The 922746-nt window shown below is 43.1% G+C and carries 765 protein-coding genes, 7 tRNA genes and 1 riboswitch (2 of these 773 cut by a window edge); of the genes, 308 read left to right on the top strand and 464 right to left on the bottom strand.

Annotated features, from left to right (window positions below; genetic code table 11):
* Positions 1-708, bottom strand: partial view of an IS110 family RNA-guided transposase gene (locus J3L18_RS14405; protein ID WP_311084455.1) — the 5' portion only. Its footprint begins 660 nt before the window's first position; 708 of the gene's 1368 nt are visible here — the first part of the coding sequence; the start codon lies at positions 706-708; its stop codon lies off the left edge, out of view.
* 319 nt (positions 709-1027) lie between these two features.
* On the opposite strand from J3L18_RS14405, the gene J3L18_RS14410 reads away from it, so the two are divergent.
* Positions 1028-1366, top strand: a complete 339-nt coding sequence (locus J3L18_RS14410) for a superinfection immunity protein (RefSeq protein WP_129568899.1) — start codon at positions 1028-1030, stop codon at positions 1364-1366.
* Here the strand turns inward: J3L18_RS14410 and J3L18_RS14415 are convergent.
* The 3 genes from J3L18_RS14415 to J3L18_RS14425 are packed head-to-tail and all read right to left on the bottom strand — an operon-like array spanning position 1363 to position 3808.
* Positions 1363-1995 (bottom strand): uridine kinase family protein, encoded by a 633-nt coding sequence (locus J3L18_RS14415; protein ID WP_129568898.1) that lies wholly within the window; start codon positions 1993-1995, stop codon positions 1363-1365. The genes J3L18_RS14410 and J3L18_RS14415 overlap by 4 nt on opposite strands.
* A complete protein-coding gene (locus J3L18_RS14420; RefSeq protein WP_129568897.1) occupies positions 1988-3001 on the bottom strand; it encodes a DPBB and LysM peptidoglycan-binding domain-containing protein in 1014 nt (337 codons plus the stop codon). Before J3L18_RS14420 ends, J3L18_RS14415 begins: the two co-directional genes overlap by 8 nt.
* A gap of 21 nt (positions 3002-3022) precedes the next feature.
* Positions 3023-3808 carry a DUF4905 domain-containing protein gene (locus tag J3L18_RS14425; protein ID WP_129568896.1) on the bottom strand — a complete coding sequence of 262 codons (786 nt, stop codon included), beginning with the start codon at positions 3806-3808 and terminating at the stop codon, positions 3023-3025.
* A gap of 74 nt (positions 3809-3882) precedes the next feature.
* Between J3L18_RS14425 and J3L18_RS14430 the strand changes: the two genes are divergently transcribed.
* Positions 3883-4362, top strand: a complete 480-nt coding sequence (locus tag J3L18_RS14430; RefSeq protein ID WP_129568895.1) for a Dps family protein — start codon at positions 3883-3885, stop codon at positions 4360-4362.
* A gap of 396 nt (positions 4363-4758) precedes the next feature.
* Here J3L18_RS14430 and J3L18_RS14435 read toward each other — a convergent pair whose 3' ends face one another.
* The 12 genes from J3L18_RS14435 to J3L18_RS14490 all read right to left on the bottom strand — a co-directional run bounded on the left by J3L18_RS14435 (position 4759) and on the right by J3L18_RS14490 (position 21883).
* Entirely contained in the window at positions 4759-5664 is a 906-nt protein-coding gene (locus J3L18_RS14435; protein WP_129568894.1) for a DUF2268 domain-containing putative Zn-dependent protease, read from the bottom strand.
* A gap of 66 nt (positions 5665-5730) precedes the next feature.
* Positions 5731-9132, bottom strand: coding sequence for an ABC transporter permease (locus tag J3L18_RS14440; RefSeq protein ID WP_129568893.1), 3402 nt, complete (start codon positions 9130-9132; stop codon positions 5731-5733).
* A 490-nt stretch (positions 9133-9622) separates the two neighbouring features.
* Positions 9623-10570: a BT_3987 domain-containing protein gene (locus J3L18_RS14445; protein WP_129568892.1), complete on the bottom strand. Its 948-nt coding sequence runs from the start codon at positions 10568-10570 to the stop codon at positions 9623-9625.
* 108 nt (positions 10571-10678) lie between these two features.
* The gene (locus tag J3L18_RS14450) at positions 10679-11590 is read right to left on the bottom strand and encodes a hypothetical protein (RefSeq protein WP_129568891.1); all 912 of its coding nucleotides are present in this window, start codon (positions 11588-11590) and stop codon (positions 10679-10681) included.
* 139 nt (positions 11591-11729) lie between these two features.
* Positions 11730-13541, bottom strand: a complete 1812-nt coding sequence (locus tag J3L18_RS14455) for a RagB/SusD family nutrient uptake outer membrane protein (protein ID WP_129568890.1) — start codon at positions 13539-13541, stop codon at positions 11730-11732.
* 25 nt (positions 13542-13566) lie between these two features.
* Positions 13567-16860 carry a SusC/RagA family TonB-linked outer membrane protein gene (locus tag J3L18_RS14460; protein WP_223266139.1) on the bottom strand — a complete coding sequence of 1098 codons (3294 nt, stop codon included), beginning with the start codon at positions 16858-16860 and terminating at the stop codon, positions 13567-13569.
* Positions 16861-17102: 242 nt separating this feature from the next.
* On the bottom strand, positions 17103-18071 hold the full coding sequence (locus J3L18_RS14465; protein WP_129568888.1) for a FecR family protein: 969 nt from the start codon (positions 18069-18071) through the stop codon (positions 17103-17105).
* A 140-nt stretch (positions 18072-18211) separates the two neighbouring features.
* Complete coding sequence (locus tag J3L18_RS14470) at positions 18212-18778, bottom strand: RNA polymerase sigma-70 factor (protein ID WP_223266138.1); 567 nt, start codon at positions 18776-18778, stop codon at positions 18212-18214.
* A 292-nt stretch (positions 18779-19070) separates the two neighbouring features.
* Positions 19071-19403: a Cif family virulence factor gene (locus J3L18_RS14475; RefSeq protein ID WP_112651893.1), complete on the bottom strand. Its 333-nt coding sequence runs from the start codon at positions 19401-19403 to the stop codon at positions 19071-19073.
* Positions 19404-19414: 11 nt separating this feature from the next.
* On the bottom strand, positions 19415-20332 hold the full coding sequence (locus J3L18_RS14480; RefSeq protein WP_129568887.1) for a helix-turn-helix domain-containing protein: 918 nt from the start codon (positions 20330-20332) through the stop codon (positions 19415-19417).
* Positions 20333-20336: 4 nt separating this feature from the next.
* Positions 20337-21146, bottom strand: a complete 810-nt coding sequence (locus tag J3L18_RS14485) for an SDR family oxidoreductase (RefSeq protein ID WP_129568886.1) — start codon at positions 21144-21146, stop codon at positions 20337-20339.
* 284 nt (positions 21147-21430) lie between these two features.
* Entirely contained in the window at positions 21431-21883 is a 453-nt protein-coding gene (locus tag J3L18_RS14490; RefSeq protein ID WP_129568885.1) for a winged helix-turn-helix transcriptional regulator, read from the bottom strand.
* A 203-nt stretch (positions 21884-22086) separates the two neighbouring features.
* Between J3L18_RS14490 and J3L18_RS14495 the strand changes: the two genes are divergently transcribed.
* On the top strand, positions 22087-22809 hold the full coding sequence (locus J3L18_RS14495) for a hypothetical protein (protein ID WP_129568884.1): 723 nt from the start codon (positions 22087-22089) through the stop codon (positions 22807-22809).
* 688 nt (positions 22810-23497) lie between these two features.
* Here the strand turns inward: J3L18_RS14495 and J3L18_RS14500 are convergent.
* The 12 genes from J3L18_RS14500 to J3L18_RS14555 all read right to left on the bottom strand — a co-directional run bounded on the left by J3L18_RS14500 (position 23498) and on the right by J3L18_RS14555 (position 37422).
* The gene (locus J3L18_RS14500; RefSeq protein ID WP_223266137.1) at positions 23498-24409 is read right to left on the bottom strand and encodes an SDR family oxidoreductase; all 912 of its coding nucleotides are present in this window, start codon (positions 24407-24409) and stop codon (positions 23498-23500) included.
* A 6-nt stretch (positions 24410-24415) separates the two neighbouring features.
* Complete coding sequence (locus J3L18_RS14505; protein WP_129568883.1) at positions 24416-25192, bottom strand: enoyl-CoA hydratase/isomerase family protein; 777 nt, start codon at positions 25190-25192, stop codon at positions 24416-24418.
* A gap of 3 nt (positions 25193-25195) precedes the next feature.
* The gene (locus J3L18_RS14510) at positions 25196-27010 is read right to left on the bottom strand and encodes an AMP-dependent synthetase/ligase (protein WP_129568882.1); all 1815 of its coding nucleotides are present in this window, start codon (positions 27008-27010) and stop codon (positions 25196-25198) included.
* 30 nt (positions 27011-27040) lie between these two features.
* Positions 27041-28216, bottom strand: a complete 1176-nt coding sequence (locus tag J3L18_RS14515; RefSeq protein ID WP_129568881.1) for an acetyl-CoA C-acyltransferase — start codon at positions 28214-28216, stop codon at positions 27041-27043.
* 26 nt (positions 28217-28242) lie between these two features.
* Entirely contained in the window at positions 28243-30621 is a 2379-nt protein-coding gene (locus J3L18_RS14520) for a 3-hydroxyacyl-CoA dehydrogenase/enoyl-CoA hydratase family protein (RefSeq protein WP_129568880.1), read from the bottom strand.
* A gap of 39 nt (positions 30622-30660) precedes the next feature.
* Entirely contained in the window at positions 30661-31113 is a 453-nt protein-coding gene (locus J3L18_RS14525) for a DUF2147 domain-containing protein (RefSeq protein ID WP_129568879.1), read from the bottom strand.
* 320 nt (positions 31114-31433) lie between these two features.
* Entirely contained in the window at positions 31434-31703 is a 270-nt protein-coding gene (locus J3L18_RS14530) for an acyl-CoA-binding protein (protein WP_129568878.1), read from the bottom strand.
* Between the two features lie 63 nt (positions 31704-31766).
* Positions 31767-32210, bottom strand: coding sequence for an acyl-CoA thioesterase (locus J3L18_RS14535; protein ID WP_208102441.1), 444 nt, complete (start codon positions 32208-32210; stop codon positions 31767-31769).
* 12 nt (positions 32211-32222) lie between these two features.
* Positions 32223-33200, bottom strand: a complete 978-nt coding sequence (locus J3L18_RS14540; protein WP_129568877.1) for an electron transfer flavoprotein subunit alpha/FixB family protein — start codon at positions 33198-33200, stop codon at positions 32223-32225.
* Between the two features lie 174 nt (positions 33201-33374).
* Positions 33375-34118 (bottom strand): electron transfer flavoprotein subunit beta/FixA family protein, encoded by a 744-nt coding sequence (locus J3L18_RS14545; RefSeq protein WP_129568876.1) that lies wholly within the window; start codon positions 34116-34118, stop codon positions 33375-33377.
* A 315-nt stretch (positions 34119-34433) separates the two neighbouring features.
* Positions 34434-36230 (bottom strand): acyl-CoA dehydrogenase FadE, encoded by a 1797-nt coding sequence (locus tag J3L18_RS14550; RefSeq protein WP_129568875.1) that lies wholly within the window; start codon positions 36228-36230, stop codon positions 34434-34436.
* A 304-nt stretch (positions 36231-36534) separates the two neighbouring features.
* Complete coding sequence (locus tag J3L18_RS14555) at positions 36535-37422, bottom strand: helix-turn-helix domain-containing protein (protein WP_090523879.1); 888 nt, start codon at positions 37420-37422, stop codon at positions 36535-36537.
* A 215-nt stretch (positions 37423-37637) separates the two neighbouring features.
* Here J3L18_RS14555 and J3L18_RS14560 point away from each other — a divergent pair, with 215 nt between their 5' ends.
* Both J3L18_RS14560 and J3L18_RS14565 read left to right on the top strand, forming a co-directional pair.
* Complete coding sequence (locus J3L18_RS14560) at positions 37638-38861, top strand: OmpP1/FadL family transporter (protein WP_129568874.1); 1224 nt, start codon at positions 37638-37640, stop codon at positions 38859-38861.
* Between the two features lie 19 nt (positions 38862-38880).
* Positions 38881-40200 carry an SGNH/GDSL hydrolase family protein gene (locus tag J3L18_RS14565; protein WP_129568873.1) on the top strand — a complete coding sequence of 440 codons (1320 nt, stop codon included), beginning with the start codon at positions 38881-38883 and terminating at the stop codon, positions 40198-40200.
* Positions 40201-40288: 88 nt separating this feature from the next.
* Here the strand turns inward: J3L18_RS14565 and J3L18_RS14570 are convergent, their stop codons facing one another.
* Both J3L18_RS14570 and J3L18_RS14575 read right to left on the bottom strand, forming a co-directional pair.
* Positions 40289-40693, bottom strand: a complete 405-nt coding sequence (locus tag J3L18_RS14570; protein WP_129568872.1) for a VOC family protein — start codon at positions 40691-40693, stop codon at positions 40289-40291.
* A 51-nt stretch (positions 40694-40744) separates the two neighbouring features.
* Positions 40745-41554 (bottom strand): patatin-like phospholipase family protein, encoded by an 810-nt coding sequence (locus J3L18_RS14575; protein ID WP_091163275.1) that lies wholly within the window; start codon positions 41552-41554, stop codon positions 40745-40747.
* 223 nt (positions 41555-41777) lie between these two features.
* On the opposite strand from J3L18_RS14575, the gene J3L18_RS14580 reads away from it, so the two are divergent.
* Positions 41778-42557 (top strand): DUF6896 domain-containing protein, encoded by a 780-nt coding sequence (locus tag J3L18_RS14580; RefSeq protein ID WP_129568871.1) that lies wholly within the window; start codon positions 41778-41780, stop codon positions 42555-42557.
* A 178-nt stretch (positions 42558-42735) separates the two neighbouring features.
* Here J3L18_RS14580 and J3L18_RS14585 read toward each other — a convergent pair whose 3' ends face one another.
* The 4 genes from J3L18_RS14585 to J3L18_RS14600 all read right to left on the bottom strand — a co-directional run bounded on the left by J3L18_RS14585 (position 42736) and on the right by J3L18_RS14600 (position 45910).
* Positions 42736-43392: a phosphatase PAP2 family protein gene (locus J3L18_RS14585; RefSeq protein WP_223266136.1), complete on the bottom strand. Its 657-nt coding sequence runs from the start codon at positions 43390-43392 to the stop codon at positions 42736-42738.
* A 210-nt stretch (positions 43393-43602) separates the two neighbouring features.
* Entirely contained in the window at positions 43603-44163 is a 561-nt protein-coding gene (locus J3L18_RS14590) for an isochorismatase family protein (RefSeq protein ID WP_208102440.1), read from the bottom strand.
* A gap of 22 nt (positions 44164-44185) precedes the next feature.
* On the bottom strand, positions 44186-45445 hold the full coding sequence (locus J3L18_RS14595) for an MFS transporter (protein WP_129568869.1): 1260 nt from the start codon (positions 45443-45445) through the stop codon (positions 44186-44188).
* Positions 45446-45472: 27 nt separating this feature from the next.
* Complete coding sequence (locus tag J3L18_RS14600) at positions 45473-45910, bottom strand: MarR family winged helix-turn-helix transcriptional regulator (protein ID WP_129568868.1); 438 nt, start codon at positions 45908-45910, stop codon at positions 45473-45475.
* Positions 45911-46134: 224 nt separating this feature from the next.
* Here J3L18_RS14600 and J3L18_RS14605 point away from each other — a divergent pair, with 224 nt between their 5' ends.
* Positions 46135-47010, top strand: a complete 876-nt coding sequence (locus tag J3L18_RS14605) for a glycoside hydrolase family 25 protein (RefSeq protein WP_129568867.1) — start codon at positions 46135-46137, stop codon at positions 47008-47010.
* Between the two features lie 117 nt (positions 47011-47127).
* On the opposite strand, the gene J3L18_RS14610 is transcribed toward J3L18_RS14605, so the two are convergent.
* A complete protein-coding gene (locus J3L18_RS14610) occupies positions 47128-47484 on the bottom strand; it encodes a DoxX family protein (RefSeq protein ID WP_129568866.1) in 357 nt (118 codons plus the stop codon).
* 92 nt (positions 47485-47576) lie between these two features.
* Between J3L18_RS14610 and J3L18_RS14615 the strand changes: the two genes are divergently transcribed.
* Positions 47577-47978: a winged helix-turn-helix transcriptional regulator gene (locus J3L18_RS14615; RefSeq protein ID WP_090523849.1), complete on the top strand. Its 402-nt coding sequence runs from the start codon at positions 47577-47579 to the stop codon at positions 47976-47978.
* An 80-nt stretch (positions 47979-48058) separates the two neighbouring features.
* Here J3L18_RS14615 and J3L18_RS14620 read toward each other — a convergent pair whose 3' ends face one another.
* Both J3L18_RS14620 and J3L18_RS14625 read right to left on the bottom strand, forming a co-directional pair.
* Positions 48059-48235, bottom strand: coding sequence for a hypothetical protein (locus tag J3L18_RS14620; protein WP_176844378.1), 177 nt, complete (start codon positions 48233-48235; stop codon positions 48059-48061).
* Between the two features lie 11 nt (positions 48236-48246).
* Complete coding sequence (locus J3L18_RS14625; RefSeq protein ID WP_129568865.1) at positions 48247-49032, bottom strand: mechanosensitive ion channel family protein; 786 nt, start codon at positions 49030-49032, stop codon at positions 48247-48249.
* Positions 49033-49229: 197 nt separating this feature from the next.
* On the opposite strand from J3L18_RS14625, the gene J3L18_RS14630 reads away from it, so the two are divergent.
* The gene (locus tag J3L18_RS14630; protein ID WP_129568864.1) at positions 49230-52265 is read left to right on the top strand and encodes a glycosyltransferase family 117 protein; all 3036 of its coding nucleotides are present in this window, start codon (positions 49230-49232) and stop codon (positions 52263-52265) included.
* A 62-nt stretch (positions 52266-52327) separates the two neighbouring features.
* On the opposite strand, the gene J3L18_RS14635 is transcribed toward J3L18_RS14630, so the two are convergent.
* The 3 genes from J3L18_RS14635 to J3L18_RS14645 all read right to left on the bottom strand — a co-directional run bounded on the left by J3L18_RS14635 (position 52328) and on the right by J3L18_RS14645 (position 56768).
* Entirely contained in the window at positions 52328-53230 is a 903-nt protein-coding gene (locus J3L18_RS14635; protein ID WP_129568863.1) for a metallophosphoesterase family protein, read from the bottom strand.
* A 211-nt stretch (positions 53231-53441) separates the two neighbouring features.
* Positions 53442-56555 (bottom strand): lantibiotic dehydratase, encoded by a 3114-nt coding sequence (locus tag J3L18_RS14640; protein WP_129568862.1) that lies wholly within the window; start codon positions 56553-56555, stop codon positions 53442-53444.
* Between the two features lie 45 nt (positions 56556-56600).
* Positions 56601-56768 (bottom strand): hypothetical protein, encoded by a 168-nt coding sequence (locus tag J3L18_RS14645; protein ID WP_189549154.1) that lies wholly within the window; start codon positions 56766-56768, stop codon positions 56601-56603.
* Positions 56769-57026: 258 nt separating this feature from the next.
* Between J3L18_RS14645 and J3L18_RS14650 the strand changes: the two genes are divergently transcribed.
* Both J3L18_RS14650 and J3L18_RS14655 read left to right on the top strand, forming a co-directional pair.
* A complete protein-coding gene (locus J3L18_RS14650) occupies positions 57027-58007 on the top strand; it encodes a sensor histidine kinase (RefSeq protein ID WP_208102439.1) in 981 nt (326 codons plus the stop codon).
* The gene (locus J3L18_RS14655) at positions 57994-58731 is read left to right on the top strand and encodes a LytR/AlgR family response regulator transcription factor (protein ID WP_090523820.1); all 738 of its coding nucleotides are present in this window, start codon (positions 57994-57996) and stop codon (positions 58729-58731) included. The genes J3L18_RS14650 and J3L18_RS14655 overlap by 14 nt, the downstream gene beginning before the upstream one ends.
* Before the next feature lies 1 nt (position 58732).
* On the opposite strand, the gene J3L18_RS14660 is transcribed toward J3L18_RS14655, so the two are convergent.
* Positions 58733-61705, bottom strand: coding sequence for a lantibiotic dehydratase (locus J3L18_RS14660; RefSeq protein WP_129568860.1), 2973 nt, complete (start codon positions 61703-61705; stop codon positions 58733-58735).
* A gap of 389 nt (positions 61706-62094) precedes the next feature.
* Positions 62095-63345 (bottom strand): DUF2130 domain-containing protein, encoded by a 1251-nt coding sequence (locus J3L18_RS14665; RefSeq protein WP_167516194.1) that lies wholly within the window; start codon positions 63343-63345, stop codon positions 62095-62097.
* 238 nt (positions 63346-63583) lie between these two features.
* Here J3L18_RS14665 and J3L18_RS14670 point away from each other — a divergent pair, with 238 nt between their 5' ends.
* On the top strand, positions 63584-63982 hold the full coding sequence (locus J3L18_RS14670) for a hypothetical protein (RefSeq protein WP_129568859.1): 399 nt from the start codon (positions 63584-63586) through the stop codon (positions 63980-63982).
* 474 nt (positions 63983-64456) lie between these two features.
* On the opposite strand, the gene J3L18_RS14675 is transcribed toward J3L18_RS14670, so the two are convergent.
* The 3 genes from J3L18_RS14675 to J3L18_RS14685 form a co-directional block, all read right to left on the bottom strand.
* The gene (locus tag J3L18_RS14675; RefSeq protein WP_090523809.1) at positions 64457-65032 is read right to left on the bottom strand and encodes a YceI family protein; all 576 of its coding nucleotides are present in this window, start codon (positions 65030-65032) and stop codon (positions 64457-64459) included.
* Between the two features lie 171 nt (positions 65033-65203).
* Entirely contained in the window at positions 65204-65425 is a 222-nt protein-coding gene (locus J3L18_RS14680; RefSeq protein WP_129568858.1) for a YdeI/OmpD-associated family protein, read from the bottom strand.
* Between the two features lie 424 nt (positions 65426-65849).
* Positions 65850-66671, bottom strand: coding sequence for an alpha/beta fold hydrolase (locus tag J3L18_RS14685; RefSeq protein ID WP_129568857.1), 822 nt, complete (start codon positions 66669-66671; stop codon positions 65850-65852).
* 223 nt (positions 66672-66894) lie between these two features.
* On the opposite strand from J3L18_RS14685, the gene J3L18_RS14690 reads away from it, so the two are divergent.
* Positions 66895-67713, top strand: a complete 819-nt coding sequence (locus J3L18_RS14690; RefSeq protein ID WP_189549150.1) for an N-acetylmuramoyl-L-alanine amidase family protein — start codon at positions 66895-66897, stop codon at positions 67711-67713.
* A gap of 48 nt (positions 67714-67761) precedes the next feature.
* Here the strand turns inward: J3L18_RS14690 and J3L18_RS14695 are convergent, their stop codons facing one another.
* From J3L18_RS14695 to J3L18_RS14730, 8 genes are all read right to left on the bottom strand, one after another.
* Positions 67762-68160: a GNAT family N-acetyltransferase gene (locus J3L18_RS14695; RefSeq protein ID WP_129568855.1), complete on the bottom strand. Its 399-nt coding sequence runs from the start codon at positions 68158-68160 to the stop codon at positions 67762-67764.
* A 167-nt stretch (positions 68161-68327) separates the two neighbouring features.
* Positions 68328-68699, bottom strand: coding sequence for a DMT family protein (locus J3L18_RS14700; RefSeq protein ID WP_091163254.1), 372 nt, complete (start codon positions 68697-68699; stop codon positions 68328-68330).
* 85 nt (positions 68700-68784) lie between these two features.
* Positions 68785-69411, bottom strand: a complete 627-nt coding sequence (locus tag J3L18_RS14705) for a hypothetical protein (protein WP_129568854.1) — start codon at positions 69409-69411, stop codon at positions 68785-68787.
* 308 nt (positions 69412-69719) lie between these two features.
* A complete protein-coding gene (locus tag J3L18_RS14710; RefSeq protein ID WP_129568853.1) occupies positions 69720-69935 on the bottom strand; it encodes a hypothetical protein in 216 nt (71 codons plus the stop codon).
* A 129-nt stretch (positions 69936-70064) separates the two neighbouring features.
* The gene (locus tag J3L18_RS14715) at positions 70065-70280 is read right to left on the bottom strand and encodes a hypothetical protein (protein WP_091163252.1); all 216 of its coding nucleotides are present in this window, start codon (positions 70278-70280) and stop codon (positions 70065-70067) included.
* Between the two features lie 108 nt (positions 70281-70388).
* Positions 70389-70670 carry a YciI family protein gene (locus J3L18_RS14720; RefSeq protein ID WP_129568852.1) on the bottom strand — a complete coding sequence of 94 codons (282 nt, stop codon included), beginning with the start codon at positions 70668-70670 and terminating at the stop codon, positions 70389-70391.
* 39 nt (positions 70671-70709) lie between these two features.
* Positions 70710-71093 carry a VOC family protein gene (locus tag J3L18_RS14725; RefSeq protein ID WP_223266135.1) on the bottom strand — a complete coding sequence of 128 codons (384 nt, stop codon included), beginning with the start codon at positions 71091-71093 and terminating at the stop codon, positions 70710-70712.
* A gap of 5 nt (positions 71094-71098) precedes the next feature.
* Positions 71099-71689, bottom strand: coding sequence for a TetR/AcrR family transcriptional regulator (locus tag J3L18_RS14730; RefSeq protein ID WP_129568851.1), 591 nt, complete (start codon positions 71687-71689; stop codon positions 71099-71101).
* Positions 71690-72000: 311 nt separating this feature from the next.
* Between J3L18_RS14730 and J3L18_RS14735 the strand changes: the two genes are divergently transcribed.
* On the top strand, positions 72001-72222 hold the full coding sequence (locus J3L18_RS14735) for a hypothetical protein (RefSeq protein ID WP_129568850.1): 222 nt from the start codon (positions 72001-72003) through the stop codon (positions 72220-72222).
* Positions 72223-72425: 203 nt separating this feature from the next.
* Complete coding sequence (locus tag J3L18_RS14740; protein ID WP_129568849.1) at positions 72426-74660, top strand: tetratricopeptide repeat protein; 2235 nt, start codon at positions 72426-72428, stop codon at positions 74658-74660.
* A 108-nt stretch (positions 74661-74768) separates the two neighbouring features.
* Here J3L18_RS14740 and J3L18_RS14745 read toward each other — a convergent pair whose 3' ends face one another.
* Together J3L18_RS14745 and J3L18_RS14750 are read right to left on the bottom strand one after the other, a co-directional pair.
* Positions 74769-75131 carry a helix-turn-helix domain-containing protein gene (locus J3L18_RS14745; protein WP_129568848.1) on the bottom strand — a complete coding sequence of 121 codons (363 nt, stop codon included), beginning with the start codon at positions 75129-75131 and terminating at the stop codon, positions 74769-74771.
* 171 nt (positions 75132-75302) lie between these two features.
* A complete protein-coding gene (locus tag J3L18_RS14750) occupies positions 75303-75638 on the bottom strand; it encodes a hypothetical protein (RefSeq protein WP_129568847.1) in 336 nt (111 codons plus the stop codon).
* Positions 75639-75889: 251 nt separating this feature from the next.
* Between J3L18_RS14750 and J3L18_RS14755 the strand changes: the two genes are divergently transcribed.
* A complete protein-coding gene (locus tag J3L18_RS14755) occupies positions 75890-76174 on the top strand; it encodes a hypothetical protein (RefSeq protein WP_129568846.1) in 285 nt (94 codons plus the stop codon).
* Between the two features lie 133 nt (positions 76175-76307).
* Positions 76308-76604 carry an alpha/beta fold hydrolase gene (locus J3L18_RS14760; protein WP_129568845.1) on the top strand — a complete coding sequence of 99 codons (297 nt, stop codon included), beginning with the start codon at positions 76308-76310 and terminating at the stop codon, positions 76602-76604.
* A 102-nt stretch (positions 76605-76706) separates the two neighbouring features.
* Here the strand turns inward: J3L18_RS14760 and J3L18_RS14765 are convergent, their stop codons facing one another.
* The gene (locus J3L18_RS14765; RefSeq protein ID WP_129568844.1) at positions 76707-77123 is read right to left on the bottom strand and encodes a hypothetical protein; all 417 of its coding nucleotides are present in this window, start codon (positions 77121-77123) and stop codon (positions 76707-76709) included.
* Positions 77124-77190: 67 nt separating this feature from the next.
* Positions 77191-77385 (bottom strand): hypothetical protein, encoded by a 195-nt coding sequence (locus J3L18_RS14770; RefSeq protein ID WP_129568843.1) that lies wholly within the window; start codon positions 77383-77385, stop codon positions 77191-77193.
* Between the two features lie 204 nt (positions 77386-77589).
* Between J3L18_RS14770 and J3L18_RS14775 the strand changes: the two genes are divergently transcribed.
* The 3 genes from J3L18_RS14775 (at position 77590) to J3L18_RS14785 (ending at position 79562) form a co-directional block, all read left to right on the top strand.
* A complete protein-coding gene (locus tag J3L18_RS14775) occupies positions 77590-78291 on the top strand; it encodes a S24 family peptidase (protein WP_129568842.1) in 702 nt (233 codons plus the stop codon).
* Positions 78292-78562: 271 nt separating this feature from the next.
* A complete protein-coding gene (locus J3L18_RS14780; protein ID WP_129568841.1) occupies positions 78563-79003 on the top strand; it encodes a GNAT family N-acetyltransferase in 441 nt (146 codons plus the stop codon).
* A gap of 211 nt (positions 79004-79214) precedes the next feature.
* Positions 79215-79562, top strand: a complete 348-nt coding sequence (locus J3L18_RS14785; protein ID WP_129568840.1) for a hypothetical protein — start codon at positions 79215-79217, stop codon at positions 79560-79562.
* Positions 79563-79597: 35 nt separating this feature from the next.
* On the opposite strand, the gene J3L18_RS14790 is transcribed toward J3L18_RS14785, so the two are convergent.
* The 8 genes from J3L18_RS14790 to J3L18_RS14825 all read right to left on the bottom strand — a co-directional run bounded on the left by J3L18_RS14790 (position 79598) and on the right by J3L18_RS14825 (position 88333).
* A complete protein-coding gene (locus tag J3L18_RS14790; protein ID WP_208102438.1) occupies positions 79598-80332 on the bottom strand; it encodes a T9SS type B sorting domain-containing protein in 735 nt (244 codons plus the stop codon).
* Complete coding sequence (locus J3L18_RS14795) at positions 80332-81222, bottom strand: IS1595 family transposase (protein WP_189549506.1); 891 nt, start codon at positions 81220-81222, stop codon at positions 80332-80334. The genes J3L18_RS14790 and J3L18_RS14795 overlap by 1 nt, the downstream gene beginning before the upstream one ends.
* A gap of 31 nt (positions 81223-81253) precedes the next feature.
* Entirely contained in the window at positions 81254-84343 is a 3090-nt protein-coding gene (locus tag J3L18_RS14800; protein ID WP_208102437.1) for a putative Ig domain-containing protein, read from the bottom strand.
* A gap of 288 nt (positions 84344-84631) precedes the next feature.
* Complete coding sequence (locus J3L18_RS14805) at positions 84632-84922, bottom strand: RNA recognition motif domain-containing protein (protein WP_090523751.1); 291 nt, start codon at positions 84920-84922, stop codon at positions 84632-84634.
* Positions 84923-85068: 146 nt separating this feature from the next.
* The gene (locus J3L18_RS14810; protein ID WP_090523746.1) at positions 85069-85665 is read right to left on the bottom strand and encodes a hypothetical protein; all 597 of its coding nucleotides are present in this window, start codon (positions 85663-85665) and stop codon (positions 85069-85071) included.
* Between the two features lie 274 nt (positions 85666-85939).
* Positions 85940-87184 carry a BamA/TamA family outer membrane protein gene (locus J3L18_RS14815; RefSeq protein WP_129570568.1) on the bottom strand — a complete coding sequence of 415 codons (1245 nt, stop codon included), beginning with the start codon at positions 87182-87184 and terminating at the stop codon, positions 85940-85942.
* An 83-nt stretch (positions 87185-87267) separates the two neighbouring features.
* On the bottom strand, positions 87268-87732 hold the full coding sequence (locus J3L18_RS14820) for an RES family NAD+ phosphorylase (protein ID WP_189549338.1): 465 nt from the start codon (positions 87730-87732) through the stop codon (positions 87268-87270).
* A 97-nt stretch (positions 87733-87829) separates the two neighbouring features.
* Positions 87830-88333, bottom strand: a complete 504-nt coding sequence (locus J3L18_RS14825; protein ID WP_091163237.1) for an Xre family toxin-antitoxin system antitoxin — start codon at positions 88331-88333, stop codon at positions 87830-87832.
* 175 nt (positions 88334-88508) lie between these two features.
* Here J3L18_RS14825 and J3L18_RS14830 point away from each other — a divergent pair, with 175 nt between their 5' ends.
* The 6 genes from J3L18_RS14830 (at position 88509) to J3L18_RS14855 (ending at position 93831) form a co-directional block, all read left to right on the top strand.
* Positions 88509-88976, top strand: coding sequence for a terminase small subunit (locus tag J3L18_RS14830; RefSeq protein ID WP_189549340.1), 468 nt, complete (start codon positions 88509-88511; stop codon positions 88974-88976).
* A 48-nt stretch (positions 88977-89024) separates the two neighbouring features.
* Positions 89025-90203 (top strand): PBSX family phage terminase large subunit, encoded by a 1179-nt coding sequence (locus J3L18_RS14835; protein WP_129570571.1) that lies wholly within the window; start codon positions 89025-89027, stop codon positions 90201-90203.
* Positions 90204-90329: 126 nt separating this feature from the next.
* Complete coding sequence (locus J3L18_RS14840) at positions 90330-91049, top strand: hypothetical protein (RefSeq protein ID WP_129570572.1); 720 nt, start codon at positions 90330-90332, stop codon at positions 91047-91049.
* Positions 91050-91054: 5 nt separating this feature from the next.
* Positions 91055-91192 carry a hypothetical protein gene (locus tag J3L18_RS14845; protein ID WP_189549342.1) on the top strand — a complete coding sequence of 46 codons (138 nt, stop codon included), beginning with the start codon at positions 91055-91057 and terminating at the stop codon, positions 91190-91192.
* 69 nt (positions 91193-91261) lie between these two features.
* On the top strand, positions 91262-91702 hold the full coding sequence (locus J3L18_RS14850; RefSeq protein WP_129570573.1) for a hypothetical protein: 441 nt from the start codon (positions 91262-91264) through the stop codon (positions 91700-91702).
* Positions 91703-91725: 23 nt separating this feature from the next.
* A complete protein-coding gene (locus tag J3L18_RS14855) occupies positions 91726-93831 on the top strand; it encodes a hypothetical protein (RefSeq protein ID WP_129570574.1) in 2106 nt (701 codons plus the stop codon).
* A gap of 5 nt (positions 93832-93836) precedes the next feature.
* Here J3L18_RS14855 and J3L18_RS14860 read toward each other — a convergent pair whose 3' ends face one another.
* Positions 93837-94286: a hypothetical protein gene (locus J3L18_RS14860; RefSeq protein WP_129570575.1), complete on the bottom strand. Its 450-nt coding sequence runs from the start codon at positions 94284-94286 to the stop codon at positions 93837-93839.
* A gap of 106 nt (positions 94287-94392) precedes the next feature.
* Here J3L18_RS14860 and J3L18_RS14865 point away from each other — a divergent pair, with 106 nt between their 5' ends.
* From J3L18_RS14865 to istB, 7 genes are all read left to right on the top strand, one after another.
* Positions 94393-95019, top strand: coding sequence for a hypothetical protein (locus J3L18_RS14865; RefSeq protein ID WP_129570576.1), 627 nt, complete (start codon positions 94393-94395; stop codon positions 95017-95019).
* 108 nt (positions 95020-95127) lie between these two features.
* Positions 95128-96441: a hypothetical protein gene (locus tag J3L18_RS14870; RefSeq protein WP_129570577.1), complete on the top strand. Its 1314-nt coding sequence runs from the start codon at positions 95128-95130 to the stop codon at positions 96439-96441.
* A gap of 89 nt (positions 96442-96530) precedes the next feature.
* Entirely contained in the window at positions 96531-97112 is a 582-nt protein-coding gene (locus tag J3L18_RS14875; RefSeq protein WP_091163229.1) for a hypothetical protein, read from the top strand.
* Between the two features lie 253 nt (positions 97113-97365).
* On the top strand, positions 97366-97938 hold the full coding sequence (locus J3L18_RS14880) for a hypothetical protein (RefSeq protein ID WP_129570578.1): 573 nt from the start codon (positions 97366-97368) through the stop codon (positions 97936-97938).
* The gene (locus J3L18_RS14885; protein ID WP_311086350.1) at positions 97925-98419 is read left to right on the top strand and encodes a hypothetical protein; all 495 of its coding nucleotides are present in this window, start codon (positions 97925-97927) and stop codon (positions 98417-98419) included. The genes J3L18_RS14880 and J3L18_RS14885 overlap by 14 nt, the downstream gene beginning before the upstream one ends.
* Before the next feature lie 73 nt (positions 98420-98492).
* Positions 98493-100022 carry an IS21 family transposase gene (gene istA / locus J3L18_RS14890; RefSeq protein ID WP_243771447.1) on the top strand — a complete coding sequence of 510 codons (1530 nt, stop codon included), beginning with the start codon at positions 98493-98495 and terminating at the stop codon, positions 100020-100022.
* Positions 100023-100042: 20 nt separating this feature from the next.
* A complete protein-coding gene (istB, locus tag J3L18_RS14895) occupies positions 100043-100789 on the top strand; it encodes an IS21-like element helper ATPase IstB (RefSeq protein WP_129571990.1) in 747 nt (248 codons plus the stop codon).
* Between the two features lie 291 nt (positions 100790-101080).
* Here the strand turns inward: istB and J3L18_RS14900 are convergent, their stop codons facing one another.
* On the bottom strand, positions 101081-101422 hold the full coding sequence (locus tag J3L18_RS14900; protein WP_129571977.1) for a hypothetical protein: 342 nt from the start codon (positions 101420-101422) through the stop codon (positions 101081-101083).
* A gap of 133 nt (positions 101423-101555) precedes the next feature.
* On the opposite strand from J3L18_RS14900, the gene J3L18_RS14905 reads away from it, so the two are divergent.
* Positions 101556-101807, top strand: coding sequence for a hypothetical protein (locus J3L18_RS14905; protein ID WP_091163217.1), 252 nt, complete (start codon positions 101556-101558; stop codon positions 101805-101807).
* Positions 101808-101928: 121 nt separating this feature from the next.
* Here J3L18_RS14905 and J3L18_RS14910 read toward each other — a convergent pair whose 3' ends face one another.
* The 3 genes from J3L18_RS14910 to J3L18_RS14920 are packed head-to-tail and all read right to left on the bottom strand — an operon-like array spanning position 101929 to position 103693.
* Positions 101929-102327 carry a helix-turn-helix domain-containing protein gene (locus J3L18_RS14910; protein ID WP_129571137.1) on the bottom strand — a complete coding sequence of 133 codons (399 nt, stop codon included), beginning with the start codon at positions 102325-102327 and terminating at the stop codon, positions 101929-101931.
* A gap of 21 nt (positions 102328-102348) precedes the next feature.
* Complete coding sequence (locus tag J3L18_RS14915) at positions 102349-102948, bottom strand: hypothetical protein (protein WP_129571136.1); 600 nt, start codon at positions 102946-102948, stop codon at positions 102349-102351.
* A gap of 13 nt (positions 102949-102961) precedes the next feature.
* A complete protein-coding gene (locus J3L18_RS14920) occupies positions 102962-103693 on the bottom strand; it encodes a S24 family peptidase (RefSeq protein WP_129571135.1) in 732 nt (243 codons plus the stop codon).
* A 134-nt stretch (positions 103694-103827) separates the two neighbouring features.
* Here J3L18_RS14920 and J3L18_RS14925 point away from each other — a divergent pair, with 134 nt between their 5' ends.
* From J3L18_RS14925 to J3L18_RS15250, 66 genes are all read left to right on the top strand, one after another.
* Positions 103828-104184: a response regulator transcription factor gene (locus J3L18_RS14925; RefSeq protein WP_129571134.1), complete on the top strand. Its 357-nt coding sequence runs from the start codon at positions 103828-103830 to the stop codon at positions 104182-104184.
* Between the two features lie 52 nt (positions 104185-104236).
* Positions 104237-104401, top strand: a complete 165-nt coding sequence (locus J3L18_RS14930; RefSeq protein ID WP_189549410.1) for a hypothetical protein — start codon at positions 104237-104239, stop codon at positions 104399-104401.
* A gap of 14 nt (positions 104402-104415) precedes the next feature.
* Positions 104416-104616, top strand: coding sequence for a hypothetical protein (locus tag J3L18_RS14935; protein ID WP_129571133.1), 201 nt, complete (start codon positions 104416-104418; stop codon positions 104614-104616).
* A gap of 3 nt (positions 104617-104619) precedes the next feature.
* Complete coding sequence (locus J3L18_RS14940) at positions 104620-104826, top strand: hypothetical protein (protein WP_129571132.1); 207 nt, start codon at positions 104620-104622, stop codon at positions 104824-104826.
* A 26-nt stretch (positions 104827-104852) separates the two neighbouring features.
* Positions 104853-105230 carry a hypothetical protein gene (locus J3L18_RS14945; RefSeq protein WP_129571131.1) on the top strand — a complete coding sequence of 126 codons (378 nt, stop codon included), beginning with the start codon at positions 104853-104855 and terminating at the stop codon, positions 105228-105230.
* A 129-nt stretch (positions 105231-105359) separates the two neighbouring features.
* The gene (locus tag J3L18_RS14950; protein ID WP_311086351.1) at positions 105360-105563 is read left to right on the top strand and encodes a hypothetical protein; all 204 of its coding nucleotides are present in this window, start codon (positions 105360-105362) and stop codon (positions 105561-105563) included.
* A gap of 459 nt (positions 105564-106022) precedes the next feature.
* Positions 106023-107009, top strand: coding sequence for a recombinase RecT (locus tag J3L18_RS14955; RefSeq protein ID WP_129571130.1), 987 nt, complete (start codon positions 106023-106025; stop codon positions 107007-107009).
* Positions 107010-107019: 10 nt separating this feature from the next.
* Positions 107020-108255: a hypothetical protein gene (locus J3L18_RS14960; protein ID WP_129571129.1), complete on the top strand. Its 1236-nt coding sequence runs from the start codon at positions 107020-107022 to the stop codon at positions 108253-108255.
* A gap of 5 nt (positions 108256-108260) precedes the next feature.
* A complete protein-coding gene (locus tag J3L18_RS14965) occupies positions 108261-108917 on the top strand; it encodes a PD-(D/E)XK nuclease-like domain-containing protein (protein ID WP_129571128.1) in 657 nt (218 codons plus the stop codon).
* Between the two features lie 181 nt (positions 108918-109098).
* On the top strand, positions 109099-109575 hold the full coding sequence (locus tag J3L18_RS14970) for a hypothetical protein (protein ID WP_129571127.1): 477 nt from the start codon (positions 109099-109101) through the stop codon (positions 109573-109575).
* Positions 109576-109579: 4 nt separating this feature from the next.
* Positions 109580-109957, top strand: a complete 378-nt coding sequence (locus J3L18_RS14975) for a hypothetical protein (RefSeq protein ID WP_129571126.1) — start codon at positions 109580-109582, stop codon at positions 109955-109957.
* Between the two features lie 6 nt (positions 109958-109963).
* Positions 109964-110386: a hypothetical protein gene (locus J3L18_RS14980; RefSeq protein WP_129571125.1), complete on the top strand. Its 423-nt coding sequence runs from the start codon at positions 109964-109966 to the stop codon at positions 110384-110386.
* A 229-nt stretch (positions 110387-110615) separates the two neighbouring features.
* Positions 110616-111620 carry an RNA-directed DNA polymerase gene (locus tag J3L18_RS14985; protein WP_129571124.1) on the top strand — a complete coding sequence of 335 codons (1005 nt, stop codon included), beginning with the start codon at positions 110616-110618 and terminating at the stop codon, positions 111618-111620.
* On the top strand, positions 111562-111873 hold the full coding sequence (locus J3L18_RS14990; protein ID WP_129571123.1) for a DUF8468 domain-containing protein: 312 nt from the start codon (positions 111562-111564) through the stop codon (positions 111871-111873). The genes J3L18_RS14985 and J3L18_RS14990 overlap by 59 nt, the downstream gene beginning before the upstream one ends.
* A gap of 13 nt (positions 111874-111886) precedes the next feature.
* On the top strand, positions 111887-112465 hold the full coding sequence (locus J3L18_RS14995) for a hypothetical protein (RefSeq protein WP_129571122.1): 579 nt from the start codon (positions 111887-111889) through the stop codon (positions 112463-112465).
* Positions 112466-112940: 475 nt separating this feature from the next.
* A complete protein-coding gene (locus tag J3L18_RS15000) occupies positions 112941-113276 on the top strand; it encodes a KTSC domain-containing protein (protein ID WP_129571121.1) in 336 nt (111 codons plus the stop codon).
* Between the two features lie 205 nt (positions 113277-113481).
* On the top strand, positions 113482-113856 hold the full coding sequence (locus J3L18_RS15005; RefSeq protein ID WP_129571120.1) for an ASCH domain-containing protein: 375 nt from the start codon (positions 113482-113484) through the stop codon (positions 113854-113856).
* Complete coding sequence (locus J3L18_RS15010; protein ID WP_129571119.1) at positions 113857-115539, top strand: DEAD/DEAH box helicase; 1683 nt, start codon at positions 113857-113859, stop codon at positions 115537-115539. It begins immediately after the preceding gene.
* 37 nt (positions 115540-115576) lie between these two features.
* Positions 115577-118324, top strand: coding sequence for a DNA methyltransferase (locus J3L18_RS15015; protein WP_129571118.1), 2748 nt, complete (start codon positions 115577-115579; stop codon positions 118322-118324).
* Complete coding sequence (locus J3L18_RS15020) at positions 118321-120042, top strand: DNA cytosine methyltransferase (RefSeq protein WP_129571117.1); 1722 nt, start codon at positions 118321-118323, stop codon at positions 120040-120042. Before J3L18_RS15015 ends, J3L18_RS15020 begins: the two co-directional genes overlap by 4 nt.
* Complete coding sequence (locus J3L18_RS15025; RefSeq protein WP_129571116.1) at positions 120039-121241, top strand: phosphoadenosine phosphosulfate reductase domain-containing protein; 1203 nt, start codon at positions 120039-120041, stop codon at positions 121239-121241. The genes J3L18_RS15020 and J3L18_RS15025 overlap by 4 nt, the downstream gene beginning before the upstream one ends.
* 452 nt (positions 121242-121693) lie before the next feature.
* Entirely contained in the window at positions 121694-122044 is a 351-nt protein-coding gene (locus J3L18_RS15030) for a hypothetical protein (protein ID WP_129571115.1), read from the top strand.
* Positions 122045-122062: 18 nt separating this feature from the next.
* Positions 122063-122404 carry a hypothetical protein gene (locus J3L18_RS15035; RefSeq protein WP_129571114.1) on the top strand — a complete coding sequence of 114 codons (342 nt, stop codon included), beginning with the start codon at positions 122063-122065 and terminating at the stop codon, positions 122402-122404.
* 236 nt (positions 122405-122640) lie between these two features.
* Positions 122641-122766 carry a hypothetical protein gene (locus J3L18_RS15040; RefSeq protein WP_262511181.1) on the top strand — a complete coding sequence of 42 codons (126 nt, stop codon included), beginning with the start codon at positions 122641-122643 and terminating at the stop codon, positions 122764-122766.
* A 63-nt stretch (positions 122767-122829) separates the two neighbouring features.
* Complete coding sequence (locus J3L18_RS15045; RefSeq protein WP_129571113.1) at positions 122830-123021, top strand: hypothetical protein; 192 nt, start codon at positions 122830-122832, stop codon at positions 123019-123021.
* A gap of 3 nt (positions 123022-123024) precedes the next feature.
* Positions 123025-123567 (top strand): SPFH domain-containing protein, encoded by a 543-nt coding sequence (locus J3L18_RS15050; RefSeq protein ID WP_129571112.1) that lies wholly within the window; start codon positions 123025-123027, stop codon positions 123565-123567.
* A gap of 2 nt (positions 123568-123569) precedes the next feature.
* A complete protein-coding gene (dnaB, locus tag J3L18_RS15055; RefSeq protein WP_129571111.1) occupies positions 123570-125114 on the top strand; it encodes a replicative DNA helicase in 1545 nt (514 codons plus the stop codon).
* A gap of 17 nt (positions 125115-125131) precedes the next feature.
* Positions 125132-126136: a DUF4373 domain-containing protein gene (locus J3L18_RS15060; protein ID WP_129571110.1), complete on the top strand. Its 1005-nt coding sequence runs from the start codon at positions 125132-125134 to the stop codon at positions 126134-126136.
* Positions 126133-126258: a hypothetical protein gene (locus J3L18_RS15065; protein ID WP_262511180.1), complete on the top strand. Its 126-nt coding sequence runs from the start codon at positions 126133-126135 to the stop codon at positions 126256-126258. Before J3L18_RS15060 ends, J3L18_RS15065 begins: the two co-directional genes overlap by 4 nt.
* The gene (locus J3L18_RS15070; protein ID WP_129571109.1) at positions 126255-126779 is read left to right on the top strand and encodes a PDDEXK family nuclease; all 525 of its coding nucleotides are present in this window, start codon (positions 126255-126257) and stop codon (positions 126777-126779) included. The genes J3L18_RS15065 and J3L18_RS15070 overlap by 4 nt, the downstream gene beginning before the upstream one ends.
* Positions 126767-127075 (top strand): hypothetical protein, encoded by a 309-nt coding sequence (locus J3L18_RS15075; RefSeq protein ID WP_129571108.1) that lies wholly within the window; start codon positions 126767-126769, stop codon positions 127073-127075. Before J3L18_RS15070 ends, J3L18_RS15075 begins: the two co-directional genes overlap by 13 nt.
* 71 nt (positions 127076-127146) lie before the next feature.
* On the top strand, positions 127147-127563 hold the full coding sequence (locus J3L18_RS15080; protein ID WP_129571107.1) for a terminase: 417 nt from the start codon (positions 127147-127149) through the stop codon (positions 127561-127563).
* Positions 127541-129067 carry a PBSX family phage terminase large subunit gene (locus tag J3L18_RS15085; RefSeq protein ID WP_129571106.1) on the top strand — a complete coding sequence of 509 codons (1527 nt, stop codon included), beginning with the start codon at positions 127541-127543 and terminating at the stop codon, positions 129065-129067. Before J3L18_RS15080 ends, J3L18_RS15085 begins: the two co-directional genes overlap by 23 nt.
* 29 nt (positions 129068-129096) lie before the next feature.
* Positions 129097-129969 carry a hypothetical protein gene (locus J3L18_RS15090; RefSeq protein ID WP_129571105.1) on the top strand — a complete coding sequence of 291 codons (873 nt, stop codon included), beginning with the start codon at positions 129097-129099 and terminating at the stop codon, positions 129967-129969.
* Between the two features lies 1 nt (position 129970).
* On the top strand, positions 129971-131356 hold the full coding sequence (locus J3L18_RS15095; protein WP_129571104.1) for a phage portal protein family protein: 1386 nt from the start codon (positions 129971-129973) through the stop codon (positions 131354-131356).
* Between the two features lie 2 nt (positions 131357-131358).
* Positions 131359-132138: a putative phage head morphogenesis protein gene (locus J3L18_RS15100; RefSeq protein ID WP_129571103.1), complete on the top strand. Its 780-nt coding sequence runs from the start codon at positions 131359-131361 to the stop codon at positions 132136-132138.
* Between the two features lie 7 nt (positions 132139-132145).
* Complete coding sequence (locus J3L18_RS15105) at positions 132146-132457, top strand: hypothetical protein (RefSeq protein ID WP_129571102.1); 312 nt, start codon at positions 132146-132148, stop codon at positions 132455-132457.
* Positions 132454-132753, top strand: coding sequence for a hypothetical protein (locus J3L18_RS15110; RefSeq protein ID WP_129571101.1), 300 nt, complete (start codon positions 132454-132456; stop codon positions 132751-132753). The genes J3L18_RS15105 and J3L18_RS15110 overlap by 4 nt, the downstream gene beginning before the upstream one ends.
* Before the next feature lie 15 nt (positions 132754-132768).
* Complete coding sequence (locus J3L18_RS15115) at positions 132769-132981, top strand: hypothetical protein (protein WP_189549406.1); 213 nt, start codon at positions 132769-132771, stop codon at positions 132979-132981.
* On the top strand, positions 132926-133378 hold the full coding sequence (locus tag J3L18_RS15120) for a phage virion morphogenesis protein (protein WP_189549404.1): 453 nt from the start codon (positions 132926-132928) through the stop codon (positions 133376-133378). Before J3L18_RS15115 ends, J3L18_RS15120 begins: the two co-directional genes overlap by 56 nt.
* Positions 133378-133974, top strand: coding sequence for a hypothetical protein (locus J3L18_RS15125; protein ID WP_129571099.1), 597 nt, complete (start codon positions 133378-133380; stop codon positions 133972-133974). Before J3L18_RS15120 ends, J3L18_RS15125 begins: the two co-directional genes overlap by 1 nt.
* A gap of 2 nt (positions 133975-133976) precedes the next feature.
* The gene (locus J3L18_RS15130) at positions 133977-134864 is read left to right on the top strand and encodes a hypothetical protein (protein ID WP_129571098.1); all 888 of its coding nucleotides are present in this window, start codon (positions 133977-133979) and stop codon (positions 134862-134864) included.
* A complete protein-coding gene (locus tag J3L18_RS15135) occupies positions 134864-135547 on the top strand; it encodes a hypothetical protein (RefSeq protein WP_129571097.1) in 684 nt (227 codons plus the stop codon). Before J3L18_RS15130 ends, J3L18_RS15135 begins: the two co-directional genes overlap by 1 nt.
* The gene (locus tag J3L18_RS15140) at positions 135544-136434 is read left to right on the top strand and encodes a hypothetical protein (protein ID WP_129571096.1); all 891 of its coding nucleotides are present in this window, start codon (positions 135544-135546) and stop codon (positions 136432-136434) included. Before J3L18_RS15135 ends, J3L18_RS15140 begins: the two co-directional genes overlap by 4 nt.
* A gap of 1 nt (position 136435) precedes the next feature.
* Complete coding sequence (locus J3L18_RS15145) at positions 136436-136630, top strand: hypothetical protein (protein WP_129571095.1); 195 nt, start codon at positions 136436-136438, stop codon at positions 136628-136630.
* Between the two features lie 40 nt (positions 136631-136670).
* Positions 136671-136743: transfer RNA gene (locus tag J3L18_RS15150), tRNA-Met, on the top strand.
* Positions 136744-137288: 545 nt separating this feature from the next.
* Positions 137289-137663 (top strand): hypothetical protein, encoded by a 375-nt coding sequence (locus J3L18_RS15155; protein ID WP_129571094.1) that lies wholly within the window; start codon positions 137289-137291, stop codon positions 137661-137663.
* A 133-nt stretch (positions 137664-137796) separates the two neighbouring features.
* Entirely contained in the window at positions 137797-138981 is a 1185-nt protein-coding gene (locus J3L18_RS15160; protein ID WP_129571093.1) for a Clp protease ClpP, read from the top strand.
* A 2-nt stretch (positions 138982-138983) separates the two neighbouring features.
* Entirely contained in the window at positions 138984-139913 is a 930-nt protein-coding gene (locus tag J3L18_RS15165) for a hypothetical protein (RefSeq protein ID WP_129571092.1), read from the top strand.
* A 12-nt stretch (positions 139914-139925) separates the two neighbouring features.
* Positions 139926-140291: a hypothetical protein gene (locus J3L18_RS15170; protein WP_129571091.1), complete on the top strand. Its 366-nt coding sequence runs from the start codon at positions 139926-139928 to the stop codon at positions 140289-140291.
* Complete coding sequence (locus J3L18_RS15175; RefSeq protein ID WP_129571090.1) at positions 140291-140689, top strand: hypothetical protein; 399 nt, start codon at positions 140291-140293, stop codon at positions 140687-140689. Before J3L18_RS15170 ends, J3L18_RS15175 begins: the two co-directional genes overlap by 1 nt.
* A 17-nt stretch (positions 140690-140706) precedes the next feature.
* A complete protein-coding gene (locus tag J3L18_RS15180) occupies positions 140707-142233 on the top strand; it encodes a DUF2586 family protein (RefSeq protein WP_129571089.1) in 1527 nt (508 codons plus the stop codon).
* A gap of 1 nt (position 142234) precedes the next feature.
* Positions 142235-142651 carry a hypothetical protein gene (locus J3L18_RS15185; protein ID WP_129571088.1) on the top strand — a complete coding sequence of 139 codons (417 nt, stop codon included), beginning with the start codon at positions 142235-142237 and terminating at the stop codon, positions 142649-142651.
* 26 nt (positions 142652-142677) lie between these two features.
* Positions 142678-143028 carry a hypothetical protein gene (locus J3L18_RS15190; protein ID WP_129571087.1) on the top strand — a complete coding sequence of 117 codons (351 nt, stop codon included), beginning with the start codon at positions 142678-142680 and terminating at the stop codon, positions 143026-143028.
* 177 nt (positions 143029-143205) lie between these two features.
* Complete coding sequence (locus J3L18_RS15195) at positions 143206-144852, top strand: tape measure protein (RefSeq protein ID WP_129571086.1); 1647 nt, start codon at positions 143206-143208, stop codon at positions 144850-144852.
* Between the two features lie 57 nt (positions 144853-144909).
* On the top strand, positions 144910-145566 hold the full coding sequence (locus tag J3L18_RS15200) for a DUF6046 domain-containing protein (protein WP_129571085.1): 657 nt from the start codon (positions 144910-144912) through the stop codon (positions 145564-145566).
* Between the two features lie 320 nt (positions 145567-145886).
* Entirely contained in the window at positions 145887-146774 is an 888-nt protein-coding gene (locus J3L18_RS15205) for a hypothetical protein (protein WP_129571084.1), read from the top strand.
* Positions 146767-147270: a hypothetical protein gene (locus J3L18_RS15210; RefSeq protein ID WP_129571083.1), complete on the top strand. Its 504-nt coding sequence runs from the start codon at positions 146767-146769 to the stop codon at positions 147268-147270. Before J3L18_RS15205 ends, J3L18_RS15210 begins: the two co-directional genes overlap by 8 nt.
* Entirely contained in the window at positions 147254-147568 is a 315-nt protein-coding gene (locus J3L18_RS15215; RefSeq protein ID WP_129571082.1) for a hypothetical protein, read from the top strand. Before J3L18_RS15210 ends, J3L18_RS15215 begins: the two co-directional genes overlap by 17 nt.
* Positions 147565-148155: a hypothetical protein gene (locus J3L18_RS15220; protein ID WP_129571081.1), complete on the top strand. Its 591-nt coding sequence runs from the start codon at positions 147565-147567 to the stop codon at positions 148153-148155. Before J3L18_RS15215 ends, J3L18_RS15220 begins: the two co-directional genes overlap by 4 nt.
* Positions 148152-152954 carry a hypothetical protein gene (locus J3L18_RS15225; RefSeq protein ID WP_208102432.1) on the top strand — a complete coding sequence of 1601 codons (4803 nt, stop codon included), beginning with the start codon at positions 148152-148154 and terminating at the stop codon, positions 152952-152954. Before J3L18_RS15220 ends, J3L18_RS15225 begins: the two co-directional genes overlap by 4 nt.
* 13 nt (positions 152955-152967) lie before the next feature.
* On the top strand, positions 152968-153159 hold the full coding sequence (locus J3L18_RS15230) for a hypothetical protein (protein WP_129571806.1): 192 nt from the start codon (positions 152968-152970) through the stop codon (positions 153157-153159).
* Positions 153159-153722, top strand: a complete 564-nt coding sequence (locus J3L18_RS15235; protein ID WP_129571805.1) for a glycoside hydrolase family 19 protein — start codon at positions 153159-153161, stop codon at positions 153720-153722. The genes J3L18_RS15230 and J3L18_RS15235 overlap by 1 nt, the downstream gene beginning before the upstream one ends.
* Complete coding sequence (locus tag J3L18_RS15240; protein WP_129571804.1) at positions 153719-154120, top strand: hypothetical protein; 402 nt, start codon at positions 153719-153721, stop codon at positions 154118-154120. Before J3L18_RS15235 ends, J3L18_RS15240 begins: the two co-directional genes overlap by 4 nt.
* An 11-nt stretch (positions 154121-154131) precedes the next feature.
* On the top strand, positions 154132-154578 hold the full coding sequence (locus tag J3L18_RS15245; RefSeq protein ID WP_129571803.1) for a type 2 periplasmic-binding domain-containing protein: 447 nt from the start codon (positions 154132-154134) through the stop codon (positions 154576-154578).
* Positions 154579-154589: 11 nt separating this feature from the next.
* A complete protein-coding gene (locus J3L18_RS15250) occupies positions 154590-155177 on the top strand; it encodes a DNA/RNA non-specific endonuclease (RefSeq protein WP_129571802.1) in 588 nt (195 codons plus the stop codon).
* Here J3L18_RS15250 and J3L18_RS15255 read toward each other — a convergent pair.
* The 4 genes from J3L18_RS15255 to J3L18_RS15270 form a co-directional block, all read right to left on the bottom strand.
* Positions 155174-155419 carry a hypothetical protein gene (locus tag J3L18_RS15255; RefSeq protein ID WP_129571801.1) on the bottom strand — a complete coding sequence of 82 codons (246 nt, stop codon included), beginning with the start codon at positions 155417-155419 and terminating at the stop codon, positions 155174-155176. The genes J3L18_RS15250 and J3L18_RS15255 overlap by 4 nt on opposite strands.
* 4 nt (positions 155420-155423) lie before the next feature.
* On the bottom strand, positions 155424-156611 hold the full coding sequence (locus tag J3L18_RS15260; RefSeq protein ID WP_129571800.1) for a site-specific integrase: 1188 nt from the start codon (positions 156609-156611) through the stop codon (positions 155424-155426).
* A 113-nt stretch (positions 156612-156724) separates the two neighbouring features.
* A tRNA-Leu gene (locus tag J3L18_RS15265) sits at positions 156725-156808 on the bottom strand.
* A 63-nt stretch (positions 156809-156871) separates the two neighbouring features.
* Positions 156872-156955 (bottom strand) — tRNA-Leu (locus J3L18_RS15270).
* A 140-nt stretch (positions 156956-157095) separates the two neighbouring features.
* On the opposite strand from J3L18_RS15270, the gene J3L18_RS15275 reads away from it, so the two are divergent.
* From J3L18_RS15275 to J3L18_RS15290, 4 genes are all read left to right on the top strand, one after another.
* Entirely contained in the window at positions 157096-158118 is a 1023-nt protein-coding gene (locus J3L18_RS15275; protein ID WP_129572003.1) for a WD40/YVTN/BNR-like repeat-containing protein, read from the top strand.
* Positions 158119-158251: 133 nt separating this feature from the next.
* Positions 158252-158324 (top strand) — tRNA-Lys (locus J3L18_RS15280).
* Between the two features lie 87 nt (positions 158325-158411).
* Positions 158412-158484 (top strand) — tRNA-Lys (locus J3L18_RS15285).
* A 159-nt stretch (positions 158485-158643) separates the two neighbouring features.
* A complete protein-coding gene (locus tag J3L18_RS15290; RefSeq protein WP_129571077.1) occupies positions 158644-159672 on the top strand; it encodes a LacI family DNA-binding transcriptional regulator in 1029 nt (342 codons plus the stop codon).
* Between the two features lie 46 nt (positions 159673-159718).
* Here the strand turns inward: J3L18_RS15290 and J3L18_RS15295 are convergent, their stop codons facing one another.
* From J3L18_RS15295 to J3L18_RS15325, 7 genes are all read right to left on the bottom strand, one after another.
* Complete coding sequence (locus J3L18_RS15295; protein WP_129571076.1) at positions 159719-162964, bottom strand: GH92 family glycosyl hydrolase; 3246 nt, start codon at positions 162962-162964, stop codon at positions 159719-159721.
* A gap of 106 nt (positions 162965-163070) precedes the next feature.
* Positions 163071-164198 (bottom strand): acyltransferase family protein, encoded by a 1128-nt coding sequence (locus tag J3L18_RS15300; protein ID WP_129571075.1) that lies wholly within the window; start codon positions 164196-164198, stop codon positions 163071-163073.
* A 13-nt stretch (positions 164199-164211) separates the two neighbouring features.
* Positions 164212-167169 (bottom strand): beta-galactosidase, encoded by a 2958-nt coding sequence (locus J3L18_RS15305; RefSeq protein WP_129571074.1) that lies wholly within the window; start codon positions 167167-167169, stop codon positions 164212-164214.
* A gap of 240 nt (positions 167170-167409) precedes the next feature.
* Entirely contained in the window at positions 167410-169605 is a 2196-nt protein-coding gene (locus tag J3L18_RS15310; protein ID WP_129571073.1) for an alpha-N-acetylglucosaminidase, read from the bottom strand.
* Between the two features lie 83 nt (positions 169606-169688).
* Complete coding sequence (locus J3L18_RS15315; RefSeq protein ID WP_091163149.1) at positions 169689-171167, bottom strand: RagB/SusD family nutrient uptake outer membrane protein; 1479 nt, start codon at positions 171165-171167, stop codon at positions 169689-169691.
* Positions 171168-171171: 4 nt separating this feature from the next.
* Positions 171172-174540, bottom strand: a complete 3369-nt coding sequence (locus J3L18_RS15320) for a TonB-dependent receptor (protein ID WP_091163148.1) — start codon at positions 174538-174540, stop codon at positions 171172-171174.
* Positions 174541-174734: 194 nt separating this feature from the next.
* Entirely contained in the window at positions 174735-175802 is a 1068-nt protein-coding gene (locus J3L18_RS15325) for a FecR family protein (protein ID WP_129571072.1), read from the bottom strand.
* 206 nt (positions 175803-176008) lie between these two features.
* Between J3L18_RS15325 and J3L18_RS15330 the strand changes: the two genes are divergently transcribed.
* Positions 176009-177298 carry a serine hydrolase domain-containing protein gene (locus J3L18_RS15330; protein ID WP_129571071.1) on the top strand — a complete coding sequence of 430 codons (1290 nt, stop codon included), beginning with the start codon at positions 176009-176011 and terminating at the stop codon, positions 177296-177298.
* Between the two features lie 33 nt (positions 177299-177331).
* On the opposite strand, the gene J3L18_RS15335 is transcribed toward J3L18_RS15330, so the two are convergent.
* The gene (locus J3L18_RS15335) at positions 177332-177871 is read right to left on the bottom strand and encodes an RNA polymerase sigma-70 factor (RefSeq protein ID WP_189549402.1); all 540 of its coding nucleotides are present in this window, start codon (positions 177869-177871) and stop codon (positions 177332-177334) included.
* A 393-nt stretch (positions 177872-178264) separates the two neighbouring features.
* Between J3L18_RS15335 and J3L18_RS15340 the strand changes: the two genes are divergently transcribed.
* The 5 genes from J3L18_RS15340 to J3L18_RS15360 all read left to right on the top strand — a co-directional run bounded on the left by J3L18_RS15340 (position 178265) and on the right by J3L18_RS15360 (position 182393).
* Positions 178265-179290 carry a sensor histidine kinase gene (locus tag J3L18_RS15340; RefSeq protein ID WP_129571069.1) on the top strand — a complete coding sequence of 342 codons (1026 nt, stop codon included), beginning with the start codon at positions 178265-178267 and terminating at the stop codon, positions 179288-179290.
* Complete coding sequence (locus J3L18_RS15345) at positions 179271-180032, top strand: LytR/AlgR family response regulator transcription factor (RefSeq protein ID WP_129571068.1); 762 nt, start codon at positions 179271-179273, stop codon at positions 180030-180032. Before J3L18_RS15340 ends, J3L18_RS15345 begins: the two co-directional genes overlap by 20 nt.
* A gap of 199 nt (positions 180033-180231) precedes the next feature.
* Entirely contained in the window at positions 180232-181029 is a 798-nt protein-coding gene (locus J3L18_RS15350) for a DUF1223 domain-containing protein (protein WP_129571067.1), read from the top strand.
* 233 nt (positions 181030-181262) lie between these two features.
* Positions 181263-181685: a hypothetical protein gene (locus J3L18_RS15355; RefSeq protein ID WP_129571066.1), complete on the top strand. Its 423-nt coding sequence runs from the start codon at positions 181263-181265 to the stop codon at positions 181683-181685.
* Between the two features lie 27 nt (positions 181686-181712).
* Complete coding sequence (locus J3L18_RS15360; RefSeq protein WP_129571065.1) at positions 181713-182393, top strand: metal-dependent hydrolase; 681 nt, start codon at positions 181713-181715, stop codon at positions 182391-182393.
* A gap of 100 nt (positions 182394-182493) precedes the next feature.
* Here J3L18_RS15360 and J3L18_RS15365 read toward each other — a convergent pair whose 3' ends face one another.
* Entirely contained in the window at positions 182494-182970 is a 477-nt protein-coding gene (locus J3L18_RS15365; RefSeq protein WP_129571064.1) for an organic hydroperoxide resistance protein, read from the bottom strand.
* A gap of 279 nt (positions 182971-183249) precedes the next feature.
* On the opposite strand from J3L18_RS15365, the gene J3L18_RS15370 reads away from it, so the two are divergent.
* The 6 genes from J3L18_RS15370 to J3L18_RS15395 all read left to right on the top strand — a co-directional run bounded on the left by J3L18_RS15370 (position 183250) and on the right by J3L18_RS15395 (position 189816).
* Positions 183250-183798: a hypothetical protein gene (locus J3L18_RS15370; protein WP_129571063.1), complete on the top strand. Its 549-nt coding sequence runs from the start codon at positions 183250-183252 to the stop codon at positions 183796-183798.
* 184 nt (positions 183799-183982) lie between these two features.
* Positions 183983-184543, top strand: coding sequence for a carboxymuconolactone decarboxylase family protein (locus J3L18_RS15375; protein WP_091163139.1), 561 nt, complete (start codon positions 183983-183985; stop codon positions 184541-184543).
* 34 nt (positions 184544-184577) lie between these two features.
* Positions 184578-187346, top strand: coding sequence for a TonB-dependent receptor (locus J3L18_RS15380; RefSeq protein WP_129571062.1), 2769 nt, complete (start codon positions 184578-184580; stop codon positions 187344-187346).
* Between the two features lie 6 nt (positions 187347-187352).
* On the top strand, positions 187353-188624 hold the full coding sequence (locus J3L18_RS15385; RefSeq protein ID WP_129571061.1) for an MFS transporter: 1272 nt from the start codon (positions 187353-187355) through the stop codon (positions 188622-188624).
* Between the two features lie 76 nt (positions 188625-188700).
* A complete protein-coding gene (locus J3L18_RS15390; RefSeq protein WP_129571060.1) occupies positions 188701-189246 on the top strand; it encodes a carboxymuconolactone decarboxylase family protein in 546 nt (181 codons plus the stop codon).
* Positions 189247-189261: 15 nt separating this feature from the next.
* Positions 189262-189816, top strand: coding sequence for a carboxymuconolactone decarboxylase family protein (locus J3L18_RS15395; RefSeq protein ID WP_129571059.1), 555 nt, complete (start codon positions 189262-189264; stop codon positions 189814-189816).
* 492 nt (positions 189817-190308) lie between these two features.
* Here the strand turns inward: J3L18_RS15395 and J3L18_RS15400 are convergent, their stop codons facing one another.
* Positions 190309-196737: an alpha-2-macroglobulin family protein gene (locus J3L18_RS15400; protein WP_189549400.1), complete on the bottom strand. Its 6429-nt coding sequence runs from the start codon at positions 196735-196737 to the stop codon at positions 190309-190311.
* Between the two features lie 214 nt (positions 196738-196951).
* Between J3L18_RS15400 and J3L18_RS15405 the strand changes: the two genes are divergently transcribed.
* Positions 196952-198292, top strand: a complete 1341-nt coding sequence (locus tag J3L18_RS15405) for a polysaccharide deacetylase family protein (RefSeq protein ID WP_129571057.1) — start codon at positions 196952-196954, stop codon at positions 198290-198292.
* 77 nt (positions 198293-198369) lie between these two features.
* Here the strand turns inward: J3L18_RS15405 and hmpA are convergent, their stop codons facing one another.
* The 13 genes from hmpA to J3L18_RS15470 form a co-directional block, all read right to left on the bottom strand.
* Positions 198370-199584, bottom strand: coding sequence for an NO-inducible flavohemoprotein (gene hmpA / locus J3L18_RS15410; RefSeq protein WP_223266266.1), 1215 nt, complete (start codon positions 199582-199584; stop codon positions 198370-198372).
* Positions 199585-199622: 38 nt separating this feature from the next.
* Positions 199623-199919 (bottom strand): cupin domain-containing protein, encoded by a 297-nt coding sequence (locus tag J3L18_RS15415; RefSeq protein ID WP_129571056.1) that lies wholly within the window; start codon positions 199917-199919, stop codon positions 199623-199625.
* A gap of 1 nt (position 199920) precedes the next feature.
* A complete protein-coding gene (locus J3L18_RS15420; RefSeq protein ID WP_129571055.1) occupies positions 199921-200214 on the bottom strand; it encodes a cupin domain-containing protein in 294 nt (97 codons plus the stop codon).
* A 31-nt stretch (positions 200215-200245) separates the two neighbouring features.
* The gene (locus J3L18_RS15425) at positions 200246-200632 is read right to left on the bottom strand and encodes a group III truncated hemoglobin (protein ID WP_129571054.1); all 387 of its coding nucleotides are present in this window, start codon (positions 200630-200632) and stop codon (positions 200246-200248) included.
* Positions 200633-200999: 367 nt separating this feature from the next.
* A complete protein-coding gene (locus J3L18_RS15430) occupies positions 201000-201407 on the bottom strand; it encodes a cytochrome C (protein WP_129571053.1) in 408 nt (135 codons plus the stop codon).
* Positions 201404-201670, bottom strand: a complete 267-nt coding sequence (locus J3L18_RS15435; protein WP_129571052.1) for a hypothetical protein — start codon at positions 201668-201670, stop codon at positions 201404-201406. The genes J3L18_RS15430 and J3L18_RS15435 overlap by 4 nt, the downstream gene beginning before the upstream one ends.
* A gap of 19 nt (positions 201671-201689) precedes the next feature.
* On the bottom strand, positions 201690-202733 hold the full coding sequence (locus J3L18_RS15440; RefSeq protein ID WP_129571051.1) for a cbb3-type cytochrome c oxidase subunit II: 1044 nt from the start codon (positions 202731-202733) through the stop codon (positions 201690-201692).
* A gap of 5 nt (positions 202734-202738) precedes the next feature.
* A complete protein-coding gene (locus J3L18_RS15445) occupies positions 202739-204886 on the bottom strand; it encodes a cbb3-type cytochrome c oxidase subunit I (RefSeq protein WP_223266265.1) in 2148 nt (715 codons plus the stop codon).
* A 112-nt stretch (positions 204887-204998) separates the two neighbouring features.
* Positions 204999-205436, bottom strand: coding sequence for an RrF2 family transcriptional regulator (locus J3L18_RS15450; RefSeq protein ID WP_091163129.1), 438 nt, complete (start codon positions 205434-205436; stop codon positions 204999-205001).
* An 86-nt stretch (positions 205437-205522) separates the two neighbouring features.
* On the bottom strand, positions 205523-206641 hold the full coding sequence (locus J3L18_RS15455; protein WP_091163128.1) for a PAS domain-containing sensor histidine kinase: 1119 nt from the start codon (positions 206639-206641) through the stop codon (positions 205523-205525).
* A 22-nt stretch (positions 206642-206663) separates the two neighbouring features.
* Positions 206664-207008, bottom strand: a complete 345-nt coding sequence (locus tag J3L18_RS15460) for a hypothetical protein (RefSeq protein WP_091163127.1) — start codon at positions 207006-207008, stop codon at positions 206664-206666.
* On the bottom strand, positions 207008-207415 hold the full coding sequence (locus J3L18_RS15465; protein ID WP_129571050.1) for a hypothetical protein: 408 nt from the start codon (positions 207413-207415) through the stop codon (positions 207008-207010). Before J3L18_RS15465 ends, J3L18_RS15460 begins: the two co-directional genes overlap by 1 nt.
* A 163-nt stretch (positions 207416-207578) precedes the next feature.
* Positions 207579-208544, bottom strand: a complete 966-nt coding sequence (locus J3L18_RS15470) for a sensor histidine kinase (RefSeq protein WP_129571049.1) — start codon at positions 208542-208544, stop codon at positions 207579-207581.
* Between the two features lie 557 nt (positions 208545-209101).
* On the opposite strand from J3L18_RS15470, the gene J3L18_RS15475 reads away from it, so the two are divergent.
* Genes J3L18_RS15475 through J3L18_RS15485 form a run of 3 tightly spaced genes read left to right on the top strand, consistent with a single transcriptional unit; the run spans position 209102 to position 211869 of the window.
* On the top strand, positions 209102-209971 hold the full coding sequence (locus tag J3L18_RS15475; RefSeq protein ID WP_091163123.1) for an AraC family transcriptional regulator: 870 nt from the start codon (positions 209102-209104) through the stop codon (positions 209969-209971).
* 52 nt (positions 209972-210023) lie between these two features.
* Complete coding sequence (locus J3L18_RS15480) at positions 210024-210263, top strand: hexameric tyrosine-coordinated heme protein (RefSeq protein WP_129571048.1); 240 nt, start codon at positions 210024-210026, stop codon at positions 210261-210263.
* 58 nt (positions 210264-210321) lie between these two features.
* Positions 210322-211869, top strand: a complete 1548-nt coding sequence (locus J3L18_RS15485) for an FAD-dependent monooxygenase (RefSeq protein ID WP_129571047.1) — start codon at positions 210322-210324, stop codon at positions 211867-211869.
* Between the two features lie 23 nt (positions 211870-211892).
* Here J3L18_RS15485 and J3L18_RS15490 read toward each other — a convergent pair whose 3' ends face one another.
* A complete protein-coding gene (locus J3L18_RS15490) occupies positions 211893-212333 on the bottom strand; it encodes a hypothetical protein (protein WP_091163120.1) in 441 nt (146 codons plus the stop codon).
* Between the two features lie 167 nt (positions 212334-212500).
* On the opposite strand from J3L18_RS15490, the gene J3L18_RS15495 reads away from it, so the two are divergent.
* The gene (locus J3L18_RS15495) at positions 212501-213091 is read left to right on the top strand and encodes an HD domain-containing protein (protein WP_129571046.1); all 591 of its coding nucleotides are present in this window, start codon (positions 212501-212503) and stop codon (positions 213089-213091) included.
* Here the strand turns inward: J3L18_RS15495 and J3L18_RS15500 are convergent.
* Positions 213088-213669, bottom strand: coding sequence for a Crp/Fnr family transcriptional regulator (locus J3L18_RS15500; RefSeq protein ID WP_091163118.1), 582 nt, complete (start codon positions 213667-213669; stop codon positions 213088-213090). The genes J3L18_RS15495 and J3L18_RS15500 overlap by 4 nt on opposite strands.
* Positions 213670-213736: 67 nt before the next feature.
* The gene (locus J3L18_RS15505; protein ID WP_091163117.1) at positions 213737-214594 is read right to left on the bottom strand and encodes an SDR family oxidoreductase; all 858 of its coding nucleotides are present in this window, start codon (positions 214592-214594) and stop codon (positions 213737-213739) included.
* 383 nt (positions 214595-214977) lie between these two features.
* Between J3L18_RS15505 and J3L18_RS15510 the strand changes: the two genes are divergently transcribed.
* Positions 214978-216345, top strand: a complete 1368-nt coding sequence (locus J3L18_RS15510) for an IS110 family RNA-guided transposase (RefSeq protein ID WP_223266314.1) — start codon at positions 214978-214980, stop codon at positions 216343-216345.
* Between the two features lie 136 nt (positions 216346-216481).
* On the opposite strand, the gene J3L18_RS15515 is transcribed toward J3L18_RS15510, so the two are convergent.
* The 3 genes from J3L18_RS15515 to J3L18_RS15525 all read right to left on the bottom strand — a co-directional run bounded on the left by J3L18_RS15515 (position 216482) and on the right by J3L18_RS15525 (position 219959).
* Positions 216482-217531, bottom strand: coding sequence for a glycoside hydrolase family 43 protein (locus J3L18_RS15515; RefSeq protein ID WP_129569416.1), 1050 nt, complete (start codon positions 217529-217531; stop codon positions 216482-216484).
* A 108-nt stretch (positions 217532-217639) separates the two neighbouring features.
* Positions 217640-218674, bottom strand: coding sequence for a LacI family DNA-binding transcriptional regulator (locus J3L18_RS15520; protein WP_091163115.1), 1035 nt, complete (start codon positions 218672-218674; stop codon positions 217640-217642).
* A 187-nt stretch (positions 218675-218861) separates the two neighbouring features.
* On the bottom strand, positions 218862-219959 hold the full coding sequence (locus J3L18_RS15525) for a hypothetical protein (protein WP_129569415.1): 1098 nt from the start codon (positions 219957-219959) through the stop codon (positions 218862-218864).
* Between the two features lie 271 nt (positions 219960-220230).
* Between J3L18_RS15525 and J3L18_RS15530 the strand changes: the two genes are divergently transcribed.
* From J3L18_RS15530 to J3L18_RS15560, 7 genes are all read left to right on the top strand, one after another.
* A complete protein-coding gene (locus J3L18_RS15530) occupies positions 220231-223323 on the top strand; it encodes a tetratricopeptide repeat protein (RefSeq protein ID WP_129569414.1) in 3093 nt (1030 codons plus the stop codon).
* A 28-nt stretch (positions 223324-223351) separates the two neighbouring features.
* Positions 223352-225223, top strand: a complete 1872-nt coding sequence (locus tag J3L18_RS15535; protein ID WP_129569413.1) for a porin family protein — start codon at positions 223352-223354, stop codon at positions 225221-225223.
* A gap of 40 nt (positions 225224-225263) precedes the next feature.
* Positions 225264-226331, top strand: coding sequence for an HU domain-containing protein (locus J3L18_RS15540; RefSeq protein WP_129569412.1), 1068 nt, complete (start codon positions 225264-225266; stop codon positions 226329-226331).
* The gene (locus tag J3L18_RS15545; protein ID WP_091163111.1) at positions 226328-227041 is read left to right on the top strand and encodes a MotA/TolQ/ExbB proton channel family protein; all 714 of its coding nucleotides are present in this window, start codon (positions 226328-226330) and stop codon (positions 227039-227041) included. Before J3L18_RS15540 ends, J3L18_RS15545 begins: the two co-directional genes overlap by 4 nt.
* A complete protein-coding gene (locus J3L18_RS15550) occupies positions 227038-227439 on the top strand; it encodes an ExbD/TolR family protein (RefSeq protein ID WP_090523411.1) in 402 nt (133 codons plus the stop codon). The genes J3L18_RS15545 and J3L18_RS15550 overlap by 4 nt, the downstream gene beginning before the upstream one ends.
* 237 nt (positions 227440-227676) lie before the next feature.
* Positions 227677-228495, top strand: coding sequence for an energy transducer TonB (locus tag J3L18_RS15555; protein ID WP_090523406.1), 819 nt, complete (start codon positions 227677-227679; stop codon positions 228493-228495).
* A 145-nt stretch (positions 228496-228640) separates the two neighbouring features.
* Positions 228641-229951 (top strand): bifunctional folylpolyglutamate synthase/dihydrofolate synthase, encoded by a 1311-nt coding sequence (locus J3L18_RS15560; RefSeq protein WP_129569411.1) that lies wholly within the window; start codon positions 228641-228643, stop codon positions 229949-229951.
* A 96-nt stretch (positions 229952-230047) separates the two neighbouring features.
* Here the strand turns inward: J3L18_RS15560 and J3L18_RS15565 are convergent, their stop codons facing one another.
* Entirely contained in the window at positions 230048-230566 is a 519-nt protein-coding gene (locus J3L18_RS15565; RefSeq protein WP_129569410.1) for a lipocalin-like domain-containing protein, read from the bottom strand.
* A 106-nt stretch (positions 230567-230672) separates the two neighbouring features.
* Here J3L18_RS15565 and J3L18_RS15570 point away from each other — a divergent pair, with 106 nt between their 5' ends.
* The 3 genes from J3L18_RS15570 to J3L18_RS15580 all read left to right on the top strand — a co-directional run bounded on the left by J3L18_RS15570 (position 230673) and on the right by J3L18_RS15580 (position 233187).
* Positions 230673-231020 (top strand): winged helix-turn-helix transcriptional regulator, encoded by a 348-nt coding sequence (locus tag J3L18_RS15570; protein WP_129569409.1) that lies wholly within the window; start codon positions 230673-230675, stop codon positions 231018-231020.
* Between the two features lie 80 nt (positions 231021-231100).
* Positions 231101-232093, top strand: a complete 993-nt coding sequence (gene mgrA, locus J3L18_RS15575; RefSeq protein WP_129569408.1) for an L-glyceraldehyde 3-phosphate reductase — start codon at positions 231101-231103, stop codon at positions 232091-232093.
* 122 nt (positions 232094-232215) lie between these two features.
* Complete coding sequence (locus J3L18_RS15580; protein ID WP_129569407.1) at positions 232216-233187, top strand: Gfo/Idh/MocA family protein; 972 nt, start codon at positions 232216-232218, stop codon at positions 233185-233187.
* Between the two features lie 90 nt (positions 233188-233277).
* Here J3L18_RS15580 and J3L18_RS15585 read toward each other — a convergent pair whose 3' ends face one another.
* A complete protein-coding gene (locus J3L18_RS15585) occupies positions 233278-233454 on the bottom strand; it encodes a DUF6496 domain-containing protein (RefSeq protein WP_167516215.1) in 177 nt (58 codons plus the stop codon).
* Positions 233455-233782: 328 nt separating this feature from the next.
* Here J3L18_RS15585 and J3L18_RS15590 point away from each other — a divergent pair, with 328 nt between their 5' ends.
* From J3L18_RS15590 to J3L18_RS15605, 4 genes are all read left to right on the top strand, one after another.
* Positions 233783-234877, top strand: coding sequence for an AI-2E family transporter (locus J3L18_RS15590; RefSeq protein ID WP_091163104.1), 1095 nt, complete (start codon positions 233783-233785; stop codon positions 234875-234877).
* 347 nt (positions 234878-235224) lie between these two features.
* The gene (locus J3L18_RS15595; protein ID WP_129569406.1) at positions 235225-236187 is read left to right on the top strand and encodes an MBL fold metallo-hydrolase; all 963 of its coding nucleotides are present in this window, start codon (positions 235225-235227) and stop codon (positions 236185-236187) included.
* A 16-nt stretch (positions 236188-236203) separates the two neighbouring features.
* A complete protein-coding gene (locus tag J3L18_RS15600) occupies positions 236204-237088 on the top strand; it encodes an alpha/beta hydrolase (RefSeq protein WP_091163102.1) in 885 nt (294 codons plus the stop codon).
* Between the two features lie 61 nt (positions 237089-237149).
* A complete protein-coding gene (locus J3L18_RS15605) occupies positions 237150-238037 on the top strand; it encodes an alpha/beta hydrolase (protein WP_129569405.1) in 888 nt (295 codons plus the stop codon).
* A gap of 153 nt (positions 238038-238190) precedes the next feature.
* On the opposite strand, the gene J3L18_RS15610 is transcribed toward J3L18_RS15605, so the two are convergent.
* Together J3L18_RS15610 and J3L18_RS15615 are read right to left on the bottom strand one after the other, a co-directional pair.
* Positions 238191-238724 carry a tetratricopeptide repeat protein gene (locus tag J3L18_RS15610; protein WP_129569404.1) on the bottom strand — a complete coding sequence of 178 codons (534 nt, stop codon included), beginning with the start codon at positions 238722-238724 and terminating at the stop codon, positions 238191-238193.
* Positions 238725-238821: 97 nt separating this feature from the next.
* Positions 238822-239358, bottom strand: coding sequence for a GNAT family N-acetyltransferase (locus J3L18_RS15615; protein ID WP_129569403.1), 537 nt, complete (start codon positions 239356-239358; stop codon positions 238822-238824).
* 204 nt (positions 239359-239562) lie between these two features.
* Between J3L18_RS15615 and J3L18_RS15620 the strand changes: the two genes are divergently transcribed.
* Together J3L18_RS15620 and J3L18_RS15625 are read left to right on the top strand one after the other, a co-directional pair.
* Positions 239563-240633, top strand: a complete 1071-nt coding sequence (locus tag J3L18_RS15620) for an NADH:flavin oxidoreductase/NADH oxidase (protein WP_129569402.1) — start codon at positions 239563-239565, stop codon at positions 240631-240633.
* Between the two features lie 159 nt (positions 240634-240792).
* Positions 240793-241212, top strand: a complete 420-nt coding sequence (locus J3L18_RS15625) for an OsmC family peroxiredoxin (protein WP_090523343.1) — start codon at positions 240793-240795, stop codon at positions 241210-241212.
* Positions 241213-241364: 152 nt separating this feature from the next.
* Here J3L18_RS15625 and J3L18_RS15630 read toward each other — a convergent pair whose 3' ends face one another.
* The 3 genes from J3L18_RS15630 to J3L18_RS15640 form a co-directional block, all read right to left on the bottom strand.
* Entirely contained in the window at positions 241365-241730 is a 366-nt protein-coding gene (locus J3L18_RS15630; protein WP_129569401.1) for a hypothetical protein, read from the bottom strand.
* A 198-nt stretch (positions 241731-241928) separates the two neighbouring features.
* Positions 241929-243515, bottom strand: coding sequence for an AGE family epimerase/isomerase (locus J3L18_RS15635; RefSeq protein WP_129569400.1), 1587 nt, complete (start codon positions 243513-243515; stop codon positions 241929-241931).
* A 4-nt stretch (positions 243516-243519) separates the two neighbouring features.
* Positions 243520-246018, bottom strand: coding sequence for a glycoside hydrolase family 9 protein (locus J3L18_RS15640; protein ID WP_129569399.1), 2499 nt, complete (start codon positions 246016-246018; stop codon positions 243520-243522).
* Between the two features lie 314 nt (positions 246019-246332).
* On the opposite strand from J3L18_RS15640, the gene J3L18_RS15645 reads away from it, so the two are divergent.
* Entirely contained in the window at positions 246333-247493 is a 1161-nt protein-coding gene (locus J3L18_RS15645) for a hypothetical protein (protein ID WP_129569398.1), read from the top strand.
* A gap of 101 nt (positions 247494-247594) precedes the next feature.
* Here J3L18_RS15645 and J3L18_RS15650 read toward each other — a convergent pair whose 3' ends face one another.
* Positions 247595-248143, bottom strand: a complete 549-nt coding sequence (locus J3L18_RS15650; RefSeq protein WP_091163093.1) for an inclusion body family protein — start codon at positions 248141-248143, stop codon at positions 247595-247597.
* A gap of 411 nt (positions 248144-248554) precedes the next feature.
* Here J3L18_RS15650 and J3L18_RS15655 point away from each other — a divergent pair, with 411 nt between their 5' ends.
* The 5 genes from J3L18_RS15655 to J3L18_RS15675 all read left to right on the top strand — a co-directional run bounded on the left by J3L18_RS15655 (position 248555) and on the right by J3L18_RS15675 (position 252221).
* Positions 248555-249103: a hypothetical protein gene (locus J3L18_RS15655; RefSeq protein WP_129569397.1), complete on the top strand. Its 549-nt coding sequence runs from the start codon at positions 248555-248557 to the stop codon at positions 249101-249103.
* Between the two features lie 35 nt (positions 249104-249138).
* A complete protein-coding gene (locus tag J3L18_RS15660; protein ID WP_129569396.1) occupies positions 249139-249792 on the top strand; it encodes a hypothetical protein in 654 nt (217 codons plus the stop codon).
* Complete coding sequence (locus J3L18_RS15665) at positions 249776-250582, top strand: sensor histidine kinase (RefSeq protein ID WP_091163090.1); 807 nt, start codon at positions 249776-249778, stop codon at positions 250580-250582. The genes J3L18_RS15660 and J3L18_RS15665 overlap by 17 nt, the downstream gene beginning before the upstream one ends.
* Before the next feature lie 26 nt (positions 250583-250608).
* The gene (locus J3L18_RS15670; protein ID WP_090523305.1) at positions 250609-251256 is read left to right on the top strand and encodes a response regulator transcription factor; all 648 of its coding nucleotides are present in this window, start codon (positions 250609-250611) and stop codon (positions 251254-251256) included.
* 269 nt (positions 251257-251525) lie between these two features.
* Complete coding sequence (locus J3L18_RS15675; protein ID WP_091163089.1) at positions 251526-252221, top strand: Crp/Fnr family transcriptional regulator; 696 nt, start codon at positions 251526-251528, stop codon at positions 252219-252221.
* A 285-nt stretch (positions 252222-252506) separates the two neighbouring features.
* Here J3L18_RS15675 and J3L18_RS15680 read toward each other — a convergent pair whose 3' ends face one another.
* From J3L18_RS15680 to J3L18_RS15700, 5 genes are all read right to left on the bottom strand, one after another.
* Positions 252507-253448 carry a helix-turn-helix domain-containing protein gene (locus J3L18_RS15680; RefSeq protein ID WP_129569395.1) on the bottom strand — a complete coding sequence of 314 codons (942 nt, stop codon included), beginning with the start codon at positions 253446-253448 and terminating at the stop codon, positions 252507-252509.
* Between the two features lie 249 nt (positions 253449-253697).
* Positions 253698-255227: a RagB/SusD family nutrient uptake outer membrane protein gene (locus J3L18_RS15685; protein ID WP_129569394.1), complete on the bottom strand. Its 1530-nt coding sequence runs from the start codon at positions 255225-255227 to the stop codon at positions 253698-253700.
* A gap of 24 nt (positions 255228-255251) precedes the next feature.
* A complete protein-coding gene (locus tag J3L18_RS15690; RefSeq protein ID WP_129569393.1) occupies positions 255252-258524 on the bottom strand; it encodes a SusC/RagA family TonB-linked outer membrane protein in 3273 nt (1090 codons plus the stop codon).
* A 378-nt stretch (positions 258525-258902) separates the two neighbouring features.
* Positions 258903-259781: a hypothetical protein gene (locus tag J3L18_RS15695; protein ID WP_208102431.1), complete on the bottom strand. Its 879-nt coding sequence runs from the start codon at positions 259779-259781 to the stop codon at positions 258903-258905.
* 71 nt (positions 259782-259852) lie between these two features.
* Positions 259853-261094: a YdcF family protein gene (locus J3L18_RS15700; protein ID WP_129569392.1), complete on the bottom strand. Its 1242-nt coding sequence runs from the start codon at positions 261092-261094 to the stop codon at positions 259853-259855.
* Positions 261095-261280: 186 nt separating this feature from the next.
* Here J3L18_RS15700 and J3L18_RS15705 point away from each other — a divergent pair, with 186 nt between their 5' ends.
* The gene (locus J3L18_RS15705) at positions 261281-262468 is read left to right on the top strand and encodes a PAS domain-containing sensor histidine kinase (protein ID WP_129569391.1); all 1188 of its coding nucleotides are present in this window, start codon (positions 261281-261283) and stop codon (positions 262466-262468) included.
* On the top strand, positions 262465-263508 hold the full coding sequence (locus tag J3L18_RS15710) for a response regulator (protein ID WP_129569390.1): 1044 nt from the start codon (positions 262465-262467) through the stop codon (positions 263506-263508). Before J3L18_RS15705 ends, J3L18_RS15710 begins: the two co-directional genes overlap by 4 nt.
* An 80-nt stretch (positions 263509-263588) precedes the next feature.
* Here the strand turns inward: J3L18_RS15710 and J3L18_RS15715 are convergent, their stop codons facing one another.
* From J3L18_RS15715 to J3L18_RS15730, 4 genes are all read right to left on the bottom strand, one after another.
* The gene (locus J3L18_RS15715) at positions 263589-263984 is read right to left on the bottom strand and encodes a hypothetical protein (protein ID WP_129569389.1); all 396 of its coding nucleotides are present in this window, start codon (positions 263982-263984) and stop codon (positions 263589-263591) included.
* Between the two features lie 25 nt (positions 263985-264009).
* On the bottom strand, positions 264010-264465 hold the full coding sequence (locus J3L18_RS15720) for a hypothetical protein (RefSeq protein ID WP_129569388.1): 456 nt from the start codon (positions 264463-264465) through the stop codon (positions 264010-264012).
* Between the two features lie 68 nt (positions 264466-264533).
* Entirely contained in the window at positions 264534-265940 is a 1407-nt protein-coding gene (gene dacB, locus J3L18_RS15725) for a D-alanyl-D-alanine carboxypeptidase/D-alanyl-D-alanine endopeptidase (RefSeq protein ID WP_129569387.1), read from the bottom strand.
* Complete coding sequence (locus tag J3L18_RS15730; RefSeq protein ID WP_091163078.1) at positions 265918-267384, bottom strand: APC family permease; 1467 nt, start codon at positions 267382-267384, stop codon at positions 265918-265920. The genes dacB and J3L18_RS15730 overlap by 23 nt, the downstream gene beginning before the upstream one ends.
* 155 nt (positions 267385-267539) lie before the next feature.
* Between J3L18_RS15730 and J3L18_RS15735 the strand changes: the two genes are divergently transcribed.
* Positions 267540-269804: a sodium-translocating pyrophosphatase gene (locus J3L18_RS15735; protein ID WP_129569386.1), complete on the top strand. Its 2265-nt coding sequence runs from the start codon at positions 267540-267542 to the stop codon at positions 269802-269804.
* Positions 269805-270080: 276 nt separating this feature from the next.
* Here J3L18_RS15735 and J3L18_RS15740 read toward each other — a convergent pair whose 3' ends face one another.
* Complete coding sequence (locus tag J3L18_RS15740) at positions 270081-270281, bottom strand: helix-turn-helix domain-containing protein (protein WP_091163076.1); 201 nt, start codon at positions 270279-270281, stop codon at positions 270081-270083.
* A 3-nt stretch (positions 270282-270284) separates the two neighbouring features.
* Positions 270285-270932, bottom strand: a complete 648-nt coding sequence (locus J3L18_RS15745; protein ID WP_129569385.1) for a DUF2975 domain-containing protein — start codon at positions 270930-270932, stop codon at positions 270285-270287.
* A gap of 228 nt (positions 270933-271160) precedes the next feature.
* On the opposite strand from J3L18_RS15745, the gene J3L18_RS15750 reads away from it, so the two are divergent.
* Positions 271161-272021, top strand: a complete 861-nt coding sequence (locus J3L18_RS15750) for a sigma-70 family RNA polymerase sigma factor (RefSeq protein ID WP_090466905.1) — start codon at positions 271161-271163, stop codon at positions 272019-272021.
* Between the two features lie 130 nt (positions 272022-272151).
* Here the strand turns inward: J3L18_RS15750 and J3L18_RS15755 are convergent, their stop codons facing one another.
* The 3 genes from J3L18_RS15755 to tyrS form a co-directional block, all read right to left on the bottom strand.
* Complete coding sequence (locus tag J3L18_RS15755) at positions 272152-272604, bottom strand: RES family NAD+ phosphorylase (protein ID WP_091163074.1); 453 nt, start codon at positions 272602-272604, stop codon at positions 272152-272154.
* Positions 272604-273098, bottom strand: a complete 495-nt coding sequence (locus J3L18_RS15760) for an Xre family toxin-antitoxin system antitoxin (protein ID WP_223266164.1) — start codon at positions 273096-273098, stop codon at positions 272604-272606. Before J3L18_RS15760 ends, J3L18_RS15755 begins: the two co-directional genes overlap by 1 nt.
* Before the next feature lie 159 nt (positions 273099-273257).
* Positions 273258-274541, bottom strand: coding sequence for a tyrosine--tRNA ligase (tyrS, locus tag J3L18_RS15765; protein ID WP_129569384.1), 1284 nt, complete (start codon positions 274539-274541; stop codon positions 273258-273260).
* 210 nt (positions 274542-274751) lie between these two features.
* Here tyrS and J3L18_RS15770 point away from each other — a divergent pair, with 210 nt between their 5' ends.
* From J3L18_RS15770 to J3L18_RS15805, 8 genes are all read left to right on the top strand, one after another.
* On the top strand, positions 274752-275426 hold the full coding sequence (locus tag J3L18_RS15770) for a hypothetical protein (protein ID WP_129569383.1): 675 nt from the start codon (positions 274752-274754) through the stop codon (positions 275424-275426).
* Between the two features lie 243 nt (positions 275427-275669).
* Positions 275670-277637 (top strand): 30S ribosomal protein S1, encoded by a 1968-nt coding sequence (rpsA, locus tag J3L18_RS15775; RefSeq protein ID WP_129569382.1) that lies wholly within the window; start codon positions 275670-275672, stop codon positions 277635-277637.
* Positions 277638-277714: 77 nt separating this feature from the next.
* A complete protein-coding gene (locus J3L18_RS15780; RefSeq protein ID WP_129569381.1) occupies positions 277715-278047 on the top strand; it encodes a hypothetical protein in 333 nt (110 codons plus the stop codon).
* 11 nt (positions 278048-278058) lie between these two features.
* Positions 278059-278454, top strand: a complete 396-nt coding sequence (locus J3L18_RS15785) for an ACT domain-containing protein (protein ID WP_129569380.1) — start codon at positions 278059-278061, stop codon at positions 278452-278454.
* A gap of 189 nt (positions 278455-278643) precedes the next feature.
* Positions 278644-279192, top strand: coding sequence for a bifunctional pyr operon transcriptional regulator/uracil phosphoribosyltransferase PyrR (gene pyrR / locus J3L18_RS15790; RefSeq protein ID WP_129569379.1), 549 nt, complete (start codon positions 278644-278646; stop codon positions 279190-279192).
* Positions 279193-279339: 147 nt separating this feature from the next.
* The gene (locus tag J3L18_RS15795; RefSeq protein WP_129569378.1) at positions 279340-280272 is read left to right on the top strand and encodes an aspartate carbamoyltransferase catalytic subunit; all 933 of its coding nucleotides are present in this window, start codon (positions 279340-279342) and stop codon (positions 280270-280272) included.
* Positions 280273-280288: 16 nt separating this feature from the next.
* Positions 280289-280828, top strand: coding sequence for a hypothetical protein (locus tag J3L18_RS15800; protein WP_129569377.1), 540 nt, complete (start codon positions 280289-280291; stop codon positions 280826-280828).
* Positions 280829-280911: 83 nt separating this feature from the next.
* Positions 280912-282342: a serine hydrolase domain-containing protein gene (locus tag J3L18_RS15805; RefSeq protein ID WP_129569376.1), complete on the top strand. Its 1431-nt coding sequence runs from the start codon at positions 280912-280914 to the stop codon at positions 282340-282342.
* Positions 282343-282566: 224 nt separating this feature from the next.
* Here J3L18_RS15805 and J3L18_RS15810 read toward each other — a convergent pair whose 3' ends face one another.
* The 3 genes from J3L18_RS15810 to J3L18_RS15820 are packed head-to-tail and all read right to left on the bottom strand — an operon-like array spanning position 282567 to position 288354.
* Positions 282567-283694: an efflux RND transporter periplasmic adaptor subunit gene (locus tag J3L18_RS15810; protein ID WP_129569375.1), complete on the bottom strand. Its 1128-nt coding sequence runs from the start codon at positions 283692-283694 to the stop codon at positions 282567-282569.
* Positions 283687-286932, bottom strand: coding sequence for an efflux RND transporter permease subunit (locus J3L18_RS15815; protein ID WP_091163064.1), 3246 nt, complete (start codon positions 286930-286932; stop codon positions 283687-283689). Before J3L18_RS15815 ends, J3L18_RS15810 begins: the two co-directional genes overlap by 8 nt.
* Positions 286933-286950: 18 nt before the next feature.
* On the bottom strand, positions 286951-288354 hold the full coding sequence (locus J3L18_RS15820) for a TolC family protein (RefSeq protein ID WP_129569374.1): 1404 nt from the start codon (positions 288352-288354) through the stop codon (positions 286951-286953).
* Positions 288355-288443: 89 nt separating this feature from the next.
* On the opposite strand from J3L18_RS15820, the gene J3L18_RS15825 reads away from it, so the two are divergent.
* Positions 288444-289394 carry a LysR family transcriptional regulator gene (locus J3L18_RS15825; protein WP_189549205.1) on the top strand — a complete coding sequence of 317 codons (951 nt, stop codon included), beginning with the start codon at positions 288444-288446 and terminating at the stop codon, positions 289392-289394.
* On the top strand, positions 289348-290598 hold the full coding sequence (locus J3L18_RS15830) for a family 8 glycosyl hydrolase (protein WP_129569372.1): 1251 nt from the start codon (positions 289348-289350) through the stop codon (positions 290596-290598). Before J3L18_RS15825 ends, J3L18_RS15830 begins: the two co-directional genes overlap by 47 nt.
* Before the next feature lie 28 nt (positions 290599-290626).
* Here J3L18_RS15830 and J3L18_RS15835 read toward each other — a convergent pair whose 3' ends face one another.
* The 9 genes from J3L18_RS15835 to bglX all read right to left on the bottom strand — a co-directional run bounded on the left by J3L18_RS15835 (position 290627) and on the right by bglX (position 311581).
* A complete protein-coding gene (locus tag J3L18_RS15835; RefSeq protein ID WP_369596619.1) occupies positions 290627-291946 on the bottom strand; it encodes a flavin monoamine oxidase family protein in 1320 nt (439 codons plus the stop codon).
* Positions 291947-292156: 210 nt separating this feature from the next.
* On the bottom strand, positions 292157-294946 hold the full coding sequence (locus J3L18_RS15840) for a glycoside hydrolase family 2 protein (RefSeq protein WP_129569371.1): 2790 nt from the start codon (positions 294944-294946) through the stop codon (positions 292157-292159).
* A gap of 169 nt (positions 294947-295115) precedes the next feature.
* Positions 295116-296669, bottom strand: a complete 1554-nt coding sequence (locus J3L18_RS15845) for an FG-GAP repeat domain-containing protein (protein WP_129569370.1) — start codon at positions 296667-296669, stop codon at positions 295116-295118.
* 16 nt (positions 296670-296685) lie between these two features.
* Positions 296686-298251 (bottom strand): FG-GAP repeat domain-containing protein, encoded by a 1566-nt coding sequence (locus tag J3L18_RS15850; protein WP_129569369.1) that lies wholly within the window; start codon positions 298249-298251, stop codon positions 296686-296688.
* 15 nt (positions 298252-298266) lie between these two features.
* The gene (locus J3L18_RS15855; RefSeq protein ID WP_129569368.1) at positions 298267-299589 is read right to left on the bottom strand and encodes a vanadium-dependent haloperoxidase; all 1323 of its coding nucleotides are present in this window, start codon (positions 299587-299589) and stop codon (positions 298267-298269) included.
* Positions 299590-299599: 10 nt separating this feature from the next.
* Complete coding sequence (locus J3L18_RS15860; RefSeq protein WP_129569367.1) at positions 299600-303214, bottom strand: VCBS repeat-containing protein; 3615 nt, start codon at positions 303212-303214, stop codon at positions 299600-299602.
* A gap of 77 nt (positions 303215-303291) precedes the next feature.
* Positions 303292-305061 carry a RagB/SusD family nutrient uptake outer membrane protein gene (locus tag J3L18_RS15865; protein WP_091163056.1) on the bottom strand — a complete coding sequence of 590 codons (1770 nt, stop codon included), beginning with the start codon at positions 305059-305061 and terminating at the stop codon, positions 303292-303294.
* A 27-nt stretch (positions 305062-305088) separates the two neighbouring features.
* Positions 305089-308337: a SusC/RagA family TonB-linked outer membrane protein gene (locus tag J3L18_RS15870; protein WP_129569366.1), complete on the bottom strand. Its 3249-nt coding sequence runs from the start codon at positions 308335-308337 to the stop codon at positions 305089-305091.
* 937 nt (positions 308338-309274) lie between these two features.
* The gene (gene bglX / locus J3L18_RS15875) at positions 309275-311581 is read right to left on the bottom strand and encodes a beta-glucosidase BglX (RefSeq protein WP_208102430.1); all 2307 of its coding nucleotides are present in this window, start codon (positions 311579-311581) and stop codon (positions 309275-309277) included.
* Between the two features lie 189 nt (positions 311582-311770).
* Between bglX and J3L18_RS15880 the strand changes: the two genes are divergently transcribed.
* Complete coding sequence (locus tag J3L18_RS15880; protein WP_112652215.1) at positions 311771-312532, top strand: NUDIX hydrolase; 762 nt, start codon at positions 311771-311773, stop codon at positions 312530-312532.
* A gap of 21 nt (positions 312533-312553) precedes the next feature.
* Here J3L18_RS15880 and J3L18_RS15885 read toward each other — a convergent pair whose 3' ends face one another.
* The 11 genes from J3L18_RS15885 to J3L18_RS15930 all read right to left on the bottom strand — a co-directional run bounded on the left by J3L18_RS15885 (position 312554) and on the right by J3L18_RS15930 (position 326596).
* On the bottom strand, positions 312554-314275 hold the full coding sequence (locus tag J3L18_RS15885) for a HAMP domain-containing sensor histidine kinase (protein ID WP_129569365.1): 1722 nt from the start codon (positions 314273-314275) through the stop codon (positions 312554-312556).
* A 2-nt stretch (positions 314276-314277) separates the two neighbouring features.
* The gene (locus J3L18_RS15890) at positions 314278-315408 is read right to left on the bottom strand and encodes a sensor protein KdpD (RefSeq protein WP_129569364.1); all 1131 of its coding nucleotides are present in this window, start codon (positions 315406-315408) and stop codon (positions 314278-314280) included.
* A gap of 125 nt (positions 315409-315533) precedes the next feature.
* Positions 315534-316580 carry an outer membrane beta-barrel protein gene (locus J3L18_RS15895; protein ID WP_129569363.1) on the bottom strand — a complete coding sequence of 349 codons (1047 nt, stop codon included), beginning with the start codon at positions 316578-316580 and terminating at the stop codon, positions 315534-315536.
* A gap of 128 nt (positions 316581-316708) precedes the next feature.
* The gene (locus J3L18_RS15900; protein WP_129569362.1) at positions 316709-317275 is read right to left on the bottom strand and encodes a K(+)-transporting ATPase subunit C; all 567 of its coding nucleotides are present in this window, start codon (positions 317273-317275) and stop codon (positions 316709-316711) included.
* 109 nt (positions 317276-317384) lie between these two features.
* Positions 317385-319415, bottom strand: a complete 2031-nt coding sequence (kdpB, locus tag J3L18_RS15905; RefSeq protein WP_129569361.1) for a potassium-transporting ATPase subunit KdpB — start codon at positions 319413-319415, stop codon at positions 317385-317387.
* A gap of 2 nt (positions 319416-319417) precedes the next feature.
* A complete protein-coding gene (gene kdpA / locus J3L18_RS15910) occupies positions 319418-321133 on the bottom strand; it encodes a potassium-transporting ATPase subunit KdpA (RefSeq protein ID WP_129569360.1) in 1716 nt (571 codons plus the stop codon).
* Positions 321134-321142: 9 nt separating this feature from the next.
* Positions 321143-321220, bottom strand: a complete 78-nt coding sequence (gene kdpF / locus J3L18_RS31095) for a K(+)-transporting ATPase subunit F (protein ID WP_083879072.1) — start codon at positions 321218-321220, stop codon at positions 321143-321145.
* A gap of 466 nt (positions 321221-321686) precedes the next feature.
* Positions 321687-323033, bottom strand: a complete 1347-nt coding sequence (locus tag J3L18_RS15915; protein WP_129569359.1) for a sigma-54-dependent transcriptional regulator — start codon at positions 323031-323033, stop codon at positions 321687-321689.
* Positions 323034-323151: 118 nt separating this feature from the next.
* Entirely contained in the window at positions 323152-323352 is a 201-nt protein-coding gene (locus J3L18_RS15920; RefSeq protein WP_090531506.1) for a YqaE/Pmp3 family membrane protein, read from the bottom strand.
* A gap of 50 nt (positions 323353-323402) precedes the next feature.
* Entirely contained in the window at positions 323403-323954 is a 552-nt protein-coding gene (locus J3L18_RS15925) for an acyl-CoA thioesterase (RefSeq protein WP_090532037.1), read from the bottom strand.
* A gap of 224 nt (positions 323955-324178) precedes the next feature.
* Complete coding sequence (locus J3L18_RS15930; RefSeq protein WP_129569358.1) at positions 324179-326596, bottom strand: ABC transporter permease; 2418 nt, start codon at positions 326594-326596, stop codon at positions 324179-324181.
* Between the two features lie 285 nt (positions 326597-326881).
* Between J3L18_RS15930 and J3L18_RS15935 the strand changes: the two genes are divergently transcribed.
* Entirely contained in the window at positions 326882-328546 is a 1665-nt protein-coding gene (locus tag J3L18_RS15935) for a M1 family metallopeptidase (protein WP_129569357.1), read from the top strand.
* Between the two features lie 129 nt (positions 328547-328675).
* Here the strand turns inward: J3L18_RS15935 and J3L18_RS15940 are convergent, their stop codons facing one another.
* The 8 genes from J3L18_RS15940 to J3L18_RS15975 form a co-directional block, all read right to left on the bottom strand.
* Complete coding sequence (locus tag J3L18_RS15940) at positions 328676-328867, bottom strand: hypothetical protein (RefSeq protein ID WP_091163041.1); 192 nt, start codon at positions 328865-328867, stop codon at positions 328676-328678.
* A 99-nt stretch (positions 328868-328966) separates the two neighbouring features.
* Positions 328967-331213 carry a 1,4-alpha-glucan branching protein GlgB gene (gene glgB / locus J3L18_RS15945; RefSeq protein WP_129569356.1) on the bottom strand — a complete coding sequence of 749 codons (2247 nt, stop codon included), beginning with the start codon at positions 331211-331213 and terminating at the stop codon, positions 328967-328969.
* A 406-nt stretch (positions 331214-331619) separates the two neighbouring features.
* Positions 331620-334094, bottom strand: coding sequence for a TIM-barrel domain-containing protein (locus J3L18_RS15950; RefSeq protein WP_129569355.1), 2475 nt, complete (start codon positions 334092-334094; stop codon positions 331620-331622).
* Positions 334095-334204: 110 nt separating this feature from the next.
* On the bottom strand, positions 334205-335581 hold the full coding sequence (locus J3L18_RS15955; protein WP_129569354.1) for an MFS transporter: 1377 nt from the start codon (positions 335579-335581) through the stop codon (positions 334205-334207).
* 202 nt (positions 335582-335783) lie between these two features.
* Positions 335784-337598 carry an alpha-amylase family glycosyl hydrolase gene (locus J3L18_RS15960; protein WP_243771454.1) on the bottom strand — a complete coding sequence of 605 codons (1815 nt, stop codon included), beginning with the start codon at positions 337596-337598 and terminating at the stop codon, positions 335784-335786.
* Positions 337598-339907 carry a glycoside hydrolase family 65 protein gene (locus J3L18_RS15965; RefSeq protein ID WP_129569353.1) on the bottom strand — a complete coding sequence of 770 codons (2310 nt, stop codon included), beginning with the start codon at positions 339905-339907 and terminating at the stop codon, positions 337598-337600. The genes J3L18_RS15960 and J3L18_RS15965 overlap by 1 nt, the downstream gene beginning before the upstream one ends.
* Before the next feature lie 112 nt (positions 339908-340019).
* On the bottom strand, positions 340020-340670 hold the full coding sequence (pgmB, locus tag J3L18_RS15970) for a beta-phosphoglucomutase (RefSeq protein WP_091163035.1): 651 nt from the start codon (positions 340668-340670) through the stop codon (positions 340020-340022).
* Between the two features lie 43 nt (positions 340671-340713).
* Positions 340714-342576, bottom strand: a complete 1863-nt coding sequence (locus tag J3L18_RS15975) for a glycoside hydrolase family 13 protein (protein WP_129569352.1) — start codon at positions 342574-342576, stop codon at positions 340714-340716.
* Between the two features lie 259 nt (positions 342577-342835).
* Here J3L18_RS15975 and J3L18_RS15980 point away from each other — a divergent pair, with 259 nt between their 5' ends.
* Together J3L18_RS15980 and J3L18_RS15985 are read left to right on the top strand one after the other, a co-directional pair.
* Positions 342836-343195 (top strand): hypothetical protein, encoded by a 360-nt coding sequence (locus tag J3L18_RS15980; protein WP_129569351.1) that lies wholly within the window; start codon positions 342836-342838, stop codon positions 343193-343195.
* A gap of 130 nt (positions 343196-343325) precedes the next feature.
* Positions 343326-343856, top strand: coding sequence for a ferritin (locus J3L18_RS15985; protein ID WP_129569350.1), 531 nt, complete (start codon positions 343326-343328; stop codon positions 343854-343856).
* A gap of 237 nt (positions 343857-344093) precedes the next feature.
* Here the strand turns inward: J3L18_RS15985 and J3L18_RS15990 are convergent, their stop codons facing one another.
* The 3 genes from J3L18_RS15990 to J3L18_RS16000 all read right to left on the bottom strand — a co-directional run bounded on the left by J3L18_RS15990 (position 344094) and on the right by J3L18_RS16000 (position 346334).
* Positions 344094-344939, bottom strand: coding sequence for an SDR family NAD(P)-dependent oxidoreductase (locus tag J3L18_RS15990; RefSeq protein ID WP_129569349.1), 846 nt, complete (start codon positions 344937-344939; stop codon positions 344094-344096).
* An 85-nt stretch (positions 344940-345024) separates the two neighbouring features.
* On the bottom strand, positions 345025-345969 hold the full coding sequence (locus J3L18_RS15995) for a helix-turn-helix domain-containing protein (protein ID WP_129569348.1): 945 nt from the start codon (positions 345967-345969) through the stop codon (positions 345025-345027).
* 104 nt (positions 345970-346073) lie between these two features.
* Positions 346074-346334: a (2Fe-2S) ferredoxin domain-containing protein gene (locus tag J3L18_RS16000; protein WP_129569347.1), complete on the bottom strand. Its 261-nt coding sequence runs from the start codon at positions 346332-346334 to the stop codon at positions 346074-346076.
* Positions 346335-346584: 250 nt separating this feature from the next.
* Here J3L18_RS16000 and J3L18_RS16005 point away from each other — a divergent pair, with 250 nt between their 5' ends.
* From J3L18_RS16005 to J3L18_RS16020, 4 genes are all read left to right on the top strand, one after another.
* Positions 346585-346935, top strand: coding sequence for a VOC family protein (locus tag J3L18_RS16005; protein WP_090531475.1), 351 nt, complete (start codon positions 346585-346587; stop codon positions 346933-346935).
* A gap of 162 nt (positions 346936-347097) precedes the next feature.
* Complete coding sequence (locus tag J3L18_RS16010; protein WP_129569346.1) at positions 347098-347676, top strand: thermonuclease family protein; 579 nt, start codon at positions 347098-347100, stop codon at positions 347674-347676.
* Between the two features lie 33 nt (positions 347677-347709).
* A complete protein-coding gene (locus J3L18_RS16015) occupies positions 347710-350145 on the top strand; it encodes a penicillin acylase family protein (RefSeq protein ID WP_129569345.1) in 2436 nt (811 codons plus the stop codon).
* A 7-nt stretch (positions 350146-350152) separates the two neighbouring features.
* Positions 350153-350491: a hypothetical protein gene (locus J3L18_RS16020; protein WP_146749910.1), complete on the top strand. Its 339-nt coding sequence runs from the start codon at positions 350153-350155 to the stop codon at positions 350489-350491.
* Between the two features lie 51 nt (positions 350492-350542).
* On the opposite strand, the gene J3L18_RS16025 is transcribed toward J3L18_RS16020, so the two are convergent.
* Positions 350543-351220 carry a lipid-binding SYLF domain-containing protein gene (locus J3L18_RS16025; RefSeq protein ID WP_176844367.1) on the bottom strand — a complete coding sequence of 226 codons (678 nt, stop codon included), beginning with the start codon at positions 351218-351220 and terminating at the stop codon, positions 350543-350545.
* A gap of 93 nt (positions 351221-351313) precedes the next feature.
* On the bottom strand, positions 351314-351793 hold the full coding sequence (locus J3L18_RS16030; RefSeq protein ID WP_129569343.1) for a DUF1203 domain-containing protein: 480 nt from the start codon (positions 351791-351793) through the stop codon (positions 351314-351316).
* A gap of 225 nt (positions 351794-352018) precedes the next feature.
* Here J3L18_RS16030 and J3L18_RS16035 point away from each other — a divergent pair, with 225 nt between their 5' ends.
* Positions 352019-353005 carry a LuxE/PaaK family acyltransferase gene (locus J3L18_RS16035; protein ID WP_129569342.1) on the top strand — a complete coding sequence of 329 codons (987 nt, stop codon included), beginning with the start codon at positions 352019-352021 and terminating at the stop codon, positions 353003-353005.
* Positions 353006-353127: 122 nt separating this feature from the next.
* Complete coding sequence (locus tag J3L18_RS16040) at positions 353128-353841, top strand: PH domain-containing protein (RefSeq protein WP_129569341.1); 714 nt, start codon at positions 353128-353130, stop codon at positions 353839-353841.
* Between the two features lie 122 nt (positions 353842-353963).
* Here J3L18_RS16040 and sucC read toward each other — a convergent pair whose 3' ends face one another.
* A complete protein-coding gene (gene sucC, locus J3L18_RS16045) occupies positions 353964-355157 on the bottom strand; it encodes an ADP-forming succinate--CoA ligase subunit beta (RefSeq protein WP_090532025.1) in 1194 nt (397 codons plus the stop codon).
* Between the two features lie 388 nt (positions 355158-355545).
* Here sucC and J3L18_RS16050 point away from each other — a divergent pair, with 388 nt between their 5' ends.
* Genes J3L18_RS16050 through J3L18_RS16065 form a run of 4 tightly spaced genes read left to right on the top strand, consistent with a single transcriptional unit; the run spans position 355546 to position 358698 of the window.
* A complete protein-coding gene (locus J3L18_RS16050; RefSeq protein ID WP_090531462.1) occupies positions 355546-356205 on the top strand; it encodes an ABC transporter ATP-binding protein in 660 nt (219 codons plus the stop codon).
* A gap of 4 nt (positions 356206-356209) precedes the next feature.
* Positions 356210-356509 (top strand): hypothetical protein, encoded by a 300-nt coding sequence (locus J3L18_RS16055; RefSeq protein ID WP_129569340.1) that lies wholly within the window; start codon positions 356210-356212, stop codon positions 356507-356509.
* Positions 356509-357117, top strand: a complete 609-nt coding sequence (locus J3L18_RS16060; protein ID WP_129569339.1) for an HAD family hydrolase — start codon at positions 356509-356511, stop codon at positions 357115-357117. Before J3L18_RS16055 ends, J3L18_RS16060 begins: the two co-directional genes overlap by 1 nt.
* A gap of 54 nt (positions 357118-357171) precedes the next feature.
* On the top strand, positions 357172-358698 hold the full coding sequence (locus J3L18_RS16065) for a S41 family peptidase (RefSeq protein ID WP_129569338.1): 1527 nt from the start codon (positions 357172-357174) through the stop codon (positions 358696-358698).
* A gap of 124 nt (positions 358699-358822) precedes the next feature.
* On the opposite strand, the gene smc is transcribed toward J3L18_RS16065, so the two are convergent.
* The 8 genes from smc to J3L18_RS16105 form a co-directional block, all read right to left on the bottom strand.
* The gene (gene smc / locus J3L18_RS16070; protein ID WP_129569337.1) at positions 358823-362365 is read right to left on the bottom strand and encodes a chromosome segregation protein SMC; all 3543 of its coding nucleotides are present in this window, start codon (positions 362363-362365) and stop codon (positions 358823-358825) included.
* A 224-nt stretch (positions 362366-362589) separates the two neighbouring features.
* On the bottom strand, positions 362590-363375 hold the full coding sequence (locus J3L18_RS16075; RefSeq protein ID WP_091163018.1) for a PhzF family protein: 786 nt from the start codon (positions 363373-363375) through the stop codon (positions 362590-362592).
* 224 nt (positions 363376-363599) lie between these two features.
* Positions 363600-365027 (bottom strand): early set domain-containing protein, encoded by a 1428-nt coding sequence (locus J3L18_RS16080; RefSeq protein ID WP_129569336.1) that lies wholly within the window; start codon positions 365025-365027, stop codon positions 363600-363602.
* On the bottom strand, positions 365027-366001 hold the full coding sequence (locus tag J3L18_RS16085; RefSeq protein ID WP_129569335.1) for an aspartyl protease family protein: 975 nt from the start codon (positions 365999-366001) through the stop codon (positions 365027-365029). Before J3L18_RS16085 ends, J3L18_RS16080 begins: the two co-directional genes overlap by 1 nt.
* A gap of 61 nt (positions 366002-366062) precedes the next feature.
* Positions 366063-366728, bottom strand: a complete 666-nt coding sequence (locus J3L18_RS16090) for an ATP-binding cassette domain-containing protein (RefSeq protein ID WP_189549203.1) — start codon at positions 366726-366728, stop codon at positions 366063-366065.
* Positions 366710-367033 carry a hypothetical protein gene (locus J3L18_RS16095; protein WP_129569333.1) on the bottom strand — a complete coding sequence of 108 codons (324 nt, stop codon included), beginning with the start codon at positions 367031-367033 and terminating at the stop codon, positions 366710-366712. The genes J3L18_RS16090 and J3L18_RS16095 overlap by 19 nt, the downstream gene beginning before the upstream one ends.
* A gap of 294 nt (positions 367034-367327) precedes the next feature.
* Entirely contained in the window at positions 367328-368179 is an 852-nt protein-coding gene (locus tag J3L18_RS16100; RefSeq protein ID WP_129569332.1) for a methylated-DNA--[protein]-cysteine S-methyltransferase, read from the bottom strand.
* 97 nt (positions 368180-368276) lie between these two features.
* Positions 368277-368630: a DUF488 domain-containing protein gene (locus tag J3L18_RS16105; RefSeq protein ID WP_208102429.1), complete on the bottom strand. Its 354-nt coding sequence runs from the start codon at positions 368628-368630 to the stop codon at positions 368277-368279.
* 115 nt (positions 368631-368745) lie between these two features.
* On the opposite strand from J3L18_RS16105, the gene J3L18_RS16110 reads away from it, so the two are divergent.
* Entirely contained in the window at positions 368746-369465 is a 720-nt protein-coding gene (locus J3L18_RS16110; RefSeq protein WP_129569331.1) for a 2OG-Fe(II) oxygenase, read from the top strand.
* A 47-nt stretch (positions 369466-369512) separates the two neighbouring features.
* Positions 369513-370127, top strand: a complete 615-nt coding sequence (locus tag J3L18_RS16115) for a hypothetical protein (protein WP_129569330.1) — start codon at positions 369513-369515, stop codon at positions 370125-370127.
* Here the strand turns inward: J3L18_RS16115 and J3L18_RS16120 are convergent.
* Entirely contained in the window at positions 370124-370819 is a 696-nt protein-coding gene (locus J3L18_RS16120) for a Type 1 glutamine amidotransferase-like domain-containing protein (RefSeq protein ID WP_129569329.1), read from the bottom strand. The genes J3L18_RS16115 and J3L18_RS16120 overlap by 4 nt on opposite strands.
* Positions 370820-371300: 481 nt before the next feature.
* Here J3L18_RS16120 and J3L18_RS16125 point away from each other — a divergent pair, with 481 nt between their 5' ends.
* The 10 genes from J3L18_RS16125 (at position 371301) to J3L18_RS16170 (ending at position 381504) form a co-directional block, all read left to right on the top strand.
* Positions 371301-372494, top strand: coding sequence for a sensor histidine kinase (locus tag J3L18_RS16125; RefSeq protein WP_129569328.1), 1194 nt, complete (start codon positions 371301-371303; stop codon positions 372492-372494).
* A 10-nt stretch (positions 372495-372504) separates the two neighbouring features.
* Complete coding sequence (locus J3L18_RS16130; protein WP_129569327.1) at positions 372505-373200, top strand: LytR/AlgR family response regulator transcription factor; 696 nt, start codon at positions 372505-372507, stop codon at positions 373198-373200.
* A gap of 103 nt (positions 373201-373303) precedes the next feature.
* A complete protein-coding gene (locus J3L18_RS16135; protein WP_090531434.1) occupies positions 373304-373681 on the top strand; it encodes a response regulator in 378 nt (125 codons plus the stop codon).
* A 72-nt stretch (positions 373682-373753) separates the two neighbouring features.
* A complete protein-coding gene (locus J3L18_RS16140) occupies positions 373754-373996 on the top strand; it encodes a PqqD family protein (protein WP_129569326.1) in 243 nt (80 codons plus the stop codon).
* 2 nt (positions 373997-373998) lie between these two features.
* The gene (locus J3L18_RS16145; RefSeq protein ID WP_129569325.1) at positions 373999-375054 is read left to right on the top strand and encodes an ATP-grasp domain-containing protein; all 1056 of its coding nucleotides are present in this window, start codon (positions 373999-374001) and stop codon (positions 375052-375054) included.
* Positions 375055-375063: 9 nt separating this feature from the next.
* Positions 375064-376419 carry a type III PLP-dependent enzyme domain-containing protein gene (locus J3L18_RS16150; RefSeq protein ID WP_129569324.1) on the top strand — a complete coding sequence of 452 codons (1356 nt, stop codon included), beginning with the start codon at positions 375064-375066 and terminating at the stop codon, positions 376417-376419.
* On the top strand, positions 376416-378572 hold the full coding sequence (locus J3L18_RS16155; protein ID WP_129569323.1) for an urea transporter: 2157 nt from the start codon (positions 376416-376418) through the stop codon (positions 378570-378572). Before J3L18_RS16150 ends, J3L18_RS16155 begins: the two co-directional genes overlap by 4 nt.
* Entirely contained in the window at positions 378554-379732 is a 1179-nt protein-coding gene (locus tag J3L18_RS16160) for a tetratricopeptide repeat protein (RefSeq protein ID WP_129569322.1), read from the top strand. The genes J3L18_RS16155 and J3L18_RS16160 overlap by 19 nt, the downstream gene beginning before the upstream one ends.
* Positions 379720-380340 (top strand): tetratricopeptide repeat protein, encoded by a 621-nt coding sequence (locus J3L18_RS16165; protein WP_129569321.1) that lies wholly within the window; start codon positions 379720-379722, stop codon positions 380338-380340. Before J3L18_RS16160 ends, J3L18_RS16165 begins: the two co-directional genes overlap by 13 nt.
* Before the next feature lie 258 nt (positions 380341-380598).
* Positions 380599-381504 (top strand): PepSY-like domain-containing protein, encoded by a 906-nt coding sequence (locus J3L18_RS16170; RefSeq protein ID WP_189549201.1) that lies wholly within the window; start codon positions 380599-380601, stop codon positions 381502-381504.
* A 94-nt stretch (positions 381505-381598) separates the two neighbouring features.
* Here J3L18_RS16170 and J3L18_RS16175 read toward each other — a convergent pair whose 3' ends face one another.
* The 13 genes from J3L18_RS16175 to J3L18_RS16235 form a co-directional block, all read right to left on the bottom strand.
* Complete coding sequence (locus tag J3L18_RS16175) at positions 381599-385174, bottom strand: family 43 glycosylhydrolase (RefSeq protein WP_129569319.1); 3576 nt, start codon at positions 385172-385174, stop codon at positions 381599-381601.
* Positions 385175-385271: 97 nt separating this feature from the next.
* Complete coding sequence (locus tag J3L18_RS16180) at positions 385272-387572, bottom strand: S9 family peptidase (RefSeq protein ID WP_129569318.1); 2301 nt, start codon at positions 387570-387572, stop codon at positions 385272-385274.
* 597 nt (positions 387573-388169) lie between these two features.
* The gene (locus J3L18_RS16185; protein WP_129569317.1) at positions 388170-389573 is read right to left on the bottom strand and encodes an aminopeptidase P family protein; all 1404 of its coding nucleotides are present in this window, start codon (positions 389571-389573) and stop codon (positions 388170-388172) included.
* Positions 389574-389663: 90 nt separating this feature from the next.
* Complete coding sequence (locus tag J3L18_RS16190; RefSeq protein ID WP_129569316.1) at positions 389664-391148, bottom strand: aldehyde dehydrogenase (NADP(+)); 1485 nt, start codon at positions 391146-391148, stop codon at positions 389664-389666.
* A gap of 195 nt (positions 391149-391343) precedes the next feature.
* The gene (locus tag J3L18_RS16195) at positions 391344-393566 is read right to left on the bottom strand and encodes a putative Ig domain-containing protein (protein WP_129569315.1); all 2223 of its coding nucleotides are present in this window, start codon (positions 393564-393566) and stop codon (positions 391344-391346) included.
* Positions 393567-393593: 27 nt separating this feature from the next.
* Positions 393594-395027: an APC family permease gene (locus J3L18_RS16200; RefSeq protein ID WP_129569314.1), complete on the bottom strand. Its 1434-nt coding sequence runs from the start codon at positions 395025-395027 to the stop codon at positions 393594-393596.
* A 296-nt stretch (positions 395028-395323) separates the two neighbouring features.
* Positions 395324-397123, bottom strand: a complete 1800-nt coding sequence (locus tag J3L18_RS16205; protein ID WP_223266163.1) for a DUF885 family protein — start codon at positions 397121-397123, stop codon at positions 395324-395326.
* Between the two features lie 39 nt (positions 397124-397162).
* Positions 397163-398065: an AraC family transcriptional regulator gene (locus J3L18_RS16210; protein WP_129569313.1), complete on the bottom strand. Its 903-nt coding sequence runs from the start codon at positions 398063-398065 to the stop codon at positions 397163-397165.
* Positions 398066-398490: 425 nt separating this feature from the next.
* On the bottom strand, positions 398491-399735 hold the full coding sequence (locus J3L18_RS16215; protein WP_129569312.1) for an NAD(P)/FAD-dependent oxidoreductase: 1245 nt from the start codon (positions 399733-399735) through the stop codon (positions 398491-398493).
* 209 nt (positions 399736-399944) lie between these two features.
* The gene (locus J3L18_RS16220) at positions 399945-400946 is read right to left on the bottom strand and encodes a 4-hydroxyproline epimerase (protein ID WP_129569311.1); all 1002 of its coding nucleotides are present in this window, start codon (positions 400944-400946) and stop codon (positions 399945-399947) included.
* 6 nt (positions 400947-400952) lie between these two features.
* Positions 400953-401891, bottom strand: a complete 939-nt coding sequence (locus J3L18_RS16225) for a dihydrodipicolinate synthase family protein (RefSeq protein ID WP_091162993.1) — start codon at positions 401889-401891, stop codon at positions 400953-400955.
* 122 nt (positions 401892-402013) lie between these two features.
* Positions 402014-403405, bottom strand: coding sequence for a SusD/RagB family nutrient-binding outer membrane lipoprotein (locus J3L18_RS16230; protein ID WP_129569310.1), 1392 nt, complete (start codon positions 403403-403405; stop codon positions 402014-402016).
* 25 nt (positions 403406-403430) lie between these two features.
* Positions 403431-406457: a SusC/RagA family TonB-linked outer membrane protein gene (locus J3L18_RS16235; protein ID WP_129569309.1), complete on the bottom strand. Its 3027-nt coding sequence runs from the start codon at positions 406455-406457 to the stop codon at positions 403431-403433.
* Positions 406458-406804: 347 nt separating this feature from the next.
* On the opposite strand from J3L18_RS16235, the gene J3L18_RS16240 reads away from it, so the two are divergent.
* From J3L18_RS16240 to J3L18_RS16260, 5 genes are all read left to right on the top strand, one after another.
* Positions 406805-409174: a glycoside hydrolase family 127 protein gene (locus tag J3L18_RS16240; protein ID WP_189549199.1), complete on the top strand. Its 2370-nt coding sequence runs from the start codon at positions 406805-406807 to the stop codon at positions 409172-409174.
* Between the two features lie 26 nt (positions 409175-409200).
* Complete coding sequence (locus J3L18_RS16245) at positions 409201-411603, top strand: glycoside hydrolase family 127 protein (protein ID WP_189549197.1); 2403 nt, start codon at positions 409201-409203, stop codon at positions 411601-411603.
* 154 nt (positions 411604-411757) lie between these two features.
* On the top strand, positions 411758-411937 hold the full coding sequence (locus tag J3L18_RS16250) for a BF3379 family histone-like protein (protein WP_090532015.1): 180 nt from the start codon (positions 411758-411760) through the stop codon (positions 411935-411937).
* Between the two features lie 284 nt (positions 411938-412221).
* Positions 412222-412803, top strand: coding sequence for a cupin domain-containing protein (locus tag J3L18_RS16255; RefSeq protein WP_129569308.1), 582 nt, complete (start codon positions 412222-412224; stop codon positions 412801-412803).
* Between the two features lie 68 nt (positions 412804-412871).
* A complete protein-coding gene (locus J3L18_RS16260) occupies positions 412872-413714 on the top strand; it encodes a hypothetical protein (protein ID WP_129569307.1) in 843 nt (280 codons plus the stop codon).
* 86 nt (positions 413715-413800) lie between these two features.
* On the opposite strand, the gene J3L18_RS16265 is transcribed toward J3L18_RS16260, so the two are convergent.
* From J3L18_RS16265 to fbp, 21 genes are all read right to left on the bottom strand, one after another.
* Positions 413801-415639 carry a glycoside hydrolase family 35 protein gene (locus tag J3L18_RS16265; protein ID WP_129569306.1) on the bottom strand — a complete coding sequence of 613 codons (1839 nt, stop codon included), beginning with the start codon at positions 415637-415639 and terminating at the stop codon, positions 413801-413803.
* 49 nt (positions 415640-415688) lie between these two features.
* Positions 415689-418121, bottom strand: a complete 2433-nt coding sequence (locus tag J3L18_RS16270) for a glycoside hydrolase family 2 TIM barrel-domain containing protein (RefSeq protein ID WP_129569305.1) — start codon at positions 418119-418121, stop codon at positions 415689-415691.
* A 22-nt stretch (positions 418122-418143) separates the two neighbouring features.
* Complete coding sequence (locus J3L18_RS16275) at positions 418144-419679, bottom strand: glycoside hydrolase (protein WP_129569304.1); 1536 nt, start codon at positions 419677-419679, stop codon at positions 418144-418146.
* 55 nt (positions 419680-419734) lie between these two features.
* The gene (locus J3L18_RS16280; RefSeq protein WP_129569303.1) at positions 419735-421237 is read right to left on the bottom strand and encodes an RICIN domain-containing protein; all 1503 of its coding nucleotides are present in this window, start codon (positions 421235-421237) and stop codon (positions 419735-419737) included.
* A gap of 72 nt (positions 421238-421309) precedes the next feature.
* On the bottom strand, positions 421310-423010 hold the full coding sequence (locus J3L18_RS16285) for a RagB/SusD family nutrient uptake outer membrane protein (RefSeq protein ID WP_129569302.1): 1701 nt from the start codon (positions 423008-423010) through the stop codon (positions 421310-421312).
* Positions 423011-423019: 9 nt separating this feature from the next.
* On the bottom strand, positions 423020-426202 hold the full coding sequence (locus tag J3L18_RS16290; protein WP_208102428.1) for a SusC/RagA family TonB-linked outer membrane protein: 3183 nt from the start codon (positions 426200-426202) through the stop codon (positions 423020-423022).
* Between the two features lie 471 nt (positions 426203-426673).
* Complete coding sequence (locus J3L18_RS16295; RefSeq protein WP_129569301.1) at positions 426674-430861, bottom strand: hybrid sensor histidine kinase/response regulator transcription factor; 4188 nt, start codon at positions 430859-430861, stop codon at positions 426674-426676.
* A 171-nt stretch (positions 430862-431032) separates the two neighbouring features.
* Entirely contained in the window at positions 431033-431575 is a 543-nt protein-coding gene (gene idi / locus J3L18_RS16300; protein ID WP_223266162.1) for an isopentenyl-diphosphate Delta-isomerase, read from the bottom strand.
* 177 nt (positions 431576-431752) lie between these two features.
* Positions 431753-433189, bottom strand: a complete 1437-nt coding sequence (locus J3L18_RS16305; protein ID WP_129569300.1) for a SusD/RagB family nutrient-binding outer membrane lipoprotein — start codon at positions 433187-433189, stop codon at positions 431753-431755.
* A gap of 6 nt (positions 433190-433195) precedes the next feature.
* Positions 433196-436378 (bottom strand): SusC/RagA family TonB-linked outer membrane protein, encoded by a 3183-nt coding sequence (locus J3L18_RS16310; RefSeq protein WP_129569299.1) that lies wholly within the window; start codon positions 436376-436378, stop codon positions 433196-433198.
* A 335-nt stretch (positions 436379-436713) separates the two neighbouring features.
* Positions 436714-437283 (bottom strand): TlpA disulfide reductase family protein, encoded by a 570-nt coding sequence (locus tag J3L18_RS16315; RefSeq protein ID WP_129569298.1) that lies wholly within the window; start codon positions 437281-437283, stop codon positions 436714-436716.
* Between the two features lie 121 nt (positions 437284-437404).
* Positions 437405-437518, bottom strand: a riboswitch (SAM riboswitch).
* Positions 437519-437822: 304 nt separating this feature from the next.
* On the bottom strand, positions 437823-438611 hold the full coding sequence (locus J3L18_RS16320; RefSeq protein WP_129569297.1) for an isocitrate lyase/PEP mutase family protein: 789 nt from the start codon (positions 438609-438611) through the stop codon (positions 437823-437825).
* A 132-nt stretch (positions 438612-438743) separates the two neighbouring features.
* Positions 438744-439124, bottom strand: coding sequence for a YybH family protein (locus J3L18_RS16325; RefSeq protein WP_091162977.1), 381 nt, complete (start codon positions 439122-439124; stop codon positions 438744-438746).
* Between the two features lie 71 nt (positions 439125-439195).
* A complete protein-coding gene (locus tag J3L18_RS16330; RefSeq protein WP_129569296.1) occupies positions 439196-440011 on the bottom strand; it encodes a DUF6597 domain-containing transcriptional factor in 816 nt (271 codons plus the stop codon).
* 199 nt (positions 440012-440210) lie between these two features.
* Positions 440211-442352: a glycoside hydrolase family 43 protein gene (locus J3L18_RS16335; protein ID WP_129569295.1), complete on the bottom strand. Its 2142-nt coding sequence runs from the start codon at positions 442350-442352 to the stop codon at positions 440211-440213.
* Positions 442353-442389: 37 nt separating this feature from the next.
* Complete coding sequence (locus tag J3L18_RS16340) at positions 442390-444369, bottom strand: alpha-L-arabinofuranosidase family protein (protein WP_129569294.1); 1980 nt, start codon at positions 444367-444369, stop codon at positions 442390-442392.
* 17 nt (positions 444370-444386) lie between these two features.
* Positions 444387-445346: a family 43 glycosylhydrolase gene (locus J3L18_RS16345; protein ID WP_129569293.1), complete on the bottom strand. Its 960-nt coding sequence runs from the start codon at positions 445344-445346 to the stop codon at positions 444387-444389.
* 264 nt (positions 445347-445610) lie between these two features.
* A complete protein-coding gene (locus J3L18_RS16350; protein WP_129569292.1) occupies positions 445611-446783 on the bottom strand; it encodes an acyltransferase family protein in 1173 nt (390 codons plus the stop codon).
* Complete coding sequence (locus J3L18_RS16355; RefSeq protein WP_223266161.1) at positions 446783-448996, bottom strand: alpha-N-acetylglucosaminidase; 2214 nt, start codon at positions 448994-448996, stop codon at positions 446783-446785. The genes J3L18_RS16350 and J3L18_RS16355 overlap by 1 nt, the downstream gene beginning before the upstream one ends.
* Before the next feature lie 292 nt (positions 448997-449288).
* Complete coding sequence (locus J3L18_RS16360) at positions 449289-451754, bottom strand: TonB-dependent receptor (protein WP_129569290.1); 2466 nt, start codon at positions 451752-451754, stop codon at positions 449289-449291.
* A gap of 137 nt (positions 451755-451891) precedes the next feature.
* Complete coding sequence (gene fbp / locus J3L18_RS16365; protein WP_129569289.1) at positions 451892-452935, bottom strand: class 1 fructose-bisphosphatase; 1044 nt, start codon at positions 452933-452935, stop codon at positions 451892-451894.
* 419 nt (positions 452936-453354) lie between these two features.
* Here fbp and J3L18_RS16370 point away from each other — a divergent pair, with 419 nt between their 5' ends.
* From J3L18_RS16370 to J3L18_RS16400, 7 genes are read left to right on the top strand one after another with little or no spacing between them, the layout of a single operon-like run.
* The gene (locus tag J3L18_RS16370) at positions 453355-454521 is read left to right on the top strand and encodes an iron-containing alcohol dehydrogenase (protein ID WP_129569288.1); all 1167 of its coding nucleotides are present in this window, start codon (positions 453355-453357) and stop codon (positions 454519-454521) included.
* Between the two features lie 9 nt (positions 454522-454530).
* Positions 454531-455463: a dihydrodipicolinate synthase family protein gene (locus tag J3L18_RS16375; protein ID WP_129569287.1), complete on the top strand. Its 933-nt coding sequence runs from the start codon at positions 454531-454533 to the stop codon at positions 455461-455463.
* The gene (gene pdxA, locus J3L18_RS16380) at positions 455460-456500 is read left to right on the top strand and encodes a 4-hydroxythreonine-4-phosphate dehydrogenase PdxA (protein ID WP_129569286.1); all 1041 of its coding nucleotides are present in this window, start codon (positions 455460-455462) and stop codon (positions 456498-456500) included. Before J3L18_RS16375 ends, pdxA begins: the two co-directional genes overlap by 4 nt.
* Positions 456501-456503: 3 nt before the next feature.
* The gene (locus J3L18_RS16385; RefSeq protein WP_129569285.1) at positions 456504-457670 is read left to right on the top strand and encodes a four-carbon acid sugar kinase family protein; all 1167 of its coding nucleotides are present in this window, start codon (positions 456504-456506) and stop codon (positions 457668-457670) included.
* On the top strand, positions 457667-459232 hold the full coding sequence (locus tag J3L18_RS16390; protein ID WP_129569284.1) for a sodium:solute symporter family protein: 1566 nt from the start codon (positions 457667-457669) through the stop codon (positions 459230-459232). The genes J3L18_RS16385 and J3L18_RS16390 overlap by 4 nt, the downstream gene beginning before the upstream one ends.
* A 9-nt stretch (positions 459233-459241) precedes the next feature.
* Positions 459242-460663: a sialate O-acetylesterase gene (locus tag J3L18_RS16395; protein WP_129569283.1), complete on the top strand. Its 1422-nt coding sequence runs from the start codon at positions 459242-459244 to the stop codon at positions 460661-460663.
* 2 nt (positions 460664-460665) lie between these two features.
* On the top strand, positions 460666-462978 hold the full coding sequence (locus J3L18_RS16400) for a DUF5703 domain-containing protein (protein WP_129569282.1): 2313 nt from the start codon (positions 460666-460668) through the stop codon (positions 462976-462978).
* A 387-nt stretch (positions 462979-463365) separates the two neighbouring features.
* Here the strand turns inward: J3L18_RS16400 and J3L18_RS16405 are convergent, their stop codons facing one another.
* The 21 genes from J3L18_RS16405 to J3L18_RS16505 form a co-directional block, all read right to left on the bottom strand.
* Positions 463366-464049, bottom strand: a complete 684-nt coding sequence (locus J3L18_RS16405; protein WP_129569281.1) for a GDSL-type esterase/lipase family protein — start codon at positions 464047-464049, stop codon at positions 463366-463368.
* Positions 464050-464168: 119 nt separating this feature from the next.
* Complete coding sequence (locus tag J3L18_RS16410) at positions 464169-466379, bottom strand: SGNH/GDSL hydrolase family protein (protein WP_129569280.1); 2211 nt, start codon at positions 466377-466379, stop codon at positions 464169-464171.
* A 23-nt stretch (positions 466380-466402) separates the two neighbouring features.
* Positions 466403-467206 (bottom strand): hypothetical protein, encoded by an 804-nt coding sequence (locus J3L18_RS16415; protein ID WP_129569279.1) that lies wholly within the window; start codon positions 467204-467206, stop codon positions 466403-466405.
* The gene (locus J3L18_RS16420) at positions 467203-467691 is read right to left on the bottom strand and encodes a hypothetical protein (RefSeq protein ID WP_129569278.1); all 489 of its coding nucleotides are present in this window, start codon (positions 467689-467691) and stop codon (positions 467203-467205) included. The genes J3L18_RS16415 and J3L18_RS16420 overlap by 4 nt, the downstream gene beginning before the upstream one ends.
* Positions 467684-468514: a nucleotidyltransferase gene (locus J3L18_RS16425; protein ID WP_129569277.1), complete on the bottom strand. Its 831-nt coding sequence runs from the start codon at positions 468512-468514 to the stop codon at positions 467684-467686. The genes J3L18_RS16420 and J3L18_RS16425 overlap by 8 nt, the downstream gene beginning before the upstream one ends.
* A 2-nt stretch (positions 468515-468516) precedes the next feature.
* Entirely contained in the window at positions 468517-468807 is a 291-nt protein-coding gene (locus J3L18_RS16430) for a LysM peptidoglycan-binding domain-containing protein (protein ID WP_129569276.1), read from the bottom strand.
* Positions 468797-469093 carry a hypothetical protein gene (locus tag J3L18_RS16435; protein WP_129569275.1) on the bottom strand — a complete coding sequence of 99 codons (297 nt, stop codon included), beginning with the start codon at positions 469091-469093 and terminating at the stop codon, positions 468797-468799. The genes J3L18_RS16430 and J3L18_RS16435 overlap by 11 nt, the downstream gene beginning before the upstream one ends.
* Positions 469090-469308, bottom strand: a complete 219-nt coding sequence (locus tag J3L18_RS16440; protein WP_129569274.1) for a hypothetical protein — start codon at positions 469306-469308, stop codon at positions 469090-469092. The genes J3L18_RS16435 and J3L18_RS16440 overlap by 4 nt, the downstream gene beginning before the upstream one ends.
* Entirely contained in the window at positions 469305-469766 is a 462-nt protein-coding gene (locus tag J3L18_RS16445; RefSeq protein ID WP_129569273.1) for a hypothetical protein, read from the bottom strand. The genes J3L18_RS16440 and J3L18_RS16445 overlap by 4 nt, the downstream gene beginning before the upstream one ends.
* Positions 469759-470841 (bottom strand): hypothetical protein, encoded by a 1083-nt coding sequence (locus J3L18_RS16450; RefSeq protein ID WP_129569272.1) that lies wholly within the window; start codon positions 470839-470841, stop codon positions 469759-469761. The genes J3L18_RS16445 and J3L18_RS16450 overlap by 8 nt, the downstream gene beginning before the upstream one ends.
* Position 470842: 1 nt before the next feature.
* A complete protein-coding gene (locus tag J3L18_RS16455) occupies positions 470843-471457 on the bottom strand; it encodes a DUF6046 domain-containing protein (protein WP_129569271.1) in 615 nt (204 codons plus the stop codon).
* A complete protein-coding gene (locus J3L18_RS16460; protein ID WP_129569270.1) occupies positions 471457-473247 on the bottom strand; it encodes a tape measure protein in 1791 nt (596 codons plus the stop codon). Before J3L18_RS16460 ends, J3L18_RS16455 begins: the two co-directional genes overlap by 1 nt.
* A 165-nt stretch (positions 473248-473412) precedes the next feature.
* Complete coding sequence (locus J3L18_RS16465; RefSeq protein ID WP_129569269.1) at positions 473413-473796, bottom strand: hypothetical protein; 384 nt, start codon at positions 473794-473796, stop codon at positions 473413-473415.
* Positions 473797-473840: 44 nt separating this feature from the next.
* Positions 473841-474275 (bottom strand): hypothetical protein, encoded by a 435-nt coding sequence (locus J3L18_RS16470; RefSeq protein WP_129569268.1) that lies wholly within the window; start codon positions 474273-474275, stop codon positions 473841-473843.
* 3 nt (positions 474276-474278) lie between these two features.
* Positions 474279-475472, bottom strand: coding sequence for a DUF2586 family protein (locus tag J3L18_RS16475; protein WP_129569267.1), 1194 nt, complete (start codon positions 475470-475472; stop codon positions 474279-474281).
* Positions 475472-475939: a hypothetical protein gene (locus J3L18_RS16480; protein ID WP_129569266.1), complete on the bottom strand. Its 468-nt coding sequence runs from the start codon at positions 475937-475939 to the stop codon at positions 475472-475474. Before J3L18_RS16480 ends, J3L18_RS16475 begins: the two co-directional genes overlap by 1 nt.
* Positions 475940-475946: 7 nt before the next feature.
* Entirely contained in the window at positions 475947-476429 is a 483-nt protein-coding gene (locus J3L18_RS16485) for a hypothetical protein (protein WP_129569265.1), read from the bottom strand.
* 4 nt (positions 476430-476433) lie between these two features.
* Positions 476434-476910: a lysozyme gene (locus J3L18_RS16490; protein WP_129569264.1), complete on the bottom strand. Its 477-nt coding sequence runs from the start codon at positions 476908-476910 to the stop codon at positions 476434-476436.
* The gene (locus J3L18_RS16495) at positions 476901-477443 is read right to left on the bottom strand and encodes a phage holin family protein (RefSeq protein WP_129569263.1); all 543 of its coding nucleotides are present in this window, start codon (positions 477441-477443) and stop codon (positions 476901-476903) included. Before J3L18_RS16495 ends, J3L18_RS16490 begins: the two co-directional genes overlap by 10 nt.
* Before the next feature lie 108 nt (positions 477444-477551).
* A complete protein-coding gene (locus tag J3L18_RS16500; protein ID WP_129569262.1) occupies positions 477552-478664 on the bottom strand; it encodes a hypothetical protein in 1113 nt (370 codons plus the stop codon).
* Positions 478665-478716: 52 nt separating this feature from the next.
* Positions 478717-479784 (bottom strand): HK97 family phage prohead protease, encoded by a 1068-nt coding sequence (locus tag J3L18_RS16505; RefSeq protein WP_129569261.1) that lies wholly within the window; start codon positions 479782-479784, stop codon positions 478717-478719.
* 251 nt (positions 479785-480035) lie between these two features.
* Here J3L18_RS16505 and J3L18_RS16510 point away from each other — a divergent pair, with 251 nt between their 5' ends.
* From J3L18_RS16510 to J3L18_RS16540, 7 genes are all read left to right on the top strand, one after another.
* Positions 480036-480497: a hypothetical protein gene (locus J3L18_RS16510; protein ID WP_129569260.1), complete on the top strand. Its 462-nt coding sequence runs from the start codon at positions 480036-480038 to the stop codon at positions 480495-480497.
* Positions 480497-482020: a hypothetical protein gene (locus J3L18_RS16515; RefSeq protein ID WP_129569259.1), complete on the top strand. Its 1524-nt coding sequence runs from the start codon at positions 480497-480499 to the stop codon at positions 482018-482020. The genes J3L18_RS16510 and J3L18_RS16515 overlap by 1 nt, the downstream gene beginning before the upstream one ends.
* A 1-nt stretch (position 482021) precedes the next feature.
* Entirely contained in the window at positions 482022-482435 is a 414-nt protein-coding gene (locus J3L18_RS16520; RefSeq protein ID WP_129569258.1) for a hypothetical protein, read from the top strand.
* A gap of 32 nt (positions 482436-482467) precedes the next feature.
* Positions 482468-483826 (top strand): phage portal protein family protein, encoded by a 1359-nt coding sequence (locus J3L18_RS16525; protein ID WP_129569257.1) that lies wholly within the window; start codon positions 482468-482470, stop codon positions 483824-483826.
* Between the two features lie 35 nt (positions 483827-483861).
* Positions 483862-485109, top strand: a complete 1248-nt coding sequence (locus J3L18_RS16530; protein WP_129569256.1) for a PBECR2 nuclease fold domain-containing protein — start codon at positions 483862-483864, stop codon at positions 485107-485109.
* A 99-nt stretch (positions 485110-485208) separates the two neighbouring features.
* Complete coding sequence (locus tag J3L18_RS16535; protein WP_129569255.1) at positions 485209-485787, top strand: hypothetical protein; 579 nt, start codon at positions 485209-485211, stop codon at positions 485785-485787.
* A 4-nt stretch (positions 485788-485791) separates the two neighbouring features.
* Complete coding sequence (locus tag J3L18_RS16540; RefSeq protein ID WP_129569254.1) at positions 485792-486322, top strand: hypothetical protein; 531 nt, start codon at positions 485792-485794, stop codon at positions 486320-486322.
* A 51-nt stretch (positions 486323-486373) separates the two neighbouring features.
* On the opposite strand, the gene J3L18_RS16545 is transcribed toward J3L18_RS16540, so the two are convergent.
* From J3L18_RS16545 to J3L18_RS16565, 5 genes are all read right to left on the bottom strand, one after another.
* The gene (locus tag J3L18_RS16545; RefSeq protein ID WP_129569253.1) at positions 486374-486547 is read right to left on the bottom strand and encodes a YodC family protein; all 174 of its coding nucleotides are present in this window, start codon (positions 486545-486547) and stop codon (positions 486374-486376) included.
* A gap of 29 nt (positions 486548-486576) precedes the next feature.
* Complete coding sequence (locus J3L18_RS16550; RefSeq protein ID WP_189549195.1) at positions 486577-486744, bottom strand: hypothetical protein; 168 nt, start codon at positions 486742-486744, stop codon at positions 486577-486579.
* 10 nt (positions 486745-486754) lie between these two features.
* Entirely contained in the window at positions 486755-486997 is a 243-nt protein-coding gene (locus J3L18_RS16555) for a hypothetical protein (protein WP_129569252.1), read from the bottom strand.
* A gap of 57 nt (positions 486998-487054) precedes the next feature.
* Positions 487055-487366 (bottom strand): hypothetical protein, encoded by a 312-nt coding sequence (locus J3L18_RS16560; RefSeq protein WP_129569251.1) that lies wholly within the window; start codon positions 487364-487366, stop codon positions 487055-487057.
* A 64-nt stretch (positions 487367-487430) separates the two neighbouring features.
* Positions 487431-487628: a hypothetical protein gene (locus J3L18_RS16565; protein ID WP_129569250.1), complete on the bottom strand. Its 198-nt coding sequence runs from the start codon at positions 487626-487628 to the stop codon at positions 487431-487433.
* A 337-nt stretch (positions 487629-487965) separates the two neighbouring features.
* Here J3L18_RS16565 and J3L18_RS16570 point away from each other — a divergent pair, with 337 nt between their 5' ends.
* From J3L18_RS16570 to J3L18_RS16580, 3 genes are all read left to right on the top strand, one after another.
* The gene (locus J3L18_RS16570; protein WP_129569249.1) at positions 487966-488454 is read left to right on the top strand and encodes a hypothetical protein; all 489 of its coding nucleotides are present in this window, start codon (positions 487966-487968) and stop codon (positions 488452-488454) included.
* 871 nt (positions 488455-489325) lie between these two features.
* Complete coding sequence (locus J3L18_RS16575; RefSeq protein ID WP_129569248.1) at positions 489326-490201, top strand: S1 family serine peptidase; 876 nt, start codon at positions 489326-489328, stop codon at positions 490199-490201.
* Positions 490202-490212: 11 nt separating this feature from the next.
* On the top strand, positions 490213-490407 hold the full coding sequence (locus J3L18_RS16580; RefSeq protein ID WP_129569247.1) for a hypothetical protein: 195 nt from the start codon (positions 490213-490215) through the stop codon (positions 490405-490407).
* Between the two features lie 40 nt (positions 490408-490447).
* Here the strand turns inward: J3L18_RS16580 and J3L18_RS16585 are convergent, their stop codons facing one another.
* From J3L18_RS16585 to J3L18_RS16665, 17 genes are all read right to left on the bottom strand, one after another.
* On the bottom strand, positions 490448-490753 hold the full coding sequence (locus J3L18_RS16585; RefSeq protein WP_129569246.1) for a hypothetical protein: 306 nt from the start codon (positions 490751-490753) through the stop codon (positions 490448-490450).
* A gap of 47 nt (positions 490754-490800) precedes the next feature.
* Positions 490801-490986 carry a hypothetical protein gene (locus J3L18_RS16590; RefSeq protein WP_129569245.1) on the bottom strand — a complete coding sequence of 62 codons (186 nt, stop codon included), beginning with the start codon at positions 490984-490986 and terminating at the stop codon, positions 490801-490803.
* Between the two features lie 5 nt (positions 490987-490991).
* Positions 490992-491387, bottom strand: a complete 396-nt coding sequence (locus J3L18_RS16595; RefSeq protein WP_129569244.1) for a hypothetical protein — start codon at positions 491385-491387, stop codon at positions 490992-490994.
* A complete protein-coding gene (locus J3L18_RS16600; protein ID WP_129569243.1) occupies positions 491380-491658 on the bottom strand; it encodes a hypothetical protein in 279 nt (92 codons plus the stop codon). The genes J3L18_RS16595 and J3L18_RS16600 overlap by 8 nt, the downstream gene beginning before the upstream one ends.
* The gene (locus J3L18_RS16605) at positions 491655-492089 is read right to left on the bottom strand and encodes a hypothetical protein (protein ID WP_129569242.1); all 435 of its coding nucleotides are present in this window, start codon (positions 492087-492089) and stop codon (positions 491655-491657) included. Before J3L18_RS16605 ends, J3L18_RS16600 begins: the two co-directional genes overlap by 4 nt.
* Positions 492082-492873 (bottom strand): DNA repair protein RadA family protein, encoded by a 792-nt coding sequence (locus J3L18_RS16610; RefSeq protein ID WP_129569241.1) that lies wholly within the window; start codon positions 492871-492873, stop codon positions 492082-492084. The genes J3L18_RS16605 and J3L18_RS16610 overlap by 8 nt, the downstream gene beginning before the upstream one ends.
* Positions 492873-493100: a hypothetical protein gene (locus tag J3L18_RS16615; RefSeq protein WP_129569240.1), complete on the bottom strand. Its 228-nt coding sequence runs from the start codon at positions 493098-493100 to the stop codon at positions 492873-492875. Before J3L18_RS16615 ends, J3L18_RS16610 begins: the two co-directional genes overlap by 1 nt.
* On the bottom strand, positions 493100-493453 hold the full coding sequence (locus J3L18_RS16620) for a DUF4406 domain-containing protein (protein WP_129569239.1): 354 nt from the start codon (positions 493451-493453) through the stop codon (positions 493100-493102). Before J3L18_RS16620 ends, J3L18_RS16615 begins: the two co-directional genes overlap by 1 nt.
* Positions 493454-493527: 74 nt before the next feature.
* Positions 493528-493746 carry a hypothetical protein gene (locus tag J3L18_RS16625; protein WP_189549191.1) on the bottom strand — a complete coding sequence of 73 codons (219 nt, stop codon included), beginning with the start codon at positions 493744-493746 and terminating at the stop codon, positions 493528-493530.
* A gap of 2 nt (positions 493747-493748) precedes the next feature.
* Positions 493749-494390, bottom strand: a complete 642-nt coding sequence (locus J3L18_RS16630; RefSeq protein ID WP_129569238.1) for a DUF3164 family protein — start codon at positions 494388-494390, stop codon at positions 493749-493751.
* Positions 494391-494395: 5 nt separating this feature from the next.
* The gene (locus J3L18_RS16635; protein ID WP_129569237.1) at positions 494396-494740 is read right to left on the bottom strand and encodes a hypothetical protein; all 345 of its coding nucleotides are present in this window, start codon (positions 494738-494740) and stop codon (positions 494396-494398) included.
* A gap of 11 nt (positions 494741-494751) precedes the next feature.
* Entirely contained in the window at positions 494752-495060 is a 309-nt protein-coding gene (locus tag J3L18_RS16640) for a hypothetical protein (protein WP_129569236.1), read from the bottom strand.
* Positions 495061-495465, bottom strand: a complete 405-nt coding sequence (locus tag J3L18_RS16645) for a hypothetical protein (RefSeq protein WP_129569235.1) — start codon at positions 495463-495465, stop codon at positions 495061-495063.
* A 165-nt stretch (positions 495466-495630) separates the two neighbouring features.
* Positions 495631-496530 carry an AAA family ATPase gene (locus J3L18_RS16650; protein ID WP_129569234.1) on the bottom strand — a complete coding sequence of 300 codons (900 nt, stop codon included), beginning with the start codon at positions 496528-496530 and terminating at the stop codon, positions 495631-495633.
* Between the two features lie 62 nt (positions 496531-496592).
* Entirely contained in the window at positions 496593-498632 is a 2040-nt protein-coding gene (locus tag J3L18_RS16655; protein ID WP_129569233.1) for a Mu transposase C-terminal domain-containing protein, read from the bottom strand.
* 66 nt (positions 498633-498698) lie between these two features.
* The gene (locus tag J3L18_RS16660) at positions 498699-498854 is read right to left on the bottom strand and encodes a hypothetical protein (RefSeq protein WP_189549189.1); all 156 of its coding nucleotides are present in this window, start codon (positions 498852-498854) and stop codon (positions 498699-498701) included.
* Positions 498855-498875: 21 nt separating this feature from the next.
* On the bottom strand, positions 498876-499142 hold the full coding sequence (locus J3L18_RS16665; protein WP_129569232.1) for a hypothetical protein: 267 nt from the start codon (positions 499140-499142) through the stop codon (positions 498876-498878).
* An 80-nt stretch (positions 499143-499222) separates the two neighbouring features.
* Between J3L18_RS16665 and J3L18_RS16670 the strand changes: the two genes are divergently transcribed.
* Positions 499223-500125 carry a S24 family peptidase gene (locus J3L18_RS16670; protein WP_129569231.1) on the top strand — a complete coding sequence of 301 codons (903 nt, stop codon included), beginning with the start codon at positions 499223-499225 and terminating at the stop codon, positions 500123-500125.
* A 369-nt stretch (positions 500126-500494) separates the two neighbouring features.
* On the opposite strand, the gene J3L18_RS16675 is transcribed toward J3L18_RS16670, so the two are convergent.
* The 24 genes from J3L18_RS16675 to J3L18_RS16790 all read right to left on the bottom strand — a co-directional run bounded on the left by J3L18_RS16675 (position 500495) and on the right by J3L18_RS16790 (position 544152).
* Positions 500495-502597, bottom strand: a complete 2103-nt coding sequence (locus tag J3L18_RS16675; protein ID WP_223266160.1) for an aceric acid hydrolase — start codon at positions 502595-502597, stop codon at positions 500495-500497.
* A gap of 4 nt (positions 502598-502601) precedes the next feature.
* Positions 502602-505943 (bottom strand): glycosyl hydrolase, encoded by a 3342-nt coding sequence (locus tag J3L18_RS16680; protein WP_129569230.1) that lies wholly within the window; start codon positions 505941-505943, stop codon positions 502602-502604.
* On the bottom strand, positions 505940-509248 hold the full coding sequence (locus tag J3L18_RS16685) for a glycoside hydrolase family 2 TIM barrel-domain containing protein (RefSeq protein WP_208102427.1): 3309 nt from the start codon (positions 509246-509248) through the stop codon (positions 505940-505942). The genes J3L18_RS16680 and J3L18_RS16685 overlap by 4 nt, the downstream gene beginning before the upstream one ends.
* Positions 509245-511443 carry an alpha-L-rhamnosidase-related protein gene (locus tag J3L18_RS16690; protein WP_129569229.1) on the bottom strand — a complete coding sequence of 733 codons (2199 nt, stop codon included), beginning with the start codon at positions 511441-511443 and terminating at the stop codon, positions 509245-509247. The genes J3L18_RS16685 and J3L18_RS16690 overlap by 4 nt, the downstream gene beginning before the upstream one ends.
* 1 nt (position 511444) lies before the next feature.
* On the bottom strand, positions 511445-513034 hold the full coding sequence (locus tag J3L18_RS16695) for a sodium:solute symporter family transporter (protein WP_129569228.1): 1590 nt from the start codon (positions 513032-513034) through the stop codon (positions 511445-511447).
* Positions 513035-513042: 8 nt separating this feature from the next.
* The gene (locus tag J3L18_RS16700; protein WP_129569227.1) at positions 513043-514122 is read right to left on the bottom strand and encodes a Gfo/Idh/MocA family protein; all 1080 of its coding nucleotides are present in this window, start codon (positions 514120-514122) and stop codon (positions 513043-513045) included.
* Between the two features lies 1 nt (position 514123).
* Entirely contained in the window at positions 514124-514837 is a 714-nt protein-coding gene (locus J3L18_RS16705) for an L-rhamnose mutarotase (protein ID WP_129569226.1), read from the bottom strand.
* Positions 514834-516756 (bottom strand): hypothetical protein, encoded by a 1923-nt coding sequence (locus J3L18_RS16710; RefSeq protein WP_129569225.1) that lies wholly within the window; start codon positions 516754-516756, stop codon positions 514834-514836. The genes J3L18_RS16705 and J3L18_RS16710 overlap by 4 nt, the downstream gene beginning before the upstream one ends.
* Before the next feature lie 9 nt (positions 516757-516765).
* Entirely contained in the window at positions 516766-517650 is an 885-nt protein-coding gene (locus tag J3L18_RS16715; protein WP_129569224.1) for a sugar phosphate isomerase/epimerase family protein, read from the bottom strand.
* A 3-nt stretch (positions 517651-517653) separates the two neighbouring features.
* Positions 517654-519054 (bottom strand): acetylxylan esterase, encoded by a 1401-nt coding sequence (locus tag J3L18_RS16720; protein ID WP_129569223.1) that lies wholly within the window; start codon positions 519052-519054, stop codon positions 517654-517656.
* Positions 519055-519315: 261 nt separating this feature from the next.
* Positions 519316-520446, bottom strand: a complete 1131-nt coding sequence (locus J3L18_RS16725) for a sialidase family protein (RefSeq protein WP_091162953.1) — start codon at positions 520444-520446, stop codon at positions 519316-519318.
* A gap of 7 nt (positions 520447-520453) precedes the next feature.
* Positions 520454-521179 (bottom strand): DUF3826 domain-containing protein, encoded by a 726-nt coding sequence (locus J3L18_RS16730; RefSeq protein ID WP_223266159.1) that lies wholly within the window; start codon positions 521177-521179, stop codon positions 520454-520456.
* 12 nt (positions 521180-521191) lie between these two features.
* A complete protein-coding gene (locus tag J3L18_RS16735) occupies positions 521192-523948 on the bottom strand; it encodes an alpha-L-rhamnosidase (protein ID WP_129569222.1) in 2757 nt (918 codons plus the stop codon).
* Between the two features lie 3 nt (positions 523949-523951).
* Entirely contained in the window at positions 523952-526738 is a 2787-nt protein-coding gene (locus J3L18_RS16740; RefSeq protein WP_129569221.1) for a glycoside hydrolase family 2 protein, read from the bottom strand.
* An 8-nt stretch (positions 526739-526746) separates the two neighbouring features.
* Positions 526747-528204, bottom strand: coding sequence for a sialate O-acetylesterase (locus J3L18_RS16745; RefSeq protein WP_223266158.1), 1458 nt, complete (start codon positions 528202-528204; stop codon positions 526747-526749).
* On the bottom strand, positions 528204-530039 hold the full coding sequence (locus J3L18_RS16750) for a sialidase/neuraminidase family protein (protein WP_129569220.1): 1836 nt from the start codon (positions 530037-530039) through the stop codon (positions 528204-528206). The genes J3L18_RS16745 and J3L18_RS16750 overlap by 1 nt, the downstream gene beginning before the upstream one ends.
* Positions 530032-530982 (bottom strand): glycoside hydrolase family 43 protein, encoded by a 951-nt coding sequence (locus J3L18_RS16755; RefSeq protein WP_223266157.1) that lies wholly within the window; start codon positions 530980-530982, stop codon positions 530032-530034. The genes J3L18_RS16750 and J3L18_RS16755 overlap by 8 nt, the downstream gene beginning before the upstream one ends.
* Positions 530983-530984: 2 nt before the next feature.
* Positions 530985-532367, bottom strand: a complete 1383-nt coding sequence (locus tag J3L18_RS16760) for a glycoside hydrolase family 140 protein (RefSeq protein WP_129569219.1) — start codon at positions 532365-532367, stop codon at positions 530985-530987.
* A 44-nt stretch (positions 532368-532411) separates the two neighbouring features.
* Positions 532412-533302, bottom strand: a complete 891-nt coding sequence (locus J3L18_RS16765) for an IS1595 family transposase (protein ID WP_189549506.1) — start codon at positions 533300-533302, stop codon at positions 532412-532414.
* 178 nt (positions 533303-533480) lie between these two features.
* Entirely contained in the window at positions 533481-536579 is a 3099-nt protein-coding gene (locus J3L18_RS16770; protein ID WP_223266117.1) for a DUF6298 domain-containing protein, read from the bottom strand.
* Positions 536580-536649: 70 nt separating this feature from the next.
* Positions 536650-538311 (bottom strand): polysaccharide lyase, encoded by a 1662-nt coding sequence (locus J3L18_RS16775; protein WP_091172323.1) that lies wholly within the window; start codon positions 538309-538311, stop codon positions 536650-536652.
* 62 nt (positions 538312-538373) lie between these two features.
* Positions 538374-540182, bottom strand: coding sequence for a RagB/SusD family nutrient uptake outer membrane protein (locus J3L18_RS16780; RefSeq protein ID WP_129568557.1), 1809 nt, complete (start codon positions 540180-540182; stop codon positions 538374-538376).
* Positions 540183-540194: 12 nt separating this feature from the next.
* The gene (locus J3L18_RS16785; protein WP_129568556.1) at positions 540195-543380 is read right to left on the bottom strand and encodes a SusC/RagA family TonB-linked outer membrane protein; all 3186 of its coding nucleotides are present in this window, start codon (positions 543378-543380) and stop codon (positions 540195-540197) included.
* Positions 543381-543486: 106 nt separating this feature from the next.
* Positions 543487-544152, bottom strand: coding sequence for a DUF3826 domain-containing protein (locus J3L18_RS16790; RefSeq protein WP_129568555.1), 666 nt, complete (start codon positions 544150-544152; stop codon positions 543487-543489).
* A 435-nt stretch (positions 544153-544587) separates the two neighbouring features.
* Here J3L18_RS16790 and J3L18_RS16795 point away from each other — a divergent pair, with 435 nt between their 5' ends.
* Positions 544588-545481, top strand: coding sequence for an AraC family transcriptional regulator (locus J3L18_RS16795; protein WP_090531643.1), 894 nt, complete (start codon positions 544588-544590; stop codon positions 545479-545481).
* 84 nt (positions 545482-545565) lie between these two features.
* Here the strand turns inward: J3L18_RS16795 and J3L18_RS16800 are convergent, their stop codons facing one another.
* From J3L18_RS16800 to J3L18_RS16950, 31 genes are all read right to left on the bottom strand, one after another.
* Positions 545566-546492 carry a dihydrodipicolinate synthase family protein gene (locus J3L18_RS16800; RefSeq protein ID WP_129568554.1) on the bottom strand — a complete coding sequence of 309 codons (927 nt, stop codon included), beginning with the start codon at positions 546490-546492 and terminating at the stop codon, positions 545566-545568.
* 11 nt (positions 546493-546503) lie between these two features.
* Complete coding sequence (locus J3L18_RS16805; protein WP_129568553.1) at positions 546504-548060, bottom strand: sodium:solute symporter family protein; 1557 nt, start codon at positions 548058-548060, stop codon at positions 546504-546506.
* Between the two features lie 489 nt (positions 548061-548549).
* A complete protein-coding gene (gene galB, locus J3L18_RS16810; RefSeq protein WP_129568552.1) occupies positions 548550-550970 on the bottom strand; it encodes a beta-galactosidase GalB in 2421 nt (806 codons plus the stop codon).
* Positions 550967-552088: a glycoside hydrolase family protein gene (locus J3L18_RS16815; RefSeq protein ID WP_129568551.1), complete on the bottom strand. Its 1122-nt coding sequence runs from the start codon at positions 552086-552088 to the stop codon at positions 550967-550969. Before J3L18_RS16815 ends, galB begins: the two co-directional genes overlap by 4 nt.
* A 13-nt stretch (positions 552089-552101) precedes the next feature.
* A complete protein-coding gene (locus J3L18_RS16820; protein ID WP_129568550.1) occupies positions 552102-554864 on the bottom strand; it encodes a family 78 glycoside hydrolase catalytic domain in 2763 nt (920 codons plus the stop codon).
* A 9-nt stretch (positions 554865-554873) separates the two neighbouring features.
* On the bottom strand, positions 554874-558419 hold the full coding sequence (locus tag J3L18_RS16825) for a malectin domain-containing carbohydrate-binding protein (protein WP_223266116.1): 3546 nt from the start codon (positions 558417-558419) through the stop codon (positions 554874-554876).
* Between the two features lie 310 nt (positions 558420-558729).
* Entirely contained in the window at positions 558730-561537 is a 2808-nt protein-coding gene (locus J3L18_RS16830; protein WP_129568549.1) for a glycoside hydrolase family 95 protein, read from the bottom strand.
* 5 nt (positions 561538-561542) lie between these two features.
* Positions 561543-564299, bottom strand: a complete 2757-nt coding sequence (locus J3L18_RS16835; protein ID WP_223266115.1) for an alpha-d-galacturonidase — start codon at positions 564297-564299, stop codon at positions 561543-561545.
* A 221-nt stretch (positions 564300-564520) separates the two neighbouring features.
* Positions 564521-566071, bottom strand: a complete 1551-nt coding sequence (locus tag J3L18_RS16840; RefSeq protein WP_129568547.1) for an MGH1-like glycoside hydrolase domain-containing protein — start codon at positions 566069-566071, stop codon at positions 564521-564523.
* A 131-nt stretch (positions 566072-566202) separates the two neighbouring features.
* Positions 566203-567216: a zinc-binding alcohol dehydrogenase family protein gene (locus J3L18_RS16845; RefSeq protein WP_129568546.1), complete on the bottom strand. Its 1014-nt coding sequence runs from the start codon at positions 567214-567216 to the stop codon at positions 566203-566205.
* Positions 567217-567503: 287 nt separating this feature from the next.
* Positions 567504-569156, bottom strand: a complete 1653-nt coding sequence (locus tag J3L18_RS16850) for a UxaA family hydrolase (protein ID WP_129568545.1) — start codon at positions 569154-569156, stop codon at positions 567504-567506.
* Positions 569157-569168: 12 nt separating this feature from the next.
* The gene (locus tag J3L18_RS16855) at positions 569169-570662 is read right to left on the bottom strand and encodes a tagaturonate reductase (RefSeq protein ID WP_129568544.1); all 1494 of its coding nucleotides are present in this window, start codon (positions 570660-570662) and stop codon (positions 569169-569171) included.
* 24 nt (positions 570663-570686) lie between these two features.
* Positions 570687-572588 carry a glycoside hydrolase family 88/105 protein gene (locus tag J3L18_RS16860; RefSeq protein WP_129568543.1) on the bottom strand — a complete coding sequence of 634 codons (1902 nt, stop codon included), beginning with the start codon at positions 572586-572588 and terminating at the stop codon, positions 570687-570689.
* Between the two features lie 8 nt (positions 572589-572596).
* Positions 572597-573589, bottom strand: a complete 993-nt coding sequence (locus J3L18_RS16865) for a pectinesterase family protein (RefSeq protein ID WP_129568542.1) — start codon at positions 573587-573589, stop codon at positions 572597-572599.
* On the bottom strand, positions 573589-575244 hold the full coding sequence (locus tag J3L18_RS16870; protein WP_129568541.1) for a glycoside hydrolase family 28 protein: 1656 nt from the start codon (positions 575242-575244) through the stop codon (positions 573589-573591). The genes J3L18_RS16865 and J3L18_RS16870 overlap by 1 nt, the downstream gene beginning before the upstream one ends.
* Positions 575245-575476: 232 nt before the next feature.
* Complete coding sequence (locus J3L18_RS16875) at positions 575477-576253, bottom strand: PoNe immunity protein domain-containing protein (protein WP_129568540.1); 777 nt, start codon at positions 576251-576253, stop codon at positions 575477-575479.
* Positions 576254-576271: 18 nt separating this feature from the next.
* On the bottom strand, positions 576272-577642 hold the full coding sequence (locus J3L18_RS16880; RefSeq protein ID WP_129568539.1) for a PAAR-like protein: 1371 nt from the start codon (positions 577640-577642) through the stop codon (positions 576272-576274).
* 36 nt (positions 577643-577678) lie between these two features.
* On the bottom strand, positions 577679-578554 hold the full coding sequence (locus J3L18_RS16885; RefSeq protein ID WP_129568538.1) for a hypothetical protein: 876 nt from the start codon (positions 578552-578554) through the stop codon (positions 577679-577681).
* A gap of 2 nt (positions 578555-578556) precedes the next feature.
* Positions 578557-580428 carry a type VI secretion system Vgr family protein gene (locus J3L18_RS16890; RefSeq protein ID WP_129568537.1) on the bottom strand — a complete coding sequence of 624 codons (1872 nt, stop codon included), beginning with the start codon at positions 580426-580428 and terminating at the stop codon, positions 578557-578559.
* Between the two features lie 19 nt (positions 580429-580447).
* Complete coding sequence (locus J3L18_RS16895; protein WP_129568536.1) at positions 580448-581059, bottom strand: hypothetical protein; 612 nt, start codon at positions 581057-581059, stop codon at positions 580448-580450.
* Between the two features lie 3 nt (positions 581060-581062).
* Positions 581063-581962: a hypothetical protein gene (locus J3L18_RS16900; protein WP_129568535.1), complete on the bottom strand. Its 900-nt coding sequence runs from the start codon at positions 581960-581962 to the stop codon at positions 581063-581065.
* Between the two features lie 112 nt (positions 581963-582074).
* Complete coding sequence (gene tssD / locus J3L18_RS16905) at positions 582075-582467, bottom strand: type VI secretion system tube protein TssD (protein WP_090531686.1); 393 nt, start codon at positions 582465-582467, stop codon at positions 582075-582077.
* A 74-nt stretch (positions 582468-582541) separates the two neighbouring features.
* Positions 582542-582940, bottom strand: coding sequence for a type VI secretion system tube protein TssD (gene tssD / locus J3L18_RS16910; protein WP_091172372.1), 399 nt, complete (start codon positions 582938-582940; stop codon positions 582542-582544).
* Between the two features lie 107 nt (positions 582941-583047).
* Entirely contained in the window at positions 583048-583620 is a 573-nt protein-coding gene (locus tag J3L18_RS16915; protein WP_129568534.1) for an NAD(P)H-dependent oxidoreductase, read from the bottom strand.
* Between the two features lie 222 nt (positions 583621-583842).
* Positions 583843-585225 (bottom strand): DUF5458 family protein, encoded by a 1383-nt coding sequence (locus tag J3L18_RS16920; RefSeq protein ID WP_129568533.1) that lies wholly within the window; start codon positions 585223-585225, stop codon positions 583843-583845.
* A 32-nt stretch (positions 585226-585257) separates the two neighbouring features.
* Entirely contained in the window at positions 585258-585698 is a 441-nt protein-coding gene (locus J3L18_RS16925) for a type VI secretion system contractile sheath small subunit (RefSeq protein ID WP_091172377.1), read from the bottom strand.
* 95 nt (positions 585699-585793) lie between these two features.
* Positions 585794-588271, bottom strand: coding sequence for an ATP-dependent Clp protease ATP-binding subunit (locus tag J3L18_RS16930; RefSeq protein ID WP_129568532.1), 2478 nt, complete (start codon positions 588269-588271; stop codon positions 585794-585796).
* Positions 588272-588274: 3 nt separating this feature from the next.
* A complete protein-coding gene (gene tssR / locus J3L18_RS16935) occupies positions 588275-590638 on the bottom strand; it encodes a type VI secretion system protein TssR domain-containing protein (protein ID WP_129568531.1) in 2364 nt (787 codons plus the stop codon).
* Positions 590639-590669: 31 nt separating this feature from the next.
* The gene (locus tag J3L18_RS16940) at positions 590670-591632 is read right to left on the bottom strand and encodes a PKD domain-containing protein (protein WP_129568530.1); all 963 of its coding nucleotides are present in this window, start codon (positions 591630-591632) and stop codon (positions 590670-590672) included.
* A gap of 37 nt (positions 591633-591669) precedes the next feature.
* Positions 591670-592158, bottom strand: a complete 489-nt coding sequence (locus J3L18_RS16945) for a type VI secretion system transmembrane protein TssO (protein ID WP_129568529.1) — start codon at positions 592156-592158, stop codon at positions 591670-591672.
* 8 nt (positions 592159-592166) lie between these two features.
* On the bottom strand, positions 592167-592685 hold the full coding sequence (locus tag J3L18_RS16950) for a type VI secretion system TssO (protein WP_129568528.1): 519 nt from the start codon (positions 592683-592685) through the stop codon (positions 592167-592169).
* Positions 592686-592904: 219 nt separating this feature from the next.
* Here J3L18_RS16950 and J3L18_RS16955 point away from each other — a divergent pair, with 219 nt between their 5' ends.
* Both J3L18_RS16955 and J3L18_RS16960 read left to right on the top strand, forming a co-directional pair.
* Complete coding sequence (locus J3L18_RS16955; RefSeq protein WP_129568527.1) at positions 592905-593339, top strand: GPW/gp25 family protein; 435 nt, start codon at positions 592905-592907, stop codon at positions 593337-593339.
* A gap of 4 nt (positions 593340-593343) precedes the next feature.
* On the top strand, positions 593344-595191 hold the full coding sequence (locus J3L18_RS16960; protein WP_129568526.1) for a type VI secretion system baseplate subunit TssF: 1848 nt from the start codon (positions 593344-593346) through the stop codon (positions 595189-595191).
* A gap of 191 nt (positions 595192-595382) precedes the next feature.
* Here J3L18_RS16960 and J3L18_RS16965 read toward each other — a convergent pair whose 3' ends face one another.
* The 3 genes from J3L18_RS16965 to J3L18_RS16975 form a co-directional block, all read right to left on the bottom strand.
* The gene (locus J3L18_RS16965; protein WP_129568525.1) at positions 595383-597167 is read right to left on the bottom strand and encodes a DUF885 domain-containing protein; all 1785 of its coding nucleotides are present in this window, start codon (positions 597165-597167) and stop codon (positions 595383-595385) included.
* Positions 597168-597396: 229 nt separating this feature from the next.
* Positions 597397-598878 (bottom strand): OmpP1/FadL family transporter, encoded by a 1482-nt coding sequence (locus J3L18_RS16970; RefSeq protein ID WP_129568524.1) that lies wholly within the window; start codon positions 598876-598878, stop codon positions 597397-597399.
* 33 nt (positions 598879-598911) lie between these two features.
* Positions 598912-599847 carry a hypothetical protein gene (locus tag J3L18_RS16975; protein ID WP_189549110.1) on the bottom strand — a complete coding sequence of 312 codons (936 nt, stop codon included), beginning with the start codon at positions 599845-599847 and terminating at the stop codon, positions 598912-598914.
* Between the two features lie 100 nt (positions 599848-599947).
* On the opposite strand from J3L18_RS16975, the gene proS reads away from it, so the two are divergent.
* From proS to J3L18_RS16990, 3 genes are all read left to right on the top strand, one after another.
* Positions 599948-601420 (top strand): proline--tRNA ligase, encoded by a 1473-nt coding sequence (gene proS / locus J3L18_RS16980; protein WP_129568522.1) that lies wholly within the window; start codon positions 599948-599950, stop codon positions 601418-601420.
* Positions 601421-601527: 107 nt separating this feature from the next.
* A complete protein-coding gene (locus J3L18_RS16985) occupies positions 601528-602667 on the top strand; it encodes a cystathionine gamma-synthase (protein WP_129568560.1) in 1140 nt (379 codons plus the stop codon).
* Positions 602668-602784: 117 nt separating this feature from the next.
* Positions 602785-603579, top strand: a complete 795-nt coding sequence (locus tag J3L18_RS16990) for a TIGR02757 family protein (RefSeq protein WP_189549108.1) — start codon at positions 602785-602787, stop codon at positions 603577-603579.
* An 11-nt stretch (positions 603580-603590) separates the two neighbouring features.
* Here the strand turns inward: J3L18_RS16990 and J3L18_RS16995 are convergent, their stop codons facing one another.
* From J3L18_RS16995 to J3L18_RS17005, 3 genes are all read right to left on the bottom strand, one after another.
* Positions 603591-603884: a hypothetical protein gene (locus tag J3L18_RS16995; RefSeq protein WP_129568520.1), complete on the bottom strand. Its 294-nt coding sequence runs from the start codon at positions 603882-603884 to the stop codon at positions 603591-603593.
* 120 nt (positions 603885-604004) lie between these two features.
* A complete protein-coding gene (locus J3L18_RS17000) occupies positions 604005-604472 on the bottom strand; it encodes a hypothetical protein (protein ID WP_129568519.1) in 468 nt (155 codons plus the stop codon).
* 86 nt (positions 604473-604558) lie between these two features.
* Positions 604559-605617, bottom strand: a complete 1059-nt coding sequence (locus J3L18_RS17005; RefSeq protein ID WP_129568518.1) for a nucleoid-associated protein — start codon at positions 605615-605617, stop codon at positions 604559-604561.
* 203 nt (positions 605618-605820) lie between these two features.
* Here J3L18_RS17005 and mnmE point away from each other — a divergent pair, with 203 nt between their 5' ends.
* Positions 605821-607281, top strand: a complete 1461-nt coding sequence (gene mnmE / locus J3L18_RS17010; RefSeq protein WP_129568517.1) for a tRNA uridine-5-carboxymethylaminomethyl(34) synthesis GTPase MnmE — start codon at positions 605821-605823, stop codon at positions 607279-607281.
* Between the two features lie 129 nt (positions 607282-607410).
* Here mnmE and J3L18_RS17015 read toward each other — a convergent pair whose 3' ends face one another.
* The 3 genes from J3L18_RS17015 to J3L18_RS17025 form a co-directional block, all read right to left on the bottom strand.
* The gene (locus J3L18_RS17015) at positions 607411-607707 is read right to left on the bottom strand and encodes a helix-turn-helix transcriptional regulator (protein ID WP_223266114.1); all 297 of its coding nucleotides are present in this window, start codon (positions 607705-607707) and stop codon (positions 607411-607413) included.
* Positions 607708-607820: 113 nt separating this feature from the next.
* Positions 607821-608960, bottom strand: coding sequence for a hypothetical protein (locus J3L18_RS17020; protein WP_129568516.1), 1140 nt, complete (start codon positions 608958-608960; stop codon positions 607821-607823).
* A 20-nt stretch (positions 608961-608980) separates the two neighbouring features.
* Positions 608981-609874: a TssN family type VI secretion system protein gene (locus tag J3L18_RS17025; protein WP_129568515.1), complete on the bottom strand. Its 894-nt coding sequence runs from the start codon at positions 609872-609874 to the stop codon at positions 608981-608983.
* Between the two features lie 113 nt (positions 609875-609987).
* Between J3L18_RS17025 and J3L18_RS17030 the strand changes: the two genes are divergently transcribed.
* On the top strand, positions 609988-610923 hold the full coding sequence (locus tag J3L18_RS17030; RefSeq protein ID WP_129568514.1) for a type VI secretion system baseplate subunit TssG: 936 nt from the start codon (positions 609988-609990) through the stop codon (positions 610921-610923).
* 185 nt (positions 610924-611108) lie between these two features.
* Here J3L18_RS17030 and J3L18_RS17035 read toward each other — a convergent pair whose 3' ends face one another.
* From J3L18_RS17035 to kduI, 3 genes are all read right to left on the bottom strand, one after another.
* The gene (locus J3L18_RS17035; protein WP_129568513.1) at positions 611109-611888 is read right to left on the bottom strand and encodes a DUF4350 domain-containing protein; all 780 of its coding nucleotides are present in this window, start codon (positions 611886-611888) and stop codon (positions 611109-611111) included.
* Between the two features lie 555 nt (positions 611889-612443).
* Positions 612444-613259 carry an SDR family oxidoreductase gene (locus tag J3L18_RS17040; RefSeq protein ID WP_129568512.1) on the bottom strand — a complete coding sequence of 272 codons (816 nt, stop codon included), beginning with the start codon at positions 613257-613259 and terminating at the stop codon, positions 612444-612446.
* 31 nt (positions 613260-613290) lie between these two features.
* Positions 613291-614121 carry a 5-dehydro-4-deoxy-D-glucuronate isomerase gene (gene kduI / locus J3L18_RS17045; RefSeq protein WP_129568511.1) on the bottom strand — a complete coding sequence of 277 codons (831 nt, stop codon included), beginning with the start codon at positions 614119-614121 and terminating at the stop codon, positions 613291-613293.
* A gap of 266 nt (positions 614122-614387) precedes the next feature.
* Between kduI and J3L18_RS17050 the strand changes: the two genes are divergently transcribed.
* Positions 614388-615002, top strand: a complete 615-nt coding sequence (locus J3L18_RS17050) for a NanQ anomerase/TabA/YiaL family protein (RefSeq protein WP_129568510.1) — start codon at positions 614388-614390, stop codon at positions 615000-615002.
* Between the two features lie 112 nt (positions 615003-615114).
* Here the strand turns inward: J3L18_RS17050 and J3L18_RS17055 are convergent, their stop codons facing one another.
* Positions 615115-615633, bottom strand: coding sequence for a lipocalin family protein (locus J3L18_RS17055; RefSeq protein WP_129568509.1), 519 nt, complete (start codon positions 615631-615633; stop codon positions 615115-615117).
* 112 nt (positions 615634-615745) lie between these two features.
* Here J3L18_RS17055 and J3L18_RS17060 point away from each other — a divergent pair, with 112 nt between their 5' ends.
* Complete coding sequence (locus tag J3L18_RS17060) at positions 615746-616546, top strand: SDR family oxidoreductase (RefSeq protein ID WP_129568508.1); 801 nt, start codon at positions 615746-615748, stop codon at positions 616544-616546.
* 100 nt (positions 616547-616646) lie between these two features.
* On the opposite strand, the gene J3L18_RS17065 is transcribed toward J3L18_RS17060, so the two are convergent.
* From J3L18_RS17065 to J3L18_RS17115, 11 genes are all read right to left on the bottom strand, one after another.
* The gene (locus tag J3L18_RS17065) at positions 616647-618824 is read right to left on the bottom strand and encodes a GH92 family glycosyl hydrolase (protein WP_129568507.1); all 2178 of its coding nucleotides are present in this window, start codon (positions 618822-618824) and stop codon (positions 616647-616649) included.
* Between the two features lie 9 nt (positions 618825-618833).
* A complete protein-coding gene (locus J3L18_RS17070; protein ID WP_129568506.1) occupies positions 618834-621137 on the bottom strand; it encodes a glycoside hydrolase family 3 N-terminal domain-containing protein in 2304 nt (767 codons plus the stop codon).
* Positions 621138-621647: 510 nt separating this feature from the next.
* Positions 621648-623918: a beta-N-acetylhexosaminidase gene (locus J3L18_RS17075; protein ID WP_129568505.1), complete on the bottom strand. Its 2271-nt coding sequence runs from the start codon at positions 623916-623918 to the stop codon at positions 621648-621650.
* Between the two features lie 22 nt (positions 623919-623940).
* Positions 623941-625092: an acyltransferase family protein gene (locus tag J3L18_RS17080; protein WP_129568504.1), complete on the bottom strand. Its 1152-nt coding sequence runs from the start codon at positions 625090-625092 to the stop codon at positions 623941-623943.
* A 23-nt stretch (positions 625093-625115) separates the two neighbouring features.
* Positions 625116-627887 (bottom strand): family 78 glycoside hydrolase catalytic domain, encoded by a 2772-nt coding sequence (locus tag J3L18_RS17085; RefSeq protein ID WP_129568503.1) that lies wholly within the window; start codon positions 627885-627887, stop codon positions 625116-625118.
* Positions 627888-628063: 176 nt separating this feature from the next.
* Complete coding sequence (locus J3L18_RS17090; protein WP_129568502.1) at positions 628064-629557, bottom strand: RagB/SusD family nutrient uptake outer membrane protein; 1494 nt, start codon at positions 629555-629557, stop codon at positions 628064-628066.
* A 53-nt stretch (positions 629558-629610) separates the two neighbouring features.
* On the bottom strand, positions 629611-632961 hold the full coding sequence (locus J3L18_RS17095; protein ID WP_189549106.1) for a TonB-dependent receptor: 3351 nt from the start codon (positions 632959-632961) through the stop codon (positions 629611-629613).
* A gap of 268 nt (positions 632962-633229) precedes the next feature.
* The gene (locus tag J3L18_RS17100) at positions 633230-634390 is read right to left on the bottom strand and encodes a FecR family protein (RefSeq protein WP_129568500.1); all 1161 of its coding nucleotides are present in this window, start codon (positions 634388-634390) and stop codon (positions 633230-633232) included.
* A gap of 362 nt (positions 634391-634752) precedes the next feature.
* Positions 634753-635337 carry an RNA polymerase sigma-70 factor gene (locus J3L18_RS17105; RefSeq protein WP_090531831.1) on the bottom strand — a complete coding sequence of 195 codons (585 nt, stop codon included), beginning with the start codon at positions 635335-635337 and terminating at the stop codon, positions 634753-634755.
* Between the two features lie 274 nt (positions 635338-635611).
* Entirely contained in the window at positions 635612-636235 is a 624-nt protein-coding gene (locus J3L18_RS17110; RefSeq protein ID WP_129568499.1) for an alpha/beta hydrolase, read from the bottom strand.
* An 8-nt stretch (positions 636236-636243) separates the two neighbouring features.
* Positions 636244-637179, bottom strand: coding sequence for a ring-cleaving dioxygenase (locus tag J3L18_RS17115; protein ID WP_091172453.1), 936 nt, complete (start codon positions 637177-637179; stop codon positions 636244-636246).
* Positions 637180-637360: 181 nt separating this feature from the next.
* Here J3L18_RS17115 and J3L18_RS17120 point away from each other — a divergent pair, with 181 nt between their 5' ends.
* From J3L18_RS17120 to J3L18_RS17145, 6 genes are all read left to right on the top strand, one after another.
* Complete coding sequence (locus J3L18_RS17120) at positions 637361-639673, top strand: glycoside hydrolase family 20 protein (RefSeq protein ID WP_129568498.1); 2313 nt, start codon at positions 637361-637363, stop codon at positions 639671-639673.
* Positions 639674-639922: 249 nt separating this feature from the next.
* On the top strand, positions 639923-641350 hold the full coding sequence (locus J3L18_RS17125) for a serine/threonine protein kinase (RefSeq protein ID WP_091172460.1): 1428 nt from the start codon (positions 639923-639925) through the stop codon (positions 641348-641350).
* Between the two features lie 18 nt (positions 641351-641368).
* Complete coding sequence (locus J3L18_RS17130; RefSeq protein ID WP_129568497.1) at positions 641369-642334, top strand: hypothetical protein; 966 nt, start codon at positions 641369-641371, stop codon at positions 642332-642334.
* Between the two features lie 90 nt (positions 642335-642424).
* A complete protein-coding gene (locus tag J3L18_RS17135; RefSeq protein WP_129568496.1) occupies positions 642425-643858 on the top strand; it encodes a protein phosphatase 2C domain-containing protein in 1434 nt (477 codons plus the stop codon).
* Positions 643859-643861: 3 nt separating this feature from the next.
* The gene (locus tag J3L18_RS17140) at positions 643862-647938 is read left to right on the top strand and encodes an FtsW/RodA/SpoVE family cell cycle protein (protein ID WP_091172471.1); all 4077 of its coding nucleotides are present in this window, start codon (positions 643862-643864) and stop codon (positions 647936-647938) included.
* A gap of 24 nt (positions 647939-647962) precedes the next feature.
* The gene (locus tag J3L18_RS17145) at positions 647963-648757 is read left to right on the top strand and encodes an FHA domain-containing protein (RefSeq protein ID WP_091172475.1); all 795 of its coding nucleotides are present in this window, start codon (positions 647963-647965) and stop codon (positions 648755-648757) included.
* Between the two features lie 83 nt (positions 648758-648840).
* Here J3L18_RS17145 and J3L18_RS17150 read toward each other — a convergent pair whose 3' ends face one another.
* From J3L18_RS17150 to J3L18_RS17175, 6 genes are all read right to left on the bottom strand, one after another.
* Positions 648841-649638 (bottom strand): DUF3050 domain-containing protein, encoded by a 798-nt coding sequence (locus J3L18_RS17150; protein ID WP_091172478.1) that lies wholly within the window; start codon positions 649636-649638, stop codon positions 648841-648843.
* Positions 649639-649928: 290 nt separating this feature from the next.
* Positions 649929-650660 carry a YqjF family protein gene (locus tag J3L18_RS17155; protein WP_129568495.1) on the bottom strand — a complete coding sequence of 244 codons (732 nt, stop codon included), beginning with the start codon at positions 650658-650660 and terminating at the stop codon, positions 649929-649931.
* Between the two features lie 47 nt (positions 650661-650707).
* Entirely contained in the window at positions 650708-651511 is an 804-nt protein-coding gene (locus J3L18_RS17160; protein ID WP_091172486.1) for a M48 family metallopeptidase, read from the bottom strand.
* 5 nt (positions 651512-651516) lie between these two features.
* Entirely contained in the window at positions 651517-652170 is a 654-nt protein-coding gene (plsY, locus tag J3L18_RS17165; protein WP_090531854.1) for a glycerol-3-phosphate 1-O-acyltransferase PlsY, read from the bottom strand.
* 103 nt (positions 652171-652273) lie between these two features.
* Positions 652274-653119 (bottom strand): carboxylating nicotinate-nucleotide diphosphorylase, encoded by an 846-nt coding sequence (gene nadC / locus J3L18_RS17170; RefSeq protein ID WP_129568494.1) that lies wholly within the window; start codon positions 653117-653119, stop codon positions 652274-652276.
* A 168-nt stretch (positions 653120-653287) separates the two neighbouring features.
* A complete protein-coding gene (locus J3L18_RS17175; RefSeq protein ID WP_129568493.1) occupies positions 653288-653683 on the bottom strand; it encodes a DUF4783 domain-containing protein in 396 nt (131 codons plus the stop codon).
* Between the two features lie 196 nt (positions 653684-653879).
* Here J3L18_RS17175 and gpmI point away from each other — a divergent pair, with 196 nt between their 5' ends.
* A complete protein-coding gene (gpmI, locus tag J3L18_RS17180; protein WP_091172496.1) occupies positions 653880-655403 on the top strand; it encodes a 2,3-bisphosphoglycerate-independent phosphoglycerate mutase in 1524 nt (507 codons plus the stop codon).
* A 28-nt stretch (positions 655404-655431) separates the two neighbouring features.
* Positions 655432-655956, top strand: a complete 525-nt coding sequence (locus J3L18_RS17185) for a hypothetical protein (RefSeq protein ID WP_189549104.1) — start codon at positions 655432-655434, stop codon at positions 655954-655956.
* Between the two features lie 20 nt (positions 655957-655976).
* On the opposite strand, the gene J3L18_RS17190 is transcribed toward J3L18_RS17185, so the two are convergent.
* The gene (locus J3L18_RS17190) at positions 655977-656627 is read right to left on the bottom strand and encodes a tetratricopeptide repeat protein (protein ID WP_090531867.1); all 651 of its coding nucleotides are present in this window, start codon (positions 656625-656627) and stop codon (positions 655977-655979) included.
* A gap of 368 nt (positions 656628-656995) precedes the next feature.
* Between J3L18_RS17190 and lon the strand changes: the two genes are divergently transcribed.
* The gene (gene lon / locus J3L18_RS17195) at positions 656996-659470 is read left to right on the top strand and encodes an endopeptidase La (protein WP_129568491.1); all 2475 of its coding nucleotides are present in this window, start codon (positions 656996-656998) and stop codon (positions 659468-659470) included.
* A 135-nt stretch (positions 659471-659605) separates the two neighbouring features.
* Here the strand turns inward: lon and J3L18_RS17200 are convergent, their stop codons facing one another.
* The gene (locus J3L18_RS17200) at positions 659606-660037 is read right to left on the bottom strand and encodes a DUF1801 domain-containing protein (protein ID WP_129568490.1); all 432 of its coding nucleotides are present in this window, start codon (positions 660035-660037) and stop codon (positions 659606-659608) included.
* A 192-nt stretch (positions 660038-660229) separates the two neighbouring features.
* On the opposite strand from J3L18_RS17200, the gene J3L18_RS17205 reads away from it, so the two are divergent.
* Positions 660230-661189 (top strand): lipid A deacylase LpxR family protein, encoded by a 960-nt coding sequence (locus tag J3L18_RS17205; RefSeq protein ID WP_129568489.1) that lies wholly within the window; start codon positions 660230-660232, stop codon positions 661187-661189.
* 155 nt (positions 661190-661344) lie between these two features.
* On the opposite strand, the gene arfB is transcribed toward J3L18_RS17205, so the two are convergent.
* Entirely contained in the window at positions 661345-661755 is a 411-nt protein-coding gene (arfB, locus tag J3L18_RS17210; RefSeq protein ID WP_129568488.1) for an alternative ribosome rescue aminoacyl-tRNA hydrolase ArfB, read from the bottom strand.
* A gap of 71 nt (positions 661756-661826) precedes the next feature.
* Between arfB and cmk the strand changes: the two genes are divergently transcribed.
* Positions 661827-662504, top strand: a complete 678-nt coding sequence (cmk, locus tag J3L18_RS17215) for a (d)CMP kinase (protein ID WP_129568487.1) — start codon at positions 661827-661829, stop codon at positions 662502-662504.
* A 103-nt stretch (positions 662505-662607) separates the two neighbouring features.
* Here the strand turns inward: cmk and J3L18_RS17220 are convergent, their stop codons facing one another.
* Together J3L18_RS17220 and J3L18_RS17225 are read right to left on the bottom strand one after the other, a co-directional pair.
* The gene (locus J3L18_RS17220) at positions 662608-663081 is read right to left on the bottom strand and encodes a deoxycytidylate deaminase (RefSeq protein ID WP_129568486.1); all 474 of its coding nucleotides are present in this window, start codon (positions 663079-663081) and stop codon (positions 662608-662610) included.
* Between the two features lie 110 nt (positions 663082-663191).
* Entirely contained in the window at positions 663192-664826 is a 1635-nt protein-coding gene (locus J3L18_RS17225; RefSeq protein WP_112654787.1) for an MFS transporter, read from the bottom strand.
* Positions 664827-664993: 167 nt separating this feature from the next.
* Between J3L18_RS17225 and J3L18_RS17230 the strand changes: the two genes are divergently transcribed.
* Positions 664994-665650 (top strand): LysE family translocator, encoded by a 657-nt coding sequence (locus J3L18_RS17230; protein ID WP_091172523.1) that lies wholly within the window; start codon positions 664994-664996, stop codon positions 665648-665650.
* A gap of 501 nt (positions 665651-666151) precedes the next feature.
* Here J3L18_RS17230 and J3L18_RS17235 read toward each other — a convergent pair.
* The 3 genes from J3L18_RS17235 to J3L18_RS17245 form a co-directional block, all read right to left on the bottom strand.
* Entirely contained in the window at positions 666152-668059 is a 1908-nt protein-coding gene (locus J3L18_RS17235; protein WP_129568485.1) for an amidophosphoribosyltransferase, read from the bottom strand.
* Positions 668060-668232: 173 nt separating this feature from the next.
* Entirely contained in the window at positions 668233-670212 is a 1980-nt protein-coding gene (locus tag J3L18_RS17240) for an amidohydrolase family protein (protein ID WP_189549102.1), read from the bottom strand.
* Positions 670213-670330: 118 nt separating this feature from the next.
* A complete protein-coding gene (locus J3L18_RS17245) occupies positions 670331-670939 on the bottom strand; it encodes an alpha-ketoglutarate-dependent dioxygenase AlkB family protein (RefSeq protein WP_129568483.1) in 609 nt (202 codons plus the stop codon).
* Between the two features lie 315 nt (positions 670940-671254).
* Between J3L18_RS17245 and J3L18_RS17250 the strand changes: the two genes are divergently transcribed.
* The gene (locus J3L18_RS17250) at positions 671255-673264 is read left to right on the top strand and encodes a KUP/HAK/KT family potassium transporter (RefSeq protein ID WP_129568482.1); all 2010 of its coding nucleotides are present in this window, start codon (positions 671255-671257) and stop codon (positions 673262-673264) included.
* A 53-nt stretch (positions 673265-673317) separates the two neighbouring features.
* Complete coding sequence (locus J3L18_RS17255) at positions 673318-673569, top strand: dihydrofolate reductase family protein (RefSeq protein ID WP_129568481.1); 252 nt, start codon at positions 673318-673320, stop codon at positions 673567-673569.
* Positions 673570-673799: 230 nt separating this feature from the next.
* On the opposite strand, the gene J3L18_RS17260 is transcribed toward J3L18_RS17255, so the two are convergent.
* The 18 genes from J3L18_RS17260 to J3L18_RS17345 all read right to left on the bottom strand — a co-directional run bounded on the left by J3L18_RS17260 (position 673800) and on the right by J3L18_RS17345 (position 694180).
* The gene (locus tag J3L18_RS17260) at positions 673800-675107 is read right to left on the bottom strand and encodes an ammonium transporter (RefSeq protein ID WP_091172540.1); all 1308 of its coding nucleotides are present in this window, start codon (positions 675105-675107) and stop codon (positions 673800-673802) included.
* A gap of 95 nt (positions 675108-675202) precedes the next feature.
* Positions 675203-676696 carry an NADH-quinone oxidoreductase subunit N gene (locus J3L18_RS17265; protein ID WP_129568480.1) on the bottom strand — a complete coding sequence of 498 codons (1494 nt, stop codon included), beginning with the start codon at positions 676694-676696 and terminating at the stop codon, positions 675203-675205.
* 7 nt (positions 676697-676703) lie between these two features.
* Positions 676704-678686 (bottom strand): mucoidy inhibitor MuiA family protein, encoded by a 1983-nt coding sequence (locus tag J3L18_RS17270; protein ID WP_129568479.1) that lies wholly within the window; start codon positions 678684-678686, stop codon positions 676704-676706.
* Positions 678687-678693: 7 nt separating this feature from the next.
* Positions 678694-680298 (bottom strand): complex I subunit 4 family protein, encoded by a 1605-nt coding sequence (locus J3L18_RS17275; protein WP_129568478.1) that lies wholly within the window; start codon positions 680296-680298, stop codon positions 678694-678696.
* A gap of 5 nt (positions 680299-680303) precedes the next feature.
* Complete coding sequence (gene nuoL, locus J3L18_RS17280; protein WP_129568477.1) at positions 680304-682412, bottom strand: NADH-quinone oxidoreductase subunit L; 2109 nt, start codon at positions 682410-682412, stop codon at positions 680304-680306.
* A gap of 100 nt (positions 682413-682512) precedes the next feature.
* Positions 682513-682818 (bottom strand): NADH-quinone oxidoreductase subunit NuoK, encoded by a 306-nt coding sequence (nuoK, locus tag J3L18_RS17285; protein ID WP_129568476.1) that lies wholly within the window; start codon positions 682816-682818, stop codon positions 682513-682515.
* A complete protein-coding gene (locus tag J3L18_RS17290) occupies positions 682815-683333 on the bottom strand; it encodes an NADH-quinone oxidoreductase subunit J family protein (protein WP_223266113.1) in 519 nt (172 codons plus the stop codon). The genes nuoK (J3L18_RS17285) and J3L18_RS17290 overlap by 4 nt, the downstream gene beginning before the upstream one ends.
* Positions 683334-683359: 26 nt before the next feature.
* Positions 683360-683950: a 4Fe-4S binding protein gene (locus tag J3L18_RS17295; RefSeq protein WP_129568474.1), complete on the bottom strand. Its 591-nt coding sequence runs from the start codon at positions 683948-683950 to the stop codon at positions 683360-683362.
* Between the two features lie 132 nt (positions 683951-684082).
* On the bottom strand, positions 684083-685153 hold the full coding sequence (nuoH, locus tag J3L18_RS17300) for an NADH-quinone oxidoreductase subunit NuoH (RefSeq protein WP_129568473.1): 1071 nt from the start codon (positions 685151-685153) through the stop codon (positions 684083-684085).
* A gap of 172 nt (positions 685154-685325) precedes the next feature.
* Positions 685326-686171 (bottom strand): glutamate racemase, encoded by an 846-nt coding sequence (gene murI, locus J3L18_RS17305; protein ID WP_090531914.1) that lies wholly within the window; start codon positions 686169-686171, stop codon positions 685326-685328.
* Positions 686172-686237: 66 nt separating this feature from the next.
* Complete coding sequence (locus tag J3L18_RS17310; protein ID WP_090531916.1) at positions 686238-686750, bottom strand: OmpH/Skp family outer membrane protein; 513 nt, start codon at positions 686748-686750, stop codon at positions 686238-686240.
* A 223-nt stretch (positions 686751-686973) separates the two neighbouring features.
* The gene (locus tag J3L18_RS17315; protein WP_090531918.1) at positions 686974-687486 is read right to left on the bottom strand and encodes an OmpH/Skp family outer membrane protein; all 513 of its coding nucleotides are present in this window, start codon (positions 687484-687486) and stop codon (positions 686974-686976) included.
* Positions 687487-687534: 48 nt separating this feature from the next.
* Complete coding sequence (locus tag J3L18_RS17320) at positions 687535-688065, bottom strand: OmpH/Skp family outer membrane protein (RefSeq protein WP_090532069.1); 531 nt, start codon at positions 688063-688065, stop codon at positions 687535-687537.
* A gap of 16 nt (positions 688066-688081) precedes the next feature.
* Entirely contained in the window at positions 688082-690634 is a 2553-nt protein-coding gene (gene bamA / locus J3L18_RS17325) for an outer membrane protein assembly factor BamA (protein ID WP_129568472.1), read from the bottom strand.
* 63 nt (positions 690635-690697) lie between these two features.
* A complete protein-coding gene (gene uppS / locus J3L18_RS17330) occupies positions 690698-691438 on the bottom strand; it encodes an undecaprenyl pyrophosphate synthase (protein ID WP_129568471.1) in 741 nt (246 codons plus the stop codon).
* 381 nt (positions 691439-691819) lie between these two features.
* Complete coding sequence (locus tag J3L18_RS17335) at positions 691820-692341, bottom strand: ExbD/TolR family protein (protein ID WP_090531923.1); 522 nt, start codon at positions 692339-692341, stop codon at positions 691820-691822.
* 162 nt (positions 692342-692503) lie between these two features.
* Positions 692504-693289 carry a type IX secretion system protein PorG gene (gene porG / locus J3L18_RS17340; protein ID WP_129568470.1) on the bottom strand — a complete coding sequence of 262 codons (786 nt, stop codon included), beginning with the start codon at positions 693287-693289 and terminating at the stop codon, positions 692504-692506.
* Positions 693290-693298: 9 nt separating this feature from the next.
* Positions 693299-694180, bottom strand: a complete 882-nt coding sequence (locus tag J3L18_RS17345) for an NAD kinase (protein ID WP_129568469.1) — start codon at positions 694178-694180, stop codon at positions 693299-693301.
* A gap of 260 nt (positions 694181-694440) precedes the next feature.
* Between J3L18_RS17345 and J3L18_RS17350 the strand changes: the two genes are divergently transcribed.
* Positions 694441-695103: a response regulator transcription factor gene (locus J3L18_RS17350; protein WP_129568468.1), complete on the top strand. Its 663-nt coding sequence runs from the start codon at positions 694441-694443 to the stop codon at positions 695101-695103.
* Positions 695104-695216: 113 nt separating this feature from the next.
* On the opposite strand, the gene J3L18_RS17355 is transcribed toward J3L18_RS17350, so the two are convergent.
* The 6 genes from J3L18_RS17355 to ubiE all read right to left on the bottom strand — a co-directional run bounded on the left by J3L18_RS17355 (position 695217) and on the right by ubiE (position 699877).
* Positions 695217-695879, bottom strand: a complete 663-nt coding sequence (locus tag J3L18_RS17355; protein WP_091172579.1) for a CBS domain-containing protein — start codon at positions 695877-695879, stop codon at positions 695217-695219.
* Positions 695880-696653 (bottom strand): alpha/beta fold hydrolase, encoded by a 774-nt coding sequence (locus tag J3L18_RS17360; protein WP_129568467.1) that lies wholly within the window; start codon positions 696651-696653, stop codon positions 695880-695882. It lies immediately after the preceding gene.
* Positions 696654-696869: 216 nt separating this feature from the next.
* Positions 696870-697319: a GatB/YqeY domain-containing protein gene (locus tag J3L18_RS17365; protein ID WP_091172583.1), complete on the bottom strand. Its 450-nt coding sequence runs from the start codon at positions 697317-697319 to the stop codon at positions 696870-696872.
* Between the two features lie 161 nt (positions 697320-697480).
* Positions 697481-698239 carry an SDR family oxidoreductase gene (locus tag J3L18_RS17370; RefSeq protein ID WP_129568466.1) on the bottom strand — a complete coding sequence of 253 codons (759 nt, stop codon included), beginning with the start codon at positions 698237-698239 and terminating at the stop codon, positions 697481-697483.
* A 175-nt stretch (positions 698240-698414) separates the two neighbouring features.
* Complete coding sequence (porT, locus tag J3L18_RS17375; protein WP_129568465.1) at positions 698415-699149, bottom strand: type IX secretion/gliding motility protein PorT/SprT; 735 nt, start codon at positions 699147-699149, stop codon at positions 698415-698417.
* Positions 699146-699877 (bottom strand): bifunctional demethylmenaquinone methyltransferase/2-methoxy-6-polyprenyl-1,4-benzoquinol methylase UbiE, encoded by a 732-nt coding sequence (gene ubiE, locus J3L18_RS17380; RefSeq protein WP_129568464.1) that lies wholly within the window; start codon positions 699875-699877, stop codon positions 699146-699148. The genes porT and ubiE overlap by 4 nt, the downstream gene beginning before the upstream one ends.
* A gap of 310 nt (positions 699878-700187) precedes the next feature.
* On the opposite strand from ubiE, the gene J3L18_RS17385 reads away from it, so the two are divergent.
* Complete coding sequence (locus tag J3L18_RS17385; protein WP_129568463.1) at positions 700188-701558, top strand: Gfo/Idh/MocA family protein; 1371 nt, start codon at positions 700188-700190, stop codon at positions 701556-701558.
* 23 nt (positions 701559-701581) lie between these two features.
* A complete protein-coding gene (locus J3L18_RS17390; RefSeq protein ID WP_129568462.1) occupies positions 701582-702319 on the top strand; it encodes a 3-keto-disaccharide hydrolase in 738 nt (245 codons plus the stop codon).
* 224 nt (positions 702320-702543) lie between these two features.
* Here J3L18_RS17390 and J3L18_RS17395 read toward each other — a convergent pair whose 3' ends face one another.
* Positions 702544-703032: a VOC family protein gene (locus J3L18_RS17395; RefSeq protein WP_129568461.1), complete on the bottom strand. Its 489-nt coding sequence runs from the start codon at positions 703030-703032 to the stop codon at positions 702544-702546.
* A gap of 148 nt (positions 703033-703180) precedes the next feature.
* Between J3L18_RS17395 and yihA the strand changes: the two genes are divergently transcribed.
* The 7 genes from yihA (at position 703181) to J3L18_RS17430 (ending at position 709649) form a co-directional block, all read left to right on the top strand.
* On the top strand, positions 703181-703822 hold the full coding sequence (gene yihA, locus J3L18_RS17400; RefSeq protein WP_129568460.1) for a ribosome biogenesis GTP-binding protein YihA/YsxC: 642 nt from the start codon (positions 703181-703183) through the stop codon (positions 703820-703822).
* 31 nt (positions 703823-703853) lie between these two features.
* Positions 703854-704744, top strand: coding sequence for an IS1595 family transposase (locus tag J3L18_RS17405; RefSeq protein ID WP_189549506.1), 891 nt, complete (start codon positions 703854-703856; stop codon positions 704742-704744).
* A gap of 66 nt (positions 704745-704810) precedes the next feature.
* Entirely contained in the window at positions 704811-705236 is a 426-nt protein-coding gene (locus tag J3L18_RS17410; protein WP_129571997.1) for an endonuclease domain-containing protein, read from the top strand.
* The gene (locus J3L18_RS17415; RefSeq protein WP_112654815.1) at positions 705233-706087 is read left to right on the top strand and encodes a UbiA-like polyprenyltransferase; all 855 of its coding nucleotides are present in this window, start codon (positions 705233-705235) and stop codon (positions 706085-706087) included. The genes J3L18_RS17410 and J3L18_RS17415 overlap by 4 nt, the downstream gene beginning before the upstream one ends.
* Positions 706075-706680: a Crp/Fnr family transcriptional regulator gene (locus J3L18_RS17420; protein WP_129571996.1), complete on the top strand. Its 606-nt coding sequence runs from the start codon at positions 706075-706077 to the stop codon at positions 706678-706680. The genes J3L18_RS17415 and J3L18_RS17420 overlap by 13 nt, the downstream gene beginning before the upstream one ends.
* 161 nt (positions 706681-706841) lie before the next feature.
* Positions 706842-707768, top strand: coding sequence for an NAD-dependent epimerase/dehydratase family protein (locus J3L18_RS17425; RefSeq protein ID WP_129571995.1), 927 nt, complete (start codon positions 706842-706844; stop codon positions 707766-707768).
* Between the two features lie 177 nt (positions 707769-707945).
* A complete protein-coding gene (locus tag J3L18_RS17430) occupies positions 707946-709649 on the top strand; it encodes a M3 family oligoendopeptidase (RefSeq protein WP_129571994.1) in 1704 nt (567 codons plus the stop codon).
* Positions 709650-709727: 78 nt separating this feature from the next.
* Here J3L18_RS17430 and J3L18_RS17435 read toward each other — a convergent pair whose 3' ends face one another.
* The 13 genes from J3L18_RS17435 to J3L18_RS17495 all read right to left on the bottom strand — a co-directional run bounded on the left by J3L18_RS17435 (position 709728) and on the right by J3L18_RS17495 (position 723689).
* The gene (locus J3L18_RS17435; RefSeq protein WP_129571993.1) at positions 709728-710732 is read right to left on the bottom strand and encodes a glycosyltransferase family 4 protein; all 1005 of its coding nucleotides are present in this window, start codon (positions 710730-710732) and stop codon (positions 709728-709730) included.
* Positions 710733-713009, bottom strand: a complete 2277-nt coding sequence (locus tag J3L18_RS17440) for a glycosyltransferase family 4 protein (RefSeq protein ID WP_129571992.1) — start codon at positions 713007-713009, stop codon at positions 710733-710735.
* A 382-nt stretch (positions 713010-713391) separates the two neighbouring features.
* Positions 713392-714399: an IS110 family RNA-guided transposase gene (locus tag J3L18_RS17445; protein WP_129571973.1), complete on the bottom strand. Its 1008-nt coding sequence runs from the start codon at positions 714397-714399 to the stop codon at positions 713392-713394.
* A 313-nt stretch (positions 714400-714712) separates the two neighbouring features.
* Positions 714713-715906 (bottom strand): aspartate aminotransferase family protein, encoded by a 1194-nt coding sequence (locus J3L18_RS17450; RefSeq protein ID WP_129571001.1) that lies wholly within the window; start codon positions 715904-715906, stop codon positions 714713-714715.
* 134 nt (positions 715907-716040) lie between these two features.
* Positions 716041-716547, bottom strand: coding sequence for a hypothetical protein (locus J3L18_RS17455; RefSeq protein ID WP_091172619.1), 507 nt, complete (start codon positions 716545-716547; stop codon positions 716041-716043).
* 17 nt (positions 716548-716564) lie between these two features.
* Complete coding sequence (locus J3L18_RS17460; RefSeq protein WP_129571000.1) at positions 716565-717608, bottom strand: hypothetical protein; 1044 nt, start codon at positions 717606-717608, stop codon at positions 716565-716567.
* A gap of 51 nt (positions 717609-717659) precedes the next feature.
* Positions 717660-718214, bottom strand: a complete 555-nt coding sequence (locus J3L18_RS17465) for an RNA polymerase sigma factor (RefSeq protein ID WP_090531966.1) — start codon at positions 718212-718214, stop codon at positions 717660-717662.
* Between the two features lie 31 nt (positions 718215-718245).
* Complete coding sequence (locus tag J3L18_RS17470) at positions 718246-719211, bottom strand: transketolase family protein (RefSeq protein WP_090531969.1); 966 nt, start codon at positions 719209-719211, stop codon at positions 718246-718248.
* Between the two features lie 101 nt (positions 719212-719312).
* The gene (locus tag J3L18_RS17475) at positions 719313-720158 is read right to left on the bottom strand and encodes a transketolase (protein WP_090531971.1); all 846 of its coding nucleotides are present in this window, start codon (positions 720156-720158) and stop codon (positions 719313-719315) included.
* Between the two features lie 52 nt (positions 720159-720210).
* Entirely contained in the window at positions 720211-720672 is a 462-nt protein-coding gene (bcp, locus tag J3L18_RS17480) for a thioredoxin-dependent thiol peroxidase (RefSeq protein WP_091221880.1), read from the bottom strand.
* A 15-nt stretch (positions 720673-720687) separates the two neighbouring features.
* On the bottom strand, positions 720688-722406 hold the full coding sequence (locus tag J3L18_RS17485; RefSeq protein ID WP_129570999.1) for a M23 family metallopeptidase: 1719 nt from the start codon (positions 722404-722406) through the stop codon (positions 720688-720690).
* A gap of 2 nt (positions 722407-722408) precedes the next feature.
* Positions 722409-723020: a fumarylacetoacetate hydrolase family protein gene (locus J3L18_RS17490; protein WP_129570998.1), complete on the bottom strand. Its 612-nt coding sequence runs from the start codon at positions 723018-723020 to the stop codon at positions 722409-722411.
* Between the two features lie 213 nt (positions 723021-723233).
* The gene (locus tag J3L18_RS17495) at positions 723234-723689 is read right to left on the bottom strand and encodes a T9SS type A sorting domain-containing protein (protein ID WP_176844542.1); all 456 of its coding nucleotides are present in this window, start codon (positions 723687-723689) and stop codon (positions 723234-723236) included.
* Positions 723690-723946: 257 nt separating this feature from the next.
* Here J3L18_RS17495 and J3L18_RS17500 point away from each other — a divergent pair, with 257 nt between their 5' ends.
* Positions 723947-725896, top strand: a complete 1950-nt coding sequence (locus J3L18_RS17500; protein ID WP_129570997.1) for a KUP/HAK/KT family potassium transporter — start codon at positions 723947-723949, stop codon at positions 725894-725896.
* 140 nt (positions 725897-726036) lie between these two features.
* Here the strand turns inward: J3L18_RS17500 and J3L18_RS17505 are convergent, their stop codons facing one another.
* Together J3L18_RS17505 and J3L18_RS17510 are read right to left on the bottom strand one after the other, a co-directional pair.
* Positions 726037-726450 (bottom strand): DUF5655 domain-containing protein, encoded by a 414-nt coding sequence (locus tag J3L18_RS17505; protein WP_223266258.1) that lies wholly within the window; start codon positions 726448-726450, stop codon positions 726037-726039.
* A 5-nt stretch (positions 726451-726455) separates the two neighbouring features.
* Positions 726456-728390, bottom strand: a complete 1935-nt coding sequence (locus J3L18_RS17510; RefSeq protein ID WP_129570996.1) for an amino acid permease — start codon at positions 728388-728390, stop codon at positions 726456-726458.
* 80 nt (positions 728391-728470) lie between these two features.
* On the opposite strand from J3L18_RS17510, the gene J3L18_RS17515 reads away from it, so the two are divergent.
* Positions 728471-729154: a phosphatase PAP2 family protein gene (locus J3L18_RS17515; protein ID WP_091172633.1), complete on the top strand. Its 684-nt coding sequence runs from the start codon at positions 728471-728473 to the stop codon at positions 729152-729154.
* Here the strand turns inward: J3L18_RS17515 and J3L18_RS17520 are convergent.
* On the bottom strand, positions 729151-729819 hold the full coding sequence (locus tag J3L18_RS17520; RefSeq protein ID WP_091172635.1) for a hypothetical protein: 669 nt from the start codon (positions 729817-729819) through the stop codon (positions 729151-729153). The two genes, J3L18_RS17515 and J3L18_RS17520, sit on opposite strands and share 4 nt — an antisense overlap.
* 168 nt (positions 729820-729987) lie before the next feature.
* Positions 729988-731451, bottom strand: a complete 1464-nt coding sequence (locus J3L18_RS17525; RefSeq protein WP_129570995.1) for a glycoside hydrolase family 130 protein — start codon at positions 731449-731451, stop codon at positions 729988-729990.
* A 213-nt stretch (positions 731452-731664) separates the two neighbouring features.
* On the opposite strand from J3L18_RS17525, the gene J3L18_RS17530 reads away from it, so the two are divergent.
* Together J3L18_RS17530 and J3L18_RS17535 are read left to right on the top strand one after the other, a co-directional pair.
* Positions 731665-732342: a response regulator transcription factor gene (locus J3L18_RS17530; protein ID WP_091172639.1), complete on the top strand. Its 678-nt coding sequence runs from the start codon at positions 731665-731667 to the stop codon at positions 732340-732342.
* A gap of 13 nt (positions 732343-732355) precedes the next feature.
* Positions 732356-733687 (top strand): sensor histidine kinase, encoded by a 1332-nt coding sequence (locus tag J3L18_RS17535; RefSeq protein ID WP_129570994.1) that lies wholly within the window; start codon positions 732356-732358, stop codon positions 733685-733687.
* Between the two features lie 177 nt (positions 733688-733864).
* Here the strand turns inward: J3L18_RS17535 and J3L18_RS17540 are convergent, their stop codons facing one another.
* Together J3L18_RS17540 and trxA are read right to left on the bottom strand one after the other, a co-directional pair.
* Complete coding sequence (locus J3L18_RS17540; RefSeq protein ID WP_129570993.1) at positions 733865-734785, bottom strand: DUF58 domain-containing protein; 921 nt, start codon at positions 734783-734785, stop codon at positions 733865-733867.
* Positions 734786-734891: 106 nt separating this feature from the next.
* Positions 734892-735212 (bottom strand): thioredoxin, encoded by a 321-nt coding sequence (gene trxA / locus J3L18_RS17545; protein ID WP_022831961.1) that lies wholly within the window; start codon positions 735210-735212, stop codon positions 734892-734894.
* 266 nt (positions 735213-735478) lie between these two features.
* Here trxA and J3L18_RS17550 point away from each other — a divergent pair, with 266 nt between their 5' ends.
* Both J3L18_RS17550 and J3L18_RS17555 read left to right on the top strand, forming a co-directional pair.
* The gene (locus J3L18_RS17550) at positions 735479-735781 is read left to right on the top strand and encodes a hypothetical protein (RefSeq protein WP_311084053.1); all 303 of its coding nucleotides are present in this window, start codon (positions 735479-735481) and stop codon (positions 735779-735781) included.
* A 28-nt stretch (positions 735782-735809) separates the two neighbouring features.
* The gene (locus J3L18_RS17555) at positions 735810-736151 is read left to right on the top strand and encodes a hypothetical protein (RefSeq protein ID WP_091172648.1); all 342 of its coding nucleotides are present in this window, start codon (positions 735810-735812) and stop codon (positions 736149-736151) included.
* Positions 736152-736246: 95 nt separating this feature from the next.
* Here the strand turns inward: J3L18_RS17555 and J3L18_RS17560 are convergent, their stop codons facing one another.
* Positions 736247-737011 carry an SDR family oxidoreductase gene (locus J3L18_RS17560; protein WP_129570992.1) on the bottom strand — a complete coding sequence of 255 codons (765 nt, stop codon included), beginning with the start codon at positions 737009-737011 and terminating at the stop codon, positions 736247-736249.
* Between the two features lie 132 nt (positions 737012-737143).
* Here J3L18_RS17560 and J3L18_RS17565 point away from each other — a divergent pair, with 132 nt between their 5' ends.
* Positions 737144-737554, top strand: coding sequence for a winged helix-turn-helix transcriptional regulator (locus J3L18_RS17565; RefSeq protein ID WP_129570991.1), 411 nt, complete (start codon positions 737144-737146; stop codon positions 737552-737554).
* Between the two features lie 26 nt (positions 737555-737580).
* Here J3L18_RS17565 and J3L18_RS17570 read toward each other — a convergent pair whose 3' ends face one another.
* The 3 genes from J3L18_RS17570 to dnaE all read right to left on the bottom strand — a co-directional run bounded on the left by J3L18_RS17570 (position 737581) and on the right by dnaE (position 741772).
* Positions 737581-737886, bottom strand: a complete 306-nt coding sequence (locus J3L18_RS17570; RefSeq protein WP_129570990.1) for a type II toxin-antitoxin system RelE/ParE family toxin — start codon at positions 737884-737886, stop codon at positions 737581-737583.
* Between the two features lie 5 nt (positions 737887-737891).
* Positions 737892-738122 carry an addiction module protein gene (locus J3L18_RS17575; RefSeq protein ID WP_091172657.1) on the bottom strand — a complete coding sequence of 77 codons (231 nt, stop codon included), beginning with the start codon at positions 738120-738122 and terminating at the stop codon, positions 737892-737894.
* 65 nt (positions 738123-738187) lie between these two features.
* Positions 738188-741772 (bottom strand): DNA polymerase III subunit alpha, encoded by a 3585-nt coding sequence (dnaE, locus tag J3L18_RS17580; RefSeq protein WP_091172660.1) that lies wholly within the window; start codon positions 741770-741772, stop codon positions 738188-738190.
* A 206-nt stretch (positions 741773-741978) separates the two neighbouring features.
* On the opposite strand from dnaE, the gene J3L18_RS17585 reads away from it, so the two are divergent.
* The 7 genes from J3L18_RS17585 (at position 741979) to J3L18_RS17615 (ending at position 758001) form a co-directional block, all read left to right on the top strand.
* Entirely contained in the window at positions 741979-747150 is a 5172-nt protein-coding gene (locus J3L18_RS17585) for a translocation/assembly module TamB domain-containing protein (protein WP_129570989.1), read from the top strand.
* Positions 747151-747154: 4 nt separating this feature from the next.
* Positions 747155-749437 (top strand): translocation and assembly module lipoprotein TamL, encoded by a 2283-nt coding sequence (gene tamL / locus J3L18_RS17590; RefSeq protein ID WP_129570988.1) that lies wholly within the window; start codon positions 747155-747157, stop codon positions 749435-749437.
* A gap of 254 nt (positions 749438-749691) precedes the next feature.
* Positions 749692-752577: a sensor histidine kinase gene (locus J3L18_RS17595; RefSeq protein ID WP_208102424.1), complete on the top strand. Its 2886-nt coding sequence runs from the start codon at positions 749692-749694 to the stop codon at positions 752575-752577.
* A gap of 73 nt (positions 752578-752650) precedes the next feature.
* On the top strand, positions 752651-753280 hold the full coding sequence (locus J3L18_RS17600; RefSeq protein WP_091175861.1) for a LuxR C-terminal-related transcriptional regulator: 630 nt from the start codon (positions 752651-752653) through the stop codon (positions 753278-753280).
* Between the two features lie 257 nt (positions 753281-753537).
* Complete coding sequence (locus tag J3L18_RS17605) at positions 753538-754002, top strand: aspartyl protease family protein (protein ID WP_223266282.1); 465 nt, start codon at positions 753538-753540, stop codon at positions 754000-754002.
* A 260-nt stretch (positions 754003-754262) separates the two neighbouring features.
* Entirely contained in the window at positions 754263-755093 is an 831-nt protein-coding gene (locus J3L18_RS17610) for a M57 family metalloprotease (protein WP_091175858.1), read from the top strand.
* A gap of 97 nt (positions 755094-755190) precedes the next feature.
* Positions 755191-758001 carry a S8 family peptidase gene (locus J3L18_RS17615; RefSeq protein ID WP_189549457.1) on the top strand — a complete coding sequence of 937 codons (2811 nt, stop codon included), beginning with the start codon at positions 755191-755193 and terminating at the stop codon, positions 757999-758001.
* Between the two features lie 32 nt (positions 758002-758033).
* On the opposite strand, the gene typA is transcribed toward J3L18_RS17615, so the two are convergent.
* The 4 genes from typA to J3L18_RS17635 all read right to left on the bottom strand — a co-directional run bounded on the left by typA (position 758034) and on the right by J3L18_RS17635 (position 761364).
* Positions 758034-759845 (bottom strand): translational GTPase TypA, encoded by a 1812-nt coding sequence (typA, locus tag J3L18_RS17620; RefSeq protein WP_091175853.1) that lies wholly within the window; start codon positions 759843-759845, stop codon positions 758034-758036.
* Positions 759846-759936: 91 nt separating this feature from the next.
* Positions 759937-760206, bottom strand: coding sequence for a type II toxin-antitoxin system VapC family toxin (locus tag J3L18_RS17625; RefSeq protein ID WP_129571465.1), 270 nt, complete (start codon positions 760204-760206; stop codon positions 759937-759939).
* 113 nt (positions 760207-760319) lie between these two features.
* Positions 760320-760535: a type II toxin-antitoxin system VapB family antitoxin gene (gene vapB / locus J3L18_RS17630; protein ID WP_091175845.1), complete on the bottom strand. Its 216-nt coding sequence runs from the start codon at positions 760533-760535 to the stop codon at positions 760320-760322.
* Between the two features lie 40 nt (positions 760536-760575).
* The gene (locus tag J3L18_RS17635) at positions 760576-761364 is read right to left on the bottom strand and encodes an alpha/beta hydrolase (protein WP_223266283.1); all 789 of its coding nucleotides are present in this window, start codon (positions 761362-761364) and stop codon (positions 760576-760578) included.
* A 164-nt stretch (positions 761365-761528) separates the two neighbouring features.
* Between J3L18_RS17635 and J3L18_RS17640 the strand changes: the two genes are divergently transcribed.
* From J3L18_RS17640 to J3L18_RS17670, 7 genes are all read left to right on the top strand, one after another.
* Complete coding sequence (locus J3L18_RS17640; RefSeq protein WP_091175839.1) at positions 761529-762236, top strand: alpha/beta fold hydrolase; 708 nt, start codon at positions 761529-761531, stop codon at positions 762234-762236.
* 127 nt (positions 762237-762363) lie between these two features.
* A complete protein-coding gene (locus J3L18_RS17645; RefSeq protein WP_129571467.1) occupies positions 762364-763581 on the top strand; it encodes an ATP-grasp domain-containing protein in 1218 nt (405 codons plus the stop codon).
* Between the two features lie 127 nt (positions 763582-763708).
* Positions 763709-764806, top strand: coding sequence for a carboxylate-amine ligase (locus tag J3L18_RS17650; RefSeq protein WP_090533867.1), 1098 nt, complete (start codon positions 763709-763711; stop codon positions 764804-764806).
* A 234-nt stretch (positions 764807-765040) separates the two neighbouring features.
* A complete protein-coding gene (locus J3L18_RS17655; protein ID WP_129571468.1) occupies positions 765041-765907 on the top strand; it encodes a type 1 glutamine amidotransferase in 867 nt (288 codons plus the stop codon).
* 63 nt (positions 765908-765970) lie between these two features.
* Entirely contained in the window at positions 765971-767164 is a 1194-nt protein-coding gene (locus tag J3L18_RS17660) for a hypothetical protein (RefSeq protein ID WP_129571469.1), read from the top strand.
* A gap of 59 nt (positions 767165-767223) precedes the next feature.
* On the top strand, positions 767224-767385 hold the full coding sequence (locus J3L18_RS17665) for a FeoB-associated Cys-rich membrane protein (protein WP_090533873.1): 162 nt from the start codon (positions 767224-767226) through the stop codon (positions 767383-767385).
* Between the two features lie 66 nt (positions 767386-767451).
* Positions 767452-770907 (top strand): trifunctional glycoside hydrolase family 18/polysaccharide deacetylase/glycosyltransferase family 2 protein, encoded by a 3456-nt coding sequence (locus J3L18_RS17670; RefSeq protein WP_129571470.1) that lies wholly within the window; start codon positions 767452-767454, stop codon positions 770905-770907.
* Positions 770908-771044: 137 nt separating this feature from the next.
* Here J3L18_RS17670 and ispF read toward each other — a convergent pair whose 3' ends face one another.
* Positions 771045-771527, bottom strand: coding sequence for a 2-C-methyl-D-erythritol 2,4-cyclodiphosphate synthase (ispF, locus tag J3L18_RS17675; RefSeq protein ID WP_129571471.1), 483 nt, complete (start codon positions 771525-771527; stop codon positions 771045-771047).
* On the bottom strand, positions 771527-772696 hold the full coding sequence (gene porV / locus J3L18_RS17680) for a type IX secretion system outer membrane channel protein PorV (protein WP_129571472.1): 1170 nt from the start codon (positions 772694-772696) through the stop codon (positions 771527-771529). The genes ispF and porV overlap by 1 nt, the downstream gene beginning before the upstream one ends.
* Before the next feature lie 242 nt (positions 772697-772938).
* Here porV and J3L18_RS17685 point away from each other — a divergent pair, with 242 nt between their 5' ends.
* Complete coding sequence (locus J3L18_RS17685; protein WP_129571473.1) at positions 772939-774600, top strand: SUMF1/EgtB/PvdO family nonheme iron enzyme; 1662 nt, start codon at positions 772939-772941, stop codon at positions 774598-774600.
* Positions 774601-774710: 110 nt separating this feature from the next.
* Here J3L18_RS17685 and J3L18_RS17690 read toward each other — a convergent pair whose 3' ends face one another.
* From J3L18_RS17690 to J3L18_RS17840, 31 genes are all read right to left on the bottom strand, one after another.
* Positions 774711-775097, bottom strand: a complete 387-nt coding sequence (locus J3L18_RS17690) for a nuclear transport factor 2-like protein (protein ID WP_129571474.1) — start codon at positions 775095-775097, stop codon at positions 774711-774713.
* A 99-nt stretch (positions 775098-775196) separates the two neighbouring features.
* Positions 775197-776603 (bottom strand): RagB/SusD family nutrient uptake outer membrane protein, encoded by a 1407-nt coding sequence (locus J3L18_RS17695; RefSeq protein ID WP_129571475.1) that lies wholly within the window; start codon positions 776601-776603, stop codon positions 775197-775199.
* A 16-nt stretch (positions 776604-776619) separates the two neighbouring features.
* Positions 776620-779649: a SusC/RagA family TonB-linked outer membrane protein gene (locus J3L18_RS17700; RefSeq protein ID WP_223266284.1), complete on the bottom strand. Its 3030-nt coding sequence runs from the start codon at positions 779647-779649 to the stop codon at positions 776620-776622.
* A 152-nt stretch (positions 779650-779801) separates the two neighbouring features.
* Entirely contained in the window at positions 779802-780302 is a 501-nt protein-coding gene (locus J3L18_RS17705; protein ID WP_129571476.1) for an acyl-CoA carboxylase biotin carboxyl carrier protein subunit, read from the bottom strand.
* 250 nt (positions 780303-780552) lie between these two features.
* A complete protein-coding gene (locus J3L18_RS17710; RefSeq protein WP_223266285.1) occupies positions 780553-781215 on the bottom strand; it encodes a DUF4159 domain-containing protein in 663 nt (220 codons plus the stop codon).
* The gene (locus J3L18_RS17715; protein WP_129571477.1) at positions 781215-781922 is read right to left on the bottom strand and encodes a 16S rRNA (uracil(1498)-N(3))-methyltransferase; all 708 of its coding nucleotides are present in this window, start codon (positions 781920-781922) and stop codon (positions 781215-781217) included. Before J3L18_RS17715 ends, J3L18_RS17710 begins: the two co-directional genes overlap by 1 nt.
* A gap of 14 nt (positions 781923-781936) precedes the next feature.
* Positions 781937-783277 (bottom strand): hemolysin family protein, encoded by a 1341-nt coding sequence (locus J3L18_RS17720; RefSeq protein WP_091175810.1) that lies wholly within the window; start codon positions 783275-783277, stop codon positions 781937-781939.
* A 4-nt stretch (positions 783278-783281) separates the two neighbouring features.
* On the bottom strand, positions 783282-783830 hold the full coding sequence (locus J3L18_RS17725; RefSeq protein WP_091175807.1) for an inorganic diphosphatase: 549 nt from the start codon (positions 783828-783830) through the stop codon (positions 783282-783284).
* A 33-nt stretch (positions 783831-783863) separates the two neighbouring features.
* Positions 783864-784508 carry a DedA family protein gene (locus J3L18_RS17730; RefSeq protein WP_129571478.1) on the bottom strand — a complete coding sequence of 215 codons (645 nt, stop codon included), beginning with the start codon at positions 784506-784508 and terminating at the stop codon, positions 783864-783866.
* A gap of 55 nt (positions 784509-784563) precedes the next feature.
* Positions 784564-785946, bottom strand: a complete 1383-nt coding sequence (locus tag J3L18_RS17735; RefSeq protein WP_129571479.1) for an NADH-quinone oxidoreductase subunit N — start codon at positions 785944-785946, stop codon at positions 784564-784566.
* A 22-nt stretch (positions 785947-785968) separates the two neighbouring features.
* Entirely contained in the window at positions 785969-787444 is a 1476-nt protein-coding gene (locus J3L18_RS17740) for a complex I subunit 4 family protein (RefSeq protein ID WP_091175800.1), read from the bottom strand.
* Positions 787445-787469: 25 nt separating this feature from the next.
* Positions 787470-789383, bottom strand: a complete 1914-nt coding sequence (gene nuoL, locus J3L18_RS17745) for an NADH-quinone oxidoreductase subunit L (protein WP_129571480.1) — start codon at positions 789381-789383, stop codon at positions 787470-787472.
* Between the two features lie 143 nt (positions 789384-789526).
* Positions 789527-789856 (bottom strand): NADH-quinone oxidoreductase subunit NuoK, encoded by a 330-nt coding sequence (nuoK, locus tag J3L18_RS17750; RefSeq protein WP_090533902.1) that lies wholly within the window; start codon positions 789854-789856, stop codon positions 789527-789529.
* Positions 789856-790359, bottom strand: coding sequence for an NADH-quinone oxidoreductase subunit J family protein (locus tag J3L18_RS17755; RefSeq protein WP_091175794.1), 504 nt, complete (start codon positions 790357-790359; stop codon positions 789856-789858). The genes nuoK (J3L18_RS17750) and J3L18_RS17755 overlap by 1 nt, the downstream gene beginning before the upstream one ends.
* 57 nt (positions 790360-790416) lie before the next feature.
* Positions 790417-790914 (bottom strand): NuoI/complex I 23 kDa subunit family protein, encoded by a 498-nt coding sequence (locus tag J3L18_RS17760; RefSeq protein WP_090533905.1) that lies wholly within the window; start codon positions 790912-790914, stop codon positions 790417-790419.
* A 17-nt stretch (positions 790915-790931) separates the two neighbouring features.
* Positions 790932-791963, bottom strand: a complete 1032-nt coding sequence (gene nuoH / locus J3L18_RS17765; RefSeq protein WP_112654853.1) for an NADH-quinone oxidoreductase subunit NuoH — start codon at positions 791961-791963, stop codon at positions 790932-790934.
* On the bottom strand, positions 791963-792952 hold the full coding sequence (locus tag J3L18_RS17770) for an NADH-quinone oxidoreductase subunit G (RefSeq protein WP_371328329.1): 990 nt from the start codon (positions 792950-792952) through the stop codon (positions 791963-791965). The genes nuoH (J3L18_RS17765) and J3L18_RS17770 overlap by 1 nt, the downstream gene beginning before the upstream one ends.
* Positions 792953-793120: 168 nt before the next feature.
* Complete coding sequence (gene nuoF, locus J3L18_RS17775) at positions 793121-794479, bottom strand: NADH-quinone oxidoreductase subunit NuoF (protein ID WP_112654854.1); 1359 nt, start codon at positions 794477-794479, stop codon at positions 793121-793123.
* Between the two features lie 3 nt (positions 794480-794482).
* On the bottom strand, positions 794483-795007 hold the full coding sequence (locus tag J3L18_RS17780) for an NADH-quinone oxidoreductase subunit NuoE family protein (protein ID WP_090533912.1): 525 nt from the start codon (positions 795005-795007) through the stop codon (positions 794483-794485).
* A complete protein-coding gene (locus J3L18_RS17785) occupies positions 795000-796211 on the bottom strand; it encodes an NADH-quinone oxidoreductase subunit D (RefSeq protein WP_189549459.1) in 1212 nt (403 codons plus the stop codon). The genes J3L18_RS17780 and J3L18_RS17785 overlap by 8 nt, the downstream gene beginning before the upstream one ends.
* Positions 796212-796349: 138 nt before the next feature.
* Positions 796350-796853, bottom strand: coding sequence for an NADH-quinone oxidoreductase subunit C (locus tag J3L18_RS17790; RefSeq protein ID WP_090533916.1), 504 nt, complete (start codon positions 796851-796853; stop codon positions 796350-796352).
* Positions 796853-797395 (bottom strand): NADH-quinone oxidoreductase subunit B, encoded by a 543-nt coding sequence (locus J3L18_RS17795; RefSeq protein ID WP_129571481.1) that lies wholly within the window; start codon positions 797393-797395, stop codon positions 796853-796855. The genes J3L18_RS17790 and J3L18_RS17795 overlap by 1 nt, the downstream gene beginning before the upstream one ends.
* Positions 797396-797518: 123 nt before the next feature.
* Positions 797519-797890 (bottom strand): NADH-quinone oxidoreductase subunit A, encoded by a 372-nt coding sequence (locus tag J3L18_RS17800; protein WP_090533920.1) that lies wholly within the window; start codon positions 797888-797890, stop codon positions 797519-797521.
* 176 nt (positions 797891-798066) lie between these two features.
* Positions 798067-799755 carry a tetratricopeptide repeat protein gene (locus tag J3L18_RS17805; RefSeq protein ID WP_223266286.1) on the bottom strand — a complete coding sequence of 563 codons (1689 nt, stop codon included), beginning with the start codon at positions 799753-799755 and terminating at the stop codon, positions 798067-798069.
* 23 nt (positions 799756-799778) lie between these two features.
* Positions 799779-800699 (bottom strand): PstS family phosphate ABC transporter substrate-binding protein, encoded by a 921-nt coding sequence (locus J3L18_RS17810; protein WP_129571483.1) that lies wholly within the window; start codon positions 800697-800699, stop codon positions 799779-799781.
* A gap of 223 nt (positions 800700-800922) precedes the next feature.
* Positions 800923-801753 (bottom strand): energy transducer TonB, encoded by an 831-nt coding sequence (locus J3L18_RS17815; protein ID WP_091175774.1) that lies wholly within the window; start codon positions 801751-801753, stop codon positions 800923-800925.
* A 40-nt stretch (positions 801754-801793) separates the two neighbouring features.
* Positions 801794-802339, bottom strand: a complete 546-nt coding sequence (locus J3L18_RS17820) for an ExbD/TolR family protein (RefSeq protein WP_090533926.1) — start codon at positions 802337-802339, stop codon at positions 801794-801796.
* Between the two features lie 6 nt (positions 802340-802345).
* Positions 802346-802969: an ExbD/TolR family protein gene (locus J3L18_RS17825; protein WP_091175769.1), complete on the bottom strand. Its 624-nt coding sequence runs from the start codon at positions 802967-802969 to the stop codon at positions 802346-802348.
* 87 nt (positions 802970-803056) lie between these two features.
* Complete coding sequence (locus J3L18_RS17830) at positions 803057-803890, bottom strand: MotA/TolQ/ExbB proton channel family protein (protein WP_090533930.1); 834 nt, start codon at positions 803888-803890, stop codon at positions 803057-803059.
* Between the two features lie 432 nt (positions 803891-804322).
* Complete coding sequence (locus tag J3L18_RS17835; RefSeq protein WP_129571484.1) at positions 804323-804658, bottom strand: translation initiation factor; 336 nt, start codon at positions 804656-804658, stop codon at positions 804323-804325.
* A 5-nt stretch (positions 804659-804663) separates the two neighbouring features.
* Positions 804664-805551 carry a diacylglycerol/lipid kinase family protein gene (locus J3L18_RS17840; RefSeq protein WP_129571485.1) on the bottom strand — a complete coding sequence of 296 codons (888 nt, stop codon included), beginning with the start codon at positions 805549-805551 and terminating at the stop codon, positions 804664-804666.
* Positions 805552-805768: 217 nt separating this feature from the next.
* Here J3L18_RS17840 and metK point away from each other — a divergent pair, with 217 nt between their 5' ends.
* From metK to J3L18_RS17875, 7 genes are all read left to right on the top strand, one after another.
* Positions 805769-807019, top strand: coding sequence for a methionine adenosyltransferase (gene metK, locus J3L18_RS17845; protein WP_091175761.1), 1251 nt, complete (start codon positions 805769-805771; stop codon positions 807017-807019).
* Between the two features lie 194 nt (positions 807020-807213).
* A complete protein-coding gene (locus J3L18_RS17850) occupies positions 807214-807732 on the top strand; it encodes a hypothetical protein (RefSeq protein WP_129571486.1) in 519 nt (172 codons plus the stop codon).
* A 725-nt stretch (positions 807733-808457) separates the two neighbouring features.
* Positions 808458-809534 carry an AAA family ATPase gene (locus J3L18_RS17855; RefSeq protein WP_129571487.1) on the top strand — a complete coding sequence of 359 codons (1077 nt, stop codon included), beginning with the start codon at positions 808458-808460 and terminating at the stop codon, positions 809532-809534.
* 85 nt (positions 809535-809619) lie between these two features.
* Entirely contained in the window at positions 809620-809910 is a 291-nt protein-coding gene (locus J3L18_RS17860; RefSeq protein WP_208102423.1) for a hypothetical protein, read from the top strand.
* A 637-nt stretch (positions 809911-810547) separates the two neighbouring features.
* Positions 810548-811153 (top strand): hypothetical protein, encoded by a 606-nt coding sequence (locus J3L18_RS17865; RefSeq protein ID WP_129571984.1) that lies wholly within the window; start codon positions 810548-810550, stop codon positions 811151-811153.
* Positions 811144-811362, top strand: coding sequence for a hypothetical protein (locus J3L18_RS17870; RefSeq protein ID WP_129571985.1), 219 nt, complete (start codon positions 811144-811146; stop codon positions 811360-811362). The genes J3L18_RS17865 and J3L18_RS17870 overlap by 10 nt, the downstream gene beginning before the upstream one ends.
* A gap of 18 nt (positions 811363-811380) precedes the next feature.
* Complete coding sequence (locus tag J3L18_RS17875; protein ID WP_129571986.1) at positions 811381-811794, top strand: protein-export chaperone SecB; 414 nt, start codon at positions 811381-811383, stop codon at positions 811792-811794.
* A 343-nt stretch (positions 811795-812137) separates the two neighbouring features.
* On the opposite strand, the gene J3L18_RS17880 is transcribed toward J3L18_RS17875, so the two are convergent.
* Positions 812138-813007: a helix-turn-helix transcriptional regulator gene (locus J3L18_RS17880; RefSeq protein WP_129571987.1), complete on the bottom strand. Its 870-nt coding sequence runs from the start codon at positions 813005-813007 to the stop codon at positions 812138-812140.
* A gap of 144 nt (positions 813008-813151) precedes the next feature.
* On the opposite strand from J3L18_RS17880, the gene J3L18_RS17885 reads away from it, so the two are divergent.
* Positions 813152-813970: a class I SAM-dependent methyltransferase gene (locus tag J3L18_RS17885; RefSeq protein WP_129571988.1), complete on the top strand. Its 819-nt coding sequence runs from the start codon at positions 813152-813154 to the stop codon at positions 813968-813970.
* A 197-nt stretch (positions 813971-814167) separates the two neighbouring features.
* On the opposite strand, the gene J3L18_RS17890 is transcribed toward J3L18_RS17885, so the two are convergent.
* Positions 814168-815562, bottom strand: coding sequence for a transposase (locus J3L18_RS17890; RefSeq protein WP_208102422.1), 1395 nt, complete (start codon positions 815560-815562; stop codon positions 814168-814170).
* A gap of 610 nt (positions 815563-816172) precedes the next feature.
* The gene (locus tag J3L18_RS17895) at positions 816173-816856 is read right to left on the bottom strand and encodes a hypothetical protein (protein WP_129568562.1); all 684 of its coding nucleotides are present in this window, start codon (positions 816854-816856) and stop codon (positions 816173-816175) included.
* Positions 816857-816997: 141 nt separating this feature from the next.
* Between J3L18_RS17895 and J3L18_RS17900 the strand changes: the two genes are divergently transcribed.
* The 5 genes from J3L18_RS17900 (at position 816998) to J3L18_RS17920 (ending at position 823060) form a co-directional block, all read left to right on the top strand.
* Positions 816998-817789, top strand: a complete 792-nt coding sequence (locus J3L18_RS17900; protein WP_129568563.1) for a DUF5995 family protein — start codon at positions 816998-817000, stop codon at positions 817787-817789.
* A 478-nt stretch (positions 817790-818267) separates the two neighbouring features.
* Positions 818268-819218, top strand: coding sequence for a tRNA modification radical SAM protein MnmL/YtqA (gene mnmL, locus J3L18_RS17905; RefSeq protein ID WP_129568564.1), 951 nt, complete (start codon positions 818268-818270; stop codon positions 819216-819218).
* 388 nt (positions 819219-819606) lie between these two features.
* Positions 819607-820839, top strand: a complete 1233-nt coding sequence (locus J3L18_RS17910; protein WP_129568565.1) for an acyltransferase family protein — start codon at positions 819607-819609, stop codon at positions 820837-820839.
* Between the two features lie 7 nt (positions 820840-820846).
* Complete coding sequence (locus J3L18_RS17915) at positions 820847-822190, top strand: acetylxylan esterase (protein WP_208102421.1); 1344 nt, start codon at positions 820847-820849, stop codon at positions 822188-822190.
* Positions 822191-822211: 21 nt separating this feature from the next.
* Positions 822212-823060 carry a hypothetical protein gene (locus tag J3L18_RS17920; protein ID WP_091176031.1) on the top strand — a complete coding sequence of 283 codons (849 nt, stop codon included), beginning with the start codon at positions 822212-822214 and terminating at the stop codon, positions 823058-823060.
* A 70-nt stretch (positions 823061-823130) separates the two neighbouring features.
* Here J3L18_RS17920 and J3L18_RS17925 read toward each other — a convergent pair whose 3' ends face one another.
* Positions 823131-823691 carry a 5' nucleotidase, NT5C type gene (locus tag J3L18_RS17925; RefSeq protein WP_129568567.1) on the bottom strand — a complete coding sequence of 187 codons (561 nt, stop codon included), beginning with the start codon at positions 823689-823691 and terminating at the stop codon, positions 823131-823133.
* Positions 823692-823757: 66 nt separating this feature from the next.
* Between J3L18_RS17925 and J3L18_RS17930 the strand changes: the two genes are divergently transcribed.
* A complete protein-coding gene (locus J3L18_RS17930; RefSeq protein WP_090533966.1) occupies positions 823758-824507 on the top strand; it encodes a DeoR/GlpR family DNA-binding transcription regulator in 750 nt (249 codons plus the stop codon).
* Between the two features lie 14 nt (positions 824508-824521).
* Positions 824522-825700, top strand: coding sequence for an MFS transporter (locus tag J3L18_RS17935; protein WP_129568568.1), 1179 nt, complete (start codon positions 824522-824524; stop codon positions 825698-825700).
* 140 nt (positions 825701-825840) lie between these two features.
* Here the strand turns inward: J3L18_RS17935 and J3L18_RS17940 are convergent, their stop codons facing one another.
* The 3 genes from J3L18_RS17940 to J3L18_RS17950 all read right to left on the bottom strand — a co-directional run bounded on the left by J3L18_RS17940 (position 825841) and on the right by J3L18_RS17950 (position 827777).
* Positions 825841-826200: an SRPBCC family protein gene (locus J3L18_RS17940; protein WP_223266118.1), complete on the bottom strand. Its 360-nt coding sequence runs from the start codon at positions 826198-826200 to the stop codon at positions 825841-825843.
* A gap of 207 nt (positions 826201-826407) precedes the next feature.
* The gene (locus tag J3L18_RS17945; RefSeq protein ID WP_129568569.1) at positions 826408-827244 is read right to left on the bottom strand and encodes a sulfurtransferase; all 837 of its coding nucleotides are present in this window, start codon (positions 827242-827244) and stop codon (positions 826408-826410) included.
* A 59-nt stretch (positions 827245-827303) separates the two neighbouring features.
* Complete coding sequence (locus tag J3L18_RS17950) at positions 827304-827777, bottom strand: ribonuclease H-like YkuK family protein (RefSeq protein ID WP_091176022.1); 474 nt, start codon at positions 827775-827777, stop codon at positions 827304-827306.
* 532 nt (positions 827778-828309) lie between these two features.
* Between J3L18_RS17950 and J3L18_RS17955 the strand changes: the two genes are divergently transcribed.
* The gene (locus J3L18_RS17955; RefSeq protein WP_223266119.1) at positions 828310-828651 is read left to right on the top strand and encodes a transposase; all 342 of its coding nucleotides are present in this window, start codon (positions 828310-828312) and stop codon (positions 828649-828651) included.
* A 336-nt stretch (positions 828652-828987) separates the two neighbouring features.
* Here J3L18_RS17955 and J3L18_RS17960 read toward each other — a convergent pair whose 3' ends face one another.
* The 3 genes from J3L18_RS17960 to J3L18_RS17970 all read right to left on the bottom strand — a co-directional run bounded on the left by J3L18_RS17960 (position 828988) and on the right by J3L18_RS17970 (position 830746).
* On the bottom strand, positions 828988-829719 hold the full coding sequence (locus J3L18_RS17960; protein WP_129568571.1) for a lysophospholipid acyltransferase family protein: 732 nt from the start codon (positions 829717-829719) through the stop codon (positions 828988-828990).
* A gap of 39 nt (positions 829720-829758) precedes the next feature.
* On the bottom strand, positions 829759-830319 hold the full coding sequence (locus J3L18_RS17965; protein ID WP_129568572.1) for an NUDIX domain-containing protein: 561 nt from the start codon (positions 830317-830319) through the stop codon (positions 829759-829761).
* 190 nt (positions 830320-830509) lie between these two features.
* Entirely contained in the window at positions 830510-830746 is a 237-nt protein-coding gene (locus J3L18_RS17970) for a hypothetical protein (protein WP_129568573.1), read from the bottom strand.
* A 146-nt stretch (positions 830747-830892) separates the two neighbouring features.
* Here J3L18_RS17970 and J3L18_RS17975 point away from each other — a divergent pair, with 146 nt between their 5' ends.
* A complete protein-coding gene (locus J3L18_RS17975) occupies positions 830893-832770 on the top strand; it encodes a M1 family metallopeptidase (protein WP_129568574.1) in 1878 nt (625 codons plus the stop codon).
* A 219-nt stretch (positions 832771-832989) separates the two neighbouring features.
* Here the strand turns inward: J3L18_RS17975 and J3L18_RS17980 are convergent, their stop codons facing one another.
* A complete protein-coding gene (locus J3L18_RS17980; RefSeq protein ID WP_091176006.1) occupies positions 832990-833424 on the bottom strand; it encodes a pentapeptide repeat-containing protein in 435 nt (144 codons plus the stop codon).
* 327 nt (positions 833425-833751) lie between these two features.
* On the opposite strand from J3L18_RS17980, the gene J3L18_RS17985 reads away from it, so the two are divergent.
* Positions 833752-834243, top strand: coding sequence for a DUF6265 family protein (locus tag J3L18_RS17985; protein WP_129568575.1), 492 nt, complete (start codon positions 833752-833754; stop codon positions 834241-834243).
* 19 nt (positions 834244-834262) lie between these two features.
* Here J3L18_RS17985 and J3L18_RS17990 read toward each other — a convergent pair whose 3' ends face one another.
* Positions 834263-835051 (bottom strand): helix-turn-helix domain-containing protein, encoded by a 789-nt coding sequence (locus J3L18_RS17990; protein ID WP_090533985.1) that lies wholly within the window; start codon positions 835049-835051, stop codon positions 834263-834265.
* Between the two features lie 294 nt (positions 835052-835345).
* On the opposite strand from J3L18_RS17990, the gene J3L18_RS17995 reads away from it, so the two are divergent.
* Positions 835346-836347 carry a hypothetical protein gene (locus J3L18_RS17995; RefSeq protein ID WP_129568576.1) on the top strand — a complete coding sequence of 334 codons (1002 nt, stop codon included), beginning with the start codon at positions 835346-835348 and terminating at the stop codon, positions 836345-836347.
* Between the two features lie 218 nt (positions 836348-836565).
* Here the strand turns inward: J3L18_RS17995 and J3L18_RS18000 are convergent, their stop codons facing one another.
* The 4 genes from J3L18_RS18000 to J3L18_RS18015 form a co-directional block, all read right to left on the bottom strand.
* Complete coding sequence (locus J3L18_RS18000; protein WP_223266120.1) at positions 836566-838779, bottom strand: alpha-galactosidase; 2214 nt, start codon at positions 838777-838779, stop codon at positions 836566-836568.
* Between the two features lie 15 nt (positions 838780-838794).
* Positions 838795-842133 (bottom strand): DUF5107 domain-containing protein, encoded by a 3339-nt coding sequence (locus J3L18_RS18005; RefSeq protein ID WP_129568577.1) that lies wholly within the window; start codon positions 842131-842133, stop codon positions 838795-838797.
* A 14-nt stretch (positions 842134-842147) separates the two neighbouring features.
* Positions 842148-843533 carry a sugar porter family MFS transporter gene (locus J3L18_RS18010; RefSeq protein ID WP_223266123.1) on the bottom strand — a complete coding sequence of 462 codons (1386 nt, stop codon included), beginning with the start codon at positions 843531-843533 and terminating at the stop codon, positions 842148-842150.
* 93 nt (positions 843534-843626) lie between these two features.
* Positions 843627-844661 (bottom strand): aldose epimerase family protein, encoded by a 1035-nt coding sequence (locus tag J3L18_RS18015; RefSeq protein WP_129568579.1) that lies wholly within the window; start codon positions 844659-844661, stop codon positions 843627-843629.
* 239 nt (positions 844662-844900) lie between these two features.
* Between J3L18_RS18015 and J3L18_RS18020 the strand changes: the two genes are divergently transcribed.
* Complete coding sequence (locus J3L18_RS18020; RefSeq protein WP_129568580.1) at positions 844901-845797, top strand: AraC family transcriptional regulator; 897 nt, start codon at positions 844901-844903, stop codon at positions 845795-845797.
* A 60-nt stretch (positions 845798-845857) separates the two neighbouring features.
* Here the strand turns inward: J3L18_RS18020 and J3L18_RS18025 are convergent, their stop codons facing one another.
* A complete protein-coding gene (locus J3L18_RS18025) occupies positions 845858-848323 on the bottom strand; it encodes a TonB-dependent receptor (RefSeq protein WP_129568581.1) in 2466 nt (821 codons plus the stop codon).
* 672 nt (positions 848324-848995) lie between these two features.
* On the opposite strand from J3L18_RS18025, the gene J3L18_RS18030 reads away from it, so the two are divergent.
* The 3 genes from J3L18_RS18030 to J3L18_RS18040 are packed head-to-tail and all read left to right on the top strand — an operon-like array spanning position 848996 to position 851330.
* A complete protein-coding gene (locus J3L18_RS18030) occupies positions 848996-850129 on the top strand; it encodes a sensor histidine kinase (RefSeq protein ID WP_129568582.1) in 1134 nt (377 codons plus the stop codon).
* On the top strand, positions 850126-850866 hold the full coding sequence (locus J3L18_RS18035; protein ID WP_091175983.1) for a LytR/AlgR family response regulator transcription factor: 741 nt from the start codon (positions 850126-850128) through the stop codon (positions 850864-850866). Before J3L18_RS18030 ends, J3L18_RS18035 begins: the two co-directional genes overlap by 4 nt.
* A gap of 41 nt (positions 850867-850907) precedes the next feature.
* A complete protein-coding gene (locus J3L18_RS18040; protein WP_129568583.1) occupies positions 850908-851330 on the top strand; it encodes a DUF1801 domain-containing protein in 423 nt (140 codons plus the stop codon).
* A 6-nt stretch (positions 851331-851336) separates the two neighbouring features.
* Here J3L18_RS18040 and J3L18_RS18045 read toward each other — a convergent pair whose 3' ends face one another.
* Together J3L18_RS18045 and J3L18_RS18050 are read right to left on the bottom strand one after the other, a co-directional pair.
* The gene (locus tag J3L18_RS18045; protein WP_189549114.1) at positions 851337-853619 is read right to left on the bottom strand and encodes a histidine kinase dimerization/phosphoacceptor domain -containing protein; all 2283 of its coding nucleotides are present in this window, start codon (positions 853617-853619) and stop codon (positions 851337-851339) included.
* A gap of 177 nt (positions 853620-853796) precedes the next feature.
* Complete coding sequence (locus J3L18_RS18050; protein WP_129568585.1) at positions 853797-855242, bottom strand: aminotransferase-like domain-containing protein; 1446 nt, start codon at positions 855240-855242, stop codon at positions 853797-853799.
* Between the two features lie 91 nt (positions 855243-855333).
* On the opposite strand from J3L18_RS18050, the gene J3L18_RS18055 reads away from it, so the two are divergent.
* The 8 genes from J3L18_RS18055 to J3L18_RS18090 all read left to right on the top strand — a co-directional run bounded on the left by J3L18_RS18055 (position 855334) and on the right by J3L18_RS18090 (position 862078).
* The gene (locus tag J3L18_RS18055; protein WP_129568586.1) at positions 855334-855801 is read left to right on the top strand and encodes a GNAT family N-acetyltransferase; all 468 of its coding nucleotides are present in this window, start codon (positions 855334-855336) and stop codon (positions 855799-855801) included.
* A 5-nt stretch (positions 855802-855806) separates the two neighbouring features.
* The gene (locus J3L18_RS18060) at positions 855807-857009 is read left to right on the top strand and encodes an aminotransferase class V-fold PLP-dependent enzyme (protein ID WP_129568587.1); all 1203 of its coding nucleotides are present in this window, start codon (positions 855807-855809) and stop codon (positions 857007-857009) included.
* 222 nt (positions 857010-857231) lie between these two features.
* The gene (locus J3L18_RS18065; protein WP_091175968.1) at positions 857232-858089 is read left to right on the top strand and encodes a helix-turn-helix domain-containing protein; all 858 of its coding nucleotides are present in this window, start codon (positions 857232-857234) and stop codon (positions 858087-858089) included.
* Between the two features lie 67 nt (positions 858090-858156).
* The gene (locus tag J3L18_RS18070) at positions 858157-858729 is read left to right on the top strand and encodes a DUF417 family protein (protein ID WP_129568588.1); all 573 of its coding nucleotides are present in this window, start codon (positions 858157-858159) and stop codon (positions 858727-858729) included.
* 20 nt (positions 858730-858749) lie between these two features.
* Entirely contained in the window at positions 858750-859295 is a 546-nt protein-coding gene (locus J3L18_RS18075; RefSeq protein ID WP_129568589.1) for a carboxymuconolactone decarboxylase family protein, read from the top strand.
* 10 nt (positions 859296-859305) lie between these two features.
* Complete coding sequence (locus J3L18_RS18080) at positions 859306-859707, top strand: nuclear transport factor 2 family protein (RefSeq protein WP_208102420.1); 402 nt, start codon at positions 859306-859308, stop codon at positions 859705-859707.
* 473 nt (positions 859708-860180) lie between these two features.
* The gene (locus J3L18_RS18085; protein WP_129568590.1) at positions 860181-860783 is read left to right on the top strand and encodes a DUF1684 domain-containing protein; all 603 of its coding nucleotides are present in this window, start codon (positions 860181-860183) and stop codon (positions 860781-860783) included.
* A 407-nt stretch (positions 860784-861190) separates the two neighbouring features.
* Positions 861191-862078, top strand: a complete 888-nt coding sequence (locus J3L18_RS18090; protein ID WP_091172280.1) for a dienelactone hydrolase family protein — start codon at positions 861191-861193, stop codon at positions 862076-862078.
* A gap of 52 nt (positions 862079-862130) precedes the next feature.
* Here J3L18_RS18090 and J3L18_RS18095 read toward each other — a convergent pair whose 3' ends face one another.
* From J3L18_RS18095 to J3L18_RS18105, 3 genes are all read right to left on the bottom strand, one after another.
* Positions 862131-862397: a DUF4342 domain-containing protein gene (locus J3L18_RS18095; RefSeq protein WP_090534028.1), complete on the bottom strand. Its 267-nt coding sequence runs from the start codon at positions 862395-862397 to the stop codon at positions 862131-862133.
* A 285-nt stretch (positions 862398-862682) separates the two neighbouring features.
* Entirely contained in the window at positions 862683-863801 is a 1119-nt protein-coding gene (locus J3L18_RS18100) for a Gfo/Idh/MocA family protein (RefSeq protein WP_129568592.1), read from the bottom strand.
* Between the two features lie 131 nt (positions 863802-863932).
* On the bottom strand, positions 863933-866224 hold the full coding sequence (locus tag J3L18_RS18105; RefSeq protein WP_129568593.1) for a GH92 family glycosyl hydrolase: 2292 nt from the start codon (positions 866222-866224) through the stop codon (positions 863933-863935).
* 330 nt (positions 866225-866554) lie between these two features.
* On the opposite strand from J3L18_RS18105, the gene J3L18_RS18110 reads away from it, so the two are divergent.
* Together J3L18_RS18110 and J3L18_RS18115 are read left to right on the top strand one after the other, a co-directional pair.
* A complete protein-coding gene (locus J3L18_RS18110; RefSeq protein WP_129568594.1) occupies positions 866555-867613 on the top strand; it encodes an alpha/beta fold hydrolase in 1059 nt (352 codons plus the stop codon).
* A gap of 512 nt (positions 867614-868125) precedes the next feature.
* Positions 868126-868521: a DoxX family protein gene (locus J3L18_RS18115; RefSeq protein ID WP_129568595.1), complete on the top strand. Its 396-nt coding sequence runs from the start codon at positions 868126-868128 to the stop codon at positions 868519-868521.
* Positions 868522-868644: 123 nt separating this feature from the next.
* On the opposite strand, the gene J3L18_RS18120 is transcribed toward J3L18_RS18115, so the two are convergent.
* The 7 genes from J3L18_RS18120 to J3L18_RS18150 all read right to left on the bottom strand — a co-directional run bounded on the left by J3L18_RS18120 (position 868645) and on the right by J3L18_RS18150 (position 878630).
* The gene (locus tag J3L18_RS18120; protein ID WP_129568596.1) at positions 868645-869061 is read right to left on the bottom strand and encodes an acyl-CoA thioesterase; all 417 of its coding nucleotides are present in this window, start codon (positions 869059-869061) and stop codon (positions 868645-868647) included.
* Between the two features lie 337 nt (positions 869062-869398).
* Positions 869399-870880 (bottom strand): serine hydrolase domain-containing protein, encoded by a 1482-nt coding sequence (locus J3L18_RS18125; protein WP_129568597.1) that lies wholly within the window; start codon positions 870878-870880, stop codon positions 869399-869401.
* A 476-nt stretch (positions 870881-871356) separates the two neighbouring features.
* A tRNA-Asn gene (locus tag J3L18_RS18130) sits at positions 871357-871430 on the bottom strand.
* An 87-nt stretch (positions 871431-871517) separates the two neighbouring features.
* The gene (locus tag J3L18_RS18135) at positions 871518-875666 is read right to left on the bottom strand and encodes a hybrid sensor histidine kinase/response regulator (protein ID WP_129568598.1); all 4149 of its coding nucleotides are present in this window, start codon (positions 875664-875666) and stop codon (positions 871518-871520) included.
* Between the two features lie 345 nt (positions 875667-876011).
* Positions 876012-876821 (bottom strand): 3-keto-disaccharide hydrolase, encoded by an 810-nt coding sequence (locus J3L18_RS18140; RefSeq protein ID WP_090534052.1) that lies wholly within the window; start codon positions 876819-876821, stop codon positions 876012-876014.
* A gap of 228 nt (positions 876822-877049) precedes the next feature.
* Positions 877050-878156 carry an acyltransferase family protein gene (locus tag J3L18_RS18145; RefSeq protein WP_129568599.1) on the bottom strand — a complete coding sequence of 369 codons (1107 nt, stop codon included), beginning with the start codon at positions 878154-878156 and terminating at the stop codon, positions 877050-877052.
* A 400-nt stretch (positions 878157-878556) separates the two neighbouring features.
* Positions 878557-878630 (bottom strand) — tRNA-Asn (locus J3L18_RS18150).
* Between the two features lie 318 nt (positions 878631-878948).
* On the opposite strand from J3L18_RS18150, the gene J3L18_RS18155 reads away from it, so the two are divergent.
* Entirely contained in the window at positions 878949-879863 is a 915-nt protein-coding gene (locus J3L18_RS18155; protein ID WP_090534112.1) for a PfkB family carbohydrate kinase, read from the top strand.
* A 281-nt stretch (positions 879864-880144) separates the two neighbouring features.
* On the opposite strand, the gene J3L18_RS18160 is transcribed toward J3L18_RS18155, so the two are convergent.
* From J3L18_RS18160 to J3L18_RS18190, 7 genes are all read right to left on the bottom strand, one after another.
* Positions 880145-881326: an acyl-CoA dehydrogenase gene (locus tag J3L18_RS18160; protein ID WP_129568600.1), complete on the bottom strand. Its 1182-nt coding sequence runs from the start codon at positions 881324-881326 to the stop codon at positions 880145-880147.
* Positions 881327-881696: 370 nt separating this feature from the next.
* Complete coding sequence (locus tag J3L18_RS18165; RefSeq protein ID WP_129568601.1) at positions 881697-884129, bottom strand: bifunctional YncE family protein/alkaline phosphatase family protein; 2433 nt, start codon at positions 884127-884129, stop codon at positions 881697-881699.
* 292 nt (positions 884130-884421) lie between these two features.
* Positions 884422-885411 (bottom strand): family 43 glycosylhydrolase, encoded by a 990-nt coding sequence (locus J3L18_RS18170; RefSeq protein WP_208102419.1) that lies wholly within the window; start codon positions 885409-885411, stop codon positions 884422-884424.
* 41 nt (positions 885412-885452) lie between these two features.
* A complete protein-coding gene (locus J3L18_RS18175) occupies positions 885453-886037 on the bottom strand; it encodes an RNA polymerase sigma factor (protein ID WP_129568602.1) in 585 nt (194 codons plus the stop codon).
* A 248-nt stretch (positions 886038-886285) separates the two neighbouring features.
* Positions 886286-890398: a hybrid sensor histidine kinase/response regulator gene (locus J3L18_RS18180; RefSeq protein WP_129568603.1), complete on the bottom strand. Its 4113-nt coding sequence runs from the start codon at positions 890396-890398 to the stop codon at positions 886286-886288.
* A 517-nt stretch (positions 890399-890915) separates the two neighbouring features.
* A complete protein-coding gene (locus J3L18_RS18185; protein ID WP_129568604.1) occupies positions 890916-891938 on the bottom strand; it encodes a substrate-binding domain-containing protein in 1023 nt (340 codons plus the stop codon).
* Positions 891939-892014: 76 nt separating this feature from the next.
* Positions 892015-893895, bottom strand: a complete 1881-nt coding sequence (locus J3L18_RS18190; RefSeq protein ID WP_129568605.1) for a glycoside hydrolase family 97 protein — start codon at positions 893893-893895, stop codon at positions 892015-892017.
* Positions 893896-894101: 206 nt separating this feature from the next.
* Between J3L18_RS18190 and J3L18_RS18195 the strand changes: the two genes are divergently transcribed.
* A complete protein-coding gene (locus J3L18_RS18195; protein WP_189549116.1) occupies positions 894102-895586 on the top strand; it encodes a glycosyl hydrolase family 28 protein in 1485 nt (494 codons plus the stop codon).
* 571 nt (positions 895587-896157) lie between these two features.
* The gene (locus J3L18_RS18200) at positions 896158-903327 is read left to right on the top strand and encodes a cellulose binding domain-containing protein (RefSeq protein WP_129568607.1); all 7170 of its coding nucleotides are present in this window, start codon (positions 896158-896160) and stop codon (positions 903325-903327) included.
* A gap of 133 nt (positions 903328-903460) precedes the next feature.
* Here J3L18_RS18200 and J3L18_RS18205 read toward each other — a convergent pair whose 3' ends face one another.
* Both J3L18_RS18205 and J3L18_RS18210 read right to left on the bottom strand, forming a co-directional pair.
* A complete protein-coding gene (locus J3L18_RS18205; protein WP_129568608.1) occupies positions 903461-904840 on the bottom strand; it encodes a right-handed parallel beta-helix repeat-containing protein in 1380 nt (459 codons plus the stop codon).
* 305 nt (positions 904841-905145) lie between these two features.
* Positions 905146-909135 carry a hybrid sensor histidine kinase/response regulator transcription factor gene (locus J3L18_RS18210; protein ID WP_223266121.1) on the bottom strand — a complete coding sequence of 1330 codons (3990 nt, stop codon included), beginning with the start codon at positions 909133-909135 and terminating at the stop codon, positions 905146-905148.
* A gap of 194 nt (positions 909136-909329) precedes the next feature.
* Here J3L18_RS18210 and J3L18_RS18215 point away from each other — a divergent pair, with 194 nt between their 5' ends.
* The 9 genes from J3L18_RS18215 to J3L18_RS18255 form a co-directional block, all read left to right on the top strand.
* A complete protein-coding gene (locus J3L18_RS18215) occupies positions 909330-912539 on the top strand; it encodes a SusC/RagA family TonB-linked outer membrane protein (RefSeq protein ID WP_189549118.1) in 3210 nt (1069 codons plus the stop codon).
* 23 nt (positions 912540-912562) lie between these two features.
* On the top strand, positions 912563-914458 hold the full coding sequence (locus J3L18_RS18220; protein WP_091172244.1) for a RagB/SusD family nutrient uptake outer membrane protein: 1896 nt from the start codon (positions 912563-912565) through the stop codon (positions 914456-914458).
* A 19-nt stretch (positions 914459-914477) separates the two neighbouring features.
* Positions 914478-915188, top strand: a complete 711-nt coding sequence (locus J3L18_RS18225; RefSeq protein WP_091172242.1) for a DUF3823 domain-containing protein — start codon at positions 914478-914480, stop codon at positions 915186-915188.
* An 89-nt stretch (positions 915189-915277) separates the two neighbouring features.
* Entirely contained in the window at positions 915278-917119 is a 1842-nt protein-coding gene (locus J3L18_RS18230) for a glycoside hydrolase family 2 protein (protein WP_129568609.1), read from the top strand.
* Between the two features lie 12 nt (positions 917120-917131).
* Positions 917132-919204, top strand: coding sequence for a beta-L-arabinofuranosidase domain-containing protein (locus J3L18_RS18235; RefSeq protein WP_223266122.1), 2073 nt, complete (start codon positions 917132-917134; stop codon positions 919202-919204).
* A gap of 14 nt (positions 919205-919218) precedes the next feature.
* A complete protein-coding gene (locus tag J3L18_RS18240; protein WP_129568610.1) occupies positions 919219-920244 on the top strand; it encodes a family 43 glycosylhydrolase in 1026 nt (341 codons plus the stop codon).
* Positions 920245-920277: 33 nt separating this feature from the next.
* On the top strand, positions 920278-921417 hold the full coding sequence (locus tag J3L18_RS18245) for a sialidase family protein (RefSeq protein ID WP_129568611.1): 1140 nt from the start codon (positions 920278-920280) through the stop codon (positions 921415-921417).
* A 222-nt stretch (positions 921418-921639) separates the two neighbouring features.
* Entirely contained in the window at positions 921640-922530 is an 891-nt protein-coding gene (locus tag J3L18_RS18250) for an IS1595 family transposase (RefSeq protein ID WP_189549506.1), read from the top strand.
* A 155-nt stretch (positions 922531-922685) separates the two neighbouring features.
* Positions 922686-922746 carry the 5' end (the start) of a cellulase family glycosylhydrolase gene (locus tag J3L18_RS18255; protein WP_208102418.1) on the top strand. Its footprint extends 1010 nt past the window's final position, so the window shows 61 of its 1071 coding nt (coding positions 1-61); it begins with the start codon at positions 922686-922688; its stop codon lies beyond the right edge, outside the window.

Below are 922746 nucleotides of genomic sequence, written 5' to 3' on the forward strand. Positions count from 1 at the left end.
GTCCCGGTAGTCTCCCTCAAGAGAATGGAGCAATTCCTGCTGACTTGCTTTCAGCCGTTTATGATCGATACTACAAAGCAGTTTTTCCGGATCTGAGATCCCTGAGCAGATCATCCGCAAAAGCTTCATGCCGCATACACCTTCAATATCGCTGATCAGGTGCTGGAACTTGATATTCATTTTGGTCAGGGTGTTTTGGATACGGTTGAGTGTATCGCTTTTTTGGTCCTGGCAGATCTGCCTTTCATGGATATATTGCCGCAGGTCCTGGTAACAGGCCGGAGCAATATGTGATTCGCGTAAAAGACCATGGGTAAGCAGCTTATGCAACCACTGTGCATCATTAATATCCGTTTTTCGTGCCGATACATTCCGATAATGGCTTGGGTTGATCATCACCACCTTTATGCCCCGGGACTCAAGGATACTATGCAGGGGCATCCAATAGTTGGCGGTTGATTCCATCGTTACGATCTCCACCTTTTCCCCCTGTAGCAAGTCGGCCAGTTTATTAAGACTGGAGGTAAAACTGTCAAACTGTTTCAGGTGGATCTGATCCCTGGAATCAGTGTAAGATACGACCATGAGCATACTCCCTACATCGATCCCGGCTGATCTGGGGTAAAGAATCCCAAATCGTTCCATCTTTTTTGAACCTGCAGGAGTTCCTGCCCCCTTCTTCTTTTTGTTTTGTTTAGCTTTGCCCATATTTTTAAAAAACAGGGCAAACTCTGCCGCTTTAAAAAGTCTAAGCTTAAAAGCGCGGTAAACCACCAGTTGGTCAGAACTGGTGGTTCCCTATAATGTTTTTTGCAAAAAGCGACAGTCCCAAACTCGCAAGCGGGCTCTTAAAGGCCCCAAGGGTTATACGGGGTGTGTAGTTTGCCCGATGTTCAAGACAAATATCTTACTTCTCATCGCAATGCATGTCATTTCATTTTTTTTCAGGGCTTCCCTGATGGTTACTCGCAATGACGATTTAGTAAAACGCTATAGCATCCCTCAAAGAAACTCCTATCTTTAAAACATGAATTTCATATTTGGCATTGCTGGAATGATGGGCATGGCAATTGCCGCGCTGCTGTATTTTATACCCGCTATAATAGCCCGCGAAAAAGCCGATTTTAAATTGATCTTCCTGTTAAACCTGTTTCTGGGCTGGACTATTATCGGCTGGATCTGGGCGCTTATTTGGTCGTTTGAAAAGGAAAAAGCGCCTTTAGATTATTATAAAGCCGGCTATCCTGGTTATATAACCGAAAAAGCGCTGAAGCTGCATGAACTATACAAACAATTTGATGCCGGCGTTATTACCAAAGCCGATTACGACAAAGCACTGAAAGAGATTTTAGGCGATCTGTCTTAAAATAAACGTCCCCTCAAATCAGCTGAAATCTCTTCCGTTATCACCATAATGTCCTCAGCAACGTGGGTGTTATTGGTGATCACACGGTCGCATTCATCTTTGTAGGGCAGCAGGTATTCTTTGTAGGCAGGCACCACGTGGTTGATCCATTTATACATCACATCATCATGCGAGTAGCCGCGTTCTATCAGGTCGCGTTTAAGGCGGCGCTGCAGGGCAACATCTTCATCGGCATCAATAAAAACTTTAAGATCAAGCAGCTCCGATATATCTTTAAAATGCAGGATAAACAAGCCCTCCACTATCAAAATAGGTGCAGGCTTGATCTCTATCATTTTGGGGATAGCATCGGGGTTATTGAAAGTGTATTCCTGTTTTAGGATAGCTTCCTTATTTAAAAGCTTGCTGATATCCTGCTGAAAATGTTGATGATCAATAGTTGAAGGAAGATCAAAGTTATATTCTTTGTTCTCCTCCTTGGTCATGTTATGTGCTACCGGGATGTAATAATCATCCTGCGATACGAGGCTCACCTCGTCGGCAGTAAAATGTTCTAAAAAGCACTTTAAAAAAAAGGTTTTGCCCGAGCCGCTTCCGCCGGCAATTCCAATAATATAAGGTTTATTCATTCGGGCTGCCGTAGCTGATATTTACCTGGAAACGTTTATCTAAAGCACCTAAAGCATCGGCAGTGTTCTTGGTCATGATGATCAAAACATTTTTGTTTGTTTCGTTATCGGTAAAACGGCCAACAACCTTTGCAAAGGTGGTATGATTGTTCATAGGGTTGGTAATTTTTATGATGGTGCCTATTGGTGCTGTACGGTGCAGTACCAATTCCTTTTTAGGATCTAAACCGGCGTCATCCATCCAGGTAGCTACACCTTTTTCAACTTTCTCGTACAGGCCAAAACGGTTAGCTTTACCATGATCGCCGGTGGTGTCCTGCTGTGCAGCCACCGAGGTCGAATCGCGCTGCATTACAGGCTGTTTGGCTTCTTCGGGGGGTAAACCGGTACGCACGTTAATAACCTGGTTAGGAGTTACAGAATCAGAGCTTAGTTTATTAAGTGCTTTGATATCCTCAACAGATGTATTAAAACGCTTGGCGATAGAAAACAAGGTTTCGCCCGCCGATACTTTGTATTGCTGCACATTAAGCATGCTTACTTTTTTAACGGTATCGGCAGCAGCCTGCTGTGGTTTGCTTGCAGCAGTCTGCATTACAGGGGCAGGCGAACTAACCGGAGCCTGTGCCTGCGGTTTGTTTTGCTGAACCGGAGCCTGGGTAACCGGTTTTTGTTGTGCAGGTGCAGGATTTGTTGCTGCTTGTTTTGCAGGTGCAGTTACTGCCGGTTGCGCGGCAGCTTCGCCCGAAAACGGCAATTCGGTAGGTACTTTTACAATACCGCCAATTTTAAGCGGGGCGTTATTATTAAACTGTATAATAGCTTTAGGGCTGATGTTGTAGCGACGGCCTATAGAGTAGTAATTATCTTTGGGATCAAGCTTGTGAACGATCACTTTTTTGCCGTTCAGGTTTTCAACACCAATTGAGTCAACAACAGGGTTTGCAAAAAGCGATAGGGAGAGTGTGAGTAAGGGAGCGACCAATAATAAAATCTTAAATTTCATAATAAATTATAATACAGTAATTTACAAGTTCAACACTATTAAGCCCGATCTGTTTTTTAAATAGATGAGCTGATTATTATGTAGTACAAACGCCTCGGGTTGCATTTTTTGTATAGCGTTATGTAACAAATCGTGATACAAAAGGGTACCCTCCTCGTTAAATACAAACAAGTGCTGTTCAAGATGCTCCTGCAAAAGCGTGTGCAAAGATACAATTCTGAATCTATTGTAGCTGATATAATGAACCGCATTTGCATATACACTGAGCGGTAAATATAAACTATTTACTTCCGCTGCAGGTACCAATTCAGGGCTAATGATCTGATTATTTAGAGGTTGATCAGGCACGGGCTCATATCCTCTTAGTGCATTGCCGGTTTTAACATCAAGTAAAAATAATTTCTTTGGTTGTAGCTGGGCATTGTAAACTACAGGGCCATTTACCGACAGATGATCAAAAGCTAAAGTGAAATTGCTCCATAATGCCTTGCCTGTTGTAGCTTCAATAGCTGTCAAGCCCTTATGTACCGGCCCCGTGGCCGATTGGTAATTATGGAGTAATAATACGCCACCATAAGCAGCTTCAATACCGGTAAGCCAGCGCTCGGGGGTAGTTAAGCCTTCAAAATAAACCTCACCGTTTTGCAGGTTCAGGGCCGAAAAACTAACCTGCTTATCGGCATGGTCCCTGATCTCGAGGAACAGCGTTTGGCTGCTTTCGTCAATTTCCATACGCCAAACCGGGGACTGGCAAGTTTTGCTGATGAAGGGAAAAAGCGAAGTCATAGAGAATGCAAATATGCTCATTAAAATTAAAACTGTTTACCTTCGCCAAACATTGCCCGCAAAGGCATGTTACACTTAAAACATCAAATTTATTTATGAATGCTAAAGAAATAAGCCTCGAAGAAGTTAAAGTAAAACCCGTAGTTGACCACCTGAACGACCTGCTGGCTAATTACCATATCCACTACCAAAAACTGCGCGGCTGCCACTGGAACGTTAAAGGCACAAGCTTTTTTACATTGCACCTGAAATTTGAAGAGATGTACACTGCCGCGCTGGTTACTATTGATGAGCTTGCCGAAAGGATCCTGAGCCTTGGCAAACCTCCTATCAGCACGTTTAAAGATTATATTGAAACATCAAGCATCAAAGAGACCCAGACCATCGGCTTAAAGGATACCCTGATGGTGAAAGCTATTATTGACGATTTGGCTGCGCTGATAAAAATGGAACGCGAGATATTGACCATCACCGCCGATGCCGGAGACGATGGCACAAACGACATGATCAACCGCTTCATGCAATTCAACGAAAAAAATACCTGGATGCTGCGTTCATTCGTGAACGAGGACTAATCCGCACATAATCCTACTGTAAAAAAGCCACATCTGAGACAATCCGGATGTGGCTTTTTTTAAAACGGGGTTTACACAGGTTTGCATATTTCGTATATTTGCACGAAATAAAATGCCATCACTTTAAGTGGCAGATGTTCTGTTTATTTTCCTATGGTGTAATGGTAGCACGTCAGATTCTGGCTCTGAAGATTGAGGTTCGAGCCCTTGTAGGAAAACTTGTTTTGGAGGCCCTTAGCGTATTGCTAAGGGCTTTTTTTGCATTTAAAGGCTAAAAACGCATTTTTTAAAAAACTTTCAAAACCCAAATTACTTGCCCCTGTTAAGTTGAGCAGCTTTTTTGTTGAATTTATCAAAAATGTTTTTTATCACCATTCAAAACTTTTAAATCGTGGGTCAGTTACCCGATCGGCCGCATCGGTAACCTGAACGTTTGAAAAAATCGTCCACTGCTACCGGGTTTGCGTAATCTAATTCGATGATTTCCTTTAGCGCTGCTTTTTTATCTTTTGCCTGGTCATAATATGCCTGGCATATCCGGTAACCGATAAAGTAGCCCAGGTCGGGCGCGGGCAACGCCGGGTTTTGGCCGGTACTCACCCAGTTATCATTATTTTGAGTATACATTTCCTGTCGGAAAGAGTTCCACACTTCCTTTTCATGCAGGGAACCGTAAGCCATATAAGGTGTTTTCATTGGGATGCCGGTTACCCGTTTGGCCACAAAATCGCAGGCCCCCTCCCGGATAGCCGAAGTCAGTACATTGATATGCTGAAAATCCGGACGCTTTTGCTGCGTGTGGGTATACTCGTGGATCCCCATGCGTACCAACTGATCGCCCGTCATCTCAGGATCGTTCAGCACGACTTCCAACCCGATGAGCGACAGATTGCCGCGGACCGTGCCGCCCTGCTGTCGTAAACCAACAATAAAATAGGACTGTGCGGGCTTCAGTCTGGGATATAGCTTTTGAAAGCGAGCGATCTGTCTTTCCAGTTTTCGTACGGCAGCATAGATCATGAATTGCTTTCTTTGCAGGATATCCCAAAAGCCGGGATTGCTCCTGAGCAACGCCAACCATTTACGGTCCAGGCCGTCTTTATTACGCATGAACGCTTTCAGACCTTCACTGGCGTTGCCGATATACAGACGGTTAACCGCGTCAAGTTGCCGGGCTGTATCAGGGCTGGCTGATACGCTATCGCGCATCTTCCAAAAATTCTTCCAGTCTGTTTGATAAACATGCTGTGCCCGGCAAAGCACCGGGGCCAACAAAATCAGGAACATAATTTTCTTCATCATTAAGCTGCTTTAGTTCAATTCTTCGAGGTATTTAGCAGGCAAGTAAACTGAGAAATGGTAAATAATTTACTCCGTTCGTAGACTTTTGGCCGGGTTGGCGATCGCTGCCTTGACAGATTGAAAACTGATAGTGATCAGGGCGATCAGTATAACCAATACACTACCGGATACAAACAACCAGCAGTTGAGTATAATTCGGTAAGGGTAATGTTGCAGCCACTGGCTGGCCGCGATCCAGGCAAACGGAATAGATATGGCGAGCGCGATAACGACCAGTTTAAAAAAATCCGCTGAGAGGATTACCACTACGTTGCCTGCTGAAGCTCCAAGCACTTTGCGTATGCCGATCTCTTTGACCCGCTTCTCAACGGCTAATACAGATAAGCCGAACAAGCCGATGCAGGAAATAAAGATAGTAAGTGCAGCACTGAATAAAATAATCGCTTTCCACCTGGCTTCGGCTGCATAACTTTGCTTATTCTGGTCTTGTTTAAAGTTATAAACGAAAGGACTCAGCGGGAACAATTCTTTAAATACCCGGCCGATGAACCGGATACTCGCGGTCTCCGTGCCGGGCTTGATTTTAATGTACATCATACCGAAGCTATTTGCCGGATTCATGGTGAAAAGCTGCGGGCCTGTTTTTTCAGTCAAAGGCTGATAATGGTAGTCCTTAACCACGCCTACAACGGTGTACGTCTCATTACCAAAGGTGTTGATTTGCTGCCCAACGGGGTGCTTCCAACCGGCTTCTTTGGCAAACGCCTCATTGATCAAGACTGATTTTAGCTGATCCGACGGATAGGCAGCTGAAAAATTCCTTCCGGCAATAACGGGTACACGAAGGAGCGGTAAATAGTCAGCATCTATTGTTTCAACAGCGATGTTAATCTGCTGATCACCATTTATTTTTACTGTATTGTTATTATAACCGCCATTTTTAGGGGTAGCTTCCACAATATTAGGGTTCTCCATCAATTTCTTTTTTATCAAAACCGCTTCACTTTGGGTCAAAGGAAATTGGTCAACCGTAATCAAATTACGATCATCATAACCCAGGCTTTGTGTAGTCAGATAATTGAACTGTAAAAAAATGGTGATCGCGCCTATGATTAAAAAAGAAGCCAGCGCGAACTGAAAGACGACCAAGGCCTTTTGTAAATAACTTTTCCCGGCCAGGTTAAAACGACTGTACAATGTTTTGACCGGGTGGTAACCGGACAAAATGATAGCGGGATAAAACCCGGCCAGTAAACCGGTGAGCACAAAAAGCGCGATATAACAGCTCACCAGTTTTGCATTAAGCAAATAAGTAAGCGACAGCACTTTATTCGCTAACCCGCCAAATACCGGTAATATCGTTATAACGATCCCCAGCGCAACGGTGAAAGCGATCAAACAAAGCAGAAAAGACTCGCTTAAAAATTGCAGCCGTAATTGCTGTCTGGTGCCGCCGATCACTTTACGGATACCGATCTCTTTTGCCCGCTTTACCGAACGTGCTATGGTAAGGTTAACAAAATTGATGCAGGCGCTCAGCAGCACAAAAAGGGCGATGGCCGAAAGAATATAGGCAAATTCAGGGTTACTTTTATCGTGGAGTATTTCGTTTTCGTTCGGCACCATCTTACCCAGATGAATACCAGTAAGCGGCTCCAGCAAATAAGCTATACCGATATTTTTTACGTGATATTTATTTTTTATTTCCCCAATGGCTTTGCCGGCATCTGATACAAATACCTCGTTCATTTTTCCTTCAACAGCTTTAATATCCGCGCCGGGAGATAGCACGACAAAAGTGCTGAGAAATGAGTTAAACCAATTAGCATTATTATTTTCGGCTGCAGCGGGAACATGCAGCGGTCTCAGTACCTGGAATTTGAGGGATGAATTTTGCGGGCAATTCCTGGCAATCCCTGTGATCATGCAGGGTCTAAATACGCTGTCGTCCTTGATGGAGATAATCTGGCCGACGGCGTTTGAACGGCCAAAATACTTTTTCGCCATTTCTTCGGTAATTACCGCGGAATTGGGCTGGGTTAATACGGAACCTGCCTCACCACTAAGTAAAGGAAAACTGAATACCGAAAAAAAATTAGCATCGACAAAACATACACCCTGCGAATTGACATCTGTGCCGATTTTAATATCTGCCTGCGCCGGTTGAAAGCGGACAAAGCTTTGTATCTCCGGGATCTTTGCAGCAAAACGCGGACCGGGGAAATAACCGGTATAACTGCCGTTGGAGACACTGTTATCATCTTTGGTCGTTTGCTTATCAATCCGGTAGATCTGACTGGCATTTTGGTGAAAGCGGTCGTAGCTTACTTCGTCCTGAACATACAGTATGATCAGCATGGCGCAGGCCAGCCCAATACTTAAACCGGCGATATTGATGATGGAGTACAACTTTTGTTGCCGGAGGTTTCTGAATGCGGTTTTAAAATAATTGCGGAACATACGATTGCGGTTTAATTTTTCGGGAACCCGGTTTGGCGGACTTTCCGAACGCAATATTACTGGCCTGCTATGCGGCAGAATGGCCAATTTATCAAATGGCCATTCTTTTTTCAGGTTGTTTTTGTATTCCACAGGGGTCTTTCCGGTCATTTCTTTAAAAACCCGGTTGAAAGTTCTTTGGGAATTGAACCCGGACCCGAAGGCAATGCCGAGTAGGGTCAGGTGGTTATAGCTGCTATCCTGCATTTTCCGGACCACTTCGCGTACCCGGAACTCATTGATAAAATCATTAAAATTCTTTTTCATCCCCAGGTTAAGGATCCGGGACAAGTCATGCGGATGCATCGCCAGTTTAACCGCCAGGGTAGCCAGGGTCAGTTCGGCATCTTCATAAAGGCGGCCGGCGGCTACCGCTTCTTTAAGTTTACGGCTTTTACTTCTGGCATCCGGCATGTCCGGCGTTATTGGTTGTGGTTGCACCGATCCAAGGGGTTTCAGTATTGCACCGGCCGCCATCCCGAACAATACCAAAGCTACGGCAAAACCGAAGATGGGGTAAAATGACCAGAGCAGGCAGAGCACAGCCAGCAATAAAAGCCACTGTTCCAGCCGCCGAAAAGTAAGCCTGGGCCGGTCCATCAGCACCGGCTGTATCCGGTCATAGAAAATACTGATCAAACGATGTGACAAATAGAGGTAGCCAATGGCCGAAATTAATACCAGCCATGCCGGCATCCAAAATGCAGGCAGCAAGAGGCAGAAGTGCAGCAGATCTATTAGTTTGAACCGTTGCCCGGGACAGGTTTGCTGCCGCACATAAAAATACAACAGCGGCCCCAGGGCCGGCAAAAGAACCGGCGTCAGTCCGCTGGTCTTCAATACGACTGTAACTAACGCAGAGCTTAAAAATAAATTACTGCTACGGTCAGTGCTTTTGGCTGCCAACAGCAAAGCAAGCGTAAGCCCGGTAAACAAGGTTCCAAGGGATGCCAGATCGTAAAAGGTCATATAATAGGAATATGATTCACGTGCTCAATTAACTCAATCGTCATTCCAAATAAATAACTAACTAACAAATAAATAGTTATAAAAACTTCCCCATATTCATTTGTAATAAAACCGCACAGGCAGCGTACGTTTTTAATAAAATAACGTAGCCCTTCATAGCCTGAGATAACCGGGAAAACCTATTAAAGGGCTCAACATTTGTTGCCCCATTATTAAAACAAGGCGCCCGGCGTACAGATAACCACAGAACAATTTCTGCAACTCTTGCGGGACAGGATCTTGGTTGTACCCACCTAAAAACGAAGGCCTTTAGAGGGTATCTAAAGGCCTTTCAACCTGTTGGTTTCAGTCAAGTGGGTAATATCGTAGTCGGACCGATAACGTCTTGCATGCCAGCGTTGCGGCTAAACGAACATGTTCACATAGCTGGTATTTTCACCGAATAACGTTTCTGATGATGCATTTGGATTATCTACTGCATTTTTAAGTATCAATTTAACTTGATGCTCTCACTGATTCGCCGATCGCCGGTGCCACCCACGTATTTGTAATTTAGTCTAAAGGTTTTTGTAACCGGATCATAAATACATACACCATTATTTTGGATAGTTTGGTTAGCGGCTTCAGGAGCCGATTTAACAGTTACCGAATTATCGGCGTTTACCGTTAAATACATGTAGTAATTACTTCCACTAAGGTCTGCCGCTTCTGAACGTACAGTTGTTCCGTTAATGGTTGTTAAAGTTTTAGTTCTGTTAGTCCATGATCTGTTTATTGAAGGATCAGGAAAAGCGATAGAACCATTTGCTGTATAGGTGCCTTCATACTGACTTTTTATCCCAATAATATAGTATACTGTTTTATAGTAATTGATAGCCTGGCCCTGCGCATCTGTAATAGATAGGGGCAACATATAATTAGTACTAAGCGAAAGGCCCGAGGTAATCAGGTTGATATTATGATTGGCCGATAAAAGTCCGGCCCCGATAGTTACGGTTGAAGCTGGCACATTATAAGCGCTTGATGGCAAAGGTACAAAGGTGGCGTATTGTGCGCTGTTACGATCAGGCAGATCAGTACCGTTTTTTACCGCCTCGGTACTATCGGCAACAAATAGGGCTCTGTGTGCCGCGTTAAGACTGGTAACGGCATTCATATCAACCTGAAGGGTAACTGTTAAGGCCTTTGTAAGCGGTTTTACTGCAGACAGTAACACAGTAGTGGATAAGGACTGCGGCTGCGCGCTGATGCTTTCAGATATTTTATACTTAAAACCGCCATTATCAAACGATGCGGGGCCTGCATGCGCCGCTATAGGCAATTCAACCGAAGTTGGCATCTTCCGGTAATCGTAATTATCGTCGTTTTTTGAGCATGAACTGATTAATACTACCAGGGCCATCAGTACCGGGTAATATTTCACTAAGATCTTTTTCATTTTTTAATTGAGTTAATGATTAATGTTTTTAAATGTCTTTACAACCAGGCAGCGGTCTTTTCTTAAAAAAAATTGGCCAGCGGTCTATCAGCATTTTCACTGTTAAACTTATTTGTATTTAACCTGCGGAAAATCGTGCTGCGCTTTAATAAACTGCGCTTCCCATTCATCACTCCATCCAAAGGCTACAGATGCCTGCGTCTTGAGGTTTACACCGGCGGCACCGCTCCAAAAATGTATAAACTCGCCCCAGTTCAGGTCCCTGGTGTACTCCTTATTTTTTTGCGGGAAATAATCGGCAAGCAAACCAAAATATTTATTCAATACCGCTGCTTCGCCATAGTTATGATAAATTGGGTAGAACCAGTTTTTAAACCACTGCGACTGGGGGCGGGGGAAATCATCATACTGGGTTTGCATTTGTTTATAAACCCTGCCGGCTTCATCTTCCCTGCCAATGTGTTTCAGTACATCATAGTTAAAAATTTCCATAAACTTGCTATCACCCCATAAAGCATCCGATGGCGAGCCTTTTACCCCGTGGCTGGCACCGCTAACAATGTGCCCTACCTCATGAACAGGCATCCCAATTTGCTGCCCTTCAGAGCCTGTCCAGTCATCAAGCCCGCAATCAATGGTATTGTGATGATCATGACTGGCATCAAAGTACGATGCAGGGTGCCCGCCGCCCAGCTTATTGTTAACCACACGGTGCAACACCACGTACAGGCGGGGATCAGTACCGAATGCTCCGTATGTTTTTTTTACATAAGCCCAAACAGCCGACATGGTTTTATAAGGCCATGTTACTGAAGGGTACATGTTATCATCATAATAAAAAACCACGTTAGCATCGGCATAAGTGCGCGAAACTATAAGGTCGTGCTCAAACCAATGCTCTTTCCAGTTTTTGGCAGGGCTTTTCAGCGTGTCGCCGGAGCTGAACTGAGTTGCCGAACTGATTAAAATATGTGTAAGGAAAAACACCACCAGTAATGATGCATATTTGATAAATTTCATAACAATGTGCTAACATCCTGCGCTACGGCGCTTTTGCACGGCAACCAGGATTTGTTTATTTAAAACAGGATGATTTGCTTTTTATACCGGCAAAAGCCAATTTCAAATGGCCTTTACCGGTATGCTTTTTTCAATGAGTTTACCAACCGGTATTTTGCACCAATAGTTTATCACTATTAATATCATTTTGCGGCAATGGATAGAAGTAGTGTTTTTTAGAAAAAACACGATTTTCGAACGACACCACTTTATAAAAATCGGGCAGGTCGGCACTGATATTTAATCCGTAGGTTGGCCCGCTTTCCGTAGTTTCGGCAATTTTCCAGCGCCTTACGTCAAAAAAGCGGTTGTTTTCAAATGCCAGTTCTACCTGCCGCTCCTTCCTGATGGCCAGGCGCATGGCTTCCTGTCCTACCGGTGCAGGGACACCTTTGCCATATTCGGGGATGCCGGCGCGGTTACGGATCAGGTTAATATAGGTCAGCACATCGGCGTTGCCCGGATTGCTTTCATTTAACGCTTCTGCATAGTTGAGGTAAATTTCGGCAAGCCTTAACATTACCCATGAGCGGTTGCCTTGTGTCCTATCGCTTGGTGGCATATTTTTTCGCACCACGTATCCGGTAGGGCAATAATCATTACCACCGGTGTTGCGGCCCGAGTTACCGGTATTCCAGAGTTGTGTAATCACATTGCCTGAGTTTTTATTAAGCCACTCGCTGCCGTTATAGGTAATGCCTACATAAAACCGAGGTTCGCGCCCTACCCATTGATTGTAGGTACTTCTTGACTGATCATCATAAGGTGCCTTAAAATCTGAGAAGCCAGTTTTTTGATAGCCAGATGCGGCATCATCAATAGCACGTCCATTGGCCATAAAATAAGCATCAACCATACCCTGGGTAGCGCCCAGACCTCCGGCCCCCCTGTCTTCGTCAGCTGCACCCTGATGGTATGGGGTTGTTTCGTACTGCCGGTTCGTAACGCCTGCGCCAATATTGGCGTATATAACTTCTTTGTTCCAATCTTTTAACAATACATCACGACATGATAGATACGGGCTATAATTGCCGCTTGGGTCATTTACACGATAAAGATCATACACCGCCGGAACAAACTGGTCAATAAATTCCTTAGCGGCATCTGCAGCAAGCTTCCATTTATTAGCATCGGGCTGCTGAGTGATCAGTTGTTTGCCATCGGCATTTTTCATAGGGGCATAATCGGTATTGCCATTGTAAAGCGGGCTGGCAGCATACAATAACATTTCAGATTTGATGGCCAATGCAAAACCTTTGGTAAAACGTCCATAATTATTATCATTAGAAGGCAATGCAGGGAGGTCTTTGGCCGCCTGATCAAGCTCGGCAGTAACATAACTTACGCACTCATCATATGAATTTCTGGGTAACTGAACATCGTTAAAAGATGCATCCGGAGCGATGGTTTTATCGCCGATAATAACCACAGGCCCATAAATGCGCAACAGATAAAAGTAATATAAAGCACGCAACGCCCTTGCTTCGGCCTTGTACTGCGTTTTAAGATCGGGCGTAAGGTCTGGCACCTTATCTATATTATCCATAAATACTCCGGCATTCCTGATCCCCTGGTAAAAATAAGTCCAGAAGCCACTGATCAGGCTGCTTGAAGCATCATAAGTACCATTATTGATATTATTGCTGGTTACAAAGCCCCAAACATATTCAGCCTCATCGCTGCCACCCGTCCACTGGCCTACAGTATTACCGAAACCGGCAAAACGCTGCGAAGCCTCATCGGGCATATTAGAGTATATATTTGCCAAAAATTTCAATGCCGTATTACGGTTATTGAACGTTTGATCAAGGGTTAACCTATCATCCGGAACCTGGTCCAGATATCCCTTTTTACAAGAAAAGTTCATGCTTACCAAGGATAGTAAGAAAGACATTATTAATATTTTTTTCATACCTGACTTTTAAATACAGTTAGTATTAATTGAACTGCGCGCTAAGGCCTAGCGACAACGTTTTAGTATTAGGATAAGACGTTCCATTGCCTGTATTAAGCTCTGGATCCCATAATTTAAACTTACTGAAGGTGAACAGGTTATACCCCATTACATATACCCTTGCTCCTTTTAAACCCAGGTTATTAAACAAACCTTTAGGCAGCGTATACCCAACATCCAATGTTTTAAGCCTTACAAACTGAACGTTTTTGATCCAGAATGAACTGGTTTGGGTATTGTTGGTGTTCGCGGCATCGCCAAATGCCAGGCGTGGATAAAACGCGTTGGGATTGGGGCTTTCGGGTGTCCATCGGTCGGTAATATTGGCATAGGCATTACTTACACCGCCATTGGTTGAAAACGGCTGGATAGCATTACCTGAAATATACCTGTCAGCCCGGCCTGTACCCTGAAAAAAAGCGCCCACGCTGAAATTCAGGTACGATACCGTAAAGCCGGCTCCGTAAATTAACGAAGGCACATCGCCGCGGCCAATTTTAGTAACATCATAAGCGTTAATCACACCGTCGTTATTCAAGTCTTTATACTTGATATCGCCGGGCCTTATGCTGCTTTTATCACCGGGTACCGCGCTTTTGTTAACTTCATCCTGGCTGGTAAAAAAACCCTCGGCTATATAACCGTAATTAGCCAGTACATTGTTACCGCGACGGTTCATCCATGGATACGGCGGTATGGGCTGATCGTTTTCTATCACCTTATCCTTGTTATAAGTAACGTTTGCACGAATGCTTAAATTAACCTTGCCAATAGTCATGTTATCCTGTAGGCTGGCATCAATCCCCTTATTATCAACAATACCCAAGTTACCGTAAGGCGAGTTTGCAAGCCCTACAAAACTTGGAACGGCCTGCCTTTGCAATAAAATACCCGTGCGGTGTTCTTTAAACAAATCAACAGTAAGTGAGAGCTTATCATTCAGCGTTCGTATATCAAAGCCGAGATCCTGTTTGTGTGATTTTGCCCAGGTCACGTTTACACCATAATTGGTAATATTGATTCCGCTTACACCCTGTCGGTTAAGACCGAATGTATAACCATCGGCACCATCTGTTAAAAAAGTAAGGTAGTCAAAACGCGGACCGCCGTCATCAGCACCCGCAAAACCATTACTGTAACGGATCTTAAACATGGAGAACGCTGTTTTCAGCGGCTCAAAGAATTTCTCTTCGGACAGAAGCCAGCCCACGCCGAAGGCCGGGAAAAAGCCGTAGCGTTTTTGGGGCGAGAAGTTTTCAGATCCGTTGTAGCCTACGTTAAACTCGGCAAAATACCTGTCTTTATAGGAGTAGGTAACCCTGCCGGCCAGGCCCCTGTAACGGTAAGGAATTGAGTTTGCAAAGGAGCCCCCCGGATAATTGGTTTGATCCTGCTGGTTAAATAATAGCAGGCCGCCGACATGGTGATCGCCAAAAGTGCGGTCATAATTCAGCGACGATTCGGTATAGGTTTTATAGTAACCGCCGCTTGCTTCCGAAAAGTTAAGATATGTACTTGTGCCCGAATATGTTTTGATCAGGTTAAGCGATCCGTCGGCGTTATAGGGTGTTGTTGCATCAGGAAAATAGGTATCCAAACGCTTGCTGCGGTTAACGCTGTGTGATGTGTTGATATCATAAGCAAACATGGTCGTAAAACTCAGGCCCGGTGTAATAAATTTCAGGTCCTGCGTAAGCCTGGCATTTGAATATAACTGGCTCGAATACGTGGTGCTGTAACCCCGTGTAGTTAAATCAGCATATGGATTTCGCTGATCGCCGTTGGGGTTTACACCCGGAACAAAACCGCCAGGATACATAATGGGGAAAGCCGTAGGCTGTACGATCATGGCCTGCACAAAAATATCGCTGGCCGAAACTGAAGGATAGTTCCCTTTGCCCACAAAACCCTGTACACCTAAATCAAGTTTGGTGGTTTTTGTAAGCTCAAGGTTTAGATTACTGGTAAAATTGTATCTGTTATAATCAATAGTTGAATTGTATTTGGCCAGCTCATCTGTTTTAAGCAAGCCGGTTTCATCATAATAACTTGCCGAAACGTAGTAACGGGCACTTGGTACCCCGCCGCTGGCATTGATATTAGCGCGCCTGTTGTGGCTGTATTTATTAAAAACGGCATCTATCCAGTTAATATCCGGATACAACAGCGGATCAACCTGGTTTTTGGTGTTTTGGATATAGGTTTGCGTGTATTTGGCAGGCTGATCCCGGGTGGTTAATGACTCATTAACCATATTCATGTAGGTTACGCCATCGGCCATTTTAGGGATACGGGTAAATGAGTTTATACCCTCATAAAAATCGACGTTTATTTTGGGCTTACCGGCTACCCCACGCCTGGTTTGTACAATGATAACACCGTTTGCACCACGAACACCGTAAACCGCAGTGGCCGACGCGTCTTTTAAAATCGTGAAAGATTGAATATCCTCAGGCTCGATATTATTGATAGAGCGCTCAATACCATCAACCAATACCAATGGATAGCTGCTCGTAAAGGTTGATATACCACGAATCCAGATATCGGCACTGCTACGGCCCGGTTCGCCGGAACGTTGTACGCCGATAACGCCGGCAACCTGCCCGGCCAGCAGGGTGGTAACATCCGAAACAGGCTGTTTCAGGTTTTCAATATCAATAGTTGACTGTGCGCCTACAAGGCTTACCTTTTTCTGCGTGCCATAAGCTACTACCGCTACTTCTTTTAGTTCATTATCAGCCGCGGGCTGCATTTGTATATCAATAACCTTTTTGTTCGTAACGGCTACTTCCTGGTTCTTATAGCCAATGAAACTGTAAACCAAAATTTCGCTATCTGCATTAATCTGGATCTGGTAATTTCCCTTAGCATCGGCTATACCACCCCTGTCTGTTCCTTTAACTTTAACGGAAACACCGGGCAGCGCAATGCCTTTTTCATCGGTGACCCTGCCTGTAACAATTCGCTGAAAAAACGTTTTACCAGAATTGGTATTTTTTTTAGCATCATCATACCGAACAAGGATTTCGCCATCGTCGAGTACGATAAAAGTAAAATCGGTTTTAGCCAGCACCCGTTTAAGTACAATGCCAAGTTCAATATTCACCGCTTTTTCCGATACTTTTTCGGTACTGTTACTTACCGCTCCATTATAAGTAAACTTAACCCCCGATGAGGCGGAGATCTTCTCGAGCGCATCAGAAACCGGACTATTTTTAACGTATACAGTGATCTTTTTTTTCAGGACCTCCTGCCCGTTTGCATCAACGCGAGTCATAGAAAACGCAGTGCTGCATAATAAAAGCATTAATGTGCTCAATTTCATAAAAAGCGTACACTTGCGGCCCCATTGGCAGGGCACATTATTTTTCATATATTCACTAAATAAAATGTTTAAAAAAATTGCAGATACTTTTGGCTCCAACCTTTCAAGTACTGCTTTAACGAATGACATTTTTTGATCTTCAGGACAGGCCTTGCCGGGCCTGCTGAAGATTGTTTTAAAGTAGATAACTTAGCTCAACGGCAACCTCCTCCCTTTCCTTTAATAACATAACCGCCATTTTTACCGGTTACCGTAGCATCCATAATTATTCCTAACTTGTTAAGAAACTGCTCCGGACTTTCGCCCTCTTTAATACGGCCAAAAAAGGTGCAGTTTTTAACAGCGCCTATTACAACGGCGTGAGTATTAAAGTTTCGGTTCAGATCTTCAATTACCTGTTCAAGCGGGGTGTTCTTGTATTCAAATGAGCCCTTATGGCGGCCAATAAGCGCTGCCGAATCCGGGATTGTTTCAATCCGTGGCAGTTTTTTTGATTTATTGTATACTACCTGGAAGTTGGGCTTAAGTACAGCTTGCGCATTTCCGTCAGAAAACATTACCCTACCGCTTATAAGTGCCACGGTAACATCAGGGTGTGACAGGATAGCATCCACATTAAATGATGTACCCAACACCTTTGTAGTTAACTTACCGGTATGCAAAATGAAGGGTTTTGATTTGTCTTTAGCTACCTCAAAAAAAGCTTCTCCTTCTAAAATCACCTCGCGGGTATTTCCTTTAAAGGCAACGGGATATGAAAGCTTTGATTCTGAACTTAAGTAAATTAAAGTACCATCGGTAAGTTCAATTTTTTTATGCTCGCCGCTTTTGGTTGTTACAAGCCGTAGTTGCCCGCCAGAGTGGTATATGTTAAGGTAATAAAACGACATGGCAATACCCAGCAACACGATAGCCGCAGCAGCCAGCCTGAATTTAAGTGTTTTAGGTCGGTGCTGTTCACCATCGGCATTATCCATTTTTTGCTTCAGGTTTTTATACATCCTCTCTCTTGCTTCCGCTTCTTCACGCTGATCAAGATAAGGCAATATCAGATCTTCCCCTTCCTTAAGTCTATACCAGGTATGCAACTCGGCCTTTTCGGCTTCGGTAGCCGTGCCGGAAAGATATTTTTTGGCAAGCGACTGCAGGTGTTCGTCTTCCATCTTTGTTTTTTATAACAGGATGTACAACAACTATGAAGTTACCCTTAGTCAAAAAACAAAAATTTTAATATTTATTTAAAATAACTTAATGAGCAAACCTTTGGTAAGACGCGATAAACAACAAAATTAACTGGGCGATGTTAAATTTTGTGAAGAAATATGGCCAATACCATAAATTCTTTCAAATTGAGGCGGAGCACTTTAAGCGCTTTAGACAGATGTGCTTCAACCGTTTTTTCGGCAATGTTCATTTTTTGCGAGATCTCGCCAACGTTTAGCCCTTCTTCGCGACTTAGTTTATAAACCAGGCGGCATTTTTCGGGCATCTCCTCTACCACGCCGCTTATATATTCCTTCAAAAAGCGGGCATGCACAAGCTCATCCGTCATTTCCACTAAGCTTGCGTTCGGCATGGCCGATAAAATTCTCTGACGGCGGTTATTGGTTGCAATATGTTTAAATATGGAAAATTTTATGGCTGTTGCCAGGTAACTACTTACCGTATCTATTTTTAGTTCATTCCGTCTGTTCCAGATACTCAGAAAAACCTCCTGTACAATTTCTTCAGCTAAAAACCTGTCTTTAGTATGACTATAACCTATCGCAACCAGTTTTCGCCAATACCTGTTGTAGATAGCTGCAAATGCGTCTTCACTACCATTAATCAATAATCGCAACAGTTGTTGATCATCAAGTTTAAGATACATTGACATAGATTCCAGCTAGTTCCCGAATCTATCAATAAAAAAGCACAAGTAGTAACAACACAATTTTTTTTATTACGTTTCATGCGTTACTGCCGGCTTCCTTAGCGTGTTTTATACAACCATTAAATTAACCTTACCTGTGTTAATTAAACTACACACCAGTAAGCCTCGATCCTTAAAACATACCAGTTCAATCAGGAAATATTAAAAATATCGCCCGGGTTGGTAAATGACGCTTAAATCAGCCTGATCACAGGTTTGCAGCCGAAATCGCAACTTATTGTTTTACTGCTTAAATAAGCGCTGCTTTTACTGCTGCGATTTTTTCATCTCTGAGTATAATATCAAAAGTACCGCCGATTTTCCCCTCGGGAAATTCCCCGGTAAATTCCACTTCCAGATGCGCTTCGTTACCGTGGATGTCCAGCTTCATTAACCGGGTCTGAGTTTTATATCCTATAAAATAAGTGGTAAAATAATCCCGGATGCCTTTGTGGCCGATAAATTTCCTCCCAACAGAAGGGTCGTCCAGAATTGCATCGGCCCTGTACTTTTCCAGGTATGCATCCGTATCGAAAGCATTGCCCAGTTTAATCCACTCTTCTATAAATAATCTGATATCCATTTACTGGCTTTTTAATTGAACGAGGCCCTGAATTCCAGGGGCGTTACATTGGTTTTTCTTTTAAATATTTTATTGAACGATTGCGGATGCTCAAAACCCAGCTGGTAGGCTATTTCTGCAACTGTTAAATGGGAAACCGAAAGATATTCCTTTGCTTTTTCTATCAGTTTTTCGTGTATATGCTGCTGTGCATTTTGGCCGGTAAGGGAACGCAGCATATCACTTAAATACCGTGGGGAGACATGTAAATGCTGCGCCAGGTATTCTACAGTCAGTAGTCCCTTATCCAATCCCTGTTCTTTTTCAAAGTAGTCATTTAATACATCTTCCATCTGCATAAGCATATCATTACTTACCGCCTTGCGGGTAATAAATTGCCTTTTGTAAAAACGGTTGCTGTAATTGAGCAGCACCTCGATGTAAGAGATTAGCAAGTCCTGGCTGAGATCGTCAATAGCTCCGTTTAATTCCTGCTGTATGTTGTCCAGAACGCCTAAAATAATCGTCTTTTCTTTATCAGACAGGTGCAGGGCCTCATTCGTTTCGTAAGAGAAGAATCCATACGACCTGATTTTTTTATCCAGCGGGTAGTTCCTGATAAAGTCCGGGTGGATAAGCAATGAGAAGCCTTCATACTCTTCGTCGTTGCTAATAATTGAGAGCAATTGATTGGGGGCGGTAAATACCATACCGCCCTCATCAAAATCGTAATGGCCCAGTCCATAGCCGATGAGCCCTTTCAGCGTTTTCTTAAAAGAAATTTTATAAAAGTTGAAGAGAAAAGAACTGTTCAGCTGCGCTTTATTTACCACCATTTTTGTATTATCCACCAGACTTATTAACGGATGTAATGGCTTAGGTAAGCCCAGCATCCTGTGCAGTGCTGAAATAGAATCTATCCGCAAAGGGTTGTTGGCTTCTTTCCTCATTTGGCTAATTTACTAATTCTCCGAAGACCATTTTGTTCATCTCCTGTACTGCTACCTCAGAACCGATTTCCAAACGTCTTTCATACAACTGCCTGGCAAATGCCCCTACAACATAGCGCAGCTGCTGCTTACCATCTGTAGCAGCTTCATATACCACATCTGCAATCCATTCCACAGGTTCAAAATTGGCAGGATTCATCAGGTTAAACAGCTTTTCCAATCCTTCTTCATAGGCAGGGTGGCGGGCAACATCTAATGGCTCACCCGCGAAGTTAGTTTTGATACCACCCGGCGCAATGGTTTTGATACCGATGTTGTGAAGCCCCAGTTCATAGGACATACCCTCGCTCCAGCCTTCCAGCGCCCATTTTGTTGCGTGATAGATCGAGTCGAGAGGAAAGGTCACCAGGCCGCCGATAGAAGTTGTGGTAATAAACAACCCGCTTTTCTTTTTTCGGAAATAGGGTACAAAAGCCTGCGTAACGCGGATGACACCGAGCAAATTTGTGTTTATCTGCCTTACCACCTGTTCATCTGAAAAAGCTTCCAGCGCGCCAACGAGGCCATAACCGGCGTTATTAAATACCACATCGATATCATGTTGGCCGGTTGCTTCTTTTACGGTACTTTGAATTTGCTCCAAATTGGTAACGTCTAATGGCAGCAGGGTTACATTTTGTAATGCAGTAAGTTCTGTTTCAAGGGCGGGATTGCGCATTGTCGCGATAACGTTCCAGCCTTTACTTTGAAATAATTTGGCAGTGGCTTTACCCAGCCCTGAAGATGCCCCGGTAATAAAAATTGTCTTTCTCATTTTTTGCTTAAATATTACCGTACAAAAATCGGCAGGAGTTATTTGCGATGTGTGGCCGTATTGCAGTTTATAGTAGCCAAAATGACGCGATGCCGCTGTTCCTTGTGGATTTTCTCTTTAAAGGCACACTGTTTATACTTATCCCGGCACAGGAAATGGATTTTATTTCCTGATTTTATATAAAAGCACTGCGGAAGATATCACGGCCGGTTATCCAACTAATGAAAACGTACTGCCAATGGCGGAGGAGTGAAAATGACTGCACTGCCCAGGATACTTGATCGTTAAACGTTTACCTGATCGGGTTCAATCCTTGATTCTTTCCTTTGTTCGTACATCGCCAGGTGTTTCTTTGCTAATCCTGATAAGACGGCCTCCTTATCGTTCTTAAGGGCTGCCGTTAACTCTTTTTTTATTTCCGTGTTATTCTCTGACACTCCCCATATCGCCATTTCCATAATAATCGGGATAAGGGCAATGCCTCTTTCTGCAAGGCAATAGGCCACCCTGGCCTTGCCAGGAACGGGGTATTTCATGATGAAACCTTCGGTTTCCAGCATTTTTAAGCGATCTGTTAATACGTTGGTTGCGATACCTTCAGCCGACTGTAAAAACTCGCCAAAAGTATTTTTATTATTAAGCAGTATGTCCCTGACGATCAGTAACGTCCATTTATCTCCGAGAAAGTCCAGGCTAAAACTTATCGGGCAGGCAGAACGTTTCTTTATCTTTTTCATGATATCGTCATAAACTTCACAAGCATTTCACTTGCTGATTACAAGTGCAAATGTAAGTATAAAAACCCATTAGTAAGAGAAAAACCACCACCATAAATCTTTCTACTTGCAAATAACAAGTAGAAAGATTTATATTTGCACTTGCAAAAAGCAACAACAAAAAAAATAGCTTATTCAGATTGCAAATTAAATTAACTCACGATATGAATGATCTCTTAAAATTTACCATTGATGCCCATGGCGGCTTGGATAACTGGAAAAAGTTTGAAAATATTTCTGCACATCTTAAAATTGGGGGCGTTACCTGGGCATTTAAGCAGGTCCCTGGTATTATGGATGACATTAATGTCTTGTTGAGTACTACAAAACAGCATGTGTCGTTCTCTCCTTTTATAAATCAAGGTTGGCATAATACCTTTGAAACTAACAAAGTCGCCATCATAGATGAAAAGGACGCACTGGTCGATCAATTGTATTTTCCACGAAACAGCTTTAAAGACTATGTAACAGAAACACCCTGGTCAAAACTTCAGGTAACCTATTTCACAGGCTACGCCATGTGGACTTATTTGAACACACCGTTTTGTTTAGCGGAACCTGGATATAAAGTGAAAGAGTTGGGGCCATGGACTGAAAATGGTGAGGTATTAAGACGGCTGCATGTCACTTTCCCGGAAAACATTGCAACACACTGCAGGGAACAGATATTCTATATCGATCAGTCGGGCCTGTTCAAGAGGCATGACTATAATGTTGAGATTCTCAACAATGCAGCATCTGTTCATTATGTGGCAAATTATACCGAAGTTCAAGGCATTAAATTCCCAACAAGCAGGCATGTTTACAAAAGGAACGAAGATAATACCGCCCTTGTTCCTGCCCCGCTGTTTATCTCTATCGAATTAAGTAATATAAAATTGTTTTAAGCATCAATATATACTGCATTAATAGAAAGTCTTCGATGGCTTTATTGTTTCAAACTGATTTTAACCGATCTCAATGTATGTTTTCGACACCATACGAAGTAGTACTACTGCCTCTTCGCTTTTTTTCGATCTATATCTTCCAAGCGCGCCGTAGAAAAAATAAAAGGAACATCCATCGCAAGACAGCTTAAGTGGACGAAAAAACCACCTCATAATATCCGCATGAGGTGGTTTACTACAGTTTGATGCCCAGGCAGCGAAGGCTTTAAAAAAGAAGTCGCTTGTTGTTGACACCGGAAAAGACGGCTATGATGATCCGATAGTAAATGTTCATGATGTTGTTTTAAATGGTAGATTGAAAGTAAATATTAAAGGTATTCCCCCATATACCTTTGCAGATACTGCTCCGTTTAGAAAAGGGATGCAAATCAACAAGGCCAGCTTGGAGAGGTTAGTAATGGATATTCCCGATACTAAAAGTATTTTGGTTACAAATACTTAGGGGCTTGGTGTTACTATACAACAACAAATTAAACCGCAATCCTCTGCATACAGGAAGAAAATATCTCAGGTTTCAACCTGGACAGAGGAAGACCTAAAAGCTTTTGAAGAGGGCAAGAATGCATTTGACAACTTCACTTCTTCAGATCGGTAATTAACACACTCAATTACTGATCGATTACCACCCTCACGCCGACCTCGTGGCCTTCTCAATATCATCCCACATTTCATCCGGTATCATTTCGAGCCCGCTGAACTGACCGGCACCCTGCAGCCATTCCCCCCCATCGATGGTAATCACCTCGCCGTTAATGTATCCTGAATAATCAGACACCAAAAAAGCGGCCAGGTTAGCCAGCTCCTGGTGTTCGCCTACCCTTTTAAGCGGCACCCTGTTTTTAAAATCAAACTTTTGGGCCATGTCTCCGGGCAATAATCTTTCCCATGCGCCTTTGGTGGGAAATGGGCCCGGCGCAATTGCATTGGCACGGATGCCATGTCTGCCCCACTCAACGGCTAAGGACCTGGTCATGGCCAGCACACCGCCTTTTGCACAGGCCGAGGGCACAACATAAGCCGAACCTGTAAAAGCATAAGTGGTTATGATATTCAGGATATTTCCGGGCATTTTCTCCCTGATCCAATATTTGCCCAAAGCCAGAGAACAATTGGCCGAACCTTTTAAAACAATATCAATGATAGCCGAAAACGCGTTTGCCGATAAACGCTCCGTAGGCGAAATAAAATTACCGGCCGCGTTATTCAATAGTGCATCAACCTGCCCAAATCTTTCGATAGCTTTCTGCAACATTGCTTCAACCTGGTCATACTTCCGCACGTCGCAGGCTATTGGCAATACTTTACGCCCGGTTTCGGCTTCCATTTCGGCTGCAGTTTGTTGCAGTACGTCCAATTTGCGACTGGTAATTACCAGGTTAGCGCCCAAATGCAAAAAGTAAGTCCCCATTGCTTTACCTAAACCTGTTCCGCCGCCGGTTACAATGATGGTTTTTCCTTTTAAAGCGTCATCTCTTAACATTCCACCGGCAGTTGCGGCGTTTGGATTTGCAGCATCATTTGAAGTTTTAGGATCTGTCATCGTCAATTATTTAACAGCTGTATTTTTTGATTTTAAATTCTGGATCATCATTTGAAGGCCTTGCCTGGTTTCGGGTGCCCACCATTGTTTTAGCATTTTGTTCAGGGTATCGGTTTGGTCGGCTTTGAGTTTCCCTATCAACTCCTTTCGCAAATTCAATTTACTTTCCGTCCAGGTAACCGGGTTCAGTTTTATATAGGCCATTACCTTTTCTATTGCAGCGCTCATTAACTTATCCGGCGCAGCAGTTTCATCAACGAGCCCGGCTTCCAATGCTTCATTTACCTTAAGCAGCCTACCCTCCAGCAAATACTGATATGCCTTACGCTGGCCAAGCCAAAAGGCATACAAGCTAAAAACACTGTCAGGTACGATAATACCAACCGGAACTTCATTTAAACCGATGATAAATGCGCCTTCGACCATCACCCGATAATCGCAGCAAATAGCTAATATACAGCCACCAGCCGGGCTGTGACCACTAATGGCAGCTACCAAAGGTTTCCTGAAAGCGGCTAAAGTATTTTGCAAGGCTAAAAAATCCACCCAAAATTGGCGGCTTTGCGCTTCATCATAATCATAGGCCTCAATCAGGTCGATACCGGAAGAGAAAAAGCCTTCCTTGCCGGTTAAAATAACCCCGCCCACGTTGTCATCATGCTCCAATGTTTTGATACAGGCCGCCAGTTCTTTAACCATTTCATGATTAATGGCATTTGAGCGGCCCCTATCAAGCGAAATTGTAACCAGCCTGCCCTGTATTGTTGTTTGAAATGTATTCATCAATTAATTTACAAGAGTTGGATCCTCACTTACTTGGCATAGATACATTTTATCTATCTCGGCTTTGTATTTTTCGGTGATCACTTTCCGTTTCATTTTACCTGTCGGGGTAAGTTCACCGCTATCTATCGACCATTCGTTGGGAAGCAAGGTGATCTTCTTCACCTGTTCAACATGGTTAAATTCGGGATTATAGTTATTGATAATGGATTGATATAATTCAATTACCTTCGCATCTTTAACTAACTCATTGTTAGTTGTAAAAGCAATACCATTTTCCTTGCACCAGGGTTTTAAATGAGTGTAGGATGGTACAATGAGCGCCGCGACAAATTTCTTTTCCGCACCAACAACCATCATCTGCTCAATAAAATAATTTTCCTTCATCTTATTTTCGATGGGTAGCGGGGCCACGTATTTACCGCCCGAGGTTTTAAAGATCTCTTTTTTACGATCTGTTATTTTCAGGAACGAATCATGGTCCAGTTCGCCTATATCCCCGGTATGGAACCAGCCGTTTTCCAATACCTCTGCCGTAAGCTCAGGATTTTTATAATAGCCCAGCATTACATTAGGGCCTTTGCAGAGGATCTCCCCATCGGCGGCTATCTTCACCTGCACACCGCTTAGCAAACGACCTACGGTGCCAAATTTCCTCCCGCTTTTTTCATAACAGTTAACAGCAATTACAGGCGATGTTTCGGTAAGCCCATAACCTTCCATAATAACAATATTTGCAGCTGTAAAAATCCTTTCCAGCTTAATGGGGCAGGCCGAGCTGCCAACTACTATAGCTTTTATATTACCACCTATAGCAGCACGCCATTTGCTGTAAACCAGTTTATCGGCTATGGCCAGTTTAATTTTATACCGAAGGCTGGTATTATTAATTTCATAAGCTTCGGCCAGTTTTACCGACCAGAAAAAGATCTTCCTTTTAATACCGGTTAGTTTCTGCCCCTGCACCATAATTTTCTCAAACACTTTTTCGAGCAAGCGGGGCACAGCGGTAAAAAGTGAAGGCTTTATTTCTTTCATATTTGCGCCTATGGTGTCCATATTTTCGGCGTAATAAATAGAAAAGCCATAATACAGATAAACATAGGTACACATCTTTTCAAAAATGTGGTTCAGAGGCAAAAAGCTCAAAACACGTTTTTCTGTAACCGGAATCCGGCTAAGAATATCGCCGGATGCCGAGGCATTGGTCATGATGTTTTTATGCGTAAGCATTACCCCTTTTGGCCGGCCGGTAGTGCCCGAAGTATAAATGATGGTTGCCACATCGTCTTCGGTGATCTGATCATTTATCTGCTGTATTTTTTGCTGATAACTTTCTTGCAAAGGCTTAAGCAATGTACCCCAGTAATCACAGCCATCGATCTTATCGAAAGTAAATATGCCTTTTAACGAGGCGATTCTTAAATGAACTTCCTTAACCTTATCGCATAAATCTTTGCTGCTTACAAATACATATTTAACTTCTGCCTCGTTCAGGATCTGCTCAATTTCTTTAGTGCCTGTATTAGGGTATAGCGGGACCAGTATGGCTCCCGTTTGCTGTACTGCCAGATCGGTTATAATCCACTCGGGCCTGCCATTGCTTATCAAACCTATTTTATCGCGGCCTTCGGTAGTGCCGTCACCGCCCGAAACGCCCAGGGCCAACAGGGCTGCGGATAGCTGGTTGATCATGGCATGCACTTCTTGGGTGCTGTATGACCGCCAGGAACCATTCTCCTTCGCATTCAAAAGATCTACCTTAGGCTCCTTAGCCTGGGTAATCATGCAATCAAACAATCTTGTCGCCTTTTCCATGCTTGAAATGGTTTAGATAAAGGTAAATTCCTACAACAGTTCAAATACACCCGCCGCGCCCTGCCCCGTGCCTACACACATGGTAACCATACCATACTTTTTCTCCCGCCGTTTTAATTCGTTAAAAAGCTGAACAGAAAGTTTGGCCCCGGTACAGCCAAGCGGATGGCCGAGTGATATAGCCCCTCCGTTTACATTTACAATTTCGGGATTAAGTTCCAGCCCCTTTATTATCGCCAGTGATTGTGAAGCAAAAGCTTCATTCAATTCTATCAGGTCAATATCCTGCTGTTTCATCCCTGCCATTTTCAACACTTTGGGGATAGCCACCAGCGGACCTATCCCCATGATCCGCGGCGGCACACCTGCAACGGCGTAATTAACCAGCCGGGCTATGGGTTTAAGGTTGTTCTGTTTCATAAAACGTTCGCTAACTACCATGACAAAGGCCGCCCCATCACTGGTTTGTGACGAATTGCCGGCAGTTACCACGCCCTTTGCATCAAATACCGGTTTAAGCTTTGCCAGCGCGTCAATTGAGGTATCGCTGCGCGGACCTTCATCCGTATCTATCTTAAACTCTCTTTTCGCTTTTTTGCCGCTCTCATCTACATAAGTTTCCACAATATTTACCGGCGCTATTTCTTCTTTAAACTTGCCTTCTTTAATAGCATTGATGGCTTTTTGATGCGAATTGTAAGCAAACTGGTCCTGCTCTTCGCGGCCAATATGATATTCTTTAGCTACAGCTTCGGCAGTAAGGCCCATGCCCCAGTAATAATCGGGATGGGCAAGGGCAATATCGGCGTTAGGAACAATGCGCCAGCCCCCCATCGGGATCAGGCTCATACTTTCCACACCGCCCGCGATAATACAATCGGCAATGCCGCTGTGTATTTTTGCTGATGCTATCGCAATTGTTTCCAACCCCGACGAGCAATAGCGGTTCACCGTCATACCGGGTACTTTATCGGTATCAAGCGCCATTAATGAAATCAGCCTCGCAACATTCAATCCCTGTTCGGCTTCGGGTGTAGCATTGCCTACAATTACATCATCAATCTGCTCTTTATAAACATTAGGCACCGATGCCAGCAGATGCCTGATCACATCTGCCGCAAGCGTATCCGGACGGGTAAACCTAAACCCGCCCCGGGTTGCTTTTCCAACAGCGCTGCGGCTGGCTGCCACTATATATGCGTTCATTTTATTGAGATTTATACTTAAAAAATTTAGTTCCTTAACACTTTACCACCTGTTAAAATGGATTGGATCCGTTCAAGCGTTTTCTTTTCGGTGCAAAGCGAAACAAAGGCTTCACGCTCCAACCCCAGCAAATATTCCTCGCTCACCATTGAAGGCTGGGACAGATCGCCGCCCGAAAGCACATAAGCCAGTTTCTGCGAAATTTTCACATCGTGCTCGCTGATATAATTACCGCTGTACATTGTATTGGCCCCTACATAACCCAAACCCAGGGCCTGCTTACCCAGCACCCTGATATCTCTGCGCGGAATAGGCTGTATGTACCCTTCGTTCGCCATCTGCAGACATTGTTGTTTAGCTTCGGCAAGTAACCTCTCGCGTGATACTACCACTATGTCCCTGCCCTTTTTAAGATAGCCAAATTCAAATGCCTCATAAGCCGAAGTAGATACTTTTGCCTGACCTATGGTTAAAAAACGGTCACGAAAATTATTGAGTTCTACGTCACCTTCCTGTAGTTCGTCTGAAAGGCGCAAGGCAAACTCTTTCGTTCCTCCACCTCCCGGTATCAAACCAACACCAAACTCAACCAGGCCCATATATAATTCGGCATGTGCCACCACCTTATCGGCATGCAGGCACATCTCGCAGCCACCACCCAGGGCCATTTGATGAGGCGCTATCACCACCGGGATCGATGAATAACGGATGCGCATCATCGTATTTTGGAAGGCTTTGATCACTATATTGAGCTCATCAAACTCCTGCTCAACGGCCATCATGAATATCATGCCCACATTGGCCCCTGCGCTGAAATTTGCACCCTCGTTTGATATAACCAGGCCTTTGTAACTTGCCTCGGCAAGGGTGATGGCTTTATTGATGCCTTCAATCACCTCGCCGCCTATTGTATTCATTTTGGTATGAAACTCAAGGTTCAGGATACCATCACCAATATCGGTAATGGTAGTACCGCTGTTTTTCCACACCGTATTTGTTTCCCGGATATTACTAAGCAAAATAAGGCCTTCGGTACCGGGAATTACCTTGTGGCTTTTCGACGGAATATCATAATACAGGCGTTTGCCATCTTCTATTTTATAAAAGCTTTTTGCACCCGCCGCAAGCATGTCATATACCCATTGGGCCGGTTTGCTTCCCAAGGCTTCCATGGCTTTTACCGTATCCTCAACACCAAGCGCGTCCCATTTTTCAAATGGGCCCAGTTCCCAGCCGAAGCCAGCATTGGTGGCAGCATCTATTTTATAAAGTTCATCGGCTATTTCGGGGATGCGGTTACTGGCATAAGCAAATAACTGATAAAAGGTAGCCCGGTAAAAATCACCTGCCTTGTCTTTTGCCGCAACCAGGATCCTGAGCCTATCTTTTAAGTTATCAATCGCCTTTGTAGTTTCAAGTGAGGCGAATTTTACTTTTTGAGAGGGTTTGTACTCAAGCGTTTTCAGATCGAGCGCATAAAACTGGTTTCCACCTTCACCTTTTTCTTTTTTATAAAAACCCTGGCCGGTTTTACTGCCCAGCCAGTTATTTTTTAGCATTCCCTCAACAAATGAAGGAATTTTGAATAGTTCCCTTGCCTCATCATCGGGTGCGTTTTTGTAAAGACCGTTGGCAACGTGCACCATCGTATCTAAACCCACCACATCATTGGTACGGAACGTAGCCGATTTAGGATGCCCTATTACAGGCCCTGTCAGTTTATCAACCTCTTCAACCGTCATACCGGTTTGCTCCACATAATGCAGCACACTCATGATGCTGAAAACCCCGATGCGGTTACCGATAAATGCCGGCGTATCTTTAGCTAATACTGTAGTTTTCCCCAGGTATTTTGCGCCATAGTCCATCAAAAAATCCACAACGCCCGCTAAGGTGTCTTTTGTGGGAATGATCTCCAGTAATTTTAAATACCGGGGAGGGTTAAAGAAATGGCTACCACAGAAATATTTTTTAAAGTCATCGCTCCTACCTTCGGCCATTAAATGTATCGGGATACCGGATGTATTGGAAGTGATCAGTGTGCCGGGTTTCCGGTACTTTTCTACTGTTTCAAACACATGTTGTTTAATATCTAACCGTTCCACAACTACCTCTATAACCCAGTCGCAATCCGCAATTTTGGGCATATCATCTTCAAAATTGCCGGTTGTAATACGTTTTGCGAATGATTTGAGATAGATGGGCGAAGGGTTTGACTTTAACGCGAAGTCCAGCGCGTCATTAACAATTTTATTCCGCGCTTTTTTATCTGCCGGAGCATCCTTGGGTACAATATCAAGCAACAGTACCTGTACGCCAATATTTGCAAAGTGACAGGCGATACGACTGCCCATTACTCCCGACCCCAATACTGCAACCTTTTTTATAATTCGTTTAGCATTCATTAGTATCTGCTTGTGTTATTAAAACTCTTTATCTTTATTTTACTCTGCCCGCGACCAGGTTGTTGTCCGCCCGAAAAGCGAAATACCAATGTATCCGCGGATATCCAGGGTTTTACCTTTATAGGTCATTTTACAGGAATACGTTTTGCCGTTATTAGGATCGTAAATTGTTCCGCCCGAGTATTTGTTATCGCCATCTTTCACAAAATCAGCCAATACGGGTAAGCCCAGCCTGGGCCTTGAACGCAATTTTTCGTCACTATTCATTTCGTCAACTTTCGGCTTCCCATCTTTTAATGGTTCCTTAAGCCATACCACCTTACCATAAAACTTACCGTTGCTTTCTTTAGTGATCTGGATTTTGGCGGTTTTTACGTCGTTGTACCATAAACCTTCAATTTTATCGGTTTGCGCTTTTGCGTTGATGCTTACCGCCACAATGGTTAGCAGGATTAATACAAAACGGGTGAAATGTTTTTTTGATGCTGACATTGCCTTAGGTGTTTTTTATAGTTAAAAACAAGTCGGTTTTTAGGGCCTCTGTCGCATTTACCTAATATCAATACGGATATCAGAAGCCACCTAAAAAGAGACAGAGTAGAATTATAAAATGGTTTATATAAAGCTAAAAGCAGAATGCACAAGGCTTAAAGCTAATAGCCTGGTTATTACTATTTAATTATCTATGTGAATTAATAGATTCTAATCATATCCCCGATACCGGGATGGTTTATAAAAACAAATATCTATTTCTGCGGTGCTTTATAAAGGTCTAAACGGCGGAAACATTTGTCAATATTTCGGAATTAAAGTTAGCTGGTTTTATTTGACAATTGCGTTACAAGCTGAATATATTGCTGCATCGCATTATCAGCGGTAGTGCCCTTCTGTTTTAACCAGGCATCATATTTTGCTTTAGCTACAAAATCAAACATGCCCGGAGGGTTTTCTGTATTTATATCGCCTTCCGTTGCCTGCTTATATAAACTGTACAAACTTAATAATGTTTCATTATCGGGCTTTGAGGGTAGTTCCTTACTCTCTTTAACGGCCCTTTCAAAAGTGCCTTTCAGATCGGTCATAGATAAATTATATAAAGCTTAATGCTGATTATTAGTTTCGGTTAATTGTTATATTAAATTGCTTCAGGCCGGGTTGGCCTCTTCCACATAATCGCTGCTGCGGGGCGCCTTCATAAACATCTGGCTTAGCTCCGACGGCAATACGGCCAGCTTACGCTTTTCCATATCTATCCATGAACCTTCGGCATTTATGATTGCAGCTTTGACGTCGTCGCCCCGGTACAGCTCATGCCTGATTGCCCAGCGGGAACCATCAGGCCGGGATTTAGTAAGCTCACAGGTTACCCTGATCTGCTCATTGATCCCGATCTCTCTCAGGTAAATCATTTCTTCCCTGAATAATACAGGCCCTATTTTGTATTCATAAAGTGTAGGCAGTTTTAAACCCAGGCTTTCAAGCATGGTGATGCGTGCCTGTGCTGCAAGATCGGCATATGCAGAATGCCGCATGTGCTGATTCGAGTCTATCTGCGACCACAGCACCTGTCCTTCATAAAAAAACTCCATAGCCCTGATTATTTATTGATGATGTTCTTTAAACTTTTTGACTGCTGCCGTTAGTCGAGGCAAAACCTCCAGCGCGTCACCAACTACCCCATAATTGGCTGCTTTAAAAAACGGAGCTTCGGGATCTTTATTGATCACTACAATAGTTTTTGAACCGTTAACCCCGGCCAGGTGTTGGATAGCTCCGGATATTCCTACCGCTATATACAGATTTGGACGAACGGTGCCACCTGTTTGGCCCACATGTTCATGATGCGGCCGCCAGTGCGAATCGGCTACCGGGCGCGAGCAGGCCGTAGCAGCGCCCAGCTCTTTCGCCAGGTCTTCCAGTATGCCCCAGTTTTCCGGGCCTTTTAAACCTCTGCCTCCCGAAACAACCAGCTCGGCATCCGCAAGCGGTACTTCACCTGTCACTTTATTTACCGATTTAACTTTCACACTAAAATCCTTTTCGCTAAAGCTTACATCCAGTTGCTCAACAACTGCTTTACCTTCCTGCTTTTGAGGTGGAAATGTGTTAGGCATCAGCATAATCACCTTTACGTCGCTTAAAATGTTTACATAGGCAAATGCTTTTCCCGAAAACACGGCCTTTTTAATTACAAAGCCTTTTTCCGTATCAGGGTATGAAAGCGCCCCGGCTACCAGGCCTGCTTTTAATTTTACAGCTATCCGCGGCGCTACCGCCCTGCCCCTGATATCATGAAGGGCTACAACTACTTTACTATTCTCCTTTTGTGCTGCGGATATTAACGCGCTGGCATATGCCCTTGAGTGTAACTCGTCCAACCGGCCATCGGCAACGTGCAGCACTTTTTGAGCACCGTACTGGCCAAGGTTTTCCATTTCAGCTTCGGTAACGCTGCCTAAAGCAACGGCAGTTACCGTAGTGCCCATTTTTGGGGCTATTTGAGCGGCATATTGCACAGCCTCAAAGCTTTGCTTTTTTATAATTCCTCCGGTATGTTCTACCAATACTATTACAGACATTTTTTTGTTTTTTTAGTTAGAAGTTAACTGTTTAAAAACTATTTAAGTTTTTTCGGGTAGAGACGCATAATTGCGTCTCCCGCAGGACAAGCGGCTTTACTTATCTTTTTCAATTGCCATAATTTGCATTCGGGAGACGCAATTATGCGTCTCTACATTTAATAATAATTGACATTATATAACCTTAGCCTCGGTATGCAGCAGCTGCACCAATTCATCCATATCATCCGGACTTACCAGCTTGATACCGGCCTTGGCAGGCGGCAATTCATATGACAGTATTTCGGTTACAGCAGTTATTCCTGAAGGCGTAATGACCTTTAACGGACGCGTACGTGCCGCCATGATGCCACGCATATTGGGAATGCGGGCTTCGGCAACACCTTTCTGGCAGGAAATAACCAGCGGTAAATTACAGGCATCTGTTTCTTCACCGCCCTCTATTTCACGATTTACCGCAGCAGCATTGGCTTCTATGCTGATCCAGGTTGCAAAACCAACGTAATCGAGGTCAAGTAACTCGGCCAGCATGGCGCCTGTAGTTCCATTATTGTAATCGATAGACTCTTTGCCGCATAAAATAAGATCATAACCAACCCCGGCAGCATATTCGGCTATATAATGAGCGGTTTCATAAGGATCATTGCTCTCTGCATCAATGCGGATGGCTTCGTCGCCGCCCAGGGCTAATGCTTTCCTGATCACGGGCTCTACATCGGCCTTACCTACGGTTATCAAATGAATTTCGGTGGCGATACCGCTTTCTTTTAATTCGATAGCCCTAATCAACGCGTACCATTCATCATATGGGTTAATCACATAAGTAACTCCATCACTATTAACAGAAGTGTTATTATTTTTTAATACAATTTTAGTACTGGTATCCGGCACCTGGCTTATACACACTAATATTTTCATTATCAGAATTTTGTTTTTTAGGTTGATATTATTCGGAAAATAACAGCGGGGATCGTGCGATTTTCCTCTTCGTGCACGTCTTTAATAACTTAATTATTAATGGAAAAATAATGTCATTTCGAACGACCCCTTGAAGAGCGTGCCCCAGCCGGTGAGGAGAAATCTTCTACGCCCTATTGTAACCCGCACAAATCTGCATCTCGTATAAGATTTCTCACCCTTGCCCCGCTATTTCCCGCCCTTCAAGGGTTCGAAATGACATTTTCTTTTGTTTGAAATGATGTGTTACCACAACATTAAAAAAGTGATGAAGCACTAAAAGCAATATTTATTTTCAGCAATCAATTTGGCTGCGATATTTCTGCGTGCCTGGGTGGTATTGATGTCGTCGGTTTTGGTGAAGCGCTTTAGTCCCATGAGCATCATCCTTCTTTCGTCGCCTTCGGCAAATGAGTTCAGTGCTTCTTTACCCGATTTCGCAATATGTTCGGCCGCGTCATTGATGTACACCCGCATCATATCCAATTGTTCCTTACACGCTTCTTCTCCTCTTAAGCCAACCAATTTCTCTACCCTTAATTGCAGCGATTCGCTTACATAAAGCTCTATCAGCATATCGGCCAGGTTCATCAATACTTCCTGCTCTTTGCTCAATTGCATCATTAGTTTTTGAACAGCGCTACCGGCTACCATCAATATGGCCTTTTTAAAATTGGCTATGTATTTCTTTTCTTTAGTAAACAGGCCATCTTCTTCGGTTGCGCCAAAATCGGGGATGCTCATCAATTCACCGGCTACTTTCTGAGCCGGTCCCATCAGGTCAAGCTCACCCTTCATGGCGCGTTTCAGCATCATATCAACAGTTAACAACCTGTTAATTTCATTGGTGCCCTCAAAAATCCGGTTGATCCTCGAGTCACGGTACGACCTGTCCATTGGCGCCTCTGCGCTATAGCCCATGCCGCCGTAAATCTGCACACCTTCGTCAGTTACATAATCTAAAACCTCCGAAGCATGAACTTTAAGGATTGCGGCTTCTATAGCAAATTGCTCAGTGCCTTTCAGTTTGGCTTTGTTTTCGTCAAGCCCGGAGGCAATTAACATTTCTGTAGCCTCCTCCATATTCTGACTGGCCCTGTACACGGCCGATTCTGCCGCGTAAGTACGGATAGCCTGTTCGGCCAGTTTATATCTTATCGCCCCGTATTTGGAAATAGCGCGACCGAACTGCTCCCGCTCATTGGCATAACGTACCGATGAGGTGATCACATCCTTACTGGCCCCAACGGTGCCGCCGCCTAATTTGATGCGGCCGAGATTCAGGATGTTGACTGCTATCTTAAAACCATTCTGCCTTTCGGAAAGGAGGTTTTCAACCGGCACTTTACAGTCGTTAAAAAACACCTGGCGTGTCGAGCTGCCCTTGATCCCCATTTTATGTTCTTCGGTATTTAACGAAAGTCCTTCAAAATCCTTTTCAACAATAAACGCGCTCAGGTTTTCATCATCATCTATTTTGGCAAAAACCGTAAACACATCGGCAAAACCGGCATTGGTGATCCACATTTTTTGCCCGGTGATAAGATAATGCTTACCATCTGCAGAAAGTTTTGCCCTGGTTTTACCCGAATTAGCGTCTGAGCCTGCGGCAGGCTCTGTAAGGCAATAGGCCCCTTTCCACTCGCCGCTGGCCAGCTTGGGGATGTACTTTTGCTTTTGGGCATCATTACCGTAGTATAATATAGGCAGGGTACCTATACCTGTATGAGCCGAAAAAGCAACCGAAAATGAGTGACCTGCCCCTAATTTTTCAGTAACCAGCATGGCAGTTTTAAAATCTTTACCAAAACCACCATATTCTTCGGGCACGGAGATGCCTAACAATCCAAGCGCGCCTGCCTCGTCCATTAAATGGCGCATTAACCCCTCCTCCTGCTCGTCAATACGCTGAAGGTTTGGTGTTACCTGCTGTGCCAAAAAATTGGTACATGTTTCGGCGATCATCAACTGCTCTTCATTCCATTCTTCAGGAATAAAAACGCTTTCCGCGGAAGTCTCCCTGATCAGAAACTCCCCTCCTTTTATGGCTTTCATCGGTTCTGTGGCATTCATAAAGTTTTATTGGTTTATAATCAGGAGTAAAATTAGAGGCATTATGAAGCCAAAGAAAGGGCAGCAATGCGGAGATATTAGTCAAAAAGTCGGAAAGAAGATGAGAATGGGAGGGTGGAAAAAGACTGTTGGTGTCCGAAACCTGAAGATCGACTGGGAATGATGGTTTAAAAACCCATGTCATTGAGAGGAGGAACGACGAAGCAATCTCGTAGCTATACAGATCGGACATGCATTGGCTACGAGATTGCCACGCTACGCTCGCAATGAAATTTTTTTTATTACTTAATTAACTAATAAACAATCAATGCGCAGATATCGCCCTGTAATCAGAAGGCGACATGCCGGTATGCTTTTTAAAATATTTACCAAACGAAGATTGGTCGGGGAAATGGATGCTCTCGGCGGCGCGGGCAATGCTGATCTCATGATTTCGCAGTAATACTTTGGCTTCCAATATTACCGCATCGTCTATCCATTCGCCCGCGGTCCTCCCGGTTACTTCCTTAATGGTTTCAGTTAAATGTTTGGGAGATACATACAGCGCGTCGGCATAGTATTGCACGCTGCGATGTTCTTTATAATGATGGAAAATGAGGGACTGGAAAAGCACGTTTAGTTCCTGTTTCCTGGTTTGTTTACCTTTTATTATCAGGTGTTGCTTTTCGTAAATGGCCTGTATTTCATAAAGCAGTGTCATCAAAATGCTCCTGGATATTTCAACATCGTAAGGATGCCCTTCGCGCGCTAATTTGCGCTGGATCAATAAATAAATTTCCAGGATCATTTTGGCATCGGCATTGCCAGGATAAATTACCGGGATAGACGCGCTGTTGAAATAACTGAATGATTCAAGGAAATGGCTATTAGCATTATTTTCGATTAGAAAGGCTTTGCTGAAAACAACAAACCGGCATAAAAAATCGGCACTGCTATCGTAGATCCTCAAAACATGAAAGGGGGTTGCCAGAAGCATGGCATCCGGCCGTGCATCGTAAACCTGCAGGTTTACTTCTACTTTGGCTGTGCCCCGGGTACAAATGCCTATAATATAACCGTCCGAACGATAAGGATATTCGCTCAGGCTCAATAATTGCTTTTCGTCAACAACAAAAAAATCGGCACCAGCCAGCTTGTCTGCATAAAGATCTGCAAATTTTGACAGGCTTAATTGTCCAACTTTATTATTCATATAGTTTAGATATATAATTTTAACTATTGTATTTATTAAAGACGGTTGTAAAGCAATTTTCTTATCTGATATTAAAAATAAGCTTTATCCGACTTTTTGACTAATATCTCCGCATTATAGCCCTTTTTTTCTTTTTAATCCAAACTAATTTTATCCCTGACAGTTTCAAATTGTAACCTACAAACAATTTCCTGTCACGAACCAATTATATTTTTATGAGAAAAATTCTACTATTGGTGCTCACCGCAGCGCCGCTGTTAGCTTTTTCCCAGGGTTTCCAGGTGAACCTGGGGGGGCAAAAGCAAATAGGAATGGGCCATACAGGTACGGGTATCGTACAGGATGGCGCTTCCGTATTTTTTAACCCGGGCGCGGTAGCCATGCTGCCCGAAAATTACATACAGGGAGGAATAAGCCCTTTACTGTTCAAATCTGTTTTCAACCCCGCCGGAACCTCAATACAGGACCATACTTCTAATAAAGTTGCTACCCCGTTCCATGCTTATGCGGTATGGGGGCCCAAATCTTCCTTCTGGAAACTGGGACTCGGTGTTTATACTCCTTTTGGCGGCTTAACCGACTGGGGCAATACCTGGCAAGGCAAATATGTACTGGAAAGCCTCGACCTGAAAGCCATTTATATTCAGCCAACATTAAGTATAAAACTGGCCGACTGGGTGAGCATTGGCGGAGGCTTCGTTTACAACCATGGCAGCGTTGATCTGACGCGGGCCATCCCACTGGCAAACGGTAGCGGCGACCCAGGGCAGGCCCGGTTGAAAGGCAGCGGCAAAGGCTACGGGTGGAACGCGGGCGTTTACTTCAAAACAGAAGCAGGTATTACCATAGGGATCACACACCGGTCGCAGGTAAATACCACAATTTCGGCAGGGAACGCTATTTTTACTGTACCTGCATCGCTGCAAAGCAGTTTCCCTCAGCCCAATACCTTTAGTTCAACCATACCCTTACCGGCCACTAACTCCATCGGTTTCGGCTTTTACCCCAGCAGCAAATGGATATTGGCCATGGATGTTAACCTGGTTAACTGGGACAGTTATAAAACGCTATCGTTTGATTATAAAAACAATACGGCTGTATTACAGGACACCCACTCCGCCCGGAACTACCAACAGGCGTTTAGCTTGCGCGGGGGCGCTCAATATAAGGCTACCGATAAACTGGCCCTGCGTTTTGGCGGTGGCTATGGCGGCACCGCTGTTTTAGATGGCTATGTAACTCCCGAAGCTCCGGATGCCAACCGGGTTTATGGTACCCTGGGCTTAGGTTATACCGTAGCCAATCACCTCGATATAGATATCTCCTTTGAGTACGAGCACCTGATGCAACGCACCCAAACCAATATCGAATCGCAGCTATCGGGAACATTTAAAACCGATGTTTATATACCAGGTATCTCATTAGCCTATCATTGGTAATCCTTAAAGAAATCAGTTCATGAAAACGTTTAAATTACATATTTATATTGTTGCAGGGTTACTGTTATTAGGTGCCTGCAAGCCCGAAATCCATACGCCAAAGCCGTCCGCAGGTTCTGTTGATTTTTCAAGATACATTGCGTTGGGTAATTCGCTCACTGCCGGTTATGCTGATGGGGGCTTATACCTTGCAGGTCAGCAGGTATCCTATCCCAGCATCATCGGCAAGCAAATGCAATCGGTTGGCGGCGGCGCATTTACGCAGCCGCTATTCAGCACCGCCCAGGCAAACGGATCGGGCTATTTATCACTCACCGGGTTTAATGCCGATGGCACACCGATTACAACCCCGGTAACTACTAACCTGGCCATACGTGGGAAACTTACAGTACCCGGTTTTGGAGATGTTACCCTCTATACCAAATATACGGGCGATATTAATAACTATGGCGTACCCGGCATTAAGCTGATGCACATCACTTACGCGCCCTATGGTAACCTTAACGGGTATTTTGAACGCTTGCTGCCGGGCAACGCGCCAACAAACTCCACCACCTATCTTGGTTTTGTTATGGCCAAGCCCTTTACTTTCTTCTCTAACTGGCTGGGAAATAATGACGCTTTAGGCTATGCCACATCCGGAGGGGCCGGCGACGTGCTGACAGACAAAAATACTTTTGCTGCCCTGTATAATGTATTGATCAACACCCTTACTGCCAAGGGACAGAAAGGCGTAGTTGCAACCGTACCCGATGTAACCTCAATACCTTATTTTAATACCATCACCGTTTCTGCAATACTGGCCGGCGTGCAAAAAGCCAACCCCAATGCAAAAGCATTGTATATTAACGCTCTGGTTTCGGGCAGTACTTATGCGCCGCGCGCAGCAACGCCTAACGATCTTATCGTACTTACCTTTCCGACGAGCAAGATCGGGCAGCCGGTTGCAACTCCTGTTGGCAACCTGCCTTACGGTTTAACGCCGTATACGCCGATAGATAACCAATATGTACTTGACGAAAAGGAGGTTGCCCTTACCGAGGATTATGTAACTTCTTATAACACCACCATAAAATCTATAGCGGCAGCAAAAGGCCTGGCTGTATTTGATGCATATACCTTTCTGCAAAATGTTAAACTGAACGGGATGGTGGTTGACGGAGTAAGCGTTAATTCCAACTATATCAGCGGCGGCCTGTTTTCGCTGGACGGGGTGCACCTTACACCACGCGGATATGCCATTGTTGCCAATGAATTTATCAAGGCTATTAATGACAAATACAACTCATCAATACCACAGGTGAATATATCTGATTATAACGGGGTTAAGTTTCCTTAAAGCCTTAAGTCGAAAGTCTTAAGTTCCAAGTCACAAGCAGGGTTTTCCTACCGACTTAGAACTTAAGACTTTCGACTTAAGACTAAAATCACTCTGCAGCATTATCCGGCTCCGATTCATCGCCTGGCTCCCAAAGCTCAATAATGTTCCCTTCCGGATCGAGAATGTGAACAAACTTGCCATAGTCATACTCGGCAATCTCGTCAATAATGGTTACCCCATCTTTTTTTAATTCGTCTACCAGTGCAACAAGATTTTCTACCCGGTAATTAATCATAAACGGCTTGGCCGACGGATTAAAATATTTGGTATCCTGCGGGAACGTACACCATGAGGTGGACCCTATTTTTGACGGATCATCTGCATGCCGCCACTCAAACGTTGTCCCGTATTCGCCGGAAGGCAGCCCAAGGTTTTTGACATACCATTCGTTCATACCTTTCGGATCGTCGCATTTAAAAAATACACCTCCAAGGCCAGTTACTTTTTTCATAGTTATATCTTAATTTTTACGTCACATTGTAATACCATTTCCAAAGCAGTTTTACCTTTTTTGTGAAAGGGTGATCTCCTTTAATTTTTCGTTAGCACGGATGGTTTTTAAGCCTTCCTCGTAGCCTATCATATAAATTTCCTCGGCCGCGTCGGTATCAAAAATACCATACCCTCCCAAACCATGCGGTTCAATAACTATATCGCACAGCATTTTATGTGAGCTAAGGTTCGCGTTAATTCCTATCATAGCAGCCCTGTCAACCAGGTTCCCAAATGATTTGATAGTTGTAACTACCGGCAAATGGTTGCAGCATGAGCCAATAATCAGGTCGCAATTGCCTACCAAGGGCTCAACCGGGAAATTATTGAGGATCCCGCCATCAACATACATATGATTATTAATCATAATGGGCTTAAAAATACCGGGCAAACAGCAGGAAGCCAAAATTGCGATATCCAGTTCGCCCTCGGTAAAGTAAACCAGCTTTGCTTCGCCCAGGTCAACCGCCGGAATGGTAACACGTGTTTTGAGGCTTTGAAAGGAATTATGCGGAATATATTTATTAATCAATACCCTGGCATGTGTTATTGAGATCAAACCGTTGCTGCCAAATGCCGGGCGCAGCAATTTAAGCAGGCTGTTGTCTTTGATGACGCGTAAAATTTCTTTTGGGGTATATCCCTCTGCAAAAAAAGCCGCAGCTATTGCGCCTGCACTTGTGCCCGAGATATGCGAGAATTTGATACCATAATCGGTTAGGGCCTGCATCACCCCCAAATGGGCCACCCCTCTTACCCCCCCGCCAGACAACACTAATCCTATCTTTCTTGAGCCGTTTTGATCAATATTTGTATTCATTTTTTATAGTTTATCATTCGCCGTTGTTTATGGCAAGCTATGAGAATGATTGAGGTCAAGATATCACTTTATTCAAATAAGGAGAAATTTCCCTTCAAATTATATCTGCATTACTAACACTATGAGGTTATTTAAGTGTGCGACGTGCATCGAACAAATAACTTATTTTAGCTACCTATAAGTGCAGATAATTAAATGTTACTGCAGTTCATTTATAATAACAGTGGATAGGATAACCCAAACGCTAATAATAGGTTCAGTCAAACAGATTCCTTCTTTAGAGGTAATAAGCAAAATACCTCGTGAAAAAAGACTAAGGTTGATTTTTGAACAAACTTTGCAATACCAAAGAGAAGAAATTGGCAAAAAACTAAAAAATGATCTTAAGGGATTTCAAGTTTACATACATGCAACTCAGCCTGAAATAAATATTGCAAAACTGCTAACGGATAAAGAAATCGACGACAATCAGCTATTTTTCGAACAATGCGCAAAAGATTACCGCGCCTTATCTGAATTATTGATCAATAAGTTAGCTTCAAAATTAGGTATTGAGATCAATCCACAGTTCCCGCTTAGTTCATTTAGCCCGTTTTTTGCTAATAAAAAACAAAGTGGAATAATTAAAGAATGGCGTTATTTTTTACATGGTTTTCATTGTGGCTTCGAGCACAAAAGGTCCGGCCAAATAATAGAAGTCCCGCTTGTGTTTGGATTGGAATTTGGCGATTTAGATCCTTATTTTTTCACAAGGTTCATTAAATCAACTCAAAACTACTTTCCCTTACCTATAGACATTTATGACGAGTACGCAGATGGTGTAAGGATAATTGAAAGGATGCTTGCTCTTAATAAGTTCGAACGCATAACTTCCAATATTGAAAACCATACGGGTGTAGTTGTCAATGACAGAAAAAAAATTCACATTGAAGTTTATCAGGAAGATGCCTTGATTGATACCAAAAAGAAATTCAACGTATTGCGTTTTTTTGGATTAAAATAATCAGAATGAAAAACTTCCATCTAATCTTTCCGGTTCCATTTAAGCCTGCGGATACGCCTCCAGTCGGTGAGTAATAATCCAAACAAAAAATCAAGTATAGCAATCATATATCCGGCAATTTGATAACTAAAGATACCAGTTAAATCATAATTAAAAATTTTTCAGACATAAATTACCTCTACTTCTTCAAAAATGACATAGCCGCGGCACTGCCGACACCTAATGTTAACCCGGCAGCCACATCGGTAGGATAGTGAACACCTAAATACATTCTTGAATAACTTGTGGCCCCCGCCCAAAAGAAAGATGGCGCAATGACGTACCACTTAGGATAGGCAGCCGATAAAGCTGTAGCTGTGGCAAAGCTTGATGAAGTATGCCCCGACGGGAATGAGGTACCACCTGCCCTGTAAACAGGTGTAATATTGATATTTTGAATAAATGGCCGCGGTCGCTTCACCAAATGTTTTATCAACAACATAAAGCCGTATGATATGGCCGTACTGCTTGCCACATAACCTGCGTTTTGGCGCATTTCTTTGTTATTGCTTGCAATACCTCCTACCAGTAAGCCCGCCGGGATTCCGATATCGCCATACAAAACATTTTTGCTCAGGAACATGAAAAAACCTGTTTGGCCATGTGTGCGTTGATTTTGCAGATCGATCATGACACGGTCGTCCCAACGCTGAACAGCAGGTGAGATAAATGCAGGACTATTTACGGTGACTTTCGCCGAATCCGCCTGGGCAAAAGCGTTGTTTGTGAAGCAAATAAATAAGCCCTGCAAATGAATTAAAACTACCAGGAATTTAAGCGGGGAGATCTTTTTCATAGGCGGTTTAGTAGCAATATCCACACTGCTAATTTAACTATAAATGCCTATTGCACGCAGATTGTTTGTTCGCCGAAACAGAACCACAAAGAATGGATGACCAGAAGAATAAGACTTACGAAATTTTTGAAGCTTCGTAAGTCTGGGTTCTTCAACCTACTAAGGGTAGATACAAAGCAAAGGTGCGTCCTATTATACACTTACCCTTATCTATCCCAACTTCTCAATAATCTCGGCAGTAGTACCCACCTCCCCTATCCTCGGGAAAATGTATTTGAAGCTGTGGGCATGCGCTTCGGCAAACATATCGGTCATGGCATCACTGGCAAAGGCTATATTGTAGGCATATTCGTTGGCCGAGCGGGCTGTAGCTTCAACACCTATGCTGGTGGCTACTCCGGCCAGTACAATTTGTGTAACGCCTCTTTTTTGCAGTTCTTGATGCAGCCCCGTATTATAAAAAGCGCCCCAGGTTTTTTTGGTGATAAAAATATCTGTTGGCTCGGTTTTAATTTCAGGAGCTATTTCGTTCCAATCGGCAGGGAGTTCGATCATGCTGTTTCTATTGTTATCACGCCTTGTTTTAAAAGCCGCACCTATAGGTTCTACATGAACAATAACAATGGGTTTACCTGCTTTACGAAAGGCTTCGACAAGCGCTGCCGATTTTTCAAGGATGCCGGCCATGGGGTGCGCGCATGAAAGCTGTACAATATATTTTTGTAAGTCTATCAGTACGAGTGCCGTGTTTTGATCAAGTGCAGTTATCATGATAATTTGATTGTTTTAATGGTTAAGAAATTGCTTCGGTAGATTGCTGCACGGCAGCCATCGCTTTCTTTTTAAGCCTGCTGCGCCGTAAAAAAGCAAAATGTAAAACACCCAACAGCAGTGCTACCATTCCTTCGGCCATAACAGTATCGGGTACGCCTATTTTTTGCGAAACTGCGCCAATGAGCAAACCGCCAAGCGGCTGCATCCCAAAAAAAGACATGGCGTAATAACTGATTACCCGGCCTCGCATTTCGGGAGTAGCAGTAGTTTGGATAATGGTATTACCGATGGTAACCTGCGACATCATACCGAAACCGATAATAGCCGAAAAAAACAGCGCCACGGGATAGTTGTGCATATGTGAAAATGCGATCAGCCCCACCGCAAATATTACTGTATTAACTGCAAGGATCTTTTTAAGATCGGTACCGGCACTTAATGAGGCCAGCAAAATGCCGCCGCCAAAAGCACCAAGCCCTATCACACTATCTATAACCCCAAATGTTGACGCCGTTCCCTTAAATATATCCTTAGCATAAACCGGTATCAGCGTACTAAAAGGCAGTACAAGCAGGCTTATTGAAGCAAGCATCAGTAACATAAACTTTATAGTGGGCGTTTGCTGAATGTATTCAAAGCCGTCTTTCAGATCGGCGAGCACGTTTTTGCCGTGGGGCTTGGGAGTAAATTCGGGCAAACGCATCAGCAGCAATGAGCCAATTACCGCAATAAAGCTTAATGCATTAGCCCCAAAGCAAACCGAATCGCCGAATTTTTCAATAATCAGGCCTGCTATCCCCGGCCCTATTAACCGCGACAGGTTCACCATGGAAGAGTTAAGGGCAAGCGCATTAGGCAGGTCGGATTTATCATCAACCATTTCGTATACTAACGATTGCCTTGCCGGAACATCAAATGCGTTAATCAGCCCTAAAACAGCAGTCAATGCCATGATGGCCCAAACCGAATAATATCCGAAAAACACCAGCGCAGTGAGTAAAACAGCCTGTACCATTGAAGCCACCTGTGTAAATAGCAGTACTTTAAAACGGTTATACCTGTCAGAAACCACACCACCCAAAAACGAGAACAGGAATGAAGGGAACAAACTTGCAAACAGAGTTAAGCCCAACATAAACTTGGAATGCGTTTGCGAATAGATCACCCAACTAACAGCGGTTTTCTGCATCCAGGTGCCCAGTAACGAAACTGACTGCCCGGCAAAATACAGGCGATAGTTGCGGCTTTTAAAAGCGTTGAATGTACTTATCTTACTCATCTATCTCTTTCTGTCAGTTTTCATTAATTAATCAAAGTCAACAAGTTTGGCCAGGGGTGCCAGGGCTTTCTTTAAAACTGCCTGCTCTTCGGCAGTACAGGTAGTTTCAAGCGCACGGTTAAGCCACTCGTCTTTTTCACTCCTGGATTTGTGGATGAGGCTGATCCCAGCTTCCGATAGTGAAATGATCACCTTACGCTTATCCAGCTCGGAGATACGCCTTTTGATCAACCCAAGGTTGAGCAGGTTACTCAGGATCTGCGACATGGATTGTGTGGTGATCTTCTCCATAGCTGCCAACTCATTGGGCAGAATTTCTTCATGCTGAAAGATCAGCGCCATGGTCGACCGCTCGGTAAGCGAAAGTTTTTCGGCAGTAGTCGAAGTCTTCCTGATCTTTTTACTAAGCCTACCTATAATAAACCTCAATTCCGAAGCCAGTTGAATCTCTTTTTCGTCGCTCATATAATTAATTAGTTAAACTTATAAGTTTACCTTACAAATATAGAGATTGTTTTATCAGCACAATGTCAAACCTGACCGTTGATTTTTTTTATTTCGCTGATTGTGTTGATTTTGATTAGCTTACTTAACACAATTAGATTCGAAGACCGCTTTGATCATCAAAAAAATCAGCGCAATCAACGTAATCATCCCTAATCAACGGTTCGTTTTCGTAATTTTACCCCGTGCCTGCTCCTGAAAAGAAAACACCTGTAAGAAAGAAAGCTCCTGCCCGTAAAAAGCCGGTAGTTAAAGCAAAACAGCAGGCCAATTTCTCCACACAGTGGATAGTGGCTGTAGGCGCTTTGCTGCTCATCCTGTTTTCGCCTTTTTATTATGGCTATATTTTAAAATTTGGCAGCGCTACCTGGCGATGGATCATGGATGCAGGAGAGGATACGCATTATCGTAAATACAAGGATTTTGCCATTCATATCCCCGATGGCTATACCGTATATGGCATTGATGTGTCCTCATACCAGGGCCGTATAAACTGGAAACAGGTAAAAGCCATGCGCGAGGGTGATGTCCATATCAGCTTCGCATTTATCAAGGCTACCGAGGGTGTATTAAGTGTTGACCCATATTTTCAGCGTAATTGGCGAGAAGCGCCAAAGGCAGGCATCATGTGCGGCGCTTATCATTTTTTCCTTCCGCAAAAAAGTGGCGTATGGCAAGCTAAGTTTTTCCTTCAAACGGTAAAAACCGAAAAAGGCGACCTGCCCATGGTGTTGGATATAGAAAGGTTGTATCGTACCAGTCCTGAAAAGATGCGCGAACAGCTGGAGAGTTTTATCAAAACCATTGAAAACCGTACAGGGATTAAGCCCATCATCTATACTAACCTTAAATTTTACCAGGATTACCTGGAAGGCTATTTTGATGGTTATACCCTTTGGATTGCCCATTATTACCAGCCCAAGCTGCTTGTATCTAATAAAACTAACTGGAAATTCTGGCAGCACTCAGATAAGGCCCATGTTAACGGCATTAACCATGTTGTGGATTTTAATGTGTTTAAGGGCGATAGCACGGAGTTTGAGAAATTGCTGGTGCCGTAAGTGTGTTAAACCCGCAAAAAATTGTTGAAAGTTCATTTTCACGCAAAGCCCGCTAAGACGCAAAGCTTTTTCTTAGCGGCTCTGCGTCTTTGGGTGCTTATTTTATTATAGACATTATTATTGCTTTTTATAGTAAAAAAAATACGATCCTCCCAAAATCGCCAGAAACACCAACGGCATCACACGGTTTGCTACCGGATCGCCGGATGCGGTATGTGCTATAAACGCAGAAACAAATACAAAAGTAAATCCCGCATAAGTCCATTCTTTTAACCTGGCAGGCACTGGTACCAATAGTAATATTGCACCGATAAGCTTGGCTATTGCCAGTTCAACTCTAAAATAATCAGGGAAGCCTAAATGATGAAAGGCTGCAGCCATTTCGGGCTTCGTTAAGTATGAATAGCATGAAAAAGCCATCATCAATGCTACAATAGCGCTCAGGATCCAGTAAAAAATTTTAGTTGCTTTCATCTAATGAATTATTTACCGCAAACTTAGCTACCTTTGCTATTAAAAAGATACTACTATCCTAAAGGATACCGGTATCGTTAAGGATAGCGAGTATGAACAACGAACAAATCATTCACAATAAAGAGACCTGCAAAGCTTCTGTAACAGCAGTACGCGATACGCTTTATGTAGTAAACGGCAAATGGAAGCTGCCAATGCTGGTAAGCCTAATGACCGGCCCTAAACGGTTTAAGGAACTTCAGCGCGACCTGGAAAGCATCACGCCTAAAATACTTTCGAAAGAGTTAAGGGAGCTTGAACTAAATGGCTTTGTTAAACGGACTGTTTATGATACCACACCGGTAACTGTAATTTATGAACGTACCGAATATGCCGATACGCTTGGTAAGGTTGTTTCGGAATTACGCGAATGGGGCATGAACCATCGTGAGCATATTAAACAAATGAGCCGGGCTGAAGCCGATGCCAAAAAAACAATGGCAGTTTCATTATAATGTAGTAAATAGCTCTTCAGAATTTAGAAGCGCAAAGCACCTTTGCCTGGTAAGCAAAGGCGCTTTTATAAATGATAACATTACGCTTTTTTCTTCTCGGGGCGATGAGCGCTATCCCTGCTTGATGTAAAAACCATACTGGCCGGCAGTAGTTTTTTAAGCCTGAACTGAATGGTGATGGCATCATAATCATGCTTATGGCCGCAGCCTTTAGGCGTTTCAACAATCACCGTGATCTTATTTTCTAAATTATCCATGCGTAAATATTTTATAAACCTGGTGTTTTAACCCCGGAAGCTTTCAAATCCTGCAAAATATTTTCCTGTACGGCCAGCTTGGTATCCTGGAAACCATGCGCATGAACCCAAACATTAACTCCTACACGATAACCATCAGGATCTAAACTGGCAATACCTATCCTCCTGTCCGGAGTTTCCAATATATTTTTTGATTTATCGATAGAAGAGTTAATGACAGACTTCACCTCATTAAAATCAATATTATTGGTAAACTTCAGCTCGATATCAAGCCTGCGGGTGCCTTCCCTGCTGATGTTGATGATCACCTCGTTTGAGAGTTTACTGTTAGGCATAATAACTATTCGGTTATCAAAGGTTTTAACAATGGTATAAAAGATCTGGATAGCGATAACCGTTCCTTCAAGGCCTTGAGCTATGATATTATCGCCCACAACAAAGGGCTTGAGCAGCAGTATCAACACACCGCTTGCAAAATTTTGCAAAGTACCTGAAAGCGCTAAACCGGCTGCTACACCAAAAGCACCAACAAGTGCAGTGAACAAAGTAATGGGCACACCCATGATCTGTACAACTCCTAAAATGAGCAACACACGCAATACAACGCCTACAAGGCTCTGCAAAAAGGGTTTAATAGTAGGATCTATTTCCTTTTTTTGCATATGGCCCTGCCACCATTTCAACAACATATTAATCAGCCAAAGGCCTATAAACAAAACTACCAATCCTATTAAAAAACTGGGTGCATAGCGAATCACCCATATATAAACCTGGTCATAAAACTTTTCAATCTTCATAAAACAAATCGTTTAGCTTCCGCATAAAAACCACCTATGCTTAACGCATATTTGGGGGAAGGGTTTGTTTTAACAACCATTTAACACTTCAGCCCCCCAAGTGTTAACAAATGTTAAAAGTGTTAAATTTCAATACGTTACCAATTTTAAGCCCTAATTTGGTATTAACTATTTGAAAAAAACTTTTACACTTTATCATGAGCTACAACAAGATCAATAACCTTTTGGGCTGGCTTTGTTTTACCCTTGCATCCTTAACTTACATCCTTACTTTAGAACCCTCTGTAAGTTTTTGGGACTGCGGCGAATTTATTTCCTGCGCCTACAAACTACAGGTATCGCACCAACCGGGCTACCCTCTTTTTGCCATGATAGGTAAGGCCTTCTCACTGCTTTCGATGGGCGACAGGACAAAAGTTGCCTACTTTACCAACCTGGGTTCGGCATTGGCCAGCGGGGCTACCATTATGTTTTTATTCTGGAGCATAACCGCCCTTGCCAAAAAACTCCTTGCTATAAAAAATATTCCTGTTAATACAACCCAAACCTTACAAATAATGGGTGCCGGGCTAACCGGCGCCCTTGCATTTACCTTTACCGACACCTTTTGGTTTTCGGCAGTTGAAACCATTGTTTTTGCATGGTCGTCATTATGTACTGCAGTAGTATTTTGGGCTATTTTAAAGTGGGATGCCGTTGCCGATGAACCACGTGCCGACAGGTGGCTGGTTTTTATAGCTTATGTAATCGGCCTTTCTATCGGCATTCACCTGCTTAATTTATTAACCATACCTGCTTTGGTAATGGTTTATTATTTCCGCAGGCATAAAAACATCAGTGTTAAAAGCGGGCTTTTGGCATTCGCTATAAGCATCCTGATCCTGGCCTTTGTTCAGTTTGGCATCAGGGGGTATACCATTGGCCTCGCCGCCCGGTTCGATCTGTTTTTTGTAAACAGTCTTGGACTTGGTTTTGGCAGCGGCGTTTTGTTCTTTTTCTTGCTGATCATCGGCTTGCTTATCGCCGGGATCCGGTACAGCATCCGCAAGCAGAAACATCTTTTAAATATAAGCCTGCTTTGCATTGTGTTTGTTTATTTTGGTTACAGCTCTTTTGTTTACATCCCTATCAGGGCATCGGCAGGTACCAATCTTAACAACTCCCACCCCAGCGATGCCTTTACGATGTATGAATACCTTAACCGTACCCAATACGGTGAAACACCATTGCTTAAGGGCCCTTACTTCGATGCCAAAATAACGGATGTTACCGATGGTACACCGCTTTACCGCAAAGGAAAGACGAAATACGAGGTAGCCTATAATAAGCCCAATTATGTTTATGACCACACCAGCATTCTGCCCCGCATGTGGTCGACAGAGGAGAATACCACCTACGCCCAGGATGCCCAGTTTTACCGCGACTGGCTGCAGTTGAGCGATAACGCTACGCCTACCTTTTCGGATAATTTAAGATGGATGTTCAGCTGGCAAATGTACCAGATGTACTGGCGTTATTTTATGTGGAATTTTGTTGGCCGCTATAACGATGACGATATGGAAGGTCAAACCAATATGAACGGTATTGGTGGCAACTGGACATCAGGCTTGTTCAACAACGCCTCCAATACGCCTAAGTTTGTGTTGAATAATGTTACCTATACGCCGCTTTATGCACTGCCTTTAGTGGCTGGTTTGTTAGGCATGCTCTACCATTTCAAAAAGCGAAAGAAAGACGCGCTGGTAATAACGTTGCTATTCTTTTTCACCGGGTTGGCTATAGTATTATATGTTAACCAGCCATCTGTACAGCCCCGTGAACGCGATTACTCGTACGTGGGCTCATTTTATGCCTTTGCCATTTGGATTGGTTTAGGATTGATAGCGCTGATTGACATGGTGCCCAAAAAGATCAGCCCGAGGTTTGCCACTGTTGGCGCTTTTATTATTTGTACAATTGCTGGCCCTGTTTTGCTGGCAAGTAAAGAATGGAAAAACCACGACCGCTCAACCAAAATGGCGGCGCGTGACATGGCTTACAATTACCTCATGTCCTGCCCTAAAAATGCTATTTTATTTGACCTGGGTGATAACGACACCTACTCGCTATGGTATGACCAGGAGGTAGAAAACATTCGGCCCGATGTACGCATCGTAAACCTGAGCCTGTTAAGCGCCGATTGGTCGGTAAGGCAAATGCAGCGTAAAATAAACCAGGCTGATGCACTGCCTATCACCATGAGCTTTGATAAATACAAACTGGGTACCCGTGATGTGATCAGGTATAATGATGCTAAAATACCGGGCTATGTTGATGTAAAAGAGATATTTGACTTTATCACTTCGGATGATAAACGTACTCACGTTGAGTACACCAACGGCACAACCGAAAATTATTTGCCTACCAAAAACTTCAAGCTGGCAGTTAATGCTGATGATGTAATGAAAAATAAGGTGATCACGCCCGAGCAAAAAGGCTTACTTACGGATACCATGAAATGGAAATTCCCTCCCAATTATATCGCCAAAGAAAACCTTGCCATGATAGATATACTTGCCCATAACGACTGGAAACGGCCAATTTGTTTCACTACATCTATTGGGCAAACAAGCATGGTTGGCTTACAGCCATATTTGTACCAGGAAGGTTTTACCTATCGCCTATTGCCTTTCAAAACTGATTCATCGTTAAGAGATCAGCTTTCAAAGATCAACAGCCTGGTGATGTACAGCAACATGATGGATAAGTTTAAGTTCGGCAATTTCAAAACAGCCAAATACCTTGATCAGCAATCGACAACCATGTTTTTTCCGCAAATGGTGTCTGCTTTTTCTGATCTGTCGGCGACATTACTGAAAGAAGGCCATCGTAACCTGGCACTTAATACCCTGCACAAATATGAAGAGGTGATGCCTGATATCAACCCTAACTTTATGACGGCACAAGGCAAAATAACAATGGCCGATACCTCGTATAAGTTGGACTATTCCAAGCTGGGTAATAAATTGATCAAAAGTGTTAACAGCTACCTAACCGATCAGCTTGATTATAACTACCATCAGTTGCAAAAAGATACAGGCCGGTTAAGTCCGCGCGATGTGCAGATCAGTATGCAACTTCTCAATAATATGGCAGCCATTACTCAAAACGGCAACCAAAAAGAACTATGCGGTCAAATAATTACACAGCTTAATGACTATGCCGAAAAGTTTAAAAGTATTCTCCAGCTCTAAACAACCAACATATATATGCTATGGCGCAGGCTATTTGATTTAGCCTGCCCCTTTTTTATATTTTAATAATTCACATACTTTTCTTCAAAAGTACCATCGGCATACAGGTCTATCAAACCATAGCCTGGGGCTGTTTCCCGGCGGTTCCCCTCCCACCAGGCACCGGAAACGGCGCCGTTACATAGGTAAGTAACATTGTTATAAACCACCTTATCGCGCATGTGCAGGTGACCGCTCACACATAACTTTACGTTGGGGTGCTGGTAAAACAGGTTAATGATCTTAGCCGTATCGGTATGCATATCGCCGCCAAGCATTGTCCACTTGTTTACAATATCATCCTCTATCATCAGTAAAGCCGTCAATATCGGTATGTGCGACATAACCATTACCGGCATACTGGCGTCCGTAGCTTTCAGCTCATCGCTGAGCCAGTTAAGCTGTTCATCGCCCAGCTTGCCTATATACCAGGTATTATCAATATCTAAATGCACACTATCCAGCACAATAACCTTCCAGCCATTCTTAACCATACTGTAGTAGGGCTTTACAAGCTGTAACTTATCCAAAGCGTATTTTTTTCCGTAGATGGCCTGGGCCTTGTCGTCTTCGTACCACCAGATATCGTGGTTGCCCAAACAATAATGAACGGGCAAACTGCATTCATTTTTCATGATGTTTTGCACCAGCTTCCATTGATCATTGATGGTGCCGATGTTTTCCTTGTTCATATCAAAAACAATGTCGCCGCCATTTAATACCATATCAACCTTTGGCGTTTGCTGCTGCAGGTGATGGAGGCACCTGGTAAACCTGGCAGGGGCATCAAACTTATCCTTAAGGTGCACATCGGTAATGTGGGCTATTCGCAATGATGGCTTTGCAGCCGGTGTTGTATTGCCAAGTGCTAATGAAGGTGCCAGAAGCAGGCCGCCTATATTTTTTAATGCTGATCTTCTTTCCATAATATAAAAGCTACCTCCCGGGTTCAGGTAATTTTGGGGTTAAAAATACATTTATAATATTGGTAGGCCGCTGGAATTTCTGTTAAACTTTTATTAAGAAAATAATGACCGAAACATTTATATAAAACAAAAAGCCTTCCGCGTTAGCAGAAGGCTTAATAGATTTGTGTAGGGAAGGTTAAAATAGTATTTCAGGGTACTTAACCATTATTTATTGAAGATACGGCCTGCCTGTCATGTAATCATTTACAACCCCGCCAATATATTTATTGTTGTAATCCGTTTCTTTGTTTTGCAAAACTGATTTATAATAAAGCAGCAGAAAATCGTACACGCCCAGCTCGTGAGCCTGCTGCCTGGTTTTAAATAAGCGGTTCATACTCATTTGAATAAGGCTGATCACAAGCAGGTTCAGATCCTGCGGTACCGTTTCGGATGAAATAAGCTCGGCGAGCAATAAAGCTGCCGGTCTGTTGTTTAAACTCCGGTACCTGAGCAGGTCGTTGCCTGCAACCGCGGCACCTTCGGCAAAAAGGCCCTCAATCTTGTTGCGGTAATGCCTGTATTTAAAAGTCAGTTGCTTTGAAAGCAGGTTATCATAATTAACGTCCGGATATGATGAGGCTACAACCAGCTCAATAAGCTCGCTCTTTTGTTCGATCTGAAAATCAAAATCATTCAACAGCCTGTCAATTGATAACAGTCCCCAGAGCCACCTCAGCTCTTCAAAGTTTTCAGTCACATCCGCTCTTGATATAAGACTGGCTATGGCAAGGCTATCATTAAAAAACAACTGCTCAACAAGCTCAATCGATGCTTCTCCGTAACGTTCCAATTCGCGCTCGTAGGTATCAAACTGCACCTTCCAGATTTGCTTTGATTTAATTAAGGCCGAAAAGGAACTGTTAATATTTTGAATTACCCTCCCCAATGCAAATACAGAAGCAAGGTGGACCCTGAAACGAATATGAGGTTCAGGATCAGCATAACGTACATAAAACCATTGATCAATCAAGTCTTCATGGTAAAGCTTTTTGCTTAGCTGTATCAGCTCATTACCTATCACATGCTCGGCAGTTTCAATACCACAATACAGTTTTACGTACAACCATTCATCACCCGGGAAAAACTGGCGTTTAGCTGCATTTGTACTAAGCGGCCCCATACCGGTATACTTGCCGGCCACTTTTTCGCCCCGTTTTAAAACAGCGACAAACTGGTTACCGGTAAGCTTTTCATCCTTCTTTTTAAGCATGATATTATCGCGTTCGCCAATGTATTCCTTTAAAATAATTTCATCCTTTTTTTTGCATGACGAAAGCCATGCAGCAACCTCAAGCCTGCTGTTGGTATGTACAACCAATTCACTATCAATATCTGTAAAAACAAAAGCCTCGGGCAGATCCCAGTATTTAACAAACTTCGCCCATGCTTCGTTGTAATCAACTGCCAGTTCTTTTAACAGCTGCTGTAAATCAGCATTGGTGATGTACCAGGTTTTTAAGGCTAATATTACGCCTTCATAAACTACCCTTGGCGTTTTGGTTACCCCAAGTTTAGGTAATATGTCAAGATTAAACCCAAGCTCGTATTTTGAATCCTGGCATTGCAGATCGGCCAGGAACCGGTACACAGGTAAGGCCGTCATACCGTAATTATATGCTGTATTTAAGCGGGGGATAATCCGTTTGCCTAATTTGGCCGAACGCAGCAAAACATTATTTCCTTTAACAGATACAAGCAGATCTGTTATATTAACTTCCTGGTCACCGGTGCTTACCGGCGTTTGAAACTGGTAATCCCGATATGGTGCATAGGTAAAGCTCCCTAAGCAGTCATCAGGCGTGTGTACAATTTCGGCAACTATGGCCGGCTCATAAATACGGGCTTCCGTTTCGGCTATTTCATCAAGGATCTGGCCAAAATTCCGCTCGGCATTGGCCAAACGGCCAAACATAGCAGTGCCGGCCGGCCATCCGCAATGTTCAAGGTACAGCAAGGGCTCATCATGGCCCGAAATTCGGAACATTACCGAAAAACTTGGGGGCAACTCATCATCGTAAGCTTTAACGTTGTCAAACTGTGACTTTTGCAAATGGATAATTTCCTGCCCGGGGTTATTAACAATTTGTCCGATAAGCCACTTCACAGCACTGGTATATTGCAGATCTTCCTTATCAGCTGCAAAGCCAGATGGTTCTGTATAACAGTTTATGGCATAGCCGATACCTTTTTCAGGATCAAGCGCTTCTGTTAGCAAAATCTCCCGCTCATGATAGCGGTCGCGGAAACGTTTTATAAACGTTTCCAGGTTTTTACTTTGGTGCCTGGGTGTGATCCGGTTAAGCAGATCAATGGCATCGAGCAATTTATCAGCATAAGCTTTATCAAGCGTAGCCGAATCTGCCTGCCTAAAATAATCAACCTGCAGTAATGTCCCCTGTGAGGCATCACCTGGCAAATCTTTCAAAATCATAGCAACCTTATTATTTTTTGTAATTACATTATCGGTGCCGGTCAGCACCTGCTTAACGGTTTTCAGTTTTGATAAATAGTTTTGTGCCTGTGCACTTTGGTATGCCAGCCGGGTAAAAATGCCAATGGCCTGGTCAAGGTATTCCCCGCTCTCAATACACGGTTCAAGCTCACTCCACAAAACCTGGTTTTTAATCAATTGATCCAAAAAAGCAGCGGCACATTCCGGAGTTTTGCCAAGTTTTTGCGTTATAAATAAGCATATCGAATTGTATGTCCTGGCGTTTTCACAAAACCCGATAACCACCCGCAGATCATCAGATATCTTTACCGGCGATGCTTTGTATTTACCACAGTTTGCAGTTTGACGGTCAATTTTACGGTAGGTCCCGTTTAAGGTATACATTGTTTTATTTACCTTGTAACTTAACAATGCCCGTATGACACGATTGTTTAAAATTTGGCCGTTCAAATTAACCGCTGCGGCAACATTAAGCCTTACATGCTGGTAAGCATTACCAAGCTGTAAATCGGTCGTATTCCCCCAGGTAACAGGAGCGCAACCGGCAAATAACCCTGATGGATTGGTGCCGGTAGCGCTCCTGTTAATAAATTTGGCTAAGCTTATTTCAAGCTTCTCCAGTTTTTTCGCATCTGTAATATCATCTATATGTAAAACCGCTTCATACAAGTCTTTAGAGGTAAGCCAAAGCGCCTGCATAAACAATTCATCTTTTGTGAATGCCCTGATGGTTTCTTTATCAACTGTTTCCACGCAATCAAATGCAGGAAACCTGAACATCAGGCTTGATGAAAATTTATATAGCTCGGAAAGCTTTGCTGTTTTCATTATAGTTGCCTTTTAATAGCCGGCTAACCGGTTACGCCAAGAACCTTAAAATCCGGTAGGAACCGAAGTCATAGTATCAGTAGTTGTACCATTAGCGTGATTAAACACCCCAGGAAAATTGCCTTTTATCATATTAGCAGTTAAAGCTTTATTTAAAACCTGTATCTGTTTAATTTGGATCTTTGGCAAAGAAGTTTTGTCATGATTTTTCATAATTTTAAATTTTTAAATGATTGTTAATTATTGATTATTTAGCTGTGACAGGATAAATGTGGCTAACAGACGTTTGCGTAAAAAAAATTTAGTACCAATGCCCTTTTCTGAATGACCAAAACCGTATTTAAGAGTGACAAAAAAATGACCAACGAATCTTTCACACTAAAAAAGAGAACTCTAAAAGCAATATTTCAGCATTTACTTTTTTGGATTGTGTATGTTCTTTATGAAGAAGTAATCGTTTACTTCGCGGGCATGGGCGTCGAATTCTTTAATACTTTTTTTGCGTTCCTGGTTAATGCATTTGTGTTTTATAGCATTTGGAATTCATACAAGTTTTTTGATAGAAACATCAAAAAAAAGATTGCGGTAGTGCTTGCAACTATTATTGCAGTTATTGGTATTGTTGTTGTTTCGGCCTATTTAAAAGCATTTATAATTATTATTTTAGGAAATGGAACCTTTAAAACGGCAGCCACACCTATGCGCATCCTGCAATTTGTTATGCGCTCCGTTTACTTTGGCACAATGGGCGTAGCTTACGGTTTTGCTAAAGAGGTATTGCTTAAAGAACGAGAGGCGGCACAACACAAACTGGAAAAACTGCAAATGCTTGAACAACAGCAAAAATTAGAAAAACAGGCCCTTCAAGCCGAACTAAACGTCATTAAATCACAAATTAACCCGCATTTTGTATTTAATACGCTTGGCTTTTTATACGCGGAAACCTATAAAAAGCTTCCCGAGGTTGGGCAGTCAATTATTACGCTGTCAAACATTATGCGGTATGCATTAACCAAAAATGAGGACGGGTTTAGCAGTCTTGAAAGTGAGCTTGCCTATATCAAAGACTTCATAAAAATTCACGAAGACCGCAGCAAAGCTTTTTTTATGAAGATAAGTATCGAAAGCGGTGTCATTCCGTATAGGGTAGTATCATTGGTTTTAATTACCCTTATCGAAAACATGTTTAAGCACGGCATTTTCAATCAAAGTACCAAGGAGGCTGTGCTGAGCATTACTGTTGAAGATGGGATGCTGCATTTTCATTCGCTTAATTATAAAAACAATAACAGCGTTAACAAAGTACAGTCGAACGGGATAGGATTAAGTTATATTCGCGAAAGATTAACGGACGAGTATGGCCGGGACGGATATGAACTATTGGTGGATGAAACGCACAACAGCTATGAATGCAAACTTACCATGCCTTTAAAGTATCATGAAAGTAATTAACTGTATTATAGTTGAGGACGAGCCTTATGCCATTGATATTTTAAGCGATTTTATATCAAAGGTGCCTTTCATTAACCTTACCGAAACGTTTACCAATCCTATTGAAGCATTATTGTATTTAAAAGGATCAGCGACTGACCTCATTTTTCTTGATATAAACATGCCCGAGCTTTCAGGTATCGACCTGATTAAAATGCTGCCTAAAAGCACGGAGATCATCATAACATCAGCCTTTAGTGAATTTGCGCTGGCGGGATTTGAAAACAATGTGCTCGATTACCTGCTTAAGCCCTTCGCTTTCGACAGGTTTTTACAGGCTTCACAAAAAGCCCTTGATAAGCTAATACTGCTTTCATCTAATAAGCCAGCGCCGGTAATTGACCTGCAGCCAAAGCCCGACTCATTTTACCTGAAAACGGATCACGGTAAAATTGTACGTATCAACTTTGAGGATATCATTTATATAGAAGGGCTTAAAAATTACTGTTCGGTTTTTACAGAAAATGAACGGCATATCTCGCTGGTGAGCATGAAAACCTTGGTTGACACCCTGCCCCAGGAAAATTTCGCTCGGACCCATAAATCGTACATTATCGCTTTAAAACGCATTAAAGCTATTGATGGCAACATGGTGATCTTTGATAAGATCAAAGAAAAGATCCCCATAGGGGTTACCTATCGCGACAGCTTTTTCGCACTGCTCAATAACAAGATGTTTAAGTAAGCTATGCTTTCCCTTTCCGGGCTTTTTCTGATTTAAGAAACTTTAAGAGCATCCCGTACAGGATACACTCATGCAGGCGCTGCCGGCTGCTAAAATAGCGGTTAACTGCCATGTGGATCACGCTGCTCAAAAACTTCGCATTCCAATCAATAGTGTAGTTTTGCAGCAGTAATTCTACCTGCATTCTTTTTTGCCGAAGCAGGTCATCATATGCTAAAAGCAGGTTATTAAGGCTGCCATGATATTTTCTATATAACTGATCAATCTGTATTTTAACCGCCTTATCATCAAATTCGGCAAAAAAATAAGCCTGCTGCCTTTCAACAAATTGCAGTTGGTCGTTTAGGTTATTGCTCATCAGGTTTAGGTAATCTTTGATCAGCCAAAAAATCAGGAGCCAGTCTTCCGTATCATAGCGGTTGCTTTCAAGCAGCCTGAATACGCTGCAGCAAAATGAAGTTTCAATGCAAAAAAGGCCCTCGGCCTGTTCAATCTGTTGCCCATAGCGTTCCAGCTCACGTACATAGGTATCAAGCTGCACAACATGTACCTGTCCGCTGGTTAAAAATGGTGACAGTGCCTCCCGAACGGCCATATAAACCTCCTGAAAATCATTCTCGTGCAGTAAATTAATCCTAACCCGGATATGATTATCGGGATCATGATACCTGATAAAAAACCATTGCTTTATTTTAACAGCACCCGAATAGCTCAACAGTTCATCCAATTTTAACAGCACCTCGTTGGCGATATTACTGCTGAGATATAGCTTGATAAACAACCACTCGCTGCCGGGAAAAAAATTACGCTGAAGTGTATTTTCAATATATTGGAAATATGGGGGCTTCAAAGGCCTATCGAAATGGAAGGGTGCAACAAACTGGTGCATATAAGGATCGCCATCCACATCTTGTACAATAGCCTCATGCTGAAGGTGAATACACTCAGATAAAATCAAAACCGGGGACTGCTTTGCTATTTCCTTTGCAAATACCTGTATACTAATTTCATTTGCAGTATCAATCAGTAATTCATTATCGCCCTTTATAATATAAAATTTATCGGGCAGCAACCACTCATCCCTAAAGCTATTAAACAAATCGTTGAATTTTTCAGCCTTGCAAAGTTCATCTAAAATAGCGGGCGTAAACTTCCAGGTGGCGCGGTGCAGGATAACGCCAAAGCTGGTTTCAACGCGCGGAAAAAACACAAAATCTGTTGAAAGTGCACCCCAGTTAAAACTTAAGCTGCCATTGCCCCGCTGATGCTGGTTATCGCACAAAAAGGTGTAAATGGGGTGCTGCGACCTGTTATAATTATAAGCACTGCTTAAGCGCGGAACTACTTCCCGCTGATGTTTTCTTGAAAACAATTTAAAAACGCCTTGCTCAAGCTTTATGTAGATATCGTCAAGCCTCAAAACCGAACTTCCCTTGGCATCATCAATATAAGCCAGTTCATGGGGCCAGAAAGGCGGATGCATCATGACGTTTAAGATCCGTTCTTCGGGCATATGGATCACTTCGGCAAACAGGGCATCCGGGCAGTTTGCGATCTCCTTTGCCGCTATCTCTAAACCTGTTTTATAAATTTCGGCATCCCCAACTGCAAACCGTGCTATCATGCTTAATGCGCCCGGCCCGGTAACTCGCTCCAGGTATACGATATCGTTTTCAAAAAGCTGAAAAACCGCCGACATGGAAAATGGCAAATGATCCGGACTGCGTTCCCTGGCAAAATTATCGGGTATTACAACTTTATACTGTTTTTCAATTTTGGCGCGGTTTAACAGATTAAGCATTTTAAAATCTATCTCTGTATAATCCACCCATGAAGGCCCCCCTTCTCTTCCGGTATACAACCCTTCTGTAAAAAGGGTTTCATGCTCATACCATTGCCCGTATTCAATTCCCGTATCGGTGTCAAATGCCTCCAGCAGCGGTACGCTCTGCTCCTCATACCTTTTCCTGAACCTGCCTTTAAACTGTTCAATCCTTTTATTGGCAGCCACGGCACTCATATTATTAAGCAATGCAATCGCCTTAGTTATTTTCCATTGCAATGATTGGTCAAGCTCCCGGCTCTCCAACTCGTTAAACCTGGTTACATGTACCTGGTCTTTAAGCTCCCTGCCGGTTATGTGATTATTAATTTGTTCAATAGCGGTATATAACGAAAACCAGTTTGAGCTTTCTGCATCTCCATTATTAATTTTATTAAGCAAACCGACCAATTCATTAATGGTATCCCTTAATTCCAGATGATCAGTCTTTTGCAAAAAGACCGGAAAATCATACCCTATTGCCGGCTCAAATGCCGGCTTTAGCAATTGTCCTTCAATAAGGTCATTAATAAACACAATGAAATCATCAGGCTCAAAATCCTGGAATTTTTCGAGCAGTTGTTGTTTATTCCATATTTTATCACCAACAACGGTAATTATGTCATCAAGCACCTCATTGCAGGCAATGGCGCTCACCTGGTAAACCCTTTGGTTATCAATAATTTGATAAGTAATAAATCGTAAATCGTCCCTCACTTTATAAAGGGTGTTATTTAGCTTATATCCTGCAGATAATTGATTGGCATTTTCAATTTGTTTGGCAAGCGAAAAGCTCACCACAGCGTCGGGCACTACATGTCTCCTGAACTTTGCCGTAAGTTTTACTTTATTAACATCCCCCCAGTAAACTGACGAACAACCCGCAAACAGTCCAAACGGCGTAGCCCGGTTTGCCATACGGGCCATATATTTATAAAAACTTGATAGTAATTGAGCTTCTTTAGCTTTTGTTTGCTGCCCATTTGCAAAAAAAGCATCCAGTTCATTATAAAGCGATTTACTTGCTATGTAAATACTTTCCTTGATTAGCCTGTTATCCCACAATGTACGCAAGTTTTTTTTATCAAGCTTTTGCCTGTACGACAAAGCAGCCGAGCGTAAAATTAAACCGTTAATAAAATTAACTTTCATTTGGATGTACAGGCAAGGTTCAGTATGAAAACAGCTAATTTAAGTAAAAGCTATTTTTATTGGCAGGTTTGTTATGAGTGTTGTCTATTTCTTTGTTTATAATATGATTAATTGAGTTAATATCGCCCTGCTTCATGCCTTTGTATTTAGCGCAAAAATTGATATACTGACAAGGCGATCAAAATAATTGCCATGCAAGTGCACTATCCAAAATAGGGCGGCAAAAACTCACAAAATATCATCCTTCGGTAATTAAGAACATTTGATTCCAGGCCTTCACTTATAGCCGAGGTTCAGGTTATCAATTTGCAAGCAATCCGCATGACACTGCATGATAACCACAAGCGGCGACGTTCGCGATAGCATATGACCGACTGAAACTACATTAATTACTCCAACAGCAACGCATCCTCATCATCGGTAAGGTTAAGCTGAATCGTATCACTCCCCGCAATCCCTTCAATACTGCCGCGGATGTGAGCGGCACTTAGCAGCACTTTATCCAATTGCTTTTCGCGGGCTTTCCAGAGTTTTTCCATGGCATCGCGTTCGCGCTGAATGGATTGGCGCATGCTCATATATCCTTCACGAATAGCCTTCCATTGCTCTGAAAACTCGCTGCTGGTAAGGTAATCATACAACAGGTGCATTTTATCACCTTTATTATCCTGTGATTTGGCCAGGTTTGATAATTTCATCACCCCATCCCTTAAAATGTAGGATACTGCCTTCACCTCATCAAAACTACAAATCCAAACCCCGTCACGCTCGCCAAAACAATCCATGCCTTTTGGGTAGCATTGGGTTACAATAACGGCTACATCAACCCCCATGCTGCGCATGTCTTTTTTAAGCTTCTCGATCCAGTCTGCCGAAAAAGCATTGGTACGCTTGCTTTCATAAATAATGCGGCCGCACTCCTGGCCAAACTGGTTACGCACAGTTTGTACGCAGTCGGCACCGCGTACACCCTTCCCTACTTCGCTTATGATATCGAACGGGAAATAATTGCGTAATAACTCTTCCAGTATCAACTCCTGGGCTTCGCCCTGCAGCTGCATAGAACCCTGCTCGGCTTTGCGCTTCATTTCATCGGCCAGTTTCTTCTGGTCGTCAAGCTGTTTTTCAAGCTCTTTTACCTTTAGCTGGTATTCGGTATCTTTTATGCTGTGGCGTTCTGCTTCCTGCTTGCGGATCTGATCGGTAAGTTCGTTCCGCTGCTCCTGCAGCTTGCGCTGTACGGCAAGCTCCATTTCCTCTTCCTTTTGGCGCAGTTGTTTCTCGCGCTGCAAAAATTCCAGCTCTTTCTGGCGTGATAGTTTTAGTTTTTCCTCTGTTTCAGCGGCTGAATTTTTGAGAAGTACAAGCTGGTTTTCAAAATCCTGGCTTATGGTTTTACGCAGGTTGTCTTCAAGCGTTTGCTGCAATTGCTTTTTTTCGTTGTTAAGCCTTTGTTCAAAGGCTGCCTGCTGCTGGCGCTCCTTATTTAAAAACTCCTCATCCTTTTTGCGGTATTCTTCTTCTTTTTGACGGGTATAATCCATCATTTTAACCCTGAGCTCTTTTTTATACTCCTCGGCCATTACCTCCTCTATCGGAAAACCGAAACCACAACTTGGGCACTTAACTTCTGTAGCCATATTATTTATATAAAAGCTGAGAGCTGAATGCACAAAGCTTTAAGCTAATAACTTGATTATTGATATTATTCAATTACTTAATAAAAGGAAAATATTTCCTGTAAATCAAAGATAGGGATTTTACTGTTTAGCACATGATATGGTAACCCATAAGGGGTTTTAACATTATTGTAACAAAATGAAACTACAATGATAACAATCTGTTGTAATTGCCGTTTAAAATACCGAAGTTTATAACATGCAGATATTGAGAATTGGAAAGGTAATGTGGAGTCACGATTATGACCTGGCCACATTAGGGTTGGCAAATGACGGAGGAGCATTATTTGCATTTACCCCGCCACCACACCATTATAACGGCGAAATTATACTTACCCCTAAAAGCCTTGTACTTGACGGCGATAGTTATGAACATATCCCGCTTGATAGCCTTGAGCAGTTATATTTAGGTTTTGACGAGCTTTACAAACGTTCGATGGTACGGAACAATGGTTTATTCTGGCAGCCGTTAAGATTACGCTACAGGCTAAAAGAAGAGCTTATCACCTTATATCTTATTGTTGATCATACTCTTTTTGGGGCTAAAAATCAATTGTGGTTTAATACCCTAAAACAACTGCTTTCCCGCAAGGCCTAAGCTGATCTTCTTTTCTCCCTCTTTTTACCGGCGCTTCTTTCAAAGCTAAGCAGTTGCTCAGCAAATTACCAATTCAGGTTGTAAAAATACCGTGTAACGGGTATTTTATAAAAAGAAACATAGTGACATATTTGCAGCGCATTATTTGCGCTAAATACCATTATCACTTTTTTATGAAAAAACTTGGTTTCCTGAGGCTATTCTCCTGCTTGCCCCTCATCGCAATCATCATTCCTGACATAACCGAAACGCTTATCAATCCGGAGTTTAAAGTACCCTTTACACATGTCGTAGCAAGCGCGGCCCTTATTTCAATAATTAGCATTTGCTCCTTAATAATCCGCTATCAAAAAAAACAGGGATTAAAAATGCAGTATCTGCATTCCCAAGCATAGATCTTCCACTGCCTGTATCATATAAAACAAGAAAACGGCGCGGGTTATCCGCGCCGTTCCTGTTAATATATTTTTGCATTTATTTGGCTTTGCCAAACTCACCATTTGCTTTAATAGCAACTTCGTCGCTTACCATAGCGTTGCCAAATTTTGAACCGAAGTTAAAATCAGAACGTTTGATGGTGCCGGTTAACTGGAAACCTGCATCATCAGCTTTGCTCATTGGGTTTTGGATGGTACCACGGTACCATAAATCAAATGAAGCCGGTTTGGTTACACCGTGTAAAGTTAAGTTACCGGTAAGTTTGTAGTGCTTATCAGATGTTTTGGTGATACCGGTGCTGGTAAAAGTAATAGTTGGGTAAGTAGCAACATCAAAAAAATCAGGGCTTGTGATGTGTTTATCGCGCTGATCATTATCTGTAGTTACTGAGGCCGTTTGTATGCTGATCTGAAATTTAGCGTCGCTGAAATCAGGTTTAGCGGCAGTGATGGTTGCATCATAGTTTTTAAAAATACCATCAACATCAGATACCATTAAGTGGGTTACTGTAAATTTAACGTTTGAGTGAGCTTTGTCTACAGTCCAGGTAGTTTGTGCTGATGCCGCCGTGTAGGTGAATGCTGCTGCTAACAGGATAAAAATCTTTTTCATCGTTTTAATTTCTTTTTTTTGTTTTTGATTTATGGCTCAAAAGTATGTAAATGATCCGGACTTCAAATAAAATAAATGTTTAAACATGTTTTTATTGAAATCGGATGACAATATACTACCATTTTAGTAGAACTTACAAGAAAAGTAAACTATTTCCGGGAAGATTTATACTTAGGTTTTTAAGGTTTTTTGTTTGTTACGGAGCATGATCAATGCCTTATCGGCCCTTACTTTACGGGTAGCCTCCTGTTTAGCCGAACCTACCCAATCACAATAACCTTGTTTGTATGATTTGGACAGGCTTGCAAAAAACGCATGGGCTTCAGCATCATTGTCAAGCAGGGCCTGCAGTTCGGCAGGTGTACCTTCAATATGTTCGCCGGGTTTAAGCATGGTTTTTCATCTGGGTTTACTTGCCGATAAAGATAATATTAATTGGCATAAACACCGGGCTGAAAAACCATAATTACGGCAAGTAAAACTATTAAAAGAAATGAGATAGCTAAAAGCGTGTCGATAAGCAGCCTTTGGTTTTTTGATTCCATATTACTTTACTTAAACAGTAAAAGCTGCAGGTTAGCTTACGGTTGAGTTATTGTGAAAACGGCAGCAGGCCGTAATTATTATAGTGATTTTGCACCAAAAGCCTATGTAACGCAAATTTTATAAAACCTAAGGCAAATAAAATTGTTACCTAACAATAATTGAGATTTTACTAAATTAAAGTAATTATGTGAGATAGCCCGGCGTAACACCCGGGCCATCTTTTTTTTAAAGAACTTATAACCAACTATATCCTCCCCATTTTTATATTCCTTTAACGCCGGTGAAATGGCTGCTCAAAAAAATCGTCAACCTTTTTATTAAAATCACCGGCATGTTCAACCAGTGTGCCATGGCCCGAATTGGGCAGGATCCATAAATAAGCGTTCGGAATATTCTCGGCTATCTGAACGGTGTGTGTTGTTACGATAAGGTCATGGTCGCCGGCAATAATAAGCGACGGGCATTTAATGGTTTTCAATGCCGATAGTTTAATATGGGGTTCTTTATAATCAAGCATAAACACCTTCCTGGCGTTCTTTTCTTTGGCGGTGATAAAATGATAATCCTTTTTGCTGGCATATTCCTTTTCCATATCCTTCCATAAAGAAGGGATCAGCGCTGTAGAATCGGGCCAGAGGTTGGCACCTGTAGAGGCCAGTTTGATTACTTTTTCCGGGTGACGCATAGCCATCACCAGCGCGTTAATGCCGCCGTCGCTCCATCCTATCACATAGGCCGAATCGATATGCATTACATCGAGCAGGGCAGCAAAATCATCGGCCATCATTTCAAAAGTAAGTGAATCGCGCGGATCGGCAGATTTACCGTGCGCGCGGCTGTCAACAGCTATAACTTTGTACTTTTTAGCAAAATAGGGTATGTTCTTTTCAAAAGCACTGATGCTGCCCCCATTACCGTGGATCATTAACAGGGGTTTGCCTTTACCATAAACTTCGGTATAAAGCTTTATCCCCCTAACATCATAATACTTACCGGCAGCGGCATTATCGCCATAAATAATACCTTTTTGCTGACTGCAGGCCATAAATGCCTGGCATACCAGTACAGCTAACAACAGTTTTTTTAACATCATGATCGTCCCGATTTAAGTTCATTAAATATACGTACATAATACATAGTTTAAACTTCCGTTGCCTGGCACAGCTATTATTTTTTAGATAGTGCTGTAAATCAAACATGTATTATATTTGCACACTTTAACAAAGCGCTTTTTAAACCATACGGTTAAAACAATATCATACCTATAATTATTTGTTATAGAATGAATGTTTATAAAGCTGTATACATATATGTTCATGCCTGCTACCTTTCCTAAAAAGTATAAAATAATTACTTCGCTTTTTTCTTTGCTATGCGTGCTTTTCGTCGCCAGGTGTTTCGGGCAACAGTCCGTAGCAGCCCCTAATCATTTTAAGTTTAAAACGGTTATTATCGATGCCGGGCACGGAGGAAAAGACCCCGGATCGCACGGGGCTTATTCAAAGGAAAAAAACGTTTCATTAAGTATCGCCAAAAAGTTAAGGGATGCCATAAATGATGAAATGAGCGGCATTAAAGTAGTAATGACCCGCAGTACCGATGTTTTTATTGAGTTGCACAAACGTACCGATATCGCTAACGATAATCACGGCAACCTGTTCATTTCCATTCATTGTAATTCATCGCCCCAGCGAAAAGGATCATCGCGGGGGACCTTGCTGCTTGTTTATGGCTTTCATCGCAGCCAGGAGCAGCGTGAAGCTTTGCGCGAAAATGCTTCGATATTTATAGAGAAGGATTACAAAGAAAAATATAACGGCTATGGCGATGACGCTGCGGTAAATACTATTGTACTTAACGCGTTTCAGCAAAAATACCGCAAGCAAAGCATCCAGTTTGGCGATTTGGTTGATAACCAGTTCCGCAAAACCAATGGAAGGCATAGTTTGGGTGTAAAGGAACAGGGTGTTTTGGTGTTAGCACAAAGCGGTATGCCTGCCGTACTGGTGGAAACCGGGTTTATCAATAATCCATCTGATGAAGCATATCTGAACTCGGCCAGCGGACAAAACGAAATTGTACGATCAATCCTAACAGCGCTAAAGCAATACCGCAATAATTTGGAGGGGAACTAAAAATAAATGAGGGCAGGAGGCAACATTTATATCCCTGCTGCCCTTATTTTATTTTACCCTGTGTATTATAAAGCCGTTATGAACAGTTTCCATGCCTACTTTAGGGTAATACTCCATAGCTGTTGCGGCCGAAAGCAATAAAAGCATAGTTTCATCGCCAATAGCTTCTTTAGTTAGTTCAATCAGCTTTTTGCCTATTCCTTCTTTTTGATAAGCTTTAGTAACCGCCAGGTCTGAAAGATAGCAGCTGTAACAAAAATCGGTTAGCGCTCGAGATATGCCTACCAGTTTATCACCATCCCAGGCGCTTACCACAAGGTTTGAGTTTTTGTACATCCTGGCAATCCGCTGCTCGTCATGGGTTGGGCGTTTCAGCCCGGCTGTATCATAAAGTTCTATCACTTGCCGGGCGGATGGTATTGTACCGGTTTTATAAGTTATTTCCATATTGTTATTGAGTTGTTTACAAGCTATTAATCAAATGTAAACAGCATCTGCGTTATCCCAATAAGCCAGGATTAAGAAAGCAGGTAGTCCAGCAAATATGAAAACGGGAAGCGGGCGGTAAGTTTTACAGCGTATCATTCAGACCGCTTTACCTAAGTGTTAGTTAATTACCATTTTTTAAAAATAACAAATACCGCCAGCACAATTAGCCCGAAACCTACCAAATGGTTCCAGCCCAGTTTTTCATTTTTGAAAAGCAGAGTTGTGAATATCATAAATACCGTGAGGGTAATGGCTTCCTGAATGGTTTTTAATTCAACCAGGGTAAAAGGGCCGCCGTTTTCCTTAAAGCCTCCTTCGTTAGCAGGTACCTGGAACAGGTATTCAAAGAATGCCAAGCCCCAGCTTATAAGTATAATGGCTATTAAGCTTAGGTTTTTGCCCCATTCGTACTCTTTAAACTTAAGGTGCCCATACCAGGCAAATGTCATAAAGGTGTTGGATATAAACAGAAATGTAACAGTGCGCAAGCCTTTCATCAATACAATTTTTTGTGTAAATATCAATAAATTGAGATTGATAACACCAGCGGCTGTAAATTGTTATGCTATTATTTATAACAATTTAGAATTTAAAAACCAGTTCGGCACCAAGCGAAAGGGAGTTCCAGTTTTGTTTTCCCGAAACATCGCCCAAAGTTAGTTTCTGGGAAAAAAAATTATATTTTGATTCGATGCTGACCCCTAACTTAGGAGTTATCGGAAATATCACCCCTACTTTAGGAGCATAATATAATGATTGCGACCATTTATCATAAACAAATGGATCTACGCCGTCAATTTCATAACCTACAGCAAAATCAGTAAAATATACCCCTAAGTTCACACCGCCATATACCCGGAAGTTATCGGCTATATCAATATTGTAAGCAGCACCACCATACGCGGCAATTACGGGCATATCCGCATAATACGTATTAGCAGTTGAGCCTGTACCTTCAACTTCCTCTGAAATTAAATATTCATCGGGCTTAAAGTTCATGTACCCTACGCTCAGATTTGCTGTAAAAGGGCCTAAGAACCTGTAAACGCTGGCATTAAAACTATTGGCAGGCTTAAAGGTATAATTAAAATTGCCCTGCGGAATATCAACACCTGTACCTGCGGCTATGCCCCAGCCATCGCTAAAATTAACGGCGCCACTGCCTCCCCCACCATACGTTAATGCCCGGCTTGAATGATGCTGGGCCATAGCAGCATTAAAACAACAAAACAGTATAACTATTAAAAATATCTTAAAACAGACAGCTGATTTTTTCATGAGGAGTAAGTGCGCCTTACGGGGAGAAGTTAGATAATGGTGTTTAGGGTTCATTTACCCGTAAAAATAAAAAAATAAAGTTAACCCCGAACACTAAATTAATTTCATAACATGTAAAGCCACAAAAAAGCCCGGCCTAAATAAACCGGGCAACAGGGCTTTAAGGGTACTAAACAATATATTTGGTTTATAATGATTAATGTTAAAAACTACGATAACCGGCCGAGGCCCGTAATTTATTATTGCAACTGCGAACCTGGCCTGTCGCCAAGTTTCCGGATATAGCCTATGCCCAATGTACAAGCAATTATAAAAAGAAATAAAAAGCATTCAATGTATATATGAAACGGCGAAATATCTTGAAAACGACCAACTATAAAAGTAGAAATATCAGGCAGTAATAAGCCGAACAATGGAAAGCCGGCAAACATTCTTAAAATTGCTAATTTTTCCATAATATTTTGAGGGATAAGTCGAATACGCCTAATTTAAAACTTTAAAGAGTAAAAAAAAATAATATTTATTAAAAAGCAATAAATATTTTCGATATGGTTAATGAAAAGTTTTGTAAGATTTAAACAGTATCAGAGTTTATAATATTCCTCAATTGAGCGGCCTATTTCCTGCAGAGGGATTAGATGATCTCCAAAACGATGCTCGATAATTTCCCAGTAACCTTTTGTTAACCTGGTTATGGTGTAAAAAGCCGAGTAGTTTAATACACTGAAAGTGGTTTCATTAACAACCGAAGGTATGATTTTATAAGTCCGCTTATTAACTCTTAGTTTAAAAGGCTCCATGGGCAATCCGTTTACCCAAAAATATTGTGTAGTATACAGATATACAAGCGTGACGCACCCCGTATTTTAACCCATTTTACACTACGTATTTTCACCCTCAAAAAAGGGTTAAAAAGGCATTGCTTTTACCAATTCAAGTACATTTTGTTTTATCGCGGGATCGTTTTCAATAATCTGCACAAGCTCATTATCATCTGAAACAGAAACTATTACAAAGTTTCTATCCTGATTCCAGAAACTACCGCTTATAACAACTTTGCCATTGCTTTTAAGATCATCGTAATAACCATTTCTATCAACTAAACATTGTTCGTTATCCGCAAGGCTGTCAATCTCTTGAAAAAAAAGCATCACGTGATGCGGATCTTTATAGGCTGATGCATGTACCATAAGTTGACTATTTTATTTAATACTTAATTATTAAACTGATTAAGCTAAACAAGTAACCTCTGTTAATATGTTACCCTGAGCATTAAAATAAAACCCATAACCGCCACGCAAAGGCGCAGGGGCTTGCGTTACAGCTACTCCCCCTTTTACCAGCCGGTCATAAACTTCGGCAACCTGTTCATGACTGTCAACCAAAAAACCGATATGAAAAGCATCGGGGTAACTGTTATTGCCATTCCGGTTAAAGGTATCAGCCATAAGCACCAGGATAAAACCATCCTCGCCTTCCATTACGGCCAGCATATTATTACCTTTTACACCGGTACATTTAAAGTTAAAATATTGCTCAAAAAATTTAGAGCAGGCGGCAACATCGGTCACCGACAAATTAACATGATTAAGTTTAATAGTTGTTGCTGACATAATTATTAAGGCTTTAATGCTTTTAAAACCAACCCCAGTGCTTGTTCCATCAGTTTATCATCCAATTTAAAACTGCTATTCACATAGCTGTTGCCCTGATTATGAAATTTGATAAGCTGATAAAGCGGCGCATATGCTACTGCCCAATAAACCTCAAAAGGCAGTGGTATCAGTTGCTGCTTTTCTTCTGCATTACGCATAAATGCGCCCAGTACCTGTCCAAAATTAACAGTAAGCATAGCAGTTACTTTTTCATAAAAATGGGTATAGCGCATAATTTCAATAAATTCCATATCTAACGGACATTGCATGAAATACTCGAGGCGGTTGCGCCATTGTACCCTCAGCCCATCTGTAAAATCCATATCAGGCGAAAAATTTTGAAGACTAAAAGTCATCATCTTTTCGGCTACACCAACGCAAATACTGCTTATTAATTCTTCTTTATCTTTATAATAAATATAGATAGTAGCGGGTGATACCCCTGCCGACCGCGCAAGCTTATTCACCCCAAAACCGTCAAGACCTTCAGCCACTATCAATTCTATCGCCTTCTGGCGTATTTGGTATTCTTTATGTTCGTCACGTGGCCTCATTTCAACACAAAGATAAGTGAGCGTTCGCTTATTTAAAAATTTATTTTTATTCCTTTCGGGTATAGGCTAAAAACTTGTATCATCCTAAAAAAATCTATAAAAAACACGAACGTTAAAACAATAACCGGGAATGCAATGTTCTATCATCACTTAATTAATAATTACTATAAATTGAAGAGGCATTTTATAAAGATGCTTTCAAAATAGTTACCTGGCTGATTTTGGAGGTTTCAATTAAATGAATGCAATTTTATTTAAATTACAAAGAAATAATACGTACCTTAGCATTGTCATACTAAATGTTAATAATTATGGAAAAATTAATAATATTGAGAATGTTCTTTTGCTTCCCGCTTGTTGGTCTGTTGGTTCCGGATGCAGGTATTTTGCTGTCAAACTTCCCTGGCAAGGTTCCGGTAATTCACGTTGTAATTGAGGTAGCATTATTGGTGTGCATTGCGCTTTGTACAGCCGCGATAGCATATGGAAAAAAACGGAATCAGGACAGGACAAACGAAGCTTCTTTTTCCTGATCATTGATTAAAAAATAAAGGAATAGTCCTGCCCGGTTGTAATTAAACTCTTTAAAATTGGGGCTTTTACGCCCCAATTTTATCCCCAATGCCCATCCCCCCCACTCTTTTCTTATCAGTTATAAGATATTTCATTATGGTATAAGTTTTGCCATAGTCAATAACAGTTTTTTATTGATATTTGATAAACCGCTGCCGTGTTCATGAAAAAAATTCTATTTCTACTTTTTTTGCCGCTATGTTCACTTGCCCAAACAGCAAGTAAATATATCCAGGAGGGAAACTCAAAAGCCAATGTAAGGAATTACAAAGATGCCATACAAGATTTTACACGTGCTATAGAATTAAACAACAAAAACGCAGACGTTTTTTATTACAGGGCCAATGCATATGGCAACCTCAAAGACTATAAAGCAGCTATTAATGATTATGCTCAGGCCATTGTCCTAAAAGCCGATTTAACCAACGCCTACCTGTATAAAGCCAATGCAGAGGCTGCCATACAAGATTATCAGGCCGCCATTATTGATTTTGACCGCGCGATAGCGTTAGGACCTAAAACTGCAGACATGTTTCACTACAGGGGCAATGCCAAAAGTAATATGAGCGATTATACCGGCGCTATTGCCGATTTTACCACGGCACTTCAATTTACACCAAATAACGCCGATCTTTACAAGTACCGGGGCCTGGCCAAAAACAATAATAACGATTTTACCGGAGCCATTGCTGATTATAATATGGCTGTTAAACTAAGCCCTAACAGCGCCGAAATCTATCAATACATGGCAGGCAGCAAGGCCAGCATAAACGATTATAATGGCGCTATTGCTGATTATACCAAAACACTATCGCTTAATCCCGATAACGCTGAAGCTTATTTTTACCGGGCAAATACCAGGGCAAAACTAAATGATTTTAAAGGCGCGGTTGATGATTATAAAAAAGCGGCCGCTATCAACCCCAACCTTAAAAACCTTTTGCTTTACATGGCCAATGCCCAAAGCAGCCTGGGCGATTCAAATGGCGCTCTTGATTATTTCAACAAGGCAATTGCTCAATTTCCCCGGAATGCGAATCTGTACCTGTATCGTGGAATTATTAAAAGCGACAAAAAAGATAATCATGGCGCGTTGGAAGATTTTAACAAAGCTATTGCCCTTGACCCCAAAAACGGTGATGCATACCAAAGCCGTTCATTTTCAAAGCTGGCATTAGGTAATTACGAAGGCGCCAGAGCCGATGCCGATTCGGCAATTAAAATAAACCCTAACAGCATAAGTGCTTACGTAACCTTAAGCAAAGCTAAAATGGCCATGAAGGATACCGCGGGAGTGATTACCGATTTAACAAAAGCAATCAACCTGAACAGTAAAAGCGATGAAGCTTACCTGTCGCGCGGCGATGCTTATCGCGATTTGGGGGTTCCGTTAGCTGCTATTAACGACTATACGAAGGCCATTGCTATAAACCCGGTTTATACTTATGCCTTTTTAAACCGGGCCATTGAAAAAACCAAACTGGGCGATTATGCCGCAGCTGTAACTGACCTCGAAAAACTGATCAGTATTGCCCCGCAACAACAAAATGGTTATTCACGATTGGGTAAAATCAATAATTTTTATAAATACACTAACAATGGCGTACAAATATTTAACAAGGCTATAGCACTTAACCCTGCAAATGCTGATTTTTACCTTTATCGGGGTGAAGCAAAAGCCGCCACCGGCGATGCAAAAGGGGCCATGGCCGATTATAATACCGGTGTACTTAAAGCCTCTAAAAATATCACACTATTGTTGAAGCGGGGCCTGGCCAAAGCAGACGCTGAAGACAACAACGGTGCCATAGCCGATTTGAGCAACGCACTAAAAATTGACTCATTATCAGATTCAACCGCTTTAGTATGGCAAGCGCGGGGTTTTGTAAAAGCCAAACTTAAAAACTATAAAGGCGCCCTCGCTGATCTCGACCGTGCCGTGTCAATTTACTCAAACGACGAAACCTTTTTAATCAGGGGCGATACTAAAATGGCTATGAAGGATTATGCCGGCGCTGCCGATGATTATCATAATGCCATTTATATGAACGATACCAATGTAAAAGCTTACTCGCATAGCGGTATTGCTAAAAGTAGTCTCGGGGACGCCCAGGGAGTGAAAGAAGATTTTGCAGCCGTGTTTAAACTTGCCCCTAACAACCCTGATCTATATATTGACAGGGCTGCCGCCAAAATAAATTTAAAAGATCTGAACGGAGCAATTTTGGACTGTAATACCGCTATAAACCTTGACGCGAAAAATGGCCGTGCTTATCTACAAAGGGGGCTTGCAAAAATAGCACTTGATGATAAAACCGGCGGCTGCGCCGATATGAATAAAGCTTTAAGTATGGGCGCAAAAGAAGCATCTGATTTCATTATAAAATATTGCAAATAACAATAACTTTTCATTTACAATACTCGTATAATAAGTAACTATTAACTGATCTATAAATAACAACCAAGCCCCGAAAGGGGCTTTTACATTTACGCGGACTTGGAGTGGCTATACCGCCTTCTTATCTTCTATATGTAATTGCGCGCGTAGCTCTTTCAATTCCATTTCGTAGGCGCGCATACGGGCCTGTAAAATATCAACCTCGGTACGCATCATTTGCATTTCGGTAATAAGCTTGGCCGATTCGGGTTTATTGATTATTTTTTCGCCTGTACCAAGAATAAGCCATTCGGGCGAGTATTTAAGCTGGAAACAGAGTTTGCGGATAAGATAATAGCTAATATCCTGCTTTTTGTTGATCACCTTGCTAATGAAACCCTGATCAACACCAATGGCCCCGGCAAGCCCCAGCTGGCCGCCGTGCTCTTTAACAACTACCTTTAACCGTTTTATAATCGCTTCGTCAGACATAAGTGACTGCAATAATAATCATTTTGTTTATCCATGCAATATATAATTGCTTTATTGAACAAGCACCCAAAACAAAAAAGGTCAAATGCCCCAACAGCAGATGACCTTAAAGTAAAACTAACCAACAAAAACTATATATGACAATAAAATAAACTCAGGTTAAACCATAAATTATTTATTTACTAAATTTTCAAGCAGCTCGCCAAGCTTATCATTATAAACCGGCAAACTGATCTTTCCTGCATGGTACTCATCTGCTATCTGTTGCAGGTTTGCATCTATTTTTTGCTTCGCATCGTTACGAATATTCGTATGACAGGTATCAGCACTGAGCCCGGCATTAATTTTACTTATTTTTTGATCCATGCATCGTTTCATCAGTAACGGCTGCACATCATTCGCGTTTTTCAGCAATAAGTTAACCCTGCTGCGTTGTTGCTTATCAAACTGTAAAATAACAAATACCAGTCCGAGCCCCGCTATCATAAACAAATAAAAATAATCCATATAAAGCTCTGATATTAAACATTCATTATACATTTTAATACGAAGCCAATAAAATAAGGTTGCATAATATTTAAAACTTTTTTCGAATATTTTTCTAACACAAAAATCCCCGCGCACAAATTTTAAAATATGTATAAAAAGCCGACCTTTACATTCACAATCTCTTAACAAAAGAAATACATAAAATTGCGATCATTATGAAACCGGGCGATAAGGTAATTTGTATAAATGACAAAATAGATCCTGAAAAGATGACTGAAATACGGCAGGACTTTGAGATTTGGATCACCAAAGATAAGGAATACACCATACGCGAAATACTTGATAACAATGGTATTGTAACCGGCCTGTTGTTGGAAGAAGTACACAATTTCCCCAAATTTTTTAAACTGATAAACCGCTTCCAGGAACCTGCTTTTGCCCAGTGGCGTTTCCGCAAACTAAACTACGCAAGTCCGGAAGCCGAAGCTGTTAGCGAAGATTTGGAGCTGGTTGAGCATATTGAAAAAGAACAACAGCTGGTAAAAGTAAAATAGCGTCGGGACCTGCATCCCGGCCCTCCTTCAGGCAACAATGATCGCTTTGTTAAAATAAGTTAAACATTTGCTGCAACCTATTCATAAACGGATATTTATATAGCGAACCTGCTGCATATAATTATCTGTCTGTATGAAAAAGTTACCCGCATTGTTTTCACTGGCAACCTCAATTGGATTGTGGTATGCCTGTACCCAGCACCCGCAAAACAAAAACGCTATTGATAAGTCTGCCGTAAAAATCAGCAACCATGGCGTTAACATTGCCTATACAGATACAGGCAAAGGTGATACCACATTGCTTTTTGTACATGGACGACGCATTAACAAAAGTTACTTTAACAATCAGGTAAAATACCTTGGTAATAAATGCCGGGTTATTACGATTGATTTGCCTGGTTATGGCCAATCAAGTAAAAGCCACAACTAATAGACGGTGAATGATCTCAAGCCTGTAAAACGGTATTTAAAGCAATTTTAACAACATGGTCAATTATGAATTAAATGCCAAACAGCATATTTTATAGCTAATTTAATACGCATAATCACTTGCAGCACCCTCTTCTACAAGTTGTGTAAGCAAAGCTTTCAATACAGCTTCGCGGGTCCATTGCTGTTCGGGTGACGAGGCGTCCTCTTTATACCATTGCAAGGGGGTGTTAATTTCGATGCGGGCCCTGTAGGCAAAGTTTTTGGTTGGGTGTAATTTGGTACCCTCGTAACTATTCAGATTTTCGGCTTTAATGATCCGGGCAAGGTCACGGATCCGGATATCTACCTGAAGGCATTCATCAATTGAGTTTTTAAAATCCTGTTTATCCTCCAGCCACAAAGTAAGCACTTCATCGGTAATATCGTGTTCGGCAATAGTTATCCGGCTGTAATCATAATCAACCGATATAATAAGCCACCAAAGCTGGCTTTTAAGTTTTTGAGAAATTTTTATCATGATAATTAGTGTATTGATTTCGTATTATTTTAATTGAGAATTTAAGGCCGTAATACCTGCAACCAGGTTATGACCGTTTAAAAGCGGGCATCCATCCCGGCATATACTTTTGGATAGCAGCAATTTCATCTCTATATTTTTCACATGCAGTTTTGTAACCCTCAAAGCGCTGCAAAGCCTCATGTTCATTCAAAGTATCTCGATTATTTTGATTGCTATTACTTCCTGTCAATTGCCGCAGGGCCGAAAATACTATATACATGGTGGTATGATATTGATTATTTATTGATATTATTTCTTGATTTTAAATTACAGAACATCGTACTTAACAAAAGAATACTCTTTATAAAACGAAACGAACATTTTGATTTGTAAATAATTTGACTTACATTAGCGTTTATCAACGAAACAAATATACAGAATAATCTTTATTATAATCAAGAAAAATCTTTAAATTATTTTCATCATGGAAGACGAGATAAAACCAAACAAAATAAAGATTGTACGGCCCGAAACATTGGAGTTTATCATACTTTACAATCAGCTTAAGGGAAAAGCTTTTAACGGAAATGCTCAATTAGCTGAAGCGTTAGGCTTTAACTCGCCAAGCTCAATCACTGAAATAATAAAGAGCCGACAGAACATAGACCCAGAAAAACTCCGTATTTTTAAAGAAAAATACAAAGAATACATAATCGGAGACAAAAAACAGAATTTCTCTAAATCAAAGCCTGTATCCAAACACAGTGAGGGCATACCTATGTATGAAATTTCTGCAACCGCTTCAGGCGTAGAAGTATATAACGACATTAATGATTCACAGCCGGTTGGTCATATGAATTTCCCGGGCATTGAGGATTGCGATTTCGCACTTCCGGTTTGGGGGCACAGTATGTACCCATATCTTGAAAACGGCTGCTGGGTTGCACTAAAAATAATTCATGACAAAAAGATCCTGCCCGGCGAGGTTTATTACATCGAGTGGGGAGATTACCGAATGTATAAACGCCTGCTTGCAGGGGATAGCCCTGATGAAGTAATTGCACATTCAGATAATACAACCGAAATGGTTGGCAACCGGCTCAAATATGCCCCATTTATTATAAAAGTAGCCGACATCAAAAAACTTTGCCTTGTTAAAGACATCCACAAAAAGCATAACCATTAACCAGCATGGCGGTAGAATTTATTAAAAGAACAACAAATTCAACCGCCATTGTTGCCTGCCCGGTGAGCGGTTATCATACCTATAAATTAACATCCAAACAGTATTATAAAACGGGCCACAGCGAAATAAGCCGATTATTTATTACAAAAATCAAGCTATCATAGCTTAAAACTTCGTTATTTTTAATTACAATTTGCTTGACAGATAAAATCTGGCTACCCTCAATGATATACCGCAGATATTAGCTTTTGTAGCTGACGCAATACCTGGCATGAAGGCAGCAGGTAATTTTCAATGGGATGATGACTACCCCAATAAACAAGTATTTACAGAGGACATTAACCTTAACCAACTTTGGGTGGCCGAAGCTACAGGAGCAATTGCGGGTGTAGCTGCCATAACTACCGATCAGGATGCAGAATATGCGCAGGCCGGGCTTGATATCGGCGAAGCCGTTATAGTTACGCATCGGCTTGCTGTAAACATTAACTACCAGGGCCGGGGCGTCGCAACGGCACTTCTCAAGCAGGCCGAACATGAAGCTACACAGCGCGGAATAAATATATTACGAATTGACACCAATATTGCAAACCTGGCAACGCAAAAGCTGTTCCCAAAGCTGGGCTATGTTTTGGCGGGCGAGATTAGCCTGGATATAAGGCCGGGCTTAAGATTTCTGTGCTACGAAAAACGGCTCAATAGCAAACAATAACAACCTACAACAGCTACCCGGTATATCTAACCTTTTTCCTTAAAGCTTCACATATTTACACAAAACTCACAACCATTTCTCAATAGTTATTCACAAATGGGCATTTTATCAACAATGCCTTTTTAGTTTATTTTTTATTCAATTATATTTATAGTAATTATAAACCGCAGGCCTCTGCCGGAGTGATAAAGTTGTAATAAAAGAGAAGAAGATGGAACCTATCATGATACTGGTAATCGCGGCTATTATTGCTGCCATAATGTTAGTTGAATTTAACAAACGGCAAAACACAAAAATTGGCGATAGTAGTCATATAACCGCCGATGTGCAACAACTATACCTGCTTAAAGCTGCAGAACATAAAATAGAAGTAATTGAAGATTTACAAAAGAATGCTGCTAATACAAACAATGCCATTGTAACGAGTATTGAACAGGAGTTGACACGCTTAACAGGAGCTTTTGAAAAAGGCGATATCAAATTGAAAGAATTTAACCTCAAGCTTGACAGCTTACTTAGTAACCTCGATGTTAACAATTCACTGGCACAAGCTTCATAAACAATAAGTTACTTAATTGCGCCGGCTTGCATATATCACTTTAAAAGTGTTACATACCCCGACAGCGGTTTCTTACCATCTTTAAGGTCAACAACGTAATAATAAGTCCCGGCCGACAGCACGTACCCATTAAAAGATCCGTTCCAATTTTTAGCATAACCTACCGAACGGAATATTCCGGCGCCATATCTGTTAAACACATTCACGGTGCAATTTGGATACGCGGCAAGCCCGGCTATGCTCCAGGTGTCGTTAACGCCATCGCCATTAGGGGTAAAAGCATTCGGGATAACCATTTGTTCAAGCACGTTAACTTTGATGGTGGCTGATGCTTGGCACCCGCCAGCTGTTGACACAGTTAGCGTATAAACAGTAGTTGCCGTTGGCGATGCAGTTGGGCTTAAGATAGCTGAATTACTTAACCCTACTGAAGGCGACCAGCTATAATCTATAACACCATCTGATTTAATTGGGGACAAGACAATACTTTCACCCCGTTTTATAGTAAGCTCTCCGTTAAATGCCACAGTAGGCAGTGCTTTAGTTTCAATGGAAAGCTCATTGCTGGTACCCGGCATGGTACATTGTGCAGCGCTGCTTATTGTGCAGGTTAACAAATCACCGTTTTTCAGGGTATTACTTGTAAACTTATCGCTGTTTTCGCCAACGTTAACATGATTCAATTGCCACTGATAACTTGGGTTACTACCCGCATTAGGCGATGTGGCTGTAAAGATTTGATCCGCCCCCTCGCAAGAGTAATAGCCCATCAAGAGGCAGTAGCCATTTTGTTAATTAAAAAGTTAAACACCTGGTTATTGCCTCTATTGTTATATTTAAATGTGAACTCATTCAGGTATGATTGCAAATGTCTGAGCGATACTTTATGGTATTGACCATATATCCCCCGTTTTAACAATGTCCAAAAGCCCTCAATCGTATTGGTGTGATACTCTCCCCGGGCATACTCTTCTTTTTCCTTGTTTAATACCTGATGTTCACGGAATATTTTATTTAAACCGGCATATCCACCAAAGCCGTCCGTTACAATAGTAGCATCTGTGCTCACTGATTGTTCAACAATGGGTTTGAGCGTTTTCCCATGTGCCTTATCTATGACCTGAAGCTTTAGACGGCCATCCCGCTCCAATAACCCAATCACGGGCTGTTTATCCTGCATGCCGGTGACCTGCAAATTATTATCGCGCCTTTCCTGCCGCTTTTTCTTTGAGTGATTGGCTTTTTTACCACCTAAATAAGTCTCATCTACCTCAACAATACCCTTAAACAAACCGCCATCCCCGCCGTCCCGCATGGCTTCCCGTATCCGCATCTGCAAATACCAGCCTGTCTTACGATTGCATCCCAGATCCCTGCTTAACTGACGTGCAGATAACCCCTTTTTCGCATTCAGCATTAATGAAATAGCCAAAAACCATTGCGGCAAAGGAAGTTTGGTGCCCTCGAAAACAGTGCCGACCAAAACGCTATAGCTGCGGTTACAGCTATTGCAAATATGCCGTTGGCTTTCCTGGCGCTTGCTGCTCCGTTTGCTGTTGCAATACGGGCATTCTGGCAATCCTTGCCATCTTAATCCTTCAAGATAGTCTATGCAACTGGACTGATCTGGAAAACGCTTAATCGTCTCTATGATATTCATTATCATAAATATACAAATTATTCCTGCCTTTTCATGGGCTATTACTCTCGCAAGCCGGATAAACACCCGATGTTAAAATAGTTACAACCGGAGTTATCCGAGGTTCATATACAGGCGATACTGGAAGAGAAGTTGCACCGGCCGGGTTATCGGTACAATCACTGGTATTGATGAGGGTAACAGTTACTTTATCGGCGGCGGTAATAGTTGCAGGTGCCGGAAACGTTTTTCCACCATTATTTTGAGCGATACCGTTAATCAGCCAGCGATAAACGGGGTTAATACCTTCGCTCCCATTGGTGTTGGCCACAAAAGTTACAGATTGGCCCGGACAAACCAAGTCAGGTTGCTCCACTGTTACCGTTGGGGTTACCAATGGCTTATATACAGGCGATACCGGAAGAGAAGTTACACCGGCCGGGTTATCGGTACAATCACTGGTATTAATGAGGGTAACAGTTATTTTATCGGCAGCAGTAATAGTTGCAGGTACCAGAAACGTTTTTCCACCATTATTTTGAGCGATACCGTTAACCAGCCAGCGATAAACAGGGTTAATACCTTCGCTCCCATTAGTATTAGCCACAAAAGTTACAGACTGGCCTGGACAAACCAAGTCAGGTTGTACCACTGTTACCGTTGGCGTTACCAATGGCTTATATACAGGCGATACCGGAAGAGAAGTTACACCGGCCGGGTTATCGGTACAATCACTGGTATTGATGAGGGTAACAGTTATTTTATCAGCAGCAGTAATAGCTGCAGGTGCCGGAAACGTTTTTCCACCATTATTTTGTGCGATACCGTTAACCAGCCAGCGATAAACAGGGTTAATACCTTCGCTCCCATTAGTATTAGCCACAAAAATTACAGACTGGCCCGGACAAACCAAGTCAGGTTGTTCCACTGTTACCGTTGGTGTTACCAATGGCTTATATACAGGCGATACCGGAGCTGAAGTAGCACTCAGAGGACCACAATCGCTTGCATTGGTCAACGTAACAGTTACCTTATCAGCCGTCGTGATAGTAGCGGGTGCCGGCAATGTTTTATTGTTATTATGCTGATCGACATTATTAATCTCCCAGCGGTAAACAGAATTGGGAACTTCGGTGCCATGGGTATTTGCCACAAATGTGACCGACCGCCCCTGACAAGCCAAATCTGGCTGCTCCACCGTAACCATTGGGAGTGTTAACGGTATATACATGGGTGATGCCGGAGCCGAAGTAACAGATGGCGTACTTGTACAATCAGTGTTATTGGTAAGCGTAACCGTTATTACATCACTACTGCTAATTTCAGAACTTATAAAATTTACGCTGTTGGCACCCTGAGGACTTCCGTTTACATACCACTGATAATTGGCATGGTCACCACCGTTTGCTGATAAGGCCACAAGTATTACCTGTTCGCCGGGACAACTTAAAATCTGTTGATTAATGCTTACCTCCGGCGTCACAATCGATTTTACGCCCCCATTTACCGGCACATGAACATCTACAGCCCCTGTTGATTTAAGCAACACATCGCCTGCCAGGTCGCCGGCAGGTGCGGTCGCTGCGGAACGAACATAAACTGCAATCCCGTCTCCATCAGGTGGCAGTTCTAAATCGGCAAGCGGTATAATAATAGTGCTGCCGTAGCCTCCACCAGGTGTCAATGACACTTCAAAATTGGCGGGGGCGATAACAATCCCATTATTAGTAAGACTAACTCCCGACACTGTAAATTGCTGATAATTTGCAGATGCCGAGCCAAAGCAGGTGGTAATTATACCACTAACATTGCTGCCACTAATAACAGGCCTTGCCACATCAGCAACCTCTATACTCAAAATAAACTTACTGCTGCCGCCGGCATTATATGCAGTGACGGTATAATTAGTAGCGGGCCAGAGTACAGTTGGGGTACCGGTGATGACTCCCGTGCGTGGATCAAAGGTTAAGCCGGGGGGTAAAGCTTTATCTATCGTATATCCGGTTGCTATAACCCGTTTGATAGAATTTTTACCATATTCGGCCACATATAAATTACCATCAGGACCAATTGTTATACCGCTCGGACTGCTAAAATGGACTTCATTGCCAACCCCGCTATCGACTCCTACCGAGCCTCCGCCTGCTATAGTTTTAACTTCCCTATCAGGCGAAATTCGCCGCACAGTGCCCGCCCCGCCATCAGTTACGTATAAATTACCGGAAGCATCAACTGTTATCCCTACAGGATATTGAAAGTTAGCTGCTGCCCCGACTCCATCGTTGCCCGTTCCGAAGTTACCACTACCCGCTATTGTTGAAACCTGCCCGTTAGGAGTAATTTTACGGATCACAAAACCACCCTGATCTGCAACGAATATATTTCCGTTTTTATCAACTACAAGCCCGGCCGGCTTGTTAAACTTTGCAGCAGGCCCAATACCATCTAACGTACCCGCTGCAGGCTGTCCCGCAAGCGTATATACATACCCGGACGGAGAAATCTTACGGATTGCATTATTCCCATCTGACACATACAAATTATCATCCTTGTCAATTGCAATACCATTAGGATTAATGATATTTGCTACATTACCTGGGCCATCAGCAGTTCCAGCTTGGCTAATACCCGCAAAAACAGTAACTATCCCAGAAGGAGTAATTTTTAGTACATTATGATTACTATAATTTGCAACAAATAAATTACCGCTTTTATCCTTAACTACACCACGGGGGTTGTTAAGCTTTGGTACATTAAAAGGTGGCCCGGGTAGAGCATCGGTGCCTATTGACGAAACCTGTCCCGAGGCGCTTATCATGCGGATCCCTCCGCCGCTTTCAGCTATATAAGTATTTCCGTCGGTATCCATGCTTATACCATACGGCAATTTAAATTGCGCAGTGGCTGCATCGCCATTTGCATTGCCAAACTGCCCTGTGCCCGCTATAACCTTGGTTTCGCCATAAATTGTAGCAGGTACCGCCCCTCCGGTATTTGAGGGATTCAATGCCGGTATTGCGGCGCCAATAATGTAAACATTTGGGGTAGTATAGGTAATATCAGGTTTCTGGCCAAAAGCTGAAAAAGCTGCAAGCCAAAGCACAAGTACTGTTATTGCCGGTTTCAAAAAATTGCGGCGCATTACAACTACTTTAAATTGCCATCAAGTTCAGGAGTCCACGGGTGCGGAGCACAATAAATGTAAATATAATTGATCATCAAACTGTAGGTAAGGTATAGTAATATGGTTATTTCAATGGGTTATCAGTTATTAATAGCCTATACTAAAATAAGCTTTTTCCGGTAACTCTTAATCAAATAATTAATTTAACATGATTAAGCTATACAATTCCACTCACCTGCAAAAACAAAAAAAGCCGGACTAAGCCGGCTAATATTTTTAAAAAGAAGAATAATGTTTTAGTTGGTATTAATTACGTCTGAAGCCACCTTTTTGGCCACCGCCGTTAAAGCCAGGACCTTTATCTTCGGCTACGTTAACCGTGATCCTGCGGCCATAATAACTTGCTCCATTCATGCAACGTATCGCTTCTTTCGCTTCATCCTCGTTAACCATCTCCACAAAACCAAAACCCTTACTCTCTTTTGTTTCGCGATCCTTAATGATCCTGAGCGATTTAACCGGCCCAAAATCACCAAAAACAGCTGTTAATTCGGCCTCATCTACTTCTAAAGGAAGACCTGCAATAAATACTTTCATCAATGTTTTTAAAATTTGCGTAAAGGTACAAAAAAAGAGCCGGATTCCTGCCTCTCCGGGCACTAATGATGATTAGGTAATGGCTTTTTTACCTTCATATTACTGAATAAAACTTCCAAACCAAATGTTAAAAACAGAACCGGATTTTATTTGAGTTGTAGCTCGAAGCTTCCCTCAACGCGGTAAAAAGGAGAGTCAGACTTATCGTCTTTAGCTAAAAAGGTAAAGAAAGTACCTTTAGCAATCATATTTTCGTGATTATACTGATCTATATCAATCTTACCAAAATCCTGTTGCCCAGCATATTTGGTCAGGGTATATTGAAGTAATGGTTTTTTTTCATCAACCTTAAATAAAAACTGGCTTCCGGCTACGTCGCTGCTGGTTTTCACCGAAGCCAATCCTAACGAGCTGATGCCAAAACTCATGTTATGCGCCTTATTGATTGCTGTGATGCCAAAGTATTTGTTATCGCCATTATGCACGTTTATGAATGCAATTGAATCCTGGCTGGCATCAAAAGTGTAAGTAGAATCTTCGATGGTAACTTTTAAAGTACCTTTACCTGCAAGAAAATTACCCGGAGTATTTATAATGTTTACTGATGATACGCTGTCCTTACTGCCTGATGTTTTAACCGCGCTGATATCTTTCACTTCCTCGTCTTTTTGACAGGAAGTTAAAGCCACCGAAATGGATAAACTTAGTAAAACAAACCATTTAGTAAAACTGGTACGTATCATAGGCTTACTGGCGAATAAACATAGCAATAAATAATTACAAATTTCATTAAATATGGTTAAACGAATTAATTTTTTAACTTTTTTTAACCTTTATATGAATATACGTCAATAGTCATGCTAAAGTTGCCGGTTTATGCGCGGTAATGCACTTTTAATAAAAATGCAAAAAACGGACAAGCTACGGCCTATTTTCAGGAATTTTCACCATCCAAAATGTAAAAATTAAAACACAAATTACAGACAATATACTGTTAATCAAATCAATATCGGCCAATTAAAACACTTCGCCCACATTAATAAACAAGCCTTTTGACCCTTCGCGCCCGAAACCATAATCAATGGCTATGTTGGTTTTGGATACCTTATTCAGTTTAACCCTTAAACCGGCTCCAAAACCGGGCTGCACAGTTTGCAAAGCCGTACCCGGTGCCGCCGAAAACGACTCGCCGTTTACAAAAGCTACCCCTCCAAGTAAGCCATTACGGGTTATTTTAAACCGGTATTCGCTTTCAAAGTAAACCATTTGCGCCCCTCTAAACCTACCCTGTATGTATCCGCGCCCGGTAGTAAAGCTCGGGTCATGCCCTGTAGCGGGCAGGTCGAGATATGCCGGCCGACCATTAATTACCAGCCAATTGTATGACCAAAAGGCCAGCACGTTATCCGAGCTTTCCGGAAACCTGAAGTATTTGCGCACATCAACAATTAAAGAGCGCCAGGCAGTTGTACTGCCTAAAAAAGTATAATTATCCCGGTACTGTAATGAGGTGTAAAATCCGCGCGACGCATTGATCGGGTTATCGCGACTGTCATAGAGCCCGCTAAACGTTATCCCGGTTGATATAGCGCGGCTAACAGGGCCGTACCTTTCATAGTCGGACGTTTTTCCGTTTAACTGCCCTTTCTCGTACATATTCCATCTGTCATCAAAAATATATCCCAAACCGGCGTAAAAATTTCCGGTTATATTGCGCAAAACAGTTTCATGAAAACGAAAAAAACTATAAACCAGGGGATTTTCATTATCCCTGTCAGAATTACTGCCTAAGCCAAAACTGCTTTGCGGATATTTGTAAAACCTGAAATCGCCTATAAAATCATATTTATTATTTTTCGACCATATGTTTGATTGGATGGGGACGATCACCTGCTTATTTTGAGTGTAAGCAGGGTTTACCGTTATAGTGGAGATCCGGGTATCGGGTGCTAACCTGAAAATCACATTGCCCGATATAGTACCCGCCAGCCCTGTTTGTAAAGTGTAACCTATAGCCGGAATAATTGATATTACCGGTTTTGAAGTTACAGAATCAACTTTGCCGGGCTTCTTGCTTTCACCAAAAATGGATCCTATAACGTCAAATATATCTTTTTCAAAAGTAGTGTCGGGATGGGTAACCAGTATTGTATCTTTATATTTAGTGTGCCCTATCGGGATGTATCTTTTATCCTGGGCGTGTACTCTGATACTTATGAGCAGGCCTGCAAAAATTAAAATGCTTGTTTTATTAATACCCATTATAATTATTCGATGCAGGAAAAGTAAAGGTTTATCCGTGCAATTATAAAATAATTATTTAAGTTATTTGTTTGTACAAGATTTTATTGAACTTTAAGCCGCGGATCAAAAGTGAACTTATTTACACTGCTGATAGTTATTTTGTTATAATCGGGATGGGCCGGATTAAGCAGGTAATTATACTCCAGGTCAATAATTGCCGATGGCACTTTTAATACGGCCGTTTCCATTTTACGAAGCCAGGTATCACCAAGCAATTGAGTAACCGGGTAGTTAATTACCTTGTGCCAGTTGGCATTAAGTTTTTGGAGTTTGTTTACAGTGATTTCAAAAACAGGCAGGTTATCCGGTATCTGAAATATAATAACTGAAAAATCACCGGCATATAAAGCAGTACCAGGCGAGTGCGCCAGTTTTTCAAGACATGAAAGAGCCAGTGAACCGCCTGTATAGATCATATATTGTCCCAATGAATTCCATCGGCCGTCAATTCCTGAGCCTTTGCGGTCATGGGCATACTTGGTTTGACTTATCCGGTAAACGTTCAAAAGATAGAAGGAAAGATTAATAACCTATTTAGTGATCATAAATTTGCGTTAAAAATGCAATCAATAATTCACTAAATCATTAATTCAATAATTATTTTTAGGCAAGCACACCGTAATCAATACGGATAAGCTGACTTATTACAATACCAATGCCTGTTATGGTATCGAGCAAATCAAATGGGATAGCATCAATACCCGGATTATAATGTTTTAGCCAGCCTTTAAACTCATCAAGGGAGCCAAAGGTATCCAGGCCTTTGTCAAAAAGCTCAAACAGTTGAATGATGTGCTCACTCAGCCCCTGGTTTAGCTCATGTGTGCTTTGCAAATGCTTACGCAAAGTAGGCTCGGTTATATGCAACCATTTGGCAATATCACTTTGAGTAGCACCGGTTACCTTTAATAAATCAGTGATGGAATTTGAACGCAACCCTTGTTTTATAGCCCCAAGCTTAGCCAAAGGCGATTTAAAATAGGTTTCATAAGGCATCAGCAGATCATTAAAAACCTGCATAGGCGCATCGGTAAATACATAAGGGCGTGATGCAGCCTGCCCTTGCCGGCCTTCAATAGCTGTATTACGTTTAATTGCTTTGCTCATACACAAATGTAAATATTTTCTATTAAAAAAGAAAATATTTACACTTTATTCATTCCACCGCTATGCCCATCCGCCTACATCTGCTTAAATAAAAAATTACCAATAAAATTAGTAATTGTGAAAAATATTCCCGACATTTGATTATTCCTTTATGCCAATCGGCATTCAAAACATAATGAAGCCTGATATATCTTCCTTTAATAACGTCGCCCAGGTTGAGCGGCTTATTGACAAATATTTCGCCTATATAAAGGGGAAATATCATATTGAACAAAAACCGGTAAAAAACAGTAAAGACAATGCAGAAACTATTGAACAAAAGGTTTGGGACCGTGAACCCGAACCTGCAACATTATCAGGGCTGGCCCTTGCCCTTGGCTTTAGCAGCCGGCAGGAGTTTTATACATATGTACAGCACGGCCCGTTTTCACAGGCAGTTAAACAGGGCGTTTTACGCGTAGAAGCCTGCTATGAAGCCCATCTGCACCAAAATGTAACCGGGGCAATGTTCGCGCTAAAAAATATGGGGTGGAGCGAAAAACATGATCAATTACCAAATACAGAAGCAGGGAACATTTTAACAGTAAAGGTCTTTAGCTCCGGCCCTCCCCCTGCCGGTAGCGAAAAAGAAGTAAAACTATAACCCTGTTACCCGTTTGCAACCTCAGCTATCAGATTAAAATCAGTAACAATGACCGATGAAGAAATAATCACCGACATTCCATTTAAAGAACCGGAAGGTTTTCACTGTTCTGTCCTGTTCAAACAAAATTATCTTTCAACCGCGCATGTGGTAATTAACCAGGGAGGCACCAGCAGCGGTAAAACATTTGCCATTGAGCAGGCGCTGTTTTGCCTTGCCTGCGAAAACCCCAAACAGGTGATCACCATAGTCGGGCAGGATATCCCTAACCTTAAAGCAGGCGCCCTGCGCGATGCTCTAAATATATACAGCTCTTCGCCGGTATTACAGGCAAAAATTAAAAGCTATAATAAAAGCGACCGTATTTTCGAGTTTCTCAACGGTAGCATAATTGAGTTTAAAAGCTACGACAACGGACAGGACGCAAAATCCGGAAAGCGCAATTACCTGTTTATCAACGAAGCCAATGGCCTTACATGGGATGTATATACAGAATTGGCCCTGCGCACCAAAAAGCGCATTTTTATTGACTATAACCCCAATACCGGCTTTTGGGTACATGAGCACTTAATTGGTAAACCGGGGGTACAACTTATCGTGTCCGACCATCGGCATAACCCGTTTTTAGGTCAGGAAGTACGTGACAAAATAGAAGCGTTAAAAACTGTTGATATTGAACTATGGAAAGTATACGCCCGTGGTTTAACCGGCAAAATAACCGGGCTTATATTTGACAACTGGTATATCTGCGAATCTATCCCGGCCGATGCCCGTTTGATAGCCCTGGGGTTAGATTTTGGTTTTACTAATGATGAAACCGGATGCATTGAAGTATACCAGCAAAACGGCGAATTGTGGGTAAACGAGTTACTCTACAAAACAGGCCTCACCAACACAGATATTTCCTCAAAATTAAAAGAAGCCGGTGTAGGTTTTAACTGCGAAATTATTGCAGATAGTGCAGAACCCAAATCAATAGAAGAATTAAAACGCCTGGGGTGGCGTGTTACAGCTGCAAAAAAAGGTGCCGATAGTGTTAAAAACTCTATTGATATCCTTAAACGCTACAAAATAAATATAACCCGCAATAGTACAAACCTGCGCAACGAGCTTAACCGTTATAAATGGAGCGTAGATGTAACCGGCAAAACTATCAATGAACCGGTTGACTCATGGAACCATCTGATAGACCCCTTAAGATATATCGCCCTTAATAAACTAAAATAAATGGTACCGGAAAACTTCAATCACGCCTGCCGCACAAGCAAAGTATTCAACAAACAGGGGCATTATACGGGCTGATCTAAACATCCATAATCAAAAACCACAAAACCGATACAGGCTTAAATAGATATGACAGAACAAATATTAAAAACAACCCAGGGCAAGTTGCGGGTCCGGATACCAACGCAATTAAATGAAGTAACCCTGGGCCAACTAATGGATTTGCAAGCCCGACCCGATATAACAGATTTGGAGGCCATCAGCATACTTTCGGGCATCCCGGTTATTGAGCTTCATAACATCAAAAACTATGATGATCTGCACCTGTTTGGCGATGCCGTGCTTTCTTTATCCTACCAGATTAAACACCTGTACAACAGTAACGAGATCCCCAAAGAGGTAATTTTTATGCTATCTGGGGACAGCGGGGCACCATTCCAAAAAACAAAGGTAAAAGTAATGCAAAACCTTTCGGTTGAGCCTGCTGGCGCTTTTATGGCAGCCCGCGATATCATAGCCGAAGAAATAAATGCACATATAAAAACCCATGGCGAAGATGATTGGCAGGAACATTTTAATCCTTCATTAAACGCCTGCTGTCAGGTATTGGCGCAATACTTCTATTGCCGGGCAACAGGTAAAAAATATGACGAATATGAGGTAGAGGGCTTTATGGATGAAGTTAAAAAGCTACGGGTAACGGAGGCACTGCCCATCTCAAAGCATTTTTTTACCTGTTATCCCAGCTTATCGATGCCGAGAATAAGCTTTTGGCATCGGCTCCTACCGTATTGGAAAAAAAGGCAGGGATCCAGTCGTTCGAAAAATTTAAATACATCAACACTGTAAACTCTTTGGCTGGAGGAGATATTACCAAATGGGACCTCATCATGAGTATGCCATATGAGCGCATGCTTACCAAACTGCTGCTTAACAAAACCGAATCCGAATATCAAAAACGATATAGCGAGCTATCTCAAACTACAACTTAAAGCGCCTTATCCCTGCAAGGCTATTAAATACCAAACCACCCCAACCCAGGGATTGGGGCCTGAATTATTATGCGTAACCAAATAGAAGCTATTGTACAAACACTTAATGGCAACCCGGCATTTGCCTATGGCACCCAGGCCGAACTGAATACCCTTGCAGATGATATCACCTTTCCCTGTGTATTTCTTTACCCCCTTCAGCCTATTGAGGTAAGTCCGCAGATTAATGGCTCGGTTGATAATATGTTTACCGTTTATATGGAGTTTTTGTTCAAAACAGATTTTGGACAGTTCACAGCCGAAAATGAAACCTATATATCGCAGGCACTGCAAATGGCTAACCAATTTGTGGTAAAAGCCTCAAAATACAGGGAAGGCGAAGGCCGGTACTTCAGGGTTAAAGCAGGACAAAAAGCCAAATGTGTGCCGGTTTATAACAAGTTTGATGTTAACACCACCGGTATTGGTTTAACCATAACGTTATCGGCCATGTATTTTGATGTTTTTTAAACCCTCATTCTAACCAATAAAAAATGAATATAACAGCCACTATTAATGAAACCATCAGCTCAACAACCTACCCCGACCAAAACGGGGGACAAATCGATCAGGGCGATGTATTCATCAGCATTATTGATGCCGATACCAGGCAACCCACCAATGGCAATAACTGCGAGGTCACCTATCAGCGTAACGAAAACGGATTTACAGCTAACTACACAGTTACCGTAGCCGGGCAATCGTTCCCGCTCTATTCGGGCGTCATCAGAGACTATGAATACAGCCCCCAGGGCGATATGATCCGGAGCAACTATGTATCGTTCAGCATAATCGCTGTCAAAGCCGGTGACAATCCTTCCCCCAATCTCTCTGTTTGTGATCTGAAGATAAATTATATAGATATCAACAAGACCGAGTCGGCTCCGGGAGCTGCTGATGCCCAAATCACCGTTAACGCAACCTCAAGTTTTGCATCCATATTGTACAGTATCGATCTGGGTGTAAACTGGCAGGCTTCTCCTGTTTTTACAAACCTAAGCGGAGGATTAAAACACATACTTGTAAAAGACAGTAACCCTTTAGGCTGTACAGACACCGCGGAGGTTAGTATTTCAACATCCACCAATCTGCTAACCGGCGATCCTTCGGTAATGCTCCCCGATGGATATATGTCACGCTGGAGCGCGGCGTTCAACCCTATTGTGTTTACCTATCAAAGAAAAGATTTCACGATTAACAACATAACAGCCGACAGCGAAAAAGCACATGCCTGCATCAGTGTTAACGCCAATTTTAAAGACACCAATACAAGGCTGGTTAAAGTAAAGGAAGGGGATAAGATTTATATAAATACTACTGCATATAAAGGTGTTTATACTATTGAAAAAGTAATTGGCACTAATAGCATAGTGATAGACACGCCTTTTATAAACGGTGAAACTACCGGTTTTATCAACATCAACAGTATGCGCCCATATTATGAGCTGCATACCCGCATTACCTATACCGATCCGCTTACCAATAACCTATCTACCATAAAATCAGTAAACCGGCCGGATAATACTGGCTTAATAAAAGCAGACCTGTCAAACTTTTTACAGAGCTTGCTGCGTCCGGCCGACAGCAGCGATTATAACCAGGTTGATCATCGCGATACCAATCTCTGCGCCGCTTATACGGTTGAGTACGCCCAGCATTATGATAATGGCTCAAACGAAGGATTTACGAGCAGTTTCAGTCAAATTCAGCATCCGTACTATGTGGTTTATGCGGCCAAACAGCTCGGGGATAAATATGGCGGCAACCTTGCAGCTTATGTACCAAACGTTAACTCACCTGCACAATGGATAACAGATTTTAAAGAACCTGCATATTCGGCAGGGTACCCATTCGATATTGGGTTCGTCTGCACCGATGAGATGGCCGGTCTCCAACCCTATTGCCTGCTTACCTTGCTTGATATTAACCGGAACCCGTTACCCGGTGGTTCACAACCCGATTATTTGCAAAATGAGGATGATTCATGGATCCTGAATGAAGATGGCAGCAAGTTTAGCATCGGTAACCGGACATCTTTTATCATGCCGTTAACAGGTCCAGCCGGCCTGCACCAGCTTATGGTTAATGCAAACTTCCCGGCCGTGGCCTATTACTTCAATATCCAGATCAGGTATGATGATGAAAACGGTTCGCATTCGTTAACCAAAGCACAAACTGTACGGATAGATGATGCTGTTGATGATAATTCAGTATACCTGAGATGGATCGGGCTTAGTGGTTCCTGGAATTACTATCGTTTTGTATTTAACCAGGAAATAAGCCTGGATGTTCAAAATGCTGTTATCATTAAAAACTTTGTACAAAACTGGCAAACCCAGGAAGGAATTGAAGATGTGATCAGCAAAAGCGCAGGTCAAAAAATGAAGGTTATGGCCGAAGATCTTTCTGTAAATGATATCCGCGGGCTGCAGTCAATTAAATATTCGCCAAAGGTACAGATGCTGGTAAATAAAAATCCCGTCAGGTGGCAAACCATTGTGATAAATACCGCTACCTACAGCGAATATGAAACCCGCAACGGGCAGGCCCCGTTTAGCATAACATTCAACATGCCGTCGATAAATATTCAAAGCCAGTAACCGCCCTATTCTTTCGTAAAACTAATGTTATCAATCCCATAGTAATAATCACCATCAACAGTTATACTACTTTCATAACTTACTTCAAGTGCATTTTCGGTAAGTGTATTAACGGTGTAAGTGCCTTCATAAAATGCCGGTGTTGTTTTACTTATGGTTAATACTTTATCCTTCAAAGTGTATTGATATTTAATAAGCGCCGTTTCGCCCGACGGAGTGCGGTTTGACGTATAACCTGAACCATCATTATTAAAAATTTCAAAATCAGCAACCGAGTAATCTGTACGGGCAGTATCTCTGAACAGTACATTGTTTTTATAACTGCGGGTATGATATTTTTTCAGGTACCATCTACCTGTAATAGTAACTACAGGGTTAGCAGCCTTATCATCTTTTTTGCATGATACCAGGCAACATACCAATATGGCAATTATCAAAAGATACTTTACATGCATTGAATGCTGTTTCAGGTTAATTGGTCGGGATCATAAACTTAAATAAATTATTGATAATAAACCAATTGTTTTAAACAGCAATCAACAACTAACATTTGCTAATTTCATGAATCAGATACAACTTTATATTAATGACCAACTGGTTGATTTAACTGATGATAGCCCCATTGCGCTTACCTTCCAGATCAATAACCTGGCCGAAGTTAAAAACCAGCAGGGCAATACCAGCAACCAGTTTAAGATCCCGCTAACGCAACGTAACCGTCAAATTCTGGGTTTTCCGGATCAGGTAGCTTTTACTACAAACCTGCCCTATGATAATTATCAGGCTAAAATTATACAGGATGGGCTTGAAATCATCCCTTATGGGTTAGCTGTGCTTAACAGCATTGAACAGGATATGGCCAACATCACCATACTAAGCGGTAACGTTGATTTTTTTGACGCGTTGGAAGGAAAGATTTATGATATGGGCGATAGCAGCAGTCTCACATCAAATTCCGGAAAAAACCTGCCGTGGCAGGCTTTTGACCATCCCTGGAATCTGGATACTATTATCGCCTCACAAAAAAAGACAGACGGCTGGATATGGCCCGTTGTTGATTATGGATCAATAAATGAGGTTGATTTTGATAAACCTTTGGATGTGTATACCATGCGGCCAGGTTTTTTCATTAAAACTGCAATCGAACTAATGATCAAAAACACAGGTTATAAAGCAACAGGCTCCTAGCTTAAAAATGAGTTATACCCTAAACTTATTTGTCAGTTTGCCAATGACGAGTTTGAACATGGTACCGATTTTCAGAACTCAGTTGAAGGTTTGAGTAAATCAGCATCGATGTTGTACGTTACAAATAACGAACTTGTAATTGATGGCGGGCAGTTAGGTATGCATGCCAATGATAATACGGACAGAACTTTACCAATTGGATTTCAGGAATACCACGCAACAGAGCGGGTTAACGGCACAGCAAGCCTCATTCTCGACTTAGCCATGCATGGCGTGGCCAATACCGGCGATAACGGGTATTTTGAACTCATCATAAACTATCGTGATGCAAACGGCCATTCAAGCGAAGTGGCAAAGCAAACCATCAACTTTACAGATAAGGCTTATCCGCCTAATACCCGTGAGCGCACAGAACCGGTTAAGAATTTAAAGCTCACATACGATTTCGAGCTTAATAAAGGAGATTCGATTTTCATCACTTACCACCTGCACCGTTATAACACCACCGTATTTATTCATAAAGGCGCTGTGTTTAGGTTCGATGTTGATCAGAAACCGGTTTTATATGGCCAGCAGGTACAATGCGAACGCATTTTTCCGGATATAAGTCAGAAAGATTTATTGAAGGATACGCTGCAACGTTTCGGCATTGTATGCCAAACAGATAACAGTACCCGCACCGTGTCCTTTAATTCATTTGCAGATATTGTTTCCAATATTCCAATCGCAAAAAACTGGACAAGCAAGTGTATTGATCAGGGTAAAACCATAAGTTTTCAACTCGGCGGATATGCACAGGTTAATTACATGAAATACAAGGATGACGATAACGTATTACCCAAAAAACTGGCCGATTCTGAAATTATAGTTAAAGATAAGACCTTGCCGACCAGTGCAGATCTGTTTGAAAGCCAATTTGCCCCTACCCTTAACCGGGCTTTTACCGGTGGAACCATAGCTCAAATCAAAAAACTCGATCCTGACAGCGATAACAACGATTTTAGTATCGGCACATCGCCAAGAATATTGATAGATCAAAAGTTAAACCTGCTTAGTCTTAAAAACTACCCTACAGTAAAATTTACCGATAGAGAGAAAACAGTAGAGATAAATGATGTTGTATCGGTGCCTTATTTTTATAAACCGGATGGTGAATTTAACCTGTGCTTTAGCGATAAACCGGGAGTTAACGGTGCTATGCAGCCTGGTTTAAAAACAAACTATTATCCGCAACTGCAAAAGATACTCACCCAAACCAAAAAAGTGGTACGTTTTTTCTTACTAACCCCGCGCGATATCATGGAACTTGATTTGCTTATTCCGGTTTATCTGGAGCAGGACAGCTGTTATTATTATATCAACAAAATCGATAGCTGGCGTAAAGGACAGCCGACAAAAGTAGAATTAGTAAAGCTTGGTTAACATTTTTTTATTTTCAAATATTATTTGCAACCCAAAGTGTAAATGTTATATTTACCAATAATATTAGCAAAATCTAAATTATCACTTTGATGAAATCATATAACCTTCTGTTGTTGTTATTAATTATAGCAAGTTGCACTCCTCCTGTTAAAATAGTAGATGACCGACCGACTGAGGAATTAACGTTAATAAATAAATTTCATGTAGCTGATTCTCTCTATTCCGGAGAAGAAAATGCGATAAAAAAAAATGAAATATATGATAAACAACATGCTCAGGTAGCTAAATTGATTGTGGATACTTTGCATGCGAAAGCTGTGCAATGGCAGGCTACTCTTTATCAAATTGAATTAAAAAGTTACCCCGTTGATTATATCGAGGCAACTTTACTTGTTACGCCAAAGATTTACTTAGACGACGACCAAAAATACCCAGATTTGAGTAATATAGTATTATCTGCCAGGGTACTACCAGACAATACCATCATAAAAGATAAGCTAAAAGATTTGTTAAAAGGTGATAGAGTATTAATAACCGGATCATTTGAGAAAAATAAAACGGGGGATATTGAGTTTACAAGTAATGGAGATGATAAGGATTATGCTTTCTCAAACCCTAAACTTGATTTCAAAATAGAAAGCATTACTAAAATAACTAAAAAGCTACAGTAATAAATATCGCCTGATTATTTAGTTAAGGCTGCACACAACTTTGTTGATAATCAGTTCTGCATCCTAATATCCTAAGCCATAGCTCGGACGGTTCGCTATAACCACAGATTCTTCTAATCATTCTGAAGTAAATCAATCTTTAAATTATGCCAAATGGAATTTCAAGCATTAAGCCATCAAATTAAAAAAGACTTTTTTGTTTAATATCAGCGGCTACTTTTTTACCTAAACATAATTAAAACTAATAATCAAAATGACAAATTCATCCAATGATGACCCGATATTTTCGGACATGAATAATTCCATTCAGCAGATCGAAAAATACAACCAGGCGTTTATCAATTTAAAGAACAGCATAAGTAACCTTGGTAAACCGATAAAAAATGTCTCAGACAATGTGCATGCCTTAGATAAAGACCTTAACAAATTAACAGACTCAATTAAAAAATTGAATGAACAAAATGAGGCAGCTGCAAAATCTGGCAATGCATTCAAGGAAACTTTATCAACACTTTCATCCACATTTTCTATATGGAAAAATATCATTGAAGGCGTAAGGGCAGGCTTTCTTACATTCACCAATATATTAAGCGCTGGTCTAACTATATTAACTATTTATGGCCCGGAAATAATGGAATGGGTTGCATCTCTCATACAAGGAAAAGATGCTATTAATGACGCTACACTTAAATTAAATGCACTAAATAAAGCTTTCAGCAGTAGCGACTATTCAAAAGCTATACAGCAATTAGATGAGTTAAAAATAAATGTCGATTTAGCCCGAAATGGTTTTCTTAAGAAAAAAAGATGTATTGAATCAATATAATGAAACGCTGGGAAAAACAATGGGCAAGGCATCATCATTGGCCGAAGTTGAGAACAAGTTAACAAAAGATGGGCCCGCCTATATAAAAATGACCTTATACAAAGCTGCAGCCCAGTTAGCACTTCAGGATGCTGCAAAAAAAGCTTATGAAGCAGAGCAAGCCAAATTAAAGTCAGACGATGATTCCCTTACATTTTGGGACAAAGTGATGGACGTACTAAACAGAAATCCGGGTGCCGCTGGCGAAGGGTCAAGAGGTATACCAAACACAAGTGAAACAGCCGATAGGGAAAAGAAAAAGCAAGCCGAAAATCGGCGGGCTCAAGTAGTAAAAGATGCCCAAAACGAGCAAAAGAAGTTGGAAGCAATAGCTGGAGATTCTGATGAATGTGACCACTCCATTCCGGCGCAAGCTGACCACCCATTCCGGGCGAAACTGACCAGTGCATTCCGGGGGAAATTGACCACCCCAAACGCGTAGCAAATGCTGTAGAAGTAACCATCTTTTGAGGGCAAAGACACCTTCGTAAAGCATGGCCAACTTAACAATCAGCATGAGTAAGATCAGAAAGATACTAAAGATGTACAGCCAGCAGCGGCCCCTAATGACCATAGCTGCCCAGGCCGATGCATCAAGAAACACAGTAAAAAAGTACATCGCAGCTTTTAATGACAGCGGCTTTACCTTTGAAGAGGTTAACGCACTGAACGACAAAGAGCTGGAAGATTTGTTCGGCAAGAGCAAAGAACACCCGCCTAACGCACGTATGCAGTCCATGCTGCGCTGCTTTCCCCACGTCGATAAAGAACTCAAACGAACTGGCGTTAACCGGCAGATGCTATGGGAAGCTTACTTTAAAGAGTTTCCTGACGGCTACCAATACAGCCAGTTTTGCTTTTATTATAACCAATGGAAGGCCAGGGTAAATCCGACCATGCACATGGACCACAAGGTCGGTGATAAACTATATGTTGATTTTGCCGGTGAAAAGATGAGCTATACGGACAAGGAAACCGGTGAGATCATGGCTGTAGAGGTTTTTGTAGCTATTCTGGGTGCCAGCCAGTTAACGTATGTAGAGGCCGTTATGAGCCAGCAAAAGGAAGACTTTATAGCGGCCTACGAGAATACCCTGCACTTTATCGGCGGCGTTCCTGCCGCCATTGTACCGGATAACCTGAAGGCTGCAGTAACCAAAAGCAGCCGCTATGAACCTACACTGAATGAAACATTTGAAGACTTTGCAGACCATTATGGCACAACTATTCTACCAGCGCGGGCGTACCGCCCGCGTGACAAGGCGTTGGTAGAAGGTGCCGTTAAGATCATTTATACCAAGATCTATGCACCTTTAAACAAGCATGTTTACCACTCTTTAACAGAACTCAATACAGCGATCTGGCAGGCCCTGGAGGTTCACAACACACAGATGCTCAAGGGCCGCAACTATAGCCGCAGGCTACAGTTTGAAGAGATAGAGCGCCAAACCCTGGCACCACTGCCTGTCCTGCGCTACCAGTTCAAAAAGCAGTTCCAGGCCAGGGTAATTAAGAATGGCCACGTTAGCCTCGGCCCGGACAAGCATTATTACAGCGTCCCTTATCGCTATATCGGCAAGCGGGTCAAACTGTTATACTCCCGCACTACCGTAGAGATCTACTCCAATTATGAGCGTATCGCCTTGCACAAGCGCAATAAAAACCCTTATGGCTATACCACAGACAAAGAGCACATGGCCAGCACCCACCGCTTTAAAAGTGACTGGACACCAGATATGTTCCTGGATTGGGCAGCCTCCATTCACGAGGATGTAAGGCTGTATATCCTCCAAATACTGGAGCGTAAACAACACCCTGAACAGGCTTACAAGTCCTGCCTGGGGGTACTTGGCTTTGCTAAAAAAGCAGGGAATGAACGATTAACAGTGGCCTGTCAGCGGGCATTGAGTTATGGCGTCTATAACTATAAAACGATACAAACCATACTCGAAAACAAGATGGATAACTATGAGGAAAGCTTATTTGCCAATGAGTTGCCAATGCCAGATCACGGTAATATCCGGGGAGAAGACTATTACAAATAACCATTTAAAACAACAATAACATGAATACAAGCACCTTAGACAAACTGCGGAAGATGAAGTTCTTCGGCATGTTCCATGCCTTTAAAAGCAGCATAGAAACCGGTAAAACGAATGATTATACAGCGGACGAACTGTTGGCCCACCTGGTAGAAGCCGAATGGGATGACCGGCAAAACAGGCGTATCGAACGCACGATCCTTTATGCCAAGTTCCGCTATAAAGCGGCTATAGAAGACGTTCATTATCATGCCGACCGAAGCATCGACCGCAACCAGATCATGCGCCTGGCGGACTGTACGTTTATTGACCGCTTCGAGAACCTGCTGATCACTGGCAGCACAGGTATCGGTAAAAGCTACGTGGCTTCTGCTATAGGCCACCAGGCCTGCATATTGGGTTACCGGGTATTATATACCAGTACGCCCAAACTGTTCGCTAAACTGAAGATGGCAAAGGCAGATGGCTCTTATATCAAGGAGATCGCCAAACTCGAACGGCAGCAACTACTGATACTGGATGACTTCGGTATACAGCCTTTTGATGCACAAAGCAGAGCTGCCCTGATGGAGATCATTGAGGACCGGCATGGAAAGACATCGCTGATCATCACCTCACAATTGCCGGTCAGTAAATGGTTTGAAGTAATTGGTGAAAAAACGATTGCTGATGCGATCCTGGACAGGATCGTTCATGATGCACACCGTATCGAACTGAAGGGAGAATCTATGAGAAGAAAACGTAGTGTTGAACCGGAAAACAGCCACTAATGGAATTACCTTTTAAATAACTATTTTTGTACATGCTTTTATAGCATTTGCTGCAACTCAAAAGTCAGCTAACCCGGTGGTCAATTTGGCCCGGAACAGGGTGGTCAACATCTCCATAACATACATATAAATCTTTATCCTGATTTTCTAAAAGGGAATAAGATAGACCCAGATTTAACAATTGACGGTACACATCTTTCAACTGCTGGATACTTCAACTGGAGGCGACTAATCGACAAATACGTTAATTGACTTTTTTACTAACATTTAAAGCCCCTTTTAAATGATATCTCAATTATTCCTTTTGTTGGAATAGCCATACTGATCAACACTGGCTACTTTTTCCAACGGTATTTCATTTGTAATATCATACGCGCTGTTTGTATTTATAATTACATCAGTATCAACCCACACATTTGATCCATTTACTTGACCATGGTTGAGAAAAATTAGAAGCTTTTGCCATGACGGAGATCGCTTTAATGAACGTTCCAATGTATCTAAGTTGGTATCAATAACAATAAGATCAAAGTCCAACATAGCGCAATAGTCAGTCCAGTTGCTTCGGCAATATTCATCAAACAGCTTTATATATTTTTCACCGACGCATAAGGTCAATGTTGCTTTTTTCATCCTTGAATTTTCTCCAAATATAGAATAAGAAGATCAGGTTGCTTAAGGTATCAGAAGTTACAGCCTCGTTCAATTCAAAGATCATATAACAGCACAGCTGCTTCTTACAATCATTCATAAATATATCTACATCATGACAACATTTGAACACAGAGAGATTAGGGGCATTACCATAAAGAATATGATAGTCACCATAGCCAGCACCGTAAGTATTGTTGTTTCGGTAATGACAGGCTACTTCCAATTGAAAGGCGACATTAAAGATATCCGCTCGTCGCAGGAAACACAAAGCAGGATCAATGAGATCAGATTAAAGGTACTTGAAGGACAAGTCAATGTGCTGCAACAGGAAGTTCGGGGCTTAAAAGAGGGTAAGAGATCTTAAATACATTGTTTAAGCGGTGTGCCCAGAACGAGATTCGAACTCGGAGAGGTTTCTGATTTGTGCTTATTTTCTCGTTTATTATACTTTCCCATTTAAAAATTCAGGGGTTTTTACACCCGGTTTATACCCGGCTTGACAGTAGTTTTTTCACTTCATTGATCTCTTTTTCATATGCTTGCATCCGGGCATCGAGCATTTGAACTTTTTTAACGAGAATGTCATTCTCAACTCGCAGCATGCTGATCTCGGTGATAAGTTTACTTTCTTTATCTGTCTTTTCTTTCTTGGGTCCGACTCCGGTAAAGAACCACGCGGCGGAGTATCCCCATTTAAAGCAAATTGTTTTTGCTACTTTGACAGATATTTTCTTATGCCCCTTAAGCATTTGGTTTATCATGGACTGGCCAAGCCCGAACTCCTTTGCAAAGTCCTCCTGTGTGCCATTGTAATCTTTAAATATTATGTTTAGCCTGGCAGCCTCGCCAGATAGTTTAGGTTCCCTTGTCTGTAATTGCGGCATTATCTTGCTCCCTTCATAGTTTTAATATTGTTTAATAAGTATTAATTTAAATTTTTCTTTTTCCCCTGGTGATGGCTCATTATTAATTAAATCATCTCCAATCAAAGGGTGCATCCCGAATTGAGTTCCATTTACACCAGCGGCTCTTATCCAGTCGTTTGGGTTTTTATTTAATTTGCTTTGATAATTTGTAGCCCAATAGAAAAAATAAAGCCCTTCCCAATCAAGACTGCCGAGTAGTAATCCTTTTGATTTGTTTGATTTTTCAGTTTGTTTATAAATTGTTTCCAATTCAAAAATAGATGGTAACCTCCATTGCCTATCAATTGATTTCATGCTATCCATTACTGCAACAGCTCTGGTCCACGGAATAAACTCCTGTCTAAAGAATTGTTCGTTTACTTTCTTGTAAACATCTTCTCTTTTATCATTTTTGCCGTTGATTAATGGTGCATTATTAAATGTCTCAATTACTTCTTTTGTAAACGGCTTTGACCAAAAAAACACTGTATATCCGTGCCCATCCGACGTATCAACATTTATAACATCTTTACGAAGATCTTGCGCTAAAGCAATATGGCTCCACGAAAACAGCACTGTTATAGCTATTATATGCTTCATATTATATTGATTATTAATTCCTTTGCTTAGGAAGCGTTTGAACAACGCTGAAAATCTGATCTATATCTTCCAATTTCAAAACCTCATCTTTATATTCTGGATTCAATGAATGTATGGTAATTGTTCTCTGTTGTACATCGTGTTCTGTTATTTGCTTTATCAAAATCCCCTTATCGCGGTGTACTATTATCCATTTATCATAATGATGAGTATGTAATTTATAAGTCCATTTGTCTTTTGGTAAATCTCGGCCGATAGCACGCCATCCTGGGTAAATATTTTGCTCCATTAATTCCGGATCAGTTGTCATCATACTATCGCCCCTGACTTCGAAGCCGATATATGTACCACGATGCTTTTGCTTAACATCTATAATAACAGTTTCGAACTCATCAAAATATTCTGGATCTGCGTGACCAAGCCAATAACCAGCCTGTGCCTTAGCCGGCACTATCTTAACTCGCATACCCATTGATCCATCTGGAGAGTAAACATACTTCGAATCTCCACTTTCATCATCATCATGGTGTGGGTGGAGATTAATCGGCACAGCTTCCAATCGGGGATTTTCAACTTTTTCAATTGATTTTTTTCCATCGAAAAAATCAACCAATACCTGATAATCTCCCATTTTGGGTTTAGATTTGCCTTTTACCCACTTATACATTCTATCATATGGGATACCAGTCTGCTTTTCTACGTATTTTAAATCGCTATTAATCAGCTTATTAATTAATTCTTCCATTTTTTAAATAAAAATTCCATTGAATTATTTGGAATATTGGAACTTTTTCAATTACATTTGCTAAACATTAGTTAACAAACACACAACAAAAGTAAATATAACTAAAGCCATTACAATACTCAATAAGTAGTAAAATGATAAACACAGCACCTACCCCAGCTTTCAGAAACTCAATACCGCTATTCAACCCTATTATAGGTACCGGAGGCAATCCGAAAGTGCCTTGTGATAAGTGCGGATCAACTTCTCATTCTCACTTTATTCAGAGTGGCATCAAGATCAAAAATGGTGTTACGTTGAGCCCTTCTGAAATGGAAGTGTTTAAACGGGTTATGCTCGCCGACAAGGTTATTGCCGATCAGCTTTTCATCAGCGTGGAAACTGTAAAAAAACATTTCCAGAACATCAGGCGCAAAACAGGCCTCAGCAATAAAATCGAAATAGCCATTTGGGCTACTCAAACCGTGATATACAATGGATATATTAATTGAACAAAACGTTCCGCTGCCTGCGGAAGAAACGCAGTACTCGAAAATAGACAAAATGGAAATCGGAGACAGCTTCCTTTTCCCGAGTCAGAAAAGAAGGTCGATGGCCTCATTCATAAGCACGGAGTTTCACGCTACAAGCAATAAGAGATTTAAAATCTCTACTAAAGATCAGCCGAAAGGCAAAGCCAGATTGTGGCGTAAAGAGGATAAGAATTAATAATAAACAAAGCAATGAGCATTTTAAATCATCATAATCCAGCAAACGGTATTTGGATCATTGACAACCCAAACATGCCGGTTGACACAAACATGAATGCCTCACAGAAAGCTCAATTAAATGGCTATCTGAAAGGAATTATGAAGCATGCTGATTTTATATGCGAAATGCAAAAAGGTGAACCAGGCTGGCTTCCGGTATTTAAAATGATATAAGCCATGCGCGTAGTTCACTCACAGTTAGTCATCCCTGAAAAGGTGGTAAAGCCAACAAAAAAGCAGCTTTATCATACTGACATGGAGACACAGTTAAGGCGGAGGCAGTTTGTTGATTTCCAAACAGCCTTAAAAGATCCCGAGATTTTAGAGCTGATTAAACAAGTTCAAAAGATAAGCCCAGGATGGATGCCAAAATTCAGAAAGTAACCAATAAAATTTTAAACATAATCACGATGAACTACCAAGAAATTAAAACTTATGAAGATGCCTGCAAGGTATTGGGCATTGATGCAAAGGAAGATCTTCCTTACGCTAACCCGGATAATGGAAAACAGACTTTTCTTAATGCAGTAGCTAAGATTGAAACATTCGCGAAAGCTATCAATCTTGAAGATAACGGCGATGAATGGATACCTGGTACTTACACCAGTACTTACATACCATATTTCGATTTAGATGTGCCCTCGGGCTTCGGCTTCTCGTACTCGGATTACGTTACCTGGGATGCGGCTACGTCTGTCGGTTCGCGCCTTAGTTATCGCTCACGCGCCCACGCTGAACATGCGGGCAGGTGTCTTGAAAGTACTTATCGTGAAATGATGGTAAAATAGAAAAGCCCTGCTTGAGACCAGGGCAATCCTTAAATGACCAATTAAACAATCGATCACATGAATGGGACAAATTTAACAAACCAAACTGTAAATCCAAATTTCGAGACGCTTCGAACTACATTGGGTTTAATGAGTGTAAATGTATATCCTGATATAATGGTGTACAGGTTACCAAATGCGAGCCAGGCTAAATCGGCGGCAACAATGGCCTTGAGAATCATCAAACAGCTTAAGCTGCCTCTTACCGCTCATCAGCCATCGGCCATTATCAATACATTTTACATCAAAGCGGCTGTACTGCCAGAAAGCGAGGTGTGTCATGCCGTGGCTTGATATAGGTTTAAAAGTATACTGGGTTTGTGTGGCCTTGGTATGCACGGCGGGAATATCCATACTGATCAGGGATCTTTTGAAAGATAGACGAGATGAAAAACAAGGATAACAAGATCGTAGTAAACTACCCGAATGTTGGCCTTCGTGTAAGGAATTGTCAAACAACCGTTCGGCCTACTGAAAAAGAACTCGGACCGATAACAGATTTCAATACATGGCAAATGCATCTGCGTTTTGCAACAGATACTTTATATAACGCAACGTTCGCAGCTGATGCCATCATAGCCACTGAATCTTTGCTTTGTGACGCCAATGAAATCATTTACACTCCAGCACGATGAAACACAGGGTTCATACAGATCCAATTGATGAATTCATCGACAGCCGGATTCAGAGAGAGAAACTTTGCTGCATAGCTGTAGCTATTATACTAATTATCATCATCATATTTTATTAACGATGTCAACAAACAATGTTACAAATGTGGTCGCTCTGCTTAACCAGGCAAAGCCGGCCGAGATAGCTGAACTTGATTTTGTAAAAGATCGCTTCATTGCTATTCACAATCAGATCAGTGGAACCGACAGAGGTGAAATGATCTACCATAAAGAGGTATTCAATTACAAAAAGATGCTTTCAGAAAAGAAAGAACTGCGTGAGTGCTCTCCCCTTAGCCTTTACGGTTGCTTCCTTGATATTAATGTTAATGGGCATAGCCTTGAACAGGGCACAAAGCCTGATTGCTACATCACTACCCGAAATTTTAAAGTTGGTAAGAATGACAATGGTACCGACATATGGGAAAAACGAGCCATTCTTCAGGTTTCACCTTATGGTGAGCTTAAGCTTCGGATGCGCGCCGGGCAGATCAAATACGCCGATGATCCAGTTGTAGTTTACGAAGGCGATCACTTCAAAGTTGGTACGAATGAGAAAGGCAAATTGGTTGTTAAGGAATATGATAAAAATTTCAACAACGATACTAAAGCCAAAATAATTGCTTGCTTCGTTAGGATTGAGCGCCCGGATGGCAGCTATGAAATGCCATACCTCGATACTACTGCCATTGAAAGGCTTAAGGGCTATTCTGCCAGGAACAATGGCGGCAGTGCTAATGCGCTTTATACCTCAAACAACGGACAGATAGATACCGGTTTCCTAATGGCTAAAACATTGAAACATGCCTTAACAGCTTATCCTAAAGTACAGACCGGGCATTTCAGCAACCTTGAACCATTGGCCGAGATGCCAAATGGCGAACAGAGCCCTGTAGATTATGGATTTAACCCGAATGATCATTCAGGTAATGGCATCCAGGACACCACTTATACTGAGGTAACCAATCAGGCAGCAAATGACTTTGACGCAGCACTATCAGAGCAAAATCAACACGCTACGGAAACTACCACTATAAAAATTAATACATCTGACGAACCTGATTTTTAATCATTACAAAATGTCAACAGCCACACAACAACCGGAAACCTCACTTATCAAAGTAGAAGAAATATCTATCACTATGCAAAACGCTGGTGGTATACTGACTGCCAATGAAAACTTGCTTTCAAAATGCGTTAATGCCGGTAATGCTTTTATTGATACCATTGAAGGATCAAGCATGACAGACGACCTTGATGCAGCTTTAAATGACTGGCAGGTAAAAGCTAAACAGGCATTGTCCATCATGAATACCAGGCGATCACCTGTTACCCAGTTAATGGATCAAATTAAATCGGCATTTACTGCAATAGAAGGCAAAATCGATCCTAAAAAAGCAGATTCTGTATATAGCAAAATACAGAACATCAGGAATGACTATGCCAAGAAAAAAGCTGATGATGCGAAAGCTAAAGAACAGCAGATATTAAAGGACCAGGCTATTTCCAAAGAAAAGATTGATGCTAAAGCAAAAGCTGAAAGCCAGATCAGGGAGTCATATCAAAATAAGCTGCTTGAGTTTAAAACATTCTATACTAATAAACTCAACAATGCCACGCTTGAAACGCTTGATGCTGTAGTAAATGCGATTAAAGAACTGAAGTTATTGTACCCTCGAGACAAGTTCAACGAACTATCGGTATCCATATCTCCGGTTTATTTGACCAAGGAAGATCTTGCGCCGATAATTTTTGACACCCGCGCCGCCTTGTATGATGAGTTAAGCGCCAACTTCCGTGAAAACATGGAAGAACACCAAAGACATTTGCTTAACCTGGTAGCATCAAAGAAAGGTGAACTTGAAACTATAGCAAAAGCTGATGCATCCAAAAAAGCTGAACTCGAAGCTGCCGCTAAAAAGCGTCAGGAAGATGACGAACTACGCTTACGCCAGCAGGCAGAATCTGCTAAGCAACAGGACCAGCAAAAGGTTTCATTGCAGCAAAACATAGCTAACACTAACAACCTGTTTGATTCGGCTGCACAATTGGCAGAGGTAAAATCAGATACCGGTACCGCAAGGCAAAGCTATAAAATCACAGTGCTGTCACCTGCAGGCCTTGGAGCAATATTCCTGTTCTGGTTTGAGAAAGAAGGCCAATTCCTAAACATCGAAGATGCGATGAAGAAGACTGGTAACCAGATGAAAGCTTTCTGTGAGAAACATGCCAACAAAACATCAGAGAAGATTGATCATGAGCATGTAATCTACGAGGATGACTACAAAGCTATCGCAACCAATAAAGCAGCTTAACAGCCATGAACACCGATCCATATTACAGCCGACCGGAGGTATCCAACAGCGACTTGCTTAACCTTCATGAAATTCTTTACGGAGGTTATAAGCCTGGTGATAAAGAGAAGGCCTATGCATTTGGCAACTTGATTGATCACATGATCACCGAGCCTGACAAAGTAGACTTCTATAATCGTGAATGCAATGGAATCACCTTTTCGGCTGATGAAATGGAACAGGCCTCAAAAATGAAAAGATCTTACCATAAGGATACCTATTGCAATCAAACACACGATATGGCATCCTTTCAAAAGATATTCATTGGGCGAGTTGACTTCGATTATCATGGATTTAAGTTCAGCCTGAACATGAGGTGCAAGTTTGACAGGTGGTTTGAAATGATGGGCTTTGGTGATGACATCAAAAGTACTGCTTGCGAAACCGAAAAACAATGTAGGGAAGCTTTGTATCATTTCAACTATGATCAACAGCGGGCATTATACATGCTACTGTCAGGATCACAAAAGGACATGCTGATCTTCATTAGCAAAAAGAACTTTAAGGTATTTAAAGTGCCCATTACCCGTGAAAGTGAAATATTCAAAAGCGGCATGGAAAAGCTTACAGAGATCGCTTTTAAATACTGGATGCTGTTGTCAGACTTAAAATTAGCGGCATGACAGAGTTAGCATGCAATCAATGGATCATAACAAAGTATAGGGGCAAGAAAGATTATACGCTCTACTACTGCAAGGTTCATGGACCATTTGCCCAGCACAATGCCGAAAACACCGGCATCTGTCCAATGTGCAAAAAGAGATGTGTTACTGAAAAATTTTATAACAACCAATAACTACAACAATGGAAAAAGAGAAAGAAAAACTCAAGGTGCTGAAAGAAAATGCTGAAAAAGCTTACCAATCAGCTGATGCATCCGGCAAGAAACTGCTGCAGGATTTATTCCCAGGCGTTCTGGTTCCTATCAAAGTTACCGATAGGATCAAAACTTTTGATGACGTATTGAAAGACAATGGCCTAACCGCAGATGAATTCACAGATATGATTGAGAATGACACCGAAGACGAGGCAGCTTATAAACGGATTAAACTTATAGCTAAAAGCCTTAACGAGGGTGAGCTTAAAAACAATCAGACCTGGTATTTACCTGTATTCAACAGAGACCCGGGCTTCGGCTTCTCGAACGCGGATTACGATGGCTGGCATACGGGTACGACTGTCGGTTCGCGCCTCTGCTTTAAATCAGCTGAATTGGCCATGTACGCTGGCCGAACATTCGCCGCTATCTATAAACCATTTGTATTAACTCTTAACCAATAAAACAATGTTGAAACCACATCAAGAATTTTATTTAGAAGCCTGCCAGAAGTTAGGCAAAACACCAGTTCCAGAACTGGACGACCGCACTGATACTGATAAAGTATCATCCGATGCCTATGACAGGCTTATAATATGTATCCGATACATAAACATGCAAGACGGAGTAATATGGGTTCCTGTTTATAACGGGACTGAATGGCACTACTGGCCAGTTTGGAGACCTAACAAATCGGGCTTCGGCTTCTCGTTCACGTATTGCGATGACTGGTATACGCATACGAGTGTCGGTTCGCGCCTCGAATATCGAACCGAAGAACTCTGCGAAAAGGGCGCTGAACTTCTTTTGCCTTACTACAACGATTATTTTTCACCGATAAGCTAAATCATCATGAAGAAAATTAAAAGTGTTGAGCATGCCCTTAAAGCACTGGGACAAACCATTGACTTTGACAGATTACGTGATGGAATGGTTGAGGCCGGCATGCCTGCGGGAGATGTTGATCCCTTGATTGCCCATTATAAAATCACAAAAGTGATTGAAGCACATAACAAACTTAACGGTAACTGGAAAGCAGATTGGGGCGATGGCAGACAATACAAGTACTGTGTTTGGCAATGGATCAAAAGAGACGACTCTAAACCCTCGGGCTTCGGCTTCTCGCACTCGCATTACGATTTCTGGTTTACGCGTACGACTGTCGGTTCGCGCCTCGTCGTTGGAACGTATGATGCGGCAATTTACATCGGAACTGACTTTGCAGATCTGTTTGAAACAGCCTGGTTAATTATTGAGCAGGAAAAGAGCAAATAAAAATCAAAGGGTTGTGCGCCGCTTTGGCTGTCAGTTCGTTCGTTGATCAGGCTTCAGCTTCTCGAACACGAATTACGATAACTGGAATACGAATACGAATGTCAGTTCGCACCACTGGATAAAGATTATAGGCGGCGCAGACCTTGCCAGCATGGCAAAAAACAACAAACCGTAAAATGGCGTTGGTACCGGTTCACGCCGGGAACACGACCTTAAACCCAAAGGCAAAATGAAACGATTAAATAATTTATATCCTAAAATCTACGGCATCGAAAACTTGCAGCTTGCTGATGCCACGGCTCGTAAGGGTAAGGCAAAGCAATATGGTGTTATTGCTCATGATAGGAATAAAGAATCGAACATTTTATTGCTGCATGCTATGTTGAAGCATAAAACATATAATACATCAAGCTATTCAACATTCAAAATATTCGAACCTAAAGAGCGCGATGTTTACCGGCTGCCTTACTGGCCAGATCGAATTACACATCATGCTGTTATGAATATTTTGGAGCCAATTTTTACATCAATGTTTACTAATGATACTTACAGCTGTATCAAAGGCAAAGGTATACACGCAGCATCAAATAAGCTGAAATCAGCATTAAAGGATGTTTCAGGTACAACATATTGTTTGAAATTGGATATACAAAAGTTCTATCCATCCGTTGACCATGAAATTTTAAAATGTCTGTTAAAACGTAAGTTCAAAGACAATGATCTTTTGTGGCTACTCGGTGAGATAATTGATAGTGCCGACGGTCTGCCTATAGGTAACTATCTGAGTCAGTATTTTGCAAACTTCTATTTAACATATTTCGACCATTGGTTGAAAGAAGTGATGAAAGTTAAATACTATTTCAGATACGCTGATGACCTGGTTATACTTTCGGATAATAAACCATATCTGCACCGATTACTCTCACAAATAACATGGTACCTTGATCATAACCTAAAACTTACAGTTAAGGATAACTACCAGGTATTCCCGGTAAAAGATCGTGGTATCGACTTCGTTGGATATGTTCACTTCCATACGCATGTACTATTAAGAAAATCAATCAAGCAAAGTTTTGCACGAATGATTAAACGCCGCCCCAATCGTGAATCATTAGCCAGTTATATGGGCTGGGCAAAACACTGTAATAGCCTTCATCTTATCAAGAAATTAACCTATGACTACAATCAAAACATTCAGCTCACTGGGGGTGAGATCAAAAAACCTGACCGGTGAAAAAATAACAATCGAAGAAATACTGGATAAGCCAGTGACAGTTCTCGACTACCGGGTAGGCGATAGCAAATTTAACAGGAATGAGTATCTCACATTGCAGATACTTTATGAAGAAAAGACCAGGGTGCTGTTTACAGGCTCAGGTGTATTAAAGGAAGATCTTGAGAAGTTAAGCAAAGAAGACTTCCCTTTCATAAGTACGATAGTGAAGATACCATTTAACGAAAAACAGTTCTTTTTCAAATTCACATAAATACAATAACGAAATGCCAGAAGTATTAGAAAACACACGAAAAGAAGTCACAAGGCTTATCAGCAAGGCCAAGCTTGCCAAGAACGGCGGCATCTATGTTGAGTTTACACTCATCGAAAAATACCTTGAAAACGGGGAAGTTGTACTGGAGACATCCGGTAACTCAACCTACGAAGGTGAAAAGCTTGCTCATCCTGATGCCTTGCATGCATTTGATATGCTCCGCGTACACCTCGCCATTATTTGCGATCAGCGGGAAGCCTTTGAAAAGACGTTGGTTGAGGTCGATGGTGATCCTGAAATCATTAATAAGTTCAAAGTGCTTAGTTACAGCATTGGCGGCTCCGGTGATAGTGAAGGTGTTTCGCTTTTTGGATCAAAGAAAATTTCACGCAACAGGACCATGAACCTGCCGGCTCCATTCACCAAATTCATGGATGAAAATGATCCTTACGAATACGGAGATGAACTGATGGCCACGATAGCTCACGTTTCTGATGAAGTCAATAAATATCTTGATGGGAAGATTGCTCCATCAGCTCAGGGAGAATTTGATTTTGAGGGTAACGATGGCGACGAGAATCCGGAATAATGACTAAGGATGGCTGTTATCCTCAAAACAGCAACATCACAAGATGGCAGAATTGGATATGCCTGGTCTATAGTAGGCAGATAACACGCAAAAATGAATGAGCAAAAAGACAAACTATGTCGAATAAACGATTAGGAAAACGGAACGGGCGGCTGGAAAGCGCAAAAAAAGCATGCGCCGCACTAAAGGCATCACTTCAGGGTGCTGCTCGAAATGTTCGACCCCTGTGACGTGCAAACTCGGGCCCGGTAAAGAGAAATCTTTGTTTTTTAAGCTGGTGTGTGGTCAATGTCGAAAATCAGCAACGCGAGCACTGGAGTACAGGGTGTAGGCCGTTGGATGCCGGTTCGAGTCCGGCTCTTGTGACGGGGAAGGTCCCCAATTGTGATAAGGTTTAGGTTGAACCGGCGCATGGCGCGAGGCTGTGCCCGGTTTATTTAACGAATCACCAAAAACAAAAATTAATCGTAAAACCATGAATACTGAAAACCAAAACACTATTGACCTTAATGGTCAAAAACTCGCTGTCCATGACAGTCTGTTCGATTTTTCCATACATCAAAAGCCATCAAGTAACGTAGATTACTTTGGCACTGATTATACGAATGGCAGGTTATTCGTTCAATTTAAGGGCGGTACCGGAGCTTATGTTTACAATAACGTAAGTACTGAACTTCTTAATGCTGCCAAGGCTGCTGATTCAATTGGCAAGTTTATCAGTCAGCAGGTTGTGGGTAAATTCATATCCCATAAACATGAGCAGCGCCTGATTACTCATATTAAATCAGATCCTGACACAATAGATTTTTGAGCTATGTACCAGGTAGTAATCAATTTTGACAAGTATGCTGGACATTTCCAGGTAACTGTCACCAAAGAAAAAAGGCTTTGGATATTCAAATACAAAACAATGATATCCAGATATCGAGGCCCAGTCAAATGGGTATGCAAAAAAGCTATTGAGCTCGGTGAGCAATATGGAGTAGAAGTTATAGACAATACAATTTAATTTAACAATGAAAGCATTAAGTGTAAAACAACCTTGGGCAGCTCTTATTGTGTCTGGAATCAAGGATATTGAAAATCGAACCTGGAAAACTAATTTTCGTGGCAGGGTTTATATCCATGCTTCGCAGAAGCCAGTTGATGAAATACAAGAATTATTGGACATGTTGTCTTTAAACATAAAGACCGCTGTCGAACAATTCAATTATAGTGCTATCATAGGAGAAGTTGACATTGTTGATTGTGTGCAAAATCATCCCTCTCTATGGGCCGAAAATGGAGTTTGGAATTGGGTACTTGCTAATCCAGTAAAGTATGAAACTCCTATTTTAAATGTCAAAGGTGGCCTATCATTCTGGAAATACAACCCTACAACTAATTTATAAATGAGCTTAGGAACAGTAACGCAACAGGGCAATTTTTATAAAATTGAATGTAAGCCCCTGCCAAAAATATTGGCCGCACTTAAGGCGCTGCCTGATCGTCAATTCATTTATCATGATAAATCATGGACAGTACCAATTCAGCACCGGGATGAAGTTGAACGTTTTGCAAAGCGGCATAATATCCAGTTTGGCTATGTACCGGCACAGGAAAGTAATGATGTTTATTACATCTCCCCTCTTCCTGAATTAACCATTGATATCCCTACGCGCCGGGAAATGCGGCCCTATCAAAAGCCAGGTGTAGCATATATCATGCAAAAGAAGCGGCTTATCATTGGTGATGATATGGGCCTCGGCAAAACCATGCAGACTGTAGTATCACTGGCCGGATTTCATCAACAAGGTGAAAGTGTATTCCCTTCATTGGTGATATGCCCATCATCGGTAAAGCTTAACTGGAAGCGTGAGTTTGAACTGGCTACTTATATCAAGGCTTTGGTATTGGCCCCGCAGCTGTTGAAAACATGGCCTGAATATTACCGGACCGGCCTTGCCCAGGTATTCATCGTGAATTACGAAAGTTTAAAGAAATACTTCGTAACAAGCATTAAAGAAATGCCTAAAGGTAAACGCCCTAAAATTTCAGATATCACTTTCAACAAGAATATTGAGTTATTCAAGTCGGTAGTTATTGACGAAGTTCATCGGATCAAAGATTCAAAAACGCAACAATACAAGTTCACGCGTGGCATCACGGCCGGTAAGGATATTGTGCTTGCACTTACCGGTACTGCTGTAATTAACAGCCCAATCGATCTGGCAAGCCAGTTAGCAGTGATCAACCGCCTGCACGAATTTGGCGGTTACAAGTACTTTGAACAGCATTATTGCTCGGGTCCGCGGGGTGCTTCTAACCTGGCTGAATTAAATTATCACTTGAACAGGATCTGTTATTACCGTCGCAACAAAACTGATCCGGAGATCAAGAAGTATCTTCCTGATAAATTGAGGCAGGTGGTGATTTGTGAGCTTAGCGATCACGCCCGGAAGGAATACATCCACGCACAGAAAGATCTTGAGAGCTACATGCGTAATGTAAAGCTGTTATCCGACGAACAGGTTCAAAAAAGTATGAAAGGCGAAGTGATGGTTCGCATTGGCATTTTAAAGAACATATCTGCCCGCGGTAAACTGGCTGATGCATTTGATTACATCAGGGACGTTATTGAATCCGGGCAAAAGATAGTAGTATTCTGTAACCTTACCGAGATCATACAGGCAGTTCAGGAACGCTTCCCTAAATCAGTGAGGATTACCGGTGCCGAAGATGATCGCAGGAAGCAGGAGAATATCGATAAGTTTCAAACCGATCCAAACTGCATGGTAGCTGCCTGTAACCTTAAAGCCGCAGGTGTGGGCGTCACGCTCACCGCTTCGCAGCAGGTTTGTTTCATTGAGTTCGGATGGCACGCAGCCATTATGGACCAGGCAGAAGACCGATGCTATAGGCTCGGACAGCATGCCAATGTGATGTGTACTTATTTTCTTGGTAAGGACACTATCGATGAGTGGAACTACGAACTGATCCAGACCAAAAGAGATATCGCCAATACGGTTACCGGCAATGAAGATGATGTCGAGGTGAACTTTATAGATAAGGTTATGAATCTTTTTTCGGTCTAAATTATTACCAATAGTAATTAAAGTAATATTGAAAATTATGGAGTTCATTAAACAATCATATGAGGACTTTCTGAAGTCGAAAGTTAAGCTCGCCGAAAGCGCCGGCTTCGAAGTTTCAGACAGCCAGATCAACCAGGCCTTAAAGCCACATAACAGACTCATGGTAAAATGGCTGGTTGAAGGAGGTCGGCGCGCCTGTTTCGCTGCATTTGGCTTACACAAAACTGTTACCCAACTTGAAACTATCCGAATCATCATTGCCGATACTGGTGGCCGTGGCTTGATCATTTGCCCACTTGGTGTTAGGCAGGAATTCATCAATGATGCTATTAATATCCTGGGATGGGATACGCCGCCAAAGTTTATACGAAAGATCGAAGAAGCTGCCGAAACAGGCATCTATCTGACCAATTATGAAACCGTGCGCGATGGTAAACTTGACCCTGCCGAGTTCGATGCTGTATCACTTGACGAAGGCAGTGTGTTGCGAGGCCTTGGCGGGTCAAAAACATTCCGTGAATTCATGCGCCTGTTTACAGGAGACGAGGGTCCGAAAGGTAATACCCGCGGTGCTGAAAGGGTAAAATATCGTTTTGTTGCAACTGCTACACCATCACCTAACGACTACATCGAGCTATTGGCCTATGCAGACTTTCTGGGTGTAATGGACGTTGGGCAGGCCAAAACACGCTTCTTTAAGCGTGATAGCACCAAGGCCGACAAACTTACCATTTATGCCCACAAAGAGGAAGAGTTCTGGTTATGGGTTGCAAGCTGGGCACTGTTTGTTAGCAAACCATCAGATCTTACCGGTAATGAATCTGATGATATTGGCTACAATATGCCGCCGCTGGATATCCGTTGGCACGAGATACCAAGCGATCACAGTAAAGCTGGTACCGAAAAGAACGGGCAATATAAGATGTACGCAGAAACAGCTATCGGCCTTTCGGGTAGCGCCAAAGAAAAACGTGAGAGCTTAACAAGCAGGCTGGCGAAAGTACTTGAGCTGCGTGATGAAGATCCTGCCGCTCATCGTATCCTATGGCATGATCTGGAGCCTGAACGAATGGCCATCGAAAGGGCTATACCTACCTGCAAAACAGTTTTCGGCAAACAGGATCTTGATGCCCGAGAAGTGATCATAGCTGCATTTTCAAAAGGTGAACTGGCAGAGCTTGGCGGCAAGCCATGCATGATTGGTTCGGGTACCAACCTTCAAAAGTTTTGCTCATGGGCCATATACCTGGGAATAGGCTTCAAATTCAACGACTTCATTCAATCTATCCACCGTTTAGCCCGCTTCGGCCAAAAGAACCAGGTGCGTATTGATCTGATCTATACCGAGGCCGAACGCCAAATCAGGAAGCAGCTTGAGCGCAAATGGCAACAACACAATGTAATGGTTAAAAAAATGACTGAAATTATTAAAAAATTCGGCCTTTCTCAGGCTGCCATGGCACAGCTCCTTACCCGTAAAATTGGCGTTGAGCGTGTCGAAATAAAAGGTGAACGTTACACCATCGTACAAAACGATAACGTCAAAGAATTGCCGCGCATCGCTTCAGATTCTGTAGGCCTTGTGCTTACCTCTATCCCGTTTGCTAATCAGTATGAATACTCTCCAAACTACTCTGATTACAGTCATACAGAGAATACACGAGAGTTTTTCCAGCAGATGGATTATTCTACGCCGGAGGTTTTCCGCGTGCTGATGCCAGGGCGTATCGCGGCAATTCATGTTAAGGACCGTATCATACCTGGCGGCCTAAATGGGTTAGGCTTTCAAACTGTTTATCCATTTCATAAAGATTGTATAGATCACTTTACCAGTCATGGCTTCGCGTATATCGGCATGAAAACTATCGTCACCGACGTAGTAAGAGAAAACGCCCAAACCTACCGGTTAGGCTGGACAGAGCAATGTAAAGACGGTTCGAAGATGGGTGTCGGAATGCCGGAGTATTTGTTATTGTTCAGGAAACCGCCAAGTGATAACTCGAATGCATATGCAGACATCCCGGTATTAAAGTCGAAAGAAGATACAGCATCTTGTCCTCGTTGCAATACTACAAGTCCATTTAAAGATTGGGAAGTTCTCAATGATAATGTTGATGCATTGTGGGAATATACATGTCCAATCTGTAAAGAATCAATGAAGTTGGATGATAGCGTGAAAATATCTGCTAATAAGCAAGATGGCTATACTCACAAAAAAGGCTATAGTCGGTCTCGCTGGCAGTTTGACGCACATGGCTTCACCCGTAGTTCTGGTAATCGTCTGCTCGATTCTGCCGAAATCGCTACACTGGCCCATGATGCCATCTATAAACTGTTCAGGGATTACTCACTGAAAGAAATATGGGACTTTGAACAGATCGTGAAGATAGCAGAATCACTTGAGGTCCAGGGCAAGCTGCCCCCTGGTTTCATGTTATTGCAGCCACAAAGCTGGACTGATGAAGTCTGGACAGATATCACCCGTATGCTTACGCTAAACGGATCACAATGGAGTCTGGGCAAGGAGATGCATATATGTCCGATGCAGTTTGATATCGCCGATCGCGTGATCAATCAAATGAGCAATGAAGGTGATATCGTGCTGGATTACTTCGGCGGCTTGATGACGGTTCCTTACCGGGCAATCCTTCAAAAACGTATCGGTTATGGGATAGAGCTAAACTCATCTTACTTCGTTGATGGTGCTCACTACTGCAAGGCCGCCGAGCATCAGATGAGTATACCAACATTGTTTGATGCTATTCAAGCGGAGGATGCAGCATGAGAAAGTCATCACATATAACAGTATCAGATTTCTTTTGCGGTGCCGGTGGAAGTTCACAGGGCGTACGAGCATTGGCAAACAAAAACGGTGGTGGCATAGAAGTTAAACTGGCAATGAATCACTGGAAGCTCGCAATTGAAACGCACAATACCAACTTCCCAGAGACAACACACGTTTGTACTGATATTTCAGCTTGTGATCCTCGCAGATATTACCGGACTACTATAGCTGTTATATCTCCTGAATGCACAACACGATCACCTGCTGGAGGTAATAGGCACAAGTCGGAGAAAAAAGCTATGGAGCTATTTGACAGCGGAAAGATAGATCCGGCAACCGAACGATCCCGCGCAACAATGTGGGATGTGCCGCGCTTTGCCGAATATCATAACTATGAAGCTGTGATAGTTGAAAATGTTGTTGAGGCAAAAACAACATGGAATTTATTCGACAACTGGTTAGGTACAATGCACACGTTAGGTTATGATCACAAATGCGTTTACCTAAACTCTATGCACTTTTTCCCAACGCCGCAAAGCCGGGACAGGATGTATGTTGTTTTTTGGAAAAAAGGCAACAAAGCGCCTAAACTTGATTATACACCGGCAGCTTATTGTGTTAAGTGTGGAAAGGATGTGCACGCTATTCAATCTTTTAAGAACCCGGCTAAGAAGTACGGTAAGTATGGTGTTAAAAACGGGCAATACGTTTACCGATGCCCGGTGCATGGCGACATAGTTGAGCCATATTATTATGCCGCTTTTAATTGTATAGATTGGACTGATTTGGGCCAGCGTATTGGCGACAGGGAAAAGCCGTTGGCGCCTAATACTACAAAAAGAATAAATTTTGGATTAGATAAATTTGGACCGCAACCTCTCGTTTTACACGCAACTTATTCAGACCAAGCACGTGGGGTAATAAGGCCAGCAGTTGACAACCCTACGTTTGCCCAAACAACATTTACTTCACAGGCAATATTTAATCCATTCCTGATAAATGATAAACATACTACAGGGATAGATTTTAGAGTAAAAAAATCAAGTGAAGTAATCAACACTGTAGATTGTGATCCGAGGATTAAGCTCATTACCAGTCCTGTAATTGTTCAGGCCGAACAGTCATCTAATCTAAAAAATTCAGTATCAGCTGCTGATGCATTACATACACAGGCAACACGCCAAACGATGGGAGTATGCACGCCACCAGCATTTATTATTGATGGTAATTATGATCCCAATCCGTCACGTTCTACATCCGTTACCGATGTAATGGCTACGCGAAACACACAGCAGCGAGATAGCTTGATTACATATCCGTTAATAGTGGATAATCAAAATAATCAATATTCAAAACCAGTTACCGGTACAATACCAGCACAAACAACAGTTGCAAAAACAGGTATTGTTACTACTGAAGCCTGGAACTCATTTTTTACATCTTATCATAACGGCGGTCATACGGTTAAGCACTTCACAGAATCTATACCGACCATACCAACTAAAGACAGCGTATCAATGGTTAACTACCAAACGCCAAATATTGAAGATTGCTATTACAGAATGCTTAAGCCGAATGAAATAAAGTTGGCAATGGCTTTTGAGCGGGATTATGTAATTCTTGGAGGAAACAAAGACCAGGTTAAACAATGTGGAAATGCGGTTACTCCGCCAGTGATGGAATGGTTAGTTCAACAGGTAGTCGAAAGTTTATCATGAAGACTGTACAAACTAATTTATTTGAAGGCATCAGCCATCGCCTACAAATGACAGATAGCTTTGAATTAAGCTGGCAATCACTCAGTGCATACGGACCTAAATATAATTACTGGTGTGTAGCATGGAGCGGAGGTAAAGATAGTACAACGCTTGTGACGTTCATCGTATGGAGCATCTTATCGGGCAAAGTGAAAGCTCCGAAGAAGATTTATATCATGTACGCTGATACCAGACTTGAACTTACGCCACTGTTTTATGCAGCTCAAAAAATCATGGAAGAATTGGCCGAACATGGTTATCAGGTTGAAGTTGTCATGGCCTCAATGGAAAATAGGTTTTTAACTTACATTATTGGACGGGGTGTGCCTCCTCCCAATAATGCAACCTTTCGATGGTGTACATCGCGTATCAAGATAGAACCAATGCAGCATGCTCTTGAAACACTCGTGGGTTCATTAGGTGAAAAGGTATTGATGCTAACTGGTGTCAGGCAGGGTGAAAGCGCGATTCGTGATCAGAGAATTATTATGTCATGCTCAAAAAATGGTGCCGAATGTGGACAAGGATGGTATCAGGAAACATTGCCTACGTCATTGTGTGATACGCTTGCGCCTATACTTCACTGGCGTGTATGTCATGTTTGGGAGTGGCTTAAACACTGGGCACCATTGCCAGAATATGGAGATTTTTCTACTGAACTTATTGCTGACGCTTACGGTGGTGATGAAGCGGAAGAATTGAATGCACGCACCGGTTGCATGGGATGCCCATTAACCGATAAGGATACAGCCCTTGACAACTTACTCAAAAAGCCTAAATGGCAATACCTGGCTCCTTTGAAACGGTTAAGGCCGATTTACAGGGAATTACGCAAACCACAAAACAGATTGCGCAAGACAGGACTCGAAGATAATAACGAAAAGAATAAACAACGCATGGGCCCTATCACAATGGCAGCGCGCGAGTGGGCATTTAATGAAATACTGTCTATTCAAAATGAGATCAACATTGAGGCGGCAAAAATAGACATGCCTGCAGTTTACTTATTGAACGATGAAGAGCAGGCTTTCATACGCAAATGCTGGGCCGAAAACTTATGGCCGAATAAGTGGACCGGCGATGAGCCTACCGCCGATACGCCAATGGACACGGTTTACTCAGATGGATCTATTCAACCTTTAATACAATTTGGAGAATGAAACTTAAATTAATCAAAAAGAAAATCATTTATGGGTGTGAAGCCAGGGGAGATTACGACAGTCCATACCTAACAAGGTGGGAATTTTTATCGTCGAGTAAATTTGCTGTTTATCTTCATAAATTTCATAGGAGTGATGACAACAGTAGCTTGCACGATCATCCTTGGAACTTTATAACAATCCCAATCTGGCGTGGATATAATGATTGCACTTATAACGGAGCTATCGGAGGTGATGGGCTACCGTTATTTAACAGGCAAAGAATGTATCCTTTGATCCCGTATTACCGCAAAGCCTCCCATGTTCATTTCGTTGAACTGATTAATGCAAAGCCAGCATGGACATTGATAATTAGGTTTAAATACATCAGATGGTGGGGGTTCTGGAATAAAGGAGTATTCACCGTATTTCACGAATACTTCAAAAAGATGGGCTGCTAACAAAAAATCAAGATGATAAAGCAAGTAATGACACCCGAGCGTGCGAACAGAATCCAGCGCTCCGTTCAGTTCATGTTGATCATGGCTGAACTAATCAAAATGGAACACATGGCCGACATGGATGTGAACTTCAAAAACCCGCAGGCTAATATGTTTGCCGGACGCATCGCAAAAGATGCCCAGGCTATTCAAACACATTTGCTGTCCAACCCGCGCGTTCAGCTTAAGGTAACAGATCCTGAATTTGTGGAAGATTATGCCGGTGAGCTTTACCGTGTCTTCCATTACTTCATTGGCCTTCCGCTTAGCCAGGTTAAAGAGGTTATGGATAACCTGCAATCACTTTCTGTAATAGAAGAATAAACAATCAAAATAAATAACATGAAAAATTCACAATTAAAAAATCCAAATCCTAAAATCAACCTCAAGGATATTGTTGAAGGAAAGGCTATGCGGGAGCATAATACATTTGAAGTCAACGGCACCATATATTGGGCAGACCGAATAAGCAAAGATCAATTGGCTACCCATGCAGATTGCCTAATATGCGGTAAAGAATTTGAAAAAGATTATACTTACCAAAGACACTGTACAAGCTGCGAACTAAAAATAGACAGCGAAAATTTCAATAAGCTTGAATTGATTGAGTGGGATGGCAAAACTCCTTTGTGTATTTGGGATAGTGATACCTTTTTCTTTAGTGAAGATGATATTATCATGTAATGTGAAGATAGAGAAGATTTAAAACCTTCTGATTTAAAGCTTTGTATCTGTACTCCAACATCTTTTCACGAAGTCGATGTTTGCGACCTTCAACAAGACAACGTACATGAAAATTGGGAGCCAGACCCTGAATTGATACGACTTGAAAAAGCTTTGAATGGGTATTTAAAAACGGCATCTACCAATACATGGATACCCGGCAACAAACGAGTGCATCTTAATATTGAGTTACCAGAGTGAACTACGAAGCCATCACATTGATCAGTCAATACCTATTTGCCAGGCTTGAACAGCTAACCGCTGATATCGCCGAAGCAAAGGCTGTGCGTGATACTGATGCATGGATCAAACTGATCGATTAACGTGAGGCTTTAAATGATCGTATTGCAGTACATCTTGCCTTGCTTGATAAGTATTACGAAGCAATGGAAGCTAAACTTGACCCTATGCTTCCGAGATATCGCATGCCGGCTACACGTGACCAAAAGGCCATCATCATCGCCTACAAGTTTGATGAAGTAAACACACAGCCTGCAATTGCCCGGAAACTCGGCATATCAATCACCGAAGTTTCGAGGACCGTGCAGGCCTATTTGAAAGGTAAACTAATTATTTAAACAATGGAAAGTATAAAAGGACTAATCGATTATCTATTAAACATCGTAAAATTCTGGATAGTCGTGCAACCTTGGGAACAAGGCATCAGGGTAAGATTTGGCAAATATCAGAAGCTGCTACCGGGTGGCGTTCATTTTCGAATCCCATTTTTAGACACTGTTTATATTCAGTGCGACAGGCTTCGTGTGATCAGTATGCCAATGCAAACATTAACCTCGAAAGATTTTAAAACAGTTACCCTCAATGGCAGCATAGGATATGAAATATCGGATATCGAACTTCTATATAATCAAATGGTGCACCCGGAGCTGACCATATCAAACATTGCCATGGGTGCCATAGCTGACTTTATTTATCAAAACGAAATTGCCAACATCGCCGCTATTGATATTGAGAATGTTGTTTTATCTAAGTTAAAGACAACTCCTTATGGGATAAATATTGGCTATTTCAAGTTATTAAACTTCGCTGTAGTAAGGACTTACCGGTTAATTCAGGATCAAAGCTGGTCAGATAGGGGTATTGACTTAAATGAAAAGAAATAATTATGAGCAATAATAATACAAATCGTCCCTACTCACAGGACCGGCGAACACGCCTGTCTCCTACTACACCAGCGTACCACGGCGGCAAGCTGCAACCGCAGGCTACCGACCTGGAAGAGGCCGTACTGGGCGCACTCATGCTTGAACGCGACGCGCTATCCGAAGTGATCGACCTGCTCAAACCTGAAGTATTTTACCAAACCAATAACGGCAAGATCTTCGCTGTTATCAAAACTTTATTTGAGAAGAATGAACCAATAGACATTTTAACGGTTACGGCTGCACTACGCAAGGCAGGTGACCTTGAAATGATTGGCGGGGCTTACTATATCACCCAACTCACAGAGCGCGTTGCATCGGCTGCAAACATTCAGTTTCACTCACACATAATTTTGCAGAAGCATATCCAGCGTGAACTGATCAGGATTGCAACTGATATCATAAATGTGGCTTATGAGGACACTTCTGATGTGTTCGAGCTGTTAGACCTTGCCGAAAAGAATTTATTCGACATAGGGCAGAATAACCTCAAACGCGACAGCCGCATGATGGATGATTTATTGCATGAAACACTGGCCAATATCGAAGCCCTCAAGGATAAAAAGGACGGCCTCACCGGTATACCAAGCGGGTTCACAAAACTGGATCGTGTTACTTCCGGATGGCAGCGAAGCGACCTGGTGATCATAGCTGCACGCCCGGCCATGGGGAAGACTGCTTTTGTATTAAGCTGCGCCCGAAATGCCGCGGTTGATTTTGATAAGCCAGTGGTCGTATTCTCCTTAGAGATGTCTTCGGTACAGCTCGTCAACCGTCTGGTATCCGGGGAAAGCGAAATTGAGCAGGAGAAAATCCGTAAGGGAAACCTTGAGGACTTTGAATGGCAAAAAATACACAACAGTGTCGGACGGCTCGAACGTTCAAAACTTATCATTGACGATACGCCCTCTTTAACTATATTTGAATTCCGGGCGAAATGCCGGCGTTTAAAGTCACAACACGATATCCAGTTGATTATAGTGGACTACCTGCAGCTAATGCAGGGTAAGTCGCCTGATAATAAATTTGGCGGCGGCAACCGGGAGCAGGAGATTGGCAGTATCAGCCGGGCCCTGAAGTCGGTAGCAAAAGAGCTTGATGTGCCTGTGCTTGCTTTATCGCAATTAAGCAGGGCCGTAGAGAACAGGCCGGGCGGGAGTAAGCGACCAATGTTATCTGATCTTCGTGAATCCGGTTCTATCGAGCAGGATGCCGATATGGTACTCTTCCTTTACAGGCCCGAATATTACGGCTTGACAGAGGATGAAGATGGTAACCCTACTGCCGGGATTGGTGAGGTGATTATTGCTAAGCATCGCAACGGGGAGACCGGGGCCGTGCCGTTAAAGTTTGTAGGTAAGTACGTGAAGTTTGAGAACCTGGATGACCTCCCATCGGTTGCAACGACACCAGCTATACCAAACCCGTTCGCCGGCATAACACCTAACCGAAACTTTGATATCAGTATTAATCAGTCTGATGACATTGATGATGAACCACCTTTTTAACCCATTTATTACCCACCATGGCTAACGCAAAACAGGGCTTCGCCTTTTATCGAAACGATACTGATAGGTATCAGGACATCAAGATTAAACGCCTGAAGAAGGAATTTAAATGCGATGGAGTATGTGTTTACGATCACATTTTGAACGAGCTGTACCGCGTCAAAGGTTATTATCTTGAATGGGATGCTAATGTGGCTTTCGACATTGCAGAATACTGGGATTTACAGGAACAGCGTGTGCTCGATATTGTAAATTACTGCTGCTTAATTAAGCTTTTCGACAATTCATTATTGACTAAGTTTGGTATCATAACGTCAAAATCTATTCAAAGTAGATTTAAAAATATGTGCCAGATTTCAAAACGAAGCGATAATATTATTCAGGAAGAATACCGATTAATTCCAGAAGAATCTGACATTATTCCGGAAGAATGCATAGATGTTACAGGAAGTTTGCCGCAGAGAAGAGAAGAGAAGAGAATAAAAAAGAATAAAAAAGAAGAGAGAGTAAAGAACTCTCCCTCTCTCTCTGTTTTTGATGAGGTTTTAGGGTTGTTTAAATTGTTAAGCTCAGACCGTAACTGGACTAATGAATTTTGTACTGAAAAAACCAACAAGTTTATTGATGAGTATGAAAATAACTGGCCAAAAAATCTGACCTCGAAAATCAAATATTGGATTTCAATAGAAAAAAATAACGGATCAGCAGGCAGCACGAAACCTGCATCAAATTCTCGCGCATGGCCCGATTACTACGATGCAGATCTTGACAGGAAATTATCCCCTTCTGATCATCAGCAATACGGCAAACACTTGATCAATAACCATGGTTACAAAACTGAAAAAGATGATCATGGAAAGTTTGTTCGCTATTTCAAGCCAGAACCTGCTCAAACTGAACCGAAGCCGATCGAAAGCATAACCCAGCAGCTCGCTAACAAGTTCGGTAACGCTGTTGCTCAAAAAGTAAAATTACCCAATCAACAATTCCCAGACTTAACGATTCCCAAAAATGATCCATGAGTAATCCAAAAGAACCCAAACGCCGGGCCAAAAGGAAACCAGGTTACGAAATACCTGCAAAGTATCCCATGCAATATCACAAAAATCCCAAAGGATGGAAGCTTAAAAAAGAAATTGAATGAAACGAGCATTAGCAAAAGCCATCATCGATGATTGCCGGAAGCGTGGTTATGTGGAGCATCAGGGAGTGTTATATCCACCCGGCCAAGCCGCAACACTTTCCATTTTGGAAACAACTCAAAAGCGAAAGCCAAGAACTACTCACACCAAAACAGGCTGGATTGATGATACCCGCAACATAGCAAACAAAGAAAAACAAACCGATGTATTCATCAAGCTCATCAAGCAAGAACTTAACCTCGATGTCTGGCCGGAGTTCTACTTCAGCACTGAACGCGAATACCGGTTTGATTATGCTGTTCCAATTATGTCGAATTCGACACATTTAAAAATTGCCATCGAAGTAAACGGTGGCATATGGGCCAAAGGAAACAGCGGTCACAGTTCAGGTACCGGTATCAAGCGTGACATGGAAAAATCTAACCTTGCCCAGGCTAACGGATGGAAACTGATATCTGTCGAACCAAACGAATTAACGACCCTCAAAACACTTGACCTGATAAAAAAATTATGCTCACTGTAAAACTTGGACTCGAAAAAGAACGGTCATGCGACGGCAAAGACCAGTATGAAAGCAAAGCTGAAGCTTCACAAGCTGCCGCCAGGTTATGCATGAAAGGAAATACGCGAATCGAAATGGTTGGCTATCAGTGCATCTTCTGCTCCAAGTTTCACATTGGTCATGCCTCCATGGTTAAAACAATCAAGAACCCAAACAAACTTAAAGTTGAAAAGGTCAATCTCGATTACAAACAATATGCCGGTGCTCATCCAAGGTTGAAAACCGGATACTGTATCATCAGGCAATTTTATTTTTAATTTTTATTACTATTGGTAATTAAAGTTATAATTTTACTTTTTGTATATTGCACCGTCCGCACTATTAAAAAATGGCCAATCTCCGAACTAAGAACAATAAAAAAGCTTTACAAGCCGCTTTTCTTTTGCAGCTTGAGGCCACAGGCAATATCACGATGTCTTGCAAGAAATCGAAAGTGCCGAGGCGAACTATTTATGACTGGCTCGAAAAAGATGTTGCTTTCAAAGAGGCTTATGATAAGTCTGTTCAAATCGGGATTGACATGCTTGAGGATGAGGCTCAGCGCCGGGCCTATCACGGCACCACCAAGCCTATTTTTCAAAATGGAAAGCTGGTTGGTAAGGTTCAGGAATTTTCAGATACATTGCTGATATTCTTGCTTAAGGGCAAGAAACCAGAGGTTTACAAAGATAGAACTGAGCACTCTGGCACCATTGACGGAAGCACCACCATAAGGATTGGATATGGTACCAAAGAAGAAGACTAAGGTCGTTGATATTGATTTTAATCCTAACCTGTTCAACAACGTTTATTGGCACCTGCTTAGGGCATTTGATAATTTGTTGATTCGCTACATCTGGTTATATGGCGGCTCATCCGCAAGTAAAACCTATTCGGTAGTACAGCTGCAGATCGTTAAAATGCTTTCCGGGGAAAATGAAAATGCTTTGGTACTACGCAAGTTTGCTGTCGACATCAAGGACAGTATCTTTGCAGATTTCGAGAGTATAATTGCAGATTGGGGCATTAAGCACCTTTTCATTATTCAGCAGAATTTTATCAAATGCATTGTTACCGGCTCATACGTCCGGTTCCGAGGACTTGATGATAGTGAAAAAATCAAGGGTATTTCAAGGTTCAAACGAGTGATTATGGAAGAAGTAAGTCAGTTCGACGAGATTGACCTAAAGCAGATCAGGAAACGTCTTCGTGGTAAGGTTGGCCAGCAAATCATCTGTATTTTCAACCCAATCAGTGAAGAACATTGGATCAAGGAAAAAATTTTCGATGTTGAAAATCTGATTGAGCAAGATAGCGATATCTCTGGAATGTGGGTAAATGAAAAGGGTAACCTGGTAGTTATGAAAACGAACTACCTCGATAACTGCTTCATTGTTGGCCGATGGGCCGTGAACGAAGCAGGAGAATTGGTTCAAATTGGTGGTTTCGTGGATCAGCATGTAATAGATGATTTTGAGCATGACAAAATACGTGACAACAATTATTACCAGATTTACGGCTTAGGCAACTGGGGTAAACTTCGAGTTGGCGGTGAGTTCTGGAAAGACTTCAACCCCAACACACATATCGTTAATGCCGTTTGGGATGAAGATCATCCTTTACACATTAGCTGGGACGAAAACGTTAACCCTTACCTGACATGTCTCATATGGCAGATCATTCATGAAAAGCAGTCGGATAACTCTGTTTTAAAACGAATTATTCAAATTGATGAGATATGTCTTCCTGACCCGAGAAACCGGGTTAGTCATGTGAGCGCTGAATTTATTAAGCGATATCCGCAACAACGCGTTAAAGGTCTTTTTGTGTACGGAGACCGCACATCAATCAAAGAAGATACGAAATTGGAAAAGGGAGAGAACTTTTTCACCAAAATTATACAAAACTTACAAAATTATTCTCCAACTTTACGTATGCAATCCGTTAACCCCTCTATTGTTCAGAGCGGGGGATTCATAAACGAAATTTATGCGGGTAATATTCCGGGCCTTTCGATTGAAATAGGCACAAAATGTAACAAGTCGATTTATGATTACCAGTACGCGCTTGAGGATAGTGATGGTACGCTTAAGAAATCTAAAAAGACAAATCCGGTTACCAAAGTGCAATATGAAGAGTTTGGACACCCAAGTGATGCTAAGCGATATTTGATTACAGTTGCATTTGCAAATGAATACCAGGAGTATCTAAGAGGTGGCAAGAAAGTCAAGGTTGTAAGCGGCCGGGCAATAAGTAAAAACAGCTATTGATTATTACCATTGGTAATTAAATTAATAATATGAGTTATCTAATTTTACCAGATTATCGGAAACAAATCCAAAGTTTGAATCTTGCTCAAGTAACGGGGAGCGATGATAGTATCCTTTATGAATGGCAGCAAACGGCCCAGGAGAAATGTATATCATACCTCGTGCAGAAATATGATACATCTTCCGAATTTACTGATACGATGATTTGGGACATCAGCCGAATTTACAATGCCGGAGATCGTGTTTATCTTGATGCCCCCGGTTTCCTGCAATCAACTAACTATTCTGCCGGCGACTTAGCAACTTATAACGGTAATCTATACAGCGCAAATGCTACCACTACAGGAGTTTTCGATCCTTCAAAATGGATATTGATCGGGAGGCAATACGACAAGTATTTCGGCGCCTTACCAAAACCGATGTTCAACATCAATACGTTTTACAACACGGATGATCAGGTTTACTGGAAGGGAAAAACTTATACTGCAGTGTCATCAAGTTCATATCCTGATAGGATTCAATACAGCCAGCAGTCAAGCATCCCTCCTATCAACTATTTTCCTGACTACCTGGTTAACGGCCAGCCAAATTCACAATGGGGAACAGGTTCGTCATTCAGCATCCCTGCCGGTACGGAAATCTCCAATGCCTTGTGGACAAAAGGCGATAACAGATCGCAACAAATGGTTCAAACCTGCATCGATATCGTACTTTTCTATGTTCATCAACGCATTAGCCCCAATAACATTCCTGAATTAAGGGTGTTTAATTACAATATGGCGATCCAATGGCTGAAGGATGCTGCTGTCGGCAACGTAACGCCTAACTTGCCGGTTAAACAGCCTAACCAGGGCCACAGAATACGCTTCGGCGGCAATACCAAACTAAATAACAGTTATTGAAATGGCAAAAACCAAACATTCAAATTTGCCGGTAGTAACTACGCCAACTAATGGGCTCGCAGTTTCAAATACAGGATTGCAGGGTCAGCGTAATCTTCCCGATAATGTCAAGAAAAATTTAACTTCCTTCATAGCTCCGGTACAGCTTACCCGTATCAAACAAGATGTTAGGTCGTGGCGTGAGGCAATTGCTGAGGCTGAATTTGCATACTACCCTCAAAGGGTAAAAATGCAGAGGTTGTTTTTGGATACCGCTCTGAACGGGCATGTTAAGGCATGTGTAAGAAAACGCCGCAGGCTTACTACGCAAAGGCAGTTTGGTTTCTTCGGTGACGACGGTGAAGAAATTGTTGATATCACTAATCTATTTAAAAAACGTTGGTTTACTAAATTCATGATTTATTCGATAGATGCCGAAGATTATGGCTACAGTCTCATAGCGCTTGGCAATGTCGTTAATGACGAATTTCCGGAGTTGAACCTGGTTAAACGTTGGAATGTAAGCCCAGATCGTTTTAACGTAACTTCATACATCTATGCCAATCAAGGTAAAGATTTCAGGGATAATGACGTTGCCGATTGGCATGTCTATGTTGATACCACCAGCGATGATGGTGCAAGCCCTTGTGGTTATGGCCTGTTTTACACCATAGGCCTTTATGAAATATTCCTGCGAAATATACTCGGTTTCAATGGAGATTTCGTAGAGCGTTATTCAATGCCATATGTATGGGCCAAAACCAATAAAACCGATGAAGATGAGCGCGGCCAGTTAGAGCAAGATCTTCGTAACATGGGCAGCAATGGCTATGCGATTACCGATCCTACTGATGATATATCTTTTCTGGAAGCTGCACTGGCAGGTACAGGATGGAACGGTTATGATAATCTTGAAAAGAGGTGTGAGGCCAAGATCAGTAAACTTATGCTTGGTCATGCAGATGCTTTAGATAGTACACCCGGCAAACTTGGAGCTACGCAGGGAGATCAAACTCCCGCCAGCCTTGCATTGAGTGAAACCCAAAGTGAAGATGGTACCCGTATCGAAGAGATTGTCAATAATCAGCTAATCCCAAAAATGAGGAACCTTGGTTTCATCATTCCGGAGGGTACATGGAAATTTAAGAATGACGATGAAGTTAACGAAACCAGAAACCGGGAAGATACCAGCAACAAAGCAACCGCAGACATCGCCCAAGTAATGAAAAACGCTGGGCTGCAAATGGATGCTGCTTATTTCGAGAAACGAACTGGAATACCGACAACCATTATCCCAACTCCGGCGCCGCAGGCTTTACCAGGTAATGAAGATGATAAAAAGGAGCCTGCATCTGCTGAAAAAGTGAGTGATAAGATAAAAAATAAACTTAAAAAACTTTATAGCTAAACATGCAGTACTCTGACCAACAAATAGAGGATCTGCTTAAAGGCATCCATGATGGCACAATTACAGACCGTAATTTACCTAAAGACCTGTATTTAGCTATTGCTGATTATTTAAAGACCGCTCTATATGAAGGTTTCGGTGGAGACTTAGCCGATTTTGAAGGTGAAGTTTTGGACACATTGCTCGATCTTAGGGAAAACATATACTTGTTTTCCGGCGCGAAAACATTTCAGTTTGTTAAAGAAGCCGGCGAGTTGCTTACCGATGAAAATGGCAAGTTGAAGCCGCTCAGTCAATATAAAGCCGAAGCACAGGCTGTTTACGGGAAATACAATGAAGATTGGCTTGCAGCTGAACATAAAACTACCGTTGGCCAGGCACAGCAAGCGCAGCGGTGGCAGGATATTGAGGCCAACAAGGATATATTGCCGATGCTAAAATTCAGCACCAACGGTAAGCCTTGTCCAATATGTAACCCTTTCGATGGCCTTACCGCGCCAGTTGGCGATAAGATATGGAAAATAGCCAGCCCCCTGCTTCACTTTGGTTGCTTTTGCATTTTGGAAAGCTATGACAGTAGCGAGCCTGCGAGTGATGAGACATTTCTTAAACAATTACAACCTAATATGGACAAGATACCAGATTTATTCAGGAATAACCCCGGTCAAACTGGCGAAGTTTTCAATAAGCATCATCCTTACTTCGATGTACCTAAAGAGGATAAAAAGTTTGCTAAAAACAATTTCAATTTACCAATACCAGATAAAGATGTGCAACTGTAAACCAAATATGACTAATGAAGAGCGGTACTTCCAACAAGTAGTTATCGAACTTCCGGATAGCCAAAAAGACAAGACTCGCCGGATAGCTGATGGCTTATCACCATGTGTCTGTCTTGATCCGTGTATTGTCGATGAAATACAAACTCTTTGGGATTTAGGAATACAAACAACCGGGTGTTGTTGCGGGCATAATAATCCCGAGTGGTTCCCATTTGTGAACGTAAACGATGACAGTATTGAGGCAATGCTCGATCTGGGATATATACAAAAACATTCGGATACTAAAAGAAAAGATACTTTTTTATTAAAATCAGCATGAGCGAAAAAAAGAAAGGCCCTTACAAGCAAACCGGTAATATCGCCGTTGATATGGTTGCCGCTTGCATTAACCATTACGAGAAACAAGGCCGCAAGGTAGCTTATATCCGTTTGGATTTTATCCACTGGACCATGTTCAAAGGATATGTGCTTGAGCAGATACCAGCCTACGACTTAAGTAATGGTGAAATCGAGTTTGATGATGTGATCGTCACTCAAGGAAGTTCTCTGCAGGTTAAGCCACTATACCACGAATTAGTCGCAGATGGAAAACCTAAAGTGTATTTAATGAATTAATTGTACATTCGTGGCATGACAAAAATAAGAATAACAGAAAATCCAAATACAGGCGCAATACGCTTTTCATTTAACTTAAATGAAGATGATATGTCCGTTGTTCCTGAACAGGATGCTGTTATTGTTCAGATGCCTAAGCGAAAAGAAGATGAGCAAATTCAACTTTCAGCAGGTGATCAAGAACATCAAAGCAATCAAGCGGGACCTACCCAGGCTGATTGCAAATGATGCTCAAAACTATTTTTTAAAATCGTTTCGCCAACAAGGCTGGAATGGAACACCATGGAAGGAAGTTCAGAGGCGAATAAAGGATACACCGGAATACAAGTATCCAAAGTTTAAAGGGCTGAGTCGAAGAACTAAACCCATTTTGCAGGGCAAAACAGGATTTTTAAGACGAGAAGTTTCAAATCTTGCCGGCCGTGCCAGAATTACCTATTCAGCGTATAATTTTACTGTAACGCTGAAGATGAATGAAAATATTGTTCCTTATGCTAAATACGTCAACTATGGTAACGAAAAGATGGTATCCCGGAGATACATGGGCGATAGTCCGGAGTTAAGAGCTATATTAAGACGAAGAATTGATAATTATTTAAAACAAGCTTTTACATCAGCAGCATAATGTCTGGAATAAAATCACCGATAACGGATGTACTTGCAAAGTTAACTACAATGCAAGTGATCAACATGGACAATCAGTCAACATCATTGTTTGCCCGGGTATGGAACGACCAGTTCAATAAGTTTGATTCTGGAGATCACGAAGCTTTCCCTTTACCCGCTGCTTTTGTTGAGGTTATTAACCCATCAGAGTATAATCGCATAGGATGTGGATTTGATGTGAGCGATATAGTTTTCAGGATTCATATTGGACACTGGCTTGCAGATTCAGCTGATGGCACCTTTGGGCAGGACTTAGGTATTTTTGATTTGCGAGACAATATTGTATCTTTATTATCAAACTTTGAACCTACAGGTTGCGGTGCACTTGTGCATGTAACAGATCAACAAAATTACAATCACAAAAGTGTATATGTCTATGAGATTGATTTTAAATGTCACTTTATAGACAGTAAAGGCAGCCCTTATGATCCGGTAAGTGGTAAGTATATTGATAGTACCCCTCCTACTGATCTGGAAATTGACGTTGAAAAAGTTAATAACATACCAGGCTTTTCTATTCTGGGCATAGGCGAATATAGAATACCAAAAATTTAATTATGGCAAGGACAGTAGATACGATTCAGGCAGCTATCATTACAGATGTGCAGGCAGATCCTATACTTAATGGTTCATCATCCACCCCCCCATTTACGCTAAGCACATCTAAACGTGCTGTATGGCGTTTATGGACAAGAATATTCGCAACAGCCTGTTTTATATTAGAAAGTATTATTGATGTATTCAAAGATAATGTTGAAACTACGGCGGCCAAGGCTGCAGCTGCTTCGAGATTGTGGGTTCAGGACAAAATGTTTAAGTTTCAATATGATGCTACGGTACCGCAAATTATTCAATATATTGATAATGTTGCTACTTATAATCCTGTTGATACTACCAAACGTATCATTACCAGGTGTTCTGTTAAAACTGATTTGTCAAACAATGTTCTAATCAAATTGGCTCAATTAGAGCCGCCTCAAGCATTAGACTCAAGTATGATAGCATCTGCCCAAGGCTATATCAATACTATTGGAACTGCTGGTATTGATTACCGGGTAACTTCTGGTGACCCAGATCGTCTGTATATCGATGCAGATATTTATTACAATGGTCAATATGCAGCTACAATACTACAGAGTCTTACTAACGCCCTAAACTCATATCTATCTACTCAGGAATCAAACGAGGCTTATCATATAGCTTTTGGAGGTGCTGTGTTAATGAGTGATATAGAATTGGTGCTAAAAAATGTGGTTGGCGTAAATGATGTTGTTTTGAATAACGTTAAAGCAAGGCCAAATTCATCAGCTTTCGCAGATAGCATTTCTTTGGTACTTAATAATCAATTGGTATCAAGGCTTTGGAATACTACTACTGGTTATATAATTCTGGAAGATACTGCCGGCGAGACATTAAGCGATAGCCTTAATCTGATAGTTCAATAATGAGCAATACTATTTACGATATCAATACGGATCAACAGGTAATTGAATTATTACCACCCGACAAGCGATACCCTCAAACGGTTCATTGGGTACAGAATTTGCTTAAGTCAACCGTTCAGTTTTTACGAGACAATTTGCTTGATGGCTATCGAAATGGTTCGACAGCCCCCTTGTATGCTGCTGGAACTTACGGATATGGGTCTTATGTGCAATATCAAAAAGGCGTATATGTTTCATTGATCGGGAATAACAACGACCTTCCCACGGTTTCAGCATCTTGGTATAAGGTTCAAGATAACTTTATCGGTCTTAACGAACGACTTTCATACAATGGACAAAAGATAGTGCTCGAATATGCTCTAAATAGATGGTTTAATACCACTTTCCGGCAACCAGGTACGGGGCTTAGTGATATCTATCTTACTACAAACCCGCAACCAGTTTCACCATTTGTTGTTGGATATACTCCAGAGAATTCTTCTGTGATTTATAAAGACAGGTCAAACGAGTTTGTGGTTAACGAATATGATTTTGGGGTTATTCCTAATCTCACCATTAACCTGCAGGTTGATTTTTACAATTCATTAGCCAACAATGATGCCAACCGGGATGGAGTGGTAAGGTCCTTTGCGGATCAATACGTAACAGCCGGCATAACTTATAATATAGAAACATACTCATGAGAAAGTTAGATACCTCGCCAATCTCAACAACTAATGCCATGCCAGTAAAGGCAGGCACTTTAGAACATATTCAATTTGCTTATCAGGAAGCTATAGGCGAGTTGGGCAAAAGCCTCTTCGGAAATTATTATGACCCTACCAAAGTTTATATTCTTAATGGTCTTGTTAACTCTGGAAGCGGAAGTAGTTACAATATATCAGCAGGATCTGTTTTTTATAATGGAGAGATATTTCTTGTTGATGCCGCTGTATTTTCGATATCTGGTTCCAATGTTGCCCGGGGAATTATTGTTACTTCATTTTACTCCGGCCAACAGGCAGATGGTGTCGAGTTTACTGATGGAATAACCAGAAACGTACACCAGATCAGGAAAGTTGTAATGGGTGCCGGGCTTGCCGGCAGCGGCATTGGAGATTACAACAACATGGTCGATCTAAAATATAGGCCTCAAGGTGGGATTGGTCAGTTTATTGAGTGGATGATGCCGCCGATAAATGGAGTGAGCAATCAAAACACACTACTGCCATCTTATTTCGATACTACCACAGGTGAAGGGATTCATCCATTAACGATAGGCTGGAATATTGATCCCGACGGTGGACTTTTCATAGTTGGTTTCAAAAAGGACGATCCTGATTTCGGCTCTATCGGAGGCACAGGAGGTAGCAACGAGGTTACTCTAACAGCCGGACAGATACCTGAATTTGGATTAACAATTCAAACAGTTAATTACGCGGACATAGGAGGAGCAGGTATTAGAGTTGTTGGTAATGCTGGGACGAGTCCCGGCAATGACCTAAACCTAACAATCAATGTCGGCGGAGGCGGCTCTCATGAAAATAAACCAGAGTATAAAGTTAGATTAAGGATTTACAGAACATTCTAATATGGGAAAATCTATAGCACTCGAAAGAAAGGTAACTGCTTATCCTGATCCAAAGTATCACAGACTACTAATGGCATCAAGTAAAATTGATGGTGTCAGCGTTAGTGAGCTTGTAGGCAAAGCAATTAAGAGCTTTTTCGATGGTATGCCAGAAAGGGATATCGAGGAACTGATGAGCAAATCAAAAAATTTGTAAAAAATATTACTATTGGTAATTAAAGTAATTATATTTGTTATGCGGGATGGAGCAGATGGCAGCTCTTCGGGCTCATAACCCGAAGGTCGCAGGTTCGAGTCCTGCTCCCACAACAACATCAAATAGGACATATCAAGACTGATGGTTAGCGCCAGATACAGGAACGGTATCAAGCTGATTAAGCCCCGGTGTAAATTGCCGGGGCTATGTTAAAGAGTATGTGAACCGGCCACTATAACATTACGGACAGTAGCGATAAGCGAAAACAGTTAACCAGTATTACATTGTGAAATGTGATGCTGGGAGGGCTGCCAAACAAAATGTCTTCTTAAATTCATCGGTTTATAATTGGTTAAAAGTCCCGGAAGCGCCCGTTTACCGGGCTTTTTTAATTAATTTACAATGAGATATTTAACAGATGGTAAAAGACACCTAATATGCATCCCATATTCTATATCTGGATTGCATTTAATGGCCAGCATGCTAAATATAAATTCATGCTTTTATAGTTTCAAGAACAGAAAAACTGGCAACATACATCCACATTATGATATTCCTGCTAAGCGCAAAAAGGAAATAGAATTGCAATGCGATATGGTAAGTTCGAAAGAAATTTCATTAACAATTAAGAAGTATGTCGACTCAATTTACAACAAAAATGTATGAATTAGACTATGGAAGATGGTACGAAAATGGGCACCATAGAATAATAGCCATTCTTACAGGCTTGACAATTCAGGAGATAGTTTCTGCATCTCCTAAAAAGGATATGTGGAATGGACAGGTTTATGTTAAGGTTTTTAGAAAACTGGGGTTTAATGTCAATCCTAAGTTTAAAAAGTTTGATCCTAATACGCAATATCCATGCATGATGCGATGTGTCAGAAATGACATCAAAGAGCCATATTGGTATTCGTGGGTTTATTACGATGGCTTTGTGTATGAAGGTAACAACTGCGGGTGGAGCTTTGATGAGTTTTTAAGGTTTATGCCAAACTTTAGAGTAACCAGTATGCTTCAGGTCTGGGTATAACGTTTTTATAGCATCAGTAGGCCTGTTATTTCTCATCTTTTTTCAAATAAATTTCACGGAGCCTTTTTTAAGCAAAAACTAAATGTAACGTACATCAAGGTCTATGTTTTAAATACACTATACTTTTATATCAATGGAATGGAAATATACCGTTGACCCTACTGCGGAAACGCCTGTCATGTTATTAAATAATGATATTGGCGTTGATCCTACTACTTTAAATGGGATTGATGGTTCTCTTTTTCAGGCAGAGTTAATGGCCTTAGATGCCATGAAGCCGCGTTCAATAGAAGTTTGGATAAATTCTGCTGGCGGTAATGTTGATGATGGTTACAATATCAATTCAGCAATACTACTAAGTAAAACACCAGTCGATACTGTTTGTCTTGGAATGGCTGCCAGCATAGCCGGTGTGATATTTCAGGCAGGGCGCAAAAGGATCATGATGGACTATAGCTGGTTAATGTACCACAATCCACATGGGGGAGATGATCAGAAGTTACTTAATATCATGAAAGGCTCTATAGCCAAAATGATAGCCAGAAGTGGAAAGCCAGAAGCGGAAATTCTGACAATGATGAAGAAAGAGACATTCATCTACGCAGATGAAGCTCTTCAATATGGTTTGTGTGATGAGGTAAGGAAAAGTGCTGATCACAATAAAAAAAGATTGACCATGCTGGGTGAACCAGGTGAGGTTTCAAACTTTCACAAACAAGCTAACGCAGTATTAAACAAATTACTTGAAAAGCCTAAAAATAAAATTATGATCAAGGTTGCAAATAAATTGGGACTGAATCAGGATGCCAGCGAAGATAGCATCTTATCTGCTATCGCTGATATTCAGAACAAAGCCAAATCGGATCTGGAAGCGGCTGAAGACAGAGTCAAGGCGAAGCAAAAGGAGCTTGACGATGCTAAAGACGAAATGGAGAAACTCAAAAAAGAGAAAAACTCCATGAAAGAAGAAAAGGACAAAATCCAAAAAGAAAAGGATTCTGTGGAAGCCGCAAAGAATGCGCTGCAAAAGGAAAAAGAGGAAGCTGAAGACGCTATGTTAACTGAAAAGTGCAAAAACATGGTTGAAGGTTTCGCAAAAGCCGGTCGTATCAAAAACGATGAAAAAACAATTAGTTTTTACACTGAACTTGCTAAAGCAGAAGGTGGTTTTGATATCGTGAAAGATCAACTTGAGGCTCTTCCTTTAAATAAAATTGCCCCGGTCATCAATCTGGGCAAAGATGAAAAGCCCAAATACACCTTCGCTGGCCAGATGGGCGTAATCGCAAACAAATTAGAAACCCAAAAAAATAAATAATCATGCCAGACGGTTTTGTAATTAATGACACCACGTATGCCGGCGAAGCCGCATCGCAGTTTATCGTTAAATCTATAACAGGTGCCGATACCGTAAATGGAGGCAATGTTTATGTTAAAGACGGTATTAAAAAGAAATTCACTATTCCGCGCTGGGATGCAAACTACGAAGATCTGATTCAGGACCGCGCAGCTACTCCGACCAGCAAGGGTAAAATGACCGTAACCGGGCAAACATTATTGCCTGAAGATTACATGATATACCTGGAGTTTAACCCGCGCGATTTTGAAGATCACTGGTACGCGACCCAGTTAAACGATACCTTAATTGACAGGGCCCTTCCCTATTCAGTTGAGAGTGTTGTAGTTCAGGAAGTATTAAAACGTCATGCTAAATACTTCAATAAACTGATCTGGAATGCGGACACCACTTTATCATCAATTTATAAATACTTTGATGGCTTTTTGAAAAAAGCAAAATCGGCTGCCGACACAGCAGTAGTTAGTTCCCCTACTACTCTAACAGCAAGCAATATCCAGGCTGAGTTTTTACGCGGATATAACATGATCGAGGACGCATTACGTTATGATCCGAACATGAAGTTCTATTGCTCTTACGCAACCTATGACCTTTATGATCAAAGCCAAATCAACCAAACCTACAAAGGTGTTGATATCACACAGCAGGGTAAAGACACTTTCAAGGGCAGAAAAGTTGAGAAGATCGCCGATTTCCCGGACAACACTTACTTTATTGCCAAAGGAATGCCTACCATGGAAAGCAACCTTTGGATTGGCCTTAACTCGATAGCCGACGAAGGCTTACAATTAAGGCAGCTTCAGGCTAACTCTGAACTGTATTTCATCAAAATGCTGATGAAAGCCGATGTTCAGATTGGCTGGAACAATGAAACGGTTTATTACGGAGCATAACCATATAACGATATGACCAACGATTTAAAACAACATTTACTTGCCAATCCGCAACTTAAAACGGTTTACGTCAATGAAAATGGCGAATGGCAATTTCATAAACGTGCAGGCTATGATAAAGAGCTTAGCCGGGAGGAAATCCTTAAAATGAGGGTTACGCATGAGCCAGCTGTTGAAGTCAAAAAAGATGCTCCGGCTGCAACGCCGGGTATGTCAGCTGATGACATCGCTAAAATCAAAGAACAGCTTAAAGCAGAATTGCTTGTAGAAATTAAAGCTACAGCCGATGCTGAAGCTGCTGAAAAAGCAAAATCAGAAAAGGAAGCAGCTGATAAAGCCGGCGCCGACAAAACAAAAAACAATAACCAACAAGCATAATGAGCAGCATATCAAGATTTACAGGATTGCCCCAGGACGACAATACTGATCGTATTTTAAAAAACGATTTCCAGACCCCTGCATTTGCTGCAACTGTTGCTATTGTTGTTAAAGGATCTGTTGCACGTACCATAATCAAACCAGCAACATTGACCGGAGTAGTTACATTCAGCATAAATGTTGCTGATCCGTTAACCAACGATGCGAATAACGGTCCGTTTGTTGGAGATGGGGTTGAGTTTTACTTGACACCTGATGGAACTACACGTGTGGTAACTTTCGGTACAGGCTTCTTGCCTACCGGCACATTATCGGTAACTACCGCCAAATACGCTTACATCGCGTTCAGGTTTAATGGTACCGGCTGGGTTGAAAGCGGCCGATCTGTTTCTGCATAATTAACAACAAACATCACATGGCATTACCAAATATTACCTTTGTAAAGGGGAGCAGTGGTTTAGGCAGGCCATTGGCCGGGCAGGACCACTTTTCCGGCCTTATTTTTTATGCGGGCACGCTGCCATCCGGATTTACAACCAGTAATAGGATTAATAAATTTCTTTCTGTTTCAGATGCAGAGTCTGCTGGTATCAAATCTGATTACTCTGATGAAACAAAAGCGATAGGCTCATACCTGGTAACCGCAGTTGGTTCAAACGGGGACACCATCAATATTAAGGTTAACGAACCGGGCGGTAATGTAATCGATCTGGGAACCTATACCAAAGCCGCAGGCCAAACTACAGCCACCGCTGTTGGTGCGGCCATAGCAGCTATAATCAATAGCGGGACATCCGTGCATGGTTATAGCGCCACAGCAGCTACAGGAACTGTTACTATTACTGCACGTCCGGGATTAGGTATATTCCTTAATTCGGGAACTCCAATAGTGGTAACAATAGTTGGTACTATTGCGGGTACTTTAACTCAGTTTACAGGTGGTGTAGCGTCTCGTAATGCAATTTACCATTACCACATATCAGAATACTTCAGGCTCCAACCGAAGGGTGTTTTGTGGGTAGGTATCTTTGCAATACCAGGCGGATCTTATGACTTTCAGGAGATCAATACCATCCAGAACTTTGCAACTGGCACTATACGACAGGTAGGTATTTACAAAGATTCGGCTGCATTCAGCACTGCTGATATGACGACCATTCAAAATGTATTGCTTACGCTTGAAGCCTTGAAAAAGCCATTGATTGCCATATATGGCGCTGATCTATCCGGAACAACCGATATCAGCACATTAACTGATTTAAACATCCTGAATAACTATGAGGTTAGCCCTTGTATTGCTCAGGATGGAGGTGCTTTAGGTAATTACCTATACCAGGTTACCGGAAAATCAATCACTACATTGGGCGCTCAATTGGGAGCCATTGCATTTGCCAAGGTAAACGAAAGCATCGCTTGGGTTCAGAAATTCAATATCAGCAATGGAATAGAATGTGAGACGCTGGCTTTTTCCAATGGTAAATTATTCAGCGATGCATCGATCACCGATAACTTGCTTGATTTACTCGATCAGTACCGGTATGTATTCCTGCGTAAATTTGTTGGACAAGCTGGTTCATATTTCAACAGCTTCAATATGGCTGCATCAGTTTCATCTGATTATGCATATGGCGAAGACAACAGGACAATTCAAAAAGCGATCCGGGGTATTTACTCGAGCTTGCTCCCTGCCCTATCTGGTCCGCTACAACTGAATGCCGACGGCACGCTGTCAAACAATACAGTAGCTTATCTTGAAAGCCTGGCCACTCCCAATCTCGATCAGATGGTTCGCGACACCGAAATATCGGCTTACGGAGTTCAGATCGACACAGCTCAAAACGTATTGACCACCGGCAAGATCATCATATCTGTTCAAATAGTTCAGGAAGGTGTTGCACGACAAATACAGGTTCCAATAGGTTACACAACTTCATTATCATAACATGGCAACCACACTTATAAATGGCATAAATTACAGTTGGGCAAATGTCACCCTGATCCTTTTCGGCGTTCCGGTTGTCGGCATCACAAAGATTTCTTATAAGCGCAAGCAAAAAAAGGAAAATAACTACGGCATGGGTGCTCAGCCTGTGAGCCGTGGTTATGGCAATTACGAATATGAGGGATCAATTGAGTTGTATCAGGACGAATGGCAACGCATCATTGCAGCCAGCCCTAACCGTGATCCATTCCAGATAGCTCCATTCGATATACCTATTGTATTCGATGGTTCACGCATCCAACCTGAAAAACATGTGTTGCGCAGCGTTGAGTTTATGGAAGATGGTTTCGACGCATCACAAGGTGATACCAAATTAATGATCACCGTACCCCTCGTGATTGGCGGCATTGAGAAATAATATTACTAATAGTAATTAAAGTTATAATGACAAAGTATACCGATTACGAAGCAATTAATAAAAAGGCCGATGATCTTAGTGCACAACTGAACGTTAAAGTTCATGCCTTTGTCGCTATCGATGGCACCGAAGACAATAAACTTGTGGCCTTCATCCGGGAACCAAACAGGCTAATAAAGAGCCGGGCCATGGATAAAACATATAATGGCATGGGTTTTACCGCTGGTTCGGAAATGTTCGAAGCATGTGTAGTGCGTGAAGAAACTGATCCAAGGTTTTTAAGCGAAGCTCCTGAAAATGATAAGTTTTATATGGGCGCTTCAAAGTTTTGTGGCGACTTATTGATATTGGCTACTAATAACACAAAAAAAAACTAATCGAGAGTTTCGTCATCACAGACGATAGTAGTGAGGATAGTAAGTGGGCAGCCCGCCTAAAGTACTATTCTCATTTTCGTTTAAACCCGGACACGATGAGTGATGAAGAGTTTTATAAGGAAGTTGAAGCCTTAAAATTCTGTTTAACCGAGCGCGGAGAAATGAAAACTGTTTAATATGGCAGATCAGAACGTACAATATCAGATATCGCTTAATGACCTGGTAAGCCCTGCATTAAAAACCGCTGACGATAATGCTAATAAATTCGAGTCTACACTTGAAAAATTAGGGGATAAAGCGGCTGAAATAGGAGTTGCTTTAGGCGCTGCATTTGCCTTGCATAAAGTAGTAGAGTTTGGCACAGAGTTGGCCCATGTCACAGCTGAATTTGAAGGTTATACTAACATGGTAAAGTATGCTTCATTGGGATCAGAAGATGCGGGGAAAAATATTGACTTTATAAAGAAATCTATTAATGATCTTCATATTCCAATTAAACAGGCTTATGAAGGTTTTGCTGAAATGCAGGCAGGATTTTACGGTACTGGTATTGAAGGGGCAAAGCTTAGGCAGGTGTTTGACGGAATATCGATAGCATCAACGGTATTGCACCAAACCCCTGAGCAGTTTAGTCATGTCACCTTTGCCCTTAAAGAAATTGGTGAGTTGGGCACTGTTCAAGCGCGGCAAATGCGAATGCTTGCATTTGCTTTACCAGGGGCAATGGAATTGGCTGCAAAGTCTATGCACATGAATTCACAGCAGTTTCATGAAGCAATGTCTAAAGGCCAGATATCTTCAAATCAATTTCTGATGAATTTCTCGGCACAGCTGAAAGAACATTTTAGCAGCGGATTAGAGAACGCATCACAGAGCTTGATAGCCAAGATGAATGATACCAATAATAGGTATGTAGAGCTGCAGCTTGAAATGGGTGAAAAACTTAAACCATTGTTCATAGGCGTAATGGATTATATGATCCGGGGGATTGATACGCTAAAAGAGTTTTGGGAATGGAGTGTTAAGGAATTACCTCAAGCGATTGAAGCTGTCAAATCTGCCTTCATTGTTGTTAGGGATTTTGCCGAAGGAGCAGCAATAGGTATTGGAGCAGCAACAGCAGCTTACCTTATAGCTAATCCAACTGTAATATTATATGGTATATCATTAGCGGCTGACGCAGTGATCACAGGGGCATTAACCGTAGCCACATATGCCCTGACAGCAGCACAATGGCTATTAAATGCCGCTATGACTGCAAATCCGGTTGGTCTCATTATTACTGGTATTGGACTTCTTATAGGAGGTTTAGTTGTAGCTTATAAACATTCTTCTACATTCCGGGCAGTATTAGCCGGTATTGGTGAGGTTGCAAAGGATCTATGGAGCATCATGAAAGGATTGGGAGAAGCCATTATAGGCCTCTATCTGTTTAACCCTGCCATGATCAAAGAAGGCATCCAAACGGCTGTTGACGGTGTTAAGGATATTAAGGGAGCGTTCAATCGGGGATATGATGAAAGCATGGCTGAAAGTCACCGCAAAGAACTGGAAGACCAAAAAGGCACTGCTATTGGAAGGCAAACAGCTAAACCAAAAGCAGACAGGGCTGCAACCGCCCCATCAGGGCCATTAACAAAACCTACATCAACAAAGGTAACGGGGTCTAAAACCGTTAACATTCACATCACTATAGGCAATCTGGTAAAGGATATCAAGATCCAGTCAACCACGTTCAAAGAAAGCGTGGGTAAGGTTCAGGATGCTGTTACTAAAGCGTTAACCAGCGCAGTGAATGATAGTCAAGTTGTAGCAGGGGAATAAAATAAATAATTCTAAAATTTAATAACATGTAAATGGGAATAAAAACTAACATAGGCTATGGCAGGAATAAACGACCTGATCGATAATCCGATCACCAATAACCCTTCATTAAGGCAGGCGACTATAGTACTTACTCAAAATGCGACAGTTATCGGCTCGCAGCTGGTTCGCACGTTTGGCATGCAAAATCTCAAAATCCTTCATGCACCGCGGAATGAATATCAGATCAGCCAGGTTACTACACAGGATGAAGAACTCTACAGGTCTCAACTGGGCACGCCGGTAATGGCTGATTTAACATTTTTGGCCGGAGAGTTTAAAAACGAAGATGGCGTGATTAAAACGTTTGATACACTAACACTGGTGACAGTGCTGATTAGTGTTAGCCAGACGAAAAACATTGTAAAAACATCTATCCAAGGCAGGTCCGGCACCGTTAAGGAATACAATGGCATGGGAGACTACGTTATCACGATCAATGGAGTAATTACCGGCACCAATGGTCATTACCCTAAGGAGGAAGTTGCCGCTTTAAAAAACATGCTGATTTCAAATAAATCTATTGCTGTTGTTTCATGGTTCTTAAACCTATGGGACATACACAATATCACTATCGATGATTTCAGCATAAACCCGGAGGAAGGCGGTTATTCATATCAGCCCTTTACAATTGATGCAAGTTCGGATTCTAAATTAATGGTAAGATTAGTATAATGTATATTTCAATAACCACAATAAACATCAAGAGACTGCCAACTGATGATTTTCCAACCAGAGATGGAACATTGATATTTGATTTCGTTTGCGAGTGGGAAGCCAATGATAATTGGCGAAATTTGACTAACAAAGCTAAAATTAAACTACCTAAAAATATTTACTGTATCGACAGGAATGGGAGAACATTTCCCCTCGGAAATATAAATACTCCCCTGTCCGGATTTGAAGGGATACCCAGCTTTTTACGCGGCGATGAAGTTCAAATCATAAGCGGATACAGATATGATCAAGACAATCAAGAAATAACTGATACTACCGTGAAGTTTGAGGGATTTATTACTAAAGTATCCAGTAAATCGCCATTTGAGTTAGAATGTGAAGATAATATGTGGATACTTAAACAAACACCGGCAAAGGGTGGAGATAATGGTGTATTTGCATATAAAAAGTACAATGTAGAAGACATGATCCGAGAGCTATTTAAAAATGCTGGATTGTCATTTACCGTTAATGCCCTTACTAAAACTAACATTGGTATTGATTTCAGGATCAACAATAATACTATCGCCCAGGTATTGGAAGAACTTCGTAAGCAACATTACATGTTTGCTTACTTTCGTGGCAACGAATTAAGAATAGGATCTGAGGTTTACATCGATTCAGAAGCCCGAACACACAAGTTCGCATTTCAGAAAAACATCATTGATGACGACTTGGTGTACAAGCGGAAGGATGATATTGTTTTATCTGCCTTGGCTTCATCGACTAATAAAGTTCTTAAAGGCGGCACTACGAGAGATGGCCACGCTAAAACCAAAACAGAAAAGCTTGAGGTGCTGGCTACCTATCAAAATGGCAAGTTCCGCGCACAGGTCAAGCTACCTGGAAGCCATCTTGAATTCGCAGAGAACACAGAAGGCGAGCGACACGAATTTTACTATAATAACATCACTGATCCAAATATATTAATAGCAGAGGCCAAAGCCCAATTAAAGCAATATTACTATGATGGCTTTCGCGGCAAATTTACCGTTTTTGGGATACCACATGTAAAGCATGGAGATAATGTAGTAATTGAGGATGATACTATCAAGGATCGTGTAGGCACTTACAAAGTAAAAAGCGTAGAGTATTCCGGTGGTGTTAATGGCATGCGCCAGGTGATTGAACTGGATTATAGGATTAATTTAATTAACAATGGATAGGGAAATATCAAAAGCAATCAGCCAAATGGCTGGCACTTATAATGAGGATTTTGCTACCATGGTTGTGTGTGGCGTTAATTCAGTTGATTCGGAAAACAGATCTTGCACCTGCACCCCACTTGGCGGCAAAACAGCAAGTTCTATTACCAATGTGCAATTGATGGCCGAAGTTGAAGATGGCTTTCTGCTTGAACCGGCTGTTGGTTCAACCGTGATCGTTTGCTATTCAAAAAGAAATGTACCGTACATCGCTCTGTTCAGCGAACTATCAAAAGTATCGTTGGTAACTTTAAGCGGGATATCACTTCAGGGAGAACAGTTTGGCGGTTTGGTCAAGATCGAGGCATTGATCACCAAGCTCAATAATCTTGAAAATGCCTACAACGCTTTAAATACAAAGGTTGGAGGACTGGCCCCGCCGCCACTTGCCCCGCTGATACTTACCATAAGGGAAGAACTGGAAAACGAAGAGGTTAAACATGGCACTCAACTTTGATGTAGCACTATTCAATAATGATCTGTATATCGATCCGTCAACCGGCGATTTTGTATTTGCCGAAAGCGACGAGCAGCACATTATAGATACGATAGCAGCATTCCCAGGCTGGTGGAAGGAAAACCCTGCAGATGGTGTAGGACTTTTCCAGTATGAAAATTCCAGCGGGCAGGAACAAGTGTTAGAGCGATCAATAAAGATCAACCTGCAGGGCGACGGTTACCAGGTTAATAACCCTTCAGTAACCCGGGATGCCAGTGGTAATTTAGTGGTACAACCGAATGCAACAAAAGTATGATTCAAAAATACAGATCGTTACAGGGGCAAAACATTTACGATGTATGCTTGATGACTTACGGATCACTCGATCAGTTGTTTAAACTCATGCAGGATAACGGTTATCCTGGAGTGAACACCATACCGGTTGCAGGCACCCCTTTTGAATGGGATGATACCTTCGTTTTTGATGAGAAGATCTATATCAGCAACAGCACATCAAAAGTTAATTATGCTACCGCTGCCAGTTCAACAGGTGCTACGTATTATAACGTTCAAGAACCTGGTTATCCGGCACAACCACCACAGGTAGTGCCGCCGGTAGTGGTTGTGCCGGATCAACCGGCCCATCGTGACGGATATTTCTATGTGTATCCAGATAACCCCAATATATCTGCCGATGGTGATGGCAATTTTGTTTACACCGATAGCAGGTTATTAGGCCTAAGTAACTACAGCGTTTACGCTGATCAAATTCCGACGTTCCTTCACGAAGGAGATATCACATACAATCTGGTGAACGGATCATTTACAATAGTAATCCCAGGCTTTTACCTGGTTGAAGGTTACAGATTAACAGTATTTACAAACTACATAGGTAATTTATGAAAAGGATCTCTTTATACTTAATCCTGATTTTTATAACAATAAACGCTTTCGCGCAAAAGCCTGATTACGTCCGGTCCCCTAACGGACCCAATACCATCGTTGACTGGAATGTGAAATTTAAAACCATGATTATTCCGCATGGCAATAGTTTTACATTAGCCGGTGCGCAGGACAGTACCGGACACATGCGGTTAAAGGTTGCAGGCGATACGGTAGTTGGCGTTTATGTTAGGGGCTATGGCTGGCTTGAACTTGCCAATAAGCGAAGCGTGCAATCCAAAAGTTATATTGACAGTCTTTTTAATTTAACAGCCAAACTCTCCGGAAACAACAGTTTTAATGGAACAAACGATTTTAATGGCACTGTTAATTTTAACGATGACGTTAACTTAAATAATTCAGCTATTATTTCACCCGATGGCCTTGCCGGCACTTCCACTCCGTTTTTGATGTGGAACAATACCAACTACAAAATATCATCAACAAATGGATCAGCTTATTGGGATGGTTCTAAGATATTGTGGAACATGCTGAATCACTTTAATAATGGAGCTACTTTTAATGCAGGCACTTTTAACTTTAATAATTCATTTAACCTTAATAACCCAGATGATTTTAGCGCGTTATCCGGCAATAAGATCATGGTAACCGCGCCTGCTGCAGGTGGCAGGGTTGGCGTTGTGCCAGCTGGATATATACCAACAAGATTTCAACTTGATAGCGTTGCAAAAACTATCTTACCATTCGGTAAGTCAGGAGAGACAATAAAACTAACAGGCGATAATTTAAATACCTATAAAACACAGCCAGAGGTTACTTTTGGTAATTATGTTACTACTGCTACCGAGCTGGACAGTGCAAAAACAACTTACGTAAGCAATGCTACTATTTATTCAACATTTAAACATATAGTTCATGGCGGAAGATCAGGTGATATTACTAACCAGTCTTTAAACGATACCTTATTGGTTAACCCCCAGCAGTCTAATTCATGGCTCTACGATACACCTGGAAACTTTTTTTACAACACAAATAATTCAGGTAGCCTACTAGGACTTATTTCACCCAAAGCAGTTCCATCGTATACATTTAAAGCAACATTATCGGCTAATGATGCAGATAACGATAGGATTGGTCTAATCGCTGGGTATACAGAAACGAGCAAACAGGTTATAAATAAAGCCTATGGCATGAGTTCAGGCGATTTCAACTGGCCGATAGATGTTACTTCCCCTACTATACCAGAGCAATATACATTGACAGTAATCCGGAACAGGGACGATATTACGCAATCATTTGTTATTTGGTACAACTATAGAAAAACCAATCAAAAAATTATAGCAAATGGCAGTTCAATGCCAGGCTTATATAATACTACTGCGGGATGGTCGGGCGTGACAGTAGACCTACAGTTAATAATGCGTAACGATACTTTATACGCTTCAACAAGTAACTTTTCCGATGCACCAGGCGGTAAGGGATCATTAGCGTACACATTGGTAGTGCCGCTTGCTTCTGATACTGTTTTAAATAAGTTTAGGGGCTCAACCAGGTATGGCTTTGCTTCGCAGTCACAGGCTGCGGCTAAGTTTACCAATGTATCATTTGCGGGCGCTGGGGTTAATGAAATATACGACCTTGCAAATAAAACAGTGTGGGTAGCTAATTCGTCTGGCGTATATACAATTGCACCTGGCAGGTCTCCTTATAAAGAGATAACGCCGCAGAGCCTCGTTTTTAATTCTCGAACCAAAAAGCAGATTTATATTAATTCTGACAGCACGTTCACTGTACAAGGTGGGGTTAATCTCGACAGTGTTTATAATTCTAATACTTTCGCAAGTAAAGATTATGTTGATGCCGTATCCGCTGGCAAGGCTGATACAGGGAATGTTGTGAAGCCATATAATTTATATACTGCGCCGGTAGGAACTATTTCCCCTTCCACAATTACTTACGACGGCGCTTATGATAAGGTTCCATTGGTTGGAAATGTTGAAGATAATCCAAATCTTGTACTTCATAACTTTAACCGGGAAGAACATTTTAAAGATGTTTCCAAGTTCAAAGTAACCAATATTTCGGCCACGTCTGCAACTGTAACGTCCTATAAAGGTGGTATAACAGTAGTGAAAAACGGTACTGGTGTGGCTTATATATCGCTAAGTAATTTCATTAAAGCGGGTGCTGGATGCCTTGAGGTTACGATTGATACAGCTTATGTGCGAGGCACAGGAACACGTGCCGAGATAAGGTATGGAATGATTAAGGATGGCAGCACTTCTGATAATTTTATTGGCAGCACGCTTGGCGGTAATATCGTGGGAACCGATAATAAAAATTACGCAATCATTAACGGTGTTTCAAATACTTCTACAAATAGCACGACACCAGCTTTTTTTAACGGAAGTTCCTACACTTACTATTTTACGTTTAACAACGATTATATCAATGCTTACCGTAAAGATGCGTATGGTAATTACGTGTACGCCGGTCAGATGAATGTCGGCTCATATATTAACTCAAATGATACCACCACGTTCAAAAATTGGCGTTTTGCAATCGGAATTAATTCTGACTATACAACATCTACCACAATTCACATTAAATCTATAAAAGCTGGCTACTGGAAGGGTCTCGGTGCATCTGATTACAATCTCGTAACAACGCTTAATGGCAGTCCTTATATCTCAAATGGTAAAGCCTTTTTCAGTTCGACGGCTCACGGCTTTGGAGCTACAACTGGATTAGCTTATAATAACTCATGGGTACGAGTTATTTCACTTGACCTATCTACCCGCCATATTGATAATTCAGGTATTATATTTAGGAAAAATGGTGCAAAGATTTGTGGTGATTATAGCCCGCAGATCATCTACAACGACAGCACCAATACCTTTAGCTACTTCGTCGGGAATTATGCTGATAGCACAGTAATAGCCGGTAGCCTTAATAACCTAAAAACAATGTATCGGCACGGTATTAAGCAGAATATCTTACAAGGGGTTAACCTTATAGACAGTATGCAGGTATACGATCCATATCCTGGGGCTGGTACTTTGGACGCTTCTTTTGTACGCAAAAACGGGTATTGGTATGGTATTTTAAGTAAAATAAACTCCTCAACGGTTTCAGAACAAGTCAATATAATAAAGACAAAGGATTTTGTTACTACGACAACCTTGTTTACCGAGGATACGCTTGTAAGGCGGGAGGGCAATAAGGTTGTTTTATTCGGCGGGAAATCATATTTTATGTCAACCGGGCTTAACACGAACGCTATTTATTATTATAATATCGACGGAAGCGGAGGCCGGTTAGGAACATTTGCCCCGCCGATTAACAATGGTGCATCGCCACCAATGCACCCGGCAATATTAGGTATTCAAAGCAATAACCAAACTCGATATTTTATCGTTGCCAATGATAATACCAAATATTTGACAACCGGCGGTACTTATACATATTCGCCAAATCTTTACGTGTTTCAAATTTCACAAAAACTATCGGGTATGGATTACCCGATGCGACCTTACCAAGTACAGACATCCGTTCCACAAACTACACCTGACCAGTATAATGCTACGCAGTCGTTGGCCGATGTTGTCTCAAGGGGTAATATACTTAGCCATGATGGTATTAACTTTAATGGTGTAACTAATCGTGGAAGTTTGTTTTTAAACCAATTTGGCAATAACGTTCAGGCTATTCAAAGCCTATCAGGATCCAGCTCATTACGATCAGATATTCAAATTGGCCGTACTGCTACAGAACTTACAATTGGCGTTGCCGCCAGTGCTAATCAATACATAACAGGTACAGCTGCTGGGGATGTTGCATTTTATAGACAATCAGGGTCAGGTTCATTTTTGTTTAATTTAAACAATAATTCAGGGGCTAACGAAGTAGTTATAAGTAATGGACTTGTCACCTTTAATAGAACTGTTAATTTTTCAACGCAAACAGCAAGTTCTATATTAGGAACTGATGCGAGTAAAAACATAACCACTTTAACAGCACTGCCTAATGGCACAACAGCTACTACGCAAGCGGCAGGGGATAATAGTAATAAAATATCTACCGATGCTTTTGTTTTCGCTGAAAGATCTTCAGTAAATGCTATTGGAAATAAAACATTTTCAATTACAAATTCATATCAGGGAACCACCGGAACGACATTAGATAGTATGCGTTTTGCATCCGGCGGCAAAATGGTAGAAAAGGCTATTGTGGTTCAATCAGGTACGGGAATTTCGATAACACAAGCCGCAAACACAGTAACTTTTGCAAACGATACGGTATCAATATTACTTACTAAAGCTAATGGGTACACCCGGGCACAATTACAGACAAAATTAAACAGCATTTTTGGAACTGTAAATACATGGTCAGCCTCTCAAATATTTAATGGGGCCTCTGTTTTTAATGGCGGGATCGGGGTTACTAATTCATTTGGGTATCAATTCAATGATAATTCCAGTTCTAATTACGGCACGCTAAATGTAGGGGCGCTATCTTCAAATGTTTTTTGGTATATGCCTCCTTACGGTGGTAGTGTAGCTTTACGCGAAGATTTTCCGTCAAGTAGTTACTCAACATCTGCAACATCCCAAACAACGTTTACGGTAAGCATAGGAAGTACACAGGCTAATACAGCCTACAAAATAAATGTTACCCCTACTTCCTTATTAGCAGCAGCGCCATATTACGTAACCAATAAAACCACTACTACTTTTGACGTGGTATTTACTTCGGCAATAACCGGCACTGTATCATTTGATTGGTCACTTTTTAAATAAAATAAACAATAATATGAAAAATTGGAAAACAACTCTTGCGGCTATATTGGCTGTATTACCACAGGTTTTACACCTGGTGTTCCCTAATCACGTATCTGAAAACGTAGCTACGGGTGTAACAACTCTTTTCGCAGCCGGAGGCCTTGCCGCTGCTAAGGATTATAACGTTAGCGGTAACCCACCTAAAACCATAGATCCTAAATAATGAACTATGATGCTATCAGACCGCTATTTGGCGGAAAGTTAACACAGGCACAGGTCGATGGGATTGAAAAAATCCTTTCGGCCTGTAAGGTATTGACGGATGAAAGGCATATTGCCTACATTCTGGCTACCTGTTTTCATGAAACTGCAAAAACGATGCAGCCAGTTCGTGAAAACGGCCGCGGTAAAGGTTTGCCATATGGTAGTAAACTTAAAATGGGTGGCGGCCCGGGTCACCGGGTACCTTACACTAATCCAGATCAGTTGTATTATGGCCGCGGATATGTTCAGCTTACCTGGTATGAAAACTACCTGGCCATGGGTAGAAAGCTGCACATAGATCTTCTGAATAATCCAGACTTAGCCCTGCAGCCGGACATCTCGGCCAAAATAATGATTACCGGAATGACAGATGGATCATTTACTGGCAAGAAGCTGAGCGATTATTTCAACAATAAAACAAACGATCCTGTGAATGCCAGGAGGATTATAAACGGTACCGACGTTGCGGCTACTATTGCCGGATATCATAATACATTTTTAAAAGCAATAACAGCATCATGACATTCAGAGTCGCAAACAATCAAATTCACATCGGTTGGCCGGAGATGAGGATATTTATTTTAGGTCTCATCGGGTTTATCAGTGCATTGGCCACAGCGGTATGGAGCATCCGGGCCGGCTATGACGATTTTTTAAAGGATAAGCAGGAAACAAACACTAGGTTAGCAAGAATTGAAAGGCAGCTGACCATAAAAAACAATATTGATAGCAGCCAAACAGAAGGCCTGCATAATCTGGGTGACGGTCAAAAAGCATTATTGTTAAAGTTTGATTCTTTGGGAAACAGCTTTTTGGCTCATCCCCAATTAAAAAAACGAATTACTGCATCTGGCATCCGATTTTATACCGAAAAATGGATTAATGGCCAGTTGGTATTAACAGAAGTAAAACAAGATTAAACACATACATCATGAGCTTAAAATCAATTTTAGAAAGCATTTTCCCGTTCCTGTTTAATGCAGTAGAGCGATTTTTTGATAAGCTGCCTAAAGATCAGCAACAGTCCCTGATCCAGGCAGGCCAGTTTGGACAAATCATCAAGAAATTTTTAACCGAAGGCTACCAGGCTATCATTGATGAGGCTGGTAAAATTGGAATTGACAGCATGACCGCGGATAAATTATTAAATGATCTGGGCGGGAAGCTCGGCTTAACAGTTAAAGATGGCGCCGACTTGATCGACCAGCTGCAGGCTAAAGTAAATGCAGGCCTTCAGGATAGTGCCTGGGATAACCTTTGGACCTCAGTTAGTGGCCAGCTTAGCATAATTATTGCCGGCGGCGCGATTAACTGGCCAACACTGGCATTGGGGCTGGTAGAGTTCGTTTATCAGAAGTTTATAAAGGCTAATACATAAAATTCGCGGCTATGAAAAAAACTATCCTCCTGATCATTTTATCGGTATGTGGAACATATTCATTTGGACAAATTATCAAGCACAAGCTTTACACCACCTATTATAACCAATCAACTCATCAACCAGATAGTGTAGTTTGGGATTTAACACCGTCGATGCTGATGTGCCAGGGGCATTTAAAACGGTTAAATGAATTTAAAGCAGATCCTGATGTGCCATTTACTAATCTCAATAAAGATTACAAAAAAAGTGGTTATGACCAGGGACACCAAATGCCTGCGCAGGATAACAGCTGCGACCCCGTTGGGGAATTGGAGTGCTTTTATTTTTCTAACATGGTCCCTCAGCGGCCGGCACTGAACAGGGATACCTGGAAAAACCTTGAAACCTATTGCCGAAAACTTGCGATGCGCGGGCCGGTGCATATTGTTTGTGGAGTTTCAGGATCCTTAGGTAAAATAGGTCCTGATAAGGTCAACATCCCTGTCATATGCTGGAAGAAATTAACCTATAGCGGTCACACTGAGTATTACAGTATGCCCAATCATGATACAGTGAAGCTGCACCCATTTCAATACTATCTGGTTAAAAAAAGCTAATCTGTACCAGCTGCACAGAACTCTTCAATCCTTTCGCCAATAGCATCAATGTCATCGGAGGTAAACTCATGCTTATTGCTGTGCAGTTGTCTCCATTTATTTCCTTTTTTAATGACAGAGCCACAAAAAAAGTTATTGATGTTGATGTGCCATATATCACTTCCGATACCAAGAGGGACATGTATCCATACTTTTTCTACATTGTCACCTACATAAATATCGAAATAGGGTATTTTATTCACACCTTTAAAAATTAATAGTTGCTCCTTTCATTACATTATTTTCGTTTATAATTAGGTCGCGCTTGTATGCTGCAAAAGCAGTTTCTGTTTTATGTCCGGATAGTATCATTATATCTCTATCGCTAAAACCTGCATAAATCATGTCAATGACACCTGTATGCTTCCAGGCATATAGGGTGTAATTATGATCCAGCCCTAACTGTTTTTTTATTACAGCATATTTTTCAGGGAAATAATCTCTTCCTATTTGTATAGCTGAAACCTCGCCAGCCATGCCGAATACAAAATCATTTATGGTATGTGCCCGATGCTGTCGTTTCTTAATTAAGTTCAATAGCTGGTCAGATATCGGTATTATTCTGTCGCCTGTTTTGCCAATAATCCTTATTTGTCTTTTCGATTTATCAATGTCAATAAATCTTAATGCGCGTATTTCAGCGGGTCTCATCAAACTAAGATAGATCCATTCTATATAATCACTTAAGTTTTGATTGTTGACAAGCTCTTCTTTTATGATTGTTTTTAATTCACCCGAATAGGCCTTGTTTTTTTGACTATTGGATGTTTTGTATTCATCTCCTGTCAGGCTAAATTCATACTTTATATTACGGGTTATTGCTTTCTCCAATTTGTTAACCGTATTAAAAAAAGTCTGATAAAAGCCTATATAATTATTATAAGTCCTGGGGGACCAATCCAACTCGTCGGACTCCACATCGAGAAAAGAGATAAGATCAAATTCAGTAAAAGAATTTGCCGGCACATCATGATCTGGGAACTCATTTAAAAATGCTATGAGATTAGATAAATAATTATCATATGTCTCCTTTGTACGCTTGCTTAAGTTCTTTTTAACAACATTGGCTTTAAATCTATCAATAGCTTCCGAAAGGGTCCAATGTGGAGGCGTTGATTTGGCTTTAATCTCAGCCATCGCCTGCTTAATGATATCCTTTTTTTCTTCAAAAGGATTGTAGTTGAGAACTTCAAGCCAATAAGTAATATCTGCTTGCAATTCACGGGCAGCCATTTCCTTTAACTTTGGATCATGTATCCGATTGATGCCATCCTTAACCTTAAAAGTCTTGTATCTGCCTGGTTGCTCAGGATACTCATATGCATATTGAAGATACCATTCGCCTGATTTACACCTGCAAATAGTAGGCAATTTATATGGTAATTTATTTCTCATAAACCTGCTCCTGTACGAGTTTCTCCACGTACCAGCAATCACCCGATTTACACCCGGTTTTGTAAAGTTAGATAAAAAAGTGTGATTACTGGCTGCTTTCGCGGTATTTTCGGTGCCCAGAACGAGATTCGAACTCGTACATCCTTACGAATGCCACCCCCTCAAGATGGTGCGTCTACCAATTTCGCCACCTGGGCTTTTAAAAAATGTGAGAATCTTTCAATTCTCACATTCTAATTTTTCTTACTTTAAAAAAGGCGTGCCCGAAGAGAGACTCGAACTCTCAAGAGACAATTCTCAACGGCTTCTGAGACCGCAACGTTTACCAATTTCGCCATCCGGGCTTATCGTTTTATTAACAAGCGTGCAAATATAATCGTTTCCGGCAAATTGCAACTTAATAAATTAAAAAATCAATATTATGTTGTTTAACGGCCTTTGAAAATCTAACTTAGGTTTTATAAAACACTTTATATCAAACGTAATGAAGTTAAACCGCATTCTTATTTCAAGTACCTTACTTTGTTCTTTGTGGTTCAATTCTGTCCTGAAAGCCCAAACTATTACCGTTTTACAACAGGATAAGCCAACAAGCATCCGTGGTTTATCTGTAGTTGATGATAATACGGCATGGATAAGCGGCAGCAAAGGATACATCGCCAAAACAAACGACGGCGGCAAAACCTGGGACTGGCAGCAAATAAAGGGCTATGAAAAATCCGACTTTAGGGATATTGAAGCTTTCAACGATAAAGAGGCCGTAATCATGAGTTCGGGCACGCCATCCCTCATCTTAAAAACGGTTGATGGCGGACAAACCTGGCATGAAAAATATCGAAAAACGGATACCACCTATTTTTTAGACGCCATGGATTTTGCCGATAACCTTCATGGCTACATCTTGGGCGACCCGATCAACAATAAATTTTTATTACTGGAAACCAAAGACGGCGGTGAAACCTGGAACGAGTCGAATAATGCCCCAAATTCACTGCCGGGAGAGGCATCGTTTGCCGCAAGTGGCACGTGCCTCAGAGTATCGGGCAAAGAGGCGATATACATCGTTTCAGGGGGTAGCAACGCCAGGCTTATCTCCTTACAGCCTCACAATGATCAATGGCAGTATTCAAACCTTCCACTTACACATGGAAAAAGCAGTGAAGGCGCTTTTTCAATATCGATAGGGCAAAATGCCGGCATCATTGTCGGGGGTGATTATGCCAATGATAAAAAAACAGATTCAGTGGCAACTATCCAGGCGGTTCACCCTGCTCTCACATTTACACCACCACAAACAGGGCCGGCAGGTTTTCAATCAAGTGTTGAGCACATAAAATCCGGGATATTTCTTTCTACAGGCACACCCGGGAGCAATATTACAACAAACGGTGGCCAAACATGGAAACAAATAGATAGCACAAGTTTTAACGTTTGCCGTAGGGCAAAACACGGTAAGCTTGTATTATTAGCCGGGAATAGCGGTAAAATAGCCGTTCTAAAATTGTAGTTTACTGGTTTTTAACGGCTTAAAAAAACCTTAACATTAATTTAAAAAATAGCTTGCAGGGAATAATTAAGAACCCTATATTTGCACCACTTTAAACGGAAACGGTTAACCGAACCAAAGAAGTTTAAAGAATGATTCCGTAGCTCAGCCGGTAGAGCATAACACTTTTAATGTTGGGGTCCTGGGTTCGAGTCCCAGCGGGATCACAAAGCCTTTGAAAAGAGGCTTTTTTATTTAAAAACAAAAGCTGCCTTTAAACAGCCACGCCTTAGTAAGCGAAAAATTTAAAGAAAGATTCCGTAGCTCAGCCGGTAGAGCATAACACTTTTAATGTTGGGGTCCTGGGTTCGAGTCCCAGCGGGATCACGAAAGGCACAAGAAATTGTGCCTTTTCTCATTTAAACCGTACCCAATATTGTTTTAACATATAGACGCCCTTCTTCCGTTCAGGTTGAGTCGCGTCGAAACTACTGAACATCTTTTTTCGTTATATTGCTCCACAATTAAGCATAACCAATACAAAAAATGACCGGCGGTAATAAGAACGATAAGGTGAATATGAAAACGCTTGCGAAAGAACTTAACCTTTCAACCGCAACCATATCCAAAGCGCTTCGCGATAGCTATGATATAAGTCCTGAAACCAAACAGAGGGTAATGGAAGCTGCCAGGCGTTTAAATTACGTACCTAACGCTTATGCCAGCAGTCTCCGCAAACAAAGCAGCAATACTATAGCCATCATTATACCCGAAATTGCCGACAGCTTTTTTAGCCAGGCCATTAACGGCATTGAAAGTATTGTCGCGCCAAAAAAATACCATGCGCTGATCTACCTTACCCATGACAGTTATGAACGGGAAGCATCCATGTTTAACGACCTGGCCAGCGGACGCGTTGATGGCCTCATTATGTCGGTAGCCAGCAGCACCCAGGATACCGGACATATTAAAACATTACAGGAAACAGGCATCCCCATAGTTTTTTTTGACAGGGTTTGCGAGGATATTACTGCGGATAAAATAGTAACCGACGACTATAATAGCGCTTACAACGCAGCCACACACTTGTTGCAAGCCGGATGTAAAAACATCTCACTGGTTACCATCAGTGGATATCCTTCTATTTTAACCGCCCGGGAACAAGGATATCGCAACGCTTTAACTGAAAATGGGTTTGTAGTTAAAGATGCAGGAATAGTAACCTGCTCCAATAAATATACGGAGGAAAACGTAAATATGATCAAAGCGCATTTGACGACCGTTAAACCAGATGGTATCATAGCTACAGTTGAGCAGTTGGCTACCGCAACTTATCTGGCTTGCGATGAACTGAAACTACAGATCCCTCGTGATGTAAAAGTTGTTTGCTTTACCAATCAAATTACCGCGGCCATACTTAATCCATCGCTTACTACTATTTTACAACCTGCGTATGATATGGGGAAGCAGGCAGCGGAAATCCTTTTCGGCCGTCTGTCCGGGCGGCTTAATGAAGCCAAGCAGGAACTGATAATGCCATCACAATTAATAGCAAGGGCATCAACAGCCAGTTAGAGATTGTTAAATATCATTCTTAAACGTAGGAGACACTTCTACCGGCTTACTGTTTTTCTGACGACACGATAGTTTTGATATCATCAGCAGATAATGCGGCTTTGAATACTTTTACTCTGTCCATAAAGCCGTGAAACACGCGTTCTGATGGAAACTCTTCGTTTCGACCCAACGTCCATTTGTTATTTACCGACAGATCAGCGGTTACATCTAACAGCGTGGTTCCGGCCAAAACACTATCGATATAAACATACAGCTTTTTGCCGTTGCACACGCCCGCAATGTGGTGCCAGTGTTGCTTCCAATCGGCAGGAAGGTTTACGGTACAGTCTCCCCTGCCCCATCCGCCGGCAAAAAAAGTGAGGGTTTTGCTATCCGTCATTTGCAATACATGGTTATCGCCTTTGGTAATGATATCAACCAGACCTTTCTCATTGCCCATCGGGTAAACCCATCCCATCATAGTAATGGATTCATCCATATTGTCCAAAGCTGGTGAGTTTGGGACTTCCACATAAGTACTATCGCTAAATAACAATTTATCATTAGTAGTCGTTACTGAAGATGAAATAACATTTCCGTTGTTATGAAAGCCCGAACTATCAGCAACTATCTTACCACGGACTATCGATGCGAAATCAAGTAATAATGATTCTGTAGCATTTTCATAAACCTTGTAGATAGTTTTCGCCGTATCGACCCTCACATATTCAAATCCGTTTTTGGAAGCTTTTATATGATGACTAATGGTTTTAACTTCACCGGCATCAAGTTTAATATTATCGGTAAAAACAACCGAATCATTCTGGATTACAGGTATAATAAAGGTTTGCTTTAATCCGCCAGTATTTTTTATCCGGTATTTTATTTCCTGGCTTTCATTCAACCTGATCATCGGTTTTACTTCCAGCCCCGATATTTTAAAAGCTTGTCCCTGCGGTTTTGCAGGCAGATTCACTTCGACAATCAACGGTAGCGTATTATCAAGCTTCAGTACCGTTTTTCCCACAGGGTAAAGGCGAAACTCAATAGAGTCCCGAAGGGTTTGTCCGGGCTCCACCAAACAATTCTTATAAGCGTAGGGCTTTCCGTCAACCAACAATTTTACTGTTTTGATACCCTTGCTGCCCGTATTTTTAAGTTTGAAGTTTATTACAAGCGGCTCATCCGGTACCACACTTTTTTTACTGACAGAATAATTCACTATGTTAAAAGCGGTATTTTTTTGTGTGGTTGAAAGTTCAATTGGATCTTTATTCACGGGCCAACTACCCGGCTCTTTACCCATGTTAAAAGTCAACGTGCCCCCGCTCATCAACGCCGAATGCGGCAGGATCAACTGCTGCCAGGCCTTACCATTTACCTGCAGCGATTGTACATAATTATTTTTCAATGCTGAATTTTTACTGCTGATGACGATTTTTTTGCCATTTGGCAGATAAAGAGTTGCAGATTTAAACAATGGTGCACCGATGGCATACATCGGCCTGCCCGGGCACGCAGGATAAATCCCCAGTGAACTAAAAACATACCAGCTGGATGTTGAACCGAGGTCATCATTACCGGGCAAGCCGCCGGGAGTAGCCTTGAACCTATTGAGCATGATATCTCTCACCCATTTTTGTGTTAACCGTGGCTTGCCGGCCTGGTTAAACAGATAAGGTAAGTGAAAAACAGTTTCGTTATCAAAGAGGATAACATTATTGCGAAGAGCTGAATCCAAACGGGCGGCAAACTGCTCATTGCCGCCCGTCATATTAATCAAGTCTTTACCATTTTGAGGCACAAAGTAGGAATATACCCATTTGTCGCCTTCTTTATAACCCGATGTGCCGGGTTGAAGCTTAAACTCATCTCCATTACGCGGAAGCATAAACAGTTCGTCCTTATTTAAAAGATTGCGGTAGTTAAAACCTCTGCTTGATAATAACTGATGAGTCGGCTTATCATTCATCACCTTATCTTCGAATTGCGACAGCGCCCAGTCATCATAGGCATACTCAACCGTGCGGGTAACTGACTCGGGCCGGGTAAAGGGGACATAGGCCATTTGGTGATAAACTTCCATGTCTGACTGAACAAATGGCCCATCAACCAAATCTTTCTTCATAGCCTTATAAGCAAAATCTTTATCAAAGCCCACAATCCCTTTCAAATAGGAATCAACAATAATTGGAACAGCATGGTTGCCCGTCATACTTTCGGTAGGAAGGTGACCGCTTTGCTTGTATACATCCAACATAGACAAGATCACATCCTGTTGCTTTTGCGGATATAGCAAAGTGAGCAAAGGATGTAACGACCGGAATGTATCCCAGGGAGAAAAAGCCTCATACTGGTTTTGCCCTGTTTTTTGATAGACCTTACCATCTGTACCGCGGTAACTGCCATCAGCGTCATCAGCAACCCACGGCAGCAATAATGAATGATAAAGTGCTGTGTAAAACACCCTTTTATTCTGCTCATTATCATCGGTTATATCAACGATTGATAATAGCTTAGCCCATTCCCTATTTATTTTGGCGCGTATCTCGTCAAAACTAAGGCTACCTGTTTCCTGATCGATATTATGCTGTGCCCCGGGGTAACCAACCGATGATTTGCTTAATTGTAAAGTGATAATTGTGGCACCTGCCTGAGCTTTGCTGAAAGTAAACAGCCAGCCGCCTTTAACTTCTTTTTTATCAGTGTACCCTTGGTTAAAGTTTATTACCGCGTTAGCATTTGAAGCATGAAGCACTTTATTTGATACCACCTGAATTTCGCCGGCATTACCGATAAAGATTTGCGGATTAGCGTTCCCATTGAACATAAACCGAAACATGCCTGTTCTTGCCGTAGCGGTAGCTTCGGCGACAATCTGTTTACCGTCAAAACTTACCTTGTAATAGCCAGGAGCAGCCATTTCATTTCTGTGCGAAAAACGGAGATTTGATTTACCAGGCTCAAAAATATTGTTTCCATTAAATGGCATCACAAAGAAATGTCCGGACGAACCTTCGGGGAAGCCACTCATGTGGCCAAAACAACTGAAATAATAAATTGAGCTATCGGTATAGTTATATCCCCTTGCTCCTGTAGTTCTTGTTTCGGGACTTAGTTGTACGCTGCCCGATGGCGCAACAGCTCCCGGATAACAACCACCATTATTACCCCATTTGGTAAGCACATTGCTCAGTGCCGTGCCGATAAACGGATCAACATCATGCAGATGGTTTATTTGCTGGGCATAAAGGTTGCTGCCCAATAAAACTGCGGCTAAGGCGAAAACGATACGGGATAATGACTTCAATTTAAATTATGTTTTGTAGAGATGCATCATATGCGGTCTTCAGCATCTGATAATAAAACGTTGACTTTTTAGTTGGAGACGCATGTGATGCGTCTCTACGTAGATATTATATTTTTATATAGATCTTCTTCTTATCAAGCAGATATGCTACCAGCCAGCAAAGCATCATATAACATAGTGCGAATACAAGTGTACCCAAAGCACCGGGGAATATCTTTTGATAAAACACCTGGTTTATCCAATCATAAAAGCTTAGCTGTGGTTTTATCCAAATGGTTTGAAATACTGTTAGCAACAGCTCCGACAACAGATATATAGCCAATGAATTTCGACCGAAAACAAGGAAGAAGTTCGTTCCGTTTTTAATCTTTTTTATTTCGATGGCAAATACCATGAAGCCTAATAGTAAAAGATCGATACCGATGGTCAACAACGTAAAAGAGCTTGTCCATAGTTTTTTAGCGACAGGGAAAAACTGTGCCCAGAATAATGAAGCAGCTATCAGCAATACCCCACACATGAACAAACGCGCAATCGACTCATAATTTTTACCCTTACGCTGTATAAACGCTCCGGCCAGGTACCCGCCAATCACATTAACAATGGCCGTCATGGTGCTGAGTAAACCCTCCGGGTCGAAAGCTATGGGGCCGCCTTTATCATGATATAAATGGTTGTTGCCCATCAATACAATATCCAACCGGGTACCTGCGTTGCCAAGCATGGTATACTCTTTACCCGGTTCGCCGCAAAATATCAGGAATGCCCAGTAGCCAATTAAAAGTAAAACAGATATGATAACGGCCGTTTTTTGCGGGCAGTAATGAACTATCAACGCGCCAAAAAAGTAACACAAAGCAATCCGTTGTAGCACCCCCATAATACGGGTATGGCTTAGCGGATTAAATACCCAGCTACCTGCTTCACGGTGAAAGAACGGGAACCAATACATCAGGTACCCCAGCAGAAAAATGATCACAGTGCGCTTAAAAATCTTGCCTATAAAAGCGGCATCAGTTTCAAATTTCTTTTTAGAGAAACTAAGCGCATTGCCAACTGCAAAAAGGAAGGATGGAAAAACGAGATCGGTGGGTGTAAAACCAATCCAGGGTGCATGATCAAGCGGCAACCATACGTTTGCCCCCGAACCGGGGGCATTAACGATGATCATGAAGCAAATGGTCATACCACGGAAAACATCGAGCGCGGTAAATCTTTCGGTTGTTGCAGCCATTTTTGCAATTATATTAATTAAGGGGTATTGAAATTTCTTTGATTAACCGGCCTGCAGCTCCTTCTGCCACAATACGGGTTTTATTGATACTATTGCCGTCTTCGTCATAAACCACCACCTGGTTTACACCCGGTTTAAGCCAGCATTCGGGGATATAAAGGCTTTTCATATCCAGTTTTTCAGGGTACCTGCCTAAGTTGTGACCATTGACCCAAACGGAGCCATGTCCTAATCCCACCGGATCAAAACGCCAAATGAACGTATTTCCTGTCGATGGTGGTAAATTGAAAGTTGTACGATAAAAGACCGGAGCATTTTTCGTTTGCTTGGCCGCACCAAGCTTTGTCCAGCCCTGAACAGCTTGCGCATCACCCGGACCACCTTTTAATTGCCAGTTGATTACCGCTGTGGCATCACCTATGGCATTGATTTTTACAGATTGATCGATGCCCCCTTCATTTGAGTAATTTTCAATAAAAAGGCTAAGATCAACCGGGTGTTTTAAGGTTTCTGCATCAGTAATGTTCACTTCAAATGGCTGGTTCCAGCCGTCATGATGGGCTACTTGTTTACCGTTAATAAATACGGTGGCGTTTTCGTCAACGCTTTTAAACAGCACTGCTAATTTTGAAGTACCTGCAGCCTGCTGCGGAATGGTTGTGTGGAACCAGGCATAACCCTCTTTCAGGTTGAAAACATCATTGCCTATTTTATACTTTTTGTATACCGATGTATCAAACGCCGGTGGTCCTTGTTTTACATCATCCTTTTTATTGGCCCTGGTAAAATACCAGTCGCTAAGCTCAGAAATAAACGGTCCGCCTTTTTTGATCAACGCGTTACCGAAAAGCCCTTTGCTATCAACCTCATCAATCGGCCCCAGATAGGCGGCCAGCTTATCCCTCCCGTCATGCGCTGCAAAAACAGCTAAGTTATGCTTGCCTTTGGTTAGATTAATCGTTAACTCATTATCGTTCAATTTCCATTTAGCAGCAGGTTTGCCATCAATAAACGCCTGTCCCCTGCCCCCTCCTTTAACCTGCAGGGTATATTTTCCGTTGGATGGTACGTTTAGCGAAGCCCGGTACCAGGCATCGGCAGTTATATCGTCATCCGCTCCCATTGGCTGCGGATCTTTTGATTTGAGCCAGCTGCTGGCATTAACATTTGGAGCAGCATTAATGGACGCGTCTTTATACTGCCAGTTAGTTAGACTGATAGTCCGCGGCTGATTCCCTTCTTGCGCGTCGACACTGAAAGCGATCCCTTTACCATCAGTGTATAACATTATCTTCTGGCCTGCATTTTGTATTAAAGGCGTTTCTGCCGTAACTTTTAATTGTTCATTTTTAAGCGATACATCACCAACATAGTTTAATCCTGTGATGATATAGCTTGTGTCTTCAATGCCAACAATCCACGTTTTATCGGTTAAGACCCGATTCATGGCTAAAACCCTTACAGTTTGCGAACCAACGTTAAAACTATATTCAACAACCTTTTCCGCGATTGCCGGCATTTGCTCATCGATAAGCACATTATTGATATCGATTTTTACCGAAGCCTTTGCTGATGAAGCTTTCTCTTCGGTATTGAAACGAAGCAACACTGGCTCACCGGCTTCAGCATCAACAATAATCGTTGTGGTATTAGCCTGTTTAACAATACCGAATACACGGGTAAGCGCCCAATCAAGCGTAACTTCATCATTAAGCTTGTAATTGTGCACCAAAGGATAGATCTCTTTAGGCTGCACGCTGATCTTTTTACCTGCAAATAGTCCTTCGTTACCCTTGATACTTAGTAAGGTACTTACCTTAGATGAACTCGGATTATCCAGGAATATCAGATCACCTGCCGCACTTGTACGTGCAGCTACTTTCACCGCAATATCTGTAGTAATGCCCTTGTATGTTTCCGAAGCGTTTGCGCTGTTCTCCAATACATCCTGGAAACTACGCGAGAACCAGGCAGCACGCTTAAAAGTGTAATAGATTGGTCGCAAATCACCGGCCTGGCCTATTGCTGTGCCATAATCATATGAAGCCGCATCCTCATCATTATTGGTATAGCCAAAGTTTGAACCACCGTGCGCCATATAGTAGTTATAGCCATTACCGCCATGCGCGATGATTTTCCAGGTGCGCCTGTCGTAAAGCTCAGCATCTCCCGTCTTCGCTCCATATTGTGAATACCAAACAGCCCAGAATTCAGTAGAGAACCATGGGTTTGGCCGCTTATCGTCATCCAGTTTTCCATTACCGGCCGGATCGCTGGCATGGTGTAAGCCACTGAAGAAATATGGCACCTGCATACCCAGATCCAAAGCTTTTGCCTGCAGGTGTTTAAAGTAACCATCAGGCATTATAGTTCCCCAACCGTTAGGGTGTTCGTTTTCCAACTGAACCAGTATTACTGCGCCACCTTTATTGATCTGCCTTTTAAATACTACCGGCAAAAGATGGTCAAAAAAGCGATCTACATATTGTTCAAATGGTTTATTGTCTTCACGTACCCGCAGACCTTTTTTAAATTTAAGCCATATCGGGTAGCCACCGTTATCCCATTCGGCACAATAATACGGGCCAACACGCACAATGGCGTATAAACCAAGTTGCTTTACGATATCCAGGAATTTGCCCAAATCACGGTCGCCACTGAAGTTGAATTTGCCTTCCTGTTCTTCATGAAAATTCCAGATGGTGTAGATCTCAATACAATTGAAGCCTGCCCGTTTGATTCTCATCAACCTATCATACCAAAGTTCGTGCGGTATGCGAGAGTACTCCAATCCAGCCGATGCTATAAAAGTACGTTTACCCTCAACTATAAAGCCTTTACTATCAAAATCGATATAAGGCTTAGCAACTGCTGTAGCTGGGAAGATATAATCGTTTGAGCCCTGGCTGTGGGCTGATGTAAAAGCGGTTAGCAATAAGATAAATGTTAATATGGTATAGCGTATTCTCATGATTTTTCAAAAATCCAGACTTACGAAGTTTTGAAATACTTCGTAAGTCTTTATCTGTATGTTTTTACTCCTGTCATTTCGACGAACTTGTGATGGCCTAAGCGTAGCGTGAGGAGAAATCTTATACGCCATTCCATTAAACTATGCATGTGCCTTGTAGGGCGTATAGGATTTCTCTTTCGCCCCAGTTCTCGATTCCTCCCCTGCTCTATCGAAATGACATCGTTTTTATTAAACTTCTTATCGCGTCCCCAAAATCATCGCATTATACTTCGCAAACAATTGCTTTGATTTTTCAACGGCATCGCCTTTTGCTGCGTCGGTGTAAGCATTATCATGCTTGTTTACCCATTGCCATTCCCAATCTTTTACTTGTTTGTCAAAAGCTTCGGCATTAAAGTCGGTTTTGGTTGATAATGACTTATCCAGCAAACCGAAGTACATTGCCCAGCGTGGTTTGTAATAGCCTTTGATTAAACCAGCCCATTGACGGTTTGAGTATTCGCGCAGGCCGCTTTCTTTATCGCCCCAAAGGGTAACAAGGTCACGTGCGTTAAACTCATACAGGTTTTTCTCTTTGTCGGTCACACCGTTAGCCCTGGCTTCGTTGATCCATTTGCCTAACAGGAAATCTCTACGGGTGCTTAGCAAAGCATCCATATCATCCATCAACTCCAAAAACTGGCTACTGTATAATTTAAATTGTTGTTGATCTTTATTTTGATAGGCCTGCGCTATTTTTTGCTGCAACGGACTTGCATAGTTAGCCATAACCTGCCGGGTAACGTCAACGAGGTCATACTGAAAACCGTCGCTTTGTTTCAGGCTGTCCGCCGCATTGATAAGTAATGTCCATGCTTTAGCCAGTTGCATGGGATCATAATCCAGTTTGGTAAGCACCCTATCGATATATTTTTTCAACGTTGGCCTTGCCACAATAATCGATTCTGGGCCGCCTTCTGTTAAGCCGCCTGAGTACACCGAATTTAACAGCATGTGCCACGCTTCACCGGCCTGGCTGTTTACCTGCCCGTAACGGCGTTGAGCGTAATTTGCAACCCATTTATCGGCATCAATCGGGGTATCGCGCCAAACGTTTTCCAACATTAGTGCAAACAGTGCAGGGTTTTGTTCGATACCTTCGGGAGTAACACCAATACCACGCATATTTTTTGATTCGGGATCGTGCAGGGCTATGGCAGGATCGGCAGCTACATGGCGCATACGACCAAAAAGGCTGATATTACCGCCAAAGTTTTGCAGCATACTCCAAATCCATGGTTTACCATAGTAAGCTTCCGTACGGTTCCAAACCGGGTGGGCATCGCTGTACAGGTCAAGCACTATCATTTGTTCATTAGGTACAGCGTTAAGCAAAGCTTTAATTTGCTGCGGCTGCCAGAATTTGTTATTATAATGGAACATCCAGCCCTGCATTACCCAGATTGCTTTAGGATCAGCAGCGGCCATGGAGTTGAATACCTTTTTACTCATGCCATCCAGGTAGGTTGAATCGTTTGTTGGCGGCACATTTTCATTAAAAGTATCGGCCGAGTACAGGTGATCGGTACCAAACTCTTTTGTTTGTGCCTCTATATATTTTTTACCGATGGTTTCAAACATCGGATCGTCGGGGTCAAGTATAAATACATCGGGAAAACCGGCATCCCAGTTGGTTCTTTTAACCTTGGCACCGGGGAATTTGTCTTTAAATGATGGCGGCACGTGGCCGGTGAATGACGACAGAACAGGTGTCATCCCAAATGAGCGTTCACGCTCCAAAATCTTTTTCTGTAATGCCTTGTGCGAGTCCATCCAATGCTGTGGCAGCGGGCCGCCCCAGGCGTCGATATTCCCCATCCAGAACCATGAAAAATAAGCGGGGCCACTAAAAAACTCATCCAGTTGCTTATCGGTAAAGCCCATTTCTTTATAAACAGTTTGCCAAACGGCTTCTTCACCTGTTATAGCCAGCGGCAGGTTAATACCGTTCAAAGCCATCCAATCAATTTCTTTTTGCCAGCGTTCCCAATCCCACCAGGCCATGGTGTAATTAAACGTGCAATAGTTTAAATAGTAGCGATATTGATAAGGCGTGGTTTTATGGATAATACCTTTAACCACAGGCAGGGTAGCAGGCAAATTAAGATTAGTGCCATTCCAGCCGATATCGCAAAAGCAATAATTTTTAAGATAGTAGTTTAATGCTGATGCTATTGAAAGTCCATTGTCACCCCTCAACACAATTTTACCGTTGCGGCTTTCCAACTCAAACGCATCTTTGCCGTTTTGTTGGGGGATAGCCTCAACAGCAAACAAATTACTTTTGCCGGGAATTACTCTTTCAATAAAATCGTACGAGGCTTTCTGATCAACCTGGGCATTGGCTTTAAAACCCAATGAAATAATAGCAACAACAAGTAAACACTTTCTCATCAACAGATAGTTAAAAACCGGCCAATGCCGGGAATAAATACCGGCAACAGGAAATTACCCCTGTCGCCGGTATAATGATATAATTATTTAAAATTAGGGTTCTGTACTAACACACCTTTACTTTTATCAATCTCAACCTGCGGGATTGGGAAGTAATAGTTTTTAGGGCGAACAAAGGTTACCGTTTTGTTTTGATCAAGCGGAGCTTTGGAAACAGCCAGATTATAAATAGCAGCTATATCCACAATTTTGGCTTTGTCCCAACGCATCAAATCCTGGTGACGTTGGTCTTCACCAGCCAGCTCAACACGACGCTCGTGGATCAGCTCTTTCATACCTGCTCCGGAAACCGGCTTTAACAACGGAGATGCACGATGCCTGATCTGATTGATCAAAGCGTCACCAGCTCCGGCACCTTGTGTACGGATCAAGGCTTCGGCAACTAATAAATAAATATCCGCAGAACGCATTAGAGGCACAGCATAACTGTGGTCAACTCCGCCGCCATCAGCTTCAGTATTAAATACAGCGTACTTTTTAAATGCATAACCAGTAGCAGAAAGATCGGCGGTAAACGTTGTCAAGCCCTTGCCATCACCCAGATCAACCTTGTCGCCAACGCTTAATAAAGTAGCCTGTTTACGTGGATCACCTGCCTCAAACTCATTGGCAAGTCCCTGTAATGGCTGACTAAAGCCATAACCATTCCATGATCTTGGAATGTAATAAACTGTAAAGTCATTTTGCACAACGGTTTGTACAGCCTGGATCGAAAAAAGCAACTCGGTGCTGGTTTCATTAGCGCGGGTAAAATTATCGGCGTAGTTAGCAGCCAACGCGTAATGTGAATTGGAAATCACTTTTTGACCGGTTGCAATTGCCTCAGGAAGTTTTTCCCAATACATGTAAAGCTTGGTTAATAAGCCCAATGCAGTTCCTTTGCTTACACGGCCGCGGTCGGCAGAGCCATAGCTTTCAGGCAAAAGATCCACCGCTTTCAACAAGTCCGACTCGATCTGTTTTCGTACTTCTTCAATTGGCGATTTTGGAACATTAAAAGTTTGTTTTGAGTAATCATCTTCGGTAATGATAGGTACATCGCCATGAATGATCATTAAACGCCAGTAGCCAAAGGCACGTAAAAAATAAGCTTCGCCCATACTCCGATTTTTAATATCGGTAGATATTGCGGTGATCTTTGGGATGTTAATGATGCAATTGGTTGCCCGGTTAATGGTTTCATACCTCCATTTCCATGGATACCTGATGGCAGCATTTGAAGCATCATAAGTTAAGTTCTCAATGCCCTCATCTTCGCTATGATCACCTGAACGCCAGTAATCGTCAGATGGAACATCAAATGTAGCCTCCGCGTGGCCAACATAATCCTCTTCTTCCAAAAGGCTATAAATACCGGAAACCGCATTTACAGCATCAACTTCGTTCCTGAAATAATTATCTGAGGTATAAACCCCTTGTTGTTTAAGGTCAAGTGCTTTTTTACAGGCGCTGTTGAGTAACGCCAGCCCTATAACCATATATATTGTAATTTTCGATTTCATGATTTTAAAGTTTAGCAGTTATACCGAATGTAATTGTACGTACCGTAGGATACTGGGCCACATCAACCCCACGCTGCAGGTTGCCGTTAGTATAACCAAGCTCAGGCGTGTATCCCTTATAATTGGTTATAAAAAATATGTTTTGACCTGATGCATATAACCTTACGCTTTTCAGTGTTGCTTTTTTAGCCCAGCTTGCAGGTAAAGTATAACCTAAAGTGGCGTTTTTGAGGGCAAAGTAATTCCCGCTTTCGACAAACAGGTCGGATGTGCGATAATTGTCGTTAGCACGATCTAATGACATACGCGGGATCGAGTTGCTTGTGCCCGCCCCTGTCCAGCGGTTCATGTCTTCGGCATAAAGATTAAACGGATAGGTTGGATCAATACCTTGCATCCTATCGGCATTATAAAGGCTTACACCAAATACGCCGGTAAAGTTTGCTGCAAAATCAAAACCTTTGTATGAAAGACTGCCTTGCAAACCAACTGTAGCATTAGGATTTGGATTGCCCAAATTGGTGCGGTCATTACCATCAATCTGGCCATCGCCATTTAAATCCAGAAAGCGCACATCGCCGGGTTTGATATTAGCCTTACGCGAATCATTTTTAAGCGCCGGATCGTTATCAATTTCTGCCTGGGTTTGGTAAAGGCCATTTGTTTTCCATCCGTAAAAAGAAGCTATCGGCTGACCCTGATATGTTCTTGAGATTTCCTGGCTTGAACGCCCGTAAACTGTCGAACCAATGAAAGTGCCTTCTCCATTAAGTTTAGTTACCTTATTTTTGATAAACGAAGCATTGGCACCGAATGAATATTTTAGTTTATCGCCGCCTTGATAGTTAATTTCAACTTCGACACCTTTGTTATTCATTGTACCGATGTTTTGATTTGGAATAGCTACCGAACCCGCTGAACCTACTACCGGCGGTGATATCAACATATCTTTAGTATTCTTATTGAAATACGTAAGTGTGGTATTTAACTGGTTATTCAGGAAACCAGCATCAAGGGTAATGTTGGTCATAGCAGTACGCTCCCAAGTAATATCCGGATTTGCAATACTTGTAACAGCTGCACCACTTACTCCCGTGCCACCAAAGGCATAACCACCATTTTCATAAGTACTGCCAATTTTGATCAAGCTTAGATACTGAAAAGGCAGTACATTTTGATTACCCAACTCACCATAACCACCCGTCAATTTCAAGTTATTAACCCAGGTGATATTTTTCATGAATTTTTCACTGGTAATTCTCCAGCCCAAGGAAAATGCAGGAAAGTACCCCCACTGTTTGCCGGGCGCAAATTTGGAAGAACCGTCTGCACGAAAAGTAACGGTTGCCAGGTACCTGCTGTCAAAATCATAAAATAACCTTGCAAAGCCCGACTGTAATGAAGATGGCTGAGGCAAGATATTTGAATTGAATTGGCCATTGCCCTGGTTAAGCACCCGTTGATCGGGATCGGTATCGTCATAACCAACCCTTTGAGCGTTAAAACCGTAATCTTTAAAGTTTTGATAAGAATAACCACCTGTAAAAGTTACGTGATTTTTGCCAAACACCTTATCATACGTAAGAAAAGATTCAAGCAACTGTGACGATACTTCCTCTTCAGATTGGGTTAAAGTAGAATTTGGATTTGGCCTTGTTTGATTATTATCTGCGATACTAAAATTATAATTGCGGATAAATGTACCGTCAAAGGCATAGTTAACTTTCAATTTCAGCTCCTTTAAAAAGGTAATTTCAGCAAACGCGTTGGCCAATGCCCTGTACTTTTTAGTGTACCTGTCGGCCATTTGGATAGTAGCATAGGGACTGTTGATATCACCCAACTGATTAGCAAAAGCCTTTGATGTACCGTAAGTACCATCAGGATTTACCAGTGGTATAGCCGGGTTAAAACGCAGAGCCGAAAATATCAAACCTGTTTGCGAATTATTGTTATCAAAGCCATTGTTATTACCGTAGGTCAGTTGAACGTTCTCTCCCAGCTTTAACCACGAAGTTATCTTATGCTCGGAATTGATACGTGTACTGTATCGTTTGAAGTTGGTTTTATCAATAATACCATCCTCATTATAAATAGAGCTTGAAAAGTAATAGTTTGAAGCATCGTTACCGCCTTGAATACTAACATCGCCATTGGTTACATGTCCGGTACCCATAATAGCCCTTTGCCAGTCGGTTCTTTGTGTAGCATAATAACTATCATCCCATGGCGCGTCAATAGCAACACCATCATTGGTATAACGCTCTCTTTTTAGCTGATAAAGCTGTGGAGCAGTTAACAGGCTAAGATATTTAGTTGTGTTAGAAAAACCACTGTAGAAATTAAATGCTGTTGCAAGCTTTTGATTATAGGTACCTCTTTTTGTGGTTACCAAAACTACACCGTTTGCAGCACGGGTACCGTAAATAGCGCTTGATGAAGCATCTTTCAAAATGTCAACGCTGGCAATATCATTAGGGTTAATGTCACTTAACGCGTCAGGGTTACTGGTAGGTACACCGTCAATTACAATTAACGGATTGGCATCATTCACTGTACCTGTTCCACGGATCCTGATGCTCGGCGCAGCGCCAGGTGAACCATCGTTACGAACAATACTTACACCACTTGCACGACCATCTAAAGCCTGAGCCGCTGTACTAACAGGCAAGTTTTGAATATCCGATCCTTTAACGCTTGCTACTGCACCCGTAACATCAACCTTTTTGCTGGTACCATAACCAACAACCACAACTTCGGTCAAGGCAGATGGCAAGGCAACCAGGGTGATATTTAAAGTTTGGCTTCCGGTTATTGTAACAACCTTCTTTTCATACCCGATATAAGAGATTTCCAACACACCGTTTACAGGGGCATCGATACTGAAATTACCATTTGCATCGGTAGTGGTGCCCTGGTTAGTCCCTTGAAGCCTAATGTTTACACCAATAAGCGGTTCGCCTTTGGCATCAACAACTTTTCCTTTTATAAGGGCAAGGCTTTTGGCATCCTCCTGGTTGGCGATGATCACTACATGATCATCATTCATTTTGTAGGAAAGCTTATCATCAATAATAACGGCAAGCAGCTCATCAATTGTTGCGTCTTTTACATCCACATCAACCCTGCCCAACTTTTTAATACTGGCATAGTTGTAAAAGAAACGGTAATCACTTTGTTTTTGAATTTTGGTAAGGACACTACTTACTTCGGCCTGCTTTAGGTTAAGTGTAAATTTCTGCTGTGAGTACACTTTTGCAGAAACTTGCACACAGGTAACCATGACCAATAAAAATACTGCTTTCATCAGCAAAATAACTTTGAGACACACGGGCGCGCCACGAAGCGGGAACACCCTTCTTGTTTTTTTCATTACATTTGTTTTGAAAATAAATGGATGGAGTAAGTGCTGTGTTACAATAGCTTACTCCGTTAATAAAATCCTATTTGTTTGCGGGGAGGAGTGGCAGCTCTTCCCTTGTTTATTTGAGGATGTTTCAGGAATCTGACAGGTAAGTTTTCAATATCATAAGCTGTTAATTAAGTGGTTAGTTAGTTTATTTTGTTTTATTTATCTTTCTTTGAAAGGTAAACCATTTGTCCATCAACCCTAAAATTGAACGGCGTGGTCAGTTCAATAATGCCTAAAGCTTCCTTCAACGTTTCTTTATCAAGTAAACCGCTTATCTGCTCGGTACGAAGCGCCCGATCTTCAAACACAACCTGCACGTTGTATTTGCGTTCAATTTGAGCAGCCACGTCTTCAAACATTTCGTTGGTGAACAGGATGCGGTTATCAACCCAGGCTGTTTCTTTCACTTCATTCGGCTTAACATCAGGCAGTTCGGTTACCTGGTATTCAATTTTTCCCTCTTTGGGTTTTACACTTTGTGGTTCCCGGTTATTAATAACAATCAGCTTTTCGTTAGGCAACAGGATGATCTTTTTCTCGGGATTGTTTTTTAGTTCAACCTGTACTTTACCTTTTAGCAATGTTGTTTCTACAGTTTTATCGTTATTATAGGCTTTTACGTTAAAAATGGTTCCCAATACCTTTACAACAAGTCTGGCAGTATGTACCAGAAAAGGTCTCTTAGAATTTTTAGTTACCTCAAAAAAACCTTCGCCGGTAAGGCTTACATCCCGGCTGTTTTTTTCAAAAGCCTCGGGGTACGAAAAAGTACTGCCCGCATTTAGTGTAACCTGTGTTCCGTCGGGCAGTTTGAGCTTTTCGGTTTTACCGTAAGGCACACGAATTTCATGTAATATGTTTTCGGCGGTTAAAGTATCCTGCTGTACCGCTCTGTTATAAAATAAAACGCCTGTAGTAACAAGCACCAGTACCGCTGCAGCAACCCATTGCCACCTGAACATTGGTTTTATCTTAGTATCATTCGCCGAATTTTCGTTCAAGCTTTTAATTCGGTTCCAGATTTCCTCCAGGTTTCCGTTAATCTCTTCCGGTTTTGTTTCTGTTGCTTCAGTGCCGTTTCCTTTTAAAGCATTGGTAACATTGTACGTTTTTTTATAGTCGGGAAATTGTTCAAGAAACATGTCGAGTTCGGTCAATTCTTCAGCACTGGCAGTTTTGCCCATGCTTTTGGCCATTAACTCAATAAACCTGGATTTGCTCATAGTAATTGGTATTCTGCATTAAGGACACGGCTACCCCAGGTTTTTCCTAAAAGAAATTAAAATATTTTTTTGAGGGGGATGATTGTTATGAAATGGAGCAATGAAACACAGCCCAATCTGCATCTATCCAAAAGTCCCCCTTTTTACCTTATCTTTTTTTGTAACTTGTTTAGGTCATCTCTCGTCCCACAACTAAATCTTAGTATATGAAATATTTTCTTTTGCTTGTAAGCGTCTTGCTGATACCTTTTTTAAGCAATGCCCAAATTGACCGTACGCGGCTTGATAGCCTATTCCAGTATCTTACAGCTAACGATCTCGCTATTGGGAATGTGACCATTAGCCAAAATGGCCAATTGATCTATCAACACTCTTTTGGCAAAGATCAAAATCCGGCCACAGAATATAGAATTGGCTCCATCACCAAGTTGTTTACTGCTGTACTTACCTATCGATTGATTGATGAACATCAATTAGCTCTAACAGATTCGCTGAGTCGCTTCTTCCCGGATCTGCCAAACGCCAGCCATATCACGGTTGCCGAACTTTTGGGACACCGTAGCGGCCTGGCCAGCTTTACAAACAATACGGATTTTGATACATGGAAAGACAAGCCCCACACACAAGCGGAATTGCTTGCGATGATCAAAAAACAAAAGCCAGATTTTGAGCCGGATGCGAAGGCAGACTACAACAATTCTAATTATTTACTTTTAGGCTATATAGTTGAAAAAATTTACGGCAAGCCCTATAAAACGGTAGTAACCGAAAAAATCATTCGCCCTCTTAAATTAAAACAAACCTATTACGGTGAAAAGGCAGGGCCTGCCAAGGGCGAAGCGATTTCTTACAAATACTTCGATAGCGCCTGGAAACCGGACCGTGCAGTTTACCTCGATAATTTTGGAGGGGCCGGCGCACTTATTTCCACACCTCAAGATCTATGCAAGTTCATCAGCGCATTGTTTAAAGGCAAACTGATCAGCGCCGGTAGCCTGAATTTGATGAAAACAATGCGCGACGGTTACGGAAAGGGCATGTTTCCATATGGCTCTGCGGCACATCCAGGTTTTGGCCATAACGGAAAAACGGAAGGGTTTGGTAGTTCTGTTCAATATTACCCGGCATCGGACCTGGCTATCGCTTACTGCACCAATGGTGAAGTATTCCCAAAAGCCCGTATCCTCGACCATATTTTTAAAGCTTGTTTCCATATTGCAGATACGCTGGAAACTTTTAAGCCTATTAAGGCAGACAGCGCTCACTTAGCAGACTTTACCGGGAAGTACAGCGCACCTTCAGGGATAGAAATAACTAACAGGTTTGCAAACGGCACGTTAGTAAGTTCTGTAAAAGGCAAAGACTTTGAACTTACCCCTATCTCACTTAATGAATTCTGGAATAAACCGTTCGGCTTTTTCTTTCATTTCGACGACGGAGGAAAGCGACTATTGCTACAGGACGTGGACGATACATATGAACTAAAACGTCAGTAACGAGGCATTGGAAACAGTATCGAAAATTTGATACTAACCATTCCCAAGTGCCTCATCCAATTTCTTCAAAGCAATGGCCAACTGCGCAAATACGGTTTTGTTAGAGAGACCAAGTATATCGGCTACCTCATTGCAGGAGAGATCATCCTCTTTAACCATTTTAAAAATGAGCTTACAACGGGGCGGCAAACTGTTTACAGCGTTTAAAACTCCGGCCTGCAGCTCTTTGCTGATGAGCAATTGCGCGGGATCAACCGATAAATGAAAATAATAGGTTTCGGCAAGTTGAGCGTCGCGGTTTCTTTTTGAGGTGTTGCTTCGGATATGGTTAAGACAGGCATTTTTTATAGCCACATAAAAGTATACTTTAGGGTTCGAGATCTTGTTAAGCTTGTGGCGGCCTGTCCAGATATTTACAAAAAGGTCATTGATGATCTCTTCGCAAGCTTCCTTATCGCCCAAAAAGGACCAGGCAAACTGATTAAGATTATTGATCAGCAGCTTATACAATTCATTAAAGGCAGATTCATCATTGTTGTAATGAATAGAATCTATAAGTTCTTTAATCTCCAATGTTGAGCGGCTTGCTTTTAACGGGAACAGTTAACTGAAATAATGTACAATTTTAAGTAAAAAATCTTGATCAAAGCTATTTTAGGTTGATTTAAGAAGCCCCGATCTGCTCATCGCCTAAAACCGATTGTCTGCAATTATATTGTCGTACTATTCGCGGTTTAAAACGTCTAATTCAGGCGATAAGATGTCCGCTTGTACCATAAACCCATATTTCCATATTGAAACCTATTATATTTTAGCAGTAAACGGAAATAATTGTGGCATTTGGTCAAAACAGATTAACATTAGCTTCCCTTTCAGCATCATGAAGGTGGATTTGGCTCACAGGCCGTAATTAACTCTATATTTGCCCGGCAACTGTCCGTATTTCCGTAAACCCGTTTACAGTAAATGAAAAATAACACTACATTTAAAATTTCCCCCGGAATTATATGGAGCAGTTCAATTTTCCTTGGCCTGCTGGCCTCTGTTCCCCAAATAGCCGAACGCCATTTTAAACCCGCTGAAGCGGCAGTGAATTCGGCTGTTACCGCTTCTTTTTCATTGTTTGTATGGTACTATAATATCTATACGCTGCCAAAGCAATCGGGCAATAAACAACTGAATAAAAGCATCTCGTATTCCCGGCTCCTTACAACACTGCTGATAGGCATGGGGGTAATGCTGGCCTTAGCCTACATACAGCAACTGATATTAACGCATTTAAATTTCGGCCCGGTAATGCTGATGATTGAGGTAAGGGGTATACTTATTAACCTCGTATTTTATATGCTGATAAACCTGTTGTACCAGAACTACCAAAACCAGCAGGTTAACGTTGAGCTGGAACGCATCAAGGCCGATAACCTTGGCGCACAATATGAACTTTTGAAACAGCAGATCAACCCGCATTTCCTGTTTAACAGTCTCAATACCCTAAAGGCGATGGTTGAGACCAATGACCAACACTCGGTTGATTTCATCCTGAAACTCTCCAACTTTTATCGTTTTACGCTTGAAAGCCGCAAGTTAGACCTTATTCATTTATCCGAAGAACTGGAAATTGTAGAAGCTTACAATTTTTTACTTAAAGCCAGGTTTGAAGATGGTTTTATTTTCACTAATACTATACATGAACAATATCGCGGTACGCTAATCCCCCCATTCACGCTGCAGCTATTGATAGAAAACTGTATTAAACACAATGTGGTATCGCTGGATCATCCGTTGCATATTAAGCTTTATGCTGAAGGTGAAAACATCGTTATGGAAAACGAAATAAAACCAAAGCGCTTTGAAGAACCATCAACAGGTGTTGGACTTAAGAACATTAATCTACGCTACGATCACCTGCTTGATAAACACATAGAGATCATATCTGAAGATAAAATATTCAAAGTTAAACTACCTATTATACATGAACATTATCATCATTGAAGACGAACTAAAAGCGGCCCGCTCGCTTGAAGGTATCATATTAGAATTAAGGCCGCACTCAAAAATAATTGCGAAGCTTCAGAGCGTTGAAAGCTCGGTTGCCTATCTTTCAGAGAACAGGCAGCCCGATCTTATTTTTTTGGATATCCGGCTTTCGGATGGATTGTGTTTTGAGATCTTTAAATTGGTAAAGGTGTACTGCCCTATTATTTTCTGCACTGCGTTTGATGAATATTCGTTAGAGGCATTTAAGGCCAACAGCGTTGATTATGTGCTCAAGCCTTTCTCAAAAACAGATATTGCCGATGCTTTTAAAAAGGTAGACGAACTGCGAAATTTCTTTCAGCAAGGCTCGCAGCCGGATATCAGCAGCCTGTTATCGCAGATTACTCCTCCGGCAGGTAAAAAAAGCTTCCTGGTATTTAAAAACAATAAGTACATCACGATAGCTACCAATGATATCGCTTTCTTTTACATCCGTAACGAATTGTCGACCATCATGACTTTTGATCAGCAGGAATATGTGGTTAACCAGTCGCTTGATCAGATCAGCAGCCAGCTTTCTCCCGATCAGTTCTTCAGGCTCAACAGGCAATACATAGTTAACTTCAGTGCGATAAAAGAGGTGGAGCATTATTTTATGCGTAAGCTGTTTGTGAAACTAACCATTCCAACTCCCGAGAAATTACTCATCAATAAAGAAAAAGCGCCGGTATTTTTAAGCTGGCTCGAGAATAGATAGTTTTAAGTCTGAAGTCTTGAGTTTTAAGTTCTAAATAAAACGATTTCTGACTCAAGACTTCCGACTTGAGATTTAGAACTTAAGACTTTCGACTTAACAAATGCCCAACTGAACTATAGATATGTCTGGTTGGGCTTTTTTATGCTGTTTCTGTGGCTATTTAGGGTATAATTTTGAAGTAAATAAAAAATCAAGAAATATGAAAACCTTAAAAATTTTTAGCTTTTGTGTTGGTACCGTGGCACTGGCACTTGCTACTGCAGCTTACGCTAATCGTAAAATAAATGCCCCTAAAACTGAAAACGCCACTCCAGGAAAAGGTTTTGCCTTGGTAGAATTGTTCACTTCAGAAGGATGCTCAAGCTGTCCTCCAGCTGATGAATTGCTGGCCAGAATACAAAAAGATTCACAGGACAAACCCGTTTACATATTGGCTTACCATGTGGACTATTGGAATAACCTCGGCTGGAAAGATGTATTCAGCAATGCCATGTTTTCAAAACGCCAAAAAGAATATAGCTACCATTTAAATGCCCAGGTTTATACACCTCAAGTTATAGTTAATGGTAAAACTGAGATGGTAGGCTCTGATGAGCCAGCACTGCGCGCAGCTATTTCCAGCGCCTTAACAACTGACCAAACCGCACAAGTGTCCCTTAAGGCGCAACAAAACGGCGATAAGTTAACTGTAAACTATGAGTTATCCGATAATACTGATAACCAAAATCTACTGATAGCCATTGTACAAAAATCGGCTATTAGCAAAGTTGCAAAAGGTGAAAACGAAGGCAGAACTTTATCCCACGCCCAGATAGTTCGCGATCTAAAAACAATCGCCATAAACCAGGCAAAGAAAGGTAAAACCGCTATTAATATCCCTAAAGAATTTAACCAGCAAGGATGGGAAGTAGTAGGCTTTATACAAAACAAAGATAATGGTGAGGTTTTAACCGCAACAAAAGCAGTTTTAACCAATGAAGCTGTAGCCAAAATATAACAACTATAAATTCAAAAATCATGAGCAAGTTGAAACAAGGCCGGTTATTAATGGGATTCTTGTCACTGTTCTCTTTATCATTCCTTACAAGGGCACCGTTTGAACATAACCCGCAGGATTGTGAATTGATCTGCGTTCGGGAAAAGAGAAAAAAACCGGCAGAGAATAGTTTAATCTAACATAAACAGGATCGGCCCTTCGCAGGGCCGATCCTGTTTTAAGCAAATACTATCATGAAAACATTACTGCTAATTGCCATAGCAATATTTTTAAGCATTGGGGTTCATGCCCAGGCAAACGAACTAAATTGTACCGAGCAGGCATTTACTTTTAAAATAAACCTGCCGGCGGGTGGACGCAACTATTCTTCCCAAATAGGCCACTTTGATGCTTCACAATTATCGCCGGAATTCAGGTTGTCGGGTGCTATCACCGGTAAACAAAATCAAGCGAAAAAAATGCTTCTTAACGGCTTTAACAAAAAACCTGATTCGTACATAGCTTATTCCCCGGCTGATACTATCATGTCAAAAAAGATGACATTTCTACATCCCAAAATAAACCGTGTAACAGGTAAATTTACCTACACAGCCTACGATCATTTTAAGCTATTGTCAATGCCTGTCTTAAACGCCTTAACTCCGCTCTTAAACTAATCATCATTAACATAAAAAAACAAACCAATGAAACTCAACTATTACGGTCACTCATGCTTCTCGGTAGTAGCCGGAGGTAAACACATTTTGTTTGATCCCTTTATTACAGGTAACGAACTGGCTAAGGACATCAATATTGATGAAATTAAAGCTGATTACATTTTTGTATCGCACGGGCATTACGATCATATTTTGGATGTAGAAACTATAGCCAACCGTACAGGCGCTATGGTTGTGGGTATTTATGAGGTGTATGATTACTTCAGCAAAAAGGGCGTTAAAAATGTGCATCCTTTAAACCCGGGTGGTAAAGTGACTTTTGATTTTGGCAAGGCAAAATCGTTCATCGCCCAACATTCGGCCAGCTTTCCGGATGGCAGCTATGCAGGCGTGGCCTGCGGTTATGCTTTAAAGACTGATGATGGCAATCTGTATTACAGCGGCGATACCGGTCTCACCTTAGATATGGAACTGGTGGCCAAATGGGTTGATCTCGATTTCGCGGTTTTCCCTATCGGGGACATGTTAACGATGGGCGTTGAAGATGCCATTGAAGCGGCAAAGCTTGTTAAGGCCAATAAGGTTTTGGGGGTTCATTATGATACCTTTGGCTTTATTAAAATAGATAAAGACGAAGCTGTTAGTGAGTTTGAAAAAGTCGGTTTAAAATTATTTTTACCGGGTATTGGCGAGAGTATAGAAATTTAAACTTTAGTTTTCTTGAATATAAAAATGCCTTCCTAATTAAATTGGGAAGGCGTTTTTGTTACTTTTAAAGTACCCCGTTTAGGGGGACGGAGGGGGCGAATTATACTAAATTGATCTCAACATTGATATTACCGTAAGTCAATTTTGAATAAGGACATGTTTGGTGTGCTTCTTCAATTAATGCTTTGGCAACTTCCACATCCAGGCCTGGTAAGCTAACGTTTAAACGGGCTTGCAGGAAGTATGCACCTGTGGTAATACCCAAATCCACTTCTGCATCAATAGCCAGTTCGGCAGGAAGGGCAATCCGTTTTTTAGCAGCAGCAATACCGATGGCACCTTCAAAACATGCTGACCAGCCTGCTGCAAATAATTGCTCGGGGTTAGTGCCTGGTTTAGGGGTTCCGGGAGTTGAATGTTTGATATCCAACTGGCCATCGGTACTAACAGATGAACCACCGTCGCGACCGCCAACGGTACGAACTTTACCTGTATATAATACTTTGTCGATTTTATTAGGTGAGATATCTTCGATAACCTTGATCTTGTTGATACCTGATTCTTCAATAGTTTCCATTGTGTTATTTATTTAATTAATTTTTGTTTTTTGTATGCTCAAAGATACCCTGATATCGCCCGGTGCCCTATCACTAACTATGTGAACCGGACAAGCCATGTCGTGAACAAGACATTCTTTAAGCCGAAAGTTCAACCAGTACGAGAGCTATTGAAACTTTTAATCACAACCGGTAAAGAATAAGAAAACCAGCTACACATTACGCGTAATTATTCTAAATAAATTTGGATACTGCGTTTATAAACAGCAATTTTAAGCCACTCATTGTTCGTAAACCAATTGAAGAAGTTTATTGCCCTAATGCTGCTCGGTTTTCACCTGCTTAATATAGGCGGGCAACTGGCATTGCATCAGTTCATGGTTTACAAAAGCAATAAATACTTTGCCGAACAAACTGCCAAAGGCTTTTACAATGTGAAAGACCTTACCGAGGTAGTAATCCCGGTAAACATGCCTGGGATAACCGACTGGAAAAACTACGAAAATATTCATGGGCAGATCCGGTTTGGCAACAACAGCTACAATTATCAAAAAATGCGCGTAACCAGTCGCGCAATTTATTTGATGTGCATCCCAAACTACGAAACCACCCAGCTGGCCGATAAAAACATTATTAACGCAAAGGATATAAAAGAAAACCCGGTACCGCAAAAGGAGCATGTACCCTTTGGTAAAATAATTATGCAGGATAACCTCAATTTCACTTTTGTACATTTTGAGTTTGGCTGCCCTATAAAATATACTCAACAAATTGTTGCTCACATAGTTCAACAGTTAATTCCTGCTCACCAGGATATCCCCGAGCAACCGCCAAAGGCCGTTTGTTAATCTTCTCCTGTTTTAGTTCATTTCTTAGGGTAGCGGCTGTGCCACTCTACCGCTGTGTTATTATTTATTTCTGTCGATAGTTTATTCGTGGCTCAAGAGTTATGAAAATAACAACATATCGATAAGATTAGTAATCTCCAGACGATACATCCTCTCCCAACCTATAAACATTCAATTTATTAAAATGCCTTACATTACACTTGAAAGCCATTTGCCGGGCATTACCGGCCTGCTGGAGTATGCCAAAGAAGCGGCACAACCTATCCGTAACCTTACACAGTTTTTATTGCGCGGGCCATCAACCTTGTCTGAAGCCGATCGTGAGCTGATCGCCACAGTGGTATCACACAACAACCAATGCACCTTTTGCACTACCGCTCACACCGCCGCGGCCGACCTACTTGCAGGTGAAGCTGAAACAGCGCAAAAAGTAAAGGAAAACATTGAAACTGCCCCGGTTACCGAAAAAATGAAAGCTTTGCTTACCATTGCAAAGCTAACTGCCCAAAATGGCCGGAATGTAACTACCGAAGCCATCGACCGTGCCAAAGCTGCCGGAGCTACCGATATCGAGATCCATGATACCGTGCTCATAGCTGCCCTGTTTTGCTATTACAACCGCTATGTTGACGGATTGGCCACAGCCTTACCTGCTGATGCCGGCTATTACAACATACTGGCCGAGCGATTAGTAAACCATGGCTATACCCGCCTGCCACAAGGCTATGATCATTTAAAAAAATAACCCTAATCCTCATTTGAAGTAAAACCCAATCACAATGAAAAAACTTTTATTCATCATATTACTGCTCAGCTCAATAAACCTGTTTGCACAGGACATTAAAATAACGGGCAACATTACCGATGCAGCTACAGGCAAACCTGTATCCGGCGCAAGTATCGCTGTTAAAGGAAAACTTACAGGCACCACTACTGATTCAAAGGGTAACTATACTTTAAATGCCAATAAATTGAAGCTGCCCTTTACTATCATTATATCGGCAGTAGGCTTTGAAGTGCAGGAAAGCCAGATAACATCTGCCAATAACAATATCAGCGTCAAGCTAATACAAAAGGCAATTGTGCTTAATGAGGTGGTATCATCGGCTACCCGTATCAACCAAAGCATTTTACAATCGCCGGTAAGTATCGAAAAAATGAGCCTTAAGGCCATTAAGGAAAACCCTTCATTCACATTTTACGATGGATTACAGAGCCTGAAAGGCCTCGAAGCCGTTACCAGCAGTTTAACCTACAAACAGATCAACACACGCGGCTTTAACAGCACAGGTAACAGCCGTTTTTTACAACTGGTTGATGGTGTGGATAATCAAACCCCCGGTTTAAACTTTTCGGTAGGTAACCTTTTTGGCGCTTCGGATATTGATATCGAAAGTGTGGAAGTTATTCCGGGCGCGGCTTCGGCATTGTATGGTCCGGTAGCTTTTAACGGCTTACTTTCGCTTAAAACCAAAGATCCGTTTAAATACCAGGGATTAACCGTACAGGTAAAAAGCGGTCTCAACCACTTTGGCGAATCGGTTGTTAAGCCGCAGGGCTTATATGACTTTGCAGCCCGTTATGCCAAAGCATTCAATGATAAATTCGCGTTTAAAATCAACGCCTCATACCTTACCGGGCGCGACTGGTATGCCGATAACTATACCGACGTAAGCGCATCAACTCCAGCCGCTCAGCGCGGCCCCAATAACCCTGGCCGCGATGCACTTAACATTTATGGAGATGAGGTTACAAAAACCTTACCGGGAATTGGCCTTGTTTCCAGAACTGGTTATGAAGAAAAAGACCTAATGAACTACAACGTTTACAGCCTTAAACTTAACGGCGCATTACAATACCGCTTCAACAATAATCTGGAGGCAATCTACCAATACAACTACGGTCGCGGTACTGCAAGCTATACAGGCAGCAGCCGTTTCGACCTGAATAACTTTGTTTTGCAAACACACAGGATTGAGTTAAAAGGCAGCAACTTCTTCGTTCGCGGCTACTCGGTTGAAGAAAATTCACACGACTCATACAATACCCGCTCACTGGCTCAGTTCATTAACCGCGATTGGGTAAAAGACCTTAATGGCAACACCGTAACACCTGATAAAGCCGATGATACCTGGTTTACCCGCTATGCCGCAGCATTTAACGGTTCGGTAAGTGGCGTTACACCAAACAGCAATTCCGCTGCAAGGACTTTCGCTGACCAGGGTCGCTTTTTACCGGGTACAACAGAATTTAACAATGCTAAGAATGCATCAATTCATAATTATGGATTAAGCGGTGCGGGCGTTTTCAGTAACAGTAAATTTTACCATGCTGAAGGCCAGTATGATTTTACCAGCGCCATAAAAGTGTTTGAGCTTTTGGCCGGAGGCAGTTTCCGCAATTACAGGATGTTTACCAACGGCAGCTTGTTTGATGATAAGGTAAATCGTGTAACCATTAAAGAGTACGGCTCATTTTTACAAGCCGGCAAAAAACTGTTTGATGACAACCTGAAACTAACAGCTTCTATCCGTTATGATAAAAACGAAAACTTTAAAGGCAGCTTCACTCCTCGTGTTTCGGCAGTTTATACGGTTGATAAAACCTCAAACTTCAGGGCATCATATCAAACCGGTTTCAGGAACCCAACCCCGGTTGATCAGTTTATCCACCTTAACGTAGGCCCTATCACTATTTTGGGTGGTGCGCCTAATAACAGCAAGGGCCTAAACGTTTATGAAAACTCGTTCACCTCGTCATCGGTAAGTGCTTTTGGCGCTGCGTTTGGCAAGGCGGTACAAAGCGGTACGCCATTCCCACAGGCTATCGAACAAAACAAAGGGCTGCTCCAAAAAGCAAGCGTAGCCTACATTAAACCAGAGCAGCAAAAAGCATTTGAAGTGGGCTATAAAGGCTTGATGATGGATAAATTACTGATTGACGTAAACTACTATTACAGCAGCTACACCAACTTTATTCTGAATACTGTGGTTATTCAACCCAGCAATCCAATTCTTGGTTCTGATGGCCAGGTTACCACAGCCTCCGCAACTGATATTCCTAACGGTAAGGTTCACGCCTTCCAGTTGTATACCAACGCACCGGATAAAGTATCGGCCCAGGGAGCAAGCGCCGGTTTAACATACCTGCTTAACGGCGGTTACGCTTTGGGTGGTAACGCAACTTTATCAGTATTTAACCTTCGCAACGCTAATCTTAACAATATTGCGGCTTTCAATACACCAAAATGGAGCACTAACGCTACGTTTGGCAATAGCAACGTAATCAATAATTTTGGCTTTAACGCCGCCTGGCATTGGCAAACCGCTTACGACTGGTATGGTACATTTAATGGAACCCGCCCCGGCCGCGTAGATGCTTATTCAGTTGTCGATCTGCAATTCAGCAAAAAGCTTCCGAAAATAAAATCAACCGTTAAACTGGGAGGCAGCAATATCTTCAACAACCGCATTTACCAATCGTATGGTTCGCCGGCAATTGGCGCCATTTATTATGTTTCAATAGTATTTGATGACCTTTTAAAATAGAACAACATGAGCACTTTAGCAATTGAAGAGCAGGTTGTAAAACCTCAAACTAACCTCAGCGCCGCATACAGGGTGGCGCTGTTTGTAATCTGTTTTTTTAGCACTGCATTAGGTGGTTCCGTTTCAACGCTGATGTCGGTTTACCTGCCCGTTGTGATAAAAGACCTTCAGGGTGCCGTTCCTGCCAATGAGATCAACGCCATTAGCGGGTATATCAATGCCATTTTCATTTTTGGATGGGCGTTTGGCGGCTTTACCTGGGGGGTTATCAGCGATAAAATGGGCCGCAAAAAAGCCCTGTTGCTGGCTATTGGCAGTTATGGCATATTCACTATTTTGACCGGGATGATGCCAACCTGGTGGGGCGTGCTGCTTTGCCGCTTTTTCAGCGGTTTTGGTGTAGGCGGTGTTTTGGTAACTTCCATCACCTTAGTGAGCGAAGTTTGGCCTGCCAAAAGCAAAGCTGTAATCATAGGCATTCTTTCCATAGCTTTCCCGGTAGGTATTTTCTCTGCAGGGCTAATCAACTTTATTGTATCATCATGGCGGTCGGGCTTTTTAGTCGGGGTGATCCCTCTTGCATTGGCATTGATAGGCTCTTTGGTTTTGAATGAATCTGAAAACTGGCTCAACTACCGTAACGATATCGTCAACCGCGAAAATCCCTTGAATAAACTGCTCTCTAAAAGCCATCGCCGCGAGCTTATTGTAGGCTCCTTAACCTTTGGCACTATGCTGATAGGTTTATGGGCCATATTTTCATGGCTGCCTACCTGGGTGCAAAGCCTGATTACCGACCATGATGCCGCGAAAGAACGCGGCCTGAGCATGATGTGTATGGGAATGGGTGGTTTAACCGGTGGTTTCTTTTCAGGATGGCTTGTTAACCTGTTATCTATTAGGCGCTCCATGGTGATCTGTTTCGCGGTTTGCGCGGGTATGTCATTTATCCTGTTTAAAACCAATGCCACGTTCAGTGCAGCAGTTTACATCGAGATCATCACACTGGCCCTATTTTTCGGGGCGAGCCAGGGCGTATTATCAGCCTATATTCCACAATTATTTTCAACCGGCATCAAAGCAACTGCAACTGGCTTTTGCTTCAACATCGGGCGCATATTTACAGCTACTGCGGTTTTATTTGTAGGCGTGCTGGTATCAACCCTGGGAGGTTACGGCAACTCGCTATTCATCTTTTCACTGGTATTTATAATTGGCTTACTGGTAGTATTATTTGTACGGGAGAAAGCCGAAGGCGAGGAAAAAGCAAAAAGCTGAAAGCTTAAAGCCGAAAGCTTAGAAGAAAATTAAAAAAACACTAATTCAATAACTCACTAATTCACTAATTAAAAATATGGCACACATCAATGTACCCGAAGGCGTTCCGGGCATCCGTTCGCTGGTAATGTTCAGGCCCGAAACCGGTCAGTATTTGTATGAACTGGCCGAAGTGTTATTACGAGGAGAATCAGCCTTAAGTCCGGCCGACCGTGAGCTCATAGCCACCTATGTATCATACCGCAACAACTGCACATTTTGTTACAGCAGTCATGCCGCTGCCGCCCGTTGCCTTTATGAAGATGACGCCCTTATTGTTGACGAAGTGCTGCGCGATATGATCGAAGCCCCCATCAGCAACAAACTAAAAGCTTTGCTGAATATTGCCGGCAAAGTACAGATCCTTGGTAAAGAAGTAAAGCAGGAAGACATTGACGCCGCACGTGCAGAAGGAGCTACTGATCGCGAAATTCACGACGCGGTATTGATAGCAGCCGCGTTCAGCATGTTTAACCGCTATGTTGACGGGCTTGCCAGCCTTACCCCTACCGATCCCGAAGCTTACGCCGAAATGGGTAAACGTATGGCTAAAGGTTATGTATTACCACAGCCTCAACATTAATTTAACCTGACAGATATGGCACATATAGAATTAAATAACGATCTGCCCGGCATCCGCGGTTTAATGTTTTACAGTCCTGAGACTGAGGCGCCATTAAACGCCCTCGCCGAGCAATTGCTTCGCGATGATAATAACACGCTATCGCGCGGAGAACGGGAACTGATAGCAACCTATGTATCCTACCTCAACGATTGTTTCTTTTGTCAGAATGTGCACGGCGCAGTAGCCGGGCATTACCTCGGCTGCACTATTGATGAGATAGATGCTATCAAAGCTAATTTTTCTACAGCTGATCTTTCGCCCAAGATCAAAGCGCTGTTGGCTATTGCCGGCAGTGTACAAAAAGGTGGAAAACATGTAACAACTGAACAAATTGAAGCCGCCCGTACGGAAGGCGCGGATGATAAAGAGATCCACGATACCGTATTAATTGCTGCCGCATTTTGCATGTATAACCGCTATGTTGATGGATTGGAAACCTGGGCACCGCAAGACCGTCAGATCTATATCGACCGGGCACCTGAACGTGCCGAAGTTGGTTATATATCAAGCATTTTTAAAAAAGCTTAATACCTACTGCTTTATCACGCCCACAGCTCGGAGTTTTTAACTTCGGGCTGTTTTTTTGTTATTAAACGCTGCTCTATCCTTTGAATCGAATATACTATGAAGCTGTACCACAAATCAGGATTAGCCTCGTTTTTTTCTTATTCAGTTAATAAGTGATATATAGTTTGAGTTGGATTTACTAACAAAGGGGGTTAACAGGGTTAACAGAATTCAGGGTTAACACTTACATATATATTTAAAAATCAGATAATTAATCGTTTTTTATACAAAAAAAGTGTTACCCCCCTTTTGTATAATATTATCAGCTAATTTTCAATTCATCTAACTGTTTTTTTCGCGTATCCCTTGTCATCGACCGCAGGAAAAAATCTTATACACCCTGCTAAGCGGACTTTGCAAAACCGCTCAGCCGGGCTCATAAGATTTCTCTTTTGCCCCTGTACTCATTCCCCCCAAGCTCTATCGAAACGACAAAAAGCTTAAAAAAAACTTCTATTTAAACACCACCCTGCTCCCCTCACTATGCGCATTAAACTCCGGCGCATACATGCATTGGATACTGGTAATCCCCGTTGAAAAATTGCCAGGCTGTGTTACCCGCAATTCATATTCAAATACGTAGCTGCCTTTGTTTAAATAACTAATGAAAAAGTTGGTTGCTACATCTTTAGATACCTGATAATATGATAAACCATCCTGGTATTTATATTCCGATAAAGCCGTTATAGGCTCCGTACCTGCCGGGCGAAGATCCTTAAGCTGCACATATTCATAATCACGACCAGCTTTTAAATACACCACCACTTTGAGCAAATCTCCGGTTTTAGGCTGATGCGCTACATCAACCTCCTGCAATACGGGGCCTGCATCTGTTTGCTTTTTGATGAAGTACTTACGCTCCAAATGGATATCCGTTTGCGACGGGTTGATCTTATCCATTTGCTCCAGGTACTGCCAGTACATAGCACCATAGCTGATGGATTTTCCGTTATTTTTGACCTCCACCTTGCCCAATGCAGGTTTTACCTGATCATCAATCCAGCTGGTTTTTATGTAGCCAATACCCGCATCAGCTTTAACCTCCGGTTTTAATTCAGCGAGCGGTTTATTATCCAGCTTAATTTCAGATGCAGCGCCACCTTGCAGCCAGTCTTCCTGTTTTAATAGCAGTGCATACACTGCAGCGGCAGTTGCTTTGGTGGTTTTCCAGTTATTGGTTTGCTTGTTGCGCATAAGCCAGATCTTCATTTCCTCAACCGCTTTTGCGTTATTACCAGCTTCAGTGAACAACTCTATCATTAAACTTTGCGTTTCAATTGGCGACTGGTACCAGTAATAACCCACCATGTTTTTTCCCCAGTACATACCCATTTCGTCCGAAGTTTGTGCCGTTTCCATCAACGATTTAATGATGGCCTTTGTAACCAATGGTTTGCCGTTACGCACCATGGTAAGGGCTATCATCCCCTGCTCATAAATGCTTCGCGTTACCCATTGATCTTCGGCTCGTTTCAGATAATTATTGAAGATAGATTTTAACGCCGGTTCCATTTGCTTATCAGTGTAGTAACTCCGCACGTACCACGCATGGGCTTCATCGTAACCAATCTCTCTTTTTTGATAGTCCTTTTGTTTCTTCTCTTCTTTATCCTGTTTTATCAGCCCGGCATCCATATACCCAAGCGCTTTGCCGGCAATCTCTTTTAATATTTTATTATCAGCTGTGGCTATCTTCAGATGATAAAGCTGTCCTATTTCTTCCAAAACATGGCGGGTGATGTAATCATCGGCATAATTGCCCCCAAACCAGGGGAAAGCGCCGTTCGGTAATTGCTTTTGTTTCAGTTTATCCAGGTTAGCCTTCATTTCGTAGCTCATTTTATTGAGATCAAAAAGCTGGGCTATCCTTTTCTTTTGCTCCGACTCGCTAAGGGCATCCTGCAGCCATGGCGTTTCTTCGAGCAGTGTGGTTTTTAATTCCTGGTTCTTTTCGAGATTGGAGAGCAATTCTTTACTGTCGCCACTTTTCCACTGATCAAATACCTGCTTGATCAGCTGCATTTTACTGATCAAATCTGTCGACAAGCTATTGGCATAATAACGGCTAAACAATTGTTCCGAACACTCATACGGAAACTCCATCATGTAAGGAATGGCCTGCACTGCATTCCAGGCCGGATTTTGACTGTATTCCAGCGTGAGGGTTTTACTTTTTAACGTAGTGCTGCTATTGTTAATTAGCTTATCAAAATTGAATGTTTTAGTTTGCCCGACCCTTACCATCATCGGCAAACTTTCGGTAACCAACATACGGTTTGGCAATACCGGGATAGTATTTTCTTCACCGTCGGTGTATTTACCCGCGTCAGCTGTTAAACGATAAGTAAGTGCATCAAGCCCGGGCGGGATTACCAGTTTAAAAGAAATTGATTTAGTTGCCGAAGCGCCGATCTCAAACTTTTGTTGTGCATCATCTTTATTTGTTAATAGTTCTACAGGTTGCATATTAATGCCATTGAAGAGCCGTAACTCCACTTGTCCCTTTAATGGTTCTCCTTCGAGATTAGCTAACCGAGCGGAAACGACCACAGTATCACCTTCACGTAAAAAGCGGGGCATATTGGCATTTATACTCAATTGCTTTTGTGTAACCACCTCGGCTTCGGTATAACCAAGCTGTAATTGTTTATCATGCGCAAAAGCCCTGAACTTCCATTTGGTAAGAGCCTCGGGCATGGTGAACTCAATCAATACCTCTCCTTTTTCATCTGTACGGAGTTGCGGGTAAAAGAAAGCTGTTTCATTAAAGTTTTTGCGGGTGTTGATTGGTTTCGGATCAGACCGGAGTTCATCATAATGCATCGAAAACTTACCGACTTGTTTCTCCCTTATAACAACGTTATCGCCTTTGTATAATACTTCTGCATCGGGTTTTACAACAGGGGCATTAAAACCAACAGCGTTAGAATAACCATACAAGTTTCCTTTTAATGCGCTAACCGCAGGTGGCTCTAACTGTCCCTGTTTCACATCACTGCTGTCTACCGACTCATCACTCGTAACCGGGGGAGGAAACTTGATTGTAGAAGCAATGTACACGTAACCATTTTGCGGCAAATTAACGTATTTGATAGTGAAATACTTTTTGCTAAATACTAATGTAGCATTTTGAGGCACTTTGATTTTGTAAAACCCAAACGAATTGGAAATTGTGCTGATCCTGGTATTCTTAATGGCAATCTTCACATTATCCTGCGGCTCGCCGTCGGTATCTAAAATCCTGCCACTTACTATATATCCATTTTTAACAAGCGCGGCATTTTTGATGTACAAGGCCTCGATCTGCTTATTCTTAGTCGATCCTTTTTTATATTCTTTTACTGATTCGGTATAAGTATTATAACCATAATTATCGCCGCCAAAATAACTATAGCCAAACCAGTTAAGCGTTTCGTAATCAAAATTCAACATATGCGTATAGTATGGGGCCTGATCAAAAGTGGCTGTGCCAATCGCAATTACAAATTCTGTAAAACTTCGCCAATCAAAATAATCGGGGTCGTAGTTGTATACAGGCAATTGCTGGTCCCATGTTTGAGGCAGTGCAACATCGTCAAGCGAGGCGTCATACATGCCTGCCAATAACTCAGCCTCTTTTTTTTCTTTACCGGGGGCAGATACCTGCAATTTCCATTGTTCTTTTTCGCCCGGTTGTAACTTATCTCTGAAAGTAAGCAAGCGGATCTTTAATGCCGATGCAGTATCTTTTATTTTAATATGTGTGTAGCTACGATACAAGCGGTTATCGTTCAGCATTAAAAACTGAACCGCAAAATTATTTTTGGCGGTTGCCGGCACAGGGATTTTTAAACTCTGTTGATGATCGCCTCCAACGGTAAGCCACTCTGACGACAGCATTTTAGGCCCCTCATATTTTTCGACCAGGATATGGCTTTCCCTGCTTATGCCCAGCCAAAATTCGGCAGTTTGCCCGGCCTTATCTATTTTATCGTTGATGGTAGTTGCCCAACTATCCATATCGGGTGCTTTGCCCGGCTCATTATTAACCTTTATATAATAGGTTTGTGATGTGGTATCGCCTTTATCATCCTTTGCATTTATAATCAGCTTATAAACACCGGTTGGCTGCTGCTTTAACCCCGCTAAATCAAACTGACTATTTGTAGTATCGCTAACTTTTACATCGGCTTCAATAATTGTCTTATTTATTTGCCAGGTATCCTGTTTATCTTCCTTTTTATAAGCGTAGCCTGCAAATAAGGTTTTAAATTCATCAATGGTCATCAGGTATTGATCAGGTTCATCCCACAACCGTTTCTTAAATACGCCGTCGGGCCGATTTAACGAATACACTTTTACATTTAACAAACCATTTTGTGGTTGCCCGTTGATATTACTAAGCTTTACGGGGATAATAGTTTGATCTTTTGCAGATAACTGTTCGGGCACCCTTAATTCCAGGTCAAGTACATTATTGCTTACCTTAACAATCGTATTGGCTGATTGCGTTTCACCGCTGCCATCGGTTACATTAGCCGTTATGTTATAATTATACATATCCGGAAGTTTCCCATCGCTTGCCGAAGCTCTAAAAGCAAAGTTAAATTCGCCATTATCATTTGCTTTGATGGTGTCTGATGCTATTTCAACATTATTAGCATCCTCAAAACTATCCCCCATCATTTTTAAATAATAAGGTCGATACGCAGCAATACGTTTAACATGATAAGCTACCTTAGCCCCTGAAAGACCGTAACCAGAAAATGCGGTAACTTTACCTTTTATACATACAGAGTCATTGAACTTATAAGTTTCCTTAACCGGCGAAAATGTTACCTGGAAAGTTGGCCGCTTGTATTCCTCAACCCTGATCAAAGCCGAACCATGATCGGTAGTTACAGACATCATACCACCCAGCGTTTGCTGAGGTATAATAAATGAGCCTGTTACCGTACCGTACTCATTGGTTTTGAGGTTCAGGATACCTTGCTTTTGCCTGTTGGCATCAAATAAACTAACAATAACCTGCTCATTGGGTACAATGCTACTTTTATTGTTCAAGGTACTTATTTGCAAACCTTTAAAATAAACCGTTTGGCCTGGGCGATAGATTTGCCTGTCGGTAAATAAAATGGTACGTTCAATGGTTTTTGCTGCAACTTGCTGGGTTTCGACAGCACCCAAAAGATAACTTTGCATTACCATCAGTTTGTCTCCAACTGTTGATAGATCTGCATTAAAATGATTCTCCCGGCATGAAAAAGTAAACACACCATCAACATCCGAAACACCATTGCTAATAGGGTTCCGCATTGTTTTTCCCTTGTTGTTATAAGTATTGTACACATTAACCTTAATGCCTTTTAGTGGCTTTCCACTATCCCGGTCCAGCACCCGAATCTCTTTTAGGCCATCAGGCCTTTGCCGGGTTACATAAGCCAATCCGCTAACTTTGAACTCTGCTAATCCCGTCAGCGATGATCTATATACTGAGGAGTCATCAACCATTAAAATATAATTACCTGGTTTTAGCGGAGCTATTTTAAATTCGGTCTGGTGATCTTTATAATCGTGCATCTCAGGCAGTGAAAGGTTACCGGCTTCAATGGGCTTTAATTTACTCACAAAATCGTATACCCTTTTGGTAATCGTTAACTCCTCTTCTTCATCCTGCTTGTTGTCTTTTTTTAGCTGATCTATTTGCGCGTCGGTAATACCATATATTACAAATTCAGCTTGTTTAACATTAGCATACTGCAAGCTTGCCAATAGTGGTTTACCGGGAGCATATACCTCTTCAACCTGGGCTGATAAGGCCCGTTTTTCTAACTCTTGAATGTAGGCCACGGCATTTTTTCCACTTATACTATTGGGAAATACCCCCTTAGCCTTTTCATAATAGCTGTATGCCATAACCAGACTATCATGATTTTGATAGTAACGTCCTAATTGTACTAAGGCCTCGGCACTTATTGGTTTAGCAGCAAAATCGGCCGCTGTTTGTTTTAAACCCGAAAGGTATAGCGAGTCGGCATTAACCAAAGTGGATTTATCATGCAAAAACCTGAGCCGTTGCAGTTCAAGATCGGCAATGGCTTCAATATTATTTTCATGCAGATGAAACGCGGATGCCTGCTGTAATAACTTAATTCCCTGATACCAGGACGAAGCGGTATCTGCGCTACTGATATTGAGCTTAATAAATGAACGGGCAGCACCAAAAAAAGCAGGATCATTTAAGGAGAAAGCCATTTTAGGTTTGATGATCTCCGGTTCATCAGCTAAAAAGAATTCAAAGGCCCGTTGTGCCAACAGGTCGTAAAGTGTAGGCCGTAAATAACGGATGCTTTTATCGCCCTTTAAAACACCATCAAGAGTGCCAATTGGTGTGGCCTGTAACTGTTTGACATCAGCAAGTGACAGCCGGTATTGCTTTGATGTTTCTGAAATGATGGTTTGCAGGTCCCACTTGGTATAGTCATCGCCGGGTGTTTCCAGGCGGCTTCGCTGATTGTAATTGTAACGGTTTTCCTGGTAATAATGCCAGTACATTTCGGCCAGCATTGATTGCAATACGGGTTTTGCCGGGTACTTCGCTTTATCAATATCAGCTTTTAACCGGGTGATAATAACAACCAATGCATTCTCTTCAATATATGACTGAAAAGTCATCCTATAAATTACCGCGTGGATCTGTTGTGGGGCATTACTTTCATCGTGGGCCAGCTTGTCGAGTTTATCAACTTCCTTCAATGCTGATTTGGGCAAACCTACGGCTGCCAGTGAATCGATCCGGAAACTGAGCGCATCATATTTATTCTGTGCTGATACCAGGTTAACAGAAATAATCAAGCTTAAAACAAGCAGGCAGGCAAGGGTTCTAGCAAGTTTTGATAACATGCGGGATAATGGTTTTGGTTGATGTTTAAACGGCATACCAAGATATAAAATATCCATAGCTTAAATTTTAACGTTTTTTAACGATTGATCAATCACTCTACCCTTAAGATGCAATTACAAACCTTTTTCCATAAATAGTTTTCGGACCTTCCTATCCAGTCAATTGAAACAGCAATATTACTTTGTAAATTAATTTAAAAAGTTAATTTTAGTTATGCTAACCACCAATCATAAACTAATTAAAACCCTGCTGCTCACAGCATTTATCGGCCTGCAAAGCTTGCAAAGCAATGCCCAAACCAAAGCGGGTACAACCGAAATAACTAAATGGCAATACGGCAAAACCGGAGCTGTTTCCCTTACTTATGATGACGGCTCCATGAACCAGTTCAGAAAAGCCCTCCCTGTGATGGAACGCCTAAAAATGCCGGCCACATTTTTCATCATTACCGGATCTATCCCCGGATCCAAATACCATGGGAAATTTATTGGCCGCCCGGTAAAGGAGATCATCAAAGAATCGGCAACGGTTCCAACTAATGATCAGAATTTTTTTGAGCGGTGCTCTGCCACAGGGTATTTAGGTTACAAGGGTACCATCGCTTCACATACGCAGGCCGGAAGTTTGTACGATAGCGGTAAAAAAGAAAAAGCGTTTAAAGTACTTGATGATATTTATGCCAAAGCCCGCAATGGCGAATTAAAACCCGGCTACGAACCCAACGATGAGTTTAAACAATCCGTAGGTTCAACCTGGGATGATTTCAGAAAAGATGCAGCCAAAGGATATGAGTTTGCCAGTCATTCCATTACCCACCCCAGCATGCCCGGGCTTGATGAGCAGAACCTGCTTTGGGAACTGGAAAAAAGCAAGGCAGATATTCTGGCCCAGCTTGGCCCTAAACATACATTCTCGGCAGAGTGCCCTTACGGCTTTGAAAACGACCGCGTAATGAGCTATGCCCTTAAAATATATCCGGCATTGCGTAACCGCATGCCCGAGCCATGGCTAAAGGAAATTGACCGCGCCAGCAAACAAACACCCGGCTCAACGGATAAAGATTATATTCAATGGCAGCGCGGGGCAACTACCAAAACACCGCTACCTATGATGAAACTTTGGGTTGATACTACGCTTAATCATACCAATACCTGGCTGGTACTTGTTTTCCATGGGATTGACGGCATGGGTTACGAAGCCCTGCCCAGCACCCTGCTCGATGAATATTTCCAATACATCAAAAGCAAAAACGACAAACTATGGGTAGCAACTTTTGGCGATGTAACCCGCTACATGCGCGAACGTGAGCACGGCAAAGCCGATGCTTCAACTACAGGAAACATAATACAGGTAAAAGTAAGCCATAGCCTTGATGGCAAAATGTATTATCTGCCGTTAACGCTCAAAACCTACGTATCACCAGGCTGGACAAATGCAACAGTGACCCAGGGTTCAAAAAGCAAAAAGATTAACACAGCTAAAGATCAGCACGGTACCTATGTACTCTATCAGGCTCAGCCAAATGAAGGCATAGTAACGCTAAAGAAAGGATAATTATGTTGGATAATTTAATTGATGCTGAAGTAGTTTTTGATAAAATAGCCTGCTTCAGCACCAATTAACAATTGCTTTTAGTTCAACTGCAAAGTTTGCGGGCCGAACTCTTCAAAATGGATCAGTTGCTTATCGATCCCTTTTTTAACCAGTTCGCGGTAATGCAGCTCAATAAAACCTGCGGGGCCGCAAATGTAGTATTCGGTGTTTGGCTCAAAGATCTCGTCGCCCAGTTGGTTAAGGTCAACCCAGCCTTCATAAAAATTATCAGGTGTTGCCTCCTCAATATCGTTATAGAAAATGTGCTTTTTAACCTCTTCGTTTTTACCTTCCCAATGTTCAATAACTTCTTTAAAGGCATGTACATTTTTGTCGCGGCAACCGTGGACCCAGGTTTTAGGTCGTTTACTGCCGCTTTTAATCAGGCTTTCCATCATGCTCATTAATGGGGTTTGGCCAACGCCGCCGCTAATGAAAACTATTGGGTGGTCACCATCACCATTTAGTACAAAGCCACCTGCCGGTGCAGATACCTCGATGATATCACCTTCATTAACAAAATTATGCAGGCGGTTGCTGATCATGCCATCGGCAAGCAATTCAGTTCCAGCTTCGCGTTTAACCGAAATCCGGTAATACTCACCATTAGGCGCACTTGAAATACTGTACTGACGGGGTTGTAACAGGTTAAGCTCGGGCAAAAACAAACGCACGCTTAAAAACTGACCGGGCGTAAAATCCGGTACCGCTCCACCGTTCGCGGGATAAAGGTAAAAGGAAATGATCTCTGCCGATTCTTTTACTTTCTGTTTTACCACAAATGGTCTCCAGCCTGTCCAGCCACCTTTTTTAGCCACTTGTTTACTGTAAAGGTTTTGTTCATGGCCAGTCATAATGGCCGCCAGCTGATTGTAGGCAACAGTCCATGCTTCAAGCAGTTCGGGTGTAGCGGCATCGCCCAATACTTCGCTGATTGAGGCAATCAGGTGACCGCCAACAATAGCATAATGCTCAGGCCTGATATCAAGACTTGTATGTTTTTGACCAATGCCATCAAGCACGGGCATTAACACGCCCGGATTTTCTATATGCTCGGCATAAGCCAGTACAGCCATGGCAAGAGCGGTTTGTTGTTTGCTGTTTTGCTGATTGCCCATGTTAAACACATTTTTAAGTTCGGGGTTATGAGTAAACATCCGGTTGTAAAAATGAGTTGTTAACAATACTCCATGCTCCTTCAATACAGGTACCGTGGCTTTAACCAGCTCTTTTTGTTCTTTAGTAATCATCATTTTAACAGTATATATTTATAATTAATTGCTGTGCCTGTTTAACCCTGTATCAAAAGGCAAATACTATCCTCAAGGGCCAGCAGACTGTGCAGCACATTTATTGGTATTTCGAAATCAGTATCGCGCATCAACTCAACCGAGCGCTCATGTTCTTTATACAATACGCTTCCTTCGGTTACTATCAGCGTGGCAGGTACGGAACTTTTATGCTCCTTTAAAACCGCTCCTTTTTTCAGGCCTATTGCTAACACTTTATAGCCATTGCCTTGTTTTAGTATTTTAACTATCGGCCCTGTAGCTAAGGGCATTTGCCCCCGCACTTGTTCTATAATCATATCAATTAATGTAAATGTTATCAGCTTCAAGGTATTTGATCTGCGCACCGTTAGCCAGTACAATCCAGGCCTTAAAATCATTGATTATTTTAAGCATATGCTGCTCGTTGGCAGGGATCAGAAAAGTTTCGCCTTTGCCAAGTTCATAGGTTTCGCCAGCGTAGATGAGCAGGGCGTTCCCCTCCTCTACAATCAGGCAGGCATCTGAAGTAGCTATGTGCCTTTTCATATTTGCACCTGCGGTAAGCTCAACCTTAACCACCTGGAAGTGTTCGTTTACTTCAAGTTGTTTCATAACATTTGATTTTTATATCTGGAAATATCGGCTACATAATAACTCTTCCTGATCCACTCTTCATATTGGCCAGCTTACTCATGAACATTACCGCCATTAAGCCCGCCCTGTTCTTGGCATCATTGGCCATAGGACCGGCAAAGTGCGCGTCAACAGTTTCTTTAAACAGATCCAGCCAGCGATCAAAATGAGCATTACCGATAGGTAGCGGCGCATGACTCGCAAAAGGATTACCTTTAAACCCTGGAACACCAAACAATGCAGCATTCCAGAAGGCGTACATTTTATCAAGGTGCGGCTGCCAGTCGTTTTTTATAACTTCGGCAAAAATGGGTCCCAATAATCCGTCAAGCCGCACCCTGGTATAAAATTCATCAACCAGTAGCTTGATTGATGTTATGTCTTGTATATCATTCATTAGTGTGTATTTATCTGTTTTATTTCTACCTCCGTCGTGCCGAACTTGTTTCGGCACCTCACCTGCTATATGTCACCTGCATTATGGGATCCCGAAACAAGTTCGGGATGACGTCGCGTTTATTATTCCTATTTCAAATACTACTGATTTACAATACAATAAATCAAAAATCCAAAATCTAATATCCAAAATCACGGGGCGTTACCTGCGGCCCGGGCTATCCGCTCATACTGCACAGGCCTTAGTCACAGGCCGGTATCCGCTACTATCCCTAACGCCGGGTATAGAGATTTGAGATCAGAGATTAGTTCACTTTAAGATTTATTCAACTCACCCAACCTCTAATCACCAACCACTAATCTCTCCACTACAGCTTCACCGCCAGCGATGTGATAATGAAATACCCTGTCCAGGCCACAAACAGGATAATCCCTACTACTAGCCACCAAGGGATACTTTGCGGGGTTTCGCTGCCTGCCAACATAAAAGTTTTCTGATCGCCTTTACCATAGGCGTTGATCATCAACGGCAATACGCCTTCTACAATTTCATCTTTCTTTAAACCCTCAATGGCTATCGCCGGGCCGTTACGCACCACAAAGGGAATTAGCTTTATACCTTCCTTACCCTGGTGATCTTTGCTTACTACTTTTAACACATGATTACCATCGGTTAATTTTCGGGTATCCAGATCAAAGGTTACCGGTGCAGGGAACTCCCCTATCGGCTTCGGGTCCTCATCAATAAACAGGGTTACTAAACTTTGCTCTCTCATGGTTTAAGGTCGTTTAAAATCATCCGTTTAATGTGTTCTTCGTTCTTTTCGCCGGGCTTTATAAAGCATTTGATGGTTGCAATCAGCACATACAGCGTAATTACCACCATTACAAAAACTATAAGATAATCCCAGTTGCTATCCGGGCCGGCACCATGGGTGATGCCCCCAAAGCCACCGGCCCGTTGTTTTTTACAGGCCTCACAACCTATAACATCCAGTTTAAGGATGAGCAAGAACAGCAGTATGATGTATTTTTTCATTTTTTAGGTTTCTGTTGTTTTACTTTTTAGCAATTACGGTTTCGGGCTTACCAAATGTGGCTATGATCTTTTTCACATCGTCAGCAGTAACTTTTTTGGAATTATTACCCCAGTTACTACGTTCATGGTTCACTATGGCAGCCACCTCCTCGGGCTTTAGGTTATTGTTTGTACCAACTGCGGGCATTATACCGTAACCTTCACTTACACGACCGTTATAGCCTTTCATGATGATAGTTACCTGCACCTCCGGGTTGTCATCAAGCACTACTTTACTGCCTTTAAGCGCCGGAAAAGCACCAACCAGGCCTTCGCCATTTCCCTGGTGGCACGACTGGCAATTGGTAGCGTAAAGCGCAGCACCATCAAATTCCGGTTTGGCGGCTACACCTTTGCCGGGAGTTGTAGCGACAGCTTTTTCAGCATCACTTTTTCCATACAGAAATATCGGTACCGGTTTACCATCAGGCAGGGTAATTTCTTTTAACGATCGCAGGTAGGCCACAAGTGCCACAGCTTTATGAGTGGCCACAATTTTGCCGATTATACCCTTTTTAAAATCATCGGGCACGTTAACAATTACATCATTTGGCCATGCGTAATCCTTTATATCAAACAGCCACTCATATGATGGCATAACTGACTCTGCCACTACCGACCTCGGGTTAAACAAATGCAGGTAATGCCAATCGTTACTTGGCTGGCGGGTGCCTACGTTGGTTAAATCGGGGCCGGTACGTTCGGAGCCCATGAGGGTTGCTGTATTGCGCCAAACATCAGTACGGGTAATGTTGGCGTAATCGGCAGCAATGTTGGGGCGTGCACCCCACACTTTGTCCATATCCACATTACGTACCTGTTGGGTATGACAGGCCACGCATCCCTCAGCAATAAATACTGCTTTACCCTCTGTTTCAAGCCGGTTTAGCGGCTTACTGCCAGGTAATGGCGCATTATTATTTTGACTGGTGAATGCCGGCCCTATCGCTACAAAAAATGTAAGTAACACAAAGAAGCATAACGCGGCAGTAAAAAGCTTTTTATGATTGTTATAGATTTCCATGGCTATCAGATTTCAGCGTTAGCGGGTATAGTATTTAGCTTCTCAAAAACTTCCTTCCTGATATCGGGATCGCTTTTATCCCCCGAAAACATCACATAAATGTTCCAGGCAAAAACCAGGTGCGATGCCCACATCAGTGAACCACCAATGGCACGCCATAGCCAGTAAGGTGCCATAAGCACTACACTATCAATAAATGGTTTCCCATCGCGCCAGGCTATACCTTTCAGCGTGCCACCTATCATGAGCGGAATGGTGTAAAACAATAAACCAATCAAAGCCAGCCAGAAATGTGCACCAACTAAGCCCTGTTTAGGCTCGTTACCTGTAAGTCTTGGTACTATCGTATAAATACAGGCCCAAAGCATAAAGGCAATAATACCGTACATGGTAAGGTGCGAGTGTGCTGTGGTAAAATCGGTAAAGTGCCAGATAAGGTTGGTTTCCCTGAATGCTTCTGCCGTCCCCTGTGTGGAACCGGTGAAGTAAAACAGGATCCCAACGATATAAAATGGCAGTGTGTAACTCCTGCCAATCTTGTTAAAATTGCCCCTGAAGGTCATGATAAAATTGGTGGTACCAGAAAATACCGGGATCAACATCCCCATACTGCCTACAATAGCTACGGTTTGCAGCCACCATGGTATTGAGCTAAAAATAAAGTGATGTGTACCTATCAGCGTATAAAATAAAATCTGCGACCAAAAGGCCAATATTCCTAAACTGTAAGAGTAAATAGGCGTATTTAACTGCTGTGGTAAAAAGTAGTAAACCAATCCGAGGTTAAAGAACATAAACCACATGCCTACGGCCTGGTGCATATAATACCCCTGCACAATGGTTTCGCCGAGGCCGTCCTGGTAAAAGGGCAGATAGCCTACCGTTACAATCACCGTTAAAAACATCATAGCCGAAACGATATACCAGTTGGAGATATAGATCTCTTTAGTTTTGCGCTGTGCTATAGTTTGGATGTAATTAGCGAGGCTTACTACAATACCACCGGCAAAAAGCGCCATAACTGGCCATATATATTCACGGTATTCGCCACCGCCGTTGTTAATACCGGCCATGAGCATACCGCTGCCTATGATAATAGCAGTGTTCATGAGTATGAGCGAATAATATCCTCGTTTGATGCTATAAACTACCGTATTACTAACCGTGCTAACCACGTAATTTCCAAGGCCCAGCATGGCCATTGACGACCAGCCCCAGAAAACCATATTGGTATGTACAGGCCTTAACCGGCCAAAACTTAACCAGCTGATATGATCTGCATCGGGCGATACAAATTTGATACCGATATACTCACCTACGGAAGTACCCAGCACCAACCACAACGTAGCGGTTCCAAGGTACCACATAATCAACTTTACCAGTTTAGGGTCGGTTTGGTGCTTGGGTGCTGCTTTGCGCTTGGATGCAAAAAAACGCGGGCCATGAACTTCATCAACATTCAGCAGGATACCTTTAGAGTCTTCCGGCCCAATTGTACCGGCAAGTTCATTGTTGGTTAAACGATAGTTAAGCGCGTGCTTGCGTTTAATAAGTTCTTCATATACAGTATCGTCATTATCAACAACATCAGCCAATTCACTGGTTTCCTTTTTTACACGGCTGTAGCGGGTTTTGGCAGCCTGGTTGCGGATCTTTAAAGCCACCAAAAAAACTGTCACCACCAGCGGAATAAAGATCAACGTAAGCATAATGATCATACCGGGACTGGTTAATACATTTTTGCTTTCGGCCGGTGTTTGTGCCTGGGTGGATAATGCTGAAAGTACAAGCAATAATACTATAACAGCTGTAAAGCCATTATTATCCCCCTTTGCTTTGTTAATAGCTTTTTTACGATGGTTTCTGCGGCTTATTAACAGATCAAGCTGGCGAGCATCCAGGCTGTTTATTTGCCTGAAAATCCATTTATCGCCGTGTTTTTCCTGTGCGGCTTCATCATATTTGAGGCTACGGGCCAAACGGATAAGCCAAAGCAGCAGTAACAACAAAAAGAAAATGGTAACTGCAATCATGATGCAGGCACCGGTATTAAAAGCTGGATCGGGCTTCAATACATCGGCTGCATAGGTAGCTGTGCCGGGGATCGACAGCATGCCGATAAGGCTGAGGGTTAAGTAGATTTTGAATTTCATATAAAATATATTAATACCTTTTTATATTTTAATTATTTAGATACGTCTATAATTTTATTCGTTAAAAACTGATTGATTTTGCCTCCGCCTGTAACCTTTTTGGCGGGCTGGTTTATTTTTTCAGTACTACAATTCCCAGGTTCAAATCTTCATTGAACTGGCTTATGGTGATAGATTCAAGCATGTTTTGTAAACGGTTCCTTACATCTAAAAAATCATGGTGTAAGGGACATGGATTTTTTGATGAACACTCTTTCAATCCTAAACCACAATCCCTGAATATACCACCGCCATCAACCGCTTCTATCACGTCGGATAGCGGGCGGGCCAGGCTTTGTGCATCAAGATAAAAACCGCCGTTGGGCCCTTTTACCGATTGAATAATACCTCTTCTACTTAAATCCTGAAGTATTTTAGCCAGGAAATGCTCGGGCGAATCAATGTTTACGGCTATTTCCTTTATGCCAACCCTACTACCGTCGGCGGTGCGCTGGGCTATAAAAAATACCGCCCTTACCGCATACTCACATGTTTTTGAAAATATTCCCATTGCTTTATAAAGCAAAAGTAATTATTTAAATCAACAATAAAAGATATAAATATCTTTTATTGTTTCGTTTACTTAAACCTGACAGTTTATGCCATTAGTTTTATTGCTTCCTGGCTGGTGCTGTTAAATTTATTTTGCTGGTTAAGCGGCAAGCTAAAAGAAAATACAGCACCTCCATCCTTTCCGTTTTCGGCCTTCACTGTACCGCCATGTTTTTGGATAATGCTTTTCACAATATACAAACCCAGGCCTTTGCTGTTTTTTTGCCTCATCGATTTTTGATTGCACTGGTAAAACTTCTGGAACAGCGCCTGGCTGCTTTCCTCATTAATCCCTACCCCCTCATCATGCACCGATACTTCAACATCATTTTCGTTACAGTCTATATTAATGTTAATGTGTGAGCATGGCGGCGAAAATTTGGCAGCGTTGGTTAAATAATTGATCAGCACCTGGATAATCTTGTATTTATCTCCCCTAACCAAAATGCTATCGGCAGTGGGATATTTACAAAAGCGGTGCCCGGGATAAAGAATCCTCATTTCACCAAGCACTGTATCAACCAGGTCGTTAATATCAAACAGGCTATAATTGAGCTGTGCTGATCTGTCCTCGCCGGTTGATGGTGATAAATATTCATCAATCAACTTGGTCATCCCGTTAATATGCTGATCAACCATGTTCAGCAACCTCACTGGTTGTTTATTGATACTGAGTGCAAGATGGTTAATTAAAAACTGGGTATTGAGCTTTATAATAGTTAACGGCGCACGCAGTTCATGATTTAAAATAGCCATGCTCAGGCAGTCCTCGTTAACTTTCTGGGTAACATCTTCAATGGTACCAATCATTTGCTCGGCAGTACCCCACCGGCGTGAGTATAAAACACCTGTAAGCCGGATCCATTTTTCGGTACCGGATGGGGTTACAATTTGCACCTGCTTTTCAAATTTGGTTCCATTAAAGGAGGCAACCTTAAACTCATGGATAAGTCCGCTCAACTGCCCGGGTTTAACAAGCCCAAAAAGTTCTTCGATATTTTCATCATATCCCTTTGATAGCTCAAGCATCTTGCGCATTCGCGGGCAAAAGGATACCTTATTTGACCGGAGCTGGATTTTCCAATTGCCTATGTATGCTGCTCCTATGGGGTGTTCAGGCATTAGCCCCGTCCGGCTTTCCATATTTCTGATTTCCCTGTTCATTTGGATATGTTTTTCTTAAATTTTATTTTATTACTGATAGATTTAACCTGATTACATTATTAAATTTTGACCATAAGCTTAATGACATCCCTTTAATGTACACCCCGTAATCGCTCATTAATATGCCCTTCATGTCATGGTTAATTAACCGAATGGCATACACCAAACTGCAATCATTATTCTTTCCCGATGATTTGCAGTGATAGGTTTCCAGGATATCAAAATCATCGGGCGAAATCAGCTCGTTGTATTGTAAGCACCTGATATATTCTTTCTCAATTACAAAATCGTGATTAAAGCCCCGCTCCTGCAGATCAATAATGAGATTAATCAATTGTTCATCATAGTGATGCATATTGTCATTCATTAAATAGGTGATGCCATCAATTCATTTTCAATAGTATTTTCATTGACCTTATAAAGCCACAAACGACCTTGCAAAGCCATGTAAAAAAGCAGGAGTAATGCCTGTATTGCAATAAGCGGCACAGGCACGCTTATTGCAATACAGGTGACGCTGCCCGGTAGCACTAAAAACATATCGGCCGATATAAAACCGATGCTCATTTGCTTAAGCACAGGTTTGTCCGGCATAAGCATAATAACCAGCAAAGCAAATTTCAATGAACATATACTATAAAGCACGATTATGAAAAACCTGGCAGGCACCAGGGGTTCCATCAAACTTGTGCTAAGCTTAATAAATAAACCTGCTGCTATAAACATCAACACACTTGTAAAGAAGGCAACTGCCAAACAAACAAACTTTTTCATAGCATGAGGGCTTTACACGTTTATCGCACAATTAATTAATGCTTAATTATTAACTGTTATTTAACAATGTAAAGTTCGGGCCGGAGATACCCGAAATCAATGTACTAATTATGGTTTCAGTAGTACAAATTACATATGGCCCAATACAAATGAGACGTTAATACTATATAGGATAGTATTCATTTTCGATATTCCCGAAATTCTTTTCGGCACGGAAAACCAGGGTTATTGCCACGCCTTCGCTATTTTCCATTTTAAAATTCCCGCCAAGCTGCTTGCTCAGGGCCTTCATCATTTCCATACCCAATGACGACGCTTCTTTAATATCAAAACCCTGTGGCAGGCCAATACCATTATCGGCAATGCTCAACATGATATTATTATCATCAAGTGTATCAAGCGAGATGTTTATATAACCACGCTTGTGTGGAAAAGCATACTTAATAGCGTTGGTAATAGCTTCATTGAGCATAAGGCCAACAGGTACTGCCTGGGCAACATCTATTTTAACACGTTCAATTTGCTGTTCAAACCTGATTCCCCGTTCATGAGCGTCGTAACAATCGGCAAGATAATTAACCAGTTCGCTGATGTAAACAGCAATATCAATAAAGGCTACGTTTGAACTGCTATATAATTTTTGATGGATGAGCGCTATAGCCTGTACGCGGTTCTGGCTTTCACGGATGGCGGCAAGCGCTGCGTTATTTTTTAAAAATGCCGATTGGGTATTAAGCAGGCTCATCACTATTTGCAGGTTATTTTTTACCCGGTGATGCACCTCTTTCAGTAACCAGTCCTTTTCATCAAGCAGACGATTTTTATCCGCGGTTAAATGCTGCAGCATTTGATTTTGCTCGCTGATTTCCTTCTCCTTTAGCTGCAACCGTTTACCGTTTATTTGCTTTTGCCAATAACCAACACAAGCACCCCCCAAAACGAAAAGCAACGCAACAATGCCGACAATTATAAGATCCCACCTCATAAAAAACGAACTACTTTTTGCCCACAAAACACCCTGGGAGATATGATCGTAACGCTGCGCCGGCGAGTTTGTGGATATCAAAAGCAAAAAGCCTGTTAACGTCAGCTTGCAATAAAACCGGGATAAGCTTATATTGATATTCACTTGGTATTATTTTTATTACCGGCCTAAACCAAAAATCCTGTTCACAATGCATGCCTATACACAAATAGGCATGTCCTCAAATTCAACTTATAAAAATAATATGATGCCCAAACCTTATCAATGTATTAAATATGGATTTTGATGTATAAATTATGTATTGTATTACCACCTTGCAATAAAAGCAAATATTAATCTATATGATTAATAATCAAATACTAAGCATCAAACTTACCAGTTTCAAGCTCTTTTATTCGTGAATGTAGGATGACTGAAGCAGAACAAAAATATCGGCATCCCTTCTCCCGACTAATAAATGTTTTTTCAATAGATTTAGCTTGAGCATATCGGCGCGCCCGCTTTTGCCGGTGATAGTACACGGCTTAGGCGGTTAAGGATATATACGGACGATATTTCGCTTTCCCATCAGGAATATAATGATATTTCGTTAAGAAGCAGCGCTTATAAAAACAACAAATAACTGAATATCAATGAAGTAAACACAACGGCACGAAATTAGAGTTGCGGTACATGTATTACAAGCTTTAAACTAAGTAACCATGAAACAAGCTAACGATTTTGCTCCGCTACACTTTGACAAAGCATCCTGCTGCTTTCCTTTTAAGATCCATGCCATTGAGTGGATCAAAGAAAACGGCATTGACCTTCCTAACGATTATTTTATGCTGATTTGGATAACAGCCGGTAACGGTTACTACAGGCTCAATTTGCAAAAAGAAGCTGTTACCCCCAATCAATTACTATTGATCAAACCCGGCCGGCTGCATAATCTTAAATTTAGCAGCAGTTTGCAAGGGTATGTCATCTCATTTACCGATTCGTTTTTAGATATAGAAGATTACGGCAGGGAGCCTGTATACAGCCCCATTTATCAAATGTTTAACCAAACGCAGATCATCACCATAAGCAGTGAACTGGCCAAAGATATGATTGATATCAGCGAAATAATGCTTAAAGAATACAGTAGGCATAACCTTTACCGATCCGAGATATTGAAGCGTTATTTCAAGATTTTCCTAATTTATCTTTCACGCCAGCTGGACTCGGAGCAAGCGCCAAAGCAATCGCGAAATACTGCCATCCTGCAAAACTTCATGACCTTGCTTGATAAAAACTTCAGGGAGAATAAAATGGTTGCCGATTATGCCAGCAGGTTAGCGGTAACCCCCAATTACCTCAACGAGGTGGTCAAAAAGCTAACAGGCCAGCCGGCCGGTCATCACATCAGACAAAGGGTTGCCGCCGAGGCAAAACGGCAGGCCATACACCCTGATAGCTGCATGAAAAAAATTGCATACGATCTGGGCTTTTGTGACCTGGCCCATTTCAGTAAATTTTTTAAAAACACTACCGGTATAAGCTTTTCTGATTTTAAGAAAAAGGGCACAATATTACAACCTGTTTTTTAACAACGCATCAAAAACCTATTAATCAGCTTTATAACTAATTAAATTTATCACCATGCCAGAAACAGTACAACTAATCCCAGGCGACTCACTAATTACAGCAACACCACAGGAAGGCCGTGAACTTGCAATTAAAATGGCCCGGCTCATCATCAAGGTAACCCAGCCCGACGCCGAAATTCGTGGTAAGCTAAGAGGTGTTTACGCCGAAGACCCAGCGATGCTCATTGCCGTAGGACAAACAGTTGCAACCGAATTTGCCACCATAGCTGCAGCTAATAATTACTGGCGATAGTGCAATAATGCCTGCGCTTTGCCAATTAATTTCATATTTTTAAGACCGGTAATACATCGTGCATACACAAGTAATTATTATCGGTGCCGGGCCAACCGGTTTAATGGCCGCCTGCCAGCTGGCCCGCTTTAACGTTGAGTTTATTATTATCGATACCAAGCCCGCACCTACTCATGAGTCGCGGGCTATGTTGGTTACAGCCCGCAGCATGGAAATTTATCAGCAAATGGGCTTGGCTGATACTGTTTTGCAACAGGGACAGGTGATTGGAAAATTCGCCATTTATATGAATGGCCGGGAAAAAGCAACACTCGAAACAACCAACGCAGGTAACGGACTCACCGATTTCCCCAACCTGCAGGCATTTGAACAGTTTAAAAACGAGGAACTGCTTTACGAGCAATTGAAAGCTACAGGCCGTGACGTTTTGTGGCGAACCAGTTTGGTTAGTTTTGAACAGCATGATGATCACGTAGTGGCCAGCCTTTACGATAAAAGTGATCCGTTCAGCAAAATAAGTATTAAAGCCTCCTACTTGCTGGCTTGCGACGGTTCATCGAGCCTGGTAAGGCAGCAACTGGAATTAAATTTTGAGGGAGGCACCTACCAAAATAAATTTTTTGTTGCCGATGTAAAGCTTAGCTGGCTGCAACCCGCAAACAAGCTCATCGCATCACTGTCGCGTGTTAATTTCTGCGCCTTTTTCCCAATGTATGGCAATGGTAATTACCGCATTTTAGGTACCCTGCCCGAAGGTTTTGAAGGCAAAGAAAATGTTAGTTTTGATGATCTTAAAGATGTGATCACGGCCAATATTAAGCTGTCGCTGAACGTAGAAAAATTAAACTGGTTTTCAGTTTATAAACTACATCACCGCTGTGTTAACAGGTTCAGGATAAACCGATGTTTTTTATTGGGCGATGCCGCACATATTCATAGTCCCGCAGGTGGACAGGGCATGAATACCGGCTTGCAGGATGCACATAACCTGGCCTGGAAACTGGCCCTGGTGCTGCAAGGTGTTGCTGACGATAAACTTATTAATACATATCATGACGAACGGTACCCTTTTGCCCAATGGCTTATGAAATTTACCGATAAAATATTTGCTTTCATGACAAGCTGTAACTGGTTCTTATATCAGTTACGCACCTACGTTATGCCCAATATTTTACGCCTCGTACTGTCAACCCAATGGATCTCAAAACGGATTTTCAGGATCTTGTCCCAAATTTGGTATTCATACAGAAAAAGCCGGCTTTCCCTGCAGTTTATTAAACAGAAGCTAAAATTTAGTGCCGGCGACAGGTGCCCCTACGTTATGACCGCTATTGACGGCAAACTACAAAGCATCTATCATTTGCTCATGGAACCCAAATTTCACCTGTTATGTATTGGCAGCATTGGGTACGACAGCCTAATTCCTGTTCACTTAATAAATTACATCAAAGTAGTTAATTTACCCCTTAATGAAGGCTGGCAAAAATTAGGGGTACAATCGGGTTTATACCTGCTAATACGGCCCGACAATTATATAGGCCTGCTTAGTGATGAAATAAGCCCAGGTTTGATAAGCGGTTATTTTGATACCTTCAAAGGTAACTGAATACTAAAAAGCCTTAACATGCATTAAGCTTCATCATATATAAAATCAATGCTCCAGCGATAAGTGGCTATACTTGCCAGTAATAAACTACCCGCGCTATCGGCCCAAACCGAATAGTTAAAAGGAGCCTTGATTCCTGAAAATATGGTCATGCAAAGGGCAAAAGTAAGCGTAAGAGCAAAACTTGCATAAGCCGCCGTACGAATCTTAAAACCTACAATAAACATGATGGCTATTGAAACCTCGGCCACTGTTGCCAAAAAACCCATAACGCCTGCCATCCACCGGCTCAGATATGGCATCAACGTATTGGTATAAACCACAAAATTATCCCAACTACCCCAGCTTACTGAATTTTGCCCTGCCGGCCCCATGAAACCCAAGCGATCTGCCACGGGCAACAAAAAACCAATAGCTAAAGCAAAGCGCAAGTAAAGTTGTGCTATTTGAAGTGTATTTTTCATCTATCAACATTTATGCATCTAAAATACAGGTTTAAAATCCCGCTTAAAAACGCAAAATCCATGTTTACACAAATAAGATAAAAGTGTCATCTTTTTGTTGAGAGTTTGGCCGGTTAATATTTATCCAGAATTCCTACAGAATATGAGGGTAGTATCGCAACTATCTTATGCCTGCAATAAGTATAGTAAAAAGGGCTGCTGCCTATGTCACGTCGCTGATGGAAGAAAACCTACCATCAACCATGTACTTTCATAACCTTAAACATACATTGGGCGTTGTTAACGCAGCAACAGAAATTGCAGCACACTGCAAATTAAAAAAGCAGGAACTAACTATTTTAACAATAGCTGCCTGGTTTCATGATACAGGCTACCTCTATCATTATAACGGCCATGAAGACACCAGCATGATCATTGCCGGTACTTTTTTAATGCAGCACCACTATAATAATGATTTCATACAACAGGTATGGGATTGTATTGAAGCCACCAAATTACCGCAATCGCCCCAAAACCTTATCCAGCAAATTATTTGCGATGCCGATATGCACCACCTGGCATCTGTAAACTACCTGGATTTTGCCCATGATTTAAAACAGGAATGGGAAGTACATTTGGATAAGCAGTATAGCGACGAAGAATGGCATGCCCTTAATTTAAGCCTGTTACAACGGCACCAATATTTTACGGAATACGGTAAAACGGTATTGCAAGTCATGAAAAAGAAAAACATTGAACTGATGAAGTTTCAGGGTTAATGTTTCTTTACAGTTTCTTTTCGTACACGGCTTAAGGTTTCGGGTGTAATGCCTAGGTAAGATGCAATCATCGCCTGTGGCACCCTTAGCGACAGATCGGGATATTTCTGCACAAAATCAAGGTATTTTTGCTCGGCAGTAAAAGCAATAGCCGAGTGAATGCGGTTTTGACTGGTAATGAAACTTTTGTTAAGGATGGCATTAACCATATCGTTAAAAGCCGGTATATCATGGCAAAGCCTGTCGAAGTTTGTTTTGGTAATCAGTATCAGTTCTGTATCCTCAATAGCATCAATATTATTTTTAGAAGGCTCGCCGGTAAGCAGGCTGGCACGGTCGCCGGTCCACCAGTTTTCTTTGGCAAAGCTTACTATGTTTTCGCGGCCATTTTCATCAACGCTGTAAAATCGAACCAAGCCTTTGGTTATAAAAGCGTTATACTTCCAAACATCGCCTTCCTGCAATAAATACTGCTTTTTACGGAGTTTTTTAAAAATACAAACTGCTTCAATTTTAGCATAGTCAGCTTCGGTGAGTGTTGCTTTCTGGCCAATGTACTCTTTAAATTGCTCAAACATATAAAAGCAAATATCTCCTTTATCCGGGGATATTTGCTTTTGTTCGGGTCATATTTTTATAATTAGGTTATGCGGTGTATTTGCTTAACCATTTTGTTTTGATAGCGGCGCGGGCATCAATAAATTCCTGGTCGGTACCCTGCGCTACTGCATCAAGCGGATAGCGTAGAGGCCTTGTGCCCTTTTCCATTTCAACCAGTCTCAATATACCATCGGCAATAGTTTGCGGGTCCATGTTAAACTCGGCCATTTTGCTGAAAAGCGCGGTGCCCATAGCGTTAAATTGCTGTGCTGAGGCCTCGCCGTACTCGGCTATAACTTCCGGTTTATCGGCATGGATACCTGTTTTGCTGCCATTATTCATTTCGGTTGGATATACGCCCGGCTGGATACTAACGCTCTCGATGTTGAACTGTGCAAGCTCATCCTTTAAACCTTCGGTAATACTTTCTACCCCAAATTTTGATGCAAGATAAGGAATCATGAACGGCAGGGTATGACCACTTGCACCCGATGTAATGTTGATGATAAGGCCATTTTTAGCTTTACGCATCCCCGGCAAAACCGCAAAGATGGTGCGCAGGGTTCCATAAAAATTCACTTCAAACATCTGCCTGATCTGATCGAGTGAGTAAGCCTCCAGTACGCCAAAGCCTGAAACTGCGGCATTGTTCACCAACACATCAATATGGCCGTATTTGGTTAATGTATATTCAAAAGCAGCTTTAACTGAATTATCATCAGTAATATCTACCTCAACTACTTCAACATTTGGCAAGGCTGAAAGCTCTTTGGCTACAGTTTCATTTTTGCCATTTATTCCGCGCATACCTGCTATTACGGTATGGCCTGCATTTGCAAGGGTTATAGTGGTTAATTTACCAAATCCTGTGCTTGTTCCGGTTATAAAAATTGTTTTTGACATTTTGTATCGTTCTTTTGTTGATACAAATTTACCGCGACACTATAACCTGTACATTGACATTTGATAAGAAGGAAATTGACATTTGTCAAGAAAATTGTGTGCTTATAACAAGAACGTCATTGCGAGTAACCATCAGGGAAGCCCTGAAAAAAAATGAAATGACATGCATTGCGATGAGAAGTAAGATATTTGTCTTGAACATCGGGCAAACTACACACCCCGTATAACCCTTGGGGCCTTTAAGAGCCCGCTTGCGAGTTTGGGACTGTCGCTTTTTGCAAAAAACATTATAGGGAACCACCAGTTCTGACCAACTGGTGGTTTACCGCGCTTTTAAGCTTAGACTTTTTAAAGCGGCAGAGTTTGCCCTGTTTTTTAAAAATATGGGCAAAGCTAAACAAAACAAAAAGAAGAAGGGGGCAGGAACTCCTGCAGGTTCAAAAAAGATGGAACGATTTGGGATTCTTTACCCCAGATCAGCCGGGATCGATGTAGGGAGTATGCTCATGGTCGTATCTTACACTGATTCCAGGGATCAGATCCACCTGAAACAGTTTGACAGTTTTACCTCCAGTCTTAATAAACTGGCCGACTTGCTACAGGGGGAAAAGGTGGAGATCGTAACGATGGAATCAACCGCCAACTATTGGATGCCCCTGCATAGTATCCTTGAGTCCCGGGGCATAAAGGTGGTGATGATCAACCCAAGCCATTATCGGAATGTATCGGCACGAAAAACGGATATTAATGATGCACAGTGGTTGCATAAGCTGCTTACCCATGGTCTTTTACGCGAATCACATATTGCTCCGGCCTGTTACCAGGACCTGCGGCAATATATCCATGAAAGGCAGATCTGCCAGGACCAAAAAAGCGATACACTCAACCGTATCCAAAACACCCTGACCAAAATGAATATCAAGTTCCAGCACCTGATCAGCGATATTGAAGGTGTATGCGGCATGAAGCTTTTGCGGATGATCTGCTCAGGGATCTCAGATCCGGAAAAACTGCTTTGTAGTATCGATCATAAACGGCTGAAAGCAAGTCAGCAGGAATTGCTCCATTCTCTTGAGGGAGACTACCGGGACAGCCAGATCAATACACTTAGGGGCAGCCTAAAGGCATACGACTTTTTTAAAGAGCAGATGCTTTATTACGAACAGCACATCGAACAAACGCTTAAACTATTGGCACCGGAGATAAAAAGCTCAAAGAAACAAGGCATGGTCCGCAAGAATCAATATCATATCAACTTAAAAGATTACCTGGTAGCAATTTTGGGCGTGGACCTGACAGCAGTGGAAGGCTTGGATGAGATCGGCTTGCTAACGATACTGGCAGTAACAGGGCCTGAGATGAGCAAATGGCCTACCGCAGGCCATTTTACAAGTTGGTTAAACCTGTCACCCCGTCCTAAAATAACAGGAGGCAAGCTCGTAGGCTATGAAAAACGGATCACCCACAACCCGGCTACGCAGGCTTTCAGGTTGGCGGCAAACTGCCTGTGGCAAAGCAAGGGGCCGTTAGGGCAGCAATACCGAAAATTAGCTGCAACTAAGGGAAAGGCAAAAGCTATTAAAGCAGTGGCCAGGAAAATAGCCGTGATATTTTATAATATGGTACTTAAACAGGAAGCCTACGATGTCACTAAAGTCCAGCAAGATGTAGAGGTTCAAAAGGCAAGAAAGATCAGCCGTCTGCAAAAAGAAGCGCAAAAACTTGGTCTTACACTCCAAAAAGCAGCTTGATTATGAATCTCTTACAGACACGTCATTATAAGGTACGAAGCAATCGCGAACTATACAGAACGACTCTGCCCATCGGGGATTGCTTCGTTCCTCGCAATGACGATTTTTTTTAACTGTGTCTTAAAGCAGTCTCCCTTTACTTAGTTCCAGACGGCACAGTCAACGACTGTCCATCTTTCATTGGCATACCAAAATTTGGCGAACCATCTTTATTCCAGGTAAATTTTTGCGCACGCGGCGAACGTTTATTACCGCAGCCTTCGTTAGGGTTTGAGTTGGCATGGTACAGGATCCAGTCTTCCCTTCCATCTGGCGATTTAAAGAATGAGTTATGACCGGGCGCGTAAACGCTGTTTTCCGGCGATTGCTTAAATACCGGCTCCTCCGTTTTGATCCATGAGGCAGGGTTCAACAGATCACTATTTTTAGAAGCGGTAAGCATGCCCAATGCATAAAAGTCAGTCCAGCAGCCGCTGGCCGAATAGATCAGGAATAACTTATCTTTATGCTTCAAAATTTCCGGTCCTTCATTTACGCTTACATGTGCCGGGTTACCGGCATCATGCAGATCGCCATTGGTTTCCCATTGATAAGCCGGGCTCGATATTTTCACGCGTTCGCTGCCGATGGTCATAGCGTCTTTCATTTTAGCGATGTAAATATTCTGCTGCCCGTTATGGTCTCCTTCCCAGCCCGACCAGATCATATACCAACCACCGTTATTTTCAAATACCGAAGCGTCAATAGCCCATTTATCGGTGCTATCTGCTATTTTTCCTTTAAACTCCCAGGTACCTTCCATTGGATCGGCCGAGCTATTTTCCAGTACATATATGCGATGGTTATTGTTATCGCCATTATCCGCGGCAAAATATACATACCATTTGCCATTTATAAAATGGAGTTCGGGCGCCCATAGGTCTTTGGAATAAGCTGTACCAGGCGGCGGCGCCCAAACAGCTTTCTTAGGTGCAGTACTCAACTTAGTAATATCTTTTGTTTTCCAGATAACAATATTGCCCCCTGTTGAATTGGTATAATAGTAAAACCCATCTTTACAGATCACCCAGGGATCGGCGCCTGATGGCAACAACGGGTTGGTAAAAGTTTTATCGCCGGTATTTTGTGCAATTGCCGCGCTGTAAAATAAAAGCAGCAGCAAACAGGCAGTGAATATTTTTTTCATAGGGCTGAAAGGTTTTAGCGTGGTTTATAATGCGCTAAAAATCTGTAAAAGTTTTCACAAAAACAACAAATGTCAAGCATACATTTATTACCAATCAGGTGTTTAATATTAAGCTTTTACCGGTTGAGAGGAACTGCGGATAAAAACCCGGGTAGGCAATACGGTAGTTTCAAACTCTGTCACAGGCCGCTTGCTCTCGATAATGCTGATCAGCATTTCGGTTGCCTTTTTTCCCATTTCAAAACCGGGCTGATAAACAGCACTTAGCGGCGGGTTTAAAACTTCGGCCAGTTGGGTATTGGTGAAGCCGAGCAAAGCGATATCAGCAGGGATCCGGAAGCCTAATTTATGAAGAAGGGACAAGGTAGTAGTCGTGATCCTGTCGGAGGCTGTAAAGATAGCATCGGGTTTACTTTCAGAAAACAATTCACTTAGCGCGTTTTCGATCTCGGCAAGGTCTTTACCACCATGCGGGCAGTACTTGATCAGTTTTTCATCAGGTATTATACCATGTTGTTCAAGTGCATCCTTGTATCCCCTCAAGCGTTCGGCGGTAATGGACACGTTTACCGAACTGGTAATATGAGCTATTTTACGGTATCCTGCCTCAAGCAATTGTGTTGTGGCTTTATATGCCCCGGCAAAATTATCGGCCACTACTTTATGCGTATCAATTTCATCGCTTACCCTATCAAAGAAAACAATAGGCAAACCTTTTTCATGCAGGTTTTTCAGGTGATCAATATTTTGGGTTTCGGTTGAGAGGGAGATCAGCAAACCATCAATGGAGCGAAAAGTCAGGTGACGTACATTTTGCATTTCAAGCTCATACGATTCATGGGTTTGTGTAATAAACACATTATATCCCTTACTGTGTGCTACTGATTCGATGCCATTGATCACCTGCGAAAAAAACTGGTTCTCAATAGTTGAAACCACAATGCCGATAGATTTGCTGTTGCCCCGTTTAAGGCTTTGAGCGTTAAGATTGGGCTGATAGTTAAGCCTTTTAGCACACTCCAGTACAAGCGCCTTAGTTTTTTCGCCAATTTCATGACTGTCTTTAAGCGCCTTGGAAACCGCTGACGGTGAGATCCCTAACTCTTTAGCAATATCCTTTATGGTAACTCCGCCAAAATTCATTTCGCCCCCTTGCTTATGATCCTAAAATTAACAATCCAATTATATAAAGGAGAGTAAACATAAGAAAAATAAGTCCTGCACAGTATAAGGATGTATTATGCCATGTAACATTATGCTGACATCCACGAATTTAAATTCATTTATATGCTATTTATCCCCCGGGCTCGGGCGTGTTGAGTATCCTGTCTTAATCTCTTAAAAATCCATCTATTTTCATATTCCATTCCTGTTGGTAGTATTGGTTTGTACCGTGACTGGTTTCGTTATCATACTGATCTTGTAGCTGATTCATTTCACGGTAAGAGTCAAGGTATTGTACATTAATATAGCCATCATAGTTATCAACCGGGAGTTTCATGGTCATAAGGGCTCTCTTAAAATGCCCGGCTATTACCGCTACAATATCAAAATGCCGCTGCTCATGATTTAGAGCATAGTCTGTACGTCCTTCCGGTTTTACCCAGGCGGCACTTTTAGGCAAAAACACGCGCATGCTTATCTTCACTACTACTACCGACTTCACTACTTCTACCTGTTCTGTGTAACCAAAACTTGGCTGCACCTCGGCAACATACTTTTCGCCCCGGGCTTTATCCTGAAAGTCATTCCAGGTTAAAGGCCGTTTAGCCGAGTAGTAGATGGTATCGCCTTCCGGCTGTTCCGAATAATCGGTAAAAATTAACTTTACTCCCTTAGCCAGTTTGATGTTAGTGCCCGCTTCACGATTCATCCATCTGTTAAAATACACCAGTCCTGCTTCAAGGGCCCGGCTTATCAGCGCCCCGGTATCGTGCTGTTGCCCCGCGCCGCGATAGTATGTTGTAGCTGCCGGGTAATCAATCAAATGCACATTGTCCTCAGCTTTTTTCAATTCAAACCACAATTGTATGTCAAGCCGGCCTTCTATCCTGCCATCGGCCATTGCCGTTTCAGTAAGCTTTAACTTCTTAATGCGGATGACCACCGGGCGTAACATCTTATTAACAGGGATAGCATTATCAGCAAATTGTTTAACAGCTGTTGCTGTGCCTCCCTGTAAATCAACTTCATGTTTTACTGCCGGCAAATTACCTGTGGCCGATAATAACCAGGCGACGGCACTCCGGTCGGGCCGTTCATCAGTAACATTTGCGATATAAAATTCGTTCGGTTTATCATTTAACTGCCTGTTTGTTAAAACAATTTCGGCATTTGTTTTTTGTGCTTTTGAATTTAACGGACAAAACACCAACATGTACAAAATAACCGGCAACCACAATCCCCCTCTGTTAAGAACGCTATTCATAATTGGTAAAAATAATGGATGGGGCACGCCGCCCCCAGGGTATTATAATGCTCAAAATACAAATAAATTGCACTGTTTAACGTGTAATTATTACTTTTGATTATCCATAGCCGGTACCACGGCAGTACTCAACAATTTTAAAGTTTTCCACATGGATATTATCTTAAGTATTACCTTCGTTAAAAGAAGTGTTATCCACAAATGTTAATTTCTAATGTGAAAAGCCTCTTTTTGGTTTAGCTATTTTCGCACTATCGTTAGTATGCGCTTTATGATCAAAACAAGATACATCACCCTGCTCATTCCCGTATTTTTAGTTACAACAGCACGAGCCCAGCAAAATCCTTCCACTCAAATTTACCGCACTTATCATGCGGCTATTGATTTGATGGACAAAGGAAAGTTTGCTTCGGCGGCCGAACAATTTCGCCTGGTTGAAGCTTACAAAATTAAAACAAGCACCCAGCCACAGTTTGAAACCGAGCTATCGCTCACTAAAGAAAACTGCCAGTATTATGAAGCATTCTGCGCCCTTAACCTGGGTAATGATGATGCCGAAAGCATGTTTCTCCGTTTTATAAAAGAACACCCTGAAAATCCGCTTACCAAACAGGCTTTTTTCCAGATTGGTAAATCGTATTTTAAACAAGGTAAATATGAAGACGCTATCCGCTGGTTTAACAAGGTTGAGGCAGGCGAGCTTAACGGCCATGACAATACCGAGTATAAATTTCGCAAGGGTTATGCCTATTTTGAGCTAAAAGACAACAAAAATGCCCAATTGCTTTTTGGCGAGGTTAAAAACAAACGCACCGAGTTTACCGAAGATGCTACTTATTATTTTGCCTACATCGCTTACCTGAACAAGGATTATCATCTTGCCTTGGTAAACTTTGAAAAGCTTAAAAACTCAAAGAAATACGAAAACAGCTATCCTTACTATATCTCGGCAGTTTACTTTTTAGATAAGCGTTATGACGATGTGCTCAACTACGCCGTTCCTATTGTAAACAGCACACATCAGCAAAACGAAACTGAAATGCTGCGTATCATCGCCGCATCGTACTTTGCCAAGGCTGATTATGACAACGCGGTGAAGTATTATGGCCGTTTTGAAGACCGGGATCAGGGCCGTACCCAAAACACGCAGGACAGCTACCAAATGGGTTATACCTATTATAAAGTAGGCAACTATGCCAAAGCTGCCAGCGAACTGGAAAAACTGGTTGAACAACACGATGTTTACAGTCAAAGCGGTAACTATACCCTTGGCGATGTGTTCCTGAAAATGAACAACAAACAGAGCGCACGTAATGCGTTCCTCAACGCTTCCAAGCTTGATTATGATAAGCAATTGCAGGAAGATGCCCTTTATGAGTATGCCAAACTATCATACGAGCTCGATTTTAACCTGCAAGCTTTAGGTGCCACAAGGTTATACCTGGCTACATACCCACGTTCAAAACGTATTGACGAGGTTAAGGTATTATTGGGTGAAGAATTACTAAACTCACGCAGCTATAAAGAAGCTGTTGAGATCCTGGAGCCCATCCCTAATAAAAGCCAGAGTGCACGTTTAGCCTATCAAAAAGTTACTTACTACCGCGGTCTGGAGTTTTATAATGAGCGTGCTTTTGAAAATGCCATCGGTATTTTCCTTCGTTCATTAAAAGATCCGGTTGATAGCAAAACTGAAGCCTTAACTACTTACTGGATGGCCGAGGCCATGTTCGAGGTTCGTAAATACGGCGAATCGGTAGAGAATTTTGAGAAATTCCTGAGCATGCCTGAAGCTAAGGAAACTGATGTTTCTAACTACGCCAACTATGCTTTAGCTTATGCAGCTTTTGGCGATGAGCAGTATAAAAAAGCAGCCAACTACTTTGAGAAGTTTTTACAGGGTGATGTTAAAGACGTTAATACCCAAAATGATGCCATCACCCGCCTGGCCGATAGCTACTTTGTAATGAAAAGCTACGGCAATGCCATGAACTACTACAACCGCATTATAGCCATGCACAACCAGGGCGAAGATTACGCCTTATTTCAGCGTGGTATGATCCAGGGGTTACAAGGCTCGTTAGATACTAAGATCAGTACCCTTAATGATGTGCTGAACAAGTTCCCTAACTCAGATTATGCCGATGATGCATCTTTTGAGATTGCCTACACCTATTTCCTGAAAACAGACGGAGATAAAGCTAAAACCGATCTGAATGCCATGATCCAGAAATATCCGCGCAGCAGTTATGTACCGCGTGCGCTGGTTACCATTGGTTTGATAGATTATAACGCAGGCAATGATGACCTTGCTGTTGAATCATTTAAAAAAGTAGTACAGGATTACTCATCAACCGATGAGGCAAAACAATCTTTAAAACAGATTGAAAAGATCTATACCGATAAAGGCGATGCCCAAACATTCATCAATTATGCTGGTACCACCCCTATTGGTAACTATACCACGTCTGACCAGGAAAGCATCATGATAACCGCAGCCAACAACCTTTACCTTAAAGGCGACTGGCAGGGTACTGTAAGCGCGGTAAACGCTTATTTCGATAAGTTCCCAGGCAAACAGATCTACGAAAAACAGGCACGCTTTATCCGCGCGCAAGGTTTAGCTGCATTAGGCCGCACAGACGAAGCCGTTGTTGACTACAATGTGATCCTTAATGACTGGACCAGCGCCTACAGCGAAAAAGCATTGATCAGCATGGCTAAATTATACATGCAGCAAAAGAAATATAACGAAGCCGTAGTGTTCCTGAAACGCCTGGAAACCAACTCCGAATATAAGGCCGACTATACTTTTGCCATCACCAACCTGATGTACTGCTACTCGGAAATGTTAATGACCGACGACGCTATCAAATACGCAGAGCTTGTTAAAACCAATGATAAAACATCGCAGGAAGATAAATTTAAAACCGGTCTTTACGAGGGTAAAGCTTACCTCGCAACCGGCGATACCGCCATTGCTGTTAAGCAGTTCACCTATACTGCAACCAACACTAAAACCGTTGCTGCTGCCGAAGCCCGTTACAACCTTGCCCTTATTGAGTATGAAAAAGGCCGTTACAAAACAGCGCAAAAAATGTGTTTTGACCTGGCCAAGGAAATGCCAAACTACGATTACTGGGTAGCCAAAACATACATTTTGTTATCTGACACCTATGTGGGCTTAAAAGATACCTTCCAGGCAAAAGCAACCCTGCAAAGTATCATTGATAACTATAAAGCCGATGACGACATATTACCTACTGCTAAAGAAAAGCTGGATAAACTGAGCGGCCGCAAAACCAAAGCCCCTGCCGCAGGCACCAAAGAAACTGCCCAGCCCGATACAACTAACAAACAGTAACAAAGAGTAATATAAAAAAAGACAAGCAATGAACTCAAGATACACATATACGCTGCTTACCTTAATAATAGCATTATACTTTGTTCCTGCCCAGGCACAAACAAAGAAATCTACCAAAAAAACAACAGTAAAAACTGCGACAAAAAAAACTGTCGTTAAACCGGCTCCTAAAAAGGCCGCGCCAAAACCTATAGCTAAAAAAGCTACCGATAGTAAAAGTTTAGGCGATGCTGCTGCAAAAACTGCACAGGATACAACAAAAAAAGGTGGAGGCAATAACCCTAATAACGCTGCCAATGGCGGCAGCTTATCTGAAGAAATTGTTGTAACCACAGCATATAAACCGGTACTTGCCGATGCAGTAAAAATTCGTCGTAATCCCGATTTGGAAGATAAAGTGCCCTTTAAAGCACCTCTAACCTATGCACCGCTTGATAAACGCCAGGAGCAAAACTCCGAGATCAGGCAGCTTGACCCAATGAAAAGGCCTGCAGAACAGGATTCTGTTTTAACCAACAACTTTGCTAAAGTTGGTTTTGGCAACCTGAAAACCATTTATGGCGAAGGCTATTTTGCCAACGGTCGGGATGAGGCTTTACAATTTGGCGGTTTCATAAAACATTTGTCACAATCTGGCTCACTGCAAAAACAAACCCAAAGCCGCGATGACGTTGGTGTTTTCGGTAAAAGTATCATTGGCGATAACAATATCTCAGGCCGCATCAACTACAATCGTTTAGGCACCTATTTTTACGGTTACAACCAGGATGCTCCCGACAACAATTTTGTGCCGACAAAACAGCACTTCAATACCATAAGCGGCGAGGTTGAACTGGCAAAGAATTACAAAGACGTTGAAAACGACTTTACCTATGCTGTAAAGTTAAAAGGATACGCATTTAGCAATGCTTACCAGGCACGTGAAAACAATGTAGTTATTTCAGGCTTTCTAAATCAAACTGTTAAGCAGTTTTATGCAGGCTTAAGCGCTTCGTTAGACCTGGCCAGTCAAAAAGACAGTCTATACAGTCTTGGTAATAACATTGCAAGGGTTAACCCCTACATCAAATTTCAGGGTACTAACTACAAGATAGACGCGGGAGTTAACATTGTGAAAGAGTTTGGCGACTTTGGCAAGTTTTACATTTTCCCGGCAGCAAAGCTTGAGGTACAGGTGGTACCTAAATATGTACGGCTGTTTGTGGAAGCCAAAGGTGATGTTAACCGCTCTTCACTGCACGATTTTGCCATGATCAATCCATTCCTTGGCCAAAACATCAACATCAAAAACTCGGTTGATCAGCTGGATATCAGTGCCGGTTTAAAAGGTACGCTTGCTCCGGGCTTAAGCTTCAAAGCTGCCGTGTATCGCAACAGTATTAAAAACATGCCTTTAATGGTGAGTAACTTCAACGCCGAAGGCAACAAATTCACTGTTATTTATGATGATGGCAAAACACGCGTAAACGGCTTTAACGGCGAGCTGGATTTTAAAGCAACAGACGATTTTAACATTTTCGGTCGCGTTGAAATAAAAGACTATCAAATGGCTAAAGAAAGTGAGCCATGGAATTTGCCTAAATTTTTATTAACTGCAGGTACTGCAATACATATCGACAGCAAATTGACTGTTACAGGCTCGTTACTTATCCGCGGCTCAACAACCGACAGGTTATTGGTATTGGCACCAACTTCTACCCCGGGAAGCCCGGTTTACAACCAGATTAAACAGCCTATTAAGGGCTTTGGCGACCTGAGCGGCAGCGTAGAATACAGGATAAACAGCAAGTTTTCGGTATTTGCGCAGGCTAACAATATCCTGAGCAGTTCGTATCAAAATTGGTTATACTACTCTAACTACGGATTTAATATCTTTGGCGGCGTAGGGTACTCGTTTTAAGTCCTGTTTGATGTTTTAAAATTAACCGTATTTTTACCGGATGGATATAGCCAATTATTTAAGCGAACTACTCGGTCGGTACACCGAAATAAGTGTACCTGGCTTGGGCTGCTTTTCGCGCCTGCGTGTAAATGGCTATTATGATGATGTACAGGCAACTTTTTATCCGCCCGGTCATGAACTGCATTTTGACCAGGAGATTAAAGACGATGAGGTCCTGACACGCCATATCGCCGAAAAGAAAAAAATCTCGCTGGCATCATCCAAATATTTCACCGAAAAATACATTAACAGCCTTAAGCAGGAACTGGCGCTGCATGAAGTACCTTTTGCCCAATTAGGCTGGTTTTACATGCAGGAAGGCAAAATCGCTTTCAGGCCGCAGGAACAGGCGCCGGGCAGCGATCCTTTGTTTTTTGGCCTTACTCCGGTAACCATTAATAAGGTTAACTACGTGCCCCCTACACCTCCGCCGCCGCCCTTGCCTACGGCCATCCCTTTACAGCAAACCTATACACCTCCGCCGACAGCCGCGGCCGTTGTTGAGCAGCCTGAGTATATTGATGATGAACCAGAAGTTAAGCGTGGTATCAGTATTTGGGTTATAATAGTAATTGCAGTGGTTGTACTTGCCGCAGCAGCTTTTGGCGTATATAAATATAACCCCGCACTATTACATCTTAACAATGGCAGCCCTGAAGAACAACCAAAGGTTGAAAAGCCCAAAGCTGCTCCCGTAATTAAGCCGGATAGTATCCAAAAGGATTCCACTCCAACGGTTGCTGATACGACAAAGACAATTTCTAAACCTGTTGAAGCGTTAAATAAACCAACAGCTAAAACAGATACCGTAGCACAACCTGAGTTTGCGATATTTTTAGGATCGTTTAAAACGGTAACCAAAAGCAATGAGGCCGTTAAAGATTATAAAAGCAAGGGAATTGACGCCCGCCTGCTGAAAGGACCTGGAACCGGTCCGCGGATCAAGATCATAATTGGAGGGTTTTCCTCATCTGGGGAAGCAGAAGCCGTGAGAAAAAAACTCATATCACAAGGAAAAATAACTAAAGACACATACTCAAAACAAATTACTGATTCCACGAAATGACTTTATTATTAATTCAGCAAATTACAGATACCGCCAAACACCTGGCAGATACCGCAAACCACGCCGTAACAACCGCAGCACTGCCAACTGAAGAACTTCGCTTTGGCGACCTGTTGATCAAGGGTGGCTGGGTAATGATCCCGATAGGTATTTTAGCTGTACTGGGGCTGGTAATATTTTTTGAACGTTACTTTACTATCCGTAAAGCATCTCGTGATGAATCAAACCTGATGGTACAGGTACGTTCAAGTATCCACTCGGGCAATTTGGAATCGGCCATTGCTATTTGCCGTAACAACAACACACCACTTGGGCGCATGCTGCAAAAAGGCTTATTGCGCATTGGTCGCCCTATAAAAGATATCGAAGGGGCTATTGAAAACGTTGGTAAGCTTGAGGTATCGAAACTGGAAAAAAACATTGGTATTTTAGGTATCGTAGCCGGTATAGCACCGATGTTTGGTTTCCTTGGTACTATTGCCGGTGTAATCAAGATTTTTTATGATATCTCAAAAACCGATAACATCAGCATGGGTGTAATCTCTGGCGGTTTATACGTAAAAATGGTAACATCAGCCGCAGGTTTGTTTGTAGGTATCGTAGCTTATGTGTGCTACCACGTTTTAAATATGATGGTTGATAAGGTGATCCTAAAGCTGGAAACCGATGCTATTGAATTTATTGACCTGTTAGAGGAGCCGAGCAAATGAATTTAAGAAAACGACACAGGGGCGCATCGGCAGAAGTACATACGTCGGCAATGAACGATATTATGTTTTTTCTGCTGCTGTTTTTCCTTATAGCATCAACAGTTACCAACCCTAACGTTATTAAGTTGGTGCTTCCTAAGTCATCAACAGGGCAGTCGGTATCTAAAAAAACCATAACTGTTTCCGTAACCAAAGACCTGAAATACTACGTGGATAAAAAGGAGATCCCGGTGGATGCCCTGCAAACTACACTGGCGGGTTACAAAACCCTGGCTACCGAACTTACCATAGTTTTATATGTTGATAAAACTGTAGCCATACAGGATGTGGTACAGGTAATGGACGTAGCACAAAAGTTGAACATTAAACTGGTTTTGGCGACAGAACCTAAGGGATAACCGTGGCAGTTGAGTTTAAAGTTTATAGTAGATTATTGCAGTAAGTTACCGTAATCTTTTAAACAAACTGCCACTCTTTTTAGTAGCAGTTGTTCTTTAAGTAGCAGTTGCAGTTTTTAGCAGCAGTTTTAACAGATTACTGATAAGAATAAAAAAGTGCTACTCGCTACTGTCACTGCAACTAAGAACTGCAGCTAAGAAAATACTGCTAATTAAAAAATTGCACTAATTATAAAAATGGAGTACAGGGAAGAAAATAACTATCCGAAAGCATTTATAGCAACAGGCATTATTATGGCTGTGCTGATAGCGGCATGTTATTTTATCGTATTCAAAAATCCGCCGGTTGAAGAGAACGGAACAGGCGGCATATTGGTAAACTACGGTACGGTTGATGAAGGTATGGGCGATGATTACATGAGCACCGAAGAACCTTCGGTAGCAGAAAAAGCCAACCATACTAAACCGGATAAAGTTACCGAAAGTAAACCCACCGAAGAAAAACCAACGCCCGAAAGCAGCGAAAAAACGGTAGTTACCCAAAATAACGAGGATGCCCCAGAGGTGGCCGCGCCTACTAAAAAACCAAGTCAAAATGTTGCCCCTACTCCACCGGTAAAAACACCGCCGGCAAAACCTACCGTTAACCAAAATGCTTTGTACAAAGGCAAAGCATCAACCGGTACCGGTGAAGGTGATGGCACAGGCAAAACTCCGGGCAATCAGGGTAAAACTACGGGTACTACACTCACCAATAACTATAATGGTACAGGATCGGGTAATGGCGGCAGCCTGAATATGGCACAGCGTAACTTTGTGAGCCGACCCTCTGTAAGTGACGACAACCGCCAAAGCGGTAAAATTGTAGTTGATATCAGGGTTGACAAAGATGGCAACGTTACGTATGCCCGTGCTGGTGCTCGTGGTACCACCATATCAGATGCCGGCTTGCTTCAAAAATGCGAAGATGCTGTAAAAAATTCCAAACTTAACCCGCTTGATAACGCCCCCGATCAGCAACAGGGTACCGTTGTTTTTGTGTTTAAAGTAAATTAATTCGGGAAAAGCGAATGGATCACAGTTCATGGTTTATAGCGATGTCGAAATAATATTACATTTACCCGTTGTCTTTTAGTAAGCTTCAGTACTATTTTTGCCTCGTAAAGTAGTGGTTCAAACCATGAACCATGAACCATGAACCATGAACTACGAACAAACCCTACAGTACCTCTATACCCAGCTTCCCATGTTTACACGGGACGGGGCTTCGGCATTTAAGAAAGACCTTACCAATACGCTCGAGCTTTGCAGGCGGTTGGATAATCCGCAGCATAAATTTAGAAGTGTGCACGTAGGCGGCACTAATGGCAAAGGATCAACATCGCACATGCTGGCCGCCATTTTACAAACTGCCGGTTACAAAACAGGGCTCTATACCTCACCCCATCTCAAAGATTTTCGCGAGCGGATCCGCATTAACGGACAAATGATCAGCGAGCAAACTGTAGTTGACTTTGTTGAAGATCACAGGGCCGATTTTGATGAAATAGCCCCCTCCTTTTTTGAGATGACCGTTGCTCTTGCCTTTGATGTTTTCGCCAAAGAAAAGGTAGATATCGCCGTTATTGAGGTAGGTTTGGGCGGCCGGCTGGATTCAACAAATGTGATCACTCCTCTCCTCTCGGTAATTACCAATATAGGTTGGGATCACATGAACATGCTTGGCGATACCCTGCAACTTATAGCCGGCGAAAAGGCAGGCATCATCAAACAGGGCATCCCGGTGATCATTGGTGAACAACAACCGGAGGTATCAAACGTGTTTATCGATAAAGCTGCGCAAACTAACAGCAACATTCGGTTTGCATCAGTAGAGTGGGTTGTTGAAAAAGTGAAAGGTGAAAGGCAAAAGGCGAAAGGTGATGCCGAATTATTGGAACTGCGCATCCAAAGTAAGAACTTTGAATTTAAGGGTTACAACTTAGCACTTGATCTCCCCGGTACCTATCAGCTTAAAAATGTAAAAACCGTTTTATCTGCCGTTGATGAATTACGCGAGCAGGGTTTTGTAATTACCGGTGAGCACCTCAAAACAGCCTTAAGGCAGGTCAAAAACCTCACCGGCTTACATGGCCGCTGGGAAACCTTAAGCCATAACCCGCTTACCATTTGCGATACAGGGCATAACCCCGATGGCATTGAGGAAGTGATGAAAAATGTTGCTTCTGTTCATTACAAACATCTGCACATGGTTATCGGGATGGTAAATGATAAAGACACCGGCAAAGTGTTATCACTGCTGCCTAAAGATGCTACTTATTATTTCTGCAAACCAGACATTCCAAGAGGCCTGGACGCTGAAAGCATGAAAGCACAGGCGGGGGCTCATGGTTTAATTGGTGAAGCCTACCTTTCTGTAAAAGAGGCATTGCTATTAGCACAAAAAAATGCAGCTAATGATGATCTTGTTTTTGTAGGCGGCAGCACTTTTGTGGTGGCTGAGGTTGTCTGAATCAGAATTTTAAGATTTTCAAAATTTTGATGTAGAAATAGGACAGGTTCCTGTTACTTCAACCATTTAAATCTGGGTTTGAAGTAAAACACGCTGTTAATTCTTAAATCCTGTAAATTCTGATTCAGACAGTTTCTTCCAAACCACCTCCCCTGTTATCGCTCCACCGGTAGTTGGCGCAGGTACAATGTACTTAAAAATATCGCCCGAAATTGTAAAAGGGCGTTTTTGCTGTGTGCCCTCCCAGTTTGGGAATGATGCATGTTCTATATTGAAAATGATATTATTCTCTTCAACTTTATAGGTACCATAATGAGCGTTACACCCTTTTATCGCTGCTTGGTTCTCTTCGTCGGTACCCTTAGCTTTATCACCCGATGCAAATTTTAACCGGCCTTCACTGTAGATCTGTAAAGCGTAATGCCCCATGGCATCAATTACAAAGATCCCCTTCGGCGAATCACCGTAAAGATGGGTGCGACTACCGTCGGCAGCAATATTATCAACTGTTACCAATTCATAGGTTCCGGTCAAATTATGAACAGAGGGTTTGTTCTGTGCCGATGCCGTACATATGGTAAACAGCATCAGGATCAAAAGCGATTTATATTTCATGCAGCAAAGTTATATTTGCTATATTCCATTAGCAATAAGGCACAAAAAAGTAGCCTGATTACTAAAAAGTTACCATGCTATAAATCAGTTATATTATTTAAAATTGATGGATAAAAAATCAAAACACGAGGCTCCAAGATGTGGTATCGACTACGCTTTTCAGCGGATAGGCGGCAAATATAAAGGTCGCATACTGTGGCGTTTACGCAATGGCACCATGCGTTATGGCGAGTTACGGCGCACTGTAACAGGAGTAACCTCTAAAATGCTTACCCAGGCCCTGCGTGAGCTGGAAGATGATTGCCTCATCGTTCGGCAGGTGCATGTTGAAGTACCTCCAAGGGTTGAATATACCCTTACCGATACAGGCCGGGAATTACTCCCTTTTTTACAGTTACTACGCGATTGGGCCAAACATCAGATGCAGGTTAATGATATAGTAGCCATGCCATAATTTAATTTCAGTAAAGTCAAAAATACCTTTATTAATCTACCTAAAGTTCTATTTTTACGGCCCGATCCTTACCTAAAAATATGACATATATAGCATCTGCCGATAGGTACCAAACAATGCAATATCGCCGCTGTGGCAACAGTGGCATCAAACTTCCGGCTATTTCATTAGGCCTTTGGCATAATTTCGGTCACGTTGATGTTGCTGATAATTACCGTAAGATATTGCATCTCGCTTTCGACAGCGGCATTACCCATTTTGACCTGGCCAACAATTATGGCCCGCCTCCCGGCTCGGCCGAAGAGAATTTTGGAAAGATCCTGAAAGAAGATTTCCGCGATTACCGCGACGAACTTATTATATCAAGCAAAGCCGGTTACACTATGTGGCCGGGCCCGTATGGTGACTGGGGCTCGAAAAAATACCTGGTAGCCAGTCTCGATCAAAGCCTTAAACGCATGGGGCTTGATTATGTGGATATTTTTTATCATCACCGTCCCGATCCAAACACACCGCTTGAGGAAACCATGGCTGCGTTGGATCTCATTGTTCGCCAGGGAAAAGCTTTGTATGTTGGTGTTTCCAACTATCCTGCCGAACTGGCCTCGAAAGCTATCAAAATACTCAAAGAGCTTGGCACACCGTGCCTTATCCATCAGCCTAAATACTCCATGTTTGAACGTTGGGTTGAAGGCGGTTTGCTGAATGTTTTAGGTAACGAAGGCGTAGGCTGTATCCCCTTTTCACCACTGGCGCAAGGTTTATTGACGGATAAATACCTTCATGGCATCCCCGAAGATTCAAGGGCTGCCCGACCGACCGGTTTCCTTCAAAAAAGTCATATAACGAACGAACGCCTAAGGCAAATCAGGGAGTTGAACAACCTGGCAATACAACGGGGACAGTCGCTGGCCCAAATGGCACTGGCCTGGATCCTGAAAGATGAGCGCGTAACATCTGTATTGATAGGCGCAAGCAGGCCCGAACAATTATCCGATTCATTAAAAGCTTTGGATAACCTGCGGTTTTCGGCAGAGGAGTTAGCAAGGATAGAAGAAATTTTGGCCCCCTAACCCCCTAAAGGGGGAACTATGGTGGAGCGCCAATTTCTATTCTTTTCGACAAGTAATTTTAATATCTTTCCTTAAATAAAAATTAAAGTCTCCCCTCTAGGGGAGATTTAGAGGGGCTAACAATGATAAACTGGGGTATTATAGGTTGCGGCAACGTAACTGAAAAAAAGAGCGGGCCTGCATTTAAAAAAGTGGCGGGAAGTAATCTTACGGCCGTTATGCGCCGCGATGCAGAAAAAGCGGCCGATTATGCTGCACGCCATGGTGTAGGCAAATGGTACAGCGACGCCAGCGAATTACTGAACGACCAGGAGCTAAACGCGATCTACATAGCCACCCCTCCCGCGTCTCATCTCGATTATGCACTTACCGCATTAAAAAAAGGGTTAAACGTTTATGTCGAGAAACCGGTCACCCGTAATTCGGCCGAAGCAAGGGCTATGGCAGCGGCTGTGAAGGAAAGCAGTTCAAAACTTACGGTTGCCCATTACCGCCGGGCTTTACCTATGTTTTTAAAGGTTAAAGAATTAATTGACACGCAGTTGATTGGCGAGATCCGTACCGTGCAGATCAGGATGTGGCAAAGCCGCAAACCAACTTTGATTGCCGACGTGGAAAGCAACTGGCGTGTACAGCCCGAATTATCAGGCGGCGGCTACTTCCATGATCTTGCCCCGCATCAGCTCGATTTGATGCTGTATTATTTCGGCAAGCCTGAAATGTATCATGGTTTTTCGCTCAATCAATCAAACTCAACACCTGCCGACGATCATGTTTGCGGGCAGATCTTATTTAAAAATAAAGTAGTGGTTAACGGTTCCTGGTGTTTTAATGTAGCCGAAAGTGAAACCACCGATACCTGCGAGATCATCGGCACAAAAGGAAAAATCACCTTCCCGTTTTTTGGCAATTACATCAATTGGAAAACTGATAGTGAAGAAGACACCCTAACTTTCACTCATCCCGAACATATCCAGCAGCCTTTCATAACCAAAATAGTAGCTTACTTTAATGGCGAAGGGCCTAACCCCTGCTCCATTGATGAAGCTGTAACGCTGATGGATATCATCGACGCGTTTACATTAAAGAAGTAAAAAAATCAGGCCAAAACCTGTCGAAGTATGGTGTTTAAATTCATCAAACTTCGACAGGTGCCGAAATTCTTTCCGGTTTATAACTAACCATTAACTTTTCTTCTTAGGCACTTTGGCACCTTCTTTTCGCGCTTCTGAAAGGCCTATAGCTACTGCCTGCTTTTTGCTGGTTACTTTTTTGCCGCTGCCGCTTTTCAGCTTGCCTTCCTTCATTTCGTGCATGGTTTTCTCAACCTTCTCTCCGGCTTTTTCTGAATACTTTGCCATAATGTTACTTTTTAAGTAAATGATAATATTACAATGCAAAATATTTGCCAAAACATAAAAATCAGTAGTAGTTCTTTTAATAATAACAGCGACAATTTTAGTAGCAGTTATTGCGCGGCAGTTGCAGCATATGGTAACAGCTTTAACGACTGTAATAGCAAGTACACCAACTGTCCTGCTGCTACTTAAAACTACAACTGCTGCTCAATCCGGCATGATTTAAACCTTTCGCATTTTTCATCCTGTCTGTTCCCGATTATTACTTATCTTCAAACTTCTGAAGTAATTACGTGTTAAGCCATCATAAATCCCCCTACATTTGCCCCATATGCCAACAAAAAAACTCATCGCTCCATTTTACGAACGTCTTGCTTTAGTACTTATTGGTTTTATGGCCCTAGGTTACCTGATTATTATGGGCAAGGATCTGCTTGATCCCATGATCTTTGGTTTTATTTTCGCCATACTGTTGCTTCCCGTTTGTAATTTTCTGGAAAATAAGCTGAGATTACCCCGCAGTATGGCATCGCTGGTTTCTATATTATTATTGGTTGGTGTTGTTGGGGGGATCCTCTACCTGGTAGGGTCACAGATCTCAAACATGGCTAACGACTGGCCAATGCTTAAAAAACAGGTTACACAATCCATACGGGACCTGCAGGAATGGATCCAACATGCGTTTCATGTTAACGCCGCCAAACAGATGGCCTATGTTGATGACACCGCCAAAAAACTCATGGAGTCGGGCACTGATGTACTGGGCACTACTTTTGGGGCCATCTCATCAATCATGCTGTTTTATGTATTCATCATGATCTTCACCTTTTTTATACTGTTATACAGGCGTTTGCTCATTCGTTTTATAGTATGGGTTTTCAGGGACGAAAACGAGCATGTAGTAATGGATATCGTTGAAAATATTCAAAGCATTTTGAGGCAATACATTTTAGGCCTGCTGCTGGAGATGGTAATAGTTGCCGGCGTAGCCATTACTGTTTTTTGGATGATAGGTATAAAATATGCCGCTTTGCTGGGCATTATAGTCGGTCTTTTCAATATTATTCCATACATCGGGATCTTCACTGCCTTGCTTTTAAGTACTGTTATAACTTTTGCTACAGGCAGTATCAGTAACACTGTAGCGGTGGCTGTTAGTGTTATAGGCATTCACGCAGTTGATGCTAATTTTTTGCTGCCCACTATAGTTGGTTCAAAGGTTAGGCTCAATGCCCTCATCTCTTTCATAGGCATTATTTTAGGCGAAATGATCTGGGGCCTTTCGGGCATGTTCCTTTCTATTCCTGTTATTGCTATATTCAAGATCATATTTGACCGCATTGAAACACTTAAACCGTGGGGGTATCTGTTAGGTGGCGATTATGAATATAAAAAACCTGCTGCGAAGACCATGAAAACAGAATAAATTCTCAAAAAAGGCAAACCCAAACCTGTAACCTTTCGTTTAAATACACTGAACTTTAATTTTGCAGAAACTGTTGCTCCCCCTAACAATGGAAATTGTAAGATATACGCCACGCACTATTTACAGGTGTAAAAAATGTAATGAGCCTTTAAAAACCAGGCGTAAGCGCGGCCTGTTATTAAAAATCACCCTGTTTTGGCTTCCTGTTCGCAAATTTTTTTGTGAACGATGCCTTAAAACGCGTTATGTAATGTGACTGTTCATAAAAACAGGCGGCATTTTACTTTAATTATTTATGCATATCCTTAATTTAGTAGCGTAGCATACTAAAGCTAAATCTGCCTGAAATGAACCTCAAGTATAAATTACTGCCATTTTTATATATTTTCCTTTTTCCTGTAATTTTGGTTGCACAAACTCCAAAGGCCTCAACTTTCAGGCTGGTACCCTTAGGTGTACTGGGAGGTATTGATGAAAGTAACCTATCGGCCTATATGCTCGCACCCACAGGCAGCAATAATTACATCTGCCTTGATGCAGGCACAATACATTATGGAATTGAAAAAGCTGTAACGTGTAAAAGCTTTAATGTACCCGGCAATGCTGTGCTCAGGCAGTATATTAAAGGCTATTTTATATCCCATCCACATCTTGACCATATTGCCGGGCTTATCATTAATTCGCCCGAGGACAGCACCAAAAACATCTATGCACTTAATGATTGTATTGAAACGATAAAGACGCACTATTTTTCATGGAAAAGCTGGGCCAATTTTTCCGACCAGGGTGAAACACCGGCACTGAAAAAATATCACTATAAAGTACTGGAACCCGGCACCGAAACAGCCATCGAAAATACTGAGCTTAAGGTCCGGGCTTTCCCGCTCAGTCATTCCAATTTAACCAGTACTGCTTTTTTTGTGAATAGCAATAACAATTATTTGCTTTATTTAGGTGATACCGGCCCCGATGAGATAGAAAAAAGCAGCAACATGCAAAACCTGTGGCAGGCCGCTGCTCCGCTGATAAAAAGTAAAAAATTAAAGGCTATTTTAATAGAGGTATCTTTCCCTAATGAGCAGCCGGATAAAACATTGTTTGGTCACCTTACGCCAAAATGGTTAATGGCCGAGATGGATAAACTGGCTTCGTTTACCGGCACAGATGCTATAAAAGGCTTAAACATTGTAGTAACTCATTTAAAGCCGCCAATGACAAGTATCAGCAAAATCAAAACTCAGTTAAAAGCTGCCAATAAACTGAACCTAAACTTGGTATATCCTCAGCAGGGAAAGGCCCTTGATTTTTAAACCTGAAACATCCACTATGAAAATACTTAAACCCGTTTTTTTATTCCTGCTACTGGTAAGCGGCTTCAATTTATTTGCACAGCAGGGCAAGGTGCTTGAAGAGCAAAACCTCAAAAGCAAAATTTTAAAGCGCAATGTAAACTACGCAGTTTATCTACCTCCGGATTATGAAACGGCCAACCGCACCTACCCTGTAGTTTACCTTCTGCACGGCTATACCGACGACCATACCGGCTGGCTGCAATTTGGCGAAGTTAACCGCTATGCCGATAAAGCTATTAGCGATGGCACTATCCCGCCGATGATCATTGTAATGCCAAATGCCGATTCGAGCTGGTACATCAACTCTTATGACAGTAAGGAAAAATATGAAGACTTTTTCATCAAAGAGTTTATGCCTCATATTGAAAAAGCGTTGCGCATCAAGGCCGAAAAAAAATACCGGGGCATTGCAGGGCTTTCGATGGGCGGTTACGGAACACTGATCTATACACTTAAACATCCCGATCTGTTTGCAGCCGGTGCGGCCTTAAGTGCCGCTGTATTTCCTGACGATCAGCTCGTAAGCACTCCTGATGATACTTATGAAAGAATATTTGCACAGCTTTACGGCCGGGGCTTAAAGGGGAAAGACAGGGTTAACAATGCCTGGCAAAGTAATTCGGTTTTAAACCTGGTGCAAACCAAAACTACCGATGAGTTAAAATCTGTAAGATACTGGATAGATTGCGGCGACGACGACTTTCTGAGCAAAGGCAACTGCCTGTTGCATATTGCCCTTACCGAAAAAAATGTACCGCATGAATTTCGCATGCGCGATGGCGCCCACACCTGGACCTACTGGCGTACAGGGATCACCAACGCACTGCAATTTATTGGTGATAGTTTCAGGCAAAAGTAGCAGATGCGCTGTTTTCAGATATGCGGATGTGTAAATGACGATTAATTGAATCAATTAGAATATGAGTATTATAAAAAGGATTTTGCTGGTTTGTTTATTGCTGATTTCGGCAAATGTATTTGCGCAAACTACCGGCAAGGTGATTGAAGAGCAATATATAAAAAGCGATATTTTAAATCATAATGTAAAATACGCAGTATACCTCCCTGCCGACTATGAAACATCAAACCGGACCTACCCCGTAGTATACCTGCTGCATGGTTATGGGGATGACCATACTGGCTGGCTGCAATTTGGTGAAGTTAACCGCTATGCCGATAATGCTATTGCCGATGGTACCATTCCACCGATGATCATTGTAATGCCCGACGGGGGCACAAGCTTCTTTATCAATGCATACAAGGACAAACTAAACTATGAGGACTTCTTTTTCAAGGAGTTTATACCATCTATCGAAAAAGAATACCGTATAAAAGGTACAAAACAATACCGCGGCGTGGCGGGCTTATCCATGGGAGGATTTGGCACATTGGTATATAGCCTTAAACATCCCGATATGTTCTCGGCAGCAGCGGCTTTGAGTGCTGCGGTACGTGGCGATGATGATTTTATGGCGATACCCGACGAGCGCTGGAAGGATGTATATAGCAAGGTATTTGGCCCCGATCTTAAAGGAAAAGAACGTCTTAATGCTACCTGGCAGGCTAACTCTATACTGGGATTGGTACAAAGCAAAACAACCGATGATCTGAAAAATGTGCGCTACTGGATAGATTGCGGTGATGATGACGCGCTAAGCAAAGGGAATAGCCTGCTGCATATAGCCCTTACAGAAAAGAAAGTGCCACACGAATTTCGCATCCGCGACGGAGCCCACAACTGGACCTACTGGCGCACCGGCATCACCGATGCATTAGCGTTTATTGGTGATAGCTTTAGGCAAAAGTAGGGTGCGCTAACCAAACCTTGTCATAGCAAGCGATAGCGTGACAATCGCTTGCTATACAGAGATTTCAAAACATAACACCTTTACAAGCGAAGAGATTGTCACGTCGTGCCTATGGCACTATCCCGGCAAGCTCCTCTCTATTGATATATATTATTAATCACCCAAAATATCCTCACACTTCCCTTTCAAAATCTTTAACCGGTTATTCAGTCCAGTCAACCCGGCATCATCACCTATGTTTTTATAAAGCGTTTTGATCAGGGCTAAAGTATTGTCGTCAGCATCGCAGGCCTGTGCCTTCTCCAATTGAGGCAGGGCTTTTTTTACAGCCTTAACGTATTCGGCATCTGTAGATGGGCTATTTAAAGGTTTATCAGCATCGGAGATATTTTTGAGATACAAGTACCCCAAAGCCCGGTGGGCCACATAATAATCAGGTTCGGCAGCAACTACGCGCTCGTATAAGGGTATCGCATTTACACTTTGATTATCATCTTCATAAAGCCTGGCCAGTGAATTGAAAAAATTGATCTTTACTTTGACTGATAGCTTGGCCGTATCCTGCATAATTTGCCGGGACAAGTCCATTGCCTTATCCTGCTCTCCCTGTAAACGTGCCAGGTTAAAGTCGAGGTATTTGTTGTAGGTATCTTCAGCAGTTTGCGCCTGTGTTAAGGTAACAGCCATTAATAAGATTATTACCGTCAATATTTTCCTGGGCATGATTGCGGGCTTGCCTTTAAGTTATAACGCTGAAACGGAGGGTTTAATATGAAACCCATAACTATAAAACCTTAAACATCTTAACCAAGGGCAATATTACCCCATCGGGCATCGGCTGATCAATATTTTCCATGGCTTTGTACCCCATAGCTTCGTAAAGCGGCACACCGGGCAACGTAGCTCCTAATTGCAGGCTTTTAAAGCCGTTGTTTTGCGCAGCAGTTTCACAAACCTTTATAATATAACTACCTACACCCCTCCGGGCATAGTCCGGATGAACAAAGAAAGCCCTGATCCTGGCAGCATCATGATTGGGATCAAGCAATGGGTCTTCAATTTCTTTATGCTGATCGCCACCGTAAAGAGTATTGCGTTTGCTCCAGCCGCCACAGCCTACGGTAACGCCGTTTACTTCGGCTACATAATAAGTACCATCGGTAACCAATTGGGTATCCACTCCAAAAATGTACTTAATAGCACTTTCAATTTGCTGCTGATTATAATAATTAGTGCTTAATCCACGAACAGAAAGAGCGATCAGCCCCTGCAATTCGGGAATATCATTAAAAGTTGCCAGGCGTGCAGTAATGGTAGACATGGCGGTAAATGTAACGTTTTAGTAAATACCTCAACCCGTGCCATTAAAGAATTACCTTATTCTGAAAATTAAATAATTCTGTAATTCTGATCCGGACAATTCCTCCAGGCGCAAAACGCTTCTTTCCTCTCACTGCAATATCATTTTACAAAAACAGTACATACACACTGCTTGTTAGTACGCATATTTGCAAAAACAAAAAACATGTCTACACTATTCTCTCCCCTTAAAATAAAAAACATCGAACTAAAAAACCGCATCGTAGTATCGCCTATGTGCGAGTATTCAAGCCAGGATGGTTTTGCTAACGACTGGCACCTGGTACACCTTGGCAGCTTTGCTACAGGCGGTGCAGGGTTAATCATCACCGAAGCCGCCGCTGTATCACCCGAAGGGCGCATTACCTTCGCCGACCTGGGTTTGTATAAAGACGAACATGTTGAAAAACTAAAACAGATTACTGATTTTATAAAGGCTCAGGGCGCTGTTCCGGGCACACAGCTGGCCCATGCAGGGCGTAAGGCAAGTCACCAGGAGCCGTGGAACGGCGGCAAACAGGTCCCTGCCGATCAGCCAAACGGCTGGCAAAGTGTTTCGGCAAGTGCCATTTCCTTTTTTGAAAATGAAGAACCACCCATAGCTTTAGATAAAGCGGGCATTGAAAAAGTAAAAGCCGATTTCAAAGCCGCTACTAAACGGGCTGTTGACGCCGGTTTTCAAGTGATAGAATTGCATGGTGCACACGGATACCTGATCAATCAATTTCTTTCACCGTTCAGTAACCAACGTGCAGACGAATATGGCGGAAGCTTTGAAAACCGCATTCGCTTACTCCTCGAAATAATTGAAAGTGTTAAAGAAGTTTGGCCTGAAGAGAACCTGCTGTTTGTACGAATTTCGGCGACCGAATGGGTAGAAGGAGGCTGGACGGCAGGTGATTCTGTTGCATTAGCCAGTATTTTAAAAGAAAAAGGTGTTGATCTGATTGACTGCTCAACAGGCGGCAACATACCAAATGTTAAAATCCCGTTAACACCGGGTTATCAAGTTGAATTTGCCGAAAAAGTTAAAAAAGAAAGCGGTATACTTACAGGTACGGTAGGTTTGATCACCAAATCGGACCAGGCTAATGAAATTATAGAAAACGAACGCGCCGATCTTGTGTTTTTTGCAAGGGAAATGCTTCGTGATCCACATTTTGCCCTGCGCGCGGCACATGAGCTTGGCGAGGAAATAAAATGGCCTGTTCAGTATGAACGCGCTAAATGGCATTGATTGGTCAATAGTCGATAGTCTATGGTCGATAGTCCATAGAAGCTGCACTTATTAAGACTATAAATTATGGACCATTGACCATGCCTATGGATTAAATAATAATAAAACTATAGACTATGGTCTATGGACTAAATAACCAAAAAACAAAAACCACACGCTATGAAACGTACAGCAAACGCCCATTGGAATGGTACATTACAGGCTGGCCAGGGAGAGATCACTACCCAGAGCACTGTATTAAACAAAACCCAGTATTCATTTAAAACCCGCTTTGCCGATGGCATCGGCACTAACCCCGAAGAGTTATTAGCTGCTGCTCATGCAGGCTGCTTTACTATGGCTGTTGGCGCTGCTTTAACCCAGGCAGGCTTTACTCCTAATGATTTAACTACCGATGCAATTCTTGACCTTGATATGCAAGCCTTAGAGGTTACAGGCATCCATTTAGAAATAAAAGGATCAGCAATTGATGGTGTTTCTGAAGAACAATTCAAAGAAATTGCCGAAGGCGCCAAAGCTAACTGCATTATTTCAAAAGCACTGAGCGTGCCAATTACTTTAAGTGTTACTTACGCTTAATTACATTTTACAAAATACAAAAAGGGGATTGTGCACAGCACAATCCCCTTTTTGTTGACTCATTCCCTATCCACTCCTTTTTAAAACAACAAAGCCGCCGGCAAACCGGCGACTTTTCAGCACATATTAAATCAGGGGGTCAATAAGCTATATTACAGCATAAATACAAGCAACATGGTAATATGGACCAGAACGCTGAACGCGAAAAAACCAAGCAGTGTACGGATACCGGAGCCGCCCATTCCGGCTATTATGTTGGCAAAGAATAACACAAGAGTTACTACCAGTACTAGTATCGGAGCATTGTAATAATACAGCAGGAAAGCAGGTACAGGTAAAAAGAGCACACCTTGTGAAACAAGTGAAAACATAAACCAAACTGTTTTATTAGGTGCCTGGCTATCGGCAAAGGCCATTAACTTATTCCATGTATTGTTGCCGGCTTTAGTATTAGCGGTGTTAACGGTACTGGTATTTGCAGCGGTCCATTCAGGAGCATTTATTTTTAAAGTTGCCATGATTGTTATCTTTTAATGATACAAAGATGGCTGATACAGTTTACCTGTAACATGATCATGGTGCGTTAAAAAAATGACCGTAGTCACTTTCAAAAGCTGAAGGCTGAAAGCAAAAGTGCACCCTAATAAAGACCTGATCAAGAAATTTGAACATTAACCAACTCACAATAACATTGCCATAAGCTGTTGATTATTAAATTAAAAAGCTTTATTCAAAGCAGACTGATTACCCGCCAAATCAACCGCTCTCACCGTTAACTTGCCTTTACCCCCCAAACTCCTGTCCACCACAAAATAATTTAACGGCGTAAAACCCATCCGTTTGCCTTTATTGTAAATATTATAGCCCAGCACCCGCTTATTATCCTTAGATGCCTCCCATTTTAAAGTACCGGTAGCTTTAACCAGTATTACCTGCTTTGGCGCGGTGGGTGGCATTTTATCCGGGTCAAGTTGCATCACACAGTTCATCAGCGCGCGGAAAGTATGGTAAGTTCCTTTCCAGATCTGGCCTTTGAGGGCTGTTTTATACTGTGGTTGTTTATCTATGCCGCCCTGGTACCAGTCGCCGTGTTCATGGTCAATGAGATAGGTTTGCGTGTATTGCCACAGGGTTTTAAACTTTTCAAAGTACTGGTGCTTATCCTGCGGATACCTGGCAGCCATAATGAGCAGCGTGTTGAGCCCTTCGGCCTGCGCCCACCAGTTCTTGGTATCCTCAGTAATGGTAAGTCCGGGCTTATCTTTAAAGTAATAGCCCTCATCGTAAAAACCGCCCACTTTATTATCCCAGCCATTATCCAACGCATCATCAACCATTTTTTTGCCCACCTGCAAGGTTTTGACATCCCCTTCAATACCTAAAGCATGTGAAGCTTCGAGCATCAGATAAGCCGTTTCTACATTGTGCCCATACGAAATATGATCAAGGCTATGATGCTGCTTATAAACGGCAAGGGTAGAATCGTGGTAAGATACCGGTGTCCAATCGGGTTGAAAAAACAGGATAAGATTTCCCTTATCATTAGTGATCTTATCACGCACCAGCATTAACATTTCTTTCAGGCGGGTTTTAAGCAATTCATCCGGCCACACGCTGTATAATTCGGTAAACGCCTCCAGCAGATGGATGGATGAGTTTTGATCTTTATAACCCGTTTCGGCAGTAGATTTTATGTTTGCATCCCTCACAATTGGTGTTCCATCACGCTGCATATGCTGATAGTAACCCTTATAAACCGGATCGTGAGCGTGTTTTTCCAACCACCAAAAACATTGCTTAGCCAAATTTAATGCGCTGGTATCGCCCGAGGCCTGGTAATATGCTGCAAGCGCGTAAATTGCAAAAGAATTACCATAAGCTTCTTTAGGAGCAAAACCACCCTGTTTGGGGTTGCCTTGTCTATCCGTAAAAATGTAAAAGCCCCCGTATTGCTTATCCCACAATTTATCACGCAAAAACTCATAGCCATGGCGGGCCCCCTCTATATAATATTTTTTTGCGGGGAAAAGTTCAGCGGCTTTGCTGTTGCTCCAAACGTGGCGTGCCTGGGTCACTATCATTTTATCCTGGTTACCTGTTGGCTTGAAATCATAGGTGAAAGCACTTAAAAAGCCACCATCGGCAGTATCAATAGCGGCCGGGTACCAGGGCTTAAGCAGTTCATCAACCATGGAGATTTGCATTTCATGCGCTATCTTTTGCTTTTCGCCCTGATTATTTTGGGCAAATACAATCGACACGGCGCTGGTTAAAGCCGATAGCAAAGTGATCTTCAATTTCATAAGCTTACTTTTTATTTAAAACATGATCGGCCGCTAAAACTAAAAACAGGTAGTCGGTTGTGCCACCGCCCAAAACGTATTCGCCCTGTTGCCATAGGTAAGGCCAGTTAAGCAGTTCGGGAAAATCAGGCCGGATAAGCGCCGTGCCGGAGGTAATACCACCGGGAATATATGAGCGGTCGGCCCGGTTAAAGCCGTAGGCTGTTGTCATTGATTTTGAACCTACGCCCGATACAAACGAAGCTGTATTAGAACCTGGATGGCAGCCCAGCACAAAATCAATGGCGTGCAGCATATAGGTGTCGCTAAAAACAGACGGAAAACCGGAGTATAAAAAGTATTGTTTATAACCAAAATTCTGGATACCCCACCCCGCTCCCCAAATATTGGGTTCATACGGAACTCCATAAGGGGTTTTAGTTCCCTGCAGCTGAATTTGAGCATATAGTTTTTTTACTGCTTCGGTTATTTTATCATGATAATTTGCATCATTGATCAACCCCATGGTGCGGCCAACCAGCCAGCCGGTATTATCAATACTATTGGCTATCGCATCGGTATTGTTTACCAGGTAATCGGCATAGGTTTTATCTTTTGTGGCGATGAATAATTCTACCGCCAAAGCAACCCGATGGCGCAAAGTCTGGTCAGGTGTGTTTTTCCAAACTTCCTGTGCTATTTGCAGGCATTGCGTAGCAAGTGTATCATTATATCCCTTCATTACACGGCTTGCAGCAGCCAAGGCGGCGGCTGTTTCTAACGAACGGCCAGGGTTTTCCTCCGTAAACACCCAGCGGTCATCAGCCGCCGCGGGAGTTTTCAATACAGGATTAATATTTGAAGCATTGGTTACAAAAGGTGTGTTATCGGTGATATTGGCGGCATCACCCAAAATGGTGTACTGCCTGATGGTTGGCTCAATAACTCCACGGTAAAAACGTCCCAAGGCCTGGTAGCCTCCTGTAATGGCTAATAAACCGTGCTCAATCTGTTGCAGCATATCCGGTTTGCCATCGGGCTGGTGAATTTCAACGATGTGGTTCTTTTGGTCGATAGTTGTGTTATCATATCTTACGTCGAAAGCCTCATAAGCTAATGTAAGCCCATGTACCGTTTCTGCCTGCGATTCAACCCGCAGGTCAAAATCCCCGGCATCATGCCATGCACCGCGGTCGAGAAATGGTACATTATCGCCCGATTTATATTTATTGAGTGTACTATGCCCCTGAATATAGCCGTCGAAATGGTTGGAATCAACCGGCGCCATTCGGGCATCATCCATATGGCATAAGCCATGCCATACTCGGTATTTTTCGTTAACCCGCATATGGCACATCTGTATAGGCAGGAAATATGAAAGCGTTGGCTGCCATACATCATTTCTAAATACATCAGTGCTGATCTGGAATGGCTCCGTTTGATAATTGCCATATTTCACCAAGTACATACCCGGTGTGGTGATCTTTGTAAAATCAAATTGCAGGTAATGATACCTTAAAAAATCTCCCCAAATGGTGGGTGTAGCTTTCAAAGCGGTTATTAGTCCGCCGTTTTCATTTATCCTCATCAGCGAAACCGGCAATACCCTTTTATCATTTTTATCCAGTTCAATTACTGCAGTTTTTTGCTGCGCGGGATGATAGCCTACCTGCGATACCTGAACTACCGGTTGCGATTGCCAGCCCTCTACAGCATTTGGAGTTATCAGCCATTCTACAGCATCTTTTGACGCGCCCTTAGCCACTAACGAACGTACTACAAACCAGCCATTGTTATGCTTGGCCCGGCCATCTAACAATTGCAGGCTGCCGCCCAAAAGGTTTTCGATAGTCATGCGCTGCAAATCGGTTTCGGGCGTAATAGTGAGCTTTCTGCCTTCGGCCATGGGCATAACCTGGGTTTCACCTTCTTTGTCGATATAAGTTTGTCCATCGGCCTGTTGAGGGAATATGCCAAATTGCTTATCCATGTAATAAGATTTGCCAAACAAAATCCCCGGGAATAACTCCAGGTTAAAACCTACTTTACCTATCCAATTGTCGGGCAATGGCTTATCCAAATCAACAATGATCCTGAACGCCTTTCCCGCAGGGACCACCCGAATATTATAAGCAAAATTCAGATCCGGATAGATAATAGGGTTAAAACCATGGCGGTTCATATCCGGGTTGGGGAACTCCATGCGTACGCTTACTTCGCCGGTAGCTTTATTAACCACACGCTTACCTACTTTGGGTATAGGCGACCATTGACCCGGCGTAGGCTCCAGCCTGATATCACCATTGGTAGCTACACGCTGTCCGTTTTGAATAATGCCTACCCCACCCTGGTGCCCCTCAGGGTAAAAATCATGGGCAAGCATTACGTTTATGCCCTTATATTCAAGATATTCCTGTGCGTTAAGCTTCATTAAGTTTGCAGCAGGCTTAACCTGTGCATACAAAAAACAGGGCAGTAAACAACAGGCAGCAATAATCGCGGTGAAGGTAAATTTAGATCTCATCAGGATAATGGATTAACCGGTAATATGCAACAAGATATTTGCACGGCTAAAAATACCTCTGTGACAAGGGCTCAGTATAATGATATATTAACCTTTTGTTGCCGATTTTATACAATAGCGGGGATTTTACATTAAAAATCACTATTAATAAAAAGCAGCCAACAATACTGCAATTAACTTATTACCAATTAATTAAAAATAAAAATACCTGATATTAGGTATTCATTTTGTTCAGCAATTAATTTAAATTTGATTACCAGTAATACCTGTGTGCCGAAAAAGGGATCAAAGAGTAGGCAACAATTATTAAACCGATGGCCTTCCTGTTATGCTTAGCTGTAATAGCTTCACTGCTGTTACTAAACCCCTGTTTAAAAAAACAAGTTTTTAAACTATTTACAGCTGTTTTTTTTATTCTTACTTTCTCTGAAGCAGTTCATGCTCAGCCTGCAAACCCCGATAGTGTAAAAAATAACAGGGTTAAAAAAGATTCAGTAACTAAAGCCCTTCTTCCTGATTCTATATTAAATATTTACAACCTAAGTGGAAGAAAAGATTCGGCCAGGTTAAATGAGATCATCGCTATCAGGCTCAAAACTACACTCCCAATCGATTCGTTCAAAACCCTGTATGTTGACGATATCAAAGTAGGAGAAACTGCTTTTTGGAGTAATAACGACTACGAAAAGATCGTGTATTTCAAAATAGACGAGTCGGTACAGAACCTGGCCGTGCAGTTTTTAGCCAGCAAATCCATCGATAAAGCCCGCATCCCGGTTTATTTTTCGGTGGGCTATTCAGGTGGCTACATAACCAAAGGATTAATAAAAACACAACTTGAGGTTAAACAGAAAATAAACCGGGTTTGGGTATGGATAATGGCCGCTATTATGGCCGGCTTCCTGGCTATGGGCTTACAAAACAATATTTTAAAAGATGACAGCAATTTATACTACAGTCTGAGCCGCACACAACTTCTTTATTGGACGGTCATTTTTTCGGTCACCTACCTGTATATATGTAATGAAACGGGGGCACTTCCTGATATCCCAGGCTCACTGCTGGCTATCCTGGGCATTAGCGCTGCAACTATGGCTACGGGCAAGGTTATCGAAAATGACCAAAAAACCAAAACGGAGATTGATCCCAAAGCACATAGTGAAGGCTTTTTTCACGATATCCTATCAGATAGGACCAGCATCAATATCCAGCGCCTTCAAAACGTGCTGTTCAATATCCTGTTCGGGCTAATTTTTATACAAAAAACCGTATCATCAAATCTACTTCCCGATTTTGATAACAATATATTGCTGATGATGGGTATCAGTGCTGGCACTTATGCCGGGTTAAAGGCTACCGAACCAACCAAAGACCAGCCAACAGAGCAACATGATTCAACTACCGTTGGAAATGAAAAACCAACCGACCAACCCGAGGGAGATGACAGTAAAGGAGGTAGTGGTAAAACCAAATAAAAAAGCTTTAAAGCCGTTTAATGGAAATCAGGCACAAGTCCGGCATCATGTGATGATAAACCAGGCTTGTGCCTGTTCTTTTAATTCGGGTTTAAGCTGGATTAGCTTTGTACGGTAACGGTTGGGTCCCAGTAATAGTAACCAAATAATACCGGATTATCAACGCCCCGCTGGCGCACATAAAGTGCAAACTGCACGTTGTATTGTTCGGTGCCTTTGCTAATTACAGTAGCCTGGTTAAACCAAAAATTTTGAGTAGAAAAGCCAACCGGAATAGCGGTACCATTAATTGGCAAAATGCCTGTGCGCGTATATACATTGAAAGTTTCACCATCAAATACTACATCCTGCGCATACCATGCTAACTTGTAAATAACTACAGCCGAATCAAAGTTACCGTACTCTGATACTGCATACCAGCGTATAACATCACCCACATCAGCTTTGATGTTAAGGTCGGCGCCGCCAGATCCGGTCATGGTATTACCGCGGGTAGCAACCATATACATATAGTTATGCGGCAAACCTGTTGGATTGTTAGGATCCTGACTTGGGTTTGGATAATCGGTAGTAATTGCATCGGTATCGATAACTACCTGGATGTTGATGATCTCCTGCGAGGTGGAGACAAATTCACTGTTAATTGCCATGACTAAAAAGGTTATTAGGATAAATAAATGTCCCTACTCTTTAAAGGATTTTCGGGTTAGCTCCTTTGATCAGAGCGAACAGAACCGAAGCGCTTCTTAACCGGTTTTTCTTATTCGCTTATCACAATACAAACCTCCGCTTATTTAAACAGGCTTATTAGAGAAAAAATACCGAATAAAAAAAATAAGTATTTATACGTATACAAACCATAAAAACACCCTTTCACACTATTTCACACCTACTAACTTTGCGGTATAGGAAAATCAGCAGAAAACGAAGCGAACAATAAATAATTAGTGAGAAATTTTTTCACAGTAGTATAAATAATTTCTCACTTATATAATTTATTATTACCAACATAAAATACAAACAATACAACTATATTACCTGCATATTAAACCTATTATATCATGAAAAAACGACCTTTTAACTTATTCAGACCAATCGCTGCCGCGATTACTATTTGCTTGTTTTTTGCCATGACTTCATGCAGGCAGGCTACCAAATTTGCCCAGGTAAAGTACACCGCTACACAGGTTAATCACTGGCTCGACTCGGCCAAAACTGACAATTTCGTTTTTCAGTTTTACAGCCCCCAGATCGATGACGTTAAAAAGCCATATCAGCTTGTATCATATATTCTGGATACAGCCGGAGGCTATCTTAACCCGATGCATCCCGATACACTGGCTATTACAAAAGATACGCTGGTTAACTTAACCGGCCCGGTGGTTTTAGGCAATACGTATCTAACCAAAAAAGCTATTATGGCGATTATCTCAACCGATAGCGGAAAAAAACGTGATTATGACTTCCTGGTTTTTACTCCTAAGATCATAGCTTCCAACCAGCACCTTGTATACGCCATCAGCCTTATAAAAAACGGTGTACCTATTGATTACCGCGACTCAGACACCGGGGATGTTGATTCAAATCCATCACCTCCGGCAAAAATGTAATAGCGTTACAAAACTGCTGCAAAGTGGAACAGCTAATGAAAGGTATATCTGACTGGTCGGAGGTTTGGGCGTTGCTCATTCCCCTGGCCATTCTTTGTTTGAAGAAAAAACAACCAGTTTTTAACAAACCTGTTGTTATATATTTATGGACAGCGCTGGCAATTAATGTAACTATTGACGCCATATGGAAGCTTAAAACAATTTTACCGCATCCATACAACACCAATAATTATCTGTATAATATACACTCCATAATCAGGGTGTTATTATTCAGCTCTTTTTTTATAAAGTTAAACCAGCAGTTTTTGTCCAAAACAAAAAGGATAGCGCCGTATATTTTTTTAGGGTTTGTACTTATCAATTTCATCTTTTATCAAAATTTTTTTGATTACGGACAATTGAGCAGCAGATTACTATCGTTTGAAGCGGTAATTATGATGTTTTATTGTATGCAGTATTACCTGTTTAAAATAACCGACGATGAAGAACCCAGTAAGAAACAGCCCGACTTTTGGATAGTAACCGGCCTGGGTATTTACTACACTGTAAACTTTTTCATTTTTTTGCTCTACAATGAACTCACGCTGCGTCTGCACAACTTTGCCATAAGCCTGTGGAACATCCACAATTTCACCTATACCATTTTATGTGTATTTATAGCGAAAGGGTTATATGAAACAAACGAATGATGATATCAGGCTCCTGCTCTTTATGGGCATTGCGGTTATGCTTTCCTTATTCGCAAGTATATTGCTCATTTTTATATTTTTTCAGCGTAAGAAATACCAGTATCAGCAAAAAATACAAAGGCTGCATCAAACCCAGCAAAACCAGTTGATAGAGGCAGCTGTGCGCAGTGAAGAAACTGAACGTCATCGTATTGCCGAAGAGCTGCATGATGAAGTGGGCGCCATTTTATCGGCATCAAAGCTGCATCTACAAGGAGTAAAGATCAACGTTATTGATAAAAACAATGAGCCGAGGTATGAAAAAGGACAGGAGCTGCTTGACATGGCCATTAAACAGGTGCGTGGTATTTCGCACAATTTGCACTCCAGTATTCTGAAAGAGTTCGGGCTAAATGAAGCAATCAGGCATTTTGTTGAGAAAATAACAAATAACGACCTCATATTTATTACCACCGATCTTGATGATTCATATACAACCCAGGCTAATGAAAATGATATTAGCATATACCGCATGGTGCAGGAGTTAATGAACAATATACTTAAACATGCCAGACCTAAAAAAATACATATCACATCAACTTATAACCACGATGCTTTAAACATTAGTATTTTTCATAATGGGAAGGGGCTTAGCCATGCACAATATGAAGAACTGAAGTTTAATAAACAGGGCCTTGGCCTCAAAGCTATCCAAACCCGCATCATTTTGCTGAAAGGCGAGGTATCATTCAATCACAAGCCCGAGGGATACTACATTAATATCAGCATCCCCCGAACAATTACTATTTAACCATTATAACAATCAAAAATAAGGCGATGAAACCTATTAAAATTGCCATAGCCGATGATTATACCATATACAGGGACGGCCTCAAAATTGGACTTACCCAGGATGAGAACCTGGAAGTAATGCTTGAGGCCGGCGATGGTGAAGACCTGATAAAAGGCATTGAAACCAATATGCCCGATGTAATTATCATGGACCTTAAAATGCCTGTTATGGATGGCATGGAAGCTACCAAACACATTAAAAAGAAGTATCCTGATATGAAAATTTTAGTGGTGACGATGTACGATGACGAAAAGTTCGTAATTCATTTAATGGAGATTGGCGCCAACGGGTATCTGCTAAAGAACGCAGAAGCTGAAGAAATCAGGAAAGCGATATATTCGGTACACGAAACAGGCTATTACTTTAACAATATAGTAAGCAACGCACTTTTAAAGAAATTGGTGATAAAAGGTAATATCAAACCATCCTTTAAAGAAGGCGTTGAACTCACCGAACGGGAACAGGATGTACTGAAATTAATTTGTGCCGAAAAAACTGCCAATGAAATGGGCAAACAACTATTCCTTAGTCCGCGCTCGGTTGAAGGGATCAGGCAGCGCCTGATAGATAAGGTGGGCGTACGCAATACCGCCGGGCTGGTAATGTTTGCTGTAAAGAATGGGATAATATGAGGCTCTTTTAAAATTAGCCATCGCATTTTGCACATCCTCTTAAAACAAGACCCGTTTATTAATAAACACACAAAATAAACGCTTAAAATAAACCTTAAAAAGTATAATTAATCTTTTCGCTTAACAAAAAACATGATTTATCATTGTTAAAATCATATAAATCAATAATTATATAAAAATTCATCAATTAAAATTCATTGTTTTGATAAAAAATACAATTTTCATTGATATTTTTACAACAAAACATTGACTGATTGATCAAGATTTGAATGAAAAGAAATATCCAGTGCGATAATCAAACCTGTCTTTTATGTAAGGGCTGTATAAAAGAGTGGCTGCCTGCAATTGCAGCCAACAAAAAAAACTTTAATGTAAAAAAAGGACAGGTTATTTTCAGTGAAGGCGACCCGGTGAAAGGAATTTACTTTGTTTATGAAGGCAATGTAAAAGTTCATAAAAAATGGGGGCCGGATAAAGAACTTATTATTCGCTTTGCCAATAAGGGTGCCATTTTTGGTCACCGTGTGTTGGGTAAACATGCCACCCACTACCCTATTTCGGCAACAGCGTTGGAAGCAGGTATTATATGCTACATTGATATGGAGTTTTTTGAAGCTACTTTAAAAGTAAACCCTCAGTTTACCTACCAGCTAATGTTATTTTTTGCCGACGAACTGCAGGAGGCTGAACGCAAAATGCGTAATCTCGCGCATATGCCGGTAAAGGGCCGCGTTGCCCAGGCACTCATAAGCCTCAAAAATCAGTTTGGTACAAACCCGGAAGGCCATATTGATGTAGAACTTACCCGGCAGGACCTGGCTTCATACGCCGGCGCCACTTACGAAACCGTTTTCAGGGTAGTTAACGAGTTGTTACAGGAAAAACTGATTAGCACAAATGGCAAAAAGATCAGTATTATCAATCATGATAAACTTTTTCTTTTAACTCAGGATGATGAGTTGTAAATGGGATAATTACTTCGAAATATTATTATCCTTTTGCCTTAAATGGGTTTATTATTTTTAGCTTTTTTGGGATAAAAATCATGAGGCGTAAAGCAGAATATTGGTGTCGATTGCGATATTATTCATAATCATTAGCTTCACCCCTGTCAAACCTATACCCATTATTCAAGGTAAATTCATTTAATCTGTCGCTCAAATGATCAACGATTTTTTATATAGGCTCAGTTTCTCTTTAAATTAACGACAATCATTTTTAACATTTAGATAATTATCGGCAGCCAGCCCTCACCCAACCAAATTCCGTACTTCAACCGGCGATAACGATGTTTGCTTTTTAAAGAAGTTTGAAAAATGCGACAACTGCCCGAAGCCCAGGCTATAGGCTATTTCCGATATATTCCAGTCGGTTTGTTTGAGCAGGATGCGGGCCTCCTGGATGAGCCTGTTGGCTATATGTTCGGTGGTTGTTTTTCCGGTGCTTTCTTTTAATACCTTATTGAGATGGTTACTATGAACAGCGAGCCTGTCGGCGTAGTCTTTAGCAGTACGCAGGATCACCTTTTGATCGGGTGACGCTATTGGAAATTGCCTTTCAAGCAGCTCAATAAACAGGGATGATACTCTTGCAGATGCATTATGACTGTTATTATAATTGGTAAAAGGCTGCAATTTTTGGCCATAGTGAATCAATTCCAGCACATAATTTCTGATCAGATCATACTTGTACAGATAGTCTGATGCTATTTCCTGCTGCATCTTCCTAAAAACAAGTGTGATCTCCTCTGCTTGTTCATCAGTAAGCATAAACACAGGGCACCCTCCGGGACTAAAAATAGGCAATGAATCCAATATTACCCCACTTTTTGATTGCACCAAAAATTCATCAGTAAAAATACAGAAATAGCCAGACTGTTCCATATCCTGTGGTTTCCAACTGTAAGGGATTTTTGGGGTACCAAATACCAGCGCATTTTTTTCAATATCGATCACCTTATCAGCATACTCAGCTATGTTTCGGCCCCTTACCAGGTTTATCTTGTAATATAGCCTGCGATTGTAAGGCACATGGGTAGGGTCTTTTTTTACTATAGCGATGATGTCGCTAAGGTTAAATACATTAAAATGCCCTATCTCCTTGTTGATATCAGCCGGAAGCAGGTCTCCCACCGTGCTGTTGGTACGCTCGGCGGCATTTTTATAAAAATCTTCTACTGTTACCGTTTTCATTTTTTTGCTTTGATGAGCTACACAAACTTAATGATAACTACATCACTATTTGCTTCTGGTAAATCAGTTCTTACAAAACTCAAACAAAAGTTTTGCAGTATATCAACACTTTATATTTTCCGGAGGCAAAACAAACTTAATACATAAAAGAAATGTTATTTGAATTTGATAAATACCCATTAACAGATGATAAAAGAAGCCGCCTCATAATTGACTTACGAGGCGGCTTCCTTCTATATAACACCAGTATTAATAACCCGGGTTTTGGTACATCTTAACAGGGTCAAGTTTGTACTCATCAAACGGAATCGGGTAATAACGATCTTTAGTGGTAAAGTTTGCCAATGAAGCCAAACCAAAATCAGTTTGTTTTTTTGCTTTGAAGTAAGCTACCAGATCTGCATCGTTAAAGGTACGCAACAAATCGTACCAGCGGTGATGCTCAAAAGCAAGCTCAACACGGCGCTCATGCAAAATAGCCAGCTTTAATGTTGGGTATTTGGTGGCATAATCACTGTTAGTCATTGATACAGCATAAGTTGGCATACCTGCACGTGTGCGTACCTGGTCAAGGAAGCCGATAGCAGCAGCCTGGTCGCCAAGGTAGTTATTAACTTCGGCCAGGGAAAGGATCACATCAGCATAGCGCATCAGGATCCAGTCGTTACCGCCGTAGCCATTTACGCCGGCGCTGGTGCTCACATCCCTGAATTTAGTAACAAACCAGTCTTTCACAATAGGATCATTGGCATATTTAACAGAGAAAGTCATGCGGGGATCGTTGGTTTCATACTCATTAATCAAATCATGAGTAACATTATAACCAGCACCTGATGATTTTTTTTGCGAGTTGATAGTCTCACCCTTCGCCTGGAAATTAGCCGCAATTGAAGAGCTATAATTAACATCACCCTGAATATTTACTATCTGGAAGATTAACTCCGGACATGTTGTTTTTTTTGCGACATCAAAAACATCAGTATAAGGGATGCTGTTTAGCGTGCCAAAAGTACGCATATTATAAGCATTCATTAGATATGTTTTGGCATTGGTAAGGTTAGTTGTACGGTTAGCCTGATCCTGGGTAGTTGCCATAGTAAGGTACACCTGACCCAACAGGAAATTAGCAGCCGCTTTTGAGGCTCTGCCGGTAGAAGCTTGCAGGTTAGGGAGCGGGCTGTTATTGATAACATCTGTCAGATCGGCCACTATCTGTTGATAAACAACGGCCTGCTTTTCGCGGAAAGTAGCTGCAGGCAATTCAGCATAAGATAATTGCTTAGTAACCAACGGTACATCCCCCCAAAGGCGCACCAATTCAAAATAAGTAAATGCACGTAAAAATTTGGCTTCGGCAATGTATTGCAACTTTACACTATTATCCGGAAACGGCACAGCATCAATATGCGACAACACCACGTTAGCGCGGGTAACAGTACCATAAAGCGATACCCAATGACTTTTAAGATAGGTATTGCTTGGCAGTATCGAAAAATTACCAAACTGAAAAGGTTCGCCTGCGTTTGACTGGTTATCCTGAGTACCGGTGTCATCCGAACGCTGATCTGTCCACAAATCACTGCTTTCGCCTACATTATTGCCACTGCGTAACGATTGATAAATACCGTTTACAGCCAGTAACACATCATTAGGGGTTTTATAGCTGGCATCAACCGTTATAGCGTTGGGGTCACTCTCATTTAAAAAGTCTTTTTTACAAGACGGGCTTATCGCCACTGCAACTGCAAGGCAGGCAATGGCTACAAATTTTTTATTCATCTCAATATCTCTTTAAAAAATTCATTAAAAAGTAACATTAACACCTAAGTTATAAGATCTAACCAGCGGGTAAGTACCATAATCGATACCCGGGGCCAGATTGGCAGGCTGAGTATTGTTTGAAGCAGCGCCTGAATAGTTATAATCCACATCGGGGTTATAACCTTTATACTTGGTGATGGTAAATGCGTTCACAACGCTGGCAAAAACGCGTGCTTTGCTCAAGCCTAAAGTTTGCTGCAGGAAGGCAGGCAAGGTATAACCTAGAGTAAGGTTGGTACAACGCAGATATGAGCCGCTTTGCAGGTAAAAAGTTGATAAACGGGTACTGTTACTTTGCGTACCGGCACGTGAAGCACGGTAAAATGAACCGTCCCCTGGTTCAGCTTCGTTACGATAACGTTGTGCAACATTAGCATACTGATTACCGGAACCCTCCCCATTGTACAAATAATAATCCTGGCCGTCAAGTATCTTATTACCATAAGAACCGTTGAATGAAGCACCGAAGTCAAAACGTTTGTAAGTGCTGTTAAGGGCGAAGCCGTAAGTAAATTTAGCATATGGTGAACCGATAATGGTTTTATCAGCATCATTCACAACACCGTCTTTATTGGTATCAACAAACCAAAGGTCGCCAATTTTGGCAGGGTTGGTTTGAGAAGCTGATGGAGCAGTTTTACCATAGTTAGAAGCGTTGATTATACCACCAACCTGGAAACCGTAGAACATACCGATAGGCTGGCCCTGGGTAGTTATACTGGTAAGGTATGAACGCTCGGCACCGTTGATGATGAGGGTATTTTGAGCAGGCAGTTTAACTACTTTGTTGCGGTTTAATGAAATATTACCGCTCGCGCCAAATGTAAAATCCTTTGTATTAATTATCTTACCATCTAACTGCAAGTCAAAACCGGTATTACGGATCCTTGAGTCGTGCAGATTAGTTAAGATAGTAGTACTGCCGGATATTGCCGAAATTGGCTGATTGTACAAAAGGTTATATGAATAACTTAAATAATAGTTGGCGATAACCTGTAAACGGCCGTTAAATAAACCAATATCGGCACCAAAGTTATATTGTGAGGTTGTTTCCCAGCTTAGCTTAGGATCCTTTAAACCGCCGGCGTATGTAGCAGTAGCAATACCACCGTTTAACACTGCACCAACCGGGCTGGCCAGGGTTTGTGCGATAGCGTAGTTAGGGATATTGAAGTTACCACTTTTACCCCAGCTTGCACGGATCTTAACTGTTGACTGTTCGCCAAGGAAATTGTGATAGAAAGACTCGTCAGAAAGGTTCCAGCCTGCGGCCACAGAAGGGAAATAACCGTATTTATTTGCCGGTCCGAAACGAGAAGAACCATCGGCACGAAACGATGCGGTTAAGAAATATTTACCCGCATAGTTGTAGTTTGCACGACCAAGATATGACAATAACGTATAAGTACTTTTAGAAGCCGAGTTTAAACTAAAGAAGGCTGCATCGGCACCTTTACCTGAAAGTTCTGGTACATAATCACTCTGAAAACCGTTTGCTTTTACACTGATGTAATCGCTGGTTGTTTTTTGCGCAGTGTAACCGGCTAACGCATCAAAGTGGTGTTTACCAAATTGTTTGGTATAATTCAACGTAAACTCAGCCAACCTGTCAACGTTAACAAGGTTTGATGCCTGTGCATTGGCCGCCAGTATTGACTGCTGAGATCCCGGAGGGAACGCACCACTGCTTATCGTGGTTGGGTAGTAGTAATCGTATTTTTCGGTATAGGTTTGTGTACCAAGGTTGGTTTTAAAATTAAAACCAGGCAAAATATTATAAGTAACGTTTGCATTATAAGTGCTACGGTAACCCTTTCTATTAATTTTAATACGCTCGGCAAGTGCTACAGGATTTTCGATGCTCTGATAGCCGTATTGTGATGAACCGGCAGCTTCTACGTTGGTTTGTAAAGAGCCATCTGCATTATAAGCAGGCAGGTAAGGCATATAAATCAGGGCGCCAAGGATTGGGCTATGATCAAAGCGGCCTTCCTGTGTTTCCTGGTTGGTGTTTTGAGTATAAGCTATGTTTGCACCAATATGGATACGTTTACTGACATCACCATCAATATTTGTACGAAAGTTAACACGTTGCTGACCTGTTGATTGAATAATACCTGGCTGGTTTTGATACGCACCGCTTACATAATAACGAATACCATTCGATGCTCCTGAAAAAGACAAGGTATGTTTCTGGAAAAACGTGTTGCGGTAAAGCTCGTCCTGCCAATCGGTATGTACTGTTTGTTTAATAGGGGTTTGTGAAGCAAAATCATATAAGCCGTTAGGAATGCTCACACTGCCCGAATTACCAACGTTAGTAACGCGGGTTACGTTGTTATCCGAATACATGGCATCGTTCCAGGTATGGCCTGAATTAACCCAAAGGTCATGATAAGCGTTGTTACGTCCGTCGATAACCAGCAGTGCTGCCTGATCGGCGTCAAGCAATTTTACTTTGTGGGCAAGCTGATCAACGCCGGTCTGTACATCATATTCAAAACGGCCTTTACCTTCTTTACCTTTTTTGGTAGTGATCAATACTACACCGCCAGATGCGCGTGAACCGTAAATAGCGGCAGATGCAGCATCTTTCAAAATGTCGATGCTTTCGATGTCATCAGGGTTAATGAAGATATCATTACCGGCCGGATAACCGTCAATTACATATAGGGGATCAGAGCTGGCATTGAATGACCCAACGCCCCTTACCCTGATTTTAGTGCTTGTATATGGTGCACCGCTGGTTTGAGATACTTGTACACCTGATACTTTACCGGCAAGGGCCTGTCCTAACGAAGGAGCGGAGAGATTAAGGTCACTGGCTTTAACGCTGGCAATAGAGCCGGTAACATCACTTTTACGAATAGACTGGTAACCGATGGCTACCACTTCGTTAAGCATGTTTGATTTTGGTTTCATCTTAACATTAATGTTTGATGAACCGCCAACAGTTATTTCCTGCTGCTCATAACCAATAAAGTTAAAAACCAGCACGGCGCCTTCATCGGCCGAGATGGTATATTTACCGTTTGTGTTAGTTGCGGTACCCTTATCAGTCCCTTTGATCCGAACTGATACACCGGGTAACGGAAGATTAGTTTCGTCGGTAACAATACCCGTGATTTGGGTTGCGTTATATACTATATTTTTTACCGAAGCATTTGAGATAAAAGGTTTTAGCAAAACCAGTAAAAACAATACAGGAATTAAAAAAAACCTGCTCAAAAGATTTGGGTTAATCTTTTTATTCATATTTTTAAAATTGATTGTTGAAAGAAATGACTTAAAGCCTTGGACCGCTTTTGAGTTATTTGACAATTATCCCGGACCGGGTGAGTGTTAGCGCATTCACCGGTTCTTAGTTTTATCGCCGGGCCCGATGTTAAGTTGAAGTTATGTTACATAGGCGATATTTTTAAAGACATGAGCCAAAGATTAATAATTTAATTATTATTATTGCACTATCATTAAATAATATTAATATAGAGTTATTAATATTGTAATAATGACAGCAAAGCTAAACCTGTTATCTTAACCAAAGGATACCTTAGTGTTAAATTTACATTAAACAAAAAATAGAAAAACACCTGCCTCTTTGCAGGATTTTTTACTTTAGCCCATTGTTTAATACTACCATGAAGTAGTGGTAAAATTCACGTTATTTTTCCGTGAGGAGGTTACGGCTATCCCTTTCTCACCACCACCGAGCAGGGAAAAACCTTCCAACTCATCGCCTCTGTCAATACTATCAACCTGGCTTAGCACCACCTGTTTACCGGCTTCAATTGATTTTTTAAGATCAACATAAGTAAACCGCCATTGCCTGCCCTCAAGCTTATTCTGAATCAGCACTAAAATGCCTTTATCAGCCTTCCAAAACAAATTTTGTACCCAGGGTGTACATGTAAATTTTTTGTAAAGCACACCAGGTTCCTTAGTGCTTTTGGCCTTAGCCAGCTTTTCAGGGTCGTATAAACGCACTTCGTTGCCATGATCGCCATAATCGGCAGTGGCTACATACCACTTATTATTATATTTTACATATTCCGGACGGGTGCCCTGGATACAGGCATCATCCTCAATGGTATTAATTAAGTTACCATCAAGCGTACCGGTTTTAAGCAAGCCTTTCCAGTTTACATTATAAATAACCGCTCTCCACTGGCTACCCGCCGCATTCAACCGGATAGAGTTGCCCATAAAAGTTGGGCCTCTATCATTGTTATAGGCTATGCCGGTAGGGTGGTTAATAATATCCTGCCCGTTTTGGGTTAGCTTATATTCCTTATGCAGATATACCAGGCCGTCATTTTCCAGTTTAAACTCCCGGATCATTCCAACTTCCCTGTCACCATATAAAAATATGCGGCCGTTTTGGTACGAAATGCCCTGGCAGGCACCCAACGAGTCGATTGTTATGGCACGGTTAAGTTTATGATCAATCGTGCCGGTGGTGATGCTGCCAATGCCTAAAATAGCAGCTATTATAGTTAAAGTAAGCTTTTGCATAAGTTTAAATAAAGTAATTACATTAGTGATCAGACGATAACTTTAAGCTTTTCGCGTTCTGCCTTCAGTTTCTAACGGGGGTCAAGTGGTTCGTCAGGGTCAATTTGTTTGGCTTCTTCAACCGGGTAATATTCAACTTCGGTTTCGGAGTTACGCTTGGCCAATTTGTATGGCACATAATTCAATTCCTTTTGGCAGCGGTCATCCATATTCATTATAAAATCGGTTTGTGATTTATCGGTTACCACAATGCCGGGCTTATCGGCAGGGATACCATATTTATAAAGCAATCTCGCGCTGTTACGCATATTTGTTGTGGTATGACGTGCATGAGGTTCAATGATGATCACATTTTCAGGAATGTGAAGGGTTTTTATTAAATAAACCTTCATTTCCTCGGCTTCATTATACTTTGTTTTATATGGATGCACATTGCCGCCCGATACAATGATAAATGGGGCTTTGCCCGCCTTATATTCCTGTACCGCCAGCCTGCAACGCAGCATCCCCTCTCCGCTCAATGGCGATGTCAAATTATCCGGACCAGCACCGGGTACAAGAATATTTGAATAAGGATAATCGGCCCATTTAATGGTTTTTACACGTGTTACCGCGGCCTTGTTTGCGTTTAGCTCCATCGGCTCGTAATTGGCAGGATCATGCCTTTCGTTGATCTGCAGATAGAGCAGGGCTGCTTGCATAGCGGGTTCGAAAAACAGCTTTGTTCCTTTAATATCGCCTAACAATGTAGCGGAGGCATCGTACATCAGCGTGAAGTATGCCCTCGATTTAATATTGTAGCTGATAGAGTCTATTTGCGGATAATTAGGCTTTTTACCTTCAGCATAAACGCCAATAGTATAATTGATACTACCTGCGTCCTGCTCCCATGCTTTTATAAGCAATTGCTCTGGCGATAGTTTTTTATACAAGCTATAAAAGCCTGATGGGAGCAGTTTCGATTTAACCATCCTGTTAAGCGCATTGGCTGTTTTATATAACACTTCAAGCCGGTCGCTTACGGTTTTGATGTCATCATCAGTTAGTTTTACAGCAGTTACTAAGCACGCCGCGTCTTTACAATCAGTAAGAGAAGTGCTAAGGGCGCTTAGCTTTTTCTGAGTGAGCTGTGCCAGTTCAGGATCGTTTTTAAGTAAATTGCTTACTTCGGCATCCTGCTCAAATAAAGCCAGCAGGCCGTAGTTTTTAATCTTTACATAATCTGTCGGGGCATTTTTAACAGGGGCCTGGGTTTGCGCTAAGGCACTTATGCCGCCTAATCCAAGCATAGTTAGTAGCAGGAGTTTTTTCATTGAGCTGTTTTTTAACAAGGCGCAAATAACGCCTAAGCAGATAAACTCAAAGTTAACTACCGGTAACTTTCCTCTTACAAAACAGGCCAAATTTTGATTTAAATTAAGATATACCATCTTTGGGTGTAAAAAATCCATATCAAATTTGATATTTGCAAAAGCTGATAAATCTTTCAAACTTCATCTATGGAAAATGCTGCCTTATTAAAAGCCATTATTGAAAATGCTATCGATGGCATTATTACTATCGATGAACGGGGGATAGTCGAATCTATTAACCCATCGGCCTGCAAGTTATTTCAATATGAACCTCATGAAGTTATCGGAAAAAATGTATCGATGCTGATGCCCCAGCCTTACAGGCAGGAGCATGATCATTATATCAATCGATATCAAACTACCGGTAAACCGCATATCATTGGTATAGGTCGTGAAGTAACAGGCTTACGTAAAGACGGCACCCAATTCCCGTTCAGACTTGGGGTTAGTGACGTAAATTTTTCGGGCCGTAAAATATATGCCGGCTTTATACACGACCTTAGCCGTGAGAAGGAAGCTGAAGATAAGCTGAAGGAATACACATCACACCTGGAGGAAGTGGTAGAGGAACGCACTCTCTCCTTAAAACAATTTGTTCTTGAACTGCAAAAAACCAAGGAGGAAGTAAGCCAGTCCCTCGAAAAAGAGAAAGAGCTGGGGCAATTGAAAAGCCGTTTTGTATCCATGGCATCGCATGAGTTTCGTACGCCGCTAAGCGCTGTTCAATTATCAGCCTCGCTCATCGATAAATATGCCGAGCCTTTGCACAGCCTGCAGATCAGCAAGCATGTTAATAAAATTAAAAATGCCGTTGGCAACCTCACTACCATTCTGAATGATTTTCTCTCGCTCGAAAAACTGGAAGCCGGGCGTATTGAACCTTCATACACCAGGTTTGACCTGGTCAAGCTGGCCGAAGAGCTAACTGAAGAAATGCAGATTATGGCCAAGCAAAATCAAAATATCCTTTATCAGCATACAGGTACGGATAGTATGGTTTACCTCGATATTAACCTGCTCAAAAACTGCATCATCAACCTCATCACAAATGCCATCAAATATTCGGGCGAAGACAGCTTTATTGAATTTAGTACTGAAATAAATGCTTCCGGCTGTTCCATTACCGTAAAAGATAATGGCATAGGCATTCCTGAAAGTGACCAGAAGCATTTATTTGAGGCATTTTTCAGGGCGCACAATACAGGCAATATCCCCGGCACCGGTTTAGGCCTTAATATTGTGGCCCGGTACACTGCCCTTATGAACGGCAGGGTTGATTTTCAAAGTAACGTAAACGAGGGTACTTCATTTACCATTTCATTTTCCACATCATGAACCAAAAAATCCTGATCATCGAAGATAACAACGATATCCGCGAAAACGTGGTAGAAATACTGGGGTTAGCCGGTTACACGGTATTTGAAGCCGATAATGGTAAAACCGGTATTGAACTGGCTGTTAACAACCTGCCCGATGTAATACTTTGCGATATCATGATGCCCGAGCTTGATGGTTATGGCGTTTTATTTATGCTGAATAAAAACCCCGAAACCGCCGCCATACCTTTTATATTTTTAACCGCAAAGGCCGAACGGATTGACCAACGTAAAGGCATGGAAATGGGTGCGGATGATTACTTAACCAAGCCTTTTGATGATATTGAACTGCTGAACGCCATTGAAAGCAGGCTCAGGAAAAAAACTGCCCAGCAAAGCTTTTATAGTCAATCTCTCGAAAATCTAAACTCAATTGTATCGAAGAACAGCGGTCTCACTGAACTTAAACGTATTATTAGCGAACGCAAGGTGCGCCTGTTTAAAAAAGACCAGGTAATTTATTACGATGGTGATAAGGGGAATGGCTTGTACCTGATATTGAAAGGCCGAGTCAAAACCGTTAAACTGGCAAACGATGGCCGTGAGCTGATGACCGCCATCCACTCTGCCGAGGAATACCTTGGGGTAAATGCCATGCTCTCGAACGAGGCTTACACAGATACAGCAACCACCCTGGAGGATAGCCAGCTGTGCCTGATCCCGAAAGACCAACTGGATAACCTGCTCAATTTATATCCAGATATTGCGCGTGAGTTTATCAAACTGCTTTCTAATCATATCCGCGACAGGGAAGAGCAATTATTGCAGCTTGCGTATAACTCAGTACGAAAAAGGATGGCCGATACCCTGGTGCGACTGCATAAACAGCAGGGTGTGGATTTCAAAATTTCGCGGGAAGACCTTGCTGCTATGGCCGGTGTGGCAACTGAAACTGTGAGCCGTACCCTTACCGATTTTAAAGATGAAAACCTAATCGATAAAAAAGGAAGCCAGATCACCGTGCTTTCGCCCGAACGGCTGGCCAAAATGAAAAACTGACCGCTGCTATTTTTAGATGATCCTGCTCATTCCCTAAGCAATGGCTTGATTACAACAAACCATTTGCACCCTTGTGCAACCTATTTTTGTATCAACACCAACAGCTCCTGTGGCGTTTCATAAGTTGTACCTTTGTAGCTGAGTGCTTTAGCGCCAACGCATACGGTATCAACGGTTTTGGTAGTGCGTGTAATATAGATCTTACCGCGCACGTCCGGTTCTGTACCGTCACTCACCATCTTCATACCGGTTAGCAATTGCATAACACTATCAATTCCCGGCTTTTTGTTAAAGTTTTTTTCTTTCCCTTCGGGGAAGTAGTAATCAAACTTATCGCAGGTGATCCTGAACTGCGTTTCGCGGCCAAGCTCAGTGAACTTAAATTTGATGGACTGGACATCATCATTTGAGCTGGTTTTGCTTTTGCAGGCAACGAATGATGCTATCACAAGTAAAAGGATATTGAGTTTTTTCATTGGTTTATATGTTCTTCAACTTGTACTAATATCGGTGTTTTACATATACAACGTAAATATAATCCTGATAAGCCATCCATGACTGCACCTTTTCAGTATAACAAATATCAAGCGCATTTACATATGTCCAATATTGCGATTTATTGCCAAAATGAAAGCGTATGCCAAGCGTAGTATTCCTGGTTTTAAGCATGGTACGGATCTCCATACGGGCAAAGTCAAGCAATGATCTGTCACTCGCAGGATTTCCATTGAGGTTAACATCGATATAACTTCTATCAGGCGGAAAGCTAACCTTATGTTCTGTAGGTGTCAGTTTAGGCCACGAAGGATCAAACATCACCAAATCAATGCAGTTCCGCTGTGTAAACACTTTATGCTGGTGAAAGAAAAGCACGCAAAGCACAGGAAATAAAACCAGGCTAATTAATCCAGGAGCATAGGCAATAGGTTTGTGGGGAGCTAAGGTTAATATTTTCATGATGAGGTTTATAGTATTAAGTTCACTATATAACGTCAAATCATCAAAATTATTCCTTTAAACTCTTACTACTTCAATTCATCCAACACTCTGAACATTTTCTCCTTTATACCCCGACTCGGGCCGCTGAAATTATTAACCATGATAGAAAAACAAAGCTCTCGCCCGTTTTTGGTTTGATAACCGGCATAGCACAACACATTGTTGATGCTACCGCTTTTCATTTTCATATCATTATAAACCGGCAGACTTGTATAAAAATCAGCAAACCAGCTTTCCTTCTTTGCCGATTGCAGGATGCGGGCCAGCGTTAACGTAGTTACCCTGTCACCGGGCGAAAGGCCGCTGCCGTCGTAAATATTCATGCTGCGGGTATCTATCCCTTTGGCCGCCCAAAACTTTTGTACCTCATCCACACCATTTGCCGTTGTAGGCTTGCGTCCCTGTTTCCAGGCTATGGTTTTGAGCAGTTGCTCAGCGTAAAGGTTAATACTTTTCTGATTAAGCCAGTAAACTATTTTGCTTAAAGTTGGTGATGATATAGTTGCCAGATTTTTAGCAATTACGGGCAATAGCAGGTTTTTAGCGCTCAAAGTAGTGGCTGATTCCGGCTCATTACCGATAATGATACCTAAACTCCTCAGCGTATCATTGAGCTGCAACGCAGCATCATAAGCAGCATCAGGGACAGCGGCCGAAATACTTTTCTTATCCTGATCAACAGCATAAGTACCGCGCAGATATATTACTTTACTGCCAACCGGTAAAAAAGCATAAGCATTATCGCCTGATCCGGCAGAACCATTTGTCAACTCGCTTTTAAATGCAAGGTATGGCATCAGCGGAACAGTACGCGATATGCCAACCTGGCTACCAACCGCACCCGTACGCAGCTTTATATCAAATTGATTTTCGCGCCAGCAAAGGCCCGATGTACCGGCTCCGTAATAGTTGCCGATATCCTGCCAGATCCAGCCTTCGGGAATGGATTGGGTACCGAAAATGCTGTCATCGCCGATGATGCGACCGTTAACTTTTTTGATACCGGCCTTTCGCAAGGCATCGGCCATAAGGGCCAATACATGCCCCTCTCTGGCTTGCTCATAACGCCAGCTGCCCAGGGTTGGGTCGCCGGCGCCTTTAATGATGATATCGCCGGTCAGGGTGCCATCGGTCCCAATCTCGCCGGTATAACCTAATTGCGTTTGATATTGAAAATTGGGACCCAAAATATTAAAAGCCGTAATACTGGTAATGGTTTTAAGCGTTGAAGCGGTAGCCAAACCCATGTTAGGGTTACCGCCAAACACCTGTTCCCCGGTTTTGGCATCAAGTACGGTTAATGATACTGAAGCATAATTGCACTGGCTATCCGCCTGCAACCTGCCGAAAGCATTTGATATTTTTTGCTGAAGCGTTTGCGCCGCAACAGATCCTCCTATAAATAAAAAACTAATTACCAGTAAGCGCCTCATCCTGTTTTTTAACGTTCCGTTGCGAAATATAATATATCGGTAAACCTATAAGCACAATTCCGAGCCCGATAAGTGTAAAGCTTTGTTTATAAACAAGCAACAAAATACAAAATGCAATCCCCATGACAATATAAAGTGCAGGCAAAATGGGATAACCTATAGCTTTATAAGGACGTTCGGCATCAGGGAGTTTAGCACGTAAAATAAAAATGCCCAATATAGTCAGTACATAAAATACCACTACCACAAATGAGATCATATCCAGCAAATCGCCATAACGACCACTCAGACAAAGTAACGAGGCAACTACGCACTGGATCCATAAACCAAACTGTGGCACACCAAATTTATTCAGGCTGCCTGTTTTCTTGAAAAACAGACCATCTTTGGCCATAGTGTAATAAACCCTCGCCCCCGAAAGGATCAAACCGTTATTACAGCCAAACGTTGACACCATGATCATAAGGGCAATTATGTAAGTGCCCACGTTACCAAAAATAACGTGTGAAGCAGCTACAGCCACCCTATCCTTATCGGCAACAGTAATTTCATGTAATGACAATACGCCAGTGTAGACCACATTGGCCATCACGTAAATAAAAGTCACAATGATAGTACCCCACATCATACTTAAAGCAACGTCGCGTTTCGGGTTCTTCATTTCGCCGGCAACAAAGGTCACACTATTCCAGGCATCGCTACTAAAGATAGAACCAACCATGGCTGCGGCAATAGCGCCAAGTGCTGTACCTGTGGTGAGAGTAGTAATGCTGCCGTCTTTATTTAGGTTATGCAAATCCCACGCGTTTGTCCAGTTGGCATGCCATATATCTGCTTTAAAAGCAAAAAGGCCAAAAATTATAAGACCAAAAAGACTGATAAGCTTGGTTAAAGTAAAAACGGTTTGAATAACCTTTCCGCCCTTTACCCCGCGGGTATTTACATAAGTAAGGATAATGATCAATATAATAGATACCACCTGGGCGGCACTTATAGCAAAAAACTTCGCATCACCCGTTGATGTTGCCCCGGTTTGCAACTTCCATAATATATTATCCTCGCTAAAAGCAGGTATTAAATAGGCGGTGAATTTACTGAAAGCCACCCCCACCGCCGCGATAGTGCCCGTTTGGATCACTGCAAAAAAGCTCCAACCATATAAAAAAGCGACGAGCTTGTTGTAAGCCTCCTTTAAATATACATATTGGCCACCAGCTTTGGGAAACATACCGCTCAATTCGCCATAACTTAGGGCCGCGGTAAGGGTCATGAAACCGGTGATAACCCAGATAGCTATCAGCCAGCCAGCCGAGCCAACGTTACGGGTAATATCTGCACTAACAATAAAAATACCTGAGCCTATCATGGATCCTGATACCAGCATGGTACCGTCCAGCAAGCTAAGCTCATGTTTCATTTTTGGTTGCGATGAGTTTTTCGCCATATATTGTTTTAGGGTTTAAATCTCTAAACTATTCAAAAAACTTTAATATTAACGATCACTATAGTAAATAAATAAAATTACTATTTTGCAATCACCAATTGTTATTACACACTGTTAAACCAAGCAGTACTACTTTATTAAACCAAATTTGTGATATGGATTTTCTGAACAATTATTTAATTTATTTAATTCCTGTTTTGGGGCTTATCGGGATCCTTGTTATGGCTATTAAAGCCGCCTGGGTTACCAAACAAAACGCCGGTGACGGCGACATGGCCATGCTTGCCGGTTACATTGCAGATGGCGCTATGGCCTTTTTACGTGCCGAATGGAAAATATTAGGCGGATTTGTTGTGGTTGCCGGTATTTTGCTGGCATGGTCGGGCACAACGGTTGCTACTTCAAGTCCTGTTATTGCCATATCATTTCTGATAGGCGCGTTTCTATCTGCCTTTGCAGGTTATCTGGGGATGCGTATTGCTACCAAAGCTAACGTACGAACCACACAGGCCGCACGGACCAGTTTGGCACAAGCTTTAAAAGTATCGTTTACCGGCGGAACCGTAATGGGCCTGGGTGTGGCCGGTTTGGCTATTATTGGTTTAGGATCGCTTTTTATTGTTTTTTATCAGTTTTATGTTGTTAAAGTAGCAGGCAGCAGTGTTAACGGCGAAGCTATGGCAAAAGCGCTTGACGTTTTAGCCGGTTTTTCATTAGGTGCAGAATCCATAGCGCTGTTTGCCCGTGTTGGCGGCGGCATTTACACCAAAGCGGCCGACGTAGGTGCCGATCTTGTTGGTAAAGTTGAAGCCGGTATCCCCGAGGATGACGTGCGCAACCCGGCCACCATTGCCGATAACGTAGGTGATAACGTAGGCGATGTTGCCGGTATGGGTGCCGACCTTTTTGGCTCATATGTAGCCACCATGCTTGCTACCATGGTATTAGGGCGTGAATTGGTTGGAAATGACGGAAAAGCCTTGCAAGACCACTTTGGAGGCATAGGGCCAGTTTTATTACCAATGGTTATCGCCGGCTTAGGGTTAATATTTTCCATTATTGGTGCATCGCTTGTAAAAATTAAAAAAGAGACAGATAGTGTACAAAACGCTTTAAATATAGGTAACTGGGCCTCTATTGTATTAACCGCTATAGCTACTTATTTTGTAGTGCAATGGATATTGCCTGACGGAGATTTCCGCATGTTAAGAGATATTGATTCAACAGGTCAGTTAAAATTAGGTGTTGTAGCTTTTACAAAAAACGGTGTTTTTGGATCGATATTGGTTGGCCTGGTGGTAGGTACTTTAATGTCGATTATAACCGAGTACTATACCGCCATGGGTAAACGCCCGGTATTGAGTATTATCAGGCAGTCGTCAACCGGTCACGCTACAAATATCATCGGCGGTTTATCTGTAGGCATGGAATCAACCGTGTTGCCTATTCTTGTTTTGGCATCGGGTATTTATGGGTCATATTATTTTGCCGGTTTATATGGTGTAGCTATTGCCGCTGCCGGTATGATGGCAACAACGGCCATGCAGCTTGCTATAGATGCCTTTGGGCCAATTGCGGATAATGCCGGCGGTATTGCCGAAATGAGCCGCCTGCCCGAAGAAGTACGCCACCGTACGGATAACCTGGATGCTGTTGGTAACACTACAGCTGCTACCGGTAAAGGTTTTGCCATTGCTTCAGCAGCATTAACTTCACTGGCTTTATTTGCGGCTTTTGTGGGTGTTGCAGGTATTGAACATATTGATATTTATAAAGCCAACGTACTGGCAGGTCTGTTTGTTGGCGGAATGATTCCGTTCATTTTTTCTGCTTTAGCTATTGCGGCGGTGGGCAGGGCTGCTATGGCCATGGTAGAAGAAGTTAGGCGCCAGTTCCGCGAAATTCCGGGCATCATGACTTACGAGGGTAAACCCGAATACGAAAAATGCGTAGCCATATCTACCAAAGCATCTATCCGCGAAATGGTTGCCCCTGGTTTAATAGCGCTGATCACCCCTATCATCATCGGTTTTGCCTTTGGCCCCGAAGTGTTAGGCGGCTTGCTGGCCGGTGTTACCGTATCGGGCGTATTGATGGGGATTTTCCAAAGTAATGCAGGTGGTGCATGGGACAACGCTAAAAAATCATTTGAAAAAGGCTGTGATATCAATGGCGAGATCTTCTACAAAAAATCGGAACCGCACAAAGCATCAGTAACAGGTGATACTGTAGGTGATCCGTTTAAAGATACTTCAGGCCCATCCATGAACATCCTTATTAAGTTAATGTCGATAGTTTCACTGGTTATTGCCCCGCACCTGAACAGCCATTCGGCTGCAACCAGCGCCAGGATTCAAAAAGAAATGAACAAACACCCTATGAGCATTCATGTGGTTGTTAAAGCAGAGAAAAGCGTTTAATAGCTTTTATAGTTAATGAAGAGAGCCGCCTGTTGAGGGCGGCTTTTTTTGTCTGAACCAGAATTTATACGATTTGCCGGATTATCGGTTTATTAATAAGAACGGGCCGCGGAGAACATAGACGAGATTTGACAACCTCTATTTAACATAATCCCTTTCACCTTTCACCTTTCACCTTTCACCTTTCACCTTTCACCTTTCACCTTTCACCTTTCACCTTTCACCTTTCACCTTTCACCTTTCACCTTTCACCTTTCACCTTTCACCTTTCACCTTTCACTTGTATTCCAGAATATCCCCCGGCTGGCAGTCAAGCGCCTTACATATGGCTTCGAGTGTTTCAAAACGGATGGCTTTCGCCTTGCCTGTTTTTAGGATAGAAAGGTTTGATATGGTGATCCCTACCCTGTCGCTCAGTTCATTTAATGACATTTTTCGTTTTGCCATCATCACATCAAGATTTACTATTATCGGCATGACTTAAATAGTTAAAGCTTGCTCCTCTTTAAGCCTCGCCCCTTGCTTAAATGCTTCGGCCAGGATAAATATCAAGATAGCAAATACCAGCGTGCCAAAATTAAATGCAGATGTATTGATGATTTTTAGCGGCACATGCAATTTAGCTATTAACACCTGATAGAATACCTGCTGCCCTATATAATCAGTCAATGTAAACAGTAATAACAGCATCCCTGTGCTTTTGATCAGCTTAATACATCGCTGCTCAAATAAAGTACCTTCTACAATATTTACAATAACCTTATTAATAAGATAGGCTATTCTTATTACTATCAGAGTTGTAATAAGTATCAGCCCAGTTTCAATCGCGTTTAATGGCCAGCTTACAGATATATTATCATTATTAACTACTATATCACTGTTTATAATTATATTCTTTAAAGTATAGTTTTCACCTATCTTCATTTCGCCCCCATTTTTTTGCGAAATAAAGCTTCCGTCAATAGTGGCTTGCAATGTTGGCCCGTATCTTTTAGCGCCATCTATTGTACCCATTCCATCATTGTATCCATCCTTAACCCCCTGCCAGAAATCGGCAGCCATATTCTGAAAAACAAACAAACCAAACACTATATAAACAAGTATTTGCAGGGCACGTACCTTTTTCATTACACTACGATATTAATTCAATTCAAATAAAAACAATATTTATTAAATAACAAAATAAATTTATTGTTTTACAATAAATTTTATGCGATATACATAAATTTAAAATTTTAAATATAAAATTTTACACTGGTATTGCTATTTCTGATTTATATGTTTTATTTTAGAAACAAAATATTAGCTTTGCACGTTCTATTCAGAATATAACGAATAGAGAGGTTTATTAAATAGATGAGACAACTCAAAATAACGCAGTCCATTACCAATCGCGAGTCGCAATCGCTTGATAAATATCTTCACGAGATTGGTAAGGTAGACCTAATAACCGCCGAAGAAGAAGTAATTTTAGCGCAAAAGATCCGCGAGGGCGACCAGGCGGCATTGGAGCGTTTAACCAAAACTAACCTTCGCTTTGTTGTATCTGTTGCTAAACAATACCAAAACCAGGGCCTCACACTGGGCGATTTAATTAACGAGGGCAACCTCGGCCTAATTAAAGCCGCCAAGCGTTTTGATGAAACCAAAGGCTTTAAATTTATATCATATGCTGTATGGTGGATCCGTCAGTCGATATTGCAGGCTATTGCCGAGCAATCGCGTATTGTGCGTTTACCACTTAACCAGGTAGGTTCGTTAAGTAAGATCAGCAAGGCTTTTTCAAAGCTTGAACAGGAGTACGAGCGCGAACCATCGCCCGAAGAACTTGCTGATATATTAGAGACCACTGTTGATAAGATCTCCGACACACTGAGTAACTCGGGCCGTCATGTATCAATGGATGCACCGTTTGTACAGGGTGAAGAGAATACATTGCTTGATGTACTGGAAAACCAGGAGCCAAACACCGATTCGATCCTGATCAATGAGTCATTATCTGAAGAGATCAAACGTTCACTATCAACCTTAACTGAGCGCGAGCGCGAGATCATTGTATTGTTCTTTGGTTTAGGAACTAACCACCCGCTTTCATTAGAGGAAATTGGTGAGAAATTTAATTTAACCCGCGAGCGCGTGCGTCAGATCAAGGACAAGGCACTGCAACGCTTGCGCCATACTTCAAGGAGCAAGATATTGAAATCATATTTAGGTTAATCACAATCTAAAAAGAGATATTAAAAGCCATTGGTTATATAACTGGTGGCTTTTTTCTTTGGTATGGTTAGCTGCGATGTAATGACTGCCCCTCAACGACTAATGACGATTTATCAAAATGACTTAATGGCTAAATAAGCCGCCTGTCAAAACTAAAAGGTTCTCTTTTTAAAAGTTTCACTCCAAAAGAATCGGGATGCAAGGGGTTAAGCAGATAGTTATATTCGGCAGGGACAATTGACGATGGTACTTTCATTAATAAATACTCCTGTTTTTTAAGAAAGGCATCGCCAAGTTGGCGCAAAATTACCGGACCGGATAAATCACGCCAGTCTTCAGGTAATTGCTCAGCCTCCACAGTGATTATTTTACTATCCGGCACTTCAATTTCGGTTATACAATAATTACCCGGAATTATCAACGGATCCAAATGCACTAACACCTCAAGCACCGCTAATGATCTGGAGGAAGCAAGGTAAAGCATCGGTTTACCTTCGCTATTCCAGCGACCGCCATATAATCGTGCTCCGGTGCCGCTCAGATCGGCAGCGTAATTGCATTTGGCAATGCGGTAAAGTATCATCAGGCAAAAACACCGTGCTCAATACGGCCAAGCTCCTTGAAAACCATATCAAAGCCGGCAGATGTATCCAGAATAGTAACCGGCGCCTCACCTCTGAAAACCAACGACGGCGTTTTGATCCAGATCTTGAATTTATCCATCGATTCAAAAACCTCCTCACCACGGGTATAAAGCCGTGCAAGCTCAATAGCCTTTTCGGCATATTCGGTTCTGATGATGGCATCATCCTCGTAACGCTGTAAGGTACGCTCGGAGATATGTAGTATATTGGCAAGCTCCTGGATATTAAGGGAGATTTTTTTTGCCAGGGAAAGTAAGGCACTTTTAGGGAAGCCCTTACGCGCCAGACTGATGATATCAAAATCAGAGGATGCTTTTACCTGTTTTGAGCCATTCAATAAACTATAAAACGAAGGCATAGCTCCCTGAACAACATAAGCTGCCATGGGCTCGTTAACCTCATTTTTAGCATCCGGCTTTGATTTGTACGACATATGTACAAATATAATTACCATTTGTCGCATTTACAAGATTAATGCCAATAAAAAAAGAGACAGGTTAAAATGAAACCTCTCGCTTTTTTCATTGAGTAATTCATCATTAACTCATGGCAATGCTAATGATGCCAACGCCTTATGAAATAATCACTTAATCTATTCTGCTACTATCAAAAAATAGTTCTTTTTACCTTTTTGTGCTACAATAAATTTACCGCCAATCAAAGCATCTGCATTATAAACATCATCGGCAGTACCTATTTTAACTTTATTGATAGCAACACCACCGCCTTGTATCATCTTTTTAGCCTCGCCTTTTGAGGCAAAAACAGCTGTTTTAGCAGCTAAAAGATCAGCAGCATTAATGCCCTGCTCTAGTTCACTCAATGCTATATTATAATTAGGTACACCGGCAAATAAGTCTAACACTTCCGCATCGCTAAGCTCATTCAAAAACTCAATCCCGATATTCCCAAATAAAAACTCTGATGATTTTATTGCCTTTTCGTATTCGGCCTCACTATGCACACGGATGGTGATATCCTTAGCCAGTGCTTTCTGCAATACTCGGGTATGCGGCGCCTCATCATGCTCAACCTCCATCGCTTCAATAACCTCACGATCAAGCAAGGTAAAAATACGAATGTATGATTTAGCGTCAACATCGGTAGTGTTTAACCAAAACTGGTAAAACTGGTAAGGCGAGGTACGTTCGGCATCAAGCCACACTGCCCCGCTTTCTGTTTTACCAAACTTGGTGCCGTCGGCTTTTTTGATCAGATTAGTAGTTAGGGCAAAAGCTTCGCCGCTGTCTTTGCGACGGATTAACTCAGTACCGGTTACAATGTTGCCCCACTGGTCGCTGCCACCCATTTGTAACGAGCAGTTATGGTGCTTCCACAGGTAGTAAAAATCATAGCCCTGTACTAACTGGTAAGTAAACTCGGTAAACGACATACCTGTGTCGCCTTCCAAACGTTTCTTCACCGAATCTTTGGCCATCATATAGTTAACTGTAATGTGCTTACCCACATCACGGATAAAATCAAGAAAAGTAAAGTTTTTGAACCAATCGTAATTATTTACCATTTCGGCACTGTTGGCGCCGGTATTAAAATCAAGGAAACGGGTAAGCTGCTTTTTTACGGCCTCCAGGTTATGCTGCAGCACATCCTCTGATAATAAATTACGCTCGGCCGATTTGCCCGACGGATCGCCTACCATACCGGTAGCACCACCAACCAAAGCATAAGGTTTATGGCCCGCGCGCTGAAAGTGGATAAGGGTCATGATCTGGGTAAGGTGACCAACATGCAATGAATCGGCAGTTGGATCAAACCCGATATATCCCGAAGCCATACCTTTATTTAACATATCCTCGGTTCCGGGCATTTCGGTATGCAACATGCCGCGCCAGCGTAATTCTTCAACAAAGTTCATATCAAGTTCTGTTTCAAAAAGGTGCAAATATAAATGAAATTGATACACTAATTTAGACACCCTCTGAAAAACTCGTGCAATTCGATCTAATTGTCTGCTACATGAAAAGATTGGTGCCTATAACAGGTTAACTACAGGTAAAATCTGTTTCAAATAATTACTTATATTTTGTATCTTGAGCAAAACCGGGTATTTTGCAAGGCAAGGCTTATGAATTTTTTATCGCATTTTTATTTCGACAGGGATACTACCAACTGTTACCACGTGCTGGGAACGGTGCTGCCCGACTTGTTGAAGAATGCCGATAAAAACATTATCCTTCATCCCGAAAAGCTGCACCATACTGATAACGAGGTCAATTCGATCATATCCGGATGGAACAAGCACCTTGATGTCGACCGGTATTTTCACTCATCTGCTTTTTTTACCACCCGTTCGCATGAGCTCAAAAAACTGTTGGCCCCTGCCCTGATAAACTCGCCGGTAAAACCATTTTTTTTAGGGCATATTGCACTTGAGCTGATTATCGATAACCTGCTGCTTACCACCGGCAAAATCAGCGTTACCGAATTTTACGATCATTTAGCCGGTTGCCGGGAAGATAAAATAAGAAGCTTTTTAACCTTTGCCGGGCTTGAGGATACTGCCGTTTTCTTTAAATTTTACGAAGGCTTTAAAAAAAGTCAGTACCTGCATACCTATGCCGAAACCCATCAGATTGCCTACGCGTTAAAACGGATCTGTATGCGCGTTTGGAAAAACCCATTCACACCAGAGCAAGAGGTGATAATGGACGAAATATTGAGCAGTTACCGCGAAGAAATGCTGAATGATTTTATGCAGATTTTTGAAGAGATAGATGGTAAATTGAGTGATAAGGCGTAAAATTTTACTTGCTATAACTCATTAATTTATAGCGCAGATAACACACCAAACGATGTTATCAAATGGTTTACTCAACGTAAAATCCCTCCTTAAGTTAACTTTCACTTGCTCAACAATCCTAAAACCCTATAAAAACACCTAAAATATAAGCAATTAACATTAAAAAATTTCTTTTTTCAATAAAATATATCCGTACCTTTGCAGTCCCAATTAACAAATTGGGAAAAGGAGAAAAATTATTTAATGGCAAAAAAACAAGAAGCAGAAAAAGAATTAAAAGCGAAAGAAGCTGAACTGGGTACAGTGAACGCGTCTGGCGAAAAGGAAACTATTGAATCAGAAGCTGATTCAATCTCTATCGAAGAGATCAAATCAAAAATTGCAGCTACACCAAGCGAAGATTTCGACTGGGATGCTGACGACAAAAAATTTGGTAACTACAGCGATGACGACCGTGAGAAATTTGAGAAATTGTATGATGGAACTTTCAGCTCTATCACCAAAGGCGAAATCATCACCGGTACTGTTGTTAACGTTAACAACAAAGATGTTGTACTTAACGTAGGTTTCAAATCAGACGGTTTAGTATCAGTATCAGAATTCCGTGACACACCTGATCTGAAGATCGGTGACAAAGTTGACGTTTTTGTTGAATCGCAGGAAGATGCTAACGGTCAGTTAGTACTTTCACGCAAACGTGCAAAAACTCAAAAATCATGGGAGCGCATTAATTCAGCCCTTGATAACGATGAAATCATCACCGGTTTTGTTAAGAGCCGTACTAAAGGTGGTTTAATTGTTGACATTATGGGCGTTGAAGCCTTCTTACCTGGCTCACAGATCGATATCAAACCTATCAGGGATTACGATGTGTATGTAGGTAAAACTATGGAATTCAAAGTTGTTAAAATCAACCACGAATTCAAGAACGTTGTGGTATCGCACAAAGTGCTTATCGAAGACGATCTGGAAAACCAAAAAACTGAAATTGTTGCTCGCCTTGAAAAAGGTCAGGTATTGGAAGGTACCGTTAAAAACATTACCGACTTTGGTGTATTCATTGACCTTGGTGGTGTTGACGGCTTACTGCACATTACAGATATTTCATGGGGCCGTATTGAGCACCCACGCGAAATTTTGGCATTGGATCAAAAGATCAACGTTGTTGTTCTTGACTTTGATGACGAGAAAAAACGTATTGCTCTGGGCTTGAAACAATTAACCCCTCACCCTTGGCAAAGCCTTTCTGAAGAAATTCAGGTTGGTTCAAAAGTTAAAGGTAAAATCGTTACCGTTGCTGATTACGGTGCATTCCTTGAAATCATCCCTGGTGTTGAAGGTTTGATCCACGTATCAGAAATGTCATGGTCACAAAACCTGCGCAACCCTCAGGAATTCCTGAAAGTTGGTGACGAGATCGAAGCTCAAGTATTGACTTTAGACCGCGAAGAGCGTAAAATGTCATTAGGTGTTAAACAATTAACTCCTGATCCATGGCAAAACGCTGCTGAAAGGTACGCAGTTGGCACTCAGCACGTAGCTACAGTTAAAAACATGACCAACTTTGGTGTATTTGTTGAACTGGAAGACGGCATCGACGGCTTAATCCACATCTCTGACCTTTCTTGGTCTAAAAAAGTTAACCACCCTAACGAATTCACTAAAGTTGGTGAAAAATTAAACGTGGTTGTACTTGAACTTGATGTTGAAAACCGTAAACTGAGCTTAGGCCACAAACAGCTTGAAGAAAACCCTTGGGATACATTTGAAACTATCTTCACTATCGACTCGATCCATGAAGGTACTGTTATCAAAGTAACCGACAAAGGTGCTATCGTAGCTTTACCTTACGGTGTTGAAGGCTTTGCGCCAACCAAACACCTGGTTAAAGAAGACGGTAAGAGCTTAAAAGCTGAAGAAGCTGCTGAATTCAAAATCATTGAATTTAACAAAGAAAACAAACGTATCGTTATTTCACACTCACGTATCTGGGAAGAAGCCCGCGCTGATGCCCGCGTACAGGAATTTGAAAACCGCAAAAAAGAAGCAAAAGCTGCTACTAACGCGGTGAAAAAAGTGAAAGATTCTGTTGAAAAATCAACTTTAGGCGATCTTAGCGTATTAGCTCAATTAAAAGAGCAAATGGAAGGTGCTGAAAACAAAGCCCGCAAGGCTGCACCTGCTGCTAACAGCTCTGAAGAAGAAGCATAATTTTAGCTTAAGCTTATATAAGCCCCTTCGGTTTCCGGAGGGGCTTTTTTTTGCTCTATTAATTTTATATTTATAGGATGAAAACCTTTATCATAGATACATTTACGTTTAAAACTACCCGTATCTTACTTTTATTAACGTTACTTATTGTTTTTATCATGTTTGGTCTAAACTTCAATCGTATGATGATTCCTTTCGCTATTTATGTGAGTGTTATTTCATTTTCTCTTGTAATAGCCACCTTAGGCTACACAGGATTTATAGTAAGAATGATTTATTTAAGGGAATCATTTTCAAAATCGCCAAAGGACGATAGCTCTATGCATCTTACCGTACTAAGCCTATTATTTGGATTTTCTGTATTCATAGCTGTAGGAATGGTTTTGCCAGCTTTAAATTACCCACGATAATATAATAAATAATGGCCACCGGAGAAACCAACCTCAACACCCTGATAAAAAACATGACACCTGTGCTTAATGAAGGCGATTATGTTTATTGCACAACTACATCATTAAACAACATCAATACCGATGACATCATAGCCTTTTTTAAAGAACAGGAAGCGGTAACCCTAATCCTTAAAAAAGAAACCGCAGATAACCTAAATCTCGGGTACAGCTACGTTGCTGCGTGGATTACTTTAACAATCCACTCGTCGCTGGAAGCAACCGGCCTTACTGCCTCGTTTGCAACCGCGTTGGCTAAAGAAAATATCAGCTGTAACGTTGTAGCCGCCTATTATCATGATCATATTTTTGTGGCGAAAAAGGATGCCGAAAGAGCGATGTTGGCGTTGGAGAAATTATCGAAATAATCCATTTATCCCAAAAACACATGCCATTCTAAGCGATAGCGAAGAATCTTCTGCGAGATACAGAGCGGCTATCCAGGGCGAAGAAGATCCTTCGTTCCTCAGGATGATAAATCTCAAACTCCCCACTTTCAAAACTCATCCTCCAAAACTGAAAACAAATTATTACTTTTGCCCAAATCCACCCATACGATGCAAAATCTAACACTGCTCGACGGACAAAAGTTTCAAATTACCATACAACGTTTATGTCGCCAGTTAATTGAAAATCATAACGACTTTTCAAGTACAGTATTAATTGGTATTCAGCCGCGCGGCATTTATTTAGCCAAACGTGTTGCAGAGGAACTCAGAAAAATCCTTCCGGATAAAAACATATTACAAGGCGATCTTGATATCACCTTTTACCGCGACGATTTCCGCCGCCGTGAATCACAACTGGTGCCTAATCAAACTAAAATAGATTTTATTATTGAAGGTAAAAAAGTGATCATGATGGACGATGTACTATGGACAGGCCGCACCATCCGCGCCGCAATGGATGCCATGCAGGCATTTGGCAGACCGGAAAAGATAGAGCTACTGGCTTTGGTTGACCGTCGTTACTCGCGCCACATCCCGGTCTCTGCAGATTATGTGGGCATTGAGGTTGATTCTATCGCGTCACAAAAAGTAGTGGTTAGCTGGAAAGATACAGACGGCGAGGACAAGATAGTGCTTGTTTCGGAAGTACAGGAGTAATAGAATTAATAATATGTCATTGCGAGCGATAGCGCGGCAATCGCATACTATACAGAGCAACCCGCGTAGTTCGCGATTGCTTCGTACCTCGCAATGACATAACTAATAACACAACAAGGATTAAAATATAACAGGAAAATAACTGAGATGGCAGGACTGAGCACACGACACTTATTAGGTATAAAAGATTTGAACCGGGCAGATATTGAGTTGATATTTGAAACTGCTGATACCTTTAAATCTGTTTTAAACCGGCCGATCAAGAAAGTGCCGTCGCTACGGGATGTTACCATTGCCAATATTTTCTTTGAAAACTCAACCCGTACCCGTTTATCATTTGAGCTGGCCGAAAAAAGACTTTCGGCTGATGTGATCAACTTCGCGGCATCGTCATCATCAGTAAGCAAAGGCGAAACGCTGATTGATACGGTGAACAACATCCTTGCCATGAAGGTTGATATGGTGGTAATGCGCCACCCTTATGCCGGCGCGGGCATTTTCCTGTCAAAACACGTAAAAGCACAAATTGTAAATGCCGGCGATGGTGCTCATGAGCACCCTACACAGGCTTTGCTTGATGCCTTCTCTATACGCGAAAAATATGGCGATGTAGCTGGCAAAAAAGTGGTAATTGTAGGTGATATCCTGCACTCGCGTGTGGCGCTTTCCAACATCCTTTGCCTTAAACAATTGGGCGCTGAAGTAATGGTTTGCGGCCCAACCACGCTTATTCCAAAATACATAGGCTCGTTAGGTGTAAAGGTTGAACACAACCTTATCAAAGCGCTTAACTGGTGCGATGTGGCCAATATGCTCCGCATCCAATTAGAACGTCAGGATATTAAATATTTCCCTTCTTTGAGGGAATACACCATGCTGTTCGGTCTAAATAAAACCATTTTAGATTCGTTGGATAAGGAGATTACCGTAATGCACCCCGGCCCTATCAACCGCGGCGTGGAGATCACCAGCGATGTGGCCGATAGCAGACAGTCAATAATACTTGACCAGGTAGAAAACGGTGTTGCCGTACGTATGGCAGTGCTTTACCTGCTGGCCGGACAAACACCAACTATATAAATAGCATGTTTCAGGTATGAAATTCAATTTTAAAACATATCTGAAACATACTTACAAAACCGAACTGGTTTATCTTGCCGTTATTGTTGCACTGTATTTTTACGATAACAACAATATCATCTTCCTTTTATTTTTCCCGTTCTCATTTATACAGGGTTATTATCGCTATCAATATAAATTAACCCAGACCGAAAAGCTTAAAGCCCGTGGCCTCACCGAAGAGGACATCGACAACATCAGCTTCGTGAAAAAGTGGGAGCACTCACGCAAACGCGGTATGTGGAGCTATTGTATCATCGACGGCGGGTTTATTTTCGGGTTAGCTATATCCCTTATCACAAGTATAGCCTGGCTAATTTTCAAGGGCAAAGACATGCACACATTACTTGCCGAACCCGGCGATATGTTTGCTTTTATTGGTTACAATTATATAATCGGGGCAGGTATTGCCGTTATCATATTCCGTATGAAATGGAAATACAATGAGAAACGTTTTGTGCGCCTAACCGATCCTTTGGCTGATAATTACTTTGCCAAGGATTACCAGGATATTTAAGTCAGTAGTCTTTAGTCATAAATCTATTTTTTTTCTTCAGGCTAAAGACTAAATGATATTTAGTTAAACACGAATTACTTTTCATGAAACTCAGGTTCTGTTTTATCTTACTTCTATTCACTCCGGGTATAACCTTTGCTCAAAGCCATCAGCAGTATAAAACCGATTCGGTATTCGTGCTGGTGAAAAAATTCTTCAACGCCAAACAGGCCGACTCCATTTATACCTTAACCGGTCCAAATTTCAGGCATGCCGTAAGTGCAGGCCAGTTCCGCAGTCTTACCGAGCAACAATTGTTCCCCTTAAATGAAATAAAAGGTTCAACGGTGATCAGCTTTGTTAACAATAAGGTAAGTACCTACAAACTGGTATTTCAATCGGCAACATTACAACTGCTTATGAGCCTCGATGCGGGTAATAAAATAGAACTCTTCCTGTTCCAGCCTTATAAAGACATTAATGCCGATAAAACAACACAGGTACCTACATCCAACAAACTACTCAACACTATGGACAAACAGGTTGAAGAAATTGCCCGTCCTTACATTCAAAAAGTAAATACAGTAGGCCTTAGTATAGGCATATTAAAAGATGGCCAGACCGGCACCTACAATTACGGGGAAACCGCTCGCGGCAACAACCAGCTGCCAACTGCCAATACGCTGTTCGAGATCGGTTCCATCACCAAAACGTTTACAGTTACCCTGCTGGCATATTACGCCAACGAAGGCAAAGTAAAACTAACAGACCCTATCACCAAATACCTGCCAGATTCCGTAAAAACCAATGGGGCGTTGAATGATATTACGCTGAAAACCCTAAGTAATCATACATCCGGTTTGGCCCGGATCCCCGAAAATCTCCAGTTTGATTCGGCCAGCGCAGCAAATCCCTATAAAAGTTATAATAAACGGTTGCTGTATAGTTATCTGAAAACCTGCAAACTCAACAGCAAACCGGGAGAGCAATACGCATACTCCAATTTAGGGGTAGGTTTATTAGGAACGATATTGTCACAAGTAAGCGGCAAAACATTTGATCAGATGGTGCAGGAAGTGATCTGTAGCCCATTGGGGATAAAGAACACTGTACAGCATTTAAGTGCTTTGCAACTCCCCCACTTCACCAAAGTATACAGCCAGTACGGCGATGCAACAGTAGCCTGGGATTTTAACGCCCTTGCCGCCTGCGGAGCCCTTCATTCAACAGTAAACGACCTGCTGACATACACAAAGGCTAACATGGCTAATGGCACTGATAAGCTATCAGAGGCTTTTGAACTAACACACCAGATCACCTACAGCAAAGATGCCAAAATAGCCCTTGGCTGGCATATCATCTTGGTTGATGGCGTAGAATACATTTTCCATAATGGCGGCACTTACGGCAGTAGCAGCTTCCTCGCTTTTAATGCCGATAAAAAGCTTGCTGTGATTGTATTATCAAACGCTGCTGAAAGTACGGATGCTGTGGGGACGGGCATTATTAAGAAGTTGCAGGCGGAGGTTAAATAATTTAAAACCATGTCACTGCTGAGCGAAGCGCTACAATCTTGTAACCAATGCGTTTCCGCTCTGTATAGCTACGGGATTGCCGCGTCGCACCCAGGCTCATTTCCCTTTCTGCTCCTAGCAATGACATAATTTTATATAAGAAGAGCCCGAAAACTTCTCAGTTTTCGGGCTCTTTTATCCCTTCGCACTATCCATCAGGCCGAATCTAATCGGCCTTCAAATTATTAATATTTCAAAGTTGATCCGTTCCTGATCTCATCTGAGGCTGCTTTTACCAGCTTATCATCAGGCTTCAGGTCGCCACCAAAGATCTCAATGCTATCGCCGTTGCTCAGGCCTTTTTTAACATCAACCCAAACAGCTTTGTGATCAACAACCTTAATTACAAAAACCTTTTCTGTTGAAGTTGCTACGGCTGTTTTAGGTACTACGTAAGTACTGTCGCCGGCAGGCAATGGTACACTTACTTCGGCAAACATGTGGGGAAGCAGCTTTTTGTCTTTATTGTAAACGTCCATCTCCAGGCGTTCGGCGCGTAATTTTTCATCAAGCGCGCCTGCTATACGTTTTACCTGGGCGGTAAATTTTTGACTTGGTAAAGCCCTTACGGTAAAATTGACCTCACTTTTGTTGCTTAATGCACCTGTGTATACTTCAGGTACAGATACTACCAAACGTAAACGGCCCTGATCCTGTATAGTAAACAACGGATCGGTACTTTTACCACCCGGACCAACATAGGCACCCAGGTTAACGTTACGACTGGTGATCACACCGTCAAACGGGGCGCGGATCTCAAGGTAAGCCAAATTAGCTGATACTTCTTTTAAGCCGGATTTAGCGGCGTCAATATTAGCCTCATCAGCATTCTTTTTAGCTTCAGCCTGCTCCAGGTCGTTTTGTGAAACAGTACCCGGCGTTTTGCTGGTGCTTACCAACCTGTCATAAGTGGCTTTGCTGGCAAAGTAAACCGCCTCAAATTGTTTGATGCGTGATTGCGCGGCCGCCAATTGCGAGTTAATTTCCGGCGCTTCAAGCACAGCCAATAATTGACCCTGATGTACTTCCGAACCGATATCAACCAAAAGCTTTTTAACATAGCTGTTGGTTTTGGCATACAGGTCAACTTGTTGGTAAGGGATCAGCTCACCAGGTATGGTGATGTTGCTGCTTAACCTGCCTTTGGTTACCGGCACAATTTGTACAGTGGGCGTTTCAACAGCTTCCTGTTGCTCCTGCTCTTCCTGTTGTTCTTTCTTTTCTTTATCATCCGAGTGGCAGGCACTCAATGAGCCTATTGCCATTGCTAAAACGGCAAGCAGCAGTATTGATTTATTTTTTAGCTTATTCATGGTGGTGCAAAGGGACATAAAATTTACTTTCTTTATCTTCCGGGTCTAATGAAACAGATTGGGTAGTGGCATTACCTTGTACCCAGGCAAAAACTAATGGTAATATCAGCAGCGCAGCAAAAGTTGATGCGATAAGTCCACCAATAACGGCGCGACCAAGCGGTGAGGTTTGATCACCACCTTCACCTAAGCCGGATGCCATCGGGATCATACCCACAATCATGGCCAAACTGGTCATCAAAATAGGACGAAGACGTAATGCTACCGCTTCACGGGCTGATTTTAATGCATCGCCGTTGTGTTTACGTAACTCTTCGGCATTGGTGATCAGTAGTACTGCGTTGGAAATAGATACACCCACCGACATAATCATACCCATGTATGATTGAAGGTTAAGCGTAGCGCCGGTGATTTTTACCAGCAGCAATGAACCAAACAAAACAGCCGGTACAGTTGATAATACCACCATCGACATTTTGAACGACTGGAAGTTTGCAGCCAGCATCAAAAAGATCACCAATACGGCTACCAATAAGCCCGATTGTAAGCTATTAAGCGTATCGGTAAGGGTTTGGCTCATGCCATGCATCTCAACTGTTAAACCGCGCGGTGGTTTGCCTAATTCGTCAATGGCTTTCTGCACATCATTGGTTGCAGTACCCAAATCCTTTTTGTTGATGTTTGCCGTTACTGATAATGTTGGCACAGCGCCTACGTTATCGTTTTCGCCAAAGGTGGTACCTGTTTTAACATCAGCTACATCACCCAAAACCGGACGGGCCTGGTTTGCCAGTACAGGGATCTCCTTAACATCATTCAAACTGGCCATCTGATATTCTGGTACCTGTACCTGCACAAGGTAGCTTAAGTTTGATTTTTCATCAATCCAGTTATTCTTTTCGGTAAACCTTGATGATGAGGTTGAAGCTACCAATGAACGTGATATATCATTTAAACCTACCCCAAGCTGTGCGGCCCGTTGCCTGTCGATATTAATATCGATGGTTGGATAATTGAACGACTGGCCTATCTGCACATCGCGCAGGTATTTGATATCTTTCAGTTTATTGATAACCTTAAAGGCATACTCAACATTTTGCTTTTTGTTTTTACCGGTGATGGCTACTTCAATAGGAGTTGGCGAACCCTGGCTCAGGATCTTATCAGTCAATTCAATCGGCTCAAATGATAATTTAACGTTGGGTAACTGTTTTGCCATCTCATGCCTGAACTTTTCCTTCAGGTCATCAAGATTAACCTTATAATCCTCCGTTAAACTCACCTGCATCACAGACTCCTGCGGACCAGCCATAAACAGATAGATAGGGTTGGTTGAGAATGATGAAGGGTGCGAGCCAACAAATGTCGAAGTTATAGCTATGTGGTTTTTACCCACAATATCGCCCAATATATGTTGCGCCTTAACAGCTATTAGTTCTGTACGCTCTAAACGGGTACCATCAGCAGCCCGCAAACGTACCTGGAAGGTACCTGAGTTTACCTTAGGCAATACGTCACGGCCTATGATATTGAATAACAGGAAAGCAAGGCCAAAGGCAACGATTACATAAACCGTTACCAGTATCTTGCGGTTAGGCAGCATGCGGTCCATCAGGCGCATAAAGCTGTCCCTGAATTTGTCAAAGCGGGTTACCTCGTCGCCTGTATGCTCAAGGGCAGCCTTCATGGCTTTTTCTTTTTGTTCCCATGGCTCACCTTCATCCTCCAGTGCAAACCCGTCTTTATGGCTGTGGTCTTCATGTTTGTTTACCATGATCCAGTTGGCCATAATTGGTACAAAGGTTTGCGCCAGGAAGTAAGATACGATCATCGAGAAACCGATAGCCAGCGCCAACGGCAGGAACAATGCTCCCGGAATCCCGTTCATGGTAAATGCAGGTGCAAACACCGCCAGGATACAGAACAGGATCAGCAATTTAGGGAATGCGATCTCTTTACAGGCATCCCAGATAGCCAAAGCTTTCGGCTTGCCCATATCAAAATGCTGGTGAATATTCTCAATTGTCACCGTCGACTCATCCACCAAAATACCTATTGCCAGCGAAAGCCCGCTAAGCGTCATGATATTGATGGTTTGGTGTGCCAGCGACAGGAAGAAAATAGCCGAGATAATACAGGTGGGGATAGTAAGGATCACGATAAGCGCTCCTCGTTTATCACCTAAAAACAGTAATACCATAAGCCCGGTAAGTACCGCCCCTATCGCGCCCTCTTCGGCCAAACTTTTTACCGCGTTAATTACATAAACCGACTGGTCAAACACGAACGACAGCTTCACATCATCGGGTAGCAAGGCCTGGAATTTTGGCAATGCTTTTTTCAGGTTTTGCACTACTTCCCAGGTTGATGCCGTGGCCGATTTGGTGATTGGCAAGTAAACCGAACGCTTACCGTTAATAAGTGCATAGCCGTTGGTGATATCGGCACCATCTTCTATAGTGGCAACATCCTTCATAAATACAGTTTGGATCCCATTTTTATAAAGCGGGATATCTCCAAAATCCGGGATTTTCTTTATGGTGGTGTTTGAAGGTGCAAGGTAGTTGTAATCGCCTACACGCACGTTACCTGCAGGGGTGTTCTGGTTATTCTCGCGCAGGGCAGCCACGATCTGGTCGGGTGTTAAATTGTGCGAGCGCAACAGGTTTGGATCGACTTTAATCAGGATAGTACGTTGGTTACCACCAAAAGGTGCAGGCGCAACAAGGCCCGGGATGGAGGTAAATGACGAACGCACGTAAACCAATGCATAATCCAGCAATTCGTTATTGCTACGAGTGGCGCTGCTCAACACCAACTGACCAACCGGCAGCGTTGAGGCATCAAAGCGCAAAATAAAGGGCGGCTGCGACCCCTGCGGGAAGCTGGCCTGGGCGCGGTTGGTGTAACTCGTGACCTCCGCCGCGGCCTGGGCCATATTAGTACCCTCGTAAAAAGTAACTTTTATTAACGTTAAGCCTTGTATGTTTTTTGTTTCGATGCTTTTTACACCCGATACAAAAAGCAACAGGTTAACATATTGCTTACCAAAGTAAGCCTCCATTTGGTTTGGGGTGAAACCGCCGTATGGGTGCGATACATATATAACCGGCAGGTTCAGATCGGGAAATATATCGATCTTGATAGTCCGCACCGCATTTATACCGAAGAAGAACAGCCCGGCTACGATAACCAATATGGTAATTGGTTTTTGCAGCGCCCCTTTTATCATTCCCATTGTATATGTGTGTAACTGTTAAAAATTATTGATGAATATCCCGAAATCGCCTGTAGCTGCTGATTTGAACAGCAGTGCCTGCCATACGTTATTCAATGCTATGTATTTGTCAACCTCGGCCCGGTTAAGGGTATAAAGCGCCTGTGTAAAATCAACTATGTTTGATAGTCCGTTTTTATACAGTGTATATTTTTGAATGTAAGCGTTATTAGCGGCCGAAACTTCAACCGGTACTTCGTTTACATTTTTAAGAGCGTTGCCTATGCGTGTTTCGGCCAAGCTGCGCTGTGCTTCCAGTTGTTTATCAACCAGTTCGTAATCGTTTTTCAGTTGTTCTGATGTGAACTTTTGCGATTGTACCTGATAGTGGGTCCTGAAAACGCTGGTAAAGTTCCACACCATGCCAATCCCAAACAGGTAGTTATAACGGGTTGGATCAACACCTGCGCCGTAGCTGCCGGTGTAGCTATCCTGGTTAGTGCCGTAGTCCGGCTTAAAGCCTGAGCCCCTGCCCTGGTAAACACCAAAAAGGCTAAAGGTTGGCAAGGCGAAAGTGCGAAGGTATTTAGCCTGTTGATCGCTCACGTTTACCCTGTTTTGATAGAACTTCAAAGTTGGGTGATCGGTTGCGGCAACAGCGCTCAAAGTTTCCAGGTTATTGGGCTGTCTGGTAATGAAAGCACTATCCAATTGAAATTCCTGGGCGGGAATTCCTAAATAAATAGATAGCTGATTACTTTGATCCTGTACCGTTTGCTGCGAATTGGTAAGCGCGATCTTGGCGTTAGATACTTCGGCGTTGGCCAAGGATGAATCCACACCCGGATTTAAGCCGTTCTTTACGCGGGCTACGACTACTTTTTGCAATTCCATAGCACGGTTAAGGTTATCCTGCTGCGCCTTGGCAAGCTGTTGTGCAGCAAGTAGATTTAAATACGTGGCTGCAACGCGTACCTGGTGCTGAAATTGCTCCTGTGCAAGATCAGTTTCATCGCGCGATACGATGGTTTTTTGTACGCCGATCCTTTGTTTCGATCTGCCGAAGGCGAAAAAGTCCCAGCTAACGTTAGTTAAATACAGAGCGCCGAATGCAGCGTTCCAGTTCTGTTTGGCCAAAGCTGGCCCCGATGAGGACACCGACAGGCCACGATAACCATACGAGGGTCCGTTTTGGCCGTTCACTGTTCCGTAGTCCTGCTGCGCGGAGAAATTTACATCCGGCAGATACTCCGTTTTTGTTTCTTTGAGATATGCCTTAGAGGCGTTAAGCTGGTTTGCCTTCGACTTAATAGAAGCATAGTTAGCAAGGGCCATTTGTTCAGCATCCTTAATGGAAAGGACTTTTTGCTGAGCTTGTACGTGTAAGACATATGAAACACTCAAAAAAAACAGGAGTAATTTTTTTGAAGTTGTGTTTAACATGAGGTGTATTTTATACACAGCAAATGTATATCTATATGATTCATGAAAAAAATGAATTAATTTTGTGTAAATCATTAGCAAAACTAATAATGAATATTGCATTACATCATTTCAGGTTAGTTGATACCATTTCAAAAGAGGGTTCGCTGACCAAAGCAGCAAGCGCTTTACATCTAACCCAATCGGCCCTGAGCCACCAGTTAAAAGAACTGGAAAAAGAACTGGACATAGAGGTGTTCCATCGCCAGGGAAAGAAGCTTCAGCTAACCGAAGTGGGCTATCGTTTCCTACGAAGTTCGGAAAAAATATTGGCCGAAATACGCACCCTTGAAGAAGATATTAACAACTATAAAAATGGCAAAACCGGTAAGCTTAATATTAGTATGCAATGCTATACTGCATATCATTGGTTACCCGGCGTAATTAAAGATTTCAAAAGCCAATGGCCTGATATTAACATAAATATAGTTTCAGATGCTAGTCGCCGACCACTTGAATACCTCATGCGGGGCGACCTTGACCTGGGTATTGTGCGCACACAAATGGTGAATACTCAGATAGTGTATGAACCCATTTTTGAAGACCGCCTGATATGTATTTTACCGGCCGATCATCCCCTAGCAAAAAAGGCCGTTATTGACATCTGCGACTTCCAGGATCAGGAGTTAATCCTGGCTCTTTATGACCCCTCATACCAGGAAACTCCGATCATCGAAACACTCATCCAAGAACAGCATGTAAAGCCCAAAACATTGAGTCGCATCCACTACACAGATGCCACTATTGAGATGGTAAATGCAGGTCTCGGAATAAGCGTTATGGCCGACTGGATTGTGAAGCCGTACCTGCCCGGTAAACACATTGTTACAAAACCGTTGCACCACAGTATTGCAAAACGCACGTGGTATGCCGCTACCTGTAAGGATACACCGGCAATTCAGAACTTTTTGAGCTGCCTTAAGAACCATTTCTGCAAAACTGAGTTATTGTGCAATGATGTTGAAGAGGTTGCTGCTTACCCCGAACTACGTGCGATATAGCCTGCTGCTATTTTCGCTATTTATACTAAACGGCCTTCATGCACAGGTTGCATTAAGGCCGTTTCCGCAACATAGCCGGTATACTGCCGGTACAATAAAACCCAATCACATCAATCAGCAACAGCTTGATAGACAGGTAACCTCTTTTTACGATCAATGGAAACACAGGTACATTAAACCCGGCTGCGATAAAAATCAATTTTATGTTTGGTTTGAAAAGCCAGGTAAAGAATGCGTATCCGAAGGGCAAGGCTATGGCATGGTGATTACCGCACTGATGGCCGGGTACGATAAGCAGGCAAAAACCGTTTATGATGGTTTATATCAATATTATAAAACCCATCCAGCCAAAGCATCTCCTTATTTAATGGCCTGGGCCCAGCTAAAGAACTGTAAAAACCACGACCGGGATGCCGCCACCGACGGCGATATAGATATAGCATACTCCCTTCTGTTAGCTGATAAGCAATGGGGAAGCAGAGGCCATATCAACTACCTGCAGGAAGCCAGGAACGCTATGGCGGCAATTATGCACTACGAAATCAATCCTAAAACGTTTTCTGTTTTATTAAGCGATGGCAGCGACGGAGATAGCGAAGATTATTATGATATGCGCTCATCTGATTTTATGCCTGCCAATTTCAAAGCATTTGAAAGCGCCTCAAAAACCGGTAAATGGCAAAAAGCTATTGATAAAAACTATCGCTTATTTAACTATCTGCAAAAAAACTACAGCCCGGGCGCAGGCCTGGTGCCCGATTTTATCAGAGGAATAAAGACTAAAGCCCGGCCTGCTCGGCCCAACTACATGGAATCAAAGTATGATGGTTATTATAATTACAATGCATGCAGGGTACCGTGGCGCATAGCTACCGATTATTTATTATATGGCGATAAACGCGCTAAAGGCTTTGTTAGTCCAATAAATCAATGGATCACGCAAACTACTGATGGCAATCCGGATAATATTTCGGCAGGATATACGCTTGAAGGTAATGATATTAAAGGCAGATACTTCGAAGCTTTAAGTTTTATAGCGCCATTTACGGTATCGGCCATGGTTGACAAAAGTAATCAGCAGTGGCTTAATAAAGTCTGGGATTATCTAATAGCCTTTAAACTGAAGGATTATGATTATTACGATAATACTATCAAAATGTTGGATATGATTATTGTGAGTGGAAATTACTGGAAGGGACAATAGCATCTACAATCATGTCATTGACATTTTTTTATTCATAGTCCAACAACATCTCCGCAGCCCTCAACCCACTCGTCAAAGCCGCCTCAACAGTTCCCATTGCCGTTCCTTCATACAGATACTCGCCTGCAAAAAATAAGGTATCGCCAATAGGATGGCTCAGGATCTTTCGTGCTTCGGCTGTTTCTATGGTATCATAGCTATATGAACCTCTCGAAAACGGATCGACAGTCCAGTTGATTACATTCCAGGTAAGGAGTTTTTCTTTCAGTTTCGCGATATCTATCTTAAAAATATTGGAGATGGAGCCGAGTGCTTCTATCAAAACATCCTCGTCGCTGGTATTTATACGGGCGGCAGCAGGTGGTCCACCAAGCCAACCGGTAAGCAGCGGGCGATGTACCGGCATTTGGGTCCACCAAACGGGGATTGCTTTATTTGAAAACAGAAAGCCCATATCTTCGAGATCGGCACCGGTCATTTGCCGGGTTTCATCACTATACCAAAATGCTTCGTCAAACTCAAGTAACACCTTGATCACCGCTCCAAAGCCAAGCGATTTTAAGGCATTGATATAATAATCAACCGGGGGGTCAAAACTCAGTGTAGCCTTCAACCCGACCTCAGCCTGTAAAATTCCGAGCGGTACGGCAATCAATAGCTGCCGGGCCTGGTAGGTTATCCCAATATCAGTGCTTACTGTAACATGATGTTGGCCCCAGTCAATATCTTTTGCAACGGCATTAAGATAAATATGCCCACCTGCCTGTTTAAACTCATTTGCCAAATAGCTGATTAACGTACAGTAACCTCCTTCTACACGATACTGCGCATCCTCATGCTCATTTTGCCACTCTTTACGGATAGAAAAGGCACTGGCTTTTTTAGGATCGGCATTATCATATCCCGATACATAGCCCCGCACCGATTCCCGGAGCCCTCCATATCGTTCGCCCGAAAACTCCTGCTGCATGAACGCTTCAATGCTCATATCATGCTTCAGTTGCATGATGCTTTCCAGAAATTCGTCCCAATGCTCAATAACGTGCCCTTCGGCTATAAACTTTCCATCCTCATATTTCCACATAGAGGCGGAGGCATGGGTATATTTAATGTCAGCTTCATTAAGCAAGCTTTGGGTTATGGGCAAATCGCCATGAATAAACTCAGCACCCAGTTCGGCAGGCTCTAATGATGTGCCATGCTCTAGTGTGTGAATGCGACCGCCAAGCCGGTTTCGGCCTTCAAGCAGCACAACATTTTTACCTGCTTTGGCAAGCGTACGGGCGGCCATCAAACCCGCGGCTCCCCCTCCTATGATAATTACATCTGTATTTTCCATATGTAAAATGCGTTGAGCAAGATAAGCAGATTTTCAAAACAGAACCTGTATAGTAAGTCATTCTTAAACAAAATTTAACTTAAAAAAAGTTAAAAGCTGAATGCACAAAGCTTAAAGCTTACGGTTTTGTTATTAATATTATAGCAAAAAAGGCGCGAAGCCGCTAAGAAAAAACTTTGCGTCTTCGCGCCTTTGCGAACATATTAAGTTTTAAAAATTTCAGGGCAATGTTATCACCTGCTTATCCAGATTCCAGCCTTCGAGTAATACGGTTGATTTTGCCGCGCCTAATTTGGCTACCGGGGCACTTACCGATACTATAATCCTTTCATGTGGTGCCAAGCTAAAGTAATTACCAGTCCAATAACTTGGCATAACCTCCTCGCCGTTTTTCATCAATTGCGGGCGGACAAAGAATGCCAGTTGATTGGAGTTATTGGTAAACTGCATAGTCCACTTATTTTCGCTTAATCCTTTTTCAGCTTTGATCACTTTTCCCTGCACCTGTGCATGTTTCATATCGTTTAATGACTTAAAGTCATCAGTGGCCGATAGCCAGTAAACATTATGTGATACGGTTTTACCTGCCGCATTAGTCAGGTTCAACACTACAAAACTTACGCCTTTGGTAGCGGCAAGTGCATCTTTGAGCTGAATCACTTCCTTAACACCAGTTTGCGCCAATCCTACATTGCCAACCTTTTCTGATTTAATCAGCTTACTGTTGATATCATAAATATCGGCCGTAGCAGTTAAGCTTCCGGTGGCATGGTGTGTACGGTTGATGATTGCTATTGATGAATTATCATAATTATACTGAATGTGGATAGGCTCGCAGGCATTTTGCATGGTGTAGTAACCTGCATTAGGTTCAAGGTACCAATCGTAGATCTGCCATATTACACTTGGCAGGGCCGCATTTAGTTTCCAGAGCATAACGCCGCCGGTTTCGTTCAGTTTATGGCCATCAGCTTCAAAAATACCCTGGTAACCTAAAGCGTTCATGAGCTGCATCTTGTCCGAAAAATTAACGATACTACTTGGCTTGCCATACCTTTTGGTCATTTCTTCATAATACTTATCATATTTACCGGCTCCGGTTGCCGCGTCATGGTAGCCCCATGAATTATTAAGCGGGAATGGCAAATTGGTATCCCAAACCAAATTAGGGATGATCTTTGGCAGCGTTGTATACGGTGGTTGTGACGGCAGGCCGGTTTCGTCTTTAAACACCCAGTCTTTAGCAGCATCGGCCAGTTTATAATAGTCTTTGGGGTCTTTCCATTCATATGGGCCACCACTATAAACGCCCGACGGCATATCATCAGGCCACGAACCCTTCCAGCCTTCCGGCAGTTTGGCAAAGCCCGACGAACTTGGAATGAAGGGACGTGTACCATCTAAAGTGATAATATCATTACGCATTATATCATATAGCTCTTTACGGGCATGGCCTTCGTTGCCACCTGTCCATACCAATAAGCTTGGATGGTTGCGGATGCGGTAGATGGTACTTTCTACGTTTTTGATGAATACGTTACCCTCCAGCGGCCAATCAGGCGAACCTTTAAATTCACCCTGGGTATCGCCGGTAATCCAAAAGTCTGACCATACCATCTGCCCGTATTTATCGGCAGCATTCCAGAAAGCATCCGGCTCGGTAACACCACCTCCCCAGATACGTACCAGGTTTACGTTGGCGTTACGGCACAGGTGCATCTCATAATCGTAACGGGCCGAATCGCGGTTCACCATCATATCCGGTACCCAGGCGCCACCTACCAAATGCACTTCCTTCCCATTAACATAAAACTTACGGCGCACAAAACCATTGGCTGTAGTTTCGGCTTTTGAAGCCACCTTGCGGATGCCAAAAACAAAAGTGGTATCATCGCTCACAGTATTCCCTTCAGCGTACTGCATGCGGATCCGGTACAGGTTTGCTTTGCCATAACCATTAGGCCACCATAATTTAGGCTGATGGATTATCAGCTGGCTAATCTTATCAGCGTTTAACTCAACCGCTTTTTCGGCACCAGCAAGTACAACGACTGGCTGACTAAACTGAACCGGTGCGCCTGCAAAATTTTCGGGCTTTATGCTGACGGTTAGTTTACCGCCATGTGTTGCAGTTGTATTATTGGTTAATGTCAGGTTTAATGAAAGCTTGGCTGTACCGGTATCAGGCAGGCTTGGCAAATCCGTAATCAGCTTTGGCCTGCCGATAGTTACCGCGCCACTTGTGCGTAAAAACACTGGCTGCCAGATCCCCATATTACGGTCGCGCACGGGCGGGATCCAATCCCATCCTGATGAACAAAGCATAGTTACGTTTTTGCCGATATCACCCGTTGGGCCGCCATTTTCATAAAACGGGCCGAGGGCTTTCAACTGCTCCTTTGCAGGATATCCCGGATAATCAAGCGGGTAAATTTTCACGGCGAGGGCATTTTCAGCCCCAGCTTTAACTATATTGCTTACATCAAGGTTATGTTCAGCAAACATACCAGCCATCTGGGTACTGTCGGCAATTTGCTTGCCGTTAAGCCATACAGCTGCCCGGTAGTTAATACCTTTAAAGATCAATTGAAAACGACGGCCTTTATCTGCAGCCGGCACTTTAAAGGTAGTGCGGTACCAATAAGGCTTTTTCCATGGGTTAGGGTCATTAGGCAGATGACTATATTGTTCCAGGTTATATTCTTTGTTAAACTGGTCGGAGGCATCGGGGATCAGCATATTATTAAGACCCTGGTATGGATCTGGATAGATGTGATTGGCCACCAGTCCGGTAAGTACTGTTGATGGTACTTTTACGGGAAACCAATACACCGGCGAGTGGTATTGTGTATTGGAAAGTTCAGTGCCTGTTGCATTTACCAAGGCCGATGATTGCAAATCGAAATTGCTTAATTTAACCTGTTTTACAACTCCTGATTGTGCCAAAACAAAGGCAGGTAAAATACAGGCAGCTATAACACCTAAAGCTGAGCAGATACTTTTGTTCATTTAGTATATCAATAAATAAGTATGGTAAAACTACTTAACATACAACCAGATACAGCGGTACTTATTTATCAATTTGTTGTACAAATGATACGTTTTGGGGCTTTAGTAATCAATTTACCAGTTTCTTATCAAGACAACCTCTGTCCTTATTAAAACGGTTAATGAAACCCTACTTTTTAATCGTTTTATTCTGCAGTACAATAATCGGCTCGTACATGTCCCAATTAGGTTTATAATCCTTTTGGTTCATGAGGCCCTGGGCCCCTACCGAAAAATTGCCCAAAACCAGATCAGTATCGCCATCGCCATCAATATCACCGGCTTCCATCGAAATCCAACGACCTAATAAATTAACGGGAACCTCGTGTACTTCAAACTTGCCCGGGCTAACCTGCTCGTGATAGGTAAAACCTTCGGTAGGATGATATTTATAATCAGGAAAGAAAGCTATTACAGCAAGATCAAGATCTCCGTCCTTATCAAAATCGGCGGCTATTGCTTTGGAGCAGCCGTTGATATGGCAAAAGTAGGTTTGTATAAATTTCCAGTTGCCTTGATTGGTAAATATATAAACTCCATGATAGGGCTTAAATATAGGCGAGTAATCATTGTTATCTCCACAGGTGTAAACTATATCAAGTTTACCATCGTGGTTAACATCCACCAACTGGAAACTGCTCGACCCGTAAACCGATGGAAAACGTATGATATTTTGGGTAGTAAATCCTCCCTTTTTATCGTTCAGAAACAGCCAGATCCCTTCATCGGCCTGGGCAAACAGGCAGGCAATATCAGGCCAGCCATCGCCGTTAAAATCGCCGGTATAAACTATTTCAGGACCAGGAACTGCACGGATGATCTTTCTTTTGAATGTATGATTAGTTTGTTGCTGTAATAGGAACAAACCACCCCGGTCGCGGCCAAAACCGCAACTAATATAATCCATCAGGCCATCTTTGTTAAAGTCGGCCGCCGCACTTTTAACCGGGCGTGGCAGACTATCGGCCATTAGGGTGGTATCTTTTGATTTTTTGTCGAGATTAATATGTGTTAAGGTTCCTTTGAGTTGATCATTAGGCGGAAGGATCCCGATGCAGGTAACTACGGCGCTGTTAGGTTCGGTTGCCGACTGATAAAAGGTAGCATCGGTTATTGGCGAATGGAATTTTTTCACCAGGGTAGCTGTAAGATCACTACTCCAGCGATAAAGCTTATTACCGGCATCGCCTGTATAAAAATGGTTATCGACAGGGTTAAACTTAACCATGGTGGTCATGGCCTCCCCAGATGTAGTATCAACATTAGCAGGCCTTTTCACCGAAAATATAGCCGAATCGAGCAGGGCATCCGGTTTGGGAATTTTTAGTTTTTTGGGTGAGGCGTACTTATAGTACGCAACAATCTTTGTCCAGTCAGCAAGAGACAGCGTGGCCCCCGGACCTGCTATATACTGGTCCATAAAAGGGCGCATGCCAAGTTTTGCTCCCATGGCCGGTAATATGTGCTTGTCCCAGGTGGCACTATCCAGTAAAGAAGCATCGGGGGGTTCATGGCAGCTGCCGCAATGTTGGAACGCCGTTTTTTTTGCGTCGGCCAAAAGGTCCTCGTCGCTCGGTTCATTATCGCCGCAACTATTCAATGCGGCAATAACAACAGCTGCGAATATTATAGTCAGCAACAATGCGTTTCGTTCTATTATGCTCACCCCTCCTACTTTCCTCATACAGCTCGGTATCGCTTTACTTTTTGGTGTGATTTTCAAGCATTATCAGTGGCAGGTGCTGATCCCAATTAGGTTTAAAACCATCCTGGAACATAAAACCATCTGCATAATTACCTAATACAATGTCTGGTTTGCCGTCCTTGTTCAGGTCGGTCATTTCCATACACATCCAATGGCCAAGGTTGCTAATCGGTAAAGCATGAGGTTTAAAATCTAAAGGTTTAGCCTGTTCAAAGTAAACAAACTCTTCGGCAGGCGTATTTTTCATATCGGCAAAGAAAGCTATCGTAGCAATATCGATATCGCCATCACCATCAAAATCAGCGGCAATGGCTTTTGTACAACCATTTATAGGGTAAAACCAGCGTTGTTTAAAGCTCCAGTCGCCCGTATTGGTAAAAATGTATAAGCCGTGGTAAGGCTTCAGAATCCTCGAATCACGGTAGTTGTAGCCGCAGGTTAGTACCAGGTCAAGTTTGCCGTCATGATCCATATCAACCAATTGAAAACTGCTTGAACCATAAACCGGCGGAAAATGCAGCAGGTTCCGGGTTGTAAATCCTCCTTTTTGATCATTCAACAACAACCAAAGGCCTTCATCACCGCTTCCGGTTAACAGCATTACATCTGTCCAGCCATCATTATTAAAATCGCCGGCTAAAGCTTGTGCAGCGCCCGGCTTGTCATAAATGGTTTGTTGCTCATACGTATGATCCTTATTTTGCTTAAGCAGGTAAACGCCTCCTTTAAACTTGCCCTGACCGCAAACTACAACATCCTGCAAACCGTCCTTATTAAAATCGCCTGTTATTGTGCCAACAGGCCGGGGTAAATCAGATGCAATATAAGTTTGCTCGTTATTAACATGCTGCGCATCAAGGTTCACTTTAACTACTTTACCATTCGGAAAATCAACCGGTGCCATACGCCCAATACAGGCGAAAAAGCCTATATTATTCCCGGCACTATCCTTGTCAAAACTAACCCCAACTGCGGCTGATGGAAATTTGGCGAGGGAGTCCATTTTTAAATTACTGTTCCAGGCATACAATTTTTCATCCACAGCGTCGGCACTGTACATACGCCCTGTAGTTACATTGGCAGCAAGCATAGTAGTAAAAGCGGTATAACCTACCCGTGCAGGCTTTCTAAGTGTAAAACCAGCCCAATCATTTATTAATGGGATTGGTTTTTTAGCCGGCAGCAATGTATCGGGTGCAGCTTTTTTATAATATTCCAAAATGGCTGTCCATTCGGCAATAGTGGCGCCGGTAGTATCAAGCGGATTATCCTTATAGTATGACGAACCGCCATAAGTTGAAATATGCAGCAGCGGGGCCATATTAACCAACGTGTGGTTAAGCCAAACATCTTTAGGTAATGCATCAACAGGCACTAACGAGTGGCAGCGGGTACACTTTAATTGTACCAGTTTTTTACCATCAACTATCACATCCCCGGTAAATTTATAAGGTTGATATGCCGGTTTACGCTTGCAGCTATTAATGAGCGTTAAACCAGCTAATATTGCAGAAAATGAAAAAAGGTATGATATGGTTAATAAGCTTTTTTTAAAATTCATAAAATAGCTCAGCCCTTAATTTTTAAGTTTTAATTTTTTCCAAATGTATTCGCCTACCTGTTTTCCTTGTACAGCGCCCTGATTAACGCTGTTGAGGAAGTGGATACCGCCGTAAAACCTGCTTATTGAAGTTTCGTCGGCAGCTTTCAAAAATGAATCGAAATGGCGCTGCATACCTATATAACGCAGGTCACTGGTATCCTGATAGGCAAAATTATCTCCAAATAAATGAGTAAGCACCACTGCAGATGCACCGCTGATATCGCTGTGGCCGCTCGGATACTCAGGAAATGGTGGTGTTTGCAGCATTGGCAGCCAGTCGTGGTCAATTTTATCATTGATAATGGTTACCGGTCTTATATAATTAGTTTCATATTTAACCTGCCAGCCGCAAATAAAAGCATCAAACAAAGCTATTGAAGTAAGCGCATAGGCCTGCGCAGTTTTTATTACATCGGCATGGGTTTGCTTGCAGGCAATTGCGGTTATGCCGATCCAGTGACCACCAGGGGTGATTTTTTTGTTGGCAAACATCATGTGGCCATTATGCTCAATAACAAAAGGATTATCGTCCCAAAACTTTGCAATAGTTTTTTGCTCGGGCGTAATGTTTTTGCTTTGGTTATACACCTCCATTGTTTGTCTAAAATACTCGCTGTTTTTATCCTCACTAAAAGCAGGTGGCGGCGGCAAAGGAAACATGGTTGAGGTGTCAACGGCGAAAGTATGCATAGTACCCCAGCAAAACTCAACACCATCCAGGTAATCGGGAGGAGTGGGATGCCAGTTACCCGGATTATCGTTCCCTAAAAACCTTGGCTTGCCACGGGTTTGGGGATAATTATCAACTGCTGCTCTTTTTAAGATGTACTTGCCAATTTTTTCGCCAAATGCCATTGAGCGGGCATAGGTTGAATCGTCCATGTTGTCTTTATACATGGCGTAAACCCTGGCCTCATATTTTTTAAGCGAATCGATAGAGAAGGTAACCTTATGAGCTACTGCAAAAAACGCTGATGTAGCCGCAAGCGTATAATTATACTTTACCCCTGCCTTTGGTTCGGGAGGTTTACCAAAGCCCCGCAGCTGAGCTGTAATTGAATTGTATTCGGGATTAGAATAACGTATTGCCTCATAAGCAGCCAGCGAGGTATATCCGTAAATACGACTTGCTACGGGAGGGCTGAACACATCATAAATAATAACCTGCGTAAGCTGATCAATGTTGTTATGTATAACATCAGCATCTTTCATCATCGGTGTTTTTTTAGGCTTACTACCGCAACCTAAAACAAGGGCACAACCCGCAACGGCTATAAATATTTTAAAGCATCTCATTTATAATAGTTTATTTAATTGGTACATTACGTTGATGGCCATAACTATCGGTTACAGTTATCGATGCCATGTTATCATCAATATTAATGAATCTGCCCGATTGCGACAAGAAAGAATTACCATTATAAAACTCCTGTTTAGCAGTTTTACCATTTTTGTATTTTATGGTTGCAAATGCATCAAGCGGCTGCAGATTATAGGTTTTAACCGGCCGTTTCAATTCGAACAATTTCATCCTGTCACGATTTTGAGTAGCTGCCAACAGGTAGTTACCGCGAGCTCCTTTAAGCTTCACCAAAGCCTTGCCATCGCCCGGAATATAAATACCGCTCTGTATAATGCTGAGCGGTTTAAAGCCACCTTTGCCATCTCCCTTTAGCAATAAACCATTAAAAGCATCATAACGACCAGTTGCAACCTCAGTGCCGTAGTCATTGCCGTTAAGTGCAACATCAAGGTTGCCATCTCCATCAAAATCATCAACAGTAATGCCGCATAGTTCAGACATTTGCGCTTCAACCGGCAGCGGAATAGCCGTAAACTTCCCTCCCCCGTCATTGCGTAAGTATACCGATTGCAGGTAGTTCACTTTTAAACGCAATGCCCCCTCACGCATTTTGGGGGTTATCACCGAATCCATTGTTGCTGTTGCAAATGACCTATAATTCTGGAATCTGATACGCATGCTGATCATTTGCTTCACAATATCGTCGCGCCCGAAAGCCGGAAATTCCTGCAATTGGCCCTGCTGATCTTTCAGAAAAACAGAAGGGAAAGCATCGTAGCTGCCATTCTTATCAAAATCTTTGGCAGTAATATAAATCGGGTATTGATCGGTTGCTTTATAAAAAGTATTGAGACCGGTATTGCCTACAATGTAATCTGTATCGCCGTCGTGGTCAAAATCGCCGGAGGCAATTGTATTCCACCAACCAAGCTTATTTTCAACGCCGGTGCTTTGCGTTACATTTTTGTATATGCCATGATCGTTTTTAAGGAATGTGATCGGCATCCATTCGCCGGTAAGAATCAGGTCGGGCCATCCGTCATTATTAAAATCGGTAAAGGTGGCGTCGCAAACCAGGCCTATATTATTCAGCTCTTTTGCCGATGATGAGGATACGTCGGTAAATTTGATAACGCCGTTCTTGCAATCGTTACGCAAAATAAAACTTGAAACCGGCTTAGGATAGTTCCAGGGATCCACACGGCCGGATATAAACAAGTCCATTTTGCCATCGCGGTTTACATCAGCTGCTTTTACACACAGTTTGCTGGTAAAGTTTTTAGGCAGGGCATCGGGTTGCAGTTTGAAGTTGCCTTTACCATCGTTAACATAAAGCCTGTCCTGGTAATTTGATGAACCGGGCTCGCTTTCATAACCGCCGCTGGCAACGTACAGATCAAGGTCGCCATCGCCGTCGGCATCAAAAAGCAGCATGCCTTCGTCCTTCACTCTTACAGGGGATATCATATGTGCCATATCGTTGGGATTTCCAACCGGGACTATAGTTTTAGGCTGAGGCACTAAATCGCGCTGAATAAATTTGCCATTGGCCTGCTGCAATAGTAATTGAGCGGGATACATTGTAGTACCCCCAACCACCATATCGTCCAAACCATTGCCATCTACATCGCCAACCGCTATGGCCGGCGTATATTCCGACAGTTTATGCGGAAGCAGTTTCTGAACATTAAAATCGATATAATCCTGATCATTATGTTTATAGGTTATTCCTGCCGATTGAGTGACCTCTTTGAACAATGTGGTATTATCAACAGAGGGCTGTTTATTGGTATAATCAAGCTTCGCATCGCTAATTTTAACCTGGAGTGTTTGATTAGTTTTAACATGGGTAAGCACCTGTTTTTTACCGTTATCCCAGCGGATAACTACCGAATCGAGCAGAGATATGTTACCCAGGCCAAAGTGGGCAATATCCTGTATAGTTGATAAATAACCACGGTAAGGTGTATTTTCATAATATTGATGTTTGCCGTGATCGTAATAAATATCGGCAAAAGCACCAAGACCGTTCAGGTTTTTGGGGCCGCCATGAAATTGTATGTGGAAGTAGTTACTACTGTTTATAGCGCTTTTACGGGAAGTATTTTTGTAGATGAATGCCTCATCATTAATATTGTTAATAACCACATCCATGGTGCCGTCGTTATCCAGATCGGCATAGGCACATCCGTTTGAAAACGAAGGAGCACCAAGCCCCCAGCTTTGGGTTACATCTTCAAACTGCACACCATTGGTATTGCGGAAAGCATAGTTGGGTATTTTCACAATCGGGATTTGGTCAAGCACCTGTTGGGTTGACGCTATCGAATAGGCCATTTGCCTGAAAGTTATAAAATCATGATCGGTTACATCGCGGGGATAGCCATTGGTTATTACAATATCGCGATACCCGTCATTATCAAAATCGGTTATCATGGGTCCCCAGCTCCAGTCTGTTTGTCCAACACCACTTAAAAAAGCCACATCGCTAAATGAGGGGTCGCCAATAGAATCATTACCGCCAATTCGCGGGCCGTTGTTTAATTGTAAAGTATTACGGGTGTATTGATATTGATATTGATACCTGTCGAAATTTTGAAATATCTGGTAATTATTAGGCGGCATGAACATCTTTTTACGGTAGTTATCCTCGGGGTTCATGTCGACCTCGAAAACATCGGCAAGACCATCGTTGTTTACATCCTCAATATCCTGCCCCATGGAGCTGAAGGCGGTGTGCTTAAAATACTCCTTCACTTTATCTGTAAAAGTGCCGTCGCCGTTATTGATGTATAAAATGTTATCGGTTAAAAAATCGTTGGTTACGTAAATGTCTTTCCAGCCATCTCGGTTAATATCTACAATGGTGGCAGCATGTCCATAGCCTTCGGTCCCAATGCCTGCCTGTTTGGATACGTTGGTATAAACCGGGTGTTTTAGCGCCGGATCCCAATCGCAGCGGTAAAGCTGCCCGGTACTCCGGTGACTTCCATTAGTTATTATCGGCCTGAAAGTACTTTGATTATCGCCGGCAACAGCCTCATTAACGGTAAGGTACATATCCAGGTCGCCATCGTTATCATAATCAAAAAACGATGCCATAGTTGAGTGGAGCCTTACATTAAGACCATACTCCTTGGCCATTTCTTTAAAGTGCGGTATACCATCTTTACCCACTCCCTGGTTTACATAAAGCAGGTTAGTGCGCTTAACCGCATCATCAAGTAAAGTATAACATATATAAAGATCCATAAGGCCATCGTTGTTAATATCAACAACAGCCACTCCCCGGCCCCATCCGCCGCTGCCGCCAACCCCCGCAGTTGAAGTAACATCATCAAACTTCATATCACCTTTGTTAAGGTAAAGTTTGTTTGATGTGGTATTGGCAACAAAGTAAATATCCTGCAAGCCATCATTATTAAAATCGCCTATGCCTACACCGCCGCCATTGTATAGATTAAGTTTGGTAAGCGGGTTTATGGCATCATTTTCAACAATTTTATTATTGAAGGTAATACCCGAGTGCGAAGAAGGAACCTGTTCAAAAAGTGTAGCTTTTTTACAGGCACAAAGTAAAACGGCAACCAGGTATATAAGGGGAAGGGTATACTTCATTATTGGTTAGTAAACTATAAAAAAAGGTGGAGATAATTATCTCCACCTAAAGTTAAATATTTAAAATCAATGGTTAATTAATAACCAGGGTTTTGTTTAAGTTTTGAGGCCCCTTTTGAACCAGAAAGGTCGATCTCGCTTTGAGGTATAGCGTAATATTCGTTTTTACCTTTAGTAAAGTGAGCACCGTTCAGCTGTGAGTTAACGTTAATATCGTATGCGAAGAAAGCGTTGATTTCATCAGCCATGCTGCCTGTACCTTGATCCCAGCGTTGTAAATCGAAGAAACGCTGACCTTCCATCGCCAATTCAAGTTTACGCTCGAAATGGATAGCTGTACGGGCATAAGTTTTATTGGCAAATGCACCGGCAGGATATGGTTTAACCAAATAATTATCAGCAGGGGTTGTCTTTGTAGTATACTCCGATTTTGACGGATCGTATGCTGAATTTTTATATACCCACCAAACAGGATTTGCAGCACGGTTACGAACCATATTTACATATTCTAAAGCCTTATCAGTACTTCCAACTTCTACTTCAGCTTCTGCAGCCATCAGTAAGACATCGCTCCAACGCATTAAGTTAATGTTGTTTGAGGTAACCTCATTGGCTGCCCAGTAGTTTTCAGTACTTGAATTAGTACCTTTTTCGGCAGATGAATAAACGTTTTTACGTGGATTGAAAACACCATCTGTAGGGTCACGGATCCAACTTGCCGGAGGATTGCCCCAGTCAAGATAAGGAATGTTAGGACGACCCATGGTGATATCAATACGAGGATCTAAAGTACCAGTGTAAGGATCAGTTTTACCGCTTACTTTTTTACCCGAATTGAAAGTGGTAAACAATGGTAAGCCATCACCATCTGTTTTAAATGAGTTACCTAATGATTGCGATGGGTTGAAGAAACCGCAGCAAGCACCAGGCCCACTGTTGTAAGGGAAGTTCAACTCATCGCCGGTGTTACCGTTGTTACCGCCTGAGTTATCATTAACTGATGATTGTGCAGCAAATACCGATTCTACACTGTTTTTTTGACCAGCCTGAGGGCTAAAGTTCTTCTGCATGTTATCGTTCAATGCAAAGTGGTCGCCGCTTGGTTTGGTACCATTAGGTATAAGGTTGTCATATAACGCTTTAGCTTCGGCAAATTTGTGTTGAAACATTTTTGCTTTGGCGAGATATGCCATAGCTATCCATTTGTTCGCGCGGCCTTTTTGCGATTGAAGGGCAGGAATATTATCGATACCTGCCTGTAAGTCAGCTTCTATATTCGGCCAGATATCCTTATCATTAGGCTGGTTGGCATCTGTTTGCGTTTCGTCGATGTAAGGGATCATGTTGTACATTTTCTTAAGTTCCATGTAGTAATATCCTCTTAAGAAACGAGCTTCACCGGTAATCCTTTTTACATCATCGGCACTGATATCTTTTGCTAACGGAAGTGTGCGCAAAACGTCATTAGCCCGGCTAACACCGTTAAAACAAAGCCGGTATTTGTCTCTGATGTACGGATTCGAGGTAGAATAAGTAAAATTACCTACCGGCAAGATATCGTTACCACCATCCGATGGCTCTGAACCTTTATAGGCATCACCAGCAGTAACACTACCAAATAACCAGTTTGAACCGGCTGCGTTTATACCGCCGCCATTACCACCTACACCGTCCAACAGTGAATAAGTACCAATTAGTAAGCTTTCAACACCAGTTTTGTTGGCAACGATGTTCGGGCTTAAGCTTTGCAGGATGGGCCTGTTTAGCATATCCTTACGGCACGCATACACCAGGCACACCAACAGCGACGCTATTGGTATGATCAGTTTTATTTGAATTTTTTTCATAACTTTTATATTAAAAATTTCTCAATATTAGAAAGAGGCGTTAACACCAATGTTATATATCTTCTGCCCGGCAGGGTAGTTACCAAAGTCGATACCAAAACTGGTATTGTTATTTAGGTTTGATGGCTGTAACTCAGGATCTAAACCAGTGTACTTCGTAATAGTGAACAAGTTGTTAGCCAACAAATAAAACCTTAATCTCTTAATACCCAAAGCCTTGATTTGCGAATTTGGAACGGTATAACCTAATGTCAATGATTTCAACCTAACATAGGTACCGCTTTCAAGGTACCATGAATTTGGATCACCCGTGTTATCAGCATTAGCTGTACGGGTTAATACAGGGATAGTTGCCTGGCTGTTATCAGCACCTGGTTTCCAAACTTTAGGACCTAATATATCGGCACTTACGTTACCGGTAAATACTTGTGGGAAATAAGTCCAGTATTTAATGTAATTAAAGATCTTGCCACCAAATGAACCATAAAGAAAGGCATTCAGATCGAAGTTTTTGTAACTAACGTTGAATGTAAAGCCACCTGTAAATTTGGGGTTAGGGTTACCTATAAATGTTTTGTCATCAGAGGTGATCTTTCCATCACCGTTAACGTCGGCATATTTAAATAAACCCGGCCTTGCGTTAACATCGGTTGGCGAAGCAGCTATATCAGCAGCATCACGATATAAGCCGATAACTTTATATCCGTAAAATTCGCCCACAGGCTGCCCTGGCTGTAACCTTACAAAGTTTTGGATACGTGTTGAGCCATCGCTGTTACGATCCTGGTATTTAAGGCCATTCAAATCGGTAACAAGGTTTGAGTAATGGCTTGCATTCAGGCTCAGATCATATTTCCAATCGCTGCCGAAATTGCCATGATAGCTGGCAACAACTTCAAAACCTTTATTTTTAATGTTACCACCATTAACATAAGGTAAGTTTGCAACGGCAGCGGGAGCAAGTGCTATTGAAGGATCGCCTGATTGGAATAACAAACCTGTAACCGATTTCTGGAAATATTCAAATGTGAAATCGAATTTATTGTTAAACAAAGTAGCGTCAAAACCAATATTCTTGATCTTATCAGTTTCCCATGACGTAGCTAAGTTACCTTGTTGTATCCTGTACAAACCTGTAACAGTTGAGTTACCAGTTCCAGTGATGTCATAATTGGCATTACCGTTTGACTGGGCGTATAAGCTGTAAGCATTACTTAAGCGGGTTTCAACACCGGCAAGTGAGCCAAGACTACCATAGCTTGCGCGGATCTTCATGTCATTAAGCCAGCTAACATCTTTCAGAAATGCCTCTTTGGAAATCCTCCAACCAGCGGTTACTGAAGGGAAAGTACCCCATTGATGACCTGGAGAAAAATATGAAGAACCGTCACGACGAACTGTTGCACCTAAGATATACTTATCGTTAAACTGGTAGTCCAATTTTGCGAAATACGAAAGCAAACCTGAATCAAAAAGCTGATCAACACCGTTGCTTGGTGGGTTAGCACCGTTGGCTACGGTTACATAGTTAGGGTCAAATGAGATATTGTAGTTACCTCCACCTGCACGGATACCGCGTCTGTAAGTAGTTATAGCCTCAGAACCAGCTAATAGATTAACGCTATGTTTACCAAACTGCTGTTTATAGTTTAAGGTATTAGTCCAGGTGTACTGGCTGTTGTAGCCTGCTACTTCAGTAAAACCGTTGGTTGAAGTATTACCTTCTGAGTTTTCATATGCAGGTTTAGTAAAGTAGTAGTAGTAGTAATTATCGACCGTACCACCAAATTGGGTGCGGATGGTGAAATGTTTCAGAAAATCAGCTTCGGCATAAACGTTGCCTGTTATATCCCAGTTATTGTTCCTGTTATCTTTTGAACGCTCCTGAACTGCAACCGGGTTACTTGAGTTACCTAAACTACCAGAACGAGTGCCCGCAAAGTTGCCCATAATATCATAAACCGGGATAATAGGTGGTTCACGATAGATGTATGAAATAGCGTTACCTTCGTTTTGGTTGTTGCTAAGGTTAGGGCTTCTTTTATAAAAAATATAAGCATTTTCACCTACACGGATATGAGGTCCAACAGCAAAATTTGTATTAATCCTGGCAGCATACCTTTTGAAGTAGGTATCAATTAAAGTACCTTGTTGATTAAGATAGCTTATTGACATCAGGTAAGTTGATTTATCGTTACCGCCGCTTGCTGTAATATTATGGCTCTGTATCGGAGCTGGCTTAAACACCTCATGAAACCAGTCGGTACCTTGTTTGTTGGCACGGGTGATCTGGTTATCGGTAGTAAACGGATTTAAGAGATAAGTTGATGGATCAGTTTTTGGGTCACCTACGTGAGCTCCGGCTGGTGTAATATAGTCTGGAATTGTCCAGGTACCTGTTTTTCCAGGATCATATTGTGGGTTACCTCCTGCCAGAGGGCTTGAACCGTCAGCGTTGGGGCTGTTTTTGTATGATTGATAAATAGCCTCTACATACGTTTTGGTATCGGCCAGTTTAAAACCATCTTTTAATGGCCTTTGCGTACCATAGTAAGCATCATAGCTAATAGTTGCAGCACCGCTTTTTCCTTTTTTGGTTGTTACTACCACAACACCGTTTGAACCACGCACACCGTAAATTGATGCCTGACCGTCTTTCAATACCTGCATTGATTCGATATCGTTAGGGTTGATATCGTTCAATGAGCCCTGAACACCGTCAATTACAATAAGGGGCGCTGTACTGAAGATAGAGCCCACACCACGTACGTTAACTGTAGTATTAGCACCAGGGTTACCTGAGTTAACTACAGTAACACCTGCTGCAGTACCCTGAAGTAAGCTGGCTGTGTTTGATGCAGGTACTGTTTTCATGGTTGCAACGTTAACCACCGATACCGAACCGGTGATATCTTTTTTACGCTGAGCGGTATAACCGGTTACCACCACCTCATTCAATGTACTGCTACCTGATTGCAGTGTAACCCGAAGGTTTACATCGGTGCCTACCTTAACTTCGGTACTTTGATAGCCGATGTAAGATACTACCAGCGTATTGCCCGGGCTAAGGCTTAAGGTGAATTCACCATTAACATCAGTTACAGTACCAGTGCTTGTACCTTTGACGCGTATGGAAGCGCCAACAACAGGTAACTTATCGTCCGAGCCGATAACCTTACCTTTGTACTTTGTTTGGGCTGTAACTACCAATGAAGATACCAGGCAGCATAGCAGCAAACCCAAGTATCTTCCTTTTAGGAGTAAACTTTTAAACATGAGATTGAGATTTAGTTGATTAATATATTTGATTTAAGCTTTTAAGTCGATAATTGGTATTGCTAAGTTTTAAAATAGAAAATTGCACACTTACAGGTAGCCTGTTTGAACTGAGCGATTGTGAGATGAGCTCTGTTAAACAGATTAATGGGAGATGAAGTATTGGAAAGTAAAAAATGTAAAAGTTTTATCATATGAACTTCTCTCGTATATTTTTTTTAACTTTTTTTATCCGTGTAATCACCTTTTTTATGCTCCTGCTAATGAAGCAACATTAAAGTTAAAATGTTATAATAATATTAGATTTTGAACGATTTCTGCCAAAACAGAAATTTATATTGGCTATGGAACTAATGTAATTAGTGTGTACTGTATACACAAGTAAAATAGGTAGATTTACAAATTAATTATTTATAGGTCGATTTATCCATTAAAATTACAAATTGAGAATCTTTCATTAATACATTGCTAACACATGGCCTACTTTTTTAAAAATATCGTATTGTAAAAGTGTTGCTATTATTCTGTAACTGGTGCAAAAAAGTTGTTGAAACAATAAATATTAACGCAACCGAGCTGTTATCTCAAATATTTTGCCCTTAGTTTAATGTGCGGGCCCTCCTTGCCATAATTTACCAAAGTGTTAAAATATCATTATACTTTGCAAATACTGTCAGGTCAACATTTATTATTAATTATACAATAATAAATGTTAAATATACATTTACCCAAGCAATACTTTCCAAACAATAAATGTTCAGATTACATTTATTACAATCGATTTCACGCCATTATATAACATTTTACACATTTTTTCCAAAACAAAACGGCACCGGTGAATTTTACTTACCGGTGCCGTTCAGATATTTTCGTGCGTCAAAAAATACCTTTACCATTTTTAACAAAGTGCTAAAAATGTATTACACTTTAAATGGCACTATTTAGCCCACCAAACCGATGCATTATGCGTATCGGCCGAGTTGGTTCCTATTTCAACTACAAATTCGCCTGGTTCCCAGTCATACTTAAGCTGCGTATTATAAAACTTCAGTTGCTCTGGAGTAATAGTAAAACTAACCTGCTTTGATGCTCCCGGCTGAAGGCTTATTTTTTGATAACCTTTAAGCTCTTTTACCGAACGGCTGATGCTTGCCACAGGGTCACTTATATACAATTGTACTACTTCTTCGCCTGCATATTTACCGGTATTGGTAACAGTAACAGTAGCCTTTAAAGTTTCATTACCTTTTAATTTGGTTTTGCTTACGCTAACAGCGCTATAGTTAAAGGTGGTATAGCTTAAGCCGTAACCAAACGGATAAAGCGGATCGTTTGAAATATCAAGGTAATTTGACCTGAATTTTGAAGGACCGCCTTTGTATGGCCTACCCGTGTTTTTGTGGTTATAATAAATAGGTATTTGGCCTACGCTGCGCGGAAATGTAGCAGTCAATTTACCGGCCGGGTTATAGTCGCCAAATAATACATCGGCGATGGCGTTACCGGCCTCGGTGCCGGGCGCCCAAACGTCAAGTATCGCGTTAGCATGCTTATCTTCCCAGGTTAAGGTAAGCGGACGACCGTTAAACAGCACAATCACCATTGGTTTGCCCAATTTTGAAAGTTCCTTCAGCATGTTTTTCTGGCTTTCGGGAATATCAATATCCGAGCGGCTTGACGATTCACCCGACATACTTTGCGATTCGCCGACCACAGCCACAATCACATCCGATTTTTTGGCGGCATCAACCGCTTCCTTCAACAATTCGTCGGCCGGCTTAGCGTCTAAAGAAACCATACCGGGACCAAAGTTCAGCCTTTTAATAAACAAACTGTCTTCGGTTATATTGGCACCTTTGGCATAGTTAATGGCAACATTGTTACCTACCACATTTTTAATGCCTTCCATTACGCTTATCGATTTTTGCCATTCGCCGGCAATAACCCAGGTGCCCAGCATATCGCGGTGATTATCAGCCAACGGGCCTACCAGGGCAATACTGCCGCCTTTTTTAAGCGGAAGTGTCTGATTATCGTTCTTTAGCAATACAAAGGAGTGTTTAGTGATCTCCCGTGCAGCAGCGCGGTTCGCAGTCGATAACTCTTCTTTAGCTTCTTTACCGGCATCCATTGATTTATAAGGGTTATCAAACAAACCTAATTTGTACTTAGCTTCCAATACACGCCGGCAGGCCAGATCAATTTCCTGCTGGGTTATTTTCTTTTGTGTAAGCGAGTTTTTCAATGTTTTCAGGAACCCCTCTCCTACCATATCCATATCCAAACCGGCTTTCAGGGCAAGGGCAGATACCGTTTGCAAATCGCCAAGGCCGTGATCTGTCACTTCGTTTACTGCGGTATAATCAGATACCACGAAACCTTTAAAACCCCATTGTTTTCTTAACAAATCGGTTAACAACCATTGGTTAACTGTTGCAGGTACACCATCAACAGTATTAAATGAGCTCATGAAACTGCCCGCACCTGCATCAACTGCTGCTTTATATGGCGGCAGGTAATCCTGGTACATTTTAATGCGGCTCATATCCACTGTGTTATACTCACGACCGGCTTCTGCACCACCATAAAGTGCAAAGTGCTTAACGCAGGCCATCACAGCATCGGCATCTTTCATGTTGGTACCCTGGTAACCCTGTACCATAGCTTTTGCCACCTGCGAGCCATACCATGGGTCTTCACCCGAACCTTCAGAAATACGGCCCCAGCGTGGGTCGCGGGCAATATCAACCATTGGCGAAAACACCCAGTTCAAACCTTCGCCGGTTGCTTCTTTAGCTGCAATTTGTGCCGATTGTTTGATCAAGCCCATATCCCACGTTGCCGACATGCCCAACGGGATAGGGAAAATAGTACGGTGACCGTGGATCACGTCCAAACCAAAAATAAGCGGAATGTGCAACCTTGAGTTTTTAACGGCTATATCCTGAATCTGGCGGGTTTGCGTTGTCCCCCAAACACCAAACACTCCACCAATTGATCCATTTTTAATATTTTCTTCAACCCCTTTATTTACTACCGATCCTGTTGTTGCTGCTCCGATGGTTACCAGGTTTAGCTGCCCTATTTTTTCATCAAGGGTCATTTTACTCATCAGGCCTTTTACATAGGCGTTCATTTTCGCATCTTCGGTTTTAGCCTGTGCCAGCACCTTGTTAAAGGGTGTCAATGCCACGCAAAATGGCATCACGGCTATGACAAGCCGGCTTGAAAAATACTTCTTCATTTTTTAAGTTATATGGGTAGTAAATAATTGGTTAACAAATATGACTAATAATCAGGGTATTTCATTGTACCCTTAAATATTTTTGATGATTTTTAAAGCAATATGCTATGGCATTCCGCATAGTGTATTAAGTACACAATTGTAAATATTATAATTAAAAAATCAAACTTTATTTGTACAATAGCACAAATGTTAAGCAAACAGCAACTTATTCAGTACAGCGAGGATGCCCGCAAAAACTATGTAAACCACATTTCTATTGATTGTGTTGTATTTGGATTTCACGAAGGGCAAATGAAAGTGCTGCTATTAAAAACCAATGACGAAGAGAAGTGGTACCTGCCCGGCGGTTTTGTACTTAAGGAAGAACCGATAGATAACGCCGCTGTAAGGATCTTGCAGGAACGTACCGGTTTAGATAAAATATTTCTACAGCAGTTTCGTGTATTTGGCGATCCCGACCGTTCAAAAGTTCATAACGATATGTATGCCGATATGCTGCCAAAAGAACAAAACTGGTTTTCAGGCCGGTTTATATCTATAGGCTATTATGCGCTGGTCGACTTTTTTGGCGTTATACCCCACCCCGATCAGTTTTCGGAGCTTTGTGCCTGGCGCGACCTGGATGACATGCCCGAAATGCAACTCGACCATGAAAATATTTATAAAAGTGCATTAGATGCCTTACGCCTGCAGCTTAACTATCAACCGATAGGTTACAACCTGATGCCGGGAGAATTCACCATGCCCGAGTTGCAAAAATTGTATGAAGCAATTTTAGGTAAAAAGTTAGACAGGCGTAACTTTCAACGCAGGATCTTAGCTTTCGGCATCCTGAACCGATCTGAAGAGCCACGTAAAGGCGGCGCGCATAAGGCGCCGTACCTATACTCATTTGATATGAAAAATTACCAACACGCCTTAACCGAAGGGTTTAAAGGCGGATGGTAATTATGTTAAAATGGCGATGGCTTACGCCGCAGCTATCGCCCGTTTTAATGTAAAATAAAATGTACTGCCCGAACCTATTTCGCTGTCCACGCTAATCTTTCCAGCCTGTGCCTCAATAAAATCCTTGGCTATGGCAAGGCCTAAACCTGTTCCACTTTGCTCGGATGTAGCATTAGGCACTTTAAAATAACGCTCAAACAAACGGGGCAGATATTGCTCTTCTATCCCCTTACCATGATCGGTTACCGAAAACTCTATCTCATCGTTCTTACGTTTTTTAACCACCAGCTCAACTGTTGATTTTTCGTGACTGTATTTTATGGCATTGGAGAGCAGGTTGATGAGTACCCAGGTAGTTTTATCCAGGTCGGCATGTACCTTTGGCAAACTTTCATCACATTTCACTTTAATTTCCACATGCTTTTGGTCGGCTATAAACTTAATGGCTTTTACGGCATAATCCACAATATTTTGAGGGTGCGTACTGCCGAAGTTAAGCTGTAGCTTGCCGGTTTCAACCTGTGCCATGTCAAGCAGTTCGCCTGTGATGAGTAACAGGCGACGGGTATCGTCGTCAATATTACCTATCAGCTGGCGTTGTTCGGCATTTACTTCGCCTATGCGCTCATCTTCCAATAACTTCAAGCTCATTTTTATAGATGAGATGGGGGTTTTCAACTCGTGCGATATGGTAGCAATGAAATTGGTTTTGGCCTCATCCAGTTGCTGATATTCGGTAATGTTTTTCAGAATAATCACTTTACCTATCACTTTATCCCTGCTGCTTACCGATAAGGATTCGCGCGAATAAAAACCTTCGCGCTCATCAGCAAAGATCCGAAGCTTTGCCTGGTCATTAACAAGCAATTTACGCATCAGATCATTTTCAATAGCAATATCTGGCGCATATTTACCATTAAGCTGGTCGGCTTTCATACCAATCAGGTTGCAGGCCACCTGGTTGGCGAAAATGATAACACCTTTTTCATCAAGGCCAATAATGGCATCATGCATGGAGTTGATAATAGTTTCAATTCGCTTTTTCTCAAACAGGATGCTGGCCAGGTTACTATTTTCAAATTCATCAAGCTTGCGCGTCATGTTATTAAAAGCCTGGCCCAGTTCGCCAAATTCATCGTCCGATTCAAAATGAATTTGCTGGTGATAGTTTTTGTTTGATACCTCTTTAATGCGGGCAGTAAGCTCCTTAATTGGGTTGGCGATGTATCCCGGGAAATTAACTGCGAAACTGAATGCTACTAAAAACAAAAACGCGCCTAAAAATGCCACCAGCAACGACCCTCGTTTTGAAGTTGTGTTAGCTATATCATTCTTCCGTGCGATAGCATCCATGTTGAGCTTCATTATTCCATACACCTGCTTGTGCAAGCGATTGCGTAAATCACTTTCGGCTATTTTATTATCGCTCCCGTGCTTTAAACTCTCAAAAACAGCCCGCAAGGAATCTGTAAGTTGCAGTTCACCTACCTCAGTGATGTTGTGCTCCTGCAATACCAAATTGTCATTTATCGTTTTTTGTTGGTCGGCCGATAGTTTGTCGGTGCGCGAATCAATAGCAGTAAGTATATTTTGCATATACTTTACTGTTTTATAGTTATCTTTCAATATGGCTCCTGCATCGGCAGATAACCGGTTTAGGAAATATATCGACATTCCGCAGCAAATTATTGCCAGTACAAACAGGAAACCTATCCCTGCCCGGAGTTTATTTTTTATTGTCATGGCTATGAAAGTATTACAAGGTCAATATCAGTTTTCGACATTTTATTTAGTAGCTGTGTAAACACCGCTGTTTTCATGATAAGCTGGTAAAATTTAAACCGCGGCTTGCCAATGCAAATCGTGGTGATATCATATTTTTCGGCCGTTTCCCAAATGGTACGGGCCACATTATCATCTTTTACCTTCAGCACTTCACCGCCCAATTGCGTGGCCAGCTTCATATTATTGATAAGGTGCCTTTGCGCGGCTAAGTTAATCTTATCGCTGCTCTCGCGCGAGGTTTGCACATATAGTAAATACCATTTGGAGCGATAGTATGACGATAACCTTGCTGTTTTACGGATAATAACTTTAGCCGACTCATCATTGGTACTGATGCAAGCCAAAAACAACTCGGGCCTCAGCTTAATTGTTTTAGGCACTTCAATATCAATCTTCCGCTCCACCTGGTGGGCCACCTCGCGCAGGGCCAACTCGCGCAGCTGCAAAATCCGCTCTGCCTGGAAAAAATTACTCAGCGCGGTTGGGATCTTTTTCTCGTCGTATATCTTACCTTCCTTCAGGCGCTCAATCAGTTCGTCGGCGGTAAGGTCGATGTTTACCACTTCATCGGCCAACTGCAAAACTTTATCGGGTACGCGTTCATTGATGGTAGCTCCGGTTATCCGCTGCACTTCTTCATTAAGGCTCTCCATGTGCTGTATATTCACCGCACTGATCACGTTAATGCCTGCATTCAGGATCTCCAGTACATCCTGCCATCGTTTTTCATTGCTGCTGCCCTCGATGTTGGTGTGGGCAAGCTCGTCGACTATAACCACCTCGGGGCGCAGGCTTATCACAGCTTTCAGGTCCATCTCCTCCAACTCCTTCCCCTTGTAAAACAGTTTACGGCGGGGTATTACAGGCAAACCTTTCAGCAAGGCATGAGTTTCTTTACGGTTATGGGTTTCGATGTAGCCAATTTTCACGTCGATACCATTGCGCAGCAAGGTTTGGGCCTCCTGCAGCATCCGGTAGGTTTTCCCAACACCGGCGCTCATGCCAATATAAACCTTGAACTTTCCCCGCCGCGATTTTTTAATCAGCTCCAGGAAATGCTCTACAGATTGCTCTTTAGTGTCCTCATTCATAAGTCGCCTTTGAATTTTCCTTTAGTTTTTATGGTGTTCCATGCCGGTCAGGCATTCCGTTCACTTTGCACATGCTTTAGCCACGATGCCTGGATCTGCTGTAATACCTAAGCATTTAATTGCTGCTAAAACCCATAAACAGCTGCCAGCACAAACTGTGATGCAGACCTTGTCAGATCACCATTGCGTGCTTTAAACTGCTCTACCGATCCGTGATCCAATCTCACCTCGGGTATTAATGTTAACGGGCCTGCTTTAACGTTAGCCGTAAGCGTTGCCGCTGTAACCGATTTACCATTTGCCGGCCCTGCAATTGCGGTATAAGTACCTGTTTTATGCTTAAAATATTCGCCCCTTAAACCAAGTGTAACGTATTTTGAAACTGCCATTTGCGGATACAAAGCTACGCCCGAAAAACCGCCGGTAACACCTTTGTTTGCCGAAAAGTCGGCCGCGTTCAGGCCCAGCTTAAACGCGTTTGTTATTTGATAGGCAGTTGTTAAATCAAACTCGGTGCCTACAATCCCTCCGGTAATTACGTTTAAGTAGGCGGTCCAGCCCTTAACCGGGTTTAATATTAGCTGAGCGCCAAAACTGTTTACTTGATTTGACGACCGGTAATAATTCCAATTATCATTAAACACACCGGCCATCACGTTCACTTTATCCGAAAACGAATATGCGGCTTTAAAACCTGCGTTTTGAAACGGGCCATTGGTAAACAGGTAAGAGGTTGAGTAGTTAAAATTGCCAACCGGGCTCACAACTTCATAACCTATACAAGTAGCCATATATCCGGCAGTAAGTACAAATTTATCTGTTACATCATAAGCCACATACAAGTTTTGAATATGATACGAATCGCCATCAGATCCATTTGGTATCGACTGGCTTTGTCCTCTCGGACCAAATGATAACTCGCCTACAAAAGCGGCCCTGCCAACCTTTTTCTTTAAACCCAGATCTATCATCCCGATAGAAATTGAATTGTGATCCGTTGCAAAACTCGTCGGGATCTGCGATCCCCTGTTTGCGAAATCATATTTAAAATAGGTATCAACCGAGCCATAAAACACCAAAGGCGCATCGGATGTGGTTTTGACCGTATCCTGAGCCTTAACTATAAAAGCACAGGTTAGCATCGAAAATATCAATAGCAGGAAAAATTTCATTTAAGTATGTATTAAAATTTCCGGGTTCCTTATTGGTAACCCAAATTGTGTTTGTATCCTCGCCGTTACTAATTATTGCCAACCCCGGCGAGGATTTGAGCTGCGCTAAAACTGCGGCAGCCTGGTTTTTACTTCTTCACCCCATCCAAAGCCACATTCAACTTCAATACATTCACTTTAGCAGGGCCAAACAAACCTAACAAAGGTTGTTCAGTATGCTCATCAACCAGTTTGTTTACGGCATCAACTGATAAACCGCGGACTTTAGCTACACGGGCAACCTGAACTTTTGCGCCTGCTGGCGAAAGATCAGGATCCAAACCGCTACCTGAAGCCGTAACCAGTTCGGCAGGAATCTGTGAGCGTGTTACGCCTGGGTTGTGTTTCAGAAAATCATCTATTCTGCCTTCAACCTGTTTCAGGTAATCAGGATTTGACGGGCCTTTGTTTGAACCGCCTGAGCCGGCAGCATTGTAATCAACTGCTGATGGACGGCCCCAGAAATACTCGTCTTTAGTAAACTTTTGACCAATGTTGGCGTAGCCAACTACACGGCCTTTGTATGTAATGGTTTCACCATCACCTTTACCCGGGGTAAATTTACCTATACCGGCTATAGCTAAAGGATAGATGCCTGCTGTTAATACTATCAGTATTAAGGTAAGCTTGATGGATGGCAACAAATATGTTTTCATTTTCTTTTTAGATTTGAGATATGAGATTTGAGACATGAGATTTTGTTAGATACGAAATGCGTGACTTATAACTCAAAAAGTCTCAAATCTCATATCTAACATCTCACATCTATATAAAAATTGAAACAGCTAAATCAATTAATTTAATGCCTATAAAAGGTATAATAATACCGCCTAACCCATAAATGAGCAGGTTACGGCGTAAGAGCGCACTCGCACCAATTGGCTTGTATTCAACACCGCGCAAAGCCAACGGAATCAGCAGCGGAATAATAATAGCGTTGAATATTACCGCCGAAAGTATAGCCGATTGCGGACTGTGCAGGTCCATGATATTCAGCGCCTTTAGTGCAGGCATTGATACCATGAACAAAGCAGGAACAATGGCGAAGTATTTAGCCACGTCGTTTGCTATACTGAAAGTTGTTAAAGTACCACGAGTCATCAACAGCTGTTTACCTATCTCCACAATCTCAATCAGCTTGGTTGGGTCGTTATCCAGGTCAACCATGTTGCCCGCTTCTTTTGCGGCTTGTGTACCGCTGTTCATGGCTACGCCAACATCGGCCTGGGCCAGCGCGGGGGCATCGTTTGTACCGTCGCCCATCATGGCTACCAGTTTACCGCCCTGCTGTTCCTTTTTAATGTAGTTCATTTTATCCTCAGGCTTCGCCTCGGCAATAAAATCATCTACACCGGCTTTTTCGGCAATAAATTTGGCAGTAAGCGGGTTATCGCCGGTAACCATCACTGTTTTAACCCCCATTTTACGCAAGCGCTCAAAACGTTCGGCAATACCGGTTTTGATGATATCTTGCAGCTCGATTACACCCATGATCTTTTCATTTTGTGATACAACCAATGGGGTACCACCGTTTGAGGAGATCTTTTTAACATTCTCTTCCACATCCGCAGGGAATTGGTTACCGGCTTTAATGGCCATGTTGCGGATAGAATCGAAAGCACCTTTGCGGATGCGTAGGCCATCGGGTGTATCCAAACCGCTTGAACGGGTTTCGGCAGTAAACTTAATAAACACCGAGTCGGCCGGTGCATGGATCTTAAGTTTATGCATGCCCTGCTCGGCAAGCTCTACTATCGACTTACCTTCGGGAGTTTCATCGGCCAGTGAACTTAACACACATGCCATTACAAAATCCTGCTCGTTTACGCCTGCTGTTGGGTAAAAGCTGGTTGCTTTACGGTTACCAATGGTTATGGTACCAGTTTTATCCAGTAATAAAGTGTCTAAGTCGCCTGCTGTTTCAACAGCTTTACCGCTTTTGGTGATCACGTTGGCGCGTAAAGCCCTGTCCATCCCGGCAATACCGATGGCCGATAAAAGGCCACCGATAGTTGTAGGGATCAAACAAACAAACAACGATATAAAAGCGGCTATAGTGATGGGCGTATTTGAATAATCACCAAATGGCTTCAGGGTAACACACACGATAACGAAGATCAGCGTAAAACCGGCCAGCAAAATAGTTAAGGCAATTTCGTTAGGGGTTTTCTGGCGGGATGCGCCTTCTACCAGCGCAATCATCTTATCCAAAAAGCTTTCGCCCGGCTGGGTGGTTACCAATACTTTGATCCTGTCGGATAATACTTTGGTACCACCGGTAACAGATGATTTGTCACCGCCGGCCTCACGGATCACCGGGGCAGATTCGCCGGTAATAGCCGATTCATCAATGGTAGCGATACCTTCAATGATTTCGCCATCGGTTGGGATATTATCGCCGGCTTCGCAAATGAATACGTCGCCTTTTTTTAACTGTGATGACATCACCCTTTCTTCCTTGCCGTTAACCAGTAAGCGTGCAGGTGTTTCCTCACGGGTTTTACGGAGGCTCTCGGCCTGGGCCTTGCCGCGTGCTTCGGCTATAGCTTCGGCAAAATTGGCAAACAGAACGGTTAACAACAATATAACAAATACTGTAAAGTTGTAGGCAAAACTGCCCTGGCCTTTATTGGCCAGTGAAAATATGCTCACAATGAGCATCACAACCGTACCTATCTCCACGGTGAACATCACCGGGTTACGGAACAGGACGCGAGGGTTTAGTTTGATAAAAGATTGTTTTAAAGCATCCCTCATCTGATCGCCCTGGAACAATGTATTTTGAGTTGAGTTCATGATTATTTAAGTGAAAAGTGTTCAGCGATAGGACCTAAAGCAAGTGCCGGGAAGAATGACAGGGCAGCGATAATTACGATCACCGCGAAAATCATCAACCCAAAAGTTGAGGTGTCGCTTTTTAAAGTACCAGCCGATTCAGGAATATTCTTTTTATTAGCCAATAAGCCTGCAATAGCCAGCGGACCAATAATTGGGAGGAACCTACCCAATATCATGACGATACCTGTTGTATAGTTCCAAAAAATATTACCATCGCCCAAACCTTCAAAGCCCGAACCGTTGTTGGCTGCTGCCGATGAATATTCATACAGCATTTCGGAAAAACCGTGGTTGCCGGGATTATTTAACCAGGCCGATGGCTTGACAGCCCAGTCGGTACCGGGAACATGTACAATAAAGTAGGACGAAATTGCAAGGCCTACCAATATAATAAAAGGGTGCAGCAGTGCAATCAACGAAGCAATCTTCATTTCCCTCGCCTCTATCTTACGACCCAGAAACTCGGGTGTACGGCCTACCATTAAACCGGATATAAACACGGCTACTACCACAAATATGTAAAAGTTAAGGAAACCAACCCCGCAACCACCGTAAAAGCAGTTGATCATCATACCTAAAAGCATTGACAATCCGGATACCGGCATAGCACTGTCATGCATGGAGTTTACTGAACCGGTAGAAGTTATGGTTGTCATGATACTCCAGTATGCAGAGTTAAGCGGCCCAAAACGTACCTCTTTACCCTCCATAGCTCCTGTTGGCTGGCTAATGCCCATATGAGCAATGGCAGGGTTACCATTAAGCTCGGCGTTGATGGTCGGGATCATCAGCAAAAGCATCCCCAGCGTCATTACGCCAAAAATTACATAGGCAAATCTCTTTTTGTTGAGATAAAAGCCCAATGCAAATACCAAACCGATAGGGATGATCAACTGGGCCACCAGCTCAACAGTATTAGTTAGGTAATTAGGATTTTCAATAGGGTGTGCAGAGTTTGCGCCAAACCAACCACCACCATTAGTGCCTAAGTGTTTAATGGCAACCATGGCAGCAACCGGTCCGCGGGAGACATGAACTGTGTCGCCTTGCATACTTATGAAAGTATCTTTACCTGCATAGCTTGTAGTCATGCCGTTAAAAGCGAAGATCACAGCTATCACAAATGAGATAGGTAATAATATGCGGGTGATTGATTTTACAAAATACTCCCAAAAGTTGCCCAGCTTATCGGTAACCTTATCTTTCATGGCCCTGAAAACAACCACCAGCGCAGCAATACCTGTAGCAGCCGATACAAAGTGCAGGAACATGAATACGAAGTGCTGTGTAAAGTAAGTAGCACCGCTTTCGCCCGAGTAATGCTGCAGGTTACAGTTTACCAAAAAGCTGATGGCAGTATTGAAAGCTGTATCAGGCGACTGTCCGGGGTTAGCATCGGGGTTAAGCGGCAAATGACCTTGTGCCATTAAACAAACAAAGGCATATATCAGCCAAACGCTGTTAATGGTAAGTAGGGCCAGCAGGTGCTGTTTCCAGTTCATTTCCCGTTTGGTATCAATACCGCTGAAACGGAAAATGAGGCGATCAAGCGGGGCGAGGAAATCGAGCCAGGTTTTTTCGCCCTTAAATACCTTAGCTATGTAGCGGCCAAGGGGAATGGCGATGGCTAAGGTGAGCAGGTAGGTGAAAATTACACCCGTTAGTTCAGTGTTCATAGTTTAATTTTAAAATTTTTCGGGTTTGAGAAGTACGTATACCATGTAAATGAACACGGCTATTGCTACGATGAATAATGCTGCCATGATTTTAGATTTTTTCGAAGTACGTTACAGATTTAAAAAAGATCCAGAATACCACTACAAATGTGGCCAGGTAAGCGATTGTGAGTAAAGCATCCATTTTTATGTGTTTTTGCAAAGGGCTTTGCCAAGCGGATGCCAAGAAAATTATTATCAATATAAATAACTGATTATTAATTATTTATATAACAACAGAAACATTATTTTATTTATTTAAGGAGAATTGGGCTATCATTTTGATAGCTGATTATCAAAGTGGGATTGAAGAAGGTCTTAGCTACAGGAAGTAGCGATAACGTAACCTTTGGCAGATGGGCATGATCTCAAGAGTGGCAAATATCTCCAGGCCTCCGGCTTGTGTACGGCGGCCTGAGGCCGCTTGATTGTCGACACCCGGCCGGAGCCGGGCGTCAGCGTAGAAAGAACTTTTTATTCACTAAATCCGAAATCGAAATTCCGAAATCCGAAATCATTCCAAATTATATTCTTTCAGCTTTCTATACAGCGTAGCCACGCCAATATTAAGCAGGTGCGCTGCTTCTGCACGGTTACCGTGGGTATGGTTTAATACCCGTTGAATATGCAGTTTCTCTACAGATGAAAGATCAAATGCCGAAATAGGCGCACCGCTTTTCACCTGTTGCTGCTGAACTTCATAAGGCAGCAGGCTCTCATCAAGCACATTGCTATCGGTCAGGATCACCGCACGTTCTACAATATTCTTCAACTCGCGGATATTACCGGGCCATGGATATGCTCCCAATTTTTCTATAAACTCATCGCTTAGCGTATTTACCTGTTTTTTTACTTTAAGGGCAAAATGCTGCATAAAGTATTCGGCCAGCAGTTTGATATCCTTTTTGCGCTCACGCAGGGCCGGCAGCGTGATCTGGAATACTGAAAGGCGGTAATATAAATCCGACCGGAAATGACCGTCATTGATTTCGTTGAGCAAATTACGGTTGGTAGCTGCCAGAATCCGTACGTTAACCTGGGTGGGTTTAGTATCGCCAATTTTAATGAATTGCTGCGATTCAAGCACACGAAGCAGCTTGGCCTGCAGGTCATGATCAAGCTCACCAATTTCATCTAAAAATATAGTGCCGCCGTTGGCTTCTTCAAAAAGTCCTTTTTTATCTTTTACCGCCCCGGTAAATGAGCCTGCTTTATGGCCAAACAATTCGCTTTCCAATAATTCCTTAGTGAATGCGCTGCAATTTACCGCCACAAATGATTTTGCACTGCGGTTGCTGGCCTGATGAATGGCTTCGGCAAAAATCTCCTTACCTGTGCCGGTTTCGCCCAATAATAGTACCGTTGTATCGGTAAGGGCAACCTTTTGGGCAAGCTTAATTACATCGCTGATAGCCGTTGATTTACCGATGAGCCTGTCAAAACCAAACTTATCATTCAGCTTACTTTCCAGTTCTGCAACCTTTTGCTGTAGCAGGGCTTTATCCATGGCCTTGCTTACCAGCGGGATGATCTTTTCGTTATCATCGCCCTTGGTGATATAGTCAAATGCACCGGCTTTTATGGCCTTTACGCCATCATTAATAGTGCCGTATGCGGTCAAAACAATGATCTCGGTATTTGGGTAGTTTTTTTTAATGGTTTCGGAAAGGGTAATACCATCAATATCAGGCAGCTTAACATCGCTTAATACCACCTGTATGCTTTCGAGTTGGAGTTTTTTAAGCCCCTCTTTGGCTGTAGCCGCAGTAATTACCTCATGGCCTTCCAGCTGTAAAATACGCGCAAGCAGGTTGCGGAGGCGTTCCTCGTCGTCAATTATTAATAGCTTACCTTTCTGCATCGTGGCAAATATGATAATTTTGAACCATGATTTTTAGGATTTGAGGATTTCTTGATAGAATAGTCCTAAACAACCTCAATCAAAACATCAGGGAATCCTATAATCAAGCGAATCAAGGTTACCAACGGTAACGCCTTGTCGCCCGCATCAGTTGCCGGTGACGTTTTGCTTCATAATAATCGCTGGTTACCAGGATGGAATGGATCACGCCCGGAATCCAGAAGAAAAGTGTTAAAAATATATTCAATATAAATGCACCTATCCTGCCGGTGGTGAGGATGGCAAGCGGTGGCAGTAAAAAGCACAGAAAATATCGCATGGCAGTAGTTTTAATGTTTAAACCATTTAGACAATGCGCCGGGAAATTTGTTACTGCTTTATTTCTTCACCAAGATTAGGTGGCAACTGGTCGCCAAAAAAAAGCGCTTTCAATTCAGTAGCATCATTTGGGTTCATTTTTCCGCCTAATATTAACCTTAATTGGCGACGGCGAAGCGCCCCCTCATACAATGCGCGCTCTTTATCCGTTTCAGGTACCAGCTCGGGCACAGTTGTCTTTTGGCCATCTTTATCCAAAGCAACAAAGGTATAATAGGCCTCATTACTTTTTACTTTAGTACCGGATGGAATGTTTTGCGCCCATACATCCATCCTTACCTCAACCGAAGTAGTGAACGCGCGGGTAACCTTTGCTTCAATGCTGATCACATCACCCAGCTTTATCGGCGACTGGAACGATACGTTATCTACCGACGCGGTCACCACTATTCTATTACAGTGCTTTTGTGCCGAAATAGCAGCGGCAATATCCATCCAATGCAACAGGCGACCACCCATCAGGTTGTTTAAAGTGTTGGTATCATTGGGCAATACCAGTTCGTTCATGATGGTGTATGATTCCTGCGGCGATTTTCCGGTCATATTCAATCTGCTTTTAGGGCAAAGATAGGAAAAAACCTCAGCCAACCCTCTCTTTTGGGGATTGGCTGAACGTACCTTGTAAATGTTTGCCCCTGCCGAAATCCCCTTGCCCTGAAATAAAAACATGTCATTATAAGAAGAACGACGAAGCAATCGCACGCAATACAGGGCGACTGTGCTTTCGTACGATTGCTTCGTACCTTATAATGACGTGTTTTTGTTTACTACTCCGTCTTCAAACTCTTTACCGGGTTCATCAGCGCTGCTTTCACGCTCAAAAACGAGACTGTTGAAAAGGCAACCAGCAATACCAGGAAGAATGGAATAACGAACAGGAAGAGGTTAATATCCATCCTGAAAGCATATGTTTGCAGCCATTGATGAATAGCGTACCAGCCTATTGGTGCCGAAATTACAAACGACACTACTACCAACAGGGCAAAATCTTTATACAACAATTTTAAAATACTGTTTACCGAAGCTCCCAGTACCTTGCGGATGCCAATTTCCTTGGTGCGCTGTACAATGGTGTATGATACGAGGCCAAATAAGCCTAAACAGGCCACAAAAATGGCGATGCCGGTAAATACGCCAAACACCTGCCCAAAGCGCTGATCAGTTTTGTATTGCTCGTTAAAATGCTGATCTAAAAAGAAATAATCAAACTGGTCGCCTGGGAAAAAACTGGCCCAGGTTTTCTTTAAGTCGGCGATGGTTTGCGGCATATTGGTTGTACTTACCTTTACCGATACCGGGCCCCGAACATCAGGGATACAACGGAAGATCATGGAATCGTAGGCATCATGTAAGGATTGCTGGTGAAAATTATCAGCCACTCCTATTATCTCATAAACCTGTCCCCAAAAATCGATGCGTTTGCCAAGGGCATCGGCAGGTTTGCTAAAGCCTAACTGTTCAACCCCTTTTTTGGTGAATATCACTTTATGTGGTTCATCTCCAAACTCTTTCGAAAACTTACGACCGGCTATCAGTTTGATATCATAAGCGTTAAGGTAGTCATAGTCGGCACCAATAATGCGGTATTGTTTGCTTGTGCTTTGATCGGAGCCAACCAACTTAATACCGCCAGCGTTCCATTGCACAGGTTCGCCGGGGATAGAAGTAGATACGGTTACACTTTTAACGGCAGATTGCGCCAGGCATTCGTGTTTAAATGAGCTCATGCTACGGTAAAACGAATCTACCTTAACCAACGGAGCTTTAATGACCAGTGTTTGATCTATTTTTACCCCTAACTTTTGGCTTTGCATGTATTTGAGTTGTTTGAACACTGTAAGCGATCCTATCAGTAAAAATATCGACGCAGCAAACTGGAATACCACCATTGCCTTACGTAATATCACTCCCCCTGGCGATGCCAGGATCTTGCCTTTCATCACCTCAACCGGCCTGAACGCCGATAATACAATGGCCGGGTAAAAACCGCTGAAGAATGAGCCCAACACAAAGATTCCCAAAACAGCCAACCAAAAAGTTGCTTTAGCAAATAACGTAAAACCCATCTGCATGCCGGAAATATTGGCAAATGCAGGCAAACAGGCCATAATGATAAGCAATGCCAGGCCAATAGCCATGGCGTTAAGCATCATGGCCTCCAACATGAACTGGGTAATCAACTGTGCTTTTGCCGAGCCCAAAGTTTTACGCACCCCAACCTCTTTAGCCCGGCCAATACCTCGGGCAGTAGCCAGGTTGATATAGTTGATCCATGCTATGATGATCACAAAAATAGCGATGCCCAAAAGCAGGTACACCGACTTGCCATCTCCATTGGGCTGAAACTCCAGCATCCTGTTGGAATACAGGTGGATATCCTTTACCGGCTGAAGTGTATAAATGCCGCCTTCGCCCGTACCAGGATATTTATCATAAGCTTTTTTTACTACAGGGATAAACTTAGCTTCCAAAGCACGCGGATCAACTCCCGGTTTAAGCAGCAGGTAAGTTGTGCAGCCGTCACTCAGCCAGGCATTATCGAGATTAAAATCTTTATTAGGCGGATTTTCTTTAAGCAGCGTAGCGTAGGATTGCATGATATCGAAATTCATATGCGTGTTGGCAGGCATATTTTCCATTACGCCGGTAATTTTAAGCGGCTTATCTGTATTAATATACAAGGTTTGTCCCACGGGATTTACGCCATGAAAAAGTCTATCGGCAATTTGCCGGGTAATTACCGCGGTGTTGGGTTCTTTAAGTGCGGTATTTCCGTCGCCGTTTATTAGCGGGAAAGAAAATGTTTTGAAAAATGCATCGCTTACATAGTAAACATTCCGGATCACCATTTTCTGATCCCTGTAATTGGCTATGGTTTGCCCTGCTCCTACAATCTTTACGTATTCTTCAATATCGGGCAGCGCATTTTTAAATGCTGTGCCGGGTGCAAAAGCCCCGCCGGCCCATTGAGTACTTAACTTGCCATTGTTATACCTGTCCTGATTAATCCGGAAAACGCGGTCTTTTTTGGTGTGGAAATCATCGAAACTAAGCTCAAAGCTAACATATTGCAAAATGAGCAGGCATGCCGCCATGCCAATAGCCAGCCCTATTATATTAATAGCGGAGAAAGCTTTGTTTTTTGAAAGGTTTCTAAAAGCAACCAGCAGGTAATTTTTAAGCATAATTGTAATGGTTTATACCTGCCAATTCAGCTAATCGCGTGCCTTATTTTTAAATTACTGATTATAAGTAACTTGAATCAAAATCAATCAACGAAACTGTTCGTTTTCGCACAGTAATTGTGCGATTGTGGATTGGTTTGGAAATTCGCGATTGAAAATTAAAGGTGGGGGTTTATAAGTCGTTGGGACGTTTAATAAAAGCTCCTGCAAGTGAAATTTCACTATTTTAGTGGCTCAAGGTTGGCAATAACCAACTATACATCACGCCCTACAGGATATTTATCTATGACTAAAAAAACATTTACGTTTATAATCCTAAGCTTGTTAACCTGCAAATTAATTGCACAACAAAACGATAGGCAAATCAAGCCAACGCACCAGGATACTTTAAAAGGGTCGATAACGCCAGAAAGGACTTGGTGGGATGTTCTGCGCTATGATCTGACCATAAAACCAGATTACATTAATCAAACGATCTGCGGTAGCAATATTATTCAATATAAGATTGTTAAAAATAAACACACCGGGCTCATGCAAATAGATCTCCAATCGCCTCTTAAAATAGATAGTATCAAAACGGGGAACGCAAAGTTATCTTTTATACAAAACGGCGACGCATGGTTTGTAAAGCCCCTACAACGGTCAAAAAATAACGTTCAAAACATTACGATTTACTATTCGGGCAAACCAAAACAATCAGTTAACCCTCCATGGGATGGTGGTTTGGTATGGCAAAAGGACTCTGTAGGCAGACCATGGATGGCTGTAGCCTGTCAATTGCCAGGCGCGAGTGCATGGTTTCCATGTAAGGTTTACATTGGCGATAAACCCGATAAAGGAGCTTCGGTTACAATAATTACACCAGATACATTAGTCGCGGTATCAAATGGAAGGCTTCAGCGGCAACTTAAAAATACAGATGGCACCTCAAGCTACACCTGGGCAGTGAACAATCCTATAAATAATTATGGGCTTACCTTTTATATAGGAAAATATGAACATGTAAGTGAAAAATTTAACGGCGAACGCGGTAACCTTGATCTGGATTTTTGGGTATTGGATTATAACCAGGAAAAGGTAAAAGGTTACCTGGTTGCCGAAGTTCGAAAAACTTTAACATCATTTGAGCACTGGTTTGGCCCATACCCATTTTACAGCGACGGCTTTAAGATGGTTGAAGCACCGTATATAGGAATGGAACATCAAAGCGCTATCGGCTATGGAAACAAGTTTAGATTGGGTCGCTTTGGCCTTAATCCCAAACGGCTAACTTATTGGGATCAAAAAACCGACCGGATGGTGGTTCATGAAACAGCGCACGAATGGTTTGGCAACAACATAACAGCAAATGATCCTGCCTACGGCTGGTTACAGGAAGGCTTTGCCGGCTATGCGGAGGAATTGGCTATCGCCGATCCTTACGGGCCAAAAGCGTCCCACGATTTCTTTTTGAGCAGGACCTCCAATCGGATAGGCAACAAGGCTCCGGTAATTTCTCCCGACAATATTTTTAAAGACGGAGGTGAAGACGCCTATCTGAAGGGTTGGGTTTTAATCCACATGTTACAGGCTATTATCAATAATGACGATAAATTCAGGGAAGTGTTACGAGCGCTTAACAGAAGCTTTTATCACCAATCAGTAAATTCGACACAGATAGAAAACCATATCAGTAAGGTCAGCAAAAAAGATCTTAGCAAGATATTTGACCAATATTTAAGAACCACACAGATCCCTATATTGGAATATAAAATTGATGGAAAAAGCTTCGAATACAGATTTACAAATTGTATAGCCGGTTTTACCATGCCCGTTAAAATCAAATTGATTGATCAACGTTGGATTGCCCCCTCAACGAACTGGCAGTCACTGAAATTAGAATATCTTCCTACTGTCGACTCATTAGCTATTGATCCTGATTTTTATATCCAGGCAAAAATCGTTAAATAACTTAATTATAAACCAGGTACCTGGTCCGCCTTACAGATTATTGGACAAAATAAACAAAAGAGATATTACTACAGGCAGAGCGTGGTAATTGCAGGAAGATAGAAATGCCTTCTAATATCTAAGTTTATCTCACATCAGCTCATTATCCTTTTTAACATGATAAGCCTTGTACGATAAGTAAAACAAGGCCAAAGCGGGCAAAGCGCCAAGGATTACCCCAACTGTATTAGGCTTTGGATAGGTAGCCACAATTTGCACAATAAACAATATCGTGGCAACTATACCACCTATAAGATAAAGATATTTGAATTTGGGGTTCATAGGCTATTTACATACTAACAACAGGGCATCCTCAACTTGTTTACTTGGTTTTGAAAGGCTTACGAAGTATTTGAAACTTCGTAAGTCTTTCAAAGCTGCTTACCGTTTCAATTCATATTTAGCAGGCACATCAGGTACCAGTTTAAATACCGCAGCCGCAAGCGGCGGTATCGTAATTTTGATCGACTGGCTTTTGCCATGCCAGCTTACCTGATCGCTATTTACAGGCTCATAATTGATGATGCCGCTGCCCCAGTATTTTTCATTATCCGAATTAAAGATCTCTTTCCACTTACCGGCAGCAGGTACGCCTATGCGATAATCACGGCGTACAACAGGGGTCATGTTCAGGATGACCATCAGATCGTTTTTAGTGTCATGCCCCATCCGACGGTAAACCAGTATGGAATCATTGGCATTGCCGCCGTCAACCCATTCAAAACCCTGGTGCGAAAAGGCTTTTTCATACAGCGCAGGCTCTGTACGGTATAAATGGTTCAACGCCTTAACTGTTTCGCTAATACCCTGGTGATTTGGATACTGCAGCACATGCCACTGTAACGATTTGCCGAAATCCCATTCATCGCCCTGCCCAAATTCGCCGCCCATAAAGAGTAGTTTTGAACCGGGGTGTGTGAACATGTATCCGTACATCAGTCTCAGGTTAGCAAATTGCCTCCACTCATCGCCGGGCATTTTGCGTAACATACTACCTTTACCATAAACAACCTCATCATGCGAGAAAGGCAGCATAAAGTTTTCGGTAAAGGCATATATGGTGCTAAAAGTTATTTCGTTATGATGATATTTACGATGGATAGGATCCTCATGAAAGTAATCGATAGTATCATGCATCCAGCCCATCATCCATTTCATCCCAAAGCCCAGGCCGCCTAAATAAACCGGGCGACTAACGCCGGTAAATGACGTAGATTCTTCAGCTATGGTTTGTACCGATGGGAAATGGCTGTAAACAGCTTCGTTAAATTCTTTCAGAAATGATATAGCTTCGAGGTTTTCGTTACCGCCATACCTGTTAGCTTCCCATTCGCCATGCTTGCGCGAATAATCAAGGTACAGCATTGAGGCCACCGCGTCAACGCGTAAACCATCGGCATGATACCTTTCCAGCCAAAACAGAGCGTTGCTGATCAGAAAAGCCCTTACCTCGTTTCGGCCGTAGTTAAAAATATATGATTTCCAGTCGGGGTGAAAACCTTTGCGGGCATCGGCATGCTCATAAAGGTGTGTACCGTCAAATTTATACAGCGCATGGATATCTCCCGGAAAATGCGAAGGCACCCAATCCAGGATTACGCCAATACCGGCTTTGTGAAATTCTTCAATCAGGTACATCAGTTGTTGTGGTGTACCGTAGCGTGATGCCGCTGCAAAATAACCACTTACCTGGTAACCCCAGCTCGGATAATACGGGTGTTCCATAATAGGCATAAACTCCACATGGGTGAAGCCCATTTCCTTTACATAAGGCACCATTTTTTCGGCAAGCTGAGTGTAAGTTAAAAACTCGTCCGGACTTTCGGGATTACGCGCCCATGAGCCCAAATGCACTTCGTAAACCGAATATGGCCTGTCGAGCGCGTTATGTTCATGACGGTTCTGCATCCAATCCTGATCCTTCCACTCATAAAAAGTATCAGCAACTATAGAGGCAGTACGCGGCGGCAGTTCCCAGCGTAAAGCAAAGGGATCGCTTTTTTCCAGGTCTTCGCCGGTTGATGATTTGATATAGTATTTATACGTTTCGCCATTGCCAACATTTGGAATAAAACCTTCCCAAATACCCGATGAATCCCAGCGGGCATTCAAACTATGCGAACCGCGGTTCCAGCCGTTAAAGTTGCCAATTACCGCTACGTATTGTGCGTTTGGAGCCCAAACGGCAAAATAAGTCCCAATAACACCCTGATATTCCACTACATGCGAGCCCAGTTTTTCGTACAGCTTATAATGTTTGCCCGACTTAAATAAACTGATATCAAAATCCGTAAAACGGCTGTATGGTTCAACGGCTTTAAGCTTTACAGGTTGCGGGGTAATTTCTGTCGGGTTATTGGCATTCACCGCTTTCGACTTAACCGGCGCAGCTTTTTTAACGGCTGAAGGCTTCTCAGCAGCAGTCGATTTTGTTTTAACCGGCTCAGCTTTCTCTGCAACGATAGGCTTTTCGGCAGCCGCTGTTTTTGTTTTAACTGCTTTTTTATGTTCCGGGGCTCCTGTTTCAGGCGTTACTTTATCGGCTTTGACCTTAGTGACGGCTTTTTTTTCCTTTACAGGCTTTGTATCCGGTAAGGGGTTCTCGGTTTTAGTTGTTTTTTTGGCCATGATATAGATAACCTGTTAGGGTGTTAGTAAATAACCCAAATCACAGGAATGAGTTTGGTTTATATGTAATCAAATATAACAGGATTAATATATTATGCAGGGTTTTGGAGATTTATTTTTGGAGGGAAGATTGTCTGAATCAGAATTTACCGAATTTGAGAATTAACAGGATAACTTGTCTGAACTGATTTATTGAATTAAGAGAATTTATTAAATTTACTAAGCATTCTGTCCGTTCATCTAATCCAATAAATTCGAATTCATACAAAAAACGCCATTGCAGTAGCAATGGCGTTTTAATGAGATAGCCTTAACGTGAGCAAAGCTATAAAGGTTTTTTTTCTTGATTTACAAGGCTACAGCTACCTTTAACCTTTTGCCCTTCAGCTTTAACCTCTTCTAAATACTATCTGCTTATTTCAATATGTTTAAAGTTTTTACTGTATTTAAACTCTACCGTTTTATCATCATTTAGTTGAAATTCTTTTACCTCTTTGCCATCTACTTTTATTTTTGATGGCGTAAACGGCAAACCTATCAAGTTAAAATGATAGCCGTCATAGCGTGGGGTATACAAACCTTCCAGGCTCTGATCAATGGTTAAATTTTTGCTGCTGCCATTTACCACAAACTTTTTCTCCAGGTAAATATCCTGCTCGTAAGCAAAGGTTTCGCCGTAATCTTCAAACAGGAATGAATTTACTTCATAATCGGTATAGTAAATATTCAGCTTTACTTCTTCAATCTCTTTGTGGCCAACATACTGCATTACCGGGTATTCAGGGATTACCGAACCTGCTTTAATGAATAGAGGCATGGTTTCAAGTGGGGTATCTACTGATACTTCCTGGCCGCCGTTAACAACCTCGTGAGTCCAGAAGTTGTACCATTTACCTTTAGGCAGGTATACGTTGCGTTTGATCTGGCCCGGTTCCATTACAGGGCAAATCAGGATCTTATCACCATATGTAAACTCATCCTGGCGGAAGTGGTTTAGCTGTGTGTCCTGCTCATGCATCACTATCGGCCTCAAAATAGGGAAACCATAGCGGTGATGCTCCCAGAAAGTGGAGTACAGGTAAGGGATCAAGCGGTAACGCAACTCGATAAACTTACGGTTGATGGCAGTGAATGGTTCGCCAAAACTCCATGGCTCGCGCTCTTTGGTATCACCTGCCGAGTGCGCACGCATAAACGGCGAAAAGGTGCCCATCTGAATCCAGCGGGTAAACAGTTCGCCATCGGGCTCACCACTAAAACCGCCAATGTCGGTACCGCAAAACGGAATGCCCGATATCGACAAGCGCTGACACTGGATATTACCCAGCTTCAGGTGTTCCCATGAGGCTACGTTATCACCGGTCCACACCGATGAAAAGCGTTGTACACCTGAATAACCTGCCCTTGTAATAGTAAAAGGGCGTTTGTTTTTCATGATCTTGCGCAAGCCTTCGTAGGTTGAGCGTACCATCTGCATGCCATAAATATTATGCGCCTTGCGGTGTGATCCACGGTAACCATCGTACTGGTGACGCACATCATCAGGGAAGGTACCGGCACCAAATACAGCAGGCTCATTCATATCGTTCCAAACACCGGCAACGCCCATTTGTACCAGTTCGTCAAACAAACCGCCCCACCATTCGCGTACTTCAGGATTGGTAAAGTCAGGAAACTGGCAACGGCCTGGCCATACGTGGCCCTCCATAAAGTAATCATCGCTTCGGCGGCAGAAATATCGCTTCTCCTTACCCTCCCTGAATACCTCGTAGTTGTCATCCACACGGATCCCCGGATCAATAATTACCACCGTTTTAAAGCCATCAGCCGCAAGCTCGCTGATCATTTTTTTAGGATCGGGGAAATACTTACGGTTCCAGGTAAAGCAGCGGTAACCATCCATATAATCGATATCCAGATAGATACCATCGCATGGGATCTGGTTTTCGCGGAAACCTTTGGCTATCTTCTTAACCTTAGCTTCAGGATAATAGCTCCAGCGGCATTGATGGTAACCCAGCGCCCAAAGCGGTGGCATAGGGTGTGTACCGGTTAAGGTGTGATAGCTTTTTACCACGTCCATCATGTGCGGCCCGTGGATATAGTAATATTGCAGTTCGCCGCCATCTGCCCAAAAACTTGTTTTAGTCCTGTCTTCGGCGCCAAAGTCAAATTGAGCTTTAAATGTATTATCAAAAAAGATACCGTGTGCTATACCCTCGTTTACGCTTATGTAAAAAGGGATACTGCGGTACAAAGGATCCTGGTTCCACTGAAACGAGTAGGCATCAGTGTTCCAGTTTTTTAGCCTTTTGCCTCGCAGGTTAAATTCGGTTGGTTTATCGCCTAAGCCAAAGAAGCTTTCGTCGGGTGCGCAGGTTTTGGTGCAAAACACATAATAACCGCCCGCCTGCACGTTCTCTTCCCAGTGCATTGGCACAGCATCGATGCTGGTTACATGGTTGCTGCTATCTGAAAAAGAGATAAAGAAATCCTTTTTGCGGATATGGCAATTCACTTTATAAGTAGATACCCGAAATTCATTATCATCTTCATGCAAAGTAAAACCTGCCGCCTTGGTGGGCAGCTTAGGTACCCCGTATGAAAAATCATCTAAAAAAACACTATGCGGCGCAAGCCTTACACGGATAATCTCGTCGGTAACAACTATTACTTCAACTTTAGCATCGCCATCAGTAAAGTAGAACTTATTCCCCACCTGATCGGCATGATTGGGTACACCGAGATACTTTTTTACAACCGGCTTAATACCATCGGCAGGGTTATTAAGATGGTGAAATTCCTCTTCTTCTTCAAGTAAGTTTTCTGCTTCAATTAACTTACTGGTTATCAACTCCGGATTTGGGGTATTACTTTCCATTCAAACAAATTAGTGGCTTCTGCAAAGATGTATAAAGTGTACTTACTACGCAATATACAATAATTGAATTAACGAAAAACCATTAACCGTGCCAAATCCTTAATTTTTATTCAATTTGCAGCTTCAATTATTTGAATTTTCTTACCATCCTGAACAAAAAGAACGGCTATCGCCCCCAGGAACATAAAAATACCGGCCATCACCAAAGCATAAATGGCATGCCCGCTGTATGCATACTTCACTATCGGACCACCAATAATGCCATTAACTATTTGCGGAAAAGTAATAAAGAAATTAAAAATGCCCATGTACACGCCTATCTTTTTGGCTGGTATTGAGCTTGATAGAATAGCATAAGGCATAGCAAGGATACTGCCCCAAGCCAAACCGACACCAATCATTGACAAGATCAGCAGACGGGGATCAGGAATAAAGAATACGGAGATTAACCCTAAACCGCCCATAGTTAATGAAAACGCATGCGCTTTTTTCCGGCTCAGTTTTTTTACTATGCGCGGCAATAACAAAGCATACACTGCCGATACTAAATTATATACACCAAACAATACATTTACCCAGTTGGCGGCATCATTATAGGCTGCCGAAGAAGTGTCCCCTGCCGGGATATGGTAAACATGATCAACAACTGCCGGGGTTGTAAATACCCACATAGAGAAAAGTGCAAACCAGGAAAAGAACTGTACCAATCCCAGCTGCTTCATGGTTTTAGGCATGTTGACGAGGTCGGAGAAGATCTCCAACAAACCGCCCTTATGCCCAGATACCGTTTCGTCCTTTTCATGAAAAGTTGCATAAACTTCGGGGGGATATTCTTTAGTGCGGACTACAGTCCATAAAATAGCTCCTATTAAAACCGCGGCACCAATGTAAAATGAATACAGCACATTATTAGGCACAATACCATGATCGGCTGTTTTGGCTATTCCAAACCATTCGGCAAAAACATAAGGTAACCATGAACCAATTACAGCGCCTACTCCTATCAAACAGGTTTGCATGGAAAAACCGGTAGTATGCTGGCTATCGGGCAGGTTATCAGCCACCAAAGCTCTGAACGGTTCCATAGCTACGTTGAATGAAGCATCCATAATCATGAGCATGCCAGCGCCTACTACTATCGGCGGGATCAGCGCTGCCAACATAGATGAGTTGGGCATAAAAAACAATGCCAAACCCGATAAAATAGCGCCTGTTAAAAAGTAAGGGCGGCGCCGACCAAGACGGTTCCAGGTCCTGTCGCTGTAATGACCTATGATAGGCTGAACAACCATGCCTGTTATAGGCGCGGCCAGCCAAAACCACGACAGATGCTCCACATCGGCACCAAAGGTTTGGAGGATGCGGCTGGCGTTACCCGTTTGTAAGGCAAAACCAAACTGGATGCCCAAAAAGCCGAAGCTCATGTTAAAGATCTGCCAAAAGCTTAACCGTGGCTTTTGCGCGATGGTTGGTTTATTTTTGTTCATTGGTTAATTGGTTCAATAGTTCATTGGTAATGAATCGCTGATCATCATTCATTCGCCGCCGCTCGGCTGGAGCCGAGTGGCTATTATCCTCAGGCCTCTGGCTTTTTAATCCACTGCGGCCACTGGGCCGTAACATCGCTACCACTCGGCCAAAGCCGAGCGGTAGCGAAATTTTATTTTATAAACAACTTAAGGAAAGCGGTTAAAACTCCAGCAACAATCCGCCCATGGCGGGCAGGCTTACTTCAACACCACTACGTATATCATCGGTATTGAATTTAGCGCCGCTTAGCAGGTCGGTAAATTGTTTATGGCCGCTTTGGTTTAATTTTGTTAACAGGTCTTCCGGAAGCTTTACGGTTAGTTTACGCTCACTCCGGTTAAAATTGGTTATTACTAATATACGTTGATTGTTGGTATAGCGGGCGTAGATATATAAACGGGTATCAAAGCCCGGCTGATGTTCATTAGCTATCATCAGCTCATAGAAAGCGCCCGATTTAAGAGCTTCACTATTGTGCACTGCAGTAAGCAGGTTGTAGTAAAAGCCACGAAGCTTTTGTTGATCTGCCGATAATTTCACGCCATCGTACTTGTGGTTATTAACCCATTTTTGATGCTGCGGAACACCCCAGTAATCAAATATGGAAGTGCGGCCATCGTTACCACTAAACCCTTCATTACCGATAGCCGGCTCTCCTACTTCCTGCCCAAAGTAAACCATTACAGGGCCGGTATTTAAAGTGGCTGTTACGATCATGCCAGGTACGGCTAACCATGGGTTACCTGCGAAATCATTTGAAGCGATGCGCTGCTCATCGTGGTTTTCCATAAACCGGAGCATGTGCTCGTCAATGCCTTTGCTATCGTGGTTCCAAACAGCGTTGATTTCCCAGGTTGATGAATTGTGCTCATCGCGGGTAAGGCGTTTGATAGCATCATACAGGCCTACCTTATCGTACAGATAATCAAACTTGCCTTTATTAATATAATCGCTGTATTTGCCTTTGTCGTAAGCTTCGCCAACGAAAATAATCCCAGGATGCCCAGCTTTAAGCTTAGGGATTACCCAACCCCAAAACTCAATCGGCACCATCTCAACCATGTCGCAACGGAAACCATCCACACCTTTTTCGCTCCAGTAATGCAGAATATCATAAACCTTGTTCCAAAGCGGCGGAATCGGATCAAAATGACCACGGCGATGATCCATATAGTCAACCCCGTAGTTTAGCTTCATAGTCTCGAACCAATCATTAATTGAGGGTGCAGCGCTGAAAACATCGTTACCGGTTGCTTTGGCTGGGTTTTCATCAAAATGACCATCCTTCATCAGACTTTTGAATTCATCACCTCCGGGATTATAGCCCGACGGCACAACAAAAGGCTGGCCAGGCATATAGTAAAAATCGTTAGTTGGACTAAAAGCTTTGCTCTTATCATCATCCTCACCAAAATCACGTACCCCGGCCGGTTTAATGTCCGAACCATAGGTACGGGCTACGTGGTTTGGAACCAAATCCATCAATACTTTTAAACCATTGTTGTGGCTGCGTTTGATAAGCGCTTCGTACTCGCCGATACGGTTTTTAACATCAACTGCCAGGTCGGGATCGATATCGTAATAATCTTTAATTGCATAAGGTGAACCTGCCCTGCCCTTCACTATATCCGGATCATCGGCTTTAATACCATATTGCGAATAATCAGTCATGGTAGCGTGCTCAATTACGCCCGTGTACCAAACATAGGTAAAGCCCATTTTCTTTATCTCCTGCAGGGCCTTATCGTTGATATCGTTCAGCTTGCCTACACCGTTTTCCTCAATAGATCCATTGGTTTTATTAAGTGTGTTGGTATTGCCAAACAGGCGGGGCAATAACTGGTATATGATGAGCTTATGGTTGGTAGTTTGTTCCATGCGTTTTTTTGTATGATGTGTTTTTACCTGTGCAAACGTAATAACGGGCAACATTGTTGCAGCAATAAAACAGGTAAAGATCTTATTGCCTTTCATTACGCTTCAACCAGTAGTTCATCATTGGCTTTCACCAATTGCTCTTTACCATAAACCAGCACTGTTGTTTCCACATCCGAAGCGTTTTTGATCTGCACACCTTCTTTGCTCACTTTAATATTCAGCAAGGCACCGCGGAAACCTATGTGGAACGAAAATGACGACCATTTTTTGGGAATGAACGGCTGAAATACCAGCTTGCCATCCCTTACACGCATCCCGCCAAAACCTTCAACAACAGCCATCCAGGTGCCAGCCATTGAGGTGATATGACAGCCATCATCAGTATCGTTGTTGTAATCATCCAGATCTAAGCGAGCCGTGCGCAGGTAAAACTCATAAGCACGGGCTTCATCGCCGAGTTTGGCAGCCAAAATAGCGTGCACGCATGGTGATAATGATGATTCATGTACAGTACGCGGCTCGTAAAAATCAAAGTTGCGGCGAATAGTATCTATATTGTACTGATCTTCAAAAAAGTAAATTCCCTGCAGTACGTCAGCCTGTTTAATGTAGCATGAACGCAAGATCCTGTCCCAGCTCCATTTTTGATTGATAGGACGCTCTGACGCGGGCAGATCTTTTACCAGGATCTGCTCTTTATCCAGGTAGCCGTCCTGTTGTAAAAACACCTGGCGTTTCTCGTCGTATGGGTAATACATCTTTTGGATGATATCGTTGAAACGGCCAAATTCAGTCTCCTCATTCAGGTTCAGCTTGCTTACCAACGCTGCATATTTTTCCGGATCAGCCAACTTTATTTTATCAGCAACATCAACAGTATATTGCATACACCAGGTTGCAATAGTGCTGGTATACCAGTTATTGTTTACATTGTTTTCGTACTCGTTTGGCCCGGTTACACCCAACATCACATACTGTTCTCTGTCCTCCGACCAGTTAACCCTTTGCGACCAGAACCTGGCTATACCTAACAATACCTCAAAACCGTAATCGCCTAAATAAGCTTCGTCACCGGTATAACGCACATAGTTGTAAATGGCAAAAGCGACAGCCCCATTACGATGGATCTCTTCAAAAGTGATTTCCCACTCGTTGTGGCATTCGGTACCATCCATAGTAACCATAGGGTACAATGCGGCGCCATCTTTAAAACCTAATAGCTGGGCATTCTCGATAGCTTTGCCTAATTGCTTGTAGCGGTAAAGCAGCAAATTGCGGGTAACTTTTTGCGGAGCTGTAGAAAGGTAAAAAGGCACGCAATAAGCTTCGGTATCCCAATAGGTTGAGCCCCCGTATTTTTCGCCGGTAAAGCCTTTGGGGCCGATGTTCAAGCGATCATCCTCACCAGTATAGGTTTGGTTAAGTTGATATATATTAAAGCGGATAGCCTGTTGTGCAGATACATCGCCATCAATAATGATATCATTATGTTTCCATTTTTCGGCCCAGGCGGCAGCTTGTTCGGCCAGCATGGTTTCAAAACCCTTGGCGCTGATACGATTTAATGTAGCGTTTAACTGCTCAACCAACTCTTCGGGTTTATAGTTTTGTGATGACAGGTTAGCGGCATATTTAATCACGCTGATTCTTTCGCCCCGCTTTGCCGGCAGATCAATTTTAGAAGCTACATATTTTTCCTTTTTGATGGCTTCGGTAGCTAATTCAATAACTTCAGCATTTTGAAGGATGCTAAATTTCATACCTGTAGCAACCTCAAAGCCTGTTTTTTTGGTGCGCATTACGATATAACCGCCATCGGTTTGTGTTGCCTTGCTTACTTCGTCCCAAAACTTTTCATCATAGTTGGAATCTTTGTTCACCACATCTCCATCAATTGAAGGCGTTAAGGTGATGGCCCCACTAAAATTTAACGGCGTAAGGGTATATTTAATAGCACCTGTTTCATCATCGGCCATGCTGCAAAAGCGAATAGCCTCCACTTTTACTTCTTTACCCGATGCTGTTTTAGCGCGAAAATCGCGCTTCAGGTAACCTTCTTTCATATTTAGTTCCCGGCGGAAACTGAATACTTCGCATTTAGCAAGGTCAAGTTGCTCGCCGTCAATTACCACATCAATACCAATCCAGTTGGCCGCGTTAAGCACTTTAGCAAAATATTCGGGATAACCATTCTTCCACCAGCCTACACGGGTTTTATCGGGATAGTAAACCCCGGCTACGTAGTTGCCCAGCAGGGTATCACCGCTGTAAGCTTCTTCAAAATTGGCGCGCTGGCCCATGCGGCCATTACCTAAGCTGAAGATACTTTCAGAAATTTTATTGTAATGAGGATCGAAGCCTTCTTCAATTATCTTCCACTCATCAGCTTTTATATAGTTTTTCATTTGCCCCCTCTAAATCTCTCCCTAAAGGGTGAGACTTGAATTTAATAGTTAATAGTTTAATTAATAACGCCCGTTTTAAAACCCTCAACCTTTAGGGGAGGGTTGGCCGGAGCTATAGTTTATACAATTTATCTAAAGTCATTTCGTCCAAACCTTTAATAACCAGGTTGGCGCCTTTAAGTACATCGGATGAGCCGATGCCTACCACTTTCATATCACCGGCAACGGCGGCCTCAACGCCCGCAATGGCATCTTCAAAAACCACGCATTCTTCAGGTAAAACGCCCAGGGCCTGTGCACCCGCCAAAAATACTTCGGGATCTGGTTTGGCTTTACTTACTTTGTTACCATCAATCACCGCATCAAACATATCGGTGATACCAATTTTCTCCAATATGGTCATTGAGTTTTTACTGGCGGAACCCAGTGCGGTTTTAAGACCTACCGCACGGCAGGTTGTTAAAAACTCTTTGGCACCAGGCAGGATCTCTTCGGGTTTCATTTGGTTTACCATTTCCATATACCAGGTATTTTTCAGGGTAGCCAGTTGCTCCTGCTCGGCCTCTGTTTTGGTAACGCCGCCCCAGCCCAGGATCAATTGCAGCGAACGTACACGGCTTACGCCCTTCAGCTGTTCGTTCTGATGTTCGGTAAAATCAAAGCCAAGCGAATTGGCCAGCCTTTTCCAGGCTTTATAATGGTAAACGGCGGTATCGACTATTACACCGTCGAGGTCAAAAATACAGGCTTTTATTGTATTCATTTTTTTGGTAAAACACAGGGAATTAGTTCCCTAAGATATTATTTTAATGGGTAACACCGGGTATTAATTCTAACACTAAAGTTGTTTTGCCCGGTATAGTGACTTTATCCAGTCCAATCATTTCATCCGTTAGTATATTCCTTGCTGTTTTGGCATCGCCAATACACTCAAAATACCGTGCTGTAGTAGTTTCCTGTTCCTTATCGCTGCTGTTGAACATGATCATTACCGTTTTTTGGGCATCATATCTAAAATAAACATAAATACCTTTTTCGGGCACAAACTGCATCATTTTACCTGTTTGCAGAGCAGTAGTGCTTTTGCGGTAATTAGCCAGCTTACTCACATAATTAAAAGCGTCATTTTCTTTTTTACTGCGGCCTTCGGCAGTAAATTTATTTTCCTTATCGCCGGCCCAGCCGCCCGGGAAGTCCTCGCGTACCAGACCATCGGGGTTCGAGTAGTTTTTCATCAGGATCTCATCGCCATAATACATTTGAGGTACGCCCCTCATGGTCAGCAGCATAGCCATAGCCGATTTATATTTGGTAATATCCTCCCCTACCATTGATAATAAACGGCTCATATCGTGGTTATCCATAAATATGGTATTGCGGGTGGCATCCTGGTATAGAAAGTCCTGAGCCACTACCGAATACAAGCGACCAACACCGTCTGTCCAGCCATCGTTACCATTAATAGCTTCATAAATTGCATCTTTTAAAACAGCATCGGTTACGCCCGGTAGCTGGGTATCAAAACCCCGGTTAACCGTATTGCCCTGCGTAAAAAATGCCTGGTTAGCGGCAGACCATACCAGCGTTTCGCCAAATATGGAAAGCTTCGGAAATTCGGCTTTTACATCTTTTGCCCATTTGGCCATATAAACAGGTTCATTATAAGGATAAGTATCCAGCCTGAAACCGTCGATACCCGCATACTCCACCCACCAAATGTGGTTTTGGGTAAGGTAGTTTTGCACGTAAACATTATTTTGGTTTAAATCGGCCATGCGGTGGTCAAACCAGCCGTCCTGCATCAGTTTGCGGTCCATTGGCGAGGCGTGCGGATCCATCACAGCCGCATCCCTGAAGTTTGATTTGGTGTACGCTGGCCATTGGTGTACCCAGCTTTTCATTGGCATATCCTGTATAAGGTAACCTTCGGTACCGGCGTGGTTATGTACAAGGTCTTTAATAACCTTAAGCCCCATGCTGTGGCATTTTTCCACAAACTTTTTGTAAAGGTTATTAGTGCCGTACCTTGGATCTATCTTATAATAATCGGTAACGGCATACCCGTGATACGAAGCGCTTGGCTCGTCATTCTCAATTTCGGGTGTAAGCCAGATTGCAGTTACTCCTAAATTTTTCAGGTAATCCAAATGGCTCATGATCCCCTGAAGGTCACCCCCATGGCGGCTGAACATCGAATCGCGGTGGATGCCTCGCTCACGTAGGTTATCAAATGAGTCGTTGGCAACATCGCCATTGCTAAACCTGTCAGGCATAATGAGATAGATCAGATCTTTACTGGTAACGCCCTGCGCCCTGCCTGCAGATCTGTCGCGTTTGTTAAGTGTATAACTATACGTAAGGTCTTTTTCGCCTGCTTTCTTAAATTTTATCGGGAACGTTCCCGGAATAGCCGATGAAAAAATTTTCAGGTCAATGAATAAATAATTCGGATTTTCAACTTTATGAACTGCTTTAAGCTTTACACCGGGGTAAGTAAGCACTACATTACGGGCGGCAATATTGTTGCCATGCACAACCAGTTGGAGGTTGGGATTGCTCATGCCAACCCACCAGGACATGGGCTCAACACGCTCAAGTGCAGGCGTTTGTGCCTTTACACCCAAAGCAGCCAGCAAGCAGCATAAGGCGGATAGTAAGGTTTTTCTCATATAAAAAATGATAAAAGGATAATTGGTTCGATTTCGGATTAAGCCCGTAACCACGTTCCAAATTTATAATAAAATTAATTGCTTGTATGAAAAAAAATAATTCACACTAATTTGTTTCGAATTACGCGAATTGATTTTTACTACCCGATTGGTGTAATTCGAATAAATTTTGAGCCGCACGCTAATCATTCGCGTGAAAAATAATTTTCTATCTTTATTTGGATTGATTACAAATAATACCAATATTTGTATCCGTTATATGATTGCGACCACCGAACTAACTTTATGGACCGACGTTTTCAGCACCAAGACTGGTGCTGTTTACCAATGTGATACAGAGCGTTGCTGGTATGTCGATTTCGCCGGTAAGGTTGCCCGGTTTGATCATCGCAATTTCTTAAAATTACGCAAAGCGGTTTATGCTATCGACATTGAGCAAAAACTGCTGAACACCACTACTGATCCCGACGTGGAGATCATTTTCATCTGCGCCTGCGATCATTGTTATGTACTTTCACTGGCTCAGATCATCAGCCTGAAAGATCTTTTAGAAGGTACTTTTGTAATGCTGGAACTCAACCACATTATCCATGACCGCCTTTACAGCAACTCACTGTAATTAGACTAATTATCAACACAATTTAGATTAATTTCATATTGTCTTTAAATTAAACTAATATGCCTTTACAGCATTATTATTGTATATAATTATCCTGCGATAAGACATATAACATTAATTTATCAAGACCATGAAAGACCTACTCCGCATAAAAAGCCTGATATCATCAGATATCGAAGCGCTTTTAAATCAGCAAGTTAAAAAAGAAGCATTTTCGTCGTCAGCATATTTGGCTATGGCATCATGGTGCAATCGCAACGGTTATGATTTTTCATCCGAATATTTTTTTAAACAAGCCGAAGAGGAGCGCCATCACCAGCTAAAATTTTATAAATATATCCTTGATATGGGCGGCAATGCTGTATCACCTGAGGTAACCGGCATTAAACAGGAATATAATTCATTCCGCGAAGTGTTTGAAGACGCCCTCGACCAGGAAATTAGCGTTACCAACGCTATCAAAAACATATATGCGCGCTGCATGAAAGAACAGGATTTTGTTACTATGGAGTTCCTGAACTGGTTCCTGAAAGAACAACGCGAAGAAGAATATAAAGCCCGCCGCGCCCTTGAACTGTTTGAAGTTATCGGCGAAGAAGGTACCGGCAGATGGCAGATTGACAAGCACGTTGGTCAGATAAAATATGATAGTGAGGCTTAAGCCCCACCCTGCCCTCTCCAGAGGGAGAGGTTTCCACACGAAATGCCTTTCGATAAAACGAAAGGCATTTTTTTAACATCTTACTTTTAAGGAAGCTGTATCGTAAATCAAATGATGCGGTCTTTTTTGTTTTGGTGGCTCTTTCCTTTTCATATGATACCTTCGGCATTACCCTGCAAACACCAAAAAGCCGGCCATTACTGGCCGGCTTTTTATAAAAGGAAGTCAGAAAAAAGCTTATTTTCTGAAATCGGTCGATTTACTGATACTCTCGAAAGCAGCCAGGTCTTTCTGAACGGTTTCGATCTTGTTTTGCGCCATACCGAATGAATCTGAACCCAGGAATAAGTGCAGCGGACGCTCTTGCATTTCAGCCACCTCGATGAAGGCTAAAGCCGCATTTTCAGGGTCACCGGGCTGGTTGCCGATGACTTGTTCGTTGTGGATCACTTCGAGGTCGCGGGCTTCCTTATAGTCATTGATCGGGTTTGCTGCGGTGTGCAATGAGTCTTGCAGCAGGAAATTGGTCTTGAAATAGCCGGGGTAAACGATGGTGGCAGTTACACCCAGTGATTTTGCTTCAGCCGAAAGTGCTTCGGTGAAGCCGGCAACCGCGAATTTAGTGGCGTTGTATATACCCCATCCGGGGAAAGTGCCCAGGAAACCGGCTATTGAAGAAATATTAAAGAACGCACCTGATTTCCTGGCGCGGAATATCGGCATTACATTACGGATCACATTCAGTGAACCGAATACGTTGACGTCGAAGTTTTTGCGGGCTTCGTCGTCGGACAGTTCCTCCAATGTGCCGAGCTGCCCGTAACCGGCGTTATTCACAACTACATCGATCGTGCCTAATTTAGCAACTATCGCAGTAACCGCTTCGGCTACACTGTTATTGTCGGTCAGGTTCACCTGCAGCGGAAGAAAATCATCGCCACTGTAGCCCACCTCGGTACGTAAGGCTTCTGCATCCCTTGAAGTAGCCGCTACCTTGTAGCCTTCAGTTAACAACCGTTTTACTAAACTTAAACCTAATCCTTTTGAGGCTCCTGTAACGAACCATACTTTCTGTGTTTTCATTTTCTTGATTATTAATTGTATGGTACAAAATTGCGCAGGAAGGGCCTGAAGGGACTTATTCGAATCACAGGAATATTTGTGAGTTTCAAATATGAGTTGAAACAGCCGCATTTCTGCGGAATTCTGAAGGGGAAACAAGGGCCTTTTTCTTGAATAAGGAGGTAAAGGCGGCCTGGCCGGAGAAGCCAAGTCCGTCGCTGATCTCATTGATACCCCAGTCGGTTTGCACGAGCAAGGATTTGGCCTCATGGATCAGACGATCCTGTATGTGTTCCCGCAGGGTTTTTCCTGTCTGATTGCGAACAAGGGAATTCAGATAATTGGGGTGCACATGCAGTTGGTCTGCAAATTCAGACGCCGTTTTAAGCTTAACGTAAGAGTCGCGTTCCTGTATCTGAAAGGATGATTCCAGTAAGGATAAGAAACGGTAGATATAGCTATAACCTTCCGAAGCCTTCGTGCGCATCAGGTTCTTGCCAGCGCGCCGGCTTTCGAGCAACAGCATCTGCAACTGTAATAAAATTGCCTGCTTTTTATCGTCGCTGTTACCGCGGTCTTCCCGATGCATGGTTTCGAAATAACCGTTGATCGTGGCCGACTGTTCGTCGGTCAGTTGGATCACCGCCTTATCAGTCTCAAAGTTCGGGAACTGCCGGAACAACTGAAGCACGTGGTCAGCTTCGAGCCCGAAGTAGTTGGGATGAATCAGGCAGAAATGTCCGCCAGTCTCTGCTGAAGTGGTTTGCCAGGACATGATCTCGTCGGGGTGGAGAAAAGCGATCTCATTCCGCCCCATTTCGTAGCGGTGAAGGCCGATGGTCAAAACTCCAGTGCCCCGGGTCATATGGAAGATCTTGTAAAATTTACGACGGTGCGGCGATATATAATCCTTAATCGGGTAAGTGTCCCGGTTTTGAATGACAAAGTATTGCGAATCAACCGGGTAATGCTCTACGTTGAGTAATGGCTGCTGGTAGTTGTCCGTTGCGAACGTTTCCAATGGCATACGGGGAATCGTTGAATTTTCCATGGGCCCGGTAATGTAATTTGATTCGGCGCAAAGTTAGTGAATTTTAATAGCGCTGTCCAAGCCCTACAAAGCCGGGGCTTATGATACGGCACCATTGGAAGACATCACTCAATCAGATCCATCAACTTCAACACCTCTTTAGGGTGATATTCTTTCAACCAGGTGTTGCCGGGCTGGATACTGCACACAGGGGCATATTTACACCTGTCGGTGCATTCGGTTTCAATTACCTCCAACTCTTCGGGCCCGTGATGATGTTTAATGTACGATTTTGCGATCTTGTACATGTCCTTACCGCCTCGTTTTCCGCATTTGCTGCCTACGCATATGTACAACACTTTATCAGGTATGGTAAATTTGCTCATAATGGCAATTATTAAGACTAAGTTAATAATCAGCAAAGTTAATGCTTTAATGTTCCAATTTTATCTGAACCGGGATTTAATTGGACTTACAAGATTGAAAGGACTTTATTACAGTGCCCCCGTCGGATTCGATACACATACATCGACATGGTGCCGATGTTAATTTGTTTCAATTGTGTATTTTAAAAGATAAATTTGAAAATCAATGCAGGGCTAAGCCAACCCGTTAGCATCAAACAAAGCTAAATATATGAAAGCAATTGAAATTATCTCCATCCCCGTAACCGACCAGCAGGCAGCCAAAGCGTTTTACCTAAAAATCGGTTTTGAAATATTAGTTGAAGCTAACTTTGAAAAACAAACCTGGATCCAGATGGCATTTCCGGGCTCGCCTGTTTCCATCACCCTGGTAAACTGGTTCCCGGAAATGCCTGCAGGTAGTGTACGCGGCCTTGTAATTAAAACCGACGACCTGGATAAAGATATAGCAGACCTTAAAGCCAAAGGCCTTGAAGTAGGCAATGTTGACACAACCCCATGGGGCCGCTTTGCCACTGTTAAGGATCCCGACGGAAATGCGTTGAGCCTGCATGCGAAATAGAACCGAGATTTGAGAAGATTTCGGATTCCGAGATTTTTGCCGGTCAAATCCTTTAATGCTTTTCATTTAATCCGGTTTAATCTTCTTACTGTCAAATCCGATAAACCCTTTAACCTGTTTCAGATACTCATATTTGCATATCTGAAATCTGCACATTAATATATGATATTTAAAAAGTACGCTGCCCTACTCGTCCTCATATTACTTATAATTGCCGGTTGTAATCCCAATAATACCAAACAACCCGATGCCAATCTTTATAAAGTTGTGAAGATAAAAGATGGAGATACTTTGGGTTTGCTTACCGGCGATAACCAGCAGATTACTGTGAGGCTTGCCGAAATTGACTGCCCCGAAAAATCGCAGGCCTTTGGACAGGCGGCTAAAAAATTCACTTCCGATCTGTGTTTTGGTAAAGAGGTAAAATTAATTGGCAACGAGCATGATCGCTACGGCCGTACCGTTGCGCAGGTGGTACTTATCGATGGCACTAATGTAAATTATGCGCTGGTAAAAAACGGCTACGCCTGGCAGTATAAAGCCTATTCCAAAAACACCGAACTGGCTGCTCTGGAACAACAGGCCCGCGAAGATAAACTTGGTTTATGGCAGGATGCCAACCCTACCCCGCCCTGGGATTTTCGCCGGGAAAAGAAACAACCTAAGACAGACTCACTTCAAACTCCTAAACCTAAAAAACATTATCGCAAGCGTAAGCCAAGACTTGAATATGCAGCCTAAATGGTTAACTTTAGGGGCATCATCATCCAAGCAATGAAGTTTACCAAAGCATTCATATCTATCTTTTTCACATTACTGCTCATTTGGGCACTGCAAACTAAAATAAGCCTCGTTCCACCATTAGGAAAATTCCTGAGCCCGGCTGATGGTTTTTGGCAAAATGCCGAAAGCAAGCACATTTTGCCAACGCTCGACCTGAAAATTAAAGGCTTACATGGTAAGGTTACCATTAAATTTGATGAGAATCATATCCCACACATTTTCGCACAGAACGAGCACGACCTGTACTTTGCCCAGGGATACATGACCGCAACCGACCGTCTTTGGCAAATGGATATCCAAACCCGGCAGGCAGCAGGCAGGCTGGCTGAAGTTATTGGCCCCAAAGTATTGGATATTGACCGCTATCACCGCCGCATGGGAATGGTTTACGGCGCCGAAAAAACAATAAAGGCAATGATGGCCGATCCAGTAGAGCGCAACATGATCCTGGCGTATACCGATGGCATCAACAGTTATATCCATCAGCTAAGCCCGAGGAGTTACCCCATAGAGTTTAAACTGCTTAACTATGCCCCCGAAGACTGGAAACCTATCAACTGCGCCTTTTTGCTTAAGCTGATGTCGGAAACATTGGCCGGCGGCTCAAACGAATTTGCAATGACCAATATTCTGCGCAAATTTGGCCCGGCCACTACAAATGATCTTTTTCCCGATTATCCTATGCACGAAGATCCTATCATACCTACAGGCACAAAATGGGATTATTTTAAAACATTGCCCATTCCCAAACCATCCGCTAATTTTTTAGCCGGCATGGCAGATAGTACAAATACTAAACCCCGTGTTGAAGGTATCGGCAGCAATAACTGGGCGGTAGCGGGCAGTAAAACAGCAAGCGGGTATCCTATTTTAGCTAATGACCCGCATCTTAACCTCACACTACCTTCTATCTGGTACCAGGTACAGCTTTCGGCGCCGGGTATAAATGTTTATGGTGTATCATTACCGGGTGCGCCCTGTGTTATTTTAGGTTTTAACAATAACATTAGCTGGGGTATTACCAATGTTGATGCCGACGTATTGGACTGGTACCAGGAAAAATTCAGGGATACCAAAATGGAGGAATACTGGTACAATAACAAATGGAATAAAACTACCCGTCGTATTGAAAAAATTGAAGTACGCGGTCAGAAACCGGTTTATGATACAGTAGTTTATACTCACCACGGCCCGGTTGTGTATCAAAACAATACTCAAAAAGCCGATGGCCCTGATTTTGTTCCGGTTGGGCATTCTTTAAGGTGGATAGCGCACGAACAATCCAATGAACTGATGGCTATGTACCTGCTTAATACAGGCAAAAACTATGACGATTACCGCAAGGCGCTTACCTTTTTCAGCGCCCCTGCTTCAAATTTTGTTTTTGCCAGTAAAGACGATATCGCCATAACCCCAAACGGTAAATACCCGCTTAAATACAAAGACCAGGGGAAATTTATTTTAGATGGAACCGACCCTGCCGACGACTGGCACGGTTGGGTACCATTTGAGCAGGATCCCACCATTAAAAATCCTGCTCGTGGGTTTGTAAGCTCGGCCAATCAATCATCAACAGATACTTCTTATCCTTATTATATCAACTGGTCATTTGCGCCCTATGAACGCGGTAAACGTATTAATGACAGACTTGCCGTTATGACTAATGCCACCGTTGATAGTATGCGTAAACTCCAAACAGATGTATACAGTATCCGGGCACAGAACATTTTACCAACCCTGCTTAAATATATCGACCCAACTAAACTTAATGCTACACAACTTAGCGCTTATGATCAAATCAATATGTGGGACAAAAATTTCGCACCGAATTCAATAGGTGCTACTGTGTTTACCAATTGGTGGTCGCAATTGTACAATGCTGTGTGGGGGGATGATTTTGCAGATAAAACCCTGCAAAACAATTTCCCTTCTGTAGATCGCACAGAAAAGCTACTGCTTAATGAGCCAACTTCCAAATGGTTTGATGACATCCGCACACCAGCAAAGGAAACCGCAGCAGATATCGTTAATAAAGCTTTTGCAGCTGCGGTAAAGGAAATTACCGACAGATGTGGTAAACCCGGAGCAAACTGGCAATGGGGTAAATTTAAAAGAATGGAGATAGCGAGCCTTTCACGTCAACCGGCTTTTGGTTCGGGTAATTTTGAATCGGGTGGCACAGCATCAACAGTTAATGCCCTTCATGACGGGCATGGCCCATCATGGCGTATGGTGGTGCAAATGGGTCCCAAAGTAAAAGGTTACGGTATTTTTCCCGGCGGCGAATCAGGTAATCCCGGCAGTTTTTTCTATAATGATATGTTCAAAACCTGGAACGAGGGAAAGTTAAAAGAACTGCTCTTCATGCAATCGGCAAGTGAACAGTCACCACGCATTAAATCAACTTATACATTAACCGGTAAATAATAACACCATGTTGTTCTTCATCATACTTATACTTTCATTTGCCAGCGGATATTTTTTACCCTGGTGGATAGTCGCAGTCATATCATTTTTAACGGCTCTTTTTATTGGCACAACAGCAAAAAGTTCTTTCTGGCAAGCCTTTATAGCGGTTTTGATGGTGTGGATAGTACTGGCTCTCTTTAAAAGCATACCCAATGACCATATCATGGCTACAAGGATAGCCCACTTATTTCATCTGCCTGACTGGGGTTATATATTAGCTTTAACCGGCATTTTAGGAGGCTTAGTGGGTGGAATGTCGGCACTTTCGGGGTTATTGCTTAAACGGGCATTTCAAAAGCATTAAAACAAAAATACCCGGATTTAGCCGGGTATTTTTGTTATCAGCGCATTGTTTTTAAAACGCGGCCAATGTTTCTTTTAATGTTTTAACCGCCTCGGTATTGCTGCTTGCCTGCGCAAAAATATCCTGCGAGGTGGCTTTGGCTCCATAATAAGCAGCATTTGAATCCTTATCTATGCCCAGGTTTGAGCCATTGATGGTTATCCCGGCAAACAAACCACGGCTGCGTGAGTATGAGTAAACCTCGGCCTGCAGCTTATAATCGGTACTTGCAGTCGAACTGCGGCCAACAGGGCCGGCTGCTGCAGAAATATCGCCACCGATAGTAAAATCGCCATTCTTGACTTTGGTTAATACACCTTTATGGCGGAACACCAGCACCAGATCAACGGATTGTACGCCGATTTGTAAGCCAAAGCTACCGCCTGTTAAGGTAACAAATACCGGATCACTCCATTTGCCATTATCCAGTTTCACCATGGCTACGCCTTTACCACGTTTACCGCCAATGCCAAATCCGGCATTGATGAGTTTGGGAATAATAACAATGCCTTCGTATTCTTCCAATAGCTGATGCGGGATGCTTTCCTTCATCTTGGCAAACTCTTTCAACACATTTGACGAATTATGGATGCGTTCTGTCTGCTTGCTGTCATCGGCCGGTTTTGCCGATATCATTACAAAAAAGAGACCTAACAAAACCGGGAGTCTCAAGAATTTTAATGTTTTCATGGGGATGGATGATTAATATTATCAATTATATATTCAATATTTAACTAACCCCCAAAACACGTACTTGTTTTTTAATTTTATGTAATAGGAACGTCAAACACGCTCAATTTTGCATATAAAACAACATGCCTGGGCATTTCTGGCATGCAAATATTCAACATTGTCATTTTCGGCAAATATTTCGCTGATCAGTTCATCAACATCGGCATCACCAACAAGCCGGGTTAAAACCATTTGCTGCACTTTGCTGTAACCTATGAGCGACAACGGGAAACTCTTTTTATTAGCCTTAATCTCCGGCGGGAAACGATAAATATCGCTGTACTCCTCCACATCTTCAGCGTGAATAAAAATAGGTCCCGGCTGGTTATAGGCATTTTCGATTTCAAAAGGCGAGTGCTTTAGCAACAGGCGTTTATCAACATTACGGTCAAAGGGTTTAAGTGAAACCCGGCATGGCCCAAGCCCGGTAGCCAGTTGTTCAACCACTTCGCCTCCAAAATCGTCGGTCATGGTTGTCCTTATTTTTTTGGCGAATGATTTTGATAGCGGTACAATTTTAAATGTGTTCATGATTATTGTTTTTAGATAGATCAAAGTTCGCGCGATAAACAAAGCGTTTCAACCCGAAACTTGCGGAGTTTCTGAACCGGGATTTATAGGATTTAAGGATTACCCAGATGCCAATAAATAGTTTGAAAGCAAATCCGTTGATCCCAAAAATCGGGTTAATCCCGGTTCAGATAATCTGCACATCTGAAATCCGCACATCTGCACATTTCCTTATCTTTGCCCTCAATGGACAAACCAGGTAAACAGGAAATATTTTCTATCAGCACCGAAGAGCAATTTAACGACGCTGCCTTGCAGGTTTTCAACTACCAGGCACAGCATAACCCGGTTTACAGCCAGTTTATTGAAGGATTGAAAATTGATCCATCATCAATTACATCTTACAGCCAGATCCCATTTTTACCTATTGAGTTTTTTAAGTCACATACTATATTAAGTACCGATGCGCCCGTTGAGGTAACCTTTACGAGTTCAGGTACCACCGGGATGATCACCAGCAGTCACCAGGTTACAGATAAAACCTGGTATGAGGAAAGCTTTCGGCGTGCCTTCAATATTTTTTATGGTGATATCAGGGATTTTACCGTACTGGCTCTGCTCCCGTCGTACCTGGAGCGCGAAGGTTCGTCGCTCATTTACATGGTTGATGATCTCATTAAACAATCAAATCATCCGGATAGCGGTTTCTTTTTGTACAATCATGACGAGCTGTTTCATCAACTTAAAAAACAGCAGGATGCCGCGAAGCCTACGCTTTTAATTGGCGTAACTTTCGGCCTTCTCGATTTTATTGAAAACCACCAGGTCAACTTTCCCGAGCTTGTTGTAATGGAAACCGGCGGGATGAAAGGCCGCCGTAAGGAAATGATTCGCGAGGAGCTGCACGCCATTTTAGGCAAAGGCTTTGGTGTAAAGCAGATCCACTCGGAATATGGAATGACGGAGCTGCTGTCACAAGCTTACTCCAAAGGCGACGGCATTTTCAATTGCCCGCCATGGATGAAGATCATCATCCGGGATACTAACGATCCGCTCAGTACGTTACAAACTGGTAAAACAGGCGGCATCAGCGTTATTGACCTGGCCAATATCAATTCCTGCGCGTTTATTGCTACGCAGGATTTGGGCAGGATTTACCCTGATGGCTCTTTTGAAGTATTGGGCCGGTTTGACCAGTCAGACATCCGCGGATGTAATTTGTTGATTGCTTAATACCATTTGAGAATCAAGACGTCAGGAATAATGTTTCAGGAAAACTTGATTCTTAACATTTGATTCTTGACTCTTTAACAGGTATAATTGTTATTTTTGCGCGCATCATAAATGCTAAAAATATGATTGAGAAATTTTTAAACGAGGAACAGGACCCTAAAACAGTTGAAAAGGTTTATTCACGCCTTGTGGATCTGCTTTCTTCAGGCGAAGAGGTTATCTACATTGCCGTTCAGAAAAAGCCGCTGGTAAACCTTTTTCCTGATTGTATAGCTATTACCAACAAACGTGTGCTGTTTTTTACCCCGGCTAACCTGGGGCTATCTATCAAGTTTGTTGATTTTGTTTGGAAAGATATCGTTGACGTATATACCAAGGAAGAAATTATCGGCTCCATTTTCAGCGTAAAAACCACCGGTGGCGCCGAAATGGCTGTTGATTACCTGCCTAAAGTTCAGGGCCGTAAATTATACCAGTATGCCCAGGAACGTAAGGAAGTTGAGCGTGAAGCCCGCCGTCAGCGCGACCTGGAACAAAAACGTGCCGAATCAGGTGCTATCCAGCTGGAAAATTCGCCTGCCCGCGCTTTTGTATCACCGGCATCTCCGCAACCCTTTTCTCAACAAAATGGGTACACAGCACCTGCCGCACCTGCAACGCCGCCTGCACCAGTTGCTGTCCCTGCTCCTGTTGTACAGGAAACACCTCCGCCTGCATCACCAAAGCCTGATGAGCTTACCGAAAAACTAAAAAAACTAAAAACCCTGTTTGATAATGGCCTTATTTCGCAGGAAGAATATAACGCCAAAAAACTTGACCTCTTGAGTGACTTATAGTCTTTTAGGGGACATGGTACCCTTATAAAAAAAGGAGGCCGTATCAATGTGATATAGCCTCCTTTTTTATCTACAGGCTGGCAATTAATCTCTAATCATCAGCCTCTTATCTCTAAAAAGAATTAAAGCGCCAAAACTTCTTTAACACGATCGGCAGCTTCTTTCAGCAATATTGCCGAGTAAACTTTCAAACCTGAGTTATCGATCAGTTCTTTTGCTTCGGCAGCGTTTGTGCCCTGTAAACGAACAATAATTGGCACCGGGATATTACCGATCTCTTTGTAAGCATCAATTACACCTTGCGCAACACGGTCGCAGCGAACAATACCACCGAAGATGTTGATCAGGATGGCTTTTACGTTAGGATCTGAAAGGATTATATTGAAACCAGCTTTTACAGTTTGCGCGTTGGCCGTACCGCCTACGTCAAGGAAGTTGGCAGGCTCGCCCCCGGCAATTTTAATGATGTCCATAGTAGCCATAGCTAAGCCGGCGCCATTAACCATACAGCCTACGTTACCATCAAGCTTAACATAGTTAAGGTTTGATTTGCTGGCTTCAACCTCGGTTGGATCTTCCTCATCGGTATCACGCATTGCAGCGTAATCCGGATGACGGTAAAGCGCGTTATCGTCAAGGTTTACCTTAGCGTCAACAGCTAAAATTTTATTATCAGAGGTTTTTAAAACCGGGTTAATTTCAAATTGCGATGAGTCGGTACCTTCATAGGCTTTGTATAAAGCAGCAATGAATTTGGTCATGTCTTTAAATGCTTCGCCTTCAAGACCAAGGTTAAAGGCTATTTTACGGGTCTGGAAGCCCTGTAAACCAACTTTAGGGTCAATCTCTTCTTTAAATATAAGCTCAGGGGTTGAGTGTGCAACTTCCTCAATATCCATACCGCCTTCGGTGCTGTACATAATAATGTTGCGGCCACGGGCGCGGTCAAGCAATACGCTCATGTAAAACTCTTTGGTTTCACTTTCGCCCGGATAGTAAACATCCTGTGCAACTAAAACTTTCTTAACTTTTTTACCTTCAGGACCAGTTTGCGGAGTTACCAATTGCATACCTAAAATATTGCCGGTATGTTCTTTTACCTGGTCGATGTTTTTGGCAAGCTTAACGCCGCCGCCTTTACCACGGCCACCTGCGTGGATCTGTGCTTTGATCACTACCCAGCTTGAGCCCAGGTCTTCTTTCAATTTTTGGGCAGCCTCAACAGCCTGCTCAACAGTATCGGCTACAATGCCTTCCTGAACTCTAACGCCATAGCTTTTTAATATAGCTTTACCCTGATATTCGTGAATATTCATGTTTTGAAGAATTTGCGGTAAAGCTACAATTTTGTTTGAAACGGTAAACACCTTGTTTCAGTTTATTTGCCCTTATCCGGGTAAATAACATTGTATTTACAAAGTACAAGAAACATGGGGAATCGAATATTAAGCAAACTAAGGCGCAACACAGCAAAGGAAAAATGGTACAATTTGTTTTCAGTTGAGAGCCTGCTTAAATCATCTCATACAGCTCTTTGCCAGAATCAGGATTTACAGGATTTTAAGATTAATTGAATGTTCGTCAAATCAGAAAAATCGGGTGTCAACATAATCAAGAATCATCAACGGTAAAAATCGGTGAAATCATAAATCAATCGGTGCAATCCCAACAAAATAAATCCAGCTAATCCGTTAACTTTGCCAAATGCTTAAAGCCAGATCTATCCATAAATCATACGGACAGTTACAAATATTAAAGGGCGTTGACCTTGAGGTACAAAAGGGCGAAATCGTAACCATCGTTGGTGCTTCAGGTGCCGGAAAAAGCTCGTTACTTAACATATTAGGTACCCTTGACCGGCCAGATTCTGGCACTTTAACCATTAATGATATTGAACTAAACAAACTAAACAATAAACAACTAAGCGATTTCCGGAACCGGCAGATTGGTTTTATATTCCAGTTTCATCATTTACTGGCCGAGTTCAGCGCTCTTGAAAACGTTTGCATCCCGGCCTTTATAGCAGGAAAATCAAAATCTGAAGCAGAAAAAAAAGCGGCCGGGTTGCTTGACCTTTTGGGTTTGAAAGACAGGTTGCACCATAAACCTAACCAGCTATCAGGCGGTGAGCAACAAAGGGTAGCTGTGGCACGCGCGTTAATCAACAATCCGGCACTTATTTTTGCCGATGAACCTTCAGGCAACCTTGATTCGGTAAACGCGCTCGAGCTTCATGAATTATTTATTAAGTTGAAGAATGATTTCAGGCAAACCTTTGTAATTGTTACTCATAATGAAGATCTTGCAAACCTGTCAGACCGCACAGTTACAATGAGGGATGGTTTAATTGTTAACGGTCAATAGCTATATGAGCATTTTAATTACCGCCGCCACGTCGGCACAAGCCTACCAGCTCAAAAACAAACTGGAAGGAAAAAATATTATTTTGGGTGATCATATGGACCTGCCTGATTTTATGATCAAAACGGGCAAAATGATATTGTTGCCCAATCCAGCTTCGGCAAGTTATACACATGAAATGCTAACACTTTGCCTGGATAAGAGCATCGATTCGGTTTATTTATTAAGGCCTGATGAAACTACGCTCTTACTAAAGGCCGAAACCCTTTTTAAAGAATACGATATAAACCTACACGTAATTGCTTAATGGACTATAAGGATATTGATAAACGTAAAACAGCTTTTATTTTTGAGTTAGATAATGTGCTTTATCCGGCAAAGGATTATTACTTTCAGGCTTATTACCTGTTTGCAAACATGCTTGAATATATTGAGCTGATAAATGCAAAGGCCGCAACCAAAGTGTTAACGGATACGTATATAGCTGAAGGGAAGGATGCCGCATTTAACCGTTTGACGGAGCAGTTCCCGGTGGCCGAACAATACCGCGATAAATTTGAGAACCTGCTTTTAACTGCCAAATTACCGCTAAAACTGCTTTTATATCAAAATATACTTACCTTAATGCAGGATATTGTGGTCGACCGCAAAAAATTGTTTATTGTAACTAACGGCAATGTTCAGGAACAGGTAAATAAAATTAAACAAACCGAATGGCACGGGCTGGAAAAATATCTCCGCTGCTATTTTACCGAAGAAACCGTACCAAAACCCGAACCAGATGTAATTAACCTGCTTATTCAGGAACATGGCCTCCAGCGTAAAGAAATAGTGATGATTGAAAATTCGGAAACAGATAAGCTTTGTGCCGAAGCCAGCGGCATTGACTGTATCAGTGTTGAAGACTTTTTATAGTATTACCTATAACATACTTACTAACAAGGCGTTTTAATACTTAAACTCAAGTGTATGAGAAAAATATTTTACTTTTTAGCCCTTATTTCCGTTGCATCGATATCTGCCTGTAAAAAAAATAAACCTATTAGTAACGGCGATGATGGTACTACCGGCCCGCCAAGCACCGGTACCGCACTTGATCGTATAAGAGATTCTGTTTTTTTATATCCACAGGAAACCTATTTGTGGTACAACCAGCTTCCAACCTATAAAAACTTTCAGCCCCGTAATTATGTCAGTACTGATACTATCACCGGGTTAAGCAGCGAGGTTGACCATTTATCGCAATATGCCATAAATCCGGCAAGCTCTCAACCGTACGAATATTATGATAATACCGGCACGGCCAAATATTCGTTTATTGATGATGGATCGGTATCAAATGAATTGAGCGGTAATGGCGGCGACTTCGGTTTTTCGGTATTCTACCCTACGCGTTCGGATCTGAGGATCAAATATGTATACCCTGGTTCACCTGCTGATAAAGTAGGTATTAAACGCGGGTATCAGATCACCAAAATAAATGGGCGTACCGACCTTGCTTACGATGACGGAGGTTCGACTACCCAATTTGTAATACAAGCCTATGCATACAGCAAAACTATCAGCATGACATTGGCCAGACCGGATAATACTACCGTTGATGTAACGCTTAATACTGCTAACTATACCATAAACCCTGTTATTACTTATAAAACACTGGACGCCGGCTCGGGCAAAAAAGCAGGCTACATGGTTTTTAATTCTTTTACTGATAAAACCAATGCCGGTCCTAAAATATTAGAGGCCTTAAACAGCTTCACTGGCATTTCCGATTTGATCGTTGATTTAAGGTATAACGGTGGCGGATCCGTAGAAACTGCAGAATACCTTGATAACCTTTTAGTACCATCGGCTAAGAACGGCACTAAGATGTATACAGCTTATTTTAATGATAAGCTTACAAACGATAACTATACCTTGTTTAAAAACCTTTACGAAATACCCAAAGGATTTTTTTCGGTAAGCAACCAAACTGTTAATTTCCAAAAACAAGGGTCACTTAATTTAAGCCGGATATTCTTTATAGTTGGTAGCGGTACTGCTTCAGCAAGTGAGTTAACCATTAATAACCTGATCCCTGAACTGGATGTTGAATTGATCGGCTCTGTCACCTATGGCAAGCCTGTTGGTTTTTATGGTATTGATATCAATAAATACCAATTGTATATGCCAATGTTCTCCACACGAAATTCGGCAAACAATGGCGATTATTATACCGGTATGACACCAGGACAAGGCATTTATAAAGGTGTTAGCGCTGTCGACGATCTGACCAAAGATTTCGGCGACCCTACCGAAGGTTTATTAGCACAGGCTCTAAGTTATATCTCTACCGGCAAGTATAAAACCGGTTCAGTAACAACCCAAAGCCTGGCTACCTCTTCAAAAAACGTACTTTCGGCCGATCAGAAACGTGCGATGGAACAGAGGTTCACCCGCAGCAAAGTAAAAGGTTTGATGCTTAAAACACCATCGGTGTTTAAAAAGAAGAAATAAAATTTTTCCGTATCATTTAAAGGCGGAGGGCTGAAAAGCCTTTCGCCTTTTTTATTATGCTAAAGCTTGCCGTAGTTGGTGACAACGGCGCGAGCTTTTAGCTTTCCGCCTTAGGCTTTAAGCTCTAATCAGCCAGCTCCCTTAAATCAACGGGAACAACGCGGGAAATCCCCTGCTCAACCATGGTTACGCCGTAAATAACATCTGTACTTGCAATAGTTCGTTTGTTGTGGGATACAATGATGAATTGAGAGTCTTTGGAGAAGGTACGGATAATGTTATTGAACTTATCAATATTGGTATCATCAAGCGGCGCGTCAACCTCATCAAAAATACAGAAAGGTGCAGGCTTAAGCAGGTACAGCGAAAAAAGTATAGCGGTTGCCGTAAGGGTTTTTTCCCCGCCCGATAGTTGGTTGATGGATAATGGTCGTTTACCTTTTGGCTTCGCGATGATATCGATATCTGACTCGAGCGGATGATCAGGATCAGTCAGGATCAGATCGCATGAATCCTCTTCATTAAACAGCGAGCGGAATACTTTAATAAAGTTTTCGCGCACCATAATAAACGCGGTCATGAACTTATCTTTCGCGGTATCATCAATCTCCTGTATGGTAGCCAGCAATGATGCTTTGGCTTCACTCAGGTCTTTCTTTTGCGCCTGGATAAAAGTATAACGCTCATTCATTTCGTTATAAGCCTCTACCGCCATCGGATTTATGGCGCCAAAATCATCCAGCTGTTTTTTTAGCTTTTCGGCTTTCTCGCGCAGGTCCTGCTCACTTTCACCTTCGGGTACTTCGCTTTCCGGCAGGTCTTCAATATCTATATTAAACTCAACCGAAAGACGCTCTTTCAGCGCGTTCAGGTCTATCTTTAAATTATTTCGTTCGTCGCGCAGCTCATTCTCAATAACTTCGCTGTTTTCTTTTTTGCGCCTCAATGAGCTTACCTGACTCTCATTTTCGGTGATGAGGCCGCGCCATTGATAGTACTCCTGTTCGGCTTGTTGTGTGGCCTTTTCCAGGTTTTCCTTCTGCTCATACATTTCAAGCAGGTTGTCGTCGGAGTTATCGGCCAGTTTCAGGTTTTCCTGTATAGCAACTTTTACTTTTTCAAGCTCGCTGCTATTTTGCCTTATACGTGTTTCAAGGCTTTCCTGCTGGGTATCCCGATAGTCAAGGTCTTTCATTAAACCCGATACCTTATTTTGTTGCTGATGAAAACGGATGTTTTCCTGATTGTAGGCGTTTGACTGTACGGAAACGTATTCGTTCAGCTCGTTAAAAGCCATCTGCTTATCGGCCAGTAAATCACTTTGGATCTGCCGCTGGGTTTTCAGCTCGGCCAGTTGCGGCTGCAAGGCAGCCATTTCATCTTTGATCCCTGTAATTTTGCGGGCGATATCTTCTTTACGGTTAAGGCTGTTTTCAATAAAAGTTTGATATTGCTCCTGGCGGGTTTTTACAGTGATCAACTCGTTATTTAAACGGTTCAGGATCTGTTGCTGTTCATTGATCTCAGCTGCCTTGGTTGACGAACGTAAAGCTGCAAGCTTGTTCTGTAATTCTTCAGACTTCGTACGAAATGAACCCACCTGGTTCTCTATTCCCCGGATCTCTTTAGCCAAATTCTCCAGGTTTTTAGCACGCCCGATCCTTTTACCTTCAAACAAACCCACAGACCCACCGGCCATGGTATGTTTTGATTTATTGAACTTACCGCTCTTGCCGATTAACACAACGCCCTGCGGTAAAGTTTCGTTATTGATCTGGCCTTCTTTATCGTCATCAACCAGGTAAACACCTTTAAGCAGGTAATTACAAAGCGGCAGGTAACGTTTCTCAACCTCAATTACCCCAAGGGCCGGTACGGCATCTGTTCTTTCAAAATTAACCTGCGCAGCTACCTCATCAGCATAATTGTTCAGCACAAAAAAGTTTGCACGCCCCTTAGCCGAATTACTGAGCAGGTTGATAGCCTTCACCGCGTCGTCATAGCTTTCAACTACGTAGTAGTTCATGAGCGGCTCCAGGTAGTTTTCAATAGCTACACGAAACTCCTCTTTACAAAAAAGCACATCGCTAAACAGTGGTGCATTTTTAGCCCAATCGGCATTCTTTTTCAGGAACCTGATTGACTCCGGGAAACCTTCCAAACTATCAACCATACTTTTGGTAAGGTTGTATTCGTTTTGCTTGGCATCAAGGCGACGGCTCTCTTTTATAATGGTATCCTTAACCGAGTTCAACTCAACATCGGTTTCGGCAATTTGTTCTTTTAGCTTATTTTCAAACTCAACAGCCTGCTGAAATTCATCATCGAGTGTTTCCTTGCGGTATTGCAGCTCGGCAACCACCTGGTTAAAGTGCGAAAGCTCCACCTCTTTATTGGTGGTATCTTCCATATTACGCTGGCTTTCCTGCTCCAAAGCCTGTTGCTGAATTTGTAATATATCCAGGTCCTTTTCAGCTTTGTAAGCCTGGTTTTGCAGGCGGGTATTGATATTATTAAGCTCGTTGAGCTCATTACGGGCTTCGGTTTGTTGTGCACGTAATTCGTCAACAGCCTCCTTTAAATCAGAAAGTTTGCTTTGGATCGTTTGCAGCGCTTCATCCTCGGTGGCCTTTTCCTCATTTAAGCGTTTAATGTTATATAAAACGTGGTTCAGCTGGTTTTTATCGCGTTCTAACTCTTCAGTCAGACGCGATTCCTTATCTTGTTGAAACTTCAACTGTTCATTCTTGATCTTCTTTTCGCTTTCGTAAGCGCGGATCTTGGAAACAAACTCGTTGGTTGTTTTTTGCTGAACAGAGAGGTTTTTTTCTTTGGTGATGCTATCCAGCTTTTGTTGCTGTAAAGTCGCTTCCAAAGTATCAATCTGGGCTACGATATCGCCCTTCTCGGCCTTATGCTTTAGCTCCTGCTCCTCTATCTTTTTTAATGATTCGCTGAAAGCCACGATCCTGAACGAAGCCAGCATAATGCTCAATGTTTTATACTGCTCCTTGAGACGATAGTATCGTTCAGTTTTCTTCGCTTGGTTCTCCAGCGATTTGAGGTTTTTCTCAATCTCAAACAGCAGGTCATCAACACGGGCCAAATCGGCCTCTGTCTCTTTCAGCTTACTGAAAGTTTGCTTTTTGCGGAGCTTGTATTTAGAGATGCCCGATGCTTCCTCAAACAGGTTACGGCGTGAGCCCTCCTTGTTGGTAATGATCTCATCGATCATCCGGAGCTCGATGATAGAATAGGAGTCGGAGCCGATACCCGTATCCAAAAAAAGATCAGTAATATCCTTTAAACGGCACTGTACATCGTTAAGTCGGTATTCGCTTTCGCCCGTGCGGTAAAGCTTACGGGTAAGTGTTACCTGCGAATAATCGGTTGGCAGTACGTTTTTTGTATTATCAAAAGTGAGGGAAACTTCGGCAAGGTTAGCCGATTTACGGCTTTTGGTACCGTTAAAAATAACGTTATCCATTTTCTCCGAACGGAGCATCCGGGTGCTTTGCTCACCCAAAACCCAACGGATAGAATCAACAACATTTGACTTACCGCAACCGTTAGGGCCTACAATAGCGGTAACGCCCTCATTAAAATTGATGGTTATTTTATCGCCAAAACTCTTGAAGCCTTTGATTTCTAAACGGGTAAGCTGCATTTAATTTGTTAAGTACCTTGCAAAGTCCAAACCTCCAAAGTAATTATAAATAATTGAGTTTTGAAAGTATATTTTGATTTGAGGTGAAAGGAAAAAGGCTAAAGGTGAAAGGTTGATGTAGTTAATCATTGCGAGCGCAGCGCGGCAATCGCTTGCTTTACAGAGCAGCTATGCTTCTGTGCAATTACTTCGTCGTTCCTCCCTGCAATAACATGAGGAAGAAATCAAACCCTGATCTCCCCCTTCAGATAAGTAACCGCTTTACCGCTCATCAATACCCTATCACCTTTAAGCTCGCACCAAAGCTCGCCGCGGCGGGCCGAAAGCTGATAGGCATGGAGGCTATCTTTACCAAGGCGTTTTGCCCAATACGGGATCAGGTTACAATGTGCCGATCCGGTAACCGGGTCTTCGGGGATGCCTGCGCCGGGGGCAAAAAAGCGTGAAACAAAATCAGAGTTATCGCCAGGAGCGGTGGCTATGATCCCTACCGTATCCATTTTTGACATGGCGAAGAAATCGGGCGTAAGCTCCCTGATATCCTGCTCGGTTTCATAAACAATGAAATAATCACGCGAGCGCAAAAATGCTACCGGCTGCTTTTCACCAAGCGCTTCGGCCAATCCGTTTGGAGCCTCAATTGGGATAGGTGGCCTCGACGGAAAATCCATAGTATATTTATCGCCATCGCGCTTTACAATTAGCGTTCCGGCCTTTACGGTTTCAAAATGAATTACATCTCCCTCATATCCCAGCTCCGAAAATAGGATATGAGCAGATGCCAGGGTAGCATGCCCGCAAAGATCTATCTCATACTCGGGCGTAAACCAGCGCAATTTGTAGCCATCCCCATTTTTCACAAAAAAAGCGGTTTCGGCAAGGTTGTTTTCAATGGCTATCATTTGCATGGTAACATCGGGCAACCATTCATTAAGCGGACAAATTGCCGCCGGGTTACCGCCAAAAAGCTTATCGGTAAATGCGTCGGCTTGGTATATGGGGATGGTCATAAAAATATTGTATTTTAGCTAATATAACGAGGTGAGCGTCAAAATGCAAGAATATAAGAATCAAGATTCAAGAATACCAGAATCATGTTGCAAGACTGTGAGAATCAAGATACAATACTGCAAGAATCAAGATCTTTATTAATATTTTCCCGCTTCTTAATTCTTTTCTCTTGATCCTGACCTCTTGGCTCTTATCTCTTGGTTCTTATCTCTCGATTCTTTTCTCACTCGATCCATAAAACGGAATTGCCCGAATTATATTGGTTAGGTTCGTAAAGTTTATTGCCCGGGTCTATCATCCATTTATCATCCACAATAAACTTGTACAGTTGCTTGCCTGGTTTCAGGTAAACACTTACCGTCCACTCTTTACCGTTAAAAGCAAGTGTATAACCAAAATCATCAAAGTTATTAAAACTGCCCGCTAAATGAACCTTTTTAGCATTACTGAAGCCGCTTAGCTTAAACGTATAATTGGGCTTCACCGAAATATATGAATTAACAACGCCGCCCTCCATCATATTACGAGGGTTTTTGGGATCGGTGATCCAGTTATCATCCACAACAAACTTATAGCCATAATTGCCCGGCGGAATAATTAAGGACGATGCCCAGCCCGTTTTGGTTTTGGTAAGCGGGATCAGGCCATGTTCCCAATTATTGAAGCTTCCGCCAACGTACACTTTCTTTGCATTGGTATAACCATCAAGCTTAAATACAACCGTTTCGCCAAGGTTCAGCACTGAGTTGGTATATCCATCAGCGCCCTGGATCTTATTAGGATTAGCTGGATCGGTGATCCATTTGCCATCAACCAGGAAACGATACGCCTGTGTGCCTTCGTGCAGGTAAAGCTGTTTTTGCCAGCCTTTGGGACTTTTCTCGAGGACGATATTGTTAGCGTCCCAATCATTAAAACTCGCTGCCAGTGTTATTTTATGGGCATTGGCGTATCCGTTCAGCTTAAAAGTGTAGTTATAACGAAAGTATATTGAATTATCGTCATGATCGCTCACCAGGTTGTTATAACGGTCACTGGTCCAATGGCCATCCACAATAAATTTATATTCATACTTGCCGGGTTTCAGCTTTATGTCGGCAATCCAACCGCTGTCGGTTTTGGCCATGATACCTTTAAGGGTGCTCCAGTTATTAAAGTTACCTGATAACAGTACCCTTTTACTTTGGGCATAACCGGGCAAAAAGAAACGGGTTAATCCAGATGGTAGTTCATGAACGGTGATTTTAGCAAAGTTATTGATACCGAAGCTAACATCAGCCGGATACCCCGGCGACTCATTATCATTGTTATCTATTTTAGTAGTTATCAGGTAAGGAGTAACTTGCGGGTTCAGGTTAAGGACCTCAAGCGGCCTGTCGAACTCTATTATATTTCCCCGTTTTCCGGCCATTGCCCAGCCGTCTTTTTGCAGTGCGGCGAAATCGCCTTTTAAAATCGCGGCGGCATTTGCTCCTTTTAACCCCGCCTTTTTTAGCAGACTATCGACCTCCGTTTTAGTCGACCGCATATCAATAAGCAGCCTTAGGTTATCGCCGCCCATAACCAGCTTACCGCGTTTTTGCGCGCTTGCAGACAAAGCCATGCAAACCATCGCAAAAAAAACAATAACTATATAGGCCCCTCTTTTCATTACTGATTATTGTAAATGTACATTTCAAATTCTTTTTTAACAAAGTTGATGGTGAATATGCCCCTTACAAAGAAATCGTAACCCAATACACCATCTATTGTGTAACCATAAGCGTTCCCCATTTTTTCGAGATTAGTGATCAGGATCCGGTTTTTCATATACTTGCGGTCGCCCACAACCAGGTTATCAAAACGGGTATAGATCACCTCGATAGAAGTACCGCCAATCCCCATAATTTTTGAGCGGCTAACTACCTCCATATCGGGCATTAGCTTTTTTGATCTCCTGTAATCGAGCAAACTGGTTTCTGCTGCGCTGTCAAAAGCGAACCAAAGCGAATTATCATTAACAGTGCCCTTCATTAAAATAACATCATTAAGCATGCGGAAAGGGCTTACCATAAACCGGTCGTGAAATACTTTCTCAGCCGGAGGGATATTGCCGTTTTCGTCAAGCTTTTGAATATATAGTGTATTACGGAACAGATCGACTGTAATGGCAAAATCTGAAAATAAGCGGGTACCCAGCAATCCCAATATTTTGATCCCTTTACTGTTTTCGATAGAGGACAGATCGGTAACATCGGCCCTGAGCCTTGGATAATGTAGGTCAAGGATGTTAAAATTACGGATATAAGTAGTAAAAGAACTGCCGGCAACTCCGTTGATTCCTGCAGATTCCTGCTCAGCTACGTGTGGCAGATCCCTAAAATAGGTTTCATTTAAAACCAGATACGGCGCGCCGGTATCCAGCACAAAATTACCTTCAAGGGTATCGATCTGGGCTTCAATAACAATCAGGTTACCAGCTCGTTTTATGGGGATGACCAAGGTTTTAAAATCGCCGGTTGGTGATGGATCAGGATCGGGTTTTGCACTTTTAAAGGTGATGCCATTGATAGTCACTTTCTCGCCGCCCGCCGCACTGAAGCAACAGAAAACTAAAAAAAAGATCAACAGATAAACCTTAGGCATCGTATTAAATACTATACCTAATAGACCCTCATTTTATGCCTTAAGTTACACAGTCTAACAATTAAATAATGTGACCGATGTACCCGTACCTGATCAGATCATCAGGGCTGTTGATGGCTTTGGTGCTCCCGTCGGTAATTAGTACTATTCTATTGGCCACGTCAAGGATATTATAATACTGATGATCGGTAACAATGATACCTTTTACCTTAGCGCATTTACGAATGATACCCTTAAACATTTCTGCCTGCACCGGCGAAACATGAGTAAATGGCTCATCGAGCAATATAAAATCTGCCCGGCTGTAAATACACATCAGGGTTTCCAATTGCCTGAGTTCTCCGCCGGATAGCTGGCCGGGCTTTTTGTGATGATGATCCTGGTAAATTGACAATGAGGTAAATTCATCAGTAAATTGAGGGTCGATAATGGTACCAGCAAGGCTTTGGATCTTTATATTTTGCGGCAGATAATTGTGCTGGGGCAAATAAGCTACCCGACCATCGTCATAACCTTTATAAATGTGTTTATCGTCGATGCTGACGTGCTTGTAAGTTGGCTTCAGGCTACCGAAAATAACCCGCAGCAGCGATGACTTGCCACAGCCGTTGCGGCCAAGCAAACCTACCACCTCGCCCTGGCGGCAATCGAGATAAATATCCTGTAAAATTTTGCGTCCATCAAACTCGAGGTGAACGCTGTCGGTTTTTAAAATATACTGACCCAATATTTTACCAGTTTTAAGAGTGATAGCAGTATTCCGTAGGCCAGGGCATCGCACGTAAGGGCGTACAGGTATAACTTGTCGATCCCGTAACCTGCATTACGGAAGTAGAAGAAGGTTTTAGTTGAGTTGTAATTATAATACCGGAAGCCGATGATTAAACCATAACTCATTATTTTAAAAATGTATGATTCTACAATATTAACCTCTCCGCGAAACAAATAGTAGATGCAGATCATGTTGATGGTCATGCACCATAACAACATCGACTTATAAAAATACCAGGTGATTTTTATGGTGTTACGCATTCAGCTAATCATGACAGGTGAGCTAAAATAACGCAGGTTGTGGCTTAAAATTTTCCTCGCAGGCAATTCTATTTTGTTCGCCCGCTGGCTCTCCTGGCGAACAGGTTCGGAGATGCGGTAACTGCAGACACAGTTTTTGATGAGCCCGGCACTTTACTCCACACTGATGCGTTGTTCCAGTGATCTGTAAAACGGGACATACTCATTTTTATGTTTACGTCCACGCTTACTTTAGCGTTGCTATGTAAGCGCGGACGCTTGAGGGCAATTGCATATCCCCCTTGCTCACAAACCTTATTCAACCCGCTCCTTTAGCGCTGCTTCCCAGCCTATTATTGCATTTTTACGGGTACTGCCCCAATGATACTGGCCGATTTCGCCGGTTGATTTGATTACCCGGTGGCAGGGGATCAGGAATGCGACGGGGTTACTACCCACCGCTGAGCCGACTGCTCGGTAAGCATTTTCGCTGCCTGCTTTTTTGGCAAGTGAGCCATAAGTGGTTAATCCGCCGGGAGGTACTTTCAATAACGTCTCCCACACCTTGATCTGGAAATCGGTCCCTTTTAAATGCAGCTTGATCTCGTCCAAACGGCTCCAATCCTGCGTAAAAATAAATAAAGCGTTCTGCTGGATCCTGTCAACTAACTGGTTGAATACCGCGTTAGGAAAACTTATCTTCAGTTGCTCCAATGCTTTCTCTTCGCCCTCATCAACAAACGCCATGTGGCAAATCCCTTTAGCAGTGGATGCTACGATCACCTTACCAAAAGGTGTATCTGCAAACGAATAGTTGATATGCAGCATGGCTCCGCCGTTACGGTATTCGCCGGGGGTCATACCTTCTACCTTAATAAAAAGGTCATGCAGCCGGCCACCTCCCGAAAGACCTGTTTGCAGCGCGGTATTAAAAACATTCGCGTCTTCATGTTTCAAGATTTCCTTGGCATGCTCCACACTCAAATACTGCAGGAATTGTTTTGGGGTTACCCCTGCCCAATCCTTAAACATCCGTTGAAAATGAAAGGGGCTTAAATTAACATGTTCCGCAACTTCGTCCAGTTTAGGCTGTGCCTTAAAATTCTCCCTGAAAAAGCCAATCGCGTCGGCTATGCGGGTATAATCTATCTCTTGTTGAGTTTTCATAAAGCCTTTTTTTAATAAATTCAATTGTGTTTTTTGTATTTATAACACAAAAGTACCAGCCTCGTCTATGCTCAACAATCCGATTCTTGCGGAGTTTTCAGGCGATATGCTCTTCGATTATCTTGCTTAAAACTACCGCATTATTTAATTTCGGCTCTTTTGAAGAAAACACCAGCGTCACCGTTTTATGCTGTCTGATATAATCTACCAATTTATCCAAAGCCTTTGCACCCTCAATTTCAGTGCGGTATTTTTGGTTAAAGGCTTCAAATTTCTCAGGATCATGGTTGTACCATTTTCTTAGTTCGTTAGATGGAGCTACATCTTTAAACCACTTGTCAATCCGTTGGTCCTCCTTTTTTATCCCCCGCGGCCAAAGGCGGTCCACCAAAACCCTAACGCCATCTGCCTCGGTATAAGGTTCATAAACCCGTTTAAGTTTAATCTTCATGATAATGTATTTTAATACTTTTTCTTCGATGGAACCGACAGTATAAATTCCGCAAGAATCGGATTGCCTGCCAATCTGCCTAACCATAGCTTTGATCCTATTCAAAATAACAAAAATGACACCGGAACAAACACTTAAAGATCGTATCAAAAATCTTGATTGGGATCAAATTAATAAAACATTACATGACAACGGTTTTGCAATTGTTAAACAGGTTTTAGGTGAACGCTACTGCGATACATTGATCAGCTATTATGACGCAGATGCTTACCGTAAAACCGTCAGGATGGAGCGCTACAGATTTGGATACGGCGAATACAAATACTATAAATACCCGCTTCCTGCAATTATAACCGATTTAAGGGAGAGCGTTTATCCGTACATCGTACCTGTGGCCAATAAATGGATGAATGAACTTGGTTTTGACAAACAATTCCCCGGCACCCATGAAGAAATGAAACAGTTAAGCCATGAAGCCGGGCAAACCAAACCCACAGCCCTGATATTGCAATACACAGAAGGCGGATTTAACACCCTGCACCAGGACCTTTACGGCGAGGTATATTTCCCCATCCAAATGGTTTTCATGCTCGATCAACACAACAGAGATTATACCGGCGGCGAATTTGTAATCACCGAGCAAATTCCGCGGGCGCAATCAAAAGTTAATGTACTTACCCCTGGCATGGGTGATATGGTTTTATTTACCACTAACTTTAGGCCAGTAAAGGGAAGTAAAGGTTATTACAGGGTAAATATGAAGCACGGCGTAAGCCCGGTTCACAGCGGTAAGCGCCATAGCCTGGGCATTATATTTCATGACGCGCTGTCTTAAACAGATTGATGTGACTTTGATCCTGACCATTGAAAACAACGTATAACATGTTGCAGAACCGTGTAAATCCATTTGGACAACTTATTAAAACAACAGCGCGGGGTGCCTGGCTTGGTAACCGGGGCGTAATCCATAATGAGGACAAGGAAATTGTACGCGCTTTCAAAATTAAAGCCTGGATAACCTGCGCTTTGGAGTTCAGGGGCCGACACCGGGAAATCATGCAGCCCGACCGCTGGACTGAACTCTTCTTCCTTGATGAAGCCACGGCATTTTCAGCAGGGCACCGGCCTTGTTTTCAATGCAGGTATAAGGATCATCAACGATTTAAAGAGTTTTGGCTAAAAGGCAACCCTCAATACGGTTTTGACATGAAAACACCGGTAGCCAAAATAGATGACATTTTGCAGGCAGAGCGCATTACAGCTGATAAGTCAAAAGTTACCTATCAAGAAAAACTAAAAGCACTGCCCAACGGCACATTTGTAATTTATGATGGCAAATCACATTTACTCAAAGATAACCAGTTGTATTTATGGAGCCCTGCCGGATACCTAAAAGGAATAAGGCTGCCCAATGTGGATATAATCACAGTACTAACTCCCCGGTCAATTGTGAACATGTTCAGTGCGGGGTATGTGCCTCAAATAGGGATTTATTAAATATTTTTTAGCGGCCTGCCATAATCTCGGGGAGTAAATAATTTCCAATGCCCCTCAGAAATAATCTCGACGGCTCCGTCAGTCACTTTAATTGCGGTTTGATCGTCAATAGCGTATGATGGTACTGGTATGGAAGCAACCAGTTTCTCAATATTGTCCAGCGAATTATTCGGGAACCACTCATGATCCAAATGCGGGTGGATAGCAAAGTCAACAAAACTTAATGACTTATCGCTATCAGCCGGCAGGATATGGTTGCCATAGGTAGTACCAAAGCAGGTCATGATCATACTACCGGCACTCAAGCCAACATATACCATCTTTTGTAAAAGCGAGGGCAGCAGATCCGCCAGCCCGGATTGCTGCATCCAATAGGTCAGGTACTGGCAGTCGCCGCCACCTACCAGTAAAACATCGGTTTCCCGGAGCATATCAACCCATAACTCTTTTTTGATACTGGGTAAGGCGGTAAGTTCCAATAAGCCCAGCGACTTCCAACCCAATTGGCAAAAGGGATCACCTAAGGACCCGCAAATAACCCTTCGTACTATGTCGCCGCCATTGGGTATGGCATATATCGCGGTAGGGATAAAAAGGGCGTTCGCTTCGGCAACCGGTTTGCCCAACAGCTCTACCAAAGCATTTTGAATACTCATGTTGCTGATTCCGGCAGATGTAAGAAGTAGCTTCATAATTTGTTGGATTATAATCAATGTTAATAAAAACGCTGGATTAAATTCATAAAATATCCAAAACTCCCCCTCCATCCATTCAATTACCCCGTTCGTCGGTACAAAATTTCAGATTAAAACCTCAGGGCTACCTTTACACCATCAAATAATAATTTGATCAGTGATAAGGTTTAGGTGACAGCCCCCAAGCAGCGAGTGCAAGGGGGCTTTCTTATCTATCTACGCATCCCTATTTTAGGTAAAACACGCCGCTCCCCCCGTTCATCTATACAATTTACCGGTTCACCGACACATGGTTGTTAAAACTACCGCTCATCTTCACCTTTGATTTATAATTCAGAAGCAGGGACACTGAATTATAGTTTTTTTCGTATAAGATGAAGCACCTGTGCAATGTACAGGTGCTTTTTTTAAATTAGATGCTAAAATATGTGCCAGCCAGTAGCTCCGGCATTGATGAATAAAAGAATCTTAAAATAAAATGATCCGCTCAAAAGCAACCACTTTTTTCATTCATGCTGCAGGCTGGCTTGTGTTTTTAGGGTTCCCGCTATTATTCATGAACCGCACACAGCAAAGCAGCGCCGGCACCTATGCCGTCCTGTTTTCGCCTTACTACTGGCTGTTTTGTCTCACCTATATATTTATGTTTTACCTGAACGCCTGGTACCTGGTGCCAAAGTTCGTGTTCCGTAAAAAATATCTCTGGTATGGGATTATTGTGCTATTACTTTCAGGCTGTGTTTACTTTTTGCAGCCTTTTGATAACCTGCTTCTTCACAATCTCATTAAAGGGAATAAACCAGTAGCAACAACAGCCCCCAATCCGCAGTCTATAGGACCGCAAATTACACCAACCGGAATTGACAGCTCAGCACCTGATCAGCAAAATATGCCTTTTGGCCCGTTGCCGCATGAGGATCTGCGGATGCAGGACCCCAGCCTTAAACCCACCAACCGAATTATCTTCATTCATCAATCCGGTAATATTGATATGGTAGGCTTATTTATTTTTATCATTGTGATGGGGCTGAGCGTTGCCATTGCCACGGTTCAAAAATGGCAGCTTACCGAGCAGATGGTTACCCGTGCCGAGGCCGAAAAAGCCCATGCCGAACTCTCTTTTCTTAAAGCCCAGATCAATCCTCATTTTTTATTCAACACGCTGAATAATATTTATGCCTTATCGGTCACCAATAGCGAGCATACTGCCGAGAGCATCATGAAACTCTCTAACATCATGCGCTATGTAACCGATGAGGTAACGGAGGATTTTGTTTTGCTGCAAAATGAAATTGATTGTATCAATGATTATATCGATCTGCAACGCCTGCGCCTCGGCAAAAAAACAAAGCTCGATTTTGAAGTTTCGGGCAAGATTGACAATCAAAAAATTCCGCCCCTGATACTGATGACCTTTATTGAAAACGTTTTTAAATATGGCGTAAGTAAACACCAGCCATCAGTTATTGATATTTGCTTAAGGGTAAACGGCAACCAAATGCTGTTCATCTGTAAAAATACCATTTTCGAAAAACGACCTGCCACCGAACGGAAAGGGATCGGCATTGCCAATAACCGCCAGCGCCTGCAACATATTTATCCTAACAAACACCGGCTTGACATTAGCGTGGCCGATGGTGATTACATTGTTGAACTGGAGATTAACGCTTAAACTGTTTATTATGCAATTAAAATGTGTAGCCATTGATGATGAGCCGCTGGCCCTTCAAATAATTGAAAAATATGTAGCCGAATATCCCGCGCTAACATTGGTTAATACTTTTGAGGATGCCATATCGGGCGGGGAATACCTGAAAATGAACAAGGTGGATGTGCTGTTCATAGATATTAACATGCCTGATATTACCGGTATCGACCTGGTAAAATCATTGACTGATAAGCCAATGATTATTTTTACCACTGCCTACAAAAATTATGCGTATGAAGGTTACGAACTGGAAGCGGTTGATTACCTGCTGAAACCGATCAATAACCTGCGCTTTGGCACAGCGGTTCAAAAGGCAATTGGCTATTACCAGTACAAACATACCGATACCCCAAATGAAAGCGATTTTCTGTATGTGCATTCAGAATACAGACTGATCAAGATCAACATTAAAGACATTGAATACATTGAAAGCATGCAGGATTACATCAAGATCCATATGCTGGGCGTAGCCAAACCCATACTAACACTGATGGCCCTGAAAAGTGCAATTGAAAAACTGCCTGCATCAAAATTTATCCGCATCCACCGCAGCTTCGTGGTAGCGCGTGATCAGATTAGGTCTATTCACAACCGCAAGGTAAAACTAACCAACGTAGAGCTTCCTGTAGGTACAAACTATACCGATTTTATCAAAGACTGGCACAAATAATCAATTCATCGGCACATTAAAGGCGTTGAACGACACATTATTTTACAGCCCCTTAAATAGCCGCAACTTTATATTATTAAAATTGATACTAATCCCTAAAGTCATGAAAACAGCAGGCGATAAAAAAACCATCTTAGTACTTGATAAAAACAGCCGGATGTTATCGGTAATTGATGACATTATGTACTATGGTGATTTTAATGTGCATTTAACTTTTGACCCTAATGCTATATATGATAAAGCTAAAATGATTAATCCGGATTTGATCATTTTGGATTATTTGTTGGTAGATAACGATTGTGAACTGGTTTGCCGGGACTTTAAGGACGATAAGCAGCTGTGCAATGTACCTATCATTATTGTAACCGCTTTTAAAACAAAAAAAGCACAGGCCGACTCCTATAAATGCGATGCCTTGTTTGTAAAACCGCTGGATATGGAAGTGCTTGCATCAAGGATAGAATACCTGATGGCATCCTGAAGCTGGTTTTGTAAACTCATATAAACCTGCTAAGTTTAGCTTTTATTAATTAAACAACCCTGCACTTATAAAATGAAACTCAAGAGCAACATAGCCACCAGCGAAAACGGGTTTATTTTTAACCCTGCCACCGGCGATTCATTTTCCGGCAACGGTATGGCGGCACAGCTGCTTGAGGCTATGAAAAGCGGCAAAACAGAAGATGATATTAAGCAGAATATTCTGAGCAGATACGAGGTGAGCGAAAGCCAGCTTAACAGAGATTGGGATAATTGGATGCTGCAGCTAAAAGAAGCAAACCTGCTCGAAATTTAAGGATGATGGCAAACAAGTACGCTAATTTATGTATTGCTGTTACCGGGCTTAATGCAAATGACAATCCGGGGCCGGGGATGGCAGTCATCCGTTGTTTAAAAGAGTGTTTTAGAGATGGTTTGCGCATAATTGGACTGTCGTATGAGTCGCTGGAGCCCGGGATTTACCTGCGGGATCAGGTAAACAAAACTTACCAGGTCCCCTATCCAACCGAAGGTACGACAGCCCTTGTTGAACGTTTGGCATATATCAACGGACAGGAAAAGCTTGATCTCATTATCCCCAACTTTGATTCCGAGCTGTTCAATTTTATAAAGATAGCGCCGCAATTGCAGCAAATGGGCATAGCAACTTATCTCCCAACACACCAGCAACTGGCGTTAAGAGATAAGGTGAACCTAAAAAATTTTGGCACAAAAAATGGCTTTTATGTGCCCGCCGATCATAAGCTTTACACAACCGATGATATTAAAAAAGCGGCTGATGAATTCAACTTTCCTATGGTAATAAAAGGTAAGTTTTATGATGCTTATGTTGTATACACGATGGATCAGGCATTGAAAGCCTTTCATCAATTGTATGCAGCCTGGGGCGTACCGATAATAGCGCAGCAATACATCAAGGGCAACGAAATCAACATCTCAGCCCTTGGGGATGGTAATGGCGGCAATATCAGTTTGGTGGCTATGCGCAAGCTTTATATTACCGATAAAGGGAAAGCCTGGGCGGGTGTTACAATTAAAGATGACAAGCTTACCCAACTGGCCAACAACTTTGCCCGCGCAAGCAACTGGAAAGGGGGCTACGAAATGGAGGTCATGAGCGATGCAGAAGGGCATTTATACATATTGGAAATTAACCCCCGGTTTCCGGCATGGGTTTATTTAACTGCCGCCGCAGGCCAAAACCAGCCTGCGGCATTAGCTAAAATAGCGATGGGTGAAAGCGTTGAGCCTTATGCCGATTACCAGGCCGGCAAACTGTTTGTCCGGTATTCGTGGGACCATATCGCCGACATCGCCGATTTTCAGCAGATCTCGGCGTTTGGCGAATTATAATTTATAACGATGGAAAAGCTGCCATACGAGAAACCATATATAAAAAAACTACAGGCCGGCGCCCTTAACAAATTCGGCTCCCGCACTGGTTTGCAGCCCGTTAAAAGTATCGATGGCGTTTCGGTTAAAAGCCTGATCGAAAACTACGGTTCGCCGGTGTTCGTATTGTCCGAAAAACAGATCCGCAAAAACTACCGGGCTGCATACCGCGCTTTTAGCACCCGCTACCCAAAAGTACAATTTGCATGGAGCTACAAAACCAATTACCTCAACGCCGTTTGTCAGATTTTTCACCAGGAAGGCAGTTGGGCCGAGGTGGTTTCAGGCTTTGAATATCGTAAAGCTTTAGGTAATGGCGTACCTGGCAACAAGATCATTTTTAACGGACCGGGCAAGTCCATCAATGATTTACAGCTGGCCATCGAACATGATTCGCTGATCCATATTGATCATTTCGATGAGCTTAACCTACTGCTTACATTAAGTAAAAACCTGGTCAATAAACCGCGTGTGGCCATTCGTATAAATATGGATACCGGCGTTTACCCACTTTGGGACCGCTTTGGTTTTAACTATGAAAATGGAGAAGCCTGGTCGACAGTTACAAAGATCACAGGCTCGGGAAGTCTGCAATTGGTGGGCTTGCATTGCCATATCGGTACCTATATGCTCTCTGCCGATGCTTATGGTATAGCAGCTAATAAACTGGCCGAACTGGCTGTTCGCTGCCAGACCGAGCTTAATCATAAAATAGAATATCTTGATCTGGGAGGCGGCTTCCCCTCAACCAATACGTTGAAAGGTGCTTACCTGCCGGGAAATGATACCGTGCCGACGATTGATGACTTTGCTGAAGTCATAACTTCGGCTTTGCTCAATTTTGGCTTTGCCAATGATGATCTGCCGCTGCTGATATTGGAAAGTGGGCGTGTTTTGATAGATGATGCCGGTTACCTGCTGGGCACTGTTATCGCCAACAAACGTTTAGCCAATGGCAAAGGCGCCGCCATTGTTGATTTTGGGGTCAATATCCTGTTTACATCTTTTTGGTATGAACACCAGGTAAGCCCAGCCCAGGATTTTGCTGCACATACCGAAAACATGGTGATATACGGACCGCTTTGTATGAACATTGATGTGATCAGGGAAAGCATTAACCTGCCCCTACTAAATCCCGGCGACCAGGTAGTAGTGCACAAGGTTGGCGCTTACAACATGACCCAATGGATGCAATTCATCACTTTAAGGCCTGCTGTTGTGTTGATAGACGAGAAGTTGCGTACGCATCTCATCCGCAAAAACGAAACATTGGAATATACTGCCGAACCAGAGTTAGTACCCGCTCATTTAAATAACAACAAGTGAAGCAAATTCCAGCATTCATAAAAACCGTCATCAATTCCTATTCGGTTCTGTTTTTTTCTCAAAACCGGGTATTGGGGATTATTTTGCTGCTGGTATCATTTTTCAATCCGGTATCCGGCTTTGCAGGGTTGAGTTGTGTCATTTTCTCTTTGCTGATAACAAAATTGTTAAAACAGGATAACGAAGATTACCGGGTAGGAATTTACAGCTTTAACTGTTTATTATTAGGGATAGCATTTGGTGCTTTTTTCCAGGTTAATCTAATGTTTGTGACCTGGCTGGCGGTTGCCTGTTGCCTGGTAGTGCTTGCTACCATTATTATGTCAAAGCGCATGGGTAAACCGGGTTTACCTATACTTTCACTGCCGTTTATCCTGGTTTTCTGGCTTGTATTGCTGGCATCCAACAGCATCTTCAACACTGGATTATCACAAAAAAGCAGCTCCCTGCTCGAAGAAATTTACACCGGCCCGGGTAACCTGGCCGGCGCCGAAGGTTATCTTGCCACAACGTTGCCCAAACTGATGAGCTTATTTTTCCGTTCATTGAGCGCAATTCTGTTTCAGCATAATATCATAACCGGAATACTTATTGCTATGGGGATACTTGTGCATTCGCGCATTGCATTCAGCCTGCTTATCATTAGCTTTTTAACGGCCTGCGGGTTTAACAACATCACAAATACCTACCCCGAGGGTATCAGCTATTACCACCTTGGTGCCAATTTAATGATGGCTTCAATGGCTATAAGCAGCTTTTTCACCATCCCATCGTTACGCTCTTACCTGCTGGCAATTGTTTGCGTCCCTTTGGGTTTCATACTCATTAATGCCCTTACCACACTCATGGCCTTGCATGCGCTGCCTGTTTTTTCGTTACCGTTTTGCGTGCTAAATATCAGCCTGCTTTATTTTTTAAAGTTGACCGGTCATCACCCCAAATTGCAGTTAACCATAGCACAGCATTACTCGCCCGAAAAAAATCTTTACCATGTTTTAAACCTGCAAAACAGGCTGAACGATCTGAAATACATGAGGCTCAATTTGCCGTTTATGGGCTATTGGACGGTTTCGCAGGGCTACAATGGTGCCATTACCCACAAAGGCGAATGGGGCCAGGCGCTTGATTTTGTGATTACGGATGATGAACAAAAAACATTTCAGCATCCCGGTACCCTTCCTGAACATTTTTATTGTTTTAATAAGCCGGTACTGGCCTGCGGCGATGGCGTTGTAGAACTGGTTGTAAACCATGTAGAAGATAATGATATTGGCGAAGAAAATCTGAAAGAAAACTGGGGTAATACGGTAGTGGTCCGCCATGCCGCGGGGCTTTATTCCAAACTATCGCACCTCAAAAAAAACTCGATAAAAGTTAAACCTGGCGATATTGTAAAACAAGGCGACCTGCTGGGGTCTTGCGGTAATTCGGGCCGCTCACCAGAGCCGCATTTGCATTTCCAGTTGCAGGCTACCCCTTATATAGGGTCTAAGACATTGTCTTATCCGCTCGCATATTATTTTACCAAAAAAGGTGGTCAAAGCAGCCTTTTAAGCTACGGGATCCCAAATGAAAACGAATTAATAAGCAACCCCGAAATCAATGCACCGCTCAAAAAAGCATTCGATCTGCAACCGGGCTTCGTATCTAAATTAGTTAATGAAAACGGCGTAACCGAAGAATGGGAAGTTTTTAAAGATGAATTAGGACAGTCATACATCTACAGCAAAACAACCGGTGCCATTGCTTATTTTATTAATAACGGCACTATGTTTTACTTCACGAGCTTTTATGGCGATAAAGCATCGCTCCTCCATTATTTTTACTTTGCCGCATATAAAGTTATTTTTAACGATGCAGGATATATCCAGGCTAATGATGAGTTCCCGGTATCACTTACTCATAACAAAACATTGCTTTGGCTGCAGGATTTCATTGCGCCTTTTTACCGGTTCATCAGCATAAAATATAAAAGCGGGATCCAGCTAAAAAAAACAGGGCTAAATATTGTATCCAAACAATACCAGGAAATTGCAGGTAAAACAATACCACTTGCCGAATCAACAGTTTTTGTTGATCATGGCAGCCTGCAAGCCTTCATTATAAATACAAACGGTCAGCATATTGAAGCACAATGGAGTACAGAAAATTAACCATACTTTTTGCCTTGCTATTTGCTGCTCTTGTAACCCGTGCACAAGATAATAAACTTGCTACGGCCGATAGTACCGCCGAACAATTGTACAATGCTGGCAACTGGAAACAACTTATCAGGTTTGTAAATCAATCGGTTGCCGATAGTGTAGACTCGCCCGCTTTACGCTTTAAGGCAGGATACGCTTATATGCTTACCAGCAATTACAAAGCTGCCATTTATCAGTTTAACCAGGTTTTACTTCAAGAACCGCAAAATGTCACTGCATATTTATATACTTACTACTGCAACACCTACATCAACAACAATAACGCTGCGTTTTATAATGCATCGCATTTAGACACTGCAACCCTGCGTGCTATCAAGTTATCAACCTTTGGTTTAACTGATGCTGTTTTAGAAAGTGGCATAAAATTGCCTAATAGCAACGAACGCGACAACGGCTTTTTTGAACGCGCGGGTATCGGTTTAAGATTATCGTGGCGTTTGCAGTTGGACCAATCATTTATGTTTTTCAAACAGAATATATTCAGATCGGGCTATATTGATTACTTTAATCAAACAGGTAAAACCGACCGCCAGTTTGAATATTATGCTAAAGCGAAATATTCTTTTATTAAAAACATCAGTTTACTTGGCGCTTACCATTATTTACATACCAGCTACCGGAGCAATATTTACCAAAGCAACCTTGGGCTGTTAGGAGTAAAATATGATACCCGTTACATTGATTTGCAGGGCGATATTAACTTTGGCAAACTCATTAATAAAACCCTAAAACAATATAATGCCAAAGTGGATTTTTATCCACTGGGAAACTTGAATCTATACACCACAAGCAGGGCATCGGTACTGAATTTAAGCGGAGTAACTCATTTCATTTATAGTCAGTCGTTAGGATTTAAAGTATTAAATAAAACGTGGCTGGAAACAGTCGCTACTTTTGGCAACCAGGATGATTACCTGGATGCAGACGGGCTTTATGTGTATAACGCTATCGATCCTACAAAATTTAAATGCGGTGAAAGCGTTTTTTATCAGTTAGGTAACCATGCCTTATTGAATTTAAATTACTTTTATGAAAAGAAAACAGACATTTACCGGGCTGTTAACTATAACCAAAACTCTGTTACGTTAGGTATAACATGGAAATTTTAAAGAAGACGTTTATTCCCATTTTTTTATTTGTATTTGCAGCACAATTGCAGGCACAGACAAATGTGGTGCTTCAAAAAGCTTTTCACAACAGTTATACCAATGAATTAAACAAAAACTACGTTGCTGCCATTGCCGATATTTATCCTTACTATTCGGAAAATAATTATGAGATAGCCATCAGGCTGGGTTGGCTCCATTACCTCAATAAAAACTACACTGCTTCGCAAACTTATTATCAAAAAGCAGTTAACCTGAAGCCTGGCGCTATTGAGGCTAAGTTTGGTTATATAAAGCCGCTCTCTTTTTTGCAAAACTGGGATAGAGTGCTGGAACAATATCTTGCTATCCTGAAAATAGACCCGCAAAACACGCAGGCTAATTATTGGGGAGGCGTAATTTATTATAACCGCAAACAATACGAACCCGCTATTAAGCTTTTCAGAGTAGTAGTAACGCTTTACCCTTTTGATTATGACGGCAACCACATGCTGGCCTGGTCGATGCTTATGGCTGGAAAAAAAGCTGATGCGAAACCTTTTTTTGAAAAAGCGCTGATCATTAAACCTGCAGATGCCTCGAGTACTGATGGCTTAGCCAGGTGTAACTAAAAAAACTAACAAAACATTTTATGTAGAGACGCATTTGATGCATCTCTCGCGAGATAAAGCACACCTAACAGCGCTTAACATTAGGTAACTTGCATATAGCAGACGCTGTGATACGTCTCTACATTGGTCCTCATACATCGATTTAAATCCGCTGTTTGTCGACACATTTCCCGACGACCCGATTTTCCAAATTAATTTTAATTAAACCTGTCCGAAAAAAGGCAGCGCTAATTATCAATTTAAATTAATTCTATGAAAATGAAATCATTTTACGCCTCACTATTGATGGTCGGCACAATAATCGGCCTGGCATCATGTAAAAAGGAAAACGCTTCAAAATCAGCTTCGGCCGGCAGCGTTTCGTCATCAGCCGTCACATCAACCGGCGCCATCGCTATTAGCCTTGCATCGTCCGGAACTACTACCGACAGCGTTTATATGGTTGGCTGCTATGGCAAGCATGATACCAAAGACTCCGTTGCTTTTAGCACATTACCTACAGTTATTGGCACTTACCTTACAGCCAATTACAGCGGTTATACATTCAAAAAAGCATACTCCATTACTGATAGTACTAAAACAGTTATCAACTACATTGTAGTTATCAGATACAACAGCGCTTTGGTTGGCCTCAAATTCACTGCTGCTGGTACGTTTGTAAGCATCCTTGAGCAACGCGAAGGTGTTGACCTTAAAGGACCAGGATGGCACTTAGGCGGATTCTTTGATAATCGTGACAGTAAACACCGCGATACCATTGCTATTTCGGCCCTTCCTACTGCTGTGAGCAACTATTTTTCAACAACCTATCCAACAGATACTTTGTTGCATGCCTCTATCGCACCTGATAACGTATACATTTTGATAAGCCAGAACGGGGTACTTTACTCAACAACGGTAACCGCGGCAGGCAAACTTGTAAAACGTATTCAGATAGAAAAACACGATTTAAAACATGCTGTAGTAGCTGAAGCTAACTTACCGGCTGCTATTACCACTTATCTTACTGCTACTTATCCGGGCTACGTATTTGATAAAGCATTTTCTGAAAGCCCCGGCGGAACCCTGCAAGGTTACGTTGTATTGATTACATCAAACAATACCAAATACGCTTTAATTTTTAATGCGTCGGGTACATTTGTCAGAGTCCTGCCTATCCACTAAACAATCGAGATTATAGCGCTGTTGGTAAGCCATGTTTTTAATTAAACATGGCTTACTTGCTTAGTTTCAGAGCCCCAAACAGCGGATTACATATTTATTTCCTGCTGATGAGTTTAAAATTGGAGAATTTAACATACGAGCGGTGCGGCCCGTAGGTACTATGGTAAAGGCCGATTTGCAGATCAGCACCAATTAAATCAGGCCTAACAACCGGGCTTCCGGGCAGATCGGTCCAATGTATGCCGTCGTTGCCGCTTCTGATGTAAAACACATCGTCCGACTTTTGGATCTGCAGGTAACGGTTGTAATTCCAGCCGGTTTGAGTATTGGTTTGCATGCGGTCGCCGGTTTTAAAATTGGTGAGCATATTGCCACAGTTCCAGGCCGGGAAAATACTGTTCTGGATCAGGTTTTCGCTTCCTTCAGTACCGGGTTGTTTGACTTTCCGTACCATTAATCCCATATCACTGTTGCCGGCCACCTTTTTTTCCTTTAAACCGCTTACGTCGGTTACTTCTACTTCGGCCACAAAATCACCCGAAACATTCCTGTATAAAAATGGCCCATAAGGCAAATTCCCATCCCAGTTTGAACCTTTTGATTCCAACGTAAGCAAACTATCACTGATAGATACTTTATTCTCCGGCTTGTCCCCGCCTATCAAACCATTCCATATAGTGCCGGTTACACCATTAGGCACAAAGTCTCTATTAATTGTAAACCCATCTGCAACGGCATTAAATAAGATCGAAGCTGTACTCACTGGCAATGCCGCAGTTTTTGAACTTACATTACCATAGTTGTCTTTAACTTTAAAAGAGTAGCTATAATTTTTATTAGCCGAAAGCCCATAACTGATATAATGCGGATCAGCCTGCCAGCCGCTTGATTTGCTGTTGTCTGTCTCGTTAATAAAATCATATTGGAGGTTTGATTTTACAGAAGCATATGCAGGCGCCTCCATTTCAACCATGCCGGGTGTTACAGCCGTCGGAGCAGCTTTAAATGCAAACGAACCTGCTATAGGCGGATGATAGTTCTGTTTCCAACCCAGGCTCAATTGTTTAATTTCTGCTGATGATAAGCTATGTTTATAGACCACAAGATTAGATACCGCACCATTAAAACCATCGCCCAGTAAAAGCTTGCCGGTGAGCTTATCTGTATTTGATATTGTTGCTATTATAGCACCATCTACATATAATTTAGAGGCATTGCCACTAACAGTTTTTATGACATAGTGCCATTGGTCCGCACTCAGATATTTACCGGCATTGATGAAAGCCCCTTTCAACGATTGTGATTTCAGTATCGCGCCGCTTTGCGTTGATGCGTTTTGGTAAACACTTAAGACTACACTATAACCTTTTTTGTTATTAATATCAACAAAATTATTAAATACAAGCGGGCTGTTGCCATTAAAACTAATAGCAATTTTTCCTTTTATATCCGTTACTTCTGCTCCCTGCCCTTCAGCAGATAAGAAAGCCCCGCCTGCATCGCCGTTATTTGTCCATTTTTGAAGCCGGCCATAATTAAGTTTTGCGGCATCGAGGTAAAGGGCAATATCAGATTTTGTAGGATGCAGAGCCCATTGTTTTATGACACTATCGGCCATTGGCCTGTTATAAACTTTAAGCGACGAAATAGCGCCTGAAAAATATGCTGAACGATTTGTTTTTGCCCCGATAATAAATTTATCTGCAAGCTGTAGAAACAGCATCTTGTTTTCTGTATTGTTCTGCTCGCCATCGACAAATAGTTTTTCAACTGAGCCATCAAACGTAACAACCACCTGGTGCCATTTGCCGGCTGCAGGCATTGTTTTATATTGAAAGTCGGAAACGCCAAAATGTTGTACGGCACCGGCTGTTTTATTGCTTCCGAAACCAAAAGTAGCGCTGCGATGATCCGATTCGCCGTTTGTCCAGCTTAATACCGGGTTTTCGTCTTTGATCAGATCGACATAAACCTCGTACCATACTGTATAACTGTTATTACCTGCAAGCGACCGGGGCACCGCCACCGTTGATTCAAGCGACTGCGTACCAATAAACACCACAGCTTTTTTACCTGCAATAATATCAATAACCGGAGGTTTACCAGTTGCAGTAAAACTACCGCCCAACGCGCCGTTGTTAGTCCATTGAGATAGAGCTTCGCCCGCCTGAAGATTATCGGTGTTTAGGTTTACCAATAAACCTTCTTTCTCGTTTGGAGCTACAGCTTTTGATATTTCTTTTTTATCGGCAGAAGTAAGATCTCCGGTTACTACCCGTTCGCCATAAACTTTCACGTTCCAAATCGCTTTATATAGCCCCGGATATTCCGTGCCGGTAATTGTTAAGCGGATAAAGCGGGCCTGGGCATTTCCTGAATCTACCATCGGCGAACCATGTTGTTTGTTCTCCCTCCTGTCAGCAAACAACTTCCAAGTTTTACCATCTACCGATGATTCTACCAGGTATTGATAGTACCATGTTACATATTCAAATTGGGTCAAAACCTGTTGTACCGTTTTTACCGAACCTAAATCGATGGTGATCCAGGCAGGGCTACGACTGTTATCTGCTGGTTTCCATAAGGTGCCATTATTATTATCAACCGCAAATGAGGGTTTATAATTTTCGTTGTAAAAAGATGAGGCAGTGACCTTTTTTTGATAAGCTTCGTCGGGAGCATTAATGGTGCTTTTTCCTAATAGCCCAACGCCAAGATGGGTAGGAACAATCTTTTCAATATTGCCATCTGAGTCAAACACGATCTTATCCGCACAAACCTGCCGGTGATAACCTCCGTTTGAATGCGGGTTATTATGGCGGTGATATACCATATAAAAATCATCCCCAACCTGCACTACCGACTCATGCCCAGGCCCGTGAATAGTGCCATCACTGTTGGTACTCAGCACCGGGTTATTTTTGCCGAACTCAAACGGCCCCATCGGCCCGGTTTTACTGATGGCATATTGCACCCGGTAGGTAGAATCTTCGCAAAAACCAGACGAGTAGGTGAAATAGTAGATGCCTTTACGTTTAAACATAAAAGGTGCTTCAAAAAAATCTTTGGCAATGGTATTCGGAATCTTTGCCGTTTTGGCAAAGGTGTGCATATCTGCATTTAGCAAACCCACGCCACAACCATGATCAGGATAGATGCCCCAGGTACCCCAAAACATATAGATCTTGCCGTCGTCATCTTTAAAGGTTTGTCCATCCAGCGTAATCACCCCTGGGATAAAATAATTGGGGATCATTGATTTTCCATCGGGCATTAGGGGTGTCCACGGCCCGGTAGGGCTTGCTGACGATGCTCCATAGATATCAACCGGCTGGCAGTAGTACATGTAAAACTTACCATCGTTACCATTGATAACATCGGGGGCCCAATAGTAATTGGAGGTTGGCCAGTTCATATCATGCATGGTCCAGTTCACAAAATCTTTGGATGTCCAAACCTGTGATGGGCCATGCCCCCCGCCGTTGCCATCGGTGGTAGCATAAATGTAGTAGGTATCGCCAAACTTGCGTACAGTTGGGTCGGCAAAGTAGCCGGGAATAATGGGATTACCATTACCTGGCACTGTTGCTGATTGTTGCTGTGCAAAACTGTTTAATACAGCCAAACACATATACCAGAAAAGAAAAACCGTTAATTGAAGTTTATGCATTGTACCTTGTTACCTAGGTAAAGCTAAAAGCTGAAGGCACAACGCCAAAAGCTAACTACCCTTTATCAAATATTAAAATACCTGTAGAGGATTTTATTTAATTATGTGCCAACTCATCCGTGTTTCTTGCAGGCGGCTCTGCGTTAAGCAGGTGCTTTACAAAAAAGTCGCGTTTCTTTTTACGACCGTAAGGACCGCCATCGCTATGGCCCATACCCGGCACCACCAGCAGGTCGAACATTTTATTGTTTTTGATCAACGCATCCGCAAAACGGAAGGTTGACTCAGGCGGAACATTGTTATCGGCCTCACCTACTATCAGCATCAAATCGCCCTGCAATTTACCGGCATTGGTAATGTTTGATTGCTGCTCATAATGCGGCCCAACAGGGTAGCCCATCCACTGCTCATTCCACCATTGTTTATCGATACGATTATCATGACAGCCGCAGGCAGATACCGCAGCTTTATAAAATTCAGGGTGGAATAACAAAGCACCAGCAGAATTTTGTCCGCCTGCAGATGTACCGTAAACACCTATCCTGCTGATATCAACCTGTGGATATTTGGCAGCAAGCGCCTGCATCCATAAAATACGATCGGCAAAACCGGCATCTGCAAGGTTATGCCAGCATACATCATGAAAAGCTTTTGAACGGTTGGCTGTGCCCATGCCATCCATCTGCACCACTATAAAACCCAGTTGGGCTATGCTTTGCATCTCATTCACAGCGGAAAAACTTTTAGGCACAAATGAATCCTGCGGACCGGCGTAAATATTTTCAATTACCGGGTAGCTCTTATTGGGATCCATATTGGCCGGGCGATATACCACGCCCCATATATCGGTTTTGCCATCCCTCGCCTTGGCAACAAACACCTCAGGGAGTTTGACGCCGGTAGCTAAAAGACCGGTCAAATCAGCATGTTCAAGCTCCATAACGGTTTTCAGGCCGGCATTGCTTTTGATCACAATGCGGGGAGCAATATTAACTTCTGAATACGTATCGATATAATATTTTCTGTCTGGCGAAAAGCTTAGGCTATGGTTACCTTTTTCGGGGGTAAGGTCAACAAGGTTTTTACCATCAAAACCTATGCGGTAATAGTGCATAAAGTAAGGATCTTCGCTTGTATTTTTACTGCTTCCTTTAAACCAGATCTGCCTTTTCTTAACATCCACACTATCAATATCACGCACTACCCAATCACCTTTGGTTACCAGTTTTTCTTTACCGCTCAATTCATCAACCAGGTAAATATGACGCCAGCCGTCTTTCTCGGTGATCCACACTATCTCATGCGTTTTGGAGGCGTAATAAGTAAAGATTCTTTGCTCGTAAATAAAAGTGTTTGTTTTTTCATCAATGATGTTTCGGGTTTTACCGGTGTTAACATCTACCTCAATAACCCTGAAACGCTGGTGACCACGATCAGCCTTTTCATAAGTAAAATAGCGGCTGTCACCATCGCGCCAATGCAATCGAGGGGCGCCAAAAAAATCTATCTTTTCTGCATCGGTTTTTATCGCACTTTTATCAGTGACGTTAAATATATATTGCTGATACGAGGTAAATTCATCGCCCGGCTGATCATATTCATGTGATTTCAGCACCGCTCTTGTGGTACCTGGTACTGAACTGAGCAAGTAATAAACTTCTTTTGTTTTCTTAGGGTCAATGCGATAACCTACGATATGTTTACTATCCGGCGACCATGTAAGCTCACCGTAAGGCTTATCTAAATTACCATCCGTAGTTAACTTGATTTCGGTTGAGTTTTTTAACGATTTAACGATGATGTTTCCGCCTTTTACAAAAGCAGCCCATTGTTTGTCGGGCGATACAGAATCGGCGCTAACACCTTCCCAACGGTAATGGCGCTCCTGCAGCGGTTTCTCGTTATCATAACTTTGATGTACGGTGTCGGTAGTTTTAATGCATTGCAGTGTGCCCAAATCGCACTTGAGCCAGGTACCGCCTGTTTTAAATGTTGCCTGCTTTTTATCGGCACTGAAAAACATATCTTCAATACGGAAGCCACCATCTTTTACAGGTTTGCCTGTTGCTTTGCTTACTTCATTACTTAGCTGGGCACTTTCAAAAATGGTTTTCTTTGTTCCTTTTTCAGGGTTAACCAAAACATAAGCCGTTTGATTATTGGCAATCTTTTTAACGTACCAGAATTCATTGCCTCCTGCCTGCCAGTTGGGCCTGATGCCGGTAATAAGCGGGATCTTCTTTAAGGCTGAATCAAGCACATCGGCTGCTTTGTAGTTTTGCAGTACTTCTGCGTGGGTGGGGTAATATGGAGTAGCTTTAGTTTGCTGAGCCTTGGCTGATTGACCTGCAGCTGCTAAAAAAAACGTTAACAGTAAATATTGGTGGTACCTTGTCATAAGTTATAGTGTTGCGTAAAGTTACCTAACACCACCCGTTTATATTTACATAAATTAACACATCATAGCAGGCATTTAGCAAAAGGGCCCGCGCCTTTTGGATGCGGGCCCTTTTGTTTGGTTAATGTCTTATGAAATTTCACGCAGGTCCAAGCGTTCTTCGCTTGAATTATAAAATCAGGAAGTGTCTACGCCTGGGCCGACAAGGCAGTCGACGGGGTTAACAGGGTTAACAGAAATTCGATTTTAAATCTATAAACAACTAACAATCAATCTATTAAACAACAGACAGGGTTACCTCTAAATCCAGAGCTCAGTTGAAGTTGAATGCTGTTAGCTCAAGAAACTAAACGAACAAAGGATTTAAAAAATCATCTCTTTAGAACAATACCCATGATTGGACACGAGTAAAGAATTAAACGCCGTATCGACTCACCCCGACATCACTGCGCTCGTCACCCCTCTCTACCCAAGCGTAAAGAGGGGATTTTACTCTTCTTTCCTTTACCCTCTTTCCGCCAAAGGCGAAGAGAGGGTGGTCCGGCATAGCGCAGACCGGGTGAGTCAACTATGCGCCATATCACTCTTATTTATTCTCTATCCTCTCAACGCTTCAATCTCCTCACGGGACTTAGGCAAATATTTACCTAATAACTGGCTACCTGTATCGGTTATTAAAAAGTTATCCTCGATACGGATGCCGCCGAAATCACGATAGGTATTCAACACATCGTAATTAATAAACTCAGCGAATTTCTTTTCGGCCTGCCAACGGTCTATCAGTTCGGGGATGATATAGATACCCGGCTCTACGGTAAGCACATAACCTGCTTCCAGTTCGCGGCCTAACCTCAATGATTTTAGACCGAAAACAGCAGTTTCCTTTTTCAAGGTATCGGTATAGCCAACGTATTGCTCGCCTAAATCTTCCATATCGTGGGTATCCATACCCAACATGTGACCTAAGCCGCATTGAAAAAACATAGCATGTGCTCCGGCTGCAACAGCCTCTGCAGGATCACCTTTCATCAGGTTTACCTGTTTAAGACCTTCGGCCAGTTTCTGACAAGCCTGCATATGTACATCTTTATAACGTACGCCGGGTTTCAGCATACTGATAGCATGATCCATCGAGTTCAAAACCACATCATACAGCTCCCTCTGGCGGCTGCTAAACTGCTTGCCTACCGGGAAGGTACGGGTCAAATCACCACCGTAGTGCATGGCGTTTTCCGCGCCGATATCACTTAGTACCATATCACCCTCTTCCAGGATATTACCGTAGTAATGCGTATGCAGCGTTTGGCCATGTTTGGTGATGATTGCCGGGTAACCTAAACGTGAATCGTTGGCTATAGCCACTTCATGCGCTTTGGCTACCAGTTCATACTCCCTGATACCCGGACGGGCATATTTCATTACTGCCAGTTCCATGTCAACACTGATGGATACGGCTTTCTCTATCTCGGCAACCTCAAGCGGAGTTTTGATAACCCTTTGGGCTATAACCGCTTTTACCAGTTGCAACGAAACACGACCGGCCACATCTTCCAGACTGGTGTTTAACCAATCGGCCAGTTTGATTTTATTTTCGGGGCGATAAGGCGGCAAAATATGAACCGGGCGACTGCCGGTAACCGCCTTATGAATGTAATGCTTTATATCGGCATAAGGCCTTGTTTGCGAAACGCCAACCAGCGCGGCCATTTCACTAACAGATGGCAGAGTACCTGTCCAGACAATATCATCAATGGTAAGGTCGTTGCCAAAGATTACTTCCTCGCCTGTATCGGTGTCAATGATAGCTGCTAAACCAGCTACATCAAGTCCGAAATAATATAAAAAGCTGCTATCCTGCCTAAACAGGTAGGTGTTGTCTTTATAGTTCATGCTGCTATCCTCGTTCCCTAACAAAACGATGATACCGTTGGCACCCATGCTCTGTTTTAAAACATTGCGGCGCTGTACGTAAACCTGCTGATCAAAAAGTTGAAGTTTCATAATGCAAAATTAAACATGCCGGCTCTGTTGAGGAACCGGCATGTGCAAGTATAATTTAAATTTGATTATCTGATGATGATTAACGGCTCACTATTTCTTCCATTCGCCATCAAACAAGCGCCAGATATTTGTTGGATTGGCCTGTTGTAAAGCTAAAGGCAATAATGCATCAGGGCAGTTTTGGTAGCAAACCGGGCGTACCCATCGCTTAGCTGCATTGATGCCTACCGCAGTAAAACGGCTATCGGTAGTGGCCGGGAACGGACCGCCATGCACCATGCTTGCGCAAACCTCAACACCCGTTGGTACGCCATTGAACAATACCCTCCCAGCTATAGTCGGCAATAGTTGCAACAAGTTGGAATGACCCGCAAAATCCTCGTCCGTACCCATTACTGTGGTAGTGAGTTGTCCCGATACCGATTTTAAAACTTTGATCAGTTCCTGTTCGTCTTTACAAGCTACCATTAATGAATATGGGCCAAACACCTCTTCATGCAACAGGTGATTTTCAAGGAAAGTTTCGGCGCTTACCAGGGCGATGGTTGGCTGTGCCTCGATGTCAACAGCCTCTGTAGCTGATTTTACAACGCTCGTTATGCCTTCCTGCTCCAAAGCAGCATGGCTCTTTTTTTCGTAAGCCGAATGGATGCCGGCATGCAGCATTTTGGCTGGTTTAATGCCTTCAATGCCATTACCCAACAGCTTATAGAAATTATCAAGGCCCTCACCTTCTACAGCCAGCATTAAGCCCGGATTGGTACAAAACTGACCAACACCCAAAGTAATGGAGCCGGCATACTGCGCAGCCAGATCGGCGGCATTTTTGCTCAAAGTATCTGGTAAAAATATAACCGGGTTGATGCTGCCCATTTCTGAAAACACAGGAATAGGCTTTTTACGTTCTGACGAATACTGCAGCAGGGCCAAACCACCAACGGTTGAACCGGTGAAGCCAACAGCAGCAGTATCATCGGCCTGAACCAATGCTTTGCCGCTTTCAAACGAAGTGCCATGTACATGTTGAAAAACGTGCTCAGGCATATTGCTGCTCACTATCGCTTTTTTGATAGCCTGGTAAACCATTTCAGAAGTTTCGGCATGAGCGGGGTGTGCTTTTACTACTACCGAACAGCCTGCACCCAATGCACTTGCAGTATCGCCACCTGCGGTTGAATACGCAAAAGGAAAATTACTTGCACCAAAAACAACTACCGGCCCCAGTGGAACAAGCATTTTGCGAAGGTCGGGACGAGGTAATGGCTGCCTGTTTGGCAGGGCAGTATCGATACTGGCCTCAACCCAGCTTCCCTCACGCAGCATCCCGGCAAACATACGTAGCTGACCAGTGGTACGGCCTCGCTCGCCGGTTAAACGGGGTAAAGGAAGATTAGTTTCTTCGGATGCTTTTTGTAGCAGGGCATCGCCTATTGCTTCAATTTCATCAGCAATAGCTTCTAAAAACAGGGCCTTTTGTTCGGCACTTGTTTTTTGGTAAGCCTCAAACGCGCTTTGCGATTGCTGCATGATGATATTTATTTCTTCGGTGCTTTCTTCTTTAAAGTTGTTAGCCATGACAGATATTTTATTAAAAAACGAGGGCTTACGCCACTATTTTGCGCAAGCAAATATATTTAACCTTTTATGATGTCGGCTGAAGATTCCTACCCAGTTATAGCAGGATTTTATCTTATTTCCACAGCACAACTTCAAAACAGATTAAAAAACGGTCAAGCAGTTAGATACTAAACACATAGGCAAACGTCTTGTTTACATCAATTTATAAAACCTTACCCCATGCGGCGGGATGTTGCAAGACACAGCAGCAACATTTTTGGCGATATCTTTTTGCTGCCAGAGATCCCGCACTGTTTTAACCTTGCCCACATGGATGTTGTTAAGATCAAGCGTATACTTTGAGTATTTTTCACCAAGATTGAAAATGCCTATAGCCTTGCCGCCGTCTGCCAGTTGCTTAACCCAAACCTGGATCTGTTTATTATTGATCACCCGCAAGGCCTGTTTGCCGGCCACATCCTGATCAATGGCTATAACCTCCCGGTTTTTTAACAGGTTTAAGGTAAACTCATCAAGCTTATCCATATCACAACCAATAAGCAGCGGTGCCGATAAAAGGCTCCATAAGCTCATGTGGGTATACTGTTCGTAAGGTGTCAGATTGGTTTGGTGCAGGTTTTCGCCCCAGCCTACCCTGCCTAAAATGAGCATATCCGGGTCGTTCCAGCCTCCGGGACCGGCATAGGCGGCGTTATTTATCTGGCTGAAGCCGATACCATATAGGCTTTCCCAGGTATCGGTAATATCCTCGGTTGTACGCCATAGGTTGCCATTCATTTGCGCCCCCCACTTCCAAACATCTTTTATGCCGTACTGACAAATGCTGTAAATAATATCCCGTGGTTGTTTTGCCAATTCATCGCGCATGACCATGTATGGCTTTTGTTGTGCAAACAGTGTTGTATCGCCTGCCGTTTGGTCCGAATAGCTGCACAGGTCGTATTTTAAATAGTCAACGCCCCAGTTAAAGTAGATGGCAGCATCCTGCCCTTCATGCCCTAACGAGCCCAGGTATCCGCCGCAGGTTTTAGCCCCCGGCGAAGAGTAAATGCCAAACTTTAATCCCTGTTGATGCAGGTGCGCACCAAGGGCTTTCATATCCGGAAATTTTTCGTTCGCGGCTATTTCTCCGTCCTGTTGCCTTGCGGGTGCCTGCCAGCCATCATCCACGTTAATAGCGTTCCAACCATAATCAGTAAGACCTTTATCAACCATAGCTTTAGCCGAAAGCCTTACCTTTTCATCACTTACATTTAATCCCCAGCAATTCCAGCTGTTCCAGCCCATGGGCGGGGTAAGCGCTAATAACCTGCCCGATTTGATGGTAAGGGTTCGTTCGCTTCTTCCTAAAGTATTGCTTACGGAAACTGATAATTTGTAATCTCCTGCATTTGGCGCAGCGCCGGTTATAATCCCCGTTTTATCATCCAACGATAAACCTTGAGGCAAATTCTTAACCATGTATTTCAACGGCTTTTGCCCGCTTGCCGCAATTTTATAAAGTACCGGTGAACCAGGATGAACGCCTAAAACCGAAGCGCCATTAATCATTGGTTTTAAAGATGCTTTAGGACTAAGCAAATACGGCGCTATTTCGGCAAAGGTTTTGGTCTTGCCGGATGCTGTTTCGGTAAACTCGTAAAGCAGTTTGATACCTTCGCGGTGCGGGAAGGTAAGCGTATAAGTTTCTTTGCCCAGGGATGGAAGGTTAGCAGCGATTGTTTTTTCGGCGATTGTCTTTTCCGTCACTTCGTCAACTATCCTGTAATGAAACTTACCAACGATATTACTTTTAAAGCTATTGCCCACTGTTAATTTCCGGACAGACTGCGCGTTGGGTAGAAAGCTGATATCGGTTTGGGTAAAAACGATGCCATCAAATTTTTCCAGCATATCAATATAGGGGTTTCCCATAAAAATACCGCCCGACCCGCCACCATCGTAAACTTTTATGGCGATGATATTTTCTCCGTCCCATTTAATGGCCGGATCATTTGCCGCAACGCAATAATTACGCACAGCAGGCCATTTACTTATATATCCACCTTTATCTTCGGGGAATGCCCCTGTTTTACCGATGAGTTTGCCGTTAAAATAAGTTTCGTCAACATCGTTAACATGGGCAAGGAATACCCGCAAACTATCGCTCCAAACTGCTTGCTTTTTTAATGAAGATGGGATAACTACATGGATGCGGTACCAGGCAAAGCCATGATAATCCGGGTAGCCCTGCTCCTGCCATACGTCGCCAACTTTGATGCTTTTCCACTGCATATCGTTGAAAGCGGCGTCTTTCCAGGCGGCATCATTCCCGGTAGAGAATTTTGCAGTGCTCAGCTTAATAAAATTTCCGTTTTGAGCGAAAGCTGCTATGGCGATAGTTAAAAGCCATAGCAGTGATAAGATCTTTTTCATGAATTAAGATAATAGAATGTCCCTGGTCTATAAACTTTCAACCGGGAGTTCGGCGGTTTTGCGTTGTTTGCTGCCGCCTATCAGGTAATAAACCGGGATGCCTGTTAAAGTAATGATCAAGCCTGGGTAAGTATAAGCAGGTTTATATTTAATAAGTAACAGACAAAAAGCAATGCCCATAATGATATAAATAACCGGCAGTACAGGGTAACCAAAGGCTTTATAAGGTCGCTCGGCATTAGGCATTTTTTTGCGGAGGATAAAGATCCCGATAATGGTAAGTACATAAAAAACCACCACCACAAAGGAGATCATATCCAGCAAATCGCCGTACTTACCGCTCAGGCTCCACAAGCAGGCAAAAACACACTGCAACCACAAACCAAAACCCGGCACTGAGTTTTTATTAAGCGTGCCTACTTTTTTAAAGAAAAGCCCGTCTTTTGCCATTGAATAGTAAACCCTCGCGCCCGACATGATGAGCCCGTTGTTACAGCCAAAGGTTGATACCATAATAAGCAGCGCAATGATCACCGTACCCGAACTGCCAAAAATGTGCTGCGAAGCAACTACGCCCACCCTGTCCTTATCGGCACTGGCAATATCATGCAGGGAAAGCACGCCGGTATACATTACATTGGTTAATATGTAAATCACCGTCACGATCAATGTACCAAGCGCTAAACTTAACCCGATATTCCTTTTCGGATTTTTAATCTCGCCGGCAATAAAAGTTACGTTATTCCATGAATCGCTACTGAATATGGAGCCCACCATGGCTGACGCTATTGCGCCCAGGGCAGCAATGGTGGTGTACGAAGCAATGGAGCCATTAGCGCTGAGGCTATGCATACTCCAGGCGTTTTTCCAGTTCTCGTTCCATACCGAAGCTTTCAGGGAGAATAATCCAAACACAATTAAGCCCAACAAGCTCAGCAGTTTGGCCATGGTGAAAATGGTTTGCACAATTTTACCGCTGTTTACTCCGCGGGTATTGATATAAGTTAAAAATACGATCACCAGGATTGAAAGCAGCTGAGCCGGAGATACGGTAACGAAGCCCAGATCTACAGCAACCAAACTTTCACTCAATTGAGGGATCAGGTAGGCCGTAAACTTAGCGAAGGCCACGCCCACGGCCGCAATAGTAGCTGTTTGGATCACCGTAAAAAAACTCCATCCGTATAAAAAACCTACTAACGGACTGTAAGCTTCCTTCAGGTAAACATACTGCCCCCCTGCCCTTGGAAACATGGCGCTCAGTTCACCGTAACTTAAGGCTGCGGTAAGGGTCATGAAGCCGGTGATAAGCCACACAAATAGCAGCCAGCCTGCACTGCCCACATTGCGGGTAATATCGGCGCTCACAATAAAAATACCGGAGCCAATCATACTGCCCGCCACCAGCATGGTGGCATCCATCAACCGCAACGAAGGCTTAAAAGAAGTGCTGTTCTCCATAAAAATGTTTTTTTTTGAAAGCTACAAGCAGAAGGCATAAGCAGGGAAATCGCTTTAAAATACGAGGCACCTAACGGAGCCATAAAATTTACTTGAAATCTGCTATAAACACGTTACCCCTCCGGGGTATTATATAACTCCGTTAGGAGTATCCTGTTTATAGCGGATCAATCTATCGCAAATGGCTCCATCGGAGCCCCGTATCAATTGGCAATTTTAAAAGCGATTTCCCTGAAAGCATAAGGCTTAAAGCTGATAGCATTACTTCAATGCTATTTAATAATTGATTTATTTAGTTACTTGCTTCCGAAATCGTAAAACTTCCAGCTTGTTGTAAAATCTTTAGTTAATGCCTGGTTGGTTAATGTTGCCCGCAACATTTCAACCGGGATCAGGTTTTCTTTGATGGCAGCATCGTGAAACTGCTTGTATGTCATTTTTCCGCTGTCAACCAGTTCTTTCCTCAATTCTGTTAATTGTAAGCCACCTAACAGGTAAGCCACCTGGTAAAGCGGACTATAGCCTCCCTCAAACGAGCGCCTTACTTCACCCTCGGCATTGGCGCGTTCATGACCCACACGATCAACCAAAAAGTCGATACATTGCTGTGGTGTCCAATTGCCTAAGTGATAATTAAGAGAGAATATGATGCGGGCGCAACGGTGCATGCGCCAAAACAGCATGCCTACACGTTCTTCAGGGCTTTTAGCAAAGCCTTTGTCGTACAACAAAAGCTCCCAGTATAAAGCCCAGCCTTCAATTGCAAACGGGGTACCAAAATCCTGGCGGTAGGCCTTGTAGCGGCTGTTCATGAAATACTGCAGGTTATGACCCGGGATCAACTCATGCTGCACGGTTCCTCTTGAAAAGTAAGGGTTGTTGCCACGCATACTCATCAGCCTATCGTCGTACTGCATGGTATTGGTTGGGTACGAAATACTGATTTCCTTGCCACCGGTAAAAAACGGATTAACCAATTGCCTTTGCGGCGACATCATGACCATGCCCCAGGTTTCTTCGGCCAATGGCGGTATCGTGATCAGGTCGCGTTCTTTGATGAAGCTAAGGGCATCGTTGTATAATTTAACAATCAATTCGGGCTGATGGCCTACCGGTACATAGCTGTTTTTTACCTTTTCAAGGGCTTTTTTCCAGTCGCTGCCAAAACCCATTTCCTGCGATGCCTTCAGCATTTCCTTATCGCACCAGGCAAACTCTTTGTTGGCAAGCTTGATAAGCTCTTCGGGCGTATAAGGGATCATCTCGGCCTGTAACTGGTTGATCAGCTCCTGCCTGCCGATAGGCACACCTTTTATACCACTACTATCACTTTTTTGGCTGGTGTTCAGCTTTCCTTTGCTGATGGCCAGCTCACTGTACCTGTCCAGCGCATTATCAAGTGCTTTGTAGGGTTCAGGCACCCACCACGTAAACGATGGATCATATTTATTATAAAAACCAAAAAAGTCCTTTAAGCGGCCTTTTAAACCCACTAATGCAGCTTTGGTCACCTTTGCCACAGGCATATCCACCGAAGGAAGTTTATGATATGCCGTAGTATCTGCTTTAAGTTCTTTCAAGATCTTGTTCAGGTCACCTGCAACTTTTTCGCCATCAACAAATGTTCCGCGGCGGCGTTTTTGTTCGAGCGCGTAGATCTCATCGGCGAATGAAATGTATTTTGCAGCCTGGCTGTACAGGTCATCTTCTTTCTTCAGATCTTTGAGATCAAAGTTGATGCGTTTTTTCAGCAGGATATAATCAACCTTGCCATAAATACTCAGGGAGTTAAAGTCTGTCTGCTCCAGTTGCTTCAGGTAATCATTATCAACCTCTATTAACCTTTTGCGTTGTTCGGGCGAATTAAGCACGTCCTGCTTATACTGATCTTCACCGCGCTCATTAACGTTATACGGCGAATAAAAGTCGCGAATGGCATTCATATCCTGCCCGTACCTGATAATGGTACCGGCTATTTCACTGGTTTGCTCATACAAATTACCGGCAGGAGCGGTTTGCGCTTTAGCGGTTAGGGTACCAATAGTAAGGACATAAAGGGCTAAACCTTTTATGGTTGTTTTAGTATTAATTAGCACGATAAATGGTGGTTTGAGGTAAGAAAATTAAAGCATCTATTAGCTTGCAGCCCTGTTCAGGCTGATGAGGTTGTTGTTATATGAGTCGAGATAACCGCGTGGCGAATTACCAATTACGCATTTAAACACCCGGTTAAAGTTGGTAATACTCTTGAAGCCGCATTTGTAAGCTACGGTATTGATACTTTCAAATTTATGAGCGATCAATTTTTTGCAGGCCTCGTTGATCCTGATCTCGTTCAGGAATGAGATAAAAGTATGACCGGTATGCTTTTTGAAATATCTGCAAAACGACTCAGGAGTCATATATGCAACTTTAGCAACATCCTCAAGTGTAATGGGTTCGCTATAGTGCTGCATAATGTAGTTATAGATATTACCAATCCTGATCCCTTCATTTTCGGTTATGCCCGGCAGGTTGCCATAGGTTGATAAAGGATCCAATTTGCTTTTGATATTGGTAAGCCCTTTAAGCAGATGAAAAAACTGGATCAGCTGATCGGGACCTGAAGCCTTTTGCAGCGCGATCATGATCTGCGATACTTTATCAACAACAGTGTGCGGTACTTTAAAGCCCTGCTGGTGCTGCTGCATAAATATAAGGCTGGGTTTTAGCTCAGGCAAATTAAACAACGGAGCCAACGCGCCTTCGGGGTTAAAAAATATGGTAAGCGCTTCTATTTGTTTATTGGCATTGGGCGCAAAGTATTCGGGGTTACTTTTAAACACGTGCGGCAGGTTAGCGCCAATTAAAAACAAATCGCCTGCAGAGTAATCATGCATGTTATTTCCTGCAATCAAAGTCCCCTCGCCCTGCTGGATCCATGTAAGCTGAATTTCTTTATGACGGTGCAGGTAGGGGTAATGGTAAGGCAAGCTAACCTTTTCTGCTATCACACTTTTATCGTGCGGAACCGGGATAGTAAATTGTAAAACTTTCATCTGCTACTTGATTATCACTTGTTGAATTTACAATTACTTAACTTAATTTGCTAATAAATGAAGTTAAAAGGATAAAATACGGGCAATATTTGATAATTTATGGTTGATACAGGTGCCAAAATTGACCGAAAAACCCTTTTTTATCCAACAAATAGAAAGTAAATTAAATGTTATATAAACAATTAAAATCGAAATTATAGCCACAACAGCCACCATTTGACCGAATAAAATATTTTTAATTGTACAGAATACAACTATTGTACATTTTACACTAACCATGCATTTTACGCAGAAAACCCGTTTTTTAATCTGTTTTTTATGATACAAGTAATAAAACAGACTCTTATAACGCAAAAAACCGTTCATCAGGGGTAAATGAACGGTTCCGTTTTCCGGCATGCCAGAAGGGTTATCAATTGTTTAAATTAAGATCTTTCAGGAGCAAATTCTTTAATATCAATAGAGGTTGGTTTGCCAGATATGATTTCGTTTGCCAGTAAACCCGTTGCCGCGCCAAGGCTCAAGCCCATCATACCATGCCCGGTAGCCACAGTAAGGTTGTTATATTGTTTGCTCCTGCCGATGTATGGTAATCCATCTGCAGATGAAGGCCGGAAACCGAACCAGATATCCTTTTGTTCAGGAACAGTAGGTTTTAAACCCGGGAAGTATTTTGGCACTGATTCTACAATACCTTTTACACGGTTCATGTTGATACGATCGTTGATCTTGTCAAGTTCCATGGTACCACCATAACGTAAACCACCATTCATTGGGGTTATGGCAACCCTTGCTTCGGCTAACAATGCCGGGATATGCATGGTTTCACTATTATCTTTTACATTGAAAGAATAACCTTTACCCGGCATCAGCAAGATCTTTAAACCCAACAATCTGCCAATAGCCGGCGACCATGAACCACCCGCAATAATGTATTCATCAGCAGTAAACTCTTCATTGTCTGCCAATGCCCTGCTCACTTTACCACCTTTGGTTTCAATTTTAGTAACCTCTTTATTGGTAAGCAATTTTACACCAACGGTTTTCAGGTGCCTGATCAAAGCCGCCATCAGCTTATTTGGCGAAAGGTGTGCATCGCAACGGTAATGTACCGCGCCCAACACATCAAGTTCAAGCTTGGGTTGCAGCTTTTTACAGTCATTAACACTAAGCACCGCCATATCCAGGCCCAATTCCCTGCCCTTTTCGGCCATATGTGCTTCTTCCTCGCCAGCCTTTTCGGTTTTATAAAACATCAGGATGCCTTTTTCAACCAGGTCAAAATCAAAACCGGGCTCTTTGCTCAGGTCCTCATAAAGCTTTTTGCTAAGCAGAGAAAGTTCCGTTAAAGGAACAGCCGATTTTTCAACGTGTGCTGCATTGGCTTTCTTTAAGAATTTCAATCCCCATGAAATTAGTTCGGGGTTTAAGGATGGTTTTACGTAGAACGGGCTTTTGCTGTTAAATATCCACTTAATACCCTGCGAAACCATACCCGGAGTTGCCAGCGGGATAAAATGGCTTGGCACTATCATACCAGCGTTGCCATATGAGCAGCTATCTGTCATATCGCCTTTATCCAGCACAGTAACCTCGTGCCCGGCCTTTTGCAAGTAATAAGCCGAACTAAGTCCTACTATTCCACCTCCTATTATCAGCACCTTTGCCATTTTTATTTTAAGCTGAAAGCTTAAGGCGGAAAGCCGAAAGCTTTATTTAGAAAATTATTTAATTAAAAAATAACGTCCCATCAGGGTCTCTCGCAGAGGACCCTGATGCATACGCCATGCAGATTCGCCGTTCTGACCATTTATTAGATGTTTAGAATGCGGGAACCTCAGGGTCCTCTGCGAGAGACCCTGAGGGAACGTGGATATTGTTATATCACCTGGAAACCATGAGCATAAGGATCGTCATCATCTATCTTGATGGTGTTGTAGCCATATACTTTGGCCCAGCCTTCTACACTTGGTATAATAGCATCGATATCATTGATCTTAACTACATCTTCAACCCTGCCGGTAAATTTACTGCCTATGATGCTTTCATGAATAAAAGACTCACCTACCTTCAATTTACCTTTGGCAAACCACTGCGCCATACGCGCTGATGTACCGGTTCCGCAAGGGGACCTGTCGATAGCTTTATCACCATAAAATACCGCGTTACGTGCAGTTGCATCTGCCGATAAGGTAGCACCTGCCCAAAGGATGTGCGTACAGGTATTGATAGTAGGATCCTGCGGATGTACAAATTGGTACTTTTCGTTAATACGTTTGCGCAACACCTGGCTCCAGGCAATCAGCTGACCGGCTGTATAATGCTCGATACCTTTAAAATTAGGCTGAGGATCAACAATGGCGTAATAGTTACCACCATACGAAACGTCGATAGTAAGTGTGCCAAGGTCAGGACATTCAACCTCTAAATCAGTTGCAGCAAGATATGCGGCCACATTTCTGAGTTTCACCGAGGTTACCTTTTTGCCTTCCTGCTTGTACTCAATGAGCACAAGACCAGCAGGTGCTTCCATCCGCACAATACCCGGAGTTTTTGGCTGAATCAACCCTTCTTCAATGGCTATCGTGATAGTACCGATAGTTCCGTGACCGCACATCGGTAAACAACCGCTTGTTTCGATAAACAAAACAGCAACGTCATTTTCCGGATCGTGAGGCGGATACAGGATACTCCCCGACATCATATCATGACCACGGGGCTCAAACATCAGGCCCGTTCTGATCCAGTCGTACTCTTTTAAAAAGTGCTGACGTTTCTGGCTCATGTTGTCGCCTTTAAGGGTGGGACCACCGCCGGCCACCAACCTTACGGGATTACCGCAGGTATGGGCGTCAACACAAAAGAAAGTTTTACTTGCCATATGTTATTATAACGCTACTTCGGTTAATTTCCCCCAGCTACCTACAGGCAACTCAGGCCTTGCGGCAAGTGCATCGTTGATAATTTTCTGAACTTTTTCGCGCTCTGCACCAATTAATGGTAAACGTGGTGCGCGTACATTTTCGGTACCAATACCGGTTGCAACCTCGGCCAGTTTAATATATTGCACCAACTTAGGGTGGATATCCAGCTCAAGTACCGGTAAAAACCAACGGTAAATAGCCAAAGCCTCGTCGTAGCGTTTTGCTTTAACCAAACGGTAAATAGCAACAGTTTCTTTAGGGAAGGCATCAACCAAACCGGCAACCCAGCCATCAGCACCCATCACAAGGCTTTCCATAGCCAGGGGATCAACGCCGGTAAAAATCTTGAACCTTTCGCCAAAACGGTTGATCATGCGGGTAACGTTTGATATATCACGGGTTGATTCTTTTACCGCCTGGATATTATCGTAAGCAGCAAGCTCTTCAAACATATCTAAAGTAACCTCAACTTTGTAATCAACAGGATTGTTATAGATCATGATTGGCAATTCGGTACTTTTTGCAATAGTAGTAAGGTAAGCGACCGTTTCGCGGGCCTCACTATTATAACGCATCGGCGGCAACAGCATTAGGCCATCAGCACCTTTATCAAATGCTTTTTGGGCGTAAGCAACAGCCGCTTTGGTAGTTTGCTCGGCAATGTTCAGTATAACAGGTACTTTTCCTTTTACAAACTCAACAGTATGTGTAAGCAGCGCGAATTTTTCGTCATCGCTTAAAACGCTTGCTTCGCCTAATGAGCCGCCTAATATAAATCCGTCAACGCCGGCCTCAAGCTGGGCGTTCAGGTTTATATCAAAAGCATCAAAATCAAGTTCGTCATTATCTGTAAATTTTGTAGTTACTGCAGGGAGTACACCTTTCCAATCAAAAGTTATCATTGTATATTATTTTTCACAAAACTAAAAATAGTATTAAATAAGTTTATTTAACAATTTAGCAGACAATAACCGTATTTTAACCAATAATGTCAAAATCGCGCGTATTGCCTGCTAAATAACGCCTATTGCGCATCCCACCAAACCCTGTCGGTAAGCTTAGCGTTTTGCTGCGGCTGCGGGTTTGAAGTCATTTCTGACTGAGGATACAACACCCTGCGTGGGATATCCGACAAGGCGTTTTTCACCTTGGTTAAAGCCGGGAATCCCGTACGCCTCCAGTCAACATAATTCTCCATCGACAGGAAGTTAGCTACAACCTTTTCCTCAATAATGAGCTTCATGGCATTGGCACTGGTAAGCGTTCCCCTTGAAGTTAAGTAACTATCCGCAACATCATCGGCAATACCCAGTTTTGACATGTGCGATTTAACCGCCTGCGAATAAACCGGTTGTGCGGCGGTAGCCCCGGATATTACAAATGTAGCTTCAGCTTTTAAAAATAATGCCTCCGAGTAAGTAACAATATAGTTATTTGAACTTGTACTTGCATAAAAAGAGCCACCTAATGAGTAGGCCTCCAAACTGCCAATATCGTCCGAGCCGATCACACGTCCGGTATACAATCCGGTTTCAATTGCTGGAGCCACCATTTTTGATTTGCGCGGGTCTTTCCTGGCTTCAAAACCGTCAACAAATGTTGATGCCAATACCAGCGTTGAACCCGGCAAAAAGTTTTGCTGCCATGGATTTTCCGCTCCGGCCCCGCCAGCGAAAGGCATTTTCATATCATCGTCATTACTTGCCATGCCATTTTGAAGGGCAGTGAGTGCCAACTGTGCCTGTGCTGCTGCCGTATGGCCGGGTGCTTTAGTGAGGTGCATATAATAACGCGCCTTTAATGTATAAGCCGCCTTTTTCCATTTGCTCATATCACCGGTGTAGTAAAAATCATCGCCGGTTGGCACGGTAGCGCTGCTTTTGGCAATATCGGCAATAGCATTATCGAGCAGGGTTTGGATCTGCGCATAAACAGATTCCTGGCTGTCATAAGTTGGTGTAACGTTGGCAATACCCTGAAAACCTTTTGAAAAGGGAACATCGCCCCAAACATCAGTAGCCGAGCCAAGTGTATAAGCCAGCAAAATCTTTGATATGGCTGCGTAATTCGCATTACCATCGGCCTCGGCTTTTTTATTTAGCAGAACCAGGTTGTTCATTACCTGCGTATAAAAGTTATACCAGTCGGTATCCATATCCTGGTGGTACATGAGGTATGTGCCAAAATTTGGCGGCACCTGGTTTAAGGCTATGACCTGCAGGTATTGCTGTATTACTATCGGAAGGTTACCGCCGGCGGTGATATTTTGTGATATGGCAGCTTCAACCGGGGCCAGGATCAGTGATTCTTTAACATCGATAGGTCTGTTGGGATCGTGGTTTACATCAATGTATTTTTTACAGCCCGTAAAGCTTACCAACGCGCATGTTATTAACGTGATATATTTATTTTTCATGACAATTTCTTATTAGTGATTTAAATTATAGGGTAACTTTCAAGCTAAAATCAACTGATTTTGAGGTTGGGGTTGAGAATGAATAGATCCCCTGTGAACCATTTGATGAACCAAATGAGCTAACTTCCGGGTCGCCGCCGGTAAAGTGCGGTGCATGGATCCAAAGGTTGCGGCCCGTTACACTAAATGTTGCCGATTTGAAAGGGCTTTTACTTAACCATGATGGCTTTAAAGTGTAACCCAAACTCACATTACGCAGTTTAACATAGCTGCCGTCCTGGATAACAGACTCCAGCACACCGTTTGCGCGCTGATAATACGCCTGACCGTTAACTGCTACTGTGTTTGGTTGCCCTGTAGTTGCATTTACACCATCAACTACTCTTAAACCACGGTTTTCAGTAACTTTTGGCGTGCCATAGAAATAGCCATAGCCATCAACATTATTTTGAATATCGCCGCCGCGTTTGATATCAAAAAAGAAACTGAAATTGAATTGTTTATACCTGAAGTTGTTGTTAATACCACCAAGCCAGTTAGGGTTAATATTACCTACTATACCCTGGTTATCATCGGCATATGGAAGCCCCGAATCGTCAATCAATAACTTACCTGCAGCGTTACGAGCATAACGGGTACCATATATCACGCCGTAAGGCTGCCCAATAACGACATTGGTAAAGCCAATGTTAATCAATGACAGGTCTTTATAAATAGATAATACCTTATTCCTGTTACGTGTAAAATTTAAAGTAAAGTCCCAGTTAAAGTCGTGGCTTTTTATCGGGTTTACATTTAATAATACTTCAATACCCTTGTTACGCATTACTGCAGAGTTTACACTTGTTGCAGAATACCCTGTTGAGGGCGGAAGCGCCACAGTAGGTATGATACCACCATTTGTTTTTTTATTGTAGAATGAAGCCTCAAGACTGATCCTGTTATTAAAGAAACCCGCCTCAAACCCTGCTTCAAACTCGTTGATACGCTCGTTTTTAAGATTAGGATTGCCCAGTACATCGTTGATTAAAAAACCAGCCTGCTGGTTATAAGGGAAAGAGAGGTTCCGGACAGTTGCTTTATTATATGGGGTTAACAAGCTATAGGCACCAATGCTGCCATCGTTACCAACGGTACCATATGAAACCCTTACCTTGCCCAGATTCATGACCTTTGAAAATTCGGGGCTAAAAAACTCCGAGAATATGAAGCTACCGGCAGCAGAACCATATGGATAAAAGCTGTGGTCTATTGAAAGTACAGAGTTACCATCGTACCGTCCGGTTAATGACAATAGCAGAAAACGTTTATATTCGATATTTGATTGCAGGTAGAAACCCACTTTTCGCTGCAATGATGAGCCTTCACTATAATTAACTGTTGATGCGGAAGCCATATTATACAAACCGGGTACAGTTAAGCCAACACCATTTGCGTATGTACTTTCACCATAGGTAGAGATCAGGTTATTACCCAGCACAACATCCACATTGAAATTGCCAAACTGCTTGTTAGCACTGATTAATAAATCATTATTGTACTGGCGGTAAGTAAGGTTCTGATCAACCAGCCTGCCATTGGGGTTTGACACCGACTGGGTTGATTCATGATACCTGTCCATTTCGGCATAAACATCGGCACCAAACCTTTCGGTAATAGTTAACCACGACAGGGGTTTATAATCGGCAGTAAAAGTTGGCAAAAACCGGTTAACGCCCGAATGGTTCTTGATATTATCCAATACCCAATAAGGGTTATTCCTGGAGAAACGATACAACCGCTGTGTACCATCTGCATTTAAATAAGGCTGCAGATTATATGATACCGGCGCTGTAAAAATTGTCCAAACCGGGCTTTCCAGCGCATAACCTTCCGGCAACCTGTCATTTTGTGAATTGGAGTAATTTAGTTGAAATGTGGTAGTCAGGTTTTTGAGCACTTGCGCACTGTATTTAGCGAAGAAAGTATTGCGCAAAAATTTAGTTGTTGGCACCGTACCCTGCTGGTTAAAATTAGAGTACGAAACCAGGTAAGTAGAATTGTTACCGCCACCGCCGATGTTAACAGTATTATTATACGTGTGGCCGGTTTTAAAAAACAGATCAGACTGGTTATAAACTTTCGCGGGTTGCCCATTTATTTTCAGGGTGTCCATGCGCGCACCCCATGATGTACTTGTTTTTTGATTTACGCCATCATAATAAATACCGTTTGTACCTTGCGAATACTTATTTTGAATTTGAGGCAACAACGGGTTTTCAAAAGAAAAGTCGGACGAAAAAGTGATAAGCGGCTTTTGATTCAAAGCGCCGTTTTTAGTGGTAATAATAACAACACCATTCGCACCCTTTGAACCATAAAGGGCCGTTGCTGCAGCACCTTTCAACACGTTCATACTGGCAATAATAGAGGGATCAATATCAGCCAGTCTATTTGTGCCCGGGCCGGAGTTAAGGTTACCTGTTTCAGCATTATCAACAGGAACCCCGTCAATAACCATTAGGGGTCCATTTTCGCCATAAAATGAAGTTGCGCCTCTGATCACGATCCTTGCGGAGCTACCCGGCGTACCCGATGAGCTTGTAACCTGCACGCCTGATACCTTACCGGCAAGAGCATTTACCAGATTGGGCTCTTTTGACTGCGCAATCGATTCGGCTTTTACCTCCTGGGAGCTGTAAGTTAAGATCCTTTTGTCGCGTTTTATACCCAGAGCGGTAACAACAACTTCGTTCAGCTGTTTATTATCCTCGGCTAAAGCTACATTAACCTGAGCTTGTCCTGTTAACTTAATTTCCTGGGTTGCAAAACCAATAGCGGTTACCATAAGTGTACCCTGCCCGGTATAGTTAAGGCTAAACATACCACTACCGTTGGTAACAGAGCCGGCGCTTGTATTTTTTATTTTAACGGAAGCGCCAACTATGGGCTCGCCCTTCTCGTCGGTTACCTTTCCTTTTAATGTTACTGTTTGCGCGTAGGTGCTGTAACAAAACACAAACACACTTAGTAAAGGCAAAATGAACCTCTTTAGTAATTGTTTAAACTTCATAAATTAAATTTTGGGGTTAAAAACTATATATTACATGCTGTATTTCAGACACGTAAAACTATCTGCGAGCCGCCCCTTGTTTTTTTATGAAATTTGCCAATACTGCCCGTATCTTAACATTACTGTTACAATAGCATTAATTTGATATTATATTTATATAAAAACCCGTTAAAACGTTAATATATTGATAGTTAATTCGCAGTATCGTTAATAAACTCACTGTAAATAACCTGCACGTTAAAAAAACGGATAAAATCCTGCTATCAACTGCAAAATATTATTCAAAATAATTGTGCAAAGCACACTAATTTAGTTGAAAGTTATTCTTACCGTTACACAAACATATCATGCTAATAAAAAAGTGGTTTAAATTGAACTTATGCCTCGTAGCCTGCTTAGCAGGGGCACAAACTATCCAGGCACAATCCTACGTACCCGAATTGAACGATACCCGGGTAAAGATAAAACCGGTAGTTCCGGTTAAAGCCTATTCTTTTAATTTAAAGGACGTTCAATTATTGGAAAGCCCTTTTAAAACGGCAATGGATGCTGATGTTAAATATCTGCTATCTATAGAGCCCGACAGATTGCTTTCGGCTTTCCGCTCGCATTCGGGCCTTACACCTAAAGGTAAAATGTACGAAGGCTGGGAATCGTCAGGTTTAGCAGGGCATACATTAGGACATTACCTGTCGGCCATTTCCATGCACTACGCATCAACCCGGGATCCTGAATTTTTGAAACGCGTAAACTATATAGTTAAAGAACTTGACGAATGCCAGGTAGCCCGTAAAACAGGTTACGTGGGCGCAATCCCCAAAGAAGACACTATCTGGGCCGAGGTTGCCAAAGGCGAGATCCGCTCCCGTGGCTTCGATTTGAACGGTGGCTGGTCGCCATGGTATACTGTGCATAAAATTATGGCCGGTTTACTTGATGCCTATTTATATTGCAATAATGCCGAAGCCTTAAAAGTATGCAAAGGTATGGCCAACTGGACAGGCGAAACCATCAAAAACCTTGATGACGAGAAACTGCAAAAAATGCTGCTGTGTGAATATGGAGGTATGGCAGAAACATTAACTAATCTTTATGCTATTAATGGGGATAAAAAATACCTGGAGCTATCATATAAATTCTATGATAAAAAGATCCTCGATCCCCTATCTCAAAAACAGGATATATTGCCGGGTAAACATTCAAACACCCAAATCCCCAAAATCATTGCCAGTGCACGCAGGTACGAGCTTACCGGCGATAAAAAAGACAAGGCTATAGCCGATTTCTTTTGGGAAACCATTGTTAACCACCATTCCTACGCAACAGGAGGTAACAGCAATTATGAATACCTGAGCGATGCAGACAAACTGAACGATAAGCTAACAGAAAACACTACCGAAACCTGCAATACCTACAACATGCTGAAATTAACCCGGCATTTGTTTGCGGTTGAGCCTTCGGCCATGCTGATGGATTATTACGAGAAAGCGCTGTATAACCATATCCTTGCATCGCAAAACCACACCGATGGGATGATGTGCTACTTTGTACCACTTAGAATGGGCGGCACCAAGCATTACAGCACCCCTTTTGATGACTTTACCTGCTGTGTTGGTTCGGGCATGGAAAACCATGTTAAATACAACGAAAGTATTTATTTTAAAGGTACCGACGGCAGCTTATATGTAAACCTGTTCATCCCCTCAGTACTTAACTGGGCATCAAAAGGTTTATCGGTGAAGCAGCAAAGCAGTTTCCCTAATGATGATCATATCACATTTACGGTGAACACCAAAAAGCCGCTTACCATGGCTATCCGCATCCGTAAACCAAAATGGACTGCCAACCCAACCATCAGCATTAACGGGAAAACTCAAAATGCTGCCACTGATGATCAGGGATATATTGTGCTAAACCGCAAATGGAGCAACAACGATAAAATTGAGTTTACAACACCCGAAAAACTTTATACCGAAGCCATGCCCGACAATGCCAACAGGCGCGCGGTATTTTACGGCCCGGTATTATTGGCTGGTGTTTTAGGCAATACAGAGCCCGATCCGTTGAAAGGTGTTCCGGTTTTTGTAACCAGCGAAACTGACCCTAACCAATGGCTGCAAATGGTTGATAAAAAACAGCTAAGTTTCCGCACGGTGAATATCTCAAAACCCGAAGAAGTTACTTTGATCCCATTCAATCAAACCCAAAATCAATACTATTCTGTTTACTGGGACGTATTTACACCACAGGCCTGGGTTGTGCAGCAAAAAGCGTATGATGAACAAAGGAAAAAACAACAGGAACTCGAAGCCCGCACCATGGATATTTTGCGTGTAGGCGAAATGCAGCCCGAGCGCGATCATAACTTCAGCAGTGAAAACGCCACTACAGGCGAAGATCACCAAAAGAAATGGCGGTCGACAGAGAACGGAGGCTTTCTGCAATACGAAATGAAGGTTGATGCCAATGCACAAAACACGCTGATTAACAGCTACTGGGGCATGGATAACCGCGGCAGAAAATTTGACATCCTGATTGATGGCGTTAAATTGGCTTCTGAAGATTTGAACCAATATAAAGAGAGCCGTTTTTACGATATCAGCTACACCTTGCCTATTGAACTGACAAAAGGCAAACAAAAAGTAACCGTAAAACTGTTGCCGCAAAAAGAGAACAGCGCAGGCCCGGTTTACGGCAGCCGGATGGTTAAAAACTAATTTTAAAGTAAAAGAACTTGAATATCATGATCAATAAACAAAAAGTTGCCGGTGCGCTTGCCTTTTCACTGGCTGCACTTACAAGTCCGGTATTGGCACAGCAAAAAGATTACCCTATTCAACCTGTTGTCTTCACCAGCGTACATGTAAATGACAACTTCTGGCAGCCCAAAATGGAAGTAAATGCCACCGTTACCATTCCGTATGTACTGGCGCAATGTAAGGCAAACGGGCGTATGGATAACTTTTTACGTGCGGCAAAAAAACTGGATGGCGATAAACTAAGTGAGTTTCCGTTTGATGATACAGACGTTTATAAGGCCATTGAAGGTGCATCCTATTCTATGCAGAATAAAAGGAACCCGCAGCTTGATAAATCCATTGATAGCCTCATCTCCATTATTGGCGCGGCCCAGGAGCCGGATGGCTATCTATACACTTTCAGGACTGTTAACGCCAAAAAGCCGCATGAATGGATAGGTTCCAAACGCTGGGAAAAGGAAGAAGACCTTAGCCACGAACTATATAACGCAGGCCACCTTTACGAAGCCGCTGTAGCACATTACCAGGCAACCGGTAAACGCACACTGCTCAACATTGCCATAAAAAATGCTGACCTACTTGTTAAAACTTTCGGGCCGGGCAAAATTGAGGAATATCCAGGCCACCAGATTGTGGAGATCGGCTTATCAAAAATGTACCGGGTTACCGGCAACAAACAATACCTCGACCTTGCCAAATTCTTTTTAGATGTACGCGGCCCAAAAGGAGATGCTTACAACCAGGCCGATAAAAAGGTAGTTGACCAGCATGAAGCCGAAGGGCACGCGGTACGGGCTGCTTACATGTACACCGGCATGGCCGATATTGCTGCATTGACAGGTAATACCAAATATTTGGCAGCCATAGATGATATCTGGAGCGATGTGGTAACCAAGAAATTATACATCACCGGCGGCATCGGTGCAACCGGGGCAGGTGAAGCTTTTGGCGAGGCATATCAATTACCTAATATGTCGGCCTATGCAGAAACCTGTGCGGCCATTGGCAACGTTTACTGGAACAACAGGATGTTCCTGCTGCACGGCGATTCGAAATATATTGATGTGCTTGAGCGTACGCTTTATAATGGCCTGTTATCGGGCGTCTCGTTGAGTGGTAACAGATTTTTCTATCCAAATCCGCTGGCTTCCATGTTCCAGCACCAGCGCAGCGCTTGGATCAGTTGTGCCTGCTGTATCAGTAACATGACCCGCTTTTTACCTTCATTACCGGGTTATGTGTATGCCAAAAACAAAAACGACCTGTACGTTAACCTGTTCATGAGCAACTCAAGCAATATCAAACTTACTGAGGGTAACGTGAACATAGTACAGCAAACGGATTACCCATGGAAAGGTAGGGTGGATATCACTGTTAACCCCGATAAAGTGGGTGAATTTACATTAAGGGTACGTATCCCGGGCTGGGCAAAACAACAACCTGTACCCGGCGATCTGTATACCTTCATGAATAAGAAGTCTTTCCCGCTTACATTGATGATCAACGGGCAGGCAAAATCATTTGAAACAGAAAAAGGCTACGCCGTTTTAAAACGCACCTGGAAAAAAGGCGATAAGGTTTCACTTTTATTACCGATGGAAACCGAAAAGGTATTGGCCAATCAACAGGTTAAAGACGACCGTGGCAGATTTGCCTTTGAGCGCGGCCCTATCGTTTATTGCCTTGAAGGCCCTGATAACAAGGATAGCCTGGTACAAAACATATTAATTGATAAAAACGCCATTGCCGATGCCAACTATCATGCCGACCTGCTTAACGGTGTTGATGTAATCAGCGCAGAAGGAAAAAGCGCCAAACGCCAACTAAAAACCGACAGCATTTTACAAACCGAGCAAATGGTGAAGGCTATCCCCTACTATGCCTGGGCCAATCGCGGTCCCAGCGAAATGACCGTTTGGATCCCTTATGAAACTTCGGCAGTGCGGCCAAAACCGGCACCTACCATTGCCAGCACCAGCAAAGTGAGCGCGTCGTTAAAAAACGTAAGGATGTTTGCTGCCATAAAAGATCAGTATGAACCCGCCGATTCCAAAGATACCAACTACCCATACCTGCACTGGTGGCCCGCCAAAAACACCAATGAGTTTGTGCAATATGATTTTGATGCCGAACATACCGTAAGCGAATCGAAAGTTTACTGGTACGATGACGGCCCATGGGGTGGCTGCCGTATCCCGGTATCGTACAAGATCCTGTATAAAAAAGACGGGCAGTGGGTTCCTGTTAAAAATACTACACCCTACGCCATAAGTAAAGATAGCTTTAACGTAGTTACTTTTGAGCCAGTTGCTACTACAGCCTTACGGATGGAAATTCAGTTACCGGTTGATAATTCTTCCGGGATCCACGAATGGGCGGTTAAATAACCTCCTGTTATCCATAATAACAGTAAAGCCTTTCCGTTTATGCGAAAGGCTTTACTATTTTAATTACACCGCAACGGAATACTTTAAGTATGAAAAAGCCCATTTTACCTATAAACTTATATTCCCTACATTTGCGGCCTTAAAAAATAAAAAAATGATAAATTTCGAAAAAGTGAAAGAAGTAATCGCAGCAGCTGAAGCTGATGCGGCAAGCTTTTATGAAAAAGGCAACAAAGCTGCCGGTACAAGGTTGCGTAACGCTATGCAACAGTTAAAAGTATTAGCTACGGATATCCGTAAAGAAGTTACTGAAAAGAAAAACGCAGCAGCTTAATCACTGTTAAAAATGTTTTTAGATAAAGCGGGGCTGGTTTTCCATGTACCCGCTTTATTTTTTTTCGATGCCACTGCCATTTCAATCACTCGCTTGGGTTTTTCCACGGCGGCGAACTGCCTAAAGCACAACAAGGCATAGCAAGTACAATCTACTGCCCGACACACAGGTTTAAAATGTAACGAACCAGAAAGTATTTGTAACAAACTCAAAAGTATTTTCACTCCCGTTGATCTTTCTTTGTAAACCTTCTGAAAAAACATTCATAATCAAAACAACCCGATATGAAACGGAATACATTTGTACGCGCTTTGATCGGCGCTGCCACATTTTTAGCTATTCCATTTGATGGAGTTGCCAATAACCTCTTCAAAACCAGGGAAAAGAAAGGCTTTAAAATCGATGCAGGAGCAGATCGCGCTCAAAATTCAATGCACTTATTTGATGGTGATACTTTCTATACCAAAGTTTCAACCAGAGATACTGATGGTGATATGTATGTTTATGAATCAACCCGGGTTAAAAAAGGCGGGCCTAACCTACATGTACATTATGAGCAGGACGAATGGTGGTATATTTTAGAAGGTGAATTTCAAATAAAAGTAGGAGATCAGCTATTTCATACCAAACCCGGCGACAGTGTATTTGGACCGCGGGGCGTTCCGCACACTTTTACTAAAATAGGCGATGGCGCACCAGCTAAAATGCTGATTACCTTTCAGCCGGCCGGTAAAATGGAAGCTTGTTTCCAGGCATTGAGCGATGGTTTGATGAAAGGTAAATCCGAAGCCGAGCTTGACGCGTTCAGAAAGGAACATGGCTTTGAACGTGTAGGCCCCCCGCTTGATTACTATAAAAAGTTTTAGCCGACGCAACCATCATTTTTACCAAATAATTTATTTCTGATGTTAATTTATATACCTTCTTACTTATCATGAAGTGGCTTGCTTTTAAACAAAAACTGAGCCTGGTTTACTTATGCCTTATACCTTTAGCAGTTGTAGCTATAGGATTTGGGATAGGCCATGTGAGTTATAAAATTTATTTGCCAATTTGGGTTGTTAACGCCTGTTTAATGGTAGCAGCAACGTGGCATTTAGGTGGCTATCAACTCCGAAACAATAACCAGGAGATAAAGAAGCAGGTAATCACAGCTTTATTACTATTTGCACCCTGGCTATTATTTTCCATTTTCGCCGGAATGGGGCCACCACCTGCTACTTTACAAGGTTGGGTAAATGCTGCTGCAGAGCAGCAGATCCGGTATACTATACTCATTGCAGGCGGTATTTTGTTTGCGCTTGGTTCTGCATTATTGAAAGTAAAATTACAGGCGGCAGGCGAAAATCTATATTCGGTAATGGCTTCAGCAGCGATTAATCTTTCATTGCCACTCTTTATCATCAACATGGCTTTTTGGGGATATTACCTAACTGATGCATTCCGGGTGTTTATACAATCAGGTGTTTCCAAACGCCCGGACCTGCATGGGCCAATAAAAAGTTTATTTTATGTGATCAGTATAGCCGAAGTATTACTGATGTACCTTGGCACCGTATTTTTTGCCGTTTCACTTAAAGTCACCGGGCGTTTTAATCCGGTTGCCTGCCGGTATTATATCATCTTCGGTTTAATCGGCATGATGCTGGTTGTATTACCATCCTACTGGCCCGAGCCATTCGGCACCGCCGGTTACCTTGTTGCTATACCTGCCATCCCTTTCATAATGCCATACCTTATTGGTGTACACCTGTTAAAGCATGCTAAAGCTGATTAGCTCAAAACTTGTAATATAATAAAAGAGGGCGCTGCTACTTTTTCTTTAAAGTAACAGCGCCCTCCTTTTAATTGGCTACCCTGACCCTATTTCCCTAAAACATCCAAAACAGGGTGATCAATCGCATTTAATGTATTTTCTGATGGTTTTATCAGTTCAAGTACGGTAATTTCATTATTACCTTTTTTGAGCCATTCAACCGGCACATACAAGGTTTGCTGAGGACCGCAATTCCAGTAGCGGCCTAAGTTGTGTCCGTTGAGCCAAACAATACCCTTACCCCATGTACTCATATCAAGATAGGTATCGGCCAATTTATCAACCTTGAAAACTGCTTTTTTCAATTGCGGTGTGTTGTTAGCTGCAACCTTTTTAATTGCCGGATTTGTTTTCACTTTATTGATATCATCAAAAGGCAGTGAATACATTTTCCAGTTTTTCAGCTCAGTACCGGCAAAAAGTACCTTTTCGGTAATACCCTTTTTGTTTTTAAGCAGATAAGGCCCAAAATTGATGCGGCCAAGGTTTTCAACCAAAATATCCAATGTTACCTTTCCTTTTGGTAAGCTGATCATTAAGCTATCCTGGTATTTGCGCCTGTCGACGATCCCCACACGCTTACCGTTTACGAAGATCATGCCATAATCGCGCAGGTCTTTCAATTTAAGCAGACCAGATTTGCCGCCGTTAATGGTTGTACGATACAACACAAAACCGTAAGCCTGGTTCAGGTCTTCAAAGGTAAGCGGAGTATTGTTGGCCTTTGCGAGCGGCAACACATTAAACAAACTGGTTGATTTGGTAAATTTAATTGCAGGCAAACCCATAGCAGGCTTAGCAGCAGGAACATCGGGCAGGGTTACACCTGCAGGTAGGTGTTTAGCGATCACCTCTCTAAACTTCATGAACTTATCTGTAGCGTTACCTGCCTCGTCAAGCGGGGCATCATAATCATAACTACTGATTTGCGGTTCATAAGGATTTTGATCATTATAGTTTGCACCATTCATGAAACCGCGTGTTGTGCCGCCATGAAACATATACATGTTAATGGAAATACCTGCTGCCAATACCGAATCAAGCTTTGGGATAAATTTAGCCGCCGGTACAGTATGATGCGCGGTTCCCCACCAGTCGAACCAGGCCGGGTACCATTCGGCAATAAAATAAGGGCCCTTGCCATTATAATTTTCGCCGATCAATTTTTTAACTTTTGCTACATCATCGACACCGTTTATAGCAGGCAGCAAGCCCGGTAAATGACCATCCTTTATAGCTGGTTCAGGGTCGCAGGTGTAAAGCTGTCCATCAAAACCGGCATCTATAAACATTTTACGATTAAGGGCCAGGTAATCTTTATCGCTACCGTACGACCCGTATTCATTCTCTATCTGTACCATTAAAATATTGCCGCCGTGGTTCACCAACAGTGGCGACAATTGCTTACCTACCTGGGTAAGATATTTTTTATAAGCTTCCAGGTATTTAGGCTCCTTGCTGCGCACCACTAAGCCCTGCTCTTTTTCAAGCCAGTAAGGATAGCCACCAAACTCCCATTCGGCGCAAACGTACGGGCTTGGGCGCAGTATCACCCAAAGGCCTTCCTCCTTTGCTATTTTAACAAACTCAGCTATATCATGATTGCCTGTAAAATCATAATGCCCTTTCTGTGGTTCGTGAACATTCCAGAAAACATAGGTGCCAATAGTATTTAAACCCATTGCTTTGGCCATTTTCATACGCTGGCGCCAGGCCTCGCGCGGAACGCGGGTATAGTGCATTTCGCCTGAAATGATCTGCAGCGGTTTACCATCAAGCAGAAATGTGGTATCGCCAAGAGCAAAAGTATGCTTGGCATTTTGCGCCTGCAGCTTTGCTGATGCAAACAGGATAACAAAGAGGAACAGTAGTTTTATAAGTTTCATAAATTGAAAAAATGCAGGGTTTTAGTTTTTATTTGTATAAGGGGGTTGACTATTTTACTGTTAATGTTATAGTTGATGATTTAAGATTACCGGCACTAAACTGAACCTGTACCACTCCAGGCTTGCCTGTAGTTTGTACATAGGCCAATAAGCGCCCATGCAATGCTTTACGTTTATTTGATTGGTAGCTTTCATGGCTGCTGTTGCTGCCGCTTTCAAGGCCTAATAGTTTAGCCGCGCCGTTAATTGTTACTGTTATCTCATCGGTAGCAGTAAATACAGGGTTACCATTTCTATCGGTAATGTAAACCTCGATCTGGCTCAAGCCTTTGGTGTTAAGGCTAAACAGGGTATTATCAGCTACAATTTTAAGTTGATAAGCATCGCCGGCTGTTTTTATGCTATTGGTACATACTTCAATACCGTTGTTGTAGCCTTTAACAACCAGCTCGCCCGGCTCATAGTCAACCTGCCATGATGGAACCTGCCCTCTTGCGGCGCCGCTTATTTGTTTACCAAGAGATTTGCCATTCAGGAACAATTCTGTTTCCTGGCAATTGGTAAAGCAATCAACTTTTACTTTACTGCCAGATTGCCAATTCCAAACAGGCTCGGCAGTACGGTGGCTCCAGATCCCTTTGTCATCGGTCCCGGTTATAGGACGTGCACCTATATAAGCCATGGGCTTGTCCGACCAAAGACTTTGCCTGAAGAAATATTCAGGCTTTTTAAAGCCGGCCAGGTCAATAAGTCCTGCTCCGTTACTGCGCTGCGGCCATTTGCCGGCTTCACCCAGGTAATCTATACCAGTCCACAGGTATTGGGCCGAAATATATTCATTACTGTCTACAGCGTTCCAGGCTTGTTTTTGCATGCCGTTTTCACTGCCGTAAATGATACGGTTGGGGTATTTTTTATGATCTTCGGGGTACCTATATTCCTGGTAATTATAGCCCACAACATCTAATACATCAGGGTAGCCAACTTCGTTCGACATCACCACACCGGCCAGCGCGGCAGTTACCGAGCGGGTTTGATCAACGGCTTTTACAGCTTTAACCAGTTGTTTGGCTATCGGTGTTAAACCGCTTGCCGGGGGATGATCAGGCAGGTAGCCCTTACCATAGATCTGCGGGTTGCGGCCGGTGTTTAACACCTCATGGGTATACGGGTCGTTGGGATAATCTATTTCGTTACCAATGCTCCACATAATGATAGATGGATGGTTACGCGCTCGCAGTACCATATCAGCTACATCCCGATCTGCCCATTCTTTAAAATATTCGTGGTATCCGTTTTTGGATGGCGTACCAACATTCCAGCCTGCTACCCATTTGTTTTTTCCTACCTCCCATTCGTCAAAAGCTTCGTCCATTACTAAAAAGCCCATCTTATCGCACAAATCGTATAAATAATCGGCATGAGGGTTATGGCTTAACCTGAGCGAATTTACTCCTGCATCTTTCAATAATTTCAACCTGCGTACCCAAACTTCCTGCGGAACGGCTACACCCAGGGCGCCTGCATCATCATGGATACAAACGCCTTTAAGTTTGGTGCTTTTACCATTTAAAAAGAAACCCTTATCCTTATCGAAACGGATACCGCGGATCCCTACAGATTGCGTTACCTCGTCAAATGCTTTACCATTGCGGCTAAGTGAAACCTGTAATTTATAGAGCTCGGGCTTTTCGGTATCCCATAGTTGGGGGGACGATAATTCTTTCTCAAACTCAACCTCGTGTACTCCCGGTTTTGCTTTTATTTGTTTTTGGAGGGCAATAGCCGCTTTTCCTTTCTCATCAAGCAGGTTTACTTTCACTAATACAGAAGCATCAACCTTGTTGCTGTTGGTAACACTCACCTTAACTTTTACGGTAGCTTTCTCTGCCGAAACATCAGGCGTTGTAAATGCTACATCCCAGGGGGCAATGTGTACAGGATCTTTAACTATCAGGTATACATTACGATAAATACCCGAGCCGGTATACCACCTTGAATCAGCGAACTCGCTGTGATCTACTCTTACAGCTATCGTATTTTTTCCGGTTAAATTTAGATACCTGGTCAGCTCATACTGAAACGCAATAAAACCATTTGGACGTTTACCTAAATAATGCCCGTTGATCCATACCTCGCTGTTTTTATATACGCCATCAAAATAAATATAAACCTGCTTCCCCTTCCATGCATTATTACCGGCGAAGCTCTTTTTGTACCAGCCAATCCCCCCGGGCAAATAACCGGTAGCACTTGCCCATTCGTCGCTAAAAGGGTCTTCAATGCTCCAGTCATGCGGCAGATCGACAGTTCTCCATTGCGTTTCGGAAGCGATCCCGCTGATCCCCTTGCCGATATCGCCCTTGTGGAAAGACCATGCCGCATTAAATAAAACCGGCTTACCAATGCCCTGCGCCTTAAGTAAGCCAGGTAGCATTAACATGCCAAGTACAAAAAGTAGCAGATGTTTTTTATTTTTCATTTGATGATAGAGAGATAAATTGCTATTTAATGACACCTGTAAACGTAACAATGGAACGTGCCGGAACAACATTCTTATCGCCGGCTACTTTACCGGCTTTAAGCTCATCAACCTGCGATGTTAAATAGGATGATGTAAACTGAACTTTAGCATTATCCATATGGAATGCCGCGCTTACCTCATTGGCACCCTGGTTAATTATAACCACGGTTAAGTTTTTTCCATTTTTAAATGCCGATACCAGCAAGGGCTTTCCCTCAGCTACTGATGAAACTTCAGCATCAACCCTCACAGCTCCGGGTTTAACAAACCTGCTGTAGTTACCCATGGCCCAAAGCATTTTACTGCCGTAAAAATTGCCGTCGGTTTTATTTTTGTCGATGTAGATGAGGCCATCCTTATAATCATAGGCCGAAATAGCTGTCCACCATTGCCAGGCCGACGCGTTGGCCGCTGTAAGATCGGTATGGATCACCGATGCTAAATACAAGGCCGCGTTAATACCTAAATCACGTTTGTTGCCATCTATCTCGCCCGCGTTATCTCCTAAGATGCAATATTCAGATTGCCATAAATTAAGTCTTTTAACAGTTGTCACACTATCGGCCAGTGCAGTACGGGCTTTTACTGACGATGCCATTGGCGAAGTAGTAAAATAGCTATGCGCCGAAATAGTTTTGGCTACAGATGGGAGATCGCCTATATAATTAGCCGATCCCGGTTTAAAAAAATCTACGATCTGATTGCCTTTTCCTGGCTTATCACCTTTGGTGAATAAATAGTTGATGCTTCCTGCTTCACCAACTAAAATCTTTGAGCTAATCTTATTATTGATAAATTCTTTATTGATGGCCCGTATCAATCCTGCTACCTCGGCATTATTATATGGGGCACCCTCCTGACCGCCATCGCTCCAATCCCACTGGGGTTCATTTATCGGGCTTATATAGTCAAATTTCACTTTACATACCTGCTCAACTCCCTTTACAACTTTAGCCAGGAACACGGCATAAGCATCATACTTATCCGGTGCTATATTAACTTTGCCTACGGTAGCGTAAGCCTTACCATTAATAGTAAACTGCACCGGCGGACTGTTATTAAAACCTAAAAATTGCTTAACCCCGCGCTTTTTGGCAGCCTCAAGAAACCACAACTGCCCGGCCTGGTTTTGCCAGTTATAGCTGCCATCGCTGTTTAAAAACGATTCAGCACGACGCCACTCGTCTTTAATGCCACTTTCGTTTCCCTGCTGGGTACTGCCTGCACCAATGTTAAACCTCCATAATGATAAGCCTATGCCTATAGGCGAACCATCGGCATAGGTATCCCGGCTAAAAAGCAGGTCGGCAATTTTATTGCGCTTATCATCAGGCCAGTTACCCACAAACTGGCATGCCCACGCATCCGACGCACCAAAATTGCTAATGGTTTGATGCGTTTTTGAAAAATTGATATCAATAGTTACTTCTTTGCCCTGGCCGCTTACAAAAGGAATATTAATCCCCAAAACGGCCGCAGCCAGCAGTATTTTTTTTATAGTAGTTTTTATTATCATCGTGTTTAAATCAACAAATAAAACAGCACTGTTTAGCGCTGTTTTTATTGCAATATTATTGTTGCACTATTTGCCATTGCTGGTTAGTAGCGCCGCCATAAGGCCACTGAATGATGCCTGCACCATTTGTGGTTGATGCGCCGTTAACATCAAGCGCAAGCCCGCTGTTACGGTTAATTACTTTATAAATGCCATCGCTGGTAGCAGTAAGCTGCCATTGCTGGTTGTTGCCACCGTTCCACGGCCATTGTATAATGCCCGCGCCATTGGCAGTTGAACTCATGTTAACATCAAGCGCCTGAGTGCTGTTGCGGTTAGTTATTTTGTAATAGCTGCCGCCGTTGGCAGCAACAACCCATTGCTGGTTATTGCCCCCGTTTTGAGGCCATTGTATGATACCTGCTCCATTGGCAGTTGAGCCGCCATTAACATCAAGTGCCTGGCCGCTGTTAACATTTAAAAACCTGTAGTATGCACCGGTATAAAATGTATCGGTACCACCGGCACCTACTCCCCAGGCATATTTAATGCGGCTTAACCCCGATGCATTTGTAGTTGATACAGTAAGGCTTGTACCTGTACCGTTCAGTTGTTGAATGGCATAGCTATCGCCGGTACGTACGCCCGGCCAGTAAACCGCGCCCATGCCGTAGGCTCGTGCCTGGTTGGTTAATCCCTGCAGGTACGCTATTTCCTGGTCACCGCCAATAGCGCCGGTATAATTTTTACCACCTGTCATCGGGATACCAAACTCGGTAAGAACCGCGCGGCTACTATAAGCGCCGATATTGCCTTTTAAGCGATTTTCCCATTGCAAGGCTGTTGTAAGTGTGCCATTGCTGAAAAAGGTGTAATCATGTATTGACAGCAAGCAACCCGAAAAACGGCTATCGGCACCTACCCCGGTAATATCCTGCGAATAGGAAGTACCGCTAATGAGGATCCTGCCTTGCGGAACAGATGGATAGTTGCTTAACCACTGGGCGCAAATAGTTGTCCAGTCGGTTAAAGAATAGCCATGCGGCTCGTTAAATATTTCAAAGTACACGTGGGCATTGCTGCCGTATTTGTTTACAATGGTTTGCCACATCGACCAAAATTCGGTGGTATTATCTATCTTACCATCTTCGGATGATTTGGCTTCCCAGTAGCCCAGTATGACATTCATTCCCTTGCTCAATGCTTTATCAATAACACCTGTGTAAGAGCTCCACCAGGTTTGCGATACGGTTGAATAGTTTACAGGCAGCCTTACTGTATTTGCCCCTGTATTAGCCTGTATGCCTGTTAATACAGCATCAGCTTTAGCCGATACCGTGGCATAACTATCAGCAGATGTTAAACCGCTTAATACCAGTATCCCGTCGCTAAAATTATCACCATCGGCCGCCCAGTTAACGCCTTTCAGCGCGCTTGCCGGTGTTGAATCTAAAGTGACTGTTTTATCTCCTGTTTTTACTTCATCCTGGTTTGATGTTTTTTTTACTGATACGATATCCTTTTTACACCCGGCCACCAAACAACACATCGCTATTAATGCAATATTTAAGTTCTTCATAATTTGCTATAGGTTATAATTGGAAGGAAAAAAGGGGGGAAGAAAGAAACTCTTCCCCCGGAATATTGGTTATTAGTAACCAGGGTTTTGTTGTAACTGACCACCTGATGCCTGGATTTCACTCCTTGGTATCGGTAACCAATAATGTTTGGTTGCAAAAGAGCGGCCATCCAAAGCTATTTTTGGCGTGTAAACAAAGTTGCCATTGGCATCTTTAGTGATAATTACACCACCAGCCGGTTTATTTTCGGTAACATCCGCAATTTTCCAGCGGCGTACATCGTAAAAACGGTGCTCTTCAAATGCCAGCTCCACACGACGCTCGTAACGCACGGCATCACGCATCTGTGATTGTGACATACCTGCAGCCAAAGGAGGCATATTAACACTTGGACGTGAACGGATCAGGTTAATAGCAGTACGTGCAGATAAGCTTGAACCGGAAGGGATCACATCTGGTCCGTAAGCTTCATTAGCTGCTTCAGCAAAATTCAACAGGATCTCGGCATAGCGGAAATAGATCCATGGCTGGAAGCCCGCGTTACCCCACGGATTTTGAAGCGGATATGCATCATTCATATATTTTTTGAGGTAATAACCTGTTTTGGTAGTATTCCAGTTATCTGCTCCGTCTTTGCTATCCTTACCACCTGGAATAAAAGATTCAATAGCCCGGCCCCTGTACATCGCACCATTGTATAATACAGTAGCTGCAAATCTTGGATCGCGGTGGTCGTAAGGGTGTGTCGGATCATAACCTGATGTTGGATCGGTAATAGCTTTACCATTATCCATTTCGTAATCATCAACCAAATTTTGCAGCGGTGTATTACCTGCCCAACCGCCGTACCCATTTGGCCCGTTGGCTATTTCAAGGTGCGTATGGTTTGCATTTTTAGTATATAAACGTTCAAAAATGGTTTCGTTGGTTTCGTTAACTAAAAACAGATTATTATAGCCACCAGTGTAGATACCATATTTATTCAAACTGATAACTGCCTGTGCGGCGGTAACCGCATCGGCCCAGGTACCTGCAGCATACAATGGGCTTGCAGCATATAATTTCAGCCTTGATTTTAAAGCCAACGCCGCGCCTTTTGTAGCACGACCCAAAAGCCAGCTACCATCATTGTTCAACGGCAATTTTGAAGCGGCATCATCAAGCTGCGTAGTAGTGTAATCGATACTCTCTTTGATTGAAGCACGTTTAAATAGCGATGGATCCTGCAAATTATCGGTAAGCTGGGTAACCTTATCGCCTATCAAAACAACACCACCGTAGTTACGAATCAAATCCTGGTAACGGAAAGCCCTGATAAATTTAAGCTCACCTTCAATAAGTGTTTTATGTCCGGCACTCATTGCTATTTTCGGCAATATGCTCAAAGCATAGTTACATTCTCTGATACTACGGTAGCTGCGGGCCCAAAGTACACCTGCACCACCTAAGTTTTCGGGCGCAAGCTGACCTCTTTGAATAAGCCAGGTAGCATCATCATTATTATAAATTGATTCATCGGTTAAAGAGCTCCACATACTGTACTCAAAACCGCGGCCAAAACCAGGGTTTGATCCGTCACCTTCCTTGTCCTGAAGCTTAGCGCCGATATAGCGATTGGTTACATAAGCCTCAAACACGGCTGTATCCGATTCAATGGCAGATGTAGCAATCCTGTCGGTAGGTTGTACATCTAAAAGGCTCTTTTTACATGCTGTAAAGCCCATCATACCGCATACCATTAAATATAGCGGGGTTTTATATTGTAGTTTCATGTCGTCTGATTAAAATTTCACGTTAACACCTAAGTTCAAAATTCTCTGCTGCGGATAAAATTGTCCGCTGCCACTGGTTCCTTCGGGATCGTAATCCTTCACTTTGGTAATGGTGAACAGGTTAAACGCACTTGCATAGACCCTTAAACCTCCAATTTTAAGTTTCGACAGGAAAGGTGCGTTGAAATTGTAGCCTAACTGCACATTCTTTAACCTCAGAAACGAGGCATCATTAAGCCAGAAGGTATTGTTATATAACCCCCCACTAATGGCGTTTGATGCACGGTCGGTTACACGCGGATAGGTTCCGTTAGTGTTCGTAGCACTAAACCTGTTATCGGCCCAGCTGCTGTAGAAGTTACCTATGCTACCTGCCTCAGGCAAAACATACTGGCTAACCTGTGCCTGGCCTGCAAACAATACTGCAAGGTCAAACCCTTTGTATGCTGCGTTAAGGCTAAAGCCATAGGTGATTTGCGGAATATTACCGTATTTGGTACGGGTTTGGTCATCAGCAGTGATTTTGCCATCGTTGTTGTAGTCCAGATATTTCAGATCACCTACTTTGGCTCCGGTTACATGCGGATAGGCATCAAGATCTGCCTGTGTACGGAAGATACCAATGGCATCATAAAGCAGTGACGTACCCAATGGACGACCAGTTTGGCGCTGATAACTTAAAGTACCGCTGGCTTCGTCAATAAAAATGATCTTACTTTTAGCGTAGGTAATATTACCGCTCACACCCCAGCTAAATTCATGGCCGGTATGGTTATAGCCCAACGTAGCTTCAAAACCGTTGCTGTTTACTTTACCAATGTTTTCGGATGGCACTAATGGGTCGGAACCGTAAGGGTTTACGATACCTGATGTACCTGGCAATGATGCATTCCTGGCAGCAAGGATATCAGACCTTTTTTGCTGGAAGTAGATAGCCTCAATTGTGAAGTTATGTAAAAACGAAGCGTTGATACCGATATCCAGTTTTTTTGCAACTTCCCAGGTAATGTTAGGATTTGCAAGCTTTACCAGGTTTACGTTTGGCTGAATAGTATTTGAGCCACTGCCCGGAGCACTGGCTACAAAGCCATTATTAACGAGCACATAGTTATCAAAATACTGGAAACCGTTCACGTTATCATTACCCAGCGAACCGTAAGAGGCCCTCAGTTTCAAATCATCGATAAAGGTAACGCTGTTTTTAAAAAAGTTTTCTTTCGAAATTCTCCAGCCAACTGAAGCTGACGGGAAGTAGCCCCATTGTTTTCCTGATGGAAATATCGAGCTACCATCTGCACGTAACTGGCCTTCAAACAGATATTTTTCGTCATAAGCATAAGCTAAACGGCTGATCACACTGCGACGGTTGTAGTTTGAACTGTAACCCGAATTAAGGTAATCAGTAGCTGCGCTACCACCTTGTGAAAGTTCGGGCAGTTGTGATGAAAGATAATTATAACGCGTAGCATCAAAATACTCAAGGTGATTTTTACTTTGCTCATAACCAACAAAGGCATTGATATCATGCAAACCAAATTTCCTCACATAATTCAACTTTATATTTGAGGTAATAAGCGATTGATTATTTTGCGATTCGAACAATGTTGGCTTACTATTATTACCACCAACAACTACCGGAGTATATACTTTTGTAGTTGAGTTATAACTGTAAAGATTATACGGCTTGCTGAAGTTTTTATCAAAAGCATTAGACTTATCTACTGAAAAGAAACCATCTAATGAAAGGCCTTCGATACCCGGAAGGGAGTAGCTACCTCTCAAAATGCCATTGAAAACCTGTGTTGGATTATTGTTGATACCACCAATATCGGTTACCTGCACAGCAGGGTTATTATTTTCGATACCTGTTGTTGGCAACCCGTTAGGATAATATGCTGCTACAATAGGTTTAGCCCTGTACACAGAACGGAAAAGATCACCGGCACCTGTTACCGGGAACTGCCTGTCTTCCTGGCGGCCAGATAATGATAAACCTACCTTTAAGCGCTTGGTAACATTTGCGTCAATGTTTGAGCGGAAATTATATTGGTGATACTTGGTAACACCGCTTTTGTAAATACCATCCTGGTAAAGTGTACCTAATGATACAAAGTATTTTACATCCTCGCCGCCGCCGGAAACCGAAAGACTATGTTGGTTTTGCAATGCCGAACCTTTAAGCGTTTGCTTTTCCCAATCAGTATTTGGATAGTTTAACGGGTCTGATCCGTCCTTGAATTTCTGGATCTGATCGGCAGTGTAAGACTGGTTCGGGCCACCGTTCGGGTTTGAATCGAGGTTAATCTCGTTCATGATCTGGGCATAAGTTGCTGCATCAGCCATTTTTGGCAAACGGGTTGGTGAAGCAAAGCCCTGGTTGAAGCTGTAATTGATGGTCGGCTTACCGCTTTTACCACGCTTGGTGGTGATGAGGATAACACCGTTTGCAGCACGGTTACCGTAAATAGCAGCCGACGCATCCTTCAATACCGACATGCTTTCGATATCGTTCGGATCAAGCCTTTCCAAACCACCTATTTGGCCCGGGATACCGTCAACTACGATAAGTACGTTGTTGCTACCGGTTGTTGCCAAACCACGTACGGTAATATTTGAACCGTCATAACCAGGCTCACCGCTGCGATTATTAACAATAACGCCCGAGAAACGACCGGCGATTGAGTTAGATAAGTTAGGCTGAGGGCTTTTTACCAGTTCGGCACCTTTTACCTGCGAAATGGAGCCTGTTAAGGTTGCCTTTTTCTGAGTACCGTAACCTACAACTACCACCTCATTCAATGATTTTGAGTCGGCTGTTAATTGTACATTGATTGTAGTTTGTCCGTTAAGAACAACCTCCTGAGATGTGTAGCCAATGTAGCTAAACACCAGTGTGCCCGATGAAGCGTTTGGAACATTAAGGCTAAAGTTACCTTTAATATCGGTCACCACGCCGGTTGAAGTCCCTTTTAAGGATACACTTACACCTGGTAATGTTTCACCTTTTTCGTCGGTTACTTTACCGCTAATTCTGGCATCAGGTAAGCGCTGTTCATTAATGGTACCCGCAAAAGCCATTACCGGCATTTGGACTGTAGCGAAACAAGCAACGGCCATGCTGGCCGCAACTACGAAAAAGCGGGGTGATCTTTTCCGATGGGGAGAATCCTTTTCGAGTAAATTTGGTTTCATATGGTTTTAAAAAATTGGTTTTTTAATCGGCTTAAACCTTGCAAAGCGAGGCGCATAAAAACAAGGAAGTGGATTCGGCATCGATAAATTACCGCCCCATTTTGACCTTATTATTTATACACAGTACAAAAGTTTGGTTTAAACCTTGGTTATTGGTAGGGCTAAATTGCGTTTTAAAGCAAAAATGAGTGAGGGGTAAATTCTGAATAAGACAGGGGGTATTTCATAAAAAAGCGCTTAAAAACAGCGTTTGGAGCACTTTTTAAAGAGGGGGTAAATCAATACTGGCAGGGGGACAAAAATAAGTTGTAGTATTTAGCCCCCAAACATTGCTGCGGTTGTCGTGACCTCGTTACTTTGTAAAGAAGGGCCACAAAAACCACTCTTAGCTCTTTGCTGTGAAACTGAAGGCGAAGGGAAGTTGGTCCGGCGAGGTATGAACCAGGTGAATCAACCAACCGATAAACACGATTAATTCTCCTTAATCACATCCCGGTTCACGTTGTAATTGTTGTGAAATGGCTTACGATATTTCTTAATGTAATCAGAAGGGTTTATCCCGAACAACTTATTAAACTGTTCCCTGAAGTATTTCAAATCATTTAAGCCCACTTTGTAGGCCGTTTCGTAAACTGTGCTATCGGTTGTAAGCAATATTTCGGCAGCCTTACGCAAGCGGATAAAACGGATAAAACTGTTTGCCGATTGCCCGGAAATAGATTTGATCCGCTTGTACAAATTAGAGTGGCTCATGCCTATTTCGGCAGCCAGTGTTTTAATGCTGAAATCCGGGTCGGTTAAGTGCTGTTCAACTATCTGGAGGCATTTTTCCAAAAACTCCTTGTACTCCTGCGAGATCTTCAGATCGTTTGATTTGTTAAGGGTTATTTCATTATAGAAATACTTCTGCAGGTTGTTCCTGCTTTTCAGGATCCCGTTAACACGGGCCACCAGGATCTCTTTTTCAAAAGGCTTGCTAATATAATCGTCCGCCCCTCCTTCAATACCTTTAAGCTTTATTTCGGGCGAGGAACTGGCGGTAAGCAATATCACGGGGATGTGGTTCAACACAGGATCTTCCTTAATACGGCTACATACCTCAATACCGCTTAGCCCCTGCATCATTACGTCGCTTATCACAATATCGGGTACCAGGTGATAAACAAGTTCCAGACCATCCGTGCCGTTATCGGCCTCAAAAATCTCAAATTCGCCGCTAAAAATTTGTTTAAGGTAAGTACGGATCTGTTGGTTATCATCAATCAGCAGCATGGTTTTGGTATCGGAACTTAAAGCCTCAGAACTTTTGGCTGCGACGGCGTTTTCAGCTTCAACGGCGACTAATTCACCCTTATTCTCCATCAGCTCATCCAGGAACACCGAAGTTTCGGCAACATCTTCAAAAACAAATTGCTGCCCAAAATGCTCCCGGCCTTTTAACAGCGATACATGAAACGCCGTACCCTGCCCCTGCTGGCTGCTATAAGCGATGCTGCCTTTATGATTTTCAATAAATGCTTTAACCAAATATAGCCCGATACCAAAACCGCCTGCCATTGGCGCCGAATTTTGCAACTGGTAAAACTTGCCGAATAACTGATCGCCGGTCCCCTCGGCTATTCCACAGCCACTATCCTTTATCTCAATGGTAATTTTATCGTTAAAATCGGCTATTGTACAAGTTACTATGCCATACTCCGGTGTAAACTTCAACGCATTCGAGATGAGGTTAAACAGAGCTATTTCCATTTTTTCCCTGTCGGCATAAATCTCCATCGCATCCCTTTGACTTACAAAATCAAACTGAATATGCTTGGTACGTGCCTGGTGACTAAAACATAAAAACACCTCATGACAAAGGGATACGATATTGAGCCTTACTATTTTAAGCTTATCGGTGTCGCTTTCGGCTTTCCTGAACAGTAAAAGCTGATCAACCAAACTCAAAAGACGCCGTGCGTTGCGATAAATGATATGCAAATTGCCAGCGTCATCAGTAACCTCGCCCTTCCCGAACAACATATCCTTTACCGGGTTGATGATGAGCGTTAATGGTGTACGGAACTCATGCGAAATATTGGTAAAAAAAGAAAGTTTACGCTCGTTAAGCTCCTTATCTTTTTCGGCCGAAAGCTGGGCTACTTTAACCTCGTATTTAAGCCTGGTTTGGCGGTTTCTGTAAAGTATATAGTAATAAGTTACAACCCCTGCTGCTGCTATATAAATTAAATAAGCCCACCAGGTTTTATACCAGGGCGGCAGGATCTTAACCTGTAAGGTGGCATAATTATCAAACCACAAGCCATCCTGGTTGGATGCTTTTACCCTGAACGTATATTCTCCGGGTTCAAGGTAGCGGTAAGTCGCAAGCCGCTGATCGCCAACATAGTTCCAGGTTTTATCAAGGCCATCCAGTTTATAAGCAAACCCGCCTTTATCCGGATAGGTATAATTTAACGAGGCATACTGGATAGAAAATACCGACTGATCGGGCTGTAATGTGATCTGCCTTGCCTGGTTAATGGCTTCGGGCAATACTGTACGGTCCTTGTCAAGCCCGCCAACTTCAACCTGCTTACCAAAAATTTGTAATCCGGTTATAATAACTTTTGGTTTATAGTCGCTTTGATTTACTTTTTCAGGGTCAAAAAAGTTAAGCCCTTCTGTTCCTCCAAAATACATCAATCCATTAGCCGAATCAAACAAAACAGACCCTGCGTTAAACTGCCCGGCCTGTAACCCATCCGACTGATCATAATTTAAGATCTTGTTATTCCGTACATCAAGGTTTGATAAGCCTTTATTGGTACTTAGCCACAATGAACCATCGGATGATTCCTTAATGGCCGATACTGTATTATTAGCGAGACCATTAGTTTCATTAAATTTTCTAAAAACCCGGTTTTGAAGATCGTATGAAATTAGTCCATCGCCTTCAGTTCCTATCCATAACCTGTGTTGTTTGTCGGGATGGAGTGAAAATATCACCTGACCTGGTAAATTGCTTTTTTCATCGGCGGGTTTAAAATACCTGCTGAATTTCTTTTGCCCGGCGTTATAAAAATCAAGTCCCCCGCCATAAGTACCAACCCATAAATTACCTTTATCGTCTTCGGCAATTGATCTTACATCGTATGAAGTGAGGCCGCTATTGGCAGGTGTATAGTTGGTGAAGGTCTTTGTAACGGCATTAAACAGGCACAAGCCGCCGCCGTTGGTGCCAATCCATAAATTCTTATGCTTGTCCTGGTAGATAACCCGTACGTCGTTACCACCCAGGCTTTTGTTATTTGCCTGGCTGTGTACGTAGTTGACAAACGAATCTGTTTTCTTGTTATACTGCAAAAGCCCCTTTGCATAAGTACCAAACCATAAATTACCATCCTGATCGGTATAGCCGAATAAAATGGCATTATCGGTAATACTGCCGGGTTGCCCATCTGCTTTGTATTGCTTTATCAGGGTGCCGTTATGGCTGGTTTTGTAAATCCCCTCGCCATCAGTGCCCAGCCATAAAAAGCCGTCGCTATCCTGGCACAGGCCATAAAACCTTACCAAGCTTTCGCCGCTGGCCCCATATCGCTTTTTAGCAATCTTTGAAAATTTCTCCTTAATGCTGCTCACCATGTAAATGCCATCGCCATAGGTACCTACCCAAACATTTTTATCCTTATCTATATAAAGTGTTTGAACAGAGCGCTGTGTAAGGTAATATCCGTCATCGCCGGTTACCGGCTGAAGAAAAAAGTTATTAATGTTGTAGTTAGGGCTTGTGCCGATGTTAACTTTAAACAGACCGCCATCCTGCAGACCTACAAGCAATTGTTTATCGCTATCCTCAATAACTGATATGTATCGTTTACTTTTAATATCTTGCTGACTGGTTTGCAGTAAGGTAAATTTATTTGATTGCCTGTTGTAGTAGCCGAGCCCGCTTCCGGTTGCTATCCACATGTTGTGAAAATGATCTTCAAAAATGTCATTGATCCGGGTACCCGGCAGGTTGGCTATTGGAGGGCCTATGCCCGCAAGGTTGGCTATTACACCATCCTTATGACTAAAAACATTGATGCTGCCTTCCTGTGTACCCACCCATACCAGGCCCCTTGAATCTTCGTACAAACAGAGCACCCTGTTACTTGACAACCGGGATAAATTGGCTTGGGTGTAATTAACAACCTTTGCCGATTTGGTATTGAAATAAGAAAAGCCCTGCCCATAAGATGTGATCCATAAATTACCATCATGGCTTTGAATGATATTACTGATATCGTTTTTGACGGCCCTGTTAGAGGTGAATTTATAATGGATAAACTTTTCTGTACGGCTATCAAATTTGCTGAGGCCGTTTCTTGACGATACCCAGATACTGCCATGAACATCGCACAAAACTTTTTGTACATAGTTACTGGCCAGCGCAGTTGAATCGCCCAGGCGCGATTTAAAAATCTTAAAAGTTGTACCGTCAAAACGATTGAGGCCATCATTGGTGGCAAACCACATAAAACCCTTATCATCCTGTGTAATGCTATTTACAATACCAAAAGAAAGACCATTTTTTAAAGAATAATTGAGGATCTTATTTTTGATGGGCGACTGGGCATGGGCCGAGGAAATGATCAAACAAAGAACAATGCAGCAAAAGAATCCCTTTTTCATTAACAAGTTGCAGGCTGTGAATTACACAAATAATTGGAAGATTAAAGCTACCTAATTAATTGTAAAGTAAACAATAATATTACAAAAATGTAAAATAGCCGTTACAATAAGGAAAGATTCGTTTATTCGGGCTATAGCAAATTATCAGTCCGGCGTTATTTACGACGACGATCACAACCCATCAGCGATCTGTAATTGCTGATAATGATCCATTACCTCGTCGAAACATATGGCGAGCCACCTGGTATAATCGCCCGGGTTTTCTTTCAGGTCGACTGCCAGCCGGGCCATCGTTATGTATTTAAATGAGGAGACCTCGTCATGGTCAGGGATCGGCAAAGCATCAGTGATGCCAAAAAACACATGATCGTATTCATTTTCAACCAGATCGTCCTGGATAGCTGCACAGTAAACAAAAGAAAATACAAAGTTAAGTTCGGCGGCCATTCCCATCTCCTCCTGTAGCCTGCGATGGGCTGCTGCAAATGTGAGTTCGCCGGGCCTTGGATGGCTGCAGCAGGTGTTTGTCCATTTACCACCCGAGTGGTATTTGCCTTCGGCGCGTCGCTGTAACAGGAGCTCTCCTTTTTTATTAAAAATAAAAACTGAAAACGCACGGTGTAGCTTCCCCTGAAGATGCGCCTCCATTTTTTCCATAGTGCCAATTTCCTGATCATCGCGATCAACCAAAATCACGGTTTCTTCTATCTTCACTCGCTATAATTTGTTGTAATCTTCCTGATGAGACACGCAGATCTCCGGAATTTCTTGTTATTTTTTGTTAATCCTAAAAACAGGGCCAAAGCCATACCGCAAATTTCAGCTTTATTTTCAATAAAAAACGGATTTCCTTTTGGAGAAACCCGTTTTATTTTACGAAGTGACACTTGTTTAGTTTACATCAAACCAAAGCTTGGTAGTAAGCGCATCGGCTCCCTGTGCTGCTACTGCCGACTGGTAATTAGTTTTGTTCAGCGATTGCTCTGTTCCCGGATAAATAAACCTTACCGGTATTTTACCATTAAGTGTACCTGCAACTGCCGGCTGTAATTGCGGATAATCAAGCCTGCGCCATTCGGTCCAGCCTTCCAATCCCTGGCCAAACAGCGCTAACCACTTTTGCTCGCCTATTGATTTTTTATAATTAGAAGCATCATATTGCACTGCCGGCTGCGCTATATAAGTAGCGATATCAGCCGAAGCAATACTGTACTGTGCCAACGCAGCAGCAACCGCCTGACTGTATAATGAAGCGGCATCTTCGGTAGTAAAACCGCGAGCGGCAGCCTCTGCCCTGTCAAACAAGCTCTCCGCATAGCTTAATATTACAGCAGGGGCATGTGGTGCACGAAAATAAGTGCCTGGTTTAGAAGTTTTGGTGAAGCCGTAATTGCTGGCATCGCCCACCAACAAACCGTTTGGCAAGCCAACATAGGTTTGAGGCGTTACATCCTGTGTTTTAGCGGCATATATTGATAAGCGGGGATCATTAAGTGCAAACAGCTTATCAACTATAGTTTTGCTGATACGGTAATCGTCACGGGTATCAAACAGGTTGCTTACCGGATTTTGATTTGGCGAATCTAAATAAACCAACTGCGCGGTTTCGACATTCGAACTGATGTATGAACCGCCTTCGGTCTTAATATCATCTAATACTTGCTTAGCTTTTGCAGGTTCCCTATCGGCAATGAGCAAGGCGATGCGAAGCCTTAACGAGTTGGCAAACTTTTTCCATGAAGCAATATTGTTGCTATAGATCACATCTCCTGCTATAGCTTTGCCTGATGGATCAAGCGCCGTTTGAGCAGCTTTAAGGTCATCCAGCAAAGCAAAATAAACATCCTTTTGGGTGTCATAAGCCGGGGTAAGGTACTGATCAATATTGGTGGCCCGCCTGTAAGGAATATCCCCATAAGCCTCTGTTAATAAGCTAAATGCCCATGAACGAAGTACCAGTGCAACGCCTTTATAATTGGTATTACCCTGGGCATCGGCAAGTTTGATGATCTGGTTAAGGTTTACAATGCTTTTTGAATAGCCCGTGCTCCACAGCTCCTCAAACGCACTACTGGCGTAAATATACCTGTCGGGGTCGGTGTATTGAATTTTAGACCAATACTGCACAAAAAGCAGACTGGCATCCATGTTATTGGCTACACCCCAATAGGTATCTGCCGTTGCTTTGGTGGCTGCGGTTAATAAATAGTCGGGCTGTGCTATTTGTGAGCCGTTGGGGTTTTGATTGATCTTTAACAGATCCTTTTTGCACGATGTTACCGATAATAAAACCGCGGCAGATAATATGCTGATATATTTAAGTTTCATGATGTTTTAAAATTTAAGGTTTACGTTGAAACCGATGTTACGCACGGTAGGCAGGGTAAGATCTTCGAGGCCCTGTCCGTTTCCTGCATTAAAGGCTGTTTCCGGATCAATATTCGGTGCGTTTTTATGGATGATCCACAAGTTACGGCCAACTACCGAAAATGTAGCTCCCTGGAAACCAATCTTATTCACCCATTTAGCAGGTAAAGAGTATCCCAGTTTTACTTCGCGAAGCTTGATGTATGAGGCATCGTAAACAAATGCTTCGTCAATATTGGTAAAGCCTTTGTAATATGATTGCGCAGGGATAATAGTGGTATTTGGCGAACCATCGGCCTTAACGCCTTTAAATATCATACCATCATTATAAACGGTTACACCCCCAGGGGCTGCACCGGTAACCTGCACAGCAGCAGCCGAAGTATTGTTGCCCGGGTAATAGTAACTTAAGCCTCCGTTAGCAGCGCCACGGCCCGGTAAGGTAGAAGCCAACACGCCGGTATAAGTACCTGTACGGTTGGTGTTTGAATAAATGGATCCGCCAAAACGTGCATCAACCAAAAAGCTCAGGTTAATCCCTTTGTAGGAGAAGCTGTTATTGATGCTTCCCAACCAATTTGGAGTGAATTTACCTAAATAACGTTTGGTGGTATTAAATACAGGTGTACCATTAGCGTCGATAATAATCTGACCTGAAGCATTACGTGTGTATGCGGTACCATACAAAGCACCATAAGGCTGACCAAGCGATGCTAAAACCTGCACTGTACGATCAGTGCCTAATACCACACTCTGTAAGCGGCCATCGGCATCAAGCGAAGCTACCTTACTGCGGTTTAACGAGTAATTTGTATTTATGTCCCAGGTAAATCCATTTGATTTAATTGGCGTAACACCTAACTGAACCTCGATACCTTTGTTATTAAGACGGCCACCGTTTATTACTTTTTGGCTGAAACCGGTTGATGAACTTACCTGTACGGTTAGGATCTGGTTAATACTGTTGGTGTTATAAGCACTTACATCTAAATGTACGCGATCATGGAAAAAGCCTAATTCAAAACCGGCCTCTGCCGATGTAGTGGTTTCAGGCTTAAGATGATCGTTCAGATCAATATTAGATATACTCTGTTGCGGATTTGAGCCAAAGAGGTTTGAAGATGTATAAACGTTAATTAACTGAAATGGATCTGTCGCCTTACCTACTTTTGACCACCCACCTCTTAATTTAGCATAACTAAGTACATCGCTTTTAATGCCTAATGCTTCAGATAATATTAAACTGCCATTTACGGAGGGATAGAAATATGACAAGGCATCTGCCGGTAAACTTGACGACCAATCATTACGGGTTGTGAAGTTGATGAACGCGTAATTTCTGAAACCAAGCTGTGCCGAACCAAAATAGCTATAGGTTTTAAGTTTCCCATAGTAATTTGTAGAGACCAGTGGATCGCGGGAGTTGCTCAGCGTGTACAAGCCAGCAACTGCAAGTTTCGGAGCCAACTGATCATTATTTTCGGTCGTCCTCACAGCTATGTTACCACCACCAAATACATCAAGCGAAAAATCGTTATTCAGCTTTTTAGTGTATTGCAACCTGGCTTCGGTGTTATTTTCGTTTACGCTGTAAGCATCCTCTTCGTATGAGCCAAACGGTGTTCCATTGGTGCCGTAGGCTACTTTAATCTTACGCCGGTCATTATAATAATCGGTACCGGTACGGAAGTTTGCTGATAGACCGTCAATGATTTTGTAATTCAGCTCGATACTACCTATCAGGTGATTTTTGTGTTGGCCTACTGTGTTTTCATAAGCCAGCCAGTATGGGTTGCTATAGTAACTATTATTCCAGTTAAAGGTATTACCATTGGCATCCTTGTAATTTTTAAGCCTGTTGATATCAACCTGGCGGCCAAACCAGGTAAACTGCAGCATGGTGCTGGTTGCACGTTTTCCATATGCACCAGGCAGGTTATCAGCATCATCTTTACTGTAATCAACAATTGTATTAACGGTCAATTTATTGTCGATACGATAGCTTGAGTTTAAAGCAAAAGAGTTACGGCCTTGTGAGGTATTGGGTACAATACCGGTTTGGTGCAGGTTATTATAGGATAACCTGAAATCGCTTTTATCGCTGCTGCTCGCAATAGCAATGCCATTATTGAGTGTTACACCGGTTTTAAAAAAATCTTTTACGTTGTCGGGGTGTGCCACGAAAGGTACGGCCTGCCCATTTGAATAAAACTGTGGAATCAGTGAACCATCCAAAGCAGGGCCCCAGCTTTCGTCAACACCATCGTTAACGCCGCCGCCTTTACCATCTACATAGCTGAATTTCCCATTTGAGCCTTGACCATATTGATTTTGATATTCGGGCAATACCTGTACGTTTGAAAAGCTGGTATTGGAGTTTATAGTAACACCTAATCCTTTTGCCCCTTTGCCTGTTTTAGTGCGGATGAGGATAACACCCGCGGCTGCACGTGAACCATAAAGCGCAGCTGCATTCGGGCCTTTCAATACACTTACCGATTCAATGTCTTCAGAATTTAAATCAGAAATGGCATTGGAGAAATCTCTTGAACCATTAGTGCCCAAAAACTGGCTATTATCAACAATAACCCCGTCAACTACAAATAAAGGTTGATTTTCCCGTGAGATAGACGTTTCTCCACGGATAATGATACGGGATGAGCCCATATCGCCCTGGCTGTTGGTAACCTGCACACCGGCAATTTTACCTGTGAGCGCGTTAACAAAATTGGTTTCCTTAGCTTCAGAGATATCTTTCGATTTAAGCCCTTGTACTGCATATCCAAGCGATTTTTTATCCTTTGAGATATTGAGGGCCGTTATCACTACCTCATTCAGAGAATTTGGTGCTTCAACCAAAACCACGTTTAAGGTAGTTATTCCTTGCGTAATCGGGATCTCCTGGGTTGTAAAGCCAATGTAGCTAACCCTAAGCACATCATTAACATTGGCGTTGATGATAAACTTACCATCAACATTGGTTTGTGCACCCGTGGTTTTACCTTTAACAGATACGCTAACGCCCGGCAACGGCAACCCATCGGATTTGGCGGTTACCACTCCGCTAATTTTAACGGATTGCCCCGCAACCGTCTGGACGAGAATAAAAGGCAATATAATTGCCAGTAATAGCTTGTAAATTTTTAACATGATAATTAATAATTGAGATTAATTTTTGATGCCTTTACCAGTACAAAAGACATGGCTATCGCCTTAGCGGGCATAATTTGCCCGGCTCATAAGCCTATCGTAACTGTAAAGAATTGATTAGGGGATGGTAATTATTAAGCTAAGACAAGCTGCAGCAAGCCCGCATTTAAACACCATGCATGCTGTAAATGATTAACAGCAACAATGCATGCTTTGCATATTGAGACAGAAGGATTTGCAGATTGACTGGCTTTCCGAAACGAAAGTTTTCTTGTGTAAAAAAGTAGATTCTGTTTTCATAAAACGGGTATTAAATAAGTACTGATAGATTCTTTTTAATTGATAGACGCTGTTTTGTTGTTTACCAAAGCGTCCACAGCTTTTAACATGGATGCAAATTCCTGTTTATCGTACAAGCGGGTGAGGTAAACAATTTTCCCATCCCGATCGATAACCACATTGCGGGTAACACCGCTCTTTTTGCTGGCAAACCGGCCAAAAATCTCAGCACCAGGATCGAGTGCCAACGGATAGCTTATATTCATGACCTGGTGAAAACTTTTTACTTTGTTGAGCGGTTCATCGCGGTCAACGCCTATTAAAACAAGGCCTTTATCTTTATAAGTCTGCCAGATCTCTTTTTCCAAATGCGGCATTTCTTCTCTGCATACGCTGCACCAGCTTGCGGTAAACTGCAGGATAACCACCTTACCACGCAACTTCGTTAAAGAAGTTTTTGTACCATTGGTCAATACGAGCTCAAAATCGGCAGGAGCAAGATCACCGGTTTTTATGATATAACCGCGGTCGTCAGCTGTCGGATCAATTGCCTTGGTGGTCTGCGCAACAGCCGGCAATGTTGTTATGAAAAGCAAACAGGTAAAAAGTAATTGTTTAATGTTCATTGCTATACAGGTTAAACCGTAATATCATCCCGGTGATATTTTCAATATTTTAATTAGCAAGAAAAATGAAGAGGGAAAAGAAGTATACAACACCTTGCACTATACAAGGCCATAGCGTATTACATTATCTTTTCTACCCTATTTTGGGCAGACAGGAATTAGCACCTTTATAACAGTGGGCTTACAGGTTGCTAAGACATCACAGGGCCTTTCCCTCAGTCTTTCTTGATAATTAAAATATTCAAAGAACCGATTTGACGATGCAAATATATATAAATTCTACTAAAACCATAGACTTTATATAATTATTGCAATAAAATGAATTAACACTTTAAAGTTCTGCAGGCTTATTTACAGAATTTGTTTACTGATTGGATTAGCTGAAACTTTTTGAAGATAAGTTCCATAACAACAAAAAGTCCCTAACGTTCGCTGCCGGGACTTTAACCTAAACTTATTTTGCAGATTATTAAACTACCTTATAATAAGGTGAAACAAGGCAATTAGGTTTTTAATTATTTAGCACTTTTATTCGCCTGTTAACTGGCAGTCCCGTTAAAAAGGGCCGCAAAGCTATTTTCGGCTGTTATTTTTTCGATCAAATTTTCCAGTGACCGGTAGATGTTCATATTCAAAAATGGGCCTGCGCTAATCCTTTTAATGCCCGCATTTTGTAACGCTTTAAAATCCGGAAGGCCGGGCATACACATTACGCTAACCGGGAGGCGCGATAAGGCCGTTATTTTTTCAATATCTGCTATTTGGGTAATGCACGGAAAAAATAAACCATGCACACCTGCACCCTGGTAAAGTTTAGTACGGGTCAAAGCGTCTTCCAGTGCGTTAGGTAAACCAAGCAGAAAGGAATCGGTCCTTACATTTATAAATACCTCTACCCCTGTGGCGCTTAACAATGAAGTTATCTGTTTAAGTTTTGTGGCAAAGCCTACGGCATCAACAATACTTCGCTGGCCATTCACCACTATCGAATCCTCTATATTGATACCCACAACACCGATATTATATAGTTTGGTGATGTTACTGCAGATAGCCTCCGGTGTTTCGCCATAACCACCTTCAAGGTCGACTGTTAGCATGGCTGATGTTGTTGCAGCTATGCGTTTAACAACAAAAAGGTAATCCTCAAAACTCATCTCTTCGCCATCTGCAAAGCCTAATGAGCTGGCAACAGCCGCGCTTGATGTGCCGATTGCTTTAAAATTTAATTTATCATAAACCTGGGCGCTTTGTGCACTCCATACATTGCCAATTTGTAAAGGTTCGGTTTGATGATGCAGGGCTAAAAATTCATTGAATCTATTTTTCATGTTCTTGTTTTTATTTTATGCTCAAAATTAGCTTGAGCATTTTTCTAAAAATTGTATAAAACGGAAGAGATTAGTGAAAGGTGAAACAATAATGGCCGAATAAATCCGGCCATTATTGTTTCTGAATCTAAATCAGGCTACGAGATTAGCCTCAGCTCCAAATGCATGATCGATGACAATTTTCCAGCTGCCGTCGGATTGTTGTTTCATTAACTCTATCCCTTTTGCGGCAATCTGTGTTTTGCCATTGTCGGTAATGCTCCACTCCGATCGGCCGACCGCTACATCGCCTGATTGCAGACAGTAAACTGTTTTGATTTCCATTACTCCGGGCACAGCGCAGATGCTTTTAACAGCCTCTTCAAACTGGGCCCTGCCTGATACTTCTTTTCCCGGTTCCGGAAAAATAATACCGTTGGCATCATACACATTCATAACTACATTTACATCTTTGGTGTTAAAAGCGGCCGCAAGTACTGCGTGCACTTCCTGTGGTGTTTTTGCTGATTTCATTTTGTTGTTTTTTTTATATCAGCAAAACTATGTAGCTCGAATAGCCCAAAATTGTATAAAACGGAAGAGTATTAACTACCCGCCAGGGCCTGGTTTATAGGCGACGCCTGAGCAGCAAATGAGTTAGGTGTAAAACCTGTAAAAAGCTTGAATTCCTTTATAAAATGTGCCTGGTCAAAATAACCGGCGCTGTAGGCTACATTCGTTAGCTTTTCTTCATTAGCGCTAACCAGGCTAAGGCTATGCTGAAAGCGGTTTATTTTGTAAAATAATTTTGGCGGTAAACCTGTATACTGCGAAAAAAGGGTATTAAGGTGCCGTGAGGAAATGTTATAACGGCTGGAAATGGACAGGATATTATCGCCGCTGTAATTCTTTTTAAGACTGCTGACAATATCCCCGATAAATTTGATCTTCGAATACTTTTTTTCGGTCGCCGATAAACGGCTCCGCAAATAATCTTCAATCATGGCCACCTTCGCATTCAGGTCGGCGGTCTCCAATAATTTTAAATAAAGCGTTCTTAATTTAGGTCCGAATACGTGCGTGGCATCAACAATTTCGTTGTTAAATTCTGATACATTTTCATCAAAAAAATAAGCTGCCGAGTGCGGGTAAAAGCGGAAGCCCAGCATGATATTTCGCCCTACCGATTGTATTGCTAAGGGTTTAGTGATCTGCCCCCAGAGCTCTACAGGAGGAGTGGTAAAAAATGTATCGCCTTTCTTTGATCTCCAATTTCCGGCACCGAGGTTAAAGATTACCTCCATGGTACCGCTCGGGAACACAATATCATCGTAGCTTCTGTCCGAATCAGATTCATACAGATAGAAGCACTTAATGTAAGGCTGTAGCCTTGGCTCCGGAAGCAGCTCTTTGAAAACCATGATTACAAATATAGGATACAACCAAGTTCCCAAATTGTAAAAAACGGAACATATTTTTAGTAGCTTAAAGCGGAAGGCATAAAGCTTAAAGGCAATATCTGTTTAACTAATTTGCATAGATTTTATATAAAACAAAAGCTGCCATGTGAACCTTCAACTCGTTCACATGGCAGCCATATTATCATTCAATAACCCGCATTTACTTTTTCACATGTACAGGTTTAATGCCTTCATGTGTAGGCGTAACCTGTTTAATCAACCCTTTATCGTCAAATTCCATTTTATCAATACAAACCTCGCGGTTGTAGCCTGCGGCATCGCCCATGGTAATGCCTTTAGGATAATTGAACCGGTGATAAACAATATACCATTCATCTGTACCCGGGATCTGGATAACTGAGTTATGGCCGGTTCCGTAAACGCCTTTAGCAGCATTTTTGGCAATAACCGTATTTTGCTGAGGAATCTCGATTGGCCCCAATGGAGATTTAGAAGTGCCATAATGCACGCTATAATTAGGGCTCCTGGTATCATTTTCAGACCACATGAAGTAGTACGTACCGTTGCGGTAAAACACATAGGTGCCTTCGTTATAATGAGCGTAAGGTGTAAGGATTTTGGTGGTGCCTGGCTTTAACGAAATCATATCATCGTTTAACTCGGCTACAGCCATATAACCATTTCCCCAGTACAAATAGTTTTTGCCTGTTTGCGGATCGGCAAAAACATCGGCGTCAATCTGCTGTCCGCCTTTAACACCTTCAGGCAATTGTGCTATCAAAGGTTTACCCGAGTCAGTAAACGGCCCTGCCGGATCATTTGCCGTCGCCACTCCTATTTTTTGAGCCGCAGCAAAATAGTAGAAATATTTATACTCATTGCCGATCTTTTTTTCGATGATACAAGGAGCCCAGGCATTCTTTTTTGCCCAGCTCACGTCCTGCGGTAAATCAAGAATCTTACCCTCGTCTTTCCAGTTAACCATATCATCCGAAGAAAAGGCCTTGAAATACTTGCCCGACCAGCCATCAAAACCGTCGCTGGTTGGATAGATATAAAACTTGCCTGTTTTTTCGGCGTACAGGATTTCCGGATCGGCATAGTATCCAGCAATAGCCGGGTTATGGGTTTCCTGGGCTGTAACCTCAAAAACCTGCGTTTTTTTACCTGCAATGGTTACCGAATATTTAACCGGGCCTTTGGTAAAATCCTGCGGCTTTATAGGGCTGATAGTAACGCCGGGGAACAAGGTAAACCGGGGATCAAATGATTTTAAATTAGTACCCGGTATTACAGGCAGGTGAACTTTATGGTTCGCCGTATCTAAAACGATATTGATAGTTTTAATCTGCTTGTTTAACGGCGCAAGTATGACATCTTCAGGCGTTTCCCATTTCGCAGTTAATGCCGCCGCTTCCTTTGAAGTTATTGGCATCACTGTACCATGGCGCGGATGAAAATTCATGGATACCTCATCGTCAATCAGTTTAAAGTTTTCGAGATCGGTTGTCCTGGTAAACTGGTATTTACCCTGGGTATACATATCATACATCAAAATATAACCGCTACCATCGTTTAATTTAAAAGTACCTGCCCCTTCTACCGGGTCTTTGGTTTGCTGTACGTATTTATCACGCAATACATAGCCAGAAGTTAGCTTATCTGATACCGCTATTTTTATACCTGCACCCGATCCTTCTGTTTTAAAAAACAGGTAATATTTATTGTTCTTGTAAACAATATCGCCGTCTATGCAGGCACCGCCATCCGGCTTAAAGAAAAGCTGTTTAGGCTCGGTTTCAAGACCTGTAAAATCTTTATTGGCATAAGCATAATAGATCTTGTCTGCCTCTTCGCCAAAACGCATCGACCAGTAGATCATATACTGTTTCTTCTGCGGATCATAAATGGTTTGCGGTGCCCATACCCTGTTCACGCCTGCAAACTTTTCATAAAGTTTGGTGATATCAATGGTTTTCGAGCTCCATTGTACCAGGTCGGTTGATTTGAGCAATACCATAGAATAATCCGGTCCCCAGCCATATTTTTCGGTGTTCATGTCTGTGGCAACCATATAAAATGTTTTACCGTCGGCAGCTCGCATAATATGCGGATCCCGAACGCCGCCGGTAGCACTGATATCCGCTGAATTTAAAACGGGGTGATTGTTATTCAGCGCACGGAAATGATACCCATCGTTACTCAAAGCAAAACGAATTTCTTCGCCGCCTTTGCTGCCTGTAAAATAAGTAAAGAGATAAGCACTGAATTTTTGCTGCGACTGTGCTATAACCGCCGTATAAAAGCTGACTAAAACGCCCAGTAAAACTATTTTTTTCATGTATAATTGATTTGTTATTTTCGAATATTCAGGATAATTATTTGTGCTTTTCCATCTCTCTGCTGCTAATTCTGACAACCGTCAATGAATAGGCAGGAACAGTAAAAGCCCACTTTTTTTGCAATTTTATTACTGATGATTGAGGGACGATAGCTTGCGGATTGCCGGCAGAATTCTTCACCTCCGGATTGCCTGTAATAACAGTAAGCGTTGCCGATTTGGGTAGTTGACCAATTTTTGACAGATCTGCCTCTCCCGAAACAGGAGCATTACCGGCATTGGCAATTTTCAGGATCAGATCCCCAGTCGCAGAGTCGCGCACGGTTGAAACACCTGCCGTGGTATCCAATACAGTTTTTTCGCCTTTCATTTTTATTACACCCGGCAAATACTCATTGCCCGAATTAACGGCAAACTGCCGCTGAACATAGTAGTTTACCGTTGGGAAAACCTGAGTGCCATTAAAATATATCAGGTTCGGGTTCCATGATGTATGGCCTATCCTGGCAATAAGCGGCGCGTATGACGCCATTCTAACCACGTCTCCGTTACGTTCTAAACTGATCATGTAAACCGCTTCTGATAAGGCATTAAACAAGGTATTACCCCAGGAAGCATATTCGCCTATATAAACTTTTGACCTTAACCTGTTATATGAATCATAACGTGAGGTATTTTTCAAAAACCATTGCGGTTTTTCATAATAATGCTCATCAACAATGCCAACCGAAAGCTGATCGGCCAACTTCCATCCTTTTTCAAAATCTTCGCCTTTCGGACTTGGCCCAACCGTACCAATAATCTTAATTTCGGGATGGGCTTTGTGCACTGCATCATAAATCATCCTAAACCGTTCTTCAAATACGCCGGTGATCTTATCCTCATTGCCGATGCCGAGGTACTCCAGGTTAAAAGGTGCGGGATGACCTGCAGCGGCACGCTTTGCGCCCCAGGTAGAAGTGACCGGCCCATTAGCATATTCTATCAAATCAAGTACATCCTGTACATAAGCTTTCATTTCTTCCATCGGGATACCCTTTTGTCCGGTGCCTCCTATTTTCCAGGTTCCACCCGAATTTTGACAACTTACGCCTGCCGCAAGCACCGGCACCGGTTTTGCCCCGATATCCTCACAAAACTGGAAATATTCAAAATAACCTAAACCTGCTGTTTGGTGATAGTTCCAGATATTACGTTGCTCTACCCTTTGCTCAACCGGGCCGATGGTATTTTTCCAGCGATAAATGTTGGCGATACCATCACCATGAGTGAGGCAGCCGCCGGGAAAACGCATAAACTTTGGCTTTATATTGGCAATAACCTGTGCCAGATCGGCCCGTAATCCATTTTTATGATTTTTAAAAGTTTCTTCCGGGAACAATGACACCATATCTATCCCGATTTTTCCTTTTGCTTTAATCAGCAATACCAGTTTAGCACTATCGTTATCAAAATTCACATGAATCTGTTCGGCGTATTTTTTCCAGCCTTTATCAGATGTTGTAAATGAGGAAGAACCTAATTCTTTACCCTTCCGATCAACAAGAGCTACTTTTACAGGTAAAGACTGATCTGAAATTGCATTTAAAAAAACTGAAAAGTTATAGTTTTTACCCGCCTTTACAGGGATCCCATCAAACCCTGAATTTTCAAGTCCCACTCCTTTTTGCCCTTCATCCTGAATATCAAGTAAAATATAATGCGGGTTATTGGGATGAACCGGGGCAGCAGTTTCTACAGAAATGGTACCGTAGCCAAAACCATCCGTCTGATATTTCCAGGCAGTCATCGAATTCCAGTCGCGGTTATCGGCCGGGCTATACTCAAATGAGCGGTTCTGAATAAGCTCGGCATAAAGGCCTCCATCTGCCGCATAACTTAAATCCTCAAAAAAAATCCCGAAAAGGTCAGGACTGATCTTTCTTGGCTTTGCGGCATCGCCTTTTTGCTGTGCAGAGGCTCCAAGCCAGGTAAATACCATAATTACTAACAGCGCTGTAAAGGCTATTTTTTTCATCACAACAGGTTATAGGGTTAATTAAACTTTTGTACTCCTTTTGTACTTACCTTTTTGATATTTCCATCTGTGTCAAAATTTAAACTATCAAGACACAGCTGCCGCAATACAAAGGATTCCTTTTGCGGAAAAATGCGGTGATATAAAATATAGCGCTGTCCTTTTTCAACAAAAGTGGTATGGTGGCCCGGGCCAATCACGGTACTATCCGCAGAAGTATTCAATATAACCCGGTGCTCATCCTCCTGAAAAGGCCCAAGCGGGCTATTTCCTTTCGCATACCCTACCTGGTAGGTTGCATCAATGGCTTTACCCTCCGAAAACATGAGGTAATAGGTTTGATTGCGTTTAACCATATGTGCGCCTTCAAAAAAATGCGGCGTGGTGATATTTTTTGGCGCTCCGTCAAACGAAACCATATCGTCCTTTAGCTTTACGGCCATACAATGCCCGTTGATCCATTTATACCCCGATCCCCAATACAAATAAGCGCTGCCGTCACTATCAATAAAGCAATCCGGATCGATATTATGCACCTGCGGATAATCTGTAGATTTTACCATAGGCGTATTGTCGCTCTTTAAATTTTTCCAGGGGCCAAGCGGTGTATTGCTTACGCCTCCCCAAACCTCACCGCCTACAGCTACATACATGTAAAATTTGTTGTCCTTTCCTTTTACTACAGATGGCGCCCAAACCATTTCGTTGAGCGAGGTTGGAGTGGTGCAGGCTTGTTTGGTAGGCCAGTTGATATGATGCCTCGTAAACTTAATAAAATCGGTAGTCTCCAATACGGCCAGCTCTTTATCGCCCCAGGGATCAATTGTGGCATAAATAAAATAGCGGCCTTTATCTTTCACAATAGTTGGATCGGCGAAGTATCCCCCGGTTATTGGATTTGGGATCATTTGCTTTTGTGCACGCGAAGCTGAGCCAATCAAAACAAGTGTAAAAAAGAAAAGTATGCGCTTGGTCATAATGAAGGTAAAAACAATTCAATATTAAGTGTTATTTTAACAATTAACGAATTAAATACGATTTTATCTCAATTATTTTTTTCCAATCGCCTTACGATTAAAAGTGATTCTGAGTAACTGGATAATTTGGTTAAAATATTTTTATGTAGAGACGCATAATTGCGTCTCCCAAAGGACGGGCCACCTTGTAATGGAGTAAATCGCCCTAACTTGCATGCGGGAGACGCAATTATGCGTCTCTACATTCAAAAAACTACTTTATATTTATATTTTCAGGAAGATCTTATTACGATATAAAAAGTACAACAAAGCAAGCTGTACAACAACAATGGATATTGCTGCCCATACCGGTTGCCAGCTTTGTGCGAGATGGCTGATAATTCCCCCGAAGAAAAAATTGGCTGTATGCTGAAAATCGACCATCCCTTCTGATGCCAAATAGATCAGGATAGAGTTTACACCAATAAGCACAAAAGGAAATGCCCATTTTTTGTATCCGGCAACATCAATCACCAGGTAAAATACCGACAGGAAAACCAGACTCCAGCCACCTACAAACATCACGAATGAACTTGTCCATAAGCGTTTATTGATAGGGAAAGCAAGATTCCAAAGCATCCCTAAGCCGATAAATAAAATACCGACTGCAAATAAACAAACTCCCTTTTTCCACATCGGCCATTTTGCAGATTCAAACTTCAGAAACTGGCCTGTAAAAATCCCCAGCATGGCTGTACCAATAGCGGGAATGGTAGATAATATGCCCTCGGGGTCATGCACTTTATCATGCAGACGACCGGGAAGTAATAAACGATCAACATAAGATTCAAGGCTACCGTTCATGGTTAAAACCCCTGCCCCGTAACCAGGCACCGGAATTAGCTCCATTGCAGCCCAATAGCCAAACAGCAAAATACCAAACCATAAAATTTGCCCCCGGGTACCGAAATTCAGATAAATTACACCTGCAAAAAACCAGGCCAATCCGATACGCCCCAGTACACTCGCAAAGCGGGTATTCTCCAAACCGTTAAACTTAAACAAGCCGTTAACAACTACCCCTAAAAACAGCAGAATAATGGTACGCCTGAACATGGAACGATAAATTTCGCCTTTGGATGAGGACGGCAACAGATATGGGTGAGCTACCCCATGTTTATCAACTTTATTGCCCATTGAATAAGGCATGGAAACCCCGGCAATAAACAAAAACAAAGGAAAGATCATATCATAAAAGGTGATGCCATTCCATTCGGTATGATGCAGTTGTCCCGACATCCATACCATAAGCGGCCAACCGGTGGCTTTAGCAAGGGCATGCACCACCCCTTCCCCACTCATGATCCAAAACATATCAAAACCACGAAGGGCATCTAACGATAATAACCTTGCCGGCTTTACAATAGTAGTTGCAGATTTAGCTGTTGATGTATCCATTACTTAAGATCGTTACCCATGTTTGTCCTGTATTTTTCATAAAGCTGTTTTGCAACAGCAGTGCTGCTTCCGGCTGGAACAACAGGGTACGCTTTGGATGCATTAACCCATTGCCATTCCCAATTGCTTATCGATTTGTCAAATTGTTTAAAATCGGGTTCTTTACCGGTTTTAAATGATCCTTTCAATAAATCGAAGAATTTTTGCCAGCGCACTTTATAAAAGTCATTGAGCAATCCACTCCACTGCCTGCATGAATATTCATGCAGCGGACTATTGGCATCGCCCCAAAGTGTTATCAGGTTACGGGCATTTTTTTCATAAAGTGCTTTTTCGGCCGGGGTAGTCCCCCAGTTTCGGGCATCGGCTATCCAGGGACCCAGCATAAAATCCTTACGGGTAGCAAGCAGCCTGTCCATATCGGTTATCAGGTTAAGGTATTCGGCAGTATATTTATCAAAAGCCTTTTCATCCTTATCTTGATATGCCTTGATCCATTTTAACTGGATCAGCCGACCGTAGTTAGCCAGCATCTGCCGGGTCACATCAACCAAATCATAGTTAAAACCGCTGCTTTGTTTACATTCAGGTATAGCTGCAATCATTTTATCCCAGGCTGGCAGCAGGTCTTTCCTATTGTAATTTAAACGGGTACGTGTCCATATTGCGGCCGAATCAAGCGTTGGCCTGCCGGTAATGATCGACTCGGCCCCGTCACGGATATCCTTGCCATTAAATACGGTACCCCGTAGCGTTTGCCAGGCATCAAGCGCATCCTTGCTTTTTACACCATAACGATTAAATAAGTACTCCGGCAGCCATTGATCAAGGTCAATCGGCTTGTTTTGCCAGGTATGCTGCGTCATTAATTCATAAAGCACAGGGGTTTGTTCAATAGCCTCCATCGTTAAGCCAATTCCCACCATACGCCCCGATTTAGGATCATTAAGGGCCTGCGCCGGCTGCGTTGCTACCGCCTCTATCCTGCCAAACAAACTATTGTTACCGCCATAGTTATGCAGCATATTCCAGATCCAGGGTTTGCCGTAAAATGCTTCAGTACGCTTCCATATTGGTTCGTAATCGGTATTGAGGTCAAGCACTATCATATGATCATCGGGCACTGCATTCAGCAATGCCTTGATCTGCTCGTTTTGCCAAAATTTACGATCGCTGAAAAATAGCCAGCCCTGCATTACCCAAACAGCTTTCGGGTCGGCCCCTTTCATGCCGTCATAAACCCTTGCGCTTAGTTCTGACAGGAATTTAGGATCGTTTGAGGGCGGCTCATTTTCGTTAAAAGTATCGGCAGAGTATAGATGATCTGTACCATAAACCCTGGTTTGTTCCTGTATAAATTTTTTACCGATCTCTGCAAATAGCGGATCTTCCGAATCCAGGATATAAGTATCGGCAAAGCCGTTGTTCCAGTTGGTTTGCTTTAGTTTAGCATTGGGAAAATGTGTTTTAAACGATGCCGGCACGTGACCAGTAAATGCAGGAAGCACCGGTTTTATACCAAGTTCGCGCTCGCGCTGCAATATTTTGATCTGCAAATCCCGGTGACTGGTTATCCAGCTTGCGGGCAGCGGGCCGTCCCATTTATCTATGTTGCCCATATAAAACCATCCAAAATACGCCGGACCGGTAAAAAAGTCCTGCATATCTTTACTGCTAAAGCCCATACCTTTATAAACTTTATCCCACACATACTCCTGCCCGGTTATTGCCAGCGGCATATTGATTCCGTGCAGCGCCATCCAGTCAATTTCCTTTTCCCACCGTTTCCAGTCCCACCAGCTCATACTGTAGCTATAGGTACAATAGTTAAGATAGTACCGGTATTGGTAAGGCGTAGTTTTATGAACCCTTTGAGCTGGTATAGGTAACTTTATAGGCAGGTTCAGATTTGTACCGTTCCATGTGATCTGGCAATGTGCGTATTCGGTGAGATAATAGTATAAGGCCGACGCCACTGCGATACCATTATTGCCCCTGAGTACAATTTTGCCTTTAGCACCTTCTACTTCAAAAACATCTTTGGCTTCATTTTCAGAAAGCGGTTGAACAATAAAATTCTTTTCATAACCGGGCACCACCCGTTTAATTAAAGCATAAGAAGCCGGTACTTGCAACTGTGCCTGAGCGCTGATCATCCCACCGCATATGCCACACAGTAGCATACAGATGAAAACCTTTGTTTTATAAACCATTTACTTTAGATGTTTTTATGATTGTTGAGTTAAGAACGTCAATCGATGAATTCCGAATCGTTGTCGCACCGATCATATCCTTCATGTCCCCTCAGGGTCTCTCGCAGAGGACCCTGAGGTTCAGCCGCGTTGTATACTTCTTCGAGGGCATTCAGAACGGCGAATTTGCTCGGTGTATACATCAGGATCCTTTGCGAGAGACCCTGATGGCACGTTATTATCGCACGCTTACATGATGTTCACAAACTCAAGGCAATAAAAACAAAAAAAGGCATATTTCATTGAAAATAAATCAAAAAGGGAAAACAGCTTTAAAACTAATATTCCGCCCTATATTATAAATGCCGAGGTGTCCGTTTGGCGACGACTGGTAATACTCAAAATACTTTAAACGGTTAAGGTTTGATTGATAGGCTTTATCAAACAAGTTATCAACCTGCAAAAAAAGCTCGCAAACAGGTTTGTCCGATTTATTTTTGATGGTAGTGCCTGCTCCGATATTAAACAAGACATAGCCGGGCGTAGCTGTCTCTGTATTATCCAAAGCATAGAACCGGTTCTGCGTAGCATAAGCATCCATTTCGGCCTTAAAGTAAATCTTAGAAAAAGCCCCATATGCTTTCTGCAAACTCGCCTTAAACTCCGACCGGACGTGCAGCGGCGGAATAAACGGCAGATATTTAGCAGCACCATTAGATTCATCAATAAGCTGTTTATTGCCGTTGATTCCCGTTACATAAGCCAGACTATTGTTAAAAGCCAGCCATTTCACATTTTGTGGATGCACATTTAACGTAAACTCGGCACCGTACAGGCGGGCACTACTTTGCTGGTATTGATAAGTGCTGTTACCCGGTACAATCACCACAGGATTGCCAATGGCATCAGTAAGTTTAGCCTGATAAATGTAATTGTTGATGTGGTTATTAAACAGCTCAGCAATCAGATCGATATCCTTCAGGTAAGCGATGAAGCCCAGATCTTCCTGCAAGCTAAATTCGGGGCTAAAGTTGCGGTTGCCCAAATATACGATATGCGCGCCGGGGTCAAGCCCATTTGAACCGATTTCGGTGATATTAGGGGCGCGGTATCCACGGGCAATATTAGCCTTAAACAATAAGCGTTCGCTGATATTGTAAGTTATGCCTAAGCTCCCCGAAACACCCTGATAAACATGACTAAACGCCGGAAACTGCAAATGAGCATCCGCCGTATCCGGTAATTTAACATGCTGCTCAAACCCGTTTTTGGAGTTTGGCCCTACATAAAAATCGTTCCAGCGGATGTGCCTGTTATCATACCTGATGCCACCTGAGATATCAACTTTTCCGATAGTTTTTTTGGCGAAGAAAAAAGTTCCCGCATCAAACAGGTTATAATCAGGGATGGGAAAATCTGTTGCAGCCTTGCTGCGGTTAGTTTGGTACATGCCGTTTACACCAAGGGTACTTTCTATCCCTGCAATAGCAGACAGGTTATATTTAAAATCGTAATTAAGTGTGTTAAGTACCACGTACAAGCCCGCCTGATCGGCCAATGTAGGGTGGTTATATTCCCTGCGGACGCTTTGCTGCAAACCAAGTGAAGCATCGATACTGCTGCCTTCGCCCAATTTAAATTCATTATGTGAATAGATCCGATAATGCTGAATACGCTGATGCAGCGGGGTTATACTGTATGATCTTAACTCGTCATTACTTACAACCGGCCTGTTCCTGATATTGTCGGTACTGCTTTCGGCTATTTGTTTGGTAAACTGCCTTGTCAATGAATCGCGGCTGCCATCGGGAATCTCCTGCCGGTTATCGTAAACTGTTGCTGCGATTTGTGAGTATCCCCAATTTTTATCAACCCTGGCCATACCCGATAAATTGAACTCACGGAAACCGGTATTGTAAACATACCCATCAACACTGTTGTGATAATCATGTGCCACTTTTCCCGTTGCCCGGAAGGCATACCGCCAGTCGTTCTTTTTGTATGACAAGCCCAGCGAGGTGCCGATCATGCCATTATTGGTATGATAATCGGCGGTATAATCACCTCTCAAAACATTGTTTTCGCCAACCGGCAGGTAAGGGATCATGTTGATCACGCCTGCCAATGCATCTGAGCCATAGGTTAAACTTGCCGGCCCTTTCACTACTTCGGCGCGACCAATGCCGTACTGGTCTATCTCAATACCATGTTCATCACCCCATTGCTGCCCTTCCTGGCGCACGCCATCATACAAAGTTAAAACACGATTGTAGCCTAATCCCCTGATAAATGGTTTTGAAATATTGGGCCCGGTAGTAACCGCATTAACACCCGGTACTCCTTTCACAATGGCGTCAATAATGTTATTATTCACATTCTGATCCATTTCCTTCTTGGTCATTACTGCGATGGGAATGGGGTTACTCCTCAACTCAGTTTTGCGTGAAACGCCGGTTACCGTCACCTCATTTAATTTGGAGCTGCTTTCCTGAAGATTGCCATCCAATGAAATTGCTTCATCAGGTTTTACACTCACTTTATGGCGCTCAGTAACATACCCAATGTTAGAGAATACTATTGTGTATGTGCCTGCCGGAACATTTTTTAAATGGTAATAGCCTTTATCATTGGTAGTAGCCCCGATAGAAGTTCCTGAAAGTGCAACGGTAGCAAAAGAGAGCGGTTCGCTGCCGGTTGTTAACCTGCCCCTAAGTGAACCACGCTGGGAGAAAACCATCACAGGCATTAATAAAAAGAATAGTAGAGATAATATTTTCATTCGTTTTAGCACATCATAAATAATATACAAAACAAATAAAAAAAATTAGTCTTACCTAATTTTTATAATAATACATATAAAATTACTCATATATCAATCCAAATAACAGATGCACTATGAACAGAAGTTCTTAATGACTAAATAACCTGTTTATGTTGAGTTATAGATGGTTGCTGCGAAGAAAAGGCCAGCATAAAATCTTCGGCACGCTTAACCATATTCTCCGAACCGATAAAAATAGCCGAGCGCTGGTGAAGCTCATTAACATCCAGATCCAGGATCCGCTCATAACCTGTCGACGCCAGACCGCCTGCCTGTTCAACAATAAAGGCCATCGGGTTACATTCGTAGACCAATCTCAGTTTGCCATTTGGATATTGCGCAGTAGTTGGATATAAAAAGATTCCGCCTTTGATCAGGTTGCGATGAATATCGGCAATCATTGAACCTGTATATCTTGAAGTGTACGGACGGCTGGTAGTTACATCTTCAACCTGGCAGTACTTGATATATTTTTTTACCCCTAAAGGAAAGTGGGTATAGTATCCCTCGTTTATTGAGTAGATATAGCCATCCTTAGGCATTTTAATTTCAGGGTGCGACAGGCAAAACTCCCCTATTGATGGATCAAGCGTGAAACCGTTAACCCCTTTGCCCGTAGTATAAACAAGCATGGTTGACGAACCGTAAATAACATAACCGGCGGCAACCTGCTCAGTACCTTTCTGCAGTACATCATCCAGTATAGCTTTGCCTTCAACAGACTTACGGCGATAAATAGAAAATATGGTACCCACACTCACATTTACATCAATATTTGATGAACCATCCAGCGGGTCAATAGCAACAATGTATTTGGCATGTTTTGAGATCTCTGATTCTATCAGGATATGCTCGTCATTTTCTTCAGAGGCAACAACACAGCATTCGCCGCCGCTACGCAATGCCGAAATGAATTGCTCATTGGCATAAACGTCCATCTTTTTCTGACGTTCACCATGGGAGTTCACAGAATCGGTTTCGCCTATGATATCGATAAGTCCCGCTTTACTAATCTCGCGGTTAACAATTTTAGCGGCAATGCCTATATCCCGCAAAAGCCTTGACAGTTCGCCTTTGGCAAATGGAAAATCAGCTTGTTTCTCTATAATAAATTGTCCTAAGGTTTTCACGCTTTTCATGAGGATGTGTATTTAATTGGTTAACGGAAATATTAAAAAATACCGCGGTTTAGCCGGATGATTTATAATTAGGATGCGGCAGTTTAACCACCGATAAATAAAAGTATCAAAAGATAAACAGCCCATATAAACTTGGCCCTATAACCTCATATTCAACTTTTTGCTAAGTTACCGGCCTTTAGTTACAGAACTGTCATGCCCCGTCTCCCTGTATTTTAGCGATTATTTACTACTCCAACTACCTATTAAAGCCAATTACAGGCAGATCATATCATAATAACTTACCGGCAGATATCCCTTTTGATAATATCGTATAATAATTGGATAACGGTTGGATAAAAATGGGAGGCGGCATTATCCATCTTTGTTTTATATCAAAACCAATTAACCAGGGCCAGCTATTATTAATATATAAGTATATGCCGCAAACTGTACATCCTTATCGCGACATCACTATCCGGTTTCCGGGCCAGGTAATTGTTGGCAAAAACTCGCTTTTTAAATTAACCGGTGATGTTATCAGCGGCGGGTATAAATCAGCTTTAATTATTACCATCAGTCCGCTATTAAATAAACTTGAACCACTATTGGCTCAATTTAAAGAAGCAGGGATTAACGCTCGTGTTGATACCTCCATAGTACGGGAGCCTTCGTTCAAGGATTTTGGAGATTTGCTTGCATCTGTAAAACATACTGAAGTAGATATGATCATAGGTATTGGTGGTGGCAGTGTGCTTGATGTGGCTAAACTCATAGCTGCGCAGTTTGATAATGACCAAACCCTGGCAGATATCACGGGAATTGGCTTGCTTAAAAAGCGATCTAAAAAGCTGATCTGTGTACCCACAACAGCCGGAACTGGCAGTGAAGCTTCCCCCAATGCTATATTGATAGATGATACAGACTACCAGAAAAAAGGTATTATCAGCCCTTACCTGGTTCCGGATGTAGTGATCATTGATCCGGCTTTGATGATCAGCCTGCCGGCAGAAGTTACTGCAGCAACAGGGCTTGATGCGTTAACGCATTGCCTTGAGGCTTACACTAACCTATATGCACATCCGCTTATTGATATGTATGCCCTTGAAGGGATGAGGCTTATAGCCGGCAACCTGGTTAAAGCGGTAAATGATGGTGCAGATGAGGATGCGCGTACACAATTGGCAATTGGCAGTTTGATGGGCGGCTTTTGTTTGGGGCCGGTTAACACAGCAGGCGTACATGCACTCTCTTACCCGTTGGGCAGCATGTACCATATTGCCCATGGCTTATCAAATGCCTTGCTGCTACCTTTTGTAATGGAGTATAATATCCCTGCCGCACCTGAACGATATGCTGCCGTTGCCCGTGCGTTGGGTTGCAACAGCAGTATCAATGATTTTGAAACGGCTCATGCCGGTGTAGAAAGAATCCGTCAGTTGATCAGCGAATGCGGAATCCCTGCAAGCTTAAAAGAAATAGACATAGATAAAAACACCATACCGCAAATGGCTGCCGATGCCATGAAAATTGCGCGCTTGCTTAAAAACAATCCGCGACCAATAAAGATAGATGATGCCGTTAACATTTACGAGGCTGCTTATTAAAACATACTAATGAAACTAAAAAAGAAATATAATGGCCTGGTAGTGCCATCAATTACGCCACTTACCGACAACTACAAACTTGACCACGAAGCGGTTGAAAAAATTTTCGACAGCATCTTTAACTACGGCGGCGTACCGTTCATATTGGGAACTACCGGCGAGTCAGCGTCGTTATCAAACGAGCTCAAGCTCGATTTCATTAAATGTGCTGTTTCTATAAGGCAACCCGGCCGCTTGCTTTATGCAGGTATTTCATCCAATTGCCTGGCCGATTCAATTGATCTTGCCAAACGCTGTGCCGACGAAGGTATTGACGTTGCAGTAGCACACTTACCTGCCTATTTCACTTTAACTGAATACGAAATTAAAACATACTTTGAAACGCTGGCCAATGAAGTACCTATCCCACTGATAGTTTACAACATTCCGGCTACAACCAACGTATCTATCAACCTAAACCTTCTCGACGAATTAAGTCACCACGAAAATATTGTTGGGACTAAAGATTCGGAGCGGAATCACGAGCGTTTAAAGGATTCGCTTAAATTATGGGCCGACAGGGCCGATTTTAGCCACTTTTTGGGTTGGGGGGCGCAATCTGCCCACGCGCTGTTTACCGGCAGCGACGGCCTGGTGCCAAGTACAGGAAACCTGTTCCCGGATATTTATTACAAAATGATAGTTGCTGCAGATAATAACGACGAAGCCGCTGCGCTGCAACTACAAAGGCATTCCAACCTGATAGGTGATATTTACCAGGGCAAACGCCTGCTGGGCGAATCATTGGCAGCATTAAAATCACTAATGCAAAGCGCAGGATTGTGCCGTACTTACATGATGCCGCCTTTATTGCAGGTTACTGAAGCCGAAGCTGAAGATCTGCAAAGAAAACTGCAGCGTATGCTTAATGTTGAAAATCTTAGCTTACCGATTTACCAATGACAGCCGAAAAACCGATCATAGCCATAACCATGGGCGATCCGGCCAGTATTGGCCCTGAAATAGCCGTTAAAGCATTGTTAACGGAAAGATTATACGACATCTGCCGCCCGGTGATTATTGGCGATACCGGTGTATTTTTCGATATCGTAAAACGGTTGGGCTTCGATGCACGCATCAACTCGATAAAAGATATCCGCAACGCAAACTTTGAGTTTGGCAAGCCTGATGTATTTGATCTGCAAAATGTGGATATGGAACAGTTGCGGTTTGGTGAGATATCGGCAATGGCAGGCAATGCCTCATTTGAAGCAGTTAAAAAAGCGATTGAACTGGCGCTTGCTGGCGATGTTGATGCAACGGTGACCGGACCTATCAACAAAAAATCCATTAACGAAGCCGGGCACCATTTTGCCGGGCATACCGAAATTTACGCGCATTATACCGGCACAAAAAAATACGCCATGCTGCTGGTGGAACACAACATGAAGGTGATCCACGTATCAACCCATGTTTCACTAAGGCAGGCCTGTGACCTGGTTAAAAAAGACCGCATTATTGAAGTAATCGAACTTTTACAGGATGGCCTTATTTCCCTTGGAGAAAAAAACCTGAAGATTGGTGTAGCCGGGCTTAACCCGCATGCAGGTGACTCGGGTTTGTTTGGTACCGAAGATGATTTTGAGATCCTTCCCGCTGTACAGGAAGCTATAAAATTAGGTTACGATGTGGAAGGCCCTGTACCTGCCGACACCTTATTTTCCAAAGCATCAACCGGCTATTATGGTGGCGTGGTTGCCATGTACCATGATCAGGGGCATATCCCATTTAAGCTTACCGGCTTTAAATGGAACGCCGAAAAACAGCAAATGGACAGCGTAAAAGGTGTTAATATTACTATGGGATTGCCTATTATCCGCACCTCGGTTGATCATGGTACAGCTTTTGAAATTGCAGGTAAGGGTGTGGCCAGCAGCGATGCTATGATACTGGCAATTGAGTCGGCGGTACAGTTGAGCAAAAACCGGATAAAAGTATAAGCTATGATCGCTGTAATTGCAGATGATTTAACAGGGGCCGCCGAGCTGGCGGGAATAGGCCTCAATCACGGGTTAAGAACCGAAGTGAGTACCACTGTTGATGAACACTGCGATGCCGACCTGCTTGTTATCGCTACCGATACCCGTTCACTGGCTGTAAATGAAGCGAAGAATATTGTTCATGATCTTACCATCCGATTACAGCGGTTAAAGCCCCGGTTTCTTTTCAAGAAGATAGATTCCGTTTTACGGGGGAACATTATTGAGGAATTGCTAAGCCAGTTAACGGCATCTGGTTTAAAAAGAGCTCTGATTGTGCCCGGCAATCCTCACCATTCAAAAAAAGTCATAGGCGATACATTTCACTACAATGGCCAACCTATTCACCTGAGTGATTTCGCCAACGACCCAACCTTCCCCGCCTTAAGCTCAAATATTGTTGAATTATTGAGAGCTGATGAAAGTATCTCATTAATAAAAAAAGAAGACAAATTTCCATCTACGGGAATTATTATAGGAGCGGCTGAAAACGAGGATGATCTTAAATACTGGATCAGCAAAACAGATAACAATACGCTTTTGGCGGGTTCAGCAAATTTGTTTACCACACTACTTGAATACTTAACATCACCGCAAAAGATCGAAACCCCTGACCCCGAAACCACAGGCAGGCGTTTGTTCGTATTTGGCAGCACTTTTTTTCAGGGTAAGCCGAATATTCAAGATGGCAAGCATAACAATATCCCGGTGCATTATGTACCTGCGGCAACCATTTGCGCCGAAACCAGCGGCGATAATGTGCATGCGCTGTTTGCCAGCCATGTAGCATCAAGCATTGTTGCCGCTAATAATGCCATCATTGCCATTAACCCCGATTTTATAAAGGATATAAAGGTAGACCCGGTATTGCTGAGCCACAAAATGGCGGATATTGTAAAACAGGTTATTGACCACACCGATCTTCACGAATTGCTGATTGAGGGCGGCGCCACGGCCTGGGCCATACTTGAGCGTTTAAACATTGAAAAATTATATCCCTCAAAACTAATAGCTCCCGGAGTTATTCATATGCGCATAGCGGGCAATAACCAATTATGTTTAACTTTAAAACCCGGCAGCTACCCCTGGCCTGCCCCCGTTTGGGCAACCAATAATTATACCTGCATATGAAACATGAAACCCTGCACCTGGCAGATTATATTATCATAGCCCTGGCACTGGCCATTTCATTAACCATCGGTCTCAAATTTTCAAAAGGACAAAATTCTACCAAAAAATATTTTGTATCGCGCGGTTCTATCCCGGCTTGGGCAATAGGCATGTCGTTAATGGCAACGCTCATTAGCAGTGTAACCTTTTTGGCCTATCCCGGCGAAGGTTTTGCTTCTAACTGGATCCTGCTTGTTCAGGGCTTAATGGTACCTATTGTATTGCTGTTGATGGTATGGTTTATCGTCCCACTTTACCGAGAGGTTATAGGCGTAAGCACCTACGAGTACTTTGAAAAACGCTTTGGTTTGTTTGCCCGTTTTTACAGCTCTATCAGTTTTGTATTAACCCATTTTTCAAAAATGGGTACGGTGTTTTTCCTGCTGGCACTGGCACTCTCCAACATGACTAACACCAACACATTTGCCATTATCTGGGTGATAGGGTTTGTGATCATCGTCATCACACTTATTGGTGGGATTGAGGCCGTAATCTGGGCAGATGTGGTACAGGGTTTTCTGCTGATAGGCGGCGGTATAGCCTCATTTATCATCCTCATCTGTTCAATCAAAGGCGGCTTTCCCGAGCTTTGGCATATTGCCAGCGTAAATCACAAAAACAACTTTGGCCCTTACTCCTGGGATTTCAAAAAGCTCACATTTATTGTAATGGCCATAAACGGTGTGTTTTACGCCATCCAAAAATACGGCACCGATCAAACTATGGTACAGCGTTATCTTACAGCCAAAACCGATAAGGCGGCTATCAGGGCATCGATATTAGGTGTGGCGCTTACAGTACCGTTATGGGCTTTGTTCATGTTTATCGGCACTGCTTTATTTGCCTTCTACCAACAAAATCCCCTACCGGCAGGCATTAAAGCCGACGCAGTTTTCCCCTATTTTATCATGAGTAAATTGCCTACCGGGGTTGTAGGATTGATATTAGCTGCGCTGATCTCGGCGGCGATCTCCAGCCTCGGGGCCGATCTCAACTGCCTTTCGGCCATTGGCGTGGAAGATTACTATAAAAAGTTCAGGCCTGATAAATCGGACAAAGAATATTTAAAAGCAGGACGATGGATAGTAGTACTGGCCGGATTTGGAGCGATGGGCATAGCCACCCTCTACCTGCTTGCCGGCGACGAAGGTGCGCTGGGCATTGTTTTTACCCTTTACGCGATATTTTCAGGCGGTATTGCCGGGATATTTTTATTGGGCTTGTTCAGCAGCCGCGCCAATCGCCAAGGGGTGAACATAGGTATTATTGCCTGTATCCTGTTTACGGGCTATGCTTTTTTAACATCAACTAAAATTGGTTTGGGTACGGACAAACACATCTTGCTTGATTTAGGCAGGTACAATTTCAATCAGCATAAATACATGCTCGGGGTGTATAGTCACCTGGTGGTAATCATAGTAGGCTATGTGGCCAGCTTGTTTTTCCCTAAACCCGAGTTGAATAAAAACCTCCTTTTCAGCGGATGGATTGAGGCTAAGCGAGCCGGAAAGCTTACCAAATAATTTATAGCAATGAAAAAATTACTTTCATCAGGCCTGTGTTTGCTCCTGTTTATATCATCGCAGGCACAAGTAAAACTGGCATCCATTTTTACCGACAACGTAGTTCTGCAGCAACAAAGTGCGGCCCCAATCTGGGGTTGGGACAAGGCTGGTTCAACGGTTACCATCAATACTTCATGGAACAAAAAAAGTTACAAAGCTAAAGTAAATGCCAATGGCAAATGGCTTGTTAAAGTAAGCACCCCGGTTTACGGTGGCCCGTATACCGTTACTATCAGCGATGGTAATACCATCAAACTAAACAACGTGCTTATTGGCGAAGTTTGGCTTTGCACCGGTCAATCAAACATGGAGATCCCGATGAAGGGTTATAAAAGTCAGCCCATAAGCGGTTCTGTTGATGCTATACTTAAATCATCTAACGCCAACATCCATATTTACACCGTTCCCCACTCATCAGTAACCGAAGTACAGGACAATAGCAAACCATCAGAATGGCATGTCGCCTCCCCCGAATTTGTCTCCAACTTTAGTGCTACAAGTTATTATTTCGGCAGATTATTAAATGAGATGCTTCATGTACCTATCGGTTTGATCAGTGATTGTTACGCTGGCTCGAATGCCGAAGCCTGGATGGATTCGGAAGGGTTAAAAGACTTCCCGGAGATCAAAATCCCGGGTAAAACAGACTCTATCAAAGCAGTATCGCGCACGCCTACTACCCTGTTCAATGGCATGCTGAACCCGATGATTGGTTACGGCATTAAAGGTTGTATCTGGTACCAGGGCGAATCAAACTATGACCGGCCTGATCAATACGAAAAACTTTTCCCCGCCCTCATAAAACGCTGGCGTGAGCTTTGGCAGCAAGGTGATTTCCCTTTTTATTATATGCAGATAGCCCCGTATGATTACGCACAGCTTCCGCCTTATAATAGCGGGGGTAAATACAATTCGGCCTATCTGCGCGATGCTCAGCGAAAATCGTTAAAAACGATACCTAACAGTGGTATGGCCGTTTCGCTTGATGTGGGCGAACAGGCACTCATCCACCCTCCGCGCAAAGAACCTATCGGCACGCGGTTAGCCTACCTGGCCTTGGCGCAAACGTATGGTATTAAAGGTTTCGATTATGCAAGTCCGCTCTATAAAGAAATGACGGTTGATGGCAACAGGGCTACCATCAAGTTTGAACATGCAGAAAATGGATTGACCTCATTCAACAAGCCCATTCAAAACTTTGAGATAGCCGGTAAAGACAAAATGTTCTATCCCGCCCAAGCCATGATATCGGGCAGTGTAATTATTGTATCTTCACCTTTGGTAAAAGAGCCTGTGGCTGTACGATACGCCTTCAAAGATTTTGTTGTGGGCGATCTGTTCGGTACCAACGGGCTCCCCGTTTCCTCATTCAGAACCGACGACTGGTAATTATGAAAAAACTCCTGCTGCTCTGCTTCCTGTACTGTAATATCGCGTTAGCTCAAAAAAAAGGCATTGAACAATACAATGAAATGTGGACCAGCCAAAGCCAAAACTCAGGCCAGTCGATGCCCTGCGGAGGCGGCGATATAGGGCTGAACGTATGGGTTGAAAAAGGCGAGCTGCTTTTTTACATCGCCAAGAGTGGCACTTTTGACGAAAATAATGCCATGCTCAAACCCGGCCGGGTAAGGGTCAGGCTATCGCCCAATCCTTTTGATGGCAATGATTTTAAACAGGAGCTAAAACTTCAAAGTGGTTCAATACTCATCAACGGAAAAAACGGCGATTTAAAAGCCGAAATAAAGCTCTGGGTTGATGTTTACCGCCCGGTGATCCACCTTAACATTAGCAGCAACAAAGTCATTAAAACCGAAGCTGTTTTTGAAAGCTGGCGCTATCGTGATAGGGAAGTTAAAGGCCTGGAAAAAAACGAGGGCTCCTGGAAGTTTGCCCCACGTAATGATGTAAAAACGCTGAAGGATAACATCGCGTTTAAAGGCAATGCCATTCAGTTCTACCACCACAACCTTGACTCTACCATATTTGATGTTACGGTAAAGCAACAGGGGATGGATGCGGTTAAGGATCAGATGTACAACCCGCTTAAAAATTTAACCTTTGGCGGGCTGATGCAGGGCAAAAACCTGAAAGCAGCCGGCAACACTAAAGGCCAATACCTCAACACCGATTTTGAAGGATGGAAATTGGAGAGCATTAAACCTGCAACCAATCAGGATATCGAGATCTATCTCAATACCCAACAAACCGCATTTGTAGATGAATGGCAGAAAGGCCTCAACAAAGTACTTAAAGAAGCTGAAAGCAATAACAAAACCGCGTGGCAAAAAACAGCCGACTGGTGGAAACAATATTGGGACAGAAGTTTTATCTACATCAATACTAACAAGCCTGACAATGATACCACAGCCTGGCAAACCGGAAAAAACTACCAGTTGTTCAGGTACATGTTAGGCTGCAATGCCTACGGACAAATGCCTACCAAATTTAATGGTGGCCTATTCACCTATGATCCCGTTTTTGTAAATGCACAATACGCCTTTACACCCGATTTCCGTAACTGGGGCGGAGGCTTGATGACTGCCCAAAACCAGCGATTGGTTTATTTCCCGATGCTTAAAAGCGGCGATATTGACATGATGAAACCGGAGTTTGATTTCTATCTCCGTTCTTTAAAAAACGCTGAATTACGCAGCAAGGTTTATTGGGGGCACAATGGCGCCTGCTTCACCGAGCAGGTGGAGAATTTCGGTCTGCCCAACAGTGCCGAATATGCCTGGAAGCGTCCGGTCGATTTTGACAAGGGATTAGAGTACAACGCCTGGCTTGAATATACCTGGGACACCGTATTTGAGTTTTGCCTCATGATGCTGGAAACCGAGCGCTACAAAGGCGACGACATCCATCAATACATCCCCTTTATTGAAAGCTGCCTCACTTTTTTTGATGAACATTATCAATACCTTTCCCGCAAGCGTAGCACCAAAGCATTGGACGGCAACGGGCATCTTGTGCTCTATCCCGGCTCATCTGCCGAGACTTTCAAAATGGCTTATAACTCCAACTCAACCATAGCGGCCCTGCAAACTATCACCAAACGGATGCTGGCCTTGCCGGATAGCTATTTAAATAAAGAAGAGCGTACCAAATTAGAAGGCCTGTTAAAACGCATCCCCCCTATCACTTTTGCTGAGATTGACGGTCATAAAACCCTTACCCCTGCAAAATCATGGGAGCGGGTTAACAATGAAGAGAACACTCAATTTTACCCGGTATTTCCATGGGGCATTTATGGCTTAGGTAAACCGGAATTAGAGACAGCTTTAAATACATGGAGGCTGGACACCCTTGTAGCCAAATTCAGGAGTGGTATAGGCTGGAAACAGGATAATATTTTTGCAGCGCGCTTAGGTCTTACCGATGAAGCGGCCAAATTGACCTCCTTCAAACTCAAAAACTCGGGCAGGCGTTTCCCGGCATTTTGGGGACCGGGTTTCGACTGGACGCCTGATCATAACTGGGGTGGATCGGGCATGATCGGCTTACAGGAAATGCTGATGCAGGTAGATGATAAAAAGATCCTGTTGTTCCCGGCATGGCCAAAGGATTGGGATGTACATTTTAAACTTCATGCGCCTTATAATACCACTGTTGAGGCCACACTAAAGGATGGAAAGATGGTTGATTTAAAAGTTCTCCCCGAAGATAGAAGGAAGGATATTACAATGATGTTAGCCCAATAATTCCCTCGTTCATTTGTAACAAAAAGGGTGTCCCAATTTTTTGATTCTCAAAAAAAAATTGAAAAAACTCCCGCTGCTCTTTTTTGTAAAAAGAGACTGTTCCATTTTTTGAGAGTGAAAACGCGGAACACCTTAAAAATGAAACACACTGACAATCAAATAGATAACAATCCACCCGAAACACCATTAAATACCTGATTACCAATGACTAAAACTTTAAAGAGTAAACTTTCCTTATTTCAAAGACAGGTAAAAAATAAAATCGCAAAATCCACTTGTAAGTAAAAATAAAACGACTTGTAATATTTTTTAACGTGATTTTGACATGCGCAGTAAATCTTAAAGCCTCAAAAAAGTTTTAATCGGGCTTTAAGATTCAAAAGAAATTCAATTAACAAAACCTTTTATAAGCCTCCGCCAATTAAAGTACCCCGCTTGATTAAGGTGGATACCATCCAATGTAAGATCGGGGTCTATCTTATCGCCTTTTAAGAACTCGGGATACAAATTAATAAACGTCACATTAGAACTATCGCAAATACTTTTGGCAGACCTATTATACCTTACAATTTTTGCATTTAAAGTGTCTAAAGATGTAGGGAGGACTGATTCAATAAAGATGCCTGTACCCGGTGATTTAGCTTTTATTAAGTTGATCATTGCAACAAGATGAGCGGTAACAGTATCTGTATGTATCGCATATCTAAAATCATTTATCCCAAATTCAATAAAAAGCTTTTTGGGTTTACGATAAATTAATCTATTAATTACTTGTATACCATTTTCAGATATACTGCCAGCAAACCCCATGTTCTTAACACACGGATTATTAAATCCTTTTTCAACATTAAACCCTTCTGTAATGCTCGTTCCTAAGAAAATAATCTCATTTTTATTAGATTTTGATTTTAAAAATTTTGACCAGCGCTGTTCGGTATCAGCGGGCTTCAGAGGGTGAAAAAACAGCCAATTGCCATAATATAGCCGTTTACCTACAAAAAACAATACAAATAAAATATTGAGTGATAATGAAGCTATCAGCAAACTTCTTTTAAACTTATTATTAAACATTAATTATCTATAATTCTTATGCGAATTTATAATTATAAATTAGTTAATGTTATTTCTTTAAACATGATTTGTACGGCATGAGAACAACGTACAAATCATGGCTTGGCGAACTATACAGGCTATGTCAAAGTCACCTGCTTCCAAGCTTGCCAAGAACCTGTCCACCCAACCCTTACATATTCATTTGTCGCGCTATCGTAAGAAGACAAAGTCTGTTTAACGGTACCAATACTCGATTTATGAGTTATCACCATTCCATTAATCGGCCAGCCATCACCCGATAAAACATAATCAGTACATATGCCAGTCGGAAATGCAGAGGGCAATTTAGAAAGTGTTATTCCACTCGGTGTACCATCATAAACAAGTGCCGTTGGAACGGGGGACAAAATGTAAAAAGACTGCCATCCCGATATCGACCATCCGACACGAACGTATAACTTGCCGTTATTGGTTCCATCAAAAGACGCCAACTCTTGCCTATACATATCATTACTAAGGTGATGAGTTATAAGCAATCCACTTATGGGCCACCCGTTAGATGATTCAACATATTCATGTGTAATACCCCTGCTATACGCAGCTGGTAACGCTGAAAACAAACGTCCCGACTGCCCGGCATCAACCACACCACTACTTCTAAAATATCCCGGAAACAACACATCAAATGTCTTATTAGCCATCGCTAAATAAAGAGGATCTTGCGGGTGAACTAATTCGTTTGGCAGCGATGAATTTATGGCTGTTAAGTAATCCTGCCCATGTACGCTATCTTGAAAAATACCATATATATCCTGAAAAACACATTGGTATTTCCTCGCCAATGATCGTAATCCATTATTAACAAGCTCATTAAAAACCTGTCCCTGATGCCCATTAGCATCATCTGTCGTAGGGTTTTGCGATTGGATAATAATTGCTAAATGCTGATAGTCAAACCCCGTTGTACCCCTGATAGTAGATAGCCCAGTATCCATTCTGCTTAAAAAAGCAGTAGCATTAGCTTCAGGAGTTCCTACAACCCATGAATCATTGATGCCCCAGCGTAAAATATACACATCAGGATTTTGAGCCAAATCTGTCGCTAAAGAAGTCGATAGCCAATAATTAGTATTTTGACCTCCTATACCACTGTTAATATAAGTTACGTTGTTAATACGATTATTTAAAGTTATCTGATTAAGAAGTACATCCGGGTGATATGTATTTGAGCTTGCACCTGTTCCAGCGGTTGTACTATCTCCTGAAAGAATTACCTTAACAGCTGTTTTAGCTAATAGCTTTTTGTGAAATGATGATAAATACTCCTCACCAAATACTCTTTGATATTTATCAGCATAACTATTGATCTGCTGTTTAAGATAGGTAGTCTGCTTTAAAATCCTGACATCGCCATCTATAGTTACCCCCTTTGTATTATCAAAAGCAGTAACCAAGAAATCACCCTTATCAAATATCCTCTTATTGGCAGCTAAAGCATTTGCCACCGCTGTCGTATCATCCGTTACACCATCCCCTACAGCGCCGTAATCAACTCTGAAAGATTTTATTTGCCCGGACGGTTCAGACGAACCACCGCCGCCGCCAGTCGGCGCGTCTATCCAATGCGTGTTACCGTCTGTACCATCCACTTTCGCCAATATTTGCCCGGCGGTACCGCCTGTTGGCACTTTAAGCAGCGCTGTGATTTGAGCCTGTAGTTTGCCGAAAGCCTGTAATATGGTATCGGTGGCCGCAACTGCTGTTGATGTTCCAAAACCGATGCCTGTTAAAACGGAACTTAAAACCCTTGCTACAGTAAAATACTTATTTGTTACACCTTCGGGTACTGCATCGGTTGTACCGGGTGACGCAACAATTTGAATATATGTAGAGCCGCTCCAACGGTATTCGTTGTTATTGTCTGTGGTGATATAAATCTTTCCCGCTTCGCCGGTTGCTGGCAGGGCTGCGAAATTGGCAAATTCTAAAACGTCATCTACGTAGCTGGGTAACTGTGCGGCGGCCACCTTGCCGGTTTCATCAAGCCCAGCATAGCCGTTAGGCTGGTTTTTTTCTGCAACGTTTTCGGCTGTATAACCGATTCCGCCCGAAGCAAGGTCATTAATTTGCGTTTGCAGGTTATCGTCGGCGGTCGCACGGTTTGTGGCTTCATTTTGCAAATCTTCGCTGGATACTTTACCGGCTAACGTTGTTGAAAGGTTGGATATCTTGTTGATAGGTATGGTATCTTCATCTTTATGCCAAAATGAATCGATCCACGAAGCAAACTGCCCGGCGGTTGGTTTCGCACCTCTTTTAAAAAAGTCTTTTAATTGCGCTCTTGTCATTATAGGGGTATTATAGGTTTTACTTAATTAAAATATCCGGGTATCGGTTCAATCCAGCATCCAACCCGGTAAGGGTTCAATATCGGGTGCGGTTGGCCGCCGCCTGCGTTAACGGTTATAACAATATCCGGGGCATTAGGTGTATCGGAATGTCCTACGAGTTTATCGGCCGCGCCGTGTATGTCTGCATACCCGGTAGTTGGTATACTAATTTCAAATTCCGGCACTTCTTCGGGGGTTAAAGTATGTGTTTCGTTACCCCCTTCGTTGCCTATGTCAAACCCGACCGGGCGAACACCGGCGACTGGCGCTTTGGCAGCCATCGGTAATTTACCCCGCATATCCACAACCTCACGCCACCCGGCAGGAATATCAGCAATTGCACCCTTCCACCAAACCGCGCCACCAGCGCCGCTAAACGGCCTTAACAATCCTTCAACCCTGTCGAGTCTTGCCAGTACGCCTTCGGCTGTGTTACGCTTGAAATTAACCCACAGGTAATTGGTCACACCATCGTCGCCAAACTTTGCTGACCGCTGGTACTTTACAGTGCGTGGCGTTCCGTCCTGATAGGCGATAGCTGTCGCCGTTTCCTGTATAATCACTTTGGCAGATATAACACCGCCAATAAACGGCAGTATTTCGCCATTGATTACCACCACGCCATTACTAACAGAGCCACCGGCTACGGCGCAGCCTGAAAGGATCGCCAGCGACCCGGCAAGCGTTGCCGTGGAAGCTGCCGTATTAATGCAGTCCTGTATAAATTCCATAACGCCCTGATCGAACGGAAAGCCGCCGGGCTGAGTAAAGTCGTATCTGTTCATGCTGTACGGTATATTAAAAATCGTTTACTAACCAGCTTGTAATATTTTACAAGTGCTGTCATTTCTATAATGTCCTGCGGGGAAACGCTGACGGCGTATGGCACGTTTACAATAAAGTCAACGCCGGTATCACCGTAGTCGCCTGGGTTATGCAATGGTACTGTACCGAGGTAAAGCGGTTTGTTTTCGTCGGGGCGAAAGATGTAAACCCGGTCGAAGGCAAAACCATCTGTAATTGTTATACGGCGTTCCGTTGCATCAAACCTATCGTTAAGCAGTGCGCGAAGGCTAAACACCCGGCCATCATGTGCAAGGTTGTATAAATCGGCATTACGCTTAACTACAAGGCGGTTGTATATCAAAACAAACGGACTGCAAAGCGCCCGAAGCCAGGCGAACAAAACAGGCTTACGCTTAAAGTTGGGTATCTCATCCAGTATTAACCTGTTATAGTTTACTACAAATAACCTATCGTAATTAAGCATAAGGGCGATAGTTAATAGTAAAACCATCATCGGTAACACGCAGATAACCGGCATCGGGTATTACCCGTTCGTCAATCTCTGTAAATGGTCGTGTACCGTACTGGGACTGCGCACTAAGGATGCCAACCAATACTACGCCGTCGACCGCCTGTAACTGATCTGAAAGCCTTGTTTTAGCAAACTCCCCGTTAAACTTCAAAGCCTTTAAATAGGCTTTAATAGCATCTTTAACCGGCTCCGTGGCATTGCCATCAATTCGTGCGCCAATGCTGTCCAATACCAGCGGATCATAAAAGATATCAATAACCAATTTCAATGCATCAGGCGGCAGGCTATCTTCATTAATCCTAACACCTGCATCTTTAGTGTCAGCTATATAGGCCTTAAATGCCAGCATTTCGGCATCATTAAGCTGCGCATAATCCCCATCAACAAGCTTTACAACCTTCATGCGCATAGAGCCGTCTGCCAATTCTTCTACAGCGGCCTGTGTAATGATTTGCTGCGCCGCAATCTGCGTAGCATCGAGGCCAGCGTTTAAATACTGGTCGGTGTCTGGTATTAAGGCCTGCCCATATTGGAACCTTAATGCAAGGTCACGGTACCAGGTAAGGCGGTGCGGCTTTTTTGTATCAATAACAGCCGAAACTTCGGCGGCGCGAAGGTCAAACAACACATCAATTGTCCATGCAACATAAGCTATGATATAAGCCCAAAGCTTATAATCAGCTACGGCGCTGGTATGGTCGAGGTCGCTTAAAACAATATCGCCGTTTACCTTAGTAATAATTTGATTGTACCAGTAATCTACCGTTTGTGCCATTTTTAACTAACTATAAAATCATATTCAATTGCCCAAAACTCAACGCCTTCGGGTGCTAACACATCTATTTGCATGGCCGATGTAGCCGGGCTTATATTGTACTTTCTGAAGTAATCGGCCACCGCAAAAACAGTTACATCGCCTGCATCAATTGACTGCCCCGATGTTAATGCATCGGTAATCCCGATACCATTTAAGGCAGCCAGTATAAACCTGTTTTCGGCTGTGCCTCCGTATTGCACTGCTATATCGCCCAGCGTTTGCCCTGCTTTAACTATTTTGCTATTTGGCATAATCACCCACAATATTTAAAAGGCCGTTAACAAAGCCCATTGATTGTATTTTAATGCCGTCGTCGCTAAAACGCAGGCGGATTTCTCTTAAAAGCGCTTCGCCCTGCACATCACCTTCGTCGTTTAAAAACTGGAAGGTGCCGACTGTGGCGGTAGGCGCTTGCTTATATTCTCCCTTTTCGGCCAGCAATAGTTTACGTTGCTGTTGCTGGTTGCTTTCGCCCCGTACAAAATCGCCGTTCCTGATTAGCAGGTCGTCGTTATCATTCATCAGGTAATCAATCATCGTACTTCGCCGTTAAATGTTCCTACTACCGGGTTTGCACCGGCTGTTAAACCACTTGTATAGACCACCTCTGCCGTTTTGATATAAGCCTCAACCTTATCGGCAAAAGCATCAATAAAAGCATCTAAAGCATCGTCGCGGCTGCCGGTGCTTTGATAGGTGGCCGTGTAAACCTCCTTTAGGTCTGCTTTAAATTGTGCTGTATTTAAACTCACTTCAAAAGGTTGTTAATCCTGTCGAGCAGTAAGGTTAAAGCGGCCATATCTTTCGGCGCTGCAATACCTATTACCACGTTTACCAGGTCGGTTAATATTTTATTAAGAGTTTCGTCGCCTTTACCAATCAGCACGCCTTCACTGTTCAGCCTGATTACTGTTGTACCTGTTGTTACCTGGTACATGGTTATTTTATCGCAGGCTATCACTAAATAGTCATCATCACCCAGCTTTCCTACTACAACGGCAGCGCCTACGGCTGGTAAAATATCGATGCTGTTGTTTTCGCTAACCACGGCACGTAAACGCACTTCATATTGCGGCGATTCGTTTAACATGATATCGCATGTAAAGGAATCGCTGTCAACCGCCGTTACTTCCGCATCGTAAAACCCAACGGGGCCACCTGCGTGTGCCTGATCTAAAAACGACTGGCGTAGTTTACTTATCTCATCCATCCAAACGATACGTTATCTGTGCTTTGCGTTCAGCACCGTTTACCCCAAAACGCACTTCGGTACCGGCAACGAAATAAGTACCGGCACGCGCACCGGCAAACCTTTTATCCATTATTGCAGCCTTCCAGCCCGGTTTACAAAATGGCTGTAGCAAGCCGCTTATTGTGCCTTCGTATCCATCGTACTTCAGCTTTTTAAGGTATGCCGCCGCCTGATCTTGCAGGTACTGTTTGTCATCACTAAACGGGATGATCCTTTCAACTATAGCGCCGCCGGGGTCGCCAGCTTCATAAAGCACATGTTTGCCGGTTTTGCCACGGGTTTTAAGCCTTACACGCACTTTATTATCGCTGCCTAACCGCTGTTTTAAGTCGGGCTGATCTACCGGGCAGTTATAGCCTAAATTGTATACAACTTCGGCAAGGCCTGTAAGGCTTTTGTTTCCGGCTATATCGGCGGTGTTACGGCCTTCCTCAATGCCCGCGTACAACACATTGTCATCAAAGTATACGGTTAAAAGCATCTTGTCTTTTAAGTATTCCAGCACCTTTAAACCGCTTTCGTTTTTTATGTAAAAGCTGGTTAGGGTAATGGTTGGGATATCCGGGCTTAACACAATATCAGTACCTTGAATAATCCGGGTTAAAACCTCCTTAAGTGTGGTTTTTTTCCAACTGGCTAATATGTTTTGGTTTCGCAATTGCCACGCGTAACCCTCCATTTCAATAGTAACCGGCGTAGTTAAATTAACCCGCCTTACAAAGCCCCTGAACTCATTACGCAGGTCGCCATTGTAGCCGAGGTCAAAGGCCACCGGGTCGCCCTCCTTAAACAGCTTCGCCGTTTCAACACTATTGGCGGGTGTGTTTTTTACTACCTGTTGGCTACCCAGCCCAATAACATTTAGCGCATCATTGATAGCACTATTTATCGGGATAACCTGCCCCAAACCTGGTATTTTAAGCACAGCGGTATCAATAATTACGTGAACGTTTTTTTTTATCACGAGGTCGTTAATACCGCCCCTGAATGAGTAGCGGCCAATCTTACTAATGCTATTTAGTGTAAAGGCCATTTTAGCTTTGATAATAAAGGGTAAAAATTGAATCGCTTTTTAACTGCATTGCAAAATCACGCACCCCAATAATTTTCGGTTTTTCGGGGATTGATAGTTTATAAATGAGTACCTGATCGTTGTTGTGCAGAAAAATATCTGAAGTGGCTGATTTAAGCCTTACAGGCTTTGCATAATCAAACACATCGTTAAGCATTTTAAGCTTGTCATCGGGGAACTGGTCGTAATCACCTATCAAAAAACCTTTAATGGTTATTACCCAATCCTTTTTATTTATGATCTGCTTTGCTGTGCCGCCCAGTTCTGACATTTCAACCTCTTTCACCGTCAACTCCCTGTCGAACCCGATAACCGCAAAAGGGAAGTAATAATCTACACCGTCAACCTCTATTGTTATGGGCGAAAACACTTCGCGGCCTATCATATCAGATTGCCCGTAAAGCGGCGTGCCGTAAATATTGGTTGTTTTGCGGGTAGCTGGCTGAATGCTTGCAAACTCGCTATTAACCGGCGAAGGCGGGAAGCCTGGCACATGCGCAGGCTTATACCCATATAGCTGTTTAAAAATATCAGCTATATCAAATACGGTGTTAAGATTAGCGTATGATGGTGGCATTAGTTAGGGTTTACGGCTGCGTTTCCGCTGTTAATGACCTGGTTAAACAGTTGGATAAATATTGCCCGGATTTCGGCAGCGCCTTCGGTTACGCTGGCGGCATGTAACGTAAGTTCATCAATACCCAACTTTGCAATATTGATGGTTTGGTTACGCACACCACCGCCCGCAATGCCCTTAGCCGAATCCTGAACACCAGCAGGAACACCGCCGCCTGTGGTACCGACAGTACCGCCGGTTAATGAATCCATCCAGCTTGATTTTTTACCGCCGGTATCTTTAGCTTTCGTTAAACCAACTTGTTTCCATGAGTTGGCAATATTTTGCATGTGGCCGCCAAAGCTTTTCATGTATTCCGCATGCTGGGCGCTACGCTCTTTTTTTAGCGCATCAATCTCTTTATCAGCATCGGTAGTTATATGGGCTGTAAGTACTTTCTTAGCACCCAAAAAATCGCCGCTTAGCGCCAGCTTCATAGCCTCAACGGTATTGCTGATAAGCTGGCCTACAAACTGAAACACACTTTTAGCCTTGAGGTAAAACAACTCAAACCAGTACAAATACTGTTGAAAGCTTTCTTTAAATGCCAGCCCAACCATACTAAAAAAGTCCTTTATAATTTGCCAAAGGGCTTTAATGCTTTTGCCCCAACCGTCATAACTTTTAACCAGCCAAACTACGGCACCGACTAATAAGCCTATAACCGCAATAGGCCAAAATGCAATGGCGTTTAATATACCCTGCCAAATTGCAGCCCTTTGTGTCCAGACGGTATATAAGCCCCATGCAACTGTCATAGCACCAATACCGGCAGCAATACCATACATTAAACCCTGATTACTACCCAGCCAGTTAAGCACATCAATCATACCTGCGGCAACCGGCAGTAAGCCCATGCCGATAGTCCCGGCCAGCGTTTGCAATGCACCCTGAAAGGCTAATATTTTGCCAGTTGGTGTTTCACCCATGCGTTTCATGCCGTCGTGAAACCTACCCATCGGCCCCGTAGCATATTGAAAAGCCCCGGCAACGTCCTGAAACGTTATTTTGCCCTTTTCTACATCTTTACGTAGGTCGGCCATTTTGCGGCCTGTTTTTTCGCTTATGACCTGTAGCGGGTTAAAACCAGCGTTAACGTATTGTAATAAGTCCTGCCCGGTAAGTTTACCGGCTGCCGCTGTTTGTGAAAACACCAGGCTAAGGCTTTTCATTTTTTCGGCATCGCCCATAGCCACATCACCCAGCATTTTTAAATCGGGCATGATGTTTTTAGCTGCAATACCAAAACCTAACATAGTTTTAGCTTCCCCAAAAACTTCATTTCCGTAGATGGTGTCTTTTGCAAAGCCCATCAAGTTACTGTGTAACTGATCGCCCTGCTTATTACCTGCCATCACCTGGAAGCTTGTACCGGCCATTTGCCGTTCCATGCCCTTTTTAATGGCATCACCCCCCAGTGCTACAGCGGCGGCAAGGCCTCCAAAAAGCAGACCTTTTGCAACAAGCCCCATACCACCGCCGCCGCCCGAAGGGTTGGTGATCCTGTCGCGCCTGCGTTCAAGGTCGGCTATTTCCTGATTAGCCCGTCTGATCTGTCGGGTATCTAATGAGATGTCACGGGTGCGGGTTAACTGGTCGATACGTGCGTTAAGCTGATCGGCTGACATGCCGATGCGGTTCATGCGCGTGGTCATACGGGCAAATGCGCCGTCGGCATTGGTAGCCAACTGGCGCATTTGCCCCGAAGCGAGGTCGCGTATTTTTACAAGAAATTCAACCAGGTTAGCCATTGCTTTGCGTTTGTGCGGCTTCTCTTTGCCGTATATCTTTTATTTGCATGTAAACTTCTGCCCAACGTTCGTCGGATAGTTCAGAGGGGTTATAAGTGGTGTAGTAAGCTATTGAAGTGTCTATATATCCTAAATAGTTCGCCTCAATATCACCACGGGCAGCCTCTACAATTTTTTTATCTCCGAACTCTTAATATCAAGTACGTTTTGCACTTGCGGCATTACGCTGTAAAAGGCTTCATCATCGGTTTTGATTGCCTCATCACCACCCAGCCAAAGCGCATCTAATACAATTTCGGTATAGGTAACCGGGTCGGTTTGCTTTGACGTAAATTCGCGCATTTCGTCGCGGGTTGGCTTACGCACGTAACCCTTATACAAAGGGATCGGCATTTTAACAGGCGGTTTACCTTCTTCAGTAGTAGTTTCAAATTCGCCGCTGTTTACAACCAGTTCAAAAACGCCCGCAGGGTATTCTTTTTTCCACGCCTCCAACACTTCGGCGGTTACGTTTGCCGCACTACGCGGCATAATATCTTTTGCTTTCACTTTAAAACAGGTTTAAAAGGGTTTTCAATAGTATTTAAAGGGGATTAAAGGGACTTTACACTTAGGGCTAAAAACGGCACATCCACTTCCATCATCTTAGCACCTTGCTCCATTGCTTTTTCCCATTCGGTGAACTTTACACCTGATATGATATCAGTTTCCTGCTTACGGCCAAACGCCACTTTATAATTTACAGTAATTACGATTAGCTGGTAAGGCACGTCTGCAAAGTCATCATACCCGGCATCGCGGGCAGCCTGGTTAAGTTTGTCGATTTCTGACTTTAGAAGCTTGATACTTCCATCACACTTTTTGTTGCCTGACTGGATGCCCACAGCCTCATCACCGGCAGCAAACAGGTGTTCGCTATCGGTTGATTTTTTGTATTTGAAGCCACGTAAACCACGAATGACAACACCTAAAACCGCAATTTGGGCGTGTTTCCATTCCAGTTCCTGACTGTTTACATAGTTTGCCATTGCTTAGTTAGTTTGCGGGTTATAAAAACCCAGTTTGATATTTATTAATTTGGTGTACCCTTTGCGGCGAATGCCCAGGTTAACGTTAAGCGTTGATGTTTGGGTGATTTGCTGGGTATCGTCGATAAACACCACCGGGCTTCCGCTCATACTTTCGGCCATATTTAGGTTAAGGGCATTAGCCATTGATGCTTCCAGCGCCTTCAACACTACCGGCTCAATGTTGCCGTTATCGTCTAAATCAACGTCATCGTTAATCTCGTTAACATAGGTTTGATAGGCGATAATCGAAGCCTTGTCAATCACGCGACCGAAGGCAAGAGCGTTATAGTCGTCCGTTTCGGGGCAGGCCATTGGGTCGTTACTGATAAACAGGCCGCCTTTTTGGTCGTACTTTTTAACGGTGATATAACCCAAATCAATTAGCTGGTCAAGTTGCCTGTAATACGGCGCTGTAGGATCCTCGATATTTGGCAAAATGCTTTGATTACCTATAAAATAATTGCTAATAGGCAGATCGCCATCTTTAACCCTACCGATGTTAACATGCGGTGCAGTAGCGGCAATACGCCCCAGCACTAATCCCAATGAGGTAACGCCGTTGTTTTGAGCGCCGCCAATAACAAACCCAACATTGTTAGCTGTTAACGCCTTCGGGCTATCCACGGTGGCGTTTGTTACATCGTTAACCCGCGCGGCAAGCAATACCCTTGCGGGCTTGTGTGCATCAAACATCGCCTGCGCAAATGCTTTTGCATTTGGCACGGCCAACGCCACATCACTATCAAGGAATTTAGCTACGGCAGGCACATAAGAGCCTGCCGGGGTACGGGCTACCCCAACAACCCTAATTTCGCCGTTACCGAAATCCATTAGCTTTTTGAGGCCGGTATTTGACGTTACATCGCAAAGGCTTACTAAAGTGGTTGTATTGGCGGCAAGCATGATATAAACCGGACAGCCGCGTGTACCCGGAATGCTGTAAAATTCGGTTACAAACTGGTACGCTTCCGGCTCCGCTGCCTGGGTGATACCTTTAGATACGGCATCATCAACGCTTACAACTTTTACGGGGGTGAGCAATGGCAGCAAGCCAGTACCAGCGCCGGTTAAAACTACCCCGGTAATATTATCGTTGGTGGCAGTGCTGCCACCTAACTGACCATTGGCCAGCTGCACATTTACACCTGGTTTCATTAATTAGCGCCTCCTTCGGTTGCTTTTGTTGCTTTAGTTATTAAACCTTTTTGGTATGGTGTCCTTTCGGCTTCGGGGGTGGCGAAGGCGATAGCCAATGCATCTTTCGGCGCTTCAACCGCTGGCGGTGCATCTGCCGGTGGCTGATCCGCTGGCAGCACATCTTTCGGCGCTTCAACCACTGATGGTGCATCTGCCGGTGGCTGATCCGCTGGCTGTGCATCCTTTGGCGCTTCGTCGGCTTTAAACACCTGATCGCGGGTTACTTCGATGTAATCGCGTACCCTCAATTTTTGTCCGTGGCTGTCGGCCATATTTTCGGCAAAAAAGGCCTGCCCATCAGAGGTAAGGTAAAATTTGTCTACCGACGGGTGGGTATCGAAAAGGCCTTTCAAATCCGCACTATGCAAATCGCCGCTTTCTTCCAGCGCTTTTGAAAATTCGGTTGTAATTACTGTCAGTTTCATTTTATGATTATTGAGTAATGAAAATTTGTTTGAAATACAGCTCTATCACGCTAACGGCTTCGCTCCAGGTGATTTTACCGTCGCTAACTACTACGATAAGCCGGGCAGCCAACACGTGGTATAAGCCATCTTTGTCGGGATCGTCCGAAAACTTGATTTTATTAAGCAAATCGGTAATTTGTTGCGGTTGACCGTCGGCACCCAGCACGCCTTTACTGAAGGTCAACCCGGTAAGCAATGCGGGTATTGCCTGGTTGATTTTGTCACGCACCGCGTTGTCAATGCCCGTAGGGGTAAAATCGATGATAAGCCCTATAATGGGGTTATTAACAACGGATTTTACTTTGTTAACCACATTTATAACCAGGTCAATTTCGGCGGTGGTAATGGGCAGGTCGGCGGGTAGCTGGACGGCTACATTATTGTTGCCGGTAAGTTTTTTTAGCAGGCTTGCAAAAAAGCCGCCTATTGCTTTCAGTATTGTTGGCATGTTATTAAATGGAGGTTGTAAATAATTTTTGTTCTTTAGCCCGGCGTTTAACCAGCGTATCGCTGGTTACCTTTTTGCCGGTTTTAGGGTCGGTCACTTTAACCCATAAATCAAATTGAGCGGCCGCGCCACCAAAATCACCCGCATTGAGTTTTCTAAGCAGCGTACTTGACGGCAGGCTACCCGTGTTGAAATGAAAACTTATAAGGGCATCGTACTGGTTTTGATTAAGTGGCACTGTGACAACACGGTTAACCGTGCGTTCAAAATCTTTCAATATCACAGCAAGCAAATCGCTGGCACATTCTTTATTTACCAGCTTATCGCCAGGCTGTACGCGCTTGCCGTTGGCGTAAAACGTGCAGCCATACCCGATAGTCCACACACCGGCAATGTCCTGATAGGCGTTAAGTTTTAAGCCCTCAAATGATTTAATGAGGTCTAACCCGCGTTGGCTTATAGCATATTTGGTTACGGCCATAGTGAAGTTATTTTGTCTTTAATTTTATTGATCCATGCGGTTTTGTCTTTACCGTCAATAACCGCAAGGTTTTCAAGTATGGATACTATGTTCTCCTGCGCTATATGGATAATCAGGAAGTTTTGCAGCCAGTCGAAGCATACAGCCATTACCGTTTCGCCTTTGGCAGCATAGTTTTGCGACCAGTGGTAAGGAATGGCTATCAGCACCAGGTAGATGAACACTTTTAGTGTAAAGCGCGAAAGCCTGAAACTGCTAAACGGTTCTTTTCGGATACGTGAAGCCACAATGCCGCTTACCAGTTCAACCACGAAGGCCAATAACATACTTACCAGCGCAGCCGCCTGGATACCGAGTGCTAAAGGAATTTGCGGAATGAAAGCCGAAAACCATGCAAGGCCGGGAAATGTGCAGCTTACCAAAAGCAATTGCCGGGTTATGCAATATTTAAACGACGGTGCGATGCTTTGAAAAAAGTTGGTGAAGCTGTCGTAATCATACGACGCAAGCATTTTGTAAAACCAGTCTTTCATTTGTCCTAAATCAACCCGCGCCGCCCCTGATCGTATCGGGGGACTATTAAGGCGCGGGGTTCTTTTGTTTACTTACTTATGTTGATTAGGGGTTATCAGAGATAGAGATTAAGCCGGTGTGCCTTGTATCATGGCACCCACGCCCAAATTATCAGCCCTGCGACGGCGGCCACCCATGCGCAGCAATGCGCTATAGATATCGCCGTAGTATTCGGCACGGTCGGGGTTTTCAAAAAACTTAACATCACCCAGCGCGCGGGCTACGGCATCTTTTTGCCATACCAACGATACGGCACAGTCACCGGCAGCACCGGCAGCGCCTAACGCCTTGATGGCATGAGCGGCATTAGCAACTGCCACGTTGCTACGGTCGAGGATATCGAATCCATACATGCGGCCTATGATGCCTTCCTCCGCGTTATAATATTGCGAAAAGTCGCGGTACTGGCTATCCGCTAAGCTTGAAGTAAACTGGTCAAGCATGTTACTTTCAAACAATACCTGGCGGTTTGCTTTAGGGATATTGTTTTTGTTAAACTGCAACTGCCATGCCTTCAAATCAAGATGGTGTACAGCATAGCGGTTGCCCGTAGCCGAATCAGTAGAGGCGGCCACTTGCGTAGCATTTGTACCGCCGGTGGTGTAAAGCTTAGTTACATTGCTTACACTTTCATCCAACCATTTTAAAATAATGTCATCGGCAACAAATTCAACCAGTTCACCAGCATGATCGCCGTAAACGCTGTCTATCTTGTCGTATGACAGTTCATATTTATCGGCATCAGGAATATGGGTTGGATCGGTAGTATACTCATCAAGCACGTAAACAATGTCGGTATCCGTACGCCTTACGGCCGTTGCCGGGAACACACCACGGTTTTTAGTTACCGATGGTTTAGCACCTGGTTGCGGGATATGCACCACCTTGCCGGCTAATACTTTATCATCATCACTAAAGGCGCGTTTCATAAATCCATTGTCACGCCAAAAGCGTTCGATGATATATTGCGCCCAAATTTCAACCTGCACACCGGCGGTGTGGGCAAACGGCTTATTGGATTGAAGCGTTGACAGTTTATAAAACACCAAGCCAGCGCCGCCAACAACTACCGTCGCGGTAAGCGCGCTGGTATGGGCAGCCATCGCAAAGGCGTTAACACCCAGCGAGGCAAAAAGAATGAGGCCAATTGTGGCGACTAAAAATTGCTTTGAATTTTTCATTTTGTTAATTAATAGGGGTATTTGTTTCGGGGTATTAAAGGTTGTTTAAAGGCTATTTTTTATCGGTTTTTACCGGGAACTTTTCGGCGCGCTTATCTAAATAGGCTTGTTGATCCAGCTTTTGAAGGCGTTCTAACTTTCCCGTTTTCCACAGATCGTCATAGCTTAGCTTAATCAGTTCTTTCACTTCGGTGGCGTCGTTTCCGCTGGCGCTGTTCAATTTTTCCTCTACCGTTTCCAGCACCGGCATACCTTCCAGCAGTTCTTTAGTACCGTCGAAATCAGCCTTTGCCAAACGGATATATTTTTCGCGTTGACCTGGCAGGTATTTGTTTTTATGGTCGTCGGCCAGTTTAATCACTTTGGCTTCGTCCTGATCGGTTTTAAGTTGCTTTACTTCATCCTGCAAAAGCTTTTTATCACTTTTAAGCGTGTTGATATCTGTTGCCTGTGATGCGTTTAGCTGTATCATATCAGCCACGGCCTTTTGCACCTGTACTTCGGTGGCGGTTTCATCCAGTTTAAGCGAAAGCAAAATGCCGTTCAATGCTGCGCCTGTCAGTTGAATTAGTTTCATGTTGTCGTTATCGTCGTTTTTAATTTGTTGTAGTGAGTTGAAAAGTTTGATAAAGCCTTCTTTATCCAACCCGGATAGTTCAATCCTTTTTTCGTCGTGGCCGTATAGCTGACAGGCACACGCGTCATCATTGCCGCCAATGTCCACGCAACTGATGTCGGTTACTTTCCACTTGGTAATAGTGGGGCCGGTTTGGCCTGGCAACATCATGGAAGGATCTTCTGTCCATTCGAGCGGGATAGCACCCAACGATACCATGTTTAAAATGCCAGCTTCATACTTGTTGTATAGCTGCATTGCAAAAGGGTCGTTTTCGTCAAACTCCAAATAGCAACTCCATTCATCGCCGTTCAACTGAATATCGACAGCGCAACCCGGCGGCAGAATTTGGCTTTTATCATTGCTAAATGCCCGTTGATGCATCCACAGTAGTATGGGGTTTTTCAGGTATTGCACCCAGTCACCTCCATCCGACATCACGCGATACTTGTAGCAATTAAGGCCGCTGGTCGTGATTACATACCGCTTAGTCGTACGTTTCATTTTTTTTCGGTTGAATACGCCAGCGCCCCTGTTAATTGCCTTTTTTTCATGTTTGTTTTTTTTAGTTTTTCATAACCTTTTATCGGCTTCGTTGGGACAAACGTACAGCGGTATTTCGGCCATAAAAAACCGCGTTTCTGAATGATTAAAGCAGTTTTATGATATGATTAAAGCTGCGTTAATCATCCAGTTACCCGGTTATATAAGAGGTAAAAAAGCCTGCAATTTTGGGTGTAAATCAACCCTAAAACATGGCTGAAAGGAAAAGCAAAGCCGACCTTGAAAGGTTAAAGGAACTGGCAAAAAGGTATTTTATTGATGATAGTCTTTCGCAAAAAGAGATAGCTGCAAAAACGGGTATATCTGAAAAAACTATAGGTAAATGGGTGGCCGAAAACGACGGGCTTTGGGAAAAGCAAAAGAAAAATTTGGTACTTACCCGGCAGGAGCAAATGAGTTATTTGCTTGATGAATTGTCGGAGTTAAACGCGGCCATCAGGAAAAAACCAGCCGGGCAGCGATATGCTGATAGCAAAGAAGGCGACGTAAGGCGCAAGCTGATAAAAGATATCAAAGAACTGGAAACTAAAACCAGTAAGCCCGAAGCAATAAGCGCATGTATAGCCCTGCTAAATTTTGCCCGTACTGTGTCATTAGAAAAGGCGCAAACCCTTGCACCTATAATTGATGGTTTTATTAGATCGCTTTATTAATGGCTTTAGCAGAGGATAAAAAAGCCCTTGATAAATGGGATGAGTATGTAAAATCATTACTCCGTGCTACCGTAATTGATGTTAACGAGAGCGAAGCCGACAAGCTTAAACGCAAGGCAGATTTAGAGAAAAAGGGTAATGAAGAAAAGTGGTTTAAATACTACTTCCCCAATTACTACTATGCCGAACCTATGCCGTGGCATAAGGCCGCCAGCCGCCGGGCTATTTACAATAGTGAATGGTATGAGGTAAGGGCATGGAGCCGGGAACTTGCCAAGTCTGCACGTACCATGATGGAAACAATATACCAGGCGATGACTGGTTTAAAAAAATCCATCCTGCTAATTAGTTCAAGCGAAACTGCCGCGATAAACCTGCTTAAGCCGTACAAGCTGAATTTTGAAAACAACCAGCGCCTTATTAACGATTACGGCAAACAGGAAAACTTTGGCGATTGGAGCGAAAAGCAGTTTATCATCAAAAAGGGCTGTTCGTTTTTGGCAATTGGCGCAGGACAATCGCCCCGTGGTTCGCGTAACGAGGAAGTGAGGCCGGATAAAGTTATCATGGATGACTTCGACACCGACGAAGAATGCAGAAACCCCGACACCATTGATAAGAAATGGGACTGGTTTGAGCAAGCGGTGTATGCTACCCGCTCTATCAGCAACCCGATGCAGGTGATATTTTGCGGTAACATCATTGCCGAAAATTGCTGCATCAATAAGGCTATCAAAATGGCCGACTACTTTGAGATTATTAACATAAGGGATAAGGACGGTAATTCTACATGGCCTAACAAAAACACCGAACCGCTGATAGACCGGGTACTATCAAAAATAAGCTATGTATCCCAGCAAAAGGAATACTATAACAACCCTATAACTACTGGCAAGGTGTTTAAAAAGCTGCATTACAAAAAAATGCGGCCGCTCAAAGAGTACAAGTATTTAGTAGCCTATACCGACCCTTCATATAAAAAGAAAGGCGACTTCAAAGCCACTGTGTTAATAGGGCGCTGGAAAGATGAGTACCACGTAATACGTGTGTTTTGCGACCAGGTGTCAACCGCCCAAATGATCGACTGGAACTACGAAATATATAAGTGGGTTAACGGGCAGGTGCCGGTATACTTCTATATAGAATGGCCGTGGATAGACGAAATGTTTATTCAGGAGTTGGCACAGTCAAACGCCAAACACGGCTTTAAGCTGGTACCAAAAGCCGACGACCGCGACAAGCCGGACAAATACCACCGGATTGAAAGTAACCTTGAACCGCTCAACAGGGAAGATATTGAAAAGAATGTAGTACCGCGCCTGTACTTCAATATTGAAGAAAAAGGCACCGTACACATGGACAATATGGAAGGGCAGTTTTTAGCACTATCCCCTACCAGCCGCGCACATGATGACGGCCCCGATGCCGTTGAGGGCGGCGTATGGATAGTTAACAACAAGGCTACTGGCGGCCTATCAAAAATGCAAGTTATCAGACCACCCAAAAATCCGAAACGATATTAACATGCCATACTTAACCAAAGCAGATTTAACCACCGACATATACACCGAAGATATAGACGCTATAACCGAAGGTAACGACAATGACGTAACGGCCGCCATTAACAAAGCCATTGGCGAAGCGCAGGGATATTTTGACAGGTACGATGTTGATGCGCTTTTCGCACGTACCGGCGATGACCGCGACCCTATTTTAGTTGGCTCATTGACGGCCATTGCCCTGCAATGGCTTACCCGCAAATGTCCTGCAAACCAAAACGTAAAGCAAATTAGGGACGATGCCGCAACCGCCCGCGTGTGGCTGCGTCGTGTGCAGGCAGCTGAAGTTAAACCGCGCGGATGGCCGCTAATTGCGCCGCCCGAAAAGGCCACCTTTTTTCACATGAGTAGTAACCCGAAACGCGGCAACCACTTTTAATTTTTAATACCCCTTTAAATAGCTTTTAAAACATGGCCATAACTAAAAAACCTACCGTTACCGCCGACGGTACACAACCCAGCATAGCTATAACCAAGCTGGATATAATGCCAATTGTCCGCGAAAATCAGGACATCGTAAAATGGCGCAACTATACACGAAGTGCCGAATCGCGGGTGCCACGCCGGGCATTGCTTTACAGCCTGTACTTTGATGTGATATTAGATGCGCAGGTAATCAGTGTAACCGGCAAGCGCCGCGATGCCATAACTACCGCCGGGTGGCAATACGTTGATAAGGATGGCAAGCCGGTTGATGCCATTAATGAGTTAATAGATAGTTTGGGCTTTGCCAAACTGCTTGAAGAAATTATAGATAGCCGCTTTTGGGGCTACAGCATGGTTGACTGTAATATTTTCAAAGATGACGAAGGCACCTGGCAAATGACAGCTACACAGTTTGACCGCAGGCACATGCGCCCCGAACTGGGTATGGTTGCTTACCGGCAATATGATGATGAAGGTTTCAGCATCCGCGACGGCATATTTACCCAAACCGTGTTGGAAGCCGGGGAGGAAAAAGATTTGGGGTTACTGCTATCGGCAGCACAATACGCCATTTATAAACGAGGCGGTTTAGGTGATTGGGCTACGTTTGTTGAGGTTTTCGGCAATCAGATTTTAGATGCACAGTGGGATGGCTACGACGAAGATCAACGCTTATTACTGTTAGATGCCATTGAGAAAATGGGCAACAATGGCCGGTTAGTAAGGCCAAAGGGTACGGAAGTACAATTTGTGCCTAACCAAAACAATGCCACCGGCGCGTTACAGGAAGGCTTTGAAAGGTGGCTGGATGAACAAATAGCCAAAGCGCTTTTGGGCAGTACCGAAACGTCCGGCACGAGCGAACGCACCGGCTATGCCATTGGTAAAGTACATTCCGAGCAGGACGAAAAGAAAAGCGAAACGGATACCGACTTTGTGCGCCGCATCTTAAACAGCCGCTTCCGCAAAATATTGAAAGCGTTCGGACTGCCTTACGAGGGCGGTAAGTTCATTATACCCGAACAAAAACAAAAGCTTTCCCTTACCGACGAAATCAACGTTTACGTGCAAATGGCGACCCAATTAGGTATGCCGGTTGACCATGATTTTATCTACAAACGCACCGGAATGCCAAAGCCCGCCGATTATGATGCGCAAATGAAGGAAAAAGCCGCACAAAAGGCCTTTAATGCGCAAAACACGCAGGTTTCGGAGGAAAACGACGGCGAAGAAAGTGCAAATACCCCCCCTGATAAAAAGGCAAAAAAGGACAAAAAGCCGGGTGGTATGAAGCTTAGTTTCCGCGAAAAGCTGGCCTTGCACATGATGGATTTTTTCGGATAGCCCCGGAGTTGACGGGGCATATTAAACTAAAGGATTTGTATAGCGATGATTGCGATTGCGGCGAATGTACCCCAACTACTATAAAACTGGCCGGTGGGTACCGCGACATACTTAACGACTTTTTAAAGCATGTACACAGCGGCGAATTGAAGCCGGGCAGTATCCAGCCCGACTATTATAACAACCTGGCTACTAAACTGGCCGGGGCTGTTACCGAAGGTTTGGGCGGTAAAATATTTGCATCAGACGACGAACGCAATACACTGAAAGCTTATTTTGATCACAATATATATGCATTTAGCGGCGCTAAAAGCCTTGTCATGCTTAAGGAGTACAACCGGCTGTTACTGGATGACAAAGGTCAGGTGCTGCCTTATAAAGAGTTTGAGAAACGGGCTTTAAAGGTTGACGCACTTTATAACAAAACGTACCTCGAAGCTGAATACGAAATGGCGGTGGCATCGTCGCAGATTGGTGCAAGCTGGCCGGGGTTGATGAAGTTTAAGTTACTGGAATGGAGTACCACCGGCGGGGAAAACGTTTGCCCCATTTGCGGCGGCTTCGACAGGATGATAATACCCAGCAATAGCCCGATACTAAACAGGCTTTGCCCGCCGCTGCATTTTAAATGCCATTGTAAACTGATACCGGCGGCAGACACCGACACCCCAACGCCCGACGACCATATCAATAATGTAGAAAAGGCCGCCGATATCAAACCGTATTTTAAAAACAATCCCGGCAAAAACAAGGTGATTTTTACCGACGGCCACCCTTACTTTAAAAACTTAGGCAATAACAAACAGCGCGAACTCGATGCCGAAAAAAATTATAACATGCCATCCGGCGAACGTATTTACGCTACCATTAACCTGCCGTCGTATACCGAGGCAAAAAATAAAGACGAGGCTAACAAATGGTGGGCAGATTTGGCAGGCGGGCAGCGTAAAAGCATTGATATAGTTGCCCGTGACGGCATTACGGTAACGATGGATAACAGATTTCGTAACCATGTTTTAGAGGAAAATAAAGATAACCGCTACAGGTTTATGCCGCAGTTGCCGGATATTCTTAAAAACCCCGATGAGGTATGGAGCAATAAAATACGTGGCAGCATCCAAACGGCATACATCAAGTATTATAAAAACTGCCCGATAGTTATCGTAACTGATTCGCGGAGTAACGTAACCGCCATCACAGCTTATGAAGTGCAGAAAAACGGGCGAACGAATTTTGGCGCTTTGACCAATATGCGGAAAGGTATATTGAAATATAAAAAGTAAAGCCGTTTACACAGTTCCGGCAGCGGCTAACCAAACAGCGCCCCGCCGGTGCATAAACGGCTTATTTATAGTACAAATATAAAAATATTTTATAAAACAATGGATAGTGCCGCATTTGTCAGGACAAGCCGCCGAAAGGCTGCGCAGATCGCCACGTATGTGAACGATATAGCCCCGGCAATGGTTGTGCGCAAAACGCTGCGGTTTATTGATGGCAATTTCAGGGCGCAGGGCTGGCAGGGTGCAACCTTCAAAAAATGGAAAGACAAACAAAGCATTGCTGGCAAGCGCAGACAGGGGCAAAACCTGATAGTGACAGGCCGTTTAAGGCGTGGCGTTAACTATACCACCAACGGCCGGGGCGAAGTCTATTTTTATAACAACGTCCCTTATGCAAAGGCTCATAACGAAGGCTTAACCATAAACGCCACTGTACACGTTAGCGCCTATACCCGCAGACGGTTTTACCGTGATGAAGTTAGCGCACCTGGCGCACGTAAAACCAAATTTGTTAAAACTCAAACCGGCGAAAGTGAGGTAAGGTCACACACCCGGGTAATGAAAACGCAAATGCCACAACGCCAGTTTATGCCATACGAAGGCCACGGCAGCCCCGTACTGGAAAACTCCATCAGGCGCGACCTTGAAAAGGATATGAAAAAGATTTTAAACGCATAAAACCATGAGCGAATTAACAATGGATGCCATATTGGCAAATGTATTTTTAACCGTGCAGGCGCGTTTAGCCACCCTGCCCGAATTGAAGTTTATAGATCAGGATATGGGGCAGCTTGAATTTGACGACAGCGACCAGCTATGCCCGGTTAAGTTCCCCTGCGCGTTATTTGACCCGGTAGAAATACGCTATACCGACAATAGCGAATACAGCCAGCAAGGGGAAAGTATTTTGGAAGTACGCTTGGCAGTGGCAGCATACACGGCAGCAACACACTACTACCAAAATGACAGCCACAAGATAAACGCTTTAGGTTACTTCAATTTAGAACACCGGGTTAACCAGCTATTGCACGGGTGGAGCGATGAGCGGTATTTTAACCCATTAAGCCGCATAAGCGCCCAAACCGAACGGCGTAAGGACAATGTAAGGGTAAGGGTTTTGCGTTATGCATTTGGCTTTACAGATAACACGGCCATGAAGGTAAAAACACCGCAGCCGCGGCCGGATTTGGAAGTAACACCAAATGTTGTTTAACAAGAAAGCCGCTAACTAAGCGGCTTTCTTTTGTTTTACACGCGTCTTATTTTAAACAATTTTAATCAGTGATTTTGCGAAAAATGTTCCATGCTTTAAGTCTGTACCATCAAACCACTTACAATGCCAACCGGAATTTCCATGAGACTCCGCGGTCATTTTGGGGCCGCCCGACTTAAGTTGTACTACATCGCCTGATTCGATTTTTTCTGTTTCTTCTGCCATAAAATTTAAGTTTAATTAGTAAATTGTTATTAATCCATATCTTGCGTGTGCAAGGTAAATCTCTTGATTGTGAACTTCCTAATATCTTCGCCTCCTTTAAAATAGGCTTCTCTACGCATTGCCGAAAGATCGTTATTGAAAACACCCCGCACTTCTTCGCCTTTGTCTGTGTGTTCTATTAGTACGTATACATCCATTTTATGAAAATTAATATTTAATATGCCAGCTACCTTTCACATTTTCTAAATAATGGTGCAAGCGGCTGGTGTTGTATTCATAGTCAAATTCCTGTTGTCCAAAAGTATATTGGTATTGCTTACCATCCCGAAAGCCAGTCATTGTTAATCCGTCCTTTCGAGGGGACAACGCGAAACGCATGGTATCAAAAAAGTCACTAAAATAATTTACTAATTCTTGTTCAATAGTATCAAAATCTATGTAAATCGACATATATATTCTTTGAATTTAACGATGTAAAATAATCGTTTTTCAAAGAATATCAAACTATTAGTACCAATTAAAATGCGGGATAAGTTTTTGCAGGTATTTGCGGTCGGCCTGATCTGCTTTGAGTTTTTCGAGGGTGTCGCGTTCCTCCATAATGATTTGCGAAATGGTGGTTTCGCCTAAATAAAACTCATGGTTTAATTCTTCTACAGCGCGTTCGTATTGCAAGCCTTTTATTTTGTAGTGATAGTACAAGCGGCACACGATATCATGATCCCTACGGGATTTAAACACGCCTTTAACGTGCTTAACGGTGCTACGTTTAAGAGGTTCAGAAAGGATACTTGCTACTAATTGTTTACCGAGCGCCATAGATTAATCAGGTGCCATAAAATTACCCAATACCTAAAAACTTAGCAAAACAAAGTAGCACACATTACCTTAACTGCCTGCTATCCGGCAGCATTTCGCTCAATAAATTGGTGATGGTGTACATTTCGTTGGCACCCGGCGGGGTTTCGGGGTTTTGGTTGCCTAACAAATGCAGTAATGATTTATACAGGTGTACATAATCATCAGTATCGCCACTAAGTGTAATAATAATCTTTCTCTCTTTAGTTTCAAACGCTACCATAAACCCAGCCGGTTAATCAATTTAAAATTAGTTTAAAGGTTAATAGGTAGAAGTACGGGCGGGGCATAAAAAAAATGACGCAGCCAATACCTTAAAGCCCATCAAGGGGGTCGAAGCCCTATTCACGCAAATAAGATACAGCCACGCCATTACTGGCGTACTATGTAACTCGTGCCTGCGTGAATCTTAAATTTTCGACCTTTAGATGATGTGCGGCACTTCGATAGTACAATTTCTTTTACTTTACAAAGTTAGGGCTTTTACGGGGATGAGGGAATAGGGTTACAGGAAAATGTTGGTTTCTTAAGTTGGTTTTATTTCTTAACTTGAATATTGTATGGCAAGAATTTTAACATCAAAACAAAAGGCAATTGAAATTATAAGCAATAGAATCAATGATTTGAGCGGTTTTAATTACAATAACTTCAATCATGTCGCTTGGAAAGCAAGAACCATTTCCGATTTAACTGAAATATTCGGTGCTGCAAGCAATCAAGTGTTTAACGCGCAAAATCTTAACTTTTACGACGTTGTAGTCACTGAAAACACAAAGGTCAAAGAAAATTTTCGGCAATTATTAAAAGGCTATATAGATTTTATAAACGACCATATCCCGGACGTTCAGCGCACAGAACCAGTTCAAACAAATTGGGAGGCTCAATATCACGAGATGCATAAATTATTGATCCAATCAAAAAAGAACTTTGAAGACTTGAATGTTATAGTATTAAAGAGAAATGAGACTATAGAGGAATTGTCAACAGAGTTGCAATCTGTACGAGAAAGCGTTTTTAACCTTGAAGGTCTAACAATTACAAATTGTTAAAAGTGTTTGGTCATTTACCTTTTGACGTCGCATGGAAGGTTATTGGTTTTGTAATAGCCGTAATCTTGTTTGTATTTTTTGCCGGTGTGTGGGCTCACTCCCATAACTTAGCAAGCGTTTGATAAAAAAAGCCCCCGATAGTCGGAGGCTTTTAGCATGTGTTGGAGTACGTTATTCTTTACGTCTGTCAAGGTACTTATCAGCTACCTTTAGCGCCTCCAAAACGATCATCATACCAAACAGAATAATTTCCCTGTCCATAACTGACCGTAGCACTTGTTATATGACTAAGTGTTTCGTAAAGCAGACCATCTTTAATTTTAATATTGATGCCTATATTCCGAATATATGTATTAGTTTTGTATTGATCTTCGAGACTAACACACGTTGGACTTTACATTAGAGCCGGTAGCTGAAACTACTGGCTTTTTCTCATTTAGTGCTACAGGGCAAATATAGCTAATAGTCAGGCCTTTTAATTCTTAATTTTACCTGTTAAACGTGCAAGTTTTCCACACCGAAGTAAAATCACAATAGGGTACTTATAATATTATATCAACTTCGGATAACAACAGAGCCTCGCTAAAGTGGGGCAAAGCTTAATTCACAGAAAAGAATACAGCCAAGCCATTACTGGCGTACTATGTAACTCGTGCCTGCGTGAATCTTAAATTTTCGACCTTTAGATGATAGGCAGCACTTCGATAGTACAATTACTTTTACTTTACAAGGTTAGGGCTTTTCCGAGTTTTATCCTTGAGGTTGCAAGAAAATATTAAACTATTATCATGCGTAAAAAAATATAAAATATTGATAACAAATAAAATAAAATTGTACTTTCACCGACTTTATCACTAAATTTAATTAACAGATGTTTGCTTCAGCTTGTAGTTTGGCGCGTGAATTCACCAAACCAGTAATAATTTCATCTAAAAGACATGATGGAAAATGTAGTTCAGGAATTGGTTCGTTGGTGATTATTAATGAGGAAGGTTGGTTTGTTACTGCCTGGCACATAATAGAATCAATTGTAAGTTTAAGCAATGCCTCAAATCAGTATAAGGCGATTAAAGAGCAGAGACAATTAATTGAAAACGATAAATCATTAAAGAAACATGTGATGATAAACAAGCTTAATCAGTTGCGATTATCTCCGGATATGATTGTCAACACATCAGCTTGGTTTGGGTTCGATGGAGTACAATTAGGTACTGTTCATTTTAATGCAAACGTTGATTTAGCTGTTGGCCAATTGTTAAACTTTGACCCTGCATCAATCAAACTCTATCCTAAATTTAAAAATCCAACGCACAAGATGGAGCCGGGTTCGAGCTTGTGTAAAATGGGATTTCCATTCCATATAATTGAACCAACATTTGATGAAGCGGCACAGAGGTTTAACCTTCCTCCCGGAAGCGTTCCTGTGCCTTTTTTCCCACTTGAAGGCATATATACTCGAGAGGTTAATATACCCAGCAATGGCAGCCCATATCCTTACAAATTTGTAGAAACATCTTCGCCTGGTTTAAGAGGCCAAAGTGGTGGCCCGACTTTTGATGTTGAGGGTAATGTATGGGCTATACAAAGTCAGACAAGGCATTATAGATTGGAATTTGGCAACCCGACAACAAAAACTAAAGAGTCCGACTATTTAAACAATCAATATTTACACGTTGGTTGGGGAGTTCACTCTGAAACTATTACTGGATTATTGAATGAGAAAAATATAAAATACCACCTATCCTAAACAACCATTTTATGACAACAACAATTTTAAAAACGCAAACTGGCAATGCCACAACAGGTATCGTTCCTGCAAATGGGAATGAGAAGTATTTTTGGGTTTCAGAATCAACAAGATGTTTAAATGAAAAGTCATTTATTGAACAAGCATCATCTTATTCAAATGTTGATCTAATGGGCAATTTTATTAAAGAGAAATCAAAATCTTAAAACAAAAGAGACGATGTTTTTAAACATCGTCTCTTTTGTTTTAACCTATTTCCGTATACGTTGGATAATTGTTCCCCCTTTCAAGTTCAATAATCACCATCGGTTCATTATCGTAAATAGCGTAGTCGGGGTGGCTTATAACTATTCGGTTTTCATAGCCGGGTACGCAAAGAAGGTCATAAATATGCACTGTATTGCGCCCTTTTGTTACATGTTTTGAGCCTAAAACCTGCAATAAAACCACCTGAACAGGTGGGGGTATATGCATATTTAACTCATGTAAATCGTACATTTTAGCTTTAAAAAACTTACGACCACGGTAAATCATTTCTACTAAAAGGTGCATTTCAGCGCATTGAGGTGTATATGTGTATCTATTAACCCTTCTCATGGTTATAGGTCGGCTATTTGTTTATTTGTAATCCGCTCAAGGCTATCAGTCAATTGCAGGGCGATATCCGCTACCGGCTTGCAGTCTTTATTTTGGGTATATTCGTGACGTATTTTCGCCCTTACGTTTTTAATTTCTTCCAGCCTCGTAACTAATAAGGCCGCTTCGTTTGCTACTTCTATTGTCATAACCTTTAAATACCCTTTAAATACTTTAAATAAACCTGATTAAACGCGCTAACTGCCTTCACAAGATCGAGGTAATACAAACCATCCAGCGGGGCGCTATACATCGTTTCGCACCAATTGTCAACCCTTGCCATATCCACTTTGGTAGTGCCGGGTAGTTCCCAATGCATTTCGTGGGCAAGGCTTAAAATTTTACGCTTCATTTTATCGGCTTCGCTGGGTGGCTGCCCTACCAACTGTTCGAGGTGGGTAAATAGCGCCTGAGCATCTTCATAGCCCATAGCGGTAAGGCTTTCGGTTGCGCCGTTTGAAAAGCTGTACACCAAATCCTTTTTATTTTCTTCGGTAAGCCCGGCCTTAGCTATTAAGGTGCGGGCTTTTTTGATTTGTTCTTTAGTCATGATATTCAGGATATGCCATGTGTGGCGGGTTTGCATCGAAACTAAAAGCGGGGCGGTTGTCAATATCTACCAAATACGGCAGCGGCTTCATAGTGTCACGCATTTCAATTAATGCTATCGGGTTTAGATAAGCCGCGCGTTCAAATTTTATTTCATCTTTAACGGTATCAATTTGAAGGCTTGTTATACCAACAATTTTTAATGCTTCGGCCAAATGCTCAAATGCCTCGTAAAGGGGCTTGTATTTGTCGGGTTGTGTATCTTGATTCATGATTCTTTGCTCCAATCTGTTCTATAATATTCACGTTTTAAAAATCCTTCGGGGTTAGCCTGCGCTACGCCGGGGTTACGTTTGAGGTAAGCGAGGTACGGCGCTATACCCTTTTTGTGTTTTAGCTTCTTATAATCGCTTAATTTGTTCCAGTATGGTATACAGCGGTGCGGGTGTATTTTCTTGCCGTACTCCTCTATAAATGCCTCCCAACTCAAATCCTCCGACAGGTTAAGCACCTTGAAATATTGCCGCTCGTTTAATTTGGAGATATCGCCTTCCTCTCGGGGTAGTTTTTGCAGCAGGGTAACCAATTCCCTTTCGCTCAATTCGGCATCTAAAACGCTGTAAAACACCAATAAACCGGCATTATTATACTCAAACACTACACCACCTGTATAGTGATCTGACGTTAAAATGTACTTACTCATCTGCAAATACCCCCTCCTTTTCGGGCGCGTTTTCGGCGGTTTCGTTAGCGATCATATCAGATACAACAGGGTCAACCATAGCCATTGCATCCATTACGGCCTTGTTTTGATCCTCAGCAAACAGGGTTTTGGCGGTTTTACCTTGTAGTTTAGCCTTATCTAAACGGGCAAAGTATTTTTCGTTTAGCAAGCGGGCGCGTTCTTCCCACACCGGGGCAGGTGTATTGCCGCCGAAACGGGATTTCGGCCATATCATAAAGTTTTTGATAAACAGCTTAACATCTACGATATACTCCAATGCTTTGCCTGTTGAACTTCGAGGCTTGCTGCCGTCCGACCATGATATCAGGATGATGATTTTGTTTTTAAGCTTTGCAAGCTGTTTAAACTGATCTACCGTCAAGCCGCAAAAATCAATACTGTCAATTACGCAAACTTCCGGGCTGCCTCGTTTTTTAAAGTACTCGTACGTTTCTTCAAAGGTGGCATTAGCAGCAAGTATGATCTTACCTCCATAGTTATCGATAATACCCTCACGCTTAAAAGCGTCCTGCATAGAGCCGGTGATGCCTTCTTCGTGGCTTATGTAAGTAGCCCGCAGTCCGCTATCGCACAAATCTTTTAATAGCCTTAAAATAGATGACGTTTTACCATTACCGCTATCTCCATAAATTATCATGCTGCACTTTTTTTCGGGTGTGCCTATTACCGATTTCCAATAGCTACCAAGTTCCAACCTGTCGAAGGTCTTTTGACCCATTTGAAACATTCCTATAGTATCCATCAATTATTAGTGTGTCTTAAAAAAATTACTTCTGTGTTTTTGTCTATTGCTTTTGGGTATTGGGGTGGCGTGTTTGGCGGCAGGTACCATAGCTTAGAATTGCGGTATTCTGTTTTCTTTTCTCCCCCCTCAACCATTTGGCAAACTGTTTTTTGCTTATCGTTTGCCTTGTAAAAGCGGTCGCCTATCTGTAGCTTTTCCGCTATAGTCCGGGTATTGCGCTCCATTATTCGTACATGGTATTAAGTCCGAACTTTACCGCCAATCTATGTTCCAGTATTGCCCCTGCGCTATCGCGCCAATCGGGCAGCATATAAATATGATCGGCCATGTTTAGCAGGGTTGTAGCTTTGCGCATGGCTGTTTTCCAATCCTCATCGGGTGCAATAAAATCGCAGGGGTTTAGCACGCTAAAACCTTGTGCCTGTAGTTTCTCTTTAGCGGCAGCAAATTTGGCCTGAAACTCATTTACCGGCAGGCCGGTTACTTTGCCGGCGATATACACCACCTGGCTTTTTGATTTGGTTAGCGTGGTGGTTAGTTGTATTAAAAAACGTGTTTTGGTCAATAGCTTTAACATATTTTAAAAGGGTTTTAAAGGTGATTAATAGTACCCGCCCCAGCCTCGAACCGGGGTGGCTGCCTGCCGGGTGGTTAAATCCTGATAAGTTCACCTGTCGTAATTGTCGCGCTGCGTTCGGTTACGTTGGCAGGCTGTTCACGTAACAAAGTATTTGCTAAGTGCCGAGAATAACTATCAGCCTGCTTTCTTAGAACATTAATTAGCAACACCACATTTGTATCGTCGGGTGTAATGAGATTGGCATTATAAGAGCCATCGCCCATTTTTTGGAGTGTTATAATTATAGGCATGATTATATATTTGAAAAGTTTAAGTGAACGTCAACATAGTCGCCTTTTTCGTCGCGCACGTAAAGGCTGAAATATTGTTTGCTTTTTGGCTTGCGAATGGCTTTCCTTACAAAGGCCATAGCCTCTTTATACCGTGTATCGGGTATGTTTTCTTCATGGCGTAAAAGGGCTAAAATTCGCTTACTGTCTAATCTGCCGTCGCGGGTGCTGAACGCATCCATGATGATAGTTTTAAGCCAGTCGCTTGCAGATGAAAGGCCATCGTTAAGTATTTCATCCAGTTTGTTTTTAGCCAGTGTCAATAATTCTTCGTCAAAGGCTATAGCCTCGTTTACATTGATCTCAATTTTGATAGACCTGTCGAAGTTGTAGCGGGTAATATTCCCTTTGCCCTTGCTTTTGTTATTCACGCCGCCGTTTTCATTTAGGAAGGCTGCATATAACTCTAATGCCACGTCAAAGCATTTCTTTTTATGCTTTTCGAGGGCTGTACGGAATGCCAACCGCTCTTTTGCCAATACTGATAATTTGGCTTCGGCAAGGCGTTCGCTTTTGCTGATCCTGTCTAATGGTATCAAATCGCCCGCCTCGTTTAGCCATTTTTTATCGGCTGGTTTCTGTTGTTTAATGGTTAGTGCTGTCATACGTTTTATTGATTTAAATATTTAGTTACTGGTGATGGGTGGTAGTTGTACTTTGTCATTTCATGCTCTATTTGCGCCATATGGGCGCGAATAAAATTGAACTCATACGATTCGGGTAGTTGAACCATGATCCAATACAATTGGTAGGCTATCGCTTCGGCTTCGTTTAAATGAAGGCTGTACGACTTGCGCTGCTTGCCCTCAAACTGACTGCGCAACTTTCGGTAAATCCCTATCATATGTATTTGCAAAAGCTTTTCATTTAAGGACTTTACCGGGCTGGTTAAAACGAAATTGTGAAACATGTTCATAAGCGCTGCTACCTGCTGATGTGTGTGTTTTAAAACCATATTAAAGGCATTTAAAGGATGGTTAAAAGCAGGCGCGAATAGTCGCCGCGCAGGTCGGCGTATATCTTTAGCCAGCTATCAAGTTTAGTAAGGGCTTTGGTTATACTTTCGCGGTTCATCTTAAAAAAGTCGGCGATATCCTGATGCGTATAGCCTGCCTTTTCCATGAGGGCGAAAGTGATATACCGGCGCTCTGTTGGTTTACGGCGGTCGTCTTTAACGTCCTTTAATTCGTCAACCATTACGCCCAACTGGTCGGCGGCCTGCTTTGCCAAAAGGGAAAGGGATTTTGTTTGAGGTTGTATTGTTTCGGTGTTCATTTACAGTATATGTTTAATTAAGGGTTTTACAGTTTTAAAAGCCTCATTTAGTATTGAGGCATGAGGGGTAAACTCAAATGTTTCGGGGTTATGCATGGCATCGTATAGCTGCATCTTTTCGGCTAAATCGCGTTTGCGGATGCCATCGTCGGCAACTACCAGGCGTTCGCATTCTGTTACAAAGGCCATATCTGTTTTATGCCAGTGATTGCGCCACCATGCCCAAAAAAGTGAATTGCTTTGCAGGGTTTTGGTTAATGAACTATCGCCGGTTTGTGCTTCCAAATAGTCATAAGCGGCAAACATTACAATACTACCGTACTGCACTTCGGTAAGTTCAAGCAGGTGCATAACCTTTTGGCGGGTGGCCTGCTGTATGGTGATTTGCTGTTTTATTTGGTTCATGTTAGTTGGCTGAAAACGTTAACGATGCGTAGATATAATGGGCAGTCATACTAAGGCAGTCATTAGGTTTAGTTTTAACTATAGGCTCATCACTCATGAGTTTTATTTTCAGGTCGGATAAGTCGACGTGCCGCCTCGAATGAATGGCGACTAAGCATAGTTCTCTCATGCTGCCGCCTCCTCATTTTCCTGATCTTCTAACTCCGCTTGTTTTTGCTTCCAGGCATGCACCAGGCGTTCAACACGGCGCATATCTACCACACCCTGTTTAACAGCCGCCCCATTTGATATAAAGGCTAATGCTTCGCGGCCTTCAACGCCGTTTGCTTTGGCAACGGATATGGCATCGTCGGCGTTTGGTGTAGGTATTTCAATGAACTTACCACCCAACCTGCTTAATATTTCGTTATAGCCAACAGTGCCGCGCTGTTCGCCGGTTTCAATCCGGTCTTTCAGATTATAGGTACCGATAAGCACAATGCCGCAACGTTTCCACAGCCTGTTATAAAGGTCAATGAACAGGTATAGCAGCCCATTTTTAGCCTTTTCCATTTCGTCGAGAATGATTATTGGCTGTGTCATGGGGTTAACCTTTTCGTTAACAAGGGTGCTTAAATCGTAAATGGAACGAACATTGGTTTTCACGCCCATTGATTGCAGCAGGTTTACCAGCAGTTCTTTTTCGGTCATGTGGCGCTCAACCTTCACATAAAAAACATTTTTATGGTTTTTCACATAGGTATCAAGCATATCGGTTTTACCGCTGCCGGGGGTACACACCAACCCAAAAACATTACCATGCATGCGGGCATCGTCAAAATAGCCCTGTAATTTTAAAGCCGGGCGGGTATCGGCATGGTGCCAAACTTCGTCAAGTCTGATGCCTAAGTTTTTGGCAAGCTTTGTCCACATGGCATCGCCTAACCCTTCTGATTTACCGGCCTGTATCTTGCTAACTGTAGCGTTTGATACGTTTAATTGCTTTGATGAGCGCATTTGGCTGCCCGAGTGAGACACATGTTTGTTTAACTCGGCTCTAATTAGTTCTTTTGTGTTTAAATCCATTTTTAATTAGCTTTTTAAGTGGTTTAATTGGCCGGATACGTGAGGGTTTCCGGCCTTTATTTTTACATTTCGTCGTAAATACTTTGGGTTATTTTTGGCGCTTTCGGGGCTGTTTTATGCTCTATCAGCACATCGTCGTACTGATCTTCATAGCCGCCTATTTGCTTTTGTGCCTTGTGGTTAATGGCTTTTACCAATACACCGGCCTGTAAAATGCTTTGCGCATCGATTTCGGCGCGTTGTAAGCGCTCCTGACGGCTGGTAACAAAATCTTCAAGCTTTTGGGTAATGGCCTTCTTTTCCTGTTTGCGGTCGTGAAGCATTTGGCCGTGACCGTCGTGCATATCAGCTACCGCCGAAGGCTGCAAAACGTATTGGCTGGTTACAAACCTGATACCGTTATGATCTGTTACAAGTACCTGGCTCATATCAGCGGGATCATAGTACACATCAACCTTTTTGTTTACACATTCGGGGAAATACTTAGCCGGTATATCAAAACTGTATTTGATATTGTTTAGCTGGAAGTTAAGCCCGGCAGGTTGCAGGCGCAATGATTCGCGCGGGTCGCGTAGCTGATGTTTAACGCCCAATATTTCTATTTTACGTTCTACACTTAACCGTTTGCTTTGGCTTAACTGGCTTTCGTGGAAAGCTTTTAGCCAATATTCCTGCCGTGTTAATTCGCCATCGGGCATAAGACTATGCCGTAACTGGTTTATGGTCATTTCAATAACAGCAGGCGCGTGCTGTTTATCGGGGAAGCTGGCACTACGTTTTTGCAGCGCTTCGGCATTTGGTCGGGCATTTGCGCCATGCGCGGTGATATTGGCACCCGAATAGTTGGGATACATTTTGAGTATCTTATGCAGCGGCTTGCCAAACACACGTTCAATGTATTTTGACTGCGCTACAGAGGCAGTGAAAAACAGCGTTTCGCCACCCATCTTTAAAAATGTAGCTAAATCGCCTTTTAATGCCGGGTCGATGCTCCATTTATCAGTTTTGATCTGATGCCACAGGTAGGCACCACCTGTAAGCTCAATAATGTGAGCCATAGCATTGCGGTAGGCTTCTTTTATCAGTTCGATAGTAACCGTTTCACCTACGGCATAACCCAAAACATAATCGTTTAGGGCATCTATAACCACGTACATCACCGGGCGGTAATAGCGGTTGGTATTTTTGCGGCCATTGCTGTAAGTGGTTTCAGTGAAGTATAAGTCTAAAACGTTATCGTCACTGTTTATCAGCATTAGCGGTGCCATTGGGCGGGCTTGTTTAATTTGCTTGTTGTATTTGTTGTAGGCGGCCGCTTTTCCTTCGCGCGCCATAACTACTTCGTGGTAATGCTCACGGCGGCGATAACCTACAGCTTGCGGAGTAATGGTTTTGCGGCCATTTTCGATAGCCCACATGTTATAGGCCTGCGATATAACGACATCATCATGCTTGTTATCAAGCGCTATCAGGTTCATTAAAGTATCTTCGGCCTCCTGATCTTTAACCTTTTTGCTGTTATCGTTGCCAAAACGGTAAGCCTCTATCAAAGCGGGGAATCCTTGCGCTTTATAGGCCTTAATCTTCTCTTTTAGGCGGGTTTCATTGGGGGGTAAACCCACTTTCTCGGCCTTAATTACATCGGCTACAATCGACCAAAAGGCAGCCATTTTTATGTTAAAATCACGTTTTAAAGCCTGTTTATCGGTAGTATAATGGCTTATAGCATCGATATAAGTAGCCGCTTTGGTGTATTTGTCGCGGTATTTTTCGGGCAGGTTTAGCCCGTTTGGCAGGGTGTAACCTTTGCCGTTGGTGTTATTGTAAAAGTCGAAGGCTTTTTGGTTCCAGTTGATCGTTACCCAATCGGTAAGCGGCTGTTTTACGATGTACTCGTAAGGGTTGCCGTATTTTTCTTTAACTATGGCTTTGCGCTCGGGCGGCAGGCTTTCATAGTCGATAAGTACACCATTTTCATTACAGCCACGACCATATACTTTGATTTCGCCGCGTTTTTTATGGTTCTTATAACTATGAAGCCCGAAACATGCCAGGTATTCGGCATGTTCTAAGCATAAGTTATTTTCTTCGTTGTACTTCATTTGGTTAATTAGGGTGTTACAAGCCCCGGCCTCGAACCGGGGGTGGCTGCCAGTCTGTAAGGGGTATTAATGTTTCGTTAGTAAATCAGGTGCGATAAGTGCAAGGCCGCCAAATACGATAGTGGCGACAATAACCACCGAAATGACGGTCTGAATAGCGGTAAACTGGTTGCGTTTAACTGCTTGAGGGATGGTTGTAAATTCTTTAATTAGCTTTTTCATGATTTTGAGGGTTGAGGGTAATTATTTATTGATGAGGGCTTTTTCTTTTTCGATTATTTCACCTACGCTTTGCAGTAGGACGTTTTGCCCATCTATGAGCAATTCATTACAGTATTTAACCAGGTCGGTGGCTGGGGTATCTGCCGTACGGTCGCCGGTGCGAACCTTTTTAACATAGCTGGGTGATACACCAACTATTTCAGCAATGAGTTTGGCCGTAGGTGCAGGTAACACCAGCGCTGTAGATTTTTTGTTACAAGTGGATTTTATATTTTTATCTTTGGTCATAATAGTGTTCCTTTGCGGACACAAATATGTAGAGTATTTACTAAATAAGCAAGGGAATTGTAGATTATTTACTAAAATAAATGGCATCCATCGACAGAATTTTACAATTTATTGGTTATAAGGGCATTAGTAAACGCGAGTTTTACGCTTCCGTAGACCTTTCTAATGGCTATCTGGACAAGACCAAGACCATAAATTCTGACGTATTGGAGAGGATTAACTACAAGTATCCTGAATTAGACATACTTTGGGTCATAAACGGGAAAGGGGAAATGCTAAAAACGGAGGAAAAACCGACAGATACCCCAACCGAAAACAACCACCTGCACGAGTCGATAGCTACATTAAATACAAATACCCCTGCCACCACTGGCAAGGGTACTACAAGCAAACGTGCAAAACTTGACCCCCCAACTGACCCCCCAACTGTCATTTTACAGCCTCAAATCATCACGGTAGATAAACAGGGAAATGAAAACATCATTTATGTCCCGGTTAAAGCTGCTGCTGGTTATTTAGTAGGCTACAGCGACCCGGAATTTATCGAAAACCTGCCGTCGTTCTCACTGCCTGGCTTATCAAACAGCACTTACCGGGCTTTTGAAGTAGAGGGCGACAGTATGTACCCGACGCTGGAAAATAAAGAAATGATAATAGGGCAGTGGGTTGAAAAATTGGACTATATCCGCGAGGATCGCGTGCATATAATAGTAACTAAAACAGGCGTTTTAGTTAAAAGACTGCTTAATAGAGTAGAAAAGTACGGTTATATCATAGCCAAATCAGATGCCATAGATAACCGCAATTTGTACCCCAATATTGAGATACACCCGGAAGATATATTGGAAGTGTGGTACGCTGTTTGGCATGGCTCATTCAATTTCAAATCCCCAACCGAACTATACAAAAAGGTTAACAACCTCGAAGCTGATCTAACCGAAGTGTTACGAGTACTTAAAGCCAACAATCTTTTAAAGAAATAGAACTTACCCCCTTTAAATGCCTTTAATTTTTTTAACAAAATGGAAGGCAAATTAACCCTAATTGTACAAGTCGTTTTTACAGCACTTTGTAAAAACCGCCTTAATCGTACTAAAAACGGACTTTTTTATATTCTCATTTATTACAAGTGGTTTTAACCCCCTTAAAAAAACTTTTTTATTTCTTGTTTTTTTAAAGGTTTTCAGGCTTTTTGGAATTGATCACCTCATTTATAAATAGCACTGACAAAATAATGCCACCAAAATTGCGGGGGTGAATATCGATATTTCATGCCATCCGGCTGGGAGCCGAGCGGCGGCGTGAAGCTTTTTTGACCTTTCACCTTTGGCCTTTTACCTTTGGCCTCGAAACTACCTGTCCAACGGCATCCACGTTTCCATATCCACATGTCCCCGGTTACCCCAGGCATAATATGGGATCAGCCTGATAGCTACAGCGTTTTGTTTTGGCGTGGATACTTCTTTGTAAAGCCGGTTAGTCCAGTTGTTTTCGTCGCGCAGATCAGCTTTGCCAACAAGGCTCATGATCTCACTGTTATCTATCCTGATCATTTCAGGTTTAAGCTCATTACTGGCTGATAGCGCCACATTGAAAACCTTTTGCCCCTTAGCCAGATCGGCCGATTCCAGGCAATAAACCACCGGGCCTCGTTTTACGGCTACCTGGTTTCGGGTTTCCTCAACCAGTGGGTTCGCCTCCATTAGGGTCACCGGTATCGGCAGGTCGAGATCAATTGTCATTCCTTTTCGCCAAACGGCGTTAATTTGAGTATAAGTTCCAGGCGTAGTGTCTAATTGCGGTACCGACTGACCGGGCATTTTGATACTTGCTCCCTTACACCAACCCGGAATCCTCAAAAACACAGAAAAGGCTTTATTACCCGGTACTTCATCAAACCTGATATGGATCTTTCCATCCCATGGGTAATTGGTTGTTTGCGTCAATTTTACAGGTGTACCGTCTTTCAATTTAGCGGTTATGGTGTTGCTGCCATACAGGTTAAACCACAACCCTTTATCCGATACGCTGTAGGCATAATCGCTTACCTCAGCAATGGTACGCACCACATTGGGCGGACAACAGTTGGAAAGTTTGATATACCCTACCCTATCTTTAGACCAGCGTTGCTTAAAGGGCAAACTATCCGAATAAGCCAACGGATTGGTGTATAAAAAATTACGCCCGTTAAGACTAATCCCCGAAAGTACGCTATTATACAATGCCAGTTCCATCACATCGGCATATTTGGCATCGCCGGTTACCTGCAGCATGCGCCAGTTCCAGAGTACATTGCCTATGTTGGCGCAGGTTTCGTTGTGCGCTGTGAAACTTGGCAATTGGTAATCGCGCCCGTAAGCCTGGTGTACCTTTTGCACTTCGTTGGGGTTGTAAGACGTGCCGTCGGGAGAAACACCATCATAAAGCGAACCGCAGCCACCGGTGATATACATTTTGCGGTTAACCACATCGTTCCACATTATGTTTAAAGTATGCATCAGGGTTGTATCACCTGTTTCGGCATACACATCGGCAGCACCGGCGAAAAGATAATTGGCCCTCACCGCGTGCCCCATCGCCTGCGTTTGCTGCCGGAAAGGTGTCCTGTCCTGGTTATCGTCGGTACCATCCTTCATCAAGCCACGGATGTCTATCAGGTTTTTAGCCAGTTCCAGGTATCGTGGATCGCGGGTGGTACGGTACATCTCCACTACCCCCATGTAATGCGAGGGGCAAATAGCGTTACGCGCCAGTTCGGGCGAGGCCGTTTTATAAAACTTGTAGAGATAATCAGTGGCTTTAACAGCCACTTTCAACAAAGTAGTTTTACCTGTAACCCGGTAATGAACGCAAGCGGCAGTCATCAGGTGACCAAGGTTATACGTTTCAAAATTAAGGCGATCGTTAAAAGCTTTTTCCTTGCCGCTATTCTTGCGCTCTTCAATAAGGGTTGGCGTGTGGATATAGCCATCCGCGCGCTGAGCTTTGGCAATAACGGTTATAGTTTTATCCATCAATGCATCAAGTTTGGGATCATGTGTGTTAGCATACATACTTGCTACCGCTTCAAACAATTTGTAAAAATCACCATCATGAAATGGCGGCCCTTCGTGTGAGCCGGTGTCCAATCCTGCGGCTATCTCGAAATTGCGGTAAGCATGACTGATCTTCGGATCGGTATAAACGCGCCACAGGTTGGGGATCATGGTATCACGGCAAACTTTGAACCTGTCGGCCCAGAAACCGCCTGTCCATTGTACCGCACCCATATCAAGGCTGCTCAGTTTGGCGTAGTTACTTTGGCTGGTATTTACCAGTGCTTTGTTTTGGGCATTAAGCTTGCTGCCGGCAATTACCAATACTGTGATGATAAGGTATTTATACAGTGTTTTCATATCGAGGGAAAGCAATGACCTGGACGATGATATTCCGATATATTTAAAAATCCATTTCATATCATTAAGGGATAGATGTGAGCAATTTTACCGGGCTGAGCAAACCAGCCGGTAACAGCGAACGGCCCTCCAAACGGTAAGGCGCGTTTGTCCATGTAATACGTTTATTTTCGGGCAGGGCATGATCACCCATCAGGCGGTTAGCCCAGGTGTTGGTTACTTTGATTACCACTTTATTTTCGCCTGATTTGATGGCTTTACTGAGATCTACCCGATACGGAAATGTCCAGGCTGTGCCGCAATTGATACCGTTTAAATACACTTCGGCCAGGTTGGCAACATTGCCCAGATCAAGATAGGTTTTGCTCCCAGTTTTTCCGGTAAACTTAAAGGTATGATTGTAAACCGCTGTTCCTGAATAGTACTTTATACTATCGTTGGCGTTGCGCGACCAATCATCACCTTTATCGAACATTACTGATTTCACAGGGCCGCCAAATTTAGGGTCGAACTGTACCTGCCAGTTTGTAAAAGTTTGAATACTTTTAAAGTGCCCCTGTTTATCTTCAGCGCTTTTTGCAATTGAAGAAACTTTTCTAAAAACGATAAAAGCAGATCCATTGGCAGCTAAATCAAGACTGATATTTGTACGACCGGATTTGTTCACATTGCCCAACTGTTTTATTTCACCGGTTAAAGGATCCCAAAGTTCAGGAACGTGGCCTGTTGCCCTTAATGACAAATTAATTGTACGATTTAAAGCCTGTTGATTGGAAATGAAATAGATATCGAGCTTGTCTGCGCTACGATGTGTCCATGCAATATCTTTTGCAGGCTGCTCAACGGAGTCTGTCGCGATCAGGTCTGGACTTACGCCTAATTCATCAAACGTTTCTTTTTGATAAGGGCCGGTGAGTAATTTGGCCTTGGCGCCTTTAGCTAAAGTGGTTATCATTCGCTGATCGCCTAATAAAACCGTAGCGCCTTCATTTACCAATTGCTGAAGCTTTTTTATTACTTCTGCCGATAACTGCCATGGCTGAGGCGACATCTGGCTTACACCGGGTATTACCAGCATGGCATAAGTTGCCCCGCCGGGCAGAATGATCCTGCCTTTTTTTACTGTAGCTAAACGCAGTAAAGCGTCTTTGTTAAAAGAATCGTAGTTATATCCTCTCAGTGGGTCTATCCAACTTTCGGGCAGTGCCATATTAGCCGAATGGCTTGCATCCTCAATCGAATTGATAATTGGCACACCTTTGTTGGCTAAGCGCTCCTTTTCCTGCTTCACACGTCCGGTGCCGAAGATACCGGGAAGGGTATTAACCAACCTGTCGGGCAAAATTGCGCGGCTTGGTGTTTCTTCGCCGGTAAAAACAGCGATATCGGCAACGGGATGCCCCTGTTGCAGCATAGCCTGGCAACGGCTGATATAATCAAACCAGGCCTTGCCCGGCTTCCACCAGGTTTGATCGCGCTGAAAAAACAGGCCGATACCATCCAGTGTCATACCCGGCTTACGGTCAAGCCAGGGGTTATGCACATTTACGTGGAAAACATAACGATTTATGCCAAGGGCAAAGTTGCGGTCGGCAGCAGTTTTAAGCATTCCGGGGTGCTCATCCCATAATAACCGCAACTCTGTAAAAGCCTCGGCCTGGATAATATTTTTACCGTAGATGTGCCCGCCCGAAATGGCATCCAGCATATCATTGGGCTTATCATGCGTAGGGCTCCTGAACCAAAATTCCCCCATCGGGATATCTGCCTTTTGGTAATGCAGCATGCCATCGCTCATCATGGTTGGGGCAACGCTTTCGGCAGTAAATGTGCAACCTTTTTCGTGCGCCAGCTTAGCCATGGTACCGTAGAAATTATCTACCAATAACTCGGCTATGGTTTGCCTTACATCTGCTAATACCTTTTCGGATTTTCCAGCGCTTTCCATAGGTACGCCGGCCATTAATGGCAAATAAGGCAACAAATCATACCCTCTCCGCTTCTGAAACTCAGCAGCAAAAACCGGCGACCAGTTTTGGCTGCCGCACTCCCAACTATCCACGTGAAAGATCTTAAAAACCCGTTTGGCCAAATCCAGCCCAACCTGTTTTATAGCCTCGCCAAACCAATTATCAAATTGTAGTTTGGCAGCCTCCGGGTTAAACTTGTCGCACTCCAAACCAATACCTCCCCCACCAGTGGCATTGGTATGCCCGGTTGAAGTATGCCCGATACGGATGATAGTCCAATTACCCGCCGGTACCTGCCAGTTCAGTTTACCTTCTGCGCCTAATTTATCAGTAAGATTGATGACCTTGCTTTTATCTACACAAAGGTTAGCCGGTAATTGGGCATCTGTAGTTTGTTTACTTAGACGCCATACCTCGCCGGTTTTACTTTCATACTGATGGACACGGGGCTCACCCAACAACTCAATGCCCGACAATTTCAGCGTAGGTTTCCATTTAGCAAAATCAAGATCTTCGGCTCCCGGTTCAGAGCCTTCTTTATCATAAGTAAACCTGAAATATTTTGCTGTAGTCGGAGCGATGGCATTTGTGATCTCTGCATCGCCATCCTGCCAGCCATGACGCGGGGGCTCCATCCTGCCCAGCGGGCGGAAGTTCTTACCATCATCGCTCACTTCAAGCAGCAACCTTTGCGACTGATAATTACTTGCCGATGTATGGATAACAAGCGAGCGGCAGGTAAATGGCTTTTCAAATTCAAGCTGCAGCCAGCACTGTTCGTTGCTTGTAAAGCTTTTGGGATCTCCTTTTTCAGCAAGATACTGTACATCGGTATTTGGTACGCTGGTGCTCACCTTCGGATGCTCGTCATAGCTACTCTGCCCCTCGCCGGGCAACGATGGGTAGGCCAATATTTCAATATCTTTATAGTAGCTTTTATAATGCTTTGGAACAGGTAAAGTATCATGATAAACTTTACCGCCTTCAACCTCAACATTTGACCATACTATCTTTTGCATGGAAAGCTCCGGTGTTATCCAGGGGCCACCGGCCAGCGCAAAACCATCGCTGTCGTGCATAGCCAGTTTTAGGCCTATCCTGTCGGCTTCCTGCATGGTAAACTTTACCATCGCCCACCACTCCGGGCTCAGCTGGTTAATTGATGGGGTAATAAACGGCGGATTAGCAGGCCCTTTGATGGGCATTAAATAAGCACCCGCTATTCCGGCCTGCTTCATAGCCTGCAGATCCGCAGTTATTCCTTCCCGGCTTACAGCGCCCTGCATCCAGTACCAAAACACCCATGGTTTTGCCGATTCGGGTGGATGCAAAAAGGCCTGCTTCAAACCATCGTCTAAGAGCGATGCTTTCCGCTGTTGGGCTATCCCAGGTAACAACAGGCAGCAAAAGCAAATTATAAAAACGTATTTCCTCATGGCTTCCTGTTAAATTTGATCTGATATGCGGTATTACCTACCGCATCCGGTTTACCTTCATAAGGTTTCAGGTAAAAACTGTATTGATACTTTTTGGCCGGGATACGGTATTGATCCAATGGCTCGGCCACTTCCGACCAGCTATCGTTGCCGCCTACGCCCATCTGTATCAGGTCGATATTCAGCGTAATAAAACCTGCATCCTTTAGCTTGTTGGTATGCTTCGCCTTTTGAATATTCTCTTCGGTATAAGGCCAGGCACTCATGCTCAGCAGGCTATCGGCGGTGATCAGCAAACCACCTGTTGTATGGTGCAGCAGCATCCAGCGTACATCGGTACGGTTGCCGTTTTCCTGGGGAACTACATAAGGTTCCATGAATTGGTTAATGCTTTGCGAATATATGCCGGCTTCCGAGCCTGTACGCCTGTCGATATAGTTTTCATAAGGCCCCCTACCAAAGTAGCTGATATTGCTATCGGCCTGCGCAATGCCCATTTGCATGCCAACCTTAGGCAGGTTTGGCAAACCCGGTTTAACATCAAGAGCATAAGCAACATTCAGTAAACCATCGCCGCGAATAGTGTAGTTCACCTGTACCGAAGCGCTATCATTAAGCATTGAATAAAGGCTTGTAATTACAACCGCACCATCTTCAGTTTTTTGGCTCGAGAATTTTTTCAAAACAGGTGACGCTTTAAACCAGGCCGCCAGTTTCTTTTCCATCTTCCAGCCGCGATGATCATTATCGGTAACCGGTCGGGTGAAATGTGGCAATAAAGGCGCAAATATCTGCTGATTACCTTTGTACAGGTATGAGCTTAAAGCACCGTTACTTTTACTGATGCCAATCTCAAAATCTTTCCCGCTGATATGATAAGCTTTATCATCTTCAACCAGTTTTGTTTCCGGATAGTGCTTACGTTCAGCGTTTGCAGTGGATGTTTTAAGCGCCGTTAGTTGAAACTGATCACTTGCTATTCCGTAACCTTTGCTTGCCCAAGGCTTATCTTCGGCAAGGGTAAAGTGAATATCGGCCAGGTATTCGTGGTTGGGTTTTAAACCGGGCAGACATTGTTTAATGCTGATTGTGGTATCATGCCCGGCTGCAAGGCTGATACGGGGAATTTGTTTTTTTAGGATAATATTGCCGTCTTCCCTCAACTGCAGGCTAACATTATAATCGGCCAGTGAAGCTACACTATGCCAGTTTTTGATGTGAATAGTTGCTTTATCGGCATCAACCAATTCACAAACCGCCGGCTGAAAAACATGCTTGCATTCGTAAATAGCAGGTTTAGGGCGACCATCAGATGCTACAATGCCTTTGATGGTGAAATTGTCAAAATAACGTTCACCATAATCACCGCCATAGGCATAGTATGCCTTACCTGTCGAATCATGTTTTAATAGTCCCTGGTCTTTAAACTCCCAGATGGCTCCGCCAATAACCTTTTTGGTCGATCGCCATTGATCCCAAAACTCCTTTAGGTTTCCATTGGAGTTGCCCATCGCGTGCGAGTACTCTACAAAAAATATCGGGCGGTTATCGCCATTCTGCTGATTGGCCAGCAAGGGCGCAGTATAAATGCCGGGATACATCCGGCTTACAATATCTACATAAGGCTGATCTATAGGGTTCTGTAATCTGTGCGAATGATCATTGGTTTTAGGATAGCGCGGATCGGTCGGGTCGATATATCCTTCGGCTTGTGGCGTACCTTGTGCAGGCTCATAATGTACCGGACGGGTAATATCAAAATCATGGATCCAGCCGGCCATTGCCGCATGGTTTGGCCCTCTGCCGGCCTCATTCCCCAAACTCCAAATAATAATGCTCGGATGATTTTTATCGCGCATTACCATACGGGTAGCCCTGTCGAGGTAAGCGCCGGTCCACATGGGGTCATTGCTTAGCTTTGAACCAAGACCATGGGTTTCCAGGTTGGCTTCGTCTATGACCAGTATCCCATACTCATCGCACAGATCATACAGGTACGGATCCATCGGGTAATGGCTGGTGCGGATACAGTTAAAATTGAAACGTTTGATGGTACGCACATCATTCAGGATATCTTCGCGGGATAGCGCCTTTCCTTTTACCGGGTCATGATCGGGACGATTTACGCCGTACAAATAGGTTACTTTGCCGTTGATGAGCAGCTTACTATCTTCCTTACTAAACTCAATGCTCCTGATGCCCACCTTGCAGCTTTTAACTTCCAGCGTTTGGCCAGTGCTGTCAACTAAAGATAAAGTGAGCGTATAGAGGTTTGGTTTTTCATTGCTCCATTTTTCGGGGTTTTTCAGTGTAGTTTCCAGTAAGCCGAATTTCACGTTATCCAACCTTGGATAAATCTCGTTGATGATACTTTCAACGCTTCTTTCCAAAGGCTTTTGCAATACCTCTTTATTATTGCTGTCGAAAAGCCTTGCTTCAATTTTATATCCGGGTACAGCCTTACCTGTCAGGTTTTCGATCCGTGGACGAATACTGAAAATGGCGTCTTTATATTGCTTATCCAGTTTGGCCTGCCATTGAAAATCAGCAATCCGTAATTTCGGCTCGGCCAAAAGCATTACTTCGCGATGGATGCCACTCATGCGCCACTGATCCTGGTCTTCCAAAAAATAGCCATCGCTCCAGCGGATCAGTTGTACAGATACAATGTTTTCGCCTGCTTGCAGGTATGGGGTAATATTAAACTCCGACGGCAGAAAGCTATCTTCGCCATAACCTAAAAACTTGCCGTTGAGCCAAACCTTAAAGCCCGAACTTACCCCGCCGAAATGCAACGTAATGTTCATGTCCTTCCAGTTAGCTGGCAGGGTAAAAGTGCGCTGATAACTGCCAACACCATTATAATCCTGCGGTACATGGGGTGGGTTAACCGGGCGGAACGGATAAACCGCACTTTTATAAATGGGCTTATCATAACCCTGCATCTCAATGCTTGAGGGAACAATGATCTTTTTCCAGCCGCTTACCCTGCTTTTATAAAAGTCTTTTGGCGCATCGGCCGGTTTGGCCGCGTAGCTAAAATCCCAGTAACCATTCAGCGATAACATCCTGCCCGATTTTTCCCTGTCGCCAGCCAATGCATCTTTAATACTACTGTATGAATATGCTGTAGCGCGTGCCGCATCCCGGTTTATGCCATCAACCAAAGGATTTTCCCAGGGTTCGGCATCATAAATTGCAGGCACATTGGGGATAGGCGCAGGTGTTTTATCAACCAGTTGCGCGTAAAGCCCTGTTGATGAAAATGCTGTTAAAAGCAGGAAAGATAAGAGCCGTTTCATCATTTTTTTGCGCTATAGTTTATAGTATACTGTTTTTGTTTTTGGATGGTAAGCTCATAGGTACCGTTACCTTTTGCGATTAATTCTCCCTCCTTGCAAACAGGTTTGGATGTGCTGGCAAAACGTAGCAGGCCTGTTCCGGTATTGCCGCTTACTTTAATTTGTTTGGTGCTGCATGATACTTTGATATCCCCATCGGCAGTTGGCACACTACCTTCCATCCATTGCAGGCCACCCAATTTAGGCTCAATAACATATTGCTGATAACCTGGTGCCGTTGGTTTTACGCCGAGATAATATTTGCCCAACAGGTATATCGGACTCGCGCCCCAGGCGTGGCAAAGGCTTTTACCAAACGGACGTCCGTACATGGCATAGCGGTCGGCACCCGTTTTGGATGGATTGTATTCTTCCCAAAAAGATGTAGCGCCCAAATTGAGCATGCCTCCCCAATAGTCCTTCATTTCTTTAAGCACATAGCTTTGCTCGCCCATGGCGCAAAGCGCTTCCAGCTCGTAAAAGCGCATGTAGGGCGTAGTTATCTTTTGAATGTTATCATTCAGCAGTACGTATTTTTTTATTTCCTGCTGCTGGCCGGGATTGAGGTAGTTAAAAAATATCGAGAACATATTGGTATAGCGGGTTACATTATCACTTTGCTTACCATCAACCAGGCTATGCACAAAGGCATGTTTATCGCTATTCCAATACAGGGAGAAGATCTTCGATTTCAAGTCGGCCGACAGTTTTTGGTATTGATCATTGCCCGTTTTATCATCCATAATATTGGCGCATAAAGCCATAGTTTCGAGGCTACGGCAGAGTAGTAATTGTTCAAAGCTTACCTCGCCTTTTTTGCTGAGTTTATCGGCCCAGTCGATAAATACCCAATCGCCAGGCAAGCCTTCCATCAGGCCGTTTTTATCACGGCGCTGCAGGCAATAGCTCATCAGGCTTTGCATGCGCGGGTACATTTGTTTGATGAAACTTTTATCGCCGGTATATTGGTAGTAATCATAAATACCCATAAACCAGTAAAAAGTATAATCCATAATGGTATTGATATGGCTGGTCACCGGGTCTTTACCGCGTAGTGCATACAGGGTGCGGGTTACCGTTGGCGAATCAAAGTACAGGTAATAATTCATGAGGTAGCTTTGATAGGCATCGCCCGACCAGATCCACCTATCCCTCTTGATCCCATCGATAAAAAATTCGCGGGTATTCAGGTGCAGGGTATAGGCCGAAACATCCCAGATCTTGTTGATCAACTCATCCGAACATTTGAAACTCCCCCGCTGCTCAACCGGCGAATATTCGTAAAGCATGGACACATCATCGGCATTCACATTATCATCAAATAATACATTGATGTAGCGGAAAGCACGTGAACCCTCCATGGTATAATCGGCTTTCTGAAGCTGATCGATATAAACGCTATCCAACAGTTCGCAATTGGTTAGGGACAGCGCTTCTTCTTTTGATTCGCCATAGCAGAGTTTAACATTCCCCTTGCCTTTTAAGCCGATAAGCTTGGCATAACCAAAGGTTTCTTTTCCAAAATCAACCAAAATGGAATGTTCCTTCCGTTCGATTTTTCCCGGCTTATGCTCCTCCGTAGGCAAACGAAATGCAGAAGGCAACTTATCCGCCGAATCAAAGTTCCAGTTACCGGCGTTCACATATTTTGTGGCCGAGATATCTGAGGTTTTACCCGATTCATCAATCCATTCTTTATCTTCATAAGTTACCAGCCACGAGGTATCTGACACCAGTTGCTGCCCCTTCACAAAAATGGCCGGAGCAGCAGCCTGGTTATAAACTTTGAGACTAAGCCTGTGCCTGCCAGCCGGCACATGGATATTTTTAGGGTAACCCGCTAACGCCTTACCATCAAGCTTTACATTGTATTGTCCTTCAACAGCCAATTCAACTGTTTCGGGAGAAGCGAGCGTAAAATCCTTGTGAAAATCAACCAATACGTAGTGACTGTCCAGTTTCCAGAATGGCGGGAAGAAAGCGCCGCGTTCGGTACGGCGGTTTTGCATCCTGTTACTGAGCCATACCTCATAATCGCCGGGATACCAGATCCAGGTAGCTTTTTGCGCTTTGGCCATATCGGCACAAAACATAAAACTTAACAGCGCGATAAGTACACGAGGCTTGTTGAATTTTATATGGGTAGATATTTTATGCATTTTAATGTCCGTTAAAAATGAGGTATAAAGCGATCATGACTATCGAGAGCAGCAGCCAGGCTATTTTTACACGCCGGGTAGGCTTTGCAGTATTTTCTGTTTCGGATTGATCGGCCACATAAACAGCCGGTGCTTTATCAAGCAGCGAGATCAAAACGGCAGATACCGCCAGGAAAACAAATATGAAAAACGACAGCATCAGGTAATGCGGCCAAAAGCTGTACTTATCTGGCGGTAACACCCACAGGTAAACCACCCCCGTACCCAAGCTAAAAGCCGAACCCGCAGAAAGAATAATATTTACAGCTTTTCGGGTAGTACGCTTCCAATAAACTGTAAGCAAAAAAACTACGGCCAAAGGCGGTGCGATAAAGCCCAATACTGATTGAAATACATCGAACAGATTAAGGCCTTTAATGCTGTCGATAGCCAGCGCCATGCCTATGGCAAACAGGCAGCCACCTATTACGGTGTATCGCCCTACACGGATGAGGTCTTTATTAGTAGCGTTGGGGTTGATCTTTTCAGCATAAATATCCATGGTAAACACGGTGCTCAATGAGTTTAAGGACGAGCCAACGGTGCCTATCAAAACCGCTATCAATACCACAATAACTAATCCGTTCATCCCCGGAGGGAAAAGATTGGTAACCATAGTCATGTAAGCTAATGCCGGATCGCTGAGATGCGGGAACAGGATAAAACACAAAATTCCGGTGAGGATAAACAAGGGCAGCGATAGTATTTTAAGCCACCCAATAAAGTTAACACCAAGTTGCCCCTGCTCCAGGTTTTTTGCACCCAATACCGATTGCACCATAGCCTGATCTGTACAGAAAAAAGCGACAGCCGATACCGGGTAGCCCAGCAAAATTGCATACCATGGATATTTAACATCGCTTGCCGGATGGATGAGGTTCCAGTAATTTACGGGTGTTTGATGGAATACCGCTGATAACCCGCCCGCCTTACTTACACCTAAAACAGTGAGTGTTAATGATACGCCGATAAGCAGTAACATCTGGAAAACGTTTACCTTGGCTATAGCCTTTAAACCGCCGGTAAACGCGAATAAACCCGCGAAAGACACCAGCACAATAACCGATTGCCACATGGGGATGCCCAATATCTGCCTAACTAAAAACCCACCTGCAAACAAACCTAAGGAGAGCCATGAGATCAGCATTTTGATAAGCGCGTACCAGGCCAAAATATTACGGGTTGAATCGCCGTAACGGTTACCCATAAACTCGGGCATGGTTGATACCTTGGCCGCTATGTATTTAGGCGCGAATACCAAAGCGAGCAGCATCAGGAAAACAAAGGCATACCAGTCGAAGTTGACGGCCACTATGCCCGTGCTGTAACCTATACTGGCAAAGGCCAGCAGCATGGATGGCCCAACATTGGTGCCCCACATGTTAAAGCCAATGCTCGCCCAACCTAAAGATTTATTGGCGAGGAAAAGCGTTTCGTCTGTTTTGTTTTTATTACTAAAGCTGGCCCGGAACCCAATTATCATTAAAATAACAAGGTACACGGCAACCACCGAGTAATCCAACAGTGTGAGGCGTGATACGATATTGCTCATGCCCAATATCATGCGCTTAACTCATTTACGGTTAAATTAAACTCGGTCAGGATCTCATCAACTTTTACGGGTTTACCGCTTTGTAATGACCGATCCATAGCCTGAAGCAAGGCGATAGTTCCAATACCTTCTTTAATATCGGGATAAGCGGTATAGCCTTCGGTGATGCTATCGGCAAAGTATTCGAGGTAATTTTGATATTCCCCGGCATGATGGCTTTTGCCCTCAAACCTGAAGTAGTGTTTCAGTTTATGTTCCCAGGTAATGATGCGTTCTTCGCCGGTATTATCGGTAATTGCATAACGCAGGTCCATGTAATCGCCCTGACTACAGCCTTCGGTACCACGTAAAATACAGCTCATTTCACTGTCGCGGGTAACGGGTTGCACCGGACCGGTATAACAACCGCTTACGCGGGCTATACGGCCATCCTTCCCTTTAAAAATAAAATGCATAGTATCAGGGTTCTTCAAACCGCCTTTGGCACCGTTAGCACTTAGCATGCCATAGCCCATTACCTCTTCAATCTCCGGCAAATACCAGCGAATAAAATCAACCGGATGACTTAAGCCTCCGTACAACCATTTAAATGCCTGCTGCAACGACCATGGCTTCTCTAAAAACCAGCGATGATCGGCATGGTAATAGGCCTCCACAGTAATCAAATCCCCTATTAAACCAGCCTCGTAATCTTTACGCTGCTTTTTCATCGGCTCAAAAAAGCGCGAGCTTTGACCTACAAATACTTTCTTACCGCTTTGCTCAACCAGTTCGAGCAGTTCGGCAGCTTTACTCAAATCATCGATAAAAGGCTTGGTACATACCACATGTTTGCCGTGCAATAAAGCCAGCTTAACGTGTTCAGCATGCAAGTGATCGGGCGTATAAATGGCAATGATATCTATTTCGGCATCATTGAGCATATCCTGGTAGCTGGTGGTATAGTTATGAAAGTTAAACTCCTCCGCGCGGTGTTTGCACATTTCAATATTCATATCGCATACCATTTTCAGTTCAAGCTTTTCGCTTTTCAATACTGCCGACATGGTGCTGCGCCCTTCGCCTAATCCTAATATTCCTATTTTCATTTTATAATGATCGTTTAGTGTCGCTATTGTCCGTTACCTGTTTAAAAAACACCCATACCTCACCTTTCCGGGTGCCGGGCACACCTTCCTGGTATTTCTTCATCAACCTGTTCCAATCGTTTACCCGCGGGTTATTTTCGATGGTTTTAGGATTGAGGTCCTCAAGTTTTTTTCCTTTTGGGATACTGATCACCAGCATCAACCGGCGCCCGTTCCTGAATACAAGCAATTGCTGAAAACACGCGTTACAGAACCCTTTAGAAACCTCGGGCCAGTTTTTAAACTGTGTGGCGTGATAATCGACATATTCCTGCTGCAGGTGTTCGTCGGCAACAAGATTTGCGGTTAGGATAATGTTATCCCATCGTTTAGCAGTGCCTTTGCCACCACAACGAAGCCTGCGGTTAAAATCATAAAACGGATTGCTGTAAACGGTAACCTGGCACGAAGGGTATGCTGCCCGAGCGCTTTTTTGGATAGATGCTGAATTTAAATGCTTGCCATAAACAATGAGATGGTTACCCCAACCGTAAACCGCCGAAGCCGGTAATCCCTGCTTGCGGGCAATATGCAACAACGGGGCGTAGTCGAGTTGCTTACCCTGCGGACCAGTCACTTCAACAATAGTATAAGGATTTGAAGCTGCCTTTACATGAAATGCAGGCAACAACAAAACCATTGTAAACCACACGATATATGCTTTATATATTTTCATTCTGTTTTATGATTGATGGGCCAGTTACCCCGGTTTACATGACGATATTGAAACAGATACTGATAAGGCCGTTCTATACCTGCTGATTGCTTGATGGCAGCATCAACCTGCGGACCGTTATTTTCCCAAACATTACCGGGACCATTAGCATTTTTCAGAAACTTATCAGCCGGGCACCAATTGTTTTTGATAGTGATGTATGACGAACCTTCGTCGGTATACAGGTAAAACCAGTGCTGTGGGTCATGCGCGTAAGGCGCTTTATAAATGCTATCCATGTAATTATTGCTGATAACCGAGCCGGGCTGTGCCGATAGCGTGTAGATGGCCGCCACATCATACATATTGCGGGCGTAATGGTGGATTTTATTGGCTATGATGCGGTTATCGCTCATGGCGTTAATAGTCTTAGTCCATCCCCAGCCCATACTGATGCCGGAGTAGTTTACTTCGCAAACCTCATTATGTGTTATGCTGATACCTTTAACATAGCCCGCGCCTATGCCAACACAACCCCAGTCTTCATTGGTTACATCGGTAATTAAATTATTGGTGATGGTATCGTTAGTACAGATCTCCCGTTTATCAGTTGGATTGTAGGGCAGATGAACTTCCTGTGCCTCGTCGGAATAAACGCCGTCAAGAATCGCTGTGCCGCCAATATCTTTAAACAGACTGCCTTTAACCACATCACTATGTGTACCGCGCTGAAAATCCAGTCCGGTTGAAGCCATATGTTCAAAACCACAGCCATCAAATGCAATATGTGATGCATAAGCCACCTCAACCGCTGCCTTTGGCCGGCCAACCCATGCCTGGTTTTCCAATCCCTTTTTATCCGGTGTGCCGGGAGTTTTCAATTTGTAGGCATCCACCATGTACATCCCGGCCTGATGCGGCACCAAACCTTCTTTTGACGGGTGAAGCCAGCTGCTGTGTTCAAAGCTGATATTTTTAAAGCTGATATAATTAACAGGGTTATCAACAGTGCCCTGCATTTTAACCAATGTTTCCAATTGCGGAATGGTTACGGTGGCTGTTCGCAGATCTTCACCTTTGCGGGGGATATAGTAAATTTTATTAGTCCTGCGGTCGTGATACCAATCGCCGGGCTTGTTTAAAAAGCTGATGGCATTGCTGAGGTAAAAGGCTGAATTACCTGTTTTTTTGGAGATCCAGGGCGCTGGCCATGGGTGCTCTGATTGGATCCGGCTTTCGGGCTGATAAAATGATAAACGGGCGCTATCGCCCATTGCCATAACTGCTTTAACCCGTAAAATGGCTATAGCCCACCATTGATGAATAAACATCTCCAAACCCTTAAGGTGAGCGGTATCGGCTGAAGCAGACCATGGGATTACACAGGTTTGGGTTTTATGATCCCAGGAAAGGATGCGGTTCATGAGCGGAGCTTCGGTATCCCGGGTGCGAACAGCCTTTTCATCATTCACCCATAGTTGTCTGAATTGTAATGGCTCATCGCCTATAATGGGCCCGTCGGCAACCCAAACATTGCCTTTAGCTTCTGCCGGCAAACCGGGGATGGCATAATTTACTTTACGCCATCCACTTACCTTAATGCCACCACTTAAAACAGTTTTACCAATGCCCTCACCCTCTATAATGGTTGGACTATCAGCAGTACCTGAATCTTCCGGGCGGATAAATAATGGTTCATCTAACCTGTAAAGTCCGGCCGCGACTTTGATATGAATACCGCTTTTTATTGATGGATCGTTTAACCGCCTCAGTTCACGGGCTTTCCTGATGGCCATGGCTACAGTTGCCAGCGGCTGTTCGCGGGCGCCGGTATTTGTATCGGAGCCTTTAGGCGAAACCCAGATTTCGGCCGCAAAGAGGCTACCTGTCAAAATAACATTTAACAGCAATATCAAAACAACTATGCGGCGGATATTCATTTACGTTAATTACTTAGCCTGAAAAATTGATTTTACGTATGAGGTATTGGCGCTGAAATTCCATTTAACGTTCCGTGGGTCTTTGGCATCGCGCGAGCGTTCAATCACTAACCAGCCTGTCCAACCCATTTTATCCAAAGTGGCTTTTACATGTTCCAAATTGATTTTAGGGTCATTTTGCAGCCAAACGCCATCATCATTGGTACAATGGATCTGAATGATGTATTTTTTACCCAATATTTGAAGCTCCTTATCCAGGTCGCGGCCGTTTCTGATGGCGTTTTCAAAATTGAAATAGCTTTTGATGGCAGGAGAGCCAATATCTTTCAATAGCAGCAACTCTCCTTTGGCGTCCAGCGCAGTTTCAATACCAATCACCACGCCGGCCTTTTCAGCTATCTTACCAACCTCTTTCAGGCGGGAAACTATCGCGGGTCGCAGTTCAGGAAACTTCACCAGGTCACCTTTTATCCCCATCGGCAAAAAGCCCACTTTAACCCCCATTTGTTTCATGGTGTTGATACAGTCGGTAACAGCTTTGACCGCTGTTGGCCGCTCGGCAAATGATTGGGCGAAAAAGCCGGTCATGCCCATGGATGGGATTTCGAGGTTTAGTTCTTTCGCCTTGTTCAAAAACACTTTTCTGATCGAATCATTGGCCAGCTGGTTATCAAAAGTCTCACGGTCGCCGAGCCCGCCCATATCTACTTCAACACCATCAGCACCAATCTCCTTAGCCAGTTGAAATGCACCCAACTTTTGCCGTTTAAGGATCATCAAATCAACTACCGCTACTTTATAGCGCTGCTTTGATGAGGTTTGAGCCATTGCAGGAATAAAGAGGGTGCATACCATTATCACTATCCATAAACTTAATATCAACCTGTTTTTCATAACTTATTTTTTTGTGGCCTGCGCGAATACTTTCTCTAACTGATCAAAACCTTTTATGGCATTGGCAGGAAGTTTTTCGCCCTTATTGCCAAATACATACATGGCAGGTTCTTTTTCAATGGTGACTTTATTATCATCGAAATTGCCGCTGCTGTCTTTAATTTTATTAAGATCCAAGTGGAAATTTTCAGCTACGAAAGCATACAACGCAGCCCTTTTTGACGGACCGAAATCATGGCCTTCATTGGGCAAGTGTACATTCTCTACTTTGTTTGTAACCCCATAATAGCCATAGATCTTTTGTAGGTAAGGAAAATCATGCTCGGGCATATTAGCGGTCCAGTCCTGCCCGTCGGAGATCAGCAATTGCGGCCGCGGTGCAGCCATAGCGGCCAATTCTACATTATCTGTTCCGTTGCCGCATTGATGGATAGGCATTCCGCTTTCGCAAGGGCATCCTCCATAAAAATATGACGACACCGACACCACCGGAGCGCTAAGCTTGATCCGGTCATCCATGGCGCTAATTAAAACGGTATAGCTCCCTCCACCCGATCCGCCGCTGATCCCTACCCGCTCAGGGTCGGTTTCCTTAAGCGAAAGCACATAATCCAGGATCCGGATAGCGCCAAGTGCCTGGATAGTTTGCGCCAGGCTGCGGCGGTGATCCTCATCCTTAAATTGCAGCAAAGATTCGCCCCAGGCAAAAAGGTCGTAACTGTAAGCCATCGCCCCCATCCGCGCCAGCGATGCACAACGGATCTGGCAATCGGCACGGTAACGCTGGTGTTCCCAATGTCCATCCGGACTTAGTACCACCGGGATCTTACCTTTAATTTTCAGCGGTTTATACAGCGAACCATTGATGTACAAACCCGGCAAAATTTCGATAGCGATATTCTCAACCGAATAACCGTCAAAGATTCTTTTAGGGGTGATGATTGGTTTTGACGCAGGCTTAGCGGGCAGGGGTGATAACTCTAAAGCCTTGTAGAGCTCCGGCTTTAAAATGGCCTTGCGCTGTTCCCAGGTATCACGGTCGTGGTATTGGGCGGCTATCCTGTCAAGCTCTTTCCAGCCATCACTTACCGACCAGCGGAAGTATTCATATTCTTTCAGTTTATACCTGCCGGGAGCTTCCTTATTTACTTTCAGATCAAGCGGAGTGAGGATGTTGGCCAGCGTAGTATCCACATTGGGCCTGAAACGCCATTGGGCATAGTTAATCCATTTACCCTCAACCTGGGCAGCGGTGTATTTGATCTTTACATGATATTTATCCTGCACTTCATCAAGCACCTCCTTCAGGGTTTTCCTGAACATGGCATCGGTAGTTTGCTGCGCGTGGGCAGTGAAACTCATGGCGATGAGGCAGGTTACCAGTATATAGATCAGTTTTTTCATTGTTTTATTTATTTTGTAGAGACGCATAATTGAGTCTCCCGCATGCAAATCAGGCGTTCCCCCCTTTTAGCCGGCTTGTCCTACGAGAGACGCAATTATGCGTCTCTACATTGAAACAATTAACCAAATCATGGTCATGGGTAACTTGTTTCAGCACCCCACTCGCTAAGCGATCATGCTAAGCAAATCGACTACCTGTCCTGTGGGGTGCCGAAACAAGTTCGGCATGACGCTTTTTTTGCCCCTCAGAGTCTATTTCACTTACAAATCCTTAGTCTCCCCAACCGGTACCGGCGGCGTATAACCATCCACCTTTGGCCAAATACCATCCTTTATTTCCTCCATCTCTAATTTTGAAGGATCAATAACCACATGTTTTATCTTTTGCCTGCGCCAGGTATAAACCACATGCACCATCCCATCCGAAGTTTGGATGACCGATGGATAAGAATACTGGCTGATAGGTGAATCCTCCAGGATCGACGCTGCGTACCAGGTCACACCATCTTTAGAAACAGCTACGTTCAAAGGCGTACGGGCTCCTTTAGCCAGGTTTCCTGGCGGCAAAACGTGGTTATAAACCAATAACTGACGGCCATCTTTCAAAGTCACAGCATCGGTACCGGAATTGTTATTGGGCAGACTGGTCTTTTCCAAAGGCGACCAGGTTTGTCCGCCATCCTTAGACCATGTGCTTAATATCGCCCTGTTCTGACTGCGGCAAAGGGCCTGCAGCCGGCCATCTTTATAAGTTAAAATACTGGGTTGTATGGCTTTCAAATCTTTACCATCGCTGATTGGGCCTATCATTGTCCAGTTTTTGCCGAAATCTTTGGTGGCTTCAAAATGCACCTGCCAGGCTTTGCCTTCGGTACTTACCGGACTTAACAGCGTGCCGTTTTTAAGCAGTACCGGTTTGTTTTTGATCGGCCCTAAAAAGCCATCGGGCAAAGCCTTTTGCTCCGACCAGGTGATGCCGCCATCTTTAGATGTTTTTATAAAACCCTTCCATTTTGCCGGGCTTGGGCCTATTTTGTAGTAAAGCTGTAATTCGCCTTTGGGCACCTGGTACAACACCGGGTTCCAGCAGGCATAGCGTAAAGTATCGTTCTGGATGCCGTTGGCTACGTTGATACCCTCTGTCCATTTGCCATTAACAAAACGGCTCACCCAGATACATACATCGGGATTGCGCTCTTTGGTGCCCCCAAACCATGAGGCAACAAGGCCGGTCGGGGTTTCGGCTATAGTTGCTGCATGGCATTCCGGGTATGGCGCTTTATCGTATATAAACTCATCCTTCACAATCCCCTTGCGCCATGGATTTTGGGCAAAGGCGTTGATTATAAATAAGCAGCTTACTGCACCGGCGAACAAGATCTTTCTTAGCATAGTACAATTATTTTTGAGTGGCAGCCTTATCCTTTGCGGCTTTATCAGCAGCTTTTTTTGCGATGATGGCTTTGGTATAATCGCCGTATAGCTTGTGCCAGTTACGGCCGTTGCTATTAAGATATTGCTCGTTTTTCGTTTTGTAGATCTCAAAAATGGCCGATACCTGTTTGATATTCTTAAAATCAACAGCCTGCTCGCGGGCCTGCTTCAGATTAGCCAGGATTGCAGCTTCTTCAACTGGTGTAAGATCGGGGATGATGGATTTATAACCGGACAGTGTAAAGGCCACTTTGCCGATGGTGTATTTATCAAGTACGGCTTCAACCTGTTCTTCGGTGAGGTCGTTACGCAAACCGGTCATCAGGTTTTCGTGTACCGATTTTGGCAGCGAAGAGTTTATGATGACCTGCCTGTCCATGGTGCTCAAAGCTTTGCCCGTAGCCGGATCAATACCTGCCGGAACTGATTCATAAGAATGACTGTTATTCCAGTCGCGGATGGCTTTGAGATGCGTTGCTATCACATTTTTTACGTGGGAAGCCTTCGCCGTATCGGTAAGTGATAAGGAAGCAACCCAATCCGTAGCTTTCTTTTCAACCTCTGCATCGGCTTTGGCCTGCGCTTCCGGAGATAGAGCGGATTTAGTTACCTGTTGTTCCTGGGCTTTCAATGTGCCCGACAGCGATAGTAAAGCTATCAGCATTGCACCCATCCTATTTAATTTTTTCATATCAATGTTGCTTTAATATTTTACTTCAAAATCATAATCACCCGAACCAATGCTGAGCACCGCTCTCCCGCCGTCCATTTTCACCGGCTTGATATCTTTTATGGCTGATATTTTCTTCCCGCCCTCGGTTACTTCATCCATAGCTTTTGCAGGCACATAAACCAGTGCCGAACTGTTTGGCGGTATGGCAACATGCCAGTTAAAACTGCTCGTAGTATTGTTATAACTGCTTTTCACAAGACCATAAGCTGTTTGGTACGAGGCATTGACTCTATCCAAGCCTTTAATAATTGCCGGTTGCATAACTACTTGCTTAAAGCCTGCATTAACTGTTTTTATCCCCGCTATGTCCTGGTAAAACCAGGCTATAAGATCGCCCAGCAGCATGATGTGGTTACGCGAATTCATGGCCGGGTTGGCAGTATCGCCGTTCCATAACTCCCAAATGGTGGTAGCACCCCTTTCGGCCATATAACCCCAGCTCGGATAAGTGGTGTTAGATGCTATTTTCCAGGCCAGATCTGGGCGGCCAAATTCGGCAAGCCCGCGCATAAGCCATTGGGTACCGATAACTCCGGTGCTGATATGATCATGCGCTTCGTTGATCTTAGCAACTATATTTTTAAACACAGCTTGTTTATTGGCCGTTGGCGTGATCCCGAAATACAATGGCAGCAGGTTGGCGGTGACTGTATTGTTGCTGTATTTTGATGTGGTTTTATCAAAATACTTGTCGTTAAAAGCTTTGCCTAAATTTTGCTGCATAGTAGAAAAAAACTGTACATCAGCAGGTTTATGGAGCATCGTCGCAAACTTTTCCATCAAGCCGGATAAGTGAAAGTAATAGGCTGTAGCTATCAGCTGCCCATCAGTATTCAATGATGAATCTTTGGCGTGGATCAGCTCCAATGATTCGGGCGGTACGCACCAGTCACCATATTTGTCTTTGGTGACGATGTTGTTTTTCATGTACTTAACCCGCATATAATCCATCCACTTTTTCATGGAGGTATAATGTTTTTCGATTGGCGCTTTATCGGCAAACTGGCGGTAAAGCATATCGGCCACCAAAATATAGGTACCGGGCCAGGTCATGTTATCGCTATAATAATTCCAGTAAGCGGGCGCTACATCGGGGATGGCTCCATCCGGCCTTTGCGACTGTGCGATATCATCCAGCCATTTGACGTAGAAATTACTATTAGCAAATACAAAGCTTTCACCAAGCGAGCCCACCGCCCTGTCGCCAAGCCATGGCATCCGCTCGTTACGCTGCGGGCAATCAACCGGCATCCCTTTGTAATTGCTCTGGATCCCCCAATAAGCGTTATGATAAATCTTATTGACGATAGCGTTAGATGTTTCAAAATGGCCGATGGTTGGCAAGGCATCGTAAACCACCTGTCCTTCAAAATCAGCCAACTCGGGCTTACCTGGATAACCGCTGATCTCCACATATCTGAAACCATGATACACAAATACCGGGTGCCATAATTCTTCCGCCCCGCCTTTAAGCGTATACACATCGGTTACTTTGGCATCACGTAGGTTAGCTACATAAAGTTCATTATTGGGCTGCAGTGTCTCGGCATAACGAAGTGTTACTTTATCCCCCCGGTTTCCTTTTACCCGCATCTGTACCCAGCCCGCCATATTTTGACCCATGTCCAGGATCCAAACATTTTTTTTAAGCTGATTAATGCTGACAGGTTTGATGGTATCCATTACCCAGATCGATTCGTTCATCTGCGCGTCAAGCTTGCCTCCGGGAGCCTGCACCAATTCAGCTTTAAGCCATTGGCTGTCGTCAAAACCCGCACTGTTCCATCCCGGAAACTCTTTGGTGGCGTCATATTCCTCGCCATCGTACTCGTTATTGGTGCGGATGGGGCCATCGGCTGTAAAATGCCAGTTGTTATCGCTTATGATAGTTTGCTTTGATCCGTCGGTATACTCAACTTCCAGTTGTAGCAACATTTTGGGGAACCCAAATTCTTTGATCTTTTTAGGCTTGTATTTTGGCCGCATGGTAAAATAGCGGCCGTTGCCCAATACCGTTCCAATGGCATTATCGCCCTGTTTCAGACGATCTGTAACATCAAAGGTGTTGTACTTAACTGACTGCGTATAGTCAGTAGGTGCTTCAGCCAAAACCTGATCGCCGATAGCATGTCCGTTAATATATAACTCATAATGACCCAAACCAACTATATAAGCAGTGCCGCGTTTGATCGTTTTATTTAAACTAAACCCACGGCGATAATACCTTGCCGAAAGCCGGGAAAATTTGGAAACACTATCCCAGGCAAACCCACGGTCATAACCTATCCATTTTGCTTTCCAATCTGCCGGGTTCAAAAGGCCCACGCTCCATTTAGCCGATTGGCTCCATATGCTTGTACCGTTATTTGTCCATACCCTAACCTTCCAATAACATTCGGCGCGACTGCTCAACGGTTTGCCCGCATAGTTGACCATGATGGTTTCAGTTGAATTCACTTTGTGCGAATCCCACAGGTCACCTTGGTTTGCTGTTAGTTTTTCGGGAGTTGAGGCTACTAAAATTTGATAGGCTACCTGGTTGGTATTCCGTGTATCGCTGGTAATCTGCCAGCTTAGCCGGGGTTTAGCGGTGCCAATCCCCAAAGGATTGTTCAGCATTTCGCATTTCAGGTTTTGTAAACCGATACGCGCGTCTGCATAGCAATTGCCCAGGCAAGTTAGAATAACCACCACAGCCAAACCGATATGTGTGACTAACCCTTTCATCAATTATTTACCCGAAAAGTCGAAATACAGGTTCAGCGAAAGCGCGTCTTCTATATTCCTGTCGTAATTAAAATATTGGTTCTTTTGTCCACCCGGACCCAGTTTTTCAGGCTTTTGTGATTTGGTGCCTATCGGCGTTATGCCATGCATAAACGAGATATCACCCGATGGGAAAGCCGGGGCCGTGTTGTATACATTTTTGGGATTAGCCGGAGTAAACAGGCGCATAAACACATCCCGGCTATTGCATACAATAGTTACCGGCTGCCCGGTAGTTTGCAGTTTCATCCAGTACAGGTTGGAGTAATAGCCCTTAAATTCCGGGTAAACAACTTTACCCTGCCCGGTTATAGTATTATTGTAGGTTTTATCCCATACGCCCAGTGATGTACCTTTCATGCGGTTTTTCCACACCCGGTAAGGGCCATCACCCATATAGGTAATGCCTTTAATATCTTTTTCGGGGAAGGAGAAATTAATGCCCATTAATGTAGCATCCTCCCCTATTGGCCAGTATTTAACATCAAGCTGCACCCAGCCCGATGGGTAGATAGTCCACTTCAATAACGGTTCAGATTTTTTGGGCGGGAATACTGCTTCAACCACCAGATTATCAAATTCATAATGATAGGTGAGCTTTTCAAAACCCGTTTGATCTTGCCCTTCAATCAAAACAGGCCCGTTGTTAAAACGAATATCACCTTTAGCATTTTTCACACTAACCAATATGCCCGAATTACGGTTAAACGCCAGCTCGATCCCGTTGCCGGTTTTTACTTTGTACAGCGAATCGGTCTCGGTAATTACAGCTTTACTTCCACCTGTTTTTGTAATAATTCGGTTTGTGATCTTATCATGGTTACTTACCGGAAAACTCCAGGTAAACAGCTCATGCTTATTTACGTCAAAAGCTGAAACATATAGCACATCATAATTTTGCCAGTCTTTAGGCAACTGTAACTGCAGGTTCCCATACTGTCCGGGCTCAACATCCGGCGAAGCTATAGTACCGGTTTTACTTGTTGAAGCAGTGCCATTGAGCGTTGTCAGCTTATAGCTGAATGTACATTGTTTAAGATTTGTATAGGAATATCTATTCTCTAAACGCAGTGTACCGTTGAACGCGGGCGTTATTTCGCGGGGTTCGAGGTAAACCGGGCTCCAGATTTCTTTAATAGCATAATAGCTGCCTTCCTTTTCGTGGTAAGGGCCTACAATGCCGTCGGGGCCATGGTCACCATCGCTGTCCAACTCGCCGTTTTTATCTGTGCGAACCACAGCTTCATCAGCAAAATCCCAGATAAAACCACCTGCCGAAATCGGGGTGTGCCACATCTGTTTCCAGAAATCATCCAGCCCAGCACCGCCGCCGCCATCGTACAAGCCGTGTAAAAACTCGGTCGGGAAAAATATATCGTGACCGTTGATACCTGTATTGGTACCGTAGTCATAATTAATATAGTGTTGTGTATTTGTTCCGCGGAAGATGCCCCAGGGATGGATCAAGGGACGTTTTTGAATATCCAATTCATCAAACCAATGATCGAGGTTGAAATTAAAACCACCTTCGTTACCATTATCCCAGATCACAATGGATGGATGATTGATATCTTTTTCGATCATTTCTTTAGTTAATTTCGAACCAACCACGTCGTCATAGGCGTGGTGCCAGCCGGTAAGCTCGTCCAGTACAAAAAGACCTAATGAATCGCATACGTCCAGGAAATGATCATCGGGCGGGTAGTGCGACATCCGCACCGCGTTCATGTTCATATCTTTCATGAGTTGAACATCCCCGATACTTACTTTTTTATTTAAGGCCCTGCCCGTAGTTGGCCAAAACGAATGACGGTTTACGCCCTTAAATTTGATCTTAGCGTTATTTACATAAATGCCATCGTGTTCCCTCAGCTCAACCGTACGGAAGCCGATGCGTTGCTTTACGATATGAACGGGCTTACCATTTTCATTCAGCGTAAATACCACATTGTACAGGTTAGGAAACTCCGGCGACCATAATTTTGGTGAAACAATATTCGTGCTGATATTAGCAACGGTATCGCCTCCATTAACTTTTACGGAAAAAGGAACACCAAACTTTTGCCCTGCCATGGTATACACCTGCCCTGTTACCGTGCCGCTTTTTACAGATGCCAATCGCAATTGTGCTTTTAAATTACCGTTAGCTTTGGCATCAACAGCAAAATAGCTGATATGCGATTTAGGGGCAGCCTCCAAGAACACCGGCCTAAAAATGCCGCCGAAGATCCAGAAATCACCTTTGCGCTCGGCTGCGTTTACTGATGCATTGGCGGAGTGTTTGGATACCGTCACCTCTAATAAATTGGATTTACCGTAGTTAAGCAAAGCGCTTACATCATATTTAAAACGGTAAAATGATCCCTGGTGAATTGCCCCGGCGGATTTGCCGTTCAGCTTCACCTCCGTATCGGTCATGGAGCCATCAAAAACAATGTTGATAGCTTTGCCCCGCCATGACGCGGGCACATTAAATTCATATTTATATAGCCCTTGCTCCTTGCCTCTTAAACTATCTTTCGAAAGCCCATAATTGTACTTGCCAAAACCCTGAAACTCCCAGTTTGATGGCACCGGAATGGTAGTCCATTTGCTTGAATTGTTGCCAGCGGTGCAATAAAACTGCCAGTTTACAGTATGATTACTCCCCGTACCCGACAGGAACAGCTTTTGTGTTTCCTGGGCATGGGTTGCCGACCAGTTGATAACAAACAGTAAAGCAATCCATATTTTAAAGCAGGCAGATCTCATTAGTATATTTAGTTAGCAGTTAAAGTAAATTTCAGTGGGTTATCCGTGCGGAAGGGCGCAGCAGGCAAACCATCTTTATTATAAAAATTAGGCTGAGCGGTCTCTGACCAGGCAAAGCGCGCGGCTACAGGTTTAGTAACTGATGTAGCCGATACCTCAACCGTATTTCCTTTTATTGTGGCAGTAGCGGTAACAAAGTTCTCATCGGCACCGGCAATGGTGAAATCGGTGAGCGGTTTACCGTCATGGCTTACCAAGCCGGCACCTACGTGATCAAACTCAAGGATGATCTTGTCGCCATTTATTTTCATGTTTTTATACACGGGGCCCGAAAAAACTACCCGTTGTTTGTAGGTATTGGCAAGCGCCTGTAGTTCAAGCCTCCTGCCTACCTCCCATTTAAATGGCGGGTGAATATTTTTAAGGTCATCGTTCAGATCGGTAGTGATGATCATGCCTGTATGCGGGATCTGCAGGGCTGCAGCCTGGGCCTCGCGCAATTCGGGCTCTGTAAACTGAGTATAGGTTACAGGGCCTTTTCCCTGGGTATAGTAATAGGGCGCTATCTGCACGTAATAAAACGGCAATGTTTTATCGCCCCAAAGCTTACGCCAGTTATTGACCAGCGCTTCCATTTTGTAAGTATAGCTGATGGTTTCGCCTAAAAAACAGGCACTTTCACCCTGGTACCATAAAAAACCTTTTAGCGCAAACGGAGCGACAGGCTCAATCATTTTGGCATAAAACTTACCTGGATCGCCATCAATCTTAATATTGTTGGCCTTGAAATATGGGATGGCATCAAAACCTTCCTGCGATACCCAGGGCTCAATCCTGCTGCCGCTTACTGCCGATGAAATAATACCTACCGGCACTTTCAGATCATGCTGCAGGTTTTTAGCGAAGAAATACCCCGCCGCCGAAAAAGCCCTCAAAGCCGAATCTTCGGCCACACTCCATCCCGAATGGGTAGAATCTGGCTTCAACATATTTTTCTGCGTAACCAGGAAGATCCTGATCTGTGGGTTATGCGCGCGGTCCAGCTCATCAACAGGCGAATTTGCCGTACTGGTATCCGGCTTTTTCACTTTGCTATTCTTGCGCATTTCATACTGCATGTTTGATTGGCCCGAACAAAGCCATACCTCGCCCACCAGTATATTTTGCAGTTGAATAGTGTTTTTTCCTGATATGGTCAGCGTTGCGGGTTTGGCAGAGGCCGGCATCGCGTCAAGCTTTACCAACCATTTGCCCGCCACATCGGCAGTTATGGTTTTTGTTTGTTTAGCAAACTTTACCGTTACCTTTTCACCCGGCGATGCGGTACCCCAAACGGGCACCGGAGCATTACGCTGCAATACCATATTGTTGCCCAATACTTTGGGCAAAACAACCTGCGCCCCGGCAATCCCGGAGCTTACCAGGCAAATCGCCAACCAACAATATTTTATCAGGCGCAGTATCATTAGTAATTACTTGTTTTAAATGATTTGATATAGAAAACGGCTTGTTTCGCGGCTTCCCCGGCGTTTGGCCGGTCGAAATCCTGATCGGTAGGCGTATCAGCATCCGGGAACCTTCTGATATCCCCGGTACGGAACACCACCCGGTTTACGCTTAGCACCGGGGCAAAAAACAGGCCTGTAAGCACATCTTTGCCGTTAACATTCACGGTGTAAAAGCGGGTATCAGTATTTAGCTTTATCACAATATGATATTGCGTACCGGCTTCATACATCATAAAATTTTTGTTGCGATACCCGGCCTTGGTCCTGAATTGCCCTGCCGAGTCAAGCGTAAGCCTGATAGCAGCTGTGCCTTTTTCATCCTGAAATTCGATGTCCAGCATACCTGCATTGTTTTGCCCTGCAGTGATGGTGAAATCGGTCATTAATTTTTTAGAAACAGGCACAACACGTTCTGCTTTGGCAAAGTCAAATGGGTCGCTATCTTTTAGGGTTAGGGCTCGTTCGCCATCAGGTGACTTGTCGATAGCGGCAGGAGCCCATTGCGGGCTGTAAGTATTCCATTTTTCCAATTCCTTACCAACTGTCAGTTCGTTAAAGACCTCATTGGCATGCGCATCCGCTTTTTCGGTTACCGGTACCGGGATTGATGATACCCAGATATCCTCCTTGTTCATGCTGTAAGTAACCCAAAGCTTACCATCGGGCGGGGTGCCATTCCCCTCTTCAATGCCGCGTGTATATTGTGGCCCGTATGATTTATAAGCGCCGCCATAACGCATAGTGGTGATCTCGCCGTTAACCAATAACAAATTGGTATAATCCAATCCATCTTTACTTACAGACAAAGCCAGCGGCCAGCGAAACTCCGAAGGATTATAAACCGTAGCGTATTTACCGTCGGATGTGCGCTGCCCCCAGATCTTAGCATTGGCAGTTACAAAACGCGGTGCACGGGAAGCATTAGTCGGCCAGGTTTTGCCGTTATCAGTACTGATAGCGGTAAGCGCGTATTTCCATAAGCCAACCACGCGGCCATCGGGTAAGTGATAAAAGTTAAATGCTTTATAATCCTTATGCAGTGGGATCAGCGGGTCTTTCCTGTCGGTTTCCTCAACCCATTGCATCATCATCAGCGGGTTTGCCATCAGTTCATCGCAGGCTTGTACAAAACCTTTGTCTTTACTTGTTTTATAAAAAGGATACGAGGTGTTTTTCTCATTCCATTTAGGGTTATAGTGGATAAAATAGATCGGGCCGAATTTGCCATTCGGCAATACTTCACGCACTACGCGACCAATACCCAAACCATCATTAGGATCATCATGGCCATCCAAACAAATACCATAAAAACCCAGCACCAACAAGCGTTTTGATTTGGAAGTATAAAACCCCATACGCTGATGCATTACCGAATACAGGTCTTTCGCCACGCCTGGGTGCCCCTCTTTGGTAGTTCCATCAGGAATTTTATACTGAGGGAAAATCACGGTAGGCTTTGACCATGCTTCGCCATCTTTTGAGGTCATGAGCAGGGTTTGACCCGGTGGCACGCTTTCGCCTACCTTATCGCTCAGGTATTCAACATAAAAAGTATTGTTCCAATAGGCCAGCATGGGGGCATGGTTATAAGTAAAACCGAAACCATCGGCCAGTTCCGGATGTTCACGGTTTGCCCTGAAGATCTGTTTGCTGTGCACGCCTATCACCGGGGTTAGCTGCCCGTGATGGTAATCGACATTGGCTAAGGTATTGCCACTGTAATGCACAGTATCCTGTGCATTGGCTACTCCGGCCATCGATATAAAAAACAATATGCTGATGAACTTATTCATGTTTAGCTGCTTTGGTTTGCCCGGCTGCCTGTAAAAGCTGCGCAAGCTGTTTCTTGGTGACTTTAAAAATAGTACCGTGTTTGTGCCCTACCGGTACGCTTACGCTATCGGCCAGGTCGGTAAAAGTTCTAAAGTCGGTTGTACGCATAGCACCATATCTTTTTAAACGGTATGAATCATAATAGATCAGCCAGTTATCGCCCGCTTTGGTCATGCTTGGGCCTTCACTGTATGGCTCGGTAAACCTTGACGTATAATTGTTATATGGCCCAAGCGGATTATTGCTGAACGCCACCAGGATATTGCGGTTGGGCCGGGTATTATCCTTCATCACCAGCGCATAATCATTTTTGGCCCGCTTTACAATCTCGGCATCAATTACACTGAATCCCGGATCAAGGAATAGCTTTGACGGACTGAAAGTTTTAAAATCCTTGGTTGTGGTGTAGTAAAGGCGGTGATTGTTATTTTCATCCTCCTGCCCTTTCGGAAAGCGAAATGGTACGGTTGAAGCCCAAACGATGATGAAATACTTATTACCCTCATCATAAAACAACTCCGGAGCCCAGGCATTCACCGCGGTTGGTTCATTGGCCATCACTTCAATATGCTCTTCGGTCGACCAGTGGACCAAATCTTTTGAGTTGGCATAACCGATACCGTTATCATTTTTCCAGCCGGTTGTCCATACCAAATGGTAAACCCCGTCGGGGCCCTGGACTATGGATGGGTCGCGCATGATCTTGGCATCGCCAACTTCCGGTTTAATGAAAATGTGGTCGATAGCATTCCAGTGGTAAGCATCATTACTGTACAAAAAGCGCAAACCTTCATTGGCCGGCTCGTGAAACGACGTAAAAAGGTACACGCTTTTACCGGCCTTGCATGAAAACACCAGCGCAATGGCAAATAGTAAAGTGATATGTTTAATTCCTTTGTTCACTGTTATATCGCGTCAATAATGAGCACCCAGTCGTTACCATTTGATACTTTGCCGGGTGGCTTAAATTTTATTGTTTTTGCTTTCGCGAAGGTTCCGATAGCCGTAGTTTGCCCGTTGCGCGGGTTAAACCATGATGCTTTCAGCTTCGTGCCCTCCAGTTTATCAGCGTTGATATTGATCTCGCGGCCGGTATAGGTATAAACAAAAGCATAGCTTTTTCCGCGGGTTGCGATCAGCCTGTTGTACTTTACGCCGTTGTTACCGGCGATCAATGATTGATCAGGTACACGATCAAGGTACGGGCGTGACAGCATCAGCTTTTTCAAATAAATCATCTGCTTTGCTCCCGGATCATTAATTGAATTATACCAATATCCTTTGGAACCATAAGCGCTGTCTTTATCGGTGGGCTTATGCATTTGCATCACGTCGTTATCGCCATACGTATATCCGCAACCTCCAGCAAAAACCGACCAGTAGCCGTAACGCCTCACATCGGCAGCTGCCCAACGAGGTAGCTTGGTATCGTGTAATCCGTAAGGGATTTTTTCATACGATGGCTCCGCATCAAGCGTTGGTTTTATGGGTGATAGATTATAGTCTGTTTCTACATAACGCCAGTTATCTTCGCCGTATCTTAAATCTTTTTTAGAAGTATCCTGCGCATAAGTACGATGGCCGGATTGAAAGCAATTGAAGCTTAACCAGTTTTCATTATGAAACCATTTTGATGATTGTGTGCGGCCGCGCGGATGGTAAGTTATCAGATGTGTGCCATCAACATCATGTAAAGTATTACCAATAGCCTTCCAGGTATTCAACGAATCAGAACCTGCGATGTCGCCGCCATTCATCCAGATCACATTTGGACGGTCGCGGTATCTTTTGGCTAAAAACTCAGCGTAAATTTTTGCCTTTTCCGCGCCGATATGACTCTCTTTTACAACTGATCCCCAAACCGGCACCAGGGCTACGTATAAACCTTTTTCGGCGGCTTTGGTGATGATCCAATCAATATGGTCCCAATAATCATACTCGTTTCCTTTGCCGAAAGTATTGCCGGGAGTTGTTTTTGGTAACGCGATATTTTTATTACTTAAGGCTGAATCGCCGTAGGCGTTGGTTTCTTTAATGCTGTGCACTACCATTACCTGAATCACATTAAAACCCTGTTTGCTGCGGATCTCCAGATATTGCTCAGCTTCTTCCCTTTTCAGCTTAGAGAACAGTAACCAGCCGGTATCACCCAGCCAAAAAAATGGCTTATCCCCGGTCATGAAATAGCGGTGGTTGGTGGATATGCTTAAACGCGGCATTACATCATCGCTTTTGAATGAAAAAAGCAATAAAGCAATGGCAATTAATATGGTAGATTTTTTAAGCATAATTATAAATTTATCAGTTCCCCTCTTGAGAGAGTAATAGCCCATCAAGAGGCAGTAGCCATTTTGTTAATTAAAAAGTTAAACACCTGGTTATTGCCTCTATTGTTATATTTAAATGTGAACTCATTCAGGTATGATTGCAAATGTCTGAGCGATACTTTATGGTATTGACCATATATCCCCCGTTTTAACAATGTCCAAAAGCCCTCAATCGTATTGGTGTGATACTCTCCCCGGGCATACTCTTCTTTTTCCTTGTTTAATACCTGATGTTCACGGAATATTTTATTTAAACCGGCATATCCACCAAAGCCGTCCGTTACAATAGTAGCATCTGTGCTCACTGATTGTTCAACAATGGGTTTGAGCGTTTTCCCATGTGCCTTATCTATGACCTGAAGCTTTAGACGGCCATCCCGCTCCAATAACCCAATCACGGGCTGTTTATCCTGCATGCCGGTGACCTGCAAATTATTATCGCGCCTTTCCTGCCGCTTTTTCTTTGAGTGATTGGCTTTTTTACCACCTAAATAAGTCTCATCTACCTCAACAATACCCTTAAACAAACCGCCATCCCCGCCGTCCCGCATGGCTTCCCGTATCCGCATCTGCAAATACCAGCCTGTCTTACGATTGCATCCCAGATCCCTGCTTAACTGACGTGCAGATAACCCCTTTTTCGCATTCAGCATTAATGAAATAGCCAAAAACCATTGCGGCAAAGGAAGTTTGGTGCCCTCGAAAACAGTGCCGACCAAAACGCTATAGCTGCGGTTACAGCTATTGCAAATATGCCGTTGGCTTTCCTGGCGCTTGCTGCTCCGTTTGCTGTTGCAATACGGGCATTCTGGCAATCCTTGCCATCTTAATCCTTCAAGATAGTCTATGCAACTGGACTGATCTGGAAAACGCTTAATCGTCTCTATGATATTCATTATCATAAATATACAAATTATTCCTGCCTTTTCATGGGCTATTACTCTTGAGAGGGGGGCGCGTTGGGCTGAGCGTTGGCAGAGGTGTGTTTCTTCAATATTCATTGCCGCTTTGTAAACACACCCCTCCGCCCCTCTCAAGAGGGGAATCGCCCAAGCCCCCTTTTTATTCCTTTATTTAATTACGGTTCAACCACAAAATGGCAGCCTCATTCCCATGCGTTTTAATTTCTGTGTTAGCAGCACCTTTTATCGTTTCTGTAGCAGGCAAAAGCTCGCCTGTTTTAGGATCTATCCATTGCGCTTTGTAACTAACACCAGCCGATAAATTAAGGTGAATATCACCGCCATTACTATAAACGATATATCCTTTTGATGAGACTAAGCCCCATTGATCTTTAGGCGAACCCGGCAGCTCGGCAGGTTTCATACTGCTTGCATCAGTTAAGAACGTTTTATTAGTTCCGGCAGGCAGCACGGGCAATGATCCTCCGGCTATAAATACCGCCCAACCAAAACGGTCGTAATCATCGGCAGAAAATAATACTGCTTTATCCGGGTATTTGGTACGATACTCATGTACCGCACGGTAAACCTGCTCAAATGATGCCGCCTTTGGTTTAAAGATCCGTGCTTGCTGGCGTGGGGCCAGGCTTTGACCTCCGATGGGTTCATAAGCCGTTCCATTAGCCTGGTAGTACCAGTAACGGATATCGATCACGTTAATAACCGTAGCCGTTGCCGGGTTGGCAAGGATAGCATCCTGCACATCTTTTGTAGCGCTTAAAGCGATAATCTGTTTCTTTTTATGCGTGGCTTCCCATTGCTTAATGGTTTCCACCCAAAACTTCATGAAATGCAGCGGACCGGTAAATTCCGCTCCAATCTGTTGGATCACCCCGGTATTACCTGCAAAGTTGTCCATACATTTATTGATGTAGGCAATGTGAAGTTTACGCCTTGCCGGGTCGGTTTCGTCATAAAACTGCTCGGCCATAAACTGGCGTTTGTCGCCGGCATAAGGTACAGGCTCCGGGAAACCGGTGCCGTTAATGTTATTCGCCGTGCGCCAGGGGAAATCAGTATAATGCGCCCCCGCCTCAATAATATTGTGTTGAAAATAGTTTTGATGAACCAGTACCAAACCTTTCTCATCAGCCAGGTCAGCAAATTGTTTCAGGCGGTTCCAGTACCAGGTATTGTATTTGGTCAGGTCGTATTTGCTTAAGCCGTCGTAGGCCAGTTCTTTTCCGCTCCGGGCAAAAGGCAGTTCATAAAACGGAGCCCAAACATCGCCGTCCATCCGGCGGATACGCTCGTGATCATCGCGGCGGCGATCATACCACAAGCCGTAGTTATGTTCAAAAACTACAATATTACCCTTCTGCATCCAGTCGGTTGCCGCGTTCAGATCATCCGTTAAACCGGTGCCGGTTTGGCCGGGTACCCAACGGGAGATTGCTGGTTTGGCCACCGTTTCTGTATAATCGGGATGAACAGTACCGTTCCACCATGGGGTTTCAAAATGCCTGCCTGTTAATACCACATTACCACGGGTGAGCCATCCGTTCGTGACACTCATTTTGGGTGCCAATGCAGCAACAACCGGGCGTTTATATCCTATTTCATCAATAGTTTTGGCGTTTGCCGATGAAATGCTGATAGAATTTCTTTTGGGCGATTGATCTATCCAATCCTTCATGGTAACAGCCGGTTTGCGGGCAGCGGCCATCAGTTCGGCTGCCTGCTCAACTGTCGGGCTGCTTGATGGTTCAGTAGCCGGATACAGGATATCAGCCTGTTTAGTTATATCCTTATTCAACCGGTTAGCCAGTTGCGTATAATAAAAGCTTCTTGGGCTGATAGTGCTGTTTGACGTGCTCCAGTAGCCATCACCGGCAAATTGCGCCCAGGTACCAAAAGCCCAGTTTTGAGCCGTTGGCGGCTGATAACAATCCACACGGGCTGCGGTACAATTCCAGAACAGACTGTTGGCCGCACTCCATCCGGCACCTTGTCCGTCCTGCCCCCGGTTCATATAACTTAAGGGCTGCCCATCGATATTGGCGATATCAAACAAAACGCCTGAGGCCCAACTGTCGATGCCACCGCTAAAGCCCAGCGAACCTACCGACATACATTGAACAAAAGCGTTTGGCCCCGGCGCGCAATACCCGGTAGCAAAATCATGAAAGCCCTGTTCGGAATATAAACGCTGAAAAAGGTTTTGCCCGCCCATAGTCAGGAATGTGTTACGGCGCTGCCCCCCTATTTCTGAAACAGGCGCGAGCGATTTACAATCCTCAACCGTTACCCGGTTTCCGGTAACACCAACAAATACTGCCGAACCTGCAAAATGCTCAAAGGTTACCTGGCGTACCCAGGCATCGCTAACATTTTCCATTGTGATAGCCATCCAGCGATGGGCTTCATCTTTTGCGTTTGAAGCATCGTAAGCTGATTGCAGTTTTAAGTTTTCGATCCCCACTTGCACAATTCTGCCGGACCATTGGTAAGAGGCTATCAAACCACCGCCGTATGCAGTATCCAATGCTGTTGTTAAAGGTGCGTCAAGGGTTATGGCATTGCCATCTACTGCTGTTACCTTACGGTCCCAGTAAATATCCCGTTCGCCGGGTTTCCAGGCCAGGGCTGTTAAATCGCCACCAAAATGATCGGTTTTGATGGTACTGATCCAGGCCTGTGTGCTCGGGCGGTGGATCAACACCAGGTCGCCGATTTTTAGGCCTGCACCTTCAGCAATGTGCAAAGTGTTGGCATTTACCGGTACATAGGCGTCGGTAATTTTAATTTCTTTGGATGTTTGCCGGTCATTTTTACCGGTAACATGAATAAAGGTTTCCCTGTCGGTCCCGGCTGCAAATAATGTGGTACCGTTGGCGCCCATGCCACTACCGCGCAAGACAACGCCGGATGCTTTAATTTTGAGACTACCATTAACCTGGTACCCCCCTTTGTTAAGCAATACCGTTCCGCGAAAGCCATCTTTATCCGCAGGTAAACCAGCTACGTAATCTAAGGCAGCCTGGATCCTCAGTGTAGCGTCACCTGCTTTTACAGGCACCACAACTTTTACAGCTACAAAAGGGATTGGCTTTTCGGAAGCCATATACCCACAGTATGAATAATCAGGAATGCGGTCGCCATTAAGCGCTGCAATGTAGTTTAGTTTGCCATTTTTATCGGCAGCAACGGGGGGCAGTGGTTTAGGAGCTTTCTTTTTGTCCTGCGCAAATAAGGGGGAATGCAAAAGCATCCCCCCAGTCATTAAACCAACCCAAATATAAATCCTTGTAAACCTCAATCCCCGCATTATAGTGTCTTTATTATTTTAACGAAGCCAATTTCTTTTCGCCTTTAGCGGCTACTGTATTTAAATATACTTCGATATTGGTATAACCACCGCCATTTTTTGCAGGCAGGGCCGAGTCGTTACCATCTTTAGGGTTTAGGCCATGAGCTGTTTCCCAACTATCGGGCAAACCGTCATTGTCCGAATCTTTGTAAGGCGTGCCTTTATATTCAGGATAGCCACCAACCTGCCATGGAGCAGTGATGATACCCAGTTTATACGAGTCTTTAGGTAATTTACGCACTTTAAACTGGTAAGCAGTATCGGTGTTCATTTCTTTATAAGTTATTTTACCGGTACGTACCTGCTCGGTGATGCGCACATCAACCGGATCGCGTTTTGGCAGCGTTGCCCCGGCATTAGCGATAACAAATTTAAAGGCGTCTTTTGCCGATAGGATAGTCATCGGGGGCATAGGGAACGGAACATCCGATTTCATATAATCCTTATACTGACCGGCGTCAGGCAATTCTTTGCCACCAGGGCCTTCAACCTGGATGCCACCGTTCCACGCATCTTTGGTAACTTCGGGATAACCTTCCATAATGTTACCTGATGCATAAACGCGACCGAATACTTTTTCTTTCAGCTTGCTCCTGCCCGATTCCGGTTTCAGGATACGGTGACCAACCGGCTCATCTTTAGGTGTAACAGGACCAGGTTTAAAGTAGTTATTGATCACATTGTAATTGGTAGTATAATCGCCGCCATCCATTGAGCGGTGGTGCCAGTTAAATACCACATTGTTTACAAAGTTGTATACGCCATTCCAGCCAACAGATGGGTTACGGCCGGTATTATCTGCCCAAAGGTTACGCATTAATGAGCTGTTTTCGCCGCCTGTTGTTGAACCGAAAGCGTGGTTCCAGTAATCTAATGATTCTGAATAGATACAGTTTTGGATAGTGATGTTCACGGTACCCAGCTTCTCTTCTTTCGAGCCATCACCCGGATCAAACATATGGCGGTACATGGAAAAGTTTTCGTCCAGTCCCCAGCTTGCAGATACGTGATCGGCAATGATATTACCTACCGGGTTGCCACCTAAAGCGTCATCCCTACGGCCAACATTGGTTTCGCCGCGGCGGAAACGCATATAACGGATCACAACATCATGTGTATTCACCCAAAATGATTCGCCTGCAATACAAACGCCATCACCCGGAGCAGTTTGGCCTTCAATAGTAATATACGGAGCCCTCACGATAATCGGTGTTTTGATGCGGATAATGCCCGCAACATTAAATACCACAATACGCGCGCCGCCTTTTTCGCAAGCTTCACGCAAAGTACCAGGGCCATTGTCTGCCAAACTGGTAACTACATACACCTTACCGCCACGGCCGCCAAAGGTAAACTTACCACCACCTTCGGCACCCGGAAAAGCCGGGATCTTGGCCTGCGGCAAATCGGTCGGGCGTGCAGCCCATGGTACGTATACTTTGCCACGGCGCTGATCGGCCTGGATAATGGGCAGGGCAACCGCCCATGCTGAATCTGAACGACGGGTAGCCTCTTTCATCAAAGCTTCACTCTCTGCTTTAACCTTCTCCGGCACTTCAGGGTATTGGGCAAAAGCCGGTTTAGCTAAACCCAATGCCGCTGCTACTAAAAATAAAGCTGTGTGTTTTTTCATATTTGTATTCGTAATATTCTTTTGTTAAATGGTTAGCAGGCACCCATCGTTCAATTAATTTATTATTGAAGCGGATCAAACGGCCCACCCCAGGTGTTATTTTGCTGTAAATTGATATTATTTAACAATGCCGCCGAAGGGATGCCGAAAAAGTAATCGCCCGACTGAACCGCAATGTTATAAGAATCCATAGTTTTAGTTTTAACGGTGAAAGATGTGCTGTACAGGGCATCCAATGATGTAGCTGCCAAAGCATCTCTTGTACCGGTAAGATAATCTTTACCGCTTGCGTTGTTATTGAGGGTAACTGTAAGCCCGGTTCTTTTTGTGCCGTTCAATGTGCTTTCGAGCAGTTTACGACGACGAAGGTCCCAATAGCGTTTACCTTCAAAGGCAAACTCAATTTTACGTTCATTCATGATAGCGTTGATCATCTGATCAGGGCTCATGCCTGCATCTAAACCATAAAGATTATCGGCACCTGCTTCAATACCGGCACGTTTCCTGATAGCTGTTATATTGGTATAACCGGTAGTTACGTTACCTAACGCGGCGGCACATTCGGCTTGGTTCAATAAAACTTCGGCATAACGGATCTCCATCCAATCTGTACCAACATATGGTGTATTTGCCACACTGACGTTAGGGTCAATAGCTTTGCGCAGGTAGAAACCTGAGCCTGTTGCTGATGCCGGTTCAGTGGTTTTAACACCGGAACCATCCGCTTTATTGTAATAAAAATAAGTCCACAGGCGATAAGAGCTATTGCCGTTTATAGGCCAGTTACAACCGTTGTAGGCAATAGTTTTGTTAAACCTTGGATCGCGGTTATCAAAAAACTTTGCATCATCATATGTATACTTTAAGGAGGTACCTGGTGCTTTTCCGTCAAGCATCGGGTATGATTTTACAATATCCCATGTAGGTTGATTGGAACCGCCTTTAGTACCTAAATAGGCCGGACGAGTCGCGTTATCATAGGTATTGTTATTCTGGTTTTGATCGGTTGATGATGTATTAAAACCTGTTATCAATATTGCCTCCGGGTTGCTGCTGTTTTCGGTAAACCACATATTATCATACGAAGGGTTTAAACCGTAGTTATTAGCAGATAATATCTGCATTGCCTTATCATTGGCGTCCGCAGCTGCTTGCCAGCGGGCTGCATCATTACTGGGGTTAAACTGAGGACTTGCATAAGTTAGCAACACCCTTCCTTTAAACGCAGCCGCGGCAGCCGATGAAATACGGCCGTAATCGCTGCCGCTCCATTTGGCGGGCAGGTATTTTATGCAGCTGTCCAGATCGCTTACAATTTGTTTAAAACATTCCGAGGTTTTGTTACGAGGCAAAAGTGCCGCGTTTTTGGCGTCCTGGCCAATAGCATCAAGCGGTTTTAATACCAGCGGCACGCCGCCATATAGCCTTACCAGGTCGAAATACCTGAAAGCCCTCCAAAAATATGCCTGTGCTTTATACCTGTTTTTGGTAGAGGCAGGCAAGGTGCTGGCGTCGAGGTCCTGCAGGGTTTGATTAATGTTACGGATCCGGCCGTAGTTATTGCTGATATTCACCGAGGTTCCGATGTCACCAACAGTTTCGATGGTGACCGTGCCTTTTACGTACGCGTTATCGCTGTAAAATTCGTCGCATTTGTCGCCGCCACTGCCAATAGCGCCGCCGGTATCGCCAAACCAGCCGGGCTGGTTTGCTGTATACAGGTAATTGATATTCAAAATAGCCACCGTTGAGTCATTAAAAATCTGGCCGGGGGTGCTGTGTGTGAGATCTTCCTTATCAAGCACTTTTTTACAGTTTGTAAACAGGGCTGATACGATCAAAGCTGCAAATATGGTTTTAAATAATTTCATGTCTTTCAAAGTTTAGAAGCCTAAGTTTAAACCAAAAGATACTGTGCGTAAGTTGGGATATGCCCCAAATGGTGATGAAATATCACGATAATGTTCGGGGAACGGGTTTACAAAGTTGATTGGGTTTGTAGCTACCACATACGCCCTTATGCTTGACATTCCGAGCCTTTTGGTGATGGATGCAGGCAGGGTATAGCTTAAGTTAGCACTGGAGATATTCCAGGTGAAGGGGCTAACAAACCAAAAATCACTTGTAGCACTCACATCGTCCGAGTAATAAGGGTCGGGATATTTAGCATTTGGATTAGATGGGGTCCAGTGATCGGCCCAGAATACAGGCCTGTTCTGGTTAGCAGTAGCTTGTTTAATGGCCGCGCTCTCAATTGATTGGTTGCCACCCCAGCTCATTCCCATAACCACATTTAAGCTTAATGTTTTATACGCACCGCCAAAGTTCAGACCAAGATTGTAGTGGTTTGATGATTTCTTACCTAAATAAAACTGGTCGTTGAGATCGTTTTGTTTGATAACACCGTCGCCGTTTTTGTCAACGTAATTGATCATACCAGGTGAAGGCACGTAACCAAAAATCTTAACGTTTTGCGCGCCACCGGCTGCTGCGGCCCTTTCTGCAATGATCGCGTCAGCATCGGCTTGTGTACGGATGATACCGAGTGATTTGTACCCCAATGTTCCCTGATCGCTTGATTTACCGGTCAAATCCTGAATGGTACCCACCTGCGCTGCAGCGATATCGTATTTAATGTATTTATTATCGCTCCAGGAAAAGAACGGGCTAAAATTATAGCTAAAATTAGAACCAATTTTGTCTTTCCAGCTTACAGAGATCTCGTATCCGAAAGTATTGACGATACCATAATTTTCGGCAGATGGCGCTGCACCAATAGTTACCGGAACTGAAGTGTTCAGCGATGCAAGCATATCATACCGGTGCTCCCAGAAATAATCGGCCGAAACTGATAAGCGGTTACCCAGGAAAGCGGCATCTAAACCGTAGTTTGTTTTCAGGTCGTGGTCCCAGGTTAAATTAGCATTCGGGATAGCGATATTTAGCAATGCGCCGAGGCCCCTGTCGCCATTGCCGCCAAAAACAGCACCGCCTTTGTTGCCGGTACCAAACTGGTAGTTAACCGCGTATAAGAATGACGGTGTATTATCAGAACCCAACAAACCTACCGAACCCCTGAATTTCAAAAGATCAACAAAGCTCACTGATTTAAAGAAGTTTTCTTTTGAAACTACCCAGCCTGCTGAAGCCGAAGGGAAATATCCCCACTGGTGGCCCGGTGCAAAGTTGGTATTAGCATCCGCCCTCATGGCCAATTCAACCAGGTATTTATCGGCGTAGGCATAATTTACCCTGCCTGCAACAGCTTTACGGCCATATTCCTTCACCATTGTGGCCTGGTTTGACGATTGATCGCCGATGGTGAATGTCTGGTTATCTTTTCCGCCTACAATTACACCGTCGGCCTCAGCCGCCACACCTTCGCTGTATGATTCATATTGCTCATACAAGGCAAGCGCTGTAATTTCATGCGCACCAAACCTTTTGTGGTAAGTAAGATTTGCATTGAACTGGTAGTTATCGGCCATTGTTGGGGTAAGACGGACCCTATCCCCATTTTTTATCGCTTTTACACCTACCACTGTTCCTCCGGGGATATGGTTATTGTCGCCTTCGCCCGAATATTGGTTATAATAAAATGTTGAGCCATATTGCTTGTTAAAGGCGTTATTAAGATTACGGTTGTAGCTTACATTGGCAGTTAACCCGCTAATGCCAGGAATTTCGTAACTCAAATTGGCTAAACCATTAAATACAGTATTATTGTTACTTGTATAGTTATTGGAATTTTGAACAGCAAAGAAGTTAAGGTTATCATTATTACTGGTTCCTAAATATACCGGATGCCCGTCGATAAAATATTTTTGCCATGGTGGTGCCTGGTTAAGCGACAGAAAGTCGTTATCCGGGCTTTCGCTGGTGCTTGAAAGTTTGTACCAGTAAATTTTGCTTTTAGCAAGGTCTTCGCTCAAGGACAATGACAGTTTTAAACCTTTCGCCACTTTTGCATCAACACTGGCCCTGAAGCCAAAGCGATTGGTATTTACCCCTTTAAAGTTAGAGTTTTGGTTAACATAGTTAGCACCTGCAAAATAGGTAACCTTATCATTACCGCCGGTTATGCTCAACGCGTTCCTGCTGGTTACTGCCGGTTTAAATGCCTGCTCCAGGAAATTCTGGTTATTAGCTTTAAAATACTCAAGCTCATCAGGCGTATAATATTTTAAGTCTTTATTGCTTAAATCGCCGTTGATATAACCTTCGGGTGTTATAGTGTGGTTATACCTGGTTTGCTCAATATCATTCAAATAGGTGGCCATTTGCAAGCCAGACATCATTTTTGGCAATTGAATAGCATCAGCAATACCTACTGATGAGCTGAAGCTTACCTTTGGCCCGCCGGCCTGGCCGCGTTTGGTTGTTACAACGATAACGCCGTTCGCGCCTAAAATACCGTATATGGCAGCGGCTGCATCTTTCAATATCGAAATGTTCTCCACCTCACTTTGATCAAGCAAGTTGAAATCTGCTTCGCTGCGTTGCACACCATCAATGATGTATAAAGGGGTTGTACTACCGCCATTCTTTGCCAGGAAAACAGGGTTACGAATGGTAATGGTTCCACTTTGGCCCGGCCTTGCAATACCACCGGTAACACTTACCGCGGCATTGGTTCCGCGTAACGCGGCAGCAAGATTAGTGGTTGGGATATCCTGGATGGTTTTCATATCCACCGCGGCAACAGCACCTGTTAAGTGTACCTTCTTTTGAGTACCGTAACCTACTACCACAACCTCATCGAGAGCATTTTGTGATGGTAGCATTTTAAAGTCGGCATTCATTTCGCCAATTTTCAGTGTTTTTTCCTGGTAGTTGTATCCAAGAAATTTAGCCCCAACTACAATGGCCTGCAGGTTAGTAGCCTTAATTGAATATTTACCATCGGCATTGGTGATAGTACCTGTAGTACTGCCCTTTACCTGGATGGCAACCCCTGGCAGCGGAGCACCTTTTTCGTCCGTAACCGTACCTGTTATATTACGGTCCTGGGCTTTTAGCGCGCTGCCTAAGCACAGCAACACCGAAAGTAAGAGGAAAAGTTTTCTCATAAACTTGATAATTTAATTTTCATGATCAGGTTAATTAATTGGTATAATTGGTTTGCCCGGCTAAAGCTTATTTCATGATACCGGGATATTTAGGTTAGTTCAAAAATTATTGTTTTGCTGCCTGCCGCTCTTTGATCCGTTTTTGCCACTCCTCACCCTCCTTTTTCATATCGTAGCCCTGTGCGGATAGGTAATTATTAATGCGGCCCTTAAACTTGCCGAACCAGGCGTGCTTTTTTTCTGATGATTCAGCATCTATAGCGTTTTCCCGCGCCTCCAGCAGCCATCCCTTAATTTTGCTTTTTTGTTCTTCGGTGAGGGTAGGTATTTCATCCTGGTAAGCGGTATAAGTGATTGGATAAATGCGGTAGGTCATGCCGTCTTTTATCTTATCAACCTCATCGGCGCTTAATACTTTGTTCAGTTTTTTGATATATGATGTATGCAACACTTTAACCTGTTTAGCCACATTACTATCTACAAGGGCGATTTTGGCATTGGCACCTGCTTTATCATCGGGCATCTGGGTTTTAATATCATTTACTTTCGCTTTACGCGCATCATAAATGGTGTTCAAATCACTGTACTGGGCAACCACAATATCACGCACTTTCTTAAATTTTACAGAGTCGGTGATGCCTACTCCTGTAACAATTTTGTTTGAACGTTCGGTTATAACTTTTATGTAGTTGTTATCTGCAGGTGCCTGCGCTAAAGCCGCGCTGCCCGCAACTGATAATAACAATATCACTATGTATTTAAAGTGCTTCATGGTTGTTTCAATTGGTTAAATTCTTTACAGTTTTTATAAAAGCCCTTAAAAAAAGTATATAGTATCCTGCCGTTTTTTACGCAATTAATTGTTCATATCACAATTAATCAACTGTTAAAATCCTGTCAGTTCTAAAAGCCTGATAAAAAGTATAATTAATTTTATTGGTTTATATTTCCTGGTATCCTGCAGCCTGATTTACAAGTTGCTTTAACAAATATCAATGGTTAGCCTTTGCCTTTCCTATTTGTATTTATCTATTTATTATACAATCTTACCATAACCCGCTTTTCGTGTTAGGCTAATTTTTTGTCAAAAGAAAATTACATTCGTGCAAATTGGGTTTGATTAAAAATTACTACTTTTAAAATATAAACCAGCGCGACGCATACTTATTTGTCCGCTCACCTGCTAATCTTTATTGATTTTTACAAAATGAAGCCCCATTTTCTCAAGGTTGCGGTTAAACCGCAAAATTCATTCAGTATCAGGCATGATATTTTGCCCACCTTCCGGGGTATCTGGCACTACCATCCCGAGCTTGAATTACATTACGTAATAAAGGGCGAAGGGGTTAGGTTTATTGGTGATAATATCAGCAATTTTTCGCCAGGCGAAATCACATTGCTGGGAGAGGCCCTACCACACTGCTGGCGCTGCAAGGATGAATATTTTTTGCCCGAATCTGGATTGAATGTTGAGGTGATCGTGATCCATTTTTTGCCCGACTGCCTTGGCCGTTATTTGTTAAATTTACCCGAAGCATTCATGTTGCCCAAGCTTTTTGAAAAGGCCAAAAGTGGTATGGTAATTAAGGGTGAAGCAAGAACCGAGCTGGCCAAACTGATGCGGCAGGCGGCTGAAGCTACCAACCTCGACAGGATCATTATCCTGCTATCGATACTTAAAGTGCTGGCCGAAAACGAGGACTTTGAACCGATAACATTATCGCACAGCGACTTCCACCAATCAAACGAATCGGATACTATCCGCCTTAATAAAGTATGCTCCTATACGCTGGCCAACTATAAACAGGAGATCAGCCTGGAAAAAATAGCGGCCATTGGCAACCTCAGTGTCACCTCCTTTTGCCGGTATTTTAAACTGATGACCAAGAAAACGTATTTTGATTTTTTAACCGAGATCAGGATCAGTCATGCCTGCCGGTTTTTGATTGAGGACAAATTACCCACCGAGGTTTTGTGCTTTGAGTGCGGTTATAACAATATCTCAAACTTTTACCGTCACTTTAAAAGGGTTACCGGCATGACCCCGCTTGAGTATAAACGCCGTTATATTAAAGGACAAAAGCAGGCGATATCTGCTTGATTTTGTTAAGTCTCAAGTCCTTAGTCGAAAGTCTTGAGTCAAATCATGACTTCTTACTTAGAACTTAAGGCTTTCGACTTAAGACTAATCAATACCTATCTCACTTTGCAACATAGTATAACTACTATACAGATCCTCGATCTTATTGCGGATAGCTGGCGAAAAGTAGCCAACATCGCGCCGGGTGGTGGTAGATATTTTCAAACCGCGTTTGGTAAGATAATATTTAGCAATTACCGGGTAAACATTGTGCATCACATCCATATTTTCGGTTAAAAATTCCTGCACCATGGCAACCTCATGCTGCCGCGATGCATCGGCATAATGATTGCATAACCAAACAATAAGCTCAGGGAAGAAATTCCCTTGAATGCATGACAACCCGGCTGAACCTGCTTTCAGCGATTCAACCGCGTGAACCATGTAAGCATCATACAAACCAAAAGCTGAGTTAATTTTACTTGCCTCCAATTTCTGTTTTACCTCGTCAATTTTAAGACAGGTATCTTTATGATATATTACCCTGCCTGTTGCTGCAAAATGATGAAGCTGTTCTGCCGATAATAACCTTTTGTATGGAACCGGGCATTCGTAAAATCCTAAAGGAATCTTTTCTGTTTGATCAAAAAGATCAAAAACGCGATCATTAAGTGCAATATCCGGCTCATTTGCATCGGCCAGTAAACTGGTAATGGCAATTACCGCTGAAGTGCCGGTATCATACACCCTCTTTATAAAATCAGCTTGTTTTTCAACCGGGCCACCAAAGGTACCGGTAGCTACAACAGGAACAGCGCCGTCAACAGTTTCAACCACGTGTTTGATAATTGCTAACCGCTCTTCACCAGTCAGTTCAAACATTTCGCTCGAGAGGCAATTGGCAAACACACCGGCAGCACCCGCGCGCAGGTACATTTCGGTTAAGCGGGAAAGCGCTGCATAATCAATAGCACCGTTATCTTTAAAAGGCGTTAACATTACCGGGATAAAACCCTTTTTTGATTGTTCCATTTTTATAATTGTTAAACTGTTAACTGCCTTGTTTTTGTTAATAAAATCCCCGTTAAAAAAATAGCCAATGTACCGGCTACAATGATCATATTGGTATTCAATGTGCTGCGAAGGGCCGCGTATTGCTCGGGGATAAGGGTGGGAAAAGTAAGCCAAAGGATCACCAAAACACCTATGATACTGGCAATGATGGCCTCATGGTTACGGGTTTGCCTGCTGATAATGCCCAGCAAAAACAAACCGAGCATGCCTGCTGCAAAAATCCCCGAAAGCTGCCACCATAAATCAAGGATACTTTTTACCCCTATCATGGCTATGCCTGCCGCCATACCTGCAAAGCCAAAAAGTACGGTACCAATGTGCAGGGCGTTCAATGTATTTTTATCATTAAGTTGCGGCTTAAAGTAGCGTTTGTAAATGTCGATGGTAAAAACAGTAGCTGATGAGTTCATACCCGAACTGATGGTGCTCATGGCAGCTGATAAAATAGCGGCTACGATAATTCCAACCAGTCCTGCCGGGATTTTGGTAACCATAAAATGCGGCATGATCTTATCACCGTAATCGGCAGGGGTTAATTTGTTCATAAATACCGAAACATCTGTTGCCGAAGCCGTTGCAGGCAGGCGCTCGATAGCTACCTGGTGTTTAAGGCTTAAGATCAGATCGGGGTGTTGACTGTAATAAGCATATAAGCATGAGCCTATGACAAAAAACAGGAAAGATGCAGGCACATAAATACCAACACAAAGCCATACCGATTTGGCGGCCTGCTTTGTAGATTTAGCCGCATGATAACGCTGGATATAATTTTGATCCATCCCAAAGTTGTTGAGATTGATAAAGAACCCGTAAAACAGGATCACCCAAAAAGTTGGTTCGGTAAGGTTCAATGAAAAACTGCCCAGGCTGAATTTGTGATCAGCTTTACCAATTTCTACGATCTTATCAAAGCCGCCAGGGATACTACTTACTACCAGGTAAATGATCAACAGGGCACCCAGGGTTTTGATGATGGCTTGTACCACTTCTGTCCAGATCACAGCTTTGATCCCTCCTGATACTGTGTACAGGATAATAGAGATTCCCATTACCACCATAATGGTCTTCATAGACAGACCGGTAAGCGCCTGCAGACTTAACGCTATGCCAAAAAATACAGATCCCATGCGGGCTATCTGCGTAAGCAAAAAACAAATAACTGCATAAACCCTGGCCCATGGACCAAAGCGTTTTTCGAAATGTGTATAGGCTGAAATATTGCCGGTGTTACGATAAAATGGTATAAAATATTTTACGGCTATCCAGGCCGCTATTGGCATAGATAAACTAAACACAAAAGCGTTCCAGTTGCCCCCGTAGGCTTTGCCGGGTACACCCAAAAAGGTGTTACTGCTTAAAAAAGTAGCATAAATTGATAAGCCGATAGCCCAGCCCGGTATTAAACCAGATGCAACGGTGAACTGCTCGGCATTTTTATTTTTACGCGAAAAATAAAAACCCACCAGCACCATAGCTATTAGGTAAATACCTATAATCGTAAAATCTAACACGGGCAACACTTTCATGCGTTAATCGGGTAGTACAGTAAATTTAATGTTATGGTTTATAAATTGCATAACAAATGTAACGTACTGCTGTTAGCCTTTACTGTAATATTTTCGCCTGCTATTGTAGGATATTATCACCAACAAATAAATATACAAACAAAAAACGCCGCCGCTTGGCTCCGGCTGAGTGGCAACTATTCTCCGGCCTCCGGCCTCCGGCCGGTATACACCACACTTGTTTACGGCGGCCAGAGGCCGCTTGATAGCTGCCACTCAGCCGGAGCCAAGCGGCGGCTGCAATTTTTTTTTTCACTTTTTTTTAAAGAATAAAATAATCAGACCTATTGTTATGGGGATAAGGGAAATGAAATATGTATCTAAACCGATCCTTCCAGATTCACCTTCAATTTCCGGGTCATTCAGCATTCTTAAAAAGATAAAGAAAAGAACTCCTATAATTATAAAAACTACACCTGAAACTATTTATAAGGACTTCATATTCACTCTTTATTTTTGTAATTGTAAAGCGATACGGTTACTTTCAATAATTAAGTGAGCCGGTTTCAGTCCACCAGCCGTAGCCGTAATGGTAATTTCCCCGGCAACAACTTTAGATTGAATAATAGCCAATCCCAAACCATTAAACAGGTGATGCTGATCAGATACAAAAGGTTCCAGATCTGTTTGTGAACCGTTATCCACACCTTTTAGTATTCCCTGCCCAGTTACTTTAAATTTCACCAACTGATTAGCATCGGGCACCGGAACGTTGTTTTTATCCAAAACAGATACGGTAATGTACAAAAGATCTTTACCATCGGCTTTGATTTTATCGCGATCTGCTTTTAGCTGTATTTTGTAAGGCTCACCTGCTGTGACTACTTGCGTAGTCATAACTACTTTACCATTATGGCGCGATACGGCTTTCAATACCCCTGGCTCATATTTAACGTGCCACATTACATGCAGATCATCGCCGGTTTTCTTCCTTATACCAATCGACTTGCCATTCAAAAATGCTTCTACCTCATCGGCGTTATTGTAATAAGCCCAAACATCAATCATCTGTCCCGGCTTCCAGTTCCAGTGTGGTAACAGGTGCAGAACCGGTTTATTTGTCCACTCGCTTTGGTACATATAATAAACATCTTTGGGGAAACCGGCCAGATCAACAATCCCAAAATATGAACTGCGGGCGGGCCATGGGTATGGAGTTGGTTCGCCGATGTAATCAAAGCCCGTCCACACGAAAAGTCCAGAAAGGAAATCATGCTTTTTAATGATCTTCCAGGTCTCTTCGTGCGTTGAGCCCCAATAGGCCGAAACATTATCATACGATGATACGGTGAAGTCGGCGTTACCATCCTTCAACGGGGTTTTACCGTCCTTTGGCCAGCGCCTGATACTATCCGACGGCATATCATAATGCCCCCGGGTTGCCAGGGCCGACATATTTTCGGTACCGATAAACTTTTGACCGGGGTAGTTTTTCTGAAAATCTGCATAAACTTCCTGGTGGTAATTTAAACCAACCAAATCAAGCGCACCTGATTGGTAGATGAAATTCTTTTTAGGATCGGCTTCGCTCAATGCTGATGTAACCGGCCTGGTATTATCCAGTTGCTTTACAATTTTAACCAGCTCACGACCAATACTTACACCCGTACTGTCAAATTGCTCCCTGATTTCGTTGCCAATGCTCCAGGCAAAAATGGACGGATGGTTACGATCGCGTAAAACCTGGTCTTTCAGGTCTTTCACATGCCACTTGTCCCAATCCTCGTGGTAATCGTGTTTGCTCTTTTTCTTCTTCCACATATCAAAAGCCTCGTCCATCACCAGGAAACCCATTTTATCACATAGGTCGAGTAATTCCGGCGCGGGAGGATTATGCGATGTACGGATAGCATTGCAACCCATGTCTTTCAAGATCTGTAATTGACGTTCGATAGCGCGGGTATTAACAGCCGTACCCAAAGCTCCCTGATCATGGTGCAAGCATACTCCAAGAATTTTCATCGGCTCACCATTTAAGCTGAAACCTTTATCTACGTCGAAATTAAAATACCTGATACCTGTAGTGGCGATATAATCATCAATAACCTGATCACCAGCCATCAGTTGCAGCTTTACTTTGTACAGATAAGGATGTTTCACTGACCATAGTTGAGGATTGTTCACCCGGATGCTTTGCTGAATTACAGTGTCCTTTACGGCAGTGGCGACAGATCCAACAATCTTACCCCTATCATCCAGAACAGACGCTTTAAGCTTAAACTTTGAATTAATTGAACGCGGCAAAACTGTGCGAATATTGACATTTGCCTTTTGATGATCAACCCGCGGCGTAGTTATAAATGACGACCATTGCGGCAGATGGGTTTTATTAACGGTAGTTAGCCATACATTACGATAAATGCCCGAACCGGTATACCAGCGAGAGTTAGGCTGATCGCTGTTATCTACCCGAACGGCAATCACATTTTGTTGTGTACCGAATTTAAGATAAGGAGTCAAATCATACCTGAATGAGATATAGCCGTTAGGTCGCCTGCCCAGATAATGCCCGTTTATCCAAACTTCGCTGTTATGAAAAACGCCGTCAAAATCAATGAGAATAGTTTTTGTTTTTGATGATGCAGGGATCAAAAAGCTTTTACGATACCAGCCAATGCCGGCTGGCAATCCGCCCTCGGCCTGTGTAGTAGGATTTTTACTGTCGAATTTACCTTCAATGCTCCAGTCATGCGGCAAATCAAGCTTTCGCCAGCGGCTATCATCATATTTTACATTGTTCGCCGTCGAATCGTCACCTAAAAAAAACTTCCAGTTGGAGTTAAAGCTTTCCGTTTTGCGTACGCTTTGCGCAGATACAAAACCGACCACGAAAAATATTAAACACAGTGTATATAGATAACGGAACCTCATTTCGTTTTGCTTTTCTTAACAGGAGGAGCAACAAAGTTCAGCTCGCTTTTACCCAGATCTTTTGAAACAGCTACTGCTATACCACGCTGATCGGCTTTATTTACGGCACAATAAAAGTGATAAACCACGCCTTTATATTTTACCACGCATGATTTATGGGCAAACATATTATCATAAGGCTCGGACGATTGGATGAGCTTCTCCCCTGTCCAATCAGTCCAATGCACCAGGTCGTACGAGCAGGCAAAGCGGTTAAACACGCCTGAGTCGCCGGTTTTCCAGAAAGCGCCGAAATAAAACATGACATATACATTTCCTATTTGCTGAATGTACGGGTCGCCGGTAATGCCGTCACCGTGATTCAATACCGGGTCTTTGCCAAAACGTTTCCAGTGCAGCATATCATCAGACACAGCCATGCCAATGCGCTCGGCACCACGTTTTTTATTAACGCTGTCGCCATTGGCGTTGTAGTACATAATGAACGGGTGACCAGTTAGCTTCTTTTTATCCCAGATCACGGTTTGTTTGTATTGCGTATGGTTATCCCACCAGCTTACATCTTTATCAATGCTTGATAATATGGGATGATCTAACCCTTGCCACTCATGCACCGTACCCGGATCTTTATCGGTAGAAGCCACACTTATGGATAGCAAACCTTTCTCATAGCCTTTGCTTTGCCCGCCGAAGTACGATAACCAATATTTGCCATTATACTGCTGCAACTTGTACGAGCCGCCCCATTTATAATCCTGCAAGCTGACATAGCCCGCTTTTTGGTTATTATCCCATTTGGTAGTATCATCCGAAAATGAAAGGATGCGGCCTCGTGTTTTCCAGTGCAGCAGGTCTTTACTATCGGCCAGCCAGGTTTCGTATCCGCGACCGTTAAAAATAATATAGCTCATATACCAGCTGTCACCCTGGCGAAAAACCGTAGGGCAATCAGTCTTCTGGCTATTATCTTCCGGAGCTATCACCAAGCCATATTTGTAAGGCGTTTTAACCTGCTCGTAAATATCTTTCATCACCTTCTCGGGTACTTCCTGGGCATGTGCCCTAAGTAGTAACAAAGTACAGATAAGGAGTGCAGATGATTTAAAAATGTGTTTCATTTTTGTTTTAATATTATTTGGCGATGAATGTATAGTTGCCTGAGCCAGCCTTGATCTCTGCCTTCCCATCGTGATAACCTACAAATTTGATATCATGACGGGTTTTGATATTTTGCCCATCTACCATAATAACTGCGTTATTTTTTACTGGCAGAAAAATACTTGCAGTAGTATTTGCCGGGATACTTACCTCCAGTTTAAACTGCCCCCGCCCCTTCTCCCAACTGCTTGAAATATTGCCATAAGGCGATTTATAATTAGCCTTAGCCCAGGTTACATTGCCCACAGTTTCGGGCCTGATCTCGATTTTTTTAAATGCGATGGCATCATCTGCCGGACGGATCCCGGCCAGACCACTGTAAAACCACTCCATCAGGTGCCCCAACATAAAGTGGTTATTGGATACCGAAGTTAATGCTGCCCACGATTCGGTTAAGGCAGTGGCACCGTGAGCCAGTTGATAACCATAGCCCGGCACATCCGCACGACTGTTCATATCGTAGATCACATCCGAAAGGCCTTCGTCATCCAGCACACGCAACAGGTAACGATAACCTATGTCTCCTGCGGTAAGGGCATTCCCTCTGCTGCGGATATCTTTTACGATATTATTCACTACAGCTGCTTTATATTGCGGCTCAACCAAGCCGGCATAAACCGACATAGCATTAGCCGCCTGGCTACCGGTACCATATTGTTTGGTATCAGCATTAAAAAAATTTTGATTATAAGCCTGTTTAACCTCGATAGCGAGTTTTTTGTATGATGCGGCATCATCGTTTTTGCCAAGCAAGGTTGCTATTTTTCCGGCTATATCCAGGTCATAATAGTAAAGCGAAGTAGCCGTAATACCTTTGGGAGTTAGCTGCGAAACACCGGGCGGGTTCGGCCCCAGGTCATACCAGTCGCCCAGGCCCTGATATAACAAATGGTTTTCCGATTTTTTGTCGAGATAAGCCAGGTATCGCTTGATCATATCATAGTTCTGCGTAAGCACCTCTTTATCGCCGTACCACTGGTACACATACCATGGCAGGATCACCGCGTTGCTCCCCCACTCAGGCGAATCGCGAAAAGGCTCATCAAACTTTACATATTCGGGTGAGATCTCAGGGATCAGCCCATCTTCTGTTTGGGAGATACACATATCGTTGATACACTTACGTGCCAGACCTACGATGTCATAATTGTAATGCAGGGAACTGCCAACCAGATGTGCTTCCTCCAACCAGCCAAGTTTTTCGCGGTGAGGGCAATCGGTAAATACGCTGGCCATATTACTTTTCATGGCCCAGTCAATCAGTTTAAACGTTTTGTTAAACAGCTCATTTGAACAGGCGAAATTGCCCACGGTTTCGGCACTGTTACGGGTGTGCAATCCTTTAATCTCTACAATTACGGGCAACCGGTGAGGGTTGGTTTCACCTTGAGTTACAGCACCCCGTACCTGCAAATACCTGAAACCGTAATAAGTAAACAAGGGGTGCCAGGTTTCAACGCCGTTACCTTTCAACACATAATCGTAATAATGTGGACCGCCGGAAGCTTTCTGGTTAGCGCTCCCATCTTCATTCACCAATTCGGCGGGGATAATACGTACAGTATCTCCTTTTTTGCCTTGCACAGTAATTTGCGGGATTCCTGAAAAGTTCTGGCCCAAATCATAGATCCATACACCATTAGCAAGCTGCTTTTTATTTTGAGGCTTCAACACCTGCATAATTTTCAATGGCTCGGCCATTTGCGCGTTCAATTCGGGTATGCCATCTACTTTAACAACATTTCGCCATTTTAAGTCGTCAAAATTGTTGGTATTCCAACCCGGTTGTTCCAAATTGGCGTTATAATCCTCGCCACCATAAATGCTGCTGAAAGTAACCGGCGAAGGTGCCGTTTTCCATGAGCCATCACTAACAACATTTTCTACCTTGCCGTTATCATATTCCAGCATCAACCGGCAAATCATTTTAGGATAACCAAAGGCACCGGTCAGCTTGCGATAACGTTTATCCCGCGGAATGTAATAAAATCCATTGCCAAGCATTACGCCAATAGTATTTTTTCCCGAAAGAAGTTGACTGGTTACATCAAAAAGCACATATAGTGCCTGCTTATCATATTTTGTCCACCCGGGATCAAGGAAATGATCGCTAACTTTTTTACCATTCAGGCTTAGCTCAAAATGCCCCAATCCGCATAAATAAAGCGTGGCTTTTTTTAGCTTGCCATCAACATTAAATCCTTTACGCATTAAAGGCAAAACATCATTGGATGCACCTAACTTTTTGGACCCTTTACCGTGATAAAACGGTACTATGACTGATGAATCGGGTAACTTGTCATAGGCAATCCATTCGGCACCGTTCCAGTCTTTTTTTGAGAGCAGGCCCATTTGCCAGCTGGCAGTATTGCTCCATGCCGATGCTTTACCATGATTATCCCAAACCATTACCTTCCAGTAATAAGTTTTTGCTGCCTGCATAGGCTCACCATTACATGAAACCTGCAACGACGCACCGGATGGCACCTTTCCCGAATCCCATACATCGGTATTGTTGCCGGCCAGTTTAGCCGCATCGTCAGCAACCAAAACACGGTAGGCGGTTTGCATGGTGTTGCGGGCATCGCTTTGTATTTGCCAACTTAACTTTGGCTTAAGCGATTCGATTCCCAGCGGATTGGTTTTATACTCGCATTGCAGGTTTAACACCTTCAGGCTTTGAGCAAAAACGCCGAAGGGCAGTAACAAAAGCAACAGGCTGATCCTTTTTTTCATGTTAATATTTTATTGCATTTCGATACCCGAAACAGCCAAACCATCAGCTTTTATGCCCGTGATCACCAGCTTATAATTCCCCGCGTTGATACTTGTGCCCGTATTGGTTACAACCGTGCCAGATTTATTTTTAGCAAGCGGTTTAAAACTCAGTTCCTCCTCCTTCATCACCGTACCATCGGCGGCCAGTAATTGCATTTTTGCCGTAAAAGTTTGATTGCTCTGGTTATAATATTTTATGCGCAAGGCGTACAGATCGGCAACACCCGGTGTTAACGCGAATGCCACACTGCCGCTTGCCACGCTGTTAAATTTAATTACTTTTTTTCCGTTCAGGGTGTCGGCTATTAAGCCATCGCCTTTTATTTCAGCCGTCTCCGCTTTATAGCTTACGGTTTTACGAAGATCGGTAGCAGGTTGCAGCGAAGTAACAGGCACCACCACCACAGTGTACATGAACCTGCTTTTATTTTCACCTAACTTAACTACGTCAGCCCTTTTAAAACGCTTCCTGTAAACAGCCAGTCGCCCCCCTCCATTGGCATCATTTTTTACAAATAAACCGGTGTTTTCATAATCGGCAACCCAATCTGTCCTTTGTGATGCCTGTACATCCATAGCAACATAAACATCAGCATCGGCATTTAAAATAAATGAACCGGTTTGCGTCTGGGCTGAATTAGCAGTGCTTATCCAATCGGCCCCGTAAAATATTGGCGGCAGATCGTTAAAGGTTCCCCCCGCATCGGTGTATTGTTTCTGGCCGATGTCCATCCAGCTTTTTACTACCCATTTATTATTTCCCTGTAGCTGACTAATTATTCCATTACCTGCCTGTTGTGGCTTTACTGTTTTGTTTAAAGTACTGATAGCAATAGCAGATATGATTGCTTCGCCGGCTGCAGCGTTTGGAAAAGATATGGTTAGCATCCCTCCTGTAACATGCGCAGTGATACTTTTTTTAAGTGCCTTGTCATACCCACCTTCTTTCCAGATATCCAGATTACGGATCATGGTTTTGCCGTTCACAGCTATATCAAATAAACGCCAGCCCGAGCAGTTCATCCCGCCGCCTGTGCCATACCAGGGTTCGGTAAAATATAGTTCGATATGATAATCACCGTCCGGCACCGGGAAGTTGAATTTCAATTTATTCAAACCATACCTGAATGTTTGGAACAAGGCATCATCAGCCGTATTACCAATTCTATCGAAAGTGCGTTGCTGACTGGCAAAAAACTGAGGCATACCCGGATAATCATCCGTCCATGATGTGGAGCCGGGTTGGTGTTGATTATCCTGGTGTTTATCGGCCATCCAGGTATTGCCGTAGGTATCGGCATAATCCGGTCCGCCGCAATTGAGGCGGTACAAATAGTTGTAACCAGCTTCGGGTTTCAGGATAGCAGGATTCTCTTTTGGCAAATGGGGTGCTTGTGGCAGATGGTTCAGCATAATTTCATCATGTGTTACCGGCTTGCCATTAACATATCCTACGGCGTACAACACATTATATTTGATATCCGCGCTATCCCATTGAAAATGCGTGCCTATGCCCTTCCGCTTTCTTTTGCCTAAAGATTCGTGGTTAATATCATTGAAAAGCTCAACCTCATCACAATTGGAGTAAACAATAATGCTATCCTTTTTGCCCGGAGTAAGCCAGCGGTTTGGCCAAGTATGCGATACAATGTAAACCATCGGCTCCTTATCCTTTGGCGCATAATTGGCCCTGTACATGTAAAAAGCATCGGTTGGTTGCCCCCAGGGCGTAAACAAGCCTTTGTAATTAATTGGCCCTACCCTATCGAGCTCACGCTGTCCCTCGCCGCCTTGTGTGCGACCGGGGTTTTCATGCGAATAGAGCAGCCACTGAAAATGCCCGGCTACCTGATCTTTTGCAGACCCGGCGAGGCGGACTTTAGTTTCCATCAATTGGGTCATGCGATCTTCACTCAGGGGCCCGTTTGCATTGAAAGGGCCTTCGGTATGTAAACCTAAACTACGCCACGCGCCGTACTCCCCCACTAAAATTTGTTTTTTCAAGTCATCGCCGTAGGTGAGCGGATTACCTCCGTAAGTGCCCGTCCAGTTTTGGGGCACGTCCCAATCGGCACCTTCGCCGCCATTGCAGGTGGTTATTTTGCGTTGCGATGAGGCCGTAGGGTCAAGCTTTCGGATGATATCGCTGCATTCACGGGCAAAATCAGCCGGTAACTTGCTTTCGTTCTGTAATCCCCATAATATCACCGAAGGACTGTTGCGCCGTTCGTTTACCCAATCAACCAGTAAAGCTTTGTAATTGGCCCTGAACTCCGGCGAATCATACCAGATATGTGCCGAATATTGCGGCCACCATAAAATGCCCAGCTTATCCCAATACTGCTGATAGGCGAGGTTATGAGGCTGATGAGCATCCCGAAAAGCATTAAAGCCAGCTGCTTTTACCTGCATTACCCTGGCTTTGATCTCCTCGGCTTCAAAAGCCTGACTTTTACCCATCAGGTGTTCATACTCAGCAATGCCATTGATAAAAACAGGTTTGCCATTGAGATAAAAACGATTGTCGTTATTATTTCTGCCGATGGGCCAGCTAATCCACCGGATACCGTAAGAGGTTTGAGTTCTGTCAATCAATTTTCCATCGGCCCAAATTTCCGTTACTACATGATACAGGTAAGGTTTCTCTAATGTCCATAGTTGCACGTTTTTAACATCGGAAAATTGTTGACTTACCGTATTAACCTTACCGGCTTTTAATATTTTTTTTGCTTTTGCTTGCGCGACAGTTTTGCCAGCGGCATCAACCAGGTTGTTTGTCACGGTTATTGCAGATGGCTTACCACTGTAGTTTTTAACTTCAGTTTCGAGATCAAGCGTAGCCGATTTTTCACGGACGGTGGTATCGTTCCAGATGTGTACGCCAAAAGGTTCCACCCTGACAGCATTGGTAACCATCAAATGCACCGGTCTGAAAATACCCATCGGCTGCGAACCTTCCGAAAAACCGGGGTCATCCGAACAGGCCCCACAAACCCATGGCAAATCTTTGATAAACGAAGGGTGATCAGCCTTAACGCATAACAGATTTTGTTTGCCTGCTTTGATAGCATCCGTTACATCAATGGTAAATGACGTGCGCCCGCCCGTATGATAGCCAACCTGTTTACCGTTGAGCCAGACTGTAGCATAAGAACTAACGCCCTCAAAACAAAGGAAATAACGTTTATCGTTTTGTTTACTTTCAAGCGGGAATATTTTGCGGTACCATGCGGTGCCATGCCTGTTGCCATGTTTCAGTCGGCGATAGCCACCGTAGGTATCCCAGTTATGAGGAACATTTACCGTTTCCCATTTAGCATCATTAAAACCGGTTTGCTCAAAACCGGCATTAGCTTTTGGGTTATTATCATCGGCAATGCTTTTCCAGTTGGTGTTTAATGAGATATCATTACGCTGTGCAAAAAGGGAACTACGAGAAAAAAGGAGCAAAAACAGCAGCGAGGCGATCAGTTTAAAAAAAGGGAAAGACACCCTTGCCCTCTCAAGGGCCACTGTGTGTACACACCTTTTCAAAAAAAGTAAAATGTCATTTCGATAGAGCTGGGACAGGCTGAGAGGTGGAGCGAAAGAGAAATCTTCTACATCTGGCTGTACAACCATACCTGTAAAAGCGGGGCGTAGAAGATCTCTCCTCACCTCCCACGCATAAATCCCACCCTGGTTCGTTCGAAATGACATTTTTTCTATTAATGATAAAATTAAAAAGGTATGTCGGTAGCTCTTAAGGGGGAATCACACAGTCCCAAAACACTTAGTTCTTTTTCTGCGATCTCGCTGTTATATTTTTGAGTTTCGCCCATCTCTACAATTGTTTCAGATTGGCATCAAAGCGATAACTTTTACCCGCTTGAGTTTCAATATTGATGATCTTTCCGGCGTAGTTTAACCGGCAAGTTTTACCCAGCTTGGAGATTACCTGCAGGCTTTTCAACCGACCATTTTGCCATTCAAAATCCAGCATAAAACCACCTCTTGCACAAATACCTTTGATGCTACCTTGCGGTAATGCAGTTGGCAAAGCTGGAAGCAATTCAATAACATCACCCTGACTTTGTAAAAGCATTTCGGCTAAACCTGCCGCGCCGCCGAAATTGCCGTCGATTTGAAACGGCGGATGCGCATCGAACAGGTTATGGTAAACGCCGCCTTTCTCCTTACCCGAGGTTACATCCGCGGGCGACAGTAGTTTAGTTAACATCAAATAAGCGTGATCTCCCTCGTGCATCCGCGCCCAGATGTTTACTTTCCAGGCGATACTCCAGCCAGTGCCTTCATCGCCACGGTATTTCATAGATTGTTCGGCGGCCTTTAACAGTTCGGGAGTTTTAAGCGAGATCTCAGTGCCGGGATAGACACCCCACATATGCGAAACATGCCGGTGGGTATCCGTGGTATCGTCCTTATCTTCAAGCCATTCCTGTAACTGGCCGTATCTGCCAATTTTATTCGGTGCTATCCGGCTGTATTTGAGTTTTAATGTATCGGCAAAAGCCTTATCGATATTCAACACTTTGGCAGCTTCCATGCAGTTTTTGAACAGGTCGCGGATGATCTGGTGATCCATCGTTGGCCCCGCAACCAACCCCCCATGCTCCGGCGAGTTAGATGGCGTGCTGATGAGATAGCCGGTTTTAGGATCTTTCACTAAAAAGTGGGCGAAAAACTCCGCGGCACCTTTCATTTCGGGATAAGCCCGCTTTTGCAAAAAATCCTGATCACCTGTGTATAAATAATGCTCCCATAACTGATGGCAAAGCCAGGCAGCGCCGCTAACCCAAATGCCATGATTGGATGCGTTAACAGATGCAGTGCCGCGCCATAAATCCGTATTATGGTGCAATACCCAGCCCGGTGCACCATAGTGTTCAACCGCCGTTTCATGCCCGGTTTTGGAAAGGTCATCAACGATACTAAAAAACGGCTGACTGCAAGCCGATAAGTTAAGTCCTTCGGCAGGCCAATAATTCATTTCGAGGTTAATATTGGTGGTGAACTTACTGCCCCATGGTGGTGTAAGCAGGTTATTCCACAAACCCTGCAAATTCGCCGGACCGCCACCCGGTCGGGATGAGGAGATCAGTAAATACCTGCCATATTGCGCGTACAGACTAATAAACGAAGGATCGGGCGACTGGCTAAACTTCAGGATCCGCTCATCCGTCGGTAGTTCGGCGTTTTCTCCTTTACCTAAATCAATGGAAAAAGTATTGAAATACTGTTGATAATTCCTGATGTGAGCAGCTTTGATACTTGCATAACTCTTAGTGGCTATCGCTGTAATTTGTTTTCTGCAGATAGCCTCCGGGTTACCCGATACATCATGATAGTTTTTAAAATTGGTTGCCGCTGTAAGGTAAAATGTAGCCTCATTAGCTCCGGTAACCGATATATTTTTTGAATCGACTACAACCTTTCCACCTGCTGCCTGTATATGCAGATAGCTTACACCACGTAAAACGCCGTCTTTTACTTTTAAAGACAACGCAAGCGTGTGATCATCGATTTTACGGGTAATGTAGTTTTTATGCAGAGTGCTTAATAAAACCTTCAGTGTAACTTTGCCGGGTTTATCAGCAGTAAGATGTACGGCCATTACTTGATCAGGCGCACTACTGAAATATTCGCGGGTGTAGGTAACGCCATCGGCTTTGTAGCTTACATGAGCCGTGGCGTTTGTAAGGTCCATATCGCGTTTATAATCAGTTACATCCTGTTTGCGAAATTGCAGGTACAAATCAGCAAAGGGCTGGTAATCGGCATTGTAACGGGGACAAGCCGGAGGGTTATCATCCTGCACCTGATACCGCCAGGCACCCGCAAGACTAACCATATTTTTCTCTTCCCCTTCAGGATAAACAGATAAAGTTTTAGCGTTGCTTGTAAGTCCACCTTTATCGTAAAAATTAACTACCTGTACAGCGATCCTGTTTTCGCCGATATGTACCTTATCAGAAGGGATAATGTATTTCCTGTAAGCGTTACCCGATGTTGTGCCGATGTAATCTCCGTTAAGCCAGGTCCGGTCTATATCACGTATCCTGCCTAAACTAATTACGATATTTTTCCCTTTCCAACCGGAAGGAATATTAAAATGCTTAATAAACCAAACTGCTCCATCCAAACCTTCAAAACCGGGTGTTATTTCCCAGCCCTGTTCAATTGGCAAATTGATAGTTCTAAGGTTATTATCATGAAATAGCACGTCCTGCGGTAAATGGTATGAGCTCATCATATTGAACCATTTCGCCGAATCAACCGCATAAGTGGCTTCATTGCTCTTCATCCCCATAAAATGCTGCTGCGCCATGGCTTCTGCTTCGGCCTGCTTACCTTCGGCGAGGAGTTTGCGTATAGGCTCCAAATATTTCACGGCACCTTTACGGTTATAATCGCGGGGGCCGCCTGTCCATAGGCTTTGTTCGTTGTATTGGATATGGTCTTCGGCCACGCTGCCGTAAATCATGCCCCCAATGCGGCCATTGCCAATGGGTAAAGCGTCTGTCCATTTTTGGGCCGGCTGTTTATACCAAAGCTTAAGGGGTTGCTGAGCAAAAGCTTGTACAAACCCCAACATCAATATTACAATAAATAAACCCTTCCTGCTATTCATAAATATCAGTTAAAAAGCCAGCGTAAATCTTTAATATTACCTTCATTGCTCAAACCTGCATCGTACACCGGCACATTGGCATCCGCATCAACAACGCCTAAAACCAATGCAGTACCTTTACCTAAAGTAAGCGTATTTGAACCCGCTTTAAAGGTATATGTATGGATATTTACCGGCGGGAAACCATCAATTTGGATAGCGTTGGCAATTTTAATATCAGCTTGTCCATAATCATTGGCGCTGGCATCCGTTTCCAATTGCGGCTCGGGCAGGTATTGAGGCATTTTGCTATTGAAAAAACCAACCAGCACCTTTACTGGTCTATCATTTTTAAAACTGATTGTTGTACCGTTCTTCTGCTGATCTCCTTTAGATAGCTTTATCCCTTTTAAACCTGCAAGTTCTTTTGCGATATTTTTGATGGCTGCTGCTGTATCAGAAAATACCACTTCGCCTGAATTTACCTGATAACTACTACTGCCGCTATTTTCAAACTTCACAAGTGCGTCTTTCAAAACTACAACCTCCTTTTGTTTTTGCTGTGTTTGAGGCGATTTCAATGAATCGATATTTCTTTTAAAATTATCCAGTTCCTTTTGATAAACCGGCAAAAGCTCGGCCCAGGTTTTCATTTTGGCATCATTGCCTCCAACCGGGATTTTGCGTTGTTTGGTTTGCATGCTGTTGGCATACAGGTAAGTATTTTCAGTTAGTTTCACCAGTTGCTTATAATAATCCAGACTGGTTTGCAACTCGGGTAAAGCCTTTTCAAGATCGGCAACATTATCCGAATATTTATAGCGCAACACCCATAAGGCTGCTTTTGCCTTGTAAGCATAATTATTGGCCATTGCGTTATAGCAATACATATCATTTTTTAAGCGGGCAAACTCGACTTTATCTTTAGTTACTTGTGCAGATGCTTCGTCGATAGCCTCAACAGCTTTTTCCCCTTGCACTATTACACTATCGATAACTTTAACCGGTGTTTCGCCAATATGTGATTGTTGTTTCCACTCCTTCTCGGCGTACTCGCTCATCATTTCACCAACCGGACCTTCGGAGTTATAGAGCAAAGAAAACAAACCGTACTTTTCAGGATTAACCAGCTGGCTCATCAGCATCCCCAAAGTCATGGTTTGGCGGTTACCATCGGTGATCCCGAAACGACGCAACAACTCGGGTGAGATATTGCCTGATTGTTCATAAGCTTTTAAGATGGCTTCGCCATGAGCCTGGTCGCATCCATATTTATCGGCCAGTTGTTTTGACCAATAGTTTATTTCGCTAGCCCTGTCCCTCTTGCTATCCCAGGCGTAGCGCGACCATGCTTTATACCAGATCCAGTCCCTGTCCAACTGCAGCAGACGCTTACCATCAGTTTTATCTGCTGTATAAGGCCAATCCCAGTAGGATGCCTGCGGATACAGGTGCAGGGAATTTGCCCCATAAACGGTATGCATGGCCTGCACACATTTCTGAATAAAATCGGCCGATCCATAGCGGAAAGGCTCCAGGTTGGCAAGGATATGGACGTTTTCTATTTGTACGGTACCGATATTACTCAAAGTGCGATGAAGATCAGCCCAGGGACCATGTGGTTCATACGTAGTAAGTGCCTCACCATTGTATTTGGCCATGGTGTACAGGTTGTGATATAAAGGTTTGGCGTATTTCATCACCGCAGGTGCGTCGGTATCATGCGCACGGAGCACAATCGGCGGCTCATCTGTGCGCCCCAGGGCTTTTAATCCGTCTTTTACGCCCGGAATAATCGTTTGCGTAAACCAATCAATATCATCCTGGCCAACACCTTCCATGGCCTCGCCCAGCGTAACCAGTAGACCCACATGCGGATATTTTTGTACAAAAGCAGCAATAGATTTACGGGTATAATCGGCAATGACGGGTACAATGTGACGGTTCCTGTCCTGCGTTTTCAGGTTATTTTTTTCGGCGAATGGTTGGGATACAATGATATTATAAAAACCCTGAATAAGCCAGATGCCGCGTTTATCAGCCTCTTCGGCCAAAAAACTGTAGATCTCTTCATTTTTTTTGAAAGTAGCATCATCAACCTCAACAGCATACGGATAATCTTTTACCCTCACCAATGAAGCAAAAGGATGACCATTCCACAAATACAAAGAGTTCATACGGTTATGCGCCAGCGAATCCAGGTAGCGGATCCATAAAGCTTTATCATAAAACCAGGGGAAATTTTGTGGCGTGTAAGGGTACTCGTAAGTGCCGCGACCGGGAAGTAAAGCGGGCTTTTGCACACCGATGCAAGTCCCCCGCAAAACCATTTCGGGCTGATCATGCAGGTTGATATTTACAGGGAGTTTTTTGTTTAAATTGATCCTATTTGCCAGTTCAAGACAGCCATAAAGCGCGCCGGAATTATCGGCACCCGCGATCAGCAGCTTATTTTTAAGGCCGTTATCATTGATGATAAAGCCTTCTTTTCCGGGGTTGTTATTTGCAGCACCAGCCAGTTTCTTAACCGGGGCATCGGTGAGCAATCCAACAATTATGGTGTTACCGGAAGGAAGCGCCCCTTTGTAGGGTTGTTCAGTAACCGAATAACCTGCGTTTTTTAAAGCAAACGTTAACTTTTGCACACCATAACTTATCCTTGCATGGTGCTTGGGTAAAGTAACAATGGTTATTTTTTTTGATTGAACTTGTGCTTGTAAGGGAGATTGAAAACAAGAGATCAATATGAGCAACAGCAGCAGGCAACGGTTAAACAGCTTCATTTTCATTGGTATTTAGACAGGCATACGCAGAGCCGGTTTTCAACATTTGAAGCGAATTAGCTTCTTAAACCTGCTCTCGGGTTTTGAACTTAATTGGTTGTATCGTATTCAAAAATATCAGTACGCTGCTGCAATTTCATCTAATATTTTCTCTATCTACTATACGATATTACCATCATTAAACGCAACAAGCCAATAAATGAGAGAAAATGAGTCAGGATTTAACCCGGGAGTTTCACCAGTACATGCTTCAGTTGCGTACTCCGGGATATCATCTTTCCATCGGCATAAATGATAAAACCTTTGCCTTTGTGATATTTAGTGCCGTTTTTATCCCATACCACGCTGATGGTATGCCCATGATAAAGCACGTTATCCAACGCAAACCATTTCCATTGATTTTTAGGGATAAGCGGGAAGATTTCGAGTAGATTATCTTCACGAGGTTTCAGGCCAACGAGATCGCTGATGATCAAATCGCAAAAACCGGAGTGGTTGTAATAGCTGCTTCTTGGGTTATCCCCTTTAAGCCAGTAACCTGTTTTTTCATCCTGGTACTCGCCAAGGTAAGGCTGTCCCCGTTTAATGTGCGAAAGGGCGTATTTATGCAGTTCATTATAAAAAATACCGGGTGTCATCGCACCTTTATTTTGATAAGCCGTAAGCAGGTTAGCCAGGCCTTTTAATGTTTGCGTAGTGGCAAAAGGCCATACCGCACCGTCCCACTCGCAGCCGTGCCCGGTACCATGGGTACGGAATAAAGGGTGCCTGCGTTCGGCCGTGGTAATGCCCCATGGAGCGTTAAAACCTTTGATATCGGTTAGTTGATCCCATTGTTTGGCATAAACAGGTTTATCATCGGGCAGGTTAAAATACCAGGGGATAAAGCCCAATTCCTCGCGGGCATTGGCAAAATGCCCGTCGGGTTTACGTACTTCAAAAAAGGATGCGCTGTCGTTCCACAAACTATCCTGTACCAGTTTTTTCAACTCGATTGCTTTTTGTGTATACTTTGTTTTTAACGAATCATTACCTGTTAGCGCAGCCATTTTTGACAAAGCCACGGCATTGCCATACATATAGCTGTTAATGGTAGGCCGGATATTTTTTATTTTGCGCCCACCGCTGATACTTTCCTCCATCGCGTCGCGCACGTCGAACTGCCAGAACAATTTGGAAGGCAGCTGTTTTTCCTTTTCCCAAACATAATAATCAGTATTAAGCAAAGGCAAGGCTTGTTCAACAAATTTTCTATTAAGGTTTACGAGGTAATAATTGTAAACCGCGTCGTCTATCCAACTGCTAAACGCATGCAAATGGGGCTTCTTTTGCTTAGGATCAACATATAGCCAAAAGTTGATATACTGATTGATGTACTGCGGATCATGCAGCCAGCGCCCCTCATAAATTTGGTGACCAAGCGCACTACTTGAACTATTGTAAACGCCGGTAAAGCTAACCGGCGTTATAAATTCGGTAAAAATGAAGCCATCGGGTGTTTGTTTCAAGTGTTTCCTGAAAGTCCACCACCGGTAATAGTAGATCTTTTGAATGGCCGAGTCCGGGCAATCAAATAAAGGTACATTTTTGGCCAGCCATTCGTAAGCATGGTCATTGGTGACGTAGTTCTTTACCGTTTCGGTATCGGTTTTATTAAAGCCGTTCACATAGGTTTTCAGTTTATCAAAACCCAACACATGCTTTTGTTGCGCAAAAGCACTTCCTATCACGCAAAAAAAGAACCCGGTAAAAAAAGTCTTCTTTATCATCATTTAATTTTCTTCTGTAGAGACGCATAATTGCGTCTCCCGGAGGAGGAGCCGATTGCAAAAGCGTCTCCAACAAAGCCGCTTGTCCCGCGGGAGACGCAATTATGCGTCTCTACATTTATTTAAACAACTTCCTATACTTCCACAATTGCTTTTATAACACCATTCGCCGGGTTAAGCCAACTTTCAAACTGATCTTTTACTTCATCAAAAGTTACCCGGTGGGTGATATAGGTCTGCGGGTTTACCAAACCATTTTTCATGGAACGGATCACGTGTTCAAAATCCTCGCGGGTAGCGTTGCGGCTGCTCATCAAGGTGCTTTCACGTTTGTGAAACTCGGGGTGACTTACAATAAGTTCGTCTCGTTGCAAACCAACCAACACATACCTGCCGCCATGCGCCAGGTACAAAAACGCGCCGTTTATAGCTTTTTGGTTACCGGTAGCATCAATCACCACGGTAGGCATATCGCCATTGGTGATCTCTTTCAGGCGCTCATTCACATCTTCGTTTTTTACGTTGATGGTATACTCAACCTTCAAATTTTCTCTGCAAAAATTAAGACGTTGTTCGTTCACATCGGCAGCAATGACTTTTGCTCCTGCAATGCGGGCAAATTCCATAATACCCAAACCTATAGGGCCGGCGCCAATAACCAGTACAAATTCGCCCGGTTTTACATCCGCCCGCCGCACCCCATGTGCACCTATGGCCAATGGTTCAACCAATGCCAGTTCATCAAAACTTAAGCCCTCGCCATGAACCAATAGGTGTGATGGGACCTGCAGGTATTCGGCCATACCGCCATCAGTATGTACACCGCAAACCTGGATATTTACACAACAATTTGGTTTGCCCGAGCGACAGGCGATACAATGCCCGCAATTGAAATATGGGATAAAAGTAACGGCCTCACCTTTTTCAAAACCTTTGGCATCGCCGGCTTCAACCAGTTCGGCCGCAAGTTCGTGGCCTAAAATTCGTGGATAGCTAAAAAAGGGTTGAGTGCCTTCAAAGGCATGCAGATCGGTACCGCAAATCCCTATTCGTTTTATTTTAAGCAGTGCATTACCCGGTTTTAATTGGGGTACATCAGCAGTGCCATAATCCAATTGACCGGGTGTTGTACAGGTTAGTATTTTCATTAGTGTTAAGTTAGTAGTGCTAAGTCTGAACTCAAATTCAGGCTTTTATCTTTTTTTATGCTTAGAATCTGTTTAAAATGCAAAATATTCATTGCCGTTGGTTTTAACCAACGGTAAAAAAAACTAAAATATTCTGGCTTTAGCCCAACTCTATAAGCGAATTTGGGCTGAAGCCCTCTTTTCGCGGCTCATTATTCCGTTGGTTAAAACTAACGGCAATGAAGTTTTATTTATGCTCATCTACCGGGTGTTCGTGTCTCCACGAATACGGAGAAATAAATATCAAATTAAAGTGAAACTCCTCTTTTCCATGGGATAAAATCATCCTGACCGTGGCGTACAGCGTGAACTTCAATTTCGCCGCTGGCTACTTTTACCACATAATCCAGGATGCGTTCGCCCGCCTGCTCAATGGTTTCGTCACCTTCTACAATGGTACCGGTATTGATATCAATAATATCGCTCATTCGGTTAAATAATGCAGTATTAGTTGCGATTTTTACAACCGGAGCTATTGGATTGCCGGTTGGCGTACCCAAACCGGTAGTAAACAATACGATATTAGCGCCCGACCCAACCTCGGCCGTGGTCGATTCCACGTCGTTACCCGGGGTACACAACAGGTTTAGCCCCGGCTGTGTTACTTTTTCGGGATAATCCAGCACATCCGCAACCGGCGATGTGCCGCCTTTTTTGGCTGCCCCGGCAGATTTGATGGCATCAGTGATCAGGCCATCCTTAATATTACCCGGCGACGGGTTCATGTAAAAACCAGAACCGGCCTCTTCGGCCCGTTGGCTGTAGGTACGTACCAGATCGGCAAAGCGCTCGGCTTTAGTTTTATCCAAACAACGGTCAATCAGGTTTTGTTCCACACCGCAAAGCTCCGGGAACTCGGCTAAAATAACCGAACCGCCCATGGCCACCAACAAATCAGAAGTATAACCAATAGCCGGGTTTGCCGAAATACCAGAGAAGCCATCCGACCCCCCGCACTCCAAACCGATGGTCAGTTTACTTAAAGGAGCCGGTTTACGGGTATATTGGTTAGCCTGCATCAAACCGGCAAGTGTTTGCCTGATAGCCAGCTCCATTAAATCGGCTTCTTTACCTGTTTTCTGCTGATCTAAAATGTAAAGTGGTTTGTTAAACTCCGGCGAGCGTTTATTGATCTCCTCCTGTAGTGTTTTTACTTCGGCATTCTGACAGCCAAGGCTTAACACTGTTGCACCTGCAACGTTAGGGTGCGTAATATACCCGGCCAGCAAACCGCAAAGCGCAGTTGAATCCTGTCGGGTACCCCCGCAACCGCCTGTATGCGTTAGAAATTTAATCCCATCAACATTAGGGAAAACTTTATTACCGGCGCTTTGAGCAGTATCGCTGCCTATTTCGGTGTATAAAACCTCATCTATCTCAGCGCCGGCTTTGATCTTACCTATCAACTCCTGCGCTTTGATCTCATATGTTTTTTTGCGACCATAACCCAAAGGTTTTACCAGGGCCTCCTGCAATACTTCAATATTTCGGTTTTCGCAAAACACCATGGGTACAACCAGCCAATAATTCGCTGTGCCCACGCTGCCATCTCCGCGGTGATAGCCGTTGAATGTTTTGCCTTCCCATTTACTGATATCAGGCCTGTGCCAATCAGTATGGCTTTGGCCTGTTAAAAAGCTGTTTGCCGCATGTTTTACATTGGCGGTACTAAGCAGCCCGCCTACCGGGATCAGGCTTTGCGCTTTGCCTACCAATACGCCATACATGATAATTTCGCCACCTTCGGGAATCTCGACCATAGCGAATTTATGTTTTGCCGGGATCAACTCTTTTACTATATAAGTTTCACCTTTGTAAGCAACCTGTTCATTAGCCTGCAAATCGGTAAGTGCTACAAGCACATTATCGGCAGGGTGCACTTTTAATATATTCTGTTTCATCTGTCCTCCTATTTAAATGGCACTTATTTCCAGTTTTCCCTGTTCGTTAATAAGCTTAAACTGTGCTGTCACTGCTTCTGTAAAGCCGGGTAACGTTGTTAGATCGGTATCCCAAAGGCTTTTATTTTTAAGGATAGCTGCAATCGCTGTTTCTGCATCAGCGCCGTTCCATGCTTTGCTTAAATTAGGTGCCTGGTCGTCGGTTACCGCGTAATTATCCGAATGTGCTGTTCCGGTATATTTACCATCCGCCGTCTCGGTAATCTGCATAAAGCGGATAAAAGCTGCAAAACCCAGGGCCATCATTTGAGGCGCCTTATTGTTTTGTTTGTAATAGTTCAATAATAACGGAATAACCCGCATTTTAATTTTAGTAGCGTACTGCACCGAAATGCTCAGCCACTCGTGCCTGATGTTGGGGTTGCGGAACCTGTCGAGCACCTTGTTACCAAAATCACGGGCTACATCTTCATCAATCTGGTATGGGATAGATGGCATGATCTCAGTAAACATCAGTTGAGTGATGAATTTGGTGAAATGCGCATCGTCCATGGCTTCCTTAACTGTTTTAAAGCCTGAAAGATAAGCTACAGCACAACTCAAGGTGTGCGTACCATTAAGCAGGCGGAGTTTCAATTCCCTGAACAGTTCAATATCAGGCGTAATTACAACACCGTTATCAGCCTGGGCAAAAGATAGCACTTCGGCTATTTTCTCATCGCCCTGGATAGCCCAAAGACTATAGGTTTCGGACATGATGCTGAGGTTATCGGTATAACCGCGCTCGGTTTCCATGGCATCACTTAACTGCTGATCCGGCCTGCCGGGCACAATCCTATCCACCAACGAATTGCAGAAACTATTGCTACTCTCCAGCCAGTCCATAAAAGCTGGCTCCAGTTTATTTAAATGGGCAAGCTCTAAAACAATGGCTTCCAGTTTTTTACCGTTATCAATAATCAGTTCGGTTGGGATGATCACCAAACCGGTATCGGGCCTTCCGTTAAAGGCCCTGTAACGCTCATATAAAATAGCCAGCAATTTGCCGGGGAATGATGCCGGCGGATGTTTACGTACATCTTCCTTCACCAACTGGATCCCAACTTCTGTGGTGTTTGAAATAACGACCTGTAAATTCTTGCTTCGTGCTATCTCCAGGATCTCTTCCCACTCGCTTGAGGCTGAAAGCACCCGGCTGATCGCCGAACAAATTACCTGCTCATTAACTTCTTCGCCATTTTCAATGCCTTTTGAATAAATGGTGTACAAACCATCCTGCATATCGAAATCCGTTGTCGAACCTTTGTCGGTGGATTTAACAACCGCAACCCTGCCGTTGAAGATTCCGTCACGGTTAGCCTTGTCGATAAAGTAATCGGGCAAGCCACGCAACAGTACGCCGGTACCAAATTGCAGCACCTTTTCGGGCAGATCGAATACATTGGCAGGAGGTAATTCTGCCGCCGGTACAGTTGTTTTGTTGAGGTTATATCTTGATAATATCATGTTCTTTTGAATTGTAATAAGTTACTATTTTTTTGTTTGAGGAATTTGCTTCACCAGCCAGCCTACCAAATCGTTGGCTGCTTTAAAGTTGTCATAGTCGGGCGGCAGCTTTCGGCCATCTGTATATTCGTTATAAAACCAAGGGTCGCCAACGGCAAACACAGTGCCTTTACCATATTTGGCGGTAGCCACGATGATGTCTTTGCCGTTAGTTAACCGCGGCACAGCGGGCTTGGTTAGCTGCAGGGTACTCAACTCTTTGATATAAACCTTGCGCGCCGTCTTGAAGATGGAATTATCCGAAGGGATATTGATGGCTCCCTGCTCAAAGTTACGCCCAACCACCCTGTTAATACTATTTAAGTTAAAGCTGATACCAAACTTGGCCATTAGCTTGTTCAGATGTACAAATTCGGCATTACCGGTATCGTTATTTAAAACAACCAGTATGCCGCCATTTTTAACCCAGTTGCTGATAGCTTTAATATGCGGTTCTTCGATATATTTAGCGTCCGGGTTTTCCTTCGGGATATCGGGGTCAACAATAACATAAACCGAAGCTTTTTTGAGATTGACATCATCAGGTGCTTCGTTTAAAGTTTGGATATATAATCCGTAATTATTAAAGATCCGCCCAAAAAGCGAAAATCCGTTATTGTCCTGTTCCTCCCACTTGTAGTGGAACGGGATGTTTTTACCGGTAACATCTTTATGATATTCGTTATTAAAATAGCTATCTAAAAGTACGGTTTTGCCTTTACCTGCATTCAGATCGGCTAAACGTTCCATCTCTACACTGGCCAGCATAAATGAACCAACACCTTTGGTTTCATTGGTGACAGTCTTTACTCCGGTATAGTATTCGTAACTGCCATCGCGATATGGTTCACCGCCTACGCCTACAGCACCTGCCGTGCCTTTCAGGTTTACATGTCCATCGGCATCGGTTTCAATAAAGTTTTTGATGATGCCATCATAAGCTTTTCGGGCAGCAGGCAAATATTTTTGAGGCAGATAGCCTTCCCTTACACCTTTAGCCAACGTATACACAAACATGCACGAAGCCGATGCTTCCAGGTAATTACCTTTTTTGTTACCCTTGTCGAGTACCTGGTACCACAAACCTGTGCCCTGGTCCTGGCAAGCTTGTATAGCCACCACAAGGCGCTTTAAAATGGCAACGAGTGCCGCTCGTTTAGGATGATTGGCCGGGAAATACGACAGCACATCAACCAGTGCCATAGCGTACCAGCCATCGGCACGGGCCCATAAACTGGCCGAAAGACCGGTTTGCGGGTTAGCCCAGCGTTCTTTTTTGCTCTGGTCCCAGGCATGATACAACAAACCTGTTTTAGCATCGCGCGCATGCTGCTCCATCCAGATAAATTGATCGGCTATTTGATCAAAGTCCGCATCCTCATGGTAAACGGAAGCATATTCGGCATAAAAAGGCTCGGCCATGTACAAGCCATCGAGCCACATCTGATTAGTATATCTCTTTTTATGCCAGAAACCACCTTCAGGAGTTTTTGGTTGTTCGTCAAGTTGTTTGCGAAGTAACGAAGCAGCTTTGTAGTATTTTTCAGTACCTAATACTTGTTGCAAAAACAACAGGCTCCGGCCGGAAAGGATATTATCTAAAGTATAATCTTTAGCCTTGTAAGTGCGGATGGTTCCATCTGCCCCCACATACCTGTCTATCGATTTCTGGATGTAAGTAAAATATTCACTCCTGGCCGATTGCCGCCAAACGCTTTGCAGCCCTTGTAACACAATCCCCTGGTCGTACGACCAGTTAGTGCCCGGCAGCGAATCCTTCCAGATCTGAATAGCGGTATTCGCCATTCGCTGCGACCAGGGCAGTGTTTGAGCTCTGAGCCCCAGGTCCGCGAACAGGAAAGCACATAACAATAATATTTTCTTCATTATACAGCTCATTTTATTGACATTACCTCCCAGTTATCATTCCCGGCAAGAATATTATTCAATGTATATTTTTTCATTTCGGCCTCAGTTAACTGGCGCGACCAGGGCGCACGCTTGCTTATATCTGTTCCTTTGCTTTTATATTCGGCAAAAAAAACGGTCTTTTCATTTTCCGGGTTACGCCAGTTATCCCAGCCCTGAGCGCAGATGTGGCTCCCCATTGTTGTATTGATAAAAACAGATCTGGCGTATGGCCGCCAGGGCCTGCCCAGGTAAACCTTTGTTACAGAGGTATCAGCTGCTTCAAGCCGGCAGTTCAAAAACACAAAACCAAATCGCTGTCGCGGTGTAGTTGCGGGAGCCGTAATAAAAGAGTTTCGGAGACTTTTGATCACACAGTTTTGGAAAACCGCAGTGGCTTCGCCGAAAATAAAATCGGTTGTACCTTCCATATAACAGTCTTTATAAAACTGGCGGCTGTTTTCGGTACCGGCATAAAGCGTATCCTGGTTGCCAAGCAGCCGGCAATTAATTATGGCACACCTGTCGCCCTCAACATGTAAAGCCACGGCCTGTCCTACGGGGCCTGCGGCATTTGCTATGGTTAAATTCCGGGCGATAAAATCGTTACCCTGCACCAAAACCGTGTACGAAGTATAGGTTGTAAACTCGGCTTTTCCGAAGGCATCCTTACCCTGCGGGTTTGCTTTGCCCGAGAAATCGCTGTTGGTGATGATGGTTTTATTTTGATCGTCACCTATCAGTTCTATATTACATTTCCAGGAGGGGATTACCAGTTTTTCGTGGTATACTCCGGCTTTTATGTAAATGCTAACCCTTTGCTGCGACAGGTCACGAACAGCGTTTACGGCCTGCTGAATGGTTTTGAAATCGCCGCTGCCATCCTGCGCTACAGTAAAGCGCTTCGGATAAACAACAGCCTGCGCCAGCAATAATGCCGGTGCAAAAACAATCCATATCAATAGCGTCGCTCTCTTCATTATTTTGAACCGGTTATTACATTTTCGGCTGCTCCTGAAGCAAACTCAACTTTGTTCTTAGCCTTGGCGGCATCCGTATTCAGCAATTTTATTTGCTGCGATTTTTTACCGCTGATCTTAAACAACAACTCTGTATCGCCATAGGTAATATGATCAAACGTAAGGTTGCTGCTGTTTTGAACATTGATAAGTGGGTTAGTTTCTTTACTTTCGAGATGGATATTTTTCAGAAAGATGTTCTGTGCTTCTATCAGATCTGCTCCTTTAACAGTTTTGAAAGTACTGTTTTCTATATGAATGTCCTTAATCCCCATCTCGGGTAGCCCCCGGATCATGAGCGCTTTTTCGGCGCCGTTACACACTACATTGTTTACATAAAACTTGCGAAATGAAGGTGTGGCTTCGGTTACCGGCACAACAGCCTGGTCATTTATATCATCTGCTTCGCCGGGCGATTTACCTCCGTAGTACATATCAAAAAGAATAGCCTCATGAAGGATATCTTTCATGGCAATATCCTTAATAAAGATATTTTCAACTACGCCTCCCCTGCCGCGTGTAGTTTTAAAACGCAAACCGATATCCGTACCGATGAATGTACAGTTTGATACGAAAATATTACGTGCCCCTCCCGACATTTCACTTCCTATCACAAAACCGCCATGGGCACGGTAAACCACGTTATTCCGTACAATTACATTTTCAGTGGGCTTACCGCGTTTGCGGCCTTCTTCATCCCGGCCCGATTTAATACAGATGCCGTCATCTCCGGCATCAAAAGTGCTGCCTTCAATTAACACATTCCGGCATGATTCTACATCAATACCGTCACCGTTCTGAGCATTCCAGGGATTCCTGACCCTTGCGTTCTGTACGGTAAGGTCTTCGCATAGTAAAGTATGGATATTCCATGCGGGCGAATTTTGAAGTGTAACGCCCTGCAGCAATACTTTTTTACAATTGGTAAGCACCAGCATATTTGGCCTGAAAAAGTCCTTAAAAGGTTCGTTATCCTTTATGGTTTTTCCATTGCCAACAACACCTGCCCCAGGTGCTTTAAGTCCGCTAACATAACTTTCAGAAGGGTACCATGACCTGCCATTTTCGCTCACTACGCCTCCCGATGCTACCAGTTTTTTCCATTCAGCTTCAGTAAGCCTGTCTTTGCTGATGGCCCGCCAAACCTCGCCGTGCCCATCAATGATCCCTTCGCCGGTGATGGCTATATTGGTAAGGTTGGTGCCGGATATCGGCGATTCATTACGCACAGCGGCATGGCCTTCATAATTGCCTTCAACCAGTTTATATTGCGTTTTATCATCAGTAAACTGGAGCAGCGCCGCCCGGCTTACATGGAGGTTTACATTACTCTTCATCACCAGCGGCCCGGTTAGCCACAAGCCTTGCGGAATAAGTACTACCCCGCCCCCTTTGGCGCTGCAGGCGCTTATTGCTTTATTGATACTTGTTGTATTTAACGTAATGCCATCAGCTTTGGCGCCATATTTTAAAATGTTGATGGTATCCTTTTTAAATACAGGTTTATTTACCTGCGGCAAATGTTGCCAGGAATACTGCTGACACTGTACCCGCGATGTGAAGCAACCCGCCAAAAGCAAAACCGCTATCCCTATCCTTGTTTTTACTACCGACATGTTTTTATTTTAAAACAGCTATTTATCGCCCTATAATTGGTGAAGGAACATTAAATCCTAAACAAGATTAAAGGCTGACGGCAATAAAAAAAAGAATTTGCCCAACAAAAACCGCGCAAACGTTCCCAGAAACGTTTGCGTAAATTTTAGCGGCTAAAAAAGGGGGACCGGATTTCTTCATTTAAACTCAAAGCAACTCCGGTTTATGGTGATTTTATTTGATACCGCGCAATTACGAAGCCGACCAGTGCACCATATCATAAGGATAATTTGGATGATTAGCGTAACCGCTATCATCAAGTCCCATTATCTTAGTTACCGCGCCGGCTTCCCAACTCCAGTAACCTTTATATGAGCTTTCTTTTTTGTGGTTTTCATACCATGAATCGTCTTTATGCAACCTGTACCATTTGTCGAGGTAAAGTTTCATTTCGCGCTCCGCATCGGCTTTAGGCATTTTTGTTAAATCATAAATATCCCTGTAAGCTTCGGTGATAAGCGTATCCGGCTGCGGGCCGCTCCCCGGCTTTTTGGTGTTAATGATATACCATAATAAGGCATCCGGTGTCCAGGTTGGGTAACTGGAACCACTATCCGACTGGCGGATATAATTAATAACCGGCTCATATACTTCATCAGGTACATTCAGTAAGCTGCCTAAAGCCACCATATCAATCATATCGGCATAAAACGCATCGGCATCCCAGCCTTCGCCATAGTATCCGGCAGCTGTTATATATTCATTATAACACAGGCTGATATCATTCCCGATAGAATAGTTTAAATAAACCAGGTCAAGATGTTCCATAGCAAGCACCCAGTTGTTTATCGGGCGAAACTTTTCCTGTTGTTTTAAGGTGACATTTTGTTCCTGGTACATTTTTATTATCGACTGCTTCTTATCAAACATTTTTTTAAAGAAAGCAACGTCTTTATATTCTGCTCTTAACTGCGTTTCGGGTGTTGCCGTGGTTCCACCTCCGCCAAATAATTTATCAAAAAAACCCATTTTATAAGCTGTTTAAATTTATGAGAACCATCCTGCAATTGATTTACCAATGCCGCTTCCGGCCAGGCCTCCTATAACCCCGCCAACAATACCACCAACTACTGTACCAACCCCGGGGCATATAGCAGTACCTATCATTGCACCTATTTCGGCACCTGCTATACCGCCGGCAAGGCCACCGGCAGCACCGCCTACCGCTCCTTTTGTTTTTTTGCCAAAACCGCCCTCTTCTTCATACGCCGAATAGATACTTACTGCATCAAGGGCGATACCAACAACTATAAGCCCCCGGCCGGCAACTTTGCCAGCCACACTTAAAGCAGGAGAACGTGCAATTGCCTGGCTTGCCTTAAACAGGCCGTCATTTGCGCCAGTGGCAATTCTGCTATTACGTACCGCCTGCGAAAAATTAGATTCGGACAAGGCTGTAAGAGGTTTTGAATTGAGCATGGACGACCTTACACCATTCATAAAATTGCCGGCCCTGCTGGTTTTTATTTCCAGGGCCTCACTTTGCCCGCGGGTAGCTTTAAAGCCGTTGGAGTTTATAGTTTCTGACTGCATGGTTCCGTCGGGCTTAACCCTGATCACCTCGCGGTTCAGGCTGCCATCTGTATTTGCCAGTCTAACTCCTGCTTCGTCTGCCGGGTTTATAGCCCCGTTATTGTCGATGTGATTTCGCGTCCATCGCTCACTTAACTCGCGGCCGGTTGTCGTATTTTGTATCGATGCTGTATTGTATTTACCGTCTGTAATTTTATACCCATTATCTTTGGCGTAAGCCCCGTCAATGCCCGAAGCCGTAGGTTTATCAATATCAATTACAGGGTGGTCGCTTCTTACATCGCGAAAACCTTCCTGCCGATGATAAACGTTGTCCTTCATCTCCCCGTAATTACCATGCCTGCGGTAATCACTTTCGCTGTTGCTCCGTACCAGGCTTATCTTACCGTTTTCAACATCATAAATGGTACCGCGCTGCAATATATCGAGGGTGTTGGTGTACGAACCATAGTTGAACGTTCCGGCACCGGCACCCGTAACAAGCGCCCCAGCTGTGCTCATACCGCCTGGCGCATTAAAGTCAACACTTATTTTGCCGCCTTGTTTGCACAACAGGTTCGCATCTTCAAATAATAATTTGTAGCCGTTAACCTTAACACCTTTATTGGTCTTGTCCCAGTAAATAGGATCAAATTTGCAGCTGCCACCCGTTACCGAACACCTGCCCATGGGCAAAATATTTTCACCCGGCACCATGTCGGCCTCACTGGCCAGGAACTCACCATAAATTTTCGTGTTGTTATGATGCGTTACCTTTAACCGCACAGGAGCCGACCCTTTATCGCACTTAAGGCAGCTATTGTTTGGAATATATTTTTTTGACATCGGATATTACTTTTTGTGAGTACTAAACCTTCAGCCTTATACATGCAGTACACTGTTGCTCAACTCGTTCTTATCAACGCGTTCCTTCGGAAGCTCATGCTGTTCAATCCGCCTGCATTGATGTGCCGTTACAACAGTATAAAATGAGGGCACATGTAATTGCAAAAACAAATCGGCCTCCTGTAGTATGTTGTTTTCAAATTTGTAAATCTCTTCCATCTCGGTCTGCAGGTCAACCTTCAGGTTATAGGTATTTGTAAGGTCTTTTAGCATCCTCACTAACACAGGTCTTTCAAACCTTTCTTCGTCAACCTCGGCTTCGTTGGTTATGGTTACGGTGTTGCCATGTTGTTCGGTAAAACTGTAGATGATGAGCGGCAGGTCAATTGTGCCGAAAAAACCTTTCAGTATCAGGGAAGAGCTTTCATTGGCTTGCCATTCCCTGTAAAACGGTTGAAAAAAGCACCGGTAATGGCTGTACCCCATAAATGATTGCAGAAAGCGTTTAGGATCCTGCAGCAATTTGTCTGTTTCGGACAGCATTACATCGATACCATCCTGCTGACGATATTTTTTGGCAATTTTTGACCGGAAGCCCTGCTGCCAGCAATTAGCGATACTATTAAAATTATTGATGCCGATAAATTTCCCTTCCAGATCTGTTATGATCTGTACCGGCGACTGGAACCATTCCATATCTGCTGCCCATTCATGGATCAGCGCAGAGCCATCCATATTTTGATCAAGCAGGGTATATTCATAAACCCGTTGCTTATCGTCATGGCTAATGAGTTTTATTTCAATCCACCTGTCCTGCACAAACTCAAGTACTTTTGTGCCAATTATGGTACGGTTGGATGAGCTAAGCTGGTACCATGAACTTTGAGCTGTATTTACCGGTAATATATTCATGATCATGATTGGTTAATTTCAACATCGCCCGCTATAATATGCGCAAGACTGCCGCCGTTGAGATGCATTTTGTCGGTCGAGCTGATCTCGGCCGATTTGCTGCTTGATGAAAGTTTGCCGGCCGCAGCATCAAAAGTGATGTCTTTGGCGGACGCGGAGAGTTTGATACTTTCGGTTTCGCTGGTAAAGGCAATATCTTTTTTCGCATTTGTAGTGATACCTTCATCCTGTGCCGCTACCGATATCGATTTTTTGGCTGTAACATTGATAATACCGTCACCCCCGCCTTCTTTAGCCGGCGATGATGTTATATTAATGCTATTACCCGCGTTAATGTTAATATCTTTTGATACCAGCGTTAAGGTGTTTGGCGCATAAATGGTTACCGTGCCGTCGCCATTAAGGGTTACCACGTTACCGCTGGGATCTTTAACGTTAATGCTGCCATTGCTATCGTCCAGTATCACGGTGTTGCCGCTTCGGGTAGTAAGCGCTTTGGTTTTATTGGTTTGACTGCCGCCCGTACCTGTTCTACCGCTAAACATGCTGCCAATAATAACTGGGCGGGCAATATTACCCTCCTCAAATGCTACCAGCACCTGGTCGCCAACTTCAGGGATAAAAACAAACCCGCGGTTCTTGCTTACTTTATCCGAGCTGCCTGCATCAGGAGAAACTACCCTGAGCCACTCGGTAACATCATTCGCGGTACATTGCCATTTAAATTTTACTTTAACGCGGCCATGCCCATCCGGGTCGGCATTGTCGGTAACATCGGCCAGCTGCATATCCGGGTTGGGTTTTTCGGCTTCAGCAACCGGGATACGCTCCGTATCGGCAGTAACGCCTTCAAACGTATTTTGGTAATGGCCAACACCGTCGATCTGGTGATAAACCGCCGTAACCAGGAACTTGCCAAAATCCTGCAATTCAAAAGCCCCTGTACCCCTTACACTCATGCTTACATTAAGTATTTTGCCCAGGCCCACCATGGGGTTGTCGCCATTGCCTACAATGGTAACCAATTCGGATATCAGCGCTTTTTGCTGGTTATTAACATAATCATCTATTTCTTTTTTGTTATTTACCCTAACAGCCAGTGGTTCATTATAAACTTTGCTGAAAACTTTGTTTGATGCGCTGATGGCATGCGAAAGGTCCGGCGTGCTGCCCGAAGAGCCTTGCGGCTCCGACGAAAGCAGTTCATCCTGCCTGGGGTTGTAAGCAAATTTATTATGCTTTAAAGGCGCTATCTGCATTGCATATTGCAGGCTATGCAGATCACGCCCGTAAATAAGAGCAACCTCCTCCAGCTTATCGGGCTTACCGAAATTTAGTTTAGCACCATCGTAATAAAACCATTCGTAATACTCGGCCGAAAGACGGTTGATAAACTCAAAATCGCTTTCACGATATTGAATGATATAATCAATAGGCGAAGTATTGGTTGGCTTGATATTGAGGTTCAGATCGTTTGCCGGTGCATCCTGGGTAGCTAATTGAATAATGCTGCTCAGGCTTTTGTTAAGGTACGAGCCGAGGTCGGGGCCCCGGTCAATCAGGATGGTCGGACTAAAGCCGCTCACCAGGATATCGCCATGAAAACCATGGCTTTGCGAAAGCTCTACCTTGGTAACAATACCGCTGAATTTATTTTCGCCGCTATCGGCTGTGCCAAACTGCACGGTAATGTTTTTGCCAATAAAGTCCTTTGAGTTTTCGAGCGTAACAGCGTTGTACTCTTCAACCATATCATGGTTAAACCTGAGCTGAAAAGTATGGTGCTCATTAAAACGCTGGTCAAGGTTAAAGGTAGAGAAATGGGTGATCTGGGTACCTTCAATATTGATATCTACTTTTAGTTTCTTTTCCATAATTCGGCTATAAAATCCATTAACCTTTAACAGGCCATGGGCTGTAGTAACTTATAATTTTATATTGCCCGTTAACTTTGCCAAAAACAAACCCGTACGATGTTTCCCTGCCATTTTTTTGCTCATATTGTTGCTGCAACTCGTAAAGCTTACTGCCTTTATCGGTAACTTTTGCAATAACTTTATAATAATTTTCGTCTGTAGCGGCATCAATCTCCGACAGATCGTCTTCGGTACTTTTGGGTATAAGACGAAGCACGTCAGCACTCAATATAGCAGGCTCATACTGTGGATATTCTGCCCCGCTCACCAGTCCCTCAGCAGGGTTAATCGTAGCAGATCGTAAATCTTCGTTCGACCATTGGGGTGTTGTTTGCAACGGAAAGTAAAACATGCCGGCCAGTTGCTTTTTATTTCTTTGCAGGGCAGCGGCTTTAAACTGTTTCAGGCAGGCTCGGAACAACTGTTCATCGGTAAGGGCCGATTTATGTACAGTTCGGGAGGCCGACTTAGCTATGGTTTTGACAGTATCAGCAACCGGGGCTTTAGGGTTACCGCTGCAGCCAACGGCCGAACCTGCCAACCCGGTAGCAAGCAGTAACAATACCATATGTTTATTAATCCTGTTCATTGGTTAATTTCTGGGAATACTGATTAGTGCCCTGTCTTCCATCCGTTTAAGGATAACTGCCGCGCCCATTTGCTGGGATACCGCCTCGGCATCAAAAACACCGTCTTTGACATATTTGCCCTTGACATACTGGTTCGAAAAACTCCAGAGGTAAGGCGTGTGAATGCCCTTTTTATTATAACCAAAACCATTATATCCCTCCAGCTTTTGCAAAATAAACGGCAGGCTCCAATTGGTTACCTTATCATACTTCATCAGTTTAATAGCATCAACAGCGCTCTCCTCAAAAGTAAACGGAGGGCCATGACCCACCTTTGGGCGATTGGCAGGCACCTGTACCGTATAACCGGTAAGCGGATCGCCGTTGTGCAGGTGTTTTTTGAAACTGAACGAACACTCCATATAATGTACACAAGCTATAAAATACCAGGGGATAGCTCCGCCGCCGCCAAAAAGGTTCATAAACGAAAACGGATCGTTTGGGGTAAACCTCCCGGTGTCAAAAAAATTAGCTCCCAAAAGGCCGGTTGTCATCTGCGGTTTGGTCATGATATCCAAAACGCTTTCGGGTTTGGCATTGGCCGCGGTTGGGTTTAATGATAGCGGAGTGGTGTTATAACGATCAAAAAAAGGGGTATACACCGATGCGAAAAGATTTTTATTTCCGGCAGCCGACGGCGCATTAGTACCAAGGCGTACCAGGTTTGAAATGCTCTCGTAACGGGGGCGGTTTACGGTTACCTTTTCATCGATGATCTTATCGACAGCAGCGATTTTTTCCTTTTTAATAACACAGGTATTAAAAAGCTGCACGTATTCCATGGGGGTTGGAACCGACGATTTTTTCACCTTTTTCTTTGTAGTGGGTAAGGCTGGGTTTATTATTCTCTTCTTTCTTTTCATAAGGTTTATAACTGAACCTAAACAAAAGCTGTAAAAAGAACACGGAGGAAAATATGTTACTATCTCCTCCGTATCTTTTTAAAAGACAGTACAAATCAATTGTACTGATATATTATTTAGGCCAGTCGTTTTCGTGCTCGGCGTTGCCTATTTTCAGCTTACGCGCCGATATCACAAAGCTTAACGACATTGGGTTGTTACCGATAATCGATATCCCCTCATTATATTGAATGATATAACCATCCTCAAAATTAAGCTCCTTCATTTTGGCATCTTCTTCAGATTTTTTGAAGGTGATAGTGCCATGAATTGGCTTGTACTGGCTGTTCACCATCGATTCGATAACCGAAGTGTCTTCGGTTGATTCAACCTCAACCTGGATAGTACCACCATATACACCTGATGACGGACGGCCTTTTGAATCAACGTCCCTGTTTAATGAATAGCTGCATTGCAGCACGTCGAATTCTTTCGATCCTAAACTAATTCTTGCTTTGAAAGCCATGATCAATAAAGTTTTAAGTAGATAAATAAATTAAGTGCCCCTTCGGCACAAACTGATAACAAAATCGGCCGGGCTTAGTTTCTACCTGGCCAATCGTTCACGTGCTCGGCGCTTCCCAGTTTCAACTTGCGGGCCGAGATTACGAACTTCAAACTCATTGGAGTTGCGCCTGTAATGTCGATACCTTCAGAATACTTTACGATGTAGCCATCTTCAAAAGACAGCTCTTTCATTTTAGCGTCTTCCTCAGATTTTTTGATCAGCAAAGTGCCGGCGATCGGTTTGTACTGGTTGTTAACCATTGATTCGATAATGGAGGTGTCTTCAGTCGACTCGATCTCGATATCGATAGTACCGCCGTAAATACCTGAGGACGGGCGTCCTTTTGAGTCTACATCGCGGTTTAATGCATAGGAGCAAGTGAGCACATCGTAGTCCTTGCCCGAAAAATTTAATCTTGCTTTGAAAGCCATAATGATAAATTTTAAGAGGTTAATAATTTAAAGTAGATGCTTTGCGCATTACTTTAATAACTACAATGTAATTAATTTATTGTTTGGAGAAAATATTAAATATTTATTTAAATAAGTTTTAACCCAAAAGAATATAATTTTTGGATCCACTTTTTGCTGTACTCATTATCGAGGTTGTAGAGATGCCCGATGGTACTGGTGTGCACAGGCTTGATGCCGCGCTTTTCGAGGGTTAGTTTTTTTACTGCCAGGTAGGTTGGCTTCATATCAACCTGCCAGTCCTGCCAGGCAGCTTCATCCAATATAGAAACCACACGTCCTGACCGGCCATTGAAATTAACCGACGCGCCGCTGATAAAAACCTGGTCGGGCATGAAAACGCGATCAAAAAAACCTTTAATTTTCGAGTTGATCGAATCTTTATAAACCGGGCAAAATATCACCAAGTGCGATGCCCATTTTATTGCGTTTACAGCCTGCACAAGGTCGGGCTCGGGCTCGTTATTGCTTAGCGTGAATTGCTTGTTGGGATTAAATTTAAGGTCGGCGATGGCTATCTCTTTTACTACAGATTCGGCGGCCTGGGCCCCTTCTTTGTAGGCATTGATCAATGTCGCTGTGGTTGGTGTTTTATCTATATCTGCATTAATGATCAATAGCTGCCTCATCAATGCAAACATAAACCTTATTTAACAATAAATAAAGTTAGGCCTCCGGTTAAATTAACCTAAAATGCACACAGCGCTGGTTTAACGTGAATATTGCTTTTAAAACCCGCCTCCTAACAGGAGGCACCTACGGAGCCAATATATTGTTTTGCACATATCCGATATCGCTCCAGTAGGTGCTTCCTTATTTCAAAAGGGATTCATTACCACTTCACAACGCTGTGTGCTCCAATATTACTGCTGTTTATATTCGCTGTTCCAGGTTGGGCTTGCATCCTCACCTTTTTGCCCGTCAAGCTTCACCACAAAGCTTTTAGCCGGGAAATATGGCGTGATATTGATATCAAGGTGAATGCGGTCCTTTTGCTGTTCATCGCGCTCAAACCTGATTATTTTAAAGCGTTCGATAAGCCTGTCGGGCCCCTGGATGTTATCCAAAAACTTCACAATTTGCGAGCGCAAATCCTGCTCTGTTTTTGAAGTCCAGTTTTCAAAAGCTCGGCGGTTCAAAAAGTCAAATAATACTTTGGTGATATAATCAAATACCCTCACTACCGAATAGGTTTGTAAACCGATATTATCGCCATTAAACAAAGTTTTGGCCGAGAATGCCATTACCTTGCCGTACTCATTCACCATAGGTACCAGGCCAATGCGCTCCAGGTGTGAGATCTCGCTCTTTTTGAGGTCAAAACGTACACCATCCACCTCGTTAACCGCACCGTGTTTTTTACCGGCGGTAACCTGCGACATCAGCGTATAATACATCTTACCCGCCAATGCTGCTGAACCGGGGATATACAGGTCATCCTCTTCACCCGCTTCGGCAACTTTGCCGCGGCCTACCAGCCAGTTACAGGTCATGATGGTGTTTGATTTAAAGGCATCGCCGCCAGTTAAATTAGCAGATGTAAACAGGTCAATTACATCATCCGGTTGTTCAAGATCCGCAAAATCGGTCACCAGCATTACTTTATTATCATAGGCTATTTTTGACCAGCGTTCAACTACCTTGTTTGAGCCAAGGTAGCCGGGCACAACCAGGATTGAATAATTTTGACGAAGATCCAGCCTGTCATAATTTTGCTTAAGTTCATTTGCAGCATATTCAATAAAGCGTGGGTTATCAAGCTCTTTCAACTGATCGATCGTGGCATTCATTAATACCACATTCTTCAGCTTATCCTGTTCGGTGTTTTTATAAAACAAATGCACTGTGCGGTAAGCCTGTTCCAGCTCGCGGGTGCTTTCCAATACATTGAGTAAATTTTTGTTCAGGTTTTCTTCAACGCTTTGCAGTTTTTCGGCGCTTTTCTGAATAGTATCGCTAACCGATTCGCCGCTTTCCAAAGCTTCTATCCATTGATTAAGCTTCAGCTTAAGCTCTTCGCGCTCCCCTTTCTTCTCATCATCAGTTAAAAAGATCTGTTTACGGGCTTTGCGTTCGGGGTTCAGGTTTTGAAGGCCATCAATAGTAGCTTCCAGCAAATCAAAACCACCAACTTTTGATAGTTTATCTAAACTGGTTGATAAGGATGCCGCGCCGCTTCTTTCTTTTATTTTAAGAGCCTGGTCTGTTGAATTTTCATTCAGGATCTGCTCGTTTGGTGTTGCCATGATCGTGTTGTTAAATGTTTAGGATTAGCTAATTATTGGTCAAGCTCGGTTACTATATTTTTTAACGCCTCAATAAAGGCCTGTTTGGTTTCGGCGTTATCAAGGGTTGACTTCAGCGTTTTGTTGGTTTTCAGCTGCTTCATGATATTGAGGTACATCTCGCGCTGAATATTAAGCTTATGCAGGTATTTGCTTTGTTGTACCAGGTTTTTTGGTGCAAAATCGCCAAGATTATTAAAGTACAGGGTTTCGGTAACATTTGATCCGTTTTCTCTTTCAAGCTCAACACTTACTTTTGGCTTGTAATGAGCAAAAACCTCTTCAACATTTTTAAGTCCTTCAACCTTCTCCGGTCTCAGCGGCTCATTATCAGTTAATTTTTGAATAAACAAAGTTTTATTGGGAGCTATCTCACCAAATGCTTCTGAGGAATCAACTTTTGTTTCGTTTCCCCCTATTTCGTAATTAAACATAGCTTTATTTAATAAATGATAAGTATGAAAGTGTTTATGTTATAATGCAATAACTATAAAATTGTTTTTAACAGTATGTATTTCAGTTAAATTACTTAACTAATACTCCACAATAATTCAGTATCATCACTTTTTTTATCTATAGCGATAGTATTTCCTTTTTTCAGTTCGCCCGAAATAATATACCGTGATATTGGCCTGCGCAATTGGTTACGGATCACCGCCGATAGCTGCCGGGCACCATATTTGGGTGTAAAACCGCTTAAGGCCAGCATATTTTTTGCTTCGGCACTTAACTGCATGTTTATGCCCATTTTATCAAGCGCCTGTATAAGGCTTTTGAGCTGGATCTCAAAGATGCGTACTACATTTTCTTCATGTATAGGTGCAAAGGGTACTATCTCTGATAACCGCGCCAAAAACTCCGGCCTGAACTTATTGGCCATCACCTCCATCAATTGGTTTGATGTAGGCATATGCCCCCGGCTAATTTGCTCAGATACCCACTCGCTGCCAATGTTCGAGGTAAATAGCACCAGCGCGTTTGAAAAATCGCCTTGCTTGCCCAGCCTGTCGTGCATATGCCCTTCATCCAGGATCTGTAAAAAGATATCAAATACCGATGAGTGAGCCTTTTCAATTTCATCAAACAGCACAACCGAGTAAGGTTGCTGCCTTATTTTGTTTACGAGCAAGCCGCCCTCTTCATACCCTACATAGCCCGGCGGCGCGCCATACAGCAATGCGGCCGAATGTTCCTCCTTAAACTCCGACATATCAAAGCGGATCATCGCTTTTTCGTCATTAAATAAAAACTCGGCTATTGATTTGGCCAGCTCCGTTTTACCGGTGCCTGTTGGGCCAAGCAAAAAGAATGAGCCGATGGGCTGCCCTTTTTTGTTCAGTCCGCTCCGCGATTCGAGTATGGCATCAGATACGGCTTTCAACGCCTGGTCCTGCCCAACAACCCGTTTTTTTAGGAAGCTTTCCATACCCAAAAGCCTTTCTTTCTCCTGCGCCTGGATCTTGCCTAAGGGGATGCCTGTTTTGTAGGAAATAATAGCAGCAATATCATGTTTATCTACTACCTCAGTTTTATTTCGAGCCAATTCCTCAAGCCGGCTCAAATTACGTTCAAAGTAAGCGATGTATTCATCGGGCGTTTCAAAAGTATCAACCTGGGTTTCATCTTCCAGCTGCCCTAACAACACCGCGCTTATTTTATTGCGATACAGGGTGTAAAGCCATTTGTATGCTCCGATCAAATCACCCGCATCATTCAGTGCTTTTAATTCGTTCAGTTCGGTGCGGAGTTCGGAAAGGGCTGTATCGGTGGTATCGTTCATTAAACGGATAGCAGCCATGGTACGGTCAAGCAGGTCGAAGGCAGAGTCAGGCAGGCGACGGTCTTTCATATACCGCTGCGCCAGTCTAACGCACTCTTCGGCTGTGTTATCGTCTATCTTTAAGTTGTGGTGCTCCTCATATTGGGGCACCAGTTTTTTAAGCATTTTAATAGCTGTAGGTGTATCGGGCTCATTTACCTGCAGCACCTCAAACCGGCGGCTAAATGCCTGTTCGGGCTCAATCACTTTGCGGTATTCGTCGATGGTAGTGGCACCAATCACCGTTATTTCGCCCCGGACAAGCTCCGGTTTCAGCAGGTTGCCAACACCGCCGCCTATCGGCCCTTTATTATCGAGCAGGGTATGGATCTCATCAATGAACAGGATCGCTTTTTCAAACTGCTTTATCTCGCGCAGAATGTTTTTTAACCTGTCTTCAATTTCTCCTTTATAGGATGCCCCCGCGATCAATGAACCCAGATCAAGTTCAAAAAGCTGTACATTCTTAAGCGACGCCGGTACCTGTCCGTTTACAATGCTAAGCGCGAACCCGTCAACCAGGGCTGTTTTGCCAACGCCCGCATCGCCGGTGATCATTACATTGGGCTTGGTGCGCCGGCTCAGGATCTCCATCACCATCCGTGTTTCGCGCTCCCGGCCTATGATAGGATCTACCTTACCCTGTTTGGCCAGGCTTGTGCGGTCTACACAGTATTTGAGTAATGCCGTTGTTTGTTTGGGTGCATCGCTGCCATTTATGGCCTGCGCAGAGGGATTTACCGCATGGTTAACATCCTCATTACTCAAATAAATATCCAGCAACTCACGTTCTTTTACCGGGAAAGATTTTAGCTGGTTAGCATCAAAACCCACATTGGGCTTTATTAACGCAATCAACACACAAACGGGCGTAATCAAATCCTGGCCTAATTTTATGCGCACATTATCGGCTTCTTCAAATACCTGCTTTACCTGGTCGTTACCTAACATTTCGTCGGGCACGGTTAACGCGGCCGAATAATCTTCAATGCGCACTTCGGCCCAATCGCTTATGTAAGCCGTGTCCTTCCCGATGGATTGAAGCAAATTCTTCAACCCCACTTCCTGGTGCATCAAGCCTTTTAAAAGGTGCGCCGGACCGAATTCCTTATGGTGATATTCTTTGGCTAATGACTGCGCTACCCGCACCGCCGTTTTCACCGACTCGCTTAAATTAACTATGTTCATATGCTATTGCAGGTTAGCCTGGGTTATATAATAATAGGTTTTGCCGTTTGACGTAAAGTGTTGGTTGGTAATAGCAGCCTGTTTAATAACATCACTGCTATGGATCAAATAGTGGATATATGCCTCAAATTGCGCCTGCGGCATATCATCGTTATGTTTAAGATCATTCACCTTTTTATTATAGAAATCTTTTTTGCCGGGTAAGGGTAAACTGGTAACCCGCAGAAAATAATCGGCCAGGGTCATGTCTTTAATATCACCGCCAGATAAGTTAAGCCCTAAATGCTTGGCAGCGATATCAACGTAGTTATCAACCAATTTTGAGCGATAATCGGACGCGTCCCGCTGCAGGTTTTCGCCTATCATGAGCGACAGCAGATCTGTTAGCTGCTTATAATCCTGCTCGTTCAATATCAGCAGGTATTGCAGCTGCCCCTTGCTTTCGTTTACCAGGTTTCTTGGTGCTTCGGCGCTGAGGTAATATTTGAAAGCGTTATGCGGCATATTGTTTCCCAAATCGGTTGATGGCTGCCCCTGCTGCTGCATAACCAGCGGCTGTACATAACGGTTTTCGCGCCCGGTAAGCCTGAATGCGCTGTCGAGCGTATGGATCTGGTTACGGATATCATAATCGGTTTCGCGCATCAGGCGTTCAACTGCCAAACTCATGGCCTGGTTTGATTTTACCACTCTCTTGGGCGGAAACACCACAGCGCCCTGGATCAGGCTCTTTTTAGGATAATCGAGGTAAAAAGAAACCGAATCGGACAGTGATGTATTGAATTGCTGCACGTTGGTAAGGCCTTCTCCATTCACCATGCGCTGTTTTTTATAATCGGCCAGCTTTACCGCAGATTGTGATACAATTTGTCTTGCCTGGATTACAAAATCATTGTAGATAGGGTTGTAATCGCTAAATACCTGGATAGCCAACAAGCGGGCGTTGGCGGCCGCTATCTGACTGGCCACCGTATTAACCCCTGCCGAATTACGATCTAAAGCACCGGTGGCACCAATCAGGATGACCAGGTTGGTTTCGTCGGGATGATTGCCAAACAGGCTTAACCCCGTGCGAATACCGTCAAAAACTGGTTGGGAACTTATCACCGGGGCACAGTTACCTGTTACTGTTGACTGTGATTCGAGGTATTTTACCAGGTTACGATAATCGGCGCTAAGCGGGGTTGACTGGATACCCCCTGTTTGACAGCCGGACGCGTTACGGTAAACTACAGCCCCGTATCTAACCTGGTTACCCCTGGCATGCGCATCAAAAATATCTTCAAATGATTGAATAGTACTGGTAATACCCGAAAAATAATTGCGCATAGGGCTACCGCCATCAACCACAAACACAATGTTAACGTGGTGAACATTGTTGCGGATCTTGAGATAATCCTTATATGCTAAATGCCCGCCTTTGATATTGAGCACACTGTTATGGCTTTTATCATAAACATCGGTTGCGAAGCCGAGGCTAAGATTACCCGAAGCAGATGAGCTTACCGGCATGCTCAATAACAAGGGAGCATTATCGGCCAGTAAGGGGTCAAAAGCAAAATAGCCCGTACCTCCCTTGCTATTATTGGTTTTGAGGGAACTGTTGATATATCTTGCAATAGAATCATTGATCAATGGCTGGTTTTCCCTTGCCGACCCGATATATAGCCTATCGCCCCAGCTATGAACGGCGTCGGCGGCTATCCAGCCATAAACACTGCCAGCTGCATTATCGGCAATCAACTGTGGATCGGACCCTACCAATACTTTTTTTCCGTCGTCAGATTTTTTGTATACATAAACCACATTGTGCAGCGCCACTTTGGTTTTTTTCTGGCTTTGATCGGGCCCGGCAAAAATGTATGCCGAATCAGTTTTGTCATAATAATAATCGGGCATAGTGAGCGGACCGGCACCACTTATAATGGTGATATATTTTTCGGGATAACCGTTTGTGCTGGTAAAAGCAGACTGCCAGGGCAACACCTTTGAAATGCTGATCCATCCGTAACTTTGCGAGCCTTTTTTATTGGTAAGCTTTTTACCTTGTACCATGCCGGCCTGGTACTTAATCAGTTTTATAAAACCGTTTTTTTGTTCACTTACATAAAAAGGTTCCATGAAACTTATTTTTTTCATTACCAGTGTTCCGCCTGGCGAGGTATATGTATAATTTTCGGCCCTGTCCGAAAATACGATCCACGGCAAGGAAGTACGGTCGTCGGTATTGTAAATGCTGGTACGCTCATCAGGTTTTTCAAAAGCTTTGGGTAGCGTTACCACCGTTTTGCCAAGCGATACCGGCGATTGCGCCCGGGCCGCAATTACTATACAGGTTAAAAAAACGAAGCTTAATATATTTTTCATGTTGGTTGATGCAAATAGGTTTTAAAATGGATTATCTGGGCCTCTTTTCGGGAGCGGCAGTGGTTGCATGCTGCCTTACCGAAAGCATACTTGAGCAGTTTGATTTTGGCTTTAGGGTAACCTGTGCTTCGTCAACACTGATGCCACCTCCAAAAGTTAACCGCATACAGTAGGAGTAAAAATCAGTCCGTTTGCTTTCGCCGTTATCTTCAAGATTTACGGTAACTTTCTCATCTCCGCAGAAATACCTCCTAACCAGGTAATAATAATGACGGTTAAAATCACCGCCGTTGGCTATGGCCTGCAGGTGTGCCCTGATATCATCGATTACACGGCGCTCGCTTTCACCAGGGTTTACGATCTGGTTGGCAAATGTTGAATCGGGATTGGTAATACGCATACGGTGATAGACCGGGCGCCTGCTTTTATCCGTGCTCAGTTTGATGAAATAGGTACCGGGGTTGTGAAAGGTGTAGAGTGCAGTTGGTCCTTTAACATCCACCCGGCCGGTTTCCCCAAACGACCATTCAAAAATCCGGGCATTACCCTGCGCCTCAAGCCTTACCTGTTCATTTACAATCCCCTGTGTGGGGCCGTTAATTGTAATCAGGGTATCGGCAGCTATGGTTGGGGTACTATCTTTTACGCTAACCGGGAATTGCTGCGTCAAATTGCCGTCAACGGTAAGCCGTATGATATAGTCGCCTGTTTTTTTAAAGTGGTAGCTCCCGTTTTGTTGAGTTGATTTATCGCCATTGCCAAACTCCCAAAGCCAGCTTTTTGCATTGGCCGTATTATCCGAGTAAACCAGGTGCTCGTTCAGGGCTATCTCATCCTTCAGGATACGGGCGTTGATCACTCTCTTTTCAAACAATGAACTACGCAGCAGGAAAATGATACCGGCAATAACAACTACACCAGTAAAAATGTATAGAAAGGTGTAGGTGTTCCGGTTAGTATCGACGGGCCTCCCGTCGTTGTAATCGTTTTTCATTTTGCTTAGGTTATATATGATAGATGTATGATGATGCTTACCGGGCCATGCTCATGTTTTGCTGCAATTGCCGCTGTGCAGTGTGGCAGTCATCAACCGATCCTTTTATGTTCCTGATATCGTTATAATTGCCCGTTAGTTCGCGCTTATCATAAAAAAGTGCCTGCAACAGTTTTGAAGCGTGGATAAAGCATTTATACCGCGCATCATATGGGCGGCGGTTGTAATATGACTTTATGGCACCTATTGAACCGCTGATATCATTCTCCAAAAAAACGGCCTGCACGTTGGGGTTAAACTTTACTATTTTATGATACGTTGTATCAACGGTTGGTAACGCTTCGGTAACAAGGCTTTCAAACTGCTCTTCTTCGTTTACTTTTTTAGCAAACTCGCTTTTTGATACTAACCCTTCGTTGCCATAATTATAAAATATAGCCACGCACAATATCACCGACGTTACTAAAAACATCCCCATGAAAAACAGGAATTTCTCTCTCCGTTCTTTTAAACTAAATTTTAACATATGGCTTATTAATGCGGATAGTGATGGTTTAACTGGTTAATTGCCGATTTATTTACCCGGCTGCACGACTCTAACTGTGAGCGAAGGCTTTCAATCTGGAAACGAGTGGTAAAAAGCGAATCTTTGATGCTGGCAATGGTTTCAATATCGTTGCTAAGCTTTTTATACAACTCAAAACTTTTAAGCGGGTAAGGGTTACTTTGCAGCCGCTCCCGGATATGCTGATTGCTCTCCTGGATATCATTAAGCAGCACCGTTTGGTTATTAAGCTCCTGCGAGTTCATTTTTGCATACTGCGAGAGTTGCTGCATGCGCACCAGGATCAATTCAAAGCTGTTATTGATATCGGTACGGAGCGCTATCAGCTGATCTGTTTTTTTAACGCGGGCATTTAATAATTCAAGCTCACGGCCTGAGGTTGCAAAAAAGAAGTAAACGATAATGATGGCAAAACCCAGTAATGTAATAAGGTACATCATGAATTTGCGATAAGCCCGGTTTAGGTCGCTATTGTTTACAGGTTTCATCTAATATTATAGTATCGGTTCGGTTTATTTACAGCTAAAAAAGCTGCATTTATAATATTTAACTCATATTTATTAATTAACCAATAGTGTAATAATTATCAAAAAATCAATACTTTATCAACTATTTGTAACCAATAAAACATATCTACAACTATTTTTGAAAATAAATGTTTATAAAAAGTTAAAATTTAACACAGACGCAATCCAATAATATCATTTATGCTAAACCCGCTTTATTCAAAACCGCTCCGCTTTAGCCATATCAATAATGGCCAGGACCTTGATAAACAAGACCTTGGTGCGTCTATATCGCAATACATCGAACTCATTATTTTTACCCGTTTTGGCGAGCACCGTTACAACCCCGAATTTGGCTGCGAGATCTGGGATATGGATTTTGAACTCATTATGAGTGAGACTATTTGGGAAGAAAAGCTGAGGCAATCGTTGTTGCGTTCTATCAGCAAATTTGAAAACAGGATCTATGATATTGATATCGGCGTGAACATTACCGAGATCAACAAATTTTACCCCTTGCGCAATGTGAGCGAAATAAAAAAGAAAGTAGATATTACTATTAAAGGCAAACTAAACAAAACCGGCGAAACATATTTGTTCAAAACTGCTTTATTCTTAAGCCCGCTATCAGCATAAACCTATGAGCACTATATTTTATAACTCAAAAGAAGAGATCAGGAACCGCATGCTGAAGAACGCTACCGAGTTTTGGGGCGTTCAAAACGTAAATGATGTTGATCCGCTGGTAAAGCTCTTGATTGAAGCCCTGAGCACCGAGTTGTTCAACTTAAACAACGATGTTAAAAACCTGGAGCATCGCATCCTGAACAAAATATCCAGGATCCTGGCCTCCGACTATTTAACGGCTCCCCTTCCTGCCCATGCCATATTGAAAGGTAACCCCATCGAGGCTTCAGAAATATTGAACATCGGCAATCATTTTTATTTCCGGAAACAGCTGGCAGCGGAGGTTGGTAAAACCAGCCCGGAACAACTGGACATTTATTTTACACCTGCAGGGGCTACCACTGTATTTAATGCCGAAATAAAATACAGCTTCAACGGGGCCAGGCTGCAGGAACATATTGAAACTGAGCAGAAGAATACATTGGTAAACGTCCGCGCTGGTGCTTTTGGCGAACCTAACACCCTTTGGATAGGCATTGAAACAGCAGTAGCATTGAATACTTTTAAAAATGCAGGAATCTATTTCGACTGGCCTGTTTACATCAGCAATACCGATTTTTACAGCCTGCTCCAGGTAACTAAATTTTATCTGGATGGTTCACAGCTTGATACTGAACCTGGCCTCATTTACGCTGATGAACAAGCCGACGATCAGAAACCTGTTTTTTATGATCAGCATATCATTAACCTTATAACCCGCGACGTCAGGACCTATTACAACAATCATTTTATTTCGCTTACCGATGAGCGGCTAAGCAATATTACCGCCTTCAAAGCAAACTATCCGGTTGAGTTGCTGTCGTTTTTTAACGAGCAGGATTTGAAAGCACTTAAGCCCTGCCTGTGGTTCAAGATCGTATTCCCGGCAGCAATCCCGGCAAATGCCATTGATGAACTACAGTTACATTTAAACTGTTTCCCGGTAATGAGCAGGCGGCTTCACCAACAAAAATTCAGGATCAAAGAGATCAGCGATATCATCCCTATAAAACCAGGCGCTTATGATCACTTTTTATCAATCCATGAGCTGCATGACGACAATGACGTTCGGTATAACGAGATCCCTTATAGCCAGGCCGGTATTAATTATGAGGGCAGTTACTCCATCAGGAACGGCGGCGCCGAGCGCTTTGATGCACGTAACGCCAGGCAAACTATCGAATACCTGTTTGAGCTGCTTCGCGACGAAAAAGCGGCCTTTGCCGCATACGGAAGCGACTTTTTAACAACGGCCCTAAAAACACTGGAGCAGAATATCTCCGTTATCGAAAAAAAGTCCAAAAGTTCAAAAGATAATCATGAACTGGTAAATTACCTGGTACTAAAACCGGCAAACAAAGCGGCCATGTTATACCTCAGTTTTTGGACAACACTTGCCGACAATGCCAACAACATCCGCAAAGGCTCAAAGCTACAACAGGCAGAAGCCATTAAACTTAAGCCGGATAGTTTAAGGCTCCTTACCACGACCACTGGCGGCCGAAACAGCCTTGGGCCTTCCGAGCGGATCCAAGCCTATAAATACGGCCTCACCACTAAAGACCGCATAGTTACCCTTGCCGATCTAACAAGTTTCTGCAGATATGAGCTTGGAACAAAAATCAAAAACATCCGCGTCAGCAAAGGCGTAAGTATCTCAGCCAATCCCAAAGAAGGTTTTATTAAAACAACCGATATTTATATAACCCCGGCCGATCATGAACTTTCGGCACCGGAATGGGCCACGCTGCTTGAGCTGCTAAAATCAAAGCTGCAAAGCCGGAGCGTAATGGATGTTAATTATAGGGTGTTTGCGGAGTAAGATATACATATTGTTACCGTCATCGCCCTTGTGTTCTTTTGTTATTAAGCGACGGGCCCTGCAAATCGGGCAGAATCACGAGCTGCATTATTTTGTCCCGCTTGCCCACCCTGCTCTATCGCGACATCGTAAATAACCAATAAAGCGGGATGATTTTTAAATATCCCGCTTTTTGCGTTTTATAGAAAATCTTACAACGCCTTCTCTTTCGGCACAAAATCATTCATCACCGCCTCGCGGATCAATGCCGGCGGCAGGATCCCTTGCGACAGGATGAAATCATGGAAATGCAAAGCGTTGAATTTGTTGCCTAACGCAGCCTCGGTATCTTTGCGCAGGGCAATCATTTTGGTAAAACCATAAAAATAGCTATTGGCCTGGCCGGGAGCGTTAATGGTATAACGCTCAACTTCCTGGCGGGCAAAGGCGCGCGATTGTACTACATCGTTCATCAATACATCAAGCGCCTGTTGCTGGGTTATCTTACCAGCCTGCAACTCAGGATCAAGGAACGCACGCGCGGCCCTGAGCAAGCGATAATCTAACGATACCAACTGGCCTTCTAAAGGCATGTAAGGGCGGGTAATATATTCGGAATATAAGCCCCAGCCTTCCACATTAGTTGAGTTAAAAGCGTACAGGGCGCGTGCCTGTGATACCCCTTCTTCTACCATTTTATCAAACTGTAATTCGTGGCCCGGCCTTGCTTCGTGGGCAATGATGGTCCACGAGGCGGCATCAAAAGTAAAGTCATCGTACTTGTCTGTAGCTTTTTCGCCGGGTGATGCGGGCATGTTTAATGGCAGCACAAAAACACCGCGCTGGCCGGTATTGTTCAGGAACGGCGGTGGCACCATATGCGGGGCGGGGCTCTGCGCGGTTTCGGCGGCTGTAGCTAAACGGATAATAGCCGGGCGGTTAGGCAGCGTTACCAGTTGATGATCGCGAATGATGCCTTCAATATCTTTTAAATGCTGCTCGTACAGCGGAATAATAGAATCTCCATGGATCTGTTCTTTTTTAAGTTCACGAATTACAGCCCGATAGTCATCTGATGGCAGGCCACGTTTTTTGGCTATCTGCCCGGCAATAGGTTTCATCTCGCCCTGGATCTGATTGAACAGGGCATGTGCCATTTCAGCTACTTTCGCAGGGGGAATATCTATACCATAAGCTTCGAGGTTCATAGCATACTCTTCGGGTGGGAGCCTGAAGTCTGTACGGGCTTTTACCAGTACATTTGCTTTTACCCATTTGTCATAATCTTCCAGTTGTTTTTTCAGGGTTGCATAGGGTTGTTCCCATCCGGTCACCTTGTATTTGGTACAAAGCTCGGCGATGCCGCTAACGATACTCGCATTGCGCGACAGATCGGTTTCCATGCGTTGCTTTGACGGATAGATCATGTTTTTGCCGTCCATCTGGTGCTGCAGACGTTCCCTGTAAATGGTTGTCAATGGTTTATAACCTTTTTCCAGTCCTGCATATTTACGGATACGCATTACCGCTGCCTGGCGACGGGCTTCGGGGGTTTGATCGTCAAGCAGTGTTTCCAGCCCGCTGTAAATGGTTGAGGACGCATTTAAAAAAGGGACCTGGCGGCTCAACTCAAAGTCCTGCTGGCGAAAACCCAGTTTGAGGTGGGTTATAATGATATTGATATCCTGTTGAATAAAAGTATTTTTTTCAGTCTTAAGGGCTTCGGTAAGTTTAGCGACAACGGCCTCTTCATCCTTGCGTTCGGCCATGATGTTTTGGAGGGTTGGTACAGCGATGTCGCTGTCATACTCGGCCAGGCCTTGTGATGATCCGTATTCGGGCGAGTATTTTTTATCCAGATCAATAATGATTTTGGTATACTCATTTGATTTGGCTACCCATGCTTTTGTTTCGGCTGATTGCTGCGCCCGGGCATTAATGCCGATACCAGTCAATAGCACCAACAAACCGGTGCTTTTAAGTAGATTTTTGTTCATGGTCAATTTAAATTATGAATGGCAAGTTACTTAATTTGACCGTTGATATTTTTGATTACGTTGATTTCGCTGATAATAGCACATTTTGACTCTTTCGGCATTGCTGGCGACGACACCAACAACGGCACAACGATATACGTTAAATGAAACAGCCTGTCTTTTCGTAGCGAAAAGACAGGCTGTACAACAGATCAACGCAATAAGCGTAATCAATCAAAAAAATCAACGGTTAAAAGCGGTACCCTAAAGTAAGGAATGCATTGTTGTTAGTTTTTTTCAAATCGACAAAAGGACTGGTTGCACCTACCTCATAAGGGAAAATGGTTTGCTTGCCGGTTACCCTGGCGTAAGTAGCGTCAACAAAATAAGCACCAAAATGAAAGCCTATGCCGCCGCTAACTGTTTTAATATCGCTGCCAAGGTCTTTCATCGGGTTACCTTGCTGGCTGTAACCGCCGCGCAGATAAACGAGGCTGTTCACGTTTACTTCGGCGCCCACATGAAGGTTCACTGTTGAGCGGTAAAGTGATTTGATATCGCTGTTGTCGCCATCGGCCGTGTAGCTGTCATTAGTGCTTAAATGGGTAGTGGTATAATCGATATATTCAACATCGCCGCTTATGAAACCATATTTGCCTATGAAAACAGACGCACCACCTGCTAATTTTAACGGCGTACGCAGATTGTAGCTTAGCTGATATGGTTCGGATACGTTTTGATAACTTTTGCCACCTGTATATTGCGTGGCAAGCCCTTCGGCATATGAATCATCAATATTATAAAACGTTGGCGAGGTAAATGTAAAACCTAAACGTAAGGCCTGTATGGGTTTATAAATAATACCCAATTTGGCGTTGAAGCCCGAGCCTTTGGTACTTTGATCTTGCGCAAAAGTGGATGAAAAGTCGGTAGGGTTGCCGCCGTTGGTTATAATGGCATTGCCATTTTCGGTAAACCTGGCATGCGAATTATACCTGATATCTGTAATAGCCAGTCCCAAACCTAAGTAAAGCTTATTGCTGTAATTGGCACCGAACGAAAGGTTAAACTCCGACTGGCCGCCGGTACGGGTAATCCCCGCCAATTGCCTTACCGGAACATTCACTGTGCTTGCATACGAATTCGGGTCAGTTGCAGGGCCAAAATTATCGATCAGGACATGATCATATGCCCAGCCATCGAGCCCATTGGGGTTAACACTGCCATATTGAGATACTTCGCGCTTGGCGATACCGGCATAGTAATCAGAAATAGAACTGGTTTGGTTTGTACCGCCGTAAGCGACGTTTTCATAAAAGTTATTGGTACGGCTGTAGCCCGCGCCATAATTGATGCTTAGCCAGCCTTTGCTTTTGTCGCGCCCACGGGTAGTTAGCTGCTGATAAAATACGATGGCAGCGTTGCTCATATTCACATCATTACGGTTGGCGCTGCCTGCCTGCCCAAAAAAGCTGGAGCTTATTTTGGAGTTATCATACTCAGGGGTAATACTAACCTCCGAGTGTGTAAAAAAGCCTAAGCCGGCAGGATTGCCGCTAACGGAGCTTAAATCGCCGCCTACGGCTGTGCCGGCGTTGCCAATAGCTTTGATACGTGAGGTTGACCCGGTTTGAAAGGTTGAAAACCTGATGGCATCCTGTGAGTATTGTGCAAAACTATCTTTAGTAATTGCTACTATAGCAATTATGCTTAGTAAATACTTGATTTTCATAAAATTCAGGTAAATAAAATATAAGATTTAGGTTTATGGTCTTGATGGTCTGCCGCCACCGCCGCCACTGCTGCTGCCGGTGCTGCGTGAACTGCCGCCGCTTGAGCTTGGTGATGGGGTATACGATGGTTGCTGTGATGTACGTTCAACCTGTGGCTGTCTGTAAACCGGCTGTGCATCACGGGTAGGCGCCGCGTCCGTACGGGCCGGGCGTGCATAGCGGGTGCCGTTGTTATTATTATAACTGTTATTTCCGCTATTGCTGCTGCCGTTACTGTAAGTGTTCGTTCTGCTGCCCAATGGTCTGTTACGCCCTCCGGGAATGTAGCCTATACCGGAAGTGGCACTGCTGACAGGGCGACGCCCGCTGCCTGCAAAAGGATTGCCATTACCACGATAAGGACGCGCTGTACCTGACGAAGCATAGCCTCCACCATAGTAACCGCCATATCCACCGTATCCGTAACCGCCGCTGTAATAACCGCCGTATCCACCATATCCGTAGCCTAAGCCCCAGCCACCATAATAACCGCCGTATCCATAACCTAATCCTAAGCCAAGGCCGCCGTAGTAGCCTCCATAACCCAATCCCCAGCCGTTGTAATAACCAGCACCGCCATAATATCCTAAACCACCATAGCTCAATCCATAGTTGTAGTAAGGATAGTTATTGTACGCCGAATAAAAGTCGTCATAATAGCCGAAAGGAGAAAAGTAACTGAAACGGTTTATACGTGCCGAATAATCATCGTAGTAAAAGTAATCATCGTCGTCATCGCTATATCCATCCTCTGCAACCGGGGTTTGGTTGTAAGCCGGCTGTTGTGCATAAACAGGTTCATCGCCCGCTCGTGCATCAGAAAAATAAACGTTGTCATTACTTTGGTTTGATGCAAGCTTGGTTGTAGAGCAGGAACTCAATGCCATGGCACCGATAATAAACATTCCTATCGCGATGTTCCGTTTCATATACAGGTAAGTAAAAAGTGCAAGGTCAAATAAGTTTTAAATTTATAAATTTGGCAGCAATATACAACAATTACACAAGTCCAAATTCTATCCAATCAATATGAGCAAAGGTGTTATTAGTAAAGACGAAGATTATTCGCAATGGTTTAACGACTTAGTAATTAAATCTGACATGGCCGAGTATTCGCCGGTTAGAGGCTGTATGATCATTAAACCGTACGGTTATTCAATATGGGAAAAGATCCAGGCGGTACTTGACGAGATGTTTAAAGACACCGGTCACAGCAACGCTTACTTCCCGCTTTTAATACCTAAGTCATTCTTTAGTAAAGAAGCCAGCCATGTTGACGGTTTTGCCAAAGAATGTGCTGTTGTAACCCATTACCGCCTCAAAAATGATGGCGAAGGAAATATTATTGTTGACGAGGAAGCCAAGCTTGAAGAGGAGCTCATCATCCGTCCGACATCAGAGACTATTATCTGGAACACTTACAAGGGTTGGATCCAATCATACCGCGACCTGCCTATCCTGGTTAACCAATGGGCCAACGTAATGCGCTGGGAAATGCGCACCCGTTTGTTTTTGCGTACCAGCGAGTTTTTATGGCAGGAAGGCCACACCGCGCATGCAACGGCTGAAGAAGCGGTAGCCGAAACCGAGCAAATGCTGAACGTATATGCCGATTTTGCCGAAAACTGGATGGCATTGCCGGTAGTAAAAGGCCGTAAAACTGCTAATGAGCGTTTTGCCGGTGCTTTGGATACCTATTGTATTGAAGCTTTGATGCAAGACGGTAAAGCCTTACAGGCTGGTACATCGCACTTTTTAGGACAAAACTTTGCCAAAGCGTTTGATGTAAAGTTCACCAACAAAGAGAATAAAATTGAACACGTTTGGGCTACTTCATGGGGCGTTTCAACCCGTTTAATTGGGGCATTGATCATGGCTCACAGCGATGACGCAGGCCTTGTATTGCCTCCGAAACTTGCACCAATTCAGGTTGTAGTTGTGCCTATCTATAAACACCAGGAAGAGCTGGATAATATCAGCGCCTATGTTAACTCGTTAAAAAAGGAACTTAAGGCTAAAGGTATCTCTGTAAAATTTGATAACCGTGACACCCATCGCCCGGGAGCTAAATTTGCTGAATACGAACTGAAAGGTGTTCCATTACGCGTAGCCATAGGCAGCCGTGATATGCAGAACGGAACAGTTGAACTGGCCCGTCGTGATACTAAAACAAAAGAAACAACCACACAGGAAGGCCTTTCCGGTAAAATAGAAAGCCTGCTCGAGGAGATCCAAAATAACATCTACAAAAAAGCGTTCGATTTCCGGGCTGAAAATACCACCGAAGTTGATACCTGGGATGAATTTAAACGTATGCTCGATGAACAACCCGGCTTTATCAGTGCACACTGGGACGGCACATCCGAAACCGAACAAAAAATAAAAGAGGAAACTAAGGCGACAATCCGTTGCATACCTTTGGATAATAAACAGGAAGAAGGTAAATGTATCTTCACCGGTAAGCCATCGACGCAGCGGGTGTTATTTGCGAGGGCGTATTAGATTTGTAAAGTCCATAGTCTATGGTCGATAGTCCATAGCTATGAGTAATTGTTTTTTTACTATGGTCCATGAACTATCGACTATGGACCGTGCTTACAGCACCACTCATGAAATTCGCAACTAAAGCTATACACGCAGGGCAGGAGCCCGATCCAACTACCGGCGCTATTATGACGCCGATATATCAAACATCAACCTACTGGCAAAAATCGCCGGGAGATAATAAGGGCTATGAGTACTCGCGTGGTACCAACCCTACCCGTAAAGCGCTGGAAGATTGTTTGGCTGCTTTGGAAAACGCAAAGTTTGGCCTGGCGTTTTCGAGCGGTATGGGCGCTACTGATGCGGTGATGAAACTGCTTGCGCCCGGCGATGAAGTTATTACCGGTAATGACCTTTACGGTGGTTCGTACCGGATCTTCACTAAGATCTTTGCTAACTACGGCATCAAGTTCCACTTTTTGGATCTGTCTGATCCGGAGCTTGTTCGTGCCCATGTGAATGATAAAACCAAATTGGTTTGGATAGAGACACCTACTAACCCAACCATGCGGATTGTGGACGTGGAAGCTATAGGTAAGATCACGAAAGAGAAGAATTTACTTTTTGTGGTGGATAATACCTTCGCTTCGCCATACCTGCAAAACCCGATAGATATGGGTGCTGATATTGTAATGCATTCGGTAACCAAATACATTGGCGGCCATAGTGATGTGGTGATGGGTGCATTGATGCTGAACGATGAAGAGCTTTATAAAAAGCTCTGGTTCATCTATAACGCCTGCGGAGCCACTCCTGGACCGATGGATAGTTTCCTCGTTTTGAGAGGTATCAAAACCCTGCACTTACGCATGAAAGCCCATTGCGAAAACGGAAGGCAAATAGCTGAGTTTTTGAAAGATCATCCCAAAGTTGAAAAGATCTACTGGCCGGGCTTTACCGATCATCCTAACCATGATATCGCTAAAAAACAAATGCGCGATTTTGGTGGCATGATCTCCATTGTATTGAAAGACGCCGATCTGAAGGAGACTTTCCGCATTGCATCGTCATTTAAAGTATTTTCATTGGCCGAGTCATTAGGAGGAGTTGAATCATTGATCAATCACCCGGTAAGCATGACCCACGGCTCAATTCCTAAAGCCGAACGTGAAAAAGCAGGCGTAGTTGATAACCTGCTGCGCCTGAGCGTAGGTGTAGAAGATATCGAAGATTTGCTGGAGGATATTAAGCAAGCTTTAAGTTAAGCTTTATATTAAAAAATACGCGTCATTGCGAGGTACGAAGCAATCCCCGACAGGCAGAGCCGCTCTGTATAGTTTGGGATTGCTTCGTACCTCGCAATGGCGTTTTTGTAAATACTCATGACAGAAAATCTCAAAGCGTTCCTCGACGCGAAAGTTGCCCAATACAACCGCCCCGAATTTATTGAGAATGATCCGGTAACCATCCCGCACATGTTTAGCCAAAAGCAGGATATCGAGATCATGGGTTTCTGGGCTGCCACACTGGCCTGGGGACAGCGGGTTACCATTATCAAAAAATGCAAAGAACTTATTACGTTGATGGATGGCGCGCCTTACGATTTCATCATCAATCATGAAGAGCCTGATCTGAAAAAGCTGTTAAAGTTCAAGCACCGCACTTTTAATGATGTGGATACTTTATATTTCATCGCTTTTTTTCGGCAGCATTATGAACGGTTTGAATCGTTGGAGGATGCGTTTATGCCCCCCGGCCCCCTGAAGGGGGAGACAAAGGTTCAAGCTATTGAGGCTGCTTTAAATCATTTTCGCTCATACTTTTTTTCCTTGCCCGATTTTCCACATCGTACTAAAAAACATGTGTCATCACCATCGCAAAAATCAACCTGCAAACGGCTGAATATGTTTTTACGCTGGATGGTGCGGAAGGACGATAACGGCGTTGATTTTGGCATCTGGAACCGCATCAAACCGGCCGATCTGATCTGCCCGCTTGATTTGCATGTTGACAGGGTATCGCGCAAACTCAATCTTATCACCCGAAAACAAACCGACTGGCAAACGGCCGTTGAACTGACCGAAAGACTCCGCGGGTTCGATCCTAACGATCCGGTTAAATATGATTTTGCCTTGTTTGGTTTGGGGATAGAAGAACGCTGGGGCGTACAGTTTTAAATATTAGCATTCTACTTACCCAAAACTACAATACCTGGTTTAGGGGCATCAACAAGTTCTGTGCGCACCAATGTACCGTTATTGAAATAATAATAATGATATGATAGTGGTTTTGATTGTGCATCTGCAGAAGCTATTCGCCTGTAAACTGCATGTTTTGAGGTTTCTTCAACTAACTCCAGGTTATACTTTTCTGAATTTTTAAATTCGCTTTCACTCATCCCTATGGTATAGTGTTTTACACTACAACTGGAGAATACCAGTAGAATTGACAGGCTTATAATTGAGTTTTTTAAGGCAGACATGTGATTAAGTTTATTTTTCGTAATGTAGGTATGACTCTGACGAAAAACAAAGGTTTATTCAATGCCTTTTATTTTTTATTATTGAAATAAACTTGCAAAGTTCCCAAAGTTTCGTAATGCTTAATTTATATCCTTTTTTTCATCTGACTGATTTGTATCAGAAGTAGTTATATCTAATATGTCATTTAATAATTCTTTCGCTTTTGTTTTTGAAGTTATTAAATGAATGATTCCTGTGATTAAATAAAATGCACCAAAAAATATGATACCTTCATATTGACCGTCAATGAGGAGAAGAGTACTCAACGCTGCTAACATGATTAGTGGTATAAGCAAGTCGTTATAGTAAGTTAAACTAACCATTGTACAATTATCGGCAGTACTAACTTCGAATTCACCACCATCTAATCTTGTCGGTTCAAAGTTCCACCGCAACTGCCATTGACTTATATCAAATTTCACTGATTTGTCCGTTTCATTTATTAAACGGTATTCTTTTTCGTTTAGCTGAAAAAGTATTTTTTCAATTATAGCCTGAGTTTGTAAAACTGTCGTTTGAGATATCTGGGATTTTATTTTAAGATCCATCTGCAATAAGGGTTAACCAAAGTTACAAGAAAGAATGGTTATGTTGTACCCAATGATCTACCCATAAACCTAAAATAGAATAATCCCTACGCCTCTTCCCTAAAATAAACTTTATAATAATTCATCGCCCGGCCATCATCAAAACCTTTCTCAATCAGTTCTTTATCGCCGTGAATATAGATGTGGAAGTTTTTATCAAGCTTTAAAACGCTTTTGTAAACACGGGCCTGCTTCTTTACCGCGTTTTCTGATATAATAAAATTATCGGCAATAGGGCTGTCAAATTCCTGCTCGTACTGGTTTTTGAAAGTTTTGAATGATTCGATGGCCTGTTCATTACCGATCACTTCGTTCGAAAACTCCTCCATATCAAAGGTTTCCTTTTCTTTAAAATACTTCATGGAGCGGTTTAGCAGGTCGATCTTGTCGGCCTTGCTCATCTCAAATTCTTCATCGATTTTTTCGGTGATGAAGTTTTTGTAAATGCCCAGGGTATTGTTGGTTTGATTGAAGCTGTCGTTGCGGATCTTTAATTGCAGGAAATCATCCTTCCAAAATCGCGCCGCTTCCTGTCCGCCGTTGGTTTTATCAACCACAACAACCTTGTAGCCGTTCTCTTTTTCGATATTGAAGATTAGTACACCTTTATCCAGTTTATTAATATTGATGGCATCCTGCTCATAATCAACCTGGAAACCGCCTTTGTCCGGGTAAACTTTAAGGTAAGTTTCCTTGTTTTCCGACTTGAAGATACCGATGGCATCCAGTGGGTTGCCTTCAATTTGCACTTTATTAAAGTAAACCACATAAAGCTCGCCGCCTTTAATGTTAGGGTGATTGGTAACCTTGTACAAATGCTTCGCTATTTTCTCAGATGCCTCATGAAACTTAGTGTTGTCATCAAATACCTGTGTGGCAAAGTGGTGCAGCTCGTTTAGTTCCAGGTCGCCACTGCTGTGCATCAGGTGATAAACCTCGTTAGCCTTTTCAAAAGGTTTCAGAAAATACTGCATAAGCAGGTTGGGAATAATCTCATCCTTCAATTCTAACGGCTGTTCGGAAAGGGCATACATCTCTTCCTGCGACTGATTATCAACATGATGTACCGAAATAGTATCGAGCGAAGCTTCAAAAAAAGTTACCATAATTGCCTGCGAAGGTAAAGATTTTAGTTAATGGTTCATGGATCATAGTTCATGGTGTGCCCGCGTTTTTCATGTTCAAGTCATATGGAGATGGATTAGAAGGAGCAGGTGAGAAAAATCACCACGAAATAACGACCTTTGCACTTTGGTAAATTAGGCGGGCTTAGGCTATGATCTATGAACCATTAACTATCAACTAAAAAATGACAGATAATACCGATACCATAGTTGCCCTTGCCACACCAAACGGTGTGGGCGCCATTGCTGTGATTCGCCTTTCGGGCCCTGATGCCATAAACATAGCCAACAGTGTTTTTAAAGGCAAAGACCTGAGCAAACAGGCATCGCATACGATTCATTTCGGCAGTATTGCCGATGGTGATTTGATTTTGGACGAGGTGCTGGTATCGTTGTTTGTTGGTCCGCGGTCATACACCCGCGAAAATGTTGTTGAGATTTCATGTCATGCTTCGGGTTATATTATTGAAAGTATCATTAAGCTGTTCATCAAAAAAGGTGCACGGTCGGCCAAACCCGGCGAATTTACCCTAAGGGCATTCCTCAATGGTCAGCTCGACCTGAGCCAGGCCGAAGCTGTGGCCGACCTGATCGCCTCCAACTCTAAAGCATCGCAGCAGGTGGCCTTGCAACAACTTCGCGGAGGCTTCAGCACTCAGTTACAGGCCCTGCGCGAGCAACTGGTAAACTTTGCTTCGCTCATTGAATTGGAACTCGATTTTGCTGAGGAAGATGTAGAGTTTGCCAACCGTGACCAACTGAAAAATCTGATCCATGAAATTACTAAAATAGTAGGTAGGCTGATCCAATCGTTTGAATTGGGAAATGCTATTAAAAATGGGGTCAATACGGTGATAGCAGGTAGGCCGAATGCCGGTAAATCAACCTTGTTGAACGCGCTGCTCAATGAGGAGCGTGCTATTGTAAGCCACATCCCCGGTACTACAAGAGATACGATTGAGGAGGTGCTGAATATCCAGGGCATTAATTTCAGGCTGATTGATACTGCCGGTATCCGGGAAGCTACCGACGCCATTGAACAGATAGGCGTACAGCGCACCATGGAAAAGATCAGCCAGTCGGCCCTGTTGGTTTATGTTTTTGATGCTGCGGAGATTACTATCGAAGAACTGAACAATGATATTGCCAGCCTGCAAAAGCCCGGAGTTACCATATTAGTGGTAGCCAATAAAGCAGATCTGCTAAATAAGTCCGACAGTCAGAAAGCCGGGATGTCCGAAAAGAGCTTCGCAGATTTATTTGCTAATCAGAATTTTGATAAGCGGGATCTATCCACTTCTGCTACCTCCCTCCTCCAGCCGTTGGGACTTCCAGACATTATTTTTATCTCCGCCAAAGAAAAACGACATATTGACGATCTGAAACACAAGATTTACTCGTCTGCCGTAAAAGACCAGCTCAGTGGTGACGAAACCCTGGTTACTAATATCCGCCACCTCGAAGCCTTACAAAAAACTGAAGAGGCGCTTGTAAGGGTATTGGGCGGTATTGATGGCAGCATAACTTCCGATTTTTTGTCGATGGATATTAAACAGGCGCTTCACTACCTCGGTGAGATCACAGGTGTTGTTACTACGGATGATTTGCTGGAGAATATTTTTAGTAAGTTTTGTATCGGAAAGTAATCACGCAAGTTGACAAATGCTTACTACTTAAACATTAATTCATAAATAAGGTATTATTCCTTTTTGCTAATATTGAGAGCGTTCACCTGCACTTGTACCTTACGTTAACCAGCACTGCCAATAAATTGGTCAAGATCCTAATTTAAGTTTTTGTTTAAGCCTGTACCTGGCCATGCGGATACTTTTTGGCTCAACGCCAAGGCGGTTAGCTATTTCCTTGGTATCAAGCCCCATTAAAATATATGAGCAATATTTTAGGTCGAGGCGAGTAAGGCTGTTTTCGGCCTGTTGCTGCAGGGCATTGAAAAAACCGGGACGACTTTGGCTTACGATCTGCTGCTCATCAATACTTTTATCCATCCGCAGGTTTTGGTTAATGATGCGGCCTACACCAGTGAGCGCGGTTATACCGAAATATTGGAACAACTGTTAATGGCGGGTGCCGAAAGCCGGTAATAAAACAATACTGGTTTATGATGAGTGCCTGCCGCAATATATGGAACCGGCAGGCATCTATTTATTGAAATCTTTAACGGCACTTAGTCAAGCAATGTCCAGGTACGTTTAGTTTGAATGGTTTGTATGGCTTGCTGCTCGGCAACTACAATGTTCTCTTTGCGCTGGCCTATGTATTCTAACGTACTAAGCTTATTCCACAGGGCAACAATTACCCGCATAAACTCATCAACCGCTGTCATTGACGAGTTTATTTCATGATGATTATAAACTATTTCGATCAAACGGGCTAACAGCTCTTCAAAATTGCCGGGTGTTACATCCTTCCATTCATAAAAATATTTAAGCAATTCTTCCCGTTCTGCTCCCGGCATGCTTTTAACGGTACTGAAAAAGAGGTGTGCCATTTCTGAAAAGCAGGAAACCAATTGGACAGGTGGTTGAAGATAGATCAGGTTTCGGTATGAAAAATAAATCCTCGCGATATAATCAAGCATTTTATCGCACAGCAGCTTTACATTTTTACCAATAGTAGATACCGAATCTTTCGACGTGATCTTGTCAATAATACGGAACGAAAGCAGCTGAAGGTTGTTGATCTGTGCCCCAAAATTTTCATAATAGGTCATCAGGCCGGCATGGCTTATCAGCGAGGTACATGGCGGGATATAGCTTACATTAGCCTGAAAGGTGCTTCCGCTTCGTACAAATTTACCAACCTCCATAAAGTGCGCCCCCATGCTGTTCAGTTGTGAAGCCGGCAAAATAGTGATATCGTAATGTTTGCTGATATCGGGATAGCGGATGGGCTGTTCTTCCGGGTCGGGTGTGCCTGAGGGTACACGTTCAAAGGGGTTTACGGTAAGCAGCACATAATAGGTTTCTGATGCTTCATTGATAGTTTCCTGGCCAAAGTAATGGCTAAATGTTAACGGTTGTTCGGCACGGGTAATATCAATCCTGAAACCTTCGGCAGTAATGGCGTTACACTGGTTTAAAGTTACCTGCACCTGGCCTGATGCCCGTTCGGTGATCTGGATATCCAGCGATGAGCTTTGCCCTTGTGCGGGTGGAAGCAGCCCGAAATTATTATTGTTGAGCGGCAGCGAATTGGCATCGCGTACTATATCATGAATAAAATTATCAGTATTAACAAAATGTGCGCTGGAAATTTTCATTCCATCTATCCAGTTCACAGGTTTATGTTTTAATGGGCTGATCATGTTTTTTGTTTTAATAAAGTTTACAGGTAAATGGCCTGGTCACCGGTACGGGCGGGTTCACTTACCACTTCCGATACACGTTTGGCAAATATGGTTACCGATTCGGTTATCCGGTTTTCTGTAATATTAAGGTCCGGGTCGATAAAGTGGCGTTGCTTAAAAAACGACGGCTTAATATAAAAGATCCACTTATAGCTTTCATTATTATTAAGCTTATACTGCACCGTTGATTTTGGAAATTTAAGATTATAATCATCAATAAACTTTTGAAACCACTGGCCAAAGTTCATATTTGGCGGTGCTTTGGCCTTTACTTTAAGCGGTTCAGGATCGTCGGTGCTTTTATACAGATCAAGTTCGAGCACCATCAGCCTGTCAAAATCCAGGTGTTCCATGCTGATCTCTTCAGGCGTACGGGGATATTGCCAAACCTTGTAAATTTCGAGCGGGATGCTTAAAAAGGCGATGTACCCCCACCAAAAAACCGGCGGTAATAAAAATATCAGGATACTGGTTGAAGCCCACAGACCATATTGCATATCATTAAGCCAGTTAAATGCCAACTTGAAAAGAAACATCCCCAGCAAGCATGATATTAAAGAAGCCACGAGGAAAAACCATTTTTTATCGAGAAACTGATCTTCATGGTATTTGCCTGCAAGCCAGGTGTAAAATACACCCATACCTAAATATATCAGTTGGCAAAATAAGTACCCCCACGGCATAAACTGCATACCTAAAAAGCCCAAAAAACCCGGAACTCCCAATATAACCGCCGTTAAAAGTAAAGTGATGATAAGGCGCCTGTTACTTAGATATTTGTTTTTCTTGTTCACCACCGACATGATCAGGGCGGCAATGAAGAACAGGACAGGAGCTATCAGATAACTTATAAAAAACGATTTAAGGTTCATGAGTATTAAATATGTAGGCCGGGCAGCTATCTTATATAAATTTCAATTTAGTATAATCAATTACCGATAATATTGGTTATTGTTTTGGATAGCATCAATTATTTAAATCACAAATGAGAATAAAAAAGCCTAATCAAATTGATACTGACTTTAAAGCAGCATCTATAGCGGCCGAAATTATTGAAAATGAAATGGTTAGTACCAGTGATGTAATAATACTGCCCAAAGGCCCTAAAAAGCGTGCCTATGATAAGGAGATAGCAGGCATAACAGCTGATAAAAAAACTGAAAGTAAAAAACCGGTAACCACCATTTGGGTTAACCGCGATGGGTTTTATGATATGCTGCCCGAGGGATTGTTTCACCGGCCGCCTGCTTCGAGTGTGATGATCACCGAGGAGGATATGATCAAAGATATTAAAGCCCGCCGCGAAGAAGAAAAACAAACCCGCCGCTTTTTTGCCCCATTTGAGGCCGAGCTTAACTATTTCAGAACACTGGTCGAGCTTTATGAAAACCGGCTCGACAAAAAAAATGAATACGATGAGCTGATCAATATATTTTTAAAGGAATGGCAGGAGTTTGAGTGTTTTACAAAAAAGCAGATGCTTATTTTGATACATGTTTTACCTGTAATACATGAGCAGCGCAATAATATAAATTTTGTAAGCAGTATCATTAATATGATGTTCGATGTACCTTTATCATTGCATTACAAAACGGTATACCCGAAGCAAAAAAACGATACCACTGCAAATGGCGGAACAGCCCTTGGCGCCGGTACTTTAGGCGTAAACTTTATTGCCGGGCAGGTTATTGAGGCCGAGCGAAAATTAATCATGAACATAGGCCCCGTGAGCGCCACCCTGATGCTGGAGTTTTTGCCCGGCACATCTGCTGCAAAAGCTATTGATGTATTATTATCCTACTTTATACCTTTAGGCACCGACGTGCAATTTAACCTCCTTGCCGATCCTGCCTCGCAAAAATTGGTTATCGGCGAGGCAGGGGCCAATGCTACCCTTGGTTATACTACTTATTTGGGGTGACGATGATACCAATCTCAATTTTATGTCCTGGAGTATGTACGCGTCTTTTTCACAAAATAAAAATTGTCATATAGATATAGGAAGCAACAAGCATAGGGTTAAAGAGAAATCTTCTACACCCCACAATGCAGACGTACAACACATTTCTCACTCGTTCTTCGTTTTGAAATGACTTTCATATATAGTTACTTCTTAGCCTGCTTCAACAGCCAGTGGGCGACATCATTCACTGCCTTGTCATTCTCATACCCGGCAGGCAACCTGCCGTTCACATATTCATTGTAAAGCCACGGATCGCCAACAGCTATTACTGTCCCCTTACCATATTTGGCAGATGCTATGATCGTAGCACCATCTTTATTTTTAAGTACAGGTACGGCAGTCCCGGCTAAACCTATCGAACAGGCATCTTTCATAAAAACCTTAGTAGCTGTTTTCAATACCGGATTGTTTTTTACGTAGACAGCACCATCCTCAAAATGAGCATCATCAATTACATGGTTTTGCAGATCGTTATTGAAATGCATCCCGAATTTTGCAGCAAGGTTATTGAAATGAGGCAGCTCCACATTAACGCTGTCGTTAGCCATCATCAGCAGCACACCACCTTTTTTTACCCAGGCAGCAATTTGCTCAATATCATCTTCCTGGATATAGTTTGGGTTCGGGCTCTCCTTTTTAGTATCAGGGTCAACAATTATATAAACAGATGAACCTTTCAGGTTTTCCAATGTAGGTGCCATACCAAGGGTATCCAGCTTAGCGCCGCGGCTTGTAAAAGCCTCGCCAAAAATCTTGAAACCGTTGTTGTCCGTTTCATCCCACAGATAATGAAAGCGTTCCGGTTGCCCGTTTACGCCCTTGTGCACCTCGTGGTTAAAATAATAATCGAGTGTTACGGTTTGGCCGCTTGCGGCAAAGCCTGCAAGGATAAATAGCGTGATGAGCGATAATCTTAGTTTCATAGCAGCTTTATTATTTGGTTAGCCTGCGGTAGGTGTTATCACCATAGAATTAACTTTTTTATCTATTTTTCAGGTGTTCAATTTTTTTAGGTGTAAACACTTTCACTTGTTTTCAAAAAAAAAATACTGATAATCAATATGTTAACTTTAGCAAAAAGCACCTTTTTAGCAAAAACGAACACATGTCCATTGATAATCAACAAGTTAATATTTTACAAGATCAAAAATTGAACACCTTGTTTTTAAAAAATTGAACACTTGTGTTTGTGCCCAGCTTTACGGCCATATATCTCAGCGGTCATGCTGAGTGTTTAAATCCGTGGCCTCTAAAGGTTAGATGACAAAGAGGGCCTGTCAGTCTGAGCCTGTCGAAGACTCGTGCGCAGAGACCCTGCCCGCCATACTTCGACAGGCTCAGTATGACACTCCTTTTTTTAAGTTGTCATGGGTAACTTGTTTCAGCACCTCACTCGCCAAGTAACTGTCATGTATGAAGCTGACCTTAACAATGGGATCCCGAAATAAATTCGGGATGACCTTAGTTATCTTATTCCGCTAAACTCCACCAAAAATCGAGAACCCGCCGTCAACGCAGATCATCGAACCGGTTACAAATACCGAGGCATCGCTCAGCAACCATACCAGTGCTCCTTTCAGTTCATCGGCATGGCCAAAGCGTTTAAACGGCGTTTGTTTGATCACCAGTTCGCCCCTTTGGGTATAACCGCCTTCGGGTTTGGTGAGCAGGTAACGGTTTTGTTCGGTAAGGAAAAAACCCGGTGCCAAAGCGTTCATCCTTATTGCATCACCATAACGGTTAGCCAGCTCAACCGCAAACCATTGATTATAGCAATCAACTGCGGCTTTGCCCATGTTATAACCTAACACTTTGGTTATAGCTCGCTTACTGTTCATTGACGATATGTTAACAATGCTGCCTTTACCTGTTTTGGCAATGGCTTCGCCGAAAACCTGTGTAGGGATCAGTGTACCCCAAAGGTTCAGCTCCATTACTTTTTTCATGCCATCGATATTCATTTTAAAAATATCCTCATCGGGCTGTAAAACCCCCTCGGGCATGTTACCGCCCGCACCGTTCACCAGGCCATCTATCCTGCCAAAAGCTGCCAGCAATTTATCTTTGGCGGCTACCAGTTCGGCCTCGTTCATTACATCGGCTACCAGTGCTATGGCTTTGCCGCCGGCTGCATTTATGGCGTTGGCACGCTCTTCTGCTACCTGGGCATTACGACCAAGAATGCCTACCGCGCCCCCCGCCTCAACAATACCATCTATAAATGCTTTGCCTAATATGCCTGTTCCGCCGGTTACTACAATTACTTTACCGGCTAATGAAAATTGATTCTCCACTTAAACTATATTTTTAAGGTTGATTGTATGATTATTTAAGATCTGTTATAGCTATAGCGTCCATATCGGTATAATCCAGGTTTTCGCCTGCCATACCCCAAATAAAGCTATAGTTTGACGTACCACTGCCCGAGTGGATGCTCCACGGCGGCGACACCACAGCATCATAATTATCCATGGTGATATGCCTTGTTTCCTGTCCTTCGCCCATGTAATGAAAAATCTTTTGGCCTGCCGGTACGTCGAAATAAAAATATGCCTCCATACGCCTGTCGTGCACGTGGGCCGGCATGGTATTCCAAACACTGCCTTCATGTAATATGGTAAGGCCCATCACCAACTGGCAGCTCCGTACACCTTCCAGGTGGATATATTTATTGATAGTGCGTTTATTTGCCGTTGCTACCGAACCCAGCTCAACCTTAACCGCATCAGCGTGGGTAAGCAGGGTTGTTGGATATACCGCATGTGCCGGCGATGACAGCAGGTAAAATACAGCCGGCACTGATGGATCGGCACTTTCAAAAGTCACGTTTTTGGTTCCTTTACCAATGTACAGGCAATCAAGCTTATTCATTTCAAAGGCTTGTCCGTCGGCTTTTACTACACCGGCACCGGCTACGTTAATGATCCCAATCTCGCGGCGCTCTAAAAAATATTCGGCGCGCAGGTTTGGGTAATTTGGCAGCTCAAGTGTTTTACTTACCGGGTTGGCCATACCTACAATCATCCTGTCGTAATGGGTATAGGTACAATTGATCTGGTCGGGCTGAACCTGTTTATCTATCAAAAATCTTTCGCGTATGGTAGTGGTATCGTAGCTTTTAAAATCCGTTGGGTGGACGCTGTGTATTGTTTTCAAAGCAAATGTTGTTTTAGAAAATCTTTTGTTAATAAATACAATTCTACAATCTTATAAACGATTTCAAAAGTCATTTAAGCCTTATTTTCACTCCAACGTTATAGTGATAACACGATTACTAAACACTAATAAAACCTAAACTATAACGTTAAAGTAAATATTTAACAGATCATACATCATTTTAATTAATTAAGCTTGTATTATTGGTACATAATGAGCTGCCGAACCAGGGCAACGTCAATTCAATAACCGGTAAACTATAAACTATGAAACAATTAGCAGCCTATAAAAACATCGCGCTACTAACCGTCTTTTTACTTATTGCGGGCATTGCTAATGCCCAGCAGCAGGAGTTTACAGCTAAAAGCGCAAAAACATGGGTAAAAAGCCGCATCTGGGCTAATGGGTTAAAGCTTAAATTAAACTCCTCAACCAATAACCTCGAATTTGCAAAACAATATGCCGCCAATAAAATGGTATGGGATAAGGCTTTTGAATTTCTGCGCGAACGCAATCTTGATCAGATAGCTCCCGGTAAATATCCTATAGATGGCGATAATGTTTATGCATCCGTTACTGAAGGCCCTTCCAAAGAGTTTGAACAATCAGCCTGGGAATCACACCAAAACTATATCGACCTGCAATATGTGATCAAAGGCAAAGAAAAGATCGGTGTTGCCCCTATTGAAAGCCTTACCGTTACCAAACCCTATGACCCGGCTAAAGACGGTGCCAACTACAGCGGCGAGGGTAAATACTACACCGCCACTCCCAACGAATTCTTCCTGTTTTTCCCGGGCGATGGTCACCGGCCTAATATCAAGGTTGATGGTTATGATAAGGTGAAGAAATTGGTTATTAAGATAAAGGAGATAAAGTAAATTTTTTCATGTCATTGCGAGGAGGAACGACGAAGCAATCGCATGCTGTACAGAGTGGCCCTGCTTCCGTGCGATTGCCGCGCTACGCTCGCAATGACACTTTTTTACCTACCTACACCTGCACCGTTTTCACCAGTTTCCTTACGTCAAAACCCTGTCCTGCTGCCTGCACCACCAACTGATTATAGATCTGTTCATCAAGTGTTGAACGGCGGCTCAGGATCCATAAGTAATTTCTATTCGGGTGCCCTACCATGGCATAGCTGTAATCATCAGCCAAAGCAATGATCCAGTATTTACCTTTAAATGGCCACTGAAATTGTACTTCCAACTTTGCGTTACTTGTTTTATCAGCAACAACAGCACTGCCCTCGGCAATTTTTATCTTATTATCTTTTATACAACGGTTTTTAACAATGATACTACCATCTTTTGCTAAACCATAGGCTGCCGAAGTAAAAGTGCAACCCGACTCAAACCATTGCGGGAAAGCGGCAATTTCAAACCAGGAACCAACATATTTTTTCAAATCCACATAAGGAACAGTTTCAAGCGGTTTGCAGCGGGTTGCCTGTAAGGCTAAAGCAGTTAAACCTAATGCTACAGAGGTTGCAATGATCTCTTTCTTCATAAACCAATAACGCCTGTTATGCCCAAAAAGTTTAAAACAAAAGCATATTAACGGCAGCCAAACGCCTTATCATTATTTAATTACCTTTGCGCCAAAGCATTATTTTTATAACATGCCCGGTAAAACAAAGATCAGTATTTTAGGCTGCGGCTGGTACGGCAGCGCATTGGCTAAAGCGTTAATTGCCGATGGCATGCAGGTAAAAGGCTCAACCACTTCTACCGCAAAAATGGATAACTTGGCTGCTTTGGGCATCCGGCCCTATGTAGTAAACTTTTCGCCGGGTGAGGAAATATATGATGCCGATTTTTTTGATTGCGATGTTTTGTGGATAGCCATTCCGCCCAAAAGCCGCAGCGGTGAGGGTGATATTTTTTTACAGAAGGTTAAAGGCATTGTCCATGCCATAAAAAGGTTTGCTATACAGCAATTGATTTTCGTCAGCTCCACCGGGGTTTATGCCGATAACAACAGGCACGTGAATGAAGAAACCGATCCACAGCCCAATACAGAAGCCGGCAGGATATTATTTGAAGCTGAGAACCTTTTCCGTGCTGAGGATGGCTTTAAAACAACCATTATCCGTTTTGCAGGATTGATTGGCCCCGGACGCAATCCCGGCAGGTTTTTTGCCGGTAAAAAGGAGATCCCTAACGGTGACGCGCCAGTGAACCTCATCCATCTTGATGATTGCATTGGCATCAGTAAGACAATATTGGCTAAGCAGGCTTTCGGCTATCTGTTTAACGGCTGCTCCCCCAAGCACCCTGCTAAGGCTGATTTTTATACACAGGCTGCTCTTGATTCGGGCTATGAAAAGCCGGAGTTTATAAGGGAGTTGAAGGAATGGAAAGTTGTGGAGAGTATAAACGTTGGACCGGTATTAGCTTATCAATACCAGGTCTTGATTTAATGACGCAGGTTTAAGCGTGGACGCTTAAACCATCTCAAAGCGTGAGCGTCCACGCTCACATCTAACAAATAGTAAGCGTGGGCGCTTGAACTCAAAAGCCTTAAAACACCGGCGCTTTCGCCTTATCACCCATCACAAATACCAGCTTCCCCCCTTTCATAATATCCTTATGTGTAATATATTCTTTGGGGTAAGGTTTACCATTTAAGCTGATGTTTTGCACATATTTATTCTCTTCGGATAGCCCCTTTGCTTCTATCACAAAACTTTTGCCGCCAGGTAAAGCAATGCTAACCCTATCTAATAGCGGCGCACCAAAAACATAACGGCCATCTGCCGGATTAACGGGATAAAAACCCATAGCAGTAAAGATATACCAGGCCGACATTTGTCCGCAGTCATCATTGCCAGAGAGGCCATCGGGTTTGTTTATATAAAACTGGTCGGCAATTTGCCTTACCAGTTCCTGGGTTTTGGCAGGGTTCCCGGCAAGCGTGTACAAATAAGCCACATGATGGTTAGGTTCGTTGCCATGTGCATACTGGCCTATTAACCCGGTAACATCAAGCGTTGAGCCTTTTCCAAACACTTTTGAATCCATAGTAAACAATGAATCCAGCTTGCCTGAAAATACTTTTTTGCCGCCCATGAGTTTAATCAAACCCGGAATATCATGCTGAACCTGCCAGGTATATTGCCAGGCATTGCCTTCGGTATAGTCACCACCAATGGCCAGTTGGCCACTATCTAAATTGGCAAAAGGCTGTACCCATTCGCCGTTTGATTTTCGGCCACGCATCAAACGCGTACTTTTATCAAACAGGCTATTATAAAACAGAGATCGTTTGATGAAATAATTGTAGTCACTTTGTTTGTTCAGCGCCTTGGCTAATTGAGCGGCGCACCAATCGTCGTAAGCGGCCTCCAGTGTACGGGAAACAGCTTCGCGTTTTACAGTATCTGATGGCAGGTAGCCATAACGCAGATATAGGCTCCAATCGTATTTTGGATTTTTATTATGTGTGAGCGTGTTTTTAATGGCAGCAAATGCCTTTTGCCGATCAAAACCTTTAATCCCTTTCAGCGCGGCATCTACAATTACCGGTACGGCATGGTTACCGATCATGGCGTAGCTTTCCTTACCCCACAGCGTCCAGATTGGCAGCATACCTGCCACGTCGTTGTGTTGTAACATGCTCTCTACCATTTGCCCGTCTTTTTCAGGACAAATAATAGTATACAGTGGATGGGTGGCCCTGTAAGTATCCCATAATGAAAGCGTAGAATAGAAAACTTTATCAGCGGATCGGTGCACCAGGCTGTCGGCCCCGCGATATTGACCGTCAACATCCGCAATGTTGTTAGGCTGGATCAAGGCGTGGTACAGGCTGGTATAAAATGCTATTTTCTCTTTTTTGCTGCCTTTGGCTTTAAGTTTACCAAGATTATTTTCCCATGTACGGGCTACTTCCGTTTTTACCTGTTCAAATGTTTTGTGCTGTGTTTCGGCCAGCAGGTTTTTACGCGCACCGGCAATACTTACGCCCGATACCCCAACTTTAGCTTCAATAGTTTCACCGGGTTTCAGATCGAAATCCAATATTAAGCGGCGTTTATTATCGCCATCAATAAAATGCTGTCCGGTAAACGGGCGGTTAAAAACAGCCGTGAAATATACTTTTTTATCTACCCATTGGCTGGTGAAGGCATAACCACTGATAGTTATTTTGCTATCGATAGTGATCTCCCCGTCAGAAACATGCTCAGCCAATTGCTCCGGGCTATCAACCAGTCCGCTTTGCATATCAACAAGCAAATGTGCTTTACCGGCTTTTGTAAAAGTATACCGGTGCAAACCAGTATGGGCAGAAGCAGTTAGTTGAGCCTTAATATTGTTATCGCCCAAAATCACTTCATAATAACCGGGCGATGCTTTTTCTTCCTGATGAGAAAATTTGCTTTGAAAATTTTGAGGTTGATCGCCCTGAAAGGGAAAAAACAGCACATCTCCTAAATCAACACCACCTGTACCGCTTAAATGGGTATGCGCGAAACCGGTGATCACGTTATCTTCATAACGATATCCCGAGCAGTAGTCCCAACCAAAATTCCCGGTCTCAGGACTAAGCTGAACCATACCAAAAGGCACCGTAGCGCCCGGAAAGGTATGCCCGGTTGCGGAAGTGCCAATGAAGGTGTTTACGTATTTATTATACGATTGCGCATTAACCTCAACAGCCAAAGTCAACACTAATAAAACGGCAATCAACTTTTTCATGACCTTTTACTATTTATATTCAATTGTCTTTTTTAACACAACATCTTCGGCCGAGCGTGCTATCATCACATCAAATGTACCGGGTTCGGTTACCTGTTTCATTTGATTATTCCAGATAGCGATATCTTCGGGTTTTACAATAAATTTAACTGTTTTGGTTTCGCCGGGTTTAAGGTTGATCTTGTCAAAACCCTTGAGGGCCATTACAGGCGTAGTTACCGAATTTACCTTATTGCCCAGGTACATTTGTACCACTTCCTTACCGGCCATGCTGCCGCTGTTGGTTACATCTACCGAAACCGTTATAGTCTCATTTTTTCCGAACGACGCTGCCGATACCTGCAGTTTACTATATTTAAATGAAGTATAGCTCAATCCATAACCAAAGGGGAACAGCGCATCCGGCGATGAAAAAACATAGTCTTGTCCCGGTTTTTCGGTTGAACCCGGATTGTGATAAAAACCTTTGTTGGATGCCACATGATTATAAAAAACCGGGATATGCCCGGTTGACTGTGGGATAGATACCGTAAGCCTGCCTGATGGGTTTACCTTGCCGAACAGGATGTTGGCAATGGCATTGCCTCCCCTTTCGCCGGGATACCAGGCCTCCACAATAGCCGGGATATTCTCTCTTTCCCAGCTGATGCTTTGCGGCCGGCCGTGTACCAGTACTAAAATTACAGGTTTACCTGTTTTATAAACAGCCTGCAACAGTTCACGTTGTACCCCATCGGGATCAATGTCGGTTACATCATAGCCTTCGCCGCAGGTGAATGGGTCTTTAGGCTCGCTTTCGGGTGCATGCCCGTTCCAGCCAACACCGGAGAATACCACACTGGTGGTACCCAAAACTACAACCACAGCATCGCTGTTTTTTGCTGCTGTGATGGCTTCGGCAAAGCCGCTTTTGTCCTGGCCCGACAGGGCACAGCCTTTAGCATAATTGATTTTTATTTTATTGCCGGTCAACTGTTTTATGCCATCAAGCACTGTTATGCCCGAGCGGCTGTCGCGGGTTGAACTGTAATCGCCATACTGAACCTGGTTGGCATTGGGGCCGATAACCGCCAACGATTTCAGGCTGTTCATATTGAGCGGTAAAAGCTGTTTATCGTTTTTAAGCAGGATGATCGATTCCTCGGCTATCTGCTGCGACAGGGCGATATGAGCAGGCGTGTGTACCCGTTTCTTTAGCGCTGATGTATCGGGCAATGCCTTTTCAAACAAACCTGCTTTAAATTTTATAGTAAGGATACGGGCAACAGCGCTATCAACCAACGCCTCTTTTACTTTTCCACTTTTCACCAGGCCAATCAGTTTATTATATACATCGGGGCTTGGCGCTTCCAGGTCAACTCCGGCGTTCAGGCCAATTGGAGCAGCGCCTTCGGCGTCCTTAGCAATATAATGAAAAGTGTATAAATGTTTTAAACCTTCATAGTCCGAAAAAACATAGCCTTTAAACCCCCATTCCTCCCGTAATATGGTTTGCAACAGGAAATGGTTAGCATGTGCAGGCACGCCGTCAATTTCGTTGTAAGCAGGCATTACAGCGTAAATATTTGCATTTTGCACGGCATCTTTAAAAGGCGGCAAAAACATCGACCGTAGCTCCCTTTCCCCTACTGATGCCGGGGCTAAATTGATACCTGCCACAGGGATGCTGTAGGCCGCGAAATGCTTGGCCGTGCACATTACTTTGTCTTTACCAATACCGTTTATTGTTTGCGAAGGATCACCCTGCATCCCAATTACAAACGATGTACCCATCCTGCTTACGAGATATGGATCTTCGGCATAACATTCCTCATTACGGCCATAACGCGGGTCGCGGATGAGATCGAACAAAGGCGAAAGCGCCTGGTCAACTCCTGACGAGGACGCTTCATAAGCGATCACCGAACCCATTTTTTCAATCAGTGCCGGGTTCCAGGTGCTGCCTTGCGCTATAGCCTGTGGAAAGATGGTAGCGCCTGCTGCCAGTTGCCCATGCAGGCATTCGCCTATTTGGATAGGCGGGATACCAAGTCTTGTTTTTTCTTTAGCATATTTTTTTGCAGCGATTGAGCGTGATGCTATATCATTGATATTGGTAAAAGGGCTTTCACAAACGCCATAAGCAATTGGGTTTTGCATGGAGCCTTTTAACGAGTTCATGCTCATCTGGCCCACCTTTTCTTCCAATGTCATGCGGTTTAACAAGTCTTTCACGCGTACAGGCACAGGTGCCTTGGGGTCTTTATAAACCTGCGCGCCGGCCATTCTTATTACAAAAGCAAACGCGGTAAACAGGCATAATTTCTTTTGCATAGTATCCAGATATTTAATTTTCAAATGTAGAGACGCATCACATGCGTCTCCCACATGCAAAGCATCGTTGCTTGTCCTCTCGCCGTTGTTGGTGTTGTCACCAACAACTTTTCATGCGGCATTTCAGAAAATAAAAATCATAGGAGTTGTTGGTGACAACACCAACAACGGCATATTTTCATCATGTTCCCTCAGGGTCTCTCGCAGAGGACCCTGAGGTTCTTTGCGTTCTAAACATCTACCAGGATATTCAGAACAGCGAACCGGCGTGGCGTAGACATCAGGGTCCTCTGCGAGAGACCCTGATGGGACGTTAAAGAGCATGTCATTGCGAGCGTAGCGCGGCAATCTCGTAGCCAATGCATGTCCGGTCTGTATAACTACGAGATTGCTTCGTCGTTCCTCCTCGCAATGACATGGCTTTTTAAACCAATAATTTCAACTGATCTGCATCTTCCGTACACTTATGATGTTGTCGCCAACAACTGCATAGAAACCGATTTTATCCCCTCAATGCATCAAATAAAACTTAGGATAAAGCTTTTCCCCTCCAGCTACCTTCAATTCTATCAGGGTTTGATTCTCATTAGCTTTATCAGCCATGTAATGTCCGCTTAAAGCATACACGCCTTTTTTCAAATGTAATAAAGCTTTTTGCGGTTCTACATAAGTGTTCAGCCCGGGTCTAATTACCGGTACTTCATCCAAAAACAAAGCGGGGCTAACCTCAAAACCGGTAGTTAATTCATAATCCGCTTCCTTGTCTATTTTGATAAAGCCTTTAATTTTAACCCAGTTGATAAACCCTTCGGTTGCAATTTTAACGGGTACAATCAGGCTTGTTTCGCCGGTTTCCGTTGGCTTTTCATTTCCCAGCCTATCTATATCGCGTTCCCTCGTTTTAAAAACCTCGTAAGCCATTCCGGGTTTGAGGTTAGCAACTTTTTCATGTGCAGGCTTGATATTCACCCGCCTGATGCTGGCCATTTGGCGAATGTGCTGATCATTCAATGTCCAGGTGGTGAAGGTTCTTAAACCGATACTGTCTTTTAAGGGTACATTAATGTTTACCGGGAAAGGTACAGCCACGCTATTGGCATCCGGCATTTTGCCGTTTAACGCGTACCGAACTTTAGCTCCTTTCAGCGGGTAGCTCAGCGTTAGTTTAAACCGGCTTTTATTGGTAATTACGTTGCCTACGCCGTCAATATCAGGCAGACGGGCGTTGAAATCCCACAACTTAAACAGGCCGTACTGGTTTTTCATTTTCCAGCCAAAGCGCTCCAGGTCTTTTTCATTCTTCGGGCTCCAGGTGAGTTCGGCTACGGCGAGGGCACGGGGGTAAACCATGTATTGCAGGTGCTGCGCGTTGGGCACCTTTTCGTTCCAGATATTGCCCTGGGCACCTAAGATATACTCGGCTTCGGCATTGGTTAGTTCTTTCGACTGCGGCTCATAATTATAAACCATTTGCCAGGTAACCGGCGGGTTCCAGCCTATCGGTTCCAAATCTTCGTTAGCCTGCGGAGCATCAAAGTACATGTATGGCAGCGGCGTCATTACTACATGATGATGCATCCTGGCGGCAGCTATCCCTCCTGCTTCGCCCTGCCAGCTCATTACTGTCGCTGACTCGGCAAGGCCACCCTCCAAAATCTCGTCCCAACCAACCAACTTCTTATTTTTTGACAGCAGGAACCTTTCTATCCGTTTAATAAAATAACTCTGCACTTCCTTTTCGCTTTTCAGATGCTCGCGCTTCATGAGGGCAACTGCTGTAGGGCTTTTGAGCCAATCGGCCATTTCGGCCTCATCACCGCCAATGTGAATGTATTGGTTCGGGAACAGTGCTATCACTTCTGTCAGCACATCTTCCATAAATTTGAAAGTATATTCACTCGGATCAAGCATCCGCACGCGGTGTTTAGCCCCTGTCGAATCCTGGCAGCCCAGTTGCGGGTAAGCAAAAATAGCAGCCTCGCTATGGCCCGGCATTTCAATTTCGGGCAGGATGGTCACAAATCTGTCCTGCGCATATTTGATCACATCCCTAATTTCATCCTTGGTATAAAACCCGTCGCGACCGTCATCTATCAGGTTGTCCAGCTTACGGAATTCGCCGCGTTTGGCATAGTAGCTGATCCTGGCACCAACTTCGGTAAGGCGCGGATATTTATCAATCTGGATGCGCCAGCCTTCATCGTCGGTTAAGTGCCAATGAAACACATTCAGTTTGTAATGTGCCATTACGTCGATGTATTTTTTTACTTCATCAACCGTAAAAAAATGGCGGCTTACATCAAGGCTTAGGCCACGCCAGCCAAAACGTGGCTGATCGGCTATGGTACAGGCGGTAACTTTTAGGGGCGCAGTTTTATCTGTCGGCAACAACTGAGTTAGTGATTGTACCCCGTAAAAAACACCAGCCCCGCTACCGCTGATACTTACCGATGCAGGGTTTACATTCATGGTGTAGGCACTCTCCGCGTTCGACCAAACATTGTTTAACCTGATGGCTGTTTTAGCAGGGATCTTTTCAAAAACTTTTACCGTTGTTTGCAGGCCGTAGTTTTGATTAAGGTAATCCTGCAGGTATTTGCCTATTGGTTCGGTCTCTTTATTAACCCCGATCACCGCATTGTTACCTAAAATAAAACTACCCTTCCCTGCTTTTAAACTTACCGGCTGCGGGATGATATGAAACTGTGCTTTTACCGTTATTGCCAATAAAAGCAGTGAGGTGAACAGTAAAATATGTTTAAAAAATGGTGTTTTCTTCATTTCGGTAGATGATGAATAAAGATTATACCTTAATGGTAATATTCCTTTTGTAGAGGATCCAAACCGGGATAAAAATGATCAGCACAGTCAGGATAGCTCCGGCCAGTGAAGCGTTTTCGGGCGAGAGATATGGCACAAATAACTGATTATAAGTGAACGACCATAAATTGGTTTTACCTACCGGGATGGCAGCTATTAAAGCCGGGATAATATCGGCCAAAACATAGGCAGCAATAGCATTGCGCCCGAACGCTAAAAATGGCGGCAGCAGGGCTTTATTCCCTTTGATATCAATAAACCAGTATGACAATGCAAGAATATTAATAGCCAGCCCGGCAGTAAGCAACACGAATGAGCTTGTCCACAATTGTTTGTTAACTGGAAAAAATGGATTCCAGATCAAAGCCAGTATGATCAATACGATGCCGGCTCCCATTATTTTAAGCAGATCAGCACTGGTTTTAAGTTTGCCCATTTTGAGCCAGGTACCGGTGAATACACCTAACAAACAGGTAGCAACAGATGGGATTGTCCCAAGCAAACCCTCCGGATCCCAGGTTTTGGATGAACTCCAGAGGTGGTTTTCGGTAAATACCGATCTGTCAATCCAGGCGCCCAAATTGGTTGCCGGTTCAAGGTTAGGTGTACCGAAACCCGGTACAGGTACCAGCGTCATCAATAAAAAATAACCTATTAAACAGCTTACAGCGATAATTACCTGTGTACGGATGTCGGTTTTAACGTACAGCAAGGCAGTTATGCCAAATACAAGCCCGATGCGCTGCAACACACCGGGAAAACGCAGATGCGCGAATTGAAAATCGTTGATCAGTGGTAAACAAACGCCAAGGGCTATGATAAACAGCGTACGGCGCAGGATGGATAACAGCAATTTGTTATGATTAGCTATATCCGCTTTTTTACTTTCCATGGCATATACGATAGATACGCCTACCATAAACAGGAAGAAGGGAAACACCAGGTCTGTTGGGGTACAGCCGTTCCATTTGGAGTGTTCAAGCGGCCAGTAAATATGGCCCCAATCGCCGGGGTCATTTACCAGGATCATAGCAGCTACGGTAAATCCCCTGAAAAAATCAAGCGACAAAAGTCTTGGGCGGCTTGTCTTTGTTGTACCTGTGTTTTTAAGCGCTTCCTGCTGATTGATTACCATAGTTGCTATGTATTACAGTACTATTAGCTATTTTTTTTATGGGTTTTTAAAATGTATTTGAACTGGTAAGTACCCGAGCCCACATCCATCTGCATATCACCGCCGGCCGGTTTGATGTTAGCGATATCTTTATTGGTGTTAATGTCAATATTACTTTCTGTCACCGGACCATCAACCGCCGGTAGGGTGACCGTGGCAGTAGTATTTGGCGGCACAATTACATCAAGGGTAAAAATACCGTTATCAATACTCCAGGCCGATTTTACCTTTCCGTATAATGTTTCCAGCTCGGCATTGGCATTGGTCAATTTACCGCCGGGATGCGGGAAGATATTTATTTTATGAAAGCCAGGGCTACTCTCGTCGGTATTGATCCCTGCTATAACACGGTACATCCAATCGCCAATGGCGCCGTAAGCATAGTGGTTAAAGGAGTTCATTTCCGGATCTTCAAAAGTACCATTGGGTTTTATGCCATCCCAGCGCTCCCATATGGTAGTTGCCCCGTTTTTTACGGGATAAAGCCATGATGGGTATGATTCTTTCATCAACAGGTCATAGGCAATATCGGTATGACCGAAACGACTTAACACATGACAGATATAAGGCGTGCCTAAAAAGCCTGTTGTAATGTGTTCATCATAATCTTCAATATTATTTACCAGCCTTTTGGCGGCAGATTCGCGCAGGTTTTCGGGCAGCAGGTCGAAGTTCAGGGCCAGTACATATGATGTTTGTGTGCCGGAGATCATACGTCCGTTAGGTGTAACATATTCTGCCTGAAAAGCCTTTTTGATATCAGCTAACAGCGCGGTATATTTTTTAACATCATCTTCCTTACCCAATATAGTAGCGGCATTAATAACCAGCTGAGTTGAATAAGCATAAAAAGCCTGCGCTATCAGGTTTTTATCGGTTAGGGCGGCGCCATCCTCATAGTCGGTACCGGCGTAAAACAGCCAGTCGCCAAAGTGGTTACCGGTGTCCCAAAGGCCGTTTCGGGTGTGCCGGGTAATGTAACCCACCCAGGCGGTCATGCTTGGGTACTGGTTTTCCAATACCTTTTTATCGCCGTAAGCCAGGTAAATATTCCAGGGGACAATAGTTGCCACATCGCTCCATCCTGAGGCTGCTGCCGAAGCGCTATCCAGCATGTTAGGGATCACATAGGGCACCGCGCCGTTTTTATGCTGGTCGGCCGAAAGATCTTTTAGCCATTTGGTAAAAAATCCGGCCACATCCATATTGAAGGTAGCGGTGCGGGAAAAAGCCTGGGCATCGCCCGTCCAGCCCATACGCTCATCGCGCTGGGGGCAGTCGGTAGGTACATCGATAAAATTGCCCTTTTGCCCCCATTGAATATTATGCTGCAACTGGTTAATGAGTGGATTAGAGGTAGAGAACATACCCGTTTGCGCCATATCCGAGTACAAGGCAAAGGCAACCACATTGGTCGAATCCAACTGGCCTTCATATCCTTCAACCTTCAGGTACCTGAAGCCCTGGAAGGTAAAATGAGGTTCGAATGTTTCAATACTATCGCCCTTAAAAACATAAACGTTTTCCTGTTTGGCTGTACGCAGGTTTTTTGTGTAGAAGTTCCCTTTCTGATCCAAAACCTCGGCATGGAACAGCTTTACCGTATCGCCTGCTTTTGCCTTTAATTTAAACTGCACCCAGCCAACCAGGTTTTGCCCAAAATCAACCACATGCTCGCCCGCAGGAGTGGTAAATACTTTGAGCGGCTTAAACATTTCGTGCTTGCGCACCGGCGGACCAAATGTGGCCACTAAATTTTCTTTAACGGTATCAACGGTGCGTACCGAATCCCAGTTTAAATCTTTGTAAGCAATGGTCGACCAGCCTTTCTTCTCCTTGCGGGCATCATAAACTTCGCCATCAAAAAATGATGATGAACGGATCGGCCCATAAGCTACCTTCCAGGTTTTATCCGAATTAATGAGTATCCGTTTACCGTTGGTATACACCACCTCTAACTGAAAAAGCAAACCAAGCTTGGTGCCGTACACATTCTTTTTTCGATTATAGGTATAACCACGGTACCAGCCGTCGCCAAGGGTTACGCCAACAGCGTTATCGCCTTTTAGCAGGTCGGCAGTTACATCATAAACCTGGTATTGCAGGCGTTTATTGTAACTCGTCCAGCCGGGGGCAAAATAGTCGCTGCTAATTCGTTTACCATTAAATTGCGCCTCATATAAACCGTGGGCAGTAATGTATAAATGCGCCGCACGTACCTTATGATCAAGCTTAAATGTTTTCCTGAACATGGGGCATGGGCCACCGGTAGTATCCGACAGGTAATTATTTTCTATCCATTTGGCGCTCCAGTCGGCGGGTTTAAGCAGGCCCATTTTCCATGAGTTAACCATGCTCCATGGGGTAACCTGCTGCCGGTTATTCCAAACGCGTACCTGCCAGTAAACTTTCTGACGTGAAGCGAGCGCAGGGCCGCCATAGTAAACATGCAGCGATTCATTGGAGTTAACTTTTCCCGAGGTCCAGAGCAGGTCTTTACCTTTCAGTAAGGATACGGCATTACTGCCTACCCTTATTTCATAGGCAATTTGCTGAATGTTGCGATCCCGGGTTATTAGTTTCCAACCAAGACGGGGAACGGCATCGTCGACAGAGATGGGGTTTATTTTGTATTCACAAACCAGGTTATCAACCCGGAACGGCGGAGGAACAGGCGGCACTTTTTGTGCTTGTACAATTATTGGCAGAAAAGAAAAAAACAATATAATAACGCGTGTGCATACCTTTTTACACATACCTTTTTTGGGGTTTTAATAGTTCATGCTATTAAATAAACTTTAACAGCAATATTGTTTTGATATGCACCTGAAATTTTTCATCGAGCCTGCCCACAAAATGTGCGTTCATCGCAATATACACCTATAAACGTAATATAGCCGGGTAAAAGTTTCACCCTGGCCATGTAACATTATTAATGTTCGAGGTTTGCTTCATTTAAAGGATACTGGAACAGCAGGCGGATATTGCTATAGGCAGCAGAATTAATTTGCCATGAGCTATTTTTATACGCCCGTTCGCTGATAGCATGTGCTTTCATTACCTCAACGGCCTTGCCGGTGCGCAAAAGGTCAAACCAACGGTGGTTTTCAAACGCAAGCTCAACCTGGCGCTCGTGTGCTATGGCAGCACGGAACTCCTCCTGGCTGGTAACGTTCAAGTCGGGATTGGCATTACCCATTGATTTAGGTTCAAGCCCCGCGCGCTGCCTAACCAGGTTCAGATATTTGAAAGCATCGCCACCTGCTGCAAAGCCTTGTTCGTTTAAACACTCGGCAAGCATCAGGTAAACATCTGCATAACGATAAACCGGGAAGTTGTTGCCGGTAATGCCTTGTACCGATCCGATGCTCTGATACTTCTTTATGAAAGGCAGATCGATGCCGTACTCATCTGATGTAAAGTTTATCAGTGAAGCATCTTTCCTTTTATCGCCTTCTTCATAGGCATTGACAAGGTCCTGAGTAGGGATATTCCAGCCGTTTTGAGCATTGTTACCGATGTAAAAGCCGGTAACATCATTATCATAGTAATCCCATGGGATGAAAGTATCTATAAAATCAGCCCCCAGGCCGTTAGGGCCTTCAATATACTGAATTTGAAAAATTGACTCGGGGCCGTTTTCCTTAGCAATATCAAAATTATCCGCATAATTAGCGTTAAGGTTATAGGCCCCTGACGATATAACACTGCGTAACAGTGGTATGGCTAAATCAAATTTCTTTTGGGTCATATAAACTTCGGCCAGCATGGTTTCGGCAGTACCTTTGGTTACCCTGCCTTTATTAGCGGTGGTTTGGTATTTTACAGGTAGTTTAGCTATCGCGGCCTGGGCGTCCGCGATGATCTGGGTATAAACAGCAGCTTCCGGTGACTTAGTGGACAGGTCATAAGCATCACCTACCGATTTTGGCTCGACAAGCACCAGCGGTACATCACCAAACATACGTACCAGGTTAAAATAATTGAACGCCCGTAAAAATAAAGCTTGCCCTCCTATGGTATCGGTAGTGGCGGCATCAAGCTTGGCAGCCGGCAAGCGATTGATGATAACATTGCAGCGGCCGATACCGGTGAAACAGGAGCTGAAGTACGCCTGCACAATATCATTATTATTCAATTCGCGAAACTCATCCAACTCCTCCTTATTGTTGCCTGAACGATCGTAAGGATCATATTCATATGAAGTATTATCAGACCGCATTTCGCCCATTGCCCAAAATGACCCGTTATATAAACCCTGAAGAGGGGCATAGGCACCATTAATAGCCTGAACAAACTGGGCCTTTGTTTTAAAAAAGTTGGCACTGTTTTGAGTATCTGTGGGTTGCAGGTTAAGATAATCCTTTTTACAGCCGTAAAAACCAATAGCTGCGAGGCTAAGAAAAAGGTATATGTTTTTTTTCATGTCTTCTGATTCTTAATGTTGCTCAATTGTGTTTTCAAAAATCGCTGTATCCACTAAAATGTCACGTTACAACCTAATGTGTAAATTGCCGAAACAGGATAGCCTGTAAAATTCACATTGGGTGATAACGAACGGTTACCCTGTTGCCCCTCAATGCCGACCTCGGGGCTGCCTCCTTTATAACCTGTAATCAGGATGGCATTTTGAGCGCTGAAGTATACCCTGAAGTTTTTGCTGAATTTTGTTTTGAAATTGTAACCGAGATCAATATTCTTCACCATTAAATACGAGTTGCTCTCTACCCAATATGAGGGATAAAAATCGCGGGCAAGGCCAGTGTTTGAAGTAGTAGTAGGCAATATGCCGGCCCCCGGCTGCTCCGGTGATCTCCAGCGGTTTATAACACTTTGCTCAACATTAAAAATACCATCCAAATTGGTTGTAAACTGTTTGTACATATCAAACACATGCCCCCCTACCGAGCCGGCCGAGATAATGTTCAGGTCAAATTGTTTGTAACTGAAGTGGTTGTTAAAACCAAATGCAAATTTAGGCCAGGGGTTGCCAATAGGTACCTGGTCTTTACCATCAATAACACCGTCATTATTAACATCCTTATACCTGATATTGCCAACATTTTCACCTTCAAAATGCGGGTATTTGTCAAGTTCGGCCTGGCTTTGGAATATACCTTCAAAAATATATCCGTAAAACTGCCCAAGCGGCAACCCTACCAGTGTAATACTGGTTGGGTTGTCATTCCGGGGCGCGTCATAGATTTGAGGTGTAGGGCCAAGGCTTATAACCTTATTACGATTTAACGATATATTAAAATCTGTACTCCAGTTAAAAGCTTTGCTAACTATGTTTTTGGTGGTTACCGTAAACTCAAAGCCGCGGTTACGCACGTTGCCAACATTTGATAACGCGTATCCGTAGCCCGAGGCTATCGGCACGGGTATATATTGCAGTAACCGTTCGGTAAAGCGGTTATAATACTCGGCAATTAAGTAAACCCGGCCTTTAAATAACGAAAGGTCCATGCCTACATCAAACTGTTTGGTTGTTTCCCAGCCAACTTCAGCATTACCGAGATCCGTAATTGACTTTCCGGGAGCCAGTGCTCCGCCAAAAGTATAATTGGTTTCGTCTACAGCGGCTACATAGTCGTAGTTACCCACGCTGTTATTACCCGCGTGACCGTAGCTGGCTGTGAATTTCAGCTGATCGATCACATTTGTTTTTGGGAAGAATGATTCGTCAGAGATCCGCCAGCCGCCCGATACTGAAGGGAAAGTTCCCCACCGGTGCCGCGGTGCAAACCTTGACGATCCGTCGCGGCGTATGGAGGCGCTTAATAAATACTTATCCTTATATGCATAGTTCACCCTGCCAATCAGCGATAATAGCCTCCATTCCTCGTCACCGGCATTAGCTGTGATAATGGTAGCGGCCCTTACCGAACGGACTACATCGTCGGGAAAACCGGTGCCATAGGTTAAACGATAGTGACTGGTTTCCTGCTGTATTGAATAGTCGCCCAAAACAGTTAATGTATGACTGCCCCACGTTTTTTTGTAGGTTACGGAGTTTTCGCTAAGCCAGTTGAAGGAATTAGACGAATTAAATGATCCTATAGCTTTAACCTGGTTTCCGTCCTTATTGGGAATGCGGAAGCTTCCTAAAAACGACGGGCGAAAGTAATCGCCATTGCTATTCTGATAATCAATACCAAAAGTAGATTTTACATCTAAGCCTTTAATTATTTCCCAGTTAACGTATGTATTAGCCAACGTACGGAATTGTGAATACTTATTAGTGGTATTAACCAGCTCACTTACCGGATTGGCGTTAAGTGCTGTGCCTGCGATATTCCCGTTTCCCTCCGAACCTACCACATTGGTATATGAACCGTCGGGCTGTTTCACCGGCGTAAGCGGGCTTTCAAGATAGGCCTGGCTTAATACAGCCTGGTCAAAATGCCCGTCTGTTTGTTGTAATTTACGCTGGCTGTAAGTTGGAGCGATGCTAAGACCGGCCGTAACATTTTTAAACAGATCGGCATCCATATTGACTTTTACCGAATATCTCCTGAATCCGGTGTTAAGCACCGTACCTTGCTGATCAAAATATCCCAATGAAAACAAAGAGCGTACTTTATCGGTACCATTTGAAACAGTAACATCATAATTTTGCATAGGCGCATTACGGGTAACTGCATCATACCAATCAGTACCTTTGCCAAGTGCTTTTGGATTCCTGAACGCCTCAGGCACCTGGTCCATGCTGAACGGCACTCCGTTCACTTTATCCAGATCCTGCAAAGCTTCAATACGCCACTGCGCGTATTGTTCGGCGGTCATCATTTTTAATTTGCTTTTGGGCAATATGGTTTGAACACCTGTTGAAGTATTTACCGTTACTGACGACTCGCCTTTTTTCGCCCTCCTGGTAGTGACCAAAATAACACCGTTTGACCCTCGCGAACCGTAAATAGCTGTAGAAGCAGCGTCTTTCAATACACTGATATTTTCTATATCGTCGGGATTGATGGTACTTAAAGGATTTTGATATTGATCAAACCCCGGAGAAATGGGGAAACCATCAATTACATATAAAGGATCATCACCGGCACCCACTGAACCGGCGCCGCGTATATTTACAGAAACACCACCACCCGGAGTACCGGTTACCTGGTTTACGGTTACGCCCGCAAGCTGGCCGGCCAGTTTCAAATCAAGACTCGCTGTTTTGATCTCTTTGATATTGCCCATTTTTACCGAACCAACAGCACCCGTTACATCCTTACGCTCCTGGTTGCCGTAACCTACAACAACTACCTCCTTTAATTCCTTGTTATCTTCACTTAAAACAACGTTGATAGTTGTTCTTTTATTAACCGGTTCTTCTTTGGTTTGAAAACCGATAAATGTAAATACCAAAACTGCATTATCTTCGGCATTTAGGGAATACTTACCGTCCACCCCGGTTATGGCACCAACATTGGTGCCTTTTACTTTAACATTAACACCCGGTAACGGCTGATTTTTATCATCTACCACAATACCGCTTATGGTTATGGGTACCTGGGCAGTGCTTACATCGGGCGTTTTCTTTTTATTTACAATGATATTTTTATCATCAATAACATACGTTAGAGGCTCATCCTTAAAGCATTGCTGCAGCGCCTCCTGTAATGAAGCGTTAGTTAGTGAAAGATTAACCGGTTTGGTTTTTGAAATATCTTTATACCTGTAAAAGAAATAATAGCCGCTTTGCTTTTCAATTGCTTTAAAAGCTTTATCAAGTGCTATCCCCCTCGCATTCAGGGTTATGGATTGTGAAAAACTTTTAGCACTTAGCTGCAGGCAGCCGAGAGTTAGTAATAAGACGGTTAATCTCATCGTCAAAAACAGTTTTGAATGTGTACCAAAGGCACTAAATACTTTACCAGTAAAGTTTAAATGCATAACTTCGTGATGTTTGGGTTAAAAAAATCTGTTATTGAAAACTCAGGAAAGCTTGATCCAATTCATTATGCCGGAAGCGTTGCAGCGCTTCCGGCTTTTCTTTGATTTAGATAAGGGGAGCTTAGGTTGGAATATTTTGAGATTATATCGTCAGTGTTTCTTCATAGTTTGGGTTTAGCAGTTAAAAATCAGCTGCCGGTATTTAAGGCGTAACAATTATTTTTTTGTTCTCAATCCTAAAACGCACGTGGCTTAATTCAAGGATGTGCAATACCTGCGATAGTTTTACATCCCTGCTGATCTTACCTACAAACTCATCATCAGGTATTTTACCTTCGTATATTACTTCGGTACCATACCACCTCGAAAGCTGCTTCATAATATCTTGTATGTTTGCCCGCTCAAAGTCAAAGAAGCCATTTTTCCAGGCCACCGCCTCGTCGGTATCAACATCAATAATTTTAATGTTTTTATCATTTATAATGCCCTGCTGACCGGGCTTTAGTAAATTACTTATATTACCCTGTGTTAATTTCACTGATCCTTCAAGAAGGGTGGTTTTAACAGCGGCCTCATCATTATAGGCCATAATATTAAAATGCGTACCAAGTACGGCCACTTTAATGTCTTTAACCCTTACATTAAAAGGCTTCGCTTTATTTTTGGCCACTTCAAAATATCCTTCACCGGTGAGTTCAACATCCCGTTCATTGCCAGTGAATGCCGTAGGGAATTTTAAAGATGAGGCCGAATTAAGCCAAACCTTTGAACCATCAGGAAGCACTACCCGGTACTGGCCGCCCCTAGGGGTGCTAATGGTGTTATAGGCAACCGGGCCATTTTGCTGTTGGTCCTTATCTGCGGTGTAAACCACCTGCCCATCCTGCGTTTTATTAATACTGGTGTTACCCGATTGATTCAGCAAGCCGATCTTAGCCGAATCGAGTATCAATTTGGAGCCATTGGCAAGGGTTAAAACAGCCCTGTTATCGCCAGGCTCAACGTCATGCTTTACAATTGCTTTGTTTTGAGCCACCAGTTTTTGCTGTTCATTTTTAATACACCAATGATAAACAGCAGTACCCGATAGCAGCAATATGATAGCTGCGGCGGCCACATTTCTGAAAAAGTGCAGCTTTATAACCCGGGGCTGCGCGTTAAATGCCGGCTCGGCTATCGCCTGCCTGATATTAGTTAACATGCGGTCTTCCAGTTCCTGCTTTACACCAAGCACTATTTCGTCCCATTCGTCGGTATCACCCTGAAAGCTTTCAAAAAAATTCAACAACTGTTCCTTGTCCGCAGCAGTTGCCTGCCCGGCCAGGTATTTATCTATCAGTTGTAAAAATTCTTCCTTTTGCACAAATGTGGTTTTGATAAGGAGAGTAAAAAAACGGGGGTATCCCCTACGTCGAAATGAAAAAAAATTAAAATATTTTATGAATAAGCTTTAACAAACGAATGTTAGCCGAAAAATCAATTATTCCCCCAAAAAAATCCAGCAAAAAGCTGTTTAAAAACAATCAGAATATCTAATCACTCAATAGAATTTTCATTGCCGTTGGTTTTAACCAACGGAATATTAAATAGCGATAAAGAGGGCTTTAGCCTAAACCCACCTGCATAATTGGGCTAAAGCCAGACTTTTCGAATTATTTCACCGTTGGTTAAAACCAACGGCAATAAATATCTTACATTTTTAAATAGCTAAGATTTCATTTGATGCTATTTATCTAAAAAAAACATCAACGCTTCCAGGATAAAAGCGGAGCCTAACGAGCCGCGCAACTGGCGAAGCGCTTTGGTTAAATGATTTTCGACGGTTTTAGTGGATATATTTAGCTGCAGGGCTATTTCCTTATGACTAAGGCATTCTTCGCGGCTCAGTTTGTAAACTTCCCGGCATTTTTCGGGCAGGGTATCAATCACCTGGTTTATTTGCAGTAGCAGTTCTTTGTGCTCAATGGTGTTGTGGGTAGCTGGGGTGTGCAGGCGCTCAATCAGATCGTCAAAAATCTCGCTTCTTACGGGCGTACCTGTGCGGATTTGCCTGTAAACCCCGTAACGTACCGATGCATACAGATAGGCTTTAAGCGATATATTGATCTCCACTTCGGCCCGGCAATCCCAAAGCTTAATAAACAGTTCCTGGATAATATCCTCGCATGCCTGCCTGTCTTTTAAGATATTATAAGCCGCTTTAAAAAGTGAAGCCCAATATCTCCTGTAAATCATGGTAAGCGCCGCTTCATCATCAGCCTTTAACCGGCTAATGAGCTGCATATCGCTCATCACAATTTTGTCGGGCATAGTTTACTAATTAAGTTCGTCCGGGAAACAAAGGCTAAAATTACTTAAATATTAATTTAATATATTTAAAAAGTAAAAATAAGCTTATACGCTAATTATGAATCACTTAACCATCATTTCAAACTACCGGTTATTAATATAAAATAACCCAAAGGTTATCAAAAGCATAGGCATAACTTATTTATTATACAGGTTGGTCAATGCTATCCGGCAAAAAAAGAGAGCCGCCCCTCCGGGCAGCTCTCCACTCTTAAACACTCAACTTTGAAAACAATCAATTCTTCAGTATTTCGTTTGCCAACACAATTTCTTCAAGGGAAATAGTATGCTGGCGGCCTTTATATATTTTGAGGGTTACATCTGCATTTAATTCTTTTAATATTTCAACACTGTCATTAACCCTGCTAACCGGTACATGCGGGTCGGGGTCGCCGGTGGTGACCAGTACCAGGGTATTGTTAAAATCGCCTTTATAGTTTCCCTTAACCAATTCCTCTCCTATCAATCCGCCGGTGAAAGCGATAATCCCGCCGTACCTGCCGGCATTTCGGCCGGTATATTCAAGCGTTAAACATGCGCCCTGCGAAAAACCAAGGAAATAGATATTTTCCTTTGCTATTCCTTTTTGCCTGAGGTCCTCAACCAGTTCGTCAATCACTTCAAGGGCCGAATCAAGTGCCGGTTGATTATTTTGCACCGGGGCCATAAAACTGTAGGGATACCAGCTATGTTGATTGGCCTGTGGCGCATAGATAGCGTAACCATCTAATTCGAGATGATCTTTAAGTGAGATCATGCTGCTTGCCGATGCGCCGCGGCCATGCAGCATAATGATGGCTTTTTTGGCCTGTTCGGCGGGAACTCCCGCCGAAACAACCTGTTTTGTGTGCCTGTACATCTGTTTGATTAAACTAATGATGGTAATGTTTTTTCCAACTCGCCGCGCAGGTTTTCATACTGTGCAGGTAATTTTAAACCTGTGCCCAATAATTCGGCTGGTTCATCAACCGCGAAGCCTGGGTTGTCGGTTGCTATCTCAAACAAAACACCACCTGGTTCGCGGAAGTATAATGAGTAGAAATAGTTTCTGTCTATTTTGTCGGTGATATGCAAGCCAAGGTTGGCTATCTTTTCACGATATTCCATCAATACTTTTTCGTTTGGTACACGGAATGCTACGTGGTGAACAGAACCACCTGCTACATGACCGGCAACTTCTCCCGGAACTTCCACCAAATCAACTATAGCTGCATTGTCGACAGCATCGGTAATAAACCTGTAGCGGTTAACATGTTGTTCCAGTAAGCGATAGCCTAATACACCGGTTAATATTTTGGCTGTAGCCTCAATTTTATTTGATGTAATGGTAATGCTGTGAAAACCTTTGGTTGCATTGGCAGCAGTTACTTCGGCAGTTTCCCATGGTGTGCGGTTATCGGCTTTTTTAGGAACGATAAGCTCAAATTTCAAACCATCAGGATCAAGGAAAGTAAGATACTGCTCACCAAATTTTTCGGCCGGTTTGTTGTAGATCACATTGTTGTCTTCAAACCTTTTCAACCAGAAATCCAAACTACCTTCAGGTACCGAATAACCAATTTCAGTTACCTGCCTTGCGCCCCGGCGACCTGCTGTGATACCTTCCCAGGGGAAGAAAGTAAGGATGGAGCCGGGAGTACCATTGCCATCGCCATAATATAAGTGATAGGTACCAGGATCATCAAAGTTTACAGTTTTTTTAACTAACCTTAAGCCCAATACACGAGTATAAAAATCATAGTTTTTTTTGGCATTGCCTGCAATTGCAGTGATGTGGTGAATGCCGTTTATAGTGTTTTCCATTGTTTTCCTTGTTTTAAATATTTTAATACTTGCTGTGTTATTATGATTCAAAATTACGGTCAAAATCGCCGGCGGCACTTGATGTAGGATAAGAAAAACGGGGGAGTGTTTTTTTATTATTAAACGATTTCATTATCCGCCTTTCGGCAAAAAAAGTATATTCGGTTTTACATTTACATTGATGATCAGTTATAACTTATTCTTCTCCAGACCCATAAAAACTGTTGCTTTTGTTTTGTGTGTTGCATTTGCTTTGCCGGGTAAAGCTCAGATCTATAAACAGGGTGTCATACCTCAGCCGGTCAAAATAAAAAGTGACAATATAAACTATACGTTTCCCCGGGAGTTTGTCATCGGTTTAGGTCCTGGTATTAAAGCAAGTAATGTCACTTTTTTTAGGCATTACATAAATTTGGCAAGAGATATCCATGAAACCGAGCCTTTTGTAAATCACAAAAAGGCTACATCAAATTTGTGGCTTCAGCTCGATCCAAAAAGCATTAGCCAGCCCGAAGGGTATACCTTGATGGTTAAACCTCATCAAATAATCATCACCGGGCATGATGAAGCCGGTGTTTTTTATGGCTTACAATCGCTTATTCAATTGTTAGATATCGATAAAAGTAAAATAACGGTTAAAGGTTACACTGTTACCGATTATCCCCGTTTTGCGTATCGCGGAATGCACCTTGATGTAAGCCGTCATTTTTTCAAGCCAGAAGCTATCAAAAAATGGATAGACCTGTTGGCATTATACAAAATCAACACCTTCCACTGGCATTTAACTGATGACCAGGGCTGGCGCATCGAAATAAAAAAATATCCTTTACTGCAAAGCATTTCGGCTTACCGCGATGAAACCATCATTGGCCACAAAAAGGATAGTCCGCACAGGTTTGATGGTAAACGCTATGGCGGTTATTATACCCAGGATGAGGTTAAGGAAATTGTAAAGTATGCCACCCAAAGGCACATTACCGTAATACCGGAAATTGAAATGCCGGGCCATGCATTGGCGGCGCTGGCCGCTTATCCGCAATTGGGCTGCACCGGCGGGCCGTATAAAACCGCTACCTATTGGGGCATTTTTGATGATGTGTATTGCGCCGGCAATGACGAAACGTTTACCTTTTTACAAAATGTGATGAATGAGGTACTGCCCTTGTTCCCTTCAAAATATATTCACATCGGCGGTGATGAATGCCCTAAAACCAAATGGAAGGTCTGCCCCAAATGCCAGCAGCGCATTAAGGAGGAACACCTGAAAGATGAGAAGGAACTGCAAAGTTATTTCATCGGCCGCATGGAAAAATACCTGAACAGTAAAGGCCGGCAGATCATAGGCTGGGACGAGATCCTGGAAGGCGGGCTTACCCCTGGTGCAACCGTAATGAGCTGGACTGGCGAAGAGGGTGGAATAGCCGCCGCCAAACAGCATCATGATGCCATCATGACGCCCGAAAAATATGTATACCTGGATTACTACCAGTCCCTCTACCCGGCCGAGCCATTAGCCGGCGGCGGTTACACGCCATTAAGCAAGGTCTATAATTACGAACCAATAACTAATGAATTAAGCGGCGAGGAAGCAAAATATATCAAAGGCGTACAAGCCAATGCCTGGAGCGAATACATGGCCAGCCCCGCACAGGCCGAGCGGCAATTGTTCCCGCGAATGCTGGCATTGGCCGAAGTTGCCTGGAGTTCGAAGAAAAATAAAAGCTATCCGGATTTTTTGAAACGGCTGAGGTACCAGCAGCATTTGCTTGAAAAGCTAAATATAAACGCGGCTGATGTATTTGACGAGATCACCGATTCTGTAATCGAAACAGCTAATCATCAGGTAGCGTTAAATCTCCAAACAACTTTACCCGGCGCTAAAATATTTTATACAACAGATGGTACTGAGCCGGGCTTAAACAGCCAAGGTTACACAGGTGCAATTACAATAGCATCATCAGGCATTATTAAAGCAGCTGTTTTTAATAATGGCAGGCAGCAGGGCCGAACCTATGAAAAATCATTTAGCATTCATAAAGCCATTGGCAAAACGGTAACGCTTAAAAACCAGCCGCAGGGAGGGTTTAATCCGGGCAATACCTTTGGTTTAGTGAACGGCATCTTCGGCAGCAAGCTTTATAATGACGGGCAATGGTATGGTTTCAGTGGCGATGACCTTGAAGCGGTAGTTGACCTTGGAAACGAGCAAAGCATATCAAAACTGGGTATCAACATCCTAAAATACCATTGGCAAAAAATGTGGGAGCCAACGCTGCTTACCTTTGAGGTATCAACAGATGGAAGCAATTATACCGAAGTTTACCGCCAGACTGATTTCCCGGATAACGGCATCAACGCTGTAAGGGCAAACATCAAAACACAGCAGGCAAGATATATCAGGGTTAAAGCAACTAACAAGGGCATTATTCCCCCTGGTGGGTATATTCCCGGGGCAAAGGCATGGTTAATGGTGGATGAGATAATTGTGAATTAATGAACTATGGTCGTCTGAACTCGAATTTATTGAATTAAGGGAATTTATTGAATTTGCTGAGCATTCTGTCCATTCTTTTAATTCAATAAATTCGGGTTCAGACAGAATTGTTAATCAGCGCAATCAACGAAATCACCCAAATCAGCGGTTATTTTTTTATATTTTTATACCAAACACTAATGCCTGCGTTATGTTGAGTAAAAAGTTTTTAATATTTGTCACGAATACTCATTCCCCAAGTGTAACTCAATGAGCAAAGTATTTACTATTACCGAAGGTTTGGAAAACATGGGGGCTTTACGAACGGGCGGTCAGGGCTCTGTTTATAAAGGTCGCCGCTATGGGCCTATTATCACAGCGGTAAAACTCCTGCCCACTCCTATTCACACCGAAAGCACCGACGATAAAAATTTTCGCAATTTCCAGAACGAGGTCGAAAAACTAAAAAAGGTAAACGAAGAGCCTAACCCAAATGTGGTTAAGATCCTTAATTCGGGCATTACCGAAAGTGGTTCGTTCCCGTTTATCGAAATGGAATATATTGATGGCCCCGATCTGGAAGACCTGCTGAAACCACCCCATGAGGCTATCTTCAGCATTAAAGAGATCATCAAGCTGGCCGATCAGCTGGCAAACGCGTTATCGCACTGTCACAAAGTTTCGGTAAAGCACGGCGACATCAAAAGCAATAATGTAAAGTTCAACGTACATACCGGAAACTACGTGCTGCTTGACTTTGGTCTTTCGGCCATGTCTGATGATCAGCGCCGTACCAGTATCCGTCATGCGGGCGCCATTGAATTTATGGCACCCGAGCAAAATGAAGGCCTGATGTATTTCCAAACAGATGTGTACAGCTACGGCATCATCCTGTATGAATTGATTGGCGGGCAGGTGCCTTTCCCGCTAAAAGATAATGGCGAAACAGCACGCAACGCCGTGATGCTGGCCCACATGGAGTCGGAGATGCCTGATGTAATGGAGCTGCGCCGCAAAAACCTGCCCGAAAGCTGGTCGGACGAGAAAAAAGAAATGCAGATGCAGGTTCCGGCCTGGTTATTACAGATTGTGGCTAAATGCCTGCAAAAAGACATCAATAACCGGTATGCCAACGGCATTGAATTGCAGGAAGCTTTGATGCAGGGTAGCATAGGAGCCATTAGTAAAACTAATCCTGATGAATCGTGGAACACCGAAGTTTTATTAAAGGAAAATGAACGCCTGCAAGGCCTCGTTTTATATTACCAGGAAAACGAGAACAAGCAACCGGCACAGGTAATCAGCGATGCACCTGCTGATAACAAAGTCGTACGCATGTCAAAGCCAATTTTTGTTTTGTTCATGATATTGCTTTGCGGTTTCACCGTGTTTTCGGCAGTGGTGATGGATAAGTTTGGCGGGCGTATTTATAATGGGGTGGTTAGCAGGCTGTTTAAGCCTTCAAAAAAAGCAACCGACTCGGCCGCAAGTAATAAAATTATCCTACCCCAAAAAAAAGACTCTGTACAGCAGCTTAAGACCAGTGATTACAAAGATGAGAGCAATATTCCGCCTGAAGTTGATTCAACCGCCGATTCGATATTGCGTAACATACAACGGGCAAAACAACAAAAGGAAGATACGCAGTTTTATCGCGATAGTGTGAAAAAAGCGGATACCTCTAATTTAAACTTTTAATGATTTAGCATATACAGAATGGAACCTAAATCAACATTTTGGAAACGGATAGGCCTTCAGGACTGGTTTTTACCAAACGGCAAACCAGTAAACGAAGAGGCTGTAAAAATAAAAGCGCTAACGCCCGATGATGTGTATTTATACATCATCGAAAAATTCAAGGAATCGATCAATCAGCTTTCCTTTGCCGACAGGATTGTTTTTTACCATGAATTTATCATCAGCTTTAACGAGGAAGATTACCAGGATTTTGTAAATAACCGCTCTGGCTTGTTCGGCATTATCGTTAATGAATCGGTAAAGAAGTTTTATGAGCTGCTGCGCGAACACCAGGAAGTAGGCAAAAAGGTGGAACCTTCAAGCTCAAAATGGGTATTCAGGCTGGTATCGCACCCGGACTATAAACGCGGCGATAAGGGTTTTATAGGTAAACTGCTGCCCGGCACAAGCGCTAAAAAAGAGGAGAACCTGCGGGTTACCTTCATTCCACGCCAAACGGGTGTTGCCCAAACGCTGGATATTAGCAATGAGGTTTTAAAAGGCTTTACATATTACAGCGAGGGTTATTACGAATTGCCTTATGCTAATGACCTGCAGCACAACGAAAAAGATGTAGTTAAGCCCGGAACCAAGGTGCTGGCCCGGCTGGAAACCATTATGCCCGATAAGCAGTTTGTTGGCCGCAAGGTGGAGTACCTGATCAAGGATGATGATATTGTTGTATCGGGCAGTGATGAGGAAAGGGACGAGCAGGCCGTGTTTAAGGTACCGTCTGAATGGGTGAACACCCCGCACCTGCGCATCAGGCTAAATAAAGCCGATGGTAAGTTTTACATGGCTTCTTTTGGCGAGCGCACGCTGATCAATGAGCTGGAAGTGGCCGGAAGCGACGTGAACTCGCCGCAATGGGTTGAGCTGCCGTTCAACTCCAGGATCCTGCTCAATGGCATAGTAGGTATTAACATATTCAAACCCGAACCATAATGTCACAGGTATTATCAATAGGGCTGCTGGCAATATGTGTGCTGTTATTGGTAGCTCATTTTATCGACATAAAAAAATCCAGTTAAAACCATGGCAAATAATTTTTTCGGGATAACAGATACCGGTAGGCAAAGGCAAAATAACGAGGACGTTTTTATTGCCGAAAAATCTGGTGATGGTAATTTTATCATTGCCTGTGTGGTTGATGGGGTTGGCGGTTATGCCGGGGGCGAAATAGCTGCCGAAATTGCCCGCGCCACCATCCTGGAGCAATTGCAATATATAGCCGGCGATATTGTACCGCTATTGGTAAATACGTTTACTATTGCCAACCAGCGGATCTACGACGAAAAAGTACAGAACAAAGATCTTGAAAACATGGCCTGTGTGCTTACGCTGGCCGTGGTTGATATGATCAACAATAAATTTTATTATGCCCACGTTGGGGACACACGCCTGTACCTGCTGCGCGATTATTCGCTGATCAAGATCTCGAAAGATCACTCTTTTGTAGGCTTCCTGGAAGATTCGGGCCGGCTGACCGAGGAAGCGGCCATGGACCATCCCAAGCGCAATGAAATTAATAAAGCCCTTGGCTTTGCCGGGCAGATAGGCCAGGATCCCGACTTTGTAGAGACTGGTAACTCGCCCTTTTTGCCGGGCGATATCCTGCTCATTTGCAGCGACGGCTTAACCGACCTGGTTGATAAAAGCAAGATCACCAATATCCTTACCAGCAGCGATAACCTGCCCGAAAAAGGTAAAAAACTGATTGATGCAGCCAATAACCGTGGGGGTAAAGATAATGTGACCGTGGTACTGGTACATAACGATAAGGAGCGCAAGCAACACAGTGCCACGAAACCAGTGGTGGCTGCTGTAAAAGCTGCCGAACAGCCGGAAGCGATTGCGCCCGCCCCGGTAAAAAGGCAGGAAGAGCCTGATCCTGTGGTAAAAACCAAAGGCAATGGCGGCACAGTGGCTATACTTACCCTGCTTTGCTTTATTTTTTTAGGTGGATTTATCTGGCAGTTTAAAAAGAATGCAGATCAGGCTGCTATTCCTAAAAAAACAGATACGTTGGTAGCTCAGCATATTAAAAATGCGGTGGAGCTCAAGCTTCAGGATACTATTAACAAATTAAAAGGCCATACGCTGTTACTTTCGGCAGCTGATTTTCAGCAGCCTATTGTGCTGAGCGATACGCTGCATATCAATAAGGATAGCCTGTATATTAAAATAAAGGGTGCCGTCGTATTTAAAAAAGATTCTACCTATTCGGGCCCGGCTATCGCGCTGGCTGCTAATTGTAAATATGTAGTATTGGATAGCGTTGCTTTTGACGGCTTTGGTACGGCTATCGTAACACACAACGATGCCCTGGTGCTAAAAAATGTGCAGTTCAATAACTGCTTAACACCGGTCCAGGCATTGTACATGTTCCCTAATAAAAAATACATCTCGGGCAGGTTGTTTGGCAGCATGTTCAAAACTGATTCTGTTCCAACTAAAGCTACCCACTGATAAATGGCCCAGGAAAATCCCAAAGTACCCGGCAGGAGAATGGAACGGCTGTTCCTGTTGCTTACAGGCATATTGCTGGCCGTTTTATTTGTGAAGCTTTTCGGCGTATTGCAACTTAAGTTCACTGATGTTGATAAGCGCCTGAAGGACGGTACCATCGTAAACCTTAACTCGCCCAATACTGCTCAAAACGTAAAGGCGCTGCTTAAAAAAGGTTATTATTTCGATGATCCCAGGGATGTTGATTACATTGAATCGGTAATAGCATCGCGTAAAACAACCGGCGACCTGGTAGATAATACCGGCGAGCTTAACAAACGCAAATACTACGTAAATGCCGACGAGGCCTTTGAAAAAGGCGGTGAAACTTTCAAGAAACGCGTACTTACCTCCCGCACACTTTTAGGCTATACCGGCGATGATTCCATCCGCTTTGAGCAGGAATTGAAAAATCCTCCTGCTTTGGGCGCTCAAACCGATCTCAACCTTGGCGAATACAGCATTAAAGGTATAATAGCTCACAAAGGCGAACCAGTGCCCGGTGTACTGGTAAAGCTCACCATGATTTTGCCCCGCGACAGTATCTTCAGTGATGAAGAAACGGGAGCAAAAACATCTTTTTCAGAAAATGCCTCATCATACAAAAAACTGTATGTACTTAACGATCAGAAAAAGAAGGTACTGCAGTCACTAACAGCTTTTGCCCGTACCGATGAGCAAGGGCGCTTTGTATTTGCCAAATTGCCAACCGGTAAAGCATTTTCGGTATTGCCCATGCAGCCCGGCTTTGAGTTTGGCCGCTCGCAGGGCGTTGACGAGCTGGACAAAGATGTAAGTTTTAAATTTAGCCAGGCACCCCATAGCATCAAGCTGCTCTCTACCCGCGACTTTAACATCCTGAAAAAAGAGGGTGCCTTTATCGTGCGCTACCAGGAGGAGTTTAATATGTGGTACTGGATCATAGCTGGCAGTTTTTTTGCCGGTTTTATCATTGTACACCTGTTACTAAGCGCCCGGTACCCCGATGCCGATCAGATCATTTTACCCCTGATCATGATGCTTACCGGTATCTCGTTCCTTACGCTTTTAAGCCTGCAAGACCCGCTGCGCGATAGGTTCCTGGCTAAAGATACGCTTGTTTATTTGGGCATCGGCATGGCCGGGATCTGCATCATTCAGCTATTTAACCTTCGCCGTCTTAACCCCGACTCGGGCTTTTACCGGTTGCTTGTTTTTAAATGGAGCAGGAGCGCTGCCAACGGCTGGCCCTGGGCTATTGTTGCCATGGGCATCCTGTTTTCCACCATCTTGTTTGGTACCGGCCCCGAGGGTAGCGGTGTAAAAGTTAACCTGCTGGGTTTTCAGCCAAGCGAAATTGTAAAATACCTCATTGTTATTTTTCTTGCCGGATTTTTTGCCACCAACGAAAAATTCATCAGTCAATACGCCAGCTGGAGCAAGCGTTGGTCGTTCTTTTCTTTTGCACTTATCGCCACAATAATAACCCTGCTGCTGTTTTTGGTTTTAGGCGATCTGGGCCCGGCCATGGTGATCTGTTTTACATTCATTATCCTGTTCTCTTTTTCACGGGGCGATTTCCTGTATATGGCGGGCTTTGTGGTGCTATTTGTGCTCACTACCTGGTTTTTTGATAATATATGGCTTAGCGCAGGCATCACATTTTTTTCGCTTGGGAGCGTAGTATTTTTCAGGCGGAGGAGATTGAGTGAATCGGCCATTATGGCGCTCGTGGTGATCACTGCTTTTTTAACCATCGATAAAATTCCGGGGCTCGATAAAATTATCCCCGGTCCGGTGGAACGACTGGTTGAGCGTAAGGCTATTTGGCAGGACGCCTGGAATAATGAAGTTTACGGCGGCGACCAGGTAGCTAACGGACTTTGGGCCATGGCCAGTGGAGGGGTAAGCGGACAAGGTGTTGGGCAGGGCTTTGCCAAAACTATCCCCGAAGCACATACCGATATGATATTGCCATCAATCGGCGAAGAGTTTGGCTGGGCCGGCATGGCCGCGGTGTTCATCTTGTTTTTGTTGTACCTGCACCGCTCCATCATCATAGGCAGGCAAACCGGGATGCCCCTGCTGTTTTACCTAAGTGCAGGTATCGGGGTATGTACCTTTGTGCAGTTTTTGCTGATTGCGGGCGGCTCTATCGGGGCATTGCCATTATCCGGCGTTTCCCTTCCTTTTGAAAGTTATGGCGGCTCATCATTGGTAATAAATCTGCTGGCTGCGGGCTTCCTGCTGTCGGTCTCATCAGTAAGGGGCACAGCAGTGCAAATGGACTATATCACCAAACAGCAGGATAAAAACCTGGTACCTGCATTGGCAGCCGCGCTTGCCGGGGTGGTATTATTGGTGGTGAATGTATCGCGCTATACAACAGATAATAAGCAATGGGTTGTAAAGCCTGCTTTGGTTGCCGATAAAAGCGGTCTGCGGATGTTTAGTTATAACCCGCGTATCGCTATATTGATGAACAGGTTGCAGGCCGGTACTATATATGACCGTAACGGCCTTATCCTGGCTACCAGCAAACCCGAACTTATCGAAAAACAAAAGAACAAATTAAGCGCTTCGGGCATGCTGCATTATGACCTGGATTCGGCTATGCATAAGCGCCTGGATAGGTTTTATCCTTTTGAAGAGCAAACGTTTTTTTGGACGGGCGATCAAAACACCGGGGTATTTAATGGCAGCACCAACGGTTATTTTGCCGAGTATGAGCATGCCGCCGAACTTCGCGGGTTTCATATGCCTATCACCAATTATAATGTGAAGGCATCACGTTACCAGGAAGACCGGTTCCTGCCCCGCGGAATGAAAGAAATGACCGTAGCTAAAAAAGACTACAGCGCTTTAGCCAATCTCCTTGTAAGTGATATCAACGGCCCGGAGGTAGAAGCTTTCAAAAACAAAAACCGCGATGTAAAGCTTACGATGGATGCCGATCTGCAAACCAGTATTCAGCAATCTATCGCTTCCGATACTTCACTGTATGATAACAGGGTTTCGGTAGTTATCATGGAATCCAACACCGGCGATGTGCTTACATCGGCACAATACCCGCTGCCTCCTGTGCATAACTGGGACCAGCTGACTATGCCACTGGCCGATCAGAATAAACTGGCTACCTGGTTAACCACTACCGATCTGGGTTTTACCTATGCCAGTCAGCCCGGTTCAACGGCTAAAGTTTTAACGGCGATGTCAGCATTTAATAAATTAGGCATCGCTGCATCTGCAATACAATATCATGTAAGCACCCAGGAGCGGATCCGTACCAAGGGCATCGAGCCCGACGAAACCGGGATGATCACCATGGAGCGCGCCATTGCCAAATCAAACAACGTATATTTTATTAAACTGGCCAACCAGGAACACCTGGAAGAGTACATGGCAACGCTTTACCTTAAAACAGGGATGTTTTTACATGGTGTAGGCGGTTACTATTATAATAAACCGGTATTGAACGCCACCCAGGAAGATAAATGGCGCACCTTATGGCGTAAAACCGAATTTAATACCAAACCACGGTACGATCCTAACAATATCCATAAAACAAGGGCTAAAGGTATTTCGGGTATGGCCTGGGGGCAGGGCGAGCTGATTGCTACCCCTGCGGCGGTAGCGAGGCTGGTATCAGGTGTGGCTAATGACGGTATGTTACTGCCCAACAGGTACGCGCTAAAAATTGCCGATTCAACAGTGGCTGTAAAAAGCGGTATCAAGCTGGCCGAAGATCCGCGTTATGCTGCTTTGTTAAAACAATATATGATTGAGCAAAGTGCGCCTAAAACGCCTATATTAGGCATCAAGGTAGCGGGCAAAACCGGTACGCCGGAACGTATTGTAAGGAACCAGAGCGTTAACGATGGCTGGTATGTTTTCTTTGCACCAAAAGAAAAAGGCAGTGGCTATATGGTGGTTTGTATCCGGATAGAATCAACCCGCGGATCATCAGACGCGGTACACCTGGCCGGCAATCATGTGATCCCTTTCCTGCTGAAAAAAGGTTATATAAAAAGCATGGAAACGGAAACCACTACCGAAGAATAGTGTTTAAGCAGAAAGGAAGAGCAAATGGCATTTAGTTTATTTAAAAGAAGCGGCGAAAAACAACCCTGGGATGTAAAAAGCTTACGTGAAGCTATATTACGTTTCATTAAAGAATCGTTACAAAAGATAGAAGGTGGAGAAGGCGGCCATATTAAAGAGCTGAAGCTTTTTATAGTTGCCGATGCTGAGGACAAGCCTATTTATGAGGGTGCGGTTTATGTACATGATAAAGCGCTGTTCAAAAACGAGGTTCAAAAAATAGCCGACGATTTTGACATCAATTTACCTTCTGACTGGACGCTGGATGTTGAGTTCACCGATGAGCTCCCGGCGGAAGCGAAAAGGATTCCCGACCTGGATGCAGCCTTTATCATGAATACCCGCAAGCAGGTTGCACACAATGCAGCTTCCTTTACAGCCTATTTACGCATCCTGAGTGGTGAGGCCGAAAAAGAAGAATACCTGATTAAAGCAACAGACCCCAAACTTTACATTGGGAGGGATAAAAAGTCTGTTACCGAAAATGGATCGTTCAGGCTAAATCAATTTGTTTTTCCGGGAGAGAGCAGGGACGAAAGTAATAAATACATCAGCAGGCAGCATGCCCATATTGAATGGGACGGCGAAAGCGAGCGCTTCATGATCTTTGCTGATGAAGGCGGCGTACCTCCGCGCAATAAAACCAAGATCCATATTGCGGCTGATGGTAAGATGATCAAACTCAATTCCACTCAAATTGGCCATCCCCTAAGTGAAGGCGACCAGGTAATATTGGGAGAATCGGCGGTATTTTTATATACTACGATAGCAAACCGATAGAGCTAAGAAAAGGACGAGCGTTAGGAAGCGAAAGAAAATCCCTAACCATGCTCTGTCAAAATGACCTTCCTACCGGCATATGGTTAAAGGGAACTTATTTCCTGTACTTTAATCGCTTCCAAAATCCCATCCCAAAGTGCAATGCGCGCCTGTAATGCTTCTTTAACAGCAACAGTCGCGTCGGCCCATTTGCTGTCATCATCGCCGCAAAGTTCGGCAGTCATTTGATAGGCCAGTTGGGAATGATGGTCGCCGTCAACTTCTATATGGCGCTCAAGATAGTATAACAATATATCAACCTTACCCGGCAATTGTTGGCTCAGCTCTTTTACTATGCTTACAAACATATCCGGAATCAAATCTTCGCGGCCAAAAGTGAATACTGCAGCTTGCAGATGATCTTTATTGGTATCGATAACGTCAAATGTGTGCTGCACAAAATTGCGGGCGGCAACAGGAATATTGGCAATGATCAGCGCTTCATCAATATGCTTACCGAAGTTTAATTCGTTAAACAGATTGTTGATCCCTTCAGCTTGGCTGCCGGCCTGCTGCATGGCACGCAGATAAAGTTCGAAATGGCTTGCACGGTTTCCCTGCTCATCGATATCGCTTTCCTCGCCGGCAACAATTTCATTGATGAGGTAACGGGTATTGGCATTGCCTGTAGGCATCCAAGGGGTAACAGTGCAGGTAAGCTTTTGCTGCAAAGCTTTTAACAACGACATAAAATCCCAAACAGCAAACACATGATGCTCCATAAAAACGGTAAGCTCATCAAGCGATGTAATATTTTTATAAAGCTCGTGACTGATAAGCTGATCGCGTAAAGGATGGATCTCGATTTTTAACTGTGCAATGCGGTTGTTGTAATTTGCCATGTATCAAAAATTGTATGGGTGGCAAAAATAGCAAACAACGTGATTATTAATGAACTGATTATTTTTTTTGACGACGGGGTGATGGGGGATTCTTTAATTATAGTTGCTTTAATAAGGATTTAAAGCACTGCTAACTCGGAACGGATCAGATTACTGCTACAAGCGATATCATTAACTTAAATTTAAGAAATTGAAAGGCTGCCCCAGAGGGGCAGATCATTATGCTTAATAATTCACTTCCATAAGTTTACCATAAAGACTCGAAGCATCACTCCTTTTCACATAACTCTTTACTTCCCCACCACTATCTTCTCCCCCATTCGCACCACGATATCCGACCCGACCGCATAAAAAGCAGAAACCGGCTCTTTTTCCAAAAACGGCCTAACTGCTTCACCATAGAGTGCGGCAACATCAGCATCAAAAACATACTCGCGCACCAAACCCGTTTGCCATGAAACATGCTCAACCTGGTACTCCATGGTTTTTATGGGGCTTAAGCTATTATATCCCCAGTAATGTTCCAAAATGAATTCTTCTGCGCTACCGGCTTTAATATTTACTAACTCATTACTCGCGGTGGCACCAAGTTTATTCCAGCGGCCGTTTAGCTTCCACTCATATAAAAATTGGGTGTGATTATCTGCAGCTGAAGTGATAGAACTACGCATAAGCAGGGCACGGTAATGCTCTTTGTAAAGATTGTTGGCAATAAGCACTATCATGCTTTTCGGTACTATTTCGCTTATAAAAACAGCGCCGCGCTTCCATTCGGTACCATTAAAGTATCGCACGTAAAATCGCAGGTTAACTTCTTCAAAGTTTACATGCCAGGGCCATTTAATACCCAGTACCCGGGTATCCGAAAACATGAAACCAACCATACTTACCAGCGCTTTTCCTTCCCACAGGTCAAGCACCGTGCCTGCCGGCGTATAAGGTTTTAATATTGCCGCATCAACCTCGTAATTGAGCATTACAAGGTTTTTCCAATGGGCTTTTAAAAATTCGCTTTTAGCCATAAAAAGAAAAATCCCGCCTTTTTTACGAGCGGGACCTACTAAAATGATTAATATTTTTTATAGTATTTCATAGCCTCGGGTATGAGGTTCTGGATATCGGCAATACGCGTAGCATCGGCAGGGTGAGTGCTTAAAAATTCAGGCGGTGCCCCACCTTTGTTTTGGGCTGCCATACGTTGCCAAAAGGCAATGGCATTGTGCGGGTCATAACCGGCCATAGCCATAAAAGTTAAACCTAAACGGTCGGCTTCTGATTCCTGTTTACGGGAATACGCCAACAATTTCAGCTGGCTTCCAACACCATATAAAGTACTTATGGCGGTTTGTGTAGCCTGCGACTGCTGGCTTGTCGCCGCTCCTACCAATTGTCCGCCCCCTTGTACCAACATCTCCTGCGAGATCCGTTCGGCCGAGTGGCGGGCAATGGCATGCCCAATTTCATGGCCCATAACTACAGCAAGATAGGCATCGGTATTGGCTACAGGTAATAACCCGCTGTAAACCGCAACTTTACCGCCAGGCATACACCATGCGTTAACTTCACTGCTCTGGATCAGGTTAAACTCCCAATTAAAGCTATACTGATCGCCATAACCGTTTTCTTTGAGGTATTTTTCAATGGCTACAGCCAGTCTGTTACCAATGGTTTTAACACGTTGCGCATCGGCACCGCTGGCCACCACTTTAGTTTTAGGGTCGGAAAGCAGTTGCTTATAGCTTGCCGCTGCCGACTGGTTCACTTCGGCATCGCCAACCAGGCTTAATTGTTTACGGCCGGTTAGCGGCACAGTTGAACAGGAAAAGACAGCCATGATGGCTATCAGGACTAATAAAGGTTTAAACTTTTTCATGGTGATTAGGCAGCTGTTGTTTTCTTCTTAAAAAAATTAACTTTCGATTCTTTGCCTCTTATTAAACGTTCAATGTTTTTTTGGTGGGTTACCAGCACAAGTACGCAAATACACATGCCATAAATTACTATAGACCGTATAGGTGTCGGAAAAACAAATGTAACGCCTATAGGGTAAGTAAAGGCAGCTGCAATTGAGCTAAGCGACACATATTTTGAGATCAGTAACACCGTTATAAAAACCACTATACATAATAAAGCAGCATGAAAATGTATAGCCAAAATCATTCCAAACAAAGTTGCTACGCCCTTGCCGCCTCTGAAACCTGCAAAAATAGGGAACAGGTGGCCCATAACTGCCGCTATGCCTAAGGCCAGTTCATAATTAGTGTATGCGGTTGAATTGATGGCACCTGTAGCAGATGCACCAATGAAATAAGCGAAGTTTGTTGCTGCCCAGCCTTTAAATATATCAAGCAGCATCACGGGGATGCCCGCCTTTTTACCAAGCACACGAAAAGTATTTGTAGCACCTGCATTACCGCTTCCGTACTCGCGTACATCCACATTGTAAAAAGCCATACCAATCCAAACAGCCGTAGGTATTGAGCCGCACAGATAAGCCATTATAAGTGCTGTAACAGAGTAAACGGTTATCATTCTCCTGCAATATTACAAAATTGAAGCGGTAAAAGCGTTTTAATCACAGCGCTTTTACCACTAAACTTTGTTTAACAATGTGTTATTTGATATTTTAATTACCCTATTTTACGGCTTTCAGGCTAAGGTCAAGGCTTTTAACCGAATGAGTAAGCGCCCCGACAGAAATATAATCGACCCCACAATCGGCATATTCACGTATATTATCAATGGTGATACCTCCAGAAGCTTCGGTAATATAACGCCCCTGTATTATACCAACAGCCTGCCGCAGGTCATCAAAATTGAAATTATCAAGCAGTATGCGGTTAACCCGGCCGGTTTGTAAAACCTGCTCCAGTTCATCAAGATTACGTACCTCAATTTCAATGGCAAGTTTTTTTCCACTATCGGTTAAATATTGATTAGCGCTTTCAATAGCTTGTCTTATTCCACCGGCATAGTCTACATGGTTATCCTTGATCAGGATCATATCGTACAAACCAAACCTGTGGTTTACGCCTCCGCCTATGCGTACCGCCCATTTTTCGAGATAACGAAGCCCCGGAGTAGTTTTACGGGTATCTAAAACTTTAGTATTAGTCCCTTTCAGCAAATCAACTATCTGCTGGGTTTTTGTAGCAATTCCCGACATACGTTGCATACAATTTAGTACCAAACGCTCGGCGGTCAAAATACTGCGCGAATTACCCTCAACCTCAAAAGCTATGTCGTTATATTTAACCGGGGCTCCGTCCTGCAAAAACAGGTTAAGTTTAAGGTTTGGATCAACCACATGAAATATTTCGGCAGCCAGCTCAACACCGGCCAGTATTCCTTCGTCCTTAACTAAAAGTTTTGCTTTACCGGTAGCGTCGGCCGGGATGGTTGAAAGCGAGGTATGATCGCCATCGCCCACATCCTCACTTAAAGCATTATTTATAAACTGGTGTATTAGTTCTTTATCCAATTGTGTACTTTTTGAGTGTCAAAAGTAACAACAATTTTTAAATGGAGGGGATTGATTACGGTAAAGATAATGGTTCATTGTTCATGGTTCATGGCAAATCTCTGACTATGAAAACGGTTCAGCCCCAAACAAGTGCTATGAACCATTAACTATGGTCCATGAACTACGTCATTTCACCTTTTCATCCTCAATCTTCAGCTCAACAACGTTAGTACCTTTACCCGTGTCTTTAAGGGTGATTGCAACCCGAAATTCGCCCTTATCTGTATTCAAAATATAAACACCAAAATGATAATTACCCCCCGAATTTATTTTATGTAACAGCTTAATACTTTTAGGCTTATTCCGGGCGAAGAACTTATCCAGTATAACTGTAGCCTGGTTTTGCGAGTAAACATTCTCGTCTTCCATAATGGTGATCTCAACATTATTGGCAAATAGCTTGGAAAGCTCTTTGGTATTACCTGTTTTTAAAAGATTGGCCACGTTATCTATAGCATCTGCCGATGAGACATATGGGAGCAGCAGTAAAAAAATAAACGACGGCAGGTATATTAATTTCATACAATAATAACGTACTAATGGGTGCTAAAGTTACAAAGAGCGGTTAAGTGTTTACTCGTTTTTTAATAAACTAAAAAGCTGTGTTCATTAAAACTGTATAATAAACACTAACAGTATAATTTAAGTTTTATTTCAGGCTGCTAACCTAAATTAAAAAATTATATATAAAGTACCCAGTTGCCTTTATATTTGCATTGTGGAAAACAAAAAGAAACTCGCACTAATAATACTTGATGGCTGGGGTTATGGCCGCAACGATCAATCAAACGCTATACTGGCTGCCAATACTCCTTTTGTTGATGGCCTGCTTAAGCAATATCCAAATTCAAAGCTTGAAGCTTCAGGAACAGCAGTAGGCTTACCTGCCGGGCAAATGGGCAATTCGGAAGTTGGTCACATGAACCTTGGTGCAGGCCGCGTGGTTTACCAGGAACTTGGCCGCATTCATAAGGCAGTTGATGACAATGAGCTGCCAACTATCCCCGTATTGAAAGATGCGTTTGAATACGCTAAACAAAACAATAAAGATGTACACTTTATCGGTTTAGTATCTGACGGTGGTGTACATTCGCATATTCGTCACGTGAAAGGCCTTTGCGACACCGCAAAACAGCTGGACGTTAACAATGTATATATCCATGCCTTTTTAGATGGCCGCGATACCGATCCTAAATCTGGTTTGGGCTTTGTTACCGAACTTGAAGAGCATATTGCAGGTACCGGCGCTAAGATAGCTTCGGCGATAGGCCGTTACTATGCTATGGACCGTGATAACCGCTGGGAGCGTGTTAAACTGGCTTACGACCTGATGGTTAATGGCATTGGCACATCAACCCAAAACGTTACCGAGCTCATCAAACACTCCTACCTTGAAGGTGTTACCGATGAGTTTGTAAAACCGATAGTTGCTGTTGATGACGCAGGAAAACCTTTAGCCGTGATTAAAGATGGCGACGTGGTGATCTGCTTTAACTTCCGGACCGACAGGGGCCGCGAGATCAGTATCGCGTTAACTCAAAAGTCGTTCCCCGAATACAACATGCACCCGCTGGCTATCCGTTACATCACCATGACACCATATGATGAAACGTTTAAGAATGTTCAGGTTGTTTTCAATAAAGAAGATCTGACCAAAACTTTGGGCGAGATCCTGCAAAATGCAGGTAAATCACAAATCAGGATTGCCGAAACCGAAAAATACCCGCACGTAACCTTCTTCTTTTCGGGCGGCAGGGAAAAAGAGTTTGCCAACGAAAAAAGATTGTTAGTACCATCACCAAAGGTTGCCACCTACGATTTGCAGCCTGAGATGAGTGCTGCCGGTATCCGTGATGCCATTATCCCGGAACTGGAAACCGGCTGGCCTGATTTTGTTTGCCTTAACTTTGCCAATACCGATATGGTTGGCCATACCGGTGTTTTTAGCGCGGTGGTTAAAGCAGCCGAAACTGCCGACAGCTGCACCAAAGCTGTTGTTGAAGCAGGTTTGGCCAACGGCTATTCGTTTATTATCCTGGCCGACCATGGCAATGCCGATTACATGATCAACGAAGATGGGTCGCCCAATACGGCACATACCACCAACCTGGTACCATGTATCGTGATTGACAAGGATGTTAAAGAGGTAAAAGACGGAAAACTGGGCGATGTGGCGCCAACCATATTAAGTATATTAGGTGTTGCCATCCCTCCCGAAATGACTGGTAATGTATTGGTGTAATCCAAAAAACATAAGCAAAGCCGCCCTGATGGGCGGCTTTTTATTGTTAATAGCAAATTTATATTCCTGCCGGCCCGATAACAGGCAAAGCGGTGCCAAACTGGTTTACTTTGACCTGAAAGAATTTTTCAGGGCCGATTCGGCACGGCTTACCAGGCTAAACCCTGCGGTAAACAAAACGGTTACCCACAATGGCGTTACCGAAACCAAAGTGGTACATATTGGCAACTGGAACCAGGAGCTTAATTTGTTTATCCAGTCGGACATTAACCGCCCGGCCTGGAAAAACAGTTATACGGTTAGCACAAGCGATAGCGCTATTGTTTATAAAGCCCGCACACCAGAGCTTAAAACCCGCCGCATCATCATCAAAAAAGCCGGCGATAAAGTGGCGTGGATCCTGATCTATAACCACACCAAAAACCTGCTGTACGAAACCAACGAAAAATTGAGTTATTTTCCCGATTCACTCTACCTGATCCAAAAAACACAACATGTGAAATTGATGGGCCGGAACGATTACAAAGTGCAGGGAACCCTGCCTAAAAGGTAAAAGAGAAAGTTTAATCGGATTTAGTGCTGCTTCACTAAAGTATTAACCCCTGTAGTAGCCTGAATGAGTTTCTCTTTTGACTGATCGATCAGTGCGGAAATGTCCATGCGGCCCGGGTTATCTGCCAGTACTTTTTCCAGATCGGCAACTGAAGCTTTTAACGAGTTTATTCCCCTTGCTTTGTCATAAAAACGAGATGTCGCCTGCAATTTAAACATACCGTAGTCGCGGTAAGCTATGCCCCTGTTTTGGTAGTATTTGTTATCCCTGAGATCGCTGTTAATAGAAATGGCCTTTGTAAGATCCACAATAGCGCCTAACAGGTACAATTCCTTATCCGCCGCTGAAGCCTGGCTGTCTCTCCCGAGGTAGCTTTTTGCCCTTGCCCTGTAATAATAAGCTGTTGCATCGGCCGGCTTTACGGCAATTACCTTGGTATATGCCAGTATCGATTTTTTGTAATTATCGCTGTGGTAGTATGAGTAGCCCAGCATCCACATAGCGTTTGCATTTGTTGAATCAGTTATGCACGCCTTTTCCAGGTGTGACACCGCCGAACGGAAATCGCCATCCATGAGCGCCTGCTGGCCGAGCCGTACATAAGCGTTTTGTGCTATAGCCGACTCGAGCGAAGACATGATCAGAAGGGGCAGGATAACTGATAACTTCATTAAACGGATTACTGGTAAAACAAAAATGGTATAATATTAACTATTAATACCCTAAATTATTATGCTATATTGTGGTTTTATATAAAATTTTTCACACATACAAATAATTTAAGCACAGCGATACTATGACTTTTTTTCATCTTTACCAATAAAATCTTATTTATTTACAATTCGTTTTACAAATTTGTAACAAACATGTAACCAGTACGTTAAATCACCAGATTAATTGTTGCTATTTATTATCGTAACTTGGCACAGCTCTTGAACCATAGTTATGTGCGATTGATAATCGCAATTTAACCTGTAATTGAAGTAGAAACTATCTTACAGGCTGACAACATGACGTTTTATTCTACTAAAATATAATAATGAATTTCGATCCGTTTGATTTTAAAAATGCTTTACCGGTTATAAACGAGGATTCAGAATTTTTCCCGCTAATGTCATCGGAAGATGAGGAGGAGATGAATAATGAGGAACTGCCCGATGTAATGCCTATTTTACCCTTGCGCAATACTGTACTTTTCCCGGGTGTTGTGATCCCAATTACAGTTGGCAGGGATAAATCAATAAAACTAATTCGCGATGCCAATAAAGGCAGCCGCATGATTGGGGTGGTTTCGCAACAGGATGTGGGGATTGAAGACCCTACTTTTAACCAGCTTAACAAAGTTGGCACTATAGCACTCATTATAAAAATGCTGCAAATGCCTGATGGTAACACCACCGTTATCATCCAGGGCAAAAAACGTTTTTATTTAAAAGAAGAAGTACAGAGCGAACCCTATATAAAAGCCACAGTTGAGTCCTTTCATGAGATAAAAATCAAGGAAGATAAAGAGTTTAAAGCCATGGTATCATCCATTAAGGATATGGCCATGAATATTATCCAGCTTTCGCCAAATATCCCGAGTGAAGCAGGGATCGCAATCCGCAATATCGAAAGCACATCGTTCCTGATCAACTTCATATCATCAAATATGAACGCTGATATGACCGCTAAACAACACCTGCTTGAAATTGCCAACCTGCGCGAACGTGCCAACCTTGTGCTTGAGCATTTAACGCTCGACCTGCAAATGCTGGAATTAAAAAACCAGATCCAGACCAAAGTACGCGTTGACCTTGACAAACAGCAAAGGGATTATTTCCTTAACCAGCAGCTAAAAACTATACAGGAAGAACTGGGCGGCAATACGCCCGACCTGGAAATTGAGAGCCTGCGCCAGCGTGGCATCAAAAAGAAATGGGCAAAGGAAGTTAAAGATCATTTTAACAAAGAGCTTGAAAAACTGAGCCGTACCAATCCCGCAGCAGCCGATTACTCGGTTCAGATCAATTATCTTGAACTGCTGCTTGATTTACCATGGAACGAGTTTACCAAAGATAACTTTGACCTTAAGCGTGCGCAAAGGATCCTTGATAAAGATCACTTTGGTTTAGATAAAGTAAAACAACGCATTATCGAATACCTGGCCGTGCTGAAATTAAAGCACGACATGAAAGCTCCGATACTTTGTTTGGTTGGCCCTCCGGGGGTTGGCAAAACATCGTTAGGTAAATCAATAGCCAAAGCTTTGGGCCGTAAATATGTGCGCATGGCATTAGGCGGAATCCGCGATGAAGCGGAGATCCGGGGTCATCGTAAAACATATATTGGTGCTATGCCGGGCCGCATTATCCAGTCGATAAAAAAGGCGGGCGCATCAAACCCGGTATTTATTTTGGATGAGATAGATAAAGTAGGCAACGATTTCAGGGGCGATCCATCATCGGCCCTGCTTGAAGTACTTGACCCCGAGCAAAACGGCACCTTCTCTGATCACTATGTTGAAATGGACTACGACCTTTCAAACGTGATGTTTATTGCTACCGCCAACTCGCTGAGCACTATCCAGCCTGCCTTGTTAGACAGGATGGAGATCATTGAAGTGAACGGCTATACCATTGAAGAAAAAATTGAGATAGCCAAGCAACACCTTGTACCTAAACAGCGCGAAGCACATGGCTTAAAAATAAAAGATGTAAGTCTTAAAGCAGATGTTATCGAAAAGGTGATAGTTGATTACACCCGCGAATCGGGGGTACGTTCACTGGAGAAAAAGATAGGTTCGGTTGTGCGCGGCGTGGCTAAGAACATAGCCATGGAAGAGCCTTACAACAGTGTTGTAAGTAAAAAAGATATTGAAAAGATACTGGGCGCACCTATTTTTGATAAAGACCTTTATGAAGGCAATGACGTAGCAGGCGTTGTAACAGGCCTGGCCTGGACTTCTGTAGGCGGCGACATCCTGTTCATTGAAGCCAGTTTAAGCCCCGGAAAAGGCCGCTTAACACTAACAGGCAGTCTTGGCGATGTGATGAAAGAGTCGGTAACTATAGCCCTCGCTTACCTGCGCGCGCATGCTGCCGATTTTGACATCAACCCTAAACTGTTTGATCAGTGGGATGTGCATGTACACGTACCGGCAGGCGCTACCCCTAAAGATGGCCCGTCGGCGGGTGTTACCATGCTTACAGCACTGGTTTCGGCATTTACACAGCGTAAAGTAAAGCCCAATTTGGCCATGACGGGCGAGATCACCCTCCGGGGTCGGGTTTTGCCTGTAGGCGGTATCAAAGAAAAGATCCTGGCTGCAAAACGCGCCAACATAAAAGAGATCATCCTGTGCAAATCGAACCAAAAAGACATTTTGGAAATTAAGGAAGATTACATCAAAGACCTTAGCTTTCATTACGTTACCGATATGCGGGATGTGATAACGCTGGCCCTGCTTAACGAAAAGGTTAAAAATCCAATAAATCTTACCGTTAAAGAAGACGAGAAAGCAGCAATTAATTAAAGCAGGGCTATTTCCCGGCATAAAACAAAAAAGTTTTACAGTTATGCGCTGTAAAACTTTTTTGTTTTAGAAGTTCTTCATGACAAGGTATCGAAACATAATGCCCAACTTAAAATAGTGTTCGCGGCTCGAATTTTAATTTTCATTTGTAATCTCAACCCCATCCCTTATTGCAGCTTCAAGTATATCAATGTTTATATCTTTTAAATTATTGAACTTAATACAATACCCTGTCACGCTCGCCTTGCCTATTTCTTTTCCATAGGTTTGGGCTAAATATTTTTTATCCTTAATACCAAGTATGTAGATAGAGATCCCCGTAGTGTTGGCGCTCATACCAACCTGAAAAAACTCCCTGGTTGTTCCGTTAGCGTATTTTATGGTGTAAGATCCATATCCCACGTTAGGGTTGCTAACAATCCGGCCTTCAGCGTTTCTGCCGTCCTCAAACCATAATTTACATCCCGGTAATATTTGAAGTATATGTCTATGTAAAATTTGCATATCACCACGTTTGGGTTCGGGTTGGCTGGTAATATACTCTTCGGTTTGTTGCTGCACGTTCATATAAAATATGGGATTATGGGTTGCTTGCTTTGCTTTTTAAATTTCGTTTTATTTTTAGTAAAACCCTAATTCATTTCTTTCTCATCAACCAAATTTTAAACTGTAACATTCCCTAAATTTATAACTGCTTTATTTGCATCGGGTTTTTTATATATTAGCGCACATATATACTATTATACTATATAAACCCCAATGCCTAATAAACTATTTTTAACACTGGTATGCCTGTTAAGCGCTACCTGTTTATTTGCACAAACCCGCGGTCATGAATTTGGTATTCAAACTGACAATGATTCGTTCCTTGGTCAGGGATCTGACAGGTATTACACCAATGGTATTTTCTTTTACTACCGAAAGGCGTTAACCGTAAAACCGTCCGAAAATTCACTCCAAAACAAAGTTTTAGGATTTGAGTTAGGGCAAAAAATGTTCAACCCCCAATCGGGCTTTGTACGCGGACCATTTGATATTGACAGGCCGTTTGCAGCGTATACTTATTTAGGCTCAACACTTAACTTGCTTTACAAAAACGAAAGTAACCTGAAGCTTGGCGCCCAGATAGGCTTGGTAGGCCCGGCCGCGGGCGGCGAACCTGTTCAGAAGCTTATTCACAATACTTTCGGTTTTTACAAACTTAACGGCTGGCAATACCAGGTCAAAAATGATGTAGAGCTCAATCTTTCGGCCGAGTATAATAAGCTGCTGGCCCGTTCCTCATGGATTGACCTGAGCTTTAGCTCATATGCCAACCTGGGTAACGGCTTTACCGGCGCTGGCGCCGGGGGTATGGTACGTCTGGGAAATTTCAACCAGCTGTTCAATTCCATCAGTACCCAAAGTACGGTATCAACCGGCGGTGAGGAAAAATTACTGCACAAGCACGAGATCTTTTTTTACTACAAGCCTTTAGCCAATTTGGTTGGTTATGATGCAACCATCCAGAGCAGCCTGTTCCGCAAACATGACGACCCAAACAGCCTGGAAGTTGTTTCAGAAAAGAAACCGTTTATATTTAGCCAACAGGTAGGTGTAGCTTTTACAACCAGCCGTTTCGCTTTTGATATAGCGGCAATATTCCATACCAAAGACACTAAGGAAATGCTCCGCTCGCACCAATGGGGTTCAATTACCGGGCTTTACAGGTTTAAATAAAGAGATTAGAGGTTGGAGGTTAGTGATTAGAAGAACCGCTACCTGAACCATCATGTCATTGCGAGGAACGAAGCAATCGCACGGAAGCATTGCCACTCTGTAGAGTATGCGATTGCCACGCTGCGCAATGACATAGCTTTAGAGAGTTCGCTTAACTACTCACCAAAATCACTTTTCCTATTCTCCTTCTTTACCGATTGCCTTTTCTTGCTGTCCAATCTTGCCGCTTTTGCGGCTTTACTCACTTTAGTGGGTTTACGCACTTTGGGCTTTTGAAGGGCTTTTGTTAGCAGCGTTGTTAACCTTTCAATTGCTTTTTCTTTATTGAGATACTGGCTTCGCTCTTCATCACATATTACCTGCACGTAACCATCTTTGTTAAGCCTGGTCTGCAGCTTTTCGGTTAGCAGCAGCTTTTCATCATCGTTAAACAAAGCGGACGAACCTATTGAAAATAACAGTTCAACCTTGCTCGAAACCTTATTTACGTTTTGGCCGCCCTTTCCCCCACTTCTTGATGTTTTGTAGCTCGTTTCCTTTTGGAGATCGGCTTTGTTAAAATTCATCTTCAAAAATAAGCCTTATTGAGTTACCGCTATCGGGCCATTTGCTAATAATTTGCTATTTTAGCAGCTCTATGAACAACAATATCGTAGTAGCCATTGATGGTTATTCTTCGTGCGGGAAAAGCACCCTGGCAAAAGCTTTAGCAAAAGAGCTTCATTTTATTTATGTTGATAGCGGCGCTATGTACCGTGCCGTAACCTTATACTTTTTAAGGCATAATATTGATCTTGAAGATCATGCCCAGATAGCGGACGCGTTGCATAATATCCATCTTAATTTTCATACGCAAAACCATAAAACCTTTATTACCTTAAATGAAGAGGACGTGTCTGAAGAGATCCGCCAGATGCACGTAGCCGATAAAGTTAGCTCGGTAGCAGCTATAAAAGAAGTGCGCGCTGCCATGGTAAGGCAACAGCAGCGTTTAGGCCGCTCTAAAAATATTATTATGGATGGCCGCGATATCGGTACGGTAGTATTCCCGGATGCCCAGGTGAAACTGTTCATGACTGCCGATCCAAAGATCCGCGCCGAACGTAGATATAAAGAGTTATTACCAACCAATCCTAACATTACTTTAGAAGAGGTTTTTGATAACCTGGCACACCGCGACTACCAGGATACCACGCGCGAGGAAAGCCCCCTTACCCGCGCCGAAGATGCCATTATATTAGACAACACCGACCTAAGCCAGGATGAGCAATTGATGTTTGCCATAAGCCATATTGAACCGTTTGTTGCGGAGTAATGAACCATGATTTTTAGGATTTAAGGATTTCTTGATATTTAAAGCCTATCAAGAAATCCCTTAATCAAGTGAATCATGATTCAGATATGTATCAGGAAATCCTTTAATCAAGTGAATCATGGTTCTGCTTAAACTTCTCCGCCTTAACCCCAAACCTGTTTAAAAAATCTACCCCCTCGTCGCTTGCTAAGCCTTTATACTCGGCATAAGATTTATCGTAATACACATGGGTTATACCCGCCGAATAGATGAGCCTTGCGCAAGGCAAACATGGCGACAGCGTGGTATACAACGTAGCGCCTTCAAGTCGTGCCCCGTTTTTTACCGCATAAAGTATCGCGTTTTCTTCGGCATGCAGGGCAAGTGAACAGCTGCCTTTTGAATCGCGCGCACAACCTGTTTCGGGCCATTCCACATCACAATTATGTGTTCCAGCCGGCGGACCGTTATAGCCTATGGAAATAATCCGCGTATCACGCGTTAAAACCGCCCCAACATGTGCTTTAACACAATGCGACCGCTCGGCCAGATCAGTGGCCAGGTTCATAAAAATCTGATCGAAGCTGGGTTTTGTCATCGGTGATCGGAGGTTAAAGAGTTGAGATTAGTTAAAATTATTATAAAAAGAAAAGAGGTTGAAAATTAAAGGCCTAACCTCTAATCTCCAACCTCTAATTTCTAAAAAGATTAATGTCCGCCTTTAACTTCAACGTGGTCAAGGTCGATACCCTGATGACGGAGCTCACGGCTAACTTTCCAAGCAAAATAAGCAAGGTATGCGAAACCTATTACAGGCACGATGTATGAGAAGTGGATACCGCTCATACCCGGAACAACATTACCGGCACCATCGGCAATTTTACCTTGCAGCGGCGGGATGATCGAACCGCCCAAAATCATCATGATCAAAAACGCCGAGCCCTGGCTGGTGTATTTACCCAAACCTGTAATAGCTAATGAGAAAATTGATGGCCACATAATTGAGCAGCATAATCCACCGCTGATAAACGCGAAGGTAGCTACCTTGCCTGTAGTAAATAAACCTGCAAGCATGAACGCTACGCCCAACAAACCGAGTACCGATAAAGTACGGGTTGGTTTTTGCTGACCGATAAAGAAAGCAACGATCAGGATGGCCACGCAAATTGCATAAGCGTACAGGTGGCTTACGTTAGCGCCCGAGAAAACATTTACCAGCAGCACTATGCCGAATGCGAGGAACGGGATTAAAATATATAAAACATATTTAACCGATTTTGAAAGATTAAACGCATCAATAGACCCCGCAAAACGCCCGATCATTAAGCTACCCCAGTATAATGAAATATATGGAGCAATGTCCGACTCAGCAAAAGAACCAAATTCAGGGGTCTTCAATAATGAACCCATGTTACTTTGAATAGTAACCTCAGTACCTACATAGGTAAATATAGCCAGCATACCCAATATTAACTGCGGGTATTGCATAGCGCCCCAGCCTTCTTTACTCTTTTTAGCGGCGAAAATGGTACCTATCAGTGTAAATACGATTATAGCTAACGAAGCATATACAAAATATTGGCTTGGTATGCCTATAGCTTTGCTGATAGGGTCGGCTGCAAGTATCAAACAAAACGCTACAAACATCACCAGCAATGGTGTATTTGCTTTTGAGCTTGATTCGATCTTTTCATCGCTGGTAACCTTTGGCAGGTTCGAAAACCAAAAGAACAAAGCAACAGCAATGAACAAGCCAGCCAACAAATAATATAGGTTATTGATTGATGATATTTTAACATCTGCCGCGGCAGTTTTTGCGGTTGCCGAACCAAATAATACCACACTTACAACTACAGGGCCTAATAAAGCGCCTATGTTGTTGATACTGCCTGCAAAGTTTAAACGGTTTGAACCGGTTTCAGGAGGCCCTAATGCAACAACAAATGGGTTTGCAGCCGTTTGCTGTAACGAAAAACCAACAGCTATAATAAAGAATACAGCCAAAATGAAACCAAACGCGCCCGAAGCTACAGCAGGGATCATAGCCAATGCACCAACCGCCGAAACAACAAGGCCTAAAATGATACCATTTTTGTAACCTAACTTGTTCATAATATCAACTTTACTGGCTTGTGATGCAAAATAAAGTATCAATGAACCAATGAAATATCCGCCATAAAAGGTAAAGTCAATTAATTGGGATTCAAATTGGGTAAGGTGAAAGTGCTCTTTACAGAAGGGTATGAAAATACCGTTGGAGGCGGCTAAAAAGCCCCAAAAGAAAAACACGGTAATCAGCGTATACAAAGCTGTGCCGTAGTTCTTAGCATTGTTTTGTTCCATTTTAAAATAGGTTGTACAGATTTGATTTTTGAATTTCTAAACATAATTCAATTTTGGTAAAACTCTCTGGTCTTTTTTAAATAAATTAAATCACAATTTTAACTTTCGTTGTTTATGAGATAAAATTGCATATTCGCAATGTTCAAAAAAGAACAAAGCTTAACTTAATGATAAAAGCCATTGTTTCGGGTATCGGGTTTGGATTAGTACTTACATTTATTACCGGCCCGGTTTTTTTTGCGCTCATTAAAACCAGTATCGAAAAAGGGTTTCATGCCGGTGTTTCGCTTGCCCTTGGTGTGGTTTGCAGCGATGTGGTTTTTGTGGGCGCAATCCTGTTTGGTTCGCAATATATCGATGTATCTGACCATACCAAAGTTATAGCAGGCGTTGTAGGCAGCGCCATATTATTCGCGCTTGGCCTATATTACATGTTCAAGAAAAGCGAGATCAATTATGAAAATAAAGTACCATCAGGCGCCGACCGCTTTGGTTACATACTTAAAGGTTTCCTGATGTGCATTTTTAACCCTACCCTCCTCTTCCACTGGACGGTGGTGATCGGCGCGGCCAGTACAACATTCCTGGTGGGCACCCCGCACAGGTCGTTTCATATAGCTGTTATGTTTTTAACCATACTGATCATCCAGTTTGGTATGGATACCCTCAAAGCTTTTTATGCCAATAAACTCCGGGCACGTATTTCGGTTAAGTTTATTCACCGTTTAAATGAGGTTGCCGGCATTGCGCTTATTATTGCCTCGTTGGTGCTGATTGATAAGCTGGTTACGCATTTTGTATTTGCAGCGCCGGCAGGATCGTAAATAGTTACATATTTCAACCTTAGCCATTTTTAAACCTTATCATAATGTTACTCAAATTCGCCTACTTGCTATTCGCAATAGTGACCGATCTACTGGTATACTCGAAACTTCATAAAAAGAGTTGGTTCAGCAACACCCAGTTTAATTTGATTGGCGCAACGTTAGTTCTATTTATACTATTACACCTGTTCAACCCGAGTTTCCTTTTACCGTTCGGTTTTGTTGCCCCAATAACTATTATTGCCTTCGCGCCGATCCTTATTCATTTTTGGTTTAATTATTTAGTAATAAAAAGAATAAACCGAATTACAACCGAACAAAACAAGCGATTTATGGCTACTGGTTTAAGGATTTTTTCATTCTTCTTTTTGAAGTTTTTTTTTATAATGATATTGATCGCTCAAGTCTCATTTATAATTTCACCTACGATCAATTAACAAAAAAGGCGATGAAAAACTCATCGCCTCGTATATCATTCCCCCTTTAGGGGGTTAGGGGGCATTACATATAAGCTCTTTGGTTTTTACCTTCCATCCAGTTAACAAAGGCGCGGTTAACAACCTTGTTACCACCCGGCGTTGGGTAATCACCGCTAAAGTACCAATCACCAAGGTTATCAGGGCAGGCAATATGCAGGTTATCTAAGGTTTGATAAATTACCTGTACCTCACAATTCACATTTTTAGGTGTGATGATCTGCGCAATACGGTCAGAGATCTGCTGATCGGTAAACATGGCATAAATCTCTTTCACATAATTTTCAACTTCTTCCTTCGGCAGTTTCTGGCTGTCTTTACATTTTTGATAAACATCCAGGATCACATCTTCCCTGCCCATCTCTTTTAACAAACTGATTGCTGCTTCAAATGCCACAAATTCACCCATACGTGACATGTCGATCCCATAACAATCGGGGTAACGGATCTGCGGAGCAGATGAAACTACAACAACTTTTTTAGGGCCAAGCCTGTCAAGAATTTTCAGGATACTTTGTTTCAGCGTAGTACCACGAACTATTGAGTCATCCAATACTACTAAGGTATCGGTGCCTTTTCTGATCAATCCGTAAGTAGTATCGTATACGTGGGCCACCATTTCGCTGCGATCCGCGTCCTGGGTGATGAAAGTACGCAGTTTAACATCCTTAATGGCTATTTTTTCAACCCTTGGGGCTACCTGTAATATTTCGGTAAGCTTTTCTTCGGTAATGTCGCTTCCAAGCTCAAGCAGTTTTTCGTGCTGATATTTCTTTACATACTTATGCATACCCTCAACCATACCATAAAAGGCAACTTCGGCGGTGTTGGGTATGTAAGAGAATACCGTATTTTTAATATCATGATTAACAAAATCCAATATCTGCGGGCAAAGCAGGCGACCTAATTGCTTACGCTCACGGTAAATGGCCGAGTCACTGCCGCGCGAAAAGTAGATCCGCTCAAAAGAGCAGGCTTTCTTTTCTTTTGGCTCGCTGAACATATCCTCGGTTATTTTACCATTCTTTTTAACGATCAACGCATGGCCGGGACGAATTTCCCTGATCTCCTCCATAGGCACGTTAAATGCCGTTTGGATAGCAGGGCGTTCAGATGCCGCAACAACGATCTCATCATTATAATAATAAAATGCCGGGCGGATACCCACCGGATCGCGCATTACAAAGGCATCTCCGTGGCCAAGGATCCCGGCAATAGTATAGCCGCCATCCCAGTTCTTGGCCGATTTACGGAGGATCTTGGCAACATCCATATCATTAGCTATAAGCTTACTGATCTCCATGTTATCATCTAATCCCTCACGTTTGTACTGATCGAACAAGCCCTGGTTTTCAGTATCGATGAAGTGGCCTATTTTTTCAAGCACAGTAACCGTATCGGCCTTTTCCTTTGGATGCTGACCTAATGCATAAAGTTGTTGCAATAATTCATCAACATTGGTCATGTTAAAATTACCGGCAATAACCAGGTTACGGGTCATCCAGTTGTTTTGCCTCAAAAACGGGTGGCAGCTTTCAATGCTGTTTTTGCCATGGGTACCATAGCGCAGGTGCCCTAACAAAACCTCGCCGGTAAAGCTAACATGTTCTTTAAGCCACTCAGCGTCCGCCATTTTTTCGGGGGTCTCTTTCTGAATGTCCGCAAATTTCTTTTGGATATATTCAAAAATGTCGGCAACGGCATTTGAGGCCATTGAGCGGTGACGGCTGATGTATCTTTTGCCCGGTTCAATATCCAGTTTAATGGTAGCAACACCTGCGCCATCCTGGCCGCGGTTGTGTTGTTTTTCCATTAAGAGATAAAGTTTGTTCAGGCCGTACAGTGCAGTTCCGTACTTTTTCTGATAATAAGATAGTGGCTTTAGTAAGCGGATAAATGCCACACCGCATTCATGTTTAATCTGATCGCTCATGATTCGGAATGAGGCTGCAAAGGTATCATTTTAAAATGAAGTATCGGTAAAATCTATTGTCATAAATTAGTAGTTTATTGATTGCCTGGTTGATTTGGTGAATGACTGATTTAATGAGTAGCTATCGCACTGAAAACCAAACATTAACATAATCAACCCAATAAACCACACACCTATTTCTTAAACCCAACCATCTGGTGCAGCTTAACCGGGTCATAGATCCGGCCTTCTTTTATTACTACCGATACTTTCCTGATCTCCCTGATATTACGCAGCGGATCACCATCGATAATAACAAGGTCGGCTTGCTTTCCCGCTTCAACCGAACCTGTTGTTTTATCAAGCCCCATCACCATTGCCGGTGTTATCGTTGCTGTTTTGATAGCCTGCGCCGGGGTAAGACCGGCTTCAACATATAATTCAAGTTCGCGGTCAAGACTATAGCCGGGGAACCCCATATCTGTGCCTGCAACAATAGTAACTCCGGCATCATGCAATACCTTAACGGTTTTCTTCATGCTTTCATACAAAGGTTTCAGCTTAGCGGCCTTTTCCGGTTCTTCGCCCATGTTTTTAAACAATGCCTGGAGCGGCAGCGGCAGGGTATAATAATTAGGCTCCAGTTTGGTTATATCATCCTTAACATTACGGAAGGCGAGCTCGAAAACACCTATGGTAGGATCAATTACCACGTGATGGTCTTTTATAAACTTAATAGCCGCAATACTTACCGAATCATCGAAAATAACCGACCTGTCCTTATCCCGTTTCATGATTGAATACACATACTGTACGTGGTTAACCATATTCATCCCCGAATCAACGCCTTGCTGAAGGGTCATGCCCTGCGGGATATGGCCTGTTACGGTTAAACCCAATCGGTGTGCCTCATCACAAATAACTTTAACTATAGCCGGTTTAACCGAACTATAGATCTTGATCTGCTGAAAGCCATTTTCTTTATAACGGTCTACTGCCTTTATAGCATCTTCCTTAGTATCCGCCTGGATAATCCCCAATGCATAAGGCCCTTTGCCGTCAATAATTCCAGCTTTAATGATGTTGGGGCCCACGCCTTTGCCGCCATCAATAGCGGCTTTTATAGCGTTGATATAACCAAATTCGTTACCGCAATCGCGCACGGTAGTTACACCTGCTGCAAGATAGGCTGGCCCCCACTCGGCCTGTTCAAAGTGCGAGTGCATATCCCACAAGCCTGGTAAAATGGTTTTCCCTTTGGCGTCAATAAGCTTAGCCCCTGCCGGTATTTTAACCTCACCAACCTTGCCCGTTTGTTTAATAATGCCGTTTTCTATCAAAACAATGGCATTGGGGATGCTTACACCGGTGTTTACATCAATTAGGTTGCCACCGGTAATAGCTATTATCTTATCTGCTTTACCTGTTGGTGCGGCCGCTTCCGCAAATAGCTCCATACCATAAGTAGCCGCCTTACTGATGAGCTGCGGTAACAGTTCTTCGTAAGGTACCCGCATCATTTCCAGTTTGTCACCCTCCGCGTCATTAGTTATCAGGCATATGAGTTTACCTTCATTATCAGTCCAAACCAGTTCGTTACCCCAAACCAGTCCGCTTATGGTGAGCCGGTTAAGCGTGAGCGGTTTACCGTTAAACTTAAGCTGATCAATACCTGCTTTTTTGATCCGTACCGCGCCAAATGGCAGTGTATGGATACTTGCAGGTTGTTTATGTTTATTCCAATATTGAATGAGCACCTGCTGCACAGTGCCCGGCGAATAGCCCGCTACCGGGAAGCTGAGCGGCAGTACTTTTTGTGTATAGGATGAATCGTTAACCCTGATAGCAGCTTCGCCTCCGCGAATAGTTATTTTATCATCAATGGTCGAAAATCTTGAAGTATTGCCTTTTATAGTCAATTCCAGTGGATCGGCTACGGGGTTCACCTTCAACTCGGCAGTAAGCGGCACCGGCGAACTGCGGTCAACAAACTTAAAATTGATATTGTAATGAACGGCATCTTTATACTTGTGCACATAATAGGTTTCCTTACCAATGTGTTGCTCAAACTTATGCAGAAAAAAGGTACCGCTATCGGTTGGCAAATCGGTTTGTGCATTGGCGTTTGTTATTAAGGCCGAAAAGGCGGCAAATAATAATAAAGATGTTTTCATAAGGTCAGTAATGTTAATGTAAGATAGCGGTTTGTTTGGGATGTTACAAAACAGTTTTTTTGTGCAGGGACTCATAATTGCGCCTTCTGACCAACCACATCATCAAAGCAAAAAATCTTCACCCAATACTTCTAAACGTTATATTAATCCTCGCCCCCAGCATCCTGCTTGTTTTGGGTACCTGGTGAAGCCAATGATGCTGCGTTTGCCCCTGCATGATCAGCAGATCGCCGTTGTTAAGTACGACAGATACTTTAGCATTCTTTTGCCGCTTATGCTTAAACTGAAAAACCCGCGAAGCGCCAAACGATACCGAAGCGATGACAGGGTTACCGCCAAGCTCGCTTTCATCATCACTATGCCAGCCCATACTGTCGCTGCCGTCACGGTAATAATTAAGCAGCGCTGTATTAAACCGGTGACCGCATTGCTGCTCCGCCGCCTGCTTAATGCTATTAAGCAGCGGGCTAAACTTAACCGGCACATTTACCACACCTGAATATACATATACTTCATCGCGCTCTCCGTACCAGGCCGTAAGCCGTGGGAAGTTCACTTCCCTGCCGTAGATCTTCATTTTATCCTGCTTCCATGGTGTTTCCTCAACCAGCCGCGTAAATACATCTTCCTTATAAAAATGGGGATAAAGCAATACCTCTCCATCAAAAGGCAATAAGTTTTTTGGCGCACCAAACAGGTTCAGCTGGTCATTATTAAATAGGTCCATGTTCAAATATCTGTATTACATACCATAAAACACGATGGGCCACTCTGCTATCAGAATGATAAAACCTATCATTTTGATAGCTTTTCCTCATATTGAGAAAATCTTTCTCATTTTGATAAACTCCTATAACACAAGCCTGTAAATAAAGCAAAAAACGTTGTGGCATGTTTATTGGCCATGTGGCCTCACAATACAAAATAAATTTACGATGGCATTGTTTATCGCTGCTACAGCAAAATTTACAAAACGGACAATAAGTTCCTTCATTGCAGCTGGTATCATCTCCTCTTTTTCCCCTAACAATTTATACATTTCATGAATTCGCACGTTAAGCAACTCACTTTCGCGGGTATGATCGTTACCCTCGGCATTATTTTTGGCGATATCGGTACCTCTCCTCTTTATGTTTTTCAAACCCTGTTGGTTGAAGGCGGTAAGGTGAACCCCGCGCTGGTATTAGGCTCTATCTCCTGTATCTTCTGGACACTCACACTGCAAACCACTTTTAAGTATATCGTTATTACGCTGCAGGCTGATAACAAAGGCGAGGGCGGTATTTTTTCATTATACGCACTGGTAAGGCGTTACGGTAAATGGCTGGCTACTCCTGCTATAATTGGCGCAGGTACTTTGCTTGCCGATGGTATCATTACCCCACCCATCTCTGTAACCTCGGCCATTGAAGGTTTAAATTTAGTACCGGCATTTTCAACCGTTATTGTCCCCGGCAACAACCTGATCCTCATTATTGTAATTAGCATCATTTTATTGCTGTTCTTTTTTCAGCAGTTTGGCACCAAGGTGGTCGGTTCGGCATTCGGGCCGGTTATGCTGCTGTGGTTTATTATGCTGGGCGTATTAGGCACTATACAAATAACACATTTCCCATCTATCTTTAAAGCTCTCAATCCTTATTATGGCGCCCATTTACTGATGGACCATCCTAAAGGCTTCTGGTTGTTAGGCGCGGTATTTTTATGTACCACTGGCGCCGAAGCCCTATACTCCGACCTGGGCCATTGCGGCAGGCGCAATATCCAGGTAAGCTGGATCTTTGTGAAAACAACCCTGATATTAAACTACCTGGGGCAGGGCGCCTGGGTGCTGTCACAAGCACCGGGTAAGAACTTTACCGGCGTTAACCCTTTCTTTGAAATCGTTCCCCATTTCTTCCTGCTACCTGCGATAGCTTTGGCTACACTGGCAACCATTATTGCCAGCCAGGCTTTAATCAGTGGTTCATTTACGCTAATCAGTGAGGCGGTAAGCATGAATTTTTGGCCAAGGATCACCATCAAATACCCGTCAAATATCCGCGGGCAGATCTATATTCCAAGCATCAACTGGATACTGTGTATCGGCTGCATCCTGGTATCGCTCTATTTCCGTACCTCAAGCGCAATGACGGCTGCTTACGGATTCAGCATCACCATTGCTATGCTTAGCACTACCATTTTAATGTATTACTTTATGCGCTATGTAAAGCACTGGCCTGTATGGCTGGTTACCATTATCCTGTGCTTATTTGTAACCGTCGAATTCTCCTTTTTTGTAGCGAACGCGGTTAAAATACTAAAACGTTTGTTTTTTGTGGGATTTGAAGTTGGTCTGATCTTTACGATGTACACCTGGTTTAAGGCCCGTAAAATCAATAACCGCTTCCTTCATTTTACCGACATCAAGGAGAAACTGCCATTACTAAACGCACTGAGCAATGATACTACCATAAACAAATACGCTACGCACCTGATCTATCTTACCAAAGCCAATAATGGCAAACAAATTGAAGAAAAGATCATCTACTCCATCATGAGCCGCCGTCCTAAACGTGCCGACACCTATTGGTTTGTGCACATTGAACGCACCGACGAGCCATACACTATGGAGTACAGTGTTGACCAAATTGAGCCGGGCAAAGTCATCCGCGTAGAATTCCGTTTGGGCTTCAGGATCCAGCCGAGGGTAAACGTATTGTTCCGTAAAGTAGTTGAAGATATGGTTGAACGTGGCGAGATTGATATCTCCAGCAATTACCCATCATTAAAACAATACAATATGGCTGCCGATTTCAGGTTTGTGATCATGGAGAAATTCCTGTCGTACAATAACGTGTTCAACGTATCGGAGAGCTTTATCCTTAACAGCTATTTTGCCATTAAAAAACTGGCCCAGTCAGAAGCTAAAGCTTTTGGGCTTGATACCAGTGAAACACGCATTGAAAAGATCCCGCTGGTGGTAAAACCGGTTAATAATATCCACATAAAAAGGGTTGACCCGGTTACGCATAAAGCGGTTGAAGTTATGGGTAAGAAAGTTTTTGCGTAGCGCTAACCGCTATGTATTAACTCCCCCTACATCGCTGTACGTGTTGCCCCTTTTTGCTTCGCAAAGAGGGGCTTTATTTTTCTCCCTTTTGCGCTCATGACATCCTTGTTTATGGAGGAGATTCGTTTGTATCATCCTTAATTCAACATGATTTGGTTGATGAGTTTTATTTGCTTGTAAACCCTGCTGAGATTGGTAACGGACAACAAACCTTTAACCCTTTAAAAAATGATTTAGAGTTAAAATTGGTGAATTGTGAACCATTTGCCTGTGGTACGCTTTTGCTTTATTATATAAGGGCGTAAAAAGAGGCTCCCTCTCCGCGCCCGTTCTCGAGAGGAGGTTTTTAAGTTTTTCTCCCTAATGGCGTCACGCCTACCATAATATCAGGGAGCGTGTACGCTCTTGTTAAAAAGTCATTCAATCGTGGGCGCTTAAACCCGCGTTAATATTTTTAATTACCCCTTAAAACAAAAAACCCGGCCTTGCGGCCGGGAATTTCATTAGATTTATTGGATTGGTTGGAAATACGTGATTATAATTTTTCGCCGTGCTGGCTGATATCAAGACCTTGTTCTTCTTCTTCGGCCGATACCCTTAACGGCGAGATCATGTCGGTGATCTTTAACAATAATAATGAACCAAAGAATGCGAATATCGATACGCACACTAATGCTACCAATTGTACAAGGAACAGGTGTGTCTCGCCAAAAAACAAACCGTTACCTGTTGTATTATTAGCATTTACATGCTGATTGGCAAATACGCCGGTTAACAGCATCCCCACCATACCGCCAACGCCGTGACAAGGGAACACATCAAGCGTGTCATCAATAGAAGTACGGGTACGCCATTCCACAACCAGGTTACTCACCACAGCCGATATGATACCGATAGCCAGCGAGTGCGGCACCGATACAAAGCCGGCGGCAGGCGTAATTGCCACCAAACCTACAACAGCGCCAATACAGGTACCCATTGCAGATGGTTTGCGGCCAAGCAGCATATCAAAAAAGATCCAGGTAACACCTGCAGCTGCCGAAGCAGTGGTACTGGTTGCCAAAGCGGTAACCGCCAAAGCGTTTGCGCCAAAAGCCGAACCGGCATTGAAACCAAACCAACCGAACCATAACAACCCCGTACCTATCATTACATAGGTAATCCGCGCCGGGGAATGATTAGCCTCGTTACGGCGTTTTAAATATAAGGCCGATGCCAGGGCAGCCCATCCGGCCGACATATGCACTACCGTACCACCTGCAAAGTCAAGCACACCAAATTTGGCCAATATGCCATCAGGGTGCCAGGTGCAATGCGCCAGCGGCGAGAATATGAAAATAGAAAACAGTACCAGGAAAATAATATACGAGTTAAAACGGATGCGCTCGGCAAATGCACCAGTAATAAGCGCCGGGGTAATAATGGCGAATTTTAACTGGTACATGGCAAATAATAACAACGGAATGGTTGGAGCGGCTTTCCAGGTGGCGTTACCTAACATGCCCTTCATCATGAAATAAGTTCCGGGGTTACCGATAAGGCCATAAAAGCTATCGCCGAAGGCCAGGCTGAAACCAAAGATCCCCCACATTACCGTAATGATCACCATACAAATAATACTTTGCAGCATGGTGGAGATCACATTCTTCTTATTAACCATTCCCCCGTAAAAAAACGCAAGACCGGGTGTCATGATCAAAACCAGCGCCGTCGACATCAGCATCCAGGCTATATCGCCCGTATTAAAATTGGGATGACCGGAATCCTTAAAATCAACCGACGGAAAAATGAAAGTAAGGGAAAGTATAATTAAGATCAGGAAAAAAGGGAAATACCTCTTCATTTATTCAGAAAAAATATGTTTTAAATCGGCATGAAAGTTAGTGTTTTTTCTAAAAACAAAAGAAAATAATTGACTTTTGTTAAAAAAAACAACTACTACAGATATTTCAGGATAGAATTCGGGAAAATCCCCAATAAAACGAGCAGAAAACTAATAATAATAGCTAAAACAAGTAAATTATAAGATCTTTCACTGGCAACTTCAGCATTTTCTGTTCTTTTCAGAAATAAATACAAAGGAATTTTAAGGTAATAAAACAACGATACCACCGTGGTTATAGCGCCCGTTATCATCAGCGACAACAGCCAGATACTGTGTGTTTGCTCATAGGCGCTGTAAGCCGCCGAAAACACAAATAGTTTACCCGTAAACCCAGCAGTAACCGGGATCCCTGTTAAAGAAATGAGGATAATAACAAAACAAACCGAGGCTACAGGGTATTTTAAGCCCAGGCCCTTGTAAGCTTCCACCTCTTCAGCGTCCACAATATTGCTGAAGTATGATGCCAGTGCCAGCGCCCCGATATTGGCCAGCGCGTAAACGGCCAGGTAATAGGTTAATGATGATAAGCCCTGTAAATTAAAGGTAACTACCGCCATTAAAGCAAAGCCGGTATGGCCGATGCTTGAATAGGCCAGCATCCTTTTCACGTTGCTTTGCAAAACGGCCGCAAAATTTCCGGCTATCATGGTAACGATACCAATGGCTGATAAAACAATACTAAAATCAATCCCCTTCCAGTCGGCCGAAAAAAGGAACAAAGGCATCACATTTACCAGCAATGCAAAAGCTGCTATCTTGGGTACGGTTGACAGGTATGCAGTAACCGGCGTGGGCGCTCCCTGGTAAACATCGGGTACCCAAAAATGCATCGGCATAAATGATAATTTAAACCCTATGCCAATCAGCACCAGTACTAAAGCAAATGAAGCACTCACCGGGTTTACATTAGGCAACTGGGCTACAATACCCAGCAGATCGAGCGAGCCGCTGAAGCCGTACAGTAACGAGATCCCGTATAGCATGACAGCCGATGATGCCGCGCCGAAAAGTACGTACTTTAAACCAGCTTCGGTACTCAAAGCAGTTTCAGACCGGTAAGCCACCATCAGGTATGACGCTATGGATACCATCTCGATGGCAAGATAAACAGAAAGCAGGTTAATAGCCATGGCCATTAAATGCAGACCTAAAATAGATGCTATGGAAATGGTATATAGGTCTGATAAGCCTTTTGGATGCGCCTTCAGCTTATCATCCCAGGTAAAATTCAATAGCAGGATAAACGATAGCAGATCGATAATGATCTTGAAAAATACCGCCGACCTGCGCAGCAGTAACATACTGCCGAAAATAACATGATCGCCGTCAAGGATCAGGGCTACCTGCTGCAGGTCTTTAAACAGCACCAGTAACAAGCCCGTACAGGCTATAATTTTACAAAGCTTTACAGATCTGCGCCCAAATATCAGGTCGGTTATCAGCACTACCAAAAACAGCCCGGTTAAATAAATTTCGGGCATGAAATAGGGTATACTGCCAAAAACATTGGTTAACTGAGCTGATATATGGGGGAGCAGATCGTGCATTTATATTTTATTGTACTATTACTGATTGATTTTTGGGGTATTTAACCTGATATTTTAGTTTCACCTTCTTTTCATCGAGCGAATTTAACATGAAATTCCATGAAACCCTACCTGTTGTTGCATCAGGTTTTGCGCCAGATGTTTCCTGCGCCTCTACTTCGATATCTTTATTTTGCGAAACAGGTACCTGGTCTTCCACCAATAAATTAACCGACTGGCTTTTCCCGTTTTTCACATCGATAAGCCAATTGCGGGTTTCCTTTTGGTTGGAACCTGATGACTGGCGCATAGCGAAACCTTTCTCCAATGTACGGGTAACTACAATATTTTTATCAGTGCCTAACGAAAGGTTCAGTGTATCGGTAGTAGCATCGGTATTAATCAGCGACTTGCCAATGTATGTTCCTTCAAAAAACAGATTGGCCTCGCCCGAAAGAAAACTGTATTTATTCCAATTAGTAAGCTGCGCTGTCAGATACACATCAGTACTCAGTTTAGGCGCTACATAATACTGATAAGTAGCATCAATATTATATTGGCTAATTTCAACGGCATATTGTTTGCCATCGCTTGGCACCGTATAAGGGTTGGCGATATTAAACTCAATATTGGTTTGGTTTTCTTCTTTTTTTACTTCGATAGGAACCGTGTTAATTATATTTTTATCTTGTATTTTCGCAACAGCACCAGTCAAATCCCTTTTATGTTCAACTTCACCATAACCAACTACAACAACTTCATTCAATTGGTTTGAAGCTGACTTTAGCGACACGTTGATCATTGGCGCATTGGCCTGCCTTTCTAATGTCTCATATCCAATAAAACTGTAAGTAAGCACAGCATTGGCGTTAGGTATCTGGATGCTGTAATTTCCACCGGCATCACTTACGGCCCCTATTGATGTACCTTTTACCCTGACACTTACACCAGGGATGGGACTGTTATCATCCCTACTCACTACTCTACCCATTACTTTAGTTATTGAAACACCAGTACCTGAATAGTACATACCAAAGGTAAGATAGGTAGGCGTAAGCTCGGGCTTCGCCCCATTTACGCTTGGGTTACCGGTTGATAAGGTAAGCTTTGCGCTTTTCCAGTCCTCACCCGTTTTTTGCGACACGTTGGCTTTGTAAACGATAGTTATTGGACTGTTCACATTTTTAGCACGGATATCGTAGGTAGGGAACCAGCTGGCGTTTCGCACCAGATAACTTAAAGTAAAATTTGCCTGTAATGGAACTTTTGACGATACTGTCACCAAAACATTGCTGGTAGTTTTAACACTTACTTTGTTAATCTCTGCAATTTGTTTGTTATAATCTTCCAGCTGGTCGTTAAACAAATCTATCTGATCATTTACGGCTTGCTGATTCTTTTTGATCTCATTTAAGCGAGCTGTCTGAAAGTCGAGTGTCTGTTTCAGTCTAATCGGATCCAGCGCAACATTAGTACCATTGCTCACCGGGTTTTTAGCCAGCGTGTTAGCTTCTTCCTGGTAAATAGAGAGCATGTTATTTTGCAAGGCTATTTTGTTTCTTACCAGTTTTACATTCGCCTCGATAGTCTGTATATTTTTCTGCCTGATGTCATTATCGGCAAAATCAAGTTCGTGATTAACCGAAAGAATGGTAAAATCGCCGCCTGCATTTACCTGGATACTCTGCACATCAATTCCAGGCGACAGGTTTTCAAACACCAGCGTTGATGTGCCGGGGCTGATATTGACCAATGCGGTGCGACTTACCTGTGCTCCGTTCAAAAACACGGTTACTTTTTGAACTTTGGAGGCTACTTTCTGGCCTTCATCGGCCCTGGTTGCCGCAGTGATAAAAAGTAATGCTGCGGCAATGGATAATTTTTTAAACATAATTCCTTCGGTTAAATACATACCATCTGTTATTTCGCTTATGCCCGGGTTGCCGGGGACAACGTAAATAAAAGATGCAGGTGTATGCACTTTTCCATAAATGAATTTATGTTGAAACACTATTTTTTTATTTAGCCTGTAAAAACTGTATCAATGCCAGTACCGAATCATTGATTTTTCCAAATACCAACGATGGCATCAAACCTAAAGCAAGCGCAGCAACAGCCATTGGTATCAATGCCAGCTTTTCGCGGATGCTTACATCGGTAAGTGCTATTTTCCAAACCTCGCCGCCTTTAAGTGATACTTTTCCGAAGAACATGCGCTGCAGTGTCCACAGAAAATAAGCTGCTCCCAACAGGATCCCTACCGAACCGCAAACGGCCATCCAGTATGCCAGCAAACCGTTAACCGTTGGCGATTTAAATGTACCCGCCAGTGTAAATGCTTCGGCCACAAATGCCGAAAAGCCCGGCAAGCCTAAGGAAGCAAAGAATGCTACCATAACAAAGGCCGTATATTGAGGCATCTGGGTGCCCAATCCGCGGAAATGATAAATATCCCTGTCGTGTACGCGGTTATAAACTACACCCACCAAAAAGAACAGCATCGACGATAAAAAGCCATGGCTTACCATCTGCATTACCGCACCGCTTACACCTTCGGCAGTTTGCGAGGCAATGCCCAGTAACACAAAACCCATGTGCGATACCGATGAGTAAGCGATCATCCTTTTCAGATCGCGCTGGGCCAGCGCATTGCAGGCGCCATATAATATCGAAACAACCCCAATCAACCCAAGCCAAAAAGCGCCGGAAGAAGCTATCTCCGGGAAAATCCCGAGGCAGATACGGATAATGCCGTAACCACCAATTTTAAGCAATACCCCAGCAAGAATGATAGATACCGGTGTAGGCGCTTCAACGTGCGCATCGGGCAGCCAGGTATGCAGCGGTACAACGGGTACCTTGATAGCAAAGGCAATAAACAGCACTACAAAGCCAACCGTGCGTGCGGGCATCCCCAATATGGTTTGATGCGCGGCAGCCGAGAATACCGAACCCTGGGCATAATTAGCCGGATTCATCATCTGGATAATACTAAAAGTATGACTTCCTGTTGCCGGATCGCTTACAGAAAGGTATAAACCAACCATCACCAGCAGCATAAACACCGAACCAAACAGGGTATACAAGAAAAACTTGATGGCCGCATACTCCCGGCGTACACCGCCCCACATCCCGATCAGGAAATAGAGCGGCAGTAACATGAGCTCATAAAACAGGTAAAACAGGAAGAAATCCAAAGCGCAGAATACACCCATCACGGCCATATCCAACAGCAAAAACAAAAGGAAGAAACCTTTGAGATTGCTCTTGATTTCCCAGGAGGCCAGCGTAGCAACCACCATCACCAGTGCCGACATTACCAATAGGGTTACCGAAATGCCATCTATCCCTACAAAATAATCTATCTGCATTTTGCCCATGCTGCCCAGGTTAAGGGCAATCCATGGCAGTTTCTGTACAAACTGAAACTGGTCTTCATGGTTAATACCTGCTGTTGCCGCACCTGTTTTAAAGTTAAGGTAGATTGCGATGCTGATACCCAGCTGCAAAAGCGTAGCCAGCAGGGTAATATATTTAAAACTCCCCCGAACCGACGATGGCAGCAATACGATCACCAACGCAAACAGTACAGGTATAAATATGAGTAGGGTTAGTAGGTTCATTAAATTCAGATCAGTATTTTTAAAATAAAGAGTACCAACACAATGAGCAGCATACTGTACAGGTAGTACTGCACTTTTCCATTTTGAAATTTACGTGCAAAATTGCCAATACTTTGCACTAATGCAGCCATTGAATGCAAAAATCCGTCGACAATATATTTATCACACCAGGCGGTAAGGTCTGCCACCGCCCTGCTCAGCCGTTCAATTGAATGGATGAGTCCGTCAATAATATTCCTGTCGAACCAGAAGCAGGTTTTACCCAGGCCAAGTATAGGTTTTACGATTACTTTTTTATAGATCTTATCCAAATACCATTGATTATAGGATAAGCGGTAAAAGAAGCCGGTTTGCGGAAACGAGAACGTATTTCTTTTTACGTAGATAGCATAGGCCGCGTACATTACAAAAACGCTTAAGATATTCACCCCTATCGGAATAATGGTATGGTAGATATTTTCGCGGGCCATGAATTCGGCAGGTTTTAAGCTTTCGAATAGCCAGGCTTTTTCATAAAAGAAAGGATTAAGCGAAAATAAGGGGAACAAACTGCAAACCGCCAGCAGGATCAATGGCACACGATATTGCCAACCACCATCGCTGATATGTAGTTTAATGTCAGGGTGATGTTTCAACAAGCGAAACTCTCCGAAAAATATTTTCACTATTAACCTTGATACGTAAAAGGCAGTAAGCCAACTGGTAAATAATGCACCTGCCGGGATCAGTTTAAGCCATGCGCTTCTACCCTCGCTCCATTCAAACGCCTGGATCAGGATGCCATCTTTTGACAGATAGCCAGAAGTAAGCGGAATACCTATAAGCGCCAGTGAACCAACAATTGCCACAATAAAAGTTAATGGCAGCTTTTTACGCAAGCCACCCATGTACTGAATATTTTGCGGGTCGATATCCAGGTTATTTTCCTCCTTGATATGTTGCATTTCGTGAATCACAACCCCGGCCACCAAAAACAATAAACATTTAAAGAAAGCGTGCGTAGCCAAATGGAATAGCGAAGAGCCATAAGCTCCAACCCCCATCGCAAGGATCATGTAACCCAGTTGCGATATGGTTGAGTAAGCAAGCACCCGTTTCAAATCGTTTTGCGTAAGCGCGATTGTGGCGGCCATAAAAGCGGTAAAGCAACCTATTACAGCAAGAACCGTTAACTCCGTATCGGTAAACAAAGGATAAACCCTGCCCAGCAGAAATACACCGGCAGCCACCATAGTAGCCGCGTGGATCAGCGCCGAAACTGACGTCGGCCCTTCCATGGCATCAGGTAGCCAGGTATGCAAAGGGAATTGTGCCGATTTTGCGGCCACAGCAAGGAAGATCCCGGCGCAGGCTATATACTGCCATATCGCGGGTAATGTAGTCATTGCCCCCCGTGTCCAAACAGAGCCATAATTAGAAGGCATCCTATCAGGAGCAAAAGCCCATTGCCCGTTATCAGGCGCCATAAACTTAACAAGTCCATGTTGTCCAAATAAGGCATCAATATCAAACGTATGAAACTGGGCAAAAATGATAATGATAGCACTTAGCAAACCGATATCGCCGATACGGTTCATGATAAAGGCTTTTTTATTGGCCTGTACGGCTTTATCCTTAGTGAACCAGAAACCGATAAGCAGGTATGATGAAAAGCCCACCAGCTCCCAGAAAGCATAGAACAACACCATGCTATCCGCCACCACCAAAGCCAGCATGCTGAAACAAAAGAAACTTAAGTAGGTAAAATAACGACTGTACCTGTCGTCATGCTTCATGTAAGCAGTGGAATAGATGTGAACTGGCAAGGCAATCAGCGATACCAACAGCAGCATCAGCGCTGACAGATTATTAAGCAGGATGCCTGCGAAGACTTTGGTGTTGCCAATGGTAAACCATAGTTTTTGGGTGTGCAGCGGTTGCTGGTTCCACACCCTTGCAAACACAATGGCTGATAATACGCAACCCACCAAAATGGCCAGTGTTGAAATCCAGCCCGCTGCTTTACTTTTTACCGGCAGGCAAAAGTTGATGATCGAGGCCGCCAACGGTAAAGCCACAGCTGCAATGGTGTAGCTGATGATGGTTTGATCGGTATGTAAAAGCGCGGTGCCCAATTAGTTTTTTTATCTTCTCTGTAGAGACGCATAATTGCGTCTCCGAATGTACATTTCCGCTTGTCCTGCGGGAGACGCAATTATGCGTCTCTACAATATTTTAATCCCTCAAATTTTTAATCTCATCTGGGTCAATGGTTTTATATCGCCGGTAAACATTCAGGACGATGGCCAGCGCAACCGCTGTTGTTGCCGCGGCCAGCACAATAGCAAACAAGGCGAACACCTGTCCGCCGTTATTTAGCTTATCATATTTACCAAAAGCTACCAGGTTTAAAATGGCGGCGTTCAGCATCAGTTCAATACCTATTAATACTTGTATCGAGTTACGTTTGGATACAATCATGTACATGCCTGTGCAAAACAATAACGCGCCTACCAGTAAAAAATCGGTTAACGAGATCATGCCCTGCCCTCCTTACGTGATAAATGTGCCGCACCTACCAAAGCCATCAGCAATAAAACAGAAATGGCTTCAAAAGGCAGCAGGTAGGTGGTCATGAGGTTAACGCCTATATTATCTATAGTTGAAGAGATTGGCGTTATCTCCTTTTTTTGTGCGATGGCCTGTTTTACCCATGGCAGGTTATCAGCATCGGCTTTAAGGATAATGTTTACAATCACCGCTAAAAACAGCGCAGCCAGTATAACCGCCGGTACTTTAGCCATGTTAATGAATTTTCCTTTGTGTTGCTCTATCACATTTAGCGTTTCACGACCAGAAAGCATAAATGCAAAAAGGATTAACACCAAAATGCCTCCCACATAAATTACCACTTGCGTTACGGCAACAAAATCGGCAAGGGCAATTACATACAAGCCAGCTAATGCAAACAAGGTCACAAAAAATATAAAAATACTCCTGACCAGGTTTTTACTTAAAGCAGCATATAGCGCCGAGCCAATAGCAATAAAACTCATTGTATAAAACAGTAAGCGAACCAAGGTCATGCCCCACCCTCCTTTTGTTTCATGGCGGCTAATTTGGCAGCCTGTTTTTCGGCCTGCTGTTTGTCAAAAAGGGCACGCTTTTCGGCGGCATCTTCGGGCGTCATATCCGAAAACTGGTAAACCAGATCGCTTAGCTGAAAAACGGTTTTATCATACTGGTTAGTCATGGTAATGCATTCGGTTGGGCACACGATGGTACACAAGCCGCAATACATACATTTGGCCATATCAATATCAAACTTGGCAGCATACAGACGTTTGGTTGTACCATCGGATGTTTGGCCGATAGCTTCCGTAGCCTTGATCGATTCAATATCAATACAATTAACCGGGCAAACCTTAGCGCACAGATCACATACAATACAATCGTCCATTTCCACATCCAACTGGTACCGGCCCACTTCAGGTACCGGCAGTTGTTGCTTAGGATATTGAATAGTGTTGGTGCCATGCTCCAGTTGCTTAAAGTAATTGCTATCGCTCACGGTTACAATCTCCCTTTTGCCGTTACCCTCAAAGAGATGCCGGATGGTAAGGCTTAAACCTTTCCAAGCCGTTGTAAACGCTTTTATTACCTTCTGAACCATGATTTTTAGGATTTTAGGATTGCCAGGATATTGCCTTTCTCTCCGTTAAATCCGTTATTTTATATTTTAATAAATTCTATATTTCAACTTTTCCAAATCCGAAATCGAACATCCGACATCCGAAATTAAAAATCACATCAGCCACAACCTCCATACACCCGATATCAGCATACAAGCGAAAGCCACCGGGGTCAATACTTTCCAGCAAAGGTTCATGAGCTGGTCAACCCGCAAGCGGGGTAATGTCCACCTGATCCACATCTGAACACCCACCAGGCCCAATGTTTTTATTACCACCCATAATATCCCCCAGGCTACCCCCGTTGTCCAGGTTGCCAGTTTAACACCGCCTATATTAGGCAGCGGTGTATTCCAGGCACCTAAAAATAATATTACTGCTATCATGGATACCAGGAACATCATCGAATATTCGGCCAAAAATACCAGCGCGAAGCGGATCCCGGTAAACTCGGTATGGAAACCGGCAACCAGTTCCGACTCTGCTTCGGGGATATCAAAAGGTGCACGGTTACTCTCGGCCAATGAAGCTATAAAATAGATCACAAATGCGATGAGTAAATGAGGTGCACGGAATATGTTCCAGCTAAAAAAACCACCTATTTGAGATACGTCCCAAAACCCAGCGAATTTAACTTTTTCTGTCGCCAGGATACCCTGCTGGGCCGAAATCAGCTGCAAATCCAGCGTTTGTGCTATCATCACAACAGCTATAATGGCAAAACCGGCAGGGATCTCATACGAAATGATCTGTGCTGCCGAGCGCATGGCACCCAATATAGAATATTTGTTATTTGATCCCCAGCCTGCCATCAGGATGCCCAATGTTTCGATGGAAATAATGGCGAAGATATAATACAGGCCGATATTAGTCTTTGAAGGGATAAGTCCGGGGGCCCAGGGTAGCGCGGCGAAACCGAGGTATACGGCTATGAATATTACGGCCGGGGCCAGCATAAACAACCATTTATCGGCAGCGGCCGGGACGATCAGCTCTTTCTGAAGCATTTTTAAAATATCGGCCAGCGTTTGCAGCGAACCATATTTTCCCGTTTCCGTTGGACCGAGCCGGTCTTGTATAAACGCTGATATTTTACGCTCGGCATATACACCGAATAAAGCGAAAAAGGCCGAAAAACTGAACAACCCGATTGCTGCAATAAAATATGTAAAATAATAGTTCAACAGGAATATTTGCTTAAGGGTGCAAACTTACTAAATGTTGAGTTATTTAGAATGATTAAATTATATATTAAGTTGATAGGAGAACCATGATTTACCTGATTTAAGGATTGCCTGATATATCAACGCCTGAAGCTCTGTATCATGATCATCCTATAATCATAAAAATCAAGGTTCAACACTTCACCAAATCATTTGCCGATATAAACGTTGATTTTACCGGGGCCGAGAAAAACAGCGAGGCATGATGGTCAAAATCGGCAGTATCATCGGTAGTGGTATAAAACTTATTTTCGCCGTTCCGGCTAAGCTTTTGCTCAATTTCGGGGTGGCGGTTTAAATAACTAACAAGGCTTTTAGCCACGATATCGCCCTGCCCTATAACATTAATGCGTTCGGGCAAATGTGCTTTTATTTTGTCCTGGATAATAGGATAATGCGTGCAAGCCAGTAAAATGGTGTCGATGTTGGGCGATTGCGCCATGATTTGATCCAGGTACAGCTGCACAAAAAAATCTGCACCGGGTTTATCGTATTCCCCGTTTTCAATTAACGGCACCCAAAGCGGACAGGCCTGCTGGTAAACTTTTATGTCGGGGAAAAAATTCTGGATCTCGAGCAGGTATGAGCCAGATTGTACGGTGCCCTTTGTGCCAAGCACCCCAATCTCTTTGGTTTTAGTATAATCGCCAATAACCTCGGCCGTAGGGCGGATAACGCCCAATACCCTTTTCGACGGATCATCTATCTGTTTAAGGTCCTGCTGCTGAATGGTACGTAATGCCTTGGCCGATGCCGTATTACACGCCAGGATCACTAAGGGGCATCCCTGGTCAAACATCCACTGCACACATTCCCAGGTATACTGGTGTATGGTGCTGAATGAGCGGTTACCATAGGGAGCACGGGCATTATCGCCCATATAAATATAATCATAGCCGGGCAGTTGTTCAATGATAGAACGGAACACCGTTAGCCCGCCATAACCCGAATCAAAAATACCAATTGGTTGATTTGACATATACAAACATAAAAAAAGCGCCCCGTAATTACGGGGCGCTTTTGTATAATTTACTTAAAGGTGATTTTATTTTAAACCCAATTTCAATTTCACGGCAGCCATCAGATCGTCGCCTGCAGGAGATACGATCATGCTAACCTGTGATGAATCCAATACATAAGCGTAACCTTTTTCTTTAGCTACCGCTTGTACAGCCTGGCTAACTTTATCAATAATGGGTTTGCCTAATTCTTGTTTTTTAGCATCAACTTGTTGCTGAGCATTGTTTTGGTAATCGTTCATGCGTTTCTGAATATCCTGCAATTCAGAAGTTTTTGCTGAACGGGCAGCATCTGTCAAAGTTGAACCGTTTTTTTCCAAATCGGCACCCTTGGTTTGTAACTCATTGTTCATAGTGGTTAACTGATCAATGAATGTTTTTTGATAGGCCTGTAATGTTGTAGAAACAGTTTTAGTTTCAGGCATCTGGTCAATAACCTGGCTAAAATTAACATAACCTATTTTTGTTTGCGCTTTAGCAAAACTACCCACGAACAACATACCTGCTGCAACTAAGGCGACTTTAAATAGTTTTTTCATTTTGTTTTGTGTCCTGTGTTTAATAATGGATAATAATTATCTGTTTGTTTTTATAACGTGTATCAGCAAATTGCTCATGAACTAACCTCAGGAGAGCTTACAATGAACAGGAACATTTGACAGCTATCCTTACCCGGCTAAAATAACAATGGGGTAATTTAAATGGCAAACATAAAAAAAGCGTCCCGTTTAATCAGGGCGCTTTTTTATGTCTTTTGTATTCTTATTTCAAACCTAATTTTAATTTTACAGCTGCCATCAGGTCATCAGCATCAGGAGATACCAATAAGGTGATCTGTGATGAATCTAATACGTAAGCATAGCCTTTTTCTTTAGCTACAGCCTGTACTGCCTGGGTAGCTTTATCAATAAGCGGTTTACCTAATTCCTGCCTTTTTGCATCAACCTGTTGCTGGGCATTGTTTTGATAATCATTCATACGTTTTTGAATATCGGTAAGCTCGTTTTCTTTAGCAGTACGTACAGCATCGGTCATGCTTGCCCTTTTTGACTGGTAGTCCTGGCCTTTTGTCTGGTACTCATTATTCATTGTAGTAAGCTGATCAATAAATGTTTTTTGATAAGCCTGGATCGAAGCAGTTACAGTTTTAGTTTCGGGCATCATATCAATCAGCTGATTGAAGTTGATGTGGCCGATCTTAGTCTGAGCATTTGCAAAGCTGCCCGCAAATAACAAACCTACTGCAACTAAGGCAACTTTAAATAGTTTTTTCATTTTCCTTTTTCTGTGTTTAAATAATAGTTCGATTTATTTTAATTCAAATTATTTAGCAAATACCCCGGGTTTTAGTCCTAATCTGGTTATAACATCCGCGCTTTTATCATACCGCGGGTTAGCATATAACATAATAACCTCGCTGTTTTTATCAAAAATCATATCCAGGTTATCGCCTTCGGCAATTGCTTGTACAGCTTTAGACACCCTATCCTGAATTGGTTTAATCAGCGCTGTGCTTCTTTGCGAAAGCTCACCATCCGGACCAAACTTCTGACGTTGAAAATCTTTCGCGGCCTTTTCTTTGTCAACAATTTCGGCCTCACGGCGTTTTTTCATATCAGGGGTCATCAGCACCTGATCGGCCTGGTAAGCTTTATACAGGCGGTCGATTTCCTGAAAACGGCCGTCAACTTCCTTCTGCCACTGATCAGATAATGCAGCTAATTGCTTTTGTGATGAGGCATACTCGGGCATGTGCTTTAATATATACTCCGAATCAACATAAGCAAAACGTTGCGCATAAGCGCCTGCAAAAGCAGTTAACGTTAAAAAGGCTACTAAAATTATCTTCTTCATATATTCGGTACGCAAATTAATTAAATCCGCCGGATAAACTCTGAGAAATTGTAAAATGGAACTGGCCTTTATTTGCATCCGGTTGCCCCGGAATTTTATCAAAGCCATAACCATAATCTAACCCCAGTAAGCCAAATATAGGCAAAAATATCCTTGCGCCCACACCTACCGAACGCCTTACATTAAACGGATTAAACTGGCTAAACTGGTTCCACGCGTTACCGCCTTCGGCAAAGGCGAGCAAGAAAATTGTTGCCGACTGGCTTGCAATAACCGGGTGGCGAAGCTCCAGCGTGTATTTATTATAAATAGCGCTACCGGTGTTTGTATTTTGAGTTTCGTTTGAGCCCTCGGGTACAATCGAGAAGTTTTGGTAACCACGTAAGCCGATGATCTCACTACCCTGTAAAAACTGGTAGCTCTGCATACCGTCGCCACCTAATTTAAAGCGTTCAAACGGTGATGGGCCAACCTGGTGATTGTACTGGCCAAGGAAACCAAACCTAACCTGCGACATCAATACAAATTTGCCTACCAGTTTCGAGAACCACTGTGCATCGTATTTAAACTTATAGTACTCAACAAAATGGTAACGATCTTCGGGGGTGGCTATTTTATAATTGATGTTATTAAATAATGAGTAAGGCGGCGTAGCCTGTATCGTAAATTTAATATTTGAACCCTGGGTTGGGAAAATAGGCGCATCTATTGAGTTACGTGTCAACTCCTGGGTTAACTTAATGTTATAAGAGGTACCGTTGGTAAACAGGTAACCGGTGTAGTTATCAAGGCTGTAATGATCAAAGTTAAGTGAGTAGTTTAACTGGAAATAGTTATCAGGCCATTTTAAACGTTTACCCAATGTAACGCCCAAACCGTTAATACGCAATTTGTTATAGTATGGGCTTGTTTTTGGATAATACTGCCCTGTTGAACTTCCCTGTGTATAAGCAGACAATGCAAAGTAAATTGGTTTTTTTCCACCTAACCATGGCTCGGAGAATGTGAACGAGAAGTTTTGATAGGTACGGCCGCTCGACTGCCCCCTTAAGCTCAGTTTCTGACCATCGCCTTTTGGCAGTGGCTTGTAAGCTTTAAGGTGGAAGATATTACGGATAGAGAAGTTATTAAAGGTTAAACCCAATGTGCCTACCAACTGGCCGCCACCAAAACCACCCGAAAGCTCGATCTGGTCTGAAGGTTTTTCAACTACGTTATAAACCAAGTCAACCGTACCATCCTGCGGATTGATGTTGGTTGGTTTAGGTTCGGTTTTTTGCTCGTCGAAGTTGCCCAACTGGCCAATTTCACGCGCACTGCGGATCAGCAGGTCTTTATTGAATTTTTGACCCGGTTTTGTCTGGATCTCACGCATTACCACTTTATCGTTGGTAACGTCGTTACCTTTTAACATAACGCGGTTAATCGTATACTGAGGGCCTTCATAAATCCTCACATCAACATCTACAGTATCGTTATAAACCCTTGTTTGTACCGGATCGGCATTAAAGGTTAAGTAGCCATCATTAAGGTAAAGCGATGAAATGTCATCGTTACCCGGAGTCGGGCCGCTTAAACGCTTGTTCAGCTCATCTTCGCTAAATACGTCACCTTTTTTAACGTGAAGGATCCTGTTTAACAAATCGGTGGTATACTTGGCATTACCCGAAAACTTAACATTACCGAAGTAATATTTAGGGCCTTCATATACTTTCAGCTTTACGTTTACGGTTTCATCGTCATGTTTCCATACGGAATCGCTCAGGATCTCGGCATCACGGTATCCCCTGGCCTGCATTTTTTCAACCAGGTTTTGTTTATCCTCTTCGTATTTGTCCTGTTTAAATTTCTTTGAGCCAAACAGGTTATACCATTTACGTTTACGGGTTTTACTTAAAAAACCACGCAGGGTTCCGGTGCTAAATGCCTTGTTGCCCTCAAAAATAACATCGTTGATTTTAACCTTGGTCTTTTTATCAATGGCAACATCCAGTATAACGCTGTTAACATCACCCTGGTCTTTACGCTGGGTAATGGTAACGGTAGTGTTTAAGAAACCTTTCTCGTTAAAATGCTTTTTTATGATAGCAGTTGTTGTGCTGATGAGGTTTTCATTTACGATCTTGCCTACACGGTCGTTCAATTTTTTCTGAACATCTTCAATTTCGCCTTTGCGAATACCGGTTAAGTGCATGCGTGATAAACGCGGACGCTCCAACACGGCAATCTCCAGGTAAATGGTATCCATATTAATTTTGGTGATGTTCAATTGCACATCATCAAATAAACCTTGTTGATATAAGGTTTTAATTACCTCGGCATTACGTTCGCCCGGCAGGTTGATACGATCGCCTTTGGTTAATTTGGATAGCTGGATCAGGATGTCTTTATCAAGATATTTTGCGCCACTAACAGAAATACCACCAATAATATAATCTTTAGGATTAAGATAACTTAAACTATCAGCAGGTATCGATTTTGTAAGCGTAGGCCTCGGCCCATTGGATATCTGGGCGAAAGCCGTAGTAGCCAAAACCGAGAAAAGAATAGCAAAAAGAAATTTATACATTCGAATATTTTAGTGGGCTAAAAATAATTTATACAGTTGTTAAAATTTGTTAAAAGTAAAAATTTAGTTCACCTGCTCACTTGTTAAGCCAAAACGGCGCTCACGTTTCTGAAAATCAATCACTGCTTCATACAGGTCTTCTTTCCTGAAATCGGGCCATAATTTGGTTGTAAAATACAACTCGGCGTAAGCAATTTGCCATAATAAATAATTACTTATACGGTATTCACCGCTGGTTCTGATCAGCAGTTCGGGGTTTGGCATATCGCCTGTAAAAAGGTTTTGTTCAAAAACCTCTTCATTAATATCTTCCGCATTCAACTCGCCGTTTTTTACCTTTATGGCTATATTTTTTGCAGCCCGTACAATTTCGCGGCGCGAGCTATAGCTTAAAGCCAGCGTAAGCACAACACCGGTATTACCTGCTGTTGTTTCAATAGCATTATTAAGTTCACGAAGGCATTTTTCGGGCAGTGTGTCCAGATCGCCAATGGCATTTAGCCTGATGTTGTTTTTCATAAAGCCGGGAACCTCTTTATGAATAGTGGTTACCATTAACTCCATAATAGCCATAACCTCCAGCTTGGGGCGGTTCCAGTTTTCGGACGAAAATGTATATAAGGTGACATATTTAATACCCAATTTATCGGCCCCCTCAACAACATCCCTAACAGATGTTACACCGTTGTGATGGCCAAATATCCTTAATTTGCCTTTCCCTTTCGCCCAGCGCCCGTTGCCATCCATAATAATAGCTACGTGCTGTGGTAGTCTCGACAAATCAATCTGATCCAAATAATCCATATTACTCCTTATCAAAAGCCACCCTGTACAAACACACTTGTGTAAAATTTTTCATCAATACTATGGTCTGCGATATTCGGTTGTTAGACTAATCAATTATTAATTACCTGCATCCGCCGTTTTGCCACGCAAATTGACGGATTTTTCAGGGTACAAAGGTAAAACTTACTTTGTATTTTTTTAGTATCCCTCGCTAAAAGAAAATGTTATTGCGAATAATATATTAAAACTGCCTAAACAGCTATCAAAACCATGATTTTTCATAATTTTTGGTTTAAAGCTCAAAAAAATAAAAAAGCCGGTAGCCATTATCTGCCTGATAATGAAAGCTGCCGACCTCAAAAAACCACCTGTAAATTTGCTTACAATTGCGTTACACTTTTATATTCCTTTTTGTTTAAGCGCGTCAACATCGGCGGGCATAATATCAACTATAGCGTATTGCTGAATGCCGGTAATAGCCAGCTCATCAAGCGTACTCACCAAATTGCTGTATTGCGATTTATCGCTTGGTTTTACCAATACTATCATGCTTTTGCCCGAGCCGTCGTGTACTTTTTTATTGGTTTCGATGATAGCCCTGCGAATGCCATTGGCTGAAAAATCGGTTACCGAAGGTGCAATGATCGGATTTTTAAGCTCGCCCAGAAAATACATGGCCTTATTATTTTTGCCCAAAACAACAGTCAGTGTTCGGCTTGCCGGAACCGGCATTCCGTCGCCGCCGTCATCTGGCATAGCCAAATCCATAGCTTTTGGTTTAGCCAGCGTGGTGGTCATGATAAAAAAGGTAATAAGCAGGAATGCAAGATCGACCATTGCAGTAAGATCAACGCGGGCGTTTATTTTTTTGCGTTTGTGCTTTCCGCCGCCATTTTGAGGAGATGAGTTTAATTCGGCCATGACTTTAAAGATTTTAGGTTAATAATCAGTACAATACTAAATTACAAAATACAATATAAAAACAGAATTAAATATTGTATTTTAAATTTAAAACGAATTAAATATTGAATTATTATCTAAAGAGACGCAATAAATCCACAACACTTGTTAGGCCTGATGTAATTAGAAGTAGCAGTTTGCTGTTACAAAAGTAAATGAGATTGTAAAGTTAAGGAAGAAGTAGGTATCATGCGATTTAAAGTCGCCGCGCTGAGAACCAACGGTGCCAATATAATTGCCGGTTTTTTCGCCCGAACGATCAGAAAGTAAAGCGCCGGTCGTGGTCATTTTGCTTTTATCGGCATATACACCGCTTACATCATCCAGGTAATCTGTAAATGCATATCGATAGCCCATATCGGCCATAACTGTAAACTTACCGGATAAATTATACTTGATACCTAAACCATATGGAATTACGACAGTGTTATTACCATAAGGCTTAGCCTGACCTTCGGTTTTTAGCTGCCTTAAGCCAACCTCGTGCCCGTTAAAATCCTGTGCACGCGGCGCGTAAGATGTAATACCAATACCTGTAAATATATAAGGGGTGTATTTGTTTCGTCCGGCATCGGGGATATAGTTCATAAAGTTAAACTCGCCGATAAGACTTACCTCCCGCAATTGATCTTTAAAGTTAAGGTTACGATCACGAAACTGCTGGTAGCCGGACCGGTTATCATAAGCCGATATATTACCAACACCAATATTCAGTTTAGCTGAAAAATAGCCATTAAAATTTCTTTTACCAAAGATACCCGCCGAAACGCCGCTTATTTTAACAGGGTTATTGGGGTTAAGATCACCTATGTACCCTGCACCGCCTATCGATCCGCCTATTTCCCAGGTTTGGGCCTGCAGCTGATAAGTTAAAAACAAGAATATGGCAAAAAGTAAAAATTTAGGCATTAATCAAATTTAGTAATTACGGGCATCAAGGCCCCAAAGCAGTTTATTCCTTAACGTAGTTAAATAGCTTTCATTACTAAGGCGAATTAAATTTAACTGAAAACTGGCTTTTTGAACATGAAACTTAACTGTTTGATCTAAAACTTCCGTCCGCGAATCGCAGGAGATGATATAATTAGCGCTGCGGCTTTCCACCTCAAAACAAAGCTTACTGGTATCAGGGATCACTATAGGCCGCACGTTAAGGTTGTGAGGTGATACCGGGGTTACCACTATGCTGTTTGACTGCGGGAAAATAATGGGCCCGCCGCAACTTAACGAATAAGCCGTTGAGCCGGTTGATGTGGAGATGATAATACCATCACCCCAGTATGAGTTCAAAAACTCATCGTTCAAAAACACATGGGTAATGATCATGGCGGCATCATCGCGCTTATGGATGGTTACATCATTAAGGGCAAAATTATTGCTGCCAAAAACATTAGGGTCCGAGTCGACGGTAAGCAATTCGCGGCAATCGCAGGTAAACTGCCTGTTCACCACGGCATGAATGGCTGCCGTAATATCACTTTTATTAACACTGGCCAAAAAGCCCAGGCGGCCAAAGTTTATACCGATAACAGGGATCCCCGAATCGCGAATCAAGGTAACCGTATCAAGCAGGGTACCATCGCCTCCAAGCGTTATAAAAATATCAATAAAGCCTTTTAAGGTTTCGGCGGGGCGCAACACTTTATATTGCACTGTGGTTAGTTTATCCTGCAAATATTCGTGGAGTTGCTGGTGTACATAAATATCAACGCCATGCAATGCAAGGTTATCAAAAACCTGCTGTATAAAAGGTAAAACAGATGGCTCATTAAACGGCCTGCCGTAAACTGCTATTTTCATTTTTTAAAAAAGCGAATATCGAACTTTGAAAGTACATTAATTGCAGCAAGGCATAAATAATTAATACCGGCATAAACTAAACTCTACAACCCACCCATCATACATTTTTCTTATAATGGTAAATTGTGCACTATTGTTTGCTTATATTTCCTAATAATGGCATTTTAATTGCGCTAACAGATAAATAACTTCAAAGTAAAATAATTAAGTTTAACTATTTTGGCCTACCTTACCAATATTAAACAACGGTTATTTTATTGATGGATAAAACTTTTACCCAAAAACTATCGGATATACAGTCAATAGCTGATGACCTTCCTTCTGCATTAATAATTCATGAGGTTGAAACGCTGCAGATAGTGTATATGAACAGTGTAGGTCTCGATATACTGGGTACCACACTTGATGAACTGCAGGCCATGGGCCCTGAAACATATCACGTTAAATATTTTAACACCGAAGACAGCAACGAATACGTACCCAAAATTTTGCACCTGATAAAAAGCAAAACACAGGAGCAGGTATCCTATTTTCAGCAGGTACGTGTACCTGATAACCCCGAATGGCAATTATTTGTGAGCAATACCAAAGTTTTTGCACGCAATGAAGCAGGCGATGCTGCATATTTGTTAACCATTGCCAGCAGGCTTGATCCTGTACATCATATTACCACCAAGGTAAACAGGCTTATGGATGAGATCGCTTTTTTACGCCATAATAACCTGTTATTTTTAACGCTTACGCGGCGCGAAAAAGAGATTCTGAAATATATTGCCATGGGTATGAGCTCGGCCGAGATCAGCGCGAAGCTATTCATTGCCCCGGCTACTGCCGAAACGCACCGTAAAAACATCAAAAACAAACTGCACCTGAAAAATAATTATGATGCAGTGATGTTTGCGCAGGCTTATAATTTGGTCTGAAATCATAACAAGTCGGAAGTTCCGGGTCTTAAGTCAGTAGTTTAAATTATGCAAAAGTCATGCATAGCGGACTCAAGACTTCGGACTAATGATTTAAGACTTCGGACTTAATACTACAAATTAAGGTAATTCATGAGCGAATCATACCTGTCGCGGGTGGTATCGTTGATATCGGTATGATTAAAGGTAGCTTTGATATCATACTCATACCGAAGGAAGCTGGCAGTTATGGCCGAAATATCCTGCTTGTTAACCTTAAGGGTAACTTCCATCCGGGTTGAATCGGGAAAGGACTGAACATAAGAGCTCAGAACCTGCGCGTTGTCTGACTCAACTATCTGCGCCATGTGCGCAAGCGAATTATTTTTATTATTGATCTCCAGTACAATAATGCCTCCCGGTTGCGATACTGAAGTTATTTTTGCGAAATATTCTGTAATGGCGTTAATAGATATCAACCCAAGATAGTTGCTTTTTGCGTCAAGCACCGGTACAATGGTAAGCTGCTGCTCATAAAACAGGCGGATAACATCATAAATATGCTGATCTTCCAGCACGTAGGGATTAACCAACGAAAGGGCCAGTGCACCTATGGGTGTTTGATAATCACTTTCGGCTATCAGGTCATCCTCGGCAAGCAAACCCAAAAACTGTTCTTCATTTACAATAGGCAAATGCCTGAGGCGAAACTCAATCATACGGTCAAGCACTTTCTGAATGGTATCAGAAGTGTGTACCGGCGGTATCGAGTCAGCTATCAGGTCAAGTGCTATCATCTATGCATTTACTTTGGTCTCTAATTTAGTTAAAAACTGTTTAAGTAAAGTATTAAATTCTTCAGGGTGCTCCATCATAGGGGCGTGTCCGCATTTATCAATCCAATGAAGTTCCGAATCGGGCAGTAGTTCATGAAATTCAACAGCTACCTCGGGCGGGGTGATCTTATCATTACGGCCCCATATCAAAGATACCGGGATAGTGATCTTATGCAGATCTTTTTTCATATTATGCCTGATGGCAGATTTTGCCATGGCCAGCAAGCGGATCACCTTATGCCTGTCGTTAATGGTCTGAAAAACATCAAGCACCAACTCATCGGTGGCAATAGCCGGATCGTAAAATGTAAATTGCACTTTTTCGCGCACAAAATCAATACTCTCCCTGCGCGGAAAAGAGCCGCCGAAAGCATTTTCATATAAGCCCGAGCTACCAGTTAAAACAAGAGCCTTGATGTTTTCGGGATGCGTGGTTAAATAAACTAATGCCACATGCCCACCAAGCGAGTTACCCAATAAGGTAATATTGCTAAGCTTTTTAAACTTTATAAACTTATGTACAAATTTCGATAAACTTTTTACCCCGGTACTAATCAGCGGCATGTCATAAACAGGCAGCATGGGGATAATAACCCTGTACTTTGATTTAAACTCATTAATAACACCATCCCAATTGCTCAACGCCCCCATTAAACCATGCAGCAGTAACAGCACCTCTCCTTCGCCCTCATCGATGTAACTAAAACCGTGTTCCTCTTTAAGCACGAACTCCATATAAAATATTAAAAATTAATTTTTCAAACTTATCTTATACCAAAATCGCTTTCAGTACAAATTCCTGTTATTCCGCTGTAAAATTAGTTTATTACGAACGACATTTAGCAAGTATAGTAATTATTTACCAATGTAGTAATGTTAAGCTTTTATTAATAAGATTAACATTAACACAACATTGCACAAAAAAACGCTGTACTATTAAATGGTAAAAACTTAACCTAATAACTGTTTAACCACCTCTGATATTGTTTTACCATCGGCCTTGCCTGCAAGCTCTTTACTGGCCATACCCATTACGCGGCCCATATCTTTTACGGATGTAGCGCCTATCCTGCCAATAAGCTCTTCAAGGTAGCCTTCAATTTCAAACTTGCTCATTTGTTGCGGAAGGTATTCTTCAATAACCAGCATTTCGGCTATTTCCACCTGGTACAAGTCGTCGCGATTTTGCTCCTTATAAATATCGGCCGATTCCTTACGCTGTTTTACCAGCTTTTGCAATACTTTAATTTCAGCATCCTCGGTTAGTTCATCAGCAGCGCCTTTTTCGGTTTTAGCCAAAAGCAATGCCGATTTGATGGCACGCAACCCCTGTAAACGATCTGCCTGCTTGGCAAGCATGGCCAGTTTAATGTCCTGGTCTATTTGTGTAATTAACGACATATGTTTTATGTTAGTCCGGAATTCCGATGTCGGAAAGTCCGGAAGTTTTTCTTTTTAGTCCGGAAATCCGATGTCCGGAAGTCCGAAGGATTTGTTTGGTTAATAAAGCAGCCTTGTCTTACTTTCGGACTTTACTGACTTTCCGACTTCAGACTTCCCTCCTACCCCCTAAATATCGTACCTGCGTTGGCTTGCGCTGCAGGCATGATAACCAGGTCGTTAATGTTAACATGTGCCGGTCGTGATGCAATGAACCAGATAGTTTCGGCCACATCTTCGGCCACCAATGGTTTAAAACCATCATAAACTTTTTTGGCCCTTTCCTTATCACCCTTAAAGCGCACCTCCGAAAACTCGGTTTCCACAGCTCCCGGGTGTATCGCCGTTACCTTAATACCGTGGGGTAAAAGGTCAATCCGCATACCTTTATTTAAAGCATCAACTGCATGTTTGGTAGCGCAATATACATTTCCGTTAGCATAAACTTCCTTACCGGCAATGGAGCCAAGGTTTATAATGTGCCCCTTACCATTTTCTATCATCCAGTTTGATACCACCCGGCTTACATACAGCAGGCCCTTGATATTGGTATCAATCATGGTTTCCCAATCATCAATACTGCCTTTTTGAATAGGATCAAGCCCCTGGCTTAAACCGGCGTTGTTAACCAATACCGTCACTTTCCTCCATTCGGCCGGCAAAGCTTCCAGGTTGTTAATGGTATCTTCGCGGTTACGCACATCAAATGACGAAACCGCAACTTCTACGTTATACTTATCATTCAGGTGTTTGGCCAGTTTCTCCAACCTATCTAACCGGCGACCGGTTAATACAAGGTCATAGCCTTCGCGGGCAAAAACGTGTGCACATGCCTCGCCAATGCCGGCGGTAGCTCCTGTAATTAAGGCAATCTTACTCATAGATATTGATAACTATAAACAGCGAAATTATGTTTTTTACTTTAAAATATTGTCGGTTGGGAGTAAGGATGTTTTTTGAAAGGGAGGATTTTACCCACCCCAATATCGGGTTGAAAACGCAAGTCTATTTTACGCTCTCATTATAAATGAGCACGAGATTTAGGAAAATTACATTCTACTCAAAAATCAAGCTAAACATAATGGTGTGTAAGCCCAACCTGCTGAGGGGCGCCGAGTAGGGGTTATACTCACGCATCAACACGTTGCCTAACGAATTGGAGATCTTAATCTCGGGCGAAAGCTTAAAAAATTCAAAATAAATATCACAACCCACGCCCGCCTCATACGAGGCAAAGCCACCTACGTTTTTAACCAGCTTCTCCGAAAGGTCAAGATTGGCATCCGCGTTTTTCTTAGATCCTATGGCCTGGGTGTATTTCAGGCCGCCTACAACATAAGCCCTGAAATCGCCCAACCTGTCTGATTTTAATTTCAATTGCAGGGGAACGTCCACCGAAGTGGTTTGTATTTTTTTATCTACATCTTCCGACGGATCGACATAAGAATAATGCAAAGCCCTGTCGGCAAAAATTAATGATGGTGTGGTGCGTACCTCAAGGTGCTCGGTGATCCTGTACCGGGTCAAAAAACCTACTCCGAAAGCCGGTGAACTTTTTGAGCTGATGCTGTTAAGCGGCCCTTTAACCTGCACACCGTTCTCATCTAAAAACGCGTTGCGAAAATTGGGCTGGTTAACAATTTTAAAATCGGTGCTTACGTAAGTAAAACTGAAACCAAAGCTCAGATCCTGCTGATCGGCGCCGCCACCCCATGCCGGTACATGCTGCGCAAACAATAAATTGCTGCTAAAAATAAGTACAACTACAAGCAGGTAACGGTTTATAATCATTTAATACCGGTGTATATTGAACAGATACCAAACGTTAAAGGCCTGCATTTGGTATTCTTAAAGCCTACTTTATCCATCAAACCCACAAAAGCCTGCCCATCCGGAAAAGCAGCTACCGACTCCGGTAAATAGCTGTATGCTCTTGCATCTTTGCTGAACAATTTACCAATACCCGGGGTAATATAGCTGAAGTAAAAATTATATAACTGCTTTACCGGAAATACTTTAGGCTTTGAAAACTCAAGCACCACCACCTTTCCTCCGGGTTTTAGCACCCGAATTATATCAGCAAGGCCTTTTTCCAGGTTTTCAAAATTACGTACACCGTAGGCAACCGTAACAGCGTCAAACTCCGCGCCCTCAAACGGCAGTTTTTCCGAATCGCCCAGTTTTACAGCAAATTTATCGCTCAAACCCCGTTTCGCTATTTTTTGCTCCGCGATGTCAAGCATCCCCCTTGAAATATCAACACCAATAATTTTTTCAGGTTTCAGGATAGATAAAGCCTCAAAAGCAAAATCGCCGGTGCCGGTAGCAACGTCCAGTATCAGTTTTGGTTTATCCTTTTTTAATTCGTTGATGGCTTTTTTACGCCAAATGATATCAATACCAAGTGACAGGAAATGGTTAAGGAAATCATAGGTTTTTGATATATTGTTGAACATATCTGCTACCTGTTCTTTTTTGGTAGCCTGCTCGTCATGGTACGGTGTTATGGTTTTGCTCATCGCAGCAAAGATAATGATTGTATAGTGAATGCTTTAATATTAAGAAAGCTGAAAGTGAATACTGAAACAGGGCTGACAAGTTAACTCATCCCTACTTCGCTGCGCCCGTCACTCCTCTCTGCTTCGCAAAGCGAGGTTTTCTTTCTTCAGCTAAGTGTAGACCAGCTGAGTTGCCTATGCTCCTCGCTGTTACTAAATCGATATTAAGTTGCGCTAATTATGTAAATGTTAAGTCAATTCACTATTTTTAGAAACCAATTTCGGCCGGTAGTCCCGGCAAATCACATTTAAAATTTGTTTCCTTATCCTTATGAAAGACGAACAAGAATCCTCGCGCCGCAGTTTTATTAAAAAACTAACCACAGCAACCGCGGCCGTAGCTGCCGGATCGGGCTTTTTAGCCAGCCAAAGCCAGGCCAAATCTTTTTCCATCCAAAAACGCCTCATCGGCAACAGCCCTAATGACCAGGTAAACATCGCCCTCATTGGCGCTGGTGGTATGGGTACCCAGGACACCATCACCGCCCTGCAGGTGCCCGGTGTTAAACTGGTAGCAGTATGCGATTTGTATGACGGTCGCTTAAAAGATGCCAAGACCCGCTGGGGAGCCGACATTTTTACTACCCGGGTTTACAAAGAGATCCTGAACCGTAAAGACATTGACGCCGTAATCATTGCCACACCAGATCACTGGCACCAGCAAATTTCTGTTGATGCGATGCACGCCGGTAAACATGTGTATTGCGAAAAACCGATGGTTCATGCCATTACCGAAGGGCCGGCGGTGATCAAAGCGCAAAAAGAAGCAGGAATGATATTCCAGGTAGGCAGCCAGGGGGTATCATCATTAGGCAATGAAAAGGCACATGAGCTATTAAAAAGCGGAGCCATTGGCGAATTAAACTACGCCGAAGGTTTCTGGGCCCGCCGCGCGCCGCTTGAGGTTTGGCAATACCCGATCCCTGAAGATGCCTCACCTCAAACTGTTGATTGGGAAACTTATATCAGCAATACCAAAAAGCGTCCGTTTGATGAAAAACGCTTTTTCCGCTGGAGAAATTATACCGACTATGGTACAGGCATGGCGGGCGACCTTTTTGTTCACCTTTTTTCAAGCCTGCATTTTATAACCGATTCAGTTGGCCCTAATAAAATTTATGCATCCGGCGGCTTACGTTTCTGGAATGATGGCCGCGAAGTACCTGATGTACTTTTAGGCACTTTTGATTATGGTAAAACACAGGCACACCCGGCCTTTAACCTTTCGTTACGGTGTAACTTTGTGGATGGCACCAGCGGCACAACTTACCTTAAACTGGTGGGCAGCGAAGGCTCAATGGATATAACATGGGATAAAGTGACACTTAAACGCAATAAAGTGATGGATTCTGATGATCCATTCTATCTTGATAAACTCAAAAAAGCAGGTAGCGGTTATGCCGAACGCAAAAAAATGCTACCGCCCGAAGAAATCACGTATGATGCCGAAAAAGGATACAAAGGTGGGCCGTATGATCATATGGTGAACTTTTTTACCGCTATCCGCAATAAAGGCAAGGTAACCGAAGACGCAATTTTTGGCTATCGCGCGGCAGCCCCTGCCCTGTTATGTAACGATAGCTATTATAACAATACGCCCATGTTCTGGGATCCGGAAAAAATGCAGGTTATCAAGAAATAATAGTTCACCGCAAATACCTTATTATGAAACAACAGTTTAAAAAATTGGGTTTGGTACTGGCTGCCGCAGGCTTGGTTTGTGTGCACACTTCAGGCATCCCTGTTAATAATCACAAACCTGCTAAACAAGCCACTCCGGTAAAAGGTGGCTGGGTAAATCTCTTCGATGGCAAAACCCTGAAGGGCTGGCATGGGTTCAACAAAAAGGGGCCGGTAAAAAACTGGACTATTATTGACGGCGCGCTGGTTTGCCTTGGCGCCGCACAGGGTGATACCGGCGGTGATATAGTAACCGATAAAGCTTACACCAATTTTGAGCTTTCATGGGAATGGAAGATAGAAAAAGGCAGTAACAGCGGTGTAATATACCATGTGGTTGAAGATCCAAAATACCATGGCCCCTATGAAACCGGCCCCGAATACCAGATCATTGACGATACAGGCTGGCCCGAAAAACTGGAAGACTGGCAAAAAACTGGCTGTGATTATGCCATGTACCTGCCAAACGCTTCAAAAAAGGTAGCCCCGGTTGGCACCTGGAACACCAGTAAAATTATTTTCAATAACGGACATGTTGAACACTGGCTCAACGGCAAAAAGATTTTAGCTTTTGAAGCCTGGACCAGCGACTGGAAAAGGAAAAAAGCCGAAGGTAAATGGAAAGATTATCCCGACTATGGCAACGCCAAAACCGGGTTGATTGCACTACAGGACCATGGGCATAAAGCTTATTTCAGGAGCATCAAAATAAAGGAATTATAATATTTATAATTTTTTGCTTCGTACCTTCGCGCAACAGTTTTATCTTTATCAAAAAACTCATTGGGGGTACGAAGCAATCCTTAACAGCAGGCAACCATGCAATATCGCCGGCAGAGGACTGCTTCGCCGTTCCGCCTCCCAATGACCGGGAAAGATGAATTATCTTTTTAATCCCCCGTTGAATATATAACCCACAATGAGTTTTTTTGTTTGCTTCTTATCTGTTAATTAGCCAGTTGCAGTAAATCTTCTATATCCAGCCTGCGGGTAAACATGGTCAAATTCCCTTCCTGATCTACAGGCCATTGTTCTTTGGGGCGATCCCAGTAGAGCTCAACCCCGTTTTGATCGGGATCGTTAAGATAGATGGCTTCAGATACACCATGATCAGATGCTCCTGTAATATTGTAACGGGCATCAATCAGCCTTTTAAGTATAATGGCCAGGTCTTTTCTTTCGGGATATAAGATGGCAGTATGGTATAAGCCCGGTGCGTATTCCGGGGCTGGTGAAGCGCCTTTGCTATGCCAGGTATTTAAGCCAATATGATGGTGATAACCACCTGCAGATATAAATGCAGCCTGATCGCCGTACATCACCATTTTTTCAAAGCCTAACAAACCACAGTAAAAATCAAGAGATTTTTGCAGGTCGCTTACTTTTAAGTGTACGTGACCAATGCGGGTTTGGGCGGGTATTTTATAATCGTTCATATAATTACATGTTTAAACATCAAATTTAATTATTATTGCACTACTTTTTGTTTTCCTATTGTAAAACAAGCTTATAAATAAGCAATGGCTATTTACTCCATACTATTACCACAATGAACGCATTAAGTAAAAATACTACCTTTGCAGAATGATCGTAAAATCGGCCGAATTTATTTGCAGCAACAGCCAGGTAAGCAAGTTACCTCCACCAGCTAAAGCGGAGTACGCTTTCATCGGGCGCTCAAATGTGGGCAAATCATCCCTTATTAATACATTAACTGGTAAAAAGGGTCTTGCTAAAACGTCGCAAACTCCCGGCAAAACGCAGCTGATCAATCATTTCCTGATCAACGAGAGCTGGTACATTGTTGATTTACCCGGTTATGGCTATGCCCGCGCATCAAAAACGGAAAAAGCCAAATGGGATAAGTTCATCCATACTTACCTGGACAAGCGCGAAAGCCTGCAATGTGTAATGGTGTTGATAGACAGTCGTCTCGAGCCACAAAAGATCGACCTTGAATTTTGCAACTGGCTTGGCGAAAAAGGTCTTTCATTTGTGCTGGTATTCACCAAGGCCGATAAACAATCGAACATTAAAACCGATCAAACTATTGCCCGGTTTAAAAAAGCCCTGTTGGCTACATTTGATGAAATGCCACAGTTTTTTATCACATCGTCAGAAACACAGCAAGGCCGCGAAGAGATACTTGAGTTTATTGATGCAGTAAATCAAAATTTTGAAGTGCCGGTATTTCTCGGTTCCCCTCTTGAGAGTAATAGCCCATGAAAAGGCAGGAATAATTTGTATATTTATGATAATGAATATCATAGAGACGATTAAGCGTTTTCCAGATCAGTCCAGTTGCATAGACTATCTTGAAGGATTAAGATGGCAAGGATTGCCAGAATGCCCGTATTGCAACAGCAAACGGAGCAGCAAGCGCCAGGAAAGCCAACGGCATATTTGCAATAGCTGTAACCGCAGCTATAGCGTTTTGGTCGGCACTGTTTTCGAGGGCACCAAACTTCCTTTGCCGCAATGGTTTTTGGCTATTTCATTAATGCTGAATGCGAAAAAGGGGTTATCTGCACGTCAGTTAAGCAGGGATCTGGGATGCAATCGTAAGACAGGCTGGTATTTGCAGATGCGGATACGGGAAGCCATGCGGGACGGCGGGGATGGCGGTTTGTTTAAGGGTATTGTTGAGGTAGATGAGACTTATTTAGGTGGTAAAAAAGCCAATCACTCAAAGAAAAAGCGGCAGGAAAGGCGCGATAATAATTTGCAGGTCACCGGCATGCAGGATAAACAGCCCGTGATTGGGTTATTGGAGCGGGATGGCCGTCTAAAGCTTCAGGTCATAGATAAGGCACATGGGAAAACGCTCAAACCCATTGTTGAACAATCAGTGAGCACAGATGCTACTATTGTAACGGACGGCTTTGGTGGATATGCCGGTTTAAATAAAATATTCCGTGAACATCAGGTATTAAACAAGGAAAAAGAAGAGTATGCCCGGGGAGAGTATCACACCAATACGATTGAGGGCTTTTGGACATTGTTAAAACGGGGGATATATGGTCAATACCATAAAGTATCGCTCAGACATTTGCAATCATACCTGAATGAGTTCACATTTAAATATAACAATAGAGGCAATAACCAGGTGTTTAACTTTTTAATTAACAAAATGGCTACTGCCTCTTGATGGGCTATTACTCTCTTGAGAGGGGAATCGCACAGGGGCTTTTAATTATTTTTAATATTGAGCAATATGCCCCGCACAATCATTCCATACAATCCCCGGTTAAAAGAGATGGCCCGGAAATTAAGGAATGACAGTGCAATTGGCGAAATATTACTCTGGAAAGAGTTAAAAGGCAAACAAGGTCGTGGATATGATTTCCATCGCCAAAAGCCTCTGTTAAATTATATTGTAGATTTCTATTGTTTCGAACTAAATTTGATAATAGAAATCGATGGCCAATATCATAACCACGAAGAGACATATAAACTGGATTTGATACGTGAGCAAGAACTCGAAAAATACGATTTAACAATTATCCGTTTTACTGAGCTGGAAGTAAGAAAAGACATGTTCAACGTTTTAAGAACAATTGAGCAAAATATAGAGAAATTTAAAGACAACGAAGTAGATCACACCTCTTACCCCTCTCAAGAGGAGAGCCGAATATCATGAAAAAATACTTATCTTTAGTAACCTTCGCCCATACCATTTTTGCCATGCCGTTTGCATTTATCGGCTTCTTTTTGGCAGTAACTACAACCCAGTATCATTTCGACTGGCTAAAGCTGGTTTTGATGGTTTTATGTATGGTATTTGCCCGTAATTCGGCAATGGCCTTTAACCGCTACCTTGACAGGGATATCGACATTCAAAACCCACGTACCAAACAGCGCGATATCCCAGCCGGCCGGATCAGCCCAAAAGCTGCTTTAACATTTGTTATTATCAACTGCCTGCTGTTTATTACAGCTACCTGGTTCATTAACAGGCTTTGTTTCTTTTTATCGCCGGTAGCTTTATTTGTGGTAATGGGCTACAGCGCAACCAAACGTTTTACCGCGCTCTGCCATTTGGTATTGGGATTGGGCTTATCGCTTGCTCCTATCGGCGCTTACTTAGTGGTTACCGGTCAGTTTGCCCTTACACCTATATTCTTTTCACTATCCGTACTTTGCTGGGTAAGCGGCTTTGATATTATTTACGCCCTGCAGGATGAAGATTTTGACCGAAGCCAAAACCTGCACTCTATCCCGGCGTATTTAGGTAAAGTGAACGCCTTAAGACTATCTACCTTTTTACATGTGCTTTCGGCTGTTTTTATCATGATGCCGGCATTTGAAACTCAGGTAGGCTTCCTGTACTACATTGGTATCGCGTTTTTTTGCGCCATGCTTGTTTACCAGCACCTGCTTGTAAAACCAAACGACCTGAGCCGCGTTAACTTTGCTTTTATGACTACCAATGGCATTGCCAGCGTAGTATTTGCTGTATTGTTTTTGCTCGACAGGATATGGATTCACTAACCGCCCTCCAAAAGTTTCGGCAGTATTTTGAAAGATATGTTCCGCTTACTGATGAAGAGTGGCAGGCTTTATCGCAATACCTAACGGTAGATGCCTTAAAAAAGAAAAGGTTTTATGTAGAGGCCGGTAAAGTATGCGATCATATCGGCCTGGTGGTAAAAGGATCCGTACGCTATTATCATGTTAAAGACGGCGAGGAAATAACCGGCTATTTCAGCTTTGAAGATGAAATGCTAAGCTCATACAAAAGTTTCCTTACCCGCACCCCGGCTGCAAACTATATCCAGGCACTTGAAGATTCGGTAATCGTAAATTTAAGCCACAAAAACTTACAACAAGCGTGCATGAATGAGCTTCTTGGTTTTAAGATGGAGCGTTTTGGGAGATTAACAGCCGAACACTATCTCATCTGTTACGAAGAACGTATTACTTCCTTTATCACTCAATCGCCCGAAGAACGTTATGCCGATCTTTTACAAACAGGTGGCGAAGCCTTGTACCGCATCCCCCAGCATTATATTGCCAACTATTTAGGGATCACTCCGGTTTCGCTCTCGCGGATCAGGAGAAGGATCATGAAAATAAGCGCTTAAAACTCACCCCAACCCTCTCCAAAGGAGAGGGAGAAAAAGCATACATTTTAAAGTCCTCTCCTTTGGAGAGGATTTAGGAGAGGTGAAATTCCTTATCTTTTGTTAACGTTTTGATTTACAAAGGCAGCATACCTTTGTAATACACAAAACGAAAAAAGATCATGCATACTATATTAGGAGCCGGCGGTCCGGTAGCAAACATCCTCACCAAAGAATTAATCAACCATAACGAAACCATCCGTTTAGTTAGCCGCAAACTGGTTAACACAAATAATAATGATAAAGTAACCTGGCAAAAAGCCGACCTGCTCAATTACGATGAAGTACTGTCGGCAGCAAAAGGATCGACAGTAATTTATCTCGTTGCCGGCCTGGTTTATGATAAAGACATCTGGCGGGCGCAATGGCCGGTGATCATGCAAAATGTGATCAATGTTACCAAAGCCACCGGTGCCCGTTTAATATTTTTTGATAACGTTTACATGTACGGACTGGTTAACGGCTCCATGACCGAAGATACCCCGTATAAACCCAGCAGCGTTAAAGGCGAAATAAGAGCGGGCATCGCCGAAATGCTCATGAATGAAGTTAAAGCCGGCAATATCAACGCAACCATAGCCCGCGCACCTGATTTTTATGGCGCCCCGGTCAACAGCTTTATTGATATGATGGTGCTGAGCAATTACGCCAAAAAACAAAACGCGCAATGGATAGGCAATCCGGATTGTAAACACAATTTTATTTACGTGCCCGATGCAGGTAAAGCTATGTTTATGCTTGGTCAAAATCCCAATAGCGGCAATCAGATCTGGCACCTCCCTACTCCGCCGGCCATCACCGGTAAACAGTTTTTGGATATTGCCGCCAAGATTTATAAAGTTGAACCAAAATATACACGCGTTAATAAAGTAATGCTGTGGCTGTTCGGTTTATTTAAAAAGGTGGTAATGGGTACAGTGGAGATGTATTACCAGTACGATCACGATTATATTTTCGACAGCAGCAAATTTGAGAAAGCGTTCAACTTTAAACCAACAAGCTACGAGGATGCGATAACTGAGATATCGAAAACGCTTCATAAAGGGTGAGTCCGAAAGTTGTTTTTTTGTCGGCAAGTCCGATGTCAGCAAGTCCGAAAGTCAAGATGTAACTTTCGGGCTTTTTTAATAGGAATATCTTCTTTTTAATTCCAACCTACGGACTTTTCCGACTTGCGGACTTACGGACTAAATACGCATATTTGCATATCTGCACATCTAAAAATCATGATCCACAAAAAAACAAGAACATATATCCCGGCTTCCCTTGATATTAAATGGGAAACCCTTGAGCCTTTTTATAAAGAATTATTAGATCGTCCAATCCACTCAGTTGAAGAACTGGAGAAATGGCTGCGCGATAAAAGTGAGCTGGAAGCAGCTTTGGAAGAAGATTTCGCATGGCGCTATATCCGCATGACCTGCGACACCACCAGCGAAGACCTGCTTCAAAAGTTCCAGTACTTTGCTACCGAAATTGAGCCCAAAATTGCTCCATATAGTAACGAACTGAACAAAAAGCTGGTTGCCAGCGCGTTTGTTGATAAACTAGATGGCGAAAAATATTTTATTTTTTTACGGGCCGTAAAAAAAGCATTGGAACTTTTCCGCGAGGAAAATATCCCGGTACAAACCGAAATCCAGGTGGAACAGCAGAAGTACCAATCTATAACCGGTTCCATGTCTGTTCATGTTGATGATAAGGAATTTACTTTAGAACAAGCCTCCGTATTTTTAAAAGGCACTGATCGTGCTAAACGCCAGGAAGTTTGGGAAAAGATCACCAGCCGCCGTTTACAGGATAAAGACAAACTCGATGAACTTTTCGACCATTTGCGTAAGCTTCGTCACACAGTAGCAACAAACGCCAGTTTTGAAAATTTCCGCGATTATATGTTCCAGGCTTTAGGCCGTTTCGATTATACCCCGCAGGATTGTTATGCTTTTCATGCAGCTATCGAAACCGAAATAGTACCTATTCTAAAAACCCAGGCCGAAAAGCGCCGCGAGGCTTTGGGCTTACCGACGCTTAAGCCATGGGATATGGATGTGGATATTTCTGGCAAGCCAGCCCTTAAACCATTCCAAAATGGCGAAGACCTGATCGAGAAATCTATCCAGTGCTTCAGCAACATCAATCGTTATTTAGGCGAACGTTTGGAGATCATGAAAGATAACGGCCTGTTTGATGTGGAAAGCCGTAAAGGCAAAGCTCCGGGTGGTTACAACTATCCGCTGGCCGAAACCGGCGCGCCTTTCATCTTCATGAATTCGGCCAATACCTTCCGCGATTTAACTACTATGGTACATGAAGGCGGTCATGCGGTACACACTTTCCTTACTGCCGATCTGGAACTGAATGATTTTAAACATTGCCCATCCGAAGTTGCCGAATTAGCCTCCATGTCGATGGAGCTGATCTCGATGGATAACTGGAATGTGTATTTTGATAACGAGGAAGATCTTAAACGCGCCAAACGTGATCAGTTAGTTGATGTTTTGAAAACTTTGCCCTGGGTAGCTGTTGTCGATCAGTTTCAGCACTGGATCTATACCAACCCCGACCATACCGATGCCGACCGTACAACCGCCTGGATCGAGATCTTTGAACCATTCGGCGCGGGTTTTGCCGATTGGAGCGAACATCGCGAAGCATTAGCAAATCTTTGGCAAAAACAGTTGCACATCTTCGAGGTGCCATTTTACTATATCGAATATGGCATGGCCCAGTTAGGAGCTATAGCTGTGTGGAAAAACTACAAAGAAAATCCGGAAAAGGGTTTGCAACAATATTTAGACGCCCTTAAACTCGGTTACACTAAAACTATTAAAGAGATTTACGAAACCGCAGGGATCAAGTTTGACTTTAGCGCGGCCTATGTAAAAGAACTGGCTGAGTTTGTTAAATCAGAGTTGGATAAATTAAATTAAAATTTTCTCTCATAAACAACAAAAGTGCTACTGGCGCTTTTGTTGTTTTATACCTGTCTGCCGCGGCAGTTTTTGCTTTTAATTCAATACCCTATTATACAACTCCCAATAATCCTTCACCATTTTATCGCTCGAAAACTGTGAATTTGCCCAGTCATAACAATCAGCCCTGCTAATCTGACGGAGCCAGCCAACTGCTTCGGCGGCTTCATCAACCGTATTAACCAAAAAGCCGGTCTGTGCGTTTTTGATTAATTCTGGCATCGAGCCGCGGTTAAAAGCTATGACCGGCGTACCGCACAGCATTGCTTCAGCCACACTCAGGCCAAAAGGTTCATCAAAGCTGATGGGATGCAACAGTGCATAAGCTCTGCCTAAAAGCTCCCGGCGCTTATCAGGCCCGGCATGGCCTATATACTCCACATCAGCACAAAGCAATGGCTCTATCTTTTCCTTAAAGTAGTTTGTATCCTGAACTATACCGGCTATCAGTAATTTCCGTTTACTTTTTTTGGCGATATCGATAGCTTCGGCAGTTCCTTTATCGGGATGGATGCGGCCGAAGTACAACAGGTAACCATCCGGCTGTTCATAAAACTGAAAATCACGGGTATCGAGGCCGTTGTATACCGTGGCTAAATAATCAAGCTCAGGGCTGCGATCAGCATTGCTGATAGAAACGTAATGCCCCCGGCTATTATATTTTTTATAAACAGGGATGATCTTTGATGATGAAAACCCGTGAATGGTAGTAAGTAGCGGCGTTTTAATCAGGCCTGAATATGTAAGCGGCAAAAAGTCAAAGTTATTATGAATAATGTCGAACTGACCGGCCTTTTCCATCAGGTTACTGATATGCAGGCATTCCAACACTTTGGCATCCTGTGTTCTGTCTTCCTCGTAACCCGTCTCGCAAATGGCATCAAGTTTACCCGCGGTTATCGAATCGCCCGTGGCGAAGAGCGTTACCTCCGCCCCCATTTTGATGATCCCTTCGGTTATGTTTGATGCTATTTGCTCCCAGGGCCCGTAGTGCCTGGGCGGCGTACGCCAGGCAACAGGGGCTAATACAGCTACCTTCATTTAACAGATCTGCATTTTTTGGCCGTATTTATTGTATTCATATTCCAGCTCAAAGGCTTTCAACACCGTAAGGTGCGATATCAGATAAGCCAATGTACTTTCAGCTCCCTGGTTACGGTTAATGCCGCCAGGCAGCAAACCATCGCAGCAGCCTTTGGTTTCATGGTCATACAGCGGTGCCCGCAAAGTATTTTCGCCCAGGAACCATTTATAGCTCAGGAACATTTTTTCAATATACTGCGGTATCCTGAAGATCTGGTATGCCTGGAAATGCATCAGCACCATAGCCATGGTTTCAATAGCCTGCTGATCAAATGTAGGGAATGTGCCGCCACGGTAATACCAGCCATCATTACCAACAGGACTTAAATATCCGTTTGATAAAGTAAGCTGATCAAGGAAAGCCATAGTTGCCAAAGCTATTTTCTTGGCCTCTTCATTGCCAGTGATCTCGCATGAGTGCAGTAAGGCCAGCGGCAGGATGGCGTTATCGTAAGTCATCTTTTCCTCAAACCATTGCCAATCATCAGCCTGGGTGTTGTTATAGGCATCAATTAATGGCTGGGTAAGGTTGGCCAATATTTTAACCATACCCTCGTCTGTAGGGTAAACCTGCAGGTAAAGACTGATACCAATTATAGTATTGGCCACACCCCTTAAATGTTTCAGCGCTGAAAAATGCGGCACCGATTTATGGAAGATCTCCAGGGCGAATTCACGGTATGAATTGCTGGCCGCACAGCCAATCAAATGACCAAGAGCCCAAATGGTACGGCCAAATGAATCTTCCGACCCAACCTCGTCCAGGTAGCGTCTGTCAAAACTCAGGAAGTTGCGGAAGTTGCCATCATCAGTTTGCATGTAGTGGATATAGCTCAGGTAAATAGGCAGCAGCTCAAATGCTTCCCGGCTCCCGTTACGCTGATAAGCCATTAGTGCCATAATGAGCGCACGGGCGTTATCATCCAAACAATAACCTTCTTTTAAATTCGGGATCCCATACTTGGCATGTTGTACAATCCCTGTATCATCGGTTAGCCGCAATACGTGGGTCAAGCTGAACTTTGGCAGGATCTCCGGATCAACAATGCTATTACGCAGAATCTTGTCACTAAAGTCATAGCGAACCATTGATTCCTGCGCCACCTTAATAAATTCGGCACCAATAACCGGCCAGCGTAAATGCAGACCATATTGGTAAGCGTTTTCTTTCAGCTCGTTCAGCACACGGTCCTGATCAAGCAATTCAATAACGGTATCGGCCAGCGCTTCCGAATTTTTAAAATCAAATAACCTGCCGCGCTTTTCGGCCAGCAATTCTGTAGCATGCCAGTACGGAGTTGAAACTACTGCTGCACCTGCACCAACAGCGTATGATAGCGTACCGCTGGTGATCTGTGCTTCGTTTAAATATGGTGTTACGTAAATTTCGCAGGCAGTTAAGTAGTTTACCAATTCCTCTTCGGAAACAAACTTGGCGATAAATGCCAGGTTCTTCGAAACGCCTAACTGCGCCGCAAGCGATTTCAAGTGATCGCGATACTCCTCGCCCGAACTTTTGATAACCCCGGGATGTGTATTACCCAATACCACGTACATCACATCAGGGTGTTTCGCTACTATTTTAGGCAATGCTTTTATTACGGTTTCCAAACCTTTGTTGCGGCTTAGCAAACCGAAGGTTAACATCACCCTTTTGTTTTTAAAAGACGATAAGCTTTTAACCGGATTTTCGTCAGGGGCTTCCACATCAGGTACGCCATGCTCTATAATCTGGATCTTATCGGCAGGGATCTCATAAATATTGGTCAGGAAATCTACTGCACGTTTACTCATCACCACAACCTTTGATGATTGCTCGGCAATTTCCCGAATAATGATGCGCTGCACATAGCTCGGATCTTTCAATACCGTGTGTAAAATAGAGATCAGCGGTTTTTCGAGACGATTAATCAGCGGTAAAATATAAATGCCGCTTTCGCCGCCGTAAATGCCAAACTCATGCTCCATAATACATACATCGGCATTACTGGTATTGATATAATTGGCCGCACGGATATAATCTTTCTGGTGATTTTGGCGAATGATATATTTAACTTCCTCCGGGTATTCATATTCCTGCAGATTTTCCGAATCATTAAGTGCCACAACAAAACCATTTTGTGCTAAGGTGTGCCTTTCAGGAAAATTTGAACTGATGGCACGCATCAAATTATTATTAAATGTTGCAAGACCGCATTCGCGGGGGGGATAGGTTGATATATATGCTATTTTCATATGTTGATTGTGTATAGATGCTTTGATAGTCGTTTTACAACATTTAATTAATTGTAAAAGCAGGGTGACCTTAAAAAGATGCATCAGTGACCTTACTTATTGCCTTTAGGACACCGAAAGCATTGTTTTTATAGGCATTGCTATAAATACACAAACCATACCAATTTAACTCAAACTATAATCCTTATGAATTATGAAGGGGTTGTAACAGGCAATTTACAAGGAAGAACAAGTTGTTATAAAAGTTGTCATTTCGATAGAGCGGCGATGGGATTGCGCGCCGGGGCGAAAGAGAAATCTTATACGACATGCAAAACGATTCTGTATATCCGCAGACAGCTCGTATAAGATTTCTCCTCGTTCCTCGTTCGATTTCTATGATTTAAGCAACTAATTTTTGATAATTTTTTTCGTAAGGTCTGTTTTGGTTGACGCAGGCGAAAAGGCGTAATATGAGTTTGTTCCTAACTGCATTAATGACACTCATTTTATTCTTTTTCTCCTGCAATACCTTACGTTCGTAAAAGCGTTTTAGATCTTGGTTATGCTGTATGGCAACTATAGCGGCAAGATGTAGGAGCGTTTTGACTTTTTTGTTGGCCATATGCGATACCCTTGCCTTTTTAATAAGCTTACCGGAGTCATCTGTAAACGGTGCTACGCCTGAATAGCAAGCGAACTTTTTAGGGTCGCTAATATCCTTGAATTCGTTGGTAGTAACAATGACCTGTACGGCGGTTACTTTGCCAATGCCACTTACTGAAGTTGCCAGTTTGAATATCCGGGTTAATTCTTTGTCCGCTTTAATAATTTCCTCAATAGCCCGCTCTGTCCTGGCTATGTCCCCTTCGATCGCCTTTAAGGAATGGCTACAGGCTTGTATGTTCTGCTTGCTGGTTTTGCCGGGACTGAAAGATACATGCTCTTTTAGTGGCACTTTCAACTGTTTTTTAACAGTTATTAACCGTAACCGGGTAGCTGCAAGATGGGCAAGTTGCTGCACAGCTTCGCGCTTAGGCTCCCATAAACGCAGTCCTTCCCGCTCCTTATAAGCATACCAGGCGATGCGCATGGCATCTACCTTGTCATTCTTGCCCCGGATATTCCCTAATGAGTTCTTGATCTGGGTAGCTGCTTCTAAGCAAATATGTGCCTTCTTTTTATGCAGGCAAGCCAAAGCATGGTTGTTATAAATACCAGTATGCTCCATGCAGAAAATAGCTTTGCTTAAGCTGAACCCAAGAAGCTTTCCCAACTCCTTGAGAAATGTATTGATTGCTGCCGGAGCGTTAGCAATTTCCTGGTGGAATAAAAACCGGCTGCCTTGCTGGACAGCAAAGTCCAATTCGTTTTTGGACACATCGATGCCAATGAAAAATTCAAATTCCATATCTTTACCCTGTTTATGTTAGTAAACAGTTAACATGTTTTAAACTACATCAATTCCTTACTAATGAGCCTCGTAAACTCTAATTTCTATTTGATGCCACAGTTTAAAACAAGCGGTAAAGGAGTAAATCGAACGATAGGCCTACAAGCCTGGAAATGACAATAATGCGCCTTTACCGCTGTTAACTTTATCCACAAAATCTAAGGTTATTAACAAAGAAAAAGAAGCAAAAAGAAAGCTTCAACAATAATAATAACCCTTATTATTTTGTTGAAGCTAATCTAAAGGAAATGACAAAGAGGCGGTGAATTTTTTATTTATTGGTGTAGAAATCAATCGCTTTTATAATCACATCGCAAGCTTTCCTGATCTCGTCATGTGTTATGATCAAAGGAGGCGCCAAACGCATGGAGTTGCTGCAATGTAAAAACCAGTCGGTTATTACACCGTTTTCGATACAGCGATCAATTATTTTTTTATTAAGGTCGAAGTTTTCCAGTTCGATAGCCATCATAAGGCCTTTGCCGCGTACCTGTTGTATGGCGGGGTGTACAAGCAAATCCCGAAACAAAGCTTCCTTTTCGGCCACGGTAGCTGCCAAATTGTTATCCAGCAGAAACTCCAGCGCAGCCAAGCCCGCCGCGCAGCATACAGGGTGCCCGCCAAAGGTAGTGATATGACCAAGGATCGGATTTTCCTTTAACGCATCCATGATCTGGTTTGATGAAATGAACGCCCCTATCGGCATTCCACCGCCTAAAGCTTTTGCCAGTAACAGGATATCTGGTACGATATCAAAATGCTCAAACGCGAAAAGCTTGCCTGTGCGCCCGAATGCGGCCTGAATCTCATCCAGGATCAGCAGCGTACCAGTTTCGGTACAACGGGCACGTAAAGCCTGTATATAGGTAAGATCCGGCACACGGATGCCAGCCTCACCCTGGATGGTTTCGATAATCACACAGGCGGTTTCTTCAGTTATCAGCATAAGATCTTCCGGGTTGTTAAAACGGATGAAATTTACGCCCGGTAATAAAGGACGATAAGCCTGTTTAAACTCCTCATTGCCCATAACACTCAATGCACCATGTGTGCTGCCATGATATGAGTTAAGACAAGCCACAATCTGCTGCCTACCTGTAAAACGCTTGGCAAGCTTTAATGCCCCCTCAACGGCTTCAGCGCCTGAGTTGGTAAAATATACCGACTGCAGGTTATCTGGCAGCACAGAAACCAGCTTTTCGGCAAAGCATACCTGCGGCGTTTGCACATATTCGCCGTAAACCATCAGGTGCATGTATTTATCAACCTGCTCCTTTATTGCATTAATAACATAAGGGTTGCTGTGGCCTAAGCTACTTACACCGATGCCTGAGATCAGATCGATATAGGGTTTATCCTCCGCATTGTACATATAAATACCTTCGGCCCGCTCAAATTCAAGCAATAAAGGAAAATTAGTGGTTTGCGCGTTATTGGCTAAAAAAAGCTGGCGAAGAGTAGACATAGCAATTAGTGAATTAATGAGTTAGTGAATTAGTGATTGCCTAATCGTCGCAAAATTCAACATTTCGTTCAATAAGCCACAAATAAAAAAGCGAACTTAAAATTCGCTAATTCAATAATTCACTAAATCACTAATTAATTCCCCGCTCTCTCGCTGCGTTCGCTGAGTTGTTTGATGAGCTCATCGTTAAATTCCTGTTCGCTTTTGTACAAGACACTCACCTTTTCGGGCGGAAGGATCTTGGCAAAGGAATCGCGGTAGCGTTTACGAATCCCAACCAGCTGGCTTTCGTAATAGATCTCCTTATCTATTTGCTCGGTGCCGTTGGTTGATGAAGTGGAGTTATTTAAACGCTTCAGAATGCGTACAGCAGTAAGCTCCTGCTGGTACTGATTATAAAGCGGCCAAAATTTGTTAGCCTCTTCATCAGTAAGATCAAGCTGGCGGCTGATATACCTGTTACGGGCAGCCTCAAGTCTTTTACCCATAGCGCCCTTTTTGTTGCCATTAGGGCGTACCGGGTTAAGTTGGGGCCTTGAGGGCGTTTGAGCCGGAACAAAGCGGTTAACCTGCCCCACAGCTTCATAGCCTATTGCCATAACAAATAACACAATACAAATATGCCTGATCAATTTACTCATTAAATTTTTTCCTCTGTTTAATTATCTATATAATCCGACAGATCTTCGTCTGCATTACTTGTGTTGCTTTTTTGGTTTGCATCTATCAGTGTACGGGTATCGCTTGCATCCATATGTAACTGAAGATAGCTTTTTATTTCATCAACCGGTACCGATGATACCTGCTCATGCAAGTAAGAATGGTTATGATCCGGCGCCTGGATATCTCCCCTGAAAATAACACCCACACCTAATATCAGAGCAAAGCAGGCCGCTGTAGCATACCTGATGGTTGGCGACAACCAAAGCCTCCTCACCATTCCTTTTTTCTGTACAGGTTTAGTTTTGTTAATGCTTATAACATTATCAAACTCCTGCTCTTCTACAACTTCAGCATTAACTGTTTTATCCAGGATTCGCTGGTTAAGCTTATTAAAGTAATCTATCGGTACAACAAAGCCTTCGTGCTCGGCATTCACTACTTCCTCAACTGCTATGCGGCTTTGAATATTGACGCTTAGCTCCTCAAAATAATTTTCAGGAACAGTAAACCCTTCATCGCCCATGGCTTCCTCAATCGCTATACGGCTTTGGATGTTGCTGCTCAGTTCATCAAAGTAATTTTCGGGTACTGTGAAGCCTTCATCAGCCAGGTTCATGACCTCCTCCACCGCTACACGGCTTTGGATATTGCTGCTTAACTCGTCAAAATAGTTTTCGGGCACCGTGAAGCCCTCTCCCGCATTCATGGCTTCATCCACCACAATACGGCTTTGAATATTGCTGCTCAGCTCATCAAAATAATTTTCGGGAACGGTAAACCCCGAATCACCGGCGCTAAAAGCACGCTCAATATTTATACGGCTCCGGATGTTGCTGCTTAGCTCGTCAAAGTAATTTTCGGGTATGGTATACCCTGCAGATGGATAGTTTTTTAATCCCTCAAGCCATATACGTGTTGTAATGTGCTGCGCTAACTCATGGAAATAGCCTTCAGGCACTATGAACGGGTTAGTTTTGCTAACCTGTTTTAGCGCGATGAAATCATCCAGCCATTCCCTATTGTCCATATCGCTTTTCATACACAACTATAGATTGGTATAGTGCTAAAAGGTTTAACGTAAATTAAAAAATTAATCCCTACCAAGCAAATGAGCTTCTATCTTCTTGACTGCCAGGTGAAACGAAGCCTTTAAAGCCCCCACACTGGTACCCAAAACCTGCGACATTTCTTCATACTTCATGTCTTCATAATATTTCATATTGAAAACAAGCCGTTGTTTTTCGGGTAGGGTAAGCAGTGCTTCCTGTAGCTTCCGCTGCGCTGCATCGCCGTTAAAATAGGTTGAGTCGGCCAGCGTATCGGCCAGCTCATAAGCAACATCATCCAACGAAACATTATTTTTTTGTTTTTTCTTATTCAAAAAAGTAATGCATTCGTTGGATGCTATCCTGTACATCCAGGTGTACAGTTGCGCGTCGTTTCTGAAACCAGCCAGGTTTTTCCAAACCTTTACAAAAACATCCTGAACCAGATCATCAGCATCGTCATGATCAACAACCATGCGCCTGATGTGCCAGTATATTTTTTGCTGGTACTTTTTCAACAACAGGTTAAATGCCTCATTCCGGGTTTTTTCGTCCTGAAACTTGCTTAATATCTCTGAATCTTCAACCTGTACCGACATTTTTAGAATTTTATTAATGTTAAAGGTTTAATTAACCTTTTTTGTTTTTTCTTTCTATCACCTTTTTCACCGCTGCCACAATATGATCTGCATCCAGGCCGTATTTGGTCATCAGCTGTTCAGGTGTACCGCTTTCGCCAAAGCTGTCATTTACAGCTACGTACTCCTGTGGTGATGGATTGTGCACTGCAAGCACCTGGGCAACGCTATCGCCTAAGCCACCCAAACGGTTATGCTCTTCGGCAGTAACTACGCAGCCTGTTTTGGCAACTGATTTCAAAATAGCCTCTTCATCCAACGGTTTAATGGTGTGGATGTTGATGATCTCGGCATCGATACCCTGCTCAGCTAAAATTTCGCCTGCAAGGATAGCCTGCCATACCAGGTGACCTGTAGCAAAGATACTTACATCGGCGCCTTCGTTCACCATCCACGCTTTACCAATTTCAAATTTTTGATCGGGATCGGTAAAGATCGGAACAACCGGGCGGCCGAAACGTAAGTAAACCGGGCCATCATACTCAGCAATAGCAACAGTAGCGGCTTTGGTTTGGTTGTAATCGCAGGTGTTGATAACAGTCATGCCTGGTAACATTTTCATCAGGCCTATATCTTCCAAAATCTGGTGGGTAGCACCGTCTTCGCCCAAAGTTAAACCGGCGTGTGAAGCGCAAATTTTAACGTTTTTGTTTGAATAAGCTACCGATTGACGAATCTGGTCATAAACCCTGCCTGTTGAAAAGTTGGCGAAAGTACCGGTGAAAGGAATTTTACCGCCAATGGTCATACCCGCAGCAATACCAATCATGTTAGCTTCGGCAATACCTACCTGTACAAAACGCTCAGGGAATGCTTTAATAAAATCGTTCATTTTTAACGAACCAATAAGGTCGGCGCAAAGAGCAACAACCTGGTCATTTTTCTGGCCTGCTTCCAGCAACCCGGCGCCAAAGCCCGAGCGGGTATCTTTTTTATCTGTGTAAGTGTATTTTTTCATTGTTCAAATTCCCCCTGCAATCGAGAGGGATTGGCATTAAATCGTAATAATAAAATTGATGTCTTTAACTCTCCCCCTTTGGGGGAGCCGGAGGGGGTGAATTAATAATCGCCCAGTGTTTCCTCTAACTGATCTAACGCCAGTTTAAGCTGCTCATCATTTGGTGCAACACCGTGCCATTTGTGGCTGCCTACCATAAAATCGACACCGTAACCCATTTCGGTATGCATCAGGATCATGATCGGTTTACCCTGACCTGTGCGGCTTTTTGCTTCTTCAAGCACTCTAACCACATCCGCCATATCGTTACCTTTCATATCCAATACATCCCAGCCAAAAGCTTCCCATTTAGCGCGAAGATCGCCTAATGAAAGTACCTGTTTGGTTGGACCATCAATTTGCTGACCGTTAACATCGATAGTTGAGATCAGGTTATCAACATGATTGTGCGGGGCAAACATCGCAGCTTCCCAAATCTGGCCTTCCTGGATTTCGCCATCGCCATGCAGGGTAAACACCAATGATTTATCACCGTTTAATTTTTTTGCCAATGCAGCGCCGATAGCTACCGATAAACCCTGGCCCAATGAACCCGAAGCAATACGGATACCCGGAAGATGCTCATGTGTGGTTGGGTGACCTTGCAAACGCGCGTTCAGTTTACGGAAAGTTGCCAGTTCGGCTTTATCAAAATAACCGGCATGTGCCAATGTGCTGTAAAACACGGGGGAAATATGGCCGTTTGACAGGAAGAAAATATCTTCGCCAACTGCATCCATATTAAATTTAGGATCGTGGTTCATTACCGAAAAATACAATGCGGTAAAGAAATCGGTACAGCCCAATGAGCCGCCCGGGTGGCCTGATTGACAGCCATGTACCATGCGTACAATGTCGCGCCTGATTTGTGACGCGGTTTTTTCTAATGTTTGTAAGTCTGCTTTCATTAATGGAATTTAGGAACTGCTAAAGTAGCTATTTTGATTGTGTTTTTAACACTTATTTTACAAGATCGAGCACCTGTTGTGACGAGGCCTTAGTATCAACCTTACTGATCACATGCGTAATAACCCCTTCTGCATCAATTATAAATGTGGTACGGGCTGTACCCATATACTTTTTTCCGTACATATTCTTTTCTACCCATACACCGTAGGCTTCAACAATTTTAAGCTCATTATCCGCTATCAGGGTAAATGGAAGGCTGTATTTGGTTTCAAATTTTTTGTGCGATTTTTCATCGTCGGTACTTACCCCTATCACCTCAAAACCTTTGCTTAAAAGTGATTGATAGTTATCCCTAAAATCGCATGATTCGGCAGTACAGCCGGGGGTATCATCTTTAGGATAAAAGTAAAGGATCACATTTTTCCCTTTGTAATCGGCAAGGGATACTTCTTTGCCGTTTTGATCTTTAGCGGTAAAAGCAGGAGCTTTATCGCCTTCTTTTAATGTTGTCATGGCTTATTTAGGTACTTATCTGGAAAAATCGGCGGAAAATTCCGAAAAATTATTCTTGTTATCAACTAAAGTCAACTTAAACACGTGTTTACCGGGTGCAATATCGCTATTAAAGGTGTAACTTGATATTTTACTTTTATAATCGTGCTCCATCAGCACCCATTTGCCATCAATGGTACCGGTATAACTCTTAATTCCTGATAAATTATCACTCATCCTGAAGTTAATACTGCGCGCAGCCCTCATATTACTGCCATTTTTAATATTAAGCGGATGGATAACGGGCGGCACAGTGTCTACTTTGATATAATAGTCGCCAAAAGCGCTCACCTGCGATATCACATAGCCATCTTTAAAGTAACCGCCCTGGCAGCCGCCCCAAGAACTTACAATAACCGCCTTATCAGTGTACTTACCCAGGTCAACATCGGGCTTGATCCAGATTTCATAGTTATCGTGAATGGGCGTTAACCGGTTATGGATATGGTGCACGGCCGAATAAGCACCTGCAGGTTTGGCTGATGCTGAATATTGAAAATCAAGGTCATCATAAAGGTTACCCGGCATAATGACCACTTTCACTTTGTCGTTGCTAAACTCACTCCGCTTGTCATAGTAAAACATAGTACCGGTAGGTTTTACAGGCTGTGGGTTTGTAAACGGAGATGATTTAACCTTCAGGTTAAGCGATGCTGTATTGCCCGCCACATCCTTTACAATATACTCCACATCATGCGTCGCGTTATCATCAAACGTAATAATGCCGTTATTTACCGATTGCGGATACAATGAAATCCGGCTGCCGGGCAAAATGAAACATTTCTGCATCCACCTGTGGGATGATTCAAATGCAGGGTAATCTATATACGCATTGATAGCATGGGTCTGATCAAACGCGAAACGTTCAACCGCAAAGGTATACACGGTTTTGCCATCCAGTTTTAGCTCTATTGAATAAACGCCGTTATGATTAAACGACGTGCTGTTCATATCGCTGGTATTAATCCCGAATCCGATGTTACCGCTTAGTTCCAGCGTTTGTGGTTTAAGGAGATGATAATTACCTGCTGAGCCCGTAACGCCTAAAAACTCTTTAGGTGTTTTTTCGCTGAACGGTTTTCCGTTGAGGTGATAGATACCAATAGCGGTAATTGTAGGTGGCACTTTATCAGGAATGGTTAAACCAAATAGCTGAGCATTGATGGTTTCCTCTGTTTTACTGTCCCTGATCTCAAAGTGCACATGCGGCCCGGCCGATGCACCGGCATTTCCTGAAATAGCAACAACCTCATCCTTTTTTACCGGCACCTGTGTTGGTGTAAGGTTAAAATCAGCTTCAAAGGTTTGGTGCTCGTACTGGTATTTCTTTACCAGGTCAATAACCGCCGGGCTAAAGCTTTGCAAATGACCGTAAACCGTAGTATACCCATTGGGATGGGTGATATAGATAGCCCTCCCAAAACCGCCAAACTGAACACGTACCCTTGATATGTAACCTTCGGCAGCTGCATGTACGGGGTAGCCTGTCTGCTGGTTGGTTTTAAAATCGAGCCCGGAGTGGAAATGTGACGGCCTTAACTCGCCAAATGAACCGGCTGTAGTGGGCGGCGTAAGATCAAGCGGATACCTGAAATAGTTTTGCGGGTAAGCCCTGCTTTGTATAATATTTTGAGCAAATGCGTTTGAATAAAGCGCCAAACACATTGCGCCTGTAACCAATATTTTTTTTATCATGCTTACTTAACGTAAAAATCGAGCATTTTCTCATCTTCGAGGTATCCCTCAAGTCTGTCGCCGATTTTTACTTTTGATACACCTGGTGGGGTGCCGGTAAATATTAGGTCGCCCTTTTTTAGGGTGATGTATTTTGAAACAAAGGCAATGATGCTCTCAAACGAGAAAAGCAAATCGCGGGTGTTGCCCTGCTGGCGGGTTTCGCCGTTAATATCCAGCTTAAAGTTGATATCGTAAACAGATTCAAACTTGGTCTTAGGCACAAAAGTACTGATGGGCGCCGAGCCATCAAAGGCTTTAGCCAGTTCCCAGGGAAGGCCTTTTTCTTTGTGGCGTGCCTGAACATCACGCGCGGTAAAATCAATACCTAAGCCAATTTCTTCATAGTAATTAGCGGCAAATTTTTCGCTGATGTGCTTGCCCTCTTTGCTGATCTTCAAAACCAATTCAATTTCATGGTGAACATCTTCCGAAAAATCGGGATGGTAAAAAGGCTTGTTCTCTTTTAATAAGGCCGTATCGGGCTTCATGAAGATAACCGGCGTTGTGGGTACCGGGTTATTGAGTTCTTTGGCGTGTTCGGCGTAGTTGCGGCCAATGGCAATAATTTTCATAAATGAACGCTATAATCGCCAAAGCTAAAAAAATTGATGGGTTTGGGAGGAAGGTTTATAATGTTGTATTAATAATTTGACGTTCCCCTCAAGTAAAACTTACGCAGGCAAGTTGCGTACCTCTGGCACGCCCAAAATGGGATTCATTCAATTGCTACAAACCTTTTGCCCCGCTGGGGTAGTCAAAAATGAAAAAATTAAGTTTAATCGAATTTAATTAATAACCGAAATCCTTTTGATAACAGATTCGGTGCCGGCAACAACGCGGACAAAGTAAAAACCACGTACCAGCTTATTACTGATCGGGTAATTCAGATTATGATCGCCGGATTCAACCCTTTGAGAAAACAGAGTAGAAATATCGTTGCCCAGCACATCCATTATTTTAATGGTTACGTTGGCATTACGCGAAATGGAATACTTAAGATTGATCTGGTCGGTTACCGGGTTGGGGTACAATTGCACATCGCTTAGTAGTTTATCATCGGGCCGGGATACATTCAATTTTACACTTGAAGTAACAGCGGGTTTTAATGGAGGAAGCGAAAGGTGCAAGCCATTCTTTAAATAAGACGTTTTGGCGGCTTTAGTTTTACCCCTAAGATACACGGTATCAGACTTTAGCGAATGACCATCGGCAACAAAGGCGAAGTTCACGAAAATTGCCATCGCAATTATCACGACCCATGTATAGGTATAAACATAAGAATATGTAAAATTTCGCCTCATTATTTAGTATGATTCTACAAAAGTATAAATAATGCCCTCATCCCATTAAATATTAGTGTTTTTGTAAAACTTTTTAACAAATTTTAACAAAATGCACAGCCTTATTGTACAATAGACACATAATTTCCTTATACGTTTAATCATTGTAATGGTTTAACCAAAAAAATTAATATTTTTGCCATCTCTAAATCATAAAAGTGTCAAATCATAAAGATCTGCATAAACTGTCGGCCGCGGGCTTTCTAATCAGTTTAGGAATAATTTACGGTGATATTGGTACCTCCCCATTATACGTATTCAAGGCTATAGTTGGCCAGCGTCAAATTTCAGAAACGTTAATTCTTGGAGGTGTTTCGCTCATTTTTTGGACATTAACCCTGCAAACCACTTTAAAGTATGTGGTGATAACCCTAAGGGCGGATAACAAGGGCGAAGGCGGTATTTTCTCGCTGTTTTCATTAGTACGGCGTAAAGCAAAATGGCTTATTATACCGGCGGTAGTAGGGGGCTGCGCCCTTTTGGCCGATGGCATTATTACCCCGCCAATTACCATATCATCGGCTATTGAAGGTTTGCAAACCTATTACCCTAACTTGCCTACTGTATATGTGGTAATGGCCATTATTACCGCTTTATTTATCATACAGCAATTCGGCACGTCACTGGTAGGTAAGGCATTCGGGCCTATCATGTTCGTCTGGTTTACGATGATGGGCTTTTTAGGTGTTACCTATATCGTACATGATCCATGGATCATCCGCTCGTTAAACCCGTACTATGCCATTAAATTGCTTACGTCGAGTTCAAGCGATGGCGCCTTCATTATATTGGGTGCCGTGTTTCTGTGTACCACAGGTGCCGAAGCATTGTACTCCGATCTTGGCCACTGCGGTAAAGCCAATATCCGCGTAAGCTGGGTGTATGTAAAAATTTGTCTTATCCTAAACTATTTAGGCCAGGCAGTTTGGTTGCTACAGCGTAACGGCCACGTTATGGACCTTAATGCTCAAAACCCCTTTTACCAAATCATGCCAACATGGTTCCTGATATATGGCATCGGCATAGCTACAGTAGCGGCTATCATTGCCAGCCAGGCGCTGATATCAGGTTCGTTTACGCTCATTGCCGAAGCTGTAAGGCTTAATCTTTGGCCAAAAGTTAGGATCAACTATCCATCAGAGCAAAAAGGACAGCTATATGTACCCAGCGTTAACTGGCTGCTTTGGGCCGGTTGTTTAGGTGTGGTGCTAATATTCAAACACTCGGATAAAATGGAGGCTGCTTACGGTTTAAGTATCACCGTAGCCATGCTCATGACCACCATACTGGTATCCAAATTCCTGAAACGCAAAAAAGTACCCAATTATATCATCAATACGTTTTTGGCGGTTTACCTGCTTATTGAAGGAACCTTCCTTACCGGTAACCTGCATAAGTTTTTAGATGGAGGTTGGTTTACACTGTCGATAGGTTTTGTGCTGTTTACTGTAATGTGGACCTGGCATACTGCCCGCAAGATCAGGAACCGCTATGTGAAGTTTGTTGAGATAGAAGACTATTTTGACATTATAAAGGAGTTAAGCTCCGACGAAAGTGTGCCTAAATATGCTTCGCAGTTGGTTTATTTAACCAGCGCCAACTTCAATTCAGAAATTGAATCAAAAATTGTTTATTCCATACTTCAAAAGCAGCCTAAACGTGCCGATGTTTACTGGCTGGTACACGTTGACGTAGTGGACGAACCTTACAAACGCGAATACGAAGTTGACCATTTAGTACCAAACAAACTAATCAGGATTGACTTTAAGCTCGGTTTCCGCGTTGAACAGCAAATAAACCTGCTATTCAGGAAAGTAGTGGAAGATCTGGTTAAAAAAGGCGAGGTTGATATTACCAGCACCTACAAGTCACTGAACAGGCATAAAATTGTCGGTGATTTCCGTTTTGTGGTGATCGAAAAGATCTTCTCACGCTCACACAACCTGTCATTCATCGAAAGATTTATAATGGATTACTACAAACAGCTTAAAAAAGTGAGTTTATCCGAAGAGCGCGGTTTCGGCCTCGACCTGAGCTTTGTAACGGTAGAGAAAGTGCCGCTGGTGCTTGCTATACCTGAGGCAATTGAAATTCACCGGGTTAATTAAATTCCCCCTTTAATATTGAAAGCCTTCCGGAAACGGGAGGCTTTTGTTTTTCAATCTACTACGGGCTTTCAGCTCAAGTGTGTAAGCTGAAAGCTTACACTATGCTGCCCACAGTCTGAAAGCCTGCGATAGTTATATAGTTATTTACTTTTTTCCCAAGCCATCCGCATATATTTCCGCACCTCATCATTAATATCTTCCTTAAAATACATCCTGAAGTAGTGATTATATTGATCGGTGCCGGGCACTTGTTTTATTTTGCTGAAGCACAGGTTATCGTCATAAACCTGTTTAAAGGAAAATACCACATCAATAAAGTTTTTACCTAATTGGGTAACATAAGCAAAGTTTATCCTTGCTCCCAATGCAATCATGCTTTTGGTAGGATAAACTTTAATTTCGGCAATTTGCAGGTACTCGTCAACCAAATGATCAAACAGCGCTATGGTATGGGCCGTTTTGCCGCTTAGCGCTTCCGATAGCTCCCTGTCGCGGCATGAATGCACCTGGTTGGTAGCGGTAAATTCACGTTCGCATAAGGGGCAGTTCCACATAGGTTTTAAGCGGTTTTGGGTTCTTTCCCCAGCACGCTGTTTTTATAACTGTAGGTGGCATAAATCACTAAGCCAATCACCAGCCATATCAAAAACCGGAGCCAGTTGGTATAGCCAAGCTCGGTCATGAGGTAAAAGCAGCTCATCAGCCCCAAAACAGGGATGAGCGAGAAGTTTTTAATAAAGCTATAAACCGCTATAATAATGATTAGTATAAAGAAAAGATAGTTAGGGAAATTATACAGGAAGCCGTCAAAACCTAAATAATACTTCTTAGCATCGCTGATATCGTTCGTTTGCCTTAGTGCGGTATTGAATTTATCCTCTTCTATATCCTTAAAATATTTTTTAGCCGAGTCGGGCTGGACAGTTACATTAGCGTTATAAAGCTGACTGGTAGTTTTAAGCAGGCTCAGCTTGTCATTGTTGTCCATGTTATCAATGATATCGCTACGGTCTTTTAGCTTCTTAAACTGCATCATTTCAACCTGCGCGGCCGGTTTAAACCAGGCAACCGAGCCTAAAATCACCAGTGTGATAATTGGTATAATAAATTTACCATTTACATATGGTAAATGGAATTTGCCTTTAACAGCCTCTTCACGCGGCAGCAGCAGTACACCGCCGCAAACCAGTACAAATGCAAACAGGGTACCTATGCTGGTCAAATCGGTCACCTCGGTAAGGTTCATGAACAGGGCCGGTATAGCCACCACAAAACCGGTTACTACCGTGGCAAAAGCAGGTGTTTGATATTTTGGGTGGATACGTGAAAATGCTTTAGGCAATAAACCATCGCGGCTCATGCTCATCCAGATCCTGGGCTGGCCTAACTGGAATATCAGCAATACACTCGCCGTAGCAACAACTGCACTAATGGAGATCACATAGCTAATCTTATTTAAGCCCACCTTTGCAAAAACAAAGGCCAGTGGGTCGCCAACCTGCAGGTCTTTATAACTTACCATGCCGGTAAGCACCAATGCTATCAGGATATACAATACTGTACAAATCACCAGCGAATAGATCATGCCGCGGGGCAGGTCGCGCTGGGGCCTTTCACATTCTTCGGCTGTGGTTGAGATGGCGTCAAAGCCGATATAAGCAAAAAACACCCCTGATACCCCTTTCATAACACCACTGAAACCGTTAGGCATAAACGGGTGCCAGTTGGCAGGTGTTACGTAAAAAAAACCCACCACTATAACCGCTATAACAATCACTATCTTTAAAACCACCATGGCATTGGTGGCCTTTTTTGTTTCGCGGATACCAATATAAACAAGGTAGGTGATGATGATAACAATTAAAAGGGCCGGTAAATTGGCAATGAGCTTAAAACCGCCTATGCCCGGCGCCTGATCCCAGGCCAATGCTTCTGCTTTTACTTTATCACTGATATCAGCCAGATTTGTACCTGCTGCATGAACCTGCTCATGCCCGCGCAGGGCCGAAACATAGTCCATAGTCAGAAACTTGGGCATATGGATATGAAAGCCTTCCAACAGGTTTACAAAGTATTCGCTCCAGGAAATGGCTACCGCGATGTTGCCAATGGCGTATTCCATTAACAGGTCCCAGCCAATGATCCATGCTATCAATTCACCAAAAGAGGCATAAGCGTAGGTATATGCACTGCCCGCAACCGGGATACGCGAGGCAAACTCGGCATAACAAAGAGCCGAAAAGCCGCAGGTAACAGCGGTTAAAATAAATAGGATGGAAACCGCAGGGCCGCCGTGGAAAGAGGCTTCGCCAATTGTCGAAAATATACCTGCCCCCACAACGGCGGCTATGCCCATGAGGGTGAGGTCTTTTACGTTAAGTTCTTTTTTGAGTTGGGATGACGTTGTACCGGGATGCTCACTATCACTAAAACCACATTCAACATCATTTAAAATTTTTGCTACCGACTTTTTACGAAAGATACTTTTCGACATGTAGTTTAATTAATAAGTGCTAACCAATCTCAAAATTAATCATTTTTTTGCATTGAATAAGTATATGCTTACTTTGCAACATGAAGATAGGAATAAAAGACGTGTTGCACAGGATCCGCCCTTTTTTTATCCTTTACCTTATCCTTTTAGCCACCTGCCTGACTATCAAACTGCTATTTACCCGTGAAGCCATTTTTTTTACGGTTAATGGTTGGCACCACCCATGGCTTGATACCATTGAGCCTTATGTTACAGATATCGGCGACGGCACCACAGCCGTGATAGTATCACTTGCTATGCTTTTATTCAGCTACCGCAGCTGGCTGTTAATGGCCTCCAGCTATGCCATAACATCCGTCGCGGCACAAATCCTTAAATACATTTATATCGCCCCCCGGCCAAAGCTATACTTTGCCAGCCAGTGGAGCAGGGTACATACCGTAGAAGGTGTTTATATATTGGAGAAATACAGTTTTCCGTCCGGACATACGGTGAGTGCTTTTTCTGCCGCGCTGGTCATAACGTACCTCTGTAAAAACAAAGGCTGGGGAATCCCAGCCTTGTTTGTTGCCATAATGGTTGGCTATTCAAGAATTTATTTAACCGAGCACTTTTATGAAGACGTGCTTGCCGGCTCGGCTATTGGTGTGTTTGTTACTATATTTTGGCTAACATGGCTTGATGGTAAGCAGTTCATCAATTCGGCCAAATGGAACCGGGGCCTGCTCGATAACGTATTCAAAAAAGCCCCTGTCGCTAATTAAACTCCAGCTTCCAACTGACTGTTTTTACGTTTGATCACGGTTAATACGATAATCAGTATTATAACGGCGCCGCCACCATAAATACCTATTTTGGCCGGGGCGGACATGCCTTTTGCGTCAGACAAATACTGATCGCGGCGATCTAAAGTAGGTGCGATTTTGATAGAACTGGAAAATTGTTTCAGTTCGGCCTTTGCCAGATCAAGTCTTTGCTCCGGATAGTTATATTCAAAAGTATAGGTTACGTCCTGGGTATACAGCAGGATAAAATTTCTTAACTCCGGAGATTCGCCGGTTGAGCCGCTGTTATCAATCCTGAGGGTGAATACCTTTCCTTCCAGTTTACCGATAGTGGTATCACGCGGATACATTACACTGCCATTAACAGATTGTTTTTGAATGCCTTTGATGTAGGTTTTAAATACATCTTTCAAGTCGCTCTCCTTGTTTAAAGGTTTTGTATTAGCATTTGGCACGCGTAAAACAAGAATATTACCTAATGATGCACTACCCTGGTATATCTGCTGGCCTAATGTATCCTTTTTAGTAAAGCCTTCGGGTAATGAAACCGTGACAAGGCTATCTATCTTTACAGGTTTAAGTGCCTGGCTAAAACCTGTAAGCGAAAACAGTATTATGCTTAAGCTTAAAATTATCTTTTTCATATTTATTTAACTTGAAAAAGAAGAATAAGTTTTAACTAATAATACATTATGAGATTTACATGAAAGTTAAATGACTTATAATCAACAATATAAATATAAGCTAAAAGCTGAAAGCTCAAGGCTGAAAGCTTTTCAAACACAAAGCTTTCAGCCTTCGGCTTTGCGCGCTTAAATAAAGGCTTTAAGCTTTTTCAAAAGCTCATCCAGGCATACTTCTGCAAAGGCAGTTGATGAGTCTGAAACACCGTATGGAATAATGAGTTTATTGTTGTGTACAATTACCCCGCATGAATAAAGCACGTTAGGTACATAGCCTTCCCGCTCATCACTGTTGGGGATCAGCAAAGGCTCGCGCAGGCGGCCAATTTCAACCGTTGGGTCATCCAGTTTAAGCAGACTTGCACCCAGCACATAACGGCGCATGGGACCAACGCCATGGGTTATCATGATCCATCCATCGGGTGTTTCAATCGGCGAGCCGCAATTACCTATCTGCACAAACTCCCAGCTAAATTTAGGCTGTTGCAGCATCACCGGCTTTTCCCAAATATTGATCTTATCCGAGTACATGATATAGTTATTGCAGCCGTCTATCCGCGATATCATCACATACTTGCCGTTCACCTTGCGCGGAAACAAGGCCAGGTTTTTATTCTGTGCACCGGCTCCGTACAAAGGCATGATCTTAAAATTATAAAAGTCGGTTGTTTGCAGCAGCTTAGGCATAATCAGCGAGCCATCATAAGCTGTATAGGTAGCGTAATATAGTTTGCTGCCGTCATCGTTGGTAAACTGTACAAAACGGGCATCCTCAATACCCTTACGTTCATATTCGGATATCGGGAAGATCACCCTGTCGGAAATATCTGTATCCAATGAAAAAACAATTTCATAATAGGAGTCTGCAAGCCAAAGCACTTTATCATACTCCAACCGCTTCATATCGTCTTCCTGCAGTTTTTGCGAATCCATAATGATCCGGCGCAGGTTGGCGTACTCAAAATGATGATCGAGTTTTGATTCCAGCTCGCTTATAACATCAATATTAATTTGGGTGATGGCAGCTTTTTCAAAAAAAAGCTTTTTATTATAAACGGCATTCCTCACAATTTCGGCCTCATCAATGTAACTGCCCGCAGGTTGTATGCTGATGTTGTTATCCTTATCTATCAAGGCCCGGCGAAAAGTTATGGAAGAGATATGCCCCTCGCCTACCGCCCGGAAACTGATGATCACCCTGCGCTGGCCGTCTTCAAGCTCAGTTTGGTCGGGATCTTCAACTATCGAGGGATTAAAAAAAGCAGCCGATTCTATTGAATACTCATGCGTAAAATAAGACCCAATGAGCAGCTTTCGGTAAACGGTAAGCGTATCAAAATCAATATTGAGCTCTAAAAACAAAGGCTTAAGCTTGCTGCAATGCCTGTTGAGCACCCGGGTAATATTACGGTGCCTTTTGGAATATTCCTGCAGCAAGGGCGATACAATGCCAAAAGCATCATCTTCGCTGATTAACATTACACGCTCAATAACCTCTTTGGCGCGATCGTTCCCATTAAAAAAAAATCTTGCTATTACACGTTTCGGATCTGGATTTACCCGGATGGGTTTGCGTTCGATAGAAAGTCTCATACAATGAAGTGGTAGCTTTTAGTTTGTAACACCAATCGGCGCAAATTGATTTGCGCTTTTTTAATTTAAACGCAAGATTTAAAAAAATGGCACTTTACAGGACGCTATAAAAGCCTATCTTCATACTTTATTAATCTTCGGTACGGTATTTTGCCCGCCGTGAATAATCTTGATCCTGTAACCCTTATTGATAGTTCCTGTAAATGCACAATTATGAACGTACTAATTGTTGAAGACGAAAAAGGCCTTGCGCTTGAGGTTGATGAATTTTTAAGCCACGAAGGTTTTACGGTTGAACATGCCCGCACTAAAAAATCGGCATCTGAAAAAATCTTCGTAAACAATTATGACTTTATCCTGCTTGACCTGGGATTGCCCGACGGTGACGGCTTTGACCTGCTTAAAATGCTGAAAGGCATGAACGAGCGCGAAGATGCTGTAATTATCCTCACCGCACGCGGCGCTGTTGACGACCGGGTATCGGGCCTTGAACAGGGTGCCGACGATTACCTGGCAAAGCCGTTTTCATTAAACGAACTATTAGCCCGCATGCACGCCATCACCCGCCGCAAACACCGCCTGGAGAGTAATGACATTAATGTAAAAGGGTTAAAGATCAACATACAAAACCGTACCGTTACTTACAACGATGAGCGTATAACCCTCACCAAAAAAGAGTTCGAGATCTTCAACTACCTGGTGCTAAACAAAAACAGGGTAATATCGCGCACCAACCTCACCGAACATGTTTGGGGCGATGTATTGGAAATAAATTCCGACTCTAACTTTGTGGACGTGCACGTTAAAAACCTGCGTAAAAAGCTATCGGCATATATCCCTATAGATTGGTTTGAAACCGTAAGGAGCATCGGCTACCGTATCAACATCTGAAATTGACAGCCTCATGAAATTACAGGTAAAACTGGCCCTTTATAATACATTAACCAAATTAGCCATTATACTTTTCACTGGCCTGCTTATCCTGCTTTCTATCGAAAAAATTTCTTATGACCATGTTGAGCTTAGATTGGAGGATGATGAAAAGGAAATACTCAAAAACCTAAGTTCAAAAGAGATCAATGGCTATCTATCAACTCAAAGAACGTATAAGGACTACAATATTTTAAAAGAGGAATTTATTATTATAAAACCGGTTAAGTTTGAACCCACAGTTATCGAAGATGCAAAGTTTACTACAGAAATCCGAACTAATGAAAGTGTAACGCAAACTTATCGCATACTTACTCATCAGTTTAATTTTAATAACCATACCTATTTACTTGAAATTGGCGTAGCGGTTACCTCTGTTGAGGAATTAAAATCCATCATTAAAAGGTTTACCCTTTTGACATTGATAATAGCACTCGCCCTCACGCTGGTAAGCGACCTGGTGTTTACCAAATTTTTGCTTGCCCCCTTTTATAAGATCATCGACCGCAAGCTGATCAAAGTAAATGATCCTATGAACTTTGATTATGAAAAGATCCAGACCACCACACAGGATTTCGAACTGCTTGATGACAGTATCAGCACACTCATGAAAAAGATCAGTAACCTGTTTGCTCTGGAAAAACAGTTTATTGCCAATGTATCGCATGAGTTACTTACGCCCATATCAATTATCAGCTCGCGGCTGGAGAATATTTTATTGCAGGAAGAACTCAGCGAAGCCAGCGAAAACAAAATGCACGCCTCGCTGAAAACATTAAACCGGCTTAAATCTATCATCAATAGCCTGCTGCTAATATCAAAAGTTGAAAATAACCAGTATGCCAAGAGCGATGTGGTGATGATAGCAGGTGTAATTATGGAGATACAAGAAGAACTGGAAGATCGTTTGGAAGAAAAGCATCTCACCTTCAACAATAACATTAAATACATCTACTCCATTATGGGTAACCGCCCCCTAATGCATACCCTATTGTTCAATTTGATAAACAATGCTATTAAATACAATAAACCCAAAGGCAGTATTACCGTTGCCGATGAATTGAAGGAAGATATTTATATACTGGAAATTACAGACACAGGTGTGGGGATGAACCAACAACAAATAGAAAACGCTTTTAACCGTTTTGAAAAATTTGAGACTGAAGAAAAGGAAAGCTACGGCCTTGGTTTAGCTATTGTGAAAAGTATTACCGCTTTTCATGGCATCCGGGTAAAAATAGATTCGGTAAAAGACAGGGGTACCAGTATCTATCTCATATTTAACCGCGAGCTTGACTTCACTTAATCTTCACATTGTATCAATACATTTACAAAGTTTATTTTGTAAGTAGATCCCCTATTTAACTATAGAGGCCGTTTTCCAGATGGGAATGGCCTTTTTTTGTTTTCAAGAAAACCCAATCAAAAAACTACCGTCGTTGCGAGGTACGAAGCAATGACGCCTTTTTTACAAAATAATCTCTTATATCATCTTATTCCGCTTAACCAGGTAAGTGTTCAGGATATGATGATAGCCTTCATGGATATCGGCATCAACCAGATCAATATGATACTGTGCGCATTTTAACTCCAGCTGATGGCGATACTCCTTTAACGATGCCTTGTAGGCGTCGCGGATGCGGGCCGGGTTCACTTTCAGTTCGTCACCGTTTTCGATATCAATAAAATGATGAGGGCGGTTATCAAAATTAAACTCAAGCTCTTTTTGCTTATCGGTAACGTTGAAAATCACCACTTCATGTTTATTGAATTTCAAATGTTGGATAGCAGCAAACAAAGCCTGCTGTTTTTCGGCATCCAGATTATTTTCCAGCATATCGCTAAAAATGATCACCAACGAGCGTTGGTGAATTTCCTGGGCTATATGATGCAGCACATTGGTGATATTGGTTTGCGTGTTTGCCTTTGGACTGGCATACATTTTTTCCAGCTCAGCATATAAATAAAACAGGTGCGTTGTAGTTGATTTTGCCGCACTGATCCAGTCTATCTTGTCCGAAAACATACAGAGCCCAAACGCATCGCGCTGTTTTTTGAACAGATACATGAGCGATGCTATAGCATAAACCGAAAACTGAAGTTTATTGGTACCAGTTTCGGGAAAGTTCATGGACGATGATGTATCCAGCAGCAGGAAACAACGAAGATTAGTTTCTTCTTCAAACTGCTTTACAAACAGTTTATCGGTACGGGCCAGCAGCTTCCAGTCGATATTTTTTACCGATTCGCCGTTGTTGTACAAACGGTGCTCAGCAAACTCGACCGAAAATCCGTGGAAAGGACTTTGGTGTAAGCCTGTAATAAAACCTTCAACCACCTGCCGGGCCAGCAATTCCAGATTGGCCAGTTGTCTTATTTGCTGATCGTCACTTAATTTGGGCATAGGCTAATATAGGGCATAAAAAAAGCGCTGCAAAATTGCAACGCTTTTTCACTAATATATGTTGTGTTAATGCTACAGTGAATAGCATTAAATAAGCCTGTTTGAGTTATGCTAACTGTTTTGCAAGTTTATCAGTTAATACTGATTTTGGCACAGCACCAATTTGTTTATCCACAATTTCGCCATTTTTGAAGAACAATAAGGCAGGGATGTTACGGATACCGTATTTTACAGATATACCTGGGTTGTTGTCAACGTCTACTTTACCAACAACAGCTTTGCCTTCATATTCTTTTGCAATATCTTCAACTACCGGACCTACCATCCTACACGGACCGCACCATTCTGCCCAAAAGTCAATTAATACCGGTTTGTCTGATTTCAGGACAAGCTCGTCAAAGTTTGCATCAGTTATTTCTAAAGCCATGATTTCTATTTTTTAAATTTTGTACTTACAAATATATGCTATTCAAATTGCTTGCCACAAGTGTACTACTGACAATGTGACAATTATATTATTATAATACGCAGCCTTAACGCAGGCATGACCATTTGTCGCATTTACACCCTTAAATACCACCTTGCGACATGACGTATTAACACAAATTACCTATTTCCAAAGCATATTTACAACTATAGCGGCGGGTTACTTTTTAACATTGGGGGTATTAATTAACACATAGCTATAGAATTATGTTTACGATTATTATCCCGCTGTTACTTAACTTCTTTACGCCGATACTCCAGTTTAAGCTATCATCACGCAGGATAAACGGTCAAATCAAATTGCCTTTATCCATAATTATATTTTTGTCGCTTTTGCTGGCAGCAGGCTTAGCCACCCTTTCTTTTATGATTTCGCTATATAGCGTACCTGCCGATATCAAATGTGCTATAGGATGCACTATATTTATATCAATAGGTATCTTAAATGTAGGCTTTATAGTTCCGGTTATTGGAGTTTGTAGTTTTATAACGTACTATAAATTAATGTAAGAAAAGGCAGCAATATAATTATATCGAAATGCTTATCTTTTTAATTTGGCTTATTGCCCCGGTTGTACAAATGATCCTTTCATCATTAAGGATAAAGGGTCGGATCATATTACCTATAATAGGCAGTACCGTATTGTCATGGGGATTGGGCATAGCGTTAACAGTTGCAGCCCTTCCGTATCTTGTTCCGCCACCACCACCCTCATCCTCTCACCCGGCCGGGCGATGTGGTATGCCCGAGATGGCCGTACTTTTCGGCGGCATTTTCATTGATGGGGTAGTCGCCTTATCTATTGGTATCTTCAGTTATATTATTTACCTCATCAAAACAAAAAATGACCGGAAGCCACAGCCGCCGGTCATCAGTTAATAAATTTATCATGCCTCCATGAATTATATCTTGATCAAATTTTCACGGAAGATAGGTTTTTAAAAGTCTCCCCTTCAGGGGAGATTTAGAGGGGTTTATGCACCTTTTAAAGTAGCCATACCGCCGTCAGCAATCAATTCGGCACCGGTAATAAATGTTGAATCGTCAGATGCGAAGAAGGTTACTGTTTTGGCAATCTCTTCGGCCAAACCAAAACGGCCCATAGGGATCTGTTTGATCAGTTCGGAACCCATGCCTTCCAATTGTTCCTGGGTTAAGCCTAATTTATCGGCAGTGTGTAAAGGTGTTACAACCGGACCAGGGCTTACAGAGTTAACCCTGATGCGACGTGGCAACAACTCGGCCGAAATGTTTTTAGCTAATGAAAGCAATGCTGCTTTACTTGCTGCATAAACAGTTGCTCCGGCCATACCAATATGTGCGTTAATTGATGTATTCAGGATGATAGAGCCGCCATCATTAATTAAAGGCAACAATTGCTGAATACTGAAGTAGGCACCTTTAAAGTTGATGTTCATGATATCATCAAACATCTGCTCGCTCATTTGCTCAGTTGAATTGAACTGGCCAATACCTGCATTAACAAATACGATGTCAATTTTTTCGGCAATAGCTTTTACCTTTTCACCCAATTGCTTAACCTGGTTGATGTCGCCGCTATCTGCAATTACACCTTGAGCATCAGCACCAAGTGTTTCAATTGCTTCGTTGATTGATTTTTGGTTCCTGCCGGTGATGATCACTTTTGCACCTTGTGCGATGAATTCTTGTGCTGTGGCCAGGCCTATACCACTGTTGCCGCCTGTTATTACTGCTGTTTTTCCTTGTAACTTTTTCATTATCTTTGTTATTGATACATCAAAGGTACAGTGAGTTATAGCTACCCACAAGAATGCACCATTTTGTGTGCAACATACTTTTTGGTAGGTTATGGACCGGTTTGATGCAATCGACATATCGCCTTTTTCATTATGACAAAAAACAGACATTCCGATCACTCCTGCACTATGGCAGCAGCCCTAAGCGTGATTAGTGGTAAGTGGAAACTGAGTATAATAAACCAATTATTAAGCGGTCAGAAGCGTTACAGCGAGATAAACCGGGCCATCCCCGGCATGACCGAAAAGATGCTTTCGCAACAGATCCGCGAACTGGAAGAAGACGGCATAGTATCCCGCCATATTTTTCCCGAAGTACCGCCAAGGGTTGAATATTCCCTCACCCCTATCGGCGAAGAACTATCATCTATATTTTACACCCTCGAAAGATGGGGAAGCCATTACATGACTGTAACTAATGCTAATGGCGAAGTAATTAAGCCTGATTATACTTGTTATACTTTAGTGAAACAGGATGATGAGGTGGTGAAAGTGGAAGTGTAAAATGTAGATGTTGTAAAACGATATCTCTACAGGCTTTTCTTGTATTTTTTACCAGGACGGCGACTGGTATGGAATATTGAATAAACAAAGATGAGACCCTTTTCAGAGTAAATTCTAAAAATGATCAAAAAAGGGAAGTCATCCACTTTACATTCCCGTATTTTCCCGCTTTTATTAGGATAAAAAAGAGGATTATTACTTATACTATTTAATTTTCGCTCAACAGAGGTTTCAAAACGATCTCCCAATCCGGTTAATTGCTCCTCATACCACCTGTATGCTTTCTGATATTCTATTTCGGCTTTCGGAAGTAATTCAATGTTATATCTCATCAGAACTACCGTGCTCTTGCATTTTTCTTAACCTGCTCCCAGGGAATTCCAACAACTCTGCCACTTTCATAATCATCTACGCGGCTTTTCATTTCATTTAAAAAATCCTGATCCTCCCATAAATCAAGCTCATCTTGTATCTCACTCTCAACCATGGTATATATCGCGGCTACTTTTTTATCGTCAGCAAAACGGATATACTCTTGCAGTCTTTCCCTAATAACTTCTGTTTCCATAATAACGATCACTTGTTAAACAAATTTAACCTATAAATTTAACTATATCAAGCTTCATAACTACCTTAACTCAGCACCGGCTCCTCATTAGTCAAACTATGTATCCCCGCCATAAAATCATCGCTTGGATTTACCTTGAATGATTTAGATGACAGTTCAACAAGCATAACCTCTTCCCTATCCTTGATTTGGAAACGGAGCTTACAATTTTTAACTGGATACTTTTGATTGTTATCATCTATCATGTGCTGGATATCATCCAGCAGTTTACTGTTGAGCATTTGTACATCAATGCAAACAGTTAATGATTTGGTAAGTTTATCCCGCATTTCTGATAGCAGGTCCATCACCATGATGCGCAAATCCCAGTTATCTTTCTGGCGGAACTTTTCTTCAATGTTTCCTTTAATATGCAGGAAGTAGCCTTCCATCATCATATTGCGGAACTTTACATAATCATCGCCAAACAACGCAAACTCATACGATTCATTGTAATCTTCAAAAACAAAGGTACCGAATGGCTTACCCGTTTTGGTCATTTTATGCTGAACGCTTGATACCAGGCCACCTATCCTTAACTCACCGCGACGGCGTAGTTCATTAAACGCCGCAGTTACATCTTCGCCGCCTTCGCCCGAGCGGGCTTTTTGCATCAGTTTCAGATCGCTAATATTTGCGTTACAAAAACGTTTAAGTTCAACCTTATAATTATCCAAGGGGTGACCGGTCAAATAAATTCCGATAACCATTTTTTCGTACTTCAGCTTTTCTATCAGCGGCCATTCTTCAACATCGGGCATAGCAGGCTCCGGTACATATGATGCCACCGAACCGCCAAATAATGACGATTGCGAACTGCTTTGTACATTCTGATAATCGTTAGCATATTTGATCAGGCGTTCAACACCTGTTAATGTACCCAACTCGGTTTTGGCAAAAAACTGTGCACGCGGAATCCCGAAACCATCAAACGCACCACCATAAACAAGGTTCTCGTACGATTTACGGTTGACACTGCGGGTATTGGAACGTCTTGCAAAATCATATACTGTTTCAAACGGGCCGTTAGCATTACGTTCTTCAATGATACTTTCCACCGCTTTATCACCCACACCTTTTACACCGGTTAACCCGAAACGTACCTGGCCACGCTTGTTCACCGCAAACGCCATGTCCGACTCGTTGATATCCGGCCCTAATACTTCAACGCCCATTCGGCGGCACTCCTCCATAAAGAAGGTAATTTTTTCAATATTGTTCTGGTTATTCAAAACCGCCGCCATGTACTCTGACGGATAGTGTGCTTTTAAGTAAGCTGTTTGGTATGCCACGAAAGCGTAGCATGTAGAGTGCGATTTGTTGAACGCATACTGAGCAAATGCCTTCCAGTCCGTCCAGATTTTGGTAAGCTTATCTTTTGGATGGCCTTTAGCTATCGCCCCGTCCATGAACTGGGCTTCCATCTTGTTCAGTACCTCAATCTGCTTTTTACCCATCGCCTTACGCAAAACGTCGGCATCACCTTTACTAAAGCCTGCTAACTTTTGCGACAGAAGCATCACCTGTTCCTGATATACGGTAATACCATAGGTTTCTCCCAGGTATTCCTCCATATCTGGCAAGTCGAACACTATCGGTTCGCGGCCATGCTTACGGGCAATAAAGTTTGGGATATACTCTATCGGGCCCGGACGGTAAAGGGCGTTCATGGCAATTAAATCCTCAAACTTATCGGGCTTAAGCTCGCGCAGGTACATTTGCATACCATCACTTTCAAACTGGAAAGTACCGTTGGTATCGCCGCGCTGATAAAGCTCATAAGTTTTAATATCATCAAGCGGGATGTAGTCGATATCGATCACCACACCATGATTTTGCCTGATCATGCGCAGGGCATCCTTAATAATGGTAAGGGTTTTTAAACCCAAAAAATCCATCTTAATTACACCCGCATCCTCAATTACGCGGCCATCATATTGGGTAACCAGTAAGTCCGAATCTTTTGCTGTCGCTACCGGTACAATCTCGGTAAGGTCATAAGGGGCAATGATGATACCTGCGGCGTGTACACCGGTATTACGTACCGATCCTTCCAGTTTTTCGGCTTCACGCAATACCTGTGCTTTTAGGTCGTTACCGTTCAGGATCTCTTTTAGTTCCGGCACCTGTTCAATGGCATCTTTGAGGGTGATACCCAGGGTTTCAGGCACCAGTTTCTTCATGGCACTTACATCGGCCAGTGGCATATCCAATACACGGCCCACGTCCTGGATACTGGTGCGGGCAGCCATCGAGCCATAGGTAATGATCTGCGCTACCTGGTTTTTGCCATATTTATCAACCACATAGTCAATAACCCGCTGGCGACCGGCATCATCAAAGTCCGTATCAATATCGGGCATCGATTTACGGTCGGGGTTCAGGAACCTCTCAAACAGGAGGTTGTACTTCATCGGATCAATATTCGTGATCCCGGTACAGTAAGCCACTACCGATCCAGCCGCCGAACCACGTCCCGGGCCAATGAACACGCCCATATCGCGGCCAGCCTTTATAAAGTCTGCCACGATGAGGAAGTACCCTGCAAAACCCATAGTACGAATGGTGAACAACTCAAAATTGATGCGTTCTTCGGTTTCCGGACTAATATCACGATAACGCTCCTTAGCGCCCATAAAGGTAAGGTGCTTCAGGTATTCCCATTGATTTAAAGTATCGGCATCGGGTGTTTTGTGGATCTTAAACTCTTCAGGAATTACATAATTAGGCAGCAGGATATCGCGTTTTAGCTTTAACACCTCCACCTTGTCAACAATTTCATTGGTATTATCCAGTGACTCGGGCAGGTCATGGAACAGCTTGCCCATTTCCTCCTGTGTTTTAAAGTAAAACTGATCGTTAGGGAAACCGAAACGATAGCCTTTACCACCTTCCTCGTCGGTAGCTATTGGGGTGCTTTGCATATCGCCTGTGTTTACGCAAAGCAAAATATCGTGCGCGTTTGAGTCTTGCTGATCTACGTAATGAGAATCGTTTGAACAAATCACTTTTACGTTATACTTTTTAGCATAAGTGAGCAGCACATTATTGATAATTTGCTGCTCCGGGATTTCGTGACGCTGTAACTCGATATAAAAGTCCTCACCAAACAAATCCAGCCACCATTTAAACTCCTTTTCGGCATTTTCGGGCGTATCCCTTAAAATAGCTTGTGGTACCGAAGCCCCAATACAACAGGTAGTAGCAATGATACCTTCGTGGTATTTTAAGATCAGTTCCTTATCAATACGAGGCCATTTGCTATACAGCCCTTCCATATACCCCAATGAGCATAGCTTAACCAGGTTTTTGTAGCCCGTAGGGTTTTTAGCCAGCATCAGTTGATGGCGGCGAACATCCTTATTTTCTTTGGTAAATTGCTTTTTATGCCTGTCTTCAACCACGTAAAACTCGCAACCTACAATGGGTTTTACATTGTGTTTACCGGCTTCGGCTACAAACTTAAATACGCCGAACATGTTGCCGTGGTCGGTAATAGCAAGGGCCTTCATCCCATCCTTAGCGGCTTTTTTATACAGCTTGGAAATATCGGCTGCCCCATCAAGCAGGGAGAATTGGGTATGTACGTGGAGGTGTGAAAAATCAGGCATAGTAAATCCGTTTCAACAAAATCTTTATGAGGTACAAAGTTAAAACAAGTTAGGGATGTAGACTGTTAAAAAGTAGCGCTGTGGAAATTTAATTAAAGCCACCCCATTTTGTAAATTATACAACAACACACAGCAAACTGCTATACTTAGCATGTTATTTGTTTATATTGATCAACAGCATCTTCACCTTTGAAATACAAATACAATTGAAAAAAATACTACGAATAACCCTTAAAACGATACTTTGGATACTGGTAAGTGTAGTTCTGCTGGTTATCCTTGTAGTAATTTTGATACAGGTTCCTGCTGTTCAAAACTTCGCGAAAGACAAAGCCGTAACTTTTTTACAGAATAAAATCCACACCAAAGTTAAGATTGGCCATATCAGCCTTGGCCTGCCTAAACTGTTAGTTTTGGAGGACGTGTATTTTGAAGATCAGAAAAAAGACACCCTCATAGCCGGCGAAAGATTAAAGGTTGATATCAGCATGCTCAAGCTGCTGCACAGCCAGGTTGAAGTAAACGAGGTAAACCTACAGGGCATTACGGCCAATGTAAACCGTGGGGCCGACAGTGTGTTTAACTTCGATTACATTATCAAGGCTTTTGTTGGCGAACAAAAGAAAGAAGTAAAACCTACCGATACTACATCAACCATGAAGTTTTCTGTTGATAAGATCGTTCTCGATAAGATCAACATAAAATACGAGGATGCCATTACCGGCAACGATGTAAAGTTTTTGCTTGGCCATTTTGACACCCGCGTTAAGGATTTTGATATGGATAAGATGAAGTTCACCATACCGAAAATTACCCTGAGCGATGTAAATGCTAAGATCATCCAATCGCCGACCAACGCCATCCCTCCACCTGATACCGCTACCACACCTTTGAATATGGATTTGAATTTAGGGGTGATCGATATCTCCAAAATCAAAGTCGATTACCAAAGTGCCGAAATGGGTGCCAAGGTGGACCTAAGCAAGTTTTTGGTGGAGATGGACAAGATAGACTTAAAGAATCAAAAGGTAGGCATCAAAAGCATCGAACTGAGTGATACTAAAGCAGGCCTTAGTTTAGCCAAGCCTAAAACTGTGGTTAAAGAAGTTGTTAAAACCATTAAAAAACTGGATACGCTGGTATCCTCTCCTACCAAATCTGCCTGGCGGGCGACAATTGGAAAAGTAACTTTTACTAACGATAATATTAAGTTCGATAATGAAGCGCAGAAGGCTATCCTTAAAGGTCTCGATTTTGGCCATATGGACATCCGCAGCCTTAATGCCGAAGCTGAAAATATTTCCTATAGCCCTGATACCATTTCGGGCAAAATTAACTCCTTTACCTTTGCCGAAAAAAGCGGTTTAAAGATCAATAAGTTTCATACGGCATTCCTGTACGGGCCAACTAATGCTTATATGAACGACCTGTTGCTGGAAACGCCGAATACCACACTACAAAAGTCGGTACAGGTACGTTACCCTTCTATTGATGCCATCACCAAAAACATTGGCGCGCTGGGTATCAATGCCAATTTAGATGGCAGCCGTTTGGGTCTAAAGGATGTTTTACTGCTGATGCCAAGCATGGCCAGCATGGAACCCTTTAAATCGTCACCGGGTACGGTATTCAAAATCAACGGCCGGGTGAGTGGGCAGGTAAACAACCTCGAGATCCCTAACCTGGAAGTAACCGGCTTAAGCAGTACGCATATCAAGGCCTCGGCCAAAATGAAAGGCCTGCCCGATGTAAATAAGGCCACCTTTGATGTTAATATTGCCGATTTCAGCACGAGTCGCAATGACATCGCTAAGCTCGCTCCGGCGGGCAGCATTCCGCCAAATGTGAGTATTCCCGAAAAAATGAGCCTGAAAGGTAGTTTTAAAGGAAGCATGTACAGCTTTAATACCAAAATGGGCCTGCGCTCGAGCTATGGCGCTGTTGATCTGATTGCGACTTTGAAGAATGGGCAAAACAAAAACACGGCAACTTATACAGCCAATATTAAAGTTAACGAGCTTAACCTTGGCGCGCTTACCAAACAACCGCAAATGGTTGGCCGCATTACCATGAATGCTAATTTAAAAGGTGCCAGCCTGGATCCTAAAAAGGCAAGCATAGCTTTTAACGGCAATATTGCAAAAGCTTATGTTAAAGGCTACACTTACCAAAACCTGGTAATGAAAGGTACATCAAGCAACGGCGCTTATGCGGCTGTAGCGACAATGAAGGATCCTAACATTAATTTCAGCCTGGATGCTAAAGCCAATCTCAACAAAAAATACCCGGCAGTTAAGGCCACGTTAAGTGTGGATAGCATCAACCTCAAAAACCTGAATTTTGTCAAGGACGATATGCGTTTTCATGGCAAGATTGTGGCTGATGTACCAACTGCCGATCCCGATTACCTGAACGCCGATATTAAAGCAACCGACCTGTTGGTAGTAAACAAAGGCCAGCGCATCCGGATGGACACTATCAGCCTCATTTCTACAGCCAGTGCCGACAGCAGTACGCTTAGTTTAAAAACTGCTGTCATGAGCGCCCACATGGCCGGTAAGTATAAACTTACCCAGATAACCCCGGCCCTGCAGGATGTGATCAATAAATATTTCAACACTGCTATTGCCGGAGGGCAGCAAGTAGCTGTTAAAACTAAAGGCGGCAAAACGATAAAAGCCAAACCCGCACCTGTGGTTAAATATTCTCCGCAGCAGTTTACGTTTGAAGCCAAACTGGTTAAAACGCCATTGCTTACCCAGTTTGCCCCCGACCTGAAACAGCTTGACCCTGTTTTACTGAACGGCAGCTTTAATAGTCAAACCGGCGAACTTGTTGTTAAAGGCTCCATACCAAAAGTTGTTTACGGCACCAACACAGTTAACAAAGCATCGCTTAACATTAACACTGCTAATAATGCGCTCAATTATAATTTTTCGGTTGATGAAGTGAAGGTTGGAAGTTCTGTCGATCTGTTGTATACCAGCATCTCAGGTGCCGCACAGGATAACAAAGCAGGCTTGAGCGTTCAAATCCGCGATGCAGCGAAAAAAGAACGTTTCCGAATAGCAGGTACTTTCAGTTTGTTACCAAATGAATACCAGTTTAGCTTTAATAAAGATGGCTTATTGCTGGATTATTTACCATGGGCAGTTAGCGATGATAACTTTTTACAATACGGGCCAAAAGGAATCCTGGCGCATAACTTCACTATTAGCAACAACAACCAGATCCTTAGCGTTAACAGCAGCACACAAGAGTTTAACAGCCCGCTGAATATCAAGTTCAATAATTTCCATATTGAGGCGCTTACTAAAATGGCCAAACAGGACTCGTTACAGGTGGGTGGTATCATTAATGGTGATGCTACCGTAAGCAACTTTCAAACCAGTCCTGTATTTACCGCTGCCATAAACGTTGATAATTTTAATTTTAAAGGCGATACGGTGGGCAACATAGCCCTCAAAGTAAATAACCAAACGCAGAATGCCTACGCCGCTCAAATGAGCATTACCGGCAAAGGCAATCAGGTTGATTTGAATGGAACGTATTACACCACGCCCGAAAGCCGTTTTGATCTCGACCTGAATATCGTGAACCTGAGCATGAAGAGCATCGAGGGATTTAGCTTTGGTAGCCTGCGTAATGCCACGGGTAATATTACCGGAGCACTTAAAATATCAGGCACTACAGATGCGCCTTCTGTACGGGGAGATATCAACTTTAACAAAGTAGGCTTTAACGTGGCTATGCTTAACTCCTATTTCAGGATGCCGCAGGAAAGTATTACGTTCAACAACGAAGGGATCCGCTTTAATGACTTTACGTTGGTTGATTCGACCGGCAACAAGGCCGTGGTAAGCGGCAGCATCTACACCAAAACTTACACCGATTTTGCCTTCGGCATGGATATTAATGCCAATAACTTCAGAGTTACTAACTCAACCCAGGCCGATAACAAACTTTACTACGGCAAACTGTATGTGGATACCCGCATCAAGGTCCGCGGCAATATGACTAAGCCGGTGGTTGATGCCAACCTTACTGTTAACGACAAAACCGATATGACTTTTGTGCTGCCTACCAATGACCCGGCGCTGGAAGACCGGAAGGGAGTGGTTGACTTTATTGATAAAAATGCCCCTAAAATGGATTCCATCCTGCTGGCCAGGCAACTGGATTCGCTCAAAAAATCGGATGTTACAGGGTTGGATGTTTCTGCAACTATCAACGTAAATAAAAATGCTGCGTTTACTATTGTAGTTGATGAGCGAAACGGCGATATCGTACACCTTAAAGGCGAGGCCAGCCTGAATGGCGGCATTGACCCAAGCGGCAAAATAAACCTTACCGGTACTTATGTGGTTAACTCAGGCTCGTACAACCTGGCCTATGCAACTGTTAAGCGCACTTTTAACTTTAAAAAAGGCAGTACTATTGTTTGGACTGGAGACCCAACCAGTGCCAATATTGATCTTACCGCTATTTACGTAGCCAATGTACCACCAATTGACCTGGTTTCAAACCAGCTTTCGGATGCGCAAAATAGTACGATGTATAAGCAAAAGCTACCTTTCAATGTTAACCTTAACCTGAAAGATCAGCTGCTCACACCAACTATCAGCTTTGACATTGTACTGCCAGACAGTTCTTATTCTGTGTCATCCGATGTGGTAAGTACGGTTAATACCCGCCTTACCCAGATACGCCAGGATCCTAACGAACTAAACAAGCAGGTATTAGGTGTACTTGTACTGGGGCACTTTATTGGAGATAATCCACTGCAAAGCCAGGGTGCGGGTACTACCGTGGAGGGCACCATCCGTAACAGCGTAAGCAGCCTGTTATCTGACCAGTTAAACAGGCTTGCAGGAAGTTTAATATCAGGAGTTGATCTGAATTTCGGTTTAACCTCAGGTGAGGATTACTCATCGGGCACGGCCACCAATCGTACCGACCTCAACGTTGGCCTGTCCAAGCGCTTCCTGAATGACAGGCTTACCGTAAGTGTTGGCAATAATTTTAACCTGGAAGGAAATCAACCCGGTCAAAAAGCATCGAACATCGCGGGCGACGTATCCATAGCCTATAAACTAAGTAAAGACGGCCGCTACACCCTGCGTGCTTACCGCCGCGACGAATTTATTGTGATACAGGGGCAGATCATTGAAACAGGCGTAGGTTTTACCTTGACGGTTGATTATAACCGCTTCCGCGAGATCTTCCGCAAACGTACCCCTGAAGAACGCAGGTTGCGCCGCCAGTACCAGCAGGAACAAAAGGAGAAAAAAGAAAAACAGGACGAGGCAGATAAAGCGCTGGAGCAAAAGAACATGCAGCAGCAACAGGAAAACAAACCGCAAACTACTTCAAACTAAGCCCATGACCAAACATTTAAAATATATACTGCTTTCATCATGTGTTTTACTCAGTGCCTGCAGTACCACCAAGCTTTTGGCGCCAGGTCAAAAGTTATACACCGGCGGCGAGGTAGTAATCAAAGACTCGGTGTTGAAAAAAAGCGAAAAAAAGGCCTTGAGTGAGGAACTTGGCGCCTTATTAAGACCTATACCCAACAGTACCATATTAGGTATGCGTTTTAAATTGTGGCTGTACTTTAAAACAAAAACCAATAAAACCAAAGGCCTTGCCCACTGGCTTAATAAAAAGGGTGAGCCTCCTGTGCTTATTAGTTCGGTTAACCTTGATCAAAACAGCAAGATCCTTCAAAACAGGCTGCAAAATGAAAGCTATTTTCAGGCGCAGGTAAGCGGCGATACGGTGAGCAAAAAGCCAACATCAAAAGTTGCCAAGGCGGTTTATACAGCAGTAACCGGGCCTGGCTATAAGATCCGGAAGGTGGTATTTCCGCAGGGTACCCGCACTATCGATACCGCAGTAGCCGGAACATCGGCAAAGACGCTGCTAAAAGTCGGCGATAAATATAACCTTGATGTTATTAAAACCGAACGCCTGCGTATTGATGCCCGGTTGAAAGAAGAAGGCTTTTATTATTTCTCACCCGAACATTTGATCATGCACGTGGATAGCACTATAGCCGGGCATCAGGTTGATATTTTTGTGGCTGTTAAAAATGAAACACCTGGACGCGCCCAAAACATTTATACCATCAACAATATTTATGTGTATCCGAGTTACTCGTTAAGAGATACTTCGCTGATGAAGGATAAAGCTGTTTTTTATAAATGGTATAATATTGTTGAGCGTCGTAACACCGTACATACCTATACTTTTGCCAATACGGTGCTGATGCGCCCGGGCCAGGTTTACAACCGTACTGCACATAATAACTCGCTTAACCGCTTCATTAATCTGGGTCCGTATAAATTTGTTAAAAACAGGTTTGAAGATGTATCTGCCGATTCATCGAAGCTGGATGTTTATTATTTTTTAACCCAATACAAAAAGAAATCGCTGTCGCTTGATATTTTAGGCCGCACCACATCGGCTAACTACACTGGTACACAGGTAAATTTAAACTGGCTTAATCGTAACGCCTTTAAAGGTGCCGAGGCTTTAAAGGTAACACTTTTTGGGAGTACCGATGTTCAGGTGGGGGGCCAAAATGCAGGCTATAATGTGTATCAGGCCGGTATCCAGACAACGCTTTCATGGCCGCGCTTTATCGGACCTATCTACCCAAAAGCGGCCGATGCCTATATCCCGCATACTAATCTGAGCTTGGGATATTCAATAGTAAACCGTCAAAAACTCTATAACTTAAATTCATATAACTTATCATTCGGTTATCAGTGGCGCGAAACAGAACACCGGTCACATGAGCTTAACCTCATCAATTTTCAGTTTGTAAATCCGCTGAGCGTGTCGCAGAAATATAAAGACAGTATCGACAGGAAAGACGTTCCGGTAAACCCAGCCTTAAAGCATGTTATCGATAAACAGTTCATCCTGGGCCCAAGCTATAGCTTCACTTATACCAATACCAACGAGGATTATCGTACCAATACGCTTTATTATAATGGAAAGATCAGCCTTTCAAACAATATTTACGGCTTAGTTACCGGTGCAGATAGTGCCGGTGGAAAACCTAAAAAATTGTTCGGCGCCATATTTAACCAGTTTGTGAAACTCGAAAACGAGATCAGGTATTTTCATAAAACAGGGCAAAACAGCACTATAGCCAGCAGGCTTATTGTGGGTGTAGGTTTACCCTATGGCAACTCAACACAGTTACCTTATAGCCAGCAATTCTTTATTGGTGGCCCTAACAGCTTACGGGGTTTCAGGGCAAGGGCCATAGGGCCGGGTTCATTTGACCCAAGCAGCGGTGTAGGCACAGGCGGCTTCCTTGCCGATGAATCTGGTGATATCAAGATAGAAGCTAACATTGAGTACAGGCCAAAGCTATTCAGCATAGTACGCGGAGCTTTATTTGTTGATGCGGGTAACATCTGGCTACTGCACTCCAACGGATCACAGCCGGGCGCCGTGTTTACCAAAAGCTTCTTAAATGATTTTGCCGTTGATGCCGGCTTTGGTTTAAGGTTTGATTTAACCGTACTGGTATTACGTACAGATTTAGGTATCCCTCTTCGTACACCATATGTACGTGTTAATGAGCCACGCTGGGATTTCAACTTTAACCGGAGTGTGTTTAACCTGGCAATCGGGTATCCGTTTTAATTTTACAGTCTAAATATAACGAAAGTTAAGCTTAGCATATAGCATAGCGTCAAACAGCACAATTAGCCAAAAGCTATTGTGCTGTTTGCTTTAATAGGCAATCAATCATACATATACGCGTCTGTTTTACGCTGGATCGGCTCCCTCGCCGTTTTCAAACTGTATTTAAATACAAATCATTTCTTTTTAAATTTATCGGTGATACAACAAAACAAAGCCATACACCGTATCATTGCATATTGATAAAAGCAGCGATGTATACAAATTATAGAATGCCGCTAAAAAGCCTTTTTTTTAAACTTCTAATAATAGCACTGTTTCTATTCCCGGGCCGGGTATATGCCGACATTCCATATCAGTTAGTTTACCTGAAAAATTATAGCGCCCCTGATGGCCTGCCCAGTTCAAGGGTTAACTATTTAATGCAGGACAGCAGGGGTTTTATCTGGCTGGCCACCGATAAAGGCGTGAGCCGGTTCGACGGCCAGCACTTTAAAAACTTCACATCGGCCGATGGGCTGGAAAACAATGAGTGTTTCAGGATTGCCGAGGACAATTATCACCGGATTTTTTTTTACTGTAATAATTACCGGGTATGTTACTATGAAAACGGGCTTATACATAAGCTTAACTCATCTCAAAAAGTAATCGTTTTACCCTTCGCCAATTTCTTTTTTAACCGCTATAATGAGCTCTGTGTAAATTACAGGCTTAGTACCAAAGTATATCATTTTGAAGAGTTAAAATCGAAAAGACATGCTATCCGGTATTTGAACGGGTACATTTATGGTTCTGACGGAGAAGAGATCACCCTATCTGAAAACGACCTTGACATCCTCGAAGAAGAGCTTAAGGCCGGCCAGTTAAGTTTTCAAACCGCCAATAACAATATCAAACCTTACCGGTTGGCTTTACATCAAAATTATTTACTATTGATAACTAAAGACTGGGTACATGTTTATCGGTATCAAAAAACCGGGATCATCCCGCTCAATAAAATCTTTTTTACCGGCAACGTAACTTCAGTGTATCTTACCGGCAAAAATACGTTTGCCGTTACAACGGTAAAACAGGGCACCTACATTATTAACTATCTTACCGGCGAACGGAAAAATTACCTTAATAATAACATCACTACCGCTACGGTTATTGACCGGGAAAATAATTTATGGTTTGGCAGCTATGACAAAGGCTTTTTTCTATGTACCAATCCCGAAATAAAAATCATTAACAAAGAAAGCGGGCTGGCCAATGAAGATGTTTTAAAACTGGGTATTGCAGGAGGTTACCTGTTTGCCGGGCATGTTTTAAGCACACTGAGTTATATGAAACTTGGGACAAATCAATCGTCATTAACAGGCACCATATCCATTAATCAAAACCGGTCTGACTTTAACCGGATAACCAGCCTGCTTACAATTCCGGGTAACAGGCTCATGATTGGTACCGATAATGGCTTATTCAGATTGGATATTTCCAATAAGAACCCGGCGTTATGGCATTCTGTAAAATACTTCTTTGGCCCTATAAAAGGAATTGCTCAACGGCCCGATAAAGAAATCTGTTTTATTTCACAAAATTCCGTTCTTGCATCGTCAGGTCAGCTCAAGCATAAACAAGGCTATGCTTTTGAAAATCTGCGTTTGACATCTCTTGCATGGTATAAAAATAACATGCTAATAGGTTCACTTTACGGATTATATAAGTTTACACCTAACACAAGCAAAACTCCCTATTACGCCAAAATACTGCCCAATAAAGGGATTGATGTTGTTAAATGCCTGGCATCAAATAATGAAGTATGTGCGATAGGCACCGAGGCAAAGGGGGTGTTTTTGCTGGCCGGCGAAAAAATTGTTCAATTTAGATCTCCTGCTATTTTTTCAGGCGATATCCGTAAACTGGTATGGACAGATGACAATACTTTATGGGTCTGTACCGCAAACGGTGTAAGCATTATCAGTTTCTATAATCATTATCAAAATTACCGCATAAGTTTGCTCAATACCAGTAACGGGCTCCCCTCTGATAACGTGGCCGATGTAGTGCAGAACGGGCATGATTATTATATAGCCACCGATCAGGGCATAGCCGTCACTCAAAATTTAGGGAATACGAGCCTGCCTAAACCGGTGTTGATTAACGACGGGATACCCGGAACTCAAAGCAGCTTTACTTACGGCCGGCCTGTTATATTTAACTGCGTTGCCCTATCCTACAAAAGTATGGGTAAAATACAATACCGCTTCAGGCTTAAGGGGGTTGATAAAAATTGGAGCGTCGCGCCTTCCGGCGAAAAACGGTTCGACCTGCTGCCCCCCGGAAACTATGAGTTAGAAGCCGTGGCTGCCGACCGTTTTAACCAGTTAAGCCAGCCGCTTATTTTTAAATTTGACGTTATGCCTTTATGGTACCAACAGTTATGGCTGCAGGTGGTGGCAGTATTAAGTGCCATAATCATCGCTTTCCTGTTGGTACGGAAATATTATCAATCCATCATCGGCTTACAAAAAAAGGACTATGAAAATGCACTTGCCCTGCAGCGCGAACGACAGCGGATCAGCAGTGAGGTGCATGATGATTTAGGGGCAAGCATCTCCGGCATTAAGCTCAGGACCGAATTGCTCAGCCGCAAAACGGCCGATCAACCCGCTTTTAAGGAGATAGACGCAATTCATGAAGCCATTACCGATATATCTACCCAGGTAAGATTAATTATCTGGAGCCTTGATGCCGAAAACGACGAAGTAAGCAACCTGGCCGGCTTTATTCATAAACAAGCCATTAAAATATTTGAATACAGCAATATTGACCTTCATGTAAATACCTCCGTTAGCGAAACCCCGGTTACCATCAGCGGCGAAAAAAGGCGCCAGGTATACCTCCTTGTTAAGGAAGTATTAAACAATATTGTCAAACATTCGGAGGCACAAAACGCGTTTCTGGAAATCAACCTTTACAAAAACAGGCTGCAGATCAGCATCCGTGATGACGGGCGCGGGTTTGACCCTGATATGCGCAAACACGAAACCATGGGCATCCGGAATATTTACGCCCGGGCAAAAAGATTGAACGCCGAACTCAAAATTGATACCGCCCACGGCAAAGGCACATCCATCAGCCTTAAACTAAACCTTTAGCGTATACCCCATAATAGGTATTAAGAAACCCGGGATAATTTAGGAAATTAGCATTTTATATTTACCGCAAAGCATGCTCCAGATAATTTTGTTAGAGGATAATTTACACTACCGGCGTGGGCTGGAACAGATTATTCATGATATGAGCGGCGTAACTTTAATTGGTTCTTATCCCAATGCCGAAGCCGTATTAAAAAAAATTGATCTGCTTAAACCGGATATCTTTATAGTGGATATAAACCTCGAAGGCATGTCGGGCATTGAATTTATACGGCGGGCCAAGCCCTTTGTCCCGGATGCCGAATTTTTGATGTGCACCATCAACGACGACAACACCAATATTTTTGAATCCTTAAAGAGCGGCGCAACCGGCTATATGCTCAAAGAATCTTCGGCCGATGAGATCAGGAACGCCATTATCGAAATCGCGGCCGGCGGCTCGCCCATGAGCGCCTATATCTCCAGAAGGGTCATAGCATCATTCAATGCCGACGCCGATAAACCGCCTGCCCCTGCTGCCGAAAGCCTTACGGACCGCGAGGTTGAAGTACTTAACCACCTGGCCCGCGGCCTCCAGTACAAGGAAATCGCCGATCGCCTTGATATCTCTACCGGAACCGTTAAAAAACACATCCGCAATACCTACATCAAACTACAGGTACAAAATAAAGTAGAAGCTATTAATAAATTTCGCGCAATCTGATATACCACTTTTTCAGTATTGCAGGGCTTAATGGTTAATGCTAATTTAGCGCTATAAAGAAACTAAAAGGCCTTGTTAAAATTAACTTCCCTGTTGGTGATCTTTAAAGCCTAAACCTTATCACAATTGAAAGATCATGCCATGAAAGATGGCGTTTAATTAATCTTGAAGTTCCCGCTGCATTTTTTTCCAACAGTATCAATAATAATCACTGCTTTAATCTGCACATTTGCACATCTGTAATTGGCATACCTGCAATGATTATATCTGTCCCGCTCCGTATTATCGACCTGCATGACGACGGTTTCCACCCGCTGGTTGAAGTCGTATTGTTTGAAAAAACTTTTATCATGGTGCTGGACACCGGCGCGTCAAAAACCGCGTTTGATCAAACGGTGCTTGCCGAAGCCAATGAAACCATGAACATCTTAGCCAGCGATAAACTCTCCACGGGCCTCGGCACTAATACCATGGAATCTTTTACCGCAACAGTAAGTGACCTCCACATCGGCGACTTGCCTATAGCCGAATTTGAAGTAGCTGTACTGGATCTTTCCACCATTAATACGGCCTACGGCCAAATGGGGCACCCGCAGGTACTGGGTGTTTTGGGCGGAGATATTTTAATGAAATATAAAGCCGTTATTGATTATGGGAAACGGGTGCTAAAACTAAAAAAAAATCTGTCAAGCAAACGCGGTACCTTATCTATCCGAAGGTAAATTTTAATTGATTAACAGGGTTTGTTCCCAAAAACACCCGCTCGGTTAAAACAAAGCTATAATTGCCATAATAGTCAAAATGACAATTATAATTTCGATATTAATCAAATAAAAAGATAATAATTCCTAAAAAGAATATTTTTTTGTTATTTTCTATTATTAAATCCATAACATTTTATTTATATATTGCGTATAAGTTAAAAGCGCTGGCCGGCTGCTGAAATTAATTCTTCTTTTACATCTAAAACGTAACGAAAACAATGAAAAGAAAACTATTATTAGGGATCGGACTAAGCGTGCTTGTCGGAATCTCTGTACTATTCTCCTGTTCAAAAGACAAGGCTGCCAAAACTACAACCACCAGCCCAACCGCTATCCCGGATGATGTACTGAAAAGCATTACAAACTTAGGGTTCAGCACAGATGAAGTGCGCAGGCAGGGCGATGGCTATCTTGTTGAAGGTGATATCCTGCTCACTAAAGCCAATTTAGCCGAAGCAAGCACCAGCCCTACTTTAAGAATTGCCGATGTTGAGCAGTACCGTACCACAAACCTGGTTAAAAATCTGCCCAGAACAGTAACCGTCTCAGTTACAAACCTGCCTACTGTTTACCTTAACGCGGCTACCGCGGCAGTTGCACGTTACAATGCTTTAAACCTCACGCTTAAATTTCAAATGGTTAGCAGCGGCGGCACAATCGACATCATCGGCTTTAACGAGGGGCCAAGCGGTGGTTATATCACCTTAGGTTCATCAGGCTTCCCGACTTCATCGGGCGACCCGTATAACCAGATCCAGATGAACACCAACGAACAAGCTTATGGCACAAACCCTGATCTGGGTTATGTAACATCAGTTATTCAACACGAATTGGGCCATTGTATCGGTTTCCGTCATACCGACTATATGAACCGCGCGTTCAGCTGCGGCGGCCGACATGTAAACGAAGGTTCGGCAGGCATAGGCGCTATCAACATTCCGGGCACACCAACCAAGGCAGATGCCGGCTCATGGATGTTAGCCTGCTCAAGCGGTACCGACCGTACGTTTAATGCCAATGATCAGATAGCGTTAAACTATTTATACTAATAGCGCCTATAGTTGTTTTTTACATTTCAACTAAATAGCTTTATCAATAAAGGGGATGCTGCAGCTCCCCTTTATTGGTTTGATCATATTACCGCCTATGACAAAAAGAATACCTGTTACCGTATTACTCCTTTTTTTATGCTTTAAAGTGTCATGGTCACAAAAACACATGAGCGACGAGGCAATTGTTTCACTTTATAAGGCAACATCTTTATCTCCGCAAAAAAATTCCAACCAGTATTACCTTGTAAAATTTAAAGATCCGGAACATATCGATAACCGGAAATACAATATCATCAAACGGGTTTCCTATAACTATTATGTAGTATCATCAGCCTCGGCTATCAAAAGCGATGCTAATATTATAAATAACAGCGCCGCTTCCCCCATCTGGAAAGCTTCGGATAACCTTGCGAAGAACTGGAAGCAGCATCCGGCACGCACACAAGCCGTTGAGGTTGCCGTTACCGCTGTCAATGACACGGTTATCAACCACATCCAACAATCCGGAGCCATTACAGGTCAAACCGGCAACCTAATACGTCTTAACATCAAATTAGAAAACCTGCCTGCCTTACTTCAGCAGGACTATATTTTATTTGCCAATGAGGTGCGCCAACCTCATGCAGAACTTGCCATTAGCGATATTGATCTTGGTTTAAATACCATGTCGGCCATAGTGGCTAATTTTCCGGGCATAACCGGCTCCGGCATTAACATTTCGGTAAAAGAAGACCGCTATGATAATGATCTCGACCTGTTAGGCCGTAGCTTTACATCCTTTAAAGCCTCTGATATCACATCGGGCCATGCTACCACCATGGCAACCCTCATAGGCGGCAACGGCAACTCTTATATCAAAGGCCTGGGAGTTTCACCCAAAGTAAATTTCACGTCATCATCTTTTGCACAATTAATGCCCGATAGCGCCGCCATTTTTAAATCATTCAGGATTTCGGTGCAAAACCACTCGTACGGTACCGGCATTGAAAATTATTACGGGGCCGAAAGTGCCGCTTACGATCAGCAGATTTTTGAAAATGATTCGCTGGTGCATGTATTTTCATCGGGCAATATCGGCAATTCGGCACCTGAAAGCGGAGTTTACAGCGGTATAAGCGGGGTAGCCAATCTCTCCGGCGACTTTAAGCAGGCTAAAAATGTATTGGTGGTTGGCGGTACCGGCAGGACGGGTGTCCCCGAATCCTTAAGCTCGGCCGGCCCAGCATACGATGGCCGCATCAAACCCGAATTGATCGCGGATGGTGAAGATGGCACGTCTGGCGCGGCAGCCCTGGTATCAGGCACGGTAGCTTTGCTGCAACAAGCTTATAGAACGCAATACAAACAGATGCCATCTGCCGCGCTTATAAAAAGTGTACTCATCAACTCGGCCGATGAAACAGGCTCATCCGGCCCCAACCATAAAACAGGCTATGGTTCGTTGAATGCATTGGAAGCATTACGCACCATCAATGAAAAACGCATTTTTACCGGTTCGGTTAGCAATGCTACACAAACAGACTATTCCATAACTGTCCCAGTAAATTGCAGGGAGCTTAAAGTTTCGTTAGCCTGGAATGACCCCGCAGCAGCTGTTAATGCACCATGGGCATTGGTAAATGATCTCGATCTTACTGTCACCACACCATCCGGGCAGCAAATTTTACCATGGGTGCTCAGCAGCTTCCCCTCTGCCGATTCGTTATCTGCCCCGGCAAAAAGACGAACAGATACCTTAAACAATGCAGAACAGGTAATTTTACAAAACCCGGCAGCCGGCACATACATAGTGCATGTTAAAGGCAGAAGGATTACTAACAGTGCTCAAAAATTTCATATTGCTCATCAGGAGACCATATCAAACCTGTTCGAATGGATCTACCCCTCGGTTGGCGACCAGCTTTTTGCCGGCGAGGATAATTACCTGAGATGGCAAAGCTCTTTCAATACCACATCGGGCACAATAAGCGTTAGCTATGATCATGGCCAAACCTGGCAGGCCATTAATAATGCCACCCTTGAAAACCGCTATTATACCTGGACAACGCCCGATGTTTTTACCAAAACCATGCTTAAAATGGATATCGGGGGGCAAACTTTTACCAGCGCGGAGTTCAGCATTTCAAAGCCTTTAACACTTGATATAGGGTATAATTGCGTCAGTGGCACACTCCTGCAATGGAAACCCCAGCCAGGAAGCATAGGCTACAACATTTATACAATTAAAGATAACCTGCTTCAAAAACTTGTATCAACAGCCGATACCAGCATCATTATACCCGCGCAACAACAAACTTCAACTTATTTTGCGGTGAGCGCCACAGGTAATAGCTTTGAAGGCCTAAAAAGTTATACCATTAATGCTACCACGCAGGGAGTTGGCTGCTATGTAAAAACACTACTGGCAAACGTGGTTAACAATACCATTGTGCTCAACCTGCAGTTGGGCAGCGTTTATAATCTTAAATCCATCACCTGGGAAAAAACAACAGCTGCGGGCCAATACGTTACTTTAAATACAATCCCGCTTAGTACAGCGGTGGATTACATATACGCCGACAATAATCCCCGACGGGGCAAACAATATTACCGGGCAAAACTCACCACAATTAACGGCGATATCATTTACTCCAACATAGCCGATGCTGTTTATTTACAGCCCAACCAATTTGTTATATACCCCAACCCTGTTGCCGGCCAAATCAATATCATCAGCGGCGATATCAATAATTACGAATTTAAACTATACAGCATCGACGGTAAGTTAACCCTGGTTAAAAGCATCAATGAATTACAAAACACCATCCCCGTAAATCTCGTGGCAGGCGTGTATGTTTATACCATCGAACTAAATGGCAAAGTAGTTTATAACGGTAAGCTGATAAGTAAAAAGCCCTCCGGTTAACCGGAGGGCTTTATATACTTGTTTATTGAAAATTATTGATTAACAAACCTTTTAGCGTTTACTTTACGCTCGTTTTCGGTTAAGTAGATTTTACGTAAACGCATGCTTTGCGGCGTAACTTCGATGTATTCGTCAGCCTGGATATACTCCATCGATTCTTCTAACGAGAATTTGATAGCCGGTGCAATACGAACGTTGTCATCACTACCTGATGCACGCATGTTGGTTAACTGTTTACCTTTAACAACGTTGATCACCAAATCGTTATCGCGGATGTGCTCACCAAGGATCTGACCTTCGTAAATATCAACACCCGGATCAACGAAGAAACGGCCACGGTCCTGCAGTTTGTCAATTGCATAAGCAGTTGTGTTGCCTTTTTCCATCGAGATCAATACACCGTTTGAACGGCCAGGGATTGGCCCTTTCCATGGCTCGTAAGCTTTAAAGCGGTGCGCCATGATAGCTTCACCGGCAGTAGCAGTTAATACGTTGTTACGTAAACCGATGATACCGCGTGAAGGAATTTCAAACTCTAAGTGTTGTAAATCACCTTTTGGCTCCATGATCAACAGGTCACCTTTACGTTGTGTTACCAGTTCAATTACTTTACCGGCAACTTCGCCAGGTACGTCAACTATCAGGGTTTCAACCGGCTCACATTTAACGCCGTCAATGTGTTTAACGATAACCTGCGGCTGACCTACCTGTAACTCGTAACCTTCACGGCGCATAGTTTCGATCAATACCGACAAGTGAAGGATGCCACGGCCATAAACCAGGTATGAATCAGGCGATTCAGTTTCAACAACCTTAAGTGCCAGGTTTTTCTCCATCTCTTTGTACAGACGGTCGCGTACGTGGCGTGAGGTAACAAATTTACCTTCTTTACCAAAGAAAGGTGAGTTATTGATGGTGAACAACATGTTCATGGTTGGCTCATCAATTTTGATCACCTCTAATTGCTCAGGGTTTTCAAAATCAGCAATGGTATCACCGATATCAAAACCGTCAATACCAACTACAGCACAGATATCGCCCGATTTTACTTCGGTAGCTTTTACTTTACCCAAACCTTCGAAAGTGTAAAGTTCTTTGATCCTTGATTTCTGGATAGTGCCATCACGTTTTACCAACGACACCGGCATGTTTTCTTTGATAGTACCGCGGGCAACACGGCCGATAGCAATACGACCTACGAAAGATGAATAATCTAACGAAGTGATCTGCATTTGCAGTGTTCCTTCAGCGATAGGTGCAGGCGGAATGTTTTCCAGGATAGCATCCATCAACGGGAATATATCTTCCGTTGGTTTTTTCCAATCTGTGCTCATCCAGCCTTGTTTTGATGAACCGTAGATAACCGGGAAATCCAGCTGCTCTTCGGTAGCTTCAAGGTTGAAGAATAATTCAAAAATCTGTTCGTAAACTTCTTCAGGGCGGCAGTTCTCTTTATCAACTTTGTTTACAACCACAATTGGCTTAAGGCCTAAAGCCAAAGCTTTTTGAGTTACGAAACGAGTTTGAGGCATGGCACCTTCAAAAGCGTCGCAAAGTAATAATACACCATCGGCCATTTTCAATACACGCTCAACCTCGCCACCAAAATCGGCGTGACCAGGGGTATCAATAATGTTGATCTTAACATCTTTATACCTTACAGATACGTTTTTTGAAACGATGGTAATACCACGCTCACGTTCAAGGTCATTGTTGTCAAGGATTAACTCTCCGGTTTGCTCATTGTCCCTGAAAATGGCACAGCTGTGCAGGATTTTATCAACCAAAGTAGTTTTACCGTGGTCAACGTGCGCGATGATCGCAATATTTCTGATTTTTTGCATGAAAATGCCTCTCTAAATTTGGCGCAAAGGTAAGGTTAAATTATGAGATTATAAAGCATTTAGCGGTTATTGTTTACAATTAACATTGAGTTTACCAAAGTAAGCTTGCAGGGCAGGCTTTGAAGGGTTGATCAGCGGAAATGATCGTAAGATTTTCAGAGATAGCCTGCGAGATAATAAGGCGGTCAAAAGGATCTCCGTGATGATGAGGCAGAGATATTAATTTACTTAAATGATAAGATGCTATATCAAGAACCTCAAATTGCTTCCCTATCAAATAGCTATAAAAATTCCCATAACCAATTTCGATATTAAGCTTTTTTAAAGCAACATTGATAGCCATCTCCCATAGTGATGCCATGCTTATATATCATTGGTTATCGGGGTTTTCAATTGATTGCTTGACTGTATTAGATAGTCTGTCATCAGAAGCTTGAAACCAAAGAATTGCTTGTGTATCTATAAGCAATTGCATTACATATAATCTTTAAAATCCTCAAGCGGTTCGTCAAAGTCTTCCGACACCCAAATTTTCCCTTTTAAACTTCCATATCCTCTTATAGTTTGATCGCTGTTTACCAATTCAGCATTAGTAATTTTTTTCAAAAGCCTATCCACATCTTTCTCTATCTGAGTTTGTAAATCAGGGGGCAATTGATCAAGCTTTTTTATAGGTGCAACACTAACCATGTTCTTAAACTTAATTAAGCTGATTTACAAAAACTATACGTTATCTTCCAAAAGCCCAAACCAAAAACTTAGCCATCGCTTTTCCCCAGGTAGCTGTATCATGGGTACCTCCTACTACTTCAACATATCGAATTTCTTCAGGACGTTTAAAGCCTTTAATCTCCATTTCTTTAATCAGGTCGATGGTATCGTCAATGGCATCAATAATGCCGTTTTTATTTCGATCACTGGTTTCATCTTTAGTGCCGGTTTGCAGCCAGGCATTGATAGCCGGCTTGGTTTTGGTTTCCCTGATCACCTGGTGCATCAGCCTGTCGGCATCGGTATAGCCTTTGGCCAGGTCTTTTCCCCGCCACCAAAACGAACCTGAAAAAACGCCCGCTTTATCAAATAACACCGGGTTATTCCAAACAATATCAAAAGCAGATAAACCACCAAGCGAAAAACCAGCAAAAGCTGTTATATCAAACTCATTAAAGCCTGTCAAAGCTTGTAATTGCGGCAGCAACTCTTCTTTTATAAATTGAGTATATAAACCAGCCTTAGTACCTCGGCCTTTAAAATCTGGCTTGCCGACAATGCCGTATTCATCAAGTCGGTCACCACCCGCATGAATAGCCACAACCAGCACCGGTTTAAGGCGATTGGTATTATATAGTATTTCAAGCGTATTTTTTAGTCCCAGGTTCTCAAGCTCCTGTCCGTCATTAAGCAGCAGCATGTTTAGCGGTTCGGCGATATCACTGTCTTCCGGCTTCAGGATGGTTAAGGTCACTTCCCGCTCAAGCAGCGCAGAGGTTATATTTATTTCATGTTCGGTTATCGTCATTTCAGTATCAAGCCAACCCGGGTACATCTCTTTCTAAATTAAAATTAAGGGCGCAAAAATAAGCTATACTTTTTACTTTTTGGCGGCTAAGGATTAATATTATCAGGCTGTTGCCTTTTTCAAACAAACCTCCTAACTTACAGTCATTATAAAAACTACAAGCTTTGACCGAAAAATTTCACCGCTGGCATTCACCCAACACCAACACCGACCTCGAAATGCTGGTATTCGGCGACCGCGGTTATCCTGTGATCGTTTTCCCTACTACCAAAGGCCGCTACTATCAAAACAAAGATTTTGGCCTGATCGGGAGTGTAAAATGGTTTGTTGACAATGGCCTGGTGAAGATATATTGCCCCGATACCATCGACGACCGCAGTTGGTACAACAAAAGCATTCACCCGGCCGACAGGGCCAAAACTTATGCAGGGTACGATCGCATGTTGGTAAACGAGCTCATCCCCTGGGCCATGCACGAAACAGGCGTTGGCAACGTAGCTCTCGCCGGCTGTAGTTTTGGGGGCTATCATGCCGCCAATTTCGCATTCAAACATCCTGAAAAGGTTAGGCATTTGTTTACCATGGGCGGCGCTTTTGATATCAAAATGTTTACTGATGGTTATTATGATGATAACATTTTTTATAACAACCCGGTCGATTTTTTGCCGGGCAGCAACCATCATGACCTTTGGCAAATGAACATTGTTCTCGGCACATCCGAGTATGACATATGCAAAGGATATAACATCCAGCTCTCAAACATTTTAAAACAAAAAGACATTAAACACTGGCTGGATATCCGCCCCTTTGCCAATCACGACTGGCCCATCTGGCGCGAAATGTTCCCGCATTATTTATCAACGATTAAATAGAAACAAGAGATCAGGATTCAAGGAACAAGAAAATAAAAGGCAAGAGTTTAAAAAATGGAAAAATAAAGAGCAGGATTTACATCAACCTGAAACCCAAAGAAAAACAAACATATAAACACCTACTATCATGAAAAAAATCGGCATCTTATTCGGACAGGAAGATTCGTTTCCGCAGGCATTTGTTGACCGTGTAAACCAAAAAGCAGAAAAAGGCATCAGTGCCGAGTTTGTACGGCTCGATAAAGTAATGCAGGCCGAACCGCTTGACTATGCTGTGATCATCGACCGGATTTCGCAGGATGTGCCTTACTATCGCGCAGCCCTAAAAAATGCGGCTATTTGCGGTACAGCGGTAATCAACAACCCTTTTTGGTGGAGTGCCGACGAAAAGTTTTTTAACAACGCCCTTGCTGTAAAAATCGGAGTGCCTGTACCTAAAACCGTAATTCTGCCATCAAAGGAACTGCCTGATGATACCACCAATAAATCATTCCGCAACCTGGCCTACCCGTTAGATTGGAATGGCATTTTCAACTATGTAGGTTTCCCTGCCTATATGAAACCTTTTGACGGCGGCGGTTGGAAAGAAGTTTATAAACTGGAAAATGAGAAAGATTTTTTCAGCAAATACGATAAAACCAAACAACATGTAATGATGCTGCAGGAAGAGATTGTTTTTGACGATTACTTTCGCTGCTATTGCATTGGCGGCAAGCATGTGCGCATTATGCAGTATGAGCCGCGCAACCCTCACCACCTGCGCTATGAGCATGGTAAAGCACCTGCATCTAAAAAGCTATTGGACACCATTAAAGATTATGTCATAAAACTAAACCAATATTTAGGTTACGATTTCAATACGGTTGAGTTTGCCGTTCGCGATGGCATACCTTACGCTATTGATTTTTGTAACCCCGCCCCCGACGCCGAAGTTACCAGCGTAGGCCAGGAAAACTTTGAATGGGTGGTTGAAACAGCCGCCGATTATGCCATTGAACGCGCAAAAAAACAAAAAGACGGCTTAGACAACCTTACCTGGGGCGAATTTGTAAAAACTTCGGCTGCAAAAATGCCGTTGGTAGCAGTTGCAAAAAAAGCGGCTGTTAAAGCTGATGTTTCCGTGGCTGTGGTTGACCATGCTATTGAAGACGAGGGCAAACCGAAGAAAACCAAAACAACCAAAGCACCCGCAGCAAAAGCAGCTATAGCAAAAGAACCGGCGGTAAAAGCTGCCGCAGTGAACGAAACGGCAGTAAAAACCGCGGTGGTAAAAGAGCCTTTTGCCAAAGCTACCGCCGTAAAAGAAAAAGCAGCGCCTAAGCCTAAAAAGGCAGCTAAGAAATAAATAAAAGGGTTGTCGTTTCGAACGAGGTACGGGGAGAAATCCTGTACGCGCAATAAGCTATTCGTATAAGATTTCTCCCTACGGTCGAAATGACAACCGTTTTTTTAAGTAATAACCCTAACCAATTATGAACGAATTTACCTTAGGTGTTGAAGAAGAATTTATGGTGATTGACCCGGTATCGCGGGAGCTAAAATCGCATGAGCAAAAAATTGTGGATGCAGCCCAAAAAATCCATGAAGACCAGGTAAAAGCCGAAATGCACCAGGCTGTGGTTGAGGTGGGTACACATATTTGCCGCAATACCCAGGAAGCCCGCAAGGAGGTAAGTAAGCTTCGTACCACGGTAGCGCAACTGGCGGGTGATATTGGTCTGCGAATTGGCGCCGCGGGTACACACCCGTTTTCGCACTGGCAGCATCAATTGATTACCGATAACCCCAGGTATTTTGAAATTGTGGATGAGATGCAGGAGGCGGCCCGCTCCAACCTCATTTTTGGTTTGCATGTGCATGTTGGCATCCAGTCGCGCGATATGGCTATTCACATTGCCAACCAGGTGCGCTATTTTTTGCCGCATGTGTATGCCCTTTCAACCAATTCACCATTTTGGGAAGGGCGGAACACGGGCTTCAAATCATTCCGTACCAAGGTTTTTGATAAGTTTCCGCGCACCGGTATCCCCGATTATTTTAGCAGTATAGAGGAGTATGACCGCTACATAAAGCTGCTCGTAAAAACCAATTGCATTGATAACGCCAAAAAAATCTGGTGGGATATCCGGGTACATCCCTTCTTTGAAACTATTGAGTTCCGCATTTGCGACTGCCCTATGCTGGTTGATGAAACCATTGCGTTTACCGCTTTATTCCAGGCTTTATGTGCCAAGTTGTACAAGCTCAGGGCTCAAAACATGAAGTTTATTAACTATTCGCGCGCGCTCATTAACGAAAATAAATGGCGTGCAGCCCGGTACGGTATCGACGGCAAAATGATAGATTTTGGTAAGGAAATGGAGGTAAACACCCGTTCGCTGATTTTGGAGCTACTTGATTTTGTAGATGATGTAGTTGATGAGCTTGGCTCACGCGATGACCTTCAATATGTACACAATATCCTGGAGCATGGCACCGGAGCCGACAGGCAGCTGGCTATTTATCAGCAAAACAATAACTTTGCCGACGTGGTGGATTATATCACCTCACAAACATTGAAGGGCTTGTAAGCCCCCTCAGCGACTATATAACAACGTCATTTCGATAAAGCAACCGTGGCTGAGCCGATGGGGCAAAAGAGAAATCTTATACACCATACAAATACATAATTGCTCAGCGCATATTGTATAAGATTTCTCCTCACAACCAACGCTTAATCCCAACTGGTTCGTCGAAATGACAATTATTTTAAATTGGTAAATACGAAATCCTAAAGCAAGGATAATATTAGAAAGATGCAGCAGATGACTGAGAAACCGGAAATAAAAGTAGCCATACTTGACTTGTATGATGGGATAGCGAACGAGGGAATGCGTGGTTTCCAGGACATTTTAAAACGTTACAGAGCTGAACACAACTTAAATTTAAGTTACCAGATCTTTGATGTACGCCGTAAATGCGAGATGCCGGGCACCGGTTTTGATATTTATATTTCAAGCGGAGGCCCGGGTAACCCATTGGAAACAGAAGGTACCGAATGGGAGAAGAAATACTTTAACCTGGTTGATAAGCTGGAAGATCATAACCTGTCCAACAACAGCAACAAAAAACATGTGTTCTTTGTGTGCCACTCGTTTCAGTTAATGTGCCGTCATTACAAGCTGGGCGATATCAATATGCGGCGCTCCCCGTCATTTGGCGTACTGCCGGTAAATAAAACCAGGTTTGGATTAAACGAGCAATTATTTAAAGGTTTAGGCGAACCATTTTACGCTGTTGATTCCCGCAGTTGGCAGGTAATCAACCCGGATGAAAAACGCTTTAAAGAGCTGGGTATGCAACTGGTGGCTATAGAAAAAGAACGGCCGCATGTTGATTTGCCAAGGGCGATGATGGCCATCAGGTATAATGATTATTTCTTTGCTACACAATTTCACCCCGAAGCCGATGCCGGAGGGATGAAGGGGATGTTGCTTCGCGAAGAAAAAAAGGGCGAAGTGATCAGCGAGCACGGAGAGGTTAAATATCATGAGATGCTTGAACGCCTCGACGATCCGGATAAAATAACGTATACTCAGCGTACACTGATCCCTAATTTTTTGGATATGGCGGTTAGCCCCACCCAACCCTCCCCTAAAAGCAGAGGGCTTTTAGAGGTTAAAGAAGAATAAATAGTTTATTATAAATTATAATAAGAAAATCTCCCATGAAAGGGAGATTTAGAGGGGTTAATCATGAATCCATCAATCAGAAAAGTATTCAACGAAAAGTTTAGCACAGGAAAGTACAGCCAGTTTCTTGATAAACTCAATAGTGACTTAAAAGAACCCGTTCCTTTCCGTGTTGCGGAAACCCCCGTTTTTTTAACTGCTGATTTCCGTGATAAGCTTATCTCCGCCGGCAATGATATTGTTGATACTATCCTCAAGCCCAATTTCAAAGAACTTACAGAGCGGGCCATACCTGATTTTTGGCGGGTATCCAATGAAAATGATCATCCTCATTTTATCGCACTTGATTTTGGGATCTGTAAAGATGAGCAGGGTAATATCGTGCCAAAACTTATTGAATTGCAGGGATTTCCTTCACTTTACAGTTTCCAGGTGCATCTGGGAGATACTTATCAAGAGGTTTATGATATCCCCGCGGATGAAACCATCTTTTTTGGGGGACTGAAGGAGGAAAGTTACCTCGATTTGCTCAAAAAAACTATTCTTGGCCCTTACCAGTCCGATGAAGTTGTATTAATGGACGTAAACGCCCCAGAACAAAAAACAGCAGTTGATTTTTATCTCACACAAAAATACATTGGTACGCCGGTGGTATCGTTGAGCGACCTGATCCAGGATGGCAAAAAGCTTTATTACATGGCAGGCGATCAAAAGAAGCTAATTAAGCGCATCTACAATCGCCTTATTTTTGATGAAATAGCCGGTGATCCGGATATTTTCACCACTGTGGCCGATATCAGGCAGCCCCTTGAGGTTGAATGGATCACTCATCCCAACTGGTTTTATCGCATCAGCAAATTCACTATGCCTTTTTTAACGGGCGATTACATTCCCCAAACACAGTTTTTGCACCAATTAAAGCAAATCCCTGCTAATTTGGAAAACTATGTGCTTAAACCATTGTTCTCCTTTGCAGGTCAGGGTGTGATTATCGATATTAGTAAGGAAGACATAGAAACCATTACAGATCCTGAAAACTGGATCTTACAGGAAAAGGTGAATTACGAGCCTGTTGTGCAATCGCCGGAAGGCGGCGTAAAGGCCGAGATCAGGTTGCTTTATCTCTGGCCCGATGGGGATAAAAAACCCACACTTGCAACAAACCTTGCACGGTTAAGCCGTGGAAAAATGATAGGCGTACGTTATAATAAAGATTACAACTGGGTTGGCGGCACGGTTGCTTTTATGCCCCGTTAAACTTTGTACTAATTACCCTGTCTGTACGTATATATTAAATAATGCTTAATTTTGTCTTTATGAATATGCAAATCATCATTATCGCGATACTTTTTGCAGGCGCTGTTTTTTACATTGGCCGTATGATGTACAGGGCGCTTACTACTAAAAAAAGCTGCGGCGGCAATTGCAAATGCGGTGTTGATTTTTCAGGTATCGAACCCGGAAAAACCACCAAATAATGCCCAATTCTTATTTCATACAATCTTCATAAGTAACCTATACTTTTAATAAAGTAATTTTTCTTAATGTCATCAAGCAAGCAAGTTTTTCAGGCTGATAATCCCGGTAGGTGGAACCGTTTTAAATGGTTGAGCCGTGTACTACTGGCTGCATTGATTATTGGTATAATAGCCGTTATTGTTACCATCCGGTCAACCTATTACCCCGAGCTTCCCAATCTTAACCCTGCTCCCAAAAAAATGACCAGGGAGGAGCTCGAGCAATTAAAAAAGTCAACGAAGTTCAAATCGTTCAAAATTCAAAAATCTGAAATAGAAGCACTTGAGAGGGCTAAAAAATTACACCAGCTTAAACAACCTAATAATAAAGACCGTATAAACGCCGCTTTTTATCGTGCGTGGGAACCACAGGCTTATAACTCGCTGGTGGTGAATATTGGCCACCTGGATATGGTAGTGAGCGAAGGCTTTTCTATATTACCTAAAACTGATACCGTTGTAACCAAGCTCGATACCGGGCTGATGAACCTCAATAAAAAATACAACAAGCCGATTATTGTGTCACTGTCAAACTACGTAAACTACAACAACACACATGGCGGCTATGATACTAAAGATGTAGACCGTATTGTTAACAATAAAACACTTCGTAGTAATTTTATTAACAGCATAGCTAACTCGCTTACCAAAAACAAGTTGAAGGGTGTCAATGTTGATTTTGATGAGCTAAGGGACCGAAACAGTAAAAATTACATAGCCTTTCAAAATGAGCTTTATACAACCTTGCATGCCAAAGGTTTCCTGGTTACTCAAAACGTAGTGCCGGAGGATGAAAGTTTTGATATCACAAAGCTCCAGCATGTAAACGATTTCCTGTTCATCATGGCTATTGATGAACATTATGAAGCAACCAATGCCGGCGATCTTTCAAATCAGCGCTGGGTTGAGCAAATCCTCGATGATGTATGTTCGAAAGTTCCGTCAGAAAAAATAATTTTAACATTCGCAGGCGGCGCCTACGACTGGCCCGAAGGCAGTGTAGGTAAAACTATAGGTTATCAGCAGGCTATCAGTACCGCCGAAGAGCAAAAAAGCAAGATCACCTTTGATCCAAATTCGGCAAATTTACACTTCACTTATATGGACAAGGACAGCCTTGACCATACCATTTACTTTACAGACGCGGCAACAAACTTTAACGTAATCCGCATGGCCGACGACTGGGCCACCGGCGGCGTGGCTTTATGGCGTTTAGGTGCCGAAGATCCGCGTTTGTGGACATTTTTCCAGAAAAACCTGTCGATAGACTCATTGAAAAAAACAGGTGTGGATATGCGGAAACTTACATCTGTAGGTTTAAACAACCGTGTAAATGTTGACTACGATGGTGATGGCGAGGTGCTTGACCTCATTACCACTCCTACCACCGGGGTAATTGATGTAAAAATGGATACATCTACATTTACTATTCTCGATCAGCATTATATAAAACTTCCCACTAAATATGTGATCCGCAGGTATGGTTATGCTCCCAAGAAAGTAGTTTTAACTTTTGATGATGGCCCCGACCCCGATTTTACCCCACGTATTTTAGATATACTTAAAGCCGAAAAGGTACCGGCAGCATTCTTTGTTGTGGGTTCCATGGCCGAAAAAAACATACAGTTGCTGCGGCGCGAATACGAAGAAGGCTATGAAATAGGCAATCACACGTTTTTCCACCCCGATATTTCAACCATCAGCTTAAAAAGGGTGATCCTGGAGCTTAACTCCACGCGCAAACTTATTGAATCGGTAACCGGCCGAAGCACCATCCTGTTCCGCCCGCCATTTAATGCCGATGCCGAGCCGCAAACCCTTGCCGAGGTTATTCCGGTTGCAGAAAGCCGCCGTCAAAGCTATATCACCATCGGCGAATCTATCGATCCCTGGGATTGGCAGCCCGGCGTAACTGCCGATAGTATTATTGCCCGCACCATAAGGCAAAAAGATAACGGATCGATGATATTACTGCATGATGCAGGAGGTGATACCCGTGAAGAAACCGTTAAAGCCCTTCCTGCAATCATTCATTACTTTAAATCGCAAGGATACCAGTTTACCACCATTGCCGATGTACTGGGCAAAACTAAGGATGACCTGATGCCGCCGGTTAAACCAGATCCAAGCACAGGCATTTTCGGGCCCGCCTATGATGTTTTTATCCATGGTTATTACTATATAAACTGGGCGCTGATCTATATATTCCTGTCGGCTATATTCCTGGCTATTGGCCGCATTGTACTTATTGGCATTTTGGCTGTAAGGCAGCGAAGCGTGGATAAAAACTCCAAAAAGCTTGATCGCAATACCGATGTGATGCCTGCGGTGAGTATCATAGTTCCTGCTTACAACGAGGAAGTTAACGCAGTAGCAACAATACAAAGCTTGCTTAAAACCGATTATCCATCATTCGAGATTATTTTTGTTGATGACGGATCAAAAGATAAAACATTTGAGGTTGTAGAATCCGCCTATAAAGGTAATCCGCTCATCAAGATCCTAACCAAACCAAACGGTGGCAAGGCATCAGCATTAAACTTTGGTATAACCCATGCCCAAAATGATTTTGTGGTTTGTATTGATGCCGATACCCAACTTAAAACGGATGCCGTGTACCAGCTCATGACCTACTTTACCGATGAGGAAATTGGCGCTGTAGCCGGAACGGTTAAAGTTGGCAACGAAACCAATATCATCACCCGCTGGCAGTCAATAGAATATATCACCGCGCAAAACATGGACCGCCGGGCGTTTGACCTCATCAATAGTATTACGGTTGTACCGGGGGCTATTGGTGCATTCCGTAAATCGGCTATTTTCCGGGCCGGCGGGTTCACCTATGATACTCTTGCCGAGGATTGCGACCTTACCATGCGTATCCTGAAACAAGGCTACGTAGTGCGTAACTGCGCCGAAGCCATTGCTTATACCGAAGCGCCGGAGACGATAAACATGTTGCTTAAACAGCGTTTCCGTTGGAGTTTTGGTGTGATGCAAAGTTTCTGGAAAAACCGCGACGCGCTGTTTAACAAAAAGTACAAGTTCTTTGGGATGGTGGGAATGCCAAACATCCTTATCTTCCAGATCATATTGCCGCTGTTCTCCCCTCTGGCAGATTTGATGATGCTATTCGCCCTGTTCGGTGAAAAACCCGAAAAGATGCTGCTCTATTACGTAGCATTTGTGGTGGTTGATTTTATAGTAGGTATCATCGCTTTCCGGATGGAAAAGGAAGACTACAAGAAACTCATCTATATCATTCCGCAGCGTTTTATGTGGCGGCAGTTAATGTATTACGTGCTGTTTAAATCGCTACGAAAAGCATTGAAGGGCGAATTGAGCGGATGGGGAGTGCTTAAGCGTACGGGTAATGTGAAAGTTGATGGTTCGGGAAGCAAAAAAGCGCAGCCGATATATATGGTAATTGGCGTGGCAATAGTTGCGGTGATTGTGTATTTGTTGTATAAACATTATAGTTAGAATTAAAAGAGCCTGTAGTTAAACTACAACAGATTCGACGTCAGAGACTTCGAATAGCATTTTCTTTTCAATTCCGCTGTCCGAAGTCGGAGACTTCGAACGACTATGACCTTAGTTTGTAACTACAGATTGCTTCCTTATCCCCTTTCAATCAAACAAACCGCATAAGCCACAACGCCTTCCTCCCTACCGATAAAACCCATTTGCTCGTTGGTAGTAGCTTTAATGGAAATATCTTCTTCGCTAATAGCCGCAGCTTCGGCTATATAGGTTTTCATTGCAGGGATATGCGGATTGATCTTTGGCGCTTCAAGGCATACCATAGCATCAATATTGCCGATGGTGAAACCCTTTTCTTTGATCAGGGCAACTACATGCTGCAAAAGGACCAGGCTGCTGATGCCTTTCCAACGGTCGTCTTTATTTGAAAAGTGAAAACCTATATCGCGCAGGTTTGCCGCCCCCAGCAGGGCATCGCAAATGGCGTGTAACAATACATCGGCGTCTGAGTGGCCATAAGCACCAGCGTGGTGCTCAAGTTTAACCCCGCCTAAAACAAACGGGTGATTTTCCTTTAACTGGTGCACATCAAACCCAAAACCTACCTTAATTTTACCCATTATCTTTTAGAAGCATTTGTTGTACCGCCAAAATTTGCCGACAAAGTGAAGCGCAAAGTATTGGCCAGGGCACTATTTTGCTGGCTGGCTGCCAGGTACGAAAAATCAAAATCAAAAACACTGTACTTAAACCCAATACCCATGGTAACATAATGCCTGTCGCCTTTGTTGGGGTTTTCATAAAAATAGCCTGCCCGTACAGCAAACTGTTTGTTGTACCAATATTCAACACCCGGCGAAAAGCTGATCTCTTTCAGCTCTTCACTGAAACCACCCGGTGCATCGCCAAACGATTGAAAAAGACCCGCCGGCACCGATACATTATCATCCTTGCCTTTGATGATCTTACCATCCTGATCGCGCAGGGGCGGGGTTGGTACCAGCAGTTTGTTGATGTCAAAGGTTGCTGTAAACTCATTAACATCATCTAACTGCCAGGTGTTAGCCACACCTAATTTCAAGTTGGCCGGCAAAAAATACTTGTTGCCCACATCGCTGTAGCTGATTTTTGTACCAATATTTGAAATGTGTGTTCCAAATGCAAAAGTATTGCCATCGCCATAGGGCGTTGTATAGTACAATGAAACATCTGCCGCAAAAGCATTGCCTGCTTTGGCTGTCTGGCTTGAGCTCGTAGCAAACGCGATACTTGATATATTTGAATGAATATACCGCGCGGTAAGGCCTAATGAAAAGTTATCGCCAAACTTACGGGCAAATGAAACATCTAACGAATACTCGTTTGGCGTGTAGTTACCCTGATCGTTGGCATTTTCATCGGCAAGCGGAATAGAACCATAATTAAAATAGCGGAGCGAAGCGCCTATTGTATTCCGCTCATCAATTTTATGGGCATAACTCAGGTATGATAAGCTGATATCAGGAACAAGGTGCCTTAACCAGGGGCTGTATGATACAGACAACGCATCATTACTTTCTAAAAATGCAAGCTTTGACGGATTCCAAAAATTTGCATTTACATCCGGCGACAAAGCCACGCCTGCATCCCCCATAGCCCCCGAACGCGAATCAGGTGAAATATTTAAAAAAGGCACTTCGGTAGGAATTGCATTGATATTACTTCCGTTAGGATTTGTTTGCGCAGTTGCAGCAAGTGGCAATAAAAATGGGGTAATAATAGCAAAGCCTCGAAATGTAAAAAACTTCATTTGTAGGAGTTAGGTTTTAACAATTTGTATTTTATAAATATAGGACCATGACTTGCTTCACATTTTCAAGTCTGCACTTTTGCTGAAAGTTAAATCAAAAATTTAAATCAACGCAACTAATTTCATTAATTTTTCGTTAAAACCCCCGATAATTGTAGTATTTATTTCTAAATAATGGTTCATTAGCATAAGCACTGTATCCATTTTTTTATAAATTTACCACTTAATATAACTGTAAAAATATGAAAATACTTTTTACTAAAACTGCTCTGGGATTGTTGGCTTTAGGTGCCGTGATGAGTAGCTGCAGTAAACGTGAGCAATCGCAAAAAACGGGTATAACTTATAACGATAAAAACAACGGCGGTTATGAGCGTTTCAGGCAAAGCCATCCATCTCCGGGCCCCGGACTGGTGCCTATTGAGGGTGGTACTTTTGTTATGGGCGGCAGTGCCGACCAGGACATAACTTACGATTATAATAATGTACGCCGCAGGGTTACCGTACCCTCTTTTTACATGGACGAAACCGAAGTATCAAATCAGGATTGGCTTGATTACCTGCATTGGATAAACATTACTTTCCCGCAGGATCGCGAGTTATATTACAATGCGGTGCCTGATACATTGGTTTGGCGCCATCCCTTATCTTATAATGAGCCATATGTAGATAACTACCTGCGTCACCCTGCTTTTCAGGATTATCCTGTTGTAGGCGTAACCTGGGACCAGGCACAGGATTATTGCTCATGGCGCACCGACCGTACCAACGAAAATATTTTACGCGAAACCGGAAAAATGGTAGCGTGGAAAGATATGGGCAAAAAAGGTGGTGGCGGTGACGCCGGTATTGCAGCGAACGGACAACCTTTTAATACTGATATTTACCTGAACGGCCAGATGACCGGGGCAGGCATTGATGGTAAAAAAATGATGCCTAACCTGAGCCCTAATGCCCAGGCAGGTACAGGTAAGGGCGGCAAAGCCGTTAGGCCTGTACGTATGGAAGATGGGATCCTTAAGCAAGCATATCGCCTACCGTCAGAAGCCGAATGGGAATATGCAGCATTGGCCCTTGCAGGAAACACCCAGTTTGAAAATATCGATGATGGCAAAATATATACATGGAACGGTATGGGTGTACGTTCGGCAAAAAAGAAAACACGCGGCCTGATCATGGCAAACTTTAAACGCGGCAACGGTGACAATGCCGGTGTTGGCGGTTACCTGAACGATAAGGCAGACATTACCGCCCCTGTACGTTCATATGCACCTAATGATTTTGGCTTATATAACATGGCGGGTAATGTTAACGAATGGGTTGCTGATACCTACCGCCAAACATCATTTGAGGAGTTTGAAGATTTTAACCCTTTCCGTGGTAATGAGTTTTCAAACAAACGCCTTGCAGATCCAAGCAAAGGACTTTATGCAAAAGATAAATACGGCAAGCCAATCAAAGATCCCGCACATGCTAATAAGAAGCTAAAATACAGCGAACTTTTAGCTTTACAGCAACAGAATACCGTCGCGCAAAGCGCCAATCCAAACGCGCCCCTTGCAACTACTCCTCAAACAGGTTCATTGCCGGCTGATTCATTGCTACCTAAAAACTCGGGTAAAGCTTACAATCCGGATGCGAGGGGCGAAAAAGACGAAGTTAATAAAGCTCTTTACGGTGCAACCACACTGGTTAACGACCATTCTAAAGTATACAAAGGCGGATCATGGAACGATATGGCGTTTTGGCTAAATCCTGCTACCCGTCGTTTTATGGATCAGGACGAGGCAAGTGCAGAGGTTGGTTTCCGGTGTGCAATGACCTTGGTTGGCGCTCCTGAAATTAACCCTAATGGCAAACCACATTACCCGGTTAAAAAAGCTAAGCCGTTTAAAACACGATAATTTTTATAACAGATATTTGAAACAAATAAGGCCTTTCAGTAATGAGAGGCCTTATTTGTTTAACCAAAATGCATTATCACCAATCAGTATAGATCTTGCTCAACAATGGGCTATCCGTCAATCGGCTCAACCCATTGACTTCGCCAGGCCGGGGCTTCGAAGGGATCCGCGAAATACTGTGTTTCATGTATTACCTTGTCCTCACGAAACTCCATAATGCTTACCGTGTAAGCCAGCTGCTCCTGATAGTTAATAGTATATTCCGTGACCCAGGTATCACCTTTTCCCAGCATCCTCCTGACACGGAAACCCGATGGCTTACCCGGATGATGCCCGCGCAAGGCCTGTAAATTAATGCGCCCAAAAATCCGCTCGCCCGACTGGGGATAATCACAGATCACATCATCATGGTAGATCTCATGCTCTGCGTGTATGTCCCCGGCTGCCGAGGCTTGCCAGTGGGCATTCAGGGCGGTAAGTATTTGTTGATCTTCCATGGTTTATTTTAATTTAGCTTTCATTAATTTTTAGGTTACAACAAAAAATCCCGGCGATAAACTACCACCGGGATATAAACATTTAAAAGAATACAATTGTTATTGATACCCTTCGTTTTGTGTTAAGTTGGGGTTAGCATCACGCTCGCGTTTCGGGATCGGGAAGATCAGTTTTGGCGAGTTCCACTCAAAAGTATCTGCCACATTCCCGTCTTCATCTGTAGTAACCGTGCTCCCTTTGTACCGTTTTAAATCAAATAGCATGAAACCTTCAAAAGGCAGTTCCACACGACGTTCAAGCTTTACAGCATCGCGCAAGGCCTGCTTATTACTTGCAACCGTTGTGTTGGCTAATCCAGCCCGGTTCCTTACAACATTCAAATCAGATTTAGCACCTGTAAAATCCGGAGCAGTTTTTTGTGACCTGGCTTCTGATCTGATCAAATACATTTCGGCAAGCCTTATCACAATCACGTTACCAAATTTATTGTTAAATTTAGCGGTGTAATTATCCCCATCATTATAAAACTCATCAGCCCTTGCGTCCCCCGGTTCATATCGGGCGAAGTGCTGGTCGTTGATTACGGTTTCACCCCTGCCTGCAAAATCAGCACTTGCAAATACCTCGTTTAATGCATTAAAACCTGATTGAGGTGATATCTGGATAGCAAATACATCTTCGCTTGAGTTGAATACGCGTGTCGCCTGTTCATAATTTTGGAACTCGTCCTTAAAAACAGGTACCAAAGAGTATAAACCTGAACTTATTACCTTAGTAGCTTCCTGTTCGGCAAGTTCAAATTTTTCCTGTGTGAGATATATCCGCGCGAGCACCGCTGAAGCATCGGGTGAGTTAGCGAATGATGTTTTATACGTATCCAGTTTTGCTTCGGCGTCTGTAAGATCTTTTATGGCTTGTCCATAAACTTCAGCAACTGTGTTGCGTGAAGGCTTCTGAATACCAGGGATTGAAGTTGTTGGAGTTAATATTATTGGTACAGCCGGATTTGAAGCCGGCGTTCCATCATTCCATGCTTTAGCAAACACCCTTGCCAAATCAAAATAGATCATCCCCCGCAAAAACTTGGCTTCACCCTCCACTCTGTCCTTATTGGCAGCATCAACCAGATTTAAGTTGGCCAAAACGTTGTTGCACACGTTAATAGCATTATACCCGCTATCCCAAACACCTTCAACAAAAATATTATTAACGGTTATCGCTTTATTTGCCAGTTCGGTATATTCTGAAAAAGTTCCGAAATATGAAAAGTCGCCATCGTCAGCTAAAAAGTCGGTGGTTGATTGAAACCGGCCTCCATATAGGCCCCTTAAGCCGGCGGCCGTATAAGCACCAACAAGTACGCCCTGAACATCTTTTGAAGTTTTAATTGCAAGGTCCTGCTCAACAGAATCCTGGGGTTTTATATCCAGTTGCTTTTGGCAGCCGGAACTATATAGCATTGCTAATGTACTCAATGCTATAATTGTATATTTAGTTTTTTTCATTGTTCTTCAGCTTAAATTAAAATCCCACGTTTATCCCAAAAGTTATAGTTTTAGCCTGAGGTGCTGCATAAAAGTCATACCCCTGAGTAATATTTCCTGAAAACGCATCTGAATTAAGCTCCGGGTCCCAGCCTTTATATTTTGTCCAGGTGGCCAGGTTAGTAGCTTGAGCGTAAACTCTTAAGCTCGATAATTTAATCTTGCTTATCCAAGCTTTCGGGAAGTTATACCCTAACACAACATTTTTCAAACGCACATATGAACCGTCGTCCAAGAACCTTGAGCTCGGATTAACACCATTTCCACCAAACAAACGAGCTTGGGGTACATTGGTAATTTGTCCGGGCTTAGTCCAGGCCTGCAGCTGATCACGGGTTTGGTTATCAAAACCATTATTAAAACCAACTGACATGTACTGGCCACCGCCGTTATAAATTTGGTTCCCATTAACTGATTGTATCAGGAAACTAAAATCTATACCCATGTAACTGATACTGTTATTTAAGCCTGCGATATATTTAGGATTCGGATTACCAACTACAACAGGAACCGCCTGGTTATAATCATTAGTTTTGGTACGGTCTCGTTTACCGTTGCCTAAATCGGCATTTTTGTAATATAAGGCATCACCATTTGCAGGATCAGCACCGGCGAACTCCGGCGCTACAAATATGCCCAAAGGCTGACCCTCCATAGCGCGGTTAACAGCATCACCACTACCGGTTATTATCTGTCCTTTAAGGTCTGTAATTTTATTGCGGTTGAATGAGATATTAAAGCTTGTATTCCAAGTTACTTTACCCACAAGATTTTTTGAATCTATTTGGATTTCCAAACCCTTGTTCTGCAATTTGCCAAGGTTTTGTGTAATGGTAGTAAATCCGGAAGTTGCCGGTACCTGTACATTCAACAGCAGATCTTTTGTTTTCTTCAGATAAACATCAAACTGCCCTGCTAAACGACCTCCAAGGAAAGCTATATCCAAACCTATATCCGTTTGGGCAGTAGTTTCCCACTTTAAATCGGGGTTTGGTAATTGTGTAGGCCTTGCACCGGCAACACCAGCGTAGCCAAACTCTGTATACAGCCCCCGTGCAGGGAAATTGCCTATTTCGGAATTACCTGTTAAACCATAGCTACCCCTTAATTTTAAGTCGGATATCAGCCTCTGCTTTTTCATGAAACCTTCTTCAGAAACTATCCACCCAACAGAACCTGCAGGAAAGAAACCATATCGGTGATCAGCGCCAAACCTCGAAGATCCGTCGATACGACCACTTACTGATAACAGGTACCTATCATGGTATTTATAATTAGCCCTTGCAAAATAAGATAGCAATGAATAAGCTGTTGAAGAAGACAAAGCGCTGGTAATACTTGCCGAACTGGTTAATTTCTTGTAAGCATCACTTGGAAATTGTTCACCATTTAATGAATTCAGATCGTTTTGCTGTCTTTGGTAAGTCATACCGCCAACCGCGTCAATAGTGCTCTTTCCAAAATCTTTTAAGAAATGCAAAAAGTTATTGGTATTGAAATTAATGGAAGTTATGGATGAGTTAAAGCCTACTCCATTATTAGTACCTGAATTACGCGCTGTCAAGCTACCTGAATAATTATCCTCAGTTGAATTTAAAATATCAACTCCAACTTCACTCCTGAAAGTCAAAGACGGTAATATTTTAATCTCTCCAAAAACATTACCGAGATTTCTGTAGTCAGTAGTAATGAAATAGCTATTCTCGGAATTTAACAGCGGATTAAAATATACCGGAAAATTACTATTAGGTAATCCCGTAGCCGGGTCAAGTTGACCACTTAATAAACCGGTACGCGGATCAATTACTGGCGTTATAGGCGACAAGGCTACGATTTGCTCAGGAGTAGAAAAAGCATTGTCATTATCCAAACGATGGTTTTGCGTACGCGAAACACTCAAATTAGCCCCAATTGTCAACCAGTTGTTAGCCTGATTTTCGATATTTGTACGTAGGCTGTATTGATTGATCTGGTTTTTCAGTATCCAGCCTTTTTGATCATTATACGTGCCAGATATGTAAAACTTTGTTTTTTCAGTTCCTCCCGAAAATACGAGGTTATAGTTTTGAACCGGAGCATGTTGGGTAATCTGATCCTGCCAATTGGTATTTACACTTGTATTTGCATAATCTGTATTTCCTGCTGCATACCTGATTAAGCGGGTCTTCGCATAACTTTCCAAACCACCCGCAACAGCAGCTGATTGAACAAGATTTAGATATTCTTTTGAGTTTAAAAATTCACGCTCACGGGTCGGCTTACTAAAACCATAATATTGGTTATAAGTAATTTTTGTTGAACCTGCTTTACCCTTTTTTGTGGTAACCAAAACAACACCGTTTGATGCTCTCGAACCATATATAGCTGCAGCAGAAGCATCTTTTAAGATATCAATAGACTCAATATCATTTTGGTTCAAATCCACAAGTGGATTGGTGGATGCTCCGTTACTTGAAAAATCATCTACGGTGATCGGTAACCCATCAACAACGTATAATGGCTGGCTGCCCGCTGATACAGAAGATGCACCACGTACCCTGACTTGGATGCCCTGCCCTAATTTACCATTTTGGGCCTGGATATACACACCAGGGCTCCGGCCTTGTATAGCCGATTCAAGGCTTGGTACAGGAATATTCTCTATATCGCCGCCCTTAATTTTTGAAACAGAGCCTGTTAACGAACGCTTGCTTTGTGTACCATATCCTACAACTACAACTTCGTTAAGCACTTTTGAATCGGTGGTTAACTGCACATTTACGTTGGCTCCATTTATTGAAACTTCATGAGGGAGGTATCCCAAAAAGTTAAAAGCCAAAACTTTGGCGGTAGCAGGTACACTTAATTTGTAACTTCCATTAATGTCGGTTTGGGTGCCCACTCCTGTTACTCCTTTTACGGTTACGCTTACTCCCGGTAAGGGCGAGCCGTCTTTCTGGTCGGTTACTTTACCTGTAATAACCCGGTTTTGAGCAAAAACCATAGCCATACAAGAAAACAGTAACATGACTGTTAGTAGATGTTTCTTCATAAAAGTTAATATTGTTAATTAAGAAAGTAAGTTCGTAAAAAAAATGTGCAGAAACAACAAAAGCCTTAAAATTACGTTCAGTTCATTGCAAAAATGTTATTATCGCATATTTAAGCTATAACACTTAGTTAAAACGACATTAAGATTTGCCCTTTTTCAACTTTATCTCCTGATTTTATTAATATCTTTTCTACAACAACATCGGCCGGCGATTTGATAATATTTTCCATTTTCATGGCTTCAAGCACAAAGAGATTATCACCTTTTTTTACGATATCTCCTTTATTTACAAATACTTTTAAAACCAAACCTGGCATGGGGGCTTTTATTTCACTAATCCTGGCACTGTTTAAATCACTAAATCCAAGCTTATCAAGTAATATATCAAACTGATCTTTAGCGGTGATATGATAAATATGATTATTAACCTTTATTTCAGCATTTTTTTCGTCACCGTTAAAATTAACTATCTCGACATTGTATGAGCGGTTGCTTTCAATAACATGATAGATTCCCGGCCTTAACTGTTTAATATCGGCTTCACTTTTAACCCCGTTAATAAGTAAGCCTGCAGCAACGGTTCTTTCAGCTTCAATACTGTAGCGTTCATTAATACTCAATTTATACATAGGATTTGGATTTGAGGATAAGCGGTTTATTTATTATTTGTTTAGGGGATTGGTATAAAGCTAAACATATTATATATAAGCTGAAAGCAAAATGCAAAAAGCTTATTATTATTCAATTGCTCTATATAAAACCTTTAATAAATCCTGTATAATTTCACATGCAATACAGCAACGAGTAAATTAAACCCTAAACTGATAGTGCTAAAAAGAATCACCGTGTCCGTGTGAAAGCTTCAGGTAAGAGCAGCTACTATTGAGTGAAAATATACTGAATTAAATTTGCGCCCATTTTAAGAGCTTTTTGGCGGGCTTCCTGGGTATCGCCGGCATAGGTACCATAATCCTCCCAGCCATTGCCTAAATCGCACTCATAGGTATAAAAGCAAACCAGTCTGCCTTTATATATCAAACCAAAACCCTGGGCACGCTTGCCGTCATGTTCATGAATTTTGGGCAGGCCATTCGGGAAGGCATATTTTTGATGGTAAATGGGGTGATTTACCGGCAGCTCAACAAAATCGAGCTCAGGAAACACTTTTTTCATTTGCGGCCGAATATATTGGTCGAGCCCGTAATTATCATCGATATGCAAAAAGCCGCCACCGGTGAGGTATTTACGCAGGTTACGGGCTTCCTGATCGGAAAAGATCACGTTACCATGCCCTGTCATAAAAGTGAAAGGATAATTAAATAAAGAAGCACTGCCTACTTCAACCACCTCATCATCATCATCAAAATTGGTTTTGAGGTTTTCGTTACAGAATTTGATCAGGTTAGGTAACGCTGTACGGTCGCCATACCAATCACCGCCACCGCTGTATTTGAGGCGTGCAATTTTATAGGCAGGGGCATTAAAGCTGCTCATTGCTATAGCTGCAAATAAAACAACCAATGCTAACCTTATTCTTTTCATCACCTGTTTAAAAAATTCACCTCAAAGCAAGCCTCCAGCGCAGCCGTTTCCGTACGCAGGCGACTTGTACCTAAAGATATCGGTTTAAAACCGTTTTGTAAAGCCTTATCGATCTCAGCCGGAGCAAAATCCCCTTCCGGGCCTATCAATATTAAATAACGCCCCTGCGGAGTTATTTCGTCTTTCAGATTAAATTTCTCTCCGGGCTCGCAGTGAGCAATAAATTTTTGCCCCTCAAAAGGTTTATCAAGTAGCTGATTTAGTGTTGCCGGCTCATTTAATATGGGGTGATATGCTTTAAGGGATTGCTTGATAGCCGCCGTAATAATTTTATTTAAACGCTCTGTTTTGGCTTCCTTACGTTCCGACCGTTGGGTGATAATTAATGACACCTCATCAATACCTATTTCTGTAGCTTTCTCTAAAAACCACTCCAGGCGTTCGATATTTTTGGTTGGTGCTACCGCAAGATGCAGGTAATGGTTACGTTTTTCAAATTCGGTGGTTACCGATGTTATTTTTAGAATGGTACGCTTAGGGTGTGCATCATGGATCTGAGCGGTATATAAGCCTCCTCTTCCGTCAATCAATTGTACCTCGCTGCCTGTTTCAAGGCGCAGTACACGTATAGCGTGTTTGCTTTCCTCTTCGCTCAGAAAATATTGGGGATGCGAGGCATCAATATCAGGTGTATAAAAAAGTTGCATTATGAATAAGCAGATTAATGTAAATCTACTGCATCTTCTTCATTTATCAGTAATTCGAGTTTAACTGATTCTATATTCTGGTCAGATTTTTTCAGTACGGTGATATTGTACCCGTTGGATTCTTTTTGCTCACCAACATCGGGGATCTTTCCGAAGATATCACCAAGCCAGCCCGACACGGTATCAAAGTCGCCATCTTCAGGTAAATCATGCGGTAAATGCTCATTTACATCATAAATAGATGCAAGTGCATTTACTATAAACTCACGTTCGTTTACCTTTTCGACAATCGGCTTTTCTTCATCATACTCATCCTGGATCTCGCCAACCAGTTCTTCTACAATATCCTCCAGCGTAACCATACCGGCGGTACCGCCAAACTCGTCAAGTACAATAGCTATCTGGATACGCTTTTGCTGCAATTCGGCCATCAGATCGTTGATCTTTTTGGTTTCGGGGATGAAATACGGTTTGCGGATAATATCTTTCAGTACGATCTCTTCATTGCGGGCCAGTAGTGGCAAAATATCTTTGGCGTGTACAATACCGATGATCTTATCTATCACATCGTCATAAACCGGCATCCGCGAATAACCTTCGTTGATGATCATATCCAGCAGCTCTTCTTTGGTTGAAGCGATATCGACTCCCGAGATTTTGGTACGTGGTACCATGATGTTTTTTACCACCCGCTCGTTAAAATCAAACACGTTCTGGATCAGTTCGTGCTCATTTGAGTCAAGTGCGCCGGTCTCTTTACCTTGCTCCAACAAGTATTGCAGTTCTTCCGAACTATGATGGGTTTCACTGCCTTCAACGGTGCTTATACCCAATAATTTCAGAATGAAATTTGCAAAATTATTAAGTACCCATATAAATGGCCTAAAAACTACAAAGAAGAACCTGAGTGGCAATGAAACAGCCATCACTGTACGTACCGATTTTTGGATAGCTAACGATTTAGGCGCAAGCTCACCAAAAACAATGTGCATGATGGTAATAACGCTAAAAGCCAGGATATGACTGGCCGTGATATAACCGGGAGAAAGGGTTATGCCCACGCTCAGGAAAGCGCGGATAACGATGTTAGTGGCAACCTCCTCACCTACAACACCGAGCGCCAGCGAAGCAATGGTAATACCCAGCTGTGTGGCAGCCAGGTAACCATCTAAATTATGCAATATGCCCCGGGCAACTTTGGCTACGCCACTGCCGCCTTTGGCCCTAATTTCAATTTGCGAACCCCGAACCCTTACCATGGCAAACTCCGCGGCTACAAAAAAGCCATTGAGTAAAACCAAAAACATGGTAGCGAAAATGTAAAATAAACTAATCTCGTAATGTGCGGGGTCCATTTATTTATGATTGATACACAGGGAACGTAGACTTGTACAGCTCCAAACTCTCGGTTATCACTTTATGGGCATAACGTACACCTAACAAATGTTCGATGGTTACGTTTTTGCCTTCCAATTTTTTGTAATCTTTAAAAAAGCGAACAATTTCGGTCATGGCATGTGGAGGCAATTCGTTTAAGTCGTTAATATAATTTACCGACATGTCATTTTTAGCCACTGCAATGATCTTATCATCCTGCTCACCATTATCAACCATGTGCATTACACCTACTACCTTAGCCTCAATGATAGACATAGGGAAAACGTCAATTGAGCAAAGTACAAGGATATCCAAAGGATCTTTATCATCGCAATAGGTTTGAGGGATAAAGCCGTAGTTAGCCGGGTACATTACAGATGAAAATAATACACGATCGAGCTTCAGTAAGCCTGATTCTTTATCAATTTCATATTTCGCTTTTGATCCTTTTGGAATTTCAATAATAGCGTTTACTATTTCAGGGATATTATCACCTGGTGAAACCTGGTGCCATGGATGCAGAGTACTCATTTATCTTTATTATATAGTATATAAAATTATTAACTAATCTATTTTTTCGTTTTTTTCACGAAGTTTCTTTTTAACATAAGCAATAACCAGCGGAATTGTTGTAATTACAATCAATCCCAGTACAATGTATTGCAAATAATCCTGCAGTTGAGGGAACCTTCGCCCTAAAAAAAAACCGCCCAGCGTAAATACACATACCCAGGCTACGCTGCCAATAAGGTTATAAACTGAAAATCTTTTAACATCAACCTTAACAACACCTGCAAATATAGGAGCAAATGTTCTAACAATAGGGAAAAATCTCCCTAAAATAAGCGCCATCCCTCCATGTTTGTTGTAAAACTCACTGGCCAGTACTACGTAGCGCCGCTTAAAAAATAGTGAGTCGTTTTTATTGAATAATACCGGCCCCGTTCGGTAACCAAACCAATAGCCTGTAAAATTGCCTAATACTCCGGCGCCTATCAATGACAATACCAGCGTAGTTATAGAAACATCAACTTTACCAGCGGCACACAATAAACCAGCCATAAACAGCAGGTAATCGCCGGGCAGAAAGAAACCAAAGAATAAACCGGTTTCAGCAAAAACAACAATAAGCAAGAGATAAAAACCACCCCTGCTTATTATGGATTGTGCGTCAGTTAAATTTTGAAGGTATTCCCAGAAACTTTCCATTCACTATATCTGTAAAACTACAAATATTATATCAATTTGCAGTTATCAATACCGATTATATGAAACGGGCTATAAGATCGGGATAAATACCAATAAGGATTGTGGCGAGAGCTGAAAGTGCGAATACTACTTTATAATAAACCGGCACAGTAAGCTCTGCGCGTTCGTCGGTACGGAAGTACATGGCGATGATGACCCTGAAATAGTAAAAGATACTAATGATAGCGTTAATCACAGCTATAATAACTAAACCGATATGATAACGGCTCACCGCTCCCGAAAACATGAAGAATTTACCGATGAAGCCTGCAGTAAGCGGAATCCCCGCCAATGAAAGCATGGCTACAGTTAACACAAAGGCAAGGAACGGGTTCTTCTTACCCAAACCATTAAAGCTTTCAAAGTTATCACTTCCACCTTGTTGCTGTACTAATATTAAACCGCCAAACGCAATGATTGAAGCTATCGAGTATGCCGTAGCATATACAAATACCGAATTACCTGAGGCAGCGCCTAATGACACGATTGCAAATAACAGGTAGCCGGCGTGAGAGATACTTGAAAATGCAAGCATCCTCTTAAAGCTTTGCTGATACAACGCGGTGATATTGCCTATAAATAAGGTAATAATAGTGATAACAAGTAATATCGGTGTCCAAAAATCAGATAATGGTTGGAAGCAAGCCGAGAATAAACGCAGGAATGCTGCGAAACCTGCTGTTTTAACTACAGTAGACATGAAAGCTGTGATCAGCGTAGGTGCCCCTTCATATACGTCGGGAGTCCAGAAGTGGAACGGAGCCGCACCTACTTTAAAACATAAGCCTACTATAAGAAGGGCTATGCCCGTATAAAACATAGGATCGATATGCGGATGGTTGATTACATACTCCCTGATGGTATCCATGTTGAATGAACCTGAAGATCCGTATAACAGGGCCATACCAAACAGCAGGAAGCCGGTTGAAAAAGCACCCATTAAAAAGTACTTCAAAGCAGCTTCATTTGAAGCAAAATCGCTCTTTTTAATACCCGCCAGGATGTATAAGCTAACCGACATGATCTCGATACCGATAAACAGCATCACCAGGTTATTAAACGACACCATTACAATTATACCGGTCAGTGAAAACAGGATAATAGCATAATACTCGGCTGCGTGCCTGCTGATACGCTCAAAGTACCCTTTCGACAACAATACAATCAGGATGGTAGATATAATGGTAACGCTTGAAAAAACAACCGAAAAATTATTGAATAACAGCATGCCGGTATAAAGCGGTTCGGCTGTATCTTTTGAAGTCCATTGGCAAATTGCAAAACCTAAAGCAGCCAGTAATCCTATAACGGTAACAGGCAATAAAGCTTTTTGCGCTTTATATAACCCTAAATACAAAAGCACTATAGGTAAAACAGATATGATGATTATAGTATTCATTCTTTTCTTTAAAATCTTAAACCTACATTGTAAACTTTGAACCTATCTGATTTACCAGTTGCGTTACCGCAGCTTCAGAAATATGCAGAATAGGCTGAGGATAAATGCCCAATACAATAACCAGGGCACAAATGATACACAACGTTAACTTTTCAGTACCGCTAACATCAGCAAAAGTCGCTGTAAGCGGGTTGGTTTCGCCCTGCATTACGTTTTTATAAAGGCGTAACATGTAAACCGCACCAAAAATGATGGTAAGGCCCGCAACGGCAGCCAGTACCAGGTTTACATAGTGCAGTACGCTAAAATCAAATACACCTTTCAGCAACAGGAACTCGCCAATAAAACCATTAGTAAGTGGTAATCCCACTGTACCTAATAATATGATCAGGAAACCTATTGCAAATTTAGGGGCTACCTTCGCGATACCGCCAAGCTGATCTATCTCACGGGTGTTCAGCCTGCGGCTGATGATGTCCCAGATAAAGAACATACCAACAACGTTAATACCGTGGTTAAGCATCTGAATCATGGCACCCTGAACACCGGCAATATTCCAGGCAAAAATACCTGCAGCTATCAGGCCAACGTGTGCTATTGATGAATAGGCCACCAGGCGTTTTCCGTCTTTTTGTTTAAAGGCGATAATAGAAGCATAAACTACACCTATAACCCCAAGGATCATGGCCAACGCCTGGAAATGATAAAAGCCAAGCGGGGCATTAGGGATCATCCAGCGGATAGCACCATAAATACCCATTTTAAGCATGATACCTGATAACATCATGGTACCGCCAGATGGAGCTTCGGTATAAGTATCAGGCTGCCAGGTATGGAAAGGGAACAAAGGCATCTTGATGGCAAAGGCCAGAAAAAATGCCCAGAAGATCCAGCTCTGATGTTTAACATCCAAAGTCATTTTATAAAAATTGTGGATGTCGAAAGTTTTGTCTGGAGATTGGAGGTACAGGTAGATAATGCCTACCAGCATGAACAACGAACCGGCAAAGGTGTAGATGAAAAATTTAATGGTAATACGGATGCGGTTTTCACCTCCCCAAAGGGCACAAATGAAGTAGATCGGGATCAATGCCGCTTCCCATCCAACGTAAAACAAAAATCCGTCGAGGGCGGTAAATACAACCAGCATACCAGCCTGCATAAACAGGATGAGACCATAAAAGGCACCTTCATTTTTGTATTGATGCTGATAGGTTGTTAAAATAATTAATGGTACAAGCACCGTGGTTAACAAAACCAGGATCATACTGATCCCGTCGATACCGGCACTGAAGTAAATTCCAAAACTGCTGATCCATGGCACATCAATTACAAACTGGGTTGATGCATCCGGAACAAACTTGCTTAAAAATATAAGCGCTATTACCAGTTGGGCAACAGAGAAAAATAATGCAGCATGTTTAGCTATCCCGTTTTTAAGTAGGGCAGTTATAACAGCGGCAACTATTGGCAAAAAAAGTAATATACTAACGGTCATTTTTATGTTGCTAAACGCTTATCGTTTATATTTTAGTTAATCCAAATACGCTATACACTAATACCGCGATAATTCCCAGTACCATTACAAATATGTAGAACCCTACGTTACCGGTTTGCAGCAGGCGCAGGCCTTTACTGGTTTCAATTGTTCCTCTGCCAATCCCGTTCACCAAACCATCGATACCTAAACGCTCTATGATGTTATAGAAGAAGGTTGAAAGCCAGTCGAGTGGTTTGCGAACAATCAGGTCATAAAGTTCATCAAGGTAAAACTTGTGGTATGACAGACTTGTAAGTGCCGGGCGCTCTTCAGTATCAGCAACAGGTACGCTGCCATTTTTAGCATATTTCATATAGGCATAAGCCATAGCAGCTAAAGCCAATGCTACCGAAGTGCCCATTAACGCGTATTCAAGTGATTCGGACAAATGATGCTCGCCCAAAATTTCGTTTGATTTATGGAAAACAGGCTCAAGGAAATGTGCCAGTTCATGATGTCCGTGTAATACTTCCGGCACACCTATAAAACCACCTACAATTGAAAGGATAGCTAATACGATAAGCGGAATAGTCATTGTTGGAGGCGATTCATGTAAATGATGCTCCTGCTCATGAGTACCACGGAACTTTCCGTAAAATGTAAGGTACATCATCCTGAACATATAGAATGAAGTTAACATAGCAGTTAATACACCTACGGCCCAAAATATAGGGCTATGCGCGTAAGCATGTGCTAATATTTCATCTTTTGAAAAGAAGCCTGCCAACGGAGGAATACCGGCAATAGCTACAGTACCAATCATCATGGTGGTAAATGTAGTTTTGATCTTGCCTTTTAAGCCGCCCATTTTGCGCATATCCTGTTCACCGCTCATAGCGTGGATCACAGAGCCTGCACCAAGGAATAATAAAGCTTTAAAGAAAGCATGTGTTAACACGTGAAAGAAAGCACCTGTATAAGCACCAACACCCAGGCCTAAAAACATATACCCCAATTGAGATACAGTTGAATAAGCCAATACCTTTTTAATATCTGTTTGCGTTAACGCGATAAGTGCCGCAATGAGGGCCGTTGCCAAACCTACATAAGCAATTATCTCCATTGTATCCGGAGATAAAGTGTAGAATATGTTTGAGCGGGCAATCATATAGATACCGGCTGTAACCATGGTAGCAGCGTGGATCAAAGCCGAAACCGGAGTTGGGCCGGCCATCGCATCAGGCAACCAGGTAAATAACGGCAACTGCGCAGATTTACCGCAGGCACCAATGAATAGTAAAATGGTAATGATAAACAGTGGACCAGCGCCTGATTTCATAACAGCTGCCTTCGGGAAGATCTCTGCAAACTGGATGCTACCGAAAACATAAATAATGGTGAAGATGCCTAATAAGAAACCAAGGTCACCGATACGGTTCATTACAAACGCTTTCTTCGCTGCATCTGCATAATCAGGGTTGGTAAACCAGAAACCGATAAGCAGGTATGAGCACAAACCTACGCCCTCCCATCCAATAAACATGATGAGGTAGTTTGAACCTAAAACCAGCAGCAGCATGAAAAAAACGAACAGGTTGAGATAAGCGAAAAATTTCCCGAAACCTTCGTCGTCATGCATGTAGCCAATAGAATACAGGTGGATTAGGAAGCCAACACCTGTAATGATCAGCAGCATGATAGCGCTTAACTGATCTATAAGAAATGCGAAAGGAAATTTTAATGACCCAACCGCAAACCAGGTAAAGTAGTTGACATTAATAGGAACTCCGGTTGATTTTACCTGGAAAAAAGCTGCAATGCTTAAACCAAATGATACCAGTACAAGCAAACTGCCAATAAAGCCAATTACACTTTTTGATAATGAATTACGGCCAAGTCCGTTTATAACAAAACCGGCTAACGGTAGTATTGGAATAAGCCAGATATATTTATCCATGTTCGATGTTGTACGTTTTACGCGTTACGTTATACGTTTTTAATTATCTAATCGCTATTGCGGGAAAGAGGCAACAACGTTTGTTTTATTACTAATCAGCTATTACAATTCCGAAATTGAAACTCCGAAATCGGAAATACCTGTTACCATTTCAACCTGTTCAGTACGTTGATATCAATTGAGTTTGTATTACGATAGATCATCACGATAATAGCCAAACCAACTGCAACTTCAGCAGCGGCCAGCGCCATGATAAAAAACACGAATACCTGCCCGGTTGCATCACCCCTGTATACCGAAAACGCGGTAAGCAAAAGGTTAACCGAATTAAGCATCAACTCAACCGACATGAAGATCACGATGGCATTACGGCGGATCAATACGCCCATTACGCCTATAGCAAAAATGATTGTGCTTAACAATATGTAATGATTAAGCGGCACGGCGTGCATAGTATTTGTTAAACTTTCCATTATGCTGCTTTAGGTTCTTTTTCTTTAGTAGCCAATAATACCGCACCTACCATAGCTGATAAAAGCAATACAGATGATATTTCAAATGGCAATAAAAATTCGTTGAACAATACTTTACCTAAGTTTTTTACAAGGCCCAGATCAGGGTTTTGTAACAATACCGGGTTTGATGCGCCCATCAGTTTAAGTGAAGATGCAACAGCTACAGCCAAGATGCCGCCGCCAAAAACACCAGCTATTTTAACCATGAAAGGCTTTACAGGCTCCGACTCCTTGTTAAGGTTGATGAGCATCAGTGTATACAGGAACAATACCAATATAGCGCCCATGTACACGATGAAGTTTACAATCGCCAAAAATTGAGCGTTAAGCAAAATGTAGTGAATGGTGAAAGTAAAAAAGGTAAGGATCAGATAAAGGATACTATGTACCGGATTTTTGGCCGAGATTACCAATATCGAAAAGAATATGGACAAAAATGCGATGAAGTAAAATGTACTCATGTTTTTATTTACAAAATACCTTTACCCTTTTAGGCAGGGCAAAGGTATAAAACTTCTTTATTGATTTAAGGGTGCTTCTACTAATTTGTCTTTACCGTAAATAAAATCCTTCCTTAAGTAGTCGGCAGGTACGATATCACCGTCAAGATAAATAGCTTCCTTAGGGCAGGCCTCTTCACATAAACCGCAAAAAATGCAGCGCAGCATGTTGATTTCATAAACAGCAGCGTATTTCTCTTCGCGGTACAGGTGCTCCTCGCCTTTCTGGCGTTCGGCAGCTGTCATGGTAATAGCTTCTGCCGGGCACGATAATGCGCAAAGGCCGCAGGCTGTACAACGCTCCCTACCATCCTCATCGCGTTTAAGCGAGTGCATGCCGCGGAAATTCTCTGAAAATTCACGCTTTTCTTCAGGATAGCTGATGGTTACCGGCTTTTTGAAAAAGTGTTTCATTGTAGTGGATAAACCGCCCACAATGGCCGGCAGGTAAGCACGCTCTAAAAAATTGAGTGGCTTAACTTCCAGTACTTTTCGTTTATTGCTTAATGATTCCATTTTTTAAAAACTCCAATCTATTTAAGTAATGTACTAATCACGCCTGTCAGCACGATGTTGGTGATGGCCAATGGAATTAATATTTTCCAGCCAAGGTCCATCAACTGGTCATAACGGAAACGCGGGATAGTCCAACGCACCCACATGAAAAAGAAGATAGAGAAGAATATCTTACCAAATAATACAACAACGCCAATAAGCGGTGCAATGGTTGGTCCGGCGTGAGCCGCAACCCAATCCATACCAGGGTAATTGTAACCACCCCAGTACAGGGTAGCCATTACTGCCGATGAAATGAACATGTTGATATACTCGGCAAACAGGTAAAAACCTAATTTCATTGATGAGTATTCGGTGTGATAGCCACCTACAAGCTCGGTTTCGCACTCAGGTAAGTCAAACGGTGAGCGGTTGGTTTCGGCAAAAGCACACACCAGGAACAGCAGGAAGCCAAGTGGCTGTCTCCAAACATTCCAGGCAAAACCATGTTGTTGCTCCGCGATTTCCTTAAGACTTAAGGTACCGGTAAGCATCAGCAATGCGATGATGGATAAACCCATCGAAATTTCGTAGCTGATATTTTGTGATGCTGCGCGGATAGCGCCTAATAATGAGTACTTATTGTTGGAAGCCCAGCCGCCAATCATAATACCATAAACGCCCAATGATACCACACCAAAAATGTAGAGTACACCTACGTTAATATCGGTAACCTGCAGATCAAACGTACGACCGCCAATTTGGATAGCCGATCCCCATGGAATAACAGCCGAACCGATACAAGCAGTTAAAATAGCCAGTGAAGGACCCACAATGAACAGGAAGCCGGTTGCATTGGTAGGGATGATCTCTTCTTTCAAAAACATCTTGCCACCATCGGCAAGGGGTTGTAAAATACCCCACGGACCGGCACGGTTAGGGCCTATCCTATCCTGGAAAAATGCAGCAACTTTACGTTCGGCATAGGTTGAATACATAGCCACAACCAGGCTGATAGCGAAAATCACAACGATCAGTACGATCCTGAATATTAAATCGGTAGTTTCCATTATAAGCGGGTCTCCCTTTCAAATTGTTCTTTATTAGCTTCCATCAGTACCGGGTTGGTTTTAACAACTGGCAGCGGTGTAAACTCGTAATGGTTAGCGCTGATCACAGAGTGGTGAGATACTTTACGTGGGCCTTCAATAACCCAATCGGCAGTTTTCTTTTTATCGAATCGGCAAGTGTTGCAAATAAATTCCTCAACTTCACCATAAACATCTTTACGGCCAGTTACCCTGATCACGTCTTCGCCTTTATACCAAAGTGTTACTTTACCGCAGCATTTATCGCAATCGCGGTGTGCTTCAACAGGCTTGGTAAACCAAACACGGTTTTTAAAGCGGAAAGTTTTATCAGTTAAAGCACCTACCGGGCATACGTCAATCATGTTACCCGAAAAATCGTTATCAACAGCTTTGCTGATATATGTGGAAATTTCAGAATGATCGCCCCTGTTCAGGATGCCATGTAAACGGGTATTGGTAATTTGATCGGCAGTAAACACACAACGGTAGCAAAGGATGCAGCGGGTCATGTGCAGCTGAATTTTGTCGCCTATGTCGATCTTTTCAAATGTACGGCGGTCAAATTCATAGCGAGTTTTAGCTGCTCCATGCTCAAAGCCCAGATCCTGCAAGTGGCATTCGCCGGCCTGGTCGCAAACAGGGCAATCAAGCGGGTGATTGATCAGCAGCATTTCTACCACGCCTTTACGGGCTTCAATAACCTCAGGCGAAGTAATATTTTGTACCTCCATCCCATCCATAACACCGGTACGGCATGAAGCCACCAGTTTAGGCATAGGGCGCGGATCTTTTTCTGATCCTTTGGTAACCTTAACCAAACAGGTACGGCATTTACCGCCGCTACCCTGCAGCTTAGAGTAATAGCACATTGCAGGCGGAACAATATCACCTCCTATTTGCCTTGCAGCGTTCAGGATGCTTGTTCCGGGTTCTACATCAACGGTTATTCCGTCTATTGTTACTTTCATTGACATTTAATAATAACGTCGTTTGTTAATTTCTAAAATTCTTCGCCTCTAAATCAATTTTAAAAGCTAAACCACTATGTCATTGCGAGGCACGAAGCAATCTCGTAGCTATTCTTTTCATGCGACGAGATTGCCACGCTCCGCTCACAATGACATATAGTTATATATTTACGCCGTCTCTGCAACTTTCAACGGATCAGCATAATGTGCCAAACCGTAGTTTCTTGAAGTTGCTTCGCTGGCGTTAGTTACGTGCCATTCAAACTCATCCCTGAAATGGCGAATAGCACTGGCCACAGGCCATGCTGCCGCGTCACCCAGCGGACAAATGGTATTTCCCTCTATTTTCTTAGATACATCTACCAGCAAGTCCATGTCGCTCATTTTGCCATGGCCATATTCCAAGCGATGTAATACTTTCTCCATCCAGCCAGTACCCTCACGGCAAGGCGAACATTGTCCGCAACTCTCGTGGTGATAAAAACGGGCGAAATTCCAAGTATTACGTACAATACAGGCATCTTCATCATAAGCGATGAAACCACCCGAACCCAACATGGTACCGCTTACGAAACCACCATCTGATAATGATTCATAGCTCATCAAACGGGCTTCGTTATTGATAGTTTTCAGGATGAGGTTAGCCGGTAAAATTGGCACTGATGAACCGCCGGCAACAACAGCTTTCAGGCGTTTGCCATTGGCGATACCACCGCAATACTCATCAGAATAAATAAATTCTTCAACAGGTACACCGAGTTCAATTTCATAAACCCCAGGTTTTTTCAGGTTACCACCAGCTGAGATGAGCTTAGTACCTGTACTACGACCGATACCTATTTTAGCATATTCGTCGCCACCCTCGTTAATGATAGGTACAACCGCTGCTATAGATTCAACATTGTTTACCACTGTAGGGCAACCATATAAACCGGCAATAGCCGGAAACGGTGGTTTAATACGAGGGTTGCCGCGTTTACCTTCCAATGATTCCAATAAAGCAGTTTCTTCACCGCAGATATAAGCACCACCGCCTGGCTGAACGTAAAGCTCAAGATCGTAACCGGTACCTAATATATTTTTACCTAAGAAACCTTTTGCTTTTGCTTCAGCGATAGCTCTTTCCAGGATCCTTACCTGTGGCATCATTTCGCCGCGCAGGTAGATGTATGATGTATTAGCACCAAGCGCAAAACTTGATACAATCATGCCCTCAATCAGCAAGTGAGGGATATAAGTCATCAGGTAGCGGTCTTTAAAAGTACCAGGTTCCGATTCGTCACCATTACAAACCAGGTAACGCGCAACGCCTTCGGGCTTAGCCAAAAAGCTCCATTTCATACCGGTAGGGAAACCCGCACCGCCACGACCGCGTAAGCCCGATTTTTTAACCTCCTCAACAATCGCCTCAGGCGACATGGTTTTCAATGCTTTCTCCACAGAAGCATAGCCACCTTTTGAACGGTAAACATCAAATGTGTTGATGCCGGGTACGTTTATATGTTCTAAAAGTAATTTCCGTCCCATAACTTAATTCTTAGCTTTCGCTTTTAAATCACTGATCAATTTATCTACCGACTCGTTGGTCAGGTTTTCATAAAAAGTATATTCAGGGCCAATTTGCAATACGGGGCCAAAACCACAGGCGGCAAGGCACTCTACCCCTCTCCAGCTGAATAAGCCGTCGGGAGTAACTTCACCTTCTTTTACACCAAGGGTTTCCTCTATATGATCCATGATCTTTTCGGCACCTACCAGGCAGCAACCGCTTGTGCGGCAAACTTCCAGCACGTACTTGCCCTGCGGGCGTAAAAAGTACATGGTATAAAATGTAGCAACCTCGTATACCTCAATAGGCAGGATGCTTAAATATTCGGCAACCTTATCCATCGCGGGCGCGCTTACCCAGCCAAATTCGGCCTGTACCAGGTGAAGGATCGGCAGTAAGCCTGATTTTTGCTTCCCCTGCGGATAACGGCTAACTATTTCATCAAATTTGCTGATCAGTGCCGGCGAAAATTCAACCGGTTCCTGAGCTTCGTCAACTCTAAGCATCTAACTCTCCGGCTATAACGTTTAAACTACTCATGTTAATAATAGCATCTGATAATAACATACCGCGGCTCATTGGTGCATACATCTGGTAATTGATGAAGCTTGGCCTGCGGAAATGTAAACGGTACGGTGAGCGGCCACCATCATTAACCAGGTAAAAGCCCAGCTCGCCGTTAGCACCCTCAACCGAATGATAAACTTCGGTAGTTGGGGTTGGAATTTCGCCCATCACAATTTTAAAGTGATAGATCAAAGCTTCCATGTTATTATATACTTCCTCTTTTGGAGGCAGGTAAAATTCAGGTACATCAGCGTGGAAAATATCGCTTGGTTCTTTATCAAGTTTGGCTAAAGCCTGTTCAATGATCCTTAAGCTTTGCCACATTTCTTCGTTGCGAACCAAAAAACGGCTGTAAACATCACCATTGTCGCCTACCGGCACTTCAAATTCAAAGTCTTCGTATGATGAATATGGGTTCATAGCCCTTACGTCGTAATCAACACCGGCAGCACGTAAAAGCGGCCCGGTCCAGCTGTAGCTCAAAGCGGTTTCAGCGCTAACAGCAGCTACGTCCCTGGTACGGTCAACAAAGATCCTGTTACGGTTAAACAGGCTTTCAAACTCTTTAAGGGTTTTAGGGAAGTTCTTTAAAAATGCGCGCAGCTTATCGAATGCACGGCTGTTGAAGTTACGCTCAAAACCACCGATACGGCCAATGTTGGTCGTAAGGCGCGATCCGCAAACTTCTTCATATATTTCATAAATAGCCTCACGGTGCTCCATCATGTACAGGAAGCCTGTAAACGCGCCTGTATCCACACCCAATACACCGTTACAAATGATATGATCGGCTATACGGGCAAGCTCCATCACAATTACGCGCAGGTAATCAACGCGCTTTGGAGTTTGGATATTTAACAACTTTTCAACTGTCATATGCCAGCCCATGTTATTGATGGGCGATGAGCAATAGTTTAAACGGTCGGTAAGCGGGGTTATCTGGTAAAAAGGCCTGTGCTCGGCAATTTTTTCAAATGCGCGGTGTATATAACCAATGGTTGATACACCGCTAACGATGCGTTCGCCATCAAGCTGAAGCACATTTTGAAACACCCCGTGGGTAGCAGGGTGAGTTGGCCCCAGGTTAAGGGTTGATAGCTCGCTTTGCGGATCGTTATCTGTATATACAGGATGATTTTGCATCAGTATTATTAATTAGAGTCAGGAATTTTTAGAGTCAAGAATCAAGAAATAAAGAGTCAAGACGGGAAACTTCTCCTCCCTTTCTTACTTTCCTATTTCTTGTTTCTTATGTCTCAATTTCTTGTTTCTATCTATGTATTATCTTCCGAAATAGAAATCCTTCTTGTCAACACGGTTAGGATCTTCCAGCGGAAACTCCTTACGCATTGGGAAAGCGGTCATATCATCTACGTTCAAAATCCTGCGCAAATCCGGGTGACCGTCAAATAGCACCCCGAAAAGGTCATAAGTTTCGCGTTCCATCCAGTTTGCACCATCCCAAAGCACCGTAGCAGTTGGGATATGCACATCAGCATCGGCCAAAAATACCTTAATCCTAATGCGGGTATTGGTAGTGAGGCTATGCAGGTGATAAATAACGCCTATCGGCTTTTCCTGTTCAGGGTAATGGATACCTGTAATATCTGTCAGGAAAATGAATTTAAGGGCCGGATCCGTTTTCAGAAAAGTAAGCAGATCAATGATTGTTTCACGACCAGTTTCAACTGTAAGCAGTTCATACGGTTCACCAACAACCGTTACTGAAGTATCAAATTTATCGGCTATAGCTTTAATAAGCTCTTCGTTAGGTATTTTAGCCATTATTGAATTCCGTATTTAGCTAATAACTCCTGGTACTTAGGCTCATTTCTGCGGCGCAGTGATTCCGTTTTAACCAGTTCCTGAATATTCATAAAACCATCGATAATAGCTTCTGGCCTTGGCGGGCAACCTGGTACATAAACATCTACCGGGATCACCTCGTCAACACCCTGTAAAACCGAGTAAGTATCAAATATACCACCGCTTGATGCACATGCACCAACAGCCATTACCCAACGGGGTTCAGCCATTTGCAGGTATACCTGGCGCAGTACAGGAGCCATTTTCTTGGCTATGGTACCCATAACCATCAACAAATCGGCCTGTCGTGGTGAAAAGCTCAAACGCTCGGCACCAAAACGTGAAAGATCATAGTGAGATGCCATGGTGGCCATAAACTCAATACCGCAGCACGAAGTAGCAAATGGTAAAGGCCATAATGAATTTGAGCGTGCTATGCCTATTACTTTATCAAGCGAGGTAGCAAAAAACCCGGCGCCTTCAACTCCGGCAGGGGCATCAACTAATTGAATATCACTCATTGAACTAAATTGATAGAAAAACCATCACCACTAAATGTGGATAATAGCAGCAAATTTACAATAATAACGATGTAAAAAGTACACTACAGGTATAGAGCGGGTATATTTAGAATCAATCTAAACTTAATCCCAATCTAAAGCTCCCTTTTTTATTACGTAGATAAAACCCAGCAGAAGTGTCGCCATGAAAATAAACATTTCAATAAGACCGGTAGTACCTAAAGCCTTGAAATTTACCGCCCAGGGGTACATAAAAATAACCTCCACATCAAACAGCACAAACAAAATGGCTACCAGGAAATATTTAATGGAAATTGGTGTACGGGCATTACCCACCACCTCAATACCCGACTCAAAAGGGGTCAGCTTATCTTTTGTTTTTCTTTTGGGCCCTATTTTGTGCGTTACAAACATTGTTGTTACCACAAACCCTAAAGCAACCACCATTTGAAATATGATGGGTAAATAATTAACCGGTAAACTTTGTGCTTCCATGCTGCAAATATACTAATGCCTTAATAATAAAAAAGTGTGATTTATAAGGTTGTTAATCATTTCTGCAATTCAGTACTAATCTTGATTACAAATTATTGTTCCAGGTCAATTCTTTAAATTGGGTAAACAAAAAAGGCCTCTTTTAAAAGAGGCCTTTCATATCAATTAAAGTTTATTTATTTGCTTTTACCGGCTCCACCTTTGCGTTGGAAGAAAGCTACCGCCTGTTTGTTGGTCGGATCATTTTCTCTGGCTTTGGTAAAGTTTTCGGTCGCTTTAGCATCGTCTTTTTCTTTGTACTCATAGTAAGTACCTAAGTAAGCATAAGCATTGGCAAGGCTCTTTTTAGCTTTTTCGTCCGGGGCACCTTTAGCAATTACCAGCTCAATGTATTTTTCGTAGAACGGTTTAGCGTAACCAGCAATGTTATTACGATCTTTTTCTTTCATATCGTTAACATAAGCGCGGTATAGGTAACCGTCGGCTGTGGTTGGGCTTTTCTGATTCACATAGCTGAACGCTGAATCTGCCCTTACAAGCAACGAATCGGCATTTGGTTTCTTTTCATCATAGCCAAAGTAGTAACTGATACCTTCGTAAAAATAGTCAGTCAATTTTACGTTACGGCCGGCTTTCAAAGTAACCTGGCGATACGCATCACCTGCCTGCTCATATTTTTTCTGGTGATATAATGCTTTGGCAATTTCGCCGTAAACATCAGTTTGAGTGCTGTCAAGCTCTAACGCTTTTTTCAAAGTATTGATACCAACCGAATCCTGACCTGTAGCCATTTGCAAACGGCCCTGATATAAATAGTCACGAGGGATGATACGTTTTGGATCAGCTTTCTGGAACCAGGTATTGATTGCAGTTAAACCGTTTTGGTAGTCTTTGTTTTCGTAAGCGGCATAAGCCAGGTAACGATAAACCCTTGCATTGGTGCTTGCTGATTTTGACAAATCAGTAGCTACCTGTTGTAAGGTTTTATAATCACCAGCCAGGATCAGGAAGTCGGCATAACGCATTTGAGATTCTACCGACTGATCAGTTAAGCTCAGGTATTGTTTGTAGTGATCAACAGCTTCTTTAATTTTAGCTGAAGCCATTTTAGGATCTGTTAAAGACCAGCGCAAATCAGTCTCAGCCCATTCGCGGTAAGCAGGGCCATAGTTGGCATTAATAGCCAATGCGTCTTTAAATTGCTGCTCAGAGCCATCAAAGTTATTAGCAAATTTATACAATACACCGGTTGCAACCTTAGCAGCCGGGTTTTTAGGATCAAGCGTAGAAGCGTCAGAATAGTTTGAGTACGCTTCGTTACTCTTTAACACAGAGCGGTAAGCATCACCTAAAGCGATAAGCAAATCAACATCTTTCGCATTAATAGCTTTTCCTTTAGTCAGTACTGCAATAGCAGCATCTGCGTCCGCGGGCGCAACTTTTTTATCGGTAGTAGTAGGCAGCAAATATGATAAACCTACATATGTGTAAGGTTTTGCGTCCTTACCTGCCAAAGCTACAGCCTGATTAAAGTTAGTTGTTGCACCGGAATTATCCTTATCTAAACGGGCAACAGCACCTAAACCGGCATAATTTAATGCTGATTTTGGATTTGCGGCAATACCTTTATTGAAAACGACTTTCGCCGAATCAGCATAGTCCTGTTTAATGTACACCCAACCCAGATAAAAGAAATTCTCATCTTTGGTTGGCTGAGTAGTAGTAAGCGTTTTGAGCATCGACTCTGCTTTCTGATATTGTTCGGCGTCAATAGCTTTTTTGGCGTCGGCAAGGCTTTGCGCAAAAACTGATGATGAACCTAAAAATACCAGTCCTAATGAAGCCTTAGCTATTTTACTGATCATTTTCATCTTTATTTAGTTATAGTTTACTTTTTTAAAATTATCTCTCTCGGGGGAATTGAATCAGGTAGTAAACCCGATTTCAATATTATCCGTTGCCCCACATCACTGGCCAGGAACGTAACAAATCCCGCTGCTAAACCATTCTTACTTGAGCAATTGATCAAATATAAACTCCTGCTCAAGGGATACTGTTTTAAGACAAGCGATTCTTGCGAAGGTTTAAAATATTCATTTGGATACTGCTTGTTTCCTTCATCTCTAACCCCTACAACTTTCACTTTTTCAACATAATCTGCGTACTCTTTTTCAGGGTTATTAATCCAGCTAAAGCCTATAATGCCTAATGCATCAGGATGTTCGCTTACGTACTTAATAACTTCGATATTTGATTTAAGCGCGTATATATTCTTCTGCTTAAACTCCTTATTACCAGAGAAGTCCTTCAAATACCTTACCAAACTTGAGTTCGGATTGTCAAAAACTATAGTTTTATTTCCGTCCCCCTGGCCTTTAAGCTCCTTTTTTAATTGAGCGACAGTAATAGCGGTATCATTCGACGCCTTATTAACTATCAATGTAATTGCGTCAACTGCAAAAGGTACTTCCTCAACACTCAATGTACGGCGGGTTATTATATTACGCTCCGCGGTATCAAGCCTGCGCGATAATACCGCAAGCCTAACACTGTCGTTTAACAACATATTTACAGCCTGGTTTTCTGTTTTATAAATAAATACCGGGTCGGCGTTGGGGTACCGGCTTCTGTAAACATATTCTTCCTGTGCTACTATAGGCGAAAAAGATTCATCGGCTACGAAATTTGCTCTTCCGGCGTTGAAGCTGTCGGTTGGTACGGATTTTACTTGTTTTTGCTTACAAGCCTGTAAACCGGCTATTAAAACAATTAAAACCAATACATATACAACCCCTAATTTAATCTTCATACTGATCCTTCTTAAACAATCTCGAAAACCTCAAAATCGCGTACCCTATAATAAACGCACCGAAAAGTAAACGTTGATAATGTTGCAATTGCAGCGGGAGCGCGTCCCAAAACATGATCATGAGACCTAAAACCACAAAGCAAATAAATGCAGCAGTTCCTAAAATAAGCAAAAACCGCCTTTTGGGCGATTTTTGCTCTTTATTGTAATTAAATGGCATTACTTATTCTTCAGATGCTAAAGTAAAGCTGATTGGAACACTGTATTGTACACGAACCGGACGACCGTTTTGTATACCCGGTTTCCATTTTGGTGAATTTTTCAATACACGAACCGCTTCTTCGTCGCAACCGCTGCCAATGCCCCTTACAACCTTAATATCGGTTAAAGAACCATCTTTTTCCACAACGAATGTACAAATTACACGTCCTTGTGTATTGTTTTCGCGGGCTACGGCCGGATACCTGATGTTTTTGCTCAAATACTGACCAAATTTCTCCAAACCGCCGGCAAATTCAGGAACTTGCTCAACAGAAGTAAAGATTTGATTAGGATCGGCTTCAACAACCTGCTTAACGTCTGAGTTACCTACCGGCTCATCAATTCTGATGTCGGCGTTAGGATCACCTTTTTGGTCTTTTTGACCCGGATCGGCAACAGCAAGCTCTTTCACTGTCGGTGGATCTTTCTCCTTAACCTCGTTATCTGGTTTTACAACCGGAGGAGGGAAACGTACCTGGTCTACCTTTGGTTTTGGCGGTTCAGGTGGCGGCGGAGGTGGTTTTTTGGTTTGGTCAACCGGTGGCGGAGGTAACAGAACCACGTCTGTTATCTTCACTTTTTCGTCTTTCGCTGGGATAAGACCTTTGATCTTGTTGATGATAGTTGGCAAAGAAACTATAAATACAAAAACCACAATAGCAATGATCAACGACTTGCTGGTGTTTTTTGAATTCTCTTTCCTTAGCTCGTAAGCGCCATAGGCTTTATTACGATTACTAAAAACAACGTCGATCCATTCCTGCTTTAGTATGTCTAATTTTGATCCTAACATCTGTTAAGGCTTTAATGGAAGTTTATAACGTTATTTAATATTATTTATTATCGTTGTACAAGCCGTCTTTTTTAAGCAACTCAATCTCCGGTGCTGAAATATCAACAATACCATAGCTTTGGATATTGGCGATATTGATCTCATCAAGCGTGCTAACCATATTTTTATATTTTGATTTATCGCTTGGTTTAATCACAACAAACATGTATTTGCCTGTTTTTTGCTGTACTTCTTTGCTTTTTTCAATTAACGTTTTGCGTAACCCGTTAGGGCCAAAATTGTCAATTGTGGGCGCTGATTTTCCCGGCTCGCCGATGTACCACTCCAATTTATCGTCGCTTCCCAATAAAATGGTCATCGAACGAGAAGCGGCAATATCCATCTGATCTTTCGTTTTCTCATCCTTATCAGGCATGGCCAAGTCCATCGCTTTTGGTTTAGCGAGTGTAGTGGTCATGATGAAGAAGGTGATCAACAAGAAAGCCAGGTCAACCATCGCGGTTAAATCTACACGGGTTGATTGCTTCTTACTGCGAACCTTACCGCCTTTATGTTTGCCTCCCCCGGAGGTATCTAATTCTGCCATGGTCTTTTATTTTTTTGGAGCACCACCGGCGCTGCCCAAATCCGTAATTAAACTAAACTTGTTAACTTTTTGCTTTTGCAAAATACCGATAACATCCTTTATAACCGGATATTCCTCTTTGCTATCACCTTTAATAGCTAAACGAAGTTCCTTGTTGTGTAAGGCTTTGGTAGCTATACGGGCCTGGCGAATCCAGTTGGTAAGCTCTGCCGAAACAGAGTCTCTCGGGATACCCGGCTGTGCATATTTCTTTTGCTGATCAGCAGATAAAGCAATAAACTGTTTCAACTGGTTCATTGGCACGCCAAATGAATTGATAGATGAAAAACGTGTTTGCTCTTCAGGGGTAAAGGTCATATGATATATCGAACCCATCTGGTTCAACATTTCCTTACGGATATCAACACCTTCAACACCAAAGAAAGCTTTTTGATCACCTACAGATACTGTAGCAAAATCAGACTCAGGCACTGGCTGCTGGATTGAAGACTTTGGTATATCAATAGGTACCGGATCCTCGGTTTTTACTTTTGCGGTCATGATGAAGAAAGTAAGCAGCAGAAACGCCACGTCGCACATAGCGGTCATGTCAATTGCGGTGCTCTTTCTTGGAACTTTTATCCTTGCCATGTTAAATTTCTTAAAAATATATAGTGTTTCAGTATTAACTATCTTGCCCCTAACTTATTGTGCATGAGGCATAGCACTAATATATTCTTATTTATTTTTGTGAGATGAAGCAAATGTTTGTACAATGCTAAATCCTGTTTCGTCAATAGCGTAAGTCAACTTATCAATTTTTGATGTAAATACGTTGTACATAACAATTGAAATAGCTGAAGTACTGATACCGAATGCAGTGTTGATCAAGGCTTCAGAAATGTGAGCAGATAGTTCAACCTGGTTAGGTACACCGGCAGTTGCTAATGAAGAGAACGCTTTGATCATACCCACAACCGTTCCTAACAGACCGGTTAATGTACCGATAGATACCAAAGTAGCGATGATAGTTAAGTTTTGCTCAAGCATTGGCATTTCTAAAGCTGTAGCTTCTTCAATATCTTTTTGGATAGCTAAAGTTTTTTGATCAACGTCAAGGTTTGGTTCAGCTTCCATTTCGCCGTATTTTTTCAGTGCTGATTTGATAACGTTAGCAACAGAACCTTTTTGTTTGTCGCACTCTGCAGAAGCACCTGCAATGTTACCGGCATTTAAAAGAGATTGGATTTTCCTTACGAAGCTATCAACACTACCAGTACCTGAAGCTTTGCTGATAACGATGAAACGCTCGATAGAGAAAACGATAACCATTAATAAGAAACCCATGATCACCGGTACGATAACACCACCACTGTGAACTGTGCCGAAAATGTCTGTTGGATAAGCGTTAACATCACCACCTTTAAAGTGGCTTGGATCACCTAAAATGAATATAAAGATACAGGTTGTAACAATAAGACAGATTGGAATGGTTAAAGAAGCAAACATGCCAGATGCACTTGAGCTTTCTTTCTTAACAGGAGTAGTTGGTTTTGTTGGTGCGTTTGCCATTACTTTTGAATTTTTAGTTTTTGTTTTTGTTTATTTTATAAGTTAGTTAAAATGCGCTGTTTGTTGGGAATAACAAAAATAGAATTTTATTGAATTAAAAAAACCATTTATGTTATTCTTTACAATTTTTTAATACAGAATATCATTCTGTGTATTGTTGGTGAATATAAACGCAACATTACAATTTTATTGTGTGTTACCAACACAATTATATGCAATGAAAACCATTTTTTTTAAAAATAGCAAGTGATAACACATAAAATTTGTGTTACCAAGCTAAAATAGCCCGTTTTTTTAAGTTTATAAAAGGTATCTGTACCTTTTAACTATGATGCAAGCTTTGTAACAGATAGTTGTGCACTTTGTTTAAAAATGCTTCTTTCAAATAAGTTTGTTAAACTATCGGTTTATAATTGTTTATTTTTTTTCAGATCACCCGCCGGCTTTTTTAGCTTTATACCCGTCGGTTTGTAATAATACAAGTATTTTATCCCTGAAATCGCCCTGGATCAGTATTTCGCCATCTTTAACCGAGCCACCAACCCCGCATTTCGATTTCAATTTTTTCCCCAACGCTTCCAGGTCAGCATCGGCGCCAATAAACCCCGCAATGCGCGTAACCAGTTTGCTGCCTCCTTTACGGTCAAGATATATTTTAAGATTTTGCTGCTGTGGCGGCAATGTTTCGGCCCCTCCCCCACCGGTTTCCTGGTATTGAAAATCGGGGTCGGTCGAGTAAACTACGCCTGTAAAATTTTTCTTAGCCATATTGATCAATTTTTAAATGACGGGCCAACTATAACCTTTAATGATTTTGGCAATATATTAATATCTATCCCCTTACCCGCCACCTGGGGTTCGCCATCCAGGTGAATAGGGCCGGCGTGCTCCCTTTTGATCAGGATCTGCTTACCGCGGATAATTTCTACGTATTTTGAGCTTTCGGTTGCTTTAATCAGCATACGCATGCTCATCTCCGGAAACCTCCACAGCGGAAAAGGCTTTATCACGCAAACATCCAGCAAGCCATCCTGCAGGCTTGCCTTGGGCGATATATGCACATTATTGCCGTATTGCGAAGAATTGGCTATACTGAGCATAAATGCCTTATAATCATATTTCTTTCCGTCGATATCCAGGTGATAGTTTTGCGGCTGGTAGCCAACCACCTCTTTTATCGACGATTTTATATAACTGATAAAACCGCGCTTTTTACCATGCGAAAAGATCTCGCTGATGTGAGCGTCAAACCCCATGCCTGCCATATTAAAAAACGGCTGCCCGTTAATCCTGGCCGAATCAATAATTTCGGTACGGCCCGAGGCAAGGTTTTTAATGGCATCCCTTGTATCCATAGGGATCCCTAAAAACCTCGAAAGCCCGTTGCCTGAGCCAAATGGTACTATGCCAAGCGATGTATCAGTATCTACAATGGCCGAAGCCACTTCATTAACCGTGCCATCACCGCCAACGGCCACCACGGTATCAAATTTGCCTACAGCCTCGGCCGCTATTACCCGCGCATGGGCTATGCCATCGCTAAACGCTATAACCGGTTCCATTACACCGGCATCAACAGTATCTTTAATCAGTTCAGGCACCCCGTCCTTCTTCTTCCCGCCCGAAATTGGGTTTATTATAAATAACGCTTTCCGTTTCAACTATATATATTATTTCAATCGTCAAAAGTAAATGTATTTTCGGCTTTGTGAAATTTGTTTTATTTTTACCGCCCGAATGTGGACTGATTTAATGCTCCCTTTTACACCGGAGCCGGATTGCAACCACGTAAAAAAGTGCTAAAACCATGCTTCTTTTTACTGCCCGATCCGCCTTAAAACCCTCCCAGTCGATTTTTACTTTACTTATTTAAATTTTATGTCATATTTATTTACTTCAGAGTCTGTATCAGAGGGTCACCCGGATAAAGTGGCCGATCAGATCTCGGACGCGCTGATTGATCATTTTTTAGCATTTGATGCCGAATCGAAAGTTGCCTGCGAAACGCTGGTAACCACAGGCCAGGTTTTTTTAGCCGGCGAAGTAAAATCAAAAGCCTATCTCGACGTACAGAAGATTGCCCGCGAGGTGATCAACAGGATCGGGTATACCAAAGGCGAATATATGTTTGACGGCAGTTCATGCGGTGTGCTATCGGCCATCCACGAACAATCGCCCGATATTAACCAGGGGGTTGACCGCACCGCCAAAGAAGAGCAGGGCGCCGGCGACCAGGGCATGATGTTTGGCTATGCCACTGTTGAAACCGACAACTATATGCCGCTTGCCCTTGATATAGCCCACGCTTTATTAATTGAGCTTGCAGCCATCCGCCGCGAAAACAATGAGATCAAATACCTCCGCCCGGATGCAAAATCGCAAGTTACGCTTGAGTACAGCGACGACAACAAGCCGCAGCGTATTGATGCCATCGTTATATCAACTCAACACGATGATTTTGACGACGAACCGGCCATGCTTGCCAAAATCAGCGCCGATATCATCAGTATCCTGATTCCGCGTGTTAAAGCTAAATATCCTAAATACGCCCACTTTTTTAACGACGATATTAAGTACCACATCAACCCAACCGGTAAATTTGTTATCGGCGGGCCGCATGGCGATACCGGCTTAACCGGCCGCAAAATTATTGTGGATACCTACGGTGGTAAAGGTGCACATGGTGGTGGTGCTTTCTCGGGTAAAGATCCTTCAAAGGTCGACCGCTCGGCTGCTTACGCTACCCGCCACATTGCTAAAAACCTGGTTGCCGCCGGTTTGTGCGATGAAGTGCTTGTACAGGTATCCTACGCAATCGGCGTAGCGCAACCAATGGGTATTTACGTAAATACTTACGGCACCGCCAAGGTCGACCTGCATGACGGCGACATTGCCAAAAAAGTAGAAGGTATTTTCAATATGACCCCATACGCCATTGAAACCCGCTTTAAACTGCGTAACCCTATTTACAGCGAAACCGCGGCTTACGGCCATTTCGGCAGGCCTAACGAAATAGTTACCAAAACTTTTGTTGGCCACGACGGCAGCAAGTTGGAACGCGAAGTTGAGCTGTTTACCTGGGAAAAGCTTGATCATGTTGATAAGGTTAAAGCAGCCTTCGGGTTGTAATTAATTACACCTATATAATATACGCAATAGCGGCGGGCTTACCTGTCGCTATTGTTGTTTAAGCCCCCTCTATATCTCCCCCGGTTGGGGAGAATTGAAGCCCCTCTCCCCGGAGAGGGATTTAGGGTGAGGCTCCTTCCTAATTAAATTATAAATACATACATTTATCACCCAAAATCCCCCGAACCTAATTAATGCCCACTAATACCCGTAATGCCGTAACCGCTATTATTTATTTTGCTGTATCAGTTATGATAACGGCATGGTTCATTGAACAAAAGTTTGGCTATGTGGTAACTCCAGATGCCATATTGCTATCCAACATTGTTGCAGCCATTAAATGGATAGTGATGACGATTGCGGCAATGGTTTTACTTAAAGAAAACAAATGGTTATTTATCAGGCGTACGGCGTTTGCCAGCCTGGCGGGAAGCTGCGCCATGTTTTCTGTTTATGCGTTCAGATATATACCCGTAAGCAGCTGGCAGCAATTCACCTACGCCATGGCTTTTTCCCTGCTGGTAATGACGATATTCTTTTTTAAGGCCATTATAAGTACCCGGCTATCGCTTAAATGGTTTGCGGCATGGTTGGTTTGCCTTGTTATAAGTATTGTATTACAAGTTAAAGTGGTGTTTAGCCTGCACCCCGGAATTGTAACAAATGAGGTGTCCCATTTTTTTGATTCCCGAAAAAAAAGTGAAATTTCCTGATCCCTTCTTTTTTTAAAAATCACAAGTGTTCCATTTTTTGAGAGCCAGAACGCGAAACAGGCTTTTCATGAAACACCTTAAAAATCAACTATTTAGCATTTTTGGTGAAACATAGTTAAATATTTGATTATCAACAATTAAAGCTTTTTACCAGTAAATTTAACCGCTCATTAAAGCAGTAGTTCAACCGCGTTTTTCATCTTTTATTTTTCACGTTTTTTTGCTGTTTTTTGGGCATTTTTATTTGAACCCTCCATTTTACCGGCAGGTACTGACAAAACAGCGCCACCAATATTGCAAAAACCTAAAGCTAAATTTGGGCCTCGCACAACCCTCTCCTTTGGAGAGGCTTATGAAAATTTCCCCGGGGGCATTAAGTCAATATTTCTAAGCCGGAAGCCATAAGTCGGGTTTCTTCCCGTTATGCTGTAAATATTCGGAAGATTTTTAATTCCCTCCCCTAGGAGCATAGCCGTTAACTTAAGAGGTTAATTCAGCTTAAACGCATCAAACTCCCCGCTCGAGAGAGGGCGGGTTGGAAAAAAGCGGGAGCAGGTATGTGTTATACAAGCGATAAGTTGCGCGTAGAGTAACACACCCCTCTCAAGAGGGGAATCGCGCAATCCTTCGCTTTTTTTATTTCTTCTGAACACTTATGCCGCTTTACCCGGGAACTACGACTTTGCCCTAAACACTGAGCATTAATTTATCAACGACATAACGCTATGATTGAAAAAAATGGACGACCACTGGTTGTAGAAATGATCCGCGCCGATGTACGCGAGGCGGCGCGAAGAGACGCTAAAAGAGGGATTCGCCCGAGGGTTTATGACCCTGACGCTATCATTCCCGATGCCTTTATTATTCACCAGGCCAGTACATGGATGGCGATGGAACGCGAACGCCAAACGCCCCGGATGCTGTTTGGCGAGTTTTGGCTTGAGGGCGAGCTATGCATCCTGTTTGCCGATACCAACATGGGCAAAAGTTTACTGGCCGTACAACTGGGCGACAGCATTACCCGCGGACAGGCCATTACGCCTTTTAAAATGGATGCCGAGCCCAGCCCGGTTCTCTACATTGATTTTGAACTAACCGGCAAACAATTTGAACAGCGCTATACCGACGGCAGCGCCACCCACACCTTTCACGAAAATTTTTATCGCGGCGAGTTTGACCAGATGACCGGCCTGCCGCAAGATTTTAAAACTTTTGATGAATTTATTACCCACGCGCTTAGTCGCGCTATTAAACGTACCGATGCCAGGGTGCTTATTATTGATAATATTACCTGCCTGCGCAACGGTACCGAACGCAGCAGCCAGGCCCTCTCGCTCATGAAACAGCTTAAACTGCTTAAAACCCGCCATGGCCTCAGCATCCTGGTGCTGGCCCACACACCCAAGCGCAACCCTTCACTGCCTATTACCCGCAACGACCTCCAGGGCAGCAAAATGCTCATCAACTTTGCCGACAGCGCTTTCGCCATGGCCGAAAGCCAGACCCTGCCCGGCTACCGCTACCTCAAGCAGGTAAAACAACGCAGCACCGCCGAAATGTACGGCAGCCATAACGTATGCCTGGGCCGGCTGGAAAGGCAAAACGGCTTTTTGCAGTTTGTATTTTCCCATACCGATAATGAGGTTAAACACCTGCGCCGCTACAGCCAGGTAGAACGGCAACGCCGGGCCGCAGATGCGCTGGCGCTTCATAAACAAGGCCTGAGCCAAAGGCAGATTGCCGGGCGGTTGGAGATGAGTTTATCGGCGGTGAACAGGGTGTTGGGGGTTGCGGAAGGATAGTTTTATTATTTAAGGCATATCATGGCGCGGGTATGCAGGGTTGGGTTGAGATGTGGGGTACTCGTGACTCTTCTACTAACCGATTATGCATTTAGCAAAAGTCACGAGTACGCCAACGCTTTGCCGGAGCTGCATACTCGCGCCAGTTAGGATAGGAAGGGATTTTTCAGTTGCTACTGTCATTGGAACGCTGGTTGAGTACCTGGGAATGAGAAAAGTAAATACAATTGGAATAGAATTAGCCAATAAATGCATGTTGATGGCAGGAATCGCTTACAATCTTAAAAAGTTAATTAAATATGAAGGAAAGTCGTTCTTGCAGGTAATAATGAGCCTTTTAGAAGCATTTAAAAGCTCCCGTTTTTACTACACATAATCAGGTTTTTCAGGAAAGTGATTAGATAACGAATACTTATTTGTTGTCTAAGTATTCGTTGTGCAACGGCCACGAGGACGCTTGCGGCAGCGGGGGATGGTCGGGAAGTCTTTGCATTTCGTTATTAGCCTGTTTAACCTCCACGAGGGAAGCTTGCAGTATCGGGGATGACGTTTTTTTATATTAAAACATGCCAGCTCATTAACTTATGTAGCCTAATAATGGCATCTATATAGTTATGCACCAAAGAAATATTTTCATATAAAGTATTTGTTTAGTGTTTAAATACTTACATTTAACAAATATAAAACCTATTCACAATGACAGAATCAAAATTCAAAACGGGAGACATTGTTTATCTTAATTCAGGTATCCCCCCAATGACAGTAGTATGGGTTGAAAGCGATCAAACCAATGTTATATTTTGGAACGCTCAACTTAATCGATTTGATGAAAATACATTTTCAACGAGTTGCTTATATTCATCATAAACTTATTATAATTATTAGGATAAATTATAGCCATTCTAATATAGAAGTATTGACTGTTGTCAGAAATATTTATGCAGTTGTCTATTAAGATGACGTTTAAATAGTAATTAATTTTATATTCGTGGCGATATTTGTATTTGTAATTAATGGCTATTGAAGAAGAATTGGTAGATCTGGTAGGTTATCATGGTACTAATTTAGATTTACTGCCGTTGATTGATAAAGAGTCTCTTAAAATAAGCAAGGGGCGAGTTCATTGGTTTGGAAGTGGATGCTATTTCTTTGCTGAAGGGATTAATACCTTACCTATTGATCAAATTGCTAAAGCGTGGGCCATAGATCAAGCTTGGGATGGTAATACAAAGTCTTTTAAATATTCTGAATGGATGATTTTAGAGTGTAAATTTAAGATTGCACCAAGCGAAATATTAGATTTAACTTTGCACGAGGGATTGAAATTATTTAACGAGTTCAGAGACTCCTTGTTAAAAAAGCTTTTTGAAGCAAACAAGAGAATTAAAGTTGAAGATTATCAAGACAGTGATGTGTTTGATATTATGAAACAAAACCTTGATTTGAAAGTTATTATTGGAAACGTGTTTATAAAATATGCTGAACTAAGAACACTAGCACCAAAACTTCAATCGAGAGTTCCAAATGTTACAATGTTTTGTGTGCAACAAGGGGATGAAGATTTCATATACCCCTATAGCATGAAGTTAATAAAGAAAGGACAAATTACATGGACATAAAAGCAATTAGGGAAAAAATGAATAATTATTTTGACAATGTTTCCCCGGAAAAAATTGTCAAAGAATTTGTTCAAAGAGGATATGTTTTGGAAACATGCCCCCCAGACAAATCATACTTTACAACATATGCCCACCCACTTGGGCATAACGGATTGTTTAGTACACCACTACCAAAAAAGCAAGGAAAAACCCTTGCTTTTTTTATATAATATTATTTAGCTTTACGCATGCAAATCACCGTTGAAAAATTATTTGTCAAACAACTAAGTTTAATAGGTAGTCCTAACGAACCAAATTCTGAAACTTCAAGAATATACGATTTAAAGTTTGATAAAATTTTCCCGGATGAAAACCTAAGGTCATTTTCGATATTATTTAAATTAGAAGTAAGTAATAGTTCTGAATTCGATCTTAAGATACAATATGAATGTTTGTTTTCTACAGAAGAAGATATAACAACTGAATTCAAAGAGTCCCATTTCCCGAACATTAACGCCCCAGCAATTGGGTTTCCTTTTCTAAGAGCCTATATTTCATACCTACTGATTAATTCTGGATTTGAACCTGTTTTACTTCCCACTATAAATTTTACATCTTTTGTTACTAAGGAAAAAACTGATGTTGACAATGATATTATTTAGTTCACAGTTGTAAACCAAATAATATCATTGTCACCCCTGCTACCGCAAGCCAAATTCGAGACATAGCATATTTACCAAGCCTTTCAGTAGCAAAAAATCGGGAACGCTGCCGCAAGGCTGTGCCTTGTAGCCCACATGCAAGGTATAAAACAATGCATCTGCATTACATTAAAGTATCAGCCATGCCTCCCCGCCACCGCAAGCAAATCCTGACCTATGCAATAAATATACGTCGATAAACCGGCGGTTGGTAACCTGCCCAAAAGGTATATTGTCCCGGGCAGGCCCTTTGGCAACATATCAAAATCAACAGGCTTTATTTCATTCGCACCTGCAAAAACATCTAACTGCTGCCCACCGAGGAGGGCGTTACGCCAAAACGCTGCTTAAATGATCTGCTGAAGTGGGCTGTGGTTTCAAATCCGCTTTCAAAAGCCACGTCGCTTATCGTTTTTTCACTGTACATGCTCAGCAGGCTTCTGGCGTATTGCAGGCGCTTTTCTAATAACCACTTGCCGGGCGTACTGTTAAAGGTTGCCTGAAAATCTCTTTTAAATGCCGAAAGACTGCGGTTGGTTAATTGGGCAAATTGCTCCAGTTTTAAATTGTAACGGTAATTGTCTGTCATTACCCTTTCCAGGCTTATTGCGCGGGGCTCGTTCACCAATGAACAAAAGTAGGAGAGCAATTCGCTGTTAACGGGATTATCCGCTATAGTTAGGATCAGTTCCTTAAATTTTAATTCTAACAGGGATTGCGCGGGTTCCCTGGCTTCGGCAAAGTAAGAAGCCATGGAATGAAAGAAACCCGCCAGGGTTTCGCTGGAATTCAAGGTGATCACCTGCCTGTGCCCGGCGCTTTTTACAGGTGCGCTAAATTTTTGGCCGAGGGTTTGACAAATAAACTCGTCGGGAATAAAGAAGAGTACAAGGCAAAATCCTTCGTCAAAAAATTGTTCAAGTACGAATGCCCCTTTCCTGATAAACACGCAGCTACCTGCACCAATATCGTACGACCCTTCGGCGGTATGCCAAATCTTCCTACCCTCCACTACGTAAAACAGGTAATTGTGTTGGGTCCAGAGCGGCGAAAATTTGTTCTTCATCAGGCGTGCTTCGGCGGGGCAGCTGAATACAGTGATCAGCGACTCGTTGCAGTTAAACTGACGATAATAGTTGGGGTGTTGCAGCACCCTGTCATACAAATTATTCATAACGCAATACTATAAGCTAATTTAATTATTTTGAACTTTTAGGTCATTATTCTGGGCTTTTCAGACAAAAATATTCTTATCGCTCTCATTAACTTTGTTTCAATATCATAAACATAACACAATACAAATCAAAAACTTAAACCCATGAAAAATATGAACCCAAACAAAGCACTATGGGAAAAGGGTGATTTCACCCAGGTAGCAGCTACCATGCGCGAAAGCGGCGAGGAACTGGTTAATAAACTGGGAATAACCAAAGGGATGAAGGTACTTGACCTGGGTTGCGGTGATGGTACAACCGCTATACCGGAAGCCAGGCTGGGCGCAGATGTTACCGGCGTTGATATAGCCGCTAACCTTGTTGCAGCAGGTAACGCAAGGGCAAAGGCCGAAGGACTGGGTCAATGCAGGTTTTATGAGGGAGACGCGACCGACCTTCACGAATTAAAAGATGGTTCGTTTGACACTGTGGTTAGCATTTTCGGAGCAATGTTTGCTCCAAAACCTTTTGACGTAGCTAAAGAAATGGTGCGCGTAACCCGGCCCGGCGGCAGGATAATCATGGGTAACTGGATACCCGGCGACCCTACCCTGGTGGCACAGATCCTTAAGATAAGTTCGGCCTATACGCCGCCACCGCCCGAAGGTTTTGTAAGCCCGATGTTATGGGGTATTGAAACAAACGTTACAGAACGTTTTAAAAGTGCCGGTATAAATGAAGAAAATATTTCTTTTACCAAAGAATCCTTTACGTTTAAGGCCCCATACGCGCCGGCCAACTTTGTTCAGGTTTTCAAAAACTACTATGGCCCAACTATGAACGCCTTTGAAGCTGCGGAAAAAAATAATAAAGCTGACGAACTGCAACATGAACTGGAAGCTTTGTTCAATGACCAAAATACGGGTGGGGAGCAAAATACTAATATAAAGGCTACCTTTTTGAAAGTTACGGTAGTTAAGTAGCACGGCTAAGCTTAATTTAAAGGCATCACATTTTTGTGTTGCCTTTTTTGCTGGTGAGAAGTTGAAATGATTTTACGACATTCAGCACATTCCCCACAAGGCCTTTCGCTGGCGCACGCGTGTCGTGGCCGTTGCACAACGAATACTTAGACAACAAATAAGTATTCGTTATCTAATCACTTTCCTGAAAAACCTGATTATGTGTAGTAAAAACGGGAGCTTTTAAATGCTTCTAAAAGGCTCATTATTACCTGCAAGAACGACTTTCCTTCATATTTAATTAACTTTTTAAGATTGTAAGCGATTCCTGCCATCAACATGCATTTATTGGCTAATTCTATTCCAATTGTATTTACTTTTCTCATTCCCAGGTACTCAACCAGCGTTCCAATGACAGGCTCCACTGTGCTTTTTCTTATGACCATCATTTGTTTGCCATAGGCCTCGTTTAATCGTTTGTGCATGTCGTCAAACAGCGGCTTAGAAAGCGAATTTGTAATTGTTTTATAGGTTGATTTTTTGAGGCACTGTTTGCGAACAGAACATACCGCACAATCGGATCGTTTACTCATATATTCTTTAGAAACGCCGTGATGATCCTTATAACCAATAAATTTTAAGCTATTACCCTGACTACATTGGTATGTATCATTTTCAGCATTATATGTAAAACCCTGCCGTTCTGACTTGTAAGTGCCTGTGTTGGGGATATATCCGGTAATTCCTCTTGAAACAAGGCTTTGCAATACAGTTGAACTGCTATAATTAGCATCCGCAATTACTTCCTTTACCTCCAAACCATGATCTCCGAGATTGACACAAACTTTATCAAGCACTGTATCAAGACATTGGTTGTCCTTTTTGTCTGCATGGCAGGCTCCAATGCTTGTAATCACATAGCTGGATGTATCTACGCTAAGCTGACTGAGATAATTTAACTTAGTTACCTTGCCCGGTTTTACAGACATTCTCGCATCCGGATCAGTAGTACTTGCCCGGTTAGCATTACTGCGCTTTTGTGTTTTTTGCCTTCCTGATTTATCGGATAAGTGATCATCTCCTTCAGTTGCCTGACCTTCTTTTAACTGGTCTGTGAACACCTGTCCATCCTCTAAAATATCCTCAACACTACTCATTGATGCATTCGCTTTTACAAACACACTATCAACTGCCTGTCTTTTGCCGGTTAACATTCCTTTGTCTATGCACTGCTTTAATACTTGTTTAAATAATTGGTTAAATATGTCTTCATCATAAAGCTGACGGGTACGACTTAAAGTAGAATGCCAAGGCAATTCTTCGTCGATATCGTAACCAATAAAATAAAGAATATCAAGGCGCATGGATGATATGTTAATGATGCGCCTATCACTTGGCTGATTCTCCAAATAGCCTACGAGTAATAACTTAAAGAAAACAACCGGGTCAATACTTTTTTGTCCGTCTTTTCCGTAATACTTAGCGGTAGAAGCATATAAAAACTGAAGATCTAGTGTTTCTTTCAGCTTTCGGTATATGTTGTCTGCCGGAACACGGTCGGATAATTGGAAATTGGTAAAGAGTTTCTCTTGATAGTGCTTCTTTCCTTGCATGTCATTAAGATACTAAAAACCAGTATCTTAACATAAATTATTATAAAATAACTGGCGCGTTGTGCAACGGCCACGTGTCGCGTGTGTCCCACATGCTAAGTAACACGTCATGCTTGCCTATATATGTGCCTGCATGCTCGATAATCCATTATCCCTTGTCATCTGCATATCTTTATAAGCAAATTAGATACACGCGACACGCGTGCACCAGCCATAAGACATTAACTAAGCCTTTTATCCAACAAAAAAAGGCTAATCATCTCTGATCAGCCTTTTCACATAATTACCCCGTTTAGTCTATTACATTTAACATTCATTTTCCTTTGTACTGTGCGCAACAAAAAAACCGCATAATGCACTTGCGCTTAATGCCAATAATAACGTAATCATAGTGTTTAATTTTAGGTGAATAATTAATTAATACTATAATTAGTACGTATAAAACGGGCTATGGTTTTATTAAAAAGCTTGTTTTTAGTACATTTAAAGCACTTTTATAAATCTCATCGCTTGAAGGAATAAACATTATTAATTTATTATTATTACCAGCAAATTTTCGCTACAATTAAAAACATATTTCACTATCAATACACTATTTAGCCGTTAATTGTTATTCATCAACATTTTTTGCCTCTCCCTTCTTCTTGTTTTTCTCTTCACTTTTCTTCTCTGCCTCCTCTTTAGCTATTTGGGCGTTCCGTTCAAAATAATATTCGTCAAGAATGTCCTCCATATCGACTTTGCGGTAATCTTTGTTCTTGATTTTTTCCACCAGTCTCGGCTTATCGCTCACTATATCGCTCATAACTGCAATAAAATGTTGGCGGTCGAGCTCAGTAACGTTGTCGGGATCCGGGCCATAGTAATAAGTTCTGTCAAGATTGGAGTAAAACATGGTGGCTCCGCTACCAAAGCCTCCCACAGCAGTTTGATTATAACGCAGGCGTACATATAGTTTGGTTGGCCTATCAATAAGCACCAGCAAAATAGGAAAAAGCTCAAGGTCTTTATTATGCGATACTACGAAGCTATCTATCCCTATTACAAAAGCCCTAAACTGCGCAGTTTTAATCTTTTGTTTATCGCCATCAACAGTAACACGATACAGAAAATCATCACCTACGCCTTTGAAAAGACTACGATTAGGGACATTCCATCTAATAAAGCCGGTTATTTTGTTGTTTTGCAGGTCGTAATAGCTTCCGGGGTTCCATCGGCTAAGTACGTTTTTTTGCTGGGCACCTGCATCCATAAAGGCAGCACACAGAAACAGGAGGGTAAAAAATTTGCGCATAAAGCTCAGGTGTTGTTGGTATACAATGCTGTGAAAATACACAAATTACCAATAGCACCCAATAACGATATTACCTGATTTTTCGACCAACAAAAATCATATCTTTAAAATAATTAATTTACCTGGACTTATCTGCCTGCTATGGAACCTATTGCACCAGCCCAAACTATTAACCAGATTATTGAACAGTTAGAGGCCATTATTGCCGACGCTATAAAAACCGACAGCCGGGCGGGGTATTTTGCAGCCCTGTACCATAAGGTTACCTGCAAGGTAAGGGAAGGCATCCAGAACGGTGAGTTTGAAAACCCTGCCCGCATGGAACAGCTGGACGTGATCTTCGCCAACAGGTACATTATGGCTTATCATTGCTGGCAGCAAAAACACCCCTGCTCACAGTCGTGGGAGTTGGCTTTTAGTATTTTTGATAAACCGTCGAGACTGGTACTGCAGCACCTGCTCATTGGTATGAACGCCCATATCAACCTTGATTTGGGTGTTGCTGTTGTAGAAGTAGCGCGAAATCTTAACCAGCCGCTAACCGAGGTCCATAATGATTTTAATTCCATCAATACTATACTTTCGGCGCTTACTTACGAGGTGATCAGCGAGCTGAACCGGATCTCGCCGCTGCTGTCACTGGCGGGCCTGCATGCGCAAAATAATTCTATCCTCATCCAGTTTGCCCTTGGCAATGCCCGCGATGGCGCCTGGTGCTTTGCCGAAGACCTGTTTACCCGTAACGGGGATGCTTATCCTAAGCAGATTGCCAGCAGGGATAGTGATATCAATAAACTGGGGCTTGGCATTGTTAACCCCGTTAGGATGCTGCGTATTACCGTATGGATCATTCACCTGTTTGAAAAACGGGCCCCATCCAAAATAACTGAGATTTTGAGCACTTATAAGAAAACTTATTTAAAGGTGAATTAGATGTTTAGCGCTGGGTAAACGCTGAATTGCAAGAAGAAGCGGGAAATCCTATTTGTAAAACGCAATCAGCACAAAAAACAATACCAGCATTCCTCCACCAAAAAACTTCACATAATTGTTAAGCCATTGAGGTATATAAAAGAGATACCGATAGCTGGGAAGGTGTTGCCCTGTAAACACTGCACGCAGTATTTTATAAATATATAGCGGAATATTACACAGATATACACCAAGTAAACCAATTGTTTCGAGCGTTGAGCCTATGTGTAACACGCTTTGGAATTTAGATTATTTATAATACAATAATAATTAATATTGTGTATCCTCGGGCAGTCAATTAAATATAAAGTACATAACGTTCTATATAAGGCTTCCTAACAATAAACCTCTCCCTCATCAAAATTCATTATCTTTGCCCGCTGATCGGTGAAAACAGCTGTTAATCGGTGCCTTCATCCAAAAATTGGTGAAATCATAAATGCAAACAATAACAACCTGGGAAAAAGGCTACAACAACTACGGGCCATGGCTTAAGGAAAAATACAAAGGCCATCGCGTGTTTAAAGTAATTGTTGATGGTGGTTTTACCTGCCCCAACCGGGATGGGTCGAAGGGTTACGGCGGTTGCACTTACTGTAATGTTGATTCATTTACGCCTTCCGTAAGCCGTAACGCCCCCACAGTACGCCAACAGGTTGAAGAAGGTATGGAACGCGCCCGTAAAGGCAACAAGGCTGATAAGTTTATTATTTACTTTCAGCCCAATACCAATACCTACGCCCCGGCGCATTACCTCAAAATGCTGTACGATGAAGCCCTGAGCTACGGCACCGAAGATATCGTAGGCCTTTCGGTAGGTACCCGGCCCGATTGTATCGATGCGGAAAAGATTGCTTTATTGGAAAGCTATACCGATCGTTTTGATGTTGACCTGGAAATGGGGATGGAAAGTATCTATAACGATACCCTGAACCAGATTAACCGCGGCTGTAGTCACGAAGAACTGGTGAAAGCCCTGAGCCTGGTCGAAAATTCAAAACTGGATATCTGCGTGCATACCATTTTCGGTTTCCCCTGGGAAACCAAAAAAATGATGTTGAAATATGCCGACGAGATCAACCGTTTTAAACAGATCAAGTTTGTAAAATTCCACCACCTTCATATTGTTGAAGGCTCGGTAATGGGCGTAAAATACAAACGCGAACCCTTCCACCTGTTTGGTATTGACGAATATGCCGATTTTCTGTGCGAGCTGTTACCGCTTGTTCGCCCGGATATCGTGATCCAGCGCCTCTTCGGTCTCAGCGACCGCGAACTCCTCATCGCCCCCAACTGGGGTTTGAAAAAATCAGAGATCCAATATTATATTGATCAAAGAATTTTGAGCAGAGGTGTGGTGCAGGGAAGTGGTCTGAACCTTGATTTATAGGATTTGAGGATTGTCAGGATTTTTTATGCCGTGGTAGTTTTTCAGAAAAAACGAGGGTTTGTGCGATTCCCTCTCTGCCGTTGTTGGTGTTGTCACCAACAACATTTAGAATATGATGTATTGAACAAATAGAAGTTGTTGGTGACAACACCAACAACGGCGAGAGATTACTCGGATTTTCAGGTAAAATCCATCAATCCGGCAAATTCCCCAAATCCCGGTTCTGGTTTAACGAATAAGCAAATCAATGCTCTTCCCCCTGCAACTAAAAACTGCCACTGCAACTTAAAATATCACCACTTGTCAGCTGTTACTTTCTAAACATTGGTATCCCTTTTGCAAACATTTACGTATAATTAAATTCATCTGAAAGTTAAATACGTCTATTTTGTCACAAAGAGCACAATCCAATTATATCCCGGCGTTAACCGGTGTAAGGGCCATGGCGGCTTACCTGGTTTTCATATCGCATTTTGCCTATGTGTTTGATGAGAAATTTCCCCACTCTGTGCAACGTTTCTTTAACGAGTTCCATATCGGGGTTACTATTTTCTTTGTGCTTTCGGGCTTTTTGATCGCATTTCGTTATTTTGATAGTTTTAAATTAACAAAAGCCTGGTTTCTGCAATACCTTAAAAACCGGGTGGCGCGCATCTATCCCATGTATGCCTTGCTTACCATTGGCGCGTTCATAGCTTATCATTTTACCCAAAACCAAACAGTAACAGCAGGACAAAACCCGGTGGTTATGTTTTTTATGAACATCGTTTTTGTGCGCGGCTTTTTTGACCAGTTTAAGTTTACGGGCATTGCCCAGGGCTGGTCGCTCACGGTTGAAGAATGTTTTTACTTTTCGGCGCCATTTATTTTCCTTATCGCCACTAAATACAAAAAGTTTTATATCCAGCCTATCGCGGTTACCGGTTTAGGGGCTTTGCTGGTATTCATCTTTAGTCATGTAAACTGGTTCGGCTTCTTCGGCAACTTTACGTTCATGATGCTGTACACCTTTTTGGGCCGATGCTTTGAGTTTTATGCGGGCATTCAGCTGGCGCTCATAGTACGCAAACAAAAACTGGATGGCACAAGCAAAAAAAAGTTCACTTACCTGGGCTTTTTCCTGATCTTTTTTTGCGTGTGGATCATGTCTACGTTAACTATCCCGAAAGGATATGAAGCCGGTTTGCATAATCCCTGGGGCATTATAACCAATAACTATCTACTGGCTACCTCGATTGCAATCTTCTTTTATGGCTTGCTCACCGAAACTACCCTCCTCAAAAAGTTTTTAGCACACCCTTTTATTGAACTGCTGGGCAAAAGCTCCTACATATTTTACCTGATCCACTTAGGCTTTATGTACAATTTTATCCATCAGGGCATGAACAGTCTTAACGATTATGTTTTTGAGCTTTATGATAAATGGGGTGTCGACTGGCATTCGCCTTTTGAGTATGATAGTTTAAACCTTTTGTACGCCTTTATCGTTTTAAATATGGTTTCCATAACGCTGTTTAAATTAATTGAAGAACCGCTTAATCACTATATCCGCAAGTCTGATTTCCTGATTAAAAACAAAGCACGCAATCCCGAAAATGAATCAGCTAAGATCAAAGCCTAATTACAACATGCTAAAAAACGCTAACAAACTACTGATCATTACTTTCGCTTTACTGACCTGGTGCGCCGCCCTACCGGCCATGGCCCAGGAAACCGAAAAAGATCCGGCGGAGAATACCGACAAAAGCGGTGGTGATGATGAAGTATCAACGGTATTAACTATCAATAATAAGGATGGTATATTCAGTTCAACGGCCTCGTTCAGCTTTGAAATTAAAAACACTTATGATACTAACCAGGAAGGCAGCATATCATACAATATCACCACCGAAAATGGGCAAATTGTTAAAACCCTGTCAAAGCCGGTAAACCTTAGCAAAAAAAGCACTTCCAAATATGATTTTGAGGTGCCTAACCTAAAAACAGGTTTTTACAAGGTTAACATGATGATCAATGTGAGCGATTATGACGATACCACCCGTCGCGCTTTTGGGATCAGGCCGGATGAAATCCGGTCGCAATATGCCCGGCCGGCCGATTTTGACCAGTTTTGGCAAACCGCCAAAGATGAACTGGCCAAAGTGAAACCCAATTACAAAATTACCGAAGTACCATCCATGAACACCGAAAACCGCAAGGTTTACGAAATAGAGATGAAATCGCTGGATAACCTTACCATCCGCGGTTACATGACGGTACCCATTAGTAAAAATAAAAACAAAAAGTTTTCGGTATTGCTTGGCTTACCCGGCTACCAGGTAAAACTATACCCTATAGTAGGGTCAGACCCCGACCTGGTAATCATCACGCTTAATACCCGTGGGCAAGGTACCAGCCGCGATGTGATCCACACCGAGCGGGATGCCTTTATCTCCTACCATATTGAGGATAAAAACAAATACGTAATGCGCGGTGTAATTATGGATTGCGTACGCGCTGTTGATTTTATTTACGCGCAGCCCAATTTAAGACACGATCAGATCCTGGCAACCGGCGGTAGTATGGGCGGTTATTTATCCCTTGCGCTTTCAGGCGTCGATCATCGTATAAACCTTTGCTCGGCACAAAACCCCATCATGAGCGATATCCGCAATTTGGTTGGCGCTGTTGAATGGCCCATTAACGATATTAAAAAATATGTTTTAAGCAAACCCGGCGTAACCTTTAACCAGGTATTAAACAATCTTGATTATTACGATGCAAAAAACTTTGCAACAACTATAAAATGTCCAACAATTTTAGGCTTGGGCCTTTTAGACCCCTACGTACCGCCCGCCAATGGTTACGCGGTATTTAACTCAATGAATACTGATAAACACGTAATGGTATTTAAAAACCTTGCACATGAGGTGAGCCAGGTATACAAAGATTATGAGGGCCGTTGGATGCGCGATACCTTCGGTTTGTTTTAAAACTTTTAAAATCTTAAACACATGACCTTGAAAAATACTTTATCAAAATATTTGCTTATTGGGATAGTAATATTCGCCATTGCTACGGGTAAAAGTTATGCCGGAGGGTTCCCGGTAAGGCCGGGCAGGATCTCACTATCGCCATCGGCAACTTACTTTTTTGCCAATAAAGCCTGGGATGCCGACAGCCATAAAGGTGCCTTTGCCAATAACGGTAAGTTCAGTTCATGGAGCTATTCTTTATATTCGGAAGTTGGTTTAAGTCGCAGGTTTACCCTGTCGGTACTGGCACCTTATGTAATGAATACCTTTAGTACAGATCTGGGCACCAGCAAAAGTTCAGGTTTCCAGGATCTGGAAGTGGGTATCAGGTACTACCTGGCCAATATCAATTATAAATATTACTTCAGCTTACAGGGTACGGCTATTTTACCCATGTACACCAACACCGCGCTGGGCTATAACCAAAAAGGGGCCGAACTTAAACTGGCCTTTGCAGGCAGCGGGCATTTGTTTGGTAAAAACTCATTCTTCATTCTCGAAAACGGTGTACGCGAATATTTTGGTTACGAAAGCGTTTTCCAGGACAGGTACAATGCCACTTATGGCTTAACGCTTGATAAAAAATTCCGCGAGCAAATTTCCTTAAGTGTAGGCGGCTTTTATGCTACCAGTATCAATAAGGATTTTAACGTAAACCCAAGCGCCAGTAAAAATTTTGCCTTTAACCAGGTATCGCTAAGCTACGGCCATGCATTTGCCAAAAGCCTGTCGCTGTTTTTAACCGGCGGCACCTTTATTACCGGGCGCAATACCGGCGCGGGCACCAGCTTTTCGGCATCACTTAATTACCGGATAGATACGAAATAGCCCCTATAAAAGCGGAAGGCAAAAGCTTAAAGCGATAGTTGTCATTATCAAAAAACCTCTGCAAATTATGCTATGCTAAATCTGCAGAGGTTTTTTCCATTTCAAACAGGTTTAATATTTCATCCCAATTGTGAACCCGCACATGTTGGCGTTCGTGTTTATTGTGATGCGCATTAAACATGATGGCCTTGCCGTTGCAATAGTCAAGGTTTTTACAATGGTCATCTATCATGTAATCGGTATGAATGATGCTTTTATCGCCACACAGCACAATATTACGCCAGCTGATAAACGGGAAATGCTCCTGAAGCCATTCCAACTTTTCGAATAACGACAGCGGAAATTCCGTAGCGGCCGATACGATGTATATCTCGTAATCTTCCATCAGCTTTTTAATTGCCTCAATAGCGCCCGGCATAACGGGTAGTGTGCGGAAAAATCCGGGTAAATTCAACGAAGCCTTCGTTGAAGCATCCAATGGGAAAGCCTCGGCATGTGATAAGCCATCAATAGCCTCAAGGGTTGTAGTGATGCCGTACAACTGTTCATAATATTTGATCAGCTGCGGCTCGACATCGGCCATAACGCCGTCCATATCGATGGCGATAGTTTTTCTTGCTTGCAATTTCATGCAGCAAAACAAAACATTATTGCAATATTTTGCAAATAAATTATAACTTTGCATTATATTGCAAACATGGTAAGAGAAGAAAGACTCCAGATCATTTTAGATCACGTATCAAAAGATAACAAAGTTATGCTTGCCGAACTGAGCGAAAAACTCAATGTTTCGGAAGATACTGTACGCCGCGACATTAAAGTATTGGCCGATCAGAAGCTGTTAACAGCAGTAAGGGGTGGCGCGGTTGCCCACTCCCCCATTCCGCACCATTACCGCGCGAGGGAAAAGCATGATATTGCCTCTAAGAAAGTCATCGCATCAAAAGTGTTGAGCTTTTTAAAAGACGGACAGGTTGTACTTTTTGACGGCGGTACATCAACCTTAGCTGTGGCTGAAAGCCTGCCAGATGACTTGAGGATCACCGTAGTTACCAACAGTTTCCCGGTTGCAAGTGCGCTTGAAGATCATCCAACGGTTGAGGTGATATTTGCCGGTGGGCGTCTGTATAAATCGTCCTTTACTACCATCGGCCATGAAACCATCAATGCCTTCAGGAATATCCGGGCCGATCTTTGCATTTTCGGGATTTGCAGTGTGCACCCTGCCATCGGCATCACCACCAGGGATTATGAAGAGGCCGAGATCAAGAAAACCATGATAGAAGTATCTAAAGAAACTATCGCTTTATCCACCTTAGAAAAAATAAATAAAGCCGATTCTTATTACATAGGCCCGGTAACAGAACTGGATACCATCATTACCGATGTATCTCCAGACAATGAAGAACTTTCGGCATACAAGGAAGCAGGCATTAATATCATCTAATATAAAACAACAACGTGAAAAAGAGTTTACTACCGCTAACTTTAGGCGGCCTCGGCATAGGCACTACCGAATTTGTAATGATGGGGATGCTGCCTGATATTGCCAATGATTTTCACACCAGCATTCCGGTTGCAGGACACCTTATTTCGGCCTATGCATTAGGCGTAGTCATCGGAGCACCGCTACTGGTTGCCTTCACCAGCAGTTATCCGCCTAAAAAGATTTTAACAGTATTGATGATCATTTTTACGGTATTCAACGCATGTTCGGCATTTGCCCCTAATCATTACGTTTTGCTGTTTTCGAGGCTATTGGCCGGATTGCCCCACGGGGCGTTTTTTGGTGTGGGCTCGGTAGTGGCCACCCGCCTTGCCGAAAAAGGAAAACAAGCCCAGGCCATATCCATTATGTTTGCCGGGCTTACCATCGCCAATCTGCTCACCGTTCCGCTGGGTACTTATATTGGTCACCATTATTCATGGCGTTATACTTTTGGGATGATTGCAGCGATAGGCTTATTAACGTTAACATTTATCCAACTTTGGTTGCCGCAGCTGGCTCCAAATAATGCTGGAAACATCAGCTCGGAGCTTTCATTTTTCAGAAAAAAACAGGCATGGCTTATCATCGGTCTTACTGCTATTGGTACCGGTGGGCTTTTTGCATGGATAAGCTACATAGCACCGCTCATGACCGAAGTTTCCAAATTTTCGGCGAGTAGCGTGCCTTATGTTTTGATTTTGGCAGGCCTTGGGATGGTTGTAGGGAATTTCGTTGGCGGTAAACTGGCGGATAAAGCTTCCCCTGTAAAAGCCTGCTTAATACTGATGATCACTATGGCCATATCGCTGGTTGTAATCTTCTTTGTTTCGCAAAATCAAATCCTGTCCCTCGTTATGACATTCATAACAGGTGGTCTTTCAATGGCAGTTGGTTCACCGATACAAACACTAATGATCAATACCGCCAAAGGCGCCGAAATGCTTGGCGCAGCTGCTACACAAGCTGCTTTTAATATCGGTAATGCATTAGGAGCTTTCCTTGGCGGCTTACCCATAGCCTGGGGACTGGGATTTACCTCGCCCGAAATTGTTGGCGTGATCATGGCTACAACCGGTGCATTGTTTGCGTTAACACTCAGCAGGCAAAAGGTTGAGATTGCTGAAGAGGAAGCTGTGTTGGTTGGGGAGTAATTGAGGATTAAATTATAAATCTACCGCGGGCTTTCAGCCCGTGGTTACCGTGATTCCAGCTTTCAGCCGGAGAGTGGTAAGCTGAAAGCTTACACCATGCTATACCACGGGTTACGCTGCGCTAAACCCGCGGCAGTTACTTATAATTTCCCAAACATCTCCTCAATCACCTTGGTACGATAATCAAATATCTGCTCCACCTTCCCTTTAACAAAAACAGTGTTTGCAAATCTTCCTATTGCGCCATAAGGAATAGCATAATGTAAAAGATCAGTCATGTGTACACCGCCATCTATTGCTTTAAAATGATGCTGATGATGCCATAATGCATAAGGGCCAAAACGCTGTTCATCAACAAAATATTTTTTTTCATCAACATGCGTGATCTCTGTCATCCAGTCCATTTTAATACCTAATAACGGCGAGATCTTATAAGTAATGATCATTCCGGGGTACATTTTCGTCTCAGCGGTATAATCAGATGTTACTACGAAGCTCATATCACTGGGTGTGATTTTAGCTAAATTTAATGGCGACGAAAAAAAATCCCAGGCTTGATCAAGGCTGATCGGAATGGATTGTTCTTTTTTTAAAACGTATGTTCTCACTATGGGATAAAAAATAGTTATAAGTTGAGTTTTGATTTAAAGCTGCTATGTTTCTGTGCGATCACGTCGTTCCTAACAGCAATCGCATTTTATTTTAATTTACCTTTCTTCCTTCCCTATCGGCAAATCCCTTCTTGACCATTCGCTCCATGAGCCCACGTAAAGCTTTGGGCCGCTGATGCCCGCGTAATCCATGCCCAGCAGGGTATGGCAGGCTGTGACACCCGATCCGCAGTGAACTATTACTTCGCTGTGCGCTACATCGCCAATTGCGGCATCGTAAGCGTTACGCAGCTCATCGGCGGGTAAATACTTTCCGTCGGCACCGAGGTTGTTGATATAAGGCAGATTTAAAGCACCGGGGATATGGCCGGCTATCAAATCCAAAGGTTCTGTCTGGCCCAGGTAGCGTGGTGTTTCGCGTACGTCAATTACCAGTCGTGAGGGATCCTGTGCAGCTTCTCCAGCCTCCGCTATCTCAACAGTATTTGCATATTCGTGTGTCACCGGGTACGGATCAACGGCAACCGGGGTATAAACTTCAGTGCTCAATGCTATACCTGCATCTTTAGCAGCCTGTAAGCCGCCATTTACTACCTGTACGTTTTCATGACCAATTGCCCGCAGCATCCACCACAAACGCGATGCGCTAAACGCTCCCGACTTGTCGTCATAAACCACTACGTGGCTCTTAGGTGTGATGCCCCAGTTGCCCAGCAATACAGCAAACTCCTGTATATTAGGCAACGGATGCCTGCCGCCAAAGGCCGGGTCATCGGGTTTAGTGGTAAGGTGCTGATCAAGGTCGGCGTAGATGGCGTGGTTTAAATGGCCTGCCAGGTAACGCTGGTAAGAGTCCTGCCCTCCGCGGGCATCAATAAGAATAGTATCCTGTGCGGCTAAAGCCGGGTCGTTGATTTCAATAAGTGGCGACATAGGTATATCTGATATGTTTTAATATCAAATATAGATACACGCTTTGGGTTTCGGCAAATTTACTGCACTATTTTATTGGCGCAGTATGAGCTTGCAAAAGCCTCGGGCTTGGCCTTAAACACAAAACCCATGCTCAGGATGTAACCCATAGCCTCGTGCAGGGCCGCGTTACTTTTAAACATCGGGTTGGTGTTTATGTCGGCATGTACCTCAAGCTCCACATCATACAGGTCGAGCAAATCACAAAGCTTGTAAGCAATGTCGATAGACTTTTGCACTTCGCTCAGCATCCTTTCTTTAATGCTCATTTTTTGCGAAGTGCGTTCCTGGTGTATGAACATAAAAGCGCCGCGTTTTTCGCGCAGAAACACGATCACCGTCGCAAAATCCGTTATAGATCCTTTAACTTGTGAGTCGGTGCCGATACATACTTTAAGCTTGTTACCGAGGAGGGCTTCGCGTTCAATTGCCTTTTCAACCTCTTCCATAATGGGCGATTGGATTACTTCGCCGCTGAATTTTCTCCAGGTCATAAAAATTATTTTAGGTAAATTTTAGGCGACCTCTTTTATGGGTCTATAAAAATAAGCGATAACGTTTCATATTAACGTAAATAACATGTGATTTATTTGTTAACATTTAGCTGATTATTAACAGGTTGGTTACATTTCGAATATCGGGTTTGGGATTTCGAAATTAAAGAGGAAGGAGTTTTTTACTGGTCGAAGTTTAGCGATAGCATAACTTCGTCCCAAAACAGGGCAAGCATTCTGCTTACGGAAGCGAAAAAGTAAATTGATAGTATAGTTAAGCCGAAAGCTTAACTTATTTTAGGATGAAGTTACGCTATCGCTAAACTTCGACCAGGAAAGAGCTGGCACGGCGTAGATCATCAGGGTCTCTCGCAGAGGACACTGAGGTTGGCAATCATATTTAGATTCATAAATATCTTTATATTTAACTATGGCTACCCGAACTTTACACAATGATCCCGGCGAGACCTGGTTTATAACTTTTACCTGTTATAATTGGATTCCTTTATTCGAAATCACACAATCGTATAAAATGCTATATGATTGGCTTCGATTTATAGCAGAGAATTACAAGGTGCAAACTCATGCTTTTGTATTGATGCCTAATCATGTTCATCTGATTATTAAAATGCCCGATACAGAAGTAGGGCTTAACAAGATAATTAGTAATGGCAAAAGATTTATGGCTTATGAACTTGTAAAAAAGCTAACAGCATCAGGCAAAATCGACCTTCTTAATCAACTTTCGGCGGCATGTACCGAAAAAGAAAAAAACAAAGGACAAAAGCATAAAGTTTTTGAACAGTCATTTGATGCCAAGCCCATATACTCTACGGCCTTTCTCTATCAAAAAAATAGATTATATTCATCATAATCCGGTATCCGGAAAATGGTTATTATGCGATGATTTTATTAAATACCCACATAGCAGTGCAGCCTTTTATCATTCTGCAAAGCCTCATGAATTTTTAACCATAATAGATTATCGGAATTTTTGGACAGACATAAACCATGTAAGACCGGTGAGGCTACTTTAAACATAGCAGCTGGCATGGCGTAGATCATCAGGGTCCTCTGCGAGAGACCCTGATGGGACGGAAAACTTCGTCCAGGCGAGGGAAAAGAAACTGTTGGTGACAACACCAACAGCGGCATTCGATATCAATTAGGGTAAATAAAAAAACCAAAATCGAAACTCCGAATTCCGAAATCAGGACAGCGCAGCCTTGATCCTGTTCTCGGCTTCCAATACCAGGTCGCCAATCGGGGTTTTACCGGGCTCAATGGGTTCAAGTACCGTCCAGGTCATGGATATAAAAGTATTAAGCGGATAAAAGCCATATTGTACAACTTTCCAGCTATTTTTTATGGCGATAGGGACCAGCAATGCCTCGGGGCATTTTTTCAGCAGCATGGCAACACCTCCCGGCTGAAAAGACCGTACTACGCCATCTTTGGAACGGGTACCTTCCGGAAAGATCACTGCCGACCAGTTATTGGCTTTCATCCGCTCACCTAAACTTGTCATTTCGGTCATGGACTGACGGGAGTCTTTCCTGTCGATATTAGCACCGCCGCCGTGTTTCAAATTATAACTGATGGATGGGATCCCTTTGGTAAGTTCTATTTTAGAAACAAACTTGGCGTGATACTTACGCAGGTAATAAATAAGCGGGGGGATATCGAGCAGGCTTTGATGATTGGCCACAAATATAATTGGCCTGTCCATCGGCAAATTCTGTTTATTAATGAAAGTCACCGTATCGCCAATGATATAAAAGGTGCGGAACAGGCATAAGTTCAGGATATCAACCGAACGTTTGTGCGCTGCATAGCCAAAAAAACGAAAGCAGATCCACTGGATGGGCTGAAAAATAACCAGGGCTAAAAAAAAGGCAATTATGGCAATAGGCGACAGGATATATCCTAATAACTTTTTCATCAGTAGGCGAAGTTATATTTTTTTCGGCAAAGCGGTAACTTACAAACGGTTTTCTGTTAGTAACAACTGTACTTTAAGCACTGCGGCAACAGTCATGGCATCAGTAATTTCGCCATTACAAACCATGCGGTACATTTCAGCAAAAGGCACTTTTTTGATAATCAACTGCTCGGTTTCTTCAGGCTCGGCTTCAAACTGTTCAAGACCGCGGGCCAGGTACAATATACTGAGTTCATCGCTTACCGAATTACTGAGGTGCAAGCGCTGGATCTCTGTCCACCGTGAAGCTTTCAAACCGGTTTCTTCCAGTAACTCACGTTTGGCCGAATCAAGCGGGTCTGTTCCCTCAGGACCGCCGCCTTCGGGCATTTCCCAGCTGTACTGGTTTAACGGGAAACGGTATTGGCCCACGAGGTAGGTATTTAGTTCTTCATCTAAAGGTAAAACACCTATAGCCAGGTTTTTATAGTGTACTTTGCCATAAATGCCGGGATTACCGGCAGGGTTAATCACCTGGTATTCGGTAACGTTGATCCAGGGGTTATCGTAAATGTCTTTTTGAGATGTTATTTTCCAGGGATTATCTTCAGGATGATGCATGGCCTAAAAATAGACATCTTTTTATTAAAAAAATATCATTTCGACAGAGCAACGCAGGTTGTGAGTAATGGCGCGAAACAGAAATCTTCTACATCAGGCTTTACAACTAAACCTGTAAAAGCCGGGCGCAGAAGATTTCTCCTCACCTCCTAACACACAAAACCCATCCCTGGTTTGTTCGATTTTTTATCTACTCCGTTACATACTCCAGTTTCACCTGCACGTTCAGGTCTTCATGCATCCGGGCAAACTGGCGCGGGTTGCGGGTAAAGTCAGGATCAGTGTCCATATAAATGTTGGTGATCTTAACCAATTCGGGGTGTTTATCAGTACCTATATTATAGGTAAGCCCCTCGCCGCTTTCTAAACTTTGTTTAAGCTCAAGGTATTGCTTACCGGTTACAATGATCATTTTTTCGGCAGTCATGGATACTATTTATATAAATGGATAAATTACTCAAACCGTGAGTTGATTTGCCCTGTAACATACCGGCGATACAAAATTATCGCTTACCGGGTTCCGTAACGGTTTATTATATTTACCTCAAATATAACTCATATATATCTGCATAAATGATCAGTATTAAAAAATTATTGCCTTTTGCTTTATTATTAAGCGGTACTGCAGCATTGGCTCAGCAAAGCCTACCCATAGCTGTAAACCTGCAAAAAACCTACACCAAAGGAACACGCACCACAACCGGAGCACCCGGCAAAAACTACTGGCAAAACACGGCCGACTATAAGATCAAAATAAATTTCGACCCCAAAACCCGCTTGTTAAGCGGAACAGTTGGTATTGATTATGTTAACAACAGTCCCGATACGTTAAAAAGGGTGCAATTTAAGCTCTATCCCAACTTGTATAAAAAAGGCGTGGCACGTCAAATGCAGGTTTCGGCAGGTGACCTTACCGATGGGGTACAGATCAAAAGCCTTAGCATAGATAATAAAACACCCGACAGCGCTAAAACCCGCCGTATCAACGGCACAAACATGACGCAGCGTGTTCCCCCTATTGCTCCAAAGCAAAAAGTACATTTTGATATCAGCTATGCATATACATTAAACAAGGGCTCACATATCCGTACTGGTCAAGTTGATACCGGTGCATTCTTCATTGCCTATTTCTTCCCGCGCGTAGCAGTTTATGACGATATTGATGGATGGAACGATTATCCATACGTTGGCTCACAGGAATTTTATAACGATTTTTGCCATTTCAGCGCGGAGATCACCATACCCGGCGACTATAAAGTTTGGGCAACAGGCGATCTGAAAAACGCCGACGACGTTTACGACAGCAGGATCATTAAACGCATCGCCAATGCCGGCGCAAGTGATAAGGTAACGGATATCATTACCGAAGATGATATCAAATCGGGCAACATCACCAAAAATAATCCAACTAACACCTGGAAGTTTGAGGCCGATAGCGTTACCGATTTTGTTTTTGCTGCCAGCAACCATTATTTATGGAAAGCATCGAGCCTGGTGGTTGATCCGAAAACCGGCAGGCGTACCCGTGTTGATGCAGTGTTTAACGAAAAGCATAAAGACTATTATGCGGTAGTTGATTACGCCCGCAAAACGGTTGAGGTGATGAGCTACAAATTTCCGAAATGGCCGTATCCATACCAGCATGAAACCGTTTTTGATGGGTTAGACCAAATGGAGTACCCGATGATGGTGAATGATAATCCGCTGGAAGATAAGGCCGATGCCATTGAGCTTACCGATCATGAGATCTTCCATACCATGTTTCCGTTTTACATGGGTATTAACGAAACCAAATACGGTTGGATGGATGAAGGCTGGGCAACCATCGGCGAATGGCTGGTAAGTCCGGAGATTGATCCTTCCATAGTGGATCCATATGGTGTTGCCGCTGTTGAACAAAGCGCCGGCCACGAGGTTGATGTGCCGGTAATGACACTTACACCAATGCTCACAGGCCCTGCCGGTTTTACCGACAGCTATCCCAAACCAGGCCTGGGCTATTTATATGTAAAAGATATGCTTGGCGATGAACTGTTTAACAAAGCCCTGCATTACTATATTACACAATGGCATGGCAAACACCCTATGCCTTACGATTTTTTTAATTGTATGAACACCGGTTCGGGCGTAAACCTTAACTGGTTTTGGAAAGCCTGGTTTTTTGATAATGGCGTAACGGATCTGGCCATCAGCAAAGTGACTAACGCCGGGTTAAAATATGCTGCCACAATTACTAAAGTTGGCAGTAAGCCCATCCCCGTTAACCTAACCATTAGTTATACCGATGGCACTACCGAACTTATACACAAAAGTATTGCTGTTTGGTGTACCGGTAACAAAACAACCACAGTTAATTTCACTGCAAAAAAAGCGGTTAAAAAGATTGTACTTGGTACTACCTATGATCCAGACAGCAATAAAAAGGATAATGTGTGGGTAAGTGCTAAATAATTGAAAGCTAAAAGCGGAATGCACAAAGCCGAAAGCTAATAATGTGATAAACAAAAAAAGCGTCATTGCGAGGTACGAAGCAATCCCCAATAAGCAGAGCAGCTATGCAGATTTGCCCTGTAAAGTCGGCGATTGCTTCGTACCTCGCAATGACGATCTTCTTACCGTCCCATCAGGGTCTCTCGCAGAGGACCCTGATGTATGCGCCATGCAGATTTACTATATCCCCTGCTTTTGATACGCCCTCAGCAGTTCATCCACATCAATCCCATTAATTTTCATACCGTTCAAATCGCAATCGGTAATATCAACACCACTTAAGTTGCAATCGGTTATTGTGCTGCCCTGCAGGTCGCAGTTCTCAAATTTAAGGGGGCGTTGTTTCGCAGCAGGATCATAAGCCGGATGACCTTCGGGCGGCATACCTATATCATGGATATAAGCTCCTCCAAGTTGGGCATATTTTATTTCCAGATCGCTTAGGTTGGCATCTTCAATTTTAAGCCCAGTTATACAAACATCCTTAAAGCTTGCATTGTTCATCATCATTTGCTCAAAGCTTGAACCATTAAGCAGAGCGCATTTAACATCAAGTACCTTTTGAGTTTCTTTTATAACAATGATTTCGGGGTTGTTATTTGCTGAGTTTTCCATGATTCATTATTGATTTATTCAAAGATGCTGAAAATGAACGCCAAAGCAAGGTTATACACGCGACAAATGACGGGTGTATTTGCGACAAATGAATACTCACTATCTCGTTTAAAATTTAGGCTAAAGCCAGCTCGGTTCACTAAATACCCGTTGGTTAAAACCAACGGCAATGAATCAAAAACAGACATAAAATATCATTACAACTTCATTGCCGTCACTTTTAAGTGACGGAGAATTAAAATGAAGCTTCGGCTTTAGCCGAACCCGTCACTCAGGCTTTGGATTTCCTCCTTTCAATTTGTAACTTCAATTACTTATTTACCACTCATGACCCTGCTCCACCAATTCAAATTGCAGTTACTTATTGTATTATGCATTACTTCTGCTCATAGCATTTTTGGCCAGCAAAAAAACCAGCCTATCACGCATGCTAAATGGTTGATCGGCAGCTGGAAAAATCAATCGGCAAAAACAGTGGATATTGAAACATGGAAAAAGCTTAACGACAGCACCTTTATCGGCAGAAGCTATTCGTTGACTGGTGCAGATACGGTATCATCAGAACATATCCGTATGGAGCAACATAAAGGCCAGCTTTACTATATCCCAACGATAAAAAATCAAAACGACGGAAAAGCGGTAATTTTTACACTTATTTCATCAGATAATAAACACCTAATATTTGAAAACCCGGAACATGATTTCCCGCAAAAAATAACCTATACCCAAATCACTAACGACTCGTTGGTGGCCGAAATATCGGGGACAAAGAAAGGCAGACAAAAGGCAATACAATTCCCGATGAAAAGGGTCAGGTAAGAGGGTAGCGGCTTAATATCTATTGCAAAAATTCGGCTATATCACGACCATAAAATTCTTTAAACAGTTTCCGGAAATAAGCCGGGGTTTCAAACCCTGCTATATACGATATTTCGGCCACGGTACGGTATTTACCACTATTAATTGCCTCCATCGACATCAGTAAACGGATTCGCCGGATATAATTATTGGGAGTAATACCCGTAGTGTTTTTTATGCGCCGGTGCAGTTGCCTTTCACTTAAACCCATTTCATTACTTAACAATACAATGATCAAATCAACTTTTCCAATATATTTTCTTACCAGCGTTTCAAGCTCATAAAGCCAAAGCTGATCGGCAATAGAAAGTTCACTGATTGGCTTTAGATTATGTGTACTTAACTCCGCCCCTCTTTCAATTTCGTTATTTTTTACCGATACGAGTGACACTTTGCTAAATTCTTCCAGTTTCTTTTTGTCGGTAATATTCCTGGCAATAGCAAAAACCAGCTGCTGTTTTTGTACTGGCATCGAGATCCATGAAAGCCATACTATTTCTCCGCTTTTGGTTACATACCTGTTTTCAAAATTATACAGCGGATTGTTTTTCTTTATACTCTCACGTTTACTGGCGGTGATACTTCTGTCTTCGGGATAAACAAATGAATCGATAGGCCTTGCAAACAGTTCGCTTTCGGTATAACCTAAAGTTTTGGAAACAGCCGGGTTAATTTTTTTAAAGTAACCATCAAACCCGGCAACACATAACCAATCGGGCGACAAGCGAAAGAAGTATTCCAGATCAAAAATCTCATTGAAGTTTTCCATATAAATTTCAGTTCCCCTTGTACGGGAACGCAACACATTTGGTAATTAAAAGCAATATAGCCACAGGTTGTGAAAAGCCAAATTCAAAAGAAACCATTTTTTATGATACCCATAAATATTTAACATAAACTGGCAGGATTCTTTAGCAAAATGTCAGTAATGTTAACTTTTCCAAACCAGATTTCACATGTTTAAAGTGAAACAGCCGCTATATCCCATTATGCAAAACCTTTGTTATTCATAAACCGGTAGCAATAGTACAACTGAGTGTTTTTTCATATTATTACGGGTAATATGAAAACCCTATACCAAAACACAATTAAACTCATCCCCTTTACTTTACTGGCCTTATCGTTACAAAGCTGTATTAAACAGCCGGGAGCATGGCGAAACGACCAGATTACCGGCGGTAAACGCGACGATTTCCATAAACTTAACGAACAACTGCTCCATGATCTCCGCACCGGCAACAGTGATGATATCAGCAATATGGAATCGCGGGAGATGCTGGACGACAAGTCAAATCTAAGGCAAATAGAGTTAGTAGGCAACGCTGTTAAAACTGCCGACTATGATATTTACGACGAATATTACATTGTAAATAAGCACCGCAGTACAGATACCATAGGCAATCCGTCGGCAGGCATTAACAGCTATAAAATGATCTATAATGGTATTACCCATGAAATGTACATGGTGCTTTTTTTGCCAAAGGATAAAAACCCGCCTAACCAGGAAATGATTACCGCACTGTATGCCAAATACGATTACGGCTGGAAACTAACCTCGGTAAATGTAAATACTTATAAAATTAACGGCAAAACAGCCCCGGAGCTTTATGAGCTGGGAAAAAAGAAATACAATAAACAGCATTTTGCCGACGCCCGTTTAACACTTGAACTTGCTTTACAATGTACCGCACCTAACGACTACTGGCATTACGAACACGATACCGATGCAGGCAAATTATTCCAGGATGCTGCCGAGGCAACAGTAAAACAATACCGTTTCCCGGTAGTAATTGATGGTGTTGCAGGCGAACCGCGGGTATTCCGGATTGGCAATCAAAAAAACAGCCATGGCTGGTTCCCGGTAATTTATTATACAACCAAAGTAAACATTACCGATACCAACGCGGTAAAAAGCGAGAACACGCAGATTGGGAAGGTTATTAATAAACTGCTACCGGGTATTACTGAGGATAAGGATTATATTTTCTACTCTGCCTGTAGCAAACTACCGCTGGGTGCCGCAACACGTGTTGAACATTTTGATATAACGAAGAAGTTGAGGTAACAGGCTATAAATCCCTGTCGTCATGCCGAACTTGTTTCGGCACCCCACAGGACAAGTAGCCGATTTGCTCAGCGTTCAACATGACAAACAAAAAAGGGGGCACGGGGCAAAGCCTTGCTGCAGCGATTGATGACATATCTTTGAGCAACCCCCTAAATAAAAGAAGCCCCGGAACAATTAATGCTCCGGAGCTTCTATATAATATCAAATCGATTTTATCAAATCGCTTCCAACTGCAGCACTACACTGGTGTGATAAGCGCTGTTTCCGGGGTTAATACCCACATTCATCAGGAAATCGCCGGTAAAAGTTAAATCCTCTTTGCCTAAAACCGAACCCGCGCCCGGATAAAGGTTAATTTCTTTAACACGGTATTTTTTATTAGGGTCGAGGCCTTTCAGGCGCACGGGCACTTTGGTACCCGAGCCGTATCGGTTATTCACCAGGTAGTTGAACATTACTGCCTTTGATTTATCGTCGCTTACGTACATGATAGATGCCGCGTCGTTATCCCATGGCGAAGCTAAGCGGTACTGGTCGCCGTGCCAGATCACATCTTTTAATGCATCATAGTTTTTCAACGCCGACTGACAGAAACTCAGCTCGCTTTCACTTAATTTGCCTATCACAATATCAAAACCCATTTTACCCATCATGGCCACATCCACACGGAATTTGATGGGTTGTTTGCCCCAATCGGTAACGTGGTTTGAGCTGGTGATAGCCGGATAGAAGAATGAATACTCCCACTGGATAAATACACGCTCCAGCGGATCGGTGTTATCGCTTGGCCAAAACTCTGTAAAGTATTGCAGTGCACCATAGTCAACCCTGCCGCCGCCGCCCGAGCAAAGCATCAGAGGTACTTTAGGATATTTGGCACGAACGCGTTTCAATACATTGTATAAACCATTCACATAATCAACATAAATGTGCGACTGGTCTTTTTTCAAATAAGCTGAATAAGCGTTATAAATAACCGCATTACAATCCCATTTGATATAAGCCAGGTCGGGATTTTTGGCGAACAGGTTATCAACCACGCCAAATACAAAATCCTGTACTTTAGGGTTGGCCAGATCAAGCACCAACTGGTTCCTGAAATACTTTTCAGGACGGTTCGGCTGTTTAATTACCCAATCGGGATGGGCTTTGTAAAGGTCGCTGGCAGGGTTAACCATTTCCGGTTCAATCCAGATGCCGAATTTTACGCCATTGGCCTGCGCTTCTTTTACCAACGAACTGATGCCATTTGGAAGCTTTTGCTTGTTTTCCTGCCAATCGCCCAAACCTGCATTATCGCCGTTACGCGGGTGGCTGTTGCCAAACCAACCGTCATCCAACAAAAACAGGTCGACACCCAGCTTTTTTGTATCTTTTAACAAGCCTGCAAGCTTGCTCTCATTAAAGTCAAAGTAAGTCGACTCCCAGTTGTTCAACAATGTCAGCCTTGAACCATTACCATCAACAATTTTGTATTGGCGTGCCCAGCTTTGCAGCTTACGGCTGGCATCACCCTTACCGTGGTCGGAGTAAGTGTAAAGGAAAGCTGGCGTAGTAAATTCAACACCTGGTTTCAAATGATACTCGGAAGCAGCATTGTTAATACCTGCAATAATTTTCAGGTTATTGGCCACATCCAGTTCAAAATCAATCCTGAAATTTCCCGACCATTCCATAGCCCCGTAAAGCACTTTGCCTTCGTCTTCGGTAGCAGGTTTATCCATTGATATGGCGAACATCGAATGTTCATACAGGTTGGCACGGGTACCCAGTTTGCTGTCGATTGTTTTAATACCGTGGGTTAAACGGGCTTCTTCGGGCTGCATTTCCATAGCCCAGTTGCCGTGGTATTGCTTCAGCCAGAAACCGCCGGTAGTATTACCCTTCAGGTTTAAATTGGCCGACGCATATTTATCAAGCGTTACTATCCCCTTTTCGTTATGTTTTATCACCGACCATTGCTCAGTTACATCTTCTTTAAAATAGGTTTTGTAGTACAGCTTTACCTCAAAATCATAAACAGGATCTTTCATGGTTACTACCAGTAATGAAATATCATCATCAACCTTGCTTACCGCATGGCTTACGTAGGTTAGGTTTAATGATTTATTACCATCCGCATGAGTAACTGTAATAGCCGGCTCACCAAGACTGGCTGAACCTGATGGTGTGTAAGCATCGTTTTGTACGCCCGAATCATCGGCTTGTTTGTACATTTTTGAGATGCCTGCATACTCGGCTGAATTGGCAAGCTTTGCCCCCAGGTATACCATGTTGAGGTGCTTTTCGGCATCGGTTTGTAATACAATAGCGTTGTGCTGTGTTTCAACAGGAATGGTTACTTGCTGCGCTGCTGCCCTGCCGGCAAACAGCATTGAGCCTGCGAAAAGCAGGCCCAGTGGTAAAGTTTTTGTTTGAGTAGTTCTCACGTGTGATTTTTGGGTTTAACCGGCTGCTTCGGTAATTTGGTTTATCATGTTTTGATGTATCCTCGCCCCAAAATGCCCGGCATCCAGTTTCAGAACCTCGGTAAAGGCCTTTTGTGCCTGCTCAAAATCACGTAAACCGAGGTATCCCAGTCCCTGTAAAAAATAGCAGTGCACGCGGTTCCTTACCTGCAGATCATCTTCAAAAATGAGCAAATTTGGCAGCGAGACGGCAAAGTAATCAATTTTTACGTTATCATCCATGTGCCCGATACCATAATTAAGCAGTTTTTTGAAGATTCGTTCGGCCGATGTACTGTCACCCAGACATTTTTTTGCCAAACCCTGATAAAAGATCTTATCCGGCTGCTGATCGTTATAAAAAACAGCCGCTGTCGGGTCTTCCAAACCTATGGCTGCCTGCTCAAAATAAGCCTTAGCCTGTTCAGTTTGCTGCAACCCTTCGTGGGCCTGGCCCAGCCAGTAAAAGATATCATTTTCCTGCGTACCAAATAGTTTGCCTTCGCCTAAATTATGTGGGTAGGTTTGCGCCTGGGTTAGCTGTTCAACAGCTTTCTGATATTTACCATCGCGGATGTTTTGCTTGGCCATTTCAACCAGGGCGGCAACATATTGCCCCGAAGCTTTGCCTTCGCCGCCCTCCCATGGGTGGAATGTTCTTTGCATCACCTGTTCAAACGCGGTTTGGTGCTCGCCTAAAAAGTTATACAGCGTTGCACGCTCTAAATAAACATCATCACGAAGTTTGGCAGTCTCCAGGTTAGCTTCAACAAATTTCAGTCGTGCTTCTGCAGAATAGTTCAGCTTTTTGTAAAGCTGGTCGAGTTCCATCAGTACACGGGCATCGGCGGGATCCAACGCAAAGGCTTTTTCAAAACAAATTAAAGCTTTTGCCGGGTCATTACGTTTATTATAATAGGCTATACCCAGATTCCTGAATACGGTTGGGAACGTATCGTCCAGTTTTGCTGATGTTTCCCAGGCCGCGATGGCATCATCATATTGCAGTTTATCATAAAACAGGTTACCTAAATAATAAGGTGCTTTGGCATCGGTGGGCACAAGCTCAGCGGCCAGTTTCAGTATGCTGATCTCTTCCAGCCTATCGGGGAAGCACAGGTACGAATCGGCAGTTGAGGCCTGTTTAAAACATGCAGAAGCCTGTTCATTATTGCCTAACCTGTACGCAAAGTAGCCCAGGTAATAATACACCATCGGACTGGTAGCATCACCGTTCACCGCATAATTCAACAAATCTGCAGCTTCCTGGTACAGGCCGGCATTGGCGTAATCAAGTGCGTATTCAATGTAATTTTGGTAATAACCGCGCGATAGTTTAATGAGTTCATTAAGGGTGGCAGTGCCTTTTTCTTCATCACCCAAAGCTTTGTAAGCATAAACCAGCTCAAACAGAGCGCCCAGGTTAAACGCATCCCTTTTTATTGCCGCTGTAGCTACCTCGACAGCATCTTCAAAACGCCCGAGCTTACGGAAAGCCGCCGAGCGCAAAACATAGGCTTTACTGTTATTGGCATTTCTATCTAATGACGACAGCGAGTGATCAAGCGCCAGTTCGGAATCGCCGTTTTCCAGGTCGATCTGTGCTACCGAAAAATAGCCGCTATCTTTCCAGGCATTGCCCCAGGTAGCTTTATAAAACGCTTTGTACGCATCCTCTTTTTTGCCGAGGAATTTCAACGCCAAACCTAAATTGTAATAACACTCGCTATCGTAAGGATTAGGGTTACGCTGGGTGATGGTTTCAACCGCCTTGCGGAAATAAGGCTCGCTTTTAGCAAACTGTCCGCGACGCAAATACCATAAACCTAAAGCATTATTATTGCGGATATCTTTTGGATCACGGCGTAAAGCTTCCTCATAATAAGGCACCGGGCTATAAGTAGCATGGCGATACTGCTCCAGGTGCTGGCCCGTTAAAAACAACTGCTCGTTATTTTCTACATCGGCAGGCAGCAGGGCCGGACTGGCAGCTTCAGGGATATTATTAAGCTTATTGCTTGCCGCATCATATTTAATGAGTTCTTTGCCCGCTGCCGAGTGTACGGTAAGCAGCAAAAGGTTCTCGTTAATATCCTTAACGGCTATCTCGCGGGTATAAACTTGTTCTGGTACAATGCAAACTTTTTCGCTCAATAATACTTTGCCATCATGCTGCAGTTTGATGTTCAGGTTGTTTTGCTCGCCGGTTACGTAAACTTTCAATAGTAGTTTGCCCTCTTTATAATCAAGTGCCAGCAGGATATCTTTGGTAGCATTTTTTACTACGCCAAGCTCGCGGTATGGCATAAAGTATTGGGTAAAATGTTTTTCCTCGTGCGGCATCAACCAGGTAAAATCGGGTTGGTTATCGGTAAACATACCTGTCATGAGCTCAATGTACGGGCCATCCTCGTCGGTTAGGTTTCTGTCCCAGGCCAGGCCGAAATCGCTGTGGCCCCAGGTCCACTGTTTTTTGCCGGGCGATACATGATGATTGGCTACGTGCAGCAAACCAGCCTGACTGTCATGCTCATATCCGCCTACAAAATCGTAATTGGAGTTGATAGCCATGTACGATGTTGGTACCGGGATATTTTTATACCTTGAGATATCTGTACCCGGCGAATAATCAACTTTATAGTAAGTACCCGTAGCTATCGGGAATGTTGATACGTCGCGCTTACCATGGTCAAACACCGCGTTCACGTCAGGCGGGAAAACCGACTGGTAATCGTCATTTACCTTTACAGCCGGGTTAGCCCACCATAAAAAGGTTTGCGGCAGGGCCGAGCGATTATAGAGCTTCGCTTTTATTTCGATGTAAGCCTTATCCGGGTGCAGCGTAAAACCGGCCATACCTTTGGTATGGAACATGCGCTCAACCTCGTTAACCCAAACAGTTTTGCTGCCATCGGCATTTTCTTCAATCTTATAGTCAACCGGCTCAAAAGTACTTGGGCGATGGTGCTGTGGCCAGTTAAATTCAATACCGCCCGAAATCCAGGGGCCGGTTAACCCTACCAGTGCCGGCTTAATCACCTGGTTATAATAGATGAAATGGCGCTCCCTGATTTTGTCATAAGCCATCTGGATACGGCCGCCAAGCTCGGGCAGGATGAGTACTTTGAGGTATTTATTTTCGAGGTAAAGGCCTTCGTATTCTTTATCTTCTTTTTCGTCGTAAATTTTTTCGATAACCGGGTTAGGGTACACCTTGCCGCTGCTACCCTGGTAAACGCGCTTTTCAAAAAACATGGGGTTTTTATCGGGCTTCCCTATACCGTAGGTTGGGATAACTACCTTCTCTTCCCAAACATTTACATACAAATTATTCATGTGGCTTATGATTATTAATGTCTTACTAAATTTTCTTCTAACTCTTCAAGGGTTTGGCCTTTGGTTTCTCTCACTTTTTTAAGCACAAACAAAAAGCCTAAAAAGCAGATCACCGCGTACATATAAAATGGCCCGTAAGTGCCCAGCACCTTAGCCAGTATAGGGAAGGTGAACACCAATATAAAATAGGCAGCCCATAACGATACAATGGCCACTGTTGATGCAGCGCCACGGATCTTATTAGGGAAGATCTCTGAAATAAGTACCCAGGTTATAGGTGCAAGTGAAAGCGCGTAAGTGCTGATGGCCAGCAACACAAATATGGATACCAGCCCGGCCGCTAAGTGATTTTGCAGCAGGTAAGCCAATACAATATAAAATATGGATAAGCCCAATGAACCAATGAGCATCAATGGCTTACGGCCGAGCTTATCAACCTGCCACATAGCCAGCAGGGTAAAAACCAGGTTAACAATACCAATAGAAACAGTTTCAAACAGCTGCTGGTTTAAGCTTGAACCCACCGAGGCAAAAATGGTTGAAGTATAGTTAAACACTACATTGATGCCACAAAACTGTTGAAAAACAGCCAGCGTAATGCCTATCAATACGGCAGGGCGTACGCTTTTTTCAAATACGGCGCGGTACGATTGCTTTTTTGCGCCGGTAAGCGATTTTTCAATAGCCTGCTGTGTTGAAGTCACAAACTCTTCGGAGCCTATTTTGTAAAGTACCTTTTCGGCATCAGCGTGCCGACCGGCCTTGATCAGCCACCGGGGGCTTTCGGGCAGGGCTATAACCCCTAATAAAAATATCGCGGCAGGTACCGTGCCCAAACCAAACATCCAGCGCCAGGCATTATCGCCGCTGTCGGCCAAAAAATAGTTGCACAGGTTGGTGATCAGGATGCCCAATACCACGGTAAGCTGGTTGATAGCTACATTACGCCCGCGCACCTGTGCCGGGGAAATTTCGGCAATGTACATGGGGCAAAGCATTGATGCCATCCCTACCCCTATGCCCGCTGCAAAACGCAGAATGATAAAATAAGTGAGCCCGGTTGAAAAGGCAATACCTATTGACGATACCGCGAAAATAAACGCCGCAACCATGAGACCGGGTTTACGGCCGTATTTTTCGGCAATGCGGCCGGCTATGATACAGCCCACGATACAGCCCAGCGCCAGGGAACCGGTAAGGAAGCCCTCCCAAACAGGGTCAAGCGCAAACTCCTTGCGGAGGAACGGTAGCGCACCCGATATTACGGCAAAATCAAAGCCGAACAGGTAACCGCCCAGTGCCGATATAAAGGAGATCCCTATAATATAGCCGCTGTTAAATTTTACTTCTTTTTTAAAATCGATGGTCATTTGATATTGGTTAGTTTCTTCTCTCTGTATAAATCTACTTTAATTAACTTCTGTTATTAATTTCACAGGTGTATTACTCACCTTAAAATCTCCGCTTTAGCTTGCAGCCTTTTGCTTTTAGCTTCATATGGTGCCAAACTTGTATAAAATACTTTGATTGTATACATCGCCTGCCCGCAATACAGCCTGCGGAAAATCAGGATGATTGATGCTATCCGGATAATGCTGACACTCCAGGCACAACGCATCAAAAGGTTTCGCCCCCTGGCCAGTATGTATAGGCGTAGTGCTGCTTAAATAATCACCGGTGTACAGGAACACGCCGGGATAATCCGTATAAACTTTAAGGGTACGGCCCGATGCTTCGTCGGTTAACAGAGCGGCATAAGTTAAGCCGTTCTCCCTGGTTCCCCTGTTGATAATGTAAAACAGGTTAAGGCCTTCAACATGGTTTTCATCTATATTAAATTTATCGCCCAGCTTGTTATTATTGAAAGCCTTTTGCCCGGCTGGTATAATTGCACCGCTCGGCGTATAGTCTTCGTGCAAATCCACAATACTATCCGATAGCAGGGTAAGCTTGTGGTTATAGATCTTACTTTTAAATGCCGATAAATTAAAGTAAGCGTGATTGGTAAAATTTGCTATCGTAGCTTTGTCGGTAGTAGCTTTATAATTGATCAGCAACTCATTATCATTGCTCCAGGTATAGATAACCATAAGCTCCAACTTACCGGGATAACCCCCATCGCCATCAGGACTGGTCAGGGTCATCATTACACCATTATCAAAAGCTTCGGCAGTAAACACCCTATAGTTAAAACCGCTTTTACCGGCATGGTTGGAATTTTTACCTTCATTGGCATCCAGGTGAAAAGTTTCGCCTTCGAGCTGAAATTTTACCCTGCTGATACGGTTGGCGTACCGGCCTATGGTTGAGCCGATGTAGCAGCTATCGGTTAAATATCCGCTCAGGTCAGGAAAACCAACCACCACGTTTTCAAAGTGCTGCAGTCTGTCGGGCACCACAACTGATACAATGGCCGCGCCGTAATTGGTAAGCTCAACATAGGCCCCGCTCTCGTTTTCAATTTTGAAAAGATAAACGTTATGACCGTTATGCTGCCCCCATAAACGGGTTGTGGTGTTAACAGCCATGTACGTTCAGATATTTAAATTGTTTGTTCATAAGTTATCAGCTTCATTAAACAGCCAGGTAATTTGCCTGACTTGTTTTAGCCCTAATTGGTTTTGGTAAACCTACTATGAAACAGGTGTTAAAAAAATGGATATTCTTTAAAAAGTGATGGATAATACTATCATTTACTGGCAGCTATTAAAATCTTGCCGGGATAAAAAAAATAAATACCTTTAATCGCCAGTTATACAGCAGCGTTATGAATGCGATAGCCGAACCTAAAAAACGGATCAAAGAAGGTTTTATCGGTCAAAAAATGATCGTATTGCCACCAAACATAAAAAAAGCCATTACCAGCAATGCTTTGATCAAAGGCTTTTACCTTACCGCTATCGGCTATTATCCCAAGGCGGCCTTTCATGACCGTGAACGCCGTACAGGCAGTAACGAATATATTTTTCTTTATTGTGTTGATGGAGAAGGCTATGTTTATTTGGGGGGCCAAGGGCACACCCTTAAACCCAATACTTTTTTCATTATCCCCCGTAATGTGGCACACCGTTATAAAAGCTCGGAAATCAATCCCTGGAGCATTTACTGGGTACACTTCAGCGGGCTAAATTCGCACCTGATCTATGAGCGCTCGCTCGAAAACGGGCAGCCTGCGGTACAATCCGTTCCCTACGACAGCAGCCGGATTAAGCTGTACGAACAGGTCTACGCCGTGCTTGAACACAGCTATCATGAAAAAGAAATGGAGATTGTTAACATCAACCTGCTCAATTTTATCTCCTCGATGGTGTATTATAAGCAAACCAACCCGGTTGATTATGATAACGATTTTGTGAGCAACTCCATCGCTTATATGAAAAAACACATTAGTCAAAAGTTTGAAGTGATGCATTTGGCGAAACAGCAGGGAATTTCGGCATCACATTATTTGCGGCTGTTTAAACAAAAAACAGGCTCATCACCTATTAACTATTTTAACCTGCTTAAGATTCAAACCTCCTGCCAGTACTTGTACTTTACCGACAGGAGCATTAAGGAAATTTGCTCAGAACTGGGCTTTGACGACCCTTATTATTTTTCAAGACTGTTTACCAAACTGATTGGCATGTCGCCGTCAAAGTACAGGAAAACACATAAGCGGTAGGCCAACGCAGGTTCGGGTTAAAGCCGTCGGCGAGGAATGCCAGGGAATAAAACAGATGACTTAGTTACTCCTCATCCTTTTACTCTCCTCTTTTGAACCGCTTTCCGGTTTCCCCCGGCCGGCCGGTCTTGTACTACCAAACGACTTTGAATAAGTAAGTTTAATTACCGGGAAACGTCTGGTTTCGGTATTGACAAGTACATTGCTCTTTATGTCAAAAGCCTCCCGTGTAAGTGTGCCGTACCGCACATGGATCTGCGCAGCACTGAACACATCGGCCACTGATAATTGCAGGCTGCCACCGTTATTTTTCAGCTCTTTTTTGATCCCGGCATTGATCAGCCCAAAACCATCAACCCTCGTTGTGCCATTATACGACAGGGAATTGTACTGCCCCGATACCTCTGCCGAAAAGCTGCCGGGCAGCTTAAACAACTGGTTAAAATTAAAGGAATATCCGAAGTATGATTTGGTTAACGGATGTAAAGTATAATCCTCCTTAAACTGTCTTAGGCCGCCAACAAAGCTATAGGTCATCTCCCACCAGTTACTTACTTTAAACGGCGCATTGGCCTGCAAGGTAAAGTAGTTTTGATACGGCAGATTTTGTGGCGAAATGAACAAAATATCGTGCGCTGGGCTTTCGCTGAGCTGATAGCGGGCTATGGCATTATCATCCCGGCTGTAAAGCAGGGAAAAGCTATAGTCGCCATAGTTATAGCCCAGTTTTATATTATTGGTGATGGTTGGTTTAAGAAAAGGATTGCCGGTGTAAACCGCCGTAGGGTCGCTGTATGCAAAGTATGAGGCCAGGTCGTCATATGATGGACGGCTGATCCTTTTGGTGTAAGACAGCTGCAGTTCGGATCGGTCACCCAGGTTTTTGGTAAACAGCACTGTGGGGAACAGCTTTCCCAGTTTACGGTCTACAATGTTGCTGCCGGTTTGTGGGTTATCCATATTGGTATAGGAATATTCATAACGTACTCCTGTATTAAGGCTTATGCTTTTACCAAGCTGCCAATTAAGGGACAGATACGCCGCGCCAATATCTTCCTTCATGTATATGTTCGCAGCGGTCTGCATATTACGCTCCCAGGCCCCATTATTAAAACTTTCGATACCCGATGAGCTTGAACTGCCGGTATGCGTTCCTTTAATACCTGTTTCCAGTTTTAGTAAGGGTGATAGCTGGTTGGCATAATCGGCTTTAAACACGCCTACGTTGATGGCCGTATTGGCAAATCCGCGTTGCCTTTGCGCGCTTACACTGTTGTTGGCGTACACCTGCTCGCCATATTTGTTTACAAAGGACGTATTAACTTCGCTTGGACTGTTATTTCCATAATGGATATAATCGGCTTCCATGCTTATCTTCTCCCCTTCCTTCAGCACATGTTCAATATTGAGCGAGCTGGTGAGGTTATCCCAGTGCGCGTTCCCGTTAATATGCCCAATATACCTGAGCAGTGAATCGGGCAGGATCTTATACGCCGCGTTACTGTATGTATAAGTGGGCGAATGGCTGTTGTTATAGCTCAGGTTACCGCTTATGGTAGTTTTAGGATCAAGCTGAATATCAGTACCCAGGGTGGCATTGTGATTATTGCTGATCCTTTTGGTTTTTGTGTAAAATTCTACCTCGGCATTACCTCCGATAAAAGGCATGTACTGACTTCCGGTAATAAAAAGATCGGTATAGGTCCGGTCGTGCTGAAACGTGTAGGAGCCGTACAGATTGATATTTTTAGTATTATGACTGAGGTTGATGCCGGCAGTGCCTTTTTCGCCCATGCCGTAACCGCCGGTTAAGGAATAGGAGCCGTTTGTTCCCTGCTTTTTGCTTTTCTTCATTACAATATTGATGATGCCGGCACTGCCTTCAGCATCGTATCCGGCGGGCGGGGTGCTCAGCAGTTCTATTTTTTCAATATTATCGGCACTGGGACCATTAAGCAAATTCATGACCTGGGCAAGCGGCATACGCACCAGCTTGCCGTTGATCATTACTGTAGCCCCGCTTTTACCGTTCAGGGCAATACCATTATCCCGGTGATCGATAGTTACCCCCGGCAATCGTTCCAACACCTGCAGGGCCGTACTGCCTTTCGTAAGCACGCTGCTCTCAACATTTACCACTAAGCCATCGCTGCGCTGCTGGTACAAAGGCTTATTTGCCCGCACTACCACCTCGCCCAATTGCCGGGTGTCCTCCTTCATCACAATAACAGCAAGATATTTTGCATCCTTGTTCCCGCTGATTTCAAAAGGCGATGAAAACCAGGTTTGATAGCCGATACTGCTTAACCGCAACCGGTAATTACCGGAAGGGGCATCCGCAATATTATAGCCTCCCTGTTCATTGGTAAGCATACTTTTAACTGAAGATGAATCTGCAGTTCTGACAAGCGATACAGTGACATATGGCAAGGGCTGGCTGCCGGCTGTGGTAACCCTGCCCGACACCTGGGCATTTACTATTTGTGCCAGGCAAATAAGTAACAGGCTGATGCATAAAGTTTTCATATGGCGTGTGTAACCTTTCTGGAGGTTATGCCGGCAAATAAAAACAGTGCTTTAAACTTTAAAAAACATGAATGATGAGTGACATGAGATAATTGATGAGATACGCAGAAGCGGGTTAATCGGTTTAAAACCAAAACTATACTGCCTTTTTTACGGCTTATAAGTTAAAGCCTGCATTTGGTCAATTATTTGTGCAGGTTGATACAATAACGAAATATAAATCAGTGCAATTGCTGTATCTTTAGGTAGGATATTGAAAATTTCTACAAACCTGTTCCCCCTCTGGGAGATTTTAGAATTTAATAAACATGTATTAATTGAAGGACAGATGCACCAGAGGTGCAAAAGGTTTGTAGTAGCTCGTAAAGTTATAGAATACCCTTTGCCCCAGAGGGGCAAAACACGACGACTTGCTGGTTAAACGACAAGCAATTTGTGGGTAAACTTAAACTCGCAGAGGACCCTGATGCCTACGCCACGCAGGTTCGCTTTTTTCAATTCGGGTAGGGCGGCGGCCCTCAGGGTCCTCTGCGAGAGACCCTGAGGGCACAGGGAAAATATATTTAGTGTTGGGGTGTCGTCCTGAACCTGTCGATGGACATGCGCAGAGGCTTGCCCACTATGCTTCGAGAGCCTACCCATGACACTTGTTTTTTATTATTACGATTTAATATGAACAGTTTATCCGTTGATACATTAAACCAAAACTGGCTGTTTAAATACAAGCTGTACCACATCCCATTTTGGTGTGTGTACCATTATTTTTGGTTTACCATAGCGGTGGCTAACCCTGTGGCAGCGGCCAAATCCATGTTTTTTTCGGCTTATAGTGTCAAAATCCTGGCTTATGTAGTTTTCCAGGCGCTGGCGGTATATTTTAACCTTTACTTCTTAATGCCGCGGTTTATGAAAAAAGAGCGGCTTACCCAATATGTAATTTATCTTTCGCTAACCATCATCGGCACATCATCGCTTATTAACGGCGGCTATTATTTAAGCGCTTTTTTTGCAGGCTGCTCAGTAAAAAAAATGTTTGGCGTTGATCCGGGCAATTTTATGAGTTTCTATAATACTTCCTTCCCCTCTACCGTAGCCAGTATGACTTTGGGTATGAGTATCAAACTCACCAAAAACTGGCTGCAAACCCAGCACCGCCAGCAGCTGCTCGAAAAAGAGAAACTGGAAACCGAACTTAAATTCCTGAAATACCAGTTTAACCCGCATTTTTTGTTCAACAGCATCAACTCCATATTTTTCCTGATCCATAAAAACCCCGGTATGGCATCGGCATCATTGGCCAAATTTTCTGAATTACTGCGGTACCAGTTGTACGAGTGCAACGACCAGCAAATCTCTTTAGGAAAAGAGCTTAGCTATCTCGAAAACTTTATCGAGCTGGAAAAGCTTCGGCAAAACAATAATGTGCATGTTACCTTTGAAGCAGATGAGCCGATGCCCGGTCATTTAGGCATAGCCCCCTTTATATTAATGACCTTTGTAGAAAACGCGTTTAAGCATGTATCCAAAGACGCAGAGCACCCTAACTGGATTGCGATTAGATTGGGATTGAAAAACGATCAGCTCAATTTTTATGTTGCCAACAGCGCATCAAACGACCCGGGAACCGGGCTTGTGAACTATGGGGGTATCGGCCTGAAAAATGTAAAGCGCCGGCTTGACCTGATTTACCCCGATCTTCATAAGCTGGAGATCCAAAATACCGGAGACCGCTTTGAGGTACATCTGCAATTAACTTTAACCGAACTGGAACAATCATCCGCAACCTTTCAAATGGCCTCACTATGATGAACTGTGTAATAATAGATGATGAGCCCTTAGCCCGCGAAGGATTAGCCAGCTATGTACGCGAGGTTGATTTTTTGAATTTAACCGGCACCTGCGAAAACCCGCTCGAGCTGATCAAGCTACTTGACCATCAGGCTATCGACCTGATATTCCTGGATATCCAGATGCCGAAAATGAACGGCATTGATTTTTTAAAGATCATGCAGAAACCGCCGATGGTGATCATCACTACAGCCTACCCCAGCTATGCGCTTGAAGGCTTCCAGCTCAATGTGCTCGATTACCTGCTGAAACCCATCACGTTCGACCGATTTTTTAAATCGGCCAATAAGGCTAAAGATTATCACCGCCTGCTTAACAATTGGGCCCAGCCCGGCGCACCAAAAACGGAAGCGGATGAAGGCTACTTCTTTATCAAATGCGGTAATAAATACGAAAAGATTTACTTTGATGAGATCCTGTACGTTGAGGGGATGCAAAACTACGTTACCATATTTACCGCCAAAGGCAAATATATCACGCTGCTTAACCTCAAAAGCCTTGAACAAAATTTAGATAACAAACTCTTTATCCGCGTACATAAATCCTACATCGTATCAACCGGTAAAATTGATGGTATTGAGGGAAATGATATTTTTATCGGTCAGCACCGCATCCCTATAAGCCGCAATTACCGCGAGCAGGTGATCCGGCAGGTTGTCGCCAATAAACTGTGGGATAAAATAAAATTTTCGTGATATATTTATATATCGTTTTTAACCTTTATCCTGCTTAAGCCATGGCCAAAAACACCAATAAAACCACGGAAACCGCAGCAAGCGTCAGCGATTTCATCAATACCATTGCCGATGAAGCCAAACGGGCCGACAGCTTTAAGCTGACCGCGCTAATGGAAGAAGCCAGCGGTCACAAAGCAAAAATGTGGGGGCCGGCCATTGTAGGCTTTGGCAGTTATCATTACAAATATGAAAGCGGCCGTGAAGGTGACGCGCCGCTTATAGCTTTTTCGCCCCGTAAAAGTTCTTTAACACTCTATCTTCCAGGCTTCGAAAGCAAGGAACAATTGCTGCAAAAATTAGGTAAGCACAAGCAAATTGGCGGCTGTACGCATATTGTTAAACTGACCGATGTAGATAATACTGTGCTCAGGCAATTACTCAACGAATCATTTAAACACGCGGAAACAACACATTGTAAATAGAGATCATTATAAGAAATTGCTTTCTACCTCGCTATGGTGCCTTACTTTCTCAATTTTAAATTCAACACTGATAGTAACGCCCGCCTTATTTTGAACTTTAAAAGTGCCACCCAGTTGTTTACTTAAGGCCTTCATCATTTCCATACCCAATGAGGTTACTGTTTTAAGATCAAAGCCTGCCGGCAGCCCTTTTCCGTTGTCGGCAATGGTTAATATCACTCCGTCTTCGCCTACGCGGTTCAACGCGACGACGATCTGCCCGCCTTCACTGCTAAAGGCGTACTTGATAGCGTTGGTTATGGCTTCATTAAGTATCAGGCCGAACGGAACAGCCTGGGTCAGATCGAGATAAATGGGTTCAACCACCTGCTCAAACCTGATACGACGGGTAACCGAGTCAAAACAATCGGTGAGGTTGCGGATCAGATCGGTTACGTATGATGGCATATAAATGCTGGCCACATTATCAGCACTATACAATTTATGGTGTATAAGCGCTATGGCCTGCACCCGGTTTTGACTTTCAGTGATGGCTTCAATGGCCGCGTTGTTTTCCAGGTATGCCGATTGCGTGCTTAACAGGCTCATCACAATTTGCAGGTTATTTTTAACCCTGTGATGTACCTCTTTGAGCAACCATTCTTTTTCATTAAGTAATTTTTCCTGTTTACTGTTCAACAGCTGCAATGATTGGTTTTGCTTGTTAATTTCGTTTTGCTGAGCCTGTAACCGTACATTGCTGCGCTGCTTTAAACGATAACGATTATAGCCAACCCCCAATGAAAGCAATAGCATTACCGAGCCTCCAATAAGCAAATTACGATCGGCCTGTGCTGCTAAAAACCGGCTGCGCTGCAACTGCTCATTGTTTTTAAGCAGTTGGATATCCTTAGCCTGCAGTTGCAGGTCTTTATTCTTCTTATCCGTATCAAACTCAATTTGCAAAAAGGAGGTGTGCTTGGCATTGTTAACCAGGTAAACCGAATCGGTAAGCATTTTGTAGCGCTGATAATGCTTAATAGCACTTTTGTACCTGCCCATCCCCGAGTCGGCCTTGAACCAGTTGAGCTGGTTCTGTGCCAAAAAAGGCAGCACCTTTGTTTTTTGATAAAAACTTTCATTTTCCTGCAAGTAGGGATACGCTTTATTATACTGCCCTATGGCGATATAATAATTAATATATGACCTTAACATCTCGGTATAATTTGCCCCTGCATCTTTTTTTAGCGCCTCCATTTTGTCGATGTACACTTTGGCCATTTTATACTGTTTAAGCTTCAAATAAACCAGGCAAAAATCATAGTAGTTTTCAAATCTTTCCTGCGTTGTTGTAAACAGGTTCATATTTTTGAGCAATTGCAGCCTTGCAAGCGCTTTTTCGGGCTGTTCCATTTTATAGTAGCTCATGGCCAGGTTACCGTTTATTACAACTATTGAAGCTGTGTCATTATATTTTTGGGCAATTTTTACAGCCTTATCAAAATAAATTATGGCATCGCCAAATTTATGCAGCGTATAGTACGAAAGGGCAAACCGATTGTATATTGTACACATTTGCAAACTGGTATCACCGCGACCTTCGGCAAGCCTCACCGCTTTCAGCTGATACTTCAGGGCGTTATCAGCATCTCCCTGGAAGGTAAGGCAGCCGCCAAGCAGGTTGTACAAACCGTCCAGGTCTTTTTTCCCTATCGATTGGTATATTGCCAATGCCGTGCGCAGGTTTTTAACAGCAATATCATATGATCCTTTTATGCTTTGCAGATCGGCCATATCTACGATAGCTGTAGCTTCCCTGTCCTTTAAACCCGCTTGCCGAAAAATATCAATGGCTTTTTGATAATAGGCTATTTTTTTATCCAGGTCCTGGCCTTCATTTCCATAATGCTGCCCAATAATGACATAAGCTTCGGCCATACCCGGCAAATCATCTATCGACTTAAAAAAATCAAACCCCCTCTGGGCCAATGCAGCACCGCCTTTATGATCGCCTTTTTTATTGCTGATCATTGCTGCCATCAACGCAGCGTTCCCCTGCCCTTTAACATCATTAAGCTGAATGCTTAATTGTTCAGCTTGTTTCATAAACCGGTAAGAGCTATCTGTTTCCTTTGCTCCCGCGCCCGACTTGAGCAGGATAACACGGCTTAAAGCAAGCAACAGCTTCACTTTGCCGGTATCAGCTTTGCTTTTTTGAATTTGCGATTGCAATGAGGCTGAAGATTGCGCACGCAGCTGTCCTGTCACGCAAACAACAGCAACACATAGCAGTAAAAATTTAAATTTCATGATAAAGGGGATAACCATTAAAACGTGCTGCCGTCTTTTAAAAACAGAACTTAAAATACAATAAAAAATTCAATAAATGCCTTATAGATAACTATTTGGCATAACCATATATAAAATACTAATTTATTACTAATCAGCCATTCAGAAAAAATTAAGTTTATTTGGTGATGTTGTAGTTCAGGATATAAGGCCATTCACTAATTTCCCCAACACCTTAAAACTCTCTTCAACCACCTCGTCAAAAGCTAAACCAAAACTAATGCGGATAAAATTGGTAAACCGCCCGTCTACACTAAAGATCTGGCCGGGAGCTATGCTGATGCTTTGCTCTATTGCCAATTGGTACAGTTCAAAGGCATTTACCTTTTTATCCAGCTCGACCCAAAGCGCATAGCCGCCTTGTGGCCTGCTGATCTTTGTACCTGCCGGGAAGTGTGTTGCGATAGCCTGGGTATACCGCAGGCACTGGGTATATAACGCCTTCCGCAAATGCCTCATGTGCAGGTCATATCGCCCGGTTTCAAAAAAATGACCAATGGCTGCCTGTGTAGGTGTGGCCGAGGCTATGGAATGCATCATTTTAATATTCAGCACCTGTTCTTTAAACCTGCCCGGAACGCACCAGCCTACCCGGTAACCAGGCGCTATTGATTTGGATACCGATGAACAAAGGATCACCCAGCCATCATTATCATAACTTTTGCAGGTGCGCGGACGGCTTTTTCCAAAATAGATCTCACCATAAATATCATCCTCAATTAAGGGAACTTGCTTTTCAGCAAGTAGGCGCACCAGTTGCTGCTTACGCTCATCGGGCATGCAAACCCCTATCGGGTTACTAAAATTGGTAACAAACAGGCATACTTTTACTGGCACTTCATTCATAGCCCGTTCCAAGTATTCCAGGTCGAGGCCGGTATCGGGGTTCACCGGAATTTCCAATACTTTCAGGTCCAGGCTGAGCATCACATTGAAAATCCCGAAATAAGTAGGGCTTTCAATAGCAATGGTATCGCCGGGCTTGGTAAGCGCCCTTAAGCAAAATATTAAAGCTTCCAGGCAGCCCTGCGTTGTGATCACATCATCTTCGGTAATATTACCACCCCAGTTAAAGGCGTTTTTAGCCACCTGTTTGCGCAAAGCAATATTACCCTGCGGGTTTTCATAAGTGATATTACCCGATGGACTATTACGTATAGATTCCATCATGGATTTACTGAGCTTTGCCAGCGGAATCAGGCTGAGCGGCGGCGATGAGCGCGAGAGCTGCAAAACGCTGTCTTCCGACATGTTGCGGTAAACCATCGCAATCATTTCGGCAACGCTGGCCTGTTTAACCTTTTTAAGCGGTGGTTTGGTTTCGGGCACGCTGGTAAAACGGGCGGGCAGGTATTTTACATAGTAGCCCGATTTGGTACGTGCCTCTATCAAACCCAGGTTTTCCAGCTCAACATAGGCCTTATAAGCTGTACTCATGCTAATACCCTGCTCCTGGCTCAGCATCCTTACCGACGGCAGCTTGTCGCCGGGCTTAAGCAGATTTTGCTTAATCTGCTTTTCAATCCGGGCAGCAATTTGTGCGTATAAAAAATCGTAATCCTCAGTATGAGCAATGCTTTCCATGCAAAATCTGTTATGCTCAAAATTAATAAAACTGCATCTGTTTTTCTATTGCCGGATGTTTTTATTTTGTAATGATCAAATAATTAAGCACATGGAACTACAGGTTATCGATTATCAGCCACAACATGCCCTCTATTTTGAAAAGTTTAACAAAGCATGGCTTGAAGAGTATTTTAGCGTTGAACCTTTTGATAAATGGGTGCTGGAAAACCCCGATGAGGCCATCATTAAAACAGGCGGCAGCATTTACTTTATCACTTCGAACCAAAAAATTATTGGCACCGTAGCGCTGCGATATATAGAAAACGGTGTTTACGAGCTTACCAAAATGGCGGTGGATAAAGACAGTCGCGGAGCTGGCGCCGGTCAGTTTCTATGTCAAACCGGTATTGATAAAGCGCGTGAACTGGGTGTAAAAAAGCTGGTACTATTTTCAAACAGAGTGCTTGAAAATGCCATTCACATTTACCGTAAGCTGGGCTTTACCGAAATCCCAGTTGAGCCCGGCACCTACAAACGAGCGGATATCATGATGGAAATAAATTTCACAAATAACTAAACCTGATGGAAAATATACTAAGCGAACAGGAAGTACAGCAACTAAGGGCCGAAACCCGGGGCACAACAAAAACCATCCACTTCAATAATGCAGGCTCGTCCCTGCACCCCGATGTGGTGGTTGATACCGTGATAGATTACCTGTACGAAGAAGCGCAAAACGGCGGCTACGAAACCGAGTACACATACCGCGAAGAGCTTGAAAACACCTACAACCTCATAGCCCGACTCATCAACGCCCGCAAGGATGAAATTGCCATTGTTGAAAACGCCAGTATTGGCTGGTGGCTTGCCTTTAACGGCATTGATTTTAAACCCGGCGATGAGATCATTACCTGCGAAATGGAATATGTAACCAACCTGATAGGTTTGCTGCACGCTAAAAAAACACTGGGTGTTGAGTTTAAAGTAATCCCCAATGATGATCAGGGTAATTTCCGGCTGCAGGCTTTGGAAGATGCTATTTCTGACCGGACAAAGCTGATAGCCGTAACCCATATCCCCTCAACCGCAGGGAGCATGATCCCGGTAGCAGAGATAGGCAGGATAGCGCGCAAACACAATATTTTGTACCTGCTTGATGCCTGCCAAAGCGTGGGCCATGTGCCGCTGGATGTGCAGGAAATAGGCTGCGATATGCTGGCCGTAACCGGCAGGAAGTATTTGCGGGCGCCGAGGGGTACCGGCTTTCTGTATGTCCGCAAAGAAATTCAGGATAAGCTGAAGCTGTTTTTCATGGACGGCTTCACTACCCAATGGGTAACCGAAACTGATTTTAAACCGCGCAATGATGCCCGCCGTTTTGAGGTGTATGAAAAAAGCCGCGCCTTAACTCTTGGCCTTGGCAAGGCGGTTGAATATGCACTCAACATAGGCGTTGAGCGTACCTGGCAGCGGGTGCAATATTTAGCTGGCTTATTACGCGAAAAACTAAAAAATATTAACGGCGTAAGCGTTCATGATTTTGGCGATGAGTTATGCGGCATCGTAACTTTTTCGGTAGATGGCATGGAGGCCGCAACGGTAAAAAACAAGCTGGCCGAAAAGCACATCAACGTATCAGTTGGCAAGGCGGTTTCAACCCTCATTTACATGAATAAAAACCACTTAAATAATATTGTAAGGGCTTCCGTGCATTATTATAATACTGAGGAGGAGATTGATACCTTATGCGGAGTTTTAGAGGAGTTGGTTAGAGTGAGTGTTTAACATTCGCACGATTAAGCGCCCCCGCTATTGTTCGTGTTGTCACCAACAATAGCGGGTTATAGTTCAAGCGAAAAACGCTTAAACCCGCTTGATAAAAGCTGTCAACAAACGGCAGCATCTATTGATGTTTTGTAATTTTTGAGCGCAAACTCGGCCTCATAAAAGTCGTTGTCGCTATAAAAAGCAGAGTATATTTATATTAGTGCCATAAATCATTGGCCATTGAAAGCAATCCGCGATAAAGCAGGTGAATTTTTACTTGGGTTACAGGATGTACGGGAAGATATTCTATGTACGCCTGCCCAGTTTTCTGAATATACCGTTTACCTCGTTCCTGAGGGGTCGGGTATCTTTCATGCAGATTTTGGGGCATTCCCTTTTACAGGCCCGGTGTTGTTGTTTTCAACCCCGTTGCAGATTATTTATGTAGACGAGTGCCGCGCAATAAAAAGCAATATCTTACAATTTCACAGTGATTTTTATTGTATCGAGTACCACCGTGAAGAAGTAGCCTGCAATGGGTTATTATTTAACAACATCTATATTGATCCAATAGTTGCGCTTACCCCGCAGGATGTAAAAGTGTTTGAGCTGTTACTGATGCAGATGAACGACGAATTTATGCAGCCGCAACCATCCGAAATTGTATTGCGGGCCTACCTGCAGCTTTTTTTGGCCAAGGCCAGCAGCATAAAAATAAATGGCATCAGTACCGGTGAGGATAAACCCCAAAAAGATGAAATAATGGAAAAGTTCCGGACGTTGCTTAACCAGCATTATCTTGACCTGCATAAACCATCAGATTATGCCTCGTTACTCGCCATATCTTCTGATAATTTAACCCGGCGTTGTACCAAATACTTTCGCAAATCACCATCACAGCTTATCCAGGAACGGCTTATCCTCGAAGCAAAGAAACAGCTCCATTTAACCCGGCAAAGCATCAAAGAAATTGCCTATAACCTTAAATTCCAGGATGAGTTTTATTTTAGCCGGGTATTTAAAAAGTTCACCAAAGTATCGCCCCAAACTTTTCGCGATAAAACAGGCATCTCCATCGTCGCGGATTTGTACAAATAAAACCCCGTTTCGTCCATGTTTGCGGGGCTCATAGCGTTGTAGTTTTGCTTTATCAAAAAACAACAACATGAAAACTTCAATCATAAATACCATAGCCGGCCTTGATCAGCTTGGTAAAAAAGCAGTCCGTTTCGGCATCGTAGTCGTATTCCTTTGGATAGGCGGGCTTAAATTTTTCACTTACGAAGCCGATGGCGTTGTACCCTTTGTGGCCAACAGCCCGGTGATGTCATTCTTTTACAATCATCCAACAGAATACAAAAAACACATCAATAAAGAAGGCGAACTGATTGCTGCCAACCACCAATGGCATATCGAAAATAATACTTATGGCTTTTCTGTTGGCCTGGGTATTTTCCTGGTAACACTGGGCATATTGGTTGCGCTTTATAAAGTTGCACCAATACCAAGCATGATTGCCAGTATCCTGGTATTTATCATGACTTTGGGCACGCTTTCCTTCCTGGTCACCACGCCCGAAAGCTGGGTACCACATTTAACCGATAACCAATGGGGCTTCCCATACCTGTCAGGCCGCGGTCGTTTGGTTATTAAAGATGTCGTGATCCTTGGCGGTGCCATCATCACTATGAGCGAAACCGCGCAACTTTATCTTAAACGTAAAACAACAAGTAAATAATATTAAACCATAGTATAATCATGAAAACTATAAATGTTCCCACCCGCGAACAGGTAAGTGCCGAAGCGCAGGTAATGTTTGATACCTTCACAAAACGCGTTGGTAAAGTACCTAACCTTTATGCCACCATGGGCTATTCGGCACCTGCACTTAAAATGTTTATGGATATGGAAGATGACATGAGCAAAAGCGTGTTTACCCCCAAAGAAAGGGAAGCCATTGCCCTTATCGTTTCGGAGCTAAACGGTTGTGCCTATTGCTTAGCCGGTCATAGTATGCTGGCCATGAAACGCGGTTTTACTAAAGAACAAACCCTGGATATCAGGAGAGGCCATACAGCTGATGATAAACTGAACGCCATTATTGGTTTAGCCAAATCAATTGTTGAAAATAAAGGTAAAGGCGATGAAACCTTACAAAATAACTTTTTCGAAGCCGGTTTTGATGAAGCCGCTTTAATGGACCTTATTGCCTTTATTACCATACGTGTGTACACTAACTATGTATTTGCCAACACCGAAGTTCCGGTAGATTTTCCTGCCGCTGACCTCTTAACTAATAGCTAAACATATCATCATGAAAACCACCGAAGAAGTAAAAGGCCAGTTAGCAAATAAGTTTTTAACAGGACTAAAAAATCGTGATTGGGAGCTCATGCGCCCGGCCCTTGCCAATGATGTGACCTGGACCCTGCCGGGAACAAGTTTGCTTTCGGGTCCTGCTGTCGGTGCCGATGCCGTGATTAAACGTGCCGGTCAGCTGCGTGATTTTGGGGTAATGGTTCAATTAAACCACATTTTATACGGATTGGATAGTGTAGCCCTGTCGCTTCACAATACTGCCAGCCGTGGCGATTTGATCCTGGATGAGCAGGTAGCCATAGTTTGCGATATTACTGATAATAAGATTAGCCGGATAACTACCCATTTGAGTGATGTTGAAGGGATCAATGAGTTTTTTATTGAAGGGGTGATTTAACGTCATACAGCATATCATAAACTCATTTGTGTTCCATCAGGATCTCTCGCAGATTTAAGTTTTCCCATAAAATCAATAATCAAATTGGGTAATCCTGATAAGTTGAACCACTCTCGGGTTCGGGTAAGGGCTGTGACGTTTTGTACAAACCTGTTCTCCTTCTGGGGGATTTTACAATTTAATAAACATGTATTAATTGCCCAAGGACAGATGCACCAGAGGTGCAAAAGGCTTGTAGCTCGTAAAGTTACGTTCCATCAGGGTCTCTCGTAGAGGACCCTGATGTCTTCGCCAAGCAAGTACGCCTGTTTGGCGCATGTTATGTTATTGTCTCCCGTCACAGTCTGTCCCATCAGGGTCCTCTGCGAGAGACCCTGATGGGACAGAAGCCTGGAATTGCTTCGTGCTTCGCAAATGACGCTTTTTTTTGAATTGTATCTAAGTTATCTTTGAGCCTAATCCCTGCACCACACATGAAATATTTCATTGTCCTTTTATTTATCTTTTTCATTGGCCAACACAGTTTTGCACAAACTCATAAAGAGCAAATTGCTGCCTTCAGGCAAAATTATAAGGATGATTTTTTAAAAGACCCGCGATCTCCGCTTAAACAGGATGACCTGCAATTTTTAAGGTTTTATGATGCTGATAGTATCTACCGCGTAACTGCTAAAGCTGAATTATTGACTAATCAATCAACTTTTATTATACCTACCTTCAGCGGTGCAGGTAGCCAATATGTACGTTATGCACAACTTTCGTTTACGCTTAAGGGTAAACCAATGCAGTTAACCATTTACAAAAGCATCGCCCTGTCGCAAAACCCTGCTTTCAGCAATTACCTGTTCCTGCCTTTTACCGATGCTACCAACGGCTCTGAAACCTATGGCGGAGGCCGCTATATCGACCTTACTACCAAAGACATTAAAAACGGCTCGATTGTTATAGATTTCAATAAAGCCTACAACCCATACTGCGCTTTCAGCAGCGGCTACTCATGCCCTAAACCGCCTGACGAAAACCGGGTTGATATTGCTGTTGAAGCGGGTGAAAAAAACTTTGGAAAAGGGCATTGATCTAAATCTGCATTAAATAAGCACATTAATTGTTTTTACCTTATAAAGATACCTGCATCGATGTGCGCTCCCGGTGATGAAGATGAAAGGTTCAGGTAATCTTTTGGTATGCCTCTGGTTTGTACTTCGCTCAGGGCTACTTTTCCAACTTTTTGGATATTTTGTTCTATAGGTTTATTTAGCCGGTTGGGCTTTCCAGATCGCCAATATAAACAGTGCCGTTAGTGCCGTTCTGCATTTATTAATACGATAATTTCTTTCTTTTCTTCAGGCGTCCCGTAGCGGGTAAACATTTCGGCCATAACGGTGGTTGGCCTGGCAATCAACACAAAAAACATTACCGGTAACGAGACTGTTACACCCTAAACAAAACCTAACCGGTAAATTTGAACAAAGCCTCCGGAAATATGAACCAAATCAGCAAAGAAGATATCAAACAGGAAGTGTTCGACCTGTATGATGATTACGCACATAGCCGCCTCGACAGGCGCTCATTTGTGCAAAAGCTCTCCATGTATGCAGTGGGCGGCCTGACCGTAACCGCATTAATGAGTTTCCTGATGCCCGATTACCAGGGTGCCATACAGGTAAAATCCGACGATCCACGTTTAAAATCGGGCTATATTAATTACCCTTCGCCCAAAGGCGGCGGTACAATTAAAGGCCTGTTATCAGAGCCCGCAGATGCAAAGAAGAAACTGGGTGGCATAGTGGTAGTTCACGAAAACCGGGGCTTAAACCCTTATATTGAAGATGTGGCAAGAAGAGCTGCCCTTGCAGGGTTTATTACCCTTGCACCCGACGCGCTAACACCGCTTGGCGGCTATCCCGGCAATGATGACGAAGGGCGTACCATGCAGGCCAAACGAAATAAAGGCGAAATGGAGGAAGATTTTATAGCTGCCTATGAATACCTGAAAAACCATAAAGATTGCAATGGTAAGGTAGGTGTTGTAGGCTTTTGTTTTGGCGGAGGAATTGCCAATATGATGGCTGTACGTGTTCCCGATTTGGCTGCCGCCGTTCCATTTTATGGAAGTCAGCCGGCTGTTGAGGATGTCCCTAAAATTAAAGCGCCGCTGTTGCTGCATTACGCGGCCCTGGATACCCGGATTACAGATGGCTGGCCGGTATACGAAAAAGCGCTTAAAGAGAATGGCAAAAAATACCAGGCTTATATCTATGAAAACGCAAACCACGGCTTTCATAATAATACAACTCCACGTTATGACAAGGCCGCGGCAGAACTGGCCTGGAAAAGGACTATAGATTTTTTTAATGAGAATTTAAACTAAAGACCTGAAGTTTCAGGTCTTTAGTTTCGCAGGATCATATTGTGAAGATACCTTATTCTTTGGGGGTATCTTCTTTGTCTTCCTCTTCTCGTTCTACCGTTATAGTACATTCCGTAACCAGTGCGGCCAGGGTACCTACGGCAGCAAAAACCGGTGCCAGGATCATCCCGAAAAGACCAACACTTAACGGAAAAGTCATTAGCTCTTTACCGTGCTTGTCTGAAATGGTGATCCTGCTGGCTTTACCTTCGTTAATTATCTCTTTTATCTTTCCCAATAACGCTTCACCGTTAATTGAAAATGTTTCTTTGGTGCTCATGTTTTTTCTAAGTTTTTATATTTAGATGAGCATACCAGCGGCTTGTTACAGGTTCGGCTAAATATGCCAATAGCAGGTGGAATATTAATTTCCTTACTGCAAAGGCTTCTCAATGGGTTACAAAAAAAGCAAAACCGTCATGCCGAATTTATTTCCGCACCCCATTTCCAAAGTATGCGACGGACAGGTATGCAAGAATTAATTGTGAAACCTGGCAAGCGTGAATATCCAGCGAGGTGCCGAAATAAATTCGGCACATACGTATGTTTTTACCTTTGAACAATATTAAACACTTATCTCCACCTTCTTCCCGGTTTTAACAGCAAGGTAAATGGCATCAATAATTTTAAGGTCTTTCACTCCCTCTTCGCCGTTTACCGGTACTACCGGTTTTTTGTTATTAAATATAATCTCGCACATTTCATCCATCTGCACGGTTTGGTGTGTGGTAATGGGCTGGTTAAGCTCGCCCAAATGGGTGCGGCCTTTAATTGGCCCGTAGCCGGTAGAAGGCTGCATTTCGGCAAAGCCTTTTTCTCCATCAAGAAAAAATCGGTCGAGATTGTTCATATTGTAGGTTGACAGACAGGACGCAACGGCCCCGCTTGGGAAGCCGAACTGGAACTGGATGGTTTCATCAACCCCTTCTTTAAATTTCACCGTATCGGTTTTAGTTTCCTGGGCGGTAACCCATATCGGTTCTTCACCGGTCATATAGCGGGATCCGTTGATGGCATAGATCCCAATATCCATCATAGAGCCGCCACCGGCAAGCTTTTTATTCAACCGCCATTGTGTGGGATCGCCGATGGTAAACCCGCATTGCCCCTGAAAAAACCTGATCTTCCCAAACTCGCCGTTTTGCCTCATCCTGATCACTTCAAGTGTTTTTGGTTCAAAATGCATCCGGTAGCCAACCAACAGCTTTACATTGGCCTTTTTACAGGCATCAACCATCTCCTGCCCCTCTTTGGCATTCACGGCCATTGGCTTTTCGCATATAGCGTGTTTACCGGCTGCAGCTACCCTGATCACAAAATCGTGGTGCAAGCCATTGGGTGTAATAACGTATACCGCGTCGATATCGGAGTTATTTTTGATGTTGTCGAAATTCTCATAGTTGTAGCAATTTTTTTCGGGGATGCCATATTTGCTTTGCCATGCTTTAACTTTTGATGGGGTTCCGCTAATTACCCCAACCAGTTTAGCTTTGGTACATTTCCGCATAGCTTCTGCAACTATGGTTCCATAGCCTCCAAGTCCCATAATAGCCACGCGCAATACCGGGCCGTCATAAACCTGTTCGGTTTTATCTGTTCCTGCCGCCCATCCTGAGTATGGCGCAAGTTGCAGGGCCAGGGCCGATAAACCCAACTTTTGTAAAAAATCACGACGAGAATTCATAGGTATGTTTTTTGGTTTATGACAATTTACATATTTCCGGGTAAACTGCACCTACGTCATCTGATTTTTACTTAATCTGCCCAATGAACATTTCTGGGTTAAGGAATAAAAAACGCGGGATTGCGCATTTATCACATCCCCTTAGGTTGATTTAATGGTTTAACTGCCCAGTTATTTCCCGGTTGATCGTTCAGATATATTTCGAGCTTACCGCCTTTGCTGATATCGTTGTAACGGATAAAATTATTAGGCATTATTTTACCATTCAATTTTACCGAGCGGATATACATTGATCTGGGGCCCGGTTTATGACAGATGATCTCGAACTTTTTGCCATTTTGAAGCGTGATAGCAATTCTATCAAACAAAGGTGAACACAACAGGTACTCACCCGAAACCGGGTTTACCGGGTAAAAACCCATCGCAGCGAACAGATACCAGGCCGACATTTGGCCGGCATCATCATTTCCTCCCAAACCACCCGGACCATCACTGTATTCTGTCGCCAGGATCTTGCGTACGGCGGCTTGCGTTTTCCATGGCGATGGTGTGTAATTATACATAAAAGGGATCTGGTGCCCCGGCTCATTGCCATGCCAGTATTCGCCTTTTTCAAACAGGCTATCTAACGACTGTTCCAGTTTCTTCGCACCACCCATCAACTTTGCCAAACCGGGTACATCCTGCGGTACATAAAAGGTGTATTGACGTGCGGTACCTTCTGTAATATAAGTCGCCTTTTTATCAGGATCAAAGGGGGATATCCATGTACCATCAGCATGCTTGCCGCGAACAAAGCCACTTGTAGCATCAAATACATTGGCATAATATTTTGCCCGTTTGGTGAGCGTGATATAGTCGGCAGATTTTTTTAAAGCTTTTGCAAATTGCGCCAGCGCGTAATCATCATAAGCATACTCCATTGTACGGCTCACCTGTTCCATTTTATGAAAGGCATCGCGTACGCTATCTTCTAACGGGATGTATTGATATTTCAAATAACTATCCAATGCCCTGCGGCCCTTGCCTTCTACATAGTCGGCGCGATTGGCAGGTAATTCAAAAGCGTTATGCCTTAAAATTTGGTAAGCTTCTTTAGCGTCAAGATCAGTGATCCCCTTTAAATATGCCGAACTGATTACAGAAGCCGTATGATCGCCGATCATTTCGGATGTATAGCTATTCCAGCAGGGGAAAACAGGCATCCACCCGCCTTGTTTACCTTTCAAAATCAGTGATTTTGCCAGGTTATTCATTAAAGATGGGTTCAGGATCTCAAACAGCGGCAACTGTGCCCGGTAAATATCCCACATCGAAAAATCATCATAATAATTGCCGCCTGATAATTGTTCAATTTGATAATCGCCGGCAAAACGGGGGTATCTGCCATCAACATCATTAAAAAGACGCGGATGCTGCATGGCATGGTAAAATGACGTATAAAAGATCCGTTTATCCTGCTCATTTTTAGTTGAAATGTTGATTTGCCCTAAGGCCTTTTCCCATTTTACCCTGCTGCTTTCTACCATCTTATGAAAATCAAACCCCGGCATCTCGGCCTGCAGGTTTTTGCGGGCGCCTTCCAAACTGGCAAACGAAGTGCCTATCCTGATCGTTAGCTTTTCGCCTTTATTGAGCTTAAATCCGGCATAAACCCCTGTACCAGCATCGTTTTTGATACTATCTGCAATAAATATTTTATCGCCATCAAAAGTGCCCGTTTTACCTAAACTCCGTTCAAACCTGATCACAAAGAAACCGCTGAAACCTGCGCTTTTCCCCCATCCCTGGTAAATACGGTGAGCAGGATTATAACCCGATATTTCGCCTTTTTGTTGATCCACTTTTACAAAGCCTTCATGATAATCGCTATTAGCTTTGATCAATAAATAAAGGCTGTCGGCCTGCTGCATGGTAAACTGCATCATGCCGCAACGCTCTGTGGAGGTTACCGCAGCATTCACTTTATACTGATTAAGATTTATGCTATAAAGGTACGGCGACGATAGTTCATCAACATGTTTAAATGCAGCACTATAATTAGCTGTTGTTAGCTTGCCTGTGATGGGCATAATGGTAAAGCTGCCATAGTCCTGCGTACATGAACCGCTTAACCAGTGCGAACCACGGAGGCCGTTGAACAGGCTGTCTTTATAATAATATGGAGGTACGCACTTGGTTTCGCCGCTCTCGGTTTCGGGTGTCCATTGTGTCATGGCAAAGGGGGCAGTAACCGCGGGAATAGTGTTGGCAAACCGCGTATCAGCCGCCTGTCCATGTTTTAGTGCGGAAGCTGTAGTGGCAATAGCTGTACCGGCCATGGGCTGTACATATTTAACCAGGTTTTGGGCAAAAACCGGCCACGGAAACAACAAGAAAATTATATAAATAAACCGGTTTGCAATTTTGGAGATGAACTTCATTTTCAGACAGCGTATTAACAAAAAAATTTCAGCAAAATACAGCAATCATTGCTAATTGTTACACGCACGAGCAAAATAATGAGGTATAAACAACCTGGCCATACTGTAAAACGTAAGGATTAGTCGTTACTGCGCTCCAACCATCACTGCCACTTCCAACTAATTTCAGATAATGGCAAATCTGGCGGGGAATATGTCCAACTGAAGTCACCATTTGTCCGGTTCATGCATCAACCACTTCCATAATCCTGGTGCTGGTGTACTTTTGTTATGCCCGATGATGAGGAAAGCATCTAAAAGCGAATTATTAATCAAACCAATCCGAAAAACATGAACAACGAAACAACATTCAGCCGTCGCCGCTTTCTTGGTATCTCCGCATTAACAGTTGCAGCAGCAGAGTTAGGCGGTCTCGGTTTACTTAAAGCAGAAACCAAACAGATAGATTCACCGGCACAGCAAAACAATACTCTTTTTTCTACAGCTTCTTTCGACTCGATCAAACAGATAAATGCAGGCTTGCTTAATATTGGCTACGCAGAAAGCGGCCCGGCAAACGGACAGCCTGTTATCCTGCTTCATGGGTGGCCATATGATATACATAGCTATACTGGAGTATCAGCCATACTTGCCAAAGCCGGCTACAGGGTTATTGTACCTCATTTGCGCGGCCATGGCACAACACAATTCCTTTCGGCACAAACTTTCAGGAACGGGCAACAGGCCGCAATAGCTACCGATGTTATCGAGCTGATGGACGCCCTGAAAATAGACCGTGCAATTATTGGCGGGTTTGACTGGGGCGCGCGTACAGCAAATATCGTGGCGGCATTATGGCCCGAGCGCTGCAAAGCAATGGTTTCGGTAAGCGGGTACCTGATAGGCAGCCAGGAAGCAAATAAAAAACCATTGCCGCCCAAAGCAGAACTATCATGGTGGTACCAGTTTTATTTTAGTACCGAGCGCGGCCAATTGGGCTACGAGGCAAACAGGCGTGACTTTAACCGGCTCATCTGGGAAACAGCATCACCTAAGTGGAAATTTGACGACGCTACTTTCGCGCAAACCGCCCCGTCTTTTGACAACCCCGACCATGTTGCTATCGTGATCCATAATTATCGCTGGCGCCTGGGCCTTGCCCAAGGTGAGGCAAAATATGATGACATGGAAAGAAAATTAGCAACCGCGCCTCCTATAACTGTACCTTCCGTAACCCTTGAAGGCGATGCCAACGGTGCTCCTCATCCTAAGCCTGCTGATTATGCTGCCCGCTTTAAAGGTAAATATGCACATCACACTATTACCGGGGGAGTAGGCCACAACCTACCGCAGGAAGCCCCTAAAGCTTTTGCTGACGCTATTATAGAAGCCGAAAGTTTTGCCAGATAAATAATCCCTCTTTTTAAATAACACAGTAACCAGGATAGGAAATGTTAAAAACGCATTTCCTATCCTGGTTTTTTTGTTTACTTAAAAGCAGATGCTCACACCTGTCTGCCTTTCTAAAACCCTTTTGCTCCTCTGGTGCAATCATCGTTGAGCCCAAGTGCTTTAACCCGACAAAGAAGTGCCTGAACCGGACATTTCAAACATTGAAAAATTAGGCCCGGGCATTGCATATTAATCCATTTAACTGCAGGATAAAACCCGTCTTTCCGCCCCCGTCGTGTTTGGTTTATACGCCTATCACCAGGATCGCTACAACCATTATCGACAGGACAAAAAGCTTTATGGCAGGCTTCAATTAGCATATTGAAGCAGTTTGTATCAATGACATATGCAAGTTGGGGCCCGGATTGTCCGGCCGGCAGCTCGGTTTGTCTGCTTCATCCCGAAAGTGGTTAGATCTCCGTTGATTTTGCCACAATTTTGAGCCATCAAACAACTCAAAACTACATATCATGACAACAAAAACAGTAAAAACAATCTATTGGATAGGAACAGCAATGACTTCATTATGGTTTGCAGCAAGCGGATTTGGCGAGCTGACCAAAAACCAGTTTGTGTGGGATATCACCTTAAAACTGGGCTATCCTCCACACTTTATTTATATTCTTGGTGTCGCTAAACTATCGGGAGTAGCAGTTCTTTTAACACCTAACAGATTGCTTAGATTAAAAGAATGGGTATTTGCAGGTATTTTCTTCGATATTATATTTGCTTTTTTGTCTAAAATCGCCGTACTCAGTTTTCCTGCCACCATAGATGCCATCGTTGCATTTATCATGGTAACGGTTACCTACCTGATGTTCCGTAAACTTTATCCGGCTACATACGCAGCCCCTGCCGCTGTATAAAATGCTAAGTTGCAGCAGGCCGGTTCATAATACATCGGTTATTTCAGGCTTTAAGCAATCTCAAAAGAGGCTATCGACAGGTAGCCTCTTTTGTATAAATATTACCGGTGCTCTACCGGTCGCTTAATCTTCAAGAACAGGGGCATCTTTTATTTTTTCCAATACCGAGGTTGGTAAATACGGCCTGCCGCCAGTTGCCGGCACACAGGTGCCCGTAAATACAGCCTTGGTCATTACCTTATTGTTGCATATTATTGATTGTTTAAAGTGCAGCTTGGGTAAGCCCCCTTTATCAGTATATAAGGTGCAGGTAACTTTAAATTCATCGCCCTTTTTTAGTGATCTGAGAAAGCTGATGCTATAGTTTGACAGTACCATGTAAATGCCGTTTTTAGCTTCGGTTTCAAAATCAAACCCCAATATTTCCCTGATATAATCATGCCTGCAATATTCCATATAAAACGGATAATATAAACCATCCATGATCTCCTGTACATCTATATGCTCATCTTTTGCAATATAGGTTTTTGAGTATTCCATAATAATTAACCTTTTTGTTGGATTGCAAAGCTATTGAACCTTTTGGTTTCAGGAAACGAGAGATCTGAATTTAATGGATCAGTCCGGGTTGTATCAAATAAAAAAGCCCCAATTGTTTGTGAGGCTTTGCTCACCTAACTGGGCGGAATTCGAACCACCTTTTGGATCAAATGTACGTTTTGAATGAATTAGAGCATTTTTCATGAACCATAATGTGCGATTTTCGAACCATCAATTTTGAGAGTCGAGTGTTATTGGGACAACATTTATACTTATGAAAGTTTGACATGCACTAAAACTACATTTGGATTGGACGTTGAGATTCAGTCAATCAACGTCAACGCTGTTCCAATTTAGTAAGACTATCTTTTATAGTCTTATCATCAGGCTTTAAAGACAGTGCCCTTTGATACATTAAAATAGCTTCTTCTCTTTTTCCTGCTTTATTTAGTGCCTTACCAAAGCTGGTGTACATTTCGGGATCGCCCGGATGTAATATTAGATTGATCTTGAAGGCTTCTATAGCTTTATCTGTATAAGAATCGGCCAGCAGTTCGTTTGCAATAGTATCCATTTCGCGTACACCATACCGGAAGTGTGAAGTATCAGCCTGCATTTGTACAAGTCTGCTTACCGCAATGTCTCCTCCCTTTTCAAATAGAATTTTTGCATACCTGTCGGCTATGGATATTTTAACTTTCTCTTGCGGGGTGTTATTTAGAATGCTGATGGCATTTGAAGCCGTAATGAAATTGGTAAAACTTTGGGCATTATCCAAAATAATGACCGTCTGATTCTTTGACAGGTTTCGCATGATCACACTTCTTAAGCCTTCGATGTATCCGGTATGAAAGACGATCTTATCAGGCCCTTTACCTCTTAAAATAAACCAACCTAAACCGTAAGAGACACCTCCTCCCGCCACCACTTCATTTTTATTGTTCAGTATGGCTGGTTTAAAGGCTTCATCCAGTAACTGTTCGTTCACCAGTTTATTATGATACAATGCTTGGTCGAATTTCAGCAGGTCGGTTGTTGTACTGATAACATTTCCTTGTCCCCAAAATATGGTGTAGCTTGTATCATTTGGAATTGAATCAGCCTGTATGAGATGCGGATAATAGTGTTTAGGATAAGAGTAACGTTTGGTAACATCAGCTTTCTGAGCGGTTCGAGGATTGCACAAGTAAGAACCTGTCATCTCTGCTGGGCCGAATATGTACTTTTTTAGATAGGCGTCAAAATTCATACCTGATATTTTTTCAATCAAAACGGCAAGTAAGTTATAGTTGATATTAGAATAGCTGAACTGATCCCCAGGTTTAAAGGACAGCGGCTTGGGATATTGCTGCAAAACGAGGATTATGTCACGAAAATTGAATTTTTTTGCGGGCTGTACCTTTAAAACCGTATCGAAGATTTCTTCCTTGTCTCTTGGCAAACCCGAGGTATGCGAAAGCAAATTTCTGATTGTAATATCAGGGTAAGGAAATTCAGGGATGTATTTTTTATATGGACTGTCTAAATTGACCCGCCGCTTTTGAACCAATTGCAGAACTGCTGTTGAGGTAATTGTTTTTGCTACCGAGGCAAGGAAAAATGCTGACTTATCAGTGTTAGGTATTTTATTTGGAATATCAGCATAACCGAATGAATTCTTATAAATTACCCTTCCGTGATCAGCGATCAAAACATTTCCATTTAGCCAACCTGCATCCAATTGATTACTGAACAAACTATCCAGTTTCTTATAAGTTCCCTGTGCGGCTGCCACATTATAAATGCACGCCAAAGCTATAAGTGTAAAAAGTCTTTTCATGGTATTAAACAGACTTCCCTGAACCTCATTATGTGACGTAGAATGCCAAATAAATTATCGGTATTTATTTATATAAAATGATCCTAAATAAGCGCGGAAATTGTTATTGAGCGGCGATATCGACGGTTCGGATTTTAAAATCATCAAATTGGAAAGCGAGGCAGCTATTGAAAAACTGGAAATAAAGCTTTCAGAGGCATTGATCGCCAAACGGGCTTATGGTGAATGTTGAGCCAACTGCAAAGCAAGCTATTAATCATCTGACGAGAATTGACGATATCTATTACAAATCAAGTACTTATTGCGAAAATAGGGGAATAATTGGTTCGATGTACCCCGAAAAGTTTACTTTTGAAGAACTACGACATCAAACCGCCAAAACGAATGACTTTTTCAACATTACATATTTGTCAATCAGCACTTTAGGCACAAAAAAAGAAGGGCAAGCGACCGTTTTTCGTGCTTGCCCATTAAGGCTCCTGAGGCTGGGCTCGAACCAGCGACCCTCTGATTAACAGTCAGATGCTCTAACCGGCTGAGCTACTCAGGAGTGTTGTCCGGTTGGGGATTGCAAAAGTATAATTTTCATTGATATTTTGCAATTTTATTCAACTTGTTATATCCTGCTGTTTCAGGGCTACGTGGTACTTGTATTCTTCCCTGCCCATTTTACAAGTTTTTTAACCAGGTCATCTAATTTAAATGGTTTGCTTATATAATCGTCCATACCTGCATCTATACAAATTTGCAGATCGGATTGGAGGGCATTGGCCGTCATCGCTATAATAAAAGGCCGTTCCGGGAAACGCTTCTTTATTATTCGCGTAGCTTCCAGGCCATCCATTTTGGGCATTTGTACATCCATTAAAATAACATCGAATGTTTTTTTATTAACCAAATCCAGTACCTCCAGGCCGTCTGCTGCCAAAGCGGCTTCATATCCTAACTTACTCAATATCTTCATGATCAGTTTTTGGTTCATCTGGTTATCTTCGGCAACCAAAATCCTCAATGGGTAACTTTCTGAAAAATTATCAGGCAGTTTATGATTTGCAGTATCGCTGTGCAGCGACTCATGAGTGACAGAATTTACATGCTTGCCAAGTTCCTTTATAATGTGCTTGTATAAGTTATGCTGTTTTGCAGGTTTGGTTAGTATAGAACAAAACAAACCGGGGTTATCTTTATGGAAAACATAGCTGATGGAGCTCAACAGCATTATAGGTAATTCGGGGTATTTGGCCCGTATTAAGGTTGCCAGTTCAATCCCATCCATAAAGGGCATTTGCATATCGGTAATAACAAGCTTAAAATCATGCTGCTGCTGCGCCAGGATCTCAAGAGCCTGTTCGCCTGATTTGGCTACTACCGGGCTTAGTTGCCACTGCTCCAGTTGAGCCTTTAAAATTCTGCAATTGGTATCATTATCATCAACAACCAAAATTTCGCTCTTTTCAAAACCCTGCATGGTATGGTTTATTTGTACAGGGTCCTGTAGTAAACTTTTTTGCGAGTGAATAGAAAACCTGAACGTACTTCCTTTGTCAACTTCACTTTCTACACTGATTTTGCCGCCCATTAATTTTACAAGTTGTTCACTTATAACCAGGCCAAGGCCGGTACCTCCGTATTGCCGGGTGGTTGATGAGTCAACCTGCGAAAATGCTTTAAATAGCCGGTGCAGCTTATCGGCAGAAATACCAATGCCGGTATCTTTTATCTCAAAGCCTAATTCGATTTGGTTATCATCTGATATGCTGAGCAAATGCACGGCTACATAAATTTCACCCTTTTTGGTAAACTTGATAGCGTTACTGATTAAATTGATCAGGATCTGGCGAAGCCTTAAACTATCGCCAATAATTTGCGCCGGTACATCATAGTCAATCTGGTAAACCAGGTCCAGCTTCAGGTGGGCGGCTTTTAGGGCAAAAACATCAAAAACCTCTTCAATACAGGTACGCAGGCTAAAATCCTTTTCCTCCAGCTCCATATTGCCCGATTCTATTTTCGAAAAATCTAAAATATCGTTAATCACCGCCAGCAGGTCTTCGCCGCAGGTTTGTATAGATTCGGCAAAAGTACGCTGCTCTTCATCCAAAGGAGTTTCGGCCAGTAACGACGCCATCCCGATTACCCCATTCATAGGTGTGCGGATCTCATGGCTCATGGTAGCCAAAAATATGCTTTTAGCCTTGTTAGCCTCCTCGGCCTCGAGGGCTAATTTTTTTTCAACTTCTATGGCACGGGCCAGCTGCCCGGTACGTTCTTTCACCTGGCGCTCAAGCTCGGCCTTTTGCTTTAATATAGAACGTGTACGGATAAGATAAAATGCCGGGCCGCTGATTATAAAAATTAACGCTACAATTAATTTAAACCACCAGGTAAGCCAAAAAGGAGGCTTAATGTTGATGATGATAAATGTGCCTTTGTTATTCCATTTGCAATCATTATTTGATGCCTTAACCCTGAATGTATAACTACCCGGATCAAGGTTGGTATAAGTGGCCGTTCTTTTATTGCCAACATAATTCCAATCTTTATCAAACCCTTCCAGCTTGTAGGCATATTGGTTTTTTTCGGGAATGGTATAATTCAGGGCCGCAAACTCAAATGTAAGTACCGACTGTTTGTAAGATAGGTTTATGGAGTCTGTTTCGCTGATATCTTTTTGAAGCGGGGAGTTTTTAGCCCCGGCGTTTACCTCCTTATTGAAAATCTGCAGCCCGGTAATATAAACAGGAGGGACAAAGTCATTATCTTTTAAACTATCGGGATAAAAAGTACTGAAGCCGTTTACGCCGCCAAAAAACATTTCCCCGTCGGCAGTTTGAAAACACGAATGGCCTTTAAATTCATCTCCCTGCAACCCGTCAGAAATGTCATAGTTTCTAATGGCTTTTGTTTTGGGATTAAACCGGGAGATCCCCTTGTTGGTGCTTAACCAGAGGTTACCTTTGCGGTCTTTCAAAATCGCATAGATCACATTATTGGGCAAACCCTCTCTTTCGGTGTATATAGTAAATGTTTGATTATGCTTGTTAAACAGGTTAAGGCCGCCGCCGTTGGTACCTATCCATATATCACCGTTATCGGTTTCGATAATCGACTCGACAGTGTTGTTTGATAAGCTGCGTTTATCCCGCTCATCGTGCGTGTAGTGCGTAAAGCGGCCTGTTTTAGGGTTAAATACATTCAACCCGTTATCATCAGTGCCTATCCACATATTGCCCTGTTTATCCTGAAACACTGCTGTAACAATATCACTGCTTATGCTGTTGTTATCTTCCGGGTTGTTCCTGTACCGTGTAAAGAGACCGGTTTTTACGTTATAATGATTAAGGCCCCCTTTCCAGGTCCCTAACCATATATTGCCGTCACGGTCTTTATACATATTGTTGATATCTGAAAGGGAGAGGCTACGCGGATTATTTGCCTGGGGCATGTGATGTGTAAAGGCTCCCTTTTTTTTATCAAACAGGTCAAACCCGCCAATATGATAACCAATACCAATAACATCTTTATTTATTGGCACTATGGCCATTACATAATTATTACTTATGGTGTTGCTGTTATTATCACTATGCAGGTAATGAACAAAGGTCTTTTTCTTGCGATTAAATAAATTAAGGCCGCCCCCGTCGGTGCCTATCCAAATATTTTCGTCACTATCATCACCGGAGATGGCCAGCACGTTGTTGTTGCTCAAACTATTCGGGTTGTTGGGGTTTTGACTGTAGGAACTGAATTTATCGCCAAAGCCAGGCAAAAAATCAACACCGCCCGAATAAGTGCCTATCCAGGTATTCCCCGTATCATCTTTATATAAACAATAAACCGAGTTACTGCTCAGGCTGTGATGGTCGTTTGCATCAAATTTGTAGCAAGTAAATTTATTGGCCGGATAATCGAGCACACTTATGCCGCCATTTTCGGTCCCTATCCAGAGTTTCCCGTCGCCGTTTTCGAGTATCGAAAGAATATCGTTATGGCAAATACTGTTGCTGTTATCAGGGTCGTGTTTGAAATTTATAAACGAATTATTTTTATTGTTATATAATGCCAGGCCTCCTCCATGTGTACCTGCCCAAATATTGCCTTTGCTATCTTTGTATACCGCCTTTACCCAGCTGGCGCCGATGCTGTTTTGGTTTGCAGGATCATGAACATAACCAATAAACTTACCGTTTTGTGGATTAAAATGGTAAAGCCCGTCATCGGTACCTATCCATAACCAGCCATTATTATCCTCGGTAACCTGGTAAATGAAATCGTTAGCTATACTGTTTGTGCCATTCGCGGCATGTGTGAATCTTTTAAATGAACCATTTGCAGCATTAAACAGATATAAACCCTTGCTGGTGCCCAACCACATCCTTTTTTTACTATCCAAAAAAACAGACTGTACAGCAAAAGTTAAATGATTGGAATAGTGGATAAATGTATTTGAGGCCCGGTCAAATCTGTCAAGCCCGCTTTCGGTTCCAATCCATAAATTATGATAACTGTCTTCCGTTATAGCTAATACATAGTTATCGATGATGGTTGTTTTATTATTCTGGTCGTGCTTATAATGCGTAAACTTATAACCGTCGTACTTATTAAGGCCATCTTCGGTGCCAAACCACATAAAACCACGGCTATCTTTAATAATGGTTATTACATGGCTCTGTGACAGGCCTTCATTTGTACTAAGCTGTTTAAATTTAAGGGCGGGTGTTTGCGAATAGGATAATCCGGGAAAAAGCAGGTATAAACAGCAGATAAAAAGCAATATTGGCCTCATTATTATTTTGCTGGTTAGTTTTATCGTATTTCTAATCGGTTGATGTTATAAGCCAAAACAAGCATTGCAGCGGCTAAATAAATGCTCTTATCTTGCGGAACTTATTAATTTGGTTTCAGGAATTTAGTCTTAATAAGTTCTATCGGGCAAGAATTTATATTGACCAAACCGCCTTTAACGTTCATGATAATTCCGGGTTACCGGGAGCTTATTTTAAGTTAGTACTGCTTGCCTGTGATACGGGTATTTACGGGAAATAGTTTCGTATAACGTGTTGTTTTTGCCCATTTAACAGCTATTGTTAACTCAGGAGAAATATTAACAAACCCGGCTTCTGTTTACAACCTACCGGTCTGTATCCGGCAACTGTTTAATCTCTATATTCCTGAAATCGACGGGCTGCCCTTCACTTTGCAGAGCGATAAAGCCGCTGCTTAGTAATTTGCCATCCTGCTTGTATTTAGGATCATAGCCATGTGCCACGCCGCCGCCAATGGTAGGCCTTGAATATTGAAGTACGGTATCGCCGTTGATAATATGGGTAATTAATTTGTTGCCCTGAACAATCAGTTCGCCTTTTACCCACTGGTCACCGTCATAGGTTTTTGAAGTAGAGTTGATACAATGGTCGGGCGAAACCTTTCCTTTATAAACAACATCGGTGCCGGGCGAGCACATATTTCCTGTTGGCCTTGGTTTCCCGTCGCCCAGGCCGCCTAATAACTGCATTTCTATCGATATCGGCCAATCCTGGTCCTTTAGCATAGTTCGGGGATCCTGTGAATGAAACATGACGCCGCTGTTAAGAAGCGTGTAGTCTGGTGCGCCTTTTTGCTGTTTACCAACAAAGCGGTATTCAAACCGCAGGTGATAGTAAGAGAACGGGGTTTTGTAATACAAATGACCAAACTGATCGTTGAAATCGCTGTACTGATCATAGCTAACCCTGATCATGCCATCTTCTACCCGGAAGGTATTGCCATAATTTTCGCCAACCAGGTGATGATTGATCTTTACAAACCAATCGTTAATGTCGGTCCCGTTAAACAGCTTCGTCCAGCCTTTATCGGCATTGCCGGCGTCAGCCAGTTTTTTCGGCCCGGCGCAGCCTAATATGAGGAGGCAGGAAAACATAAAAACGCGTGTTATTTTCATAGGTGGTAAGGTATTATGCTTTTTATAGATAAATTGAATGCTTTTGTTCACTTAACGCTTTGCTAACCGGTATTTCGAAAGTTTGCTCAATATTAATTTTGCTGACCCTCCTTTACCGTAAGTTTTATCTCTTATGCTACGAATTTAAGAAATTCAGGCCATGTTTTATTGCTTTTAATGCTTTGCCTGTTAAGGTACGCTGAGGCCGCTTTTGTTCAAGATCTCTTTTTAGCCAAGTTTTTTTTGCAGCCAGTTACGAACCGGCTCATCATACCATTTCAAAGTAATATACGCCAGGAAAATTGCACCAATCAAAATAGCTAAAGCATAAGGCCAGGCCTGCACTATGGTTACGCCTTTATGATTGCTGATCCATGCTACGTAAAAATAAACCAGCGGATAATGCACCATGTAAAGAGGGTAGGATATATCGCCGAGAAACCTGCATACCCTGCTCTCCGTTTGGGTATGGACCTTACCGCCGGCACCAAGATAAACGATAAGCGGAAAAATGATAATAATGCAAACGGACTCGTAGATCCCGTTCATCCAAAGATGGGCAGCACCGCCGATGCGCGGCATATACATTACTATCGATATTAAAACACTGCACCATAAAAATGCGTGCCTGATGCGGGCTGGTTTAGCAATACGTGAAAGCAACAGGCCGGCAAAGAATGGGTATATGGTGCGGGTAATGCCAACGCGCACCTGTTCCACGTTAAGTGTCCAGCCGCCGCTGACATCTCCATTGGTGATAGCCAGGTGCGCAAGTGCTACAGCTGCAACGCATACTAAAACCGACAATGTAGTTTTTGAAAATTTTCTTATCCAAACCGCATAAAGAATGTTGGCGATGTATTCAAAGAACAATGACCATCCTACGCTGTTAAGAGGATGCATTTCCTGCCAGCCGCGAATATCCAAAGACAGCGGTACTGGTAGGATGGTATAACCGATCAGCATTACCAGTAGCATCTTCCAAATTGGTACGGTATGAATGAGCGGCCACAGCGTAGAATCTGTAAAATAAAAACCTATGGCACCCAATGTCATCCCGAGAATTACCATAGGCTGAAGTCGCTCGATACGGCGTTTAAAAAAACTGCCGATTGTCATTTTATGCCAGCGGTCGTCATAAGCATAGCCCATAACGAAACCCGATAGCAGGAAAAAGAAATCGACAGCCAGGTACCCGTGGTTAACTATGATATCCAGATGACCGCTTCCCAATGGTTCGGTTAGGTGAAAGGTAACTACGATAATGGCTGCAACACCGCGTAAGCCATCCAGTATCGGATAATGCGGCTTGGTGATCAGTTTATTATTGTCCATGTATAAGATTAGAGTTGGTCGATATTGGGCCGGATGCTAAAACAGGTGTTGCCGGTGTTCAGCGGGCGTTTTTCTTTCCTGTGCATGTATATGCCGGCAAGACCAATGACTTAAATCGGTTAGATTGGTTCATGAACAGTATATAATTGAAGTCTTATTCAGATCGTAAAAATAAGTGAAAGTGATGCCGGGATATCTTCATATCGTGTCAAAATACACGCATATCGTCTCATTTTCGCATGTTTTGTATCTAAATTCGAGGAATCCCCAATTAAATTGTCACTAAGTTGGATCAGAAAAGCGCGGCAGTTATTGTTAAATGGTGACATTGACCATTACCTGCAAAGTAATCTACAGAATATAGATATAAAAAAAGCCTCACATGTCTGTGAGGCTTTTGCTCCTGAGGCTGGGCTCGAACCAGCGACCCTCTGATTAACAGTCAGATGCTCTAACCGGCTGAGCTACTCAGGAATCTAATCCGGTTTGGAGTGGGGCAAAGGTAAAAACTCATCGGATATTTCACAATTTTTATTAAAAAAAATTTTAATTATTTTTCACAGGCTTTTTTAGCCCCTGATTATGTGCTACTTAAAACCCAAAGACACACTACAGCATTTTTTTAGCGATGGCAATTCTTTCTGCAAAGCCCCTTTTTTTCAGCTGCCAGTTTTCTGAACCAGCTTAAATTATGTTTTCTCCAATGAAAATTGGCATCACAAACCAGCAACAATGAATGATTATCCCTTAATTTTCACAATATTTGCGGCGAAAAAATATAAATATCTTTACATGAGTTTGTTAGTTATTGGCACTGTGGCCTTTGATGCCATTGAAACCCCTTTTGGTAAAACCGATAAAATAGTAGGCGGCTCTGCAACCTTTGCAAGTTTGGGTGCTTCTTACTTTTATGATAAAATAAAAATCGTTGCGGTTGTTGGCGATGATTTCCCGCAGCACGAGATTGAGGACCTTCAAAAGCACAACGTTAATACTGAAGGCCTGCAGATAAAACAGGGCGAAAAATCATTTTTCTGGAGCGGGCGTTACCATAACGACATGAACAGCCGCGATACTCTGGTAACTGAGCTTAATGTATTGGAAGCTTTCGATCCCATTATCCCTGATAGTTACCAGGATTGCGAATACCTGATGCTGGGCAACCTTTCTCCGCAGGTACAGCAAACAGTTATAGCGCGCCTTAAAAACCGCCCTAAGCTTATTGTAATGGACACCATGAACTTTTGGATGGATATTGCCCTTGATGAGCTTTTAAAAACCATCCAGCTGGTGGATGTGCTAACCATTAACGATGCCGAAGCCCGCCAGTTATCCGGCGAGTTTTCACTGGTTAAAGCTGCCCGCAAAATATTAACCATGGGCCCTAAATACATCATCATTAAAAAAGGTGAGCACGGTGCATTGCTGTTCCATGAAGATAAGATTTTTAGTGCCCCCGCCCTTCCATTGGCCGAAGTATTTGATCCTACTGGCGCTGGCGATACTTTTGCAGGCGGCTTTATTGGCTACATGGCTAAAGTAGGCACCGTTAATTTCAACAACATGAAAAACGCCATCATTTTTGGTTCGGCCCTGGCCTCATTCTGTGTTGAAAAATTTGGTTCAGAAAGATTAAGAAACCTTAGCGAAGAGGAAATAGCCGCCCGGATCCAGGAATTTGTAGGCTTATCTAAATTTGAATTGTAAGATAGCTGTTTAAAAACATTAATTTTTTAATGTAGAGACACATCACATGCGTCTCCCGTTTGCAATTCAAGATGTATAGTAACGCTCTAAAAAGCAGCTTGCCCTATGAGAGACGCATGTGATGCGTCTCTACAAAAAAGAACTTTTATAAAGCATTTTAGGGTATGTTCAGAAGAATCTCTAAAATACAAAAAAATAAACCCTCTATATGTTTTACATACAGAGGGTTTACAAATAATATAATTGTAAATCAATAACTACAGGCAGAATAACCGGGTTCCCTATCCTTTCAACACTTCCCTGCTAATCACTATCTTCTGGATCTCACTGGTGCCTTCGCCTATAGTGCAAAGTTTGGCATCACGATAAAACTTCTCAACAGGGAAATCCTTGGTATAACCATATCCACCGAAGATCTGAACAGCCTCGGTGGCTGTGCGAACCGCCGTTTCAGAGGCAAAATATTTAGCCATGGCCGATTGTTTTGTGACCGGCAGGTGGCGGTTTTTCAGATCAGCGGCCTGCATTATCAGCAGTTCGGCTGCTTCAATTTCGGTAGCCATATTGGCCAGCTTAAATGCTATCCCCTGGAAATTACCAATAGGCTGTCCAAACTGGCGGCGCTCTTTGGCGTAAGCAACCGCCGCTTCAAAAGCACCTTTTGCAATCCCTAACGAAAGCGCCGCTATCGAGATCCTGCCGCCGTCTAACACTTTCATGGCCTGTTTGAAGCCCTCTCCCTCAACACCCAGCAAATTTTCCTTTGGTACACGGCAGTTATCAAAAATAAGCTCCGTGGTTTCTGAAGCACGCATACCCAGCTTGTTTTCTTTTTTACCATGGGTAAAACCCGGCGTACCTTTTTCAATCACCAGCGCTGAGATCCCGTGCGAATCGCCCTTGTTGCCTGTACGCACCATCACTACCGCCACATCGCCCGATTTACCATGGGTTATCCAGTTTTTTGAGCCGTTCACTACATAATGGTCGCCATCCAAAACGGCGGTGGTGTTCATACCCAGCGCGTCCGAACCGGTGTTGGCCTCGGTTAATCCCCAGGCGCCAAGCCATTCGGCAGTGGCCAGTTTGGGCAGCCACTTCAACTTTTGCTCTTCATTGCCAAAGGCAAGGATATGCCCCGTACAAAGCGAATTATGGGCGGCAACCGATAAACCTATAGCACCGCAAACTTTGGCTATTTCACTGATCACGGTTACATATTCAAAATAGCCGAAACCGGAACCGCCATATTGTTCGGGCACAAAAATGCCCATCATGCCAAGCTCGCCCAATTGTTTAAACAAGTCGATAGGGAAAACCTGGGCTTCGTCCCATTCCATTACATGAGGTTTAATATAACGTTCGGCAAAGTCTTTGGCCATCTGGCCAACCATTTGCTGATTTTCGTTCATAGCAAAATCATACCCGCCTGTTGAGGGGGTATCGGTTAACAAAGTATCCATACATTTATAATTGGTTACTACAAAATAACGTATAAAAAATGAGATTGGTTTGCCCGTAAAAGCCTGCAAATCAAGAACAGTTTGGTATTGGGTATGAATTATAGGTTTAGTTAAAACAGAGTGGTTTTGGGGAGAGGAAACTGATGAAAAATATTTTTCAGGAATTGTTGAAGCGGGGACTAACCTGACAGTCCCATCGGAGTTTTTGAAGCTTTAAGTCAACCGATAGGCCAGGTGGTAAATCACTTTGCAGGTGAAATACCGTCAATTTTTATGAGCTAACCTAATCTCCAAACCTCTGATGAAACGGGAAGCCTGATAAAAATGATTGGATAATTTTTTCATTCATCCTTATCAGGCTTTTCTTATGCTAATCATCATCGTCTGCTTTTTGAACGGCTTTTACAAAGGCTGCCCGTACAGGCGTGGGCACAATTGCATTTTCTCCTTTAATCGCTTTCCATATCATGTTGTTCATGATCTGGTCGGGTACCCGGTCAACTGCCGAAAAATCAAGCCCCCTGGCCATTGCTGCAAGCTTTGTGCCCTTAGGGTTAAGTTCATTAAGGTTAATATTTGAACGGAGGCTGTTAAATGGTTTGGTATCGGGCGTTTTATTAAAACAACGCCACATGGCTGTAGCCGAGGCATCATACTGGGTCATAGGCGGCAGGCCGAGAATCAGCTCGATAGTACGCAGCATCGACGAAGTGGAATACATGGTGTGATCAACAAAATTACGTTTTACAAATCCCCCGGCCATGTATGCAGGCGAACGATGAGCATCAACGTGATCGGGGCCATTCTGTGCATCATCTTCGAGTATAAAAATCACGCTGTTTTCCCATATCGGGCTTTTACTGATATGCTCCACCAGCCGGCCAACAGCAAGATCATTATCCGCCACATGGGCAAAGGGTGTAGGCCTGCCCGGGGTGGTGCCCTCCGTATGGTCTGATAGCATCCGGATGGTATTTAGCCGCGGCAAGGCATTGTTGCGCATCAGCGAGTCAAAATCATGTTCCCAGGCCTGGTACCGCAAGGTATCAGGGTCACGCAGGTCACGGGTGGGATAGGCTTTCGTAAAATGGTCTTTCAGTATAGGTATCTGCGGCGTATTATCTGCATTGATAAACTCGCCGTAAGTACGAAAAGTTACGTTGAACCGGTTGGCCTGGTCCCAGATGTAGAGCTTATTTTTTGCAGTGAGGCCTACAGCACCCGGGCCGCGGCCGCCATAACTGGTAGGCCAGTTTTTTTCCATATAATCAGTAGCGTACGCGCCCAGGCTCCAGTTATGTCCGTCGGCACTAACTTCGCCATCTACATAAAAATTATCCAGCAGCACAAAGTTTTCGGCCAAAGCGTGGTGATTGGGCGTAATCCGTTTGCCAAACAGCAGCAGGCTTGTATCGCCATTGCCCTTCGGCATATCTGACAGTACCTGGTCATACGTCCGGTTTTCCTGGATAACATAAAAAACATACTTTATTGGCGATGCAGATCCTACTTTAGCCGGAATGGGGTTGCCATCTTCGCTATAAGCCCCTGTTTCCTGTTCCCGGTGATAAGGCGTATTACGAACTACGGCCTGCGAATAAACCGTCAGCTGCTTTTCTGTTGGCGTGGGGATGATGCTCAAAGTCCCCATTAATAAGCCGCCGCCGATATATTCTGTACGCGCGGGCCTGAATGGATCGCCTCCATGCAGTACAACGGTTTGACTTTTGGCTGCCGGGTTAGGCCCATGCGGATTAGGCAGCGACGAAAAGCCTTTAGCATTGGCTACGTATAATTTATCATCTATAACACGCACAACGCTGGGATACCAGCCCGTGGGCACAAAACCAAGCGACTGACTGGCACCCGGCTTTGTTACATTAAACACGGCCAGGCAGTTATTATCGGCATTGGCAATGTATAATGTTTTACCATCCTTACTCAGGGCTACCGAGTTACTGGTAGTACCGCTAAGCGGCGTAGGTGATACTGCGGTGTTCAGTGTTTCCAGTACTTTACTTTTGCGCACGTCAATTATCGATACTGTATTGTCGTTGCCGTTGGCTACATACAGGTATTTTCCATTCCGGGAAATGCACAGGTCATTGGGGTTATCCCCTACCGCAATGGCATCTGTGAGCTTATTTTCTTTTGTATCAAATACGGCTACCTTATCGCCACCCCAAAGACTGATGTACAATTTTGACATATCGGGCGATAACAGGCAGGTATAGGCCTCTGCGCCCAATTTAACCTGCTGAATGACTGTTTTTGTCTTGAGATCGATAAGGTACAGGCTGTTATCCAGTTTGGTAACTACATATAAAACACCGCGCTTATCATCAAGGGCCAGCCCGGTAGGTGAAATGGACGCCGAATTGGGCTTTTTGCTCCATGCTTCGCCCAGTTTTATGGTATCAGCTGCCAGCAGCTTATCATTATTGATGGCGTAACGAATAATCCAGTTATTGTCACCTCCTGAGGCGTAGAGTGATTGCTCGTCTGCACTAAAAACCAGGCCTCCCCAGGCTTTGCTGATCAGTACTTTGTCCAGTTCACGATCTGTACGTGCGTCTAAAAGCTGAATGGTTTGAACACTCTGCCCATTATTGGTAACCGCGGCATAATGATGGCTTTTGCTCACCGCGATATTCAGGGGCAGATCGCCCAGGGGAAGGCTCTTGCCAACAGGTGTTAATGACCACCCATTGGGCAATTTTACCCGTTTATTTTCAATAGCGGCGAGATCTTGCGCCCGAACGAACTTGCTGCAGATAAGCAGCAAAACGATTAGGCAGAGCATTTTTTTTAGTTACATAAGATAATGATATGCCGGTAAAAGTAGACCACCAATATTAATACATTATTAAATCATGGGCGAAGATCACCAGCTTGATTGTAACAAAATGAATGGAAATCAGCGGGCGCTAACCGGTACCAATTTTACCGGTCAAAAAACGGCGCGGTATTAGTACCGGGTAATGTGAAGTCCATTTAAATCTGCGAGACACCCTGATGGAACGAAAAAAGGGGCACCCCTGCCCCTTAATCTATTAACTAACCTTATGAAGAATGAATTGCATGAAAATGCCTGATTAATTTGCAGTGCCGTTTTTCACGTCGATCTTAAACGGAGCCGGCTCAGGAAGCCAAAGCTTACCATCCCCGATCTGAACAGGCATCCATAAATACCGGGAATCCCATTGTTCTTTCGGTTTCCAGATATCTCCCAGATACAATACTGTCGTATCCTTCTTCCCGCTAACTTTAAGCAATAAGGTAGATTGTGAACCATATGTGTTTTTTTCCTTCGGCGCTATGTCTTTAAACTCCGACCACGGGCCTTCCAGGGTTTTTGCTGTGGCATACCGGTTAGGATTGGGCTTCCAGCCGGTAAGCGCGGAGCCTATGGCGTAATAAAGGCCCTTATAATGCACTATAGCCCCGCCTTCCATATGCTCGGCTATCAGGCACATTTCCCGGTCAATACTGAGGCAATCATCGGAAAGCCGGACGATATGAAACCCAAGCGGACGGTCTTCGAAAACAAGGTATGGCGTACCATCATCATCTATAAACTGGCCAATGTCGCGGCTTTCATGCTCCAGGGGCCTGAAGCTTTTCAGGTATTTAAAATCACCGTCGGGGCTGTCACTTACGGCGATGCCGACCCGGGCAAACTTATAAGTTGCATTGTCAAGATGGAAATACATAACATATTGCCGGCTCTTTTTGCTGTAGAAAACTTTGGGCCTTTCCAGAACCCAGCGCCGCCCCAGGTTTTCGGGATCGGTCATCTGAACAACATCGCCTTTGAATGTCCAGTTCGTCAGGTCTTTTGACGCATAACAGCTAACATAACGTTTATTTGAATCCAGTCCCCGCCGTCTTTCTTCGCCATACCAGTAGTATGTGTTCTTTATTTTTATAATCCCTCCGCCATGCGCCTGGATATGTTCTCCCCGGTTATCGGGCCAAACTGCCCCGGGGTTTATGATTTTTTGATGCTGTGCATATACCTGGCCTGTAATCAGCAAAGTCATGACAGCCATGGTTATTCTTTTTAAAAGTATTTTTTTAATCATTCGGTGTTTTTTTTGAAGGTCAGGAAATCTTATATACGTTTTTATGAAAGCACCAGTTCGGTTGTGGCAATCTTACTGCCTTCAGAAAGTTTAATACGCAGTTGATTGATGCCCCTGTGTACATGATTAACTACCGACTGATATTGTAACCCCGTTACTTCAGCAATCTGATCGTAATTCCAATTATCAAAATATCTTAAAAAGATCATCTCCTTCTGGCGCTTTGGCAAGGTATTCAAGGCAAGGGCAAGCATGTGCTCCACTTCTCTCCCGGTTTCTTCCAAAACAAGCACATCTTCCCTCGAAAAAACAATATCGATATCATGGCTTGCGGATAAGCCTACAAACTCGGGCCGCGAGGCCTTTAAAAAATTAATGGCAAGTGACCGTGCCGATTTAAAGAAATAGTATTTAACATTTTTAATAGGCCCAAATGTTATCCTCCGCTCCCACATTTTTATAAACAGTTCCTGTAAAACATCCTGGGCTGCATCCTCATCTTTGATAATTTTATAGAGGTAGAAATACAAACCGGAATACAGTTCGTCATGTATCCTGCCAAAAGATTTGACATTTCCCTGGAGGGCTTCTTCCCACCATGTAGTTAGCTGGTTACAATTGTTCATATTGGCTTTAAAAACTGGTTTCTCTTTCAATTGGTCGTTACCGACTTTAGGAACCTAAGCTGAAAAACCGATTTACATAATCGATTAAGTAAGTTTGCCTATGGTTCTAATAACTGGTTTATATAAGCTAATATGAATAGATTTTATTCGGCAGATGGGACTCAAATTGGTCATTTATGCGGTATAAATTCGGCAATTTATCAATTTACTCAATTGATTAAGCAATGGATAGAATACATATAAATAACTCAATATAAATTAATTATGTTTTTATTTTTCTTAAATACAGGTCTTTTTTGCTTAAGAAAGTCTGATGGGTTAGCGCCGAACAGTTTAAAAAACTGATCGCGGAAGTATTTAATGCTGTTAAAGCCTGTTTCAATGGCCACTTCATTAACATTCATATCCGACTGGATCAGCAGCTCAGCCGCCTTTCTGAGGCGTATGTAGCGGATGAAGCTATTAACGGTATGACCCGACAGCGATTTAATTTTGCGGTAAAGATTTGAATGGCTCATGCCGATCTCTGAAGCCAGTATTTTGATATTGAAGTTTTCGTCGGTAATATGCTGCTCAACTATTTCGATACATTTTTCCAGGAAGTTTTTATACTCATCCGAAATAGTGACGTTAACCGATTTCAGGGTAATGGTATTATAAAAATAGCTTTGAAGGTTACTCCTGTTTTGCAGCAGATTGGCAATACGCGCAACCAGTACATCTTTATCAAAAGGTTTGGAAATATAGTCATCGGCGCCGCTTTCCAGTCCTTTGATCTTATTTTCGGCAGATGAACTGGCTGTTAGTAAAATCATCGGGATATAGCTCAATTGCTGGTCCTGCTTAATGGTTGAGCAAAGTTCAATGCCATTTAAACCAGGCATCATTACATCGCAGATAATAAGATCGGGTTGCTTTTCTTTCGCTTTCTGTAAACCGGTCAAACCATTATCTGCCTCGTAAACCCTGTAACGGCTTTCAAGAATGGAACAAATGTAAGCCCGGATCTCGCTGTCATCATCAATAACCAGGATCCTTTGCTTGTCGGTAAAAATCTTATCAGCTTCAAAATCAATATCATTAATTTGGCTGGCTTCAGCTATCGCCGGCTGGTCTTCCACCATTTCACGAAGCAAAGGCGATAAATCAGCGGCATCGGCTGCCGCTGCCACATCCGGCGAATAATGAGCTTTACCCTTTAACAGGGTTAAACAAAAATCAGAGCCCTTACCCGGCCCACTTTCAAACGTTAATGAGCCGCCGTGATCTATGGTAAACTGGCGGGCCAGGAATAAGCCGATCCCAAAGCCTCCTTTTGCCGCCTGTCCATGCGTATTTGACCTGTAAAACTTTTCGAAGATATGCTTCCCCGCTTCCAGAGATATTCCGGGTCCATTGTCAATCACATTGATCACCACCTCATCCGGTCCCGATTGCAGGCCAACACACACGGCTTTCCCGGCCGGCGTATATTTAATAGCATTGGATATGAGGTTAAACAGGATAATCTCGATCTTTTCCCTGTCTCCGTAAATCAGTACCGGCTCTTCCGGCACGTTTAATTCAAAACTGATACCCGAAAGCCTGGCCTGCTGCACAAAACATAAAAATACCTCCCGGCAAACAAGGGTAATGTCCATTGGCGCAATTTGCAGGATCCCAGCGCCCGAATCGGCCTTACGAAACAGCAACAGCTGATCAACAAGGCTTAACAGGCGCCTTGAATTACGATAAACAATATTAAGTTCCGCACGGTTCTCAGGGCCAATTTTCGCAAGCAAATCCCTTAAGGGGTTGATGATGAGCGAAAGGGGCGTACGAAACTCATGAGAAACACCCGTGAAAAACTCTACGCGCCTGTCATTCAATTCGCGTTCCTTTTCCTGCAGGTCGCGCTGGTGTTCAGCGGCGGCATTGGCCAGTTGTACTTCATATTTAAGCCGTGTTTCCCTAAACCTATAACGCAGGTACCAGTAAACAACTGCCGCAAGCAACATCGCATAAATCAGGTAGGCCCAGACGGTACGATACCAGGGCGGCAAAATAATGATATGAAGATGGATTTCCCGGCTAATCCATTGCCCTTCGGCATTAGTACAGTTAATTTTTAATGTATACGTACCGGGCTCTAAACGGGTATAAAGCGCATTACGTTGCCTCCCTGCGTAAATCCATCCCCTGTCCCAGCCCTGGAGCATATAACGGTAACCGATCCTATCCTGCGCGGTAAATTCGATAGCTGCGAAACTAACGGCTATTGATGCCTGATCGTAAGGAACTTCTAACGACCGGATAACATTCCCGGCATCCGTCTTCACATAGTCCGGATAAGTACTTATGGGCTTATTGTTAATTTTAATATCAGTTATAACAATGTTGGGGATATCATGCAGGGGCAGGATTGCCTGCGGATGAAACATCGTGACACCATTGATCCCCCCAAACGCAAGCTGACCATTGTTTAGCCTTAAGCCAGCGTTAAAGTTAAACTCATTGCTCGCCAGGCCATCGCTTTCAAAAAAATTGGTAAAACTAACAGCTTTGGGATCAAAGCGGCAAAGCCCGTTGTAAGTGCTTAGCCACAAACGCTTTTGCGCGTCTTCCAAAATGGCCAGTACCGTATTATTACTAAGTCCGTTACTGGTGGTATAGTGGTGAATTATTTTTTCCTTAGACGCTGAAAAATACAACAAGCCGGCTTCTGTACCCAACCACATGTCGCCGTTGTTTGCTTTCTGCATTGATCTTACCGCTTTACCTACCGGATAAAACTTATGTGCGTTGCTTTTTTGATCAATCTTATAAACACCTTCAAAGTTTCCTGCCCAAAGGTTTCCCAAAAGGTCTTCGCCCATTGAAAGGATATTGGTCAGAGCCGCGTCATACAACCTGAATTGGTTATTATGCTTATCATATAGAAACAGCCCGTCCTGTAAGCCGCTAGCCCAAAGATTTCCAGCATGGTCCAGGTACAGGCACCAGAACACTATCCGGCTGGCAGCACCCTGCCTGTCTACACCCCGAAATGTAGTGAATGTATTGGAACCCGGCTGGTACAGGTTAATCCCGCCCCCATAAGTGGCAATCCAGGTTCTGCCTTCCCTATCCCCGGCAATACTGGTTACAAAGTTCGAGCTTAGAGTACCCGGCTGTGAAGCATCATGGCGAAAATTAGTGAAGCGATGGGCCTGCCGGTCCCAAATGCTCAATCCGCCGCCGTCGGTGCCTATCCACAGCCTGCCATCGGGGGCTTCATATAACGATTTAACAAAGTTACTGATAAGGCTATTGGCGTTCAGGTCATTATGCCTGATATTTACAAAACGTTCTTTTACCTCATCAATAACATTTACTCCGCCCCGTAAGGTACCGATCCACTTTCTGCCTTCGCGGTCTAAAAATAAAGCATAAACAGCATCACTTGAAAGTGAGTGCTCGTCACTCCCCGCAGGCAGATAGGTAATCTTGTCGCGTCCTTTATCCATGATCTGGATCCCGCCGCCATCGGTACTCACCCAAAGTGTACTATCGGGCATGACTTGCAGGCTCGTTATCCTGCCCGATTTGAAAGGCCCGTTAAACTCATCAAAAAGACAGTCATATTGCCCAGTTTTGAAATCATAATGGTGCAGGCCCTGGGTTGTGCCTACCCATAAACCATTGCCTTCCGGATAAATGCAGGTAGCGCCGGTGACCGAAGTGTTCAGTAACTTCAAAGTACCGTGTACCGCATCATATGTAAAAAGGCCCGCGCCGCTGATTAGCGCATAGATTTGGTCGCCTGGCCCCACATACAACGCGCTGACGTTATAACCATGTACAGCTTTTCCGTTATCATAGTATGGTATAACATGGCCGGTTCGTTTGCCCTTATCCATAACGATAAGGCCGTTGGAAAGAGTGGCAATGAAAATACGCCCGGAGCGGTCCGTTTTAATGTCCCTTACAAAAGATGTCACGGGTGTTTCTTTGCCGGCCAAAATTGCATATGCCGGAGAAAACTCTTCAGTTACCGGGTTTAAGATACTTATGCCCTGGCGCGTACCTACCCATAAATTATTGGCCGCATCCTCTGCAATACAATTAATAAAATTATGAATAATTGAATGTTGCTTTTCGGGCTGATTGCGGTAAATACGGAAGTCATATCCGTCAAAACGGTTCAAGCCGTCGTAAGTGCCAAACCACATATAGCCTGAATGGTCCTGGAAAATACATCGTACTTCGCTGTTGGAAAGCCCGTCTTTGAGGCCAAGCCGCTGAATATTGGGTAAAGCAAGCGCCGCGGCATTGCTGTTTAAAATCAGTGCTCCTAAAATAATTACACAACACCAACGTGTGGCCGCTTTAAATAGCCGCATATAGGAGGATGCCGGTTGTTGAATACTGCTCAATTTGAATATAAGTGCCGCGAAACATTTGGTTTGTGTTTCAAAAACTGTCCCGTCAGGTTAAACATTACTCCTGGCGCTTCTTTTTAGGGTCCTGATTTATTTTCTGAACTATTGAATTCCAGCTTTTTTTGATCGTTTGTTCGTCTGCTTTCGGATTCTTTATCTGAAATAGCTCTAAGGGTTCCGCTTCGTTTCGCTTTTTTTTCATAAATCGATAAACTATCATGTCTGCACCCTGTAACATTTTACTCAAAACAAAAATATAATTATCTGACAAATAAAGAACAAGGATTATATCCGTGCCCCAACCGATCATTTTCCTCAATATTCCCTGCTGTTTATCCTTAACAAAAAGGGCTTCCTTTCAGAAGCCTTATTATAACCAACTTAGCTAAACCGGACGGTTTATTAGGAGAGAGTTACAACAAAGACAATCCCAAACAGGTTTGATACTCATTTTTTTAATTTTTTTATTTCGGATAAATTACACCAGTAACCTTGCGGATGAATCCCTTATGATCAGTTTGGTTTTCAATAAAATATTTTGCGAATCGATTATGTGGTTATCCTGAAGCTCTTCCAATAAAATTTTTGTAACCCTGAGCCCGATCTCTTTAATTGGCTGGGCTACAGCGGTTATGGCCGGGTTAAAAAGGGCAAAATTGTTAATATCATCAAATACAGCAACACCAATATCTCTGGTAATTATCAGTCCTGATTCTTTCAGGGCCTGCAGGCCACTTAAGGCGAGATAGTTGGTCGCAAAAAAAATGGCATCTATATCCTTTTTATTTTTCAGGAGGCTTTTAAGGTTCTGGATGGTTTTGTGTGGATCTTCATTATATATAATTTCTTTTAGGATAGGCGGCAGCCCGTGTTTTTGGAGGGCCGCGTGATAACCGTTAACACGTTCGTTCATTTGATCCTGCCCGGCCGCAAGCGTAACCATGGCAATGTCACGGAAGCCGTTATCTATCAAATGTAAAACCGCAGTCTCGCTGCCGCGAAAGTTATCGACAAGTACTTTGGAACATTGCAGATCAGGCGAGGCGCGGTCGAACACCACTACCGGGTAACCTTCCTTTACAAGCTGGTTGATATCATCTTCCAAACCTGCAGTAGGTGCGACGATGTACCCATCTACCTGGTAATTTTTAAAAGTTTGCAGCAGGTCGCGGGCAATAACGGTCGAATTTTCAGAACTGCCATAAATAACGCGGTAACCTTCTTTATAAATATGCTCTTCCACAACCCTCGCAATGGCCGAAAAAAAAGGATCGCTGATATCTTCCACAATCATGCCCACCGTTTTACTTTTTCCCGTCCGCAGGCTGGCTGCCAGCCGGTTTGGCCGGTAACCTACCTTTTCAACAAACCTCAGTATTTTATTTTCCAGCGCCACGCTGATGCCATATTGCCTCGCCTTGCCATTAAGAACATAGGAAACAGATGCTTCTGACACTTTTAACGCGGCAGCAATATCTTTCAAAGCCAATTTTTTCTTCATTTCGCCCAAAGCCGGGTCCTCCTTAAGTCAAACTAACACAATCATTAATAATGCCGCACAACAACATCTCCGCCCCTTACTTTATTTGAGGTCTTATGATAACGGCCTGGCCCCCTTTTGCATCCAGGTCAACAACAAAAGCATCATTGTGCCTTAGCTCAACCTTTTTTACCTGTATGCCGCCCTGTCCGTCATCGCCATAAACAGTAGCGGTGTATACCTGATTTTTTTCCAGGAAATCGAGCTTGAAGCTTCCTCTCCATTTCTGAAGACCGGCAGCGCTGCCCAGGTACCAGGTACGGCCTTTACGGCGTGCTACGGTAATGCCTTCGCCTATCTCTCCCTGCACATATCTGCTTTCATCCCATACCGTGGGCACATATTTGAAAAAATCAATATCCGTCTCTTCCCGGTAATCCTGCGACCGTCCGTACCAGAAAATTGCTTGCAACGGGTCAAAGTATACAATGGTCAGGGCCATTTGCTGGGCTTTGCTTACCCGGATATTTTTACGGTAATCATTCACCTTGTTGGGGTAGCAAAAGGTAAAATCGGCAGGGCCGGCCAGGTAACGCGTAAATGGCAATACGGTATTATGGAAAGCATCGGGACTGTTTTCATCGCCCCTGATCCCTTCCTGGCTAAGCACATACGGGTACCGGCGACTCAAACCTGTGGGTTTATAATGATCATGTACGTTGAGTACCATGCCATAATCATTTACTTTTTTCATGGCCGAATCAAGCCAGGCAAGGCCTTTCTGCGTGCCGCCATCTACAAACCCAAACTTTAGCCCGCTAACTCCCCACTTTTTATAAAGCGGCAATATGGTATCTATCTTAGCTTTGAGCCCCACATAATTTACATATAAAATAACGCCGATGCCTTTTTGCCGGGCATGGGCAATGATATCCGGCAAGTGGAAATCAGGTAAGTATCTGGTAGGATCAGAGGTAGTTCGAAATTCGGCACCGTACCAGCCTGCATCAACCAAAATGTATTGAAAGTTCATTTTTTGAGCAAAATCAATTCCATCAAGGGCGCCCTGCGTATTGATAGGTACCCTGAAAACCTTTCCGGGTTTTACATAATCGGGCACCTCATTACTAAGCGGTTTAACCAGTTTTAGATTAAGCTCACTAAACGCGTGCAAACCTATGGCAGTACTACTGCAACTAATGGTTCGCCAGGGAGTAATGAGACTATCGGTGAACCGGATCAACGAATCCTTCCGAACGGACTGAACGCGATGGTCGCGGTAAATGGTATCCGTATAAAATTGTAACGACAGGCTATTGGGGCGGCTGCCGTGAACCAATACGCATTTGGTGTAATTGCGGTTATCGGCTTCGCCGATACTTATATATGACTGTGCGGCTGTAAGCGTTGAAGGAAGGTCACTGGTACCCGGCAATGAATCGACCATAACCGGCCGGAAAACAGATTCTTCGTGATACTGGTAAATGCGATAGCTTGTTGCAAGGTTAAACTCCGTTAGCTCCGATTTAAGTTGTACAATGCTATCACCAAGCTGCTTACAGACATACCTAAACGCCAGGCTTCCATCATATACCCTTACGATTATATCATAATTACCTATACCAGAGGTGCAATGAAGCGTGAGCTCGTTACAATGGTTTACCAGGCTGGCATCCTCCCCCAGCGGCCACAAAAACTTTTCATTGATTTCTTTTTTGGCCGATCCCTTTAACGTGATACCCTGAACTAATGAAGAACCGGTAGTTTCGATCCCCAAACGCGACCAGTTAACAATTAACCGTGTATTGAAAATTAACCGATAATACAGCTGCCCTTGCTCATCCAGTGAAAATTGCGCCCGCGTACGGTTATCTGGTGAATAAAGCAGTGCAACAACCTTTTGCTTTGCGGACACAGCATTATTGCAAAAGGGAGAAAAGGCTAAAAAAAAGGCAAAAAAAAGGTATTTATTCTTCATTGTTTAGGATACGGGGCAACAACAGTATAAGGACAAGCAATGCTCTTAAATATACTCAAAGAGATTAGTGATTTAGTTCAAATTATCCAAGATACCTCATTAGGGCACATTATCTCCGGCAAATGCAGTTATTTTTTCGATATAGTTTTTTATTGAGTATGAGAATCCGCCTTTATTGTCTTCCTCTATACACTATAAAAACTTCTATGAACAAATTCCTGGCACTGACATGTGCAGTCGTATTTTTATTAAAAACAGTCAAGGCAGAAATCATAACTTATAAAGCACCCGAAAGTAACTTAGTTAATCATACAATTAAAGTAGATGTGCGGCAGGGCACAGGCAACTGGCAGCCCTTAGATGTATATACAGCCGATGTCGCGGCTCGTTTTGACGCGCAGCGCATTATTAAAAAAACCGCTTTTACTTATTTTGATTGTTCCGGTTCGGTAAAGCTTCGGGTTAAGCTAAACCTGGGGAATATCAAAGAAGTAAGGATCAGACCTACGGCATACGGCATCAAGCCCGAGGTTAAAGGCAACGTTGTGGAATTTGAATTAAACGCTTCGCAATATGTTTCGTTAGAGGTAAACGGCAACATTTTTGAAAACCTGCAGATTTTTGCTAATCCTATAGAAAACAGCCGTCCCACAAAAGCTGATGCGCAAATGCTTTATTTCGGCCCGGGCATCCATAAAATCGGCCGGATGGTGATCCCCTCGGGTAAAACCGTGTATGTGGCCGGCGGCGCTATTGTTGAAGGCTCATTTGTTATAGATCATGCAGAGAACGTCAGGATCTGCGGCCGCGGAATCCTTACACAACACCCGGTACAGGGCGACAGCGTTAAACCCCAAAATACTACAGGAACATTCTCAAAATTCAGGAACGATCATTTGATCATCCAGAACACCAATAACATCAGTGTTGACGGGATTATTGAGCTCCCAAAGGGTTATTCTATTTTAATGGGCGAATCAAAGCATGTGAGTATAAGTAATTTTAAAGCTTTCAGTGCAACCGGTAATGCTGATGGTATCGACATCTTTTGCAGTCAGGATATTAAGCTCGATCATATATACATGCGAAACTCTGACGATTGTATCGCTATTTACGGTCACCGCTGGAATTATTACGGTAATACCTCCGATATTACAGTTAACAACGCGATTTTATGGGCAGATGTAGCCCATCCCCTGCTGATTGGAACACACGGCGACACTGACCACCCGGACACATTACAGAATATCCGGGTTCAAAATATAACCGTACTTAACCATAACGAAAACCAGCTTGATTACCAGGGCTGTATATCACTTAATGCCGGCGACAGCAACCTGATCAGGAACGCCAGTTTTGAAAACGTGGAGATTGAGGATATCCGCAAAGGGCAACTGTTTAATTTAAGAGTGATGTACAACCGAAAATATAACACCTCTCCCGGGCTGGGGATCGAGAACATACTGTTCCGGAATGTTAATTATAACGGGAAGCAGGCTAATATGTCTGTTATAGCCGGCTACGATGACAAACGCGGCATCAGGAACGTTATATTTGAAAACCTGAAGATAAACGGTATCCTGATCTATGATAAAATGCCGGGCAAACCCGGCTTTTATAAAACAAGCGATATGGCTAACATATTTGTGGGTGAACATGTGGATGAGATCCAATTTTTGCGCAAGGATTGAGGGTAAGATTGACTACCTGTCCTTGTGTGCAATCTTTTATATCTCCACTAATATTTTTAAGGTATTAAATTGTGCGATTCCCTTCTTGGGAAACTACTGTTTTGTACACTTCTTTTCAACTAAAAGAAAATGTCATTTCGATAGAGCTGTGGAGGCCTGAGCGAGCGAAAGAGAAATCTTATACGATATGCCAAGTAACGTGAAAAGCTCGCGGACATGGTGTAGAAGATTTCTCCTCCCCCAGCACACTTTCCCGACGCTGCGTTCGTCGAAATGACAATCGTTTTTCAATTGATAATAAATCATTGAAGGGGTGTACAGACAATAGCTCAAGAAAGGAATTGAAAGAATCTTTAATTACTTCTACAATACTTACCTATACACAAAGCAGCTTATTCCAAGCGCTTTAACGTCATAAAAATTTCAAGAAACACCACGTTGCTGTGAGTATCATTTACAGCAGTCATTGTCTTTGGTGTGTCCGATTATAAAACTGTTTTGTTCCACGCCCTTAAACGACTTCCAAACATACCGGAACGGCAGTAAATATGTTTACCTAAACAATTAAACCATGAAAAAACTTTTTACGCTTTGTAATTACTTGACAGGTACGCACCGGCAGATAAGGCTGCTGTTGTTTTCGCTGTCGATGTTTGTCACGATGGGTGTATGCGCCCAACCTTTTGTCCATCCTGGCGTAGCCTTTAACCGGGCCGATTTGGATCAATTGAAAGCCAACATTAGCCACGAACCATGGCTATCCGGTTATAATGCATTTAAAAACGACTCGCATTCACAATTGGGCTATGGGCAAAAGGGGCCTTTTGCAACGGTTACAAGGGCGCCAAACCTAAACAACAGTGCCTGGATTGAAGACATGCAGGCTGTTCACAACCTGGCCTGGATGTGGTGGTTTACAGGCGACTCAACTTATGCCCGCAAAGCTACAAACCTGCTCGATGCCTGGGCAGTAACCAATACTACCTGGGGCGGCGGAGAATCAATGCTGGATATTGGCGATTATGCCCAGTATTGGGGCGTAGGTGCTGAAATCCTTCGTTGTACTTTTCCCGGTTGGACCGCAGCCAACACACAGCACGTAAAAAATTATTTTGCTAATGTTTTATTCCCTACTTCCTGGGTGCCAAGCCCCTTGCGCGATGCGAATAAAGGAGCTCTCCAGTTAAAAATAGCGCTTGCCGCATCCGTTTTTTGTGATGATGTCACCCGGTTTAACCAGGCGGTGGAAGTGTACCGGATGGATGCCGGCGGAGGTATGCGCAATTCGTTGCCCGGTGGTGAAGTAGGAGATTCGGGCCGCGACGACCATTGGCGCGTACAGGCAGCCGCACTGGCCTGGGGCGCAGAAGTTGCCTACAAGCAAGGTGCAGATATGTTTGCCGAGTTGGATAACCGGGTATTGGCTATCGGTGAACTGTATCATAAATACGCCTTCGACGGAGCAACAATGACCTTTATCCCGCTGGGGGGCTATGCAAGTTATTGGACCGGCTGGGGGATTCAGCCCGGAGCAAGGGTCGGCGACATGACTAATCTTATTTACAGCGCTTATGCTGTACGCAAGGGAATACCTACCCCTAATACCGACAGGATGAGAGCCGCATTAATGCAGCCCGGTGCCACCAATTATTCTCCGGCCGGCGGCAATTTCTTATACCTGAAATCATCAGATACATCTACCGCGGTTAAGTTGCCCCAGGTATATTATCCTGCTGACCATGTTCAGCCGGTGAGCAACCTTACCAATATTGATATCGGTAATACCGGGTTGGCGGGCAGCGCTGCCTACAATAACGGGGTTTGGACACTTCAAGGCGCCGGAACTTCTACCAGTAATGCTTTTAGCTTTAATTTTAAGAAAATTAGCGGCGATGCCGGACTGGTAGTAAAAGTTGAGAATATGTCGTTAAATACCGGTGGTTGCGGGGTCATGCTACGCCAATCGCTGGCGCCCGGTTCGGCTTTTTATGATATTTTCCTTAAAGCAACAGGCGGTGCCGGAAACCACTACCAACCCAAAGCCCCCTGGTGGTTAAAAATTGAGCGTGTAGGCACCCGCATATTTACATACCATTCGCAGGATGGCATTAGTTGGACCGGTCTCGGTTGCTGGTATTCTGCAACAGGTTTCCCCACTGATTTGTATGCCGGATTTTATACCCTTTCCAGTAATAACTCGGCGCTAAATACGGCCACGTTCAGTAATGTGGCTTATAGTCAATCTGCACCGGCCGGGTCTCCGGAGATTAGCAGTGCTACCACCGCCACAGCTACCAGTGGTGCGCCTTTCAGTTATAACATCATAGCCAGTGCTAATCCATCTTCTTATAGTGCCACCGGCTTACCATCGGGGCTTAGCATTGTTGCGGCCACCGGTATCATCTCGGGCACGCCTACCGCGTTAGGGCAAAGCGAAATTACCATAGCCGCCACTAATGCCAGCGGCACCGGCACGGCAACCCTCATGCTGAATGTGGTCAATAACCAGGCGCCGGCAGCGCCCGCTTCAGCTGCGGCAGCGGTTGTTAACGCTACACAAATTAATATTTCCTGGGTAGCTTCGGCCAATGCTACCAGCTATTCGGTAAAACGGTCGTCGTCATCCACCGGGCCATTTACCACTATACAATCAGACATAACCAACACATCATATATTGATGCCAGCCCTGTACCCGAGGTAAACAATTATTATGTAGTGACCGCGCTTGCCGGAACATTGGAAAGCGGAAACTCAAATATTATTTTTTCATCAGTACCACCGGCTGCCCCGGCGCAGCCTGCAGCTGTTAATAAAAACAAGGAGGTTGACTTGAGCTGGAATGCAGCAGCAGGGGCGGCTACTTATAATGTAAAACGCGCTACGATAAGCGGCGGTCCTTATACTACTGTAGTCAATGTTTCAACTACGGCATACGCGGATCTGAATGTAAGCAACGGAAGCCCATACTACTATGTTGTTTCATCTGTGGGCCAAACCAAAGAAAGCTCCAATTCGGCCGAAACATTTGGCGTACCCGGCTCAAGCACTTCAACATGGAGCCAGCAGCCCGAGTCCGACTCGCTTACCCTGGCCAGCAACTGGCAGGAAAACGCGACACCTGTTAATCCAGCCATTATTACTTTTCAAAACAGTGCAGATACCGTACTGACCAACGACATCCCAAATCTTGTAGCCTCGAGAATTCAGTTTAATGCAAACGCCGGCAGCTATACCATTGACGGCGCAGCAATTCATTTGCGAAATGACCTGGTTAATAACAGTTCTGGCTACCAAACCCTGAAGATGCCTGTAACACTCGATACATTACTTAATGTAAACACACCCAACGTGAGCGGCACCGTAGCATTAACCGGGCAAATAACAGGCTCAGGCAGCCTGCTCAAGAACGGTATCGGGTTCCTGTATGCAGGGGGCAACAACACCTACTCCGGCGGTACTATCCTCAACGGAAACGGGCAAAGCTGGCCGCCGGTTTATGGCATGGAAGTATCGGGAACAAGTACAGGAGCGCCTTCCGCCCCTACATCAGGCCCGCTCGGTACCGGAAAAATAACCATGAACGGCGGCGCGCTTTTTTCGGCCAACGGCGATGCTACCTTATACAACGATATTGAAATTGCCGCCGGCAAAACCAGCTATTTTTACCAAACCAGCAATGCACTGAACCTCTACGGGCGGCTTACCGGCAGCGGAACAATTATTCAGGATGGTAACGTATATGCCGGTTTACATTTGTTTGCCGATAACAGCAGCTTTACGGGTTACTTTGTATCCAAATTACGCAGCGGCAACTCACGTACCCGTTTTGAAGTGCCGCAATCAGGCAGCGCGAATGCTTCATGGAACCTTGACGCCAACGGTAATGATTGCCAGGGCATTATGTTCCCTACCGGCACTATCAGTTTTGGTGCGTTAAGCGGCCGCGGTGCTATCCGTACAGATGGTGGCGGCAGCCCAACCATCAGCATCGGTGCACTGAACATAACTACCACCTACGGCGGAACGATGACCGGCAGTATGAACGTAGAGAAAGTTGGAACAGCTATTCTGACATTTACCGGTAACCAGGCTTATTCCGGAACAACGACGATAAAAAACGGCACTTATTTGCTCAATAACGATCCTAACAGCGGCACATTCACCAGTCCGGTGGTTGCAACGGCCGGCACGTTTGGCGGCAGTGGCAAAAGCACAGCATCGGTTACTATCGGTACCGGTTCGGGTTCAGGCGCGGTACTGGCACCCGGTAACCAGGCCATAGGCACCATAAAAGTGGGCACCCTCACCATGAATGCCGATGCAACCTATAAGGTAGAATTAAGCACCAGTTCGGCCACCAGTGATAAGGTAAGTACAGCCGTTGTTAATTTAGTGAACCAGCCTAAACTGCAGATCACGGCTATCGACTCGACAAGCCTGACCCAGGGAAGTTCGTTCACTATCATTGATAACACCGGAAGCGCGGCAATATCCGGTACATTTAAAGGCTTGCCCGAACTTGCCCCGGTAACTGTTGGTAGTTTTACACTGCGCATCAGCTATAAAGGCGGTACGGGCAATGACGTTGTGCTGCTGGACGACCGGCCATTACCGGTAATTATCACCAGCGCGCCAACGGATACCACGCTGATAGGAAAACCTATGACTTATACTGTAACCGGAATTAAGTCGCCCAACCATTTTTCGGCCAGCGGATTGCCGGCCGGGTTACAAATTGATTCTTTATCAGGCAAAATTTCAGGAACACCAACGGAATCAGGCACCTTTAATGTAAGCCTGTCGGCAGGCAACGGCAGTACAACAGGTACTTCGACATTAGTACTCACAGTACTTAGCAGTGCTGTAAACTCTTTGACAGTTGCCGCGGGCGATGCCAAAAACATCCTTGAATGGCAATCACTTCCCGGCTACAGTTATAACGTTAAACGTTCAACAACTTCCGGCGGGCCATATACCACACTTGGCTCAGTTAGTAACCTTACCTTCACCGACAGCAATGTAAGCAATGGCACAACCTATTTTTATGTTATAGCCCCTGCAGACAGTACCGGCGAAGGTACCAAAAGCACAGAAGCGGTTGCTAAACCCAATGCCGGGCAACGCGACTTTTATCAATTTGATGAGGTAAGCGGCAGCAAAGGCATTGATGCCTGGGGTGCCAATCATGCTGCACTCGCGGCAACAGCAAGTCGTGCTGCGGGTAAATATGGAAAATCTTTGCTGCTTGATGGTTCGGCGAACGCTTATGCAACATTGCCTGCCGGTATTTTCAGTACCTTGAACGATTTTACCATATCTGCCTGGGTGCGGATGGACGCCATAAGTACCTGGATGCGTGTTTTTGACTTTGGCTCAAGCACCACCCAATACATGTTCCTTACGGTACAGGCCGGTGTTACCAACGGGCAGTCAACCATTCGTTACGCTACTAAAAATGGCTCGGCTGCAGAACAGAATATCAATTACAATTACACCTTCCCGCTAAATACCTGGACCTACCTGGCGGTAACCCGGGCGGGCACCATTACTACACTTTACGTAAATGGTACATCAGTTGCCTCCTCAACAAACATTACCATCAAACCATCGGCGCTCGGTAGCACCATGCAAAATTATCTGGGCAAATCGCAGTTTGCCGATCCGATGTTCAAAGGCTCCATTGATAATTTCAAGATCTACGGTAGGGCATTAAGCAGCACCGAAATTGCTGCCGATGTATTGGGCGATCAAACAATAACCTTTGCCGCCATCAACACAAAAACATTTGGCGATGCCGATTTTGTGCCCCCGGCGACAGCTTCATCAGGTTTGGCGGTTTCCTATAGCAGTTCAGATACTACTGTTGCCAGTGTGATCAATGGCACCATCCACATTAAAGCGGCCGGAACAACAACCATCACTGCTTCCCAGGCCGGAAACAGCAGTTTTAAAGCAGCTACTTCTATTAATCAAAACCTCACCGTTAGCCAAAAAGCACAAACTGTTACGTTTAATGCGATCCCTGCAAAAACAGTTGCCGACAGCGATTTTATAGCCGGTGCTGTAGCCAGTTCTGGCCTTGCGGTAAGTTATAGCAGTTCGGACAGTACGGTAGTTCAGGTAGCGGGCACAAAGTTGCACATCACCGGTGCGGGTACGGCCGAGATCACCGCCTCGCAGGGTGGGAATGCTAATTATCTTGCGGCATCACCGGTTACACAAACACTTACCGTTAACAAGCTGAGCCAAAGCATCAGTTTTGCCGCGTTACCTCTAAGCAGGCCTGGCGATGCAGATATCAGCCTGAATGCGACAGCTACTTCCGGGCTTACGGTTGTTTACACCAGTTCAAACCTAAACGTAGCTACGGTAATCAATAACAAGCTGCATATTGTAGGTGCGGGCAGCAGTACTATCATAGCGCAGCAAGGTGGCAACGCTCGTTTTGACACGACAGCCTCAAGCAAAGCCTTCACCGTATTGCCATACAATGTCCAGGTACAATACTCCGACGGGGACAACAACCAGCCTGTAAACAATCTCATTAAGCCATTTCTGAAAATTGTTAACCAGGATTCGGTCGCCATTAATTTAAACGAGCTGACCATGAGGTATTGGTTTACCGCGGAAAATTATGCCGGGATCAATTCATGGATTGATTATGCCCAAATGGGGAACAGTAACGTTACCATGAAATATGTTCAGTTACCCAACCCGCACACCGGGGCTCTGGCTTATATAGAATATGGTTTCCTGAATAACGGCCAGCTCAGCGCAGGCGGCAATTCCGGGGTTATTCAGTCGAGGTTTGCAAACCAGGACTGGTCAAATTTTTCGGAGACCGACGATTATTCATACCTGCCATACACCGGGAGCTATGCTGCAAACAGCCATATCACCCTTTACCGCAACGGGCAGTTAATTTACGGTACCGAGCCGGCTGCAGTTACAGCTACCACGGCTTTTACCGTATCTTATCAAAACCAAAATCAAAGCACATCTGGAAATACGATCAGTACCTACCTGGCGCTTAACAATACCGGAAACGTGCCTGTGAATTACAGCGATTTATCTGTTCGTTACTGGTTTAGCCGCGAAGGCACAGCAGGATTGAATTTCTCGGTAAGCTACGCCAAACTGGGCAACAGCAAAATCAACAACCGGTTTGTTACTTTAAATCCCCCTTTAACCGGGGCAGACACCTATCTTGAATTAACCATCGATCCATCGGCCGGTTCGCTTTACCCCTTAAGCAATACCGGTAACATTCAATACCAGGTTAATAAAACAGACTGGTCGGCATTTAACGAGGCCAATGATTATTCGTTTGCTGCTAAAGCTGCTATGGCGCTTAACAGCCATATTACCGTTTATTATAAAGATCAGCTGATTTATGGAACGGAACCTACATTGCTCAGCAGCAATTCGCTGGCTTCAACCATAGGTCAAAAAACCGGTATTGTACAGGATAACAGCGCACCTATCGGTACTGTTCAAAACAATGTGATCTACCCAAACCCGGTGGCTGCACGCAGCTTCAACATTAAACTAACGCCCGACCTGGAGCAGAAAGAGATCAACCTGGTTATCCGGGATAATTTTGGCAAGGTTATGCAAAGCGGCAGGTATCGTGGTTTTGGCGGTAACCTTGGGGTTCAGTTAACCCGGTCATACATGACCGGTGTTTACTTTGTTCAGATCAACAATCTGGCACCATTGCGCATGATAGTAAGCCCATGATTTTAGCTAAAAGCCGAATGCACAAAGCTTAAGGCTAAAACTTTAAAAGCAAAAGGGACGGCAGCACTGCCATCCCTTTTGCTTTTAAAGGAATTCCCTTTACCCCAGACAGAAACGCCTGATGTATTGCATATTAATACTCGGTAGCCCCAATATCAAAAGCCGTACCCGATGGGCGTACAGCATCATAATAATCAAATTTTATGCCGTATGATAAAACGTTTGCCCCTTGATCGATAAGCGGCGATGACGGTTGTAAATGAAAATCATCTCCGTTATAATTTACAAACCCGCAAACGCTTACATCTGTATTTACATAATTATTTGATTCGGTAAGTTTAACGCTGGTGCTTTTTAAAATTATCGGCTGTACTGATGCCGATTGTATGATAGCATTATTAATAACGGTATTCATGGGGATAGTTTCAGAGTTTAACTTTATACCGCCTAAAACAGAGCCCACAATGGTATTATTGATAAACTGAAAATTCGGGCCTGGCGTATACCGTGAATCAGCAAAAATACCGTAAGCCTTTGAGTCAATAATATAATTATTGAATACCTGGTTATCCCCAAGACCAAGAACAATGATACCATTGCCTGGTGCATTCTTAACCAGGTTGTTATAACATTGACCGCCGGTACCTTCTCCTATCTGTATGCCATTATTTTGATAAGAAGCAAACGGACTTATCCCCGGGTTTTTAACGGTGTTACTATAGATCATGCATCCCGACGTAGCACTGCCAACCTGGATCCCTTCGGCACCGGTAGAGTCAACAAGGTTTTTGTAGATCCTGGCATTCACGACATCATGAGGTAAAACCGTACCGCAGGAAGTTGAAACGCCATTCTGATAAAAAGAATTTCCTATATAAAGGCCTTCCCCTCCTGTTTTGTGAACGTAATTATCATGAATTATTACATTACTCATGGTAAAATTGCCCCGCCAGGTTGCAGCGTCGCATGTTGGATCGGTTTTTGCCATGATCCCGGCAAACCCGCTGTTACGCACCTCAACATTCGCGATCTCAAAATCCGAGCTCAGATAGTCCATCGTCATACCGATATTGCCGCCGTTCATATCAAACCCGTACTTAATTGAGGAAACGCCATTTCCCATTACCTTAAAGTACTGGCAGTTTTGTGTCTTAAATGCATACGAGGCGGTAGTTTCTGTAGTGAATGACACCCTTCCGCCCTGGTTAACAATTAAGATTGGAGCGGCGGCTGTTCCTTTAAAGTTTTTAAGCAGCAAAGCCCCACGTTCACCGGCGGGGATATATATTATAGCCCCCGCGGGGATATTTGTACCGTCAACCATCCACTCGGTAGTTTTAACGGTGTAAGTATAGGTAGTTACCGGCTTCGTTTTCAAACTTTTCAGTTTTCCATCCTGCTCCGGAATTAAACTTGCCGGTGTCTCAATTTTGTTTATACTTTTTGAACACGCGAAGCATGATATTACCAGCATACCAGCTATCATGCTTAGTAAGTAATTGTTATTTCCCATTTATTAATCTGAAAGAGTTTTGATAATCAACCATTCCCTGTTGTGCGGAACCGGCAGTTCTACGTTATTTTTTCACATATTGTTGCCCGCACAATTAAATCACCCGCTTGCAGCGTTCTGGGGCTTCGGTAATAAACAAGAATTGTAAAAAAGAGGGTTGCTTTAATAGCACATGATTGCATGGGGCCATCGCCGATGCAAAAGGCTTGCAGCTTATAACTGAGTGGAATTACCCTCCCGGACGCCGGTGTTATTATATAAAGACCATTGCCGCTAACTTAGCCTGATAGTCCATCCAGGTAAGATTAAACCTGTTTTATTTTACTGCGCTTTGCCTGCTGGTATTCAGTGGGTGTTGTACCGAATTGCTTCAGGAAATTACGGCCCAGGTGTGATTGAGAACTGTAACCTACCATGTTGGCTACTTCGTAGATCTTATAATCCCCTTCTTCCAGTAATTGCGCGGCAGCCTTGAGGCGGGTGATATTGATAAGCTCGTTAATAGTAAGGTTGGATATAGCTTTAACTTTGCGGTACAGCGTTGGCTTACTCATGTTCATGAGGTTAGCTATCTGCTCAACATCAAGCTCGGCGTTTTGGATGTTTTTGTAGATAACACCGTTTAGCTTATCCAAAAAGCTTTCATCAGGTTTTGAGTAGGCCATCGACTTGATATGTGCCAGCGGCGAGCTCGCAAAATGCTCCTTAATTTTATTACGGTTAATAAGCAGGTTAGCTATCTGCACCTGCAAATGTTCGGGCGAAAACGGTTTTTCGATATAAGCATCGGCACCAACCTCCAGGCCTTCAATTTTACTTTGCAGGGTATTTTTTGCAGTAAGCAGTATAATGGGGATGTGGCTGTAATCGAAATTGGTTTTAATGGTTTTGCATAGTTCAAACCCGCCTATTCCCGGCATCATTACGTCGCTTATAATAAGCTGGATGTTCTCGATGGCGATCATATCCAACGCTTCCTGTCCGTTAAGGGCTTTAATAACCGAATATTTGTCGCTCAGATCATCCGAAATAAAATCAAGTATTTCCGGGTTATCATCCACTAAAAGTATAACTGGTTTCATAAAGTCAATATTCTCCTCTCTGTTACTTAGGTCTGCCTGCTCATATTCATCGGGGGTAATATACAGGTCGAATTCTTTTTCCTGGTGAACAGGCAAAGTAAGGTTAAATATATTAAAATCGTTAATAGATTTATTCAACACTAATAAACCTTTATGCAATTCGGCCAGCGAGCGGGACAGGGAAAGCCCTATTCCTGTGCCAATTTGCTTTTCAGATTCTTTCATCCTAAAGAAAGGTTCAAAGATCTTTTCACGCATTTCATAAGGGATCAGGTGCCCGCTGTTCCTTATTTCGATGGTAAAGGTGGGGTCGTTTTCCGCATGATCGAGCAGTTCGATCTCTACAACCGATGTACTGTATTTAATGGCATTATTGATGAGGTTACTTATAATTTTGGTAAATGCCTCAATATCAACATAAGCATAAACGGTTTTAACCGGATGTATAAAGGTATAGCTGAGGTTCTTTTGTTCGGCCATAGGTTTAAACCGCAAAAAGGTATCGGCAAGCAGATCCATAATATCGGTTTTAACAAAGCTTAGGCTGAAGCCATTGGTTTCGGTTTTTCTGAAGTCAAGCAATTGGTTAGTAAGATCAAGCAGCCGGTTGGTATTCTTTTCCATGATCTTCAGGTTGTTCTGAATATCCGGGACTTGCTCCGCCCGCCTGATCACTTTTTCCATTGGCCCTTTAATAAGCGTTAAAGGTGTACGGATTTCATGGGCCACATTAGTGAAAAATTCGATCTTGGCATTATAGATCTGCTTCTCCTTGTCGTTTTCAAGGGTTTCGATAATACGTTTGTTTTTCTCGCGGGTTTTACGGTGATAGCTTCTGAGCAGGTAGTAACCTGTTAGTAAAAACAACAGGCAGTAAGCAATGTATGCCCAAACGCTTTCCCAAAAAGGTGGCGCTATATCAATTTCAATACTTGTTTCTTTTTGGGTCCAGGTGCCGTTATTGTTTGCCGCTTTTACTACAAAGGTATAATGACCGGGCTGCAGTTGCGTAAAGTAAACTTTTCGGTTGCGTTTAAGCTCGGTCCAGCCTTTATCCAAACCTTTCATCGTGTATTTATATTGGGTCATTTCGGGCGATGGAAAGCTCAGCGCCGCGAAATCAATACTAAATGAGGATTGGTTATAATTAAGGTTGATCTTTTTTGTGGTTATGATAGATTGTTTTAATAGTGAATCGGCACCATTAACAGAGATCTCTTTATTATGCACCTGGAAACCGGTTATATAAACCGGGGCTACAAAGTAATTTTGCTTAAAACTGGCAGGGTTAAAGCTAACCATACCACGTACACAACCAAAATACATGGTACCGTCGGCATCTTTAAAAGACGAGTTGTAGTTAAACTGGTCACTCAACAAACCGTTGGCTTTTGTATAAATTTTGATGCTTCCGGTATTATCATTAAAGCAAACCAGCCCCCGGGTAGTGCTGATCCATAGATTTTTATGGCTGTCTTCTTCAAGCCTGAAAATGTAATTACTCGGAAAGCCGTTATCGGTGTCATAAAACTTATAGCTATCGGTGTCGGGATCGTATCTCCATAAACCCAAACCTTCGGTAGCAAACCATAATTTATGGTTGCTGTCCTCAAAAACGCCGTTAACCGTGGTGGTGTTAAGCACGTTTTTAACGGGGTACCGATAGTTTAGTTTAGTGCTTGTGTTGTTTGCCGGATTGTAACAGTAAATACCATCCCTTACCGTACCAACCCATATTTTACCCATATGGTCTTCGGTTATGGCGTAAATGAAATCATATGGGGGTAATTTATCTATCAGGGTAAAATCCTTGCTTGCCAGGTTATACCTGTAAATGCCACGGGTAGTACCAACAAAAATGAGCCCGCCGCGGGTTTTGCAAAAGCAAATTATAAAGTTGCTTTTGAGATCATTATTTCGGTTACCGGCCAGGTAAACGCGTTCAACCTTGCCGGTTTTAATGTTCATGATATCCAGTCCCCGTTCAAAAGTGCCTATAAACAGTTCATTGCCTAAGGCTAATATACCGTGGATGTTGGTATTGGAGATGCTGGCGCTTCCGCCGGGGGTATAATGCGTCCAGGTATTATCCGGAGCCAATTTGTTTAATCCGTTGTCTTCGGTCCCCATCCACAGGTTGCCGTATATGTCTTTAGTAATTTCACGCACCACGTTTCCTTTAAGGGAATTTGGCTCAGTGTCGGGGTAAAATTTGTTAAAGGTTGAATACTGTTTAGGGTAATAATTGAGGCCGCCAAAGTAAGTACCAGCCCAAACACCGCCTTCCGAATCTTTCCAGAGGCAATAAACGGCATTATCCGATATAGAGTAAGGATCATTGAAATGCTTTCTGAGATTAAGGAATGTGCCCTTTACCGAGTCATAAATAAATACGCCCGATTCAGTGGCTATCCAGTATTCAGTGTCGCTGTATTTTAAAAAATCGCGTACATAAACAGCCGTTTTATCGGGATTGTAGTTAAGCAGGTCCTTATAGGTATAGGTTTCAACATCAAACTCCTTAAAACCATGGCTATTGGTACCTACAAATATTTTGTTGTTACCGGCATAATAAATCTTCTCAATAAACTTTGAAGTCACGTTATCAGTTGGCTTAAATACGTTGTAAGCGGTAAAAGTGCGGCTCGCCTGGTCCAGTTTCTCCACTGCGCCCGTTGACGAAGATGCCCACACTGTACCATTAATTATAACTACAGACGTAGCCTCAAAATGCTGCGAAGGCCAGTAATCTATTCTTTCGCCGGTTTTAGTGTTATATCTTATTAATGAAGCTCCGGCCACAAACCAGCAATTATCATGTTCATCAAAGGTGATACTGCGCACACCGTTAATGTTTGCTGTATTGATATGTGTAAATGTTTCGGACAGGGGATCATACTTATCAAGGCCCTCGTCGGTACCTATCCAAAGTGTACCTTCTTTATCAAGGCACAGGGTATGCACCATATTGTTGGAGATGGTGCTTTTATTCGCGGGGTTATGTCTGAACGTTTTAAAGGTGTAACCATCAAAACGGTTAAGGCCGTCTTTAGTGCCAAACCACAAAAAGCCGCGCCTATCCTGCATGCTGCAGTAAACGGTATTATGCGATAAACCATGCTCAACCTGGTAATGCTTGAAGTAGTAGGTCTGGGCATTGCTAATACCGCATGATACTGTAAAAAATAATAGAAATATGTATAGTGGTTTCAAAATAATCAGCTTAACGCAAATATAACCAATCTGTTGCAGCGTTTCCCTTCTCCCGAAAATTGATACTTTTTGACTAAGTATTGATATGATTTGGTTAAGCGCCGGGCCCAAAATCCTTTTTCTTTACAACATGATTTTAGATATGTCAATTGTACATTTTTAAAATCAAAACTTAACCAATTAATAGATCATTTATGAGAAAATTTTTACTACTCAGGCATGGGGGGAACCCTCATGTGCAGTGGCCGCCCAGTAAATGGAGCCCCAAAGTAATGCTAATCGCTTTTTTCATCATGACCAGTTTCCTTTTTTCATTTAGTGCATCCGCACAAAATAAAATTAAGGTTACAGGTAACGTGACAGACACCACCGGCCTGGCCCTGACAGGCGTAGCGGTAAGGGTGCAAGGCACGCAGGGTGGAACAACGACAGATGCGCAGGGTAACTTTTCAATCAATGTACCTAATGCAAACAGTACATTAACGTTCACTTACATCGGGTTCGTCAAACAGGAGATTGCCCTGCAAGGCAGAACAACATTGAAAGTTCGGCTTCGCGAAACAAATTCTTCCTTACAGGAAGTTGTTGTTACCGGTTACGGATCGCAGAAAAAAGCCTCTATTACAGGTGCTATCTCCAGTGTAACCAGTAAGGACATTGATCGTGTGCACGCGGGTTCAACCGTTAGTACCACACTTGCCGGTAAAATTCCGGGTGTAACCTTCAGGCAGTCAGAAGGCAGACCGGGTGCCAGCGCCGCCATCCAGATCCGTAATATGGGCGCGCCTCTATTCGTAATTGATGGTATCCAGCAGGACGAGGGTCAATTTAACAACCTTGCCCCTAACGACGTAGAAAGCATCGCGGTACTAAAAGACGCATCTGCTGCAATTTACGGTGTACGTGCGGCAAACGGTGTTGTTGTGGTAACAACCAAAAAAGGTTCGGGCGAATCAAGGATCAACATCGATGCCTATACCGGGTACCAAAATTTTTATCGTTTCCCTAACGTATTGACCAATTCGTATGATTACATGCGTTATTTAGCTGATGCACAGGTTAACAGCAACGGTTCAACTACTATTACCCAGGCCGATCTTGACAAATATAAAGCCGGTACCGAAAAAGGTTACCAAAGCTTTAACTGGCGCGATTATGTTTTGAAAGCCAATAATAATGCCCCTCAAAACTCAGCCAATATTAACTTTACCGGTGGTACCGATAAATTAAACTACTATGTATCGGCAACTAACCTGCATCAAAACTCTCAGTTAGGTAAAGAATACCTTTTTAATCGTTCAAATATTCAATCTAACATATCGCTGAAAGTAGCCAACGGTTTAAAGGTAAGCATGGACGTTAACGGCCGTATCGAAACCCGCGAAAATCCTGGCGTACCGGGAGGTGATGATTACTTCCTTGCCCGCTTTGCCGTTTTAAGAAATACGCCGCTTGAGCGCCCTTATGCTAATGATAATCCGGCTTACTTGAATGATATCGGTCACACCGAGTCAAACTATGCTTTCCTTAACAAAAAGCTATCGGGTTTATATCACAGTGATTGGCGCGTTTTACAAACCAATTTTGGTGCGGAATACCAGGTGCCTGGTGTTAAAGGCTTATTGGTAAAAGGTTTGTACTCATATTATATTGCTGATTATTTGTTAAATAACCAGGAATATACTTATAACGCGTATACTTACCGCCCTGCAACTGATACTTATGATGTAACCGGTGGTAGTACCAACCCTTGGCGCGAACGTGAACAGAAAAAAGAATTTGCTAAAACTTACCAATGGCAAATTAACTACAACAATACTTTTGGTAAACACACCATAGGTGCTACGTTTGTTTCTGAACGTATTGAGCTACAGCACCTGCGTAACTGGATCCACGCTTCACCGGTATCAAACAACCTGCCGCTTATTTACTTCCCAACCGCAGATCAGTACCAGGACAGCGACAACAAAGAAGCCCGTACAGGTTATATCGGCCGAATTGATTATAACTACGATAACAAATATTATCTGCAATTATCTGGCAGAAGGGATGCTTCGTACCTGTTTGCTCCTGATAAACGTGTAGGTTACTTCCCCGGTGGATCTATCGGTTGGCGTATTACCCAGGAAGGTTTCATGAAGAAGCTTCTTGGTGAAAACAGCTTCCTGAACGATTTGAAAATCCGTGCATCGTATGGTGTATTGGGTGATGACCGCGATCCTAATAACGCTAATAACCCGATCGTAACCCCGTATGCTTACCTGCCGGGTTACAACTATAACGCAGGTACCGCTATTATTGACGGTAATGCTATCGTTACTTCAACTGATAAAGGTTTGGTAACAACCAATATTTCATGGTCAAAAAGTAAAATGACCGATGTGGGTATGGATTTCACCATGCTTAACAACAGGTTGAGTGGTGTTGTTGATTATTTCTACCGTAAACGTACTGGCTTGGCTGGCCCGCCATCTAAATTGGTGTTGCCGCTGGAAGTAGGTTATACATTACCTGCAGAAAACTCAAGCAGTGATTCACAATCAGGTGGTGAGTTTTCGTTGAACTGGAACGACAGGATTGGAAAAGTAAGCTATAACATCGGTGGCAACATTTCTTACTCCCGTCAGAAATCAATATTCAGGAACGAATATTTTGGTAACTCATTAGAGCAATATTTTGGCTCGGCGATAAACCGTTACGCTAATATCGATTGGGGTTATACAGTTGTTGGTCAGTTCTCATCAATCGAACAGATTAACAATTACAAAATCAATAACGATGGTCAGGGTAACAGGACAATGCTTCCGGGAGATTTAATGTATAAAGACTGGAACGGCGACGGTAAAATTGACGGTTATGATACACGTCCTATTGGTTACGGTTATGGTAAACAGCCAAATATCAACTTTGGTTTAACATTGGGCGCTGCCTATCATGGCTTTGATTTTCATGCAGATTTTTCAGGCGGTGCAGGCTATACCTGGTTCCAGAACTGGGAAACAAGGTGGGCTTTCCAAAACAATGGAAACCTGAATACCATATTTGAAGACAGGTACCACCGTACAGATCCGTTTGATATAAACAGTGCGTGGGTGCCGGGTAAATATCCTGCCAACAGGGTTAACCCGGGTACTACCAACAGTGACTATGATCGTAACTCAACTTTTTGGCTGCACAGTGTAAAATACCTGAGGGTGCGTACATTGGAGTTAGGTTATTCATTACCTACCCAACTGCTGGCAAAAGTGAAGATCAAGAGAGCGCGTTTTTATGTTAACGCCTACAACATGTTCTCGTTTGATAACCTGAAACAGTTTGGCGTTGACCCTGAAACAACGGATGATAACGGGTTACAATTCCCACAGAGCAAGGTGCTCAACTTTGGTGTTAATTTAACCTTTTAATTGATTCCTCAAGTTTAAACCAAATGAAAAAAACAACCATTATATCAACATTTGCACTCCTGTTAGTTACAGGTGCCTGCAAAAAAGACAGTGCCTTTTTGGATGTACCGCCCAAGCAGGTGGTAACTTCAGATGTCGCATTCTCCGACCCTAACCTTGTACTTTCCATTCTTGCTGACCTATATAACCGTGTTTATGATTTTTCTGGCCTGGATAACGGCTGGGCATCATTTGCTGATTTCAGCGAATCGTTCCCTTCAGAAAATGGCAGCTATTATATAGTACAGCGTACAGGCTGGGATTTTGGCTCATGGGGTACATGGGATTATAAATATGTTCGTGATCTGAACTTATTTATTGAGCGCGCTACTGCCGCTACCAAGTTAACAGATGCACAGAAAAACCAGTTTATTGCCGAAGGCCGTTTTTTACGCGCTCAGTATTACTTTGAGCTGGTAAAAAGAATGGGCGGGGTTCCATTGATCACCAAATCGCTTAACTACGATTTCTCTGGCAACGTTGAAGCTTTACAGATCCCACGTGCAAAAGAGTCGGAAGTTTATGACTTTATCATCAGCGAGGCAGAAGCAATAAAAGGTTTATTACCGGTTAACGTTTCTGAAAAATCAAGGGCTACCCCTGCTGCTGTATTGGCTATGGAATCAAGGGCTGCTTTATATGCTGCTTCAATAGCTAAGTATGGTGCCACAACACCTCAGGTTTCATTGCCTGGCGGAGAAGTAGGTATCCCGGCCAGTGCTGCTACCGGTTATTACACTAAAGCGCTTGCTGCTGCTAAAGAGATTATATCTGGCACAGCTGGTAATTATTCGCTTTACAAACAATTACCTGATTTAAGCGATAACTTTGCCAACTTGTTCCTTGATAAAAGCAGCTCGGAGTCCATCTGGGTTGAGGATTTCAAGGCCAACGGTGGTAAAACACACGGCTTCACCACCAACGACCAACCTTTCTCAATTTCAGACGAAGGTTTGGACGCAGGCAGGTTAAACCCGTCATTAAACCTGGTTGAGGCATTTGAAAAGCTTGACAATACTTATGCCCCAATGGCAACTAAAGACGGATCAGGTAACCCTATTTACTATACCGATCAGTTAGATATGTTTGCTGGCAGGGATGCAAGGCTTGCCGGTACTGTATTATTGCCTAATGGATTGTTTAAAGGTAAACGTACCGAGGTATATGCAGGTTATCAATTAGGTAACGGTACTGTTATATCAAGCAGCGATGCTACTATTACACAGGATGTTCCGGGCTTGGGTAAAGTACAGGTTGTAGGTAAAGATGGCCCGGTTAACGGCGCAGAATTCCGTACTCAAACCGGTTTTTATATCCGCAAATACCTTGATCCAACTGTAGGTTCTGGTCGCCGTGGCCGTGGTAGTGATGTTAACTTTATCCGTTACCGCTACGCCGAAGTATTGCTGAACGCTGCCGAAGCAGATGCCGAATTAGGTAATTATGCAGAGGCTTCAGGCTACTTAAACCAAGTGCGTGTAAGGGCTGGCCTTACTACTCCATTGGTGCTTACCGCAGCTAATTATTTTGACCGTATTGTTCATGAGCGCCGTGTTGAACTTGCTTTTGAAGGTCATACTTTATTTGATATGAAACGCTGGAGAATTGCTGATGCCGTTTGGGATGGTAACTCAATGTCAGTTGCTGACCTGGTTACTAATATTGGTAAAGCAACTAAACGTAGTACGCAACCATTTGGCTTGTGGCCATATAAATATTATAATCCGGGTGATGTTAACAACGGAAAGTGGATATTTAAGGAAACAAAACCATCGCCGGTTACAGGTTCAAACAGGTTCCTGTTGGGTAACTACTATTCACGCATTGGTGACGATGTTATAGCAGCAAACCCGAAAATTGTTAAACAACCAAATCAATAAGAGTTAAAGAAAAGTGTTTATGAAAATCAAGTTTCATCATATTTTAATCGGGCTTTTTCTTGCTGCCTCGGGCTGTAAGAAAGACAATTACGATGCGCCCACATCAAGACTGAGCGGCAGGTTGGTTTACAAAGGCGAAGCTATAAACGTTGAGTATAACGCTGTCCCTTACCAAATATATCAACCAGGTTTTGCAACAAAATCGGCCATACAGGGAACCTTTGATCCCGATGGTAACTATGCGCAGTTATTGTTTGATGGTACCTACAAATTCACTATCCCTGCAAACCAGGGCCCCTTTATGTGGAAAGAGTTACCGGCCGGCACCCGCGATAGTTTAACCGTAAACCTAAAAGGCAGCCAAACAGTTGATATTGAGGTAACCCCTTATTACCTGGTACAAAATGCCAAGTTTACAGCAACCGGCAGAAAAGTAACAGCTACTTTTGATATACAGAAAATAATCACTGATGCTAATGCAAAAAACATCGATCGTGTTTATTTATATGTTAACAAAACACAGTTTGTGTCAGGTGGTTACCGTATAGGTGATGGCGATCCGCCATCAATTGCAGGTTCTGCCATTACAAGTATGACCAACCTGAGTTTGAGCTTTGACGTGCCTACTATAACTCCTACTCAGAATTATGTATTTGCACGTATTGGTTTAAAAATTGCCGGTGTTGAAGATCTTGTTTTCTCACCAGTGTCAAAAATAACCATACAATAAATTACCGGCCCCTGCCGTTGCGGTGGGGGCCATTTTTATATCCCTGCATAATTTAAATTAACATAATATCCTTACACACCATTTAACTGATGAAGAAACTATCGCTTTGCCTGTCTCTTTTTATTTCTACCTATTTATCTGCCAATGCACAGCAAGGCGAATGGCATTTGATAAAAGACAGGATCACAACCCCCTGGGCCGAAAAGGTTGACCCTAAGGCACCCCTACCCGAATATCCGCGCCCGCAATTGGTACGCGGCAACTGGCAAAACCTCAATGGTTTATGGAACTATGCCATAGTGCCTAAAGCAACCACAGGGCCTGCCAAATATGAAGGAAAAATATTGGTTCCTTTCGCGGTTGAATCTGCCCTGTCGGGAGTGGGTAAAACGGTGGGCAAGGATAGCATGTTGTGGTATAAAACAACCATCAGCTTAAACAAAACATTAAAAGGTAAAGACGTACTGCTGCATTTTGGTGCGGTTGACTGGCGTACCGAAGTATTTGTAAACGGTAAAAGTGCCGGTATCCATGAAGGCGGCTTTGATCCTTTTACATTTAATATTACCCCTTTGTTAAAAGGCGGTTCAAAGCAAGAAATTACCGTAAGCGTATGGGACCCAACAGACGATGGTCCGCAGCCGCGTGGTAAACAAGTTAAAAAGCCCGAAGGGATCTGGTACACTCCTGTTACCGGTATCTGGCAAACTGTTTGGTTGGAAGGTGTAGCTAAAACACACATTGAAGCCACCAAACAAACCCCTAACATTGACGATCACACACTATCGGTATCTGCCGAAGTTTCAAATAGCCAGCCGGGCGATAAACTGAAGATCAGCGCCTGGACCGGCAAAACCCTTGTATCCGAAAAAACGATTGATGCCAGCGAAACCGCCGTGCTGGATATCAAAGATCAGCACTTATGGTCAACTACCGATCCGTTTTTGTATGACCTGAAAGTTGCCCTTATCCGCAATAACAAAGCGGTTGACGAAATAGGCAGCTACTTTGCTATGCGTAAAATTTCGCTTGGTGCCGATGCTAATGGTATCCAGCGTATGTTGCTGAACAACAAATTTGTATTTCAATATGGCCCGCTTGATCAGGGTTGGTGGCCTGATGGTTTATACACCCCGCCAACATATGAGGCCATGAGCTTTGATATTGATAAGCTTAAGGAAATGGGCTTTAACATGATCCGTAAGCACATTAAAGTTGAACCTGCACGTTACTATGCTTACTGCGATAAAACAGGTATGCTGCTTTGGCAGGATATGCCGAGCGGCGATTTAGGTAACCATTGGGAAAATCGCCCGGGTGTGCTTGACGGCGCTACCGATCAGCAGCGTACTCCCGAATCTGAAGGCTACTACCGTAAAGAGTGGAATGCAATCATGAACTCATTATACAACTACCCATGCATTGTGGTATGGACACCGTTTAACGAAGCATGGGGCCAGTTTAAAACCGTGGAGATCACCGAATGGACGATGAAAAAAGACCCATCACGTTTGGTGAACAGTGCCAGCGGTGGCAACTTCTACGATACCGGTAACATTGTCGATTTGCATAACTATCCGCACCCTGCTATGCCACGTCCCGAGATTTTCGGTAAAACCAAAGCCGTGGTACTTGGCGAGTTTGGTGGTTTGGGCTGGCCGGTTGACGGCCATACCTGGCAGGCTAACAAAAACTGGGGGTATCAAAACTTCAAAAACGGCGACGACCTGTTTAAAAGATATTCAACCTTTACCGACAGGTTACAGGAGTTGATTAAGGTTGGTCTTTCGGCAGCAGTATATACACAAACAACAGATGTGGAGGGCGAAGTGAACGGCTTCATGACTTATGACCGTAAGGTTATTAAAATGCCTGTTGAATTGTTACAAAAAGCCAATAGCAAATTGTATGATCCTGCCCTGGTGAAATAATATCTTTACGTAATGACTATAAAAAACAGTATAAAATTAATACGCAGGGAAGTTTGTCTTTCTGTGGCCATGATCTGTGCGGGCTTTGCAACTGTGAATGCCCAGGGCGTGAAAGCAACCACAGTAACAACGGTTGATAACAAAGGCGCGAATGCTTTTTATATAAACAACCGCGCCCCCTTGCAAAGGCAATATTTTACCAAATTGCCTACAGGTAGCATTGAAGCTGGCGGCTGGCTCAAAAAAATGATGGAGCTGCAGCGCGACGGCTTAACAGGTAACCTGGGCGAGATCAGCGTATGGCTTTCAAAAACCAACAATGCCTGGCTTAACAAAGAGGGCAAAGGTGAATATGGTTGGGAAGAACTTCCCTACTGGCTAAAAGGTTATGCCGATATAGCTTACACGCTGAAGGATAAAAAGATGATTGCCGAAACCAAATTTTGGATTGATGCAGTATTGAATAATCAGCGTGACAACGGTGATTTTGGTCCGGCGGTTGAACATAACGGTAATCGCGACCTTTGGACTAACATGCCGATGCTTTGGTGCCTGCAATCATATTACGAATACACCAAAGATCCCCGCGTTATCCCTTTCATGACAAAATACTTTAAGTATGAGTTAGCTACGCCTGATAATAAATTTTTGGAAGATTACTGGGAAAACAGCCGCGGCGGCGATAACATGCTAAGCGTTTACTGGCTGTATAACCGCACCGGCGATAAGTTTTTGCTTGACTTAGCTACCAAACTTGACAAAAATACAGCCGACTGGCGCCAGGCTAATAACCTGCCCAACTGGCATAATGTTAACGTAGCTCAGTGTTTCCGTGAGCCGGCAACTTATTACCTGCAAAGTCATGATAAAAAAGATCTGGATGCTACCTATAACGATTTCAAACTGATTCGTGATATCTATGGCCAGGTTCCGGGCGGTATGTTCGGTGCTGATGAAAATGCCCGTAAAGGTTATGATGATCCGCGTCAGGCAGTAGAAACCTGTGGTTTGGTAGAGCAAATGACATCCGACCAGATGTTATTGGGCAATACCGGCGACCGTTTCTGGGCAGAGAATTGCGAGGACGTAGCTTTCAATACCTTCCCGGCTGCCTTTATGCCCGATTATCGTGCTTTACGTTATCTAACTGCACCTAACATGGTGGTGAGTGATGGTAAAAACCACCATCCGGGCATTGCCAATGAAGGTCCGTTTTTAATGATGAATCCTTTTGGTAGCCGCTGTTGCCAGCATAACCATGCCGCAGGCTGGGTATATTATGCCGAAAACAGCTGGATGGCTACTCCTGATAATGGCGTTGCCGCCTTGCTTTATACCGAAGGTAAGGTAAACGCAAAAGTTGGTAATGGCACTGCGGTAAGCATCGCAGAAACAAGCCACTATCCTTTCCAAGATCAGATCAACTTTACGGTTACTACACCTAAAGCAGTTGATTTTCCGCTTTACCTGCGCATACCTGAATGGTGCAAAGGCGCATCGGTAAAAGTTAATGGCGTCGCTGTAGATGTAAATACCTCAACAGGCGATTATATCCGCTTAGCTAAAAACTGGAAAAATGGCGATAAAGTAACGCTTCAGTTGCCAATGCAGCTTAAGGTGAAGGAATGGGCTAAAAACAAAAATAGCGTAAGTGTTAGCTATGGCCCGCTTACCTATTCTTTGAAAATAGAAGAGCAATATACCAAAGGAGATAACCTGAAAGATGCTCAGGGCGATTCGCACTGGCAGCCGGGTGCCGATCCTCAAAAATGGCCTTCTTACAATATCTACGCTGCATCGCCATGGAACTATGGTTTGCTGATAGATGAGCAACACCCTGAAAAATCAATAGAGGTTATTCACCGCGCATGGCCAAAGGATAATAACCCTTTTACCAACGCTAATGCGCCTATTGAATTAAAAGCTAAGGGAAAACAGCTACCCGGTTGGAAAATTGATGAAACGGGCTTATGTGGTGTATTGCCGCAAAGTCCGGTGAAAACAGCAGAACCTGCTAAAGAGCTTACGCTGGTGCCTATGGGAGGCGCAAGGTTAAGGATTTCGGCTTTTCCGGTTGCTGAATAATGAAAAATGCATCCATGATAAAAGGAATACTATGCGGCTTAATGATGATGGCTGGTTTTGCCGCCCTGGCACAGGATGCTGAGGTTAAAAATCAGCCCCCATCACCGCTGTACCGCGACCCGATTTACGATGGCGCTGCCGATCCTGTTTTGGTTTATAACAAAGCCGAAAAAGAGTGGACAATGTTATATACCCAGCGCCGGGCCAACGTACAATCGCCGGGAGTAGCATTTTGTTACGGTACCGCTATTGGTGTTGCCACTTCGAAGGATCACGGGCATACCTGGGTTTATCGTGGTGCGCTGAACCTGGAGCATGAGCGAGGTCAAAACACTTTTTGGGCACCCGATGTGGTTTTTGATAAAGGCGTATACCACATGTTTGTAGTATATATCCCCGGAGTGTACAGCCAGTGGGGCGGCGATTCGCACCTGGTACATTACACCAGTAAAAACCTATGGGATTGGAAATATGAGGGGCCGCTGAACTTGCCCGATCATAACATCATAGACCCAACACTCATGAAACTGCCAGATGGCAAATGGCATATGTGGTACAAGGATCAAAAGCTTGGCAGCATCACCATGACTGCCGAAAGTAATGATCTGGTAAACTGGAAAGCTGATGATAAACCTGCTATTGAAGGCCGCGCACATGAAGGGCCAAAGATCTTCCGGTTTAAAGATTATTACTGGATGATTACCGATGAGTGGCAAGGTCAGCGTGTCTACAGATCAAAAGATGCCAAAACCTGGGAGCATCAGGGCTTGGTGCTGGATAAGCCTGGTCATCGGCCGGAAGATACACCAACAGGAGCTCACGCCGATGTGATAGTAAGTGAAGGCCATGCTTATATCATTTACTTTACCCACCCCGGTCGTAAAAAGCATTTTGAAGATGGTGGGCTTGATGCCGATGGTGCCTACAGCTATACAACCAAGCGCACATCCATCCATGCTGCCGAATTGGAGTTTAACGGCGAAACATTGATTTGCGACAGGGATAAGCCATTCGGTTTTTGGTTGGCCGATGTCAAATAACTATCGACAAAAATATAGAAAATATAATTGGTTATGCGGCAGATATTCATTTGGTTAATGGGTGTGTTTGCCCCGGTGATGGTTCTGGGGCAACACTATGCCGTTAACAATAAAACCATTGCCTGGGATCAAACCACCTTAAAACAGGTGGGGAGCAAAAACGGCAATTACGCCCGCATGATCCAGTTGAGTAATGGCAACCTGTTTTGTGTTTATGAAAGTGCCGGAGGTATTGAATGCATTACAAGTACTGATTTAGGTAAAAGCTGGAAGCCTCCTGTAATAATTACCCGGCCAGTGCCGGGCGTAAACATGGCAGTGCCCGAGATACTGGAGTTGAAAGACCATTCATTACTGGCATCATACAACCCTCGCCCACATAAAGTAAACGGTGCTTGGGATACAACCAAACACTTTGCCATCTGCACAAAAAAGAGCTACGATAAAGGCAAAACCTGGACGGATGAACGCCTGATTTATCAGGCTCGTTATAATTTTGATGATGGCTGCTGGGAGCCATCGCAGATTCAATTGCCATCGGGCGAGATCCAGTTGTTCTTTTCAAACGAGGGTGTCTACACCAAATCAAACGAGCAAAATATTTCCATATTCCGGTCGAAGGATAACGGCTTAAACTGGACAAAACAGCCTCAAATTGTATCTTTCAGGCCGGGCCATAGGGATGGTATGCCGGTACCCGTCATCCTGAAAGGAAAAAATGAAATTGCTTTTTCGATAGAGGATAATGCCGGTGCAACTTTTAAACCGTCTATCATCCGCAACAGCATCGGCCAAAATTGGAAAAAAACGGTTGGCCCCGATGATACCGAACGCACATACGCGCTCACACCCAAATTGCAGGATACAGTTTACGCCGGAGCGCCTTTTTTAAGGCAACTGCTAAGCGGCGAAACAGTACTATCCTATCAAAGTACGCAAAACCGCAACCATAACTGGGAGCAGGCTTGTATGCAGGTAGCTTTAGGGAATAGCGACGCTGAAAATTTTATGAGTGTACCAGCACCGTTCAATATTCCGGTTGATAAACACGGGCTTTGGAACTCGTTGTGTGTGCTTAATGATGATACCATCATTGCACTTACATCAACCAATGCCTTTGGGAATGGAACGGAGATATGGATGGTGAAGGGAAAAGTGATAAAGAATAAATAAGCAAATCTTAGCCGCCGGTCGGCTCCAGCCGAGTGGCAGTTATTAAGCGGCCTCTGGCCGCCGAATTTGGAGCAGCAGGCCAGAGGCCTTGGGATAATTGCCACTCGGCTGGAGCCGAGCGGCGGCGTGTGTAATAAAAAGTAAAAGGCAAGGGAATGTGCGATTCCCCTCCTGAGAGTAATAGCCCATGAAAAGGCAGGAATAATTTGTATATTTATGATAATGAATATCATAGAGACGATTAAGCGTTTTCCAGATCAGTCCAGTTGCATAGACTATCTTGAAGGATTAAGATGGCAAGGATTGCCAGAATGCCCGTATTGCAACAGCAAACGGAGCAGCAAGCGCCAGGAAAGCCAACGGCATATTTGCAATAGCTGTAACCGCAGCTATAGCGTTTTGGTCGGCACTGTTTTCGAGGGCACCAAACTTCCTTTGCCGCAATGGTTTTTGGCTATTTCATTAATGCTGAATGCGAAAAAGGGGTTATCTGCACGTCAGTTAAGCAGGGATCTGGGATGCAATCGTAAGACAGGCTGGTATTTGCAGATGCGGATACGGGAAGCCATGCGGGACGGCGGGGATGGCGGTTTGTTTAAGGGTATTGTTGAGGTAGATGAGACTTATTTAGGTGGTAAAAAAGCCAATCACTCAAAGAAAAAGCGGCAGGAAAGGCGCGATAATAATTTGCAGGTCACCGGCATGCAGGATAAACAGCCCGTGATTGGGTTATTGGAGCGGGATGGCCGTCTAAAGCTTCAGGTCATAGATAAGGCACATGGGAAAACGCTCAAACCCATTGTTGAACAATCAGTGAGCACAGATGCTACTATTGTAACGGACGGCTTTGGTGGATATGCCGGTTTAAATAAAATATTCCGTGAACATCAGGTATTAAACAAGGAAAAAGAAGAGTATGCCCGGGGAGAGTATCACACCAATACGATTGAGGGCTTTTGGACATTGTTAAAACGGGGGATATATGGTCAATACCATAAAGTATCGCTCAGACATTTGCAATCATACCTGAATGAGTTCACATTTAAATATAACAATAGAGGCAATAACCAGGTGTTTAACTTTTTAATTAACAAAATGGCTACTGCCTCTTGATGGGCTATTACTCTCCTGAGAGGGGCGGAGGGGTGTGTTTAACAAAGCGACGAATAAACGCTGAAGAAACACACCTCTACCATCACACTATCCTATGCGCCCCCTCTCAAGAGGGGAGTTAAAAAGGAAAGAATTAAACTATTAAACATTTATAAATGCAAACAAAATTAAAGGTATTGGCGCTTGCTTTAGCAATGCCATTGGGGATGAGGGTAA

It is taken from the genome of Mucilaginibacter gossypii, from assembly GCF_017569325.2.
GTDB classification, from domain to species: domain Bacteria; phylum Bacteroidota; class Bacteroidia; order Sphingobacteriales; family Sphingobacteriaceae; genus Mucilaginibacter; species Mucilaginibacter gossypii.

What these genes read in the sequence shown, in the direction of transcription:
- J3L18_RS14585 (WP_223266136.1), bottom strand. Translation starts at nt 43,392, where the DNA reads ATGAAAAAGATCTCCCCGCTTAAATTCCTGGTAGTTTTAATTCATTTG.
- J3L18_RS16470 (WP_129569268.1), bottom strand. Translation starts at nt 474,275, where the DNA reads ATGGCAAACTATGTAAACAGTCAGGAACTGGAATGGAAACACGCCCAA.
- J3L18_RS18040 (WP_129568583.1), top strand. Translation starts at nt 850,908, where the DNA reads ATGGCCAAAAACACCAATAAAACCACGGAAACCGCAGCAAGCGTCAGC.
- J3L18_RS16870 (WP_129568541.1), bottom strand. Translation starts at nt 575,244, where the DNA reads ATGTCGGTAGTAAAAACAAGGATAGGGATAGCGGTTTTGCTTTTGGCG.
- J3L18_RS16290 (WP_208102428.1), bottom strand. Translation starts at nt 426,202, where the DNA reads ATGAAACCAAATTTACTCGAAAAGGATTCTCCCCATCGGAAAAGATCA.
- J3L18_RS14545 (WP_129568876.1), bottom strand. Translation starts at nt 34,118, where the DNA reads ATGAAAATATTAGTGTGTATAAGCCAGGTGCCGGATACCAGTACTAAA.
- J3L18_RS17175 (WP_129568493.1), bottom strand. Translation starts at nt 653,683, where the DNA reads ATGAAATTAATATACCTGCCGTCGTTTATTTTTTTACTGCTGCTCCCA.
- J3L18_RS18170 (WP_208102419.1), bottom strand. Translation starts at nt 885,411, where the DNA reads ATGATTAAAAAAATACTTTTAAAAAGAATAACCATGGCTGTCATGACT.
- J3L18_RS17385 (WP_129568463.1), top strand. Translation starts at nt 700,188, where the DNA reads ATGAAAGACGAACAAGAATCCTCGCGCCGCAGTTTTATTAAAAAACTA.
- fbp (WP_129569289.1), bottom strand. Translation starts at nt 452,935, where the DNA reads ATGAAAAGCGTGAAAACCTTAGGACAATTTATTATAGAGAAACAAGCT.
- J3L18_RS15795 (WP_129569378.1), top strand. Translation starts at nt 279,340, where the DNA reads ATGGCAGGACTGAGCACACGACACTTATTAGGTATAAAAGATTTGAAC.
- J3L18_RS17295 (WP_129568474.1), bottom strand. Translation starts at nt 683,950, where the DNA reads ATGGTTCAGAAGGTAATAAAAGCGTTTACAACGGCTTGGAAAGGTTTA.
- J3L18_RS17265 (WP_129568480.1), bottom strand. Translation starts at nt 676,696, where the DNA reads ATGCACGATCTGCTCCCCCATATATCAGCTCAGTTAACCAATGTTTTT.
- J3L18_RS17145 (WP_091172475.1), top strand. Translation starts at nt 647,963, where the DNA reads ATGGCATTTAGTTTATTTAAAAGAAGCGGCGAAAAACAACCCTGGGAT.
- J3L18_RS18240 (WP_129568610.1), top strand. Translation starts at nt 919,219, where the DNA reads ATGATAAAAGGAATACTATGCGGCTTAATGATGATGGCTGGTTTTGCC.
- J3L18_RS15855 (WP_129569368.1), bottom strand. Translation starts at nt 299,589, where the DNA reads ATGAGATGCTTTAAAATATTTATAGCCGTTGCGGGTTGTGCCCTTGTT.
- J3L18_RS14670 (WP_129568859.1), top strand. Translation starts at nt 63,584, where the DNA reads ATGCAGATATTGAGAATTGGAAAGGTAATGTGGAGTCACGATTATGAC.
- J3L18_RS18175 (WP_129568602.1), bottom strand. Translation starts at nt 886,037, where the DNA reads ATGAACAATTGTAACCAGCTAACTACATGGTGGGAAGAAGCCCTCCAG.
- J3L18_RS17715 (WP_129571477.1), bottom strand. Translation starts at nt 781,922, where the DNA reads ATGCAACTTTTTTATACACCTGATATTGATGCCTCGCATCCCCAATAT.
- J3L18_RS16250 (WP_090532015.1), top strand. Translation starts at nt 411,758, where the DNA reads ATGATAAATTTCGAAAAAGTGAAAGAAGTAATCGCAGCAGCTGAAGCT.
- J3L18_RS18115 (WP_129568595.1), top strand. Translation starts at nt 868,126, where the DNA reads ATGACAACAAAAACAGTAAAAACAATCTATTGGATAGGAACAGCAATG.
- J3L18_RS18050 (WP_129568585.1), bottom strand. Translation starts at nt 855,242, where the DNA reads ATGGAAAGCATTGCTCATACTGAGGATTACGATTTTTTATACGCACAA.
- J3L18_RS15220 (WP_129571081.1), top strand. Translation starts at nt 147,565, where the DNA reads ATGATTCAAAAATACAGATCGTTACAGGGGCAAAACATTTACGATGTA.
- J3L18_RS17290 (WP_223266113.1), bottom strand. Translation starts at nt 683,333, where the DNA reads ATGAGTTTTATTGCTATTGGCTCGGCGCTATATGCTGCTTTAAGTAAA.
- J3L18_RS15005 (WP_129571120.1), top strand. Translation starts at nt 113,482, where the DNA reads ATGAAAGCATTAAGTGTAAAACAACCTTGGGCAGCTCTTATTGTGTCT.
- J3L18_RS16275 (WP_129569304.1), bottom strand. Translation starts at nt 419,679, where the DNA reads ATGATAATAAAAACTACTATAAAAAAAATACTGCTGGCTGCGGCCGTT.
- J3L18_RS15125 (WP_129571099.1), top strand. Translation starts at nt 133,378, where the DNA reads ATGTCTGGAATAAAATCACCGATAACGGATGTACTTGCAAAGTTAACT.
- J3L18_RS16730 (WP_223266159.1), bottom strand. Translation starts at nt 521,179, where the DNA reads ATGAAAAAATTAAATAGGATGGGTGCAATGCTGATAGCTTTACTATCG.
- J3L18_RS17220 (WP_129568486.1), bottom strand. Translation starts at nt 663,081, where the DNA reads ATGACAAAACCCAGCTTCGATCAGATTTTTATGAACCTGGCCACTGAT.
- lon (WP_129568491.1), top strand. Translation starts at nt 656,996, where the DNA reads ATGAATTTCGATCCGTTTGATTTTAAAAATGCTTTACCGGTTATAAAC.
- J3L18_RS17440 (WP_129571992.1), bottom strand. Translation starts at nt 713,009, where the DNA reads ATGAAAATAGCATATATATCAACCTATCCCCCCCGCGAATGCGGTCTT.
- J3L18_RS15345 (WP_129571068.1), top strand. Translation starts at nt 179,271, where the DNA reads ATGAACATTATCATCATTGAAGACGAACTAAAAGCGGCCCGCTCGCTT.
- J3L18_RS16585 (WP_129569246.1), bottom strand. Translation starts at nt 490,753, where the DNA reads ATGCACCTTTTAGTAGAAATGATTTACCGTGGTCGTAAGTTTTTTAAA.
- J3L18_RS15965 (WP_129569353.1), bottom strand. Translation starts at nt 339,907, where the DNA reads ATGAAAAACTATATAAAAGCTGATGAGTGGAAGATAATTGAAGAAGGC.
- J3L18_RS15305 (WP_129571074.1), bottom strand. Translation starts at nt 167,169, where the DNA reads ATGAGAATACGCTATACCATATTAACATTTATCTTATTGCTAACCGCT.
- J3L18_RS15535 (WP_129569413.1), top strand. Translation starts at nt 223,352, where the DNA reads ATGAACTCAAGATACACATATACGCTGCTTACCTTAATAATAGCATTA.
- J3L18_RS15105 (WP_129571102.1), top strand. Translation starts at nt 132,146, where the DNA reads ATGACTAATGAAGAGCGGTACTTCCAACAAGTAGTTATCGAACTTCCG.
- J3L18_RS16680 (WP_129569230.1), bottom strand. Translation starts at nt 505,943, where the DNA reads ATGAGGAAATACGTTTTTATAATTTGCTTTTGCTGCCTGTTGTTACCT.
- J3L18_RS15045 (WP_129571113.1), top strand. Translation starts at nt 122,830, where the DNA reads ATGGAAGCTAAACTTGACCCTATGCTTCCGAGATATCGCATGCCGGCT.
- J3L18_RS16220 (WP_129569311.1), bottom strand. Translation starts at nt 400,946, where the DNA reads ATGGCAAGTAAAACTTTCTTTTGTGTTGACGCCCATACCTGCGGTAAT.
- J3L18_RS15900 (WP_129569362.1), bottom strand. Translation starts at nt 317,275, where the DNA reads ATGAAAACATATTTGTTGCCATCCATCAAGCTTACCTTAATACTGATA.
- J3L18_RS15720 (WP_129569388.1), bottom strand. Translation starts at nt 264,465, where the DNA reads ATGAAAATATTAACCTTAGCTCCCCACAAACCTATTGCCTATGCTCCT.
- J3L18_RS15545 (WP_091163111.1), top strand. Translation starts at nt 226,328, where the DNA reads ATGACTTTATTATTAATTCAGCAAATTACAGATACCGCCAAACACCTG.
- J3L18_RS16790 (WP_129568555.1), bottom strand. Translation starts at nt 544,152, where the DNA reads ATGAAGCACTTTAAATACATAGTGATATTGTTATTATCAGTTGCGGGC.
- J3L18_RS16670 (WP_129569231.1), top strand. Translation starts at nt 499,223, where the DNA reads ATGGCATCCATCGACAGAATTTTACAATTTATTGGTTATAAGGGCATT.
- J3L18_RS16015 (WP_129569345.1), top strand. Translation starts at nt 347,710, where the DNA reads ATGAAGTTTACCAAAGCATTCATATCTATCTTTTTCACATTACTGCTC.
- J3L18_RS17460 (WP_129571000.1), bottom strand. Translation starts at nt 717,608, where the DNA reads ATGAAAAGCGATATGGACAATAGGGAATGGCTGGATGATTTCATCGCG.
- J3L18_RS14770 (WP_129568843.1), bottom strand. Translation starts at nt 77,385, where the DNA reads ATGTATATAGTATTTTCGGCCCTGCGGCAATTGACAGGAAGTAATAGC.
- J3L18_RS16030 (WP_129569343.1), bottom strand. Translation starts at nt 351,793, where the DNA reads ATGAACACATTTAAAATTGTACCGCTATCAAAATCATTCGCCAAAAAA.
- J3L18_RS15225 (WP_208102432.1), top strand. Translation starts at nt 148,152, where the DNA reads ATGAAAAGGATCTCTTTATACTTAATCCTGATTTTTATAACAATAAAC.
- J3L18_RS14520 (WP_129568880.1), bottom strand. Translation starts at nt 30,621, where the DNA reads ATGAATGCTAAACGAATTATAAAAAAGGTTGCAGTATTGGGGTCGGGA.
- J3L18_RS14505 (WP_129568883.1), bottom strand. Translation starts at nt 25,192, where the DNA reads ATGAATACATTTCAAACAACAATACAGGGCAGGCTGGTTACAATTTCG.
- J3L18_RS15645 (WP_129569398.1), top strand. Translation starts at nt 246,333, where the DNA reads ATGGCCTTCCTGTTATGCTTAGCTGTAATAGCTTCACTGCTGTTACTA.
- J3L18_RS14590 (WP_208102440.1), bottom strand. Translation starts at nt 44,163, where the DNA reads ATGATAACTGCACTTGATCAAAACACGGCACTCGTACTGATAGACTTA.
- J3L18_RS18220 (WP_091172244.1), top strand. Translation starts at nt 912,563, where the DNA reads ATGAAAAAAACAACCATTATATCAACATTTGCACTCCTGTTAGTTACA.
- J3L18_RS16475 (WP_129569267.1), bottom strand. Translation starts at nt 475,472, where the DNA reads ATGAAACCAGGTGTAAATGTGCAGCTGGCCAATGGTCAGTTAGGTGGC.
- J3L18_RS15290 (WP_129571077.1), top strand. Translation starts at nt 158,644, where the DNA reads ATGACCGGCGGTAATAAGAACGATAAGGTGAATATGAAAACGCTTGCG.
- J3L18_RS14830 (WP_189549340.1), top strand. Translation starts at nt 88,509, where the DNA reads ATGAAGCCTGATATATCTTCCTTTAATAACGTCGCCCAGGTTGAGCGG.
- J3L18_RS16985 (WP_129568560.1), top strand. Translation starts at nt 601,528, where the DNA reads ATGAAATTCGCAACTAAAGCTATACACGCAGGGCAGGAGCCCGATCCA.
- J3L18_RS18160 (WP_129568600.1), bottom strand. Translation starts at nt 881,326, where the DNA reads ATGGATACTTTGTTAACCGATACCCCCTCAACAGGCGGGTATGATTTT.
- J3L18_RS17950 (WP_091176022.1), bottom strand. Translation starts at nt 827,777, where the DNA reads ATGACCTGGAGAAAATTCAGCGGCGAAGTAATCCAATCGCCCATTATG.
- J3L18_RS15770 (WP_129569383.1), top strand. Translation starts at nt 274,752, where the DNA reads ATGAATTTTTTATCGCATTTTTATTTCGACAGGGATACTACCAACTGT.
- J3L18_RS16230 (WP_129569310.1), bottom strand. Translation starts at nt 403,405, where the DNA reads ATGAAAAATAAATATATCACGTTAATAACATGCGCGTTGGTAAGCTTT.
- J3L18_RS15750 (WP_090466905.1), top strand. Translation starts at nt 271,161, where the DNA reads ATGAGACAACTCAAAATAACGCAGTCCATTACCAATCGCGAGTCGCAA.
- J3L18_RS14430 (WP_129568895.1), top strand. Translation starts at nt 3,883, where the DNA reads ATGAATGCTAAAGAAATAAGCCTCGAAGAAGTTAAAGTAAAACCCGTA.
- metK (WP_091175761.1), top strand. Translation starts at nt 805,769, where the DNA reads ATGTCATATTTATTTACTTCAGAGTCTGTATCAGAGGGTCACCCGGAT.
- J3L18_RS15140 (WP_129571096.1), top strand. Translation starts at nt 135,544, where the DNA reads ATGAGAAAGTTAGATACCTCGCCAATCTCAACAACTAATGCCATGCCA.
- J3L18_RS17790 (WP_090533916.1), bottom strand. Translation starts at nt 796,853, where the DNA reads ATGGCTAAAATACCTAACGAAGAGCTTATTAAAGCTATAGCCGATAAA.
- J3L18_RS14745 (WP_129568848.1), bottom strand. Translation starts at nt 75,131, where the DNA reads ATGTCTGACGAAGCGATTATAAAACGGTTAAAGGTAGTTGTTAAAGAG.
- J3L18_RS18015 (WP_129568579.1), bottom strand. Translation starts at nt 844,661, where the DNA reads ATGGCTGTTAACACCACAACCCGTTTATGGGGGCAGCATAACGGTCAT.
- J3L18_RS15670 (WP_090523305.1), top strand. Translation starts at nt 250,609, where the DNA reads ATGAAACCTATTAAAATTGCCATAGCCGATGATTATACCATATACAGG.
- J3L18_RS16160 (WP_129569322.1), top strand. Translation starts at nt 378,554, where the DNA reads ATGGAGTACAGAAAATTAACCATACTTTTTGCCTTGCTATTTGCTGCT.
- J3L18_RS17735 (WP_129571479.1), bottom strand. Translation starts at nt 785,946, where the DNA reads ATGAATACTATAATCATCATATCTGTTTTACCTATAGTGCTTTTGTAT.
- J3L18_RS16195 (WP_129569315.1), bottom strand. Translation starts at nt 393,566, where the DNA reads ATGAAAAAGATCTTATCACTGCTATGGCTTTTAACTATCGCCATAGCA.
- J3L18_RS18135 (WP_129568598.1), bottom strand. Translation starts at nt 875,666, where the DNA reads ATGAGGCCAATATTGCTTTTTATCTGCTGTTTATACCTGCTTTTTCCC.
- J3L18_RS15550 (WP_090523411.1), top strand. Translation starts at nt 227,038, where the DNA reads ATGAATTTAAGAAAACGACACAGGGGCGCATCGGCAGAAGTACATACG.
- J3L18_RS16640 (WP_129569236.1), bottom strand. Translation starts at nt 495,060, where the DNA reads ATGAACACCGAAACAATACAACCTCAAACAAAATCCCTTTCCCTTTTG.
- J3L18_RS15325 (WP_129571072.1), bottom strand. Translation starts at nt 175,802, where the DNA reads ATGAGCAAATCCAGGTTTATTGAGTTAATGGCCAAAAGCATGGGCAAA.
- J3L18_RS14765 (WP_129568844.1), bottom strand. Translation starts at nt 77,123, where the DNA reads ATGATAAAAATTTCTCAAAAACTTAAAAGCCAGCTTTGGTGGCTTATT.
- J3L18_RS17000 (WP_129568519.1), bottom strand. Translation starts at nt 604,472, where the DNA reads ATGGATCTTAAAATAAAATCCCAGATATCTCAAACGACAGTTTTACAA.
- J3L18_RS14805 (WP_090523751.1), bottom strand. Translation starts at nt 84,922, where the DNA reads ATGAAAGTATTTATTGCAGGTCTTCCTTTAGAAGTAGATGAGGCCGAA.
- J3L18_RS17130 (WP_129568497.1), top strand. Translation starts at nt 641,369, where the DNA reads ATGGAACCTAAATCAACATTTTGGAAACGGATAGGCCTTCAGGACTGG.
- J3L18_RS15705 (WP_129569391.1), top strand. Translation starts at nt 261,281, where the DNA reads ATGGAAAATGCTGCCTTATTAAAAGCCATTATTGAAAATGCTATCGAT.
- J3L18_RS14965 (WP_129571128.1), top strand. Translation starts at nt 108,261, where the DNA reads ATGAACACCGATCCATATTACAGCCGACCGGAGGTATCCAACAGCGAC.
- J3L18_RS15735 (WP_129569386.1), top strand. Translation starts at nt 267,540, where the DNA reads ATGGATTTTCTGAACAATTATTTAATTTATTTAATTCCTGTTTTGGGG.
- J3L18_RS14930 (WP_189549410.1), top strand. Translation starts at nt 104,237, where the DNA reads ATGGAAATCGGAGACAGCTTCCTTTTCCCGAGTCAGAAAAGAAGGTCG.
- J3L18_RS14720 (WP_129568852.1), bottom strand. Translation starts at nt 70,670, where the DNA reads ATGGTACATGCATCAGCCTATAAAGATCCGCATCACGTGATGCTTTTT.
- J3L18_RS14800 (WP_208102437.1), bottom strand. Translation starts at nt 84,343, where the DNA reads ATGCGCCGCAATTTTTTGAAACCGGCAATAACAGTACTTGTGCTTTGG.
- J3L18_RS17995 (WP_129568576.1), top strand. Translation starts at nt 835,346, where the DNA reads ATGAAAACCCTATACCAAAACACAATTAAACTCATCCCCTTTACTTTA.
- J3L18_RS17360 (WP_129568467.1), bottom strand. Translation starts at nt 696,653, where the DNA reads ATGGAGTTCGTGCTTAAAGAGGAACACGGTTTTAGTTACATCGATGAG.
- J3L18_RS15200 (WP_129571085.1), top strand. Translation starts at nt 144,910, where the DNA reads ATGGCAGGAATAAACGACCTGATCGATAATCCGATCACCAATAACCCT.
- J3L18_RS14900 (WP_129571977.1), bottom strand. Translation starts at nt 101,422, where the DNA reads ATGAAAAAAGCAACATTGACCTTATGCGTCGGTGAAAAATATATAAAG.
- J3L18_RS14535 (WP_208102441.1), bottom strand. Translation starts at nt 32,210, where the DNA reads ATGGAGTTTTTTTATGAAGGACAGGTGCTGTGGTCGCAGATAGACTCG.
- J3L18_RS17275 (WP_129568478.1), bottom strand. Translation starts at nt 680,298, where the DNA reads ATGAACCTACTAACCCTACTCATATTTATACCTGTACTGTTTGCGTTG.
- J3L18_RS16085 (WP_129569335.1), bottom strand. Translation starts at nt 366,001, where the DNA reads ATGCCTAAGGTTTATCTGTTGATCTTTTTTTTAGTTTTCTGTTGCTTC.
- J3L18_RS15680 (WP_129569395.1), bottom strand. Translation starts at nt 253,448, where the DNA reads ATGAAAACGGTAACAGTAGAAGATTTTTATAAAAATGCCGCCGAGCGT.
- J3L18_RS16605 (WP_129569242.1), bottom strand. Translation starts at nt 492,089, where the DNA reads ATGAGTAAGTACATTTTAACGTCAGATCACTATACAGGTGGTGTAGTG.
- J3L18_RS15060 (WP_129571110.1), top strand. Translation starts at nt 125,132, where the DNA reads ATGGCTAACGCAAAACAGGGCTTCGCCTTTTATCGAAACGATACTGAT.
- J3L18_RS17855 (WP_129571487.1), top strand. Translation starts at nt 808,458, where the DNA reads ATGATTGAAAAAAATGGACGACCACTGGTTGTAGAAATGATCCGCGCC.
- J3L18_RS16750 (WP_129569220.1), bottom strand. Translation starts at nt 530,039, where the DNA reads ATGAATAAGTTCATCAGCATATTGTTTTTTATATCGATGGCCGGAGTA.
- pgmB (WP_091163035.1), bottom strand. Translation starts at nt 340,670, where the DNA reads ATGAATACAATAAAAGCCTGTATTTTTGACCTCGACGGTGTAATAGTC.
- J3L18_RS14595 (WP_129568869.1), bottom strand. Translation starts at nt 45,445, where the DNA reads ATGAGTAAGATAAGTACATTCAACGCTTTTAAAAGCCGCAACTATCGC.
- rpsA (WP_129569382.1), top strand. Translation starts at nt 275,670, where the DNA reads ATGGCAAAAAAACAAGAAGCAGAAAAAGAATTAAAAGCGAAAGAAGCT.
- J3L18_RS14680 (WP_129568858.1), bottom strand. Translation starts at nt 65,425, where the DNA reads ATGCTTAAACCCGGCGAACATATTGAAGGTACACCTGCCGAACTGCAG.
- J3L18_RS15530 (WP_129569414.1), top strand. Translation starts at nt 220,231, where the DNA reads ATGATCAAAACAAGATACATCACCCTGCTCATTCCCGTATTTTTAGTT.
- J3L18_RS16885 (WP_129568538.1), bottom strand. Translation starts at nt 578,554, where the DNA reads ATGAATATATTACCGGTAAATACAGCTCAAAGTTCATGGTACCAGCTT.
- J3L18_RS17070 (WP_129568506.1), bottom strand. Translation starts at nt 621,137, where the DNA reads ATGCAAAAGAAATTATGCCTGTTTACCGCGTTTGCTTTTGTAATAAGA.
- J3L18_RS17035 (WP_129568513.1), bottom strand. Translation starts at nt 611,888, where the DNA reads ATGAAACTAAGATTATCGCTCATCACGCTATTTATCCTTGCAGGCTTT.
- J3L18_RS17470 (WP_090531969.1), bottom strand. Translation starts at nt 719,211, where the DNA reads ATGAAAAAATACACTTACACAGATAAAAAAGATACCCGCTCGGGCTTT.
- J3L18_RS16260 (WP_129569307.1), top strand. Translation starts at nt 412,872, where the DNA reads ATGAAGTGGCTTGCTTTTAAACAAAAACTGAGCCTGGTTTACTTATGC.
- J3L18_RS14865 (WP_129570576.1), top strand. Translation starts at nt 94,393, where the DNA reads ATGAATCAGATACAACTTTATATTAATGACCAACTGGTTGATTTAACT.
- J3L18_RS17200 (WP_129568490.1), bottom strand. Translation starts at nt 660,037, where the DNA reads ATGAACGTGCAGCAACAAACCGAAGAGTATATTACCAGCCAACCCGAA.
- istB (WP_129571990.1), top strand. Translation starts at nt 100,043, where the DNA reads ATGAATACAAGCACCTTAGACAAACTGCGGAAGATGAAGTTCTTCGGC.
- J3L18_RS18205 (WP_129568608.1), bottom strand. Translation starts at nt 904,840, where the DNA reads ATGGGAAATAACAATTACTTACTAAGCATGATAGCTGGTATGCTGGTA.
- J3L18_RS16635 (WP_129569237.1), bottom strand. Translation starts at nt 494,740, where the DNA reads ATGGTTTTAAAACACACACATCAGCAGGTAGCAGCGCTTATGAACATG.
- J3L18_RS15070 (WP_129571109.1), top strand. Translation starts at nt 126,255, where the DNA reads ATGAAACGAGCATTAGCAAAAGCCATCATCGATGATTGCCGGAAGCGT.
- J3L18_RS17235 (WP_129568485.1), bottom strand. Translation starts at nt 668,059, where the DNA reads ATGAGCGATCAGATTAAACATGAATGCGGTGTGGCATTTATCCGCTTA.
- J3L18_RS17465 (WP_090531966.1), bottom strand. Translation starts at nt 718,214, where the DNA reads ATGTCGGTACAGGTTGAAGATTCAGAGATATTAAGCAAGTTTCAGGAC.
- J3L18_RS16710 (WP_129569225.1), bottom strand. Translation starts at nt 516,756, where the DNA reads ATGAATATCCGCCGCATAGTTGTTTTGATATTGCTGTTAAATGTTATT.
- J3L18_RS18250 (WP_189549506.1), top strand. Translation starts at nt 921,640, where the DNA reads ATGAATATCATAGAGACGATTAAGCGTTTTCCAGATCAGTCCAGTTGC.
- J3L18_RS16625 (WP_189549191.1), bottom strand. Translation starts at nt 493,746, where the DNA reads ATGCCTATAATTATAACACTCCAAAAAATGGGCGATGGCTCTTATAAT.
- ispF (WP_129571471.1), bottom strand. Translation starts at nt 771,527, where the DNA reads ATGGGTAAAATTAAGGTAGGTTTTGGGTTTGATGTGCACCAGTTAAAG.
- J3L18_RS15340 (WP_129571069.1), top strand. Translation starts at nt 178,265, where the DNA reads ATGAAAAATAACACTACATTTAAAATTTCCCCCGGAATTATATGGAGC.
- J3L18_RS15800 (WP_129569377.1), top strand. Translation starts at nt 280,289, where the DNA reads ATGAAATTCAATTTTAAAACATATCTGAAACATACTTACAAAACCGAA.
- J3L18_RS17205 (WP_129568489.1), top strand. Translation starts at nt 660,230, where the DNA reads ATGCCTAATAAACTATTTTTAACACTGGTATGCCTGTTAAGCGCTACC.
- J3L18_RS17570 (WP_129570990.1), bottom strand. Translation starts at nt 737,886, where the DNA reads ATGAGATATAACATTGAATTACTTCCGAAAGCCGAAATAGAATATCAG.
- J3L18_RS14945 (WP_129571131.1), top strand. Translation starts at nt 104,853, where the DNA reads ATGAACTACCAAGAAATTAAAACTTATGAAGATGCCTGCAAGGTATTG.
- J3L18_RS17110 (WP_129568499.1), bottom strand. Translation starts at nt 636,235, where the DNA reads ATGTACAGGCACACAAAACAGGTTGTTTCGGCGGGAGTTCCCGCCGAA.
- J3L18_RS15300 (WP_129571075.1), bottom strand. Translation starts at nt 164,198, where the DNA reads ATGGCTGCAACAACCGAAAGATTTACCGCGCTCGATGTTTTCCGTGGT.
- J3L18_RS17705 (WP_129571476.1), bottom strand. Translation starts at nt 780,302, where the DNA reads ATGTATAAATTGAGTATTAATGAACGCTACAGTATTGAAGCTGAAAGA.
- J3L18_RS17490 (WP_129570998.1), bottom strand. Translation starts at nt 723,020, where the DNA reads ATGAAAATTATTGCCATTGGCCGCAACTACGCCGAACACGCCAAAGAA.
- J3L18_RS15940 (WP_091163041.1), bottom strand. Translation starts at nt 328,867, where the DNA reads ATGAACCCCAAATTCAAATATCTTTATCTTATAGGTGGTATAGTTGCC.
- J3L18_RS18025 (WP_129568581.1), bottom strand. Translation starts at nt 848,323, where the DNA reads ATGAAAACTTTATGCATCAGCCTGTTACTTATTTGCCTGGCACAAATA.
- J3L18_RS18045 (WP_189549114.1), bottom strand. Translation starts at nt 853,619, where the DNA reads ATGAAATTTAAATTTTTACTGCTATGTGTTGCTGTTGTTTGCGTGACA.
- J3L18_RS16990 (WP_189549108.1), top strand. Translation starts at nt 602,785, where the DNA reads ATGACAGAAAATCTCAAAGCGTTCCTCGACGCGAAAGTTGCCCAATAC.
- J3L18_RS17925 (WP_129568567.1), bottom strand. Translation starts at nt 823,691, where the DNA reads ATGAAATTGCAAGCAAGAAAAACTATCGCCATCGATATGGACGGCGTT.
- J3L18_RS15690 (WP_129569393.1), bottom strand. Translation starts at nt 258,524, where the DNA reads ATGAATAAAAAGATTAACCCAAATCTTTTGAGCAGGTTTTTTTTAATT.
- plsY (WP_090531854.1), bottom strand. Translation starts at nt 652,170, where the DNA reads ATGATAACCGTTTACTCTGTTACAGCACTTATAATGGCTTATCTGTGC.
- J3L18_RS14935 (WP_129571133.1), top strand. Translation starts at nt 104,416, where the DNA reads ATGAGCATTTTAAATCATCATAATCCAGCAAACGGTATTTGGATCATT.
- J3L18_RS14690 (WP_189549150.1), top strand. Translation starts at nt 66,895, where the DNA reads ATGCCTGCTACCTTTCCTAAAAAGTATAAAATAATTACTTCGCTTTTT.
- J3L18_RS15090 (WP_129571105.1), top strand. Translation starts at nt 129,097, where the DNA reads ATGAGTTATCTAATTTTACCAGATTATCGGAAACAAATCCAAAGTTTG.
- J3L18_RS17760 (WP_090533905.1), bottom strand. Translation starts at nt 790,914, where the DNA reads ATGGAATCATTAAGCAATAAACGAAAAGTACTGGAAGTTAAGCCACTC.
- J3L18_RS17150 (WP_091172478.1), bottom strand. Translation starts at nt 649,638, where the DNA reads ATGGCAAATTACAACAACCGCATTGCACAGTTAAAAATCGAGATCCAT.
- J3L18_RS16455 (WP_129569271.1), bottom strand. Translation starts at nt 471,457, where the DNA reads ATGCCACCATCATACGCTAATCTTAACACCGTATTTGATATAGCTGAT.
- J3L18_RS16775 (WP_091172323.1), bottom strand. Translation starts at nt 538,311, where the DNA reads ATGAAAAAACACACAGCTTTATTTTTAGTAGCAGCGGCATTGGGTTTA.
- J3L18_RS15275 (WP_129572003.1), top strand. Translation starts at nt 157,096, where the DNA reads ATGAAGTTAAACCGCATTCTTATTTCAAGTACCTTACTTTGTTCTTTG.
- J3L18_RS16695 (WP_129569228.1), bottom strand. Translation starts at nt 513,034, where the DNA reads ATGAGCAATATCGTATCACGCCTCACACTGTTGGATTACTCGGTGGTT.
- J3L18_RS15245 (WP_129571803.1), top strand. Translation starts at nt 154,132, where the DNA reads ATGAGCTTAAAATCAATTTTAGAAAGCATTTTCCCGTTCCTGTTTAAT.
- J3L18_RS14575 (WP_091163275.1), bottom strand. Translation starts at nt 41,554, where the DNA reads ATGAATACAAATATTGATCAAAACGGCTCAAGAAAGATAGGATTAGTG.
- J3L18_RS16565 (WP_129569250.1), bottom strand. Translation starts at nt 487,628, where the DNA reads ATGGTAGCGTTTGAAACTAAAGAGAGAAAGATTATTATTACACTTAGT.
- J3L18_RS15635 (WP_129569400.1), bottom strand. Translation starts at nt 243,515, where the DNA reads ATGAAATTGAAGATCACTTTGCTATCGGCTTTAACCAGCGCCGTGTCG.
- J3L18_RS15785 (WP_129569380.1), top strand. Translation starts at nt 278,059, where the DNA reads ATGGCCACCGGAGAAACCAACCTCAACACCCTGATAAAAAACATGACA.
- J3L18_RS14650 (WP_208102439.1), top strand. Translation starts at nt 57,027, where the DNA reads ATGGGCGTCGAATTCTTTAATACTTTTTTTGCGTTCCTGGTTAATGCA.
- bamA (WP_129568472.1), bottom strand. Translation starts at nt 690,634, where the DNA reads ATGTATAAATTTCTTTTTGCTATTCTTTTCTCGGTTTTGGCTACTACG.
- J3L18_RS16490 (WP_129569264.1), bottom strand. Translation starts at nt 476,910, where the DNA reads ATGGCCGTAACCAAATATGCTATAAGCCAACGCGGGTTAGACCTCATT.
- J3L18_RS17430 (WP_129571994.1), top strand. Translation starts at nt 707,946, where the DNA reads ATGATCCACAAAAAAACAAGAACATATATCCCGGCTTCCCTTGATATT.
- J3L18_RS15415 (WP_129571056.1), bottom strand. Translation starts at nt 199,919, where the DNA reads ATGATTATAGAACAAGTGCGGGGGCAAATGCCCTTAGCTACAGGGCCG.
- J3L18_RS15380 (WP_129571062.1), top strand. Translation starts at nt 184,578, where the DNA reads ATGAAAAAACTTTTATTCATCATATTACTGCTCAGCTCAATAAACCTG.
- J3L18_RS15330 (WP_129571071.1), top strand. Translation starts at nt 176,009, where the DNA reads ATGAAATATTTTCTTTTGCTTGTAAGCGTCTTGCTGATACCTTTTTTA.
- J3L18_RS17335 (WP_090531923.1), bottom strand. Translation starts at nt 692,341, where the DNA reads ATGGCCGAATTAAACTCATCTCCTCAAAATGGCGGCGGAAAGCACAAA.
- J3L18_RS15030 (WP_129571115.1), top strand. Translation starts at nt 121,694, where the DNA reads ATGATAAAGCAAGTAATGACACCCGAGCGTGCGAACAGAATCCAGCGC.
- nuoH (WP_112654853.1), bottom strand. Translation starts at nt 791,963, where the DNA reads ATGGAAACTACCGATTTAATATTCAGGATCGTACTGATCGTTGTGATT.
- J3L18_RS15085 (WP_129571106.1), top strand. Translation starts at nt 127,541, where the DNA reads ATGGTACCAAAGAAGAAGACTAAGGTCGTTGATATTGATTTTAATCCT.
- J3L18_RS14975 (WP_129571126.1), top strand. Translation starts at nt 109,580, where the DNA reads ATGTTGAAACCACATCAAGAATTTTATTTAGAAGCCTGCCAGAAGTTA.
- J3L18_RS16200 (WP_129569314.1), bottom strand. Translation starts at nt 395,027, where the DNA reads ATGGAGAACAGCACTTCTTTTAAGCCTTCGTTGCGGTTGATGGATGCC.
- J3L18_RS14635 (WP_129568863.1), bottom strand. Translation starts at nt 53,230, where the DNA reads ATGGAAAGAAGATCAGCATTAAAAAATATAGGCGGCCTGCTTCTGGCA.
- J3L18_RS14725 (WP_223266135.1), bottom strand. Translation starts at nt 71,093, where the DNA reads ATGTCAGCAACAACTATTAAACTTAATCATGTTAATTTGTCGGTGACC.
- J3L18_RS16520 (WP_129569258.1), top strand. Translation starts at nt 482,022, where the DNA reads ATGCCATACTTAACCAAAGCAGATTTAACCACCGACATATACACCGAA.
- J3L18_RS17785 (WP_189549459.1), bottom strand. Translation starts at nt 796,211, where the DNA reads ATGCAAAATCATCCTGTATATACAGATAACGATCCGCAAAGCGAGCTA.
- J3L18_RS16545 (WP_129569253.1), bottom strand. Translation starts at nt 486,547, where the DNA reads ATGGCAGAAGAAACAGAAAAAATCGAATCAGGCGATGTAGTACAACTT.
- J3L18_RS17555 (WP_091172648.1), top strand. Translation starts at nt 735,810, where the DNA reads ATGCTTATCTTTTTAATTTGGCTTATTGCCCCGGTTGTACAAATGATC.
- J3L18_RS16690 (WP_129569229.1), bottom strand. Translation starts at nt 511,443, where the DNA reads ATGCATAAAATATCTACCCATATAAAATTCAACAAGCCTCGTGTACTT.
- J3L18_RS16295 (WP_129569301.1), bottom strand. Translation starts at nt 430,861, where the DNA reads ATGAAAAAGGGATTCTTTTGCTGCATTGTTCTTTGTTTGATCATTTCC.
- J3L18_RS16525 (WP_129569257.1), top strand. Translation starts at nt 482,468, where the DNA reads ATGGCCATAACTAAAAAACCTACCGTTACCGCCGACGGTACACAACCC.
- J3L18_RS17135 (WP_129568496.1), top strand. Translation starts at nt 642,425, where the DNA reads ATGGCAAATAATTTTTTCGGGATAACAGATACCGGTAGGCAAAGGCAA.
- J3L18_RS16235 (WP_129569309.1), bottom strand. Translation starts at nt 406,457, where the DNA reads ATGAAGTTTAAACAATTACTAAAGAGGTTCATTTTGCCTTTACTAAGT.
- J3L18_RS14655 (WP_090523820.1), top strand. Translation starts at nt 57,994, where the DNA reads ATGAAAGTAATTAACTGTATTATAGTTGAGGACGAGCCTTATGCCATT.
- vapB (WP_091175845.1), bottom strand. Translation starts at nt 760,535, where the DNA reads ATGGTTAGTGTTGCACCTATAAAAAAGCTTGATCAATTGCCCCCTGAT.
- J3L18_RS16375 (WP_129569287.1), top strand. Translation starts at nt 454,531, where the DNA reads ATGAAACTAAAAAAGAAATATAATGGCCTGGTAGTGCCATCAATTACG.
- J3L18_RS17720 (WP_091175810.1), bottom strand. Translation starts at nt 783,277, where the DNA reads ATGGACCCCGCACATTACGAGATTAGTTTATTTTACATTTTCGCTACC.
- J3L18_RS14615 (WP_090523849.1), top strand. Translation starts at nt 47,577, where the DNA reads ATGAACAACGAACAAATCATTCACAATAAAGAGACCTGCAAAGCTTCT.
- J3L18_RS17060 (WP_129568508.1), top strand. Translation starts at nt 615,746, where the DNA reads ATGCCCGGTAAAACAAAGATCAGTATTTTAGGCTGCGGCTGGTACGGC.
- bglX (WP_208102430.1), bottom strand. Translation starts at nt 311,581, where the DNA reads ATGAAGAAGTATTTTTCAAGCCGGCTTGTCATAGCCGTGATGCCATTT.
- J3L18_RS18190 (WP_129568605.1), bottom strand. Translation starts at nt 893,895, where the DNA reads ATGAAGAATAAATACCTTTTTTTTGCCTTTTTTTTAGCCTTTTCTCCC.
- J3L18_RS15010 (WP_129571119.1), top strand. Translation starts at nt 113,857, where the DNA reads ATGAGCTTAGGAACAGTAACGCAACAGGGCAATTTTTATAAAATTGAA.
- J3L18_RS16270 (WP_129569305.1), bottom strand. Translation starts at nt 418,121, where the DNA reads ATGAAAAATAAAAAACATCTGCTACTTTTTGTACTTGGCATGTTAATG.
- J3L18_RS14950 (WP_311086351.1), top strand. Translation starts at nt 105,360, where the DNA reads ATGAGTGTAAATGTATATCCTGATATAATGGTGTACAGGTTACCAAAT.
- J3L18_RS14610 (WP_129568866.1), bottom strand. Translation starts at nt 47,484, where the DNA reads ATGAAAGCAACTAAAATTTTTTACTGGATCCTGAGCGCTATTGTAGCA.
- J3L18_RS17865 (WP_129571984.1), top strand. Translation starts at nt 810,548, where the DNA reads ATGGCTATTGAAGAAGAATTGGTAGATCTGGTAGGTTATCATGGTACT.
- J3L18_RS14875 (WP_091163229.1), top strand. Translation starts at nt 96,531, where the DNA reads ATGAAATCATATAACCTTCTGTTGTTGTTATTAATTATAGCAAGTTGC.
- dnaE (WP_091172660.1), bottom strand. Translation starts at nt 741,772, where the DNA reads ATGCCTGATTTTTCACACCTCCACGTACATACCCAATTCTCCCTGCTT.
- J3L18_RS16040 (WP_129569341.1), top strand. Translation starts at nt 353,128, where the DNA reads ATGATTGAGAAATTTTTAAACGAGGAACAGGACCCTAAAACAGTTGAA.
- tyrS (WP_129569384.1), bottom strand. Translation starts at nt 274,541, where the DNA reads ATGAACTTTGTTGAAGAATTACGCTGGCGCGGCATGTTGCATACCGAA.
- J3L18_RS17505 (WP_223266258.1), bottom strand. Translation starts at nt 726,450, where the DNA reads ATGTGGAACTGCCCCTTATGCGAACGTGAATTTACCGCTACCAACCAG.
- J3L18_RS16265 (WP_129569306.1), bottom strand. Translation starts at nt 415,639, where the DNA reads ATGAAACTTATAAAACTACTGTTCCTCTTTGTTATCCTGTTTGCATCA.
- kdpB (WP_129569361.1), bottom strand. Translation starts at nt 319,415, where the DNA reads ATGAACTCAACTCAAAATACATTGTTCCAGGGCGATCAGATGAGGGAT.
- J3L18_RS15035 (WP_129571114.1), top strand. Translation starts at nt 122,063, where the DNA reads ATGAAAAATTCACAATTAAAAAATCCAAATCCTAAAATCAACCTCAAG.
- J3L18_RS16720 (WP_129569223.1), bottom strand. Translation starts at nt 519,054, where the DNA reads ATGAAAAAACTGATCTATATACTGGTAACCTGCCTCATCGCCATGAGT.
- J3L18_RS15985 (WP_129569350.1), top strand. Translation starts at nt 343,326, where the DNA reads ATGAAAGACCTACTCCGCATAAAAAGCCTGATATCATCAGATATCGAA.
- J3L18_RS16725 (WP_091162953.1), bottom strand. Translation starts at nt 520,446, where the DNA reads ATGCTAAGAAAGATCTTGTTCGCCGGTGCAGTAAGCTGCTTATTTATA.
- J3L18_RS17525 (WP_129570995.1), bottom strand. Translation starts at nt 731,451, where the DNA reads ATGAGACTTTCTATCGAACGCAAACCCATCCGGGTAAATCCAGATCCG.
- J3L18_RS17390 (WP_129568462.1), top strand. Translation starts at nt 701,582, where the DNA reads ATGAAACAACAGTTTAAAAAATTGGGTTTGGTACTGGCTGCCGCAGGC.
- J3L18_RS16595 (WP_129569244.1), bottom strand. Translation starts at nt 491,387, where the DNA reads ATGACTAAAGAACAAATCAAAAAAGCCCGCACCTTAATAGCTAAGGCC.
- J3L18_RS15165 (WP_129571092.1), top strand. Translation starts at nt 138,984, where the DNA reads ATGCCAGACGGTTTTGTAATTAATGACACCACGTATGCCGGCGAAGCC.
- J3L18_RS14775 (WP_129568842.1), top strand. Translation starts at nt 77,590, where the DNA reads ATGGAAGACGAGATAAAACCAAACAAAATAAAGATTGTACGGCCCGAA.
- J3L18_RS15920 (WP_090531506.1), bottom strand. Translation starts at nt 323,352, where the DNA reads ATGCGATATTTTCTGTGCTTTTTACTGCCACCGCTTGCCATCCTCACC.
- J3L18_RS15565 (WP_129569410.1), bottom strand. Translation starts at nt 230,566, where the DNA reads ATGAAATATAAATCGCTTTTGATCCTGATGCTGTTTACCATATGTACG.
- J3L18_RS15405 (WP_129571057.1), top strand. Translation starts at nt 196,952, where the DNA reads ATGCTAACCACCAATCATAAACTAATTAAAACCCTGCTGCTCACAGCA.
- J3L18_RS17095 (WP_189549106.1), bottom strand. Translation starts at nt 632,961, where the DNA reads ATGAGATTAACCGTCTTATTACTAACTCTCGGCTGCCTGCAGCTAAGT.
- J3L18_RS17415 (WP_112654815.1), top strand. Translation starts at nt 705,233, where the DNA reads ATGAAAAAATACTTATCTTTAGTAACCTTCGCCCATACCATTTTTGCC.
- J3L18_RS17655 (WP_129571468.1), top strand. Translation starts at nt 765,041, where the DNA reads ATGACTGAGAAACCGGAAATAAAAGTAGCCATACTTGACTTGTATGAT.
- porV (WP_129571472.1), bottom strand. Translation starts at nt 772,696, where the DNA reads ATGAAGTTTTTTACATTTCGAGGCTTTGCTATTATTACCCCATTTTTA.
- J3L18_RS16615 (WP_129569240.1), bottom strand. Translation starts at nt 493,100, where the DNA reads ATGGAGCGCAATACCCGGACTATAGCGGAAAAGCTACAGATAGGCGAC.
- J3L18_RS14750 (WP_129568847.1), bottom strand. Translation starts at nt 75,638, where the DNA reads ATGGATTATTTTTATTTGTTTATGATAGCGGGGCTCGGACTGGTATTT.
- J3L18_RS14835 (WP_129570571.1), top strand. Translation starts at nt 89,025, where the DNA reads ATGACCGATGAAGAAATAATCACCGACATTCCATTTAAAGAACCGGAA.
- J3L18_RS16335 (WP_129569295.1), bottom strand. Translation starts at nt 442,352, where the DNA reads ATGAAAAAAATAGTTTTACTGGGCGTTTTAGTCAGCTTTTATACGGCG.
- J3L18_RS16285 (WP_129569302.1), bottom strand. Translation starts at nt 423,010, where the DNA reads ATGAAACTACAATATAAAACCCCGCTATATTTAATGGTATGCGGTATG.
- J3L18_RS14440 (WP_129568893.1), bottom strand. Translation starts at nt 9,132, where the DNA reads ATGACCTTTTACGATCTGGCATCCCTTGGAACCTTGTTTACCGGGCTT.
- J3L18_RS17055 (WP_129568509.1), bottom strand. Translation starts at nt 615,633, where the DNA reads ATGAAGAAAGAGATCATTGCAACCTCTGTAGCATTAGGTTTAACTGCT.
- J3L18_RS15260 (WP_129571800.1), bottom strand. Translation starts at nt 156,611, where the DNA reads ATGAGAAATAAATTACCATATAAATTGCCTACTATTTGCAGGTGTAAA.
- J3L18_RS17245 (WP_129568483.1), bottom strand. Translation starts at nt 670,939, where the DNA reads ATGGACCTATTTAATAATGACCAGCTGAACCTGTTTGGTGCGCCAAAA.
- J3L18_RS14790 (WP_208102438.1), bottom strand. Translation starts at nt 80,332, where the DNA reads ATGGGCTATTACTCTTGCGAGGGGGCGGATCAAATCTTTACAGCCACA.
- J3L18_RS15675 (WP_091163089.1), top strand. Translation starts at nt 251,526, where the DNA reads ATGAAAAGAAATATCCAGTGCGATAATCAAACCTGTCTTTTATGTAAG.
- J3L18_RS16425 (WP_129569277.1), bottom strand. Translation starts at nt 468,514, where the DNA reads ATGGCACAAACGGTAGATTACTGGTACAATCAAATTATTACTAAGGTA.
- J3L18_RS17515 (WP_091172633.1), top strand. Translation starts at nt 728,471, where the DNA reads ATGAAGATAGGAATAAAAGACGTGTTGCACAGGATCCGCCCTTTTTTT.
- J3L18_RS18085 (WP_129568590.1), top strand. Translation starts at nt 860,181, where the DNA reads ATGAAATATTTCATTGTCCTTTTATTTATCTTTTTCATTGGCCAACAC.
- J3L18_RS16105 (WP_208102429.1), bottom strand. Translation starts at nt 368,630, where the DNA reads ATGAAGATTAAACTTAAACGGGTTTATGAACCTTATACCGAGGCAGAT.
- J3L18_RS17355 (WP_091172579.1), bottom strand. Translation starts at nt 695,879, where the DNA reads ATGATAGCACTTGACCTGATAGCTGACTCGATACCGCCGGTACACACT.
- J3L18_RS17635 (WP_223266283.1), bottom strand. Translation starts at nt 761,364, where the DNA reads ATGACGATAACCGAACATGAAATAAATATAACCTCTGCGCTGCTTGAG.
- J3L18_RS14860 (WP_129570575.1), bottom strand. Translation starts at nt 94,286, where the DNA reads ATGCATGTAAAGTATCTTTTGATAATTGCCATATTGGTATGTTGCCTG.
- J3L18_RS16820 (WP_129568550.1), bottom strand. Translation starts at nt 554,864, where the DNA reads ATGAAAAAAAGGATCAGCCTGTTGCTTTTGTTACTGCCCTTCGGCGTT.
- J3L18_RS17105 (WP_090531831.1), bottom strand. Translation starts at nt 635,337, where the DNA reads ATGCCCGACAAAATTGTGATGAGCGATATGCAGCTCATTAGCCGGTTA.
- J3L18_RS14640 (WP_129568862.1), bottom strand. Translation starts at nt 56,555, where the DNA reads ATGAAAACAGCAAAGCTTTCCGAGCTATATAAATTTTCATCAAGCCTG.
- J3L18_RS16325 (WP_091162977.1), bottom strand. Translation starts at nt 439,124, where the DNA reads ATGAAATCAGCAAAAACACCACAGGAAGTGCACGCAGTACTTGCGGCC.
- J3L18_RS15175 (WP_129571090.1), top strand. Translation starts at nt 140,291, where the DNA reads ATGAGCAGCATATCAAGATTTACAGGATTGCCCCAGGACGACAATACT.
- J3L18_RS15480 (WP_129571048.1), top strand. Translation starts at nt 210,024, where the DNA reads ATGCCAGAAACAGTACAACTAATCCCAGGCGACTCACTAATTACAGCA.
- kdpF (WP_083879072.1), bottom strand. Translation starts at nt 321,220, where the DNA reads ATGGCAGCATTATTCATCGTAGCAATAGCCGTGTTCATTTACATGGTA.
- J3L18_RS16645 (WP_129569235.1), bottom strand. Translation starts at nt 495,465, where the DNA reads ATGAACCAAATAAAACAGCAAATCACCATACAGCAGGCCACCCGCCAA.
- J3L18_RS15435 (WP_129571052.1), bottom strand. Translation starts at nt 201,670, where the DNA reads ATGAAAAAATACATCATACTGCTGTTCTTGCTCATCCTTAAACTGGAT.
- J3L18_RS17435 (WP_129571993.1), bottom strand. Translation starts at nt 710,732, where the DNA reads ATGAAGGTAGCTGTATTAGCCCCTGTTGCCTGGCGTACGCCGCCCAGG.
- J3L18_RS17535 (WP_129570994.1), top strand. Translation starts at nt 732,356, where the DNA reads ATGAAATTACAGGTAAAACTGGCCCTTTATAATACATTAACCAAATTA.
- J3L18_RS17755 (WP_091175794.1), bottom strand. Translation starts at nt 790,359, where the DNA reads ATGAGTACATTTTACTTCATCGCATTTTTGTCCATATTCTTTTCGATA.
- J3L18_RS14870 (WP_129570577.1), top strand. Translation starts at nt 95,128, where the DNA reads ATGTTGTACGTTACAAATAACGAACTTGTAATTGATGGCGGGCAGTTA.
- J3L18_RS15870 (WP_129569366.1), bottom strand. Translation starts at nt 308,337, where the DNA reads ATGTTTAAAAGTTTACTCCTAAAAGGAAGATACTTGGGTTTGCTGCTA.
- J3L18_RS15960 (WP_243771454.1), bottom strand. Translation starts at nt 337,598, where the DNA reads ATGAAAGGCAATAAGATCTTTACCTGTTTTATTGCTGCAACAATGTTG.
- J3L18_RS16350 (WP_129569292.1), bottom strand. Translation starts at nt 446,783, where the DNA reads ATGGATACATCAACAGCTAAATCTGCAACTACTATTGTAAAGCCGGCA.
- J3L18_RS18145 (WP_129568599.1), bottom strand. Translation starts at nt 878,156, where the DNA reads ATGGACAATAATAAACTGATCACCAAGCCGCATTATCCGATACTGGAT.
- J3L18_RS16845 (WP_129568546.1), bottom strand. Translation starts at nt 567,216, where the DNA reads ATGAAAATACTAACCTGTACAACACCCGGTCAATTGGATTATGGCACT.
- J3L18_RS17665 (WP_090533873.1), top strand. Translation starts at nt 767,224, where the DNA reads ATGAATATGCAAATCATCATTATCGCGATACTTTTTGCAGGCGCTGTT.
- J3L18_RS16320 (WP_129569297.1), bottom strand. Translation starts at nt 438,611, where the DNA reads ATGAAAAATAGATTCAATGAATTTTTAGCCCTGCATCATCAAACCGAA.
- J3L18_RS16345 (WP_129569293.1), bottom strand. Translation starts at nt 445,346, where the DNA reads ATGACCAAGCGCATACTTTTCTTTTTTACACTTGTTTTGATTGGCTCA.
- J3L18_RS14435 (WP_129568894.1), bottom strand. Translation starts at nt 5,664, where the DNA reads ATGATGAAGAAAATTATGTTCCTGATTTTGTTGGCCCCGGTGCTTTGC.
- J3L18_RS14465 (WP_129568888.1), bottom strand. Translation starts at nt 18,071, where the DNA reads ATGGAAGACGAACACCTGCAGTCGCTTGCCAAAAAATATCTTTCCGGC.
- J3L18_RS17365 (WP_091172583.1), bottom strand. Translation starts at nt 697,319, where the DNA reads ATGTCGTTAATTACACAAATAGACCAGGACATTAAACTGGCCATGCTT.
- J3L18_RS17455 (WP_091172619.1), bottom strand. Translation starts at nt 716,547, where the DNA reads ATGAGTAAATTGATCAGGCATATTTGTATTGTGTTATTTGTTATGGCA.
- J3L18_RS16780 (WP_129568557.1), bottom strand. Translation starts at nt 540,182, where the DNA reads ATGAAATTATTTAAAACCATATTTGCAGCTTTGATCGTATCAGCCCTG.
- J3L18_RS16175 (WP_129569319.1), bottom strand. Translation starts at nt 385,174, where the DNA reads ATGCATAAACTTCAATTAACGGTTTTTCTTTTCTGGTATATGTGTTTG.
- J3L18_RS17410 (WP_129571997.1), top strand. Translation starts at nt 704,811, where the DNA reads ATGCCCCGCACAATCATTCCATACAATCCCCGGTTAAAAGAGATGGCC.
- J3L18_RS14710 (WP_129568853.1), bottom strand. Translation starts at nt 69,935, where the DNA reads ATGGAAAAATTAGCAATTTTAAGAATGTTTGCCGGCTTTCCATTGTTC.
- J3L18_RS17185 (WP_189549104.1), top strand. Translation starts at nt 655,432, where the DNA reads ATGGGCGGCTTTTTATTGTTAATAGCAAATTTATATTCCTGCCGGCCC.
- J3L18_RS17780 (WP_090533912.1), bottom strand. Translation starts at nt 795,007, where the DNA reads ATGCTTAGAGTTGACGAAGCTCAGGAACCGGTTGAATTTTCGCCGGCA.
- J3L18_RS16135 (WP_090531434.1), top strand. Translation starts at nt 373,304, where the DNA reads ATGAAAACAGCAGGCGATAAAAAAACCATCTTAGTACTTGATAAAAAC.
- J3L18_RS17080 (WP_129568504.1), bottom strand. Translation starts at nt 625,092, where the DNA reads ATGGTAATCAATCAGCAGGAAGCGCTTAAAAACACAGGTACAACAAAG.
- J3L18_RS17025 (WP_129568515.1), bottom strand. Translation starts at nt 609,874, where the DNA reads ATGAACCTTAAATCGTTTTTTATAAGTTATCTGATAGCTCCTGTCCTG.
- J3L18_RS16890 (WP_129568537.1), bottom strand. Translation starts at nt 580,428, where the DNA reads ATGGAAAAGAAACTAAAAGTAGATATCAATATTGAAGGTACCCAGATC.
- J3L18_RS15310 (WP_129571073.1), bottom strand. Translation starts at nt 169,605, where the DNA reads ATGAGAAAGTGTTTACTTGTTGTTGCTATTATTTCATTGGGTTTTAAA.
- J3L18_RS17405 (WP_189549506.1), top strand. Translation starts at nt 703,854, where the DNA reads ATGAATATCATAGAGACGATTAAGCGTTTTCCAGATCAGTCCAGTTGC.
- J3L18_RS17670 (WP_129571470.1), top strand. Translation starts at nt 767,452, where the DNA reads ATGTCATCAAGCAAGCAAGTTTTTCAGGCTGATAATCCCGGTAGGTGG.
- J3L18_RS15605 (WP_129569405.1), top strand. Translation starts at nt 237,150, where the DNA reads ATGAGTATTATAAAAAGGATTTTGCTGGTTTGTTTATTGCTGATTTCG.
- J3L18_RS16385 (WP_129569285.1), top strand. Translation starts at nt 456,504, where the DNA reads ATGATCGCTGTAATTGCAGATGATTTAACAGGGGCCGCCGAGCTGGCG.
- J3L18_RS16575 (WP_129569248.1), top strand. Translation starts at nt 489,326, where the DNA reads ATGTTTGCTTCAGCTTGTAGTTTGGCGCGTGAATTCACCAAACCAGTA.
- kdpA (WP_129569360.1), bottom strand. Translation starts at nt 321,133, where the DNA reads ATGAACACTGAACTAACGGGTGTAATTTTCACCTACCTGCTCACCTTA.
- J3L18_RS15810 (WP_129569375.1), bottom strand. Translation starts at nt 283,694, where the DNA reads ATGAATAAGCTAAAAAATAAATCAATACTGCTGCTTGCCGTTTTAGCA.
- J3L18_RS14700 (WP_091163254.1), bottom strand. Translation starts at nt 68,699, where the DNA reads ATGAAAGGCTTGCGCACTGTTACATTTCTGTTTATATCCAACACCTTT.
- mnmE (WP_129568517.1), top strand. Translation starts at nt 605,821, where the DNA reads ATGACAGATAATACCGATACCATAGTTGCCCTTGCCACACCAAACGGT.
- J3L18_RS15570 (WP_129569409.1), top strand. Translation starts at nt 230,673, where the DNA reads ATGGATAAAAAATCAAAACACGAGGCTCCAAGATGTGGTATCGACTAC.
- J3L18_RS14810 (WP_090523746.1), bottom strand. Translation starts at nt 85,665, where the DNA reads ATGATACGTACCAGTTTTACTAAATGGTTTGTTTTACTAAGTTTATCC.
- J3L18_RS14905 (WP_091163217.1), top strand. Translation starts at nt 101,556, where the DNA reads ATGACAACATTTGAACACAGAGAGATTAGGGGCATTACCATAAAGAAT.
- J3L18_RS15020 (WP_129571117.1), top strand. Translation starts at nt 118,321, where the DNA reads ATGAGAAAGTCATCACATATAACAGTATCAGATTTCTTTTGCGGTGCC.
- J3L18_RS17575 (WP_091172657.1), bottom strand. Translation starts at nt 738,122, where the DNA reads ATGGAAACAGAAGTTATTAGGGAAAGACTGCAAGAGTATATCCGTTTT.
- J3L18_RS16880 (WP_129568539.1), bottom strand. Translation starts at nt 577,642, where the DNA reads ATGTCAAAAAAATATATTCCAAACAATAGCTGCCTTAAGTGCGATAAA.
- J3L18_RS15620 (WP_129569402.1), top strand. Translation starts at nt 239,563, where the DNA reads ATGTCTACACTATTCTCTCCCCTTAAAATAAAAAACATCGAACTAAAA.
- J3L18_RS15180 (WP_129571089.1), top strand. Translation starts at nt 140,707, where the DNA reads ATGGCATTACCAAATATTACCTTTGTAAAGGGGAGCAGTGGTTTAGGC.
- J3L18_RS17805 (WP_223266286.1), bottom strand. Translation starts at nt 799,755, where the DNA reads ATGATCAGTAAAATAGCTAAGGCTTCATTAGGACTGGTATTTTTAGGT.
- J3L18_RS17085 (WP_129568503.1), bottom strand. Translation starts at nt 627,887, where the DNA reads ATGTGTAAAAAGGTATGCACACGCGTTATTATATTGTTTTTTTCTTTT.
- J3L18_RS15315 (WP_091163149.1), bottom strand. Translation starts at nt 171,167, where the DNA reads ATGAAATCGAAAATTACAATATATATGGTTATAGGGCTGGCGTTACTC.
- J3L18_RS15050 (WP_129571112.1), top strand. Translation starts at nt 123,025, where the DNA reads ATGGAAAGTATAAAAGGACTAATCGATTATCTATTAAACATCGTAAAA.
- J3L18_RS17495 (WP_176844542.1), bottom strand. Translation starts at nt 723,689, where the DNA reads ATGGCAATTTTCGTGAACTTCGCCTTTGTTGCCGATGGTCATTCGCTA.
- J3L18_RS15740 (WP_091163076.1), bottom strand. Translation starts at nt 270,281, where the DNA reads ATGCCGATAATAGTAAATCTTGATGTGATGATGGCAAAACGAAAAATG.
- J3L18_RS16505 (WP_129569261.1), bottom strand. Translation starts at nt 479,784, where the DNA reads ATGAAACGTACGACTAAGCGGTATGTAATCACGACCAGCGGCCTTAAT.
- J3L18_RS16080 (WP_129569336.1), bottom strand. Translation starts at nt 365,027, where the DNA reads ATGAAAAGAGGGGCCTATATAGTTATTGTTTTTTTTGCGATGGTTTGC.
- J3L18_RS14625 (WP_129568865.1), bottom strand. Translation starts at nt 49,032, where the DNA reads ATGAAGATTGAAAAGTTTTATGACCAGGTTTATATATGGGTGATTCGC.
- J3L18_RS14915 (WP_129571136.1), bottom strand. Translation starts at nt 102,948, where the DNA reads ATGAAGCATATAATAGCTATAACAGTGCTGTTTTCGTGGAGCCATATT.
- J3L18_RS18235 (WP_223266122.1), top strand. Translation starts at nt 917,132, where the DNA reads ATGACTATAAAAAACAGTATAAAATTAATACGCAGGGAAGTTTGTCTT.
- J3L18_RS17915 (WP_208102421.1), top strand. Translation starts at nt 820,847, where the DNA reads ATGCTAAAAAACGCTAACAAACTACTGATCATTACTTTCGCTTTACTG.
- J3L18_RS16010 (WP_129569346.1), top strand. Translation starts at nt 347,098, where the DNA reads ATGATATTTAAAAAGTACGCTGCCCTACTCGTCCTCATATTACTTATA.
- mnmL (WP_129568564.1), top strand. Translation starts at nt 818,268, where the DNA reads ATGCAAACAATAACAACCTGGGAAAAAGGCTACAACAACTACGGGCCA.
- J3L18_RS15930 (WP_129569358.1), bottom strand. Translation starts at nt 326,596, where the DNA reads ATGCTTAAAAATTACCTGCTGGTTGCTTTTAGAAACCTTTCAAAAAAC.
- J3L18_RS16025 (WP_176844367.1), bottom strand. Translation starts at nt 351,220, where the DNA reads ATGAAAACATTAAAATTCTTGAGACTCCCGGTTTTGTTAGGTCTCTTT.
- J3L18_RS14460 (WP_223266139.1), bottom strand. Translation starts at nt 16,860, where the DNA reads ATGACTCGCGTTGATGCAAACGGGCAGGAGGTCCTGAAAAAAAAGATC.
- J3L18_RS16395 (WP_129569283.1), top strand. Translation starts at nt 459,242, where the DNA reads ATGAAAAAATTACTTTCATCAGGCCTGTGTTTGCTCCTGTTTATATCA.
- J3L18_RS15455 (WP_091163128.1), bottom strand. Translation starts at nt 206,641, where the DNA reads ATGAACAGGGAAATCAGAAATATGGAAAGCCGGACGGGGCTAATGCCT.
- J3L18_RS15925 (WP_090532037.1), bottom strand. Translation starts at nt 323,954, where the DNA reads ATGACCGGAAAATCGCCGCAGGAATCATACACCATCATGAACGAACTG.
- J3L18_RS18005 (WP_129568577.1), bottom strand. Translation starts at nt 842,133, where the DNA reads ATGAATAATTTGTATGTAAATGTTTGGGAAGAGAAGGTAGTTATCCCA.
- J3L18_RS17880 (WP_129571987.1), bottom strand. Translation starts at nt 813,007, where the DNA reads ATGAATAATTTGTATGACAGGGTGCTGCAACACCCCAACTATTATCGT.
- J3L18_RS18090 (WP_091172280.1), top strand. Translation starts at nt 861,191, where the DNA reads ATGAACCAAATCAGCAAAGAAGATATCAAACAGGAAGTGTTCGACCTG.
- J3L18_RS17815 (WP_091175774.1), bottom strand. Translation starts at nt 801,753, where the DNA reads ATGTTAGGATCAAAATTAGACATACTAAAGCAGGAATGGATCGACGTT.
- J3L18_RS15850 (WP_129569369.1), bottom strand. Translation starts at nt 298,251, where the DNA reads ATGAATTTTAAAAAAAGCTTATTAACCATATCATACCTTTTTTCATTT.
- J3L18_RS15100 (WP_129571103.1), top strand. Translation starts at nt 131,359, where the DNA reads ATGCAGTACTCTGACCAACAAATAGAGGATCTGCTTAAAGGCATCCAT.
- J3L18_RS17940 (WP_223266118.1), bottom strand. Translation starts at nt 826,200, where the DNA reads ATGAGCTTCGTAGTAACATCTGATTATACCGCTGAGACGAAAATGTAC.
- J3L18_RS16120 (WP_129569329.1), bottom strand. Translation starts at nt 370,819, where the DNA reads ATGAAGCTACTTCTTACATCTGCCGGAATCAGCAACATGAGTATTCAA.
- J3L18_RS16865 (WP_129568542.1), bottom strand. Translation starts at nt 573,589, where the DNA reads ATGAAGAGAGCGACGCTATTGATATGGATTGTTTTTGCACCGGCATTA.
- J3L18_RS14485 (WP_129568886.1), bottom strand. Translation starts at nt 21,146, where the DNA reads ATGAGAAAGACAATTTTTATTACCGGGGCATCTTCAGGGCTGGGTAAA.
- J3L18_RS16760 (WP_129569219.1), bottom strand. Translation starts at nt 532,367, where the DNA reads ATGCTTAAAAAATCTACCATATTAATTGCCATTGCTTTATTGCTTTTT.
- J3L18_RS15185 (WP_129571088.1), top strand. Translation starts at nt 142,235, where the DNA reads ATGGCAACCACACTTATAAATGGCATAAATTACAGTTGGGCAAATGTC.
- J3L18_RS16700 (WP_129569227.1), bottom strand. Translation starts at nt 514,122, where the DNA reads ATGAAAATAGGAATATTAGGATTAGGCGAAGGGCGCAGCACCATGTCG.
- J3L18_RS17540 (WP_129570993.1), bottom strand. Translation starts at nt 734,785, where the DNA reads ATGCCCAAATTAAGTGACGATCAGCAAATAAGACAACTGGCCAATCTG.
- J3L18_RS15465 (WP_129571050.1), bottom strand. Translation starts at nt 207,415, where the DNA reads ATGAAAAAGTTTGTTTGTTTGGCAGTTGCCTTCTTTACAAGTGTGTTG.
- J3L18_RS16140 (WP_129569326.1), top strand. Translation starts at nt 373,754, where the DNA reads ATGAAACTCAAGAGCAACATAGCCACCAGCGAAAACGGGTTTATTTTT.
- J3L18_RS15640 (WP_129569399.1), bottom strand. Translation starts at nt 246,018, where the DNA reads ATGAGATCTAAATTTACCTTCACCGCGATTATTGCTGCCTGTTGTTTA.
- J3L18_RS14840 (WP_129570572.1), top strand. Translation starts at nt 90,330, where the DNA reads ATGACAGAACAAATATTAAAAACAACCCAGGGCAAGTTGCGGGTCCGG.
- J3L18_RS15760 (WP_223266164.1), bottom strand. Translation starts at nt 273,098, where the DNA reads ATGTCGTACAAATCAAAGCCGGATGCTAAAAATGAGGTTAACGAGCCC.
- J3L18_RS17605 (WP_223266282.1), top strand. Translation starts at nt 753,538, where the DNA reads ATGATTATATCTGTCCCGCTCCGTATTATCGACCTGCATGACGACGGT.
- J3L18_RS14410 (WP_129568899.1), top strand. Translation starts at nt 1,028, where the DNA reads ATGAATTTCATATTTGGCATTGCTGGAATGATGGGCATGGCAATTGCC.
- J3L18_RS17120 (WP_129568498.1), top strand. Translation starts at nt 637,361, where the DNA reads ATGATCAGTTATAACTTATTCTTCTCCAGACCCATAAAAACTGTTGCT.
- J3L18_RS15065 (WP_262511180.1), top strand. Translation starts at nt 126,133, where the DNA reads ATGAGTAATCCAAAAGAACCCAAACGCCGGGCCAAAAGGAAACCAGGT.
- J3L18_RS16960 (WP_129568526.1), top strand. Translation starts at nt 593,344, where the DNA reads ATGAGCACTATATTTTATAACTCAAAAGAAGAGATCAGGAACCGCATG.
- J3L18_RS17835 (WP_129571484.1), bottom strand. Translation starts at nt 804,658, where the DNA reads ATGGCTAAGAAAAATTTTACAGGCGTAGTTTACTCGACCGACCCCGAT.
- J3L18_RS15115 (WP_189549406.1), top strand. Translation starts at nt 132,769, where the DNA reads ATGACAAAAATAAGAATAACAGAAAATCCAAATACAGGCGCAATACGC.
- sucC (WP_090532025.1), bottom strand. Translation starts at nt 355,157, where the DNA reads ATGAATATTCACGAATATCAGGGTAAAGCTATATTAAAAAGCTATGGC.
- J3L18_RS15525 (WP_129569415.1), bottom strand. Translation starts at nt 219,959, where the DNA reads ATGAATAGCGTTCTTAACAGAGGGGGATTGTGGTTGCCGGTTATTTTG.
- J3L18_RS17425 (WP_129571995.1), top strand. Translation starts at nt 706,842, where the DNA reads ATGCATACTATATTAGGAGCCGGCGGTCCGGTAGCAAACATCCTCACC.
- J3L18_RS15840 (WP_129569371.1), bottom strand. Translation starts at nt 294,946, where the DNA reads ATGAACAAAAGTATCTGCTCAGCTTTAGGTGTTATAGCTGCCTGTATT.
- J3L18_RS15780 (WP_129569381.1), top strand. Translation starts at nt 277,715, where the DNA reads ATGAAAACCTTTATCATAGATACATTTACGTTTAAAACTACCCGTATC.
- J3L18_RS14480 (WP_129568887.1), bottom strand. Translation starts at nt 20,332, where the DNA reads ATGAGGAAAGAAGCCAACAACCCTTTGCGGATAGATTCTATTTCAGCA.
- J3L18_RS17445 (WP_129571973.1), bottom strand. Translation starts at nt 714,399, where the DNA reads ATGGAATTTGAATTTTTCATTGGCATCGATGTGTCCAAAAACGAATTG.
- J3L18_RS17560 (WP_129570992.1), bottom strand. Translation starts at nt 737,011, where the DNA reads ATGAAAAAGTTACAAGGAAAAACAGCAGTAATAACAGGCGGCAACAGT.
- J3L18_RS15990 (WP_129569349.1), bottom strand. Translation starts at nt 344,939, where the DNA reads ATGAAAACACAGAAAGTATGGTTCGTTACAGGAGCCTCAAAAGGATTA.
- J3L18_RS15710 (WP_129569390.1), top strand. Translation starts at nt 262,465, where the DNA reads ATGAACCAAAAAATCCTGATCATCGAAGATAACAACGATATCCGCGAA.
- J3L18_RS14795 (WP_189549506.1), bottom strand. Translation starts at nt 81,222, where the DNA reads ATGAATATCATAGAGACGATTAAGCGTTTTCCAGATCAGTCCAGTTGC.
- J3L18_RS17955 (WP_223266119.1), top strand. Translation starts at nt 828,310, where the DNA reads ATGCTATATGATTGGCTTCGATTTATAGCAGAGAATTACAAGGTGCAA.
- J3L18_RS16955 (WP_129568527.1), top strand. Translation starts at nt 592,905, where the DNA reads ATGCTAAACCCGCTTTATTCAAAACCGCTCCGCTTTAGCCATATCAAT.
- J3L18_RS15520 (WP_091163115.1), bottom strand. Translation starts at nt 218,674, where the DNA reads ATGAATTTTGGCGGAGTTACCATAAAGGATATTGCTAAAGAGTTAGGG.
- J3L18_RS16510 (WP_129569260.1), top strand. Translation starts at nt 480,036, where the DNA reads ATGGCTGAAAGGAAAAGCAAAGCCGACCTTGAAAGGTTAAAGGAACTG.
- J3L18_RS16805 (WP_129568553.1), bottom strand. Translation starts at nt 548,060, where the DNA reads ATGAAAGTGTTGCCCGTGTTAGATTTTACGATTATAGGTATTTACCTA.
- J3L18_RS18110 (WP_129568594.1), top strand. Translation starts at nt 866,555, where the DNA reads ATGAACAACGAAACAACATTCAGCCGTCGCCGCTTTCTTGGTATCTCC.
- J3L18_RS14755 (WP_129568846.1), top strand. Translation starts at nt 75,890, where the DNA reads ATGACTGAAATACGGCAGGACTTTGAGATTTGGATCACCAAAGATAAG.
- J3L18_RS17030 (WP_129568514.1), top strand. Translation starts at nt 609,988, where the DNA reads ATGAGAATAAAAAAGCCTAATCAAATTGATACTGACTTTAAAGCAGCA.
- J3L18_RS15655 (WP_129569397.1), top strand. Translation starts at nt 248,555, where the DNA reads ATGAAAAAACGACCTTTTAACTTATTCAGACCAATCGCTGCCGCGATT.
- J3L18_RS15865 (WP_091163056.1), bottom strand. Translation starts at nt 305,061, where the DNA reads ATGAAAAAAATTCAAATAAAACTGATCATACCAATAGCGTCGCTGTTG.
- tssD (WP_091172372.1), bottom strand. Translation starts at nt 582,940, where the DNA reads ATGGCTTTCAAAGCAAGATTAAATTTTTCGGGCAAGGACTACGATGTG.
- J3L18_RS16975 (WP_189549110.1), bottom strand. Translation starts at nt 599,847, where the DNA reads ATGAAACGGAACATCGCGATAGGAATGTTTATTATCGGTGCCATGGCA.
- J3L18_RS17725 (WP_091175807.1), bottom strand. Translation starts at nt 783,830, where the DNA reads ATGAGTACTCTGCATCCATGGCACCAGGTTTCACCAGGTGATAATATC.
- J3L18_RS16110 (WP_129569331.1), top strand. Translation starts at nt 368,746, where the DNA reads ATGACACCGGAACAAACACTTAAAGATCGTATCAAAAATCTTGATTGG.
- J3L18_RS16165 (WP_129569321.1), top strand. Translation starts at nt 379,720, where the DNA reads ATGGAAATTTTAAAGAAGACGTTTATTCCCATTTTTTTATTTGTATTT.
- J3L18_RS17600 (WP_091175861.1), top strand. Translation starts at nt 752,651, where the DNA reads ATGCTCCAGATAATTTTGTTAGAGGATAATTTACACTACCGGCGTGGG.
- J3L18_RS16815 (WP_129568551.1), bottom strand. Translation starts at nt 552,088, where the DNA reads ATGAAACACATTTTTAAATCATCTGCACTCCTTATCTGTACTTTGTTA.
- J3L18_RS15445 (WP_223266265.1), bottom strand. Translation starts at nt 204,886, where the DNA reads ATGAAATTCAAAATCTACTTAACCCTCAGCCTTATCGGCATGCTGTCG.
- J3L18_RS15195 (WP_129571086.1), top strand. Translation starts at nt 143,206, where the DNA reads ATGGCAGATCAGAACGTACAATATCAGATATCGCTTAATGACCTGGTA.
- J3L18_RS15935 (WP_129569357.1), top strand. Translation starts at nt 326,882, where the DNA reads ATGACTAAAAAAACATTTACGTTTATAATCCTAAGCTTGTTAACCTGC.
- J3L18_RS15580 (WP_129569407.1), top strand. Translation starts at nt 232,216, where the DNA reads ATGATAAACTGGGGTATTATAGGTTGCGGCAACGTAACTGAAAAAAAG.
- J3L18_RS15395 (WP_129571059.1), top strand. Translation starts at nt 189,262, where the DNA reads ATGGCACATATAGAATTAAATAACGATCTGCCCGGCATCCGCGGTTTA.
- J3L18_RS16925 (WP_091172377.1), bottom strand. Translation starts at nt 585,698, where the DNA reads ATGTTTAATTACGAAATAGGGGGAAACGAAACAAAAGTTGATTCCTCA.
- J3L18_RS16705 (WP_129569226.1), bottom strand. Translation starts at nt 514,837, where the DNA reads ATGAAAATATATAAAGCATATATCGTGTGGTTTACAATGGTTTTGTTG.
- J3L18_RS16405 (WP_129569281.1), bottom strand. Translation starts at nt 464,049, where the DNA reads ATGTTTAATAATAAGTTTAAAAGAAGTTTGCTGATAGCTTCATTATCA.
- galB (WP_129568552.1), bottom strand. Translation starts at nt 550,970, where the DNA reads ATGAGGTTCCGTTATCTATATACACTGTGTTTAATATTTTTCGTGGTC.
- J3L18_RS16355 (WP_223266161.1), bottom strand. Translation starts at nt 448,996, where the DNA reads ATGGTTTATAAAACAAAGGTTTTCATCTGTATGCTACTGTGTGGCATA.
- J3L18_RS18100 (WP_129568592.1), bottom strand. Translation starts at nt 863,801, where the DNA reads ATGAATTCTCGTCGTGATTTTTTACAAAAGTTGGGTTTATCGGCCCTG.
- J3L18_RS16315 (WP_129569298.1), bottom strand. Translation starts at nt 437,283, where the DNA reads ATGAACATTAAACAATTACTTTTTACCTGTTTGCTTTTCATAACAACA.
- J3L18_RS16420 (WP_129569278.1), bottom strand. Translation starts at nt 467,691, where the DNA reads ATGCTTAATTACGATAGGTTATTTGTAGTAAACTATAACAGGTTAATA.
- J3L18_RS15625 (WP_090523343.1), top strand. Translation starts at nt 240,793, where the DNA reads ATGAAACGTACAGCAAACGCCCATTGGAATGGTACATTACAGGCTGGC.
- J3L18_RS14565 (WP_129568873.1), top strand. Translation starts at nt 38,881, where the DNA reads ATGAAAACGTTTAAATTACATATTTATATTGTTGCAGGGTTACTGTTA.
- J3L18_RS15555 (WP_090523406.1), top strand. Translation starts at nt 227,677, where the DNA reads ATGGAGTACAGGGAAGAAAATAACTATCCGAAAGCATTTATAGCAACA.
- J3L18_RS15980 (WP_129569351.1), top strand. Translation starts at nt 342,836, where the DNA reads ATGATTGCGACCACCGAACTAACTTTATGGACCGACGTTTTCAGCACC.
- J3L18_RS16095 (WP_129569333.1), bottom strand. Translation starts at nt 367,033, where the DNA reads ATGCGTAACACCATAAAAATCACCTGGTATTTTTATAAGTCGATGTTG.
- J3L18_RS14475 (WP_112651893.1), bottom strand. Translation starts at nt 19,403, where the DNA reads ATGGATATCAGATTATTTATAGAAGAGTGGATTAAACTGGGCAATGCT.
- dacB (WP_129569387.1), bottom strand. Translation starts at nt 265,940, where the DNA reads ATGAGGCGCTTACTGGTAATTAGTTTTTTATTTATAGGAGGATCTGTT.
- J3L18_RS16940 (WP_129568530.1), bottom strand. Translation starts at nt 591,632, where the DNA reads ATGAAAAACGATTACAACGACGGGAGGCCCGTCGATACTAACCGGAAC.
- J3L18_RS17965 (WP_129568572.1), bottom strand. Translation starts at nt 830,319, where the DNA reads ATGCATCATCCTGAAGATAATCCCTGGAAAATAACATCTCAAAAAGAC.
- J3L18_RS16795 (WP_090531643.1), top strand. Translation starts at nt 544,588, where the DNA reads ATGAAGCCCCATTTTCTCAAGGTTGCGGTTAAACCGCAAAATTCATTC.
- J3L18_RS17860 (WP_208102423.1), top strand. Translation starts at nt 809,620, where the DNA reads ATGCATTTAGCAAAAGTCACGAGTACGCCAACGCTTTGCCGGAGCTGC.
- J3L18_RS17190 (WP_090531867.1), bottom strand. Translation starts at nt 656,627, where the DNA reads ATGAAGTTATCAGTTATCCTGCCCCTTCTGATCATGTCTTCGCTCGAG.
- J3L18_RS14960 (WP_129571129.1), top strand. Translation starts at nt 107,020, where the DNA reads ATGTCAACAGCCACACAACAACCGGAAACCTCACTTATCAAAGTAGAA.
- J3L18_RS16995 (WP_129568520.1), bottom strand. Translation starts at nt 603,884, where the DNA reads ATGTCTGCCTTAAAAAACTCAATTATAAGCCTGTCAATTCTACTGGTA.
- J3L18_RS15365 (WP_129571064.1), bottom strand. Translation starts at nt 182,970, where the DNA reads ATGGAAACTATTGAAGAATCAGGTATCAACAAGATCAAGGTTATCGAA.
- J3L18_RS16920 (WP_129568533.1), bottom strand. Translation starts at nt 585,225, where the DNA reads ATGGCAACACCAAACGAGCAGATCCTGAATGAAAATTCAACAGACCAG.
- J3L18_RS17550 (WP_311084053.1), top strand. Translation starts at nt 735,479, where the DNA reads ATGTTTACGATTATTATCCCGCTGTTACTTAACTTCTTTACGCCGATA.
- J3L18_RS16005 (WP_090531475.1), top strand. Translation starts at nt 346,585, where the DNA reads ATGAAAGCAATTGAAATTATCTCCATCCCCGTAACCGACCAGCAGGCA.
- J3L18_RS18030 (WP_129568582.1), top strand. Translation starts at nt 848,996, where the DNA reads ATGAACAGTTTATCCGTTGATACATTAAACCAAAACTGGCTGTTTAAA.
- J3L18_RS14560 (WP_129568874.1), top strand. Translation starts at nt 37,638, where the DNA reads ATGAGAAAAATTCTACTATTGGTGCTCACCGCAGCGCCGCTGTTAGCT.
- J3L18_RS18165 (WP_129568601.1), bottom strand. Translation starts at nt 884,129, where the DNA reads ATGCTCTGCCTAATCGTTTTGCTGCTTATCTGCAGCAAGTTCGTTCGG.
- J3L18_RS18140 (WP_090534052.1), bottom strand. Translation starts at nt 876,821, where the DNA reads ATGAAAATAACACGCGTTTTTATGTTTTCCTGCCTCCTCATATTAGGC.
- J3L18_RS15955 (WP_129569354.1), bottom strand. Translation starts at nt 335,581, where the DNA reads ATGAACAAAAATAAACCAACCATCGCGCAAAAGCCACGGTTAAGCTTT.
- nuoK (WP_090533902.1), bottom strand. Translation starts at nt 789,856, where the DNA reads ATGGAAAGTTTAACAAATACTATGCACGCCGTGCCGCTTAATCATTAC.
- J3L18_RS14855 (WP_129570574.1), top strand. Translation starts at nt 91,726, where the DNA reads ATGAATATAACAGCCACTATTAATGAAACCATCAGCTCAACAACCTAC.
- J3L18_RS15130 (WP_129571098.1), top strand. Translation starts at nt 133,977, where the DNA reads ATGGCAAGGACAGTAGATACGATTCAGGCAGCTATCATTACAGATGTG.
- J3L18_RS17450 (WP_129571001.1), bottom strand. Translation starts at nt 715,906, where the DNA reads ATGTCTACTCTTCGCCAGCTTTTTTTAGCCAATAACGCGCAAACCACT.
- J3L18_RS15695 (WP_208102431.1), bottom strand. Translation starts at nt 259,781, where the DNA reads ATGCAAAAGCTTACTTTAACTATAATAGCTGCTATTTTAGGCATTGGC.
- J3L18_RS16715 (WP_129569224.1), bottom strand. Translation starts at nt 517,650, where the DNA reads ATGAAAAACAGGTTGATATTAAGTTTATGGATAGTGATAATGGTATGC.
- tssR (WP_129568531.1), bottom strand. Translation starts at nt 590,638, where the DNA reads ATGAAAAATATATTAAGCTTCGTTTTTTTAACCTGTATAGTAATTGCG.
- J3L18_RS17625 (WP_129571465.1), bottom strand. Translation starts at nt 760,206, where the DNA reads ATGGCATCACTATGGGAGATGGCTATCAATGTTGCTTTAAAAAAGCTT.
- J3L18_RS17770 (WP_371328329.1), bottom strand. Translation starts at nt 792,952, where the DNA reads ATGAAAGTAACAATAGACGGAATAACCGTTGATGTAGAACCCGGAACA.
- smc (WP_129569337.1), bottom strand. Translation starts at nt 362,365, where the DNA reads ATGCAGCTTACCCGTTTAGAAATCAAAGGCTTCAAGAGTTTTGGCGAT.
- J3L18_RS14695 (WP_129568855.1), bottom strand. Translation starts at nt 68,160, where the DNA reads ATGGAAATAACTTATAAAACCGGTACAATACCATCCGCCCGGCAAGTG.
- J3L18_RS18215 (WP_189549118.1), top strand. Translation starts at nt 909,330, where the DNA reads ATGAGAAAATTTTTACTACTCAGGCATGGGGGGAACCCTCATGTGCAG.
- J3L18_RS14880 (WP_129570578.1), top strand. Translation starts at nt 97,366, where the DNA reads ATGACAAATTCATCCAATGATGACCCGATATTTTCGGACATGAATAAT.
- J3L18_RS15135 (WP_129571097.1), top strand. Translation starts at nt 134,864, where the DNA reads ATGAGCAATACTATTTACGATATCAATACGGATCAACAGGTAATTGAA.
- J3L18_RS16660 (WP_189549189.1), bottom strand. Translation starts at nt 498,854, where the DNA reads ATGAAAAAGCTAATTAAAGAATTTACAACCATCCCTCAAGCAGTTAAA.
- J3L18_RS16785 (WP_129568556.1), bottom strand. Translation starts at nt 543,380, where the DNA reads ATGAGAAAACTTTTCCTCTTACTTTCGGTGTTGCTGTGCTTAGGCAGC.
- J3L18_RS15845 (WP_129569370.1), bottom strand. Translation starts at nt 296,669, where the DNA reads ATGAGGAAAGTAGGAGGGGTGAGCATAATAGAACGAAACGCATTGTTG.
- J3L18_RS16770 (WP_223266117.1), bottom strand. Translation starts at nt 536,579, where the DNA reads ATGCTTTTGCATTCCCCCTTATTTGCGCAGGACAAAAAGAAAGCTCCT.
- J3L18_RS15250 (WP_129571802.1), top strand. Translation starts at nt 154,590, where the DNA reads ATGAAAAAAACTATCCTCCTGATCATTTTATCGGTATGTGGAACATAT.
- J3L18_RS17945 (WP_129568569.1), bottom strand. Translation starts at nt 827,244, where the DNA reads ATGTCGCCACTTATTGAAATCAACGACCCGGCTTTAGCCGCACAGGAT.
- J3L18_RS16310 (WP_129569299.1), bottom strand. Translation starts at nt 436,378, where the DNA reads ATGTTAAAAATTTACAAGCTATTACTGGCAATTATATTGCCTTTTATT.
- J3L18_RS16630 (WP_129569238.1), bottom strand. Translation starts at nt 494,390, where the DNA reads ATGACAGCACTAACCATTAAACAACAGAAACCAGCCGATAAAAAATGG.
- J3L18_RS16650 (WP_129569234.1), bottom strand. Translation starts at nt 496,530, where the DNA reads ATGGATTTAAACACAAAAGAACTAATTAGAGCCGAGTTAAACAAACAT.
- J3L18_RS16860 (WP_129568543.1), bottom strand. Translation starts at nt 572,588, where the DNA reads ATGAAGAAAATATTATTGTTATGTGCTTTCCTGTTCGCGGACCTGGGG.
- J3L18_RS16740 (WP_129569221.1), bottom strand. Translation starts at nt 526,738, where the DNA reads ATGAGATCTGCCTGCTTTAAAATATGGATTGCTTTACTGTTTGTTATC.
- J3L18_RS17310 (WP_090531916.1), bottom strand. Translation starts at nt 686,750, where the DNA reads ATGAAAAAACTATTTAAAGTCGCCTTAGTTGCAGCAGGTATGTTGTTC.
- J3L18_RS15475 (WP_091163123.1), top strand. Translation starts at nt 209,102, where the DNA reads ATGAAACAAGCTAACGATTTTGCTCCGCTACACTTTGACAAAGCATCC.
- J3L18_RS15355 (WP_129571066.1), top strand. Translation starts at nt 181,263, where the DNA reads ATGAAAACATTACTGCTAATTGCCATAGCAATATTTTTAAGCATTGGG.
- J3L18_RS15915 (WP_129569359.1), bottom strand. Translation starts at nt 323,033, where the DNA reads ATGCAGAAAGGTAAGCTATTAATAATTGACGACGAGGAACGCCTCCGC.
- J3L18_RS15075 (WP_129571108.1), top strand. Translation starts at nt 126,767, where the DNA reads ATGCTCACTGTAAAACTTGGACTCGAAAAAGAACGGTCATGCGACGGC.
- J3L18_RS15730 (WP_091163078.1), bottom strand. Translation starts at nt 267,384, where the DNA reads ATGGCGAAAAACTCATCGCAACCAAAAATGAAACATGAGCTTAGCTTG.
- J3L18_RS16915 (WP_129568534.1), bottom strand. Translation starts at nt 583,620, where the DNA reads ATGTTTGCATTGATGAGGCAGCTATTGATCATTAATGCAGATATAGAT.
- J3L18_RS15660 (WP_129569396.1), top strand. Translation starts at nt 249,139, where the DNA reads ATGAAAGGTATATCTGACTGGTCGGAGGTTTGGGCGTTGCTCATTCCC.
- J3L18_RS17920 (WP_091176031.1), top strand. Translation starts at nt 822,212, where the DNA reads ATGACCTTGAAAAATACTTTATCAAAATATTTGCTTATTGGGATAGTA.
- J3L18_RS17320 (WP_090532069.1), bottom strand. Translation starts at nt 688,065, where the DNA reads ATGAAGAAGATAATTTTAGTAGCCTTTTTAACGTTAACTGCTTTTGCA.
- J3L18_RS15860 (WP_129569367.1), bottom strand. Translation starts at nt 303,214, where the DNA reads ATGAAGTATACCCTTCCCCTTATATACCTGGTTGCCGTTTTACTTTGT.
- J3L18_RS14530 (WP_129568878.1), bottom strand. Translation starts at nt 31,703, where the DNA reads ATGACCGATCTGAAAGGCACTTTTGAAAGGGCCGTTAAAGAGAGTAAG.
- J3L18_RS18020 (WP_129568580.1), top strand. Translation starts at nt 844,901, where the DNA reads ATGAATGCGATAGCCGAACCTAAAAAACGGATCAAAGAAGGTTTTATC.
- J3L18_RS15240 (WP_129571804.1), top strand. Translation starts at nt 153,719, where the DNA reads ATGACATTCAGAGTCGCAAACAATCAAATTCACATCGGTTGGCCGGAG.
- J3L18_RS17125 (WP_091172460.1), top strand. Translation starts at nt 639,923, where the DNA reads ATGAGCAAAGTATTTACTATTACCGAAGGTTTGGAAAACATGGGGGCT.
- J3L18_RS15615 (WP_129569403.1), bottom strand. Translation starts at nt 239,358, where the DNA reads ATGTCTACCATTACTGCACGCCTGGCAACTTTTAATGATATTCCCGAA.
- J3L18_RS15585 (WP_167516215.1), bottom strand. Translation starts at nt 233,454, where the DNA reads ATGGCAAAGTATTCAGAAAAAGCCGGAGAGAAGGTTGAGAAAACCATG.
- J3L18_RS14815 (WP_129570568.1), bottom strand. Translation starts at nt 87,184, where the DNA reads ATGGGTATTAATAAAACAAGCATTTTAATTTTTGCAGGCCTGCTCATA.
- J3L18_RS15400 (WP_189549400.1), bottom strand. Translation starts at nt 196,737, where the DNA reads ATGTTATCAAAACTTGCTAGAACCCTTGCCTGCCTGCTTGTTTTAAGC.
- J3L18_RS15650 (WP_091163093.1), bottom strand. Translation starts at nt 248,143, where the DNA reads ATGGCAATTAACAGTGAATTTGTCTCCACCTCGCAGGAGATCATCAAC.
- J3L18_RS16180 (WP_129569318.1), bottom strand. Translation starts at nt 387,572, where the DNA reads ATGACAAGGTACCACCAATATTTACTGTTAACGTTTTTTTTAGCAGCT.
- J3L18_RS15895 (WP_129569363.1), bottom strand. Translation starts at nt 316,580, where the DNA reads ATGAAATTTTTCCTGCTATTGATATTTTCGATGCTAACCTGTGCTTTT.
- J3L18_RS16480 (WP_129569266.1), bottom strand. Translation starts at nt 475,939, where the DNA reads ATGAAACTGACAGTAATTACAACCGAATTTTCAAAAGCGCTGGAAGAA.
- J3L18_RS16950 (WP_129568528.1), bottom strand. Translation starts at nt 592,685, where the DNA reads ATGAAACCTGTAAACAATAGCGACCTAAACCGGGCTTATCGCAAATTC.
- J3L18_RS17890 (WP_208102422.1), bottom strand. Translation starts at nt 815,562, where the DNA reads ATGCAAGGAAAGAAGCACTATCAAGAGAAACTCTTTACCAATTTCCAA.
- J3L18_RS14675 (WP_090523809.1), bottom strand. Translation starts at nt 65,032, where the DNA reads ATGAAAAAGATTTTTATCCTGTTAGCAGCAGCATTCACCTACACGGCG.
- J3L18_RS14540 (WP_129568877.1), bottom strand. Translation starts at nt 33,200, where the DNA reads ATGTCTGTAATAGTATTGGTAGAACATACCGGAGGAATTATAAAAAAG.
- J3L18_RS15880 (WP_112652215.1), top strand. Translation starts at nt 311,771, where the DNA reads ATGTTAAGCAAACAGCAACTTATTCAGTACAGCGAGGATGCCCGCAAA.
- J3L18_RS16435 (WP_129569275.1), bottom strand. Translation starts at nt 469,093, where the DNA reads ATGATTGATTACCTGATGAATGATAACGACGACCTGCTAATCAGGAAC.
- J3L18_RS16330 (WP_129569296.1), bottom strand. Translation starts at nt 440,011, where the DNA reads ATGGTTTTCAAAGAGCTGCTTCCGGAGCCAAGGCTACAGCCTTACATT.
- J3L18_RS14425 (WP_129568896.1), bottom strand. Translation starts at nt 3,808, where the DNA reads ATGAGCATATTTGCATTCTCTATGACTTCGCTTTTTCCCTTCATCAGC.
- J3L18_RS14940 (WP_129571132.1), top strand. Translation starts at nt 104,620, where the DNA reads ATGCGCGTAGTTCACTCACAGTTAGTCATCCCTGAAAAGGTGGTAAAG.
- J3L18_RS15890 (WP_129569364.1), bottom strand. Translation starts at nt 315,408, where the DNA reads ATGAATGAGGACACTAAAGAGCAATCTGTAGAGCATTTCCTGGAGCTG.
- J3L18_RS16245 (WP_189549197.1), top strand. Translation starts at nt 409,201, where the DNA reads ATGATCAATAAACAAAAAGTTGCCGGTGCGCTTGCCTTTTCACTGGCT.
- J3L18_RS16495 (WP_129569263.1), bottom strand. Translation starts at nt 477,443, where the DNA reads ATGAAAGACTGGTTTTACAAAATGCTTGCGTCGTATGATTACGACAGC.
- J3L18_RS17020 (WP_129568516.1), bottom strand. Translation starts at nt 608,960, where the DNA reads ATGATCAGCCCATTAAAACATAAACCTGTGAACTGGATAGATGGAATG.
- J3L18_RS14515 (WP_129568881.1), bottom strand. Translation starts at nt 28,216, where the DNA reads ATGAACGCATATATAGTGGCAGCCAGCCGCAGCGCTGTTGGAAAAGCA.
- J3L18_RS17930 (WP_090533966.1), top strand. Translation starts at nt 823,758, where the DNA reads ATGGTAAGAGAAGAAAGACTCCAGATCATTTTAGATCACGTATCAAAA.
- J3L18_RS16765 (WP_189549506.1), bottom strand. Translation starts at nt 533,302, where the DNA reads ATGAATATCATAGAGACGATTAAGCGTTTTCCAGATCAGTCCAGTTGC.
- porT (WP_129568465.1), bottom strand. Translation starts at nt 699,149, where the DNA reads ATGATTATAAACCGTTACCTGCTTGTAGTTGTACTTATTTTTAGCAGC.
- J3L18_RS16115 (WP_129569330.1), top strand. Translation starts at nt 369,513, where the DNA reads ATGTTGCAGAACCGTGTAAATCCATTTGGACAACTTATTAAAACAACA.
- J3L18_RS15420 (WP_129571055.1), bottom strand. Translation starts at nt 200,214, where the DNA reads ATGAAACAACTTGAAGTAAACGAACACTTCCAGGTGGTTAAGGTTGAG.
- J3L18_RS18225 (WP_091172242.1), top strand. Translation starts at nt 914,478, where the DNA reads ATGAAAATCAAGTTTCATCATATTTTAATCGGGCTTTTTCTTGCTGCC.
- J3L18_RS17155 (WP_129568495.1), bottom strand. Translation starts at nt 650,660, where the DNA reads ATGGCTAAAAGCGAATTTTTAAAAGCCCATTGGAAAAACCTTGTAATG.
- J3L18_RS16685 (WP_208102427.1), bottom strand. Translation starts at nt 509,248, where the DNA reads ATGATGAAACGGCTCTTATCTTTCCTGCTTTTAACAGCATTTTCATCA.
- J3L18_RS14510 (WP_129568882.1), bottom strand. Translation starts at nt 27,010, where the DNA reads ATGGAAAAGGCGACAAGATTGTTTGATTGCATGATTACCCAGGCTAAG.
- J3L18_RS16390 (WP_129569284.1), top strand. Translation starts at nt 457,667, where the DNA reads ATGAAACATGAAACCCTGCACCTGGCAGATTATATTATCATAGCCCTG.
- J3L18_RS17685 (WP_129571473.1), top strand. Translation starts at nt 772,939, where the DNA reads ATGAAAATACTTTTTACTAAAACTGCTCTGGGATTGTTGGCTTTAGGT.
- J3L18_RS15665 (WP_091163090.1), top strand. Translation starts at nt 249,776, where the DNA reads ATGAAACAAACGAATGATGATATCAGGCTCCTGCTCTTTATGGGCATT.
- glgB (WP_129569356.1), bottom strand. Translation starts at nt 331,213, where the DNA reads ATGGCCAAAAAAACAACTAAAACCGAGAACCCCTTACCGGATACAAAG.
- J3L18_RS16965 (WP_129568525.1), bottom strand. Translation starts at nt 597,167, where the DNA reads ATGAACAAAAATCTACTTAAAAGCACCGGTTTGTTGGTGCTATTGACT.
- J3L18_RS16665 (WP_129569232.1), bottom strand. Translation starts at nt 499,142, where the DNA reads ATGACCAAAGATAAAAATATAAAATCCACTTGTAACAAAAAATCTACA.
- J3L18_RS16540 (WP_129569254.1), top strand. Translation starts at nt 485,792, where the DNA reads ATGAGCGAATTAACAATGGATGCCATATTGGCAAATGTATTTTTAACC.
- J3L18_RS17615 (WP_189549457.1), top strand. Translation starts at nt 755,191, where the DNA reads ATGACAAAAAGAATACCTGTTACCGTATTACTCCTTTTTTTATGCTTT.
- J3L18_RS17710 (WP_223266285.1), bottom strand. Translation starts at nt 781,215, where the DNA reads ATGAAAAGAATAAGGTTAGCATTGGTTGTTTTATTTGCAGCTATAGCA.
- J3L18_RS16050 (WP_090531462.1), top strand. Translation starts at nt 355,546, where the DNA reads ATGCTTAAAGCCAGATCTATCCATAAATCATACGGACAGTTACAAATA.
- porG (WP_129568470.1), bottom strand. Translation starts at nt 693,289, where the DNA reads ATGCCTAAATTTTTACTTTTTGCCATATTCTTGTTTTTAACTTATCAG.
- typA (WP_091175853.1), bottom strand. Translation starts at nt 759,845, where the DNA reads ATGCAAAAAATCAGAAATATTGCGATCATCGCGCACGTTGACCACGGT.
- J3L18_RS16600 (WP_129569243.1), bottom strand. Translation starts at nt 491,658, where the DNA reads ATGAATCAAGATACACAACCCGACAAATACAAGCCCCTTTACGAGGCA.
- J3L18_RS15500 (WP_091163118.1), bottom strand. Translation starts at nt 213,669, where the DNA reads ATGTTTGAGCAATTTAAAGAGTACATTGGCCAGAAAGCAACACTCACC.
- J3L18_RS15515 (WP_129569416.1), bottom strand. Translation starts at nt 217,531, where the DNA reads ATGAAAAAAATATTCACTGCCTGTTTGCTGCTGCTTTTATTTTACAGC.
- J3L18_RS17595 (WP_208102424.1), top strand. Translation starts at nt 749,692, where the DNA reads ATGTATACAAATTATAGAATGCCGCTAAAAAGCCTTTTTTTTAAACTT.
- J3L18_RS14685 (WP_129568857.1), bottom strand. Translation starts at nt 66,671, where the DNA reads ATGATGTTAAAAAAACTGTTGTTAGCTGTACTGGTATGCCAGGCATTT.
- J3L18_RS15630 (WP_129569401.1), bottom strand. Translation starts at nt 241,730, where the DNA reads ATGGCAACTTTAAAAATAAATGCTCCTGAATGGACCGCTGCAAATACC.
- J3L18_RS15170 (WP_129571091.1), top strand. Translation starts at nt 139,926, where the DNA reads ATGACCAACGATTTAAAACAACATTTACTTGCCAATCCGCAACTTAAA.
- J3L18_RS15820 (WP_129569374.1), bottom strand. Translation starts at nt 288,354, where the DNA reads ATGTTAAACACAACTTCAAAAAAATTACTCCTGTTTTTTTTGAGTGTT.
- J3L18_RS18095 (WP_090534028.1), bottom strand. Translation starts at nt 862,397, where the DNA reads ATGAGCACCAAAGAAACATTTTCAATTAACGGTGAAGCGTTATTGGGA.
- J3L18_RS15495 (WP_129571046.1), top strand. Translation starts at nt 212,501, where the DNA reads ATGCCTGCAATAAGTATAGTAAAAAGGGCTGCTGCCTATGTCACGTCG.
- J3L18_RS16370 (WP_129569288.1), top strand. Translation starts at nt 453,355, where the DNA reads ATGCCGCAAACTGTACATCCTTATCGCGACATCACTATCCGGTTTCCG.
- J3L18_RS17160 (WP_091172486.1), bottom strand. Translation starts at nt 651,511, where the DNA reads ATGAAAAAGTTTAAACCTTTATTAGTCCTGATAGCCATCATGGCTGTC.
- J3L18_RS14455 (WP_129568890.1), bottom strand. Translation starts at nt 13,541, where the DNA reads ATGAAAAAAATATTAATAATGTCTTTCTTACTATCCTTGGTAAGCATG.
- J3L18_RS14550 (WP_129568875.1), bottom strand. Translation starts at nt 36,230, where the DNA reads ATGAATGCCACAGAACCGATGAAAGCCATAAAAGGAGGGGAGTTTCTG.
- uppS (WP_129568471.1), bottom strand. Translation starts at nt 691,438, where the DNA reads ATGGATTATTTGGATCAGATTGATTTGTCGAGACTACCACAGCACGTA.
- J3L18_RS17090 (WP_129568502.1), bottom strand. Translation starts at nt 629,557, where the DNA reads ATGAAAAAAAACATATACCTTTTTCTTAGCCTCGCAGCTATTGGTTTT.
- J3L18_RS16485 (WP_129569265.1), bottom strand. Translation starts at nt 476,429, where the DNA reads ATGCCAACAATACTGAAAGCAATAGGCGGCTTTTTTGCAAGCCTGCTA.
- J3L18_RS15210 (WP_129571083.1), top strand. Translation starts at nt 146,767, where the DNA reads ATGGATAGGGAAATATCAAAAGCAATCAGCCAAATGGCTGGCACTTAT.
- J3L18_RS14980 (WP_129571125.1), top strand. Translation starts at nt 109,964, where the DNA reads ATGAAGAAAATTAAAAGTGTTGAGCATGCCCTTAAAGCACTGGGACAA.
- J3L18_RS16970 (WP_129568524.1), bottom strand. Translation starts at nt 598,878, where the DNA reads ATGAAAATCAAGTATTTACTAAGCATAATTGCTATAGTAGCAATTACT.
- J3L18_RS14730 (WP_129568851.1), bottom strand. Translation starts at nt 71,689, where the DNA reads ATGAGGCCACGTGACGAACATAAAGAATACCAAATACGCCAGAAGGCG.
- J3L18_RS17520 (WP_091172635.1), bottom strand. Translation starts at nt 729,819, where the DNA reads ATGAAAAAGATAATTTTAAGCTTAAGCATAATACTGTTTTCGCTTACA.
- J3L18_RS15745 (WP_129569385.1), bottom strand. Translation starts at nt 270,932, where the DNA reads ATGAAAAAGGTACGTGCCCTGCAAATACTTGTTTATATAGTGTTTGGT.
- J3L18_RS18080 (WP_208102420.1), top strand. Translation starts at nt 859,306, where the DNA reads ATGAAAACCACCGAAGAAGTAAAAGGCCAGTTAGCAAATAAGTTTTTA.
- J3L18_RS14920 (WP_129571135.1), bottom strand. Translation starts at nt 103,693, where the DNA reads ATGGAAGAATTAATTAATAAGCTGATTAATAGCGATTTAAAATACGTA.
- J3L18_RS14665 (WP_167516194.1), bottom strand. Translation starts at nt 63,345, where the DNA reads ATGGCTACAGAAGTTAAGTGCCCAAGTTGTGGTTTCGGTTTTCCGATA.
- J3L18_RS17075 (WP_129568505.1), bottom strand. Translation starts at nt 623,918, where the DNA reads ATGAAGAAAACACCATTTTTTAAACATATTTTACTGTTCACCTCACTG.
- J3L18_RS16895 (WP_129568536.1), bottom strand. Translation starts at nt 581,059, where the DNA reads ATGAACAGGATTAATAAACATATGGTATTGTTACTGCTTGCTACCGGG.
- J3L18_RS16020 (WP_146749910.1), top strand. Translation starts at nt 350,153, where the DNA reads ATGTTGTTCTTCATCATACTTATACTTTCATTTGCCAGCGGATATTTT.
- J3L18_RS18230 (WP_129568609.1), top strand. Translation starts at nt 915,278, where the DNA reads ATGAAGAAACTATCGCTTTGCCTGTCTCTTTTTATTTCTACCTATTTA.
- J3L18_RS15830 (WP_129569372.1), top strand. Translation starts at nt 289,348, where the DNA reads ATGATGTTGAAGAGGTTGCTGCTTACCCCGAACTACGTGCGATATAGC.
- J3L18_RS18245 (WP_129568611.1), top strand. Translation starts at nt 920,278, where the DNA reads ATGCGGCAGATATTCATTTGGTTAATGGGTGTGTTTGCCCCGGTGATG.
- J3L18_RS17660 (WP_129571469.1), top strand. Translation starts at nt 765,971, where the DNA reads ATGAATCCATCAATCAGAAAAGTATTCAACGAAAAGTTTAGCACAGGA.
- pdxA (WP_129569286.1), top strand. Translation starts at nt 455,460, where the DNA reads ATGACAGCCGAAAAACCGATCATAGCCATAACCATGGGCGATCCGGCC.
- J3L18_RS16830 (WP_129568549.1), bottom strand. Translation starts at nt 561,537, where the DNA reads ATGAATAGCAGGAAGGGTTTATTTATTGTAATATTGATGTTGGGGTTT.
- J3L18_RS17885 (WP_129571988.1), top strand. Translation starts at nt 813,152, where the DNA reads ATGAAAAATATGAACCCAAACAAAGCACTATGGGAAAAGGGTGATTTC.
- tamL (WP_129570988.1), top strand. Translation starts at nt 747,155, where the DNA reads ATGACCAAACATTTAAAATATATACTGCTTTCATCATGTGTTTTACTC.
- J3L18_RS17810 (WP_129571483.1), bottom strand. Translation starts at nt 800,699, where the DNA reads ATGAAGATTAAATTAGGGGTTGTATATGTATTGGTTTTAATTGTTTTA.
- J3L18_RS15430 (WP_129571053.1), bottom strand. Translation starts at nt 201,407, where the DNA reads ATGAGAGAGCAAAGTTTAGTAACCCTGTTTATTGATGAGGACCCGAAG.
- J3L18_RS16590 (WP_129569245.1), bottom strand. Translation starts at nt 490,986, where the DNA reads ATGACAATAGAAGTAGCAAACGAAGCGGCCTTATTAGTTACGAGGCTG.
- J3L18_RS18185 (WP_129568604.1), bottom strand. Translation starts at nt 891,938, where the DNA reads ATGAAGAAAAAATTGGCTTTGAAAGATATTGCTGCCGCGTTAAAAGTG.
- J3L18_RS14420 (WP_129568897.1), bottom strand. Translation starts at nt 3,001, where the DNA reads ATGAAATTTAAGATTTTATTATTGGTCGCTCCCTTACTCACACTCTCC.
- J3L18_RS14785 (WP_129568840.1), top strand. Translation starts at nt 79,215, where the DNA reads ATGGAACCTATCATGATACTGGTAATCGCGGCTATTATTGCTGCCATA.
- J3L18_RS15975 (WP_129569352.1), bottom strand. Translation starts at nt 342,576, where the DNA reads ATGAGAAAAACCTTACTATCCGCCTTATGCTGCTTGCTGGCTGCTTTG.
- J3L18_RS15560 (WP_129569411.1), top strand. Translation starts at nt 228,641, where the DNA reads ATGAACTACGAACAAACCCTACAGTACCTCTATACCCAGCTTCCCATG.
- J3L18_RS14525 (WP_129568879.1), bottom strand. Translation starts at nt 31,113, where the DNA reads ATGTCAGCATCAAAAAAACATTTCACCCGTTTTGTATTAATCCTGCTA.
- J3L18_RS18060 (WP_129568587.1), top strand. Translation starts at nt 855,807, where the DNA reads ATGGAAAATATACTAAGCGAACAGGAAGTACAGCAACTAAGGGCCGAA.
- J3L18_RS17565 (WP_129570991.1), top strand. Translation starts at nt 737,144, where the DNA reads ATGACAAAAAACAGACATTCCGATCACTCCTGCACTATGGCAGCAGCC.
- J3L18_RS17370 (WP_129568466.1), bottom strand. Translation starts at nt 698,239, where the DNA reads ATGAGTAAGATTGCCTTAATTACAGGAGCTACCGCCGGCATTGGCGAG.
- J3L18_RS15510 (WP_223266314.1), top strand. Translation starts at nt 214,978, where the DNA reads ATGGGCAAAGCTAAACAAAACAAAAAGAAGAAGGGGGCAGGAACTCCT.
- J3L18_RS16460 (WP_129569270.1), bottom strand. Translation starts at nt 473,247, where the DNA reads ATGGCTAACCTGGTTGAATTTCTTGTAAAAATACGCGACCTCGCTTCG.
- J3L18_RS15080 (WP_129571107.1), top strand. Translation starts at nt 127,147, where the DNA reads ATGGCCAATCTCCGAACTAAGAACAATAAAAAAGCTTTACAAGCCGCT.
- J3L18_RS14735 (WP_129568850.1), top strand. Translation starts at nt 72,001, where the DNA reads ATGGAAAAATTAATAATATTGAGAATGTTCTTTTGCTTCCCGCTTGTT.
- J3L18_RS17975 (WP_129568574.1), top strand. Translation starts at nt 830,893, where the DNA reads ATGATCAGTATTAAAAAATTATTGCCTTTTGCTTTATTATTAAGCGGT.
- J3L18_RS16055 (WP_129569340.1), top strand. Translation starts at nt 356,210, where the DNA reads ATGAGCATTTTAATTACCGCCGCCACGTCGGCACAAGCCTACCAGCTC.
- J3L18_RS15595 (WP_129569406.1), top strand. Translation starts at nt 235,225, where the DNA reads ATGAACCTCAAGTATAAATTACTGCCATTTTTATATATTTTCCTTTTT.
- J3L18_RS14970 (WP_129571127.1), top strand. Translation starts at nt 109,099, where the DNA reads ATGGAAAAAGAGAAAGAAAAACTCAAGGTGCTGAAAGAAAATGCTGAA.
- J3L18_RS18125 (WP_129568597.1), bottom strand. Translation starts at nt 870,880, where the DNA reads ATGAAAAGACTTTTTACACTTATAGCTTTGGCGTGCATTTATAATGTG.
- J3L18_RS17875 (WP_129571986.1), top strand. Translation starts at nt 811,381, where the DNA reads ATGCAAATCACCGTTGAAAAATTATTTGTCAAACAACTAAGTTTAATA.
- J3L18_RS16610 (WP_129569241.1), bottom strand. Translation starts at nt 492,873, where the DNA reads ATGGATACTATAGGAATGTTTCAAATGGGTCAAAAGACCTTCGACAGG.
- J3L18_RS17900 (WP_129568563.1), top strand. Translation starts at nt 816,998, where the DNA reads ATGGAACCTATTGCACCAGCCCAAACTATTAACCAGATTATTGAACAG.
- J3L18_RS17990 (WP_090533985.1), bottom strand. Translation starts at nt 835,051, where the DNA reads ATGGAAAACTTCAATGAGATTTTTGATCTGGAATACTTCTTTCGCTTG.
- J3L18_RS16145 (WP_129569325.1), top strand. Translation starts at nt 373,999, where the DNA reads ATGATGGCAAACAAGTACGCTAATTTATGTATTGCTGTTACCGGGCTT.
- J3L18_RS15375 (WP_091163139.1), top strand. Translation starts at nt 183,983, where the DNA reads ATGCCTTACATTACACTTGAAAGCCATTTGCCGGGCATTACCGGCCTG.
- J3L18_RS15885 (WP_129569365.1), bottom strand. Translation starts at nt 314,275, where the DNA reads ATGACAATAAAAAATAAACTCCGGGCAGGGATAGGTTTCCTGTTTGTA.
- J3L18_RS18105 (WP_129568593.1), bottom strand. Translation starts at nt 866,224, where the DNA reads ATGAAGTTCATCTCCAAAATTGCAAACCGGTTTATTTATATAATTTTC.
- tssD (WP_090531686.1), bottom strand. Translation starts at nt 582,467, where the DNA reads ATGGCTTTCAAAGCAAGAATTAGTTTAGGATCGAAAGAATTCGACGTG.
- J3L18_RS14995 (WP_129571122.1), top strand. Translation starts at nt 111,887, where the DNA reads ATGCCAGAAGTATTAGAAAACACACGAAAAGAAGTCACAAGGCTTATC.
- J3L18_RS14955 (WP_129571130.1), top strand. Translation starts at nt 106,023, where the DNA reads ATGTCAACAAACAATGTTACAAATGTGGTCGCTCTGCTTAACCAGGCA.
- J3L18_RS18180 (WP_129568603.1), bottom strand. Translation starts at nt 890,398, where the DNA reads ATGCGGCTATTTAAAGCGGCCACACGTTGGTGTTGTGTAATTATTTTA.
- J3L18_RS16305 (WP_129569300.1), bottom strand. Translation starts at nt 433,189, where the DNA reads ATGAAACTTAAATATATCAGCATATTATCTGCCGCGGTTTTATTATCG.
- J3L18_RS14760 (WP_129568845.1), top strand. Translation starts at nt 76,308, where the DNA reads ATGAAAAAGTTACCCGCATTGTTTTCACTGGCAACCTCAATTGGATTG.
- J3L18_RS16035 (WP_129569342.1), top strand. Translation starts at nt 352,019, where the DNA reads ATGGACAAACCAGGTAAACAGGAAATATTTTCTATCAGCACCGAAGAG.
- J3L18_RS14715 (WP_091163252.1), bottom strand. Translation starts at nt 70,280, where the DNA reads ATGGAGCCTTTTAAACTAAGAGTTAATAAGCGGACTTATAAAATCATA.
- J3L18_RS16060 (WP_129569339.1), top strand. Translation starts at nt 356,509, where the DNA reads ATGGACTATAAGGATATTGATAAACGTAAAACAGCTTTTATTTTTGAG.
- J3L18_RS14555 (WP_090523879.1), bottom strand. Translation starts at nt 37,422, where the DNA reads ATGAATAATAAAGTTGGACAATTAAGCCTGTCAAAATTTGCAGATCTT.
- J3L18_RS15700 (WP_129569392.1), bottom strand. Translation starts at nt 261,094, where the DNA reads ATGAAAAAACTCCTGCTACTAACTATGCTTGGATTAGGCGGCATAAGT.
- J3L18_RS17485 (WP_129570999.1), bottom strand. Translation starts at nt 722,406, where the DNA reads ATGATAAAAAAAATATTGGTTACAGGCGCAATGTGTTTGGCGCTTTAT.
- J3L18_RS15505 (WP_091163117.1), bottom strand. Translation starts at nt 214,594, where the DNA reads ATGTCAAAAACAATTTTTATAACCGGAACAAGCACAGGATTTGGTAAA.
- J3L18_RS16655 (WP_129569233.1), bottom strand. Translation starts at nt 498,632, where the DNA reads ATGAAGTACAACGAAGAAAATAACTTATGCTTAGAACATGCCGAATAC.
- bcp (WP_091221880.1), bottom strand. Translation starts at nt 720,672, where the DNA reads ATGACAACATTAAAAGAAGGCGATAAAGCTCCTGCTTTTACCGCTAAA.
- trxA (WP_022831961.1), bottom strand. Translation starts at nt 735,212, where the DNA reads ATGGCTTTAGAAATAACTGATGCAAACTTTGACGAGCTTGTCCTGAAA.
- J3L18_RS15320 (WP_091163148.1), bottom strand. Translation starts at nt 174,540, where the DNA reads ATGAAAAAAACAAGAAGGGTGTTCCCGCTTCGTGGCGCGCCCGTGTGT.
- J3L18_RS15095 (WP_129571104.1), top strand. Translation starts at nt 129,971, where the DNA reads ATGGCAAAAACCAAACATTCAAATTTGCCGGTAGTAACTACGCCAACT.
- J3L18_RS14910 (WP_129571137.1), bottom strand. Translation starts at nt 102,327, where the DNA reads ATGCCGCAATTACAGACAAGGGAACCTAAACTATCTGGCGAGGCTGCC.
- J3L18_RS17645 (WP_129571467.1), top strand. Translation starts at nt 762,364, where the DNA reads ATGAAAAAAATCGGCATCTTATTCGGACAGGAAGATTCGTTTCCGCAG.
- proS (WP_129568522.1), top strand. Translation starts at nt 599,948, where the DNA reads ATGAGCAAAGGTGTTATTAGTAAAGACGAAGATTATTCGCAATGGTTT.
- J3L18_RS14990 (WP_129571123.1), top strand. Translation starts at nt 111,562, where the DNA reads ATGACTACAATCAAAACATTCAGCTCACTGGGGGTGAGATCAAAAAAC.
- J3L18_RS16450 (WP_129569272.1), bottom strand. Translation starts at nt 470,841, where the DNA reads ATGGCCTTTACACTAAATAGCATTAGTAAGATTGGCCGCTACTCATTC.
- J3L18_RS15805 (WP_129569376.1), top strand. Translation starts at nt 280,912, where the DNA reads ATGAAACTCAGGTTCTGTTTTATCTTACTTCTATTCACTCCGGGTATA.
- J3L18_RS14850 (WP_129570573.1), top strand. Translation starts at nt 91,262, where the DNA reads ATGCGTAACCAAATAGAAGCTATTGTACAAACACTTAATGGCAACCCG.
- J3L18_RS15995 (WP_129569348.1), bottom strand. Translation starts at nt 345,969, where the DNA reads ATGGAAAATTCAACGATTCCCCGTATGCCATTGGAAACGTTCGCAACG.
- arfB (WP_129568488.1), bottom strand. Translation starts at nt 661,755, where the DNA reads ATGAATTTTAACAAAGCCGATCTCCAAAAGGAAACGAGCTACAAAACA.
- J3L18_RS17690 (WP_129571474.1), bottom strand. Translation starts at nt 775,097, where the DNA reads ATGGAAGATCAACAAATACTTACCGCCCTGAATGCCCACTGGCAAGCC.
- J3L18_RS15490 (WP_091163120.1), bottom strand. Translation starts at nt 212,333, where the DNA reads ATGAAAAATACACTTCAAATAGCACAACTTTACTTGCGCTTTGCTTTA.
- J3L18_RS17225 (WP_112654787.1), bottom strand. Translation starts at nt 664,826, where the DNA reads ATGGAACAAAACAATGCTAAGAACTACGGCACAGCTTTGTATACGCTG.
- J3L18_RS15235 (WP_129571805.1), top strand. Translation starts at nt 153,159, where the DNA reads ATGAACTATGATGCTATCAGACCGCTATTTGGCGGAAAGTTAACACAG.
- pyrR (WP_129569379.1), top strand. Translation starts at nt 278,644, where the DNA reads ATGCAAAATCTAACACTGCTCGACGGACAAAAGTTTCAAATTACCATA.
- J3L18_RS18195 (WP_189549116.1), top strand. Translation starts at nt 894,102, where the DNA reads ATGAACAAATTCCTGGCACTGACATGTGCAGTCGTATTTTTATTAAAA.
- J3L18_RS15390 (WP_129571060.1), top strand. Translation starts at nt 188,701, where the DNA reads ATGGCACACATCAATGTACCCGAAGGCGTTCCGGGCATCCGTTCGCTG.
- J3L18_RS16835 (WP_223266115.1), bottom strand. Translation starts at nt 564,299, where the DNA reads ATGAAGCTGTTTAACCGTTGCCTGCTGCTGTTGCTCATATTGATCTCT.
- J3L18_RS18055 (WP_129568586.1), top strand. Translation starts at nt 855,334, where the DNA reads ATGGAACTACAGGTTATCGATTATCAGCCACAACATGCCCTCTATTTT.
- J3L18_RS15540 (WP_129569412.1), top strand. Translation starts at nt 225,264, where the DNA reads ATGGATATAGCCAATTATTTAAGCGAACTACTCGGTCGGTACACCGAA.
- J3L18_RS16240 (WP_189549199.1), top strand. Translation starts at nt 406,805, where the DNA reads ATGCTAATAAAAAAGTGGTTTAAATTGAACTTATGCCTCGTAGCCTGC.
- J3L18_RS17980 (WP_091176006.1), bottom strand. Translation starts at nt 833,424, where the DNA reads ATGGAAAACTCAGCAAATAACAACCCCGAAATCATTGTTATAAAAGAA.
- J3L18_RS17830 (WP_090533930.1), bottom strand. Translation starts at nt 803,890, where the DNA reads ATGGCAAACGCACCAACAAAACCAACTACTCCTGTTAAGAAAGAAAGC.
- J3L18_RS16075 (WP_091163018.1), bottom strand. Translation starts at nt 363,375, where the DNA reads ATGACCATCCCCATATACCAAGCCGACGCATTTACCGATAAGCTTTTT.
- J3L18_RS16840 (WP_129568547.1), bottom strand. Translation starts at nt 566,071, where the DNA reads ATGATGATAAAGAAGACTTTTTTTACCGGGTTCTTTTTTTGCGTGATA.
- J3L18_RS16190 (WP_129569316.1), bottom strand. Translation starts at nt 391,148, where the DNA reads ATGGCTAACAACTTTAAAGAAGAAAGCACCGAAGAAATAAATATCATC.
- J3L18_RS15145 (WP_129571095.1), top strand. Translation starts at nt 136,436, where the DNA reads ATGGGAAAATCTATAGCACTCGAAAGAAAGGTAACTGCTTATCCTGAT.
- J3L18_RS14780 (WP_129568841.1), top strand. Translation starts at nt 78,563, where the DNA reads ATGAAGGCAGCAGGTAATTTTCAATGGGATGATGACTACCCCAATAAA.
- J3L18_RS17420 (WP_129571996.1), top strand. Translation starts at nt 706,075, where the DNA reads ATGGATTCACTAACCGCCCTCCAAAAGTTTCGGCAGTATTTTGAAAGA.
- J3L18_RS14985 (WP_129571124.1), top strand. Translation starts at nt 110,616, where the DNA reads ATGAAACGATTAAATAATTTATATCCTAAAATCTACGGCATCGAAAAC.
- J3L18_RS15155 (WP_129571094.1), top strand. Translation starts at nt 137,289, where the DNA reads ATGTATGAATTAGACTATGGAAGATGGTACGAAAATGGGCACCATAGA.
- J3L18_RS17250 (WP_129568482.1), top strand. Translation starts at nt 671,255, where the DNA reads ATGAATTCGCACGTTAAGCAACTCACTTTCGCGGGTATGATCGTTACC.
- J3L18_RS16550 (WP_189549195.1), bottom strand. Translation starts at nt 486,744, where the DNA reads ATGGATGTATACGTACTAATAGAACACACAGACAAAGGCGAAGAAGTG.
- J3L18_RS17510 (WP_129570996.1), bottom strand. Translation starts at nt 728,390, where the DNA reads ATGTCGAAAAGTATCTTTCGTAAAAAGTCGGTAGCAAAAATTTTAAAT.
- J3L18_RS15685 (WP_129569394.1), bottom strand. Translation starts at nt 255,227, where the DNA reads ATGAATAAAAAATTTGTAGCCATTGCCTGCCTTGCAGTTGCAGTGGCG.
- J3L18_RS17050 (WP_129568510.1), top strand. Translation starts at nt 614,388, where the DNA reads ATGAAACAATTAGCAGCCTATAAAAACATCGCGCTACTAACCGTCTTT.
- J3L18_RS15815 (WP_091163064.1), bottom strand. Translation starts at nt 286,932, where the DNA reads ATGGGAATGATAAAAGGGGCGCTGCAAAAACCAATTACCATATTGGTT.
- J3L18_RS16100 (WP_129569332.1), bottom strand. Translation starts at nt 368,179, where the DNA reads ATGAAAACTCAACAAGAGATAGATTATACCCGCATAGCCGACGCGATT.
- J3L18_RS16675 (WP_223266160.1), bottom strand. Translation starts at nt 502,597, where the DNA reads ATGAAATGGATTTTTAAATATATCGGAATATCATCGTCCAGGTCATTG.
- J3L18_RS16560 (WP_129569251.1), bottom strand. Translation starts at nt 487,366, where the DNA reads ATGGCGCTCGGTAAACAATTAGTAGCAAGTATCCTTTCTGAACCTCTT.
- J3L18_RS18155 (WP_090534112.1), top strand. Translation starts at nt 878,949, where the DNA reads ATGAGTTTGTTAGTTATTGGCACTGTGGCCTTTGATGCCATTGAAACC.
- J3L18_RS16360 (WP_129569290.1), bottom strand. Translation starts at nt 451,754, where the DNA reads ATGAAAATATTATCTCTACTATTCTTTTTATTAATGCCTGTGATGGTT.
- J3L18_RS17740 (WP_091175800.1), bottom strand. Translation starts at nt 787,444, where the DNA reads ATGACCGTTAGTATATTACTTTTTTTGCCAATAGTTGCCGCTGTTATA.
- nuoL (WP_129571480.1), bottom strand. Translation starts at nt 789,383, where the DNA reads ATGGATAAATATATCTGGCTTATTCCAATACTACCGTTAGCCGGTTTT.
- J3L18_RS14925 (WP_129571134.1), top strand. Translation starts at nt 103,828, where the DNA reads ATGATAAACACAGCACCTACCCCAGCTTTCAGAAACTCAATACCGCTA.
- J3L18_RS17700 (WP_223266284.1), bottom strand. Translation starts at nt 779,649, where the DNA reads ATGTTACTGTTTTCTTGTATGGCTATGGTTTTTGCTCAAAACCGGGTT.
- nuoK (WP_129568476.1), bottom strand. Translation starts at nt 682,818, where the DNA reads ATGATCTCGTTAACCGATTTTTTACTGGTAGGCGCGTTATTGTTTTGC.
- J3L18_RS17895 (WP_129568562.1), bottom strand. Translation starts at nt 816,856, where the DNA reads ATGCGCAAATTTTTTACCCTCCTGTTTCTGTGTGCTGCCTTTATGGAT.
- J3L18_RS17345 (WP_129568469.1), bottom strand. Translation starts at nt 694,180, where the DNA reads ATGAAAATAGCAGTTTACGGCAGGCCGTTTAATGAGCCATCTGTTTTA.
- J3L18_RS18200 (WP_129568607.1), top strand. Translation starts at nt 896,158, where the DNA reads ATGAAAAAACTTTTTACGCTTTGTAATTACTTGACAGGTACGCACCGG.
- J3L18_RS15825 (WP_189549205.1), top strand. Translation starts at nt 288,444, where the DNA reads ATGAATATTGCATTACATCATTTCAGGTTAGTTGATACCATTTCAAAA.
- J3L18_RS14490 (WP_129568885.1), bottom strand. Translation starts at nt 21,883, where the DNA reads ATGAAAAAGATAAAGAAACGTTCTGCCTGCCCGATAAGTTTTAGCCTG.
- J3L18_RS16185 (WP_129569317.1), bottom strand. Translation starts at nt 389,573, where the DNA reads ATGAAACTTCAACTTTTTGATCAGCAGGTTTACGTACAGCGCCGCAAT.
- J3L18_RS17800 (WP_090533920.1), bottom strand. Translation starts at nt 797,890, where the DNA reads ATGGAAGCACAAAGTTTACCGGTTAATTATTTACCCATCATATTTCAA.
- J3L18_RS17825 (WP_091175769.1), bottom strand. Translation starts at nt 802,969, where the DNA reads ATGGCAAGGATAAAAGTTCCAAGAAAGAGCACCGCAATTGACATGACC.
- J3L18_RS16580 (WP_129569247.1), top strand. Translation starts at nt 490,213, where the DNA reads ATGACAACAACAATTTTAAAAACGCAAACTGGCAATGCCACAACAGGT.
- J3L18_RS16225 (WP_091162993.1), bottom strand. Translation starts at nt 401,891, where the DNA reads ATGATAACTTTTGATTGGAAAGGTGTACTCCCTGCAGTAACTACAAAA.
- J3L18_RS15450 (WP_091163129.1), bottom strand. Translation starts at nt 205,436, where the DNA reads ATGGGAATATTTTCAAAAACATGTGAGTATGCGGTAAGGGCGGTATTT.
- J3L18_RS16210 (WP_129569313.1), bottom strand. Translation starts at nt 398,065, where the DNA reads ATGAAAGTTTTACAATTTACTATCCCGGTTCCGCACGATAAAAGTGTG.
- J3L18_RS15215 (WP_129571082.1), top strand. Translation starts at nt 147,254, where the DNA reads ATGGCACTCAACTTTGATGTAGCACTATTCAATAATGATCTGTATATC.
- J3L18_RS17315 (WP_090531918.1), bottom strand. Translation starts at nt 687,486, where the DNA reads ATGAAAAAACTATTTAAAGTTGCCTTAGTTGCAGTAGGTTTGTTATTT.
- hmpA (WP_223266266.1), bottom strand. Translation starts at nt 199,584, where the DNA reads ATGATGATTACTAAAGAACAAAAAGAGCTGGTTAAAGCCACGGTACCT.
- J3L18_RS16000 (WP_129569347.1), bottom strand. Translation starts at nt 346,334, where the DNA reads ATGAGCAAATTTACCATACCTGATAAAGTGTTGTACATATGCGTAGGC.
- J3L18_RS17065 (WP_129568507.1), bottom strand. Translation starts at nt 618,824, where the DNA reads ATGAAAAAGTTGATTGCCGTTTTATTAGTGTTGACTTTGGCTGTTGAG.
- J3L18_RS14570 (WP_129568872.1), bottom strand. Translation starts at nt 40,693, where the DNA reads ATGAAAAAAGTAACTGGCCTTGGAGGTGTATTTTTTAAATGCGACGAT.
- J3L18_RS14500 (WP_223266137.1), bottom strand. Translation starts at nt 24,409, where the DNA reads ATGACAGATCCTAAAACTTCAAATGATGCTGCAAATCCAAACGCCGCA.
- J3L18_RS17870 (WP_129571985.1), top strand. Translation starts at nt 811,144, where the DNA reads ATGGACATAAAAGCAATTAGGGAAAAAATGAATAATTATTTTGACAAT.
- J3L18_RS17005 (WP_129568518.1), bottom strand. Translation starts at nt 605,617, where the DNA reads ATGGTAACTTTTTTTGAAGCTTCGCTCGATACTATTTCGGTACATCAT.
- J3L18_RS16800 (WP_129568554.1), bottom strand. Translation starts at nt 546,492, where the DNA reads ATGGAACAATCAAAAAAGGGTTTTATCCCGGTAATGTTAACGCCTTTT.
- J3L18_RS15110 (WP_129571101.1), top strand. Translation starts at nt 132,454, where the DNA reads ATGAGCGAAAAAAAGAAAGGCCCTTACAAGCAAACCGGTAATATCGCC.
- J3L18_RS17350 (WP_129568468.1), top strand. Translation starts at nt 694,441, where the DNA reads ATGGATAAAACTTTTACCCAAAAACTATCGGATATACAGTCAATAGCT.
- J3L18_RS17115 (WP_091172453.1), bottom strand. Translation starts at nt 637,179, where the DNA reads ATGGAAAACACTATAAACGGCATTCACCACATCACTGCAATTGCAGGC.
- J3L18_RS16400 (WP_129569282.1), top strand. Translation starts at nt 460,666, where the DNA reads ATGAAAAAACTCCTGCTGCTCTGCTTCCTGTACTGTAATATCGCGTTA.
- J3L18_RS15600 (WP_091163102.1), top strand. Translation starts at nt 236,204, where the DNA reads ATGAAAATACTTAAACCCGTTTTTTTATTCCTGCTACTGGTAAGCGGC.
- mgrA (WP_129569408.1), top strand. Translation starts at nt 231,101, where the DNA reads ATGACATATATAGCATCTGCCGATAGGTACCAAACAATGCAATATCGC.
- J3L18_RS15385 (WP_129571061.1), top strand. Translation starts at nt 187,353, where the DNA reads ATGAGCACTTTAGCAATTGAAGAGCAGGTTGTAAAACCTCAAACTAAC.
- J3L18_RS16130 (WP_129569327.1), top strand. Translation starts at nt 372,505, where the DNA reads ATGCAATTAAAATGTGTAGCCATTGATGATGAGCCGCTGGCCCTTCAA.
- J3L18_RS16065 (WP_129569338.1), top strand. Translation starts at nt 357,172, where the DNA reads ATGAGAAAAATATTTTACTTTTTAGCCCTTATTTCCGTTGCATCGATA.
- J3L18_RS15610 (WP_129569404.1), bottom strand. Translation starts at nt 238,724, where the DNA reads ATGGCTGTTACCTTAACACAGGCGCAAACTGCTGAAGATACCTACAAC.
- J3L18_RS16620 (WP_129569239.1), bottom strand. Translation starts at nt 493,453, where the DNA reads ATGTTAAAGCTATTGACCAAAACACGTTTTTTAATACAACTAACCACC.
- J3L18_RS14450 (WP_129568891.1), bottom strand. Translation starts at nt 11,590, where the DNA reads ATGAAATTTATCAAATATGCATCATTACTGGTGGTGTTTTTCCTTACA.
- J3L18_RS16410 (WP_129569280.1), bottom strand. Translation starts at nt 466,379, where the DNA reads ATGACAAGAGCGCAATTAAAAGACTTTTTTAAAAGAGGTGCGAAACCA.
- J3L18_RS18075 (WP_129568589.1), top strand. Translation starts at nt 858,750, where the DNA reads ATGAAAACTATAAATGTTCCCACCCGCGAACAGGTAAGTGCCGAAGCG.
- J3L18_RS17850 (WP_129571486.1), top strand. Translation starts at nt 807,214, where the DNA reads ATGCCCACTAATACCCGTAATGCCGTAACCGCTATTATTTATTTTGCT.
- J3L18_RS14630 (WP_129568864.1), top strand. Translation starts at nt 49,230, where the DNA reads ATGAGCTACAACAAGATCAATAACCTTTTGGGCTGGCTTTGTTTTACC.
- J3L18_RS15350 (WP_129571067.1), top strand. Translation starts at nt 180,232, where the DNA reads ATGAAAACCTTAAAAATTTTTAGCTTTTGTGTTGGTACCGTGGCACTG.
- J3L18_RS17140 (WP_091172471.1), top strand. Translation starts at nt 643,862, where the DNA reads ATGGCCCAGGAAAATCCCAAAGTACCCGGCAGGAGAATGGAACGGCTG.
- J3L18_RS15590 (WP_091163104.1), top strand. Translation starts at nt 233,783, where the DNA reads ATGCCAACAAAAAAACTCATCGCTCCATTTTACGAACGTCTTGCTTTA.
- J3L18_RS16415 (WP_129569279.1), bottom strand. Translation starts at nt 467,206, where the DNA reads ATGAACAGATACGACTTTACTCAGCCCGGCGGCTTTCCGTTCGATCAG.
- J3L18_RS16745 (WP_223266158.1), bottom strand. Translation starts at nt 528,204, where the DNA reads ATGATACTGCGCCTGATAAAATATTGTTGGTTGGCGATTTGCCTGGTA.
- J3L18_RS17650 (WP_090533867.1), top strand. Translation starts at nt 763,709, where the DNA reads ATGAACGAATTTACCTTAGGTGTTGAAGAAGAATTTATGGTGATTGAC.
- J3L18_RS14445 (WP_129568892.1), bottom strand. Translation starts at nt 10,570, where the DNA reads ATGAAAAAGATCTTAGTGAAATATTACCCGGTACTGATGGCCCTGGTA.
- J3L18_RS17530 (WP_091172639.1), top strand. Translation starts at nt 731,665, where the DNA reads ATGAACGTACTAATTGTTGAAGACGAAAAAGGCCTTGCGCTTGAGGTT.
- J3L18_RS16535 (WP_129569255.1), top strand. Translation starts at nt 485,209, where the DNA reads ATGGATAGTGCCGCATTTGTCAGGACAAGCCGCCGAAAGGCTGCGCAG.
- J3L18_RS16255 (WP_129569308.1), top strand. Translation starts at nt 412,222, where the DNA reads ATGAAACGGAATACATTTGTACGCGCTTTGATCGGCGCTGCCACATTT.
- J3L18_RS17395 (WP_129568461.1), bottom strand. Translation starts at nt 703,032, where the DNA reads ATGAACGATTATAAAATACCCGCCCAAACCCGCATTGGTCACGTACAC.
- J3L18_RS14705 (WP_129568854.1), bottom strand. Translation starts at nt 69,411, where the DNA reads ATGGCCCAGCATCATTCAAGCCGGGCATTAACGTATGGTGGGGGAGGC.
- J3L18_RS15015 (WP_129571118.1), top strand. Translation starts at nt 115,577, where the DNA reads ATGGAGTTCATTAAACAATCATATGAGGACTTTCTGAAGTCGAAAGTT.
- J3L18_RS15160 (WP_129571093.1), top strand. Translation starts at nt 137,797, where the DNA reads ATGGAATGGAAATATACCGTTGACCCTACTGCGGAAACGCCTGTCATG.
- J3L18_RS16515 (WP_129569259.1), top strand. Translation starts at nt 480,497, where the DNA reads ATGGCTTTAGCAGAGGATAAAAAAGCCCTTGATAAATGGGATGAGTAT.
- J3L18_RS17970 (WP_129568573.1), bottom strand. Translation starts at nt 830,746, where the DNA reads ATGACTGCCGAAAAAATGATCATTGTAACCGGTAAGCAATACCTTGAG.
- ubiE (WP_129568464.1), bottom strand. Translation starts at nt 699,877, where the DNA reads ATGAGCAAAACCATAACACCGTACCATGACGAGCAGGCTACCAAAAAA.
- J3L18_RS14645 (WP_189549154.1), bottom strand. Translation starts at nt 56,768, where the DNA reads ATGAAAAATCATGACAAAACTTCTTTGCCAAAGATCCAAATTAAACAG.
- J3L18_RS15230 (WP_129571806.1), top strand. Translation starts at nt 152,968, where the DNA reads ATGAAAAATTGGAAAACAACTCTTGCGGCTATATTGGCTGTATTACCA.
- J3L18_RS17820 (WP_090533926.1), bottom strand. Translation starts at nt 802,339, where the DNA reads ATGGCAGAATTAGATACCTCCGGGGGAGGCAAACATAAAGGCGGTAAG.
- J3L18_RS17610 (WP_091175858.1), top strand. Translation starts at nt 754,263, where the DNA reads ATGAAAAGAAAACTATTATTAGGGATCGGACTAAGCGTGCTTGTCGGA.
- J3L18_RS15755 (WP_091163074.1), bottom strand. Translation starts at nt 272,604, where the DNA reads ATGATACTTTACCGCATTGCCAAATGCAATTACGCTGCCGATCTGAGC.
- J3L18_RS17475 (WP_090531971.1), bottom strand. Translation starts at nt 720,158, where the DNA reads ATGAAAGCAGACTTACAAACATTAGAAAAAACCGCGTCACAAATCAGG.
- J3L18_RS15000 (WP_129571121.1), top strand. Translation starts at nt 112,941, where the DNA reads ATGAATACTGAAAACCAAAACACTATTGACCTTAATGGTCAAAAACTC.
- J3L18_RS16125 (WP_129569328.1), top strand. Translation starts at nt 371,301, where the DNA reads ATGATCCGCTCAAAAGCAACCACTTTTTTCATTCATGCTGCAGGCTGG.
- J3L18_RS17230 (WP_091172523.1), top strand. Translation starts at nt 664,994, where the DNA reads ATGATAAAAGCCATTGTTTCGGGTATCGGGTTTGGATTAGTACTTACA.
- J3L18_RS16900 (WP_129568535.1), bottom strand. Translation starts at nt 581,962, where the DNA reads ATGAAAAGAAAGAAGAGAATAATAAACCCAGCCTTACCCACTACAAAG.
- J3L18_RS14470 (WP_223266138.1), bottom strand. Translation starts at nt 18,778, where the DNA reads ATGTATCTTAAACTTGATGATCAACAACTGTTGCGATTATTGATTAAT.
- J3L18_RS14600 (WP_129568868.1), bottom strand. Translation starts at nt 45,910, where the DNA reads ATGAGCGACGAAAAAGAGATTCAACTGGCTTCGGAATTGAGGTTTATT.
- J3L18_RS16875 (WP_129568540.1), bottom strand. Translation starts at nt 576,253, where the DNA reads ATGGGTTTTTTTGATAAATTATTTGGCGGAGGTGGAACCACGGCAACA.
- J3L18_RS16570 (WP_129569249.1), top strand. Translation starts at nt 487,966, where the DNA reads ATGGCAAGAATTTTAACATCAAAACAAAAGGCAATTGAAATTATAAGC.
- yihA (WP_129568460.1), top strand. Translation starts at nt 703,181, where the DNA reads ATGATCGTAAAATCGGCCGAATTTATTTGCAGCAACAGCCAGGTAAGC.
- J3L18_RS17240 (WP_189549102.1), bottom strand. Translation starts at nt 670,212, where the DNA reads ATGAAAACATCTTTATTATTATTTGCCGCCTTTTCGGCCTTAATAACA.
- J3L18_RS18120 (WP_129568596.1), bottom strand. Translation starts at nt 869,061, where the DNA reads ATGGAATACTCAAAAACCTATATTGCAAAAGATGAGCATATAGATGTA.
- J3L18_RS16735 (WP_129569222.1), bottom strand. Translation starts at nt 523,948, where the DNA reads ATGAAAGGGTTAGTCACACATATCGGTTTGGCTGTGGTGGTTATTCTA.
- J3L18_RS17960 (WP_129568571.1), bottom strand. Translation starts at nt 829,719, where the DNA reads ATGAAAAAGTTATTAGGATATATCCTGTCGCCTATTGCCATAATTGCC.
- J3L18_RS15715 (WP_129569389.1), bottom strand. Translation starts at nt 263,984, where the DNA reads ATGAAAAAACTCAATATCCTTTTACTTGTGATAGCATCATTCGTTGCC.
- J3L18_RS14825 (WP_091163237.1), bottom strand. Translation starts at nt 88,333, where the DNA reads ATGAGCAAAGCAATTAAACGTAATACAGCTATTGAAGGCCGGCAAGGG.
- J3L18_RS17260 (WP_091172540.1), bottom strand. Translation starts at nt 675,107, where the DNA reads ATGAAGAGGTATTTCCCTTTTTTCCTGATCTTAATTATACTTTCCCTT.
- J3L18_RS15460 (WP_091163127.1), bottom strand. Translation starts at nt 207,008, where the DNA reads ATGAATGACAATATGCATCACTATGATGAACAATTGATTAATCTCATT.
- J3L18_RS16555 (WP_129569252.1), bottom strand. Translation starts at nt 486,997, where the DNA reads ATGTCGATTTACATAGATTTTGATACTATTGAACAAGAATTAGTAAAT.
- J3L18_RS16930 (WP_129568532.1), bottom strand. Translation starts at nt 588,271, where the DNA reads ATGAACATAGTTAATTTAAGCGAGTCGGTGAAAACGGCGGTGCGGGTA.
- J3L18_RS17695 (WP_129571475.1), bottom strand. Translation starts at nt 776,603, where the DNA reads ATGAAAAAAACTAAATATACAATTATAGCATTGAGTACATTAGCAATG.
- J3L18_RS16850 (WP_129568545.1), bottom strand. Translation starts at nt 569,156, where the DNA reads ATGAAACAGAATATATTAAAAGTGCACCCTGCCGATAATGTGCTTGTA.
- J3L18_RS16445 (WP_129569273.1), bottom strand. Translation starts at nt 469,766, where the DNA reads ATGGATGAGATAAGTAAACTACGCCAGTCGTTTTTAGATCAGGCACAC.
- J3L18_RS17985 (WP_129568575.1), top strand. Translation starts at nt 833,752, where the DNA reads ATGACCCTGCTCCACCAATTCAAATTGCAGTTACTTATTGTATTATGC.
- J3L18_RS16430 (WP_129569276.1), bottom strand. Translation starts at nt 468,807, where the DNA reads ATGCCAAATAGCAAAATAGTTAAAGCAGGGCAAACGCTGGGCGATATA.
- dnaB (WP_129571111.1), top strand. Translation starts at nt 123,570, where the DNA reads ATGAGCAATAATAATACAAATCGTCCCTACTCACAGGACCGGCGAACA.
- istA (WP_243771447.1), top strand. Translation starts at nt 98,493, where the DNA reads ATGAGTAAGATCAGAAAGATACTAAAGATGTACAGCCAGCAGCGGCCC.
- J3L18_RS16170 (WP_189549201.1), top strand. Translation starts at nt 380,599, where the DNA reads ATGAAATCATTTTACGCCTCACTATTGATGGTCGGCACAATAATCGGC.
- J3L18_RS15425 (WP_129571054.1), bottom strand. Translation starts at nt 200,632, where the DNA reads ATGAATGATATACAAGACATAACATCAATCAAGCTACTGGTTGATGAA.
- J3L18_RS14415 (WP_129568898.1), bottom strand. Translation starts at nt 1,995, where the DNA reads ATGAATAAACCTTATATTATTGGAATTGCCGGCGGAAGCGGCTCGGGC.
- J3L18_RS16340 (WP_129569294.1), bottom strand. Translation starts at nt 444,369, where the DNA reads ATGAAAAAAATAGCCTTTACAGCGCTGTTAGTAATTATGGTATTTACC.
- J3L18_RS14740 (WP_129568849.1), top strand. Translation starts at nt 72,426, where the DNA reads ATGAAAAAAATTCTATTTCTACTTTTTTTGCCGCTATGTTCACTTGCC.
- J3L18_RS16280 (WP_129569303.1), bottom strand. Translation starts at nt 421,237, where the DNA reads ATGAAGAACTTAAATATTGCATTAATAGCGATGTGTTGTTTGGTGGCC.
- J3L18_RS16500 (WP_129569262.1), bottom strand. Translation starts at nt 478,664, where the DNA reads ATGAAAAATTCAAAGCAATTTTTAGTCGCCACAATTGGCCTCATTCTT.
- J3L18_RS15440 (WP_129571051.1), bottom strand. Translation starts at nt 202,733, where the DNA reads ATGGAAATCTATAACAATCATAAAAAGCTTTTTACTGCCGCGTTATGC.
- J3L18_RS17730 (WP_129571478.1), bottom strand. Translation starts at nt 784,508, where the DNA reads ATGGAAAGTTTCTGGGAATACCTTCAAAATTTAACTGACGCACAATCC.
- J3L18_RS15190 (WP_129571087.1), top strand. Translation starts at nt 142,678, where the DNA reads ATGACAAAGTATACCGATTACGAAGCAATTAATAAAAAGGCCGATGAT.
- J3L18_RS17795 (WP_129571481.1), bottom strand. Translation starts at nt 797,395, where the DNA reads ATGAGTGATATTCAATTAGTTGATGCCCCTGCCGGAGTTGAAGGCGCC.
- nuoF (WP_112654854.1), bottom strand. Translation starts at nt 794,479, where the DNA reads ATGGGACGGAAATTACTTTTAGAACATATAAACGTACCCGGCATCAAC.
- J3L18_RS14620 (WP_176844378.1), bottom strand. Translation starts at nt 48,235, where the DNA reads ATGGATAATTTAGAAAATAAGATCACGGTGATTGTTGAAACGCCTAAA.
- J3L18_RS15360 (WP_129571065.1), top strand. Translation starts at nt 181,713, where the DNA reads ATGAAACTCAACTATTACGGTCACTCATGCTTCTCGGTAGTAGCCGGA.
- J3L18_RS14660 (WP_129568860.1), bottom strand. Translation starts at nt 61,705, where the DNA reads ATGAAAGTTAATTTTATTAACGGTTTAATTTTACGCTCGGCTGCTTTG.
- J3L18_RS15950 (WP_129569355.1), bottom strand. Translation starts at nt 334,094, where the DNA reads ATGGAAAGTAATACCCCAAATCCGGAGTTGATAACCAGTAAGTTAATT.
- murI (WP_090531914.1), bottom strand. Translation starts at nt 686,171, where the DNA reads ATGTCAAATCAACCAATTGGTATTTTTGATTCGGGTTATGGCGGGCTA.
- J3L18_RS16945 (WP_129568529.1), bottom strand. Translation starts at nt 592,158, where the DNA reads ATGTTAAAATTTAGTTTAAAAGAACGGAGAGAGAAATTCCTGTTTTTC.
- J3L18_RS14495 (WP_129568884.1), top strand. Translation starts at nt 22,087, where the DNA reads ATGAATGATCTCTTAAAATTTACCATTGATGCCCATGGCGGCTTGGAT.
- cmk (WP_129568487.1), top strand. Translation starts at nt 661,827, where the DNA reads ATGAACAACAATATCGTAGTAGCCATTGATGGTTATTCTTCGTGCGGG.
- J3L18_RS18070 (WP_129568588.1), top strand. Translation starts at nt 858,157, where the DNA reads ATGAAAACTTCAATCATAAATACCATAGCCGGCCTTGATCAGCTTGGT.
- J3L18_RS16215 (WP_129569312.1), bottom strand. Translation starts at nt 399,735, where the DNA reads ATGGCAAAGGTGCTGATAATAGGAGGTGGAATAGTAGGACTTAGTTCG.
- J3L18_RS16150 (WP_129569324.1), top strand. Translation starts at nt 375,064, where the DNA reads ATGGAAAAGCTGCCATACGAGAAACCATATATAAAAAAACTACAGGCC.
- J3L18_RS15025 (WP_129571116.1), top strand. Translation starts at nt 120,039, where the DNA reads ATGAAGACTGTACAAACTAATTTATTTGAAGGCATCAGCCATCGCCTA.
- J3L18_RS16855 (WP_129568544.1), bottom strand. Translation starts at nt 570,662, where the DNA reads ATGATATTATCAAGATATAACCTCAACAAAACAACTGTACCGGCGGCA.
- J3L18_RS18035 (WP_091175983.1), top strand. Translation starts at nt 850,126, where the DNA reads ATGATGAACTGTGTAATAATAGATGATGAGCCCTTAGCCCGCGAAGGA.